The following is a 922,746-nucleotide window of genomic DNA, read 5'->3' as shown; positions in this document are numbered from 1 at the left end:
CACTGCCTTTTCAGAGTGCTCAGGGCAAGCAGGGTAACCCGGTGCAGGGCGAATACCGACATATTTCTCTTTAATCAGTTCTTCATTACTGAGCTGTTCGTCAGCTTTATAACCCCAGAACTCTTTACGAATGCGTTCATGCAATTGTTCTGCAAAGGCTTCAGCAAAACGGTCGGCTAGTGACTGAACTAAAATTGCAGAGTAGTCATCACCTTTGGCTTTGTACTCATTTGCCAATTCTTCTGCACCAAAAATCGATACAGTGAATCCCCCTAAGTAATCCTGTTGCTCACGGTCACTACGAATGTAATCTGCCAAAGACAAGTTCGGTTTACCTGTCACTTTGTCCGATTGTTGACGTAAGTGCTCAAAAGTATGCGTAACCTTTTGACCAGCTTCATCAAATACGCTCACTGTGTCGGCGTTAGTGCGCTGAGCAGGGAACATACCAAATACAGCACGTGCATCAAAACGATTATTGTCGATAATATCTTTCAACATCGCTTGAGCTTGATTGTACAAATCTGTTGCAGCTTCACCAACCACTTCATCTTCTAAAATTTTCGGGAATTTACCTGCCAAGCTCCAAGAAATGAAGAATGGTGTCCAGTCAAAATACTCTACAAGGGTTGCAAGAGGGTAGTTAGTGAGAACTTGTGTTCCCAAAAGATTTGGTTTTGGTGGTACATAGCTTTCGTCAATTTTAAAACCGTTTTCAACTGACTCTGCATAAGTCAATTTTGCAGCTTTTGGCTGTTTGTTGGCTAAACGCTCGCGAATCTTGGCATATTCCGCACGGTGCTCTGCAATAAAGTTTCCACGCATTTCTTTCGAAAGTAAGGTTGTTGCAACACCTACAGCACGTGAAGCATCAGCCACATAAATCACCGCATCGTTTTGATACTGAGGATCAATTTTTACGGCTGTATGTGCTTTAGAAGTAGTCGCACCACCAATCAATAAAGGAATGTTAAACCCTTTGCGCTGCATTTCTTTCGCAACAAACACCATCTCATCTAAAGATGGGGTAATCAGGCCAGATAAACCAATGATGTCACATTTCTCATCAATAGCAGTTTGCAAGATTTTCTCGCAAGGTACCATTACACCAAGATCAACAATGTCATAACCATTACAGCCGAGTACTACGCCTACGATATTTTTACCAATATCGTGTACGTCACCTTTAACAGTTGCCATGAGGACTTTACCTTTAGATTGGCTACCTGTTTTTTCAGCTTCAATGTACGGGTTGAGCCAAGCCACAGCTTGTTTCATGACACGTGCAGATTTCACAACCTGTGGTAAGAACATTTTGCCTGAACCAAACAAGTCACCAACCACGTTCATACCATCCATCAAAGCGCCTTCAATTACATCTAAAGGACGTTTAGCTTTGAGGCGAGCTTCTTCGGTATCTTCATCAATATAAGTCGTGATACCTTTAACTAATGCATATTCAAGACGCTTTTCTACAGATTCATTACGCCATTCAAGGTTTTCAGCTTCTTTTGCAGCACCGCCTTGTCCACGGTATTTTTCAGCCACTTCAAGCAATTTTTCAGTCGCCGCCTGACCAGACTCACCTTGGTTTTGATTTAAGATGACATCTTCAACTGCTTCTTTTAGCTCGGCTGGAATATCATCATAAATTGCCATTTGGCCAGCATTTACAATACCCATGGTCATTCCTTGCTTGATGGCATGGTACAAGAACACAGAGTGAATCGCTTCACGAACAGGTTCATTACCGCGGAATGAGAACGAAACGTTCGATACACCACCAGAAATCATGGCGTGAGGTAAGTTTTGTTTAATCCAACCTGTGGCCTCAATAAAGTCGACGCCATAGTTATTGTGTTCTTCAATACCTGTTGCTACTGCAAACACGTTCGGGTCAAAAATAATATCTTCAGCAGGGAAGCCTACATCGTTAACCAATACATCATAAGAACGTTTACAGATTTCGCGTTTGCGCTCAGCAGTGTCGGCCTGACCTTTTTCGTCAAATGCCATGACAATAATCGCAGCACCATATTGACGGCACAGGCGAGCTTTTTCGACAAACTCGTTATAACCTTCTTTTAATGAAATCGAGTTAACAACGGGTTTACCTTGTACGCATTTTAAGCCAGCTTCAATGATTTCCCATTTTGATGAGTCAATCATGATTGGCACACGTGAAATATCTGGCTCGGAAGCTACAAGGTTTAAGAAATGCACCATCGCGTTTTGCGAATCGAGCATCCCTTCATCCATATTAATGTCGATAATCTGTGCGCCAGCTTCAACTTGCTGCTGTGCCACTTCTAAAGCTTCGGCAAAGTTTTCTTCACGAATTAAGCGTAAGAATTTTTTTGAACCTGTAACGTTGGTACGTTCACCCACGTTTACGAAAAGTGAGTCATCATAAATATTAAATGGTTCTAAACCACTTAAACGACAAGCCGGTACAGTTTCAGGAACTTGACGAGGTGCAATATCTTTTACCGCATTGGCAATTGCACGGATGTGGTCAGGCGTTGTACCACAGCAACCACCAGTAATATTAATCAAACCACTTTCTGCAAATTCTTTTAAGAATGCTGCAGTTTGCTCGGGTGTTTCATCATATTCACCAAATGCGTTTGGTAAGCCAGCATTTGGATGTGCTGAAACAAACGTATCTGCGACATCAGAAATGGTTTTTACGTGAGGGCGCATTGCATCTGCACCAAGTGCACAGTTAAAGCCAATCGATAACAAGTCGCCATGACGTACAGAGTTCCAGAAAGCTTCAGCAGTTTGACCTGTTAAGGTACGACCTGATGCATCGGTAATAGTCCCTGAAATCATAATTGGTAATTCGTGACCAATTTGTTTAAAGACTTCTTTAACCGCAAAAATTGCTGCTTTACAGTTTAAGGTATCGAAAACGGTTTCAATTAGAATAATGTCTGCACCGCCTTCAATCAGCGCATGAGTCGCTTCAATATAGTTTTCTTTTAGCTCATCAAAGGTGATATTACGAAAGGCAGGGTCATTTACATTAGGTGAAATTGAACAAGTACGTGATGTTGGCCCAAGTACACCTGCTACAAAGCGCGGTTTATCTGGAGTCGAATACTTTTCACAAGCCGCTTTAGCTAAACGTGCTGCTTCGCGGTTAATCTCTGGAACAAGATCTTCCATGTGGTAATCAGACATTGAGACACGCGTGCCGTTAAAGCTGTTGGTTTCAATAATGTCTGCACCAGCATCAAGATAAGCTTCATGAATACCTTGAATGATTTGAGGCTGTGTCAGAACTAAAAGATCATTGTTACCTTTTAAGTCATGTGCCCAATCGGCAAAACGCTCACCACGGTAGTCTGCTTCTTCCAATTTATGGCGCTGAATCATGGTACCCATTGCACCATCAATAATCAGAATACGTTTGGCAAGAAGCGCTTTTAGGGTGGCAAGCGTGGACATATAAAACCCCGATATTGTACGAATTTAAAAATGCGGCGCTATTGTAACAGAATAGTTGCGCAATAGATGACCTATAACGACCCATCATTCACTGTAAATCATCCCCTAAACAAGTACTTTATGACAAAGTGGCGAGTGATTTTTCATCAAATATTCATCAAATGATCATGATATTGAAATATTTCATCTCCAATATTCGGTTTTATGACAATTGTGGTGTTTAAAAATTAGCCATTTAGGTAATTTTTTAGATCTTTTTGCTTCAAAAATAGTCATAAATTAGATGGGTGGGGACTTATGTAAGTTATTGTATTTTTATAAAAAAATAAAAATCGTAGAGGAAAGGTGCATCAAATGAGGTCAAAATATGAAAAATTGACTTCATCGGGCGCTGCTTTGTCATATAATTGTCATAATTTAATTTAAGAATACAGAGGATTTTTTTATCCTCTTACCGTCTGCATGAATTCTAATCTACCCCCTGTTTCGGATTCAAAACTTGCGGCAAACCTGCAAGTCAAATCGACGAATGTACATGTCCCGACACCTAAATTTTTTATGCCGGTGTTTCTGACGATTATTGTTGCAACACTTATTTATATTGGATTTCAGGTGAGTGCTGATTTAGCGCATGTACCACCTTTGAGTCTTTATTCAGTTATTCTTTTATCAACTGCACTCTTGATTGCTTTAGGCTTTGAGTTTGTAAATGGCTTCCACGATACTGCAAATGCAGTAGCAACAGTGATTTACACCAATGCTTTACCAGCACCGGTTGCAGTCATGTGGGCTGGTTTTTGTAATTTCCTTGGGGTAATGGTTGCAAGCGGCGCAGTCGCTTACGGCATTATTGCATTGTTGCCTGTTGAACTGATTATGAATATGGGCAGTGGTGCAGGTTTCGCAATGGTTTTTGCATTGCTTATTGCTGCGATTCTATGGAACTTAGGTACATGGTTCTTAGGAATTCCTGCTTCAAGCTCTCATACCTTGATTGGTTCAATCTTGGGTGTGGGCATTATGAACCATCTATTGAGTGCATCGACTGGCGTAACAACCAGTGGTGTAGACATGGATCAGGTGATTAAAGTCGGTAAGGCATTATTATTTTCACCTTTAATTGGTTTTGCTTTTGCAGCGATTGTATTCTTGTTGGTTAAAACTATTTTTAAACGCCAGTTAGAATTATTCCAGCCACCTGAAGGTAACAAACCACCGCCAGCAATCATTCGTGCAATTTTAATTTTTACCTGTACAGGTGTAAGTTTTGCACATGGTTCTAATGACGGCCAAAAGGGTATGGGACTCATCATGCTGATTTTGGTTGGTCTGGTGCCATTGGCTTATTCATTAAATAAAAACCTTGATACACAACAAATTCAATCATTCCATCAGCTTTCTTCTCAAACTGCCGTATTTTTGAATCAAAATCAGCCAGAATTAACCGATGAAAAAGCACGTGTTATTCTGACTACCTATATTCAAACTAAACAGCAAACTCCGGAAGTTGTACCTGCATTGGCAAGTATGACTGATCATTTGGGTGAGCGCGTTTCTAGCTATAGCAACTTAAAAGATATTCCTGAAGCTGCAATTAGCGAAATTCGTAATGACATGTATTTAAGCACCACTACATTTAAACGTTTGGATAAAGCGGATGCTTTACCAAAAATGGATCAATCACAAAAGAAACTTGTGAAAGAATACCGTAGTAGCTTAGATTCATTCTTACAATACATTCCAACTTGGGTAAAAGTCGCGGTTGCTTTAGCACTTGGCCTAGGCACAATGGTGGGTTGGAAACGTATTGTTGTGACTGTAGGTGAGCGTATTGGTAAGCATCACATGACTTATGGTCAAGGGATGTCTGCTGAGCTTGTCGCAATGAGTACAATTGCAGCTGCCGATGGTTTAGGTATGCCGGTTTCAACAACACACGTTTTAAACAGTGCTGTTGCGGGTACGATGGTCGCGAATAAATCAGGTTTAAACTTTAATACCGTGAAGACAATTTTATCTGCATGGGTATTTACTCTTCCTGCAACAATCTGCTTGTCAGGTGGTTTGTACTGGTTATTCTTACAGTTTGTATAAAAGCATTTAAAAAATTAAAGCCACTGTTCACAGTGGCTTTTTTATTTGTTTAGTTTTTAAAATTGGGACTATTTTTCATATACATTCATCTATAAATTAATAAGTTGTTATAGGCCATCAAGCAGCTTATTGGCTGGGCTTAAACTTTTATATCAGGATATATTATGAATGCGGTTCAAATAGATCAGCTAAAACAACAATTTCCACTTATTGAAACACTTCAAGCCTATCAAGAAACATTTTGGTTTACACCTCATCGTTATCCTTTAAAAGAAGCTTTAGAAAAAGTTGGACTAACCGCTAAGGATGTAAGTGAAGCAGAAGCAAGACTAGCGCGTTTCGCACCTTATTTGGCAAAGGTATTTCCCAAAACTCAAGCACAACACGGAAAAATTGAATCAGATATTGTTGAAATTGCTCATATGCAACAAGCACTTTCTTCAACGAAACAAGTACAGATTAACGGAACATTCTGGCTGAAAAAAGATAGCCATTTACCTATTTCAGGTTCTATTAAAGCACGTGGTGGTATTTATGAAGTCTTAACTCACGCCGAAAAATTGGCAATTGAGGCTGGCTTACTCAAACCAGAAGATGATTATAGTAAATTAGATCAAGATTCATTTCGGGCTTTCTTTTCTAAGTATCAAATTGCAGTGGGTTCTACGGGCAATCTTGGGCTTTCTATAGGCATTATGAGTGCCAAACTCGGCTTTAGAGTCACTGTTCACATGTCGGCTGATGCGAGACAGTGGAAAAAAGACAAACTACGTTCTCTGGGCGTTAATGTTGTGGAATATGCGAGTGATTACGGCGTAGCTGTTGAAGAGGGACGTAAAGCCGCAGAGCAAGATCCTCACTGCTTTTTTATTGATGATGAAAACTCAACAACATTGTTTTTAGGCTATGCCGTTGCAGGAATACGTTTAAAACAGCAATTTGAGCAAAAACAAATTAAAGTCGATGCTGAACACCCATTATTTGTTTATTTGCCGTGTGGCGTCGGTGGAGGCCCTGGTGGGGTGAGTTTTGGATTAAAACTTGCTTTTGGTGAGCATGTACATTGTATCTTTGCAGAACCAACCCATTCGCCGTGTATGTTACTTGGTGTCCACACAGGTTTGCATGATCAGATTTCAGTAAATGACATCGGTATTGATAACGTTACAGCAGCAGACGGGCTTGCGGTAGGACGTGCTTCAGGTTTTGTCGGGCGTGCGATGCAACAGTTAATCGACGGTTACTACACCATTCATGATGAACGTTTATATGAGCTCATTGCGCTTTTAAATCAAACTGAGAATATTCAGCTTGAGCCTTCTGCGGTAGCAGGCATGATGGGGCCATATTATGTCCAGACTAACCCTGATTATTTGGCTTTACATCAATTAACAGCTGAGCAGTTGCAGCAAGCAAATCATGTGATATGGGCGACTGGAGGCGGTATGGTGCCACCTGATGAAATGCAAAAATATCTATCGCACTTTCAAGGTAAATAAAGACACTTTAGAAAAAAGCCCAATTCTAGGATTGGGCTTTAATCAAATTATTTTTTAGATGATTTTCTAAAAGGTAACTTTTCGGTAGCAAAGCCATAAATTGCAGCGAAAGGCAGGGCAGTTCTTGCTAAATAAGCCACACGCCATAACCCACCATGGTTAGCACCTTCCATCATCAGCTCAAGCGGATGATCCAATACAGTTTCAGGATTTGCTACAGAAGACTCATTTCTTAAGTCATGAATCCAGAGTGCCGCCATAATAGCGTTAGTGGTTTCAGGGCTAAATGCTTCTACATCAAAAAGCTCTGCGCCATTAAAAGCTGCTTTCAGCAATGGATTTTTAGTCACTGAGTGAGTTGTTGTCGATGGTGCAATATTAATGCTGACACGTTGCCCTTGATGGCGAGCCAAAATTGCACGCCATTGTTGAATACGTTTTGCCAAAGCATAGTTTGGTCCTTGTTCAACCACTAAACAGTCAGCAATACCATAAGTTTTTCCATTTTCACATGTAACCAAGTCTTGATATGGCGCTTGAAAAAAACGATTGAGAGAAAGTGTGGAAACACCTTTCACAGCTAATTTTTGTATTTTTTTGCGTGCTTTAAATTTCTCTTGAGCAGCCTCTGCAACTTCCTTTGGTACTGCATAAACATCGGTTGGTGTACACATAAACATAAGGCTCGTATCAGGCTTATGCTCACTCACAAATTGCATGATACTGTCCATGGCCATGGAAACGCGGACATGCTTTTCACCATCTAAATAGGCGATTGCTGCCAAATCTAACTTTTGTGGAAACTGAACCAACCACTGCGCAATTTCTGGTAATTGAGTCAGTAAATTTGCACCCAGCTTATCTTTTAACTCAGAAGCTTTTGCTGAAGAATCAACTGATTCAAAACATGGTGCAATGAGTGTGGCATTCCCTTGTTGAATCGTATTTAAGATCTTGCCCCAGACTCGTGAATTTGGTAAATCTACCGCAACAATATTCGCTTTCCATTTAGCTAACCAAGGGAGGGGACCGGCTTCTGAGGCAGCTCCAAACAGCACCATGGTACGGTCAGATAAATCGAACCATTCTGGGTGAGCAATAGCTTCACGCAAAGCCTTTGCATGGCTTGGTTCAATAATACCAGCCACTTCCCAGCGTTGAATCTGGTCTAATAAGCTTTGTCCACTTAATTTTTGTCCTTTATAAGGAACATACCATTCAGGTGCTGCGTCACTTTCACCTTTAAGTTTTACTGTATAAAGTGGTTTAGATGAAGCAATATGAACGGCATCTTTTAAAAGGTAGTGTTTATTATCACGATAATAATCAAAAATATGGTGAGCTTTATGCAAACCTTGCTTCGCAATAGTAATTGGGTTGTTACTGTTAGAAATTCCTTGTTTAACAAGTGCTTTAAAATATTCAGGATAGTTTTTTCGCCAGTTTTTTTCATTCAACACTTGTTGTGCGGTTTTATTATCTACAATAGATAAAGCCTCTGACAAGATCTCTTGGCCTGTAAGAGATGTGCTTTGCTTTTTTGTTGAGGCGTGTACCGGAAATTGTAGACCTTCGACTTGACTTGTGCTGGACATAAAATATCTCGTTTATACGACTGGGTTAATATACAGATGTATACATTATCTATGCCAATGAAAGGAAACGAGTGGCAATAACTGACAAAATAATATTGATTATTTATGTGATGAAACTTGAAAGAGAAAGTTATTATGATAAATTCATCTCATTTTTGTCTGAATTTTTTTCACATTTTTAGAACATTTTTATAGACTTACGTTACATAAATGATTATTTTGTATTAAGCAAATACATCAGTTTTAACCTGAAGGTAAAATGTTCAAAATGTATCAATAATAGCGATACAGAAATGATTAAAAACTAGACTTTTTTCTTAAGTTATAAGACAAGTCAAACGAAATAAGAAAGAATTGGGGTGAAACTAGATAGAAGACAACGTAAGATTGTCTTTTAAAAATCTTGGGGATATGGTGATTTTTTTACACCATAATTTTCTAGTTTCATCCCATCTATTTTTGGGCTGGAACCCTCCATTTAGTATTCAATTTATCAATTGATTGAAGCCTGTTTCTTTAGAGTAACTTCAAAATTACTTTAAAAGAGGGTATTTCTAACAACGACCTTTTTTAGCTTGTCCTGGTGGGCAAAAGTCTCCAGGGTGTCCGTAGTGTGGTGAATCTGGGTCAATCACAATACTACCGTCGGGAGTATGGACTGCACAGGCCGATAGAGACATCGTGAAAATTGCTGCGGCGCAAAGAAGTAAAGTTTTCATGTTGTTCTCACTTTTTTATCATTCTCATTTGTACTATAAAAATATTTTGATTGTTTTTCGATCTAATTTTGGTTAAAAAATATCTTTAAACAGCCTAATTAAGAAGAAATTAAGGAGATCGTAAAATTGTTCGAAATCCAACATGTGTCGCAGCTAAATCAAAATCCTGTGGATAACGGCTACTACTACGATAACGGGAACAATAATTTTGAGCACAAAGAAAAGATCCGCCTTTAATTACATATTGAGTACTAGTGATTTGTTGTTGTCTTAAATCAGAATAATTTCCCATATGTTGGTCATGAGCACCTTGATATGGAGAGGACGTCCATTCCCATACATTTCCAATCGTATCAAATAGTTTGAAATTGTTTGATGCAAAACATCCAACGGGTGCAACACCTTTAAAGTGATCTTGATTCAGGTTTTGAAAAGGGAATTCACCTTGCCAATAATTTGCTTGTGGATGTTGGTGTTCATCGGTAGGAGCTTGATGTAAAGGAGTATCCGTTTTTGAATTGGCTTTAGCTGCATATTCCCATTCTAGTTCTGTGGGTAAATCACGTCCTAGCCAGACTGCATAATGTTCAGCATCATTTTTACTTACATATCGCACAGGCTCATTAGGATTTGCTACAGCGCCTTTATCACCATTTGGGGTTTTCCACGTATATCCTGATTTTAATTGCCACCATTGCTGTGGCTGATCAGAATCTGGTGAAAAAACAGCAGCCTGCTTTTGTTTTTCGGCATCGGTAATATAGCCTGTTGCCTTTACGAAGCTTGCAAATTGGGCTACGGTGACTTCGGTCTGATCAATCCAAAATCCTTTAACTTCTCGTTGTTTTTTACCAAAATTAAGTTCATCTGGATAGGCTTTCTCAGAACCAAAATTAAAATGCCCATCGGCAATTAAAACCATCCCAGCTGTAGATAGTTTGAGCCACCCTTGAGGCAGTCCTGTGTAGTGTTGACACTTTTCAATAGAACCCAAGTCAGCTAAAGAAGTTGGTTTTTGAGCTGAAGATGTAGACTCAGAAATTTTTGAAGATTGGCTACAGCCTGTCATAAAAGACAGGCTGATTGTGATAACTAAAAATGGTTTTAATCTCATTTGGCATTATATTCCTGCACACCATTTTTCTCAGTATATTTTTGATAAACCGATAACAGCTCTTGAACTTTAGCTGGGTAAAGCTGTGCAACGTTTTGTCTTTCCCCCCGATCTGTTTTAAGATTATATAACTCCCAAGTTCCTGTACCTAATTCAGGGCGTCCTTGGATTGCAATTTTCCAATCACCTTGTTTTGCATATTTACTACCATGTAACTCGTCGGCAAAACTAAAATTGGCAGGGCGAATCGTAGTTGTTTTATTTTCAAGTACAGATTTCCATGAGTAGCCAGTTGGCGTATTGATAGTACGTCCATTATATTGGCCTTGAGGTACTGGAATATGAGCATAATCTAGTAAAGTTGGGAAAACATCGAGTACAGATGCAAAGCTATGATTGGTTGCTTTTGCTTTTTTCTGATTCGGTAATTTCACAATGGCAGGGGCTGTCGTTGCACCTTCACCCGCCGTGTCTTTCCACAAGTGAAAAGGTGCGGCACTCACTTCGGCCCAACGTGGTCCAATATAATGATACGAAGTAGGTGTACCTACGTTTGCTACAGAGTTATCAAAACCAGATTCACTGCCATATCCTCCACGTACAAAACCTTCTGCGCCATTGTCTGAAACAAAGAAAATTAAGGTATTGTCATAAAGATTATTTTGTTTGAGATATTGAATAATACGACCTACATTGGCATCGAGATTCTCGACCATGCCCGCATAAATTTCCATTTTACGGGCTTCGAGTGCTTTTTGTTCAGCTGTTAACTCATCCCACTTTCCATATTTCTGTGGGGCATTTTGAGTTGCAATTGGTTCTGCTGCCTCAAAGTTTGCAGGAATAATCCCAAGCTGTTTTTGCTTAGCAATACGGGCATTACGAATTGCATCGTAACCGACATCATAAACCCCGCGATATTTTTCGCGATATTCGGCTGGTGCCTGAATTGGCCAGTGAGGTGCTGTGTAGGCAGCATAAGCAAAGAATGGTTTACCACTATTTTTACCTGAATCTAAATAGCTTAGTAATTTATCGGTAAAATAGTTCGTCGAGAAAAAGTCGTCAGGCAATGCTGAAACAGGAACAATTTGTCCATCTTCGGTATAAGTTGAATTTCGTTTAAACGCACTTGGAGCCTGCTTAAAGTGATGGTCTAAACCTTGTAATAAGGTAAATGAGTGGTCAAAACCTTTAGCATGTGCATTAGTTTCAGATGTTAGCCCTAAATGCCATTTACCACTGATGTACGTGCGATAACCATTATCTTTAAGCACTTGAGCAATCGATAGTGAGCGTTCGTTTAAGTAGCCCTCATAGCCTGGTTGTCCCTTTAAATGGTCAGGTGTGAGCTCAGCCATTGCCCCAATACCAGCTAAATGGTGATCAGTACCAGAAATGAGTTGAGAGCGTGTTGGCGAACAGGTCGGGGCAGTATGATAATCCGTTAAAAGGCGACCTTCTTGAGCCAAACTATCAATATTCGGCGTATGAATTTCACCACCAAAAGCTCCTAAATCGGAATAGCCTAAGTCATCAGCCATGATAAATAAGATATTGGGTTGCTTAGGTGTACTTACGACATTTTCTTGATTATCGTTGTCATTACATCCAGCCAAAGATAAGCTAAATAATGCAATGGAAAGGCCAGATAAAATTGCTTTGTACTTCATTGTATCATCTGAATTATTAAAAGAATTGGCATGAGTTTAATCAGATGGTTTTTGCAAACAAAACAAAGAATTGATCAAAGAAAATCAGAAAAAAGACTGAGAATTTATGCAGATAAATAAATAAGAAAAAAAGAAAAGCCCACAACGGGCTTTTCGTTGTTTTATTCTATTTAGAAAGGAAGGCGAGTAAGTTGGTCTAGGAAATGTGGAATAACTTTAGGTTCAAGTAAAATGGTAACGATGATCCCGTAAGCTGCACCCCATAAATGAGCACTATGATTGATATGACTATTACCTCGCTTACCTGCCCAAATACTGTATGCCACATATAAAATGGCGAAAATAATAGCGGGTACGGGAATGAAGAATACAAAAATCAGCTTCCATGGCTGAAACAGAATATAAGCAAATAAAACTGCTGAAACAGCACCTGAAGCGCCTAGACTGGCCCAATTCGCATCGTTTTTATGTTGTAAATAGCTTGGTAAAATCGCGAAGATTAAGCCACCTAAATAGAACAACACGAAACCCATGTCATAAAAATATTGGCGATAAAAACTTTCAATAATACTGCCAAAGAAGAATAGGGTAATCATGTTGAAAAGTAGATGTGTTCCATCGGCATGAATAAAACCATGCGTGATGAAACGATCAAACTGCCCACGTTGCATTGCTGGTGGCCAAAAGATCAGGCGGTTCATTACATTTTGATTGCTAAATGCAAGTAAAGAGACAATGACCGTAATAATAATAAGGGTAATGGTATGGTTAAACGGCAAATGCAACATAAGAAATATTTAAAAAATGATCAATACTGAGGTCAATAATGCCATTAAAAACTTAACTTGAAACCCTGTTGTGTATAAATCCGACAAATTTAGTTGATTTTTTTTAAATCTACCTCATCTTCGGTTAATATAAAGGCATCAGCTTGAGGAATATTGTTATGTCGACTGAGAACACCAACACTGCTGTTGCAGAAGAAATTCCAAACCTTTTGATTACACCATCTGCACAAGAGTATTTGCACGATTTACTAACGAAGCAAAATACTCCGGGAATTGGCGTTCGAATTTTTGTTGAACATCCGGGTACGCCACGTGCCGAATGCTGTATGGCATATAGTGCGCCAGAAGAAGTGATTCCAACGGATTATAAACAGGATTATCCTAATTTTCCTGCGTATATTGATGCGCCATCTATTCCTTATCTTTTAGATGCCGTAATCGATTACAACAAAGACCGTTTTGGTGGTCAGCTCACTTTCCGTGCTCCAAATTCTAAAGTTCCACGTGTTGGTCCAGATGCTTCAATTGAAGAACGTATTACTTACATTCTTCAAGCAGAAATTAACCCAGGTCTTGCAGGGCATGGCGGAAATTGTAGCTTGGTAGAAGTACAAGATGATCCAGAACACGGTTTAACTGCTGTATTAAAATTTGGTGGCGGTTGCCAAGGCTGTTCAGCAATTGACGTTACCTTGAAACAAGGTGTCGAAACCACTCTAAGAGAGAACATTCCTGAACTTCAACGTGTGGTTGACCAAACTGACCATACGCAAGCAGAAGGTGCTTATTTCAAATAATTAATTTATTTGAAAAGTGAAATAAAAAAGCCTCAAAATGAGGTTTTTTTATGCCTATTAATTGAAAATAATTATCAATATTATTTATCTTTTTATTTAATTTTGTTACATTTGTTAAGGTGAAATTCACAATTTATCCATTATTTGATCTGCTGGAGCAGGATATGACTAAATATATTTTCCAATCTGTATTATCTCTATCGATATTTACAGTTATGTTTCCTATGGCTTACGCTTCTGAAAATGAAAATAATTTAGTTGATTCTTCAAGTGAAAATAAAAAAGAAGTTACCCAATTAGAAAAAATAGTCGTAACAGCGAGTGGTTTTGAACAAAATATAAAAAAGGCAGCCGCTTCTATTTCTGTTTTAACTCAAGATGAAATTAATAAAAAAGCATATCGTGATGTAACTGATGCGCTTAAAGATGTACCAGGCGTGGTTGTTACTGGTGGTGGGAGTTCATCTGATATCAGTATTCGCGGAATGGGTAGCGCATATACCGTTATTATGGTCGATGGTAAGAAAGTAAATACACGTTCTGTGCGACCAAATAGTGATAATTCAGGTATTGAGCAAGGTTGGTTACCGGGAATCGAAAGCATCGAACGTATTGAGGTTATTCGTGGTCCAATGTCTGGCCTATACGGTTCAGATGCGATGGGTGGTGTTATTAATATCATTACTAAAAAAGTTGCAGATGTTTGGAACAGTTCGGTTAAGTTAGATACAACGATTCAGGAAAATAATAAATCTGGAAATCTTTACCAAGCCAATACTTATGTGTCGGGACCATTAATTAAGAATTTACTTGGATTAAAAGCCAACGGCACATTTTCACAAAGAGATGAAGATGAAATTATTGGTGGTTACAACAAACAAAAAATTCGTGCAGGAGGGGCGACTTTAAGCTTGACCCCTAATGATCAACATACCATTGAGCTTGAATATCAACGTTCTATCCAAAATCGTAATGCCACAATTGGTAAAACAGTTTCACCTATTCAGACCGGCCGTAATCCACCAGCAGATTCATTAACAGACTATTATCGTACAGAGTATAGTTTAACGCACCGTGGTGACATAGGTCCTGTAAAGACTCATTCTTATATTCAGCGCGAAGAAAATAAGAATCCATCTAGAAATATGGAAGCTGTAAATACTACATTTAACACGCTTAATCAGATCACACTCGCAAATCATGCGCTTAGTGTGGGCGGAAGCTATTTAAAAGAAGAATTAGACGATTTAGGTAACCAGTTAAAAGTGGGTGGCTCACAACCTGTTTCTAATTTAGATCGTTATAGCTGGGCATTATTTGCAGAAGATGCATGGAATATTATTGATCCTTTCACTTTAACAATGTCATTACGAATGGATCAGGATGAAAAATTTGGAGATCACTTTAGTCCTAAAATATATGGTGTATGGACTTTAAATGATAACTGGATTATTAAAGGCGGCGTATCAACAGGTTATAAAACACCTGCACTACGAGCGACCGTAGCAGAATGGGGACAAGCTACAGGTGGTAGCAGTTCTGCTGGAGTGATTGTAGGTAATCCAAATTTAAAACCAGAGAAAAGTACCAACTATGAGCTGTCATTCGCGTGGGATAATTTAGATAACTTGAATGCTGGCGTAACGATTTTTAATAGTGAATTTAAAGACAAAATTACAGAAGTTAGAACGTGCTCAGGAGATGCAGGTGCTCGCGAGTGTAAGTGGTTAGGTCTAGATTTTGATTTTGTCAGTCAACGCACAAATGTGGATAAAGCCAATATGCGAGGGATTGAGGCAACTTTTGGTTGGTTAATTTCACCAGATTTAAAAATGAATGCCAATTATACATATACCGATACTGAGCAAAAAAGTGGTCAATTTAAAGGTCAACCTTTAAATGAAATGCCGGAACATATGTTTAATACCACTTTAGATTGGCAAGTTAATGACTTAGTCAACATGTGGAGTCGCTTGAATTTCCGTAGCAAAACTTCTGAGTATTTAAGCCGTACCTCAATGGCTGAAGGAAAGCCTGCTTATGGACTGGTTGATGTTGGTATGAACTATAAACCGACTGACAAAATCCAAGTTGCGGCAGGCATCTATAACTTATTTGATAAAGACATTGATGTAGCAACTTATAATTATGTCTTAGACGGACGCCGTTATAATTTAGGTATTATTTATAAATTTTAATTAGTTAAATAACAAAGGCGCTTTAAGCGCCTTTGTTATTTAAAATCTGTAATGCTTTTTCAGAATAATAAAACTTCTCTAAGTACACACGGGCACGACGTCTTAAATGTCCAGTTGTGACTAATTGTTGTAGTACGGGTACAAGCAATGCGGTCAGTTCATGCTTCACTAAACTTTCGTCAATATTGAGGTCACGAAGTAACAAGTCAAAATTACGTTCCTGATTACGTACATACCAAGTGTAAATGCCATCATGTACTTGTTGTTTTAAATAATCGGTTTGACGAATGTGGTCCCAGATTTCATGTCCTAAACCAACCGTTTTTGATAAGTCTTGAGTTTCTACATAATTTTTTAAAACAGACAGCGGCATCGTTTTAACTTTATGCCAAACATTTGCCTGAAAATGGTAGAGCTTATCATTGTCAAAATGTTGGTTTAAAACACGCTCGCTCATTTGGCTGAGTTTTAAAATATTCTTTTGCAAATAATGATTAATCGTGTCATCTAGATTTGAATCGGTTACGGTTTCTAAAACAGATTTCCCCATTTTCATGAAACGACCTACACCTGGTACACGCTTTGACATAGACTCATCTAAATAATCATGCATTGTTTGCTGAATCAATTGAGTCAAAAGTGCTGAAAAGGCAGGGTTATTCACAATCGTTTTAATCAGCTTTTTACGGTGCTCTTCCTTACTTGCAATGTACTGTGCAATTCGGTCAATCGTTAAAACAGGAATAACATCTTCAACAGTTGCCGTTTCATTTGCAGGATGAATCAGCGCAAAACGAATATGCTCAGCGATCTGTTCAATCAGAAAATCAGAAGCAGGCGTGTCTAAAATCTGCTTTTGAATCAGCTGTTGAATCTGTTCAAAAGTCCAAATGTGTTGTAATTGCCGACTTCCCAACCAATGATAAAACTGCTCAAACTCTTGTTGAATCACTTGAGTCTGAGCAAATTGCTCATCTAAAAAATCTAGATGAGCTTCAATAAGTTTTTCAATGATGGTTTGGGTAGACATAAGGTCTCACAAATTAAAAGTTTTATTTAAGGCGTAGTCGTTTTTAAAGATTGGTTTGCTTCTACTTTCAATAAAAACGGTACATATTGTTGAATGACCAACTGTTCAGCTTCCAAAATTGGCATATGGCCTACGTTTTCCAAAATAATGGGAGGCTCAGCATTCTTTAAAAGCCGTTTCAGTTCATTTGCGACTTCTACATTAATAATTTTATCTTGTTTACCCCATAAAATGAGCGTCGGTGCATCAATTGTTTTGGTAAGTACGGCAAATGAATCTGGCGTATAAACCTTATTAAGTGCAATTAGTTGATCAACCAGTTTTTGTGTTTGAGGTGCCTGATCAATCATCAATTTTTCTTGAGCTTGCAAAAACTCTTTAGGAATAAACGGAGGATTAAACATGGTTTGTTTTAATAAATAATTAAAGTCACCTTTTTTAGATACTAAGAGTTGTTTTAGATAAGCAGGATCTTTTAGATAAATTGTGTTGGCTGAACGAAAAATACCACCGCTATCTACTAAAAATAGACTTTTGGTTTCAAATGGATATTGTCCAGCATAGAGCAGGGCAATAGAGCCGCCGAGTGAGTGCCCAGCAATGTGGATCGGACCTTTTAAATTTGCAGCTTCAACAAATCGACGTAATTTTTCTGCAAGATTTGGTACCGAATAATCGAAGTCTTGGGAAACGATAGTTTCACCACTACCCGGTAAGTCAGGAATAATGACATGATAATTTGTTGTGAGATAACGGGCTACTCGGTTCCAGTTATCACGGCTGCCCGCTAGGCCATGAATGAGGAGTAAAGTTGGTTTTGTTGTAGAGCCGCCTTCACTATATGACCAAGTCACATCGCCTACTTTTAGACTTTTACTTTGTAAACCAGCCCAGCCACGTTCTTGTTGTAAAACATTCTGGAACGTCACATCAATGTTGTCGGCTGCATGTACTTGAGAAATGCTCATGACTGACAATAAGCTACAAGCTACAGTCAGTGCGGTAGCAGTTTTTTTCATAGAGGCTTTAATTGATGTGGACAGCCTTGTCATTGATTTCATCCTTGATGCTTAAGCGAGTTTGAAAAATTATTGAAAAACTTTGCCAATGAGTCATTTGCCAAATGTTTGGAATGAAGAAAATTATAGTCAATCGGAGAAGCAAAGTATGTCTATTTTTTCGCTAAACAGCAGAGAATTGGCCGTAAAACCTACATTAAATAGAATGAGGTGCTTTTCATTTTTTTCATGACAAAGGATTTATTTTTTGTCAGTGACATTCAAATTTTGACACATTAAAATGCTTTCTAACCTTGAAAAAACAATGGAAATATAAAATGCCTACTGCGCAAGAAGTTTTAGATCGTCTGAAAGCTGGTAATCAACGATTTGTAAATGGAAATACTTCCCTTGCAAAAACCTTATCGCATCATGAACGCGCTGAAATGGCAAAGGATCAAAATCCTTTTGCGATTGTATTAGGTTGTTCAGATTCACGTGTTCCAGCAGAAATGGTATTTGATCAAGGTCTTGGTGACTTATTCGTAATCCGTGTTGCTGGTAATGTGGTTGCACCCTCACAAGTCGGTAGTGTCGAGTTCGCAGCAGAGCGTTATGATTGTCCGGTTGTAGTGGTATTGGGACATAGTCATTGTGGCGCGATTCAAGCAACAATTGATACGTTAATGAATCCTGATCACCCGCCATCATCTAACTTAATGTCAATTGTGAACCGTGTTCGCCCATCAGTTGAAATTTTAATGCAGACTGATTTAAAAAATGATTTGAAAAAACTTTCATGTCATGCGGTGCGTTCAAACGTTTTTGCTTCGGTAAATCAATTACGTCATGGTTCGGCTGTGTTAGAGAGTCTGATTGCAAAAGGTGAGTTGATTGTTGTTGGCGCTGAATATTCACTAGAAACTGGTGAAGTTACTTTTTTTGATTTCTGATCATATTAAAAAGAATACTTAAAGATAAAAGGTGCCTATAGGGCACCTTTTATATATGGATAAGCCAAATTAAGTAATTTTGACTGGGCTTGAGCATTTGGATGAATCAAATCATTTTGCATAAGCTGTTTTTGACCCGCAACGCCATCTAGAAAGAAAGGTAGTAATTTCACCTGATATTTTTGGCTTACAACTTTATAATTATTTTCAAAAGCCTTGCTATATGCAGCCCCATAATTTGGCGGGATTTTCATGCCAAAAAGAATAACTTTGGCTTTTTGTTTTTGGCTTAGTTGAATAAGTTGATCTAGATTTTTTTGAATCATTTGAGGTGGTTGACCACGCAAGCCGTCATTTCCGCCTAATTCAATCACAACTACGTTGGGCTTATAGGTCTGCAGTAATTTAGGTAGTCGTGCTAAAGCGCCGCTGGTTGTTTCTCCACTAACACTTGCATTGACCACTTTATGTTGTTTGGGATACTGTTGGTCTAAGCGTTTTTGCAGTAATTGTACCCAACCTTGTTTGGGATCAATTCCGTAACCGGCACTGATACTATCTCCTAAAATCAAAATAGTTTTCGCCGATACAAGCATGGGCAGCATACTTAATGAGATGAGCATGATGCTTTTAGAACCAATCAAAAAAGATTTAGACATTTGTACTTCGACCCTGATTCTGAATACATAGGACTTTTTACATCATGCCACAACCGATCATTGCTGCCCATCAAGTTACACAAACTATTCAGATTAACCAAAATCAGTTTACGATTTTAAAAGATATCGATTTAGAGATTTTTGAAGGGGAGCAGGTAGCAATTACGGGACGTTCTGGCTCAGGTAAATCAACATTATTGGGAATTTTGGCGACTTTAGATCAGCCATCAGAGGGAGAGATCTGGTTGTGTGGACAAGCTGTTCATCAGTTAACAGAGGAACAACGTGCCCAGATCCGAATGCAGCATATTGGTTTTGTATTTCAGTCTTTTCAACTTTTACCTCAGTTGAGTGCGCTTGAAAATGTCATGTTACCTTTGCGATTGCGTAAAGATTTTGATTATAAAACCGCAGAGAAAAAAGCTTTAGATTGGTTGCATCGAGTAGGTCTTAGTCGTCAAGTTGAACAAACACCTAAAGTCTTATCTGGAGGAGAACAGCAGCGTGTGGCAATTGCACGAGCTCTCATTGCAGAACCACAAATTATTTTTGCGGATGAACCGACAGGAAACTTAGATGGTCAGACAGCACAAGAAGTTGAAAGCCTACTCTTTGATTTAAACCGAGAGTTAGGTACGACTCTGATTCTGGTGACTCATGACCGTAATTTAGCGACCCTTTGCCAGCGTCATATTGAATTAGATGATGGCCGATTAAAGACAGTACAGGGTGGTTAACTTATGCGTAATCTTCTAAAACCACTTTTACTACAAAGTTTTCGCACAGGTGGGTTGTACCTGCTTATTATTGCCTTATCACTTGCGATTAGTGCGACAACTGCTCTTAAATTTAGTAACGACCAAGTTAAAAATGCGGTCAGTCTGCAAGCCTCTCAAATGTTGGGCGCCGATTTAGTTCTTTCAAATAATGAGCCGATTGAAGTCGCATGGAATAAAAAGGCGCAGCAGCTTGGTTTAAAGCAAACTCATGTCACCATGTTTAGTTCAATGGCGCATACCCAAGATCAGTTTGTCATGGTCAATGTGAAAGCGATAGAGCCCATATTTCCACTAAGAGGACAGCTTGAGATTAATCCCCATGCTAAAGGCATTCAGTCTGGAGAAGTCTGGCTAAGCCAAAGAGCGGCAGATTTATTAAAAGTAAAACTGGGTGATGCTGTTTCTATTGCTGACGCTACCTTCCGTTTTAGCGGTGTGATTGTGCGTGATTCAAATCAGGAACTCGGTTTTTCAGGCTTTTCGCCAACTGTCATTATTCATCAAGCCGATATTGCTAAAACGCATGCGATTCAAACAGGCAGCAGAATTGACTATCGTTTATTAATGTCGGGTAGCCCTGAACAGGTTCAAAGTTTTTCAAAGCAATTTAAGCAACAGCATCAAACCTCTAAAGACCCAGATGAAACGGTTGGTTTGCGATTGCGTGATGCAAGTGAATCGAATAGTAGGTTATTACGTCCGCTTGAAAACCTAGATACCTTTTTGCAATTGGCCAATATTTTAACTATTTTATTGTGTGGGATTGCCATCGCTCTAACGAGTCAACGTTATGTGCAGCAAAACCAAGATCATATTGCGCTGATCAGATGTTTAGGTGCTAGTAAGTCCCAAATCTTGTGGGCATATATTGGATTGCTTTGTGTTGTCAGTGCGATTTCAATTGTGTTGGGTAGTCTTTTAGGTTTGATCATGGGATTTGGCCTGCTGCAACTTATGCTGGAATTGATTCCTCAATTAGAGCTAAGTTTTTCGGTCATACCACTTTTAATCGGGCCTTTACCCATCGCTATTTTTACGAGTGTGATTGTGCTGCTTGGTTTTATTTTGCCAAGCATCTGGGAGCTTTTAAATACACCTCCAATTCGAGTGATTCGAGAACAAGCCAAATCTCGTAAATCTTTATTTTTTATGTTTTTTGCAGGGATCACTAGCCTGATCGTTTTTAGTTTGGTGTTGAGCGAAAACTTAATGCTCAGCATTCTGGTTTTGGCTGCCATTATTGTTCTTTGTATTTTGCTTTACGCCGTTGTTTGGTTATTGCTTCGTAGCTTAAAAAAGCTGAAAAATCGTTTGTCTTTTTATATTCGGTCTCCATCGCAAAGTGCCTTACAAATTACTGCATTGGCTTTAGGGTTAAGTCTTATTACAGTGTTGAGCGTATTAAGAACAGATTTATTGGAGCGTTGGCAGCAACAACTGCCTGAAGGTACGCCGAATCAATTTGTTTATGGATTGCCTCCATTTGATTTAAAAGCCTTTGAGCAACAGTTAAAGCAACATGGTTGGCAAAGCACGCCGTTATATCCAAATATTCGTGGCCGACTGATAGCAAAGAATGATGTGCCTTTTTCAGAAGAAGCCATAAAACAAAATAACTCTTTACGCCGTGAATTGAATTTGACTCAATCAAATCTATTACCGGATGACAATGCAATTACAAAAGGACAAGCCCAGTTTAATGGCGTGGGGCAAGTTTCAGTCGAAAGTAAAACTGCCGAAAGTTTGGGAATCCAAATTGGGGATAAGCTTACTTTTAGTTTGCCCGAAGGCACATTGCAAGCCAAAGTTGTCAATTTTCGGAGTGTAGAGTGGGAGAGTTTTAGCCCTAACTTTTTCTTTATTTTTTCACCTAAAACCTTAGACGAAAATGCTGGAAGTTACTTGGGTAGCTTTTATGTACCTAAGCAAGACCAACCTAAAATGATCAATATTATTCAGCAGTTCTCAAATACCGTATTTATTGATGTTGATCGAATTTTAGATGAAGTAAAACGCTTAATGAATGTTTTGGTTAAAATAGTAACTGTACTGGCAGCATTAGTCGGTTTTTCGGGTGTATTAGTACTGATTGCTTGTTTAAATCTGTTAATGGATGAGCGACGCCGTGAAGTTGCTTTACTACGCTCATTTGGTTTATCTAAAAATAAAATGAAGCAAATGCTTAGTTTTGAGATTGGTTTCTTAGGTCTGTTAGCAGGCGTAGTTGCCTGCTGTTTTGCAGAAGTGATTAGTGCGATTGCAAGTTATAAAATGAATATGGCCCTACAGTGGCATATTGAAATATGGCTGATTTTACCTCTTGGTATGATGTTGGTTTGCGCCCTGATTGGTCGTTATCGACTAGGTTACCTCTGCAATTTACCGCCTTTACAAAGTTTAAGAGAGTTAAATCAATTATAGGTTAAGGAATAATGTCAGGGTTCTGGATGATGATTTCATGCCAGAGTGGAAGTAACGGTGAATTGATTTGTACACAGTACATATAAAAACCACATGTAATAATTACTGCTCCTAATAACCCTAAGATTTGGAGAACATTTTTTAACTTGCTGACATAGCTTAAGTACCACATTAGGGCAAGGAATGCTCCAATAATCATGCCGCCAATATGCGCGGCATTATTAATACCCGTTGCGACAAAACCAAAAACAAGGTTGATGGCCATAACCATTAATAAGGCTTTTTTATCGAGTATGTAAGCTTGATGCGGAAGCGGAGGGAATAAAGAAAGAACAGTTAACGCAGCACCTAATCCCATTACGGCACCCGAAGCACCTGCACTGACATGAGGAAGTAAACTCTGATCGAAATGTTGTAGTAATTCATGTCCATTTTGAATCGTCATATAACTACTGAGAAGGCTACCGAATAAGCCAGCAAGTAAATACATGCCTATAAAGTAGAAGCGACCAAATAGTGACTCAGCAACATTACCGAAAATATAGAGTGCCCACATGTTAAGCATGAGGTGAACAAGACCAAAATGAAAAAACATGCTGGTAAATAAGCGTTCAGGCTGCCCAGAAAAAGTAAGTGGTGTAAAATCAGCACCCCAATGAATAGCATCTTTCATGGCTGGGTCGCTAATATCGACACCAGTTGCAATTTGCCAGACAAACAAACCTACATTAATCAAGATCAATAGGGCGGTCAGCCACCAAGTTTGTACATTGAGTTTACGATTAATGTGCGGAGGCTGATATTGAGTCATGCTATGCTTTTGTTATATATAAACATGCTTAACAGCTTAACATGAAAAAAGTTGAATACAGGAGATTAGGACGAACATGAAAGCTTTTATTGTTCGCGTGTTGTTAATTTTTATTGGGGCAATTCTCCTCATTCAACTTTGGATTTTCTCAAGTTTAGTCTGGTGGCGTACACATGAAGTTGATACCACCATGTTTATGCGATTAGATTATTGGTCAGATACATCCGAGCCGATCATTCATGAGTGGCTTGACTATGATGATATTAGCGACAATTTCAAACATGCGATTTTAGCTGGAGAAGACGCAAAATTTATCCACCATCATGGTTTTGACTGGGAGGGGATTCGTTTTGCTTTAGAGCGTAATAATGAAGAGGGGGAAGTAGTTGCTGGTGGTTCTACTGTGTCTCAGCAACTTGCAAAGAACTTGTTTTTATACAATAAGCGTTCGTTTATTCGTAAAGGCCAAGAAACTATCGCAACTTGGATGATGGAACGCATGTGGTCAAAACGCCGAATTCTTGAGGTGTATATGAACTCTGTAGAGTTTGGAAAGAATTTATATGGTGTTGAAGCTGCCGCGCAATATTATTATGGTAAAAGTGCTAGAAGCTTAACGCGCGAACAGGCTGCTTTTTTAGTTGCATTATTACCAGATCCGAAATATTACCAAGATCACCGCAACGATCGTAAACTACAATATAGAAAACGCGTTATTTTACGTTATATGAATGGCACCCAAATTCCTGAATAATGATGTTTAAAGATGTGTTAATTTTTTAGTTTTTACCAAATTGTCATATTTTTGCAGCATACTGTTTTATAGAGATTTTGGCTGGATAGAGAATTGAGTTAGACATGAATACAGCGATTACACCAACGACCCCAATAGAATATAGTTATAATGACCGTTATATAAATCGTGAATTGTCTATTCTTGACTTCCATTTGCGCGTATTGGAGCAAGCGGTAGACCCTTTACATCCATTGCTCGAGCGAATGAATTTCTTGCTCATTTTTTCACGCAATCTAGACGAGTTTTTTGAAATTCGCGTTGCGGGGGTAATGGAGCAATTTTCTCTAGGCAATGAGAGTCGTAGTCCTGATGGTTTGACGCCAAGACAAGTCTTACAAAAAATCTCTGAAACTGCTCATGCCGCGATTGAACGTCAATATCGTATTTTAAATGAAGAAATATTACCTAAGCTACGTGAAGAAGATATTTGCTTCCTCCGTCGTGGTGAGTTAACGCCCGCACAGTCAGCATGGATTAAGAAATATTTCCAAGAGCAAGTTGCACCTGTACTAACACCAATTAGCTTAGATCCAGCGCATCCGTTCCCACGTCTCGTCAATAAAAGCTTGAACTTTATTGTGACTTTAGAAGGTAAAGATGCTTTTGGCCGTCAAATTGATTTAGCTGTGGTACCAGCACCACGTTCATTACCTCGCGTGGTTCGACTGCCAGATGAGTTAACAGGTGGTAAAGAACATCACGTGATGCTATCTGCCATTATCCATGAGCATGTGTCAGATTTATTCCCTGGAATGACTGCGACCGGATGTTATCAATTCCGTGTTACACGTAATGCGGACTTGGCATTAAATGAAGATGTTGAAGATTTAGCAAAAGCTTTAAAAGGTGAATTAAGTTCTCGACGTTTCGGTCGCGCGGTTCGTTTAGAAGTGACTCATAATTGTCCACAGCATATTTATGAGTACTTATTGGAAGAATTTGATTTAACCGATGAGCAATTATACAAAGTTGATGGTCCTGTAAACTTGGCTCGCCTGGTTTCAAATTTTAAACGCCCTCATTTGCGTTATGACTCGCATACGCCGATTGTGCCTAAAGTGTTTAAAAAGACTGAGAGCATTTTCTCGGCAATGCAGAAGCAAGACATTTTGCTTCATCATCCATTTGAATCTTTCGCTCCTGTGATTCAGCTACTTCGTGAATCTGCTCGCGATCCGCAAGTGTTGGCAATCAAGCAAACACTTTACCGTAGTGGTGCTGACTCTGAAATTGTACAGATTTTGGCAGAAGCTGCGCGTAATGGGAAAGAAGTCACTGCTGTGATTGAATTGCGCGCACGCTTTGATGAAGAGTCCAATATTGAAGTCGCTAACGTTTTACAAGAAGCGGGGGCTGTCGTTGTTTACGGTATTGTAGGTTATAAAACTCACGCCAAAATGATTATGGTGGTACGCCGTGAAAATAACAAACTGGTGCGTTATGTTCATTTAGGAACAGGTAACTACCATGCGATGAATGCTCGAATTTATACCGATTATGGTCTCATGACGACCGATAAAGATCTGTGTGAAGACGTGCACCGCATATTCCAAGAACTGACGGGTATGGGCAAAATGGCGAAATTGAAAAAGCTATTACATGCGCCATTTACCTTACATGCTCAACTCATCAACTTTATTGATGAAGAAATTGCCAATGCTAAGGCAGGACGTAAAGCTCAAATTATTGTGAAAGTGAACGCTCTAACAGAAGTTCAATTGATCAATAAATTATATGAAGCATCTCAAGCAGGTGTTCAGATTGACCTGATTATTCGTTCTATTTGCTGTTTACGTCCGGGTTTATCTAACTTATCGGAAAATATTCGTGTACGTTCAATTGTAGGACGTTTCCTTGAGCATACTCGTGTTTATTACTTCAGTAATAATGGTGATGCACGTATTTACTGCTCAAGCGCAGACTGGATGGATCGTAATTTATTTAACCGTGTTGAAGCATGTTTCCCTGTTGAAGATCCTGCACTGAAAAAACGTATCTATCAACAAGGCCTCGTGAACTATTTGCAAGATAATCAGCAAGCTTGGTTACTACAGTCAGATGGTACTTGGGTGCGTGCTGAGCCAGCAGAGGGTGAAAAATTGCATAATGCTCAAAGAGCACTATTGGAAATCATTAAATAATGTATTTTTAGGATTAAATAAAAGCCGACATTCTGTCGGCTTTTTAATGCATTGAAATTCAAAATAATTTAATTAGTTTTTCTAAATGGTTGTTGGGTAAACGATAATAATTTGAAACACAGCAAGATGTTTTAAAAATATGTGATTTTTGCCATAAAACATTGAATTTTAAAAATATACAAATCATGTGAAATCTACTTTAATACGCCGCATTAAATATACTTAAATTTGGTAAATGAATAAAATGCAGTGCTTTATTAGAAGTTTACTTATTAAAATACTTTTGGGGATAATACCAGTGACCGCTTACGCAGATCAGAAGTGTTATGGGGATATCATTGTATTTCAAAGGTTTGATGATCAAGCAATATATCCTTATTTTGCGCCAGCTTCTAATAATAAAGCTAAAAAAAGTGAAGTGAGGAATAAAGCAATAATTATCCAGAAAAGAAAACAAAAGCAAGATGAGTTTTTAGCTCACAAGAAAACTGAGGATGTTCATACAAAGAAATTAGAAGAAAAGAAAAGTTCTGAAAATAAAAAACAACTTGATGCTGCAATTGCTAAAGAAATTTTAGAAAATGGTGAAAAAAAGTGGATGGTACAGGTGGCACTAGCAGCTGATCAAAATAAAGCAAATCGGGTTCAATCTCAGCTTGAAGCAAAAGGCTATAAGGTCGTGACTAGTTCAACCACTAAAGGAATACGGGTTATGATAGATTCAGCCAATGATTATGCTATCGCACAAATTATTAGAGAAAAAATTATTGCTGATAATAGTTTGAATATGCAATCTGCTTGGGTATTTAAGTGGGCATCGCTTACAGCTCAGTAAAACAAAAAGGAGTCCGAAGACTCCTTTTTTTATTCATGTAAGTTTGTGGTGATTTTCTGCATAATTTGCAGTAAGACATCAAACTCACTTTGTAGCGGTGTGCTTTTACGAGTGACTAACGCTAAAGTCCGACTTGGGGCATCTTCAATTGGTTTAGCAGTAATTTGATCATTAAACTTGATCATACTGTTATCAATTGCAATTTCTGGTAAAAGTGTAAAGCCTAAATCAGAAGAAACCATTTCCACCAAAGTTGGTAAAGAGCTTGCTTTTAAACGGTTGTCGTTTTTACGCTCACCGATAGGGCAGGCACTTAAAACGTGATCACGTAAACAGTGGCCTTCTTCAAGCAAAATTAATCTCGATAAATCAAGATCATCTAGTGAGTTTGCTTGCAAAGCATTTGTATCTTGTTTACTACATACAAGGTACAAATTTTCTTTCGAGATTTCAGCGACTTTTAAGCCTCTAGTATCAAACGGTAGAGCAAGAACAATCATGTCTAGATTACCGTGTTCTAGACGCTCTACAATTTTTTCACTTTGAGCTTCATGCAGATGCAACTGAATTTTAGGTAACTGCTGATGCACTTCATCAAGTAAGCGTGTCAGGATAAAAGGTGCAATGGTTGGGATAACACCCAAATGCAAATCACCTGTTAACGGTTCACTCATTTCACGGCTCAAACGCATTAAATCTTGAGCATCTGCTAGTAGTACACGGGCACGAGCAACAACTTGTTCACCCAAGGGTGTTAAACGCACATTCTGACGGTCACGCTCTACCAGAACGCCACCTAACAATCGTTCAAGCTCCATGATGCCGCCTGATAACGTCGATTGTGTGACAAAAGAGCGGCGTGCTGCTTCAGTAAAATGCAAAGTTTCCGACAACGTAACTAAATATGATAGCTGTCTTAGTGAGGGTAATGCAGCCATAGTGTCCTAGTATGATGATTTAAAATGATGCGCAAATAAACCGCTAAGCTGTGGAATAAAATGTGCAGGGATATCATGCCCCATTCCATCAATTAATTCAAACTTAGCACCGGAAATTGCTTTTGCTACAGCCTTACCATGACTAGGTGGAAGTAAACGATCACGAGAGCCATGTAAGACTAACGCGGGTTGCTTAATTTCACGGTCCAGTTGAAGTAAGGAGCCTGTACATAATATTGCTAAAAACTGTTGAAGTACACCAGCAGGATAATAGCTACGTTGATAAAGTTTGCGTGCAGTTTGCATTGCTTCAATCTGGTTGACGTAACCAGGTGAACCAATCAATTGAAATAATTTTAAACTGTGATTAACAATACCATCTTCGTCACGTGACTCGGGTTTGCCAATTAAACTTAAAAGTTGTTTAGGAAAAGGAGGGGGTAAAAAAGGCTGATTATTACTGGTAAACATGAGCCCCAATTTTTCAACCTTTTCAGGATATTTTGCTGCAAGAATTTGAGCAATCATCCCGCCCATTGATGCACCAATGACATGCGTTTTAGTCACTCCTAGGCGATCAATAAGCATTGATACATCATCTGCCATATCATGCAGTGTATAAGGTGCACCTTGATTACTTAGCCCAAGTGCAAAGCGACCCATCAATTTAACCGTATTTAATCGTTTACCTTCATGACGCACTTTTGATGAAAGGCCAATATCACGATTATCAAAACGAATAACACGAAAACCTTGATCAATGAGTGATTTACAGAAGAAATCCGGCCAGAAAAGCATTTGAGCCCCAAGACCCATAATTAACAAAATGGTTGGATGATCCGGTTTTCCACCTACTTCTACATGTAGCTCAATACCATTGCCTAAGTTGACTTTGGTCTCTTGCATGAAAGATGTATACGGTGAAATGTTAAACTGTAAGGCGCTATTCATGTTATTCATTCCTCAAAGGAATACTCACAAAAGAGTACTCCTGATTCAAACCTTATGCTTGAGCTGGAATAAGATCTGGAACAAGCTTTGTTAAAGTTAAGCGTTGTTTACCTGCCGTTGCACCTAACAATACGAAACCGCGCAATGTTCCTTCATTGTCAATTGCTTTAGCAAGCATACCATCGTCGAACTCTTCTGTTTCCCAGTTTACTTCTACATCAACTGGTGCTGGTAAAACGGTAAGCGGAGCCGCTGGAGTTTTTACTGCTACTGGCATAGCAGGGTAATGCACGGCAGTTTGTTGTCCACTAAGAGTTTTTGCAAGAGCACGAGCCTGCTGCATAATCGGCATTACATATGGAAGTAGGGTGCCATTTACTTCTGCACAATCCCCAATCGCATAAATATCGGCTTGATTTGTTTCAAGCAAACTATTGGTAATAATGCCACGGCTTGTTTGAATATCTGCACTTTTAGCAAGTGAAATATTTGGCTGTAAACCAATGGCTGAAAGAACGATGTCAGCAACCAAAGTTTGGCCGTTTGCGAGTGTAATCGCATAGTCTTCACCATTATTAATTTTGCTGACTTTTTCAACGGTTGTGCCTAATGCAAATTTAACACCAGCCTCTTCGAGATTTTGCTGGAATGCAGAAGCAATATGACCTGGCAATAAGCGACCTAATGGTTGAGGTGCCAAATCAATGACAGTGATGTCATATTCACTGTGAAGTAAGTCATTGGCAAATTCACAACCAATTAAACCGGCACCCAAAATAACAACACGTTTGTCTTTACGTTGAGCTAGATTTTCACGGAAAGCACGGTAATCAATTAGCGAGTTCACTACATGAATGTCATCACTACCATCACCTGCAATTGCAAGACGAATTGGGTTAGCACCAACCGCTAAAATCAGTTTTGAATAGGATTGATTCGAAGTTACCCCGTCTTTTTCAAGAACAAGCTCATGACGTTCAGCTAAAATTTCTTTTACAAAAGTGAAAGGCTCAATACGCATATTGAGCTGGGTACCCATTTTAGCAGCATCACCTAAAGCAATTTGTTCTGGTGCTTTTTTACCTGCAAATGCATTTGATAATGTTGGCTTTGCATAATTCACTGCATCATCCGCACAAATCATCACAAGTTCTTGCTCTGGGCTAAGCTTACGAAACTCACGTGCTAAGGTATAACCCGCCATGCCTGATCCGATAATGACGATAGGATGCATTTTTCTCTCCAGAGTTAGAATTGTTTATTTAATACGGTGATTGGTAATATTCGTAAAAAAGACCATGTCAATCATGGCCTTTTACTTTAAATCATTAGATTTCGATCATTTCGAAGTCAGCTTTTGAAACGCCACAATCAGGGCAAGTCCAGTCATCAGGGATATCTTCCCATTTTGTTCCAGCTGCAATGCCGTCTTGTGGCCAACCTTCTGCTTCATCGTAAATCCATCCACAAACGATACATTGATATTTTTTCATGAGACTCTCCGCACTGATAAGTTTGCTCAAAGCTGCCTTTCAGTAAAACTATTCCATCTATTAATAATGTAACCACGATCCGGTCAATAATAACCAATGTGCCTTTGATCGGATATCAAATTTTTACGCAGTTCTACATTTAATGTAAAGCAAATAACGGAGTTTAATCATTCGTAAGCAAAGATGAATGGCAGGTTAGGACAAATAAGTGGTTATTTAGGCAAAACTTGAGCATAAACTAATAATAACTAATACATTCTTAATGTTAATTTAAAACTTAATGTTGTTTGTGAAATTATTGAGAAATAAAAAGTGTCTGCTCATTTAAAAGATTTATATAATAAGAAAGCTAAATAACAACAAATAAAGATTCAACAGATGTCATCATTAAACGCGAAAATTAAAATTCTACATCATAAAAATGGAACAAATCAGGGAAATGAACTATGGAAAATTTAGAATACGAAGTAGAAATTGAGGCGCCTATAGAAAAAGTATGGGAATTACTTTGGAATAACGAGACATATAATGCCTGGACAAAATTTTTTGCTCCAGATTCCTCAATGCGTACTGATTGGCAAGTCGGTGGTAAAACCTATTTCCTAGATGGTGAAGGTAATGGCATGGTTTCCACTATTGAAGAAATGAAAAAACCAGAAATCTTAATTTTTAAACATTTAGGAATGATTAAGGATGGTAAGGAAGATTTAGAAAGTGAAGAAGTTAAAGGTTGGAGCGGTTCATTAGAAAAGTATTTTTTGAGCCAGCAGGATAATGTAACTACTTTAAAAGTCGAATTAGCCACCTTACCTGAATATATGGGTATGTTGAAAAGTGGCTTCGTTCAAGGTTTTGACGTAATCAAGAAATTGGCAGAAGGAAAATAGGCAATCGTCATCAATTTAAGCCAAATATCTTTTATAAATTTTCATAATCAAATCATTGATACGAGAAGGATAGGCCAAACGATGGTGTCCGCCTTCAAACGTTTCAATATTCATGTAGGGTGCAAGTTTTTCTTGAACCTGGTACATATCAAGTTGCTCGTCTCCTAATTCTAAATAGGCCATTTTAGGATTAGAGAGGATGAGTTCATCTTCTGACAATTGAGGGTAGTCAGGTCGAAAACTAGGTGTAAGACTTGGATTCGCCACAATAACAGCTAATTTATGTTGAGCGGCAGTTTTTAAGGCCCAATATCCTCCAAGGCTGTGACCAACCAATAAATCAGGTTTGATCGTCTGAATAGCCTGATGATAAAAGTACTCAACAGATGCATAACTTAAGTTACGATAATCAACGTCAATACAAAATTTTTCAGGATGTAAAATGGCGTGGAACTTTGTTGATTCACGAGAAGAATCCAAGCCATGTAAAAATAGAATTTTCATTATTTACGACACAATCTCATTGATAAAATAAAAGGCAAATAGGGCCTTTGAATATCGAGGTTATTTGGATTTTTTTATATTTTACTAAATGCTTTAAAAAATGATCTTAGCGATTGGTCTAAGTCATTTTGCCTTTAAAAAGTACTGCTCGTTTCCATAAATTGTCTTTTTTCATTTTTGTTTGATTGAAATCATTCGAAAAACTCCTGCAATCTGTTAAGCTATGCCACTTCATTTTTACTTAATCGAGGCAGAGATGACGCAACAAAACGCTCAATCGACTTCTGAACCAACTATTTCCGAAAACGATTTAATTGCACAGCGTCATGCCAAATTAAAGCAAATCCAAGATGTTGCGAAGGAAACTGGAAAGAGCCCTTGGCCGAACACTTTTAAGCGTGAACATTACGCTGCTGATTTACAAGAACAATTTAAAGATCAGTCGAAAGAACAAATTGAAAGCGCTGAGCATGTCTATGTAAAAGTGGCTGGTCGTGTCATGTTAAACCGTGGTTCTTTCATGGTAATCCAAGATATGACAGGTCGTATTCAGTTATATGTTGACCGTAAAGGCTTACCAAAAGATATTCTTGAAACCATTAAAGGTTTAGATCTTGGTGACATCATTGCTGCCGAAGGTTATATCGGACGTTCAGGCAAAGGTGACTTATATGTTCATCTTGAAGGTTTTGAACTGCTTACAAAATCTCTTCGTCCGTTACCAGATAAATTTCATGGTTTAAATGACACAGAAGTTAAGTACCGTAAACGTTACCTTGACTTAATCGTGAATGAAGAGACACGTAAAACTTTTGAAATCCGTGCCAAAGTTGTTGCAGGTATTCGAGCATTTTTAAACAATGAACGTTTCATGGAAGTTGAAACGCCAATGATGCATGTGATTCCGGGCGGTGCTTCTGCGCGTCCATTCGAAACACATCACAATGCTTTGGATATGCCTTTATTCTTACGTATTGCACCTGAACTTTATTTGAAGCGTTTAGTTGTTGGTGGGTTTGAACGTGTGTTTGAAATCAACCGTAACTTCCGTAATGAAGGGGTATCAACACGTCATAACCCTGAATTCACGATGATTGAGTTCTATCAGGCATATGCTGATTATAAAGATTTAATGGCATTGACTGAAAATATGCTTGAAAAGTTGGCTTTGGATATTCTAGGTACAACTGATGTTCCTTACCAAGGTGAAGTATTTAGCTTCAAAGGACCATTCAAGAAAATCTCTATGTTCGATGCGATTTTAGAGAACAATCCGCAGTTCACACCTGAAAATGTAGGTGATCGCGAGTTTCTTGCAAAATTTATTCGTGAAGAGCTAAAAGAAGAAGTTAAGCCAGGTTTTGGTTTAGGCAAGCTTCAAACGATCGTATTTGAAGAAACTGTTGAGACTAAACTCCGTCAGCCAACATTTATTACTGATTACCCAGCGGAAACTTCTCCATTGGCGCGTCGTAATGATGACAATCCACATGTTACAGATCGTTTTGAATTCTTCATCGGTGGTCGTGAATTAGCAAATGGTTTTAGCGAGTTAAATGACCCGATTGATCAGGCTGAACGTTTCCAAGCTCAGGTAGCGGAAAAAGACGCAGGTGATGATGAAGCAATGCATTACGATGCAGAGTTTGTTGAAGCACTTGAATATGGTTTACCTCCAACAGCAGGTGAAGGTATCGGTATCGATCGTTTAGTTATGTTATTTGCTGATGCGCCAAGTATTCGCGATGTAATTTTATTCCCGCACATGCGTCGTAAAGAAGGTTAATCTTCTAATGTGCAAAAAGGCAGTATTTATACTGCCTTTTTTATTACTTTTTATATCTAGAAACTTACCTACTTATACTAATCTTAAGATAGCGTTAAAAAATGTAATTGCACAGTTTAACAATTGCAAAGTTGTGATAAAAAATTTAAGGTGTTGCTCATAAATAACTTTGAGAATTGGCTGGCATGTTTCTAAGAAAAACACTTTCGATTGCAATATTGGCAACTGCTTCATCCGCAATTTTTGCACAAGGTTTAGTGCTAAATAATGAAGACTTACGTACCGACTTAAATTGGTTAAATCAACAAGGTGTTATCAATATTAGCACTTCAACTTGGCCGTTAAGTGGTGATGAAATTCAGAGAGCACTTTCTCAAGCAAAAGTGAGCCACCCAGCTCAACAAAAAGTTATTAACTCAGTTCTTAATGCATTAAAAGCAGATAACAATACAGTTAAAGTGGGTGCTTTTGCTGAAACTGATATCAAAAATATTCCTCAAGCATTTGGTGATAACCAAAAAGCTCAATATCAAGGTTCGTTAGAGTTTAATGCGGGTGGTGAAAACTGGGATGCTAAAATCCGAGTAAATGCAGAAAAAGACCCTCAAATTGATAATGGGCAAGATGTCAATGTTGAGGGTTCATATGTCGCTGGTAAACTTTGGAATCAATGGGTAGTTGCAGGTCAAATTCCAACATGGTGGGGACCTGGACACGATGGTAGCTTAATTCGTGGCGATGCTAGCCGCCCAGTTTATGGTGTAACGGCACAACGTGCTGTACAAAATGCTTTTGAGACAAAATGGTTATCTTGGATTGGTCCTTGGCAATATCAAGCTTTTGCTGGTCAATTAGATGATTATAAAGCAATTCCAGATGCTAAATTAATTGGATTACGTCTAACTGCACAACCATTACCATATATCGAGTTAGGTGCATCGCGTGCTATTCAGTGGGGTGGAGATGGCCGTCCTGAAAGTCTTAGTTCGTTATGGGATGCATTTGTTGGCAATAAAGATAATGGTGGAACTGGTGAAGCAGATCCATCGAACCAAATTGCTGGCTTTGATGGTCGTTTATTACTGCAACCGTTATTCCAAGTTCCAGTTAGCATATATGGACAATATGTAGGTGAAGATGAAGCAGGTGGTTTGCCTTCTAAGAAGATGTACTTAGCTGGTGTGGATTATTCATCTAGCTACAATAATATGCCATATCAACTGTATGCAGAGTGGGCTGATACACGTACTAATGGTGATGTAAGAGGTATCTCTTATGCGCATTCAACTTATAAAGACGGCTATTACCAACATGGTTTCTCGTTAGGCCATGCGATGGGTGGTGATGGGCAAATGTATTCAGTAGGTGGTGATATCCGCTTTGATGTCATGAACCGTTTAAGTGGTCGTGCTATGGTAGTTAAAGTTAATCAATCTAACTTGGCAATCAATAAAGCCTTCCCTAAAGACGATGAAATTAAAGCACTTGATTTAACTTGGACGCATTTCATCAAACCTGATCTTCCATTAAAAATTAATGGTTGGGTAAGTGATTCGGATCTTGAGGGTAATGACGCAGGTGCATCTATTGGGATTGAAATTCCACTAGAACGTAAAATGTTTGGTTTCTAAGATTAGATTATGTTTAAAAAAGGGAAGCTAATGCTTCTCTTTTTTTATGGTTTTTAGAGAAATCTAAAGACTAGAACATGATTTGCTTAAGTTGAATACACAAGCTACGATTGTGAAGTTATGCAGGTGAATCAGCATATTACATGTATATGATTAAATCGAATATCAATATGAAAAAACAAGCAAAAGGAATCGGTTTTAAATCACTATAATGCATAACTAATGCTATAAGCCATATAAAGGCTTGTGGTTAGATTATCTATCACGAAAAATTGGAGTTGTTATGGCACTCGTTCCTCCACATGGTCTTCTAGGTGGTGGTTTAATACTACTTCTAGATTTTATGGGCAAAATGGATAGAGAAGGACGTGTTCATGACTGAATCAAGACTCACACATCTCAAGCAACTTGAAGCTGAAAGTATTCACATCATTCGTGAAGTTGCTGCAGAATTCGAAAACCCAGTCATGCTTTACTCAATTGGTAAAGACTCAGCTGTTATGCTTCATCTTGCGTTAAAAGCATTTTATCCAGCTAAACTTCCATTCCCATTATTACATGTAGATACGGGTTGGAAGTTTAAAGACATGATCACATTCCGCGATAACATGGCAAAAACTCATGGTTTTGACTTAATTGTTCACCAGAACAAAGAAGGCCGTGAAGCTGGAATCAACCCATTCGATCATGGTAGTTCAAAATATACAGATATTATGAAAACCCAAGCTTTAAAACAGGCTTTGGATAAATATCAATTTGATGCTGCTTTTGGTGGTGCACGTCGTGATGAAGAAAAATCACGTGCTAAAGAGCGTGTTTACTCATTCCGTGATAGTAAGCACCGTTGGGACCCGAAAAACCAACGCCCTGAACTTTGGAATCTTTACAATGGTAAAGTGAACAAAGGTGAAAGTATTCGTGTATTCCCTTTATCTAACTGGACTGAGTTGGATATCTGGCAATATATCTATTTAGAAAATATTCAAATCGTTCCTCTTTATTTCTCTGCTGTTCGTCCGGTAGTAGAGCGTAGCGGTACGTTAATCATGGTTGATGATGAACGTATGCGTCTAAAAGAGGGTGAAGTTCCACAGATGAAGTCTGTACGTTTCCGTACACTTGGCTGTTACCCGTTAACTGGTGCAGTTGAGTCTGAAGCAGATACGTTACCTGAAATTATCCAAGAGATGCTTTTAGCCACGAGTTCTGAGCGTCAAGGTCGTATGATTGACCATGATGAAGCGGGCTCAATGGAAAAGAAAAAGCAAGAAGGCTATTTCTAAGACAATTTCTAAATTTGTGGAGTTTGAGCAATGTCTCATCAATCAGAATTAATCAGTCAAGATATCTTGGCCTATTTAAAGCAACATGAACAAAAAGACCTTCTACGCTTTTTGACTTGTGGTAACGTAGACGATGGTAAAAGTACGCTTATTGGACGTTTACTCTACGATTCAAAATTGATTTATGAAGATCAATTGCAAGCAGTAACGCGTGACAGTAAAAAAGTAGGAACTACGGGTGATGCACCAGACTTGGCATTACTGGTAGACGGTCTACAAGCAGAGCGTGAGCAAGGTATTACCATTGACGTAGCTTACCGTTATTTCTCAACTGAAAAACGTAAGTTTATTATTGCGGATACCCCAGGGCATGAGCAATATACCCGTAACATGGCAACAGGTGCGTCAACTGCGGACTTGGCAATCATCTTGATTGATGCGCGTTATGGTGTACAAACTCAAACTCGTCGACATACGTTTATTGCAAGTTTGCTGGGTATTAAAAATATCGTTGTTGCAATCAATAAGATGGATTTGGTTGAGTACTCTCCTGAACGCTTTAATGAAATTCAGAGTGAATATGATGCTTTCGTAAGCCAGTTAGGTGATCGCCGTCCAGCCAATATTCAGTTTGTACCAATCTCTGCTTTAAATGGCGATAACGTTGTAAATCCGTCAGCTCATACGCCGTGGTACAAGGGACAAACCTTGATGAGCATTCTTGAGTCGGTGGAAATTAGTCGTGAGTCGAACAAACACGAATTTCGTTTCCCTGTTCAGTATGTAAACCGTCCAAACTTAGATTTCCGTGGTTTTGCAGGTACGATTGCTTTAGGTGAAATCAATGTGGGTGATGAGATTGTTGCCTTGCCGTCAGGTAAGCGTTCAACAATTAAAGAAATCGTCACATTTGATGGAAATCTTGAGCAGGCTGTAGCAGGCCAAGCGGTTACATTAACTCTAAATGATGAAATTGATATTAGCCGTGGTAACGTTTTGGTGCGTGCTGGCGAGCAACCATTAATCTCACGTAGTGTTCGTGCTTCAGTAGTATGGATGAATGAACATCCGCTCGTGAAAGGTAAGTTGTACAACGTTAAGATTGGTACACAGACCGTTCCTGCTAAAGTCACTAATATCCATTATCGTGTGAATGTGAATACACTTGAACACACACATGTGGAAGAGCTTGAGTTGAATGCGATTGCAGATGTTGTGGTTGAGTTCGATGCACCAGTTGTATTTGATCAATACCAAGATTCTCGCTATACAGGTTCGTTTATCTTTATTGACCGTTTAAGCAACGTAACTGTTGGTGCGGGTATGGTTGAAGCTGCTGTTGAATGGACTGCGCATAGTAATCCTGTAACAGCTGAAGATCGTGCTGCACGTTTAGGTCAAAAGCCAGCGGTGATTGGGATTTCTGCACAGTTAATCGAGAAAGCTCAAGTTTTAGAAAGTTTATTGATCCAACAAGGTGTAGTTGCGATTGCAAAAGCCAACTTAACTGCTGAGCAAATTACTTTATTGCGTGAGACAGGTGTTGTAGTTATTACTACGGCTGTGGATGGTACAGATACAGAAGTTACTGCTGAAACCGTTGAAGAAGCAGTTGAAAAAGTTGTGGAATTAGTCCGTCTTTAATAGGCTGAATTGATTTTGAAAAAACCCGCGTAAGCGGGTTTTCTTGTATTGTGTATACTCTATATTTTTATATAACTACATCTCTAATATATGAAACTTGAAACCCTTAATAAAAATGCTGAATTCTATATCGCTTCACTAGCTCTGGGAGTTTTAGAGGGAATGAAACAGGGAATTCTTTCTCCTGAAGCTGGAATATGGTCTTTAGCAAGGTCGAGCTTTTCTAATAAAATCTTAAAATCTACAATAATTTCTGACGATCTAAAATATGTAATCGCATGTTTTGATGAGATTGATGCTTTATCTAGCCTTGATGGTGGAGAGGTCAAGCAACAGCAAATGATTGATGAGTTGAAAGAGAGATGTCTAGGTTATTTGCAGGGGGTTGATTATAAAAATCTTGATATGAAAATGACATCTTCAATAAATGATGAAGATAATTTATAGATTATGTCTGATTGTTCCGCTTATCAAGAAGCTGGAATAATCAAAAAATTCAAAAATATTTTGGGTTTTTTGAATCAGATACTCTTTTATATCTTTAGGATAATTTTGAATCATCTTTAAAAATACATCTCGATCACCTTGATATAAGGCACGTGTTGCTTCTTCGTAATTTGGCATATTGCCCAACATGGCAGACATAAAACGGTCGATGGCTTGTTTAGCGAGCATAATATTACCTTCAGAATTTGGGTTATTTAACTCTTTATCAATTAACTTACGAATTACTGCTGATGCACTTGCACTTTGTTGATCTAACCAATCCCAATGTTTTTTCTGTAAAGTGATTTCACGAGAAATTACTCCGAGTTTGGGTCGCCCAACTTTTTTAATTTCTTCCGGTTCAGCATAACGTTGTTGAATTTCTTGTTCCGAACCAGAAAGATCAATTGGTTGATCTGTTTGATCATTAAAAATCAGAGTATCTTCTGTTGTTTTAGGAAGAGTTTTTAGTTTTTTTGCCAGTTCAACCAGGGAGTCACTGGCAATAAGTGTGCTTCCAGTGAAAGCAGTATAAGTGATTTTAGTATTCATTTTAGCCGCATATTTTTATCAGGGTAAAATTAATTTGGCAAATAGTAAAAATCATAAATAAAGAATTAACAGATTTTATGAGTATAGTCGCTGAAATTAGGACTATAAAAATAGTCAAGATAATAGGCTATTTAAAATTTTACTCTGCTTTAGTATCGCTTTTATGAGAGAATACGCCTTTAGTTGTATGTATAGAGACTCCTATGTTTGAGCAATCTCCTGAATCTTTAAGCGATATCGAAATTTTAGACATTTTACAGTCGATGAAAAAAGATAAGCTAGATACGGAAGCAAATGAGATTATCCGTAATGGGGGAAAAGCTGGGCGTCAAGAAGCACATAAACAGGCTTTAGTGGCACTAAATACAAATTTTGAAGAGAAGTTTGTAGAGGCAGTTACGCTTGCACTAGGTTTAAATGCAGCTCAAGCTAAAAAAATTCGCTATAAAAAAGATCGAATTCGTATTTTAAAAGTGCGTGGTATTGATTATTTAGCTATTGATGGTGCAGAAACAGCACAAGTTTTGGCACAAATTTCACAAGCAATTGTTCGAGAAGATGCAATAGTTACTCATGACTTACATGACATCTTTCCATTTTGGAAAGAAGGTTGGCCAATGGTGCAATTTGATAATGCCTATAAAATTTTAGAAGAAGATATTAGCTTGCACTTTCATGCGTTCTTAGACGCCATGATTGAGTATATAAATAAATAAAAATAAAAGCCCCATTTGGGGCTTTTATTTTTAGAAGAATAATTAAAGTGTGCTAAAAAGTGGGAAAACACCAATCACTAAAGCGGTCCCCATCAAAACCATACATGTTATAAATGCCCACTTGAGAGTGAATTTTTGATGGTCTCCAAAATCAACTTTTGCAAGGCCACATAACAAATAGGTGGATGGAACAAGAGGTGAGAGCAGGTGCACTGGCTGACCGATAATTGATGCACGCGCAATAGCTTCTGGGCTAATACCGTAATGCGAGGCAGCTTCAGCAAGAATTGGTAATACACCATAGAAGAATGCATCATTTGACATAAAGAATGTCAAAGGCATACTGACTAGAGCGGTAATCGGTGCGAGATATGGCCCCATGCTTGGAGGAATCATTGCGACGAATTCCTTAGACATCGCCTCAACCATACCTGTACCAGATAAAATACCTGTAAAAATACCAGCCGCAAAAATTAAACCAACAACTGCTAAGACACTATCTGCATGCATTGCAATACGTTTTTTCTGCATATCAACATTCGGATAGTTAATGAGCATTGCAATACAGAACGCTATCATGAATAGCACCGACATCGGTAAAATACCTTTGATTAATGCAATCATGAGAATAATCGTGAGTACCATATTCACTTTACGTAAATGTGGACGTGTCGCTTCAGGATCTTTTGATACCGTAATGTTGTCACCATGATGACTTTCAAGCTCAATCACGCCTAAACGTTTTTGTTCATAGCGACCATATAGGTATGCCAAGAAGAATAACCAACCAATACTAACGATCATTGGAAGAATCATTGGTACGAAAATATGGCTCGGATCAACTTGAAGAGCACTCGCAGCACGAGCGGTAGGACCACCCCATGGCGTTAAGTTCATTACACCACTACAGAGCAGCATCAGGGCTGTCATAATAAGAGTGTTCATGCCTAGACGTTGATAAAGTGGCAACATTGCAGCGACACAAATCATATAGGTGGTTGAACCATCACCATCTAAAGAAACGAGAGTAGTTAAAAAGACAGTTCCTAGGGTAATTTTTAAAGGATCGCCTTTAACTTTTTTCAAAATCCATTTGACTGGTGGATCGAAGAGACCTGCATCGATCATTAAGGCAAAATATAAAATTGCGAATAAAAGCATTACGCCAGTTGGCGCTAATTTTTTGATGCCATCCAGCATCATCTCACTGAGACCTTTGAGTTCAATATGACTTAAACTTTCAAAGTAATGACCTAGGCCCCAAGCAATGAGAGCGAAAAGAAATGGGATGAGAATTAAAGCAATAATAGGGCTTAAACGTTTGGACATGATTAAGTACATGAAGCACAAAATCATGCCAACACCAAGTAATGTCAGCATACAATCAATCCTTTGCCTATAGTTTTACTGAACAAGTTTATTCAAAACTCTGACCTTGGTTATTCTTATTAATTTTTATTAAAAAGACAAATAATATATTTAGTTTATTTGGTTAATATATATTCATTTGAAAGGGTATATATAGATGAAATACTGAACATATATATTAAGATTATAATGGTATTATAATAAATGAACGTCATTATAAAATAATATAAGAGTATTATAATTATAAAAATTATATGGCATTTTTTGAAATTATATATGTTTTGATGAGTGAAATGAGAAGAAGAAGCATTTAGGGGCTTACTTTGAGCTAAGTTACATAAGTTTGTTTGCAAAGTAAATGGGAGCTTAATCACTTTATAGGCAGTTAAGAGATATAGATTATTTTATTAATTTTCAGTATTTAAGCTTTAATACAGTTACTAAATAAAATAATAATACTTTTAAATTAAAAGAGCAAATTGAATAAATGAATCTAAAATAATTATTACATATATTTAAAAAAGTTATTTAGTTTTAAAAAAATACCCCAGCTAAATTGTGGGGTATTTAAATTAATGCAGACTAGTTTTCATCAATTGATGAGTGTGTTTCGGTTTGTTCTAAAATTCGAGTTACAAGAAGTTGGTCAATTTTAAAATGGTCGACATCGACAACTTCAAACTTATATCCACCAAATTCTACAAAATCTGCTGGACGAGGTATTTTACGTAGACGGTACATCATAAAACCTGCGAGCGTCTCATAATTTTCTTCATCGGGCATTTCATCAATTTCAAGTGCATGTCTTAGGTCATCAATTGGTGTGCTGCCATCAATCAACCAAGAGTTATTATCACGTTTAATGATTTGTTGCTCTTCTTCTATAGGGGTCACCCAGTCACCCATAACTGTAATCATAATATCACTCAAGGTGATAACACCTACAACCAGAGCATATTCATTTATGACCACCGCAAATTTCTCTTTTGTAGAGCGGAAACGATCAAGTAATTCCGAGAGAGTTAGGGTGTCAGGAATCATTAAGACAGTACGAATGGTTGATTCATTCAATTGTGTTGGGGATTGATTGTTTAAAATGCGCACCAGAAAGTCTTTGGCATCAACATAACCAATGACCTGATCAATATTTTCGTTACACACTAAAAATTTTGAGTAAGGATATTCTGCTAATTTTTGACGAATACTGTCTTCATGTTCATTCAAGGTGAAATAAACAACATTTTCGCGTGTTGTCATGCTTGAGGGTACGGTACGTTCTTCTAACTCAAAAACGTTCTCAATAAAGTGATGTTCTTGTTTTTGAAGTACACCAGCTTGCGCGCCTGCATCCATGACTGCTGAAATATCATCAAAAGTAATATTGTCTTCTCGTGTTGTATTAATTTTGAATAAACGAAATAGTAAGTTGGCGATTGCATTAATTCCCCAAGCTAAAGGTTTGCAAACCTTAATAAAAACTTGAATTGGGTTAATAACACTAATCGCAATTTTTTCAGGTGCAATCATGGCCAAACGTTTTGGCATGAGATCGGCAAATAAAATAAATAAAGAAGTTACTAAGGTGAAGGATAGGGCAAAACCAATAGTTTGTGTCCAAGGTCCTTCATAAAAACGGTCGACGAGTGTGACAAAAAAAGGACGAAAAGCAGCTTCACCCAAAATACCACCTAAAATCGCAACTGCATTTAGGCCAATTTGAGAAGCTGCAAAAAAATCGGCAGATTGTTCTTGTAGATCAAGTACTTGTTGGGCACGTTCTTCGCCAGCTTCGGCTAAAATTTTTAACTTTACTTTTCTGGCACCAGCCAAGGCAATTTCAGTTAAAGATAAAAAGCCTGCTGCGATGATGAGCAGTGCGATGATAATGATATTTTGAAAGAGACTCACAAATCACCCGAGGTTCATCATTATTATGACTATGTTTTAACACAAAAAAGCGCTGAGGTAATCAGATTGATTGCTCAGCGCTTGAAGATAATGTCTAAAATCGACAATTAAATTAAAATTTATTTAATAGTGAGAAAATTGTGAATTGTTGGTTAGAAATTCACGATTTTCTTCTTCAATCATTTGACGAGCAACAAATAAAATAAGTTGGCGCAACCAGCGATGAGCAGGATGATGATGTAATAACGGGCACCAAGCCATTTTAAGTTCAAATTCTGGAATATAAAAAGGAGGATCCTTTATAACCAGTTTTGGATTTTGAGTTTGTAAACGTGCCATGCGTGTTGGTAATGTAGCAATAAGATCTACATTTTGAGCAAGTAATGCTGGCATTTGGTAGTGACGGGTAAATACAGAAATTTTACGACGTTGACCAATACGCTCTAATGCTTGATCGATCCAGCCTAAACCGCCTTGTTTATCTGGATTTACACCAAAGCCTACGCCCATACCTGTTTTAGAAACCCAGATATGTTGTGCATCTAGATAGCTTTTAAGATTTAAATGGGTTACAGCAGGGTGTTTGTCGTTAAGAATACAGCTGAAACTATCACGCCAAACTAAAACTTGATGGAAACTTTGCGGTATTTCATTAAATCTATTAATCGCAAGATCAACTTTACCTTGTTCCATATCTCTATAAGACACATCACTTGGTGTAAGAAAGTCGAGGACAACATTTGGAGCTTCAGAGCGTAGAGCTTTGACAAGACGAGGGACTAAAGTTGCCTCGGCATAGTCAGATGTCATAATGCGGAAAACGCGATTACTTGTATAAGGGCGGAATTCGGTACGGGGTTCCAAAATCATAGAGAGGTCAGAAAGGGCATCACGAATACGAGGTTGTAATTCGAGTGCACGTTCTGTTGGGGTCATCCCTTCAGAAGAACGGATAAGAAGCGGATCATTAAATAAATTACGTAAGCGACGTAAAATATTACTCATTGCAGGCTGAGTTACCCCAAGCTGTTCGGCTGCGCGCGTAACATTTTTTTCACGAAGAAGTACATCAAGATATATTAATAGATTAAGATCTACTCGCTCCAGATTCATAAAAAAAATACCGAAAATAAAACCCTGAAATTGTTTCAAATTATGCCATATTTAATAATCATTGTGTGAAAAAATGATGAGAAAAGCGACATTTTTTGTAGGAATTAAGTAGGGTGGAAAGCCGTTTCAAAGGTACGATTTTATTGTCTTTGCTTAGTTTTGAATGAAAGAAATCTAAATAGAATATATTTATGAATAACTTCTCAATTTCTAGCATATCAATTGACTTTTTGCATTGGCAAAAATAGCCTAATTTACAATTGACTTTTAGATTTAAAAATGAGTGGAAAATCTTCAAAAATTGTATAAAAATAAGACTTAGTGAGGTTTAAGAATGAAACTCTATACTCCTTTAGGATAATTTTATTTTTATAAACAGAGTGTTAAGGTTTTTAGTATTATCTATAATATCGATTTATTGGTATATTTTTTAAATAAATACTGAAGATTAACAAAGGATATTGGATTAATTGATTGGCTAAGTCTAAGCTGTGGTCATGAGGAAGCAGCTGGTGTCATAAGAAATTTAAGTAACGTGACTCTAGGCTTCAATCGATGAAATCCTAAAATGAATACAGGACAATATCATGACTACATATCAAACAGCGATTGATGCAGTACGTCAATTAAAAGCAAAATTCGGCAACACTTGGGCAGACATTAGCCCAGAAGATGCTGCTCGTATGCAACTTCAAAACCGTTTCAAAACAGGTTTAGATATTGCTAAGTATACAGCTGCGATTATGCGTCGTGATATGGCTGAATACGATGCTGACTCAAGCAAATACACTCAATCATTAGGTTGCTGGCATGGTTTCATCGCACAACAAAAAATGATTGCGAACAAAAAATATTTCGGTACTACAAGCAAACGTTATATCTACCTTTCTGGTTGGATGGTTGCTGCTCTTCGTTCTGAATTTGGTCCACTTCCTGACCAATCTATGCACGAAAAAACTTCTGTTCCTGCATTGATCGAAGAAATCTATACTTTCTTACGTCAAGCTGACGCAAAAGAATTAAACGATTTATTCCGTGCACTTAAAAAAGCACAAGAAGCTGGTGATACAGCTAAAGCAGCTGAAATCACAGCTCAAATCGACAACTTTGAAACTCACGTTGTGCCAATTATTGCGGACATCGATGCTGGTTTCGGTAACGAAGAAGCAACTTACTTACTTGCTAAGAAAATGATTGAAGCTGGTGCTTGTGCGCTTCAAATCGAAAACCAAGTATCTGATGCTAAACAATGTGGTCACCAAGCTGGTAAAGTAACTGTTCCACACGAAGACTTCATCGCTAAGATCCATGCATTACGTTATGCATTCTTAGAAATGGGTCTTGAAGAAGGTATCATTGTTGCGCGTACTGACTCTGAAGGCGCTGACTTGACTCAAAAAATCCCAGTGGTTAAAGAGCCAGGTGACATCGCTTCTCAATACATCAGCTACTTAGATACTCAAGAAATTGATATTGCTGATGCTCAAGAAGATGAAATCTTAATCAAGCGTGATGGTAAATTACACCGTCCTAAGCGTTTACCATCAGGTTTATATCAGTTCCGTGCTGACACTCAAATTGACCGTGTTGTGCTTGACTGTGTATCTAGCCTTCAAAATGGTGCTGACCTTCTTTGGATCGAAACTGCGACTCCAAACGTAGAAGAAATCGCGCACATGGTTAACCGTGTTAAAGAAGTTGTTCCAAATGCTAAGCTTGTTTATAACAACAGCCCATCATTCAACTGGACTTTAAACTTCCGTCAACAAGCTTACGACCGTTGGGTTGCTGAAGGTAAAGATGTTTCTGCATATGACCGCGCTAAATTAATGAGTGCTGAATATGACAACACTGAATTAGCTGCTGATGCTGATGACAAGATCCGTACTTTCCAAGCAGATGCTTCTCGCGAAGCAGGTGTGTTCCATCACTTGATCACACTTCCGACTTACCACACTGCGGCTCTTTCTACTCATGAGCTTGCACAAGGTTACTTCGGTTCTGAAGGTATGTTGGCTTATGTTGCTGGCGTACAACGTAAAGAAATCCGCGGTGGAATCGCTTGTGTTAAACACCAAGCAATGGCGGGTTCTGACATCGGTGATGATCACAAAGAAATCTTCTCTGGTGACAACGCTCTTAAAGCGCATGACGATGCTAAAAACACAATGAACCAATTCGCTGCTCACTAAGAATTGATTCATAAAAAAACCCGCTCAAATGAGCGGGTTTTTTAATTATTAAAAATTATTTTTTCAAAACATAGTGTTCAGCTAAAGAGCCTTCAACTTTCTTACCTTCCATATCTAAAGCAGTTGCAGTGTTTTCACCGATAAAGAATTTACGGTTTTGACCTTTATCATCTAGGGTAATGACTGAAGTATTATCTTTGTCAAAAGTAAAGGTACCATGGGTTTCAAATGGGTTTGCATCACCTTTACCAAGATAAGTTTCAGTCAGCTCGTAGGTTTTATCATCTTTAAGTTCTAATTCGGTTTTAATACCTTCACAGTCTGCGCATGGGAGAGTGCCTTTATATGTGCCGTCCCAATCGAGTGAGTTTTCAGCTGTGTGTGCGGTATCTACAGCATTATTATTCGCTTCAGTTGTTTGTGCTGGAGCAGATGCTTGAGTTGTCGTGTCGGCTTTATTTTCATTTTTGCTACAAGCGGCAAGAAGGATACTTAAGAGTGCTACTGATAATAATGTTTTTTTCATGATGATCTAAACCTCGGAAAATAAATAAAAAACAAGTAAACAGGCTATGAAATCTAGGAGCTTAATAAAAGTTTAAGTATGTAATTTAATTTTAACAAAAGGTAAAGTGAGTAAAATTTGATCAAAAAGAAAGATATAAAAATTAAAAAAGGTATCCACTAAAAAATTAGTGAATACCTGTCTATATTAAGGTTGAGATGAAACTCCGCCTAAAGAATCACAAGCTGATTTATAAAGTTGATATTGTTGCTTTAAAACTTCATCTAACGGCATATCGAATAATTCTTCACCATTCTTATAACTCTCTACATATGAAGTCGCCTTTTCTTTGCTTACCGCTAAAGACTGTTGGTAGTAAGAATTAATTGAACTTGTTGCAATCTGACTTGTCTCAACATTTTTACATTCAAAATTATGGAGAATTTTTTCTGCACGTTTGACCTCACTAGATTGGCCAAAAATACACCCAGTTAAAAAGACAAGTGGCGTTAACACGAAAAAAAGTTTCATGGAGAGCAAGTATGGAAGCAACGGTGGGCGCTATTGTATAAATAATTCCATGAGTTACTGTGGTTTTATGTTAGACATTGATTGTTTTTTAACTCATTAAAATCGAAAAATTGTATCTAATTTTATCATTTGGCTTATTTTTATATTTGGTGCGTATTTTGCTTATAACTTTAAGCACTTATTTTGAACATACGAACCAGAATGAATCAGGTACAAACGTTTTCAAAAAACTCTTTAGCACCATTTTGGTATGCGAGATTAGAGCTCGGATTTTGTTTTGAAAATTCGCGCACCATAATGAATCATAGAAAGCATTATGGCCCTGTAAGGGTGCAAAAAATGCTCTGGCCTGAAAAAACAGGTGTATGTCACGCCATTATTGTACATCCTCCCGCAGGAATTGCAGGAGGAGATCATCTTACTTTTCAAATCGAAACCAAAGATCAAGCTCATGCGGTTGTAACGACTCCTGGCGCAGGGAAGTGGTACAAAACCAATGGGAAGCAAGCTTTTCAGCATATTCATCTTCATGTGCGAGATCAGTCTATTTTGGAGTGGGTTCCGCAGGAATCCATGTTATTTGACGGAGCTCTAGCACACTCAGAAACTCATATTCATCTTGATCTTGCTGCAAGTTTTATTGGCTGGGATATGTTGGTACTCGGGAGGCAGGCACGTGCTGAACGTTTTGTGCGGGGAAGCTACCATAACCAGTTTAAGTTGTGGCGAGAACAAAAATTACTGGTTGCAGATATGTTGTTTTTTGAAGGTGAAGACCGTTGGCTTCGTTCATGTTTAGGTATGAATAATCAAGCCGTGATGGGAAGCTTTTGGGCTGTGCCACCTGAGAAATATCGGTCTTTATTTTATTTAGAACAACAGCTCGAACTCATTCGTGAATTAATGATGCGTATGCAAGCACCTGTAACTTTAACATTATTAGATGATGTGGTTTGTGCGCGTTTCTTGGGAAAAGATATCCGACGTTGCCATGATGCTTTTGCGGCTATAAGAGCGAGATTAAGACGCTATTGGTTTGATTTGGATGAAGAATTTCCGAGAATTTGGAGAACCTAAGTTACGTTAAATTGCGTATTTAAAAAACGATTAAAACAAGTATGCTGCTTTTGAGCACGTATTTTGCTTAAAGAAAATTAGATGCTATTTAGGAAAGAGATATGGAACTCAATCCAACAGAAAAAGATAAATTACTTATTTTTACCGCAGGGCTAGTCGCTGAGCGCCGTAAAGCTCGCGGCTTAAAGCTAAATTATCCGGAAGCTATCGCTTTTATTTCTGCTGCTTTGCTTGAAGGGGCGCGGGACGGTATGACGGTGAGTGACTTGATGCATTACGGAACAACTTTATTAAAGCGCGAAGATGTGATGGATGGTGTGCCAGAAATGATTGCTGAGGTTCAGGTCGAAGCAACTTTTCCTGATGGTTCGAAGTTAGTCACTGTTCATCAGCCAATCGTATAAAAGGAGGACTTATGATCCCCGGTGAAATTATTACTCCAGATACAGACATTGAACTGAATGTTGGACGACAAACTTTAAAAGTTGTAGTTGCTAATATTGGCGATCGGCCTATTCAGGTGGGTTCACATTTTCATTTTTATGAAGCAAATGATGCACTACAGTTTGATCGTGAAATAGCTAAAGGCTTTCGATTAAATATCGCGGCAGGCACAGCAATACGTTTTGAACCCGGACAAAGTCGAGAAGTAGAGCTTGTTGCTTTGGTTGGTAAACGAGAAGTATATGGTTTTGCAGGCCGAGTCATGGGCAAGCTGGACTAGACATAACAACGATAATGAAAGAGATGAGTAATAAGTTATGAAAATGTCACGTCGTGCATATGCTGAAATGTTTGGTCCAACGGTTGGTGATCGTATTCGCTTGGCTGATACAGAGCTTTTTATTGAGATTGAGCAAGATTTAACGACCTATGGTGAAGAAGTTAAGTTTGGCGGTGGCAAAGTCATTCGTGATGGAATGGGGCAATCTCAACTTTTAGCCAATGAAGTTGCCGACACTGTGATTACCAATGCTTTGATTGTGGATTGGTGGGGAATTGTAAAGGCGGATGTTGGCTTAAAAAATGGTCGAATTTGGAAAATAGGGAAAGCAGGAAATCCTGATATTCAACCTGACATTACCATTCCTTTAGGTGCTGCAACAGAAGTGATTGCGGGTGAGGGGCAAATTTTAACGGCAGGTGGTATTGATACTCATATTCACTGGATTTGCCCGCAGCAAGTTGAAACTGCACTTATGTCGGGTACAACAACTATGGTGGGCGGCGGGACTGGACCTGCGGCAGGTACTTCGGCAACGACAGTGACTCCGGGGCCTTGGCATATTGCGACCATGTTGCAAGCCATTGATGATTTACCTATGAATATTGGCCTATTGGGCAAAGGTAATTTGAGTTTGCCAGACCCAATTCGTGAGCAAATTAAAGCTGGGGTAATCGGGTTAAAACTACATGAAGATTGGGGCTCAACACCGGCAGCCATTGATAACTGTTTGAGTGTGGCGGATGAGTTTGACGTGCAGGTCGCTATTCATACAGATACTTTAAATGAAGGTGGTTTTTTAGAAGAAACACTAGCTGCATTTAAAGATCGCACGATTCATACGTACCATACCGAAGGTGCGGGTGGTGGGCATGCACCTGACATTTTAAAGGCAATTGGACAAAGTAATGTCTTGCCGTCTTCAACTAATCCAACACGTCCTTATACCATCAATACCATTGATGAGCATTTAGATATGCTCATGGTTTGCCATCATTTAGATCCAGCAATTGCTGAGGATATTGCATTTGCTGAAAGTCGTATTCGCCGTGAAACTATTGCCGCTGAAGATATCCTGCAAGACTTAGGTGCTATTGCCATGATGTCCTCTGACTCTCAGGCGATGGGTCGCGTAGGTGAGGTGATTTTACGAACTTGGCAAACTGCTCATAAAATGAAAATTCAATGTGGCCCTCTTGAGGGTGATAATGAGTTTCATGATAACAATCGTGTTAAACGTTATATTGCCAAATATACGATTAACCCTGCGATTACCCATGGTTTAAGTCATGAAGTGGGTTCTGTTGAAGTCGGAAAACTTGCTGATTTAGTGCTCTGGAAGCCTGCCTTTTTTGGCGTAAAGCCTTCCATGATTATTAAAGGGGGCATGATTGCGGCAGCACCGATGGGTGACATTAATGCTTCAATTCCAACACCTCAACCCGTGCATTATCGTCCAATGTTTGGTGCTTATCCGCGTGGTGTACATAACACCTGTATTACCTTTTTACCTCAAGTGGCAATTGATGAAAAAGTTGCTGAGAAATTAAACCTTAAAAAGTTAATTAGCTCATGTAAAAACACACGTCAAATTAGCAAAAACGATATGAAGCACAACACATATTGTCCTGTCATGCATGTTCATCCTGAAACTTATGAGGTACGAGCAGATGGTGAATTATTAACGTGTGAACCTGCTGATGTATTACCAATGGCTCAACGTTATTTCTTGTTTTAATGAGTTTTATAGAGGTGATTTGCCTCATGACTTTAGATATGAAAGAAATAAGTAAGGAGAGAGAAATTAAATGAAAATCTATACCCAACGTCTTGAATATATTTCTCCTGATCAAACATTTGAAACGGTTGAACTGACTTTTGATACACGCCAAAAATCACGGTTTCGAGCGGCTTTAGCGAGTGGGGTAGATATTGGTGCTGATTTACCGCGTACTGGTATTTTGCGTAGTGGCTCATATATCGCAACTCAAGAGGGCGATGTATTGCGTGTTGATGCAAAGCCTGAGCGATTAATGCAAGTCACTGCTCAAACCGATTTTGATTTGCTTAAAGCTGCCTATCACTTAGGTAATAGGCATGTGCCATTAATGCTGACACCTACTGCTTTGTATTTTGAGCCTGATCATGTGCTCGCAGAAATGGTAGAAGGTCTGGGACTTACGGTTTCAGAAACCTATCATCCATTTGAACCTGAAAGTGGTGCCTATGCACAGCATAGCCATGATCATCGCCTAAGCCCAATTAAAGCTTTGCATCATGTCCATTCATAGTGCTGCTCAATTACTGCAATTACTGACACTGTCTTCTACAGCATTGCCAGTTGGAGCATATTGCTACTCACAAGGTGTAGAAACAGCCATTGATATTGGCCTAATACATGACGAAATCTCGGCAATTGCTTACTTTGAAGAAGTACTTGAGATGTTGTTGGTGAGGTTTGAGCTACCAGTATTAAAGCGTCTCATGCAGCATCACGATGATTCAGAACAGTTTCTGGTATGGGCAAATTTGTATAAGGCCAGCAGAGAAAGTAAAGAACTTTTGGCAGAGTCTCAACAGTTGGCATTTTCTTTAAATGCGTGGATTAAAGATGTTTTAAAAAAAACAGTTGAGGTTAAAAAGCAGTTTGGTTTCGTGCCAGTCTATGCACAGCTCTGTGGTCGACTCGAACTCAACGACATGGATGTGCTTACAGCTTATACCTTTACTGTTTTGGAAAATCAGGTTTTAGCAGCAGTAAAAACAGTTCCTTTAGGGCAAATGGCTGGGCAAAGAATTTTATGGCATTTGCATGGTTTAGTCCCTCAGGCGGTAGAGAAAGCTTTGAAACTCAAAGATGAACAATTGAGCAGTGCTTTACCTCGTTATGCCATGCTGAGCATGAAACACGAAACCCAATATTCACGGTTATTCAGATCTTAAGTTTAGGAAAAAAGGATAAAAATCATGACAGAGCGTAGTCCATTACGAGTTGGAATTGGCGGACCAGTGGGTTCGGGTAAAACAGCACTTACACTTAATTTATGTTTAGCCTTGCGTAATAAATACAATATGGCTGTGGTGACAAATGATATTTACACCAAAGAAGATTCAAACTTCTTAACCCGTAATGAGGCGATGTCACCAGATCGTATTGTGGGGGTAGAAACTGGTGGCTGTCCGCATACAGCAATTCGTGAAGATGCTTCAATCAACTTAGCCGCAATTGATGATTTGTGTGAAAAATTCGAAGGATTAGAGCTCATTATCATTGAAAGTGGTGGTGATAATTTGGCTGCAACATTTAGCCCTGAACTTTCTGATTTAACTCTATATGTGATTGATGTGGCTGGTGGTGAAAAAATTCCTCGTAAAGGTGGGCCGGGTATTACCAAGTCAGATTTACTCATTATTAATAAAACTGACCTTGCGCCAATGGTAGGTGCAAACCTTGATGTAATGGACCAAGATGCGAAACGCATGCGCGGAGAAAAGCCATTCTTATTTTCAAACATGAAAACACAAGATGGTCTTGAAGAAATTATCCAATTTATTGAGAAACAAGGGCTGTTTAAAGCTTAAGGAGAGATTATGGACTTCATGAAAAAATGGAGTGTAGCGCTCCTTTCATTATTGCCGGCTCTTGCAATGGCCCATCCGGGACATGATCACGTACATTCAGGATTCATGGCAGGCTTTATTCATCCGTTTACCGGATTAGACCATTTAGTCATGGCCTTGGCTTTTGGTGTCTTATTGTGGTCAGCAGCTAAGCTGTGGAAAATTGCTGGAGTTATTACTTTAAGCGTGACCTTAATTGTAGGGTTCTTAGTGGGTGCTCAAGGTTTAGTACCTGCAAATGTTGCTGAATACGGTATTGTGGCTTCTTTAGTGGTTACAGCAATTGCATTATGGACAAAATCGAATAAGGTTTTACCTGTAGCGGCGGCATTACTTGCAAGTTTTCATGGCATGGCTCATGGTGTTGAGTTAGCACACGCAGGGCATATTGTTGCATTAGTAACTGGTATGGTTGCTGGTATGGCGCTCATCTATTTGGGTGGATTGGTGTTGGGTGCTGTGCTTACCCGATATGTGCCATATGGCAAAAAAATTGTTGGCGCCTGTGCAGCAGTTGTTGCAGTGATTGGCTTAAGCTAACTAAAACTTTGCAAAGAAAAAGGTAGCTTTAAGCTACCTTTTTTATTCGTTTACTTTCTGGTAAAGCCCCGCGTGAACTGTACCCGCTTTAGTGGTTTTAACTTGTTGCCATGTTGCTGGAAGATGAAGCTGAGATAAATCTCGGTCAGCTTCAACATAAATATAGCCATTTTTTTTAATATGAGGCTCGGCCAAGTTCGAGAGTTCTTGCCATAAATCAAGACTATAAGGTGGATCTAAAAAAACCACATCGAACTGTTCTTTTAAGCGGGGTAGAGTTTGTTGAGCCGTTGCATTAATTAGATGACAGTTTTGGGCTTTTAATAGTTCAATATTATCTTTTAAAAATCGTGCCTGAGTTTTGTCGGGTTCAATCATATAAACAGATGCAGCACCACGTGACAGAGCTTCAAAACCTAATGCACCAGAGCCTGTACAGATGTCGAGAACTTTAGCGTTTTGAATATCCCACATGAGCCAGTTAAATAAAGTTTCGCGTACTCTATCTGGGGTTGGGCGTAAGCCATCAATGCTAGCGAAGGGAAGTACTCGTCTTTTCCATTCGCCTCCAATAATGCGTAATTGATTTTTCATTATTCATCGGCCTCATTGGTAGTAGGACGAGCAGGAGTCGCTTGTGGTGTTGATGCTGCCGGTTTGTTTGAAGTCGCTGGTGCTGGAGCAGAACTTTCACCACCGCTTGGTAGTTCACCGGGTTTAATTCCTGCTGTCATTAGTCCACCATTGACTTGGTGGTTTGCTGGACGAATCGGATTTTTCTTACGCGTTAATAGCCAGTAATCAAACACAGGTCGGGCAAGTTGAGCAGCAGAACCACCATGACGGCCATTTTCCCAAATCACGGCAATCGCGATTTCAGGTTTATCAGCAGGGGCAAATCCCACGAATAAACCATGGTCAAGTTGACGCTCACTCAAGGCTGCTTCGTTATAACGTTTACCTTGTGCGATACTCTTAACCTGTGCTGTACCTGTTTTTCCTGCAATTTGATATAGAGGGGTACGAATACCTCGACCAGTACCTGACTGAATTACATCAATCATGGCATCGCGCATTTGAATCCAGTCTTCATCGGTTCCGTTAAAGTTAATTTTGCCGTCAGGTGCATTACGTACGGTAAATTGTTTTGCACCATGAGTTGCGCGTAAAACATGAGGAGTAACGTGGGAACCATGGTTTGCCGTAATCGCAGTTGCCATGGCAAGTTGTATCGGAGTGGCTGTAAAAGCACCTTGCCCAATACTGACTGAAATAGTTTCACCCTTCATCCATTTCGCTTTACGCGTACGCATTTTCCATTCAGGATTTGGATAAAGACCTTCACTTTCACTTGGTAAATCGACACCTGTTTTTTGACCAAACCCGAATTGACGCATCCATTGGTTCATTTGATCAATGCCCATTTGATGGGCAAGAATATAAAAATAGGTATCACATGACATAATAATGGCTTTATGCATATTCACGATGCCATGACCAGATTTTTTCCAGTCACGGAATTTATGTGAATCACCTGGTAGGTGGAAATAACCGGGGTCAGAAATTGCTGTTGACCAGTCCACTATGCCGTAATGTAAACCACCCATAGCTTCCATTGGCTTAATGGTAGAACCGGGCGGATATACACCCTGTACTGCGCGGTTATAAAGCGGTTGGTCTAAATTGTCACGTAGTGAGCTGTAGTCAGTATGGCTAATTCCTGTCACAAATAAATTAGGGTTGAAGCTTGGGCTAGACACTAAAGCCAGAATTTCACCCGTACGAGGGTCAATGGCTACAATAGCACCACGACGACCTGCAAGCTGTTGAGACGCGATAACTTGTAATCCATAATCTAAAGATAAATACAGGTCATTACCGCGAGTAGGGTCTTTACGACCTAAATGGCGTAATACATTGCTATGTGCATCTGCTTCAACAGATTCATAACCTGGCGTACCATGCAGTAAATCTTCATAGCTTTTTTCAACACCAATCTTTCCGATGAGGTTGGTTCCAGCATATAGGTCTTTATCAATACTTTTTAATTCTTTATCGTTGATACGCCCGACATAGCCAATCACATGAGCAAATAATTCACCGTGTGGATAATAGCGAGTCATTTGTGTCTCGATTCTTACACCCGGGAACTTATATTTGGCTTCACTAAACTTAGCAATATTGGCTTCAGTTAGATTAAGTTTGATCGCGACGCGTTCAGTTTTACGGGCAGTTTTTATGCGGCTTTTAAAACGGTCAATATCTTCTTGTGTTAAATCTAAAATAGGCTGTAATTGCTCAACCACACTATCAACATCTTCTACATCTGTTTTACTTAGAGTTGCTGTAAAAACAGGGTAATTATCTGCTAGTAAGACACCATTTCTGTCATAGATATAACCACGAGCAGGTGGAAGTGGCTGTAAGCGAATTCGGTTTTTGTCAGATGCAGTTGAGAATTCGTCATAGTGAAAAATTTGTAGATAAGCGTATCGGCTAATTAACACTAATAAGCAGATGGTCACGATTCCTACGGCAAAAAAGATACGACCTCGATAAATGCGCTTTTCTTGCTGGATATCTTTTAAAGGAAAGTGCTGCTTCATAAGGATCGACTTAATGACATAGGGGAAGAAAAATAGCTGCTTATTCTAACGCAAGAGCACTTAAAATATTGCATAATTTTCAAAGTTTCATTGGATTTTAATAAGATACTTTTTGACTTTGCAGACAACAAAATTGTAGATCCTTGTATATAAGAAGCAAAATAATTCTGTTAAAGTCTCTCATTCAATAGAATAGGGTTGTTCTCACCATACGATTAGGGAAAATGGAGAAAATAATGAGAAAAATTTATCCCTTACTTGCAGTTTTGACAGTAAGTAGTTGGGCACATGCTCAAGACTACTCGTTTCTTCCGGAAGCAAAATTAGTAGGACATAATGCATCTACTTGGAATGTGGGTGCCGGAGTTACTCAAAAATTATTACATCTTAATGGTGAGTGGGTAAATCCGTATGGTATTGCCTATGCCAAAGCCGGCGCATTTTTGAATGGTGATAAAACAGCTGGCGGACAAGTTGGCTTCCGCTATCCTTATTATCTTACCGGCACAGACAAAAATGGTTACTATATCGGTTTCTATGCTGGGCATCTTGATAGTAAAGAGGTTGATGGTGATTTTAAATCCCGTTTAGGTGCGGGTGTTGATTTGGCCTATGTGTGGTTAAATTCAGAAAGAATTAGCACTTTTAGTGTGGGTATTGGTGCGGCTGAAAAATTAACTGACCAGAACGGAAATGTTGCTGCAGATACTAAACCACAAATTCAATTTTCTTATTCTCTAAGTTTTGGTTTATAAAACAAAGCAGTTTATCGTTAACTCGCCATAAGCAGAGCACAAATAAATACGAGAGTCTTACATGTTAGAGTACGTCAGTGGATTGTGGCAGACCTTTTTACACAGACCTGATTTTTGGGCCGTTTTGAGTATTATTCCCGTAACGGCTTTTGTCACATGGGCACATGTGTGGATGGCTTTAAAAATGGTATTTTACCCAATTAAATTTTGGGGGTTCCATTTAGGACCATTGCCAGTAGGTTGGCAAGGTATCGTGCCACGTAAAGCTGGGCGTATCTCTGGGATTATTACCGATAATACTTTATCTAAATTAGGTTCATTGCGTGAATTCTTAGAAGCAATGGATCCTGAAGATATGGCGCGTATTATTGGCGAACAAGTCGGTTTTGAACTTGAACATCTTATTGATGAAGTCATGATCGACCGTAATGCCGTACTTTGGGAAAATCTTCCTTACTCGATTAAACGCCGTATTTATGCTCAAGCGCATAAGCAATTGCCGGGTGTGCTAAAAGAATTAGTGACTGAGCTGACCATGAACGTTGAGTCACTGGTGAATATGCGTGAAATGGTCGTGAGCCAGATGGAAGGTGATCGCCGTTTAATGGTACGTATGTTCTTAAAGGTGGGTCAAAAAGAAATTAACTTTATTTGGCATATCAGTGCACTGATTGGAATGTTCTTTGGTATTTTCCAAATGGTGGTATGGTTTGTCGTACCATGGCACTGGACAGTACCGTTTTGGGCTGCAATTTGGGGGTTTTTAACCAACTGGATCGCAATCTGGATGGTATTTAACCCAATTGAACCGCATTATATTCGTTACCCACAGATTTTTAGATTAACAAAAGATCGTAAGTTTCCTTGGATTGTACCAGTTCTTCGAATTGGGACCTATAATGTTCAAGGCGCTTTTATGAAGCGTCAAGAGGAAGTCTCTGATGTGTTTTCGAGCGTAGTCACAGAGGATCTGATCACGTTAAAATCGATTATGACTGAAATGATGTACGGGCCGCGTAAAGATAAAACGCGCCGCATTGTTAAGCGTCATATTAACGAAATCATGGAAACTCCATTAGTTCGCACCTCTTTACAGCTTTCTTTAGGGCCAAGAGAGTACGCAAGATTAAAGACGGACTTGATTGATCGTTCAATTGAAATTACGATGGGACCCGTATGTGACCCAGCACTGAACGCAAGCCGGGCACAGAAGATTTTTCAAATGTTTAAAGAGCGTATTCGCGAACTGACACCAAAAGAATTTCAGAATTTATTACGTCCTGCATTTCAGGAGGATGAGTGGATTCTTATTGTACTAGGTGGGGTAACCGGATTTATTGCTGGTACAATACATTTGTTTGTGGCTTTCTTATAATTCGATGTCAGGCAGGATCTATTGAAGATTAACGAGACTTTTTCTGCCGGACTTCATATTCATTGTTTTAAATGAGGATGTTTTTTATGCGCATTATTTTACTCGGACCACCTGGAGCAGGCAAAGGGACTCAGGCTCAGTTGATCTGTAAGCGCTACAATGTCCCACAAATTTCAACCGGTGATATGCTCCGTGCTGCGATTCGTGAAGGTACTGAATTAGGTCTAAAAGCTAAAAGTGTAATGGAATCTGGTGGTTTGGTTTCAGATGAACTTATTATCGGTTTAGTAAAAGAACGTATTGCTCAACCTGACTGTGCAAATGGCTGCATTTTCGATGGTTTCCCGCGTACTATTCCACAAGCTGAAGCTCTGGAAAAAGAAGGGATTAGCATCGATCACGTGATTGAAATTGATGTTCCTGATGAAGAAATCGTAAAACGTCTTTCTGGTCGTCGTCAGCATCCAGCTTCTGGCCGTGTTTATCACACTGTATACAATCCACCTAAAGTGGAAGGTAAAGATGATGAAACTGGTGAAGACCTTGTTCAACGTCCAGATGACCAAGAAGAAACTATTCGTAAGCGTTTAGCGTCTTATCACACTGAAACAGAGCAATTAGTTGGTTTCTACCAAGGTCGTGCTGCTTCTGGTGAAAATGCTCCAACTTATGACAAGCTTGATGGCTTGCGTACAATTGAAGATGTACAAAAAGATTTGTTCAACATCTTAGACAAATAATTTAATATTGTTTGTGATAAAGAGCCCTCTTTGTGAGGGCTCTTTTCTTTCATTAGGTGCAGGAGAACAATATGAAAATCATATTGATTTTGGTGGTATTGCTGAGTCTAGCACTATTAATATTTTTGGCTTTTCAAAGCTACAAAATGCTAAGACAGGTACAAAAACAAGCAAAAGAAGAGCGTAATGAGAAAAAGCGCCTAAAGTAAGTTTGATTGGGTATGATCCCTATACCCAACCATATTTTTAAGCTTCAATATTTTTAATGGCAATTTGCTTTTGTGCGCCAAATTCAAAGCGATCAGGCCAGTTACAGACATCTGCAACTACACATTCAGCACATTTAGGTTTACGGGCGATACAACAATAACGACCGTGTAATATGAGCCAGTGATGTGAATCTAAAATAAATTCTTTAGGAATGACCTTTACTAAACGGTGCTCAACCTCAAGAACATTTTTACCTACTGCTAAACCAGTTCGATTTCCTACTCGGAAAATATGAGTATCGACAGCCATGGTGGGTTGTCCGAAAGCCGTATTTAAAACTACATTGGCTGTTTTACGCCCGACACCCGGTAAAGCTTCTAAATCTTTTCTGTTGCTTGGCACTTCGCTGTTAAATTGTTCCATTAAAATCTTACAGGTCTTAATGACATTTTCGGCTTTTGCGTTATAGAGACCAATGGTCTTGATATATTCCTTTAACCCATCTACGCCCAAGTTATAGATTTTTTCAGCTGTATTTGCTACAGGGTAGAGCTTATCTGTTGCTTTATTAACACTTACGTCGGTCGCTTGAGCTGACAACATAACTGCAATAAGTAACTCAAATGGAGAGGAATATTTTAACTCGGTTTGAGGTGAAGGTCGTTGTTCGCGAAGGCGTTCAAAGAAAATTTGAATCTGCTTTTTCGTCATATTCTTGACGGCCATTCAGACCTCCTGTAATTGCATGAGTTGCTGTTGCAGTTCTTCAAGCTGAAGACGCTTTTTAGCATCTTCACGAACACTGAGCTGTTTTTCCAGTTTCTTAATTTGTGTACGAATTTTCGCTAATTCAATTGTAGTTTTTGCATCAGTTGACATAACTTCTTTGGGTTTCTCGATGAGCTCAATTGAAGGTACTTCATCAAGTGCCTGAGAGAACTGTGCAAACAGTTGGGTATCAATTTCAGCGCGGACTACAGGCCCTTTACGGTGAGTACGACGCTTTTCTTCGCGCTGAATGTGAGCGTAATAACGTTGTCTTAAATCATTTTGTTCAGCAAGACGCTGTTGCTCATTTGGTAATGCTTGGTTGTCTTCGACCAAATCAATGCAATCTACCGGACAAGGTGGAATGCATAACTCACAACCCGTACATAAATCTGTCAAAATGGTATGCATGAGCTTACCACTTCCAATAATAGCATCTACGGGGCAAGCACTAATACATTTGGTGCAGCCAATACATTCATCCTCACGAATAATTGCTTTCATTCGCTGTGGGCGGCCATCGGCTTGTACAGGCCATACGCTAGTTTCAGCGGTTAACACAGGACGATTTAATAGATTTGCGAGTGCATCAGCTACAGGTTGGCCACCTGGAACACATTTATTTGCTTCTTCACCTTCAGCAATCGACTTTGCGTAGGGTAGACATCCATCACGATGTCCACATAGACCACATTGTGTTTGTGGTAATAACGCATCAATCTCGCGTATGAGAGAAATAGATGAATTCATAGTGGGCAAATAGCTTGGTTAAAACGATGCGATAATGAAGAAAAACCTAAGTAAGGTCAATGGATTTTAACGAATTTATCGGGTTTTTAATTGACCTAAAATGTCGCTAATTATGCACAATAATAGATCAATAAAAGTGAAAAGTTAAATGACTATTTCTGATCTTTAAGTAGTTTTCCTAAAAATAAGTTTTTGATAATTAAGGTTAATAAAATAATTTAAAATAACTATTGTTAAAATTGATGGAAAGGGATTTAATATTTTGCTGCTAAATGATGCATTTAATAATGTATTGCACCAATTTAATTCATTACTATGCTGAGGACCGTGCATTGAAATATAACAACCTGAATGAATTCCTGAATTACGTGCAAGCGCGTGATCCGCATCAACCTGAGTTCTTACAAGCTGTCGAAGAAGTAATGACGAGTTTGTGGCCATTTATTGAAAAAAATCCGGAATATGCAGAGCAGGGTTTGTTAGAACGCTTAGTTGAACCTGAGCGTGTGATTCAATTTCGTGTTTCATGGATGGATGATCAAGGTCAGACTCAAGTTAACAGAGCTTTCCGTGTTCAATACAATTCAGCAATTGGTCCATTCAAAGGTGGTATGCGTTTCCATCCATCGGTCAACCTATCTATTTTAAAATTTTTAGGTTTTGAGCAGACTTTTAAAAATTCACTTACTACCTTACCAATGGGCGGTGGTAAAGGTGGTTCAGATTTCGATCCTAAAGGCAAATCTGATGCTGAAATTATGCGATTCTGTCAGGCACTCATGATTGAGCTTTATCGTCATTTAGGACCAAATACGGATATTCCTGCGGGTGACATTGGCGTGGGTGCACGTGAAGTCGGTTATATGGCAGGCATGATGAAAAAGCTGAGTAACGACACCGCTTGTGTTTTTACCGGTAAGGGAATTTCATTTGGTGGTAGCTTAATGCGTCCTGAAGCAACTGGTTATGGTACGGTTTATTTTGCAGAAGAAATGCTAAAAGCCCGTGGACAATCTTTTGCTGGTAAAACTGTTTCTGTTTCAGGCTCTGGTAACGTCGCACAATATGCGGCAGAAAAAGCGATGTTCTTAGGAGCGAAAGTTGTTACTTTGTCGGACTCAAATGGCACAGTTTATTTAAAAAATGGTTTTACAGATGAGTTACTTGTCGAAGTAATGGAACTGAAAAACATTAAACGTGGTCGTATTTCCGAGTTTGCTTCTAAACATGGTTTTGAATATTTTGAGGGAAAAACGCCTTGGCATATTCCTGTTGATATTGCTTTGCCATGTGCTACACAAAATGAATTAACAGGTGAAGACGCGAAAATACTTATTTCTAACGGTGTCATTTGTGTAGCTGAAGGCGCTAATATGCCATCTACACTTGAAGCAGTTGAACACTTTATCGAAGCTAAAATTTTGTATGCGCCAGGAAAAGCCTCTAATGCGGGTGGTGTTGCAACATCTGGTTTAGAAATGTCTCAAAATGCAATTCGTTTAAGCTGGACCCATGCTGAAGTCGATGAACGCTTACATGCAATTATGAAAGACATTCATGCCAACTGTGTACGATATGGAACTAAGGAAGACGGTACTGTGAATTATGTAGACGGTGCCAATATTGCAGGCTTCGTAAAAGTTGCTGATGCGATGCTTGCTCAAGGTATTTTCTAAAAATAGAAATAAAAAAATCCGATGCAAAAGCATCGGATTTTTTTAGTTTAAAAACTTATTTTTTAGGTTTTTTAACTAACTCTTGCTCTACAACCATATCTAATACATCTGCTTGACTAGATTGGTCTGCAGCTGGGTTTTTCACTTCAAAACGTTTTACACGTAAAATTACGCGTTGGTCTGGCTTATGTTCAAAACCTTCGATTTGACCATAATATAATGACCAGTTTTTGTCAGCGTAAGTTTTAACGCCTTTGTCATCATATTTAATTTCACGAACTTGCATACAAGTTTGTGGGGCAACACCAGTACAAGATTTAGTTTCTGGAGCTACTTCAAGGAAAACAGTTTTTCCTTCAGATTGATATTTTGCTTCAGGTGTCATTTTACCTGTGAAAGTATATTTCTGGCCTTGAGCATCAGATACTGTCAATGTTGGTTGATCAACATTTGTAGTATTGAGTTCAAACGGAATTGCACGTTTTTGGAAGAGAGTGCTAGAGAACTGTTCCTGTTTCATTAAAGCAGGTTCACATGCCATCATCGTCGACATTACGTCTGCAGTTACGATGGTATTGTTTTCAACTTTCCAAGTTGTTCCTTGGCGGTTACAACCTGTTGCGATAGATAGACGATCATTTGTAAAGTTAAGAACGATTGGTTTTTTAGTATTTTCAGGCTGATATGACCAAGAGTAGTCTGTTAAAGCTTGAATATTCACTGCTTTTTGGCCTTGGAAAATGTGTTTTTGACCAGTTTTATCTGTCACGGTTAAAATCACCTGACCATTAGTGTTGCTAATTTCGATTGGTAATTTTGCTTCATTAAAGATGCTATTCGACAATTGTTCTTGTTTCATTAAATCATCTTGGCAAGCCATCATAGTTGAAACAAGATTCGAAGTAACAAGTTGGTTGCCTTCAACTTTCCAAGTACCGCCTTGGCCATTACAACCTGTATTAATGGCTAATTTACCGTCTGCATTAAAGTTAAGAATAAGTGGTTTAGAAGCTTTTACATTTTGATAAGTCCATGCATATTCACCTAAAGTGGTTGCAAGGTTTTGTTGTTGCTCAGATACAATTGGAGCAGGAGTATTAGTAACTGTTTGACACGCCATCAAAGAAAAAGGTAATAACGCAAGAATTAAATATTTAATTTTCATTTAAAAACTTCAAGTAAAAAAACAACAGTAATAAGCTTAAAACATTCTTAAAAAAAGAAAATGTAAACATTTGATTGTTTCGGTTTTTAAAATGTATAAGTTTGTAAATTATTCTAATTTTCAACAAAAATAATGGTATACCCCGCAAAACGGGGTATTTCCTAATAATCAATCAAAACGATAAATGTCCATTCCTAATGAACCCATTGTGAAGCTACTGTGAACAATCGTAAAGCGATTGCCTGTACCCATTGCAAAAAACAAAGGTGCAAAATGTTCAAGAGTAGGGTGGTTGCGTTTTACGTAAGGCAGTGATTGCCAGTCTAAAACTCCATCATAATCTTGATGGGAAAGCTTATTCACAACAGTATTTCTAAACGTTGAAGCCCATTCAGGAACTTTAGAGTTGTCTCCTTGCCAAGATAACTCTGCAAGATTATGGGTAATACTTCCCGAACCAATCAGTAAAATTTGTTTATCACGTAAAGGTGCGAGTGTTTGTCCTATCCGATAAATTTCTTGAGCGCTTAAATTTGATGGCAAAGAGATTTCAACCACGGGAATGTCTGCGTCTGGATACATATGCAATAAAGGCATCCATACACCATGGTCACGAGGACGTGTACTATTGGCATGTGCAACAAAGTGAGCATCGGCCAATAATTTTAAGATTTCTTCTGCGAGTTCTGGTTCGCCAGGCGCACTGTAGCGAATTTCATATAACTCTTTAGGAAATCCACGGAAGTCATGCCACGTTTCAGGACGAGTTGAAATGCTCACTTCAAGTGCTTTGCTTTCCCAGTGCGCAGACATCACAATGATTGCCTTTGGGATAGGCAGATTTGTACCTAAACGGTGTAGAGCAGGTCCCACTTGTTCCGGGTCAAGTGCAAGCATGGGTGAACCATGTGAAATAAACAGTCCGGGAAGGGTTTGTAGTTCCATTTCATTACACCTGAGTTGAAAAGCAGAATAATAAGTATTATGCCAAAATCAGAACATGATAAAAGTATTCAGATTTCAACGGATTGTTCTTAAAATGAAACGTTTGTTCCTTTTATGCACGGTGATACGGATGATTGTGATTAATACTCATAGCTCGATATAGTTGCTCGATTAATAAAACACGTACCAAAGGATGAGGCATTGTCAGTTTTGAGAGTGACCAATGCCATGCGGCAGCTTTACGTACCTGATCTGATAAACCATCTGGACCGCCAATAGCAAGTGCTACATCATTTCCTTCAAGCATCCATTGTTTCATGGTGTCCGCTAATTTTTCTGTACTTAGTTCTCGACCACCAACTTCTAGTGCAATTAAAGTTTCATTCGGTTTTAAAGCATTTAAAATACTTTCGCCTTCAATTTGACAATATTTTAAAATATCCGCTTCTGAATCATTCTTACCACGTTTGGCCATAGGCAGTTCAATAACTTGGGTTTGAACAAAAGGTTGGATGCGTTTGAAATAATCTTCAAAACCAGTAAGAACCCAAGCAGGCATTTTTTGACCAATGGTCAGAATACGAATTTTCATATTATCTATTCATTCAAAAACAGCAGGCGCATTATACCTGAGGAATGAAAGCATCTGATGATCTAAAAGACGGGCATAAAAAACGCAGTCCAAAAAACGGTGTTGGACTGCGATCAAATGATCATCTGTCTGGAGTTCAGATGATCATAGAGAATAAAAACAAGGCTATCTATGAATTAGATAGATAAGAGTACTCATTTATTTAAATACCCTTATTACCTATTATGAGGATGGTTGGATATTTTTCAATCAAATTGTGTAACAAAAAAAAGAGAGCCGAAGCTCTCTCTTTTTTACTTTTTAATTAGTGACGTGCTGCTTTTGAGCCTTCCACCGGTTTTACAATCGGTGTTTTAGGTAAAGGCTTTGGCATCGAAACTAATGCTAAAGGCAAGATGTCATCAATACTTTTCACAGCTTTGATTTCCAAACCTTCTTTAACATTTGCAGGAATTTCTGCTAAGTCTCGAACGTTGTCTTGAGGAATAAAGACAAGCTTGATTCCACCGCGGTGTGCTGCAAGAAGTTTTTCTTTTAAGCCACCAATACGCATTGCACGACCACCTAAGCTTGTTTCACCAGTCATTGCAATATCAGGACGAATTGCAATACCTGTAAATGCTGACACAAGCGCAGTTGTTAACGCTAAACCAGCAGACGGACCATCTTTTGGTGTTGCACCTTCAGGTAAGTGAACATGTACATCAGTTTCTTCAAAACGCGAAGCTTCTATACCCAACTCATCGGCACGTGTACGTACTAAAGTCATTGCTGTGGTAATAGACTCTTTCATAACGTCACCGAGTGAACCGGTCGTAATGAATTTACCTTTACCTTTAACAGCTGCAACTTCGATAGTAAGTAACTCACCACCAACAGATGTCCAAGCTAGACCATTTACACGTCCTACTTGTGCTTCATCTTCTGCAATACCAAAGTCAAACTTATGTGGACCTAAGTATTCTGGAAGATTGGCAGAAGTAATATCAAGCTGTAAGTTTTTAGACTTTTTACTTACTGCTTCTTTTACCACTTTACGTGCAATTTTAGACACTTCACGTTCTAAATTACGTACGCCAGCTTCACGTGTATAACGTTGAACAATGTCACGAATCGCTTCTTCATGAATTGTTAACTCTTTTGCACGTAGACCATTGTTCTTAATTGCTTTCGGAACAAGGTAGCGTTCAGCAATATTAACTTTTTCATCTTCGGTATAACCCGGTAGACGAATAACTTCCATACGGTCAAGCAATGCTTCTGGAATATTCATACTGTTTGCAGTACAGATGAACATCACTTCAGATAGGTCAAGATCAAGATCTAAATAGTGATCGTTGAACTTACTATTTTGTGATGGATCTAGTACTTCAAGCAATGCAGAAGCAGGGTCGCCACGGTAGTCTTGCGCCATCTTGTCAATTTCGTCGAGTAAGAACAATGGGTTCTTCACGCCAACTTTTGTTAAAGATTGCACGATTTTACCTGGCATCGCACCAATATAAGTACGACGGTGACCACGAATTTCAGCTTCGTCACGTACACCACCGAGTGCCATACGAACAAATTCACGACCTGTTGCTTTCGCGACAGACTCACCAAGTGAAGTTTTACCTACACCAGGAGGGCCTACTAAACATAGAATCGGACCTTTGAGCTTTTTAACACGTGACTGAACAGCTAAGTATTCAACAATACGGTCTTTAACGTCATCTAAGCCGTAGTGATCTGTATCGAGAATTTCCTGTGCTTTCGCAAGGTTAATACTCACTTTGCTCGCTTTATTCCACGGTGTATCTAAAATTACTTCTAGATAGTTACGTACAACAGCCGCTTCACTAGACGCTGGTTGCATTGCTTTAAGCTTACGGAACTCAGCTTCAGCTTTTTTACGTACGTGTTCAGGTAAATCAGCTTCAGCAAGACGTTTCTCTATTTCAGCAACGTCATCTTCAGCACCGCCATTCATGTCAGAAAGTTCACGTTGAATGACTTTCATTTTTTCATTTAGAAAGTATTCACGTTGGTTTTTTTCCATTTGGCGTTTTACGCTGTCATGCAAAGTTTGTTCAATTTGCTGTTCAGCAGATTGATTTACCAAGTAGCTCATAAGCTCTTGTAAATGTGCTTCAAACTCATCGTGCTCTAAAAACTTCTGTTTAATTTCAATATTTAGAGGCACACGTGTTGCTACGAAGAACATGAGTTGTAGCAAGTCTTCAATTTTATTAGCCGCAGCAACGAGTTCGCGTGCATTACGTAATTTTGCTTCAGCATATTGAGCAAATAAAGTACGTAACTCTTGCAAACGAGTTTCTTGAGTAGCTTTATCTACGTTAATTGTCATTGGACTTAAGCTGTGCTCAGCAGTCAAATGGCTATCTTCATCGATAATCTTTTCAAGTTTAGAGCGATGTAAGCCTTCAATAAGTACTTTAATGCAGTTTTCATCATTTTCATGATTTACGACTTGAACAATCTTAGCGACAGTTCCGTACTGATAAAGGTTATCGTGATCAATTTCTTCTGTAAGCGAATCTTTTTGCGCAACTACAAATACTAAATTGTCACTGTTACGAGCCACATCAACTGCATTGATCGATTTTTCACGACCCACGAATAACGCAATTTGCATGTGTGGATAAACCACGACGTCACGCAACGCTAAAAGTGGTAATACACTTGGAACCTGAGGCTCTAAGTCAGTTTTTTCATTCATAATAAGTTCAGACATGGGCACTCCTAATGAGTGACAACGAGGTTGCCATGTTTTTTATAGTGATGTGTATTTTAAAAATTACAAGGGCCTTACTAGAGAAAATGTGGAAAAAAGGACTAATTTAGTCAACTTTTTTTTAAAAATGTTATGAATCAAGAGATTAATTCTTAAGAAGAATAAAATTTTGTAGAAAGGATAGGTAATTTAGCTTAATAATTATGAAATATGCATATAGTAGAAAAGACGTTTGGGTGGAAAATAACCATTTTCTCATGCCATTTATCGGCATTGTATAATTAACAATAATGCAAAACTTATTTAATATTGAACATTAAATAGCCGTGTTACTATAAGTTGGTAAATCGGTCTGTCACGTAGAAGTAACCATCCTTAGGGTGGTTACTTTTATGATTTTAGGGGCATTAAAAACTTAAGACTAATTTTAATTTTCATATAAATATTATCTTTTAAAATAATAAATATGTTGAGGGGTGAGTAAAGCATCTAAGGGTTGATCCCAACTTTGGCGTTTTAAAGTATGTTCAATAAATTGAAATTGATGAGCTATACCTAAACGATAAGGCCTGTGTTTTGCAGTAGCTAAAGTACGATCATAATAACCACCTCCCATACCAATACGCGTACCATATTGATCACATGCGAGAAGTGGCATAAGCACTAAATCAAGTGAAGACACATGTTTTCCTCTTGTTGCCATGGGTTCTTTCATACCCAACGGATGATGTGAAAAACGTCGATTTAAATATTGGTTTCTAGATATTTTTACCCAAACTAAACTTTGATTCATAGAACAAATTATAGGTAAATAAACTTGTTTATTTTTTTGAAAACATAATTCTATGAGAAGATCTGTGTGAACTTCTCCAAAGGCATGCAAATATAAACCAATTTTTTTGGAAGATTGGAAAATAGGGAGAGTATTTAGATGATGGAGAACATTAAGCTGAGCTTGTTTTTGCTCAAATGAACTTAGAGAACGTCTTTTAGATCTTAAATTTTTTCTAATAAAGCTGAGTTCATTCATGTATAAATCTAACGAAAATTAGAGATCAGTCGTGCAAAATTATACCTATTTTTGATAGATTTATGGATATAGGAGAGTAATTTAGAAAAGCAGCCTAAATTTATTGACCAATAGTCATAAAGCGTTCCGATATATTCTATTTAAAGTTAAAAGTTTCTATTTCTTTACGTATTACCAGTATTTCTTTACATTTAATAAGGTTAAGTATATTTAAAAGATTGATACAGCATTCTTAAGCTTATGAAGTTAAAAATTCTAACCCTTACTATCAGTAGTTTAATGCTACTTGGTGGCTGCACAAAACAAGCAGAACCTGAAGCAGCGGAAGTTGATTATAAAGCCCAATTTGAAGAGTCAGATCGTAAAATCGGAGAGTTTTTAGATCAGTTGGATAACCCGAATACACCTCAAGAAGTTAAAGTCAAAATCTTATGTCATGATTATCCTGAAGTTTATAAAACTCAATACATGCCCGCATTAATAAAAATTTCGCCTAAACCGTATACCGAAGAAAAATTACTTTCCGATTTAAAAAGTGCAACTGATTACTATAAGGATGCTTTTGCCATTAGATGCAATCAATAAGTCGGTATTGTTTTTAGTCTCAAAAAATCCGATAAATGTGAATTGATTGGCATTATTGAGTTGTGGTAAATTTTCTTTTGTCTTTATAAACCGTAGTTTGGGGATTTGGATATGGAAATCTTAAAGTTCTTACAGAGTTTTAATACAGTTGGTACCTATTTAACGATTGCTTCAACTGTTTTAGTAGGGCTTGTTATTTACTTTTATGTGATTAATCCCGCATAAAATCCTTTAAAAGAAATAGTGACTTGATCACTATTTCTTTTTCGTTAATAAGATTCTCTAATTAATTTAAAGCTATAAAAATAAGGTAGGTATATGAAGTTTAAATTATTTTTTCTTAGTTTTTTAGCTCTGGGCTGTTATGCCGAAGAAAGTGTAAGTGATCCCGAAATTTGTAATGTAGTGAAGAAAGTTTCTTATACTGTCATGGAAGCGCGTCAACAAAAAGTCCCATCTGAAGACTTGCAGCATATAGCGAATAGCCTTGAAGATCCAAAAGCAAAACAACTTTATCAAGATTTAATTAATTCTGCTTACTCAACGAAAGTATTCAAGACCAGTTTCTTTAAAAGAAAAGCGATAGAAGATTTTCAAACAGCTTGGTATCAGGAATGCCTGAGTAGAAAAGAAAAGTAATTTTGAATGCAGAGACTATTCATCTATAAAATAATAATGTCATGCTTGAAAAAAGATCGTAAACGTAGATGTATATTGGAAGGCTAATTAAAATAAATATTTGGAATTTTATTATTAAAAATAAATGCTCCGAAGATGCCGCTGCATGTGTCGTTACCCTGAACCCGATGAGTTCAAGGTGGACGCGACGTATACTTGCTGGGTTTCCTACTCGAAGGTAGGCATACACTCTAAATATACAGAACGCAATCCATAAGTTTAAGTATCGGCAGGGGAATAGACCCGCTGGCGAACATCCCAGAGATAGCTTAAGTATAACCGATATGACCCTGTTGGCAATCACTTGAGCTTATCGAACTGTAAACTTAGTTTGCGTTTGATGAAGCTTTGTACATTAGAGAGCGGAAAATAATATTCAACTGGAGTGTTGCTTTCAATAAAAATGCCCTGCATCTATGTTTTAGAGTACAAGGCATGCTTTTATTAATTGAGGTTTTTTAAACAATTTGTTCCACATCTTCTAAAATCGTTTGCAGTAGGCGTTCACAGTGAGTGTATTCCTGCAAAGATTTATTAAGGCTCAGCACTTCTTGAGTCAACTGTAGAGCGACCATAATGACAAGTTTATTGTGCTCAACACGTGGTGCACTACGGCGCATATCATTAAACTTCTCATTAAGAAGCTGTGCTGCACGTTCAAGTTCATCTTTTTTATCTGCGGTAGTCGCGAGTCTAAAAGTCTGCTCAATCAGCCTAAGCTCTACCATGACTTGTTCACTCATGATTGGGTCTCCTCACCAGTTTCAGCATTAGGATGGGCAAGCTGCTGGATTTCTTGCGCATGTTGGTCTTGAGCTGTACCTAAAATTCCTAAACGTTGAATAATGGCTTCAACTTTTGATTTGGCAAGCTCATTTTTTTGTAACAAACGATCACGATCTTGTTGTAAATCATGCAGCTCTTGCTGGGTTTGGCGCTGGTGGGCTTGTAACTTTTCTTTTGCAACACGTAATTCATTTCGTTCTGCAAGAATTTCTTGAAAACGATTTTTTAAATCAGTCGTACTTTTTTCTAATCGGCTATAACGTTCGGCAAGTGTGTTAGCATCTTGATTCAATTGTTGAAATTGGCCTTTTAACTGAGAAAGTTGCTCAGTTACCGTCTCAATTTCCTCTTGTTTTTTAGTGATAATACTATTTTTTTGCACAACTTGTGCGTGATGCTCTGTTTCAGCCAGTTCTTTAGCTTCCGAGAGTGCCGCATGTTCACTCTCTAAATGATGTAAGCGTGTTTTTAAAACGCTAATATGCGCTTGTAGCCGCTGTAATTGTTCTAACATAACGAGGTCGCACAGAATTGCAATCAAAGGTAATATATACAAAGTATAGAGATTGGATAAACGAATGCAAGACGATATTTCAGGCTGGACAGATTGGAACGCTCATTTTGAAGGAATTGAAGAAATTTCAAGCCCTAGTGAGTTACATGGTCTGTTAACAGGTATTGTTTGTGTGACAGAAGCGCCTACGCGTGAAGAATGGTCACAAATTTTAACAACCCTTAATGTGCCAGAGTTAAGTGACGATGCTTTAACGCTTTTAACTGACGAAGCAGAAGATCTAGTTCATGCTTTATCGGAAGACGAATTAGATTATCTACCAATGCTTCCAGACGATGAACATCTACTTCAAGAACGTGTGCAAGCATTATCTGATTGGTGTGCGGGTGTTGTATTAGGTTTCGGTTTGGCATCTGGTCATGTGCGCGGTGATGAACGTGAACTCATTGAACATCTTCAAGATGTTGCAGCAGTCGAATTTGAAGATTCTGACAATGATGAGGAAGGTGAAAGCAGTTACGAAGAATTGTATGAATTTGTACGCTTAATCCCTGTAAGCTTGTCTATTGGCAGAAAAAAAATCACTGTAGCTGAAAGTTCTTTATTGAAAAACTTTCATGCAAAAAGTAAAACTGCTGCTCTAGGTACAGATCAGAATATTGTAGAAATGTTCACACCACATCGCCCAAGCTAATTGAGGCGATGTGTTATTGGTTGTATTTTATTTTTTGACTTTAAAATTCTAAATCAAGTAGATCATTATGAAATTGCCTCAAGCTGATTTTCAACATCGTAGAGACCGTCTGGCAGAAAAAATGGGTCCGAACAGTATTGCAATTATTGCAACGCGTGAGGAGATGTACCGTAATCGTGATGCGGATTATAAATTTCGTGCCGATAGTAGTTTTTTCTATTTGACGGGCTTTGCTGAGCCTGAAGCAGTTGCAGTTATTGAAACCTTTGAGGATGTAACTGACTATAGTTATAGTCTTTTCTGCCGTGAACGTAACCGCGAGATGGAAATCTGGAATGGTTACCGTGCCGGAATTGACGGTGCAATCGAAGACTATGATGCAGATGAAGCCTATGCAATTGATCTGCTTGATGAAGAAATTATTGAAAAGTTATTAAATAAAGAACGCCTTTATTATCGGATTGGGCAAAATGCTGCGTTTGATGCACGGGTAAGCCAGTGGATTAAAAAAGCAGATGCTGAGCACCGACATCAAGGTGCTCCCGCTCAACTGGTACAGCTCGACCGTATTGTTGATGAAATGCGTTTAATCAAGTCACCACAAGAACTTGAGCTTATGCAAACTGCTTCAAAAATTAGTGCTCAGGCACATACCCGTGCAATGCAAATGGTGCGTCCAGGTATGATGGAATATGCGCTTGAAGCCGAACTCAATTATATATTTGGGCAAAATGGTTGTGTACCGTCTTATAACAGTATTGTCGGTGGTGGGGCTAATGCCTGCATTTTGCACTATGTTGAAAATAACCAACCTCTTAAAGACGGTGATTTAGTCTTAATTGATGCTGCATGCGAATATGAGTTCTATGCATCAGATATTACCCGTACTTTTCCAATAAATGGGAAGTTTAGTGCTGAACAAAAAGCATTATATGAAGTTGTATTGGCTTCCCAATACGCTGCCATTGATGCAGTTCGTATCGGTAACTCTTACCGTGAGCCTCATGAAGTAGCTGTTAAAATTTTAACCGAAGGCTTAGTTGATTTAGGTTTGCTCAATGGGGATGTGAGCGAACTTATCGAAACCGAAGCATACCGTCAATTTTATATGCACGGTACAGGTCATTGGTTAGGTATGGATGTACATGATGTCGGGTCTTACAAAAAAGGTGAAGACTGGCGTCAATATGAAGAAGGTATGGTCGTTACCGTTGAACCAGGCCTATATATCGCATCAGACGATGAAACTGTAGATAAAAAATGGCGTGGTATTGGTATTCGTATTGAAGATGATGTAGTCGCAACATCGAAAGGGCCACGAGTTTTAACTGCTGATGTAGTTAAAAATATTGCAGATATTGAACATTTAATGGCACAAGCTAAATCATAATTAAACGTATTCGCCAAAGGAGCACAATTCGATGCAACAACAAGTGATTATTGTAGGTGGGGGAATGGTCGGACTTAGCCTTTCACTCATGCTGGCGAAGGCTAATATTGCAGTAAAGCTGTTAGAGGCTGTGAAATACCCAAACTATGATGATCAAAATGTTGCTCCTTATCATTCTAGTTTTGATGCGCGTAATACCGCTTTATCGCGTCGTAGTGTACAGATTTACCAAAAGCTGGGGTTGTGGGATGCATTACAGCAACATGCGACTCCAATTCTACAAGTTCACATTACTGAACAAGGTAGTTTTGGTAAGGCGCGCTTAATTGCAGAACAAGAAAAAGTCGAAAGCTTTGGGCAAGTGATTGAAAATGCTTGGCTTGGCCGTGTTTTATTGACTCAAGTACGTCAGCAGCCTTTGATTGAGCTGATTGATGGCGTACAGGTGACTGCTTTAACTCAAGATGCTGAACAAGTACATATTGTAGCCAAGCGTGGAGAAGAAGTCTTAAAACTTGAGTCAAAATTATTAATTGCGGCTGATGGACGTGATTCTTTTTGTCGTCAGGCAATTGGCGTCGGTGTTGATGTTCATGATTATGATCAGGTTGCAATTGTTACAACCGTTCAGACCTCAAAACCTCATGACCAAGTAGGCTTTGAGCGTTTTAGTGCATTAGGTCCTTTAGCTTTATTGCCTTTACCGGGTGAATATCGCCGTTCGGTTGTATGGCCTGTAAAAAAAGGCACTGAAGGTGAGTGGTTAGGCGATGAAAATGATCAGCATTTCTTAAGTGCGTTACAACAAACTTACGGTGACCGAGCGGGTAAATTTGAAAAAACTGGCAAACGTTTTAGTTATCCACTTTCGCAAGTGCTTGCACATAAACAAGCTGTGGGTCGCGTTATTTTAATGGGTAATGCGGCACATACAATTCATCCGGTTGCAGGACAGGGCTTTAATCTATGCCTACGTGATGCGGATGTTTTGGTGCGTTATTTAGTGAACCAGCTAACCGCTTCTGATGATATTGGTAACCCTGATAATTTACTTGCCTATGAACAAGCTCGTTTGTCAGACCAACAGCGAGTGATTAAGTTCTGTGACACCGTGGTTCGTGGTTTTAGTAACCAAAATCCATTATTAAAGTTAATTCGTAATACCGGATTAATTGCATTTGATGTTATTCCGGGTGTTAAGCCACTGGTAGCGAACTATGCAATGGGGCTAAAAGCATGAGTGAAATATTAGATGTTGTCATTGTTGGTGGTGGACTGGTTGGTGGTTTAACTGCTTTATTGCTTGCCCAAGGCGGTGTACAGCCTACTGTGCTTGATGCGGCTCCTGTACTGGATGTTGAAAAGACACTGGGTGTGATGAACCCGCGTGTTTTAGCACTGAGCCAAGCGACCATTCATTTACTTAAAACAGTCAATGTTTGGGATGATCTGGCACGTCAAATGCCTTATACAGGCATGCAGGTGTGGAACTTAAATGGCTATGGTGAAATTAATTTTGGCCATGAGTCCATACAAAGACCAATGCCAGAACAGTCCTTGGGTTCTATGGTTGAGCCAAGTGTATTGAATGTTGCTATTCAACAAAAAATGCTTGAGCAACTAACAGATTATCGCACTCAGGTTCGTGTGACTCGTATTGAGCAGGGTGTTGGTTGTTGGTATATTCAATTAGCAGACGGCACTACACTTAAAACTAAGTTGCTTATTGGTGCTGATGGCGCCAATTCATTTGTACGAGAACAGGCTTTTATTGACCTAGATGTCTTAGATTACAAGCAAGCAGCGATTAGTTGTGTCATTAAAACATCTAAACCCCACAATTATGTTGCTCGCCAAATTTTCTTACCTACAGGGCCTTTAGCCTATTTACCGATGGCTAGTCTTGAAGAAAGTGAAAATGGCTACTGGCAGTCAATTGTCTGGACACTACCTGATGATTATGCCGATGAATATTCTGCTTTAACCGATCATGAGTTTATGCAGCTTTTAACTCGTGAAAGCCAACATATGTTGGGTGAAGTATTAGATGTACGTTCAAGAGCCCAATTCCCGCTCAAAGCGCGCGCTGCAAAACAGTATGTGAAAGCTGGTTTAGCTTTAATTGGGGATGCAGCACATGTTATCCATCCACTTGCTGGACAAGGGGTAAATATTGGCTGTCTAGATGCAGCTGTACTCTGTGATGCACTACTACATGACTTAGCACGTGGTGTATGGGCAAATGAACAGACATTGTTGCGTTATGAACATCGCCGGAAAGGTCAGAATGATGCAATGATGCATAGCATGTCAGCAATTGGCTGGTTGGAAAGTAGTGAGCTATTTCCATTTATTTGGGTTCGAAATATGGGACTCAAGCAAGTTGAACAAATTTCGTTCCTAAAAGAGCGTTTTATGCAACAAGCAAATGGTTTAGGGGCTTTACAAAACACCCAGTATAGTCGTTAAAATAATTACGAAGTTTATGCTCTACTGGTCTAAAAAAATATCAGTAGATATTTTTTAAACAATCATTTATATATCATTACCAATTCGGTCAAAAAAACTACGGATTTGACCATTTTGGCTCTTTGCTAAATGCAAAGAGATTGCTAAATTTCTGAGGTCTTGGGACCATAGCGATGATGCAATAAAAGTCATTGTGGGGAGTGTGAAATGTCAGATATCAATGATTATGAAGATGCAGAAGATTCTGCTGTAGATGAAGATGAAGCGAAAGCGGCCGAAAGCGGTGCAGCTGATGAAGAAGCAAGCAGTATTAATGATACTGACATTGCGGAGGCAGAAACACTAACTGTGACTGCTAAACAAAAACAGCGCCAAGCGTTGGAAGATGAAGTTGCCGCATTTCTAGCTCGAGGGGGGAGAATTACCGAAGTTCCTCCAGATGAACATAGCGACCATTAATTCTAAAAAGCATCACAAGAGTGATGCTTTTTTATTTTTAAGGTAAGTTTTGAAGTTCTTTCAAAATCCCGCACTCATCTACTGTTCGATTGGTAGAACAGTGCTGTTTTAAATCAATTAAAGATTCTTTTAAAAGTAATAATCGTTCGATTTTTTCAGATACTTCAATCAAGTATTTATTCACCAAATTATCAACTTCCGTACACACCTGTTTGGGCTGGGCTTTCATTTCTTTTAACGTTTTAATATCACTCAGTGAAATATCTAATTCACGGCAATGCTTAATAAATAAAAGGTCTGCAAGAGTTTGCTCTGTATAAACACGATAATTATTTTCTGAGCGCTGAATACGGCCCAGCACACCTACTTTTTCGTAATAACGGATCGTATCAATTGGAATATCCGCTTTTTTTGATAATTGACCAATAGAAAGACTCATAAGGCTTGACTCTGGAGTTACTCGAGGGTTTTTAATTACTATAAAAGAGTTTTTGAGGAAATAAAATGGCTGGATGTGGTTGTGCTTCAACATGCTCTCCTACCAAGAAAGTAAGTCCGCGCTTTAGAAAAGCGTTATGGATTGCGCTTGTAATTAATGCCTTAATGTTCGTAGTAGAAATATTGGGAGGTTATAAAGCCCAATCTGTTTCACTTTGGGCCGATGCATTAGATTTTGCCGGAGATGCAGCAAACTATGCATTATCTTTAGTCGTTCTTTCGATGAGTTTATATTGGCGTGCAACAGCTGCATTACTTAAAGGAATAACGATGGCGGCTTTCGGTGTTTTTGTTATTGCGAAAGTGGTCTGGTCGTATTTCTATGGAGTTCCACCGGAACCAATGGTCATGGGGGCAATTGGCGTAATAGCCTTAATTGCTAACGTTTCAGTCGCGCTTATGCTTTATGCATTTCGTGATGGTGATGCCAATATGCGTTCTGTTTGGTTGTGTAGTCGAAATGACTCGATTGCCAATATTGCTGTAATTTTAGCGGCGGTTGGAGTATTTGGAACAGGCAGCGTATTTCCCGATTTATTGGTTGCCTTTGTTATTGCTTACTTAGGTGTATCTTCTGGCTACGCTGTTATAAAACAGTCACAGCAAGAAAGAAAACAGGCAAGAGTTGTGCTTGGAAGTGAGGCCTAATATTAATGAGTAATAAAAAAGGATCTTTTAGATGATCCTTTTTTAGTTTTTAAGCCGTTAAAACAAAAGGGTTATAGCGATACTCCACATAACGCAACCAATAATGAAATCTAAAATTTTCCAAGCTTTGGGATTGGTAAATAGTGGCTTTAATAATCTTGCACCATAGCCCAGACTAAAAAAGAAAACCCAAGAGGCAAGAATGCTCCCCAAAGCAAAACTAACTTTGTCTTCAAGCTGAGTTGCAACTGAACCAATCAGAACAATAGTGTCTAAATAAACATGAGGATTCAGCCAAGTAAAGGCAAGACAGGTCACTAATGCTTGGGTTAAAGTCTGTTTTTGACTGCTATCAAGTTCCATGCTTTGGGTGGTCTTAAATGCGGCATAAAATGCTTTGCCACCATAAACTAATAAAAACGTTGCCCCTAAATATTTAGCAACTGTAATTAAGATTGGTGATGCTGTCATGATTTCGGCAAAACCTAATACACCACATGCAATTAAAATTGAGTCGGATAAGGCACAAATTAAGCATAGCCAAAATACATATTGCTGTTTAAGTCCTTGTTTTAGAACAAAAGCATTTTGAGCTCCAATTGCTACGATAAGCCCGCTACCAATACCGAAACCTTTAAAAAATATACTAAGAGATAACATGACTATAAGCTTGAAAAATCAGATGTGGGAATTATCTGACTTTTTATTGATAAATAAGTAAAATTAAGAATATTTAGGTTTGGCTAAAAATAATTTAGGTTTGATATGTTAGATAGCAAGCAATGTGAAGCCTTTCTGGCGGTAGCAGAATTGGGAAGTTTTGATGCGGCAGGAGAGCATTTATATATTACGCCTTCTGCAGTTTCGTTACGCGTACAGGCTTTAGAAAAGTATTTAGGACAAATTCTAATTATACGGGGCCGCCCGTGTGTGCTCACTCAAGCGGGGCAAACTTTATTGCAACATTTACGTCATACGAGGTTAATGGAGCAAAATTTATTACAAGGTTTAATGGGGAAATCTTCCGAATCCGAATTTTATAAAATTGCTTTGGCTTCAAATGCAGACTCATTAGCCACTTGGCTTTTACCGAACATTCAGCAAACGCTTTTTAAAGAAAAAATAGTGTTAGAACTAAAAATTGATGATCAATCTCACACGCACACCTTATTGGAGACAGGACAAGTCAATGCCTGTATTTCGGCAGAAGAGCAGGTCATGTCAGGTTGTTTAGCTCAACCACTAGGAAAAATGCGCTATAAAATGCTGGCATCGGCCGAGTTTGTAAACCGGTGGTTTAGTGGTGGAATTAACCGAGAAGCTTTAAGAAATGCACCGGCTGTAATTTTTAACCATAAAGATCTCATGCATTCAGAGGTGTTGCTGAAATATTATGGTTTACCTTTACAAAGTTATCCCTATAGTTTTGTTCCTGCTACGGATGCTTTCGTCAAAGCAATTCAATTAGGTTTAGGTTATGGCATGGTGCCCGAGCTACAAGTTCAACAATTACTCGAAAATGGAACACTTGTTGATATTATGCCTGAAGCCCAACTTGATATTCCTTTATATTGGCATCATTGGAAAAGACAGTCGCAGCAACTTGATGCGCTGACTGAGACAATTGTTCAGTCAGCAAAACAGATATTGAGATAAATTTAAGTCCGTAAGTGGGCATAAAAATTTGAAACATGCTGAATATAAAACTCTATATCTTGTGCTGAGTAACCTAAAAGTTGTCCGATTCTACAGTCAAGCTCTAAGCGATCTTCGAGTTGAGACTCCTTTAGTGATTTTTCAATACATAACACAAGTTCATTTAAATCTGCTAAAGGTGCATTTTTATAGATCAGCATAATTGAAAATGGTGAAGGTAAAGAGGTTTCAATTTCTTTACTCAGCATAGATAAAGTACCTTGCTCGAGATGCTCTAAAAATTCGGTAGGTAATAGATCATAAAACAAAGCGATAGGTTTCTCGCCTGAAAGTAATAATTCTAGTTCTTGCTCTTCATGTGGTCCAAGTTTTCCAAGTGATTCAGTCATATCAATACTCTTATTTTTTTATCTTTAATATTGTTATGCAAAATTCATGCACGGTGATGACGCTGATCATTGTTCATCACTGTGCTTAATTAAAAGATTAAGATTGCGTTAACTCAAGTGCACGTTGATAAGCGACTTTTTTCTTAACTCCTGTTAAATCGGCAGCAAGTTGAGATGCTGCTTTAACAGATAAATCTTGAAGTAAGCGCTTTAAAAGTTCATCTAGTTTTTCTTGTTCCAGATCTGTTTTTTCTGGTGCACCGCCAACTACAAGAACAATTTCGCCTTTTTCTTGGTTATGGTCATTTTCAATAAAGCTGACCAAATCTTTTAAGGTCATTTTTTTTATGGTTTCAAAAGTTTTGGTAATTTCACGGGCGAAACCAACTGGGCGATTTTCACCAAATACCTCTGCCATATTTTTTACACATTCTAAAATACGGTGTGGTGCTTCATAGAAAATTAAGGTTTGAGTTTCATTTTTGAGTTTTTCTAATTGAGAAATACGTTGAGATGCTTTTGACGGTAAAAAGCCTTCAAAACTAAAACGGTCACTTGGTAAACCTACTGCACTTAAAGCAGCAATTGCCGCACATGCACCAGGCACAGGCACAACTCTAATGCCATGTTCTTGAGCAGCACGAACTAATTTGAAACCAGGGTCGCTAATGAGCGGCGTACCTGCATCACTAATTAAAGCAATGTTATCGCCCGCAAGTAATCTTTGAACTAACTGCTCAATTTTATTGCTTTCGTTATGATCATGACATGCAGTAAGTTGAGTCGATATATTATAGTGCTTAAATAGTTGGGCTGATTGACGCGTATCTTCTGCAGCTACAATAGAAACTGATTTTAAAATATCAATTGCACGGAAAGTCATATCATCTAAGTGCCCGATTGGGGTGGCTACAACGAATAACTGAGCACTCATTTGGTTTTACTCCGTACAGATAAACAATTTTAATCGGGTAGTTTACCCGAAATTATGTTTTGGGCGTGAACAATGTCTGCCAACCTTTGCTTTTATAAATGATCTGATTTTCATTTGTTCAATTTAAATTAGAAATACGGTTGGATTGAACGAAATAATTTAAGCATAAAAAATGTAGTGCTACTTTTAATTTGGGGAAGGTAATAATGATATTAGCGCAGCAATTGGGTAAATGGGCAGAGCAAACGGCTTTAAACCTGTTACAAAAGCAAAACTATGTATGGGTGACCAGTAATTACCATTCACGCCGTGGTGAAGTGGATTTGATTGTTAAAAGAGGGCAAGAGCTGGTTTTTGTTGAGGTAAAGGCGCGTACTATAGGAAATTATGGACAGGCTTGCGAAATGGTGACCAGAACAAAGCAGAAGAAAATTATTAAAACCGCGATGCGTTTTTTACAGCGCTACCCATCTTATCAGGATTTTTATTGTCGTTTTGATGTGATTTGTTTTGATTTTCCACAGAAAATTGCAAAAACAGTACAGCAAGACTTTTCAAATTTCCATTATGATCTGCAATGGATCGAAAATGCATTTACTTTGGATTAAGAGTTCATTACTCTTTTGAGCAAATTTAAGTCTGATGCTTTATGATCAAGCCAAGAAGAGATTGATAGGAGTCTGGTGGAGTGTTGAAACGTATTGCTGTAACAGCGCTTTGTGTCGCAAGTTTGTCAGGTTGCGCAAGTTTTATTTCTGGTGGAACAGGTACAGCTCCAGTCGGAACAGATAGTGGTGTACGTAGCTTAGGTCAGGTATTCATTGATTCCTCAATTAAACGTACAGCGAATATTAACCTCTATAAGCTTGATCAGCGTTTTAAACAATCACGTATTAATATCGAAAGCTTCCATAGTACTGTTTTATTAACAGGACAAGTGCCAGATCCATACTTGAAACAATTGGCAGAAGACAATCTTAAAGCCATGAGCGATGTTAAAGCTGTACATAACTACATTACTGTAGGTAACAAGGTCAGCTACAACACGATTATGCAAGATGCGGGTGTAACAGCCAATACACGTGCGCTTTTAATGAAGGCACCTGTAGTTTCTGATAGTAAGGTTCTAGTACATACTGAAGACGGCGTACTTTATGTCATGGGACGTTTAAATACTGCTGAAATTAATGATTTGAATAGCGTCTTACAAAATGTGGGTAACGTGACCAAAATTGTGACACTCATTGATAACGTTGATTTAGCACCTGCGCCAGCGGCGAGTACTGCTAGTGCAACGACTACACCAATTATTAATAACGTCATTGCTCAACCAACAGTTCAAACTCCTGTTGCAATTGATCCTGACCAAACAGATCCAGCTTCGAATGCACAGTAATATATGAATCTGATTGAACAACTACAAAGTAAAATTGAACAGGCGCGAACTCTTTATAAAGAGTTCCGCCTTTATGATTTGGGGAGTTTTGCTTTAAACCGTTTTACGCCAAAAGATGGTTTTGAACAGGTCGCAAATGTACGTTATGGTCTAAAGCCGCGTCACCGTTTGGATATTTACCGATCTGTTAAAAAACTAGCACATCAGCCTCTTATTGTTTTTGTACATGGTGGTGCTTGGCAACATGGTAATAAGCGAGATTATCTTTTTATTGGTGAGACATTTGCTAAAGAAGGCTATGACGTTGCAGTTATCAACTATCAATTAGCTCCTAAAAATATTTTTCCGAGTTTTGTTGATGACCTGACTCAGGCATTGAATTATTTACATCAAAACCAAGACAAACTAGAAATTTCTACAGAAAATGTTGTGCTTATGGGACATTCGGCAGGGGCATTTAATGTAATGTCTGCTGTTTATCACCCAACGCCAAATCCTATTCAATGTTTAGGAAATATTAAGGCGATTTTCGGTTTAGCTGGACCTTATCATTTTGATTATAAGGGTGACCCACTTGCAGAAGATGCTTTTGATCAAAGTATTTCTTATCAAGAGGTGATGCCATACTATTTCGTCAATCAAAATAGTATTAAACATTACTTGCTCATGGCTGAAAATGATCAGCTTGTCGGCAAAGAGAATACATTGGATTTGGATCGGGCTTTAAGACAGAGTGGAAATCACAGCCATATCGCTGTGATTCCTAAAACTGGACATATTACAATTTTGGCCAGTCTTTCTAGCTTTATTAGCCACTATTTCAGAACGAAAAGAACGATCTTACATTTTCTCGAAGAAGTGTTTTAAACGATACTCTCGTTTAAAACACGGCAGATTACCCAGCTTGGGTAATCTGCATAATCATTGAATGAGCAATACTTCCTTTAAATGGAATCTCAGGTAATTGATCAATTTTGAAGAATTGTGCATCTGCAATTTCTTCTTCTTGAAGCTTAATTTCACCCGACTCATATTCTGCCCGAAATGCCACCATAAGGTTACTCGGGAATGGCCAAGGCTGACTTGACATATACTGAATATTTTTAAGTTTTAAACCTACTTCTTCAAAGGCTTCACGTTGTACTGCCTCTTCAAGTGTTTCGCCTACCTCAACAAAACCTGCAATCAAACCATACATATTGGTTTTGTTATGAACTGACTTAGCCAGCAGAATTTCATCATCACCACGAGTAATGACGGTAATAATGCAAGGGTTTACACGAGGATATTGGTGGTAGCGACAAGAAGGGCATACCATTGCATATTCGGTTGGATGAACTTCTGTCGGATGTCCACAGTGGCTACAAAACTTATGGTTACGTCGCCATTCAAGTAATTGAACAGCACGGCTCGCTTGCAAAAACTGTTCTTTCGACCAGCTGGTAATAAGCTGGCGAATTGGGACAAGTTGTAAGCCTTCGGGGATAGGTTCCTCAGCAAGCAAGTCACGTGCAATGACCTGCTCATCATGAGTGAAAAGTAAATCACTTGCTAACTTTTCGACTTTGGGTAGTTGGAGATTCTGGTCAACCAGTAATTGTTGATGATGGAAAATATAAGCAAGTGATAATTCAGACATTAAGCTGCCTTTTTTTGAAGTTGTTGACTACTCGACAATGCTACATTAAACATGGATTGTAGAACAGGTTGTTTATTTTTTAAATTGTCAACTAACATGTCAATGCCTGCTAATACGTTAAAAATACAGTGAATTTGGTCTGTATTAAAAGGCTGGTTTTGTTCAAGTTGCTCTTGAACAAATTGGGCAGTTTGGAGTAAAGCATGTTGTTGAGTCGTGCTTCCTAAAAATTCGGCTGCACCTGCTAACTCTTTTAATGAACCTGCAATGGCTTCAATATTTTGTGTTTGGTCATTGGCATACAACGTAAGACTCTGACAGATAAAATCAATTAAATTTTTTGTCTCGGTAAGCAAAGCCTGATGAGCTTCATCAAGACGATCTAAAGAAATAGCCGTATTATTTACGCTAAGTTGTAGACGATTTGACGTGTAATTGCGTACCAAAATACCAATTGAGTTCATAGCAGATAAAATGCTGTTCATCAGCTGCTGAGCATAGTTTTCATCACTTAAAATGTTAAGTTGACTTAAACTGCTGGCTTGTTGAGAAAGAGCAGATGCGGCTTCATCAAGGTTTAGAAGTTTAAAGGTATGAGCCAGTTGTAAAAGGCTCGCTTGTAGTTGCTGTGCTTTTTCAGGCGACATATTTTGATAGTTGTATTCAATATCGTTCCGCACCTTATTCATTTCATCCAAGATTAATTGGCTGACAGTGTGCATCGTGTCAAAGTCAGGACCAAAAAGATGGCGACTTAAAACGAGTAATTGCGTATCAGTTGGTGTTTCATCACCAATATGAAACTGGTTACGAATATGTTGAGCAGTCTCATCTTCTTGAGCGATGACAATACTTAAAATATCTGCGAATGCCGCTAAATTAGGTTGAAAACTTTCGGGTGCTGCCAAAAATAGAGCAATATGACTTTCAATATTAATCAGTACACGTAGGCGTGAATCATTTAAAAGGAGGTCATCAATATTGTTAAAAGCGTAATTGACGAGCTGCCAATATTTTTGGCTTGGCTGAGTATTCGCCATGCTGACCAAATAGGTTGCAATAAGTTTAAAGGCTTGAAAATTCTGAGCTGAGGCTGTCTTTTTTAAAAATTGGTGTAGAGATAGTTTGTATAGTTGATGGATGAACTGAGTTTTTTCACTAATTAATATTTCGGGCAAGGGTAGTTCAAGGGAAGTATTTGCAAGTAAAGGAACAAGAGCCTGTCCTGATGTAGTCAGTGGTTTATTTAAAGCTAATTCTAAATTATTTAAGGTTGTAAGAAGAAACTGTGGAACTTGTATTTCACGCAAACAGATAAATTCAATATAACGCTTTACCATGGTCGTGCCTTCGCTTAGGGCAACCACATCATCCGTATTAATTTGGGCTGGATTCGCAATAATTTTTTGCATCAACTCAGTCGAATATTGAGTGATTTTTGCAAGATAAGGGACATCAATTAAGCGTAGAACTTGAGTGCATTGTTTAAATTGCTCTAATGCATCATCAATACCAAAAGGGAGAGTTTGTTCTTCAATTAAGGTACTTACCGCACCTTCAACCAGTTTTATTGAACGATCAATTTCATGTTTAATGATGAGTAAAGCTGTTGGATCGAAATGAATCGACGTATGCTCAGACATAAACGTTCCCCTTTGCAAAAAAATCAATTGTTATATTCGTAGTGCTCAATAATTTGAGCTAAAAATCTATGCGACTAATATAACTTAACTTACAAAGGGGAAAAGCTAAAAACACTAAAGAATCAAAAATTTATTTTGCAAAAAGGCAAGGTTCTCCGTGTTTTTCCTCATATTCTTTGACCCAAGTCTCATGTGTATTTAACTCTTCAACTGAAGGTTCAATTACAGGAAGGTCAATTTGAACTCTGCTTCGATTGGTTGTTTGCTGGCTATTTTCACTCTGAGATAAGGCATCTATATCAAAAGAAACCTGTCCACCAGTCATTGCCAAGTAGACATCAGCAAGAATTTCAGCATCGAGTAATGCGCCGTGGAAAGTACGGTCACGTGCCGGAATTTCATAACGTCTTACAAGCGCATCAAGGGAGTTTTTTTGTCCCGGATGTTTGTTTTTCGCTAAAGCTAAAGTATCCGTTACCTCACATACTTCTGAAAGTGCAGGAAGCCCTACGCGTTTAAACTCCATATCAAGGAAGTTCATATCGAAGGTTGCGTTGTGGGCAATAATCTCTGCACCTTTGAGATAGTCAAATAAGGTGTCAGCAATGTCTGCATAAAGCGGTTTATCTTTTAAGAAATCATCACTGATACCGTGGATGTTTTCTGAATCTCCCACTGGTTTTTGTGGGTTAATGTAAATATGAATCGAGCTACCCGTAAGCTTACGGTTAATCATCTCAATCGCACCCACCTCAATAATGCGGTCGCCATCTTGGAAATAAAAACCAGTGGTTTCCGTATCGAGAATCAGTTGTCGAGGACCTTGTAATCTTAATTTGGCTTCGGTCACAACGATTTGAGGGTGAATGTTATTGGTTGGCTGCTTACTTTCTTGTTCGGCAGTTTCAACTTCAATGATTTCTTCGTCCACAATAATCATCTCGACTTCTTCAGATGCTTCAAGATGAATATTTTCTTCTTCACTTGCATCGGCCAGATCAAACCCGAAAGGGTCATCTAGCAACCAGTCCTGTTCAGGCTTTTTTATATCTTGCGATACAGTGGCAGACTGTGGTTGCTTGAGTTCTTTAGCAGTTTTGTCTGCACCTAAATTCGCCAGCTGGTCTGCCATTTCATTGCCTGGGTGTCCTGCATGGCCTTTAATCCAGTTCCACTCAATATTTCTACCTGCACAGACAGCATCTAATTTCTGCCAAAGGTCAGGATTTTTTACATCTTTCCAGTTTTTCTTTTTCCAGCCATGAATCCATTCAGTAATACCTTGCTTCACATAATTTGAATCTGTCCAGATAATCAAATGTGCTTCGGCTGGGCAAAATGAAACACCTTCAATGGCAGCAGTGAGTTCCATACGGTTATTAGTCGTATCAGGTTCACCGCCAAATAATTTATGTTCACCCTGCTCAGTAATGACATATGCGCCCCAACCACCTAAACCCGGATTGCCACGACATGCACCATCAACATACAGTGTGATTGTTTGAGACATAAATCGAAACCTAAACTAAAAGAAAAAGAACTGAATATGGTGTATTGTATACGCAAAAAGTTCGGTTCCATCGTATCAAAGCAAGGTTTTTTTAATTTCTTGTAACATTTCCATGCAAATGACATTAAATTATTGCCTTGTCTATCTTGCATGCTTTACTACAATGGCATCGAAGACCTAGGGTTTGTGGGCAGACCCCAAAAAAATATTACGCGAGTTGTTTGGAAGTTTTTATGTATAAACCAACCACATTTGTGTGGCAGCCATCTGCAGCATCATTGTTTAAAATTACCGTACTTAGCTCTGCGTTAGCTGCGTTGGGTATTACAACAGGCTGTTCATCGACTCCGCAATCTGCAAAAACCTCAAAATCAAAACAGGTCAGTGGTGCAGGTTATTTAGATGCGAGTAGTCTTGATTCGTTAGAAGACTTACTTTCAGCAACTGATATGCGAGCTGTAGAAGGTGACCGTCTGCTTATTTTAAAGCACGGTGATGTCTGGAAGCGTATGTCCGTTGGTTTCAAAATGGATTTAAACCATTGGGATTCACGTATTGAAGCTCAGCGTAGTTGGTTTATTTCTCGTCAACCTTATCTTGATCGTTTAAGTGCCCGTGCAAGTCGTTATTTGTACCATACAGTTAAAGAAGCTGAACGCCGTGGTTTGCCGACAGAACTTGCGTTATTACCTGTAATTGAAAGTTCATATGACCCAGCTGCAACAAGTAGTGCAGCCGCAGCAGGTTTATGGCAGTTTATTCCGAGTACTGGCCGTATTTATGGCTTAAAACAAACAGGCATGTATGATGGCCGTCGAGATGTTGTTGAGTCGACTCGTGCTGCCTATGAGTTTTTAGGAAGCTTATATAACCAATTCGGTTCGTGGGAGCTTGCTTTAGCAGCCTATAACGCTGGACCAGGACGTATTCAACAAGCGATTAACCGAAATCAGGCAGCAGGTCTACCAACTGATTATTGGTCTTTAAAATTACCTCAAGAAACCATGAACTATGTTCCACGTTTTTTGGCCGTTGCCCAAATTATTAAAAATCCAAAAGCTTACGGTATCTCTTTACCTCCTATTGCAAATAGACCCCATTTCCGTGAAGTGACTTTATCTGCACCTTTATCTTTAAATGAAATTGCTTCTGTGGCGGGATTAAGCCGTTCGGAACTCTATGCATTGAATCCGGGATATCGTGGTGAAATGGTAGATCCTGCAAGTCCAATGCGTATCTTGATTCCGGCAGATTTAAGTCCTTCAATTGATAATAAATTGAAAGGTATGAAGTCTGGTGGTGGTTCAGGTTGGTGGGCAAGTGTAACTTCACCATCTAAACCAGATGCAAGTGCTTCAACATCGGTGACAATTAAAACAACACCTGCAAATCAGGTTCAACCAGTTAAACCGTCAACTCCTGCTAAAACAACCGGTAGCTCTAGCACGGTAAAAGGTTCAACACCTCGTGGATCTGACGCTTTAGCTGCGTTTGCTGCTTCGGCTGATGTACCAAGTGCTCCACGTATTCCTGTCGCTGTGACACCTGCGGCAAATATTAAGCAAGTGAAGACAGAGCCGCCAATCTCTGCTGCAGAGCGTGAAAAGATTTTAGCGGCAGTTCGAGCTGAAGGTCAGAAAGAAACAGTTCAACAAGCTTTAGAGCCACAACCAACACAGGCTGAAAAAGATCAGGTGGTTGCTGAGTTGAAAGCTCTTGCCCCACAAGGAACGGAAATTGTTGATCCTTATGACGGCAAAATTAAGTTAACTGCGATTCAAACGAGCCAATCGGTTGCAGAGCAACAAGGTAAAGAAGTAAGTAAAGGTTTTGCATATCCAAAAACTTTAGCTGAAGACGTGACTGTAGCTAACTCTGAAGATGGTCAGCGCAATAAAGATAAGCCTTACATTAAAACTGATACAGATGTAGTGGTTGTGCAGCCTAAAGGCAAACGTAGTACCTATACAGTTTTACCGGGTGATACTTTAGCCGTTATTGCGATGAAAAACGGCGTAAACTGGCGCGATGTTGCGAAGTGGAACCAGATTGACCCTGAAAAAACGTTATATGTTGGTTCAACGCTTTACCTTTATGATGCTAAGCCTCAAGAAACTCAAACGGCTTCAAAAAGCACAGCTAAACCAGATGTATATGTCGTTCAGGCTAACGATAGCTTAAGCGGTGTGGCAAACCAGTTTAATTTGTCAGTAAGACAATTGGCTGAATATAACGATTTATCAGTGACTGATGGCCTATTTGTTGGGCAAAAACTTCAGTTAAAAGAACCAAAGAATAGTCGCTCAAGTGCTAAAGCAGAACCGAAAGCAGTTCAGGCAAGTGCAAAGCGTATAGCAACTAAAAGCTATACTGTGAAGCGCGGTGAATACCTTAAATTGATTGCAGATCGTTACGCCCTGTCTAATCAGGAACTTGCTGAATTAACTCCGGGGTTAACTGCGGCTAGTAACTTGATGGTAGGCCAAAAAATTAATGTGCCTACACAAGATATTTCTGTAGATGAAGTTGCAGAAACTAAGGTTTCTACTAAATCTGAGAAGGCGTCAGCAAATGTTTCTTATAAAACAGAAGGCTATAAAGTACAACGTGGTGATACTTTATCGAGTATTGCAACCAAATCAAAAATTAGCCTAGCTGAGTTAGCCGAGTTAAATAACTTAAAAGCAAATAGCCATGTACAGCTTGGTCAAACTTTAAAAGTACCGGCAGGCTTAAGTGTTCCAGAACAATACATTGTACAGTCTGGCGATAGCTTAAATGCTATTGCGAGTAAATATAACCTGCAAACAAGTTATTTGGCTGACCTAAACGGTTTGTCTCGTACAGCTGGCTTACGTGCTGGTCAACGCTTAAAACTAACGGGAACAGTTGAAGAAGCGCCAACTAAATCTTCTAAAAATACGAAAGAAGAAACACCAGAAACTTATACGGTTAAGTCTGGTGATAGCTTAGGTAATATCGCTAACCGTTACCACTTACAATTGGACTATCTTGCTTCACTAAATGGCCTTTCACGCAGCAGTAGTGTTCGTGTAGGTCAGCGTTTAAAACTAACGGGTGATGTACCTACAATTGAAACAGCTAAAGTAGATACCAAGACTTCAACTAAAACAGTTGCGGCTGGTAAAAACACTGAAAGATATACTGTGAAATCTGGTGAGTCTTTAAATAGTATTGCGAGCCGTGCGGGTATTTCAGTGCGTGAACTGGCTGAAATGAATGCATTAAAAGCAAATGCTAATTTACAGCGTGGTCAGAATATTGTGATTCCAAAAACTGTCGTGGAATACAAAGTGAAGCGTGGTGATACCTTAATCGGTCTTGCGAGTAAATATGGTTTAGAAACCAATTTCTTGGCTGAGCTGAATAATTTGACACCTTCTACTCAGCTTCGCATTGGTGATGTGATTAAAGTGCCTAATTTGTAAAATAATTAGTCACTTATGCATAAATTAAATTTTCAACTGAGCCTGCTAGTCGGGCTCAGTGTCATTTCCCATAGTACTTTTTCTGCACAGCAAACTACTTCATATATAGGGATTCATTCTAAGCCTAAGTATTTAGAAATGATGGCTATGCCATATGCAAACCCTAATGCACCTAAAGGTGGCCTATTAAGTCAGGCAGCTCAAGGAACTTTTGATAACCTCAATAGTATGAATGGTAAGGGGAATGCTACAGAAGGCGTGAATTATCTTTTTGATACCTTAATGACTCAATCACTTGATGAGGTCGGGGTTTTATATCCGCTTTTGGCACAGAAAGTGAGTTTTGATCCAGAAAAAACACAATCAGTGACTTTCTATTTAAACCCTAAAGCACATTTTAGTAATGGACAGCCAGTCACTGCGTCGGATGTTAAATTTAGTTTTGATGCCTATCAGACTAAGTCTAATTTAGGTTTGCAAATGTACCTTGCCGATTTGGCAAAAACAGAAGTAATAAATGCTCATCAAGTAAAGTTTAGTTTTAAGTCTACCCATAATCCTAAAATGCCATTCATTTTGGCAACCTTACCCATTTATTCAAAAGCAGATTGGCAAAAAAGAGATTTTAGCCGAATTACCCTACAACCGATTATTGGTTCGGGACCGTATGTAGTCGAACGAATCGATCCGGGCAGAAGTGTTAGTTATAAAAGAAACCCAAATTATTGGGCAAAAGATTTGCCTATTAACAAGGGGCGTTATAATTTTGATCGCTTGAGATATGTCTATTATCGAAATTGGGATATTGCTTTTGAAGGATTTAAATCTGGGCAATACACTTTGCATGAAGAGACTAATCCAAAAAAATGGGTAACAGATTATCGATTTCCAGCCGTAAAAACAGGGCTAGTTACTCAATATAAGTTTCGTCACCATAATCCCATCGCCACTGAGAGCTATGTGTTTAACACACGAAGAAAACCTTTAAATGATATTCGTTTTAGACAAGCCTTAACTTATGCCTATGACTTTGAATGGCAGAATAAAGCTTTGTTTTATGGACAATATCAACGTCTACAAAGTTATTTTGAAAATAGTGAATTAGCTGCAACGGGTCGACCTTTAAAAACTGAATTAGAGTTATTAAAGCCGTTATTGCCTAAGTTATCACCACTCATGCAGCAAGGTGTTTTAGCAAACTGGAAATACCCTGTGTCGGATGCGAGTGGATTTAACCGTCAGAATTTATTAACTGCACGGCAATTATTGATACAGGCTGGCTATAAAGTTAAAGAAGGGCAGTTATTTACACCTGAAGGAAAGAAAGTTCGGCTTGAGTTTTTAATTCAGCAAGATGGTAAACAACGAACGCTTCTACCATTTATTCGTAACTTAAAAAAGTTAGGCATTGCGGTTAATTTGCGTCAGGTTGATGCTCCGCAATATTTAGAACGGACTCGTCGTTACGATTTTGATATGACTACGATGAACTTGCCGCAATCTCTCAATCCGGGCAATGAACAAACTCAGTTTTGGGGAAGTATCGCCGCAGCTCAGGATGGAAATTACAATTATGCGGGAATTCGCAATCCAGTAATTGATCAAGTGATTTCAAAACTCGTTGCAAGTAAAAGTCGTGAACAACAGATTATTTATACGCGCATTCTCGATAGATTGCTTAGGGCCGGTTATTATCAAATCCCGACTTATGGTAAAGGTGAAAACTGGTATGCTTATTGGAATATGTATCAACAACCTAAAATTAAACCAGCGCTTTCTTCTGGGATAGAATATTGGTGGAGTGATGCAAACAAAGCCAAAAAAGTTGCCAAATATTTACATCAACAATAAAAAGCACCTGCCAAAAAGGAAATCCTGTTATATGGGTTCATATATTCTCAAGCGACTTCTTTTAATGATTCCCACATTGTTTGTCATTTTATTGATTAATTTTGTGGTTGTGCAAATTGCACCAGGTGGGCCAGTTGAGCAAGCAATACATCAGGCACAAAGCGATTTGGGAATTGGCCGTGCATTAAGTGCAGAAACTTATTATCAAGGTGCTCAGGGGTTAAGCCCTGAAATGGTTGAACAAATTAAGGCGCAGTATGGCTTTGATCGTTCTGCTCCTGAACGGTTTTTCTTAATGTTAAAAGGCTATTTAACTTTAGATTTCGGACAAAGTTTCTTTAAAGATAAACCTGTCGTGCAATTGTTGTTGGAAAAAATGCCTGTTTCTATTTCACTTGGGCTGGTGAGTACTTTGCTCATTTACCTCATTTCTATTCCGCTGGGAATTAAAAAGGCAAAACAGCAGGGCTCTTGGTTTGATCGCTCCACTTCTTTAATCCTTGTAGTGGGATATGCTGTACCGAGTTTTGTATTTGCCATTTTGTTAGTTGTTTTTTTTGCAGGTGGCTCTTATTTTCAATGGTTTCCATTACAAAATTTAGTGTCAGATAACTTTCATCAACTGAGTCTTTGGGGCAAAGTTACCGATTACTTATGGCATATGACTTTACCACTGATTACCATGGTATTAGGCGGTTTTGCCAGTTTAACTTATTTAACTAAATACTCATTTTTAGAAGAACTCAATAAACCCTATGTTTTGGCAGCCTATGCAAAAGGTCTGAATAGCCAACAGGTCTTGTATAAGCATGTCTTTCGTAATGCCATTTTAGTTGTGCTCGCCGGGTTGCCAGAAGCATTAGCGGGTATTTTCTTTGTAGGTAACCTATTTGTAGAAATTATCTTTCATTTGGATGGGGTGGGTTTGTTGGGCTTTGAAGCGATTGTCCAGCGCGACTATCCTGTTATTTTTGGTGTCTTATTTTTCTTTACTTTATTTAGCCTAATTTTACGTCTCGTTTGTGATGTGTTGTACCAATGGATTGATCCTCGAATTCACTTTGACGCACAAGGGGACAAATAATGTCTTTAATTGTGCGGACTCGATTACAGCGTTTTAGACAGCATAAATTGGGCTGGGCCAGCTTTATTTTATTTAGTCTGATTTTGGTTTTGTCCTTAGCTGCAGAGTTGATCGCTAACGATAAACCACTGTTAGTTAAGTATGAAGATTCTTACTATTTACCTGTGTTTAAAACATATTCAGAAACAACGTTTAGTGGCGTATTTGAAACAGAAGCTGATTATAAAGACCCCGCCGTACAAGCGCTTATTGAGGCTAAAGGTTGGGCAGTTTGGCCACTCGTTAAGTTTTCATATCAAACGCCCAATTTAGACTTGGCTGTTCCTGTGCCATCACCACCTTCCAAGCAAAACTGGTTAGGAACAGATGATCAGGGCAGAGATGTTTTTGCCCGTATTCTTTATGGCTTAAGAGTGTCGTTGCTTTTTGGTTTAGCCTTAACCTTTTGTTCTGCTTTATTTGGAATTACTGTAGGCGCCATTCAAGGTTACTACGGTGGCTGGATCGATTTATTAGGACAACGTTTGGTTGAGGTATGGAATGGCTTACCCATGCTCTTTATGGTTATGATTTTAGTCAGTATGTTTGTGCCAAACGTCTATTGGCTATTTTTCATTATGTTGTTTTTTGGCTGGACTGTTTTGGTGGGCATCGTTAGAGCAGAGTTTTTGAAAGCTCGCCAGCTAGATTATGTTCGTGCAGCCCAAGTATTGGGAGTGACTGATCGCGCTATTATTTTTAGGCATATTTTGCCAAATGCGATGAGCTCGAGTTTGTCTCAATTGCCATTTATTTTAACAACTAATATTAGTGCTTTAACTGCTCTTGATTTTTTAGGGTATGGACTGCCACCCGATGCAGCCTCATTAGGTGAATTATTGCTGCAAGGTAAAAATAATTTAGATGCGCCATGGCTGGCAATTTCAGGTTTTTTTAGTCTGGCAATTGTTCTTTCACTTTTAATTTATATTGGGGAGGCGGCCCGCGATGCGTTTGACCCAAGAAAATAATTTAAACAACATTTCAACATTATTAAAGGTAGAGCATCTTTCAGTTCAAACCAAAGCCCAAAAGGTTTTATTGGATGACCTGAGTTTTCACTTAAATGAAGGGGAAACACTTGCTATTGTTGGCGAGAGCGGTTCAGGTAAATCGATGAGCTGCTTAGCGATAATGGGCTTGCTACAAGAAAAATTAGAAATAACAGGTCAGGTCTGGATTGGCTCACAAAACATGCTTGAGTTAAATGAGAGAGCTCAAGCAAATTTACGTGGTCACCAAATCGCTATGATTTTTCAGGAGCCTGCTACTGCATTAAATCCGCTCCATCGGGTTGAAAAAATTATAGGGGAAAACCTTCTATTATCAGGTTTCTCAAAACTTGAAGTTCGACAAAAAATAGTTGAACTGCTTAAGGAGGTAGGAATTGTTGAACCAGAGCAAATTTTAAAACGCTATCCGCATGAGCTTTCTGGTGGACAAAGACAACGCGTCATGATTGCGATGACATTGGCGCTTCGGCCTAAAATTTTGATTGCTGATGAACCTACTACTGCGTTGGATGTGGTTTTACAGATACAGATTTTAGAGCTATTAAAATCTTTGCAAAGCAAATATGGAATGGCACTTATTTTAATTAGCCATGACCTAAATTTAATACATCGCTATGCTGAGAAACTTATTGTATTGCAAAGTGGGCGTGTAGTAGAGCAAGGTGAACTGAGCCAAATCTTTGCAAATCCTAAAACAAGTTATACAGCACAGTTATTAGATCATGATTTTGGAAAAGTAGAATCTAGACCCACTCAACAGAATGTTTTATCAGTACAGCACCTCAGCGTACAGTTTCCGATAAGAAAAGGAATTTTAAATCGTATTCAAGGTTATTTCACCGCCATAGAAGATTTGAGTTTTGATCTTGCTCAAGGTGAATCGCTTGGGGTGGTTGGTGAAAGTGGTGCGGGTAAGTCATCTTTAGCCCTCGCTTTGGTTCAGCTTATTCAGAGTAAAGGGCAGATTGTTTTTTTAGGGCAAGATTTGAATCAGTTACAGCCAAAAGTGCTACGGTTAATGAGATCAGATTTTCAACTTGTATTCCAAGACCCATTTGGCAGTTTAAACCCTCGTATGACGGTGGGGCAGATTATTGCTGAAGGGTTAAAGTTAAAAGCTGTGAATGAAAAAGAGATAAAGCAGCAAGTTGAATCTGTATTGGTAAAAGTTGAATTGGCTGAAGATTTTCAACATCGTTATCCTCATGAACTTTCAGGTGGACAACGTCAACGCGTGGCTTTAGCTAGAGCTTTGGTGGTTCAGCCTAAACTTTTAATCTTGGATGAACCTACCTCTGCCTTAGATCGGACCACGCAAAAAGCCATAATCAAGTTGTTGAGACAATTACAGCAAACCGAGCAGTTAAGTTATATTTTTATTAGTCATGATCTCAATATAGTGAAAGCACTGTGCCATAAAGTAATGGTATTGCGCCATGCAAAAGTTGTGGAATATCAGGAAACTGAATTACTATTCTCTAAGCCTCAAACTGAATATACCAGACAATTAATTAAAGCATCTCTTTAAAAAAAGATCTTAATTATTTGTTTTTAAATAAAATAATTAAAATTCGTGTTTTATGCAAAAAGTTGCATATTTTTATATTCTTTAAAATTGACATGTGCTATTGTCAGTTATCGATTATGCCTTGACATGCCCAATAACTCATTTAAATTAGAGTAATTGCTCTAAAAATCAAAAAAAGAGGTTACCATGAACCAGATTGCTCAACCTATCACGATACGCAATACCACCTTTAAAAACCGAATTATTAAAGGCGCAATGAGTGAAGCGCTTGCAAATTATGAAGGCCAACCAAATGACTTACATTTGGGGCTATATGGTGCATGGGCAAAAGGTGAGCTTGGCTGTGCAATTACGGGTAATGTCATGGTAAATGCCGGAGCAAAAAATGAACCGGGTGTTGTAGTTATTGAAACTGAACGTGACCTAGAGCGCTTAAAAGAGTGGGCGGCATTAGGTAAGAAATATGGCATGGTTCAGTTGATTCAATTATCGCACCCAGGTCGTCAGTGTCCAAAAGGTTTAAATAAAGAAACCGTAGCGCCTTCAGCCGTACCTTTTAGCCCAGCTTTAGCAACCATGTTTGGAACGCCACGTGAATTAACTCATGATGAAATTCTAGATATTATTAAACGTTTTGCCACAGCAGCTCAAATCTGTGAAAAAGCAGGTTTTGAAGGAGTGCAATTACATGGTGCACATGGATATTTAATCAGTCAGTTTTTATCGCCATTAACCAATAAGCGCACAGATCAATGGGGTGGTTCAGTTGAGAATCGTACTCGTTTTTTACTCGAGGTTTATAAAGCGGTACGTGAAGCGACTTCAGATAATTTTATCATTTCAGTAAAGCTTAACTCGGCCGACTTCCAGCGCGGTGGTATTAGCGAAGAAGATGTAATTTCAGTATTTAAAGCAGTGGATGAAGCGGGTATCGATTTAATTGAAATTTCAGGTGGTACTTACGAGGCCCCAGCAATGGCTGGAGCTAAGGCGGATAAACGTAAAGCAAGCACGATTGCACGTGAAGCATACTTTTTAGATTTTGCAGAGAAAATCCGCCAGCATGTTAACTGTAAACTTATGGTGACAGGCGGTTTCCGTACTGTAGAAGGCATGAACGCTGCACTTGAAAGTGGTGCTTGTGACTTTATTGGTATTGCTCGTCCATTTGCAGTAGAAACTGATTTAACAGAACGTTTAATTGCAGGACAAGATGTTCGCTATGCTGTAAAACCAATTAAAACAGGCTTACCATTTGTCGATAAGATGGCAATTATGGAAATTATTTGGTATGCAGCTCAATTTAAAACGATTGGCAAAGGGAAAAAGCCAAATCCAAAACTTTCACCACTTGTGGTGTTTTTAAATTATGCCAAAGGCAATATTAAAGCGGTGATTCAAGGACAAGTGAATTCGCGTAAGTCTGCATAAACTAAATGCGCCATTTCACTAACTGAAATGGCGCATTTTTTTAGAACGTATAGCTCATACCAAACTGAACGGTACGTGGTTCGCCCGGATAAGCATATAAATTGAAAGCACTTTCATCATAAACTTTATCAAAAATGTTCTTCACATCTAAGTTAAGACGAAGTTTTGGTGTTGCCTGATAATAAGAAACCAAATCTGTAACTGCATAACCTTTCATGGTGTAAGTACTATTGGCTGTTTGACCTGCACGTTTATCAATATATTTCTGATTAATTCCTAGACCTAAGCCTTGTAAGGGGCCATCTTGAAATTCATAGATATTTAAAAGATTAAAACTATTCTTTGGAATATTGGCTAAAGCCGTTCCTTTTTGCAGAGTGTTGTCTTTAGTCACTTCTGCATCTGTATAGGCATATCCACCAATAATTTTCCAAGCTGGAGTGATTTGCCCTGCAATATTTAGCTCAATACCTTGGCTACGGACTTCACCGGCAGCAACTTTATAGGCTGAATCTACAGGATCGAGGGTTAAGACATTTTCTTTTTTGCATAGAAAATAGCGGAGTCAACCGATAGCATATTGTCGAGTGCTTGCCATTTAAAGCCTAACTCGTAAGCCATGCCTTCTTCTGGGTCAAATCCCTCTCCATTACGGCTAGCCCCTGTATTTGGTTTAAACGATTTTGCAGCATTGCTATAAATTGAAAGATCATCACGGGCTTTAAAAACTAAACCTAAACGTGGAATAAATGCATCATGACTGGTATTCCAGTTTGCAGTATTTGGTAATAGGTTTTTGTAATCATGTTCGTAGTGCTCAAAACGTAAACCCAGTAGCGCACTTAAACGCTCATTTAAATCGATTTGGTCTTGTGCAAAAACGGCAGTTGTTTTTAAATTTTCGCGGTCATGGGTCGTAATATTTTTAAGCTCAGGCAGAGGTTGGCCTAAAACTGGATCATAAATATTGATTGGATAGTTATTTGACTTAGGATCCGAACGAATAATATATGACTTGTAATCGTAGTTTTCATATTCAAGCCCAGTCACTAAAGTATGAGCTAGACCTAAAAGTTGGAAATTACCTGTTAGATTAATTTGGGCATCGGTATCTTGCCATTTTAATTCTCGATAGTTGTAATTTCGGTCTAAAGTTTCTCCATCGGCCTGTATGCCATTTGCCTCTACCGCATAGCCATACAATTTGCCATGTAGATATTGCACTCCCGCATTAAGTTTCCAGTCATTTCCCAAGTCATGCTCAACTCGTAATTGAGTCATGTCATTATCATTGTAGAGTCGATTATTGTATTTACCTGTTTCCCACAAATAGGTTTCGGGGGAACTGTTAAATGATTTCTGACCTGCATAGCGCGTATGCCCACGATCAAGTGGATGCTGATTTCGTAATATATCTGCTTCAAAAGTAACTTTGGTTGCATCAGAAGCTTGCCATTGGATGACTGGTGCAATTCCATATCGTTTGGACTCGACATGATCACGATAACTGTCACCGCCTTCTGCAATCACATTGAGGCGATAGCCGATGTTTTCTGCATTTGGAATAGTGCCAGTAGTGTCTATAGTAGTGCGATATAAACCTTCACTGCTAAGCTGGGCACCTAAAGTGGTTTGTTGCTCAGACTTCGGTGTTTTAGAAATTAGATTAAACGTACCACCTGGATCACCACGGCCATATAAGCTAGAAGAGGGACCACGTAAAACGTCTACACGTTCAATTGTATTGCTATCAGGAGCATTTGGATAACCACGGTTAATCGGGAATCCATTACGGTAAAACTCACCGCTAGTGAAACCACGCAGGTTAAACCCTGTTAAGCCTTGACCACCAAAGTTATTAGCGCGAGTAACGCCGCCAGCCAAATCAAGCGCTTCGATTAAACGTGTCGCACCAATATCCTCAATTACTTTTTGAGTCACTACACTGACAGATTGTGGCGTATCTTTTAATGCGACTTCGCTACGTGTTGCGCTACTTGAGCTATCGACTTTATAGGCTTGGTCAGCAGCTTGCTGGGCTTTAATCTTAATCGTAGCAAGAGTCGTTGAGGAACCATTGGTTTCTGCGAAAGCACTTGAAATACAGCATAGTTGAGCGATGCTCAGGGAGAGAAGGCGAAGCTTAAGATCCATTTAAAACCTTGTTGATAATAAATATCAGTATAAAAATAGGAATTATTATATTGTAAATCTATGTAAAGGAAATACTGGATTGGTGATATATGTGTACAAGTGTATTTTATTCCGAAATACAGAAAATTAGAAAAATAAACAGAATGTTTAAAAGCAAAAGAGAAAAGGATTTTATAAGGAGAAAGTATGGCGTCCCTACGGGGATTCGAACCCCGGTTACCGCCGTGAAAGGGCGATGTCCTAGGCCTCTAGACGATAGGGACGTTGAGGATGGCGGTATCTTAAGAAGCCGCCACCAAACTGTCAAGGAGGTAAGGCGACAGTTTGTTCAAAATATAGCAAAACAGTTCAGCAGTCTTCTGAGTATCGTACAAAGCAGAGTGCGCTTCTTTGCCGTCAAAATCAATTCCAGCTTGAATACAGGCTTTCGCAAGCACAGTTTGTCCAAACATGACAGCACTTAAAGTCACCGTATCCATCACTGAAAAACTATGGAATGGATTTTGGTTTTTTGTGCTTGTGCGTGCAATTGCTGCTTGTACAAAGCCAAGATCAAAATGCGCATTATGACCAACTAGCACTGCATGCGTACAATGCTGCTGTTTACGGACTTCATTCACCGATTTAAAAATACGGCGTAATGCGGTGCGCTCATCTTCAGCCATTGCCATACGCATCGGATTGAATGGGTCAATACCAATAAAATCTAGCGAACGGCGATCGAGATTAGCCCCTTCAAACGGGTTAATATGCGCATGAAATGCTGGACCAGGGACAAATTGTCCCTGAGCATCATACACAATTGGAATGCACGCAATTTCTAGCAATGCATCTGTCTGGGCATTAAAACCTGCCGTTTCAACGTCAACAACAACAGGTAAGAAGCCACGAAAACGTTGGCCAATGACCGGGACAGAGGTTTCTTGTGTCACACTTTTCTCCATTGCAGCGTTTTCCCGGCATGCAGCGGGATAATTTTTTGATCATCTAAATAATCAAAAGATTCTGGAACGAGGTTATCTTCTTTTACCAAAGTAATAGTAGAAGTATTACGTGGTAGACCGTAGAAGTCTGCACCAAAGTGGCTAGCAAAACCTTCTAGGCGCTCTAATTTACCCACTTGGTCAAATGCTTGAGCATAAAGTTCAATTGCATTAGGCGCACTATAACAGCCCGCACAGCCACACGCATTTTCTTTTGCATTTTGCGAGTGAGGTGCGCTATCTGTACCCAAGAAAAATTTAGGGTTACCGCTAGTTGCAACTTCAAGCAAAGTGGTCTGGTGAGTTTGACGCTTTAAAATTGGTAAACAATAAAAATGCGGTTTAACACCACCCACCAACATATCATTACGGTTAAATAATAAATGTTGAGGCGTGATTGTTGCAGCGACATTGCGGTCTTGTTCTAAAACAAAGTGTGCAGCATCGCTTGTTGTGATGTGCTCAAGTACCACTTTAAGTTTTGGAAATTGCTTTAATAACGGTGATAAAACTTCATCTAAGAAGCGTTTTTCACGGTCAAAAATATCAACGTGGTTATGAGTCACTTCACCATGAAGTAATAACGGAACTTGGTGTTCTTCTAATTGCTCAATGACTGCATAAACTTTACGAATGTCACTTACACCGTTATCAGAGTTGGTGGTCGCGCCTGCTGGGTAAAGTTTAATGGCATTTACATGTCCAGATTCTTTAATTTTACGAACTTCGTCTGGTGAGGTGAAATCAGTAAAATAAAGCACCATACGCGGGTCAAAATTAAGACCTTCTGGAACATGTGCAAGAATACGTTCACGGTAAGCCAATGCTTCTTCCACAGTTTTTACAGGCGGAACAAGGTTTGGCATACAGATCGCACGAGCAAATTGTTTGGCCAAATCAGGTACAGTACGTTTTAATGCTAAACCATCACGTAAATGTGCATGCCAATCATCTGGCTGGAGCAGGGTAATAGAGTCCAAGGCAGTTCAAACTTCGAAATAAAACAAATGATAATCGATAAAGTGTGAAAATGGTAACGAGAATTACGGACAAATGGCAAAATAAAGCGGAAGAGGCCTTAAAAAATAATGTTATATTTTGTTAATGTGTAAGAGGCAGGAATCAAGTAGTGGCGAATAGGGGAAATGTACATGAATTACTCAAAGCAAAAGAAGAAATAGAATATTTAGTAACTCTACATACCCATCGTTATGCCAATACACCTTTGCCATATCAATTAGAAAAAAAGTTCTGGTGTCTAAATCTTGAGCGAACTAAACAAAATATCTCTAAATTCTTAACAAGCGGCATTTTAACTTATCTCATTTTTATTTTACTGGCTTTACCCACTGACTATTTAGTGATCGGTGTTCCGTATATTACTTGGGACTTCGTGTACTGCTTACTGAGTGCAATTAATATTGCTTGTGCATTGCTACTATTTTGGATCTTTGCAAAGTTTAAAAGGCTTACTGAATATTTTTATATCGCAGCCTGTGGCATTGTATTTTTGACCATTATTATTAATGCAATATTGCTTCTTAGCGTGGGAAATGTCGCCCTTAAAAATCAGTCTATGTTGCTACTTTCTTTTTTATATATGCTTGGTTTTATTTTAAGCGGAATAAAGCCTCTGCATATGCTTTATGTAGGTTTGACAGCAGCTATTTGTGTTTTTTCTCTATTGATTTTATTGCAAACGAATTGTGATTATATTGCTTTGGGAAGAGCGCTGTTTGGTAGTTGTATTTTAGGTTTTTCAATTAGTACGATGCTCACGTCTAGAGAAAGAAGCCTTTTTTTAAATAATCAACTTGCTGAACTTAATGAACAGATTTTACGTATTGAGGCTTCTGAATTACTTCATTTAAGCCAGCAGGATGCACTGACGAATATCTCTAATCGACGTACTTTTGATGAGATGTTCGACTTTTTTTACTATCGTGCAAAGCAAGAAAAGCGTCCCTTAGCTGTTTTATTTATAGATATCGATTTTTTTAAAAATTATAACGATTTTTATGGGCACCAAATGGGGGATAAGGTGATTTCATCTATTGCCTCTGCAATTAAAAATTCGATTCGCCATGTTGACTTTGTTGCCCGTTATGGCGGAGAGGAATTTGTGGTGCTGTTGCCGAAAACACCTGCTCAAGGTGCCTATGCAGTAGCTGCAAATATTTATAAAGCAATTGAGCGCCAAGCAATTCCTCATGCCGCATCTTTAGTTTCTAAGCATGTCACGATTAGTTTAGGTTTTACTGTTTATACAGAAGGTTTTAAAGTAAATCAGGAAAAATTAATTCACGCTGCGGATCAAGCTTTGTATCGGGCTAAGCAGCTTGGTCGTAACCAAATTTATTATCAACCTTTGGAAGTAGTGGAACTTGTTTAAACTTTAAAGCTTGAAATAAAAAAGCCACCTTTGTCGGTGGCTTTTTTATTAAGTAAGAAAATTATTTTTTCTTGCTATCGAGTTGTGGTACAGCAGAACCTTGACCGATTGAAAGCAAACCAGCATCAGTATAGATACCAAGTTTCGCACGTGTATCGGTAATGTCGAGGTTACGCATAGTCAACTGACCAATACGGTCCATTGGCGAGAACATTGAATCGCCTTTTTCCATTGTTAAACGTTCAGCTTCGTACGTTAAGTTTGGAGATTCAGTGTTCATGATGGTGTAGTCATTACCACGACGAAGTTCAAGCGTCACTTCACCAGTAATTGCTTTAGCCACCCAACGCTGTGCAGTTTCACGCAACATAAGCGCTTGAGAGTCGAACCAGCGGCCTTGGTAAAGTAAACGACCTAAACGTAAACCGTTAATACGGTATTGTTCGATCGTATCTTCGTTATGAATACCAGTAACTAAACGCTCGTAAGCAATGTGAAGAAGGGCCATACCCGGTGCTTCATAAATACCGCGAGATTTCGCTTCGATAATACGGTTTTCGATTTGGTCAGACATACCTAAACCATGACGACCACCAATACGGTTTGCTTCAAGAATAAGCTCAACCGGATTGTCAAAAGTTTGACCGTTTAATGCAACAGGTACACCTTCTTCAAAACGTACAGTCACTTCTTCTGGCGTAATTTCAACTTCTTCTTTCCAGAAAGCAACGCCCATAATTGGGTCAACGATTTTGATACCAGCGTTTAGGTATTCAAGATCTTTTGCTTCGTGAGTTGCGCCTAACATGTTTGAGTCAGTTGAGTACGCTTTTTCTTTTGACATTTTATAGTCAAAGCCGTTGTCGATCAGGAACTGTGACATTTCAGCACGGCCACCGAGTTCGTCGATGAAGTTTTGATCTAACCAAGGCTTATAAATTTTAAGATTTGGGTTGGTCAACAAACCATAACGATAGAAACGTTCAATATCGTTACCTTTATAAGTTGAACCGTCACCCCAGATGTTTACGTCATCTTCTTTCATTGCAGTAACTAACATAGTACCTGTTACTGCACGACCGAGAGGAGTCGTATTGAAATATGGAACGCCACCTGTACTGATATGGAATGCACCACACTGAATTGCAGCAATACCTTCAAGCGCAAGTTGTAAGCGGCAGTCAATTAAGCGAGCTTTTACAGCGCCGTATTGTTCTGCTTTCTTTGGAATTGCATCGTAGTCATCTTCATCAGGCTGACCTAAGTTTGCAGTATATGCATAAGGTTCTGCGCCTTTTTGTTTCATCCACAATAAGGCAGCTGAAGTGTCTAGGCCTCCGGAGAAGGCAATCCCAACTTTTTTGCCTACTGGTACATGCTGCAAGATAGTTGCATTATCAGTCATTGCTAATCCTAACATTTATGAAAAAGACCCCATATAGGCGGTCTTGAGAATTCTGAATGGCGGCTATTGTAGCACTATTCATGGTGCTTTTTTTCGCAAAAAAAGCATTAATTCACGTGATCTGATTTGAAGTTTTAATTTGATAAAAAATATAAGGCTATTTATAGAATAAGAAGAGTTAAATGAAGTATCGTTCTTAAATTAATGGATTGACCATAAGCTCCGATAAATTTCTTTGCATGGTCATCCAAAATTATTAAAAAAGTATTAAAGTACTATGCAACAAGTTGCAAAAACTATTGGGACGCAGCATGACAAGTTACGCCAATTTATTAAAACCATTACATTTAGGCTTTACCACCATTAAAAACCGTGTGGTGATGGGATCCATGCATACGGGGCTTGAAGACCGTTTTTACAATTACCCAAAACTGGCAGCTTATTTTGAAGAGCGTGCAAAAGGTGGGGTTGGCCTGATTGTGACTGGAGGAATTTCTCCAAACCGACAAGGTTGGCTACTACCCATGGGTGGAACCATGAATGGTTTAACCGATATTCCACAGCACCGTTTAGTTACCCATGCTGTGCATAAGCATGGTTCAAAAATTTTAATGCAAATTTTGCATGCCGGCCGTTATGGTTATCAACCTTTTGCAGTGTCTTCTAGTCCGATCAAATCGCCAATTTCACCATTTAAACCGCGTGAACTATCTGACAAAAATATATTAAGTACGATTGATGACTATGCACATTGTGCTGACATTGCCAAAAAAGCGGGCTATGACGGCGTTGAAATTATGGGCTCGGAAGGTTATCTCATTAACCAGTTTTTAAGTAGCCATGTGAACCAGCGTACTGACCGTTGGGGCGGTAATATTGAAAACCGTATGTGCTTTCCAGTTGAAGTCGTAAAGGCGATTCGTGCCAAAGTCGGCGAAAAATTTATTATTTGTTTCCGCTTGTCGTTGCTCGATTTAGTTCATGACGGCAACACTATGCAAGAAGTGGTGACTGTTGCAAAAGCTTTAGAAAAAGCGGGTGTCACTTTATTAAATACCGGCATTGGTTGGCATGAAGCTCGTGTTCCCACCATTGTCACGTCTGTGCCTCGTGCAGCTTTTGTCGATTACACGGCGCATGTAAAACAGCATATTTCTATACCGATTATTGCGTCAAACCGAATTAACATGCCTGAAACTGCCGAAGAAATTTTGGCAACTGGCAAAGCAGATATGGTTCAAATGGCGCGTCCTTTATTGGCCGATGCATTTTGGGTAAATAAAACTGCGACTAACCGCGTTGATGAAATTAATACCTGTATTGCGTGTAACCAAGCTTGTTTAGACCATGCTTTTAAAAATAAGCGTGTGTCATGTTTAGTGAATCCGCGTGCAGGGCATGAAACGGAACTGGTCTATTTAAAAACCAAACAACCTAAGCGAATTGCAGTTGTAGGTGGCGGTGTAGCGGGAATGTCCGCAGCAACCGTTGCGGCAAGCCGCGGTCATGCGGTTACTTTATTTGAAGCAACGGCGGAAGTAGGTGGTCAATTTAACTTTGCTAAGGTTGTACCAGGTAAAGAAGAATTCCACGAAACAATTCGCTACTTTAAAGTCCAACTCGAAAAAACTGGGGTGGATGTACGTTTAAATACTCGCGTGAACCGTGAGCAGCTTGAACGTGAAGGTTTTGATGAAGTGATTGTTGCAACGGGTGTAATTCCACGTGCATTAAAAATTGAAGGAAGTAATGCACCGCAAGTCCTTTCCTATGCTCAAGTTCTAAAAGGAGCAGAAGTTGGACAAAAAGTTGCAGTGATTGGTGCGGGTGGCATTGGTTTTGATGTGTCTGAGTTTTTACTTAAACCGCCACATCAACCACAGCCTCAACCTTTAGCCGAGTGGCAACGTGAATGGGGTGTGGATCCAGACCCAAACTACATTTCTGAAGGTGGAATGCAGCCGCCAGTCATTGAACCAGCAATCCGTGAAATTTATTTATTGCAACGTAAAACAACACCACTCGGTATTGGCCTTGGCAAAACTTCGGGTTGGGTCCATCGTGCACAGCTTAAAAAACATGGTGTCCGTATGTTGCGTGGTGTGCAATATAAAGCAGTTACCGACGAAGGGCTTTGGATTGAGCATAATGGTCAAGATCAGCTTTTACGTGTAGACACGGTAGTGGTGTGTGCAGGCCAAGAGTCGGTAAAAGACTTGATGCCAAAAGAAGGTGAGTCGACGATCGCGAACTATCATATTATTGGTGGTGCAAAGCTCGCAGCAGAGCTAGATGCTAAGCGTGCGATCAAAGAAGGAGCAGAATTGGCTGCCCAACTGTAAAATTGATGAAACAATATGCACTTGAACACAAAGCGGTGATTTTTTTCTTGAATAAAATGAATAAGCTTTGTATTCTTACGCACATGGAAGCGTGGCAGAGCGGTTTAATGCACCGGTCTTGAAAACCGACGAGGGTGTGAGTCCTCCGTGAGTTCGAATCTCACCGCTTCCGCCAAATTCGAAAAGCCCCTGTGAAAACAGGGGTTTTTTTATGCCTAGAATAAAAATTACAACTCGATTTAGCTTAAATATTGCTAACAAATCCTGAAAATTTCATATAAATCAAATAAGTACATATTTTAATCAAAATTGCTATCTTTATATAATATATTTTATGTTTTCAATATCTTAGCAATAAGAGGTCTATATATCAGAATCGAACAAGTTATTTGTAGAATATTCATTTATTGATATATGATGAGGCCATATTTAGAAACTGATTCAAAACATAATTCTATCGTTCAGCGAGTAAGTTCAAGGAAGGAATAATGCTGAATTCAGTCTTCTAAACCCTATATCTGGATATTATTTCCACCCAAAAATTGCATTTGACCCAATGGTTGGTAATGTCTCACTCTTTCGTAGAGTAGGCATTTCCTAGTTTAGGATATATCTATGAAAAAATTATTTAGTGTCCTGTTCAGCGCATCTGTACTAACACTGTCTGCATGTAACAAACAACCTGCACAAACTGAAAATACTGCTCCAGCTAAAGACAAAACTGAGTTGGTACGTACAATTAAATTGGTTTCAACAGGTTCGGATACTGACGTATGGAAATACGTTGCAACGCTTCCTGAAACTGCTCAAGCGGGCATTAAACTCGAAGTGACTAACCTGACTGACTACGTTGTGCTTAATACATCTGTAGCAAGTGGTGAACAAGACGTAAATGCGTTCCAGTCATTCAACTATTTGGCAGCTTATAATGCTTCAAATACTGCTAAAGTTGCTGCTGTTGCGACAACTTACCTAGAGCCAATGGGTATTTATGCAAATAAAGTTAAATCTGTTGAAGAGTTCCCGCAGGGCGCGACCATCGCTATTCCAAACGATACTGCCAACGAAGCGCGTGCTTTAACATTATTACAGTCTGCTAAACTGATTAAACTTAAACCGAACTTTGACCCTGTAAAAGGAACTACAAACGACATTGCTGAAAATCCTAAGAATTTGAAATTAAAACCAATTCAAATGACTACGGCAGTTCGTGTTAAAAACGATGTAGATGCGATTGTACTCGGTAATACATTGGCGCTTGAAGGTGGCTTAAATGTAATGAAAGATGCGATCTTCCGTGAGCCTATTGATCAGTCTACTAAGCTTTATGTGAACTTATTGGGTGTTGCTGAAGCAAATAAAAATGACCCAATCTATACGAAACTTGGTGAGCTTTATCACTTACCTAAAGTTCAAAAGTTTGTGAGCGAAAAATTCGGTGGCACTAAAGTTGAAGTGAACAAACCTGTTTCTGAGTTTACTGACATCAAATAAGTAATTTTTTAATTAAAATTATTTTTAAAAGCTAAGTCACGGTAATCGAGACTTAGCTTTGTTTTATTTAGTACATTGTATTTTGATTAAAATTTATTAAGTGAATTATTTATGGCTTTCTTTAATAATATATAATCACAATATGATTGTTGAATACATAAGAACATCAAGTTAATGAAATACACAAGTGAACAAATTAAAAAAGCTTTATTGCTTACTCCATTGCCATTACTTTTATGGCATTTCTTTTTTAAATTTATGGATGTGGATAACGTTAGACTTAGCTTAGATATCTTTTCTGTATTTTTTCTTGGTATTGTAGGTTATAGTCTTGTTTATTTAGCTTATTGTATTTTGACCGTACCCTTTAGCTTTATTTTTTCCATTCTTTTAAATCATTATACTTATCTTAACATCTGGACTATCTGTATTAATTCGGTAATTATTACCTCGCTATTTTTCTTTTTCTTAAGATGGCTTTTTACAGGAGAAATTTCTCCAAAAATAAATTATATGGAATCTATGGAGGGAGAAGCATCTCCAAAATGGTGGATGATGTATACCGATATATCTTTTATTATATTCATATTATTTCCTGGTCTATGTTATTGGGGATTTTTAATTCTTCTTAAGAAGAAACAATCAAAGATTATTAGAGGTCACTTTTCAAACTATTTCTAAAATCAACATAATTTTCCCTTATAGAAAACACTTGCATACATTCAAAGCAGCATATCACTAAGCTGCTTTATAAACCCCCATTTAACAATAACTCTCTCATTATTTACCCTTACTTTTTAATCATCTAATTTAAAGCAAATGTCATTTTGTGTGCTTGACTGTAAAAGGGCGGAGCACTATCCTTTGCCTGCTGGCCTACATTGCCAGTCGGTTTTAGCAGACCGTTCCGAAAAGCATTAAAAGAGCAATCTTTTAGTGACGAACCCTCGTGCCCCCTCTGCGGCGGAACGGGAGGGGGACACCTTCGGGTGTGCTGGGTTTTTTCGGCCAGTCTGCTAACCCCCTTTCGTTCTGCCACCATAATTTTAATGACTTGGCAGAACTCCCAATAAAAAGGAGTTGGCTTTGCACATTCATTATTTCTTGGCAGCCTTTGCCAAAGTCTATATCGACACAACTTAAACGTTAAAGCGGTTTGATGGCCCTTGGGCTTTTCAGGCTTTAAATCGTCACGACTAAAACTTAGCAACAATAAAATTTGAGATGTGCCAAGCACAGTCTTCACGGCTTTGCTGTGCCTTTTTTCTCCCAAAAAAGTATCTCACCTACAACAAGAACTTATTTTAAAACGGTAAAAATATGCCTCATTCAGAAATATCTACCAAAAAATTACAAGTTATTTGTACTTCAATACAGCTATTTAATCTTTACGGATTTCACAATACTGGGGTAAACCTTCTGATCAAAAAATGCAAAATTCAGAAGGCAACTTTTTATAATTATTTTCAGTCCAAAGAGAGGCTCATTGAAAGATGCATAGCCTTTCAAAAAAGTCGGCTAAAAGAAGAAGTGCTGGCAATTATTTATTCGCATCGCTACCCAAATTCCCACGATAAACTCAAAGAAATTTTTCTTTTACATGTCGATTTAAATAGCTTTTACTTTTTGCTATTTAAGGCCATTTTTGAAATAAAACTGCTTTATCCGAGAGCCTATCAAATGGCGATTGACTATAGAAAATGGCTGCTACGAGAGCTTTTTGATCTGATATTTAGTTTAGAAAGTCGTGGCTTGAAACCCGATGCTAAGATGATTTTATTTATGATTGATGGTGCAATCATCCAACTTTTAGAACCGAATAAAGCTGGTGAAAGGGAGAAGTTGTTGGATTATTTTTTTACTCGATGGTTAAATTGTTAGATTAATTGATAGTCTTTTTGTATATAATATGTATTCTTTATATTTTTTAATCATTATAGAGTAAATATGAAAAAAATATTAATCATTACTACTTTGAGTTCTTTCAGTTTAATTGCTTGTTCAACTACTGAAACTTCAAGAACGATACAAAGCCCACAAGTAACTGTAGCTACATCACAAATTAAATATACGGGAGTAAAAGCTCCAGTTTCGATTGGTAAATTTGATAATCGCTCTAGTTATATGAGAGGTGTTTTCTCTGATAATGTAGACCGCCTAGGCGGACAGGCGAAAACTATTCTTGAGACACATTTACAGCAAACTGGTTATTTTACAGTTTTAAATCGTGACAACTTATCTGAGATTAAACAAGAAGTTGGTTATAGCAATACAAGTCAATCTATTAAAGGCGCTCGTTATGTTATTACTGGTGACGTATCTGAGTTTGGTCGCAAAGAAGTAGGTGATCAGCAATTATTTGGTATTTTAGGTCGCGGTAAACAGCAAGTTGCTTATGCAAAAGTTAATTTAAATATTGTTGATGTAAAAACATCAGAAGTTGTGCATTCAGTACAAGGTGCGGGTGAATATGCATTAGGTGCTCGTGAAGTATTAGGTTTTGGCTCTACAGCTTCTTATGATTCTACTTTAAATGGCAAGGTACTAGATTTAGCTGTTCGTGAAGCAGTTAATAATCTTGTGACAGATATTCAAAATAACCGTTGGTCAGTTCAATAATTTTGGATATGTGTTAAATGAAAAAAATTCTTTTAAGCAGTTTTCTTGCTATGGGATTGGTTGGTTGTGCCGCTGGTCCTCAACCTTTATATAATTGGGGAACTTATACTCATCAAACTTATTTGATGTATAGCGCACCTGAGAAAGCGACACCTAGTACGCAAATCACAAAATTAGAAGCTGAAATTGAAAAAACTAAAGGTAAGGGCTTAGCTGTTCCACCAGGTTTATATGCTCATTTAGGATTATTATATTTGCAAGAAAATAACTCTCAAAAAGCAATCGAGTATTTCCAACTTGAACGACAAGTATATCCAGAATCTACAGTTTTAATGGATCGTTTATTGCAAAAAATGAATGCTAATGGTGGGTATACAAAATCATGATGAAGAAATTTCTAATTGCTGGTTTGGTTATTTCTAGCCTTGCATTTACGGGATGTGCTGTTACTCCACCGCCTAATAAAGATATTACGGCTTATAAAGCTCATATGCCAAAATCGATTTTGGTATTACCGCCAGTCAATGATTCGCCTGATGTGAAAGCGACTTATAGTTATTGGCCTACTGTAGTGGCACCTGTTGCAGAAGCTGGTTATTACGTTTTCCCCATCTCTGTCGTAGACAATATGTTTAAAGAGAATGGTGTAACTAATGGCAGTGATGCTCAGTCTATTGCACCTCAGAAATTACAAGAGATTTTTGGTGCAGATGCAGCTTTATATATTCGAATTAAAGAATATGGTTCTAAATATCAAGTAATTCAGAGTGTCGCGACAGTAAGTGCTGATGCAAAGCTTGTTGATTTAAAAACTGGAGATGTGATTTGGACAGGTGAGAAAAAACTTGTTCAAGCAAGTAATGATGGTAATGCGGGTTTAATCGGAATGGTCGTTGGTGCTTTAGTGGAACAGATTGCTGGCAGCTTAACTGATCGCGCTTATCCATTAGCGAGTATGGTAAATACTCAACTTTTTACCCCGACTAATTATAATCCGGGTATGGGGTTGTTATATGGCCCACGTTCACCAAAGTATCAACAAGATGGAGTAGTAGCTAAGTAAATTAAAGTCTTAGCTAAAGTGTTACTTTATTAAAAATAGGCTGCTTCATATATTAATTATATGGAGCGCTATATAAAAAATTATTATTCCAGATGGTTTATTAAATTTTTTGGTTAGACAGGAGAGCTAGAGCAACTAGTTTTCCTGCTTAACTCGTTTTACTTCTTTTGCTTAAAACGATACTTACATTTCAAGCAGCGATAGTCTTGAAAAATATTTTTATCGATCATTACGCCTGCTTTTTTACCAAAAATATTACCAACGACACCGCCAGTAATTCCTGCACTAATGGCACCAACAAAAGTCCCTACAGTTCCACCAACAATCACACCTAAAGGGCCAGCAACAGTACCGATAGCTGCTCCAACAGTCGCGCCAGTTGCTGCACCGCCTACCGTACCTGCTGTTGTGCCAGCAGCTGTCAGTAAAACACCGCCAGTTGTTCTAAGTAATTTGTCATGGTCACGTGCTTCAATTTCTGTAGAACCACACTTAGGACATTGCAGAGCTTTTTCCATAAAATTTCCTGTCTTCATCATTGAGTGACACAGTTGAGGGCTAAATCAGTAAAGTGGGTAAAGAGCCTGTCTTGCGATGCAGTATCTTTTGCCTATTGAGTGATCGTAACGATAACTGGTCTGCTTTGATTTTAGCTGAACATTGACACAAATATTTATAGATCATGTAAACACTTGTACTTTAATAATTATCTCATTAAATACCAATGTTTAGAATGACTAAGGTTTACATATCCATGTGTCTAGCAGAGAGCAATTCAATAATGATGAATAGAATGTGAATGGTTTTTTGAATAGATTTTCTGAAGTTGCTCAGGGTGACGAACTGTTAAATGATAAAAGGCTTATCCTGTTTGAATAAGCCTTTTTTGAATACTAGAGTGCTTTTTTCCAACTCAGAAATTTATATAGTCCAAACATGAATGTAATCCAGATTGGAATTAAAATAACAGATTTTTCAAACCCTTTAATCCACATGATATATAAAATCATGCCGATAAAAATCAAAACAATATAGTTACTCAAAGGTGAAAACAGAGCAGGGAATTTGGCAACTTTATTTTCAAGTTTCATGGCGCGTTTAAACTTTAAATGAGTAAAGCTAATGATTGCCCAGTTTAAAACTAGTGCAGCTACAGCCATGTACATGAGATAGCTTAAAGCTTGTTCTGGGATAAAATAATTCAGTAATACACAACCAAAAATTAGTATAGAAGAAAAGATAACAGCAGGTGTTGGAACCCCTTGTTTACTTACTTTTGTAAAAATCTTGGATGCGTGGCCCTGTACTGCGAGTCCGTATAACATACGGCTGTTTGCATACATACCGCTGTTATAAACCGACAGTGCAGCCGTCAAAATAATAAAGTTAAGTAAATGCGCTGCCCAGCCAATACCAAGATGGCTAAAAATCATCACAAATGGACTTTTATCTAAACCACCGAGGTCAAGCTGATTCCAAGGAATGAGCGACATAATGATGGCAAGCGAAGCCACATAGAAAATTAAGATTCGAAAGATGACTTGGTTAATGGCTTGTGGAATGCTTTTTTCAGGATTTTCGGCTTCAGCGGCAGTCATCCCGATCAGTTCAATACCGCCAAAGGCAAACATTAGGAAGGCCAGCATATAAAATAGGCCCGAGAATCCATGTGGGAAAAATCCGCCATGCTGCCATAGGTTTGCAAAGCTAGCGATAGAATCATTACCTGCGGTAAGCAATAAATATAAGCCAAACACGATCATGGCAATAACCGCTACAACTTTAATAATGGCTAACCAAAACTCGGATTCACCATAAAACTTAACATTGCCTAAGTTCAAACACGTGACTAAAACAAAGAAAAATAAGGCTGATATCCACGCAGGAATGTGGGGCCACCAATAATGCACATATTTAGCAACTGCTGTCAGCTCGGTCATCGCGACCAGAATATAGACCACCCAATAGTTCCAGCCCGATAAAAAACCAGGAAATTTGCCCCAATATTTTTGTGCAAAGTAACTAAAGGAACCAACCACAGGTTCTTCTACGATCATTTCACCCATTTGGCGCATAATTAGAAATGCGACCAAACCGACAATGGCATAACCTAAAATAATAGAAGGACCAGCAGACTGGATGACTTGTGCAGAGCCTAAAAATAAACCTGTCCCGACAGCACCACCCATGGCAATTAACTGGATATGGCGATTTTTAAGTCCGCGTTTTAATTGGGAAGATGAATTGCTCAAAATATATGCGCTGAATAAAAAAGCTGGCGCTATTGTAATAGATTGGCTAGGGATAACCTAGTTTGAAAAGGATTTTACTCAGCTAAATAAAAAGGATCCATATAAAGCTATACGAATCCTTTTTTTGAAAATTGGTTATTTTATAAATTAGAAAGATACCATTTTGCCCGGATTAATCATTGCGCCGATGCCATACATACTTTTTGCGAGCGGAATAACAACGGGTGCAAGGGTACGACCAAACATAATATTTTGATGATCAATTTTAGATAACATTTCAAAATCTTTAGATTGCCCAACAAAGTCATTCGCAATAGCTTTACCAATACGTACCGTCTGTGCAACGCCATGACCACTCCAGCCGTGAACAGCATAAATTGGGAATTTATTGCCAAACTTACGGCTATCGACAGCGCCATTTACGGTTAAATCAGTGGTTCCACTCCAGACAAAATCCATTTCTAGATTTTTAATTTGCGGGAACACGGTATGAATGCGATGCTCTAGATAATTTAAAGTTTTCTCTGGACCCCAGCATGTTCCTGTGCCTTGGCCACCAAATAGTAAACGGTTGTTAAACACTGGGCGATAGTAATCAATCTGGAACTGAGTGTCATAAACTGGATGCCCAAATGGTAAAAGCTCTTTTGTATCAAGCTCTAGCGGGGCGGTCGTTGCAACATAGGTATAAAACGGAATAGTGGTATTGTTTTGCTCTGATAAAAGTTTAAACGAAGCATGGTGTACTGCCAATACCACAGATTTTTTAGCTTTCACGACAGCAGTTGCTGTTTGAACATAAATACCATCTGCTTTTTCTTCTATTGAAAGGACTTCTGTTTGTTCATAAACAGTACCGCCATTTTGGCAAAAGCCATAAATTAAACCGCGGTTTAAAGCTAAAGGATGGATTTGTCCACCCAACTCATCAATTAAACCACCTGTGTAATAATCAGACTTAATAAAGTCCATAAGTTCGTGTTTACCCACAATACGGGTATGGTCTTCACCTAAATATTTTCGTGCATCGGCGCCTTGTGTTAAACCAACCAAATGTCCTTCATGAACAGCGGCAGTAATGTGACCATGTTTTCGGTCAAAGTTGAGTTGGTATTTTTCTGAGATGTCATCAATCAGCTGCATGGCTTCCGTAGAGGTAAAATGCCAGAGTTTTTTTGCATCTTCATAACTCAAGCGATCGGCCATTTCTTGGGCTTCCCAACGAGCTAGACCAGGGGTGAGTTGTCCACCATTTCGACCAGAAGCTGCGCTACCTACACGGTTTTTTTCTAATAAAACGGTATCTACACCTTGTTCAGCTAAATGTAAGGCCGTAGATGAACCCAATAAACCACCGCCAATAACCACCACATCGCATTCAATATCAGCTTTTAAACTGTCAAAGGTATGCCAATCAGAAAGTGAGCTTTCATAGTAGTTTGCTGGATTATTTGCCGATGCACCTTCTACAGTTGTTGCGTCAAATTTTGCATGCTTTGGATTTAACCAACTCCACTCTTTGCCCACTTGTAGAGATTTACTTGGTTTATATTCCACGTCTTTTAAAAGTTGAGGTTTAGAAATAATTTTCATGACAAAAGTTCCTTAAAAATTAATAAGCATTACTAATAGCAATGCTTTGTTTTTTAATCGTTTTATAGATAAATAAAAGAATGCCCAAAGCTAACCAGAAACATCCAAAAATCAGTGAAGATGAGTCCAGATTTAGCCAGAGGCAAATAATGCTGATCACAGAGATAAGCGGTAAAAAGAGGTTTAGAAATTTATTTTTAAACCCTGAGCGCTGTTTATCTTTAATATAAAACTTCATAAAAACTGAGAAATTTACGGCTGTAAAAGCGACTAGCGCACCAAAGCTAATCAGGCTGACGACTTGGGCTAAGTCTAAAAAAACCGCGGACATTGAAATAAGACCAACAAATAAAACCGAAAAAAACGGTGTACCTAAGGAGATGTGAATTGTCCCAAAATACTTTTTAGGAAAAATATTATCGGTGCCCATTATATACAGTAAACGTGAAGCACTGGCATGTGAGGCAAGGCCAGAGGCGACAGTGTTCATAATTTGCCCGCATAAAAATACGGATTGGAAAAAAGCACCACCAACGTAAAGCACAATTTCAGGCAACGCTTCTGAAGGGTGTTGAAAACGAAGATTGTTTGGAAAATAAAGCTGAATAAACCAAGCGGCTGTGAAGAAAATAAGCCCACCAGCGAGAGTCGTTAACATGACTGCGCGAGGAATATTTTTGGTGGGTTGTTTGGTTTCATTAGAAAGCGTAGTAACCGCATCAAAGCCCAAAAATGAAAAGCACAAAACTGAGGCACCGGCAACGAGGGGGAGTAAAGATTGGTGCTCATGCCAGAGTGGCGCCAATGTAAGCACATGCTCATAACCTTGGGTCGAGCCAATACCCTTAATCACTAAATAAACAAAAATGACCATGAGGATAATCGGAGCAAACACAAACACGAGGCTTAGGTTGGCAAGTAGCCGAATGCGGAAACAATTCACTAAAGTGACTAGGCCCGCCGATACAAGCACCCAGAACCAGTAAGGCAGACTAGGAATGAGTGCGGTGAGATAAATTGCAGCAAGTAAAACATTAATGAGAGGTAATAACAAATAGTCGAGTAGGGAACACCAACCGACAAAAAAACCGCTTTTTGGCCCTAAACTTTCAGCTGTATAACTGTATGCCGAGCCTGATTTTTCTGAATTTTGACTAAATCTTGCATAGCTCCAAGCGGTGAGTAACATGGCGCCAAGTGCGAGTAAATAGGCCAGTGGTACGTGTCCATTGGTAATTCCAGAGACGATACCAAAAGTATCGAACACCGTCATGGGAGTCATGTAGGCAATACCAATAATGGTAACTTGCCAAAGAGACAGTTTTTTTAAGGAAGACGTTTTATTTTCCATGTCATTTCAACCTCAAATTCGTTGTTTTGCTTTTCATCCGGAAAAGCGATGCTATTTTTGAGCCAAAACTTCCCCTAGACCTGAATAAACACGTCTATTTGAAGAAAGTTTGTACAAAAGTGGGTGGCTGTTTTGCCTCGGTGATGCCCTAAAGCAAAGTCAAATATTTATATTTTTTGGCTTCACTCTAGATCACGACTAGTTGAAAAGATTGACACGGTCGTGACAAAACCTGCTCAGGGCTTTGGCCTTTAAATAATGTGCCTGTTCTGATGGTGATGTCATTTGAAGTAATCACTCGAGAAGAGTCGTTAATCACAATTGCTTTTTGTTTTATGTTTTTAAGCTTCGGCATAAGAATTTTTTCGAGTGCGGAAACTAAAATATCGGTAGCAATTACACCGATAAATTGATCACGAATCATGACTGGATGGGCAAGGGTGATGGTGTATGCGCCATTGCAAATATAGTCGACATATGGCCCATGGATGCACGGACTTTTATTTTGAGCAGGTTTATGGAACCATTCAAAAGAGCGGAAATCTAAAAATCGCTGAGCATTTTGATAGTTTTCAAGCTTGGCTTGCTGTAACTGATCTTCTTTTTTATACCACCATTCGAGTGTCCAATAATCTTGCTCTTCTTGCGTTGCAGGGCTATAACTTGCAAAACCAATGCCTTGACTATAATGGCTTTCCTGTAAGGCCTTTTTAATTTCCTTTTGCAAAGCTGTGCGTTCTGAACCTGAAAGCTTAACGTCTTTGGTTTTTTCAGGTTCATGTTTTGAAAGAATTTTACTCGCTTTAGCTGCCAGCTTTTCTGTAATGGTTGTCGTTTCTTCAACCACCGTCTTTAACAAATTTTGAAGCTCTTCTATATCTAAATGTTGGGTCATTCCTATAACTCCTAAAATTCCGTATTTCTCACTCGATATTTTATAAGTGCTCTACTTTATTGTTTTTATTCAATAGATAACTTATATCGAAGCATTTGGTCTGTTAGCATCGAAATGATTTTTCGCGCTTGAATAACAGCATCATCTTCATTGCCTTGAACAAAAGATGATAAAAGTTGGTGGTATTGAGCGACGACCAGTTGATGAAATTGATCATCTTGGTAAAGCACAGCAATGAGCGGTGCCCATTCGGCTTGTATGGTTAACTCTTGATTTGCCAGTCGAGCTGATTGAGCAAAAGAGGTAAGTGTTAACAAACAACGTAAATCAAGTTGGGCACGTGTGTCTGGTTCAACGGCCTGTTCAAATTGATCAATAAGCTCTTTGATTTTACCCAGTTCATATTCAGTAGTTCTTTGTGCTGCCAAATATGCACCATGACTTAAAATTGCACTATGAAACTCGCCTAAATCAGCTAGATATTCATTGGAAGCTTGACGTAGAGGATGCTTGTTTAAGAGTAAATCGGAAGGTAACTCACAAACAAAGCTTCCACCGTTTCGCCCGCGTCGTGTATCAATCAGACCCTTTACGCGTAAAGTATTTAAAGCTTCACGTACGGTAATGGGTGACACTCCCATTAAGCGAGCTAGATCCGCCTCGTTAGGAAGTTGTTCATTGCTTTTAAGCAATCCAGAGATAATTGCATTTTCCAAGCGTTCTACAACTTGTTCCGATCGAGTTGCCTGAGCGATAGGTGCAAAAATTATCGTATATGCTGACATGGCGAATTCTCTAAAAGCTAAGTCAGAGACTTAGCTTAATGAAACGGATAAATGATTAAAACACGCCATATTGATGGACTGCCTGTTCATCTTCAGGCACAGCTGGTATTGCATCCCAAAGTTCAACAATTTTGCCATTATCGACTCGCCATAATTCAAAATAGGCATGTCGATTTCCGGCAATACTTCCTTCGGAATGTGTCAACACAAATTGACCATCAGCAATGGAGCGATGCGTTTTGGAGTATACCAAACCTTGTCCTTCATTACGGATATTGTTCAAAAAATCAATGACTGCTTTAACACCATCGCCAATGTCCGGACTATGTTGAATGAACTGATCGTCGTGAGTGTATTCTTTAAATGCTTCGTAGTTGCCATCAATTAATGACTTCTTAAAGAACGAGGTCACAATCTCACGATTTTTCTCTGGGTCATGGTGAGTTACGATTTCGGTTGGGCCATCTAATTGTGTTCTACCACTCACATTTGGTGCGGCTTCTGCCACAAGACCGTCCCAATGTTCCACAATTTTGCCATCTTTCACTCGGTAAATATCAAACCCAACCAATGGGTTCTCATCTAAGCCTTGAAAGCGGCCATGAATTGCAACCAAGTCACCATCTGCCAATACACGCACAGCTTCATGTTGCATGTCAGGACAGTCTTCTACCAATTGGCGAAGGCCCGAAATGCCATTTGCAACGAGTGGTGAGTGCTCTATAAAGTCTTCAGAAAAATAACGGTCTAAAGCAGTGGTGTCGTGCAAATTAAATAGCTCGTGATGGGCTTTAGTCACCAAGTCTTTCATTTCTTGCTTATTCATTTTGATCTCCTTTCAAAACGCATTGTTATTATTCGTTTGAACTCATCACATGTTTAACGCGAGTATATTCTTCAAAACCGTAGCCAGATAAATCTTTACCATAACCTGATTTTTTGAAACCGCCGTGTGGCATTTCTGCGGTTAAAGGAATATGGGTATTAATCCAAACTGTACCGAAATCAAGTTCACGAGAAAGACGAGTGGCGCGGGCATGGTCTTTAGTCCAAACACTTGAAGCTAAGCCATATTCAACATCGTTGGCTTTTTCAATCGCATCATTTTCATCTGTAAATTTCTGAACGGTAATCACTGGTCCAAAAATTTCATTTTGGATGGCTTCGTCGTGTTGTTCTAAACCACTAATCACAGTTGGTTCAAAATAGAAGCCTGGGCGGTCTGCTTGCTTGCCGCCTGTTTCGACTTTGGCGTGAGCAGGTAAATTGTCGATGAAAGCTTTAACATTCTTTAATTGATTGGCATTGTTAAGCGGACCATAAAGTGCGTCTTGATCATCAGGTTCACCGAAACGGGTATTTTTTGCAGCTTCAACGAGCTTAGCTAAAAATTCATCATGAACAGATTCAGCCACAATTACACGTGTTGCCGCAGTACAGTCTTGTCCTGCATTGAAATAGCCCGTTAAAGCAATCATTTCAACTGCTTTATCAAGATCGGCATCTTCAAAAACCACTACAGGTGCTTTACCACCAAGCTCAAGATGCGCTTTTGCTAAATTTGCTGCGGCAGAAGCTGCAACTTGTAATCCGGCACGAACCGAACCTGTAATAGAAACGAGTGCAGGGGTTTTATGTGATACAACTTTTGAACCAACCTGAGCCTGACCTAACACTACGTTAAATGCACCTTTCGGGAAAAATGGTGCAGCAATTTCTGCCAGTAAAAGTGTACTTTCAGGCGTGGTATCACTTGGTTTAAGTACTACTGTGTTACCCGCAGCCAAAGCTGGAGCAATTTTCCAAACAGCCATCATGAGTGGATAGTTCCAAGGTGTGACTTGGCCAACTACACCGACTGGTTCGCGGCGAATAGAAGAGGTTAAACCTTCTAAATATTCACCTGAAGCTGTGCCATTGAGTAAGCGGGCAGCGCCTGCAAAGAAACGAACCTGATCTGCTGAGGCACCCACTTCTTCAGATGCAATTAAGTGTTTTAACTGACCGGTATTACGGCTTTGAGCTTCAATTAAACGCTCTGCATTTGCTTCAATCGCATCTGCCAAATTTAATAATGCTTTTTGACGAGTCGAAGGTGTACTACGTCCCCAAATTTTAAATGCTTCTTTTGCAGCAGCATAAGCTGCATCAACTTCTGCCTCGGTTGCATTCGGTGATTGTGCATAAACTTCACCAGTCACTGGGCTTACCAAATCGAAGTAATCAGATCCTTTGCTAGCAACATATTCGCCGTTAATAAAGTGTTGTAGTTGAGTTTTAGCCATTTTTTATACCTTGTCCTTAGGTTTTAACATATAACATATAACATATAATACTATATGTATTATGTTTTAAATTTTCTGTCAAATGCTTTGATAAGAGGAGTGGTGGAAAAAGTTGGAATTTAAATCAAATTAGATTTTAAGTTTTTGATTTGATTATTTAAAAAAAATTAAAAATTTATTGAAGTTTTTTAGAGCAGGTTTATTGTCGTAATAGCTTTGTAGATTTGACGAAAGACAATAGAAGAATTTTTATAATCGAGAGCAGTTTGATGAGCATAAACCCTATGCTTAGCTCATCAGTTTTTTGTTTTATGATTTGAAATTCAGACAGATGATTAGGTCTTATGACTCGCAAGCAGAATGCTGGTTTCACTATTATAAATACCTGAAATATTTCTAATTCTCTCTAAAACTTTATCGAAGTTTTCTAAAGTGTCAGAGCGTAGCTCAACCAAAATGTCCCATTTACCATTGGTTTTATGCAAACATTCCACGGCACTTTCTAGGCGTAGTTCTTTAATTACGGATTGTGCCTTGGTGCCTTCAACCATAATGCTCATCCATGCACGGATGACGTTGCGTTCAGCATTGGGTTTAAACCGTACCGTATATCCCGTAATGATGCCTGAAGACTCTAAATATTCGATTCTCTTTTTGACCGTTGCGCGTGAAACGTGAACTTTTTCGGCTAACTCAGTAACAGACATCCGTGCGTTATCTTTAAGTAAACCTAAAATAATTTGATCAATGTTATCCATATTGTAATTGTCAATTATCAAATTGGTAAAAAATAATTCATTTTTTACTGAATTACAAATTTTGTGAATCAATTTGATTTTGAATAATAGGGTCATCAGTTAAGCCTAATAATTCAATTTAATGGACTAGATAAGATGAATAATTTTGCAGTTTCTCGTAGTGACTTTAATGAGTGGATGGTTCCAGTTTTTGCACCGGCAAATTTCATTCCGGTACGTGGCGAAGGTTCACGTATTTGGGATCAAGAAAATAAAGAATATATCGATTTTGCAGGCGGGATTGCAGTAAACGCATTAGGTCATGCGCATCCAGTGGCAGTAAATGCTTTATCAGAACAAGCAACAAAACTTTGGCATGTAGGCAATGGTTATACAAATGAACCCGTTCTACGCCTTGCAAAACAACTCACCGAAAATACATTTGCCGATAAAGTATTCTTCTGTAACTCAGGTGCAGAAGCCAATGAAGCAGCACTCAAACTAGCTCGTAAAGTTGGTTTAGACAGTGGTGTTGCTGGCAAAAGTGGCATTGTGGCATTTAACAATGCATTCCATGGTCGTACCTTATTTACCGTTTCAGCAGGTGGTCAACCTAAATATTCACAAGACTTTGCACCACTTCCAAATGGTATCAACCATGTTACCTTCAATGATTTAGACGCTGCAAAAGCAGTCATTAATGAACAAACATGTGCTGTGATTGTTGAGCCGATCCAAGGTGAAGGCGGCGTTATTCCTGCTGACATCGAATTTTTAAAAGGTTTACGTGCACTGTGTGATGAATTCGGTGCTTTACTGATTTTTGATGAAGTACAAACGGGTGTTGGCCGTACCGGTGCACTTTATGCCTACATGAACTCTGGTGTCATTCCGGATGTATTAACTACTGCAAAAGCATTGGGTGGCGGTTTTCCAGTCGGTGCAATGTTAACAACCGATAAGTTTGCCCCGCATTTTTCAGTGGGTACACATGGTACGACTTATGGTGGTAACCCGTTAGCAAGTGCGGTTGCTGGTGCAGTGTTTGAGTTTATTAATACGCTTGAAGTACTGAATGGCGTTAAAGAGCGCCATGACTACTATAAAAATGCTTTAAATAAATTAAATGAAAAATATGAAATCTTTGAAACGATTCGTGGTGAAGGTTTACTGATTGGTTGTGCCTTAAAAGACAAATTTGCAGGTAAAGCAAAAGACATCAATAACCTTGCGGGTGAAGAAGGTTTGCTGAGTCTGATTGCTGGTCCAAACGTTGTACGTTTTACACCATCTTTAATTATTCCATTTGCTGACATTGATGAAGGTTTGCAACGCTTTGAACGTGCACTTGCTCGCTTTGTTGAAATTCAAAAGGATGAACAAGCAGCATGATGATTATTCGTTACATCGAACCTAAAGATGTTAATGATCTTTACCTGTTGGCAAAAAAAGCGGGTTTTGGTTTGACATCTTTGCAGCCTAATATGGAAAAACTTGCTGCTCGTATTGAGAGGGCGTGTAAGACAGTCACAGGCGAACTCCCAAAGGCAGATCAGGTTTACCTATTTGTTTTAGAAGATACTGAACTCAACAAAGTTGTCGGTGTTTGCGGTATTGAAGTCGCACTTGGTTTAAAAGAGCCTTGGTATAACTTCCATGTAGGAACACAAGTTCATGCTTCTGAACCGTTAAGTGTTTATAACGCTTTACCGACTTTGTATTTGAGTAATGACCATACCAACTGTAGTGAGCTTTGTACTTTATTTTTAGACCCTGACTATCGCTTAAATAAAAATGGCAAATTTTTATCTAAAGTACGCTTCTTGTTTCTGTCAGCTTTTCGCCAATATTTCGAAGAAACGATTGTTGCTGAAATGCGCGGCTATTCTGATGCAAATGGGCAATCACCATTTTGGAATGCGGTAGGGCATAAGTTTTTTAATATTGAATTTACCAAAGCCGATTACTTAAGTGGTGTCGGGCAAAAGGCTTTTATTGCTGAGCTGATGCCAAGACATCCACTCTATGTCGATATGTTGCCGGACGATGCTAAAGCTGTGATTGGCATTGTTCACCCAAATACTCGACCAGCCTACAATCTCTTGCTTGAAGAAGGACTGCGCTATAAAGGCTATGTCGATATTTTTGATGGCGGTGCGACGTTGCAAGCAGATATCGAAAATTTAAGGGCGATTAAAGAAAGTCAGTCCGTAACGGTACAAGTCGAACAAACTGAAAATATCGCTGTAGGGGATGAATCTTACATTGTGGCCAATGATGACTATGAAAATTATCGCGCCATTCTTGTGTATAGCCAGCCTCATCAGAACATATTGCAGTTAACAAAAGAACAGGCAAACCAATTGAATGTTGAAAATGGCTCTTTAGTTCGGGTGCTAAGTATTCATGTTAAACAAGTTTCGAGTCCAGAAGTGGTCAATAAACTCAAAGCCACTGAACATTTTCGAATGGCTGTTAATTAAGCGGAAATTACTACACATTTCACCAAATTTAAGAAGGAATACTATATTATCGCTAGCGCAAGATGGGTATATGGATAAATACAATCTTGCTCGCTGAGCTGAGATTAATTAGCCTGTTTTTCTATATAAAAGTTAAATCAATAAAATATTTAATTAGTTTATATATTTTAAATGTTTATCGAAATTATATTTTGGAAATCAGGCTAATATAATAATGAAGGAAAGGAATGATGAATAATTTTTATTGTTATAGGTGATGGCTTTTAAAAAGGAATTTATAAGGTCTTAAGTGATTTAATAATATTTTAGAATGGTTTAATGGACTAAATTAATAATCATATAATTTGTTTATTATTAAAGCATTTACGACGGTTGCTATAAATTGGAGTAAATATTACATGAGTAAGAATAACGGAAAGCAGTTCCTGGAAGGAGATCTTCTTGGTAGTCAACATATGACTGAGCAAGAAGAAGAGAAATTGCAGCGCTCATTGACAAATCGTCATATTCAAATGATCGCAATCGGTGGTGCAATTGGTACTGGATTATTTATGGGTTCCGGGAAAACATTAAGTGTTTCGGGTACTTCAATTGTTTTAACCTATTTAATTATTGGTTTCTTCTTTTTCTTCGTGATGCGGGCAATGGGTGAATTGTTGCTTGCGAACACTAATTTTAAAACATTCGCCGATTTTGCAACGGCTTATCTAGGTCCGTGGGCGGGGTTTTTCCTTGGTTGGTCCTACTGGTGTAACTGGATTATTACAGCTATTGCCGATGTAATCGTGATCGGAGGGTACATGCAGTTTTGGTATCCCGATTTACCCGTCTGGATTCCGGCATTTACTTCATTGGCCATCTTAACCATACTCAACTTTGTGGCCGTTCGGCTTTTTGGTGAACTTGAGTTTTGGTTCTCACTCATCAAAATTACTGCAATTATTCTATTTATTCTGGCTGGTATTTATTTAATTGGGACCGGGTTTACTTCTCCAAATGGGGTTAAGGCTTCAATGAGCCATTTGTTTGAAACAGAATCAATGTTTCCTTATAGTGTAACAGGTTTCTTGGCAGGTTTTCAAATTGCTATATTTGCATTTGTGGGTATTGAGCTGGTTGGTACGACTGCTGCTGAAACTAAAGATCCGCATAAATCACTTCCAAAAGCGATTAACTCTATTCCTTTACGTATTTTATTATTCTATGTAGGCGCGTTGGTTTGTATTATTGCAGTCACATCTTGGGCAAAAGTTTCACCAGAAAAGAGCCCATTTGTGGAAATGTTTACTTTGGTCGGGTTACCAATTGCGGCAGGTTTAATCAACTTTGTTGTTGCGACTTCAGCTTTATCTTCTGCAAACAGTGGAATCTTTGCGACCAGCCGTATGTTATACGGTTTGGCTTTAGACAACGATGCCCCTAAAAGCTTTAGTAAGCTGTCAAAAAGAAAAGTTCCAATTCGCGGACTTATATTTTCAATGGCGTGCGTAACGGTTGGAACATCTATTTTATTTATTGTGCCTAATGTTATGACTGCATTTACGATTATTTCAGCGCTCACTTCAATTTTATGTATTTTTACGTTTATGTTGATAGTGCTTTCATATATTTATTATCGTAAGAAAAGCCCTGAACTACACATTCAATCTCAATATAAAATGCCAGGTGGTTTATTTATGGCATGGATGACCATGTTATTTTTAGTGTTTACTATCGTAATTTTGGCTTTGGACCATGATACTTTAATTGCACTTGAGTGCTCACCAATCTGGTTTATTGGTTTATTTATTGCGTATAAATATAAAAAGAAAAAGATGTTGCAGCTTGATATTTTAAAATCACAAAAGGTTGATTATATTTAAGCTAGAAGATGAAATGTTTTTAAAGCTAGGCGTGTGTCTAGCTTTTTTATTTTAAAAAGTAGGAACTGATTGAAAGATAAAACTTAAAGAAGAAGGTTAACTTAAAGAGATAGGTGATATGTAAGTTAAATTTGAAAAGAGATATGATAAAAAATTATAAATGTGGTTATATATACTACTTATAGAGTTGCTAATTACTTAAAAAATAGTTGAGAAAGAATAATGTTTGAAATAATCCCATATGTGGGAACTAGTTTAATTAAGTTTGGTATGAAAAGAGAAGAAGTAAGAAAGTTTTTTTCTGAGTATGAGCTTAGGGTCTTTGGGAAAAATTTTTCTTCTGATGGTTATGAAGAAGTAGGTATTAATATAGATTATGATAGTACTGATAAAGTTATAGCATTAGAGTTTTATGAACCTGCTCAAATTCTTTTTAAAGGTGTAGAATTATTTAATCTTCCTGCATCAGAAGCTTATAAGCTAATGGCTTCATTCGATAAAGGTATTGCTATTGATGGGGATGGTCTAACTTCATTTAAATTTGGGATAGGTTTTTATGAGCCGATTATGAAGAAGAACCATTTTTACCAGTTGAAGCAATCATAATATTCATAGAAGGATATTATGATTAAAATTATAATGATAGAAATAGATGTTTGAAAATATATATAATTCAAAAAAAATCTTAAATAAAAAGGAAGTATAGTAGATAAGCAAAAAATTATAATAGACTATTTAGATCACAATAATGAACTATCAAAAAATTTAATATGGGGAGAGATGTACAGGACTGATCAATACTTTATTAGGAGTATTCCTTTCTTTGCACCTAACCTTGCATTTGATGATCTTATTCAGGTTGAAATAGATGATGAAACATTCTATTTTGATGATTTAATAAAGCCATCTAACAATTCAACATTAAGAATTGTATTTCTTAATAACGATATTAAAGGTATTGAAAAAATATTAACTACTTTGGAATCTTATTTGTGTGGTTGGGAAGGCTTTGAAAGTAGACACTATTATGCAATTAATATACCTAAAAAGGTTGATTATGCTCTAATTAAAAAATATTTAGATGATAGGGAGGATTTTCTTGATTATGAGGAATCATGCTTGTCGGATAAGTATTTAGGAGATTTATTTTAGTTTTTATATCTATTTAAAAAATAGTAAATGAAAGAAAGGAGAAAATAATCGTAAATAATATTAATAAGTTAAATAAATAATTTTTTGTTTAATCTTAGGTGCAGTAATTTTGGGTTGAATATTTTGGAAAAAATTATAGTGATAATGAAGAATTGTGGAATATCATTTGTGAGAGTTAGTTTTTTAATTTTTATGGTACGTAATAATGAAATTTAATATGAAAAAAATACTGATAATAATAGCTTTATTAGCACCACTTATGTTGATAACAAACTATATAGCAAATAGGCTTTCTAAAAATAATGAAATCTATATTGATCAAGTCTTTAAGCAAGATATAGAACTACGTAATAAATATGGTGATATAACACAATATAATTTACGTAAGGCTGGGAAATATTTTGGAGGTGATGGTGGTGAGCAAAGCTATTATTACTATACATATTCTGTTAAAGGAAATATTACTAGCGGATTGATTAAATTGAAACTTTTTGAAAATGACCAAAAAAAGATTGATGGGTATACAATAGAATTTATTAAATGAATTTTAAAAATTAATAGCTGTGGTCTATTTTTTTAATTATAAAACAGATAGTTGTGCAGTGATTTGCCATTGTTTGGGTGAAGTTGTATGGCTTGGATTTTTATTATTCTTTTAAAAAACCAGTGATCAATTAAAATCCAAAAAAAAGCCTCATTACGAGGCTTTTTCTATAATAGTTACTTAATATTCGGATCGCCTTTTTTCAAAAAAAAGCGAATCGCTAATTTTTGAAGAAACGTTCCATAAGGAGGATGGAAAAGCTGAGTCGGAAAAAACCGATGACGAATAAATACAGTTTTTGCATGTGAAAGTTCGCGGAAACCTTCTTCGCCATGATATGACCCCATACCTGAGTTGCCGATACCACCAAAAGGAGCATCATGGTTAACTACATGCCAGCCCCAGTCATTGATGGTCACGCCCCCCGAATGAGTTTCACGCAAAATTCGGTCGCGTTCTACTGAGCTATGCGTAAAGCAATAAAGTGCTAAAGGTCGTTCGTCCGATTTCACATAAGTAATTGCATCATCTAAAGAATCGTAAGCCACCACTGGTAAAATAGGGCCAAAGAGTTCTTCTTTCATTATGCGCATATCTGGCGTGCAATTCAGCACAATCTGTACAGGCATTCTGCGACCTTGTTGGTCAAAACTATAAGTATCGCAAGGAATAACACGAGCACCTTTTTCCTGTGCATCGGTCAAAATATCTTGAATACGTTTTAAATGACGGTCATTCACAATGGATGTGTAATTTTCATTGTTTGTGATGTTCTGACCAAACATTTTTATAAAGCTTGATTTTGCAGCATCCACAAACTCATCAATACTTTCTTTTGGAACCAACGCATAGTCAGGTGCTACACAGATTTGCCCACTATTTGTTGCTTTACCATGCGTAATACGTTTTGCAGCATCGGTAAGCGGGTAGTTGCGGCTTACAATTGCAGGTGATTTCCCACCTAATTCGAGTGTAACAGGTGTTAGATTTTCAGCCGCTGCTCGCATAACGACCTTGCCAATCGCAGGAGAACCAGTAAATACAATATGGTTAAATGGCAAAGTGGTGAATCTTGCGGGGTCTGTAATTTCTTCACCAAACACGGCTACTTCATCTTCATTAAAGACTTCAGCAAGCATGCGTCGAAGCATTGCATTGGTATTTGGGGTAATTTCAGGCAGCTTAATCATAACTCGGTTGCCTGCAGCTAATGCGGCAATGAGCGGACCAAGTGCTAAATAAACGGGGAAGTTCCAAGGAACAATGACACCAACCACGCCTTTAGGTTGATATTGCACACTTAAACGGTTCGATAAAAATAAAAGCTCGGTACGGCGTTTACTTGGGCGCATCCAGCGGCGTAAATGATGAATCGCATGATCAGCCTCTAACACAGAGCCAAGCAAATCGAGTAATTTAGATTCATCAAGCGATCTGGAACTAAAATCGGAATTAATCGCGGCAGCCAAAGCATCTTGATAACGAATAATTTGTTTTTTGAGTTGATGCAGTTTTGTGCGGCGTGCTTCAAGACTTGGGTATGGATCTGCCTCAAAATTGGCACGTTGTTTGGAAAAAATAAGTTCCATATGTTCAGTGGCAGAGCCGCTATATTCTTTTAAAGTGGAGTGTTCCATTATTGTTTCTTCCATACTTTTGCTTATCATACTTTATGCTTGAAGCGTCGTATGGTCGATGTTAAATTGAGACAACACGAGGTAGTTTAGTGCCATTATGCACGTCACTCTAGGGATGGTGTGAGTTAAATGCCTAATAATCTTTATAAAAATGCAAATAGAGTTATCGATGGAAATTATGATAATACATCCTTAGGCTCGAATACATATTTGCTGGGTTTGACCAGTTTATTTGATGAAATGGGTTCGCAAGGCCATTCAATATCAGAAGTTCTGTCTGGCACAAATATTTCACCAGATCCGATGAATCAATCCTCTTTATATATTTCTCAAGTCCAAAAAATTCAGTTATTTCAAAATATTCAAAAACTATCTCACGATCCCTTAATTGGTCTGCGTGCAGGGCAAAAGCAGCGGTTATCAGATTTTGGGGTGTATGGTTACGCACTTTACTCTTCGCGTAATTTTAGACAAGCAGTAGAGCTGGGTATTCGACACATTAAGCTTGCAGGGCCTATTTTAAAAAAGTCTTTTTATATTCGAGATGATGCTGCCATTTTTGAAGGACAGGACATTATTGCACTTGGTAAGCTTCTGCCTTTAGTGTGCGAGTTTTGGTTTAGCTCCATGCAAACCTTAATTGAACGTGTGCTTGAAGGACCATTTCAAGCCAAGAAGCTTTTGTTGCCCTATCCAGCGCCTGACTATGCAGAAGAATATGAAAAGGTTTTTCATTGTCCTGTTCAGTTTAATGCTGGAGTGATGCAATGGCACTTTGATTTAAAGTGGCTCGATGTACCTTGTCCAAATGCCAACCCGATTACCGCTGATATGTGTAAGTCATTTTGTGAACGGATGTTGGGTGCTGCTGAACTTGAAGAGCCTGAGTTGGTAAAAACAATCCGTTTAATATTATTGGATGGAACAGGGCTTTTTCCATCGGCCCAAGAAATGGCTGAACGTTTACATATGTCAAAGCGGACCTTACATCGGCGCTTGGCAGGTTTTGATTTAACCTATCAGGAACTGTTAGATGAAACTCGGCGCCGTCTTGCCGATGAATATTTGCGAGAAACAACTTTAACTGTAGATGAAATTGCTGAGAGAATTGGCTTTTCAGATACCTCTAATTTTAGAAAAGCCTATCGTCACTGGACAGGCATTTCACCAAATGAGTACCGAATACAGTACCTAAATTAGAATCAGGTATGTCGGCTATTTAAATCGAGAGAGTAACTTTTTCTGCAAAAATGGATTACAGAGCAAAATCGCAAATAAAATAATAAATATGCCGATAATGCTGAATAGATCCGGTAATTCATGCCAAAAAACAAATCCCCATATTCCTGCAAAAATAATAGCAATGTAATTCATTGGGCCAATTTGTCCTGCTGGCGCTAAGCTATAAGCATAAGACATAAATAGTTGGCTTATATTTGCTAAAAGTCCTGCGGCAATCAGCAATGCCAGTTCATGCCAAGTGAAAATACGCCAATGCCAGAACATTGGAATAGAGGAAATTAAACTACCAAAAATACAGAAATAAAAAACGATACGTTCAGGTGGCTCTGTACTGGTTAAAGCTCTTACGGTGACAAAAGCCATTGCGGATAAAAAGCATGCACCCAAGCCAATAAAAGATAATGCGTTAAATAAACCTTGGTCGGGTTTAGCGACAAATAAAACCCCAACAAGTCCAATAACCGCGGCAAAAATCATTGATTTAGTAATTTTTTCTTTTAAGAAAAGCCATGCAATCAGCGGAATAAAAATAGGAGATGAATAACTAAAAACCATGGCGTTTGATAATTTTAAGTTCGCAATGGCATAGAAAAAACCATACATTGCGGCAAGTCCCACGAAGCTTCGCCACGTATGCATCCAGAGTTTATCGGTTTTAATAAAATCTAGCCCCTGTTTAAAGAGCATCGGAATAAAAATAAACAAACCCACTGCATTTCTAAAAAACACGACAGTCGCATTGTCTACCGTTTCTGAAGCAAAACGAATGCACACCCCCATAATTGAAAATAGTAATGCCGACGTCATAAGACAAAGCAGTGCTTTTCCAAGTTGAGTTGAGGGGAGATTTGAAGCCGTCTGATTTTGCATAGAGAAATAGAGTTCTTAATTTTCGATGTTATTTTAGCAGCGATGTTAAGTTTTGGTGAAATGTGTCGTAATTAATATAGAAAATGTGAAAAAGATGAGGTGATATGCCTCATCTTTTAAACTTTGTTAGGTCACGGGTGCAGGGTTAAATACAGCGAGTGAGTTATGAATACCCCAACGGTCCGACCACGTTTGTTTTTCACCACTAGCCACTTGTAAAATCAGTTCAAAAAGTTCCCAGCCCACTTCTTCAATAGTTTTCTGTCCAATGGCAATATCGCCAGCACTGATATCAATCAGGTCATACCAACGGTTTGCAATATTGTTTCGGCTTGCCATTTTAATGACCGGCACTGCTGCCAACCCGTAGGGTGTACCGCGACCTGTAGTAAAGACTTGAACGGTAATACCAGATGCCATTTGCTGCGTACCACAGATAAAGTCACTTGATGGTGTTGCCGCAAAAATTAATCCTTTTTTTGTCGGTCTTTGACCTGGTGCGAGAACTTCTACAATCGGTGAGCGACCCGATTTTGCGATCGATCCCATCGCTTTTTCTACAATGTTATTCAGCCCACCTTTTTTATTACCCGGTGTAGTATTGGCACTTCGGTCGACTTGGCCTGCTGCTAAATAGTCGTCGTACCATTTCATTTCCCGAATTAGATCTTTGGCAACTTGTTCATTTGCTGCACGTGGAGTAAGTAGGTGAATACCATCGCGGACTTCCGTAACCTCAGAGAACATGACTGTACCGCCACATTGCACAATCAAGTCAGCTGCGAAACCAACGGCAGGGTTAGAGGTAACTCCCGAAAATGCATCACTCCCACCACATTGCATGCCTATAACCAAATGAGAAGCTGGAACTTCTTCTCGAGTACGTTGATTAAGCTTTTCGAGGTGTTGTTCTGCCACGGTTAAAATATGATTGACCATACTTTCAAAACCGTTAAGACGTTCATCTTGCAACTGAATAATATCTTCGTTTGCTAGGGGAATATATTTGTTTTCTTTAGGAATATTTAAAAGTCGTTCGGGTTGCATTTTTTCGCAGCCCAGACTCACCACCATAATTTCTCCACCAAAATTAGGGTTGAGTGCAAGATTATGAATTGTACGAATAGGAACAATTGCAGCGGGTGCATCGATTGCCACACCGCAGCCATATAAATGGTTTAATCCGACTACACCATCTACATTTGGATATTTAGGAAGTAAATCACGTTCAATAATTTTAACGACATAATCGACAATACCTTCTACACAGTTAACACTGGTCGTAATACCTAAAATATTCTTTGTGCCGACGCTACCATCTTTATTTTTATAACCTTTAAATGTATATCCGCTCAAGGCTGGAAGCTTTGGATCAGGACGAGTTGCTAGCTCAAGATCATCTAGCTCAGGTGCCTCGGGCATTTGGGTAACGGCTTCATTTACCCATGAACCTGCGGGTAAATCTTTATTGGCATAGCCAATAACTTCGCCATAACGAACAATGGCTTCACCTTGCTTTAATGACTCTAATAAAACTTTATGTCCCTGTGGCACATGATCAACCAAGATGAGTTGGTATTCCTTAATAGGTGTAGAAGGTGGTAAACCGCCGTCATTCACCACAATGGCTACATTATCAAGAGGACTAATTTTTATGAGGAGAGGCTTCAGCATGATCGTTCCTTGTATACATTTGAAGAGAGGTCATAACGCTTAATTTGTTTAAGCGTTATGACTTAATTTTTTAAGAGGTAGGTTTTAACTCGAAGCGCTGGATTTTGCCCACAATAGCGGTATAGCAAATCACTGCTGCAATCGCATGCACACCGACATAAGTCAATGCAAGGTTGAAAGAACCAGTACTTGCCAAGATATAGCCGATCACAATTGGGGTTACGATTCCTGCCGTATTACCAAACGCATTCATCATTCCGCCTGATAAACCCACCATTTCTTTTGGTGCAACATCAGACATGACTGCCCAACCTAAAGAGCCGATGCCTTTCCCAAAGAAAGATAAAGACATAAAGAATACGATTGCTGCTTGAGAATCGACGTAATTACACATAATGATTGAGGTTGAAACCAAGAATCCGACCACGATTGGGAGCTTTCTTGAAAAGCTTAAGCTGTAATTCATTCGAATTAACTTATCTGAAATCAAGCCACCTAAAATTCCGCCTACAAAGCCACAGAGTGCTGGTGCAACTGCTGCAAAACCCGCTTCTAAAATGCTGAGATGTCTTTCTTTCACAAGGTAAACAGGGAACCAAGTCAAGAAAAAATAGGTCAGTGTATTTACACAATATTGCCCAATAAAAATACCGAGCATCATACGTGAAGCAAGCAGTTGCTTAACTTTACTCCAAGTAATTTTCTCTTTTTTATTATTTTGGCTATTTTCACCCATGTCGAGTAAAGCACCTTCTGAAGCAATATATTTTACTTCTTCGGGATTCACTGTTGGATGATTGGTCGGGCTATAAATGACCTTGAGCCAGATAAAGGAAAGAATGATTCCAAGACCACCCATGACCCAGAAAATAGACTGCCAATGGACGGTTGCAACCAGCCAACCCATCAGGGGAGCAAAAAGTACAGTTGAGAAATAAGATGAGGAGTTAAAAATGGCAGCGGCGGTTCCACGTTCTTTGGTTGGAAACCATGCAGCAGCAATTTTACTATTACCCGGAAAAGCAGGTGACTCAGACAAACCCACTAAAAATCTGAGTACAAAGAGTGAAGTAATAATGGTCGCAGTATCACCTAAAATGTCGGTAAAACCGATTAAAACAGTGAATAACGACCATAAAAACAGACTCCAGAAATATACACGGCGAGCACCGAACTTATCGAGTAGCCAACCACCTGGTATTTGACCAATTACATAAGCCCATGCAAAGGCCGAGAAAATATAACCCATGGTGACTGAGTCGATTCCCAGCTCATGAGACATTGGCGTTGCAGCCATTGAAAGGGTTGCACGATCACCGTAATTAAAAGCCGTGACCAAAAAAATCATCGCAAGAATGTAGTAGCGAGTTTTTGTATGTTTGGCTCTTTGCTGAGTCACTACAGCAATATTTGTTTGCAGATTATCCATATACAAACTCTTTTAATAATCGACCTATTTGCATATCCGTGAAATAGGTGACGTCATGTCAAATTCATCGATAGAATAGATGAGAAAACGGAATTTTGTCTCTACTCTATAGTCCTAATTCTAAAACCGCGCCTTTAGATGTATGACATCATATGATTAAAAATATTATTTTGGCAAGTAGGGTCGAAAAATAATTTTTATACGGCTTTATATTGACAAGTTGTCTGATGTCTTATAAGTTTTAGTGATGAAAAAATAGTATCAATATGCCAAGGAGTATTTTAATGGCGACCTCTACACCTATCATTAAGTCAATTCGAGCAATTCCTGTTGCTGGACATGACAGCATGCTGCTCAATTTGAGTGGTGCTCATGGACCTTATTTCACTCGTAACATACTTATTATCGAAGATAATTCTGGAAATATTGGTGTAGGTGAAATTCCGGGTGGAGAAAAAATTTTAGCGACATTAAATGATGCTAAAGCCTTAGTAGAAGGGCAGCCGATTGGCGAATATAAAAATCTACTCAAGAAAATTCAGCAAACTTTTGCTGATCGTGATAGTGGTGGCCGAGGCAATCAAACCTTTGATTTACGTACCACAATTCATGTTGTAACGGCTTATGAGTCAGCATTACTTGATTTGCTTGGTAAGCATTTGAATGTGAATGTCGCAAGTTTGCTTGGTGAAGGTCAGCAACGTAGTGAAGTTGAAGTTTTAGGATATTTGTTCTTTATCGGTGACCGAAAACAGACTTCATTAGACTATGCGACAACACCTCAACATCACCATGATTGGTATAAAGTCCGTCATGAAAAAGCGTTAACACCTGAGGCTGTACAGCGTTTAGCAGAAGCATCTTATGACCGTTATGGTTTTAAAGACTTTAAATTAAAAGGTGGCGTGTTACAGGGCGAACAAGAAGCTGAAGCTGTTACAGCAATCGCGCGCCGTTTTCCAGAAGCGCGTGTGACGCTTGATCCAAACGGTGCATGGTTTTTAGATGAAGCAATTGCTTTAGGCAAACATCTTAAAGGGGTGTTGGCCTATGCAGAAGACCCATGCGGTGCAGAACAAGGTTATTCAAGCCGTGAAATTATGGCCGAGTTTAAACGTGCAACAGGCTTACCCACTGCGACCAATATGATTGCTACGGACTGGCGAGAAATGTCGCATAGTATTCAATTGCAAGCTGTTGATATTCCTTTGGCTGATCCACATTTCTGGACATTGGAAGGTTCGGTTCGAGTATCGCAGCTCTGCAATATGTACAATTTAACGTGGGGTTCGCATTCTAATAATCACTTTGATATTTCACTGGCCATGTTTACCCATGTTGCAGCTGCTGCCGTAGGTAAGGTTACGGCAATTGATACACATTGGATTTGGCAAGAAGGTACAGATCAGCTAACAAAAGCCCCGCTTGAAATTAAAGACGGTAAAATTCAGGTGCCAACCGCACCAGGACTTGGGGTTGAGCTGGACTGGGATCGAATTAATCAAGCCCATGAATTGTATAAATTAAAAGGTTTAGGGGCTCGTAATGATGCCGATGCGATGCAATTTTTAATACCAAATTGGTCGTTTAATAATAAAAAGCCGTGTTTGGTTCGTTGATATTTTACCGATATTTTTGAAAAATTCGCTTTTTGAGTTTTCTTAATACTTTGCTGTCCATATGGGCAGCTTTTTTTATGTCTAACGATTAGCCTTAAAATTAAGAATTTTAAAATATATTTTATAAAACAATAGGTTAAATAATTTTGGGTAATGAACTTTGATCTTTTTAAAAAATTTAATTTTTCAGAGGAAAAATATATTGATTAAAATAAAATTTATGATGTAAGATGTCTGACAACATAAACATGTATGGATATTTTCTAATGGATGCTCTTGAGTTAAAAAACATTGTTTCTGATGGCCTTCTTTCTTTTCCGGTTACTGACTTTGACCAAAATGGGGACTTTAACAAATCTTCTTATGCAAAACGTCTTGAATGGTTAGCGCCTTATGGTGCAAGCGCATTATTTGCTGCGGGTGGTACAGGCGAGTTTTTCTCGTTAACTGGAAGTGAATACTCTGACGTGATTAAAACTGCGGTCGATACTTGTAAAGGTAGTGTACCGATTATTGCTGGGGCAGGTGGTCCGACACGTCAGGCGATTGAACAAGCAAAAGAAGCAGAGCGCTTAGGTGCACACGGTATTTTGTTAATGCCGCATTACTTAACTGAAGCAAGCCAAGAAGGTTTGATCGAACACGTTAAGCAAGTATGTAACTCAGTAGACTTTGGCGTAATTTTTTATAACCGTAGCGTTTCAAGATTAAATCTCGATTCAATCCAAAAGTTAGCCGAGATGTGCCCGAACTTAATCGGTTTTAAAGACAGCTCTGGTCAAATCGATATGATGACGGCAGTGACTCAGACGATGGGTGATCGTTTGTCGTATTTAGGTGGTTTACCAACAGCAGAAGTTTTTGCAGCGCCATATAAAGCCTTAGGTTGCCCAGTTTATTCATCAGCTGTATTTAACTTTATTCCAAAGACTGCAATGGAGTTTTATAACGCGCTTCGTAGTGATGACTTTGAAACAACCAATCGTTTGATTAAAGATTTCTTCTTGCCACTGATTAAAATTCGCGACCGTAAATCTGGTTATGCAGTAAGCATGATTAAAGCAGGTGCCAAAATTGTTGGGCACGACGCAGGTCCAGTACGTCCACCATTAAGTGATTTAACTCAAGCAGACTATGAAGATTTGGCTGCCCTCATTGCGACACTTGGTCCGCAATAATTTTAACTGTTTAGGTATTGGAGCTTTAAAATGAGTAAAAATAACGGTCGGCAGTTTATTAATGGTCAACGCGTTGCTGCAAATGCGCCAGCCCTAGAAAGTGTAGCTGCAAAAGACTATCAGCCAACAGGTTATGTATTTAGTCAGGCGACTCTTGAAGAAGTAGATCAAGCTGCTCAAGCTGCGCATAACGCTTTTTTAGTTTATAGCCAAACTTCTCAAGAGCAACGAGCTTCTTTTCTTGAAGAGATTGCTCGCCAAATTGAAGCATTAGGTGCGAACCTGCAAGAAGTCGCTTCACTTGAAACAGGCTTGCCACTTGCTCGTCTTCAAGGAGAGACAGGCCGTGTTACTGGTCAGCTACGACTGTTTGCTGAACTTTTACGTCGTGGCGATTTTTATGGTGCTCGTATTGATGTGGCATTGCCAGAACGTAAGCCTTTGCCACGTGTTGATTTGCGTCAATATAAAGTTGGGGTAGGACCGATTGCTGTGTTTGGCGCGAGTAATTTCCCACTTGCATTTTCAACTGCAGGCGGTGATACCGTAGCTGCTTTAGCAGCAGGCTGTCCGGTTGTTTTTAAAGCACACTCTGGCCATATGGCAACTGCCGAACTTGTTGCAGAAGCCATTGAAAAAGCAATTGAAGTTTGCGATATGCCTAAAGGCACATTCAATATGATTTTTGGCAGTCGTATTGGCGCAAACTTGGTAGAACATCCACTCATTCAAGCAGCCGGTTTTACAGGTTCTCTTGAAGGTGGAATGGCGCTTTATAACCTTGCGCAGAGCCGTCCTCAGCCAATTCCATTCTTTGCTGAAATGTCGAGTGTGAACCCTGTAGTGGTTTTATCTCAAGCTTTGAGTTCTCGTGGTGAACAAATCGCTCAGGATACGGTTGCCTCGTTTAATATGGGATGTGGTCAGTTCTGTACAAAACCCGGGTTAATTTTAGGCGTACAAGGTCCTGAATTTGACAGTTTCGTAGCAGCTTTAGCTGAAAGCACGCAAAAAGCTGTGCCTCAGGTCATGCTGAATGAAGGAACTTTAAAAAGCTACCGTCAAGGTATTGATGCTCTAAACAGCGAAGCTGGTTTTGAAGTTATTGCGACAGGTCAAGAGGCCGAGCTAGTTTCTCAAGCAAAAGCACATCTATTTAAAGCGGACCAATCTGTTTTACTATCAGGCAATCCAAAACTACAACATGAAGTTTTCGGACCAATGTCGATTGTGATTGGCGTAGAGGATGAAGCGACTTTATTAAAAGGGATTGAAGCTTTAGGTGGACAGCTCACGGCAACCATTATTGGTGATGAAAATGAGTTGTCCGAAGCAGGCGAGCTTCTCCATTTGCTAACCGGTAAAGCTGGTCGTGTATTGTTTAATGGCTTCCCAACAGGAGTTGAAGTGTCTGATGCCATGGTGCATGGTGGTCCTTTCCCTGCAACCAGTGATGCACGCGGAACTTCGGTAGGTACGGGAGCAATTGAGCGTTTCTTGCGTCCGGTATGTTTCCAAAATACACCACAAGTTTTATTACCCGATGCATTAAAAGATAGTAATCCATTACAGATTACTCGTCTGGTCAATGGGCAATTAACTCAGGCTCAAATTTAAAAATTGTGCAGCTCAATCAACGCTATTGAGCTGCATATTTTTTAACTTATTCAATGCATTATTAAATATCAACAGAAGCATAAGTTGCTTACTTTTTAAATATGTGTGAGGGTTTGGTAAGGGAGATAAAATATTTTGATTTTAATAACTTAGAGGTATAAAAACCGAATATGACTATCGTCTAAGTTTATAGTAAAATGAATTTTCTAATTTTTTCAACATTTCATGAGTTCTTCAGATTATGTCTAGCGCAATTAAACCTAGATCAACAAAAAAACTAAGCCAGATTATTGTAGAACAACTGATCGAAAAAATTCAGTCTGGAGACTTCCAAGTCGGAGAGAAAATTCCGACCGAACTTGAATTAATTGAAACTTTTGAGGTAAGCCGTTCCGTTATTCGTGAAGCAATCACTGAGTTGCGTTCTTTAGGGTTTGTCGAGACTCGTCACGGAATTGGTACTTTTGTAAAAGAGCAGACGATTGAACAGAATTTTTTGCTGTCTAATGCCAGTTTAGAAACCATTAACGATATTGTTTCTTTACTGGAGCTTCGGATTAGCCTTGAGTCTGAAGCTGTTTTTTTAGCCTCTGAGCGCCGTAAGCAAGTTCATATCGATAAAATGAAAGCTGCACTTGAAGATTTTGAACGTCATATTTCATCAGATGCAAATGATGGCACAGTAAAAGCTGATTATGATTTTCATATTGCCATTGCTGAAGCTTCTGAAAACCAATATTTCGTTGATTTTTTAAAGTATCTGGGTGAAAAAATTATTCCGCGTGCACGCTTAAAATCTATTGAGCAAAGCCCTGAAAACCGTGAAGAATATTTAAAAGCGGTTCATCATGATCATGTCAATATTTATAACGCAATTGTCGATCAGGACGGTTTGTTGGCTCGACAAATGATGCGAGCTCATTTGTCCAAAAGTATTAAAAAGTTTAAGCAGTAAAGCTTGAGCTAAGGTTAAGATAAAAAAAGAGAGCTTGTTTAGCTCTCTTTTAATTTTATAGGGTGTTATTTACAGCTAAAGTTTTCAGCTTTTTCACTATCACCTTGACCATTGTAACGAGCAATCAGTGGGTAAGGGCAAAGTGGGCGAGTACGATCAGGCGCCCAATCTTGAGGAAGCTCGGTATTTACCTGACCACTAGGGTTACCTGCGCCGCGTGCAGTCGCAATAATTTTGTCAGGTGCTTGGCCATATTCCACCCAGTTGACTAAAGCAGTTAATGCGTCAAATTGATCGGTCGCAATGCCATCACGGGTATGGTTCATGCCCGGAACTCTAAAGAAACGTGCAAATTCAGGCGCAGTACCTTTTGCATCATTTTTATAGTGTTGTAGCAGCTGATCGTACCAATTTTGGGTGTCATCCACAGAGAAAACACCGTCTGCTGTGCCTTGTACCACAATCATTTTCCCGCCGTGATTACGGAGTTTATCCAGATTCAATTCATCAGGGGGCATCATGAATGACATGGAGCTTTCAGTGTAAATATCATTGGTTGCCGATAGTTTTGGATAGTCAGTATCGAAGTTAAAATTAAAGGCAAATTGTCTAGAGTTTTGAGTCACAGTTGGGTCGGGCGGAACCTGAAAAAGAATGCCGACTGCAACTGGGTCACGCGCTGTTCCTACCGAAGATTCAAATTTCCAGCCTGCCCAGTTACTGCCGACCAAACCGGGGTCGAAAGGCTGGGTTGCATAGAGGGCTTGTCCAGCCGAATTTACAGGGCCGCGGTAAATGTTGGCTAATACATCAATTTGTTCGTTACTTAAACAAGTGCCATCTCTTGTGCTTGAGCAAACGGGTACATCTTTGTAAATATCAAAAGCTGTACGGCAAGCCTCGACGTCTTGAACCAGTCCATCTGCAATACCGTCTAGAGCATCGCATCGATCTAAAATCGCTTTTGCTAAAACTTTACGCTCTGAAAGAGTAAGGGCGGTACTTAGGTCATTTTCATCTGTTGCGACACGACGAAGCTGCTGTGCTGTATAGAGTTGAGCCGCAGCTGCACGAGGTAAATGAAAACCCGGTGTACTTGCTAAAATTCCATCATATTGGTCGCCCAAACGAGTTGCTGCAATCATGGCATGACGCCCACCGTTCGATGTACCGCCTGCATAGGAGCGGTCTGGCAATTTACCATATGCGGCTTTAATTAGATTTTTTGCCATAGGCGTGAGTTTGGTAATCGCACCGTAGCCGTAGTTAATTCTAGCTTGAGGGTCTAAACCGAACATTGGATTTTGTGAAGCATTATGTCCGGCATCGGAAGAAATGACAGCAAAACCATCATGTAGGGCATTGGTGAGTGGACCACCGCTGCCGACTTGACCCGTTGCAGGGACTAGATTACCATCGGTTCCACCATTGCCTTGATAGAGAAAACGGCCGTTCCAATCAACAGGTAAGCGCATTTCAAAACCAATTTGGTAGGTTTGTCCATCAACAGGGCTTACACGTTGGTCCATATAACCTTTGACCAAACAATGAGCGCCAATCGGTTTGTTGGCTACAGTCAATCTACCTGCTTCTTGAAGGGTAGCTGAGCTAATAACGGTATTGTTGTACTGAAATCCGAGTAAGTCTGAACAGCTTCCTGTCATTTTTACGCCAACAGCAGGCGACAACTGAGGTGGTTTGGTTGTTGAGGGAGTTGTTGTGTCATCACTATCACTTCCACAGCCTGCCAAAGAACCAAGCATGGCAAGCACCAAAGCGGAGCGGGTCAAAATTCGTTTATTGTTGGTGTAATTCATTTATTCATATCCTTATTGAATGAATGGTCGCAATTAATCTAAAATCAAGAAATTAGCTGTGCTTCGTGCAATCATTTTGTTGTTTTGCCAAGCTTCACTTTCGAGATTCAGTACGGTTTTGCCTTGTTTAATGAATCGGCATTTTGTAATGACTTCACCCACAGCACAGGGTCTTAAAAAGTCCATGGTTAAGTTGATGGTGGTGGCAGGTTTACGGCCATTCGCAAGAAATGCAAAAAGTCCCATCACATCGTCAAGCATGGCGCAGATCATGCCGCCTTCAACTGTGCCGCGTGGATTGGTAAAGCTTTCTAGCGCTGTGTAGTGGATGGTGAGCTCAGTATTTTCTTTATTCCAATGAATATTGTGTCCACCCAAATGGTGATGGATAGGTGGTAAGTGTTCTAAAGCTTTTTGATCCATAATGAAGGCTCCATCCTTTTTGTAAGTGTTATAAAAATTATTATTTCAGGGTATAGGCATCATAAATAACCGCTTTACCCAAGCGCATTGCACTACCTACTGCAACTGTTTGGTTAAGCCATGAATATTTAGGTGAGCTGGTTTCAAACTGCATGGTAATTTTGAAATAGTAATTTTTCGGATCAACATCTTTGCCTTGGGCAAGCTGTTTTAACGTTTCGGCCGAGCCATGTCTGTAACCTTTGGTTTGAAGATAAATAAGTGCACCATCATCGGTTTCTAACAAATATCGTGTATCAATAATGGCCAATCCTTTACTGTCGACAATTTGCCAATCTGCGCCATTATTTAAAATGCGGCCCTTAAGTGATTTGCCTTCAAAAGTCCCACCTGTAATGGGAATAATTCGGCGTTTACCTGCGTCACTGGTGTTACCTAACTCCCAAACAGGCGCATTCAAATCCACACTAAATTTTGCTAAAGGCTCAAGCTGAATAGGTGGCGGGCTATATTGCGTTTCGGCATGAGTCAGGCCAATGAAACAAATTCCGCAGAGTAGCGTTACAACTTTTTTCATGATGAATTTCCCGAAATAAAAAGAGGTTCTATGTGTGACAGAACCTCTCGTTTTGAATTATTTAAATTTCCATGTGTAGTCGATGTTGATACGGGTTTCGTTTACAGGTTTGATGTTGGCTGTAGAGAGCATGTTGTTGTCATAAATGGCGTAGCGTGCGCGTAACCCTAAATTTTTTAACCAGCCACTTTGAACGGTGTAACCTAAATCAAAGTCTGTTTCGCGTTCTTTTAAATTGGTTCCGCCTAAGTTGGGTGCATAAATATTGTGACCTGTGGTGTAACGAGTCATAAAACGTAAACCCGGTATATAATCTTTAAAGTCGTATTCATAGCGGAAGCTATAGGCCTTTTCTTTTGGGTTTAAAAACTCGCCCGGCCATGTATCAATGAGAAGCCCAGTTTCACCGCCAGTTAAATATGGAAAAGCGGTGTCACCGTGATGTTGGAAGGTTCCAAAAATAAATTTATGGTTTTGATGTTTAAGTTCGAAATGCGCATGATAGAGGTCATTATCGACTAAGCCTGCTTTTTCTTGTCCGTCATCTCGGCTGCGGTAGTAGCGTAATTGTGAGCTAAAGTTGGTGGTGTCATTAATTTTGTGTTGGTGTAATGCACCGACCATGGTTTGGTTATAAAGATCATCAACATCCATGTAAAAAGCGGTGAGCTTGAGTGCAGGATTAAACTGGTAGTTTCCACCTAAATAATAAAGCCCATCAGTTTCGGCACTTTTAAAACGTCCATTTACCCCTGAAATTTTAATTTTTTCATAGTTGGTCGAATCACGATGATTCACTTTATCGAGATAGGCTGCCTGTAAATCAAAATCTTTAATATCTTTACTGGTCAGTGAAATGCCTCTATAGGTTTGAGGAAGCAAACGAGCAGGTGACGCCACCAAAACAGGGTTCATTGGCATGAGCGTACCAATGCGTAGCTCGGTTTGGCTCATTTTCGCTTTTGCTGTGACCCCAATTTCGCCATAAGAGTCAGCGGGTTCATTGGTACGCGTGTCTCTAGGTAAGTTTCCTGTACCTCCATGTTCTGCGTCGGCATCGAGTTTAAAACCTGCCGTTGCAAGCACATCCAGCCCAAAACCGACAGTCCCTTCGGTATAACCTGAATTGGTTTTAAGAATAAAACCTTGTGTCCAGTCCTTGGCAGCAGGGTAAGCAGATTGCTCTTGGTAGTCGCGGTCAAAATAGAAATTTCGTGTGGTGAGTTCTACTGAACTGTTGTCAATAAAATTGCCAGCCCACACTGAACCAGAGAGCATAAGGGTAGAGTACATCCATAATTTCGACATAGCATTTCTTCCTGAAATAACATTTTTTGTTTTCAACAAGGCATGGTTGTTGTGTGCCTTATTCGGTTTTTAAATCGAATTATTTTCCGAGCAGTTCTCGGGCCACGATTTCTTTCATAATTTCATTGGTTCCCCCATAAATTTTTTGTACCCGTGCATCCACAAAAAAGCGTGAAATCGGGTATTCCTGCATGTAACCGTAGCCACCAAAAAGCTGAAGTAATTGATCAATCACTTCACATTGGACATCGGTAATAAAGCATTTCAGTGCGGCAACTTGAGTTACGCTTAACTGGTGTTGTTGATACAGAGCTGCACATTGGTCTACAAAGGCTTGTGCGGCTTTTGCTTTGATTTGGGCATTTGCGAGCACAAACCGCGTATTTTGCATTTGGCTTAAGGGCTGCCCAAAAGCTTTGCGCTCTAGTACATAGTTTTTAGTGATTTCAATAGCCCCCAAAATGGACCCCAAAGCCATCATGGAGATACTTAAACGTTCGCGAGGTAACTCTTGCATTAAATAGGCAAAGCCTTGTCCTTCTTCACCCAAACGCTGAGTTGCAGGCACACAAACATCATCAAAAAATAGTTCGGCTGTATCTTGAGCATGTAGCCCGATTTTTTGTAAGGAACGTCCTTTTTTAACGCCATCTAACGCAGCATCGACTAGAAAAATTGAAATACCTTTTGCTTTAGCTTGAGGGTCGGTTTTAGCCACCAAAACGATCAGGTCGGCATGCAAACCATTTGAGATAAACGTTTTTGAACCATTCACACGATAGTGGTCATTTTCTAAAATAGCTTGAGTGCGTATGGCTTGTAAGTCTGAACCAGCATTGGCTTCGGTCATGGCAATTGCAGTGACAACTTCACCTGTCACCATTTTGGGTAACCAATAACGTTTTTGCTCTTCGGTTCCAATATTTTGCAGGTAAGGAGAAACCAACTCATTTTGTCCCCCAATGGCAACAGCTAAAGACGCAAAGCCCGCTTGAGCAGTTTCTTGAACCAGCATGAGCGAGTAATGAACAGGAGCGCCATAGCCGCCATATTCCTCGGGCACATCAACACACAAAAAGCCATTTTCCCCAAGACGAAGCCATAGATCACGTGGGATTAGGCCATCGTGTTCCCACTGCTCGTAATACGGAGCGACCTGTTCTTTTAAGAACCTGCGGTAACTGTCTCGAAATAGTTCAAATTCTGTATCGTGTGGCATGTTGAACCTTTTTTAGGCAAAAGTGAGGCTAAGGCCCAAACCGAAGTTTGAGCTTCCTTTTTTATTTCAATTGTTTATTGCTTTAAGGTGGGCACTCGGATAATGAGCGGATTATCAGTCTGCTTTTGATAAAGCTCATCAATTAAAGCGGCACGACGCTTGGTAATATTGCTTTGATTGAGGTTACCTTTATCAGTCACTTCGCCTGCATCGAGTTGAGGTGGTTCTGTCATTAAATAAAGCATAGAGACTGTATTGGAGCTACCAGTCGTATCTTTATTAAAATTCGTTAAAAATTGGCGAAACCACTGCTGAACTTTAGGATGCTGTAATATCTCTGCTGGAGAATGTTCGCCCAGCTTAAGGCCTGCATATTGAGCACAAGCGTCTAGTTTTGGAAAAATCAGAAAACCGACAGCATTCAGGTTTGAACCGGTAATACAAACATCTTGAACCAGTAAATTACCTTGAATCAGTACTTTATTGCGAAGCGTGCCCACATTGACGAAAGTGCCTGTATTGAGTTTAAAGTCTTCGGCAATTCGTCCGTCGTACATGAGGCCTTTAGTCGGATCATTGACATCGACCAAACGAACAGCATCGCCAGTATGGAAAAAGCCTTCATCATCAAAAACTGTACTTTGCTGGTCCGCCTTTAAGCGCCAATAGCCTTTCATGACATGTTTACCACGAACACAAAACTCAAGTTTGTCGCCACATGGAACTAACTTAATTTCACATCCCGGAGCAGGGTAACCAATAAAACCAGCCATCACGCGTGGGCCAGTGGTAAAAGCACAAGAGGGTGCAGTTTCAGTCATGCCCAACCCGCTCATGATGCGAATTTTTTCTCCACAATGTTGCTGAGCAATTTTATCGAGTCGGTTCCAGCCCGCTTCTGAAAGTGCTGCACCTGCAAAGAATAAAATTTTAACTTTGGCAAAAAAGCGGTCTCTTAATTCTTCATCTTTTTCTAAAGCTTCAGTGAGTTCTTCCCAACCTTTTGGCACATTTAAATAAACGGTTGGAGAAATTTCTTTGAGATTACGAATGGTTTCGTCAAATTTTCCTGCAACGGGTTTGCCATCATCAATGTAAATCGTACCGCCGTTATAGAGTGCGATACCGACATTGTGACTGCCGCCAAATGTGTGGTGCCAAGACAGCCAGTCGAGTAGGACAGGCGGCGTTTCTTCAAACTCAGGGAAAGTCTGCAAAAGCATTTGCTGATTAACACACAACATTAAGTGTGTGGTCGGTACAGCTTTAGGTAATTTGGTTGAACCCGAGGTAAATAAGAATTTGGCAATTTGGTTTTCATCAAGGGTTTGGTAAAACTCTTGAACATTTGAAACTGGCGTATCTAACAGTGATTGAAAAGACGTGCAGATCTGATCACCCACAATCCCTTTATTCGTTACCACTTCAATGTCAGGTGTAATACATGCTTGAATGGCTTTGGCGAAAGCCTGACCGTCGCTGGCATAGACCATACCAGGTGTAAGTACTTCAAACACATGTTTGAGTTTGCCAAAGTCTTGAGAAATCAGAGAATAGGCGGGGGAAATAGCCGAGAAAGGCACACCTGCCAACATAGCACCCATAGACAGTGTTAAATGTTCGAGATCATTACCACTTAAAATGACGAGTGGTCTTTCTTGGCTTAAATTACGATCATGCAAAGCTTGAGCAATGTGCCATGCACGTTGTAGAACTTCTGCATAACTCAGTTTGACCCATTCGCCTTGAGCAATGCGTTTTGCTGCAAAAATATGGTCTGGTTTGGTTTGTGCAAAATGAATTAACCGATCTGTCAGTTTTTGTGGATACGGTTTTAATTGCTCTTTTGGGCTGATATAGAGCGTGTCATCTTTATGGTGATAATGAATATCATGTTGCCCTAATTTTACGAACCGTTCGCGGTCTTGTGATTGAGTGGCATTCATTTGCATTTCTTTCACTCCATGGAAAGCGCATCACTGCGCTTTATTTTTTGCATCATGCAATTTTTATTTAATATGTTGTTGTCCGCATTAGCCTGACTAAATCGGGTAATGACGTGATTGGGTTTGAATGGTAATCCAGCGTAGTTCGGTAAATTCGGCAACAGAGACTTTACTACCAAAACGTCCGTAACCACTCGATTTTGTTCCGCCAAATGGCATTTGAGCTTCGTCATGTACGGTTGCACCGTTAATATGACAAATACCCGAATCAATTTGTTTAGCGACTTCTAATGCCTGCGAAATATTTTGGCTAAACACTGCTGAAGAAAGGCCGAACTCGCTGTCATTTGCCAGTGCTACGCCTTCTTCAATGCTTGAAAAACGTTGAACTGTGCATACAGGTCCAAATGATTCTTCGCGGTAAAGCAGCATGTCAGGTTTAATATTAAGCACCAGTGTTGGTTGTATGGTGGTGTCTTCAATATGAATGCCTAAAGGTAAGTCAGCACCTTTGTTTTGAGCATCTTCCAGCAAATGCTGAATACGGTTTGCAGCGCGGCGACTTTCTAAAACACCGAGTACACTGTCTTTTGAAGTTGGATTACCTGCCTGAATAGAGCGGGTTTTCTCAATCAGTTTTTCAATGAACTGGTCGGCAATATTGTCTTGAACCAAAACTCGTTCGGTCGACATACAAATTTGTCCCTGATTAAAGAATGCTCCAAAAGCGACTGCATTTACGGCTTCATTAATATCAGCTTCATTTAAAACCACAACAGGAGCTTTGCCACCAAGTTCGAGTAAAACAGGTTTTAAATATTTAGCAGCAGTCTCGGCAATAATTTTTCCGACTTTGGTTGAACCCGTAAAATTAATGCGTTTCACGGCTGGATGCGACACTAAACGTTCAACAATTTGTGGCGCATCTTCAGCGGCATGCGTAATCACATTGACCACACCTTCACCTAGACCTGCTTCATGTAACACTTCACCAATGAGACGATGTGTTGCTGGACAAGCTTCAGATGCTTTTAACACAACCGTGTTACCACAAGCCAAAGGCATGGCAAGCGCACGTGTTGCCAAAATGACAGGAGCATTCCAAGGTGCAATCCCTACAATGACACCACAAGGAACTCGCACACCCATTGCAAGATTGCCTGGCACATCTGACGGAATGAGGCTTCCATCAATTTGTGTGGTCATCGATGCGGCTTCACGTAACATGTTAGCAGCAAGGTGAACGTTAAACCCATACCATGTCGCAGTTGAACCTGTTTCTTGCATTCCAGTTTCAATGAATTGCTCGGTCTTTTGGTCCATTAAATCGGCTGCTTTTAACAAACGTAAGCGACGTTCGGTAGGCGAGAGTTTCGACCATACTTTAAAAGCTTGTTGTGCCGAATCGATTGCACGATCAACATCTTCCAATGTGGCAGCAGCAGCCTTTGTTGCCACTGATCCATCAATAGGGCTAATACGCTCAAAAGTTGCCTGATTTGATGCATCAACAGATTGACCGTGAATAAGTAACTGTACATTTTGCATGGGTTGCGTCCTTACATTGCCATTAAAGAATCAAAAGTTAACCAGTACGTTTATAGCTCTGTAAACCCGGTTTAATTGATTTTTCATCTAAAAATTGTTTCAAACCTTCTTGGCGGCCATTTTCAGTATCGCGGTGGATGCATTGGTCAAGTTTGGCATATAAGTAGTCTTCGTTTTGGTCCCAAGTCAATTCACGGCAACGCTTAAAGCCATTTTTAGCCGTACGAAGCACTACAGGGTTTTTCTCAAGTAGGCAATTTGCAAGTTCAGTCACTTCTGCTTTTAGCTGTTCAAGCGGTACGCTTTTATTCACAAGACCCATGGTTTCGGCTTCTTTACCACCAAAGGTTTTACCCGTCATGATGTAATACAAAGATGCACGATGACCTACAGTGTCTGCCATTGCTTTGCTTACGAGGTTGCCCGGTGGGATACCCCAGTTAATTTCAGATAAACCAAAAGTTGCTTCATCTGCTGCAATTGCTAGGTCACACGCCACTAAAGGTGAGAAACCACCTCCAAAGCACCAGCCATTGACCATGGCAATGGTTGGTTTTGAATACATGCGAAGAAGTTGCCACTGCCAGCGACATGAGTCACGGCGAATACGTTCTTGGAAAATCTCTGGTTGAGTGTCGACTTCACGGAAATATTCCTTCAAATCCATACCCGCTGTCCAAGAATCGCCAGCACCTGTCAATACTAAAACACGCGCCTCTTGATCAAGCTCAAGCGTTTCGAGCACATCAATCATTTCACGATTGAGGGTTGGGCTCATGGCATTTTTCTTTTCTGGGCGGTTTAGGGTAACCCATGCAATTCCTTCTTCAACTTTAACATCTACTGTTTCCCAGCGGTTTTCATAACTCATCTTCATACTCCTTGAATGATTTTTTGCTGTTCTGGGATTTAATCTAATATCAGTTAAACTTACATTCAAGTCTTTTTTATAAAATTTCATAAATATTTTATAATTCATTGTATTTTAAATATTAATTAATTTTATTGATTATTTAATATAAAAATATGTTGATTTTTTAGTAAGTTTAACTGATATTTTTGATGTGTTTAAACAACAATACACAAAGGGCTAAATGGAACGACTAGTCAATAAAGGACAACACAATGGAAAAAATATCAGGACAGCCTTCAAGGGCAAAAATCACATTGCTACTGTGCTTTGCCATAGCAATTTTTGAAGGGTTTGATCTTCAATCAATGGGGGTAGCCGCTCCACGAATGCGGGCTGAGTTTATGTTAGACAATGCCCAAATGGCGTGGGCATTTAGTGCTGCTATTTTAGGAACACTACCAGGTGCCATATTAGGTGGTAGATTTGCAGATATTGTAGGGCGTAAGAAAATTCTGATTTTTAGTATCTTACTTTTTGGAATTATGTCTTTACTGACCGCCTATGCGGCCAATTTCAGCCTGTTACTTCTCATCCGTTTTTGTACCGGTTTAGGAATGGGCGGGGCACTTCCAATGATGATTACACTTGCCTCTGAAGCTGTGCCTGACCAGCACAAAGGGACAGCAGTAAGTATTATGTATAGCGGGATTCCTTTTGGTGGATTGCTTACTTCTGTGGTTGCTATGTCATTGGCAGGTGATGCAGAGTGGCGTCATATTTTCTATATTGGTGGGATTGCCCCTATTTTACTCATTCCACTGATTATGCGCTTTTTACCCGAGTCAAATGATTATCTGCAACGTAAAGTTCAAGCACAGAAAACGACACCATTTTTGGAAGTTTTGTTTGCTAAAGAACGCCGTATGTCGACCATTCAGCTTTGGATAAGCTTTTTCTGTACGTTGGTGGTACTGTATTTCTTATTGAATTGGTTGCCGTTACTGATGGGCGCGCAAGGCCTATCGAAACTACAGGCAAACTATGTACAGATGGGCTACAACGTTGGCGGAATTTTAGGTTCGATTCTCATGGGTGTATTGCTTGATAAATTACGCATGAGTTTTGTGATTAAGCTGATTTATCTTGGTATTTTATTTTCGCTGTGCTGTTTGGCAGTTTCTCCGACAGTGGCTTTACTTGCACTTTCAGCAGTAGGTTGTGGTCTGTTTATTGTGGGTGGACAATCTGCGTTATATGGTCTGGCTGCCATGTATTATCCGACCGAAATGCGTGGAACAGGAGTAGGTTCAGCGGTTGCAATCGGCCGTATTGGTTCTTTTGCAGGGCCTTTAATGGCTGGTTTTTTACTGTCGCTTGGACAAAGCTCGACCATTGTAATTGGTTCAAGTATTCCAGTGATTTTAATTGCAGCGATCTCTGCATTACTTCTTGTCAAAAAACCTAAACAGCCTGTACATTTAGTACAAAGCTCAGGTGCTCGCTAAGTTTTAACGAAAGTATGGGGTAGATCCTCATACTTTCACTACAGATTTTCTTATGATGAATGAAAGGTTATGGTACGTTCGAATTTAGTTCCAAAAAAAGTAGAAGATGAGCCTAAGTTAAGCTATATGATTGCTCGTGTTGATCGAATTATTAGTAAACATTTATCAGAACATTTAAAAGAGCTTGAAATTACCTTACCACAATTTACTGCACTTTCTGTTTTAGCTTCAAAAAGTAATTTATCTAATGCCAAACTTGCTGAGCGTTCTTTTATAAAGCCGCAATCTGCTAATAAAATTCTGCAAGATTTACTGATGAATGGTTGGATTGAGAAAAAACCTGACCCAACCCATGGTCGCCGTATTTTAATTACGCTAACTGAAAGCGGGATTGAAAAGTTAAGCAAATGCAATGAAGTGGTTTTAAAAGTCGAAGAAAAAATGCTTGAAGGCATTGATATTAACTTGGCTTATTTAATTCGTAATAATCTCGATATTATGGTGAATAATCTTAAAAACCTTTAATCGAGTGTAGTGTGTAGTTTAATTTCTTAAACTCAATAGAAATACTTAAGCACTGATTCAAACAGAAAATTTATTTCATTTTACAAATGAACTTGCTAGCATCGAAGTGACGTTTTTGGTGATGTGTGGCAGCGAATGTCTTCAGGACAACAAGTTTTACTTAAACTAAGAAAAATGATTATTTCAGGGGAACTTGAAGGCGGTGCCAGAATTGCCGAAATTCCGACTGCCGAGTTACTTGGGGTTTCAAGGCAGCCTGTTCGTATTGCCTTTCGCTTGCTCGAGCAAGAAGGCCTCCTCATTAAAAACCCAACTCGTGGTTACACGGTTCGTGAAATTTCAGAACAACTTGTTCATGATGCGCTCGAAGTACGCGGGGTGCTGGAAGGGTTGGCTGCGAAAACTTTGGCAGAACAAGGCTTAAGCGAAGAACAGAAAAAGACGCTACAACATTGCATTCAGGAAACTGAAAAACTTTTTAATGAAAAAGACGAGTTTGGCGATGCTGAACTAGAACGTTATCACCATTTTAACGTCATTTTTCATGACACCATTATTGAAGGCGCGCAAAACGTCGCACTTATACAAGCCTTAGCGAAAAACAACCAATTGCCTATGGCTTCTGCCCAAGCCATTACCTATGACCAGAATCAAGCTTTGTCGGAATATCGCCGTTTGCACTATGCACATTTACAGCATTGTTCGATTTTCGATGCATTGGTACATCGTCAGGCAGGGCGTGCTGAAACTTTAATGCGTGAACATAGCAGTGTAGTGATTTTGGGTGAAACGCTAAAAAATGTTCTCAATGTTTAAAATGAAATAAGTTCCTTTATTTTCGAATAAAGGAACTTTCGAGTTAAAGCTCAATCACAAGATTTTTAGTTTTTGCACGAGAACAGCAGGGTGTAAATTGGTCGTTCAAAGCATGTTCTTCATCGGTCATGAACATATCGCGATGATCTGGCGTACCTTCTACAACACGGGTAATACACGTACCACAAATACCTTGTTCACACGAAACAGGAATATCAAAACCATTTGCAATTAATGCTTCAGTAGCAGTCTGCTCTGGTAATACTTCAATTCGACGGCCTGTACCTTTAACTTCGATGGTAAAAGCTTCATCGTTGGACGTATCTACTTTTTGAGCGACGAAATGCTCTTGATGTAACTGTTCGCTATGCCAACCCGCTTGTTCAGCCGAGCTCATGACAAACTGCATAAACCCTGTAGGGCCACACACATATAAGTGTTTATCAGGTGAAGCTTGGCCCAAAACCTCTGCCATATTACATTCGGTGTCTGGTTGGTCTTGAATGTGAAAATGGACTTGTTCACCAAAATGCTCGGTTAAGTTGCCATAAAAGGCAATCATTTCATGACTACGAACAAAGTAATGTAATTCAAAAGGAATATTGGCGGCTTTAAGTCGATATGCCATCGATAAAATAGGGGTAATACCAATACCACCCGCAAATAAAACTGCCTGTTTGGTTTGAGGGTGAATTTCAAATAAATTACGCGGTTCACCAATTTTTAAGTGGTCGTCTTCGCGGTATTCAGTGTGGATGCAGCGTGAGCCACCGCGTGAATTGGCATCATGTAAAACGCCAATCACATAACGGTGCTTTTCAGTGCAGCAGTTTGAAAGTGAATATTGGCGGGTGAGACCGTTTTTCAGATGCACATCAATATGCGCACCTGCCTCAAAACTCGGCAGCTCCGTACCATTTGCTGCAACCAATTCAAAAGCACGAATGGTCGGGGTGAGCTGGTGAATTTTTTGAATAATAACGTCCATGTTCATGCTCCTTTAAATAACCCGAATGTTTGGAAACTTCTGTGCGGACATTTCAGGAGGTGTTTTATTTTCTTCGGCAAGTAGTCGCTCAATCACTTTACGAGACTGTACACCGCCTGCGTCGATATTGAGCATCAGTAACTTGCGATGTGGATTGTTTAAAATATTTTGCTGCTGTTGCTCAAGCATTTCTAAATCTTCAGTAAAGATTTTGCCTTGGCCTTCACGAATTTGATCGGTGAGTTCTGCATTGTCAGGCTGGAAGTTACGTGCCATTCCCCAGAAATACCAATGTGAAGTTTCAGTCTCTGGCGTAATAAAATCGACCACAATTGAGGAAACTTTTTTGTCATTTGGTGCGTGATAACCACCATGTCCAGCATGTGCTACACCTACTTCAATATGGACATTACTTGGCGCAAAGAAGTGACAACGTTGCCAACGATCCACAGGTACGTCATCTGCCAAATGATTGCCGCGAAGGGCCATTTGCCAAAATGGAGGTGCGATCACATTTTCCATATAGCGTTCGGTAATCACATGGTCACCGTCAACTTTAGTGACAGGTAATGATTCATCAATCTCTTTTTGCCCAATACTGCTTGAGTGAACATAGGTTTCGTGGGTTAAATCCATGAGGTTGTCGACCATCAAACGATAGTCACACTGGATGTGAAACAGGCCTCCGCCATAGCTCCATTCAGGATGATCTGCCCATTCTAAAGTTGGAAGTTTTGCTTCATCTGCTAAAGCTTTCTGACCTGGCCATATCCAAATAAAACCGAACTTTTCAATAACTGCATATGCTTTGTTGCAAGGGAAACCGTTTACACGTTGGGCTGGCATGGAAACTGTTTTTCCATCACAACCCATGACTAAGCCATGATAACCACATACGAGGTTGCCATCTTCGACATAACCAAGTGAGAGTGGGGCGCCACGATGCGGACAAAAATCTTCAACGGCTGCAACTTGGTTTTCTTTACCACGATAAAAAACAATTTTTTCACCACAGATCGTACGACCTAATGGTTTATCTTGGATTTCTTCTGGGCGGCAGGCTACATACCAAGCATTTTTAATAAACATTGTGACGACTCCTTATCACTTATTGGATCCAATTTATAATAAATAAAAATAATGGTCAATTGATAAGCAGTATATTTTTTAAAAAATATTGTTCTTTGAAATTGATGGAATTGTATTTTTTTGTTTGCTAATAAAGGATTTTGTATTTGTTTGAGTTTTAGAGGTTAAATTTTTATTAATCTTAATTTGGATCCATAATGGCTGTGGTTGAAGCCATTATGGAGAGTGATAATTTAGAAATTAACCGTGTAGTGAAGCATTATGCGCTGTTCATCCAGACTTTTGCCATGTTTGGTATCGTAGTTAATATTTAAGAACAGGAATTTAAGATTTTTAATCCAAGCATTAAGATCATACTGAATCAACACATCACTTTCTTGCTCAAAATCATTTTGTTTCATGGTTTGAAAAGAGTCGCCATAAATATATTTATAGGTCACTTTTAGACCCTTGATATAGTCTTTAAAGTCATATGAGGCAACGAAATGATAAGACTTTTCATCTGCTTTGGTAAACGCGCCTAAGGTCCAGTTCACCATATGGGGAATGGGCATATTATCGAGTTTTGGAATACCATCTTTGCCAAAGTTTTCTTGATAGCCGATGCCAGTTGTAAAGTTGCCATGTTTGATGGAATGCATGGCCCCTATAGACGTGTTGTCATATTCACCAAGCTTTGATTTCCCGACATCGTCGTGGCGAAACACACGTAATTTTGTAGTGTGTTGCTTTGTCCATTGATAATCAAAAGCAAAGTAACTTTGATTAATTAGATCTGTTAAGTAACCATTATAAAATTTCCAATGGTATCGAGGTGTTTTGCCATCCCATTGAAAAAAATAGAGTCCGTCAGACTCATATTTTGAAATAGCCAGTTTGTGGTAGTCCTCCTCATTTTTTGGGGAATAACGGTTAATCAAACCTAGCTCGAAATTTTGTTGCGTTGTCTTATATTTTAATTCCAAGCCTTTATAGTTCACGCGTAATTGATGTGTGTCGACTTGTGGTGTAAGTGGTGAATCAGGTGTGATTTCACCTATATTCATCCGAAAGTTTTGATATTCAACTCCAGCACCTAAGCCATATTTAACTTGATCTTGTGCTTGTTTCTTAGTGTTAGGGTCAAAGGGTATGACCATATCATTGGTGTGTTGGTCGCTACTTAGGCGATAAGCATATTGAATGCTTGGATTGAGATGTAGCTGAACCTCATTAAGTTTGGTTGACCAGTCACCACGATAGATCAAGCCTTGACTTAAGCTATGAGTATCGGGGCTAGTGCCATTTTCATATTGTCTGTCGAAGTTGAATGTTTTGAGTGTGAGTGTATTTTGAAAATTAACATCTATTTCGCTATGAGCTAAACAGCAGGCAAGGGTTGTCCCTGAGAATAAAATCCCATAAATAAAAATATGCTTCATTTTTAAATCCGTTTAAAAGCGTTTTACTGTTCTAAATCCGACATGGCTGGTGGCAAGGTCGAGTTCCTGTGGATGCCTCGCGGCAGCACGATAACGCGCGCAATAATTGGTTGCGCACAAATAAGATCCACCTTTAATGGTGTATTGCAAAATCTGTTCGTGACTTTGCCGATATTTCGATGGATCTCCCATATGATGATCTCGTGGGCCGGTATAGGATGTTTGCGTCCATTCCCATACATTGCCAATCAAGTCATATAAACCAAATGGGTTTTTACTAAAACAGCCAACAGGGGCAATATCCTTAAAACCATCTTCCTGAATATTTTTATAAGGAAATTCGCCTTGCCAGAAGTTGGCTACAATATGTCCTTCATGAGTAGGGCCAATATCGGAGTTTTGCTGAAAACCTTTGGCTGCATATTCCCACTCAAGCTCGGTCGGTAAGTCGTGACCTAGCCAGTTTGCATAAGCGTAGGCATCATTCCATGTCACCATGCGAACGGGCTCGTGAGGCGCGGGTTGTTTTGGATTATTTAAACCCCATGGGTGTTTCCAATTGGCGCCTTTTTCAAATTTCCACCATTGTAGCTCTTCAACTTGATGATCTGGCTGTACAAACATAGCTGCACCACCTTGCTTTTCTGCATCGGTGACATAACCTGTTTGTTTAACAAACTCTTGAAATTGAGCATTGGTGACTTCAGTTGCATCAATTAAAAAAGCGGGTACTGAAGTTGCTTGTAAGTTTAATGGGCGTTCATCTTCATAACCTTGTGTGGTGCCTAAAACAATTTTTCCTTGAGGAAGTTTGACCATCCCTGCTTCTTTATTTTTAGACCAACCCGAAGGAAGGCCCGAATAAGAATTACATTTAGCTTTGCTGCCTAAGTCGGGCAAGGTGGTCTGTTCTAGTTGAGGTGTGGTTTTTTGGCATGCACAAAGTAAGAGGAGCGATGAAAGCATCATGATCTGTTTCATCTAGTTTTCCCTACTTTTTGTTGTATTGCTCAAAATCAACAACACCATTTTCATGTGCATATCTTAAATATTTATCGTTTAAGACTTTGGCGATCTCGCGATGTTCTGCGTAAACATTACGCTGCTCGTTAAAATCTGTTTTTAAATTGTAGAGTTCCCAGCCATGGCTTTTAAATTTAGAAGGTGAGTTTTCAACGAGTTTCCATTCATCAGTTTTGGCGTAGCGGCTGCCATGTAATTCTTTGAAGTCATAATAATTAACAGGACGAATACGAGCCTTATTGTTTTTAAAAGCAGGAATCAAGCTAAAGCCCGACGGTTTAATTTTAGTGCTTGAAGTTGGATAAATTTGATTATTTTGAATACCTGCTAGTTCCATAACAGTTGGGAAAATATCTCTAACTGTCGCAAAGTTATTGTTGATTCCATGTTCTTTAGAAATTTGCACAGGCGATTTAACAATAAATGGAACTCGTACACCACCTTCTGAAGCAGCTGACTTCCAGTGGGTAAATGGTGTGCTACTTACTTCTGCCCAGCGTGGGCCCATGTAAAGATATGAGCTCGCCTTACCTATATTTTCATAGCGATTGTCGGCATCGCCCATTGGGAAATTGTGATCACCACCTTCAGCACCGTTATCTGACATAAACACAATCAAAGTGTTGTCATATAAATGATGCTTTTTAAGATATTGAATAACATCACCCACGCGGTCGTCTAACTGAGTGACCATGCCAGCATAAACTTCCATTTTGCGCGCTTCATATTTGCGTTCTGGTGGGGTGAGTTCATTCCAGCTTTTGGTGCCTAAAGCTTGGTTGCCACGCTCGACTGGGTATTCTGCATTTGCAGGAATTAATCCTAATTGCTTTTGCTTCTCAAAGCGTTGTTTGCGAATTGCATCGTAGCCTTGATCGTATTTGCCTTTATATAAGTCTCTATAATGAGCAGGTGCTTGTAGTGGCCAGTGTGGAGCGGTATAGGCTAGGTAGGCAAAAAATGGTTTCTGCGCTTTATTTTTATCTAAGTACTCAAAGGCTTTTCGTGTAAAAAAGTCGGTTGAGTAGTAGTTGTCAGGCAAAGTAACCCTTTGACCATTTTCAGTGTACTGGGTATTGCGCGGATAGTTTTTAGGTTGGTCTTTAAAGTGTAAATCGAAGCCATCGAGCAGGGCAAAAGATTGATCGAAACCGCGGGCTTTAGGGTTTTGGTCGGGAGCATAGCCTAAGTGCCATTTACCGACCATGAAGGTGTAATAATCTTTAGTCTTTAAAATTTCTGCGAGTGTGTAAGCATTTTGCGTTAAGTGACCTGAATATCCATCAATTTTGAGTAGTGCGCGTGGGCTATCGGCTCCAACCAATTTTTCTTGTCGTTTTGAAGTTTCATACATGGCACCTAAACCGACCAAGTGATTATCTGCACCCGTCATAAGCTGCGCACGAGTAGGTGAACACATTGATGAAGCATGAAAATTAAAAAGCATTTTTCCTTGCTTTAACAGGCTATCAATATGAGGGGTTTTAATTTCGCCACCATAAGCACCAATATCTGAAAATCCAAGATCATCAGCCAAAATAATCATGATGTTAGGTGGTTGTTGATTTTTTGGAGGTGCTGCTTGCGCTGTGTAAAACAATTGGCTGGCAAAAAAAAGTCCCAATGTAAGCTGGCTTACTCTTTTGAGTTTCATAACAACAATCCTTTGAAGTTTTAAAAATGCATCTTGCATTCCATGAAAATGAACTGAGCTTTTTTGGCTAAAAAATGCTCTGGAATCGATCATAATAGATTTTTTAATATGGATCCATAAAAATATTCAAGCATCCTAATTTTATGTTTTTAATAATTTTATACTTATATAATTTATGTGTTTATATACTTTTTAATAATCCATTTATAATTTTAGTTGATTTTTTGGATCCAAATATTCAGTATAGAAAAAGAGCAGGATGCTCAAAGAACAAATATTCCTCTAGGTCATTATGGATACGGATATGCATAACCACCCAATCGCTCATATCAGCAATGTCGTGTGTATGTCTTATCCAAGGGAGATACACAAATGGAAAGAGACGTTCTAAGTGAGATCAATCAAAACAACATGAGCCGCTACCAATGGTTCGTCATTTTGATCTGTATTTGTCTCAATATTATTGATGGCTTTGACGTGATGGTAATGGCATTTACCGCTCCATCCGTGTCTGCGGAATGGTCACTTTCAGGCGCACAAATTGGTTTATTACTCAGTTCAGGCCTTTTTGGAATGGCTGCCGGTTCAATTTTTCTCGCACCTTTAGCCGATAAAATTGGCCGTCGTTTACTCATCTTAGTCTGTCTTGTGATTGCAGGTCTTAGCATGTTGGGCTGTGCTTTTGTACAAAGCCACGGCATGTTAGCAGCACTTCGGTTTATTACCGGAATTGGGGTAGGTGGGATTCTTGCCAGCAGTAATGTGTTGGCGAGTGAATATGCCAATGCTCGTTGGCGTAGTCTCGCAGTGAGCTTAATGTCTACAGGTTATGGAATTGGCGCGACACTTGGTGGAGTGCTATCACTGGCTTTGATTGAACATTTAGGTTGGCGCTCAATCTTTTTAGCAGGTGGCGTTACTACCATTGCAATGCTGCTGATCAGCGCATGGTTATTACCAGAATCTTTAGATTATTTACTCGCGAAACGACCAAAACAGGCACTCGAACGGATTAACACAACGGTAAGTCGTATGGGGCTTAACCAACTGCCAGTTATGCCACGTTATGAAAAAATCAACACACAAAATGGTAGTGAACTGGGCAAGTTATTTGCAGGACAACAGGGATTTCAAACACTTTGTCTTTGGTTTGCATTCTTTTTAGTGATGTTTGGTTTTTACTTTGTCATGAGCTGGACACCAAAAATTCTTATTTCAATGGGGATGTCACCAGAGCAAGGTGTAAGTACCGGTATTTTAATTAGTATTGGCGGGATTTTCGGGGCAGCCATTATTGGTTTATTGGCATCACGTATGAAAATCTTCTATGCCTTAAGCCTGTTTTTAGGTCTAACGTCTGCATGTGTTTTCCTATTTGTCGCAGTCTCATCTCAAGTCAGCATTGCACTCATGGTGGGGTTATTACTTGGCACACTTATTAATGGCTGTGTAGCAGGTTTATATTCTATTTCTCCAACAATTTATGTTGCCGAAATTCGTAGTCGCGGTGTGGGCTATGCCATTGGTTTTGGACGAATTGGAGCAATTTTATCGCCAACGGTCGCAGGCATTTTTCTGGATAAAGGGATAGCACCCGCAACGCTGTATGCCTATTACGGTGTGGTCTTTATTTTGGCTATTTTCCTGATTTTAAGTTTGGGTAATGCTTTTTATCGAAGTAAGAAAGAGCAGAACTATTCGCTTAAAACAGCGCCTTAATCCATTAAAAATTAAATAGTTGAGATAAAAAATGAAAAAGACACCATTGTGGGTGGGGATATGCTTGTGCCCATTATTTAGTCAAATTCTGCATGCCGAATTTATTGCAGACAGTAAAGCTGAGCTGACACTCCGTAATTTTTACTTTGACCGAGACTATAAAAAAGATCCATATCCCTATACAGCAGGTAGAGATTGGGCGCAGGGTTTAATTTTTAAAGGGCAGTCTGGTTATACAGAAGGCACTGTTGGGTTCGGTGTAGATGTGCTGGCAATGGCGGGTTTTAACCTGATGGGAAGCCGTGCTGATGACTATGCACGGAGTGGCTTATTGCCAGTTAATCCTGATAACTCGCGTGATGATTATTATGGAAAAATAGGTATTACAGGGAAGGCTAAATTTAGAAAAAATGAGCTTTTTGTGGGGGATTTAGTTCCACAATTACCGACCATATTTTCATCGCCAGCGCGTTTGTTCCCTCAGACTTACCGTGGTATCCGCTTTGTTTCAAATGAAATTCCAAATCTTCAACTCGAAGGTTTTTATGTCGATGAAGTACGTCAACGTGATTCGATTCGTTATACCGATGTTGGAACAGACAATATCAATCATCGTTTTGACAAAGCGGCAACGACTGATTCTTTTTATACATTAGGTGGAAGCTATCAGTTAAAGGATTATCGTTTACGGGCTTACCATGCAGAACTCAAGGACATTTACCAGCAACAGTTTTTGGGTTTTAACGGGAAGCAGCCTTTAAATGATCAGCTTAATTTTTTAAGTGATGTACGTTTTTTTAATAGTGAGGAAACAGGTAGTAAAAAAATAGGAGAAGTCGATAACCGACATGTGAGCGGCTTATTTGGTTTGAACTATCAAAACCATACGGTTTCTTTGGGCTATATGCAGTCATTTGGCTCGACTGGTCTGCCTTTTTTGTCTGGAACAGAAAGTCCTGTTGTGCTTGATTTTATGAGTTCGGACTATTCAAATAAAGACGAAAAAGTCTATTCGATTCGTTATGAATATGACTTTAAAAATGCACGAGTAGGTGATGTTTCATTAAACGGACTGCGCTTTATGACTCGCTATGCAAAAGGCGAAGATATTGATTTGTTGCAATACGGCGATCAGCGTTTTAAAGAAGAGTCGATGGAATTTGATTTAGGTTATAAAATTCCTGAAGGTAAGTTAAAAGGTTTGGGAATGCGAGCCCGTTTTTCTCACTATCGCAACGATATGCCAAGTAATATGACATTTCATTCGGCAAATGAAACGCGGTTAAATGTCGATTACACTTTTAAGTTTTAATGTTCAATATTTAACTAAATTCAAGACAAGTTAAAACATTGTGAGCAGCAATGTTTTAACTTTAGTTATCAACTGCACAAAATCCCTCTATAATACCGCCAATCTTATTAAAGCCAATTGAGTCGTTCATTAAACACATGGCTTTAATCTCTCATTTTTTTAAGTCAATTTCTTCGCTGTGATTCGGCTTATTTTTCAATATTTAGAATTTTATGTGTCTGTGCTGACACATAAAAATATTTAGGTGCCAGCATGGAAATCAAGGTTAATTATCTCGACAATCTTCGACAGGAAGCTAAGTTCGATGACTTTACGGTAATTGCCGATCAACCAATTCGCTACAAGGGTGACGGTTCGGCACCGGGCCCATTTGACTATTTTTTAGCATCATCAGCATTGTGCGCAGCGTACTTTGTAAAAGTGTATTGTGCCGCTCGAGATATCCCAACCGATAATATTCGTTTATCGCAAAATAATATTGTTGATCCTGAAAACCGCTATAAGCAAACCTTTAAAATTCAAATTGAATTACCAGCTGATATTTCAGAGAAAGATCGCCAAGGGATTTTACGTTCGATTGACCGTTGTACTGTTAAAAAAGTGATTCAAACGGGTCCTGAATTTATTATTGAAGAAGTGGAAAGCATCGATGCAGATGCACAAGCATTGTTATTACCAAGCTTAACTTCAGAAAGCCATACTTATATTCAAGGTAAAGACCTACCGCTAGAAGAAACCATTGCCAATATGTCAGCTATTTTGGCAAATTTGGGTATGAAGATTGAAATCGCGTCTTGGCGTAATATTGTCCAAAATGTATGGTCATTACACATTCGTGATGCACAATCCCCGATGTGCTTTACCAATGGTAAAGGTGCAACTAAAGAAAGTGCTTTAGCTTCTGCATTAGGCGAGTTTATTGAGCGTTTAAACTGTAACTTCTTCTATAATGACCAGTTCTGGGGTGAAGAAATTGCCAATGCTGAATTTGTGCATTATCCAGATGAAAAATGGTTTAAACCGGGTCCAAATGGTGAATTACCTAAAGAAATCTTAGATGAATACTGTCTTGAGATTTACAACCCAGATGATGAGTTATTGGGCACACATTTATATGATACCAACTCAGGCAACGTAGAGCGTGGCATTTGCTCACTACCTTTTGTGCGCCAGTCTGACGGTGAAGTTGTCTATTTCCCATCAAATTTAATTGAAAATTTGTACTTAAGTAATGGTATGAGTGCGGGTAACACTTTGGCAGAAGCCCAAGTTCAATGCTTGTCAGAAATTTTTGAACGTGCTGTTAAACGTGAAATTTTAGAAGGTGAAATTGCACTTCCAGATGTTCCTGAAGACGTATTAGCAAAATACCCAAGTATTGTTGCCGGTATTAAAGGTTTAGAAGAGCAAGGTTTCCCTGTATTAGTTAAAGATGCATCGTTAGGTGGTCAGTTCCCAGTAATGTGTGTGACTTTAATGAACCCACGTACAGGTGGGGTGTTTGCATCTTTCGGTGCGCATCCAAGTTTTGAAGTTGCGTTAGAACGCAGTCTGACTGAGTTACTTCAAGGCCGTAGTTTTGAAGGCTTAAATGATTTACCTCAACCGACTTTCCAAAGTAATGCGGTCACTGAGCCGAACAACTTTGTTGAGCACTTTATTGACTCAAGTGGTTTGGTCTCTTGGCGCTTCTTTAGTTCTAAATCTGACTATGACTTTGTTGAGTGGGATTTTTCTGGAGAAGGCGAAGAGTCGAACGCAGAAGAAGCTGCAACATTGTTCGGTATTCTCGAAGAGATGGGCAAAGAAGTGTATATGGCAGTCTATGAGCACTTAGGTGCGACCGCTTGCCGTATTTTGGTACCGGATTATTCAGAAATTTATCTCGTTGAAGATTTGATTTGGGACAATACCAATAAAGCACTTTCATTCCGTGAAGATATTTTAAATCTGCATCGTTTGGATGATGAACAACTCGAAGCGTTGGTTGAGCGCTTAGAAGAATGTGAGCTAGATGATTACACTGAAATCACCACACTTATTGGCATCGAGTTTGATGACAATACAGTTTGGGGGCAGCTAACAATCTTAGAGCTGAAATTGCTGATTTATGTTGCTTTACAACAATTTGAAGAAGCAAAAGAGTTAGTCGAAACTTACTTGCAATATAACACCAACACCGTTGAGCGTGGCTTGTTCTATCAGTGCATGAATGTGGTGCTTGAAGTGATGTTAGATGAAGAATTAGAGCTTGAAGACTACCTTACGAATTTCCGCCGTATGTTTGGTGATACACGAATGGATGCGGTATTAGGTTCTGTTGATGGTAGCGTTCGTTTCTATGGCTTAACACCAACAAGCATGAAACTAGAAGGACTTGATCGTCATTTACGTCTGATCGAGAGCTATAAAAAATTGCATGCAGCTCGTGCTAAAGCCGTGGCGATGTAATTTAAAAAGCGAAAGAAAAAAGCCTATTCTAAAATAGGCTTTTTTTATAAAACAAAATTCTAAATTAAGCAGAAGCTTTAATGATCTCTACGGCCTCTGCATCTGCTGTATGACCTTGTTGATCATTCAAAGTATGTTTAGCTGGAATATAAGACATTGCACGTTCTGCAAGAGCTGTAATGGTGAGACTTGGGTTAACCCCCAAATTTGCACCTAACATTGAGCCATCTACCACGTATAAATTTTTATAGCTAAAGACACGGTTTTGTCCATCTACCACGCCACGCTCTGGACTGGAAGCAATTGCACAACCACCCATACAGTGGGCTGTAAAAGGCACGTTAAACAAAATTTCGGTAATAGTTGTCATTGGGTGACCATTAAACATTTTGGCAACTTTTTCGGTAAATGCATTGGCCTGCGGAATATAAACTGGCAGCTTTTTACCTTCGCTCGATAACACCTTACCAAAAGGCCAGAACCAATTACGTTTCAAGCGCATGTTAATTGAGGCATCAGCTGTTTGCATCACCAAGAAAATTAAGGTCTGACGCGCAAAACTGACAGGATTACTCATGCGAAGGAAAATAAATGGATGACAGATAAGTGCCCATAACCAAAAGAAGATACGTGTCCAACCCGGTTTGCCTTTAGCCATATAAGTGCACATAAGACCCATGGCATCTGAACCAGTTTGGTAGCGGGTCGCTTCAATGTGAGTGTCATGGTCAATGTAAATACTTGAACCAATGGCAACACCTTTACTCATGTCGACATCTTTACCAAAAAAGCGAACACCTAAAATCGACTCGGCATTAGTACGAACCCGATTACCCAAATCATCAGAAATATTTGGCAGAGAACCGGACTGCTTTAAGCGGAACAACATCTCTTGCGTGCCCAAAGACGATGCCGAAAAAATTACGTTACGAACATGCCATGTACGACGCTGTTTGTTAAACCATGAGCTTGAGCATTCGGTAGTGACTTCATAGCCATCGCTGCCATCTGCTTTACCATTGAGGGGCTTAACATCAACAACTTTGGTTTCTTCGTAAACCTTGGCACCATTTTTTTCAGCAAAGTACAAATAGTTTTTATCTAAGGTATTTTTTGCGTTGTGTTTACAACCCGTCATACAGCCGCCACATGCGGTACAGGTTCCGCGGTCTGGACCTTCGCCGTTAAAATACGGGTCAGGGTAGGTCTTGCCGCCTTCTTCACCTTCGGGTGGAAAGAACGTTGCAACACGAGTGGGTTTAAATGTGTGCCCAACACCCACTGCATCGCCCATTTTTTTGAGCATATGGTCGGCTGGACCGAAAATTTTATTATCCGTCACCCCAAGCATACGTTCTGCTTCAGCATAGTGCTGTGGCATTTCATTTTTCCAGTCCGCCGCATCTGCCCATGTACCTTCATCCCAAATATGTTCAGGTGGAACCAGTAGGGTGTTTGCATAGGTAATTGAGCCACCACCTACAGCGTTCCCGCAAATAATGGTGACATGGCGAAAAAAACGCATGTTGAAATAACCGAAAAGTTTCATGCCCGGGCGCCAAATCCAGCGACGGGTATTCCAGTTGTTTTTAGCAAAATCTTTAGCTTCCCAGCGTCGCCCCATTTCCATTACAGCAACTGAATAGCCTTTTTCGGTTAGACGGCAAGCAGAAACACTACCACCAAAGCCTGAACCAATAATGAGGTAATCATAGTCATAATTGTTTGTTGTCATGCCGAGGACTCCTCTCTGGCGATATTTTTATATTGACTGTGTATGTTTATCAATGAATTGCCCAATGCGCTCAATCGAGTCATTAGATTCATTTAGTATACCCGCGTGGAACTGAAAAACATGTCCGACTCGGTCATAAACCTTCAAGTTCGTCGGAATACCGTATTTTTCGGTTTGTTCAGCGAGACGTTTTGCATCGTCTAATAAAACTTCTTCGGTACCGACATGAATCAAAATAGGCGGTAATCCACTTAAATCTGCATAGAGTGGAGAACAAGTTGGATCGGTTGCCGATTTTTGGCCGCAGTAGTTTTTTGCACACCAAGCTAACCAATCTTCTGAAAGCATTGCATCTTGAGCAGTATGAGTTTTCATTGTGCTTCCAGAAAGGCTTAAGTCAACCCACGGTGAAAGTAAAACTAAAGCCGCTGGCAACGATAACCCTGCATTCTTTATCGCAATTGCAGTACTTAAACTCAGTCCGCCGCCAGCAGAGTCGCCAGCGATCACGAGTTTTTCTGGGGCTTGTCCTTGAGCAAGTAAAGCTTTATAGACTGCAATGACATCTTCAATAGCAGCAGGACTTGCGTATTCTGGGGCTAGGCGATATTCAGGTAACCAAACTTGTGCCTGAGCTGCGTGTCCAATTTGAGCAGCAAGTTTAGTGTGACTTTTTGAGCTGCCAACTACATAGCCACCACCATGTAAATATAAGATACCGAGCCCTGATTTAGTCGTTTTAGGCTGAATATGGACTGTCGGTACTTGAGCAATGGTTTGCTTTTTTGTTTTATAGCCACGTGGACCAAGCACAATAGCACTGGCTGTATCGCTACAAAAACGCTGTAGCTTTAGTGGTGTTTTAGGGGATAAAGCTGGACGTAGCGTGGTACGAATAGTCCATGCAAGAAGCTGCTTCATAATAAGGACTCATACTAAGCATTTAATGTCAGTCAGCATCTCGTAAAATGAAGAGTATGCTGACCACTGTTTTTATTTTGCTGATTTGTTGAGTAGGCGAGTTTGCAAGGCAGTTGCAGTGGCAAAAATCTTTTGGTAACCCTGTGGAAGAATACGTTGAATCACATCAACGGCTTTCGCATCGGCTCCAATGAGTAAGCGGCGGCGGTCCTTACGAACAGCTTCTAAAATTTGTTGAGCTGCATCGTCAGCGGGGGTGCGAAGTAATTTATCGAAAGCATCCTGACTTTTTAAAGGATCCATTCCTAAAGACTGGACGCTATTATTCATGCGGGCAGCTTTGGCAATATTGGTACGAATACCACCCGGATGCACACAGGTCGCACTCACTCCAGCATTTTGTAGATCGAGTTCTTGGCGCAATGATTCAGTAAAGCCACGAACGGCAAATTTACTAGCGTTATAAGCACTTTGAGTTGGTTGAGCTGTTAAGCCGAACATACTGGAAATATTAATAATATGCCCATCACCACTTTGCTTTAAGTAAGGTAAAAACTCTTTGGTGCCATAAACTACGCCCCAAAAATTAATACCAATGAGCCATTCAAGGTCTTCGTAGCTCACACCTTCAGCCGTACTACCAATTGCGACACCAGCATTATTAAAAATCAGGTTAATTTGGCCATGTTCATCTACTACTGCCTTTGCCCAAGCGGCCACTTCATCACGCTTAGCTACATCAACTTTTTGAGTGGTGACTTTGACAGAATAAGGTGCCAAAAGCTCGACTGTTTTAGCTAATCCAGCTTCACTAATATCGGAAAGTGCCAGATGGCAACCTTGTTTTGCCAATGCAATAGCAATTGCTTGTCCAATACCAGAACCCGCACCTGTCACAGCTGCGACTTTATTTTTAAAAGACTTCATAAAATTCTCCGTTTATTTTTCTCATTTCCTATGGTGAAGCTTGTTTAAGAAATAGCCGAAATCTGAGTGTAGTTTTCAATATCGAAGCGGCGAGTACGTTGTCGATATTCAAGGGTAAAACCTGGCCAGTTATTGGTATTTTTGCCGTCAGCAGTCTGATACCAACTGGTACAACCTTGTGCCCATACGGTTTTTTTCATTTTTTCTTGAATGCTTTGATTAAACTCATGTTGAACTTCTGCACGAACATTGGTGAACAGAAGTTTGTTTTGTAGGGTTGTTTGAATGGCATCTAAAATATAATTTACTTGGCTTTCAATCATATACACAATTGAGTTGTGCCCAAGATTGGTATTTGGACCATAGAGCATAAAGAAATTTGGAAAGCCGCTAACAGTTAAACCGAGATAAGCTTCTGCACCATCTTTCCATGTGTCTTTTAAGGTGCGACCATCAAGACCTGTAATCTGCATAGGCGCCATAAATTCTGTTGCGGCAAAGCCCGTACCATAAATAATGGTATCGACTTCACGCAGATTTCCTTCCGTATCTAAAATGCCATTTTCAGTAATTTCTTGAATGCCCGTATTAATCACATCGACATGAGGCTGGGTCAGTGTTTCATACCAATGGTTAGAGATTAAAATACGCTTACAGCCAATTGGATAATCTGGCATTAAATGATGACGCAACTTCCCATCTTTAACGACTTTACGAATGTGACGCTGGAATAAATATTCCACCAAAGGCATTTCATTTAATGAAGTGGTAAAGGCCAGCAAACGAATTTCATGATGACCATACTGCAAAGCTCGATCCAGACTTTGCAAAATAGGTAATTTACGGAAAGCCTTTTTCTCTAAAGGTTGGTAAACCCGATCTGGTTTTGGAATCACGTAAGGTGCTGAACGTTGATAAACGTCTAGATGTGCTACTTGTTTTGCAATTTCAGGTACAAACTGAATTGCGCTTGCACCGGTACCAATCACTGCAACACGTTTGCCAGTTAAGTCATAATCATGATCCCAACGCGCTGAGTGAAATGCTTTACCTTTAAAGTTTTCAATGCCTTTAAGTTTTGGATAGGCAGGGCGATTGAGTTGGCCTACAGCGCCCACTAAGAATTCAGCTTCGAACTGTTCACCAGAAGTACTTTGAATGTGCCATACACCTTGCAGAGCATCAAATTCTGCACTGGCTATTTCAGTATTAAATTGAACATGTGGACGAATATCATATTTATCCGCGCAGTGGCGTAAGTATTGATAAATCTCTTGAGATGTACCGTAGCGATTTTTCCAACCTAGCTCTTGTTCAAAAGAAAAAGAATAAAGATGAGAAGGAACGTCGCATGCAGCACCTGGATACGTGTTGTCACGCCAGACACCGCCGACATCGGCAGCTTTTTCAAATAGAGTAAATTGTTCAAAACCTGCTTGTTTGAGACGAATGGCAAGTCCTAGACCACCAAAGCCAGTGCCAATAATGGCGATGCGTACATTTTTATTTGAATTAGTCGACGAATTAAACATAGGCTGCTCTAAATCCTTAAAAACAGTGGGCGAAAGAATCGCAATTTCCTGTATGCAGAATAGACGTTTATTAACTTGATTTAGAGGATGGATGAGGACAAAATATTGTGATTCGAGGACATTTTGGAAAGTACAGTGACGTACGCTTGGGCATTTGAACGCAGCATACATAGTGTCCGACTCATGGCTGATTTTGCAGTAGAAGCAGGTGCTTCTTATCAGACCATTTTAGACGGAACAGGACTGAGTCAACAGCAGTTGCTTGACCCGAATATGGTGGTGTCAGGACAACAGGAATTACAGCTCATTCATAATCTAGTTGCACAGTTTCCAGAACGACCAGTGTTGGGCTTAGAAGTGGGCATACGCTATCATTTCACCACATTTGGGCCATTAGGTATGGCTCTGATGAGTAGTGCGAGCATTCGTGAAGCACTGGATTTGGCTTTAACCTATTTTACTTTAACCTTTGCTTTTACCCGCTTTGATGTATCTGATACATCACAGGGAGTTCGCATCGAAATTGATGAGCAAGATATTCCCTTATCAGTGCGTCAATTCATTATTGAACGCGATGCCGCTGCACTCATTACGGTACAGCGAGATTTGGTGCAGGACAATTTTTGCCAGTATTTGGCTTTTTCTTTCCAACTCAAAGGTGATGCAGAGCCTTATCAGAACTTATTTGGTGTGATGCCAGAATTTGATGCAGCTAAAAGCTTTGTAATTCTTGATCCGCAAAAAGTAGATCAAAAGCTACTTATGGCAAATGATCTGGTTTTACATACAGCTGAAGAGCAATGTCGGCAAATTCTTGATAAACGTCAGTCACAAAAGAAGTTCACGGCATTGGTGCAACAACAATTGATGAATATTCGCGGTGAAATGCCATCCATGGAAGTGGTTGCTAATCGACTGCATTTAAATACTCGCACTTTACGTCGCCATTTAGCGCAAGAAGAGATGACGTTTATCCAGATTCGTGAAGAAGTTAGACAGGTTTTAGCAGAGCAATATTTGACCGTACCTAAGGCTTCAGTTGAACAGATTGCAGAGTGGTTAGGTTATGCAGAACCTGCCAGTTTTATTCATGCCTATAAAAGATGGCATGGGAAAACACCTCATGCCATGCGTTTAGTACAAAAATAAAAAAAGATGAAGGGGCTTTTGCTTTCCCTTCATCTAAAGAGTGGTTTATTTAATAAAGCTCAGTTGTTTGCTGATTTTTTCTAAAATCGGGGCTTTCTTGGCCTGAAATTCAACTTTGTTTTGTTGAATCAGGTTATTGCCTTTAGTGTCGATAGAAATAATGAGCGGACCAAATTCTCTCACTCGATTTATCCAAAGGGTTTCTGGCATACCTAGGTCTTGCCATTCAGCGCCTTCAATTTCTTCAACTAAGGTTGCTGCGAGTACTGCGCACCCACCTGGGAAAATCGCATGAACCGCAATATTTTCCTGACATCCAGCAGCTGTTTCTGGTCCCATGCCGCCTTTACCCACAATAAGCTTAACACCAGTTTGTTTGATAAATTCCCGTTCGAATTTTTCCATCCGCATACTGGTTGTTGGACCAATCGAAACCATTTCGAAGTCGTTTTCACCTTTCTTGCGCACAATAGGGCCAGCATGAAAAATCGCTCCGCCTTCAAGATTAACTGGTAGTTCTCGACCTTGTTCGATCAGTCTGCGATGGGCAACGTCACGACAAGTTACCAAACGGCCAGTCAAATAAACGACATCACCGACTTTAAGGTCTAAAAGATCTTCATCTTTGATTGGTGTTGTCAGAATTTTTTTCATAGTACAACTCCTTCATGAGACAAGATTTCATAAGACATATCTGGGTTAATCTTAATTTTGCCTCGGCGATGTGCCCAGCAACCTGTATTTACGGCAACCCCAATGGTTGATGGGTGGCGTGCAGAAGATTCAATATTGACTCCCATTACACTGTTATTACCTGTGAGTCCTTGAGGGCCAATACCAATTTCATTAAGACCTTGTTCTAACAGTTGTTCCATTAAGGCAGCGCGTGGATTATCACTTGTTGAGTCAACCGGACGCATAATCGCGAGTTTAGAAAGACGAGCAGCGGTTTCAACCGAAGTTGATACGCCCACACCAACCAGTAACGGCGGACAGGCATTTACACCACGTTCGGTAATAACATCCATCACAAATTCAGCAACACCTTCATAGCCTTGACCTGGCATTAAAACTTTTGCCGCACCCGGTAGGGTACAACCGCCGCCAGCCATATAGACATCAATGGTACAAGTGTCGAGTTCAGGCACAATACGCCAGTCTAACCATGGAATTTGAGTACCCGTATTGGTGCCCGTATTTTTTTCATCGAAGGTTTCAACAGCATTGTGACGTAAAGGACCTATGCGTGTTGCTTCAGCAGTTGCTTCGCTCAAAATATCTTGAAGTTCACCAAGCAAAGGGAAGTTAGCACCGGCTTCAACGAAATATTGAATGACACCTGTGTCTTGACAGCTTGGGCGGTTGAGTTTATCCGCAGCTTGCTGATTTTCTTCCATCGAATCATAAACTGATTTAGCCAATGGATTGGTTTCTAAAGTACGCAGTTCAATTAACTTGCTTTTCACATCTTTAGGTAGGCGTTTTCCAATATAAGCCGTAAATTTGGCCATGGTGTCCGTAAGGGACTGGACGGCAATATCTTTGTCCATGTTGTGCTCCTTGAAGAAACTTGTTCAGATCTAATTGATGTAAATAAGGTTAGTGGGTGGCTTTGGCAGTGTTTACTTTCACTTTTTGGGAGAAGCTCAGCACTAGTGTCAGTAAGGTCGAGATAATGAGTAGTCCTGCCACAAAATAGAGTCCACCTGTGAAATCTCCAGTTTGATCTTTAATCCAGCCGATCATGGCAGGGCCTGCAAACCCACCTAAATTTCCGATTGAGTTAATCGTGGCAATGCCTGCTGCTGCGGCTGATCCTGACAAGAACATGGTTGGCATGCTCCATAGTGGTGGCTTGGCACAGCTAATACCGACATTCACAATGGTAAGTGCTGCAATTAATCCAATGACATTGTGTGTGCCAGCTGCAATTGCGAGACCAACTGCTGCGGTTAAACATGCGAGAGCAACATGCCATGTACGTTCATTGGTGCGGTCAGAGTGTCGAGACCATAAAACCATGGCAATGACAGAAACGATTGGTGGAATGGCATTTAAAAGCCCGACGGTCATAGACGTTACGCCAAGCTGTTTAATAATTTGTGGTGCCCAGATGCCGAGGGTATAAAGCCCAGCCGATGTTCCGAAATAAATCAATGCAAGGGCAAGTACTCGTGGGTTGGCAAGACCGCGAAGAATGCTGTGATGCTGAGGTGCATTTTTCCCGACATCTTCTTCTTTCATCGTTTTTACAAGCCATTCGCGTTCATCCTGTTTTAACCAAGTGGCTTGTTCTGGGCGGTCAGTCATATATTTAAAAACCACAACGCCTAAGATGAGTGCTGGTATTGCTTCAATAATGAACATCCATTGCCAGCCAGCGAGTCCCCAAATTCCATGCATTTCAAGTAACGCGGCAGAGATTGGTGAACCAACTGCTGTGGCAATTGGGGCGGCTGCCATAAATAAAGCAATCACACCAGCGCGATGGCGTGCAGGAAACCAGTAAGTTAAGTACAAAATAATGCCCGGAAAGAAACCAGCTTCGGCAACACCGAGTAAAAATCGCATAACGTAAAAGCTGGTTGAGCTTTCTACAAATGCCATACCGGCTGCAATCAGACCCCATGTCACCATGACTCGAGCAATCCAGATACGGGCACCGACTTTATGCAAAATAATGTTGGATGGGACTTCAAATAAGAAATAGCCCAAAAAGAAAATTCCGGCACCAAACCCGAGAACCGAGGCGGTAAAGCCTAAGTCTTCTTTCATGGTGAGTGCGGCAAAGCCAATATTGACGCGGTCGATATAGGCAATAAGGTATAACAACATAATAAACGGTACGATTCTCCAAGTAATTCGACGTAACGTTCGCTTCTCAATATCCATTTCCATGTCATGACTCCATATTCATGACTACCAATCCTGATTGGTAGTTTTCGCTTTCTTTACCGCTATTCATTCGGCTAGATGGCTTTTCCCGTTCATCCACAGCATTCCTTCTGCGGACATTGTTATGCTCTTAAATAAGAGACGGCTTATGTCGGGAAACATTGAAATGGATGTTAAATCCTTTAAAAAACTGATGAATCGATATAAAGTTAAATCACTATTGCAAAAAACTTAATAATCATGAATGCAGATACGGAATTAGCTTTCTTTTGTTTATTGGTCAAACAAGGAAGTCTTGTCGCGACGGCACGAGAGTTAAACTTGACTCCACCTGCGGTTTCTAGACGTTTAACTCAACTTGAAGAGCGTTTAGGTGTAAGGCTTTTAAATAGAACAACACGCCGAATTAGCTTAACCAGTGAGGGTGAGGTTTACTTTGAAAATGCGGTTCGTATTTTAAAAGAGATTGATGAAATGGAGCGTTTGGTTTCAAGTAGTCGGGCAGCGCCCAAAGGGGTATTGCGTGTGAATGCTCCTTTAGGCTTTGGTCGTTCTTATATTGCTCCAGCGATTTCTACATTTGCCAAAATCTATCCTGATGTCGATGTCCAACTGCATTTAACTGACCGCGCGATTAATCTGCCAGATGAAGCAATTGATGTATCAATTCGATTTGGCGAAATACCCGATTCGCGTCTCATTGCCAAAAAATTGGCAGCCAACCGCCGTTTATTATGTGCATCACCTAGCTATTTAAAAATGGCAGGGCAACCACTCACTCCTCATGATTTAACGCAGCATCAGTGTATCGTGATTCGGCAAAATGATTCTGCTTATGGTAATTGGCGGTTAAGTCATGGCAAACAGGTTGAAACCGTGAAAGTTCATGGGCAACTGAGTACGAATGATGGTGCAGTCGCATTAAATTGGGCCTTAGAAGGTTATGGTATTTTGATGCGAGCAGAGTGGGACGTAGCAAAATATTTAAGAAGTGGTAGATTGGTTCAAGTGCTAGAAGATTATGAAACACCACCCGCAGATGTCTATGCGGTGTATTTAGAGAGACTGAATCTATCGCCTAAAGTCTCGCACTTTTTAGATCATTTGCGCCAATTTTTAAATCAGCATGTCGATGGGCCAGAGCCGCGTTCAAGCTGGTAACGATGGTATTAACCTCGATTAAAAAAAGCCAACTTAAAGTCTAAGTTGGCTTTCAACATTAGTTTCTATTTAAACGCAAATGCAGCAAACGCGTTGCCGATGTATGGCGAATTTCATCAATTCGTGCATTAAAATATCGTTCAGTAATGGCTTCACCTGATAAGTCTTCGACTACTTCGAAACCCATCTGCTCCACTGCATGATGTAAATCTATTGGTTTAAATTGACCTAGTAAAGGCTCTTTCAGCAAATGGGTAAATTGTGCAACGCCCATACTTCCAAATCGCTCAATACCGTTTAATTCCTGAAAATCGGTCGAATAGTCGAGTACCACTTCACTACCGTTTACAGCAAATTCAGCAATACTTTTTAAAGTTTGCAGCGTGGTTTCGGGGTTTAAATAGTGCGTTGTGCCTAACCATGAAAAAAATGCAGGAGCAGATTGATCATAGAGACTTCTGATCAGAGCTTCCGAAATAGACTCTTTTTCAAAGTTAATCGCAACAAATTCAACGGTAGTAGGAATATTTCCTAACTTTTTTAGCTTGGCTTGTTTGGCCGTTTGAGTATCAGGGTGATCAACTTCAAAAATTTTCAAAGTAGGATAATGGTGTGATTCACGTAGTGCAAAAGAGTCTAGGCCAGCACCCACCAATACATATTGTTGAGTATTTTGTTGAACTGCCTGAGCAAGTAAATCTTCGGCATAGCGAGAGCGACCGACCACTTGTCCAGTAAGTAGACCTAAAGTACGGTTTAAAACTGCAGAGTTCATCACTTTAACAATCAGTGAATTAGAGAGAAGTTTTTTCCAGCCTTTACTGGTTAGTTCAAAAGCATAAGGATCTGAAAATACAGGGTTCTGTGTATTTTGAAAATGATTGGCCCGTAATGCAGCAGCGGCTTCAGCAGTACGGCTTGATTGACCTTCTTTCATCTTTATCCTGTTTTTTTATTTCTTGAAGATATTCAACGAAGAAGGCAGTGTATTTCATGAAAACCTAAAATACACTGCCTCTTTCTTACAACTGATTTGATCGAAAATACAAATTAGTGAGTTTTTGTCGTTTGATACGTCACTTCATAATCTTTCAAATCTACTTTTTTCAAACGTTGTTTAAGTTTTTTCAATGACCATGGCCATGCAGCAAAGTTACGCCCGTTGGCATCAAGATAGTAACTCTTACATCCGCCGCTATTAAATACGGTCGTTTGTAAGTGCTTTTGTACTAAATCGTTATGCTTTTTAATCACATCAGATTTAACATTTAACTTGCTAATTCCTTTGTTTTTAATTTTCAATAAGCCATCTACGATATAGTCGAGCTGTGCTTCTGCCAGACCAATGAAAGAGTCATAAACCAGTATGTTAGGTCCTAAAATTAAAAATGCATTTGGTACATTTTCAATGTTGGTTCCTAAATAAGCCTCTGGTGAACTATCTTTCCAAATATCTTGTAAACATTGACCTTTTTCATTGTGGACACGTTTACCAATTGGTGGATGAGATACTTCAAAACCTGTACCCCAAATAATCACATCAACTTCGTGGCGTTCACCATTAGCAGCAACCACTGTATTGCCTTCAACCTTCACTAAACCATGAGGGATCAGGGTCGTGTTCGATGCTTGTAGTGCAGGGTAGTAATTATTAGCGAATAAAATACGTTTACAACCAATGTCAAAGTTTGGCGTTACATTTTTACGTAGCACTGGGTCGTTAATTTGCAATTTAAGTAATTGCTTACCTAATACATTGACTGGTTTTAGGGCAAGTGGATTACGTAAACCAAAGTTAATTGCATTTAGCGTTAGTGCCACACTTTTACGCCAGCTCGCCTGAATAGCCGGATATTTAGCAATGACTGATTTACTAAATTCGCCCAAATCTGTATCTGGTTTTGGTAGTACCCAAGGTGCTGTACGTTGGAACACAAACAGTTCTTTCGCTTTTGGTTGAATTTGTGGCACAAACTGAATAGCAGATGCACCAGTACCAATCACGGCAATGCGTTTACCAGTTAAATCATAATCATGGTTCCATTTTGCTGAATGGAACATTTCGCCTTTAAATGTTTCTAAGCCCTCAAGACGTGGAATTTGAGCTTCAGTAATTGGACCTGTGGCAAAAATAACGGTTTTAGATAAATATTGCCCAGTAGTGGTATCAAGTACCCACACATGACGTGAGTCATCCCATGCTGCGTTAAGCAACTCGTTGTTAAACTCGATTTTAGATGCAATATTAAACTCGTTACTCACATCTTCCAGATAACTTAAGATTTCTGGTTGGCGCGCAAATAAATGGCTCCATTTTGCACTTGGTGCAAATGAGTAAGAATAAAGAGCAGAAGGTACATCGCAACCACAACCTGGATAGGTGTTCTCACGCCATGTTCCACCCACGCGGCCAGCTTTTTCAATAATTTTATAATTGGTATAACCAACTTGATCTAGGCGAATGGCAGCAGCGATCCCTGAAATGCCCGCACCCACAATAAAAGTATCGAAAATATGGCTTGGTGATTTGACAGCTTTTTTTGCTGATGCATTTGTTTTCATTTGCGCAGTCATATGTGTACTACCTATAAATTTCTTATTTAAATAATTTGTACGATGTACCAAGGAGCTTGGTATACAAGCTTGGGGATGCACGCTTCATGAGCCAGAATAACTTCGCATCAATTTGAGGAATGGTATACATCTCATCCTGATCAAGGCGATTAAGGGTTAATCTTGCAACATCATCACTTGTGGTCAGCGCATAGTTCATCAGTGCATGGTCTGCAAGCTTTGAATAGCGTCCGGGAATTCGACCATTTTTAATGATATTGGTAGGTACCAGCGTCGGGCAGAGCACGTTCACCTTAATGTTAAACTTACGCAGTTCGGCAGAAAGCGTTTCTGAAAGCGCACGCACACCCGCTTTAGTCACGTTATAAGCAGTCATTTCTGGGGCAGCCGTGTAAGATGCCGCAGATGCCACATTAATAATCGCGCCGTAACCTAACTTTTTAAACTTGGGAACAAATGCATGACAGCCATGAATAACTCCCCAAAGGTTAATATTCATGACCCAGTTCCAGTCTTCTAGGCTGAGTTCGTCAAATTTACCGCCTAAACCTACTCCAGCATTATTAATGACAAGAGTCACAGGATGCCCAAGTAAGATTTCAGCAGTTTCAGCGAGATGGTTAACCTGTTCAGCGTTACCCACATCACAGCGCATAGCAAAAGCTTTTGCACCTTCTTGTTCAAGAAGTTTTACTGTTTCTTCAGCAGCTTCGAGATTAATATCTGCACACACTACGCTGCCACCACGTTTCGCAAGTTCAATTGCAAAACTTCGACCAATTCCACTGCCTGCACCCGTCACTACGGCATAAGCTTTTTGGCTTGGTTTAACTTTCTTTTTGCCAAATAAAATCATGATTCATCCATAAATAGCTTGAAGAGATACCAGCTATCTATTTGATAGCTGGAAATGCAGGACGATTAAGACATGCGTACTGGTGGGGTAAATTCTTTAACAAAGTAAGGAGCAATTGCGCCGCCTTCGGTCAGTAATTTCTTTTTGTAATACTCAAGATATTCAGTTGTATCATGATCATTTGGATGAAAGTCTGGGCGTAAGTAGTCAAGAATTTGACCAATCGTACTGCCGAAAACTCCATCTTTTGGACCAAAGATTAAGCCTACACCGCGACGAGCATCTTTCCAGAATTTCAAAGTCAGCATCTCTTGTGGCTTTCTTAACACAGGCACAAATAATGTAGTCGCAGGGATTAAACCTAAAATGGTAAATAGCGCGAGGAAGAAACCAGACGCACGTAGTGCATAACTACCATTTAAAAGTTGATAGACATCGTAGGCAATATCTTTATGCTCAGACTCTTCAAGCATATGCCACATCCACAATGCACGGCTTTTTTCATCATCTGAATAATAGAAATTCTTTTCATGCTTCATCATGTATTCAGCAAGTACCGCAGTAAAGTGCTCAATACCCGCCATCATTGATAATTTGAGTGGCTGGGGAAACTTTAAGAAAACATACTTAAAGAAGTTTGAGCCAAGAAAACGATAGAGCGCAACAGGATATTCAGCATCTTGAAGGGCATCGTTATATTCATTGTGCAATTTAGAATGAATTGCCTCTTGGCCAATCAGCGAAGTAACGCGCTGTTTTAAAATTGGATCTTTAATAAATTCGCGGTGATGACGAGCGGTTTCAATCACTAGATCTTCACCATAGGTTAAAAACACCGAAAGTGTGGCAAAAAACAAAGTAGCAAATTGGTTGTCCATATAGAATCTAACATCAATTTCCTTACCATCAAAACCAATATTTAAATGACGAATTGGAATTGAACTTTTGCTAGCAAAATCGGGTAACTCAATTTCACGCTGAAATGTAAGTTTCTTGAATGATTTTTTAACTGCGGTCGAGATCATGGCGACACCCTGAGGCAAAGTAGTGGTGCATTTTGATGAAAATCAATAAACTCAATGATCAACAAAGCACTATAAAATTCCATTTTCAAAAACAGATGATTCTCTGCATTGACTACGGTGTTGTTGCTCCGTTATTTGTTTGATTATTTGGCTGAATAACGGAAAGAAGAGCCGATGTAGACAAGAGCTACTTAATGAGTCTTCTTTAATTTTTTCATATTAATCTGACATTATGTTCGGATTCAATTCGGGTAACTTCTTAAATATATAAAAGTATTTTAGAAACATATATTGCAATAAATTTTTTAACTAATTTGGTTTTATATAGTTGAAAAATAATAATTTAAATTTATATTTTTCTCCGAAAGTAATAAATTAAACCATGTATTAATTGAGAGATTAAGTTCTACTTTTCTGAACTTTTCCACTTAAGTTTGACAACTATTCGGATTTTGTTTTTTTATTTCTAACGAGTCAAATTACATGCTAATCTGACTTTATGTTCGGATTATTAATTAGATCGTATGACTACGCGTAAACCTCGTCAAACTCGAGCCAAAGTCACTGTCGACACGATTATTGAAGCAGGTTTTATTGCAGTGGCACTTCATGGGCCGAGTGGTACTACAACACGTCATATTGCAGAGATTGCAGGGGTGAGTGTCGGGTCTTTATACGAATATTTTAAAAATAAAGAAGAAATTTATGATGCGATGAATCACTTTTTTGTTCGGGAAATTCTGGACATGATTACAGAGCTTACACCGACGATTTTACAGTTGGAGTTAGAACCTGTCATTGAAATGATTTTTTATACTTTTAGTGATTTATTAAAGAAAAATAACGACCGCTATTTGACTGTTTTGCGCTATGCAGGAGAATTGCAGTACGACAAATATATTCCCAAAATTGAACAGGCTTTAATGGAAGTCATCATGAAATATATGATGCATAATCCAAAATACCTAAAAATTAATAATTTGCCTGTAATTACCTATATCTGTATTAATAGTGGAATTTTTAATGTCGCACGGCATCTTATTTTGCCAAACCCTTATATTAGTTTTGATGAAATGGTGCAGGGACTAACCACGATGATTATGAGCTATATCAATACAGAGATGGCACGTTCAGAAGAGCATTGAGCAGAGATAGCATTTTTATAAGTCCAAGTAACGATAAAAAGCCCCCACATAAAAGTTTATGTGAAGGCTTGATTGATCTTATGGCATGGTTGGAACTTCTTCTGGGCGCATATCGAAAATCAAAATTTCGGCGTTATCACCATTGGTAAACGATAAGCTTCCACCTTCACGAATACGTGCAGCATCCCCAGTGTTAAAGGTTTTACCATTTACATCGACACGACCTTTAGCAACGTGTAGGTACACATAACGACCATCAGGAATCACAAAGTCAGCAGTTTCTTCACCATCAAAAAGACCTGAGTAAATATTAATGTCTTGTTTGATCGACAAAGTTTTTTCACCACCTTTCGGTGAAATGATCAAATGCAATTTACCGCGTTTGTCTGCTTCATCAATATGAACTTGTTGATAGCCCGGCTCTGTATTCACTTCATTTGGAACAACCCAAATTTGCAAGAAATGAACGCCTTCTTGAGCTGAATGGTTAAATTCACTATGAGCAACACCACGACCTGCACTCATGAGCTGAATGTCACCAGGCACAATCACAGAGCCTGTACCCATCGAGTCTTTATGCTCTAATGCACCTTCAAGCACATAGGAAATAATTTCCATATTACGATGAGGATGGGTACCAAAGCCTTTAGATGGAGCAACGTTATCATCATTAATTACAAGTAGGTCTGAAAAACCGACTTGTTTAGGATCCCAATAGTTAGCAAATGAAAAGCTATGTTTTGATTGTAACCAACCATGATGTGCTGCCCCACGCTCGTGAGATAAACGCATATCAAACATGATGTATTCTCCTGATTTAATTTTTTATCTAAGTGCATTTTATCGTAGCGTTTATGGGAATAAATCTCTGAAAATGGAAAGCTTGGTGCGATTTATAGAACGATAAAGCTTGGACATAATTTTGCTAATCAACCAATAGCATTAATGAAGAAAAATATTTTTAAATAAGATGAAGATTTCATTGAGATGAATTTTTATTTTGAAAGCTAAACATGAAACATAGAAAATTAGTCGCTAAAGAAACAATTTTAAAGAAAAGTACATTAACGAAAATAGCTCCTTTTTATTTAATTTAAAGCTCAGCGAATAAAAAGAAATTTTAAGCCGTATACACATTTGTCTATGCTCTATCTTTAAAATAACTTAATAGTTAAAAATGATAAAAAGATAATATTAAAAAAAGCTAAAAATAAGTACTTATGAAATAAAGTTACTTTTCAATGGAAAAGTTTAGTATTTATTGGCTATATTAATGTTTATTTTAAAATAACATTTATTTTCAATAACTTGAACAATGGTGTGTTATTGTAAATAAATGTGAAAATATTCACAAAGCTATAATTTTTTGTTAAGATCATTAACATTAAAAACATAGAGATAATAATAATGATCAATAAAGTATTAATAGTGTTGTGTGTAAGTATTGTCTTTGTATTAGGGTATTGGGCCTATTTAGATACTCAAAATAAAAGACATCAAGAGCTCATGCGGATCATACAAGAAGCTGAAAGAAACCTGCAAAGTATAGAACGTAACCCAAACCATGCTCATCACAGCAATTTAGCTTCTTATAATATGCAAGAATATATCGGTGAGAAAAAAATTATTTTCTAGCAATTGCGAACTATAAATTTCTAACTTTTACAGTGTCATTGGTCATATCTTTTCATAATTTTTGATCATGTTTCTGTTGAATCTGTTAAACTTATTGAACGTATAGTAAAAAAGCTGCATAGGGGTTATGCAGCTTTTTTGTGTTTCAAGAGGGGCTGTGGTTATTTGCTATGTATGAAAACAGACATCAAATGAGTGGCATATTTGTTGCTTCTAAAATTTGAGATTCTTGTGTATAGGGCTGAACAGAAAAACAATATTGTTCAGCGACCTACATAGACGTAAATATTCCACAGTTCAGATTTTGCATAGAGGCTACTTATGGCGGCGCCCAATTCTTCGGCAGGCTGGTTAGAGCGTTTATTTAAGTTAAGCGACAATAAAACCACTTTCCGAACTGAAGTTCTTGCTGGTGTAACTACATTCCTAACGATGTGTTACATCATTATTGTCAATCCACTCATTTTATCTGAAACCGGCATGGATCATGGTGCCGTATTCGTTGCGACCTGTTTGGCAGCAGCAATCGGATGTTTAGTAATGGGGATCATTGCTAATTATCCAATCGCACTGGCTCCTGGTATGGGTTTAAACGCTTACTTTACCTACTCGGTTTGTATGGGAATGGGCGTGCCATGGCAAACAGCTTTAGCGGCTGTTTTTGTTTCAGGCCTTGTCTTTCTTGCAATTAGCTTTTTTAAAATTCGTGAAGCGATTGTTAATGCGATTCCAATGTCACTTAAGTTTGCAATCGGTGGTGGTATTGGTTTGTTCCTAGCACTGATTGCACTAAAAAATGCTGGAATCATTGTTGATAACCAAGCGACTTTGGTTGGTTTGGGTGATATCAAACAACCAACAGTACTATTAGCGTTGTTCGGATTCTTAATGATTGTGGTTTTACACCAATTAAAAGTTCGCGGCGCAATCATTATTAGTATTTTAGTTGTTACGGCCATTGCTACTGCTTTAGGTTTAAACGAATTTAAGGGTGTAGTGGGTCAAATTCCTTCAATTGCACCAACATTCATGCAAATGGACTTTGAAGGTCTATTTACAGCAAGTATGGTCGGCGTCATTTTCGTATTCTTTATTGTCGACTTGTTTGATAGTACGGGTACTTTGGTTGGTGTATCACACCGTGCAGGCCTTTTACAAGACGGTAAATTACCTCGTTTGAAAAAAGCATTATTCGCAGACTCTACTGCAATCGTTGCTGGTGCCGCATTAGGTACATCTTCAACTACACCATATATTGAATCAGCTTCAGGTGTAGCAGCAGGTGGACGTACTGGTTTAACTGCTGTTGTGGTTGCAGTCTTATTTATCTGCTGTTTATTTTTAGCACCTCTTGCTCAATCTGTACCAGGTTTTGCAACGGCGCCAGCTTTATTGTTCATTGGTGTGTTGATGATTCAAGGCATCACTCACATTGATTGGGATGATATTACTGAAGCTGTTCCAGCATTTTTAACCATTGTATTTATGCCATTCACCTATTCAATTGCTGATGGTATTGCAATGGGCTTTATTAGCTATGCATTAGTTAAATTATTCACAGGTAAGGCAAAAACTGTACCGTACATGGTATGGATTATTGCTGCGCTTTGGGTATTTAAATTTATCGCGTTTGGCGGTTAATATGATTTTTTATAATTTTCTTCTTGAGCTATCTTAGACATAGTTTTCAATAAGAAGAAAATTATAAAAGGGTGTGATTTTGACCACACCCTTTTTTCTTTAGACGTGGAGTTAATATGAATCAAGTCGAGCTGATTCGCGCCTTACCAAAAGCCGAATTGCATGTGCATATTGAAGGGACTTTTGAACCTGAATTAATGTTTGCAATTGCCCAGCGCAATCAGATTCAGATTCCTTACAAATCTGTTGAAGAAGTAAAGCAAGCTTATAACTTTCATAATCTTCAATCATTCTTAGATATTTACTATGCTGGTGCAAATGTTCTTGTACATGAACAAGACTTCTATGATTTAGCATGGGCTTATTTTGAGAAATGTGCTGAAGATCATGTCGTTCACACAGAAATGTTCTTTGACCCGCAAACCCACACTGACCGTGGTATTGCATTCTCAACAGTGATTAATGGTTTAAAACGCGCTTGTGCAGATGCCAAAGCTAAGTTTGGTATCAGTTCTCAACTGATTATGTGTTTCTTACGTCATTTGAGTGAAGAAGCTGCATTTGAAACACTTGAACAGGCTTTGCCATTTAAACAAGATATTATTGCTGTAGGGCTTGATTCAAGTGAAGTAGGGCATCCGCCAGCTAAATTTGAACGTGTTTTTGCTAAGGCGCGTGAAGAAGGCTTCTTAATCGTGGCTCATGCTGGTGAAGAAGGTCCTCCTGAATATGTATGGGAAGCTTTAGATCTACTTAAAGTGAATCGTATTGATCATGGTGTGCGTTCTGAAGAAGACGAACAATTAATGGCGCGTTTAATTAATGAAAAAATGCCATTAACGGTTTGTCCTTTAAGTAACTTAAAGCTATGTGTTGTTAAGGATATGAAAGATCATAATATCCGTCGTCTATTGCAAAAAGGCGTACACGTGACGGTTAACTCAGATGATCCTTCATATTTCGGTGGATATATGAATGACAATTTCTTTGCCATTCAGCAAGCTTTAGACTTAAACAATGATGAGTTGAAACAACTCGCAATTAATTCTTTTGAAGCTTCTTTCATTTCATATGAAGAGAAACAAAAGTGGATTGCAGAAATCCAAAAGATCTAAATAAAAAAACCGCCTATCTCGGGCGGTTTTTTTATACATCAGGTTTATTTAGGCTGTTTGGTCATACTATTTAAAATATTGTCTTTATCAATAAAGTGATGTTTCAAAGCTGCAAGTACATGCCCAACAATAAGAAAACCTGCAAACCAAGAAATATAAATATGTAATGGTTTAACAATAGCTAAAAGCTCTGGGTTATCTTGCACCAAACGCGGAATTTCAAATAAATATAAAACAGGGGCAGGGTGACCAGCGCTCCAGCTAAATAAACAACCAGTGACAGGTAAAGCCACTAAAATTACATAAAGGAATAGATGACCCACGTGTGCCAGAGTTTTCATCATCGGTGACATGGTGTCAGGTAGTTTTGGAGCTGGATGTGTATAGCGCCAAAAAATCCGAATAATCACTAAAAAGATAATGGTGGTTGCAATATTTTTGTGCAAGGTAATCACATCACCTTTAAAGCTGCCATCAATGTCGTAACTTAAAAAATTTCCACTATAGAAACCAATCACCCATGCGACGATGAAAATAATTGCCATCACCCAATGCAGGATTTGTGCGGTACGGGTGTAATACTGAGAGGAAACAGCAGGCATAAAAGACCCTTTTTTTGTCGTTTTGATTTGTGATTTTAGGGGAAAGCGCAGATTTTGAGAAATGTTTTAAATGTGACAGAGCGTGCTAAAAACAGAACGTTTTACTCCAAAAAAGGATTTGATGAGCTGAATTTCACTCGGCAAAATAGATTGCATAAATGCATCAAATTATTTGTTTCTTCTAAAGTTGAGTTTAGGCACAATACGCGCTGCCAAGGTTCAATCAAAGGAAAAAATGATGAAAAAATTGATGCTTGCTCTAGCACCAGTTGTTTTAGCTTTAACAGCATGTGCAACAACTACAGGCACTGACACAGGCGCTTCTGCACAAACGACAACTCAGCAATTAGGCGTTGCTGCGTTAAAGGTTGCTGTAAATGCGAAATGTATTACAGAGATTAATAATGTTGCGGCTTGGAAAACAGCAACAAAATATATGACTGCTGAGCAACGTGATAGCATACAAACGAATGTGTGTGGTTGTGTGAGCGAAAAGGCTCCAAACAGTGTGACAGCAGTAGAATTGGCAGCAGCTGCACTTGATGTAAATACACGTGCTACAATCGTCAACCAAGTGGTTTCTAAAACTGTAAACGCTTGTGTGGCAGAAGCTTTACAAAAGTAATTAATAATTTTGTGTTAAAGAAGGCTGATTACTATTGATCAGCCTCTTTTGTTTTTAAAGGTAGTGAGTCGATGTTTATTGCTGGTGTAGATGAGGCGGGACGGGGGCCTTTAGTAGGTTCGGTTGTGGCAGCGGCCGTGATTTTAGATCCGAATAATCCAATTTTAGGATTAAATGATTCTAAAAAATTAACTGAAAAGAAACGTGAAAAGTTGTTTATTGAAATCCAAGAAAAAGCCTTAGCTTGGTCCATTGCTGAAGCAACACATGCTGAAATTGACGAGTTAAATATTTTACAGGCGACTTTTTTGGCTATGCAGCGCGCTGTTGATGGTTTGAAAACTCAACCACAAAAAGTAATTGTAGATGGTAATCAAATTCCTAAAGGAATCATTATTCCTTGTGAAGCCATTGTTGGCGGAGACGCAAGCCATGCTGAAATTAGTGCAGCAAGTATCTTGGCAAAAGTGACACGAGATCGACAAATGGCGGAATTAGATCAGCAATATCCACTATTTGGTTTTGCCAAACATAAAGGATATCCAACCAAAGCACACTTTGAAGCAATTGCTGTGCATGGGGTGATTGATCAGCATCGTCGTAGTTATGCACCTGTTAAACGTGCTTTAGGTCTATAAATACAAGCATTTAAAAAATTTAAAGCGACTATAAAGTCGCTTTAATTAGGGAGAGAACAACTTCATACTAACGATTGAAGTTTTTCTGTGCATAATTATCATCTTCATAAGAAACTTGATAATCTTGATCAAGGTGTTGAAGGTGTTCATGCATTGCACGTTCATGTTGAATACGTTGATAAATTTCTTCGCGATGAACAGAAACCTCTTTTGGTGCATTTACACCAATACGAACCTGGTTTCCTTTGACGCCAAGCACAGTAACACTGACTTGATCCCCAATCATTAATGTTTCCCCGACACGGCGGGTCAGAATCAGCATGTTTATCTCCTTGCTAAACGCTTAAAACTGCAATATTGGTACCCAAATAAAAGCTCAACCTCAGTTTTCAGTCAGATTCTAACAGAAATATGAGAACAAAGTCATATTTTGATAATCTCTGCCAAAAAACTTTCCGTTTAATATAACAGAGCCGCTATAAAAAAAACTATAGCGGCTCTGTGTTTTCTTTAATTATTGTCGGACAAGTAAACATTTTTTAATGAATTCTTGACCGATTGGTAAAATTAAGCGCGGGCGCTGCTTTCACCATGTTCACGATCTAAACCAAAAGCGGTATGTAAGCAGCGAACAGCAAGTTCAAGGTATTTTTCATCAATAATGACAGAAACTTTAATTTCAGAAGTTGAAATCATAAGGATGTTGATACCTTCGTCTGCAAGGGCAGTGAACATTTTGCTCGCTACACCTGCGTGTGAACGCATACCTACACCAACGATAGACACTTTAACGATGTCATCACGTGTTGAAACTTCACGTGCGCCAATATTTTTAGCAGTTTCGTTTAAGATTTTTTCAGCTTTCGCTAAATCAACACGGTTTACTGTGAACGTGAAATCTGTTGTGCCATCTTCTTCAACATTTTGCACTATCATATCGACTTCGATATTGGCATCACTTACTGGTGATAAGATTTTAGAAGCAATGCCTGGTTCATCAGGTACACCTAAAATCGTTAATTTTGCTTCGTCACGGTTAAAAGCAATACCTGCAATAATTGGCTGTTCCATAGTATCTTCTGCCTCAGTAGTAATGAGTGTACCAACATTTTCTTTAAACTCGTCATCAAAAACGCCGTCGTCGTCATTATCAAAGCTTGATAACACACGTAAAGGAACTTGATATTTCCCGGCAAACTCTACTGAGCGAATTTGTAAAACTTTAGAACCTAATGATGCCATTTCTAGCATTTCTTCAAAAGAAATACGGTCGATTTTTTTGGCTTTAGGAGCAACGCGAGGGTCAGTGGTGTAAACACCATCTACATCAGTATAAATCTGGCATTCGTCAGCTTTTAAAGCAGCAGCAAGAGCAACACCAGAAGTATCTGAACCACCTCGACCTAGTGTTGTGGTATTTCCATTAGCATCAAAGCCTTGGAAACCAGCAACCACAATAACACGGCCTGCATCTAGGTCATTGGTCATGACATCTGTATCAATAGACTCGATACGCGCCTTGGTAAATGCACTGTCAGTTTTAATACCGACTTGACGTCCGGTATAGGATTTAGCTTCCACACCAATCGAATTAAGTGCCATAGCTAACATGGAAATCGTCACCTGTTCACCGGTTGAAACCATTTGGTCTAACTCACGTGGGTCAGGTGTTTCGGTAATGGCTTTAGCGAGAGCAAGTAAGCGGTTTGTTTCACCACTCATTGCAGATACGACCACAACAACCTTGTGACCGTGATCATGCCAACGCTTCACACGACGAGCAACATTTAAAATGCGCTCGGGGGTACCCATAGAAGTACCGCCATATTTTTGAACGATTAATGCCATAGTTGTTCCATATAAGCCATGACCCTGAGAGGCTTTTCAGGGTCAGTTACACAAAAAGTGAAGTCTTATTTTTGTTCAAGCCATGCAGGCAATGCTGCGATCACTTGTCCAAACTTCTCGTTAAGTGGCGCGCCACCTTGTGCTAAGTCAGGTTTACCACCACCTTTACCACCTAACTCGGTTGCTAGATGTTTGATGATGTCACCTGCTTTTAGAGTTGCAGTGTATTGTGATGCAACTGAAGCAAGTAGGCTAACTTTGTCACCCTCTACACCAGCTAACACAATAACTGCATTCTCTAATTTCGATTTAACACTGTCGTGTAAGTTGCGAAGTGATTTTGCATCTACACCTTGAACAGTGGTAATAAGTGTTTGACGATCAGCAATAGTCTGTACCTGATCAATCAATTCTGACGCTTGGAAGTTTGCCAATTTCTGATTGAGCTGTTCAATCTGCTTTTGTAATGCAGAAACCAATTCAACATTGGCTTGTACACGCTCAACAGTTTGGTCTTTCTGTGCTTTTAATAAGCTATTAATGTGCTGGATATCAGCATCAGTTTTTTGTACTACATCTAGCGCTTTAGTACCTGTAACAGCTTCAATACGACGTACACCAGCGGCTACACCACCTTCAGAAGTGATTTTGAATAAACCAATATCACCTGTACGTTTAACGTGGATACCACCACAAAGTTCAATTGAGAAGTTTTTCTCATCAATAATTGAACCCATAGAAAGTACACGTACTTCATCACCGTATTTTTCACCGAACAACATCATGGCACCTTTAGCTTTTGCAGCTTCAATGTCAAGAAGTTCGGTTGTTACAGCACTATTTGCAATAATTTCTGCATTCACTAATCGCTCAACTTGTTGTAACTGTTCAAAAGTTACAGGTTGGTCATTAGCAAAGTCGAAACGTAAAATATCACTTGCAACTAAAGAGCCTTTTTGCTGTACATGTGAACCTAAGATTTGACGAAGGGCAGCATGTAATAGGTGAGTTGCAGAGTGGTTACGTGCAGTTGCCTCACGAATGTCTGCTTTAACAATCGCTTCAACGTTTTGATCTGCTTTAAGACTACCAACGGTCACAATACCTTGATGAACAAAGGCACCGCCTGACTTTTTAGTATCTTGAACTTCAAAAATACCTGTTTCATTTTTGAAGATACCAGTGTCGCCAATCTGACCACCACTTTCAGCATAGAAAGGAGTTTGGTTTAAAACGATAAGCGCTTCATCACCTTCAGAAACTTCATCAACTTGTACACCATCTTTATAGATCGCTACAATTTGACCCTGGCTAGTGGTGTTGATATAACCGTCAAACTGAGTTTCGCCTTCAACTTTTACAATGTTGTTGTAGTCAACTGCGAATTTACCAGCATCACGAGCACGTTGACGCTGTGCAGCCATTTCTACTTCAAAGCCAGCTTCATCAATAATAAAGTCACGTTCACGTGCAATATCAGCAGTTAAGTCTGTCGGGAAGCCGTAAGTGTCGTAAAGTTTAAATACAGTCGCACCAGGAATGGTCTTATCTTTTAATTGAGCAAGCTCGCCTTCAAGTAGTTTTAAGCCTTGCTCAAGTGTTTTAGCAAACTGTTCTTCTTCACGAATTAAAGTTGCTTCAATTACATCTTTACGAGCTGCAAGTTCCGGATATGCATCACCCATAACTTCAATTAAAGGTTGCAACATTTTGTAGAAGAACGTACCAGTTGCACCAAGTTTATTACCATGACGCACAGCGCGGCGGATAATACGGCGAAGTACGTAACCGCGACCTTCATTGCTTGGGTTTACACCATCAGCAATAAGGAAACAGCATGAACGCGCATGGTCGGCAACAACACGTAAAGAAGGCTGACCTTCGTCTTCAATACCAATAATGTTTGCAGCAGCTTTTAATAGGTGTTGGAACAGGTCAATATCGTAGTTCGAGTTAACATGTTGCAATACAGCAGAGATACGCTCCAAGCCCATACCAGTATCAACAGATGGAGCAGGGAGAGGGTGAAGCACGCCATCCGCAGTACGGTTAAACTGCATGAAAACGTTGTTCCAGATTTCAATGAAACGATCACCGTCTTCTTCAGGTGAGCCTGGTAAACCACCCCAAATGTGGTCACCATGGTCAAAGAAGATTTCAGAGCATGGACCACATGGGCCTGTATCACCCATTGCCCAGAAGTTATCAGATGCGTATTTTTCGCCTTTATTATCACCAATACGGATAATACGTTCTGGTGCTAAACCGATTTCTTTGTTCCAGATGTCGTAAGCTTCGTCATCGGTATGGTAAACAGTGGCATAAAGTTTATCTTTTGGTAAACCAAGCCATTGTTCGCTGGTTAAAAATTCCCATGCGAATTTAAGTGCATCACGTTTGAAATAATCACCGAATGAGAAATTACCTAACATTTCAAAGAATGTATGGTGACGTGCAGTATAACCAACATTGTCTAAGTCATTATGTTTACCGCCAGCGCGTACACATTTCTGTGATGTGGTCGCACGTACATAGTCACGTTTCTCAAGACCTAAAAAGCAGTCTTTAAACTGGTTCATCCCAGCATTTGTAAATAATAAAGTTGGGTCGTTGGCAGGAACAAGAGAACTCGACGCGACACGTGTATGCCCTTGCGTTTCAAAGTAGCGCAAAAATGCTTCACGAATTTCAGCAGATGTCATTAAACGAGTACTCACAACCAAGTCACTCCATATTTTCGAATTTGGCTAAAAGTATCAATGCCTGTTTGTTTTATGCCAAACCTTAGCATGTGATACGGGGCTTATTTTTTAAAAACGCTAAATTGTAGCGGAAAAACCCCACCGAACCAACGATTTTAAAAGGAATATCTTACAAAACTGTGATTTGGCTAAAAATCTATATTCAATTGGTCGTGACGTGCTTTACTATATGCCTTCTTTAGCTTGTAGTTTTGTTGATAAGGATAGGTCATGCAACGTATTGCCATTAATGGGTTTGGTCGGATTGGACGCAATGTTTTACGCGCCTGGTTCGAAAGCCCAAAACAATTTCACTTTGAAATCGTGGCGATTAACGATATAGCAGATGTCCAGACATTAGTGCACTTATTTAAATATGATTCTACACATGGCCGCTTCAATGGAAATGTGGAAATATTGATTGAAAATGAAAAAGTTTTTTTGAATATTCAGTCAAATCACCAAACGTTAAAAGTTGAGGTTTTAAAGCAGAAACAACCGGAACTTTTACCATGGTCTAGTTTAGATATTGATGTGGTACTTGAGTGTACCGGACTGTTTCGCTCTCATGCGGATGCAACACGTCACCTAGAAGCAGGGGCAAAGCGGGTCATTATTGGGGCAGCACCTTTTGACCATGTTGATGCAGCCATTGTTTATGGTGTGAACCACAATGAAGTCAAAGTGACTGATCAAATTATTTCGAGTGTGTCATGTACTACTCAAGCTTTAGTTCCACTGGTCAAGATCATTGATGATGCGTTTGGAATTGAAACTGCACTTATGACCGAGATTCATGCAGTAACGGCCGACCAATCTGTACTTGATCATGCACATCGCGATTTACGTCGTGCTAGAGCTTCAGGGCAAAATATTATTCCCACTACGTCTAGTGCACTCGGAGCATTAAAACGTGTTATGCCTAAAATGGAAGACCGTATCGATGGTTATTCAATTCGAGTACCTACTATTAATGTGGCTGCAATTGACTTAACTTTTATCGCGCAATCTCCAATTACTGTGCATCACATTAATGAGTTACTCATTAAAGCTTCTAAAACAGACTATGCAGAAATTATGGCTGTAACAGATGAACCGTTAGTTTCGAGTGATTTCAATCATTCACCTTATTCACTCATTGTTGATTTAACCCAAACTATGGTGGTCGGGCATCAAGCTAAAGTATTTGCTTGGTATGATAATGAATGGGGTTATGCAAATCGATTATTGGATCTGTGTGACTCTTTCTAAATGAAAGGCAAATTTAAATAAAAAGGGTGTTTAATTAACATCCTTTTTTATAGTTATTATTTTTTGGTATGGATTATTAAAATAATTAAAATTCTAAATATTAGTGTTGTCTGAAATTAAATCTATTTGTATGATTCGCAAACATTAAAATTTTAATTATAGAGTTCATATGAAATTTAATTCAAAAAGAATAAGTGGGTTTTTAACTATTACATCTACTCTTGTTTTAACAGCTTGTGGTGGAAGCTCAGATCAAAATACGTCTGAACAAGCTGAAAATAATTTAGAAAAGGAAGACAAAATTTACCAAGTTTATTATCAACCTTCGGATATTTCTTCAGGTATCTATAGTGATTCTTTTGAAATTGCTCAATATCCAATTAAGAATAATGAAATCTTTTTTGCAAAGTCACATAACCAGCCGTTAGAAACTGAAGTTTTAACTGAAAAGAAAATTTTAAATAAAGGGACGTTACAAACTAATATTGTGAAAAGGTTATCAACTGATAGTTGGACTTATGAATTAACACCTGATTTGAAAAAGAATTTAAAGTTTGAAATTGTGAAGTTGGATGGTGAAAATATCTTTGACCGTGTATTGCCGGGCTATAAAGAAAATAAAAATCTAGAAACAGGCCTACATAATCAACTTGATAAAAATTTAATTGATTTTTATCAAAACTATAAGAATGTTAGGTTTCCAAAAAATAGTTATTGTTATCGCTTAAAAGAGACTCAATGGAATCAATCTTATATTTCAGATATATCTGGTTTTGAGTCAAATCCGTCGTTTAGTGAGAGAAAGCAGTCAATTATCGAAAGATATAATAACCTAGGTTCAGATAAAAAGTATTTTAGGCTTCTAAATTCGCAGTTGTACGGCTATAACTTAACTGTTTTAGAAAACTTGGAAACTGGTGATATTCAAAGTGCCTTGGGAAATAATAATAACCGGTCTGCTTTTTTTATTAATTTTATATCAAGTAGTCGGTGGGATGCTGATAGAAATTTAGCTTATGAGAAGTCTCATCTGTATTCTATAGAAGATAACCCGCTTAATGAGGTGCACTCATTAATTGCTTTCAGACAAAAGCTAAAAATCGCAAATCTTGAAAAAGGTTGTTTTGCTTTTAATACTCAAGCAGCTCAAGCTATTCAAAGATTAAATTTAGTTAACTGGCAACCAGGTGATAGTTCAGATATTGGCCCATTCTTTGGTCGAAGAACTTTTGCCTATAATATGAGTAAAGCACAGTAAATTATTGAATATTCTTATTAATTCAAAAAATCTTCTTTTTGACTTTAGAGTTTATTAAGAAAGATTTATGCAAATTGTCAGGTGCATGGCAGAAAGTATCATGCTACACTAAGAGAAATCGGGTGTGTTCCCGATTTTTTTATGTGGGGTCGTTCCACGTTGATCAGATTTTAGGCTTGAAATATGACCATTTCAGAGACATGGTTGCTGCCTGACGGGGTAGCAGATGTATTGCCGGAACAGGCACAAGTCATTGAAAAACTTCGCCGTGAAGCTTTAGATTTCCTCGCGGTACGAGGTTATCAATTGGTATATACACCATTTATTGAATATATCGAATCGTTGTCTTCATTATCAGAATCAAATCAAGACTTGGATTTAGTAACTTTTAAGGTCATTGATCAGCTCTCAGGCCGTTTACTCGGTGTTCGTGCTGATATGACGCCACAAGTTGCACGTATCGATGCACATGTAAGACCGGTTGAAGGCGTTGCACGTTACTGTTATTCAGGGACTGTATTACATACTAAACCACAAAATTTTAATGCCACACGTGCACCTCTACAATTAGGTGCAGAGTTATACGGGCATGACAGTATCGAAGCTGATGTCGAAATGGTCGATGTTATGCTGGGGCTGATCGAGAATATCTATACTTTACAAGGCGCGCATCTAGATTTAGGCCATGTAGGGTTGTTCCGCAGTTTAGTAAAGCATGCTGGACTGTCAAAAAATGAAGAGCATGAGCTTTCAGATCTTTATCAAAGAAAAGCGTTACCAGAGTTAGCTGAATTTACTCAAAACCTCAATATGGGGTCTGATTTCTATGCACTTGGCCGTTATTCTAGTGATCTAGAAGCATTACAAGCGAATTTGAGTACAAACATCTTACAAGATGCTGAATTTAAATCAGCATTAGATGCACTGAAAACAACGTTTGCACAAATTAAAGGCCGTTGGCCAAATCTCAATATCGGTATCGATGTTGTAGAGCTACGTAGTTATCACTATCACACTGGCTTAATGTATGCAGTCTATGCACCGAACCGTGCTGCACCTTTAGCACAGGGTGGTCGTTACGATGGTATTGGTGAGCACTTTGGCCGCGCACGTCCTGCTACTGGCTTCAGTTGTGATTTATATGCCTTAGGCGCAAATCAGTTCGCCGAAATCGAAACTGTTGTTGCTCCAAAAGGCTCAGAACAAGATTTACTCTCAGCAATTTCGAATGCACGTGCTCAAGGTCTACGTGTCGTTCAATTGTTAGGTAATGATGATTTAAGTTCTATTCCATATGCGACTCATCAACTCGTGTCGCAAAATGGACAATGGAATATTGAAAAGATTTAATTGCCAACAGTAAATTTTACTGGTGGTTTCCAATTTTAACAGCATGATGTAATGAGGCTATTATGGGCAAAAATGTTGTGGTACTTGGTACCCAATGGGGCGACGAAGGTAAAGGTAAAATCGTCGACCTGCTCACAGATCAGGCGGCTGCGGTAGTACGTTATCAAGGCGGACATAACGCAGGTCATACTCTTGTCGTAGGTGGTAAAAAGACTGTATTGCACCTCATTCCATCAGGCATTTTACGTGAAAACGTATTGTGCTTAATTGGTAATGGTGTAGTACTTTCACCAGCCGCGTTAATTGAAGAAATGGGAATTTTGGAAGCAGAAGGTGTTCCTGTTAAAGAACGTCTACGTATTTCTCCAAACTGTCCACTCATTTTGCCTAACCATATTGCACTTGATCAGGCACGTGAAAAGAAACGTGGTAACGCTAAAATCGGTACCACAGGTCGTGGTATTGGTCCTGCTTACGAAGATAAAGTAGCTCGCCGTGCAGTGCGTGTTGCTGACCTTGTTCGTGGTGGTGCAGCATTAGAAGAAAAACTTCAAGAAATGCTTGAGTTACATAACTTCCAATTAACTCAGTTCTACGGTGTAGAAGCAGTTAAATTTGAAGATGTATTGGCTCTTTGCAACCAATGGCGTGAAGTGCTTGCTCCATTAGTGATTGATGTGACTAAAGTATTGCATGACTATCGCAAAGAAGGTAAGGCTGTCATGTTTGAAGGTGCTCAAGGCTCACTTCTAGACATCGACCACGGTACTTATCCGTATGTTACAAGTTCAAATACAACTGCTGGTGGCGTAAGCTCTGGTTCAGGTATGGGACCTTTACATCTTGATTATGTATTAGGTATTACTAAAGCTTATACAACACGTGTTGGTGCTGGTCCATTCCCAACGGAATTGGTTTACGATGCAGCGGCTGATTCTGGTGACCCAATTGGTAAACACTTAGGTACAGTTGGTCATGAATTCGGTGCTTCTACTGGTCGTCAACGTCGTTGTGGTTGGTTTGATGCTGAGATTCTTCGTCGTTCTGTAGATGTAAACTCACTTTCAGGTATTTGCTTAACTAAACTTGACGTTTTAGATGGTTTAGAAGAAGTGAAAATCTGTGTGGGTTATGAAAATACAGATTCAGGTTGTGTAGGTTCTTCAGATGCGGTTTCTTTTGAATGCTTGAAGCCAATCTATGAAACTATGCCGGGTTGGAGCGAGTCGACTGTTGGTTTAACTAGCATCGATCAATTGCCAGCAAATGCTTTGGCTTATGTTAAGCGTATTGAACAATTAATCGAATGTCCGATTGATATCGTTTCAACTGGTCCAGACCGTGCAGAAACAATTGTTTTACGTCATCCATTCTCTGCTTAATTAGCAAAAATTAAAAAGGCCTCCTGAAAGGGGGCTTTTTTATACCCGACTAAAGTGCAGTTTTCGTTTTATCAGATTCAGATTAAAACGTTGTATATAGATAAGGAATGATGGGCTCAGGATGAAGCTGCAACCAACTATTTCAAAAACAATTTTTTATTCTTTTTTATTTGCTATTGGTGGTTCACCCACGCTGGCGATGTTGGTTATTTATGGACAGGAATATCATGAAGATTTCTTTATGACTGCTTTTATGAGCTTATCGGTTTTGTTCGCATGTGTGTTAATTCCTGTGGTATTCATACAAAATAGTTATTTACTTTGGAAAAGGGAAAGTTCTAATCTTGAAGAAAAAGTTAAAACCTTAAGTCATGTTTATCTGGGTTTAAATGTAATCTGTTTAATTTTCTGGATTTATTTGATGACATTATCGGCTTGATCGTTACATAAATACTATGATCATGAAGAAATGAGAGATTCAAAGCATGAGTGGTATTTCTTATAATAAGTGCAAAAGAATAAACAGCTTTTTAATGATTTAGGTGATCAATGTTATGAATAAAAAACTCTTTTTAAGCTTGTGTGCTGCAAGTGTGATGACCATTTCTGGCTGTGCAACAGTAGCGGACATGGCTGGTGCAGATACTGCAACCTTAAATGCTCAATCTGCTCAAGGTTTTAATAAGATGGTGCAGGAAGCACGTGGTAAGGGTGCTCTCGATACAAGTTCTAGTACATATAACCGTATTAATGCTGTATTCAACCGTTTAAAACCATATGCCAACCAGATGAATCAGACTGGCCAGCCATTTACTTGGCAGTTAGCGGTGTTGAAGTCAGATACAATTAACGCTTACGTTGCACCTGGTGGCAAGGTGGTGTTTTATACAGGTATTGTGAATAAACTGAACCTGACAGATGCTGAAATTGCAGCTGTTATGGGGCATGAAATGACACATGCTTTAGAAGAGCATGCAAAAAGTAAAATCGGTGCACAGGCTTTAACTGATTTAGCTCTAGGCATTGGTTTAAGCTATGCGGGTAATAACGTAGGCCAGCTTGGTACTGCTGCTGCTCAGCTAGGTACACAAGTGGGTGTGGGCTTGCCATATTCTCGTAGCTTGGAAAGTCGTGCGGACCAAGGCGGTTTAATGCTGATGGCGCGTGCAGGCTATAATCCAAATGCGGCGATTACACTTTGGGAAAAAATGAATAAGCTTGAAGGTGGCGGTGGTTCATCATTCTTGTCTACTCACCCATCTAACTCTCAGCGTATTGGTGATATGCGTAAAAACTTACCTGCGGCAATGGCAGTTTATAATAGCCGTAAATAAGATATAAAATCCTTTATAGATAAAGAAAACGGATGCTTAAGCATCCGTTTTTTGTTTAAGGAGCAGGGTTGGGTTGTTGAGTATGGATGGCCTCAATACCTTTTAGAACTTCACTTGGTAACTTAATCTCAAATGCCTGAATATTTTCTTTGAGTTGGTCTAAATTCGTAGCACCAATAATTGTGCTGGTCACGAAGAACTGTTGTTTAATAAAAGCTAAAGCCATCTGGGTTAAGCTTAGCCCATGTTTTTCTGCTAGCTGTGCATATTGTTCAGTTGCCCATTCGCTTTGAGGGTTACTGTAGCGACTAAAGCGAGGAAATAGTGTTACACGGGCATTAGCAGGGCGAGCGCCATTTCTAAACTTACCCGTTAAGTAACCAAAAGCTAGAGGAGAGTAGGCGAGCAAGCCGACATCTTCATATTTAGCAATCTCTGACATCCCTATCTCATAAGTACGGTTAAGCAGGCTATATGGGTTTTGAACACTGACAAATTTACTGACACCCAGCTTTTCAGCCAAATGTAAAAATTTCATAGTGCCCCACGGGGTTTCATTTGATAAACCAATATAGCGAATACGCCCGCGATTAATTTCTTCTTGTAGAGCAAGTAATGTTTCTTCTAGAGGTGTTGTGTTGTAATCATTTTCAGCTTGCTGATTGCCATAAGCGAGCGTGCCAAAAAAATTGGTATGACGTTCAGGCCAATGCAGTTGATAAAGATCGATATAGTCCGTTTGGAGACGTTTAAGTGATCCATCTAGAGCTTTGGCAATATAATCGCTGTTAAAGCGAGTATGGCCTTCTCGGATGTGTGTCCCTCCAAAGCCCGGACCTGCAATTTTAGATGCAAGAAAGACTTTGTCACGTTGCCCATGCTGGGCAAACCAATTACCAATAATCGTTTCAGTTGCGCCATAAGTTTCAGGTTTTGGTGGAACAGAATACATCTCTGCTGTATCCCAAAAATATAAACCATGTGCCAAGGCATAATTAAGTTGTTCAAAAGCTTCTTGTTGGGAGTTTTGCTCGCCAAATGTCATGGTGCCTAAACAAATTTCTGGAAGTTTAAGGCCTGTGCGACTAAGTGGGTTAAATTGCATACAGCGAAATCCTTGGAAATTTTGAGTTAGCCTAACGGAGAATATGTATTCAACTTAAATCATAAAATTAGAATAGTTTGTAAGTTTTGTGTATTAACTCATTGTTGCATATAAAAAAAGCAAACCGAAGTTTGCTTTTTATTAAAAATTTAATGAATATTATTCTTCATCGTCGTAGTCATCATCAGAAACAGTGTTTTCTTCTAATGAAGCATCAAAAATAAGAATGGCTTTACCATCAGTTTGGATCATACCTTGATCTTCTAAGGTTTTAAGTACACGGCCAACCATCTCACGCGAGCACCCAACAATACGGCCAATTTCTTGACGAGTAATACGAATTTGGCGGCCATTCGGCAAAATCATTGCTTCAGGTTGAGAAGATAGATCGATTAAGCAACGAGCAATACGACCAGACACATCAATGAACGCAAGATCTGTCATCTTACGAGTCGTATTTTTTAAACGGCGAACTAATTGTGCAAAAACAGCATAGCTTAGGTCTGGATATTGTTTGCTAAGTTCGTGGAAGTTGTCATAAGAGATCTCTGCAATTTCACAGACATCACGAGTACGAACTTCGGCTGTACGTTGAGGGTTCGGTTCGAAAAGCCCCATTTCCCCAAAGAAATCGCCCGGATTTAAATACGCAACAACAATTTCACGTTCATCATCTTCACGTAAAATAATTGAAACTGAGCCTTTTAAAATTAAATATAAAGATTTTGACTCTGTTCCGGCATCAACAATTGTGGTTCGTTTTGGATATCTGTTGATGTGAGCACGTTTTAACAATGCTTTAACGGATTCAGGTAGTTGCCCCGGGGATAAAGCATCTGTGCTGAGTTGTGAAAAATTTGAAGTCATGCTTAATATGTTCCGAATAGGGTAAACAATTCACACAAGCTCGAGATGAGCTATTACACAGAAGAGATGAAATTCCTTATCAACTCATTTTATGTTAGTGTACAAAACAAGGGCCTGTTGACATTTCACAGATGGTTGCAACATAAGACAATTTTTTTAGACGTACCAAATAAGAACTATGAAATTTAGCCATTCTAAATAAATAGATCTTAACAACGGAACGTACAAAATAACTTGGTCTTGCGCTATGCCTGCGCTGCTTTAATTGCAACTCAGATTATGGCTGAAATTTCACAAATTTTATTACAAAACTGGACAAAGGATTGCCATTGTCTGGGTTTTGCGTCTTATTTGGATTAATTTTTAGCTATAACGCAATCCATAGATGAAATGTCAACAGACCCTGCTTAAATTTATAATTTTTTTTGGGTAGTTGCAATGCAAACAAGTGTACATTGGCTAGAGAATGTTGCTTTTGAAGCGAAATCAGATAGTGGGCATAGTGTCATCATGGACGGCTCACCTGAGTATGGTGGTGAAAACCGTGGTCCACGTCCTATGGAGTTGCTATTAATGGGACTTGGTGGGTGTGCTTCGTTTGATATTGTGACAATTTTAAAGAAATCTCGCCAAGATGTGACGAATGTTGTATGTAACTTAAAAGCTGAGCGCGCTGACGCAATTCCAGCGGTGTTTACTAAAATCCACTTACATTTTGTGGTAACTGGTAAATCTGTGAAAGAAAAGCAGGTTGCAAAAGCAGTTGAATTGTCTGCCGAGAAATATTGTTCAGCAAGCAAAATGCTTTCCGATGGTGGTGTAGAAATTACTCATGACTTCGAAATTATTGAAGCGGAATAAGGCATTTTTTTGATAGCTAGAAATTAAAAAAAGCTGACATTAGAGTTGGCTTTTTTATTGTCAAAAATAACTAAAAAATAAGGGGAGGAATGAAAGTGAATATTCGTTCTGCTAAATGGGACAATACTCAAACGATATGTATTCTACTTAAACAGATGGGATACCTACAGCCTCTTGCTCTTATTCAAGAAAAATTTGAATTATTAAAACGCTTCTAACTCACAGACCTTTGGCAAATCAATTTTACCTAAGAGAAGGGTATATCGAAGCACCAAAGTATTTTCGTAAAGCTTTAAATTAACGAGCTGTATTTAGAAAAAGCTGAGGATCTACCCGAGCATTATTAAGGCTCATGCCCCAATGCAGATGAGGGCCTGTCACACGTCCAGTTTTGCCTACTAAACCTAAAGTTTCTCCTTGACGGATATGCTGGCCTTTCTCTACTTTAATTGCGCTTAAATGGCAGAACATGCTGACTAGGCCTTGGCCATGATCAATCAACACGGTTTGTCCATTAAAAAAATAAGATCCAGTTTGGATAACCACACCATCTGCGGGTGCAACAACTTTTTGTCCTACTGGCGCTGGAATATCTAAACCAGAGTGAGGCGCGCGTTCTTCACCATTAAAAAAGCGTTTTCTTCCAAAAGAGTTGGTAAATTTCCCTGAAGTCGGGCGTATAAATGTTGGTAAGGTTTGCCATGAACTTTGTGTAAATGAGTTATACACATCATTTTGTTCTTTCGCTTCTTTAGCGTAACGGTCTAATTGACTTTGATTGGGGTTCACATAATCTTGGTTAGTGACTTTAATTCGTTGCTCAGCGTAAGGATAAGACTTAACTTCTACTTGAATCGGAGCTTTATTCGTGTCGAGCTGAATACTGCCGATTGGAGTAGACAATGGAATACCAAGCACGGCATAACGCTGCTGACCTTCTTGGCTAATTAAAACAGGCTTTTGTTGAAAAGTGACCTGAGTAATATCAGAAGTTAGAGGAACAACTGCAATTCCACCAGGTCTTCTGGAGTCTTGTGGAAGCTGAGCGATTGCCAGTGCTGAAGTAAAAAGACAAGTTGTTGTTAATATAATATGTTTAAAGTGCATTTTCATTTCAAAACGAGTAGGAAACTAGCAAGATAAACTAAAGCTTAATTATTAAATTCTCAATGAAGACTTTGTGAAAAGTGTAGTATTGATAAGCATGAATTTAAATAATCAAGCATTTTAATAAAATGTAGCTGAACTCTACTTGAAATATATACAAAACAATCCCATATTATAATGGAGTTTTATTCGTTGTTATTTAAATAACATTATGAAAAATATATAAAAATTTATTTGAAATCCGAAGAAGTGTTCCCATCTATTAGACAAGTACAAATTTGTTGTGAGGAATAACAAGAATGCGTTTTGAAAAATTTACAAACCGCTTGCAGCAAGCCCTCTCAGATGCTCAATCTTTAGCGATGGGTAAAGACCATACTGCTATCGCAGGTATTCATATTTTGTCTACCTTGTTAGAAGAGCCATCAAATATTAGTTTGTTGCAACAAGCAGGTGCACGGTTACCTGAACTTAAACAAAAACTTGAGCAAGCTATAAAAGACGCGCCGACTATTGCCAATCCAACAGGTGATGTCAACTTAAACCCAGAGGCCGTTAAAGCACTTAATTTGGCAGACAGATATGCGCAGAAAGCAGGTGATGAATTTTTATCAACTGACTGGGTTTTATTAGGTTTGGCAGAAACAGGCGAAACTAAAAATATTTTAAGTGCGGTGGGTGTAACTCCCGACAGCTTACGCAAAGTAATTGAACATATTCGAGGTAATGACAAAGTCATGAGTAATAATCACGAAGACCAACGTGACTCACTTAATAAATATACGATTGATTTAACTGAGCGTGCTTTATCTGGAAAACTTGATCCTGTCATTGGGCGTGATGATGAGATTCGCCGTACCATTCAGGTTTTATCGCGTCGTACCAAAAACAACCCTGTTCTTATTGGTGAGCCGGGTGTAGGTAAAACTGCGATTGTTGAAGGTTTGGCACAGCGTATTGTGAATGGTGAAGTGCCAGAGGGATTAAAAAATAAACGTGTTTTATCCCTCGATTTAGGTTCATTACTGGCTGGTGCTAAATATCGTGGTGAGTTTGAAGAACGTTTAAAAGCTGTTTTAAAAGACTTGGCTAAACACGAAGGCGAAATCATCCTGTTTATTGATGAGTTACATACACTCGTAGGTGCAGGTAAAGGTGATGGCGCAATGGATGCAGGTAATATGTTAAAACCTGCGTTGGCTCGTGGTGAATTGCGCTGTGTGGGTGCAACAACCTTAGACGAATATCGCCAATACATTGAAAAAGATGCAGCTCTAGAGCGTCGTTTCCAAAAAGTACTGGTTGATGAACCAAGTGTTGAAGATACGATTGCGATTTTACGTGGTCTAAAAGAGAAATATGCCACTCACCATGGTGTGCAAATTTTAGACTCAGCGATTATTGCGGCGGCAAAAATGTCTCATCGTTACATCACCGATCGCCAATTACCAGACAAGGCAATTGATTTGATTGATGAGGCAGCTTCTCGTATTAAAATGGAGATTGACTCTAAACCTGAAGCACTTGATAAGCTTGATCGCCGTTTAATCCAGTTAAAAATGCAATTGGAAGCTGTGAAAAAAGATGAAGATGTCGGCAGTAAAGCTGAAGTCACTCATCTTGAAAAACAGATTGCTGAAGTCGAGAAAGAATACAACGACCTTGAAGAAATCTGGAAATCTGAAAAGACTCTTGTCGAGGGCACTAAACAGGCTCAGGTGGAACTTGATAAAGCGCGTATTGCTTTTGAGAAAGCTCAGCGTGAAGGTGATTTGGCTGAGGCAGCACGTTTACAGTATGGCGTAATTCCAGAGTTGCAAAAACAACTGGAGCAAGATGAAGTTGCAGAAGAGAACGAAGAGCCAAAACTCATTCGTACTAAAGTGACTGAAAATGAAATTGCCGAAGTTGTAAGTGCTGCAACAGGTATTCCGGTTGCTAAAATGATGCAAGGCGAGCGTGAAAAACTTCTGAATATGGAAGAATTTTTACATGACCGTGTTGTTGGGCAAGATGAAGCTGTCGTAGCTGTATCGAATGCAGTTCGTCGTTCACGTGCCGGTTTATCTGACCCGAATCGACCTAGCGGATCATTCTTGTTCTTAGGTCCAACGGGTGTTGGTAAAACAGAATTAACCAAAGCACTGGCTAATTTCTTGTTTGACAGTGATGATGCCATGATTCGTATCGACATGAGTGAATTCATGGAGAAACATTCTGTTAGCCGATTGGTTGGTGCGCCTCCAGGTTATGTGGGTTATGAAGAAGGTGGTGTTTTAACTGAAGCTGTTCGCCGTAAACCATATAGTGTGGTGTTGTTTGATGAGGTGGAAAAAGCGCATCCAGATGTCTTCAATATCTTGCTCCAAGTATTGGACGATGGTCGCTTAACCGACTCACAAGGTCGAGTAGTCGATTTTAAAAATACGGTCATTGTGATGACCTCGAACTTAGGCTCACAAGATGTACGTGAACTAGGTGAGGGTGCAACAGACGATGAAGTGCGTACTATTGTAATGAATGCGGTAAGTCAGCATTTCCGTCCGGAATTTATTAACCGGATTGATGAGCTTGTGATTTTCCATTCACTCAAAAAAGCACAAATTCGTGGCATTGCCGATATTCAGTTGGATCGATTACGTTCACGTCTTGTTGATCGTGACATGAGTTTAACTGTAGATGATACTGCTTTTGATTTATTGATTGATGCTGGTTTCGATCCTGTCTATGGTGCGCGTCCATTAAAACGTGCGATTCAACAACAGATTGAAAACACATTAGCTCAAAAAATATTGTCGGGTGATTTTGTCGCAGGTGATACTATTCTAGTTAAAGGCGAAAATGGGCATTTAGTCTTCGATAAAATGAAACTCAGCTAAGCTTTGTCTGCTAAAACCGAAAAGAGAATATGGAAACATATTCTCTTTTTTTATGGTGAATCAGTTTTTATGGTTGATGTGAGTAAAGCAATTATGGCATCTGAAACTTTCTGAGTTAATGTCTTTAACTTTTGTTCTGAGTGACCAGATAAAAAATAACGATAATGATAAATATGACGTTGGTAAGAAATGCAAATAAAAAAGGTGCCCACAGGTTTTTCTGGGGTTTCACTTCCACCAGATTTTAATAGCCCAGTACAACTGACAATAATATCAGCTTGTTGAAATAAGCTTTGACCCAGCCTACACATTTCCTCTGTGACTTGCGGTGACTCTGCTGTGTAAGTCTCTATTATCTTTTGATCGATATTTAAAATGCTAATTTTAATGCTCGGGTCGTAGCTAACTAAGCCACCCAGTAAAATATCTGCACCACTATTTTTATGAATAGAAAACTGACTTGTTAAATAACCGGAACTCGCACTTTCAATAAAAGCGATTTTGAGCTGGCGATCTTCTAATAGTTGGCAGCACTGCTGAAGCATTATTTCACCTCGAATGGTGTTTATTTATAAATAAAATCGATTTACAGATAAATTATAAAATTACAGTAAGTGATTTAGCTGGGTCGTACAAGTCTGAGATAAAAATCTATAAAACAACTTGAATATTCTCAAAATGCTTGTGAAATATTTCCGGTTTTAAAATGATCAATGTTAATTGTCGGGAAGTCTACTTATAACATTGCGGCATGTTTAAAAAATTGTTAATTTTGTTCGATATAACGAACAATAACAACTTAGGATAAATGCAATGAACAATAAACAAGGATCTGCGCTGTGTGTTTTAGGCTTTATGTTACTACCCATCAATGTATGGGCTGCGCAGCCTCTAAGTGAAGGGGCGTTAGCGACACAAACAGGAGCAGTGAATGCAGCTTTACCTGTGATTATTGCGAAAGCTCAAGACGATGCTAAGAAACCAATGATAGAACAACAACAAGCACGTCAGGTGTTAGGGGATAATTATTTACAACAAGTTCGATGGGATGCACTTAGAACAAGTGTACTTTCGCCGTATCAAGAACAAAAACAAAATCATGTGCTAGATAGTAAAGAAAAGAAGAAATTGGAAATGATTGCGTTACCCGAAAGAGCAGATCGATTTACCAAATATGATTTTGAATCAAAAAATGTTCATGGTGAGGTTATTATTACCGTGAAGTAATAATAACCTCTAGTCTTATTAATATTGATCTAGGCCAGGATGCTGGATTTTCCATGCACGGTGGATTTTTTGATTACGTTTAAAATCAGGGCCAATGGTTTCAGAAGTGATTTCTTCAACCTGAAAAATAGCTTCAATCTCTTCGTCCATTTCAAAACCACGATAGTTGTTTGAGAAATAGAGCGTTCCTTCACTGTTTAAACGGTTCATTGCACGCTTAATGAGTGAAACATGGTCACGTTGGACGTCGAAAGTACCGTAGAACTTTTTAGAGTTTGAGAATGTCGGTGGATCGATAAAAATAAGGTCGTATTGTTCGTGACCTTCTTTTAACCACTCAAAACAGTCGCTCGCAAAGAACATGTGCTGTTCATCTGCGTGATCTACCGTTAAACCATTTAAAACGAAGTTTTCTTTTGACCAGCTTAGGTAGGTGTTAGATAAGTCTACACTTGTCGTGCTTGCCGCACCGCCTAAAGCGGCATGTAAGCTTGCTGTAGACGTGTAACTATATAAATTCAAGAAGTGCTTACCACGAGCTTCTTGAGCAATACGTAAACGTATTTGACGGTGGTCAAGGAATAAACCTGTATCTAGATAATCTGTCAGATTAACTAAAATTTTAGCTTTACCTTCCTGAACGATAAAACGTTTTGAAGCTGTGCTTTGTTTCGTATATTGATTTGTACCTGTTTGGCGTGCACGTGTCTTAATAAAGATGGCATCGCGGTTTAAACCGGTAACAGCACGAATTGCAGCGAGTGCTAAATTAAAACGTTTTTTTGCTTTTTCAGGATCGATTGTTTTTGGTGGTGCATATTCCTGAACGTGTAAGCGATCACCATATAAATCTACAGCGACATTAAAGTCAGGTAAGTCTGCATCATATAAACGTAAACAATAAACATTTTCTTTGGTTGCCCATTTTTTCAAGGCAGTCATATTTTTTTGCAAACGGTTAGCAAAATCTTGAGCTTCTTCCATTTCAATAGGTTGAGCTTGCCAAGTTGCTAAAAATGGCTGAGTTACTTTTTCAGGCTTAATTGAACCAAAACGAATGTAAATTGGTAACTTACCATTCATTAAACGTAAGGTTTCAGGCGCTTCAAATGCTAAAACATCGGCTTGTTCAATTTGAGCTGCAATAATAGCTGCATATTGATTTGGGAAATGTTTTTGTAGAAGTGCAGATAAACCTAAGTAAAGAGAACGGTTAGAGGCTTTATCACCTAAACGTTCACCATATGGAGGGTTTGTCACAATAAATGCAGTTTTGCCTTCTGCTGAAAAATCAGGCCAGTCAGCTAAAGTACGTTCTTCAATTTGAATTTGACCTAATACTTTTTCAAAGCCCGCCGCAATAATATTTTCACGAGTTGCTTTGACAGCTTCCCAGTCTGCATCGTAGGCATAAAATTTAGGTAAAGGTAATTCTAGCGCTTTTTCATGACGTTCTGCTGCTTCAGCTTTAAGTGAAAGCCAAAGTTCGCGGTCATGACCATGCCAACCATTAAAACCAAAACGGCGAACAAGGCCAGGTGCACGGTCAGTTAAAATCATTAATGCTTCAATAATAAATGTACCTGAACCACACATCGGGTCGAGTACAATCTCTGGCTTACGCTGTTGAAGCTGAGCTTTTTGTAAAATTGCCGCAGCAAGGTTTTCTTTAATTGGCGCATCCGTCATATAACGACGGTAACCACGCTTATGTAATGAATCACCAGATAAATCTAAGCAGTAGGTATGCTCAGTTTTACCTGCTAAAACATAGAGCGTAATTTCTGGTTGTTTGGTGTCAATGCTTGGACGACGACCTACAGCTTCCATAAAGGAATCGACAACACCATCTTTTGCTCGAAGTGTTGCAAATTGAGTGTTAACCTTAATTTCACGCTCTGCATGTAAACGAATTGCAAAAGTACTTTGTGGTGCAAAAATAAGTGACCAGTCAAAGCTAATTGCACCTTCATAAAGCTCTTCAGCTACATCACGTGCATCGTGTGTATGTTCAAGTTCATAAGTATGAATTGGAAGTAAAACACGAGAAGCAAGACGCGACCACATACAGATGCGGTAAGCATGTTCAAGCGTTCCTTCAATGATTAAACGTCCTGCTTTACGTTCTGTCACTTTGGTGCCAAGCTGTTCTATTTCTTCTTGTAAGAGGGCTTCTAAACCATCAGCACAAGTAATCCAATAGTGGTTTAAACGTAAAGAGGTATTCATAAACTCGATTGACCAAAACATATAAATATTAACGATGCAAAGTTTAACTTATTTTGATGTGTAAAGGTTTTTAAATTATTGCAACCTATCATAATCCAACCAATAAACTGATTTTTATAGATTAATACAGTAAAAGTGGTATGTATTTTGCTAACTCAATCCTATCAATGGTTATTTAATTAACAAACGAAGCTATTTTTTAACCATTTTATTATTTTAAAGTGATGGGGGAATAATAAATGAAAGACATGATGGGGAATGGTTTTATTGCTAATGCAGATGCTTTCTCAGTGGCTACTCAGATCTATGTTCGCATGCGTAGGGTGACGGGGCGGGTAATAGATGCAATGTACGTGGTTCAAAATAAAGATTATGCAAAATATGTCATTACGCTTGCCCTAGAAACAGAGGATGACGAACTAAAACGATGTGTTGGGCGGTTGAAATCGTTGGTTGACACAATACCTGAGCCTTCTCAAAAAGAAAAAATTGCTGTTGTTAAAGTCGATGAAGAGTCGGAAATTACTGCCGAGGATATTTATCGGGCACAAGTTCCGCACCATTACATTGGTGCATTAAGGTAATTGCCAATAAGGTTCTAAATTTTCTGGTCAATTTAGGGCCTTATTCTGTAAAGTTCTTCTGCGAAAAGAGCGGAATTCAGCTACACTATGCACGTTTTCGCGATTCGACCCATAGGAATCCATTATGCATATTGCAGCGTTGCATCAACCGAGCCAGGTTCAGCTCAATCAAGACGGAAATTTAAAACATTTTTTAACGATTGAGGGACTTTCAAAAGAAAACCTCACCAAGATTTTAGATACCGCACAAAGCTTTTTAGATGATAATAATAATTTAATTAACCGTCCGCTCTTAGAGGGGTTGACGGTTATGAATCTCTTCTTTGAAAACTCCACACGTACCCGTACTACTTTTGAAGCAGCAGCAAAACGTTTGTCTGCCAATGTATTGAACATCGATATTGCACGTTCAAGTACTTCAAAAGGTGAAACTCTGCGCGATACGCTTTGGAACCTTGAAGCAATGGCAGCGGATATTTTTGTTGTTCGCCATTCATCTTCGGGTGCTGCACATTTCATTGCTAAAGATGTATGTCCAAAGGTCGCGATTATTAATGCAGGGGATGGGCGTCACGCTCATCCAACGCAAGCGATGCTTGATATGCTGACTATTCGCCGTGAAACTAAAAAACCATTTGAAGATTTAAGCGTTGCTATTATAGGGGATATTAAACACTCTCGCGTAGCACGTTCGGATGTAGCTGCACTGCAAACATTGGGCTGTAAAGACATTCGTGTGATTGCACCGAATACATTATTGCCAGTGGGCTTTTCGGAATATGGCGAGCACGTTCGCTTGTTTAACAAGATGGATGAAGGCATTACTGACTGTGATGTGATTATTGCCTTACGTATTCAAAACGAACGTATTGACTCTCCAGCATTGTCTTCACAGTCTGAATTTTACAGAATGTATGGTTTAAACAAAGAACGTCTTGGTTTAGCTAAACCGGACTGTATTGTGATGCATCCGGGACCAATGAACCGTGGTGTAGAAATTGATTCAAGTGTTGCTGATGGAGATCAGTCGGTTATTTTGAAACAAGTAACCAATGGTATTGCAGTTCGTATGGCAGTATTGGCGTTATCAATGCAAGGCCAACTCCAAGAGCAAGGTTTAATTGAAGCGATTACGTTGTAAGGAATGGATCACATGAGTATTGTAAAAATTGAAAATGTACGTGTGTTAGACCCAATCCAGAAAACAGACAGCGTACAAACTGTATATATTGAAAATGGCAAGTTGGTTGCGCAAGTTGAGCACGTTGAGCAAACCATTGATGGCCAAGGCAAATGGTTAATGCCAACCATGGTTGATTTGTGCGCGCGTTTGCGTGAACCGGGTCAACAGCAACATGGGACATTGAAATCGGAAGGCAAGGCAGCACGTGGTAATGGTATTTTGCATGTCATTACTCCGCCTGACTCAAAGCCGATTGTACAAGACAATGGTGCTCTCATTCATGGCCTGATTGAAAAAGCATGGCATGATGGTGGCATTCATATGCATATCATTGGTGCTCAAACCCAAGGCTTAAATGGTAAACAACCAGCGAATATGGCGGGCCTGAAAAAGGGTGGTTGTACTGCTGTTTCTAATGCAAATGCTGCTTTTGAAAATGACGATGTCGTTATTCGTACCTTGGAATATGCAGCGGGTCTCGGTTTAACAGTTGTGTTTTATGCTGAAGAGCCACAGATTGCTAAAGACGGATGTGCTCACGAAGGCTTTATTGCTTCTCGCCAAGGTTTGCCGATGATTCCGGCAATTGCTGAAACTGTGGCAATTGCAAAATATTTGCTTATGATTGAAGCAACTGGCGTAAAAGCTCACTTTGGTTTGTTGTCTTGTGGTGCATCAGTTGAATTAATTCGTGCAGCAAAAGCAAAAGGTTTACCTGTAACTGCCGATGTCGCAATGCATCAGTTGCATTTAACTGAACATTTAACGGATGGTTTCAATTCGCTTGCGCATGTTCGTCCACCATTGCGTTCTGAGCAAGATAAAGAACTTTTACGTCAAGGCTTAAAAGAAGGCGTTATTGATGCAATTTGTACGCATCATGAGCCTTTAAGCAGTTCGGCAAAAATGGCACCATTTGCTGAAACTCAACCGGGCATTACTGCTTTTGATACTTATGTATCTTTAGGCATTCAACTCATTAATGAAGGTTTATTTGAACCTTTAGAGTGGGTTGAAAAAGTAACTAGCGTACCTGCGCAGGTTGCAAATATGACTACGCGTTGGGAAGATGAAGCGGGATGGGTATTAGTCGATCCTGAATTAAGCTGGACAGTAAGCAAAGACACGATTTTATCACAAGGGAAAAATACTCCATTATTGGGTCAAAACCTTACGGGTAAAGTACTTCAAACTTTTGCTAACTGATAAAATGCTTATTTAAAGTAAATTTAAAATATAAACAGGTAGATCAATAAGATCTGCCTGTTTTGTAAATACTAGATGGAAATTTGTATATAAATTATTTAAAAGACAACAAAAGATTGAACGCACATTAGAATAAAAAACTATCAGCAAAGAGAAGTATTTGAATAATCAAAAGTTGCTGGTTACGACGTATAAAATTCGGGAGAATAACCAATGTCGATAAACCCTATAGAACTGCTTAAAGAAAAAGTATCTTCAACATTATTAGATAATCAGGATGGATACCTAGGCGAAAAATCGAATGCTTTATCTAAGTTTTATCCAATTTTACTTTCACTATTAGCTGCTAAACCTGATCTTATTGGACAATTAAAAAATAGTCTGGCTCCCTCGTTATCAGACCTTTTTTCTCATAACGACCAAATCAAGAATACTGTACTGACTCATTTAAGTGGTACAGCACCAAATAATGAAATCGAAAGCACACTCAACAGTTCAATTAAACCTAGCCTTAATGCAATTGCAGACGTTGCCGGAAATGATCAACAGAGTATTGTGAATTATTTACGTCAGCACGCAGAAACAATTCGTTCGCATTTACCGGGATGGGCAGTAGGTCTATTAGCGCCTTTAGGACTTGGTGCAGGTTTATCTTCAGTTACACATGCAACTTCAACAGCTCCGCCATTAGCTGCGGCCAGCGAAAAAACAGGCAAATCTCGTGGGTTCCTCCCTATTATTGCCTTAATTATTTTGGGTCTTATCATTGCTTGGTTATGGCGTTCTTGCCAGCATAAAGAAGCTGTACCAGCACCAGAACCGACAGCTGCAAGTGGTGTTGAAGCTACTACAGCGGCTGCACCTGCGAGTTTAACTTTAAGCACAGATGATAAAGGTGCTGTAAGCCAGTGTCAGGCAGGTATTGGTGATCAAGGATTCTTAGCAACACTACAAACTCAAGTTAAGCAGGTTTTCTCATCAACTCAAGATTGTAATGTGGATACTAGTCAAACCTATGCGGCTGGATTTACAGACAAAGATGCACTTGCAGGAGTACTTGGTGCATTAAAAGGTGTGCCAAATGCATCTTTAGAATGGATAGGTGACAAAATTACTTTGAAAGCAGGTGATGCAGCAGCTTTAGCAGCATTAACCGCAAAAGTAAAAGCTCTTGTTCCTCACACTGAGGTTGTTTCTACTGCACCAGAAACAGCTGAGCAATCTGTAAGCAATAGCTTAACTGCTTCGCAAACTGCTCTAGGCTCAATTGATCCGAATAATGTCGATGTAAATGCATTAGTAAAAGCGCTTAACTTGCAAATCATTAACTTTGCGAGTGGCTCAAGCGATATTCCAGCAGATAACAAAGCCATTCTTGATCAAGCTGCAACACTTTTGAGTAAAGTGACTAATGTAAAATTAAATGTGGGTGGTCATACTGACTCGACTGGTAATGCTGCGGCAAATAAAGCTTTATCACAACGTCGTGCTCAAGCTGTGGTTGACTATTTAACATCTAAAGGTGTAGATGGGTCTAAATTAGTTGCACAAGGCCATGGTTCTGATCAGCCTGTTGCAGAGAACACGACAGAAGAAGGCCGTTTTAAAAACCGTCGTATTGAGTTTTCAGTAGCTCAATAATGCTCTGATGAATTAAAAATTAGTTATTTTAATTTGAAAAAAGCTTCTCATTTTGAGAAGCTTTTTTGTTGAAACAAATAGTGTTGGATTGATATGAAAATCAGTTTGGTGGGAAGTGGGCGAGTTGCCTTTCATTTGGCAAAAGTACTTTTGGCTCAAGGTCATCACATCGTACAAGTCTATGCGCGTGATTTTGAGAAGACCCAGAAATTTGCAGAGAAAATCCAAGCAAAAGCCTGTCAGTCTCTTCGAGAATTTCAACCGACCGATCTTATCTTTTTAGCGGTTTCAGATAGTGCTATTGCAGAGCTTGCAAAACAGGTTCATGAATTATTTCCTGAAACACTTATGGTTCATACCTCTGGTAGCACAGATATTGAAGTTATCAGTCATGTGCATGAAAAAGCAGGGGTATTTTATCCATTACAGACATTTAGCTTTGAAAGAGAAGTCAACTGGTCTGCAACGCCTTTATTTGTTGAAGCGGTAACAGTTACTGATCAAAAACTACTTTTAGACTTAGCAAATAGCCTAAGTAAACAAGTATATCAATACACCTCAAAACAGCGTTTAACTTTACATTTAGCAGCTGTGTTTGCTTGTAACTTTAGTAACTATTGTTTTGATATTGCAAAGCAAGTTGTAGGTAAAGAGCAGGTCGACTTTAGTTTGCTTTATCCTTTAATTATGGAAACAGCAAAAAAAGCCACTGAGAATGATCCAAAGCAGATGCAAACTGGGCCTGCAATGCGAGGTGATCAAAATATCTTAGCAATGCATCAAGATTTATTAGCTCAAGCAGAGCGGGACGACTTAAAGCAGGTGTATCAACTTTTAAGTGATGGCATCGTGAAGCGCCATCACTCGGACTAAGGCTTATTCAAAATTAAGGTTCGCCGTTATTTCCCCATTTTAGGAAACCCGCACGCTGATTTAACAGTTCAAAATATTGATCGACATGCTTAAGCGTTGGATGGTCAAAAGGAGTGGCCTTCCAGCGTTGTACAGACAGACCAATTGGAATATCCGCTAGAGTAAACTCAGTACCTGCAACATAGGCTTGAGTTTTTGCAAGTTGTTGATCGAGAATCTGCATATGATGATTCCAGTCATCAATACCTTGTTGTAATAAGTTTGGATCTTGATGATCTGGAGAATGTCTCAATAGAGACATAATTGTATAAGTCCAGCTGTTATTCAGCTCGATGGCTTGCCAATCAATCCACTGGTCAACAAAGAATCTTTCTTTCGCTTGAGTAGGGTAAAGCTGATGTTCTTTATCATATGCATTTGCCAAATAACGGATAATACTGTTGGACTGCCAAAGGACTAAATCTCCATCTATAACAACTGGAATTTGACCATTTGGATTTAATTGTAAATATTCAGATGATTGAGCAGAGCGAAAGCCTCGACCCCAATCTTCTCTTTCATATTCAAGATTTAATTCTTCACACAGCCATAAGACTTTGCGAACATTAATGGAGTTATCGCGCCCTAAAATTTTTAACATGTGTTGTCCTTAGCAATTTTTAGTATGGCAAGTACTAGTTTCTATAAATAGCTAGATTTGGCTCGATTGGCAATCATTAATTGAGCGGTAGTGTTTGTTTTTTTGAGTGAATGAGAGTTCTTTCTTTTAATGAATAAGCTAGCATATAAAATTTTAGATAACTTAATATTTGGATTAATAAGGGACTAGGAATAAATTCTATAACATAGCCTTTTTATTTAATTTAATACTTAATTATTTGATATTGTTGGTCGTGGATTAAAATTTTTCTCAATATATTAATAAATCTCTATCGAATATGAATTTGTGATAAAACCTAATAACAAGTATAAATTGTTAGATAATGATGAAGTAATAATATTGATTATTAAGGATAAATGTTCATGGCATTTTTAATTGAAGGATCTAATTTGGATGATGAGATATCTTTGGATATGTTTTATCCAGAATCTTTCCGGTCTTTAGATGAACTAATTGTAATTCATGAGGAGAATTTGATTGTTATAAAAGAGAATTGGAGTGGGAAAATGTGTGATACATTTTTTAATTTGCATACTTTAGAAAGGATTGATCCCTTTAAGAGATATAACCAAGAGAATGGAAAAGCAGTTATAGAGACAATTGATGATTTAACAGTGGTAACTACTGTAAGTATTGAGACAGGAACAATGGCCGAATATTTATTCGGTGCTGTTTTTAGAAATGACCAACAAATATTCAAATCTTTTGATGTGAGATATTTTTCTCTACCAACACAATCTACCTATCAAAAATATTTAAATGTTCAATCCAATTTAAGAATGATGCAGAAAAGTAGAGAAGATTTTTTTAAAGACTTTGCTTATTCATCTTTTGAAGAAAAAATCTCAAAACTAAGACAAATCTTTAGAACGAACTTTAGAGCGAATTGCGAGATAGGTTACTATCCAGCTGAGTATTTTTTACCTCAGGAATTATTTGAATCGCTTGATAATGACAGTGAGTTTAGAACAGCACTTTGGGAAGTTTTAAGGCTTGAAGAAAGCGCAACAAATGAGCCAGCATCCGTGATTTTTGATAATTTAATAAAACACTATGTTTATTGTAAAGAGGCTTAATTCTGATGTTGACTGAAATTGCTATTGCGGATGCTTATGGTGCAGGTTTTGAGTTTTGTAGCGAAGAAAAAATTATTTCACTTAATAATTTAGAGTTATATAGCAAGCATGAGCTATACGATATTTTAGGCAAATATACAGATGATACTCAAATGTCGATTGCGATAGTGGAGTTTATATTATCAGATCAAGAATGGACTAAAGAAAATATAGCTTCAAAATTTATAGAATGCTTTAAAAGAGATATGAGATTAGGGTATTCAGAAGGTTTCTTTAATTTATTAAGTAACGTGGAGTCTAGTAAAGAGTTACTTGAATTAATAATACCAACAAGTGAAAGAAATGGGGCTGCGATGCGTTCAGTTCCTATTGGCTTTCTAAAAAATAAAGAAGATGTAATTGCTTTCGCAAAGTTACAAGCACAAATTACACATGATTCACCGATAGGAATCCAATCAAGTTGTGCTGTCGCTTTAACTGCCTATTTTGGAATTCACCAAAAAGGTTCTATTAAGGGTTTAGAGAGTTTTCTAAAATCAGAGCAATATGGAAACTGGGATTATAATTGGAAAGATAAAGTATCTTTAAATGCATATGATACGGTCAGTGCCGCATTAACATGTTTATTGCAACATAGTTGTTTAAGTGAGCTTCTAAAGTCATGTATTAATTTAGGTGGAGATACTGATAGCGTTGCAGCGATAGCTGTTGGTTTAGCTACATGTTTTATAGAATACAAAAAAGATTTACCTATTCAACTTTATAATAATTTAAATGAAGATAAATATGGAATACCTTTTTTATTAGATTTAGAGAGTAAGTTTCTGAAAAAATGCAATTTAGATAATTAATTATGGCACTAAGTCATCAAAACTTAATGCCATATTTTTAAGTAAAAATAATATGCTCTTTACTTAATCTTTTTAAAGATAAAGTCATTAATTTTATGACCTGATTCAATACCACGGCGTTCGAACTTAGTCACTGGACGCCAGTCTGGACGTGGATAGCTGTTGCCTTTACCTGCCAAGTTTTCAAGATCAGGACGATTGTCTAGTACATCAAGCATCCATTCTGCATATGGTTCCCAATCTGTTGCTGCGTGGAATGTACCACCAAGCTCAAGTTTTTGTTCAACCAATTGCATACGCTCATGAATAACAAAACGGCGTTTGAAATGACGTTTCTTTTGCCAAGGATCGGGGAAGTAAAGTTGTACGCAGTTAATGCTGTTGTCTGGCATTTCACGTAAAACCTGAATTGCGTCTGCATCAAGTACACGCAAGTTTTTAAGTTCAGCCATACCTGCTTCATAAAGACACTGAGCAATACCAGGTACGTGAACTTCAATACCCACATAGTTGCGTTCAGGGTTGGCTTTTGCCATAAGCACTAATGAACGACCCATACCAAAACCGATTTCAACAGTTAAAGGGCGTTCTGGATGTTCGAAGTGCTGACGTAAGTCACCAACAGGATATTCCAAAATTAAATCGCGATGTTGTTCTAATGCCGTGCGTTGAGACGTATTAAGTGGTGCTGAACGACGCATAAACGTCACAATTTCACGGTGTTCAGGCAAATTGTCTAAGTCTGCAATTTGCGTTTCTAACTGATCGATCGACATAACCTTGGCAATATTGAAATTCAAATGCGGTATTTTAAGTCTTCATGTGGTCAAGTCAAATGTTTCGGTGTTTTTCTTCATGTAGATGTCATGTTCAATATTTAATCTAAGAATCTATATAAATTTCAAATGAACATATTTACTCATGAAAACTTTTCAATTACGCACACTTTCTGTGCTATTAGGGGCACTTGGTGCTTTTACATTTAGTCCTTGGGCACAAGCACAGCTCATGTTTAGTCAATATGTTGACGGCAGTAGTAACCGCAAAGGTTTGGAAATTTACAATCCGGATGGAACTACAGTTAATTTAGCCGACTATGAAATTCAACAATTTAATAATGGTGGTACAGCAAAAACAGCAACTTTCCGTTTACAAGGTTCATTAACCAGTAAGCAGAAGTTTTTGGTAGGCCGCTCTGAGTTGCAGGCTGAACTTGGTAGTAAAGTAAATCAGGTCTCTGCGTTATCTTTTAATGGGGATGATGCCATTGTGCTTGTGTACAAAGGCACACCTGTAGACCGTTTTGGGCGTATTGGTGAACGCCCAGCAGCGGGATGGGGAACAGCCGTTTCAAGCTTGGGGAATAGTTTTAAGCGTATTGAAACAGAGAATCCAGCTTTAAGTATTGATGCAACTGCAGCATTTGATTTGGACCGTTCATGGTCGGCTTGGACAAACCGAAATGACTTTTCAAATTTATCTGGCTCAACAACACAGCCTCCTGTTGAAACAGTAAGTTGTTCAAGCTCCGATACACCAATTGCTGATTTATCAACTGCAGCACAAAATCAAACTTATACCGTGCGTGGGGTGATTACTGCTGACTATCGTTATGCCAATGGTTTCTCAGGTTTTTATGTTCAGACACCTGACACCAAAGCACGTGCAAATGTCAGTAATGCTATTTTTGTATATATTCCAAATAGTAGTGCGGTAAAAGGTGGGCAAGTTGGCGATGAAGTTATTTTACGTGGTCGTTTAACATCTTATCAAAACCAGTTGCAATTAGATCAATTACAACAAGATATTCAAACCTGTAATAGCAATATGGCAAATCAGGTTCAGCCGATTAGCCTCGAACTTCCATTTGCTAGCTTAACAGGTGGTTCAACCCATTCTCCACAGCGTTATCAAGGTATGTTGGTCAAATTACCTCAGACTTTAACGGTGAGTGAGAATTACAATTACGGTCGTTATGGTGAACTATCTTTAAGCTTAGGCCGTTTATATATTCCAACCAATTTATATCCAGCGTTATCTCCTGAAGCTAAAGCTTTAGCTCAGAAAAATTTATTATCGAAAATTATTTTTGACGACGGCTATAACAACCAAAACCGTACACCTTGGTTACCAAGTAATTTTAGTGCTGCCAATACGCTACGTTCGGGTTATCAACTTAAGAATGCTGAAGGTATTTTGGAATACCGTTTTAATGGTTGGCGTGTGCAACCAGTGCTTGGACGTAATCAACCTGAAATAATTACTCAAACAAACCCGCGTCAAAGTGTCATTACCAAAAATGCTAATCACATTCGTGTAGCTTCATTTAACGTTTTGAACTATGACAATGGTGCAACTGGTTTTCCAACAGAACGTGGTGCAACGACACAAGCTGAGTTTGATAAACAGCACCGTAAAATTGTGAGTGCACTCAAAGCAATTGATGCTGATGTCTACGGTTTAATGGAAATTGCGAACAATGGTTATGGCCCGAATAGTGCAATTGCTCATTTGACCAAAGCTTTAGGTAGTGATTGGAAATACGTTGTTCCTGAAAATCTAGACCGTTTAGGTGGCGATGCAATCGCAGTTGCTATTATTTATAACAGCAAGCGTGTTAGACCTTTGAATAAACCTGTTGTGCTTGATTTGGGCGACAAGAACCGAACAACATTGGCGCAAAGTTTCCAAGCAGTTCGTGGGAATAAAACGTTTACCGTCATTCCAAACCATTTGAAATCGAAAAGCTGTAGTGGGGTGGATGCTAGCTCAAGTGATGCAGACCAAAACGATGGTCAAGGCTGCTGGAACCCGACTCGTGTGAAAGCAGTTGATCAAATTGTGCAGTGGTTAGCGAAAAATCCGACTCAAGTGCCTAAACAAAATGCTTTACTTGTCGGGGATATGAACAGCTACGCAAAAGAAGAACCAATTTTGTCATTTGAAAAAGCGAACTACAAAGTTTTGCTGAATGACGCTAAGGTAGGACAGGGTACTCAGGCATATAGCTATGTGTTTGGTGTTGCGAGTGATTCCAATGGAAATGGTGGAGCAGGTAACCTAGACCATGCAATTGCGGATGCGTCTTTATATCCAAAAGTAGTAAGAACCTTTGCATGGCATATCAATGCTGATGAGCCAACGGCGTTAGACTACAATGAAGAATATAAAACTGATGAGCAAAAGGCTTTGTTCTATGGTGAAGATGCTTATCGTTCTTCAGATCATGACCCTGTAATTGTCGATCTAGATTTAAATGGAAAAGACTCAAGTCATCCTGATGATGATAAGAAAAACGGTATTTTTGATTTCTTAACTGAATTAATGAATTGGCTTAGCCAGCTTTTTAAGCGTAATTAACGGAAAAGTTGCGTGACGCAAATGTGTTTTATCATATTTTAAACAATCGTCACGCAAGACAACTTGCAAGGAATAACTTTTTCAAGAATATTAGATGGTGTAAGTATTTTATAAGTTTACGCTTTTTTACAATTAAGAAATTGGGCAAACCTTGCAGGTTTTCTAGAAGCAATTTAAAACGTTAATATGAGATAACAAGGATCAGATATGAAATTATATTATTCGCCAGGCGCATGTTCTTTAGCTGCACATATTATTTTAAATGAAATTAATGTTGATTTTGACTTAGAACGAGTAGATTTAAAAACACATAAAACAGAAAAAGGCGCCGATTATTACGAAATCAATCCAAAGGGATATGTACCAGCTTTAGAAATTAACCCTGGTTTAATGTTAACTGAGAACGTTGCGATTTTACCTTTCCTTGCTCAGCACGATCCTAAGCAGGACTTAATTCCACCATCGGGTATGGGCCGTGCGAAAGTGTTGGAGTGGTTGGGGTATTTGAACTCTGAATTACATGATGCTTATGCAGTATTCTTTGGGGCGCCGTTAACAACTGATGAAAAAACCAAAGCTTATGCTGAAATTGATCGTCTTTTAAAATATATCGATAACTATTTGTCTGAATCTGACTACGATTATTTGGTAAATGATAATTTTGGTCCAGCAGATGCTTATCTATTTGTTTTAACAAATTGGTCAAACTCAATTGAGCACGATTTAACACCTTATAAGCACATTATTGCATTACGTAATAAAGTTGCCGAGCGTCAATCTGTACAAATTGCGATGCGTGATGAAGGCTTAATTTCATAATAGATTTTAATAGCCAAAAAAAGCCCCTAATCAATAGGGGCTTTTTTTATACTAAAGACGATTAGTGTTGAGCGTCTTTTTTCACTTCAGCAGCGGTATTTTCAACTGCTTGAGCTGTATCAGCAGTTGCTTTACGAGCTGTCGCTTCAGTTTGCGCAGCAGCATCAGCGGTTGCATCAGCAGCGTTGTCAGCAGCAGCATCAATCTTCTCGGCAGCATTATCAGTTGCAGTAGCGATATCGTCAGCAGCTTTATCACCAGCAGATTTGATATCAGCACTTGCTTGTTGTGCTGCGTTTTCTAAATGTTCACCTGTAGTCGCCCCAGTTTCTGGAGCTTTATCTTTATTACAACCAACAAGGGCAACAGTCGCAGCAAGACCTAAAGCAACAAGTAATTTATTCATTGTGTTTTTCCTTCTAATTCATGGCATCCAAAATTATGGATGTCTAAAATATAAACATAAAGTAAATGATTAATAAAGATCGAAAATTGTTAAAAAGTTGTAACTCTATTATTAAAAAAGCCTAGCATTTTGTAATGCTAGGCCTGAATTAAATCCTAAGAATTTTGGCTGATTTTACTGCCCAGAACGGATGATGTAATCAAACGCAGAGAGCGATGCTTTAGCGCCTTCACCTGTAGCAATAATAATTTGCTTGTAAGGTACAGTGGTACAGTCACCTGCCGCAAATACACCTTGTACATTGGTTTCGTTGCGGTCATTGACAATGATCTCACCACGGTTGGTTAACTCAACTTCACTGTCTTTCAAGAAGTCAGTGTTTGGCAATAAACCAATCTGTACAAAGATCCCTGCAAGCTCGACCACATGCTCTTCATCAGTCGCACGGTCTTTATATTTAAGTCCAGTCACTTGTGAACCATCACCTAGCACTTCTGTACTTAAGGCATTCATAATCACAGTGGTGTTTGGCAAGCTATGCAGTTTGTTTTGCAACACTTGGTCAGCACGAAGTTTGGTATCGAACTCAACTAAAGTTACATGCTCAACAATCCCTGCAAGATCAATCGCAGCTTCTACACCTGAGTTACCACCACCAATCACTGCAACACGTTTACCTTTGAACAATGGGCCATCACAGTGTGGGCAGTACGCAACACCACGGGTACGGTATTCTTGCTCACCCGGTACATTCATTTCTCTCCAACGTGCACCTGTTGAAAGGATCACAGTTTTCGATTCAAGTTTTGCACCGTTTTCAAGTTCAACTTCAACCAGACCGTTTTCAGTTTGGTTGGCACCTGTGATTTTGCTGACACGTTGCAAGTTCATGATATCAACATCGTATTCACGAACATGGGCTTCCATTTCGGCAGCAAACTTAGGACCTTGAGTTTTCTGCACAGAGGTGAAGTTTTCAATATCCATGGTGTCCATCACCTGACCACCAAAGCGTTCAGCCACGATACCGGTGTTAATACCTTTACGAGCAGCATAGATCGCAGCTGTTGCACCTGCAGGCCCACCACCAATGACCAATACATCAAAGGCATCTTTGGCATTCAGTGCTGCTGCATCTTTCTCAGCAGAGTTAGTGTCAAGTTTTGCCACAATCTCTTCAAGGGTCATACGACCTTGACCAATGTGCTCATTGTCTTGGAATACCATCGGTACTGCCATGATTTTGCGTTGTTCTACTTCGTCTTGGAAGAATGAACCATCAATCATGGTTGCTGTGGTGTTCGGGTTGTAAATCGCAATCAGGTTAAGTGCCTGTACTACATCCGGACAGTTATGACAGCTGAGTGATACAAACACATCAAAGTTTGCTTTGAGGTTTAAACCTTTAATCTGGTTGAGTACTTCATCTGAAACTTTAGGTGCATAACCAGACACCTGTAACAGTGCCAAGATCAAAGACGTAAACTCATGACCCATCGGTAAGCCTGCAAAGAACACACGAGGCTGTTCACCTGCTTTAGCCACACCAAAGCTTGGACGACGTGTATTGTTGCCATCAAAACGGGCAGTGACTTGGTCAGAAAGCTCAGCGATTTCAGAAACTAATTCTTTAATTTGAGCAGCTTTATCTGATTCGTCTAAAGCAGCAACTAATTCGATTGGACTTTCTAAACGTTCTAAGTAAGCTTTTAATTGAGTTTTAATGTTTTGATCTAACATCTGTTTTTTACTCCAATGCATCCAAATTCTTTCAATAGAGGCATAGTACGTTAAAACATAAAATAGGTGAAACAGTATGTTTTTATATATTTGATCGGTTTTTTGAATTAAAAATAAATTCACACCTAAGATCAAAAACTTATCTCTATAATGCGCTTTTTTATCTTTTCTAGAGTTTTAAAGTGAAAGTATTTAAAAATTTATATATGTTATATGGCTGTAAAGATTTTATGTCATAACATTAAAAGGTACTTACATGTCATTGCAACGCGGCATTTATCAGCATTATAAAGGTAATCTCTATCAAGTTTTTTCTGTGGCAAAACACAGCGAGACTGAAGAAGAGTTAGTCGTTTATCAGTGTCTTTATGGTGACTATTCAACTTGGGCGCGTCCACTAGATATGTTTACTGAAACGGTTCAAATGGCTGATGGAAGTATCGTGCCGCGCTTTAAGTTAATTCAAAGTACTTAACTCAAACGGCCGTCATATAAAATAACGATTTTAAAAGGTGAATATATGCCAAATACTTTTTTCTTACAAAGAGTTGCCGATTTATATGACACCTTTAAACGACATGATGCTCAGCAAGTAGATCGTTTGCTAAGGTATCGCAATATTGAGGCTGAGTCTGCGAAACTGCTATCGCAATTTATTCGAATGCAGCAAGCCAAATCAATTTTAGAAATCGGGACTTCAACAGGTTATTCTACTTTATGGCTTGCTGAGGCGGCACAAGCAACTCACGGTAAAGTAACCACGCTTGAAATCGATGCCAATCGGAGTAATGAAGCTAAACGCCATGCGACTGAACTGGCATTAGACGAATTGGTTGATTTTTGGGTAGGAGATGCAGCCGACTATTTAAAAGAAGCTCAGGAAACTTTCGATTTTATTTTGTTAGATGCTGAGCGTCCTGCTTATGAAAATTATTGGCCAGATTTAAAACGTTTAATGAAGCCAAAAGGTGGCGTACTTATTATTGATAATGTCATTTCACATGCGGCTGAGGTAAGTTCATTCTTGTCTTTAATTAAAAAAGATGAAAATTTTATGAGCAGTATTTTACCCGTAGGCGCTGGCTTATGTATTGTGGTGGCAAGATAGGCCATTTAAAAAATATGCTTTAGTCGCTCATAAAGGCCTGTTCAACGCAGGCCTTATTTTTATTATGTTATGAAGCATTGACTAAAGACAGGCGAGTAAAATGTAAGTCGAATTCTAAATATTTATGTACAAAAGCAGCTTTGTCTGTTGAGCGTAATAAGTTGTCATAAATAAATTCTGGTACAGGATGATAAAGTTCGCCTGAACCATCGCTATAAAATATTTTTAGATGACGTGAAGTCGCATTGTATTTCCATGAAGTGACTGCCACAGTATTCGCCATAAATTTTTCCCCTTTTATTTCATATGATTTAAGCTCAAAAAACATCGGTTATTTATTCGACATTACTCAAACTTCATGTAATGGGGAAGGGCATAATTGTAAAAGTATCAGTAGAAAATGTGATGTGCTTATTCAAAACAAAAGAACCACCCGATGAGGGGTGGTTCTTTGAGTTTTTAAAATCTAATAAGAGATTAGATTTTACCAACTAGGTCGATAGATGGAGCAAGAGTAGCTTCGCCTTCTTTCCATTTAGCTGGGCAAACTTCACCTGGGTGAGCGTGTACGTATTGAGCAGCTTTTACTTTACGAAGAAGTTCAGATGCGTCACGGCCGATACCACCAGCGTTGAGTTCAACGATTTGGATTTTACCTTCTGGATCGATAACGAAAGTACCACGGTCAGCTAAACCTTCAGATTCAATAAGAACGTCGAAGTTTTTAGAAAGAGTCCAAGTTGGGTCACCAACTAATGGGTATTGGATTTTTTTGATTTCTTCAGAAGTGTCGTGCCAAGCTTTGTGAGTGAAGTGTGTATCAGTAGATACAGCATAAATTTCAACACCAAGTTTTTGGAATTCAGCGTAGTTGTCAGCTAAGTCACCAAGTTCAGTTGGACAAACGAAAGTGAAGTCAGCTGGATAGAAGAATACAACAGACCATTTACCTTTAAGGTTAGTTTCGTTAACTTCAACAAATTGGCCGTTGTGGTAAGCAGTTGCTTGGAATGGTTTAACTTCAGTATTAATCAAGCTCATCATTGTCTCCATGATTGAGGTTTATATTTAAACTTGTTTACGAGATCTAGAATAAATAAAAATTCTTTATTGGGGAAATAGTATTTTTACATGACTAAAATCGGAAAATCGAATAAGTGATAAATTTACGATTTTTAAGTCCCCAAACACTGTATTCGATTTGACTGCAAAAACATGTAAATCAAATGACAGTTATCGTAAAAGAAACTTGCCTAACAACATGAAGTCTAGTGAGTCAAAATTCAAGGGTAAAATTTTAAAAAATTAAAAATATATAAAAAACCAACTGTTTTACCTTATGGTCATTAGAGCGTAAAATAGAGGATTGTTGTATTTTCAGGAAAATTTGTCTGTGCAGAATGATTTAAATATTGATCAGTGGGTGATGGCAAGAGATCGTTACCGTTTAAATCGTTTGCGTAAAGATAAAAAAGCCAATACAGCAGAGATTGAAAAATTATTTGAACAATCTAATGCCAAAGTAAGGCAGCGATTTGAACGTCTCCCTAAAATTAAACTGAATCAGGATTTACCAGTTTCTCAATATGCTGACCGTTTAATTGATGCGATTCAAAAGCATCAGGTCATTATTGTGGCAGGTGAGACGGGTTCAGGTAAAACCACTCAGCTTCCTCAAATTGCAATGCTAGCAGGTCGCGGCTTAACAGGTATGATCGGTCATACCCAGCCACGTCGTTTAGCTGCACGTAGTGTTTCTCAGCGTATTGCAGAAGAAGTCGGCGAAAAGCTCGGCGAATCTATCGGTTTTAAAATCCGTTTTAATGAACAAGGTTCGCAGGACTCTATCGTACGGTTAATGACCGACGGTATTTTGCTTGCCGAGTTAGGCAATGACCGCTTCTTGTCTAAATATGACACGATCATTATTGATGAAGCGCATGAACGCTCACTCAATATCGATTTTATTATGGGCTATCTAAAGCAGTTGCTGCCAAAACGTTCAGATCTAAAAGTTATCGTGACTTCGGCAACTTTAGATGTAAATCGTTTTAGTAATTACTTTAATGATGCTCCTATTTTTGAAGTAGAAGGGCGTAGTTATCCTGTCGAAGTGCTTTATCGCCCAATTTCAGAAATGAATATTGGTGGTAGTGATGACGACGAGTTTGATGATTTTGAAGAAAACCTTCCTCGTGCAGTTGTACAAGCGGTAGAAGAATGCTTTGCAGATGCAGAAGCAAAAGGTCATCCAGAACATGCCGATATTCTGATTTTCTCAAGCACAGAGCAAGAAATTCGTGAGTTGCAGGAAACGTTGCAAAAGTATGGGCCTAGACATACCGAAATTTTACCTTTGTATGCACGTTTAGCAGTTTCTGAACAACAAAAGATTTTTAGTCCGGGTGGAAAAGGCCGTCGTATTATTATTGCGACCAACGTAGCCGAAACTGCACTTACGGTCCCAAATATTCGTTATGTGATTGATAGTGGTTTTGCACGTATTTCGCGTTATAACTATCGTTCACGTGTACAACGCTTACCAATTGAAGCAATTTCTCAAGCCGCAGCCAATCAGCGTAAAGGGCGTTGTGGTCGTATTGCTCCGGGTGTGTGTATTCGTTTATATAGCGAAGAAGACTTTTTAAGTCGCCCCGAGTTTACCGAACCTGAAATTAAACGAACCAACTTAGCATCTGTTATTTTGCAAATGCAGAGCTTAGGGTTAGGTGAGTTAGAAAACTTCGATTTTATTGAGCCGCCAGATTTTCGCCTAGTCAATGATGGCCGTAAGCTTTTGATTGAGTTAGGAGCACTTAACGAGAAGAAAAATGAGCTGACCAAAGTCGGGCAAATGATGGCACGTATGCCAATTGACCCACGACTCGCTCGTATGATTATTGGTGGTGCTCATTTTGGCGTGCTCAAAGAAATCTTAATTGTAGTAAGTGCTTTAGCAGTTCAGGACCCGCGTGAGCGTCCGGCAGATAAACAGATGCAAGCTGACCAAAAGCATGCGTTGTTCAAAGAGGCAGATTCAGATTTTCTGTTTTATTTAAAACTTTGGGAGACTTTAAATCCTAAAGGCGAAGCAGGGATGTCTGAAAATAAACGTCGTCAATTTGCCAAGCAGCATTTCTTAAGCTGGTTGCGTTTACGTGAATGGAAACAGACACATCAACAATTGGTTGAGTTAGCCGAAGGCTTAAAACTTAGCTTTAATGAAAAAGCTGCAAATTATGAAAACTTGCATCGCGCATTGCTGACAGGTTTATTATCCTTCATTGCCAATAAAACAGATGAACGAAATACCTTTATGGCCGTGCGTCAGCAAAAGGCTAAAGTTTTCCCTGCGAGTACTTTGCACAAAACCAATACCTCTTGGGTGATGGCTTTTGAGATGGTCGAAACCTCACAAGTGTATTTACGTACTTTAGCCAAAATTGACCCTGAATGGATTTTGCTTGCTGCACGTGACTTGTTGAAATATCACTATTTTGAGCCGCACTGGTCTAAGAAAGCGGGGATCGTCAATGCATATGCACAAATTTCCCTATTTGGTTTAATTATTGAGCCGAAACGGTTAATTAATTTTGAGAAAGTTGACCAACCTGCTGCTCATGAGATTTTCTTACGCGATGCATTAACCACGGGTAACTTGGGTACGATTCCGCCATTTTTAAAACACAACTTACTTAAGCTTGAAGAAGTAGAGCGAGTTGAAGATAAATTGCGTCGTCGTGATTTAGTGGTCGATGAAGAAACAATTTATCAGTTTTATGCATCTAAAATTCCGGAAGAAATTGCGAGCCGTCGTAGCTTTGAAGACTGGCGTGCCACAGTAGAAGCAAATAATCCACGTTATTTATTTATTGACGATGATGCGCTTTGGCTCAATGACCGACCAACAACGCAGCAATTTCCAGATCATTTGCACAATGGTCAGCTACGTTTAGCAACCACATATCATTTTGACCCGAGCCACGACGAAGATGGTGCAACTGTTCAAATTCCTGTACAGGCATTGCCTCAAGTTGATGAAAATATCTGGTCATGGGGAATTCCGGGTTGGCGCCAAGATTTAATTGAGGCTTTACTTAAAGCTTTACCTAAAGATAAACGTCGTAATGTAGTGCCTATTCCTGATACTGCTCGTAAGCTCATGCAAGGTATTGATGCAGTACATTTACGTGAACATATCTTTAGTTATTTAGCTTTTGCCTTACGTGGTGAGCAAATTACTGACAAAGATTTCTCGTTTGAACGTATTGATCCATATTTGGTACCTTTCATTAAGGTGATTGATGAAAAAGGTAAGCTCATTGCTAAAGGTCGTGATTTACCTGAGTTAAAAGCACGTTGTCGCGTGGAAACACATCGTCCAGTTAAACAGCAAAAAGGTGAGTTTAAAGAATTTCCAGAAAACTTTACTTTCGAGGCTTCTCATAAAGTTACGGGCGTTGTAGTCAAACAATATCAGGCTTTAGTACCGACCAAGGCTTTTGCTGAGCTCGAAGCTAAAGATGAGTCAGGCATTGTTATTCAAACGTTTAACGATCAAGCTGAGGCGATTAAACAGCATCGCGAAGGGATTATTCGTTTGGTCCATATGCAGCTTGGTGACTTGGTTCGCCAGTTGAAAAAGCAGATTTCAAAACCGCTCGCCTTGGCTTATTCACCTTTGGGAGATAAAGCTAAGCTTGAGCAGATGTTAGTCTATGCAACGTTGCAAATGGCAATTACAACTTTACCCATTAACGCTGATGAATTTAATAAACTGCTTGAGCAAGTTAAAAAGCAATTTTTGAGTCATGGTCAGCAAGCACTTGAGCAATTAAGTGATATTTATATTCAGTGGCAGCAAATCCGTCGTCAGCTTTTAGTGCTTGATCCAGACGTGTTTGGACGTAGTATTGATGATATTGAAGATCAACTCGATTTAATGTCACTTGGCAATTTTGTTTACCGCCAACCGGTTGATCTTTGGCAGGAATACCCGCGTTATTTAAAAGCACTGCTATTGCGTTTAGATCGATTGCCAAATAATCTACAGCGAGATCATGCCGCTATTGATGATGTCGATCCATGGATGGACAAGGTATTTAAATTCAAAAACGATCCAAAAATCAAAGAATTGTATTTGATGTTGGAAGAATTTCGCATTTCTTTATTTTCTCAGCCGATGAAAACCAAGATGCCTATTTCGCCAACTCGACTGCAAAAGTTATGGGATCGTTTGGGAATCAGTTAAGATAGATCGGGGTCTGTTTATGTTGTTGTTTAGCCTACAACGCAATTTATAAATGAAAGATTAACAGATCCTATTCATTTTTTTAGGAGTTTTACATGGGCATTCGTATCACAGGTACTGGGTTATTTCACCCAACAGAAATCATTTCTAATGAAGAACTGGCCGACAGTTTAAATGCTTATGTGGAACAATATAACCAAGAGAATGCAGAGAAAATTGCAGCAGGTGAGCTAGAAGAGTTACGTGGTTCAAGTGCTGAATTTATTGAAAAAGCGTCTGGTATTAAGCGCCGTTACGTCATTGAGAAATCAGGTATCCTCGATCCGACACGTTTGCGTCCTCGTTTGTCTGAGCGTTCAAATGACGAACTTTCACTTCAAGCAGAGTGGGGCGTTATTGCTGCAAAACAGGCAATGGAAAATGCAGGCGTAACTGCTGAAGATATCGATGTTGTAATTTTGGCATGTTCAAACATGCAGCGTGCTTATCCGGCAGTAGCGATTGAAATTCAGTCGGCTCTTGGCATTCAAGGTTATGCTTATGACATGAACGTAGCATGTTCAGCAGCTACTTTTGGTTTGAAACAAGCAGCTGATGCAATTCGTTCAGGTGCTCGCCGTGTTTTATTGGTAAATGTCGAGATTACTTCTGGTCACTTAGACTATCGTAACCGTGATTGCCACTTCATTTTTGGTGATGTTGCGACTGCTTCTATTATTGAAGAAACCACGACTAAAACTGGTTTTGAAATTTTAGATATTCATTTATTTACTCAATTTTCAAACAATATTCGCAATAACTTCGGTTTCTTAAACCGTAGTGAAGATGCAGTGGTTGATGACAAGCTGTTCCGTCAAGATGGCCGTAAAGTATTTAAAGATGTTTGTCCGTTAGTGGCAAAAATCATTAATGCGCAGTTGGAAAAAATGCAGTTAACCGCAAACGATATTAAGCGCTTCTGGTTACACCAAGCCAATGCCAACATGAATGAATTAATCTTGAAATATGTGGCTGGTAAAGAGGCAGATCTAAGCCGAGCGCCTATTATTTTAGATGAGTTTGCTAATACCTCTTCAGCAGGTGTGATTATTGCTTTACACCGTACAGGGCACGAAGTAGATGATGGCGAATATGGTGTGATTTCATCTTTCGGTGCTGGTTATTCAGTCGGTTCGATTGTTGTACAAAAGCACGTTGCTTAAGTTAAAAGATTAATTAAAAACGCTCGTAAGAGCGTTTTTTTATGAGTGAAATCATATAAAAAAGCGGACCAAAATTGGCCCGCTTAGATTGAATCAAAAGTTATTAAAACTTTTTGGTGTAGTTTACAAACAAGCGGTCTTCACCAAAGTCATTGCCGTGTTTAACGTTGTAATCAATGCGAATATATTGCAGAGCAACGCCTTTTAAGAATGGCTGCTGAAACGCATAGTTTAAAATCACATTTGACTCAGTTTCATGGTTTTTCTCACCATTGGCTGCTTTAAAATCATGGCCGTAAACATATTTCACCATCGCATTTAGGCCCGGCACATAATCTTTAAAATCGTAGCCATACATCACATGGTAAGACTTTTCATCTTCTTTAAAGAAACCTGTAGCATTCCAGTTAATGAAATAGGTTTCTGGCAAGAAACCGTCTGGTAAGGGATAAGCCGACTCACCCATAATTTGTTGGTAACCTAAACCAAAGGTATGATTTTTTACTTTGAGTGTTTCTAGTACCCCAATGTTTTGTGCCTCAATATCAAAGGTATTGCCATCATCTTTTGCATTGAAGTATTTAAACTTAGAAGTAAGCGCAAAAGTTGGCTGTTTCCAATTATGCTCAAGTCCGACATAGTGTTTATTGTAGAGGTCTTCTAAATTACCAAAGTAATATTCACCCTTGAGTGACGGCGTGAATTGATAACGCAGGTCAATATAATTTAAGCCATCAGATTCTTTGGTAATTCCATTTGCCGTAAACGAAAACTTTTTAAAGTCTTCTTCATTTCGTGGCGACACTTTTTCAACTCGACCAATTTCAGCATAAAGCTGATCTGAAAGTTGCGATTTAAGATTGGTTCCCCAATAAGAGGCAAGTAATTGTCGGCTTGCATCCACAGCCGTTACAGGCAGGTCTAACCAAAGTTCACCGACACTTAAAAGGGTTTTGTCATAGCCCAGCTTTAATGTTGCACCATATTTTAAAAAGTCAGATGCTTGAGATTGTGTTTCCTTATTAAAAGGCAAAACTGTGTCCGCAACATGTTTATCTGAACTCAAGCGAACTGCGTATTGAACAGAAGCATCGGCACCAATGGTAATGGGCTTATCTGCAATTTGCAGTGGAGTGTCATGCATTTTCGATTTATAAAATAACGATGCTGCTTGAGACCAACTGCCTGTGTCTTTGAGTGCATCATTATCAAAATTACGATTGATATAGGCATTTTTTAAAGTGAATTTCCATTCATCTTCGGGCTGCTGATTTGGATTTGCAGCGAATGAATTGCCACACATCAACACTAAGGTCGCAAAAGTTAAAGCACATGGCTTAAAGCGGTGTAATAATTCCATAATCCATTTCCAAAAAGATGCGCCAGTCCTAGGCGCATTTATATTTACTGCTGGGTAAGCGTTTTTTGAGGGGTAAAAGTTGAGGGAGTCTGCCCGGCAACAGAGGCTTTTAGATTGACCATAAATATTGCGAGTGCAGCAATCACACCCGGAATTGCAATCGCTAAGAAATTCATTTGGTGAGGAAGTTCAAAGGTGAGCAGAGCTCCAGTTAAAACTGGACCGATAATTGCACCAATACGACCAATTCCAGATGCCCAGCCCATGCCAGTTGAACGAAGTGCTGTCGGATAGAACTGTGCAACGAAAGTGTAGAGTAAGATTTGTGAGCCAATTGTGGCAGCACCAGCAATCGCAATTAGGCTATATAAAATAAATTGTGGACTATTAATACCCAGTAAAATTAAAGCTGCTGATCCCACAATAAACATGATCGTAATAACAGGTTTCAAATGGAATCGGTCTGCTAAAGCACCACCACCAATTGCACCGACCATGCCGCCAATATTGAGCGCGAAGAGGAATAACATGCTCGCACCTAATGAATAGCCTGCTTGCAGCATGAGTTTAGGTAACCAGCTTCCTAAGGCATACACCATGAGTAAGCACATAAAGAAAGCAATCCAGAACATAAATGTGCTGAAAGTACGGCCTTGTTGGAAAAGTGCACGGACAGGTGCATCTGTTGTGGTGCTCTCGTTTAATACCAGTTGAGTATTGGCGTTTACCTGAGTTTGTGGTGCAATTTTACTCACAATAGTTTTTGCCTGTTCGCTATGGTTAGATTTCACTAAAAAGGCGAGAGACTCTGGCAAAAATTTCCAGATGAGTGGAAGTAATAATAGGGGAATACCCGCGATTAAAAACATGATTTGCCAGCCCATATCCTTAACGAGCCATGCGCCGAGTAGCGCAGATGTCATGCCGCCAATTGCATAGCCACTAAACATGATTGCCACTAAGGTACTGCGGATTTTTTTAGGTGCGTATTCGGTCATAAGTGCCACAACGTTTGGCATGACACCACCAATCCCAAGACCTGCAATAAAGCGCAAAATCGCAAACTCTGTTGGTCCTTTAGCAAAGGCACCGAGAAAGGTAAATCCGCTAAATAAGGTGACACAAATCAGGATGGTTTTTTTACGCCCTAATTTGTCTGAAAGCGTGCCGAAAATCATGGCACCAAACATCATACCGAATAGAGCAGCACTGGCGAGTAAACCAGCTTCAACAGCAGTTAATGACCATTGCTGCATTAACAGAGGAAGAGCAACCCCATAAATAACTAAATCATATCCATCAAAAATAATAATAAGTAAGCACCAGATTAAAACTTTCCAATGAAAAGATGTAAAACTGGCTTTATCAATTAACTCATTAATATTAACCTTGCTCGTATCCATTTTCTTCACCTCCAATTTGTGAAGCACCGCGTTATTTTTTAATAAACTATTTTGTTATTGGATTAGAGTCAAAAACCTAATTGATATATCTTTATGTCTTTTAGGTATTGTGTTTTTATTGGTTTAATTTATTGAAAAATATAATTTATTTTTAATGGGTGAGCTGTTGTTTTTGTCGTTTTGAAAATAGGGTTGAATATTGTAATGTGAGAATTTTAAGGGTTTTATGGATGTTTTTTTATAGATTTTATTGGTGAGAATCATGGCTAAAAATATAGCTAAATTTATATGCTGAATTGAAATGAAAATATAAACACAAAATACTAAAGTCTATTATTTAATTATTTTAGAGATTCATCTTAAAAATTAAATTTAATCTATATTCAATAAAAAATTACCAAGTCAGAATTAGCAAATTATTTGCATCCTGATTTGGCGATTGAGGCTTTATTTTAGTGGTGGGCGCTTAGATAAAAAACTTAATTTGTGGCTGGAGTTGAGCGTGGTGTAAGAATGAAATGAGCGATTACACCAATACAAATACCCCAAAAAACTGAGCTTAATCCAAGAAAATGCATGCCTGATGCAGTAGCTAAAAAAGTAATAAGTGCGGCATCACGTTGACTATCATTTTTCATGGCAACAGAAATATTGGTGGCAATTGCTCCAAGCAAAGCTAAACCTGCTAGTGCTGCAACCAACTCTTTAGGAAGTAAGCTAAATAGCATGACAATACTGCCAGCAAATAAGCCTCCTAAAATATAAAAAATTCCGTTGGCAATTCCTGCGATATAGCGTTTTTCTTTAAGTTCATGTGCATCTTTGCCCATACATAAAGCAGCGGTAATTGAGGCAAGCACAATCGTAATACCACCGACGCAAGCAACAGCTAAAGAGGCAATACTGGTGACAGTAATAATGGGTTTGGCTGGGGTGTCGTAACCGCTGAGTTTCATAATCGCCATACCCGGTAAAAATTGGCCGGTTAGGCTGACTAAAATGAGAGGGACAGCGAGGTTGAGCGTTGAATTCCATGTCCATTCTGGGCTAATCCACTGCGGAATAGCTAAACTAAAACTCACATCAACCGGATTCATTTTGCCTAAAATGAGGCTTAATAAAACTCCGGCAGCTAACACCCAAATCATGGTGTAACGCGGCATTAAACGTTTGGCAATTAAAAAGACAATAAGCATGCTAAAGACAATAAAAGGCATGCTATCAGACGCGGTAAAGAGGCCAATACCAAATTGAAAAAGAATACCCGCCATCATGCCCGCAGCGACATCTTGCGGAATCCACTTCAGTAACTTGTCGAAGTAACCTGTAACGCCAATTAAAAAAATAACGATGGCAGAAGTAATATAGGCGGCTACGGCTTCATTCAACGAGACATTGGGAAATAGGGTAACTAATAGGGCAGTGCCTGGTGCAGACCATGCGGTTATGACAGGAGTTTTATATTTAATTGAAAGATAAATACCTGAAACGGCGGCACCAATTGAAATTCCCCAAATCCATGACACCATCATATCGGTAGAGACATGGGCACGCTGAGCAGCTTGGAAAAAAATAATCAGTGGGCCTGAGTAAGAAATTAAAACTGCAAGAAAGCCAGCAACTGTTGCTGATATGGACCAGTCATTTTTTAATGTCTTGAACAGGGTTGCCATGTGTGATTGCCTCCATGCAAATCATATTATTTACCCAATCATGCAAAAAGATCAGGGTTAACCCTGATCTCCACCTCCGACCGAAATAACCGATCCAGTCATATACGATGCTTCATCTGATGCAAGAAATAAAATTGCATTCACTTGTTCTTGAATTGTGCCATAACGGCCCATAAATGTTCGATCTATTGTTTGATCAACCACTTGCTGCATCCAGTCTTTTTCATTTTGACTTAACGGATTGGCGTTACGTGGCACTTTACGAGGTGGTGCTTCGGTTCCACCAGTCGCAACGGCATTGACTCGAATTCCGTCTTTAGCATGTTCAAAAGCAAGCGATGCTGTTAGAGCATTTACACCGCCCTTAGATGCAGAATAGGGAATGCGATTAATACCGCGGGTTGCAATTGAAGATACATTTACAATAACACCCGATTGTTGCTTGATCATGGCGGGCAACACAGCGCGGCAGCACCATAAAGTTGGAAACAATGAGCGATTTACTTCCTTAATGATCTCTTCTTCGGAAAACTCTTCAAAAGGTTTCATCCAGATCGCGCCACCCACATTATTAATGAGGATATCTACCCGACCATAGTGTTCAATGGCTTTTGCAACTACCGCTTGTGCACCTGCATAGGTTTCAAGGTCAACATTAATCGTGACAGCATCGCCACCTGTACTCTGAATCTCTTTGAGAACGTCTTCAACATATTCAGAGCGGTCAGCCATGATGACTTGGCCGCCTTCAGCTGCGACTTGTAGTGCCACGCCACGACCAATACCTTGGGCACTACCAGTGACAATCACAACTTTATCGGTAAATCTTTGACGGTTTGACATAGATAAGTTCTCCACCTGTTAATTCGCAGAGAATTTTTCAAACAAGAAATTAGCAGGTTTGATATTTTCAGTTTCTAACCAGCCACGTACAGCTTCTACCATTGGTACTGGACCACATAGATAAACATCGACATCGCCACCGTTTAACCATTCATTTTCAATATGACCAGTGACATAGCCTTTGCGTTCATGGTTACTCTCAGGGCTTGCAACTACAGTTCGATATTCAAACCATGGAAACTTAGCTTGCAACTCATCAAGCTTTTCTAAAGCAACCAAATCAAAGTCATTAGTGACGCCAAAAACTAAACGAACAGGCTGTTCTGAACCTTTTTCTTCGAGTACTTGTAGCATCGACATAAATGGGGCAATGCCAGTACCACCTGCCAGCATAAGCACTGGACGCGCTACATTACGTAAATAGAAGCTACCGAATGGACCGGTAAACGTCATTTTGTCGCCAGCTTTAGCATTCTTGCTTAAAAATTCACTCATCTTGCCATTTGGTACGTTACGTACTACAAAGCCAGTTAAGCGGTTGCCTGGTTTTGAGCTAAATGAATATGAACGTGTTTCGCCAGTTTCTGGAATTGCAACGTTGACGTATTGGCCTGCAAGGAAATGAATATCCGGTTGGCCTTCATCAAGTTGAATATCAAATGTGATGGTTGAATCTGATAAGTTTTCGACGCGGGCTAAAGTACCTTGGAAGCTATGAATCTCTGTTTTGCAAACATCTGATGAGGCTTGAATCTGGAATACGGCATCTGAAGTTGGGCGACATTGGCACGCAAGAATATAGCCTTGCTCAGCTTCTTCTGGTGTTAAAGCATCTTCAATATAGGTTTCTTCTGGCATGTCATAATGACCTGACTCGCAAAAAGCGCGGCAAGTTCCACATGCACCATCACGGCAATCCAAAGGAATATTAATTTTTTGGCGATAGGCTGCGTCAGATAGGGTTTCGCCCTGAGCTACGTTAATGAAACGTGTAACACCATCTTCAAATTGAAGTGCAACATTGTGGTTTGACATGGCATGTATCCTACAAAATATTTGAAACTTTTACCCTCAGCCAACAGTCCGTTTAGATGAGGGGGTATGTCTTAAAGGTGGTAGATATCAATCACTTGGTTGATGTAGTCATTTTTCAAAACGACATACTTACTCAAGATTTTTGGTTGATCACCTGAAAAATCGATCACATAACGTGACATACCGAAATAGCTGTAATTTGTCTTGTAACGGAAACTCAAAGTATTCCAGTTAAAGCGAACAGTGACTTTGTCTCCGTCGCGCTCTACGACTTCAACGTTGGCAATATTGTGGCTTGTGCGTGTGTCTGGCATGGTTGCAGATGAGCGCTCGGTTTTAATACGAAACACACGATCTTCTAAACCTTGACGGTCTGGATAATAAATAAGTGAAATTTCAGATTGCGGATCTTCAGTTAATTTGTCGTCATCATCCCAAGCTGGCATCCAGAAAGATGCTTCCGGTGCATAGCATTCAATCCAGTCATCCCATTGTTCATCATCTAAAAAGCGAGCTTCACGATAGAGAAACTGAGTAATATTTTCTAAAGTTGCTTTGTCTTGAGCACTCATGCTGTTTCTCCCTGATCAGCAATTTCTTTCTCTGATGCAATCGCGTGTTTCATGGTTTGCAACCAATATTGATGTTGGGCAAGATAAAGACCCTCATCTTCAGTTTTAATCCCACTTAACATTGGTTTTAAACCAATTTCGTTTGCTGCATCGTCTGGACCATAAATCCAGTGTTTTGAGCCACGGCACATGTCATTCCATTCAAGTGCAATACCTGCGTAGCCTGCCTGACAAGCACGGAATTCTTCTAAATCGTCTGGTGTTGCCATGCCTGATGCATTGAAGAAATCTTCATATTGACGGATACGACGTGCACGAGCTTCAGGTGCTTCACCTTTAGGCGCGATACAGTAAATAGTGACTTCAGTTCTATTGACTGAAAGAGGGCGAAGTACACGAATTTGTGAACCGAACTGATCCATCAAATAAACGTTTGGATAGAGACACAAGTTACGTGAACGCTCAATCATCCATTTCGACATCGCTTCACCGTATTTTTCGGTGTACTCGTCTGCTTTCGGGAAGTTTGGACGGTCTTCTGGGTTTGCCCATTGTGTCCAAAGCAACATGTGACCATTTTCAAAGCCATAAGAGCCACCGCCTTGTTTACCCCAAGAACCTGCACTCATCGCGCGGATATTATCGGCAGCTTGAGTTTCTTTACGGTGTTGAGTGGTTGCTGCATAGTTCCAGTGAACAGCAGAAACGTGATAACCATCGGCACCATTTTCAGCGGTGAGTTTCCAGTTGCCTTCGTAGGTATAGGTAGATGAACCACGTAACACTTCTAAACCATGTTCAGATTGGTCAACAATCATGTCGATGATTTTGGTGGTTTCTCCCAAGAATTCTTCAAGAGAAGGAACATCGGGATTTAAGCTACCAAATAAGAAGCCTTTGTAACTCTCAAAACGAGCCACTTTTTTAAGGTCATGTGAGCCTTCTTGGTTAAAGCAGTCCGAGTAACCAGCTTCGCTTGGGTCTTTAACTTTTAGAAGTTTACCTGAGTTGTTAAACGTCCAGCCGTGGAAAGGGCAGGTATATGTTGCTTTGTTACCACGCTTGTGACGGCAAAGTTGTGCTCCGCGGTGTGAACACGCATTGATCATGGCATTGAGTTCGCCGTTACGGTTGCGGGCAATAATGACTGGCTGACGACCAATGTGAGTGGTGTAGTAGTCATTATTATTTGGAATTTGGCTTTCGTGTGCTAAATAAACCCAATTACCTTCGAAGATATATTTCATTTCGAGGTCAAATAGGGCTTCGTCAGTAAACACTGAGCGATGAAGTTTAAATTCACCTGTATCGATATTATCTACAAGTAATTCATCAATACGGTCAAGATGGCTAGTATTGATTACAGGAATACGTGGCATGTCCGTTCTCCGACTTTCCAAAAGTGTGGAAGTCACCAAGGCCTTAGCTACGATCTACAAGGTCTTGATATCCTAAATTGTCAATGAAGCGCATAAGCGCGTTGGATGCTTAACCGTGAATTGATGAAGATGAATAGCTTGAAGATTGGCAAGAGGGCTTTTTTCACAAAGCCATTCATCACTTCATCGGTTTGTTGCTTGTATATACCTTAAAAGAATGGTTAAACTGTGTCTAAGACTGAATTTGCATTTTTTTATATCTTAAAGGTATGGAAGCCTTATGGAACTAAGACATTTACGGTATTTTGTGGCTGTTGTTGAAGAGCAGAGCTTTACAAAAGCCGCGGAAAAACTATTTATTGCTCAACCACCTTTGAGTCGACAGATTCAAAATTTGGAAAGTGAGCTTGGAATTCAACTGTTTGAGCGCGGAAGCCGTCCTTTACAGACAACACCAGCTGGACATTTCTTTTATCAGCACGCCCTTAAACTTTTGTCGAATGCTGAAGAAATAAAAAGTATGACCAAACGTATTGGCCTGATTGAACGTAGTGTGACGATTGGTTTTGTCGGGTCTTTACTCTATGGTTTACTGCCTCGAATCATTTATTTATTTCGGCAACAACAACCCCATTTGAATATTCAATTGATGGAGTTAAGTACGACTGAGCAACTACAGGCATTAAAAGAAGGACGTATTGATGTTGGGTTTGGGCGCCTCAGAATTAGTGATCCTGCGGTGAGACGTATTTTGCTACGTAAAGAACGCTTGGTGGTTGCTGCACATACGAGTCATCCTATTGCACAGCGTACAGAAGGGGTATATCTGGCCGATCTCATTGATGAAAAGATGTTTATGTATCCCACTTCGCCGAAACCCAATTTTTCGACCCAGCTTTTAAATATTTTTGCCGAGCATAGTTTGGTTCCAAAAAATATGCATGAAATACGGGAAATTCAACTGGCTTTGGGCTTGGTGGCTGCGGGTGAAGGTTTGTGTATTATTCCTGCCAGTGCCGATACCATTCGCTTTCCTCATTTAAACTACATTCCGATTTTAGATAACGGCGCAGTCAGTCCGATTTTTATTACTGCTCGCGCAATGGACCGAAGTGAAGACTTACAGCTTTTATTTGATTGTATTTATCAGGTTTACGATTTAGAAGGTATTCCATATAAACGTACCGTTTTCACGCTCGATCAGAATCCGATAGATGATTCAGACGGTATCGACTTTTAAGTAAAGCAGAGCATAGCCTCAAAGGTTGAAGCTATGCGTTGTTGTGTTTTAAAAAGCCCAAATTAGTTTTAGCCAGCTGGTATGGCCTTCGGGACGATATTCGACTTCGGTTTCTTTTAGAAATTTGGCTTCAATAGACCAGTTTTTATCGGCATATTGAATACCTGGACCGACTGCAAAAGCCTGTCCTTTAAAACCAATGTCATTTCCGTTTACTTTGTCATCTGTAGTTTGTTTAAAAGTATAGCCTTCAACTGCAACTTTGAGTTTGGGGTTAATGCGGTAACCTAAGCTATAGTCACCCGCAATGTATTGTCCAGACTGATAGTCGGTCGCATCGTTACGCGTATTCCAGCTATAAGACAGTTTTGTAGAAAGATCTAAGCCTGCCGCGTTGGCATAACTATAGGCAAGAATAGGTCGAATGGTGTGATAGTTTTTCCCGAGATTGGCTTCAACTGGATGTGTCGTACTTGGAGTGTCGTAATCACCTGTTCCAAGTACGGTTTCTAGGGCTGCAATCCAGTGATGATTTCCTTGATGCCAGCCGAGCATTCCACCCAAAATCAAGTCTCCGAGACCTTGGTTTGAGTCCGCCATTCCATTTACTTTGAGTCTTAGATCAACCAATGGCTGGGCTGCATAAAACCCGAGTTGTCCATCCATAATTTTTTGATCGGTCATCCATACCAACCGCGGAACCACGGCGTTGACATCAACATGGAACTGATCGGGACCATTTTGAAACTCTGAGGCGTGATAATTTTGATAATAACTGAGTAGATAAACCCCAGCAGGTGGTAGGGCACCCGCCATCATACCTTCGGCACCTAATGCAAAAGAGTCCGAGCCATTTTCTGTCGCAAATGCAGAGGGAAGATAAAGGGCGCTGATTACACCACATATGATTGCAGAGATTTTGTTATTCATAGAATGTCCTATTCTGTGTTGTTTGGCTTGTCACTAAAAAAACGTTATTCCTTAACGATCTTTAAAAATTTGAGTCTGTTTAACCTGTAAATTTGGAATGCAGAACTCCTGTAAGCTTTGTATTTGCTTTCTAAATTACAAATACAAAGCTCATTTGAAAAAGCGGAGTGCTTAAAGGTTTATCTTTAAATATGTTTGAATAAAGCCGAACGTGACTGTCCAGCAGCGCCATCGGCTGCACTTAAGAACCGTTCAGTATGAATATCCCGTTCGAATAAGCGACTTTGCATGAGTGTTGAAATTGCCGAGTCGATCATGATGGGTGGGCCGCACAAATATGCTTTGTGTCCACCACATCGATTTTCAAAGTAATCGGCAACAGCCTCGTGCACAAATCCGGTAAATCCAGTCCATTGGTCCTCTGGTTTTGGTGCATTCAGGGCAGGGATATAGCGGAAGTTCGGATAGTCTTTTACGAGCTGTTCAAACAATTCTCGGTTGTATAGCTCTGCCAAGTCTCGTGCTCCTTGGAAGAGGTAAATGGTGCGACTATCTCCAGACTCAAGCAAATCTAAAATCATCGATTGTGGACTTGAAAGACCTGAGCCACCTGCAATGAAAATGGCATTTTGATCATCTGACTTACGTACAAAAAATTGTCCATAAGGGCCTGAAATATCAAGCTGATCACCTGTGGCAAGTTGTTCATGTACATAAGTCGTCGCTGCACCACCTTCAACTTTACGAATATGCAGCTCAACGATGCCGACTTCACTTGGTGAATTGGCAATTGAAAATGCACGTGTTCCTTCAATATCTGGGAACTGGACATTGATATATTGACCAGCTTGGAATTCGATTGGGCGATTTAGTTGTAGACGAATACCCTTAATGGTCGGCGACAGGTCTTTTATGTCAATGACTGTCGCTTGATAGTCTTGAACCAAATGACCTAAGAAATCTGGGTCTTCATCGACATCGGCCTCAATGACCATGTCGGACTGTGGTTTGCAGCAGCAGGCAAGCACCTTATTTTCATCACGTTCGATATCCATGAGTGCAAATGGCGAGGCTTCACCGACATCATAAAAACCGTCGGTGACTTGAACCTTACATGTCCCGCAAGTGCCATGACCACAGGCAAAGGGTAACCAAACGCCTTGGCGTAAAGCAGCATCTAAAATGGTTTGGTCTTCTTCTACTTCAATCGTTGTTCCGATCGGTTCAATGGTGACTTGATAACTCATGACACACCTCCGAATTAAACATAGCTGTCGTTATAGCCATTTAACTCTGGCGTAACGAAACGAAGTAATGACTTGTGACTAAAACCAAGCTCTGCCAAAGTTTTTGTACTCTCAGGACTGATTATTTGACCATCTAACCTGTATTGCACTTTTGACCAATCAATTTTGGCAAAATCTGGATGTTGGGCAAAGCCACCTGTAATTTGTTGCTCAATCAACTGTCCAAAAGTTTGTTGAGGTGAGGCAAGCATGGCATGTGCCGAGCAAAAAAGTGTGTGATGATCCCAACCCACGTAAAGTAAGAATTGATCGCCATAATTTTTTTGCAGATCAAGTGGTTCAAATTGATAGTTGTTGTGTATCGCGCGAACAGTCATGTTCAATCTCCTTATTTCCGATCAGGCAGCTTGATGACTGCCTGAACAATTCCTTGTGCTTAAGCTGCGTTGCCTTTCCATTTTTTCCAGCGCTGTTGATCTGGTGAACCTTCAATATCCAGATTGTCGGCACCGACATTCATGCGGTAATAATCGCGGAGCATGGTTTCGAGGTCACCGCCACCACAGTTACCTTGTAAAATTTGATTTACAGGTAGCCATGCTTGTATATATTTCTCAGGCTCACGCTCGAAAATGTCATGACAGCCATCTGAACAGGTGTGGTAGCGTTCGCCTTGGTAGATGCTATGGCGATAACTAAACTGAGTCGGGTCATCGCCCATTTCGGTAAAGGTCATTGGAATCTGACAAACCTGACAAAGCTGTGGTAAACCTGCGCTATAGAAGCGTTTACCTTCAGCTTCCATTTTGCGAGCTAACTCCCATTTTGGACGGTAGTATTTGTCGAAAGTGTCTGGATATTTAGCAGATAACCAATCCATTTCTTCGTCGGTTGGAATCCATGTATGGAAACCAGCAGCATGACCAAAGTTGTAAAAAATCCACCATGCCTGATGTGAGACATGCTCTTTTTCTTTCACAATGACATCGCTATATTTCGGCATACGGATGCCATAGCGGCTTAAATCTTTAAATAGCGCACCGCCTGCTTGTTCAAAATAAACTTCCCACGCTTCTTTCCACGACATCACTTTGTTTGGAAGCATGTAATCCATCATCATGCCTACAATTGAAAGCAAACGCGTCCCACGCCAGAACCATTTATCAATCCATTCCTGCACAATCGGCACGTTGTCTTCATGTTGTTCGAGCAAGAATTTTACGATTTCAAGACCAAGCGTCATGTGGCGTGCTTCATCTGACTGTGCACTAAAACCAAAGGTTACGGTTGCCATATCGCCGTTATAAGCTGCACCCGACATAAACGGCACAAATAGCAAGTTGGTAAGTACATACTCAAAAGCAAAACTAATCGCTAATAAAAACTCGAAAGGGCCAGCAGAACGGGCATCTTCAAAAAATGATTTAGGCACAGACAAATACCAAACGCGGTCATGCATGTGCGCCCAATCCTGAAAACCATCAAAGAACTTGTTGTAATGGCTCATGGCATGAATTTGAGTCTGTACATGACGCAGCTCATCAATCGACTGCATCTGAGAAGCAATACGTGCTCCAATACCACTAAACTGGCGACCTACATGGGCATAGCCTTGATAGGCCTGATATTCAAGTGGGGTCACCGCTGTTAAAAAGAGTTTGATCGCATTTAAGTAACGCTCATTGCTGACATTCATCTGACCATTGTTTTGAGCAAAGGCATCAAAAATGGCATAAAGTTTTTTCTCTTTTTCTGCCTGATATTTCCAGTAAGAATCCATGGTTAAACGGAATGGATCTTCCCATTTAGACCAGTCCGTAATTTTGATGCCTTCAAATTCTTCATAAGGGAAAGCATCTTTACGGTCAGCATAGGAAAAGTCCCAGTCCAGATCACGGGTTAATGCACGGTAACGATCTTTCGCATTTAATTTTTTGCTGGTTTCTTTCGTTTGAGTTGTCATGATTGATCATCCTTAAATCTTTGTTAAACAACATCTATGTTGTGATTAATTCCAGTGAAGGCGGAAAGTATCGTCATCTTCTTCGACGTTGCCGCCTAGCGTAATCATGTTGAGTTGTAATGATTGGATGTCCCAATCTTGGCCTAGTTTTTCAGATACAGTTTCGGCTTTAATCACCAAATCAGTTTCACTTTCAATTCGAATCATGGCGGGTAAATACTGAATTGAAGCTTCAGGGTTATCTTCTTCAATCGCCTCAATGATGTAGCGTGAAGTATCGTTGTCTTGTAATGCGAGATAGACTTTAGACATGTTGCTTCTCCTTAAGCATTTGTAAGTGGTTGTAGGCCGAGTTTTTTTGCACGTTCAATCACAACTTGTTCTGCTTGGTTGACTGCATCTGCTGTTAAGGCTGCTGTTGCCCAAGGTGTAAAAGCTGCTTTTACTTGAGTTAAAGACTGAGTGAACCATTCATTTAATAGCTGTTTGTTATGATCGGATTCTGCTGCGGCAGTTTTAATGACGGTGTCTGACCACTTACGTAAATCACCTAAAGTGTCTTTCATGAACTCAGTCAGCATGGCTAAGTCGCGAGCATTTTGACTCACTAACCATTGATCAAACTGTTGATAGACAAGCTCTGTCACAAAGCCGTCAATCACAAGGTTCTGTAATAAGAAAAGTTTGAAATAGTCTTGCTCGGTGAGGCTTTCTTCACACAAACGTCGTAAGCCTTGCCATGCAGGGTGTTGCATCCAAGCCTGTTTTGCCTGTTGTAATGAATCGCCACTGTTACCATCTAAAGCTAAGCCAATCCTTGAGATGTACTGCGCAATTCCTAAATGATCCATCGCGGCATAAATACAAGCTTGGGTAAGCACGGTGCCATAACCATAGGCACTGCCAGACATCATGTGCAAGTTTGCCGTTTGTTCAACGTGGCGAAATGGCAATAGGCATTCAATGACCTTTGCTTTGACTTCGTCAGACAAATGTTCTGCAAGCTGACGTTTTTCAAAAAAAGCAAAATTACTTTCGGCAGTGTCTTGTAAACGTGCACGCTGTTGAACGTAAGTTCCATAATAGAATTGACGTGGATCTTTAAATGCATACCAATCTTGCATTTGCAGGGCAGTATGGGTTTTGTCATTTAAAGTCTTTTCAGGTTTCCACAAAGGACGATAGTGGAAGTTAGTTTCTGCCTGTACATCGAAACTTACTTCTTGATATCGAGTTGCTGGCTTACTACCAAATCGTCTTTCGATATAGGCATAGTTCTGGCGGATAGGTTCGACATTTGACGTTTTGATTTCTAAAGTCATGGCTTTATCTCCTTATATTTTTTACATCTGATCATCGTGATCTTTGCTATTACGTTGCGTGCCGACTAAGGTTGCTTCAATGCCATAGCGCCATTTTTCTTCCTGAGCATCATTAAAAGCTTGCTGCTCTTGGGTCATTTCAACCACTTGATTGGTCTTACAAAAATCATTAAATGCATGTTTAGGCAAAACCAGTTCCACAAATAGACTTGGGTCATGAATGGCAAAATCGAATTCGATAAACTCTGCGTTTAAGTCGCCAGTGACCCGAATATATTTGGTTAATGCTTCGACTTGAGGTTGCGTCATGCTGTACTCCATCAAGACATGGTCTTGAAATTGATGAATGCTCCTTGCTCTCGCTATTAGCTTTACAAAAGCTATGCCAACTTTATTTTTATTATTAAAAACAATTGATTAAGTTTTTTATGGAAGCAAGGTATTTTTAAAATTCACCATTTCATGAATTTTTTTGAATGGTGAAATAGAGATATTCATGATTTGATGAAGTGGGTCGTAAAAATTTCTTTTTAGATTGTTTGAAGCTTTAAAAGGAGAGATTTAGAAATACTTTTTTAGTATGAAGTTATGTCTTTAAGGTACTAGGATATTTATCTGGTTCTTCGATAAGATGAGATAAAACCCAAATGTGTTTAATGGATTAAAACAGATCACTCATGGCTCGAGTAAAATACGATACAACGGGACGATACGCAGATCATCCGCAAGAAATTCATGATTTGCTGTCTAAACTGCATTTTGATACTGCCCACGGCCAAATCTGGTTTGATGAATATCGGATGCTGCTTTTACACACCAGCATTATGGGGTATTTGCGTAAAGACTTAGCACACATGATAGGCCTTGAGCGGACTAAGCGTTTCTTTATTCGATTAGGGTATCAAGCTGGGTTAAAAGATGCAGAAGTTACAACAAAAATGCGTCCCGATTTAAATGAACACGATGCTTTTATGGCAGGCCCACAAATGCACGCCATTCGTGGAATGGTGCAAGTACAGGCCAACCAGCTCAATTTAAGCCACGATAAAAAACAGTTTTATGCCGATTTAAATTGGCTCAATTCTTTTGAAGCCGATGTGCACTTAGAGCATTTTGGCCCAAGCGATGAACCTGCGTGCTGGATGCTTCTGGGTTATGCATGCGGATACAGCAGTTTTGCGACGGGCATGACCATTATTTATCAAGAAATAGAGTGTAAGGCCTGCGGCGATGAGCATTGCCGTATTATCGGTAAGCCTTTAGAAGAATGGGAAAATGCAGAGGAGCTGATTCAGTTCATGTCTCCCGAACCCATGGAAAAAGAATTGATTGCGTTGCAAGCTGAACTTTTTGAACTAAAAAAATCAATTTATAGCGACAGTGAAGCCGATTACCAATTATTTAGTTCTGTGGGTAAGTCAGCATCTTATAAACAGGTCTGTGCATTACTAACAAAAGCAGCAGGCTCGAAAGTTTCTATTTTGCTACAGGGCGAAACCGGCGTTGGTAAAGAAGCTTTTGCACGAGGGGTTCATGAAAATAGTCAAAGAAAAGAGCAACCTTTTATTGCGGTAAACTGTGCAGCGATTCCACCAGAGTTAATTGAGTCCGAATTATTCGGGGTAGAAAAGGGCGCTTATACAGGAGCGCATCAATCTCGCTTGGGTAAGTTTGAACGAGCCAATGGCGGTACTATTTTTTTAGACGAAGTGATTGAGCTTTCACCTCGTGCACAAGCAGCACTATTACGCATTTTGCAAGAAGGTGAATTTGAGCGAGTCGGAGATTCACAGACACGTATTTTAGATGTTCGTGTAATTACAGCAACCAATGAAGACCTTGAACAAGCTGTGAAAACAGGACGATTTCGGGCAGATTTGTATTATCGCTTAAATATTTTTCCAGTTCAGATTCCGCCTTTGCGGGAGCGCCGTGAAGACATTCCTTTACTGGTTGAGCACTTTCTTCATCGCTTTGAAAAAATGTACGGTAAAACCATTCAGGGTGTAAGTGAAAAGACCAAAGTTTTTATGCAGCAATATGAATGGCCGGGCAATATTCGTGAGTTGGAAAACTTATTAGAAAGGGCGGTTTTATTAACGGACGATCAGCAACTGATTAAGTTAAATGCCATTTTTCCACAGATCAAGCATGACCCAGAGCAGGCTGTAGCTGTTGAAACCAACTTTGAGCAATTATTGCAGGCAGATTTTAATTTAGAAGAACACGAGAAGCAGTTAATTTTAACAGCCCTAAGAAAAGCCAATCATAATGTGTCTGAAGCGGCACGTTTATTGGGGCTAACTCGGGCAGCACTAGACTATCGAATTAAAAAATTTCAGCTTTGAGTCAATATTAACAAGCTCAAAAATAAAGGCCTAACTTTAAACGTTAGGCCTTATTCATTATTGCACTTTCGCTGGGAAACCATCTTCTTCAAGTGCTTCGGTAATTTTATCGACGCTTTCACTGCTTTCAACAGTCACGATTTTGGTCGCTAAGTCTACATCTACTTTTGCATTTGGATCGACGTCCTGAATCGTCGCAGTCACGCCACGAGCGCAGCCACCACAAGTCATATTTTCAATAAGTAGTTTCATGTTCATACTCCATCAAGAATGAGATGTTTGTTTGGATAACACTGAGTCTAAACCTTGTCATGATTGTAAGGTCAAGACCAAATTTTTAAAAAAATATGCTTGACCTTCCCATGATGGGAATCTGTATGCTCAATACAGAATATTAAATTTTGCAGATTTGCAGAGGTGTTTGATGGACTCAAAAAACACAAAATTGCCAGCATATAGTGAAACACTTCCAATCGAAGGCATGACCTGTGCCTCGTGTGTAGGTCGTGTCGAAAAAGCACTTAAGAAAGTTGAAAATGTAGAGATTGCTAACGTTAATTTGGCAACAGAAAAAGCCGTTGTTTATTCAAATCAACCGATTCAGCGCGAAGCACTGGTTAAAGCAGTTGAACGAGCAGGTTATGATGTTCCAAAAGCTGCACCAGTGGAGTTGTCTATTGAGGGCATGACCTGTGCATCTTGTGTTGCACGTGTTGAAAAGGCCCTTAAAAAAGTAGACGGCGTTCAAGATGCCACAGTCAACTTAGCAACAGAGCAGGCTTGGGTACAGGCAGATAATTCAGTCAATGTCGAAGACTTAATTCGCGCTGTAAAAAAAGCAGGTTACGACGCGAAAGCATCTGAAAAAAATCAAGATGAGCAGCTCGACAAAAAAGCGTCAGAATTAGATCAGCTTAAAAAAGATTTGATCATTTCGGTTGTATTGGCTTTACCTGTGTTTATTTTGGAAATGGGTTCACATCTCATTCCAGCTTTTCACATGTGGGTCATGCACACCATTGGTCAATACAATAGCTGGCTTTTACAGTTTGTTTTGACCACCTTAGTTCTCGTTTTTCCAGGTCGCCGTTTTTACCAAAAAGGGATTCCAGCTTTATGGCGTTTAGCGCCAGATATGAACTCGCTGGTTGCTGTTGGAACCTTGGCTGCCTACTGTTTTTCAGTTGTGGCAACCTTTATGCCACACGTATTACCCCAAGGCACGGTCAATGTTTACTTTGAAGCGGCTGCTGTAATTGTCAGTTTAATTTTGCTTGGACGATATTTTGAAGCCAAAGCTAAAGGGCGAACCTCGCAAGCGATTCAACATTTAGTGGGAATGCAGCCCAAAACAGCTCGTATTCAGCGTGATGGTCAAGTGGTGGAAGTTGCTGTTGCTGAAGTAGTCAGTGGAACTATTGTAGAAATTCGTCCAGGTGAACATGTGCCAGTTGATGGTGAAGTAATCGAAGGACACAGCTACATTGATGAATCTATGATTACGGGTGAGCCTGTTCCTGTTGAAAAAATAGTAGGTCATCAGGTGGTCGGTGGTACAGTCAACCAAAATGGTACTCTAAACATTCGGGCAACCGCCGTTGGTTCTTCGTCTGTACTCTCACAAATTATACGCATGGTTGAGCAGGCCCAAGGTTCTAAACTTCCGATTCAGTGTTTGGTCGATAAAGTCACCATGTGGTTTGTACCGGCTGTCATGCTAATTGCTGTAATTACTTTCTTGGTCTGGTTTATTTTTGGGCCAGAGCCTGCGCTCACTTTTGGTTTGGTGAATGCTGTTGCAGTACTGATTATTGCCTGTCCTTGTGCGATGGGACTTGCAACGCCAACTTCTATTATGGTCGGTACTGGACGTGGTGCTGAGTTAGGGGTTCTGTTCCGCAAAGGTGAAGCTTTGCAGCTTTTACAAGAAGCGAAGATAGTTGCTGTTGATAAGACGGGTACACTTACCGAGGGTAAACCGACACTGACTGACTTTAATGTGCAATCTGGCTTTGAACGTAAACAAGTGCTAACTTTAGTTGCCTCGGTTGAAGCCAAGTCTGAACACCCGATTGCACTTGCGATTGTTCAAGCAGCAGAAAGCGAAGACCTAAACTTATTACCCGTAACAGCATTTAACTCGATTACAGGTTCAGGTATTGAAGCGGAAGTTTCAGGCCAAAAAGTACAAATTGGCGCAGACCGTTATATGCACCAACTTGGTTTAGACACCAGCTCATTCCAAGCGATTGCTGTTCAATTAGGTGAAGAAGGCAAAACACCGCTATACGTTGCTATTGATCAGAAACTTGCTGCAATTATTGCTGTTGCAGACCCTATTAAAGAAACCACCTATGCTGCGATTGAGGCCTTGCATCAGCTTGGGTTAAAGGTTGCAATGATTACAGGAGACAACCGTCATACGGCGCAAGCAATTGCCAAAAAGCTGAACATTGATGAAGTTGTGGCAGAGGTTTTACCCGAAGGCAAAGTGGACACAGTTCGCCAACTGCAAAAACAATATGGGCGTTTGGCCTTTGTAGGTGATGGCATTAACGATGCACCAGCCTTGGCGCAAGCAGATGTCGGTTTAGCCATTGGTACAGGCACAGATGTTGCGATTGAAGCTGCCGATGTTGTGTTGATGTCAGGCAGCTTAAAAGGCGTACCGAACGCAATGGCGCTAAGTAAAGCAACTATGCGAAACATTCGCCAAAATTTGTTCTGGGCATTTGTATATAACGTTGCTCTGATTCCAATTGCAGCAGGAGCACTATATCCAGCATTTGGTGTATTACTTTCACCTATGTTTGCAGCAGGTGCGATGGCACTTTCTTCGGTTTTTGTGTTAGGCAATGCATTACGCTTAAAACGTTTTCATGCGCCAGTACAGTAAGGGTGCTGAAAATCAACTTTTGGTTTAAGATCATGACAGCAGCTCTTAAACCAAATTTAATATTTGAGGTGTGAGATGAATATCGGTCAGGCATCCAAACATTCGGGCATTTCGGCGAAAATGATTCGCTACTATGAAGAAATCGGTTTACTTGAGGCAGCTCAACGTTCTGCTTCTGGTTATCGCATTTATTCAGAAACAGACCTTAAGACTTTGAACTTTCTCAAACATGCCAGAGAGTTAGGTTTTTCATCAGAACAGATGAAAGAACTTATTTCACTTTGGAAAAATACCGATCGGCATAGTGCAGAGGTGAAAGCCTTAACTGTTAAACACATTGCCGAATTAAAGCAAAAAATTGCTCATCTCCAAGAGATGGTTAATATCTTACAGGCCTCTGCCGATGATTGCTGTGGTGACCAGCATGCTTCTTGTGCCATTTTAGATCATATTGAAAAAGGGGTGGGCGTAAACTAAATCCCATAAAAATAAAAAGGTAAAATCATGACTTATACAGCTACTTGTCTTTGTAATGGCATTCAACTCAACATTAATGCTGAATTAACTCCCATCATGGTTTGTCATTGTAAGCAATGCCAAAAAGCACAAGGGGCTGCTTTTGCTGCCATTACCCAAGTACAAAAAAGTGATTTAAACATTGTGCAGGGTGAAAATCTTTTACAAGCTTACTTTGCTTCTCCAAACAAAAAGAGAGTGTTCTGTAAAACTTGTGGTTCACCAGTCTGGAGTGAACGTCTAGATAAACCTGAGGTAGTGCGTTTAAGGGTAGGGCTGATTAATGAAGAAATATCGACATCAGTGATTTCTCATGCTTTTGTGTCTTCAAAAGTGAAGTGGTATCCAATTTGCGATAATGCTCGCCAATATCCAAATGGAGTAGAAAACCTTTAAATATTAAGGTCTGATCATATTTTATTCATTTGTAAAAAAACGTGAACAGCACTAGCCATGAATAAAGAATGTGCTATAAATATACCTAAGGTAATCGTAATATCTCCTCGATCCACAGGGAAACTTGGGACAGGGCAAAAGATACGATAAGACCTTACATATAGCTAGCAAAGAGCAAACAAGAGTTGGATAGACACAACGCTTATATTGCTCACCGTTGCAGAAAAGCCTGTGAAACGGGCTTTTTTAATGCCTGTAGAAAAGCTATTTCTTATGGGGAAATATCTTATATTTTTAAACTATTTATGAAAAAGTAATGTAAAAATAATAAAATATTTCAAATATACAGACTTTTCTGTATTGCAATTTTTTTTTATTAAGGGTACATTTGGTTAACGGTTTAAAGTTCAAGTTTAATAATGAACTCATGGTCGTTGTGGGAGATCTAAGAGCCTGCATTCTTCCCCAAGATGCGGGTTTTTTTTATATCTATAAAAAAGTAATTCTTAAATAATAAAGATATAAGTTATTGTTATTTAAAATGTTTTAATAAGCCTACGATCTAAAGATTGCGTAGGCTTTAAATATGTAAAAATTATTTATGCACGATAGGCTAGACAAGCCTGAGCACAAGCTAAACATGCTTTTGCACAAACCTGGCAGTGTTCATGATCATGTTTGCCGCATTCTGCTGCACAGAGTTGGCATGCATTTGCACAAAGTTGCATTGCTGGTTCTGCTAACTCAGAGTTTCTTAGTTCTAAAGAAGTACAAAGCTGGCAGGTTTCTACACATGTCATGCAATGCTTAATACATTCACGCATCATACTTACATGTTCTTCTTGCAAACATGCCGCTGCACAAGTTTTGCAGGCAATCATGCATTCAATGCAGGCTTGAATTGAGGTGGAGGTATCACAAAATAACGAGGAGTTTGTTTCTTGTTGAATTTCCATAAGAGTTCTCCTGTCGAAGACTATTATTAAAAAACAGAATATTTTTATCTTTTTTTATTTTATAAAATCATTTCCTTAATGGGGGCATTTGAAATGAAAGGTCTACAAACACTCAATAGGGGTTAACCTCGTATAAGAATGTTACATCTACTTGTTTAGATTGGATCGAGATGAGGAATATATAAAATTAGGTTCAAAATTTGATGCGATATAATACTTTTGGCTAATTTTTTATTGTTTGAAAATTGTGCAAATTAACAGTGTGAACTTTAAGGGCACACGAAATGGAAAACGTTAATCAATACGCTCACGGAGCTGAGCATGAAGTCCACATACATTGCAAACGATCATTAAGCACTTTAATACTGAGTATGCTCGTATTAATTACAACTGGTCGTTAAAAGAAAAAGCACCTTCGGGTGCTTTTTCTATATGCGTTTCAAGCTAAGAAGTAGATTTAGGAGTTTATAAAGCCACGGCGTTTTTTGTAGGCTTTACGGTCATAAGAAGGGATGTTTGATTGCTGGAGTTCAATCGCAAGTTGCTTCTTGCGTTGAAACTGAACTTCGCTTAGAAGAGCCACATAAATTTTGGGACGATCAGTTTTAAACTTTTCTACATCCAACGGAATCGTATCTTCATTTTTGACAATGTACAGCACAGAGCCATTGCCATTCATTTCATAAACCGTCCAACCCACTCGTACCATGTAGAGTCCGGTTTTTTGATTCTTGCCTAAATAAGATTTAAAACCATCTGGATGAGGGCGAACATAAGCATTCATCATGCTTCCTCCATCATCTGATTTATGTGATGAAAGCGGCGATCAATGAATTGATGGGAGCAGGACATCATATTCAGTAAAAATCACGATTTCTAGTTGTTTATATATTGATCAATTTAAAAATTTCAAGTAAGAAAATCGATTAATAAGTAAACTAAATAAGTGCGAAATATTAAAAATAACAGCTTATTTTTTTGAGAAAAAAAGCTTGATTTAATTGTTTCTGGAGTAGAAAAATAGCGATTATTCTATATTTCTGTGATGGATTTTGCATATTTAAAATTATTGAAATAGTAAGTGAATTTGTAGTCAGGTAGAGTTAATTATTTGTTTTAGAATTAAAAAAATAAAATTCAATATTTCTTGTTACAACCATTATGTCGACAATAGATATTCCTTTTTGACATATTTCGCCTAGCATAACTAAAGAGTTCGTTGCCTATGGTGTCATTTATGTTTATTGGACTTGTTGTCACCATTTTGTTGACTCCAGGCCCAACAAATACATTGTTAGCCTCGGCTGGAATACAAGCAGGGGTGAAGCAGTCTCTTAAACTTATTCCTGCTGAAGTGATGGGCTATCTCATTGCAATTACTTCATGGGGTATTTTGCTTGAGTCAGTTTCACATTTTATCCCTTGGCTTCCTGCCTTATTAAAGTTAATAAGTGCAACTTTTATTCTCTACCTTGCATTTAAACTTTGGATAACATCAACACATGACATTAAATTAGACAACCCCCTAATTACGCCTAGGGCTTTATTTGTTGCAACACTTTTAAATCCTAAAGCTTTACTCTTTGCTTCTGCTATTTTTCCACATGCAGCATGGGAAGTGCTTCACGTATATTTTGTTCATATTGCTATTTTTTTATCATTAATTACACCCATTGCATTTTTATGGATTGCTTTTGGAACCGTATTAATTTCAAATAAAGTAACTTGGTTAAACCAACGTAATTTACAACGTACGGCTGCATTTATTTTAACTTTTTTTGCTATGCCAATCGCCTATTCTGCGATTAGCTCATTTTAAACTTAACCCATTATTTATATTAAAAAATTTATTTTTTAGGAGATTTTTATGACAAGATTAAAAGTAATTATCAAGGATCAGTTTGATAAAGAATCAATTGCTTTGGCAAAAGTTAGACCCATGAATGATCACGCACTTGAACTTCATAAGAGCGTTGAACATATTGAAATTAATGATGATATTATTTTACCGAATATGGATTTGCTCTATGAAAACCCTAAAGATGGCAAAATCTATCAGTTAATTGGTCCATTCAGTGAGGAATAACTCTTAAATTAAATTTAACAATAACCATGAGCAGAGTTTGTATTTGGTATGATCTCATTAGAAGTTGTTCTAACTAAGATGTGGTGAAAATTAAGCCAAACTAACGTATAGACACAATTAAAATATTGAACATCTAAAATGGTTATGGGACTATGCCTTTGTGAAAATGTGACCTAATCCACATTTTTGCATTTCAGGATTAAGTGGATTTCACTAAGCCCATTCCTTCAATGAGAAGTAGGAGTGGGCTTTTTTTATTCTTTAAATGTCTCATCTAAAGCTTGTTGAACCGCTTCAATGCGTGACTTACACGCTTTATAAGCTGTAATCGACTCTTCAACAATTTTCATTAAATTATCGATATCTGGGCTTTCTTGAGATTCAAGTAATTCGGCATTTTTCTTCAAAATCTCATGACCATCTTTAAACGTTAACTCTTCATTCTTCATTTGGAATCACCTGTGTAATGTTGGCTTCAACTACACCATCTTGCATCTCAATGGCAATGGCGGGGCTTGAAATTTGATGTATAGAGCGAATCGCTTTTCCTTCTGATCTAACAATTGCGTAGCCCTTGGCTTGAACCTGTTTCGGGTTTTGCAAAAGGATTTCTTTCATTAAAGATTCAATTTGGGCTAATGAAAATTTAACTTGTTGTTGTGAGCTAAACTGAATACGTTCCTTCATCTGGTCAAGCAGACGATGTGCCGAGTTAAGTTGGCCTTGTGCCGATGCTTTAATGTGATGAAGCAGTTGATCATTCTTGCTTTGATAAGTCGTAATTTGATGCTGAGAAAGCAGTTTAATCGTTTGTAGGCTATCTACAGCTTCTTGTACGCGTTCAACAATATGGTTGCGAATACCAGCAATCACTTTACTAGGCGTGTCAAATGAGCGATGGGCAATTTCATCAAGAATTGTACGGTCTTTTTCATGCCCAATGCCCACCCAAACGGGGACACTGCGTTTGCAAAGTAGGGCCGCAAGTTCATAATCATTTAAATAAGCTAGGTCATTTACAGCACCACCACCGCGAATAATCACAATCAAATCAGGCGGAAAGTTAAACGTGCTGGCCCATTGTCTTAAACCTGAACCTAAAGACTCAATCAAGCTGGTTGCAGCCGTATTTCCTTGAAATGTCGCGGTGTGATATACAAAATGGCAAACCCCATTTCGTTCAAGAGCATCTGCATCTTTTTTAAAGTCACCTAAACCCGCAGCATTTTGAGGGGCAATGACTAAAACATTTTGAATATCAAAAGGAGTGGGAAGAAGTTTATTTTTATGGATTAAACCTTCCTGAGTCAGTCGTTCAATAATTTGCTGATAACGTTTAGCAATTTCGCCCAATGTAAAGCTTGAGTCGATCTCTTCAATATTGACTGAAAATCCATATTGAGGATCAAAACGTGCTCTAATTTTGATAAGCACATTTAAGTCACTTGAGATTTCGATACCAGTTTCACGTTCAAACTTTAAAACAATTTTACTTGCTGAAAATTTCCATATCGTGGCTTTACAGCTGGCAATGACTTTATCCGTCTCTGCATCTTTTTCTGCAAGTTCGAGATAATAATGGCCACCTTTAACATTTAAATTTCGGATTTCTGCTTTTACCCAAACCGGCTCATCAAAAGCCACACGTATGACTTCCTGAACTGTGCCGAGATATTCACTAAGGGAAAACTGAGGTTCAGACATACGAGCTAAAAATTAAAGGGCCAAATTAGATAGTATAAAAGCCACCCAACCAAGGCAATTGTTGTTTATGAATATCAGGTTCTGTTTAAAATAAATACAACAATTTAAACAATTAAAAGCTGGAAATTGAGATAACTGTATAGACCGAATGGTTAAAAAGAAAAATTAATAAAAAGAGAATTCTTAATAATTACAACCGATTAAAAAATAAAGTTTGCTTTATAAAATATATGAGCGTATAAAGCTTACTTCCAATTGCGGGGTGGAGCAGTCTGGTAGCTCGTCGGGCTCATAACCCGAAGGTCGTTGGTTCAAATCCGACTCCCGCATCCAAAAATATTATGCTCTGTGATGTACCACTTTTCATAATACGAAAATTATGAAAAGCAATTAGCTTATAAATAACCCTATATAAAGCTAAATATTAAATTCTAGACGAAATGTCCATACCCTAAATCTAGCGTTCTAATTACATACCGTAAAATCACATGAGCTCAGTGATGAGTGAATGATTGTGAATATAGTAAATGAGTGGCAGATTGCCACAGCCGTAAATGGCAATGAAATTAATGTGAGGATTGTTCCTCATGTGCGTAAGCAAAACTCTCTCGATGGATATCGTTGGGTCGAAGTTGGTAAAAAAATTCAACTTCAGTCTGGTGAAGAAATTGAGTTAAACCAAGATGGTAAAAGCTTCTATGCCGGATTTAATCAACTTTATCGTTTAAATACATATTGTTGATAAGACCATGGTCATAAAGCAAGAAAACCTATCTCTTTTAAAGGAGATAGGTTTTTTTATGTCTATCGGGTATGAAAATAATTAAAGTTATAAAAAAGTGAAAGTAAATAAAAATATTACATTATTATTTTAGCTATATTTAATAACTAAATTAACCTGCTCGCCAGAACTGGCGTCCCATAACCTTAAAGTTTTTTCCGTTCTCTTCAGTTACCCGTCGATCTCTAAATTTTTCATTTAAGCTATGCAAAATTAAAGAACCATCTGCTTCTTTAAAAATTTGCTTAATCATTCCTTCGCCAGCAAAGTAAACCGCATAAATCTCACCATCAATGACTTCAGTCTGAGAGATATCAATACCCACCAAATCTCCATCTTTAATGTAGTCGGTCATGCTATCGCCCTTAGCTTTAATAATACGCATGCATTCTTGTGCAACACGTTTTTCTTTAAAGAATGAGGCGGGAAAAGGAATTTTTCCATTAATAGCATCAAAGTGAAATTCAATAGATTCGCCAGTCCCGCAAGAAAAGTTAGCTTCTACCACTTCAATCCAGACATATTGCTCAGTAGATTCTGCACTCACCACAGTAGGGCTAAATACATCGCTTTCACTAAAAGAATCTTCAGTATTCCCAGTTGTTAACCAATAACCATCCACACCTAAAAACTGGGCAATGAGAGGGAGAAACGCAGATTTCAAATTTTTCCCAGACTCTAAAGCCTGATAAGCAGGCTGAGACATCTTTACGGCCTCTGCTACTTCAGCCTGAGTTTTTTTGGCTTTAAGTCTAGAGTCTTTTAAACGGTCTTTCAGAGCCATAATGATTACACCAGTAAACTTATAACAAATATATAACTAAAGTTATATCGAGTAAAACAACTATAGTTATTGACTAATAATAACTATAGTTATAATATCAGTTATATCTTCAAATGAATAGATAAAGTTTAAATCGTATTTAAATCAAGATTTATCGCTTTATCAATGAGTTGAGATAAAAGCTAAATTTATTTTGTTTCTATAGGTAGCAAAATAAAAGGGAGATAGCTCAAATAATATTTGCAAACTGGCTATCAAAACAAAAATTGGAATAAAAAAAAGCCCGATTCCGTGGATCAGGCTTAATGTTCGTCGATAAAGGGTATCAAGAACATGAAGAATCTAACAAAGATTGCGAGCTCTAACAAAAGTTTCCGATATACGGCAAAGCCTTATATGAACTTTTTGGTCAAAAAATTAAAGTATAAAGAATGCTCAATTCTAAAAACTTTAATACTTTTTTACATTTTTAGAAAAGGAAAGATTTGTTTGTAAATTAGTAGCTTAATTGCATGCGGTTTGGATCTTTATCATTGTTGTACCAGATGAAACGTTTCGAACACACATTTGTAGCAATAGCTTAGCTATATTGCTCAAAGAATGTATCAAAACTTCAAGAATAACAAACGATAAAGATGCCTTACTAATCGAGTGAGTCGAGTTGGAGATAGTGAATGACTACAGCAATGCAGAACAGAGCTAAACAACTTAAAAATGCAAAACGTGGAGGGTATGTCCCAACAATTGCAAAAGACGTAAACAAATATAAGGTACAAAAAATAAAAAGAGCACTCGAGGAGGCAAAGCAGATTGTAAATGAGCTTGAAGATGAAGCATTCGAATTCGATGATCAAGTCTCTATGCAAAAAGCGATTGGTGCAATCACAGTGATTGAGTTGATTGAACAAGCCTTAAGCGGTGCACACTAACAGGCTTTAGCATACAAACATCCTTTCTTGGACCCCTGAAATATGGGGTCAAGGATAAGTTCGTCTTGCGATTTGGCGCGGTTTAAGAGCGTTAGTGTTTTTTATTGACTGTAATAAAGAAAACTAAGGGTGTTTCATAACCTGAAAATAACAAGCTGATTATGGCGCTGAGTTTTCAAGTTTCACCCTTTAAAGCAGGACAAAGTCATGGAAACAATTTCAACCAGTGGGTTAGCCACATTTTTAAATTTTTATAGTATTGCAATTATGGTGGCTTTGGCAGTCAGCTTAGTTGTCGCAGTTGTATTAATGATGCGTTTTCCTCGTTCCCCACAAGAATGGATTGTTGCCCTCATCTGTACCGTAGTTTCAAGCCTGACAGGAGGTTCCTTTATTATTATGAAATGGAACCTACATGAATGGGTATCCGATATTTGGGGAATGATTACCCTATCTGGATTCTTCTTCATTTGTGGTTTGCCGGGCTGGGCTATTGTGAGATGGGTATTTAATTTCATTAATAAACAAGAAGGTAAAACGATTGTAGAGGTCATTAAAGACTTAAAAAAAGCAAAAGATGATCTTCAAAATAGCTAAAGACGGCTTTAAACATATAGGTAAAATAAAATGAATATCGACCAATACTTAGAATCAATGATCCGCCGAGAAGGCGGGTATGTTAATCATCCATCAGATCATGGTCATGCGACTAAATTTGGTATTACAGAAGCAGTTGCTCGATCAAACGGATATCAAGGTGATATGCAAGATTTATCATTAGCCGTGGCTAAATCTATTTATAAGCAACAATATTGGCTTGAGCCTCAGTTTGACCAGATTAATAAGATTAGCCCTGCTATTGCAGAAGAGTTATTCGATACCGCTGTAAATTGTGGGGTGAGTTTTGCGAAGCCTTTATTACAACGTGCTTTAAACCTGTTAAATAAGCAGGGTAAGGAAGGCTGGCCAAATCTTGCTGTAGATGGCCAGTATGGGCCTATTACTTTGCAAGCACTTAGCTCCTATTTAAACCGACGTCATAAAGAGGGAGAAAAAGTGTTAGTGCGTATCTTAAATATTATGCAAGGGCAGCGTTATATCGAAATTACAGAGAACAATCCTACCTACGAAGAGTTCTTTTACGGTTGGATATTAAATAGAGTAACACTCTAAAAATGTATTAGATGAAAACATGTTTAAAGATCAAAAGAATTAAAAAGCCTAACCACGAGTTAAGGCTTTTTAATGAATCATATGTCGAGTAATGATTTATTGAGTAATGAGTAAAACTGCGAGAAGAAAGAAAATAGCACCACTAATTTTATTGAGGATGGAAAAATTATTCCCAGCTAACATCTTCTCTTTAAAAATCGAAGAGAAATTTGCATAAACCAAATGAATTAAAAATCCAATAAAACAGAAGGTTAAAGAAAGAATTAAAAATTGATTTAAAATTTCTTTCTTTATGTCAATAAATTGAGGGAAGAGTGCAATAAAAAATACAATTGTTTTAGGATTCAGTAATGATGCAAATAGGCCTTGATAAAACAGTTTAGATTTACTTACAGCTTGATTGTTTTGTTGATCGGTCATTAACTCTTGTGTTGGAAGTTTTTTGGTAAAGTTTTTATATCCTAAATACATTAAATAAAACGCACCAACAAACTTTAAACCGGTAAAAATAGTAGGATTACTGGTAATAATAAGTCCCACACCACTAGCGGAAATTACCGCAATCACAAACATACCAATAATTAAACCACTTATTCCAAATAAAGCAATTTTAACCCCATAGTTAATTGAATTTGTGACAGTAAATAAAACTCCTGGTCCTGGGCTTAGTAGGGTAAGAAATGCAATTGTTATAAATACTAAAAGACCGCTCACGCTGATATATCCTATTTATCAATTGAAGCAAGATTGTGTGGTTACTTTAAATGAGAAAATAATCGATGTATACAGAAGGTTATGTATATTTAAGTCTTAAATAGATTAAATATTTAAAATATCGATTTATATAAAATAAATAGGGCAGTAAAACTATAAATGTGAAAGCAACATAAACACACAACGTTAAAAAATGAGCATGTTAGTATGCTAAGTCTATATTTCAAGAAATCTACAATATGACGAAAAATGAACGGCAGTTTAAATCTGGCGAGTTTCAATTTTCCTTTTTATCGTTTAAATATTGGGGTATATGGTTTCTAGCTTTTATTCTGATGTTATTTGCGATGTTACCTTGGGCCATTCAATGGCGCCTCGCTGATGTCCTTTCAAAAATAGCTTGGAAATTTTTAGGTTCAAGACGCAAAACGACGCTACGAAATCTGGAAGCATGTTTTCCTGAAAAAACACCTTTGCAAATTGAGGCAAAAGCTAAACAGGTTTTTGTTGATACTTTAACGGGGGTATTTGAAGCTCTAAATGCTTGGTACTCTCCAAACTGGTTTAAAAGCCGTGTTCACATAGATGGTTTAGAAAATTTAACCAATAATCAGGAAAATGGCGTACTTTTATTAGGTACCCACAGTACGCTTTTAGATGCAGGTGGAGCAGCGTGTACTTTATTCTTTAATATGGATGTGGTTTATCGACCTCAAAATAATCCGTTTTTAGATTTTCTGATTCATCGTAGTCGTGCGAGAGTGTATAAAAATCAGATTGCTCGAGACAACATGCGTGGACTCATACAAAACCTCAAACACGGCCATGCAATATGGTATAGCCCAGATCAGGACTTTGGCTTAAAACAGGGTGTCATGGCATCATTTTTCGGTATTCAAGCCGCGACTGTTACAGCCCACCGCAGACTAATGGATATCTCTAAAGCAGCAGCAGTCCCTTTATATTTTTACCGTAGTGGTGACATCCGTAATCCTCAATACCACGTTTTGGTAGAACCTAAACTCGAAAATTTTCCGAGTGGTTGTGAAGTCAGTGATGCTGAAAGGGTAAACAAGATTATTGAGAATCAAATTCGTATTGCTCCTACACAATACATGTGGTTTCACCGACGCTTTAAGACACGTCCTGCTGGTGAACAGAAGTTTTATTAAGGATAAAGAAGGATAGATTTTTGTTGCTTTAATTATGTTGAATATCGATTGCAAATGATTTTGAAGCGTGTATTATCGAGCATAACTAACAAAATATTCTTGTCATCATAAATTTCTCTTTTCGTAGTTTTATTTATAATCCTTCGGTTTTCAGTCATTTAAGTTTTCACGTCTATTTTTTAGTTAAATTGGTTTCCCCAATAATAAGTTATAATATTTTAAAGATTCAGGATTAAAACATGTCTAATTCTACTGGTACAGTAAAGTGGTTCAATGAAACTAAAGGTTTTGGTTTTATTGCAGCTGATGAAGGTAAAGATATTTTTGCTCATTTTACCGATATTCAAACTCAAGGTTTTAAAGTTCTTATCGAAGGCCAACGTGTTGAGTTCACTGTAGTACAAGGTAAAAAAGGCCCGCAGGCTTCAAATATTGTAATTCTTCAAAATTCATAAAATAGAGCGTCTAATTGATTTAGATATATTATTTAAATAAAATATGTTTAAGTCTAAAGCGTTTTAGTAGAGTTTAAAAAAGCCCACTTCACTTTTTGTGGGCTTTTTATAAGTTTTAATTAAACTTAGATTTAAAATAAAAAAATTATAAAAATACTCTCTTAAAAGTGCTTCTAAATTTTATGTTAAAATATAATTTACTAGGTGTATGGTATTAAAATGGATATTTGTATTGGCGGTATTTTTGACGGTCAAAAAATAGAAAATCATAATGATTTTTTTAAGATTGAAGAGCATTACTCAGACAATAGCTCTCAGTATGTTAAGCAGCACTTTCACTTGTTTGGACAGATTTTTACTTTTTGGGTTTGCGAAGATATTGATCTACAACAAGCTATAAGAAAAGCAGAGAGAATTTTAGAAAATAAAAAAGAAAGTATTTGAATACCTTAACGATTAGGTTCAGCCTTGTTTATAAGCTTAATTGAACTATTATTATGTTCTCTTAATCTTATATAAGAAGTTTTTACAATACTGTATCAATACTTACATACATTAAACAATTTTTATGTGGTATTTACTATCGAAGCTACTACATTAGGCTTAAGCTAAAGTTGTTTTATTTATTGCGCAAATAAAACAAAACCCATTTTAATAATATATTTATTAAAATGGGTTCTTTATTCGGGCCATCATTATTAATTTAATATCCATAATTAAACTATAGATAATATTTATTGTTATAAGCCTCTCTTAAGAAAGGAAAACATTTTAAATGTTAAGTGCAGTACAACCTAATATTTGTTTTATTGGCAGTAGTAATTTAGCTTTAGCTTTGATAGGAGGACTGGTTTTAAAAGGATTTAAAAAAGAAAAAATACACCTGATTGAAGAGAAGAAAATTAATGATACAAATGCCTTAAAGCAAAGGGAAAATGGATTAAAAAAAGCTGAAATTGTGGTTTTGCTACTAGAAACTAAACAGTTAAAAGAAACACTTGTACCGCTAAAAAAATGGTTAGCAAGTAAAATTATAGTTTCCATGATGGCTGGGGTTGATATTGCAAACTTATCCAGTTTGACGGGGTCGAAAAAAATTGTTCGTGTGATTTCAAATCCACCTGTACTTACGCATACGGGTACGCATGTACTTATTGCTTCCGAGCAAATGGACCAACTCGATAAAGACGTAATAGAAACGCTGTACTCTGCAACGGGACAGACTTTTTGGGCACCATCGGAAACTCAAACCGATGCAATTATTGCACTTTCTGGTTCGGGACCAGCTTACTTTTTCTATATTTTAGATAGCATGATAAAAACAGGGGTTTCTTTAGGGCTCGATAAACAATTTGCTCTAGATTTAGCACTACAAGCGGCTAGTGGTGCAGTTGAAATGATTCGTAAAAGTAATGTTCCACCAGCGGATTTGTGTGGAAAGGTGACATTGGCTAACGGAATTACCGAATCAGCACTCAGAATGTTTGAACTAGGAAATGTATCTGATGATATACGTTTAGCAATGAAGGCCGCATATCATCGTAGTAAAGAAATTACTTCAGAAATTATTTCTGAGGTGAGCTGACTCTTGTTTAGCAAACTAAGCCTTTAAAAAGTATTCCCAAATAATGAAACCTAAGCCAAACCCAATAAAAGAGTAGAGGGTAATAATAAAGAATACAAAACTGGCTTTATTTTTTTTCTTCAAAATGTTCATGGCGATGCCTCCAATTCAGATTAATTACATTTTGAAGAAGAGGAGGCTGTAATCATAGATACAGAATTTTTTAAAAAAAATATAACAGAACTTTGATCTGTTATATTTTCTTGGTTTTATCTTAATAAAGATTTTAAAATCAATAAATTAAATACTTATATGTAAGTATTTAACTCTTCTATTCAATTAGCATTAAATCGGCTGTATTGGCAGATTTGAGAGGTCGTAGAGCAAAGGTCGAACGGGTGTGTCGAATTCCTTTAATCGAGTAAAGTTTCTTCCTTAAAAATCTTTCGTAATGGTCAGCATCTTTGACTGCTACTTTAACCAGATAATCGTAGTCACCTGTAACAAGATGCGCCTCAACAACTTCAGGTATATCTGCTAATGCTTCACTGAAATTTTCTAGCATTTCGTCATCGTGGCGCTCTAAAGTAATTTCAATGAAAAAGACTTCGTGAATACCAATCGCTTTTTGGTTTACGTTTACTGTATAGCCTTCAATAATTTTTAAAGTTTCCAGACGTTTCAGTCGTGTCCAGCACGGAGAAGATGAAAGACCTACTTCTTCGGCCAATTGGGCAACGGTTAAACGGCCATTTCCACGTAATGCAGATAAAATTTTCCGATCTATACGATCTAGTGTGTATTCTGTTCTGTTCAAAATATAAACCAAAGAAGAATCTTCTGATAAATCTAAATATACTTTATTTTTATGCTGCGAACATTTAAAAATATTAAAAAATACAGGAAACATTTTGAGTCAAAGGTACATACACTATTTCTATGCATCAAACCTTTCTGGATAGAGGTTGAGATGGAGCAAAGAGCACTGTTTCAGTAAGGGTGACTAAACAGTGCTCTTTGCGGATTTCTTATAAATTGTTAAATGTATTTTCATGAATTGGCATAACGCATGAAAACAAATTAAATAATAACTTTTATTTATTAATTGAAGAAAAACTAATCATTATTTTTTATCTAACTTTTCCTTTATGTTAATTTCATCGCATATAGGAGCAAGGTTATGATCACCCAGCATGATATAAATCAAAAACAATACCAAAATAAATCTATCGATTATTTAAACAGCCAAGCTCACTCTCAAGGAATTGAATTTAATAAATTTATTCATGAAGTTCAGAAAATTGAAAAGGCTGTGGTTCTTGATTTAGGCTGTGGTGGTGGTCATGTTTCCTATAATGTTGCTCCACATGCTGACCTTGTTTTTGCATACGATTTATCTCATGAAATGTTAGATACCGTGTCTAAGGCTGCCAGTCAACGTAAATTAAAAAACATCTTTGTGCAGCAGGGCATTGCTGAAGATATGCCTTTTAGCGATCAGCAGTTTGATGTGGTTATTAGCCGATATTCAGCGCATCACTGGCAGCATGTTCCGACTGCCATGAAGGAAGTAAACCGCGTACTTAAGCCAGATGGCATTGTTATTTTTGTAGATATTATCAGTTCTAGCTCGCCCATATTAGATACGTTTTTACAGACTATCGAAACTATTCGAGATCCAAGTCATGTACGAAACTATAGTGTGAAAGAGTGGGTCTATTTCATTGAAGATGCGGGCTTTGACTTGGTCGGTTTAGATAAACAAACGCTTGCGTTAGACTTTGATAGTTGGGTAAAGCGAATGAAGACTCCTGAAGATCAAATCAAAACTTTACGCTATTTACAGGAAGGTTCATCTGACCTTGTGAAGAAATATTTCAAAATTCAAAATGACGGTAGCTTTGAAAGCCATGTGGGTTATTTTGTCTTTAAGAAATTAGGGTTTTAAGTGGTGTATGAGTAAGGGTTTTAGTAGATTAGAAATGAATTAAATATCACTAGAACTCTTTTCTTGAATTATATTAAAGATCGCTATAAAACAAATTTAATATCATTTATTTGATAAAAATTAATCACCCAATTTTATTAAGGTGATTAAGTATTCAAAAGAGATGAGGGTTATCCCATTTTCTTTATTATTAATAGACACTTATAAATAATTATTATTTAATACGCCCGCAATATTATCACTAATACTTTTAATAACTTTGTCGGGGAAATAATGCGTAATCTTTTAGTAACAATTTTCACTTTATTCGTAGCAACATCAATTTATGCTGCTCAAGAGTCTAGAAATCTTCTAGAGCAAACACAGTGTGAGAAAGCAGTAGAGCTACATGGTTTTTTAAGCCGTGCTCAACTTGATTGTAATTATCACTATTATTCGGAAGAGTTAAAGGAGGCTGCTGCCAAATGCACTAAACATGAGCTCGGCGAAAAATACGGCAGAGAAGTCATGAAATTTGGTATGAAAGAATTTGAAGTGCGTAAGAAGGAAGATACAAAAGGCCACTTTTGTCATAAGGTTTTAAAAGAGTTTCCAAAATATATTAAACAATAAAAAAATAAGGTCTTAAAAACCGATTCTAGCAAGCCGATAAAATGGATTTAATTATTCATTTTATCGGTATAACACTATATATAATCTGCCTGTTAAATTAGAAAAAGAAACTTTAAGAAGCTACTAAATACGAAATCGATAGTTAAAAATTCCTCTTAAATGAATAGAACTGAAAAATTAATAGAGATATATTTATTTTTTAACACTAAAAAGAGCGATTAAAGGACGCAAAATTATGACTATAAAGGAAGTTGCAAGTCCAATTGACCTAAGAAAAGTGGAAGATGCTTTAGAGTGGGCTGAAGAAGTAAATGTGAAACGCCCTTGGAGATATGAGTTTTTTAGCATGTATGTGGCTGAGATTAAGTCACTCAATATCAAAAAACCTAAGATTCTTGAGATAGGTGCTGGTCCTGGTTATTTGGCAAAAATTCTCTTAGAAAATTTAGATTCTCTGGAATATACAGCTTTAGATTTCTCTGAGGCGATGCATGAGTTGTCCAGAAAAAATTTAGGATTACTTACGAGTAAGGCCAAATACTTAACTGCGAATTTTAAAGAGTCTGGTTGGTATGATGTATGCCAACAAGAAACTTTCGATGTTGTCATCATTCACCAAGCTTTACATGAGTTAAGACATAAAGATTTTGCTAAAGAGTTTCATATGCAAGTTAGAAATCATCTATTAAATACAAGCTCTTTATATATTGTGACCGATCATATCGTCAAAGATGAGGAGGGTATGAAAAATAAAGATCTATATATGACAGTTGATGAGCATATAAATACATTTTCTTTAGCTGGTTTTAAGAGTATTGAATTATTAAAAGAAAAGAATGCACTATGTTCTTTTAAAGTTTCTTAAGTTTTATTTCTAGCCAACATCATCTTAATACTTAAAATCTCTTTTTATTATACTCTGCGTTTGAACGGAGGCGGGACGCTTTATGCATGCTGATTTTTGTGTGTCAGTCTGTCAATCAGCCTTCGTTTTGTCTTCATGATTCAATGAGTCACATAAATTATTTAAGTTAGTTTGGACCATATGAATAGCTGATGAAAAGTCATGAATAGAAATAACCTTTCTAGAGAGTTGAGAATAACTACTCAAGAAGTTCTCTAAACGTTGCTCAAAACTATATGAAAATTGAATCAGCTCGATTGTATTTTTTAAAGTTTCTTTGGGTCTTTTACCTGTAACTACAGACTTTAGATAACGTTGTAGTAGCCTTCTTGTTCTTAAATAAAAAGGGACTTCCAGCTTTAAAATTAATGAGCTTTCAAGCAGTAATGGAAGTAAACGTTTGTCGTAAGCTCCCTCTACAATCCAGCTATCTTGTAAGATAATTTCTTTAATACCCTGTGAGATCGTTTCTTCTGAATTCTTTACAAATTGAGTTCCATTTATATTCCAATAGATCTCATCAAATGGGTGAGTTGATAACTTTAATTGTTCAGCTAATTTATTAGCGATAGTCGTTTTACCAGCACCAGAAGGGCCTACAATACAAATTTTCATGGCTTATCTTTTTAAAGGGATATCTCAACAAAATAGTTATAAATAGGAACTAGACTAAAGTTTATAAGTCACTCATCTGTTTTATCAAAGCCTAATAATTTTATTTTGTACAATAAAAACTCAATTATAATTCCAACTTGAAGGAAATAAACTCATGAAAAAACTTTTATTCATTTGTCTAATCGGTTTAGCAGTTACACATGTTAATGCTCATTCTGGGGGTACAAACTCTAAAGGATGCCATACGAATAGTAAAACTGGTGACCATCACTGTCATTAAATAAGGGCTAAAAGAGTAAGCTGATTTCTGGTTTACTCTTTTTAATATCTTTAATTTTACATTTTTTAGAAATAATAAAAGGGAAATTTATGGAAATAATATGGGGAGCGCTTGGCTTATTATTTTTATTTTTAATATTAAGTAAAAAGCATAAGAAGAAAAATCTTACGGGTGAAAGATCAATAGTCTATTTGGTTGATATTGTTGGGGAGCAATCTTATCAAGCAAATTTAAGAAAGATTGCTGGGCCTAAACAAGAAAAGTCAAAATATGTAGAAGTAATGGCTAGAGTTGTTTCTGAACCTTTTAATGCTTATGACAATAACGCAGTTAAAATTGAAATTAATGGTTTAACAGTTGGCTATTTGAGTAGGGATGATGCCAAACTATTAGCTGGTAAAGTGATAAATAAGACTGTGCCAGCTTTAATTAATGGTGGTTGGCTTGATGATGATAGTGAAGGAAGCTATGGTGTAAAACTCGGTATTCAAAATCTTAGTGAATTAATATAGCGGAGTACATTTTTAAGTTTTACTTATATTTTAAAATTTCAAAAAAACAAAATCTTCTGTAAGGCCTTAATAAATCTTTTTACTCATGTTTTTAAAGCTTTATTTGTAGCCAATATCACATTGACACTCTAAACCCCTCCGATTATCCTTTGTCTGCTGGCCACATTGCCAGTCGGTTTTAGCAGGCCGTATTTACCCAACGCACACGAAAAAGTCTCTCTTTTTTGTGGGCATCCCTACGTGTCTCCCTCTGCGGCGGAACGGGAGGGGGACATCTTCGGATGTGCTGGTTTTTGGGTAAATCAGTCTGCTAACCCCTTTTCGTTTCGCCACCATAATCATTTAGCAGTGATGTGGCGAAACTTCTTTATTACCCAAAGGAGTCCGCTCATGCGTACTATTTCTTCTTTATTGGCCTTTGCCAAAGTCTCTCTATTCATACCGCTTGAACAGTCTTTAAAACGGTTTAATCGACTCTAGGTTTTCTACGCCTTAAGAATCGTTACAACTAAATCATAGCAACTATAAAACTTGAGATAGGTCAGCACGCCATTTTGTGCGGCTTTTGCATGCCTGTTTTTAGCACTCATTTTAAGAGTGACGGCATTTCTATCTCATTTACATACAACAAAAAATTATTTTAAGCGGTATATCTATGCCAAATTTACAATCTTCTTTTAAAGCACTAAGAGTGCTCTACACAGCAAAAGACTTATTTAATCAGTATGGCTTTCATAAGGTCGGTGTCGATCGAATTATTAGTGAAGCAAAAGTTTCCAAAGCCACTTTTTATAATGTCTTTCACTCCAAAGAACGGCTCATTGAGAGGTGTATCACTTTCCAAAAAGATACGCTAAAAGACAAAGTGCTTTCAATTCTCTATTCCTATAATGAACTGATGGTGCTCGATAAGCTTAAGCAAATTTACTTTTTACATGCGAGTTTAGAAGGGCCATATCATTTACCATTTAAGGCAATGTTTGAAATTAAAAGGGTCTATCCCAAGGCCTATGGCGTTACGATCGAGTACCGAACTTGGCTCATCAATGAAATTTATAAACTGCTTTTAACCGTCAAAACTACCGCCTCAGTCGAAGACGCTTACATGTTTTTATGTATGATTGACGGGGCGATGTTTCGGCTTTTTGAAAAAAATAACATCGATGAAAGTGCGCTTGTTCGGTTATTTCTTTTTAATCTGTGTCGGTCTAAGTAGACCATAAACGAAAAAAGCCTCTAAAAAGAGGCTTTTCTTAGCATTAAAATAAGCGTTTAGCTTCATTACACAGGTTTTGCAGTTTGTGCCATTCCTTCAAAATATTGAACCGCAGGTGAGCGAGCCATATAAGCTAAAGCTTGCTCGGTGTCTCCCTCATGAAGAGGGTTAAATTTTGGAGAAGCCCATCTTAACGTCGCTTTCCATAAATATTTAATGGTCGGTAAGTTGTCTGAGCGAGTCGCAGTTTTCTCAAATTCACGAATAATTTTGAAGTAGCCACGGCGCATCAATTTTTGAATATCTTCGTGCTCTAAATCTTGCTTGCCTAAACTACGGGCAAAGTCAGCAAGGAAGTAAATAAACAGTGGAAAAACCGCCGCCATAATCACTTGGCGCGATACATAAAAACCAAACTTGTTTGTTAATAGGTGTTCAAATAAATCGTAAGCAACACAGCGATGTTCGACTTCTTCGGCCAAATGCCAGCGGAATAAATCTGCCATAGCAGGGTCGGCTTTGTCCCAAGACTTACTATCGAGTGTCCACTGACCAATGGTTCCGGTAAAGTGCTCGATTGCCGCAATTACTCCTACCCGAAAAAGTAACCAATATTCATCAAGCTTTTCACCTTTTAAAAAAGGCATGCCTAAAGGTTTGTCACCCAACAAAATATTAAAAACAAAATGGGCACGGTTGAGTGTCTCTTGAATGTCGTAGCCATTTTCTCGTAAGAAATCTTGAGCTTTTTCATGGGCACGTGCATGCGCAGCTTCTTGACGGACAAATCCGATGACTTCTTGTTTTAGTGTTTCATCGGTAATCAGGGGCAGGGTTTTATTAAAGACTCGGCAAAACCAAAATTCACCAGCCGGCAGGAGCATGTTGATGCCATTAGCGACATGTGAGCATAGCGGATCATTAGGCATCCAGCAGACGGATGACTCTGCAAAATCAAAATGTACTTTTCTGGCTTTAAGCTGATGATTCCCTGTGAGCATATTCGTCACCCTATTCATAATTGTTCATTTAATGCGAATGGGTCATTTTTAGCATTCAGTCAACTTAATCACCATGTGCTTAAGGGACAAAAATATTCTTTGAATGGTTTGTTCAGATAAAAAGCAACCTAACTTGGTGGTTTTGAGGCTTATGCAATAAAAAAGGCTCCTTAGTTAAAAGGAGCCTTCATTTTTATAATTTAGGCCTGAAATAATTTAAGCCTACTCATTTATATTTATATAGTGAAATATTTTAATTATAAATGTCCACGGTGAATAACTCGCCGTGCTTGAAGCTTAGATCGCTTGCCACTGATCTTTAACTTCTTCTGAATTTTTATTCAGAATGACTTGGTTTTCTTTCACTTCCCCAATCCATGCCGTTGGGATAAGGTGATGTTGATCGTTTTCATCTCGAGTTAGCTTCAATTGATTTTCACCTTCAAGATGATCGACAGTCCCTACTTTTGTGCCACATGAAGCAATAACGTCGGCATGTTTTTTAATATCATTAATATTTAAAGTATTCATTTTAGACCTCTTCTTTGGAAATAGAAAAACGGTAGAAACTAAATTACTTTAAATAATGGGCAAAATGTTGAGTTTTTAATAAACCTTACATGATCGGATTATAAGTTCACTTAATAGGTGCATTTGAATAACAATGAAATAATTAGATATAAATCTAATAATATTTATCTTTTTATTACAATTTACGTGTTTAATTAAACAGATGTGTTCAGATAGTGTTAATTCAATACTTTTAAATAATTAATCGTAATGAATATCAAAATACCTATAAACATGACGATATTGAGTATCTTAAGTGAATTTGAAGCTGCCCCAGCTGAAGTTAAAAACAAGCTGCGAGTTAGTTTGCTCTATCAATTGATCAATGTAGCGAAAAATTTACCCCATCCAGCTTCGGGTCATACCTATCAACGCTGGCAACTTTTTGGGCAGATTGCTGGGGTTGATTTAAGTCTAGCTAAGCTTTTTGAATCTCATTGCGATGCCTTAAGTATTTTAAATGAATTGGGTTATCAACAAGAAATAGATAACAAGACTTGGGCGGTTTGGGCAGCCGATGGCGGACCAGCACCTTTGCAAGTCACTAACGACCTTTGTAATGGCATAAAACCTTGGTGCTCTGGCGCTGAGTTTATCCAAAAAGCTTTAATGAGTTATAAAGATCAGCAAGGGCAGGCGCAGCTTTGTATTGCCGATTTAAGCCATCCATCTATTACGACCGATTTAAATCACTGGCATGCGGTAGGCATGCATGCAACACAGACCGCGCAAGTAACTTTTAAAAATACGCCTGTTCAATCGGTTGGTGAGCCAAACAGTTATTTAAAACGTCCAGGTTTTTGGCATGGTGCAGCAGGTGTTGCGGCTTGTTGGTATGGTGCCGCCATGCGTCTAGCGAGTTTTTTGCAAGAAAGCTGCCAGGCAAATCCTAATCCATATAAAAAATTATATTTAGGCGAGGTCGCTCAGCAATTAGAAATCACTAAACAATATTTTCAATATGTTGCCGAGTTGATTGACCATAAACCAACGCTAAGCCATGAGCGGGAAGTTCGGATATTACGTGCCCAAACAGAACAATGCTGTCTGAGCATTATTGAACGAGTAGCGAAAGCCTTAGGCGCTCGTCCTTTTTGTGAAGATGCGACATTTGCTCAGCTCATGGCAGATTTGCCTGTGTTTATACGACAAAGTCATGCTGCTTTTGACTATGAACAAATTGCAGAACTCTGTGTGTCGGAGCAAAGCCTATGGGAACTTTAAAACATCCTTTGGTTGAAGACCGCGTTATTTTTGGTGAGGGCACGACCAAAGAGCAATGGTTAAATGCATTTAAAGATCATCCGTTAGCACCTTTAGATCTTGAGTTATTTCGTTCTAAAAGGGTGGTGATTGTCGCTCCACATCCTGATGATGAAGTGCTTGGCTGTGGCGGGTTAATGCAGCAACTGATCACGCTGAATTGTAAAATAGTGGTTTTAGCTGTGAGTAACGGCACACAAAGCCATCCTAACTCTACAAAATATCCTCCAGATCAGCTCAATATTCTTCGTCCGCAAGAAAGCGTGGCGGCCTTAAGGTGTTTAGGCGTAGCAGACTCAACCGAGCATGTAGAGCTTAATTTGTTAGATGGTCAGATTCATTTACAAACCAAGCAACTCTGGCAGAGTTTAGATCAGATAGTTCAAGCCGACGATCTTCTAATTTGTAGTTATGAATTTGATGGACATCCAGACCATGAAGCAGTAGGGAAAACCGTACAAGCTTATGCGACTGCGAGACAATTACTATGTTTACACGTATTAATATGGGCTTGGCATTGGGCAAAGCCTTTAGACCCACGAATTGATTGGCACCGAGCAAAAGCATTTTCATTAACACAAGAACAGCTAACTAAAAAACATCAAGCAATTTTGCAGTTTAAAACCCAACTTGAAGCAGATGAAACCACGGGGAATGCCGCAGTGCTATCTCCAAGTGCGATTAATCGTCTTTTAATGCCTTATGAGGTTTATTTGAGTGATTCATTCTCGCGTGTACTTTGAAGATTTATATCGTCATAACAGTGATCCATGGGGCTATGACGCTCATTGGTATGAAGCACGTAAAAGACAAATTTGTCTCGCACTGCTGACAAAACCTCGCTATCCAAAGGTGCTAGAAGTCGGCTGCTCAAACGGACATTTAAGTTTTCATTTGGCAAAAAGAGCTGAGCAATTGATCTGTATAGATGTTTCTGAGAGTGCTGTTCGCTTGGCATCTGAACGTCTAAAAGAATTTGAGCATGTTGTTGAAAATAGAAAAATACCCGAAGACTACACAATTCAAAAATTTGACCTAATTTTAATTAGTGAGATGGCCTATTACCTGTCAGCAGATGAATTGCACCAGTTTATTGAAAAGTTAAAACATAGTTTAAATGTGGACGGTGAAATTCTGTGTTGTCACTGGCGACATGAAATCCAAGATTTTGAATTAAACGCTGAGCGAGTCCATCAAAGTTTTCAGCAACATTTTCCATTTCATCATTATCTCAGCTTAAACGATCCAGATTTTATGATCGATTTGTGGACGGCCAATGCTTCCTCTTTAGCACAGCAGGAAAAACTAAGATGAAAATAGGTATCGTCATTCCAGCGCATAACGAAGAATACTATCTATCTGCCTGTCTGCAATCTGTTCAGGTTGCGATAGATAACATCAGTGGTTATGACGTAGAAGTGCTTGTTGTACTCGATAGCTGTACAGATCAGTCGCGGTTAATCGTACAAAGCCATCAAATCAATTGGATTGAATGCGACTATGCATGTGTTGGGCAAGCGAGAGACTTAGGTATTCGCCATTTAATTGAGAGAGGGGTTACATGGATTGCATGTACAGATGCAGACACGGTCGTCAGCCCTGATTGGCTACGCTACCAAATCCAGCATCAACCTACAGATGCAATTTGTGGCACTGTAACGCTAGACGATTTTAGTCATCTCTCTATCACTAAGCGGGAAAAATATTTAGCACATTATCAAGATGAGATGGACCACGCGCATATTCATGGGGCAAATTTAAGTTTTAGTGCAGAGGTCTACCTTTTGGTCGGTGGCTTTGAACCTATTTCATGTCATGAAGATGTGTCTTTAATCAAAAAATTGATCAAGCATTGTTGCAATATTACTTGGAGTAATTTGGTTCGAGTGACAACGAGCAGTCGCTTAAATGGACGTGCGCCGCAGGGATTATCTTACTTTTTAAATAATCTCTAATGATTTAAAGCATGACCTCGCCCAATATGGAAATGTTCTTTAAATTTTTAGGGTCATATTTAATATTGATGAGGCTACCGACTTTATATTTATGATGATTTTTTTCGCCGATAAGCACCTTTAGATTTTCAGTAATGATTTGGCTTTGCTCAGTTTGAAATTTCAATTTGATATAACATAAAGGGCGATATTGCACCTTAGCTAATGAGTCTTGAAAATATACGACCTCGGCAGAAGTCATTATTCCTCGCTTATAAATTAAAAATCTTTGAACTAGACTTCTAAGAAAAAATGTCCAAGCAATATAGATAAAGAATAAGCTAAACCAGGCCACACCAATAAAAGTCAAAAAATCAGAAAACTTCACTCACGAGAACCAAAATAACTTGTTTATCGTATTATTCTAGATGAACCGATAGGCTCGATCTAGTTTATATAATTAGTCTAAACCATAAGTAGGTAAGGTTCTAAAATTAACAGATCATAATTAAGTTTGGGCAGGGTATATAACTTAGTTGTTGTATTTATGACTACATATGTAAACAAACCTTATGATCAAATGCCTTAGCCCTTAAAATTACTGAAAATAAAGTTTTAAGGTGTATAGGTTTGGATTTTTTAAATTTTTTTCACGATATTCGGGGTGAGTTAAGCCAATATCCTTGGCTAGAGATGTTTGTTTCACTCACTATTTTAATTTTATTTGCAGCAATCGCAAATTTTATTGCCAAACGCATTATTGTTCGGGGCGTTCGTCATTTAGTTACAAAGCTTAAATCACCAAATCAGTCTATTTTTGCTCAGCATAGCGTCATAAGAAGATTTGCAAATATTGTTCCTGCTGTTGTGATTATGAATGGTATTGCAACTGTGCCTCATCTATCTCCAAAGTTCATTGCTTTTGTAGAGATGGCGGCCCAAGCATTCATTTTTCTCACACTCGCGCTTACGGTCAGTGAAATATTAAATATATTTAATCTGATCTATCAGCGTAATCCAAAATCTAGAAACAAACCGATTAAAGGTTATTTACAGCTCGTTAAACTCATTTTATTTGTGGTGTGTGGCCTGATGATTTTGGGAACATTCCTTAAAAAGGATGTGTTCACTTTACTTGCAGGTTTTGGTGCGATGGCAGCGGTATTAATGCTGGTTTTCCAAAACACCATTTTGTCTTTAGTGGCGAGTGTACAAATCGCTTCTTATGACATGGTGCGCATTGGTGACTGGATTGAAATGCCATCTTTAAATGCTGACGGTGATGTCATTGATATTTCACTGCATACAGTGACTGTTCAAAATTTTGATAAAACCTATACCACCATTCCGACCAATAAGCTGGTTACTGATACATTTAAAAACTGGCGTGGTATGAGCAATTCGGGTTGCCGTCGAATGAAGCGCTCACTTTTTATCGATCAAAGTAGCGTGCATTTCATGAGCGATGAAGAGCAACAAAAGCTCAAAGACTTTTTATTGTTAGATCAATACCTAAATGCAAAGAATTCTGAAATTGAAGAATTCAATAAGCATTTAAGCAATCAATCTCGTTACAACAAGCGCCGTTTAACCAATATTGGGACATTTAGAGCCTATGTTGAATTTTACTTGCGCCAACACAAGGGCATTGCGCAAAATCAAACCATTATTGTTCGCCAGTTACAGCCGACAAGCCAAGGTTTGCCGTTAGAGATTTATGCATTTACCAATACGATTGCATGGGTTTCTTATGAAGCAATTCAGTCAGATATTTTTGACCATTTAATTGCGATTCTTCCCGAGTTTGGTTTACGTGTTTACCAAGCACCTTCGGGCCATGACTTGCAAAGATTAACGGCAGAAATTCATCCAAGTTAAGTTTTAAGCTATAAAAGAACAGCGCCTAAACTATTTTGAAAAAGCTCCCAGATGGGGGCTTTTTTACTCATACTGTTCGCGAAAGATTATCCGGCAAACCAAATATTTTGATGATCACACATTGGGCTCAAATGCTTAATGCGGAGGTTGTCTTGCTGAAAATTACCGAAACCTCCAGCAATATCTAATTCACTGCCTAAGCTGATATGTTTACCTTTATAGCTTAAAGTTTGTTTTTTAGAGTCCCACTGAGCAGTGTGTTCAGGGAAGATAATCAGGATATCGTTCACATAAAGACATTCTTGTTTTAACTGTAAAGCCCCTTTTAGGCGTGCTGAAGCAGAAATACCATTAGATTGATAAACAGGGAGTTTTACGGCACTCATATCTTCACCTGCTTCTTGTTGCTGACATCCTGTAAGAAGCGCAAAGATAACTATGCAAATTAATTTATTATTAGTACCCAATTTTATTCCTTTAGGGGCTTCCATATATTTTTGATAGTAATGGACTAATGTTGCATATCAATCATTAGATTGTTAGAGAAGATTTCATTCCATTCCCGCTTGAGCTTAACAATTTAAGACTTAAGAACTTTATTCACGAACGAGAGTCATCCTAAATTATAGTTTATTTATTTGTATATTGTTATCTTTTTCATTTGTGTCTTGAGGAGTGATGTGCCGTGTCATCCACCAGAATAATAATGCCAGAAGGCTAACACCTGCACCTAAGGCACATACGCCAAACCAACCAGCATAGGCATAAGTCGCTGTGGTACTGATTGCACCTAATCCGCTACCCACTGCATAAAAGAGCATGTATAGACCAACAAGTCGGCTATGCGCTTCTGGACGAGTACGAAAAATCATACTCTGGTTAGTCACATGCAGAGCTTGTCCACCCAAGTCGAGCAATACGATGCCAATTACTAGCGCCCAAAGGGAATAGGCCATGAGTGAAAGTGGGACCCAAGCGAGCAGTAATATTACGAGTGCTACTAAGCTTGTACGCTGAGCATATCCTCGGTCAGCCCAGTAACCCGCACCTGCGGCAGCCAAAGCACCAATCACCCCAACAATACCAAAAGACCCAATTAAAGTATGCGAGAAGCTATAAGGCGGCTCACTTAATGGTAGTACCAATGCGCTCCAAAAAATATTAAATGCCGCAAACATGAGTAAAGCTAGCACACCGCGCACTTGGAGTACTTTTTCTTGGTGCAGCAGTTTCAACATAGAAGCCAGAAGTTGCGGATAGCGCATGCTAACGGGCTGAACCTCTAAATGAGGCAGACGTTTCCAAAGGGGGAATGCAATCATGAGCATGATGATGGCGGCGCAAAAATACACGCCGCGCCAACCTGCTATATCGCTAATTCCTCCTGAAAATACACGAGCAAGCAATAACCCAATGAACACACCACTTTGTGCAGTACCAACTACATGGCCCTGTTCATGTGGGGCCGCAGCACTTGCAGCATAAGCAATAAGCCCTTGAGTCATGGCTGTGCCGAGTAAACCCACCGCAAGCATTCCTGCTAAAAGAATTATCGTAGAGTGAGCAAAGCCAACCACGAGCAATGCAGATATTAAGGCTAGTAACTGTAGAGCCATTAATCGACGTCGATTTACCAAATCACCCAACGGCACTAAAAAGATTAAAGCTAGGGCACAACCTATTTGAGTGGCCGTAACCACGCCACCAATGGCGGCATGACTAACATTAAAGTCACTCGCCAATATGTCGAGCAAAGGCTGCGCATAATAGACATTTGCTACGCTTGCACCACTAGCAATCGCAAACAGCAAAATGACGCTACGAGGCATGCTCGAAAGCGGTTTATCGCTTTCGGTGGATGAAGTTGAAGATGCAAGAGAAGCTTTCATGGGCCTAAATCCATTTAATCTGGTTTTAAAATGCAACTAGTTGAATGTTAAGCCTGCTAGTTTTAAAATGCAACTAGATAACTTGTTACTGATGATTGGTTAGGAAACCCAATGGCGAACTCTACATTGATAAAAGATGAACCTTGTCCTGTTGCGCGCTGTGTCAATCTGATAGGAGACCGCTGGTCACTGCTTATTGTGCGCGATGCTTTTGATGGAATGCGCCGTTTTGGAGATTTTCAGCGAAGTTTGGGCGTTGCGCGAAATATTCTTTCTGATCGACTAAAAAAATTAGTCGATGCAGGTGTTCTTGAAATGCAAGATGCTTCAGATGGCACGGCTTATCAAGAATATGTATTGACCGCTAAAGGGGAGAGTTTGTTCCCAGTGATTGTAGCTTTACGTCAATGGGGAGAACAGAACCTATTTGAAAGTGGAGAGCACTATTCTCTATTAATTGATAAAAATACAGGTCAGCAAATTCCATTTATGGCACCAGTCGCGGCAGATGGAGAAGTGCTGAAAGCTTCTGACACTCAAGTGCAAAAGGTGAAATAAAATAAGAGAAAACAAAAATAACCTTTTTTAACTTAAATTTGGGCAGATTAGTTGATAACCTTGCGCGTCAAATTAAGGTGAGATTATGAGATTTATATTCCTCTTTATCAGCGCAATTTCAATTCAATGTTATGCCGCATCAGAAGCTATGGAACTTCATTACTGTGAAACTGTGAAGAAAGCAGCGAGTGGCGTGATGGATGCTAGACAACATGAAGTGCCAGCTCAAGAGTTACATGACATCGCCAATCATCTTGAAGAGCAACAAGCCAAACAACTTTATCAAGAGCTTATCAAATCTGCATATTCTTCAAAGCTATTTGAAGACCCTCTCATTAAGTCAAAAGCTGTCGAGAATTTCCAAACCACTTGGCATGAACAATGTTTGTCAAAAGAATTGGCTAAAAGTATGTGAGGAGGTTGAGAATAAGAATAAATAGTGGGGATATAAAATTATTATGGATTGATTAATAGTTGGGTTTTGTTCTTTAGTCATTTGGATCTTATGGAAAGCACTTAGAAGTATGCAGATAGGATACTTTTTGCTGTTTATAAGAGAAAAATTAATTAAAGAGAGGAATAGATTAAAAAATATATAATTGCTTAATCTAATAATGTATGTTCTAGAAAAATTAAGTATGATAAGAACGCCCAAAATCATTAGTTGGTTAAAATAGGATGAAATTTGAATAATTTAGCGATAAATACCGCTCTTCAATCTAATTTAGATGAGGTCAGTTACTCTGAATTTATGAGTGGTTTAGTACAGCCAAAATTTAAATTTAACTATGTAAGTCTATTTTCTAGTGCTGGTATATCTGATTTTGGTCTATCCTTATTAGGTGGAAAATGTTTAGCTGCTTGTGAAATAGATGAGAGCCGTCGTTTAGTACATGAAAAGAATAATTCTGCGAAAGTATTTGGGGATATACGTAAAGAAAAAAAAGATTTAATCAAATATGTTAAATCTATCGAAAAAAATATTGATTTAGTTTTTGCTACTCCACCATGTCAAAGCTTTAGTTCAGCAAACTCTAGACGTGGGAAAAATACAGATCCATTAAGCGCCTTAAAAGATGCAAGAAACTTCCTATTTTTTGATGCTTTAGATGTATGTTGTAAATTAAAACCTAAATATATAATTATTGAAAATGTTCCAAATTTTGGAAGACGTTTATTAAGAAATGAGCATGGCACGGTTGGTCATGTTGAAGAGTTTATAAAAGTAATTTTAGCAGAGTATATGGGGCATACCTTTGTTAAATGTGTATCTGAGTTTGGGGTTCCACAATCTAGGAAAAGAAGCTTTAGTGTCTATATTCGTAAAGATATAGCTCGTAAAAAGAATATTATTTTTGAAGATATAAGAAATTTTGTAATTGACCAGGATATTAATGCTCCAAAAAATATTATGGAAGCAATTGGACATTTATCACCCTTAGATAGTAAATCAGAATTAACTAATAGCGATCATAGTGATATATTCCATCATGTACCTGTTCTTAGTGAAAAACATTATTCTTGGATTTCTAATATTCCACCAGATAGTGGTAAATCGGCTTGGGGGAATGCATGTGAAAACTGTGGAGATTTGAATACTCCTATGTTTGAGACTAAATGTATTTCTTGCAATAAATATATTAAAGTCCGACCTCACATTGAAGAGAAAAATGGAACTATTCGAAGTATAAAGGGGTTCAAAACCAGTTATAAGCGGATCAATCCACAGGGATTTTCTTCAGCAATCACAACAAATACTAATGCTTTTAGTAGCGATAATAAATTACATCCTAATCAAAATAGAGTACTAAGTGTTAGAGAGTGCATGTTAATACAAAGTATTCCAAATAATTTTATATGGCCTGAAGAGGTTTTCCATAAATCTATGCACTTAGTTAGAGTAATGGTGGGAGAGGCTCTTCCACCATTGGTTTCTTATAGATTAATGGAAAAGTTATTAAACATTTGAGGTATCTAGCCGCTTCATAATAGCACTTAGATCTGGATTTTTATCTGACATACTTGTTAAGAAGTCTGTCACAGAATCACCCCCTAGTTCGCAAATTTGTCTTACTCTTGCATCATTAGCATTTGCATCGGATCCAGCTAATAACGCTGCTAATAACTCCATATGGGTATGTCTAGAATTCAATAAAATATCATTCCATGTCATTGATGTTATGCTTGGGGGGCAATCAACCAATGCCTCTTGAACAAAGCTTCCAGCAACCAGAACCCCTTGAATTTTACAACCTGAAAAACGTTGTCTAATATACATAATATATGATGTTAATTGTTGAATCTCGTTTGCGCCTATTGAAAGCTCTGGCCCTTTTAATTCAATTATTAAGTACTCATTTTCAGAAGCGGTGTTTAAGAAAACGAAGTCGGGGCGTGTTTTATCTTCAGGATTTGGTGATAAAAAATGCTTATTGGGAGTAAGCCCTTTTTGCTCTGCCTCAGCGCAAATTTTTTTGAGAGTGGAATTTGCAAAATAATGCTCATATTTATTTCCAATAATCCAAGGAAATTCTTCTAACAATTTCTGTAATTGGGTTTCTTTACCTAGAGTTATTCTGCGGAAAAGTTGAGTAAGAGCATAGACTCGTTGAGAAAATACGACCGCTAAAGATAAACTTTCTGGAACAAGTTCATTTACCAATTGATCAATTAGTTCTGGAAAATTATTACTTTCAAAATTTGAGGTTTGATCCCAAAGGGTCTTAATCAATTTTCTTGCAGGCTCATGTGTCCAAGCTTTGGCAGTGGCTTCAATTAATTTACCTTGTTGTTCTTCATCTAAATCATTTTCTGGTAAAACTTCAAGTAATAAATTGCGTAGATGTTTTTTTTCACCTTCAGTAATTGTAGTTTTGTCAGGTAATTTTTTCTCAATTTTTTCATCTAAATCTTTTTCAATATTTTCTTTTTTAAATTCATCATATTCTTTAATTCTTTGACGGACAAAAGTTTTACCCCAATCGAAAAAGCTTGGTAGTCCTAAATATCCCCAATCTATAGAAGTACGATCTGTAGATATAATGTCATCTTCAAACTCATCAATCCAATCGGCTTCAATAACACCGTACATATATCGAGTTTTAATCTCTAAACCTTTACTATCAAATGTAAACGGTCTGTCTTGAGCTAACTTGCCATGTGCAAATACGCCAATACCCGATTGGTCTTGAGTCTGTTCTGAACTTGTTACAAAGCCAACCCAGTATTTAATTAATTTTTTCTCTTTAATTTGCTCCTGAGTATCATCTAATAAAGGAACTCCATTTCTATCAAATTGAGGGATTTCAATATATTCTTCAGACATTCCAGTCGGTGGAGTTCGTAGAATGAAAGGGGGAAGGCAATCCTTTTCAGTGAGAGGGGTATCATTAACATACACTGTAAATAATGGGGTATTTAAAGTAACAGTAAATCTTCTGCCTAAAGATTTTTTCAAATTTTCTGTTTCAATAACACGTTTCAAATTCAAATCATGGCATATGATAATTGTGCCTTGTTTAGCTTTTTTTACATTACTAATTCTTTTTGATAGTTTTTCTTGTAATGATGAGTCTAGAGAATTTAAATAGTCTTTAATACTTTGGTCTTCAAATGAAGCTATATTTTCAGCTATTACTTTTGGAGGATAAACTGATATTAATTCATCATCATTCTGGGAGAGCATATCTTTATAATTCAAAGATAGCCAGTTAATCTTATTTTCTTTATAAGTTACAAGATCAACTTTTCTACCAATTCCGAAAGGGGCTAATTTACCTATGCCTTTCCTACCCATTGGTTTACGTTTAGCTTTTTCATCATCTCTTTTTACATTCTTTTTTTTTGCAATAATTAACCAATTATCTATAATTTCTTGGTCACTCATGCTAGTTCCATCATCTGTGGCTATAATAGCAATAGGTGATCCATCTTTTGCAACTATATCAATCCATGAGCTTTTTGCTTCAGCATCCCAAGAATTTGAAACCAATTCGGCTATTACATTTGTAGGTTTATTTTGATAAAGTTTTAAACCTAAATGTTCAATAATATTATGTGAGTATTTTAATACATAAGCGGTCATTCAAATAAACCCCATTTGAATATTTTACTAAACATCCCTATATAATCCATAGACTTTCTAACCTATTTACACTCTTCTTCAAGCTTTATGGTTTCCGCGCCATTTAAGATTTAAGGGTTCTAAATATGCTGTTACTCTGCTATTACCTTTTTAAAGTAGCTCTTACATCATCTTACCAACAATGATAATCAAATTACCTGTTTTTAAGTCACTTATTTGAAAGTCAGGTTTTACATACTTTAACATTTGATTTGAGTTCTGAAAATATCCATTATTAAATAATATTTAAACTATAATTATTTTGTCATCTTTAAGTTAGGACAGTTGGGGTGAATTCTGCTGTAGTTTCATATTTTTATCTACGAATAAATTATATAAGACTCATCTTATAATGAAATTGATATAGGAAATTTAGCGAACAAAGAGGGGGATAGCAGAATATAAAACCTTTCTTTAATATCAATTTTGTCTAGTCAAAGCTAATTAATAGCCAATAAAAAAACCACCTAATTCTTTCGAATTAAGTGGTTTTTAAATTTTGGAGCGGGAAACGAGACTCGAACTCGCGACCCCAACCTTGGCAAGGTTATGCTCTACCAACTGAGCTATTCCCGCAATGTGAGCACATTATAGAGTGTTTCATTAAAGTGTCAACACTCTTGTGATCTAATTGAACGTTTAATCAGCACGACGCCAAACTGTACCTTGGCGAGTGTCTTCAAGTACCACACCTTGGTCGAGTAAAGACTGGCGAATACCATCCGCTTTAGCAAAGTCTTTTGCTTTTTTCGCATCAACACGTTGTTGAATGAAATCTTCAATTTCAGCATCAGACAAAGCAAGTGCTTCTTGTCCAATATCTGATTTTAAGAAATCATCTACATTGTGTTGTACCAAACCTAAGATATTGGTGAGGTGACGTAATGTCGAATAAAGAATATTGGCCTGGTCAGCTTGCTCTTCTTTTACAGCACGGTTTAACTCTTTGTTCAGTTCAAACAATACTGCCATTGCTTCGGCTGTGTTGAAGTCATCACACATTGCATTGTTAAAGCGTTCAATAAAGCTTTGATCAAGCGTTTCAGTTGTGGTTTGACCATACACTTGTTGGTAAGCTTTAAATGAGTGATAGAAGCGAGTTAACGAAGTTTTTGCTTCTTTGAGTGCCACATCAGAGAAGTTCACAGGACTACGATAGTGTGAAGACACAATAAAGTAGCGGATCACTTCAGGGTGGAATTTTTCCATCACGTCACGAATCGTAAAGAAGTTGCCTAAAGACTTAGACATCTTTTCACCATCAACGTTAATGAAGCCAACATGCATCCAGTAGTTTACATATTGTTCGCCAGTCGAAGCTTCACTTTGCGCAATTTCATTTTCATGATGCGGGAACATTAAATCTGAACCACCACCATGAATATCAAAGTGATTACCTAGGCAGCAAGTTGACATTGCAGAACATTCAATGTGCCATCCCGGACGGCCATTACCCCAAGGTGATGCCCAAGACGGTTCATTTTCTTTGGCATGTTTCCAAAGTACAAAGTCAAAAGGATGTTTCTTTTCAACTTCTACATCAACACGCTCACTTGCGCCAGCTTGCATATCATCAAGCTTACGGCCAGAGAGGCGACCATATTTTTCAAATTTGGTCACTTCAAAATAAACATCGCCGTTTGAAGCAGGGTAAGCAGCGCCTTTATTCACCAAATTGCCAATCATATTTTGCATCTGATCGATATATTCAGTGGCTTTAGGTGCTTCATCTGGTGCTAAACAGCCTAAGTTCGCTGCATCTTCATTCATTGCATCGATGAAACGAGTGGTGAGTTGTTGGATTGTTTCACCATTCTCATTCGCACGTTTGATGATTTTGTCGTCAATGTCGGTAATGTTGCGAATATAGCGAACATTCCAGCCTTGACTACGTAAGAAACGAATAATGTAGTCAAATGCAACCATAACTCGAGCATGCCCGATATGACAGTAGTCGTAAACGGTCATACCGCAGACGTACATATCGATGTGACCTTCTTTGCGAGGTACAAATTCAACTTTTTTTCGTTGCTCAGAGTTATATAAAACAAACGGTTGCATAAGGGTTTTCAAACACTCAACAAAAACAGTGTTACATCATAACTGATGCATCATTTTTCACAAAGGTTTATGCAAGAATTTTATAAGCTTGTGAAATCTTATACATTTAAAAACGTGTAGGTGATTGAGTTATGTTAGAATGCCCCCAAATCTTTTGATTAAAATCACCGATCTTCACAAGAGATCAGATCAATTATTTTGAGTCAAACTCGTATGCCCAATCCTACAGATTTCCAAAGCAGCGCATTAGCAACATTGCGTATTGAGCAACAAGCCTTAGACGTGTTAGCAACACAAATTGGTGACAGTTTTAACCGAGCTTGTGAAATATTGTTACAGTGTAAAGGTCGTGTTGTGATTACTGGCATGGGTAAGTCAGGGCATATTGGCCGTAAAATGGCTGCTACTTTTGCCTCAACTGGCACACCATCTTTCTTTATGCATCCGGGCGAAGCTGGACATGGTGATTTGGGGATGCTGGTTCGTGGTGATGTTTTAATTGCGATTTCCAATTCTGGAAAAAGTGATGAAATCATGATGTTGATGCCGTTAATCAAACATCTTGGCGTACCGCTCATTACCATTAGCCGTGATGATAAAGGTCCAATGCCACAAAACGCTGACATCGCTTTAACTTTAGGTGAGTCAGACGAAGCATGTCCATTAGGTTTGGCGCCTACCTCGAGTACGACAGCAACTTTAGTTTTGGGTGATGCACTGGCTGTTGCTTTACTTGAAGCACGTGGTTTTACCGCAGATGATTTTGCTCGCTCGCATCCAGCAGGAGCGTTGGGTAAACGCTTACTTTTACATGTGAAACATCTGATGCATACAGGCGATGAACTGCCAAAAGTTTCACCAGATACACCAATGAATCAAGTACTTTACGAAATTTCTAATAAGCGTTTAGGCTTGACCACAATTGTAGATGAACAAGAACATTTGCTTGGTATTTTCACCGATGGTGACTTGCGCCGTTTAATTGATAAACAGCAAGGTTTCGATGTGAATTTGCCTGTTTCAGAAGTGATGACAAAAAAACCATCAACGATTTCTCAAGAAGCACGTGCGGTAGAAGCTCTACAACAGCTTAACCTGAAAAAAATTAGTCAGTTTGTGGTGGTCGATGACCATAATAAAGTGATTGGTGTAATTAGTATGCATGACCTTATTCAGGCAGGGGTAAATTAATCAATGGCATCTTATGCATTGTTAGAACAAGCACGTCATTTACAGGCATTGGTTCTGGATGTTGATGGTATTTTGAGTGATGGCTTTGTAACATTAACCAATAGTGGCGATGAAATTAAATCATTCGATATTCGTGATGGTTTAGGCATGAAGCTTGTGCAGCAAGCGAACATGAAAGTCATCATTATTACAGGCCGAAAAAGTAATATTGTTGAAAAACGTATGTCTGACTTAGGTGTAGATCTGGTCTTTCAAGGTCGTGAAGATAAAGGTTCTGCGCTGCGTGAAGCATGTGCACAGTTTAATATTTTGCCTTCAGATTGCTTATATATGGGCGATGATTGGCCTGATTTATCGGCTTTTGCAATCGCAGGTATGAGTGTTACTGTGCCAAATGGTCACGAAGAAGTACGTCGCCGTGCGCATTTGGTTACGCAATCAATGGGTGGGCGTGGTGCTGTGCGTGAAGTCTGTGATATGTTGCTGATCGCAAAAGGCATTTACCAAGAACTTCTTGAAAAATATCTTGCAGTACCGCATTAATAATAAGATTACTTAAAAAGGTAGGCTGTTCCTGCTCATGGATACCAGAGTTTTATCAATTGTTGCTGTAGTGGTTGCTGCTATAAGTGGTGGTTACTACTACTATAGTGGCAAGGCAAAAAAACTAGACATTGGTTCTGCGAAGAATATGACATATTCAGCGCAGGGCGTCCATTTGACTCAAACTGATGATCAAGGCAATTTGTATATTCGTGCTGAAGTTCGTCAGCTTGAACAGGATATGCAACAAAAAACATCAAAGTTGGATCAGCTTAATGCCTCGATGTATAAAGATGGCAAAGTTGATGCAACATTCTTTGCAAAACAGGCAAATGGCTACGATGATAACCGCAAAGTTATTTTGTCGGGTGATGTGGTCGCAACTAAACTGGCGCCACAAGGGAAGATTGAATTCCGTACCGATGAGTTAACGGGTTATCCAAAAACCAGAGAAATTGAAACAGACCACCAAGTGGTTGTTCAATCTCCGCAAGGCGATTTTGTCAGCAAAGGGTTAAAAGCTAATTTGAATAATGGTCAGTACGAATTTTTTAATATTCGAGGAAAGTATGTACCAAAGTCTTAATTTAAAACGTTCTTCAGCTTTCCTAAAACAAGCTGCGGTAATTACATTCGTTGCTTTATCATCTGCTTCGACTTTTGCTTTACCGTCTGACCGTAACCAACAAATTTCGTTAGTGGCAGACCGTGCAACTTATAATGAGAAAACAGGTTTAACGACTTATACGGGTAATGTCGTAATTGAGCAAGGTACGATGAAGCTTCAAGCTGACTCAATTGTTGCTACGCTAAATTCTAAACGCGAAATTCAAACCATTACTGCCAAAGGTAGACCATCTAAATTCCAACAGCAAATCAGTGCTGATAAAGGTGTTGCACGAGGCGAGGGTCAAACTATTGTTTATAATGCAGATACAGGCATTATTACTTTGACTGGTGGTGCATATCTATATCAAGATGGTTCAAGCATTCGTGGTAACTCATTGAAATATAGTATGAATAAAGGCGATGTTGAAGCTCAAGGTTCATCATCAAACCGTGTTCAAATTATTATTCCGCCATCAACTTCAAAAAGTTTCCCAGGAGCGCGTGACTAATGCAACAAGCTCTTCAACCCCAAACTTTGTGTATTAAGCACTTAGCAAAAAACTATAGTAAACGTTGGGTCGTCAAAGACGTATCTTTTAGTATGCAAAGTGGACAGATTGTTGGTTTGCTTGGCCCGAACGGTGCAGGAAAAACAACAAGCTTCTATATGGTTGTTGGGCTCGTGCGTATGGACAAGGGTGAAATTCACCTTGATGATCTTGATATGTCTGATTTAGCAATGCATGAACGGGCACGTAAAGGAATCGGATATCTTCCGCAAGAAGCTTCTATTTTTAGAAAGCTGACCATTGCTGAAAATATTATGTCTATTTTAGAAACACGCAAGGACTTAAATAAGCAACAGCGCCAGCAACGTCTTACTGAATTGTTGAATGACTTTAAAATCAGTCATATTAAAGATTCATTGGGCATGAGTGTGTCTGGTGGTGAACGCCGCCGTGCTGAAATTGCACGTGCATTGGCTGCTGATCCTAAATTTATGTTACTTGATGAACCATTTGCTGGTGTCGATCCAATTTCGGTTGGAGATATTAAAGACATTATCCAGACCCTAAAAGATCGTGGTATTGGTGTACTCATCACTGACCATAACGTACGTGAAACTTTGGCAATCTGTGAACGTGCATATATTGTGAGCGAAGGCTCGGTAATTGCAGAAGGTACGCCGCAAGAAATTCTGGATAATGAGCAGGTACGTAAAGTCTACTTAGGTGACGATTTTACAGTTTAAACAAAAAAGTTAATCTGTTTGGCTAAAAAGAGGTCAGTGCCTCTTTTTAGCTTTTTTATATTTATTCTTTAAAAAACAATAATTTGGTAGCTTCATTTGATCGAAAAATAATGTGTGAATTATTCCTGCATTTATGCTTCTTTATGCAAAAAAATATGTAGAATGTAAAAGCTTTTAAACGATAACAAACAAGATCAACAAGACAAGCATGATTGGATATAACCAGAGAAGAGTAAAAAGGACATGTAAAAAGCCGGCTTTCCTGAAAGGGTTGATGCTTTTAACTACATTGCATGTACCTATGGTGATATATGCTGCTAAACCAAGTGAGCAATATCACACATTGAAAGACAACTTGTCACAACTTTTTACCCCTAAAAGTAGTGATGAATTTAAAGTCGCTAAGATGCAAGAGTTGAGTAATTTTAAGCTAGATCGTTCTAGAGTGCAGGAGTTTCCGACTGTTCAACTCAATGATAGAGCAGCTTCATCTTATTCAAGTTTGCCATCTAGAAAAATGACTCTGCAGGAAGCGGTGAAAATCGCGATCCAACGTAACCCTGATATTTCCCAAGCCATTTCAACGTTAGCTGGCCAAAATGCTGGTATTGATGTTGCGAAGGCGGGTTATTATCCACAAATTTCAGGTGGTATTACCACAGGTGATTTGGGTAGTGGCGAGCGTGGTCGGCAGTTATTGACTTTAAACGCAACTCAAATGCTCTATGATTTTGGTAAAGTGAAATCTGGCGTATCGGTGGAGAAAGCCAAGCTGCAAGTCGAGCAGGCCAATGTACTGGTCAGTATCGATGATATTGCACTTGATGTCGCACAGTCGATTATCAATATTCAGCGCTATCTTCAATTAAATAAAATTGCCGAACAGCAAATTGCAGGTATTCAGCGAATTCAGGAAATCGCTAATTTACGTGCAAACGCAGGTATTAGTAGCCAAGCCGATCCAATTCAAGCCCAATCTTATTTGCAAGCTGCTCAGTCTGGTTTGATTGCTCAACAATCATTGTTACGACAATATCAGCAACACTTAAGAACATTATTGGGTGGCGATGTTTCTCGAACAGGTTGGATTATTTCAGATGATTTAGTGAAAGTTTCTGATTTATATGGCGAACCTGAGTTCAATACCATTCCAAAAATGATCGCTGCACAAGCGGGCATTGAGGTTGCTAAAGCCCAAAAAGAGCAGACACGTTTAACACGTTATCCAACGTTGGCAGTTAAAGGCTCTTTAAGTCAGGCGATTAATGGCAAAAATCCAAATAATGATGAAGATGACGGCCTATATAGTTCGGTCATGCTTGAAGCCACCAGTCAGTTTTATCAAGGTGGAGCAGTTTCTTCTCAGGTAAAAATGGCAAGTTATGCAGAAGAAGCCGCTAAGTCTAAAGTGAATTCTGTCTATCTAGATGTGCTTGATCAGATTAGAACCAGCCGTGAGCAAATTGAAAATAAACAACGCCAAATGCAGGTTTTAGCCAACCGCCAAGCAACTACGGTTCGTACACGAGAGCTTTATCAAGAGCAGTACAAACTCGGGACCCGTTCATTGGTCGATTTATTGAATGCCGAACAGGCCATTCATAGTGCTAACTCAGAACTCGAAACTGCACGTTATGATATCTACAGCAGTATTGTTCAGTACATTGCAGCAACAGGACGTTCTCGCCAAGCTTATGACTTAAATAATATTTCAATTCAGGGGTTCGAAGTACAACCATGATGACAAAAATAAACTACCAGCCCTGGTTACAGGCGGTCTTAACGATTGCTAAACATTATAGAATTGAGCCTTCAGAAGAAAGAATTCGTTTACAACTTGACTGGAACCAAAATCAAAACCTAGACGATATTTTACAGCTCATTACACGTCAGGTCGGACTCAATTTACGTAAAGTACCTTTTTCTTTAGAGTTGCTTAACCCATGGCGTTTACCTGTCATGGTTGAGTTCAATGATGGACAGATCGGTGTCATTGATAAGGCCGATACACAAGGAAATGTCAGTATCCAGTTTAGTGGAGATCATGGCCTTTCCCAAAATTTAAGCTTAGATGTCTTAAAAACAACAATTAAGAATGTCTATATCCTGCGTCCTGAAACCTCTATTCCCGATGCACGTATTGACGAATATATCAAGCCATATGAAGCAAGCTGGTTCTGGTCAATTGTTCTAAGAGACTGGAAGCGCTACGTTGATATTATGTTTGCTTCGCTTATTGCCAATGTACTGGCGCTAGCGACCATTATTTTCTCAATGCAAGTCTATGACCGTGTTGTACCTTCACAGTCTATCCCGACTTTATGGGTGTTGGCTGGTGGTGTACTGATTGCTGCCATTTTCGAGTTCACCTTACGTATATCACGAGTGTATTTGTCCGATATTATTGGTAAACGTGCCGACTTGCGTGTTTCTGACCGTGTATTTGGTCATGCATTACGCATCAAAAATAAAGACCGTTCAAAATCTACAGGTAGTTTTATTTCCCAGATTCGTGAACTCGAAGGTGTTCGCGAGTTGGTGACATCAACCACCATTAGTGCGATTGCCGATTTCCCATTCTTTTTCCTGTTCCTGATCATTTTTGCGATTATTGGCGGAAATTTATTTTGGGTGATGTTGCTGGTTGTGCCGCTCATGATTTTGCCGGGTATTTTAGTACAGAAGAAGCTGGCACAACTTGCACAAGAGGGTATGAGAGAATCTTCAATCCGTAATGCAATTCTTGTTGAAGCGGTGCAGGGTATTGAAGACATCAAGTTATTACGTGCTGAGTCACGCTTCCAGAACCAGTGGAACCACATGAATGAAGTTTCAGCCGATATCGGGATGAGACAGCGTAAAATTGTCGGTACCTTAATGGCTTGGACTCAAATGCTGCAAGGTTTAACTTATGCAATTGTGGTTTTGGTTGGATGTTTTGCTGTGATGGAAGGTGAAATGACTACGGGTGCTTTAGTGGCCTGTTCTATTTTATCTTCACGCATGTTAGCGCCGATTGCTCAGATTACAGGTGTTTTAGGTCGTTTACAGCAAGCGAAAGTTGCAAAACAAAGCCTAGATGAGCTCATGCAGCGTCCGATCGATCAGGCGGACCGTTCGCATTTGGTACACAAGGCAGTTTTAAATGGCGACTATGAACTAAAAAATGTCTTGTTCCAATATGGAGAAGAAGACCCGAAACCAAGTCTGGCCATTCGTCATTTAAAAATTCGTGCTGGTGAAAAAATTGCAATATTGGGGCGTAACGGTGCGGGTAAATCGACGCTGCTTCAGCTTCTATCTGGTATGCAAGTTCCAACTCAGGGTGCAGTACATTTAGATGGTCTCGATCTTTCATTAATTGATCCGTCTGATGTACGTCGTGATATGGGCTTACTCAACCAGAATGCGCATCTTTTCTACGGTACGATTCGTGAAAACCTCACTTTGGGCGCACCGCTTGCAACGGATGAAGAGATTCTTCGTGCATTAGTGGTAACGGGTGCATTACCTTTTGTTCAAGAGAAAAAAGAAGGGCTTGATCACCTGATTTTAGAAGGTGGTGTTGGTTTCTCTGGTGGTCAGAAACAAGCATTGTTACTGGCTCGTTTGTTGATTCGTCAACCTAACATTTTATTGTTAGACGAACCGACAGCAGCCATTGATGACGTGGCAGAGAAACAACTGATTGATCATTTAAAAGGTTGGCTGGCACATCGTACTTTGGTCGTTGCGACCCACCGCCGCGCTGTATTAGAACTGGTGGACCGAATTATTGTCGTGAATGAAGGCAAAATCGTGATGGACGGTCCAAGAGATCAGGTCCTCAATCAATCAACAGCCCAACAAAAACAAGTGAGCCAAGGGGGTAATTCATGAGCGAACCACAACAAGAACAACAACTCACCCGTTCAATGAATGTATCTTATAGTGAGCCACCCTTACCACGTGCCAGTTTAGTGATCTGGATTGTGGGCATTGGCTTAGTTATTTTCTTTATCTGGGCGTGGGTATTTAAACTTGAAGAAGTTTCGACCGGTACAGGTAAAGTCATTCCATCATCTAAAGAGCAGGTCATTCAGTCTTTAGAAGGCGGTATCTTAACCAAGCTGAATGTACAAGAAGGTGACATTGTTCAAAAAGGCGAAATTCTTGCTCAGCTTGATCCAACCCGTTTTGCATCCAATGTTGGTGAATCAAGATCTTTACTGATCTCGGCTCAAGCAACAGCAGCGCGTTTACGTGCGGAAGTAAATGGTACACCTTTGGTTTTTCCTGAAATTGTGATGAAAGAACCAAAGCTGGTACATGAAGAAACAGCGCTATATCGGTCTCGTCGTGCAGATTTAGAACAGACCATTGCTGGCTTAAAACAAGCGTTACAACTGGTACAACAAGAATTGGCGATGACTGAACCTTTAGTTGCTAAAGGTGCAGCAAGTGAGGTCGAGGTTTTACGTTTACGTCGTGAAGCCAATGACCTTAGAAACAAAATGAATGATGCGCAGAACCAGTATTATGTTAAGGCTCGTGAAGAGTTATCAAAAGCCAATACTGATATTGAAACGCAACAACAAGTTGTACTGGGTCGTACCGACAGTTTAGATCGTGCAGTGTTCAGAGCACCGGTACGTGGTGTTGTAAAAGAAATTGCAGTCACTACCCATGGTGGTGTGATTCCGCAAAATGGTAAATTGATGACGATTGTACCGATTGACGAACAGCTGCTTATTGAAGCGCGTATTTTGCCGCGTGACATTGCTTTTATTCGTCCGGGCCAAGAAGCATTGGTTAAGATCACAGCCTATGACTATTCAATTTATGGTGGTTTAAAAGGTAAGGTTACGGTTATTTCACCAGACACGATTCGTGATGAAGTGAAACAAGACCAATTCTATTATCGTGTTTATATCCGCACTGATTCCGACAAACTTTACAATAAAGAAGGTAAAGCATTTGGTATTACACCGGGTATGGTGGCAACAGTAGATATTCGTACTGGTCAAAAAACGGTACTCGATTACTTGCTTAAACCATTTAATAAAGCCAAAGAAGCGTTACGAGAAAGATAATAAAAAAGCCCCGAGAGATTCGGGGCTTTTTTATAGGTTTGATTCTATTAAATTCACGTTATAATTTGATTTTTATTATGCTTTATTTAATTCATGGCTTTTACGATTGCATCACAGATTACATTTGAAGAAGAAATTAAAAAAAGTAGATTTCAGGCGATTGCTGCGCCAGTAGAAAATGAACAGCAAGTTAAAGAATTTTTAGAACATAATAAGGATATCTCGACCACTCACCAATGTTGGGCGTGGAAAATTGGGCATAACGTACGTTTTAACGATGATGGTGAACCGTCAGGAACAGCAGGCCGTCCAATCTTGGCGACTATTGAAGGGAATGACCTGACCAATATTATTGTAATGGTTAACCGCTGGTATGGTGGTATAAAACTGGGAACAGGTGGTCTTGTTAGAGCATACGGTGGCTGTGCTGGACAATGTTTATTGTTGGCTGAACGTATTGAACTGATTGCCAAGAAAACGATTTACTTTTCTTGTCATTTTAATGAGTGGGCGATATTCCAATATGAGCTTACTCAACAACAAATTGAATATCAGGAAAGCTACACTGCTACGGGTGTAGATATCGAAGCAAGGCTACAAATACATCAAATTGAACCGCTCGCCTTAAAACTTAGAGACGTAACACGTGGTCGTGAAGAATTAAAAATTGAAGAGGAATTAACAGATGACTGATTCCTTATTGAAATATCGTGAGCAACATAAGCACCGCTTAAACTATATGCCATGGTTATATTGGAGTTTAAAACCTAAAAACCGTGCTTGGGCTGAAGAGTGGCAAAAAGAATATCAAGCTTATTTAATGGATATGGAAACTGTTGAGATTGGTGAAAATTGTTTTATTTCACCACTAGCACATATTTTTGCTGAACCAGGTCGCAAAATTATTATTGGGGATAATAGTTTTATTGCGGCTGATTGCACCTTGCATGGACCGCTGGAAATCGGTAACGAAGTCGCGATTAACCATCATTGTATTTTAGATGGTGGACGAGCTGGCATAAAATTGCATGACCAAGTCCGTATTGCAGCATATTGCCACTTATATGCATTTGATCATGGGATGCAGTTAGACCGTCCACTTTACCAACAGCCTGTTAACTCCAAAGGAATTGAAATTGAGCAGGATGTTTGGTTGGGCGCTCATGTGGGCATCAAAGACGGTATAAAAATCGGTAAACATGCTGTGGTCGGGATGAATAGTATGGTGACCAAAGATGTTGAGCCGTACCATATTGTTGGCGGAAATCCCGCAAAATTTATTCGTTTAAGGGAATAATGCAGTCTTAAGAATGTAATAAAATGTTTGATCTTTAAACAAAAAAGTTGGTTTTTATACATAAACCTTAACATACCAATTTTTATCTATGTTAAGTTAAAGCTAAGTTTTAATAATAATCTCCAAGGCAATAGACCTGAAGAAGAGAGGCTAACATGAACCGTGTTATTGCGTGTATTGACTCATCACCGTGTATTAATGCTATTGCTGATGCAGCAGCATGGGTTGCTAAAGCAACCGGACGGGAACTTGTATTACTACAAATTCTGGACTATTACCCAGCCAGTTATCATCTTGGTGAAATTAGTGGGGTAATCGGTTTTGAAAGCAATGCAATGTTACTAAAAGAGTTAGCTGAGCTAGAGCAAAAACAAAGTGAACTTGCGTTAGACTATAGTAATAATTTACTCCGTCATATTTCTGATCTTATTCAAGAAAAACATGGAATTACCAGTTCAAAAATCCAAGAAAAAGGCGATTTTCTAGAACAAAGTTTTAATCTCTTACACGAAAATGACATTGTGATTTTAGGTCGAGTCGGGGAGCGAGCCGCCGAAAAACATAAACCAATTGGTAGTAATGTCGAAAACTTTATTCGTGGGGCTAACTGTACAGTTTTGACAATTGGTGAAAACTTTAAAGTCCCAACCCGTTTTATCTTTGCTTATGAATACTCGCCAACTTGTCAAAAAATGATGCGCCGTATTGCTCAAAGTGACTTATTGCGAACACTGCAATGTCATTTGGTTTATGTAGGTGATCATCCAGAAATATTAAATGAACCTGAGCATTACCTTAAACAAGCGGGCCTCGATGTTGTCACCGTTTACCGTTATGGTGATGTCGCGCAGAATATTCTAGAGTACCAACAAGAGCACGGCATTCAAATTATTGTGTTAGGGGCATTTAGCCATAGCAAAATTCACCAGTTCTTCTTGGGAAGTATTGCGACAACCATATTCCGAAACGCGACTGTACCTTTACTTGTGGCTAAATAATAAGATTTGCATATAGTTATCCGCAAATCTTGTGGATAACTATATGGAAAAGCAATAGTAATAAAAGTAATTAATTGATTATAAATAATAAAATAAAAAAGATGATTTTTTAACCATTATTTCACAATTGCAATTGCGAAGCCATCATGACCTTTTGAGCCAACCGTTTGTAGGGCTGTACAAGACAGAATTTGTGGATGGTTTTCTAAGGCTTTAAACATTTCACGGATGCCTTCAATACTCGGTTTTTTATTGTCAGGATTTAAAATATCACCTGCACGAATAACATTGTCGAGCACGATAATCGTACCTGATCTTGAAAATTTCAGGCTCAATTCTAAATATTCCGGATAACCCTGTTTATCGGCATCAATGAAAATAAAATCAAAAGGCTCGATAGATTCAGGATCAATTGCAGATAGGATATCTGCGGCACGACCAGCTCGAAGATCAACTTTTACAGGAAGATTGGCATGGTCGATATTTTTTTGAGCCATTTCTGCATGAGTAGCACGGCCTTCTATTGTGAGTAAATAACCATCTTCAGGTAAAGCACGGCCTAACCAGATGGTACTGTATGCAGCAAAGGTTCCAATTTCTAAGACTCGTTTGCATTTATTCATTTGAATAAGCATCTGCAAGAACATACCTTGATTAGGCGCCACTGCAAGATGATTTGAAAAGCCGTGTTCGTCGGTATTCTTTAATGCATATTCGAGTCGCGGGTCTTCGGGAATTAAATGTGAATCGATATATTGGTCAATGTCTGTCCACATCTGCTGCATAATCAAATTTACCTATATGTTGATCGGGCTATTTTAAACGTTTATGCATAGAGTGCAAAAATCTTCGGTTGAAGAAATTTTGGTTGATTGGGAAATGAACAATAAAAAAACTCCTTTCAGTTGAAAGGAGTTTTTTAAATTAGAAATTACACATCGAACTGTTTCGGGTGAGGTCAGGTCCCCAAGTGCGATAGCCTTGAGTATCGATATGAATCTGCCCTGAACTATATAAGCCAATACCCATATTTAAGCTTTGACCATGCTGAGCCCAGAACTGACAAAGTTTAAACTTGGTATTTTCGATAAATGCATAATCTTGAGCTTGTGGGAACTCAGGACCAATACGGAAATCGATTGCCGAGTTAAATAAATGTTTAGATGAGCTTGCGCCGCCTGCACATTCATTTAAAGGTAAGTCGCGGTAAACTGAGGTCACTTCAAAGTCGGTGAGAACTTTTGCTGCAACTAAATATTTAAATACGCGTAGGGTAGATAAAGAATTTCCCCATAGTTCGCGATTAGGCACGGCATATTCAGAGCGTCCACATTTTTGCCAATCACGTGCTGAGCGTAATAACTCAAAACTTGGCACAATGCCTGCGACGTTGTTTCGGGTTAAGAATTTTTCGTATTCACGAACACGTTGGTAATTTTCACCAGAACTTAACCAGCTTCGATATGAGGCAGGCTCAACTTTAGGAGGAATTGGGCGCTCAATAATAACGCGCTCTTGTGGAATAAAGATTCGTTTACCACTTGGAGAGGTTTTGCCTGTTGTTGTGTGTTGGGGAGAGCTGACACAACCTACCATAACCGCTGGGATTATGCATAAGGGCACCAGACTCTGCAAAAACTTCCGCATAAGAAAAATTAAGCACTTATAAATATTGCGGCTATTTTAATGCAAAACAGTGCACAAATTACGAGGAATTTGCAATGAAATGTTTGAATAGGGTATAAAAAAGATCAGCGGTTGCTGATCTTTTTTGAAATTACTTTTCAAGATATTGTAATTTATCAGGTTTGCCGTTCCATTCTTCACGGTCAGCTGGCTGGTCACCAATTTGAGTAATGTTAGGCCATTTTTGAGAAAGGTCAGCATTTAATTCAATAAATACTTCTTGACCTTCTGGTAACTCATCTTCAGAGAAAATTGCATTTGCCGGGCACTCTGGTTCACATAATGCACAGTCAATACATTCATCCGGATTAATCACTAGGAAATTCGGACCTTCGTAAAAACAGTCTACAGGACAAACTTCTACGCAATCTTGGTATTTACATTTAATACAATTTTCAGTGACAACAAAGGTCATGGCGACAGCTACCTAAAAAATATGGTTTCATTTCGAATAGCTTATTTTAGGCAAAAAAGGGGTAAACAAACAATTGCTTTTATTGATATTCTTTATTCATGCATATGAAGATAAGTTAATACGTTGATAATCAAACAGTTCTTCCAACCTTGTGAAGTGCTAATCTGTAAAATTAAAATAATAATATATTTTATAAAACAATAGCTTAAAAAATATTTGATTTAATTGTTTAGATGTCATTTAAGTCAAGGCACCTATTTTAATAAATGCCTTAACTTTTCATTTTTTCTTTTACAAGTTTTGATTTTCTGTTTTTTACTAAAAAAACTTAAATTTTTAAAGCTAAACGTTACACAGTAAATGGATATCTTCGGGTTCGAGCTGCCAAAGTTGTTGATCTGGAGCACTTAATGGTTGCGCGCCATGTTTCATATAGAAGTCTACAGTGCGGCGACTTGGAGTTGCTGAAATATACAGTTGTTTTGCGCCGAGTTGTTTGGCGGATGCTTTTGCGGCTTGCATAAGTTTGGCGCCAATGCCTTGACCTTGCTGATCGGCATCAACATAAAAATAGTGGAGTAATTTAGCTTGAGGATAGTCAGCTATCCCTTGGTTTGATACCACACTCACGCCAACGAGTTTTTCTGTAGCATCAAATGCGCCGACAAATATTGAACCTTGTGCAAAGAGTTGTTTGAGCTTAGGTGGGTCATTTTCTAGATGATATGAATCCCAATGTTGCACATCAAAAAAACAATCCACTAATTCAAGCTGTTGCTGGTTTTGAATATACATTTGAGTGATTAATTCACGGCGGCTAATCTGCTGCCAAATAAGATCGATTTCTGAATTTTGTAAAGATCTTAAGATCATATAAATATTATTCTCCGATATGAATAAGCAGACCTAAGCCTGCTTATTCGGAAGTGCTTTATTAAGATTTGAGGGCAGCTTTCAGCTCATAGAGTTGTTCAAGTGCCTGACGAGGCGATAAGTTATCGACTTCAATTTGCTTAAGTAAATCTAGAGCAGGGGATGAAACTTCGATCTCAACTACTTTCTCTATGATTTGTGAACCAGCGTTTGCATCTGGTGGAGCAAACAAATCATTTTGAAAGCTGGTTTGTAGATGTTGCTGCTGCTGTTTTTCTAAAATGCGCAAACGCTTCTGCGCTTCTTTAATGACATTCGCAGGAATGCCTGCTAATTTTGCAACTTGTAAACCATGACTTTGACTCGCAGGGCCTTGCTGAACCTTATGCAATAAAATCAAGTTGCCGTTAAGCTCTTGCGCCGTAACATGGTAGTTATCAATTCCTGCTTCACTACCCAGTTCAGTCAACTCAAAATAATGAGTGGCAAATAAACATAAACATTTGACGCGTTTTGTTAAATCAACCACGCATGCCCATGCTAAAGATAAACCGTCGTAGGTACTGGTTCCGCGGCCCACCTCATCCATTAAAACCAGCGATTGATTGGTCGCATGGTGCAGAATTTGCGAAGTTTCAGTCATCTCAACCATAAAGGTAGATTTACCTGTAGATAAATCATCGGCTGAACCAATACGGGTAAAAATTCGGTCAATTGGACCAAGTTTGACGGCCTTAGCTGGAACATAACTACCGCAATAAGCAAGTAAACTGATTAATGCCGTTTGACGCATGAAGGTTGATTTACCGCCCATGTTTGGACCGGTAATAATGGCCATACGGTGCTGAGCATCAAGGAAAGTATCATTTGGGGTAAATGGGGCTTTATTTAATGCTTCAACGACAGGATGACGACCTGCCTGAATTTTAATGCCCGTTTCCGGGGTAAATTCAGGACGCGCCCAATTGTTTAGACGCGCTTGATGAGCAAAGTTTGCAATCACATCAATTTGAGCAATTGCTGAACTCATCATTTGTAGATGAGCAATATTTTCACGAAGATTTTCAAGTAAAGCTTCGAATAATGCTTTTTCACGCGAGAGTGCACGTGACTCGCTCGACAGGACTTTATCTTCAAAACTCTTTAGCTCAGGAGTAATGTAGCGTTCAGCATTTTTTAAAGTTTGACGACGAATATAGTCGGCTGGTGCTTGTTCTGCTTGAGCACGAGTGAGTTCGATGTAGTAACCACTTACACGGTTATAACCGATTTTAAGGGTATTAATGCCTGTACGTTCACGCTCTTTAATTTCTAAATCAATTAAGAATTGACCTGCATGATCACGAATTTGACGTAATTCGTCGAGTTCAGCATCATAACCTTCTGCAATTACATTGCCATCACGAAGTAATACAGGAGGATTTTCAACAATCGCTACCATTAAGTGTTGATGAAGTGCTTTAAAATCTCCAAGTTCTTGATCAAGTTGAACTAATAGCTTAGATTTCTTTGCCTGAATGACTGGAGTTAACGCCGTTCTTAGAGCTGGAATTTGTGCACATGCATGACGAAGCTGCACCAAATCACGTGGTCGCGCACTGCCTAATGCAACACGGCTAAGCACACGTTCAATATCACCAATTTCTTTAAGTACTAAACGAACTGGGTTTTCGTGATATCCCTGAATGAGTTGCTCAATCGCATCTAAACGCGCATCAAGCAATGCAGTATCACGCACAGGTTGCATCAGCGTGCGGCTGAGTAAACGGCCACCCATTGCAGTTTGGCAGTCATTTACCAGTTGGAATAATGACGTTCCATGTTCAAATAATGGTTCAATAATTTCTAAGTTGCGACGTGTAATTGGGTCGAGCGCAATAAAGTCAGTGCTTTGTTCAAGCTGAATTGAACGAATATGCGGTAATGCAGTTTTTTGTGTTTCTTTTGCATAGTGAATAAGTGCAGCGGCAGCAGCTTTGGCTAAAGGCAGTGGGTCTAAACCAAAACCTGAAAGTGTTGATACCGTAAACTGATCACATAAAGTCTTTTGTGCATTATTTAGGTTGAAATCTACATTCGGACGTTTAGTGATAGGGCAATCTAAGTGCTTTTTAATTTGTTCAATAATATTGGTGTCGACCAAGTCTTCATCAATCAAAATTTCACTTGGCATTAAACGCGCAAGTTCAATAGGTAATTGTTCTGGTTTGTAATCTTGTTGTTGAACTTTAAAAATGCCCGCGCTCAAGTCGAGTAAAGCAAAACCAATCTGGTTTTGATGAATGCATAAAGAAACGAGATTAGATGATTGATAACTGCTGAGTAATGCATCATCAGTTAATGTACCAGGAGTCAGAATACGAACAACTTTACGTTCAACAGGGCCTTTACCTGTTACTTCTCCAACTTGCTCGCAAATGGCGACAGTGCGCCCAGCTTTAACAAGACGCGCCAAATAACCTTCGGCTGAATGATAGGGAACACCCGCCATTGGAATAGGTCGGCCACTGGCTTTGCCACGATGGGTTAAGGTAATGCCTAAAAGTTTGGCTGCTAAATGAGCATCTTCAAAGAAGAGTTCATAAAAGTCACCCATACGGTAGAACAGCAACGCATGTTGATAGTCCGTTTTAACTTTGAGATATTGCTGCATCATAGGTGTATGAGAAGATAAGTCAGCCATGATTTCAGCGCTATTCATGCGTATTAAACCCTTAAAAAATCAATAATATTTTACGTTTGGTCATCTAACCAATTTCAAGTCTTTTAAAAATGGATGTTATTCAAGAAAAGAACACAACTGGATGAACTTTGAAAATTGGCATCCCTAGTATAAAGCGAATCGGAGTCACTCCAGAGGGGTAATGGTAACAAATTTGAGTGATTGAAAAAAAGAGCAATGAAGTATCGGAATATAAGACTAATAATTAGTCATTAGAAACGGGGGCTTCTGTACAAAATAATATAAAAACAGCAAGTATTACTTACTCAAGTATTATTTTAATTCGATTGATATTTATACAATATAGTTGCAAGGTCACAAGGATATGAACTGATGAAGTTTCTAAAGTTTCTCACTTTTAGCACGATTCTTACGTTATCCGCACATAGCTATGCGACAGTTGGTGGTGGACAAAAGATTGAAGTATTGGGTTATCAGGCAAAAGAGAAAAAACTTTATGTATTAAGACATTATGAAGATGGTCGAGGACGTCTACCACAACTATATTATTATCTGTTAAATAGTAGAGCGCCTGATAAACTTATTGAAGTTAAATCTCTATATATCAATCCTAAAACTCATAAAATTGATTATGATCAAGATAGTACGGGGTTTAATAAGGCTCTAAATAAAATTAAAAAGAATTTAACCCCTTTGATCGTAAGTAAGAGTAAGACTGTAAAAATTCAAACCTTAAAAACTCATCAGAAACAAATATCGGCTTGGTTTGATCCTTCGGGAAAGATCACCCAATATAAAACAGAGTATGTTGTAAAATCACCGTCTTTACAGAGTAAGACCCATAGCGCGGTTCATTACACCAAAGCAATAAAAATTTCCCAAAATTATAGTGTGCCTAAACAAAATAAAAGGTTGGTTGTCGTTAAATATCTGGGGGTTCCAGAAGAAACTGGTTACGATATTGAAGATCCGGTTTTACTGCTACCTATGAAAAAATAAGTTTAACAGTAAATAATTTTGTTGATTCAAATCGGCAATATACACAACACCTGTGTATATTCCGATCAAAAAACTATTTCCATTAGGCTGTTTTATTTTCTCGTTTATAAACTGCAATTTAACAATAACTTATTCATTATTTAGCCTTACTTTTTTAATGATCTATTTTAAAACAAATGTCATTTTGTGTGCTTGACTGCAATAAATGTGAAGCTTATCCTTTGCCTGCTGGCCACATTGCCAGTCGGTTTTAGCAGACCGAGATGAAAGATCGCATCAGAGTTATTCCGTCTGAGGGATAGTCTTATGCGTAAACTCCTCGTTCCCTCCCGTAGCGGTAGGACGGGAGAGGGACACCCTCGGGTGTGCTGGTTATATCTTTCACCAGTCTGCTAACCCTTTCTCGTTCTGCCACCATAATTTTAATTTCTGGCAGAACTCCCAATAAAAAGGAGTTGGCTTTGCACATCCGTTATTTCTTGGCAGCCCTTGCCATAAGCTATCACGACACAGCTTAAACGTTTAAAGCAGTTTGATTGCCCTAGGGTTTTCAAGCTTTAAATCGTCACGACCAAAAAACTTACTCAACAATAAAACTTGAGATGTGCCAAGCACAGTCTTTATGGCTTTGCTGTGCCTTTTTTTCTCCCAGAAAGGGCACAGGTTTTTTATCTCATTTATATACAACAAAAATTTTTATAACGGTAAAACTATGCCAAAGTTAGTTCTCTCAACACGTGCTATTCAAGTTATTAATACGTCAATTGATTTATTTCAGCATCACGGCTTTCATACGGTTGGGGTCGACAGAATTGTGAAAGAGTCAAAAATTACCAAAGCGACTTTTTATAACTTCTTTCATTCAAAAGAGCGGTTTATTGAAATCTGTTTGATCGTACAAAAAGAACGTTTAAAAGAAAAAGTGGTTTCAATTGTTGAGTACGACCAAGGCCCAAGCGTGAAGGAAAAACTTAAGAAACTTTATCTTTTACATACCGATTTAGAGGGACTGTACTATTTATTGTTTAAAGCTATGTTTGAAACAAAACTGACCTATCCAAGAGCCTATCAAACCGCGGTGAGATATAGAACGTGGCTCATTAATGAAATCTATAGTCAGCTTAGAGCAATCAAAAGGGACGCGACTTTTCAGGACGCCAAACTATTTTTATATATGATTGAAGGCGCAATTATTCAGCTTTTAAGCACAGGCCAGACAGATGAGAGGGAGAAAGTGATAGATCTTTATACAATTTATGTCTAACAGAGACTAATAAATCTTTATTCTTTGTGGTCTATTAGCCATTAATTTTTATCCCTGCGGACGGTTTGGGTAACAGATTGTAAAAGGTTCCTATTAATTACTTAATAACTCAAATCCCTTACATTCTGTAATGATTAATTCATCATACTTCCTTAAAAGGCAAAAGATATAAGAATGCCTATAATAAAAGGGAAATAGGGATGACAAAATTTATAGCTATCGCCGAAAAGGTTTACGAAGAATGCGAGAAAAAGAATTTATTTTCTGAAAGCACTATTGAGCAACTCAATAACTTAGTAAGGGCGATAAGAAAAGAGCTAAAGGGTTCTTCATGTAAACTAAAAAGTAATTACTTTGATTTCGAAGCGTGTTTAAACAAACCGCCCGATCAGTGCTTAGTTAAGCTAGATATCAGTTTAATGCCCAAATATAAAAATAAGCTTGAATACATCATGTGGTTAGCGGGCTTTATTGAAAGAATTACAGTTGGAGGCAGACCAAAGCTTCCACCACTCGCTAGCTTGATCCCTGCTGAATATCAAGCCAAACAAGAAGTTAAAGTAGATCTAGAAGAAGAAAGAAGAAGGTCAGAAGAAAGCGCCAATATGATTAGAAGTTATTTTGATTCTGACGATTATAAAAAAAATGAAAAAAGTTTGGCTACTTCATGATGAGAAACGCTAACTTTTATTTATAAATGAAAAATCTCAAGCAACTGTTTATGAGAACAGTTGCTTGATGATGTTTAAAAAATCTAAAAACTATTATCAGCCTTAAACGATGATGAGGACCCGTAAGTGTAAGAGGTTTTGTAAGTTAGAAACTTTGCTATCAATCATCACTTGTTAAAGAAGTTGCTTTAATATCGTTAAGATTAACCTCCAGCCAATCCGCAAGTGCTGCAACATGTTTAGCGACTTCTTCACCTAATAACGTTAAATCATATTCGACATGGGGTGGGGCAACTGGATAAGAAGTTCTGCGTATAAAACCATCTTTTTCTAAATGCTGGAGAGTCTGAGTAAGCATTTTTTCGCTGACTCCATTTGCTTTACGGCGTAACTCGCTATAACGATGTGTGCCATCACGCAAAGCGATCAGACATATCACTCCCCAGAGACTTGTTACATGAGCAAATACTTCACGGGACTGACAATTATTTTCGCCAGTAAAAAGATCACCTCTTCGGACTCTTTCGGTCAATGTGGGGACTTTTAGGTTTTTCGTTCCCATACTTTCTTTATCTCCACTTACAATGAAACTAAGCTTGATACTAACCCCGAGGTGCGTACCTTATATGGCCCAGAAATAAATATTATATTAAGGCTTATCGCTATATTGGATCCAGAACTTTCGGGATTTTATTTACTCAGCTAATTTTGAACGTGGTTCCATCAATGTAAGTAATACTCTTTTTACATGATCAAACTCTTCTTTATAGATGCAGCCATACAATTTACACAGGATGAAAAATGAATAATTTGAATTTTAAAAGTCTAAAGAAGTATTGGCTGCGATTTGTGGGTATTGCAGTAATCGCAGGCTCTTTAGTATTGGCATTTGCTTGGATTGCAGGTCTATTTGGGCATCGCACCACAAGTAAAACCTTTTTGGGTGACTCATTAAATAACTTTGATCCCGGATATCGACGTGCACACGGTAAGGGTATTTGTTTTGATGGCACTTACCACAGTAATGGTTCTGCAGCGGCACTCTCTAAAGCCACGGTATTTGCCAAGTCTGATATACCAGCAATTGGTCGATTTTCTATTGGAAGTGGTAACCCGCATGCGGCAGATAATTCGACAGCAACAGTAAGTATGGCTTTATTACTTTCCGCAGCTGATCATTCACAATGGCGCATGAAATTAAATAACTTTCCCTATTTCCCTACACGAAATGCTGAAGGTTTTTTAGCGCAGCAAAAAGCATTTAAACCAGTTCCAGCTACTGGCAAACCTGATCCAGCCCTTGTTGAGGCTTTCTTAAAAGAATATCCAGAAGCGCGTAAGTCTATTGAGCAAAAGGCGAAGATGCCATTAACCGGTAGTTTCAGCGGCGCAGAATTTTATGTCGTAAATGCTTTTATATTGCGGGCCGCCAATGGACAAGAACAACCAGTCCGTTGGTCTATGCGTCCTCATTCAAAATTTATTAGTCTGACGAAAGAACAACGTGATCAAGCTGGCCATGATTTCTTATTTAAAGACATCAAAAAACGTTTAGCTGAAGGGCCGCTATATTGGGATTTGGTTTTGCAACTTGCCGAGCCGGGAGACCCAGTGAATGACCCGTCTCAACCTTGGCCAAAAGAACGTAAAGAAGTGATAGCAGGAACATTGGAAGTCAAAAATGTAACTGAACAGGTAAATGGCGTTTGCCGTGACATTAACTTTGACCCAACACTAGTTCCACCAGGAATTGAGTTATCAGATGATCCGGTACTCGCCGCACGAGCAAGCATCTATTCACAATCTTACAATGCTCGCTTACGTGAAATTGGATTTGGTAAAGCAACGGATGCCGTGGGCAAATAGGAGAGATCAGCCATGCAAAACAAATCTAACGATAATGCTCCACGCCATTTTAATTTGACTGCTCGAATTCTACATTGGCTTATGGCAGTAGCGATTTTGGCCATGCTATTTATTGGCGTGGGAATGACAACCTCAATCACTTGGCGTCCATGGTTAATCGATATACATCGTCCTTTAGGAATCGCAATCTTATTATTGGTCATCATAAGATTAATAAACCGACTCTATTTCCCAATTCCACCTTTGCCGCCGACTGTACCACGCTGGCAGGCATTTATTGCCCACGCATCACATTGGCTGCTCTATCTTTTGATGTTTAGTTTGCCATTGCTCGGATGGGCTACGCTATCGGCAGGTAATTGGCCTGTAACTTTATTTCCGGGTTGGGATCTTCCACCTATAGCCCCCACCAACTCTACACTTTACGCTTGGTTCCGTACTCTACACGGAATTTTGGCTTGGTTATTATTTGCTGTTGTTATTGGTCATTTGTCTGCTGCGTTATTACATGCATGGATTTATCGCGATGGCGTATTCTCAAGTATGGTTTTGGGCTCTTCTAAACCATCAAGTAAAGGGTTTTCTGCTGAAAAGGAGAGTGTTGATTAGTTTGGTTGAAGCTTCTTGATTAAGCTCAGGTGGACGAGAGGGAAAAGCTTTTCGATTGTTTTTTAAATCATCTGTTTGAATCTAAAAATAATTTAAATAATAGGATATATGGTTTGCTTGTTTTTTTGTTAGATGAGCAGACCATAGCCCCTGTGCAATAAGTTGAGATCATTACTCAGCTAGAAGCAAATCATCCGTTCTAACTTTTTGTTTATATTATAAAAAAATAATATTTTGACTTTATTGGCATATTATTGCTATTTTATTTTACGTTAATCGTAAATTGATTACGTATTGCATAATTAAAATGAATTAATTTAAAGCATGTCATGGAGAAGGGAATACCATGAAAGAAGTTGCATTAAGTGATTTGATCAATCAGCAGAAAGTTGGACGCTATCAAAAATTTATTCTGATCACCTGTTTATTATTGATGATTATGGATGGCTACGACATCCAGTCTATGGCTTACGCGGCCCCAATGATTATAGAAGAATGGGGCGTTCAAAAATCCATGCTAGGCATTGTGTTTAGCGCCAGCTTATTTGGTTTGTTTGTCGGATCATTTTTATTAAGTTCACTCTCTGATCGTTTTGGCCGCCGTCCCATCTTACTGATCTCAACCTTTATGTTCTCGGTTTTGATGCTGGTGACACCACATGTAGGCAATATTGAGCAATTGACTGCAATCCGCTTTGTTACAGGAATTTTTTTAGGAGGGATCATGCCAAATGTTATGGCTTATAGCTCCGAAATTGTTCCATTCAAATCTCGTATTTTCACCATGATGGTTATTTCTTGTGGCTATACGGTAGGGGCAATGTTGGGTGGCGGAATATCCGCCTTATTAGTTCCTTGGGGAGGTTGGCAGGCGATTTTCTATTTTGGCGGTATTGTTCCTTTAATTATTTTCTTTATCACATACTTTAAGCTGCCAGAATCTTTATATTTTTTGAGTGAAGATAATAAAAATAATCCTAAAATTTTGTTTTGGTTAAAGAAGTTTTATCCCGCATTAACATTTAATTCGGAAATAAAAATCATCAATAATACTGAAGTTGAGGTTAAAAAGTCACCGCTTGAGTTGTTTAAAAATCAGCGTGCGTTTTTTACCTATTCTATCTGGATCATCAGTATTTTAAATATGATCAGTCTATATTTTCTGGCGAACTGGCTACCTACTTTAGCCAAAGAGTCAGGGCTTTCATTAAATCAGGCATTGATGATCGGTTCCACTCTACAATTAGGCGGTACGATTGGTAGTGTGGTGATGGGCCTTAAAATCGATAAGACAGGATTTTATAAAGTATTAATACCTGTTTTTTTGGTTGCAGTGATTAGTGTTGCTTTAATTGGCTATGCTGTTAGCCATATTGTTTTATTATTTATTATCATTTTTATTGCTGGCTTTGCCATTGTTGGTGGACAACCTGCCATTAATGCACTGTCTGCCAGTTATTACCCAGTTTCACTTCGTACTACAGGGGTGGGCTGGAGTATTGGAATTGCCCGTTTGGGTTCGGTCATTGGGCCGCTATTTGGTGGCTACCTTTCCCAATTTCTGGTCATTACCCATTTATTCGTGATTGCTGCAATACCTTCGCTATTTGTTATTATTATGCTAATGGTTCAGGCCAAGTACCGATCATAAAAACTATTGCATACATCATGCACATATTGATTGTAATTATGATCGGTGAGTAGCTACAGAGTTGGTCATAAGCTATTTCATAAATTATTTAACTCGATACCACGTTTGATTTCGACCAATTGCAGAGATACCAATGTATCCACGAGCAGTAAGTTTTTCGCCACTTGGTGAGACAATTACGCTAAAGCGATAGGTCTTGTCTGACTGTGGGTCGAGGATTGATCCTTTGTCATATTTATTTTGACCCACACTTTTTAAATTTTTGACGATGGTTAAACCAATTAAAGACTTGTTTTTATAAGTACCTTCACACATCGTACATTTGTTGGCTTCACTTGGAACGAGTATTTTTTCGATGTTTGCAGAGAGGTTGCCATTTTTATCTTGGCTAAATCTTACCAGCGCCCTAGGTTGATTGGTTGCGTCATCAATGGTTTTCCAAACACTGCCATGGAGTTTGTCCGAAGCAAATGACTGAATCGAATAAAAGCTGAGTAAAAGTATGAATAAATATTTTTTCATATGAATGGTTTCTCGAATTAAAAATAAATGGTTTTAAAGGCTAGAATTATTCATTTTAAATTTAACTTCACAATTTTCTTAGTATTGAATCGATAAGCTAAACAATATGTAAAGTTATAATCTATTTGCCGCAATATTATTTTGATCAGTTTTTTTATGCAATTGCGAGAATGGACAGAATGATTAACCAAGGTTCAAAAGCAGATTATAAATTATTAATAATTTTTAGAAGTGTTGGGATGATTAAAACGCATAGAGTTTGATAAAAAATGACAAAATTTATGCTTAAGAGAAATAAAAAACATCCACTACTTTTTAAATTGGTTAGATTGCGTGTAATTCATCACAAATTACAAAAATAATATGCAAATCATGTGATTAGTATAGATTGACACTGTGCAATATTAAGTCTTATAACTAAACAATCCTGAAACTGTTTCTTTAATAGGAACAGAAAAAACACAATATAAAGATGAATAGTCATTAGAACAAAAAAGATAAGGAGAAGACATGAAAGCCATTCAATACGCCTTATTTTCTCTTATGGGAATCCTGACAATAGATAGCGCAGTTGCTGGAAATGCATCTACATCATTAAGGGTCAGTTTAACCATTGTAGAAACCTGTGAAGTTTCAACGGAGGGAAATTTAGATTTTGGTTCAGTTGTACGTTCTCAACCCGTTGCTGCGGCAAGAACAGATGTATCTGTCCAATGCAGCAAAAATACGCCGTATCAATTGGCTGTAACTTCAGACAATAACTTTGAGCTTAAATCTACTGCCAGCCCAGCATCTGTTGCATATGTACTGTACCAAGATGCGGGCCACACTCAAATTTGGGGAGGGACGGCGGATAAAATACATTCAAGAGTCGCAACAGGGATGAAAGAAAATATTCCTATTCATGGGGTAATTACATCGAGTACCAATGTTCAGGCAACCAAGTATGAAGATTGGGTTCGTGTGAATGTTATATATTAATCGTGAAAAATAAAATAAATATCAAAAACTTAATTTAGAAAAAGAAAACCCGTTTTTAGCGCAGAATAGAGTATTTAAAAAAGCTACACCACATTATGGTGTAGCTAGCTGCTTTGATAGAACTAAGCACCACGCATTAGTGCTGCTACTGCTTTTTCCAAAAATTGTAGAGTCACTGGTTTGAGCCAAGTTCCGTCAGCAAGGCTTTGTTCATTTTGCATTGCTGTACGGATTTTTTCTTGAGTACTTGGGTTTTTGCCAGCATAGCCTTGTAGCATAGAGAGCCATTGTTGTGCCAAACGCTTTGCTCCTTCACTATCTGGTGTGACCTCGGCATCAATCAATTTTTCAATATCGACTAATAATTGAGGCCATTTTTTCATCTCACGAATGTAATTTTCTTTTAGAAAAGCAAACTCATCGTCAGATAAATAACTGGCAAAAATACTCAGCTTACTCTCAGAAAAAGCTTTAAGTAAAAACTCAACCACTTCTGGCGTTACGCCTAATTTTTCCTGAAATTCAGGTTCGGCCGAATTTATGGCATTTAGTTTAACTAACCATTTAGGGTTAGCTCGCGTGTTGTGCTCAAGAGTTTTCATCCACTTTAGAGCTAAGTCTTGAGCTGCTTCACTGTTAGATGGTTCGCCAGCATTAAACAGTGCATTTGCTGACTGAGTTAACTCTTGCCATTCTTGGTGACTTTTACTGCCTGCTTGTAAGAAAGTCAGTTTTTCAAGCTCTTCTTTTGTAAAGTATTTTTCAAACATCACTATAAGCTCCAGTGTTTTTAGCCAATCCTCCAAACCAAGCTCTTCACCACTTATGATCTGAGATTTAAGTTTGCTGAGCTGATTTCGCAAATTCTTTTGCTCTATCAGCCGTTGATCAATTGCTTGAATCTGCTGATCAATAATCGGTAAAAGTGCAAGATTGGGGTCTTCAAGAACCGTATGGATTTCGGCTAACGACATTCCCAGTCCTCGTAATGCTTGAATCTGATGCAAACGAGTAATATCTTTACGGGTGTATAGTCGATAACCAGCATCGGAACGGACCGAAGGCTGAAGTAAACCGATATCGTCATAGTGATGAAGGGCACGGACCGTAAGTCCTGTTTGCTTAGCCAATTCACCAACTTTTAACAGCATCTTTTTAGCTCCTTCTTCCTTAGGCGTGTTTTATGCTAGGGGCTTACGTTACGTGAGGGTCAACTACTTTAAATCATATTTTTTCATTATTTTTGCTTTAGTAAATATTCGAATTTATCTCTTTATTTCAATAATTACCTGAGTTTCATTGCGAGATCTTAAAAAAAGGTCTTTTAAAGTGAGTTGGTTTAATAATTCCTAATGAGCTCGTCTATCCAGTCAGAAAACACCCGTACTGCTGGTGAAAGAAAACGCTGATGTGGATAAAGTAAAGTCACGGCAACAGGTGGTGGACACCAGTCTTGTAATACTGCGATTAGTCGTTTTTCTTTTAAGTGATCTATCACAAGTCTTTCTGCAAGTTGAGCGAGGCCATATCCTTCAAGGCACATTTTGATATAAAGCTCAGTTTCATTAACGGCAACAGTACCATTCATTTGTACGGTTTTTTTTTCTTCATTTCGTACAAAGCGCATTTCACCAGCGTGTCTGTTGCTCCCTGAAAAATAATGAATAGCTCGGTGATGTTCCAAATCATTGGGAGTTTGTGGAAATCCATTTTCTTTTAAATATGCAGCTGAAGCGCATGTGACCCAGTGAAACTCACCAAGAGGGCGGGCTACCAGCGTGGAGTTCTCTAAATTTCCCATGCGGATTACACAGTCCACGCCTTCCTTAATCAGGTCTACTTGTCTATCGCTGACACCTATCATGAGATAAATATCAGGGTAACGCTGTTGAAACTCTTGCAGATTGGGCATGATGACCGAATGAGCAATGCCCGCAGGCATATCAACTCGTAATCGGCCCTGTGGCTGTTTGATGGCGTTAGTCAGGTTGGATTCGGTGTGTTCAATGAGGTCGATTATTTCTCGGCACTGGATGAGATATTCTGCTCCCTCTGGAGTCAGGCTAACCCGTCTCGTTGTCCTATTTAACAGGCGTACCTGTAAATACTTTTCAAGATTTTTAACTGTGCTGGTGACTGTTGAAGCGGGTAATGAAAGTGCTTCTGCCGCGTGGATAAAGCTCCCAGCTTCTGCCACCCGAACAAAAATCTGCATTGCCTGAATACGATCCAATCTCATACCTTTGTCCCAATACTATACTCACACTCTTAGATTATTCGTTTTTACTGAATAATAAAAACAATTTAACCAGCTTTTTCAGCATTATCACTTCAGATAGATTTTCGGCATACATTTGAGAAGTTGGAATAATGATGACTGATTACAACAGAAACATAGTGCAGCTGACTGAGTCTTCATCAAATAGAACACTGATTCGCGGGGCGACGATCCTAAGCATGGATAGCGTAATTGGGAACATGGTTTGCGGAGATATTCTTATCGAGAACGGTACGATTATCGCCGTTGGTGAAAATTTAGAAGCCGAAGGTGCAGCTATTATTGATGCATCCAATATGATCGCGATGCCGGGTATGGTTGATACCCATCGACATTCATGGGAAGGACAATTACGACGGATTAATCCGAATGCCGAAAGCTTAGAAGACTATTGCAACGCGACGCATTATTCTTTTGCCAAGTATTATCGCCCAGCAGATATGTACATCGGTAATTTGCTTACAGCTCTAGGTTGTATAGATGCGGGTATCACAACATTGATTGATAACTCACACAATAGTCGCAGTGCGGCCCACTCTGATGCGGCTGTTGAAGCTTTACTAGATGCTGGTATTCGCGCTGTACACGCTTCTGGTGCACCAGTAACAGGAGATTGGGATAGAGCGAACTGGCCTAGTAATCTCGAACGTCTTCAAGAAAAATATTTTAAAAATAGTAAAAACGGTTTGGTGTCATTAGCTGCCATGGCTCAGTTAGAACCCGAATTATGGGCTGAGGCACGCAGATTAGGGCTACCAATCATTACTGAATTTTTTGGTGGGGAAATGGCTGCTGCACTAGAGGGTCTGCATCGACAAGGTCTGTTAGGGCCAGATAATATCTTTAACCACTGTACCTCGCTGCCAGATGCTGGATGGAAAATTTTGCGTGAAGCTGGAGTGCGAGTAAACGTATGCCCACGATCAGATGCTCACTATGGTATCGAAGACGGTATGTTTGCCATGCAATCGGCTCTACGTCATGGCATTAGACCTGGTTTGAGTGTAGATAATGAAACGTCTTATAGTGGCGATATGTTTATGGAAATGCGCGTAGCATTTTACTTACAGCGTGTAATGGGCATGCACCAAAACAAATGTTGTGGTTCAGCACATTCGCCAGTGACCTTTCAGGCGCAAAACCTTCTCAAAGCTGCAACGGCTGATGGTGCTACTTGTGCCGGTCTGCAAGAAAAAATCGGCAGCCTGACACCCGGTAAACAAGCTGACCTGATATTAATTCGAACGGATGACATTAACCTTTATCCGTCTGGTAATGCATTTGGCACGGTTGTTCATGCAACTGAACGCAGCAATATCGATACGGTGATGATTGGCGGAAGAATCGTTAAACGTGATGGTAAAGTGTTGGGTGTGGACAGTGAGCGACTTCGTGCAGCGATTGATGAATCTCGCCAGCATCTTTTCGTTGCGGCTGGTTATGCTCCAGATATTTTTGCCGAGACGTTTCTACCTCTTGAATAAGTTGTCTAAGAGGGAGCAAACACTATGTCTATAAATGTTATCTATTACCTTATGGCCTTTGCTGCAGGGCTGGGGATTACTCTACAGACCACGTTGAATGGCCAACTGGCAAAAGGTATAGGCGGAGATTCTGTTGTAGCGGCATTATTCTCGTTTACTGCTGGTGCCATATGCCTTGGGATTTATTCTCTTATGCGGGGAGGAATAGCTCCTTCGCTGATCGCTATTCCAACCCAGCCGTGGTGGACCCTTTTAGGAGGGGTTCTAGGTTCATGTGCACTGCTGAGCTATGTCGTCCTTGCACCTAGAATCGGATTATCGGCTTTGCTAGGGCTGGCAATTGCTGGGCAAATTATCTCGTCATTGTTGATTGATCATTTTGGATTACTAGGGGCGGCCGAACGACCAGTTTCCATGTTTAAACTATGTGGAACACTGGTCATGCTGATAGGTCTAGGGATTGCTCTTTTCGGTGACAGATAAGAGGCTTTAAAACCAATATTGTTGATATAAAGTGACTTCAAGCCATTCCAGTCATGGGGTGGCAATATATTTCAGTCATTAAAGACCAGTGAGCCACCTAAACATTTAACAAATCAACAGCAATCGATACTCGCCATCTTTTTCAATTGGAGCTCGATGAACACAAGGCAAAACCTTTTGAGTTGGATGATCTACTGCTAAACGCCAAATATGTCCCGTACCTAAATTTAAAGGTTGAGCATCGGGTTTAGGCTGATAATGCAAATCAAAAAAATACTCTGCCAAGAAGGCTTTAAACTCAGCATCAGAGCCGTCATGTAATTCTTTGAGCTTTTCTCTAATTTCTGGAATTAAAACTTTTTGTTCAACTTGATCATTGGGCACAATATCGCTAGCAGCGCCGTGATAGGTACATAAAAAGGTATCGGTTTCAATGGGGGAGCGGTCAACATGAAATGAATATACATCTGTTGAAATGAAATCTAGCTCTTCATCACGTTCATAGTTTTTAAGCAAATTAAGTACAGGTGATGCGCCAAAATCAGTTAACTGCTCTATATCTTCTAAAATAATTGCTCTCGCCAAATTACCTTTTTCTGAAAGTTGCAGGGCTAACAAGTCTTCAACAGAAACTTCTATAATATTTTCTTTTAACTGAAGCTTATTCACAATTTCTTTAAAGTCGCCCACCAAATTTCTGTGCCAGCAGATCGCATTTGTCTCTCCTTGAAAATGTGTATTTACAAGTTCAGAGAAACTAGACACTTGTCTAATTTGGTTGCTGTTAGAAAATACGTTCTTCATAGGAGAGTTAAATAAAATAATAGAGCATGTCTAATATTATAGCCTGAGCTTAGCCAAAAAATATTCCATTCCATTTTATTCAGCCAGTTTAGCCTTACTCCAGAACCAAATTATTTGCCTCTGAAGTCAGGTCTTTAAAAGAAGAGTAATTTATTTACCACTCATATTTCACACCCACTCGAAAATTAGTCGGAGCACCGTAATAGCTATTTGTGGTGCCTAAATGGTATTTCTCATTAAATAAATTATTAACATTAAAGTTGAGCATAAGATTATTGTTGAACTTATAACGTGCCATTAAGTCGACCAAAGCGTAACTTTCTTGAGTAAATCTACCCGTTGCAGAGACCGCATTTTTTTCATAGATTTCGCTTTGCCAACGAACACCACCACCAATAGTGAGGGCTTCATTAAGATAAGGCAGGGTGTAGGTGGTAAACAGTTTGGCTGTATTATTTGGCACGCCAGTATTTAATCGGTTGTCTTGGCTATCTTTTGATAGGTTACGGCTAAAGCTTGTGGAAACTTGCCATAAATCAGTCAACTTACCTGTCGCTTCGATTTCAAAGCCGCGGCTTTTGGTGCCAGATTCTGTTCGATAGGCTTGTGAACCATCTGGGGCAAATACATCTGCTAAAGCAATGGCTGTATTGTCCTCTTTAGTTTGATAAATAGCAGCGCCAACATTTAACTGATTATCAAAAAACTCACCCTTAATACCTAGCTCGGTACTATTACCTATTAATGGGTCTATGTATTCGCCTGTAACAGCTTTCTTATCTTGGGGTGAAAAAATATTGGTGTAGCTTGCATACGCAGTCCAGTTGTCAGTGAAATCATAAGTGATACCTACATATGGAATCACCTTGCCACTTTCTTCTTGGGTTGTGTAAGTAGTCGTATTATCGGCATCTGAATGGTTACCCGTTACGCGCTCCCAGTCTTCAACTCGAGTGCCTAAAATGACTACAAGATTGTCGGTTGCTTTAAGACGAACAGCACCAAAAATAGATTGGCTACGATCATCTCCACTGTACCAGCCATCTATTTTTGTTTCGGGGCGGTTAGGTGTGCTGCCATCCCAAGCAAAAATATTTTTTAGAGTCCCATCCCATGTCATTCCATTATTCCAGCCAGAATAGGTAGGGCGTTTATTTTTACTTTTTGTGTAAGTCGTACCGAGTACTACATCATGAGTTTGATTAAACAAATCAAATGAACCGTTTAAAGTTAAATTAAACAAGTCTTGAGTAGGGCGATAATCCCAACGGGTTGCGTATAACATCGCTCCACTACCAGTAGCTTTATCAATCCCTTTACTTGAGAAGGTATAGCCTACAATTTCATCTGAATCTGTAATGGTTCTAGACACCACACCTTTTAATTTCCAGCGGTCATTAAACTGGTGTTCAATATCGGCAAAGTAAGATGTCGTTGAGCGATCTGAACCCGTCCAACTTGCTGCCGCTGAATCTGAGCGAGACCAGTTAATCGGTGTGCCATCTGTATAAAAGCTTGGTAAACCACCTCTAGCGACACCAGTCAAATCGAGTTGTTGGTAACTTGCACCCAAACTTGCTTTGGTTTGTTCAGTTAAATCAGCTTCTAATACGGCATAAGCCACTTTACGTTCTTCGTTGTAGCGGTCGATATAAGAGTCTGACTTTTGGTAGGCAAAAAGAGTACGGCCACGAATACTTCCTGATTCATTAAGAGGTGTAGAAACATCAATATCGGTACGATAAGAGTCCCATGAACCAATGTCAGCACTCACCGAAGCCTTAAAGTCCTGTAATGGTTTTTTTCGGACCAGATTAATACTTGCGCTTGCACTGCCAGCACCTGTCATTAAGCCATTTGCACCTCGCACGACTTCGACTCGGTCAAATAAAGCCATGTCCTGACTTTGGAAAATACTTGCATATGAACTCATGAGCTTCACGCCATCGAGTAAATAGCTATCTACTTCTTTGCCACGAGCGTAAATAGGTGAGTTATCACTACCAATATTCCCGCCTTGTTTAATAGAAAGGCCTGCTGCTTGACTGACAACATCGGTTAATTGCGTTAGGTTCTGATCTTTCATTTGTTGATTGGTGATGACACTGACCAGCTGAGGGGTTTCTTTCAAACTTAATGCTAAGCCAGTAGAGGCGGTGGTCGCTTTCGCTGTATATAAGCCCGAACCTTCGGTTGTTAAATTTTCGCCATGATCAGCATTAATATGAATCGTTGCTAAATGTGCCGTACCTGTTTCACTGCCTGCCGTATCAAATTCATTATTGTTATTTGCTTTAGTTTGAATGGCTTCTAACTGAAAAACTTTGGGTTCAATTGGAGCGGGTGGAGCCTTCACTCGAATGCTATAGCCGCCATTATTTACTTTAATGGCTTCAAATGTATGACTTTGTAATAACAGACTTAATGCATCTTCAACAGTGTAATTGCCTTGTAGCCCTTTGCTTTTTGTTTTTGAAAGACTGGCATTATCGTAGCTAATGGTTGTGCCTGTTTGAATCGCCAGTTGTTTAATGGCATGATCAAGCGTGCTCTGGCGAATTGAAATGCTATAAGTTTGTGCAGCGTAAATAGACGTTGAGGTAAGCGCCGTGACCACCAATGGCGTACTCCATAGCACTGCACGTATAGCCAAAGCCAATTTACTTTTTGCTTGATAATCCTTCATGTGGTCTTCTCGACAGGGAGTGTATTTCTCTATAAGTCGAACCAGATCAAAAAAAGGGTCACATTTTTTTATCTTTTTTTAATATTTAACAAATATTGGCTGTAATAGGTGAGTTCAAGTTGATGACTATAGGCCAAAGTTTCTAAGCTTTGCTCGGGGTTCTTTAGAGAAAATACCCCAGAAATTTTTAGATTTTTTAATTCTGGGTCGAGATGATAAGTTCCTTTTTTATAACGAAATAGCTCATCCAGCACCTTTTGAAGTGGCCATTGATCTACGACTAAAAGTTGTTGTGTCCAATAGGGCTGATCGTTATCGAGAGGAAGTGATTTTGAAATATATTTTTCGTCAAAAAAAGCACGCTGACCTTGTTTTAATATTTGGCGTTTAGAAGCGTTCTCTGGCTCAATGGCTACCGCATGTTTATAAACTTTAACTTTGGTTTGTTCGCTATTTTCTTGGCGAACGGTAAATTGAGTACCTAAGGCTTCTACGGAACCATTCTTGGTTTCGACAATAAATGGCCGATGTTGAGCATCCTTTGCCGTTTCAATATAAATTTCTCCATCAATCAGCTTTATCTGACGTTTCTCTTGCGTGAAATTTACATCGACATAGCAATCACTTGCCATAATCAGTTGAGAACCATCCTTTAACGATACTTTTTTAATTTCACCCACTTTGGTGTGATAGTCCGACTGCCATTTTTCCCAAGGTATGAAATAGGCAGACAAGCCAACGATGACTAAACCTGAAAGGCTTAACAGCATATTGCGTTTTGCAGCAAGATTAAATTTTTGATTAGACTGAACTAAAGCTTCGGAAGGGAAGTTACCCGCAAGATTTGATAAACCGTGGCTAAATTTTTCCATTTGCTGGAGTGCTAGTTGGTGTTCTTTTTTTTCGGCTTTCCATTGCTCAAATTGTTGCTGCTGTAATGCTGTCATTTCACCCGAATGTAACAGTACCAACCAATCTGCGGCTGCATCTAAAACATGATGAGGAATTTTATTAATAGCTGACATACAGTAGAAATTTGAGCGCGTTAAAGGGGTTAATTATAGAGGTCTATACAAGCCAAAAAAGCGTGTTTCATATCTCTTTTCACAGTGGCTTCAGAAATATTCATTTTTTCACTAATTTCTCGATAAGTCATGCCGTCTAGTTGAGACATCAAAAAGACCTGAGCCGTGCGGGTAGGCAGTTTTTCTAATATTAAATGAACCTGATATAGGGTTTCTTGAATATAAACTTCATGTTCAGCAGAGGGGTAATATTCTTCTGGAAGGTTCTGTAGGGCGTCTAGGTATAGGTTTTCAATATGTTGACGGCGCCAATAGTCAATCATGACATGCTTGGCGATCCCCATAAGCCATGCCTGTGGTTCCTTAATTTTTTGAAAACAATATTCGCTTTTTAAAGCACGATAAAACACTTCCTGACTCAGGTCTTCAGATTGATGATGGTGCTGAAGTTTGTGTTTAAACCATGATAAAAGCGTAGTTTGCTGAGAACGGTAAATTTGGCTAAACCATACCTGTTTCTCTACATTGAGGTTCATAGCAGCGGAGTCCACAAATTGGCAATGATTAGCACAATTAAACACACAGTTAAATTATTCTTAAATAGTAATGATAATTATTATTAATATCAACAATGGAAATTATATATCTAAAATATTTTAATGCGCTAATTTTTCACGATTTAACGCTTGTACCTGAGTTACGCAGAGATGTATCGTTAGAGAATGACACTTTAAAATTACAGGAACCGCGAAAAGCGATATCTTTTCATTAAACTTCTAAAATAAATGGACTTTATTGAGAAGAGTAAGCGGTTCTTTAAACTCAAAAATATTAGATAAATAATAACGTTATAGAAAATTAAGTTTCATGGGTGGGTTTTGAAATAGAGCATGAATGGCAAAGAGAGTGCTTTGTTATATTTTACGGTTGATTTATTTATGTTAGCTTCGTCTTACTTTAAAAAACACAAGAAAAATTACCGTGCTGTAAAGGACCAGCAGCTTACAATCGCAGCAAAAGCCAATATTTTTATTTGCATCATTTTTTGTTTGTTTTGGACACTATATTTCGCATTTGCACAAATGTGGTTGATTGTGTCTATGGACATCTTTTTTACACTAATTTCCATTTTTAGCTTTTTTCTTATCTATATAAACCGTATTTCAGCGGGTATTCTTCTTTCACAAGCCGTTCTGCTGGTGTTTCCAGTCGTGTTTTGCCTATTTTTTGATATAGCTACAGTTGATCGGCCGCAAGTCGCTCATTTATTTTTACCCGCTGGTGCGATATTGGGGTATTTGAATTACCGTAGAAATCCAAGCTTTTTACAATTCATTTTAATTTTATTGTCGATTGGGTGTTTTATCTTTTTTAGCGGAAGCTCTTTTAATCTTGAGAGTGCGATACCGCTACCTGAGGATATTCGTGATCATGGCGGATGGATTGCAACCTGTGCTGCTACACTCATGATTTGTATTTCAATTTACACTATGCAATTAGAAATACAAACAGAAAACGCCATGGTGCAAGACCTGCGCTTAGCTCTTGCGAAGGAACAATTTGAGCTTTTCTATCAACCACAAATTAATGCTTCTGAAAAGCTGATTGGCGCGGAAGCTCTGCTTAGATGGCATTGTCCTACTTTAGGGTATATCCCAACACAAGATTTTATTCCAGCAGCTGAAACTTATGGATTAATGCCAGAGATTGGGGAGTGGGTATTGGCTCAATCTTGCAAAGTTTTACAAGATTGGAGTAAAAAAGCCGAGACCAAAGACCTTACACTTTCAGTCAATATTAGTGCTGATCATTTTATGCAACCCACTTTTGAGCAAACTTTGATTGATTTGGTTCTGCAATACGGCATAAATCCATCTCGGCTTATTTTAGAAATTACTGAAAATATTGCTTTAAATAATTGTGTAAGCATGATCGAAAAAATGCATTTCCTATCAAAAAATGGAATTCAACTTTCTCTTGATGATTTTGGTACAGGTTATTCATCTTTAAGCTATCTACAAAAAATGCCGATTAAGCAAATCAAAATTGATCGTAGCTTTGTACAGGCTGCTTTGGAGGATAAGCGTAGTAATAAACTCGTCACTGGCATTATTAAAATTGGACTGGATTTGAACCTGCGAGTGTTAGTAGAAGGCATTGAAACGACTGAACAATTTAATGCTTTTAAAGACAATGGATGCACTGAGTTTCAAGGTTATTTATGGGGAATGCCTATGCCTTTAAATGACTTTTTAAAACAGTTATCTCAATTCAAAAAATAAGCAAAAGAGTTATTTAAGCGTTGAGTTATAGAAAGTAAAAAGAGTTCCATATTGTTTAGAAAAATTTAAATTAATTTAGGATATGTAATAACAGCTAAACATTAATGGTGAAAGATACGGATATTTATTAAACGGGTCACATCATGTCTAGCTTTAAAATAAATACACTTTTACTTTCTCTTATTTCTTGTTCGGTCTTTTTTACAGGTTGTAATGACAGCAATAACTCAGATGATAATTCGACAGCAAATCAAGAAATACCTGCAGCACCTAAGGGTGTGGGCTTTGAAGATACTGCTCCAGTCCCATCAAATATCACGACTATTGTAGACTCATGGACGACCAATCAACGTGGTGATGCTAGATATGCCACAGTTGAAACAAATGCTGGTGTACGAGTGCTGAGCGGTTTTTTAGATGTATGGACGCCATCGAGTTTATTTGTAGATGCGGGCCAATCTGCCGAGGCAAGAGATGGTTTTCCAGCGGTAGTTGAATCAAACTGGACAGGCTTACCGGGTGACAGTACGGACGGTACAAAAAAGAATGTAGATGTATTGAACTACAACATTAATTATTCAATTCAGACTACACAGAAACGTACAGAAGAAGAAGCTATACGTGCCTATTTAGATGATAGACGTGGAAAAAGCTATAGCGTAACGACAGGGATGGGAGCATTAACCGATCCGTGGAGAAAACTCACTGGGCAAACCACCACAATCAATTCGGTGCCTGCCGATGCAACACAAGTAAAATACGATGACAAAGGCAATAATAGTGGGCTAACCACAGCCGATGGAAATGCCAATTTCGGAAAAGTCGTTGAATTTGTGCAAGCGATGGGGAATAACTCATCAACAGAGTCGGCAAAGCGTTTTTATAAATATGCTCGTCCGTGGCGTTGGAGTTCAGAGGTTATTGTAGTACCTAGTTTAGAGTCTGCAAAAAGTAGTACACCTACAACTGATGGTGGCTTCCCAAGTGGGCACACTGCCGAAGCTGGCCGAAATGCAATCGTGATGGCATATTTAGTGCCTCAGCGTTATCAGGAACTGATTGCACGTGGTTTAGATTTGGGTGATTCACGTATTATTGCGGGCATGCACTCAGCGATGGACGTGATTGGTGGGCGACTTCAGTCGATTGCCGCAGATGTTGCCAACTTAAATGCCATGACGGTAGAGCAACGAAAAGAAGCTTATCTACAAGCTCAAACGCAGCTCATGAAAGAGACCAATAGCGCAACGTTTGAATCATTTTATCGTTTGGCCAAAACACCTTATGACGCGAATGACCGCTTTGCCGATCTTGAAAAATTAAAACAGCAGGTTAATCACTGGATGACCTATGGTTTTAACCAAATTGGCGATAAAACAAAAATAGCAACAGTGCCTAAAGGCGCAGAGGTTTTATTGGAAACCCGACTTCCTTATTTATCAGCCGACCAGCGCCGTGTGGTTTTGAAATCGACTGCACTTGCTTCGGGTTATCCAGTCATGGATGACGTTGAAGGCTATGGTCGCTTAAACCTGTTTAGAGCGGGCGCAGGTTATGGCAGTTTTGATGGCGATGTTAATCTGACCATGGATGCAAGCTTAGGTGGCTTTAACCAATATGATCAGTGGAGTAATGATATTACGGGTGCGGGTAAACTGACTAAATTAGGTACGGGAACTTTAGCACTGACAGGAAATAACTCGTTTACTGGCGGTATTGATTTAAAGCAGGGCGGTTTAGAAATATTGTCTGAGCATGGAGCTGGTCAAGGCGATATTTATATGCATGAAAACAGTCTATTAAAAACCAACTCAGCTAAAACAGTGAACATTGCGGGTAATCTAACTCAGCTTGCAGGAACCACATTCAACATCACTTTTAAATCGAATGTACTTCCAGCAGTTCAGGTGGCAAATACGCTTACCTTAAATGGAACATTGCAGCTCGTTTCAAAAGACAATTTAGCGGCGGGAACATATACGGTGTTATCGGCTAAAAAAGTCCAAGGCACTTATAAAAAAGTGACCCTGAATGGCAAGGATATTACGCCAATTTATCAAAATAACAGCGTTAAGTTTACGGTGTCTTAATAGAAAATTGGGCCACTCCATTAAACAATTTTGAAAAGTGGCCCGACTAAAATCCGTTTGGATAACGCAAACAAAACTATTTACATACGAATTTTACGATAGATCGATTTTACCTTTTCGGGACTAATTGCCAGCATGTGAATCGCGCCGTGAATCATTCCTTTTAATAAATGGAAGTTTACTTGAATACCCGCATCCCACAGTTTTTGAGCATATCTTTCGCCATCATCCCGAACTGGGTCATATTCACAAACAAAAATGGTTGCGTCAGGCAGTCCTTCTAAAGACTGAGCGAGTAATGGGCTTACAAATTCATTGTGTTTTTCACTTTCATGCTGCACATATTGATCCCAGCAATAAACCATTGTGGATGAGTCCAAACCATAACCTTCGGCATATTGGCTATAGGAATTACTGCTCATCGTGGCATCTAAAGCGGGGTAAAAAAGAAGTTGATGGCTCACCTTAATTTCTGGGTGTTGTTTTGCCATTAAACATGTGGCGGCAGCTATATTGGCGCCCGCACTATCTCCGCCTACAGCCACGCGGTTTTGATCAACTCCAAACTGTGATGCGTTCTCGTAGATATAACAAAATGCCGTAAAAAAATCATTTAAAGGTGTAGGGAACTTAAATTCTGGCGCCAAACGATAGTCCACAGAAAATACAACCAGTTGAGTAGTTTCTGCTAGTAACCGACAAGTGCGGTCCCATGCGTCTAAACTTCCCAGACACCAACCTCCACCATGAGCAAAAACTAAAGCGGGCCGTTGCTCAGTGTTTTCTAGAGAATAGGGAATATAAACGCGGACTTCAATTTCCGCGCCATCTGAAACAGCAACATGAAAACTTTGTTGATAGCTTGCATCTTGCTCAATGCCTTGCTGATCAATAATGTCTTTATTAACTTGTTCCCTTAACGCTTGTAACGAGTTTGCGCCTTGTGTGGTTGGTCTAGATTTAAGCCAGCTTTCAATTTCAGCAAGTAGAGGCATAGCGTTCTTCCTGCTGTAAAAAGTTTAAAATGAGTGAGCTAAATATTTCTGACTGTTCTTCCATAATGAAATGGCCACAGTCTTTGACAATCGCACTGGTTAAATGCGGTGAAACCTTTTTCATGCTTTCATAAGGTGCATTATCTGTGGCATGTTCAGCACCGATTGCTAAAACTGGCATATCTAAATTCTTAGTTTCTCTGCTTTTATTTTGACGTATGGTCTCTGGAATAGAGCGGTAATAATTAAAACCCGCCGTTAAACGACCCGGAATTTTATAGGCTTCAATATAAGTTTCAGTCGCAACTCTATCTTTATGCCACGACCATTTATCAAACATATAATTTAAATAAGTATCTTCACGTCCCGCGATTAAAGCTTCGGGTAAATCTAGGGTTTGGTTAAACATGAAATGCCAAAGAAAAATGTTTTCACTCGGCTCAACAAAAATAGGAGGTGCGGGCGCTAACCCGGGAATCACAGCTTCTGTGACCGCAAGACGAGTCACTGACTCGGGAAAGTCAGATGCAAGCGCATAGGCAACCCACATACCAATGTCATGACCAACAACCGAATATGTTGGATATTCAAGTTGAGTCATGAGCATCGATAAAATTTTAGCAATACGCCCCGTATCGTAACTTCCATCCAGTGGAGTTGAATTTCCGGTTCCGGGTAAATCAATTGCGATTGCTCGATAACCCTTTTTCGCTAGTTCAATCATGACTTTGTGCCATGCGTACCATGTTTGCGGCCACCCCGGAATCAGTAATACCGCTGGGCCTTCACCTAGGGTGACATAGTGAAATTTTTTGCTCTCGATGTGAATGTAATGATGATCGAATTCGTTATATGGGTTTTCACTGAATAATTGAGTTTTCATGTTGATCTCTTAAGATTCCTTAAATCCCTAATAACTGATTAATTTGAGTCTGATTTACAGGCGCAGCAGCAAAGTCATCAAACACTTTATCGGTGACATGAATAATATTTTGCTTAATAAATTCGGCACCTTCACGTGCGCCATCATCCTTATTTTTAAGACAGCATTCCCACTCTAATGTGGCCCAGCCTTCGTAGTCGTAATGTGCTAACTTTGAAAAAATCGCTTTAAAGTCAACTTGACCATCACCTGTAGAACGGAATCGGCCCGCTCGATTTCCCCAACTTTGATAGCCGCTATACATTCCTTGGCGGCCTGTTGGGTTAAATTCGGCATCTTTAACATGAAACATGCGAATGAAATCTTTATAGATATCGAGATATTCCAGATAGTTCAGTTGCTGCAAAACAAAATGGCTTGGGTCAAAAAGAATATGGCAACGTGGATGGTTGTGAGTCCGCTCTAAAAACATTTCAAATGTAATGCCATCGTGCAAATCTTCACCAGGGTGGATCTCATAGCAAAGGTTGACGTCTTGTTCATCACAAGCATTTAAAATAGGAAGCCAGCGACGCGCCAATTCATCAAACGCCGTTTCTATGAGTCCTGATGGTCTTTGTGGAAATGGAAATACATAAGGCCATGCCAAAGAGCCTGAAAATGTCCCCATGTCTTTAAGACCTAAGCGGGCAGATGCCTGAATTGAAGCGAGCATTTGTTGTTTTGCCCACTCGGTTCTGGCTGCTGAATTACCATGTAAATGAGATGGGGCAAAGTTATCGCACATTGAGTCATAAGCAGGATGCACAGCCATTAACTGCCCAAAGATATGCGTCGTTAACTCACTAATTTTTAAGCCATGATTTTTTAAAGTACCTAATATTTCATCGCAATAATCTTGGCTTTCTGCTGCCAAATTGACATCAAATAAACGCTTATCCCAAGCAGGAAGCTGTACCGCTTCAAAGCCTTGGCCTGATACCCAAGCCGCAATATCTTCTAGACGGTTAAAAGGGGAAATGTCATCGCTAAATTGAGCAAGGTGAATACTTGGGCCTTTGATCGTTTTCATAACAAAACCTAATTAGTTGTCGATCGACAAACAATAGGCTTAATTTTTGAAAAAAACAACTTTTTATTTGAAAATCAAAACAAAACGAGATTATTTTGAATAAATCTCATTGATTTATTTGTGAAAATATTTTTTTCGAATAATAATAAAAAGAGGTACTAAATTTGATAAAGGGTCATTATGGCTGGCAGACCAAGAGAGTTTGATCGAGAAGAAGCCCTCGTAAAAGCGAGAGATTTCTTCTGGCTTCACGGCTATGAAGGCACATCCATGTCAGATTTAGTTGAAGTTTTGGGGATTGCATCTGCTCGAATTTATAAGGCATTTGGCTCTAAAGAAGCTTTGTTTAGAGAGGCCGTAAATCACTATGAGAAAAATGAAGGTAATTTCGCGATAAAAGCCTTAAAGCAAAAAAGTATTAAGGATGCAATCAGTCAATTATTTGAAGATGCGCTAGCCCTTTACACGCAAGCCAACCATTCGTATGGATGTATGGTCGTGTCGGCAGCGAGCGTGTTAGGTGAAGAAAACCAAGCTGTTTTAGATTGGATGAAAACGCAGCGTATTGCACGGGCCCAAAGTCTAGTCGATCGATTTGTTCAAGCAAAATCAGACGGTCAATTGGTCGCAGAGGCTGACCCTAAAACCTTAGGGCAATATTACGCACTTGTTCTGCATGGATTATCGGTTCAAGCAAGAGATGGATATTCTAAAGAAGAGCTTTCTCAGGTGATTGATTTTGCATTAAAGAATCTTGATCAATATGTTGTAAATGCCTAATTAATTTATATTTATTAAATTTAAGATATGTTGGCAGAACTCTAAATATCAGAGCTCTGCCTTACATTGATTTTTTTATTAAACAAACTTAGTAACTAAGGAAGGCAATCATTTGTCGTATTGGATACAAATTTGGAATATCCGGATATAAAAAATATTAAATCCATACTATAAGTTGATTATCGAAGATAGTGATCGATATTTCAACTACTTACATGATGGATTTTCGTATGAAAAATGGAAGTTTTCGTTTAGCAATCGGCTTAAGTACTACTATGCTATTTGGTATGGGACTGGTTCATGCAGCACCTGAGGGTGAAATGAAAGTCACTTTACTCGGAACAGGAACCCCGATTGTTAATATCAATAGATTTGGTATGAGTACTTTAGTTGAGGCTGGCAATCAAAAGTTATTATTTGATGTGGGTCGTGGTGCAGTTATTCGTCTTCACCAAATTCAAGTGCCTTTAAGAGATATTAACTCTATTTTCTTTACACATATGCACTCAGACCATTTAACTGGCTTCCCTGATTTGTACGCGTCAGCTCCGTTACCGACTGACGATGGTCGTAGTAAAGCTCCAATTTCAATTTATGGACCTGTTGGAATCGATAATTTTGCACGCGGCATTGAAAAAGCTTTCACAGCTAATAATGAAATCCGCTTAAAAGGTGGGGAAACAAACGAGCCAGCTACTAAAATCAGTGATCACTTTTTACCGGAAAAGGGAGGAGTCGTTTATAACAAGGATGGTGTAAAAGTCACTTCATTTCTCGTAGATCATGGGCATGTAGAACCAGCTTACGGATTCCGTGTAGATTACGCAGGGCATTCAGTCGTGTTATCTGGAGATACCACTTATTCTTCAAATTTGGTTCAACAAGCCAAAGGTGCTGATTTACTCGTGCATAGTTTATCGATTGGTAGTCGTGAACTTGAAAAAGCTCATCCAGAATATGTTCAGCACTTCTATTCATATCTTGCAAATACTGAAAAACTAGGTCAAGTACTCAATGAAACTAAACCTAAAGATGCGGTAATTTCACACATTTCTCTATATAGCAAAGGCAATATTGGCAGAGCGAGTGAGAAAGAAATTCTTTCGAGAGTAAGTGAAAACTATAAAGGTAAATTCTTATTAGGACAGGATCTAATGAGCTTTGTTATCAGTAACAAAGGTGTTACCCGAGTACCGTATGATCCAAATATTCGACAATTTGAACCCGTCAAACAGAATTAAAAATTAAAAAATCCTCCTTTGTGGGGATTTTTTTAATTCCAATTTAGGATGTTTCAATACTTAGTGTAAATACTTTATAAATATTAATATTTCTACTCTTTAAATAAATTCAACTTAATCATAAGTGGTAAACCAAGATTACTTAATAAACTCGTTCGAGAATTTGGTACATTCTTACTTTCTAAATTAATAAGCTCGATAAATTCTTTATTAAATTGTTTTCTAGGGTATTTTTCTAAAATTTCATTTCTAAAAGAGACGGGGAGTTTATATAGACTGTCACTAATCACATCGCATGACGCACCTTGCTGTAATAGTGTAGTTTCTGCTGGGTCAGAATGATCTATATAGCCGTTCATATGTAAGCAGATAGCATCTTTAATTAATTCACTTTTCCTCTCATTAAAGCTATGTTCTTTAGCCTTTTGCTCAAATTGTTTAGCACTCTCATAGGTAAAACAGTTACAACCTTTACTATGAATATGTTGCTCAGTTAATCCAATATCATGAAAAAGTGAGGCTACTAAAAGTGATTCATAATCAAATTGCTGATTTTGTATATTGCCTAACGCAGCGCCCCAGAAATAGGTGCGCCATGAATGATTGTAGATAGATATATTTGCTTTAGCTTCTAATTCATCAAGCGCGACTTTAACCATTTGAGTATCGGGTATTACGATCTGATTAATATCAAAATCGCTAGAAGTTTTGAACCGAAAGTAATTTATTTTTATAGAGGCCATAACACTAGGCAGCATAATTTTTTGAATTAACTTAATTTTATCTTTAAAGCTGAGCTGACCATTTGTAGTTCGCATCCAGTGATACGAACCAATTCTTGTAATTTTCATTATTAAATCTCATTTTAGAGTAATTACTCTAAAATATTATCATAGATAATTTTTTGCAAGTTGTATCTCTTAAGACCTCGATAGAGCTTTAATTGATAGAAGTTTTATAAACCCCAATTTAATAATAAATTTTAATTATTTATCCTTACTTTTTAATGATCTATTTTAAAGCAAATGTCATTTTGCGTGCTTGACTGTAAAAGGGTTGGGCACTATCCTTTGCCTGCTGGCCTACATCGCCAGTCGGTTTTAGCAGACCGCATCAAACGTACATTAGAAGTTTCATACTTTTAGTGTTGAGCCCTCGTGCCCCCTCTATGGTGGAACGGAGGGGGACACCTTCGGGTGTGCTGGCCACGTTTGACCAGTCTGCTAACCCCTTTCGTTCTGCCACCATAATTTTAATGTCTGGCAGAACTCCCAATAAAAAGGAGTTGGCTTTGCACATCCATTATTTCTTGGCTCTCAATGCCAAAAGCTATAACGACACAGCTTAAACTTTTAAAGCAGTTTGATCGCCGTAAGGTGTTCAGGCTTTAAATTACTTCGTCTTAAAACTTAATCAACAATAAAACTTGAGATGTGCCACGCACAGTCTTACGGGCTTTGCTGTGCCTTTTTTTCTCCCAAAAAAGTATCTCATTTAGAAACAACAAGAATTTATAACGGTAAAACTATGCCAAATTTAGTGCTTTCTTCCCGCGCCATACACGTCATCAATAAGTCGATTCATTTATTTCACCATCACGGCTTTCATACCGTGGGAATCGACAGAATTGTGAAAGAGTGTGAAGTTACCAAAGCGACTTTTTATAACTATTTTCATTCAAAAGAACGATTTATTGAAATCTGCCTAATTGTGCAAAAAGAACGTTTAAAAGAAAAAGTGATTTCAATTGTTGGGTACGACCAAGACACAAGCGTGACCAATAAACTTAAAAAGCTTTATTTCTTACACACCGATGTAGAGGGACTTTACTATTTATTATTTAAAGCTATTTTTGAAACGAAACTGACCTATCCAAAAGCCTATCAAAACGCAGTGAGATATAGAACGTGGCTCATTAATGAAATTTACAGCCAGCTTAGAGCACTCAAAACTGATGCGACATTTCAGGATGCAAAGCTATTTTTATATCTGATTGAAGGCGTAATTATTCAGCTTTTAGGCTCGGATACGGCAATCGAGCAGGAGAGTGTGGTGGATTGTTTTCTGCTGGTGATGCGGTAATGAGGACGATAGCAAAATTAATATCACAAGCATTCATGTACAATTATATAAATAGAAATTTCTTCATAATTATATTTGCATTATTAGTTAAGTCATTATTAGTATTTACCTTGGCTAATCAAGATTTATAAATTATGGAATACTCTACACAAGATGCATTAGATTGGTTAAATCAAGGTATTGAGGATATTAGAAATTCATCTAAAGATGATAGAGTGAGTGATTACGCTTTAGGATATGATATAGGCTTTCTTTATGGCACATTACGCACGTTATTGGCGACAGGCCATATAACACGTCAAGAATATAATAAATTCCATGCAGAATTAACGGAAACTCGTCAGGCTAGACAAAATGGAACTGAATGATAACTAAAAAAGGAGAAATGATGAAATCTATAATGATTAAAGTCATTGATATAAAAAGTAATGATACCTGCGATCTGCTTGCAGAGTTAGACCAAGATAATAATGTAGTAAAAATATATAACTCTTATGGAAACAAATTAGAGATTGGGCCACAAAATAGAGTGCGTTATAACAAAAAATGGTGGACCTTTGAGAGAAGACAAGAAGGATAAATTTCTTGTTTTCCCTATATGTATTTATTTATTATTAATCGCACACCCGTTTTATAAACTAAATTTCAACGATAAAATTGTTTTACGATTTGGATTCAAAAGCCAATCTAAAACTCTGATTGTCACTAAATTTTAACTTGATATTTATTTACGACAGTTTTAGAATCCGGCCAACGAATTTTTCAGGAGCTTCATTGTGAGTACTTGCTCGAGTGACACTAGTCGATCGGTAATAGTCTAAGTATCCCCTGAAGTCCTTACAGGCCTCTTCTTGTGGATACAAGAAGAGGTTTTTTTATATTTCCTCTCTTTTAATTTCTATTATCAACCCATGATTTCATCATGATTGGTTGCAAGTTCTTGCATGCGCTCTTTTTTTATGGGAGTGATGCCAGTGTTATATACCTTAAAGAAACGCTCACTTATCTCTAGTTTTTGCTTATTGGCTTTTTCTACTTCTAGCCATAGTGGGCGGCCTATGGCTGTTGATGATGCAGCTCTTGTTTCTCCACAAACCTGCCAACTAGAAACATGGGTGCAACATAATCCTGACAGTAAAGAATATTGGGCAGTACCTGCTTGTAATTTTGGTGGCAATTTTGAGTTTGCCGTAGGTTTGGGCAGAGTAAACGATGACACTGAACATGCCAGCTATGCAACTTTACAGGGTAAAACCTTATTAAAACCGCTACAAACCAATGATTGGGGAATTGGATTTTCATTTGGAACTCAAATGAATACCAAAGATTCTTCACAGAAAGATTGGTCCGTAAACGTACCTTTGAGTATTTCAACGCTAGAAGACAAATTTTTAGTCCACCTTAATCTCGGCTGGTTACGAGAAAATACCACTCATAAAAACCAAACCACGTGGGGAATTGGAACAGAAACACAACTGGCCCAACCATTAACGCTCACTGCCGAAGTCTATGGTAATGACCGAAATGACTCTTTTTACCAAGCTGGATTTAAATACATGATCTATAAAGACTTTGTTCAATTAGATGCAAGCTATGGCAATCAAATTTCGAGTCATGACGATGCATTTTTTTCTGTTGGATTTGTATTCCTTACAAATACCTTTTTACCTTAAATTTCTTGGAGTGCTAAATGAAAAAACAGCGTAAAAAACCTGCATTTCTCAATAGTATGGAAAATGAGATTATTTTAGCAGTATCAATGCTTTATGCGATTATTGTTACGATTATGATCATTGTTCACTATATCCAACCAAGTGAACAAGAAACTCGCTCATCTTCCACTTCTGTTTCACATACCAGCAAATAGATTTATTTAGCTCATTCATTACTCAGGAGCAAACATGATCACTAGTTACGTAAAATCAGGTAATACATTAGCTATGCTACAAGGATTACCACTAGATATTGATCAAAACCTAGTCTGGGTTCAAGTGCATCTACCCACGGCAGATGAGCTGAAACTATTAACAGAAACCTTTTCCATAGATATTGCTAATAGTAATACGGGAGAAGTTGAAATTGATGATTATCACTATATTAGATCCGAATTGTTAACCCTAAGTGCAGAATGCCATCCTACTTTTGGGAAAGTATTATTTATTTTGGGGGATAAAGTATTAATAACGATTAACTCTACTGAAAATTTCAGACCCTTTGAAAGTGCTTTACGTCGTTTAAACAGAAAAGCTTCTTATCATGAGACACCTCGATCAACATTGCGTGTATTACTCCAAATCGCAAACGATAATACGGATAATGTAATAGATTGTATTGCCGAAGGATTAAAAGAAACATCAGACGAGATTTTTCAGATCTCGGAAGGTCGTGGAGAAGATGGTAAAGAGTTAGGTGTACAGGATCTATTAGAAACAATTTTTAATTTAAATCAGAGAGAAGAGCTGATATCCAGATGTTTGGAGTCACAACTTTCTTTAATGCGAGTAGTACGATATCTAAATGGCGAAGTAGATAACATCAGTGAAGTAGAACTTCAGATTTTAGTCTCTGAACTCGCTGGTGATGTTGCCGAAGTTAAGGAATATGCCTCATTTGAGTATGAAAAAGTTCGATATCTGCAAAATGCGGTCACCAACATTATGAATATTAAACAAAACCAGATTGTTAAGGTCTTTACCATTATTACTGCTGTGTTTTTACCACCAACATTGGTAGGTACATTTTATGGAATGAACTTTGCTGTAATGCCTGAGTTATCTTGGGAACATGGTTTTTTATATTCTATGATTCTGACTCTAGCTGCGGCAATCCTTCCTTTAGCTTATATAAAACATAAGGGTTGGTTACGGTAATTCATATTTCAAATGTGCTCTTTTTGATGATGGAAGGGCACAATAAAAAACGAATTGTTAAAGGTTATAAAGATAAGCTACAAGATCATCCGAAGATGTTATCTACAAACTGTTATGATCATGATCACCACAAAATCTAACTTAAGCTTGCTCCAAGAGCAGGCTTTTTGTATGCGTAAATAAACCTGCTAGGAAATATGAAACGTCATCTAAAACAAACTCAAACCACCACTTCTAACTGGACTACAGAGCAAGATTGTTTCTTGATAGAAAATAATTCTCTCTCAATATATGAACTTATAGAACATTTACCTTTTTCCGAAGAGGAAATACGAGTACGTAGAGCTGTGTTAGGGCTAGTTCGACGAGATAAGCAAATGAAAACATATTAGTTTTACCAAATGGTAAAAATTAATATGAAAGTAAATATTTCAAAGTATCTCTATTCAAGCATTTATTTTGTGGATGAATTATCAAAACCATAATTTTTTTCGGTGTTTTTTTGGTGCAAATTACACAAAGCTTTAATTACTTACAAAGCGAGCCAATAAGATTACCTTTACTTACATATCTTTCAGCATAATCAAAGTCATAAAACATTCACAGATCAGCACTTTATAACAATAGGATGGAGAGAGGTTAATGCCAAAGTATCTAGCTGTAGCCGAAAAGGTTTATAAAAATATTAAAAAAGATAGCTTATTCACTGATGACATTACTCAGAACCTAAACTGTTTAATTAGTCAGATTCGAAAAGCGATCAAAGGAACGGAGTTTAAGCTCAAGTTCAATTATATAGACTTTGAAGAAAACTTAACTAAGCCGTTAAGTGAGTGCAAAGTCCAAATTGATCTGAGTGTTATGCCAAAGTTCGCAAATGAAGGTGAATATCTTCTTTGGTTAGCTGGTTTTATTGAGCGAATCACAGAAGGTGGGAAACCTAAATTACCACCAATTTCGCACTTTTTACCACCAGGTTTTAAGATGTCGAAAGATTCATTCCCAGTAACTGTTGCTCCTCCAAAAGAAGAGCATGCAGATATGATCATCAATTATTTTAAATCTGAGGATTTTATTAAAACCAATAAAATTCCTTCATAAAAGAATATAGAAGTGAACGTCCACCTTACTTCTATATACCTGCTGGTTTAAATTCAGCGACCGCCTTCTGGGGCGGTTTTTTTTGTCTAAAATTTAAAGATGCTGCAATTCTTTCTTTCCCTTAATCTCATATTTAGGGAAATATTAAATGTATGAAAGTGTGCTAATAGTTAATGTTTTATAATAAATATCAGTGTATTAGTTATATCTTTTGATAAAGATAAGCATACACTTTTCACATAAGCAATGTATCAAGTAACGCAATTAAACATTTAGCTGATCATAATCATTAAAAAAAGAGAATTGAGAATGATATGAATGAAAATGCCGAGCTTATAAAATATATAGACGTTGCTGAAAATGTCTATGAACGTGTCTATAAAAACAATCAAGTTTCAAATAATTTGATTGTTAATCTCAACCGAATTATGGCGGAAATTAAAAAGCAAGCCCAAGAAAAAGATCTGAAGTTAAAATATAATTCTATCGACTTTGAATATTGTTTGAGTTTGCCTTTAGCTGATAGAGATATAAAAATCGACCTCAGTTTAATTCCTCACTTTGAATACCGTGACGAATGCATTTTATGGCTAACAAACTTTATTGGAAAAATTAGTGTGCCTAAAAAGATGACGAGGCAGAAATTAAGTTTTCACTAGAAAATTAGAGTTTATAGAGATATATGAGTCATCACTAAAAGACTAACAACATTTAGTCTTAAACAGTTATGCTTTATTGCAGAACGACATTTCATAATTAGAAAATGACATAGAGCACTTTAGAATGAAAAAGTTTGCAATAACCTTTGCTGTTTTGGTTCAACTATCAACCTATGGTTTAGCCAATGATTCTACGGGTTACGTAGGGACAGGTGGGATTCAATATCTCAAAAATTCGCAGATTGCCATGCACAGCGAAGATCTATTTATCAGTAAAAAACTGGTTAAGGTCGATTACGCCTATAAAAATTTAAGCAATAAGGATGTAACGAAAACGATCTTATTTCCATTACCACGCATTGATAATTTTTTTGAGTCTGATTTTGCTCATACAGAACAGCTTTTAAAAAGTTTTAAGATTGTGGTGGATGGTAAAAATATTAAACCAGAGATGCATGTCAGAACGTTTATTCAAAAAGATGAAAAATCACCTCTAATTGATGCGACAGAAGAATTTAAGGAGTGTGGTTTTAGTGAAAAAGATATGTTAAACCCATGGACTCGTACTAACTATGATTATGAATATTATGTAGATAAGCTAAAACGATGTAATAAGCCACAGATACAGAAAATTTTAGCCAATTTTAAAAAAGATGATGTTATTCCATGGTCATCTCAAGTGATCTATAGCTGGAAACAAACCTTTAAAGCCAATAGCTTGACTAAAATTCACCATGAATACAAACCTCTTGTCGGTGGTTCTGTTGCTCTCTATCCAGATGAATATAACCAGCAATTTTGTATGAATAAACAATTTAAGCAGGGCTTAAAAAAAGCCAGTGCAGAAAATTCACCATTTAGTGCTTTGGGCTATATTTTGACGACGGGTGCAAATTGGGCAAAGCCGATTGAAAACTTTAAGCTCACCATTGAGCGAGATAAAGATGAACTGGTTTCATTTTGTTGGGATGGGCAAGTCAAAAAGATTAGCCCAACTCAATTTCAAATGACCAAGACCAAGTTTGTACCTAAAAAAGACCTAGATATTATTTTTGTGAGAGTTCGATAATTTCATACAAGCTTCTTTTTAATCCAATAATCTAAACTGAAATAACGACCGCCTCCAAGAACAAGCAGTGCGAGAAGCATGACTAAATACGTAGCGGCAAACTCAATCCCATTATTTAAAATTACAAACGAGCCACTGGACGTGAGCCAGTCATAATTGCCGTAGGTTTGTAAGATTTCACGAGCTTTTTCTAGCTTTTCAGCGGAGGCCAAGACCTGCATATTTGCAAAGGGAGCATTCGGATCAGCAATCGCTTGCCATCCATTCGGTAGGTGTACCGTAAATATAGCAACCAACATGGTAATAATGAGCGGAATGCTAATTAAGCGAGTAAACAGGCCAAATGTTAAGAGTATTGCACCCGCTAGTTCAGTGGTTGTTGCAAGCAGTGCCATTAAATACGGGAAAGGAAGTCCTAGCCCCCAATCTGAGTTGCCAAACCATTCTACAATGTCATTGAAGTGCATTAATTTATTTGTGCCTGCCATCCAAAATATAGGAACTAAATACAAGCGAAGAGCCAGAGCGGCGATGCCGTCTACATGTTGTAGAGTTTTGCCCAGTTTTTGATAATATTGAGATAAGCCATAAATAAAATTCTTCATGATAATTTCACATCCGATGCGATTGAATATTAATTAGTCGGATAAAAGCTGTATTTCTTACATAAAAAAATTTTATTTACGGTGTAATAAAAAAGGATTTGGTCCGTCTAACTATACGTACAAATGTACAAACCGAGAATTTATCTTTAAAGGAATACTAACATGAACAAGCTCAATTCAATGACTTCGGTAGCGGCATTATTAGCACTTTCAGTTGCTGGCGCTACACAAGTGGCGGTAGCAGGAACCCATACAACAACCGAAGCACATGCAACCAAAGCAGCAGATGGAAAATGCGGTGAAGCAAAATGCGGTGCTAACAAAATGAAAAACCACGAAAAGTCTGCTGAAGCAAAATGTGGGGCAGATAAAAAAGCAGCTGATGGTAAATGTGGAGCAACCAAAAAAGCAGCGGACGGCAAGTGCGGTGCAGATAAAAAAGTCGCTGACGGTAAGTGCGGCGCTAAGTAAACGATCTGATCATGGATGATGTCGGCCTTCTAGTAAGTGCCGGCATCGTTTCCAAAAGGAGAAATCACCATGATGGATTTGTCAGGCGTAGGGCTGGGTTTAAGGCGTGATTTTATAGATTCGTTTTTAGATGCAAAAACATATCCTGACTTTATCGAAGTTGCTCCTGAAAACTGGCTAGGTTTTGGTGGTCGACATGCGAAATTACTCGCACAGTGTGTTGAAAAAGCCCCATTAATTTGTCACGGCCTGTCATTGTCTATTGGCGGTCCTCATCCACTCAATCTCGAATTTATTGGAAAAATAAAAAGCTTTTTAGAACAATATGATGTCTCGATTTATTCTGAACATTTAAGTTATACAAATGATGGGGGCTATCTATATGATTTGTTGCCAATCCCCATGACCGAAGCGGCTGTTAAATATGTCGCTGAACGTATTTTACGTGTTCAAGATATTTTAGGAAGACGATTAGTAATAGAGAATGTTTCTACTTATTTAATGCCTAATGCTGAAATGAGTGAGGCGGAATTTATTCGTGAAGTTCTCCAATACGCAGACTGTGATTTGCTTCTGGATGTAAATAATGTCTATGTCAACAGTATTAATCATGGCAGTGATGCGTTTGGGTTTATTCAGAAAATGCCAAAAGAGCGAATCCGTTATTTACATATTGCTGGACATGAACAAGTTCAGAAAAATTTATTAATTGATACGCATGGCGCAGAAGTTTGTGATCGCGTATGGGAACTATTGAGATATACCTATCAAGTGTGTGGTGTGAAAGCAACTTTACTTGAACGCGACTTTAATATTCCCTCATGGCGAGAGCTAGAAGAGGAGCTAGCCAAAATTAAAATAATTCAACAACAGGAGAGTGGCTATGAAGGAAAATCAAATATCCTTCCAAACCATGCAACAACAGTTTTGTGACTGGATTAGAGATCCTGATTTGGAATTACCACAAGCTCTTCCTGCCGAACGAATGCAAATTTATCGAGACTTGCTTTTTAATAATGTCTGCTCATTTATTAATTTAGTTTATCCCGTGGCTCGCGCGATGTTGCCAGAGTTAAAGTGGCAACAATTACTCTCGGAGTTTTTTCAAAAAGCCCAGTGTCGATCACCTTTGTATAATGATATTTCTCTGGAATTTAGAGAGTATTTGACAGATCAGCAACACCCGATATTGCAAGAATATCCTTGGTTGGCTGAGTTGTTGCAGTTTGAATGGCTTGAGTTGTATTTAGACACTGTTGAAATTGAAAAAGTAGTCTTACAGGAAAACTGGGATTGGCAGTTAACCACGCAGGTATGGGTATTGGTTTATCAATATCCCGTTTATACGTGGACAACTTTAATGACTCCAGAACAGGCCGAGCCTATACCTGGCGCGATTATGGTCTGGCGAGATAAACAAGACAAAGTATGTATTGAACAGCTTTCGCCCTTGTTTGCTATGGTGATTGAACAGTTGACTCAAAATGTAAAGCTAACTGATCAAGATATTCATACAGTCATTCAATCTGTACTCACTGATTTGTCTGGACATGATATTTATCTGCAAATTCAAGAACTAAAAGCATTGTTAACTCGAATGCGATTAATTCAAGGTTCCCATGATTTTAAAGAGGTATCAGGATGACTTCAGCCGTGGCATCAGATCATGAAGAAATAGGGGATCAGCTGCATAATCCAGCCTTTTTACAAGACTTAAGACAGCAAATGATTAAATTTGCTTTTTTACAGTTGTCTTCGCTTCCTCAAGCTGAGGATGTAGTGCAAGAAGCATTAACGAGTGCTTTTCAAAATTTAGATTCATTTAAAGGGCGGGCTGCGTTCAAAACGTGGGTATTCGCGATTTTAAAAAATAAAATTATTGATGTGGTTCGGCAAAAATCGCGTTTGGTCGCGATGAGTGAATTATTTAAAGATGAGGAAAATGAACTGAGTATTGATGCACTGTTTGATGCTTCTGGACATTGGCATAAATATGAAGCGCCTCAAGCATGGCAAAGCCCTGAAGAAATGATGGAGCAGGCAGATTTCTGGATAATTTTTGAAGCTTGCTTAGATCATTTACCCGCCAAATATGCTCAAGTTTTTATGATGAGAGAAGTGATAGAGCTGAGTTCTAACGAAATCTGTAGCAAGTTGGAATTGTCTATCTCAAACTTTAATGTGTTGATGTATCGGAGTCGTACCAGACTACGTGAATGTTTAGAAAATAAATGGTTATTGAAGGAGGATTGTTCATGCTGACATGTCGACAAGCCACTCAACTGTTGTCTGAAAAACAAGATAGACCTTTGTTTTTACGTGAGCAAAGTAATTTACAACTGCATTTATTGGCATGCCGATCATGCCGCCGTTATGCAAAACAGATCAAAACAATTAGTCAGCTTTCTAAAGCATTTAAAAGCTTTGATGGCTAACTTTATTTAAAAATTTATTTATTACTAGCCTAATCATGCTAACAACTCCCATACTATAAAAGTAAAGGAGTTTTTTAAGACAGGATGAAACGTGAATTTAAAGAATCTTGAAGCATTTTATTGGGTTGTGACTTTAAATAGCTTCAATAAGGCTGCGACTAAATTACAAACCACCCAGCCTGCGGTCTCTCAAAAAATCACATCTCTTGAAAATGAATTAGGCTTTAAAGTTTTAGATAGAAACTATCGGCAGTTTAAACCGACTCATAAAGGCTTAACTTTATTTAAGTATGCCGAAAAATTTATGCGTTTAGAAACAGACCTGGTCGCTGAACTGACTGAAAATCAGCATTTGACGGGCACCATTCGTTTGGGAGTTTCCGAAACTATTGTTTATACATGGTTGGTTGAATATATCGAAAAGGTTCAACAAGAGTTTCCAAAAATTTCAGTAGAAATTGTGGTAGACCTTACACCGAACTTACAAGAAGGCGTTCGGACAGGTGACTTGGATATGGCCTTTTTACTTGGGCCAACTCTAGCTTTTGAATGTATTGAACAGACTTTGTGTGACTTCGAGCTAAGTTTCTTGGCTTCACCTTCATTTAAAGGAGGGGTTGCTCAAATGTCTTTTAAAACATTAATGTCACATACCATTTTAACGTATCCAAAAATTACCTATCCCTATAAAGAATTGAAAGCAAGAATGAAAGAACAAGGGATTGATGAACCACTTTCAATTACCAGTTATTCCTTGGCAACTTTATTGCGTTTAGCCGAGCAGGGCTTAGGTATTGCTGTCGTGCCGACCTTAACGGCGCTAAAAGAAATTACTGATGGGCGACTAGAAATATTAAATACGCCTATTCAGTTAAAGACGTTTCATTTCACCTCGATCTACATTCAAGGAAACGATGTTGCCCTAAAAGAGAAATTGACTGAAGTTGCAGTTAAGGTCTCGGAACGTGCCATGAAAAGCCTCAATGAGCAAATTAAAAAATAAGCGCTATTCTTATTTCTCATAAAATATTCTTTCTTATTTTAAATGGGCTGCTTACATGCAAAGTCATAAAAGCAGCTTATTAACTTTAATAAGTAAAGCTTATCCTGATTTTCTAAAAATTAATAAATTATTTAAAATCAAATACTTGAATTTTTAATTTTATGTAAAAAGTCTTATTGTTCGTAGGGGTTAGCTATGTTTTTATTTTAGACACAAGATTTGATCACCGATTGTGTTGATTGGGGAACAGGGAATCTTTGTCATTTTAAAGGATTAAAGAATATCGTTTGGGACGAAAAATGGTGTTCTTGGTTCAACTTGAAAATAGCGTTGTTAAGCTCAAATGGATGAGGAACGCATTAATATGTCTTTACTGAAATCTTCTTTTTTATCAGATCGCCAATGGGCCATTGTGGCCTCGATCTTTATGATGGCGACCTCGGCAATGGGGCCCGGATTTTTAACCCAAACTGCTGTATTTACAGTCAAGTTAGGCGCGGCATTTGGCTTTGCCATTTTAGTTTCCATTTTGATTGATTATGTGGTTCAACAGAATATTTGGCGAGTGGTCACACTCACTCAAATGCGTGCATCAGATATTGCCAATAAAGCATTACCGGGTAGTGGATATTTACTGGCGTTTTTGGTGATTTTAGGTGGTTTTTTCTTTAGTGTCGGTAACATTGCGGGTGCAGCTTTAGGTTTAAATGCACTTTTTGGCCTCGACACAAAGTGGGGCGGTATTTTAAGTGGCGCTTTAGCCATTTTGATCTTTGCCTCTAGAAAAGCAACACTTGCCATGGATAAAAGTATGATCGTGTTGGGATTGCTTAAAATCCTGCTGATTATTATTGTGGCCGTTATTGTAATGCCTCCTGTTGGGCAAGCTGTACATCAAACCTTCGCTCCAGATCAAATCGACTTTGCCATTATTACTACCATTGTCGGCGGTACGGTGGGTGGCTATATCTGTTACGCGGGTGCACACCGTTTACTCGACAAAGGCGCGGTTGGCCCTGAAAATATTGATGAAGTTGCTAAAGCTGCGACCAAGGGTATTGTTGTAGTTGGCATCATGCGCTATGTGCTGTTCTTGGCTTTTTTAGGTGTGGTGGTGAGCGGTGCAACGATTGATTTAGCCAGCCATGACGCCAATCCTGCAGCTCAAGCATTCCAATATGCAGCGGGTACATTTGGTTTTAAATTATTCGGCTTAATTTTCTGGGCAGCGGGTATTAGTAGCACGATCGGCGCAGCATATACTTCAGTGTCATTCTTTACTGCATTTAAAAAGAACTTAACACCAAAACAAACCAACTATACGACCATTACCTTTATCGCATTAGCTTTATTACTCTATGTGTTATTGGGTGCAACTCCGGCAGGTCTACTCATTTTTGTGGGTGGTTTTAACGGTTTAGTGTTGCCAATTGGTCTTACAATTTTTGTGTATGTTGCCGCATGCCGTAAAGATTTAATGAGTAATTACAACTATCCAAAATGGTTGCTTATTTTGGGTGGATTAACATGTCTGTTGACGTGGTGGATGGGCTACATGTCGTTTACGACAGTGTTTAACTATTTGACCAAGCTTTAAGCCAGACTGCGTGAAGTGATAAAGGAATAATGCCATGTTTGTAGATTTAAATAGTGATTTGGGTGAAAGCTTTGGCTCATGGAAAATGGGTAATGATGATCAGATTTTACCTGTCGTGACCAGTGCCAATATTGCTTGTGGCTTCCATGCGGGCGACCCGCTCGGCATTCTAAAAACGATTCGTAAAGCAGTTGAGCTGGGTGTGACCATTGGTGCTCATGTGTCTTATCCAGACCTTGTAGGCTTTGGCCGCCGTAATATGGATGTGTCACGTGACGAACTGATTGCTGATGTGCTTTATCAAATTTCCGCACTTGATGGTTTGGCAAAAGTCGCAGGCTCAAAAGTGCAATATGTTAAACCACATGGCGCGCTTTATAACACCATTGCACATGACCAAGCTCAGGCAGCAGCAGTAATTGATGCCATTAAAATGTATAACCCTGAACTGGTTTTAGTAGCTTTGGCTGGGTCTAACTTGGTCGAGCAGGCACGTGCGGCTAGTTTAAAAGTTGTGTCAGAAGCTTTTGCAGACCGTGCTTATAACAGCGATGGCTCATTGGTATCTCGTCGTCTCGAAGGTGCGGTTTTACACGACTCGGCATTTGTTGCAAGCCGTGTGGTGTCTATGCTTAAAGATGGTGGGGTTGAGTCAATTGACGGCGTATTTACCCCAATTCAGGCCGACACGATTTGCTTACATGGCGACACCGACGGTGCGCTAGAGATGTCGGCAGCCATTAAAGCTGAGCTTGTAAAAAATAATATTGAAATCCGCCCGTTTGTAAATAAAGCATAAGGATGAGCACAATGTATAAGGATATTAAAGTCGACCCAGCTCAGCTTGAAGCCGCTTTAGATGCGCGTTTAAAAATCCGTGCAGGTTTTGATAAACCGACAGCAGGCATGGCGGCTGGCATGACGCAGGTCAACATGATTTCGGTGCCAAAAGAGTGGGCATATGACTTTTTACTTTATGCACACCGTAACCCGCAAAGTTGCCCAGTGCTTGATGTGCTCGAAGAAGGCATCTACGCAACTAAGCTTGCCGCAGATTCTGACATCCGAACCGATTTCCCGCGCTATCGCATGTGGAAAGATGGCGAAATGGTCGATGAAGTGACTGATGCGAGAGAAATTTATAATGCCCATCCTGATTTAGTGACTTTCTTAATTGGTTGCAGTTTTTCGTTTGAAACCGCTTTGCAAGAAGCGGGGATTGAAGTTCGCCATATTCATGATGACACCAATGTGCCGATGTATCTGAGTAATATCAAGTGTGAACCAGCAGGGCGTATTTCAGGAAACATGGTGGTTTCCATGCGACCTATTCCATCGCATCAAATTAGTGAAGCGGTAAAAATTACATCACGTATGCCAAGCGTGCATGGCGCACCTGTACATATTGGTCACCCTGAAAGCTTAGGAATTTCGGATGTAAATAAGCCTGACTTTGGTGATGCTTCTCGCATTGAAGCAGGCGAAATTCCTGTGTTTTGGGCATGTGGAGTAACCCCGCAAGCCGCCGTTATGAACTCGAAAATTCCTTTTGCGATTAGTCATGCACCGGGTCACATGTTTATTACTGACATTCCTGATCGTGCTTGGATGGGCTAATTGGGCTAAAGAAGAATTATAAGGATAAGCAAATGCGTTTTTTATCGGTAAACGCCGATTGTTTTCTGATTGAGCTTGCGAGCCTAGAAGAAACTTTGGCGTTGTACAATAAATTGCAAAATACGCAATTGAATGGAATTAAAGATTTAGTCCCCGCTGCAAAAACAATTTTGGTTTTTTTCAACGAGATTGAAACCAACTTTAAAACGCTGGTTGCTTCAATTCAGAGCCTTAAAGTTGATTCTGGATTTGAGCGTAGCGGCCAAGAAGTGATTGTGCCGATTCGTTACGATGGCGAAGACCTTGCTCAGGTTGCCGAGTTACAAGGGCTGTCTGTGGCTGATGTGATTAGAAAACATCACCAAAGCGTGTGGAATGTGGCTTTTATTGGTTTTGCGCCGGGCTTTGCGTATATGAGCAGCCCCGATAAACCTTTTACCGATATTCCACGCTTAAAGGTTCCGCGTAAAAAAATACCGTCAGGCTCTTTGGGCTTGGCTGGAAAATACTCTGGAATTTACCCAAAAGACAGTCCAGGCGGCTGGCAGCTGATTGGGACTACATCGGAAAAAATGTGGGATTTAGAGCGTAAAAACCCAGCACTACTTTTACCGGGCATGACTGTACATTTTGAGGATGTCACGCATCAGCCTACAACCGTAAATGTACCGCAGCAAATCACGCGTACAGTTGAGCCGAAACAATCTGTGCCACTGTTTAAGATCACGGCGCCAAGTCTACAGATGCTCATTCAAGATGAAGGGCGCCTAAACCAGACCAATATTGGGGTTGGCGTGGCGGGTGCAATGGATTTATCTGCCATGCACAGCGCCAACCGTATTGTAGGTAATCCAACCGATACACCCGTTATTGAAGTTTTAAATGGCGGCCTAAAAGCCAAAATGCAGCATGCAGGTGTTATTGCTGTGGCTGGGGCTATCTCAAACATTCGTGTGAAATTTGCTGACGGTCAAACCGCAGACTTTGCAAGCTATCAGCCGATTGATTTGGATGAAGGCGATGAATTTCAAATTCAGCCTCCAATAGCAGGCTTAAGAAACTATCTGGCAGTTCGTGGCGGTATAGACGTTGAACCGGTACTCAATAGTGCCTCGTTTGACAGCTTGGCGGTGTTAGGGCCAGAACCTTTAAAGCTTGGAGATACCATTTATCAAGGACAGGTGAAGGCTGCCAACATTAGCGTAAATGAAGTGGGCAAAAGTGATTTGCCAAAAGCTAGCGAAGTCGTTGAGCTAGATATTGTGATGGGACCGCGCACAGACTGGTTTGAACAAGACAGTATTGAACTGCTCTGTCAGCAAGAGTGGCTGGTAACAAATGAAAGCAACCGAGTCGGGCTAAGGCTTTCAGGTGCAGAGCCTTTGACCCGTAAAATAACCCATGAACTAGAAAGTGAAGGCACATGCATTGGTGCTTTACAGATTCCACCGAGTGGGCAGCCCGTTTTGTTTATGAATGATCACCCTTTAACGGGCGGATATCCAGTCATTGCTTCTGTCGCTAAACACCATTGGGACTTGGTGGCACAGATTCCGGCAGGTTGCCGTATCAAATTTAAAAAAATTGCCGAATTTACAGATTTTGAGAATGAATGATGAATACAGAAAAATTATTGATTGCTAACCGTGGTGAAATTGCCGTTCGTATTATCCATGCTTGCCGTGATATGGGTATTTCATCGGTCGCGTTATATGCAGATGATGACATCGGCAGCATGCACGTCGAACTTGCAGACGAAGCATGGGGCTTGGCGGGTGCAACTGCCAGTGAAACCTATTTAAATATTCCAGCCATTATCGAAGTTGCAAAAAAATCGAAAGCGACTATGGTGCATCCGGGTTATGGCTTTTTATCTGAACGTGCTGAGTTTGCTCAAGCTGTGATTGATGCAGGTTTAAAATGGGTAGGGCCATCACCAAGTGCCATTGAAAAACTAGGCGATAAAATCGAAGCGCGTAAAATTGCTGCTTCAGTTGGTGCGCCGTTAGTTCAAGGTACACAAGACCCACTCAATAATGCAGATGAAGCTTTAGCGTTTGCTAAACAGTTTGGTTTGCCGATCGCCATTAAAGCTGCATTTGGTGGTGGTGGCCGTGGCTTAAAAGTAGCTTGGAAACTCGAAGAAGTTAAAGAGCTTTATGAGTCGGCAGTACGAGAGGCAAAAGCTGCCTTTGGTCGTGGTGAATGTTTTGTCGAGCAATATCTTGATAAACCGCGTCATGTAGAAGCACAGGTGATTGCCGATCAGCACGGAAACATTGTGGTACTGGGTACACGTGATTGCTCGTTGCAACGCCGAAACCAAAAGTTAGTCGAAGAAGCACCAGCGCCATTTATTAGCGATGAGATTTATCAGCAAATTTTAACCTCGGCAAAAAATATTTGTCAGGCCGCAAACTATGTCGGTGCAGGAACAGTTGAATATTTACTGAGTCGTGATGGCAAGCTTTCATTCTTAGAAGTAAACACACGTTTGCAAGTTGAACACCCAGTGACCGAAGAAACTTCAAAAGTCGATTTGGTGGTTGAGCAAATTCGCGTAGCCCAAGGCCATGAGCTTTCTATTAAAGAAACACCAAAGGCACAAGGCCATACCATTGAGTTTCGTATTAATGCCGAAGACCCAGCACGTGGTTTTATTCCAGCCTTTGGTGTGTTGAGTTTATTTGAAGCGCCGTTTGGTCATGGAGTACGAGTTGACACAGGTGTACGAACTGGCTCTTTAGTGTCGAGTCATTTTGATTCACTGATGGCAAAACTGATTGTGACTGGTCCAACCCGTGAAGTTGCAATTGCTCGAGCTAAACGTGCTTTAAAGCAATTTAAAATTGAAGGCGTGGCATCTGTTCTAGATTTTCACCGCGCGGTACTCAACGAACCTGACTTTACCGATGAATTTAATGTCCATACACGCTGGATCGAAAATGACTTTAAACAAGAGTTAAAGCCGACTAAACGTGGTATTCCAAACCATCAACAGCCGATGCTACTCAGCTACATTGAAATTGATGGAAAGCTACACCGTTTAGGCTTACCAGCGGGTATGTTTGCACAAGGCCCAGCAACCGCAGTTCAAGCCCAAACCGCTGAACCAGAAGTGAGTGCCGAGCATTTACTTGCCCCAATTAATGGTGTGATTAGCGCTTGGAAAGTTGAAAATGGAGAGCACGTGACAGAAGGCCAAGTGGTTGCCATTATGGAAGCCATGAAAATGGAAGTGCAAGTACTGGCGCATCGCAGTGGTGTTATTCAGCTTAGTGCGGAAAAAGGCGCGACCTGTCATGCAGAAACTGTGATTGCTAGCATTAATTGAGATTTAAATAAGAGATTTGGCCTAATTGAGCGTGACTTTAATGTGGTCAAATCCAATGCTTATTTATTCACTTAGTGAGTTGTTTTTCACAGTACTCGTTAACTATTTTCAACTTGAAAAATAGCGCCAATTATGAGATATTTGTCACAGTTTAGTGATACCAAAAATTAATCACTGTATTGAAAGCTCGCATATGCGGGCTTTAATTTTTAGCCCAGTTTAAGCATTTCTCACTTAATGAACTGGCAGCATAAAAATAATTTGAGAATTTGGCATCCACTCAAAGGCGAATTGAAGAAAGCGAATGAAAATTCTACCTTCATCTGAATATGATCAAATTCTAAAATACAGTGTCTATTGGCTCGTCATCTCAATTGTGATTGGGGTCGTAGCAGGGCTAGCCTCGACCTTAATTTTTGTTGCCTTTGATATTTCAAACAAAGTCAGAAGTCTGCATCACTGGCTCATCTACTTTTTGCCTTTTGTGGGATTTGGTATTGGTTACCTCATTAAAAAATATGGATCGCCGATTGAACGGGGAACTCATTTACTGATTGATGAAATTCACCAGCCGAAGTCGTTTATTCCAAAACGAATGAGCCCTATCATTTTTATTACCTCAATTTTAACGCAGTTGTTTGGTGGTTCGGCAGGGCGTGAGGCGCCAGCAGTTCAGCTTTCGGGTGCTTTAATTGACCACCTTAGCCATATATTAAAAATCTCGGAAGATAACCGAAAAATTTGTTTAATCGCCAGTATTGGCGCTGGTTTTGCAGGGGTGTTTGGCTTGCCTTTGGCGGGCGCGATCTATGGTTTAGAAATTACAGCTTTAGGTAATTTAAGATACTCAGCTATTTTCCCATGTTTTGTGTCGGCGCTTATTGCTTCGACCATTCCTGAACTATTCGATATTGTTCACCCGCATATTTTTTATGTGATTAATGAGTTTCCAGCGATTCATTTTGGCACACTCATGAGTTTAATTGTGGCGGGACTAATTTTTGGTTTAGCTGCACGTTTCTTTATTGCCGCCATTCATTTTGCAAGTGACGTCTTTTATAAATATGTTCGTTATTTACCATTAAGAACGATGGCGGGTGGTATTGTCATTATGCTACTTACGTTGTTCACCGCGCATCAGCAATACAACGGTTTGGGTACAGATAAAATCATTTCATCTTTTTATGTGCCGATTGAGTTTTACGACTTTTTTAATAAGACCGTTTTTACTGCCATTACTCTAGGTTCGGGTTTTAAAGGTGGTGAAATTACGCCGTTGTTTTATGTAGGTGCGACTTTAGGGAATGCTTTAGGAGCAGTTTTAAATCTGCCAATTTCATTGCTTGCAGGCTTAGGTTTGGTAAGTCTGTTTTCTGGAGCGAGTAAGGCACCGTTAACATCTATTATTTTAGCTGTTGAGCTATTTGGAATGAATGTTGCGACTTATGCCATCATTACGTGTTTATTGGCAGCGTTGTTTTCTGGGAATTGTGGATTGTATCGCCGTAAAAAGTTGATGGATTGATTAAGCCTTTCTAAGGAGTTGAGTGGTTTTAGGTTGCTTAACTCCTATTAAATCTTCTTTTTTAATAAAAATGATAAAAATTGGCATATTAAATGCTTAATAACAAGTGATAAGCAAATGAAAAGAAATGAAGTTCTATCTCTTGTTGGGAACTATAATGAGGAATAGAAAATTATTTTAATATTAAAAAAAGGAATAACTTAAGCAGTGTCAATAGTTATTATGATACTTACTTTTTTTGTAGGGTTACTTGTTGGCCGATATACTATATTTTTAATTCAAAAGTCTTTATCTATTTTTATATCTGCTGTTGATAAATTTTTAAATAAATACTTTGTCTTTTTTCTTTTAGCTGTTTTGTTCTTTATTTTATTCTCTCTAATTTTAACGGGAGGGTTTATATTATGGGGCATACTTTTTGCTGGAATAACAGAACTAGGTAAGCTTATATATCTATCAGGATGGGTAGTTGGAGCAAGATTTTTTGGATTTCATCCGAAGAGTAATAGTTTTAAATGAGGGATAAGTAGTTAATATAAAAAATAATCTTAAAGAGGATGCTATGTCTATATTGGGTTTCGCTATTTTTTTTATAATTTCACATGTCATTGGATACTTTATAGCTAAAACTAAATGGAAGATTCAGCATTTGGCTGCCCTATCTTTTATTTCAACATTTATAATTGTTTGGTTGGGTTTTTTATTACTACTTTATTTTAAAGGAAGATATGTCCAATTTTTTGTGGATGGAAGGATATCTTTGAATTGGCGAGCAGTAGATTTATTTTTTGTGGCAGGTATGTCTTCAACCTTATTAACATTACTACTTGTTATTGTAGTGTGGAGTATTCGTAATAAAGTTTTCTAAATTAACGTTGTGACAAGTAAGTTATTATTTAAAAGAAGGTACTATGTCTATATTGGGTTTCGCTATTTTTTTTATATTCTTATATGGCATTGGCTATTTTGTAGTTAAAGCAGGGTGGAAGCTTCGCTATTTAGCGCCAATATGGTTTTTATCATTTTTTATTATCACTCTATTTATTTTAGCAATTTTATTTCCTAAAGATTGGGCCAATGCACAATTTTTTACTATAGGTGGTCCTAATCACTTAGCACTTCTGTATTTATTAATATCTTCATCTTTAAGTTTACTTATTACTTTTATTTTAGTTTTGGTTGCATGGGCTATTCGACATGATGTCATTTAAATTGTTTAGATTAAAAAAACTTAGACAATCTAATATTTGTATTAAAGAGCTAAGTCTTCTTACATTTGGAACAGTAAAATGATTGAGTCCATTCCTATGATCGTTTTGTTAGGTGCTTTTTCAAGTGCTATTTTTGGGCGCTACTATAGACCAGTCTTTGTCTTTTTATATGATAAAGTTTATATACTTCTTAAAGGCCTTCTAACTAATCCTTTCCTTTCAATAGTTTCGATGCTTTTTGCAATAGTTTCTGTTTTCCTATTCGCGCTATGGGGCAATGTCTTTTCTTTGGTTATCTCTGACGAAAATTGGGTGTATTTCTATAGGCCATATTTTGTTGGAATATTGGTAGGTGTTTTTTTGCTTAGGTTAAGTAGTGAAAATAAGTTTTAAGTAATTGAATTTGAATTATTGTATCTGTATCTGGTGATTGAAATGAAAATAATAAAAACAATATTAAAAATACTTAAATTGCTTATTGTCCTATTTCTAATGTTTGTTATCTTGTTCGGTATGATCGAATTTATTGCAAATAAATTCTTTGACAATGCAGCTACGAAAGATGCATGTGCTGACTCTGGAGGGGCGTGGGATCATCAAAAAGATACCTGCCAATTTAGTCCTAATGACCCTAGAAGTAAAAAATAATTGGGAATATAAATGGAAAAACAATTTGCCGATGAGAAAATGAAAAAATACTTGCGATTAATGCGTTTACGTAGAAACTTTGTACTCTCAGTATTTTTAGTTCCATCAGTTGTTATTGTTGTATTGAAGCTAGCAAGAGTAGATGAAAAGTACTTATCTATTTATTTTCCGATAGTAATGATTCCTATCATATTATTTTTGATGTTTAAGCTGCTAGCAAACGATATATGCCCTTGGTGTAAATGTGGCTTTTTCATGAATGATCTAGGTTCTTTTGTTAATGGGCTAAGTTTTATTTTCAGAAAACAATGCTCTCATTGCGGGCAACCGCACAAATTATCAGAGAGTAAAGATGTACATGACTCTTAAAACTATAAAATTATCGTGGGTGGTATCATCGTAAAAAAAGCTAATTGTACTTATCTTGATGATTTGAATTTATATAATATTCATTGGCATCTAGCCGAAAAATTGTAGATTAAGAGTTAATTCAAATATGAGAAAATTAACAGAACAAGAAATTTATATTATTAACAAATTAATAAGTCAATCTAATTTGCCTGTTAGTCTGCCAAAGCCCTTAACTGATCTTTATTGTGAAGCGATAGATGATGGGGGCATGGGCTCAATAAAAATATTATATGAGGATTCAAATAGGGAAGTATTACTGAAAGTAGGTGATATACAGATCAACTATCAAGATATTGATAATATCCCTGTTAATATTACTTTTCTGATTGATGGAAATTTTAATTTTAGAGAGTTAGATGTTTTTAAAGCTGACTTTTCACCACTTTGTCAGCCATGGTATATAAATAATATTGTATCTATATTGATTGTTAAATAACTTTTAGGATAAATATTTTCCGTGGGAGAGGATCTTATAACATCCACTCCCACTTTAGTTTTTAATTATGTCCCATTTTATTGATTACTCGAATCGGTACAGTCACATTTGATTGGGCACTTGGACGAGCTTCTAAAAATTGTGTAATTGGGCGCATTTTGTCGGGATTGGCATATTCACCAACTTCAATTGTAGGTATTAATTCCCCAATAGCTTTTTTGGCATCTAAGTCATAGATCCACATATAACAATTATATTGGTTATTTACATTCATAGCGAAACCCACTTGATAATGCTTACCAGCTTCAAGTTTTACTCGTGCTAAGTTTGTATATTTAAAGCCGCCTTGTTGACACCATAGCTGTAGATCATGCTCACCAGCTTCTACTGCTAGCTGGGAACTCATTTGTCCTCGACCATTTTCGATTTTCTTAAAATCAACTGCAAATACATATGCAATTTTATCAGCCTTAATCGAATGACTAATTTCAGTGCTCCCGATAATTGTTGCTGTATTTGTGGAAATAGCAGGGGAAGAATAATAAGTGATTGGTTCTATAGGCCCTGTATTTCTAGTTGTTATGCACCCAGATAGTAATGATCCCAAAAGAGTTACGCTAGACAATAAAATAATTTTTTTCACAATAATATCTCTTCTTTATTTTGAAATGATCACAGGGACAAAACTTACTGATGAAGGGACCGTAATACCTAATAATTCTTGCTTAGGTGTTACAACCTCACCTGTATCAAGATCTTCTACCCAAAATAGTAAAGGTTCTTTATTAAACTTTATATCTGCTTGATTATTCTTAACTTGATAATGATGACTGGCTTTTGCAGTAAATTTTAAACGTCCACTTGTAAAATAGTTAGGTGTATCTGATACAAGGCGGATGTCTATCAGTCCTGGAGAAATCTCATAAACTTTATTCCAGTCATGCGAGCGATTTAAAGTAGCTTTATCATTGATATAGGTAAGATATATACGGGCTTTAATAAGCTGGAGAGCATTTAATTTTTGAAAACCTACTAGAGTAGCTAGTTGAGTCGATTGTACATTTTTGGGAGGCTGATAAAGAAGTTCATCAGGTATTTTTGCGTAAAGTGTATTTATCCCAGAGAAATAGAGTATCAAAGAAGCAGTAAAGCCGATAAATGATTTAGAAGTATTCGCCATTTTTCGTTAATAATTAATTTAAGTAAATATATTATAATCAAATCTCTAGAAAATTTTTATGACAATATCCAAAATTATTTTCATAACTCGAATTAAGTTAAAAAGACTTATGTTTAAAATAAGCCAAATACATAATTCATCTCTAGAGCTAATCTATAGTTTGCTATGTAGTTACTAAATTAATAAAGCAAGAAAAGTATATCCTTATTTTTCTATGAATATATAAGCTCATTTCCGATGGCTAATTTCTTTCTTTTTAACGATCTATTTTAATACAATTGTCATTTCCCACGCTTGACGCCAACCAGAGCGAATACTATCCTTTGCGTGCTGGCCACATTGCCAGTTGGTTTTAGCAGACCATCAGCCAAAGTACACGAAAAAGTAGTAACTTTTTTGTGGAAATCCCTGCGTGCCCCCTCTGCGGCGGAACGGGAGGGGGACACCTTCGGGTGTGCTGGATTCTTTGGCTCCAGTCTGCTAACCCTCTTTCGTTTCGCCACCATTATTTAGCAGTAATGCGGTGAAACTTCTTTACAGCCAAAGGAGTCCGCTATGCGTACTAATTCTTCTCATTTATTGGCCTATGCCAAAATCTCTCTATTTATACCGTTTAAACAGTCTATAAATTGGTTTAATCGACTCTAAGTTTTCTACAACCTTAGATCATTACGACTCAAAAATCATAGCAACAATAAACCCGAGATAGGTAAGCACAACTTTATTGTGTCGTTTTTGCATGCCTGTTTTTAGCACTCATTTTAAGAGTGACGGCATTTCTATCTCTTTTACATACAACAAAAAATTATTTTAAGCGGTATATATGAACAATTTAGAACCTTCGTTTAGAGCACTACGAGTGCTGCACACGGCAAAAGATTTATTTACTCAAGATGGGTTTAACACGGTGGGGGTCGACCGAATTATTGCTGAGGCCAATATTCCCAAAGCGACTTTTTATAACATCTTTCATTCAAAAGCACGACTCATCGAGATGTGTTTAACCTTTCAAACAGATGCGCTCAAAGTAAAAGTCTTTTCAATTATCAATTCATACAGTGAACTTATGGTGTTCGATAAACTAAAACAAATTTACTTTTTACATGCCAATTTAGAAGGGTTTTACCGTTTACCATTTAAAGCAATTTTTGAAATTGAAAAGTGCTATGCAACGGCTTATCGGGTGGTTGTTGATTATAGAAACTGGTTTATAAATGAGCTTTATAAGCTACTTCTTACTGTCAAAACTACCGCTTCAATAAAAGATGCGCACATGTTTCTATTTGCAATTGATGGGGCAATGGTTCAGCTGTTAAGTGCCAATAGCGTAGATGAACGGGATAAATTACTAGATTACTTTTTATTTATGCTATCTGAGCATTCAACTTAAATCTTAAATACAAAAAGCCCGTAACTGGGCTTTTTCTTTTAGATGCGGTGATTAAAACTTAAGTTTCTTAAGCCCACGGCTCACGCCATTTTCTAAAGCTTTTTTAATAATAAGTCCAATGAAGGGTACGCGGCCTTTAAAGCTAATCGAGTAATCTAAACGACTTCGGTTATTTCCCAAGTCAGTAAATTTCATGACACCACGGTGAGCTTTAATTGGGCTAATGCCGCTGGTAATTGCATACTCGATCAGTTCATTTTCTTTATAAACTAAATTTGTTTCTACAAATGAAGGGGTCAATGGAATAGACATTTTGCGCGCAGAGCCAACACCATTACGAGCGTCTTTTCCGTTGCTAATGCGAGTCACTTTAGCAGGAGCAAAAAGTTTACTTAGGTTTTCATGCTCACTTAAAGTCGCGAAGACCTTGTCTACGGGTGCATCAAATTCTTGTACGATGTTGATTTTTTGAGTTTTTAACATCTTATTCCCTCTAGAAATTATTTTGACATTGGTAATTGTCAGAATTTGGATGTTAGCACGCTTTGGGCAATGGGGGAATTCTTCTTCGTCGGAGTTATCTTAAGTCCGAAAAAAGCATTGCGATAAATCTACAATGCTTTTTGGCCTTTTCTTAATTTTTTAAAGTAAGGTTGAATCACAGACCAGTTGGTTGAAACCCAGCAAATAAATGAACCCGCCGTCACCATTGCTGTTCCTTGCCAAAAGCTCATTGAAAGTTGAGTTTGTAAAACAAACATGGCCAAAATAGACGAAATAATCGGGGTGAAATAAGAGGCCACCACAAGCATGGTAATGTTTCCATGAATAATGCCAATGTTCCAAGCAGCATAACCAAAACCCATGGCAGCAGATGCCACTAAAAGGGTGAGGAGAGCTGGAATATCCATTGAAGGAATGGCAAATTGCCCAGAGACGAGCAGCTTGAGCCATAGGGTGAGTGCGACACCAACAAAGAAAATGGAAATGGGATTTTGCCCATTGCTCATTTTTTTGGTGATTACACAGTAAAAAGCCCAGATGATGGCACCTGTAAATGCCAAAATATAGCTCAGTGGGTTGCTATGAAAATTATCGACAATACTATTTAGACTAAAATCGCCATTTCCGGTCTGAATAAAAACAATGCCGAAAATTGAAAGCATTAGACCTAAAATAATAAGGAAATTAAACTTTAATTCCTTAAAAATAACAAAAGCTAAAACCGTTAAACTCGGCCACAGATAGTTAACAATGCTGATTTCAATTGCTTGTCGCGCTGTCTGAGAATAAGCAATCGCAAATGAAAAGCATACCTCATAAGCCACGAACAGAATTGTGCCAAATATTAAGTATTTTTTAGAGATCTGCTTAAAATCTGGAACTTTGAAAATGGCAAGCAACAGTAGCGCACTTAAAGAATAAATAAAGGTAACACCTAGCTCAGGCCCAATGGCGGCACTGACTTGCTTCATCAGACCGACCAGAGATGCCCACATGAGAATGGCACTTAAACCAATTAATGTTGCTAGATTTTTTGACATAAAATTCAGTAAATAACGGTTAAAAAATGGTAAAAGATTAAGTTGTACTAATGAAAGGAATCAATTTTCAAGCTAAGGAATATAGGACAAATTATATAAAATATAAACAATTAAATTTATTGATTGGTTGAATCTGCTATGTTTATTTAAGCATTCATTTGAGTAAAGAAATTTCGGATAAAACAACATTTGTACGAGGAAAATATGGAAGTCATTAAAACGGTTGGTGTTGTTGGAGCAGGTGTAATAGGTGCAAGTTGGACGGCCTTATTTTTATATAAAGGATTTAAAGTTAAGGTTTACGACCCGTATCCGATCGATGAAGCGGTCTTTAAAAATAGAATATCTGCAAATTTAAATGATTTATTGGTTTTAGACCAAAACGCTGAACCCAGTTATTCTCAGCAAGATGTACTGCTTCATCTGGAAATTTTTAATAATTTAAAAGATGCAGTTTCAGATGTAGATTTTATTCAAGAAAATGCCCCGGAACGTCTGGATATAAAACAACAGCTATATCAAGAAATCACAGCATATTGTCCTGAACATACCATTATTGCTTCAAGTTCATCGGGCTTAAAAGTGTCTGATTTTCAAAAAGAGGCACAACATCCTGAACGTATTTTATTAGGTCATCCTTTTAATCCGCCTCATCTTTTACCTTTGGTCGAGATCGTTGGCGGTAATTTGACAGATCCCCAAATTTTGAAACAGGCTTCTGAGTTCTATAAACAACTGGGCAAAAAACCAATTGTTTTAAATAAAGAAGTAAAAGGGCATGTTGCAAACCGTTTGCAGGCTGCGCTATGGCGAGAAGCTTTTTCATTGGTTGAACAAGGCGTGTGCTCTGCCGAAGATGTCGATGTCGCGATTACCAGTGGGCCGGGTTTAAGATGGGCACTATTTGGCCCCTACATTAATATGCAGCTTGCCAACCAAAAGGGCTTTAAAGAAGCAATTCATCATTTAGGCCCACCAATGACAGAATGGTGGAATGATATGCACACATTTCAACATTCAGACGAGACAACAGAATTATTGGAAGCAGAAACTAACCAGCTTTTAAACCAATATAAAGATGTCGATTTATACCAAACCAGAGACAAAGGTCTAGTTGATATTTTAAAGCTCAGACAGCAACTCAAGTTAGATTAATTCAAATTTTTAAGACAAAGCCAATCATTTTAGTGCATGGATGATTGGCTTTTTGCTGGGTCAAATATCAAAAACAGCCCTCGCAAAAACTAATTTACATTCATTAAATGTTACTGAAATCTCTGTCGCGTTGCATTTGCACTATATGCCTTACGTGAAAGGTAAGAAACGTTGCAAACCGTAAAGAAAGCCTGCTCATAATCAAATGACATGATAGAAAATAGAGGAATAACAATATGCGCGCTCTTACTTACCACGGTGCAGAAGATGTTCGAGTAGAAACTGTAACAGACCCTATTATTCAAGAACCAGATGACATTATTTTGCGAGTGACTGCCACAGCCATTTGTGGTTCAGACTTACATTTATATCGAGGCAAAATCCCTAGAACTGAGCAGGGCGATATCTTTGGGCACGAGTTTATGGGCGTGGTTGAAGAGGTCGGTCCCGCCGTCACCGCAGTGAAAAAGGGTGATCGCGTGATTGTTCCTTTTGTTATTGCGTGTGGTGAATGTTTCTTTTGCCAGCTTGACCTGACTGCTGCCTGTGAAACCACTAATACAGGGCGCGGCGCAATTATTAATAAAAAACAAATTCCACCAGGTGCAGCTTTATTTGGCTATAGTCATCTTTACGGCGGTATACCGGGTGGGCAAGCAGAGTATGTGCGTGTGCCAAAAGCCAATAAAGGCCCTTTTAAAGTACCAACCTCATTGTCAGATGAAAAAGTACTTTTCTTGACTGATATTTTACCGACTGCTTGGCAAGCCGTGACTAATGCCCAAGTGAAACGTGGCTCAACCGTTGCAATTTATGGTGCTGGTCCAGTCGGACTATTAAGTGCCGCTTGTGCCAAGATGCTTGGTGCAGAAAAAATATTTATGGTCGATCACAATGACTATCGATTGAACTATGCAGCGGCAACATACGGCGCCATTCCAGTGAATTTCGATGAAGTCGATGCGGCCGAGTTTATTATTCAGCATACCGACAATTATCGGGGTGTCGATGCTGTGATCGATGCGATTGGCTTTGAGGCAAAAGGCAGTGTGATTGAGACAGTTCTCACCAATTTAAAACTAGAAGGTTCAAGTGGCGCAGCACTGCGTCAATGCATTGCTGCAGTTCGCCGCGGTGGTGTAGTGAGCGTACCGGGAGTATATGCAGGCCCGATTCATGGTTTCTTGTTTGGCGATGCTTTTGATAAAGGCCTGACTTTTAAAATGGGCCAAACCCATGTACATCAATATTTACCGCAACTCTTAGAACTGATTGAGCGTGGCGATTTGTCGCCAGAAACCATTATTACCCACCGAATGAAATTAGAAGATGCCGCAGAAGGTTATCGTATTTTTAATGAAAGAGAAGAGGACTGCCGTAAGGTGATTCTGCTTCCTTAAAATCTCAATCTCATAATCAATTTTTAAGCCTCTTAGTGAAAGGGGCTTTTTTCTTTTCAAGATGCACAATTTTTAGTGCAGCTTTTTATTTTTGAACTTAAACCGCACCTAAACAGCTCAAGTTTAGTATTACTTTTAACCAAAACCGTAATACTAAGCTGGCATGTCCTTTGCATAGTCATAAACAATCAAAAGTGATCTAGGGTTCCGATACTTAAAGTATGACTGGACCGAGAGTTCACGGTTCCTAGCGAACTACACGGAGGGATAAAAGCCCGGGAGGAAGTCTAAAACTATCCGACAGGAGTAGCTATGAACACTACAAGTTATCATAACAATCAGGCGATTTGGACCGAACTTTTACCCGGAGGACATCACTGGTCGGGTCGTATTCAAAAAGGAACCATTCTTAAATTTACATCGCTTGGCGCTCAGGCAAATGTTTCTTTGTTTTGTGTAAATGCTGCCGATGTGCTTGAACGTTTTAACATGCCCGACAGTTTAAAAGGGCAACACACCGCCTATTTAAAAGCTTCCAATGTGCTCTATTCAGACCTTGGCCGTGTGATGGCTTCTATTGTTCATGACGATCATGGATGGAACGATGCACTTTGTGGCCCAAGCCGACCTGAGCAAATTGAAAAGCAATTTGGCAATCGCACATTTCAAGATGCCCGCAATGATATGTACCAAAATGGTTTAGACAGTTTACTCATTGAAATGTGTAAATACGGGCTTGCCAGCCAAGACCTGAGTGCCGCAGTTAACCTATTTTCTAAAGTTGTGCCAGATGAAAACGGCGCTTTGTCTTATGTCAGTTCTGACAATACCGATCAAAGCATTGAACTGCGTTTTGAAATGGACTGCTTACTATTTTTATCTGCCGCGCCGCATGGTTTAGACACCAGCCCAAGCTATCAACCTGCCGATATTCAACTCAGTTTATTTAAAGCCAATTCTCTAACAGACAGCGATATTTGTCGTGATGCATGTTCGCAAAATCAGCGTGCGTTTCAAAACACAGCCCGCTACTACGCGCTTAGCAATATTTAAATCAGGAGAAGCATCATGACAGTTTTACAATCATTTGAAAAAGCAGTTTTAAATGAAGTTTGTCCTGCGGGTGAAGCGTGGATGTGCGAGGTTAAAAAGGGCCAGTATTTTCGAATTATTGATCTGGAGGGAAACCAAGCAGTCGATACTTTGTTTATGAGCGCCGAAAACCCAACTGAGCGTTATAGCGCAATGGATACTTTGGCCATCAACCAACAAATCTATTTAGAAAAGGGTACCAAGCTCTACAGTAACTTTGGTCGTCCAATTGCCGTTATTCATGATGATAACTGCGGGCGCCATGACACCATTGGCGGGGCTTGTTCATGTGAAAGTAATACGGTCCGCTATGCACATGAAACGTATCCTATGCATAGTTGCCGTAACAACTTTATGTATGCCTTGGCAAAACACCCGATTGCAAAAAAGCATGGCTTAAATGTCCGTCATATCGGGCCCAACATTAACTTTTTTATGAATGTGCCTGTGACACCAGACGGTCAGCTTAAATTTGATGATGGAATTTCAGGGCCGGGTAAATATGTCGAAGTTCGGGCAGAAATGGATTTGATTGTTTTAATTTCAAATTGTCCACAGCTCAATAACCCATGTAACGCCTATAACCCAACCAAAATTCAACTGGTTGTCCGTGAAGCGGAAGGGGTGTAAGCATGTTTAAAAAAGTTCTGATTGCTAACCGTGGTGCAATTGCCTGTCGCGTCATTCGCACCCTTAAAAAACTCGGGATTGCTTCGGTTGCAGTTTATTCGGAAGCCGACCGTGATTCTTTACATGTGACTTTGGCCGATGAAGCTTTTCTAATTGGCCCTGCGCCTACTCATCAAAGTTATTTAAATATTGAAAAAATCCTTGAGGTTGCAAAACAGTCGGGAGCAGAAGCCATTCACCCCGGTTATGGTTTTTTATCTGAAAATGCCGAGTTTTGTGATTTGTGCGAAAGCCAAGGCATTGCCTTTATTGGACCAACTTCAAGTCAAATGCTCGATTTTGGTTTAAAACATACTGCGCGTGAGCTGGCTATTAAAAGTAATGTACCTCTACTTCCGGGCAGTTCATTACTTGGCGATGAAGCCGAGGCCTTGTTTGAGGCAGCCCGTATTGGCTATCCGGTCATGCTGAAAAGTACCGCGGGTGGCGGTGGTATTGGTATGCGTCTGGTCTGGAATGAAACTGAATTAAAAGATGCCTACCAAACCGTATCTTATTTGGCGCAGGTCAATTTTAAAGATGCAGGTTTGTATTTAGAGAAATTTGTACAACACGCACGCCATATCGAAGTGCAAATTTTTGGTGATGGGAAAGGGCAAGTTCTAGCCTTGGGTGAACGTGATTGTTCGGTGCAACGCCGTAATCAAAAGGTGATTGAAGAAACACCTGCGCCACACCTAAATGAACAGCAACGTGACTATCTGCAAAAAGTTGCCATTCAATTGATGCAGTCGGTGAACTACCGCTCGGCAGGCACAGTTGAGTTTGTCATGGACACCGAAACCCAAAAATTTTATTTCTTAGAGGTCAACACGCGTTTGCAAGTTGAGCACGGTGTGACCGAGCAAGTGTTTGGTGTCGATTTAGTCGAGTGGATGGTGACATTGGCAAGTGGTGACTGGTCAGCACCGACTGAAAAGTTAGAGCCAACAGGACACTCTATTCAAGTTCGCCTTTATGCCGAAGACCCAATTAAACAGTTCCAGCCGAGTGCGGGTTTACTCACTCATGTTAAATTTGACCCGCAAGCCCGAGTCGAAACATGGGTGGAGACAGGTTCAACGGTGTCATCTTTTTATGACCCGATGATTGCCAAAATCATTGTGACTGCTGTAACACGAGATCAAGCCATACAGGCAATGAGTGCTAGTCTTGCCAACACGCAAGTGGCAGGCATCGAAACTAATTTAGAATATTTACAAAACATTATTGCTTGTGATGTGTTTGCTTTAGGCACTCAAACCACTCGTTTTTTAAATACATTTGAATGGAAAACTCAAAAAATTGAGGTGCTGCAGGCAGGCATTCAAACCGCTATTCAGGACGTAACTGGTCGATTAGGTTATTGGGATGTCGGTGTACCGCCATCAGGTGCAATTGACCCACTCAGTTTAACTGTGGCAAACCAGCTTCTAGCCAATGAACCAAATACCGCAGGGCTTGAATGTACCTTGCAAGGGCCAACTTTAAAGTTTCACTGCGACAGCCAAATTGTGATTACTGGTGGTGATATGCCGTCAAAACTTGATGGCGAACTTATACCGATGTGGCAAACCGTCAATGTAAAAAAAGGCCAAGTTTTAAAATGTGGGCTTATCCGTTCAGGTTGCCGTAGTTATATAGGTGTGAAAGGTGGTTTCGATGTTCCTGAGTATTTAGGCTCACAGGCGACTTTCACTTTAGGGCAGTTTGGTGGGCATGCAGGCCGTAATTTATTAATTGGCGATATGCTGCCGATTACTGAATATTCCGCTCAATCGACCACAGCTCTAGCTCAAGCACAAATTCCTAGCTTTACCCAAAACTGGGAAATTGCAGTGATGTATGGTCCACATGGCGCACCAGATTTTTTCACCAAACAAGATATTGATACGTTCTTTGCCAATGAGTTCGAAATTCACTATAACTCAAGCCGGACAGGCATTCGTTTAATTGGCCCAAAACCTGAGTGGGCACGTGAAGATGGCGGTGAGGCGGGGTTACATCCCTCCAATATTCACGACAACGCTTATGCGATTGGGGCAATTGATTTTACGGGCGATATGCCAATTATTTTGGGTCCAGATGGTCCTAGCTTAGGTGGCTTTGTTTGCCCTGCGGTGGTGATTCATTCCGAGCTTTGGAAAATCGGGCAGCTAAAAGCAGGCGATAAAGTCAAATTTGTACCCGTGAGTTATGCGCAAGCAAAAGTACTTGATCAAAAATATCATCAAAGCTTAACTGCGACCGATACAACTCAGATCAATTTTAATCCAGCTATTCAAGCAGAACCCGACACCTTAAAAAATGCGGTTTTGGCTACTTTAGACGGTGAAGCTGAGTTACCAAGCGTGACCTATCGACCAGCAGGAAATAGCTATTTGTTGGTGGAATATGGTGAATTAGTACTCGACCTAAATTTACGTTTCCGTATTCATGCACTCATGCAATGGGTCAAAGATCAAAACATTCAGGGTATTATCGACTTAACACCGGGCATTCGTTCACTGCAAATTCACTTTGATTCAATTCAACTCGATCAACTGGAGCTTTTACAGAAACTTCAACAAGCAGAAGCCGAATTACCCGATATTCAAAATATGCAGGTGCCTTCACGGACTGTCTATTTGCCTTTGGCTTGGGAAGATTCACAAACTCAACTTGCCACTGAACGCTACACACAAATTGTTCGTCCAGATGCACCGTGGTGCCCAGATAACGTTGAGTTTATCCGCCGTATTAATGGCTTATCTTCCAAGCAAGCGGTTAAAGATGTGGTCTATAGTGCGAACTATTTAGTAATGGGGTTAGGCGATGTGTATTTAGGTGCACCCGTTGCGACGCCGCTCGATCCACGCCAACGTTTAGTGACCACAAAATATAATCCGGCACGAACTTGGACACCTGAAAATGCGGTCGGCATTGGCGGTGCTTATATGTGTGTGTACGGTATGGAAGGGCCGGGTGGCTACCAATTTGTTGGCCGTACCACTCAAATGTGGAGCCGTTACCGTAAAAATGCCGACTTCGAAGAAGGTAAACCGTGGTTATTGCGCTTTTTTGACCAAGTTAAGTTTTATGAAGTTTCTGAGAATGAACTTCTGCAAATGCGTGAAGACTTTAAGGCGGGTCGTCTACAACTTCGTATTGAAGAGGGCGTGCTCAATTTAAAAGAATACAACGAGTTTTTAAAAACACATCAAGACAGCATTCAAGCCTTTAAAGACATGCAACAAGCCAATTTTGAGGCTGAGCGCCGCCGTTGGCACGAAGCGGGCTTGCAAGAATATATTTCTGAAAGTCTAGATGCGGTTGATGAAGGCGAAACCGTAGTTATTCCTGAAGGGGGCTGTGCAGTCGAATCACACATGCCGGGCTCAATCTGGAAAATTGAATGTGCATCGGGCGATATTGTTGAAGAAGGTGCGACCCTTGCAGTCATTGAAGCAATGAAAATTGAAATTCCGATTATTGCACCCGAACGCATGAAAGTTGAAACTATTACCATTGAAAAAGGGCAAACCGTAAAAACAGGACAAGTGCTATTTACCTTGGCACCTGTCGCTTAAACCCAAAAGAGAGCATCGATATTGATGCTCTCTTTAAACCTTATGCTTCGGTCAAATGCTTTAATACTTTATGACCATGTTCAACTGCCTCTAATTTAATTTTCGACTCTGGGTTACCTGATAAAGGCGAAACGTCATAAAGCAAGTAAGTGGCGCTTAACTGCATTTGTGTATATTGAATTGAATGTTGAACCGCTTTTAAAAAGCTATCGATTAAGTTTTCTTGGTCGTTCACCATGTTGGCTTCTGTTTGGCCGACCGTCATACTAATAATGACTTTTTTGTCTTTTAATTTATCGCCCTGAGAGCCATAAGCAAACTGATAAGTAAAAACTTCATCAAACCATAATTTCAAAATTGCCGGCATATTAAACCAGAACATTGGATATTGCAGAATGATGGTGTCATGGCGTAACAACGCTTTTTGTTCAGCGCTGACGTCAATTTGATAGTCTGGATAAAGCTGGAAAATATCTCGGACTTCAAGGTCTGGATAGGTTTTAACGAGTTCATTCACAATCGTTTTATTTGCAATTGATTGAGCGTAGTAGGGATGGGCCAAAATAAGTAAAGCCATGAGATTGCCTTTTAACTATAAAAATAATAGCCACTATAATTTTTATAGTATTGGCGTACAATAACTATCAAAGTTGATAGGTAGCGTTTAAAAATGGCAAATACTGAAAATACATGTGAAGTCACGGTAAATGGAAAAACTTATCCATGTCATATCAGTATGGCTATGGATTTAGTGGGTGGAAAATGGAAATGTGTGATTTTGTATTATTTAAAAGATGGGCCAAAACGCTTTAATGAAATCAAGCAACTCATTCCCACAATTACTGAAATGACCTTAAGTCTTCAACTCAAGCAGTTAGAGCAAACTGGCTTAATCTCTAGAACGGTTTATGGTGAAAAAGCACCGATCAAAGTTGTTTATGAAATGACAGAGTTTGGAAAGACTTTTAGGCCAGTTTTAGATTCTTTATATGTATGGGCTCATAGTTTGATTAATCTATCTGAAGAGTCAAAATTAAAACTCAATTTATTGTGATTTAATTAATATAAAAGATTGGTTTTATTGCTCACATAAATTAGCCCCATCCCTGTGCATGGGGCTTTCTTTTGCCCAAAAATCACTCATAAATACCCACCCAATCCATCAAAACCACCCTTAAAAACTGGCACATTTTCTGCATCTCTTATCAGTAATACAAAAACTGAATTTGGTAATACCAAGTTAGGGGTGTGATATGAACGATGTAAAACCTGTGGTTCAACCAAAGCCAACTTTAAAAGCCTTTTTAGTCCAATTGCTTAGCGTACGTGCAGGCGTATATATCAAGCAAAACAATCAGCCGCCTAAAACAAAAGGATAAGACTGTGGCAAAACAAAAGTTGGCTCGAATCAGTATTACCGTACCTGAAACGACACTCAGTGCACTCGACCAAAAAATTGTCGAGCAGAACTATGAAAGTCGCTCGCAAGCCATTGTCGACATGATTAATAAACACTTAATTGCAGAACAGGCGCAGGCCAATGAGGTCATGGTGGGCACCTTGACGCTGCTTTATGACGCTAGCCAAATGACCTTGCGCAATCAATTGGTTGATTTACAACAACAGTTTTTAACACAAGTAATTAGTTCACTTCATATCCAGCTTGACCAACAAAAGATATTGCAAGTCATGTTAATGCAGGGTGCGAGCTCTGAACTCAGACAAATTAGCCAGCAATTTATTGTGCTGAAAGGGGTGATTAAAGGGCATTTAGAACTGATGGATGCCGTGATGCCGCCTATACAGCAAAATGACTAAATGAGGAGTAGCGTGTTGAAAAATTTATGGACCATCCAAGACTGGAAAACAGCATATCAAAACGGGCAAATCCATCTTAAAGATCTGATTGGCTATGTTGCAGAAATTAAAAATGATGATCATGCATGGATTGAAATTGCATCGAACGAGCAAATTCAGGCACAAATTGATATTTTAAAAGATCAGAATATTGCTGACTTACCTCTATACGGTGTGCCGTTTGCAGTCAAAGACAACATTGATGTTGCTGGCTTTCACACGACTGCTGCCTGTAAAGAGGTTCAATATTTAGCGACGCAAGATGCTGCCGTAGTTGCTAAGCTGAAAAAAGTTGGGGCGATTGTAGTTGGTAAAACTAATCTCGATCAGTTTGCAACTGGACTGGTTGGCGTTCGTTCTCCATATGGCGCAGTAAAAAATAGTTTTAATCCTGAATATATTAGTGGTGGTTCAAGCTCTGGTTCGTCGGTGGTGGTTGCCAACGGCATTGTGCCTTTTAGTTTGGGGACTGATACGGCGGGGTCAGGGCGTGTTCCCGCGGGCCATAACAATATTGTGGGCCTTAAACCGACAAAAGGCTGGTTTTCTACCACAGGTCTAATTCCTGCCTGTCGGACTATTGATGTCATTTCTATTTTTGCACTGCATATTGATGATGCGTGGACCGTTGCCAATTTAACGCAGGGCTACGATGAAACAGATGAATATTCACGAATACATCCAGCCAATGTACCGACTCAATTTTCTAAACAAAAAATTGCTATTCCAGCTCAGCTTGAGTTTTATGGAGACATTGAGTCTGAAAAAGCCTTTTTAGTGGCAATTGAGCGTATTAAAAAACTTGGCTATGAAGTTGAGAGTATTGATTTCAGCGCGTTTAATGAACTTGCTGCCGCACTGTATAACGATGCTTGGGTAGCGGAAAGAACAGTCGCCGTTGAACGCATGACAACACGTGAAAATGCTCATCCAGTTATTGCTCAAATTATTGCACAGGCAGATAAATTCAAAGCAACAGATGCACTTCAAGCTGAATATAACCGCGCATTATTAGCTCGAAAAATTAATATGGCATTACAACCTTTTGATGCATTGATGGTTCCGACAGCGCCAACCATTTATACCATTGCTGAAGTTGAAGCCGATCCTTTAATTAAAAATGCACACATGGGGGCATATACCAACTTTGTCAATTTTGCTGATCTTTCGGCTTTAGCTTTACCTAACGTACTCCGTGAAGACGGCCTACCAAGCGGCGTAACCTTTATTGCACTAGCTTGGCACGATCAGGCACTCGCCAATTTTACGCAGCTTTGGCAAGCCGAAACATCGCTGGGTTTAGGTAAATCAACTCAACATTATCAAAAAAGTCTAGAGATCCAATCAAATCATTCAGTACAGCTAGCTGTAGTCGGAGCACACTTAACAGGCATGCCGCTTAATTTTCAGCTCACTAGCCGTAATGCTACTTTGCTCAAGAAAACCCAGACAGCAGACACTTATAAACTCTTTGCCTTAAAAAATACCACACCACCAAAACCGGGGCTGCAATGTGATGCAGCAGGGACATCAATTGAAGTTGAAGTATGGGATGTTCCTTTAGCAAATTTTGGAGCCATTGTGGCTGAAGTACCTGCACCTCTTGGCATTGGGAACCTCAAACTAAAAGATGGTACATGGGTCAAAGGCTTTATTTGCGAAGCTTATGCCATTCAAGATGCAACCGATATTAGCCATTTTGGAGGCTGGCGAGCTTATATACATTCACTCAATCAAACCGCTCAAAGTGTTGTTAGTAAAAATGTTGGGGAAGTTTCTATATGATTAAAAAAGCGTTTTTAACCGTATCTATTTTATCGGCAGTTGTATTGGGTGGGTGTGACAATACCGCTAAAGTTCCAGAGGCTAAACAAGACGCTCAGGCATCTACAAATACAAAACCAATTACCATTGGATATAGTGATTGGCCGGGCTGGGTGGCTTGGCAAGTGGCTATTGAAAAAGGCTGGTTAAAAGAAGCAGGCTTAAATGTAGAGTTTAAGTGGTTTGATTATTCGGCTTCTCTTTCGGCCTTTTCGGCAAATCAGCTCGACGCTGTGTTGGTCACCAATGGCGATAACTTGGTAACAGCTTCGGGTGGTACGCAAGGCATGATGGTTCTGGCAACAGATTATTCTGCGGGCAATGATGTCATTATTGCAAAAGAGGGCATTAGTACCATTCAAGACCTAAAAGGAAAATCAATCGGTGTCGAAAAAGGCTTGGTTGATCATCTTTTGTTAGCAACAGCTTTAACCGACCATAACATTAAAGCGAATGAGGTAAAGCTGGTAAATTCAGCGACTAACCAATTACCTCAAGTTTTTAATAGCCCCGATATTTCTGCAATCGCTGTTTGGCAACCTGTTGCAGGTCAGGCATTAAAAGCAGTGGCAGGCTCTAAAATTATCTATACCTCTAAAGACAAGCCAGGTTTAATTTATGACACTTTGACCGTCAACATGAGCCATTTAACAGCTCATCAAGAAGAATGGAAAAAAGTCATTCAGGTGTGGGATAAAACAGTTAAATATATTAATGACCCTGCAACCCATGCTGATGCAGTTAAAATCATGGCAAACCGTTCAGGTGTCGACCCAAAACAATACGAGTTGATGGTGAGCGGCACGCATCTATTAGATATCAATGCCAATAAAAAAGTATTTGTTAAATCTGAAGGCTTTGACTCGATTTATGGCTCGACGTATCACGTCAATAAATTTAACGTCGAAAATGGGATTTATAAAACCGAACAAAATGTAGATGGGCTGATTTATCCGACACTCATAGAACAACTCAAATAAGCCTAGTAAATAAAAAAGCCCAAGTTGAACTTGGGCTTTTTAATGTGTTTCTTATTTTTCTGTACTGACCTGAGTCATACGTGGAATTTTTGGTAAATCTTGTAAAGCTGGGTCAAGCTCATCCTCGTCAGCATGAACTAAATAATCTACCCGTGAACGGAGCTGTTTAAACTCAGGTGTGCTCATCAAATCGAGTGAGCGTGGACGAGGCAAATTAACTTCAATTATTTCTTTAATTTCACCCGGGTTGGCTTTGAGTGCCACAATTCGGTCTGCCAGTAAAATGGCTTCATCCATGTCATGGGTTACAAAAATAATGGTGATATCAATGTTTTGCCATAAATCCATCAAGTGCTTTTGCATTTTTTGGCGAGTATGTGGATCGAGCGCACCAAAAGGTTCATCCATAAGTAAGATTTTAGGTTGATTAACCAAAGCTCTAGCAATCGCAACGCGCTGTTTCATACCGCCAGAAAGTTGGTGTGGATACTGATTTTCATATTTTTCTAAACCAATAATATTAATCCATTCACGTGCTTGAGCTTCGGCTGTCATTTGACTTGCGCCACGCATTTGCGGACCAAACATTACGTTTTCTTTTACAGTTTTCCACGGAAAAAGGGTATAGCCCTGAAACACCATGCCGCGTTCAGGACATGGGCCTGTAATGCATTCGCCGTCTACTAAAACTTCTCCACTATGGTATGGGTCTAAACCTGCGATAACACGGCTTAGTGTCGATTTGCCGCAGCCAGAGGGACCAATTACACAAATAAATTCTCTTTTATGAATTTTTAAATCGAGCTTATTTAAAACAGTGCGTTCGCTGTGACCATGCTTAAAGACTTGGCTGAGCTGTTTAGCTTCTAAAATCACAGGACGTTCATAAATTTTTTGAAAGTATTCATGCGCGTTAAATGTTGAATCGTTCATTATTTTGCTCCTACTTTCCAAGTGAACATCCGCTCACCTAACTTCATTAATACCCAGTCACAGACCAGACCAATCACCCCAATAATCAAAATAGCCGCATAGACATTGTCAAAGTTTTGATAGCGTGCCTGTTGGGTGATAAACCATGTAATACCCGAGGTCGTACCAATCAACTCTGAAACAATTAAGTAGGTCCAAGCCCAGCCCAATAGCACACGTAAGTCGCGATAAATATCAGGTAAGGCAGCAGGAATCACCACGTGAAATAAACTTTTGAGCTTATTGGTGCCAAGCGTATAGCCAGCTTCAATTAAGCTTCGATCTACCATTCGTGTGGTATTGGCAATAATGAGAATTTGCTGAAAAAGTGTACCAATCACAATAATCGCAATTTTAGGCGCGTCATTAATACCTAAAATTGCTACTGCAAGTGCACCAAATGCAGGTGCGGGCAAGTAACGAAAAAACTCAACAAACGGTTCTGTTAACAGAGATATCCGCTTAGAAAAACCACACAAAATACCGAGTGGAATCCCAATCAATGAAGAGATAAAAAAAGCTGAAAATACCAGTTTAATACTGTGCCATAAACTTTGATGAAACCACGGCGAATCAGGTTGTTCAGGTGGTGTGGTAAAGGCGGTGACCAAAGCCCTAGCGACTTCATGAGGAGCGGGTAAATAAATCGGATTGACCAAAATACCTTGTGGTGGTGCAGAATTTCGATTGACTGCATTTTGTGCTTCGAGATAGAACACATTTTTATCAATGCGACTGCCTATTTGTAAGTAAGAAACACTTCCCGAACTCGTGATTTGCACTTGAGGATGCCAAACAAAAGGTAAGTAACTGATTGCGCACCAAAGACATATTGGAATAACGAAAGAACAAATACTGAGAATCAGCTTGTTCTTTCGCGTAAATTCCTTTGCAACATAACCCATATCGAGAGCTCCCCATTTTGATCAGTATTACGTTTTTCATAAAACGTAATATTGTTAAGCAAAATAGGTGCCATCTTTAAGGTGCTCCAGATGAGTTAAGAAGATGAGGGAACTAAAGTTTCATGTAAATAAACCCAATAACATTTGTCACTTTCTACTTTAATGCAGGCCGTCGAAGTGCGTAATGTTTCGATTTCATCAGTTTGCTGATGTTCCTGATATTGCATCCAACAATAATTTTCAAATTCGTATAAAGCTGTACTCTTAAGAATGTCGATTTTTAAAGAAGGCTTCTTCCCGATATTTTGGCTAAATAAACTATGCACTTCGGCGAAACCAATGTTGTGACCTTGAACCGTTATCATCTTAAAATTTTGATCAAAGCTATCTAAAAGCGGGCTCAGACTTTGCTCTGCATTTTTTCCTGTAAATACATTTTCGATCAAAACATGTAGGTCAATAACACTTTGAATGGCTTGATCCATTTGTTTAGACATGGGTTTTCTCCTTTAAAAACCTTATCTTTCTTTTAGATAAACTAAAAAGTATGTAAGTTAGGGGAAGATAAGCTATTTTATATAAATAGACAATTCTGTCTGTTTTTTATAAAATATCGATGATTATGACTCAGTTTTATAATAATGATGTCCCATAAAATATTTCAAATTTTAGATAGCTTAGGGTTGGTCGCACAGAACCGCGTTCTTCATGTGCAATTTTCCAACGCATCATTAAACAATCAAGTCTTCTTACAACGCATTGAAGGCGAACATACGCTCAACCAAGGTAGCGTTGCTGAGTTGCTGTGTCTATCGACCAACGCACATATTGCATTAAAACAATTTATTGGCTGTCAGGTTGCCGTCGATCAGGTCACCGATACAGGACAGTTTTTTAGAACGACAGGTATTATTACCGAAGCGAGCCAAGGGCAAAGCGACGGTTCACTCACTATTTATAACCTCACCTTAAAAGATCCAACTGCACTCTGGCATAAACGCCGTAACAGTCGCGTGTTTATGAATAAAAGCGTGCGCGATATTTGCGAAATTCTGTTTAAGGAATGGCAAGGGAAAAGCCCGTTATTTGCCTCAAGCTTAACACTCGACACAGCAGGCTTAACCAAAGACTACGATGTGCGTCCATTTGTGATGCAGTCAAACGAAAGCGATTATGACTTTTTAACCCGTCTATGGCGTAGCGAAGGCATTAATTGGTTAGTGGATGAATCGCAGCTTTTCGTTACTGACCCGAATGCTTCTATCCAGCCGCAAGTTCTACGCTTAATTGACGATAACCAAAATTATCAGGCACTTGAACGCCGTAGCATCCGCTATCAACGTAGCAGTGCGACAGAGCAGTTTGATAGCATTACCCAAGTCAAGGCAGAGCGCCGCTTACAGCCGACTTCGGTTCATGTGCAACGGTGGCAAGCTGATGCTTTGCAACAAGAAGAAGGCAGCGGCAGCGTACAAGGCACGCAAAAGCACAGCGAACACTATGATAATGCCAGCCTAAACCTTGAAGATGCATGGCATGTCAGTCCCGCTTGGATGCAAGACTTAAACGGTGAAGACCAAGCCACAGCTTCTGGTAATAGCCAGATTGAACAGTTAAACCAGCACATTAACGCTTACCATCACCTGCGTTCGAAACAGTTTACGGTTGCAGGTAACGTCCGTGATGCGCAGGTGGGTTACTGGTTTGAACTCAATGACCACCCTGAACTCGACCAGCATGACAGTGCTGATAAAGAATTTTTAATCTTAAGCAAGCACTACTACAATCAGAATAATTTACCGAAAGAATTACAACAGCAACTTGAACGTCTGTTGCCAAAAGACAAGTTCAAGGCTGCGCAACTCGACAACCAAAACCCTGAGCAGCGCCACTTTGCTGAGTTGAATGTCATTCGACGTAACATTAAAGCTGTGCCTGAATATAACCCGCTAGAACACCGACCAGCCGCTTACCCGCAGCGCGCTAGAGTGGTAGGGTTGGAGGGCGAAAGCATTCATGTCGACCAGTGGGGACGCATTAAAGTCCGCTTCCTATTTACCCGAGCTGATGACCATAGTCATGACGGTGGAGCAGGAAGTAACGACAATGATACCGACTCGGCTTGGGTAGATGTACTCACCCCGTGGGCAGGCGCAGGTTATGGAGCACGCTTCTTACCACGCGTGGGCGAGATCGTGGTCATCGATTTCTTTGACGGCAACATTGACCGTCCATTTGTAGTGGGACGTATTCATGAAGCCGAACGTCACCCAACGCAATTCGACCAAAAAGGTCAATTACCTGACACCAAAAAACTCAGTGGTATCCGCTCAGAAGAAGTCGATGGTAAAGGCTTTAACCAACTCCGTTTTGATGATACTACAGGCCAAATCAGTGCCCAGCTACAGAGTAGCCATGCAGCCAGTCAGCTCAACTTGGGTAACTTAAGCCATCCAAAAGACAAGGCGGAAAGTGATGGCCGAGGTGAAGGTTTCGAACTCAGAACAGACCAGTGGGGTGCAGTTCGAGCGGGTAGTGGCTTACTCGTTAGTACCCATAAACAGGACCAAGCTCAAGGCGTACACCTTGATGCAAATGAGGCCAAACAACAAATCGAAGGTGGGCTTAGCAATGCCAAGGCACTCAGTGAAGTTGCTAAAAATCAGCAAACTGATCCATTGGAAGTGCTTGAGAACTTAAAAACGTTCATAGAACAAATTGAAGAAAAAGATCAAGACAAAGCTGCCGCTTTTAAGCAAGCCTTGATGATTTTAACTGCCCCTAACAGCATTGCCATAGCCAGTAATGAAGACATTCACCTCAGCGCAGATGCTCAGTTAAGTCAAACTGCTGGTGATAGCATTAACCTGACTACCCAAAAGAACTTGATTGCACATGCCCAAAATAAAATCAGCCTTTTTGCAGCGCAAGAAGGGGCGAGACTCTATGCAGGCAAAGGTAAAGTCGAGATACAAGCACAAGGTGATGGAGCAGATTTAATTGCCCGTAAAGCTGTTCAGATTATTTCAACAGAAGACAAAATTGAAATTAGTGCTTCTAAAGAAATCGTTATCACGGCAGGTGGGTCTCAAATCAAGATTAATGGCTCGGGAATTTTCCCAGTCACTGGCGGTAAGTTTGAGGTGAAGGCGGGGCAGCATATGTTTATGGGGGGAGGAAGTGCGAATTTTAGTTCTTCACTACCACCTCCACCCAAACGTAGCCCTGGAAATTTAGAGCTCATCCATGATTATGCGCATGGTGAGTTTGTTAAAGGTGGAAGCTATACGGTTGTTGACAACTTAGGAAAAGAAGTCACTGGCAAGCTAGATGATAAGGGATTTGCAAGAGTTTCTGGCTTAGCAACGGGTGCAGTAAAAGTCTTCTTTGAACCAGATCACCGTGATCCTTGGGATGCAGCAAGTGACTTTAAACGTCCAGTTGAGTGGCCGAATCAGAATGATGCGGATACTGAACAATCAGATTCCTTAATTGCACAAATGAGTAAAACAGCCCAATCTAAGCTTGGTGAATTATCTAAACAATTAACCAATCCTGCGAATATTATGAAAAATATTCAAACTGCACAAAGCATAAAATCTGAAGGAGCAAAGGCTTTAATGCCAATGTTAAAAACAGAGGCGCATGGATTGGTAACTGATCAAGTGAAAAGCTTTTTACCAATTTCAGAAGCAGGTCAAAAAATAGGGAACAATATTGATCTTGCATCAATTCAGAAAATAAATGACTTCAGCAAATTAAGTTCTATTGATAGCGGTAGTTTGGTGACTAACACGCTCCCTCAATATTTGCAAAGCCCTTTTAAAAAGAATTCATAGAGAAAGAAAATGTCTGGAAAAACAGAAGTTGTTAAGCCATTAACAGAAGTTGCTATTAAAGATGTTAGCCATTCAAAACAAAAAATAGATAATTGGTTAAAGAGCCATACACATCAAATTGTGACATTAGACTTATTGGCAAGTGTAATGGGAACAATTCCAATTATTGGCAATGTGATGGCTGCCATCGATGTGGTTTCCGACATTTGCTATATCTACGATAAAGGTTTTCAAAATGCCGATATTATGGATTGGACTACAATGGGCATTGACCTTATTGGGGTTGCACCTATTCCAGGGACAACAGCAATTCGTACCTCTGCTCGTCCAGCCTTATTTTTGGTCCGTCAAGAAGTTAAACGTGTAGGTAAAGCTGCTTTAGGTGAAGCAGTTATTGTAGTGATCTCTAATCATTTAAATGATCAGGTTGCAGGAAATATAGAAAAATTCTGCAAAACTGGGTTAAACAAACTAAACTCAATTTTAGCCACTTGTGGTGGAACCGTCCAAAACGCTACTACACAAATTAATGGCGGAATTGTTCGAGTTGTCACAAAAGGCCAAGTATTTACAAATGCAGGCTCAAATACAAACCGCGCTCAACAGCAAGCTGCCGGTGTTATTAAGGGAATAAAAAGTGGTGACTTAACGCGAGCTGGAAAAAATTTAGTTTACATGACCGAAAACTGGGGGAAGGCTCTTATTAAAACAGGAGCAAACTCCAATGCTAAGGTTGTTACTTCTTTAGTTCCTGCACATCTAAAGCAGCCCATATTAAATGTAGGTGCAACGATTAATAAAATTGGTATTACTGCCAATACTAAAATTAAAGGCTTGGGAAATGCAGCGCAGCCGCAAACAATTGGGTGGCTATTTGATGTATTGAGAATGAGTGCTTCTAAATTTAGGAAAAAGAAGCCAGCTCAAGTTAAGCCAACTCAAACCACACAGGTCAAACATGACAAGAAAAATAATAAATTAGAAAAGGCGAATACTGAGCATGCAGCGACTCATAATGCGAATGCATGTAAAAACTGTAAAGGGGGCGCGACTAAACGATCGATTACTTTTGCCTTGGGTACTGAGTTTTTAAATCATGCAGATGCGCAAATTCACCCATTATTAATAGAGCAATTTTCGAGAACGTACGTTTCGAACTTATATCAGTATGATCAATCGATTTTCGGAGCGCGGTGGATTACACCTTTTACAACCAAGATTGCTCGTTGTTCTAGTTACAACATTAATGAACCTAAAGAACCGATTGAGCAAGAGGGTTGGGAGTATATTGGCAGCGATGGACGTCCTGTTCGCTTACCAGAGCTAAAAGTTGGGCAGAGTTACTATGATGAAGTAGAAACTTTTACTTATACAGTTGTCTCACCTGAAATTAGAGCAATTTCATATGGGGTTTCAGAAACTCACTTCTATCAAAAATATAAAAATGAGTTTCGTTTAGTCTCCATTGAACGTCAAAATGGATTTAGTATTGGGCTGCGTTATGACCATGAATTAGAAAATGGTGATAGCTATTTATCCGACATTATATTTAAACAGCAACAACAAACTTTGGCGCATGTAGCATTACAAATTAATGATGTGCAGAAAGTTGTTGCAGCTTGGTTGGTTGAAGATGGTCAACTCATTAGACAACTATCAGCATATCAATATAACGAGCAAGGCGATTTAATTAAGGCGACCAATGAGTTTGCTGCTTCTTATGAATATCAATATCAAACTCACTTATTGACTCGATATACCGATCTTACTCAAAGAGGAATGAACTTAAAATGGGATGGCATTTTACCTAGCTCAAAAGCGATTGAAGAGTGGGCCGATGACTATAGTTCCGCTACTAAATTAGATTGGGATGAAAACGTTCGCGTAACTTCTGTTATGGATATCGATGGTAACGTGACTGAATACTATTATGGTATTACGGGTTATACTTATCGAATTATTTATCCAGACAATTTGCAAGAATGGTTCTTTAGAGACCAAGCAAAAAATATAACATCGCATATTGCTACAGATGGAACAGAAACATCGTATACCTACGACGAACGCGGTAATGTCTTAAGTATGGTTCAGGCCGATGGCTCAACCTTCTATTATGAATATGACGAAAAAGATAATCTGACGGGTTTTGTTGACGCTGAACAGGGGCGTTGGTTTAAAGAATATGATGCTTCAGGAAATATAATTAAAGAAATTGATCCGCTGAAGCGTGAAACAACTTATGCCTACAATGCAATGGGATTGGTAACTTCCATTAAAGATGCTAAAGGCGGTAAGAAGACACTCAAATATGATGATCAAGGCAACTTGGTTACTTATAAGGATTGTTCTGGTAAAGAAACGCACTGGCACTATGATGAACGCGGGCGAGTCAAATTTATTGAAAATGCTTTAAAGCAAAAAGTTGAATATTTCTATACGGAATTAACTGCTGAACCAAGACAACCTCTAGCAAAAGGCTTACCGCTAAATGCTTTTGGACAGCTCGAAAAAATTAAACATGCTGATGGGGCTGAAGAGCATTTTATTCATGATGAAGAAGGTCGTTTATTAGTTCATATTGACCCTAAAGGCCAGCAGACCCGTTATGAATATGATGCGGCTGGTTTAATTACTAAGCGTATTGACCCATTAAATCAAACTTTAAAATATCAATGGGACCGCTTGAGTCGCTTAAAACGTTTAATTAATGAAAATGGCGCAAGTTATGAATTTATTTATGATGCTGCAGGTCGATTAGTAAAAGAAATTGATTTTGATGGCAAAGAAACTGCTTATACGTATGATGAATATAATGGTCGTTTAACTAGTAGCATTGAAGTTGCTTCTGCTTATGGTCAAGATTTCAAAGATCGCGCTGCTCCTAAAGACCGTATTCAGCAATTTATTTTTGACAGCATGGGACGTTTAGAACAACGTACAGCAGGATATGGCTATCAAGGACAAGAGCTTGAAGAAAAACAAACAGAAGAATTTTCTTATGATGGCTTAGGTAATCTAGTTCAGGCTAAAAATGCCGAAACTAACTTGCAATGGTTTTATGATGCAGCAGGCAATTTAATTAAAGAACATCATCAAGATGTTGTGACTCAGAAAACTGCTGTGTGGAAACATGTCTATGATGAATTAAATAATCGAACCACAACCATTCGACCAGATGGACAGAAAATAGATTGGCTGACTTATGGAAGTGGACATGTCTATGGCGTGGCTTTAAATGGTGAAGATGTTGTTAGCTTTGAACGTGATGATTTGCATAGAGAGACATTACGCCACTATGCAAATGGTCTTAGCCAACAACAACGTTATGATGAAGTCGGGCGCTTAACTCAGCAATTAATGTTGAGTGGGCATGACAAAGGCTACCAGGCCCAAACTCAAAATAATGCCATCCAGCATACCAATCAATTGATTGAACGCTTATATCACTACGATAAAACAGGTGAGTTAACGCTCATTAAGGATACTCGTCGTGGAACCATTCACTATAAATATGATCCTGTTGGACGGTTATTAGAAGCGACCAGTAAGCTTGGTAAAGAGACTTTTAATTTTGACCCAGCAAGTAATATTCTAGATCGATATAACAGTACTAAAGAGCAATCCGCACAGCACACTGCCGCTGAAAAAGGTCTTGGTTATAACCGCTTAGTTAATAACGTCGTGCAGGAATATCTTGACCAACAATATCAATATGATGCTTTTGGGCAACTGATTCGACAAAAGTCATCACAAGGTGATTTAAACCTTGAGTGGGATGTGTTGGGACGTCTTGTTCGTAGTCGAAACAATCAATATACGGCGGATTATCGTTACGATGCTTTAGGTCGACGTATTCAAAAAAGAAGTAAACACCACCATAATGGGCAAGAACAGAACATTATTTATGGTTGGGATGGTGATACTTTAGCTTATGAATCTAGTGCTGATATAACTAAACACTATTTCTACGAAAAAGATAGTTTTGTGCCTCTGTTGCAAGCAGCTTATCATCACTCAATTGAGCTACATCAAACTCAAGACTGGACAGATAAACCATATAGTATTTATAAAGACCCGCTTTGGAATACAGCAAAACAAAGCCAAGGTTTTGATGATGTATGGTTCTATCACTGCGACCATTTAGGCACACCACAAGAAATGAGTAACCAGACAGGCGCCATTGTCTGGAAAGCTCAATATAAAGCTTGGGGTGAGTGTAAGGTAGAACAGGCTAAGTCAGATTTCTTTGAAAATTCAGAGATTATAAGCAATAACATTCGTTTCCAAGGTCAGTATTTTGATGGGGAAACTGGGCTTCATTACAACCATTATCGTTATTATTCGCCGTATGTAGGGCGGTTTATTAGTAAGGACCCGATTGGATTGTTGGGTGGATTTAATGTGTATTCTTATGCACCGAATCCAGTGGTTTGGATTGATCCTTTCGGCTTAACATGTAAGTCATGGTTAGCTAAGGCTTTAGACGCAGGACATACTATTCCTAGTGATATGACTAGACCACATGGTCATCATATCGTTTTTAAAGGTAAATTTGAAAAAACAGCGTATGCGCCTTACGTGAATAAGTCTAAATCTATTCTTAAAAAGTACGGTATTGATCCAGTTAATGATCCAGCAAATTTGATGATTGCCAATAATGGACAAGGTGTACATACTGTAGAGAATGCAAAAAAAGTATCTGTTGAGTTAACTAAAGCTGATAAAGAAATTAGTTCGGCTGTAAAATGTGGACAAATTACTGTAGCTCAGTCAAAAGTATTGATGCGTGCGGAATTGCAAATTATTGGGCAAAAAGTTTTTGGAGGTTATAGATAATGGATTCATGGCATAAGTTATATTCAGAAAAGTTAGTAAATTTAATTGTGGATGAGTTTCTAGTTCTTTACGAAAATTATAATAAAGATGAAGATAAAATATATGCTTTAGCATTAATTACTGATGATGATGCTTTGACAAATTATATAATGATATCGACAGAACGTACTAGAAATAGTATACATGCAGGAGTTGAGTGGGAACCACATTCATGGATGCAGGGCTTAAGTGATGATGATGATACTTTTGGAGTGAGAGCTTTTACTCCAATTATAATGGAACATTATGAGAATGATATTGCTCCAAAGTTTCAGAAAGGGTTTGATTATGATGTAGAATTTAAAGAAAATTTAGAGCTCTATGTATATGCTTTAAAAGAGGCAAAAAATAAATTAATAAAAAAAATGGGTAAAAGTATTGAAGAAATTATTTTCTTTGTATCTATCTTAGGAAATCCTGATATAGAGGTATCCACTGCAAAAGAAATTAATACTTTAACCAAAAATCTAAAAGACTTTTTAGAGATAAAAAAATAATTTTAATATGTAGAAAGACACCCTTAATTTGGAATAAATAATTTTATTATGATCTTTCAATAATAGAGTGTCTTATATAAGTTAGTTATATGAGTAAATAAATGAAAAGTTGGGATCAAGTGACTAAAGATGCTAGTGATTTTATTTCATTATTAGAACAAGGAAATTTCTTTAATAAACCATTCCAGATGAGGGGAGACTATAAAATTATTACTGATGCTAAGGTTGGTATCAATTATGCTACGAATGATGACTTTGATAGTTTTAATGAGTGGGAAACTGTAACGGATACGCCCAACGTATTTCCAGATGATTTTGAATGGAGTGATAAAATTAAATATAAGTTAAAACAGAATAATTATTTTGATTTTGAACAAAACGAATTTAATGGTGCTAAAGAAAAATGGGTTTATGGTGAAGCTTGTATACTTACTGAATTAATGTATAGAGATATAGGGATTATTTTTCAGTGTTATGCGAATGATTGTTTCCCAGAAATCTGGAAAAAAATTCTTGAAGTCTATTTAAATGGTGGGTTTCCATGTGGTTGGGATGATCATCTACCTAATAGTAAATTAGTAGTTTACTTAAATAACTGACTTATTTTTTGTTTTATGAAAAGTATAAGGTTTATAATGCTTATACTTTTCATAGGTGTTAATTAAATTTGGAATGAATAAAATTAAAAAATCTATAAGCTTGTGGCATCTTAATGATAGTTATCTATCTTTTTTAGGTAAATTTAAAGAAATAGAAATTACACCCGATATTATAATTTTTGGATATGAAACAGCATTAAAAGAAAATCAATATTTTCATGAAAATTATCCTGAAATTAGTGAGAAAGTTTGGATAATTGGTCGTACTGGTCAATGTGATGGGTGGTTTGTAAATAAGACAAAAAATAATATCTTGTTTTATGATCATAACCAAGGAGAGTATTTGAATATTAATCAGTTTTTAGATATGAAAATTAATTTTGAAAACTTTCTTAAAATGGCATTTGTTTATCAGAAACTTGAAGAAGAATTGGATATGCATGAAGAGCTTAATGAAGTTGAACAAGATCAATTTAAAAAATTAGTCAATTCTATTAATGATGGTTTATATGAAAGATATCCATTTAAATATTTTTAAGTTTTTTATTTTATAAGGTTAGATAATTTTTAGATAAAATGTTTGATAATATTTAATTGTCTTAAGTAGATATAATACATGGTCATCCAATATCAAAAGATCGATAAAATAAATATCTAAAGAGGTCATAATGAATATTTGGTGGGATATTGATATTAAAGATGGAGTTGTTAGTCATGACTCCATTTCTTGGATTGATGATAATTTTGAAATAAATGAAGATACAGTTTTTGACTTGTCTGAAGATTTATTACAAATTTCTTTTAATAACAATAAAATATTGGAGGTCGGGTGGTATCCAGATCTAGAGGTAGATGGTTTTTTTAAAATTGTATTGATAAAAGATATGAATTGGGACTCACCTATAATTGAAAAAGAGTGTGGGGATATAAAAAGTTTAAAGGAAAATATATCAAATATTATATCTAATAATATTTAGGTGGTGAACACGTTACTAATTTGGGGGTTGTGAACCCCTCTTTCATATACAAAGCATTAACAGGAAAGAAGTAAATGCAAGAATCTAATTTTGATTTAAATACCAATATTGAAGAATATTTAATCATTTGCGGTTGGTATACAGGAAGAAAAATAGATAGTGAACACATCGTAGAAGCATGGAAAGCGGATAAATATAAAATTTTTAATTCTGCTATAGTTTTTGTCCAAAGTTTTAATGGATTAAATATAGCTCATGAGGCATATAGAGGAAAAGAAAAAGGTTTTTCGTATTTCAATTCTATTAAAGCAACAGAAGGTATAGATCCTGCCTGGATGTTTGAGGAGTATTCATTAAAGGCAGGAAGTGACCTTTTACCAATTGGATTGGGCTATAGTGAACATTTAACATATTTTATAGATCCATCATTTAAGTTTTATGGTGGTTATGATGACTATTTTTGCAAAATTGGGGATTCAGTTAATAGCTTTTTTAATAATATTTTTTATGAAAAAAACTTTATTCAATTGTAAGTAATTAAAAAATTAACAGTCAAATACTCTAAAAGTTTTGACTGTTAATTAAAGTATAGAGGCAGATATTTATGCTATGTATATTAAGTGAAAAGGCAATTTATTAGATGAAGATAACTTTATAAAAATGATCTTGTAATAGATGACTTTTTTATTGCTAGAGATACGGATAAACCTTATATCTATGTAGTAAGTCAAAAATTTGTAGATACTATTAATAAATTTAAATTAAAAATGAATTTCTTAGAATACTAAAATATTAACAACTTTTAAAAGTGAATTAATAGCGTAAGTTGTTAATTCACTTTTTTATATTTATCACGGATAGTATTCTCATTCATCCGTGTATTCATATGGTTAAGTTTTTCTTTATAAAATAGACAGATGTGTCTGTATTTTATAGAATAATGCCAATCCTGACAAAGTTTTCATAAAAAAGATGTTATTTCATATACATAGAATTCTAGAAGATTTGGGTATCAGCTCGCAAAAACGCGTGCTTCATGTTCAGTTTTCTAATCCATCGTTGAATACTCAAGTCTTTTTACAAAGTATTGAAGGGCAGCATCAGTTAAATGAAGGACTGACTGCCGATTTATTTTGTCTTTCTACCAATGCCCATATTTCATTAAAACAATTTATTGGTTGTCAGGTTGCAGTCGATCAAGTAACTGATCAGGGACAATTATTTAGAACTACAGGAATTATTACAGAAGCCAGTCAGGGGCAGAGTGATGGTTCATTAACATTGTATAAACTGAGATTGCAAGATCCAACCGCGCTATGGCATAAACGCCGCAATAGTCGTGTGTTTATGAATAAAAGTGTACGGGACATTACTGAAGTTCTATTTACTGAGTGGCAGAACAAAAGCCCGTTGTTTGCTTCTGCCTTAACTTTGGATTTAAAAAACCTAACTCAAGACTACGATGTTCGACCTTTTGTCATGCAAAGTAATGAAACAGATTATGAGTTTTTAACTCGACTTTGGCGTAGTGAAGGCATTAACTGGTTAATTGATGAAGCTCAGTTGTTTGCCACTGATAGCTCGGATGAGATTCAATCACAAAAGTTACGTTTAATTGATAATAATGAATCATATTTAGCATTAAATCGAAGAAATATCCGTTATCACCGCAGTAGCGCAGTTGAACAACAAGACAGTATGACGAGTCTCGTGCCAACCCGAAGCTTGCAATCTACAGCCGTGCATGTGCAACGCTGGCAGGCTGATGCTTTAAGTCAAGAAGAAGGCATGGGAAGTGTTCAGTCAAAGCATATTCATAGCATTAATCAGGATAATGCGAGTTTAAGTCTAGAACATGCATGGCATGTCAGTCCTGCTTGGATGCAAGACTTAAATGGGGAAGACCAAGCCACCGCATCGGGTCATCAGCAGTTAGAAAAACTCAATCAAAATTTATCTGATTATTATGCATTTCAATCAAAATATTTCCATGCACAAACCACGGTACGTGATGCGCAAGTCGGTTATTGGTTTGAATTGAATGAACATCCAGAAATAGATACACATAGCGGATCAGACAAAGAATTTCTGATTATTGGTAAAAGCTTCTATTTACAAAATAATTTGCCTAAAGATTTGCAACAGCAAATCAATCAACTTTTTAGTCAAAGCCAATGGCAGAACAATCAATCCGAGTTAAATGGTCAGGCCGAGCGTCAAGGTAATGAACTTATATTGTCGCGTAGAAATATTAAAGCTGTGCCTGAATATAACCCGCTAGAACACCGACCACCCGCTTATCCACAGCGTGCTAGAGTGGTGGGATTAGAGGGTGAAAGTATTCATGTTGACCAGTGGGGACGTATTAAAGTCCGCTTTTTGTTTACCCGAACAGATGACCATAGCCATGATGGTGGTGCAGGAAGTAACGATAATGACACTGACTCGGCTTGGGTTGATGTACTGACTCCGTGGGCAGGTGAAGGTTATGGGGCACGTTTCTTACCACGTGTCGGTGAGATTGTGGTAATCGACTTCTTTGACGGTAACATTGACCGCCCGTTTGTGGTGGGCCGCATTCACGAAGCTGAACGTCACCCAACCCAGTTCGACCAGAAAGGCCAATTACCCGAGACTAAAAAACTCAGCGGCATGCGCTCAGAAGAAGTCGATGGTAAAGGCTTTAACCAACTCCGTTTTGATGATACTACAGGCCAGATCAGTGCCCAGCTGCAAAGTAGCCATGCGGCAAGCCAGCTAAACTTGGGTAACTTAAGCCATCCAAAAGATAAAGCGGAAAGTGAAGGTCGTGGTGAAGGCTTTGAACTTAGAACAGACCAGTGGGGTGCGCTAAGAGCAGGTAGTGGCTTACTCATTACCACTCATAAACAGGACCAAGCTCAAGGAGTACACTTAGACGCAGCTGAGGCCAAACAACAAATAGAAGGTGGCCTCAACAATGCCAAGGCACTCAGTGAAGTTGCTAAAAATCAGCAAACTGACCCGTTAGATATGCTTGAGAATATTCAGACTTTCTTAGAAGTTCTCAAACAAGAAGATCCTAAAAAAGCTGCTGAGTTTCAATCAGCAGTGATGCTGTTGGCATCTCCAAAAAGTATTGCTGTAAGTAGTAATGAAGATATACACCTCAGTGCAAATGGTCAGCTTACTCAAAGTGCTGGAGATAGCATTAATATTAGTACGCAAAAAAATATATTAAGTCATGTGAGCCAAAAGATTAGTCTATTTGCCGCTCAGGAGGGTGCTCGACTTTTTGCTGGCCAAGGCAAAGTAGAAATTCAGGCTCAAGGTGATGGCTTAGATGTCATTGCTCGAAAAGGTATACAAATTACCTCAACTGAAGACACAGTTTTTATTACTAGCCCAACTGAAATTAATCTGACAGCCAATGGGTCTCAAGTTAAGCTGAATGGTTCAGGCATTTTCCCTGTTACGGGCGGTAAGCTTGAGGTGAAAGCTAGCCAGCATTTATTTATGGGAGGTGGAAAAGTAGATGTTAAAGTGCCTAAACTAAAAGAATTAAATATAACAAAAAAATATAGCAATAAATTAGATGTTTATGAAGTTTTTCCAACAAATAAATTTACAGATTTAACTATGTCTGTAAAGGGAAGTGATGGGGTTGTTGAAGAACATAAAATTGATAAATATGGAAGAAGTCCTAGGATTTCAGATGCTGAGCCAAAAGAAGTCGAAGTATTAGTTGGTGGTGATGTTTGGAATTATTTTATTAAGAATATTGGTGGTACGAAAGATGATCCATTCTATTTTAAATTTTTAGATTATGTAGGTAAGCCTATAGTTGGAATGGAATGTTATCTTTTAGATAATTCTTTAAATATAGTTAAGCAAGAGGTTACAGATGGGAATGGTGAGGTAGAGTTTGTATATACAGATGAATACTTACCAATTATGGGTGTAATGAAGTTCGATAATAATACAGTCAAGCCTATATGCTATGTAAATCATCATAACTGTAGGGAATATATATTTATTAGTCCTAAGGTTAAAGCTAATTTAGCTTTATTAGAAGAAGGGCAAAAAGGAGAGTATTTAAGAGCTGGCTATAAAGTCAAAGAAGGCGAAAGCCTACAAAACATTGCTGATAAGTATTCGATTACTACAGATGAAATAATTTCCTTAAATACAGGAATGGAAAATATTGATGTAAATACTAAATTGGTCGAAGGAGCTTATATTAAATTACCAAATTATATTAATAGAGAGGAATGGAAAAATGGCTAATGGTAAACAAGAAAATAGTAAGAAAGGTGTGCCAATTTATCTTTTAAAGCCTGAAAATACGTTTGAAAGATCGAAAAATAATATTCTAAAAGATACACTTCATAATCCTAAAAAGAATCCTCTTTATGTCCTTGGTCCTGTAAAGATGAGTCAGGAGGAGCAAAAAGGTATCAAAGAAAGTATCCTTAATAAGTATAAAAATGCAGTTAATAAAACTCAAATAAGTGTTAAGGAATATAAAAAAGAACAAGATAAACAGAAGCAAGAAGACGATGAAAAGAAAGGGGATTTATTAACAGAAGTACAAAGTGGTCAGAAAGCCGCTGACTTATTAATGAACTCTTTAGCAGTAATTGAAGATTCTAATGTAAGAGTATTTGATTATGAGATCTTTAAAAAAGATTTTGCTAAAGGGCAAGCAGAGTTTGATAAAAAATTTAATCGGAGTAAACCAGCGATTGATCCTCAAAATTTAGTGAGTATGCAAATTCAAAAAGCAAAACAAAGCGTCCTGAGTCGGGGGAGTGGCATAAAGACTGCTGTTGAGAACCAATCTAGGATGTATCATCCATCAGCACCTGACAGTGGTGGAGGACAGTTCCAAGGAGGTACATCCGCAAAGATTGAAATTGTGCGAGCAGGAAAGGTATTGGAACCAATTGCTAAGGGAGTTGGTGCAGGCGGTACTTTTTTGGATTCCTATGAGGCGGTAACTCATTTTGCAAAAGGGAAGCCAGCTGAAGGAGTGGCTAAAGTTGCTAGTATAGGGGGGTCAATGTATGGTAGCGGAGTCGCAGTTGGAATAGCCGGTAAAGTTTGCCCTAAAATGGTAAAAGGGTCTAAAAGGCCAATAGGGTTAGCAGTTGCAGGATTGAGTTGTTTTGGAATCTTATGGTATGCAGGTGACAAAACAGGTGGTGATGTTGCGGAAGGCTTAATTATGGATATGACAAGTATGACACCAGAAGAGAAGCAGCAATATCATAAAGAGTTACAGGAGCAATATGGTGTCGGAATGTATGAAGAACATATACTTTCAAGTGATTAATCTTAAATATAATATAGGCTTTGTTATTATGAAATTCAGATCAGTTTTTATTATTCCTATTGTTCTTGCTTCTGCTTGTAGCGAAGGTGGAAATAATCATACTGTGTCCGATACACACCTAAAAAAAACAGTTTATAGTTCTCAAGATGAACTCAATAAAGCTGCACAAAAAAAAGATCCTAAAGCTTTATATACTTTGGCTTCTACTTATGCAACAAACAGTACAGATGTTGAAGATCAAAAAAAGGCTTTTGAATTATTTGAACAATCGGCAAAGCTCGGGAATGATGAAGCTATGTTGCAACTTGGCTTAATTTATCAAGAGGGATCGAGTTATGTAAATATTGATGATCAAAAAGCATTAAGTTGGTATAAGCAAGCAGCTAAAAAGAATAATGCTATGGCCTTACACAATGTTGGAGTAGCTTATTATGAGGGTATAGGAACTAAATTAGATAAAAAACAGGCTTACGAATATTTTGTTAAGGCAGCGAAACTCGGCTTTTTACAATCACAAAAAATTATTGCCTATCAACTATATACAGGCACAGGGGTAAAGAAAGATTTTAAAGAGTCTTTTTATTGGTCTCTTAAAGCAGCTCAACAAGGTGATATTAAGTCGCAGAATAATGTTGCACTTAATTATGAAAAAGGCGAGGGTGTTGAAAAAGATCCAATCCAAGCAATGAATTGGTTTCTAAAATCAGCGAATAATGGTAACCCTGAGGCCCAATATAATGTTGCGTTAAAATATTTTGCAGGAAATGGTACTGATCAAGATTTTGATAAATCAATTGAATATGCTGAAAAAGCAGCAAAAGTACAGAATCAAGCAGCGATTCAACTATTAATTAACATTTATTCCGATATAAAAAATCCAAAATATAATACAGAGAAAGCAAATTATTGGCGAGCTAAGCTCTAATTTTTACAATTCATAAAGTTTATAAGACTTATTTGTACTTTAAGCTAATAAGTCTTATTTTTAATAATATAAGTTATGAAAAATATTATTTTATTTTCAATATAGATTATCTTGACATCTGCATGTAGTGAAGGTAGTCAAAATAGTACACAAGGGACTCTAACCAAAGACTACAGAAAAGTTTCCGATTATAAGTCGAAGGAAGATTTAGAGAAAGCGGCGAAGGCGTATGATCCTGAAGCATTGTTTGTATTAGGTTTTATGTATGCCACAGGCGAAGGTGAAAAATTTGATCAAAAGAAAGCATTGGAACTATTTGAGAAATCTGCACAGCTAGGCTCCTCAAATGCCATGCTTCAATTAGGGCTGATTTATCGAAATGGCAATGAAGTCGTAAAAAAAGATGCTGCTCAATTATATGGTGGTGATGGCATTAAGAAGGATATCAAAGCATCTTTTAAATCGATATTAAAAGCTGCTGAACAGGGAGATCTTGAGTCACAACACAATGTAGGTTTGGCTTATGAAAATGGAGATGGGGTTGCAAAAGACCGGGTACTTGCTAAAAAAATGGTTTGAAAAAGCGGCTAATAATGGTTTTGTATTAGGGCAATATAACCTTGCGCTTAAGTATTATAATGGTAATGGTGCAGAGCAAAAATTTTCGAAATCAATTGAGTATGCGGAAAAAGCAGCGAATGTGCAGAATAAAGCTGCTATACAGTTGTTGGTTGATATCTATTCAAATGATAGAAACCCTAAATATAATCCTGAGAAAGCTAATTATTGAAAGTCTAAAATATAAAGCCAAATAGTTTAATTTTCTTGATATCGAATATGCTTTTAAGTTATCCACGAGCTTGACCCTAAAGGAAAGATGGTTATTCACAAATCTATGGGCTTTATTGTTTCTACTTGCTCTCACAAAGTGAAATGAAAAATATACCAAATAGACAGATTAGTCTTGACAATTTTATTTTTATTAATTTTGAGTTTCTACTTTCATAAATTCGAAATGTATCTTTTACAATCATTTAATTCGTTTATCTTTTAAATTAAATAAAATCTTTTTAAGAAAATGTTTCATAAATCTTAACTAAGTGATGTTTATGATAATTTTTGGTTTGGTTTTATTTTTTACTTAACTTATAAAATTCAATAACTTATTTTTTATTACAAAAAATAACAATATTATATTTTTATAAGAATAACTTTATTAAGCTATATTTTATAAGCATCTTAACTATTTACTTTTAGTTTAAGTTGATATGATTTTTATATAAAATATGTTTGTTTATATGATAAACTGCATCTAAATTTTTTGAATATAAGGTTTTTAGACTGATTTTTTAATGTTTTAAGAATATTAACTTTTCGGTAAAGCCTTGAATAAATAAGAAAACAGAGGAATGAAAGTTGTGTTGAAACGAAGTATTTTGATACTTTTTTTGACTGGAAACATTATCGGTCTATCATATGCTCAAGCAGCAGAACTAGAGCCTGTAAAACTTAAAAAAAGTTGTATTAAGAAGAACCCTTTAGCTGAAGGTCAAAATGATCCTGAGTTATTGAATATTTTTAAACAAGTTTGTGATAGCGATAATACAACTCAAAAAAATGATTTATTAGCTAAAGCTGCTATGCGGTTTTATCAGACCAATCAACCAGTTAAAGCATTGAATTTAGCAAGTCAATTGCAAAGTCAAAATATACGCGGTTCATTAATAACAGATGTCTTGTTTTTATCCGGTGTGAGCATTGCAAATAACTCTTTACAGCAAATGCGTACTCAGGAACTGAGATATTTAAGCAATGATGTGACTTATCCTCCTGCAAAGCAGTTAATTGAAAATATTCATACTGCCATGCCTGCTCCTGATCCATCGAGCTTTAAAGCGAGTTCAGAAAGTAGCTCAGATGATAACGAAAAAAGAAGTTATAAAAAACAGTATGTAACGCGTAATAAGACGAGTACTTCTAGAACGTCAAATAAACGAGTATCAAGCCCAGCAAAGACGACTACAGTAAAACCTAAAACTGCACCTGCAGCTACTGTTAATAAATCAAAAAGTTCGCCTTTTGACCCTTTAATTAAATAATCCGGAATAGAATCTTATGGCTAAGAGAGAGAGCGTACAAAAGAAGCTTCAGCGAATTCGACCTCCACGTGTTCAGCTTACATATGATGTCGAAATTGGCGATGCAAAAGAAGCGAAAGAACTACCATTCGTTGTGGGTGTGATGGGTGATTTTTCGGCTGCATCTGAGCTTGAACGTACAAAATTAAAAGATAAAAAATTCATTAATGTTGATTTAGATAATATTGATGAAGTTATGGAGTCATTATCTCCAAGAGCTGCTTTCCAAGTAGACAATACCTTGACAGAAGAGGGCGGTAAGATCGCTGTTGATTTGACATTTAAGTCAATGGAAGATTTTCGTCCAGAAAACGTGGTTCAACAGGTTGATCCATTAAAGAAACTTGTGGAAGCTCGTGAGCGTTTAACTGACTTAAGAAACAAAATTTCTAACAGTGAACGTTTAGAAGACTTACTTGATGAAGTTCTTAAAAATACAGATCAGATTCGTAAATTAAGTGCGGAGGCTGATCATGAATAATACTCAATCTGCAGCAATGCCTCTTGTTGAAAATGAACAGGTTAATCTCTTAGACTCGATTGTTGAAGAAAGCCGTATTGCCCGAAATGAAGAAGAACATTCACGTGCAAAAAGCTTAATCGGTGAGCTTGCTAAAGAAGTAATGGCAGGAACAATTACTGTTTCTGAAAATATGACTTTATCAATTGATAAGCGTATTGCAGAAATTGATGCGCTGATTTCAAGTCAATTAAGTCAGATCATGCACAATGAACAATTCCAAAAAATTGAGTCAACTTGGCGTGGTCTCTATTATTTCTGTCAAGAGACACCATCTAACCCTCTTATTAAAATTCGTATGTTAAATACGACTAAGAAAGAGTTGGTAAAAGATTTCCAAGGCGCTACAGACTTCGATCAAAGCACCTTATTCAAAAAAATCTATGAGGAAGAATACGGATCTTTTGGTGGTGCACCATATTCAGCGCTCATTGGTGATTTTGAATTTGACCGTACGCCTTCTGATATGTATTTGCTTGAGCAAATCTCTCATGTTGCTGCAGCTGCTCATGCGCCATTTATTTCGGCCGCTAGCCCAAGCATTCTTGGTCTAGAGTCATTTACTGATATTGACCGTCCTAGAGATGTTTCAAAAATCTTTGAAACAGCTGAATATGTTCAATGGCGTTCATTCCGTGATAGTGAAGATGCTCGTTATGTTGCTTTAACATTGCCACATGTGCTTGGTCGTCTTCCTTATCATCCAAAGGAAGGAACAGCTACTGAAGGCTTCAACTTTGCTGAAGATGTTTCGGGCGCAAATCACAATGAATATTTGTGGATGAACGCTGCTTATGCTTTTGGTACTCGTTTAACAAATGCATTTGATATGCATGGTTGGTGTGCTGCAATTCGTGGTGTTGAGGGTGGTGGTTTAGTTGAAGGCTTGCCTGTACACACTTTTAAAACACAAGATGGTGAAGTGGTATTCAAATGCCCAACAGAAATTGCAATCACTGATCGTCGTGAAAAAGAATTAAGCGATTTAGGCTTTATTCCTTTGGTTCATTGTAAAAATACTGATTACGCTGCTTTCTTTGGCGCGCAATCAACTCAAAAACCTAAAAAATATGACAATGATACAGCAAATGCTAACTCTGCTTTATCGAGTCAAATTCAGTACATCATGGCCGTTTCACGCATTGCTCATTATTTAAAAGCAATGATGAGAGATAAAGTGGGTAGCTTTGCTTCTGCTGGAAATGTTGAAGCATTCTTAAATGAGTGGTTGTCACAGTATGTATTACTTGACGATGGGGCTTCTCAAGAAGCAAAAGCTCAATATCCTCTACGTGAAGCGTCTGTAAAAGTTGTAGAAGATCCTGCTCAACCAGGTCACTACAAATCTGTGGTTTTCTTGCGACCACACTTCCAGCTGGATGAGTTGTCAGTTTCTTTACGACTTGTCACTGAGTTACCTCAGTCCTCAAATTAATAAAGGTCAGCGAAAGAATAACTTTAAATTACAAATAGGAAAGTTCTAAATGAAAGATATATACGTTGAGTTTCGCGGTAAATACAAAGTTGACGGAGAGTCTCGTGACGCTGAGCACAAAGGCTGGTTAGAGGTTAACTCTTGGTCTCACAACATTCGTCAACCTAAATCTGCTACTTCAAGTAGTGTTGGTGGTCATACTGCTGAACGTGTTGAACATTCAGATATGGTTTTTGTTAAAGACCTAGATGCAACTAGCCCGAAATTATGGGAAGCATGTTCAGCTGGTTATACATTTGATGAAGTACAAATCGACTTCTACCGTGCAAATGGTGATAAGCGCATCAAGTACTTACAAATTAAATTGAAACATGTTCTAGTTTCTAGTGTAACTCCAACAGTTAATGAAGAAGGTGTTCCAACAGAAGCGTTTGGCTTGAAATACGCAGCTGTTGAGTGGACTTACAATCAACAAGATATTAACGGTACTGCTAAAGGTGCTGTTACTAAGAAATGGTCACTTTCTAACAATACTGCTTCTTACGCGGCGTAATTGTTTAAGTGAATATTTGGTGGAGGCTGACATAAAGTTAGCCTCTGCTGTCTTTAAGCATGCTTGTTGTGAACTCGAATGAATTTAGATCGGCTTTATCCCTATGGATTTCGTTCAACTTTGTTTGACCGCTTAATTCCTGAAAGTGAAGATTATGCAAAAGGTCTTTCTATTCAGCAATTAAGAGAATCGGTAGCAAAAGATTTAGAAGACTTGCTTAACAGTCGAGTCGCTAAGTTGGATCATGTAGTCGATGATTATCCACTAGTTAAAAAATCTATACTTCAGTTCGGTATTATTGATTTTGTGGGGCTTTCTACAGCTAATCCGCTAGATCGAGACAAGATTTGCCAATCAATTGAACAATCAATTGCAGCTCATGAACCCAGATTAAGACAAATACGGGTAGAGATGTTGTTGGATGGGCACAATATGGGGGCATTGTGTTTAAGCATTCAAGCATATCTAAATATTCATCCACTGTATGAACCTGTCGTTTTTGATGCATTGTTAAAACCAACAACGCAGCAATATGTAATTTCAGCGAGAACCTAAGCATAGTGGGTGTGTTGTGATAGAAGAGCTTTTACCTTTTTACGAAAAACAACTACAGGAATTTGGTCAGCAATCTCGTGAATTTGCCCAAAAATATCCGAAAATTGCTCAGCGTCTATCTTTAAATCAAGAGCAGATCGATGATCCGCATATTGAACGTCTTATACAGGCTTTTTCATTAATTTCGGCTCGTATTGATAAAAAGCTTGCTGATAGTTATGACGTATTTACACGTTCCTTATTTGAGGTGATGTTCCCTCAATACTTACGTCATTTTCCGGCTTGTTCTGTAATAAGTTTTGAAGATATAAATAAAATAAAGCAGCTCACAGAAGCACATATTGTTCCTGCACACACAGTTTTGAAGTCTCGCAGTTTTAAAGGCGTTCAGTGTGAGTTTAATACCACGCAAGAAGTCAAATTGCTCCCGATAAGCTTGCAAGCGCTAGAGTTCAAAAGTACACCTAGTGCCCATATGCATTTAAGTCAAAATGCGACTTTAACTTTTAAATTTGAAATTTTTAATCGTGCTCATGCGTATTTAATAAACGAAAAATTACCTATTTATTTAGATGCAATTTCTAATTTTCCACTTCAAGTACTAGATAGTATTTTTAAAAAGAGCACAACTTTTGCTGTTAAAATAGGACAGAAAATTGTTGAATTGGACAAAAATCCATTTGAGTTAACAGGTTTTTCAGAGCAAGAAAGTCTATTGCCACTCGATCAACATACTCATCATGCTTATCGTTTACTGATGGAATATTTTTGTTTTCCTGAAAAATTTAATTATCTGAAACTCGATTTAGGTTTTTTAAAGCGCTTATCTTTAGAAGAAAGTAATTTTGAGCTGTTGATACATTTTAAATTAAATTTAAATGATCAAGCCGTAGTTCGAAATTATTCTGAATTAAATGTCGCTAATTTTAAGTTGTTCACTACACCAGTCATTAATTTATTTGAAAAATATGCTGAACCGCAAAAAATTGTACATAAACAATTAGAATACCCACTGATTACAGATGCTCATCATCCTGAGTTTTATCAAGTGTATTCAATTACTGAAATGAATATGGTTCGCGAAAAAACGAGTCAAGAAGAAAGTTATGTTCCAGTACTGCCTTTTTTTGCGATGAGCCACTATCATTCTGACACGGCACGTTTTTTCTATTCGGTGAATTATCAAAAGCTACAACCCAATTTCGTCGAAATGGGTTATTCAATTATTTCAAAAAACTTAAATCCTTCTTCAACACGTTCGGATTTTATTAGTACTAAACTATTATGCTCAAATCGTGACTTACCACATGAAGCATTAGGACAGTCCAATAATATATTAAATCTAAATGATAGTAGTTTGGCTCGCCGTGCCATTGTTTTAAAAAGACCTACAAAACCTTATCAATTTGGTCAAAGCCAGAGTGAGCAATGGCGTGTTATTTCGCATCTTTCATTAAATAGTTTAGCTTTAATGAAAGGTGATGCGGTATCTCATATTAAAGAGTTACTTGCGTTGTACAACTTACCTTTATCAAAAGAAAATTATCTAATTATTGAGTCAATCAAACATCTCGAATTTTCACTCACTCACAAGCTTGTAGATGGAAAACCATTCCCAATGTTTGTAAGAGGGGTAAAAGCAGAATTACAGATTGATTCATCGGTATTTAGAGGACATAGCCTATACATTTTTAGCCAATTGTTAAGTCGTGTTTTTAATTTAAAGGTTCAAATTAATAGTTTTGTTGATTTGGTTGTTAAGGATTATTCATCTCAGCAGGAGTTATACCAATGCAGTCAGAACGTTGGTGGCAAGACTCTTCTGTAACAGCTGAGCTCTTTACTAAGCCCAAGTCTTTTGAATTTATTCAAGCCACACGACTATTAAGACACGATTCAAGTCGTGCATTGTGTTCATCTTGGAGTGATCATTTTAAGTTTGAGACATCCTTTAATTTAAATTTTCCTGCTACAGAGATTGAAAATTTAGAATTAACGGACGAGCGAATTTATATTACGAATTTAATCGTTGGTCTTACGGGTATACAAGGTGCTTTGCCTTATACATATACGAATAAAATTAAACAGGCTCCACGTCAGCAACGGGCTGAAACTAAAGAGTTTTTAAGCTTGTTTAATCATAAGCTTACTGCTCAATATGTAGAGTCTAGTATTACCTATAATCTGCCGATTAGATATGAGATAGAGCATAAAAACGATTATTTAGATATTCTGCATGCTTTGAATGGCTATGTGCGATCACAGCATCAACAAGCTGATCTGGATGAATATTTTGCAGAATTTTCAGGATTAATGCAGGGACAAAATAATACAGTCCATGCATTAAAAACGATGCTGTCATGTATTTTTAAACATGACATTACGATTAAAGAATTCGTACAAGAATCTTTTAAATTGGCAAGTGACCAATTAACAACGTTAGGTGGAAATCAGCCGAGTTTACTTGGTGTTAACACCTTTTGTGGGGAAACCATTCAGCAGATTGACGGAAAAATTGAAATTCAAATTGGGCCATTAAAACGTCAGCAATATCTAAATTTCTTACCAAATCAAGAGTTAAGTTTAAAGCTTAAAAAACTCGTGGAAACTTGGTGTAGTCCAACTTTATCGATAGATTTGCGGCTTATCTTGGATGAGTCAGAAATACAACCCATTTGTTTAACTCTCAATAACCAGAGTGGTTTAGGGCAGGGTTCTTTTCTCATATCACGACAACCAAAAGTACATAACCATGAAACGTGCTATAGCCTTATTGGAGAGAAAATATGATTAAAAAAATATTACTCTCATTCATTGCTATTTTTTCATTGGTTAGTGGAATTATTATTTTCTACTGGCGTGATGTTCAATATAATCCCGATAAAGGAGATTTTTTCCTTTATTTCTTGATGCTACCCGCGGTTATTACTTTGGTGATCTTATCGCCATGGTTAATTTATAGCGCTTATAAGACTTATAAAGACAAGAAAGAACAAGCTATAAATCAAGATAAAGATGATGCTAGTCAAAAACAAAACGCAGTAGTTGATCAACCATTAGAACAGCTAGATTTTAATATTTACTCTGCTTTTGCTTTACATGCGTTAGGTGAGAATGAAAGTATTATTGAGCAGCTACAAAACTTTAAAAGTCCAGAGTTGGATGATCAACTGTTAAATTCTTATGGATTGCCTCTTTTATCTTACAGAATTAAAGATTTGGATGAAGAGGAATGTGAGGAGAGTGAATATGCTTCTCCACGACAAGTTCGTATGATGTCATTGATAAGACAGCAACTAGAACAAAATATAGAAAATTTATATCTTCTAGCCGAGCATTTAAAACGTTCAACGTTATTTTATGAGTCGCAACAAGCCCGTGAATATCACATGCATCCGGCATGGGTAGATCCTGAGTCTGAATATGATGATGTTCAAATGCCGATTGTAGAGGTTTATCGTTTAAATCGCTTAAATCTACACATCCTTCTTTCGGAGGATTTATTACATATCTGGAATGATGATCAAAGTAATGAATTAATTTTAGAATTCTTTGCTGAGATTGGTATTCCTGCTCAAAAGCTCCATATTGAATATCATTTTTTTGGAGAGCAACTCGCTTACCAAGAGTTGATCCACCTATTAAAGGGTATTCATAAAAGAGAACATGAAATGTTCTTTTTGGTCGTAGCTGATTCTGAAATTGATCAGGATCTGGTCGATGAAAAATCTTGGATGATTAAAGATTATATTCCTGCTGAATTTGCGGGAAGCTGTTTACTGGCCGATCCTCTAGTGAAAATTCAGGAATTAGAACCTTCTAAGGCACTGAAAGTTGTTGTGGGCCAACAAGATACAGCGAAGCTTTTTAATAATTTTAAATTTAATGATTTGCCTCAGCATGAAGGTGATGAGCCTTATGTACTGATATTGTCAGATCAGACCGATATAAAGTTTTCGAAAAAATTGCAGCAGCACTTTCTTCAAACGCCTGTAGAACCGCATCATTATATTTATGTGAAATCTTCATTAGGGCATACCCAACATTTAGCTGATATTTATGGCTTTATGCTGAGTATGCATTTTCCTGAACATATCATTCCTTTTGTCTTTGGAGAAAATACAGTGTCAGCACACACATTTGTGCAATCTGCCACTGAAAATTCAGAAGATGATGCGATGGTGTTGAATAACTAATTTAAACTTTGGACTTAGAACGAGAATAGAATGCATACAATTTTAGGCTACTTGTGGCAGTACATCACGAATCCTAAAGCAATTATCGCCGTGTCATTGTTCGTGGCATTGATGTCTTCATATACTTCAATTCCTCGTCATATATTCTGGGCTTTAGCAACTGCCTATGCTTTGGGTCTTATTGTCTATGGTATCTATTGGCTTATTCAACGAAGAAAGCATGCTGCTCAAGGTGAAGAGCTAGCTGAAGCAATTGAAAAAGATAACCAAGCTGAATATGGCAAAAATAAAGATAAAGAAGAACTTCAGCTTATTAATCAACAAATGAAAGAATCAATTCAATTGATTCGTAAATCTAAGTTGGGTGATAAAAAAGGGAATGCTGCACTATATGAGCTTCCTTGGTATATGGTTATTGGTAACCCGGCAGCAGGTAAAAGTTCAGCCATTTATAACTCTGGTTTAAAGTTTCCGTTTGAAGAAACGCATCAGAAAATGGTATCTGCTGGCTTAAGTGGTACTCGAAATTGTGACTGGTTCTTCTCAACAGAAGGTATTTTGCTCGATACAGCAGGTCGTTATTCTGTTTATAGTGAAGATTATTCTGAGTGGTTAGGTTTCTTAAATATTTTAAAGAAGAACCGCTCTAAAGCGCCGGTCAATGGTTTGATTCTAATTGTTAGTATTGCTGAGCTCATTAGTCAAAGTCCTGAAAACTCATTAAAGCTTGCTAAAAACTTACGTGCACGTATTCAAGATCTCACTGAACGTTTAGAAGTTGTTGTGCCTGTTTATTTAGTCTTTTCAAAGATGGACTTAATTGCAGGTTTTACTGAATTCTTTGAGTTTTACGAAGCTCAAGAATACAACCAAGCTTGGGGAGCAACGCTTCCATATGAACAGAGTTCTTCACATAATGCTGTAGAGTTATTCGAAAAACATTACAACATCCTTTACGATGGTCTAAAAGGGGTAAGTTCGACTCATTTAAGCCGCCGTCATTCGCAAAATATTTCACCAAGTGTAATGACTTTCCCGTTAGAATTTAAAACACTAAAACCAGCCTTAAAAAGCTTTATCGGTACACTTTTTGAAGATAATCCATATCAATTTCAACCTGTTTTCCGTGGTTTTTATTTCACGAGTGCTTTGCAAGAAGGTGTAATTGAAAGTCCAATGACTGAACAAATTGCACAAGAATTTAAGCTGACTCAAATTGCTCAAAGTGATTTAAAAGATTATTCAAAAAATACTCCTAATCATGGCTATTTCTTAAATGGTCTATTTTCGGATGTTATTCTAAAAGATAAAGATTTAGTTAAGCAGCATGTAAATACGGGTAGAAAACGTCAGCGCTATATTGCATTTATTGGTGCTTTAGCGGGTGTTTCAATTATTTTAGGTGTATGGGTTTGGTCTTATCGTAACAACCAACAATTAATTGGTGAAGTGCAAGCTGACTTAAATAAGGTAGTTCAATTAGAAAGAGCTTCTGGTCAGCAACTATCTACTCAATTAGAAGCTTTGCTAATTCTTCAAAGACGTCTACAGCAGTTAGACGAGTTTGATGAAAATAGACCACTTAAATTTAGTTTTGGTTTATATCAGGGCAATGAGCTTCGCGAAAAGTTAAAAGCCGAATATTTAAAAGGTGTTAAGCAAATTGTATTAACACCGACACAGCAAAACATTGCTCAATATTTGCAACGTGTAAAAAATAATGAAGCAACCTTAAAAGCGAATCATACGAATGTTGAGATCAAGCAAACTGCTCAGTCTCAACAATATTTGGAACCTTCAGATACCAATCCGCAGGATGCTTATAACGCATTAAAAGCTTATTTAATGATGAGCAATCCGCAATATATGGATGCAAGTCATCTAAGCGATCAGGTTACGCGTTTCTGGCGCTCTTGGTTAGATGCAAATAAAGGTCAAATGCCGCGTGCAGATATGATTCAAGAAGCTGAACAGATCTTGTCGTATGCAATGACCTTAGCAAATGATAAACAATTCCCAGTTTTAGAAGCAGATTCGCAAATTGTTGATCAAACACGTCAAGTATTGCTCTCGGTTGTTCGAGGAATGCCTGCGCGAGATCGTGTTTATAACGAAATAAAAATGCGTGCAGCAGTACGCTTCCCTGCGTTGACTGTAAGTCAGATTGTAGGTGAAGCCAATAAAAATGTTGTATTAGGAAGTTATGCATTGCCTGGTGTATTTACTCAAAAGGCATGGAATGACTATGTAGAAAAAGCAATTGAAGAGGCCGCGGATAAGCCAACAGATAGTAAAGATTGGGTGCTAAATAGTCGTCAATCTGATGATTTAACTTTCTCAGGTAGTCCAGAGCAAATTAGAAAGCAGCTAACAGCGCTTTATAAACAAGAATATATTGCGGAATGGAGAAAATTCTTAAGCGGTATTCACTATGCTAAAGCTGGTCAATTTGCTCAGCAAGTTAAAAATATTGATGTCTTAGGTGAACCGCAAAATTCTCCAATTAGAACATTAATTGAAAGAGTAGCAGTCGAAACAAACTGGGATAATCCGGTTGTTCAAGCTGAGCTCGCAGCTCCACAAAAAGGATTTATTGCATGGTTTAAGCGTAAAGTTTTAAATCATGATGATAAGCAAGTAGCTAATCAAGTGGCAAATAATGCTCAAGGCGCTATTTCTCAAGAATACCAAATGTTCTATCAGTTGGTTCGCAAACGTGATGACCAACAAGGTAAGTCATTACTTGATGAATATATGACAAATTTAGCTCTAGTTCGTAGTAAGTTTAACGAGCTTAAGAATGCGGGTGAAATTGGACCTAATGCGATGACATTAGTCAAGCAAACCCTTAATGAGCAAACGTCTGTATTTAACCAAACTCAAAAAATTGTCGATGAAAAAATGGCGGTTGGTTTCAATGAAATTGATCAGCGATTACTACAAAAATTGGTAGTTAGTCCACTTACGCAAGCTTTTGAAAGTTTAATTACACCGACCCAAGACGAAATTAACAAATTATGGGTAATGCAAGCTTATCAGCCATTTACAGCAAATCTTGCTAAGAAATATCCATTTAACTCATCAGCTTCTTTGCAGGCGACAAGTAGTGAAATTGGTCAAATCTTGGGTGAGAACGGTAGTATTTCTCGCTTTGTCAAAGAAAGCCTAGATCCATTTGTGATTCGTCGTGGTTATACATTAACGTCTAAAACTTGGAAAGATTTAGGAATTAGTTTAAACCCTCAATTCGTCATGAATTTCCAAAGATATGTTTCACCAGCCAATGGTATGGCAACAGGTGAGTTGAATGCTCAAGCTCCTGCGGCACCAGCAACCAACCAATCGAACTTCCAGTTCTACCCAATTCCAAACCCACAGTTACTTTCATATACCGTTGATATCGATGGTCAGCGTATGACTTATGAAAATGGTGTTCAGCAGTGGGTTAACTTCATTTGGCCAAACCAAGGAAGTATTCCGGGCGCTCGTATTACAGCAGTAGATTTACAAGGTCAAACGCATACGATTTTTGATGAACCAGGTGAGTATGGTATTAACCGTTTAATTGATAGTGCTCAGCGTAAAGAACAAAATGGCGGATTTGAAATGCTTTGGCGTAGTAAAACTGATCCATCTTTATTTGTAAAAATGAATTTCCGTCTCATCAGCAGCAATTCAGGCAGTATCGGTTCAAGCCGTGGTTATGCAGGCATGCAACTGGTGGATAAAGTCACTGCTGACAAAGCAGCTCGTGTGGTATCTGCTCAGCAAGCACCAGCTCAAGCTGCTCCAGCAAGAACTGAAAATCCTGTTTCAGCACTCGCTCAGCCTTCTGCGGGAGTTAAACCATGACATGGAAAATAATCTCTATGCGAAAGGAGGAGCAATAATGCAAACATTAAAAACCACTCCTTTGTATTACGGCAAAAGTCCTGCACGAGGTGACTTTTTAAAAACAAAAGGTCAGAATGCGCTAATACAATTACTTGATCAGTGGATTACTGAAGCATTGGAATATGCAATGCAATCGGGCAGCTTTAAAGAAGCTTATAACACATTGCCTTCACTGGATTTCTTTATTGCAAATCCAAAAGAAAATATGTTTTTAGCAGCGAACCTACTGGCAAGTGAAGATAGTTCAGGTCGGTCTTTTCCAATGGTACTGAGCCATTTATTAGAAATTGATTTGCCATATGATAATTTGCTGTATGCACCTTATAGCTATAAACATGTACTCGTTGATTTATTCCAAAACAATCGTGCTTTAAAAGGAATTAAAGATTCAGATCTATTACTCGGAAAATTAGGTCACTTACAAAATCAGATTCAGGTTTTAACTGAACGCGAGTGTGTAGGTTTCTATGAAAATCATACGATGCATTCATTTGCTCAACTCATGAAGTTAAGTATTTATGAATTGGCGCAAAGTATGATTGGGCTAGGATTATTACTTCAGCCAATTTTACAAAATGGAACCAGTCGCTTAAATAAAGTTTTAATTTTGCCTATTAATAATCCTGCTTACAGTTATGAAATAGCAGCCTTTTGGGTCAGTATTATTTGTCGTTTTTTAAAAGAACATAATACTGAGGTGCTGATAGGTTTGTTACATCGAGAGCAACCGGTATTATTCTTCGGTTTTCAAGGAGCTGATATTTTAGCTCTTAGCGATATTTTTACTCAGAATATGGATAGTAAACACTGGGTTTCTTTAATAGAAGCACAATGGATTGATACTTACTTGGAACAGAATGCTGGTTTAGCTACGCTAGAACAATCATTATGCCAACGCCAATTAAGCTTAAATCAAGGTTTAAAACTATTTAGACAGACTTTTTTGGGTGAATGAAAATGAATCAACGATATCAAACTAAACTTTCACAGCTCATAAAAGGCTGTTTTATCTATGCAATAACTAACTATGCTTTAGCTCAGCCGATTGTCGTAGAAGGTGTAGTTCCTAACGAAGCGAGTAAACAGGCCATCTTATTAAAAATGCAGTCTGTTTATGGTGCCGATCAGGTTGTAGATAAAATACAAGTAAGACCGGTAGCTGCTCCAAATGGGTGGAGTGACTCGGTGACGCGAGTGATTACCCCCGATCTTAAAAAGGTTTCGCAAGGGAAATTAAGCGTAAATGGTACTCGGTTTGAGTTGAGTGGAAAAATGCTGAATCCAGCAGATATCCAACCTACAATTCAATCTTTTCAAGGGTTAGTGCAGCCACCATATCAATTATATTCGCAATTATCAGTCAATCAGGCTGAGCAAAAAATCATTGATGACGCACTTAAAAATCGAATTATTGAGTTTGAATCTGGTAGTGCAGTTTTAACTGATGCAGGTCAAAAAATTCTTGACGAGATGGCTGTTGCTTTAAATAAAGTAGGCGGTAAAAAAGTCAAAATTATTGGTCATACTGATAGTTCCGGTGATGCGACTAAAAACTTAAAACTTAGCCAAGATCGAGCATTAGCAGTAAAAAATTATTTGATTAGTAAGAGTATTCCTGCTGATCATTTATCTACAGAAGGCTTAGGTTCATCTAAGCCAGTTGCAGATAACACTTCTGCGGAAGGAAGAAAGAAAAACCGTCGGATTGAGTTTACTGTTCTATAAATATAAGGAGAAGAACATGGCTAGCCCTTACATTACGATTGGATGCCCAACCACTGGTGGAGGGCAAGTCATTTCAGGAAACAGTACATTTTTAATTGATGGAATTGCAATTGCTTGTGTAGGAGATAAGGCAACTTGTCCGTTACACAAAACGGTTTCTACGATTGTATCGGGAGATCCAAATATGCTTGTCATGGGAAAATCCGCAGCCCGTGTAAATGATTCATTATCATGTGGCTGTAAATTATTACCAAAACAGAGTTTAGTTAATCAAGGATAAGGGTAGAGATATTTTTATATAGATATAAATATCTACTAAAACATATTAACGCTTGAAATGATGAGTAGTTTGTCTGATAAAGCTGAATTTTGTTAATATACAGGCATTATGATTTTAAGCATTAAATTATTTAAAAATATTGAGAGTAATGATGAGTAATTTAAAAATTTTAATTACAAAACTTTCTACAGTTGCACGAACTGCTTTAGAAAAATCAGCTAATGCTTGTGTTATTCAACAAAATTACGAAATTGAAATTGAGCATTTATTTTTAGAATTACTTAATCAATCTTTAGAGAATGATTTAAAAATTTTATTAAAAAAATATAAAATTTCATCTGAAGCTTTAGCTGATGATTTAAAAGAAACAATTTCTCAATTACCAAAAGGTAATACCCGAACTCCTATTTTTGCTAAATCTATTGTACGTTTGTTTGAACAAGCTTGGTTATTAGCTTCGGCTGAACAAAATCCCGTTATTCGTAGTGGTCATTTATTAGTTGCATTATTAACTGCGCCTGATTTATATCAAATTGCAACAAGAGCTTCGAGTTTATTTGACCTTTTACCGATTGATTCAATGAAACACAAGTTTCTTGAAATTTGTGAGAAGAGTGTTGAACAACAAGATGAAACAAAAACACCACTTGATGAGCCGGAGTCAACAGAGGCGACTGTGGCAAATACCAAAGTAGCTAAAACACCTGCACTTGATCAATATACGATTAATCTTACTGAAAAAGCGAAAAAAGGCGGTATAGATCCAGTTATTGGACGTGAATATGAAATTCGATTAATGCTCGATATTTTAATGCGTAGACGCCAAAACAATCCGATCTTAACCGGAGAGCCAGGCGTTGGTAAAACAGCCGTGGTTGAAGGTCTAGCTTTAAAAATTGCTCAAGGTTTAGTACCAAATGCCCTTAAAAATGTTCATTTACATGTGCTGGATATGGGACTTTTACAGGCGGGTGCAAGTGTTAAAGGTGAGTTTGAAAACCGTTTAAAACAAGTTATTCAAGAAGTTCAAGCTTCTACTCATCCTATTATTTTATTTATTGATGAAGCGCATACTTTAATTGGTGCAGGTGGACAAGCTGGGCAAAATGATGCTGCAAATCTTTTAAAACCAGCACTTGCACGTGGTGAGTTGCGCACGATTGCTGCGACTACTTGGGCAGAATACAAACAGTATTTTGAAAAAGATGCTGCATTGAGCCGACGTTTTCAGGTAGTAAAAGTAGAAGAGCCAACTGAAGAAGTTGCAGTAGATATGTTGCGGGCGATGATTCCAGTCATGCAGCAGCATTTTAAATTGCAAATTGATGATGAGGCGATCGTTACTGCAGTTCATTCTTCACATCGATATATTAGTGGTCGCCAACTTCCGGATAAAGCAATTAGTGTGCTTGATACGGCTGCAGCACGTGTTGCTTTGACTCAAAATGCTCAACCTGTAAAGCTTGATCAGTTAAAGGCCCAAGAACATAACTTAAAGCTTGAACAGCAAATTTTAGAAAATGAACATCGTCAGATTCCAATACATCATGAACGATTGGAAGCTTTAAAAGCTAATTTAGAATCTTTGCAAAAAGAGATCCATGAAACCGACGAGCAGTGGCAAAAAGAATTAGAACTTGTTCATAAAATTCAAGAGTTAGAAGCACAGAATCATGCTAATGAGTCTGAAGCTTTCGATCAGATTAATCTACTGCGTAAAGATCTTGCTGAAATTCAAGGACAGCAACCGTTAGTATTTGAAAGAGTAAACTCTCAAATCATTAATGAAATTATTTCTGATTGGACAGGTATTCCTGTTGGAAAAATGGTTAATGATGAAATTAAACAGATATTAACGCTTGAAGATAAATTGGGCGAGCGTGTAATGGGGCAAGATTATGCACTCACACAATTAGTTCAAGGCATTAAAACTTCAAAAGCAAAACTTGAAGATCCGAATAAGCCACAAGGTGTATTTCTTTTAGTGGGACCGAGTGGTGTAGGTAAAACTGAAACTGCATTAACTTTGGCAAATGAGTTATATGGTGGTGAGCAGCATTTAATCACAATTAATATGTCTGAATATCAAGAAGCCCATACTGTATCTTCGCTAAAAGGGGCACCTCCAGGATATGTCGGATATGGCCAAGGCGGAGTTTTAACAGAAGCTGTTCGTCGTAACCCTTACAGTGTTGTGTTGCTTGATGAGATTGAAAAAGCTCATAGTGATGTTCAGGAACTGTTCTATCAAGTATTTGATAAAGGTACTTTAGAAGATGGAGAAGGACGAGTAATTGACTTTAAAAACACGACTATATTGCTGACTTCAAATGCTGGTTCAAGTGCCATTATGCAGGCCTGCTTAAATAGACCTGTAGAAGAGTGGCCTACAGCTGAAGAGTTGATTGAGCATCTAAAACCAAGTTTATATAAACAATTTAAGCCCGCATTTTTAGGCCGAATGAGAGTTGTGCCATATTTCCCACTGCATGATGATCTCCTTGTACGAATCATTAAGCATAAGTTAGGCAAAATCACAGCAAGAATTGAGAAACAATATGGAACACAAGTCCAGTATTCTGATGATTTGGTAGAGTTACTCTTAAGCCGTTGCACAGAAGTCGATAGCGGTGCACGTAACGTTGATAATATTTTAAATTCTACAGTGTTACCTGCATTGGCTACAGAAATTTTGGTGGCTTTAGCAGAGCAAAAACTACCAAAAATTATCATGATTGATGCTAAAGATGACGAAATTCAATATGTACTAGACCCGGTTGCAAAAGCTGCTAAAAAAAGGACTAGTAAAAAATTGAAGTCAGAAGTTTAAAATTGAATAGAGCTAAAATTAGATGAATATTGATATTTCTGAACTACTTGAACCCATTAGTGATAGTTTGCCTTGTGGTGACGACTTTTCATTTTCTAATGAATTTCATGAAATAAAAAAAGCGAAGACACAAGATGATCTATTGCTAGATCAAGGTGATTGGGTTGCTGAGCGCAAACAAGCCGATTGGGACTTTGTAGCAAAGAACACAAGTGTTTTGCTAAAAGATAAAACGAAAGATATTCGTCTATTAACTTGGCTCTTAGAAGCTTGGACTCATCTTTATGGTTTTGAAGGTATGGCGAAAGGTTTAACTTTAAGCCATTCCATGCTGAATCAATACTGGCAGGAAATTCATCCTGTTATTGAAGATGATGATTTAGATCAACGCATTGGTTTATTACAGGGTTTAATTAATCAACTTCCGATGTTGTTAAAGAAAGTTCCTTTAACCAATACGGCTCCTTATTATAATTTGCTTGATTACGATAATTTTCTTTATCACGAAAATGTTCGCCGTAAACAAACTGAAGAGTATGACAGCCAGTCGGGACCATCGGAATTAGAGCAATTCGACCAAGCTATTTTTAATACGTCTAAAACTTTTCAATATTCTAACTATCAAGATTTTAGTTCAGTGTTAACTGAGTGGGATGTTTTAAAGCAAACTCTCGATCATTTAATGGGACTAGATTCGCCAAGTTTTGCTGCGATTGATTCAGCATTTGAGACTATTCACAGCACATTACGCAAGATTTATAAAGCAGAAGCTTTTGGTGCAGGACTTGCACCAATCCAAGAACAGGCTACTGTCATCACGAGTTCATCTATGGAAAATCAAGTGCCTGTACAAGTTGTTTCAACTCAGCCTGCTTTTCAGCCTCAAGCACAAACGCACTTGGCTAACCGCGAGCAAGCAATGAAAGTGCTGCAAGAGATTGCAGATTACTTCCAAGCAAATGAACCTCATAGCCCTGTGAGTTATATGCTTCAAAAAACGATTAAATGGAGTCAAATGCCATTACATGAATGGTTAGCACAAGTCATCAAAGATGAGCATCCATTACAAATGGTTCAGGAAATGTTAGGTGTGCAGCCTAAAAATGAATATGAATAAAGATTGGTAAAGACATATGTTTAAAGCTGAAAAAGTCCTGTGGGGCGAAGGTTTATTTTTAAGACCTCAACATTTCCAAATTCAAGATACCTATCATGAACAACGCCTAAATCATACGGTTCGTGCAGTTGTGCCTTTTTCGTATGGTATTCAGAAGTTAAGTTTCGATGAGGCTCAATTGAGCACACATATTCTTGCTCTTGAGTCTGTAGAGATGATCTGGCAAGACGGTGAAATTTATCAGGCACCTGCATACGATCTATTGCCTGAACCAATTTTACTAGATGATCTTAATTTACGTGGTGAGATGCTAATCTATTTGGCATTGCCGCTTTTACAAGCAAATAAGCAAAATCTCATTGATCAAAACCAAGCACAAAAGGGCAGATATCAATCTCACCTTGTTGAAACGCATGACCTATTTACGAATGCTACCGAAGCGGATATTAGTTTGCTACGCCGCCGTGCTGTTTTTAAATTATTAGATGTGCATAGTAATCCAGACCATAATTTAGATGGTTTCTTATATCTGCCGATTGGAAAAATTAAGCGTCAAAGCTCTGGTGCTTTTGAAATTGACCGAAAGTTTATTCCACCAATTTTGCACGTGGATGCCTCTGAATCACTCATTTCAAACTTAAAAAGAACACTGAATGTCATTAAGGCAAAAATTAAGACGATTCAAACCAATAACCGAGAAAATGAACAGAAATTAATTGAATTCCGTTCAGGTGATATCGTTTCTTTCTGGTTAGTGAATGCCTTAAATACAGCTCATGCTGGTTTAAATCACTTTGTACAATATCCACAAATCCATCCAGAACGGTTGTTTTTCGAATTATTGCGTTTAGCAGGTTCATTATTAACTTTCTCGACAGCCTATGATGTTGATCAACTGCCTGCTTATAAACACCATAATTTACAAGAAAGTTTTACTCAGTTAGACACGATTCTACGTGATTTACTCGATACGATTATTTCAAGTCGTTATATCAGTATTGCGCTTAAAGAGATCCGACCTTCATATTGGGTGGGAAGTCTTGAAACCGATAAAATCACTCGAGACACTCGACTTTATATTGCGGTATCAAGTAGTGCTATGCAGACCCATGAGTTAATCCAGATCGTACCTTTACGATTTAAGATTGGTAGCACTTTAGATGTAGAGCAACGTGTAGTTGCTGCATTACCTGCAATTCCATTACATCACTTAATTCAGGTTCCAACTGCGATACCGGTACGTTCTGGTGTGAGTTATTTTGAAATTGAACCGCATCACGAGCTATATCAGCGCATGTTAGATTCAGAGACGATCTGCATTTATGTTCCAGCTGGTTTCCAAGATATCAGTATTGAATTGATTGCGGTTATGAACGCTTAACGGTAAAGGAGAGAAAAATGTCACAATCTACAGGCGCTCCTTCTTTATTTGACGATGGGCAAATCGGGACGGGTGGAAATAACAATAGCCAGTCGCAAGCAAAACTACAGGCAATTAACCTTATTGATTTATTGCATGATGGCTTTTATTTGATTTTTTTAATTCGAAATCAATATGTACCGGCAGATCCACAGCAATTCCGTGAAAAAACCTTAAATTTGCTTAATCAATTTGAGCAACAAGCCAAAAAATTGCAATTTTCAGCTGATGATATTCATGATGCTAAATATGCATTTTGTGCATTAATTGATGAAACCATCGTAACGCAACAAGACCCAAGCTATTTTAATTTACAGAATGCTTGGTTGATTAGTCCGTTGCAATTGAGCTTGTTTGGTTCTCAGTTAGCGGGCTATCGCTTTTTTGAAATTTTGGAGCAATTGCGAAGCCGTGGAAAAGAACGACTAGCTGCTCTTGAAGTATTTCATTACTGCCTTTTACTTGGTTTTCAAGGTAAGTATCGCATTGAGTCTATTGAAAGTCTGAACCACTTAGTATCACGAGTGGGTGATGAAATTGACTATTTAAAAGGGAAAAAAGTTGCATTTTCGCCGTTCTCGGCAATTCCCGATCAAATACGAAATATTATTCATCGCGAAGTTCCTTTCTTTTGGATTTTGATCTTTTTATTGATTTTTGCATTACTTACCTTTGCAGGCTTAAGATTTATGCTGAACAATCAAAATGATAAAGCATTATCTAATTATCAAAATGTGATTTCTGCTCCTCAAGAGCAAGCGCATATTACAATTTATTTACCTTGATGATGGTACGAAATGGCTCAGGAAAAACCAACTTCTATTCGAGTTTTACAATCGAATAAAAAAAAGCCGAAATCACCACTACTTTATATTGTGATTGGTGTAATTGCAGGGGTGTTTGTCAGCATCTCGCTATTCCTGTTCTTGTCTCAACCGAATTCGCCAGAATCAGCAGCAATTGAGAGTAAATCAACAGAAGAGCAAATTTTAAATCAAGATGCTGCTCATTCTTCTGATGAACAAAATCAGGTTGCTGTAAGTCAAGACAACGAAACAGACTCAATGAGCCGTGATGGATTTGAACAGCCAAAAGATAATGAATTAAGTAATATCTTTAAACCTGTTCCCCATAAAGCTGTTGCTGCGAATGAACAACGAGTTTCCCCATTTGATGAACAGCTAACGGGTGAGAAGAAAGTTCAAGTTGTGCCTCAACCACAGACAAGCCTAGCTAAAACGACTCAACCTAAAGTACAGCCAGCTCAGCAAAAAACAGTGGGTAAACCGCAGCAGCAAGTAGCACAGGCTAAACCCGTAGTTGAGAGTAAAGCTCAAGCCGAACCAGAACCTGAGGTTGAGCCACCTAAGGCATCGGTAGATATTAAAATTACACGAAGTCCTTTTGCCGTGAATTAATGAACTGATGATGGTCTTTCTCATTTTCTTTTGCTTTACATGTTTGGCAATTGGTTTAGCGTTTTTAATGTCTTATGAACTTAGGAGTAGAAGCAAAGATTTCGTTTTGTCATTACTGCCTCAAGGGCGTAAACAGCTGAATCAGGTGAAGCAATTTGCTCAAACGATGAATCAGGCAGCTGCTCCTGAAAAATTACAATCTCATTGGCATTTACAGCAATGGTGGATTGTAATTGCAGGCTTTTTTTTGTTTGCCAGTATATTAATTTTTGCTTTTACTCGTCCGATTAGTTCAACTCGAATTGAAGCTGAATATCTGAAAAAAACTGATCCTCAAATCTATGCACTTTTAAATGGTGAAATATTATCACCACCACCAGAAGTGGATGAAAGCTTAATTGAAGCCGCAATCGTTGAGGCTACGCAGTTAGAGCAGCAATATTCGTCTCAAAATAGTGGAGCTATTAATTCTTCACCGATTGATAATGCAAGTTTCGATGGCCGAGCTATTCTAGACACGACTTTGGTTGATCGTAAATGGGACAAAATGAACCCACGTTATAAACAGCGTTTACTCATGGTGTTTAAAATCATGAAAGAACAGTATGGTTATGAGTTGGTTTTATTAGAAGGTTATCGTAGCCCAGCACGTCAGAATATGCTTGCGGGCAATCCTAACACGACTAGAGCGAGGGGGTATCAAAGCTATCATCAATTTGGTTTAGCTGCTGATGTAGCATTTAAACGAAATGGGAAAGTGGTTATTTCTGAACGGGATCCGTGGGCGATGCAAGGCTATCGGTTATATGGACAAGTTGCCGAATCGGTGGGGCTTACTTGGGGTGGACGTTGGAAATCTATTCAAGATTATGGGCATACCGAATTCCGTATGCCGGGCTTAAGAAAAACTCAAGAAATGGCGGAAAAACTTATTGCTGAAAGTTCGAATGATATAAGTTAAACATTGATTGAGGATTGAAAACGTTTTTGTAAAACAGACGTCATTTTATCTACAAGCTGGGAAATGATCCCAGCTTTTTCCCAAGTGTAAATTGAAACGACCATAGGTGGCACAGCACCTAATGAATCATATCGACGTACTCTACGCCCATTGGTCGTAGCTACAGGCAATAAAGATAACCCTAATCCTGTTTCAACACTAACTAACACGCTTTCTAGGCTACTACCAGTAAAAGCAATATACCAACGTCGCCGCTCACGTTCTAAGGTTGCGAACATTTCGTCCCGATAAAGTCCTCCTTGAGGAAAAGTGACTAAACTCACGGGGTCGGCCCATGGAGTCTTTGAGTTTTCACTTGCAAACCATGCCATTTCTTCTGGGAATGTAGCGTGGTGATCAGCACTGGCTGCGGGTTCTTTGACAATAATAATATCGAATTCACCATTCCGATAAAGCTCTGTTAGGTTCCGGCTTAAGCCAGAGGTTACGTCTAAACGAATGGAACGATGCTCTTTGGCAAATATACCGAAAACTTCAGCCATTGCAGAACTCATCATATCTTCTGGTAAACCAATACGAATAGGAATACTTCCTGCCGGATCTTTAAGTATGGCCTCAGCTTCTTGTTGAAGAGTCAAAATCCTTTGTGCATAACCAATCAGATATTCTCCCGAAACGGTCAATTTGAAAGGTCTTGCTGTTCGATCTATAAGCGCATGACCGACTGATTCTTCAAGCCGTGCTAACTGCTGACTAATCGTTGATTGCGTCAGGTGTAATCGATCGGCGGCCGCGGTAAAACTGCCCGTTTCAAAAATAGTCACAAAAGCACGTAAAAGGCGAGGATCAAACATATTAAGCACCGCTACGTTTAAAAGCAGATCAGATAAGTATTTATAATCTTAATACTATAGATTAAATAATTTAATTTCCAAATACTTTTGGTGGTGTTTATTCTATTTGCAAAATGTTTTGCCATAAATTTCTATTGGGAGATCAGCATGCGTAAGTCACTAATATGGATGAATCTGATCGTCGCGTTAGGGGCTTTAGGTTTTACAAATATGACGAATGCAATGAGTGAGTACCCTTTACATCAGGCAGCAATAAATAACGACACTCAATCTATAAAAAAGATTTTATCTCAAAAGGCTTTAATTGATGAGCGGGATGAAACTGGTTCGACTGCTTTGATGGTCGCAACAAGAGCAAATAATGTACATGCTGCTCATATGCTGATAGAAGCCGGTGCGGATGTAAATGCAAAAGATAATATTCAAGACAGTCCGTATTTGTACGCTGGCGCACAGGGATATTTAAAAATTCTAAGAATGACACTTATGCATGGTGCGAACTTAAAAAGTACTAATCGTTACGGTGGGACTGCGCTCATTCCCGCAGCGGAGCGAGGCCATGTTGAAACAGTTCGTACATTAATAGCGGCTGGTGTAGATGTTAATCATGTTAATAATTTGGGGTGGACCGCATTGCTTGAGGCCATCATTTTGGGCAATGGAGAACCAAAATATCGACACATTGTAGAGCTTTTATTAAAAGCAGGTGCCGATCCGAACTTGGCAGATAAAGACGGCATTAAGCCATTACAACATGCACGTTCACGAGGCTACCGCGAAATTGAAAAAAGACTTCTTGCAGCTGGTGCAAAATAAAAAGTGAGAGTACATGATGGAAAAAGGTGAACAGTTTTTACGTAATGCGATTGAGCTTGCCTATAACAATATTGAAAAAGGTGGCAGACCATTTGGAGCAGTGGTTGTAAAGAATGGAGAAATTATTGCTTCAGGTGTGAATCAGATTCTGACAACCAATGATCCCACCGCACATGCCGAATTACTGGCGATTCGTGCAGCCAGCCAATTTTTAGGATCTGCCAATTTAGAAGGCTGTTCTGTGTATGCAAGTGGCCATCCATGCCCAATGTGTATGGCTGCAATGCGTTTAGCAGGTATCAAGTCGGTGAGCTATGCATATTCTAATGAAGATGGAACACCATTTGGTTTATCTACAGCCGAAATATATATTGAGCTTGCCAAGCCGTTTTCTGAGCAATCAATGAAAATTCAATATATACCCATCAGAGTTGAAAACCGCACTGATCTTTATGTGCATTGGAAGAGTTATCAAGCCAAGAATTTAGGCTCAGAAGAATGAAGCAATCTGGAGTTTTTTTTACTCGTCCCATGCTTGTTGTAACGGTAACTTTGGTAGGCCTTAATTTAAGACCATTTATCACAAGTATTGGACCATTGATTGCCAATATTCGAACAGCCACTGGCTTAAGCCTACAAGGAATGGCATTACTTACTTTGCTACCGATAATGCTTATGGGGTTTGTTGCATTTGTTGGGCCAATATTGCAGAACTATGTGGGCGAACGAAAAGCTATTCTTGGTGCATTACTTGCCATTTGTGCGGGATGTACTGTCCGTTTTTTATTACCTACAGCCGAAGGATTAATTATTAGCGCAATAGTAATTGGATTTGGTGTTGCGATGATACAAGCGGCTTTTCCGGGCATGATTAAACGAGAATTTAGCCAATACATAGGTCCGATGATGGGGCTTTATTCAGCTATGCTCATGGGCGGTGGGGCGTTAGGAGCATGGTTAGCTCCCATAATTTCAAATATAACGGGCCTTTGGTCGATTGGACTGGCTTTTTTTGCTATTCCAGCTTTATTTGCATTTATATTGGCACTGGCTTTTTTACCATCAAAAGTTAGCTCATCCATTCATCGTGCGCCCGTAAGAAAGTTATTAAATCAACCTCGAACTTGGTTATTAATGGTTTGCTTCGGGCTTGTAAATGGTGGTTACTCATCAGTCGTAGCTTGGTTAGCGCCTTCCTTTCAAGATCAGGGTTGGAGTGCAGCGCAAAGTGGACAACTACTTGCTTTACTGGCCTTGAGCCAAGCAGCTTCAGCACTTATTTTGCCCGTTTTAGCAAGAAAATATAAAGACCGACGTCCATGGCTATGGTTTACGTTAGCTATGCAAATGGTTGGGTTTGCAGGAATGGCTTTTATACCTGAGTTTGCTTCTATACTTTGGGCAATTTGTTTAGGTGCGGGTTTGGGAGGATGTTTTGCCTTAACGCTTATAGTTGCATTAGATCATTTTGATGAGCCGATTCATGCAGGTGCTTTATCTGCACTGATGCAAGGCGGTGGTTTCTTATTGGCAGCAATTCCGCCATGGATTATTGCAATTTTGCATGATCTTACGGGGGCTTACAAAGCGGGATGGCTTTTCCATTTAGCCAGTGTGATATTAGTAGTTATTTTAGTGATTAGATTGGCTCCTAAAAGTTATTTTAAGCTGAGTCTATAAGATTTTGAATGAGCTGAATTTCTTTTTATAGAGAATTACCGATTCTAAAACACAAGTAAATTAGGAAATAGTGATACGATAGAACTGAAAATTTTCCGCTTTTAAATGAATACAACAATATTTGATTTTTATGACTTCTTCTTTGAAACAGCTTACTTTATTCAATCAAGGCCTAGGAAAAACTAGTCGATTTGCCAAAGGCTTGGAAGGCACTTTACAGGCGATTGAGCATTTAGGATATGTGCAGATTGATACCATATCGGTTGTAGAGCGAGCTCATCACCATATATTGTGGAGCCGAGTGCCAGACTATGATTTAAACCATTTAAATAGTTTGGTACGCGAACGCCAGATTTTTGAATATTGGTATCATGCCGCATCTTATCTTCCTATGAAAGATTATCGCTATGCGCTGCCTGCCATGATGTCTGTGAGGAAAGGGGAAAGTCGTTATTTCAATAGAGGTGATCAGCACCTCATGAATGAAATTTTAGCCCGTGTTCGTGCTGAAGGTAGAATTCGACTACGAGACATTGATAAGAATAATAAGAAAAGTTTGGGAAATTGGTGGAATACAGGACCAGGTCGCCGTGCTTTTGAGCAGTTATATATGCAGGGTGACTTGATGATCTGTGAGCGTAATGGCATGGAAAAAGTCTATGATTTGACCGAGCGCTGCTTGCCTGAAAATATTGATTTAAGTATGCCTACGCTTTATGAATATGCGCAGTATTTATTTAATAATACGCTTCGAGCACATGGTGCATTTACATGGAAACAATTGGTTCATTTAAAGAAAAATGATTTAAAAGAAACTATGCGTGCCGTGCTGGAGGAATATATTGACGCAGGTGTAGTATCTGCAATTAAGCTTGAGAATGGTCAAACGCTATATGTTGATGCTGCAGCACTAGAACAAAAGCTTAATACTCAGTTCGGTTTAAAAATACTTTCACCTTTTGATAACTCGCTTATTCATCGTGACCGTTTAACTTCTTTATTTGAGTTTGATTATCGGATTGAATGTTATGTACCAGCGGCTAAACGGGTATATGGTTATTTTTGTTTACCGATTCTATATCAAGATGAGTTAGTCGGCCGATTAGATTGTAAAGCGCATCGTTCTATAAAAGAGTTAGAAGTAATTAGTCTGCATCTAGAAAAAACAGTAAAAAATAAGGAGCTTTTCTTTTTCGAATTGGAGCAAGAGCTCAAGCATTTTGCAGCGTTTAATCAATGCTCAACTATTAATGACAAAGTGATAAAGCTTATTCTTGCTAAAATTTAAACACCAAAAGCACTGCAGCTTTTGGTGTTTTCATTTTTTTAGTTCAAAGGCATACGATATTCAATAATTCCTGGTTTTTGTGCAATCCAGTCATAGAGCTTTTGGGCTCTTAGATTGGTTTCTTGAGTATGCCAATATAAACGGTCACAGTCTTGTTCGATTGCTTGCTTCTGCACATATTCAATGAGTTGCTTACCAATATGTTGCCCACGAACTTCAGGTGAAACATAAAGGTCTTCTAAATAGCAGTAATTATTTTCTGCCCATGTTGAACGATGAATAACATAGTGCACAATTCCTAAAACCTGCTCACCTTGTTTAGCAACGGCACAGTACATAGGTTCATTCTCATCGAAAAATCGTTCCCACGTTACTTTTGTGACATGAAGGGGTAAATTTACTTGATAAAAATTTTGGTAAGCAAGCCAATATTTTTCCCATTGCGTATAGTCTTGCTGTTGAACTGGCAAGATTTGAAGATCTTGATTTTGCATAATAATTGCACTCTGTTTTAAAGTAATAAAAAATCGACAATTAGAGTGTAGTTTTGAGAGTGGTATTTTATAAGATACACTTTTGATATTTTTAACAGTACCAGTTTTGATATGGCCGCTTCGATTTCTGCATCTTTTCCACATTTAATTTTGCCAAAAGGCCAGATTAAAGATGGGCTATATACGGCTTTGCGTGATGCAATTTTAGATGGAAGGCTAACTGCCGGAACAAAATTACCCTCAAGTCGTGCCTTGGCAGAGATGATGTCAATTTCAAGGAATTCTGTATTAGCGGCTCTTGAACGATTACTTGATGAGGGATATTTATTTACCAAACCAAGTTCGGGAACCTATGTTGCTGAGGTCGTACCAGATCAGTTAATACATGTTCAGGAAAATTCAAAGAAAACATCTAAAAATAATCATCAATCCTTGAATATTAATCCGAATATTGAAGCTTTATTGGATTCATGGCGAAAGCAATCGTGGTTAAGTAAAAAGAAAAAAATGTTCCATGTGGGGGTGGGTTGTATTGATTTATTTCCTCATCAACTTTGGGGAAAGTTATTAACACAAGCATGGCGGCAGTCATATTATCAGCTTGGACAATTTTACGACCCCCGTGGCTATCTACCTTTGCGTCAGGTAATTTGTGAATATGTCCGCTCCACTCGAGGGCTGAACTGCAACGAAGAGCAAATTATTATCGTAAATGGCACGCAGCAAGCTATTCATTTAACGGCCTATGCTTTACTTCAAGCAAATGATGAAGTGTGTTTGGATGAGCCGGGATATGATGCAGCTTTTAAGATTTTTCGAAGTTTTGGTGCTCAGGTAAATTTGATCGAAAGTGATGAGGAGGGAATGCAAATTTCTGACATTACAGATCATTACTTCAAAAGCAAACTGGTCTATACAGCACCTTCACATCAGTTTCCTTTAGGGGGAACTTTAAGTCTAGCTCGCCGTTTTGCTTTATTAGATTGGGCAAACAAAGAAGAAAAATGGATTTTTGAAGACGATTATAATAGTGAGTTTCGCTATGGCACGCACCCAATTCAAGCACTACAAGGTTTAGACCAGCAGCAGAGAGTCATTTATTCTGGCACTTTTACCAAGATGATGTTTCCGGAGTTTCGCTTAGGGTTCATGGTTGTACCCGAAGCATTAATTGAAACCTTTAGTGCAGCTAAATACTATACTGACGTGAGAAGTTCATATTTAGAGCAGGTCGCTTTAGCTTTATTCATTCAACAAGGCCACTATGCTCGACATGTACGTAAAGTTCGAAAAGCATGCTATGAGCGTCAACAAGTATTGATTAACGTTATTAATGAATACCTTTCAGATGTACTGGATGTTCAGCCGACAGATTCAGGTATTCATCTTATATGTTGGTTAAAAGCACCATGGACTGAGCAGGAATTTATTTCTCATTGCTCGGTCTTGAACTTGGAGATTCAACCTCTATCAAGATATTGTCAACTTGAGTCGAAAAAAGCAGCAGTTCTGTTGGGCTATGCTGCACATCAACCTGAGGAAATAGTAGAAAATATTAGGAGACTAGCTATCAGCATTAAAAAGTAAAATAGCTAAACTTTTCAAATTAATATCTAGATTTTAGAGCGATTTTATTTTTAATGAGAAGGGCAAAATGTTTATACGATTTTAATATTTTGATGAAATTTTTAAAAATAGAAAAAATTTATTAATCTTATTTTAAGCTAACTTCATTATTCTAATAATATCAAAGCTCAGTACAGTACACCTTTTGGCCACATTCTCCAGATGTGGCCTTTTTTTATTAGCAATAAATATAGCTTAGAATGAATTAATTTTTTAAGAGAAATAAGATTTAATCTTCTTCCATGGCATTACTATAAAATTTAACACCTAGTTTAATTCGGTCTCGACCATTACTCATACGCCAACGATTGGTGTCACGTAAAGAATATACACAGCCACAATATTCCTGCTGGTAGAATTCTTCTCGCTTACTAATTTCAATCATTCGACTAGAGCCACCATTTTTGCGCCAGTTATAATCCCAATATTGAATATCTGGATAATTGGATGCTGCTCGAATTCCGCAGTCATTAATTTGAGCCATATTTTTCCAACGGGAAATTCCTAACGAACTACTGATGAGACTAAAGCCATGTTCATGTGCATACAGGGCAGTTCGCTCGAAACGCATATCGAAACACATGGTACAACGAATACCGCGTTCTGGTTCATCTTCCATACCTTTAGCTCGAGCAAACCAATTATCCGTGTCATAATCTGCATCGATAAATGGAATATTATGCTTTTCTGCAAAACGAATATTTTCTTCCTTGCGGATGAGATATTCTTTTACTGGATGAATATTAGGATTATAAAAAAATATAGAAAATTTAATTCCGGAATCAATTAATGCTTCCATGACTTCTCCTGAACAAGGAGCACAACAAGAATGAAGTAATAATTGATCATGTCCAGATGGGAGTTTTAATTTTAAACGTTGAGTTGACATAATAAAAAATTAAATTGCAATTCTAATAATTATATATTTTTATTTTGTATAATGAGAAATGAATTATTTTCAATTAAACATGAAATTCATTTAATATTTAAAATACTTTATTACTGTATTGAATATTAAATTAAGTATAATGAAATATGTGAATTATTAAAATTAATTATGAAATCATATTTAAATTTACTAACTAAAACACTATATAATTGGTTGAAATATATATAGATTTAATATTTTTAAAAATAATAATATTAAAAATTATATAGGTAAGTAATTGATGTTTATAAATATAATTTGAAATTTTTATATTTTTATTGTGATATGTGTCACAATAAAACCTTATTTTTTCAATTGAAATATTTCTTTAGATTTGTAGCCTTAATAAATCTATACTATAAAATCAATGTGTTTTTAAACTTAAGCGTGTGATAATTTGAGATATGAAAGATTGGCAATGTAAGTATTGTAATGGTTACATTATGGTTAATCATTCAAAGATCAGCGTAGGAGAAAAAGTTTACTTTTTGGTATATAAATTTGATGCAAAGAATGAACGGAAAAAATTATATAAAAAGGGAATTGTAGTTGCTCGCTACGATAATATACTTCACATTGAGTCACGTAAAAAAACTTATAAAATCGAACAAGCGAAGGTCTATCCTCTAGGAGCACCAATGCCTTTTGTTTACAACATGTTTTGGATTTGTGGGTGTCCATGTACTCTACAAAATTAATTTCTTAACTTTAAATATCAGCAATCCATTTTATAGATTTAAATGAGTTAATAATCTCATCCAATTTAACTGCTTAGGTTTTATATAAGACCGATAAGTTCAGTAAATGTTTTTTGCAGTTAAAGCGGTTGGATGATTTATTTGACAAAACGAATAGGCTCTCTTATAAACCTCGAGTAAAGTTGAGGTCAATCATGATAAGTGAAAATAAAAAAGCTGACCCTAGTCGAGTTTTGACTGTGGGTGAAGTTGCAAAAAGGAGTGGGGTTCCTGTCTCGACCCTACATTTTTATGAGGCGAAAGGGCTGATCAAAAGTATAAGAACCAATGGTAATCAGCGCCGCTTTCCATTAATCGTTTTAAGATATATTGCGATTATTAAAGTTGCTCAAAGAGTTGGAATTTCTTTAGATGAAATTAAAGCAGCACTTAGCGCCTATCCTATGGGAAGCAAATTAACAGCCAAGCAATGGAAAGAATTATCAAGCCATTGGCGAAAAGATCTAGATGAGCGTATTCAAAAATTAACTAGACTACGTGATGAAATGGACTGGTGTATTGGCTGTGGTTGCTTGTCACTCGAGCAATGTCCTTTAAGAAATCCTGATGACGTATTAGCGAAAGAAGGAGCTGGACCACGAATTTTAGAGAGGCCTTAATTACAATATTTAATAATTTTTTTAGGACAGAATATTTTAAATTCCAATCAATTAAAGAGCAGTTAATATAATTCTAAGAGAGTTTTTTATTGTAAAGAAGTCACATGAAACATGAATTTTTTTGATATCTTTAGTTTTTTTATTAAGAAGCAAAAATTTATGAAAAAAATTATCTTTCTTGGTTTAGCGCTCGTTTCGTTAACGGCTTGTTCATCTGTACAACATAAAGATTCAACTCCACCAAAAATTGGTTCACCAAACCCCGCTAGTCAATATTGTGTTGAACAAGGCGGGAAATTAGAAATTAGAAATGAAGCAAATGGGCAGGTTGGGTATTGTCACTTACCAAATGGCCAAGTCGTCGAAGAATGGAAATTATTCCGTGATAACCAAGCGAACTGTGTAGCAGAAGAAGCTCAAAAATTGGTAGGTCAATCTGGCCTGACTGATGATCAAATTAAGCAAAAGACTAAATCAGAAATTGTGCGTAAAGTAGCTCCAGGTCAACCTATGACTATGGATTATCGTACAAACCGAGTTACAGTTACTATTGATCCTGCAACTAAGAAAATTACTCAGGCAACCTGTGGTTAATTCGTATAATTAAGTTTGCTAAATCAAATCTTAAAGTAAAAAAGCCTGCTGAAATGTGGGCTTTTTTATTAATTAATAAAAAAAGCCTCTAGCGGACTAGAGGCATAAAAACATCAGATGCAAGAACAGGTGAATTATGCATCTGAGTTAAGTAGGTTGTATCAAACCATGTAAAGCACTTTACCAGTAAAAATGAATAAAAATAGGGAGGTGCGACTAATGGCTAATGTTCTGTGGTTGTTTTTTAGTCGGCTTAAATGAGTAAATCGGACTGTAATTTATAACAGTCCATATATATGATGGATTTTTTAACCTCTAGATTAATTTTTGATTTGTGTAGAAAATTTTCATTTTTTGGTCTTTAGCTGTTACTCAAAGTTTATTTTTTAGTGAGAACGATAACGCATAAAAAAATTAAGATTAAACCTAAATAACTACTCAATGTTAGGCTTTCACCTACTAATAGCACTGCTAATAAAGTGGCTACTGGAATTTCAACGAGTGCTAAAGTCATGGCCTGACTCGCAGGAATACGTTTTAATCCAAAGCTAAAAAATAGATAACCTAAAAACATAGGTACGATCGGAATATAAAGTGCTACCCAAAGATTTGTTGGATAATCAAATAGGTGAGTTGCTGTAATAAATAATGTAGGTAATAAAAGAACGGCCGAGATACCAAAAATCACGCCCATCGCAGCTCTTGAGTCGACACCTTCATGAATTAAATTTTTCATAATCCATGAATATGTTGCATAACTCAGGCTAGAGAGTAAGCCAAAAAATACGCCTAAAAGACGTTCTGACTGAATCCCTTGATGATGATGACTATGTTCACCTGAATATGAGAGTAGAACCACTCCTAAAAAACCTAAAATAAAACTAATAAGCCATTTTAAAGAGAGTTTACGTTTATCTAATAACCATTCGAGCATGACCGAAAACAAGGGGGCACAGCCAATTGAAATGACGGTACCGATAGAAACACCAGCTAGCGAGACAGATGAATAAAATGCGAAAGGGCACAGAATAGAGACAATTACAGCAATAAAAACTTTCGTTTTATAGTCAAAAAGCTTTCGGTAATCTTTCTTAATTGCTTTTAAACTTAAAAATGTATGAATTAACCCTCCGAAACCTACAGATATAGTGGCAATCACTACTGGACTAATACCTTTTGCAAAAGACGCAGCAGTACCTGCAGTACCCCATAAAAATGCCGCAAATAGTACAGATAAGAAACCCGTATAATAAGTTAGGGAAAATTTTGTTTCTGTTGGCACGTTCATATGGAGTGACTCAAACTTTAAAAGTTTTATGCAGCACAATTTCTACAAGATAAGAATGATTAATCTTGTAAAGAATAAGTTAGCTGAATGGGTAGGAACTTTTTGACGACCGTCCGTCTCAAGGCAACAGTATATGCAAATCACAGAATTTTGCTGAAGAATTTATCATTTAATTTAATGGAAAAATCTACTATTTGAAAAATAGTAAATTCAGTATTGATTGTGTTGTTTTTAGGCAGTGAGCCATTTATTTTCAGTGCTTTATAGACGGCTTAATGATAATTTTAGAACTATCCGAAAGGACACAATAATGACGAACATACGAATAATAATGAATCGAAGGTAGGACCACGTGTTTATTAGTGTATTTGATCTTTTTAAAATAGGCATCGGCCCATCTAGCTCCCATACAGTTGGACCAATGCGAGCGGCATACAGTTTTGTGGATGATTTATTGAAGCAAAACAATTTACAAGCAACGGTAAGAGTTCAGGTGAAGTTATACGGTTCGCTGTCGGCAACCGGTGTCGGTCATGCGACAGACAAGGCAGTACTGTTAGGCTTAATGGGCTTTGACCCTGAACATATTGATACTCAAGTAAGCACAAGCTTGATTGAAGATGTACTTGAAAATAAAGCTATCCAGCTTAATCAGCAAAAGACTATTTCTTTTGATTATAAGCATGATGTGCTTTTTTTAGATGAATCTTTGCCTTATCACCCCAACGCAATGGAACTGATTGCGTATAACGGGGCTCAAGAAATTTTATATGCAGAAACTTACTATTCGGTTGGTGGTGGCTTTATTGTCAGTGAAAGACAATTAACACACACCCAAACTGAAACCAACGACGTTAAAGTTCCATATCCATTTCATAGCGCGGCTGAACTTTTAAGCTTATGTAGAACTCATCATTTATCAGTGAGTGAGTTAATGCTTGAAAACGAAAAAAGCTGGCGTAGTGAAAGTGAGATTCGCAGTAAAATTATGGAAATCTGGAAAGTGATGCAGCAATGTATTCACAACGGATTAATTAATGAAGGCATATTACCGGGCGGATTAAACGTAAAACGTCGGGCTAAAAAAATTCACGATAAGTTATTAAATAAGAAAAACTCTAACCTGATTGTGACAACTTTTCATGCTATGGAATGGGTTAATTTATTTGCCTTGGCGGTCAATGAAGAAAATGCTGCCGGCGGTCGAGTCGTAACAGCCCCTACAAATGGTGCTGCTGGAATTATTCCGGCAGTTTTATATTACTACGTGACTTTCTCTAAAGACTTTTCCGAAGACAAAGTGGTTCGTTTCTTTTTAAGTGCGGCAGCCGTCGGCATTTTATGTAAACTCAATGCTTCTATTTCTGGTGCAGAAGTGGGATGTCAGGGCGAAGTCGGCTCAGCATGTGCGATGGCTTCGGCAGGTTTAGCTGAAATTTTAGGAGCTTCACCTGAGCAAGTGGAGCATGCGGCTGAAATTGGGCTTGAACATAACTTGGGTTTAACGTGTGATCCGATTGGTGGTTTGGTTCAGGTGCCTTGCATTGAACGAAATGCGATTGCGGCTGTAAAAGCGATTAATGCAGCACAAATGGCACTTCATGATGAAGGAGAGCATTTTGTGACATTAGATAAAGTGATTCAGACCATGAAGGAAACAGGCAAAGATATGTCTGAAAAATATAAAGAGACGTCAAAAGGTGGCCTCGCTGTTAACGCAATTGAGTGCTAAAAAAAATGAGATGGGGACGAGGTGACCCCATCTCATTTTAAACATTAAGCCTCGCGAGCAACTAAGGTTAAAATGTCGTAAGTTGCGACAAGTTCACCACGTTGGTTTTTGACTTTAATATCCCACACGACAACGCCATGCGCAGGCTGAGACGGATCTTTTTGTGGTTTAGGCGTTTTTTGTTTACAGGTGAGTTCAACCTGAATTGAGTCACCAATTTTAACGGGTTCAACAAAACGTAAGTTGTCCATACCGTAGTTGGCAATCACAGGACCTTGTGCTGCATCTACAAATAGACCTGCTGCCGCAGACACAATGAAATAGCCGTGTGCAACGCGCTCACCAAAGAAAGACTCGGCCGCTGCGATTTTGTCGGTATGTGCGTAGAAGTAGTCACCGCTTAAACAAGCGAAATTGACAATATCAGCTTCAGTCACTGTACGACGCGCCGTTAATAAACGTTCACCAATCACTAACTCATCAAATGACTTTTTAAATGGATGTACGCGGTCTTCGTTAACTTTCGAACCAGCAGTCCATGAGTGGGTAATTTGAGTCAGGCTGTTTGGAGAACCTTGAATTGCAGTGCGCTGCATGTAGTGTTTAACGGCACGAATACCACCTAACTCTTCACCGCCACCTGCACGGCCAGGTCCGCCGTGTACTAAATGCGGAAGTGGAGAACCATGACCTGTACTTTCTTTTGCAGACTCTGCATCGAGTACATGCACACGGCCATGCCAAGGCGCAATTTTTTGAATAATTTGTTCAATATTCTCATCGTTATTTTTAACGACTGAAGCCACTAAGCTACCTTCACCACGTGAAACAAGATCGCTAAGCTCTTCAATGCTTTGATATGGCATGAGTGTACATACCGGACCGAAAGCTTCTGTAGTATGGACATTCATCGCTTGTAAAGGCTGTTCGCAGAGCAATAAAGTTGGAGCGAAAAAAGCACCTTTTTCAGGATGGTCTGCATTAAATGTAAAACTATCATTGCCACCAAAAACAATTTTTGCATCTTTGCTAAGCTCGGCAACTTTTTCTGCAACGTCACGTTTTTGTTTAATACTGGCTAAAGCGCCCATGGTGGTTTCTTCTTTTTGAGGGTCACCCACCACAACTTTAGCAAGTTTGGCAGTGAGTTTCTCTTGCACAGTTGCTAATAAATTTTCAGGAACGAAAGCACGACGAATTGCAGTACATTTTTGACCTGCTTTTGTGGTCATTTCACGGAAGACTTCACGCACAAATAAATCTACAGTTTCTTCATTTGCTTCAGGGCTTAAAATTGCGCTGTTTACCGAGTCGGCTTCCATGCTAAATGGAATCGAATATTTATTGAGGTGAGGGTGGTTACGTAGTTTTTGACCTGTGTAGGCAGAACCTGTAAACGTAACGCAGTCTTGTGGGCCTAACTGTTCTAACAGGTCATAAGTCTGACCGCAAATGAGTTGTAGCGAACCTTTTGGTAATACATGTGCTTCTTCAATGGCTTTTACAACAGCTTGAGTTAATTGAGAGCCATCAGTTGCAGGTTTAACAATACATGGCACACCTGCAAGTAGCGTCGGTGCAATCTTTTCAAGCATTCCCCAAATTGGGAAGTTAAAAGCGTTAATGTGAACGGCAACACCTGCTTTAGGGCTTAAAATGTGTTTAGCGCCGAAAGTCCCATTTTTAGATAACTGAATCCAGCTATCTTCAGTAATAATTTTTTCATCATTGAGTTCACGGCGAACCAGACTTGAATAAGCAAATAATGTTTGGATGCCACCTTCAATATCAATCCATGCGTCTTTACGAGTTGCACCTGTTGCATAAGCAAGTTTGTAAAACTCTTCCTTACGTTCCAATAAATATTGGGCAATTTGTTTTAAGGCATTAGCGCGTTGATGAAACGTCCAGTTAGCCAGTTCTGAACCATTTTGTTTGGCATATTGAACAACACGTTTCATATCAATGCCATGACTACTTACGGCATAAATCGGTTCACCCGTAATGGCATGGTAAACAGGACGTAGTTCTTCGCCCGTCGAATGCCATGTTCCATAGACATAAGAAGCAAGGTGAGGCAGTTGATGCTCAGACTGCTGAAAATCTGTGTCAGTTGAGGTTCCTTCTAGGTGTGCTTGTTCAAGCATGACCAAACTCCTTTTTTATGTGATACATCAATTATAAAAATTGCAAAAATATGATTCATAATTTCAGATTAATTTGTCAAAAAGTCAACTTTATTTTCATTTGTAAAAGTAAAAAGGTTTTTTACAATTGATTTATATTTAATAATTTCAAATATTTAATTTCGAATTATTGGTTGTATTTAATTTGATACTAAAAAAGTGATTGACTTTGTTTTTAGTGTATCGAAAAATAGATTCAAGGGTGATACCTACAGGGAATGAAAGAATGGAAAACAACTACCAGAAATTTGAACAAAATATTGCCAATGAAATTACGATCGAGGCTAAGGATCAAATGCCCGATGCCTATCGCAAAACATTGATTCGTCAAATCGGGCAACATGGACATTCTGAAATTGTAGGTATGTTGCCTGAAGGGAACTGGATTACTCGTGCGCCAACTTTAAAACGTAAAGCAGTTTTATTGGCGAAGGTACAAGATGAAGCGGGTCATGGTTTGTATTTGTATAGCGCAGCAGAAACCTTAGGTGCTGACCGTGATGACATGATGGAAAAATTGATTGATGGGAAAATGAAATACTCATCAATCTTTAACTACCCAACTTTGACTTGGGCAGATGTTGCTGCAATTGGTTGGCTTGTCGATGGGGCAGCCATTGTGAACCAAGTTGCACTTTGCCGTACCTCTTACGGACCATATGCACGTGCAATGGTACGTATCTGTAAAGAAGAGAGTTTCCACCAACGCCAAGGTTTTGAAGCCATGATGGCTTTGGCAAACGGTACACCAGAACAAAAGCAGATGGCACAAGATGCAGTAAATCGCTACTGGTGGCCAGCACTCATGATGTTTGGCCCAAGTGATGAGCATTCTCCAAACAGCGCACAAAGCATGGCATGGAAAATCAAACGTTTTAGTAACGATGAATTACGTCAAAAGTTTGTTGATAACACTGTGCCACAAGTTTTGCAGCTTGGCTTAGAAGTGCCGGACCCAGATTTAAAATTGAATGAAGAAACAGGCCACTATGAGTTTGGCGAGATCGACTGGCACGAATTTAATGAAGTAATTGCCGGACGTGGACCATGTAATCACGAGCGTATCGAAGCACGCCGTAAAGCATGGGAAAACGGCAAATGGGTTCGTGATGCAGCAGTGGTCTACGCGAAAAAGCAGCAGCTTGAAGCAAACAAAGTGGCTTAACAAGATTTATGGAAAAATTTGAGGAAATCAAAATGGAAGATAAAAACTACTGGTCGCTCTACGAAGTATTTGTACGTAGTAAACAAGGCTTAAGCCACCGTCATGTAGGCAGCTTAAGAGCACCTGATGATGAAATCGCACTGCAACATGCGCGTGATGTTTACACGCGCCGTAACGAAGGAATTAGCATTTGGGTGGTTCGTTCTGAACTGATTAAATCTTCACAGCCAGATGAAAAAGCTGAATTTTTCGATCCTTCTCTAGACAAGGTTTATCGTCATCCGACTTTTTACCATATCCCAGATGGCATTGAGCACATGTAAGGGGAATGGCATATGAATCAGTCAGTTTTATCTAAATTCTTATTACATATTGGCGACAGTCAACTGGTTTTATCGCAGCGTTTGGCTGAGTGGTGCGGGCATGCACCTGAGCTTGAAATTGATATTGCTTTAGCCAATATCGGTTTGGACTTATTGGGTCAAGCAAGAAACTTTCTGACTTTGGCTGGTCAATATGATGAAGCTCAACGTGATGAAGATCAGCTTGCGTATTTCCGTACTGAGCGTGAGTTTTTAAACCTATTGTTGTGTGAACAACCGAATGGTGATTTTGCGCAAACGATTGTACGCCAGTGGTTGATGGATCATTACCATCTTCATTTATTTACGGCTTTAACGCAAAGCTCACTTCCTGAAGTAAGTGCACTTGCTGTGAAATCTTTAAAAGAAGTGAAATATCACATCCGTTTTTCGACAAGCTGGATGGAGCGTTTAAGTTTAAGCACAGATGAAGCACATCAACGTGTACAAGATGGATTAAATAATTTATGGCGCTTTACTGCTGAGTTATTTGAACTGAGTGCAGACGAAAAAGCACTAGTTGCAGAAGGCGTGATTCCAGATTTTTCAAATGAAAAAGAACAATGGAACCAAACCATTGCGAATGAGCTTAAGCGCTTTGAATTAAATGTTGCTGTGAACGGTGCTTATCGCCGTGGTGCGAAACAAGGATTGCATACCGAGCATTTAGGTTATTTGTTGGCTGAAATGCAAAGTATTCAAAGAACTTATCCGGGCATGACCTGGTAAGACAAGGAGGTGAGCCATGCAAATGATTCGTCATTGCATCGACCAATGTTGGGATGTTCTACAAACGGTAAGTGACCCTGAAATTCCAGTTTTATCGGTTGTCGATTTAGGCATGATTCGTGGTGTAGAGATTAACGATCAACAAGAAATTATTGTTCGTCTAACTCCGACATATAGCGGTTGCCCAGCAACAGATATGCTCAAAGCACAAATTGTTGAGGCATTTACCGCAGAAGCTTTGACACCGGTCAAAGTTATGGTCGATTTGTCAGAAGCATGGACCACGGACTGGATGTCTGAAGCTGGTAAAAAGAAACTGCAAGTTTATGGTATCGCACCACCTGAAGGGTTGGCGCATCAGTGTGGAACTCATGTTCATTTAAATGATGGTGTCGAGTGTCCACGTTGTAAAAGCCGACATACCCGACTGTTAACAGAGTTTAGTTCTACCGCCTGTAAAGCACTTTATAAATGTCAGGACTGTCTTGAGCCTTTTGATTACTTCAAATGTATTTAAGTCTTTAGATAAGGAAATCAGCCATGAGCCAATTTGTACCATTAAAAGTAAAAAGTATTACGCCTCAAACCGATCAGGCAATTTGTATTGCATTTGACGTTGTACCTGAACAACAAGAACAATTTCAATTTCAACCGGGTCAACACTTAACCATTCGCCATTTAACCGAAGCTGGTGAAATCCGCCGTTGTTATTCAATTTGTAGCTATGCAGGCAAAGAAGACATCAGTATTGCGGTTAAAAAAATTGATCAGGGTCAATTTTCAAACTGGGCAAATGACCATTTGAAAGTGGGTGATGTGCTTGAAGTCATGCCACCACAAGGCGTGTTTTTTCAAAAAGCAGCCAAGATCGGTGGACAAAACTATTTAGGCGTTGCTGCGGGCAGTGGTATCACTCCAATTTTATCAATTGTTAAGCAAGTCTTGTTTGAACAACCTGAAGCTAAATTTACGTTGCTCTATGGCAATCGCTCATGGAAACAAACCATGTTTGCCGAGCAAATTATGGATTTGAAAGATCAGTTTAAAGAACGCTTTCAACTCATCAATATCTTTTCTCGTGAGTTCAACGACAGTGAACTAATGAATGGTCGTATTGATGAAGAAAAGCTAAAACAACTTTTTAATTTTGATGTGCTTGAAACGAGTTTTGATCATGTGTTCGCCTGTGGTCCAGACGAAATGATGAATGCTGTAGAAAGTACCTTGCCGAACTTTGGTATTGCAAAAGAGCGAATTCATACCGAACGTTTCCATACGGGACAAGCGCGTAAACGTAGTGTTGAGGCTGATGCAAATCGTAAAGAAGAAAAGGTCAACATCATTTTAGATGGCCGTGAGCTGATTGTTTCTGTGGCTCAAGATGATGAAAGTATTCTTGATGCAGCTTTACGCGCAGGTGCTGACTTACCGTATGCCTGTAAAGGTGGGGTGTGTGCGACCTGTCGTTGTAAGGTGCTTTCTGGCGAAGTCGACATGTTCCTTAACTACAGTCTTGAAGAAGATGAAGTTGAAAAGGGCTATGTGCTGAGCTGTCAGACCTTACCAAAAGGCTCAAATGTTCGTTTGAGTTTTGATGAATAGAGGCCGCCATGCAAGAGTTAATCAAAGCCAGCACAGCAACTGACGGTGTTTTGTTATTAACCCTAAACCGTCCAGAAAAAAGAAATGCCTTAAACAATGCAACATTGCAGTGTTTATGCGAGTTGCTCGAAGAAGCTGAACATAATGCTCAAGTCAAAGCGGTGGTTTTAACAGGTAACGCTCAGTGCTTTGCAGCTGGAGCAGATCTTAGTGAGTTGGCTGCAATGGACGCCGTGTCTTTGCAACTCGATATTCGCCCGAAGCTTTGGCAAAAAATTGATGCGTTTAGTAAGCCACTGATTACCGCAGTGAATGGCTATGCCTTAGGCGCTGGGTTTGAGTTAGTTTTGCATTCAGATATGGTCGTTTGTGGTGAGAATGCCCGTTTTGCATTACCTGAAATTACCTTGGGTATGTTGCCGGGTGCAGGCGGAACACAGCGTTTAGCGCGCTTGGTAGGGCAACAGCTCACCATGCGCTGGGCCATGACAGGTGAGATGATTTCGGCAAAACAGGCAGAGCAACACGGTATTTGTAGTCAAGTGGTGCCGACTGAATTAACCGTTGAATATGCGGTTCAACTTGCAGCCAAAATTGCCAAACAAGCGCCTTTAGCGATTCGCGTAATTAAACAATCAATTAAAAGTATTCATGAAACGACTTTAAGTCAGGGACTCAAGTTTGAACGTCAAAACTTTGTCTGGCTGGCGGCTACAAAAGATCGAAACGAAGGGATTAATGCTTTCTTTGAGAAAAGAAAGCCAGTGTTTAGAGGTGAGTGATGGACTATCAAAATATTATTGCTGAAGAAAAAAATGGTGTTGGCTACCTGACATTTAACCGCCCAAAAGCACTGAATAGCTTTAACGTTGATATGCACCGTGAAGTGGCTGAGGTTTTAAACCTGTGGACTAAAAATCCGGATGTTCGTTGTGTTGTAATTAGTGGCGAAGGTCGAGGCTTTTGTGCAGGGCAAGATTTAGGCGATCGTGTAGTTGACCCAAATGCAGAAGCTCCAGATTTAGGATATTCCATTGAAACTTACTATAACCCGCTCATTAAAACGATTGTAAATATGCCAAAGCCTGTGATTTGCGCCGTAAATGGTGTGGCAGCAGGTGCAGGGGCAAATATTGCACTGGCATGTGATTTGGTGATTGCAGCTAAATCGGCAAACTTCGTACAAGCATTTTGCCGCTTAGGTTTGGTCCCAGACTCGGCTGGTACATGGTTTTTACCACGTGCTGTAGGCCATGCGCGTGCGATGGGCTTAACTTTGTTAGGTGACAAATTGCCAGCAGAAACCGCAAAAGAATGGGGCATGATTTGGGATGTGGTTGAAGACGCTGAGCTTAAAACAAAGGTGACTGAACTTGCGGAACGTTTAGCGAAACAGCCTACTTTTGGTCTATCTCTCATTAAAAAAGCCATTCATCAATCAAGCAATAACACCTTTGATGAGCAAGTGCTGTTAGAGCGAGATTTTCAACGTATTGCGGGTCGTTCAGAAGACTATCGTGAAGGTGTACAAGCCTTTATGAATAAACGTGAACCAAATTTTAAAGGGCGCTAAGCATGACAGATTTAGACTTATCTCGTGCCCGAATTGCCGTCATTGGTTCTGGAACCATGGGCATCGGCATTGCTCAGTTAGCCATCGTCAATGGGCATTCGACCGTTTTGTATGATCTGGACGCTCAAAAAGCGCAACAAGCCGTTCACGGCTTAGGGCAGACGTTTAAAAAGCTGGTTGAAAAGAGCAAGCTTACACAACAGCAAGCTGATGAAGCCTTAGCGCGTTTAACGGTGGTCAATCAAGTTGAAACCTTACGTGATGCTGACTTGGTCATTGAAGCCGTTGTTGAGAAAAAAGAAGTTAAACAGTCTTTATTTAAACAACTCGCTGAAATCTGCAGTGCGCAAACCATTTTTGCAAGCAATACATCTTCAATTTCAGTGACCGCAATTTCGGCTGGCATTGCTCACCCTGAGCGCGTGGTAGGTTTACACTTTTTTAACCCCGCGCCAGTCATGAAACTGGTTGAAATTGTACAAGGATTAAAAACACCAAACAGCTTATGTTTGGCTTTAAAAAACTTGATGCTCAGCTGGAAAAAAATTCCGGTACTCACCAAGTCGACTCCCGGGTTTATTGTTAACCGAATTGCACGTCCGTTTTATGCAGAAGGCTTTAGAGCACTGCAAGAACAAGTCACCAGCTACGACCAGTTAGACTATGCCTTAAAGCAGTGTGGCGGTTTTGCGATGGGGCCGTGTGAACTTACTGACCTCATTGGGCAAGATGTTAACTTTTCGGTGACGCAAAGCGTGTATCAAGAGTTCTTTTATGAGCCACGCTACCGTCCAAGCCTGATTCAAAAAGAATTGGTCGATGCGGGTGCTTGGGGCCGTAAGTCAAAACAGGGCTTTTATCGCTATAACGAAAAAAATCAGTACGAGACTTTTCAACCTCAAGCTGTGACTGTCAAACCAGTTGATGCCTATATTCAGCTCAAAGGGACTTGGTCTCAGCTACCTGCTTTTTTAACGCGTTTAGGTTTAAAAAGCGGATCTGAGAGTGACGACAATATTCTTCAAATAGATGATATCGACTTACGCTTAAGCCAAGGTGAGTCTGCCAATATTCATTACTTAAGCCGTAAAGTGGTTTTGATGGATTGGCACCATGATTTTGAGCAGGCGCAAGCTTTAGTACTCAGTCATAACGAACTTTGTGAAGCAAGTGACCTCGCTAAAGTTGAAGCTTACTTTGCACAATTTGGCATCAGCGTGATGTGGATTAAAGACCATCCGGCACTGTTAACCTTACGCACCATCGCTTTACTGATTAATGAAGCCTGCGAAGCAAGTTTACACGGTGTTGCGAGTCTGGAAGATATTGATAATGCCATGAAATATGGAGTGAATTATCCTAAAGGTCCTTACCAGTGGTTGACACAAATGGGCGGTGCTTATGTGCTCCAAACCTTAAATAACTTATATGCACTGTATGGAGAGGAAAAATATCGCGCGAGTATCTACCTCAAGCAATATGTAGCGAAAACCCAAAACATTGCTACTCAATATTCACGTGATATGACCGAATTTGCATAATCAGGAGTCAACATGGAAGACGTTTTAATTTGCGATTTTATTCGTACCCCAATTGGACGATATGCAGGTGCCCTAAGTGCTGTACGTGCAGATGATTTAGCTGCATTGCCCATCAAATATTTAAAAGATAAACACCCGAACTTACCGTGGAATACAGTAGACGAAGTGTTTTTAGGATGTGCTAACCAAGCAGGTGAAGACAACCGTAACGTTGCACGTATGGCAACCCTCTTGGCAGGCTTGCCTGATACAGTTCCGGCGATGACAGTTAATCGTTTATGTGCCTCTGGTTTAGATGCGGTAGGCCTTGCTGCACGTTCAATTAAAGCAGGTGAAGCGCAGTTTGTGTTGGCAGGTGGTGTTGAGTCGATGAGCCGTGCGCCATTTGTACAAGCTAAACTAACTGAAGCCTTTAGCCGTACTCCTGAAATTTATGACACCACTATTGGCTGGCGCTTTGTAAATAAGCAACTTAAAGCGCAATACGGCACTGACAGCATGCCGGAAACTGCCGAAAATGTAGCTGAAAAATATCAAATTAGTCGTGAAGACCAAGATGCTTTTGCATTACGTAGCCAACAAAAAACGGCTGCTGCCCAACAAAACGGTTTCTTTAACGATGAGATTTTGCCTGTCGAGATTGTAGATCGTAAGAAAAACGTGGTTGTGGTGAACCGCGATGAACATCCGCGTGAAACGACACTTGAAGCACTCGCAAAACTAAAAGCGCCATTTAGAAAAGAAGGTGGTTCAGTGACTGCCGGAAATGCCTCTGGTGTAAATGATGGTGCCGCGTGTGTGCTCATTACCAACCGTGAATTTGCAGATACCCATGGTTTAAAACCTTTAGCACGTGTAATTGGCATTGCAAGTGCAGGGGTTGAACCCAAATATATGGGTATAGGTCCTGTTCCTGCGGTGCAGAAAATTTTAAAGCAAACAGGTTTAAGGCTAGATCAGATGGATGTGATTGAGCTGAATGAAGCATTCGCAGCCCAATCTTTAGCTTGTATGCGTGAACTTGGTCTAAAAGATGACGATGAACGCGTGAACCCAAATGGTGGGGCGATTGCGTTAGGACATCCGTTAGGCATGAGTGGTACACGTTTAGTGATTACCGCAACACGTGAGCTAAAAAAACGAGGTGGACGCTATGCACTGTGCACGATGTGTGTGGGTGTTGGACAAGGTGTCGCACTGATTTTGGAAAATTTAAATTAATTCAGACGGTTTTTAAAATTACATAATGAGGAGAGAGGCGATGGACAGCCTTACAACGGATAATGTTGAACAATTAACACTTGCAGAGCTTAGAGAGCTGCAAACTAAACGGTTAAAACAAACCCTGACTTTTGTATATGAAAATAGTCCGGTCTATAAGAAAAAGTTCGATGAAGCAGGTGTACATCCTGATGACTTCGTGACTTTAGACGATCTGGCGAAGTTTCCATTTACGACTAAACAGGATTTAAGAGACAACTATCCTTTTGGGATGTTTGCTGTACCGCAAGAGCAGATTGTGCGTTTACATGCGTCATCAGGCACAACAGGTAAACCGACCGTGGTGGGTTATACCCAAAAAGATATTAACACTTGGTCGGACATAGTTGCGCGTTGCTTACGCATGGCAGGTTTAACCGCGAAAGATATGGTTCAGGTGGCTTATGGCTATGGACTGTTTACTGGTGGTCTAGGTGCACATTATGGTGCCGAGCGCCTAGGTGCGACGGTTATTCCAATGTCTGGCGGCCAAACTGAAAAGCAAGTTCAGCTCATTCAAGACTTTAAACCGACTGCAATTATGGTTACGCCATCATATTGCGTGAGCATTATTGAAAAGCTAGAACAGCAATTTGGCACTGCGCGTAATACGTCTTTAAAAGTCGGTATTTTTGGTGCCGAGCCATGGACCAACGAGCTGCGCCGTGAAATTGAAGAACGTCTTAATATTAAAGCACTCGATATTTATGGTTTGTCTGAGGTGATGGGGCCGGGCGTTGCGATGCAGTGTTTAGGTGAGGGCGAGGGATTAACGATTTGGGAAGATCATTTCTACCCAGAAATTATTAACCCTGAAACAGGTGAAGTCTGTAAAGATGGCGAACTTGGCGAATTAGTCTTTACCACTATTACCAAAGAAGGTTTACCGATTATTCGTTACCGTACCCGTGATTTGACCCGTTTGCTCGCTGGTGAAAATCTGGCGATGCGCAAAATGGATAAAATTGTGGGTCGTAGTGACGACATGCTGATTATTCGCGGCGTGAACGTTTTCCCAACTCAAATTGAAGAGCAAATTTTGCAAGTTCCACATTTAGTTCCAAATTATGAAATTTTGGTGACTAAAAAAGGACATATGGATACTTTGCATATTCGTACAGAGATGTGTCATAACTGTACTATACAGGCCAATCAACTTGCTCAGGAGTTGATGAAACGCATTAAAACCATGATTGGGATTAGCGTTACTGTAGAAGTTGTGACAGAAGCGACCTTACCTCGTTCGGAAGGTAAGGCAAAGCGGGTAATCGATATGCGTCAGATTGCTTAACATCAAGATCATTCAGGGTATAGAATCTATACCCTGAAACTAAACGCCAAGACATGAGTATGAGTGCAAAAATACAGCAAATAATTGATTCTGTTGTAAAGAATGAAACCTTAAGTGGAACTTCGCTTATTTCGACAATTTTTGGAGATTCAGTACTTCATCGGGGTGGAAACATTAGTCTTGCGAGCCTGATTCAGTTATTAGAGCTATTTGGTTTTAATGACCGTGCTGTAAGAACCTCTGTTTTTCGTTTAGTTAAAAATGATTGGTTATGTTCGGACAAAATTGGCAGAACCAGTTTTTATCGAATTACCGATTCAAGCCGTTCGACGTATTTGCAGGCCGAGCAACGTATTTATAACGACCAGATGAAAGAGTGGGATCATTATTGGGATCTTATTCTGATGTCTAGTCTCGACACTGAAAATAAAGCGTTGCTAAAGAAAGAACTCGAATGGTTAGGATTTGCCAATATTTCGACAAACTTAATGGCTTATCCGGGTTGTAACCGTATTGAACTGCAACGCTTGTTGGTGGACTTAAATATGAGTGAGCAAGTGGTGGTGTTTAAAGCCGAAACTTTGCAGCTCTTTAATAATTCGGTCGATACCATTGGTCGTATGCTTAGAACCAACTGGCCAATTGATGAATTACGCCAAAGATATTTACAGTTTCTCGATATTTTTAGAGAAATTGGCGTGTTGTTGATGCAGGAAAACGAACAACTCGAACCTGTTCAGGCTTTTCAAATTCGAACTTTGCTGATTCATTATTATCGACGGATTTTATTGAAAGACCCTGCATTACCACTTGAGTTGTTGCCAACTGACTGGCCTGCAATTAGTGCACGAACTTTATCAATGAATATTTATAAAAAAGTATTTGAACCTGCGGATGAATACTTCTTGTCTGTTGCCGCAACAGCAGAAGGACCAATGCCAAATGCCACAGCACATTATTGGCGCCGTTTCGGAGGTTTGGTGGCGACAAATGAGAGGTTAAATCATGCCTTGTTATAGTATTGACGGTGTTATTCCAGTCGTCAGCCCAGACGCTTTTGTACACCCAACTGCTGTTTTAATTGGTGATGTGATTATTGAAGCGGGCGTATATGTGGGGCCATTTGCTTCATTGCGTGCCGATTTTGGTCGTATCCATATTAAGCAAAATGCCAATATACAAGATAGCTGCACCGTACATGGCTTTCCGCAAAGCGTGACGTTAGTTGAGGAAATGGGGCACATTGGGCATGGGGCAATTTTGCATGGCTGCCGCATTGGTAAAAATGTTTTGGTCGGCATGAACAGCGTAATTTTGGACTATGCCGAAATTGGTGAAAACACCATTATTGGTGCAAATAGTCTGGTCAAAACTAAAGACATTATCCCGGCAAATGTATTGGCAATGGGAAGTCCTGCCAAGATTGCACGTGATTTATCAGAACAAGAAAAAAAATGGAAAACCAGAGGCACGCAAGAATACATTGAGCTTGCACAGCGCTGCTTAAACTCAATGCAAGAAGTTCAGCCTTTAAGCTCAGAGTTGAATGACCGCCTGACCTATAAAGACTTTAGTTCTTCAAACTATCAAATTAAACAAGATAGTGTTTAACGGCTTTTAATAAGTCGAATTCAATACACATAGGTTTATAACACTTAAGGAATACTCGCACGAGTAGGGAGACGTTTGTGCAAAAAATGGAAACTACCGCGGTTGATCAATTCGCAGAGCTATTGGGTGTTGAAGTGCTGCATCGCAGTTTTGATGAAGCGCGTTGTCAGCTTAATGTAAAAGACGAACACATGAATGCCTTAGGCGGCGTACATGGTGGAGTCATATTTTCTTTAGCCGATATCGCTTTTGCGATGGCATGTAATGCAGGGGATGCGCCATATACAGGCCTACAGGCGGATATTCGCTATATGAGTGGTGCGAAAGATAGGGTTTTATTTGCAACGGCAACCAAGGTCGGCAGTAGTAAAAAATTTGCGCATTATGAAGTGGTGATAACAGACGGTTTGAATAATAGAGTCGCGTTATTTACATCTACGTGTTACAGACTTGCGCCGTGATATGCGATTTTTTGCTGGTTAGAGACTTAAATATAACTAGCCAGTACAGAACCAACTCTCGAAGTTTCCATCTTTATCATAAATTTTGTGAGCTAATGCATAAGGGCACTCTATTAAGAAGTACCATCCTATGTAATTATTTTCCTCATCCATCTTATTGATAGCATCACTGCCGATCCAGACTTGCTTTAACTGCTTAATTTGTTCTTCTGCTGATCCAGTTAGCAGTTCTCCATCTCTAGATGGGTCTTCAAAGTTCAAATTATAAAATAGAGAAATATCACCAGTGTCTAACAAACTTTTTAAAGCCATGAAGAATGCTGTATCTTGGTCATATTCGAGCATAATCGTTGGGTAAATTTCTTTGAGAAAGTTACCTGATAAATAGAATAAATCATCTAAACCTTCCTTAAATTCATATTCATGGAAGGTTTTTAGAATTAATTCTAGTTGATTCATTAAAATTTATGCTCCGTATCTAAACGGCCTATCGTTAGTAGGCTGCTTTTATCTTATGTAATACCCATTGTCTTAATAGGTATATTCATTACCGAATCATGTCTTCTATCCAAGTTTTAAAATTAGGATAAGAACTTTGAGCATCGTTTAAAATTTCAGTAACTGATCTAGAATTAGATTTAGAATTCTGTTTTGCAAAAGTCAGAAAAACATTATTAATTTGAGTGTTAGCTTCAGGATATTCGATAGATTCAAATGGGCCATGATTCTGTGACAACAACCAAAGATAATCATTAAAATCTTTCGCTACAACTCCCATTTCTCCTTCTGATCCTAAGAATACAATTGGTTGATCTAATATATTTTTGTCTTTATTAACTATCCAAAAAGCAGCACACCCACCTGTACCATCTTGGCCAAAAACTAATAACGTACTAGCATCAGCTTGAGGATTTCCAGTCCAAGCTGTTAACCATTCAGTTGTTTCTTCGGGTGATAAGAAATCTTGGTATGGCTCAAAATCAATGCCATCTCCATCAGCATAATCAAAATCTAGTTGGTGTAACTTCTTAAGTAGATCTGGAAATTGAGTCATAAGTTCTCTATTCATTATTTTAAAGAGTTTCTAAAATTATATACCTTATATGAAATTTATCAGTTCAATAAGTAAAAACCTGAGTGTTTCTAATTGGCTGATAGACCAGATTGTATCTAAATTGCCGCATTAAATCTTTTGAAAGTGGTTGAGGTTGTTGTATTTGCATCATCAAAAGCTGTAAAAACTGTCCATGACTAAACACAGCCAAATTCTTTTGGACATAATTATCACTCAATGCCTTTAACTTTTCATGAAAAGCTTGAACTCGCATATATAGATCTTCAAAAGACTCCGCGTCATCTGCATCTTTATGCTGATAATCCATTTTCTCCCAATATGCTTTTACCCAAGCTTTACGGTCATCCATATTGGTATTGGCACACTTATGTTCAGACAAATAGCTAAACTCATGCAAATGTTCATTTACTTCAAAATTGAGATTATATTTTTCTAAGAGTGGGGCGGCGGTTTGATGTGTACGCAAATATTGAGACACAATCACATGATCAATTTTAGGCAGTTTTGAACACAGTGCTTGAGCTTGTTTATGCCCATTTTCACTTAAAGCAATTGAAGCATGTGAAAGGGTTTTTCCATTGATATTGGCTTCACTTTCAGCATGTCTGATCAGAAAAATACTCATATTAAATCCGTTTTGATAAAACTAAATCCTGACTTTCATTGTAAAAAGTTAAGGTATAGCTTTTTAAAATTTTCCTATTCGAACTTATGCAAAATTTTCCTGAAACTGGAACTTTCCATTCAGAGTCGACATTGCTTACCAAGCCAATCCACGCATGTCCATTAAAAGTAAATACTCGTTCATTTTCTATATGAAAGTTTTCGAAATAAATGGCATCACACCAAAACTTGTCGATCTTATCAAAATCTTTTTTTGAAAACTTCCAACAACTTAAAATTGAAAAGTTACTTTCAAACCATTCATCTTTGTAGTTGTGCTGAATATAGTTATGAATGGCCTCTGCCGTAAGTTTCTCTAATTGTAGAACTCTTTGTTGAATGCGCCTTTTACTCGAATAAATGAACTTTATGTTTTTTTCTTCTTGGTATTCATTTCTTTCCATAGTTTTAGATATGATCTATTGGCTTGACTAAAGTTAGTATATTAAACCTACTATAAAACATCTAAGTATATTTATATTGAAAAGTTTTTCTCAGACAGACTTTTTTATTTTTTATACTTCAGATAACGCCCATTGTGTTAAATAGAAGAATTTATGATTCTAAATGAATGTGTAAAAAATAAAATTTCCCCTTATTTTCCCAAAAAAATTGATAATTTGGGCCGCCTTCATCAGGACTATTAGGGACAATTTTAGAACAACCTAAGATTTCATAACTATTTGTAGTAATTTCAAAATTTAAAGTACATAAGTGTTCTTTCAGGAATTTGGCACTTAAGCTCGCTGGAGATTCATTTAAAATCATATCTAATTGATTTATTAGACCATTAGTTTGTATTACTAATTCATGGATAGATATTTCTTTAAACTCTGTATTAACAATCCATTCTCTAAATGAATAGTCTGCCCTTGTTTCTTTATTAAGAATACATGCAAGTAACTCATTAATATTGTCTACATAGTAAAACAAATCCAAGCAAAAAAATTGAATATAGCTTGCTTGTTCAGTATGAATATACAAATGTAAAAAATCATCTCCATAGTAAATAGGATTTTTTACTTCTGTTATCTTACTTATTTGGAAGTCTAATTTTTTCATATTGAATAAGTTAGATTATTTAAAATCAACATAATACACCTTATACGCAATCTTTCTACTTCAAATAAAAAATCTCATCAGCAGGCTGTTTTTATTTCCCCACTTAACAATAACTCCCTCATTATTTAGCCTTGCTTTTCTAATGATTTAATTTAAAACAAATGGCATTTTGCGTGCTTGACTGCAATAAGGTTGGGCACTATTCTTTGCCTGCTGGCCACATTGCCAGACGGTCGTCGCGGACCGTGATGAAAGATCGCATCAGAGTTATTCCTTCTGAGGGATAGTCTTATGCGTGAACTCCTCGTCTCCTCCCGTTGCGGTAGGACGGGAGAGGGACACCTTCGGGTGTGCTGGTTATATCTTTCACCAGTCCGCGAACCCTTTCTCGTTCTGCCACCATAATTTTAATGTCGGCAGAACTCCCAATAAAAAGGAGTTGGCTTTGCACATCCATTATTTCTTGGCTCTCAATGCCAAAAGCTATAACGACACAGCTTAAAAATTAAAGCAGCTTGATTGCCCTAAGGTTTTCAGGCTTAAAGTCATTTTTACTTAAAACTCAGCAATAACAAACTTGAGATGTGCCATGCATAGTCTTTACGGCTTTGCTATGCCTTTTTTTCTCCCCAAAAAGTGTCTCGCCTAGAAACAACAAGAATTTATAACGGTAAAACTATGCCAAATTTAGTGCTTTCTTCCCGTGCCATACAAGTCATTAATCAGTCGATTGATTTATTTCACCATCGTGGCTTTCATACGGTTGGGGTGGATCGAATCGTCAAAGAATGTGAAATTACCAAAGCGACTTTTTATAACTTCTTTCATTCAAAAGAGCGGTTTATTGAAATCTGTTTGATCGTACAAAAGGAACGTTTAAAAGAAAAAGTGATTTCAATTGCTGAGTACGACCAAGGCACAAATGCGATCGATAAACTCAAAAAGCTTTATTTTTTACACACCGATGTAGAAGGGCTGTACTTTCTATTATTTAAAGCCATTTTTGAAACGAAACTGATCTATCCAAACACCTATCAAATCGCGGTGAGATATCGAACATGGCTAATGAATGAAATCTATAGCCAGCTTATAAAACTAAACACCGATGCGACTTTTCAAGACGCCAAACTGTTTATATATATGATTGAAGGCGCAATCATTCAGCTTTTAGAGTCAAATCAAGTGGATGAGAGAGAAAAGGTGTTGGATTGTTTTTTTGTAGGATTCGTTTAAGACATATACATAAATAAGGGCTTACAGGCTGATATTCGCTATATGAGTGGTGCTAAAAATAATGTGTTATTTGCAACGGCAAGGCGTATTAACCCGTCTTGTCGTTACCACTATGAGCCGCGATGAACATTTTAACCGCCGCTCGACAATAGGATTCGATTTCATGATCGTCCGTTGCCCGTGCCTCATCAAAACGCGCAATCATTAACAGATCACATCCTTTAAAAAGCGCGGCAAACATTCGAGCCGATTGAAAACGATCAGGCACATTCAAAGTTCCTTTTTTATGCAATTGAAGTAGTAAGGTTTCAATTTGGGCTATAACGTGGGTAGGGCCTGCATCGTAATGGAGCTTGCTTAATGTCTTTTGGTTTGTCTTATCGGCTACGATCATCGCTTCGACACTACGAACGTCAGAACTTAATAACGTATGCAGTAGAGATGATCCCACCGTCATGAGCTGTTTTTCGGCTGAACCTTTGAGTCCTTTAAAAAGAGTCTGCATAGTGAATCTTTCACAACGGGCTGCAATGACTGCATCGAAAAGTGCTTCTTTATTCTTAAAGTTTCGATAAATGGTAATTTTAGAAATCTTTGCACGCTGAGCGACCTTTTCCATTGTTGCCGCGTGAAAACCCAATTTGTCAAAGAGCTCATATGCTGCATCAATTATCGTTTGGCTAAGTGCCTGATTGGCAGGCCGACCGCGCTGAACCTGTTTGTTTTTTGCCATAATAATGATAGTCCTTGGTAGTTTCCTAATTTAATTAATTGAGATAATTCTAAGTCTTGAGAACAGGGTGAAGCAGTTCAGAAGATTTATGTAAACTTTTAAAAGCTTTATTAAATAGAGGCCTACTTATTTTTTATAAAGTTTGCTAAACAAGACACTAGACCAAATGTCAAAGCACTTAGTCCCAAAATCTGAAAGAAAGTTGATAGGCTAACGTTAAAATGTAATACAGCAATACTTCCAATAAAGGCGGCAATAATCATTCTAATGGTGCCAGCGATAAGAGGGCCTAAAAGTCGCTTCGAGCCTTGACCTGCAAAGTACAGTGCCATCCCAATCCCTATTGCTCCATAAAAAGGTGCCACATACTGTAAATAGGTTATTCCAGTTTGTATAACTGCTTGATCACTACTAAAAATTCCGAGCCATAGAGAGGGAAAAATGCTAAAGAAAAGACCTATTGAGCCCGTGATTAGAAAACTAATAAAAACTCCAACCCATGTTATATGTTGTGCTCTTTGAAATTGTCCAGCGCCATAATTAATCCCTACCATGGTCATAATGGCTGAGCCAATACCAAACATAAGTGGAATCTGTATATAGTCCAAGCGAGAAGCAATACCGTACCCAGCAATTGCATCAGATCCAAATTGACCAACTAAAGTGGTAATGATGATTACAGTTAAATTAACTTGAATGACACCAATTGCAGATAGTGAGCCAATACCAAGAATCTCTTTGAAAAAATGTAGGTTAAGGGGGCTAATAGATAATCTGATGATGCTATGCGTTGCACGCATATGCCTAATGAGATATACGATAGCGAAAACATAATAACTTAAGACCGCTAGTCCAGCGCCAGCGACGCCAAATGAGGGAATGAATCCCCAACCAAAAATTAAAAGAGGAGAGATAGGTAAAAGCAGAACACCACCTAGAAGTGTTATGCGAGCTGGGGTTTTTGTATCACCCGCACCACGTAATGAGGCGGAGAGGAGTGCTACAGCCCATATGAGAGGTGAACCTAGAAAAATAATATTGGAATATTTTAGAGCAGCATCTAAAGCTAAGCCCGTAACACCCATTAAGTGGTAGATCGTGGGGGCAGCGATAAGCATAACAATACTAAAAATTCCTCCCAAAAGACCCGCAAGAATGACGCCATGCCAGACGAGGGATTGCACATCTTCTAATCGACCTGCTCCAGAAGCTCGTGCAACTGCTGAAGAGAGTCCTCCGCCAAATCCGCCATTTGCTAACATTTGCATAAGCATAAGAATTGGAAAAACAACGGCGACACCTGCCATTACTTGGGTTCCTAATGAGCTTACAAAATAAGTTTCTAGCAATCCAATCAATGTCTGTACGAAAAGAACAGTTATCGTGGGTAACGCCAGTTTCAACATTGTTTGAGTAATTGGCCCATTTAAAATCGCTTGATTTAAATCTTGTGCTTTTAATGTCTGGCGTATTGATTGTTCCTGCATAGTCTAAGTTCGCTCTAGAAGTGTCTGGTCAAGGATATTTCTATCTCTGTAACAGGATCGATTTTAAAAATCTTGAGGTTGCCAACCACCACCTAGTGATTTGTAAACTGCTACAGCTGCAAGGGCTGAATCAGTTTGTGCTTGAAGTTTTCTATCTGAAAATTGCAAAGCCTTAGCTAAGACTGGTAAGACAACGAGAGTTTGAGACAACATATTTACCAAGTGGTTTGAACAATTGTTGTTTGTGACTATTTTGTCATATGGTCACAAATTGTCAATAATAAATAGGTAGATTTAAGCTGTCATTTTCAAAAAAAGGGCTAAATAAAAAAATATGAATCTGGATTTTTAATTAGAAATTTATTGAGAAATAAGAAAGCAAAAAAGTATTACATAAAGTAATGCGATAATTATTCAATTTTTTGATTTTAATATACAAAATATAATTTATGAAGCACTCAGTGAAATTTGTATAGTGGTCAAACTTTATTTATATCCATTACTTTTGCAGTACAGACTTAAGCATCCACACTGATGTAATAATGTTACTCTCTAATCTTGTGTTAAGAAGTTTATCGCCTTAATAGGATTGTGACTATTATTTAATTTGGTTACATTTTTATTCGTTTCTTGAAAATTTACAAGGTGGGGATTTAATTATGCTTATGTCACCTTATTTCATTTACTGTAATATATTTAATAGACTGAGACCTGTGGGTTACAGAACTCAGTCTTTACAAGCCATTAAATCAAGCCAACTAACTTTGGGGTTTAGGCCATTTAAATATTTTTTTCAATATTAATAATTAGAACTTGTAGCCCATTTTTAAACCATATGCGATAGCGTAGTTATCTTTAAACTCTGCAACATAGTTTGTTGTATCGAATTGGGCGCTAGTCTGTAATTTAGCATCACCTAACCAGAAATATTTGACCCCGCCAGAAATGAATGTTTGGGGTGTTGGGCTGAATTGAGCGCCTAAACCAAGATTCCAATAACCTTCTGTTGGTCCGAGTGCTGTCACAGGATTACCTGCACCAGAATCCCAACCTACTGAAATGTTTCCCATCCATTGATCATTTAATTTACGCCCCAAACCTACATTTGCGGACCATTGGTCATCACTATAGGCAGTTAGATCAAAGCCATTTGGTTTGCCAACGGACGGTCCTGCGATTTCTGAAGCTAAACCGAACGCATAAGGACGGATTGTAAAATCTTTCCAATTTACCCAGCGCATATTTGCAAATGCAATTGTATTTGCCATGATACCTGTTTGAAAATCTAGATTAACAGATTGGGGCGTAGTAATTTTTGTTTGCTCTAAGCCATTATTCATATTAATAAAAGTGCCAATATTTTGCCCTAGTGTTGCAATGGAGCTTTCATTAATTGTCATTTTGTGATCAATTTCAGAGCGATAAGTAACAGATGCTTTTAATGCTATTTCTGGAATTTGATATGCAACACCAGCCAACCAACCGACGCCGCCAGTTTCTTTAATGTTGAGATTATATCCGCCAAAGCTGTTATTCCCACCGAAGGCTAAGCCACGAAATTTAGCATCGCCTTCAATTGTTTGGTAAACGGGACCTGCATAAAAATTAAAATTTTCAGTAGGTTGGTAGCCAAGCAACATTGAAATACTTTGTGTCTTTACTTCAACCTCAAGTGACTCTGTACCATTATGAAATAGTCCTAAGCCACCAGCCGCGATTGATGCAGTATCAGAAAGTGCGTAAGTAACATCGGCACCAAATGGTCTATCGTAAATTAAGCCAAAAGAGAAGTAGTCTGTTACTTGTAATTTTAGCGCAGCGCTAGGGAAGTAATAATCATCACCCATGTCGCTAATATTTGTATTTTGTAAACCAATAGCGCTTGGTGGTGTAGCATTTGGTGAATATCCATTACGTACTTTACCAGTAACGTTTGGATCTAATATCGAAATACCTGCTTCAAAGTAATTACCTGGTTGCAAGAATGCAGAGATAGACTGACCTGATCGATCTAGAGATGCAGCAAATGCCCCCGTCAGTGGTAAAGTTACTAAAATAATTGCTGTAGTTAATGTTTTTAATTTCATTTTACGTCTTTCCTTGAGGTGAAAATGTTTATGAGACATTTTGTGTTTATGAGACATTTTGTGTTTATGTTTCCTAGAGAATTCGATTAACCGAAAATATTACTGTTGTAGGTATGAAGCTCACCCATTATTTAAGTTTCAACTCTCGTCATCATTTAGTATGAGCACTAGCAATCAATAAGATGTGCAAACTCTAGCTAACTCTTGTTTAGGGCTATGAGTTAGCTAGCGAGTATTAGGTTGCAAAAAATGGAATAAATAGTTAGCCTGTTGTGACTAAACCCCCATCACGGCAGCCATGATAGATTGATGTAACCAACGTGGAGTTGCCCAAGTCAGGATGGTAATTGCTTTATTACCAAACCCTGGTACCACACTCATACGGCCTGCTTGAAGTGCTCGGATTCCCGCTTGAACCACAGGCTTGGGCTGCATCATGACCATTTTTAAAGCTGGCGTTAGCTTTTGTTTAGCTCCTGCCACAAATCCCGTATCTGATAGGCCTGGGCATAGTGCTGTAACGACGACGCCATCCTTTTTTAATTCTCGATGGAGTGCATCAGAAAACCTTAGTACATAGGCTTTAGCAGCGGAGTACACGGCAAAATTCTTAACGCCTTGATAAGAAAGCATACTGGCGACCATCAATATGCTTCCTTTTTTTCTGGCGCGCATGTCTTCGCCGAACAGGCGTGTCATTGCGGTCAAGCTACGGATGTCCAGATCGATCATTGCTAATGAATGATCAAGAGCCTCATCCAAGAATGGACCTTGCAATCCATGGCCTGCGTTGTTAATCAAAACGTCAACCACAATATCTCTTTCGCGTAGACGCTGATGTAACGCAGTAACTGCAGGAATAGAGGAAAGATCCACTTGTTCCACAATGACCTCAATATTGAAGTTCTGGCGTAACTCAGTAGCAAGGTTTTCAAGCTTATTTAGGGTGCGCGCTACTAGGATTAGTGATCTGCCTTGCTCAGCGTACTGCTTAGCGAACTCGACACCAAAACCGCTTGATGCACCAGTCACAAGAACCCAAGAATTATTTTTTTCTGTCATCTCACTTACTCCGGTTTGCTATAACAATTTGAATTAATTTGCATTACTATTCCTCATTTTGTGCTTTCAATCTGGGTGACTAAATTTTAAAAATCTTGAGGTTGCCAACCGCCACCTAGGGATTTGTAAACTGCTACAGCTGCAAGGGCTGAATCAGTTTGTGCTTGAAGTTTTCTATCTGAAAATTGCAAAGCATTTGAATCTGCTTGTAATACTTCTATTCGACTGTTAATTCCTTTTTGATAGGCAATTAGAGCGATCTTTTGTGCATGCTTTAATGCATTTTCTCCATCTTGGAGAGCCATTAACTGTTCTTGTCGTTTAGACAAAGTTGATAATGAGTTTTCTACATCTTCCGCTGCATGTAAGACGGCTAATTGGTAGGCTGCGAGCTTTTCGGCTTCTTGGCCCTTGGCTAAGCGAATTTCTGCATTAATTCGACCAAAATCAAATAAGCGCCAACGTAAACCTAATAAGCCAGCTGCCTGATTGGCACCACTTGAAAATAAGTTTCCACTTGCTGTGGTTGCACTACCTATCAAACCGCCTAAAGAGACCTTTGGGTAATATTCTGCAATCGCACTGCCAATGCGTGCATTTGATGCTGCCAGTTGTCTTTCAGCCATGATGAGATCTGGTCGTCTACGTAAAAGATCGCGAGGTGTTCCAGTTTCAGTAATCTGTGGAATAACGGGAATTGGTTTTACTTCTGCTAGTTCTGCTCGGTGAGTTCCCGGTACGGTTCCAAGCATAACGTCGAGGGCATTCATGGCAATGTCTAGATTCATCCCAAGAACAGGAATAACAGCTTGAACTTGAGCAACATTCGCTTTGGCTTGTTTGACCTGAAATTCGGAAGCTAATCCTTTGCTGTATAAAAGATTAATCGTTGAAAGAAGTTGCTGTTGGGTTTTTAATTGTTGATGGGCAATGTCTAATCGAGATTGTAAGCCGCGAATATTAATATAGATATTTGCAGTTTGAGCTGCGACCATTAAACGAACTGCTGAGGCTCCTGCATTTGAAGACTGATAATTTGCAAGAGCAGCTTCACGATCTCTGTGAAGGCCTCCAAAAATATCTAACTCCCAAGTTGCACTTAAATTTGCGTCATAAGAACGACCATGTCGGTCAAAATCTGGCATTGAATTTAAAACTTGCCCCAAAGGTGTTTCAACAGATTGGTAAACTTTAGCTGCTTGTGCATCAACAGTACCTATTGGTTGTAAAGAGGCATTAGCTGCCGATAATCCAGCCTGAGCTTGAGTCACTCGAGTATATGCTTGGGTCAGATCAAGATTTTGTTTTAATGCCAATGTGACATATCGAGTCAGTTGTGGATCATTAAAACTTTGCCACCATACGGCAATATCAGCTTTGCTATTTTCATTTGATGAGTTTAAGGGGGTGCCAAGGTATTGCTCGGGTAGAGATATATGAGGGCGTTTATAATTAGGACCTACGGTACACGCAGTAAGAGTACTTACGATGATGGGTAGGAGAACGATAGATCTAGATAACATATTTCCCCCGAGGCGAGATTTTGAACAATAGTTTAATTGTGACTATAATACAATTTGGTCACTAGTTGTCAATATCATTTCGCAAGAGTTAAACTGCCACTTCCAGATAAAGGTTTAAATTGAAAATATGAGTAAAGAAAAGAGTAGTTATCCTGTTTCAAAGCGAGGACCAGAAGATCATGATGTAAGAGATCAAATTCTGAGTGCCGCTACAGAGCATTTCAGCCGATATGGGTATGAGAAAACTACAGTTTCTGATCTTGCAAAATCTATAGGTTTCTCTAAAGCTTATATTTATAAATTTTTTGAATCTAAACAGGCAATTGGCGAAATGATATGTGCCAATTGTTTACGTGAAATTGAAGATGAAGTTAATACGGCTATTAATGAAGCTGAATATCCAGCTGAAAAATTAAGAGTGTTATTTAAAGTAATTGTTGAAGCAAGCCTGCGCTTATTTTCTCAAGAACGTAAGCTTTATGAAATTGCCGTTTCTGCTGCTTCTGAGAAATGGGATGCTACAATCGCTTATGAAAATCGAATTCTTAAAGTAGTACAGAACATTATTCAAGAAGGTCGCCAATCAGGTGATTTTGAAAGAAAAACGCCAATTGATGAAGCAGTTAAGGCTATTTATTTAGTGATGAGGCCTTATCTACATCCACTACTTTTACAACATAGTATTTCATATAACACCGATGCTCCAGTCTTGCTTTCTAGTCTTGTACTAAGAAGTTTATCGCCATAATAGATTTGTGACTATTGACTAAATTGGTCACTTGATTAAAAATGAGTCTCCTGATTAATTTGTTAAGGGGGGCTCAAATATGCTTTATCGTCGCCTTATTCCGTTTACAGCAGTATGTATATTTCCTTTTTTCTTGCTCGGTTGTGCTGAAAATACGCAATCTGACCCCCGTACTTCGGCGCCGTTAGTACGAATCGCAACTGTACAAGATGAAATCACTTCCGATTCAAGAGCATTCACAGGCACGATAGGGGCGCGGGTAGAAAGTGATCTAGGTTTTCGTGTCTCTGGCAAAGTCATCAAACGATTTGTTGAAGCAGGCCAGACGGTAAAGCGCGGTCAGTTACTGATGCGTATTGATCCGGTCGATTTAGAACTTGCTGCCAAAGCCCAGCAGGAAGCTGTCGATGCAGCTAGAGCGCGTGCAGAACAAGCAGAGAAAGATGAAGTTCGATATCGTGATTTGAGTGGAAGTGGAGCTATATCTGCTTCAGCTTATGATCAAATTAAAGCCGCGGCAGATACAGCAAGAGCACAGCTAAATTCTGCCCAAGCCCAAGCAAAGGTTGCAATAAACGCAAGTCATTATGCCGATTTAATTGCGGATGGTGATGGTACGATTATGGAAACACTGGTCGAACCAGGTCAGGTTGTCAGTGCGGGTCAAACAGTCATTCGCTTAGCTCATTCTGGTCAAAGAGAAGCCATCATTCAGCTTCCAGAGACATTACGTCCTGCAATAGGGGCTATGGGTCAAGCTACACTATTCGGTAAAGAAAATATTAGTGTCCCAGCTAAACTTAGACAGTTATCAAATACAGCAGATCAACTCACTCGTACTTTTGAAGCACGTTTCGTATTAGACGGCGATTTAGCAAATGCTCCTTTAGGTTCAACGGTTACTGTTCGTATTGCCAATCAAAATCAGAGTTCACAACATTTTTTTAAAGTGCCAGTCGGTTCCTTGCTTGATAAGGGCAAGGGAGCTGGAGTCTGGGTAATTAATGGAAAAACTCAGAAAGTAACATGGCGTCCCGTTGTGGTTAAACAGCTTGATGATGAATATGCCTATGTCACTGGCAATATTCAAAATGGAGATCGAATTGTTGCTTTAGGTGCGCATTTGCTTCGCGAAGGTGAATTGGTACGTATTGCATCACAAGCGAGTCAGCCTTCAGTTGGAAATGAAGGGGACCACTCATGAGTGAGAAAGGATTTAACTTATCGGCCCTTGCTGTGCGTGAACGTGGTATTACGCTATTTCTGATTTTTTTGATTTCAATTGCAGGCATCGTTGCTTTTTTTAAATTAGGTCGAGCCGAAGATCCAGCTTTTACAGTGAAGGTGATGACCATTGTGACTGCATGGCCAGGGGCAACTGCTCAAGAGATGCAAGATCAAGTTGCTGAAAAAATCGAAAAACGGATGCAGGAGTTGCGTTGGTACGATCGAACAGAAACCTATACCAGACCCGGCTTAGCTTTTACGACACTGACTTTGCTTGATAGTACGCCACCATCACAGGTTCAGGAGGAATTTTATCAAGCAAGGAAGAAAGTAAATGATGAGATGGGTAACTTGCCTGCTGGTGTTATTGGACCACTCGTTAATGATGAATATGCAGATGTAACTTTTGCTTTATATTCATTAAAGGCAAAAAATGAAGCGCAAAGATTATTAGTACGTGATGCAGAAACAATTCGACAGCAGTTACTTCATGTGCCGGGCGTAAAAAAAGTCAACATTATTGGTGAACAATCTGAGCGTATCTATATTGAATTTTCGCATGAGCGCTTGGCAACATTAGGTGTAAATCCACAAGATGTATTTGCTGCACTGAATAATCAGAATGTGCTTACACCTGCTGGTTCTATTGAAACCAAAGGCCCTCAAGTTTTTGTCAGATTAGATGGTGCTTTTGACAAGCTACAAAAAATTCGTGACACCCCGATAACGGCTCAAGGTCGCACCTTGAAATTGTCAGATATTGCGACGGTTAAACGCGGCACTGAAGATCCTGCAACATTCATGATTCGTAATGGTGGTGAACCGACCTTACTGTTAGGAGTGGTGATGCGCGAAGGATGGAATGGATTGGATCTTGGTAAATCATTAGAGAAAGAAGTCAGTTCCATCAACGAAGATTTACCTCTAGGCATCAGTTTAAACAAAGTGACTGACCAAGCGGTCAATATTAGCTCATCGGTTGATGAGTTCATGATTAAATTCTTTGCAGCATTGCTTGTGGTTATGTTTGTAAGCTTTATTAGCATGGGATGGCGCGTTGGTGTCGTGGTTGCTATGGCTGTACCGCTTACATTAGCGATTGTTTTTGTGGTGATGCTGGCAACAGGTAAAAACTTTGACCGAATTACACTGGGCTCTCTTATTCTTGCTTTAGGGCTTTTGGTTGATGATGCCATTATTGCGATTGAAATGATGGTCGTGAAAATGGAAGAGGGCTTTAGTCGTGTTGCAGCCTCGGCCTATGCATGGAGCCATACGGCAGCGCCGATGCTTTCTGGAACATTAGTCACCGCTGTTGGGTTTATGCCGAATGGCTTCGCTCGATCTTCAGCGGGGGAATATACCAGCAATATGTTCTGGATTGTGGGTATTGCACTGATTGCTTCATGGATTGTGGCTGTGGTTTTCACGCCTTACTTGGGTGTGAAAATGTTACCTAATTTTAAAAAAGTTGAAGGTGGCCATGCAGCAATTTATGACACCCCGCGATATAACCGCTTTCGTCAAATTCTTGAACGTGTGATTGCACGTAAATGGCTTGTTGCTGGTAGTGTAATCGGACTATTTGTTTTGGCCGTAGGCGGAATGGCATTGGTGAAAAAACAATTTTTCCCAATCTCTGACCGACCTGAAGTGCTTGTTGAAGTACAGATGCCTTATGGAACATCGATTACGCAAACAAGTGCTGCGACAGCCAAAGTTGAGGCTTGGTTATCTAAGCAACATGAAGCAAAGATTGTGACATCGTATATTGGTCAAGGTGCACCTCGTTTCTATTTTTCGATGGGGCCTGAGTTACCAGATCCATCCTTTGCCAAGATTGTGATACGAACCGACAATCAGGAAGAACGTGAAGCCTTAAAACACCGCTTAAGACAAGCCATTTCAAATGGACTCGCAACTGAGGCGCAGCTACGTGTAACCCAACTTGTGTTTGGACCCTATTCACCCTATCCAGTGGCTTACCGAGTTTCAGGCCCAGATCCAGAAAAATTGCGTGTGATTGCGGCTCAAGTTCAGCAAGTTATGAATGCTAGCCCAATGATGCGAACTGTAAATACGGATTGGGGAACTCGTGTACCGGCTCTGCATTTCACATTACAGCAAGACCGCTTACAAGCAGTTGGTCTTACATCAAGCTCAGTCGCACAGCAATTACAGTTCTTACTCACTGGTATTCCGATTACATCTGTGCGTGAAGATATTCGTACCGTACAAGTTGTTGCTCGTTCAGCAGGTGATATCAGACTAGACCCTGCAAAAATTGGTGATTTCACACTGACAGGAGCAAATGGACAGCGTATTCCTTTAGCACAAATTGGCAAAATTGAAGTACGTATGGAAGAACCTGTCATACGCCGTCGAGATCGAGTTCCTACAATAACTGTTCGTGGAGATATTGCCGAAAGTTTGCAACCACCAGACGTATCTACTGCAATTACCAAACAGCTTCAGCCCGTTATTAAAAATCTACCAAAAGGTTATCGCATTATTGAAGCAGGTTCGATTGAAGAGTCGGGTAAAGCCACTAAAGCCATGCTTCCTATTTTCCCAATCATGTTGGCAATGACGCTGCTCATTATCATTCTTCAAGTGAGATCTATCGCCGCAATGATTATGGTGTTTCTCACTAGTCCGTTGGGGTTAATTGGTGTAGTACCCACACTTCTTTTATTTCAGCAGCCCTTTGGTATCAATGCATTAGTCGGGTTGATTGCATTATCTGGAATTTTGATGCGTAACACGCTCATCTTAATTGGACAGATTCAGCAAAACAAAGAAGCTGGGCTTGATCCGTTGAATGCAGTGGTTGAGGCCACAGTACAACGTGCCAGACCTGTAATTTTGACAGCTTTAGCCGCTATTTTAGCTTTCATTCCTTTGACTCACTCTGTGTTTTGGGGAACGCTTGCTTACACACTCATTGGCGGAACGCTTGCAGGAACCATTTTAACTTTAGTTTTCCTGCCAGCCATGTATTCGATCTGGTTCAAGATTGGGGCTAAACCAGCGGTTTAATGATCAGATTTTTAAATTTAAAAAGTTATTCGGAGTTCATATGTCAAACTCAAAAGTGATTGTAATTACAGGCGTCTCGTCTGGTATTGGGCAAGTTACGGCAGAAAAATTTGCTAAACTCGGCCATAAAGTTTTCGGTACAGTCAGAAATAATGTCAAAGCTCAACCCATAGAAGGTGTAGAGCTTGTTGAGATGGATGTGTCAGATGAAGACTCTGTCCAACGAGCTATTCACTTTATTATTGAGCAAGCTGGGCATATTGATATTTTAGTTAATAATGCTGGAGCAAGTTTAATTGGTGCAGTAGAAGAGACCTCTGTAAAAGAAGCAGAAGCCTTATTCAACACAAATGTATTTAGTATTCTTCGTACTACACAAGCAGTATTACCTTATATGCGAATCCAGCATTACGGAAGAATCATAAATATTAGTTCAGTATTGGGTTTTCTTCCTTCACCATATATGGGGCTATATTCGGCATCCAAACATGCGGTTGAGGGATTATCTGAATCTTTAGATCATGAGCTTCGCCAATTTGGTATTCGTGTATCCATTGTTCAGCCTTCTTTTACGAAAACCAATTTAGATAAAAATGCACCTATAGCAAGTTCTAAAATTCCTGAATATGATCAAGAACGTGACTTAGCTACACAGGCCGTTTTAAATCAGATCGATCATGCACCTCAGCCCGATGGCGTTGCTGATACCATTGTTAAAGCAGCACTCAATGATTGGCAAATGCGCCGTACACCATCTGGGCAAGCATCTTTGTTGAGTAAGTTACGTCGATTTATGCCGAGTGGCCCGGTTGATAAAAGTATTAGAAAGACTTTTGGTTTGAAGTAAATCACGAGTGATTTTTGTATAAACCCTAAGTGCAAATTTAGCACTTGGGGTTTGCTTTTTATATGCTCTTATTCAATTCTAATGAATAGCTTTTATTGATTAAAAATATTAAATGAATCTATCTTTATAATTTTAAAAAATACAAATAATTGTTTTGTTTTTAGTTTTTTGTGAAAGACACATTGTAAGTTATCTAAGAATTAAAAACTTATTTGTAGTGAAATTTTGAATAAATAAAGATTTTTTAAGAGGGCAGATCAGCGCTTTTCGGTTCATTATCCCATAAATTAAATATACATATTCTTGCGATGAACCAACTAATGCAAAAAACTGATCTTGGTGATCAATGCCAATCAGTATTTCATTACTTAACTTGAGCAGATCAAATGGTGATGCATTTTTTTTTGCCTCAACTGATATATTGAAATTCTCGAAAGTTTTTTTGATATCAAGTAATGAATAATAAAAATCTTTTGAACTTTTAATTGTTTGTAAATAAATGGCAATATGGTCTACATCTATTTGTTGATTGTGTTTTGCAGTAATTGCGGAAGCAATAATAAAGGCGAGATTTGAACTATTTGACTCTATTGAGCCTACTTTAAGTTTAGAGATAGAACTCTGGATATTATCAGGTATATGTTGGACTGAAGCTGAGCACATATTTATTGACCTATAGACTGTGGTAGCTTGGGTTGTATTCAGCCCTGCTAATAATGATATAAAAACGATAAGTTTTTTTAATTTAATCGTCATATAAATGCTTGTATGCAATTTTTACTTAGCAAAACTTTAAGCTCCCATAGCAGTTTTTAATGCCTATTTGTCCAGAGTCAAGAGGATTAATAATTAACTCACGACCAACTAATCCTCCGAGTGCCTCCCCAAGTCCAACATCAATCCGCTGTTGTGTTTCGATATCAGTGAGAATAACTTTCGGTAAGGAAAGCCACCATCCAGGTTGAGCAGCTACAGTATTTTCGAAGCTACCCGAACTGATTTTTTGCCATTGGATAGCTTGCTTTTGTAAGGATAGTGAAGTGTCACTAGTAGGAATTGTTCCAGCTGCATCTTGGGCGAGTAAAATTTCATGGAAACCAGATAGAGGATAATCTTTTAATGTGGCATTACTTAGAGTTAAACCTAAAGGTAGATCTAAGATACCTAACACACTTAGTGGACCAGTTTTGGCGACTACATTATCCAACGTTGCAGTTGTAGAGCGGTTAAGAATAAGCGGTTTGTTATAATCATTAATGTGTGCTTCTGTATAGATCAATCCATTTTCAATCACTACATTCTTCAGAACAGTATTCGTAAGCGTTAAATTCAAATCACCAGATAAAGAGTTAATTCCTCCTGTGTCATCATCTAATGTTGTTAAATCTGTATTTGATCCCAATCCAAGTTTACCTAATATGCCTAATGCCCCAAGGCGAAAGCCAACAATTTCTCGAGTAGAAGCATTGTTGGGCGATTTTATAGCAAACTCGATAAAAGGATTAGTAATGACGGCATCTGATCCTGCATAGCTATCATTTACGGGAAGGACACCTGCTAAGCTAATATCTTCAATATCAATGTCACAACCCACTCCTTTAACTCCACCACAACCTAACTGTAAACGTTTAATATTTGCATTTAGCTCTATTTGTGCTTCCATTCCGAGACGATAAAAACCTACATCTGTATTTGGGTTGCCATTTTGATTAGCTGCAATATTGGTGAGACTAAATAATGCTTGACCAGTTACACTAGCTAAACTTTTATCATTTAAGGCATGGAGTTCGGCATTTACCAGAGAACTGACTAACATCAATGGTATTGTAAATAAGATAGCCTGTTTTATACTTCTAAGATTGTTCATACCAGTTCCTTGGCTTAAAGATTATTTTTCATAGGCTTAGTGTTTTTCTTTAAATTCTTCACTAAGCAATATGTGTATTAAGCAGCTCTACTGAACGAGAATTATGATTTGGTCTTTTATGAGACTTAAACAACAATAGAGACATAATGTGTTCAGTGCACACATTATGCTGGTGTTATGTGCGCGGTGTCAACATGCCTTTGAAGCAATCTGAAAATTTAAATCAAAAATCAAATTATCATCATGGAAATGTACGTGAAGAATTATTAAATGCTGGATTAGTTCATTTAGAAAATAATGATGCTGAAAGCCTTAGTTTTAGAGAAATGGCAAGGCAAATTGGCGTAAGTGCTAACGCGGTATATCGACATTTCGAAAGTAAAGACAGTTTTCTGGCTGCATTAGCAGCAAAAGGATTTCAACTTTTACAAGAAGAACAAAATCAGGCTATAAAAAATGCTGATTCTCAAATTCAGGCATTGAAAATATTTGGTTTAACCTATATAGATTTTGCAAAAAAACATCGGAACCTCTTTGCTTTAATGTTTAATCCGGACTTACAAAAAAATGAAATATCCGAGTTAAAAGAAGCTGCAGACAGTACGTATGCTCGGTTGCAAAGCTTAACAGCTTCAATTTTGGGTGTGAGTGAAGATGATACTCAAGTGGAAGTATTAGCGATGTTATGTTGTAGTCTTGTACATGGTCTATCTCATCTTTTACTGGAAGGGCGCCTAGCTGAATCAGAAGAGAAAGCTAACAATTTAGTTTTATTAATTATGAATTATGCTACAGGTTTACTTGCTTCTTCGGCAGAGAAAAACTCTTAATTTATTCTATGCGTGAAGATGAAAAACCAGCCTAGATATTACGAGACTAGTTTCTATTAATATTTAAAACAATTAATTTGAGCTTTCAACTAACTATTAACAATTTCAGGCTAAGCTGTCTAGTTAATAACTAAACTTATCTAGCAGCGTGGTCATTGCCACCATGAGCCGCGATGAACATTTTGACAGCCGCTCGACAATAGGATTCGATTTCATGATCATCCGTTGCTCTCGCTTCATCGAAGCGTGCAATCATTAACAGATCAGATCCTTTAAAAAGTGCGGCAAACATTCGAGCCGATTGAAAAGGGTTAGGCACGTTCAGAAGCGCTTTTGTATGCAATTGAAGTAGCAGGGTCTCAATTTGTGTGATGACATGGGTAGGGCCAGCTTCGTAATGGAGCTTGCTTAACGATTTTTGGTTTGTCTTATCGGCTACGATCATCGCCTCGACACTACGAACGTCGGAACTTAATAACGTACGTAGTAAGGACAATCCCACCGCCATGAGTTGTTCTTCGGCCGAACCTTGGAGCCCTTCAAAAAGAGTTTGTGGTGCAAACTGTTGGCATCGATCTAATATTGCTGCGCTGAAAAGGGCCTCTTTATTTTCGAAATGTCGATAGATACTAAGCTTAGATATCTTTGCTTTCTGGGCAACTTTGTCCAGTGTTGCTGCTTGAAAACCCAATTCGACAAAAAGCTCATATGCAGCATCGACTATCGTTTGGGCTAATGCTTGGTTTACTGGCCGACCGCGCTGACTTCTCTTTTTTTCGCTCACAATAATTATAGTCCTTGACAGTATCTTAATTTCTGAATTACGATACCATGAAGTATCCAAAATGTGCAAGCCAGTGATTAGATGTGATTAGATCTCAGCAATATCCTTTAGACTTAGATCTCCTCCTGCATATCTAACACCATGTTGTTCGATGGGGCAGCACAGAGATGGGTGACTTTCTTAACAATGTCGAAGTGGATTAATTGCTTCAGGCATCAGCTAACTTCTTGATTTAAATTAGGAGCCTATCACTATGGATGATGTCATCATTATAGGAGGCAGCTTTGCTGGTCTTGCCGCTGCATTGCAACTCGGCCGTGCCCGTCGTAAGGTCACTGTTCTTGACACGGGACTGCCGCGCAATCGCTTCGCTGGTCATTCTCATGGTTTGCTTGGACATGACCATAAACCACCGCTAGAAATCTTAGCTGAAGCACGTCGACAGTTAGAACGCTATCCAACGATTAAGCTAGTCAATGCTCGGGCTGAAAGCATCTCTGGTTCTATCGATAACTTCTCTGTTCTGACTCACGATGGCAAAACTATGGGCGCACGCCGCCTTATCTTAAGCTATGGTGTTGTCGATCAGATGCCTGATATTTCTGGCTTTGCTGAAAATTGGGGTGCATCTATCGTGCCTTGCCCTTATTGCGATGGTTTTGAAGTTGCTGATCAACATTGGGGGCTCATCTGGTCTGGTCCAAAGTCCCACAATTATGTACGTCTATATCATGATTGGACGAGTACATTAACGGTCTTCACCAATGGTCACGAGATTTCTGCTGATGTTCTGGCAGATCTCGAACGCCGTAATGTAAATGTGGTAGAAGGCCAGATTACCGAAATTGTCCATAACGAAGGGCGCACAGTAACTGTAGGTCTTGATAACCATCAAAATGTCATGGTTGATATTCTATTTGCACATCCAGACACTAAGCCGTCCGCAGGCTTACACGAATCATTGGGTCTTGCCACGGTCAATACACCTTTCGGTATAGCTCTTAAAGTTGATGAACGTCGTGAAACCAGTATGCCTGGTATCTATGCCGCTGGTGATGTCGCTAATCCACTCATGTCTTCAGTTACCGCAGCATCATCTCAAGGCGCACTCGCGGGTATCTCTGCTCAGCAGTCGATGCTAGTTTGAGTGCAAATATTCTTTTCTTTGACTATGTGATCGTTAGCTTTTGATTAAAGGCACTTCTAAGCAAGCGTTCGCCAATTGATGACTGAATTTTATTGTAATAAGAATAAGGAGGTTTCGGCCTCTTTGTTTTTCTAAGCATTTTGAAAATTGAAAAGTTTATATTTTTGAATTGGGCTTTCTAGCCACATGACACCAATTGTCTAAAAGCACGAATGGATGAGCCGCTTTGATTGATTCATTCAAGTTCGAGTTGGTCATCATCTTTGGTGACTTTGATTTTTAACTTTTTATATTTTCGTTTGTTTGGGTCAATTGCAGAATTCATAACTTCATCTGAGAAAGATGAACATAGCATCAATTTTGCATATGCTCGGTAACCTATCAAAATTCAGCGTAGTGGGTAGTCTGTTCTGTTAGAGTAATAATCGATTCTGGAGTTCAGTTCTTGTAGCAGGGTCTGCTGTGACATGAGGATAATTTCTGTAAGTTGTTCATGCAGCATATAGTGATTTGTCTCTTCCCAGAAGAATTATTTTGAAAATGTTATAAATTTTAGATAAATAAATATTCATATTGCAGGTCGAAGTATTTTTAACATACATCATATTTATTTATTCTGTTTAAATTTAAGTAGCTACACCACAATAAGAAAACTTTATATGATTCTGTAAAAATAATGGTAACAACTCTTTTTTAAGCAACAGCGCTCTATGTGTTATAGTCAATTTCGATTAATTATTGGCTTTAAAATGGATATCTGTATTGGCGGTATACTTAACGGGAAAAAAAGAAAAGACGATCAAAATCATTTCAGAGTAGATAGTCATTATTCTGACCATGGTTCACAATATAATAAAGAGCATTTTCATTTACATGGACAACTTCATACGTTTTGGATAAGTGAAGAGATTGATTTTTGTGATGCACAAAGAAGAGTTGAATTAATATTAAATAAAAGATTTGAACTTGCTTAAATTAAAATAAATATATCTGTGAAATTAGGCGGGTAGTTGATTTTTAATGAAGAAATTTTAGGTAAAATATTTTTTAATTAATATAATGCTAAAAAGAAGCTCTATTTAGTATAGAGCTTCTGAGTTAATTAATTATTTATTCCTTTTTATCTTTATTATTATTTTCGGCAGGATTATTTTCTGCTTCAGGGGGGTGTACAGTCTTTTCAGTTTTATCCTCAGTAGGTTTAGCACTCGAATCATTTTGATTTTGTGTGGTTTTTTTAGAAAATTCTTTGAAATCAGACATTTTAAACTTCTTAATCATCGTAAGGAAGCTTTATCGTAGGCTTTTAATTTAGTTACATTGCGGTGATTGTGGGAACTCTATGTAGAAATATGTGCCTGAAACTGTTTAATTATCGACATCATATTTCTTTAAATCAAATAGTCTGTTGATATATAAGTAGAAGGGCATTTTAATCAAATACAAGAGTTAACATAGCTTTGAATCGCTATTGTTTTTAATAGTTTTTTAATAATTACAATTCAACTAAATATATTATTTAAACTCCTTAAGTGAAAGTTGGGTATTTCTATTGAAGTGCTATAGTTGATCTTCAAATATATTTATACAACATAAAGATACAGTTTTACATGCATACTCAATCAAATTGCTTAGAAAATGAGAAAAATATGGATACTGAAATGAATAAATATTTTGATGTGGCTGAAAGTGTTTATCATAATATTCATCTTAAAAATCAGACTTCTAAGAATTTAGTGGATTGTCTCAATAGATTGTTGGTTGAAATTAAAAAGGAAGCTGCTACAAATAATTTGCAGTTAAAATATAGTGTTATTGATTTTGAAAATTGCTTAAATCAGCCCATGAAAGAGCGTGTGGTGAAAATAGATTTAAGCCTTCTTCCTAATTTTGAGAATGAACATGAATTTATTCTTTGGTTAGCAGGTTTTATAAAAAGTATTTCTGTATCTAAGTATTATTATTTTTAAATTACGAGGTGATAATAAATAAATATTTTTAAATTTGTTGTATAAATATTTATTTAGCGTATACTCGAATTAACTAGAAAAAAAGACTTATTAGTAAATCCTCTTTTAGTATCGTAGTTTTATTCATAATCCTCCGTTTTTTAAGATCTTAAGCTCAATTTGTTATTATTTTTTCAAAGTTTAATGAGTCATGAAATATGGCTTTATATTATTAAAAATCAAAGGATATATTATGTCTAATACAGCAATTGGTACAGTGAAGTGGTTTAATGAAACTAAAGGTTTTGGTTTTATTCAACAAGATACAGGCCCAGATGTTTTTGCACATTTCAAAGAAATCAGTAGTTCTGGTTTTAAAACCTTATATGAAGGTCAACGTGTTACTTTTAATATAGCTCAAGGCCAAAAAGGACCTACAGCTACTAATATTATTGCTCAATAATATTTAAAAATAAAAAAAGCACCTTAGGTGCTTTTTTTATTTTTAGTATATTAATCACCAAGATAATTTTAAATAAATTAAAAAATACGCATTATTATGATAATAAATAACACTATCACATTCAGATACACTTGCGTTGTATCTATATACAGTTAAAAGGACTATGTTAACTAAGTGTTAGATAATCATCTGCACACCATTAAATAGGAGAGACTCTAATGTCTCAAGACCAAGTTCAAAGCGATCAAGACAAATCAAAAGAGCAACAACAGCAACAGCAAGATGGTAAAGAGTTTGAGCCAAAAACTCCTGATCAGAATGATGTAGAAAAAGTAAATCAAAATGAGAAAGAAGAGAAAAAATAATAATATAATAAATTTATTTTTTTTTAAATGATGGATTGGTAGAAAGAATAACTATTCTTTTTGCCAGTTTATAAAATTAAGAGGAATATTTTGAATATGTCTTTATTATAATAATTTTTATTTTCTTTGTTTTGGCTTATATTTTATTTAAAGTTTTTTCTAAAGTTAGTCTGGAACTTCCCGAAAGTACCCTAAAATAGCTGGTAAAATATTTACAGAGAATAAAAACTTTTTTGAACATGAAATTATTGTAACTTTATACCAAGAAGAACTGATAACTTTAGTCGGTAATCAAAATGGTGGTAGAACTAAGGTTTTTAAAAATGCTGTAATATGTCTCGAAAAAGAAACAGATAAAATCGCTGTCTATATAGATACTTTAAGAGTTGGATATCTTAATAAAATAAATGCCTCAAGTTTTGTTAATTTTTTAAAATAAAAGGTTTTAGTGATAAGGATGCTTTTGAGGTTGATGCAATTATAATAAATGAAAAAACAAGCAAATGGAGCGTGAAGCTAGATATCCCTTATGATATGGAAAAGTTTAGGTTTGATAAATATTAAATTCCTAATAACTATTTAATTGATATTGCTATAAGATATATTTTGGTACATTTTTTTAATATTTAAAATAAAAAAAGGATCATAATAATTAGAGTGATAATAAAAAAGAGAAAGGATATGGAACTTAAACCAGTAAAAATGCACAAAATGTTTAGAGATTTTCACGAAGAAAAGGAACTTGGCTATATAGGAGAATATGATGAAAAACATGTTCTTGTAGCCATATATAATATTTTTAAAGAAAAAATGCAGAAAATAGAAGGAACTTATCAATGGGTCTTACCCTCATCGGGGGAAGTGTTTTTTGTTGAGGAAGATCCAATATATAGTCGTTTGCTGTACTGATAACAAAAAATATTAGACCGGTCGTCTACTAATCTATATAGTGAGGTCTTACTTTGTTGTCCTCCTAGTTTAAAAGAGAAAATTAATGTCTATTATTCTTCATCATTTAAATGCTTCACGCTCATTTCGCATTCTGTGGTTACTTGAAGAAATTAATCAACCCTATGAATTAAAAAGTTATTTCCGAGATAAAACTACAAATCTTGCACCTCAAGAATTAAAAAACATTCATCCTTTAGGCAAATCACCTGTGATTGAGCTCAATGGAAAAGTAATTGCAGAATCAGGTGCAATTGTAGAAATTTTGATTGAAAAGTTTGCTCCACAACTTATGCCCGCGAAAGATTCAGACAGTTATCTTGATTATTTACAATGGATTCATTTTTCAGAAAGTTCGGCTATGGTTCCATATTTATTAAATATTTTTAATTCGATTGAGTTAAAAAATGGCACTCAATTAAAGTTCTTGGGCCGATATGCGCATGCTGAGTTGGATAAAGTATTTTCGTATTTAGATCAACAATTAGTAGGCAAAAAATTCTTAGTAGGCAATAGCTTAACGGGTGCAGATTTTATGATTGGTTTCGTAGTCTATGGTCTAATTAATTCATTAAATATTCGCTCAAAATATCTCAATATTGAACAATATGTAAAAAGTCTAGAAAGCTTAGAAAGCTGGCAAAAAGCTATGTCTATAGAACAAAATCTTCATCACCAAACCAATGCCTAAAAACGAAATGTCTTTAAGCAATTAAAAAAGAATTGATTTCTCAAGTAGAGAAATCAATTCAGCAATTTAGATCCCTTCAACAAAACTCACCATAACATCACAGCAGCCTTGACGTTTACTTTTGGCAAGCTGATATTCAGGTGAAAAATAACATTCACGTGCGGTTTCCATATCTGGAAACTCAATGACCACGTGACGTTCAAACTCTTGCCCCTCTAAAACTTGTGAGGCACCGCCACGGGCAAGAAACTTGGCACCGTACTTTTGAAAAGCTTGCGGAGCAGTGGCCATATATTGTTTATATTGTTCCATATCATGAATAGTGACATGAGCAATCCAGTAAGCAGACATATCGTATTTCCCTATAATTTATTAAATAAAGGTCTATTTACCTTTTCCTAAAATTTGCGATTTCACGCATCTAAAATATTTTTTGCGACAGCCGCAGCTTCAGCAATATGTTCAGCAACCGCTTGTTTTGCCTTTTCAGGGTCTTTGTGAAGATAGATGGCTTCACACATATTTTTAATACGTTGATAACCTGAAATTTCACGTTTTGTCGATTTCATGGTCATGGCACGAAGACGGCTAATTCGACCGTTTAAACGTTGCACCACTTCCCAAGCAATATGGTGCTTTGCGGTAGCAAAGATGGTTTGATAAAGCTGGGTTGAGGTCGCAATAATCAGATTGATGTCATCGGCAGCAAAAGCAGCTTTAAGATCTTCTAATAGAAGCTTTAATTTTTCAGCAGTTTTTTCATCGAGGTTTTTAGTGCAGTCAACCACAGCACTTTGCTCTAACAAAAGACGAATTTCATAGATCTGTGAAGCGATGTCCCAGTTAAGTAGCGAAACAATAGGGCCTTTATTTGGCAAAATCTCAACTAAACCTTCTGCTTCTAAATAACGAATCACTTCGCGAACCACAGAACGGCTCACGCCGAGTTCTTCACATAACGTTCTTTCAACCAGTCTTTTTCCTGAAGGGAAATAGCCCGTAATAATGGCATTGCGCACTTTATCTAAACACAGCTCTCGTAATGTTACGGGCGGGTTTTCAATTTTAAGATTCATAAATAATTAAATTTTCCTGTTTTTTAACATGTTGAGTTTCATCACATGTTTTTCAATAAAAATTAGCATAGCAAACTCTTGCTTTTTTTTCAGTATGTATTATGGTATACCATAATACGAATGACAAGATAATTTACTTGCAAGGAATAGCAATGGAACTCATACGTAAAACAGTGCTTCATGTAGAAACCACTTATGTAGATGGCGGCAAAGAAGCAGCAAAGCCTTTAAAAATGGTGGCAGCCGCAGCGGTGATTAAAAATCCGTGGGCAGGGCAAGGTTATGTAGAAAACCTAACACCGGAAATCCGCCGCATTGCGCCGATCTTAAGCGAACATTTAACCAAGCTTATTCTTGATGAAGTCGGTTCGGGCGAAGCTGTTGAAGCTTTTGGTAAAAGTGCAGTGGTGGGCTTAAACGGTGAACTTGAGCATGCTTCAGCTTTAATTCATACCTTACATTTTGGTAATACTTACCGTAGTGCTGTTGGTGCGAAATCTTATTTAGCATTTAACAATACCCGTGGCCCAGCAAACGCGCCGATTTTAATTCCAATGATGGATAAAAATGACGAAGGCCGTCGTTCTCATTACTTAACATTGCAATTTGCAATTCCAGATGCGCCTGCTGCCGATGAGCTGGTTGTTGTGATTGGTGCAGCAACAGGTGGTCGACCACATCATCGTATTGGTGATCGTTATAAAGATTTGGAAGAGTTAGGTCATGATGTCAAAAACCCTGCAGCTGTCAAATAACCGTATTGCTCACTATTTTGAGCAAGGCGAAGGAGAGCCTCTGGTTCTGATCCATGGAGTGGGAATGCAAGCTGCGGCATGGTATCCACAAATTGAATATTTTTCTAAACATTATCATGTAATTTCAGTAGATATGCCGGGCCATGGTCAAAGCACCAAATTACCGTCAGACGCAAAATTACAAGATTTTGTTGAATGGACCATCGAATTTATTACAGCCTTAAATTTAGGGCCTGTAAATTTAGCGGGACATTCAATGGGCTCGCTAATTACTACAGGAGTTAGTGTTACCCGTCCTGATTTAGTTAAACGGATGGCGGTGCTCAATGGTGTATATAAACGTACAACACAAGCACGTAATGCCGTGATCCAAAGAGCTGAAGAGTTAAAAACAGGCCGTATTGATGTTGAGACTCCGCTACAGCGCTGGTTTGGCGAAAGTGAAGTCGAGCGTATAGCGGCAGCCAAAGTGAAATCATGGCTCGAAAATGTCGACTTGTCTGGTTATACCACTGCATATTCTGCTTTTGCGCAAGGCGATGAAACCTATGCAGATGACTGGTCAAAGATTACTTGTCCTGCTTTGGTGTTGACCGGAACGGATGATCCGAACTCAACTGCAGAAATGGCTGTGCAAATGGCGAATCAGGCAAAGCATGGTACTGCAATTGTCATTGAAAATGAACGTCACATGGTGAACTTAACTGCACCTGACAAAGTGAATAATGCAATGCAAGCGTGGTTGGAAACCAGCGTTTAAATTGCCACACATTGCTGAAGGAATATAACAATGAGTGAAATGGATACAATTAATAAAATACGTGAACTACGCGATGCTTTCGGGTCATTTATGACGGGCGTTACCGTGGTCACAACCTGTAAAGAAGATGGAACGCCACTTGGCTTTACAGCGAACTCTTTTGCTTCGGTGTCTTTGGACCCAGCTTTACTTCTAGTGAGTATTGCCAAGACATCAAGCAATTATCATAACTTTGCAAATACCACTCATTTTGCAATTAATATTTTGGCAGAAGAGCAAAAGGATGTTTCGAATACCTTTGCTCGTCCAAGCGAAGACCGTTTTGCAAATCTTTCATGGTCAAAAAGTGCTTGCCAAAACCCACTGATCGATCATGTCAGTGCATGGTTTGACTGTACAACTTATCAGGTTGTCGATGCAGGTGACCATGCCATTTTAATTGGTAAAGTTGAAGATTTTGCTTCGACAGGTTTTGCAGGTCTTGGTTATTATCGTGGTGGATATTTCACTCCGGCCAAACTTTCTGCTGAGGTCATCTCTGGTCCTAAAGTGGTGATGAGTGCGATTATTGGTCATGAAAATACCATTTTGCTTGAAGAAACTGCCGATCATAAATGGACTATTCCACATGTGATGGTAGATAAAGACGGTGCCGATAAAGCGCTTGAGAAAATCTTTGCAGAATATCAGCCAGATGCTTCTGCCAACTTCATTTACTCTGTATATGAAAACGTTGAAAACCAGCAGCAATATATTTCATTTTTATGCAACACACCCGTAGCTCAAGCGACCAAAGGTCAGTTTGTCGATTTAAATGATCTTGAAAAGCTAGAGTTTGTAGACGGCGCTTTAGAAAGTATGTTGATGCGCTATCGCAAAGAAAACCATCTGAAAACGTATGGTGTTTATTACGGAAATCAGACAACAGGTACAGTTCGTCAAATCGTTAAAGAGGAAGTTTAATCATGCGTTTTTCATTATTTGTGCATATGGAACGTGTTTCTGATCAGCAAACTCAGAAACAGCTTTATGATGAAATGGTTGAGCTTTGTCAGATTGCAGATCGTGGTGGTATGCATGCGGTTTGGACAGGTGAACACCATGCTATGAACTTTACTATTGCGCCAAACCCTTTTTTAAATCTGGTCGATTTAGCGAATAAAACTAAAAATGTTCGTCTAGGTACTGGCACGGTGGTAGCCCCATTCTGGCACCCGATTAAACTTGCAGGCGAAGCTGCAATGACCGACATTATTACCAATGGCCGTTTAGATATTGGTATTGCTCGCGGTGCCTATTCGTTTGAATATGAACGTATGGTTCCGGGTATGGATGCATGGAGTGCAGGTCAGCGTTTACGTGAAATGATTCCCGCAATTAAAAACCTTTGGAAAGGCGATTATGAGCATAACGGTGAATTTTGGCAGTTTCCAAAAACCACCTCAGCACCTCAACCGCTTCAACAACCGCACCCACCAATTTGGGTTGCAGCCCGTGATCCAAATAGCCATGAATTTGCTGTGCAAAATGGCTGTAATGTACAGGTAACGCCTTTGCATTTAGGTGACGAAGAAGTTGAAAAACTCATGGAGCATTTCAATGCAGCTTGTGAAAAGTTCAATGAAATTCAGCGCCCTGAAATTATGTTGCTCCGCCATACCTATGTGGCAGATAGTGAAGAAGATGCGCAACTGGCAGCGGATGAGATCAATACCTTCTATAACTATTTCGGCGCTTGGTTTAAAAATGAGCGTGAAATTAATCAAGGTTTAATCGCGCCTTTAAGTCCTGAAGAAATTGCTGCACATCCTTTTTATACACCAGAAGCGATGCGTAAAAATAATGTGATTGGACAGGCCCAAGAAGTCATTGACCGCTTAAAAGCTTATGAAGCGATGGGCTATAACGAATATTCTTTCTGGATTGATACGGGCATGAGCTTTGAACGTAAAAAAGCCTCATTAGAACGTATGATCAATGAAGTTATGCCGGCATTTGCATAGAGGCGAATATCATGACAGCAGATTTTCAGCTTTATATTAATGGTCAGTTTGAATCTGGTGCAGCGACTTTTGAAAGTATTAATCCTGCAACGGGTGAAGTCTGGGCACATATGCCGGAAGCTCGAACCGATGAAGTCAACCGAGCAGTTCAGGCGGCATCAAGTGCGTTAAAAGCACCGGCTTGGGCAGGTTTAACTGCTTCACAGCGCGGTAAATTGCTCTATAAACTGGCTGATTTAATTGAAAAAGCTGCACCGCAATTGGCTCAAATTGAAACCAGTGACACGGGCAAAATTATTCGTGAAACATCGAGCCAGATTGCCTATGTCGCTGAATATTATCGCTACTATGCAGGTATTGCCGACAAATTAGAGGGTAGTTTTTTACCGATTGATAAGGCAGACATGCAAGCGTGGATTGTTCGTGAACCAGTAGGTGTGGTTGCTGCAATCGTTCCTTGGAACAGTCAGTTATTTTTATCGGCAGTGAAGGTGGGGCCAGCTTTAGCGGCAGGTTGTACAGTTGTGCTCAAAGCCTCTGAAGATGGTCCTGGGCCATTGTTGGCTTTTGCTAAATTGGTCCATGAAGCGGGTTTTCCGGCTGGAGTGGTCAATGTAATTACCGGTTTCGGACCTGAATGTGGCGCCGTGCTGAGTAGTCATCCTGATGTTGCTCATGTCGCGTTTACAGGTGGTCCAGAAACAGCAAGGCACATTGTGCGTAATTCGGCTGAAAATCTTGCAAAAGTTTCACTCGAATTAGGTGGCAAATCACCATTTATTGTATTTGCTGATGCAGATATTCAAAGTGCGGTAAATGCTCAGGTCGCTGCTATTTTTGCTGCTACTGGGCAAAGTTGTGTGGCAGGTTCACGCTTACTGGTTGAAGAAAGCATTAAAGATGAATTTGTTCAGCGTTTGGTTGAGCGTGTACAAATCATAAAAATTGGTTTACCCCATGAAATGGCAACCGAGTTTGGACCACTTTGTACCTTACGCCAACGCCAAAAAATCGAGCAAGTCGTTGCAAGTTCAATCCAGCAAGGTGCAAAACTTCTTACTGGCGGTAAAAGCCTTGAGCGAGCAGGGTATTACTATCCACCGACCATTTTAGATTGCACCGATGCACCTCAAGCAGATTGCATTACCACAGAACTATTTGGTCCTGTTTTATCGGTAGATAGTTTCAAAGATGAAGCGGAAGCTGTGCAAAAAGCCAATAGCACGCCTTATGGGCTGGCGGCAGGCGTTTTCACCACCAATTTAAGCCGTGCGCACCGTATGACCAAAGTCATTGGGTCGGGAATTGTTTGGTTGAACACTTACCGCGCTGTTTCTCCACTTGCGCCTTTTGGTGGACATGGACTTTCGGGACATGGGCGAGAAGGTGGCGCAAATGCGGTTTTAGATTACACCGCCACCAAAACAGTTTGGTTACGTACCTCAGATGAGCCAATTGATGACCCATTTGTCATGAGATAAGTCATGACTTGAGGTATGAAAATATAACGGGATTTTAATTTCAAGGATGAAAAAATGAATCAGTCAAACCCAGTAATCGCCTAAAGCTTTAAATAGTTGAAAACGTAAAACTAGATGTATCGATGCTTAATCAAGTATTGATCGGACTGGCTTTACCTTTTTCTTGGCTAAAACAACACAAACAGAGAAATGAGCTGTTTGTAAAAGGAAATAAAAAGATGAAGCCGAGTCATATTGAAATGACTTTGGCTGGGCAGATTTTTTGATGTTGAGGAAATGAATTCCTCAAAGAGAGATTAAGGATATGAGCCAAAACGAAAATAGCAATAATGCTTTCGCTATCGAAAGTCATTCTATTGATTATGTAGCTCCCTCTGAACGTAATGGGAAAGTTCGCGATCTATTCACATTATGGTTTTGTACCAATATTGCACCGCTTGCCGTGATTACGGGTGCAATGTCAATTTTAACCTTTAACCTCAATATCGTAAGTGCATTGCTTGCGATCTGCTGTGGACATTTTTTTGGTGCGGCGATTTTAGCTTTAACCTCTGCACAAGGTCCGCAGGTCGGCATTCCTCAAATGATTCAGAGCCGCGCACAGTTTGGGCGTTATGGGGCATTGCTGGTTGTGCTGTTTACCACCCTCATTTATTTAGGTTTTTTCATCTCTAACATTATTTTGTCAGGCAAAACTCTTCATACCGTTGTTCCTGCCATTCCAGTGCCAACCGCGACCGTGATTGGCGCAATTGCAGCAACCACAATTGGCGTGATTGGTTACCACTTTATCCATAAGTTCAATAAAATTGGAACTTGGTTTATGGGTGGTTCGTTGCTCATCGGCCTCATGATTATGGTGCCGCATATTAATGCAGATGTACTCGCTAAAGGCTCTTTCAATATGAAAGGCTGGTTTGCCATGTTTGGGTTGTGCGCTGTATGGCAAATTAGTTTCTCGCCTTATACCTCAGACTACTCACGATATTTACCGAAATCGATTGGTATTTATAAGCCATTTATCTTTACCTATTTAGGCGCATCGTTAGGAACTATTTTTGCGATGGCATTTGGTACGATTGCGGTCAGTATTGGCTCAACCACAGATGCCATGGAAGCGGTAAAGTCGGGTACTGGGCTGTTCGGTTATGTTCTTATGATTTTGTTCCTATGCAATATCATTGGTCATAATGCCATGAATCTATACGGTGCGGTTCTGTCTTGTATTACCTCTATTCAGACTTTTGCAGGGCAGTGGATGCCAAGCCGAAATATCCGAGTCGTGTTATCAATCATTGTGTTAGTTCTAGCGACTTTAACGGCACTTTGGGCATCAAGTAACTTTATTAGTTTCTTCTTGAATGTGATTTTTGCCTTGTTATTTATTTTGGTGCCATGGGTGTCTATTAATTTACTAGATTTCTATGTCGTGAATAAAAAGTCTTATGACATTCAGTCTATCTTTGCACGTGATGGTGGTATTTACGGCAAATTTAATGCAAAAGCGCTTACAGCTTATTTCATTGGGATCGCGGTACAAATTCCATTCTTAAAAAATGCGTTTTTCACAGGTGCATTGGCCGATGTAATTCCAGATGCGGATATTTCTTGGGTCATTGGATTGGTGGTGAGTCTGGTGGTGTATTACGTCTTTAATCTAGGAAAGATTAAATGTTCAGCACCCGCATTAAACGCAAAATTACCTCAATAAGCATTGTAGTGAAAGGAATCCCACAATGAAAAAAAGCTATTTACAAGCGGCTCTGAGCACAGCATTGATGGCCGTAATTTATCCAAGTTATGCAGGTGTAAGTTTTGGAGATACTGATGGTGAATACGGTAAGCTTACCGTATCAGGCTATGTTCGCGCTAACTATCAAGATAAACACTATGGAGAGTCTGCTTCTGATCAAAAAATTCGTTTTGATGCTGCGCAGTTAAAACTGGACTACGAGCGTGGACCGCTATTTGGCCATGCAGAATATCGTTGTTATCAATATGACCGTCTATGTGATTTTTCTACATTGGTTGATGGTTATGTAGGATACAAATTAAATAAAACAGATCAGGTGGTGGCAGGTGTTCAGCCGATTCCATTTGGGCCGGGACGTTTCTGGGGCAATAGCCTATATGGAAGTATGAGCACAACCGCAGGTTTAGAAGATGTTCATAATCTTGGTTTGAACTATCACTTTGAATTACCAACAGCAACCAAATTTGATGTGGGGTATTTTGCGGTAGATGGTGGAAACTACACAGGTTCTACCCAAGATTCAGGTCGCTATACAGCAAACTACGTGAGTTCAGACGATCCGAATAAAACCGATTTGCAAGAAAAGAACATGTGGGTGGGCCGAGTGACTCAAGATGTAAATCTTGGAATTAATGGTTTAACCACACAGCTCGGTGGTTCATATTGGACATCGGATATTGAAAATAAAGCCGCTTCGAGTGATGGCCGCCGTCATGCATGGGCACTTTTTGGTAAAGCCAATTATGGCAATTTTAATGTGACCCTTACAGGCGGTAAAAATGATGTAACTAATCAGGATCAGCTTAATCCTAATCAGTCACTCATGGGTTCTTACGACACTGAATATTATGTCGCGAACAAAGGAACCTTCTATACCGCAGACGTGGGCTACTCTTTCAAAAATGTTAAGCAGATCGGAAACATTACGCCGTACTTTATGTACAGTCAGTACGACAAAGATCAGGACAATATGAAAGATTCGGTCCGTAATATTATTGGTGTGTCTATTGACCATAAACAGCTATCTTTGGTGGCTGAATACATCATGAGTAAAAATGACCCATTCATTGGGGGAACTCAAGATTCATTGGCAAAAGGGGATGATAACCAGTGGAATAAGTTGCTTAACTTAACGCTGTTTTATTATTTCTAAAGACACTTAAGCATTCGGGCATACCGAAAATTTTTTTAAATTAATTTTTGGTATGCCATAATACAAAGTTGATGGTGAGCAATTTAATTTATATATCGCTCAACTATCAATGCAGAAGATCTCAACAGGATAATGATCATGCAGCTTAATGAACTCGCTTTATTTCGTCAGCAAGCTTTTGTTGCTGGAAAGTGGTGCGATGCAGACCATCAACAAACATCCGAAATTTTAAATCCGGCGACATTAGAAGTGATTGGTACTGTCCCAAATATGGGCAAGGCTGAAGCCGAGCGTGCCATTGAAGCTGCCAAAGAAGCTTGGCCGTTATGGAAAAATAAAACAGCAAAAGATCGATCAATTATTTTAAAAAAATGGTTCGATTTAATTATTTCAAATGCAGATGACTTGGCTTTTATTTTAACAAGTGAGCAAGGAAAGCCTTTAGCCGAAGCCAAAGGTGAAATTTTATATGCTGCAAGTTTTATTGAATGGTTTGCCGAAGAAGCAAAACGAGTTTATGGCGATATTATTCCAAGCCCATATCCCGATGCTCGTATTGTTGTAAATAAACAGCCTATTGGTGTCGTTGCAGCCATTACGCCATGGAATTTCCCCGCTGCCATGATTACGCGCAAAGTGGCTCCAGCCTTGGCGGCAGGTTGTCCTTGTATTGTAAAACCAGCACCTGAAACGCCTTTTACTGCTTTGGCTTTAGTTGACTTAGCTGTACAAGCTGGCGTGCCTGCTGAAATTTTTAGTGTGATTACAGGCGATGCAGTTCATATTGGCGATGCAATTTTTGAAAGTGATGTCGTACGCAAATTTACTTTTACCGGTTCAACACCCGTCGGCAAAATGCTGCTTGAGCGTTCAGCAAAAACTTTAAAAAAAGTTTCCTTAGAGTTGGGTGGCAATGCGCCGTTTATTGTATTTGATGATGCCGATTTAGATGCAGCAATTGAGGGAGCACTTATTGCCAAATTTAGAAATGCGGGGCAAACCTGTGTGTGCGTCAATCGATTTTTGGTGCAGGCAGGCATTTATGAAAAATTTATTGATGCCCTGAGCCAAAAAATTCAAAACTTTAATATTGGTAATGGATTAGAAGCAGGGCATGACATTGGACCATTAATTAATGCCAATGCGCTGAAAAAAGTTGAAGCACATATTCAAGATGCCTTAGATAAAAATGGTCGTCTTGTGATTGGTGGTAAAAAGCATATAGCGGGTGAATTATTTTTTGAACCGACACTGATTGCAGATGTTACCGCTGATATGGACGTTGCAACTCAAGAAACATTTGGCCCACTGGCAGCCGTATTTAAATTTGAAACCGAGCAACAAGCGGTAGAAATGGCAAACGCAACTGAATTCAGTTTAGCTGCATATTGTTATACCAAAGATTTAGGTCGTGCTTGGCGAATGAGTGAACAGCTCGAATATGGCATGGTTGGAATTAATAAAGGTCTTATTTCAAATGAAGTTGCGCCTTTTGGTGGAATTAAACAGTCTGGTTTGGGGCGTGAAGGTTCTAAATACGGTATTGAAGATTATCTAGAAATTAAATACACCTTGTTTGGAGGCTTGAATATATGAGTAATGAAAAATTTGAAAAGGGTTTAGCAATCCGTAAACAAGTTCTTGGTGAAGAATATGTAAATAATTCAATCAACAATGCCGATGAGTTTAATCTTCCTCTTCAAGAGTTAGTCACTGAATATTGCTGGGGAGCTGTTTGGGGGCGTGAAGAATTAAGTAAGCCTGAGCGTAGTTTAATTAATTTGGCAATGATTTCAGCTTTAAATCGTCCGCATGAGTTAAAACTACATGTTAAAGGTGCACTTCGAAATGGCGTACCTAAAGAGAAAATTCGTGAAGTGCTGTTACAAGTAGCCATTTACTGTGGCGTACCTGCAGCTGTAGATAGCTTTCGTATTGCTAAAGAAGCAATTAAAGAGTTTGAATCTGAGCAATAAACTTTCGGTTTGAATATTAAAAGAGGCCTTGTTCAAGTGGACGAGGCCTTATTTATATAATTTAAATCACATTTCTAAGTTCATTTGCCGTATTACGCAGCAAGGGCAAAATTTGTTGAACTAAATAATCTTCTTGTACGCGGTTGGTTTGAGACATGCAGTTAAGCGCCGCAATGGCTTGACCTTGGGCGTTAAAAACAGGAACTGCAATCGCAATCACGCCAAGCTCATGTTCTTCTTTGGAAAGACAATAATCCGATAACGAAATCCCCTTAAGCACTTCAAAAAACTTTGACTCATCCACAATAGTAAAAGGGGTTAAGCGTTTTAAACCGTAATTTTTTACCCACGTATGTTGGGCTTCTTCGGATAGTGCTGCCAGCAATACTTTACCTGTGGAAGTGGCATGGGCAGGCAGTCGGTTGCCTAAATGCATACCATAAGGGCTTACACGCAAATTATCTTGCTGTGGTAAATAACTACGGGCAATCGGCACCACTTCGTTATCGTCTAACACCACAATCGAAAAAGTCAGAGATGTCTGGGCACACAAAAGATTTAAAAATGATTGAGCAACTTTAGGCAGGTGAGCAGAGCTCAAATAAGAACTCGAAAAGCGTAGCACGCGATGAGTGAGCCAAAAGTAATGTTCATCTGTTTCTAAATAGCCTAAGTATTTTAAAGTTTTTAGATAACGCCTTGCCGCTGTTCGGCTAATACCGGTTCGCTCGGCCACTTGAGTGACATTGAGCCGTTGCCGATCTGTTCCAAAAGCTTCCAGTAAAGCTAAGCCTTTTGCTAATCCTGCAATGTAGTCTTCTTGACGAATTTTCTCATGCGAGTTTGGGTGCTCTAAAAAAGCATCGAGAGAAGGCATCCTTTCATTCCTGTTATTTTGGTTGTTTCTGTCCGCTATTCGGACAAACTAAATGATAAACGGTTATTTTCGTCTTGGATACATAGTGCATAAAACTTAAAGCCAGTAATTTAAAAGTCAGGATGAAACAAGGATGAAGTTATGGATATTTTAAAGACACAGGTTGCAATTATTGGTTCTGGACCAGCAGGGTTATTGCTTGGGCAACTTCTATATAAAGCTGGCATCGATCATATTATTGTTGAGCAACGTAGTGCTGAATATGTGGCTTCACGGATTCGTGCAGGAATTTTAGAGCAAGTTTCGGTCGACTTACTGAAACAAGCTGGCGTTGACCAAAATTTAAAAGAAAAAGGATTACCGCATTCGGGCATTGAAATCTTAACCAATGGTGAATTGCATCGGGTTGATTTGGCCGCTCTCACGGGTGGAAAACAAGTGACCGTATATGGTCAGACCGAAGTCACCAAAGATTTAATGACTGCCCGTGAAGCAGAGCAGCTTACTTCATTTTATGAAGCTCAAAATGTACAAGTGAAAGATTTCTACAATGCACCCAAAGTTGAGTTTGAGTACCAAGGTAAAGCCTTTCAAATTCAGTGTGACTTTATTGCTGGTTGTGATGGCTACCATGGTGTCTGCCGTGCCAGCGTGCCAGAAGATAAAATTAAAACTTTTGAAAAAGTTTATCCGTTTGGCTGGTTAGGGGTGTTGGCAGACGTTCCACCTGTAGCCGATGAACTCATTTATGTACAGTCAGAACGTGGATTTGCTTTATGTAGTATGCGTTCAGAAACACGTAGCCGTTATTATTTACAAGTTCCTTTAACAGATCATGTCGAAGATTGGTCGGATGAAAAGTTTTGGGATGAGTTAAAAAATCGCCTAGATCCTGAAAGCCGTGAAAAGCTAGTGACGGGGCCTTCTATTGAAAAAAGTATCGCGCCATTACGCAGCTTTGTGACAGAACCCATGCGTTTTGGAAAACTATTTTTAGCAGGTGATGCTGCGCATATTGTTCCACCAACAGGAGCAAAAGGCCTAAACCTCGCGGCTTCTGATATTGCTTATTTATCAAGTGCGCTTGTTGAATATTATGTTGAGGGTTCAGAGCAAGGTATAAATGAATACTCTGAAAAATGCCTACAACGAGTATGGAAAGCTGAGCGTTTTTCTTGGTGGATGACTCATTTATTGCATCGCTTTGAAACTGAAAGCGAGTTTGATCATAAGATTAAACAAGCAGAGTTAAGTTATGTGCTTGGTTCAATTGCGGGTAAAACCACATTGGCTGAAAACTATGTTGGTTTGCCTTATGAGATTAAGCAAATTGATAGTTTTAAGCATGCGAGCTAAAGGCTTAATAAAAATAAAAAGGGCATGAAAGTGCTCTTTTTTATATAAAAACTGGATGGCAATTGCTAGGTCAAAGATGCCATTCAGTTAAAAGTAGCCCTAATACTTTTTAAAATATAGGGCTACTTATCAATCAACCTAAAGTTTAGTTGGCGGTTGCCGTAACTTTTTTATTGGTTAATATCACTTGTTGCTGAGGTTGAAGGGGTTTAATCACTTGTGGATTAGAGTTACTCCACGGAATATAGGCTTCTGTCAAAATATGGCCTGTAAGACTGGTCAAATCACTCGTTTTAACTTCAGCATTGCCTTGATGACCAAATAAAACGACTTCATCGCCTGCTTTCGCCTCTGGAATATCTGTTACATCAACCATAACAGTATTCATTGATACTCGACCAACTATTGGTGCTTTTTGTCCATTTATTAATACAAAAGCTTTATTACTAAAACTACGACGGTAGCCATCCGAATAACCTACAGGGAGGTTTGCGAGTTTAGAGTCACGTTTCAATGTATAGGTCTGGTCATAACCTACAGTTGAATCTTTAAGGTAATTATTAACTGCGGCAATTTGTGTTTTAAATGCCATCATACCTTTAAATTCAGGGTGATTAGGAAAATCCCCATATATAATTGCACCTGCACGGACCATATCTAAATGTGATTCAGGAACGTTTACGGTAGCAAATGAATTCGCTGTATGTAATGTTAATTCTTTACGATTGAGTTTGGCTTTTTTAATCAACCATGCAGTTTGTTCATTAAATTGCGCCAGACGCTCACGAACAAATTTTTCATCCTCTACGGCATAGTGGGTCATAATGCCATCAATTTTAAGATGGGGCAGTTTGGTGATCGCGACAGCTTGTTCTTTACCTTGTTCTGACAACATTTCAAGACCATTACGATCCATGCCGCCTGAATTTAAAGCCAAGCTGTAATGAACAGTTGTATTATTCGCTTCTGCCCATTTAGAGATACGGGCAGCTTGGTCATAATTACCCAAAAGCTCTTCAATATTTAACGCCTGTGCGTTGATAATTTCACTATCTGTGGCTGTACGTAAACGTGTAATTTTGCCTTTATAGCCATGCTTACGTACCATAGCCGCTTCAGCATTACTGGTAATGCCAATACAAGATACGTTTAACTTCATAACACTTGGCATAAGTAGATCAATACTATGGCCGTATGCGTTAGCTTTCATGACTATACAAAGTTGTGTTTTGCCATTAAGTAACTGATTTGTCTTTTTAATATTATCTTCAAAAGCTTGAGTATCAATTTCTATCCATGCATTTGCTGTAGGTGCAGGACTTACTTCATTTGTAACATGGGGAGTGAGTAAGGGAGCTGCATGAGCAAATTGCACCGAACCGAATAATATTAATGCACAGCTATAAGCGAGATGAGAAAATTTTGTTTTAAGTTTCATGAGTTTTTTAATCTTTCCTGGCTGAATATAATTTAACGCTGGGTGGATTTTTATGGTTAAGTACAGAAATATAATTGATTTAAAATGTCGCACGATTTAGTCGCAATAATACTTTCTCCTTAAAATATTATAGTCGCTATTAAGTAAAATTTAATTTTGCTTAGACTAAATTGAAAAATGCAAATGTGATTTCAATTAATCTTAATTAAATCTAAATACACCTTCATTAAAAAAACAAGCAGAAAATTTATTATATTTTTTGAGTGTTATTTTTTTAATCTATTTATTTGCGATGTTTTTAATTAAATTTTTTAAAATATAACATTTGGTAAATAATTAACTTTATTATTGCGAAAGATTTTTTTATTTTATAAATATAATGAATTATATTTTTTATCATTTGGTAAAATAGAAAAATATATAGGAATAAATATCCATAATTTTATTCAACAGAAGGGGTTATTTTTGAAATTGTTATATTTTTCATTATCTTATTGTGTGTTTGTTGGAGGTGCTTGGAAATTTTGGATTATGTTGAGTCAATTTTTAAGCATCTAATATCACATTTAATAGTTTTTTAATAAATTAATTTAAATTTTATAAATAAAATATTAATTAGATTGAGTGAATAATTGGGTGATATTTAACCTTGAGGGGTGGTTGTAGGTTTTGAGTAATAAATAGACTAGTTTGTCTTATATTGTTTTTTTAATTGGATTTGTTGTTTGAGATTTTGGTTAGATTAAAATTTTTTGTTTGTTTTGAAGATAAATAATTTTATTAATATTTTAGTTTTTATTAAGTGAATGATTCTGCATTAAGACTTTATAAAGATAAGATGATGGGTGTTTTTTTTAATTGCTCAGCAAGGTTTGGTTTTTTCTTAACCATGTTATTCTAGTTTTACAAGGTAGTAATATAGCAAGACGTATATTGAGTATTAGTATCGACCCTTAACTCCTGTTTAAGAGTACGTACAGAAATATAAATTTTTATCTTAAAAAATTGTCTAACTAAATATGATTTAAGGGCTATGTCATGCCGATTTTTCTTGACGAGCAATTGAGCCAAGGAAAGTTTTCCGAAGCGATTATGAGCATACAAACACGATTTTTTATGAAAAAATTAATTGGAAAAAAAGCGGGGAATAGGACGCATTTTGCTTAAAAGATCAGCATTAATAAAAGCTTTTGTCACATTTTTTCAGTATATTGCTATTAATTTCTTTATTTATAAATTCTAAGTTTGTATGGAACAGGACCAAGCACGCATACCTAAATATATTCCTATTCGCGATGCGATTGCCCATGATATTGAATCTGGCGTATTAGAAGCCCACGCAAAACTCCCATCGGAAAGAGTACTTTCTGAACAATTCCAAACTACGCGAGTGGCTGCACGTGAAGCTTTGTTGGCTTTGGAAACTGATGGTTTGATTTATCGATTAGACCGCCGTGGTTGGTATGTTCGTTCTCCTCGTATTATTTATCACCCGCAATCGACAAAAAACTTTAATCAGTTTGTGATTGAACAAGGCTATGAACCTTCTACAGAAGTGATTTCCAGTGAACTTACACAAGCCACTTCTTGGGATGCCAAGCATTTAAAAGTTGAAAAAGGGCATTCGATTTATTCAGTGTGGCGACGTCGTTGTATTAATGGGCGACCTGTGTTGGTTGAACATTTACGTGTGAATGCCGAACTTTTTCCTGAGTTTTTAGCTCATGATCTCAAGCAATCCATTACTTTACTGATGGCAAATCAATATAACTGCCATATCACTAGAGCTGACATTAACCTCTATCCAACAGCTCTATCGGAACAACAGGCCAAAGCGCTTCATGTCAATGTTGGCGCGCTCGGTTTATATATTTGCCGTAGTAACAGAAATGAAAAGGGCGTAATTACCGATGTTGACCAAGAATATTGGCTACACGATGTCTTAGATTTACATTTCGAAGCACGAGCATAAAAATAAAATCTGGTTTAAACCAGATTAATCAAACTGTCATATAAACCTGTTGAAATACGATCATCAAATAATTGCATTCGATGGTTTGCAGATGAAACAGTATGTTCAACAGTCAATTAAACTTGGCACTGCATCAGTTTTAGGTGTAGTGGTCGCTTTTCAAATAGGATGTTCATCGGCAACATCAAAAAAATCAGAAGAAATTACCGTCTATACGGCAGTAGAAGCCGACCAGCTTAAACAATACCAAGAAGAATTACACAAAGCCTATCCTGAACTCAAAGTAAAATGGGTACGTGATTCAACAGGTGTGATTACCGCGAAACTTTTGGCAGAGCAAAAAAATCCACAAGCGGATGTGGTTTTTGGTGTGGCTTTAACCAGTTTGCTGGTCATGGAAAAGAAAGACATGCTTGAGCCTTTTAAACCAGAAGGCGTTGAAAATCTAAAACCCGAATTTGTAAGTAAAAAACCTGTACCAACTTGGACGGGTATGGACGCATGGGAATCTGCAATCTGTGTAAATAAAGTCGAATTAGAAAAGCGTAAGTTACCAATTCCAAAAACCTGGAAAGATTTAACCAACCCAATTTATAAAAACCTGATTGTGATGCCAAATCCGGCTTCGAGTGGCACTGGGTATTTAGATGTGACTGCTTGGATGCAGATCTGGGGTGAAAAGCAGGCGTGGGATTATATGCAGGCTTTAGATAAAAACATTTCGCAATATCCTCACTCTGGTTCAAAACCTTGCAAAATGGCCGCACAAGGCGAAATTCCAATTGGTGTTTCTTTCGGTTATCCAGCATTTAAATTAAAAGCAGAAGGTGCACCTTTAGAAGTGGTTTATCCAAATGAAGGGTTAGGTTGGGAAATGGAAGCCTCAGCAATTGTGAAAGGAACCAAGAAATTAAGTAGCGCACAAAAATTTATAAATTGGTCGGTAAGCAAAGCGGCAAATGAAGCTTATGCACATAACTTTTCAATGGTCGCTTATAAAGGCATTGAGAATACCACTATGAGTTTCCCGAAAAACCTTCCTAAACTGCTTGTAAAAAATGATTTTTATTGGGCGGCCGAACAGCGTGAACGTATTTTGGCTGAATGGTCAAAGCGTTTTGAAAAGTGATCTTTTGAATAAGGGCCTCATTATGCAAATACCTTCGTCATTGCAATCATCGCTGCTAGGTCAAAACCCAAAGGGCGAGTTGGCAGGGCATTTATTGTCGACATTAACGACCTATAAATATCCTGAACATGGCCCCTCGGTTTTAGAGGTGGTGGATATTCAAAAAAAGTTTCAACACTTTCAGGCCCTCACGCATATTAATTTAGACCTGAAAGCTGGTGAGTTCGTCAGCTTTTTGGGGCCTTCAGGGTGCGGTAAAACCACTTTGCTACGCATAATTGCGGGTCTAGAAAAACCTGATTATGGAAAGGTTATAAAAAAGGGAACAGATATAACTTTGCTGAGTGCTGAAAAACGACACTGCGGTATTGTTTTTCAGAACTATGCGTTATTTCCAAATTTAAATGTCGAAGAGAATATCGCTTTCGGTTTAGACAAAAAAAAGTGGGATAAAGCTCAGCGTAGTCAAAGAGTTCAGCAGTTATTAGAGCTGATTGAGTTACCCGATATTGCTAAAAAATATCCAAATCAATTGTCGGGTGGGCAGCAGCAACGTGTTGCGCTCGCTCGGGCAATTGCACTGAATCCGGATATTTTGTTGCTAGATGAACCCTTATCTGCACTTGATGCACAAGTGCGTTTGAACCTAAGACAAAAGATTCGCTCAATTCAATCGCAGCTTAATTTGCCAACCATTATGGTGACACACGATCAAGAAGAAGCCTTAAGCATTTCTGACCGTGTTGTGGTGATGAATCATGGCGTGATTGAGCAAATCGATACGCCGCACAATATCTACTACAAGCCACAAACCCAATTCGTTGCCAAGTTTATTGGCACCATGAATTTTTTAAAAGCTAATTGTGCAGTACCGAATCAGCTCGATGTTTTAGGTTTTATCCCTCTAAATCTAGAACAGCAAAAGCTAAAAACTGGGCAAAACTACAGTATGGGTTTTAGACCCGAAGTAGTCGAGTTGGTAGATGATTTCGGTAGTGATAAAGAATCGCTGTATCTGCCAATTAAAGTATTAAGCACTGAATTTTTAGGTGCAAAACGCCGTTTGTTTTGCGCCATTCATATTGATGGAATTGAGCAGGCAAAACACCTTTTGCAAATTGAAATTGAAAATACCAATTTCAAATCTTTGCAAGAACTTATGTTTATAAAAGTGCCTAATCAGCTCATTCATGTCTTTGACGAACAAGGGTACGCACTATGTTAAATGAAACTGCTTCAGCGGTTTTAAAAACACAGCCGCGTCGAAAAACTGAATATTCATTAAGATCGAACATTGCTTTGTTTGTTGTTGCAATTGCTTTAACTTTAGCGATTATTGCACCTTTAATGATGCTGTTTGAAACCGCATTTTTTGATGAAAACCAAAACTTTGTCGGTCTTGAGAACTTTTATAATTATTTTGGCAGTCCAGCTTTACTCAGTTCTGTATTTAACTCTGTTTGGATAGCTTGTACTGCTACTGTCATTACAGTGTTTCTTGCCAGCATCTATGCGTTTGCACTGACCAATGTCAATATTAAAGGCAAAGGCTTCTTTAAATTGGTGGCTTTTTTACCGATTTTGGCACCGTCACTTTTGCCTTCGTTGGCATTGGTTTATTTGTTTGGCAAGCAAGGTGTATTCAAGCCTTTATTAGGTGATGTACAGATTTATGGCCCAATCGGTATTTTAATCAGTTATTGCTTTTGGCTATTTCCAGCCATTTTAATGCTGATGATGGTCTCTTTTAGAAGTGTCGATCAGCGTTTAATTGAAGCATCTTTGTCGCTCGGTAAAAATATCTGGAAGACGCATTATCATGTAACTTTACCTGCAATTCGTTATGGTTTAATCAGTGCAAGTCTGGTGGCTTTTATTTATGTACTAACAGATTTTGGGATTCCAAAAGTCATTGGCGGTTCATTTAACATGATGGCGCTTGATGTCTATAAGCAGATTATTGGTCAGCAAAATATGAGCATGGGGGCAGTCATTTCCATCTTATTATTGCTACCAGCAGTTTTTGTATTCATTTTCGATCGTATACAAAGCAAGCGGCATGCGCGTTTTCAAGCTTTTCAAGCTAAACCTTATATTTCAGCGTCGAATAAAAAACTTGAAGTCGTTCTGAGCTTATTTTGTGGCGTGGTTTCAGGTGCGATTTTACTGATTATCTTTACGGCGGTGCTGGCGTCATTTATCCAGTCTTGGCCATACGATTTGTCTTTGACCCTAGAACATTACAGTTTTGAATATGTCGATGGTGGTGGCTGGTCCGCGTACTTTAACTCGGTTCGCATGGCACTCTTTAGTACGGTTTTTGGTACAGCACTTATTTTTATGGTGGCGCTATTAACTGAACGTTTTAAAGCGCATCCACTTATTAAAAATTATGTACAAGCTGTGGTTCTATTACCTCTTGCGGTGCCTGGGCTGGTTCTAGGTATTGCTTATATTTTGTTTTTTAACCAACAAAGTAATCCTTTAAATGTGCTGTATGGAACTATGACCATTTTGGTGATTTCTACCATCATGCATTACTACACTGTGCCACATCTCACGTTAACCAATGCCATTAAACAGATTCCGCTACAGCTCGATCAGGCAGCAGAAACGCTAGGTACATCGAAGTGGAAAACCCTTTGGAAAGTGTATTTGCCTATGTGTTTCCCAGCACTATGCGATGTATCGGTCTATGTTTTTGTGAATGCCATGACCACCGTATCCGCTGCGATTTTCCTTTATTCACCAGATACCAGTTTAGCTGCGGTTGCTGTGTTAAATATGGATGATGCAGGGGACACGGTAGCTGCTGTTGCGATGAGTATTTTAATTTTGACGACCTCATGTGTTGTAAAACTCATTCATTGGTTGTTTACCCGAAAAATCATGGCAAGAAGTCAACAATGGCGTGAAAGCTCTCATTAAGTTTTAGCTAAACACAATTTTTATTTAACCGACTGAAACGAAATGCTTTGTTCAACAAGGCAAGGGTTTGTTCATCCTAAATTTCGCAAATTGGAAGTCTTATGAATCATGTACAGTTTGATTTAATTGTTGTCGGAGCCGGTATTTTAGGTTTGTCCGCTGCCATACAAGCGCAGGAACAAGGCTTAAAAGTTTGTATCTTCGAGAAAAATGCTCAACCAGTGGGGGCAACTCGCCGTAATTTTGGCATGGTCGGAACATCGACATTAACGCACCCTGAGCAATTGTGGCGAAAGTATGCCCTTGAAACGCGTTCTTTTTATCAGCGTATTCAAGCTGAAACTGATATTTCATTTGCTCAAAGACAAGGTATTTATCTCGCCAATACGGCACTTGAATGGCAGGTTTTAAATGAGTTTGCCGAGCGTGCAGGCAAGTACCAGATTCCGGTTCATTTGCTTAGCCATGAGGAACTTGTCACCCAATTTTCCTATTTAAACCCCGAGCAGCAGTTTCAAGGCGGTTTGGTTTTTGAAGAAGATTATTCGGTCGAACCGCATGTGATTGGACAGCGACTGTTGGCATATGCACAAAGTAAAGGTGTAGAGATTTATACCAATGCTTGTGTAGTACAAACCAAATACCAGCAGGAAAAGTGTCAAGTTCATCTGGCAAATGGCGAGACTTATCGGGCAAATAAAGTTTTGATCTGTCACGGTGAAGTGATTGATGTTTTATATCCAGAGTTGCTGCAAAGTTTGAACTTGAAACGTTGTGGCTTACAAATGGCGCTGACTCAACCATTTCAACAAAAATTAAATGCTTCTCTTTATTCAGGTTTGTCGATTTCGCGCTATCCAGCCTTTGAAATTTGTCCTAGTCATGCAGAGCTGGTTAAAGCGTCACAACAAGGATTTGTTAAAGAATTTGGGATTCATATTCTAATTAAACAAAACGAATTTGGTGAACTCATCGTAGGCGATAGTCACGAATACCATCCGCTTGATGAAGCGCCTCAATTTGAGCAACGTGAAGACATTAATCAATTTATTCAAGCCTACTGCCATGAAAAATTAGGGCTGACCTTACCTCCGATTCAAAAGCGTTGGAATGGTTATTACCTCACCCATGAACATGAGCTGGCCTGTGTCACTGAAGCTGAAAAGAACATTTTTCTGGTGAGTGCGATTGCTGGCAAAGGCATGACCACAGGGGCTGGATTTATGAAAGAAATATTAGAACAAAATATTTACTAGCTTGCAATCTGGTTTAAACCAGATTGGTGTATATTGAAATTAACGTGAACGAAACGAGTAATCTTATGAACATGCAACCACAACTCGATATGGATTTAGAAAACAAATATCTGCTTTTGACACCAGGTCCATTATCAACTTCTGCAACGGTCCGCCGTGCCATGCAAAAAGACTGGTGTACTTGGGACCAAGAATATAATTCGCTTGTACAAGATATCCGCTCTCGACTGGTCAACTTAGCAACCAGTCAACCGGAAAAATATACGGCTGTGTTAATGCAAGGCAGTGGAAGTTTTGCGGTGGAGTCTGTGCTGGGTTCGGCTATTCCACGTGATGGCAAAATCTTGATTATCAATAATGGCGCTTATGGTGCACGTATGGTGCAAATGGCCCGTTGCTTAAAGATTGAAGTGATAGAGCTAAACTATTTAGAAACTCAAACACTAGATTTACAAGAGATTGAGCGCGTTTTACAAGATCAAACCATTAGCCACGTTGCTTGTGTGCACTGTGAAACCACCACAGGAATTTTAAATCCGATTCAAGACATTGGTCGGTTAGTTAAATCGGCAGGGAAAATCTGGATTGTAGATGCGATGAGTTCATTTGGCGGTGTGCCAATGGATATCGCGGAGCTTGAAATTGATTTTCTAATTTCAAGCGCGAATAAATGTATTCAAGGTGTGCCGGGCTTTGGTTTTATTTTGGCGAAACGTGATTGCCTAGAAGCGTGTAAAGGTTTGGCACGTTCGGTCAGCCTCGATTTATATGACCAGTGGAACACAATGGAGCAGCATAACGGTAAATGGCGCTTTACCTCGCCAACCCATGTAGTACGTGCATTTTATCAAGCCTTGCTTGAGCTTGAGGCAGAGGGTGGAGTAGCTGCACGTTATCAACGTTATTTACAAAACCAACAAACCTTATCTCAAGGTATGCAACAGCTTGGTTTTGAATTGGTATTAGGCAATCAAGCACCTCAATCACCAATTATCACGACATTCCTTTACCCGACAGATGAAACATTTAGCTTTCAGACCTTTTACGAAACCTTGAAAAAATCAGGCTACGTGATTTATCCGGGCAAAGTCACCGATCTTAACTGTTTCCGTATTGGCAATATTGGCGAAGTTTATGTTCATGACATTGAAGGGCTTCTTGCTGCAATTGCGAGTTACTGCGAAAGCCACTTAAACCAAGTTGTACCAGCATAATTTTTATTAAATCATTAGCATTGAAGGTAATACATCATGAAGACGAACAATACACAAATTCAGGCTGTTGTTTTTGACTGGGCTGGAACAACTGTAGACTTTGGCTCACGCGCACCCATCTTGGCTTTTATGGCTTTATTTAAAGACAATAAAGTTGAAATTACGGTTGAAGAAGCTCGTGCGCCAATGGGTTTGGAAAAACGTGACCATATTGCTGCCGTTTTAAAAATGCCGCGCGTAGCAGCAGAATGGCAGGAGGTATATGGGCAGCCTGCAACAGAGGCAGATATTGACCGTTTATATAAAGACTTTATTCCTTACCAATTAAAATCGATTCCAACATGTTCTGCTTTAATTCCGGGTGCATTGGCGACTTTTGAAAATATTAAAGGTCGCGGTGCAAAAATTGGCAGTAACACAGGCTATGCATCAATGATGATTGGGCGATTGGTTAAAGATGCTGCCGATCAGGGCTATCGACCGGACTGTATTGTTACTGCCAGTGACGTGAAATTTGGTCGTCCGTATCCTGAAATGTTATGGAAAAACTTAATTCAACTTGATGTATCAGACATCAAAACTGTTGTAAAAGTGGATGATACCGTGGTGGGTATTGATGAAGGTTTAAATGCGGGATGCTGGACCGTAGGACTTGCGATTAGCGGCAATGAGGTCGGTTTAAGTTATGAAGAGTGGAGTGCATTATCGGCTGATGAACAGATTGTGTTAAAAGATAAGGCCTATCGAAAAATGAATGCGTCAGGTGCTCACTATGTGATTGATAGTGTCGCAGACTTGCCAAATGTTTTAGATGATATTGAACGCCGTTTAGGACAGGGTGAACGACCTTAAATATAGTTTAGATCAATATATTTTTAAGCTTAGCTCCCTTGGGAGCTAAGCTTACCTAAAAAATTAAAATGAAGAGTAATAAACTCCACATATTTGAAAATAAGGAGCAACCTTGCGGATTAAACTCCTATTTTTCTCTAACTATCTAAACATATGCTCCAATAGTTAGTTCCATCACCACATATAGATATATGCAATGAATCTCTTTACGACTTTTGTGGGTCGTATATTTTTTCTTTAATGAATAGAGCAGGGATTACACCACAAATCAGGTAGGCTGCACCCATCACGACAAAACCTAAACCAATAGATCCGCCGGATGCTAAGAAGCCGATAGTTGCAGGAGCTAATGCAGCGCCTAAACGTCCAACATTATACGCGCCGCCAATGGCTGTACCGCGAATAGCTGTTGCAAAGCTTTCGGTCATATAGGTTGCATTTACGCCATAAGGAATGCCATAGAGGAAGCCGAAGGTGATGAGTAAATAGAGAATGTTGCTTGGCGAGTTATAAAAAACAATTAGCGGTAAGAAAATAGCAGTACCGATTGCACCGAATGCATAGGTAAAGCGACGTCCTAATTTATCAGCCATCATGCCTGCAAGGACTTTACCTAAAATCATGGCGGTATATGTACCTACCATATAAGCTGTCATTTCCTTGAACTTCATACCCAGTTCACTTTCTAGATATGACGGCATCCAGTTATTTACGCCATAGTAGCCAAACTGTAAGAAGCCCGCGGTTAATGCCCACAAGATAAACATATTACGGTTTCGTTTATCTTGGAAAATAAGCTTAAATGCTGAAGTTTTCGGAGCGTTTTGAGCTACAACAGGTTGTTGTAGTCGAGACTTTTGCCATGCTTCTGGTTCTGGTACCAGAATATGCATGAGAGCAGCAATAACAACAGGAATAATGGCAACATAAAACAGCATACGCCAGCCATGATCAGGAATAATCCAGCCAGCAAGTAAGGTCGCAACAATATATCCAACAGTCCAGCCAGCTTGTAAGGTTCCAAGGACTGTTGTGCGGTAACGTGTTGGTACATATTCGGCCATGAGGGTATTACAGGCGATATAGAGTGAACCCAAACCCAGTGACGCAAAAAATCTTAAAATACCAAACTGAAGAAAGCTTTGAGTAAAACCTAAGCCACAGGTGAGAAGTGAGAAAATTAGAATAGAAATAACCACAATGCGTACACGACCAAATTTATCGCATGCCCATCCCCCAAAAATGCCACCAACAGCCATACCTGCTAATGTAAAACTGCCAAGCATACCTGCTTGTACCGAACTTAATCCAAAATCTGCCTTAATACTATTTAAGCTATAAGACAGCAGCATCAAATCTGCACCATCCACCAATAACGCCAGAAATGCGAAAATAAATGCTATTTTCCACGTATGAGGTTGTATACGAGAAAGACCTTCTTTGTAATTTGTAGCCATAATCCATTACCTACATTTGATTGAAAGCACTTCAAGTCGTTTTAAAGTGCTTAAAATTTGATTAAGAAGCAGCGCGAATCATGTTTCGGGCAATAATCACTTGTTGAATTTGAGTGGTCCCTTCATAGAGACGGAACAAACGAACATCTCGATAAAAACGTTCAATGGCATATTCACTGATATAACCCGCACCGCCGTGAATTTGTACGCAGCGATCAGCAACGCGACCACACATTTCGGTCGCAAACATTTTTGCGCATGAGGCTTCAGTGCTAACGTTATGTCCGGCATCGCGTAGGCGTGCAGCGTCTAAGACCATACATTTAGCCGCATAAATTTCAGCTTTTGAGTCGGCAAGCATGGCTTGAATGAGTTGAAATTCGGCAATAGGTTGTCCAAATTGCTTACGTTCGATGGCGTAATTTAAAGAATCGTCTAGCATTCTGGTTGCTGCGCCGACACTTAAAGCAGCAATATGCAAACGCCCTTTATCGAGCACTTTCATGGCCGTTTTAAAACCAACACCTTCCACGCCACCAATGAGTGCAGAAGCAGGTACACGGCAATTTTCAAAAATCACATCACAAGTATGGGCGCCTTTTTGCCCCATTTTTTTATCGCGTTTACCAAGAGAAATGCCTGAGGTTTGACTGTCGACAATAAACGCAGAAATACCACCAGCACCTTTAATATCAGAATTTGTACGTGCCATGACTGTAAATACGCCAGCATGAGGAGCATTAGTAATAAAGCGTTTGGTGCCATTTAAAATATAAAATTCGCCATCTTTTACTGCACTGGTTTTTAAAGAAGCTGCATCCGAGCCTGCATCTGGTTCGGTTAAGCAAAAAGAACTGATCACTTCACCGCGAGCTAAGCGTGGCAAAAAAAATGATTTTTGTGCTTCGGTCCCGTCAATAATCAGGCCACTTGAGCCAATGCCATTATTGGTTCCAATGAGAGAGCGAAAAGCAGGAGAGGTACGACCTAATTCAAAAGCGACATAGACCTCTTCTTCCATTGTTAGGCCAAGACCTTCGTACTCTTCAGGAATGGTTAAACCAAATAATCCAAGAGCTTTCATTTGTTTAACGATGTCTTGAGGAATTTCATCCGTTTCAGCGACTTCATTCTCATGAGGAATTAATACACCTTCAACAAATTGCCGAATCATATCAACAAGTTGATCTAAGGTTTCCTGATCTCGAATCATAGTCTCGTCCTTTTACTACATGCAAAAAACATCAATGTGATGTTCGTAAAATCACCAATATTTGAAGCGATAGTAATCAAAGGATGAACGTAAAACAATATATTTTGAAAATTAATTTCGCAATGCGATACTGTGTTGTTGTTTTATGTTTGGCTAATTTATTGATTTATTTAAGCTATATTTTCTTATAAAAAATCATTATTTTTAGTGGAAAATTAAAGTTTGATTTTTAAAATGAGCTGTGTATATTAAAAATATATATCGCTATGCGAAATTTTAGATGGATAAATTTTCCAATAGGAAATGAGTCACAAAATATAGTGGGATGAAGATGGGTGCTTTAAATGGAATTCGGGTGCTTGACTTAAGTCGGGTATTGGCTGGACCTTGGTGTGGGCAGATTCTTGCAGACTTGGGTGCAGAAGTAATCAAGATTGAAAGACCGAAAGTAGGTGATGATACTCGTTCTTGGGGGCCACCTTGGATGAAAAATGACTCAGGCCAAGACACTCAAGAAGCCGCTTATTACCAGTCCACTAACCGCAATAAGTTATCGGTTGCTATCGATATTGCCAGTTCTGATGGACAAGAGCTAATTAAAGCCCTCATTCAAGACACCGATGTCGTGATTGAAAACTACAAAGCGGGTTCTTTGAAAAAGTACGGTTTGGACTATGAGTCTTTATCTGCCATTAACCCTAAACTGGTGTATTGCTCGATTACAGGCTTTGGTCAAACTGGCCCAAGAGCAGAAGAACCCGGTTATGACTTTATTATTCAAGGCATGGGCGGCCTCATGTCAGTCACGGGTGAACGTGACGATTTGCCGGGTGGTGGTCCACAAAAATTAGGGGTCGCATTTTCCGATTTAGCCACAGGTCTTTATTCTACGATTGCCATACAGGCTGCTTTACTTAATCGCCATGTAACGGGTTTAGGCCAATACATTGATATGGCTTTACTTGATGTTCAAATTGCCACAATGGCAAATCAGGGAATGAATTATCTTTCATCGGGTAATATCCCGAAGCGTTATGGCAATGCACATGCCAATATTGTGCCTTATCAGGTATTTAAAGCTGCTGATCGTGATTTTATTATCGCATGTGGAAATGACACTCAGTTTATTCAGCTTTGTAGAAGTATTGGGTTACCCGATTTACCAAATGATGCACGTTTTGCCCGAAATGCAGATCGAATCAAACACCGTGAGGAAATCATCGGGATTTTATCAAAACACTTTTTAACTAAAACGGCAGATGAGTGGGTAGATGCAATCTACGCTGCTAAAGTTCCGGTAGGTGTGATTAATAACTTGGAACAAGCTTTCCAAGAGCCGCAAGTGATAGCCCGAGAAATGTTGGTCGAAATGAATCATCCTCAACGTGAAAAATTGAAGGTCATTGGGTCACCAATCAAACTCTCTAGAACACCTGTTGAGTACAAAACAGCACCGCCGCTGTTAGGAGAACATACTCAGGCGGTTTTAGGTCGAGTAGTTTCTGCAGAAAAACTAGCTGAGCTTAAAGAAAAGGGCGTAATTGGATAAGTGGCTTAAAGCGGAAGGTTAAAATTATATTTAAAAACAGAAAATAAAATATTTAACTTTTTGCTTTAACGAGTTAAATGAAATTATGTTTTAGAGGCAGACTAGGATGTTTGCTCTTTTGCTATTTATAGAAAAAATAGATTATAATTTTCGCAGTGCGAAACAAAATATGGATTGGTATGACAATGAATGATGCAGTAGATGCAGAGCAAACAGAAAAATTATTAGCGCCGTTAAGGCATGAATTATTACATCCGATTGAAGACATGCAGGATGAAAATGATCGCCAATTTATTACTGCATTAGCACGTGGTTTAGAACTATTACGTTGTTTTACACCTAAGCATCAGCATTTGGGCAACCAAGAGCTTGCTCAGATGACAGGTTTGCCAAAACCAACCATTACTCGCCTTACACATACCTTGTCGCGTTTGGGTTATATCAAACAAGTACCAAACTCAAGCAAATTCCAGCTTTCAGTGGGTGTTCTTGCATTTGGTTATTCCATGCTATCTAACGTGTCGATTCGCTCTATTGCTCATCCATATATGAAAAATTTGGCAGACTATGCTGGCGCTGCTGTTGCCATGGCAACACGCGATCGACTGAATATGATTTATCTTGATGTGGTACAAGGTAAAGGCAATATGACCATGCGCCGCCAAGTTGGAACCTATTTACCGATTCATTTAAGTTCGATGGGGCGTGCATGTTTAGCAGCTATGCCTGAAGATGAAAGAGAGTTTCTGCTAGATGCCATTCGTAGCAAACATAAAGAAGACTGGATCAAAATTAACCGTGATCTAGACAAAGCTTTTAAAGACTATCAAGATTTTGGATATTGTTTTTCGATCGGTGAATGGCATAAAGATGTCAATTCAGTTGCTGTTCCACTCATTCATGAACAACATGGTTTACTGGTATTTAACTGTGGCGGTCCAAGTTTTATTATGAACCGTGAAAAGCTTGAAGAAGATATTGCACCACGTCTTTTACACATGGTGAATAATATTCGCACCGAAATTAGCTAAACCAATCTGATTTACTTATAAAAGCCAGCTTTGAAAATCAAAGCTGGCTTTTTAGTAGGCGAACTTTAAGCTGTTTGTTTGTGAAAGTTAGGTTTTCTTTTTTCTTTGAAAGCATTTAATGCTTCTTTAAACTCGGAACCTTGCAAACAATGCGAGAAAATAGTCGACTCATGATCAATACGATTGAGTAGATCACCGATTGGCACATCTCTTAGTAATTTTTTACTCAGTTGTAAGGCTTGGCTTGGTTTGTGAGCGAGTTTAATTGCTACATCTTCAACTACTTGATCCAGCTCAGTTGCCTCAAATATTTCATTTATTAGACCATAATTTTTTGCTTGGTCTGCCGAAAACTTTTCACCGAGTAAAATAATTTCTGAAGCGCGGGCAAAGCCCAATAATCTTGGCAGGATATAACTTGAGCCCGCTTCAGGTACAAGTCCCAAGTTTACAAATGGGAATTGGAAAATAGAGTTTTGGCTTGCATACACAAGGTCGCAATGTAGAAGCATAGTACTACCAATACCAATTGCCACACCGTCTACTTTGGCAATAATTGGTTTTGGAAAGGTTGCCAAGCTTTTTAAGAAAACAATCGAAGCAGGTGGTTCAGAACTGGTTGTATCGCGTGTTTCGAATGCGTTGATATCATTGCCACTGGTAAATACAGCTCCCTCACCAGTCAGTATAACCACGTGAACGTCTTGATTAGTTGCAGCCTCATCTAATGCCTGACTTAGAGTCGCATACATTTCATAGTTAATTGCATTCTTTTTAGTTGGATTACTCATGGTGAGCGTTAGTATATTTCTATCAAAAAATTCATGAATTGTGCCTGTTTTAAGCTCGTTTTGAGTTCTATTGTCCTGCTGCATTATTCATTCCTTTAAATAACTTTTCGTCTAAAATTTAAACTGATTAAAATGATGCTATCGGAAAATAATTCCGTTATCAATTATTTTGTTTTATATTGTGGTATAAAATTTTGTATTGTGAAATTTTTACCTTAAATTACTTTAAATGAAGACAGGATTTATGCGTAAATAAGCATCTAGCTCTGCTAAGGAAGTGAGAAGCTAGCTATAAAACAGTGAGTGGAAATAATATGAAGACCAAAATTACAGAATTATTTGAAATCGAGCACCCAATTATTCAAGGCGGTATGCATTATGTGGGTTTTGCAGAGCTAGCGGCTGCGGTTTCAAACGCGGGCGGTTTAGGCATTATCACTGGCCTGACTCAGCGTACGCCTGAAAATTTGGCAAAAGAAATTGCACGTTGCCGAGAAATGACCGATAAGCCTTTCGGGGTAAATTTAACTTTTTTGCCTACCGTGAATACTCCTGATTATCCGGGTTTTGTAGAAGCAATTATTAAAGGTGGTGTAAAGATTGTGGAAACAGCGGGGCGTAATCCCGAACAGGTCATGCCTTATTTAAAGGCTGCTGGTATTAAAGTAATTCACAAATGTACTTCGGTTCGACATAGCTTAAAAGCTCAGCAAATTGGGTGCGATGCAGTTTCTGTAGATGGTTTCGAGTGTGGTGGGCATCCTGGTGAAGATGACGTGCCCAATATGATTTTATTGCCTTTAGCTGCCGATGCATTAGAAATCCCGTTTGTTGCTTCAGGTGGAATGGCAGATGGACGCTCACTCGCCGCTGCTTTAGCGATGGGAGCAGATGGAATTAATATGGGAACGCGCTTTATTGCGACTCAGGAAGCTCCTGTACATGCAAATGTGAAACAGGCGATTTTAAATGCAACCGAGCGAGATACACGTTTAATTATGCGTGCGTTACGTAATACTGAACGTGTCATGAATAATGCTGCTGTAGAAAAAATCGTGGCAAAAGAAAAAGCACTCGGCGATAACATTAAATTTGAAGATATTATCGAAGAAGTTGCAGGCGTCTATCCAAAAGTCATGATTGATGGTGATGTTAATGCAGGTGCATGGTCATGCGGTTTAGTCGCGAGCTTGATTCATGATATTCCGACATGTGATGAACTGGTCAGCCGAATTGTCAAAGAGGCAGAAGATATTATTCGTGGTCGGTTATTAGGGCTTTTATAGATTTATCCTAGCTTCTATAACTCATTATTAGTCTAATTTATATAAGATCAGCACAAGTTTTAATTGTGCTGATTTTTTGCATCACTCACACAATAATAAAGGCATAGCACGGCAAAAATTAAGCCTAAAATACAGACACCTGTCCATCCGTAGTGTTTCCAAGCATAGCTTCCCGCTGTTGTGCCTAATGCACCGCCAGCAAAGTAACCTGTCATATAAATCGCATTAAACCGTGAGCGTAATTCTTGATTAAGTTTAAATACGATACTTTGGTTGGTGACATGAACAGCAGAAAGTGAAGCGTAGAGAATGAGTAAGGCAATAATATAAAAGGCGAAATGGTAGGGTAAAAGTGAAAAAAGAATCCAACTTACAATAAGCCCGACGCCACAATAAATTGAAATTTTGTGGATATAGCCTTGGTCAATAAATTTGCCTGAGAAATTGGCAACGAACGTTCCTAACACGCCAACAAAACTGAAAAGCCCAATGGTAAAATCGCTAAAAAAATAGGGCGCTGGAGCCAAAAGCAACGACATGGTGGTAAAGGTTAAACTCACACAAGCAAATGTAAAACCACCAATATAAGTTCTAGTCCTTAAACGTCGATTTTGAATAAAAATCTGCGGAAGCGAGCGGATGGTTTTTGCATAGTTTTCAGATTTAGTCGGTGGAAATAACCCGATATTACGATGCAAAATAAAGGCAATAACAAGTAATAGAAAACCACTGACCAGATAAATAATATTCCATGCAAAAAGCGTAGACATCAGCCCTGAAAGGGAACGGGCGAGTAAAACACCCATCATGAGGCCGCTCAGTAAAAAGCCTACGACACGACCGCTTTGTTGAATCGGAACCAGACTTGCAGCAAGAGGTAATAACAGTTGGGCTGAACTTGAAAATAGGCCAGTAATGACAGTACCAAGCAGTAAAAGATAGATGTTGTGCGAAAAACCGCTAATAATTAATCCACTTGAAGCCAATAACATAAAGATAAATAGCAGTTTGCGCTTTTCTATTATGTCGCCCAACGGCATTAAAAAGAGTAAGCCACATGCGTAGGTGATTTGGGCTAGAGTTGGCACCCACGCTGTAGTTGTTTCGGTTAAATTTAGGCTTACACTAATTGAGTGAATAAGTGGCTGACTAAAATAATTTCCACCTGTACAAATGCCTGCGGCAATCGCCATTAAAATAATGGTTGGGGTATAGAGTGCGTTTTTCATCATGCCTTAGTCATAATGAAAGTGGAACTTTAACCATCACAACCATGACTGTTTTAAGCAAGATTGTTAGTGCGTTTCATTCAAGGCATCTTGAATATTGTGCACCATATGGATTAAACGTGGTCCAATTTCACCTTCAAGTTTTTCGGGATTTAAATGAAAACTTGGCGCACCACAGTTAAAAACATAAAGACCATGTTTGGAGCTGACCAAAGGTACAGCCACCGAGTTCACTTCTTTATGCCACTCGCCTAAAGACAAACAATATCCATAATCTTGGTAATCACGGAAAGCTCGTTCTAAAGAACGTTTTATAGCTGGCCAGTTTTCGGGATTCTTTTGTTTCAACGCATCGAGTAAAAAGTTGCGTTCACGTTCAGGGGTGGCAGCTAAGCATGCTCGGCCCATTGAACTACTATGAATTGGCAAAGTAGAACCAATTGGACGACGCATATTTAATGCAGTTTCAATTTGCACAACATCGATATACACCATATTCAAACGGTCACGCGTTGCCATCGCTACAGGTGCTTGAACATACTGACTCATCTCTTCCATATATTGATGAGCAATATTGCGAATCGAGATGTTAGATAATGCTGCGTATCCTAAAGATAAGACACCAATATCTAGTGTGTATTTGGTCGAGTTAGGCAATTGTTTTAAATAACCTAATGACACAAGGGTATTGGTAATACGTGCAATGGTCGGTTTCGGTAAACCTGTCATTTTTGCTAATTCTTGGTTGCCAAGCACCTGATTATTTGCAGAAAAGCATCTTAAAAGTTCTAAACCGCGTGCTAAAGAAGCAATAAATTGCGGGTTGTTTTCCCGATGTATATGCGAAATAGGATCTAAACGTATCTCATCAAAATTTATTGGTTTTTCAGTTTCCGTGTTTTGAGACATTCGATCCTCAAATATAATTAAAGCAATAGTTTTGCCATTATATTTCGCTCTGCAAAATAAATCCATTCATCACTGCGCTGTTGTGATGAATGGATATCTGGTGCAGTTTATGAAACGTTTTCAATTACCATTGCAAGACCTTGACCTACACCAATACAGAGGCTCACCACGGCATATTTCTTTTTACGGCGAATTAACTCGCGAGCTACTGTTAAGCTAAGACGAGCGCCAGATGCACCAAGTGGATGACCAACCGCAATCGCACCACCATTCGGGTTCACACGTGGGTCATTAAAATCAACATTTAAACCTTTTAAACAAGATAAAACCTGTGAAGCAAAGGCTTCATTAATTTCGATAATATCCATGTCATCTAAAGTAAGACCAGCACGCGCAACGGCTTTCTTGATGGCTTCAATAGGGCCAGCACCCATAATGCGCGGTTCAATACCAGCCGCCGCCGCTGATAAAATTTTTGCCATTGGTTTTAGGCCATATTTTTGACCCGCTGCTTCTGAACCAATCAATAGGGCTGCTGCACCGTCATTAATTCCTGAGGCATTCCCCGCAGTGACCACACCACCTTCAAATAGAGGTTTTAACTTTGTGAGTGCTTCAACAGTTGAACTTGGGCGAGGGTGTTCATCTTCTGAAACGAGTTTAGGCGGTAATTTTTTGCCTTGGAAAACCTCAATTGGCGTAATTTCATCGGCAAAGAAACCTTCTTCTTTGGCTTTTTGATATTTGGCTTGTGATTGAGCTGCAAATAAATCAGCTTGCTCGCGGCTAATAACAAAGTCGGCTGCGACGTTATCACCCGTTTCAGGCATTGAATGTCCGCCGTACTGAGCAATAATTTTTTTATTTGGAAAACGAGATCCAATGGTGGTGTCATAAATTTTTGCATCACGGCTATAAGCACTTTCGGCTTTACCCATTACAAAAGGGGCGCGAGACATACTTTCTACACCACCTGCGATATAGAGCTCACCTTCACCACAAGTAATAGCGCGTGCTGAATCAATTACCGCACCTAAACCACTCGCACATAGGCGGTTTACCGTCTGGCCCGGTACAGTGACAGGTAAACCTGCAAGTAACAGGGCATTTCTCGCTACATTACGACTATCTTCACCCGCTTGGTTGGTGTCGCCTAAAATCACATCTTCAATATCCGCGCCCGGCACACCAGTTTTTTCAAGCAACTTTTGAATGACGGTTGCAGCTAAATCATCAGGACGAATAGAGGCAAGCTCACCTGCATGACGGCCGAATGGACTACGTAAACCATCATAAATATATGCATTTAACATTGAGAAATTCCTTTTCAAGACTCATGAGTAAAAGTAAGAGGTAAATGAAGTGCGACACGACGCTGTAACCACGGACTAGGGCGATAGCGCGGGTCATGCGTAAGTGCTGTTATACGGTTCAGAATGAGTAAGATTTTTTCGCTGCCGACTTGATCGCCCCATTCAATTGGGCCAAATGGATAACCTAAGCCAAGACGTACTGCAGCATTAATGTCATCTACCGTGGCAACATTTTGCTGGGCAATATCACAGCCTAGATTAATCACCATCGCTAAAACACGCTGAGCAACAAAGCCAATACTTTCATTAATCATGCTGACCAGATTTCCATCTAAATTGAAAATAGAGTGAGTGGCTTGTCGGTATTCAGATTTAGTAATGAGTGAAGGCATCAAGGTGCGATGCTTTGTAATGCCATAAAGCATGTCTATAGCAACAGCATGTTCAGGGTTAATCCCTAGGCGGATCGCCGCTTGGGTTGTGTCTTCACCGTAGCAAGCGAGTAAACATAAACTATCTGTTTGAGGTTCGGGATTAATGTCTAGAGCAATATTTTGCTGAGTTAAATAATCTTCGAGCTGTTTTTTATCGTCTAAGAAATCTGCCGCAATCCAAACTTTTGGATATTGCGCTAAACGCTCTATAAACTTGGCAGGTTGTTCACCTGTTTTTGAACCAGTTTCATAGTTATAAAAACCTTGATTAACCTTACGTCCGAGTTGCTTGGCATCTAGCATTTGCTTGGTCAGCGGGTTTGGTTTGTAGCGGGCTTCTTCATAGTACTGATGATAAATCGACTCCATCACAGGATGAGAAACATCAAGACCTGTTAAATCGAGTAATTCAAAAGGACCCATTCTAAAACCAACGCCGTCACGTAAAATTCGGTCAATTTCGCTGATATCACAGACGTTTTCATTTAAAATTTTGAGCGCTTCTGTTCCATAAGCTCGGCCAGCGTGATTAATAATAAATCCAGGGGTGTCCTTCGCAACAACAGGGCGATGACCAAATGCACGAGACAGATCGTTTAAAGCATCAATAATAAGTGGGTCGGTTTTTAAACCACGAATGACTTCGACCACTTTCATAAGTGGAACTGGATTAAAAAAGTGATAACCCACAACACGTTCAGGTTTTTTGCAGTTTGCCGCAATGGCTGTAATAGAAAGAGAAGAGGTGTTTGAGGCTAAAATGGTGTTTTCTGAAACAATGTCTTCAAGCTGTTGCATCAAACTTTGTTTGATATCGAGGCGTTCAAGAATTGCTTCTACAATCAGGTCGCAATTTTTTAAATCGTCAATTTGCTGAGCAACAATTAAATGGTTATTTGCCGCTGCTGCTTGCTCAGATGTAATTTTATTTTTATCGACTAACTTTTGAAATGTGGCAGCTAGTTTTTCTTTAGCCTGTTCTGCTGCACCTGCTTTGGCATCATATAAATAAGTGGTATGACCTGACTGTGCAGCAATTTGAGCAATGCCACTGCCCATAATACCGACACCAATCACAGCCATGCTTTTAATATCATAAGTCATGTCGATCATCCTGATAATTAATCTAAATTTGAAATTAAACGGAAAAATAGGGGTGAGTGATTTAGATTAAGCATTGTTTATCACCATCAATCGGCAAGATTTGACCTGAAATAGAGCGTCCGCTATCTGAGGCTATAAATAGGCATAAATCTGCAATATGCTTTGGATTTACAAAATATTTGAGCGACTGATTTTTCAGTGCGTTTTGGGTCACTTCTTCAAGTGAGGTATGGGTTACATCGGCACGGGCCTGTAATACACGTTGAACTCGATCACCATCTACCGCACCCGGAAGAATAGCGTTAACTCGAATATTATCTGCACCGAGTTCCATAGAAAGCGTTTTGGTAAAACCAATCAGCCCCCATTTTGAAGTGGAATAGGCCAATCGGCACGGATAGCCTAAGCGGCCGGCAATAGATGACATATTAATAATCACGCCTGCTTGTGCTTTCTTTAAATGGGGAATGGCTAACTGGGTAATTAAAAAAGTGCTATTCAGGTTTAAATTAATCACTGTGTTCCAATCATCAAAACTTAGTTCATCTGCTGCAACAGTCGGGCCGGAGATGCCTGTGTTATTGACTAAAATATCAATACCGCCAAGTTTCTGAACTGCTTCATTAAACATGAGTTTAATTTGCTCATGATCAGCCAAATCACACGTATGTATATGCAGCTTAGGATAATCTTGCTGAAATTGTTCTAGGCTTTTAGCACTAATATCACAAACGAAAACTTCATCATGATTGTTTAAAAATGCCTCGGCAATGCATCGTCCAATCCCTGAACCACCTGCACTAATCAATACTTTTCTGGTCATATTCATTCCTTTGTTATTATGGTTTTGAGTTATTTACCTTGATAAGACGGTTTACGTTTTTCAATAAAAGCTTGAACGCCTTCATTTTTATCTTCGGTAGAAAACAGTAACTGGAATGATTTTCGTTCTAGAGTTAAGCCTGCATTTAATGGCACGTCTTCGCTCATGAGTGCAACTTCTTTAATTTGTTGCAGGGCAATAGGAGGCATTTTTGCGAGGCTCTGCGCCATTTGAATCGCAGTTGGAATGGTTTGGTCGTCTTCAGTGACTTGTGAAACAAGACCAATGATATAAGCTTCTTCGGCTTTCACCATGGCACCTGTCATAATCATGCGCATGGCATGAAATTTACCAACTGCACGGAACAAGCGTTGTGTACCACCAGCACCTGGCATTAAACCGACTTTAATTTCTGGTTGACCAAAGGTTGCGCCTTTACCAGCAATAATAATATCGGCATGCATTGCAAGTTCACAGCCACCTCCTAATGCATAACCATTTACAGCAGCAATCACAGGTTTAGGGCACTGGGCAATCGCGTTCCAATAACGTTCTGTATGACGCAATAACATTTCTGTGGAGGTTGCGGTTGCCATTTCTTTTAAATCTGCACCTGCGGCAAAGACTTCTTCACCACCTGTGAGTACAACAGCATTGATCTCATCGTTAAAACTTAATTCGGTAAAAGCTTGTGCTAATTGTTTGCGAACCTCTGTATTCAGTGCATTTTTTGCTTCAGGTCGGTTAATTTTTACAATCGCTATTTTTTGAATAGAAAAGTCGACTTCTACGAAATTATTCCCTGTTAATACACTCATTTTTGAATTCCTTGTTTCGCATATCAAAACTACATTCCTTTTATGATGCTTATTTTGGAATTTATTTCAAGTCTTATTTAGTCCATTAGAGCAATTAGGATTTATTAAATAAGCTAAGTATTTGATATTTCGTAATGGTGTGTTTTTAAATTTCGTTTAACGAAATTAATTTTCAAAAAAGCTTGAAATTTGTATTTTCGTTCTCGTACTATGAAACACATCCGCAGTAAACAAGATTTAAAACATGGTATCCAGACAAGCTGGAGATGGCTGATGGGTACGATGGAAATACATAAAAAGGGAGATCACCGATGATCCGTGATGAAGGGATGTTGGAGCAGTTACTTTCAACAATTCGAGATTTTGTAAAAAATGAATTGATCCCTCGTGAAAACGAAGTGGTAGAGAAAGATAAAATTCCGGATGACATCGTGCAGCAAATGCGTGAGCTAGGTTTGTTCGGCCTTACAATTCCCGAAGAATATGGTGGCCTAGGCATCACCATGGAAGAAGAAGTCAGAGTTGCTTTTGAACTTGGGCAAACTTCACCAGCTTTCCGTTCTTTAATTGGTACCAATAACGGTATTGGCTCAAGTGCAATTTTGATTGATGGTACAGAAGAGCAAAAGCAAAAATATTTACCTCGTTACGCAAGTGGCGAAATTATTGGTTCATTTTGTTTAACCGAGCCTGAATCTGGTTCTGATGCGGCTTCTTTAAAAACCAGTGCCGTAAAAGATGGCGATTTTTATGTATTAAACGGTACTAAACGTTTTATTACCAATGCACCTCACGCAGCAACTTTCACCGTAATGGCGCGAACCAATCCTGAAATTAAAGGGTCGGGTGGCATTTCAGCTTTTTTAGTTGAGGCCAATACACCCGGTATTACGTTGGGAAAAATTGACCAAAAAATGGGGCAAAAAGGCTCACACACCTGTGATGTAATTTTTGATAATTGCCGTGTACCTGCTTCTGCATTGATTGGTGGGGTAGAAGGTGTTGGGTTTAAAACGGCCATGAAAGTGCTGGATAAAGGGCGTTTGCACATTGGTGCCTATAGCGTGGGTGTTGCTGAGCGCATGTTAAACGATGCATTGCACTATGCGATTGAACGTAAGCAGTTTGGTCAACCTATTGCAAACTTCCAGCTGATTCAAGCCATGCTTGCTGACTCAAAAGCCGAAATTTATGCCGCTAAATGTATGGTTTTAGATGCAGCCCGTCGCCGTGATAATGGTGAAAACATTAGTACAGAGGCATCTTGCGCAAAAATGTTTGCAACCGAAATGTGCGGACGTGTTGCCGACCGCTGTGTACAGATTCACGGTGGAGCAGGCTATATCAGTGAATATGCCATTGAACGTTTTTATCGCGATGTTCGTTTGTTCCGTCTCTATGAAGGAACCACGCAAGTCCAACAAATTATTATTGCTAAAAATATGATTAGGGAAGCTACAGCCTAATAAAAAATCAAATGCCATGAGGCATTGGATGCCTCATGTTCCTTCTGAGGATATGGATATGACAACAGAGACAGTTACGCAAAATACGGCTAGCAGTGAAGCTATCCAGACACCAAAAAAAATTTGGATTACCGCATTTATATTCGCTTTTTTAACATTATTGTGTGATGGGGCAGACTTAGGGTTTTTGGCATTAAGCCTGACCAGTCTTAAAACAGAATTTCATTTGACTGGGGTACAAGCTGGAACACTAGGTAGCTTAACGCTTTTTGGATCGGCTATAGGTGGTCTGATTGGTGGCTGGGCGTGTGACCGTTTTGGGCGAGTTCGCATTATTGTATTCTTTATTGCTTATTCTTCAGTCTTAACCAGTGCGCTGGGTTTTACTGATTCTTATATGCAATTTGCAGTCTTAAGAACGTTTGGTGCGATGGGCTTAGGTGCACTCTATATTGCTTGTAATATTTTAATGTCTGAAATGGTGCCAACCAAACATCGCTCGACTGTTTTGGCCACCCTAATGACAGGTTATACCTTGGGTTCTTTGCTAGCGACTTTATTAGCAGGACATATTATTCCTGAACATGGCTGGCGTTTCCTGTACTGGATTGCAATTGTGCCTGTGGTGTTGTCAGTTTTAATGCACTTTTGTGTACCTGAACCAGAGTCTTGGAAAAAATCTCGTCAATTAAAAGCATTAGAAGTCGCTCAAAGTAACCAGCCTAAAAAACGTCAAAATCCATATCTTGAAATTTTAAGAGATAAGAAACATGGCACCATGTTTGTTCTCTGGATTATTAGTACTGGCGCATTGCAGTTCGGTTATTACGGCGTAAGTAACTGGTTGCCGGCTTATTTAGAGTCTGATCTTGGCATCAAGTTTAAAGAAATGGCCATGTATATGGTTGGTACTTTCCTGATTATGATGTTCGCCAAAGTGATTGCAGGAATTATTGCCGATAAATTAGGACGCCGTGCTGTATTCGCCTTCGGAACCATTGGTACAGCCTTATTTATTCCGGTCATTGTCTATTTAAATACACCAACCAATATTTTATGGATGATGCTGTTCTTCGGTTTCCTTTACGGTATTCCATACGCCATTAATGCTACCTATATGACAGAAAGTTTCCCGACTTCTATTCGAGGTTCGGCAGTGGGTGGTGCTTATAACATTGGCAAAGTACTTTCAATCTTCTCTCCATTAACAATTGGTTATCTATCACAACATGGTTCTATTGGCTTAGGGCTTTTAGTAATGGCTGCAGCTTATTTTATCTGCGGGGTAATTCCATTGTTATTTATTAAAGACCGACTATTTAACCCGCAAAAGGCAGAGTGACAGATCAATCTGTCACCTTAAATTAAGGATGAAAAGGGACAAGTGAGATGATAAATAAAATCACCAGTGACATTGAACCGATTTTAAAAGCGATTCCTGATGGAGCAACCATCATGACAGGCGGGTTTGGTGTGACGGGGCAACCTGCTGAATTAATTGAAGCCTTAATTGATTTAGGAAAAAAAGAACTCACCATTGTAAATAACAATGCGGCTTCTGGTGATCGTGGTTTAACTAAGCTCATTATTGCTGGTTGTGTTAAAAAAATGATTTGTTCATTTCCGAAATCTGCTGGATCAACCGTTTTTCAAGACTTATATCGTGCGGGTAAAATTGAGTTAGAACTGGTTCCACAAGGTAATTTGGCATGTCGGATTCAGGCAGCGGGGGCCGGTTTAGGTGCTATTTTTACGCCGACTGGTTATGGCACCAAAGTCGCCGAGGGCAAAGAAACCCGTACCATCAACGGTAAAAATTACGTACTTGAATATCCACTCGAAGCTGATTTTGCACTGATTTATGCAGATAAAGCCGACCGCTGGGGTAATTTAACTTACCGTAAAGCAGCCCGTAATTTTGGGCCAATTATGGCAAAAGCCTCTAAGACCACAATTGTTCAAGTGAATGATACCGTAGAGCTAGGAACGCTTGACCCAGAGTGCATTATTACACCGGGAATTTTTGTTCAGCACGTTGTAAAAGTAGGAGATATCTAATGTCAGTTCAAAAGCGTTCTCGTGAAGATATTGCCAAACTCATTGCTAATGACATTCCGGAAGGTTCCTATGTCAATTTAGGCATTGGCTTACCGACCAACGTTGCTAAATTTTTGCCAAAAGACAAAGAAATCTTTTTACATTCGGAAAATGGTGTCTTGGCTTTTGGTCCACCACCACAACCGGGTGAGGAAGATCAAGATTTGGTTAATGCCGGAAAAGAGCTTGTCACTTTGTTAGATGGTGGATGCTTTATGCATCATGGTGACTCATTTGACATTATGCGTGGCGGCCATCTGGACATTTGCGTAATTGGTGCATTCCAAGTTGCGGTAAATGGAGACTTAGCAAACTGGCATACCGGTAAAGCAGATGATGTACCCGCAGTTGGCGGTGCTATGGATTTGGCAGTCGGTGCTAAAACAATTTATGTCTATATGGAACATGTCACCAAAAAAGGTGAGTCCAAAATTGTAAAAGAACTGAGCTATCCAATGACAGGTGAGCAGTGTGTAAATCGTATTTATACCGATTTATGCATTATTGAACTCAAAGACCAAAAAGCTTATGTCACGGAAATGGTGGACGGCTTAACTTTTGATGAGCTACAGGCAGTCACTGACTGTGAACTAATCGATGCACGTGTAGCCTAAATACACACGGAAAAACGCTTCTTTAAGGATTAAAAGATGAAAAAATTAATTTTAGCTGCAGCTTGCGCTGCGGCTTCAGGGACTATTTTTGCAAATTCTTCAGATACCACAGAACAAAGAATTAATTTGCTAGAAACCGAGCTGCAAAAATTAAAAGCAGAACTTGCTGCTCAGAAACAAACTCAAAATAATTTACAGGTTAAACAGGTAAAGATTGAAGAGAATATCGAAAAAACTAAAGCGACTGTAACAGAGAAGCCAGTTGCTCCTTCGTGGGTGACTTGGACGGATAATGTGAAGGTTTACGGTATTGCCCGTATTGATGCAGCGGTCGATTTTAAATCATCACCTGACTCGGGCGGTAGAACAACCAGCAGTCTGTACCGAACACCTTTTGAAAGTGAAAAACGTTCAAACCATGCACGTTCCGATGCCATGATTAATGCAAGCCGATTAGGTGTTTATTTTAATAGTCCCAATAAAGCAGTGACGGGAAATATTGAAGCCGATTTCTTTGATAGCTCTAACATGGGAACGGGGGATGGTAAATTCCGTATCCGCCATGCATTTTTTACCTATAAAGACTGGACCTTTGGACAAACATGGTCACTCATGTCTAACATGGAAACCCGTACCGAAGCTGTCGATTACACGCAATTTGTGGGAACCTCTTATACGCGTACTCCTCAAATTCGCTATGACTGGAAAATTGATGCCAATAATGATTTAAAAGTAGCCTTGGAATATACAGGTTCGAGAGTCTCGGCATTTCCAACTTTAACGGGGCGTTATACCTTTAAACAAGGTCCTTTAACGGCGCTTGCTCAAGGCTTTATTAATGAAAAATCTACAGATGTCGCAACTGCCACGGTTAAGAAAGTAAGCTGGGGTGCTGGAGGCGGCTTAAAATATCAACTCACGCCACAGCAATCAGTACAGGCAAACTATCAATATATTGTTGGCGATCAAAAATTTATGCCTTACACCACCCAAAGTGGCTTGGCAAATTCGACAAGTTTAAATGCAGCGGGTGATTTCTCTTTAAATGAAGACAAAACAGATCTGGTGATGAATAAGTTGAATAGCATCAATATTGGTTATTCATATAAATTCAATGAGCAATGGCGTGCAAACTTATCGGCTTCAATGTTTGATTATGATGATGATACGGCTTATGCCAAACTCAACCCAGATGCCAATAAACGCTTAACTGACTATGCCGCGAACGTCTTTTATTCACCAATTGAGCAAATGGATATTGGTATGGAATATCATCAAGGTAAACGAGAAGTGTTTGATGGCAGAACCGCTGATGTATCACGCGTAAACTTTGTATCGATGTATAAATTCTAAAATGGGACGCAGTTAAAAATGGAAAAAATAGTTGAGCCCAATGCAGAAAATATACTGTCAAAAAGCTTTATTTTTATCATGGCAATGACATGTGGAATTTGTGCGGGTTCAAACTATTATAACCAGCCCTTAATCTATTCGATTGCTGAAGCATTAAAAGTTAATGCCGATCAAGTTGCTTTAACTATTGTTATTAGCCAACTGTCATATGCAGTTGGCCTTTTTATATTAGTTCCTTTAGGCGACTTCTTTGAAAAGCGCAGTTATATTTGTTTGCTCATGTGTTGTACGGGGCTTGCACAAGTAGGGTTATCCTTAAGTCAAACCTTGCCAGCTTTATATGGCTTTACCTTTTTAGCCACATTCTTTTCGATTGCAACTCAAGTTTTAGTTCCTTTCGCCGCAGGTCTAGCTGGCCCGAAAAAAAGTCCTCAAGTTGTAGGCACTCTCATGAGTGGTTTGTTCTTGGGAATATTATTGGCGCGTTCTATTGCAGGCTTACTTTCTACAGTTTGGTCTTGGCATGCGGTTTATTTAATTAGTGGAATTGTCATTTTGGTATTTGCTTGGGTGATGTGGGTGAAGTTACCGGTTGCGCGTAAGTCCCACCAGCTCAATATTCTACAGATCTATGGTTCATTATTTTCATTAGCAGCTCACCAGCCTCATTTACTGCGCCGTGGTTTGGCAGGGGGAATTGGGTTTGGAATTTTGGCCCTCATTTTTACGACCATGACTTTTATTTTGGCGAATGAGCCTTATCACTTTAACGATTTCCAGATTGGTTTATTTGGAATTGTTGGGTTGGCTGGTGTATTTGCGACCCCATGGGCAGGTAAGAAAATTGCAGCAGGACTTGAAAATAAAATTGCGGTAATTTGCATGGGCCTATTAATAAGTGCATGGATACCACTATTTTTTGCGCAGCAGTCTTTGGTAGCCTATGCTGTTGGTGTGATCATGGCGTACTTTGGTTTGTCGGCATTTCATGTACTCAACCAAAATCTGGTCTACCGAATCTCGGCCGAGGCCCGTTCTCGTATTAATTCAATTTATATGACCTTATATTTTGGTGGAGCTGCCTTAGGTTCTTTTATTGCGGTGTATGCATGGAAGCATTGGGGATGGGAAGCATGTGCCGCTTTAGGTTTAGCGATGGCAATATTAAGTTTTATGATTGATCGCTTAGATTTTTATGAAATGGGTAAGATTGCAAACCAAGAAAAAGCTCCATAAACAGGAGCTTCAATATATTATTTGCGAATAATCATTAAGGTTGCCGAGGCAAAAGCATACACTTTGCCGTTCTCATCTACGATTTTTCCTTCGGTACTAATAATATTACGGCCCGCATTAATCAATTCGGCTGTCGCATAGTAAGACGTATCAACCTGCATGGGACGGATCATTTTTACATTTAAATCAATGGTTCCATAGCCGACACCATGTTCAAGTAAAGTGTGAGCTGCACTGCCAGTTGCTGTATCTAAAGCTGTGGCGCAAAAGCCGCCGTGTACACCGCCTTGTATATTTCTATGTTCTTTGCGAGGAGTAACTTTATAAGTTGCTTTACCTTCGGATACTTCAACGAGTTCCATCGGTATGGTGTGAGCCATAGGTGATGGGGAAACTTCACCATTTTTTAAAGCGGTTAAAAAATCAAGACCTGTGTATTTCGGGCTTTCCATGAATCGTCCTTGGATAATTAAGCAATCTAATGACAATACTATAAATTGATTTTTTACGGAATAAAATTTTGCAATACAAAATATAAATTTATTCTAGTTAAACAAGACTAATTAATTTTTATCTTATATTTGTATTTAAAAACATATGTTTATATTTTATCTCTATAGCTAAGCTAGGATAATTTTATTAAATTAGTGAAAATATATTTTGCTATAAGAAATTTTTTGATATTTTGGTGAGATTGAAACAATAAAAGTCCATTTAAGGAAAAAACGATATCTGCCCCCTAACAAAGGCAGTAACGTGAAAGGGAAAAACTATGCCTTTATATAAAGCTCCATTACGTGATATGCAATTTGTGCTGCATGAAATGCTTCAAACAGAACAGAACTACCAAGGTTTAAGCAAATATCAGGAAAACGTAAATCGAGAATTAATTGATCAATATTTAGAAGCAGCAGCAGATTTTTGTGAAAATGAGTTGGCACCGATTAACCAAAATGGTGATCAAGAAGGGTGTCATTTAAATCAAGGCGTAGTCACAACGCCGAAAGGTTTTAAAGAAGCCTACCAAAAATATGCCGAGCTAGGTTTTACCTCGTTAACGGCCGATCCGGAATATGGTGGGCAAGGCTTACCGACATTGTTGCGGATCGCGATTTCTGAAATGTTATGTGGTTCTAATTGGGCGTGGGCAATGTATCCGGGTTTGTCTCATGGCGCGATGAGAACCATTGAGCACCATGGTACTGAGCAACAAAAACAGCAGTATTTGACTAAACTCATTAGCGGTGTCTGGACTGGAACCATGTGTTTAACCGAATCACATGCGGGTTCGGACCTTGGGTTAATTAGAACGAAAGCAGAACCAAATCCGGATGGGAGCTACTCCATTACGGGGGAAAAGATTTTTATTTCGGCGGGTGAACATGATCTTTCCGAAAATATTATTCATATTGTTTTAGCTCGTTTGCCTCAGGCACCCGCAGGGACTAAAGGTATTTCTTTATTTATTGTGCCTAAATTTAATGTAGATGATGAAGGTAATTTAGAAGACCGTAATAAAGTCGTCTGTAGCGCGATTGAACATAAAATGGGTATACATGGAAATGCCACCTGCGTACTTAATTTTGATGGTGCAAAAGGTTACTTGATTGGTCCGGAAAATCGCGGTCTCAATTGCATGTTTACCTTTATGAATACCGCACGTATTGGAACGGCAGTACAAGGGCTTGCAGCTTCTGAAATTTCATTTCAAGGCGCATTAAGTTATGCAAAAGAGCGACTCGCAATGCGTTCGCTATCTGGTCCTCAATATCCTGAGAAAAATGCTGATCCAATTATTGTGCATCCCGCTGTACGTTCAATGTTAATGACACAAAAAGCATTTTCTGAAGGTGGCCGTGCACTGGCTTACTTTCTGGCTCAACATGTCGATATTGTAGAAAGTTCAAACAATCAGGAACAGCAAAAACACTCCGATGAATTACTAGCTTTTTTAACACCCATTGCTAAGGCCTTTTTAACAGAGTCGGGTAATGAATCTGCAAAGCATGGCGTTCAAGTATTTGGCGGTCATGGCTTTATTGTTGAGCATGGAATGGAGCAAATTGTACGTGATGCACGTATCTCAACATTGTATGAGGGAACAACCGAGATTCAGTCTTTAGATCTATTGGCACGTAAAGTCCTCAAGTCGGAAGGCAAACTTCTAAAAAATATGACTGATTTAATTGATCAATTTATTGGTCAACAGCAATCAAATGAAGTCTTGAAATCTTATTTAGAAAAATTAGCTGAGCTTAAGCAACAATGGTTGTCACTGACCAAAACGATTGCAGAGAAAGCCAACCACAACCCAGAAGAAATAGGGGCAGCTTCGGTGGATTATCTTTATTTTTCCAGTTACGTCGTGTTCGCGTATTTATGGGCGCGAATGGCACAAGTTGCCCATGAAAAATTAGAATCGGGTACACAAGAGCAAGCTTTTTATAAAGCGAAGTTAACGACAGCTAAGTTTTTCTATCAAAAACTTCTACATCGTACGCAGAGCCATGCTGCTTCTATTGAGTCTGGCGCTGAATCTGTGATGGAGCTCGATCAAGAAGCGTTTGTATTTTAGTGAATTTTAAGTTCTAGAATCACTAGGGGAAATTTCAACTAGTGATTAAATTTGTAATTTTAGACTCATCAGTTTTTGGTAGGAAAAACCAGTTGAGTCAAAGAAATAGAGGGTTAACATAAGCATTAAAACGTGAATTTTCATCAAATATTGATGTTGGATAAGGACTACGGAAAGAAAATCATGAATGCTTATTATCAATTACTGAATAGAACAATTGGTCCTCAAGGTGAAGTCATTGCTCATTATTGCTCAACTGTTCATGCACAAGGGGCATGGAATCCTCATGAACAGCATATGGCACCTGCAAGTGGCGTAATTGCAGCAGAGTTAGAGCAATTTTCACCACGACAAGATATGCGAATTGGCCGAATTAGTTTTGATATTTTTGGATTAATTGCATTTGGTGAATTTACGATTAAGACCCATGTGATTCGTGCCGGTAAAACCATTGAATTGATTGAAGCAGAAATGCAGGCGCAAGGTAAAACCTGTATTGTGGCTAGAGCATGGCGCATGTGTACTCAAGACAGTTCCGAGATTGCGGGGCTTGAAGATCAGACAGTTCATCATCCCGATACCTTTACAGAATGGACAGGTATGAAAAGATGGCCGGGTGGTTTTATTCAAACATTAGTGACAAAAATTGATGATCAGCATCGCGCAGGTAAAGGTATTGTTTGGCTAAATAATGATAAAGAAATTGTTGAAGGGCAGCCGACCACAGATTTTGCGCATTTAATTGGTATGGTAGATACCGCAAACGGCATTGTACCGAGACAAGAAGGTGAATTTACTTGGGGTTTTCCAAATCTTGATTTGCAAATCCACATGCATCGTTATCCGCAAGGTAAATGGTTAGGTTTGGAAACCGTTCAGCAATATGGTTCGGATGGTATTGGTTTAACCAGTGCAGTTTTACATGATGTGTATGGTCCATTTGGACGAAGCGAGCAGATTTTGACTTTACGTAAAATGACTAAATAAATATTTGAGCCAATAAAAAAGTCATCCCTCAGGATGACTTTTTTATTTTAAGATTTAGATTACAAGCAATTTCTTAGCTACGAACTTTAATGAGTGTTGGTGTAAGCTCATCCCAACGCTGTTTTGCAGCGTCCATTGCTTTCATTTTAATATGACCATAACCACGAACTTCTGCCGGTAATTTTGCAATTTGTTCAGCAACTGCCAAGTTGTGATTTTCTGGAGCTTCAACGAGTGCTTCAACAAATGCGATGTAACGATCACGCCATGCTTGTTCATGTTGACGTTCTTCTTGGCGTGCAAATGGGTCAAGGAAAGTTTCACGAAGCCATTGTAAGCGTGCAAGCATCATCATTGGGAAGCGCATCCAGTAACCAAATGCACGTTTACGGACATTTTTCAGACCACCAAGTAACGCTGGTGGAGCAAGATGATACGTTAAACGTAAGCCTTTACCGAATTGGGTTTCAATCGATTCTTTGAAGCTTTTACCTGTTAACAGACGGGCAACTTCATATTCATCTTTATACGCCATAACTCTATAAAGCTGAGTTGCAATCGTACCTGTTAATTCTTCAGGTAACTTTTTAGCTGCCAGTTCTACAAGTGTACGGTATTTAGTTGCGTAAGCTTCATTCCAATAGTCTGTTAGACGAGCAGAACGGTCTTCAATAAGTTCAGTTAAAGTTTGCGGAGTTTTGGTTTTTGGCATTGCCGCAACTAAGCGTGCAGCTAAAGTTGGGTCACTTGCAAGATGACAACCCACCCGGAAAGCTTCGAGGTTCTTTTCAACAGCAGTACCATTTAACTTAATTGCTTTTTCAATGCTTTCACGCAGTAATGGAATACGTCCAGATTGCCATGCCATACCGAGTAATAACTGGTTGGTATAAATTGAATCACCTAAGAGTTGTGTTGCAATGCGAGCTGCTGGCAGAGAAACCAGTTGACCTTGACGAACGCGACCACGAAGACGATCAATTAAATCGCTAATAGGCGCATACCAGTCACGAGATTTAATAAACTCAGAAGTAGGGGTACTGTCTTCATTCACAATAACCAATGCATCATCTTTTAAGCGAGATAGAGCAGCGCTACCACCAGCGACTACGGCATCGGCACCAATCAATAATTCACATTGGCCCGCTGGAATTTTAGTAGAAGAAATTTGCTCATCAGTTGCTGCAAGTTGTACGTATGAATAAACCGTACCACCTTTTTGCGCAAGTCCAGCCATGTCCATCACACGTGTTGCTTTACCTTCTAAGTGAGCTGCCATACCAAGCAGTGCGCCAATCGTTACAACACCCGTACCACCAATACCGCCGACCATAATACGACTTGGAACGTCATATAACTGAGGAATAATTGGTGATGTTGGCCAACCTGCGCCAATGCCTTCAAATTTAGCTGGACGTTTCATATCACGTGTATGAACTGTCACAAAACTTGGGCAGAAACCTTCAGCACAAGTGAAATCTTTATTACAGCTACTTTGGTTAATTTGACGTTTAGTACCTAAAGCTGTCTCTACAGGCTCAATAGATAAACAGTTTGATTTTTTCGAACAGTCGCCACAACCTTCACAAATATCACTGTTAATGTATAAACGCTCAGCTGGGTCAGGGTAGGCATCACGTTTACGACGACGGCGTTTTTCACTGGCACAAGTTTGTACATAAATTAAAGCGGTGACACCTGAAACTTCACGTAATTCGCGTTGAACCGTATCGAGTTCGTTACGGTGGCGAATTTCTACACCTGGTGCAATGCCGTCTTCTTCATTTAATAGTTTAACTTCATCAGTCACGATGACTTGTTTTTTAATACCTTCCGCAGCTAGCTGACGAGTTAACTGCGCAACGCTCAAATGCCCATCTACATGCTGGCCACCTGTCATAGCGACCGCATCGTTGTAGAGGATTTTGTAGGTAATATTGGTTTTTGCAGCGATAGACTGACGAATTGCTAAGTAACCTGAGTGGAAGTAAGTTCCGTCACCAAGGTTGGCAAAAATATGTTTTTCATTGGTAAATGGTGATGCACCCACCCAACTTACACCTTCACCGCCCATTTGCGAGAACGTTTCGGTACCACGGTCAAGTGAAACGGCAATATAGTGACAACCAATACCGCCTAATGCACGGCTACCTTCAGGAACGACTGTTGAAGAGTTATGTGGGCAACCGCTACAGAAATATGGTTTACGTTCAGCAAGATCAATAACACGTTTTGATTCTTGCTCTGCTTTTAGCAGTAAGTCGATTCTGCTTTGGATTTGTGCTTTTAAGCTTTCTGGAATATCGAGTTTTAAGAAGCGAGCAGCCAGCATTTTTGCAATCGGTTCAGGCTGATACTCATAGTGACCAATGAGTGGTGCTTCTTCAATAGAGGTACTCCATTCACCTTTACCATCAGTTGCTTTACCAATGACACGAGGACGTTTGCCATCAGGCAGTGAGTACAGCTCGTCTTTAATTTGTGTCTCAATAATTGGACGTTTTTCTTCAATAACAATCAGCTCTTCTAAACCTTCGGCAAACTCACGAACGCCTTGTGGTTCTAAAGGCCAAATCAGTCCAACTTGATAAACACGTAGCCCAAGCTGTTGGGCAGTTTCATCTTCAATACCTAAAATGCGTAAGGCTTCAATGGTATCTAAATAACCTTTACCACTTGCAGCAATACCAATACGGGCATTTTCACACGGCCATGTAACGGTGTTGATTTTGTTGGCGCGGGCATAAGCCAAAACAGCAGGTAAGCGATACTTATAAAGGCGTTCTTCTTGCTGAATACCATGATCTGGCCAGCGAATGTTGACGCCGCCCTCTGGGAAATTGACATCTTCCGGTATAACCGGAGTAACACGGTCTAGATCGACATGAACAGAAGCAGAAGTTTCTACAATCTCACTAACCAGCTTCATTGAAGACCAAAGGCCAGAAAAACGTGAAACAGCAATGGCGTGAACACCAAAGTCTAAAATTTGTTGAACGGATGTTGGGTAGAAAATTGGAATACCACAACCAATCATGACATGTTCAGACTGGTGAGGAATTGTAGAAGATTTACATGAGTGGTCATCACCAAATAAAGCAACGACACCACCACGTTCAGAGGTACCAGCTAAGTTAGCATGGCGGAGTACATCGCCTGAACGGTCAACACCCGGGCCTTTACCATACCACCATGAAGACACTCCATCATATTTGCCTTGGCCTGAAAGATTAACTTGTTGGGTACCCCAGATTGCGGTAGCAGCCAAGTCTTCGTTTACACCAGGTTGAAATACAACATTATGGGATTTAAGTAATCCTTGAACTTGCCAAAGGAAACTATCATAGTTACCAACAGGAGAACCGCGATAACCAGAAATAAAACCAGCAGTATGATAACCATTCATCGCGTCACGGCGAGTTTGGGCAAGAGGCAACCGAACAAGTGCCTGAATGCCGGTCATATATGCTGTACCGTTATCACTTACATATTTATCTTCAAGTGACACATCCTTTGTTGCAATAATATTTGGAGTGACTTTTGTAGCTATATTCATTTATATCTCCTTAGAATTTTTAGTAGCTCGGACTACTTTCTTTTTTCAACATCCAGTTGAATATTTGGAGCAAGTGACATACGAAATAAAAAAAGATCGGTTCCTCTTCTTAAAAAAGAATTAGTGCCAATGTATGTACATTTAGTCATTGTGGTTGAACTAAACTGGTGCAACAATCCGTAATTTAGGAAAACATATTTACGTTATGCGCAAAAATCTCGATGGTGGACTATTGCATGCAATGCATGCATTCCTGAAAGTGATTGATAGCGGGAGTTTCACAGCAGCAGCTGAGCAGATGGATCTGACCACAGCACAGGTTTCACGTCTTATCAGCGAGCTAGAAACACGCTTAGGTACAAAATTAATACAACGCTCAACGCGCCAGCAGGCACTGACCGATATTGGTGCGACTTATGCAGAGCGTTGTCGCCAAGTCATTTCAATGGTGGATGAAGCTGAGGCGGAAGTCACAGGAACCGCATCTAAACCCAAAGGGCGTTTACGTGTATTAAGCATGGGAAGCTTTGGGCATCATTATGTTTTTCCAGTGATGGCCGAGTTTTGTAAGCATTACCCTGAACTAACTGTGGAATATACGACTTCACAGTACGTTCCAGACCTGTTGGCAAAAGGGGTCGATGTCAGTCTTTATCTCACTGAATCATTAACAGACTCTCGTTTTGTTGCACGCAGAATTGGCACTATTTTTTCTGTTTTATGTGCTTCCCCTGCGTACCTAGAAAAACATGGCGTTCCTCAGTCTCCAGAAGACTTAAAAGATCATGCCTGTTTACGCTTGGTAAACCCGTCTATTACGCCAGATTGGCACTTATTAAATACAAGTGGGGAGTCTTACCAAATCGACATTGGCGGACAACTCATTGCAGATAACCCTGAGTTATTATTAGATGTGGTGCAGCAGGATATGGGCGTCGCATTATTGCCGATGTTTTCAGCTTTAGATGCAGTTCAGAATGGAAGATTATGTCATATCTTGCCAGAGTGGCGTTCGCCCGATATCGGAGTTTATACCTTGTTGCCTTCACGTCATTTTATTGATGCCAAAACACGTGCATGGTTGGATTGGGTGGAAGAATATATTTCTCCAAGAATCGAAATGGATGCTTCTTATTTTTATAAATAATGAGATAAATTTTTAAGGATTAAGCTAGAAAAGGATGAAGAATAAGACGGATTAGAATAAAAATAGGGTAGAAAATGCTTCTTTTGAAAGAGGCATTTAATACAGAGATGAATAATAAATTTTAAATAAAATGTGCAAAGATGTTTAATCCCAATTCCTGAATGAAATGAGATAAAGATTAGATGGAATGATCTGGTATTTCGCCTAATATTAAGCTTTATACCAGATGCTGAGTTATTTTAATTTATGACTATGCACACTTGGTTTGCCAATAAGCATTTGCATAATTCGACAAGCTTTTTCGGTTTAATACATGGCTAATATTTTGGCTGGCTTGCATCAGTTTCTCTAAGTCAATGCCAGTTTCAAACCCCATGTGTGACAGCAAATAGAACAGATCTTCAGTCGATACATTACCCGAAGCACCTTTGGCATAAGGGCAACCACCAAGTCCTGCAAGAGACGAGTCAAAAACACGAACTCCTTGCTTTAAAGACTGATAAATATTGGCAATTGCCATGCCATAGGTGTTATGGAAATGCCCAGCTAGAACCTTGCTGTCGAGTTCAGCAAGGCAAGCTTGCCAAACCTTTTGAACGCGATCTGGTGTAGCTGTGCCAATAGTTTCACCTAAAGATACTTCATAGCAGCCCATGTCGTAGAGCCGTTTAACAACTTTCACCACTTGCTCAGGGGCAATAGCACCTTCATAAGGACAATCGACAATACATGAGACATAACCACGCACACGGATGTTATGTGCTTTGGCTGTGGCCATGACATCGCTAAACTTTTCAAAGCTTTCGTCAATTGAGCAATTAATATTTTTACGGGTAAAGCTTTCAGAAGCTGCGGTAAACACCGCAACTTCTTTGCATCCTACCGCTTGAGCAGTTTCAAAACCTTTAATGTTTGGAGTGAGCAAGCTAAATTGCACATCTGTGGTCTGGGGTAACAGCTTAAATAACTCATCACTTTGAGCCATTTGTGGTACCCATTTTGCCGAGACGCATGAACCCACTTCAATCGATTTTAGGCCAGCATTTATTAAGTCATTAATGAAGTTTAAGCGTTGTTCAACAGTTAAAGCCTGCTTTTCGTTTTGGAGGCCGTCTCTGGGACCGACCTCCACGATTTTGACAAACTCACTCATGCAACTTCCTCCTGAGCAGGCTGAAATTCCACAAGCTCATCGCCAGCTTTAACCTGATCGCCGACTTGGAAGTAGGAATCTACAATCACGCCGTCTTTAGGGGCACGAATGGTATATTCCATCTTCATCGCTTCAAGCGTCATTAAAATATCGTCTTTTTTCACGCTATGATTTGCACTGACTAACACTTGGGTGACTACACCTGGCATTGGAGCTTTCAGGTGGCCTTCATCGGCTTGGCTATCTGCTTGATTAAAGTCTTGGCGAATATAAGCAAACTTATAGCTTTGCCCATTTTGGAACAAGGTAATGCCTTGCTGACTTTGGTTAAAAGATAGCTTTTGCTGAGTTCCATTAATTTGAACAGACGCCGTATGTGTATCAAGCAACTGGCCCGAAATCGGGTAACTTTTCCCGTTATATTCTGCGGTGAAGCCATCGTTATTTGAAGCAAATTTGATTTGGATATTTTGGTTTAAATAATTTAGTTTGATACTGTGCTGATAGGCAATATTTAAACGCCAAAGTGGTTGAGCCTGCCAAAGCTGTTTTTGGCTTGAACTGTTGTTATTAAGTTTGCTTAAAAACTCAATAAATGCCGCTACTACCACAAGTTCAGGTTTGATCTCTTCAGGACTAAACAAGAAGTTTTGTTCACGCTGAATCAGGTTGGTATCAAGCTTGGCTTGTTTAAACGATTCGCTACGAACAATCTTTTCAAGAAAGGCAATGTTGTTGCCTAAGCCATCGACATGGAACTGGCTTAAAGCATGTTGCATTTGAATAAGCGCAGCTTCACGGTTTTTACCCCATACAATCAGTTTGGCAATCATAGGGTCGTAATAGGTCGTGATTTCATCGCCTTCAACAATACCGCTGTCTACACGTACATATTGGTTTTGAGTTGGGTAATGCAGATAGTCAATTTTACCAATTGCAGGTAAAAAGCCTTTTTCTGGTTCTTCAGCGTAGATACGTGCTTCAAGCGCATGGCCGTGAATCTGCAATTCGTTTTGTAGTTTAGGTAAAGGTTCACCATAAGCCACACGAAGTTGCCATTCAACCAAGTCTTCACCTGTAATCATTTCAGTGACAGGGTGTTCGACTTGTAGACGGGTATTCATTTCCATGAAATACGCCGTACCGTCTTGTTCTACAATAAACTCAACCGTACCTGCACCAACATAATTTACCGCACGTGCAGCATCAATTGCCGCTTGACGCATTGCATCGAGCTTCTCGCTTGGCATTTGTGGAGCAGGGGCTTCTTCTAGCACTTTTTGATGGCGGCGTTGTACTGAACAATCGCGTTCAAACAAATGCACATAATTGCCATGGGTGTCACCAAACACTTGAACTTCAATATGGCGAGGTTGAATCACATAACGCTCAATTAAGACGTCGTCATTACCAAAACTCGATTTGGCTTCACGTTTACAAGAGGCTAAGGCATGCAGAAAGTCTTCACCACGTTCAACCAGACTCATGCCTTTACCACCACCGCCAGCACTGGCTTTAATTAAAACCGGATAACCAATTCGGTCTGCCTGTTGCTTTAAAAAATCGGCATCTTGGTTGGTTCCGTGATAACCCGGTGTTAAAGGAACACCTGCTTTTTCCATTAAAGCTTTCGAGGTCGCTTTCAAGCCCATTGCCAAAATGGCATCCACTGGTGGGCCAATAAAGCAGATGTTGTGTTGTTGGCAAGCGAGTGCGAACTGGTCATTTTCTGAAAGGAAGCCGTAGCCTGGATGAACCGCTTGGCTGCCTGTATCAATTGCTGCTTGAATAATACGGTCAACCTGTAAATAACTTTGTGTTGCAGGGGACTGACCAATATAAACCGCTTCATCTGCAAGTTTTACATGTTGTGCATTTGCATCTGCATCTGAGTAAACGGCAACCGTTCTAATACCTAATTTTTTAGCTGTACGAATTACGCGGCAGGCAATCTCGCCACGGTTCGCAATTAAAATCTTTTCAAACATGATGATCGTCCTTAATTGTTGTTATTGGAGTTAGAAACCCAAGCAGGCTGTTGTTTATTTAAAAAGGCACTTAGACCTTCTTTTGCCTCACTGCCTTGACGAACTTGAGCAATATGATGTGCTGTCTGTTGTAGCAAGTCATTGCTCATGGTTTGGTTGCTCACCATTTGAATGAGTTGTTTTGAGGCCGCTTGAGCGTGCGGGCCACCGAGTAATAGAGCATCAATAATTTCTTGAACTTTTCTGTCTAAGTCTTCGGCATCTGCAACTTCATGTGCTAAGCCAATTTGTTTGGCTTCACGTGCCGAAATTCGTTCGGCAGTTAAGAAGTAACGTGAAGCTTGCCTTGCACCAATCGCACGAATCACATAAGGACTAATGGTAGATGGAGCAAGTCCTAAACGAACCTCAGAGGTTGCAAACTTAGCATCCGTGCTAGCAATACAAATATCACATGCCGATGCCAAACCCATACCACCACCAAAAGCAATACCATGCACACGAGCAATGGTTGGTTGTTTAAGCGTTGCAAGTGCATCCAACATTTGCGCAAGTTTTAATGCATCTGCTTCATTTTCTGCTGAAGATGCCTGACCTGCCTGTTTCATCCAGTTGAGGTCGGCACCTGCTGAAAAGCTTTTGCCACGACCAGCCAGAACTACAACACGTATATCATCACGTGTATTGATTTGCTTAAAGCAGGCATGCAGCTCTTCAATGACTGCCGTATTGAATGCATTGTGCAATTCAGGGCGGTTCAGCCAAACATAGGCAACCTGATCTTGTTGTTCGAGTTGTAAAAATTGATAGCTCATATACACCTCTTACATGCGGAACACGCCAAATTTGGTTGGCTGGATAGGGGCATTCATTGCAGCAGCAAGACTTAAACCAAGTACCTGACGAGTTTGAGCTGGGTCGATTACACCGTCATCCCAAAGACGGGCAGAAGCATAGTACGGATGGCCTTGACGCTCGTATTGTTCACGGATTGGTTGTTTAAATTCGTCTTCTTCTTGCGCTGACCACTCGGCACCTTTTTGCTCAATCTGGTCACGTTTTAAAGTTGAAAGTACGCTTGCTGCTTGTTCGCCGCCCATCACTGAAATACGAGAGTTCGGCCAAGTCCACAAAAAGCGTGGTGAATAAGCACGGCCACACATACCGTAGTTACCTGCACCAAACGAACCACCAATAATCAAGGTCAGTTTTGGTACATTTGCGGTGGCAACTGCCATCACTAATTTGGCACCGTTTTTTGCAATTCCTTCGTTTTCATACTGGCGACCAACCATAAAGCCCGTAATGTTTTGTAGGAATAACAATGGAATATTGCGCTGCGTGCATAGCTCAATAAAGTGCGCACCTTTTTGTGCAGACTCAGAAAATAAAATTCCGTTATTGGCAATAATCCCGACTGGCATACCGTAAAGTGAAGCAAAACCCGTAATGAGTGTTGAACCAAAACGTGCTTTGAACTCATCAAAACGAGAGCCGTCTACGATACGGGCAATCACTTCCCGCACATCGAAAGGTTTACGCGCATCGCTTGGCACTACGCCATAGAGTTCAGATGCATCAAATAACGGTTCATCAACTTGTTTATTTAAGTCATTTGGCTTTTTATTTAAGTTAGCAACAATGTTACGTGCAATCGCAATGGCATGCTCATCATTTTCAGCCAAATGGTCAGCTACACCCGAAAGACGTGTATGCACGTCGCCACCACCTAAGTCTTCACTGCTCACCACTTCACCTGTTGCAGCTTTTACTAGAGGAGGGCCACCTAAGAAAATCGTACCTTGATTACGTACAATAATCGTTTCATCAGACATGGCAGGAACATAAGCACCACCTGCGGTACAGCTACCCATCACCACAGCAATTTGGGCAATACCCAGACTCGACATGCGTGCTTGGTTATAGAAAATACGCCCAAAGTGATCGCGGTCTGGGAAAACCTCATCTTGCATTGGTAAATAGGCACCGCCTGAATCTACCAAATAAATACAAGGCAAGTGATTTTGTTCAGCAATTTCTTGGGCACGTAAATGCTTTTTAACTGTAAGTGGGTAATACGTTCCGCCTTTAACCGTTGCATCGTTGGCAACGATCATGCAAGTAATACCGTTCACCTGACCAATACCTGCAATTACGCCCGCGGCAGGAACATCATCATCATAAACGTTGTACGCTGCCAATTGACCAATTTCTAAAAATGCCGTGCCGACATCAATCAATTGATCAATACGTTCACGGGGTAAAAGTTTGCCTCGAGCCAAATGTTTTTGACGGGCATTTTCACCACCGCCTAAGGCAATACGTTGGGCAACTTGTTTGAGATCTGTGACCAATGTTTGCATGGCTTGCTGGTTTGTTTTGAAGTCTTCACTTCGAACATTAATCTTGCTTTGTAATTGGTTCATAAGATGCGTCCTTATTTATAATTATTATTTGGTTTCATTGAAGAGTTCGCGGCCAATCAGCATACGGCGAATTTCAGAAGTTCCTGCACCAATTTCATAAAGTTTTGCATCACGCCATAAACGGCCAGCAGGGAATTCATTGATATAACCGTTGCCGCCTAAAGTTTGAATTGCTTCACCGGCCATCCATGTCGCTTTTTCAGCAGCATATAAAATGGCGCTTGCAGCATCTTTACGTAGACTGCGGTCATGGTCAGCTTTATCACAGGCAGCACCAACAGCATAGACGAGGGCTTTACATGCCAACCAAGTTGAATACATATCGGCAAGTTTGCCTTGCATAAGTTGGAATTCACCTAAAGCTTGGCCAAATTGTTCGCGTTGATGTAAATATGGAATTACCACATCTAAACAGGCATCCATAATGCCTAAAGGCCCGGCACTTAAAACTGCTCGTTCATAGTCCAAACCGCTCATCAGTACTTTTGTACCATTACCAACACCACCGAGTACGTTTTCAGCAGGCACTTCTACATTGTCAAAAAACAGCGGGTAAGTGTTAGAGCCACGCATGCCGAGTTTGTCTAAATGATTACCATGGCTAAAACCTTTCATGCCTTTTTCAACTAAAAAAGCAGTCATGCCTTTCGCTCCAGCTTGCGGATCAGTTTTGGCATATACCACTAATACGTCTGCATCCCCGCCGTTTGTAATCCACATTTTTGAACCGTTTAAAACGAAGTGCTCTCCTTTTTGTTCGGCACGTAATTTCATGCTGACGACATCAGAACCAGCATTCGGTTCAGACATGGCGAGGGCACCCACATATTCACCGGAAATCAGTTTTGGTAAATACTTTTGTTTTTGCTGTTCGCTACCGTTACGGTTAATTTGGTTTACACATAAATTAGAATGAGCACCGTAAGACAAACCAATGGCTGCCGAAGCACGAGAAATTTCTTGCATGGCAATAATATGAGCTAGATAACCCATATTGGCACCGCCATATTCTTCAGAAACCGTCATACCTAAAAGGCCCATATCTCCGAATTTTTTCCAGAGATGTGCAGGGAATTTGTTGTCTTGATCAACTTGTTGGGCAATTGGTGCAATTTCCTTTGCACAAAATGCGGCCACTGAATCTTGAAGCGCAATTAAAGTTTCATCTAGACCGAAATTCAAGCTGCGTAGGTTCATGATATTTTCATCCTATTGGTTATATTTGTTGTCCATAAAATATTTTGTGGGTATTTGAGATGTACCATACAATGAATTTTCAAAAAAGTGAATACAGATTCATAAAATGATTTACAATTCATTTTATTTGTTAGAGAATAAATTATGAGCTATAAACGATCATCTTTAATGCAAGAGCGGATGGAGCAAAATCGTAAGTCGATTTTGAGTTCAGCCAGAAAGTTAATTTCAGAGGGAGGGTTTAAAGACGCGCAAATACAAACAATTGCAGAGCAAGCGGGCGTATCAAGTGGTCTTGTTTATCGCTACTTTGATAATAAGAGCCAAGTGTTAATTGAGGTTTTGTCTGAGGCCATTAATACAGAGCTATTGGTGATTGATTCGATTACCGAAAGTAATTTATCAGCAAAGCAGAAATTACATAAGGCTGTGGCAACCTTTGTAAAACGGGCACTGAATAGTCCTCAGCTTGCATATTCACTCATGTTTGAACCTGTCGATTCAACGGTTGAACATGAGCGTTTTCGTGTGAAGCAATTGATTAAACAAAGTATTAAAAAAATACTTGCGGATGGAAATGCAAGTGGTGAGTTTGTCTTGGATGATTTAAATACAGCAGCACTGTGTGTTGTCGGTGCCATGACTTATGTGGTGGTTGAACCCCTAGACCCAGCTCAAAATACAAAGTTTGATCATGCGCACAAAGACTATTTTTCAAAACAGATTGCTGACTTTTGTGTAGATGCTGTGCAGAGGAAATAGGGCATATAAAGGATAAAACAACACAAAGTAGGCAGTTTAGAAAAATAGTTGCAGTAACAACAATTAGATCAGGTAAGAAGAGAATTAGAAGAATCAAGGAGAATGATTCAATGCAACAAGAACGGTTAAGCTACGCCTCGGGACCAAGCACGCAGCCTTTATTGGGTATGACCATTGGTGAACAATTTGATCAGGCCTGTCGGCAATATGCTGAAAAGGAGGCAATCGTTAGTTTTCATCAAAACAGACGATTAACCTACAAAGCTTTGCAGGATGAAGTAAACGCTTTTGCTTGTAGCCTTTTAAAATTGGGATTAAAAAAAGGAGATCGGTTAGCCATCTGGTCACCTAACTGTGTGGAATGGACAGTTACCCAATTTGCAGCCTTTAAAGCAGGGATTATTTTAGTCAATCTCAATACAGCTTATAAGAGCCATGAACTTGAATATGTGTTGAATAAAGTCTCATGCAAAGGATTGATTATAGCTTCTCAATTCAAAACGACTGATTACCAAGAACTACTCACGAAAATTGCCCCTGAGTTAACGACCAGTCTAGATAAAGTGCTTAGTTCAGCACGACTACCACATTTAAAATTTGTTATTAAAATTGATGATCAGCAACATACGGGTATTCATCGCTTTAGTGATTTAGTCACTACGCCGACATCAGAACAGTTAGAAAAGTTAAAGCAGTTAACCAAGCAACTTCAGTTTGATGAAACCATTAATATTCAATTTACCTCAGGTACAACCGGTAACCCTAAAGGGACCATGTTGACCCACCATAATATTTTAAATAATGGCTATTTTGTCGGTGAAGGTATTCGTTTAACCCCTCAAGATAAAGTGTGTATATCTGTGCCGTTGTTTCATTGTTTTGGCATGGTCATGGGGAATCTGGCATGTGTAACGCATGGGTCAACCATGGTCTATCCATCGGCGGTATTTAATCCTTTAGAAACTTTAAAAGCTATTCATCAAGAGCGTTGCACGGCAGCTTATGGTGTGCCAACTATGTTTATTGCCACCTTAGAACATGAACAGTTTAATGAGTTTGATCTATCGAGCTTAAGAACGGGCATTATGGCAGGCAGTCCTTGCCCACGTGAAATTATGCAGCGAGTTATAGACCGTATGCATATGTCTGAAATCACGATTTGTTATGGAATGACTGAAACCTCGCCAGTCAGTGTACAAAGCTCGGTAAATGACTCGATTGATAAACGAGTAAGTACAGTTGGACATGTTCATCCGCATGTTGAAATTAAAATTGTCGATTTAGAAGGGCAAATTGTTCCGCAAGGCACTTTGGGTGAGTTATGTGTTCGTGGTTATTCAGTGATGGCTGGCTATTGGGGTGAAGAAGAAAAAACCCGAGAAGTGATTGATGCTGCTGGCTGGATGCATACGGGTGATATTGCAGAAATGGACCAAGACGGTTTTATTAAAATTAAAGGTCGTATTAAAGATGTGGTGATTCGTGGTGGGGAGAATCTCTTTCCAAAAGAAATTGAAGACTTCTTATACACTCATCCCGATGTAAGCGATGTCCAAGTCATTGGCTTACCAGATGCGAGATATGGCGAAGAACTCTGTGCTTGTATTATTTTGCATGAACATCATCAAATTGATGAAGACAGTATTCGCCAATTCTGCAAAGAACATATTTCTCATAATAAAGTGCCGCGTTATGTCCGATTCTTTAATGAGTTTCCAATGACTGCTTCAGGCAAAGCGCAGAAGTTTAAATTGCAGGAAATTATGCGAGCTGAACTTAATTTAACGGGCAATGTCTTTGACTAAAGAAGTCTAAAGCCATATCAAAGTGCAGCAGATTATACGTTCAAAGACAGTGTAAATAGAGGATAAGCAAAATGGCAAAAGACTTTAATAGCCCAAAAGTAGTCGAAGGATATGACGAACATATTCGTAAGTTAATTCCGGGTTATGAAGTGATTCATCAACAGGTGGATGCCATTTTGCAATCGGTGTCGCCATCAAGTGCGCATATTTTAATTGTGGGCTGTGGTACCGGGTATGAACTCGAATATTTACTTAAAAGACATCCTCACTGGAAATTTACAGCAGTTGATCCATCTTTGACCATGCTGCAAAAAGCCCAAGAACAGGTTGAACTTTTAGATAAATCTGCTCAAGTCACCTTTGTTCACGGTGAAACGTCAGCTTTACCTCTTGAGAATTGCTTTGATGCTGCACTTTCTATTCTTGTGGCGCATTTTATTGCAGATGATATAAAACCTGTTTTTTTTAAAGATATTTATGATCGCTTAAAAGAAAAAGCAGTTTTACTTACCTACGATTTAATGACGTGTGTAAACCCACAGCAGCTTCAAGCACTACGTTATTTATGCTTGGCTCAAGGTTTAACGGAAGAACAATGTCAGAAAATGTTAGAGCGTATGGCACAAGACTTTTTTAGCTTAACTACTGAAGGATATATCAAACTTTTGCAAAAGACTGGTTTCGAGAGCGTACAGCCGTATACGCAAATTTTGACGTATCAGGGTTTTATTGCAAAAAAATAATGTCAGTAGAGACAAAGGAATGTTGTCTTAACACCTAAATATTCTCAATGAGGATGAGAATATAAAAACGAAAAAATTAGAAGAACTAGCTTTACCTATAACACATTAAAAAGTGGCCTCAATGCTGCTTAAGGGAGGTTTTGTCTAAAAAATATGATGTAAGACTTTCTAAAGGAAGAAAGTCAGATGTTTAAGAGCCTGTTTTAGACAGGTACATAACAAAAAGGATGTCGAGATCTTTAAGTCTAATTAAAGATCAAAAAAGGAAAGTTTTATGATAAATGCTTTAAATACAATGGTTCAAAAAAGCTTATTAGCTATTTCTGTGACCCTGTTTGTGTCTTCTGCTTTTGCAGGTCAAACAGATCCTGAAATAGCACAACTTCGCCAAGAAGTAAAAGAACTACGGGCTATGCTACAAGCCAACATGCAAGCTCAGAAATCTTTATCACAAGAACGGGTGGAACTCGCAACTTCTGTAACGCCCCAAGCTACTCAGCCTACAAAACAAGTGTTAACTAAGTCTGGCGCAGAATTTAACTTATATGGATATATACGGGCAGATGCTTCTTATCAAATGAAGGGCGCATCGGCTATGTATAACAATATTAGCGGGGTTCCACTCGAAAATACGCCAGAAGAATCTGCTCAAAAAGACCAATTACACAGTACCGTTAATGTGACACGTTTCGGGTTGAATTTTAAAACCCCAACTGCTGCGGGTGATGTGGGCGGGAAACTAGAAATGGACTTCTTTGGGGCAGCTACTCGTGATCAGTTTCGGATACGCCATGCTTATTTAACCTTTGATAAATGGCTCATTGGTCAAACGTGGTCAACCTTTATTGCACCTGAATATTATCCGGAAACGATCGATGCAGGCACATTTGTAGGAAGTGCATTATTAAGATCGCCACTGGTTCGTTATAGCGATAACTTAACTGCCAATACAAGTTTTGCCGTATCGGTTGAAGACCCGAAATATACCGCTGCATCAGACCCCGATAACAAAATGCGTTTACCAGCTTTGGTTGGGCGTTTAAATCATAAATTTGCCAATGGTTCGATGCTATCGGGGCGTAGTTTTGTTGCCGAAAAGAGAACCAATAATGATGAGGAAATGTCTTGGGGTGTTGGCTTTGGCGGTAAATACCAAATTACTCCTGATACATTACTTAAAGCCGATTATTACCATGTCAAAGGAGATGGGCGTTTCCTACTATGGAGTAATAGCGGCTATGCAATAGATGATCAAAACAATATACACAGCAATGAATTTGATACCGTTTCTTTGGGTATCACTCATCAATTTACGCCACAAATTCGTTCAACCTTGGGTTATGGCTATATGAAAGCCAAAGATGATAATCGTTTTGCCGAATTACAACGTAATAGCACCACGCAAAACAAAGAGCTTTGGCAGGGCTGGGTGAATGCACTTTATAACCCATACAAACCAATTACCTTGGGCATCGAATATGTGTATGGCGAACGAGAAACGTTTGATGGACGTAACGGGATTGATAACCGCTTCAATATGATGGCGAGTTATGACTTTTAATTTATTCAACAAAACCTTGAATAATCTGTTTTTTCTTTAGGGTGCAGTATGTCGTTTTAAAAATTAAATATGAATTTATCTCACAGAGGAGGTGAGTAAATGACAACATCTAAATTAAATGTAAATGAAGTTATTGATCAGGCCAGATTTACCCCTTTTCACTGGAGTATTTTACTTTGGTGCTTATTAATTATTATTTTTGATGGTTATGATCTGGTGATTTATGGCGTTGTACTGCCTTTGCTGATGCAAGAGTGGTCTTTAACAGCTGTACAGGCGGGGATGTTAGCAAGTACGGCACTATGCGGAATGATGTTTGGGGCAATGTTCTTTGGAACTTTGGCAGACAAAATAGGCCGTAAAAATGTGATTTTAATTTGTGTCACTCTTTTTAGTGGATTTACCTTTTTAGGTGCTTTTGCATCAAGTCCACTTGAGTTTGGGGTGCTTCGATTCTTGGCAGGACTAGGCATTGGTGGGGTTATGCCAAATTTAGTTGCTTTGACCTCGGAATATGCACCTAAACGTATACGAAGTACGTTGGTGGGGAGTATGTTTAGTGGTTATGCGATTGGGGGAATTCTTTCAGCATTAATTGGTAGTTATTTGGTTGAAAGTCAGGGATGGCAAATTATGTTCCTGATCGCAGGTATTCCATTACTTTTATTACCTGTCATTTGGAAGTTTTTACCTGAGTCATTAACCTTTTTAGTGAAGACGGGTAAAACTGAACAGGCACATAAAATTATTCAAAAAATTTCCCCTGAACAAACTCTGACTTTAAATACACAATTAGAGCTTAATGAAGATAATGTTCCAACAGGTAGCTCTGTAAAGGGATTGTTTCAGCAAGGCCGTGCGTTCAATACACTCATGTTCTGGCTCGTATTCTTTATGTGCTTACTCATGGTGTATGCCTTAAGTAGCTGGTTACCAAAACTCATGCTGGCAGCAGGCTATTCACTCGGAAAGAGTATTTTATTCTTGCTTGCCTTAAATGTTGGCGCAATGATCGGTTCAATCGGTGGGGGTATTTTATCTGATAAATTCCATTTAAAACCAGTAATTATGGGAATGCTACTGGCGGGTGTTATCGCTTTAGTCGGTTTAGGTTTTAACTCACCAGCCTATGTTTTATATGGTTTGGTGACCGTTGCAGGGGCAGCAACGATTGGTACTTCAATTCTTCTTTATAGTTACGTTGCACAATATTATCCATTAAGTGTGCGTTCTACTGGGATTGGCTGTGCTTCTGGTGTAGGTCGAATTGGGGCTATTGTCGGACCTATCTTAACGGGTTTGTTATTAGGTTTAGAATTGCCACATAAGATGAATTTCGTGATGATCGCAATCCCAGCAATTCTGGCGCTTTTCGCTGTTATGGTGCTTCGACGACATGCAGCAGAAAAACAGTCTATTACACCAAAACTTAACGTCGAGTTAGAGGGGAATTAATCCATATGGATACGGGTAGGAAACAAATTCCTACCTGTATCTAGATGTTTTATTGTTTAACTAATTGGTTTAAATCAACCAGATTTGCCATTTGTTGATTCCCACGATCATTCGGATGTAAATGATCTCCCGAATCATAAATTGGATTTAATCGATCAGGATGTTTAGGGTCTTTTAAACCTTGCTCAAGATCAAGTACACCGTCAAATGTATGACTGGTTCTGATCCAGTGATTAATGCGCTGACGTAATTGGTCTTTATTCGGTTGGTAATAGTTATCAAGAGGAGTATTTGGTAAAGCTCCCGAAAATGGTAATAAGGTTGCTCCAATCACCTGAATACCTTGGCGGTGTGCTTCATCTACAACACGTTTATAACCTTGAGTGAGTGTTTCAAAAGTCGGTATTTGTTGTTTAGGTGCAAATGCGGTACCAGGCCATGAAATATCATTAATACCCACCAGCACAATTAATGTTTTCACACCTGAATATTGAAATACTTCTTTTTGTAAGCGTTCTAAAGCACTGTCACCCATACCGTTTGTAAGTAATCGATTCCCTGAAATTCCACTGTTAATGACCGCGACTTGATGTGGCGATAAGCGCTTAGCTAAAAAGTCGGTCCATCTTGTATTTGCGTCTAGAGTTGCAGTTGCACCATCGGTAATTGAGTCTCCAATGACTGCAACAACATGGGCTTTACGCTTCGGTTTTACTTCTACAGCCGACAATAATAATCGCGCAGTTGTGGTTTTGGCACTGCTAGGCGTATTTAAGTTCGCAGTCTGGTTACCCGTAATGAGCCAACTGGTTTGTTTCGCATCCCAATGAAAAGTTTTAAATGTAGTGGGCTTTTGAATAAAGCTATTTAGCATTAACTGTGCATGATCCGGAACAGGGAGCTGGATTGGATCACTGATCAATTGTTTACCAGGTAAAATTTGTGCTTTAAGCTTTCCAGAGAAATAAACTGGATAAGCATTCTTTGATTTAAGACTTTGTCCTTTGACTAGCCCCACGGTAGTTTTATCAATATAAAGCGGTTGATCGCCATATTGATTTGTAAAAACGAGTCTAATAGCTTCACCACCTAAACTAATTTGACTAATTTGTTTAATGGTCTGATTCGATATTTGATCTGGAATATTTGTCGGGAAAACGAAATCTTTATTCCAGACTTTTTGTGGGCTAGCTGCCCAAGTGGTAACCCACTGGCTTTTTTGTACTTCTGCTTGTGCAAAGCTCGTAAATAAAACAAGAGAGAATAGGGCGGGTTGATAAAGTTTCATCTCGTGAACTCTTTAAAACGAATTAAAGTTATCTTGAAACAAATTACTGGCTTGTTATAGCGACCTAAGCGGAATAAGATTTGTGAATGAAATTCATAAATAGATTTTGTTATGTCATATTTTGATATTAATCGGTCTGGGGAGTTGGCAATTTTTATTCGAGTGGTCGAGTTAGGAAGCTTTTCAGCAGTCGCAAGAGCTTGTGACATGACGCCGTCTGCTGTGAGTAAGTTAATTTCACGCTTAGAAAAAAGACTTGGCGTCAGACTACTGAACCGTTCAACACGCCAGTTTCAGCTTACCAGTGAAGGATGCCAATTTTATGAGCAAGGCATTCAAATCCTGAACGATCTAGACGAGCTTGAACAATCTGTTACTGCAAACCATATACCGCAAGGGCGAATTAGAATTCATACCAGTCTTTCATATTGGACACACTTTTTATTACCTTATATTTCTCTATTTAACGAGTGCTATCCACAAATTGAATTAGAAGCTCATTTGAGTGATGAAGTCATTAATTTAGTTGAGCAAAGAATTGATATCGCAATTCGCACAGGACCTTTGAAAAGCTCAAATTTGGTTGCTCGCTCACTCGGAAGCACTCAGAAACATTATGTATGTTCACCTACCTATATTGAAAAGAATGGTTATCCGCAGCATCCAGAAGAGTTATACGAACATCAGCTTTTAGACGTAAGTTACCAACGTCAAAATAAAACGTGGCTTTTTAAAAAAGACGATCAAGAAATCACACTTGCTCCCACTAAGGTTTTAAGAATAAATCATGGAGAAGCCATCTTGCAGTTAGCGCTCGCAGGTGCTGGTATTGCACAGCTTAACCAATTCCAAGTCAAAAAAGCTTTAGAACAAAAACAGTTGGTCAAAATCCTTGAAGACTGGAATATCAAGGCTTCAGAAGAATTTCATGCTGTTTGGATAGGACATGATAAATATGTCCCTAAGCGCGTAAGGGCTTTTTTAGATTTCTTGGTAGAGCATACAAAAGTTAGTTAATGGAGCCTTTTCTTGCGCTTAACTGACATTGGTGCATAGTTTCATTCATAGTTTCCACAAAGTGCATATTCGCATTAATATTTTGTAAGCTTACTTTGGGTAAGTTCTCTACAAACTGCGGCGAATAATGTTTTTCTAAAGAGTTATAAATACAGTTGCATTGTGAAAGTGCACGACCTGCCCAAACACAATGTGTATTAAATTCATTTTTACTGATAGACCTGCAACCTAATAAACTTATAGAACTTATTAATAGAGTGCAGATTAAAACAATACGATATAAAAAAAACATCATTATTGCTCTTCATTGGTTGTTGTTATCGTTAAGTCATGTTTATAGAAATTTTCTAGTCTTTATCGAGCGTTAAATATGGAAATATTTACTCTGAAAAGATAGGAAGGCAGAAACATATAACTGTAGGATATTTTCTTAAAAATAGTTTCAGTGAAGTCGATAACGTGATGAAGAGTAGAAGAAAAAACACGATATAAAATAATAGTCATTAGAGACTCCTTGATGAAAGAAGTTGCGCCCAATCACTGCTATTAATTATGGTGGTGAAACGAAAGAGGGTTAGCAGACTGATACCTAAGAAACCAGCACACCCGAAGGTGTCCCACTCCCGTTCCTCCGTCAAAGGCACGAGGGGCTACACACCAAAAAACTTGTTTTTAGTGCGCTTAGGTAGACGGTCTGCTAAAACCGACTGACAAAATAGGTCAGCCGGAGCATCATAAGCTGAGCCTTAAAGCGGGTCAATTGCAAAAATAAAAGATTGGTTTATATAAACAAATATTAATATTTTTAAATTTTCATTAATAAAATAATGAGTTATTTAGAATTGAAAATATTGAATAATGGTTCAATAGAGGTTAAAAAATAATTTTTAATGTTTATATATCAAATATTTATTAATTGTTTATTTATATAGTGTTTGCAAGTAATGACTTATTTCAACATAAGTTAAAAAAGAGCGGGAAATTTTGATTTTATGAATATCATGTAATTAAATAAATAGCCGTTGCCAAATTTTAATTAAAATATCAATTGCAAGAAAAGTAATTTTTTAACATTTATATTATTTAGATTTTTACAAAAGCTTGCACAACCTACAAAACTTAAGAGAACCACAGCGGTAGGCCAACATAAGATAATGTTATTCATAAGCCTACATCTTAAGATTTATAAGGGTGACCTCAATGTTAAGAATTTTTTGTGCAGTGAGTATGGTAGTTGCAATCGCAATGGGTATGAGTGCATGCCAAGATCGAAACTCAACAGATGATGATGGAACACATGGCTCTAATGATCCAGCAACTACTCAACAAATGGATAAAAATTCATAATTCTTTTGTTTAAGAAAACTCACTTTTAAGTGAGTTTTCTTATCGTTATTTTCTATAAAATATGTAACATAATAAAAAAAGCAATTATATAAAAATATAAAATTAATCAATAAATTAGTCTGTTATAGTCTTTACATCAATTTGTTGTTATTGAATTGTTGCGCCAGTAAATTATAGTTTCAAAAAATTAATAAAATAAACACAAGAAATTACTTATATTCATCCAAAATTCATTTTAGTGAATACAATTTTTTAAAGGTAAGGATATGCCCCAGTATTTAAAAGTAGCTGAGAAAATCTATCAAAATGTTAAGGAAAAAAAGGGGTTTACAGATGACCCTATGGAAGATCTTAACAATTTAATGATTGAGCTCAGACATGAGATTAAGGGGACAAAGCTTAAACTTTTATACAATTATATTGATTTCGCTGAATTGCTGATTAAGCCTCTTCAGGAATCTAAAATTAAATTGGATTTAAGTATTATTCCGAAGAGTAAAAATACGCAAGAATTTGTGTTATGGCTTGCAGGTTTTATTGAGCGTATTACTACAGGTGGCCAAGAAAAGTTACCTCCAATTCGCGATAAAGTTGCATTGCCTGCATATGCTTATGAAGAAACATATCCTGCTCAAGAGACTCCCGTGAATAACGGAGAAGAAATTATTGAATATTTTAAGAAAAACCATAACTGATATTTTGTTTACGTACGGCTCAAGTCTATTGTTTGGCTTTTGCGTTAAATAAATGGGAAAAACCAGTAACTTCAGTCAAGAAATAAGGTGGCGGTATGTTTGTATATTTTACTGATGGAACTTGCATTAATGATTCTGAAATTTATGGTGTAAAAGCTAAGCAAGAACAAAACAGATATGTCGTAGAAGTTACGATCAAGCCAACACATACACTATCTACAACGCCAGATGTACAATTTAAAAAAGAAATTTTTGATGATCCGCACCAAGCCAATCAATATCTTAGTAATAATTTTAATATGCCGCCGTTTTTCTAATTTATAAATATTTCAAATAATAAAAAAGCTTATTTCCTAGGGCCAATAGGAAATAAGCTATATGCTTTGGACCAATTAAGGATGTTACATGTCATCCCATGCATCTTTAATGGCTTGTTTTGCATGTTCCCATTTTAATCGGGATTCAGCTTTGAGTTCTTCCCACTTTTGTTGCAAGCTACCTTCCATATCTTCAAACTGAGTTCCTTCTTTAGATTCTGAACGGGCACGGTGACCTAGTTCATAAGCAGCAGAAAAATCACGATCATAATCCAGATCTGGCGTAGTTAATTGAGCTTCTTGATAATAAGGTCGAGTAAGATAACTTTCTCGCCAGCGAGAGTCAGAATAATTATGGTCGCCAGCTACTAGTTGAGCATGGTCTGTATTTTGATCTGTCATCAGTTTTTCCTCTTCTCTTATTTAATTTTATGCTTATGTTAAATTTAGGAAGGTGAGGACACCTTCCTAAATAAAATGAATGACCGCATCAAATGACATTTAATTCAACAACGGATTAGCGTTGCTGATTATTGTTATTTGAGTTTTGTTGGCCTGAATCTTTTTGATTAGAGCCTTGTTGTTGGCGGCGGTTGTCATTTTGCTGTTGTTGCTGATTGTTTTGTTGCTGTTGATCGTTTTGCTGTTGGTTGCCTTGTTGCTGCTGGTTGTTACGGTTGTCATTTTGCTGTTGTTGTTGCTGCTGATTATTGCGTTGATTGCTTTGATTATTAGTAGTGCTCATCTTTAATTACCTCATATCATTTATGATGTGTGTTTTATCTGAGAGCTTCAGATAGGTTCATTAAAACATGAAAATTTTTAATGTATAGCGTTGGGGTGTTACCCTATATTTAAATGTAAATTTAAAAATTAAATAAAACCTTGATTTCTATAAAATGTAATTTTAATGATTAAACATAATTAATATGAATATAGTTAAAATTACATTTGGGTACATAGAGGTTAAATAAAAACTATGATCATTTCTAAATGTGTATTTGTTATCTTTTATAAAAGAATTCTATTTTTTATTATCTGATATTATGCATTTAATATCTTGTGTAATGTAATAGAGTAATTGTATAAGCTTAAGGCTAGGAGGTCCTTTAAATATACGTCTAAAATTATAAAAATTATCTTTATAATAAATAGAATAAAAAAAGGTACCTACAGGTTTTTCTTGAGTTTCAGAGCCTCCTTTTTTTAATAACCCAGTACAAGCGATATAAAGGTCGGCATGTAAAAGTTCTTTACCTTTTTTGATCATTTCTACAGTGACTTGCATCGACTCAGGTGTATATTTTTCAATGAGTTCATGTGAAATGTGAAGTGTATTTTCTTTTACATGTAAGTCGTAGCTAACTAAGCTTCCAATAAGAATTTCACCAGAATAGGGGCTTAAAGAAAAACGGTAAGCGAGATAACCCGCCGAAGCACTTTCAAAAAAAGCGATTTTAATTTTTTCCTGTGCTAGTAATTTGCAACATGAGTTAAACATTTGTTTTCTCCCTAAAACTGTTTTAATTTATTTATAAAATTATTTTTAATTTCTTTTTGTTAAGTTTTTAGCCTTTATAATTTTAAAAGTAACTCAAATGTAAATTTAGTTTGTTATTTATATATTTTTTATAAAAACAGATAGTTAAATTATTCTAAAGTTGAGAATGTAAGTTTGTGTTATTTTATAAATTATTGAATTAAAATGATTTTTAAATTTTAGATTATTTCTTAATAACGTAATACAACAAAGATAAGCTGGGCTTATAGTTTAGTTGAAGTATGGTAGTTTATATCTCACTAAAGGAGAATAGAAATGCCTGTTGTAGTGAAAAAAAGATTATTAGACTTATTACAAGATAATCAACAGAACTATTACGAATTATTTGTTTTTTTCCTTGATCCTGATATTTCTAGTTTTGAAAAAGAGAAGAAAGCAAAAGATTTTCTCAATATAGAAATAGATAAAATAGATCAAAAAGAAATTGTTTTTCCTGCAACTATAAAAACGATTAAAGAATGGTGTGAAAAAGACAATAAAGAAAATTGTGAGTTATTTCAGACTTACCTAAACCGTAGACAAAACGGTGGTGAAAGAGAGTACTTCAAAAATGTCGGTCAAGCCTTCGAATTTTTAATTAAAGTATCTCCAACTAAAAAAGTAGACGGTGCATGGTTATATAGTTTAGCTCACTACTGGAATGATCCGGTTTTTCATGACCTTATCATTACCTATCTAGAAGAGCTTGGGCTAGGTGAGCCGAAAGCAAATCATGTGTGTATCTATGATGATTTGCTACGCAGTCTCGGGCTTGATAGTTTTGATCTACTATTAGAAGATGAATATTATCATAATGCCGTGATTCAGCTGGCACTTGGTTATGCTCCGCCTGAGTTTATTCCAGAAATTGTCGGCTTTAATTTAGGCTATGAGCAACTGCCACTTCATCTGCTCATCAGTAATTATGAGCTTGCGGAACTTGGTATTGATTCTAAATATTTTAATTTGCATATCACTATCGATAACATTGATAACGGACATGCTGATAAAGCAATTAAAGTTATAGAAAACATTTATGATAAATATAGAGACAAAGAGCTCTTCTTTAATAAATTGAAGCGCGGTTTTGCGCTTAATAGCCATGGCGTCTCGTCTTCTAAAATTATTCAAAACTTAAGTCTTGAAGATTTAGTTCTTAAAATTTTAAAAAGAAAAGCGCTCGTGGGGCAGCTCATTCATAACGAAACAAGACAGTTTGGATGTAAAACCATTAATCAATGGTTATCAAATCCAGAAGACGTTAAGGGGCTGGTTACACATCTCATTGATCATAAATGGATTAAATTTAATACTGACCCCGAACAAAGCGTGTTCTGGCGAATGATTAATGAAGAAAATGGAAAAATGTTTGGGGTATTTAACCCTGTGGAACGACAAATTATTCATGACTGGATTGCCGGTAATGACCATTCTTCTAACTTTTTAGCTTATAGCAGAGAGCTAAAAAATAGCCAGCGTATTCAAGATTATCTCTTTAGTTATATTTCTGATGGCGAACTAGACGCACTGCAAGAGCGTATACGTCAGACACCTGATCTCGCCATAAAAATATGCAAGCTGACCCCGTTTTTAGCCCCAGATTCACACCATAAAAGCATTGGTCTATGGAGCACACGTAAATATGTTGAACTCCTTTTTCCATATTTAAGTTCCTTTAACAAAAACTAACTCTTGGAGTTTTTTAATTCACCCCACGTTTAACTTTAAAACATAGGTAATGAACATGACTGATAATGTTAAATCAACAAATAAAACAAGTGAAATGGCTGGTGCGGACGCTGCAAATAAGGCCAATACTACCCAAAAAACTGAACAATTAGACTCAGTCAGAGATGATGCCACCAAGGAAGCTTTAACCACAAACCAAGGGGTTAAAATAGCGGATAACGAGAATAGCTTAAGAGCAGGTATTCGTGGTTCGACACTATTAGAAGATTTTATTTTACGCGAGAAAATTACTCATTTTGACCATGAACGTATTCCTGAACGTATTGTGCATGCGCGTGGTGTCGGTGCACATGGATACTTTCAGGCTTATGAAGGAAATGAGCGCTTAACAAAAGCGGGATTTTTGACTGATCCAAGCATTCAAACGCCAATTTTTGTACGTTTCTCAACTGTGCAAGGACCACGTGGCTCTGCTGATACGGTTCGTGATATCCGTGGTTTTGCGATTAAGTTTTATACCCAAGAAGGTAATTTCGATTTAGTGGGTAACAATGCCCCCGTATTTTTTGTGCAAGATGGTATTAAATTTCCAGACTTCGTGCATGCCGTAAAACCTGAACCAGATACTGAAATACCTACTGGGGCCAGTGCACATGATACTTTTTGGGATTTTGTGTCACTCGTACCTGAGTCAGCACATGCAGTAATTTGGGCAATGTCAGATCGTGCAATTCCACGTAATCTACGCTCAATTCAAGGATTTGGGGTTCATACATTCCGTCTCATTAATGCCGAAGGAAAATCACATTTTGTGAAATTCCATTGGACGCCTAAACAAGGCTTAAGTGCTTTGGTATGGGATGAAGCTCAAAAACTTGCAGGTAAAGATCCGGATTTCCATCGTCGTGATCTTTATGAAGCCATTGAGAATGGGGTTTATCCAGAATGGGAATTGGGTGTGCAAATTGTCGAAGAAGAAGATGAAATGAACTTTGACTTCGATTTGTTAGATCCAACAAAAATTATTCCTGAAGAGTTGGTTCCAGTGACACCAATTGGCCGATTTGTTTTGAACCGCAATGTAGACAATTTCTTTGCAGAAACAGAGCAGGTAGCTTTCTGTCCGGGACACATTGTGCCAGGGATCGATTTTACAAATGACCCACTTTTACAAGCACGTCTATTTTCGTACACCGATACGCAATTAAGTCGTTTAGGTGGGCCAAACTTCCATCAAATCCCGATCAATAAACCTGTATGTCCATTCCACAATAATCAACGTGATGGTATTCACCAACATACCATTCACAAAGGTCAGGCTTCATATCAACCAAACTCAATTGATAATGATTGGCCGGCAGAAACACCACCCGCAGCTTCAAATGGTGGCTTTGAAAGCTATCCTGAAAAGATAAGCGGACATAAACTTCGTCAAAGAAGTGAAACTTTTTCCGATCACTTTTCACAACCACGCCTTTACTACAAGAGTCTTGCCCCGCATGAACAAAAGCACGTGGTTGACGCCTATACTTTTGAGCTAAGTAAAGTGCAACGAAAACACATCCGTGAGCGCCAAGTTCAACAAATTTTGGCGAATATTGATCTTGATTTAGCTCGACAAGTAGGCGCTAATTTAGGAATTGAAGTGCCTGATTTAACGCTTGATTATAAGAAAACTACAGTTGAAAAATCGGCCAAATTGTCTTTCTTAGCTTTCCCACCAGAAGATATTCAAGGCCGAAAAGTTGCAGTGCTCATCCATAATTTGGTGAAATCTGATGAACTGGAAGCTATGAAAAATTGGGCGATTAAAGAAGGTGTAACTCTTCATTTGTTAGCACCAAGTTTAGCTCCTGTAAAAGATCATCAAGATAAAATTATTACGGCTGATGGTATGCAAATGGCTGAACCTTCAATTGCTTACGATGCGGTGATCATTCCTGACGGCGATAACTTAAATGTTGTGTTGCAAGATGGTGTAGCGCGCCACTATGTACTCGAAGCTTACAAGCATTTAAAACCAATTGCATTTTTAGGAAATAAATCAGATTTACTTGAACCGCTAGGTTTAGTTGCTGATGAAGGTACTTTAGTTGAAGATGAATTCCAGCAAATTGCTGAAAAATTCAAAAACCTGATTATGGCTCATCGTGTTTGGTCACGAGAACAAATAGCTGCTCACGTACCAGCTTAACAATAAAAAAAGCCCTGAAAGCTTTAACTTTCAGGGCTTTTTTATATCTTAATAATTAGCCATTTACGATTTGACCACCGTTTACATGAATAACCTGGCCTGTAATATAACTTGCATCATCTGAGGCAAGAAAAAGATAAGCAGGTGCAACTTCGCTTGGTTGTCCCATTCTTCCCATTGGCGTATCTTTACCAAACTCTGCAACGGTTTCTGCATCGAAACTACTAGGAATTAAAGGCGTCCAGATGGGTCCGGGTGCCACACCATTCACTCGTATACCTTTTTTCTGCTTCATTAAATTGTTCGATAAGCTACGCGTAAAAGTCGTAATCGCACCTTTGGTACTTGCATAATCAATGAGCTCATCATGGCCTTGATAGCTGGTAATGCTGGTGGTGTTAATAATACTGTCGCCTTCTTCCATATAAGGAATGGCTTCTTTAGTAAGATAAAACATTGGAAAAATATTGGTTTTAAATGTTTTTTCTAATTGCTCATTACTAATGCTTTCAATTTCCTTTTGTTGATATTGCACACCGGCATTATTCACTAAAATATTAATTTTGCCGTACTGTTGTAGAACTTTATCAATATCTAGTTTTGCAACATCTGGGTCAGAAATATCACCTTTTAATAAAAGGCAATGTTGTCCTTCTCTTTCCACGAGTTGTTTAGTGATTTCGGCATCTTGATCTTCTTCAAGATATAGAATTGCAATATCGGCTCCTTCACGAGCAAACAATACTGCGACAGAACGGCCTATACCACTATCACCACCACTAATAACGGCAACTTTACCTTTTAATTTCTCGCTTCCTTTATGAGAGCTTTTTATAATTTCTGGTTCAGGATGCATTTTTTCCTGATCACCAGGTTGATGAGATTGAACTTGTGCAGGAGCAGATGTTGGATACTGATTTGTTGAGTTTTCCATGTTTTAACTACCTCTGTATGAATATCTAATTTTCATAGGATGAACTGTTATTTCGTAAATGTGAGTAAAATGAATTTTTTAATAAGTTGTCTTTGTTATTTTATATATAAGGATGTAAAGAAATATTTTTATATTTAAGAATTAAATAATATCGATTAACTTTATTTTATTTTTATCAATCATACTCTCAATAATAGAACGGTTTCCTGTATCTTCTAACCAATTCTCTATCGGTATATTATTAGATAAGTCTAATATTTCTTTAATAATTTTTTTTGCTTCTTCTATGTTTTGTGGAGCTTTATTATCTTGATGCACTATATTATCTAGTAATAATTTTATATCTTCTTGTTTTATATCTTTTGATTTAATAATGTATAAGTCCCTTTGGAATGGATGGCTTGCATGTGGCGGATCTAATCTATAACTCCATTCTTGATCATAATTTTGCCATGAATTCTTAGACTTAATATGGCCTAGCAAAATTTCTGGAATATAAATATGAATATATTGTGGAAGTGATGATTGTTGATCTACTTTCATGGCTAACTCACTCAAAATATCTTAAATTAATTTTTAAATAGTATTTTTTATTACTCAAGTAAAGATTTTAAAGAAATGTAATGATATATGTTTCTGTTTTTTAATAAAATTATTTGTTTTTTATTTGTGCTTTTTTAGATTTGAATGTTTCGTAGTTTTACTTTTTGTTTTTAATTAGTCTGTTTTGTTATTTACATGATAGTTTTAAAACTGATTGTAAATATATATTTTAATGTGCGCTTGAGTAATAATGAGTTAATAATTATATAAAAGGTAAAAATGAATAGAATTTAAAATATATAAATTCTTATTTAAATAATAGAGTTATAAAAATTTAAAATTTTAATTTTATATACATTTAAATCGATTGATACAGAGCCTAGGTAGGAAAATATTATAAATCTTCTATCTTAATTAAATCCGTTAACCAAAAGCGGTAGTGACTATAATTAAATATAGGAAGATATAACTATGGCTAATACTAGATATGAAGATGATGATAACAATAGAACAGGTACTTCAAATCGTGGATTTGCAAGTATGGATCCTGAAAGAGTACGAGAAATAGCCAGCAAAGGTGGGCGAGCAGCTCACGCGAGCGGTAATGCACATGAGTTTACCTCTGAAGAAGCTCGTGAAGCTGGCCGAGCAGCCCATGCAAGTGGTAACGCTCATGAATTTACGTCTGAAGAAGCACGTGAAGCGGGTGCCTTAAGTCATAAAAATGATGGCCGTAATGGTCGTGGCCGCAGCCGTGATGACGACGATGATGACGATCGCGGTAGCCGCTCAAGCGGCCGTGGTCGCAGCCGTTATGATGATGACGATGATGACGATCGCGGTGGCCGTTCAGGTGGCCGAGGCCGAGGTCGCGGCCGTGATGACGACGATGACGATGATGATCGCGGTGGCCGCTCAGGCGGACGAGGTCGTGGTCGCAGCCATGATGACGATGATGATGACGATCGCGGTGGCCGTTCAGGCGGTCGAGGCCGTGGCCGTAGCCGTGATGATGACGACGATGATGATGATCGCGGTGGCCGCTCAGGTGGTCGAGGCCGAGGCCGCAGTCGTGATGACGACGATGATGATGATCGCGGTGGCCGTTCAGGTGGTCGAGGCCGAGGCCGCAGTCGTGATGACGACGATGATGACGATCGCGGTGGCCGTTCAGGCGGACGAGGTCGTGGCCGCAGTCGTGATGACGATGATGATGACGATCGCGCTGGCCGTTCAGGTGGTCGAGGCCGAGGCCGCAGCCGTGATGACGATGATGATGACGATCGCGGTGGCCGTTCAGGCGGTCGAGGCCGAGGTCGCAGCCGTGATGATGACGACGATGACGATCGCGGTGGCCGTTCAGGTGGACGAGGCCGCAGCCGTGATGACGATGATGATGACGATCGCGGTGGCCGTTCAGGCGGTCGAGGCCGAGGTCGCAGCCGTGATGATGACGACGATGACGATCGCGGTGGCCGTTCAGGTGGACGAGGTCGTGGCCGCAGCCGTGATGACGACGATGATGACCGCGGTGGCCGTTCAGGCGGTCGAGGCCGAGGTCGCAGCCGTGATGACGACGATGATGATGATCGCGATGGCCTTTCAGGCGGACGAGGTCGTGGCCGCAGCCGTGATGACGACGACGATGATGATCGCGGTGGTCGCTCAAGTGGTCGAGGCCGTGGTCGCAGCCGTGATGACGACGATGATTATGATGGCCGTGGTGGCCGCTCAAGTGGACGTGGTCGCAGCCGTGATGACGACGATGATTATGATGGCCGTGGTCAAAACTCTCGTAATCAAAAACGTGATGCCTACGGACGTTTTACGTCTTAAGCAGAATGTTTTAAAAACAAAGGAGGCTTTTGCCTCCTTTGTTTTTAGCTTACTTACTTTATTTACTGGGGAAGAGGTTGTAGGCCTTTTACAATATCAAGATACTCAGACCCGTTTAACCAAAAAGATTTCTTTAAAAATAGCGTCGTCATAATACTTTCGGCTGCTTCGCTATCTGGATTTTCACAGAATAACCCATAGCTTTCACCTAAAACCGCATCATTTTCAATGAGACGGATATAGTAAGCATGTTGCTCATTTGCATAACCTAAAACCGCATCACGTTGATTTTTCATTTCGCATGTCTCCATACCAAAAACTGAATTTAACCAGAATGTTAAATGTTCAGAATCTCATTTGATAAAAATCAAAAACAGTCAGCGATAAAGACTATTTCAAAATAGGTTTTGATTTTATTCAAATTACCATTTCGCTTAAAACATCCCTGTTAAAAACAAAATGGATTAAAATCTGATCATGAGATTTATTGTTATGCAAAAAAAATATTTCGTCAACTTGAAAATGTAACTTTTTCAAGTTACATTGTGTGTGTAGGATTTGAACGGTGATAAGGGAGGCGATATGCCAAAGAAAAAAGAGTTCGAGCATGGTGGTGCACGAGAAAATGCCGGACGTAAAGCACAGTTCAATGAACCCACAAAAGTTATTCGTGTTCCCGAGTCCCAAGTTAACTTTATCAAAAATTGGTTACTGAATAATGTCAAAACCAATAACTTGACCGACTTTAACTCAAAACTTAATGTTCAACAGGTCCACCCGAATAACGATAAAATTTACCATATTCCTTTGGCAACTGAACGTGTTGCTGCAGGTTTTCCTTCGCCTGCGCAAGATGATATTGAGCAAGCACTCGATTTAAATGAATATTTAATTAGAAATGAAAATGCCACGTTTATTGTCAAAGCCAACTCTTTGTCAATGTTAGATGCTGGTATTGATATTAATGATCCGCTTATTGTGGATCGTAGTATTCCCGCTAAATCGGGTGATATTGTGATTGCACTCATCGACAATGATTTTACCGTCAAGCGCTTAATGATTGATACTCAATTTCATCCACCTAAAGTTTGGCTAAAAGCAGAAAATCCTGATTATCAAAATATTTATATTGAAGAAGGGCAGGAATTGGTGATTTGGGGAGTTGTGACGTATAACCTCAAACGAATGAGATAAATTTTTCTTATATTTTATTATTTAAGTTACTGACCCGAAAAGTGAGTCAGTAACTTTTTGCTGAATATCTTTTAAATTTGCCCAATCAATAAGCAGGTTGCAATAACGACCATCAAAGCACCTGAAAAACGGCCAACTAACTGTGCTGCTTGTGGTCTGGTTTTCAAAATAGCCTCTGAACCATAACCCACCATTAAGTAAATAATTGCGCAGCTAATCATATGAACAACACCAAAGGCAAGAATCTGTGTCGTTACGGGCCATGAAGCAGTAGTGTCAATAAATTGAGGAAGCAGGGCTAAAAAGAGTAAAAAAACTTTCGGGTTTAAGCCACTCACATAAACACCTTTGGTTGCCCAGCTCAACCATGACTGAGCTTTTTCAGAATCGGACTCGTTGGGAGTAGGAGGGGTAAGTAATAAGTTTATTCCCATCCATAACAAATAAGCAGAACCCGCGACCGTGAGGATCATTAGAGCAGTTGGATTATTTGCTACAAGCAGACCAACACCCGCAGCTACCAATAAAATCGTAATAAAGTGCCCAAATAGCATACCTGCAACGGCGGGTACAACGACTTTGCCTTTAATCCCTGCCGAAATGGCATAGGCCCAGTCTGCCCCTGGTGTAATAATAAAAAGAATGGAGACACTCCAAAATGCAATAAAAATGTTAAAAGCCATATGCTTATCTCGGCAAACTATTTTCCAAAGGTTTCGCTCGTGATTTAGAAAAAATCCCTATTTATTCGAGCTTGTTGAAAATAATATGCTCATGTATTTAGAATGTGCTTTTAAATGTTTGCTCATATCACACTCATTTGGGGTAAATTTTTCTAAATGGATCGCATAGATAAAAAGATTCTTGCTGAATTGCAATTAAATGGCCGATTATCTATCACTGAGTTGGCAGAAAAAGTCGGTTTGAGCATTTCACCTTGTCACAGACGAGTGAAGGCTTTAGAGGAGTCGGGAGCGATAAAAGGCTATCGGGCAGAGCTCAACCCAAACTTAGTTGGATTTGAATTTTCAGCGATTGTTTTTATTACGCTTAAAGAAGGTGATAAGCAGGCAGTTGAGAAATTTGAAAATGCGGTAATAGACATCCCGCAAATTATTCAGGCCCAACGTTTATTTGGTGAGCCAGACTATTTGCTGCATGTGGTGGCTAAAGATTTGCCGGCTTTTCAGCGTTTGTACGATGAAAAATTATCCGCTATTCCAAGTGTGCAACGGCTCATCTCAACCATTGTGATGAAAGATGTAGTGCCTGAACGTTTATTTCCGATTGGCTAAGAATCATCAGATGTAAAAAAAGAAGCTTTAAAGCTTCTTTTTTAGTTTTAACAATATTTAAGCATCGAGTGTTTTACACAAAGAGCAGATCGTGCCGTTATGTTTGTGAGAGAACATAATATCTGGACGCTCGTAACCTTGCTCACATACGCGGCAGTGGTAAACCGTTGCAACTGGTGTACCTTCAACATCGTAACGTGGTTCTTTAATACCGTCATCGTGTGACTTGATGTAGTATTTTCCTTTGGTTAATAAACCCATGATTGGTGTTAATACAAAGGCAAGTACAAGCGCGATAAGCGGTGAGTAAGGCGCCAAGAAACTACCGAGTAAACCGAAGAATGCTGCAATCGATAAGCCTGCTGATACAAGGAATGCAACCATACCAACAGGGTTTACGTTGTAGAGCATATCACGGCGGTATTCCGGCTCTTTCGGTGAAAGTTTTAACACATATTTGTTGATTGAAATGTCTGTTGCAACAACCACAACCCAAGCAATCGCAAAGTTTGAATAGAACCCTAAGATTTTACCCAGTACCGCAAACATGTTGCCTTCCATTAAAGCAAGCGCAATTGCCAAGTTCACCATCACAAAGACAATACGGCCTGGATAATGTTTGCTAATACGAGTGTAAGCACTTGTCCATGCAAGGGAACCAGAGTAAGCATTGGTCACATTAATTTTAATTTGAGAAATGACCACCAAAATCACCGCGAGTGTTAAAGCCGCCCAGCCCGGAAGCATGTCATGAAACGCTGCATTAAACTGTTGAACAGGTTCAGTGCTATTTACGCCCGGTATTTTAGTAAGTAAATAGAAACCTAAAAATGCCCCGATAATTTGTTTGATTGCCCCTAAAATCACCCAACCCGGACCCGCTGAAATAACCGCAGCCCACCATGCTTTGCTATTTGCTTTAGTTTTAGCAGGCATGAAGCGTAGGTAGTCAATTTGCTCACCAATTTGCATGATTAGGGATAAACAGATACCAGCACCTAACATGATGGCCGCCATGTCTACAGTTGCGAAACCTTCGTTACCTGTGAAAGTTGCAAACTGGCTGACTAAGGTAGGTTCTTGATAAATCAGATAGGCTACTGGACCAATCATTAGAACGAGCCAAAGCGGGGTAGTCCAGACTTGTAATTTACTTAAAGCTTTCATGCCGTAAATGACGAGTGGAATGACCATAACGGTTGAGATGAGATAACCAGCCCAAAGCGGAATGCCTAAACCGAGCAATAAACCTTGCGCCATGATTGAGCCTTCAAGGGCAAAGAAAATAAAGGTGAAACTGGCGAAAATGATACTGGTCAGGACCGAACCGATATAACCGAAGCCTGCGCCGCGGGTAATCAAGTCAAGGTCGATGTTATAGCGCGCTGCGTAGTAGGCTAAAGGAATGCCGGTTAAGAAGATAATAATCGCTGCAAATAAAATGGAGAAAACAGCATTGGTTGTTCCGTAAGACATACCAATACTGGCACCAATAGAAAAGTCAGCAAGATAGGCAATACCACCAAGTGCAGTAATAGCGACAACTTTGGGACTCCAGCGCCGAAAGCTGTGTGGAGCATAACGTAAAGTATAATCTTCTAAGGTTTCATTCACTGCTTTTTGTGAATCTGTACCTTGCACAGTGTCCAGATTTGGATGTTCAGATACACTCATAACATCAATCTCCCAATCATTTTTGGTCAATCAACACAAATATTGATCATTGTTTTTTGATGGTTTTGAGTTTGTGATTTTTGGGAAAAATTGAAAATACGTTATTTTGCGTATATGTGCGTATTCGAGAAAATCGCCATGATAAATGACTTTTGGCATAAGGATTGCTGGGTTTAATACAGCCCTATCCAAAACATGAGTGTTATGCCAGATTCTTCACGCCCCCAACAAGCGCCACAACGTGTGATCAAAACACGCCGTGAATATAATATTTGGGTGGCCGATGAAAGTATCGAAGATTATGCGCTCCGCTATGCACCTACCTCAGTAAGAAAATGGTCACCTTGGACCGTTACCAACACCGCAATTTCGACCGTTAGCTTTTTGGCGATGGAAGCCATTGGGGCGACCATGCTTTGGCAGTATGGTTTTAGCAATGCAGTATGGGCAGCAATAGTCGTATGCACCATCATATTTTTAACCAGTTGGCCGATTAGTTACTACGCTGCAAAATATAATGTAGATGTTGATTTGCTTACTCGTGGTGCAGGTTTTGGCTACATTGGCTCAACCATTACATCTCTAATTTATGCCAGCTTTACCTTTATTTTACTTGCGTTTGAAGCCGCAATTATGGCGATGGCACTTGAACTTGCCTTAGGTATTCCACAAGTTATTGGTTACTTAATTTCTGCCTTAGTAATTTTACCTTTAGTGGTCAAAGGCATTGGTTTTATTAATAAAGTTCAGGCGATCACACAACCAATCTGGCTCTTATTGCTCTTATTACCGTGGTTTTTTGTACTTTGGAAACAACCACAAATTTTAAGTAGTAGCTTGCATTTTGTTGGGGCAGTTTCAAACTCGACCGATTTTAATCTGTATTACTTTGGTGCGGCGTGCACTCTTATTTTTTCATTTGTGATCCAAATTGGTGAGCAGGCTGACTATTTACGTTTTTTACCGCAACAAGAAAAGAATAGAACTGCATGGCGGTTTGCCGTTTTTTTAGGTGGCCCATCTTGGATTATTTTTGGATTTTTAAAAGTTTTGATGGGCATGCTGCTGATGGTGTTGGCTTTTCAGCTGTTTATTCCTGTCTCTGAACTAGACAATCCGACTTATCTGTATTGGGTTGCCTATCAACAATTTATTCCAAACCCTCAGCTTGCTTTAATATTGACTCTAGCACTGGTTTGCTTGGCGCAAATTAAAATTAATATGACCAACGCCTACGCTGGTTCATTGGCATGGTCTAACTTTTTTGCACGTCTGACGCATAGCCATCCTGGGCGAATTGTCTGGCTTCTTTTTAACGTTTTTATTGCCATCGTTTTGATGGAAATGGGCATTAGCCATGCAGTTGAACGCATATTGGGGCTATATAGCAATATTGCTTTGGCATGGATTGGCGCCGTTGTTGCCGATTTAATTATCTGTAAGCCTTTAGGTTTAAGCCCAAAGGGAATTGAATTTCGCCGTGCTTATTTATATGACATTAATCCCGTAGGTGTGGGTGCCTTACTCATCGCTTCAGTGTTATCAATGCTGAGTTATTTGGGCTTTTTCGGACTCATGGCGAAAGGCTTGGCGAGTTTTATTGCTCTAGGGAGTGCGGTTTTATGCGTGCCTGTTATTGCTTACCTAACTAAAGGCAAATATTACATTGCACGTCAGCCTGAAAAAATTCAGGCGACTTCGGTTGCAAACTGTGTGGTATGTGAACGGGACTATGAACTTGCTGATATGGCGGGCTGTCCAGCTTATCACGGTGCGATTTGCTCTCTATGCTGTTCACTTGAAGCCCGCTGTCACGATTTATGTAAACCCGATGCACGGTGGTCAGTACAGCTCAAAAAAGCCATTTGGCACTATTTACCAGAACGTTGGGCTAGCCGTTTAAATAGCAGGGTCAGTTTGTATTTATTACTGACTCTGGGGTTGTCTATTGTTCTGGCAGTGAGTTTAAGTCTGGTTTATATCCAAGAAAAAACCTATTTAGAAACCATTAATGCGGCAGCCGTTCCGCAGTTATTCACGCTATTTGTAAAAATTTACACCATTTTATTTTTATTGATGAGCGTTGCCGCATGGTGGTTAGTACTAAACGATGAAAGCCGTCGTAATGCCGAAATTGAGACACACCAGCAAACAGCATTATTGATTGATGAAATTGCTGCCCATGAAGTCACTTCAAAAGACTTACAAGACGCCAGAATTTCAGCAGAACGGGCAAATGATGCAAAAAGCCGTTATGTCATTGGTATTAGCCACGAATTAAGAACACCCCTAAATAGTATTTTGGGCTATAGCCAATTGCTTCAAAAACAAGAGCAGCTCTCAGAACAAGGCAAAATGGCGCTCGGCGTGATTAGCCGTAGTGGGCAGCATTTAACTTCACTGATTGATGGTTTACTAGATTTAGCGCGAATTGAAACAGGCAAGATTTCTTTAAATGTAGTGGACGTTCATTTCCCAAATTTTATTGAACAAATTATTCAAATGTTTCAGCCACAGTTTGAACAGAAGAATTTACAGTTTGTTTATGAAATTGGAGAAAACCTACCGCACTATGTTCGTACCGATAAAAAACGCTTAGAGCAAGTGCTGATCAATTTGCTGGGCAATGCTTTAAAGTTTACAACGAGCGGCACAATTACTTTAAAAGTTGAGTACCGTTTTCAAACGGCTTATTTTGAAATTAGAGATACGGGCTGTGGTATTGCCGAGGCAGATTTAGAGCGAATCTTTAACCCGTTTGAACGGGGTAGCAATGTGGTTCAAGGCGGATTTACCGGAACAGGACTCGGACTACCCATTGTAAAATTATTAGTCGATTTACTTGGTGGCCAGCTATCTGTGAGTAGCCAGCTCAATCAGGGTTCACAATTTAAGATTAAGTTTTATTTACCTTCAAAAGAAGTGGTTCATCCGATTTCTAATGTTTACTCCAACCAAATTACAGGCTATCAAGGCGAGCGAAAACGAATTTTAGTTGTCGATAATGAAGCGGTGGATCGAGGTTTAGTCGCTAATTTTCTAAAACCTTTAGGATTTATGATTGAAGAAGCCGAGTCTGGCATTGATTGTTTGAGACGTGTACCTATTTTTCAGCCTAATCTGATCTTGATGGATTTAAATATGCCTTTGATGGGCGGATGGGAAACAGCACGATTATTGCGTCAGAACAATATTACCAATGTGCCTATTTTAATTATTTCAGCGAATGCAGGCGAACGTGAAGTTAACCCACAAGATGCAGTCTTGAGTGAAGACTTTATGTTAAAACCAATCGACCTGAATTTGTTGTTGAGTAAAATTGGAGACAAGTTAGGGCTAGTGTGGATTGATTCCAAATCAGAAACACTCCTTGAAAATAATAAAGTTCAAGCACTTGATATAAACTTGTTTAAGCAGGAGCAAGCCGTTGTTCATACGCCAATTCAACAACCAGAAAATAATGATCTGCTTGAGTTATCGCAAAGCTTGCAGCAATTAAATGATTTGATTGGGCAGGGTTACATTCGAGGAATTCAACAGACTTTAACGCAATGCCGTCAAAATTTTCCGGAGCATGATGAGTTATGGGAACAGCTTGAACAGGCTATTCAAAAATTTGATTTAAAACACGCCCAACGATTAATTCAGGATAAGCAATGAGTACGCAACATGTTTCTTTTCAGCAAGCCTCGCCAAACGAGCAAGCTGTTATTCTGATTGTGGATGATGTGCCGGAAAATCTGGGCTTGCTACATGAAAGTCTAGATCAGGCAGGTTATCGCGTGCTTGTCACAACCGATGGATTAAGTGCTATTGAAATAGCACACCGATGCTTACCAGATATGATTTTACTCGATGGCAATATGCCACATATGGACGGTTTTGAAAGTTGTATACAGCTTAAAGCGAGCCCAATTACACAGTTTATTCCCGTCATTTTTATGACAGGCTTGTCAGAAACAGAGCATATTGTGCGTGGTTTTCAAGTCGGTGGGGTGGATTATGTAACCAAACCTTTGAATATTGAAGAAGTATTAGCAAGGGTAAAAACACATTTGGCACATGCCAAACTATTACAGCAACAAAAACAGGTGATTGATGCAACGGAAACAGCCATTCTTGCGCTAGATGTTCACGGTAAAATTGTGTGGAAAACTCAAAAAGCTAGTGAGCTACTAAATCAATATTTACCTGAATTAGAGGGTTTTGAGGCAGGTTTAAAAGCTTGGTTTTCAGACTTAGAGCATGAAAAAGACCCTAAAAAACTAACAAGTTGTTCTTATTCGACACCATCTCAGCAATTACAGCTTTTATTACTCACGCCGTGGCAATCTGAAACGAGCATAGCAAAAAATTATCTGATCCAGATAAAGACTTCTACGCCTGCGTTGGAAATGGCTGATATTTTGAAATACTGTCCGCAGTTGACTCAACGTGAGGCAGAAGTCATGCATTGGTTGTTGTTAGGAAAAACTAATAAAGATATTGCAGAAATATTGGAGCTTAGCCCGCGGACTGTGAACAAACATTTAGAGCATGTTTTTGAAAAGCTCTGTGTTGAAAATCGAACTGCTGCTGTGGCGTACATTAATAGTTTGGTGCAAGAGTTTCACTAATTTAATTGACGATTGTATTTAAAAAGCATACAGACTCACTGCTAAAAATAGTCTATTTTTTTACACTTAAATTTGTTCTTATAGATAAAGATTATACAAAGTCATTTCTAAATAAATATGAGTCGTAATACGAGGAATTCATTGTGAATATTCAACAAAAAGATGATACAAAACACGGCAGCTTTAGCTTACTTGATGGTGAAACGGTTGCAGGTGAAATGACTTATACATGGGCTGGCGAAGGCATGCTGATTATTGATGCCACAGATGTAAATGAAAATTATCGGGGACAAGGTGTAGGTCGCCAATTACTTGATGCTTTGGTTGCCTTTGTTCGTGAAAAAGACGTGAAAGTAATTCCGCTTTGTCCATATGCAAAATCGGTTTTTGATAAAGACCCAAGCATTGGCGATATACTTAGAAAATAAGCAATAGATTGAAAATCATTTAATAAAAATCGGGCCTGAGTGTCCGATTTTTTATTGGTTTTATTATTCATCTTTGTTTTAGTGAATATGTTTTGAGCGGTTGTATTTAGCTGATTTGAAGGTTTTCAATTGCCAGATCGAATTTATCAAACTTATAGAAAAGCTTATCTAATAAAAATAGTTTTAGACCAATTGGGAAAAAAATAAACTCGTTGCACAAATATTTAATGGCTGACGAAAGCTAAATATTTATAACGTTTTAATATTATTTTTTGGAATTTTCCTTGAACTGGCAGTATATCCATAGTGTGTTGCCGCAATTTTTCTCTGCAACGTTGACCACGCTGAAAATCTCAATCATCAGCATTATTTTGGCGATTATTGTAGGGCTGATTTGCAGCATTTTAATTACATATCGCGTGCGGGTACTAAATAGAATTGCCCAGTTCTATATTGAGTTATCTCGAAATACCCCTTTATTAATTCAACTGTTCTTTTTGTATTACGGTTTGCCAAAACTCGGTATCAAAATCGATGGTTTCGCTTGTGGTGTGATCGGATTGACCTTTTTAGGCGGAAGCTATATGGCTGAAGCTTTCCGAGCAGGTTTGCAGTCTGTGGCAAAAGGGCAGATTGACTCGGCAAAAAGTATTGGTTTGCAACCGACTCAAATTTTTAGATATGTCATTTTTCCTCAAGCACTGGCTATTTCAATTCCGGCAATAGGGGCAAATTGTCTGTTTCTGATTAAAGAAAGTTCTGTGGTTAGTGCAATTGCTGTTGTTGAACTGCTTTTTGTCACTAAAGACTTAATTGGCATGGACTATAAAACCACCGAAGCTTTGTTCTTACTCATCATGGCTTATCTGATTATTTTATTGCCCGTGTCTATTTTAACCAGTTATCTGGAGCACAGAAGTCGGAAGGTGAGCCATGGAACTTGATTATCTATTTCAAGCGAGTCACCTCGAACGTTTAATGTGGGGACTTTGGGCAACTGCAAAAATTGCTTTCATTTCTGTATTTTTCTCTGCGATTTTCGGCACAGTTTTCGGCGTCATTATGACCTCTAAAAACATAGCCGTTAAAGCGCTGTGTCGTCTGTATTTAGAAGCCATTCGAATCATTCCAATTTTAGTTTTGCTATTTGTGTTTTATTTCGGCTTTGCGACATGGTTTAACTGGCAGTTTTCCGCAATGTGGGTGTGCGTTGTCGTGTTTGTTTTATGGGGTACTGCTGAAATGGGCGATTTGGTTCGTGCAGCCATTACTTCAATTGATCAGCACCAACGCGATTCGGCTTATGCGCTCGGACTTACCCATGTTCAAGCATTGGTCAACGTTATTTTTCCGCAAAGTCTAAAACGAGTAACGCCTGGCGCGATTAATTTATTTACCCGAATGGTGAAAACCAGTTCTTTGGCTGTGCTTATTGGTGTGGTTGAGGTCATTAAAGTGGGCCAGCAAATTATTGAAAATTCGCTGTTGACCGTGCCGAGCGCTTCTCTTTGGATTTATGGCTTTATTTTTATTTTGTATTTTCTGATTTGCTATCCCTTATCTCGTTTGGCAGCACATTTAGAAAAGGTCTGGGAGTAATTATGCCTTTGTTATCGATACAACAATTACAGAAATCATTTGCACAAAGTCATATTTTACAGGGCATTGATCTGGATGTAGAACAAGGAGAAGTAGTTGTTATTTTAGGTCCATCGGGCTGCGGTAAAAGTACCTTATTACGCTGTATTAACGGCTTAGAACCGATTCAGGGTGGTGAAATCCGTTTAACTGGCTCAGGTGTGCTTGGTAAAGATGTGGACTGGACTAATGCTCGTCAAAAAATCGGCATGGTTTTTCAGAACTATGAGTTGTTTGGGCATATGAATGTTATTGACAATATTTTGCTTGGGCCACTTAAAGTACAAAAACGTCACCGTGATGAAGCTGAACAAGTTGCAGATGAGTTGTTAAAGCGAGTGGGGCTATTTGAGCGAAAACTCGATTATCCACGACAGCTTTCAGGCGGACAAAAACAACGTATCGCTATTGTGCGTTCACTGGTCATGCAACCTAAAGTCATTTTACTTGATGAAATTACCGCTGCGCTTGATCCGGAAATGGTTAGGGAAGTGCTTGATGTAGTACTCAAGTTAGCGAATGAAGGAATGACCATGTTGATTGTGACACATGAGATGTCCTTTGCCCGCAAGGTTGCTGACCGCATTATTTTTATGGATAAGGGCAAGATTATTGAACAGGCTTCACCAGAAGAATTTTTTGAACAGCCAAAAACAGAACGAGCGAAAGCCTTCTTAAATATTTTGTCGTACTAAATTTTTATTATTTGAATCATGAGGAAGTGAATGTTTAAACATAATTCAATAAAAATATTAAGCAGTCTTGCCGTTGCTGGGGTGTTACTCACTGCTTGCAGTAAAACGCCATCCACTGAACAGGCAAGTAATGCTCAAACAGACCATTCTTTAGAACAAGTCAAAAAAAATGGGGTTCTACGCGTTGCCGTTTTTGCCGATGATCCACCATTTGGTTACGTAGATAGCGCAGGTAATAATCAGGGCTTTGATGTGGCCTTAGCAAAACGAGTCACTAAAGATCTGCTTGGCGATGAAAAGAAAGTTGAGTTTATTGTGACTGAGGCCTCAAATCGAGTGGAGTTTTTAAAATCGAATCGTGCCGATGTGGTGTTCGCGACATTTACAGTAACCCCTGAACGTAAGGAAGTTGTCGATTTTGCCGAGCCTTATTTAAAAGGAGCTTTTGGGATTGTCTCACCTAAAGCCAAGCCAATTACTGGCATTGCTCAATTAGAAGGTAAAACCTTGATCGTAAATAAAGGCACAAGTTCAGATACCTACTTTACCAAGCATTATCCAAAAGTAAATTTACTTAAGTTTGAAAGAAACTCGGATGCCTTTAAAGCCTTAACCGACGGTCGTGGTGACGCAATTTCACAAGATAGTACGTATGCTTTGGCATGGGCCGCGAAGAATCCAGATTATGTTGCAGGCATTCAGTCTATTGGTGATCAAGAGTTTATTGCACCAGCAGTGAAAAAGGGCAATACCCAATTATTGAATTGGCTTAATACTGAAATTAAGCAGCTCAGAACAAGTGGTGAAATTAATAAAATTTATGATGAAACCTTGAAACCAATTTACGGTGACTCGGTTAATCCGAATGTGTTTTTAGATGTAGGCCAATAATTTTCGATATCGCTAGAGCAGTGTCTAAAAGTAGGCGCTGCGATTCTAAATAAGACTTTTACAAGAACGAGAGGGTGAAATAATGACAACATTAACATTTCAAAACGTGAAGCATATTTTAGCTGCGTCTTTACTGAGTTTAGGTTTAGTTGCATGTGACAAAGGAACTCAGTCTACTGAAAAAACGGCAGATACCACACAAACTGTGTCGAGTATTGAACAGATCAAAAAGAATGGCGTGGTACGCATTGGCGTATTTAGTGATAAACCGCCGTTTGGATATTTAGATGCTCAAGGTAAAAATCAGGGCTTTGATGTAGAGATTGCCAAGCATGTCGCTAAAGATCTGCTCGGTGATGAAAACAAAGTAGAGTTTGTTTTAACTGAAGCTGCGAACCGTGTTGAATATTTAAAAGCCAATAAAGTGGATATTATTTTTGCAAACTTTACGGTTACGCCAGAACGTAAAGAAGTTGTCGATTTTGCTAAGCCTTATTTAAAAGTTGCTTTGGGCGTGGTTTCTCCTAAAAGTCATCCAATTACAGATGTTGCTCAACTTAAAGATAAAACTTTGTTGGTAAATAAAGGTACAACGGCTGATTCATTCTTCACCAAGACTCACCCTGAAATTAAGCTACAAAAATATGAGCAAAACACTGAAACTTTTGATGCTTTAAAAGATGGGCGTGGTGCCGCGCTTGCCCATGATAACTTGCTGGTTTTAGCTTGGGCTAAAGAAAATCCAAATTACACTGTTGGCATTACCAATTTAGGTGAGCAGGACTTAATTGCACCAGCAGTGAAAAAGGGTGATAAAGAGTTACTGGACTGGTTGAACCAAGATTTAGAGAAACTGGCGAAAGAAGGCGTGATTCATCAGGCCTATGAAAAAACTTTAAAACCCGTCTATGGCGATACGATTAATCCAAAAGATTTATTGGTTGAGTAGTTTTACTCATAGCTCCTAATGACTAGGATTCTAGATAGGATTTGCTCGAGCTAAGATTCATCTACAGCCTGCCCATAATCTATAAAGATAATGTTTTTGCAATATTTTTTTATAGATGGAAACAGTGGTCAGGTTCTGTAGATGAGAAAGTTTTTTGGTTACTTTTTCCAAAAAAAGTAACAGTATTAGCTGATTGCTTTAGAGATTCAAAGATAGAATTCCATCGTGCTAATTCATTGAATTTATATTACTTTAACTTAAATAAAGTCGGCTCTGCTGCCAATTTATCTGCCAAATATTGAATTAATACACTCAATTTAGGTGGAACATGCCGTGTCGGTGGGTAAAGTAACCACAGCCCACCACTGTAATAAGTCTTAAAATACCAATCTGGTAAAACCTGAACTAAGGACCCTTGCTGTAGAGCATGGCGTGCAACGAAGTACGGCAAGCTTGCAATACCTAAGTGCTGTAATGCGGCACTCAAACGTACACCCGTATGGTTTGCAGCATAACGCCCACGCACAGCAATACTTATCGATTTATTTCCTTGTTGAAATTTCCATTTTGAGTCACTGGCTTGTTCACCCAAGTAAATACATTCATGCTGCTTTAAATCATGAGGATGACTCGGTGTGCCATGCTTTGCCAAATATTCAGGTGTTGCACAAACCAAGTGATCAATATCAATAAGTTTTCGACCCATCAGCCCACCTGGTGGTTGCTCGGTAATTCGAAGGGCTAAATCGACGCCATCATCAATGAGATCTACATAGCGATCTTCTAAAAGCATTTGTATATCAATTTTAGGGTAGCGTTCTAAAAACTCGGGTAAATGTGGGTGAATCATAAAATGCCCGACGGCTTTGGGAACACTCATGCGAATAACACCTTCTGGTTCGACATGAAATTGGCCTGAACTTTCCATGACTGCTTGTGCCGCATTCACCATATCTAAACAACGTTGATAGACCTGCTGTCCACTTTCACTTAAACGAAGTTTCCGTGTAGTCCGATAGAGTAAGCGGGTGCCTAAAGCACGTTCTAAACGGGCAATCGCACGACTAACAGCAGAAGGTGTTGTACCAAGTTGCCTTGCAGTTTCAGAAAAGCTTTCCGACTCGACAACCTTAACGAAAGTCGCCATTTCGTTTAACAGAACCAGACTTTGATTTGTGCTCATGAGGCAAAAGTTATTTGGATTTTGATTGGATTATCGCGTCTAAAGAATCGCAATACAATCGTTTAGGTGATTTTCAGGAAACTAAATTGTTATGTGGCAGTTGTATGGACATGAGTTTTTAACGCTAGCTCTCATTCACTTTATGGCAGTGATTTTGCCGGGACCAGATTTTGTAGTTACGGTAAGACAAAGTGTTCGTTATGGCTATTTAATTGGATGTCTGACCGCAATTGGTATTGGTGTCGGGATTTCAGTGCATGTGTTTTATACACTTGTTGGGATTGGCTTTTTGATTCAGCAAAGCGAATGGCTCATGTCACTGATCAGAACAGCGGGGGCAGCTTACTTGCTATATTTAGGATGGCAGTGTTTACGTAGCCAGCCGAATACCAATGTTGAGATTAATGGTCAAACAGACAGTGATACTCCAAGTTTATTTAAAGCTTTTACGATGGGTTTTCTTACCAATGCGTTAAACCCGAAAGCTACCATCTTTTTTCTGGCAATTTTTACGACGATTGTAAGTACCACCACACCGATGAAAGTTCAGGTTTTTTATGGAGTGTGGATGTGTATGGTTAATGCTATTTGGTTTATAGTGGTGAGTGTACTATTTGCACAGCCTATTGTACGTAAAAGGTTTTTGGAGTTCGGAGTTTATTTTGAGCGGGTAATGGGGGTGTTGTTAATTGGAATTGCATTGAGATTGATTTGGGGATTGTTTGTTTAAGCGGGTTTTATTTGTAAGTGGATGGGTTGGCATAACGGAGTCCATACTTGCATTTGCTAGTGCTAAATTTCATCCACAGCCTGCCCCATAATTTATAAAGATAATGTATTTGCAATATTTTTTGAAAAATGAAAGCAGAGAACAGGTTCTGTGGATGAGAATCTTTTTGATGCTACGCAGGTTGCAGACGACTTTTGCTCGAGTAAATGTAGTGCTAGGACTATTTGAGTTTTAATAGTTTCCTCATAGAAAAATTGAATTTTAATAATGGCAAATTACTTATAAAAAAAGACCGCTCGAAAGCAGTCTTTTTTGCAAAAATAGGTTCAACTACTACGCCTATTACGCGTCAGTTGATGTAACACCGACACCAATAAATCAATTTCTTCAGTGGTATTATAAAAAGCCAAAGACGGACGCACGGTTTGTTCTACACCAAAACGACGTAAAATTGGCTGTGCACAGTGGTGGCCAGAACGTACGGCAATACCATGTTGATTTAAAGCTTTACCGACTTGTTCAGTTGAATAGCCTTGTAAGGTAAAGGACATAACACTGGCTTTGTGATGCGCCGTTCCGATCAAGCGTAAACCAGACACACTGCTCAGTGCATTTTGACCATATTCGAGTAGATCATGTTCATAGCGCGCAATGTTATGAATGCCTAGACTTTCGACATATTCAAGTGCAGCGCCTAGACCAACGGCATCGGCAATGTTTCCAGTTCCAGCTTCAAACTTGTTTGGTGCAGGTTGGTAAACTATTTGTTCGAAGGTAACATCTTGAATCATGTTACCCCCGCCTTCCCAAACAGGCATACTTTCTAGTAGTTCTGGTTTTGCATAGACCGCACCAATACCCGTCGGCCCAAACACTTTATGTCCAGAGAACACAAAAAAGTCAGCATCAAGAGCTTGTACATCGGTAGGGATGTGCGAAACAGATTGAGCACCGTCAACTAAAACGCGAACACCTTTGGCATGAGCAATTTTAATCACTTCAGCAACAGGTGTGACTGTTCCCAAAGCATTCGATACTTGAGTAATCGACAGCAGTTTAGTGCGTTCATTAATCAGTTTTGGCAACTCTTCTAAAATAATTTGCCCAGTGTCATCGACAGGAATGACTCGTAATTTCGCTCCAGTTTTTTTAGTGAGTTGATACCAAGGCACAATATTGGCATGGTGTTCTAAGTGAGAAACGATAATTTCATCACCTTCACCAATATTTTGTTCGCCCCATGTTTTTGCAATCAGGTTAATGCCTTCAGTTGTTCCTCGAACAAAGATAATTTCTTTAGAAGAGGGTGCACCAATAAATCGGGCAACTACATTTCTTGCATGCTCATAGGCATCGGTTGCACGAGCCGCTAACTCATGTGCAGCACGGTGAATGTTTGAGTTTTCATGCTGATAAAAATAAGCAATCCGATCAATCACGCGCTGCGGTTTTTGTGTGGTCGCAGCATTATCCAACCAGACTAAAGGTCGACCATTGACGCGTTCCTGTAAAATTGGGAAATCACGACGTATGGCATGTACATCGAGTGGTTGAGCACCACTTGCTAAAAAAGTGGGTTGTGATGGTTGATAGTGACTATAACTTTGTCCAGTTTGAGGCAAGTCTAAAAAATAAAATGCAGAGCTTGCCGAACTTTGGGTTGGCGTGTTCGTTGCAAAACGATCTTCCGTCAACAATGATTTTAAGTGGTGGCCATGCGGCAACTGAAAAGACTGCGCAACCGAATAATTATCTTCAACACCTTTAACAGAAGGTTCTGCTGCATTTGGAGCAGAAAAATCATTTAAAAAATAATAAGGTGATTCACCTGCACCAGTGGGTAAGTTTGGTTCAATGCGTGGCACATTTGGTTCACTATGTGCACCTTGTGGCAAATGTGGCTCAAATGGTGGGCGTGGCAAATTAGCTCCACCAACCACAGGCGCAGACGCTACAATTCGGCGTTCAGGGTAGTCTGGCAAATTTGGAATATGCTCAGGAAATTCCGGATTGAGACTTTTCTGAAAGGCGATATTGGGCGCACGACCACTGAGTGCAGAAAATGGTTCACCCGGTTGAGGTGGGTGCGGTGGTGCTCCGACTGGTAAGTCCAAGTTAAGGCCCGATGGAGAAGCTGAACTGCTTGAGCTTGGTAATGCTGAAAAAAACTCATTAGCAAGTCGAGCAATGGTGGACTCATCAGGGAAGTTGGCTGGTGGGTTAACACCAGTCACTTCAGGCCCCGTTGGACTACCTTGCAGATTACTTGTAGTTAACTGGGTAGTCATGATATTTGTCCACCTCCACATCATCTAATACTGCCAACGCATCATCAGTGAGTACTGCAAGTGAGCAATATAACGAGATTAGATACGACGCAATCGCGTTACGGTTGATTCCCATAAAGCGTACTGAAAGCCCCGGTGATTGTTCACCAGCAAGACCCGGTTGGAATAAACCAACAATCCCTTGACGCTTTTCACCAACACGAAGCAGCAAGATTTTAGTTTTGCCATCTTCTACAGGAATTTTATTTGATGGAATAAGTGGAATACCGCGCCATGTAATGAATTGCGAACCGAATAGACTAACCGTTGGTGGCGGTACACCACGGCGTGTACATTCACGGCCAAATGCTGCAATTGCATCAGGATGCGCTAGGAAAAATCCTGGTTCTTTCCAGACTTTACGTAGCAAATCATCAAGATCATCTGGAGTAGGTGGACCATTTAAAGTCGAAATACGTTGGTCATCTGTCACACTCGCCAATAAGCCATATTCAGGGTTATTGATGAGCTCACTTTCTTGACGTTCTTTAATGGTTTCAATCGTTAAACGTAGCTGTTCCTTAATTTGATCGTGGGGGCTGCTGTAAAGGTCAGCAACACGTGTATGTACATCCAGAACAGTCGATACACCATTTAAAAAGTATTCGCGTGGTTCTGGGTCATAATCAACAAAAGTTTGAGGTAAAGTTGCTTCATCACGTTGTGTGCAAGCCACCTGAATATCATCGGTATTATTTACACGGTTTAAGCGATAAATACCTGCTTCAACAGGCAGCCATTGCAGTAAGTGAGTCAGCCATCGGGGAGTAATCGTAGAAAGTTGGGGAGCTGTCTTGGTGGCATTGGCCAGTTGACGTGCAGCATGATCCCCAAGGGCAAGTTGGGCTTTGTCAGTATTTTTCGCCATGAATCGTTTTTCCTTATTACATTGGCTTTTTGAAAATAAAAATTCTAGGATGTATATAAACTAGAATTAGTTCTGGTTTTAAAATTAAAATAGCGTTGTATGTTTTTAAAATAGAGGGCTTATTAATGAGTTATCTATTTTTTAAATAAAAATATATTTAAACTAGAAATAAGCATTTAATTAATACGTAAGTTTTTTGTTTATTCATCTCCTTATCTATTCATTTCATATCTATAGTTTTTAACTGGCGATATGATTTTTTTGATAAGACTCATTTGGTGACTGTAAAATCTGGCTACCCGCGGCCACACTATGTGTAAGCCAGACATTCCCCCCAATAATTGACCCTCGACCAATGGTAATACGGCCTAAAATAGTGGCGCCTGCATAAATCACGACATCATCTTCAACAATCGGATGGCGTATATAATCTTTTTTCAAACCACCATCATCATTGGTTTCAAAGCGTTTTGCTCCAAGGGTCACGGCCTGATAAATACGAACGCGTTCCCCAATCACACAAGTCTCACCAATCACCACACCCGTACCATGATCAATGAAAAATCCTTTGCCGATTTGCGCACCCGGATGAATATCAATGCCTGTTGTAGAGTGGGCTAACTCGGAAATAATGCGCGACAATAAAGGCACCTGGGCATAGAGTTGATGCGCAATTCGGTGATAAATAATCGCAAATATGCCCGGATAGCAGAGCAGTACTTCATCCACACTATGCGCCGCTGGATCACCTTCATAAGCCGCTCGCACATCGCCGTCTAAAAGGCGCCGTATAGAGGGCAAAGTGTTGGCAAAATCCTGCACAATAGTTTGAGCAAGTTCTTGTGGCTGCTGTACTGGGCTTGAATGGCCCAAATGACGTTTTGCTTCATAATTCAAAGCCAGTTGTACTTGAGCATGTAAGGCTGTCAGCACCCGATTTAAAGTATAGGCAATATAAGAATCTTCAGTTTCTTGTCGTAAGTCGGCAGGGCCTAAACGCATTGGAAATAAAATTCCGCACAGGTCATCTAAAATAGTTTTTAAAGCTTCTTTAGATGGAAGTTCACGCCCCCCAAATTCTTTTGTCCTGTGCTGTTGCTGACGCCAGTCATGCCTTGCTTGTTGTAAACCTTGTACAACCGCATTAATGTTCCATTGAGTCACAAGCTTTCCTTGATTCACTGATAATTGATTGAAGTATTAGTCTTGTTGCCAAGGAAGTTGGTGGATGCGCCAGCCATTTTTCTGATTACGCTGTTGCTGATCATTTAGATCGCCTTCGAAGCCTTCAAGAACGTTATAAATATGCTCAAAACCTGCATTAAATGCGGCTTCGGCAGCTTGTGCTGAACGGTTGCCACTACGGCATAGCAAAAGAATGGTTTTGTCTTTGCCAACTTTTGATTCGAGTTCTTTTAAAAAGCGTGGATTACGGTTAAACGATGTGCCTGTTGCCCATGCAACATGGATACTTTCAGGGACATAACCTACAAATTTACGTTCTTCATTGGTACGTACATCAACTAAAACGGCTTCTCCTTGTTGTACGAGTTGCCATGCATCAACAGGTGATAAACTGCCACTAAAATTTAGTTCGTGTTCTTGTGCATATTGCTGTGCTTTATAAAGAATTTCTTCGGCTGAAAAGGATGTATTTGAATCATTTGAGATAAAGCTTTGCGGAGCTTCTGTATTTAATTTAGCATTCATTGAATATATCCTTATCTTTGATTCAGATTGTTAAGTTTCAATTTACGCGGTTTTAAATATAAGCAAAAATAAGGAATATCTATTTATATATATTATTTTTATAAATAAGAGCGGCGAATATTTTATATAAAACAGTATTAGTTAATCTTATAAAGTTATTAAAATAAAATAGATTTAAGAAAATTTACTATTTAGTAAAAATCGTGCAGATTAAAATAATCCGCACGGTTTTAAAAATTAAGCAAATCCACCATTTACCCGAATGACTTGAGAATTTACCCAGCCCCCATCTGGGCCAGCCAGCATGGCCACTACGCCAGCAATTTCTTCAGGTGTTCCGATTCGTTCCAATGGAGCAAGTTTTGCAATAGCTTCCACTTGCTCGTCAGTTTTTCCATTATAAAAAAGGTCAGTGCCTGTCGGGCCGGGTGCAACGGCGTTTACGGTAATGTTGCGCCCGCGTAACTCATTTGCTAACACATGTACCAAGCCTTCTACACCTGCTTTTGAAGCAATATAAGGACCATATGCCGGAAAAGATTTAGCAATTACACTGGTTGAAAGCGTAATAATTCGGCCACCATCCGGCACTGTTTCGGCCGCATGCGCTAATATTAAAAATGCGCCCCGTAAATTGGTATGGATTACTTTATCGAAATCAGACAGACTTTCAGGTGTAATTTTTGCCATAGGCATAATGCCTGCACTATGAACCACCACATCTACTTGACCATTAATGGTTTTTGCTTCTTGAAATAAACGGCTCACCTCATATTCATTTGCAACATCAGCTTGAATGGCAGAAGCGTGACCACCTTGCTCAATAATGTGATCTACAGTCGCTTGGGCATGAGTTGCATTGCCAGCATAGTTAATAATCACATAAAAACCATCTTGAGCTAAACGTTCTGCAATAGCACGACCAATTCCACGTGATGCACCAGTAACAAGAGCTGTCTTTTTTGAAATATTCATTTTTTGATTGCCTGTTTGAGTAAGTATGGCTTATTTTAATAATGTATAAATATGGGATAAATCATCAGAATTGGATAAGATAATTCCATATTTATTAATAATAGATAGGGCTAAAAGCGAGCACCATGGATAAATTTGATACTTTGCAACTTTTTACCCGCATCGTAGAGTTGGGTAGTTTTAGTCAGGCAGCCGATCAGCTGAATATCCCACGTGCTACAGCAAGTAACGCCATTAAAGAGTTAGAAAATAATCTACAGTGCCGTTTACTAGAGCGGACCACACGACATGTAAGACCATCACTAGATGGACAGGCATTTTATGAACGCTGTACACAAATATTATCGGAACTTGACGATGCAGAATCATCTTTACGCAATGTAATTGCACAGCCCCGTGGTTTATTGCGTGTCGATTTATCAGGCGCACATGCAACTAAAATTGTTTTACCCAATATCGATCAATTTCATCAGTTGTATCCTGATATTGAACTGGTAATTAGTGCGGGGGATCGTTTGGTTGATCTGATTAGGGAAGGGATAGACTGCGTGGTGAGAGCGGGGCGTTTGGATGATTCCACTTTAATTGCTAGGCATTTGGTGGATATGCCACAAGTGATTTGTGCAAGCCCTGACTATTTAAATAAACGTGGAATGCCAGAGCAGCCAGAAGAGTTGTTATCACATTATTGTGTCAATTTCTTCTCGACATCAGGTGGACGAAATTACCCATTTGAATTGATGGTGAACGGCAAAAAACAAGATTATTTTTTGAAAAGCTGGATCGCGGTAAATGATGCTGAAAACTATGTGTTATCTGCTTTACGTGGGGCAGGTTTAATTCAGGTGCCACGCTACCATGTGGCGAATGAGTTGGAAGACGGGCAACTGGTTGAGGTTTTGTCTGAGTGGGAAATTCCCAAGATGTCAGTTTCTGCTTTATATCCGCAGCATCGGCAGCTCTCTCCACGTGTACGCGTTTTTGTCGCTTGGTTGAGTGAGTTATATACAAGTTATTTTACTAACTTTGAATACCCGCAAAAATAAAGTATCTTGCGGGTAAGTCAAAAACTGAATGATATTTTTAAGACTGATTCTGCAATTTATCTTGAGTCTTGGTCTCAAAATCGTTGGCATCATGGCGCTCATGTAACTGCGTTTCTAAATCACCAAAAGTACGGTTGACCATACGACCACGTTGAACCGCAGGGCGCGCTAAAATCGCATCTGCCCAGCGCTGAACATTTTTATATTGGTCAACCCCTAAAAACTCTGCGCCGTTATATACCCAGTTTTTAACAAGACCACCATACCAAGGGAATGCTGCAATATCTGCAATGCTATATTCAGAACCAGCCAAATATTCGTTTTTTGCCAGATGTTGATCTAATACATCAAGTAAGCGTTTTGTTTCCATGGCGAAGCGGTTAATCGCATATTCAATTTTAACAGGGGCATAGGCATAAAAATGTCCAAAACCACCACCTAAGTAAGGCGCGCTGCCCATTTGCCAGAATAACCAGTTAAGACATTCAGTACGTGCAGCAATATCAGTTGGAATGAAAGCTTTAAACTTTTCAGCCAAGTAAAGCAAAATTGAGCCAGATTCAAACACTCTTAATGGCGGGTTTTGGCTATGGTCAACTAACGCTGGAATTTTAGAGTTTGGATTAATTTCTACAAAGCCACTGCCAAATTGCTGTCCTTCACCAATTTTAATGAGCCAAGCATCATATTCAGCATCTTGGTGTCCTAGAGCTAAAAGCTCTTCTAATAAAATAGTGACTTTTTGACCATTAGGCGTTGCTAAAGAGTAGAGCTGGAGCGGATGTTTCCCTACTGGAAGTGTATGCTCGTAACGCGCACCTGAGGTAGGTTGGTTTAAATCGGTTTTCTCTCCAGTCCATTGCCAAACTTGTGGAGGAATATAGTTTGAATCACTCATTTTTTATCTCATGTTTGGTGTAAATAAAGGGCTTAGTTATGTCGCAAGGCAAGCCATTTTTGTACGGTCGGTCGTTGCCATTGCTGTAATGCATAGTTTTTTAAACGTTCGGGTACAGCATCACCATTTTGAATAAGGCGTTGCAACATCAGGGCAAGTTCAGCATCCACAATGCTCCATGAACCAAAAAGAAATTCAGCATCAGACGCAAGAAGTTTTTCTGCAACAAAGAACAATTTTTCTGCTGCTTTTAAACCTTGTTCAGACTGTGGTGTAGATGTGGGCTGAATAAAAATAACATCGGTTGGACGTTCAGTTCTTAGTGCCACTAAGTCTGATCGGAGCCATGCTTGAATTTGTCTTGCTCTTGCACGGGCTTGAGTATCTTTTGGATAAATAGATGTGATTGGATAAAGCTCTTCAAGATATTCCAAAATGGCAGAAGATTCTGATAAGGCAAAATCATTATGCTCAAGTACAGGCACTTTGGCAGTTAATGACTTTTCTACATAAGATTTTTCAAACTGGCCTTGCTGGTCTAAGTTGATGGTTGCTATTTCAAATGGAATTTGTTTTTCATGTAGCCCTACAAAAACTGTAAACGCGTAGGGGCTTAGAAATTGTGAATCTGTGTACAGCTTAAAACGTTCATTATTCATTGTTATTGTCCATGTCATAAAACAGATGCGATCTAGTCTAAGTGAGCTAAGCCAAGATTGGGTAGCTTTTTTGTGGAAAAGCTTTATCTGTTTTTGAATTAAGCCATTTCAACATTAGGGCCTAATGTGCTGAAAATGCTGACGAACAATACTAAGCCACGCCTGTACCGCTGGTGAAACAGGAAGATTCTTTTTCCAAGCCATCACTAAATGCCACTGAATATTTGGTTTTTCAAGCGGTACCGCTGCAAATAAACTAGGGTCAAGCATGTCGGTATAATATTGAGGAAGAAGGGCGATTCCCATGCGTTGTAAGACCATATCTGCCAACAGGTGCCATTGGCTGGTTCGGCAAGCAATGGTCGGGTAGAAACCATGCTGCTTACATGCATCGAGAATAATACTGTTTAAAGAGAAATTTTCTGGGAACATTAAAAATGATTGGTGCTGTAGCTCTTCTAGATTTATTTTTTTGCGGGTTGCCCAAGTCACATCACGGCGTAAAAGAACCATTAAAGGGTAGTTACATAGCTCAATGCTATTAAAGATTTGCTCATCAAAAGGCTGTAATAAAACGCCAACGTCCAACTCATTGTTAAGCAAAGCTTGCTCAATACCGCGTGAACCAACCTCCATAAAAGCCAATTCAATATCTGGTAATTGCTGATGATAATCAAACAGGGCAGTCGTCAGAAGCTGCGAACCTAAAGGCGGAACGCCAAGTTTTAAAGTTCCTGTTTTTAATTGTTGGTAGTTTTCAATTTCAAGAAAGATGTTCTGTTCTGCCTGAAGAAGCTCGATTGCATGTTGATAAATGCGCTCTCCAATTTCAGTTAACTCGATTTGTCTTTTACGGCCATGATCGGGTTTAACCAAAAGCTGTACCTGAAGTTGCTCTTCAAGCTGCTGTAATATTTTACTAATAGTGGGTTGAGTCAGATACAACTCTTCAGCAGTACGGGTAAAACTTTTAGTTTTAACCAGAGTAACAAAGCACTGTAATGATTTTAGAGAAAGCATAATAAAGAATAAATTATTCAATTTTAGAATAATATTAACATAAATAATTCATATTTAGCAGGTCTAACCAAGCTAGCATAATAGTGTAGTTAACCATCTAATTTCGCAAAATGAGTACTGAATCTGCTTCTGGAACACCCAAACAACCTTCACCTTTAGTTTTAGTTAAACAAATTTTGATTTTGGCTGGATTTTGGTGGATCGGGTATCTTTTACATCAAAAGCTCGGTGTACCTGTCTCGGCAGGTATTTTAGGTATGTTTTTATTACTTTTATGCCTGTTCTTTAAAATTATCAAAATGAATCAGGTGGCAATGGGAGCAACTGTGGTTTTAGGTGAGCTATTACTGTTTTTTGTGCCTGTAGTCGTTGCCGTAGTTCAGTATAAAACCTTGTTTATGACCGAAGGGTGGCAAATTGTCTTGAGCATTGCGGTTGGGACCATTTCAGTCATGCTCAGTACCTGCCTGACGATTCACTATTACAATCGTTTGAAAGCTTATTTACAGGCTAGAAAACGTCTTCAACATAAGCATATCTAAAGAGCAAACGACATGAATATTTGGTCAATTCTTTGTCTGATCTGGACTTTGGTCGCCTATGTTGTGGCAAAGCGAATCTATCAGAAACATCCAAAACTTTGGTTGTCTCCCGCCATTAGTGTGCCTGTACTCACCATTATTTTGATGACGATTTTTGGAATTTCATATCAAACTTATGCAGAAGATACGCAGTGGATTGTTAATTTATTAGGACCAGCAACGGTTGCTTTCGCTGTACCGATTTATCGTTATCGGGAAACGATTCGTAAAAACCTTGGGGTCCTTTCGATTGCGATTATTGTGGGGATGAGTGTAGGTGTGATGTCTGCCTATGAAATGGCACAGTGGTTCCACTTTAGCCCTGAAGTCACCAATAGTTTGATGGCCCGTTCTATTTCAACACCATTTGCCATGATTTTAGCGGAAGATATTCACGGTTCGGCAGCATTGGTTTCACTATTTACGGTCATTACTGGTTTGGTCGGTATGATTTGCGGCGATGCGATTTTAGCGATTACTAAAATTCGTTCAAATGTGGCCAATGGGGCAGCCTTTGGTAATGCAGCCCATGGTTTTGGTACAGTTAGAGCACAGCAGCGCAATAGTGAAGAAGGTGTAATTGCCAGTTTGACCATGGTCATTGCCGGTATTTTAATGGTATTGATTGGGCCATTTGCGATTCATCTATGGTTGCTGTTGTAGGCCTTGTCTAAGTTGGCTTGTCATGTTGTTGAATAATGTTTGATAGTTTTTTAATGGCTTGTTTCATCAGCTCAGGTTCAAAATCCCCTAAACCGACAATTAAACCCGAACGTTGTTGCTCTTTTGAAAATGTCGGTGAGATGGCTTTAATGGCAATGCCTGCATCGACTGCCGAGCTTGCAACGTCAATGTCATTAATATGATAAGCAAGCCATAACACCATATGCATGCCTTGATCGCCTGGCTGTAACCAAGCCAGTTCTTGAGGTATATATTTTTCAATCAAACCAATAATATATTCTCGGACTTCTGCATAGACATTTCGAGTACGTCGGATATGTCGCTCTAAATAGCCTTCTTGAATAAAAGCAGCCAAAACATGTTGGTCGGCAGCAGGTGGGTGTCGATCAATTAAAACTCTGAGTCCACAAAAAGGTGCCACCAGTTCCTTAGGTAACACAGCATAGCCAAGTCTAAGTGATGGAAATAGGACTTTGCTGAAAGTCCCAAGATAAATGACTTGGTCGGGCGCCATGCCTTGTAAAGATGGGAAAGGCTGTCCGTTATAACGGAGTTCACTGTCATAGTCATCTTCAATGATCCATGCATTTTGCTGTTTTGCCCAAGCCAATAATGCCGTGCGTCTTGCTAGGCTCATTGGCATACCAAGTGGGTATTGATGAGATGGCGTCACAAAAGCTGCACGGGCATGTTTAGAAAGTTTAATTCCAGTTTCAACCTGAATGCCTTCTTCATCGACAGGAACGCGCACCATACGAATGTTTTGTACTGCATGCTCAAAAATCGCTGTCGTACCCCGATAAGCTGGATCTTCAACCCAAACTTCATCTTTTGTTTCAAATAAAATCTGGCTGCAAATATAAAGTGATTGCTGAATGCCGGGAGTAATCACAATTTGGTCAGGTTCACAGTGGACAGAGCGTGATCGGCGTACATAGTCTGCTATAGCAATTCTTAGTGATAACACGCCTTGAGGTTCACCATATCCTGAAGGAACTCCTGCACCTCGTGATCTAAACTTATTGCCAAATTTGCGCCAGATATCACTTGGTTGTGTCCGACCGACGGGGACAGACACCGCAAATGGAACATGGGGAAGTGGTTTAAACTCTTTAAGTACTTGGGCATAAGAACGTGCCGACTTCGTCAAAGGGATTGAGCTAGGTGTGGTTTCTTTTTGAGAATGTTGTGGTGAATTTTTTTTAGTTAAAGCATGAGACACATAAGTACCAGTTCGTGCTTGAGAGTCAAAAACACCTTCAGCTAAAAGCTGATCGTAAGCTTCGATAATCGTTCCGCGAGCGACCCCAAGTGTTTGAGCCAGTTCACGTGAAGAAGGCAACGGATCGCCGGGCTGTAAATCACCACTTTGTACAGCTTCGCGTAAAGCTTGGGTCAGCTGAGCACTAATCTTTCCTTGGCTTTTATCAATCTTTGCAATAGACGGAAGTTCCACAACTTTTGCCATTCTTGCCATAATTCTGGTCTACTTAAAAAAATACAAAGTGGTTCTTTTTAATAAACCACAGAAACCAGAAAATTTACAACACAAAATATAAATAACCCTGATCTTTAGAGTGAGTTTTGAGGCATGTATATCCCTGATGATTTTGCAGAAAACCGTTTGGATGTATTGCATTCTCTTATTACCGAATATCCGTTTGGTGTGCTTTTTACGCATGGAAGTAATGGCTTAGATGCAAACCATCTTCCATTTGAATTGCTGGCAAAGGAAGGGAACGTGGGTGTGTTACATGCGCATGTGTCTCGAAATAATTCTGTTTGGCAGGACATTAAAAATGGAGATGAGGTGTTGGTCGTTTTTCAAGCAGGCGATGCGTATATTTCACCAAATTGGTACCCATCCAAACATGAACAGCACAGACAAGTACCGACATGGAACTATAGGGTTGTGCATGCTTATGGGAAAGTAACGATTCGAGATGATGAACGCTATGTTCGTGGTGTAGTGGCTCGTTTAACCCGTACTCATGAAGCATCTCAATCTGAACCATGGAAAATGTCCGATGCACCGAAGGACTATCTTGAACCGATGTTAAAGGCGATTGTGGGAATAGAAATTGTAATTACTAAGCTGCAAGGAAAATCAAAACTTGGGCAAAACAAAGAACACCGAGACATTTTGGGTGCGGCAGATGGCCTATCGAAATCTGGTCATCAAACTATAGCGAATGCCATGTACAGTGTGGCTGAGTTAAATAAATAATTTTGAAAATATAAAACTTTAATATTAATTGAGGAGATAAAGATGTCTTTGACTACACCTGTTGAATTAGTGGGTGAGCACGTTATTTTAAAGCCGCTAGATGTAACTCAAGCAGAAGCGCTCAAAGAGGCCGTTTGCGATGGGGAACTTTATAATCTTTGGTATACCCGTGTGCCAAGACCTGAAAAAATGACTGCTGAAATTGAAAGACGTCTTGGTTTGCAGCAATCAGGAAGCATGTTGCCATTTTATATTGAAGATCGAAAAACGGGGCTGGCTTTGGGCATGACAACACTAATGCATATTGAAGAAGCTCATCGCCGCGTAGAAATTGGTTCGACGTGGTATCGCAAGTCTGCACAGCGTACGCCTGTAAATACTGAATGTAAAAAGCTGCTATTGGCTCATGCATTTGAGACTTTAAACTGTATTGCAGTCGAGTTACGCACATCTTCTTTAAATGTTCAAAGTCAAGCCGCGATCGTACGTTTGGGTGCAAAGTTAGACGGTGTACTGAGAAGCCATCAAATTGTGAAAGATGACATTTTGCGGGACACTCATGTTTACAGCATTTTAAAACATGAGTGGCCTGCGGTTCGCCAAAATCTGGAATGGCTATTGAGCAAACCGCGTTAAAAAGAATTTAAACAAACTGCTTTTCTCTTTTTTGGCTTAGCCAGAAGAGAGAAGCTGCGGCAATTATCAACCATGGCATTAATGCCATATTCATTGCTTTCCAGCCAAATAAATCCAGTAAAGCCCCAGCGCTAAAAGAGCAGATTAATCCAACAACAAAAACCGTCATATCATTAATCGCCTGGGCCTTGGCTTTTTCAGCCGCAGAATAAGTTCCTGTGAGTAAAGAAGTACTGCCAATAAATAAAAAGTTCCATCCCACGCCTAATAAAATTAAAGAAATAGCAAAAGAGGCGAACTGAATACCCGATAGAGCAAATCCAATAGAGCAGGCAAATAATAAAAGCCCTGTAAACATGATTTTAAGCACCCCAAAGCGAGCAATTAAATTTCCAGTAAAGAATGAAGGTAGGAACATACCAAGTACATGTAACTGAATGACAGTGGTAATCGATCCAAGTTCATGATGTGAATGACGCATTGCAATCGGTGTGGCAGTCATACCTAAAATCATGATGCCATAGCCTGTTACTGCGCCAAATAACGCAACCAAATAGGTCGGTTGAAAGACAATCTGTTGCCATGGGCGACCAGCAGTAAAGTCAGACTTTTGCTCAACTGTGTCGGCAATATGTAGGCTCGATAAAATCCCTATTGCCACAAGTGAGATAATACTAATAATTAAAAATGAGCCGATATATTCTAAATGCTGGAATAAGGGTCCACCAAAACGGGCTAAAGTCGGACCAATCAGTGCTGCAACAATTCCACCTGCCATCACCCAAGAAATAGCACGTGAGCGAAACGCATCAGTTGCCACTTCACTGGCAGCAAAACGGTAAAACTGAGCAAAGGATTGATATGCTCCAACACATAGCGTACCCAAAGCCAGAAGCATGAGTGAACTATAAAAAATACCAATTGATGCAATAATGCCGCCGAGCGCACCTAAGAAAGCGCCGAATAGAAAACCGTTACGCCGTCCTACACGTGCCATGAGCATTGAGGCTGGAAACATCATTAAAGCTGTACCCAAAAACATAGATGCAATGGGCAGCGTTGCAAGTGTTGGGGTGTTTGCAATATTAGCGCCAGCCAAGCCACCAATGGTCATGACCATGACAGAAACGGTTTGGAAAAGTGATTGGGAACTCGCCAGAAGTAATACTTGGCGGTGCATGGTATTTTGAAGCATAACGAGCCTTTAATTATATTCAGCAATGGCTGAAGCTAGGTGTCCGGTTTTTACATAAATAGAAGTGCCAGACAAACCTGCTTGAAAATGTGCATGTGTTTTCGGAGGTAGGCGTATCCATGTTCCAGCGTCAAAAACCATTTCTTTATCGGCCAACTGACCTTGGGTAATCAGAATTTCGATTCCACCCTCAGCTTCTTCAGTAAAAAGTTGCTGCGGCTTGAGTTTTTCTAAATAGGTATGTTCATAACTTGCATCAACCAATGTACAAATTAAACGCGAACCTATTTCTTGCCATTGTGCTGGGTCGTTGGTATTGATTCGTAAGGTTTGATTTTCTGACATAGGAATTTGCATAAGTTTGACAAAAATCAATGCACCTTCTTCGCTCGACGGTTGATGCACCGACTGATGGGGACTCCGTAAATACCATCCAGCGGGGTAGTGCTGATTTTGATTTTCAGTAAATACGCCTGAAAGTACGAGGATTTCTTCACCATGATGATGTCGATGTTCAGGAAAGATTGTGTGGGGCGCATATTTCACGAAACTGGTCGCACGAGCTATTTCATCGCCAACACGATCAAGCATGACGCGATCAACTTCCCCACGGGGAGATTTCACCCAATGATAGTCTTCAGGTTTGACAATCACAGCCTGTGAAAAATCGGCATGGATCAACATGAATACTTTCCTCGTAAACTAAATTCTCTTTATTCAATAACAAAATAAATAGAATGAATTAGCAAGTAAAATTAATGCTCTAAGGTCTTTTAATCAACTCGAACTTATATTGAACAGGTCAAGGTGGTTGGTAATTTAATGACCAGCCATCACACCGCCATCTACAGGAAGAATAGTTCCTGTAATCCAAGAGGCATTGGATGATGCAAGGAATAAAATCGCTTGGGCAATGTCAGCAGGTTGACCGTTGCGGCCTAATGGATGGAATGAGTTAAAAGTCGGTAAAGCTTCTTTAACCTGATCTTCACTCATAAACGTGTTGTAAACAGGTGTTTCCACTACGCCCGGTGCAACGGTATTAATGCGGATATTTGATTCGGCCAATTCAATGGCTAAGTTATGAGTGAGTGCATGGACTCCTGCATTTGCTGCTGAGTAAGCAGAAGACGGGGTTGCTTTTACAGCTTGCAATGCCCAAAGCGAACCTGTTTGTACAATTGCGCCGCCTCCACGTTGTTGCATGGCTTTAGCAGCAGCTTGCGCCATAAAAAACTTGCCTTTCAAAATGGTATCTAAAAACCAGTCGTATTCTGTTTCAGTAATATCAAGGAAAGATTTTGGGTTAAATACACCTGCATTATTGATAAGAATATCAACACCGCCAAATGCTTCAGATGCTACTTTGACTAAGTTTTTTGCAGTTTTAGGTTCGGCTATATCCCCAGCAAAATAGCGAACTTTTGCACCTGTTGGATCTATTTCATGGGCAGCTTTTTGCAATTTGTTTTCATCGCGGCCACCAATGACAACATTGGCGCCTTCTTGAACCAAGCGAATTGCAACTTCTTTACCAATACCAGAACTGCCGCCCGTAACGATAGCAACTTTTAAAGAAAATCTACTCATGTATATATCCTTAAGGTTAAATAAAATAAATTGATTGATTCGTGAAGCTGATGTATTTCAATCAATATAGGTTTATTTTAGAAATAGTATTTTTTAATCACAAATGAGATAATCTGCTTCTTCAGTAAAGAAAATCTTTAGTGTTATGAATTCACCAGTTTATTTGAATGCACTTCGTGCTTTTGAAACCAGCGCACGCCACAAAAGTTTTTCTGCGGCGGCAAAAGAGTTAAATGTTACTCCCGCCGCAGTGGGGCAATTGGTACGTACACTCGAAGATTGGTTAGGCTTTCCTTTGTTTCATCGGCAAACTAATGGTAAAAATCGACTGGTCGCTACTGAACTGGCTGAATTAGTTTTACCGGATATTCGAGCGGGTTTTGATAAGCTCACTTTGGCTTTGGAAAAATTAAAACAAGATTTTCTATCAGGTGTGCTTAATATTGCGGTAAGTCCAGCATTTGCTGAAAAATGGCTATTACCAAGAATTGATCATTTTCAAAAACAATATCCAGATATTGATATTCGTTTAGACATTAACTTGAAAACCGTAGATTTTTTAGAACAAAAAGTTGATGTGGGAGTGAGATATGGGCAAGGCCAATGGCAAGGGCTAGAAGCAGTTAAACTCATGGATGAAGAGGTTTATCCCGTATGTTCACCCGCATTTTTAAATGAACATTCATCTCTCTTAACCCCAAATGATCTGAAAAATATCACTTTAATTCATGATCTTTCTATGGAAAAACATCAACAATTTCCGGGGTGGCAATCTTGGCTAAAAAGTGTAGGTTTGAATGACATCAATATTAATCGTGGTATGCAAATCAACAGTTCATCTGCAGTTTTACAGGCAGCAATGGAAGGACATGGTGTTGCATTAGCGCGTAGTGTTATGGTGCAAAAAGATATACAAACCGGGCGTTTGGTACGATTATTTCCTCAAATTCATTTCTCATCACCCTTTTCTTATTATTTGGTGTACAGACCACAATACGCAAATTTGCCTAAAGTCAAAATCTGTGTAGATTGGTTTTTTGAAGAAATTCATCGAATATAAAATTAATCGTTAACCTGAAGTTAATAACGACTCATCTAGGTTGATTGATCGAAATCCCATAAAGCGTTTTTATAGATTCAGAACAAAACTGCGATCTATAGGTAAACACATGGAAGGCTCAGTTCAGAATAAAGAACGGTTATGGACAAAGCGGCGTCATGCCAAACAACTAAAACTAGAGATGGCAAACCAATATACCGATGGTGTGGTGATTCCAACTCAAGACATTATTAAAGTTTTAGAAACCCTGATTACACCGGGTGACAGAGTTGTACTCGAAGGGAATAACCAAAAGCAAGCAGATTTTTTATCGCGCTCTTTGGCTCAAACCAATCCAGATGTTTTGCACGATTTACATATGATCATGCCGAGCGTTGGGCGTTCGGAACATCTTGATCTATTTGAAAAAGGTATTGCGCGTAAACTCGATTTTTCTTTTGCTGGCCCACAAAGTTTACGTATTAGCCAGTTAATTGAAGATGGATTATTAGAGATTGGTGCGATTCATACCTATATTGAGTTGTATTCACGTTTGGTGGTTGACCTTATTCCAAATGTAGTGCTCTCGGCGGGCTTTATGGCAGACCGTCAAGGCAATATCTATACAGGTCCAAGTACCGAAGATTCTCCTGCACTTATTGAACCTGCGGCTTTTAGCGACGGTATCGTGATTGTTCAGGTCAATGAACTGGTCGATGACGTCTCTGATTTACCACGAGTCGATATTCCTGCTTCTTGGGTGGATTATGTGGTGGTTGCAGACCAGCCTTTTTATATTGAACCGTTATTTACTCGCGACCCAAAACATATCAAACCTGTTCATGTGCTTATGGCCATGATGGCAATTCGCGGAATTTATGAAAAGCATAATGTGCAATCGTTAAATCATGGGATTGGTTTTAACACTGCGGCAATTGAACTGATTTTACCGACCTATGGTGAGTCTTTAGGTTTAAAAGGAAAAATTTGCCGAAACTGGACTCTAAATCCGCATCCAACCTTAATTCCAGCGATTGAAACAGGTTGGGTTGAAAGCGTGCATTGTTTTGGTACTGAACTCGGTATGGAAAAATATGTTGCAGCTCGACCAGACGTTTTCTTTACAGGTCGTGATGGCGCGTTACGCTCCAACCGCATGATGTGTCAGCTCGCAGGTCAATATGCCGTTGATTTATTTATTGGCGCAACGTTGCAAGTTGATGGTATGGGACATTCTTCGACTGTTACCAAAGGTCGTTTAGCTGGTTTCGGTGGTGCACCAAACATGGGGCATGATCCACGAGGCCGTCGTCACGATACACCTGCATGGCTTGATATGCGTTTGCAAGGTGCTAATGAAACAGATACCTATTTGGCACGTGGTAAAAAACTCGTTGTGCAAATGGTTGAAACCTTCCAAGAGGGTGGCAAGCCCACTTTTGTGGATCGTCTCGATGCAATTGATGTTGCTAAAACGGCTGGTTTACCTTTAGCACCGATCATGATTTATGGTGATGATGTGACCCATTTACTGACCGAAGAAGGCATTGCTTATCTATATAAAGCAAGCAGCCAAGAAGAGCGCCAAGCCATGATTGCTGCGGTAGCGGGTGTGACCAGTATTGGTTTAACTCAAGACCCGAAAACAACAGCACGTTTAAGAAGCGAAGGCTTGGTGGTATTCCCTGAAGATTTAGGTATTCGCCGTACCGATGCAACACGTGAGCTTTTAGCTGCAAAAAATATTGCCGACTTGGTGACATGGTCCGATGGTTTATATCAACCACCTGCAAAATTCAGGAGTTGGTAATGATGGCACAAGTTCAATATCAAACACTTAGCGATAGTCAGATTTTGGCAAGTTTAGCAGTCGAGGCTTTAATTGATGAAGTTAATCTGACCCCTAAACCAGCCTTGGTCGATCGCCGTGGCAGTGGTGCACATGATGACCTGAGTTTGGAATTAATGGAGTACTCTGCGAAAAGTTTAGGACCCATGTTTGAGACAATGGCCCAAGCTGCAAAGCATCATGGAAAAGTCTGTTTGGCCTTGCGTGAAGACATTGGTGAAATTGGTCGCCAAGGTGAAAAGACCATGATGTTGGCAACAGATGGTGTTAACACACACCGCGGTGCAATTTGGGCATTAGGGTTACTGGTTACGGCGGCGGCATTGGCACGTACCAATCAACAATATTTATCGGCTGTTGAGCTATGCCAGTTAGCAGGCCAGATTGCTCAGCTTGAAGATCGTTTTATTCCAAAGCAGGCCTTGAGTCATGGTCAGCAGGTACAGAAAAAATTGGGCATCTTAGGTGCAAAAGAACAAGCTCAGCAAGGTTTTCCAACCGTTGTGAACTTTGGTTTAAAGCAACTTTATCAAAGTCGTAGTAAACCAATGAAAGAAGAGTTCGCACGTTTAGATGCCTTGCTTGCCATGATGACTGATTTGACCGATACCTGTGTGCTTTATCGCTCTGGAACATCAGGTTTAAAGCGTATGCAACAAGGTGCTCAACAGGTACTGGATTTGGGCGGTAGTTCAAGCTTGGAAGGTCGTCGCGCTTTGCATCTTTTAGAGATTGATCTACTTAGGATGAAAGCCTCCGCTGGTGGTGCCGCAGATTTGTTGGCAGCAACATTGTTTATAGATCGTGCTCAGCAGTCATCTTTAAAAAATAAAGAAGGATTTTGATGATGGAAACACTTCATTTTGAATTTGTGGCGACAGAGCCACCGGTAAAAAAAGCATTGGTAGGATGCGTTGGCTCGGGCGATTTAGAAATTTTGATGGAACCTGGTGAAAAGGGAAAAGCCTCTATTCAGGTTGTGACTTCGGTGGATGGTAGTGTTGCACGTTGGAAAAATCTTTTTGAACGGATTTTTACAGCGCAAATACCACCAGCCGTCAATATTGATATTCATGACTTTGGTGCAACCCCTGGTGTCGTTCGCTTACGTCTGGAACAAGCCTTGGAGGAGATTGCTCATGACTGATATCCAAAGTTTATTAAATAAACAAGATTTTATTGAACTCAGTGCAAGAGGACGTGCCAAGGCATTATTGGATGAAGGAACATTTAGAGAGCTACTCGATCCATTTGCACGTGTTATGTCGCCTTGGCTCGTTAAGCAGAATATTGTGCCGCAAGCCGATGATGGTGTAGTGATTGCAAAAGGATCTATTCAAGAACGACCAGTAGTTTTGATTTCAATTGAAGGCTTATTTCAGGGTGGAAGCTTAGGCGAGGTGGGCGGTGCCAAAATTGCGGGTGCCTTAGAACTTGCGGTTGAAGACAATCTGAAAGGCATTCCAACAGCTGCAATTTTACTATTAGAAACGGGTGGTGTTCGCTTACAAGAAGCAAATCTGGGCTTGGCTGCAATTGCTGAGATTCAAGCTGCAATTGTGAACTTACGTCAGTATCAACCCGTGATTGCAGTGGTTGCAGGCAGTGTAGGGTGCTTTGGTGGCATGTCGATTGCTGCTGGACTATGTAGCTATATTGTAATGACACAAGAAGGACGTTTAGGCTTAAATGGTCCGCAAGTGATTGAACAAGAAGCTGGCGTACAAGAATATAACGCCAAAGATCGCCCATTTATTTGGAGTATTACTGGTGGTAATCAGCGCTTTACTAGTGGTTTGGCAGATGCTTATGTAGAGGATGATCGCCAGAAAGTTCGCCAACAAGTGGTTGACTATTTAGCCCAAGGCGTGCCTGAACAGCATCGTAGTTCAAATTACTCATTTTATTTAGCGCAGCTACAACACGTTGATACTATCGAGCAGATTACTCCAGCACAGGTTCAGGCTTTGTATCAAGGAGAACAAGCATGAATATCGCAGTTGATACATTAAAAGCATCTACGCGAGGTGCGCACTGGTTTAAAGCACTTACGCAGGGTTTTAAGACAGTGGATGGTTTTCCAGCTTCAGTTTGGGTAGCTGATGGTCAGATTGATCAGCAAGCGGTACGTGTGATTGCAGTTGTCCAAGACAGCAATAATCTGTTCCCTCGGGCAAAACAAGGTGAAGTTGGACTCTTGGAAGGCTGGAGCTTGGCAAAAGCGGTTGATGAGGTGATTCAAGCCGATATTCATTCGGAAACTAAACGCGCTATTTTATGTTTGGTTGATGTTCCAAGTCAGGCCTATGGACGCCGTGAAGAATTATTAGGTATTCATCAAGCTTTAGCGGGTGCAGTAGATAGCTATGCTAGAGCCAGATTGGCAGGTCATCCTATAGTGAGTTTATTGGTTGGTAAGTCGATGTCGGGGGCTTTCTTAGCGCATGGATACCAAGCCAATCGTATTATTGCCTTAAAAGATTCAGGTGTTATGGTGCATGCAATGGGTAAGGAATCTGCTGCACGTGTAACCCAACGCTCGGTTGATGAACTAGAGCAATTGGCCTCAAGTATTCCTCCAATGGCTTATGACATTGAAAGTTATGCCACGCTTGGTTTGTTATCTGAACTGTTATCTGTTGAAAATCCTGAACAACCTACAACCGCTGATCTTTTGTTAGCGAAGCAGACAATTGCTCAAGTATTTAAAGAAATTAATGCTGATCAATCTAGAGGACTGGAACAGAGACTTCACGGCGCAAACCGTCAAATGTCAAAAAAAGTCCGTGAGTTATTGCGTGAGCAATGGTCATGAAACTTGAGCTTGAAGCCCATGATTTATTGTGGGGCATGACAGTCAATTACTTGGCCAATGATGCTCCGCATTGGGTGAAAGAGGTGTTACTACGAGGCGATCCTGTTGTGGTTCGACGGGCAACTACTCCTGTAGATCAAGTAGCTGTGGGTATAAGAGGACAATTTCGTCATCAACGATATGCGGCACAAATGCCACGATCTGCTATTAGCAGACAGCTTAAACCCGAAGCACTGACTTATTTAGATACGCAGCAGTTTGCACACTTGGCAGAACGTTTACAGACCATTTCCAACATTATGAAAAACTTTTCAGGATGTTGGGGATATACAGGAAGTTTCGGGTTTGAACTGGCAACAGGCATTGAAACAGTAACCGAGCAAAGTGACATTGATTTGTTGATTCGAGCTGAACAACCTTTTGCCAAAAAGCAGGCGATTGAGTTACTCGAAAATTTTCAGCAAGCAGGACTCAATGTGGATATACAGCTTCAACTTCCACAAGGTGGTTTGGCGTTAAAAGAATGGGCTGGAAACAGTGGAAAAGTTCTATTAAAACGTTCCGATGGTGCTGTCTTAGTAGAAAACCCATGGAATTAGGGAATAGATATCATGGCTTCAATTTGGGTATATCCGGGACAAGGTGCGCAACGAAGCAATATGTTGCACGACTTACCTCAAACCGCACTGGTTAAAGAATACCTTGAGCGTGCATCGGATGCACTCAAAGAAGATGTCTTGATGTTAGATAGTCCGGCTGCCTTGCAATCGACACGTGCAGTACAGCTTTGTTTACTGATTTCAGGTGTGGTGAGTTCAGCTTTATTAACAGCGGAAAACTTAACACCTGATTATGTAGCGGGTTTATCAATTGGCGCATGGTCGGCTGCGGTTGTAGCAGGAGTTTTGGCCTTTGAAGATGCTGTTCGTTTAGTTGCCTATCGAGGTGAACTCATGCAAAACGCTTACCCAACTGGATATGGTATGACAGCTCTGATTGGTACAGATCGTTCAGCTGTCGAAGCATGGGTCAAACAGATTTATGAAATAACGCCACAGGTTTTTGTTGCAAATATTAATGCACATAACCAGATCGTTATTTCAGGAAGTTTTGAAGCCATGAACCAAGTTGCTGTTTTGGCAAAGCAACAAGGCGTGGTGGCAAAAAGATTAGATGTATCGGTGCCATCGCACTGTGAATTATTAAGTCAGCAAGCAAAGCAACTTGCGGCATCTATGGAGGGAGTCACTTTAAAGCCGCCTAAAATACGTTATTTAAGTGGTACAACGGCTCGTACGCTTGGCAGACCAGAACAGATTGGTGATGACTTGGCTTTTAATATGAGTCGAACTGTAGATTGGGAAAGTACCATCCAAGCTGCATGGGAGCGAGGTGTAAGGTTGCAGATAGAAGCTTTACCGGGAACGGTACTTACTACACTTGCACGTCGAACGTTTAAAGAAGGAACTGTATTGTCATTTCAGGGAACACGTTTAGACAGCATTCAATTAGCAATGCAAAACGAAAATAATGCTTCTTTGTAATTACAATATAAATTGAAAATTGAGTAATAACCCAAGGATATGAGGGATTTGCAATGATTATTTATGGAACAGCAATATTAGCGATCTGTCATTTATTAGGTGACTATCTTGGCAATACCCTAGGAATGCTATTAGGCGTTAAAGCGAATGTCGGTGGAGTTGCTATTTCGATGATTCTGTTGATTTTATCTAAAGAATTATTGGCAAAAAAAGGTTACTTACCTCAAGTCACACAATTTGGCGTTTTGTATTGGTCAGGTATGTATATTCCGATCGTAGTTGCGATGTCAGCAGGGCAAAATGTCGTTGCAGCTTTATCGGGTGGCATGTTAGGACTAATTGTCTCTATTGCATCGTTAATTGGTACGGTTTTAGTCATCCGTTATTTAAATAGAATTAGTGGCGACTATGAAACTTATGAATGGACAATAGAAACTAAAGAGAAAATAGCCTAAGCAAACATAAACTACAAAAAGTTCAATCAAAAAGGAATTAAATGATGGACGCTATAATTGCTGTGTTATCAAAAAATGCATTAGTTACTGCTCTTGCAGTAACGGGTTTAATGATGTTCGTTTCCCATTTACTTTCAAAATATTTGACGAAAGGAAAACTACAAAGTTCTGCAATCGCGATTACTTTAGGTTTGGTTGTTGCTTACTTTGCCGGAGTTTATACGCAGGGAACCAAAGGTGTTTCGGACATCGCTATTTTTTCTGGCTTTGCATTATTAGGTGGAGCCATGATTCGTGATTTAGCGATTGCTTCAACTGCATTTGAAGTTGATGTGAAAGAAGTGAAGAAAGCAGGCAAAATTGGTCTAATCGCATTAATGCTTGGTTGCGTTGTGCCTTTTGCAATTGGGGTTTTGGTCGCATGGGGTATGGGCTATAGAGATCCAATTTCGATGACAACGATTGGTGCCGGCGCAATGACTTATATTGTCGGTCCAATTACAGGAACCGCAATTGGCGCGAGCTCTGATGTGATCGCACTTTCTATTGCAATTGGGTTAATCAAGTCAGTTTTCTTTATGGTAGGGACTCCACTGCTTGCGAAATTTATGTATCTAAAAAGTCCACGCTCTGCCATGGTATTTGGTGGTTTAGCAGGAACAACCAGTGGCACTGCTGCAGGCCTAGCTGGCACTGATGTACGACTTGTACCTTATGGAGCTTTGGTTGCAACCTTCTATACAGGACTTGGCTGTTTACTTGGACCTTCTGTATTTTTCTTAACGGTTAATGCAATTTTTGGATAAATTTTTGAAAATCGCACAACGGCAACTCATTATTCTTTAATAAGTTGCCGATATTTATCTTTTAAAATTAGAGGCAAACATTCGACATTCAGCAATCAGAGCAAGTAAGTTAGGGTCGCGCTCTTTACTTTTTAAAAAGACTAGACCGATTTCTTGTTGCATATGATATTGCTGTTTTAAAGGAATAAGTTTGACCGAACTTTCATAAACAGCAGAAATACGACCAGGTAGTAGAGCAAAACCAACACCTGAGCTGACCATACTAATGAGGGTAAAAATATCATTGACCTGTAAAGCAACTTTAGGTGAAAAACCAGCCTTTTTAAAAATGATATCGCTGTCGTTATGAGTGGCAAAACCCTTAGTTAAAGTTAAAAAAGTTTCTTCTTTTAAAAGGCTTAAATCAATATCTTTAAAATCGGCATATTTAGAATCTTTATTGACTGCCAAAAAAATGTCGTCTGAAAACATTGGCAAAATTTCAAAGTCATCATCTTGAGTGGTTTCATTTAAAGCCACGATAATGGCATCAAGCTCAGTTGCTTTAAGCTTTTTCACCAAATCCTGATTTGAACTCAGCAACAGTTGAATATCAAGCTCACTACGTCTGAGTTTAAGTCCGCTAATCACATTTGGAATTGTGTTTACCGTCAAAGAATAAAGAGACCCTAAATGTAAAACTTTGGCTGCAAAGCCAGCAGCTTCTCTGGTTTTATTTACAGTGATAAAAATGTCTTGTACGATTTTCTGTGCGCGTTCTTCAAAGACATAAGCACTTTTTAAAGGAATCAGATTACGACCTTCATTTTTAAAAAGAGGACAACGTAAAGAGCTTTCTAAAGAGTGTAGTGCTTTATGAACGCTGACATTGCTCAGCTGCATTTCTGTGGCTGTTTTAGACAAATTTCCACAGCGCATAAAAGCTAAAAAAATCTGTATTTTTTTCAGGGTGAGTTCTTCATCAATTTCCATATTAATTCCTTGAACCTGTTTCCCTTAAAACTATAGATTTGAGTTATAAAGTTACCACAAAATAAAGTCTATAAAATTGTGCTTAGGTCGAAGCATTTCTTTAGAGATTTGCTTCAACTCTTTGTTGAATGGTTTTGATAACCTGATCTAATGCATTTTGAATTTTAGTGTTCCATTCAAAAGAGCAATTGATTCTCAAATAATGCTGTTGTGCAGGTAAAACACTAAACAGAGGGCTTGGCGCAACGCCAATATCTTGCTGAATCAACGCTTCATAAACTTGCATACTGTCTAGGGTACTGGGAAGCTTGACCCATAGAAAATAACCACTTGGGTAATAATACACTTCGCAAGAGCTAGGTAAATGTTGTTTCAAATAATGGTAAAACTGCTTTTTATAACGCTCAAGTGAAAGCCTAAGCGTGCGTAAGTGTTTTTCATAATGATGGTGAGACAAGAATTCAACCAGCGCATTTTGAATGAGTGCATTGACTGAAATGGTACTCATAAGCTGCAAGTGTTGAATATGGTCCGAAAATTTACCCGCATAGACCCAACCGACCCGAAAACCAGCACCTAATGTTTTAGAAAAAGAAGAGCAGTGAAGCACGAGATTTTGTTGATCAAAATACTTCATTGAAAGTGGTTTTTGGCCGCCATAAAAAAGCTCTTCATAGACATCATCTTCAATCAAATAAATTTGGTGTTCGTGAAGCAACTTGGCAATTTTATATTTAATGTCATCACTAACTGTAAAACCAATCGGGTTATGGGCATTCAGCATGAGCCAACACACCTTGATTGGATATGTTTGAATGACCTGTTCAAAAGCCTCTAGGTCAAAACCATGTTGCGGATGTTCGGGAATGGTAATCACTTTAAGCCCTAAACGTTCGGCAGCTTGCCAAGCGCCATAAAACACGGTTTGCTGTAATAAAATATAATCACCGGGTTGAGCGACAGCTTGTAGTGAAAGGTTTAGTGCATCCAAACCACCTGATGTAATGACAATGTCATCTGGATCGGTCTGTATGCCTTGCATACAGTAGCGCTGAGCAATTAATTTTCTTAAGGCTAAATTACCGGGAGGCAAACTGGTTGTCTGGTCATAACTTTGTCTTTGACGGGCAAGCTGTCCCATAATTTGAATAAGTTTGGGGGCTGTTAGAAGTTGACTGTCTGGAAAAGCTGAACCGAAAGGTACGACAGACTCATGTTGAATCGATTTAAGATATTTAAAAACTAATGAGTTAATTTCAATTTTAGAATTCAGGGAAACGACTGAATATTGCTCTAAAGGTTTAAGTGCAATTTGCTCGGCAACAAAGTATCCAGATTTTTCTTTTGAATAGATCAGACCTTGTGATTCAAGCTCCTGATAAGCATTCATTACGGTCATTAAACTAAAGCCAGAGCGTTGTACCTGATCTCTCAATGACGGTAATTTTTCATGTGCATTTAAAGTGCCGCTCTCAATGAGTTGGCGAATGCTATGAGCGAGTTGTTCTGATTTATACATGTATGAGCTGCACGAAATAACAAAATGAAAGAAGCACTTAATCAATAATAAATGCCGTTTGCAGAATCTACAAACGGCATTTGTTTAGAACAATAGATTTACTTTAAGTAAGGGGCTGCATAAATCAAGATAACTTTAAACAATCCCGCAATCACAGCTAAGGCTAAAAAACCACCGATCCATAGCAGAATAAACCATTGGGTTTGATTGAGTTTAACGGATGACTTTTTCATAAAACCCTCCATACTTAATGATAGCCTTCGTCACCTACACGAACTTTGTCTCTAAATACCCAATAAGAGACAATGGTGTAAGCAATAATAATTGGAATCAGAATAAGTGCGCCGACCAAAGCAAACATCTGGCTAGAATGAGGCGCTGCAGCCTGCCAAATGGTGACTGATGGCGGAATAATATAGGGCCATAAACTAATCACAAAACCAGTAAATGCAAGGAAAACGAGCGCTAATGTATATGCAAATGGTTTAAGGTCATGATCCTGCTTTTTACATGCTGATAAAATCAGACCAACAAACAATAAGACCAAAATAGGTACAGGGCTAAAATAGAACAGATTTGGTAAAGAGAACCAGCGATCTGCAATTTCAGGATGCGTCAACGGCGTATATAAACTCACGCCACCAAAAATAATGAGCAGTGCGATAATCAGCTTTGGCATAAGCTCATACATACGTTGCTGCAAACCTTTTTCGGTTTTTAAAATCAGCCATCCACAGCCTAAAGTGGCATACATGGCAACTACGCCAATACCTGTAAAGATGGTAAACGGGGAAAGCCAATCAAAAGACCCACCAGCAAAAATACCATTTTCGGTTTTAATCCCTTGGATATAGGCACCTAAAATAATCCCTTGAAGGAAGCTGGTTAAAACTGAACCCCAAATAAAAGCCAAGTCCCAAAGGTGCTTGGTTCGATGAGCTTTAAAACGGAATTCAAAAGCAACTCCACGGAAAATCAGGGCAATGACCATGAAAATGATAGGCAGGTAGAGTGCTGATAAAACTGTTGAATAAACCAGCGGGAAGGCTGCATACAGACCAGCACCACCGAGAACCATCCAAGTTTCGTTACCATCCCAAACAGGAGCGACGGTATTCATCATGACGTCACGTTCTTGGCTGTTCTTAATGAAAGGGAACATAATCCCGATTCCTAAGTCAAAACCATCCATGACCACGTAAATTAAAACACCTAAACCAATAATACCGACCCATATTAAAGAAAGATCAATCATGATGTTTCTCCCCAGATTTTTGATTATCGTCAATGTTTTCATCGACAGCACTGAGTGGACGCATTGGTGTTTTAAAGTGTCCAACACCACCAGATTCAATAGTTGGTGTATCGATAAATACAGGGCCTTTATTAATGAGTTTTAAGGTGTAGTAAATACCACTACCAAAAACAATGGTGTATACCACCACAAAAATAAAGAGACTCAGACCTACCTGATCTGCAGAAACTGTATGTGAAAGCCCGTCTTTAGTGCGCATAATGCCGTACACCACCCACGGCTGACGGCCAACCTCAGTGGTTACCCAGCCTGCAAGCATGGCGACATAACCAGAAGGTCCCATCACTAAAGCAAACTTATGGAACCAAGACGTTTCATACAGTTTTCCACGCTTACGTAACCAAAGCGCAATGAATGACAGGGTGACCATGAGTACACCAAGGCCTACCATCACACGGAAGCTCCAGAAAACAATCGTTGAATTGGGACGGTCTTCAGGTGCGAAATCTTTTAAGCCTGTCACTTGGCCATCTAAGCTATGCGTTAAAATTAAGCTACCCAAATAAGGAACACCCACTTCGAAGTGGTTACGTTCTTCTTTCATATCGGGAATGGCAAATAACAATAAAGGCATAGGCTCATTGTGATTGGTTTCCCAGTGACCTTCCATTGCTGCAAGTTTGGCAGGTTGATGTTCACGAGTATTTAAACCATGGTTATCCCCAATCACTACTTGTAAACATGAAGTCACAAGTACCATCCAAAGACCCATCGAGAACGATTTTTTTACCAATTCATCACGACGGCCTTTTATTAAATGCCATGCAGATGTTCCGACCACCAATAAAGATGAAACTAAGAAGGCGGCAGCACCCATGTGGGCAAAGCGGTAAGGGAAGGACGGGTTAAAGACAATAGCAAACCAGTCTTTTGGCACAATAATGCCATTTTCGATGGCAAAGCCTTGAGGGGTTTGCATCCAGCTATTAGAAGATAAAATCCAGAACATGGAAATACATGTTCCGATGGCAACCATAAGCGTTGCAAAGAAATGGGCTCGAGGACCAACACGCCCCCAGCCAAATAACATAATGCCTAAGAAGCCTGCTTCTAAGAAGAAGGCACTCAAGACCTCATAGGTCAGTAAAGGACCAGTAATACTTCCGGCGACACGTGAAAATTCACTCCAGTTGGTACCGAACTGGTAACTCATGACCACGCCCGAGACCACACCCATACCAAAGGCAACGGCAAAGATCTTAATCCAGTATTTAAATAGATCTTTATAAATCGGGTTTTGGGTTCTTAACCATTTCCATTCTAAGACTGCTAAAAAACAGGCAAGACCGATGGACGTGGCCGGAAAAATAATATGGAAGGATACTGTAAAAGCAAATTGTATTCGCGCTAATTCTAGAGCGGTTAGACCGAGGCTCATAAACTTTCCCCCTGTGAACTAGCTGATGATGGTTGAATGAGTTAAATACTTATTTTCAGGCAACAAAGTATTTTGACGATTAAACTTGCTTCTGTGATAAATGTTCTTAGCAAGTAAAATGCCAACAGAGTAAAGCAATATAATTGCTTGATATTTCAAGAGAATAGACTTATTGATTGTTCTCAATCTGTTAACAAAGTTTATGCTTGATGTTGCATTTGTAAAAATGCATGTTGCATTGAAACATTGATGAAATATCTGGCGATATGCAATAGATCGTCTCATGAAAACTACCTACCTTAAGAAGTTTCATTAATCATGCACTTACTCTTTTTGTATATGTAGATACAGAAATTTTTTATAAAACTATAACAGTCTGGAGCTGTCTTGAGGTGTGCTATAGTTTTTTTTCAATTATCTGTAGCTATATATCCATTCTTCAAAAGTCCAAAATAAATGAACGAGATTTACGAATGGCCAAAATCACTTTCCAAAACAAAGTGAATGCGACTTTGGGTAATAAGCGCAGAATAATTTCTTCTTTTTTATTCCTTTGTTGTTTTGCGTGAGGTCTGGTTATTACGTGGGTTATTAAAGACCTGATTTAAGTGTAGCTCTTCTAAAATAGCTTGGATGTTAAAAAATGTTTATTACTTCTCAACTCAATGTCCTGCATAAAATTATTAAAAATCAGCCTATTCCTGCATCTATATTGGCTCAGTTAGAGCAAACCTACGTTAATTTTGAAGCTACTTTATTAAGAGCAAAAGTACTCAGAGACTTTTCCAAAGCTGAAACTGTATATTTAATTCAATCTCATATTGAGCCACAGCAAAGTAATGTGGCTTATCTATTCTCTCCATTTATTTTTGCCAACTTAAACAAGGCTGCTATTTATACAACACCTGCGACTACGCCTGTGCTTTCTATTCTGAATAAATATTATCAAGCAGATAAAAAGGTGCTATTTAAGGTAGATGAAGTTTTAGAAAGTCTAAAAATTTATATAGATTTGGAACTTGCAGAGCTTAATGAAGTTGAGTTTATTTATTTAAGCTTAATCAAAGCACTGTGTCGAAGTGACCTTTCTACAGTTTTTTTAATTACAAGTTTAGACATAGATGTCGAGCATTTAGAAGCTCTTGAGCAATTTCTAAAGGTCAAAATTTATTGGATTAAAACCACAAAAGATGAGGACTTAAAAAACTTTAATAGCTTAGAAATGCGGAAATTATTATTCAAAAATAAAGATGAAACCTATGTACAGCTATGTGCACAATTTGCTCAGATGAATGCGGAGCTTGTGGGACTGTGTGACACCTTCACGACGCATCAAATGACCCATTTAATTGATGATATGTTTTATTCAGAGCATATTTTCGAAAAAATATCTGTCTATTCAGAATATATGCAAACCTTATTGCAAAGTCAGCATAGTCTTATCAAGAAAGAGATCGCTTAGCATTGGCAGGCTTTTGTTGTGCGTTATATAAAGTTTGAATACTGTTATAAAAAAATAATCGTTTTCATGTGAAATAAATATTTTATGGTAAAAGCAAAGCAATATTGGTTTTACTTACATGACAAATTTAAATTTTGAGCATCATCTCGGTTCACTAACGCATGCAGCACTTAGTCAGGCCTCAATTGTTTCTCGCGTGTGGGGTGAAGGGCCATCATCACGTTATGATGAATTGGCACAACATTTCAGACCGACTTTTGCCCGTATTAAAGAAGGGGCTTTAATCCGTGAGCAACAGCATATTTTGCCGTATGAACAACTTCAGTGGCTCAAAGATATTGGTTTTACACGGTTAAGACTTCCTAAAGCACATGGTGGCTTTGAAGCCACTATTCCTGAATTATTTGCATTACTCATTGAACTTGCAGAAGTTGATTCAAACTTACCGCAAGCTTTGCGTGTGCATTTTGGTTTTACTGAAGATGTCTTGGTAAGTAAAGATAAAGCGTTTCAGCAGCGTTGGCTTAGCCGAATTGCCAATGGTGAAACAGTCGGCAGTGCTTGGTCAGAAGGTGGGAAAGAGTCAATCGATCAGTTTGAAACTCATCTATATCGGGATAGTGACGGAAAAATTCGTGTTAAAGGTCAAAAGTACTACACCACAGGAAGTCTATATGCAGACTGGGTTGAAATTGGCGTAACAGATTTAAAGGGTGAGTCTGGCTCGGTGGTTGTTCGCCGTGAAGATGAGGGTGTTGAAATTGTTGATGACTGGAATGGCTTTGGTCAGCAACTCACCGCAAGTGGTACGGCATATTTCCATGACGTATTGGTTGATGAAACTGAAATCTTACCTGATGATGATCGTTTTAAATATTCAGCGGCTTATTATCAACTAGTCCAACTGGCAATCATTACAGGCCTAGGGCGTGCTGCAACCTATGATGTTTCTCAAGCCGTGGCGAACCGTACCCGAAACTACACGCATGCAAATGCCCAATTTGTAAAACAGGATCCGCAAATTTTACAAGTAGTAGGACAAATTCGTGGCGCGGCTTACAGTGCAGGGGCTATTGTTGAAAAGGTCGCACAAAGCTTACAGCGTGCTTACTTAGCTGCATTTCAAAATAATGAGCAGCTTGAAGAAGAGCAAAATGCACTTGCCGAGCTTGAAAGTGCGCAGTCCCAAACGGTCATTACCGATCTAATTTTAAACGCTTCTACAATTTTATTTGACGCTTTAGGTGCTTCTGCAACAGACAAAGATTTAGGCCTAGATCGATACTGGCGTAATGTGCGAACTTTATCTTCACATAACCCGAGAGTATTTAAAAATCGAATTGTCGGTGATTTTAGTGTAAACGGCACATTACCACCGTATCAATGGCGAATAGGGAATGTTGCTAAACAATAAATTTTAGTTTTTGATATTAAGCTGCTATTTTTAGCGGCTTAATATTATTTTGATTATTTAAATTAAATTATAAAAATCTATTAGAATAAAATCATATTTTGTTTGGGGTTTATATTATAAAGAAAACCTAAAAATTGCTTTAGTATAAAAATTAAATAAAATGCTGGCTGATATTTTATGACTAAGAAAATTAGTTTTAATGCTTTTGAAATGAATTGTATTGCCCATCAATCTCCTGGATTATGGCGACATCCTCAAGACCGATCTGTTGAATATAAAGATTTAGAATATTGGACAGATTTAGCACAAATTCTTGAGCGTGGTTTTTTTGACGGTATTTTTATTGCAGATGTGCTTGGTATTTATGACGTTTATCATCAAAGTGCTGAACATGCCTTAACAGGTGCGGTACAAGTTCCGGTCAATGATCCACTACAGATTGTGCCAGCAATGGCAGCAGTCACAAAGCACTTGGGCTTTGGTGTCACAACTTCTATTTCCTTTGAACATCCTTATCCTTTTGCTAGACGTATTAGCACACTAGACCATTTAACCAAAGGGCGAGTTGGTTGGAATATCGTGACGTCTTATTTGGAAAGTGGTTCGAAAAACTTGGGCCTAAAAACTCAGGTTAATCATGACAATCGTTATGATATTGCTGATGAATACTTAGAGGTCCTTTACAAACTTTGGGAAGGTTCTTGGGAAGAAGGTTCGGTACTTCGTGACCGTGAAAGCGGTATCTATGCTGACCATAAAAAAGTGCATCCAATTCAGCACGAGGGTAAATACTTTACTGTACCGGGTATCCATATTTGTGAGCCATCACCGCAGCGAACACCAGTACTTTACCAAGCAGGCGCATCTTCACGTGGACAGAAGTTTGCTAGTCAAAATGCCGAGTGTGTATTCATAGCAGCGCCATCTAAAATCGCCACTAAAAAAGTGGTACAGGGTATTCGCCAGAAATTGGCTCAAGAAGGCCGCGACCCGTACTCTGTTAAAATTTATGCACTTTTGTCGATTGTCACTGATGAAACCGATGCAAAAGCTCAGGCTAAGTTTAAAGAATATCAAAGCTATGGAAGCTACGATGGCGCTTTAACATTACTGTCTGGCTGGTCAGGTGTGGACTTCTCACAATACCAGCCAACGGACAAAGTTGAATATATTCAAACCAACGCGATTCAATCTTTATTAGATTCTTATGTAAATGCAGACCCAGAGCGTGTTTGGACAATTGAAGAAATTGCAAATTGGAACAGCTTAGGGGGTAATGGACCGGTGTTAGTGGGTTCAGCAGAAACCGTTTCGGATGCTCTACAGCAATGGGTTGAAGATACCGATATTGATGGCTTTAACCTTGCCTATATTTTGGCGCATCAAACCTTTGCCGATGTGGTCGAATTTATTGTGCCAGAGTTGCAAAAACGAGGGGTATATCAAACCTCATATGCACAAGGAACATTAAGAGAAAAATTATTTGGTGCTGGGCCATATTTGCCTGAAAATCACCGCGGTGCAAAATATCGTAATCTAAAAGAGTTAAAACTTGCTGAGGCGAGTTAATATTTTGGAAAACCTTTAAATAAATAGCTGGTTAAATGCCAGCTTTTATTTTGTCTTTTTATATCGGTTTTACTGCTGAGTTAATAATGAAAAGATAATTCTATAATTTAGATTAAAACATCAGATTAATTTGTTTTTGTATTATGTGAATAATCATTATTTTGTTCCTGTTATTAAAATTCAGGAATTATTAAGTGAGCACACAAGAACTCGATCATAACCATCGTTATGAAATTAAATCTCCCGATGATGTTTCACAATTAATTTCCAAATTTGCAGGGAAGGGTAAATCGAATAAAGTTATTTGGTTGGCACTGATTGGGGTATTTATTGATGCCTATGATTTAACAACGCTCTCTTTTGGTATTGAGCAAGTCATCTCTGAGTTCTCTTTAAGCCCTGTCATGACTGGTGTGGTAGCTTCAGCAATTGTCTGCGGAACCATTGTGGGTAACCTGATTGGTGGTTGGCTGACAGATAAAATTGGCCGTTATCGGGTCTTCATGGCGGACATGGTGCTTTTTGTCATTGCGGCAATTGTGGCTGGCTTTGCACCAAATGTTTGGGTTTTGATTTTAGCCCGATTTATTATGGGAATTAGTGTTGGTATTGATTTGCCTGTGGCAATGTCATACTTATCTGAGTTTTCCAAATTTAACGGTAGTAGCAACAAAGCAGCACGTTTAGCCGCATGGTGCCCAATGTGGTATGCCGCTTCTTCGGTATGTTTTGGTCTAGTTCTGGCGCTTTATTTTCTTTTACCCCCTGAGCATAGCAACTGGTTATGGCGAGCATCTTTAATTTTCGGAGCAGTACCAGCGTTACTCATTATTTTTATTCGCGGTAAATATTTAACTGAATCACCAATCTGGCTTGCAAACCAAGGCGATTTAAAGGGGGCAGCTAAAGTTCTACAAGAATCCTATGCAATTAATGCAGTCGCTACAGTTGAAAAAGTAGAAAGAACTAGCGATAAGAAAAAGCGCGAGGGTTTTGCAGTTTTATTTAATAAAACCTATTTGCCAAGAACGATTGTGGCAATTGTGATTCACATTTCGGTGGCATTTCAGTACACCACCATTGCCTTCTTTTTACCTTCTATTTTAACGCGTTTCTTCCATACCGATGTCTTAACGACCATTACTACAACACTCGGGCTTAATTTATTGTTTGCATTTACGGGCGGGTTGTTAGGCGTATTTGTTGCTAGCAGATTTAAATCTCGTCACGTGTTGCTTACAGGCTTTTTACTCCAATTTATAGCCCTCATTGCACTGGCATTCATTGGTGAACCCGGTAATAGCTTTTTACTCTACACCGCAATTGGCATGCTCGGTTTGTGGCTTTTTGCCGAAGGTTTTGGGCCAGGCGCACAAATGATGGTTTATCCAACCATGGCTTATCCAGCTTCGATTCGTGGTGTTGGTGTCGGCTTTAACCGTGCGGTAACTGGTGTTGCTCAAGCAATTGCTTTGTTTGTTTTACCGATCTGGATGGCGGGATATAAAACCGATGTTTACCTAATTATTTCTATCTTTGCGTTTATTCCTTTAATTGTAATTGGACTGCTGATTAAGTTTGAGCCTACCGCCCAAGATGTCGATATTATCGATGAAGATAAAACAGAACTTCCTCTCAACAATTCACCTGTAATCGACTAGAGTCAAAATAAATATCTAGATAAAAATGAAGGCCAACATCTGTTGGCCTTTATTTTAAGAGTTAGAAGTAATAAGCAAAAATCACAAATGCTTTTTTATTCCATTTATCATTGCTTCCACCAGCCGCAAGACCTTCACTATCTCCTAGATATGGATCGTGTTTACCCATCAGCAACTCGGCTTGTACTGTCAATTTTTGATAATTAAAGGCAATGCCGGGAATAAAACGGGTTGAATCTTTAAAGCCATCTTGCTCTTTTCGATAAGAACTATAGTTTAGGTAAGGACGAACAGAGGTAATTGGGCCAAATTGCTGAGGAAATAAATAGCTGAGTTCGGCTGAATAAATCTGACCTTTGGTTGCAGAGTTAAATGAATAATCGAAACCTCCCAAAGTCAGGTGGTCTTTATATTGAGTGTCGGCATTATCGATGTCTTGATAACCGGCCAAAAGCTGTAAATTCCATTGGTTATAATTTGTATTGCTAAAAACTGAGTAGACTTGGCGATCACCATCTTGCCCTGAACGCTTATTTTCAATGGTGGAATACCATGCAGAAGCACCCAGTTGGCTAGAGAAATTTTCTTGGCCTAAGACATTCTTAAAGGTATGAGCACCACGAACTACAATCGAGTTCTTTTCTTTGGTATTGGTGCCTTGCGGTACAGAGTCATCTGCATTGACAGGGTTGATACTAAATCGACTCGAGTCTTTGCTTTTACCTCTATAGGTGCCACCATCGGTAGGATAAAAGGCGAGTTGTGCTTCATTGGTTCCATCATTGAAATCATATTTTACGCCGAGGTTGTGTACATCTTCCCAACCCGCACTATTGGCAATGCCTAAATAATAAGTATTTCCCCAAAAGCGGCCCAAGCCAAAAGGAACAGGGTTTAAGCCAGCAATAATTTTACTGTTGTCATTAATTTTATAACCTAACCATGCATCGGTGAGCCAGTTGGCATCGCCTAAACGTCCATAATATTCATAAACCCGATAATCTAGACGGCCAATCCATTTTGGGGAATTGTAGTCCAGCCATAATACTGCGTCATTAAAGGAAAATTTACTGGTAGAGGGTTCAGAGTCAAAATCATAAACATATTTAGCCCGAACAGTACCACTTACTTTAAGTTGACCTTCTTCAGCATTGCCAAAGGTAAGGGCTGCATGACTTGAGAGGCTCAATGTAATCAAAGTCGTCGCGATGAATATTTTTTTGAAAGTTGTAGGACGTTTAAACAAGGGATGATTTCTCCTCTTAAAAATAAAAATTAAATTTGCCTCATGTATAAACCAGAAAAAGATTTGTTCAAATCTTAATATTTGCAGAAGATTCAAGATAAAAAGATAATAAAATCTGTACTTTATATAAAAGAATGAAAATTAATTAGATGCAAAAATCTGGATGTGATAAGCAAAAATAAAAATGACGAAATGAGTAGGATAAAATACTTAGAGGATGTGTGTCAGCCTTTTCTCATCTTATCTTTTGTGAATATCGTTTTTAATTATTGATATATAAGTATTTTAATTTTACCGCTAATCTATAGGATTGCTTAAAATTTTCTTTTTACCAAAAGATAAAAACTTATAAGGAAAAGTTATTTATAAAAATTAGATAAGCAACTCATATTTTTTTATTTTTCATTATAAAGCCAGCTGCATACCATGAGCTTATATTATTGAAAGATCATGAAATTATGAGCACTAAAACCAAACCGTTGATTATCACGGCAATTGTAGTAGTCGCAATTGTTGCATTTATCGTATGGCAGAATAAGAAAGATAATAATACGGGTGCTTCAGTTCGTGACAACAAACCTGTCGTTATTGCTTATCAAACTGGGGTTGACCCAAGCAAAGTGGCGCAGGCGAATGGGGAATATGAAAAACATAGTCAACGTACTATTCAATGGAAAAAATTTGATGCGGGTTCAGATGTTGTAAATGCACTTGCTTCAGGCGATGTCGTACTTGGCAATATTGGTTCAAGCCCACTTGCTGCTGCGGCAAGCCGTGATTTACCCATTGAGGTATTCTTAATTACTTCAAAACTTGGTGCATCTGAAGCACTCGTGGTGAGTAATAAATCAGGCATTAAAACGCCTCAAGATTTAATTGGCAAAACCATTGCTGTACCTTTTGTTTCAACAACCCATTACAGCCTTTTGTCTGCACTTAAACATTGGAATATTCCAGAAGACAAAGTAAAAATTATTAACTTGCGTCCACCTGAAATTTCAGCTGCATGGGAACGTGGTGATATTGATGCTGCCTATGTTTGGGAACCTGCTTTAAGTAAAGCCAAAGCATCTGGTACGGTTTTAACCGACTCAAAACAAGTGGGTGAATGGGGCGCTCCAACTTATGACTTATGGGTTGTACGTAAAGATTTTGCAGAGAAAAATCCTGATTTCTTAAAAGTTTTTGTTAAAACTACGCTTGAGCAACTCGAAAAATATAATCAAGACCCAGCTGCTTACGTTAAAGATGCCGATAATGTACAAAAAATTGCGCAGCTTACAGGTTCTGATCCAAAAGATATCCCGCTTTTATTAAGTGGCAATATTTACCTTGACCACGCTCAACAAAAACAAACATTAGACGGTGAATTTGCACAAAATATTTTTGATACAGCGAAATTCTTGAAAGGTCAGGGCAAAGTCGATCAACTTAAAGCCGATTATAAAGGCAATGTGAATTCTTCATTTTTGCAGCCTTAAGGAGTTGTCATGAGTGTATTAGAAGCCAAACATATTCATCTGACTTTTCCTAAACAGCAAAAGCCAGTTTTACAAGACATTAACCTCACCATTGAAGAAGGTTCTTTAACCGTGATTTTAGGTGAGTCGGGTTGTGGCAAAACAACTTTGCTTAATATCTTGGCAGGGTTTCAAAAGCCAAGTTCTGGTGATGTGCTTGTAAATCATGAAGTCGTAACTGGACCAGATGTAACTCGTGCTGTTGTATTTCAAGATCACGCCTTACTTCCTTGGCTAAATGTTGCAGATAATGTTGGCTTCGCTTTGCAGTTAAAAGGTTTAAAGCGTGCAGAGATTGAGAAACAAGTGAGTGCAATTTTAAAAATTGTGGGTTTAAGTCATGTTGAAAAAGCCAATATCTGGGAACTTTCCGGTGGTATGAAACAACGTGTTGGTATTGCCCGAGCTTTGATCAGTCACGCGCCGTTTATTTTATTAGATGAACCTTTTGCCGCATTAGATGCTTTTACGCGTGAAAACATGCAGCAGCTAGTTCTCGATTTATGGATTCAACAAAATAAAAGCTTCTTTTTAATTACACATGACATTGAAGAAGCATTATTGCTTAGCAATCAGTTAGTTCTAATGACAGCACATCCGGGCAAAATTGTAGAAACTCTACATCTCGATTTTGCTCAACGATATCGTCAGGGCGAGTCTATTCGCTCAATTAAATCGGACTCTCAATTTATTCAGCTTAGAGAACAGCTATTTGAAAGTTTAAGGGCACAAAAACAAAGCGGTAAGGAGGCGTTACCTACATGAACACTAAAGATAACGTCTATGAATATGACAAAGCAGAGCTTAAACCTGAGTTAAATGTGCAAAGAGAAAATGCTTCATTTCTATCGTCATTTTTTGAGAAGCATCGTACTTTAGCGGTCAGCATAATTAGTGTGGGGAGTGTAGTTGCACTCTGGTTCCTCATTACTGCTTTGCATGTCGTACCTGAACTGTTTTTACCGAGTCCACAGGCAGTATGGCAAAAATTTATATCGGTCAGTCAAGAAGGCTTTATGAAGGCTACTTTGTGGCAACACTTGGCAGCCAGCATCTCTCGTGTATTTTTAGCATTGATTGTTGCCGTGGTGATTGGTGTTCCGCTCGGTTTATGGATGGGCCTGAACAAATGGGTTCGCGCTGTTCTAGATCCTTTGGTTGAATTATTACGTCCAATTCCACCGTTAGCTTATTTGCCCTTACTCGTAATTTGGTTCGGTATTGGCGAAACCACAAAAGTACTTTTGATTTTCTTCTCGATTTTGGCGCCTGTCATTATTAGTAGTGCGCATGGTGTGTTAAGCCATCAGCTTAATCGTGAGCGTGCGGCATTGTCGCTAGGAGCAAGTCAGTCACAAGTATTTTGGCATGTCATTTTACCAACCGCTTTACCTCATATTATTACCGGTATTCGTATTGGTTTAGGGGTGGGCTGGTCAACATTAGTTGCAGCAGAATTGGTTGCAGCGGACCGCGGTATTGGTTTTATGGTGCAATCGGCAGCGCAGTTCTTAATTACCGATACGGTGATTCTGGGCATTATTGTGATTGCGATTGTCGCAGTTAGTTTTGAGCTGTTTTTACGTTGGTTACAAAAACAGTTTTCTCCTTGGTATGGTCAGCAGTTGTAGTAAAGAAGATGAATACAGTAGTAGCAAACTTAAATATTGAAGTGATCAAGCCTACCATTGGCGCAATTATTCACGATATTGATTTGAATGCGTTAAATGAACGGACAACGCAACAAATCCAGCAGGCTTTGCTTGATCATCAGGTCATTTTTTTTCGAAAGCAACAATTAGCGCCGCAAGCACAAGCAGACTTGGCACGTAGTTTTGGCAGCCTACATGTGCACCCGATTTATCCTTCAATTGAAGATGTACCTGAAGTGATGGTACTCGACAGTTGGAAACAAGATTTGCGTGACAATGAACTTTGGCACACAGATGTGACTTTTAGTAAAACTCCACCTTTAGGTTGTGTGTTGCAAGCTATTAAAATTCCACCTGTAGGCGGTGACACGTTGTGGTCGAGCAATACAGCAGCTTTTAAAGGGTTACCGCTCGAACTACAGCAAAAACTACGTGGCTTAACTGCAACACACGATATTCGTAAGTCTTTTCCACTTGAGCGTTTTGCTCATAATGAAGAAGAACGTGAAAAACTCTTGCAAACATTTAAGCGTAACCCACCAGTGGTTCATCCAGTAGTGCGTACTCATCCGGTTACGGGCGAGCCTTTGTTGTTTGTAAGTGAGGGTTTTACTACACACATTAATGAGTTACCTGAACAAGAAAGTGAGCAATTACTTAATTTCTTGTTTGAACATGCGACCCAAGAGCAATTTCATTTACGCTGGAAATGGCAAGATGGTGATGTCGCGATTTGGGATAACCGTTGCACACAACATAAAGCATTATTTGATTATGGCGATGCCCATCGCATCATGCACCGTGCCACTATTAATGGCGATGTACCATTTTATAAAGAAGAACAACAGCCAGAGTTAGCAGAGGCTTAATTCTTTTAATTATTCTTTGTTTCAATTCCAACTCTAATTTTGAGCTGGAATTGAAACAGTAACTCTTTATCGCATTCCAAATCCTGACAATATGCCTGTGTAGTTCTTTACAGGAGGTGAAGCCCAATCGCCAATTTTGCTGGTTTTTAAATTTAACTGAACTAACATTTCAGCTTGTTTAACTGCTGCTGCAACGCCGTCAATAACAATCACTCCCAACTCGTTTTGTAGTTTTACACACAAATCACTCATGCCTGCACAGCCTAAAACAATCGCATCGCTTTTATCTTCTGCGAGCGCTTTTTTGCACTCATCTCGTATGGTCCTATAAGCGTCTGAGTCAGGAAGCTCCAACTCTTCAACTGCGATATCACAAGCTCGAACATTTTTACAAAATGGTGTAGCCCCATAGCGATGGGCCAAATGCCAGCTCATGTTCACTGTGCGTTGTAAGGTTGTGACTACACTAAAACCAGTACTAACGTAACTTGCAGTTCGCATAGCTGCTTCGGCAATCCCAATCACAGGTGCTGAAGTCATTTCACGTGCAGCATAAAGCGCAGGATCACCAAAACAGGCAATAATATAGGCCTCTACATTTAGCTGTTTACCTTGGCGAATTTCTTCTAAGACACCTACGGCACTTAGGGCTTCATCATAATAACTTTCAATTGTTGCAGGACCCATTTGAGGACTCACCGCAATAATTTGAGTATCAGAATTTGCGACTATCTTTGCTGATGCAGCAATTTTGTCAGTCATACTTTGGGTGGTATTAGGATTAATAATTTTAATTTTCATTGTACTTTTGCCTTAGTCAGTACCGATTTAGCATGAGCAAGCGGTTGGTTAAGAAATCGGTAAATGACAAAACCAAATCCCATACCGATAAACCATGTGAAATTAGCCAGTCCAGACAGTTGTGGTAAAAGCACACATAGAATAGGAATTAATGAAGCTGGAATTAAGGCATAAAAGGCAGAGTGGTTATAACCATTTTTGTACCAATACGAGCCTTGAGTATCTAAAGTATATAAATCGTCCACCACGATTTTCTGCTTTTTAACGAGGTAAAAATCGGCGAGCAAGACACCAAAAAGTGGACCAATAAATGCACCTAAAATATCAATGGTGTAATGGATCACTTGAGGGTTATTAAACAAATTCCATGGGGTAATGAAAATTGAACCAACTGCTGCAATCATTCCACCCATGCGCCAGCTAATTTTGTTCGGTGAAACATTAGAAAAATCAAAGGCAGGTGATACAAAGTTAGCGACAATATTAATCCCGATGGTGGCAATCATTAAGGTCAAACTACCTAAAATGACTACAAAGGTATTATCCAGTTTTCCAACCATCTCGACAGGGTCGGTAATGAGCTTGCCGTAGACTGGAAGTGTTGCCGCAATACACACCACAGTAAGTAAAGAAAAGCCTAAGAAGTTAATCGGTAGTCCAAGAAAGTTCCCCATTTTAATCGCGTTAAAGCTTTTACCATAACGAGAGAAGTCGCCAAAATTCAGCATCGGCCCTGAAAAATATGAGACAACAAGCGCAATAGCACCAATCATGACAGGTACAACTGCAAAACCGTCATATTGAACACCGCTTAGGTTTAAATCAATATTCTGCCAGCCAGCTTTCCAGATCAGCCAGACTGCCATCGCAAACATTACGATGTAGACAGCCGGACCCGCCCAGTCAATGAACTTACGAATACTGTCCATGCCAGACCAAAAAACAATCGCTTGTAGTAGCCAAAGCAGCATGAAGCCAACCCATCCTAAATAGGAAAGCCCAAGAAAGCCATAAGTTGAAACATCAGCATAGGCTGACCATTCTGGAAAGAACTTTAAAATGACCAATAAGAATGCACTTGATGCTAAATAGGTTTGAATGCCATACCATGCGACAGCAATAAGCCCACGAATAACAGCAGGAATATTTGCACCAAGCACACCGAAGGTTGCGCGGCAAATAACAGGATAGGGTGTGCCAGTTTGCTGGCTAGACTTGGCAATGAGGTTTGTAAAAAACTGAACTATGGCGATGCCGATGAGTAAAGATAAAAGTACCTGCCAGCTATTTAGCCCAAGTGCAAAAAGGCTCCCAGCCATGACATAACCGCCGACACTATGAACATCAGACATCCAGAAAGCAAAAATATTATAAGCGCCCCATGTTTGCTTTTTTAAAGGAGCTAAGTCTTGATTTGTCAGTTTTGCATCATAAGAAGGTTTAATTATTGCTTCGGTATTATTCATCTTGAACTCTCACTTCCTTAAGATGGAGGTACTTTCAGCAGCATTGTTGTTCTGTCTAAAAGAATGAAGTTAAAATTGTGCGCAATGTAATATTTAGATTGTGCACAATTTTAATTGAGCAAAAGTTATGCCAAATTTAGGAAATAGCGCCCATTAGTTATTTAAACTGGTATGAATTTTGGATATGAAGAGACAGATTTATAAAAGGAGAAGTGCTTAATTTTTTATAAAAAGTAAATAAATTTAGGTGTATAAGTAGATATTTAGGGATCTAATATTAAATTGTTCTGTTCAATATGAGTGTTGTGGAAATGAGAGAAATATTTCCAAATGCTTAAGTTAAACTTACACTATTGTCATTAGATAAAGTTTTAAAAAGAGGAGGCATCAATAAAAATGGAGAAATCAATGCCATCAAATGCACCAAAAAAAGCCGTAGAAATGAGCAATGATGAAATTGATGACCATATATATAACGCTATTGTAGATGCTATTTTAAATCGACAACTCGCACCTGGCGCACGTTTAGTTGAAGCACCTTTGTGTGAAGCATTCGGTGTAACGCGGGGAGTGTTAAGACGTGTTTTCGTAAAACTTGCACATGATAAGGTCATCGAAATTCAGCCCAATCGTGGAGCACTCATCGCAAAACATAGTGCTCATGAAACAAAAGAGGTCTTTGAAGCACGCAGCATGCTTGAAATCGCCACTGTAAAAAAGCTAGCTCAAAAGTCACATAGCCTAGATTTTAGTGAGCTTCGAGGCTTAGTAGATCAAGAGTCGCATGAGCGTTTAGCTGGTAATTGGGCTGAGTGGATTAAGCTATCAGGGCAATTTCATTTAAAGCTGATTGAAGCAAATCAGAATTCGATCATGACCAGTTATTTGCAGACACTAATTGCGCGAACTTCGTTATTAATTGGGTTATATGAAATTCCAAAACATAATAATTGTTCAGCAGATGAACACCGTGCGATTTTAGATGCCATTGAGCAAGGAAATGAAAAATTAGCTACTCAATTGATGGAAGAGCATTTAGAACACTACGCGACGACATTTATTGAAGAAAATAGTACAGCGTCAGCAGAACAAAACTTATTAAATTTATTTAAAAATAAGAAGATTGAAACCATTCAAACTAACTAAAAAATAATGGGCCAATTCTTCTGGAAAAGGCCCAGTCCCTTTATTTTATAGGAACGATTTGTTGCGTCAGAAAATCAATAAATAGTTTTACTTTCTTCGATAGAATTTTACGGTTTGGCCATGTCACATATAAGTGAATGGGTTGACTGGTGTAGTCCTCCAAACACTTCTGTAATTTGCCTTCTTTGTAGTAAGGTTCTGCAATAAACTCTGGAAGAAAAACAATACCGTGGTCTTTTAGGCACATATCTAATAATAATTCACCATTGTTACAGGTCATTACTGGGAAGCAATTAAACGACACTTCTTTTTGATCTTTCTGGAAAATCAACTTTTTATGCCGACTATCTTGATAGTAAATCAGAAACTTATGTTCTTTAAGTTCTTCTAACGAATCCGGTAATCCATGCTGATGAAAATACTCAGGTGTTGCATATAAATAGCGTTGATAGGTATTTAATATTTTACTATTTGCCAAATTTGGAGGAGAACCATCGACACGAATAGTTAAATCAAATTTATTGTTATTCATGTCTAATAGTTGATCTGTCATGAACAAATCAATTTTTATGCTGGGATATTTTTCAATAAAGTCTGAAATGATATTTTGAAGAAAAATATTGCTAAAAGACATTGGCGTATTGAGCTTGAGTTCACCTTCAGGATATTGCTGGTTATAGCTAATTTCATAGGCAGCCCATTCGAACTCACTTAAAATGACTTTACTATGCTGATAAAACTTTTCCCCACAAGAGGTGAGGTTCATCTGTCTGGTAGTGCGGGTTAATAGTGTGGTTTTTAGGTCATTTTCGAGGTAGCAAACACGTTTGGCCACTAAGTCACGAGAGATATCGAGTGCTCTGGCTGCGCTACTAAAATTCCCATGTTCTACGACACTTACAAAAGTGGAAATACAGTCTAATCGATCCATGGATAACTAAAAGTTAAAAAATATATATCCATGATTAAACTATAAAAATTAAAAAGCAATCATTGTTTTTATTGTATCCATACAGGATACAGATTCGTGCTGATTTGCTGTCTATGCCTTTACATTTTTATCTGTTTTGATAGTGACCAGTAAGCAATTTAAATGCATTACTCATAAGGAATAACGGAGTTTACCCATGAATAAGTCACTTTTAGAACAGCTTTCACCAACGAATTGTCAGATTATTTTTATTGATCATCAGCCACAAATGGCTTTTGGGGTACAGTCAATAGATCGCCAAGTATTAAAGAATAATACGGTAGGATTAGCCAAAGCAGCTAAAACATTTAATATTCCTGTCACCATTACGACGGTTGAAACAGAAAGCTTCTCTGGACATACCTATCCAGAACTTTTAGATGTATTTCCGGATGCTCCTTTACTAGAACGTACTTCAATGAATTCATGGGATGATCAAAAGGTACGTGATTCGCTTGCAAAAAATAATCGTAAAAAAGTGATTGTTTCAGGTCTATGGACTGAAGTGTGCAATAACACCTTTGCTTTTGGTGCCATGCTTGAAGGGGAGTATGAAATCTATATGGTTGCAGATGCTTCTGGTGGTACATCGAAAGAAGCACATGACTATGCCATGCAACGTATGATCCAAGCGGGTGTGGTTCCTGTAACTTGGCAACAAGTACTACTTGAATGGCAGCGCGATTGGGCACATCGTGATACGTATGATGCAGTTATGGCAATTGTACGTGAGCATTCTGGTGCTTACGGCATGGGCGTTGATTATGCCTATACGATGGTACATAAGGCACCTGAGCGTACGACATCAAAACATGAAGTACTTGCACCAGTTTCTGCAAAATAAAACAGAACTGATTTAGGTAAAGGCATGTCTAGTATTCAATATTTAAGTGATATTAATACAGATATGCCTTTATTTTTTAGAACGATAATTCACAAGAATGGAGTTCAGAATGACCGAAATAAACCTCATACTTAAAAACGGTAAAATCACCACACTAGATCCTAAAAATCCAGAAGTACAAGCAATTGCGATTGCAGATGGCAAAATTGTACGCACAGGCACAAATGATGAAATCATGAAGCTGGCAGCAGCAACCAGCAAAGTTGTAGACTTAAATGGCCGTCGCGTTATACCGGGACTAAATGACAGTCATCTGCACATTATTCGTGGCGGTCTAAATTATAATATGGAGCTGCGCTGGGAAGGTGTACCATCCGTTGCAGATGCACTACGCTTACTTAAAGAGCAAGCAGATAATACGCCAGCTCCACAATGGGTCCGTGTAGTAGGCGGTTGGACTGAGTTTCAATTTGCCGAAAAGCGTTTACCGACTTTAGAAGAAATTAATAAAGCTGCGCCAGATACTCCTGTCTTTGTTTTGCATTTATACGCCAGCGCGTTGTTGAATCGAGCTGCCCTTGATGTATTAGGCTTTAACAAAGATACACCTGACCCACCTGGCGGCAAAATTGTACGAAATGAAAAAGGTGAGCCAACAGGACTGTTGCTCGCAACGCCATCTGCTATGATTTTGTATTCGACCTTAGGTAAAGCGCCGAAATTGCCGGTTGAAGATCAAGTTAATTCAACTCGTCACTTCATGCGTGAATTAAACCGATTAGGCATTACTTCCGCAATTGATGCGGGCGGTGGTGGTCAAAACTATCCTGAAGATTATGATGTGATTAAGCAATTACACGATCAAAATCAAATGACGGTGCGAATTGCTTATAACCTATTTGCTCAGAAGGCAGGCCAAGAGCTTGATGATTATCGCCGTTGGACAGAAATGACATTTCCGGGCGATGGTGATGAGCTATTTAGAATGAATGGAGCAGGTGAGAATCTGACTTGGTCAGCGGGGGATTTCGAAGATTTCTATGAGCCACGTCCAGATTTACCCGAAAAGATGGAAGGTGAACTCGAAGCCATTGTAGAACATTTGGCTGAAAAGAAATGGCCATTTCGTATTCATGCAACCTATGATGAAAGTATTAATCGTTTACTCAATGTATTTGAGCGCGTCAATTCAAAACAGCCATTTGCCACTCGATTTATTATTGACCATGCCGAAACTGTATCTGAGCGTAATATCGAACGTATTGGTGCGTTGGGTGGTGGTATTGCCATTCAACACCGTATGGCATATCAAGGTGAGATTTTCGTAAAACGCTATGGTGCCGAGGCTGCTCAAGCAACACCACCAGTCAAGAAAATGTTAGAGCTCGGTGTTCCTGTCGGTGCGGGAACAGATGCGACTCGAGTTGCATCCTATAACCCTTGGGTGTGTTTGTACTGGCTAAGTACTGGTAAAACAGTCGGTGGTTTACCGCTCTATGATGAAAAAAATCTATTAGACCGTCAGACAGCACTTAAACTCTGGACTAAAGGTTCGGCTTGGTTCTCAGGTGAAAAAGATGTCAAAGGTTCACTCACAGCAGGGGAACTTGCCGACTTAGTTGTATTGTCAGATGACTACTTTAAAGTTGAAGCAGAAGATATCCAATGGATTGAGTCTGTACTGACCATTTTGGGTGGAAAAGTAGTATATGCAGGGGCAGAGTTTAAGCAAGACGATCCGCCGTTACCGCCAGCATCACCAACATGGTCGCCAGTAAAACGCTTCGGTGGTCAGTGGCGCTTATCTGAAAATCGTAATGCTCCTTCCAATCAGTCATTACAGTCACAAAGTGCATTGTGTGCATGTGCTAGCAGCTGTGGCATGCATGGACATAGCCACGCGTGGATGCTTGATGTTCCAGTAAATGATAAGGACAAAACATCTTTCTGGGGTGCACTCGGGTGCTCGTGTTTTGCATTTTAAATAAAACAGTATGGGAGTCTGTCTCGTTAAATGGCTTGATTTTTTAAGGTATGTACGATGAAAATGTACTTGTTATCTTTGGCTGTAGGGCTACTTGTTGGTGTCTTATATTATGTTTTAAATGTTAAGTCACCAGCTCCACCTCTTGTTGCATTAGTCGGTTTATTGGGCATGGTGATAGGAGAGCAACTTCTTCCTTTTATTAAGTCTTATTTTTAACCCGGTTCACTCAAAAAAGCTAAATGGTGTTACGCCATTTAGCTTTTTATATTAATAAGTATCTTTAATTACTTTATACGACGACCTTGCTCATCAATGATTACTTCACCATCTTCTTTTGCGAAATAGCCTAAGTTTTGTGAATCTAAAATGTCTAATACAACCTCAGAAGGGCGGCAAAGGCGTGTGCCTTTGGATGTAACCACAAATGGGCGATTAATTAAAATTGGGTACTGAACCATAAAATCAATTAACTGTTCGTCGGTCCAATGGTCTTGTTCAAGTTCTAAATCTTTATAGGGATCAACATTTTTACGGATTGCTTCACGTACAGTTAGGTTTGAATCCTTAATGAGTTGGATCAGTTCATCTTTACTAGGGGGTGTTTTTAAATATTCAATCACTATAGGCTCAAAGCCCGCATGACGAATGAGTGCCAATGTATTGCGTGATGTGCCACATGTAGGGTTATGATAAATCTTCACTAGTTCCGCCATGATAATTATTCATTGAATTAAGATATTGCATTTATATATGGATATCCGTATATTTGCAATAACGAATATGATTGGCTGCACATATGATCACTCAAGTCGATTTCTTTAAATGTCTTTCGGATCAAACTCGGTTAAACATTCTTAAGTTAGTTCTGAGCAAACAAAATATCTGTGTCTGCGAGCTAACTGAACAGCTTGAGTTGAGCCAACCAAAAATTTCCCGACATTTAGCCCTATTACGGACCCATGGCATCCTTCTTGATTCGAGACAGGGGCAATGGGTGTATTACAGCGTTAATCCTGAACTGCCGATCTGGGCAATCAATATTTTGAATATTTTGGCGCAGCAAGATGACGATGCAATGAAATCATTGTCTTGTCAGCTAGGATCTATTTCTACCTTTTGTGAGTAAAGATCATGAAATTTCTATTTCTATGTACGGGTAATAGTTGCCGTAGTATTTTGTCAGAAGTTTTATTTAATAGCCGCGCACCAGAAGGGTGGAAAGCTTATAGTGCTGGTAGCAAACCTTCTGGTCAGGTACATCCGCTAACGATTGAAACACTTGAAAATTTAGGTTTATCTACAGATGGTTTATGGAGTAAAACGATTGATGATTGCGAGCAGTATCAACCAGATGTAGTGATTACTGTTTGTGACTCAGCAGCGCAAGAAGCATGCCCATTGTATTTAGGGGGCGCAATTAAAGCACATTGGGGCTTAAGTGACCCGTCACATCTCGACTTACCAAAAGAAGAAAAACTCAAAGCGTTCCAAGAGACTGTCAATCATATTAACCGCCGTTTAGACGCTTTATTTGCATTAGATGTTGCACATTTGAGCCGTTCGCAACTTATTAATGAAATTAACCAAATCTCGCATATTGATTAAAGAGAATGACATGGCCAAATCTAAGCTATCATTTTTAGATAGAAACCTAACGCTATGGATTTTTATTGCTATGGCTTTAGGTGTAGCCATTGGTGTTTTCTTTCCTCAAGCATCAGTGTCTTTAAATCAGCTCAGTGTAGATAACGTTAATATTCCAATTGCGATTGGTTTAATTTTAATGATGTATCCGCCTTTGGCAAAAGTAGACTATGCAGCTTTGCCAGAAGTGTTTAAAGATAAGAAAACCCTAACTTTATCGTTGGTACAGAACTGGATTATTGCTCCAGTCTTAATGTTTATTCTTGCGATTATTTTTTTACATAGCTATCCAGAATATATGACGGGTCTCATTCTAATTGGGTTAGCACGTTGTATTGCTATGGTTTTAGTCTGGAATGGTTTAGCATGTGGCGATAACCAATACGTAGCTGCTCTAGTGGCCTTTAATAGTATTTTCCAGATTTTATTCTTTAGTACTTATGCATGGCTATTTCTAACCTTTTTGCCACCATACTTTGGTGTGGCTGGACAAGTAATTAATGTCGATTTTTGGACCATTACCCATGCGGTATTGGTGTATTTGGGTATCCCATTTTTAATGGGTTTCTTAACACGTTTGGTTTTAGTTAAATCAAAAGGTTTGGACTGGTATCAAACTAAGTTTTTACCAAAAATTAGCCCGTTAAGTCTAATCGCCTTACTCTTTACTATTGTCGCGATGTTTAGTTTAAAAGGTGGCGATGTGGTGAGTTTACCTCTAGATGTATTGCTGATTGCTGTCCCACTGACGATTTACTTTGTGGTGATGTTCTTTATCAGCTTCTTTATGAGTAAACAGATGGGGAATAACTACCCACGTACTACTGCCATTTCATTTACCGCAGCGGGTAATAATTTTGAGCTCGCTTTAGCGGTTGCCATTGCCACATTTGGTTTAGCTTCTCCGGTTGCTTTTACTACAGTGATTGGACCATTGGTTGAAGTACCTGTACTTATTTCACTCGTTTCAGTTTCACTTTGGTTAAAGAAAAAGTATTTCTCACATGAACAGTTCTAATAATGATTTAGCAAATGTAGAGCTCAACCTTTTGGCTAAGCCTACATTTGAACAAATCCAAGCACAGCAGCTTGAACATCCACCCCGTATTTTATTGTTATATGGTTCTAACCGTGAACGCTCTTATAGCCGTTTTGCTGTGCTAACTGCTGGGCGTATCCTTGAATACCTAGGTGCCGAAGTCAAAATTTTTCACCCTAAAGGTTTGCCTTTACCCGAAGATGCAGCAACTGATCATCCAAAAGTACAAGAGTTACATGAACTTTTGGCTTGGTCAGAAGGTATGGTGTGGTGTTCGCCTGAACGTCATGGGGCGATGAGTTCAATTTTAAAAGCTCAAATTGATTGGATTCCTTTAGCTGGTGGAGCAATACGTGCAACACAAGGTAAAACCTTAGCGGTTATGCAAGTCAGCGGTGGTTCACAGTCTTTTAATGCTGTGAATCAAATGCGTATTTTAGGACGTTGGATGCGCATGATTACTATCCCGAATCAGTCTTCAGTTGCTAAAGCTTTTTTAGAGTTTGAAGAAGATGGCAGTATGAAACCATCCTCTTACTATGATCGAATCGTTGATGTTATGGAGGAGTTGTATAAGTTCACGTTATTAACACGTGGGCAAAAACAGTATCTGACTGATCGCTATTCGGAGCGGAAAGAATCGGCAGAAGAACTATCAAAACGAGTAAATCAAAAATAAACAGTTTCATCCCAAAAAGTGTTCTAGTTAGGGCACTTTTTATTGAGTATTTTTTGAGATTAAATCATTGTCGGTAATAGTTTCTGTAATAATTCAATAAAGTTTGCCACTTTGGCTGAATTTTCATTTTCTCTTGTAATTAAGTAAAGAGGCGCATTCAGTTTTATTGAATCATCAAACTCGCGGTATACAATTTCATGTTCCCAAAAATTATGCATTGAGGCTGGCACAATCGTTATACCAATTCCAGCAGCGACTAAATTTAATGTAGCGGTAGGTCGAGGCGCTTCTTGAATAATGCGTGGACTAAAACCTGCCTGATAGCAGCTATATAAAATATTGTCGTATAAACCTTGTCCTGAAGAACGACGGTATAAAACAAAATTTTCATCTGACAAGTCATTTGAGCTAATTTTTTCTTTTTGTGTAAGTGGATGGCCTATAGGCAATGCTGCCATCATTGGTTCATCTAATATATGAAGATGTTTTAACCCAATATCACGGCTGATCGGTGCTCTTAAAAAAGCAATATCAAGTTTCTCTGAAATTAATCGATCTAATTGTTTTTGGCTGCCTGCTTCTTCAAGTTTGGTTTGTACCTTTGGATATATTTCTCGATATGAGCGTAATACGAGTGAAATAAGCGGATGCAAACCTGCGGAACTTGTAAAACCAATATTAAGTTGTCCCGTTTTACCTTGGCTAACATCTTGGACTAATTTGGGAATATGTCTGGCATGCTCTAGTAAAATTTGTGCTTCTTTAAATAATGCTAAGCCTGCTTCTGTAGGCTCAATACCACGCGGTTGACGAATAAGTAATTGAGTACTGAGTTCTTCTTCGAGTTTTTTAAGTAAACGCGTTAGAGGCGGCTGTTGAATAAACAATCGGTTTGCGGCATGCGTAATATTCCTTTCTTCAACTACTACAACAAAGGCATGGAGCTTATGTAAATCGAGCATAGGAATACCTTTATGGTATGATTAATGAAAATAAAAGCATTTGTAGATATACCACAAAAGTATCATTCTATCTTGGTCAGATAAAGTGAAAAGTAACGAAAATGAACCATGTTGAGATTGCCGTGCAGAAGGAGAGTGTACCGACCTGCACAGAGTTATTTTTAGGTTTTTTAACATTAGGTTTAATTGGATTCGGTGGCGTGCTGCCTTTAGCCCGTAAAGTTATTGTAGAGCAGAGACAGTGGTTAAGCCCTGAAAAATTCACTGAGTTACTGGGTCTGTGTCAATTTTTACCGGGCGGCAATATTATTAATTTATCGGTTGCGATTGGCATGGAGTTTCGTGGTGTTCGTGGGGCAGTGAGTTCACTCATTGGTTTGATTCTTGCACCTACGATAATTGTTGTACTTTTACACTATGTCTATGAACAGTTCCAAGATAATTTAATGGTGAAGCATCTTTTTGAAGGGCTAGCTGCGGCGGCAGCGGGGCTGCTAGTTGCAACAGGTTTGAAAATGCTTAAGCCATTATTACGTAATCCATTAGCGATGTGTGTTGTCGTGGCGGCAATTGTCAGCATTGCTTTTCTAAAAATCTCTTTACTAGTGACGATGCTGATTTTGTTGGCATTTTATTCAGCTATCATTTGGAGACGTGTGTAATGGGTGCAGTTCTACTTACTTTAGCGATCATTTTTACTCAATTGTCTCTTATTGCATTTGGTGGCGGGAATACAATTTTGCCCGAAATGCAACGCCAAGTAGTTGATATTCATCATTGGATGACGGCACAAGAATTTAGTGCTCTGTTTGCTATGGCTCAAGCAGCACCCGGTCCAAACATGATGATTGTACCGTTGGTAGGGTGGCATGTAGCAGGGTTGTCAGGTCTACTTGTGACTTCTACCGCTAAATTTTTACCTTCATCTCTTATTACTGTATTTGTGATGAGAGGTTGGTCAAAATTTAAAGATAAGAAATGGCGCCGTGTTTTACAGCTTGCTTTACAACCTGTCACTGTGGGAACTGTACTTGCCAGTGCATGGATTATTTCCGAAGCAGCTGCCATAAATACTTTACTCATTATTATGGTGGTCATTGCAACTTTATTATCTTTAATTAAAAAAGTTCATCCCTTGCATGTACTGATTGCTGGGGCTGTATTTGGTGTGGTCTTACTCTAGTTTAACCAGTTTGCTGACCTGCGCTGGGATGAGTTCAGGTTGGCTTTTTTTAATAGACGTGAATAACAAAATCTAAAAAACCGATCAAATCTATAAAAACATACTGTTTCACCTATTTTATGTTTTAACGTACTATGCATCTATTGAAAGAATTTGGATGCATTGGAGTAAAAAACAGATGTTAGATCAAAACATTAAAACTCAATTAAAAGCTTACTTAGAACGTTTAGAAAGTCCAATCGAATTAGTTGCTGCTTTAGACGAATCAGATAAAGCTGCTCAAATTAAAGAGTTGGTGAGTGAAATCGCTGAGCTTTCTGACAAGGTGACTGCCCGTTTTGATGGCAACAATACACGTCGTCCAAGCTTTGGTGTGGCTAAAGCAGGTGAACAACCTCGTGTGTTCTTTGCAGGCTTACCGATGGGTCATGAGTTTACGTCTTTGATCTTGGCACTGTTACAGGTGTCTGGTTATGCACCTAAAGTTTCAGATGAAGTACTCAACCAGATTAAAGGTTTAAACCTCAAAGCAAACTTTGATGTGTTTGTATCACTCAGCTGTCATAACTGTCCGGATGTAGTACAGGCACTCAACTTGATTGCGATTTACAACCCGAACACCACAGCAACCATGATTGATGGTTCATTCTTCCAAGACGAAGTAGAACAACGCAAAATCATGGCTGTACCGATGGTATTCCAAGACAACGAGCACATTGGTCAAGGTCGTATGACCCTTGAAGAGATTGTGGCAAAACTTGACACTAACTCTGCTGAGAAAGATGCAGCAGCACTGAATGCCAAAGATGCCTTTGATGTATTGGTCATTGGTGGTGGGCCTGCAGGTGCAACAGCTGCGATCTATGCTGCTCGTAAAGGTATTAACACCGGTATCGTGGCTGAACGCTTTGGTGGTCAGGTGATGGACACCATGGATATTGAAAACTTCACCTCTGTGCAGAAAACTCAAGGTCCTAAGTTTGCTGCCGAAATGGAAGCCCATGTTCGTGAATACGATGTTGATATCATGAACTTGCAACGTGTCAGCAAAATCACAGGTGCCAACCAAACTGAAAACGGTCTGGTTGAAGTTGAACTTGAAAACGGTGCAAAACTTGAATCGAAAACTGTGATCCTTTCAACAGGTGCACGTTGGAGAGAAATGAATGTACCGGGTGAGCAAGAATACCGTACCCGTGGTGTTGCGTACTGCCCACACTGTGATGGCCCATTGTTCAAAGGTAAATGTGTTGCAGTGATTGGTGGTGGTAACTCAGGTGTAGAAGCTGCGATTGATCTTGCAGGGATTGTTGAGCATGTAACTTTAGTTGAGTTCGATACCAAACTTCGTGCTGACCAAGTGTTGCAAAACAAACTGCATAGCTTGCCAAACACCACTGTGATTATGAATGCGTTAAGTACAGAAGTGCTAGGTGATGGTTCACAAGTGACTGGACTTAAATATAAAGACCGTGCGACTGATGAAGAGCATGTGGTCGAGCTTGCAGGGATCTTTGTACAGATTGGTTTATTGCCAAACACTGACTTCTTGAAAGACAGTGAAGTTGAGTTAACCAACCGTGGTGAGATCATTGTCAATGACCGCAACGAAACCAATGTACAAGGTGTATTTGCGGCAGGTGACTGTACCACTGTACCTTACAAGCAAATCATTATTGCTACAGGTGAAGGCGCTAAAGCATCGCTCTCTGCGTTTGATTACATCATCCGTTCTGGGCAGTAAAATTTAATCCCAAAACGAAAGAGCCAAAGGATAACCTTTGGCTCTTTTTCTTTTTATGGTTTATATAAACCGTGTTCGACTAAATGCTCTCGTAAAATACGACGCAGTTCTAATACAGCTTGTGGTGTAAGCTGGATTGAATGACCACCAGGAAGAACTTTTTCTGACTTTGCTCCGTCTAAGTGAGCACTTTTGTACGGAACAATACCATCGGTAATCACATTTGGATCATCACTCTTGGTAATATTTCCCATTATTGAATGGAAAACTAATCCTTGATGTGGATTAATATTTTTAGTCAGCTCCATAAATTTAGATTGATGACTTAGATCACTTGGTCCATTTTGAATCAAACCATTATCAATATTACTCAAGAAATCTTTAACATCTAAATTTTCGGTTGTCAGTGAAGTTGCTACAGCTGACAAGAATGCGCCAGGTAAACGAATGATTTTACGTGCCGCCAAGGTAAACCAACGATCTGCATAATCTGTACCACGATGAGGTGAAGCCAAGAAAATTGCGCGATCAAAATTATTGATTGAATGCATTTGCAATCGTTCGGTAACCATTGGATGTTTTTTAAAGCGATTTTGCTGACGGATCGTCATTAGTTCTAAAGCAGGTTTCGTAATATCTCCATCACTGACCAGTAAACGGCTGATAATACCTCCCATACTATGTCCAACAAGAACAGCATCATGCGCGGCAGGGTCACTTGGGTTTAATGAACTAAAAGCTTGTTTGAGTAGTGCATAAATCTGGAAACGGCTTTCCAAAATTGGCATGTTAGTTGAATAGAAGACTTGCCAAACTTGATAATTGTCTCTTAATACCGTATCGCCCATAACATCATTGGTGAGCGCAATCCAAGCTTCTGGGCTACTTGCCAGACCATGGACTAACACAATAATTTTCTTATTTGGATTGTACGGTTCAAGCATGTAGAGATGCGGCATTGTTAAATGCTGATCACGATCAATCAGACTTAAATAGGCTGCAACCCCTAAATTGTTTTCGGCTAACCATAGACCATAAGGTGCTGAAAAGTTAGCTGCTAGAGGATATTGTTTGCCTGCTACATTAATATTATCTGTTCGATAGGGATCATAAACTCGAATCACGAATTCAGGATTATTTATGATTTCTTCGACAGTGGTCGCGTGTTTAGGTTCAGCTACAATCGTCGCAGCTAAATAGCGTGCATTATGAATATTTGGATTTACACCATTTTTATAATTATATTTAAGTGGATCTAGAATATATTCATTAATATCTTCATTTCCTGAACTCGGAAAAACAGCCACAAATTCAGATCCAAAACCATCACGGCGGTTAATAGTTCTTAAGCCTGAAAAATTTAAGTTATAACTTGAAATTAATTTTTCTAATTTTTGACCTGTGAGTTGTTTATGAAATTCAAAATCGATTGAATAAATACTTTTACCAATATGAATTTGTGGTTCAACAACATTTTTTTTAGGATGTCTTAAATCATAAACACTGACCATTTTGGCAATTGCTTGATTATAGAAATCGCGAATCTGAACTTGTCTATTATCAAAAATACGGTCATTAGGCTGACGTTTTGTTGAAAATAAATACGCGTAGCTATAACGAATACTTTTATCTAATAGGCTCAATTGCTGGTCTAAGCAATCATCATATCTATTTTGGATATTTTTTTGTTCTTCTTCAGACTTATGCTTGGTAAATTTACTTGTTTTACAATCTGATGTATCTGATAAAGCCATTGCTTTTGCGAGATACATCTCGCTTGCTGCTGATAAGAACTGTTCATCTAAAATTTGAGGAAGGTTTTTGAGTTGATTTACACAGGTTTCAGGTGTATCTGTACAAACTTTAGCTTCCTGCCCAGACATTGATAAAACATTCAGACTTGCTTCGCTGAGTTTATCTTGGGTAAGAATACTATTACGTTCATTTGCAATCGTTACATTCAAAGCTTGCTGTTTAACATTTACGACCTGACATCCACTCAGAATTGAACCGAGTAGCATGACCGTCAGCAGTGTTTTGTTTCTTTTTATTGAAAACATTAGGGTCAAAATATAGTGGCTCAATGGTAGGTAGATCATACAAATTTTAAAGTAATTTTCAAATGATCAAATATAAAAAAGGGCTGTCAAAACAGCCCTTTTTAAATCATTAAACTTACTTTTTAGGTGTTTGAGTAGGAGTAGCAGGAGACATTGCTGGGTTAGTTAAAACTTGCCATACGTTCCAACGACCTTGTTTTTCAATTTCTTGAATTAAACGATCAGCAATTTCCGCTTCATCTGGATATTTAACTTTATAGTTCTTCAGCGTCTGGATCGCGTTTTTCTTTTGTTCCATTGCAATATAGTTATTTGCAGCAGCTAGATATGCTTCTTGAACATTACCTTTAATGGCTTTGTCTAAGTATGGAATAGCTTCACGTTGGCCGCCACCTTCAGATAAACCAAAACCGAACCAGAAATTTGTTTCTGCATCATCTGGATTAATTTTTAAAAGTCTTTGAGCATATTCTAAAGATTTAGTGGTATGAACAGTACCTAAATCAAGGTTACGTGCAAGAACACTTGCTTTAAAAGCACGAATTAAAATATCAAATGATGCATTTTCATTTGCAGCAAGTGTATCGAGTTGCTGTGTGACTTCTTTAAGTTTACTTTCAAAGCCTTTACGTTCTTGGCGGTCAGTAAAGCGAGGTGGGTAGTGACGTGCTTTACCTTCTACTAATTGTAAAAAGTCATCAATAGTAGTCACGTCAATTTCATTTTCACCAGCTAAAACTGCGTATTTCATTGAACGTTGTGAATTATTGACAGTCGGAATAATCAGTTTGTTGACGTCGAGAGTAAGTTGTTTGGTCGGATCATCTTGACGATTAACCACCATTTTCGTTACAGGCTGTGCAGCAGCATCTTTTAATGCAACTTCAAATGCCGGTGGCTGATCATAGTTAAAAGGATTTAGTGCATAAAAAGGAGGAGTAAGCTCTGGTTCCTTGAAAACAAAAGGCTCAATTTTTTGTTCTTTTACGGGTGCCATTGTACAAGCGGTTAAACTTGAGGTCGCAAGGATTATATATGCCAAAGGCTTAAAATTCATAGGATCTTCCGTTCATTTTAGTAAAGTCAGATTTGGTACAGGTAAGTCTAGGAAAAGCTAAACAGACATGCAAGGGTAAGCGTGTTACATTATGAATCAAGAATATTACGTTTTTGATGTCTTATCTTGCGCACCGCACTCACGACGAACTTCTTCAATAATTTTCAGCTCTTCATCACTAAAAGGCTGTTGATCCTGACTTTCTTTTTTGAAACTAGGGTCTAGCTCTGATAAACGCTGGCATAAATTATTCATACGCGTTTCATTATGTTGAATACGATCAAGTAAAACACGCATACCTTCTAAAATAGGGTCTGACTGATCAGCAGTTGTCGCATATGGAGCGAAACCAATACTTTGCGCATAATCACGACGACGTTCTTCATCTTTATTCTTGTCTGTGGCATCTTTATAAATATAGCGAGCCGGGTTTCCTACAGCAGTTACACCGGCAGGAACGGCTTTAGTCACAACAGCATTTGAACCGACTTTTGCACCTTTACCTACCGTAAATGGGCCTAAAATTTTCGCACCCGCACCAACCACCACGCCATCTTCTAAAGTTGGGTGACGTTTGCCGGTTTTCCATGTTGTACCACCGAGGGTAACACCATGATAAAGCGTAACATCGTCGCCAATTTCAGCAGTTTCACCAATCACAACACCCATACCGTGATCAATAAAAAAACGTTTACCGATTTTAGCGCCAGGATGAATTTCAATTCCTGTTGCAAAACGGCTAAATGAAGAAAGAAGGCGAGCAGCTCCTTTACAATCTTTTTGCCATAATTCATGCGCGACACGATGCATCATAATCGCATGAATGCCAGGATAGGTGGTAAGAACCTCAAGTGTATTGCGTGCAGCAGGATCTCGCGCAAATACAGCCTTTATATCTTCTTTAAGCTGTTTAAGCATTGGGTTGATCCTCCTTGTCAGATAATGCTTTTTTCCATTTACCACTTGTTAGGGCTTGTACACGACTAAAAATACCGCGAAGTAAATGATATTCCATACGATCTAATTGTATACGACCAAATAAACGACGCAAGCGTAAAGGTAATAAACGTGGATTGTCTGGATCTAAAAATTCAATTTCAGTCAACATTTTTTCTAGATGAGGATAAAACTCTTCCATTTGTTGCTGAGTCACCAATGGTTCATCCCATTGCATGCTTTGACCTTGAACTAATGGCATTTCTTCTGCATCTTGGTCCACGTTTTGTTGTTCTAGAGCAGACATGCGAAGTTCGTAACATACGACTTGGATTGCTTGCGCAACATTTAATACGCCATAGTCCGGATTTACAGGAATTGTTAAATGATAATTGGCCAGGGCTAATTCTTCGTTTGTTAAACCACGATCTTCACGGCCAAAAACAATCGCAATTTGTTGTCCTTGAGTGGTGGCTTTAATGGCTTCTTTAGCTGCAGGTCGTACATCAAGTAGAGGCCAAGGAATGGTACGGCTACGTGCACTTGTTCCAAACACTAAATGGCAATCTTTAATGGCATCTTCTAAAGTATCTACAATCTCAAGATGTTCAAATAAATCTTGAGCACCAGCAGCGAGCGCTTGTATATCTGGATGCGGATATGTTTTTGGAGCAACCAGAACTAATTTAATTAGTCCCATTGTTTTCATGGCACGTAAAGCGCTGCCAATATTAGCAGGCAAAGTGGTATTTACCATGACAATACGCACTTGTGCTAACTGTTTTGACACAGTGGTGTGATCAAACGAACTCATAAGATTTCCAGAAATTACGAATATTGAGAAACTTCGCTTTGGTATAAATCCAATGCATCGTCCATAGTCATGTCCGCGGGAGGGGAAGCAACGGTTTGCGGACGGACAGGTTCTGCTGCTTTAGCTGCTTTCGACTTTACTTGATATTCAATGTAAATATTATCTTTACCGAAATAATCTCTGAGTTTAGCAAGTAATTCATCTAAAGGAGCGACTTTCCATTGTGGACCAAGTTGAAGCTCGGCTTGAGCATAAGGTTGATCAATCAAGAGTTGTAAGGTGATATGTTGATGCATATCTACATTGCAAAATGGCAAGATGATATTTTGTAAATCTTTTGCCAAAGTGGCTTGCATAAACTCTTCAGTTAATTTGATCTGAATACTGTTAGCACGTTTTTGTCGTATTTCATTTAAAGTAAAAGCCTTGGTTAAACGGCCCATTGGACGTTCAAAGCCTTCTCTTTCATAAATTTCGCCTTCAAAGACGACAACGCGCTCAACTTGGATAATATCTTTAAAACGCTGGAAACGTTCATGATTGCAACTTACTTCAATACGAGCGGTACCATCATCTAGTACAATAACTACGCGGTTTGGAAAGTTTGCAACGTCAATCACTAGTCCTGCATAAACTGTTGTAACACCACGACGTGTAGCCGTAATTTCATTAAGTTTTACAGGAATAAAAGCTTTAAGTTCTTGTCGGTAAACATCAATTGGATGGCCCGTTAAATATAACCCAAGCGTATCTTTTTCGCCTTTTAGACGAACTTCATCACTCCACGGTTTTACCGGTTTAGCTGGCTTACGCTGAACTTCTTCAACTTCACCAAACAAATCCATAATACCGGTTTCACGGTTACTACGTGCTTGTTCGGCAGCTTGCACGGCTTCAGGCAATTGAGCCATTAAGCTTGCACGTTCGATTCCTAAGCAATCAAGTGCACCCGCACGGATTAAAGCTTCAAGAGTACGCTTATTAATTTTCTTCAGATCAATACGATGGCAAAAATCAAATAGATCTGTATAAGGGCCAAACTGTCGACGAGAGTCAATTACGGACTGCATCGCTTGCTCGCCAACACCTTTAATCGCACCTAAACCATAAACAATCGTTTTATCATCGCTCGCATGGAAATGATAGGTCGACATATTGACGGATGGTGGTAAAACTTCTAGGCCATTATTTCGGCAGTCATCAATTAAAAATACAACACTGTCAGTGTTTTGCATTTCCGATGACATTACAGCTGCCATAAACTCGGCAGGATAATGAGCTTTTAACCATGCAGTATGGTAGGCAACGAGAGCATAAGCAGCGGCGTGAGATTTGTTAAAACCATAGCCTGCGAACTTTTCCATATAGTCAAAGATATGGTTGGCTGTACTTTCATCAATCCCTTTTTCAGCAGCACCTGCCAAGAAAATTTGGCGCTGCTTAACCATCTCCTCAGGTTTCTTTTTACCCATTGCACGGCGTAGTAAGTCCGCGCCACCGAGCGTATAACCCGCACAGATCTGTGCAGTCTGCATCACCTGTTCTTGATAAACCATAATCCCGTAAGTTGGCTCTAATACACCTTCAAGAAGTGGGTGAAGATATTCAAAATCTCCACCATGCATACGGTGAATAAAGTCAGGAATAAGATCCATTGGACCAGGACGGTACAATGATACGAACGCAATAATCTCTTCAAATTTACTTGGACGTGCTTCTTTAAGCATTCGTTTCATGCCGACGGATTCAAACTGGAATACCGCGGTTGTATTTGCATCGGCAAAGACAGAATATGCTTTAGCATCATCAAGTGGAACATGCGAAATAATGAGTGGATCATTACTATCGCGGTTTTTATTGATATTTTGAATTGCGTCTTCAATAACGGTTAAGTTACGTAAACCCAAGAAGTCGAACTTAACGAGACCGGCTGCTTCTACATCGTCTTTATCGTATTGAGCAACACGGCTGGTTCCGTCTTCATCACAAAGTACAGCAGAGAAATCGGTAATCTTACCCGGTGCAATGACAACACCACCCGCATGTTTACCAGTATTTCGGGTAATACCTTCTAGTTTTAATGCCATTTCCCAGATTTCACTGGCATCGTCATTATCTGGATTAGATGGATTGGTAACAATATCTTTAAGCTGAGGTTCCATCTCAATAGCAGTGGCTAAGTCTACACCGAGTGGTTTGGTAGGTACCATTTTTGAGATACGGTCAGCTAAACCGTAAGATTTACCTAATACGCGGGCAACGTCACGAATTGCACCTTTTGCTGCCATCGTACCGAAAGTTGCAATTTGCGACACGGCTTCACGTCCATAAGTGCGCGAAACATAATCGATAACGCGGTCACGTCCAGCGATACAGAAGTCGACATCAAAGTCGGGCATCGAAACACGTTCTGGGTTTAAGAAACGTTCGAAAAGTAGATCGTAACGAAGAGGATCAAGATCGGTAATTTTTAAACTATATGCAACAAGAGAACCCGCACCTGAACCACGGCCTGGACCGACGGGAACACCATTATTTTTGGCCCATTGAATGAAGTCCATGACGATAAGGAAGTAACCCGGGAAACCCATTTTCAGGATAATGCCGACTTCATAATCAATTCGTTCATCGTAAGGCTTACGAATTTCTGGCCAGTCTTCACCACGTTTTTCGACAGGATAAAGATAATCTAAGCGTTCTTCTAAACCTACTTTTGACAAATGTTCAAAGTAAGTGTCGATGGTAAAACCATCTGGAATTGGGTAATCAGGTAAAAAATAGGTGCCAAGTTGTAGGCTAACATTGCAGCGTTTTGCAATGTTATAGGTGTTTTCGATAGCACTTGGGATATCGGAAAACAATTCGATCATTTCATCGGAGGTTTTAAAGTGCTGTTCAGGGCTATATAAACGTGGACGACGTTCATCTGCTAATACATAGCCATCAGCAATACAAACACGAGCTTCGTGTGCCTCAAAATCTTCTTTTTCTACAAAGTGCACATCATTATGTGCAACTACACCCACATTATATTGGGCAGCAAGTTTAGCGGCTTCTTGAATAAAATCTTCTTCACCGGGACGGTCAGTACGTGTTAAAGCAAGATAAACACGATTACCAAATTTTTCGATCCATGCTTCTAAAAGGGGAGCTGCTTTTTGAGGGTTAGATGAACAAAGCATCTGACCCACATCACTATGCTGGCCAAGTAAAACAATAATATCTTGATGCTGTTCAAGTACCCATTCTTTTTTTACACATGGAATACTGAGTTGTTGACCTTCAATAAAACCGCGTGAAACGATTTCAGTCAGACTTTTCCAGCCTACATTACTCATTGCAAGTAAAGTTGCACGATGTTGAGCATCATCAAGGCGAATTGTACTACCTAAAAGCGGTTTAATTCCTTTTTTTAAACAAGAATTATAAAACTTTACTGCTGCATGTAGGTTTGAGAGATCGGTTAATGCCAATGCAGGCATTTGGTCTTTAACCGCAGCATTGACCAAGTCGGGTATGCGAACTATCGACTCTGTAATCGAAAATTCTGTATAGATACCGAGATGAACAAACTGCATAAACCAATCCTTAATACGACTGCAGCATAGTTTAGCACGCAAAGTTAAAACGAAATGCTTAATATTTTGGCAAACTGTTAAGGATTTTATTATTTAAGAAGAATGATTTGAATATCTATTGTACAGATTTAATATAAAAGAGCTTCTTAATTAAGAAATAAGACCAACCCAAACTTTGAGTTTGGGTTGGGTGAAAAACTTAGTACTGCCAGAAGATGCGCTGAATTTCTTTCGTGTCATTCGTCTTAGTAAGAGCTAATGCTGCAAGAAGACGCGCTTTTTGAGGGTTTAAATCATGTGCTGCTACCCAACCATATTTAGAGTCAGGTTGTTCCGCATCACGTAATACGAAGCCTTGTGCAACACGTGATGAACGGATAATTTGAATACCGTTTTTATCGTGAAGATTTTGTAATGTTGGTACGATATATTTTGGTACAGAGCCGTTACCAGTACCTGCATTAATAATCGCTTTAGCACCAGCTTTAGCATATGCTTCATATGCATCCGGAAGCATAGAGTCTGAACCATAAACGATCTGTACAGTTGGAAGTGCATCGCCTTTAATATTTTCAATGTTAAATTCTGAAGCATTCGTATGACGTTTTACAGATTGTCTGAACCAGTATGGTTTGCCTTCAACTAATGTACCTAAAGCACCCCATTGGCTAACAAAAGCATTTGTATGAATGTTAATGCCTTTAGTTACATCACGTGCAGCAAAAATAGAGTCGTTCATGAGAACCATAACGCCTTTATTTTTTGCATCATCAGAAGCTGCTAAAGCAACTGCACTATAAAGGTTAAGTGGACCATCAGCTGAAAGAGCAGTTGAAGGACGCATTGAACCAACAAGTACAATCGGTTTATCAGTATGAACAACCAAATTTAAGAAAAATGCTGTTTCTTCTAAAGTATCTGTACCGTGTGTAATTACGACACCATTAACAGATGGCTTTTTAACAAGCTCATTCACTTGACGAGCAATTTCTAATAATTCCTTGTCAGTAATACTTTCAGAAGCGATTTGTAATGCTTGAATACCAGTTACATTTGCCAAATCTTTGATTTGTGGAACTGCGTTAATTAGCGTATCAACAGGAACTTTTGCAGCAGTATAAGTTGCACTATTTGCCGAGCTTGCACCAGCACCAGCGATAGTACCGCCAGTCGCAACTACAACAACATTATTTTTTGCATAAAGTGGGAGAGAGCAGGCTAATAAGCCCATCGCTAAACCTAAAGATTTAACAGTTTTAGTCAACATCGAAAATATCCTTATGAAGTGACGAAGTAAAAGTTTGTTGAATATGACTGCTTTTCCTAAGCAAAATACATACCATGTAAAACATATTCATAACTTGTTTGAATAAGAAGCATCCTTGAATAGCATTTTGTTTCATCAACAATTGCTTAGTCATTGCTTTTATTTAGCGCTAATAAATAACATGAATAAAATAAAAAATCTATTAAGTTTTTCTAATTTATCTTACTTTGTTTACTTTTTAATATAAACAAAACTAATGATTTTTTTATCGTTATAAAATTAAAAAATATTAGACGTGTTTAAGTGCTGTTTTTCCATTTGATATTTTTATACTATTGATTTTTATTATTATAATTTAATATTAAGATAATTTTAAATTTTGCACCGTAAGTTAAAAAATAATTCTATTAATTTAATATAATTTAATTGTGGTAAATTGAATTAAAATTTAATCAGTTAGTATTTATTTTTAAAAATATAAAATTTGTTTGAATAATTTTTATTCTATTTTTAAGGTTTGATTTAAGAAAATTTAATAGCAGTTTAAAGTCATTATTTAATATAAAAATATAGGTGAACATCTACCAGCAATTTTAAAATAAAAAAAGAGCAATTTTATAAGGTCATATAAAATTGCTCTTAAGTTGGGAGAGTGGGAGAAAAGAGAAACTTAAGCGATTGTTTGTTCTTGGTTTGATTTAATTAATACAGGTTCTGGTAGTTCTTCGGTGTCGATTACTTTGTCGCCTTCAAGCTTGGCAACAACTGCGGTCGCAATACTGTTACCTACTACGTTCGTTGCAGTACGCCCCATATCAAGGAATTGATCGATACCGAGTAATAAAAGGATGCCAGCTTCAGGTAAATGGAACATAGTGAGCGTCGCGGAAATAACGACAATTGAAGCTCGAGAAACACCTGCAATACCTTTACTTGTTACCATGAGAGTTAACAAAATTAAGATTTGTTGAGTGAAACTAAGATCAATATTGTAAGCCTGAGCAATAAAGAGTACAGCAAACGTTGTGTACATCATTGAACCATCTAGGTTGAATGAATAACCCAAAGGTAATACGAAGCTCGTTACTTTTTTAGGCACTCCAAACTTATTTAGTGCATCCATTACTTTAGGGTAGGCTGATTCACTTGAAGCTGTAGCAAAAGCAAGGGTTACAGGTTCACGAATTAATTTACCTAAGCGGAAAATATCTTTTTTAAGTACGATTGCGCCAACAGAGAATAAGATGATCCAAAGCAATAAAAGTCCGAAGTAGAATTCTGCGATTAAAATGCCATAGTCAACAATCAAGCCTAAACCTTGTACTGTAATTGCTGAAGCGATGGCTGCAAATACTGCAACAGGTGCAAACATCATGACGTAATCAGTAATGCGGAACATGATTTTGCTGAGTTCATCAGTCAAACGAATAATCACTGAATCTTTTTCTTTGCCCTGATTTACAAAAGCAAGAGCTGAACCAAAGAAAATAGAGAAAACAAGGACTTGTAAAATATCATTGTTTGCCATTGCTTCAGCAATACTGCGTGGGAAAACATGGCTTAAAAATGATTGTAGAGTGAAGCCTGTAGTCGCTGGAGCAGAAGAGCTACTCAATTGTTGTGCAGTTGGTAATACTAAATCTAAAGCTGCACCTGGTTGGAAAAAGTTTGCCAAACCCATACCGATAGCAAGCGATACGAACGAAGCAGTAATAAACCAAGTCATTGATTTAAGGGTAATACTGCCAATTGATGTAGATTTGCCCATTGATACAATGCCTGAAACAATTGTGGCAAATACCAATGGAGCAATAATCATTTTGATAAGGCGTAAAAAGATATCTGTAGGAATGTTGAGATAAGAAGCGATTTGCTTCAATTGTTCACCTTCATTAAAGAAGTGGTGACAAACCCAACCTGTTAGTACGCCAAGTAAAATAGCAATAACAATATACTTGAGCAATTTCTTTTGCTTCATGTGAACCTCTATCCATTTGATTCAATCATCCTTTGATGGGATTTGGATAATTGAAAGCTTTCCTTGTTAGTTCAGTCCGGTTGTTTTAACGATGTTATCTTCCTAGATCAGAATCTGTTTTAACCGAAACGAATATGGCGATGTTGTTATGGAGATGGATTGTTGCTCGATTTTGAAGCAGTGTGAAATGCAAAAATATATTGAACCATGCATTTTTTGCATAATAAAAAGTTGCTAAGTTGAGAGAATGTAAATAATTTTTAACGTATGGTAAAAAAATATAAATACAAAGTTGAACTCATTTTTAAATTTATAAGAATTGGAAATTTAATAAAATTACCTTAATTTCAATGTTTTATTTTTAGATAGTAAAGGCGTGGTGAAGGGGAGTAATTCTTCTTTTATAAAATTGAATAAAATAAATTTATAAAAAAGGCATCAACTATAGGATGCCTTTTTATTAGGCTTTTTTTTAACGACGATTGGCTAAGAAACGACCTAGACGAGTAATTGCTTCACGTAATTCATTTTCGGCAGGCAGGAAAACCACACGGAAATGATCTGGAGTCGGCCAATTAAAGCCAGTACCTTGAACCAGTAAAACTTTTTCTGCGCGTAGCAAATCAAGCATTAACTTTTCATCATCCTCAATTGGGTAAATGTTTGGATCGAGGCGTGGGAAACAGTACATTGCGCCGTCTGGTTTTACACAGCTTACCCCAGGAATCTCGTTTAGCATTTCCCATGCAATATTACGCTGTTCGTATAAACGGCCACCTGGACGAATCAAGTCATTAATAGATTGATAACCGCCTAGAGCAGTTTGAATTGCATATTGAGCTTGAACGTTTGCACATAGGCGCATTGATGCCAACATGTCTAGTCCTTCGATATAGTCGGCAGCACGGCTTTTATCACCCGTAATTGCCATCCAACCTGAACGGAAACCTGCAATACGATAAGCTTTTGATAAACCATTGAAAGATACGCAAAGTTGGTCGCCCGCTAATGATGCTACTGAAACATGTTCAATACCGTCATAAATAATTTTGTCGTAAATTTCATCAGCAAATAAAATTAGATCATATTTTTTTGCAATCGCTACAATCTGTTCAAGAATGTGGCGTGGATACACTGAGCCAGTCGGGTTGTTCGGGTTAATGATGACAATACCGCGAGTATTCGGAGTAATCTTACTTTCAATATCAGCAATATCTGGATACCAGCTATTTTCTTCATCACATTTATAGTGAATGGCTGTACCGCCTGAAAGATTAACTGCTGCTGTCCAAAGCGGATAATCCGGCATTGGAATAAGCATTTCGTCTCCGTCATCTAATAGACCTTGCATAGCCATTACAATGAGCTCAGATACACCGTTACCAACATACACGTCATTAACGTGCATATTTAAGATGCCTTTTTGCTGGTAGTACTGGCAGATCGCTTTACGAGCAGGGAAAATGCCTTTTGAATCTACATAACCAATTGCATTTGGCAGATTTAAAGCAACATCATTAATAATTTCTTGAGGTGCTTCAAAACCAAATGGAGCAGGGTTGCCGATATTCAGCTTAATGATTTTATGTCCTTGCTCTTCCATTTCATTGGCGGCTCGCAATACCGGTCCGCGAATGTCATAACAAACATGCTCAAGCTTCGATGATTTTTTAATTTCTCGAGAAGTTGGCATAGATTGGAGAGTAGCAGTATTTTTAGACATAGCTGGATTCACTTTTGCATATCGGTATAAATAACTTTTAAATGTTTTAACTGTTACCAAATTAAGATCATGTTGATCTTTTAGTAATTCAACAATTTTTTCATGGGTAAAGCCCGATTGCTGATACTGTTTGATAATTGGTAGTAGCTGTTGGAAAACCACACTTTTTTTCTGAGACATGTTCTGTCCTATACAACCGTGCGCAATAAGAATAACACTAAGTTTGCTTGCTTTAAAGACGATTGACAATAAATTTGCTTACTTTTGATTTTGTATTTTGCTTACTTTTTGCTTTTTGTTCTTTATATGTTTAAATTCCAACAAATTTTACGTTCAGAGACTAGTGTTTTTGTGATGAATGGCGTAAATATAAAACTCGATCATCAGAAATGTTTACTTCAGAATAAAAGGTGTATGTCATGGGAAAAGTCAATAAAACAGACCGGGAATGGCAAAGAGAGTTATCACCAGAAGAGTATCGGATTACACGACAAAAGGGCACTGAACCTGCATTTACGGGGCAATACTGGAATACTAAGCAACATGGTACCTATGTCTGCCGTTGTTGCGGCGCAGAGTTGTTCTCATCAGATACAAAATACGATAGCGGTTGTGGTTGGCCAAGTTTCTTCCGCCCGATCAATGGTGGTGTCATCGATGAACATGAAGATTTAACGCATGGTATGGTCAGAACTGAAATAGTTTGTCATGATTGCGAAGCTCATTTAGGGCACGTATTTGAAGATGGACCACAGCCGACTGGTTTGCGCTATTGTGTAAACTCGGCATCATTACAACTGAAAACACAAGAAAAAAATGATGAGGAAACCTATCCATGAGTAACATTTATCAGTTTGAAGCTGAGTTGTTAGAGGGAGATATCAAACAATTCGCTGATTACAAGGGTAAAGTTTTATTAATTGTAAATACTGCAAGTAAATGTGGTTTTACCCCACAATTTGCGGGCCTCGAAAAACTTTATGAAAAATATAAAGATCAAGGATTAGAAGTTTTAGGTTTTCCCTGCAACCAGTTTGGTGGGCAAGATCCAGGAAGTAATAAAGAAATCGGTAGCTTTTGTCAGCGTAACTATGGGGTGAAATTTCCCATGTTTGCTAAAGTTGATGTAAAAGGTCCGGAAGCCCATGTGATTTTTAGATATCTAACACGTGAAGCTAAAGGTATTTTAGGTAGTAGTAGCATTAAGTGGAACTTCACCAAATTTTTGGTAGGTAAAGATGGTGCTGTTTTAAATCGCTATGCGCCTACGACTAAACCAGAAGCTTTAGAAGCTGATATTGAAAAAGCATTAGCGAGTTAATCATTTAAATGAACGCTATTCCTCAAGCTTTTGAGTTTTGGCAAGATGGGCGAATGCCTTATGTGGAAACCAGAAGATCTTGTTTTAGCCGAACATGTTATAAGTCTCATAGTCATCCAACGTTTTCTATTGGAGCTATAGACGAGGGGAATAGCGTTTTTCAAAGTTCTTTTGGTACACCCCAAAAGATTAGTAGTGGTACTTTAGTGATTGTACCTGCGCATATTGAGCATTCATGTAACCCTTTGCCAGATCAGGCTTGGAGTTATCAGATGCTACATTTGGATATAGCATGGTTGAATCAGCTTTATTCTGAATTTCAACAGCAAGGTCTAGATTTACATCTGCCTCAGCATAAGCCGCTTATAATAAAAGAAGAAATTTTATATCAGGCTTTTTCTGATATGAATGAAACTTTATTTGATCCTGAAAAATTAATTATTGAAAAAGAACAGTCGCTGATCTATTGCCTTACAAAGTTATTACTCCCTCATTTCATGTTAGAAGAAATACAGAAAACGGAATATTTGTATGAAGATTTTTTGGAGTTAATTGATATTATTAAATCGTCGGAACGATTTATTTCTCTAGAAGAACTCGCAGAGCAGGTGGGTCTTAGTCGATATGCAATTATTCGTTTATTCAAGGCAAATGTTGGTTTAACCCCACATGCATTTCAAATTAATTTAAAAATTAATCAAGCCAGAGCTCAATTAAAACAAGGGATTTCACTCGCAGAGCTAGCTATCAATTTAGGCTTTAGTGATCAGAGTCATTTTCATAAAGCTTTCAAAGCGCATACAGGAATCACACCTCGTCAGTTTCAACTTGCAGCCGCGCAATAATTTACAAGAAATTAATTTTCTCTATTTTTAAGCTACTCCATACAGTTTTAAAGATGAAATCGTTATGGAAGTTTTTTTAGTTATCGCCTTTACTCACTTTTTAGCACTACTATCTCCGGGTCCAGATTTTTTTCTTATACTCACAAGCCTTTTACAAAAAGGGTTGCGTTATACCTATGGCGTTATTCTGGGAATTACTTTGGGTAATGCTCTTATCTTAATGGTGTGTATATTTGGATTTATGGTGCTTGGCAATTTAAGTACAACGATTCTTTTAGTACTTAAATGGCTGGGGGCTGGATATTTAGCTTATTTAAGCTTTCTTTGTTTTAGGGCCGCTCAAGGAGCTACCTTAAATATAGCGGTTGAAGAAAATAATTTGGTTGAGCAAAAGTATAGTTATAAGAGTAAGTTTAAAAGCTTAGCTCTGGGGTTGCAATCTAGTTTACTTAACCCTAAAAATATTATGTTCTACAGTAGCTTAATGCTTCTAATCCAACAAGAATTTAGCTTGTTCCAAAAATTACTGATGAGTGGATGGATGATTGCTGTGGTTTTGGGTTGGAATTTATTATTGGTTCGTCTATTACGTCAAGAGCGGGTATTAGCCCAGATTAAACGTTCTGCTAAAGGATTGTATTATTGTTCTGGTATCGCTTTTATTATTTTCGCAGTGCTATTGGTTGTCTATAGCTAGTACAGATTGCATAGTCTTCTAAATAACACTGAAGACTATGCAATTTTGCTGGGTTTAAAGAATCGCTTTTAAACGTTTAACCACTTCTTCACATTGTGCTAAATCAGCTACGAGCGCCATGCGTACATGATTTTCACCCGGATTACCTTGCTCGGTATCACGAGATAGATAACGGCCCGGTAAAACCTTAATATGTGCTTTTTCCATTAACATCTTGGCAAAAGTTTCATCATTATCAACTTTTAACCAGTAATAAAAACCAGCATCAGGTTTTTGTAGTGGGAGTAGATGGCCGAGTTCAGATTGGAATAAATCAAACTTTGCACGATATTGTTTACGATTGTCTTCAACATGGTTTTCATCATTCCACGCTGCAATTGAAGCAAGCTGGTGTTGTACTGGCATTGCTGCACCGTGATAGGTACGGTATTGCAAATATGGCTTTAACAGATCGGCATCACCCGCTACAAAACCTGACCGTAGACCCGGCAAGTTTGAGCGTTTTGAAAGTGAATGAAATACGATACAGTTTTTGTAGTCATCGCGGCCAAGTTCAGCACAAACTTCTAATAGACCAGTAGGTGCTTGATCGAACCAAAGTTCTGAATAGCATTCGTCAGAAGCAATAACAAAATTATATTGATCAGATAAGGCAATTAGCTTTTTAAATTGTTCTTTAGAAAGCACTGTACCGGTTGGGTTACCTGGTGTACATATAAAAAGAAGGGCTGTCTTTTCCCAAACTTCTGCTGGTACAGCATCAAAATCACCTAAATAGCCATTTTCTTCTGTGCAATTGATGAAGTATGGCTTTGCACCTGCAAGTAAAGCCGCACCTTCATAAATTTGATAAAACGGGTTTGGCATCACCACATAAGGTGCATCTTCACGATTAATTAATGCCTGTACAAAAGAGAAAATGCCTTCACGTGTACCAGACACAGGCAAGATGTGGTTTTCAGCACTAATGCTGTTAAGTTTAAAGCGCTTGGTTAACCAATTTGCAATGCTTTGGCGAAGTTCTGGTAAGCCTTTGCTGTTTGGATAAGTTGATAGATGGTTAAAGTTATCAATAATAGCCTGTTTAACAAACTCTGGTGCTGGATGCTTCGGTTCGCCAATTGATAGAGGAATCAAGGGAAGGTTAGCAGGAGTAGTATCCTTAAAAAGTTGGTTTAACTTTTCAAATGGATACGGATGTAATAACGACAAGCTAGAGTTCATTAAACAGTTACCAAGTAGTTGAGTTTCAGTGCTGACAAATTTGATTAGATGCTTCATCTAATGCAGCTTTCAGTTTTTCCGAGAAGAGTTTGACCTCTTCGTTATTCAGCGGTTTTCCATCCTTTTTGGTGACAAAGAAAATATCTTCGGCGCGTTCACCTAAAGTTGCGATTCGGGCTGAATGGATGTCTAAACCTTGCATCATAAATAAACCACCCACGCGTGCAAGTAGGCCAGGGTGATCGAGTGTTGAAATTTCGACCATATTTTGCTGTAAGGCTTCATTTAATGTTACATCGACTGTATTTTCAATGTCGAAGTGACGTAATTGACGTGGAATACGGCGTTGCATGAGTCCCGGATATTGGTCTGGTTGGCTAAGTGCCTTCACTAATGCATTTTTAACGGTTTCTTCACGTTCTGGGTCAGTAAGTAATGTACCGAAACGGTCAAGTACAACATAAGTGTCTAAACTAAATGCTGTACTTGCTGTGATAATTTTTGCATCTTGAACGTCTAAGTTCATTCGGTCTAAAACGGCAACAGTGGTGGCAAACAGGTTAGGTTGATCGCGAGTATAAATAAAGATTTGTACTGCATCTTGAGCTGCTTTACGATGAGCACGCAAGAGCACTAATGGCTCTGGATTATCACCATGCTTTAAAATTGCTTGTGTGTGCCATGCAATTTCATCTGCCGATTCTTTAATGAAGTATTCATCACCTAGTTCTTGCCATACTTTTTCGACATCTGCCAATGAGAAGTTATTTACGAGTAATTCACTTGCTGCAAATTTGGTGTCTTCAATCAGCATTTGATAATCAACAGGACGACCTAAACCGGTACGGATTACATCACGAGCATGCGTATAAAGTTGACGCATGAGAGATGCACGCCATGTATTCCAGAGTTTTGGATTTGTCGCATTAATATCTGCAACCGTTAAGGTATAGAGATAATCAAGATGCTCCATATCGCCCAGTTTTTCGGCGAAATCTTTAACAACATCTGGATCAGAAATATCTTTTTTCTGAGCTGTCAAAGACATGAGTAAATGGTTTTGAATAAGCCATGCAATTAATTTACATTCACGTTCTGTAAAGCCATGTGCACGACCAAACTCAATCGCATCTTCAGCTCCGAGTTCACTGTGGTCACCACCGCGACCTTTTGCAATGTCATGGAATAAAGCAGCAATAAAGACAATATCTTGACGAGCAAGACGTTGGAAAACTGAACTTACTACAGGGAATTCTTTAGCGAATTCAGGTTCTCTAAAACGATTTAAATTACGTAGTAATAATAATGTGTGGGCATCGACCGTATAGATATGGAACAGGTCATATTGCATAAGGCCCATAATTTGGCCAAAAGCAGGAATATAGTTTCCTAAAACACCATATCGTTTCATCGCAACCAAGGTATCGTATAAACGATACGGTGAACGAATAATCGACATAAATAGTGCTTGATGCTCTGGATTATCACGATAACTTTGGTTGATTCGTTTTGCAGCAAGAATGAGTAAGCGTAAGGTACGAGCGCGAATGCCTTCAATATCTGGTCGATTAGCCAAAATATAGAACAACTCTAAAATCGCGCTTGGATGCTCTGCAAATATTTTGTGATGTTGTACTGCAAGTTTATTATCAACGATCTTAAAGTGATCATTTACAACTTCAATTTTGCGTTCGTAGTTTGGTAATCGAGGGGTGATGACTGATTCGCTAAAATACGCCAGTAGCATTTCATTGAGTGTTGAGACCTGTTGCGCCGTACGGTAGTAGCGTTTCATGAATTGCTCAACACCGTAATTTACAGGTTGGCCTTCTTGGCGCACATATCCAAATTTAGCGGCGATCTCTCTTTGGTGGTCAAAAAGTAAACGGTTTTCATCACGTTTGGCTAAACGGTGTAAATGGTGACGGATTTCCCAAAGAAAACTTTCAGCTTCTTCTAAAACTGCAAGTTCAAACTCTGAAATGAAACCTAAATGCACTAAGTCGTAAATACGGTTTACGCGGAAGTGGCGTTTGGCTATCCAGCCAATTTGGTTAATGTCACGGATACCGCCCGGTGCATTTTTAATGTCGGGTTCTAAATTACTTTCAGTATTGTTGTGTTGGTGATAACGCTTGGCTTGCTCTGCCATTTTTGCGTCATAAAATGTTTTATCTGTCCATGTTTGCGAAACAATACGGCGAGGCCATTTTGCAAGCTGACTATTACCTGTAATTAAACGGGCTTCAATTAAAGTGGTTGCAACGGTTAAATCGGTCGCAGCTTGTTCAACACAGCTTTGAATGGTGCGAACACTAATGCCGGGTTTGAAATTACCCACGTCCCATAAAGAGGAAATAAAAGTAGAGATACGTTTTTCGTTTTCTTCGTTAATTTCATGCTCCGATAAAATCATGATATCGACATCAGAATAGGGCAACATTTCACGTCGCCCATAACCACCTACAGCAAATAGGCCGAGTCCAGTCTGGTCGAGTTCGGCATGTTTCCATAAAAAGATCAGTGCTTCATCAACTAGGTCTGAGCGCGCTTTAATTACATCCCGAATAGATTGCCCATTTTCATATGAATCTTGCAATTGCTTTTCTACATCCGTTCGCCATTGATTAATGGCTTTAATATCATGATGGCTTGTAACGTAGTTCAACAATGGCGATGTATTGATCATGAAAATGGGTCTACCAATAAGTAAATATTAAGAGTTGGTTTTTACGCTTACTTGATCAGCGGTTTCTTTTGCTAAAGTACGAGCAAGATCGGTATTTTCTGCACGTGCAGTTGCGACACCCATACGACGGCGTTTGAAACCTTCTGGCTTACCAAACAATCGCAGGTCAGTGTCTGGATTGGCTAACGCCGTATTTAAACCGCTAAAGCTTAAGTTGTTGGCATCTACACCCGCATAAATCACTGCACTTGCGGCAACACTATGGCGTGCTGTGTTTACAGGCAAACCTAAAATGGCACGTGCATGCAGTTCAAATTCACTTTGAAATTGTGACGCTAAAGTTACGAGTCCTGTATCGTGCGGGCGAGGTGACACTTCACTAAACCAAACCTTATCGCCTTTAATAAACAGCTCTACACCAAAAATACCACAACCACCCAGTGCCGTTGTCACTTTATTTGCAATACGTTTTGCTTCTTCAAGTGCTGCTACGGTCATGGGTTGAGGTTGCCAGCTTTCTACATAATCACCCGCATCTTGACGGTGACCAATTGGATCACAGTAGTGAGTTTCAATTTCACCAGTTTCAGGGTTTTTAGCACGAACAGTAAGTAAGGTAATTTCAAAATCAAAGTCAATTTGAGATTCAATAATGACTGTACCTTGATTAACCCGGCCACCTTGCATTGCATATTCCCATGCAGCGTCGACTTCATCGAAACTTTTTACACGAGACTGACCTTTGCCAGAAGAAGACATTACAGGTTTTACAAAGTTTGGATAACCAATGTCGTCACATGCAGCGCGGAAGCTTTCTAGAGAATCTGCAAAACGGTAGGCAGAAGTAGGTAGGCCGAGTTCTTCAGCCGCAAGACGGCGAATGCCTTCACGGTTCATGGTGAGATTTACAGCTTTAGCAGAAGGGATGACAGTTGCGGTTTGACTTGCTTCAATTTCTAGTAAAACTTCTGTCGCAATTGCTTCAATTTCAGGGACAATTAAATTTGGTTTAATTTTTTCGATGAGTTGTTTTAATTGAGCAGGATCTGCCATGTTTAACACATAAGGAAAATGTGCAACTTGCATGGCTGGTGCATGATCATAACGGTCGGCTGCATGTACTTCTACACCAAGGCGTTGTAAGGAAATTACAACTTCTTTGCCAAGCTCTCCTGAACCTAACAATAAAACTTTAAATGCAGAAGATTGAAGTGGGGTACCGAGTGTCACGCTCATGCGAATCATCCTGACAAAATTATTTTTTTAAGCATAGCAGAACTTATGGTGGAGTTAAGCCTTATAACGCATAAAAAAAGTAATTTTGTCGGACAATTAAAAATGTAGTTTTTAGATATTAACCTGATAGTTTAAAAGCAATTCATCTCCATGTTTACCACGGATGCCCCAATTTTCTTTAGGTGTTTCAAAAATAGTGATTTCGATATCTTGAGGTGCAATTTTGCATTGTTCTTGAATGTTGCGAAATAGGGTTTGAATGAGTTGTTTTTTAGTGGCTGGACTGCGGCCTGCAAACATTGAAAGTTCGATAATAATGTAATGCTGGCTTCTGTCAGAAGGGTAAATGAAGTTCCCGGGTTTAAGACTAATAAAACGCTGAAATCTTTTCTCGACAGGATATTTCAATTCTTCAATAAGTGCTTGATGGATTGCATGAGAAAGTAGCTCTCGATATTGCATAATCGTTTGTTCATTTGCATAAATTTTAACTTGTGACATTTTTATCTCTATTAAGTAGCTAAGGTTATCTTTTTAATCAATTCAAAATTAGATTTTTCAGGCCAGAAGTTTCAATCTTAAACGCTTCTGGCTAGGTTTTATTTTATATAAGGAAGATCGGTTTATCTATTCATAAAGGTAAATATGTATAGATGAGGCCATAAACAATTGCGGCAGTTAAAGTTGCCGGTACGATTTTCTTAAATTTAAAATAAAGACCTGCTAAAACTAAAAAACCGATCAGCATCGCTAAGCTTTTATCTGGGGTTTCAAGGAGTGGTGGAAGAGTTGCAACCACAAGCATAGCGCTAATTGCAGAGATACCAATACTTCCTAAAGCAATTTTGATCCAGACTGAGCCGCGTCTTTGCTGCGAGCCCTGTAATTTTTGTATTACAAAAAATGGCCCGAAACGTGAAGCAAAATTGGCAATACCCACAATAATGCCTACCAGAATAATTTCTAGGTTCATATTAAGCCTCAACTTCATCATGCTGTTTCAGCACATAATGTTTAAACAGACCAGCTAAAATGCCTGAAAGAATGCCAATAAAAATAGCAGCAGATAAGTTAATCCAATAACATGCCAAAGCTGAAACCAATAATGATACAGCAACAACAAGGCTATGCTTTCGTTCAAATGCTGCTAATAAAAAACTCAAAAATAAAGCAGGTAATAAGAAATCTAAAGCTGCTTGTAAAAACTTTGGAAGATGAGCGACTTGATCGGCAAATAATCCGCCTAACAAAGAACCGGTTGCCCAAGCCATCCAACTAAATAGACTTAAGCCCAGCATCCATGACTCAGACCATTGCTGTCTGCGCTGTGAAAGTTGGATCATGCCGCTGGCAAAAACTTCATCCGTTAAGCCCCAAGCCCACACTGCCGTTTTCTTAAGATTTAATTTGTTTGGAATCAGGTTGTATAGAGCAGGTCCATAAAGGACATGGCGAATATCTAGGGCAATAACTGTTAATGCTGTTAGCCAGATGGATGAACCGCTAGCCAAAAGCGCGACAACCAAAAATTGGCTAGCGCCAGCATACATTGAACAAGATAGAAAAAAAGCTTCCCAGGGAGTAAAACCAAACTGAGATGCAGAAACGCCAAAGGCAAAAGAAACGGGTAAATAAGTGAGTACGATAGCTTGGCTATCTTTGACGCCTTGCCAAAAAGTTGCTGTTTGGGCAGGCATCAATTGTAGTTCGGACACAATACACCTTGGCAATAAACCAAATGATAAAAATACTTGAAAGATTGAGTATTGTAGCCGAATTTAATAGCATAGTGCCGAAATGTTTAATCGGCAGTTTGATATGTTCAAGGCAAAGATTCGTTTAGTTTATATCGCCATGATGAGTGCAGGTATTTTTACATTGCAGGGCTGTGATAATGGTAATCAAAGTGCAGAAAAAAAAGTAGAAATTAAGCCAGCACCGAAACTAACCAATGATGCAACTGTTTATGCTCAAAAAGCATGGGTATTAATTAACACGGTTGAGCATTTAGTTTATGAAAAACAACTCAGCCAAATTGATGACAAAGTTCGTAAACCTTTACGCCAATTGAGTACAGACTGGCGCATTAATGTGAAAATGACAGATTCAGTGACAGAAGGGAAATATGCACTCTGTCGTAAAGCCCTGACAAGTTTGGATATATGGGCGCGCGAAACGCTAGAAAACAATAGTTCAGTTGCCCAAAAGCAAGCGGACTATGAGCGAGATAAGGCTCAATGTAAGGATGCGATTGATACGCCAAATCTTGGAAATACTTCGCCAAAATAAAACTAATAAATGTAAAAAAGCGAGATGATCAATCTCGCTTTTTTGCTTTGATAAAATCAATAATGAGTTTTAGCAACTACTTTCAATTTTTCAATATCTAAAATCTCAATTTTTCTAAAGGCAATTTTAATGATGTTTTGTTTTTCGAGCAGACTCAGTTCATGATTGATTGTCTGTCTAGATGTGGTCAGCATATTTGCCAACTGTTCTTGAGAAATATGGATGTGATGATCTTGAATAAGAACATGGTTGCCATATCCTTCTAAAATAAATAGAAGACGCTGAGCCAGCCTTTGAGAAATACTACGTGTTTGTATCGCAATTTGTTCTAAGAAAACATACCTGAGTTTTTGGCTGGTTAATCGTGCAAAGTAGTACCAATAATAGGGATTTTCTGTGAGTAGGTCATTTAAAGGCTTCGCTGGAACGTGCAGTACTGTACTTTTTTTCAAAGCAATTGCGTCATGCGATCGTGGCTCATGGTCAATCAATGATATTTCACCAAACCACATAATCGGCTCAGCAATAGCAGAAAGAGCTTCATTACCGTTTACATCGACATAACCCAAGCTAATTGAGCCTTCAAGTACGGTATAAATGCCATCAAATACATCTTGAGCATGGAAAACATAGCTATTTTTTTCAAAGGTGATCTGCTTGCCATGTTCTAAAATAAAATTTTGAAATGTTTCTGGAAGCACACTAAACCAAGTGTTTTCTTTTAGTCGGTTAATATAAATAAGGTCCAATATTCTGTCATCCATGAAAAAATTCATTAATTTGTCAAATAGCTGACAATTTTAAGTTTTCCTTATATGTACAGTATGACTATATGTAAGTGAATAGGGAATAACTCATGTCAAATCTGGAGCAAGAGCTTAGCAAATATGCGGCTTATCATTTAAATCATAAAAATATTTTGACGCATTTTATTGGTATTCCACTCATCGTGTTTTCAATTTTGTGTTTAACCGCAAGAGCAGGTATCGATATTGGTAGTTTTAAAATCACTTTAGCCATGGTGCTGATTGCAGCTAGTACGATCTATTATTTATTGCTAGATAAAATTTTTGGCTTACTCATGCTCATTATCTTAGTTGCTGTGTATCCACTCGCGAGCCAAATTGCCCAGTTATCTTTTGGAGAATGGTTAGCAGCAAGTATTGGTTTCTTTGTAGTGGGTTGGGTTTTTCAGTTTGTGGGTCATTATTTTGAAAAGAAAAAACCTGCTTTTGTTGATGATGTGATCGGACTTGCGATAGGACCATTATTTGTATTGGCAGAATTTATATTTATGCTAGGTTTTAGAAAGCCTTTGCATGCGCGTATTTTACAAGAGGCGCGCAGTAAACGAGAGGCAATGGATCTTAGTCATTAACAATAAAAAAGGCCCCAACATATTGGGGCCTTTTCTTAAGCTTTAACTTAAACGTTAAAACGGAAGTGCATTACATCGCCGTCTTGGACAACGTAAGTTTTACCTTCTAAACGCCATTTACCAGCTTCTTTCGCGCCGTTTTCACCGTTGTATTGTACGAAGTCATCGTATGCAACAACTTCAGCACGGATGAAGCCTTTTTCGAAGTCGGTATGAATCACACCAGCTGCTTGAGGAGCTGTTGCGCCAACTTTTACTGTCCATGCACGAACTTCTTGTACACCAGCAGTGAAATAAGTCTGTAAACCTAAAAGCGCATAACCTGCACGAATAACCACATTTAAACCTGGTTCTTCCATACCCATTGCTTCAAGGAACTCAGCACGATCTTCATCTTCTAATAATGAAATCTCAGCTTCGATTTGGTTGCAAAGAGGAACAACAATTGCGTTTTCTTCCGCAGCAAGTTTTTTAACTGCATCTAAATGTGGATTATTTTCAAAACCATCTTCTGCAACGTTTGCAATATACATGGTCGGTTTTAAAGTCATTAAACCAAAACCACGAACTAATTTACGTTCGTCATCAGACAAATCAGCTGCACGCGCTGGTTTACCTTCGTCAAGTAAAGGTTGGATTTTTTCTAAAACTGCTTTAGTTGCTACAGCTTCTTTGTCACCGCCTTTAGCAACTTTAGTTAAACGTAAAATCGCTTTAGCCACAGTTTCAAGATCGGCAAGTGCAAGTTCAGTATTGATAGTTGCGATGTCGTCTAATGGATCAATTTTACCATTTACGTGAATCACGTTTTCATCTTCGAAACAACGCACAACATGAGCGATTGCATCAGTTTCACGGATGTTAGCAAGGAATTGGTTACCTAAGCCTTCACCTTTTGATGCACCAGCAACAAGACCTGCAATATCCACAAATTCCATTGTAGTTGGTAAAATACGCTGTGGTTTAACAATCGCAGCAAGTTTGTCTAAACGTGGATCTGGTACAGGAACAATACCTGTGTTTGGTTCAATGGTACAGAAAGGGAAGTTTTCCGCTGCAATCGCTGCTTTCGTTAATGCATTGAAAAGGGTTGATTTCCCTACGTTTGGCAGACCAACAATACCGCAATTAAAACCCATGAAAACCACTCACAAATGTGTAAATTAAAAATTGTCGCTGATTTTACATGAAAGCCATGACAAAGTCATGGCTAGAGCAGGGTTGTATTGCTTTTAAACTTTACGTTTATCAAGTTGCTGGGCTAATGCATCGCCAGTCGCTTGTACTAACATGACTAAAACAATGAGTACCAAAATGACAGCCAACATAATTTGCATATCAAAACGTTGATAGCCATAACGATAAGCAATGTCTCCTAGGCCACCTGCACCAATAGCACCAGCAATCGCAGAGGAGTTAATCATCGTCACGATAGTCACGGTAAAGCCCGCAACAATTCCTGGTAAAGCCTCTGGTAAAAGCACATGCCAAATAATTTGTTTACGGTTACAACCCATGGCTTGAGCAGCTTCAATTAAGCCTTGGTCGACTTCGCGTAAGCTGACTTCTGCAATACGTGCAAAGAAGGGAATAGCAGCAATCGTCAATGGAACAACGGCTGCCCAAACGCCATAACTTGTACCTACAATCCAGCGAGTAAGCGGAATCAGTGCAACCATTAAAATAAGAAAGGGTACAGAACGAGTAATGTTGATTACCCAACCTAAAGCCTGATTAATCTTTTGTGACGGATGAATGCCGTGCTCAGAAGTACTCACTAAAATAACAGCAATGGGTAAGCCAATTAAAAAAGCAATAAATGCAGATGCGCCTACCATCAGTAAGGTATCTACAGTTCCAGTAATTAATAAATCAATGAGCTGGTCTTGCATAGCCAAGTACCTCAAATTGTGCAATTGCAGTTGACGCGTCTTGTCGTATAGATGGAAAATCAATTTCTACGTTAGGAATACCGACTAAAAGTGAGCCAATAATATGTCCTTGAATGGTATCGACCTGACTTTGATATAAATTGACGGGTGCTTTAAATCTGGCAAGTAGTTCTTGAATATCTGGAACTTGGTGTGCCTCAGCCTCATATTTCAGTTTTACAATAATATGAGTTGAATCTTCATCTGGTAGAGGACTGATTTTAAAAGGCAGAGTGATTTGTTCAAGATTCAGCAATTCTTGAGTAATCTGTTGTTCTGGTCGTGAAAATACAGACCAAACTTGTCCGGCCTCTACTATCTCACCTTGGTCAATCACCACCACTTGATCACAAATTTCTCGAATGACCTGCATTTCATGAGTGATGAGTACAATCGTTAGGCCAAGTTCCTGATTAATCTTTTTAAGTAAAGCCAAAATAGTAGCGGTACTTTCAGGGTCGAGTGCCGAGGTTGCTTCATCACAAAGTAAAATTTCAGGGTGGTGAACAAGTGCACGTGCAATACCGACACGTTGCTTTTGCCCGCCTGAAAGTTGTGACGGATAATAACCAGACTTATCTGCAAGACCTACGAGTGCTAGAACTTCATTTACACGTTGATCGATATCTGCTTTGTTATAATTGGAAACTTTTAAGGGTAAGGCTACATTTTCCCAAACTGTTTTTGCAGACATTAAATTGAAATGTTGGAAAATCATTCCAATCCGTTGACGGGTTTGAATGAGTTCAGCATGGCTCAATTCAGCAATGTTTTGTTGATGAATATGAATACTGCCCGTATTTACTTGTTCTAAGCCATTTAAAGTGCGGAGTAGGGATGATTTTCCGGCACCACTTTTACCAATAATGCCTAAAATCTTACCTTGAGGAATATCAAGGTTAATCTCTTTTAAAGCATGCAGTTTTTGACCCTGCGATTGGTAAAATTTATTTAAACCACGAATTTTGATATGGGGTAGAGAAAAATCAACTTGTGATCCAAAACTCACCATCGTCATTCTCCTTATTTCCAGCCTTGAAACCACATACCTTGGCCAAAGTCTTTATCCAGAATGTCTTGTGCTTGTTTTGAGTTCTGGAATGCTTTAACAAAGGTTGCAAGTTTTTGGTTTTTATCTTGGTAATCGCGACGAGTCACAAACAAAATTGCATATTTTTTATCGATTGGATCTAAAAATAATGCGCTATGTGGATCGGTTACCTTTGCCATTTTTAAGTAGTGGGGGAAGCCGAAAATTAAATCGACATCGTTATATGCATGCGCGGTTTGAGGACCTTCAACTTCAACGAAGCTCAGCTGTTTCGGATTAGCAATAATGTCTTGAGTGGTTGAAAGCTCATTATTAATATCTTTAAGCTGAATTAAGCCTGCACGGTGCAGTAAAATTAAAGCGCGAGCTAAATTGACGGGATCGTTTGGAATAGCCACACGTGCTTTTGAAGGTAAGTTTTTAAGTGATTTATATTTTTTTGAATATAAACCTACATGACTTCCTGAGCCCACGGCAAATGCATGTAAGTCATAGCCCGTTTCTTTAACAGCATTACGTAGAAATACGCTTTGCTGGAAAAAGTTCGCATCAATATCGCCATTTTGTACGGCAACATTGGGTGCTCGCCAGTCAGAAAATTCAACAAGCTTGACGTGAACACCTTGCTTTTCAACTTCATTGGCGACGCTTTGTAATAGCTCCGCATAAGGCGGGCTAATGCCAATCGTTAAAACCTCATCGGCTTCTTTATTTTTAATATAACGGTAACCGACGAGGCCTAGAACTACGATTAAAATCGTAATTCCGAGTAACCAAGGCTTATGCTGTTTGAACTGAATAGTCATAATCTTTCCGTTATTACTTCCAGCCAGGGAACCAAAGTGTTGGCCCAATCTCAGCATCTAACACAGCTTTAACTTTTGGCGAGTTTTGATAGATCTCAACAAATTTCTTCAATTTGTCGCCCTTGTCCTGATAGTCGTCACGCACTACAAACAAAATGGCATAACGTTTATTGGTATTGTCATCAAGTAAAAGCGCACTTTCAGGGTCAGCAGTTTTTGCTAAGCGTAGGTAATGTGGATAGCCAAAAGCTAAGTCAACGTCATCAATTGCACGAGCAGTTTGTGGCCCTTCAACCTCAATGAATTGCAAATTTTTAGGGTTTGAGACTACATCTTTAAGTGCAGATAAATGATTATTTGAATCTTTAAGCGTAATTAATTTGGCTTGCTGTAAAAGTAGCAGGGCACGACCTTGATTGACTGGATCATTTGGAATGACTACACGTGCGTTTTGTGACAATTCATCAAGGCTTTTATATTTCTTCGAATAAAGTCCCACATGTGATGCTGCACCCACTGCAAATGCCTTTAATTTAAAGCCAGTTTCTTTAATTGCATTGTCTAAGAACGGTTGATGCTGGAAAAAGTTGGCATCAATATCCCCATGATTTAAGGTAATATTTGGTGTGTTCCAGTCAGAAAACTCGACCAGTTTTACGTTTAAACCCTGTTTCTTTGCTTCATCGGCAGCAGCTTGTAAAGTTTTTGCAAATGGGGGACTAATACCAATCACAAGTTCATTTGAGCCACTTTGACGGTGTTTATTCCAAAAGAATAAAGCAACAAAAAGGACTATAACGACTAAGCCTACGCCTAGCCATTTTTTAGAGGCTGTTTGAGCCATGTCTATCTCCAAATTTAAGCGGTTATTTCTTCAATTGTTGTTAAGTTTTTGCTGTTGTTATAGGGACTACATCGGAACGCTTGAACAGGATGTTGTTTTGGTAATTGATCACCCCGATTAAAAATTTTGTTCCGCAGTGAACCCGTTTTATATGCAGTTTTATAGCGACCACGTTGTTGTAGCTCAGGAATGACTAAGCGAATAAAGTCGTGGTGAGACTCAGGTGCAACAGTACGTGTTAAATTAAAGCCATCAATATCGGTTTCATCTAAAAGATGAATTAAGTATTCAGCAACTTCTTCGCCACTACCCACGATGAGGGGATAACGACCACCTAAAACATGTTGAGCTTTTAAGTCATTTTTCGTGATTTGTTGCTCTTTGAATTTTTCGGTAATCGAAACAATACTGTTACTTTTTTGGTAAGGAATCGCTTCATCGTCGGCAAATTTACTTAAATCGATGCCAGTTGAACTCGCATAATGCGCTAAGCCAGCTTCAGGACTTGCATACTGACGATATTCATTAAGTTTCTGTACAGCCAGATCATGTGTTTCGGCAACAACAACGGTTATACCAACAAAGACTTTAATGTCATTCTCTGAACGGCCTTGCTGTTCTGCAAGCGCACGAATCTTTTTCACTTGTTCGCGTATCTTTTCGGGTCTATCCCCGCCAATAAATACACATTCAGCATGACGTGTTGCAAACTGCATACCTTTAGGTGAAGCACCTGCTTGGAACAGTGTTGGAGTGCGTTGCACAGAAGGAGATACCTGAAACACACCTTCGCTTTGGTAATATTTTCCTTGGTGGTGAATGGTGTGCACTTTGGATGGATCTGTAAAAACACGCCGTGCTTTATCTTTTTTAACTGCGTCGTTTTCCCATGAACCTTCCCAATATTTATAGCAAAGCTCTAAAAACTCTTCGGCTTGTTCATAGCGAGCATCGTGGTCTTTTAAACCTTTTTGGCCAATTAAGCGTTCTGCACTATCTAGATAGCCCGTAACTATATTCCAGCCAATACGGCCTTGAGTTAAATGGTCAAGACTCGCAAAGCGGCGGGCAAATTGATACGGATGCTCATAGCTTAAGTTCACAGTGACCCCAAAACTTAAATTTTGAGTGACTGCCGCCATAGCTGAAATGAGTGTAGATGGGTCATGGCTTGGAAGTTGAATAGACTCTTTTAAAGTGAGATCTATACCGTTTTGATAGACGTCATACACACCAGTAATATCGGCAATAAACAAGCCGTCAAATAAACCATTTTCTAAGGTTTTGGCTTGTTCTGTCCAATAGCTCAGTTCATTAAAGCGGTGTGACTCATCACGTGGATGTGTCCATAAGCCATGATTGATATGTCCAACACAGTTCATGTCAAAGGCGTTTAATAAAATCTCTTTTGCTTTGAAATCTGTCATTACAATGTCCCCCGACGAGGTGGTAGAACACCGTTAAGAACATAGTTCCCAATAAAGTAATATTTCCATCGTGCGGCATCATGCAACGTGTGCACACGTGCATTGCGCCAAAAACGATCTAGACCATCTTGTGACTGACTTCCACGACTACCAGCAAGTTCAATCAGCTTAGACGATGCTTTTAGTGCTGTATCGCTACTATGAGCACGTACTTTGGCCACATCAATTGAAGCTTTTGCAATGGTTTCAGGAGTGGTTTCAATTTTTGCGGCATCAATTGATTGAGCAGCTTGTTTTAATAACACTTCACTAGCTCGTACATCTACGGCAATCCGTCCTAGCTCATAAATCGTTAATGGATCTTGGTTTGCAGTTTCTACATTTGAATCAATCCATGGGCGGGCTTGATGCACTCTTTGCAAGCTTTCTTCAAAGGCTGCTCGTGCAATGCCTACCTCAATTGAGGCATGCATAATTTGGGCAAAAGGGCCCACTAAGGTTGGTTGTAAAAATGCGGTATCAAAAGGAATAACATCATCTGCATCGACAAAAACCTGATCAAACTTAACGGTGCCGCTGCCTGTGGTTTTCTGTCCAAAGCCAGACCAGTCATCAACAAGTTTTAGTCCTTGTGAACCACTTTTTACAAATGCTAAATACTCTCGACCTGCATCGTCTAAAACTAAGGTTGGAATACGGTGAGCAAACAAACTTCCTGTGCAATAAAACTTTTCTCCCTGAATCAAATATCCATTCTCATAAGGACGGATATTGGTTTGTTTATGAGTTGAAGTTTTGGTTTTAAACTCAGCAAGTGCATTACCAAAGCGAGTGCCATTTAAAACTTCGCCATATAAACGTTGTTTTTGAGCTTCTGTTCCCGTATTGCGTAAGACTTCTAAAGCATAAAAATGGTTTTGCGGAATTTGTCCAATTGAACCATCTGCACCGCTTAAAAGCGCAATTACTTTAGCAACTGTATGACTTGAAACTTCGGCACCGCCATATTGCTTTGGCACTGTAATTGCCCATAGGCCAGACTGGCTCAAAGCATCGATTTCTGTATACGGTAAAATCCGCTTAGCGTCTCGCTCAACAGCGTTTTTTTTAAATTGTTCGGCAAATTGTTTGGCAATTTCTAAAGCTTCAGCATCATTTTGAATAATGTGTGCTTGGTTTGATGCCGACGTTTGTTTCGTTTGAACTGATTGATATGAAGTCATGACAATTTCTCCTTAAATCCAAGCATGGCGGGCAGGGAAATGACCATTAAGGTAATAATTGCCAATGGCGTGTAATTTCCAGCGGACAGGGTCGTGTAAAGTATGTACACGGGCATTTCGCCAATGTTGATCTAAATTGTGTTGGCTTAAACTTGAACGGCTACCGCCCAGTTCTAGCAACTTTTCAGAAATTTGTAGGGCAGCATCATTAGCATAGACTTTTGCTTCTGCGACTAAAATTGAAGCTTTTGCTACTTGTTCGTCAGTCACCGTTTGAAGTTGATCAAGTTCATCTAAATACTCAGCAGCTTCATCAAGCAGTAAAATTGCAGCATCGAGCAAAATATTTAACTTGCCTACTTCTTGCAGGGTGTAATGTTCAAAGCTGGCTTTTTCAACATTTGCATCAATAATTGGGCGTGCTTTATGAATAGTCGATAAAGTATCTTCAAAAGCAGCTTCAGCGATGCCTACATCAATTGCCACTTGTAATAACTGAGAATAGGCACCCCGATAGGTTGAGGTTTGCGTCAATAATCGCTCATCAAAAATAAGTTCAGGATTAACTTCAACTTGATTTAATTTAACTGTACCGCTCGCTGTAGTACGTTGACCAAATCCATTCCAGTCATTAATAACTTCAATGCCTTGAGCATCTCGATTAACAATCACTAAAACGACATGACCTTCGGGATGAATCGCTTTAATTGCGAGCCAATGTGCGAAACTGGTACCTGTCGAATAAAACTTTTCGCCATTTAAAATATATTTGCCGTTTTCAACAGTAAGAGTAGTTTTTAAGGTTTTTGAGTCATGAGTATTTCGTTCGGGGCCACCGTTGGCAAGACGTTTACCGGCTAATATTTCTGAAAAGATAAATTGTTTTTGTTGTTCTGTGCCCATGATTTCGATCAGGTTTAACAGGCTAATCTGATTTTGTGGAATCTGACCAACATTCGCATCACCTTTACTCAAAATACGGAAAACTTGAGCCAAAGTTTTATTGGAAACAAAAGCTCCGCCGTATTTCTTTGCAATGCGAATTCCGCCTAAACCTTTTTGGCTAAAGCTTTCAATTTGCTCATGCGGTAATAAGCGTTGTTGATCACGTGTATTACGACCCTCTAAAGCAAAATCAGCTACTTGATAAGCAGCATTAATTGCTTGTTGATCATTTTGAATGATTTGGACGTATGCCGTCGTTTTAGATAGAGAATTAGACATAATGACACCTTGTATTGCTATCATTACCTTACAAAAGAAATATTTTTCCACTAAACGAGGACTTATGCTCAGCTTATGAATAAAAATGCAAAGCACTTTTTTTGATTTTTAATAGATAAATAGAGATATAGAAATATATTAAAAATCAATAAATTATGATTTTTATTTGTAAAATGAATAACTAAAAGAGTTTTAATATGAAAAAGAGCTATAAGTACGGTAAAAAAAGATATAAAAAATATAGACCTAACTGTCAGTGAAAAATGAGCACAATATCCATTGTTTTAACTAAAAATAGCTTCTAAAGTATCTACTTACCATCGACCATTTTTGTACAAATAGTCAAATAAAAATAAACGTGGAGATTTTATGCGGGTTTTGTATCAGTTTCCTTTGTCACATTATTGTGAAAAAGCTCGCTGGTTGTTAGACCATAAAGAACTTGATTATGTGGCTCATAACTTAATTCCAGGGTTCCATCGTGCTTTTGCACAACTCAAAACAGGCCAGAATTTACTGCCTATTTTGAAAGATGATCATCAATGGATTGCTGAATCGACTAAAATTGCACTTTATCTGGATGATACCTATCCGGAGCATTCACTGTTACGTCGTGATGAACAATTAAGACAGCAAACATTAAAAATTGATAGTTTGGCTGATGAGTTAGGTATTCATGTCCGTCGTTGGGCTTTAGCACACACCTTGGCACATGGAGATCATGCTTTAGAAATTATGATGGGTGAACAAGGTTATTTACGCCAGTTTGAAAAAATATCGAAGCCATTCCTCAAAACACTGGTAAAGAAAAACTATAAACTTGAAGAGGAGTTAGTCAACCAGTCAAAAGAGCGTATGGATGAACTTATCAATGAACTCAATAACTGCTTAATCGAAAATCAGGCACGTTATATGGTGGGCGATCGTTTAAGTCTTGCTGATATTTCTGTATGTTCTATGCTTGCTCCTTTATTGGAAATAAAGGGTACGCCGTGGGAACGTGAAGAGGCTGAAGATGTTTCGGAAGAATGGAATAATTATCAGCAAAATTTACTCGATTTACCCCTAGGTCAGTATGTTTTAAGAATATATCAAACTGAACGTAATGCGCGTGTAGATTGGCGTGGAATTTAAAGTTATAAAATGCCCTGAGAAAATCGGGGCTTTTTTAATCATTGATAATTGATTTAATTATATAGACATTACTATCAAGTTTCTAAATGATTTTTATTAGATCATTTGTTTATATTATTTTGCTACCTAAAATACTTTTTACGATATAAATTTAAATTTACCTAAATAACTAATAATTTTAATTTTTATGATTTTTTGGAAAATACAATTTTTTTAAACATTGTTTTTAGCCAAAGTTAAGCCACTTTATTGTGCGTGTGTTTACATTGTAATCAATAATTGCCACATTTAAGTGTAAATAGATGAGCTTAATAATAGACAGAAGATTAAAACATAGATTAAAGTAGAAACATGTGAGCAGTTTTAAAGGTATTAATTCTGCAAAACAGATTGAATAAAATAAGTGAAGCAAATGGATGTGCCTGACTTGGAAAAGTTGGCTCGATAATTGCAATTTAATAATAAATCACTCTATTGCTCTATATGAATGATTCTATAGATAAATAGAGAGAATGATCATCAAGGAGTTCTTATGAAACGTTCTGCAACCTCTCTCATTATTTCAACAGTTATGCTTTGTACGGTTGGCGCTACTTCTCAAATTCAAGCAGCAGATACATTAGCTAAAATTAAAAGTACCGGAAAAATCGTCATTGGTCATCGAGAATCCTCAGATCCAATTTCATATGTTGTTGCAGGTAAACCAGTAGGTTATGCAGTCGATATCTGTAACCAGTTTGCAAATGAAATTAAAAAAGAATTGAAAATGCCTGGCTTAAAAGTTGAATATAAGGCAGTAACTTCATCAACACGTATTCCTGAGCTTTTGGCAGGCAATATTGATATGGAATGTGGTACGACTACAAACTCTAAACAACGTCAGCAACAAGTCGGTTTCTCAACAAACTACTATGCGACAGAAGTGCGTATGGCGGTTAAAGCCACCTCTGGTATTAAGAGTTTGGCAGACTTAAATGGTAAAGCAGTTGTTACCACTCAAGGCACTACATCTGACAAATACATCAAGATGAATGAAAAAGGTCAGGCTGTTAATGTTCAAAATATTTATGGTAAAGATCATGCTGACTCTTTTGCCATGATGGCATCTGGTCGTGCTGCTGCATTTGTAATGGATGATAATATTTTAGCAGGCTTGATTGCGAAGTCTTCTACACCTAAAGCTTTTGCAATTGTGGGTCCGGTACTTTCATCTGAACCTTATGGCATTATGCTTGCTAAAGATGATCCAAAATTTAAAGCAGTTGCAGATCGTACTGTAAATAATCTCTGGAAAACTGGTCAAATGGACGCTTTATATAAGAAGTGGTTCTTATCACCAATTCCACCAAAAAACACTAATTTGAACATGCAACAAAGTTCATCTTATAAGAAATTAAAAGCTCGCCCAACAGATGCAGGAATCTAACTGGATCTTTTTGTCCTAAATTTACTTGTGTAAGTGTAAAGATGCATTTGCACAAGTGGTCTATTTTCTAAAGATATTAATTTAAGGGGCAAACATGTCAGTCGGCTCACTAAACTGGACTATATTCTGTGCGGAGTCTAATGAATATGGTGTCGATAAAGCCGCATGGGCAGAATCAGTTTGTAAAGCTATTGGTAGCTCAAGCTACAATGCTTATGCTGAGGCACCCACATGGTTACAAATGTTAGGTTCAGGCGTGTTCACTATGATTTGGACAGCTGTTATAGCCTTTCTTATCGCATTTTTATTAGGTTCTCTCCTAGGGGTAATTCGTACATTACCCAACAAACCTCTCGCATTTATCGGCAATTGTTACGTTGAAATTTTCCGTAATATTCCACTTATTGTGCAACTATTCTTCTGGGCCTTTGTTTTTCCGGAGTTTTTACCGGACAGCTTAAGTGCAGGTAGTGGGGATGTAGTTGCTGGTGGTTGGTGGAAAAATATTTTAAATCAGCAACCTGCGGTTATTGGTGTTTTTGCATTAGGTCTTTACACGGCTGCTCGGGTATCTGAGCACATACGTGCCGGAATTAATACCGTTTCTCGTGGACAGAAGTTTGCGGCTTCCGCTATGGGTTTTACGACAGCACAAAGTTATCGTTATGTCATTTTACCAGTTGCATATCGCACTGTATGGCCAACGATTACCTCTGAAGCAATGAACGTTTTCAAAAACTCAGCTGTTTTATATGCGTTGAGTGTTTTGAATTTCTTTGCTTACACGAAAACTATGCGTGAAGAAACTTCTCAGGACATCATCATTCTTATTCTCTCAACACCTGTTTATTTGATTATCACTTATAGCATTAAGTTTTTGATGGCATGGATTGAGAAACGAATGGCTGTACCTGGCTTAGGTTCAGGAGGGAAGTAATTATGGATTTTTCTTTATTACAAAATCCTGATGTGATTGCAGCACTTAAAGAAGGTTTCATTTTTACGCTTACCGTAACGGTATTAGCAATGATGGGCGGTATCCTTATCGGAACCCCATTGGCAATGATGCGTTTATCTAGCAATGCTATCGCAAGTAATTTTGCAAAATTTTATGTTGATCTGTTTCGTGGTATTCCACTGATTCAGGTGATCTTTATCTTCTACTTTTTGTTGCCGAAAATATTTGAGTTTCAATCTGATACATATTGGGGGCCGTTGTTTTCCAGTGTTGTTACTTTTGCTATTTTTGAAGCAGCCTTTTTCTCGGAAATTGTACGTTCTGGAATTCAGTCTATTTCAAAAGGTCAGGTACATGCAGGCTATGCGCTAGGTTTTACCTATGGGCAATCAATGCGATATGTCGTTTTACCTCAAGCTTTCCGTAACATGCTCCCAGTATTGTTAACTCAAACAATCATTCTATTTCAGGACATCTCTTTAGTTTATGTCATTAGTGCACCAGACTTTTTAGGTCGTGCAGATACATTGGCTAATACCTATGGACCTGAAACGAAAGCAACATTCTATTTAATCGTCGCTGTAGTGTATTTCTGTAGCTCGTTTGTGCTGTCTCATTTAGTCAAACGCTTACAGCAAAAAATTGCCATCATTCGCTAATTGGAGATTTTAAATGCCAATGATAGACATCCAACATATCTCTAAATGGTATGGTGATTTTCAGGTTTTAACAGATTGCACGACGAGTATTGAAAAAGGTGATGTCGTTGTTGTTTGCGGACCATCTGGTTCAGGAAAATCAACACTCATCAAAACAGTAAATGCTTTAGAGCCATTTCAACAAGGTGACATTATTGTTGATGGGATTTCGCTTAAAGATCCAAAAACAGATCTTGCTAAATTCCGTTCGCGAGTAGGAATGGTCTTTCAGCACTTTGAACTTTTTCCACACATGACTGTTTTGGAAAATTTGACGATTGCTCAAGTTAAAGTGTTAAAGCGTTCAGTTGCAGATGCTCGTGCAAAAGGTTTGAAATATTTAGAGCGTGTAGGTTTACTTGCTCATAAAGATAAATTTCCGGGTCAGTTGTCGGGTGGTCAGCAGCAACGTGTAGCGATTGCGCGTGGCTTGTCTATGGACCCAATCTGTATGTTGTTTGATGAACCCACTTCTGCACTTGATCCTGAGATGGTGGGTGAGGTTCTTGAAGTTATGGTGCAACTTGCACATGAAGGCATGACCATGATGTGTGTTACCCATGAAATGGGCTTTGCTAAAAGAGTATCTAATCGATTAATTTTTATGGATGAAGGTAAAATTTTAGAAGACTGCCCAACGCATGAATTCTTTGATAATTTAGAAGCTCGTCATGAACGCGCTAAATTGTTCTTAGAAAAAATTCAGGCGATGCATTAATACCTCTAATAAAAAAAGAGCCTTTAAAGGCTCTTTTTTTATCTAATTCTTAGAAGTTATATTTTGCTAAGAGATTGATACGAGAATAGTCTCCCTTATCACCTGCAAAAGTTTCACGCTGGCCATATGTGTATTCTGCACCTAAATCAATATTTTTAACTGGATTCCAGATTAAATTGACCAAAGCATTATAAATTTCTTTGTTATAGCTGGTGCTGGTTAAATTGCTATTTGCATAGACACTATCATCTTTATATTGAATACCGCCTATAGCAAAAGTAGAGCGGAGAATAGGGCTCCATTTTCGTTGATACCCAATCACTGCACTATCAAATTCACCTAAATTAATGTCTTGTGTTGTTGTGTCATAAGCATAAGCAGAATTGCTATAAGATAAATATCGACCATCTCCTTTAACATGATAATAGTTAGCTACTAAACTATCTTGAGGCGTTAAATCATATTTGCCCCCAACACCTACACCCCAACCAAATTTTTCTTCAGATGAGCTATCTTTTGGAGCCACTCGATTTTCATGCGCAAGCCCATGTAACTGTAATAAGCCTCTATTATTTGTAGTTTTAAAGTCATAGCGTGTAGTTAGAGCAGGGAAGCGACTGCCTCCTGCGGCATTACTTACTTTTTCAACATCGCCACCTTCTAGAGCAATTAATATTTTTTGCTGTGCATTGATTGGTTGAGTATATCGGACTTGTACAGTACGAGTGGTTCCTGTTCCGACTGCACCAGTAAAGTCTAGTGTTTCTGGTGATGTATCGGTATTTACAAAAGGTGAAGTTGTTTGGCCTGCTAACCATTTACCTAATGACATATAGGCATGGCGAACACGGAAGGTACCATTACCATTATCGCCGTTTCCACCCATGAAATCGGCTTCAATTTTACCTGTTAAATCTCCATACTGAGTTGGGCGAGTAATATCTAGACCAATCCGTGAAGTGGCAGCTGATACATTTAGTGAATCTTGTCTTGGGTCATCTTTATTTAAAGGATAGTTGGCTGCATTTGAAATACTACCATTTGAGCCTTTAAAGTCGTAGGTTGCATCTACTCGAACATTCCCATAAAGCTTAACTTGGGTTTGTCCATCTGCCATTGCCATCCAACCTGGCTTTGATGCTGGAGGCGTAGAAGACGTTGGTGCTGCGGGAATTGTTGCTGGAGCACTGACAGTTAAAGCTGTTTTTTGTTGATCAGATAGTTTCTGGATGAGTTGCTTTAACTCTTTTACTTCATCTCGTAAGGCATTAACTTCAGCATCTGTAGCGGCATGCACAGGCATTGTTACGCTCATTGCACCTAAAGAACTCATTGCTAACACTAATGTTTTGATCTTATTCACAGGAACTCCCCCGACATGGATAAAAATTTTCCTGCAAATACATAACAAAAATGATGCCAACTTTAAGAAACTTGGAAAACAAACAAATTTTGCTGATTACTTCCTTTCTAGCTTCAAATAGTAGTAAGAATAAGGATTTTACATAGATAATTCGGATTAAAGCATAAAGTTAACTCTCTAAAATGAACCGTACATGAAACTATTTGCACGTTTAAAAGGCATAAAAGAAATAAGTTTTATAAAAAAAAATTTAGCAGCCTTTAAACCTTTGTATTTTCAATGCAGAAGTGAAGGTATAGGGTATACTGTCTTTACTTTGAAATTCTGGCTGGAGATAAGGGTGGAGTTAGATCGTTTTGATAAACAAATTCTAGAAATTTTATCTCATGAAGACTTAAATTTGAATGAACTTTCAGAACGGATCAATCTGTCAGTCAGTTCTGTGCATCGCCGTATTAAGCACCTGATTGAAGCCAACATCATGGGACAGCTCAAAAGGGAAATTAATTTTAGTAAGCTTGGTTTTACTTTACATATTTTATTGCAAGTTTCACTGAGTAAACATGATAGTGAAACATTTGATAAGTTTCTGTCTGAAATAGAAGCAATTCCAGAAGTAACTAATGCATTCTTGGTAACAGGGCAAAGTGCCGATTTTATTTTGGAGCTTGTGGCACGCAACATGGATGACTACAGTGAAATTTTATTAAGACGTATTGGAAAAATCGACAACGTAGTTGCTTTGCATTCGAGCTTTGTCATTAAAGAATATAATGTATTTAATTGTTATAACTTGCTCAACAAACTATAAAAAAACGCACCAATTGGTGCGTTTTCTTTAATTCAAATGTTTGATTTTAAGCATCAAGTTGAGCTAAAACTTCATCCGAGAATTCAACGTTGGTATAAACGTTTTGTACATCGTCAAGGTCTTCAAACATATCAATCATTTTAAGAATTTGTTTTGCTTGGTCAACATCTGTAATTTCAGCTTTTGTAGATGGACTCATCACAACTTCAGCGTTGTCAGATTTTAAACCAGCAGCAGCAAGAGCATCCTGAACTTCACCGAAAGTTTCTGGTGAAGTGATGACCAAGATAGCATCTTCAGAAACTTCAATATCTTCAGCGCCAGCTTCTAAAGCAACTTCCATGATTTTATCTTCTAAAGAAACATCTTCAAAAGTAATCTCACCACGTTTAGTAAATAGATAAGATACAGAACCCGCAGTTCCTAAGTTACCATTTGTTTTACTAAAACAGTGACGTACGTCTGGCACTGTACGGTTTAAGTTATCAGTCATTGTTTCAACAAGAACAGCAACCCCGCCAACCCCATAACCTTCGTAAGTTACTTCTTTTAAATCATCATTATCTTCACCACCAGCACCACGTTGGATTGCACGGTTAATGGTGTCACGTGTCATATTAACTGAGAGAGCTTTTTCTACTACTGCACGCAGACGAGGGTTGCTAGCAGGATCTCCACCACCAAGTTTGGCAGCAGTCACAATTTCACGAATATACTTAGTAAAAACTTTACCGCGACTTGCATCTTGTTTCGCTTTACGATGCTTAATATTGGCCCATTTAGAATGACCCGCCATGGACGTGAACTCCAAAAAAAGAAAATGCAAAAGTGCTGGAATATTAGCATAGGCTTGGTTTTGTTGAAAACTGTTGCCCTGCGTTTTGTTAGCCAATTGAATAAGAACAATAAGCTTAAGACCTAATGATTGAGATTAGGTCAAATTAATTCCCATTTGATTTAGTTAATTTTTACATCTATATCAAATTGAGCATATAGCTCTTTAATGGTTTCCAAGTCTTTTTGTAAATCAGTCGGATAAATTTTACCTAAAATCCCACCTTGTTTACTTCGAGCGTTTGCATACATTAAAACAATAGGAACATTGGCTGCTTTTGCAATATGCCAAAAACCTGTACGGATAGGCTTACGTTCAGAGCCATCTTTAGCACGAGTAGCTTCAGGAGCAATTACCAAGTTAAAGGTTTCATGTGATTGAAATTGTTCGACCATTTGTGAAACGATATCTTTACTTGCTTTACGGTCAACTGGAATACCACCGAGCTTTTCTAAAATTGGTTTAAGCGGACCCTTAAAAAGTTCTTTTTTTATTAAGGTATGAATTTTGATATCTAACATTTGGAAGAGGGCAATTGATAACACTGCATCTAGATTCGAAGTATGTTCAAAGCCAATAATAACTTGTTTTTTTTCAAGAATTTGAGGGTCTACATTGTAGGTCCAACCAACGGCTTTAAAAATAGAGTTACCTAGAAATTTTTTCATAGATCAGTGCAAGGTGATAAATTTTCAGGATTCTAATATGAGTTCGTAAAAAAGCCTAGAGAAATTATGAAAGCTAAAGTAAAGCACTAAAATTTAGAATTATCTCAGTTATAAAGTATTTGAAAATTTATTTTTTATTTTTTCTCAAATTTTTTATTAAAATAACAAGCTTTGATAATTTTAAATTAAAATACGTACTCGGGAATCTCTTCTGTAATTAAAAACTCAATATATTTCCAGATTTTTTCCGGGTTAATTAGATTTTTATCCGTAGTCCCATCAATAATCATACCATCTATAATAGAAATAATGATATGAATGAGAGGGGTAGGATTTTCTATACCTAATTGAGTAAGCTTTTCATCCAATAAATTAGTTAACCATTTTGTATATTCATAAAATGGTTCACGAATCGAAGTATATTGTTTAGATACTTCAATAAATGCTTTTTTAAATAAACATCCATTAAATGTTTCGCTATTGATCCAGTCCACATACCACTTGAAAATAATATGAATTTTTTCGAGTGGGTTGGCATCTTGATGTAAATTTAATTGTTCATTGATTGAATTCTGAATATTTATATTCCGATGTTGCAAACATTCCATAATTAAATTTTCCTTTGAAGGAAAATATTTATAAAAAGTCATTTTTGCAACATTTGATTCAGCAATAATACGGTCAACACCCGTAGCATTGTACCCAATCTGATTAAATAAATTTAAAGCAGTATTTATAATATCTTCTTTTTTTGACATTACTTTTCCATATAGTTAAAACTAATTATAACTTAATTTAAAATATTAAAATTTTATACAAATTATGATAATAAAAAACTGAATTTGATTCAAGTTGATATTGTGATAATGATTATCATTTATTTGTTTTTTTTGAAATTTTCTATTTGATTTCGCATGATTTTAATTCTAATATTAATTCATAATGGAATATGTTTAAATATTAATTTAAGTCATTGTTTTTATAAAAAATATGTAAACATCGATCAGGCTTCAATAAGTTTAATGAGAGCAGATATGCCTAAGAAATTTGAGAATTTTAATAATCCTAGAAAGAAAGCACTCGCAGGGATGAAACAAAGCATTTCAGCTGAATTATGGGAAAAAAATTCAAACTTTTTGACCCGTTTAAGAGCGAAAATTGCTGAGCATCCTGTATCCCATCATTCTGCAATTGATACTTTAAATAATGGAGAAATTAATAAAGAAGATTTAAAGAAAATTCATTTAGAGTATCGTCATGCAATTGTTCAAACATTCACCGATGCATTGCTCATGGCTCAATTCCAAACAAAACAATTAGAGCCAAGATTACATGCAGGTGCAAAAATGTATCCACGCTTTCTTTTGAGTTTAAATATTCTTGATGAGTTCGGATTCCGTCCGGGTTTAGATAAAGATGGTTACTATCAGGGAAATCCTGAATATGCTCATTATCCTCTATTTGAAGATATATTGAACGATTTCGGTATTACCGAACACGATCGTTTGACATATCAACCAACTGAAATTGCAGAGCAGGTTAGAGTATTTTTAGAAAATGCTTATGATGATTATAAAGCGGTTTCAGCATTATTAGCGGTTGCGGAGGAAGAGGTTATTCTTTACAGCCCACCGTTACGGAGAGCGACCAAAGCAGTAGGTTTGGATGTAGAAGGTGGTGGCTATTATCATGTACATGGTATCTCTGAGGATGAAAGCGCCGAAGCCGCAGATGATGATCATGAAGAAGATTTATGGTATGTCTTGATGCAAGCTTGTACAGAAGAAGATTATCACTATATCGAAAAGTTATGCTTAGAGTATTGTGATTTATGGGAAAAGTTTTGGGATACCCAATTAGAGCATACAGAACTTATGCGGAAGAAGATCTTAGCTTAAAACTACAAATCGGAATATTGAGTTTAAAAAACATCTTTTAAAGTAGTTAAAATTTTAAGATAAAATAAACTTTACAATTTGATAATTAAGTTTTGAATATTGTTTATAACGGTGAAATGAATATTATTTAAATAACCATTAAAAAACCCCATAAACTTTTAGTTTATGGGGTTCGTATTTGGTGGGCCCACACAGACTTGAACTGTGGACCAACGGATTATGAGTCCGCTGCTCTAACCAACTGAGCTATAGGCCCTATAAGTCAGAAAAGCTTTTAATCTCAAGGCCTTTCAGTGCGTGCAATACTAATCAATTTTTTAATTAAACACAAGTCATTTTCTAAAGTAGACGCATAGTAAACCTAAAAAATATTGTGTCATATTGGTTAATATTACAAGTGAAAGCGATTCTAGCTTATGTTTACTCCATGAGTAAAGCAAACTTAGTTATTTATCGATCAATTAGAACTTATTCCAGCAGTTTACCTTGGAACTGATTTGATTATTCTTAAAGTTTGCATCATTAACGTATATAAAATATCTTTTGTTTAAAGTGTGATCGTTTTATAAGCTATTAGATTGCAATGAATAGTATTGCGCTAGAATATTTAGCAAAAATACCTGACGATAAATATAAAGAAATATGGAGAAATAAAGTATAAAATTGATCTATAAGTGTTTAAATTTTGATTAATTTAAGATATAGAGTAGGGCGTTGTTATAAAATCATATTTATTGAAAAATATTATCTGTAATGATTAATTTATTAATATCTTAATTTGATTATTATAAATTTATAGAAAATTAATACTCTACTTAATTAGAAGGATTTAAGTAATATTCTTGTACTTCTTTAAACTAAATGTAATATTTAGGCTGTATAATAAAGTAATATGAAATTTTATTGGATTGAATAAGAAAGTTTAGAGTGGGATTGTAAAAATGATGAAATAAGAAAGTAATGAATGAAATAATCTCTAATATTGGGAGATAAATTTAATTAATGTTGAAATATACTATTTATATTTAATTTATTTGTCGTATTTTACTCAAAAGAGAAAGCGTAAGGATGAGAAGGAAGTATGTATTTTTTATGCGAAACCTAAAGTGTGATTGTGTTCACAACAATACAAATATTTGTATCTTATGAATTTTATTCTTGACTAAAACACTTGGTTTTAATAAAGTATAAGTGTATTTTTTACCTAATAAATATTATTGCTTAATCCTGAAATACAGTAAGAAGCCTACTTTTGAGTAGGCTTTTTGCTTTTAGTAATATTGATAGATATAGCACAGAGTAATAAACTCAAGCTTCAAAAAATTAAATTTAACTATAATTGAAATTATAAAAGGTATTTATAGATTTTCAAAAATAGTATATAAAAAATTATAAATTTTCTTGAATAATTTGAATTAGCTCTCGAGCTGCTTTAGGTAAAGGGCGGTCTTGGAGCCAAATTAAATAAATAGATAGGGGTAAATGATTTTTTGTATTTTTAAAATCTAAAAGCACTAAGTGACCTTGATCAATTTTTTCTTGTACTAAAGATAAAGGAAAATTCCCCCAACCAAGACCTGCTTCAACCATATTAATTGCTGTTTGTAGACTATTCGTTTTCCAGTACATTGCACCAATAATTGAACGGGGATCTGTCATTTCATGTTCACTACTCGCCACAACAATTTGTCTAATATTAATTAATTCTTCAATAGAAAATTGTTTTGTTTTTTCTTGTAGAAAGGTATGGTTAGAAGAGATAGTAGCAACAACTGTTTCAGTCATTACCAATTGTAAATTTTCTCGCATTTTTATATTAAGGTCTGAACCCGCTAAGCAAAGACTAATTTGCTCCGTATAAAGTAAATTAACGATGTCATCTTGAGGAGCGGTAATAACTTCTATATTCAGTAAGGGAAATTTATCGGCTAATTTTTTTATTGAATAAAATAATAATTTTGTATTTACGTCTGAGACCACACCAATACGTAATTTACTTTCAAGTCCTAAAGACAGTTCGTGAGCATGAGTACTAAATAGCTTAAGTTGTTCAGAAATAATTCTTGCTTGAGGTTCCAACGCTAATGCTGTAGCGGTTGGAATGACCTTGCGAGGAGTCCTTTCAAATAAGGTGTAACCCAATTCTGCTTCTAAATTAGCAACCGCCATACTTACTGCTGAGGGGACGCGATTTAATTTACGAGCGGCCGCAGAGAAAGAGCCTGTATCGAGTACAGTTATGAAAAGTTCAATATTTTCACTATTAAAATTCATTTTGATATCAGTTCAACTGAAAGCTATTAACTTTATATATGATTTTGACTGAAATTAAAATATAAAGAATTAAGCAGAGTTTGTTGATTATGCAAGGTATAAAGCGTCGAATTGTATATGTATCTTCTTACGAAGTAATCGGAATGATTATTTCATCAGTCGGGTTAGCGATTTTGGCAGGTGATAGTGTCGAACATACAGGACCACTCTCTGTCATGATTACGACCATCGCTGTGACTTGGAATTTTATCTACAATATTTTATATGAGAAGTGGGAAGCTAGACAAAGCAGTCATATCCGTACCGTTAAACGTAGAGTAGGGCATGCTATTGGTTTTCAGTTTACTTTAGTTCTATTTTTGATACCTCTTATTTCATGGTGGATGGATATTTCTCTGATTGAAGCTTTCTGGTTAGATGTAGCCTTTATTATCATTATTCCTATTTATACTTTTATATTTAATTGGAGCTTTGATAAGTTATTTGGTTTGCCTATTTCGGCACAGGCCAAAGCACTACAAGAATAGTCATTAAATCATAACGATAAGCTATCAAAGGATTTGACATTGATAGCTTATCTTGGGGCATTATTTGATTTGATCAATCACTAACTGTTTTGAAAACTTGAGTTGAGCTTTCTTAGCTAAAATGTAGTAAATCAATGCAGTAGAGATAAGACCTACAAGCCACGACAAATCGATTCCACCTAACATTGCTGCAATTTGTCCCGTATAAAATTTACTATCAATAAAGGGTAGTTGAATCAAAATACCTAGAAAGTAACAGGTAATCCCAATCCGATTCCAGCGGCCATACTTCCCATTTGGATCATAGAGTGCTTCTACGTCACATTCTTCTTTAGAGATAAAGTAGTAATCAACAAGATTAATCGCACTCCACGGGATAAAAAAGGTGAGTAAAAACAAAATAAAAGCTTTAAAGGCGCTTAAAAAAGTATGTTCACCTATAATTGCAATAAAGGTCGAGACTACAACCATAGCAAGAACAATGAGTAATCTTGTTATTTTTGAGATTTGATGAGTCGATTTGAAACTATTCCAAATCGTAGCAATGCACATAAAACTACCATAGGCGTTTAAAGTCGTCAGAGTGACTTTCCCAAAAGCAATACTAAAATATAAAAACGTCACGACGAGGGCAATTGGATTCATACCAACAACGTATTGAATTTCATTTCCGACAAAATTGCCGTTTGCAACCTGAGCAATTAAAACACCTAAGCTCATAGAAATTTGTGAGCCAATTAAAGAACCTAATCCGACAGCCCAAAAAACACGAGATGAAGATGTCTTAGTTGGAAGATATCGAGAATAGTCTGCAACATAGGGACCAAAAGAGATTTGCCAAGAAGCAGAAAGTGAAACAGCTAACAAGAATGAAGACCAGCTGAAATGACGTACTGCTAAGAGTTCAGAAAAATCAGACAGTGCGAAGATATGAGTCAAAATAATCACAAAAGCAATCAGACCAATAATACTGGCTACTTTTCCTACTAAGTGAATTAAACGGTATCCAATTGTTGCGAATAAAATGATTAAACTTGCATAAATTAAGATACCAGTTGTATTACTGACATGTGCTAAATGTGCAATTGCTTTACCGGCTAATACTTCTCCAGTTGCGGTAAAGCCAATATACATGAGGCAAACGAGTATGATTGGAATACACGCGCCATAAACCCCAAATTGCACACGGCTTGAAATCATTTGAGGGAGGCCAAGTTTAGGACCTTGGGCAGCATGCAATGCCATGACAGCTGCACCAAAACATTGTCCTACGAATAAACCAATAATAGACCAAAAAACATCACCACCTAACACAACGGCTAGTGCACCAGTCACAATGGCTGTGATTTGTAAATTGGCACCAAACCATAAGGTGAATTGAGCAAACACACCTCCGTGTCTTTCATTTTCAGGAATAAAATCAATGCTTCGGTTTTCTATAAAACTACTATTAGGTTTCCCAGACGATGAGTCCATTTCACTCTCCTTATCCTTTAAGAGCCATCCTATTCTTATTTATCCATATTTGTATAATCAAATATAAACATGTATATACAAGTAATTTTAAGAAGAATCAAATATTTTTTGAAGTATAGGATGTTAAAGTTTAGGTAAATAATTCATAGATAAAAAGAAAAAGTATTTGACTGATTTTTTTAAATTAAGTGATGAAAGAATAATATATGAAAAAAGCCCTCTGCTGAGGGCTCTGTTTTATGCATTTGCGTCTAAAACAAGTTGGAAATAAGACGGAAGTTCAGAAAATTGTACCAGTTGGGTCTTATCTTCTTGCTTAAAATAATACTGATAATTTGGTGTGTCTAAATGGTTATCTAGATATTGTGTTGCATCTGTGAACTGTGCTTTTGCAATTGGCTTATCTTTCTTGCATTTAATAATAACAGGATTTACGGAGTTTAATTTTACAGGAACACCATTTTCAAATTTAGCAGTTTCAATGAGTAAAGAAATTTTGAAATCTCCGAAGGTTACACAAAAGTGTCCTCCATTTTCTGTCTTAATTTCTTGGTCTGAGAAAAGATCTTTAAATAAATTCTTTAGAGATTCTCTGTGCTTATCTAGAGCAATTTGAAACTCATGATCACGCTGCTCGATCTTTTCTTGCTCTTCTTGGAGCAATTTTGCTTGCTTTTCAATTGTTGTAAAATCCAGCTTCATTTTAATATCTCCTTTGGTTGTTTTAAAACTATATATGGCAATCTTTTATTAAGTTTTAAAGAAACATACAGTATTTGTTACAACGGAATAATTAAGATGAGCTTTTGTATAAGCCATAACAAATGTAAGAATATATTTTGAAAATATAAGAAATTAAAGAGATTATAGTTAGATAATGTTTATTTTATATTTGAAAATGCCGCTACATATGAATGATGAATTTTTAATGTAGCAGCATATTTCTTATTTTGTACAATGTTTTGCCATAAGTGGAGTACTTTTAATTTTTAAAAGACCACCACTACTCATCACACCAAGCATCACTAGAGCTGTTCCTATCAATTGCCAGATATTGAGCGTATGTCCAGTAAGTAGAGCAATTATCATACTAAACACAGGGACAAAGTTAAAAAAGACAGAAGCACGGCCAGCACCTAACTTTTGTATGCCATTAAACCAGAATAAATAAGCAATCATGGTAGAGCAGATCACGACATATCCCATCGCTAAATGTGCATTTACTGGTGCAGATGCGATGGCTGAGTGAGGATCTTCAAATATTACACTCAATAAACCCAGTGTTATTGCCCCAAATATCATAGAAAAAGTTGTTGTTTCTAATGGGGTAGCATTTTTTACATAACGACGAGACAGCACATTTGCTAGGCAGAATCCAAATGCACCCAATAATATAAATAGATCTCCAATGTCTATTTTTAGGTGAAGTAAAGTCGTTATATGTCCCTGACTAATCACCAGTAACACGCCACTTAAGCCGAATAAAACACCTAAGAATTTATTAGTGGTAAGTTTTTCACCATCTAAAATAATTGTCATTAACAGGGTCATTAATGGGGTGGTTGCCATAATCAAAGCACCATTAACAGCTGATGTTGTTTGTAGCCCGTAAAAACAGCCTATGTTGAAGCCTGCAATTCCGATAATACCAATAATAAGATAGATAATTAGATTCTGTTTTAAGGCTGTCCATCTAAGCTGCCCCGTTATTGAGAAAATTATAAGCAAACTTAGACTTGCAATCGAAAACCGTTCAGATGCTGCAGATAACGGGGGCATATGTTGAATAATATAAGACATTGCATTAAATGCTGATCCCCAAAAAAACATGGTTAAGACAACACCAGCATAGGCATAAGCCACCGTTCTGTTCATGGACAGACTCCAATTAAGAAAGGTTTATTCTCGGTAAATATATAAAGGTGTACAATTCCATATTAATACACTTCTAATGTGAAAATTTGCACAATGATTGATTGGGAAAATTTGCATTACTTTTCAGTTTTTACCGAAGAAAAGTCACTTTCCGGTGCTGCCAGAAAATTGGGCGTAGACCATGCAACTGTATCCAGAAGAATTGCTCAACTAGAACAAAATTTAAAACTTAAATTAGTTGACCGTAGACCACGCACCTACATTCTAACTCCTGATGGCGAACGACTTGCACAGGTGGTTGCACGGATGATGGAAGAAACTTTTTCGATCGAACGTTTAATTCAGGCAGGTCAGCAAGAAGTCATGGGAAGTGTTTCTATTAGCATGCCTCCTTTAACTGCGGCACATCTCATTATGCCTTACCTAGGTAAGTTTTATCGTGATTATCCGCAATTAAAATTGCGGGTGCTTGGCGATGTTCATTATGTTTCTTTGCAACATAGCGAGGCTGATATTGCGGTAAGGTTTGGACGTCCTAAAGATGAAAATTTAGTAGCTCGCAAAGTTGGTGAAATTCCTTTTGGAATATATGCGGGTCCAAATTATTTGGCTTCAACAGAACCCGAAAATTATGAATGGGTTAGTGTAGATGTAGGAGGAGTACATGGACAAAAACAGCAGAAGCTAAAAGAAAGATTAAACCATAAAGAACCAATAATGATTACTAACCATCCTGAGTTGCAATGGAGAGCTGCATGTGGAGAAGTTGGGTTAGCGGTTTTACCTGATTTTTTAGGAGCTTTTAGCAACTTGGTTAGATTACAAGATGATTATCCAATGAGTGCTGAAATCTGGTTAGTTACACACGAAGATTTAAGACATAGTCCAGCTATCCGAGTCGTAATGGATTTTCTTGTGTCTTGCTTTGAGCCTTATAAAGTTTAATCTGTTAACAACGATCCATTGATATAAAAGCTGCTGGAATCCACAGCTTTTATATTTCGATAGATATTTAAGCCAAACTCACTTCTATTCCTTTACGTAAATTAGATTGGTCCTGTTTAGATTTTAAATCAATCTTGGCATACGATTTGGCAAGTATGCGTCGAGCAGCAAAATTAATCGGTTTTTCTAACAACTTTGGTAATTTGATACCTAAAGGATTGGTTTCAGTTTGAGACACTTCTGTCGTGACTCTAGTTCCCATAATATAGTCAAACCAAGGTTTGGTAACGCACCAGTTAGCATTTTGATTGCTCGTCATATGATGATCATAGTGCCAAGGGATACGTTTCTTTGCATATTCTGGGTCTAAATGAGCCTTTGAATGTACACGCCAATAATTCCATAGGCCATAATAAAGCCCGGCAGTAAAAAAGGGTGCTACAGGTAAAAAAATAGTAGCGGCCCCAGCTAACCCAAGCAGAGCTGTTTTTTCGTTATACATTTCAGCATTTTTAAACATTGATTCGGCATAACCTTCATCTTGAAAGCTATTTAAACGAGCTCGTTTATGATGCGCGATATGGGTGAAAAAAGGACTATTACGGTACTGACTTGGATATTCATGTAACCAAACTTTATGAAAGTACCATTCAAGACCATTTGCAACAAAAATACCTACAGGGAGTCCGAGCATATTAATTACTTCTCATCAATTACAATTTAAAGCCATTCTAAAAGAAGGAAGTTTTATCTCTTTGACCTAATAGGCAGCAGAATAATTGCCTTTAGAATCAATTTGACTATTTTTGTTTACGCTGGCGATATGCGCTTGGAGTTTCACCAGTCCAACGTTTAAAAGCCCGTGTAAATGCTGAGGGTTCAGAAAAACCGGTCAAATAAACAATCTGATCCATAGTTTCTTGGGTGTGTGCTAGCAAGCGTCTAGCAAGTTTTTCCCGATGTTGGTTTAAAATTTTCTCATAATTGGTATTTATTGCTTGTAAATCAGCACGCAAGGTACGTGGGTTACGATTTAATTTTTCAGCAATAAATGTTTGATCGAATTCTCTCGATTCGAGTAACCCATTGCTGAGTAAGCGCTCAATTTCATAAACAAGTTGATGCTTTTCTAAAGTTGATAGTTGTTGTTCAGCAATTGTTTCATGAATTTTTAATAATTCAGGTTCAGCTGCTGGTGATGTTTTATTTAATAAAGCACTAGGAAAAATTATAGCGCCTTGGTTTTTATTTAAAATTACGGGACAATTCCAAGCTTCTTGATAAGCGCTAGCTGAAGCACCTTGTTGATAAGATAAGGTAATTTGACTAGGTCTAAACTCGTTATTTGTAATATATTTAAAAAAATTAAGAAAAATACCAATTCCACACTCAAGGTAATGTCTTACGGGATGTTCAAAACCAGATAATATTGCTTCATCTTCTTTAACTGTTAATTTTAGGTCAAATACATCGGTTAGAAGGGCCTGATACCTTAAAGCACGTTGTAAACCTTCTCCAAAAGTAGAACTACTTAAAAATAAATATTCAATGACTAAGCCTCTAAAAGCAGGCATTTGACTGCCTACATGTAAGCCAATATCTGGATCTTTACTTATTTGTTCAGCAGCTTTCCAGAATCTCTCTTGAGTAGAATTATTTCTACGAACATTTTTATCTGGTGGCTGATTGGGTAAATTAACACTTGCAAATATAGATGCGGCATCTAAACCCATCTGTTGCATAGTCTGATAGGTCATCCACAAAAAAATTCCAGCATCAGAAGAACTTTTAGACATATTTTTGTTGTAACTACCCAGCAAATTATAGGAGGCATTCAACCATGATTTCATGGTTAATACGATATCCTTGGAGTTTATATTTAAGGATCAGGGAAGATACCTGCATCTTCACGTGCTTGTTTTAAGGCTAATGTGAAAGATAGCAATAAAAGTAAGCCTATGAAAAACAGAAAAAAATCAAGTTTACTAATTGCATACCCTATGCTCAAGGCTCCTAGACTTAATAATATAATACATAAAATTTTCCAAAAAATGAGCATGTTACGTTCTAGTGAAAAGCCTAAGATCTTGTTTGTAATTGAAGGGGATTTCTAAATTTATTTATGTTTTTTTTATTATAAATTATGTAATTCTTTATAATTTTATAAAATTCATTTTTATTGAAGTTATGAAATTAAAATAAATTATTTTTAGGTAATGTGAATTCGGTTCTTTCAAATTTTCTTAAAATTAAGTTTTTATTAATTAATAGAATGATAATTCTTTAGAAACACTATAGAATAGGGGATTAAAAAATAAATTTATTTTTTAATCAATATAAAACAATATGTTAGTATACTTTATTGAATTTTTATTAAAAAAAAGACTTGATTTTTAAGCTGAATTTTGGAATTATAGTTATGCAAATTGTGATCTATTTCCCACAATTTGTATTTCAGGTTAAGTGGTTATCACTAATGCTCATTTGCTATTTTTGCTTATGAGCATTTTTTTATGTGATTTTTAAATATAACTACAAAGTTTTAAAAAAGATAAAATTTTAAGTTTTTTAATAAATCTTACAAAGATAAATTAATCATATTGAATAGTTACGGTTGCTGTTGTCTTAACCTCGCCTGCGGTTACATTGGTTGCTGTTTGATAGTAACGAGCAGTTAAGGGAATATCATATTCTACAGTCTGGTTTGAACTGACAGTGCCAATGTTTTGTTTGGTTGTTTTTTGAATGGGACTGTTAGTGCCATTCATATTCCAGAGCAGTTCCACACCCACACCATTGGCTTTGTTTGAGTTTGCTGCACTATTATTAATAACCTGATTATTTGCGGGGTCAGAGTTATAATCAAAACTTAAGCTGATCGTGTTGCTTGTCGCTATACCAGAGTTATTTTCACCGCCATTACATAAAATGGATAGGTTAAAGCTCTGTTCTCCTTGTGTTGAACCAATCGCTTTAAAACCTGACTTTGTAACAGTCGGGAGTTGAATTGGTATATCTACACCATTTTGAATTTCACATGATGAGGACGCGATCAGGACAGGAGCACTACTTAACATGGTTGTAGTTAGAAATGGGCGATTTTGTTGTCCCGATACATAATAAGTGCTGTAACGGCCTGCTACCAATGCACCTGACCCTGTTACCATCGCAGTTTTAATCACTTCCATAACAAAATATCCAGGTGAAAGGGTATATGCTGTATTAGGTGTTAACGTGCGTCTATAAGGATAATATCCAGAAAAGTCTGATGCATCTACTGCTTCACGATAAAGGCGAATACCAATGCCGGGAATATTAGTCGCATACACATTATTACCTATTGGGCTAACTGGATAATTTAAGGGGAGAGCTGCAATAATTTGATCACTAGCACGATTGCATGTTGCAGTAGAATTATTGGGAGAGATCGTAAAAGTATTCTTTTGTAATATAGTTCCTATTGGATCGGTCGGCTTTACGACGATTTTACCAATGTTCATCGGAATATCGACGGTGGTAAATCCCTTACTTAAATTACAATTTGCATTTGTATGGCTATAGGCAAATAGACTCACTGCCAAAAATCCAATTTTTTTTAAAATCTTATTCATTTACAGACTGCCTTTGTCATAATAATTGGTTGATTGTTATGCTTTATTTGATCCGTGATATCGTATTCAAGTTCGCATTTTTCAGTATTCTTCTCTCCCCATTTCACATATAAACGGTCATGGCTTAAGAGAGTTCGTAAATAAATACGGCTGCCTTGCGCAACAATACCTATTACTTCGTTATTCTGGTTATATACCTGTGCGGCAAAAGGTAAATGTGAGCCATCTAAACTGGTTGTACTAATAAAAAGTGCATAACCTTTTTTTGTTGTGAATTGAACTTTAGTGACCGAGCCTGCATAAGGGGCGATACGTAAGCTACTTTCAACTAGCTCAACTTGTGTAGACATATTTTGCGGGTCAAGGCTAATGTTATTCATACGGTAGGGTGTAATATAAGGAATAACTGCATATCCTTTTTTGTTAATGCTTAGCCCTGGTGTATTGCCGACTTGTGCTCCTGTCGCATCTGGCGCGTAAACCAATACCATTGTTTGAGCTTGGTCTGGTCCAAATAGTAGTCCTTGGGAGTGTGCAACGACATTGCCACTTAAGTTAAGCATTTCTTGTTGATAGGAATCGGCATAACTTATTGAAGTGCCTATGGTTGTGTAGTTTGTTCTATAGTTACCATTAATGTTGAGATTTGTTTGCCCCTGATCTTGACTAGAAATTGATGCGCCGTAGTTCAAACGACTTCCTGTAAACCCGCTTAAACTTAAAATTTGGCTATCTTCACTTAGAACACTATTCAAATTTAAAGAGGTTTTCTTAAAATCTAATGGAAAGGATAGGGACGCTAGGTATTGAGTATCTTGGTTTGCTCGCCCGCCAGCTTGAATAGTTTCACTATTAATTGCAGATAAACTATAAGTTAAATCTTTAAATTGGTTGCTATAACCTAATTGGAATTGCTTATTAGTAGTAGACTGGTTCCAATAGTTCGTCCACGAACCTACTAAATAGAAATTTCCCCATTGGTTTGGAAGAGCTTGATTTAAATTAATCTGAAATTCACTTTTTTGTTTACCTATCGAAAAACTATCAATATTTTGCTCTTGTAAGTCTTGAATTAAAATTGCGTCGCGCAGTTTGAGATAGTTTTGTGTTGAATAACGATAAGTTGCTAATGTTAAGTTGGTATGCGTTGGAGAAAACAATTTATTGTAACTCAGTCGATAACTTTGCCCTGTCATTTTAGATTGATCAGAAAAATTGGCATTTGACTGAGTTGCGTCAAAAGAAATAGCACCAATCGGTGTTGAGAAAGCTGTACCTAACAATACAGAGAAATACTGCTGTGTTCCTTGCATTGCACTATAAGTTGTAAGGTAATTATTGATTCCACGTTGATATTTACCCTGTATTAGCCATGGATTTAACTTAATGTTTGAGTCTCGAAATTGTCCTAAGGTGAGTGAATATCGACTCATTTGAGGACGTAGCATTTCAATGACAGAAGCATATGGAATAGAAAATTTTTGAATTACTCCATTGGATTCAAATACCGAAACTTGTAACTCACCTCCAAATCCTGTGGGATAGAGATCATTAATTTCAAAGTTTCCGGGTGGGACTGTGGTCTGGTAAATTAAATTACCTTGTTGTCTAACTTCGACTTTTGCATTGGTTTTGGCATAACCTCGAACTCTTGGAGCATAACCGAGCATACTATTTGGAAGCATTCGGTCATCACTTGAAATATTCATTCCACGATAGGGCAAAGAGTCAATAAAATCGCTATTGGTAAAATAATCTCCTAAGGTCAAAACCCCATGGATATTGGGAAAAGCCTTTTGTACATATGTATTTGTCGGGGTATAAGAAGAATTATTAGATTGAGAGTTAGACTGACTTTGCCATTTCCATTGTCCATTATGGCGAAACTGCCAACTTGCTAAATTTGCTCCAAGATTGGTTCCCATAAAAGCATATGTATTTTCACGCTGTTCATTCACTATTCGATATGCTGTTGCGTTATAGTTTAAAAAAGCTGCATTAATACCGCGATCCCACAAATGTGGATCAATATAACCTTGTACATTTTTTTCTAAGACGGCTTGTGGTATCGAAATAACAATTCTTAAATGGGAACTATCAAATACGTAAAAGGCATTGTCTATCCATGAAGCAAGAGCTTTACATGAAAGAGATGAAGTGGAGTCATGTTGACTTAGAACATCAGCTTTTACCCCATATTCAAGCAACATGGCCTCTGTAAAACATGTTTCAGCATTTGTGTTAGGAATTGAGGCAGTAAATCGCATACGCCGTTTACCGAACCATTGTCCATTAATATAAACATCTAAGCTATATTCACCAGGCAAGATCGGGTTCCCGTATTTGAAGCGAGCTATATCAATTTTTTGTGCATTACCTACTAAGAAGTTGTTATCAAATTCAGCCTTTGTAAAATGTGGAACGTCAGTATTATTTTCAGCGTATATAGCCATAGGCATGAATAGCGTAATACTTGATACGACGTAACAAGTAAAAGGGCTTTTTAAACATATATAAGGTATAAACCATTTAGACATAGTTTTAGAGCCTATTCATGATAGGTATTTAAGTTTTCCTAAGTAATACAAGGAGGTTAGAACTTTATTGGGTGCTCTACTCGTCCGCCGTAATCATTGATATATACGAAGCTCATATCTGCTAAGTTTTTATTTTTTAGTTTTATTTTATCCTCTGAAAAAGGGGAAATCATTAGACCTTGCTGTAATAAGTCTGTTTTATGGCCTTCACCTCCTTGAAAAATAGAAGTGATAGTAAGAAAAAAAGGTGTCGGATTTTTTATTACTAGATATTGATTATTTACTTTCCACTGAGCTTTCTCACTTATTTGGTCAATATTGTCTTTTAGATCTATAGGACGATAAAAGAATTTAATTCGCGAACGAACAGCGAGCTGTAAAAAATTATTAGAAATTGGGGTACTTTGGTCTTGTTGAGTTTTACCTTCGGGTTTAGGAGGTATATCTAAAACATTAAGCCAGAAAATTGATTCTTGTTGCTGACTTAATTGGGACGAATTAGGTAGAGCTGTAATTCTTAAAGTTTGTCCCTTAGCTGCTTCTACGCGTGAAATCGGTGGTGTAATAATGAAAGGCACATTTGCTTCATCGGGTGTCAATTTTGCATTTCCATCATCGATCCATGCTTGAACAAGAGATGGGGCAGTACCGTTATTACTCAGTTGTAATGTGATCTCACGTGCATTTGAAGGATAAATGACACGAGTACCATGTAAAACAATTTCAGCATGACCTGTAGTAGTGAGTGCTACCTGTAGGCAAGCTAATCCCCAGAAAAATTTACGACCACGAAAAAGCATCAGTCATATTCTCAATAATAAATAATAGGAAGTAGATTGCTTCTATTCATGAATAGAAGCTTCTAATTTAGTTTTATTGATAAATAATCGTGTATTTTACTTGTGATGTTACCGTACCAGCAGTAGAAGCACCTGTAGCATAATATTCAGCATAGTAGTTAAGATCAGCACTACCGCCAGCTGAAACATTTACCCATTGTGAATTCGTTTGAGTTTCATTTGCGCCTGTAGCAAGTACAGGAATTACGGCGTTATTACTGCCAAGTAACTGAATATTGACATTTGTTGCTGCACCAGAAGTTGCTTGGTTTAATAAACGACCCGTATTAAAGTCAACGGTTGCGCCTGGTTCAAAATAAGTTGCAACTTTACCTGCAGCGGCACAGTTCGTTAAATTAATTTGAAAAGGTGTGCGACCAGCTACATCACCAGCATTTTTTAAGGTTTGAGATGAAACAGTAGGCAAATTGATTGTTAAATTTTTATCTCCAGTATCAATAGTACAAGTATTATCCGTAACAAGACCATTAACAGTAATCGTGCCATCTGCTGCTTGTGCATTTGCTATATTTAAAAGAGAAACCGCCGCCACAAAAACAAATTTTTTCATAAAATCCCCAGAATAGCTTTTAAAATAAAATCCATTACTTTTCAGTAAGTTTATTCTGATTAAGTAAGGCGAAGGAAATATATCACTTTTCAATCAAAAAACAAGAAAAACATTATATTTATATATATTTTGATCAATTATTTTTATTAAGGAAAATTAAAAAATTATTTTTTATCATTTGGTAAAATAATTAATTGGTTTTTATTTAAAATAAAATTTAGAAATTGGTAATATCTAAGTAATTGTATTCTATTGAATTAATTTAATTTTAAAATATTTAAGATAATTAATATCTAATATGTTTGATTAAATAATTGTTTTTTAATGTTAAAATTGTTTTGTGTATATCTTATAAATATATTTAATTTTTTAAGAATTTTTTAAGATTCAATTCCTACTGTTTTAGTTGTAATTCAATAAAAGATAATCTGGAGTTCAGTTCCATGAATACTATGAAGTATAGCTATAAACCTAACTACTTTTTCTTTGCTCATAAATTAGTTTTGTTTTTAAAGGATTATCTCATCAAGCATCCGACGGAGCAGCAAACAACGTTTAACCTGCAAACGATTTATGACATCTTTAGCCATGATCTTGCTTCGAGTACGACAAACCTTGAAGGGATCTTAAATATTGCAGATGAATATGTCTTTGAAACAGAAGATGGTTTACTTCCATTAATTAGTAAGCATTCGGTCAATCTCAAAAATCATGTGCTTTCTTTAGAGTTTTCACCGCAGGCTTTGGCAAGTCTATTGTCAGGTCGTACGTTGGTAAATCCTAAAGCAGCCTAGATTTTCTTTTAAGGTAGAGTGAACTCATATAAAATTCATAAAATTTATTTTTAAGAGTTATTTATGAGTAAAGACTTTAAAGCTTTAACTTATATTGCGGATGATAATATAGCAGATACAGTAACTTGGCTCTTACATCATCAAGATGTTTTTGATTCTTTTAATTTTGATGTGTTGAGCCAAGAATTCACAGTAATGCATGCAGCAGGAAAGGATATTATTCGAGTCGGAACTTTTCTGAATGCTACTTACGGAATATTAGTAACTTCTATATAAATGAAAAAAGCCCTGAATGATCAGGGCTTTTAAATTTTCTACTTTGAGTTAAGCACTCATTGCATCTACTGATAAATCAGCAACTGTTGGCTTTGGTTTTTCAGCCGTTAAACCTAATTTATTAAATAAAGCTTGGTCTTTACCTTCACCGGCATTTGGTGTGGTCAGTAATTTATCCCCAGAGAATAATGAGTTTGCGCCTGCCATAAATGCTAATGCTTGATCTGAATCACTTAATGATTCGCGGCCCGCAGAGAGACGGATATAACTATGCGGCATGATAATACGCGCAACAGCAATAGTACGAATCCACTCAATAACATCAAGCTTTTCAACATCGGCTAAAGGTGTTCCTTCAATAGGAACAAGCATATTGATTGGCACAGATTCAGGATGAATTGGTAGGGTAGCGAGTTCATGTAATAAACCAATTCGGTCTTCACGACTTTCGCCTAAACCCACAATACCGCCACTACAAACTTTCATACCAGCTTGACGAACATAATCAAGTGTATTTAAACGATCATCAAAAGTACGGGTACTAATGATGTGAGAATAATACTCGCGAGATGTATCTAGATTGTGGTTGTAATAATCTAAACCAGCAACTTTTAGGCGTTCTGCTTGAGATTGGTTAAGCATACCTAAAGTCATACAGGTTTCCATACCTAATGCTTTAACTTCGCGTACCATTTCTAAAACATAAGGCATATCGCGCTCATGTGGGTTACGCCAAGCAGCACCCATACAAAAACGTGAAGAACCTGAATCTTTTGCAGTTTTTGCTTCGCTAATCACTTTTTCAACAGCAATACGTTTTTCTGCTTCTAGTTTTGATTCGTAATGTGCCGATTGTGAGCAATATTTGCAATCTTCAGGACATTTACCCGTTTTAATAGATAAAAGGGTACTGACCTGAATTGAATTGGCAGTGAAGTGCTCACGATGTACTTGCTGAGCCTTGAAAACTAAATCCAAAAAAGGTTGTTCATATAAAGCTTGGATTTCTTCACGATTCCAATCATTACGTAGAGTCATTGTCATATCCATGATGATGGCATTAATTCACTACACATAATCATACAGAATTCGTATTAAAGCTATAGGGCAAAAAACATCATTTTTTTAATTTGATGACTGAACTTGGCTGAGTTGTTGTTCAATTGCCCAATCAATATGCACATTGACAATTTCGTCATGTAAGTTCTTGCCATTTTGTAGCTGGTCTACAATTTCTTTTGAATAAGGTGCGTTGCCTAAACCGATGGCAATATTACGTTTAAATGATTGATAACCTGTCCGGCGTATTGGGCTACCTTCCGTATTGGCTAAAAAAGTGGCTTCATCCCACTGCCAGATATCAAGCAGCCTAATATTATCTAATCCATGTCTAGGATTAAAATCAGTAATAGATGCTGTTTTGGCAAAGCTATTCCAAGGACAAATTAACTGGCAGTCATCACAACCAAATATTCGATTACCAATTCCTGCACGTAATTCTTCAGCAATAATTCCTTTATATTCGATAGTTAAATAAGCAATACAACGTCTTGCATCTAGCATGTAAGGCTCGACAATTGCTTGCGTCGGGCAAATATCAATACAAGCGCTACAAGAACCGCAATGTGCTGTTGCAGGTTCGTCAAAAGGTAAGTCAAGGGATGTAAATAGCTCACCTAATACGAAAAAAGAACCTGACTTTTTATGAATGAGCAAAGTATGTTTACCTGTCCAACCCATTCCAGCACTTTCAGCTAATGATTTTTCAAAAATAGGCGCCGAGTCTGCAAAAGGACGAGATTCAAAATCGCCGACTTTTTCACGAATTCGTGTTGCTAGCGTTTTCAATCTACCACGCATGACTTTATGGTAATCACGGCCACGTGCATAGCGGGCGATAATGGCAGAATTAGGCTCTAAAGGTACATATCGAGGCTTTGGAGATTCCACAAGATAATTCATGCGGACACAAATAATACTTTTTGTACCAGGCACTAATAGTGTTGGATCAGCTCGCTTTTCTAGATTTTCTTCTAAATAGGTCATGTCTGCATGATAACCACGTTCAAGATACTCTAAAAAACGTGGCATTTGCTCTTGAGCATCTGGTTTTGCGATGACACAATCAGCAAAACCCAAGTCTAATGCTTGAGCTTTGATCCATGCTTTTAATTCATGTGGATCAATTTGTTGCACTGCAATGCGTGATGTGTCGGAAGATGTCATAAACCAAAATGCAAGAGGATAATAATATGCAGGCGGTAGTTTACCATAGCGATGATATTCGAGCATGGGAGCAGCGCTGGTTTGCTGCGCAAAACTCCTCATTAGGTTTAATGCAACAAGCGGCTTGGTCAATTGCCCAGCAACTTATTGAGCTTTTTAAAGATCGGTCTATCAAGAATATTGCTGTTTGGTGCGGGCAAGGCAATAACGCAGGTGATGGTTACTTTATAGTAAGTTATCTGAAGCAAGCTGGATTTAATGTTGAAATCTTTGCAGCTCAATTGGGTGAGTCAACCGATTTACATTGTGCAGCGCAATTTGCTAGAGAAATGAAAGCCCAAATTCATCCAAATTTTGATATTAAAAGAACATTTGATTGTCATATCGATGCCTTATTTGGCATAGGTCTAAACCGAGAATTAAATAGTGATTGGCAACAAGTGATTCAAATATTTAATGAACAAGTGGGCCTAAAAATTTCGATTGATATACCGAGTGGTTTACAAGCAAATACAGGACAAGTCTTACCTTTCGCAGTGAGAGCTGATCATACCTTTACCGTTTTAGGGCTTAAAGCAGGATTATTCACAGGACAAGGCAAAGAATATGTAGGAAAAATTCATTTAATTAATCTAATTCCTATAGATCACGAGTTGAAACCTTTAGCTTATTTGTCACCCACAAATATTAAACTTCCTCAGCGTATGGCATTTGGGCATAAGGGAAGTTACGGGCATGTTTTAGTGGTGGGTGGACATGAGCAAATGGGCGGCGCTGTAATTATGGCTGCTGAGGCTGCTTTTCATGCGGGTGCAGGCAAAGTGACGGTAGTTTGCCATCGCAATCACCATCAGGCCATTTTGTCGCGGGCACCTAATATTATGCTTCGTGATATTAATGCTTTAGATGAAGAAAATATTAGAGAGATTTCATCTCAGGTTGATGCAGTATGTTTTGGAATGGGATTAGGCCGTGATGAGTGGGCTAAGCAAATCTATGAGCAATGGTTTAATTTGTTAAATCAGAGTACACACCTAGAAACTGTTTTAGATGCAGATGCTTTGTGGTTTCTTGCCAAGCAGCCTGAAAAATTGGGTGCACATGTTTATGCGACGCCTCATCCGGGAGAAGCTACTACCTTACTTGGTTCTTCTACAGCGCAAATTGAAAATGACCGAATTGCTGCAATTCATGCTTTGCAACATAAATATGCGGGTCAGTGGGTACTTAAAGGAGCAGGTAGCTTAATTTTAGAGGATAACTTGTATATCTGTACGCAAGGTAATGCTGGTATGGGAACTGGTGGAATGGGTGATGTATTAGCTGGAATGATTGCAAGTCTAAAAGCCCAATTCCACAAAGATATTGCGTTACATGAGATTGTAACCCTTCATGCACAAGCAGGGGACCTTTTAGCTAAAAATGGTATGCGTGGCTTGCAGGCTTTTGAGATGAATCAGGCAATTACTCAAGTCGTAAATCAATAAATTTTTAACGTCTGCGACTGCTAGAGCGACTTCGCCCACGTGCCATACCACCTAAAGCATTTAAAACAGACAGTTTGCTCATACTTCCCGATGCATGAGCATGGCAGATGGCAGCAGCAAGGGCATCGGCCGCGTCGGATTGAGGTTTAATGGTCAGATTAAGTAATCGCATGACCATCATTTGGACTTGTTCTTTATCGGCAGCGCCATAACCAACCACAGACTGTTTAATTTGACGGGCAGTATATTCTGCAACTTGTAAATCTAAATTCACTAATGCGGCTATGGCAGCACCACGGGCTTGTCCTAGTTTTAAGGCAGAGTCTGGGTTTTGAGCCATAAAGACTTGCTCAACTGCAGCTTCAGTAGGGCCATGAAATTTCACAATGCGCTCAACGCCGGCAAAAATACGTTTTAAGCGTTCTGGCATTTCTTGAGTTTCTGTTCGGATTGTACCGGCATCAACAAAACGCAGTTTACTACCATCTTTTTCAATGATTCCATAACCTGTTAAGCGTGAACCCGGGTCAATTCCAATAATCAATGCCATGTGAAGACTTATGTATAAGTAATTTAGATAGTATTGTTACATAGCCAAAACGGTTATGCATGAGTAATTTAAAGAAAGCCGTGATGAATGGTTATTTTTCGGTTTTTATCTTACCCATCTATATTGTTTAAAATCATTTGATGTAATTCTATTTTAATGGAATACTTATCTATAATTTTGGAATTTACGTCTGTGGTAGATGGAAGATATTAATATACGCATTGCACAACAAGTACGTGAACTACGTCTAGCGCGTGGATATACTCTAGATGTTCTTGCTACTCGATGTCAGGTAAGCCGTTCTGCAATTTCACTCATTGAAAGAGGTGAGGCAAGTCCAACTGCAGTTGTCCTTGAAAAGCTGGCAAATGGTTTAGGTGTTCCTTTAACTCAGCTATTCGCCACTTCACAAAATAATCAGTCACCACAACCTATAGTTCGACGTATTCAACAATCAGAATGGAAAGACCCTGAAACAGGATATATTCGCCGTCAAGTCTCTCCTCCAAATTGGAAGTCTCCATTTCAAATTGTTGAAATTGAATTTCCAGCTCATGCCCGAATTACTTATGAAATTAATGAAACCTCTAATGTTGTACAGCAACAACTTTGGGTAGTTGAAGGGCAAATTGATATTCAATTAGGTGAAGCTTGTTATGCTTTAAGCAAAGGAGATTGCTTGGCAATGCAACTCAACCAACCTGTTATATACACTAATAATTCAGCTCAAATCGCTCGCTATATCTTAGTCGTCTCTAGTCAACTCGTATCTGCCGTTAAGGAATCGTTATGATCTATTCCCTCAATTCTAATTTTCGTTTAATTGATTGTAATGAAGCAGAACATGCAGCGGCTATATTAGAGATTCTGAATGAGGCAATTATTAATTCTATAGCACTGTATGATTATGTGCCGCGCTCAATTGATTCAATGAAAACATGGTTTTCAGTCAAAAGAGAACATGGTTTTCCAGTGATTGGTATTGTGGATGAGACAAACAAATTATTGGGTTTTGCGAGTTGGGGAACCTTTAGAGCTTTCCCTGCCTACAAATATACGGTCGAACATAGTATTTATATTCATCATGAACATCGTGGCAGCGGATTAAGCAAAATTCTAATGCAAGAATTGATTAAGCGCGCTCAAGAGGCTGATCTACATGTATTGATAGGTTGTATCGATGCAACTAACCAAGCGAGTATCGGTTTACATGAAAAAATGGGTTTTATCCATGCCGGTACTTTTAAGCAAGTCGGTTTTAAATTTGGCCAATGGTTAGATGCTGCTTTCTATCAGTTAAATTTAAATACACCGCATGCGCCAGTTGACGGATAAATAATAAGGTTTTCAAATTTCAAGTTTAATAAAACAACCCAGTTTATAAGGATGAATATAAGCTGGGCTATAAAGTTCAAATTATAAAATACCTAGCTGCTCTAATCCTTTATAAGCAATTTCTTTTCGAATAGAACTAGGTGTTCCTTTTTTCATTTCTAAATTGAGTGAGAACGCTACAATTTCTCCTTGTGGTTGAACGACCCAGCCTGTGAACCATCCCACTTGAGGCTCCACATCCCATCCCCAACCGCTTTTAGCGTAAATTTTACGTCCATTTTTTTCTTCTATGAACACCATAGATTGAACTTGTTCTTGTACATTTTTGCTAAAGGGAAGAGTTTTGTGGGCTAATTCATAAGCAAACTGTGCTTCCTGTTGAGGCGTAATTTTGAGGGGGCCAACAAGCCAAAAATTATCTACTTTTGAACCAATATCAGAATTACCGAAACCAATACGCTTAACCTCTTTGGACATAAGATCAAGGCCAATTCGTCGAGCTAGTTCTTGATACACAGGAATAGCAGAAGCTTTCATGGCATCACCTAAGGTCATATCTTTTTCCCAATCAGGAAATAAACGCTTTTGTCCATCCCATTTAAACACTTCTGTTGTTGTTGCTTTATGATGTTCAAGACCAATTAAAGCATTTAGCATTTTAAAGGTAGATGCAGGGACATATTCGGTTGATGCTCTTTTTAGATCATTGCCATAAATTTCCTCTGTATTTCCGCGCTTAATAACCAAAACACCAGTGGTCTGTGCTTGATCAAACAGTGATTTAATTTCTTCTGAATTTTTATGGGTAGAAAGAGCGTGTATTTGATGCTGTTGTACTGTATTGAAAGAACATGCTGACAAAAATATGGTACTAATAGCAAGGAAAAGAGCTTTTTTAGTCATAAGTCTATTTAGGCTTAAAAGTATTATTCTTTAATTTAACTTGAAAGGAGATGCTTTTAGATAGAGAAAATGTAAGCTATTGGGATAAGCTGACATTTAAATATCGATTTTTTAAATTCTTTAAAAACAATACATATTCAAAAAAGCTAAGACTTTTTATTTGACTAAAAACTGCTTGTGAGAGAGCAATACTGTTTAAATAGAGTAAAAAAATTAAAATCTGATAAAAGACACACTTGATAAACCTGATATAGCACTCATTAATAATAAAGCATGTTTGTTTTTATCGAGTTAAAATCAAATGTACTCTAGTATTGCAGACTCTGGCTGATTCGATAGGGTTGGGGTAAATAAAACTGCAATGAATTTTCTTTTTGAGATAGATAAAGTTTTACATGAATTTACTTCTTATTGTAGTTCTGGGCGCGATTGTTGAAATTGCCGTATGGATTGGTGTAGCACAGTTCATCAGTGGATGGTATGTGTTCTTTTGGTTCATTCTTGCTTTCTTTATTGGTTTGGGGCTTATTCGCAGAAGTACTGCTGGTATTATGCCTCAATTACAACAAATGCAGATGACCGGCCAACTCGGTAATGACCCGGCAGTAACTAAAAAACTTGCTTTTGCTTTTGCAGGTTTCTTATTGATGTTACCAGGTCTTGTTTCTGATGTATTAGCGGTTTTGATTTTGATCCCTGGTGTTCAAACTGCTTTCCGTAATATGGCGATGAGAACTCTCGCAAAACGCCAACAGGCTATGATGGATAAAATGATGGGTGGCATGAGCGGTAATATGGGCGGACAAAACCCATTTGCTGATTTAATGCGCCAAATGCAGGATATGCAGAATCAACAAGGTGGGGGAAGTCAAGGTCAATACCGTGATTCAAGCATTATTGATGGAGAAGCACGTGAAGTCACTCCAGAACATAAGAAAATTGAACATAAAAATAAGGATTAATGAATACCTTATCTAAAGGCCTAAACCTTTAAAGTTTAGGCCTTTTTTATTTTAAGAAGATATAACTTATTTAGTAAGAGATTCAGTCACAACAGAATCTGTTTGAGCCAATTCAGTTGGGTTTTCTTGTGGTTTTGTTTGGGGTTGGTATTTGTTTGAAGCTAAGGCTGTTTGCTTATTTTCAGATTGTTGATAACCTCGGCTTCGGTTGGCTCGTTCGCGAAAGCCACCTTTATTAATGAGCTTTGTGTGTGACATGCATTTGCCTAAAATGTGAGATTATTCGCTTATTTTAGCAAATTTGGCAAAATATCAAAATAAGAAAAATAGTTCTAGAAAAATAATATTTAAATTAAGTATTTGTTTTTAATTTATATTTTTTTATTGACTCAATTGTTCATCTAGATTGAATTATCTATTCATTTCACATAGGATAAATATAAAGGATGTATAAATTAAAAAATGTAGCAAACCTATTAAAACAACAACGGTTGAAATGAGGGAAGGAGGGTTACCTATGCTATATCAATACCATTGTGCGTGTTGCGACAAAGTTGTGGCATCGACTGATAAATCATGTCCATATTGTGGTTCACAACATATTCGAAGCCCGTATGGCTTATGGATGTTTTGTGTGATGGCTTGTCTAGCTGTTGTTGTCGTATTTAAAGTTGTGCATATCTATATCCAGAACCATCAAGATACTCCAACGCAGTCAACTTTACTGGATGTATTAAATCAGGATGATAAAACGACAAGACAATAGACTTTGATTACAGCTATAAATAATGATATGGCGTCAAGGATGATTGCTAGAAGACCAAACCCTACATACCATAGAGTTTTAAGTATAAAAAAGCCCGCTCAATCGCGGGCTTTTTTATGACGGCATATTAGAGGCCAGCAGCATCTTTAAGGGCATCAACTTTATCAGTTTTTTCCCATGTAAATGCAGAGTCTGAACCTTCGCGACCAAAGTGACCATAAGCCGCAGTTTGTTTGTACATTGGTTGAAGAAGATCCAACATACGAGTAATACCAAACGGTCTTAAATCGAAATGATCACGTACAAGTTGAATAATTAACTCATCAGAAACTTTTGCTGTGCCAAAGGTATTAATTGAAATCGAAGTAGGTTCTGCTACACCAATTGCGTAACTCACTTGAATTTCACATTTGTCAGCAAGACCCGCAGCTACAATATTTTTTGCAACATAACGACCAGCATACGCAGCAGAACGGTCAACTTTAGATGGATCTTTACCAGAGAAAGCACCACCGCCGTGACGAGCCATACCGCCGTATGTATCAACAATAATTTTACGGCCTGTTAAGCCACAGTCACCTACAGGGCCACCAATAACGAACATACCTGTTGGGTTAATGTGAAACTTAGTAGCTGCATGGAACATTTCAGCAGGGATGATCGGTTTGATAATTTCTTCAATAACTGCTTCTTTGAGCTGGCTTTGAGAAATTTCAGGATCGTGTTGAGTAGATAAAACAACTGCATCTAGACGTACAGGCTTGCCATTTTCATATGCAAAAGTAACTTGGCTTTTTGCATCTGGGCGTAACCATGGAAGGGCACCAGAACGACGTAGTTCAGCTTGACGCTCCATTAAGCGGTGAGCATAAGAAATCGGCGCAGGCATAAGCACGTCTGTTTCACGGCTTGCATAACCGAACATTAGTCCTTGGTCACCAGCACCTTGATCTTCTGGTTTTTGACGGTCTACACCTTGAGCAATTTCAGGTGATTGTTTACCAATCATATTGATTACAGCACATGTTGATCCATCAAAGCCAAGATCAGAGTGGTGATAACCAATACCGTTAACAGTATTACGAACAACAGCTTCAACATCAATATTAGCAGTCGTTGTGACTTCACCTGCAAGTACAACAGCGCCTGTTTTTACCAGTGTTTCACAAGCAACACGTGCGTATGGGTCTTCTTTTAAGATTGCATCCAAAATAGCGTCGCTAATTTGGTCGGCCATTTTATCGGGATGACCTTCGCTTACAGATTCCGAGGTAAAAACAGCGTACTCGCGCATGAAAGTCCTATCTTGGTTATTTCAAAAGACATAATATGTTACATCGACTTGAGCTTGAGGACCAGTTCATACTGACTAAAAAGCATGAATTTATTTCATTTATAGTGTGTTTTAATTGATAAGTGTATTAGTAAAATTGATATAGAGAGTTATAATTTAAAGTATTTATATTTTAACAACTTGTTGCTAGTGTGTTTTTTAGACATGTAAATCAATAAAAGATTCTATCTGAAAATTTGGACTTTAAAGAAAACTAATACGATCAGCTTATGCAAGATGAGGGGAATATTTTTACTATATATCAAAAACTAACAGGGGAAATACTTTGAAATTTGAGCAGTCTGCAGAAAAATGAACACTGTTTTGTATAACTTAAAGATTCAAATGTTTTTTGTGTAACCAAGAAACGGTTAAAAATAAAGAAATATACCTTGTTGGGGTTTACCCTAAGCCTTTTTTTTAAGACAATATAGTGGCATTGAATGGTTATTCATCTTCTTCTTTTCATCAATCTATTAAAATTGGATTCTGATCTATGACGACCCCTTTAAACGAACGTCGTATTGCAAATGCAATTCGTGTATTGGCAATGGATGCTGTGCAACAAGCAAACTCAGGACATCCAGGTGCTCCAATGGGGATGGCAGATATTGCTGATGTCGTCTGGCGTGAGTTTTTAAATCACAACCCAACAAATCCACAATGGGCTAACCGTGACCGTTTCGTTTTATCAAATGGCCATGGCTCAATGTTGCAATACGCTTTGCTTCATTTAACAGGTTATGATCTTTCAATTGAAGATTTAAAACAGTTCCGTCAATTACATTCTAGAACCCCTGGTCACCCTGAATATGGCTATGCACCGGGTGTAGAGACGACAACTGGTCCTTTAGGTCAAGGTATTGCTAATGCTGTTGGTTTTGCTTTAGCAGAAAAAACATTGGCTGCTCAATTTAATAAAGATGATTTAAAAGTTGTTGACCATTTCACTTACTGTTTCTTAGGTGATGGCTGTTTAATGGAAGGTATTTCTCACGAAGTATGTTCTTTAGCTGGCACATTACAACTTGGTAAATTGATTGCTTATTATGATGATAATGGCATTTCAATTGATGGTGAAGTAGAAGGCTGGTTCAGCGACGATACAGAAGAGCGTTTCAAAGCTTATGGTTGGCAAGTTCTTCGTGTAGATGGTCATGATGCTTATGCGATTCGTCAAGCGACAATCGAAGCAAAAGCTGAAACTCAAAAACCAACAATCATTATGTGTAAAACGATTATTGGTTTAGGTTCACCAAATAAACAAGGTAAAGAAGACTGTCATGGTGCGCCATTAGGTAAAGATGAAATTACTTTAACTCGTGAAGCATTAGGTTGGAACGAAGAAGCATTTGTTATTCCTGCTGATGTATATGCTGCATGGGATGCAAAAGCAAAAGGTAGTGAATCTGAAGCAGCTTGGAATGCGGTATTTGCACAATATCAAGCAAAATATCCAACTGAAGCAGCTGAGTTACTTCGTCGTATCAGTGGTGACCTACCAGCAGAATTTGCAGCGCAAGCAGATGCTTTCATTCATGAAACAAATGCGAAAGGCGAGACAATCGCAACACGTAAAGCAAGCCAAAATACATTACAAGCGTTTGGTCCTTTATTACCTGAACTGTTAGGTGGTTCTGCTGACTTAGCGGGTTCTAACTTAACACTTTGGAAAGGTTGCCAAGGTATTCAAGAAAACCCAGCGGGTAACTATGTATACTATGGCGTACGTGAATTTGGTATGACTGCAATCGCTAATGGCGTTGCATTACATGGTGGTTTCGTTCCTTACGTTGCAACATTCTTAATGTTTATGGAATATGCACGTAATGCAGTACGTATGTCTGCATTAATGAAACAACGTGTAATTCATGTTTATACACATGACTCAATTGGTCTAGGTGAAGATGGTCCAACTCACCAACCGATTGAACAAATTGCTTCATTACGTGGTACACCTAACTTAAAGACATGGCGTCCTGCAGATACTGTAGAAACTGCAATTGCTTGGAAATCTGCTTTAGAACGCAAAGACGGTCCTACAGCACTTATTTTCTCTCGTCAAAACTTACCATTCCAAACACGTTCTGAAGAGCAAATTCAAAACGCTGCGAAAGGTGGTTATGTACTTGCTCAAGAAAAAGGTGAATTAAAAGCAATTATTATTGCAACTGGTTCTGAAATTTCTTTAGCAATGGAAGCTTATGCACAACTTGAAGGTGTGCGTGTAGTTTCTATGCCATGTGCAGAAGAGTTTATGAAGCAAGATGCTGCATACCGTGAAGCAGTATTACCAGCTCATATCCGTGCGCGTGTTGCTGTTGAAGCGGCTCATGTTGACTATTGGTGGAAGTTCGTTGGTCTTGATGGCAAAGTAATTGGTATGACAACTTATGGTGAGTCAGCACCAGCAAAAGATTTGTTCCAATTCTTCGGTATTACAACTGAAGCTGTAATTGCTGCGGTAAAAGAGTTAACTGCTTAAATATTAAAGTAGTGTAAAAAAGCGCTCTATCTAGAGCGCTTTTTTATTTGAGAAGTTAAATAGTGAGTTCTGTTTGGATATTAATCTGAGAGGTTAATAACTTATGAATAGGGCAATTTTCTGCAACTTTTAGTAATCGCTTATGCTGGTCTTCAGTAAATTCACCTTTGAGTGTGATTTTTCGTTCAATATTATTTTGGCCTTTCTCAGGTTCACCATTTGGGTTTAATGCTAAATCCACCTGAACATGATCAATTTTGATACCTTTAAGATTCGCATACATCTCTAAAGTAATGGTGGTACAAGCACCTAAAGCAGATAATAAAATCTGAACCGGGTTCGGAGCTGTATCTTGTCCACCTTTATCATTTGGTTCATCTGCAAACCATTGATGACCTGCAGGATCGGTAAGAGTTACTCGATATGGGGTAGAAGTACTTTGTGCTTGAGCAGTATTAACCATGTTTTACCTTATTATTAATCAATAAATTTGAAGTAAAAACGAAAGTCTAGAATTCGAACACGGTATGACAGTACCGCTACTTTATAATATTAGTTTTAAATAATAACTGTAACGCTTTTATTGTTGCATGGATGAAACATATCGTTTTATAAAGAATGGTGAATTAAATTACTTGATGTATACACTAACGACTATATCAATAAAGGATACGAAAAATGCATCTTAAAACATTAAGCTTCGGTTTGGCAGTAGCATTGGCTAGTTCAGTTACTTTAGCTGCGCCAGTAGACTACAAAATTGACCCAACACATACAGCTACTGTTTTTTCATGGAATCACTTTGGTTTCTCTACTCCAAGCGCTAACTTCTCGGATATTCAAGGTGTAATTAAAGTTGATAATGCTAAACCAGCAAATTCATCTGTAAATGTAACTATTCCTTTAAGCAGCGTAAACACAAACGTACCTGCTTTAGATAAAGAGTTCCAAGAAGAAGCTTGGTTTAATGCGGCTAAATATCCAAATATTACATTTAAAAGTACTAAAGTTGAAACCAAAGACAAAAAGCACTTTAAAATTACTGGTGACTTAACTGTTAAAGGCGTAACTAAGCCAGTTGTACTTGACGCTGTTTTAAACAAGCAAGGCGAGCACCCAATGGCTAAAGTTCCAGCAATTGGTTTTAATGCTACAACTTCATTCAAGCGTTCTGACTTTGGTTTAGGAAGTTATGTGCCGAACGTGGGTGATAAGATCACTGTAAACATTACGACAGAAGCAACTGCCGCTAATGCAGCTAAAAAATAAGTTATAAGTTTCTAAAAAAGCTCTCAGATATGAGGGCTTTTTTTATTTAGACGGGCTCTTTTTTATCTGGGTCTATAAATACTAAGGGTGCTGAAGGATCGATATTTCTTTTCAGAGATTTTTCTCTCAAGAACTGGTAAGTAGGCATTTTTCTTTTTGCCTGATCGCGCAGCTTCTTTTTAATATAAAGCACCAGAGCAAAACACGTGGTTGCAACAGTCAGCATCATGCCATTCATATAGCTCATGATTGAGCTTACATAGCCAATAGTCGTTAAACGATGCATCATACGTTCAACTTGAGTGCTACTTTCAATGCCAGTAATTGCCCAGCTACATAGATGTTCACAGTTATTAATAATTAGATGATAGTGATTTTCATGCATACGTGAACGCATTCGGCGAACGACAATCTTTCCTTTATAACGCGGTTTGTCATAAAAGCGGACGTGTATTTTTTTGCCATGCGAGAATGCGTCTATTGAGGTGATTTCAATTGGGTGTTTTTTGATGAAATGAGCTAAGCCAGAATAATGGATAACTCGACCTCTCCCTGCATATATACCATGATGGCTATAGCCGAGATGCTTTACGATGAGGTGAGCCCCTAAAGGGTAGCGCTTATTCGGTTGTTGCATGCTTACGCTGATCCAATAAAGTGTAAATGGCTTTTATTGAAAAGCTATTAAACATTATAACCAATATCAGCAATTTGGAGTGTATTGATTCGGTCGAATGAATGAGTTTGATGCATATCCAATCTATTTATATTGTTTGTATATAATTTAGTTACTTAATATGAAGGAAAAATGTCATGTCAGGTATTGTTAAATGAAATGGGTCATCGGGTGTTTAGCTTTATATGGGCTTTTGTTTCAATCCGCATATGCTACAGAACACCAGCAAGTTAAAACGGTAGAAGGTGATCAATTTGATGTGGTTGCAATCAGCGATTTTAAAGGATTACGCCTGTTTTTAAACAATCCTCATAATCAGCAATATTACAAAAGTTTTAACAATATTCAGCAACAATTAAAACAGTGCGAACAGCTTAGTTTTGCAATGAATGCAGGAATGTTTCATCCAGGATTTTCTCCAGTAGGTTTGTATGTTGAGCAAGCCAAAGTGATTCAGCCTTTAAATGAAAATAAAGAAGGAGGAAATTTCTTTTTACAACCGAATGGTATATTGGCTTGGAGCAAAAAACAGGCCTTTGTGTTAACCACACAACAATATAGCCGAAAAAATTTGAAAGTTGATTATGCAACTCAATCTGGTCCCATGTTAGTTATTGATGGGAAGATAAATTCTATTTTTATACCCGACTCTCAATCAAAGAAAATTCGTAATGGTGTTGGTATTCGAAATAATAGACTCTATTTTGTAATATCGAAAAATAGGGTGAATTTCTATAATTTTGCCCAGTTTTTTCAAAGAAATCTTAAAGTAGAGCAGGCTTTATATCTGGATGGTTCTATATCTAGTTTATATATGCAAAATAACAACCGGAATGACCAGCAATTTCAAATGGGACCAATGGTAGGCTGGATAGATCAGTCGGGTTGTGTGAATTAAAGTAAAATATAAAAAAAGCCAGTACAAGACTGGCTTTTTAATTAATGAATAGATGGTTTTTGAGTGACGACTTCATTTAACTCTTTTCGGCTATAACCACGGGAAATAAGAACTCTTTTAATTCCCTTAATGACATCTTCATCTGTTGCTTGTGCTAGCGCACTTAGAAGTTGTTCATTAGTTTTACATGAGCAGTCATTTTCAACACAAGCAGTCTGGTTTTTATGCTCGTTATGCTGTTGATCTGCTAAGAACAGCTTTTGCCAAAAACTCATAGAGCCTTCATATACAACCTAACATAGCTCGAAATATAGCCAATTTAAAATAAAATACAAGACTCTATAAGTGATAAAACCACCAGTTGAACTCGAGAATTTTCGATGGGAATGCTTGAGTTAAACGAAATTATGACGAACAGATGACTTGATATTTTTTGAAAATTTAAATAGTTAAATAAGAAAACCTTAAAAAATAAGGAGGTATATATCCTCCTTATTTAAAAATTTACAATGAAAGATTTTGTTTAAATCTTCTCAAGTAAAACACCAGACTCTACATGATGCGTATAAGGGAACTGATCAAATAAGGCAAATTTAGTCACTCGATGAGTTTGACTGAGTGTTTTTAAATTTTCATATAAAGTATCGGGGTTACATGAAATGTAGATAATACGTTCAAAACCTTGTAATAATTTCAAAGTTTCATCATCAATTCCTGCACGCGGTGGATCTACAAATACCGTGTCAAAGTCATAACTCTGAATATCAATATTTGCTTCTTGTAGTCGGCGGAACTCGCGCTCACCTTGATAAGCTTGAGTAAACTCTTCAGCCGAGAGACGGGCTACTTGAATATTATCAATCTGGTTTTGTTCAATGTTCCATTGAGCTGCATAAACAGATGATTTTGCAAGCTCAGTAGCAAGCACTCGTTCGAACTTTAAAGAGAGTGGAAGTGTAAAATTACCATTACCACAATAAAGTTCTAATAAGTGTTTTTTTGATCCTTCAGCTGCGTCACATGCCCATTGCAGCATTTTTTTGCAAACTTGTGCATTAGGCTGAGTAAAGCTGCTTTCGATTTGTTTATATTTAAATGAGCGATTTAAAAGTTCGAATTCTTCAACGACGAAATCATCGCCAATAACAATTTTCTGGCCACGACTACGGCCCATAATTTTAATATCTAATTTATCGGCAAGCGCTTTAGCGGCTTGTTCCCATTCTTGATCCAGTTTACGGTGATAAATTAGGGTAACCAACATTTCTCCGCTAAGTGTTGCGAGGAAATCAGCTTCAAATAAACGATTAGAAAGCTTAGGCTCAGCCTTAAGTTCTTCCAAAAGTTTTGGCATTAAATCATTGATGCTTTGATCTGCAATTGGAAACTCATCAATGCGTACAACAGTTTTTTGCTTGTCGTCGTCATTACGCTCAAACATGGCATAGAACATATCATTTTCTGTATGCCAGATACGAAATTCAGCACGCATACGGAAATGTTGTTCAGGTGATTCAAACACTTCTAATGTAGGTGGTGTAAATTCAGAAAATTGAGTAGTAATGCGTTCAATTTTAGCTTGAAGTTGTTGACGATAAGAAGAGGTCATAGACAAAGAAAATTTAGACAGAATCAAATAGTGAATGGTATCAAAAAAATTGAACTTGCAGGAGCCAATTTTAACCAGATATTTATAAGAGAAAAGAGGTACCTAAACTAGAGTTGATTTAAAACGCGATTAATAAAATCTGCTTTTATTGTTCTATATTGATCAGGGTCTAAATGATTACACTGTAATTTTAATTGATTATATTCATTGACCAATGTGGGTGATTCTATAAGCTTATTTTTAAATGTTAAGAAAAATGTGAATATTGAATCTGATACTACAATTTGAAAAGCGACATCATCATCGTTGAGTGACTCGAGCATACAAAGCTCATGTGTTCTTAGTGTATTTGGCTTTTCGATAAAGTTGAGTGTTTTTAGGCGTTCAATTGCGCATTCAAATTGCTCAGGCATAACTTCAATGTAAATATCTAGATCACCTTTAGAAATAGCATTCGGTATAGCGGATGAACCAATATGCTCAATTTTGGCAAATGGTAGAAGGGTGCAAATAGCTTTGTGATATGAATTAAAAAGTTGAGCGCATCTTTGTTGATATTGTTCTGGTTCTAAAAAGACCATTATTAGAATCTCGAATTGATAAAGTTTATATATTTAATAATAGATTACTTGATTAAATAAAAAAGCCCAAATACTGAGATTTGGGCTTTTTAGAAAGTTAGGTATTAATCAGTCATTGTCATTAAGCTTGCGTTACCACCAGCCGCAGCTGTATTCACACTAATTGCACGTTCAATCACTAAACGCTCAAGTGGAATAGTTTCATTCGGCTCAATATGGGTAATACCAACAATTGCACCAGAACGAGTAGCAATCTCTTGTTGTAATGAGAAGATCTCTTCGCGATTACCATGATGTAAAACTGCATCAAAATCATCTGATGAGATGTTTTTAACTGTAGTAATTGCAGCAAGCACATCTTTTGGCAATGTTTGTTTGTATTTTGCCAACAATGGACTATTTGGCATTACGGCCGCTTGGCTACCCACTGCAAAAATTGCGAGCAACTGATGCAATTGATTTTGTTCTGTATCAGCGATTGAAAGAACACGATGACGCGGCAAAATAATATATTGGTTACTTTCCCCAGTAGGGCCTTGTAACTCATAGAATTTACCAACACCAAATGGTTCGATATCACGATTAGCTTGCGGTAAATACTGTTTCGCCCAATTTTGTAAGCTCTGATAAACCTCACGGTTAAAGCCTTCAAAAGCAGTTTGCTCAGTCTTCATGGCAAATGGTGTTGCCAATACTTTGTTTGAACAATGTTGCATTAAGCGATACATGTAAAGCGGACCGCCAGCTTTTGGACCTGTACCAGATAGACCTTCACCACCGAATGGTTGAACACCAACAACAGCCCCAACAATATTACGGTTGATATAAAGGTTACCCACTTCAGCATGCTGAATGACTGTTTGGATGGTTTCATCAATACGGGTATGTAGACCCATTGTTAAACCATAGCCTTTGGCATTAATGCGAGAAATGAGTTGTTCAAGCTCACCATACTTATAGGTAATGATGTGTAAAACTGGACCAAAAACTTCGCGTTGTAAGTCATCAAGATTAGGAAGTTCAATTGCTGTTGGTACAACAAAAGTCCCTTTATCTAATTCATTCTGGCTTGTTGCACCGAACATCAACTGATGTACCGGATAGCCTTTAGACTTCATTTTTTGAATGTGCTGGTCAATCGTTTGTTTTGCTTCGTCATCAATAACAGGACCAATGTCAGTTTTTAAAATTGCAGGATTACCTACGATCAACTGTTGCATTGCACCTTTAAGCATTTTAATCACGGTTGCAGCACTGTCTTCTTGTACACATAAAATACGTAAAGCAGAGCAACGTTGACCCGCGCTATCAAAAGCAGAACTTACAACATCGAGTACGACTTGTTCAGTTAATGCTGATGAGTCCACAATCATTGCATTTTGACCTCCAGTCTCTGCAATGAGAGGAATAGACTGCCCATTAGCAGATAAGCGTTTCGCAACGGTCTTCTGCAAAATTTTTGCAACTTCAGTCGAACCTGTAAACATGATGCCATCGATACGGCTATCTTGGCTAAGCTGAGCACCGACTGTCTCACCGCGGCCAGGGAGTAACTGTACAGCACCATGTGGAATACCGGCTTCCCATAAAATCTGAACTGCTTGAGCTGCGATTAATGGTGTTTGTTCAGCAGGTTTAGCAATAACACAGTTACCACTCACTAATGCTGCAGCAATTTGGCCAGAAAAAATCGCAAGAGGGAAGTTCCATGGGCTAATACAAAGTACCGTACCTAGTGGCTGAATAGCTGTATTTTCTGGTAGGTTTTCAACTTGAGTTGCGTAGTAACGTAAGAAGTCTACAGCTTCGCGAACTTCTGCAATCGCATTGGCATAAGTTTTACCGCTTTCACGGCAGAGTAAAACCATCAATTCTTGAATGCGGCTTTCCATGAGGTCAGCTGCACGTTTTAGGTATTGAGCACGTTGTTCTTTAGGAGTCTTTGACCATTCTGATTGAGCTTGTTCAGCTGAGTTAAGCGCAATTTCGACATGCTTAAGATCAGCTTCTTGTACATAACCAACAATTTCATCATTTTGTGCTGGGTTTGTAATTGCAACAGAATGACCTTGCTCTAATGAATCGTTATTTGCCAATAATGGATGGCTTTGCCAAATACGATTACGCAATTCTTGAGCTGTGCTGTCTAGAGCTGCAAGTGGAGCATCATTTGCTAAATCATAGCCTTTAGAGTTTTTACGAAGTGTTCCGTACATATCTAAAGGTAGAGGAATTGATGGATGTTTTAAACCAATCGAACCTTCAAGCTTAGCTGCATTACGAATATCGTAAATTGGAGACTGAATAAGATCGTCAACTTTAAGCGTTTTATCGGCAATACGGTTAACGAATGAAGTATTCGCGCCATTTTCAAGTAAACGACGAACTAAATAAGCCAACAAAGTTTCATGATTACCAACAGGAGCATAAATACGGCATGGCACGCCTAATTTATTTTGTTCACGTGGGCCCACAACTTGTTCATAAAGCGGTTCGCCCATACCATGTAAGCATTGGAACTCATATTGACCAGCATAATATTTGCTTGGATCAGCTAAATGATAGATTGTTGCCAATGTTTGAGCATTGTGAGTTGCAAATTGCGGATAGATAAATTCTGGCGCAGCAAGTAATTTTTTAGCACAAGCGATATAAGATAAATCTGTATGTACTTTACGAGTGAAGACAGGGTAGTCATCCATACCTTCGATTTGCGCTTTCTTAATTTCGCTATCCCAATACGCACCTTTTACAAGACGGATCATGAGACGCTTTTGGCTGCGTTTAGCAAGGTCAATAATGTAATCAACCACGAAGAAACAACGTTTTTGATAAGCTTGAATTACAAAACCAATGCCTTTCCAGTTTGCAAGTTCCGGCTCGAAGCAAAGACGTTCAAGTAACTCAAGAGAAATTTCTAAACGCTCTGATTCTTCTGCATCAATATTTAAACCAATATTGTATTTTTTAGCCAAAAGAGCGAGTTCAAATACTTTGCCGTAGAGTTCTTTATGAACACGTTCAATTTGCGCACGTTGATAGCGAGGATGTAAAGCAGAAAGCTTAATTGAAATACCTGGGCCATCATATACACCTTTGCCATTAGACGCTTTACCAATTGCATGAATGGCTTGTGTGTAATCGTTAAAGTAACGTTCAGCATCATGTTCGGTTAAAGCTGCTTCACCCAACATATCATAAGAATAGCGGAACCCTTTATCTTCAAGTACTTTGGCATGGTCTACAGCTTCTTCAATGGTTTCACCAGTCACAAACTGTTCACCCATCATACGCATTGCAACGTCAACGGCTTTACGAATAATACCACGACCACTACGTGCTAAAAGGCCAGTAAGTACACTTGAAAGACTAGTTTGCTTTGGAGTTTCCATCAGCTTACCAGTTAACATGAGACCCCATGCTGCAGCATTTACAAACATTAAGCTGCTTTGGCCAACGTGTTCTTTCCAGTTACCTTGATTGATTTTATCTCGAATAAGCAAATCACGTGTTGCTGAGTCTGGAATACGAAGCAAAGCTTCGGCAAGACACATGAGCGCCACGCCTTCTTGTGAAGAAAGAGAGAATTCTTGTAATAACCCTTGAACAATACCTGCTTTACCCGAAGAGGTCTTACGTTCACGTAAATTATTGGCAAGATTAAAAGCAAGGTCATAAATTTTATGATCTAAATCATCAGATACCGCGGCAGCTTGTAATAGCTCTTCTACAGCTTCTGGTTCAGCACGTCGCCAAGCTGTATTGATGCGTTGTTCAAACTCACTTTTATCGTTAAATTCGGTGATATAGCCTTGGTGAGATTTATCCATTTGATGAAAAGTATCCATTGTGTTCATATCTGTTTCCGCCAACCAGCTCTCGTAAACTCATCTTGAGTAGAGAGGTTTAGATAATTTATCATTACAGAAGAAACACCGAATAACTCACTATATTTAGCCCATTTTTTAGAGGAAAATTCAGATGAATGGCCCAATATTAAGCCTTGATCGCACTGATTTAAAAATTTTGGATATTCTTCAAACAGATGGACGAATTTCTAATAGTAAATTGGCCGAACTTGTTAACTTGTCGCCAACTGCTGTTATGGCTCGAGTGCAGAAGTTGACAAAGGATGATTTCATTTTGGGATATGAAGCGAAATTGAATCCGGTTAAGTTAAATGCAAATTTTTTGGTGTTTGTAGAGGTGCTATTAGACAAGACAACACCCAATGTTTTAGATGAATTTATTGATGCTGTTGTTCACTATCCGGAAATCGTTGAATGCCATATGGTGAGTGGTGGGTTTGATTTTTTAATTAAATTGCGAAGTGGCAGTATGGAAGAGTTTAGAAGAATCGCGGGGCAGGTGTTGTGGCAATTACCAGGAGTAAAAGAAACTCGTAGCTATCCAGTCATGCAAGTTGTAAAAGATACTTCAAAAATTAAAATCAAAACCAAAAATAAATAAAGGGGCCGAAGCCCCTTTTATTTATTTCAATGATTTATGCGCTTTCTTTGTAGAGTTCATCTGCTTTTTCAAAGCGACCAGTTACTGTCGTATTTGGCGCTTTAGTTAAAAGACTCACTACAATGATACTGATAAATGCAAGGATAAAGCCTGGAATAATTTCGTAAACACCAGTGTCTGCGAAAAGGTTTTTCCAGCCAATAACTACGACTGCACCAACGATCATACCTGCTAAAGCACCTTGTAAATTCATACGTTTCCAGAACAATGACAAGATGATAAGCGGACCAAATGCAGCACCAAAACCAGCCCATGCATAAGCAACAAGACCAAGAACTTTACTGTCTGGGTTACCAGCAAGAGCAATTGCAAGAACAGCAATCGCAAGAACCATAACACGGCCAACCCATACAAGTTCTTTCTGAGAAGCATTTTTGCGAATAAAACCTTTGTATAAATCTTCTGTCAATGCACTTGAACATACCAAAAGCTGACAGCTCAAAGTACTCATGACAGCAGCTAAAATCGCAGCCAGAATGATACCTACAATCCATGGATTGAATAAGATTTTAGTCAATTCCATAAATACTGTTTCAGGGTTTTTGCTTACAACTGCTGCTAATTCAGGATGTTGCTCAAAGTAAGCAATACCGAAGAAACCAGCGCCGACAGCACCAACTAAACACAAGATCATCCAAGTCATGCCAATACGACGAGCAGCAGGAATTGATTTTACAGAGTCAGCAGCCATGAAACGTACAAGAATATGTGGCTGGCCAAAGTAGCCTAAGCCCCATGCCATGGAGGAGAGAACCGCCACAACACTCAAATCTGAGATGATGTTAAACGCATGTGGGCGAGCAGTTTCAATGAGCGTAACGAAATGAGTCGTATCGCCAATCGCAAGGTAAGTCACAATTGGTGTTAACAACAGAGCAAAAATCATTAAGCCAGCTTGGAACGTATCGGTCCAGCTAATTGCTAAGAATCCACCAATACAAACATAACTGATGGTCGCGATAGCACTGAGCCAAATAGCTGTGTTGTAAGACATCCCGAATAAATTTTCAAATAGACGGGCGCCTGCTACCATGCCTGAAGCACAATAAATTGCGAAGAAAACCAAGATGATAACGGCAGAGAAAATACGAAGTACTTTTTTCTGATCGTCAAAACGGCTTGTAAAATAATCTGGCAAAGTCAGTGCATTATTTTGAACTTCAGTATGAACGCGTAATCGACCAGCAACCAGTAGCCAGTTAAGCCAAGCACCGATAATAAGACCAATTGCAATCCACGCTTCAGATAAACCAGAAAGATAAATCGCGCCTGGTAAACCCATGAGCAGCCAACCACTCATGTCTGATGCGCCTGCGGATAATGCAGTTACGAAACTGCCTAAACTACGACCACCGAGAATATAATCTGAGAAGTCGCTTGTAGCACGGTAGGCAAATAAGCCAATAAGAACCATTGCTACGATGTACACCATAAACATGATGAGGGTGGGATCAAAATAACTCATAATGGATGTGTGTCCTTATATCCATAATCCGTGATTGTAACCTAATCCAGGTCGCTGTTTTCTTGTACGGCATCCAAGAGGTTGAGATTCAACCACAAAAGATTTTTTTCTCTCTGTTATTTTTATATTGCACTTTTGTATCTTTATGTAATTTAAAAATAAGGTACTTTTATAGATGTAAAATTATAATATTAATCATTAACTTATAATTTTTTAATATTTATTTTTTTAAATTTTTTCAGTGAAAAAATGTCATTTTGAAAAAAACTAAATCAATATTGAGTAATAAATAGGCTATTGTTCAAAAAAAAGTTATAGAAATTCAGAATAAAGTTATAAAAATCGACAATTTTTTATTCAATTAATAATTTTTTTTATTCAAGTCAGTCTTATTTAGTGTCTAAAAATAGCAATTAGCCGGTTAAATTTTCAAAAAGTTTATGCATTCCTTGAGTCGCTGACATCTTTAATAATTCATATTGCTGGGGAACATGCAGATGATCTGCATTTGGATCTATATAGTAGGCTTTACATTGATTTGGAATTTCATGAACTAAAGCCGCAACAGGATATACGCTTAATGTCGAGCCAATTACAATAAAAATATCTGCGCTTTTTACTAATTGGATCCCTTCCTCATAAGCCGGTACAGCTTCACCAAACCAGACTACATGTGGGCGCAGAGGATATCCATCTGGGCAAAAGTCGTTTTCTAAATCTAGTTTCCAACCATTAATATCGTAAAACTCATTTGTAAATTGTGCATGCGGGCCAGAGCTTTTCGCTAAACGAATATTTCCGTGCAAATGTAAAACGTTGGAACTCCCAGCCCGTTCATGTAAATCATCAATATTTTGAGTAATCACTTGTACGTCAAAATAGTCTTGTAGTTTGGCAATATATTGATGCGCTTCATTAGGTTTAGCCTCTAAAATATTTTTACGTCGTTCATTATAAAAGCGTTGAACTAGAGCAGGGTTCTTTTGCCATGCTTCAGGTGTGGCAACTTGTTGGATGTCGTAATTTTCCCATAGACCATTACTATCACGAAAAGTACTAATTCCACTTTCGGCACTCATGCCTGCACCTGAAAATACAACGAGTTTTGTCATAGAATTCACCTATTCATACCACTAATTTTAAATAGATAAAGAAAAACCAGTTTAAGACTAAACTGGTTTTTATCAAATATTGAAAGCAATGCCTATCTTTTATAAGCCAGCTTCATATTCTGAATTTGTTAAAAGTTTCTCAACATCTGCAATATTGTCTGGTTTAATTTTATAAATCCAGCCTTTACCATATGGGTCTTCATTTACAAAGTCAGGATCATCTTCAAGATCAGTATTCACTTCTACTACTGTACCTGACACAGGTGCGTGAATATCAGATGCAGTTTTTACTGACTCAACTACACCAGCTTGTTCGCCAGCGGTAACTTGGCTTCCAACTTCTGGAGTCTCAACATAGACCAAATCGCCAAGTTCATCTTGTGCATGATCGGTAATCCCTGTAATAACAAGATCACTCTCAATCTTTACCCACTCGTGTGTACGTGCATACTTCAGTTCCGAAGGATGATTCATGGTAACTCCTTAAGCTTGTGTCCAATAGTTTTAAACATTATAAGTATGGGTCTTTACGCCAGTTGCTCGGGCTGCGGCCACTCCAGCGTTTAAAAGCACGGCTAAAATTTGCAACGTCTGAATAGCCAAGTTCATCTGCAATTTGTTCAAGACTATAGTCTGTACGTGAAAGCAAAGAAGTTGCATGTCGATAGCGCACTTCATCAACCAATGTAGAAAATGAGGTTCCTTCAGCCGCTAATTGACGTTTGAGTGTCCGATCTGACATATGTAGACATTCAGCTACATTTTCGATGCTTAAATAATGTTGTTCAGAATTACTTAAAATATCACGAACACGCATTGCTAAACGACGGCGTTCACCTAAAGCAGAAAGTTCAGCTTCACATTGATTAATGGCAACTTGACTGGCGATTGGATCTGAATTAATTAATTTAAGTCCTAAGTATTTTTTATCAAAACTTGAAATTAAATGGGGTTGATTAAAGCGAATTGTGCTGCTTAATTTATTTCTATACTTTTCAAAACCTTCCGGTTCAGGAAAATCTAAATCTACATCGCCGGCTAAGTCTTCAATACCCGTAATCGCTTTGGCCATGCTCATAATACCAATGGTCAAACCTAAAACGATTTCTGTACGTAAAGGCTCAAGTTCAATATCACATTGTAATTGTAAGGTCGCTTTGGGGCCAAACGTTGAAAAATAGAGTTGTAAAAAGGGTAAGCGTAGTTGAATAAAGCGTGCCGCAAGAGCAATTGCTTCTGTAATATCTTTGGCTGTCATAATTGCATAGCCAATGAAGCCATGAATCGAAATACGCATTTGAGTACCGAGATGGTAACCCAACGTAGTTTCACCAGTTAAATTAAGCGCGTGTTTAACCAGTTCATTTGCTACAGGTGTAGAAATACGATAATCAGGGTCGGCCAGTTGCTCGCTGGTAAGTTGAAATGGAGCAAATAATGTTTCATCGTTGTATCCCCAACGTGAAACAACATCTAATAGCAATAAGCCATAGACTCCTGGAATACCCTGATCTTGACGAGCTGAGGTAATTTTCATATGCGTTCCATTGCTCTCATCAATTTGTCACATGCATTTCTTACACATCTTGTCATGAAATATAATCTGAGTTTATAAAAACTGTTAGACAATCATATCAACCATGTTTTAAACATTCTTTTTAAAGACAACAATTTTTGTTGTTGAAATAAGTAATACGTCGCCATTTTGATTTAAGGCTTGCGTAACGTAACTTACAATACCACGATCTAATTTTGTTTTGGATGGTGTGATCGCTGAAATTTCAGCTTCAACATGTATTTTATCACCTGGTCGAGTAGGGCGTGGCCACCGTAAACTTGATTCTGAACCGATTAGACCGCCATGGATCGGCATGCATTCTGTCCATAAACGCATCGTAATTGCAGAAGTATGCCAGCCGCTAGCAGCGATCCCCTGAAAAATTGGATCGTGCTTAGCTTGCTCTTCATCTATATGAAAGGGTTGAGGGTCGTAAGAGCTTGCGAATTTTTTGATTTCATCTAAGGTAATTTCATATTCACGGCTAATGAAACGATCACCAATTTTCAAATCTTCTAAATAAAGCATTAATCTTGACCCTGTAATACTTTTTGTTCAATTAAAAAACCGCCTGTTTGACGCTTCCATAATTGTGCGTATATACCATTTTGTGCAATTAACTCTTCATGAGTTCCTTGCTCAGCAATTCGACCTTCATCAAGAACGATTAAACGGTCCATTTGTGCAATAGTAGATAAACGGTGTGCAATTGCAATAACGGTTTTATCAACCATCAGGTCATTTAAACTTGACTGGATTGCTGCTTCGACTTCCGAGTCTAATGCACTGGTTGCTTCATCTAAAATAAGAATGGGAGCATCTTTTAAGAATACTCGTGCAATAGCAATACGCTGTCTTTGACCACCAGAAAGTTTGACACCACGTTCACCTACCTGAGCGTTATAACCATTACGTCCTTTTAAATCAACTAATTGCGGAATAAATTCAGCAGCTTTAGCTTTATTTACAGCATTTTCCATGTCTGCATCAGACGCATCTGGGCGACCATATTTAATGTTTTCTGCAACCGAGCGATGTAGCAAAGACGTATCTTGAGTCACTAAAGCAATATTGGCTCTTAAACTATCTTCAGTTACATCTTCAATATTTTGACCATCAATTAAAATTGCACCTTGTTTAAGATGGTAAAAATGTAAAAGTAACTGAATTAGCGTGGACTTACCTGCGCCAGAGCGTCCAACAATTCCTATTTTTTCGCCTGCTTTAATATGTAAGTTGAAGTGATCAATTACATTTTTATTGTTATAAGCAAAGCTTACATCTTTAAATACAATCTCGCCTTTGGTGACGTTCAGTGATTTTGCGTCCGGCTTATCTTGAATATTGATTTTTTTACCTAATGTTTGCATACCATCTTGAATGGTGCCGACATTTTCAAATAAGGCTGACATATGCCACATCATGAATTCAGCCATACTATTAAGTTTTAAAATCATTGCAGTCGTTGCTGCGATAACACCTAATGCCGCTAAACCTTGAGTCCATAGCCAAACTGAGGTACCAATTACGCCTATAAACAAGACAGCAGACAACATATTAATGCTGACTTCAAAGAGGGTTCCTAAGCGCATTTGAGCATAGACTGTGGTCATAAACTCTTTCATTGATGCTTTTGCATATTGGCTTTCACGACCAGCATGAGCAAATAGTTTTACAGTTTGAATATTGGTGTAGGCATCTGTTACACGCCCCGTCATGATCGCTCTCGCATCGGCTTGTTGCTGAGAAACTTTACTTAAGCGAGGGATAAAGAACCATGCGCTTAATAAAAAGAGACTTAACCAAACTAAAAGAGGAATAAGTAAGATTGGCGAAATTGCGCCAAGAACAATACTGACCGTAATAAAGTAAATGCTGACATAAGCCAACATGTCACCCAAGATGATCCAGAATTCACGGACTGCTAATGCTGTTTGCATCACCTTAGCAGAAAGTCGTCCTGCAAAGTCATTATGGAAAAAGTCTAAGCTTTGTTTCAATAAAAGATTATGGAAACGCCAACGCAAACGCATTGGAAAAGTGCTATATAAAATCTGATGTTTAATAATAGATTGTATATTTACAAAAAAGATATTGGTAAATAAAACACCAATCAAAATGAGTAAATCAGTAGCATGTTGACTTAAAAAGCTTTCAGGTTGACTTTTACTTAACCAATCTACCAGTTGTCCAATCTTTGAAAAAAGTAAGGCTTCAAAGCTTGCAGCACCTGCTGTAAAAAGAATAAGTAAGAATAAGTAAGGGCGTACGCCTTCCGTAGCTTGCCAGACAAATGGAAAAAAAACGAGTCGGTAAAGGTTCATCCAAACCTTTAGTTGGGTAGGGATCTACAAGTTTTTCAAACCACTTCAGCATGAATTACTACCTTTGAGACAAAAGCCATTTCATTTAAGTCTTTGCAATTTAATTTGCAGAAAGTCAGTTAGATCAATTTCATTTTGGGTTTTGATCTTTTGAATATGTGCAAATACACATGAACTGATTATGTTGTACGTCTTTAATTAATAGATGACGCAAAATTGGAGACTTGAAGAAACCTTCAAGAACGTCGCGAGGACTAAAATATTCTTCATTATATCGAGATTAATAGATAAAGGGTAAACGAATTTATTCTTTAGGTATTTTTTCTTAATATTTTGAATATTTGTTAAATTATTATTGTCGCACATTGAGTTGAAAAGGGCCTTTAGATATGTCTCCTAAAGACCAAATAATGGTATTACCACATTAAGTCATCTGGAATAACATATGCTGCATATGGATCTTCTTCATCGGTGGCTTGTTCATTTTTCTCAGCATTATTAATTAAAATGAAACCTTGCATTTTTTGATCAATTTTTTCAGCTAATGCTTTGGGTAGATAGGCGTATTGATCTTGATCTTTAGCTATAACTAAACTGCCCGCAACAAGTGCATTATAAACTTGCTGAGACAGATAAACTTTTTTGATTTTATTTTCATCAATAAATTGATAAGCCACATCACCAGCAAAATCAGTAATCTTATGTTGTTTAATCATCTGAATGATTGATGCTTTAAGTGCTTTTTCTTCAAGCTGCTTCTGTTTCTCTAAATTTAAAGCCTGGTCTTTAGCTAATTTATCTTGTTTAGCCTTTTCAATATTCGCTTTAATTTCAGCTTCATCACTTAGTCCAAGACGTTGTTCGTGATGAGCTTGCTTAGTTAATTTTTTTGCTTTTTTATTATCAACTAAACCCGCTTTTAATAGCTGGGCTTGTAAGGCATTTTTAACCATGTCTTAATCCTTATGTGAAGTTGAAGTGCTATAAAGATAAACTACCCAGTAACAGATACTTAAGGCTAAGCTTAAAATTGCTGGCAATAAAAATGATTGTAGCTTCAAATATGGATGTACTACAGCGGCAAGAATTCCACCTAGTAGGAAGCCAGCAAAAATAAGTAAATGTAAAATAATACGTCGATTTTCTACAATTAAGCCTCTGGCTTTGTATCCAAGCGCTAGACCAATATCTGTTAGCACTCCGGATAGATGGGTAGTGCGGATGATTGTTCCTTTATAGTGACTTACCATCGCATTTTGTAAACCCATTGCTGTACAAGCCCATAATAATCCATAGCGCGGAAAATAAGGAAGCAATAGCCAGCAAAGGAAAATGAATAAGGCAACGAGGCTCAAAGGTAAGCCATAACGACGACCCAGTCGAAAATGACTGCTACCTAAAATAAAACCACTATAAAATGAACCGCAAACATAACAAATAATCACCAGAAGCAAAAAAATAATATGTTCTGGTTGCCATCCTACCAAACTCATCGCTAGCATACTAACGTTGCCAGTCATATGTGAAATAGATTGATGTAAAAGGGTAATTAACCCTAATACATTAATCATTCCGGCATTAAATGCCAGCAAAAAAGCTCCAAATTGGAACCAGTTTGGTAGGCGTTGAAAGGGCATTTTGCTTAAGTCGCTTGTTTAGAGCGAATATCTACAGCTGCGGTGAATAAAACATCTGTAGAAGAGTTAAGGGCTGTTTCTGTCGAGTCTTGCAATACACTGATAATCATACCAATAGCCACAACTTGCATAGCAATTTCTGTTGAAATACCAAATAGGCTACAAGCTACCGGAATTAGAAGTAACGAACCTCCAGCAACACCAGAAGCGCCACAAGCTGAAACTGTAGCAACAACTGATAAAATAACCATTGTTGCAAAATCAACATGAATACCAAGCGTATTTACAGTTGCGAGTGTAAGTACGGTAATCGTAACCGCTGCACCTGCCATATTTACTGTTGCGCCTAGAGGAATAGATACACTAGCTGTAGATGGGTTAACACCTAAGCGCTCTGCTAAATCTAAGTTAACCGGAATGTTGGCTGCTGAGCTTCGTGTAAAGAAGGCAGTAATCCCACTTTCTTTTAGACACTTAAATACAAGAGGATATGGATTCCCACGTATAGTAAGGGCAACAAGAATAGGGTTAATAACTAAAGCAACAAAGAACATTGTGCCTAACAGTACCACTAATAATTGTGCATAGCTTTCAAGTGTTGCAAGACCAGCATCGGCAAAAGTCACTGCAACTAATCCGAAAATACCAACAGGAGCAAAGGCAATTACTTTATGGATAATAGCACTTACAGCATGAGATACATCCTGCATCACTTGTTTTGTGGTGTCTGAACTGTGGCGCATAGCTAAACCTAGGCCAACTGCCCAAGCTAAGATACCAATAAAGTTAGCTTCACTAATTGCTTGAACAGGGTTTGCAATAAAGCTTAAAAGCAAATTTTTTAATATATCTGCGAGACTACCAGGCGCTTGTAAATCATTATGTGAAATTGTATTGAGGAATAATGTGCTTGGGAATGAAAGACTGACGACCACAGCTGTGAAAGCAGCAAGCAACATACCTACCACATATAAAATCATGATAGGGCGTAAATTCGCGCTATGACCTACTTGAAAGTTGGCAATAGAAGAAAGCACCAATACAAAAACTAAAATAGGGGCAACCGATTTTAAGGCTTTAATGAAAAGCTCACCAAATAAACTTAAGTAAGGCGTAACGTTCGGAAATAGTAATGCAACGCCTATCCCTAGAATAATGGCGATAATAATCTTAGTGACTAAGCTTAATCGAGAAAAGAATGCAAGCATATAAAGGCCTTATTAACCTAATCATGGCTAAAGGTTGAACAAGCGGAGTATTTTATACTTAAGTGATGTGAATCTTAAGCTTTTTTATAGCACCTATAAGTTTTTATAATTAATGGTAATATTAAATAATTGTTTTTACTATAATTAATTTTATATTTTAAATTTTATAGTTAGTGGTTTTGCTTGTTAATTGCTCATTAAAAAACTAGGTATATCAAACAGCTGTAAAAGTTTGGAATAAACTAAAGAAAATAGAGTGGCAAAAAGTTAAATATGGTTGAGTTTTTGGAAAAGCTACGCGAATTTTCAAAACTTTGTGCTTGGATTGGATTCTAAGCTTTCAAGCTGAAAAATCGCATATTTCAGGAAGTTACTACTATTATTATAAATTTATAATTTAAAAATATTATTTACTTGCACAGTACAGCTGATGAAGCGTATTTAAAATTGAATGCATATTGTCATCCTTAATAGAGTAAAAAATTTGCTTGCCATCACGACGAGTTGATACAACATCACTTTTGCGTAGCATCATAAGTTGTTGTGAAAGAGTAGGCTGGGTAATTTGGGTCTTCTCTTCAATTTGAGAAACATTTAACTCCTCATAAGCTAAGTGACATAAAATTAATAAACGATCTGTATTAGCCAAAGATTTAAGAATTCCAACGACTGAATCAGCCGCATTTTTCATTTCTTCAATTTGGAGTCCATCTTTCATACTTTATACCTATATCAATATAGCGGGCATAGTATAGATTGATCTTATGAAAATGAATGTAGCAAAACTAATCAATCCAATTGTTTTTGTTGAAAAGCAATATAAGGAGAATTGATAAATAAGCAGTCTTTCTAATTAAAAACAACTATTTGTATTTCTTTTGTGTCTAAAATGTTGCATTGTGTTATAAGTGTAATTGTTAAGTATAAGTGAATCGAAGTCAACCTAAAATTATTCAAATTTACTTCCGATAAATAGTTAAATCTAATTTATCTTCAAGCAAATCATAAAAAATGATTGAGTTTTTATTTTTTAAATATATAATCTGTTTTGTACAGACAGGTCTGTATATTTTGGTTTAGTAAAGTCGAAAAAAACGTCTAAATTTGAACCAAAATGACTTTCAGACGCAGCGTGATACATAAGAAGAATCATTAAATATAAGAAGAAGAATATCACGCTTTATTTTTATGCAGCTCTTTCGAAATCGATTAATTTTTCCACTCGAGTCCAGTAATCATTAATCTTTATTGAACCATGTTCGACTTGGGCTTGAATGGTCATACCTTCTAAGATATTAACTAATAACAAAGATAATGGAACTGGTTCTTTTACATCATACTGATTAAGAAGGTTTTGAATGAGTTGAGTCAACCAAGCTTTATATAAAGTGGCAGGTTGATGGGTTGAAGGGTATTGTTTTAACACTTCTTCCAATGCTTTTTGAAACATACAGCCATTAAAATCTTCACTATTAAACCAGTCGGAATACCATAAAAATACTGCTTTAATTCTCGCAAGCGGGTCTGACTCATCGTGTTTTGATAAGGCTGAAGTAAGAGAGTTTTGTAAAAGCGTATTGCGTAAAAGTAGACACTCTTCAATTAATTTTTCTTTTGATGGGAAATGCTTGTAAAAAGTCATTTTTGCAACGCCAGATTCATTAATGATGCGATCTACACCTATAGAATTATAGCTATACGAGTTAAAAAGTCTTAATGCGGTGTTAATAATGTCATCTTTTTTCGACATATTTTAGCCTCTCACAAATGAATTGCTATTAGCTTGAATGGTGATCTTTATCAATGAGAATCTAGATTATTTAATTTTACAAGGTATTGTTTGTTATTGATAGAAAAAAGATATTATTTTTTTAAACCCTTAAGTCTTACTTATAAGGAACAGGGGCATAAATTCTCGACTATATTTTAAAATAATTAAGACTTTCTTTTACGCAGTCGTTTTTCAAAATCTTTTAATTTAAAATTTTTATCATAAGCCACTGTAAAATTTCAGACAAAAAATTAGTGAGTAATAAACAAGTTTATTTTCTGAGTTTGTTTGCTCATTAAAAAGTAGACTTCCCATTGGTTTGAAAGTCCACTTTTATTAAAGTTTCTTACTCTGAAGGTGGCAAGAGCATCAAAATAGATTCATTAAGTAAGTAAGCAACATTTTCTAATATTTCAATATCACTGAATTGGCTATCAAAAGCTAAGCTTTCTCCATCAGCAATGGCTTTTAATTTTGGTGCGAAAGTTTCAGCTATACATAGTGCTTCGCCATTGCCCCAGAAGCTTAGAATTTCGTCACTTTCTGTATAAAGTAGGCGAGAGGCTGGTTCTAATAGAACTTCATAGCCTTCAGTTAAAATCTCTTGAAGATCATCGGCTTCGATCTCATCAGGTTCTGGAATATTATCTGGATATTTAGGTTCACTCATGTAAGACATGATTGCTGCATCAAGTGCTGCAGAGTCTTGCAACTGAGCTAAAACTAAGTCTTTTAGATAACTTAGTTCAGTTGAGTTAATTTCACCAATTTGACTTATTTGTTTGCGTGCGATGTCTACAACAGGATTTTGGAGTAAAGTATTCGCTGAAAATTGATCGCTAATACGTTCCATCATTCCTGCGATGTTTGGCATGCGAAAGCCAAATGAGAAAGTTAAACAATTATCTTCGGCAACCCCGTAATGTGCCATTCCAGGTGGCACATATAACAAATCGCCTGGTGCTAAAACCTCATCAAACTGCACATCTATTTCTGGTAGAAGTTTTAAAGGTTGATTGGGTACAAATGCAGTATTCACATCACACATTTGTCCTAACTGCCAGCGACGATGACCATGACCTTGAACTAGAAATACATCATAAAAATCAAAATGTTTTCCAACCGAGCCACCTTTAGGTGCATATGACACCATAATATCATCGCGGCGCCATTGAGGAATAAAAGGAAATTTTTTCCAGAGTTCAGAAAGATCAAAAGAGTAGTGGTCTACTGCTTGTACTAAAAGAGTCCATAATTTTGGTAGCTTTTGAAAGTCACCTTTGGTTAGAGGTGAAGACTTTACGTGCCATTCATTTGGGTTTCTATCTTTCTGGCGAATCAGTCGAGCACTTGCATGTTCTTCTAAAGCAAGTTCTTGCACATCTTGGGGTTCTAAAAGACCTACAATCTCTGGCAATCCGTTACGTACCAACAAAGGTTTTTTTTGCCAATACTCTGCTAAAAATTGCTCGGCAGTAATACCGCCTAAAACTGCTAAAGGTTCTGTCATGGAAATAACCTATTTATAAAATATCTAGAATTAAGGAATTTGTAGATCAAGCTGCCTTAAAATATGGCAAAGTTGAATCATAGGAAGACCCATAAGTGTTGTCTGGTCTAGGCCTATCATTTTTTCAAACAAGCTAATTCCTAAACTTTCACACTTAAAGCTACCAGCGCAATGGAGTGGTTGATCTAATAGGACATATCGTTCAATTTCAGCTTGATTCAGTGTTCGAAATTTTACTTGATAATGTTCAACGAGCGTTTGTTCAAAATTTCTATCGAGCCATTGCACGCTGAGGGCAGTGCTAAAAAAGACAGTTCGACCAGAATTCTCGGCTAATTGTGCTTTAGCATTTTCAATAGTCATCGGTTTGCCAATAAAGTCATGCGGAGCATGTTCTCGCCAAGCAACTTGATCTGAACCGATAACAATCGCATTAGGATTTTGTGCAGCAATCACTTGGGCTTTTGTGAAAGCGAGTCTTTTCGCAAGTTCATCGGCATGGGTTTCACCACGAGGACTTTCATCAATATCCGGACTTACACAGATATAATTAATTCCAAGACGATTCATTAAGTCTTTGCGAGTTTGACTACTGGATGCCAAAATAATTTGTGGCTGAACCATTACACTGCAAATTCCATTAATACATCTAAAGGTACATAGCTTAATACAGCTTGATGACATGCATGTATTTTAACAGGAGGTGCTTCACCAGCTTGATAAGCCTCTACCCAACGAGTTACACAGATACACCAGAAATCTCCCGGTTTTAAGCCAGGGAAGCCTACTTCTGGTAAAGGGGTAATAAGATCATTACCAATTTTCTGAGAAAAATTTAAGAAATCGGAGGTCATTTGTGCACATACGGTGTGCTGACCAAGGTCTGTTACTGCCGTATGGCAGAAACCATTTCTAAAATAGCCTGTAATAGGGTCAAAACAACAACTTGCTAAAGGTTCCCCTAAAACATTTAAGCGATTGATTTGTGGATCTGGATGAATAGACATAATGGGTGAAATATCAAATAACTACCTCTATCATAATCAAAACTGGGGCTTTCTACAGCTTTTATGCAAAAAAACTAACCTTTTTTGATGTAATCATTTAAAATTGGCGCGTTTTTAAAATCATAAAGAGAGCTTTACATGAATTTTCAGCGTATGACTGACCTTAACTTAACAGGCAAACGTGTCCTTATTCGTGAAGATTTAAACGTTCCTGTCAAAAATGGTGTGATTACTAGCGATGCTCGCTTACGTGCAGCATTACCAACGATTAAAGCTGCTTTAGATAAAGGCGCAGCAGTGATGGTATTTTCACATCTAGGTCGTCCTGTTGAAGGTGAACCAAAGCCAGAACAATCACTTGCACCAGTAGCTTCTTATTTAACAGAAGTATTGGGCCAAGAAGTTAAATTGTTAACAGATTATCTTGATGGTGTTGAAGTTGAAGCTGGTCAAGTGGTATTGCTTGAGAATGTGCGCTTTAACCATGGCGAAAAGAAAAATAATCCAGAGCTTGCACAAAAATATGCGGCTTTATGTGACGTATTTGTTATGGATGCATTTGGTACTGCTCATCGTGCAGAAGCATCTACTGAAGGTGTAGCTCGTTTCGCTCCAGTTGCGGCAGCTGGTCCTTTATTGGCTGCTGAGTTAGACGCACTAGGCCGCGCAATGCAAACTCCTGAAAAACCAATGGTTGCAATTGTTGCGGGTTCTAAAGTTTCAACTAAACTCGATGTTTTAAACTCACTTTCTACTATTTGTGATCAACTGATTGTTGGTGGCGGTATTGCGAATACATTCTTGGCAGCTGCTGGTTTTAATGTTGGTAAATCATTATATGAAGCTGACTTGATTGAAACTGCTAAGCAAATTGCTGCAAAAGTAAGTGTTCCACTTCCTACAGATGTTGTGGTTGCTGATGCATCACAAATTAATTTTGAAGATTTCTTAGGTTCTTTAGCAGCAGCTCAAGCTGTTGTGAAGAAAGTAGAAGATGTGACTGCGAATGACATGATTTTAGACGTGGGTCCAGAAACTGCTAAAGCATTTGCTAATATTTTAAAAACATCAAAAACAATTCTTTGGAATGGTCCAGTAGGCGTATTTGAAGTAGATCAATTTGGTGAAGGTACAAAAGCGCTTTCCCTTGCGGTTGCTCAATCTGAAGGATTCTCGATTGCTGGTGGTGGTGATACATTAGCTGCGATTGATAAATATAACGTAGCTGATCAAATTGGTTATATTTCTACAGGTGGTGGCGCATTCCTTGAGTTTGTTGAAGGAAAAACTTTGCCAGCAGTGGCTGTTTTACTTGAACGTGCTTAATACTGTTATATAGAAATAAGAAGGGATTGGGTGACCAATCCCTTTTTCATTGATAAGTCATGAAATTGTCATATATCTGCAATATAATAATGAGCATTAAATCACCAACTGTGGACAATAGTGATGAATTTAAAGCTTACATTTGCTGCTATATTAATTGTACCGATGATGTTGACTGCTTGTGCTAAGAAAGATGAAGCATCTCAAGCTGGACAAGAATCAGCCGCTTCTACTGCTGTTTCTGAAAAAGTAACACCTGAGCAACAAGCAGCAATTGATGCGATTGATAAGCCAGTTCTAGATGAAAAGAATACAGATGTGGTTGAAGGTAGTGCGCCAAGTGAGGCTGCTGCTTCAGAAACACATTAATTTGTTGTTTTTTGTTAAAAAATCCCTGCAAATGCGGGGATTTTTTTTGAAATACTGTGATTTGTTGCTGAATTGAAATAAATGACAGGGTAGAATAAGCCGCACTACCTGGGAGGATATTATGGCACTCATTTCAATGCGCCAGCTCTTGGATCACGCTGCTGAACATAACTACGGCGTACCAGCATTTAACGTAAATAACTTAGAACAAATGCGTGCAATTATGCTTGCCGCGGATGCAACCAATTCACCTGTAATTGTTCAAGCATCAGCTGGAGCTCGCAAATATGCAGGCGCTCCATTCTTACGCCATCTTATTTTGGCTGCAATTGAAGAATGGCCACATATTCCAGTGGTAATGCATCAAGACCATGGAACCAGCCCTGATATCTGTCAGCGTTCAATTCAGCTTGGCTTTAGCTCAGTGATGATGGACGGTTCATTAGGTACAGATGGTAAAACACCTACTTCTTACGAATACAATGTTGATGTAACTCGTAATGTTGTTGCTTTAGCACATGCATGTGGTGTTTCTGTCGAAGGTGAGATTGGTTGTTTAGGTAGCCTTGAAACTGGTATGGCTGGTGAAGAAGACGGTGTCGGTGCAGAAGGTGTACTTGATCATTCACAACTTCTTACTTCTGTTGAAGAAGCGACTCAGTTTGTTGCCGATACTAATGTGGATGCATTGGCGATTGCTGTAGGTACTTCACATGGTGCTTACAAGTTCACTCGTCCACCTACAGGCGATATCTTGGCAATTGACCGCATTAAAGAAATTCATGCAGCGTTACCAAATACTCATCTTGTAATGCATGGTTCAAGTTCTGTGCCGCAAGAGTGGTTGAAAGTAATCAATGAGTTTGGCGGTGATATTAAAGAGACTTATGGTGTACCTGTTGAACAGCTTGTAGAAGCAATTAAACATGGTGTTCGTAAGATCAATATCGATACAGACTTACGTTTAGCTTCTACTGGTGCAATTCGTCAGTTTATGGCCGAAAACCCATCTGAGTTCGATCCACGTAAATACTTTGCTAAAACTGTAGATTCAATGAAGCAAATTTGTATTGATCGTTATGAGGCGTTTGGTACAGCTGGAAATGCTGACAAGATCCGCCCAATTTCTTTAGAGAAAATGGTTGATCGTTATAAATAATTCCCATTAGGGTCTAATTTATAGAAACCGGTTATTTATATAACCGGTTTTTTATTGGGTAAATTTCATTCATAAAAAAACCTGTGATAAACACAGGTTTTGATGACAATAGAAGAACTTACTTTTGTAAATTCTTTTTATCTAGGCTTGGATCTTTGATTTCTACATATGCATTTGCACGTACTTCACGTAACCAGCTATCAATTTCGGTGTTAAATTGACGTTCACCTAGAATCTGACGTGCCATACGCTCTTGATATTCATGAGTCATATCTTTTTCGCGTTTGTCTGTCACTTGTAAGATATGCCAACCAAATTGAGTTTGGAATGGTTCACTAATTTCACCTACAGGAATGTCCTGCATTTTTTTGTCAAATTCAGGCACCATCATTCCAGATGTTACCCAACCTAGGCTTCCGCCATCACGTGCTGAACCCGTATCATTTGAATAGGTTGCTGCAAGTGTTGCAAAATCTTCACCAGCTTTTAAGCGTTTATAAATGTTATCAATAATTTGCTTGGCATTCTCAAGCGTCACCACTTCAGATGGTTGAATGAGAATATGGCGGGTTTGAAATTGAGGTACCAAAGCTTTTTGCTCATTTTGTTTACGTTCAAGAAGCTTTAAAACATGTACACCATCACGTACCGATACTAAGTCAGTCGTTTGACCGTCTTGTAGGGGAGTAATACGAGCCGCAAGTTCAGCAGGAATATCAGATAGTGGGCGGAAACCCATGTCAGCACCTTCAACTTTTACATTTGCAGTTGAAAGTTTTTTCAAGGCATTTATATCGTTACTTTGCGTAAGTTTTGAGCGCACTTCCTGAGCTACAGATTGAACTTCCTGTGGATTATCACCAGAAATGCGCATATGAATTACATGTGCTTGGTTACCTAATGCAGCTTGTCCCTGAGGTGATTTTAAGAAGTTTTCTACATCTTGATCACTAATTTTAATACGAGACATCACTTGTTGTTGGCGCAAACGGCTAATCGCTAAATCTTCAGCGATTCGATTGCGCAGACTTTCATAAGTTCCCGGAGCCATAGCATCTAATTTTTGCTGGAAAGCCTCTAAACTTTTAGAGCCAGATTGACTTGCTACTTTAAGTACAGCTTCATTTAAGCTCTTTTCATCAGGTTTAATGCCATATTTTTTAACTTGTTCAAGTTGAGCTTGACGCAAGATTAATTGATCTAATACCTGAAACTGTAAGTATTGCTGAGGTGGCACTTCTTTCTTTTGAGCTTGCAGTTCATGAGCTGCTTCAGCCATACCTTGTTGAAGATCGCTTTTTAAAATTACGCTATTGTCCACAATTGCCACAACTTCATCAGCGGGTTGGGCAAAACTATGCATTGATGAAGAGATTAGGGCAGCAAGTGTAGTTGCTTTAAAAAACTGTTTAAGATGCTTTGTCTTCATTAACGTTGTGTCCAAGATTGATTAATTTTGTTAAAACCTAAAACGCGATTTTCAAGTAAAGACGCGAGTTTATTGTTTAAACCACCTAAACCTTTTAGTGTAATTTCGGCCATGATCGCGCGCTTTTCACTAACATCTGAAGTTTTCGGATCGTCTAGATCGTTATAGTATGAACGGCCGTAGACAGAAATACCCCAGCAACATGACTCATAGTTAACTCCTAATAAGAGTTCGCGGGCAACATCATTGTCCATGTCGTATTGTACGTGGCCCATAATACGCCAATTGTCTTTAATTGGTTGTATAAACGATGCAACAACTTGGTCATAAGTATCTTGACGACCAGGAATATCTTTACGATAGAAATAGCCTAAGTTGTATAGATTTCCTTTATCACCTGTATAGTAAACTTGGAAGTCACGTTGAGCATTGTCGCCATTCGACATCCATGCTGAGTTAGCAGCAATGGTAAAGTTTTGATTAAGTTGGCTTGATAGACTTATAACGGGGCCAGTGTTACGCTCGGTGTCAAATTCATCTTGACCTTGTTTTAAAGTGACACGACGGTCTTCGAAATAGTAACTTTGACCTACGCTTGCACGTAAACGCTCTAAACCTACTGTATCGAAGAGGCTATAACTTACCCCTAATGATAAGAAGTTATTATCTTCAAGGCGGTCATGACCATAGAATCGGTAAGGGTTAAATAATTGATCATAACTTACTGATGCAGTGGTTGAGTCAAAGTTAGGGTAACCATCTTGATTTTTGTATGGTGCATATGCGTAGAAAGCACGTGGTGTAAGTGTTTGTAAGTACTTACCATCACGTTCAAAGTTTAGTCCAGTGTCTAAAGTAAACTGAGGTACAACGACTGATTTATTTTCAGAACCGCCAGGGTTATTTAACTGAGTGTCTTTATCATAAAATGTTTGAATAGAACGTACGGAAACTTCAGGGATCACAAAAGCTGCTGGCGTGCGGTAGTTATAACGTGTTGCGAACTGGTTATAGAAACGTGTACCACTACTTTCCTGAGCAGAGTCATCATTAATTGATTTCTTAAAGTATGCAGTATCGTTATTAAATTCGTATTGTAGTCCTAGTGGATTACCAGTGACGTAATTTAATAAGAATTGCGGTAAACGTGCATATGGTTTGTCTGCATCCTTAACTTGAGGATCAAGTGTCTGGAAATCTTCGACCTTAAGCTGTGCTTTTAAACCTGGAATACCATGTTGATAGTTAAGTTCCCAAGCTCTACGTAAGTTAAGATCTGTTTTAGAGTTCGGACTACTATCTAAATCAGAAAAATAATCTTTATCTGATGCATAGTTATATTCTAGGTTAGTAGACCACTGATCATTGATATCCCAATTATGTAAAAAATGGAAATCTTTACGGTCTTTATCATCATAACTTTTATCGGATGGCAAGATACCACCCCACATTTCACCAGCACCAAAGCCATCGGTTAAATATCTAAACTCACCTTTTAGCATTGCACCGCGGTCTGCTAAATATCGCGGAGTAAGTGTCAGATCATAGTTAGGCGCAAGGTTTAAATAAACCGGAACAGAAAGCTCAACACCACCATCGTTAGAGAAACCAAATTGTGGGTTGAGAATACCTGTAGTACGGCGGTCATCAATCGGGAAGTTAAAATAGGGAACAGCTAGAACAGGAACGTCCTTAACATATAATTTTGTTCCACGAGTTACGCCGCGTCCAGTTTCCTGATTTAACTCAATTTTATTGGCTTGAATTTTCCAACCCGGTTTTTGGCCTGGTGGGCAAGTCGTATAGGTTGCATCATTAAGAACCATAACATTTGGTGAGGTTCTTTCGATTTTTCCTGCATGACCATGGGCATGTTGTTGTTCAGAAATATAAAAACTATTGTCTAAATTCCCAGTTTGGGTTTTTAGGTTGTAATTAATTTCATCACTCTGTGAAAGTAACCCGCCTTGAGCTAACTGTACTCGACCTTGTGCATGCGCAAAGGTTTGGGTCTTATCAATCGTTACTTTATCAGCGCGAACTGTGCGTCCTTCCTGATCAATAACGACATCACCTTCTAAAACAGAATCACCCGCTGGATTGTAGTGTCCGTAGTTAGCCGTAACGACAGAAGTCGCTTTATCTGCATCTAAAGCTTTGGTCTCAGGGTTAATTGGTGTAACCCATGTGCCTTGGCAAAATGCTGAGCTTAAATATTTATTGTCACGAAGCTGAGCTTCAGGCGCAGATTTATCAACATAGTATTGCTGAAAGAATTCTTGACCTGGGTAAGCTTCCTTGATGCTCGCTTTAAGTTGATTATTGTCTATATTGGAGACAACATCAGTTGACTCAGCATAACTTGATTGTATGGAGCCACATAAGAGCGTAAAAATAGCTGTCGCTAAAGGATTAAATTTAAACTGATGCTTCATTGTCTCATTAACCAAGTATGCTAATTCACAATTAATTATTGTCGCATCATAGAGAAAAAGTTTATAAGTGGCTACACTTAACCCTTCAAAAATCTCAGCTTGTTTTAGATTTTATTGCAAATGAATACACAACGTGAACAATTGATATATACATGGCTTACATCTGTTCTTGAAAATGATCAATTTAAGATCGCTTTTTTAGCAGGTGATGCAAGCTTCCGCCGTTATGCGCGTATCGAGTTACAAAATAAAACGTATATGCTCATGGATGCCCCTCCAGAAAAAGAAGACTGTGTTCCGTTTGTGACCATTGACGAGTTTTTTGCGAGCCATGGCGTACGTGTGCCTCAGATCGTCGCGAAAGATCTGGCTCAAGGTTTTCTATTATTAGAAGACTTTGGTGATGTGCTTTTATCGACATTATTAACTAATGAATCTGTTGATAAATACTACGAACAAAGTTTTAAACAACTTATTCAATTGCAGTCTATTGACGGGACTAAACAGTTCCCAGTTTATTCTTACGAAAAATTAATGTCGGAGATGCAGCTACTTACAGACTGGATGTTGCCGTCACTTTCTATCCAGCCGACTGCTGAACAGAAAAAAACGATTGATAATGCATTTGACTTCTTGGCTCGTGCTGCATTAGCTCAACCGCAAGTTATTGTACATCGAGATTTTCATAGTCGAAATTTGATGAAAATTACCAATGAGCAAGAGTTGGGGGTAATCGACTTTCAAGATGCTGTTATTGGTGCGGATACATATGACTTAATTTCGATTACGCGTGATGCCTATGTTCAATGGAATGCTGAGCGTGTTTATCAATGGTTCAAAGTTTTTTATGACCTATTGCCAGAGTCAAGCAAGGAAAACCGTACTTTTGATCAATTTAAGCGTGATGCGGATTTAATGGCTATTCAACGTCATATTAAAATTCTAGGCATTTTTGTTCGTTTGTTTGAGCGTGATGGTAAGTCAGGTTATTTGAAGGATTTACCACGTGTCATGTGGTATTTACTCGAAGAAAGCCGTGGTTATGCTGAACTTGAAGAGTTTATGGTATTTATGAATAACATCGTGATACCTAAATTTATCGAGAAATATGGTAGCTATGAGGTAGCAGCATAATGAAAGCAATGATTCTTGCTGCTGGCTTGGGCAATCGCATGCGTCCACTTACGCTATATACACCAAAGCCTTTGCTTGAGGTGGGCGGCAAGCCCCTTATTGTGTGGCATATTGAAAAACTTAAGAAAATTGGTGTGACTGAAATAGTCATCAATTCTGCATGGTTGGCAGATAAACTCATCAGTAGCTTAGGCGATGGCTCTCAATTTGGTGTGGATATCCGTTGGACGCGAGAGGAAGAAGGTCTGGAAACAGCGGGGGGAATTATTAATGCTTTGCCACTGCTTGGAACAGATCCTTTTATTCTGGTGAATGGAGATGTATGGACCACAATGGATTTTGAAGCTCTACGCCATATTAAGCTAAATGATGATTTGGCACATCTTGTGTTGGTTGATAATCCTAAACAGCATCCTGAAGGCGACTTTACATTATTGGATGGGCGCGCTTTTACATTCGATCAAGATGTGACGGGCGAAAACCTCACTTTTAGCGGTCTATCAGTTATTCATCCTAAACTTTTTGACGGATTGGAAGCGGGTAAGCGTCCTTTAGCTCCACTATTGAAGCAAGCGATGCACAGTCAAAAAATATCTGGTGAAAAGCTTAAAGGTGCATGGGTAGATGTGGGAACGCCTGAGCGTTTAATGGAGCTAGATTTGCAAATTCGTGAAGGCTTCTACGATTAAGTGTGTAATCCCTAATCGTTAACTAGTGTTCCACAATGCATAAATGGGTATACTTTGTTTTAAATTTTACTTAGATGTTATCTGTTTATGCATCCGTTTTTTCAAGAGTTACAACAGGGTAGTCAAAAATTAGGTTTATCGCTTAGCGATGAAGCTTTGACATTATTGTTGAAGTATCAAGATGCTTTGGTACTTTGGAACAAAGCTTATAATCTAACAGCGATTCGTGATCCGAAAGAAATGTTAGTGAAGCATTTGTTAGATAGCCTAAGTATTTTGAAAGATTTGCCAACAGGCCGTTTGCTCGATGTAGGTACAGGTGGCGGTATGCCGGGCATGATCATTGCTTTGTGTCAGCCGGAACGCTCTTGTGTATTGCTTGATTCAAATGGTAAGAAAATTCGTTTTTTGAAACAGTTTATTGCTGACCTTAAGCTTAAAAACGTAGTAGCAGTGCAAACACGCGTTGAAAATCAAGATACAATTGATGAGCTTGGTCAGTTTGATGTCATAACAAGTCGTGCTTTTGCTTCTTTAACGGATTTTGTAGATGCAGCTCAGCCATACTTGCATCAGAGCAGTATCATTGCAGCAATGAAAGGAGTTGTGCCAGTTGAGGAAATTGAGCAACTTAAACAGGACTTTTCATGTAAAGTGATTGAGCTGAATGTACCAAGACTTGATGAACAACGTCATTTACTTTTACTTCAACGTATTTAAATAAAAAGTATTAGGGTTACCATGGCTCAAATTATTGCGATTGCAAACCAAAAGGGTGGTGTTGGTAAAACAACGACTGCAGTAAATCTTGCAGCGTCTCTAGCTGTATTAAAGAAACGTGTATTACTTGTAGATATGGATTCACAAGGTAATGCTACGATGGGGTCCGGAATTCAAAAGAATGATCTTTTGTATTCCATTACGGATGTTCTACTTGGCGAAGTACCAATTGAAACAGCTATTCAAAAAGCAGAAGTCGGATATAAAGTTTTAGGTTCTAATCGTGAACTTTCCGGTGTTGAGCTTGCTATTGCAGAGCAAGAAGGGCGTGAGTTTATTCTAAAAAATGCTCTGAATGAAATCCGAAACTCATTTGATTTTATCATTGTGGATTGTGCGCCAAGCTTGAGCTTGATTACAGTTAATGCTTTGGCCGCCGTAGATAGTGTAATCATTCCAATGCAATGCGAATATTATGCGCTAGAAGGTTTAGCTGATTTAACCCAGACTATTGACCGTATTCAAAAGGCATTAAATCCTGATTTAGAAATTATTGGTGTATTACGTACAATGTACGATGCACGAAATGCTTTAACACGTGATGTATCTGCTGAGTTAGAACAGTATTTCGGAAAAAAACTTTATGATACTGTCGTTCCACGTAATGTTCGCTTAGCGGAAGCGCCGGCGCATGGTTTGCCTGTTATCTATTTTGAGAAAAGTTCTAAAGGTGCAGTTGCATACTTAAATCTTGCAGCTGAGATGTTAAAGAAAAGTAAAGTGAAGAAAGGAAGTAAAGTATGAGCATCAAAAAACGCGGATTGGCTAAAGGACGTGGTTTAGATGCATTACTTGGTTCAATTCAAAAAGAAAAATTACAACTTGAAGCTCAGGCACTTGATCACGGACAGTTGAAACAAATTGATGTAAATTTATTAAAACGTGGTGAATATCAACCACGTCGCTTTATTCATGAACATGATTTGCAAGAGTTAGCATCTTCTATTGAAAAACATGGAGTGATGCAACCTATTGTCATTCGTCCAGTAGATGATGAAGCACGTCCGTATGAAATCATTGCTGGTGAGCGTCGTTGGCGTGCTGCACAACTTGCAGGCTTAACTGAAATTCCTGCAATTGTTCGCGATTTAAATGACCAAGTCGCGATTGCTTTAGCGCTCATTGAAAACATTCAACGCCAAGATTTAAACCCGATTGATCAAGCAATAGCCTTACAGCGTTTTCATGATGAATTCGGCCTAAGTCATCAAGAAATTGCTGAAACGGTAGGAAAAGCCCGTACTACAGTCAGTAATTTACTGCGTTTATTGAGTCTGGCTGATGAAATTAAAGATTTTATGCAGCAAGGTCTACTTGATATGGGGCATGCTCGAGCTATCTTGACGTTAAAAGGTAAAGATCAATTAGATATTGCTAAAATTGTAATTGAAAAAGGATTATCTGTTCGTCAAACAGAGCAATTGGTGCGTGATAGAAGTGAACCCAAACAGGAGAGGGAGAAAGCGCCTGTTGCACCAGATATTGAACAATTGACACAAAAACTATCAGAACGTTTTGGCGCTAATGTAAAAATTGATCATAATCAAAAAGGTAAGGGTAAGCTGGTTATTCATTACCATACCTTAGACGAGTTAGATGGCATTTTAAATATTTGTTTGCCTGATTAATTTGCATTTGGGTCATATATTTCTAATTTTATATTCTTGGGGAAGAAGATATGTGGGAACTTGTGAAAGCGGGTGGTTGGTTGATGCTGCCTTTAATTCTATGCTCGATTTTAACTGTTGCGATCAGTATTGAGCGTTTTGTTCGGTTAAGACGTTCACAAGTTCTACCCAAAGCATTAATTGATGATAGTTCTTTAAGAACTGACGATATTATGGAAAATTTGGAACAAAATGTAGAAGTGCAAAACAGCGCATTAGCTCACATTTTAAAAGCCGGTTTTGATCATCGAGAGCATGGTGAGCAATTTGCTCGTGCGCAAATGGAAGTAGCAGCTTCTCAAGAAATTTCTTATTTAGAAAAAAACATTAACTTCTTAGGAACTCTGAGTGCAGTGGCACCTTTACTCGGGTTGCTGGGTACGGTGGTTGGGATTATTGAATCATTCCTTGTGATTGATTTTGGATCGGCTGGTAGTCCAAGTTTAATGATTCCGGGTATTTCTAAAGCGCTTATTACCACAGCCGTGGGAATGTTAATTGCGATTCCAGCTTTAATCGCGTATCGCTATTTCCAAAGAGTAGTGCAGGATTATATTGCTGAGTTAGAACAGCAATCGACTTTATTTCATGCCTCATTGTTCTATAAACGTTCATCGTCTATAGCAGAACACCGTCGTGTTGGGTAATGGGTAAAGAACCACATGAAATTTAAACGTTCTCAGGTCGAAGACATTCATATCAATTTAACGCCCATGATTGATTGTTTGCTGTTCATTTTAGTTTTTTTATTATTGTCGACTACTTTTAATCAGCCAAGTCGTATCAATTTAACGTTACCAGATGCACAAGGTGTTCCACCAAAACAGTACGATCACAAAATTGAAGTCGTGGTAGACTCTGGTGGTCATTATGCTGTAAATGGTCAGGCACTTTCGTCTAAAGAGGTTGCTGATCTGAGTACTGCAATTAAGCAAGTTGCTCAAGAGCGCCGTGATTTTATGTTCATCATTGCTGCGGATGCCAAAGCGTCTCATCAGGATGTAATCCGCGTTATGGATGTTGCAGGACAACTCGGTTTTGTTAACATCAATATTAGTACCAAAGTTCCTTCTAGAGGTTTTTCTGAGTGAATCAAGATTTTAAGGTTTATTTGCGTCTCATAGCCTATTTAAAACCTTATTGGGGCGTGGCCTTATTAGTTCTTATCGGGTTCGGTATTAACTCAGCAACAGAAGTTTCCGTTGCTAAATTGATTAAGTTTATTATTGATGCAATCCAAAATAGCAGTAGAGCAGATTTGGATTGGTTCCCCATATTAATCATTTTATTGGTTTTTTTTCGTGGATTAGGCCTGTTTATGGGCGGATACTATACTGCGGTGATTTCACGTAGTCTGGTTTTTAGTATTCGACAAGAAGTTTATGCCAAGCTTTTAAGATTACCTGCACAATATTACTTAGATAATTCATCTGGTCATATTACTGCCAAGATTATGTATAACGTTGAGCAGCTAACAGCAGCTTCTTCGGAGTCATTAAGAACCATTGTTAGGGATGGGATGATTACTCTAGGGCTGTTGGGTTATCTCTTTTATACCAATTGGCGCCTTACTCTATGTATTTTTGTATTCTTACCAGTAATTGGTATATTGGTACGTAAAGCTTCAAAACGTATGCGAAAGCTTTCGTTACAGGTTCAAGATACGATGGGTGATGTGAATCACGTTGTCCAAGAAAGTATTAATGGTAATGCGGTAGTAAAAAGTTTTGCCGGTGAAGAGTCTGAACAAGCACGATTCTATAAGTCATCGGAAGAAAACTTAAAACGCGGTCTAAAAATGGTGATTGTACAAAACCTGAATAGCCCAGTGGTTCAGGTGGTGATGGCTTGTGCTATGGCCCTTATTGTATGGTTAGCTTTACGACCACAGATTTTAGGTAATACAAGTGCTGGTGAATTTGTGGCTTATATTACAGCTGCTGGTTTATTAGCAAAACCTGTTAAAAACCTGACTGATGTTAATGAAAAGTTACAGCGTGGTTTAGCGGCAGCTTACTCTGTTTTTGAGTTGTTGGATTTGCCTGAAGAGCAAAATAACGGACAATTAAAACCTAAACTAAATGGTGCAATTCGTTTTGATCATGTGGCATTAAATTATGCCGATGGCGTACAAGCGATTAAAGACTTCTCTTTAGATATTCTTCCGGGTCAAACTGTAGCATTGGTTGGACGTTCAGGCGCTGGTAAAAGCTCATTGGTTAACATGTTGGTACGTTTTCAAGAGGTATCAAGTGGGCAAATTTATTTAGATGATTTACCAATCAATGACATTGATCTTTCTTCTCTGCGTACACAAATCGCAATGGTAAATCAGCAAGTTGTATTATTTAACCGGACTGTTCGTGAAAATATTGCTTATGGTCAGTTGCAGGGTGCCTCAGATGAGGAAATCCATGCTGCTGCAAAAGCTGCATATGCACATGACTTCATTATGAATTTACCAAATGGTTATGATACTGTTTTAGGGGCTCAAGGCCTAAATTTATCAGGTGGTCAACGTCAGCGCATTGCTATTGCTCGAGCAATTTTAAAGAATGCTCCGATTCTAATTTTAGATGAAGCTACAAGTGCTCTTGATAATGAATCTGAACATTTTATTCAGCAAGCATTTGATGAAGCGATGCAAGACCGTACAACGATCGTTATTGCTCACCGTTTATCAACAATTGAAAATGCTGATCGTATTGTAGTGATGGATCAAGGGCAAATTGTTGAACAAGGTACTCACCAAGAACTCCTCGCAAAACATGGTGCTTATTATCAATTACACCAACGTAATTTCGAGGATAACTAAGCATGTCATTAGCCCAGCTGATCCAGAATGCATGGAATAAGCAATCGAGTTGGTTAGTTGCTTTACGTCCATTGTCTTGTTTGTATCGTGCTGGGTTTCTACTCAATCGTAATCTTTATTATTCAGGTTTTAAGCAAGTTTATAAAGCACCTGTGCCTGTGATGGTTATTGGTAATATTACGGTTGGTGGAAGTGGGAAAACTCCATTATTAATAGAACTGGTGAATTATCTACAGCAGCATAATGTAAAAGTAGGGGTAATTAGTCGGGGATATGGGGGTAATGGTCCTTTTCCAATGCTAGTTACCTCGGGTGCCCAAGTAGCTCAAGCTGGGGATGAGCCAGCATTAATTGTTCAGGCTACAAGTGTACCAATGGCAGTAGGTCCTAATAGGCAGGCCGCAATAGAGTTATTGCTTGAGTCATCAGAGATAGATTTGATTATTAGTGATGATGGGTTGCAGCATTGGGCATTAGGTCGACAGATCGAGTGGATTGTACTGGATCAAAATCGTGGTTTAGGGAATAAAAAACTATTACCTGAAGGCTATCTGCGCGAGCCTGTGGAGCGTTTAGAAACAGGAACAGTGATTGAGCATGCTCATAAACCTGCTACAGAATTAAACATGCATCTCGAGACAGGACAGCCATATTTACTTAACCCTTTATCTAATTCTAAACCAAGCTTTAATCTTGAGAATAATTATCATGCTGTAGTTGGTATTGGCTTTCCTCAACGATTTTATCAAACCCTTAAAGATCTAGGGTTGAAGCAATTTCAAGAACACGCATTTCGCGATCATCATGATTACACAATTAATGATTTAATTTTTAATGACGAGCTGCCACTTATTACAACTGAGAAAGATGCAGTTAAACTATTACCATTACTTGAAAAACATCCTGAATTTAAACAGTCTATTTGGGTAGTTCCTGTTAAAGCCGTCCTGTCTACACAGTGTTATGAGGTTTTAAAACAGCAATTGCAAGAACTTGATATTCAATTATCTTAGGTAGAAAAAATGAAACACATCGTCATTCCAGCGCGCTTCTCAAGCTCGCGTTTGCCAGGTAAACCATTGTTGCTTATTCATAACCGTCCTATGATTTTGCGTGTAGTGGATCAGGCAAAAAAAGTCGAAGGTTTTGATGATCTGTGTGTGGCAACAGATGATGAACGTATTGCTGAGATTTGTCGTGCAGATGGAATAGATGTGGTTCTTACTAGCGCTGATCATCCTTCAGGTACAGACCGTTTAAGTGAGGTGGCTCGTATTAAGGGCTGGGATGCAGATGATATTATTGTAAATGTTCAAGGAGATGAGCCTTTATTACCAGCTCAACTTGTTCAGCAAGTTGCAAAACTTTTGGTTGATAAACCGAATTGTTCAATGTCTACGTTGTGTGAGCCGATTCATACCTTAGATGAGTTCCAGCGTGACAGTATTGTAAAAGTAGTCATGTCAAAACAAAATGAAGCTTTATATTTTAGTCGGGCTACCATTCCTTATGATCGAGATGGGGCTAAGCATGATGAACAGAATTTACATTCACAAGCATTTCGCCATTTAGGTTTATATGCTTATCGAGTCAACTTATTACAAGAATATGTAACATGGGATATGGGTAAGCTTGAAAGGCTTGAGAGTCTTGAACAATTACGTGTTTTAGAAAATGGTCATCGAATTGCAATTGCTGTAGCCGAAGCAAATTTACCACCCGGTGTGGACACACAAGCTGATCTTGATCGGTTAAATAATATGCCTGTTGAATCTTTTGAATAAGCGTTAATTTTTAATGAATCCGAATGTAACTTCAAAGGTTTATCCTTGGCAGCAAACAACATGGGAAACCTTGACAACAAGGTTTCCCAATATTGGTCATGGTCTTTTATTTTACGGCAAGCAAGGTTGCGGAAAACATGCTTTTGCTAAACATTTTTTAGCATGGGTACTTTGTTTAAATAAGCAGTTGCAAGGCCCTTGCGGAGAATGTAGCAGTTGCCAATGGTTAAAATCAGACACTCATCCCAATTATGTTCATATCACAACGGATGAAGAAAATAAAAAGCAGAATGCAAAAATTAAAATAGAAAAGATACGTGACTTACTACCTTTCGTACAACAAACGGGAGAAGGTTGGCGCGTTATTGTGATTGAACCTGCTGAGGCGCTTAATTTGGCATCTTCAAATGCTTTACTAAAGACTTTAGAAGAGCCGGGTGAACGAGTTGTTTTAATTTTGCTGGCTGATCACTACCTTAAATTACCAGCTACTATTCGCAGCCGACTACAACATTTTGCTTTGGATCGTATCTCCTACGAGCAAGCTACTTCATATTTGAATGAACATTTATCTGAAATTGCCGAAGTGCAACCTGATTTACTGCTTGGCTTATCCAATGATATGCCTTTACAAGCCATAGAAATTGCAAAAAGTGATTGGTTTGCTAAACGACAAACTTTCTTAAATGATTGGCTTAAAATTGTAGCGCAAAAAAATATGCCTTTATTTTTCTCAGGCAAATGGCAAAAAGAGTTAAGTTTTAATGATTTTATGATGCTTTTTGAATACTTGTTGGGAGATTTAATTTGTGTCAAGCTAAATCAACCACAGAAAAATACGGATTTAGATTTTGATCAGTTAAGTCCATATTATGATTTAGAAAGCTTATTTAATATTTATAGTGAACTACAACAAGCAAAAAAGCTTGTTGAGCAAAATGTACAAAGTCAACTTATTATAGATCAATTGTTTATAACGTTAATGAATATTTAAGGGGAAGATTATGCAGCCGCAAATGGGGGGGATTATTCAGGTAAATATTCCTGATAAAGCTACTTTGCAAGCAAGCTATATGGGTTATGTGCAAGGTGGAGGTCTGTTCGTACCATCAAAACAAAAGGTAAAGATGGGGCAAGAAATTTTCATTTTAGCGACTTTGCCTGAGCAGTCTCAAAAAATTCCTTTAACAGGCAGAGTAATCTGGATATCCCATAAGCAAAGTGGATTTAAACCTCAAGGTTTTGCTATTCAGTTAAGTGGAGATAAGGGAATTTACTATAAAAACGAGGCAGAACGAGTTTTGGCTGGTAGTATGTCTTTAGACCGTCCAAGTTATACGATGTAATTAAATAGGAAAGAAAAGTGTTTGTTGATACGCATTGCCATTTAACGATGTTAGATTTAACGCCTTATAACGGTGATCTGGACCTTGCGCTTGCAGCAGCGCGAGCAGAAGGCGTGTCTAAGTTTATGGCAATTTCCGTTGATCTCGATGACCATATTGCACTATCTGAGATTGCAAAGAAATATGCAGATGTTGGTTATACGGTAGGTGTACACCCTTGTGAGGATGTGGGCACAATGGCACGTGCAACAACTGAGTATTTGGTTGAATTGGCTCAATCAGAAAAAGTATGGGCTTTAGGTGAAACTGGACTGGACTATTATCACAGTACTGATTTTATTGAAGAGCAAAAAGCATGTTTTGCAAGACATATCCAAGCTTCAAAAATTGTAAAAAAACCAGTTGTCGTTCATACCCGATCAGCAAAGCATGATACGGTAGATATTATTCGTGCTGAACACTCAACACATGGGATTCTGCATTGTTTTACTGAAGATTGGGAAACTGCTAAAGCTGTGCTTGATTGTGGCTATTACATTTCTTTTTCAGGTATTGTGTCATTTAAAAATGCACAAGATTTGCGGGATGTAGCTAAGCAAGTGCCACTAGATCGTCTTTTAATTGAAACAGATAGTCCATATTTAGCACCGGTTCCATATCGCGGTAAAACAAATGAACCAAAATATGTGCCTTATGTAGCCAAAGCGCTCAGTGATGTATATGATAAATCGGTTGAGGAAATTGCAATGATCACCTCACAAAATTTTGAGAACTTGCTAAAAGCGATTTAGGTTATAGAAACTATATAAGAGAGTAATTGCGTGAAGATGGATCGTCAGGCTCAGTTCCGAGCAAGAGAAGTATTAATATTTCAGGTTGCGGAACAATTATTGCTAGAAAATGGCGAAGCCGGCATGACACTTGATGTCTTGGCTGCTGAGCTTGATTTAGCAAAAGGAACTTTGTACAAACACTTTCAAAGTAAAGATGAGTTGTACATGCTGTTGATTATTCGTAATGAGCGTATGTTACTTGAAATGGTTCAAGATACTGAAAAGGCCTTTCCAGAACATTTGGCCTTTTTTATGTTGCATCATTTACATCATCCTGAACGAACAGTTTTATTTCATCAAATTGAAGAAAAATTGTCGATTACTGCTCAAGGTGTACATCATCTTTTCCACGAACTTTATCAGGTGCGTAAACAGAGATTGCGAATTATCATTCGCATGACAGACCACTATTTAGAATCTATTCAAAGCAATATGCCTACACGAGATTATCTTGCTTCTATTTGGTCATTAACTCATGGCGCGGCAGCTATTCTCAATTCAAGTTTTTATCAACGATATTTAGGTTCAAGAGACACTTTAAGAGTGGCTTATATTGATCAGGCATTAGCCTTACCTAAACAAGCTGTTGAGCAATATGCTTAGGTCGATATGAAGTCTCAATCACCACTTAAATCCCAAAAAGGTTTTACTCTCATAGAAGTAATGGTGGTGATTGTTATTATGACGATTATGACCTCTCTAGTTGTACTCAATATAGGTGGAGTTGACCAAAAGAAAGCAATGCAAGCAAGAGAATTATTTTTGCTTGATATGCATAAAATTGGTAAAGAATCGCTTGATCAGTCTCGTGTTCTAGCTCTATCTACTCTTAGTGAAACCGATGTTTCACCTTTTTCTTATGAATTGTATGAGTATCACGACCAGAGTAAATTACAGGTCCAAGATTTAAAAAATCGCTGGCAGAAATATTCAGAATTTACTACGCGGCAATTACCTAAACATGTATCGTTTACGGTACAACCTTTAGATGAGCAGAACTATTCAAAAGCTACAAATATGGATTTAATTGGAGGACAAACTCCTCAGCTAATCTGGTTTGGCAATGGTGAAGCTAAAACGGTGAAAATACAGTTTTACTTTGAACAAAAACCAATTGGTTCAGAAATACAAATTGATCATTTGGGTAAAATAAATGAAATCTAAAGGTTTTACTCTATTAGAAGTAATGGTTGCTTTAGCAATTTTTGCAGTGGCGGCTGTCGCGCTAACTAAAGTAGCCATGCAGTACACTCAATCTACCTCAAATGCAATTCTTAGAACAAAAGCTCAATTTGTAGCAATGAATGAAGTTGCTTTAATGGAGATAAATCAGGAGTGGCTTGAAGGTACGCAAAGCAAGCAGGTTACTTCCCAAGGTGAAACTTGGCAGATTGATAAATCTGCACAATCCACAATTAGCCCGAATGTTCAGAAAGTAGATTTGCAAATTAGTTTATATGATTCTGATAAAGGGAAAATTCAAAATGGTATTACTCACTTAGTATTTTTTAATTATCCAATGAAAGCAAAATAATGATAAACAATAAATACAGCTTCCGAAGAGAAACTTCAAGTCTTGCAGCACGATCGAGCAGTGCTCGATTAATTCGTGCCTCAGGATTTACTTTAGTTGAGCTTTTAGTTGCAATTGCAATTTTTGCCATTTTATCTTTGTTGGGGTGGAAGGTTTTTGATTATTTATTAAAGGTCCGAGATCGTAATGCTCAACATGAAGTAAAGTTATTTGAATTACAAGATGCTTATCAGCAAGTTTTACGGGATTCATTGCAAATTATACCGTTATCGGCTAATCAAGGCGGACAGTTACATCCAGCTCTAGAGCTTGATAACCAAGTTCTTCGCTTTAGTAAAGCTGGTGTTACTGATCCCTTAAAGCAAGGATTATCACCTTTTGAGCGTATTGAATATCGATATGATCCTGATCAAAAAAAGCTTTATCGTCTTAAATATAGTAATTTAAATACTTCAAACAGAGAGCAGCCTTTATCAAGTACGCTGTTGAGCCAAGTAGAACAATTTGAAGTTATAGTGTTGACACCGCAGGAAGTGACAAGATGGCCAGAGATTAATCTTGATCCCACAAAACCTGAAGAGTTTAGAAAGTTACCGAAAGGAATAAAAATACAACTCACCGTTGCAGGAGTAAGTTATGAGTGGATTTATAGCTTAAATCAAGGGAATTTATCTCTCTCCAAAGAAGGAGGGGTATAATGGTACGCTATAAAAAGAGTCAGCGAGGCGTAGCGTTACTCACAATTTTGATTATGGTTGCATTGGCTACAATTTTGGCTGCCTCTATCGCAAAGCATCAAACAAATACGATGGAAAATACGGGTTATTTGATACGTCAAAATCAGTCATTACTCTATGCAAAAAGTGCAGAAGCTTTTTTTTCTGAATTATTAATTCAAGATACTAATAATGCTGGGGGTATCGATCATTTAAAGGAAAGCTGGGCCCAGCCGATGCCACCTTTTCCAATAGAAAATGGAGTTGTATCGGGGCGCTTACTAGATGAGTCAGGAAAATTTAATCTAAACAATTTAACGACCAATGAAGGCAAGGTAAACGAAGCTGCTAAAAATTGGTTTGAGCGATTGCTTGTGCGTGTAGGATTGCCAGCAGAGTTAAGTCAAGCAGTTATTGATTGGCAAGATCCAGATGAAGAACCAAGCGGTCCTATGGGGGCAGAAAGTAATTATTATGAAGGCCTTGATCCTGGCTATTTAGCTTCAAATGCAAAATTCCATCGTATTGAAGAGCTGAAACTGGTCAGGGGTTTTGAAGGCAAGAAATATGATTTAATCGCACCGTACATTTCTGCATTGCCTGAAAATACAAAAGTGAATATTAATACCGCATCACCATTGGTATTAGCGAGTATAGATCAAAAATTAGATTTAGGAGCTATAGAAAAAGAACTTCAATTACGCCAACAAAATTTAAAATTCTTTCAAAATATTGATGAATTATGGCAATTGGCTGCTTTTTCGGCAGTTGATGTGCAGAATAAAACTGAAGTTAATAGCCTTTTAGATGTGAAGTCGAACTTTTTTCAGGCACAAATCGAGGTTGTGTTGAATAATAGAAAAAGACAGTTTACAAGTGCCTTAATGCGCAGTGATAAGCAGGTTTATGTATATTCTAGAAATATAGCACCGTTTAACTAATTGAAAATTTATGATTTATTTGCTTTGGATGTTTTTTGAAGTTTGTAATTATAAATTTTTCTCAAGTTAAGCGTTAAAGTAAGTACAAACTTTCTATATGTTTATATTCAATGTTTCTTCACAAGTCTTATCATACTTTTTGCTAATTGTTTCTAATTGAAAAGTGGTGCGAAATTTTCGTCTTTTGCTTTATAATAATGTTCTTAGAAGGAATGATCGATTTGGCACATGTTAATTCGTAAGTTATTTAAGTTTGAAAATGCACATGTTGTACGTAACTGTACATCGGATCGTTGTAAGCGATCAATTCATGGACATAGCTATAAAGTTGAGTTATTGCTTAAAGCTTCGAAATTAGATCATGGGCAAATGGTTTATGATTTTGGACTCCTAAAGGGAGTAATAAAAGATCTTTTCGACAGTTTTGATCATGCAATCTGCTTTTGGGAAAAAGATGATTCTCAATATATTGATGCTTGTCAGACTTTTAGTGCCCGTTGGATTTCTTTGCCCGTTTCACCGTCAGCTGAACAGTTTTCACGTATCTTCTTTTATCTAGCTCAGCAAGTTTTGCAATCAACAGTCACTCAAAATGGGGAAGGTGATGTTGAGGTTTATTCGGTCATTGTTCATGAGACTGATACTGGATATGCTCAAAGCTTTATTGAAGATATTCAAAACGAACAAATGGGCATTTTAAGTCTTGATGGAATTGTTTTTTCAGAACAAATTCAGATAGAGTGGGCAAATCCACAAATGTATGAAGACTTGAAAAAAGGGGTTAAATTTAATAATCCTCAAGTTGATTTACAAGTCGAAGTATAAATCGAATTACTTACAGTATTTGTAGAATTGAAAATTGATCTAGGATGACATTAATGCAATTAACTGAGCAACAGCAAGATAAACTCAGTAAAGTTCAATTAGAAGAAAGTTGGAAAAGATCTTTAGTACCTTTTCTATTAAGTTCTCAAATGGATAGCTTGCGCGATTTCTTATTTCAGCAGAAACAAGCTCAAAAAATAATATATCCGCCGAGTAAGCAGATTTTTAATGCTTTAAATACTACACCATTGGCTGATGTGAAAGTTGTGATTTTAGGACAAGATCCGTATCACGGACCAAACCAGGCCAATGGTTTAAGTTTCTCTGTTCAAAAAGGTATTGCATTACCACCATCTTTGCGCAATATTTTTCATGAATTACATACAGATTTGGGTATTCCTGCTCCTCGCCATGGTGATTTAACAAAATGGGCGAAACAAGGTGTGCTTTTACTTAACAGTGTGCTTACAGTTGAAGCTGGTCAGCCGACTTCACATCAAAAGCAGGGTTGGGAAGCCTTTACTGATGAAGTCATTGATGTTCTAAATGAACAAAGACAGCATATAGTATTTATTTTGTGGGGTGCTTATGCACAGCGCAAAGGACAACGTATAAATAGAGATAAACACTTGGTTTTAACGGCCGCACATCCATCACCTCTTGCTGCAAATAGAGGAGGATTTTTTGGATGCAAAGTGTTTTCAAAAACAAATCAATATTTGAAACAACATGGCATTGAGCCCATAGACTGGCAATTGGACGCATGATGAACTCTCCCAATGTAAATAACTATCACCCGGACTTGGTGGTTGAAGAAGCAAAAAACGGCTGGCGTATAGTACGTTTGAATCGTCCTAAATCGTTACATGCTTTAGACGAATCAATCGTAACGGCATTATTGCGTGTATTTGAAGATTTCCGTGACGATGAACAGGTTAAAGCAATTTGGTTAGACTCAACGACACCAAAAGCTTTTTGTGCAGGTGGTGACGTTAGGAAATTACGTCAACTTGTTATTAATCAAGAAGTAGATACCGCAAATAAGTTCTTCCAACAGGAATATGCTTTAGATCTACTCTTACATAATTATGCTAAACCAGTTGTTGTTTGGGGTGAAGGCTATGTTATGGGGGGGGGGTTGGGCTTGTTTATGGCTGCACCATTCCGTTTAGTCACACCATATTCTCGTTTAGCAATGCCTGAAATTAATATTGGTTTATATCCAGATGTTGGGGCAAGCCGTTTCTTGGCGGATCGTGGTCCGATAGGTTTGTTTACTGGTTTAACTGGTTCAATCATGACTGCTGCCGGAGCATATAGTATTGGTTGGGCAACACATATTTGTGAAGCGCAACGTGATAATGTTTTGCAAAAAGTTTTAAATATTAATTGGGCTCATTATCCAGCAGGTGATTTTCGAGCAATTGATGATACTTTAAATAGCTTGCACCGTCCTGTTGCAGCAGGCCCATTGCAAAACTCACTTGATGTGATTCGTAGTGTTTGCCGCGGTTTCAATTTTGAGCAGGATTATCAAGCGATTGTTAGTTTGCGTGATGCGAGCAGTGATTGGTTGCGTCAAGCGAGTGAAAACTTGCAAAAAGGATCTCCTAGTACTGCGGCAATTACTTGGTTACTGTGGCAGTGGGGAAAACAAGTACACTCATGGGATGAAGTCTTTGATCTAGAGGCTCAGATTTCTGAGTGGAAAATACGTCATCCTGACTTTGTGGAAGGTGTTCGTGCACGCTTGGTGGATAAAGACTTATCACCAGAATGGAAGCAATGTGATGATCTAAGCTTAAGAGGTATATTGGCTGATTGTCCACCAGTCACTTCAATAGATAGTTGGAATGCCTTACTTAGACAACACGGTGTGATTACCTAAAAATAAATGACTGAATATAGCGATGAATACTGGATGCAGCTTGCTTACGAGCAAGCTGAATTAGCTGCCCAGCAGGGTGAGATCCCGGTTGGAGCGGTTCTGGTGAGTCAAAATCGAGTAATTGGGTCTGGTTATAATGCTCCAATTACTTTATTAGATCCAACTGCACATGCAGAAATTCAAGCTATCCGTGCAGCGTGTTCCTCTTTAGAAAATTATCGATTACCCGAAGATACAACTTTATATGTCACTCTTGAGCCATGTACTATGTGTGTAGGTGCGCTCGTACATGCAAGAATCAAACATGTAGTTTTTGGCACACCCGAACCTAAAGCAGGTTCCTTGGTGAGTACACGCCAGTTATTGCAGCAAGGTTATTATAATCATAGGTTTACATTTCAGAATGGTTGTCTGCAAGAAAAATGTGCTCAGCAACTTAGTCATTTTTTTAAACAAAGACGTGAGCAAAAGAGACAAGAGAAACAACAAAAAACGTCCTTAAATGATTAAAAATTAACATACGCTTATGGCAAACTAACGCGGTTTTAATGCCATGATTCTATTTAATAAGGACGATTCAATGCGTAATGTAATTACCGTAAAAAAAGAATTTAATGCCCCTCTTAGTGATGTATTTAACTTGCTCTCTAAGCATTCAACTTATAATACTGCTTTTGCACCTTTACAAGTTGTACGTGTTAAAGACTCTGAAGACGCTAAAAGACCTGATGGTTTAGGCTCGGTTCGACGTATGGGATTTGGTCCAATTAAGCCACTTAAAGAAGAAATTACATTGCTTGAAGAAAATAAAAGTATTGAATATAAATTAATAGATAATCCTTTGATTAAACACCATTTAGGTAGAATCGAGTTTTCTGAAATTACCCCATATATTACTTTAGTTACATACCGCATCGAGTTAACGGCAAAAGCGCCAGTGGTAAGTAAATTAATACTTGCACAGCTAAAACTAGCCATTACACTAGGCTTTTCGAGATTAGCTAAAGCAATTGCTTCTTAGTGAGAGTTAAATGACAGTTCAAATTATTACTATTGATGGTCCGAGTGGTTCGGGTAAAGGAACATTGGCCGCAAAACTTGCAGCACATTATCAATATCATTTACTCGATTCGGGTGCCTTATATCGGTTGTTAGGGTTGTCATTACATAAACACGATTTATTGGAGAAATTAGATAGTCAGCTTGATGAAAGTATTCAATATGCACGTCAACTGGACATTAAATTTGAAACTTCTGCCTCAGGAATTTTAGTTTTCTTGGATGGTGAAGATGTATCCCAAACAATTCGTACAGAACGAGTTGGTGAATACGCTTCAAAAGTTGCAGTGATTCCAGAACTTAGACAGGCATTATTCGAGAGACAAAGAGCTTTCGCGCAAGATCCTGGTTTAGTTGCCGATGGCCGTGATATGGCAACATCTATCTTTCCTGAAGCAAATGCTAAAATTTATCTGACAGCTTCGGCTGAGTCGCGTGCTGAGCGAAGAGTAAAACAGTTGCAGGGTATGGGGCTAGATGCTAAAATAAACGACATTTTAGCTAATATACAGGCGCGTGACAAAAGAGATATGGAGCGAGAAGTTGCTCCGCTCAAGCCAGCCAAAGATGCTTATATTATTGATAGTTCGGAATTAACGATCGATCAGGTATTTAAGTTAATGGTTGATTATGTCGATAGCCGTACTATTTAGTAAATAGAATTATCAGTTGAAGCATAGCTTGATCAGTCTATAAAGACTATGTTGATACTTAACTAAACCGGCCTTGTCTGATCCAAGACCGCTGAATTTATCAGGTATATCATGACCGAATCTTTTGCAGCCCTCTTTGAAGAAAGTGAATTAAACCTCAATGTTGAAAAGGGTGCAGTCATCCAAGGTGTTGTTGTAAACATCGATAGCGACTGGGTAACTGTTGACACTGGCCTAAAGTCTGAAGGCATTGTTGACCGTGCTGAATTTTTAAATGAACAACGTGAACTTGAAGTTCAGGTTGGCGATACTGTTGACGTAGTTGTTGAAGCTCTTGACAACGGTATGGGTCAAACAGTTTTATCACGTGAAAAAGCTAAGCGTGCTGAAACTTGGACTAAACTTGAAAAAATCTTTGAAGATGGCGAAATCGTTACTGGTGTTATCTCTGGTAAAGTTAAAGGCGGTTTCACTGTTGACATCGGTCCTGTTCGTGCATTCTTACCAGGTTCATTAGTTGACACTCGTCCTATCCGTGACACTACTCACCTTGAAGGTAAAGAGTTAGAGTTCAAAGTAATCAAACTTGATGCTAAACGTAATAACGTTGTTGTATCTCGTCGTGCTGTTATGGAAGCTGAATCTTCTGCTGACCGTGAAGCATTACTTGCTCAACTTGAAGAAGGTCAAACAGTTACAGGTACTATCAAAAACCTTACTGATTACGGTGCATTCGTTGATCTTGGCGGTATTGATGGTCTTCTACATATCACAGATATGGCTTGGAAGCGTATCAAGCACCCTTCAGAAGTTGTTGAAGTTGGTCAAGAAGTTACTGTTAAAGTACTTAAATTTGACCGTGAACGTAACCGCGTATCTTTAGGCCTTAAACAATTAGGCGAAGATCCATGGTTAGCGATCATGAGCCGTTACCCTAAAGGTTCTATCGTTAAAGCTCGCGTAACTAACTTAACTGACTACGGCTGTTTCGCTGAAATCGCTGAAGGCGTTGAAGGTTTAGTTCACGTTTCTGAAATGGACCACACTAACAAAAACATCCACCCATCTAAAGTTGTTCAGATTGGTGATGAAGTTGACGTTATGGTTCTTGAAGTTGATGAAGAACGTCGTCGTATCAGCCTTGGTATCAAACAAACTCGTGCTAACCCATGGGAAGAGTTTGCTAAAGCTCATGAGAAAGGCGAAAAAGTATCTGGTACTATCAAGTCTATCACTGACTTTGGTATCTTCATTGGCTTGAACGGCGGTATCGACGGTTTAGTACACTTGTCTGATATTTCTTGGAACGAGCAAGGTGAAGAAGCTATTCGTCGTTACAAGAAAGGTGACACTGTTGAAGCTGTTATCTTGTCTGTAGACGCTGAAGGTAACCGTATCAGCCTTGGTATCAAACAATTGAACAGCGATCCGTTCAATGACTTCTTAGCTGCTAACGAACGTGGTGCTTTAGTTAAAGGTACTGTAACTGCAGTTGATGCTCGTGGCGCAACTGTTAAGTTAGCTGACGAAGTTGAAGCAACTCTTAAAGCTTCTGAAATCAACCGTGACCGCGTAGAAGATGCGACTAAATTCTTAGAAGTTGGTCAAGAAGTTGAAGCGAAGATCATCAACGTTGATCGTAAATCTCGTTCTATCAACTTGTCTATCAAAGCGAAAGACGAAGCAGAAGAGAAAGAAGCAGTTGCTAGCTTGCGTACAGCAACAACAAGTCAAGACAATGGTCCTAAGACTATTGGTGACTTGATCAAAGCACAAATGAAGTAATAAGTTAACAAAGTACGGTTTCATGTAACGGAATTGTACTTTTTATACAAATTACTGTAAACGGTAGCCTAGTATTCAACATACTGCGCTACCGTTTTGTATTTAAACAGGTTATTATCGAACGACATAGAGTAGCAATAAATAACGAGGTCGTAGATGACTACTGAAGCTCTTAATAAGTCTGATTTGATTGAACGCATTGCGCTAAAAAACCCACACTTAGCTGAACCTTTGGTGGAAGAGGCGGTTAAAATTATGATTGATCAAATGATAGAAGCACTATCAACTGATAATCGAATTGAAATCCGTGGTTTTGGTAGCTTTGCTTTACACCACCGTGATCCAAGAGTTGGTCGTAATCCTAAAACAGGAAAATCAGTTGAAGTTGCAGCTAAAGCTGTTCCACATTTCAAACCCGGGAAAGCCCTTCGTGATGCTGTAAACGAATCTGGGAAATAAATAAAATTTATAAGTCGGGGTGCCTATGCGTTATATTTTAATTGCATTGCTTATTGTTGTATTTGGCTATTCTTTAGCACTTGTTTTGCAAAATCCAACAGAGCTTTCTGTTGATTTGTTATTTACTCAAGTTCCTGCTATGCGTTTAGGCTTATTATTGCTACTCACATTAGTACTAGGAACAGTGGTCGGTCTTTTACTAGGTGTACAGGTTTTCAGAGTATTCCAAAAAGGTTGGGAAATTAAACGCCTGCGTAAAGATATTGAACATTTAAGAAAAGAACAAATCCAAAGTGCTCAATTAGCAGCAGCAGAAGCAGCTGCAAATGTAAGACATGAAAAAACCGTTGTAGATATTTATCCGCAAGATAAAAATTCTACTCCGCTATAATCCCCGTACTACTCTTTATTGATTAGTAAAGAGTAGTATCTCTCTAAATTTTATCTCTTCTTTTATTCTTCCAAATATAAACTCTTTTAGTCGTATCGCTTTTAAATTTGGAAAGCAGCTCTCTACATTCCTTTATTCCTTCATGATTTGTCTATTATAATAATGCTGATTTTATATGATGGAAGAAAGTCTCTTGAGTATCATTGTTGCGTTAGATGCAAAAAGCCAATATGACGCTTTAAAAATTGTTGAACAGCTTGACCCTGCTTTATGTCGTGTAAAAGTGGGTAAAGAGCTTTTTACTCATGAAGGCCCATCTGTTGTAAAAAAACTGCAAGAACAAAATTTTGAAGTTTTTCTTGATCTTAAATTTCATGATATTCCAAACACTACCGCTCAAGCAGTATGTGCAGCAGCTGATTTAGGAGTATGGATGGTAAATGTTCATGCTTCAGGTGGTCGTAAAATGATGGAAACCTGTGTTGAACGTTTAAAAGCAGGTAACTATCAAACTCAACTTATTGCTGTGACAGTACTCACATCAATGGGCCGTGAAGATTTAAAAGATATTGGTTTAGATATTGAACCTGTAGAGCATGTGAAGCGTTTAGCTAAATTAACCAAAGAAAGTGGTTTGGATGGTGTAGTTTGTTCTGCTCAAGAAGCTAAGATTCTTCGTGAATTGATCGGGCAAGACTTCTCTTTGGTAACACCAGGAATTCGCCCAGAGGGTTCTAATGCAGACGACCAAAAACGTATTGTGACTCCAAAGCAAGCTATGCTTGATGGTTCTACACATCTGGTTATTGGTCGACCGATTGCCAAAGCAGAAAACCCAACAGAAATGTTGAAATCTATTCTGGCTTCAATTGCCTAAAAATTTAGGAATAAGCTAATTAATAACGGGGCGAGTAGGCTTAATAATAAGCCACTCATCATGGCATGTGGTACATAATGTGTACCGCATGACTGTTTTACCATTGCTAAGGTAACATCCATTGACGTTGCGCCAGCGCTTGAGATAGCAGGGCGTGGAAAACGCCAACCCATGGTATACATTAGAAAAATAGCAACAATTTCTCTAAATAAGTCAGTTAATAAGGCGATTCCACCCAACTCTGCCGAATGTAATTGCGTAAATAAGATCCCTGACATTGAATACCAGCCATAGCCTTGTGCTAAAGCTAAAGTCTCACTCAGTGTAAAATGCTTGTGAAGTAAATAGTAATTCAAAAAGCCTGCTATGCATGACCCTATAAAAGCAGCTAAGGGTACAATTAAAATTTTCCAGCTTAACCAGGTACGGTTAAAGTGGGTAAAGGCAAGTTCGATACCAATTAAGAAAATAAAAAGTAATAATAAATACCAACTATTAAATGCCATATGTGAGTTGAATTGAGTGGCAATAGCTCCTAATAAAACCCCTACACCTAATGCAAAAAAAGCTTTTGCAATATTTTTTAAAGCATTTACAAAAAGTTGAAGTGAGATTTTCCCTTTGACACTTTGTTTATCAAAAATTGTATAAGCCAATAAACAGGTAAAGAAAGAACCGAAAGATGTTGTAAGAGCAATAATAATCGCTGGTGGGACTATGGCAGAAGGATTCTCGATTTGGTCAAGTGCCAATGTTAATTCTAAAGCTACACTCGCTAAGAGAATATAAGAAAAGTAGGGTAGTATTTTAAATATAAAGTGTCGGATATTTAGAGATAGTTTTGGAGCTAAAAAATAACCGAATGCAAGCGCTAAAAAGATTTGAATGATGAGATAAAAAGATTGCATATAATAGATAGATTGTTATCAACCTACCTATTATGTCTTGAACATTTTAAGCTGCATAGCTCTGTGAACTTTTATTTAAAAGTAAGTAGTCTTTGGGCTTAACTTTACGTGTTTCTAACCAATACTTCCATGTATAAGTTGGCCATAGCGAAAAGTTTTTACCATCGGCAGATTGATACCAGCTACTACAGCCACCAGCTTGCCATACAGTTCCTCGAAGCTGCTTTTGAACACGTTCATTAAAGGCGTCTTGAACTTCCGGTTTAATCTCAATTGCTTTTTGACCAGATTTTTCTATGAGTTGAATAAGCTGTAAAATGTAGTTTACTTGAGATTCAATCATAAAAATAATCGAATTATGACCTAGAACTGTATTGGGACCCACTAATTGGAATAGGTTAGGAAAATTCTTGGTCATTATTCCATAATAACTTTCAGCACCATCTTTCCATGCCTGTTTTAACTCGATTTGATTGCGTCCAATACAAGTGAAATGTTTTAAATAAATACGTGGATCAGTAATAAAACCTGTACCATAAATTAAACAATCAATAGGTCGTTCTTTACCATCTTTAGTGATAATACTGTTTTCTTTAATCTCTTGAATGCTATCAGTGACTAACTCAACATTTTTTCGGTTAAAGGTAGGAAAGTATTTATTTGAGATAAGGATACGTTTACAACCCATCACAAAGTCAGGTGTGAGTTTTTTTGCTAATTCTTTATCTTTAACTTGAAAACGTATGAAGGCTTCTGCCAATTTTTGGCCATATTTCATGATTTGAGGTTGAACAATGGGTACAACGCGAGATTCATTACTCCAGTAAAGACGACTACGATGAATTTGGCGATAAATATTTGAAGATTTGAATAATGCTTTACTTAAGTTCGAATATTTACGCTCATCTCGCGGTATGACCCATGCAGCCGTTCTTTGAAATACATAAAGTTGTTTAACATCTTTAGCTATTTCAGGAATATATTGAATGGCACTACCACCTGTACCAATAGATGCGACTGACTTACCATTTAACTTATAGTCATGTTCCCATTGTGAGGAATGAAATACTTTTCCTTTGAATTTTTCGATCCCTTTGATAGGAGGGATTTGCGGAATGTGTAAGGGTCCTGAGGCAAAAACTACAAATTGCGCTTCTATAGAAGGTTGATTATTAAAATCTAGAGTCCACACATGACGTGTTTCATCATATTGGACATGAGTTACGTCATGGTTAAACTTGCAGTAATCTTTAATTTGATATTTCTTTGTAATATCTTGAATATATTCAAAGATCTCTGGTCCTTCTGCATAGCGTTTGGTCCAATCGGTCTTTGGTGCAAAAGACAAGGAATACATATGAGATTGAACATCACATGCTGCACTTGGATAGCGATTTTCTCGCCAAGTTCCGCCGACATCGTTTGATTTTTCTAAAATAACAAAGTCGTGCTGTTGATTTTGCAGTAAACGGATTGCCATTGCTAGGCCACCAAATCCAGCCCCAATAATAGCGATTTTAGTTTTTTGAATAGCATCTTGCTGTGCGTTTAGCATTGGAAACCCTGCATAAGCTGAAAAGAGGATTGCACGCAAGACTAACGTTTTTTAACCAGTTTAAACATGATTGTATCGACGTGAAAATTGATAGATTCGGCAATTAATTTTATTGCTTCTTTATAGTAAAACATTTCAGTCTAGGGAAATTGTTAGAAGAATGAAACGGTCGATACTTGGTTTAATCTATTTAATTCAAGGAATGCGCAATGCCGGCATTGATGTCGACTCACGTTTGGCCCATATAGGTATTAAAGTCGATGCTTTAGACCCGAGTTCTACAATTCATGATCGTCTAGAATGGGACATTCAACAAATTATTAGTAAAAATGTAGAGCCTGAAAAGGGTTTATTTATTGGACAACATTATGCTCTAGCTGGTTACGGCCCGTTGCTTATGCTGCTTGTCACAAGTCATGATATTCAAACTGCTCTAAACAAAGGTATAAAATATCAAAAGCTTACCCATTTATTTGGTAGCTTAGCTTTATACGAAAATGATGAGCGGGCCATTTTAAATTATTTACCTGTTGATTTAAAAACGGAAATTGGCCAATTACGGGCACAATGTGAAATTTCAGGTACTTATAAGTTTATACAAGATATTTATACGATGATGGGATTACAAATGTCCACGATGCGTATAGAACTTCCATTTGAAAAGCCTACTGATTTAGATATTTTGTCACGCTATTTTGCATATTATGGCGAAGATGTGCATTTTAATGGTAAATATGCGGCATTTAGCCTAAGTAAGGATGTACTTGAAATCAAGATTCCCTCTGCTGATATCATTACACATCGTATTTATGAATCAAAATGTATTGCAGAAATAACAAGATTGAATCAACAAGATCATCAAATTCCACATATCATACAATGTGTACAAGATTATCTTGAGTTGCAGCAAGGAATTATCCCGAGCATGGCGGAAACAGCTTTTGCATTGAAAATGCCTGAAAGGACATTAAGGCATCAATTGCAACAGCTAAATACGAGTTATAAGCAAATTCGTGAACAAATTATCAAGAATAAGGCATTGAAGCTTATGGAATATAGGGAATACTCAATAGAGGTTGTTGCTGAATTACTCGGCTATTCTGAACCAGCGGCATTTAATCATGCATTTAAACGATGGTTTGGGCAGAGTCCTCGACAATATGCAAAAGAGTCATCGTCTTAACTCTTGATGCTAAAAGCTAATGTGGTTGAACAAAATGTTCGCTATACTCTCATCAGTTAAAATTGAAATAAAACGATATGTTAAATTTAAAATCTTCTCATAGTACTGCATTCACACCTTCTTCCCCAGCAGAACGCTATGCTGAGGCTTTAGCTTCAGGTCAATTTATGGCAGATGAAGCGCAAGCACAGGCAGTGCAAGAATTAGATCGCGTATGGAAGGAACTTTTAAACCGTTATAAAGCCTCTAAAAAAGCTTTCCGTCGTTTTCGCCGCCAAACCTCGCCTAAAGGTGTATATATGTGGGGCGGAGTAGGCCGTGGAAAAACTTGGCTGATGGATCAATTTTACGAGTCTGTGCCATTTCGCCGTAAAACGCGTATGCATTTTCATCATTTCATGCAACATGTTCATAAAGAGCTAAATAAGCTTTCAGGCCAACGTAATCCACTTGAAATCGTAGCTGACCAAATCTATAAAGATGCTGTCGTTATTTGTTTTGATGAGTTCTTTGTGTCAAACGTGACAGATGCAATGATTTTGAGCGATTTATTCCAAAAATTATTTGTTCGCGGTGTGACATTAATTGCAACATCAAACATTGCACCAGATGGCTTATATAAAAACGGTATTCATCGTGATCGTTTCTTGCCAACCATTGAAATGGTTAAAAAGAACTGTGCCGTTCTAAATGTAGATGCCGGTGTCGACTATCGTTTACGTGTACTAAAACAAGCTCAATTATTCAAATCACCATTAACGAATGAAGCACAAAGTTGGATGGCTGAACGTTTTAGTGCATTAACTCATACACAAACTCATTCTCAAGAGCCGATTGTGATTAATAATCGTGTTGTCGAGACACTAGGACATACAGAAGACGTGTTGTGGTGTGAATTCTCTGAACTCTGCTTTAAACCACGTAGCCCAGCCGATTTTATTGAAATTGCAAATATTTATAATACGGTTCTAGTCAGTAATGTTCCTCATTTGACAGATTTCTTGTCAGAGGGCACTCGTCGTTTTATTTACCTAGTCGATGAATTCTATGATCGAGGAGTGAAATTACTTTTAACTTCTCAAGATAGTATTATTGATATTTATCAGGGTGAAAAGTTAGCATTTGAAATTGAGCGTACTCGTTCGCGTTTACTTGAAATGCAATCTGATGAATATTTACATTCTGAACATCGTCATATAGATGCGACTAAAACTTCTTAAAGAAAAGTAGATATGAAAAGCGCTCTAAATGGGGCGCTTTTTTTACAACAAAAATTGATAAATTTAGTTAAATAGTGCTTTTTCACGCTTTAAAGTTTGATATAACTAAATACGCTTTAGAAAAACAAGATAGTGAAATTTTTTGTCTGTTAACAAAAAGTCTAGTTTCAGTATCTTTAAATATTGAATAAATTATTGGGAATCCTAGTTAGAATTTTAATATTTCCTATATAGAAAAATTTATCTTTGTCAATAGTTTTGCAAGGGAAAATGCTTACTATTTAGGAATGTGATATTAGTATTCAGCTTAATTTAAATCGGTATACTAGGATTCTCTTGGTATAAAAAGTAGCAACTTCAGGAAAGACAATGACTGCACGTATTCAAAAAGGCAAGTTAGCGATTGCTAAAGAACTTTACGATTTTATCGAAAATGAAGCTTTACCAGGTTCTGGTTTAGATAGTGAAACTTACTGGAAGAACTTTGAGCAAGTTGTTGTCGATCTTAGCCCAAAAAATAAAGCATTATTGGCTAAGCGTGATGAATTACAAGCAAAAATTGATGAATGGCACCGTAACAACAAATTTGAATTAGGTGCTTATAAAGCGTTCTTAACTGAAATTGGTTATTTATTACCAGAAGTTGAAGACTTCCAAATCACAACTGAAAATGTTGATGAAGAAATTGCGTTGTTGGCAGGACCACAGTTAGTTGTACCTGTACGTAATGCACGTTATTGCTTGAATGCAGCAAATGCTCGCTGGGGTTCTTTATATGATGCGCTTTACGGCTTCGATGTAATTTCTGAAGAAGGTGGAGCTGAAAAAGGCAAAGGATATAACCCTGTACGCGGTGCGAAAGTAATTGAGTTTGCTAAAAATTTCTTAAATGAAGTTTTCCCACTTGCTCAAGGTTCACATGCAGATGCAACAAAATATGCGATTGAGCAAAATAAACTTGTTGCAACTTTGAAAGATGGTTCAAAAACAGGTTTAGCTCATGAAGCTCAGTTTGTTGGTTTCAACGGTGAAGAAGCAAATCCTTCAGAAGTTGTACTGTTAAGTAATGGTCTTCATGTCATTATCGAAATTGATGCTTCTAGCCCAATTGGTCAAACTGATTTAGCGGGCGTTAAAGATTTAACATTTGAAGCGGCAGTAACCACAATTCAAGATTTGGAAGACTCTGTTGCGGCTGTGGATGCAGAAGAAAAAGTTGAAGGTTACCGTAACTGGTTAGGTTTAATGAAGGGTACGCTTCAAGAATCTATCGAAAAGAATGGTAAAACGATTGTTCGTGATTTAAATAAAGATCGCGAAATTAAAAACTTAATTGGTGGAACTACAAAACTTCATGGTCGTTCACTTATGTTACTTCGTAACGTAGGTCACTTAATGACTAACCCAGCTATTGTAGTAGATGGGGAAGAGATTTTTGAAGGTATTATGGATGCATTGGTAACACCATTGTTATCAATTGCTGATATCCGTAGTACAAACGAAAATAAGAACTCACGCAAAGGTTCTATGTATATTGTTAAGCCAAAAATGCATGGACCAGAAGAAGTTGCGTTTGCTGTAGAGCTATTTGAACGTGCTGAACAGGCAATTGGGTTGCCACCTAAATCGTTAAAAATTGGTATTATGGATGAAGAGCGCCGTACATCTGTAAACTTGAAAAACTGTATTGCTGCTGCTAAAGACCGTACGATCTTTATTAATACTGGTTTCATGGACCGTACAGGTGATGAAATCCATACTTCTATGGAAGCTGCGCCAGTTGTTCGTAAAGAAGCTGTTAAAGCACAAAAATGGATTGCTGCTTACGAAAACCGTAACGTTGCAATTGGTTTGAAATGTGGTTTACAAGGTAAAGCACAGATTGGTAAAGGCATGTGGCCAAAACCAGATAGCATGAAAGATATGTTAGCAACCAAAGCTGCACATCCAAATGCGGGTGCTTCATGTGCTTGGGTTCCATCTCCAACTGGTGCTGTACTTCATGCGATGCATTACCATCAAGTGAATGTAAAAGCACGTCAAGATCAGTTAAAAGCTGAAGAAATGTTGTCATTAGATGACTTGTTAACTCCTCCATTTGCACCAGAAACTAACTGGTCAGCAGAAGAGATTAATAATGAGCTTGAAAATAACTGCCAAGGTATTTTAGGTTACGTTGTTCGTTGGGTTGACTTAGGCGTGGGTTGTTCGAAAGTTCCTGATATTAACAACGTGGGCTTAATGGAAGATCGTGCAACATTACGTATTTCTTCTCAACACGTTGCAAACTGGTTACGTCACGGTATCGTGACTCGTGAACAAGTTGAAGAAGTGCTTAAACGCATGGCAAAAATTGTTGATGAGCAAAATGCGAATGACCCATTGTATAAACCAATGGCAGCTAACTTTGAAACAAATATTGCTTTCCAAGCAGCTTCTGATCTTATCTTCAAAGGTTGTGAACAGCCTTCTGGTTATACTGAGCCTTTACTTCATGCTGCTCGTTTGAAGTTAAAAGGTTATACAGGTGATTAATTTTATCCTGTTTTGAAAAAAGCCTCTTCGGAGGCTTTTTTATTTTCGGTATATTTTGTGCATATAAAATATAGATTTATAGCTAAAAGGTTTTGAATTTGATTAGATTAAAAGATCTTGATCGTGAAAGTTAAATATTTCGCTCCAAAAAAACGCTAACTGAAGATTCAAGTTAGCGCAGGATTTAATAGAGTTAAATAAACTGAAAAGCAATATTAGTTACTGCTCACAATTCCAATTTTAGTGACACCTAAACGCTGTGCTGTAGCCATGACCATCGCTACATTTTTATATTCAGCCATCTGGTCTGGTTTGAGTTTGATCTGGTCTTGATCTTTTTTAGCAATCACACCTTGAAATAAAGTCTCTAGTGCCTTTCGGTCAGAAACCTCTTGGTTATTCCAAAATACTTTGCCTGCTGCATCAATTCTTACATCAATCACTTCCGGTGGCTTTTCATTCGTTGGTGGCGGTGTGCCATTTGGCAAATTAATATTAATCGTGTTGTTTGGTGCAGGTATGGTAATAATAAACATAATAATGAGTACCAGCATGACATCAATAAGAGGTGTCATGTTGACTTCCAACATCACATCGTCATCATTATTTGAACCGACATTCATACCCATAAAATTCTCCTTAAAATCATTACGGGGAGGCTGGAGGGGTAGTAACAAAGGCAATTTTGCCAATACCAGCTTGTTTGGTGGTACTAATGACCTGATCTATTGCTTCAAAATGGGTAAGCTGATCTCCTCGAATATGCACCTCAGGCTGCGGTCTTTTTTGTGCCACGGCTTGTAATTTTGTTAACAATATTTCTTTATTCGGTACATAACTTTCGTTCCAGAAAATATCTCCTGTTTTATTGACTGAGAGTTGAATATTTTCAGGGGTGGTTGCGTACGGAGTATTTTTTTCTTCCGGTAGTTTCACTGGAACTGTATGTGTAACTACTGGAATAGTAATAAGAAAAATAATAAGTAAAACCAACATGACATCCACCAGAGGTGTCGTGTTAATTGTGCCAATCATTTCGTCATCATCTTCAGAACCAACACTCATACCCATAATGTTTGCTCCTGATTATTTAATACGGCGGTTAACTGAATTATTGGTATTAATTTCTCCACTTAATAAAACCGCGTGTAAATCTGAACCAAATGAACGGACATTCTCCATAACGGCTTTATTGCGGCGAGTCAGCCAGTTGTAACCAAGTACGGCAGGTACTGCAACTGCAAGACCAATAGCCGTCATAATGAGAGCTTCACCAACGGGGCCTGCAACTTTATCGATAGATGCTTGACCAGAGATGCCGATGGCTGTCAAAGCGTGGTAAATTCCCCATACTGTTCCAAATAGGCCTACAAATGGTGCAGTAGAACCTACCGTTGCTAAAAAGGCTAAACCACCACCTAAATGATTTTGTATTTTTTCAATAGCACGTTGAATCGAAATGCTCACCCAAGTATTAAAATCAATGCGCTCAAGTAAAGAACCGCCGTGTGATTTAGTTGAATTAATGCCTTTTTCTGCAATAAAGCGATAAGCGCTACTTTGTTCTAAACCTTCTGCAGCATTATCAAGGGAGGTAGCTTCCCAGAAGTGTCTTTCAGCTTCCTTACCTTGGCGTTTGACTTTACCTTGCTGCAATAGTTTAGAGATGATGATGTACCAAGTTCCAATCGACATGAGTACTAAAATAAATAAGGTAGATTTAGCGACTAAGTCACCTTCACGCCAAAGGGCTTCTAGACCATATGGATTTTTAACAGTTTCACTTGTTGCAGGCTTTGGTGGTGGAGTTGGAGTACTTGTATTTGAAGTAGCTTCAGTAGTGGCTGTGGCCACAGGAACATTGCTCGTTTCTTCTGCGAAAACTGAGCTTAATGGAAGTAACGAGCAAGCTGCGATTAAACTTGCAGAAGCGAAATGTACTAGTGGTTGAGTTGATTTTTTCATCATATATCTCCAATATTTTTTAATTTCTTGCTAATTCAATTGTTTATTCAATTACGAATGGATATTCAATTTCATACCAGTCTTGCTGAGGCACGCCATCTTTCATTGCTGGTTTGAACGTACATAAGCTGTAGGCTTTAGTTGCTGCTTTATCTAAAATTTTGCTGCCACTCGATTTTTTTACTTTGGCATCAATGACTTTGCCGGATGTATCAACCAAAACACGTATATGCACCGTTCCTTGTTCTTCATTCATCAGTGCTTCACGTGGATACTCAGGTTTTTCACAGCCAGCAGAACCCTCTGAAACACCACGACTTACACCAGCTGGTTTTGGTGCCGGCGCAGCAGCCACTGGAGCAGGTGCGGCAACAGGGCTTGGTGATGGGGTACTAGGTGCAGCAGGAGCTGGGGCAGCCACTTTAGTCGGTTGAGCCACTGGTGTCGTTTTTTGTACCGGTGTTGCTACTTTCTCTACTTCTTTTGGTGGCTCAGGAACCTTGGCAACTTTTTCTACCATTTTTGGTGGTTCAGGTGGTTTTTCCTTTGGTTTGGGCTCTTCCGGCTTTGGTGGAGGAGGCGGCTTAATATCCTGAATAATTTGTAATTCCACAGGTTTTTCTGCTGGTTTTTGAATATTGTTTGCTAAACCTGACATCAGAATATAGGCAACAAGAAGATGCAGAAAAATAACTGCAGCAATACCAATTAGGCGTTTGGCAGATTTATTTTCTATGTCTGTAAAAGTCATGCCCATAGTTACTCCTGAAACTGTAGACAAACAATTTTTAAAATGACTGTTTGGCTAAGAATGAGTATTTGTTCTGCAAACTAACCATTGAGAGTTATATTTGCAGAACAACCATTTAGAACTTATATGTACCTCGTACAAAGTAAGTACGTCCTAAAGGATCTGCGTACCGTGGGTCATATCCCATTTGGAAGTTGTCACCAACATTTGAAGCAGGAGGATCTTCATCAAAGATATTCTTAATGCCCGCTGTAACTTCTAGATTTTTAAAGCCTTTGTATGTGCCTGAAATATTATAGGTTGTATAGTCGCTCACTTTGTGATTTCGATAGCCTGCCTTAACAGAAGAACTTGAATTTTGATCCTCATAACCGCGTGAAAAATTTTGTTGTAGGTTTAAAGCCCAATTCTCATAATTCCAATTTAGGTTTGCAGTATGTTTCCAGCGAAGAATAATAGCTTGGTAGTCTAGACCGCTATAAGTGCCTGCAACACTTTTCCATTCACCATTTTGCTCGGCTTGATATTTGTAATCTGTTATATATGTACCATCAATGTTGAAACCGAAACGACCTGTAGCAGTCATTGGAGAAAACCAACTTAAGCCCACATCGAAACCAGATGTTTTAATTCCACCTAAATTTTGTTGTGTCGTAATAATATAATCTAATGAGCCATCTGGATTACGTACAAATTTGTCTGCATATTTCACTGGGTCATCAAAAATAGCAGTTTCTGAAAGCGTAGCAATTTGCTTGTCTACTTCAATATTGAAGTAGTCGAGAGTCAAGGCTAAATTTTTAATTGGTTCAAATACTAAGCCAGCAGTAAAAGACTTTGACTCTTCCGGATCAAGACTTTTATTTCCTCCATTTTGTCTATCAAATTGCATATTACAATCACGTTCTCTTACACCACCTGGTTTTAAGACATTCCCTGGGCAGAGTACGGGATCATAATAGTATCCACCAGTATTGGTTACTGAGTTTGGTCCATTCACTTCCCAAAGTGTTGGAGCTCTGAAGCCTGTACTATAAGTCGTACGGAACATTAACTGTTTAATAGGTTCCCAACGAAGTGCAAATTTTGGATTAAAGGTATCGCCAAAATCGTTGTAGTCATCATAACGAGCAGCGATTTGAGCTTCTAAAGTTTTATGAAGGGGGATATGAAATTCGGTAAATACCGATTTAATATTACGATCGCCAGTATTTACTGGTTCATCAGGATCGACACCTGTACTAGGTGCAACTCGGGCAACATCAGTAACGACTTTTGAAGTCCAATCTTCATAACGATAACTTGCTCCAACTGCAAAAGCCACGTCTCCTGCTGGTAATTTAAATATAGGTCGGCTTGCCGTGAAATCGACAGTAGTTGTATCTAGATTGGCTTTTAAATATTTACCTTCAACACCTAACTGGTTCCATACATTGGCATCTTCAGGGTTTTGCGGTCCGAATGGATTTAAAATACCATTGTTTAAAGCTTCTTGTGTTTTGTCAAAGTTTAAATAGCCACTTATTACTGCATCCGATGCACTACTATGAGCATAGGTAACGCCGGAGTTAATGTCCCAACCATGAGTTTCACCCTCAATACCAGCAAATATTCTATGTGATTGATTAATACTATTACTTACACGATTACCTGATTGTGAACGCAGATATAGAGGGATAGTTCCAGTAGCGCCAGCAAGAGCAGGAGTTATGCCATTTCCTGGATAATATTTACTGCTAGGGTCGAGCGTCAAATCAAAAAATACATCTGGTGCGACTGACGTTGTAATTTCATTTCTTGCATATAAATATTCTGCAATCGCATTAAAGTTATCGTTCAGTTTAAATGTAGCTCGGCCCATAGCTGAGATGTCTTCTGTCTTTGGAACAATACCAATTACAGCTTGGCTGTTATATTTACAAATTTGACCATCAGTCTCTACTAGAGGGTTATTACCACAACCTGTAGTTGCATAGGGATTCCCTAATCCAGGTACATTGGCAGGGAATGAACCACTACTAGTTTTATGGATTCCTAATTCAGGTAATATGCCTCCACGTCGACTAACTTTACGGTCTTTGGCCATGACATCATCGCCTTTGCGATAGTCCACAACACCAAAAACATTGTAGCCATTTTCGTCTAAATCACCGAAGCCGCCAAAGATACTATAATCTTGTTGCTCACCGCCTTTTTGTTCTGGTTTTTGATAGCCTGCGGTCAGATTAAGTCCTGTAAACTGCTTTTTGGTAATGAAGTTAATTACTCCGCCAATTGCATCGGTGCCATAAATGGAAGAGGCACCATCTCGTAAAACCTCAATACGGTCTAACATTGCGAGTGGAATAATATTTAAGTTGGTAACGCCACTGTCATAGGCGTTTGCAGCCAATCGACGGCCATTAAGTAAAACAAGTGTCTTATTGGCACCTAAGGCTCTAAGGTTCGCTGCTGAACCCACCGTCTTACTTGCGCCTACATTACTTGCAGTCACAAAGTTCGATTGGTTTGCACTGATCTTTGCTAAGGCTTCTTCAGTTGTAGTCACCCCTTGTTTTAAGATTTCATCAACTTTTACGACGGTAATGGGTGAAGCACTTTGTGCCGCAACTCCTTTGATTGAAGAACCTGTAACGGCAACTTTTACGACTTTTGTTGGTTTTTCATCAGTACTTGATTGTTCAGTTTCTGCTGCCTGTGCCAGGGTAAGACACATCATACTTAAACTAAGGGTGCTTAATTTAAGAATTGTTTTGCTGATCTTGGGGGTTGCCTGAGATCGAACATTGTATTTTTTTTTCATCGTGGATTTGATCCCTTTTTGTTGTCGTTAGCGATATTGCTGGAAAGTTTTTAAGCAAAGCAAGTGCCAACTATATATTTTTCTTTTTTTAGTTTATGCAAAATATTGATATATATTGATTTTATTATGGTTCGGCACGAAGGTTCATCTTTTATTAAATAAAAATAAATTTTCCGTTTGGAAAATTTTTTAACGCTGGCCAAAAGTTTCAAATTTTTTTGTATAAAAAATATACATTGCTGGACTCTTCACATGCTTAATAAATAAAAATGTATCGTTTTAGAACCTTTTTATATGTAATGTTATACTATTTGTAATGTCGAGTTTTGTTGTATTTTTTATTTTAAATCAATTGCTTATTTTATAATTATTTGTTAGTTTGGCTTGTCTCAATATGAATCATAATAAATCATTAATGTATTTTATTTGTGCATTTAAGGTATTAGATGATTAACATATACAAATATAGTATTTGGCAAAAAGTTACTTTTATTTATATAGTTCAAATCATTTTAAGTACCTAATAAAAATATGAATTTCTAATATTCTTAAATATTTTGTGATGAATATTAATAAATGGCATGAAATTCGCTTTATTTTAAGTAGTTACAAAAGATTGGGTTTTAACTTTGTTTTTCCATCTGTTCAAATAAAAACATTCATAGAAAAGTAAAGAATTAAACCCAAATAGGCTTATCTGTTGAAAAAGAACTTTTCTTATGCAGATTTAGATGTTACTCAAAAGGATAATATCTTTTAAAAAACTAATTACGTGGGTATGAACTTGAAATTAAAATTTTTTAAGCTCGCCATTTTAAGTCTGGCTATTACATCAGTTCCTTGTGCTTACGCAATTACGCCAGCGCAACCAAATAAAATTTTGCATGTTGCCTATGAAGCTCCAGATGATGGCTTCGATATGGTCAAAACTACCAATTTCTACAGTGCTAATATTGCTGAGGCAATTTTTGAGCCTTTACTGAAATATGACTATCTAGCACGTCCATTACAGTTAGCTCCCTATACAGTAGAGAGCCTGCCCAAAGTGGAACAAGACGGTAAAGTTTATACTTTTAAAATTAGGCCAGGTATCTATTTTACCAATGATCCTGCCTTTAAAGGTAAACGCCGTGAGCTAGTAGCCGAAGACTATGTTTATACAATTAAACGTATTCTAGATCCTAAAAATAGAGCACCTTCTGTTTCATTCATTGATGGTAAGTTACTAGGTGCCGATGCGGTTATAGCTCAAGCAAAGAAAACTGGAAAATTTGATTATACTGCCCCAATTGCAGGAGTTAAAGCGCTTGATCGATATACGCTACAATTTACCTTAACTCGCCAAGACTATAATTTTCCTTATATTCTTGCTTATATTGCCTTTGGTGGAGTTGCTAAAGAGGTTATCGATTATTACGGTGTTCGTATTGGCATGCATCCCGTAGGTACTGGCCCTTACATGTTAAGTAAATATGTTCCAAGAAGTAAGGTCGAGTTGGTTGCCAATCCTGATTATCGCGGTTTTGTCTGGAATTTTAAGTCGACAGGAACACCTTGGGATAACCAACTTGTTAAGGAAATGTCTGGTAAGAAAATGCCACGAATTGGAAAGGTTGTGGTTAGTATTATTGAAGAAGAGCAGTCACGATGGTTAGCTTTCCAGTCGGGTCAACTAGACTTTGACAAACTTACAGCAAATGCTGTTCCTCAAGCTTTAGATGGAAATCAGCTTAAAGCTTCTTTTAAGAAGAGAGGAATTAAACACTTCCCATATAAGGAACCTGAAATTACGTATACGATGATGAACATGCGTGATCCGGTGATTGGTGGTTTTAGTCCAGAAAAGATAGCTCTTCGTAGGGCAATTACTTTGTCATACAACCAAAAAGAAAGTATAAAACAGGCTTATAAAGGGCAAGCTGTTCGGGCTGAAATGTTTATACCTGAAGGTGTAAATGGCTATAACCCGAAATATAAAAGTAGCGTAGCGTACAACCCGCTGCTAGCAAATAAATTACTTGATTATTATGGTTATAAAAAGGGGGCTGATGGCTATCGAAATTTGCCAAATGGAAAACCTTTAATTTTAAAAATCAATACAGAAAATAGCTCGGCCTCAGTTATCCACTCCGAACTCTGGAAAAAGAATTTAGATGCGATTGGCATTCGAGCTGACTTTAAGGTAAGTAATTTTGCAGATAACTTAAAAGCCGCAACTCAATGTAAATATATGATTTGGAGTGGGGCATGGATTGCTGACTATCCTGAAGGAGATAATTTTGCACAGTTGCTTTATGGACCAAATGCTGGACAAGGAAACCATGCTTGTTATCAGTCTAAAACATATGACGCTCTTTATACTCAGGCCATTCATTTACCACCGCAACAACGTCTACCATATTATGAAAAGCTCAATCGCCAGATTGAAGCTGATAACCCATGGATTGTTCATGTAACCCGTATTCGTAACTGGTTAGTACGGCCACAAGTTCAGGGTTTTAAACCCCATCCTATGATGAATACAAACTGGCAATATCTTGATATTACTCCTATTAAAAAATAATTTTAGATAAAGATCATGATGACTGAAAATTTAAAACAAAAGCTCAAGCATTGTAGTATCAGCTTGCTATTCGCTAGTATGGCCTTAACGGGATCTACAAGTATTTTTGCGAAAAGCCCAGCCGATCCGAATAAAGTTTTACGTTATGTATTTCCAACAGCTGAGACAGGTTTTGACCCGGCTTATATCCATGATTTATATTCTGCGCATGTAACCACATCGATATTTGAAACTCTATATACCTATGATTATTTAGCAAGGCCGGCAAAGCTTATTCCGCAAATAGCAACTGCTATGCCAGAAGTCAGTGCTGATGGTTTGACCTATACCATTCGCATTAAAAAGGGAATTTATTTTACGCCAGACCCTGTTTTTAAAGGCAAATCTAGAGAATTAACAGCCAATGATTATGCGTATTCTTTTAAGCGTTTATTGGACCCGAATCTGCGCTCTCCAAATAGCTGGCTATTAGAAAACAAAATTGAAGGTATGGATGCGTTAGTCAAAGCAGCCAATAAGTCCGGAAAATTTAACTATGATCAAAAGGTAAGTGGTTTACAAACACTTGATAAATACACTTTGGTGATTCGTTTAGTTAAGCCAGACTATAACTTTCCGTTATTACTGGCCCATGACCCGACAGGTGCTGTGGCACGCGAAGTTATCGAAAAGTATAAAGACAAAGCCGGTTATGTTATGGGCCATCCTGTAGGTACAGGTCCTTATGTGCTGAGCAAGTGGGTACCAGCATCGCGCATTGTTTTAAAAGCGAATCCTGATTATCGGGGTTTTACTTGGAACTTTAATGCCAGCAGCCCTGAAGATCAGGCAATTGTGAAGCGACTTAAAGGTAAAAAAATGCCTCAAATCGGCACAATTGATATTCAGGTAATGGAAGAAAACCAATCGCGGTGGTTAGCATTTCAGCGTGGTGAGGTTGATATATTTCAGCTTGAAGGCCAACTGGTCGCAAAAGCGGTTAAAGACGGCAAACTAAGACCTGAACTTGCTAAAGAAGGTGTGCAGTTATCTCGCATTGTTGACCCCGAAATTAGCTATATTTATTGGAATCTTAAAAATCCAGTTGTTGGGGGAATGAGTAAAGAGAAAATTGCTTTACGCCGTGCGATAGCGATGTCTCGTTCGATAGATCAAGAAATTAAACTGGTAAGAAATGATGATGCAGAGCGTCTATATTTTCCAATTCCACCAGGTGTAGTAGGTAATGACCCTCAATACAGAACCAGTACCCCATATTCGGTGAAAGCAGCAAATTTACTATTAGATAGATATCATTATAAAAAAGATGCCTCAGGTTGGCGTACTCAACCAGACGGAAAACCACTTGTCATTGAATATATGGCGCGTAGTGACAGTATTGGGCAGCAAAGCGCTGAACTCTGGAAGAAAAATTTTGATAGTTTGAATATCCGTATGGTCTTTAAACCCATGCTCTTTGCAGATCTTATTCGTGCGCAAAAACAATGCGACGGTATGTTCGGGTCTTCTGCATGGATAGCCGATTATCCAGATGGGGATAATTTTATGCAGAATTTTTATGGACCTAATACTCATATGACCAACTGGTCTTGCGGTTCAATACCAGAGTTTGATCAATTATACCGACAGTCTCAACAGGTTAAGCCAGGCCCAGAACGAGACGTGATTTATCGAAAAATGACACGTTTGTTAGAAGTGTATATGCCAGTGCAAGTGTTGTATGCACGTTATAGAAATATGCTGGCTCAACCAAGAATCATTGGATATAAGAAGCATCCGATTTTACATGCTGAATGGATGTACTTCGATATTGATACAAATACTAAATCTAATCATTAAATGAAAAAATTGGAGATACGATGAAAAATAATGCACTGAAAATGTCAACTTTATGTATGTTGGCCATGAGTATAAGTCAATTTGCAACGGCAGAGACAACACGTCCTACTTTGCCATTACTTAAAGCACAACAACTTCCAGCATGGTGTGATGCGAATTTAAAAAAGATTCAGAAAGAGATTTCAAATTTTGAAAAAACGCCTGTTAAAGATAATGCAGCAGCGGCACCTATATTGGCAAAATGGGATAAAATTTTTGCGCATTTTGAAGATTTCTCAGGTCCTATAAGTCTATATAGTAACGTCGATCCAGATGCAAAGTTACGTAAGGCATCAGAAGAGTGTGAAATCAAAATTAATCAATTTCACACAGACATGTTTCAGAATCCTAAACTATATAGTTTAATTAAAAATACACAAGCAACAGACCCAATTGACCAAAAATACCGCCAAGATATTCTAGATCAGTTTGAAGATACAGGCGTTCAACTTGAACCAGTAAAGCGTGCACGAATGAAGGCTATTCTGGATGAGTTGACCAAACTTGAACAAGAATATGCGCGTAATGTCCGTGATAATCCGGAGAAACTTGAGTTTACTCCTGAAGAGATGAAAGGCTTACCTCAAAGTTATATTTCAGCATTAAAGAAAAATGCTAAAGGCAATTATTTATTAGGTTTTGAATATCCAGAATATCGTCCTTTTATGGAGCTAGCGGATAATGATGATGCTCGAAAAAGATATCAAATTGCCTTTACTCGACGGGGTACTGAACAAAATTTAAAACTACTTAAACAGGCAATTGATTTACGTTATGAGCTTGCCCAGTTATTTGGAAAAGCAAGTTATGCAGATTGGGTTTTAAAAGACCGCATGGCAAAAACGCCTGAGGCTGTAAATCAATTTTTAGCAGAAGTCCAAAAAACAGTAGCACCACTTGAACGTAAAGAAGTAGAAGAACTCCGTGCATTTAAAGCACAAACTTTAAAAACGCCATTAGAAAAAACCGAGATCACACGTTGGAGTGAAGCTTACTGGAGTGAAAAGCTTCGTAAGAATAAATATCAGATTGATCAGGAAAAGCTTCGTGATTATTTTCCAACTTTAGCTGCTCAAAAATGGTTGTTTGCCATTTCATCTGACCTTTACGGTATTGATTTTAAACCTGTCAAAGTTAAAGCATGGCAGGATGAAGTTGAATATTACGATGTGGTTGACAAAAAAACAGGAAAGCTTCTTGGTGGCTTATATATGGATAAGTTCCCTCGTGAGGGGAAATATGGTCATGCCGCGGTTTGGGGCGTATATGGTGGCAGCACTTTAACTAACCGCTTACCAGTTTCAGCATTAGTCACCAATTTTAACCGAAAAGGTTTAAACAGTGACGAGCTTGAAACTTTTGTTCATGAGTTTGGTCATGCTTTACATGGCATTTTATCAAATACACGTTATGCCAGTCAGTCAGGAACATCCGTAGAACGTGATTTTGTAGAAGCACCATCTCAAATGTATGAAGAGTGGGCACGCCGTAAAGAGACTTTATCTAAAGTGGCTGATTATTGTGATCCAGCATGTCCACGTGTTGATGACGAACTAATTGCCCGTTTAAAAGCTGTACATAACTATGGTCGTGGCTTGCGCTATGCGCGTCAGACTCTTTATGCACAGTACGATATGTCACTGCACACTGCTGATGTTTTAAAAGTGAAACCTTTAGAAAATTGGCAAAAAATGGAAGCAGCTACAGCCTTAGGATATGTGCCAACAACTGAATTCCCGGGGCAGTTTGGACATTTGATGGGCGGTTATCAAGCCGGTTATTACGGCTATATGTGGTCTGAGGTTTTAGCTTTAGACATGCTTTCTGCCTATGGGGACAACCTTAATAACCCACAAGTAGGGCAACGTTACCGTCAAACGATCTTATCGCAAGGTAGCCAAAAATCAGCAGCTGAATTAGTTAAAGATTTCCTTGGCCGTGATCCTGACAATAAAGCATTCTTTAACGAAATTACCGGACAACGGGTTAAATAAGGAATTATCACTATGCTGGCATATGTTATTCGGCGTTTATGGCAGATGATTCCAACCATGTTGGGGGTAGTCTTACTTATTTTTATTCTTTTTAACTGGGTAGGTGGAGACCCTGCTTATATTTTAGCGGGCAAGATGTCTAATCCTGAGCAGATCGAAAACATTCGTAAACAGCTAGGTGTCGATCAGCCGTATTACGTTCAGCTCTGGATTTTCATTAAACAAATACTGACTTTTGATTATGGTGCGAGCTGGAGTACTGGTGAACCTGTTTCTCAAATTATTTTAACTCGATTAGGACCGTCGCTCACTCTTCTAATTCCACTGACTATTTTACAGACCGTTATTTCAATTATCTTGGCATTAGCTGTTGCCGCGGTACGAGGCTCTCTAACCGACCGTATGGTTATGATGCTATGTACTATCGGCATGTCGATTAGTATTTTAGTTTACATTATTGTTTTTCAATATGTTCTGGCTTATCAACTAAGTTGGTTTCCTGTACAAGGCTGGAGTGATACTTTTACTGATAATTTATTTAAGTTTGCCTTACTACCAATTCTAATCATGCTGGTGGTAAGTATTGCACCAACGTTACGTTTATATCGTAGCTTTGTGCTTGATGAAATTAATCAGGATTATGTTCGAACAGCACGTGCTAAAGGTATAGGTGAAAGCCGAATTTTAGGTGTACATGTACTGCGTAATGCTTCAATTCCCATTATTACCGATGTGATGTCAACTTTACCTGCATTGCTCATAGGCGCATTTTTAATTGAACGTTTTTTTGGCATTCCCGGGATTGGTCGAGAGGTCATTATTGCAGTTGAGCGGAGTGATTTTCCTGTTATTAAAGCAATTACAGTTTACATCGCAGCTGCAACCATGATTTTTAACCTGATTGCCGATTTGGTCTACAAAGTGGTTGATCCACGTGTACAGTTGAAGTAGGTGGGCTATGCTGAGCGTTTTATCAAAAAGAAAACAACAAACAAAAGCCGAAGCTCATTCATCTGGTCTGTGGAAACTTGCCATGCGACGTCTTCGGGCCGACAAGATCGCGATGTCATCGCTAGTGATTGTATTGCTTTATTTTATTATCTTGCTTCTATCAATGACTGGTGTGATTGCATCTGACTGGAATAAAGAAGTTGCTGTAAGTTACGCTCCACCGACATTTATAGGGGCAGACAAGACAACTGAAGCTTTGAAAAATACGGCCGCTGTAGATGAGGAATTACCGGAAAATCCTGTCGATCCTTTAAAAGATGTAATTCACCAACTTAAGGCTGAAATTAAACAAGAAAAGAGTTCTGGAAGCGCGATTGATTATTATGGTGTAGTGGACCCATTAGCTGATGATATGAAGGCCATTGATCAACAACTGGGAGGACATTTACTTGATCAGCAGAGTGAACTTAAAAGCACACTTATATTGGGAGCTGACAAATGGGGACAAGACGTCCTTAAAAAAACCATTAAAGGTGCTGAAACCTCAATCATTGTTGGGGTGATATCTGCTTTACTTGCGGTAGGTATCGGCACACTTTTAGGTGCAATTTCTGGATATTTCGGTGGTTGGGTCGATGATATTCTCAACTGGTTTTATAACATTTTTACCTCAATTCCATATTTATTATTAGTCCTTGCTATTGCTGCCGTACTTCAACAAAAAGGCATTTTATCTATTGTTCTGATTTTAGGTTTAACGGGTTGGACAGGTGTTTACCGTTTAGTTCGTGCCGAATATATGAAACATACTGCACGCGAGTACGTTCTTGCTGCTAAAGCAATTGGTGTTGGACACTTCCGTCGTATGTTCATTCATATTTTTCCTAATGTTAGCCATATTGCTTTAGTCCAGATGTCAATTCTGGTGGTGTCTTTCATTAAATCTGAGGTCATCTTGAGTTTCTTAGGTTTTGGTGTGCCAGTAGGCGTAGTGTCTTGGGGAAGCATGTTAAATGAAGCACAAAGTGAACTTCTTTTAGGTAAGTGGTGGCAGCTTGTGGCAGCCTCTATCGCGATGGCTGTTTTGGTAACGGCATTTTCAATGTTTACTGATGCACTTCGTGATGCCTTAGATCCAAAACTAAAATAAGAGGAAGACCAAAATGATCGAACAAGAAAATCAGAATGCGCCATTGCTGCATGTTAAAAATTTACGAGTAAGTTTTAAAGGTGAAGATAAACAATATATTGAAACCGTAAAGGGAATTAGCTTTGATATTCCTGCAAACACCACGGTTGCTTTAGTAGGTGAGTCGGGTAGCGGCAAATCGGTTACTTCTTTGGCAACTATGGGATTACTGCCTATAGGTCAGAGTAAAATTGATGAGCAAAGTAAAATTATATTTGAAGGAAAAGACTTGCTCAGCTTATCTCGTACAGAGATGCGGAAAATTTGTGGCAAAGATATTGCCATGATTTTTCAGGAGCCTATGTCATCATTAAATCCTGTTTTTACGGTTGGCAATCAAATTGCGGAAGTGTTGTGTTTGCATATGGGATTGAGCCGTAAACAAGCCCGACAACGCGTTTTAGAGTTGCTTAAAGAAGTAGGTATACCTTCACCTGAAACTAAAATTGATGCTTATCCAAATCAACTTTCAGGTGGTCAGCAGCAACGTGTCATGATTGCTATGGCGATTGCATGTGAACCTAAACTGCTTATTGCTGATGAACCAACCACTGCACTTGATGTCACGATTCAAAAACAGATTATTGATTTACTCGAGTCATTGCGTAAACGTCGTCAAATGTCGATGCTTTTTATTACCCACGATTTAGCATTGGTCGGTGAAATTGCAGATAAAGTCATTGTAATGCGTCATGGTGAGATTAGAGAGCAAGGTGCTGCTGAACAGGTTTTAGAACAGCCTAAAGATGTATATACGAGAGCGTTACTTTACTGTCGCCCGCAAATGTCACAACGACCTTATCGTTTGCCTGTGACGAGCGATTTTATGCGTCAAGAAGACGATGTATTGGTCGAACAAAGTTTTGATGTCTCAGAAATTCCCGAGCGCAAACGTGGTTTAATTGGTGATGAGAAAATCATCTTAGAAGTAAAAGACCTGAAAAAAAGCTTTTATAGCCGTAAAGGTCTATTCGGCAAAGAAGAGTTTCAGGCCATAAAAGGAGTTTCTTTTAAGCTGGCTAAGGGAAAAACTTTGGGTTTAGTCGGTGAGTCAGGTTCAGGTAAAACGACTGTTGGACTATTACTCATGCGCTTACATCAAGCATCTGGTGGGCAGGCTTTCATCGAAGGTAAAGATATTCTTTCATTAACTGAAAAAGAGTTTGCTAAATATCAACGGAAAATCCAGATCATCTTTCAAAACCCATATGCTTCACTTAATCCACGTTTTACCATTGGACAGATTTTATTAGAACCTATGCAAATTCATAACATTGGTAAAGATGATGCAGAGCGTAAACAAATTGCGCTTGGACTGCTTGAGCGAGTCAATTTGCATGAGCAGGCTTACTACCGATATCCCCATGAGTTCTCGGGTGGTCAACGTCAACGTATTGCCATTGCACGCTGTTTAACGCTAAAGCCTGAAATTTTAATTTGTGATGAATCTGTTTCTGCACTTGATGTATCTGTACAGGCACAAGTACTTAATTTATTGCAGGACTTACAAGATGAGTTTGGACTGAGTTATATCTTTATTTCACATGACTTATCGGTGGTGAAGTACATCTCTGACCAAGTTATGGTCATGAATCATGGCGAGGTTGTTGAAATTGCTAACTCAGATGAGCTCTATGCACATCCTCAACATGATTATACTAAACGTCTATTACAGGCAATTCCTCAAGGAATTCAGCATATTTCTTGAGCGTAAAGTTATGTCGTTAAAGGCACTTTCGAGTGCCTTTTTATTTGGTTTATTGTCTAAATGCTTATAAAATAACAGAAGTAAAGATAGAGTATTTTATTCTTGCTATGTGTGCCAACTTTAAACCTTTAACGCTTGCTCAATTACAGCAACTTCAGTTGCCTGTGGTTGGCTTTAGCTATGCCGAAGAGGTTTATCCTGCGGGAACAATGCCACTATTATTCAAATCACCACAAGGGCTTGAATGGCGTGAGGTGATGTTTGGATTGGTTCCAAAATGGACCGAAGATACAAATATAGCAAAACATACCTACAATGCCCGTCATGAGACTATTTTCCAAAAACCGAGTTTTCAAGAAGCTGCTCTTAAATGTAAATTTGGTGTGATTCCAGTGACCGAATTTTATGAAAGTAAGTATATAAATGATAAACCCGAGCGGTGGGGTGTTCGCCGTAAAGATGGGCAGGCTTTTTTCATCGCAGCAATCTATGAAATTTGTAAAATAAATGAAACCGTTATTCGTTCTGCAAGCATGTTGACCATGGATGCCATCGACCATCCTATGATGAAAGATTTTCACGAGCCAGGCGATGTTAAACGATCAGTTATTGTGATTCCACATGATCGTTTAGATGAATGGTTAAGCTTAGAAACGCCTGATATTTCCAGTTTTATTGAAGGTTTTCCAGTTGAAGAGTTTGAGTGCTCTCATGTCCCCAAAGAGAAAATTATAAAACCTACGCCACAGTTAAGTATGTTTGACTAACTTACTTACCATTAAGATGAGGTTATTGATCTCAAGTTTGAATCAATAACCTATATCACTTATTCAATATTTTTACTTAATGTTTGTACCTCAGAATCTTCGGCTAAATAGTTCAATTCAATCGGTGAAATCACAAAAGTTGTATTATCTGAGGTCTGTTTAAATACAAAGCCATATTCAAAAGATTGGCTATTTTTACTTGGTAACCAGAATAGATAAGGACAACCTGTATAACTGCCATCCCAACCCATTTCTCTTGCTAGAGCCAAAGCAGTATCAGATTTTGCTATGATTTCTTTAAGAGATTCTTTATCGCTTGTCGAAACATCACCATCATCATCTGCAAAGGTTTGTAGAAACTCAGTTAAGGGCTTAAGGTCTTCCCAGTTATGTTCTATTGTCGAGAAATGATATCCATATAGCATCATGTGCACTTTCTTCCATCTTGTTATTGTGTCTTTGAACATACCAAGAAATATATGAAAAGGAAATGGATAAATCTGATTTAAGTTGTTTATTTTTCATAACTTATAGATTGCTTTTTGTACGGAATAAAAGCTTTTATAAACATTATAATTATTCATATTAACTTTACAGCCTATGCGGAAAGCAACGATCCTTATGATTAAGATAAATTACTATTTTAGTAAATCAAACTGTTGGCGAATATTGAATTGTTCATAATTCACCTATAATAGAAGTGAAACTATGTAGAGCACATTTATGTTTATAACAACTACACACCCACAAGATAATTTAATTAATCAACTTCTGCCTATTTTGGAAAAGGCGAGCCAGATTTTACTAGAAGAATATCAAAACTATTCTGCGGGTTATGAGTTTACTATTCATGAAAAGCAAGATGATTCTCCTGTAACCCAAGCAGATCTAAAGGTAAATAAATTCTTATTAAAACATCTTGCGGAAATTACTCCAGAGTTGCCAGTATTGTCTGAAGAAAGTGATTATAGTGCTCGACATGAATGGTCTGCTTGTTGGATGTTAGATCCACTTGATGGAACCAAAGAATTTATACATGAGCGTGATGAATTTACGATCAACTTAAGTTTAATCAAGGGCAAAGAAACGGTTTTCTCAGTTATTGCTGTGCCATGTGAACAAGTTGTGTACTTAGGATATCTGCAAGATTTACCTTTTAAATATAGCTTTAGCCAACAACAGTGGTATCAATATCAGGTTAGTTCAACTTCGCTAGATGCACCTATACAAATAGGACTTAGTCACGGCAGTAAAAATCCAAAATACCAAAAATTTATACAACCTATTGAAAAAGAACATCGCATTATTCGACGAGAAGCTGGGAGCGCCTACAAGTTTTGTATGATGCTAGAAGGTGAAATAGATATTTACCCACGCTTTCATCCTACTTCTGAATGGGACACAAGTTCAGGTCAAGGGCTATTAGAAAGTATAGGCGGCGGCTTACTTACTCTGGATGGGAAGCCTTTTGAATATAACCAAAGAAATACGGTTTTAAATAAGGGCTTTATCGCTTTTCGTGATGAGGAAAGTAAAAAAATAGCATTTGAAGCTTTAGACCAATCAGGTGTTATAGATTGAGAGTTATGCCAGACATGTTATAGTGGCAAAGTATTGAAAAAAGATGACAAGATAAAAATGGCACTCGATTTATTGCCTAAAAGTATGTTTGAAGCAATTGATTTATTGCCCGATGCTTCAACTCCTTTAACCTTATTTACACGCCATTCTTTAAGAGAACTTGTAGATGGGCAGGGCTTGGCTGGATATGATCTCCAACTTACTCCTCAGGGGCGTGAGCTTGCGCAGGCATGGGGTAATTATTTAATCAAAAATACAGATCGTGTTATTCAGCATTGTATTTCAAGTCCCATACAACGCTGTGTTGATACGGCTGCGCTCATGATTGAAGGGGCTGATGATGTAAGCCCTCAACCTAATACGCATACAATTGAAATTATTGAGCAAGGGCTACTTGTTGAACCGGGTAGCTTTGTCTTGGATATACAACAAGCTGCTCCTTATTTTAAAAAGCAGGGTGCTTTAGGTTTTATTAATAGTTTTGTAAATAATGCATTACCAGGCATGAAACATCCTATTACTGGTGTTTTAGATGTATTAGAGCTTATTTACCGGACGCATCCTAAAACTAAAGGTGGCCTTAGTTTAGCCGTCAGTCATGACACGATTATTGCAGCCATTGTTGCTGTAATTTCTGGTGAGAATAAAATTAACAAAGAAGACTGGCCGGAAATGATGGAAGGATTATTTGTATGGTTTGAAGGTGAAGAGTTTCCAAATTGTAAATTAAAATGGATTTGGAGAGGAAAGGCCTATGAGCTGAATGTGGCTAAATTTCATAAAGTGCTATAAGCTCAAAAAACGATAGATAATAAAAAAAGCCCTATTGGGCTTTTTTTATATGTTCAAATTAGTTAGCTAACGCTTTAACTTGAGCATTTAAACGGCTCTTATGACGAGCAGCTTTATTTTTGTGGATGATGCCTTTATCAGCCATGCGGTCGATTACAGGAACAGCTTTTTTGTAAGCTTCTGTAGCAACAGCATAATCACCACCAGCGATTGCACTTAAAGTACGTTTGATGTAGGTACGAACCATAGAACGCAAGCTTGCGTTGTGTTTACGCGCTGTAACGTTTTGACGCGCACGTTTTTTAGCTTGAGCAGAGTTTGCCACTCTTGCACTCCTTGAAAATAAGTTGGTCTGGGCGGGCTGTGGTCAATTCAGTAAACTGATGTAACCATCACCAGCCCGTAAACAAGTGCCATATTGTGATGAATCAACACCGTGAAGTCAAGCCTTGCGAGCATTTTAAGCGGTTTTAGGGGCTGCTAAAAAGGTAAGAAAAGGTTAAATTTGATACAAACTTACAGAGGGTTGGATAAAAAATGACTATAAGTACTAAAAAAGCAATTGTGATAGGTGCTACAGGACTGGTGGGTTTGGCTCTTGTCGAACAGCTTGAGCAAACACCAGAATTTGAAGCGATTACTGTTGTGGTAAGAAAAGAATCACAACTACTTAATACATATAAAAAAGTTACTCAACTCGTTATAGAAGATTTTTTACTGCTCAATGACGAAGATGTGAGTGGCCATACCCATGCATTTAGCTGTCTGGGAACAACATTAAAAGTGGCTGGTTCAAAACAGGCTTTTTATGCGGTGGATTATGAAATCAATGCTCATTTAGCAGATTTAGTACAAGATAAACATATTCATCTATTGCTAGTGAGTGCCCTTGGCGCAAATGCAAATTCTCCAATTTTCTATAATAAAGTGAAAGGACAGTTAGAAGATTATATTGAGAGTTTAGAACTCGAAAAACTATCTATTTTTAGACCGTCTTTACTGATTGGTAAACGCAGCGATGTACGGTTTCTTGAAGACTTAGGACAAAGTATTTTTAAATTTATTGAGAATAAATTGCAAAAACCATTCAAATATAAGCCCGTAACTGCGGAGCAATTGGCTCATACGATGGTCATAGCGGCGCTAACGCAAATTGAAGCCTTTAAACGATATGATAATCTGAACATACAACAAACTCGATAAGGGAGTATTAAAGTGTCGACAGTACCATTTGTAACATGTGATTTATTAGATGATAACCCTGATAAAGACTTACAGGTTGTAATTCCATCAATGGATGGCAAGTTCTTTCAAAGTTATGGAGCACGTAAAACTTTTGGGGGGCAGGTTGTAACAGTAAAGTGCTTTGAAGATAACTCACGTGTAAAAGAGTTATTGGCAACAGATGGTACAGATAAAGTCTTAGTTGTGGATGGTGGTGCATCTATGCGCTGTGCACTCATGGGTGATTTAATTGCTGAGTCAGCAGTTAAAAACAATTGGAATGGTGTCGTGATTTACGGTTGTGTACGAGATGTAGATGCGCTTGCAACCTTAGATTTAGGCGTACATGCATTGGCTGCAATTCCGCAAAAAAGTAATCGTAAGGGCATTGGTGAGGTAGATATTAATTTGTATTTTGGTGGAGTCACAATTCAATCTGGTAATTTTATCTATGCGGATAATAATGGGATTGTGATAGCAAAAGAAAAATTAGTCTAATTCTCTAATATAAAGGAAGGCATGATGGTGATTCATCAAATTAAAGTACTTCAAGCAGTTGTATCTGCAATTGCTGAAGGTGGTAGAGGTGTTTCAGGAACAGCATTTCCACAACAACCTTTAAAAGCTTTGAAACTATATGAATTTGAAGGTTCACCATTTTGCCGTCGTGTTCGTGAAGTGATTACACTTTTGAATCTGGACGTAGAAATTTATCCATGTCCTAAAGGTGGAACAAAGTATCGTTCAGTTGTAAAAGAGAAAGGTGGCAAATTACAGTTTCCATTTTTAATTGATGAAAATACTGGCGATCAGCTATATGAATCACAGGATATTATTCATCATTTATTTAAGCATTATGGTAAGACAGGGAAAACACCGCAGAAATTTTCGAGTTACCCAAACATGCCTTATGTTGCAGTTGCTGGAACTATATTAAATGGAGCCCGCGGTGTTTGGATAAATAAAAAAATTATTGATAGAGCTGTACCAGAGCAAAAACTTGAGTTATGGAGTTTTGAAGCAAGTCCTTATTCTCGAATTGTAAGAAGTCTACTCTGTGAACTTGAGCTTCCATATATTTTGCATAATGTGGCAAAAGAGAGATGGCAAGATATGGGACCTGCTATTCTTCGCTTAAAACCAGGTAAATACATACCTTTAAAAGGTGGGAAAAGAGAAAAGCTGTTGCCTATTATGCAAGGCAAAATGCAAGTGCCATATTTGGTAGATCCAAATACGGGAGTGAAGATGTTTGAATCTGCTCAAATCGTAAAATATTTAAAAAAGCAGTACGGACATTAATTAAGTTTAATCTGAGTAACAGTTTAAGGAGTTTTACTTAAACTCTTATGAACATAAGATTTTATGAAGGTATGTATGAAAAGAAAGTGAATATGCTAAATTAACGAGGTTAAATACCTAAAAAGGCATATTTCATGGAATGTATGAGAATTCAACCTGTAACGAGTGCTCCTGGTGAAAATGCATTATTTATTGTATTGGGACTAGCTCAAGGTGATTCTGTAATAGAAAAAGTAAAAGATTTTGCTGCTAATTTTTCAGCACTAACCAGAAGTTTAACTAATCGTTATCCAGATAGTAAATTTAATGCTACTTTAGGTTTTAGCTCCAATGCATGGGATATATTATTTCCAGAGCAATCCAAGCCTCAAGAGTTACAACCATTTCAAGAAATTAGAGGTCCGAAATACACGGCTGTATCAACTCCAGGTGATTTATTTTTTCATATTCGTGCTGATCGTCAGACTTTATGTTACGAGCTGGGCAATATAATTAATCAACAGCTTGGTAAGGTAACTTATCCAATTGATGAAGTTCATGGTTTCCGTTATTTTGACGGGCGTGCAATTATTGGCTTTGTGGATGGAACGGAGAACCCTGAACCCGTTATTGCAGCGCAGTGGGCGTTAGTAGGTGATGAAGACCCTGATTTTATCGGGGGAAGTTATGCTTTTATCCAAAAATATACACATGATATGGATAAATGGCGTTCATTAACTGATGAAGAACAAGAAAAAGTGATTGGCCGTAAAAAGTTCAATGATGTTGAGCTCGGCGATGATGAAAAACCTTTAACTGCTCATAATGTCGTTAGTAAAGCTCATGATGCAGAAGGTAATGAACTTAAAATTATGAGAGCTAATATGCCTTTTTCAAATCCTTCTAGAAATGAATATGGCACATTCTTTATTGGCTACTCTCGTAAATTTAGTACAACCCGACAAATGCTTGAGAACATGTTTTTAGGCAATGAGCATGGTAACCTAGATCGGTTACTTGACTTTAGTACTGCTCAAACAGGTACTTTATTTTTTGTACCGACTGTAGATTTTCTTGATGATTTAGGCGATGAATAATCGTTAATTTAGAAGACTTAAATAATGGGAGTGACTAGATTACCTCCATTATTTAAATTGAAATAAATATGATGTGGTGAAATGTTTAAAAAGATAACGCAGCTTTTTCAAGACTCGAAAGAGACACCTGAAAAAATTTACTTGGAAGAGAATCAATTAAAATTTGATTCTGAACGTGGACCTATCATTAATGATGTAGTGATTAATCAGAAGTGGTCAGAGCATCTTGAGTATTTCTCAAACCGTAAATTACAGAATTTTGATAATCTTCAAAAGTTATTTTTAATTACGCCACAAATTAATGAAAAGATTGATCTAGAAATCGCAACACAGCGCTATGTTGCAAGATTGGAAAATACTCAAGAAAAGCTACTTCAACTCAAAGCGATTATACAAATTTTAAATCAATATTACGTTTTATTTTTGCGTGATAAATAATCATAGTTGATTGATTAAAAAATATAAAAAGTAGGGCTAACTAGTAGTTTGATTTTCAAAAAAATAACTCATTTCACTAAAAACATCATGCTACTATTGAGCTCATATCTTCTTAGCTGATAAAAGCCATATACATGTTTCAACAAGAAATCTCTCAATTGAATTTACAACAGCTCAAAGCCGGTGAAAAGCGTTGGGTAGGGTCGTTATTAGGTTCATCTGCTGCATTATTGTTCAAAGAAATTGCGATTCAGCATTCATCTTTGCTCGTTGTCGTAGCTCGAAATAACCAACATGTTGCTCAGTTAGAAAGTGAACTTGAATTTTATGGCATCAAACCGACAATTTTCCCAGATTGGGAGATTTTACCGTATGACCGCTTGTCACCTCATCAAGATATTGTTTCAGAACGACTCGCGATTTTATCCAATATGCCGCAAAAAGGTGTATTGCTTATTTCAGCAAACACTTTAGCTCAAAGAGTTGCACCATATTCTTGGGTTTTAGGTGAGCATTTTGATATTCGTGTAGGGCAAAAATTTGATTTAGAACAACAGAAGCTACGTTTGGTACAAGCTGGCTATCATTTAGTAGATACGGTTTATGACCATGGTGAGTTTGCCGTACGTGGTAGCATTATGGACATTTTTGCATCAGGACAGGAAGCACCTATCCGTATTGACCTGTTTGATGATGAAATTGATACTTTAAAATTCTTTGATCCAGAAACGCAAAGAACAACAACTGCTTTAAAAAGTTTTACAGTCTTACCAGCAAAAGAGTTTCCACTAAAAGAAGCTCGTTCAATTTTTAGAGACCGTTACTCTGAACTTTTTCCGACCGCAAATCCTAAGAAAAATCCAATTTACCAAGATGTTCTTGATGGAATTGCATCTCCGGGCATTGAGTTTTATTTACCGTTATTTTTTGATAAAACCCAAATGCAAGCTCAAAGTACACTAACAACGTATTTACCAAAGAATTGCATTGTAATTACAACTGATGATGTAGATACTGATTTAACCAGTTTTTGGAAAGAAGTTTTCCGCAGATATGAAGATAGACGTCATAACGCAGACCAGCCAATTCTCCCACCTGATGAGTTATTTATTGCACCAAACCACTTGCTTAGTGCCTTAAATCAGTTCCCACGTATGCTTGTGAGCGCTGAAGCAGTTGAAGAAAAAGCTGGGGCTCTAAATCTTAAGGTTGAGCAACCACCTAAGTTGCCGGTTGATCCGAAAAAAGACAAACCATTTGCGGTAGTTAAAAAATATATTGATGAAGCAAATCATCCTGTTTTATTGGTTGCAGAAAGTGCTGGTCGTCGTGAAAGTTTAAGAGATGGTTTGCGTGCCAGTCTGGGCGATATTCCTAACGTAGATAGTTTTGAGCAGTTCCAGAAAAGTCAGTTCGCGATTGCGATTACTAATGCGCCATTAGACCGTGGGTTACTTTTAACCGATCAATTGTCTGTTATTTCAGAAAATCAGTTATATGAACATCGGGTAGTCCAACGTCGTCGTAAACGTCAGCAAGAAGTTTCAGAAGAGTTCTTAATTCGTAGTTTGACCGAATTAAGTATAGGTGCTCCTGTTGTTCATATTGACCATGGCGTAGGGCGTTATGCTGGGTTAATTACTTTAGCAATTGAAGGGCAAGATTATGAATTCTTGCAACTAGACTATGCTGAAGAGGCAAAAGTTTATGTTCCTGTAACGAATTTACATCTTATTAGTCGTTACAGTGGTGGAGATCCGGACTTAGCACCATTACATAAAATTGGAACTGATGCGTGGAGTAAGGCGAAACGTAAAGCTTTAGAACAAATTCATGATGTTGCAGCAGAGTTGTTACATATACAAGCACGTCGTCAGTCAAAACCAGGCTTTGGTTTTGAAATAGATCAGTCGCTTTATATGCAATTTGCGAGTGGATTTGCGTATGAAGAAACACTTGATCAGGCCAATGCTATTGAAGCGACGCTTTATGATATGCAACAAGCTAAACCGATGGACCGACTTGTTTGTGGTGATGTTGGTTTTGGTAAAACTGAAGTTGCGATGCGTGCAGCATTTGTTGCGGTACAAAATGGTAAACAGGTTGCTGTTTTAGTGCCGACAACATTACTTGCTCAACAGCATTATGAGTCTTTTAAAGACCGCTTTGCTGACTGGCCTGTTCGTATTGAAGTACTCTCACGCTTTGGTTCAAATAAAACGCATACGAAAAATATTGAAGACCTTGCTGAAGGTAAAGTCGATATTGTGGTGGGTACCCATAAACTTTTACAAGAAAATGTACAGTTTAAAGATCTAGGATTAATGGTGGTCGACGAAGAACACCGTTTTGGAGTGCGTGATAAAGAGCGTATTAAAGCATTACGTGCAGATGTTGATATGTTGACACTTACAGCAACACCAATTCCTCGTACGCTTAATATGGCTTTTTCGGGAATGCGTGATTTATCTATCATTGCTACACCGCCAGCCCGTCGTTTAGCTGTTAAGACCTTTGTACAAGAACATACCGAAGCGTCTATTAAAGAAGCCATTTTGCGTGAATTATTACGTGGTGGACAAGTATATTTCTTGCACAATGAAGTTGATACGATTGAAAGAGCTGCTGAAAATATTCGTGTGCTTGTACCTGAAGCTCGTGTAGCAGTGGCTCACGGACAAATGAGGGAAAGAGAACTTGAGCAAGTCATGCAACAGTTCTATCACAAAGAATACAATGTATTGGTATGCTCAACCATTATCGAAACCGGAATTGATGTTCCAAATGCCAACACCATTTTGATCGAAAGAGCTGACAAACTTGGTCTAGCTCAATTACACCAACTGCGTGGCCGTGTAGGGCGCTCACATCACCAAGCCTATGCTTATTTACTAGTTCCTTCGATAAAGCATTTAAAAGGTGATGCAGAAAAACGTCTAGATGCAATCCAACGTGCTTCAACTCTCGGTGCTGGTTTTATGCTGGCTACAGAAGATTTAGAAATTCGAGGTGCAGGCGAGCTGTTAGGTGAGCAGCAAAGTGGTTCAATGCAGGCAATTGGATATAGCTTGTATATGGAAATGCTTGAAAAAGCCACCAAGGCAATTCAGCAAGGGAAAACACCGAATTTTGATGCACCGTTATCATTAACTGCAGAAATTAATTTACACATTCCTGCACTGATTCCAGATGAGTATCTAGGTGACGTGCATCAGCGTTTATTATTTTATAAGCGTATTAGTAATACAGATACCCAAGAAAAGCTCGACAATATCCGTATGGAACTGATTGATCGTTTTGGAGTTCCACCGCAATCAGTTAAACATTTATTTAGTGTTCACCAAATTAGACTGAAAGCTGAACAGCTAGGCATTACTAAGATTGATATTAATACTCAAGGGGGCAATATTGAATTTTCGCCTGATACGCCTGTTCAAGCCATTAGTATTATTCAACTTATGCAAAAACATCCAACCTATTATCGTATGGAAGGTGGTCAGCGCTTAAAAGTGATGGTTCAGCTTGAAGAACAGGAAAAACGAATTCAATTTATTAATGATTTGTTAGCGAAATTATTGAATGAATTACATACTTAAATCGTGTTTTAAAGTGATTTCAACTCAACAAGAATCTTTTGTAGATTGATAACAGAATTTTATGCACGATTTCTCGGTCTATTCGGGGAATAAGTGCATAAAATCATTGTTATTTGTAATCAAACCAGACACTAGCAATACTCACATTAAAACTGATGTGATAGTATTAGCCATTATTGTTTATTGTCATTTATAAAAGATATGTTTAGTTTGCATCCACAACTTGCTCAAGATACTTTTTTTGTAGGCGATTTTCCGCTTTCAACATGTCGTTTAATGAATGATATGCAATTCCCTTGGCTGATTTTAATCCCTCGTGTGCCGGGAATCACAGAATTATATGAGTTGAGCCAAGCTGACCAAGAACAGTTTTTGCGCGAATCAAGTTGGTTATCTAGCCAGCTATCTCGTGTATTCCGTGCTGATAAAATGAATGTTGCAGCCTTAGGGAATATGGTGCCTCAATTGCATTTTCATCATGTTGTGCGTTACCAGAATGATGTTGCATGGCCTAAACCAGTCTGGGGTACACCTGCTGTTCCTTATACAAATGATGTGCTGGCTCATATGCGTCAAACTCTTATGCTTGCTTTACGTGGTCAAGGCGATATGCCTTTTGATTGGCGCATGGACTAAATCAATGCAATGCCACATTTATAGAAATGTGGCTACATTGAGGTATGGAGGATAGGGTGCAATTAGAGAGGTTTATCGATAGAGAGCCTAAACAGTTTGCATATTTTCATCGTTTGATGGGATATTCAATTCTGTCATTAATTTTAGTGATCTATGCTTTTACCTCACCTAATACAAATTATCAGATCTATATTCCACCTTTTTTCCTATTTCTGCTTTTTATTAGCTCGAAGTTAGAACACTGGCTTCAGTACCAATTCGATAAAAAAACTCAAAAAAGTGTCTTCTTTGCAATCGATGCAATTGTGGTAGCAGTTACTTTGGCAGGTCTGCATCTTAATTTAGTACCTACATTTATTGCACTTTTTGCGTTGTTTTATTCAGCAATTAATAGTCGTATTTCTTTCGCAGTCATTTGTTTAACGAGTCTGTTAGGCGCGATTATTTTTTATTTAAGTACTTTTTTCCTATTTGGTTTTTATACATATTTTGAGCCTACTAGCCAAGAGTTGACAGTAATAACTCTTCTTGGGTTGGTTATGTTTATTACCATTGGAAATTATTACCAGCATCGCTGGGTTAAAAAAATTAGTCAGCAGCGTCAGCATTATTATGACCAAATGACCCGTTATATTGCTTTTGCTAATCAGCTAAGCCGTTATGCGCCACTACAATTGTGGCAGTCTATTATGCGCGGCGAGGCTGAAGCAAAAATTGAATATAAGCGTAAAAAAATGACGGTGTTTTTTTCTGATATTCAGGGTTTTACAGAGTTATCAGAAACTTTAATCCCAGATGATTTAGCATTTTTGCTTAATGATTATTTAAGTCATATGACTGAAATTGCAAAGCAATATGAAGCGACGGTCGATAAATTTATGGGGGATGCCATCCTCATATTTTTCGGTGATCCAAATTCACAAGGTGTAGAGCAAGATGCCAAAGCCTGTGTAGAAATGGCAATCGCTATGCGTCAGCAAATGAAATTACTGCGCGAGCGTTGGAAAAAAATGGGTTATTCAGCATTGCATATCCGTATGGGGATTAGTACTGGTTATTGCCACGTAGGAAATTATGGAGCAACGCATCGTATGGCTTATACGATTGTTGGCCGTGATGTGAATTTAGCGGCTCGTTTGCAATATGCTGCGGAAATAGATGAGATTTTAATTTCAGATGATACTTATCAATTAATTAAGAGTGATTTCCTGTGCGCTCCTAAAACACCGATTTATCTAAAAGGTATTCAAGGTGCAGTCAAAACATGGCAAGTAATGGAGAAATATACGGGAAATAAGTCAGATCATCAGCAATGGTTTGACTATGAGTATAAAGGGTTTCATTTAGTACTTAATTTAGAAGAAGTACAAAATTATGAATATCCTGAATTAGTAGAAGTGCTTGAAAAGATGATTCAACGAATTAAAGTCCAACAGACTTTAGTAAATACGCAAGGCATTGCGCAGTTAAGACTCGAAGATGAAGTTAAACCTTTAGAAATAGACCAGCAAGATCAAGTTTAGAGTTTATAAAACATAAAAAAAAGCTGCTTTTAAAGCAGCTTTTTTATTATGGCAATTAATGATTTTCTGAAGCGTGGTTGATTGTATATTTAGGAATCTCAATTTCTAAATCTTCATCAACAATTTTTACCTGACATGAAAGGCGAGAATCTGGTTCAAGACCCCAAGCGCGATCTAAAAGATCTGCTTCAACATCATCCATTTCTTCTAGGCTATCAAAACCTTTACGAACTACTACGTGACACGTTGTACAAGCGCATGACATGTCACATGCATGTTCGATTTTAATTCCTCGATCAAGCAAACTTTGGCAAAGATTTGCATTTTGTTCAACTTCAAATTCTGCACCTTCAGGACAAAATTGAGCGTGAGGAAGTACTTTAATACGGGGCATATTGATCACCTATACCTTTAGTTTGAATTTGACCAATCTTCAAGTTTTGTACCTTTTAAGGCGTGGTCAATATGTCGATTCATACGTAGTGCAGCAAAAGCATCACTATGTACTTTAAGTTGTTCTACTGCTTTTTCAATTGCTTGAATATCATTGCCTTCAAGTTGTACTTTAAGCGAATTTTCAGCGGCTTTAAGTGCTTCGAGTTGCTCATTATTGAGTAAATCAGCATCTACTTTCAAAGCTTGTTCTAATGCTTCAAGCTCACGTTGGGCCTCAACTTTGGTTTCTTTTAAATGACGCAGATTTTTATCTTCTTCCGCGTGCTGGAAACCTTCAATTAATAAGCGTTCAGTGTCAGACTCTGATAAACCATAAGATGGTTTAATATCAATTTGGGCTTGTACACCGGAAGTTGTTTCACGAGCCGAAACAGTGAGTAAACCATCTGCATCTACCTGAAAGGTAACTTCAATACGTGCTTGACCAGCAGTCATTGGAGGGATGCCATGAAGAACGAATCTGCCTAGTGAGCGACAATGTTCTACTAAATCTCGTTCACCTTGAACCACATGAATCAGCATAGCAGTTTGGCCATCTTGATAAGTGGTGAATTCTTGGCGGCGGGCAACTGGAATAGCTGTATTACGTGAAATAAGGCGCTCTACTAATCCACCCATGGTTTCTAGGCCAAGAGAAAGAGGAGTAACGTCTAAAAGTAACGAGCCGTCCTGGCTATTTCCAATTAATTGATTAGCTGTAATAGAAGCACCAATTGCAACTACTTCATCAGGATTAATCGTGCAAAGTGGTTCTTGATTAAAAACATTACGAACCGCTTGCTGAACAGCATATGAACGGGTAGAGCCACCTACTAAAACAACATTTTGAATATCTGATAATTCAAGTTTTGCATCACGTAAAACGCGTTTGCACACACTAATTGTCTTATCTAAAGCTACTTGAATAATGCTTTCAAAAGTTGAGCGATCAAGTGTTAATTCGTTTTCAAGTAGTTTTAACTGAACAGATTCTTGTGTAGAGAGTTGTTCCTTTGCTTGACGAGCAGCAACAATAAATACTGCATAGCTTTCATCGCTTAGCGTATCAATGTTTAGCTGTTTTTTAGCCCATTTAACAATAAGACGGTCTAAGTCATCACCACCTAAAGCAGTATGGCCACCAGTAGCTAATACTTCAAAGACACCTTGTGAGAAACGTAGGATTGATACGTCGAAAGTACCACCCCCTAAGTCATAAATCACATAGTTATGATCGGTAGCTAAATTAGTTTCTTGATCTAAACCATAAGCGACAGCAGCTGCAGTAGGCTCATTTAATAAACGTAATACATTCAAACCAGCAAGCTGTGCCGCATCGCGTGTTGCTTGGCGCTGAGCTTCATCAAAGTAAGCTGGAACAGTAATTACGGCCCCATTTACTGGATTTTGTAAGCTAGATTCAGCACGTTCTTTTAGTTGTTTTAAAATTTCAGCTGAAATTTCAACAGGGGTTTTGCGCCCAGAACGTGTCTCGAAAGCTGGCATCTCATTTTCAGAACCCACTAACTCATAAGGATGTTGAAACTTGATATCTGCTTTTGAGCGTCCCATAAAACGCTTTACAGAAACAATTGTATTTTTTGGATCAGTAATAATGAAAGGTTTTGCTTCTTCACCATAGTGAGTGATATCACTTCCATAGTGCACAATAGAGGGAAGAAGTCTTCTTTCTTTTTCGTCGTTGAGGACTTTTGGTTTGCCTGATAACACTGTCGCAACTAGAGAATGTGTTGTTCCTAGGTCGATACCAATCGCAATGCGGTGTTGATGTGGGGCACTGGATTGACCCGGTTCAGCAATTTGCAAAAGTGCCATGAGTTAAATCCTTTGAATATAAATTGAAAAAAGCAAATTAAAAATCGTCATCTAAATCAAAGTTGTCTTCATCATCCAACAATTGATCTTCTGCTTTTTCAATATCGTTAAGAACGCGCTGAAAGAAACGTAACTTACGTACAGTATCTCGAGCTTCACCCCAGTCTTCATCTGAGTAATCAATTTTAAACTCGCGAACTAAACCATCAATCCACTGAAACACTTCTTGTTTAAGAGTGCTTAAATGCTCTTGTGAAGTGGCTTCATCAAGTTGTTCACGAAGTTCTAGAGCTGATTGTAGGAACTCAAAATCACTAATAGATTGATCGAGATGATGATCTTGCTTTTTTAATGCTAGAAGATAAGCAGCGCGGCTATCTACTTGCGACAGAACTTTAAAAGCTTGATTGATTTCACTTGATTTGATCAACGCCTGATCTTTATCTTCTGCTTTATCTGGATGATATTGCTGCTGCAAGCTTAAGAAACTAGATTTTAAGCTCGCCAAATCGATATCGAGTTCTACGGGTAAATTGAACAACTCAAAATGATTCATTAGAAAGGAGGTCCACGTTAATTAAATACATTAAAACAGTGCTATAAAAAGACACTGTTTTAATGAAAAGGATGGAAGGAGAAGTGGGTTATACAGTGAAAGACTCACCGCAACCACATTCACCTTTCTTATTAGGATTGTTAAATTCGAACCCTTCATTAAGGCCATTCTTAACGTAGTCCATTTCTAAGCCTTCTAAATAGACTAAGCTCTTTGGATCTACAACAACCTTAACGCCAAATTGTTCGAAAACTTGGTCATGCTCATCGATAGAATCAACAAATTCGAGAACATAAGCCAACCCAGAACAACCAGAAGTTTTCACACCCACGCGAATGCCTTCACCCTTACCTCGGTTTTTAAGGTAATTGCTAATATGAGTCGCAGCATTTTCAGTTAAATGAATCATGAAAACTCCAACGTTTATAATGGTAACAAATTAAGCTTTAGATTTTTTACTGCGGTAATCATCAATCGCAGCTTTAATTGCATCTTCAGCTAGTACAGAGCAGTGAACTTTTACTGGTGGAAGTGCAAGCTCAGTTGCGATATCAATATTTTTGATCGCTTGAGCTTCATCAAGAGTTTTGCCTTTTAACCACTCAGTTACAAGGGAACTTGATGCAATTGCAGAACCACAGCCATAAGTTTTAAAGCGTGCTTCTTCAATCACGCCGCTATCGTTTACTTGAATTTGTAAACGCATCACGTCGCCACATGCAGGTGCACCCACCATGCCTGTACCAACATTCTCAGAGTTTTTGTCTAAAACACCAACATTACGAGGGTTTTCGTAATGATCAATTACCTTTTCGCTATAAGCCATTTCGCTTCTCCAAACCTCGGGGTCAGCCTAATATTAATATGAGGGTAAAAACACTAATTTCAATAAATTAGTGTTCAGCCCATTCAACTGTAGAAAGATCGATACCTTCTTTATACATATCCCAAAGCGGAGAAAGTTCACGTAATTTCTCAACAGCGGCTTTGGTAATTGTAAGCACGTGATCAATATCTTCTTCAGTTGTGTATTTACCAAAACTAAAGCGGATTGAACTGTGTGCTAGCTCATCAGATAAACCTAATGCGCGAAGAACATATGAAGGCTCTAAGGTTGCAGAAGTACAAGCAGAACCACTTGATACCGCAGCATCTTTAAGAGACATCATTAAAGATTCACCTTCAACAAAGTTAAAGCTGACATTTAAATAGTTAGCAACGTTTTTAGTTGGATGGCCATTTAAGAAAACTTGTTCAAGATCTTGTAAACCATTCCAAAGCTTGTCGCGAAGCTTACGGATACGCTCTTGTTCTGCTTGCATTGTTTTGCCAGCAATTTCGAAAGCTTCACCCATACCTACAATTTGGTGAGTCGCTAAAGTACCAGAACGCATACCACGCTCATGACCACCGCCATGAATTTGTGCTTTTAAGCGTACACGTGGACTACGACGTACATATAATGCGCCGATACCTTTTGGACCATAAATTTTATGAGCAGAGAAACTCATAAGGTCAATTTTCATAGTAGATAAATCGATTTCGACTTTACCAGCCGCTTGTGCTGCATCTACATGGAAAAATGTTTTGTTGGCGCGTGTTAATTCACCAATCGCTGCTACGTCTGTAACTGTACCAATTTCATTGTTTACCATCATAAGTGAAACAAGAATAGTATCTGGACGAAGGGCAGCTTTAACCATTTCAGGAGTAATTAAACCTGTTTGTGGCTCTGGCTCTAAATAAGTAATTTCAAAACCTTGTTCTTCTAATTCACGACAAGGATCTAGAACAGCTTTGTGTTCAATTTTACTTGTAATGATATGTTTGCCTTTAGACGCATAGAACTGAGCTACACCTTTAAGAGCAAGGTTATCTGACTCAGTTGCACCAGAAGTCCAAACGATTTCACGTGGATCAGCTTTAATTAAATTCGCTACTTGCTCACGTGCATATTCAACTTTTTCTTCTGCTTGCCAGCCATAAGCGTGGGAACGAGATGCAGCATTACCAAAGGTACCGTCGAAAGTTAAACACTCCATCATACGTTCTGCAACTTGCGGATCTACTGGAGTGGTTGCTGCGTAATCAAGATAAATTGGACGTTTCATATCAAATACCTGTACCCGATAAAAGAGCTGAATCTGTGCCAGTCACATTTTGGCGTAATGCAACAGTTTGAACGTTGTCTCGGCTAATGAGGTCGGCAAGAGAGATTTTTGCTAAATAGTCGGCAATATGATGAGAGAGTTCTTGCCATAAATCGTGGGTGAGACACATTGCACCATTTTGACAATTAGCTTTATGGTCACAACGTGTTGCATCAACGGTTTCATTTACGGCTTCAATAATTTCTAACACAGTAATTTCATCAGCATTTCGAGCCAAATGATAACCACCATTTGCACCACGAACACTAGAAACTAACCCATGACGCTTAAGTTTTGCGAATAACTGTTCTAAATAAGCAACTGAAATGGATTGGCGTGCGGCAATTTCGGCGAGCGTGATCGTTTGTTCAGTTGGCTGCAAAGCTAAATCAAGTAGAGCAGTCACTGCGTAGCGACCGCGAGTTGTAAGGCGCATGATTCGATACACATGTTAAGACTAGATAATAGGATTTTATGAATCCCGACTAAAATAGTCAAGTTTTTTTATTTTTAATTCAAGTGCAGGAACAAAATAGGAAAATAAATTAAGCTACCCATAAATTATATATGAAATAAGCAATAAATATTAGGCTAATTATACCAAAGGAGAAGTTTATATTTCGCTGACGTTTCTGCAAGCGGGAAATTCGATTTTGATATTGTTTAATTTGTACTTGAAGTGAATTGATTTCTGATCGTTGTTGATCAATTTTTTCAAGTAATGGCGCAACTTTTTTACGTGAAGCAAGCGTTTCAGCTTCATCATCAGATGAATTAAACCATTCTTTCCAGTCCGCTAGTAATTTAGGTAGCGTTAAGTGAGAAATTAAATCTAGAAGTTCGTTTTTGGTTTCCTCATCTCCATCAATACGCATATTGTTAAGGCTACGTTGATTGGAAAAACCGAAAATTTTAATGAGGTCAACGAGAGTACTATTGATCTCAAGATCAATACGTCTATCAAAAGAATGAATATCGAACAACAAACCTTTTTCTGTAAATTGAACATAGAAGTCAAAAAAAGGGAGATAGCTGTTAATGCGAATTGTTGTTTTGTTTAAGATAAACTTTTTCGCTTGCAAGCGAAGAGCACCATCGTGGGTGAGAATAAATGAAAAAAAAGTTTCTAAAATAATTAGAACAATATTCAGCAACAGACGCGGATGTTTTTGTCTTTGTTGCGTTTCACTCATAAAAGTTTATCCTTAGAAATAGCAATTAACCGAAGAATGGGACATCCTATCCCAAACTTAACACAATGTCGTGTTAAATATATTTACATGACTTAATTGCTTTGTAGAACAGTTTTGTAAATGGATCAAGTCTTTACTTTGATATTATAGAAATATTTTGTGGTCAAATCAGTCATCATTTCTCTCATCTGATTAGGAGTTTAGATAAATGGATAATGCAAATATAGATAACCAGACAGAAGAGTTGGAAGAGAAAAATAAATTAAAATCAAAGGTTTCAAGAAAATCAGCTTTGGATTTTAGAAAGTATACGAAACAAATTTGGTTAGCAGGACTAGGGGCATTTTCACGTGCGGAAGAAGAGGGTAACAAACTCTTTGATTCTTTAGTCAAGGTCGGTGAAGAGCTGGAATCAAAAACTGGGGACTTAGCAGATAACACTGTAGGCAAAGTCACAGAAAAAGCTAAAGAATCTGTATCTGAAACAAAAGATAAAGTAGAGAAGATTCTTGATACGAGTGTGAATCATTCTTTAAACCGAATAGGACTAGTCACTCCGAAGGATTTACAACACATCGAACAGTTGCTTGTACAACTGCATATTAAGGTGGATGCTTTAATAGAAGAAAACCAGCAGTTGAAAGCAAAATTGAATAAAAAGTAAAAAAATGTTGGGATTTAGCAAATATATAACAGTTTTTTAGCATTTATTTTTGCTAAAAGCCCTGCTCTAGTATTGCGTTTTCCCCTAAAGCATTGCTATAAAGGCGTCATGGCCTTTTAAACTATAGCCTTGGACCTTAAACAAACGATATTAAGAGGATGTTTTATTCATGAATAAATCAGAATTAATCGATGCAATTGCTGAAAAAGGGGGAGTATCTAAGACTGATGCAGGCAAGGCACTCGATGCGACAATTGCGTCAATTACTGAAGCACTTAAAAAAGGTGACACAGTAACTTTAGTTGGTTTTGGTACTTTCAGTGTTAAAGAGCGTGCTGCACGTACTGGTCGTAATCCTAAAACTGGTGAAGAGCTTCAAATTAAAGCAACAAAAGTACCTAGCTTCAAAGCTGGTAAAGGTCTTAAAGATTCAGTAGCTTAATCTTTTAAGATGAATAAACGCGCCAATATAGGCGCGTTTTTTATTAAAAATCTGAATTGACCAATATTGCTCATTCATTGATTGTGGTTTTTCAGTTAAAATTCTCCTCGAAATAAAATATTGGAATACTTATGGAATCGTTTCGTACAGTCATTAAGGGTTGGCTCGGCAAAGTCCTTCTAATTTTGTTTTTGACCCCTTTAGCACTTGTAGGTATTGAAGGATATTTTAATAGGGGAAACAAGGCTGATGTTGCAAAGACAGTAAACGGCCAAGAAATATCTAAAAAAGACCTTGAAACTTTAACTCAGTCTTACAAAGAACAATATTTAGCTGTTGTTAAAGGGGATGAAAGTTTACTTAATTTGCCTGTCATTCAAGCTAAGGCACTTGATATTTTAGTGTCACGTAATTTATTAATTCAGCAAGCGGAAAAATTAGGTATTTCTTTGAGTGATACTCAAATTGAGCAAATGTTAGCTCAACAGCCTAGTTTGCAAGAGAATGGTCAATTCTCACAAAAACTCTATGAAAATTATTTACGTTCTATTGGCATGACAAGCCAAGGTTTAATTTCAAGCCTACGTCAAGATCATGCTTTGAAAATGTTGACCTCGACGTTTACCGATTATTCTTTAGTAAGCAAAGTTGACCTCATGCAGATTGCGAATTTGCAAACTGAACAACGTACCTTACATTTAGCCAGTATTAAATTAGATAGTTACAGAATAGGTTTAACTGCCTCTAATCAAGAAGCTACAGATTATTACAACAAGCATCAAAATGAATTTAAGCAACAAGCTTCGGTTGATGTGGATTATGTTGTGTTATCGCCTTCGATGGTGGCTAAACCAGCTCCTGCAACTGAAGCTGAACTTCAGCAGGCTTATGCAAAGTTTGTTGAAACTCAGAAAAAAGATGCTAAGCGAACGGTGAAGCATATTTTAATTACTACTGATGCTCGCGATGATGCAGCAGCTCAAAAGCTCGCAAAAGAAGTATATGCAAAAATTCAGGGCGGACTTTCATTTGCTCAGGCTGCATCTCAGTTTTCTGAAGATCCTAGTTCTAAAGCAAAAGGTGGTTTAGTAGAAGCATATGCACCAGGAGTTTTCTCAGACGCATTTGATAAAACTGTCTTAAGTTTGAAAAATGGGCAAGTTTCACAACCAGTAAAAACACAATATGGTTACCATATTATTGAAGCAGAGACGCAAGCGAACCAAATCCCTTCATTTGAAGCTGAGAAGGCACGTTTAACTGCTGAGGTTGAAAAGAATAAAGTTGCGACTGTTTATTCAGATACCGTAAATAGTTTGAATGAAACGATTGTTGGCAATGATTCTTTAGAAGCTGTTGTACAAGAAGTAAAAGGTACAAAAGTTGAATCATTAAATGGTGTAACTTTAGCTACTCAAAATCCATATTTAAGTGATCCAAGCGTCAAAATTAAATTATTTAATGATGATGTGAAAAATGGTGACCGTAATACATCATCTAATATTCAGTTAGCGAATGGTGATACGGTATGGGTTAAAGTGCGTGATTATCATGCAGCTGGTGTAAAACCATTAGCGCAAGCGATGAACCAAGCGAAAGCAAAAGTTATCGATGAAAAAGCACGTAAAACTGCTCAAGCAAAAATTGCTACTATGTTGACTGAGTTTAAAACTCAACCTGCAGACCAAGTGGTTGCTAAAAATAAAGTAGTATTTGAGTCAGCCGGTGTATTTACTCGATCACAAGGTTTAAAACGCGAAATTGAACGTGCTGCATTTAGCTTAGCTACACCTAAACCAGGTATGTGGTCTGTTACAACAGCGAACTTACCAAATGAGCTTGTAGTCGTTGCAGTTTCAAATGTAAATTCATCAGCTGTAAATGCTATTCCTGCTGATCAATTACAACAGCTAAAACAACTTTATCGTCAATCTCGTGGTCAACAGATATTGGAAGATTACAGTCAATATTTAAAATCACATGCAAAAATAAAATGATGATTTGATCAAATAAAAAAAAGCGCTTCGGCGCTTTTTTTTATTTTCTATTAATCTAAATGATGCTCGATATATTGTTGGCGATATTGTTTAGGTGATAAATCAAAAATACGTTTAAAGGCCTGACTAAAAGCAGTCTCGGATGAATAGCCGACTTTATTTGATATTTGTTGAATTGAAAAATTACTTGTGCGTAAGTACTGACTTGCTAAACGAAAACGGTAATGTTGCAAATATGTTAGAGGTGGTTCCCCAATAATACTATTAAACAGATTTGCGAATTTTGAACGTGACATACAACATTGTTCTGCTAAAGATTCAACGGTCCAAGCGGCTTCTGGCTGGCTGTGGATAGCAGAGAGGGCATTACTCAATTCAGGATGGGTTAACGCACTTAGCCAGTTTTGTTGATCTGTCATTTGTTGAACATGATCACGAATGCACTCAATGAGAAGAATACTGACTAAATGATCAATAATTTTGTCATGACCCGGCCTGATTTTTTGAGTTTCAATTGCTAAAAAATAAAGCCCAATTTGTAGCCATTCGGGTGGGTTGGTTTGATTTTCGTGCCGAATATGCATGATTGAAGGTAATGCATTAATCAAAGGGCCTGCCATATGAGTATCAATCTGACAGCGCAGACATAGCAATAAGGTTTTATCCGGAGAGGAGGTACCAAATTCAATTGCGTCTTGTCTATGACCGTTAAAAAATGAAGTAATATCTAGAGAATCTACTAATTTACTCGCTGTTGATTTTGAGTCAGTGGCACTATGTGCTTTTCCTGAAGGAATTAAAATAATATCACCAGCGGTTGCAGTTATTTTTTCTGAAGAATTAAGTTGAATATATACTGAACCAGTTAACACAATATAGGCAAGCAAGGCAGATTGATCTTGTGTTTTAAAAGCCCATTCTCCTTGCGCTTTTAAATAGATGTATTCAGACTTATTAAGGTGAATATCATCAAAAAATTTACTTAGTGCATCCATCTTTAAATGATCAATCATTATTTTAATAAAATTATAGTGAGCTATAAGAATAGATCAACATGTGTTTTTAGGACAAAAAAGTGGAAGAAAATGCCAAAGACTTTAACATAGGTTTTTTGGACGGTTACTACTGTTAAGTAAGCACTATTTCTTTAACTATATAGATATATAGAAAAAGGAAATATGACTATGAATGCACCAGTTAATGTTCAGCAAGAACTTATGCCAGTGCCTGCGTCTATGCGTGAAATAGATCGCAAACGCTATTTATGGATGATTAGCCCAGCTCTACCTGTAATTGGTTTAGGTATTTTAGCTGGTTACCATTTTGGTCCACGTCCATTAAAAAAAGTTTTCGCATTAGGTGGCCCACTTTTATTACATGTTGTAATTCCTGCAATTGATACGATTATCGGTAAGGATGCACGAAATCCAACAGATGAAGAGATTAAACTACTTGAAAAAGATCCATATTACTCACGTCTTGTGAAAAGTTTTATTCCGCTGCAATATGCTGCAAATGTTTATGCATGTTATTTGACAAGCCGTAAAACAACTTCATTTATTGATAAAATTTTGCTTGGTATTTCGATGGGTGCGATTAATGGTATTGCCATTAATACCGCACATGAGTTAAGTCATAAACATGATCGTATTGATCATATTTTATCGCACTTGGCATTGGTTCCTACAGGTTATAACCATTTCCGTATTGAACATCCTTATGGCCACCATAAACGTGCAGCAACACCTGAAGATCCAGCTTCTTCACGTATGGGTGAAACATTTTATGAATTCTGGCCACGTACAGTTGTAGGTTCTTTTAAATCTGCAATTGAAATTGAGAAAAATCGCTTAAAACGTAAAGGAAAAGAATTCTGGTCAGCTGATAATGAATTATTACAAGGCTGGGGTATGACTGCTGCTTTCCATGCTTCTATGGTTGGAATTTTTGGTAAAAGCACAATTCCATATTTAGCGACACAAGCATTTTATGGCATTAGTCTTTTTGAAATTATTAACTATATTGAGCATTATGGCTTACTGCGTCAGAAAAAAGAAAATGGTCAGTATGAGCGTACAATGCCAGAGCATAGCTGGAACAACAATAACGTCGTAACAAACTTATTCTTGTACCAGTTACAGCGTCATTCAGATCACCATGCTTATCCGACTCGTCCATTCCAAGCATTACGTCATTTTGATGAGGCGCCAGAATTACCAAGCGGTTATGCAAGTATGTTATTACCAGCTTTAATTCCTTCATTGTGGTTTAAAATAATGGATAAACGAGTTTTTAATCACTATAAAGGTGATTTAAATAAAGCCAATATTTCGCCAAAAAGACGTGCAAAAATCTTCAAAAAATTTGGAATAGTAGACCCATCATTAGAATCAACAACTGCTAAATAATTAAAAACTTAAGACCTGAAATACGAAAACCCTCTTATTATTTTTAATAAGAGGGTTTTTAGCTATTTTAGTTCGCTAGAAGATTTACCCAGTTCTCGGCGAGCAATGATTAATTGCTGGATTTGCTGAGTACCTTCAAAGATATCGAGAATTTTTGAGTCACGCGCCCATTTTTCAAGTAATTCATCTTCGTTATAGCCAACGCTTGCAGCCAGTTCGACACATTTTAAAGTGATTTCATTACCAACACGACCCGCTTTTGCTTTTGCAATAGAAGCTTCTTTCGAGTTTGGTTTTTTGTTGTCTGCCATCCATGTTGCTTTTAGCATGAGTAGGCGGGCAGCTTCCCATTCAGCTTCCATGCGGTAGATCTGTGCTGCAAGGTTAGAAGCATGTAGGTAAGGGGTAGAATAGTCAGGATCGAGTTGATCTTTAAAAATCTCTTTAATACGTTCTAAAGATGCTTTTGCGCACCCAATTGCCATTGCTGCAACTAACGGGCGAGTATTGTCAAAAGTTTCCATTACTCCAGCAAAACCTTTAGCAACGTCAACTTCGGCATTGCCCAAAAGATTTTCGGCTGGTACGCGGCAATCAATAAAACTAATCACGGCTGTATCTGAAGCTTTAATTCCCAATTTATGTTCGAGACGCTCAACCTTCATTCCGGGCGTACCTTTAGGTACTACAAATGATTTAATCGCTGCACGGCCAAGTTTATGATCGAGTGTAGCCCAAACAACCACGGAATCTGCACGTTCGCCTGAGGTCACAAAAATCTTTTCACCATTTAGAATGTAGTCATCGCCATCTTTAGTTGCCGTGGTACGGATAGCCGCAGAGTCTGACCCGCAACCTGGTTCGGTTATGGCCATTGCTGCCCATGTTCCTTTGAATCGTTCTAATTGTTCATCATTGGCGACAGCGGCAATTGCTGAGTTTCCAAGACCTTGGCGTGGCATGCTGAGCAATAAACCCGTATCGCCATAACACATCTCAATAATGCCAAGAGCGGTAGACATGTTGGTACCATTACGAATACCTTCATTATCTGTATCACCGCGCTTTCCTGCACCGGCAGCTCCAGCATTAATCCCTTCGCCACCTTCATTCATACCATCAATGAGAGAAGCGAGCATATCAAGTTCTTTTGGATATGCATGCTCAGCTTTGTCATATTTACGAGATATGGGACGTAAAACATTGATCGCAACATCATGTGCTTGATCAATCATCATTTTGAATTTTTTAGGATTTTGTAAATTCATTAAAGTATCCTCTGATTGATCATTTAAGCATGTAAGCCAGATTGTAAAATTGCAGTAGCTCGTAAATCACGATACCAACGTTCAACTGGATGTTCTTTTGTGAAACCATGTCCACCAAGAATTTGCACTCCATCTGTACCTATTTTCATGGATTTCTCAGCACAAAGTAGATGAGCTAAGTAAGCTTCGCGGTGAAATGGTTTGCCAGACTCTGCAAGGCTTGCAGCATTTAGAATCAACATACGCATTGCATCAATTTCAATCGCCATATCTGCAATCATGAAAGCGACACTTTGTCGATGAGAAATTGGCTCGCCGAATGCTGTTCGTTCATTGGCATATTTAATACAGTAAGCTTTAACAGCTTCACATGTACCTACAGCCATTGCACACCACATTAAGTTGCCCAAATCTAAAAAGGCTGTGTAATCAAAGTCTGTTGCTCCTAGTCTAAGAGCTGGTGTGTGATTAAAGCGAAGAGTTGCTGTTTCTGTCGCTTTAAGACCCATAGCCAGAGTGTTTTTAATAGAAATAGTTTCGTTGCTCTGTACGACAAACATATCGGGTTTACCGTTAAAGTCTGCACTTACTAAAAACACATCAGCTAAATCACCTAAAATCACTAATGTTTTTTCACCATCTATAAAATATTGATCATTTTCAAGAGAAGCTTTTGTTTTTAAAGCATAAGGATTAAATGCTGGAGTAGCCTCTTGTACTGCAAAGGTTGCGGTTATATCTGCATCTTCTGCGAAACATGGCAAATACATCGATTGAACTTCGGCAGAACCCCAACGTGTGATTGCATTAATAACGCTAAAGGTACTGAGTAATCCTGCTGTAAGGCTAAAATCACCCTCAGCTAGTTTTTCAGCAATTAATAAGTTACTAACAATATTTTGTTCGGCCGCTACTCCTCCTAATGCTTCTGGAAGTGCATAGTAATTGAGTCCTAAATCTTCAACATATTGCCAAAGACTCTCAGGAAACTGAGCTGCCTGATCAGCATCATGAGCCAAGCCCAATAAAACCTCTTGAGCAAATTGAGACATTGCCTCTGAAGTCATTTGCTGTTCTTCGGTTAGACTTAAATCAAATAGATTTTTGTTCTGTTGAGGTAGACGTTGTTGAGATATTTGCTTGGGTTTAAATGCTTTTTGTGTCTGGCTTAATGTTCTAAAGCCAGCTTTTGAACCTTGATAAAGAGATTTTTCAACAAATTTACGCAACTTGAGTTGATCAAGTACATCGCTTCCAGCCAATCTAGTGATCAGCGATAAACCCAAACCTTGAGCTTTATTGATCATACTTGTCATGATTATGGTGTCCTAACACATTGTTATTGTTTTATGCTGACACGCCTTATATTAAAAAACTATGTCGTTAGTGACATTCGAAAAATGAGTAGATAAAAGGTAAATAAAAATTAATTAAGCTGTAATGTATTGATTTTATTTGTTTAAATTAACTTTAATGTCGGGTGAGGTGAGATGTATTGACTAGAATGACATAGAATCATTCTAGTCTTTCACTAAATCAAGCAAAGTTACGAATCATACGTCGCACATTGGTTTTTGCATCAATAACCGTCATAAATGTATAGGCTCCAATGAATTTACGGCTAATGAACATAAACTCTTTTGGCGGCACTGAAAAATAACGTGAAGCCATTGATTTACTAGCTTGTTGCATAACACGGCTATGGAGCTGGCTTTTCTTCCAGTCATAACGTTCGTGTTCATCCATAAGACCAACAGGCATATCTGGATTATTTACAGGAGTACTAAATGCCTCTGTGGCGAGTAAGAATACATCAGCCATACCTGGTTTAATACTTTCAGGCATTGCATCAAAAAACTCGTAACCAGTCATGGCTTTCACCATTGCATCTTTATTATGCTGATAACCTGCTTGAATGAGTTGACGTGCAACTGTTAGCAAGTGTTCATCAAACTGACGAATAGCACCAAAATCTAATAATACAATTTTGTCCTGAACATCTTGTCCATTACCTAAACGTACTAGGTAATTACCAAAGTTAGGGTCAGTTTGCATTTCACCCCATTCAAAAATTTCACGAACCGCAATTTCTAGCGAAGCTTCACCAAGTTGATTGCGACGTTCTTGAGGTAAAGACAGCATAACCGGGCTGTTAATTGGCACACCACGTTCAAAAGTCATGCAGAGTACTTGATTAGTACAGTATTCATCTACAATTGTTGGAACAATATATCGCTCATCATCTTTTAAACGTTCACCAAAGCGACGAGTAGTGGCAGCTTCAACACCATAGTCAACTTCACGATGCATCATTTCACGTACTTCATCAAACCACTGATCAAATTCACGGGTTTGTGGCACCATACGTGTCAATTTAAGCATGTTTTTAAATAGACTCATATCTGAATCAATTGCATTTGCAACGCCAGGATATTGAATTTTTAAAACTAACTCTAAGCCATCTGATTTACGGGTTGCACGATGTACTTGCGCGAGAGAGGCGGTACCGATTGGTTCATGATCAATCGTTAAATCATTTAATTTAGCCCCTAGTTGCTCTTGAAGGTGTGGCTTAATTGCAGGCCAATCTAAAGCAACTGTCTGGTTATTTAAGGTATTTAATGCTTGTGTAATTTCTTCAGGTAAGAAATGCTCACCATAGAGGGCCATCATTTGGCCAATTTTAACAATAGAACCCTTAAGTTTACCTATTTCAGAAACCAGATAATTAGCTTGTTCGCTCATCGCTTTTTTACGTTTCTTTTCTTTTTCTTCCTCATTAGAAAATATAGAAGAGGCACTTGCAGTTGCCCAACGTGTTCCTGCAAGTAAAGAAGCTTTCGCGATTGATAAGCGTCGATCCATGGAAGAAGTTTTTAAACTCTTGAGCTTATCTTTCTGATTTGACATGAAAATAGAATCCTATGCGCATCATGCAGCCAAACGCTGGTGATCTAAAATTGTAACGAATATTACATGTTTTGAGCGTATTAAAATAGTTCTCTCAGACTGAATGATCAGTCGAAATGGCTATCTTTATTTCAATAATTTTAAAATAGCCTAAGCAAATTTAAAATTGAAGAAACTTACAGCGTTCAGATGAGTAAAAATAGGGTAAACGGATCTTTTATAACAACTTAGATTACATTTTAAATTGAATCTTAAATTCAGACTTTTGCATCAAATGAAGACGATTAGTCTTAATATGCTGTAATAACATTTGTTTGACTGAATCATGCATAAAACCAAGTGCATGAGCTTTTACAATAATGATACTAGGTAGGGTATAGAAAAAATACTTAACATCGTCGAGTGTGGCATCGTTAAAGATGCCTTGTTCAACTAACGTCTGCTGCAAAAACTGCTTTTCATTTCGTACATAATCTGAAGATTCATCCCAAAAACGGTGACGCATAGCCATCAGATTGTTGTGTTTATAACTCATAAAATTGTCAGCTCAGACTTCAACTTTAAATAAAATATATGGAGTCGAGCCTTGAATATCAAGTCGAGATTATTTTTTATTCGGTTGCTGTTTGATTTTTTATGTAATTCTTGTAAATAGCCTAAGCAAATTTAAAAATTTTTTTAAAAAATCTATAATCGAAACAATTTCATCTATAACATCACTTACTATGACTCCTGCATGTAGATTGTTAAAAAGTAATAAAATTGAATTTTCAGTCCATGAATATGAACATGATTCAAATGCTAAAAGTTTTGGATTAGAAGCTGCAGAAAAACTCAATTTAGATGTAAGGGAAGTATTCAAAACCTTGATGGTAAGCGATGATAAAAATTATTTTGTCGCTGTATTGCCAGTTAATCATCAATTAAATTTGAAAAAAGTGGCTACGGCGTTTGGCTGTAAAAAATTACAAATGGCTAATCCTAAAGATGCTGAACGTTTAACTGGATATTTAGTTGGAGGGATTAGCCCTTTAGGCCAAAAGAAACGTTTAAAAACGGTTATTGATGCATCTGCACAAGAGTTCAGCAAAATTTATGTAAGTGGAGGGAAACGGGGACTAGATATTGGCTTAAACCCTAAAGATTTAGCACAACTCTTAAATGCTCAATTTGTTGATGTAATTGATGAATAAATAAAGGTCTAGAGATGTACATTAAGAAAAAATTTTATTGGGAAAGGTATTGCTTGCTGCAAATTTTCTTCAATAAATAGGTGTAAAAAAGCTTGAATTATTATTTGATAATGATTATCATTATCCATATTGAAAGTTAAGGAGTGTTCTAAAAATTAGTTATAGTGCGTGCTACTGTAATGTTAAGTTTTTAGGCAATTTTAAAGTTATACCAGAGACTCCAATAATGATAACGGTGAAAGATGAGTTCATTTCTGGTATTTGGGCACCTGCAAGACATTATAAAAATAGGCAGGTTCAACTAGCGGTAAATGGAACAAAGAAAAATAAACATTATCAGCGCAATAAAAAGAACTAAACAAAAGCAGTAGGCGAGGAAGGCCTGCTGCTTTTGTATTTAAAGTTAATTTCATAGTTATTCATATATTTCAACTTTTTTAGACGTTTAACTCTCTTCAGTAACACATCAATTATATTTTTGATTAAAAAATAACCACTAATGTTTCATTTATTAACATCCTATCTTTTTAGCCATTTTTTTGTATACCCTGAATAAAACATGATCAAAAAAAGAGGTAAAAACGTGCTTATTTTTCATGGAAAACCTGTTCACGGAGCTATCTTCGATATGGATGGGACAATGTTTGACACTGAGCGATTACGGTTTCAAACATTGCAACAGGCATCTCAAGAACTCATTGGGCAGGAGTTTTCTCACGAATATTTAATGCAATGTTTAGGTTTAAGTGCAACTACCGCCGAGCAATTGGCTCAACGTCTATATGGCGTTAATGTTCCATATAAAGAAATTCGAAAAAAAGCTGATGAGATGGAACTCGAACATATTCGAAAACACGGCGTGCCTATCAAAAAGGGTTTAGTTCAAGTTCTAGAACGTTTAAGAAAATCTGGTTTAAGAATGGCTGTTGCCACGTCAAGCCGTAGAGCAATTGCCGAAGAATATTTAATTAACGCCAATGTTTATAAATTTTTTGATGTGATTACTTGTGGTGACGAAGTAGAGCAAGGAAAGCCGCATCCAGAAATCTTTTTAAAAGCTGCTAGTCAACTTCACTTGGAAGCTAACCAGTGTCTTATGTTTGAAGATTCTGAAAATGGTTTAACTTCAGCTCACACTTCAAAAGGTTTAACGATTTTATTAAAAGATATTAAAGAACCAAATGATGAAATGCTAGAAAAAGCACATTTTTATTATGACCAGATGTATGACTTCTTAACTGATCTCGACCAATTTATCCCCGTTATGGACATGCCGGAAATACAGGAACCTTTTCCGCAAAGCCTAAATCAGCTTACTGTTGGGATACATGGTTTCGGTGCTATTGGCGGTGGTTATATAGCGCAAGTCTTGTCACATTGGGATGGATATACAAAACCGAAGAGAATTATTGCTTCTACACGAAATAGTCTTTTTCGCGAAGCTGTAAATGCATTTAGAAACTATAGTATTCGCTATGGGCAATTTTCTTATGATGAACGTATTGAGAATATGACCATTGTTGATTCTCACAATGAACAACAAATGTTAGAGATGTATACTCATTCCAGTTTGATTGCACTTTGTTTACCTGAGCAAGCTATTGAAGCTGAATCAAAAATAATTGCAAGAGGACTATATGCACGTTTTAACTCATCACTTGAAACATGTATTGAACCGCTAACTTTTCTAATTATTTTAAATAAAGTCGGTGCGAAATATTTGGTTATGAAGCATCTTAAAGAAGCTCTGCTAGAGTTAACCAATGATGAAGATGTAACTGAGCATATTTTAAAAGAACATTATTTTTGCGACACCGTTGTAAACCGTATGGTTTCAAAACTATCTAATCAGAATTTATATCGTCAACTTCGTATTAAGCACCATTTTCTTGAACAGCATTTATCTGATGTAGAGCATGAAGAACAAGTTGAAATTGAAGAGTGTAATAAACTGACCCAAGATCAACAAAATCAGGCGTCTTTATATGTTGATAACATGCGCCGTAATTTCCAGCCGGGGCATATCTTACAAAGTATGGACTTAATTCTATTTCATAGCGAACCAGATATGCCAATTTATGTAGAGAAAGGCAGTCCTTTACTCGAAAAGTTACGTCAAGTTGTTTTAGTTGGTCAGATTACAGACATTCAATTAATCAAAAACCGACTATGGAATGGCGTGCACGCGATGCTTGCTTGGTACGCATCTTTACTAGGTTATGAGTCTATTGGTGTTGCTATGGGGAATCATTCAGTTAAAGCGTTTGCAGAAAACTTAATTAGAGAAGTAAAGCAAGGGCTTGCAATTGTATTACCTAATTATGCAAAAGATCTGGACCGCATGGCACAAAGCTTTCTAGACTCATGTGAATATGCTTTTAAAGATTCTTGTCAACGAGTGGCAAGAGATCCACTTCGCAAATTAACTCATAATGAAAGAGTAATCGCATCAATTGAGATGAATATCGCACATGATTTACCTTATAAAAACCTATTAAAAGGCGCTGCTTTAGGTTATGCCTATGCGATTCAATTTTTAGAAATTGAAGAGACTGATGCAATTAAACATTTACATGACCAAGTTCAAAAACTGGATATGAGTGCTGCTCAAAAAGCACAACTTGAAGTTGAGTTAACGCAATCAGTTCAATATTTATTTTCTGAACAAGGTAAGCAACCTTTGAACATGAATATTACCAATGGCCAAAATACACGTACTCAATATGCCTAAATTCTTTTAAATAATTAATGCTCTACAACTGAAAGGCAAACATGCTTTAATACAAAAATTGAATGATTTTGAATTAAAGCTGTGCTGCTAAAACCTTCGACGTTCATGGTGCCAACACCTATACGGGATTATTCCGAATGGCATCTTGGACGGCAAAATTATGCTTTATGGTATTTAGAAATTAATGATCAAAAAATAGTTGATTATTTAGATGCCTTGCGTGCACATTTTTCAGAATTTTTATTAGAACCAAATCACCGTCAATATCATATCACATTGTTTATATGTGGATTTTTAACTCAAGAAACTAAAATTCATAGTGATGACTTTAGTTTTAGTGAGTTTGAGCAACATAGGCAAATTTTTAGAAAAGAGAATTTTCCCTCATTCCAACTAAGAGTTAGATCAATTGATAGCTTTACGAGTGCTTTGTTTGTAGAAGTCCAAGACACTGAAAATATTTTATCTCTAATACGTCAAAAATTATGCATAGTTTCTAATGAAATTGCCGCTTTAGATTATTGCCCGCACATCACTTTGGGATTGTATAAAACAGACTATAGTAGTGATTTGATTTTACAAAAAATTTCTGAATTACCTGTACAATATAAACAGGCTGAATTTGGGCTTAAAGTTGAGCATTTAACGTTTGGTTATTATCAAGCTCAAACTTTACAAGGTAAGTTATATTCGTATCAGCATTTGTTTTTAGGTGATTCATGTTGCAATTGATTTTGGGTGGTGCCCGTTCTGGTAAAAGCCGACTGGCTGAACAAACGGCAATATCAATGCAATTGCCTGTAACCTATGTTGCAACGGCGAAAGCGCTAGATTCTGAAATGCAAAGTCGAATAGCACATCATCAAAATCAGCGTCCTGCTCACTGGTCTTTAGTTGAAGAACCATTATTTTTAGCAAAAGTTCTGCAAAAAATTGATGGACCTAATCAAATTATTCTGGTGGATTGTTTAACACTTTGGCTAACCAATTTGTTACTTTTAGATGATCCAAATGTTCAACAATTTGAGTGTGAGCAGCTGTTAAAAGTTTTACCTACGCTTGAGTCAGAAATTATTTTAGTAAGTAATGAAACTGGTCTTGGTGTTGTGCCAATCGGTGAGATTAGCCGTCGCTTTGTCGATGAAGCAGGCAGACTACATCAGCGTTTAGGGCAAATTGCAGATAAGGTTATGTTTTGTGTGGCTGGTTTTCCAATGATTTTAAAAGGTGAGAAATAGAATGAACTGGTGGTTAGAATCTGTACAGCAACCTGATTTGGACGCAAAACAACAAGCTGAGCAACACCAGCTCCAACTCACTAAACCTACAGGAGCTTTAGGTAATCTAGAGCTGATAGCAGTTAAACTTGCTAGTTTGCAGTCAACTGCCTATCCACAAGTTAGCCATCCATGGATTACAGTTTTTGCTGGTGATCATGGCGTGGTTGAAGAAAATATCTCTGCATATCCTCAAGCCGTTACCCGTCAAATGCTACAAAACTTCACGACTGGCGGTGCAGCAATTAGTGTAATTGCCAAATATCATCAAGCTCATTTGCAAGTGATTGATTGCGGTACAATAGGCGAAGCATACGAATATGCAGGGGTTGAGCGTCATTTTATCCGTGCTGGCACAGCAAATTTTGCTAAACAAGCTGCGATGAGTGCTGACGAATGCCGTGCTGCTCTAGAGTTAGGTAAAAAGAGTGTAAATACAGCCAAAGCTGAAGGCGTAGATATTTATATTGCGGGTGAAATGGGAATTGGAAATACCTGTTCCGCTTCTGCCTTAGCATGTCTTTTATTAAATGATACTGCCGAGCAACTCACTGGTGTTGGCACTGGTATTGGTGCCGATCAGTTAAGACATAAAATTGAAGTAATTGAAAAGGCAATCGAACTTCACCATAAACATGTTGTTGGTGATGTCTTCAAAACATTATGCGCCGTAGGCGGTTTAGAAATTGCAGCAATTGTGGGAGCTTATATTCGCTGTGCTCAGGTCGGTCTACCTATCATTGTCGATGGTTTTATTAGTTCGGTCGCTGCTTTATGCGCAGTACGAATGAATTCTAAAGTGCGTGACTGGATGCTTTTTGGTCATCAATCGGCAGAATATGGCCACCAACGTATTTTACAAGAACTTAATGCTGAACCGATTTTAAAAATGAATTTACGGTTAGGTGAGGGTAGTGGTGCTGGCACTGCCTTGTCATTAGTTAAAATGGCTTGTGTATTACACAACCAAATGGCTACCTTTGAGCAAGCTGCTGTAAGCGGGAATAAAATTGAGTAAATTTAGCATTGATTTGCTGAGACATGGCGAAAGCCAATATAGCCATACTTTACGTGGTCATTTAGATGATGAGTTAACAGCGAAAGGTTGGCAGCAAATGCAGTCAACCATTGAGCAAGTGGAAAATCATCCATGGGAGGTCATTGTAAGTTCATCATTAAAACGTTGTGCTTGTTTTGCTGAGCAACTTGCGAAGACGAATGAACTCCCTTTACTTCTAAATCATGACTTAAAGGAAATGTATTTTGGTGATTGGGAAGGCGTCTCAACTCAGCAAATTTATGAAACCTCACCCGAATTGCTAGCAAATTTTTGGCAAAAACCGAGTCAATATTGTCCACCTCGTGCTGAAACTTTAATGCAATTTCAAACAAGAGTTCTTAAAGGCTTTAAGGATCTACTTGTACATATGCAAAGCCAAAACATGCAACATGCATTGGTTGTTACTCATGGTGGTGTGATTAAGCTATTGGCATGTTTAGCTAGACAACAACCTTTAGATGATTTACTAAAAATGTCGGCAGACCTAGGAAAGTTATATTCACTCGAATTTTCTGAAAGAGGTGATCAATTAACTTTTAAGTTAAGATAATAGTTTTATATTTTTATACACATGTAAGTTATTATTTTTATATAGATATTTTGGTCTGTGTAATAGAACTGTCATTGCTCAAAACTAAGCTATTGGCATTTATTATTAAACACTCATCTGACTTATGAATATTTTATTTAAGACAACTGTACTTGCAGCATCATTATTGCTCACAGCATGTAACGATAATGATGATCAAGAAGCTCAAACTGAACCACTTACGAACCAATCAAAATACTATCAAACGAAAACGCCTTACCAACCTCAACAAGACTTAAAAAGCTATGAACAAGCACCGACTGGGTTCCAGCCAGTTTTTACAGAGTTAGTGGCACGTCACGGTTCGAGAGGTTTATCAAGTCTGAAATATGATTTAGCACTTTATAATTTATGGAAACAGGCGAAAGCTGAAAATGCCTTAACGCCACTAGGTGAGCAATTAGGTGCTGATTTAGAAGCAATGATGAAAGCGAATATTTTGTTAGGTTATGGTGTTGAAGGGATCCGTCAGTACGGTTATGGAAATGAAACCATGACTGGTATTTTAGAACACCGCGGTATTGCCGATCGATTATTACAGCGCTTGCCAACTCTTTTAAATTCACAAGCCTCTATATTGGTACAAAGTTCTGGAGTAGACCGTGCGGTAGATAGTGCTAAATTTTTTACAGCTGAGCTGATTAAACAACAACCGCAACTTAAAGATAAAATTGTTCCAGCTTCTTATACCAATTTATCAAGTGAAAGCGTGCCAAGTGTTGAAGATGGTGGCATTGATCGTTTTAAACTTTATTTTCATAGTTTGAATGCAGACGAAGACTTAGCTCAACCACTGACTGTTAGCCAACAAAAAATTTATGATGCTAGTCAGGCTTATCAAGATTTTGAAGAAAATAATAAAGATTTAGCCCAAAAGTTAGATGAGTTATCAAAAAATATTGAGGCTGAAAAAATAGCTCAAACAGTGCTCAAGCCTCTATTTAAAGCAGAATTTATTAAAAAACTTGGTACTACAGGTTATAGCTTTAGCAACACCGGATCTTTTACAGTCACTTCACCTAAAGGTGAGCAAATTACAGAAAAAGGTAAGGGTAAAAATACAATTGCTAATGCAGTTGATGCAGCAGCTTATATTTATGAACTCTATTCAATTTCTGGTGGTATGAAAGATGAGTTGAAAGGTATTGATTTTGATAAATATATGCCGTTAGATGCTGCAAAATTTTATGCTGAATTTAATGATGCCAATGATTTTTATGAAAAGGGACCAAGTTTTACAGAGTCAAATCAGGTGACAAGTGAAATTGCTCAAGGACTTAAACAGGACCTGTTCCAACAAGTTGATGCGCTTGTAAATAAAGCCCAACCTTATAAAGCAGTTTTACGTTTTGCCCATGCTGAAATTATTATTCCTTTGGCGACCAGCTTAGATTTGCATAATATGATGCAACCTTTACCTCTTCGCCAGACTTATAATTATTCAACAAGCACATGGCGCGGTGAAGTAGTTTCGCCTATGGCGGCAAATGTACAGTGGGATATTTATCAAAATAGCCAAGGCAATACTTTGGTCAAAATGCTTTATAACGAAAAAGAGACTTTATTTAAATCTGCTTGTAACTATGCACGTTACACACCAACCAGTTTTTACTATGACTACATCAAATTGAAACAGTGCTATCAGATGCAATAGATTTTCAGTTTTTGAAGTCTTTAATGGGAATAGGGATTGCTATTCCCATTTTTATTTCTTCATAATTAAATTTGTTTTTAAATATAGATCAGTTAGAGAGTTGGATATGACACCTTTTTGGATTGCATTGCAATTTTTAACTGTTCTGCCTATTGAGCTAAAGACAATACCGACGGCGCAACAAAATGGTCGGGCTATTTTATTCTATCCGCTGGTTGGGCTGATTATTGGTGGCATACTTTTTATTGCGGCCTGTCTTTTTGCCAAATTACCTATTCTTTTAGTTGCTGCAATCATTCTCACTTTATGGATTTGGCTGACAGGTGGATTGCATTTAGATGGGCTAGCGGATACTGCAGATGCGTGGGTAGGTGGTTTTGGTGACAAACTGCGTACTTTACAAATCATGAAGGATCCAAGTTGTGGCCCAATTGGAGTACTCAGTTTAGTCATTATTTGTTTACTCAAATTTGCACTGATTTATGTGTTGATTGAACAGCATCAAACGTTATTTTTAGTCTTTGTTCCCATCCTTGGTCGTGTGGTGCCATCTATTTTGTTTTTAACTACGCCATATGTCCGTGAAAAAGGTTTAGGGCGTTCTTTGACTGATCACTTACCTAAAATGACTTCTTGGATAATTGCAGGCTTAGTTATGCTGCTACCTTTATATTGGAAATGGCAAGGACTTATTGCCATAATTAGTTTTTTAATTGGCCTTGTTTATTTAAGACATCTGTTTATTAAAAGAATTGGCGGTATTACAGGTGATACGGTGGGGGCAGCGATTGAGCTAAGTGAAACGGTACTGCTTTTTGCTTTTGTTGTGAGTTATTTTTATTTAGTTTGATTTTGAATTTCACCCAAAAATAAAAAAGCCCTCAAGAATGAGGGCTTAATTTTCAATCTTAAAAAGATGAATTAGCGATTTGGTAAAACTTCTTTTAAAGCTTCATGCATTTCAAGCAATGTCTTCTCGGTAGTTTCCCAGTCAATACAGCCATCAGTTACTGATTTACCATATTCTAAATCACAAAGATTTTCAGGAATATCTTGGCGACCACCTTTTAAGTGACTTTCAACCATGATACCGACGATTGACTTATTACCATCTAAAATTTGTTCAGTAATATTTTTAAGAACAAGCGGTTGTAAGTACGGGTCTTTATTTGAGTTGGCGTGACTCGCATCAATCATGATTTTGTTGCTAACTTTAGCTTTTGCTAAAGCATTTTCTGCTTCTGCAACAGAGCCAGCATCGTAGTTTGGCTTACCATTACCACCACGTAATACAACGTGTGCATAAGGGTTACCACTAGTATTGATAATTGAAACTTGGCCATCTTCGTTCAAGCCTAAGAAACTATGGCCATATTTAACAGACTGCATCGCATTGGTCGCAACAGTTAAACCACCATCTGTACCATTTTTAAAACCTACTGGTGAAGATAGACCAGAAGACATTTCACGGTGTGTTTGACTTTCGGTTGTACGCGCACCAATCGCAGACCATGAAATTAAGTCTTGATAGTATTGCGGAGAGTTCGGGTCAAGTGCTTCAGTTGCACATGGTAAACCTTTTTCATTTAATTCAAGCAAGAGCTTACGACCAATACGTAAACCTTTTTCGATGTTAAATGAGTCATTCATATCTGGGTCATTGATTAGACCTTTCCAACCAATTGTTGTACGTGGTTTTTCAAAATAAACACGCATAACTAGATATAGAGTATCTTTAACCTTTTCGCTAAGCGCTTTTAAGCGATCAGCATATTCGTGAGCAGCTTTTGGATCATGAATAGAGCAAGGACCAATAACGACAAACAGACGCTTATCTGAACCATCTAAAATATTACGAATAGTTTCGCGGCCTTTTAGAACAGTTTGTGAAGCAACATCAGATAAAGGAAGTTCTGACTTAAGCTCATTTGGTGTTACAAGAGTTTGAATGCTTTTAATATTAACGTCGTCGATATCTGGCTTTGAAACGGAATTTGAATGTGTAGTCATTGCTGTCACTGGTTCGATCATACTAAAGGTTGTTTTGTGTACTGAATATACCATGAAATAATTATGAAAATCTTACATCTCATGGTATTTCAGTTTGGAAAAATCCTATTGATTTTACTATCTTTCAGTCGAGTTGCTTGTTTTTTCAGCAACTACTGCTTGTTGTACCACAGGTGCTTTCGGTTTTGCTTTGACTGGATGAACCATAAAATTCACACCAAGAGCAAATAGGGTAATCCCTAAAATTTTTCGGATTAAACGTTCCGGCATACGAGAGCTGATTAAAGTCCCAATAATAATTGCAGGAATTGAACCCACCAATAACCACATCAGAAGGGTAAAGTCGACGTTACCAGCACTCATATGTCCAAGGCCAGCCACTAAGGTAAGCAATACTGCATGTACAACATCTGACCCAATAATTCGAATCATTGGCAAGTTCGGGAACATAATCACCAGTGCCATGATTCCAAATGCGCCAGCGCCAACTGATGAAAGTGTGACGAATACACCTAAAATGATGCCCATAATGACGATAAAGCTACGTTTTTTATGGATTGCTAATTGCTCATTTTCAGTTTGAACGGTTTCTTTATTACGGAATTTATTAAAAAACTTCTCAATACGAGAACGGAAAATGATAGACACACCAGTTAAAGTCAGCATAAAGCCTAATACTATTGTTAACACAGCTTTATAGTGTGTTGACTGACTTAAATAATGCTCAAGTACCCATGAAGTAATGAAAGATGCAGGAATACTGCCTACTGCTAACCATAAAACAATTGGCCAGACAATGTTGAGCTTTCTAGCGTGAACCATTGAGCCACAAAATTTTGAGATTGCAGCATAAAGTAAATCGGTGCCAATCGCGATATGAGGTTCAATTCTAAAAAGACTAATTAAGATTGGTGTCATTAATGACCCACCCCCAACTCCTGTAATCCCGACACAGAAACCAACTAACATACCCGCTAAGATAAATTCAAAAGGACCAAACATCTTTATCGCCACTTATCACGAAACGCAGATATCTTATTCCTTTTAGAGATAAACAGTTGTCATGAATAATGATTTACTTATGCAAAAAAAAGCTAAGCAACGAAAATTTTGCTTAGCTTGTACTATTTTTCATCATTTTTTGAAGAAAACGATTATTTTGATGATCTTAGGGGATTAACTAGTAGTATAAGAATAAAAGTTACAGGCGTTGCAAAGATCCACCAACTGACAAAACCAATTGAAAATTTATAGTGTTGAATAAGAATAAATGCAAATAAACCAAATAGCATGAATGCAGCTATTTTAAAGTATCGATAATACTTTTGAGCTATCGATTTGAAATGACCTGTTGATTTCGGCGATCGATATTTTTCGCTCGCCATAAATAACAAATACATCCCTAATAAGATTAAGAGGAAAGCTATAAAAATCATGAGCTCACCTCAGTATTTAATTTATTCAGCTTTTTTTGAATCTTTTCTACAGCTTTATGCTGAATAGGTTGAATTTTGAAGAATATAAAAATTGCTAAAGCTGCAAAGATCCACAAAAATACATCTACACGTGCAAAGGTCCAATAATCCCTGAAGTTTTGTACATAATCATGTTTGAGCAAATAACTTAGATTTAAGATGGGAAGTGCAATACTGAGCATAATAAAAACGCAAAGTTGAGTTCGCCACAAATGCTGTTTTTGAGTAATTAACGCAATGAGGAAGCTAATTAGCCAGACCAAGAAAAAGCTATAAACTTCATAATTGATTGTGGTTGAAGTAACTGTAAACAATCGATTTGCACTTAAATAGGCAACAGTGGCACAAGGCAATCCAACAAACGCTGCAACATTTAAACGGTCAACTAAATAGTGTCCGAAATGAAACTTACTATTTTTACTTTGAATTTGGCGTTTAAGACTCCAAAGTAACAAACCAGAGGCAATCATTACACAACCTAGAATGCCTGAGAAAAAGAATCCTAAGCGAAGTAAAGGTTGAGCAAATGTCGCCATATGCAGCCCATAGACACCCGCGTTTAACGTTGCAATAGCACTATTATTACGTGTATCTGCCAAGACTTTGCCTGTTGAAGCGTTTAAGGTAATTTGGGCCTGATTACGGGTGATAGAGTGATCTTCTTTTTGAACAAAAGTAATTTGAGCTTGATTGGTATTCGGGTTTTTTACACTAATCGTTGATAAAGGTTGATTGCCCCAATTTTGTTGAACTTGGCTTAATAACTTATCAATAGCTAAGTTTTGAGCAGGTTGAATCGAATGATTCTCGATGACAGTTTTTGTGCGAATTTCATTAAAATATTGATAAGGATTTTCGGGATAAATCTTTTGCATCCCCCAAGGCAGATATAAATAAAAGAAAATAGCTAAGCCTGTGAATGTAATGGTTAAAAAGAAGGGTAGAGCTACGACTGATGAAATATTATGAAAGTCTAGCCATGAACGCTGAGACTTAAATGTACGTAAAGTAAAAAAGTCGGTGAATATTTTTTTATGAGTAATAATGCCTGAAACCAAAGCAATCAACATAATAAATGCGGCAAGACATACGACTAATCGCCCAACTATTATTGGAATTCCAAAAAGTTGGTAATGGAAGCGGTAAAAAAAATCGCCGCCTAAGGTCGCCGAAAGTTGAAGTTCTTTTCCTGTGTTAGCATCAAGTGTGGCATTGCCATAACCGCCGTCAGCTTTTTCCCAATACATAGTGTTGACGGGACTTTCTGGTGTTGCAACAGTTAAATACCAAGATTTGGCGTCTGGCGCGTTTTCTTGTAAATATTGATATGCTGTTTTAATAGCAATATCTTGTTTTACTTCATATTGTGCAAGTGCAGGTTGCATCCATAAATTAATTTCATGGCGATAATAAGACAAACTCCCCATTAAGAAAATGGCAAATACAAGCCACCCAAAAATTAAGCCAGTCCATGAGTGTAGCCATGCCATAGATTGACGTATACCTTTATGCATAACCCACCATACGCGTTGCAAAAAAGAAAAGGGCGCACAAAACAATTGATAGCCCAGTGAGTTTCAAAAGTGATTGGATGCAGAAACCAACAATTACAAAGACTACATAAAATAGAATTGCTATAATTGCTGCAAGAAATATAGCCTCTGCTTTGTCAAGGTTCAAAAGAAAAATTCCAGTGAGTCCAAGACTTAAATATGTCATACAGGCAAAGCCCATACCGAAAACTAGCAAGAATCGATATAAAACTTTTATACGATATGACACGGGAAGATTTACAGTTTTGGGCATCGTTACTGACACATAAACAAAGAGTAATAAGTAAAGCCAATCCCTAAATAGGGACTGGCTACGGTATTAATATTTAAACTTTACAGCAACTGTATAGTTGGCTGAAGGACCATAAAAAGCTTGCCCATCGGGGAAACTATTTAAATATTTCTTGTCAAAAATATTATTACCATTTGCTTGAAGCGTAATATGATCATTGACTTCATAGCTCGCCATTAAATTGACTAAAGCATATGCATCTTGTTTGATCGTACTGTTTACATTTGAATCATATAACTTTATCCCATCTTGCCATTGTAAACCTGCACCAACTTTCAGCTTAGGTAAAACTGGCGGCGTGTAGGTGGTTAGCAAATTAAGTGTCTGGTTTGGATTGTAGGTTCTTGCCTCGCCACCATTTTTAGTATCTTTAATACTAAATTGAGCATAGCCGAAAGAAAGATTTACGTTATCAGTAATTTGACCAGATAGACCGACTTCTACACCTTGTGACTCTAAATCACTCGTTGGTACTTTTCGATTAAGTGGATTTCCATCAGAACTGCGTAGAGGGTAATTATTTTGTTCCGTTTTAAATACTGAAAGTGTTCCTGTTAAACGGTCATCTAGCCATGAGCTTTTTACGCCCATTTCATAGCTTTTACCCTCAATAGGTTTTAAAGCTTGATTGGTATCTTTATCAATACCAGTTTGAGGACGGAAAATTGAGGTGTAACTCATATAACCTGTATATTCAGGTGTAAAATTATAGGTTAGTCCAACATATGGCGAGACTTTACTTTCACGATATGACATTGGAGAGCTATAACTTTCGCCTTTACTTTCAGCTTGAACATAGTTTGCGCCAAGTAAAAGTTTTAAATCTTCATTGAGATGTAAACGTGTCGCCGCATAGATTGAATTAATATTCTGTTTATAGTTTGCGGCTTCCGTAAAATCTGACCACGTTATAGATTGTGGTGTCCAGCTTGCCCAATCCGTAGTGGTTGCTTTTATAACATTACTATCGTTAATTGTTCCTGTAGATTGTTTATCCTGCTGGTGATTACGTACATAGCTATAGCCGAGGGTGGCCTCATGTTCTCTGTTAAAAAGTTTATAGGACCCTTCGAGATTAAAATCGACAGCATGTTTTTCTTGGTGTTCTTGACCACCCCAAGGAGTTAGAGAAACACCCGAACCATCAGCTTTGGGATATCCATAGTAATAAAGAAGACGGCTATTATGCTTGGTATCAAGATAGTTATAAGTCAGTTTAGCAGTCCATAGGTCATTAATTTTTTGTTTTAATTCAACAAAAGCATTTTGTGTCTCATTATCCCAGTGCGCCCAGTCAGGGTTAGGGTTATATGAGCGGTCATATGAAATTTGTTTACCATTGGCATCTAACAAAGGCAGAGCACCCCAGTTGTTTGCATTGGGTTTATTTTGTTCTTGGCTATAACCTGCGGTAAGTAAAGTACTATCTGTCAAATCAGCTTCAATAATACCTGCGAAACCATTTCTCTCTGACGAATATCGATCAAGGTAAGAATCACCAGTTTGCTCATAGCCCATAATACGGCCACGTACTTTTCCACTCGGTAGAATTGAGCCAGATACATCAGCTTCATAACGCTGCGTATCCCAAGAACCATAACTTACGCCGCCACTTGCTTGGAATTCTTGAGTCGGGCGTTTTCTAATATTGTTAATTGTTGCGCTTGGATCACCAAAGGCATTGGTTAAAGAATCAGCACCTTTAACTACCTCTACACGATCATAAAAGTAAGTATCAGGATTCGTATTGCTATAGTTATAACCAGATAGGGGGAAACCTACGCCATCAGTTAAAATATTTGAAATTTCAAAGCCACGAGCCATATAAGTGGTTCGTTCTGTCTCTTGATTAGATACGGTTACCCCAGGCGTGTTTCTTAAAACATCTCGGGTACTAGTAAGCCCGAAATCTTCAATTTGCTGTCGAGTAACGACATTAATGGTTTGAGGAGTTTCTTTAGCTTCGATATTCAGCTTGGTTGCGCTACTCGAATTTTTAACATTATATGCTTTGGTTTGTTCAGAAGACTGCTCAGTATTTGATGCTTTAACTTGGATCGTTTGTAAAGCTTGTACCTCTGAGTCTTGAGCATAAGAGAGGTTCGCATAACAAATCGCGCAAGCAATTACGGTAAGCTTAAATGGTCGGGGTGGGATATTCATAAGATTAGAGATAATGTAAATAATTCTCATTTATTTTATTGTTTGTAAATGTAAGCTACAATTCAAATGACATTGTTAATTTAGATTAAAATATCTTGGGTGAATGTAATTTTAGATAGTGATAGACCATGCTTAGTTTTAGCAAGTACGTTTCTATCAAGTTCAAGATTGATAAACCTCTATGTTAGAATGCATTATTTCAAATTCTTGGGTAAATCGCCTTGGCAAATCGAAAATTTAAAATAGGCATTGTAGTTGGAGAAGTTTCAGGAGATACGCTTGGTGTTAAGCTTATGCGTAGTTTCCGTGAGCAGGGAATCGATGCTGAATTTGAGGGAATCGGCGGTCCTCAAATGATTGCTGAAGGTTTTAATAGTTATTACCCGATGGAAACTCTGTCTGTAATGGGGATTGTTGAGGTACTAAAAGACTTAAAAAAATTATTTGCCGTGAGAGATGGGTTAATCAATCAATGGACTCAAAATCCAGTTGATATTTTTATTGGTATTGATGCACCAGATTTTAACCTCAGACTTTCTAAAAGTATTAAAGAAAAAAATCTTCCCATAAAAACAGTTCAATATGTGAGCCCATCAGTTTGGGCATGGCGCCAAGGACGTGTTCATGGCATTAAACAGAGTATTGATTTAGTACTTTGCTTATTTCCATTTGAAAAAGTTTTTTATGAGCAATATGAAGTTCCAGCAGCATTTGTAGGACATCCGCTAGCAAAACAATTACCACTTGAGAACCCAATTCAAATTGCTGAACAACAATTGGGTATTGATGAAAATCAAAAACATATTGCCTTGTTACCAGGAAGTCGAAAAGGTGAGGTAGAACGATTACTACCTATGCTATTAGGTGCTGCCAATATTTTGCATACCAAACATCCTGACATTCAATTTTTAATTCCAGCAATTAATGATGCTCGTAAACAACAGATTGAGCAGGGTGTTGAACAATTAGCACCTCAATTAAAAGCAAAAATTCATATTTTAGAAAATACGGATAGCGAATCAAAAATTGGTCGTATGGTCATGAATGCAAGTGACATTATTGCTTTAGCATCTGGAACGGCAACATTAGAAGCCATGTTAATGCATAGACCAATGGTTACTTTCTATAAATTACATTGGTTGACTTATCTAATTGCTAAATTCTTGGTGAAAATACCTTATTACTCGTTGCCTAATATCATTGCGGGTAAAAAAGTCATTGAAGAGCTGATTCAAGCCGATGCAACACCTGAAAATTTAGCAGCTGAAATAGAAAAACTAATGAATGTTGAAACCGCTCAAATTCAGGTGATGCAGCACTTAACCATGCATAAACAGCTTATTTCTGGAAATACAGAAGATCCGGTTCAAGCCATCCTAAATTTACTAGAGAAGTAAAAAAAGGCATTCTTATGAATGCCTTTTCTATTTATGCACGTACAATCAGCTCGTACCCTGTATATTTACGAATGTTGATAACACCGATATCAAAAATTAAATATTGGCCTTTAATCCCTTGTAAGACACCACGAATTTTTGGTGTTTTATCTAAGTTTAAAGACTTAATTTTTTCAGGATATTGTTCCACTGGGTAAACAAACTCACGAGGCAATTCATTTTCTAGTAGTTCAACCGTTTCGTTAAATTCAAGGTTTTGACTGAATTCATCACGAATAGTTTGAATTTTAGGGGCGAACTCTTCAATTAATTGATCACGTTGTTCAACCATATTTAAAGGTTCAGCTTCGCCCTTGAGGAGTTTACGCCAATCTGTCTTATCAGCAATTAAAGAACCAAACATGGTTTCAAGCTGACCAGATAAACGGCGTGATCCAACTTTTAAAATAGGTAAGGCTTGAGTTGCACCTTGATCTAACCAACGACCTGGCATGTGGCTAACACGGGTAATACCCACTTTTAAAGCACTTGAGTTTGCCAAATATACAATATGAGGCTGGAAACAAACATTATGGGCAAAATCATCTTCACGACATGTGCCTAAATGATAGTGACATGTTTCAGGTTTCATAATACAAAGGTCACATTCTGCTTTGGTTTTAAAACATTTAAAGCAGTGACCTTGAGAATAAGATTTTGGTGTTTTAGTGCCACATGACGTGCAATAAATATTACCTGTCCATTCGATTTCTAGTTCTTGTCCTAAATTAAAAGGAAGATCAATTTCTGAACGGTCTAATACAAATTTGTATTCAACATTTGCCTTGGTTGTCTGTTGATCAGTTACACTAGCATCTTTTAGGCCTGCATGCATTTTATGGCAAATGCCTTGTAGTTCCATAAAGTTTAAACTCACATCTTTCAATTAAGGGTTGCAGTTATGGCTGAACAAAATGTCATCACTTCTATGCTAGACGATTTATCAAACGAACAGCCCATTCATACTGCACTTTGTATTGGCCAGAAAATTGACCAGAATAACGCAATTCAATGGCACTATTTTACCGTAACTGAGCTTTTAAGTCTGCCTTTTACTCAGCGTTATGACTTGGGTTTTGTATTGTTCGATACTGAGGAAATGCAGAACATCAGCGATGTGCAAAAATCACAATTATTAGTAAAGCTAAGAGATTTACTAGCAAAGCGCATTGTTGTAGTGAGCAAGCGCAGTGATGAGCAGTTATTACGTTCTTTAGGGTTTACTCAACTTATTGATAAAACTTCACATGATAGTGATTTTGCTTTATGGCAATTTAATATATTGACCTATAAACATGTTCCAGACTGGTTTAACTCAAAGTTTTGGGCGAACCCGGAAAACTGGAATAAATTCCGTTGGTAAAAAGGATTTAAACCTCTTTCAAAATTTAACAATTTGGCTTTTGCTGTCTTAACAAGAATCCGCGTATGCTCATATATAAACCATACATAAGAGTTACACATGACAAATTTAAGCAATATTGTAGAAGCTTTGGCTAAGCAGGCTTTAGGTGGCAACCAGCAAGCATCAGGCCAAGGCGGTTTAGGTGGAATTTTAGGTTCTGTATTAGGACAAATGGGTGGTAATACTTCATCTGGTGCCCAAGGTGGTCTGGGAGGCGTACTAGGTTCTGTATTAGGACAAGTCACTGGCAATAACAACACACCTCAAGCAGGTGGTGGTGTACAAAGTTTGTTAATTGCAGTTGTGCCTTTAATCTTGGGTTGGGTGCAGCAACAAGGTGGTTTACAGGCTGCGTTAGAAAAGTTGAAAGGTGCAGGTTTAGGAAGTCAGGTTCAAAGTTGGGTTGATCCAAATCAAAGTAATAGCGAAGTTCCGACCCAACAATTACAGAGTCTATTTAATCCTGCTGACATTGAACAAGTTGCCGAGCAAGCCCAAGCGCCAAAAGAGCAAGTTTACGGTGCAATTGCTTCAGTTTTACCTCAGGTCATTGATTCTTTAACACCTCAAGGTGAAAGTACCAATCCTCAAGAAGCAAACCAAGACATTCAAAACGTGATGAATCTTGTAGGTGGTTTCTTAAAATAAGATATAAATCCTAAAAAAGCCGATAACTTTTATATCGGCTTTTTTTAATCAGCGCAAAAAAATAAAAGGGCATAAGCCCTTTTACTTTAGATCTGAATCAAACATAACTGATTAGAAGTTATATTCGATACCAGTACCTACAACAGTTTGTTTATCGTCTTCTTTAATCCAGTCACGTTTTTGTTGAGCAACGATACCGTAGAAGCGAGCTTGTTTGTTGATTTGGTAATCAAGACCTAAACCGTACAAGTCGATTTTACGATCTGATTGACCACTTACTTGCGTTTCAGCAGAAGCGTATTCTGCTTTCACTTTAAGTTTAGTGTTAGGAATTTTATAAGCAGCTGTTACTGCATATGCTTCTTCTTCTAAACCACGGTAAGCTTTACCAGCTTTATCGATTGAACCATCTGATTTATATGTTTGACCATATGCAGTTAGATCATCAGTAGGTTCAGCATGTTGCCATAAAGCACCTACAACAAAACCAGATTTAGCAATGTCATAAGAACCAGTTACACGGTAAGCATCTGTATATACGTCTTTTAGGCCGTAAGCTGCGTATTTACCTTTAATACCAAAGTCACCAGCAGCAGCAATTGCTAAACCAATATCTTTGTTTTCATAGCCAAGCGCAGTTGACACAGAATCAAAGCTATCATTTTTGCTGTCTTTACCAGTTTCACCTTGTTTGCTATCAGAGGTGCTTTCACCAGTTTGAGCCATGATATTGAAGGTTAAACCAGCTAATAGTTTAGGGTCTAATTCAAAACCAATCACGTTATCTAAACGGTTTTCGCCGTACATGATATTTGTAATATCTAAACGTGTATCGTCATTAAAGATGTCTTGGTTACCACCAGCAGCAGTTTTGAAGTAAGAATCATACTTACCAACTTTTAATGTACCAACACCATCAGTTTTTAAACCGATAAAACGGTTACGAGCGCTAAGGTCAGTATCAGAACCTGAACCATCAGTTGCAATTGCCCATTCAGCTAAATAAACAGCAGATAACTTGTCAGTTAATTTCTCTTCGCCTTTTACCCCAATACGTGAAGAGTTTGAGTTAACTTCGGTAACGTCACTTTTACCATCGAAATTTTTATTATCAACTTGGTTAATAGAAACATTTAGTTTGCCATACAAAGTTGGCGCTGCTTGCACCGCGTTTATGCTCAAAGTTGCAACTGCGGCAGCGAGTAGCAATTTCTTCATTGAGATTTCTCCAAAAGGTATTTAAAAATGGCGTATGCCTAGCTAACTATTTATTTTGTAGTTGACTTGTGTACAAAAAGTTACAAAAGCTCACCAACTTGCTAAGCAGTATCGGCAAATTTTGTGACAGAGAAGTGAAGAATAAATGACAGTTTTATGACGTTTAAAATTTAGAAATAAATTAGTTGCTTTCATTTTTTGATAGTTTTTAGACGAAAAAAAGCGGAGTCTAAACTCCGCTTTAACCATTTAAAAATCAAAGAACTGCTTTAATTTTTTCAGCTAATTCTTTAATTTTTTCTTGATCTCCTAACTCAACAGCATGGCGTCCAAGATGATGCACATTTGTTGGAATTAGGTGAAAATGAACATGTGGAACAGTTTGTCCTGCTGCTGCTCCAGAAAGCTGCATCAACACAATACCTTCCAAATTGAGCGCTTTTTCCATTGCCTTAGCAATCTTTTGAACAATTTGTATGGTATATGCTGCTGCTTCAGGTGGTAGATCTAGCAGTGTTACAGCAGGTGTTTTTGGAATAACTAATGTATGACCATCGGCTTGAGGCATAATATCCATAAAAGCTAGAACTTGATCATCTTCATAGACTTTTATCGCTGGAAGTTCACCACGTAAAATTTTTGCGAAGATATTTTGATCATCATATGCCATGTATTATTCCTTTAAAATTATTTACATTTCAATTCTTTCTGACGTTCTTTAATAGCGTCAAGACGTTGCTGTTCTTTGTCAGAAAACTTTGGTTTTGTCGTATGACAGTTTTCATTACCATATTTTTCTTTTGCATCAGGATCTTTAAAACAAAAGCCTTTTGATGCATAAATCAAATTGTAGTCATCTTGCAATTTTTGACATTCTTGCTCAGGTGTTGCAGCTTGTATGCCTACGCTAGCAATGCTTACCACGCCAGTAAAGGCTGCAACTATAAATTTATTCATGAGCTTTTCCTCAGTTAAAGGTATGAACCTGTACTCAATATAAGGTTTATTACCAATATTTCAATGACTATTAATTACTCAAGTGTCATTTTGGTTTATAAATTGTTCAAAGAATAGATAAAGTTATTAGATATCAAAGTCTTAAAAATATCAAGTAAAAACATAAACTTAACTTGAAATTTATATATTTTTCCATAATTTAATTTTTATTAGAACCTCATATAGCGGTTAGTAATGAGTTAGAAAGAATGCTTGTGCTAAGTTTGTAATGAACTAAAAAATTAAGCTAATGACTTTTTATTTGCTAAATAGACAGTCTTGATCTGGAATTTGGTCAATGAAAAAGCAAAATATCGATGACATTATCAAAAAAGCGAAACGTGATAATTATCACATTTTGTATTTTAGGATTAAGTGGAATTCACTAGGCTCATTTTTATTTTAGACGGAAATGGGCTTTCTTTTATTGAATAAAATATGAAAAGTTAAAATTAATTCCAGCCTCTATTTTAATTTATCATTCAACTGAAAGATGTATTGATTTTACATATTATAGCTTTTATCATATGACCATTAATTGCTGCGTTTGATAGTTTTTGTTTTGATGGCCTATTTCTAAAATGAAATAGGCTTTTTTTTATTAAAGTTATTTTTAATTAGGAAAATTTAGTACTTTATAATTGTGTTGAGCGTTCGGTTAGCCATGTTGCTAACTGTGGCCAAAACTCAAGAGAACTTGCTTGACTCGACATTAGGCCTAAATGACCACCGGGAATTAGTGTAAATGTGACATCTTGGCTGTTTGTCAGTTCACTTAATGGATAAGCCGCATCGGCAGTCACTAACTGATCGCTACGACCCGCGCCTACTAAGAGAGAGCAGTCGATATTTTTTAATTCAATTTTTTTATCTTTTAATTGAATAAAGCCGCGCTTCAATGGATTTTGCAACCAAACATTGAACAACATGTCCTGATTAATTCCACCTGGGTAATCAATCATATTATTTAAAAAGCTACTTAGAGTGGCATGCTCTTGTACAAATTGTAGGTCATCAAGATTTTTTAGGAGTTGAACATGTCCATCAAACCAGCCTTTAGGGTCAAGAATTTTGAAACCTAAAGAATTTAAAATTCCTGGGCTATGAATCAGACGTTTTGGCAATCCAGAATAAATACGGTCCTGAATTTTTTTATTACGAGCAATCACGTTGTTTATGGTTCGGTAGAGTTTTCCAATATAGCCAGAGGCATAACTGTCTATTGGACTCCCAAGCACGATAAGGTTTTTGACATAGTTGGGTTGATTTAAAGCTGTATATAAAGTGACAAATATACCAGCCATACTCCAGCCATGAAGCGAGATTTGTTCACTTCCTGAATGTGTACGCACAAGTTGTATTGCTTTAGGAATAAAATCTTCAATAAATGTTAAAAAATTAAGATGTCTATCTTTAAAATTTAAACGGCCCCAATCGACAAGATATACGTCAAAACCTGCATTTTGAAAATATTTAATAAGAGAGCGATATGGATACAAATCATATATCGCCATATTAATAGCTAGTGGGGCAACAAATACTAAAGGTTCTTTGAATCGTTTTTGAGTAGCTGCGTAATAGCGGATACGGGTTTGATTGAATTCACCAATCACTTCAAACGGAGTGCTTTGTGACAATACTAATGTTTGAGGGCGAAATAGTCGGGTAGAAAGGTGCTTGATTTGACTTTGTTCAGAGACAAGGGACTTTAAGCGTTTCATCTTGCGTTACCAACTATTTACTAAAGATTGAATAAAGTCTAAGCGATAATTTTAATGTTTACCTTGACCTTAAATACCCTAGACACTCAAAATGATGATAGTTTTTTAGTACATGACCAGTAAAGGCGAACATTTAATGAACCAGTCTGATGATTTAGAATACCAACTTGATACCTTAGCCATTCGTACCGGACATACTCGTAGTTTTGAAGGTGAGCATGGTGAACCGATTTTTTTGACTTCATCATTTGTATATGAAAATGCAGCAGAAGCTGCAGCAAAATTTTCCGGTCAGGTTCAAGGAAATATCTATTCTCGTTTTACCAATCCGACTGTATCAATGTTCGAAAAACGTTTAGCAGCTTTAGACGGCGCTGAACGAGCTGTTGCAACAAGCTCGGGAATGGGCGCGATTTTGTCAGTTGCTATGGCATATTTAAAAGCTGGTGATCATGTTATTTGCTCAAGAGCAGTTTTTGGCTCAGTTGTTGCCTTATTTGAAAAATATATTGCCAAGTTTGGTGTAGATATTACATTTGTTGATTTATGTGATTTGGACGCATGGAAAAATGCTGTACGTCCCGAAACCAAACTTTTTTTTGTTGAGTCGCCGTCTAACCCTCTAGCGGAGATCGCAGATATTCAAGCGCTTGCAGATATTGCCCATGCGAATGGTGCACTACTTGCGGTTGATAACAGTTTCTGTACGCCCGTTTTGCAACAACCATTAAAATTTGGGGCAGACCTTGTAATTTACTCGGCAACTAAATATTTAGATGGGCAAGGGCGCGCTTTAGGGGGTGCTGTTGTCGGTAATCATCAGTTATTAGAAGAAGTTTTTGGTGTTGTTCGTACGCTTGGACCATCAATGAGTCCGTTTAATGCATGGGTGTTCTTAAAAGGTCTTGAAACTTTACGCTTGCGTATGAAAGCACACTGTGAGGGTGCTCAAATTCTTGCAGAATGGTTATCTAATCATGAAAAAGTAGAGAAGGTCTACTACGCTGGTTTACCAACTCATGAAGGACGTGAACTTGCTGCTAAGCAGCAAAGTGGCTTTGGCGGTATTGTATCCTTTGTCGTTAAAGGCGAGCGTGAAGGTGCTTGGAAGGTTATTGATAATACCAAGTTTATTTCGATTACCGGTAATTTAGGTGATGTGAAATCGACAATTACACATCCAGCAACTACGACACATGGCAAACTTTCTGTTGAAGCAAAAGAAGCCGCAGGTATTCAAGAAGGTTTAATTCGTGTTTCTGTAGGCCTAGAAGATATTAATGACATTATTGGTGATATTTCACGTGGGTTAGACCTCATCTAATTAAATTATGGTAGTTCTGGAAAAAGCCACATTAAAATGAATGTGGCTTTTTTGTGTTACTTATAAGCAACAATAGAAATAAAAAGTCTACGTTTTGTTATAAATCAGTTTAAAATTTCAACGTATAAAAGTTCTAAATTTAATAAAAATAACAAAGAGAGTTTTAATCATGCTTAAACCTATAATTATTTTAGTTGCGATAGGGGCAATTGGACTGGTGGGCTACAAAGTATTTGCCCAAAAAGATGAACCAACACAGATAAGTGAAACTGTATTATTAATTAATGATGCAAATAAATCTGTTCAAGATGCTGATCTTTCAATAGAAAAAGCCAATACTTCTTTCAAAAAAGTTCCTTTAAGCGAATATAAAAAAGTCAATACAAGTTTACAGGCCTCACAATAATAATCTAAAGCAATTAGATCCTAAAGAAATGACAGCTAATTTTAATTTAGGCATGCGTGTTGTACCTAAAATAGAGCTAGAGATACTGATAGAAAACATTACTTTATTGTGTCAGAATTACGGATTAATTTGAGTTCAATGTACTAGCTTGCATGGATTTTAATCAATACAGCTAGCTCAACGAGATTAAGTTTTTATAAAGTATTGGCAGATAATGAATAATACTTTAAAGATTTGATAGAGATACGGAGTAAGGTTATGAATATCAATATGCTCATGCAGCAAGCGCAGCGCATGCAAAAAGATATGGAAACAAATATAAAAAAGGCTAAAGAAGAGCTTGCTCAAACTGAAGTTCAAGCAGAAGCTGGCGGTGGTTTGGTGAAAGTCACAATGACTGGCCGTTACATCGTAAAACGTATCGAAATTAATCCAGAACTACTTCAAGATGAGCCAGACATGATTGAAGATTTAATCGCTGCTGCGGTTAATGATGCTGTGCGTCAAGCAGAAGTGATTTCTGAAGAAAAAATGCAAAAAGCAAATTCTGGTATGGGCTTGCCACCTGGCTTAGCGGGCATGTTCTAAGGAAATTCAGTGTTTAGTGATAGATTTGAACAACTCGTTCAAGCTTTACGTATATTGCCTAGCGTTGGTCCGAAATCGGCTCAACGTATGGCTTTACATCTTTTGATGAAAAATCGAGAAGGTGCATTTGCATTAGCTCATGCTCTACATGAAGCTTCAAGTTATATACATGAATGTAGTGTTTGTCATTCTCTGACTGAACATGAAATTTGTGATATTTGTGCCTCAACAGACAGAGATGATCAATTATTGTGTGTAGTTGAATCACCAGCAGATGTGATGGCGATTGAGCAAAGCGGTAGCTTTCGTGGCAAATACCATGTTTTAGGTGGACATCTTTCCCCATTAGATGGTATTGGACCTGAAGAAATTGGTATTCCTTATCTGATTCAGCGTTTAAGCCAAGGCAAGATTGAAGAAGTGATTTTAGCAACGAATGCGACTGTTGAAGGACAGGCAACAGCTCATTATTTGGTAGAGGCGACTAAGCATTTACCAATACACATGACACGTATCGCTCAAGGTGTACCTCAGGGGGGGGAACTCGAGTATGTCGATAGCCATACCTTAAGCCAGGCAGTGCATAACCGCATGAGAATGAAATAAGCATTCCGATGCTTATTTCATTAATACAATATCAATTTAATTGAAAAACTTGTGAATTGAATTCAACTATTAAACATACATATTATTTTGGTTTTATAATAGTAGAAAGTTTAAATAGAATATGAATATAAGCATGAAAAAGATCTTATAAATTTTATAAGGGTTATTTGGAGATAAATTTAAAAATATAAATAAAAGATCAAAAAATTATCTATTTTCGAAAAATTGTTCAAAAATACAATATTCATAAAGGTTTAAGTGGCATTTTTCTGCTTCTATGTTATATATACCAGAGTTTAAAGCACTCTTTGCATTACTTGAGAAAGCATGTTTCAGTTTATCCAACAGCAAACCGAATTGGTTGATGTTCTTCAAAAAATGGATCAATGTTCAATATATGGACTTGATACAGAATTTATTAAGGTTGACACACTTTGGCCTAAACTTGGAGTTTGCCAAGTCAATGTAAATGGCAATGTCTATCTGTTGGATGGTGTTTCATTAGATCTAAGTCTGTTTTGGAAAAAGATCTTTCTCGCGCAGCAAAATATTTTCCATGCCTGTGGAGAAGACATCGATTTAATCTACCATTATGCAGAACAAGAAGACTTGCTTAAGGTCTTTGATACTCAGGTGGGCCTTTCTTTCTTAGGTCACGGTTTACAAGTCAGCTACCAAGGTGCTTTAAAACTTTGTCTCGATATTGATATCGAAAAAGATCAAACCAGATCTGATTGGTTAGCTAGGCCTCTATCGCCTCAACAACTTTGTTATGCTGCCAACGATGTTTTATATCTAATGAAGTTAGCGAGTCATATTCAAGAACAGCTTAAGCAGAAAGGGCTTTATGACTATGTTCTTGAAGACTGTAGCAGCCTAACCAAAGAAATTATTAGTAAAACCCCGACAGAATTACTATATACCGATGTTGGTAATTATCGTCATTCACGTCGTCAATTAATGCAACTACAAAACTTAAGTGAATGGCGTGAATACATTGTAAAAGCAACAAATCAGCCACGCAGTTTCATTCTTAGAAACTCAACAATGATTGATATGGTTGAAAAGAATCCACGTAATAGCTTTCAACTTTCGCAAGTGAAAGATATTCGTCCAAATGTAGTTCGTGAATATGGCAAAACTATTTTAGAATTACTTAAAGATTTACCAGCCGAAAGCAAATGGCCATCAAAGATTGCAAAACCATTTAAGGTCACTTCTAAAGAGACTTTACATAAAATGGATATGGTGCTTGCTCATGCAATAAATGAGACTTCTATTCCTAAAGAAGTGTTGCTAAGAAAAAAATGGTTAAATGCCATTCATCAACATGTTCTTTCTCGAGGGGATGAGCAAGATCTACCTGATTATCTATTAGGCTGGCGTTATGAGTTGTTAACACAACCATTAATCGAGTTATTTCAAGAAGAAAAACAAAGTTTATCGATTTAAAATTCATCCATATTTATTGTTTAAAAGGCTCATCATTGATGGGCCTTTTTTAATTAAGATTGGTGAATAATTTAAATTGGGTAGTTTTTATTTATAAATAATAGATATTCAATATTAATAGTTAATAAAGTAAATTTTTATGTTAGCTATATTAAATAATTAACTTTTTAAAAAGCTAGTAAAGTGATGGGTTGAAGTAATTTTAATTTGTAAAATTGATAATGAATTAAATTAACTTATACAGTGAGAAAAATTCAATTGATTAAACATACAGGTCTGTATATTCTTGGTTTTAAGAAAAACAATTTCAATATATATAATATATAACTATAAGTTTGTTTCGGTGCAGAAATAAAAAAGCCAACCCAATTGGGTTGGCTTTTTATTTTTAATCATAAAACTCAGTTAAAATGTCAGTAGATTATTAAACTTGAAAAATTAAGGATTCATATTGTACTAACTTTTTGTGTATAAACTGGAAAGTTGCGCTACGAGTTTCTCAGCTTTTTGAAAAGCATTTTCTAGTGATTTTATATGTCGTTCATCTCCAAACTCCTGATATTCAGAGCTAATTTCATAAATTTTTTCTACGCCTAAATATTTGCTCAGTGTACAAATGTGGGGTACAAGATGACTCATATTTTGTCGAATTCCATCTTTCTCAAACCCAAACTCTCCGCTGGAAGTAATAATAATTAAAATTTTGCCCGACAAAAGAGGTTGTAAAGGAAAGTCTCCTCGAGCAAGGTCAAAATCAAAAGTTTTATTAATTCGAATAATTTGATCAAACCATGCTTTCAGTTGAGCAGGCATACCGTAATTGTACATAGGTGAAGAAATTACAAGAATATCTGAGCTAGAAACTTCTGCTATTAATTGATCTGATATAGATAAAACATCGTGTTGAGCCTGAGTTCTTTTATTCTCAGGCGTAAATACAGCCTCAATCCAATCTTGAGTAATAAAGGGTGGAGGATTCATTCCTACATCCCGATAAATATATTCATCTATAGGCACTTGCTTTTTCCATGAGTTGATCAACCGATTGGCAATATTTTTTGAAATCGAACTATGTTTTGGATTGGGGTTAATGGCAGCTCTTACACTGGCATCTATATGTAATATTTTACTCATCATTAATTCCACAAAGGTTAAGATTCAATTTATTTTGAGTTTTAAAAGATAAGTAGACAAACGAGAAAATTACATTTATAGATGATTTTAATTCACCTATGAATATCACTTGGGAGAAAGCATGCAAGTCTCTTTGCAAGCACTTAAGGCATTTGAATCAGCCGCTCGATTGGGTAGTTTTAAGTTGGCTGCTGAAGAACTTTCACTTACACCGACTGCAATTTCACATCATGTCGCCAATCTAGAAAGCAGATTAAATGTTGATTTATTTCATCGACAAGTCAGAAAAATAACGCTTACAACGACAGGGAAAAGACTTGCGGGAGCAATTTCTGAAGGATTTCGTAAAATAGAAGATGCATTAGATGAAATAACAGTAAATGGAAATATAATGAGAGTTGCAAGTACCTCTTCACTAGCTGCAATGCTGTTAATTCCTTCTATAAATGAATTTTATCAATTGAATCCAGATATCTCAGTTGAATTTTCTACGGGTGAAACTTTAGACAATCATTTATATACATTACCTATTCGATATGGTGATGTATCTTCAGTACCTTCTAAAGATGTCCTTAAATATGAGTCTTTTAATGTATTTGGCGTATCTAAACTCGCTCTGTCCAAAGATACGAGTCAGTCAATAACGTTATTCACCACAGAATGGAAAAATAAAGCATTACCAAGTCCACCATTAGAGAGCTGGCTTGAGGTGAATGGATGGGACCAAAAGAGGGTAACTATTAAGAAGTTTGATCAGGAGATTTTTGGGATACACGAGGCTTTATCTGCCAATGGGTTAGTATTTTGTTCTGCTACACTGACCCATAGGTTTGTTAAAGCCAATCTTTTGCAGGAGTTCGAAACTAAACCCATTCAATCAGAGCTGTGTTACTACATTCCAAATAGAGAAGATTTTAAAAATAGAAATGCTAGAAAATTTATCGATTGGGTAGAACATTTATTTAATCAATAAACTTATATCTTTGATTGGTTTTAACTACACAACACTAAAACTTATATAGCCTTTTTATGTTATAAAATTAGATAAATTAATAATTAGAGAGATAAATATGCTTAACAACTTTAATGCTGAACAAGCTCGTCAAAATGCTAAAAACTTTAAAATAAATAAAGACGTCATATTGGAAAAAATTTTAACTGGTACTGAGTCTGAATCTAAGGAGGGGAAGCGAAAAGCAACTTTCTGGTTTCCTGTTGATGCTATAAGTCCTGATCATCTTACATTGGTGGAAGAGGAGCTTAAAAGTAGAGGGTTTAATGTCTCAACTGATATTGAGCACTCGGGTACCACCATCACAATTGAAATAAGCTTCTAATTATTGATTGTTTTAACTAAACCACCCTTAAAAAAGAGTGGTTTTTTATTACATGATTTATCGTAAGCTAAAAGAAGTTAAATATAAATTTATTTACAATTAAAATTATATTAATCAAGATATTATTTGACAGGTTCTATCTTCTTCTGTAGCTTTACTTTTTGAGTGGAATATGGATATGAACTTCCAAACAATACTTTTATCTTTCAAAAATCAATCTACTGGTACAGATGCATTTAAGGATTTAAAAAATGCTTGTGAGCAGTCTCTTAAAGAATCTAAAGATACAAAAGAAAAAGCAGTAGTTTACCTAATCTACGGTTTCGCACGTAGTTACGTAATATTATATGAAGATGAAGCTGTAATAACCGAATTTGCTCATACTTCTAAAACTAAGCTTATTGCCTATATGGAAAGCCTTAACCAAGCTTTATTGAGCCAAGATGATAGCGCTATTTTGAATGCTTTAAATCTGGTAAGCAATGACTATATAAAAAGCTCTCGAGTTTTCTAAACATTATTGATTTATTTTTGATGAAAATACTTCTTTAGCCCAAGCTAAAGAAGTATTTAATGTTTGTTTTAGTGAGACTTTTTCTTACCGCCACCATCTTGTTTATTGACGGTAGACCATGCAATTCGTTCGGCTTCTTCTTGAGAATGACCTCTATCTACTTCACTCTCAACAATATGTTTGGCCTGACGTTTTTGTTTTGCTGTATAAGCACTTTTATCACCACGAGGCATAATTTTGTCCTCCATATCTATGAACAAGATACTTATTATTGAAACATATTCAGATAATAACTAAGTTAAGTAACGTCTGGTGATGTGTAGTGAAGTGGTTAAAAGTTTTAATTAAATGTATGTGTCTCTATAAGGGGCGAATAAGTTTAATAATATATTTTTCAAACATATAAATAGTAATTTAAAAAAATTACCAATAAAGAAGTATTTGATGATGAATACTTTTTATAAGTCCTAAAACTGGTTTTATTTTAGTAAAATAGATTTTATATTTTGATATTTAAAATCAATAGGTTAAATTGTATTTTTGAAATCTAATCCCTATTTAGAACAAAGTTATTATCGACCTTAATCAATGTTGTAGGTTAATATTTCTCAAGAATTAAAAAAACGACTGATGCGTAAACAAACCTGCGTGTGTGTGTCGTTTTTTTTCATGTATGCTGTCCTTAGTTCAAGAGTTGATTTGAAATGCACTGTGATATTTATAGATCGAGCAAAAAAGATGAAATGTACATGTATATTGCTCGTCCAAACTATCCTGACGATGCGGAGCAAACTGATCCGTTTGAAAATGTTCCTGAAGCTGTTTTACAAGCGTTTGGTCTTGCAACGTTTGTCATGCATTTAGAGTTGGCTCCAACACGTAAATTGGCGCGTGTTAATGTTTTACATGTTTTAGACTCATTACAAACAAAAGGTTTCTTTATTCAGATGCCGCCAGAAGGGTTAATTAACCCGAATGCAGTTGAACCAGAGGGCTTACGTGGTGCGTGAAGATCAAACTGGAATAATGAATCAATTATTTTCTTTTTTGGATGTTATTCCTGAAGGTGTTATTGCTTTAACAGCTTATGGAATAGGCGCTATTATTGCTTTGTGGTGTTGGTGGCGATTAATGCGCCGTCTTCCTACAACTCTTGGTGCAATTAGCTGGCTTGTCGTATTTGCTATTTTAGTCACACCAACAGTGTCTGAAGGGCCGAATGCATCTGTGGCACCTGCTATTTTTGGACTTCTTTTTGGTGTTTTAACTAAAGATAGTCCGTTAATTTGGTCGAATTTATCTTTAATTCTGTTTGTCGTTGGTCTAGGTTTGGTGATTGGATATTGTTGGTCAAAATATTCAACAAACAAAAACATGCGTTCCATCTAACCATTGAAATAGAAAAATAAGGTCTTTACATGTCTGCTGATACCCAACATTTTACTGGTACAGATCAATATATCGCGACTGATAGTCTTAAGCTCGCTGTAAAAGCAGCTCGTGCTTTGCAAAAGCCTTTACTAATTAAGGGTGAACCGGGCACGGGGAAAACTTTACTTGCCGAACAAGTAGCACAAAGCTTGGGTTTAAAACTGATCACTTGGCATATCAAATCAACAACCAAAGCGCAGCAAGGGTTGTACGAATATGATGCGGTTTCTCGTTTAAGAGACAGCCAGTTAGGTGATGATCGAGTTTACGATATTAAGAACTATATTAAACCCGGTAAATTGTGGGAAGCTTTCACGAGTGAAGAGCGTTGTGTTTTGTTAATTGATGAAATTGATAAAGCAGATATCGAGTTTCCAAATGACTTGCTGCATGAACTCGATAAAATGTCTTTTTATGTTTATGAAACAAGTGAAACAATTACAGCAACACAACGCCCAATAGTCATTATTACTTCTAATAATGAAAAAGAATTACCTGATGCTTTCTTGCGTCGTTGCTTCTTCCACTATATTGAGTTCCCAGATGAAGCCACAATGAGAGAAATCATTGCAGTTCATTTCCCGAATATTTCTGCAACATTGGTGAACGAAGCTTTACAGGTTTTTTTTAAACTACGTGAAATTCCTAATTTAAAGAAACCACCGTCAACTTCTGAGTTAATTGATTGGTTAAGTTTACTCATGGCAGATGATATGCCAGAAGATGTATTACGCAATCGAGATACCTCAAAAGCGATTCCACCTTTATATGGTGCGCTGATCAAAAACGAGCAGGATGTACAACTTCTCGAACGCTTGGCTTTCATGTCTCGACGTTAAGGGAGGGAGTAACCCATGTTTGTGCGGTTATTTTACACCTTACGTAAATATGGTGTTCCAGTTACGACTCGTGAACTCATTGATTTAAACCGTGCAGTGAGTGAAGGCTTAGTTTTTGCCGATCAAGAAGAGTTTTATCAGCTTGCTAAAACTATTTTAGTTAAAGATGAACGCTTTTTTGACAAGTTTGATCGTGCCATGAAAGATTACTTTGATGGCATTGAAACTTTTGATATCGATGAGTTACTTAAGCAAGTTCATAAATTGCCAAAAGACTGGTTCGATTTAGAACTTCTCGAAAAGCACTTAACACCAGAGCAAAGAGCTGAACTCCAAAAAGCAGGTTCTTTAGAAGAACTGATGAAAATGCTGGAAGAGCGATTACGCGAACAGCATAAGAAACACCAAGGTGGTAACCGTATGGTTGGCACAGGTGGAACTTCACCTTTTGGAGCTTTTGGTGACCATCCAGAAGGCGTACGAATTGGTGGGCCGGGCCGTAAATGTTCGGCGGTTAAAGTCTGGGAACAGCGTAAATACCAAAATCTAGATGATGACCAAGTTCTTGGTACTCGTCAGATGCAAATTGCTTTACGCCGTTTACGCAAATTTGCTCGCCAAGGGGCAGCCGAAGAGTTAGACGTCGACGGAACTATTCGAGAAACAGCCAAACAAGGTATTTTGGATGTTCAGATGGTGCCAGAGCGTCGTAATCGAATCAAAGTATTGATGTTGTTTGATGTGGGCGGTTCGATGGATGCGCACATTGCTCAATGTGAGAAACTTTTTAGCGCAGCTAAAACTGAATTTAAAACACTCGAATACTTTTATTTCCATAACTGTCTTTATGACTATGTCTGGAAAGATAATTACCGAAGAACTGCGACCCGCATGAATACGTGGGATTTGTTTCATACCTATGGACGCGACTACCGTGTAATTGTGGTAGGTGATGCCAGTATGGCACCGTATGAGCTGAAATCGGTGGGTGGTTCGGTTGAATATATGAATGATGAAACAGGCGAGGTTTGGTTACGTCGCCTACGTCAACATTTTGATAAAACAGCGTGGTTAAACCCTGAAACTGAAGGGTATTGGCATTACACTCAAACCATTGGTTGGATTAAAGAGATTTTTGAAAATCATATGTATCCAATGACGCTAAAAGGCATTGAGGATTTAACGCGCTACCTTTCTCGATAAACTTGATAACTTTAATAATTTAAAAAAGAGGATGATATGCAACATCAAATTAATGGTATTGCTTTACCGAATGAACAGGGATTCTTTGGTGAATATGGCGGTCAATTCATTCCGCCACATTTAAAAGAAGCAATGGATGAAATTAATGTTGCTTATGAAGAAATCCGCCATACAGCGGAATTTCAAAATGAACTATCAGATCTTTTTTCAAATTATGTAGGCCGTCCAAGTCCTTTATTTCATGCTAAGCGTCTGTCAGAACAGTTAGGCGGTGCGCAAATTTATTTAAAGCGTGAAGATTTAAATCACACAGGTGCTCATAAGATCAATCACTGTTTAGGTGAAGCTCTTCTTGCTAAGTATATGGGCAAAAAGAAAGTCATTGCTGAGACTGGTGCAGGACAGCATGGGGTTGCTTTAGCAACGGCTTGTGCTTTAGTGGGTATTCCCTGTGAAATTCACATGGGACAAGTCGATATTGAAAAAGAGCATCCTAATGTGGTCAAAATGAAAATTTTGGGTGCTCATTTAGTAGCAGTTACACGTGGTACAGCAACTTTAAAAGATGCCGTAGATAGTGCATTTGAAGAATATTTAAAAGATCCTAAAAACTTTATATATGCAATTGGTTCTGTAGTAGGACCACATCCATTTCCAAAAATGGTTCGAGATTTTCAATCGATTATTGGTAATGAAATTAAAGAGCAGACACATCATCGTTTTGGAAAAAATCCGGATTATGTGGTGGCATGTGTAGGGGGCGGTTCAAATGCGATTGGCGCTTTTACCGCATTTTTAAATGATTCGGATGTGAAATTAGTCGGGGTTGAACCAGCTGGACATGGTTTAGAGACCAATATGCATTCAGCAACGCTAACTTTAGGTAAGCCAAGCCAAATTCATGGTATGGCGTGTTACGTGCTTGAAAATGAAGCTGGTGAACCGTTACCTGTGCATTCTATTGCTTCAGGATTGGACTATCCGGGTGTTGGGCCACAACATAGTTTCTTAAAAGATTTAGGCCGTGTGGAATATAGCACTGCAACTGACCAAGAATGTTTGGATGCTTTTATGACCTTATCTCGTGTTGAAGGCATTGTTCCTGCACTTGAAAGTTCACATGCGGTCGCTTGGGCAATTCGTGAGGCGCCAAAGCTATCGAAAGAAACCATGATTGTGGTTAATCTTTCTGGTCGTGGAGACAAAGATTCAGATTATGTGGCAGAAAAACTTAAGCTTTAAACCAACTAAACATAAAAAGCGGTCAAACTTCAAAGACCGCTTTTTTATTTCATAGACGAAATCTATCCCTTGTTAAAAGTTCATTATTTCTTAATTAAAACAAAGTATTCTAATTTTAAGCTGTGATTGTTAGAGATAGGTGTGTAAAACACTGGTTCACAAGGCAAAGCGTTGCGTTGCTTGGTCTCACTCAGTAGAATAGTCACTTTGCAAAATTTGCCTTTGGAGACGCCTAAGTGGAGCGACCGACGATTAGCCCTGAACATTTACAGGAAGCTGCTGAAAATTTATCAACAATTCGAGATTTTATTCGTTTTGGGGTATCAGCATTACGTCAACATGATGCACATTTAGGACAAGGTACTGAAGATTATTTTGCAGAAAGTTCTGCACTAGTTTTACAAACCTTATCTCTTGAATGGTCAGCAGACGCAGAAATTCTAGATGCCAAGTTATTACCAAGTGAAAAAGCAGAATTTTTAAGTTTGTTAGAACGTCGTATTAATGATCGTATTCCAACTTCTTATTTATTAAATTTAGCTTACTTCTTTAATAAGCCATTTTATGTAGATGAGCGTGTACTTATTCCACGTTCGCCAATCGCAGAGTTAATTGAGCAACGTTTTGCACCATATTGTTTAGATGAAAATGGGCAAATGCGTGAAGCACTAAATAATCTACCAGAAAATGCAAATCCTAAAACGCCACAACGTATTTTAGATATGTGTACAGGTTCTGGTTGTATTGCTGTAGCTTTGGCTTATGCATACCCAGATGCGGAAGTGGATGCAACGGACATCTCTAAAGAAGCCTTAGAAGTAGCCTCGATTAACGTTGAACACCACAATAAGCAATATCAAGTTGCTTTACTTGAATCTGATTTATTTGCCAAGATTCCAGCTGAAAACCAGTATGATTTAATTGTAAGTAATCCTCCGTACGTTGATGCCGAAGATATGGCTGACTTACCGGAAGAGTTTTTACACGAACCTGAGCTTGCATTGGCAGCAGGCCAAGATGGTTTAGACCTCGTGCGTAAAATGCTTGCTCAAGCAGCAGATTATTTAACTGAAGATGGTTTAATTGTCATTGAAGTGGGTAACTCTGAATGGGCTATGCGTCAAAACTTCAATACTATTGATTTTAACTGGCTTACTTTCCAAAAAGGTGGTTCTGGCATTTTTGCTTTAACCGCAGAACAATGTCGTCGTTATAGAAAACTATTTGAACAGCAACAAGCATAAGGAGTTGTACATATGGCAGGGAACAGTATTGGACAACTCTTTCGTGTAACGACATGTGGTGAGTCTCATGGCGTTGGCTTAATGGCAATTGTTGATGGCGTGCCACCTGGTCTTGAGTTAACCGAAGAAGATCTACAAAAAGATCTGGACCGCCGTAAGCCGGGTACATCAAAATTTGCCACTCAGCGCAAAGAACCTGATCAGGTTGAAATTATTTCTGGTGTGTTTGAGGGTAAAACGACTGGTACGCCAATTGGTTTACTCATTCGTAATACTGATCAAAAATCGAAAGATTACGGCAATATTGCTCAGACTTTTAGACCGGGTCATGCGGACTACACCTATACACAAAAGTATGGTTTCCGTGATTACCGGGGTGGCGGTCGTTCGAGTGCTCGTGAAACTGCTATGCGTGTTGCAGCAGGTGCTATTGCTAAAAAATATTTAGCAGAAAAGTTCGGCGTTTTGATTCGTGGTCATGTCACACAAATTGGTAATGAAGTTGCTGAAAAACTGGATTGGAATGAAGTTCCAAATAATCCATTTTTCTGTGGTGATATCGATGCTGTTTCTCGTTTTGAAGCCTTGGTGACATCTTTACGTGAACAAGGTACAAGCTGTGGTGCCAAGCTAGAAATTTTAGCTGAAAAAGTTCCTGTAGGATGGGGTGAACCTGTTTTTGATCGTCTTGATGCTGATATTGCTCATGCCATGATGAGCATTAATGCTGTTAAAGGTGTTGAAATCGGGGATGGTTTCGCAGTTGCTGGGCAGTTCGGTCATGAAACACGTGATGAATTGACTAGTAATGGCTTCTTGGCGAACCATGCAGGCGGTATTTTAGGCGGTATTTCGAGTGGTCAAACCATTCGAGTCGCTATTGCATTAAAACCTACTGCAAGTATTACAACACCAGGTAAAACGATTAATTTAAGTCGTGAAGATACTGATGTTTTAACTAAAGGCCGTCATGACCCATGTGTAGGTGTACGAGCAACTCCAATTGCAGAAGCAATGCTAGCCATTGTTTTAATGGACCACTTCCTACGCCATCGTGCACAAAATGCAGATGTTGTTCCACCGTTTGCCCCAATTGAACCATAGTCATAATTTTGACTATAGTAAATTAAGCCCCCATATTTAACTTAAACTTGGGGGCTTTAATTTTTTATCATATTCGGCTCTATTAAATTTTAAATTATTTCCTTGTCTTATAATCTCTATATAAATATAATACCCGCGATTTATTTCTGAAGATATTTATCCGCTTAAGTAAAAAATTAAAGTCTTATTAGTTTTTATACTTCCGCAAGATATTCATATCTTAAAACTAATTTTATTCAAATTGGTTTTATATAAGTTTATTACATATTTAAATTTTATTACTTTAAACAAATAATTTTCAAAGTCATCATTGAAATTGGGGAAATATCAATGAATCAATGTACATATAGAATTGGCTGTATGTCAAAGGATAAACTATTGCCTAAAAACTTAGAGGCAATGATAAAAGTTATTCATGACTTATCTTTATCCTCTCAGCTATCTGAAAACTGGATATATAGTGATGATAATCCAGATATATATATTATTGATTTAGATAGCGGCTATACAAATATTCTTATTCCTAAAAAAATTAAAATTGTATTAAGTAATAACCCTGAGCTTTTAAAAGGTTATCAATATGGTCTAAAGAGACCCTTAAGGTATCAGGAACTATTAAAAATTTTATTAGAAATTGAAAATAATGAATATTTTAAAAAATCTTATCAAGAACGTATAGAAAATATAACTGCTACAGATCCGTTTGAGACAAAAATTCTATACAAACTTGTTTGTTATCCAAACTTTAAAAATATTCATGCAGAGCAGATTGTTAATGTCACTAGAGTATGTGCTTTATTATCTATTGAATCAAAGACAGTCCAAGAAATTAAAAAATTCTTGAACTTATCTGTAGATGAAATACAAAAAATTATAGACATTATTAAAAAAGAGGCTTATCCGAACTATGAAACGATACATGAGAATATTGTCTCGATATTGCCATTTTCAAATGAAGTTGTTCAGACAGCCCCTCCTAGAATGGAGCAAAACTTATTGCTCTATTTTATAAATAAACTTTGGAAGAAGTTAAAAGGAGAATTCTGATGAACTGGAATTTTTTAGCTTAGAGTAGGTATGTATTAATCTTAACTAAATCATTCTTAATTTAATATTAAGAACTAAACAACAATATTTAGTACATATTAAATCTAGATGACATTTTAGCTTTACCACGGATGGAAAAGCTAAATAGAGAATTCTTTCATTATTTTAATTCAAAAGATTAATATCAAAAACAAATAATGTAATCACTAGCCAAAAGTTATCCTCAATTGTTATTTGCCATTATTAAGTTAAATCTACAATTTGTTCTTCATTTACAGCAATCTTATATTGATTACGTCCATTGGTTTTCGCTTTATATAATGCATGATCAGCTCGTGCCACAAAAGCAGAAATAGAATCGTTTAGACGTGGAATTGTGGTTGCTACTCCAACGCTAATAGTGACTTGTGGTGAAACATCACTACATGGGTGTTTAATCGCAATTTTATTAATCGCATTCATTAAACGTTCGACCTGTATCAAAGCTTGCTGAGAATTTGTCATTGGGAATAGTAGTAAAAACTCTTCACCACCATAACGAGCAACTAAATCACCACTACGAGCAGCAATAGAAGAAATAGCAATTGCGATTTCTTTTAAACATTCATCACCTTTGAGATGTCCTAGCGTATCATTGTAGGCTTTAAAATAATCGATATCGACCATCATAATAGTGAGTGGGGTTTCATGTCGTAATGCACGGCGCCATTCATTATCCAAGGTTTCATCTAGATAACGTCGATTGGCTAAACCAGTAAGTGCATCTTGCTGAGAAAGTAAGGATAACTGCTGCGCTTGTTGCATGAGCTCAATGCGGTTCAGCTCAATCATACAGTTTTGTAAATAGTTTTCTCGATGTTGACGATCCGTTGCATAGGCGAGGGTCATTCCCAAAAAACTACTAAAAGTGTAAGTTCGGTTTAAGAACGTCCAGTCGATCACACCATTTAAGTAGTTACTTACTAAAATTCCAACTAGTCCTCCCATCCATCCAGCAAATATGGCGGTATAAAAGCGCATACCAACAGCACCATAAATAATAACGATTGCATACATCATGGCAGCATGAAAAAGAACATTATCTTGTCCATTCTCAATAACGTTAATTAAAATAAAAGTAATTGCTACCGCTAAAGCCGAGCCAACTCCTACATAATAATCAAAATACTGATTTAATTTTTTAATAAATGATAAAATCCAAGCGATAAGAACAATTACACCAACCCAAGAATAATAGCTAAACCAGGATAAAACTTGTTCACTTGGTAAAACTTGATATATACCAAAGCTTAAAAATATATATAATATTAAAATAATAGGCGCTCTGTAGCGGAACTCATAGGCAGCACCGTTTTGGTATTGAAAACGATAAATCGTTTCAAGCTGCTTTGGAAACCATACGAAATTTAATCCTCGTGTGGTTAATAAATCTATTTGTTCCTGTCCCAATATATTGGAACCCTGCAACTTCATAATTAATGCTCTCTATATTGGAAGTTGTCATAAAATGAGACTTATTTTAAGTAAAGTTCCATCTAAAAATATTGATTATATAATGTGTGGTTTATTCAAAATAATAATACAGATTTTTTAAAAAAGTAATGATTTTTATCTATGTTAAATGTGATAAAAATCACGACATTTCAATGATTAGCCTAATAATTATCTAAAGTTTCCCAATCCATCGAAAAAAGTTACAAATGGTCGATTAACGATTGTATCTTTATCATTTTCGGATAGACTTATAACGTGAAATACAGATGATTGCTGTCATATAAATAGGAAAATTAGCAATGACTGCTCTAAATCAATATGGAATGAATTTAGAAATTACGCCGCATAATGGATGGTCACAACGGTTCTGGGACGACCTGTTACCAGCTAAAGAACGGGTGAGTAAACATCCGTTTTTTACGGAAATGGCCAATGGGGGATTGAGCCTAGATAGTTTCCGTTATGCTTTACTTAATTTCTATCCATTAGTCGCCCATTTCCCGTCATATATGGCTGGAGCATTGGGGAAAGCGACTGGGTTTTCTGAACCGGGAGTTACTGAAGCGCGAGATTGGTTAATTCAAAATATTAAGGTAGAAGAGCGACACTTAAAATGGTATCGCGATTGGGCTGGAGGTTTTGGCTTAACAGTTGAAAAACTTGATCATGTACGTCCGCCAGCTGCTATGAACGCGGTAAACCATTTTCTATGGAATATGAGTCATCGAGGGAATTTGGCAGAATGTCTGGCTGCAACAAATTTAGCAATTGAATGGGCAACCGGAGATTGGTCTATTCAGGTATATAAAGGTATTCATACCTATACCAATCATCCTGAAGTCACGATTGATAAACGTTCTTTAGCTTGGTTACGTGCTCATGCACATTATGATGATCTTCATCCATATGAAGCTATGGAGCTGATTAAGCGTTTATGTAATGATCGTCCTGACTGGCAGCAAAAAGCATTTCATGCTGCCGAAGAAGGGCTACGGTATTATGAATTAGCTTTGGACGATTGCTATAGGGTACAGCTTCAAGCCTCTGCTTGATCTGGCCTTAAAAAGGGAGAATATTTATACGATATTCTCCCTTTTATTTTATTCAAGTAATTTTAAAAGCTTAGTTCGATAAGGCGTTTCTTCGGGTAATAATTCAAGTAAGCGTTCCACAGCATCTACACGGTCGGGGACACGACTGACTACTCGCAATAATTGGTCAATATCTTCAATTTGATAAATCACATGACTTAAACGAGCGTCAAAACAATCTCTCCATGCACATAAAAAAGGGCTTTCTGATTTAGCTAAAAAGCTTCCTTTATAAAGTGTAAGCGTAGTTGATGTGAAGCCTAGGTTTAATGCTTGTTCGGCCATTAAAAAATCACATTGAATTTCGCAGTTAAGTCTATATGGTCGTGACTCGATAACGTCGGGTATTAGGTTTCTAAGTTGAGAAAGTTCTGCTTTTAACGTGGTGGTACTTACAGGCCGGTCACCATATAACGCATAGTGAAGTTCTTCAAGATTAATTCCTTCGGGACAGAGGGTTAGAATGCATAGAATTTCAATCTGGCGTTGAGTCAATGTAAGGCTGTGTTGGTTATATTGAACTTTGGGAGTTCCAAAGGCCTTAATATACAAAATATTTTTTTGATGTAGCTGAATTGCTTGTTTAACAATGTCAGCACAACGCTCTACTGCTAAAACTCCAAGTGAATTATGTTTTTGATATTTGGTCGATAAATTCATAATTCCATAAAACTGACCTGTATTTGCATCCGTTATTGGGGCTGCGTAACACACCCAGTCTCTAACACTATTCATCTGGTTTTCGTGTGAGTAAACACAGCTTGCAGAATGTGTATTTAATGCTAAACCAATTGCATTTTGACCTACTGCCTGAGTAGACCACTGACCACCTTCAACAAAGTGTACTTGCTCGGCCGATGAGCGCATTGGATGACTACTCCATGTCCAAAGTAGAGTGCCATGAGGATCAGTCACACCAATGGCCATATCGGCATCTTCGGCAATATGCATTAAATTGCGATGACACTCATGAATCGAACGACCAAATAATGAATGTTCCCATTCCTCACCCAGATCAAACAAAGGTGCTGCCTCAAGGTCAAGTGATGGTTTTTTTCTTAATAGTTTAGAATGAGATGAGGATTCCGGCCGAAATAAGGACGGAGTAGTGTCTATTAAAGGCGATGACAATTGTTCTGACATATCCATATCGAAATTCCTTTATCATTGAAATGGCGTATCCGTAGCCGCTCAACTGTTATAACTTTTTTATTGTGACTATTTCCTAGTTATCTCCTTACCTTAAATAATTTTATAGGTCTTGACCATTATCCTATTGGATAAGTTTTGTTAATTGCCTATTCCTTACGATAAGACATCTTGTCGGCTGAAAGGTTTTGGTGCTGCTTCTCCAAAATATTGTCGATCGGCAAAATAGCTAGAACGGACCATCGGTGCACTCCAGATATTTTTAAAACCTAATCGTTTACCATGTCGAGTATATCGTTCAAATTCTTGTAAATTTACAAACCGATGAATAGGTGCATGTGATTTTGAAGGCTGAAGATATTGACCAATCGTGACAAGATCTACTTGATAATCTTTTAAGTCATTAAGTAGAGCAAGTACTTCTGCCTCAATTTCTCCTAACCCAACCATTAGACCAGACTTGGTTTTGATATCGGGACAATATGCTTTAAAGCGTTTTAGCAGCTCTAGTGAATGTTGATAGTCTGACCCAGGACGCATCGCTTTATATAAACGAGGAACAGTCTCAATATTATGATTAAACACATCTGGTGGAGATAAACTCAAAGTTGAAAGTGCTGTTTCTAAACGTCCACGAAAATCTGGTACTAAAATCTCAATCAATGTTTCTGGACAACGTTTCCTAATTTCTTCAATACACTTTACAAAATGTGCAGCGCCGCCATCATGTAGATCGTCGCGGTCTACTGAGGTAATCACGACATATTTTAAGTTTAGATTTGCGACTGTTTCTGCCAAATGCTTAGGTTCATCTTCATCTAGCGGTTTTGGACGACCATGGGCGACATCACAAAATGGGCAGCGACGAGTACAGATATCACCCATAATCATAAATGTTGCTGTACCTCCACCAAAACATTCCGGTAAATTGGGACACGCCGCTTCTTCGCAAACACTGTGTAACTTCTGTTGGCGCAGCAAATTTTTTATGCGTTTAATTTCTTCAAAATCGGTTATTTTTGCTCTAATCCAATCCGGTTTAGTAGGTAACTCTTCTGTAGGTAAAATTTTAATAGGAATGCAAGCGACTTTATCTGCTCCTCTTAATTTAATACCAGTTTCTGCTTGTCTTTTAAAATCCATATTAATAATTCCATTTTATATTAAATAATTTTTAACTAGACTCTATATAATAAAAATCCTTATAATTTAAATAAAGGACATTGGTTTTATTAATGAGCGTAGTACACAGCTAATATTATAAATTAATAAAGGTTGGTTAAAGGTTTGTTTTGCAAGACAATGAAATGTATTAAAATTTTTTAATTTTATTTTTGCTGTGCAAGTTTTTGAAAAATAAAAAATAATAGCCATAAAAACCATTTAAAAATTTTTAGTCTAATAGCATATTAAATTAAATTGAGCTTTATTATTTGTAGCGAAATATATAACTCTCGCTGAAACTTGGTTGATTTTTAATAATCAAGATAATAAAGGAAAAGGATATGCAATTAACGGAAGAGCAATTACTCGCAGCATATAAACGCATGCGTGATATTCGTGAATTTGAGGATCGACTTCACGAAGAAAATACTAATGGTGATATTCCTGGCTTTATTCACTTATACAGTGGTGAAGAAGCTGTAGCAGTCGGGATTTGCGAAAATTTAACCGACAAAGACTATATCACTTCAACACACCGTGGACATGGACACTGTATTGCAAAAGGCTGTGACATTCACGCCATGATGCTGGAAATTTTCGGTAAAGATGACGGGCTATGCCGTGGAAAAGGCGGTTCTATGCATATTGCCGATTTGGATAAAGGTATGCTCGGTGCAAACGGAATTGTGGGCGGCGGGCCTCCCTTAGCAATTGGTGCAGCGTTGACAGCAAAAACCTTAAAAACTGGTGGCGTTGGACTGTCTTTTACAGGTGATGGCGGTTCAAACCAAGGCCTGACCTTTGAAGCAATGAACATGGCTGTAGTTCTTAAACTTCCAGTAATTTTTGTTTTCGAAAATAACGGTTTTGGTGAAGGAACGGGCCATGATTACGCGGTAGGAAGTAAGGATATTGCTGGTCGTGCAGCTGGTTTTGGTTTACCAGCAGTTAAAGTTGATGGTACTGATTTCTTTGCAGTTTATGAAGCGGCCCAAACTGCTATTGATCGTGCACGCCGTGGTGAAGGTCCAAGTGTGATTGAAACCATTACAAACCGCTTTTATGGCCACTTTGAAGGTGACCCTGGTTTGATTCGCTCTAAAGAAGAAGTCGAATTCATCAAAGAAAATAAAGATCCTTTGAAAATTTTCCGAGAAAAAGTCAAAGACAAAATTGATGAAGCCAAACTAGACGAGATTGATGCAGCATCTAAAGCAAATGTTGATGATGCCGTTGCTAAAGCTCGTGCTGCGGCATACCCACAACCAGAACAACTCCTTACTGACGTCTATGTCTCTTACTAAAGGAATAGTAAAGATGCCAAATAAAAGTTTTCGTAATGCGATTAAAGAAGCCATTGAATCAGAAATGCGCCGTGACCCAACTGTTTTTGTGGTTGGTGAAGATGTGCGCGGTGGCCATGGCGGCAAAAATACCGAAGAGAACGAGCTTGAAGGCTTCGGTGGGGTACTCGGTGTAACCAAAGGTTTATGGACGGAATTTGGTTCAGAACGTGTTATTGATACCCCAATTACCGAATCGGCGATTATTGGTATGGCCGCTGGTGCTGCGGCTACAGGTTTACGTCCTGTTGCTGACTTAATGTTTATGGATTTCTATGGCGTGTGTCATGACATGCTCTATAACCAAGCCGCTAAGTTCCGTTATATGTTCGGCGGAAAAGCAAAAGCGCCAATGGTTGTACGTGGCATGATTGGCGCAGGTTTTTCTGCGGCAGCTCAGCATTCTCAGTCACCATATAACGTATTTGCTGCGGTTCCGGGCTTAAAAGTTGTGGTTCCATCTAGCCCATATGATGTGAAAGGGCTATTAATTCAGGCTATTCGAGATGACGACCCTGTGGTGTTCTGCGAGCATAAAATGCTTTATGACATTAAAGGTGAAGTTCCAGATGATGCCTATACTATTCCCTTTGGTGTAGCAAATTACACCCGTGAAGGAACAGATGTGACCATTATTGCTTTAGGCCTGATGGTACACCGTGCCAATGAAGTAGCGGACAAACTGGCAAAAGATGGTATTTCAGTTGAGGTGGTTGACCCTCGCACAATTTCACCTCTAGATGAAGAAGGAATTTTAGAGTCTGTTGCATCGACTGGACGTGTGGTTATTGTGGATGAATCGGCGGCACGCTGTGGCTTCGGGCATGATGTTGCTGCACTAGTTGCACAAAAAGGTTTCCACTATTTAAAAGCACCTGTTGAACTCGTAACGCCACCACATACGCCTGTTCCATTCTCTCCGGTTTTAGAAAAAGAATGGATTCCAAGTGTAGAGCGTATTGAGCAAGCTGTGCGAAAAACATTGGAGGCTTAGGATGAGCGAAATTAAAACGCTGGAGATCCCGAAATGGGGATTATCCATGGAAGAAGGCACGATTGCCCAATGGTTGATTAAAGAAGGTGATAGCTTTAATAAAGGCGATGAAATTTGTGAAATTGAAACCACAAAAATCGTCAATGTATTAGAAGCGCCTTTTGCAGGAACGCTCCGTAAAATTTTAGCAAAAGATGGTGAGACTTTACCTGTCGGTAGTCTCATTGCGGTATGTGCTGAAAGTGAAGTTTCTGATGCAGAAATTGAAACATTTATTGCATCACTCGGTGGTTCAGCAGCTAAAGCTCCTGAAGCATCTTCGGAACAGAGTAAAGCGGAAACATCTGCACCTATTGCTGAAAAAGCGGAACAACCACAGTCTGTAGCTGCAAGTGCTCCAGTTCCAGTAAAGGTTGCTAAAGGTGACTACGCTGTACCCGAGTCATTACAAGGTTATCAAACATCTGATGAGTTGTTTACAACACCGCATGCGTTAAAACTTGCTGAAAAACATAATGTGAACTTAGCGAAAGTCACAGGCTCTGGCCGTGAAGGACGTATTAGTGTTCAAGACATCCAGAAAGCTGTGCAGGCTGCTGGAGGTCAGTGGCCTGACGTTAAACAGCAAACTCAAGCTAAAGTGGTTAAATCTACTGCCGACGATAGCCGAGTTTCAGCGACGCCTGTAGCACGTCGTTTAGCAAAACAATGGGGCATTAACTTAAATGACTGCCGTGTTTCAGGTACTCGTGGCCGGGTTTGTAAAGAAGATGTTGAAGCAGTTTATTATCGCAATAATCCAACGTCGGTAAGTGAACAACCTGCTCAATGTGCAGCTCAACCACAATCGACAATTACGACTGTGGCGATGAATGGGATGCGTAAAGCGATTGCTTCACGGCTACAGGCTGCAAAACGTAATGCACCGCATTTCCGCCTAGTAGTCGATCTAAACGTAGAAGCTATGCAAACACTACGTAAGCAAATTAATGAAACTGTGCCACAAGTGAAGCTTTCTATTAATGACATGTTAATTAAGGCAGCTGCAGCGGCACTCATTAAAGTACCTGAGGTGAATGTTCAATTTGATGAGGCGACTCAATCAATCTTACAGTTCTCTCAAGCAGATATTTCGGTAGCTGTGGCAATTCCAAACGGTTTAATTACACCCATTGTGAAAGCGGCGAATCAGAAGTCTTTAGCACAGATTTCCGATGACATGCGTGATTTAGCAACACGCGCCAAGACTGGCAAGTTACAACCTGATGAGTTTCAAGGCGGCAGTTTTAGCATTTCAAATTTAGGAATGTTAGGCATTAAACAGTTCGACGCCATTATTAATCCACCGCAAGGTGCAATTATGGCATTAGGTGCTTCGGAATCTCGCGCTGTTGTTGAAAATGGCAATGTAGTGGTTCGTGAGATTGTCACTGCGACATTGTCATGCGATCACCGAGTCATTGATGGTGCGGTTGGAGCGAAATTCTTGGCCAGCTTTAAGCAGTTTGTTGAAAACCCTGCTTTAATTTTGGTGTAGGAGAACCCGCATGTCAGAAGCTCAATTTGATTTAATTGTGATTGGCGCGGGACCGGGTGGGTATGTGGCTGCAATTCGTGCAGCCCAGCTCGGGTTAAAAACCGCAATTGTAGAAGAACAACATCTAGGCGGAATTTGCCTAAACTGGGGCTGTATTCCAACTAAAGCTTTGCTTGCAGGGGCAGAGCTTGCAACTCAGTTTAAACATGCCGGACAGTTTGGTTTTCAGGTATCTCAACTCGATTTTGATATTCAAAAGCTTGTGCAACATAGCCGACAAGTGTCAGCTCAGTTAGTACAAGGTATTGATTACTTACTTAAAAAAAAACAGGTGACTGTATTTAATGGTCGTGCTCAGCTTACGGCTAAAGAAAAAATTGAAGTGACCGATCCTCAAGGTAAAAGTCAGGTTTTGAGTGCACCACACATCATTTTAGCAACTGGAGCTAAAGCTCGACATGTTCCTCAGCTTCCTGTCGATGGAACGTACGTGTGGAGCTATAAAGAAGCGCTTGTACCAGAGCAATTACCAAAAAGCTTATTGGTTGTAGGCTCGGGAGCGATTGGCAGTGAGTTTGCTAGTCTTTATCAAGATTTAGGATGTCAGGTCACCCTTATTGATTTAGCCAAGCAGATTTTACCCACTGAAGATGCGGAAGTTGCTCAATTTGTTAGAAAACAATTTGAACAAAAAGGTATGAAAGTCTTAACCGATGCTGTCGTTCAAAGTATTCAGATTGAAAATGAGCAAGTCCACTGTGTAATTGAAACGGCAAATGACGTTCAAACGATTGTTTTCGACCGTGTGCTGTCGGCAATTGGTGTACAGCCTAATACCACGGGACTAGGACTAGAACGTTTAGGTGTGGATCTTAATCCACAAGGTTTTGTGGCAATTGATGACTATTGTAAAACCAACGTAGCAGGACTTTATGCCATTGGTGATGTGGCTGGAGCGCCGTGTCTCGCTCATAAAGCAAGCCATGAAGCCATGATATGTGTCGAGAAAATTGCTGGTGTAGCAAACGTACATTCACTCGATCGTAGCCAGATCCCGGGTTGTATTTTTACGCATCCACAAGTGGCGAGTATTGGGTTAACAGAAAATGCGGCCAAAGTTAAGAATCTACCTATACGTATTGGTAAGTTTTCTTTAACTGCAAATGGCAAAGCTTTGGCAATTGGTGATGCGTCAGGTTTCGTTAAAACGGTGATACATGCAGAAACGGGTGAATTACTTGGCGCACATATGGTAGGTCATGAAGTGACTGAGCACATTCAAGGCTTTGCGATTGCTAAATATCTAGAAGCAACTGATGAAAGTTTAGCTCAAGTGGTTTTCCCACATCCAACCTTATCAGAAGCCATGCATGAATCCATTCTGGCTTCAATGCAACGAGCGATTCATATGTAGAAATTCTACATTTACAGGAGTTGAACATGGTTAAGGGATTAAAAAATAAAGTCGTTTTAGTGACTGGGGCAGCTCAAGGCATTGGCCGTGGGATTGCCCTGCGCTTGGCGCAAGAAGGTGTACATATTGCCCTAGTCGATATGAAACAAGATCGACTGAACGAGGTGCAGCAGGAAATTCAGGGTTTAGGTGTAAATGCGAGCATATTTATTGCTGATGTAAGTGACCGTGAGCAAGTGTATGCTGCTATAAATCATGCTGAAGAGACTCTTGGTGGATTTGATGTCATGATTAATAACGCTGGAATTGCACAAGTTCAAGCCATTGCTGATATCACACCTGATGAATTTCAAAAAATTGTTGATATCAATATTGGTGGAGTACTGTGGGGCATTCAGGCTGCTGCTGCAAAATTTAAGCAACGGCAACATAAAGGAAAAATCATTAATGCTTGCTCAATTGCAGGCCATGACGGGTTTGCTTTACTCGGTATTTACTCGGCAACCAAATTTGCGGTACGAGCACTTACCCAAGCTGCGGCAAAAGAATATGCCAGTCACGGTATTACGGTAAATGGATATTGTCCCGGAATTGTCGGAACTGACATGTGGGTTGAAATCGATAAACGTTTTGCTGAAATTACCGGTGCCGCTATAGGTGAAACTTATAAAAAATATGTGGAAGGTATTGCTTTAGGTAGAGCCCAAATACCAGAGGATGTAGCTGCATTAGTTGCTTTTCTGGCAAGTGAAGATTCAGATTACATTACAGGCCAATCCATTTTAACGGACGGTGGCATTGTCTATCGCTAAAACAACATCCTGATTTGAGGGAGATAATAATGAAAGCAGCGCGTTTTTATGACAGAGGCGATATTCGTATTGAAGATATCCCTGAACCAGAAGTCACTCCCGGCACTGTAGGCATTAAGGTAGCTTGGTGTGGAATCTGTGGTACAGATTTGCATGAGTTTATGGAAGGACCGATTTTTATTCCACCGTGTGGACATGCGCATCCTATTTCAGGCGAATCTGCGCCGATTACCATGGGACATGAGTTTTCAGGTGTGGTTTATGCCGTAGGTGAAGGTGTTGATGATATTGAAATTGGTCAGCATGTAGTCGTAGAGCCTTATATTGTGGCCGATGATGTGCCGACTGGACCGGGTGATAATTACCATCTTTCTAAAAATATGAACTTCATTGGTTTAGGCGGTCGTGGCGGTGGTTTATCGGAGAAAATTGCGGTTAAACGCCGTTGGGTGCATCCAATTTCCAATAAAATTCCACTAGATCAGGCGGCCTTGATTGAACCGTTATCTGTGGGTCACCATGCTTTCGTACGTAGTGGTGCAAAGGCTGGTGATATTGCACTGGTAGGTGGTGCGGGCCCAATAGGTTTGTTGCTTTCAGCAATTTTAAAAGCAAAAGGTCTTAAGGTCATCATTACCGAACTAAGTGCCAAACGCAAAGAAAAAGCCAAAGAGTCGGGAGTCGCAGATTATATTTTAGACCCTTCAGAAGTTGATGTTGTTTCTGAGGTCATGAAAATTACTAATGGCGATGGCGTCGATGTCGCGTTTGAATGTAGTAGCGTTAACAAAGTTTTAGATACTTTGGTTGCAGCAGTCAAACCAACAGGCGTTATCGTTATTGTTTCGATTTGGAGCCACCCAGCATCAATTAATGTGCATAGTGTGGTGATGAAAGAGCTTGATGTACGCGGTACGATTGCCTATGTGAATGACCATCAAGAAACGATTAAACTGGTCGAAGAAGGTAAAATAAATCTTGAACCTTTTATTACCCAGCGTATTCAACTTGATGATTTGATTTCACAAGGTTTTGAAACCTTAATTCATAACAATGAGTCAGCCGTTAAGATTATCGTACAGCCCTAAATAGATACTCAAACCTATAAAAAAGAGCGATGATTCGCTCTTTTTTTATTAAAGTAAATTGTTGTCTTGGGCTTCAATAATAGGCGGTAATGGTTGTCCTAAAGAGCTTAGAGACTCTCGCTCAATCAAACGTACAATTGAATCGAGCGGTAAATCATTTTCTTGCAAACCAAAAGGTTCTTCAATTTGAGCACTTAAGGCATCTAAACCTAAAAACATATAAGCGATTAAGCCGACAATAAGCGGTGTCCAGATGCCCAAAGCTGCTTCAAGGCTAAATGGTAATATGAAACAGAAGCAGTAAACGGCACGGTGCAAAAGTACTGAATATGAATAGGGTAAAGGTGTCCCAGCAATACGATCACAACCTGCTTGGATATTGCCTAACTCAACAATATGTCGATTTAAGGTGCTATAGATAATGTCACTAATTTCACCATCTTTTAGTATTTTAACTAAATCTTTTTGAATGTTTTCGAGTACAAATTGTGGTGCATTAATATGCTCATTTAAATAATTAAGTGAAGAGTTCGTTAAATAGGCATGTTCAAGAAATTTGGTGGGTTCAACTGTTTGTTGACGCAGTCGATCACGCAATAAATTACTAAAAATTAGGACTTGATGAATTAAATGTTCACGCTGTTCATTCGATAGAACATGGCTATCTCTAACGATATGTCTGGCATTGGCAATTAGCGCACCCCAAAGTTTGCGACCTTCCCACCATCGGTCATAACACGCGCTATTTCTAAAACCCGTACAAATTGACAGAATCACACCGAAGATTGTAAAACCAATTGCAGGTACGGTAGGGATTTGAATCCAATGATAATAAGAAAGAAAAACAACAAATGCTGAGATCAGAATAACAATGCTCAGTGCAGGCAAGACCTTCGGCAAAATTGTTCCTTTCCAAGCAAATAATAATTTAAATACATTGCTTTTATCACGGACAATCATATAAAGCCTTTGAACTAATGAACCTAACCAAGTGCAATATGATACGCCTTAGACGAGCTAAATACCTAGCTAAAGCTTATGCTTTTGTCTATATCGCCAAAGAGTAGTGCGGCTAATACCAAAAATATTCGCGACCATATTTAAGTTATGGTTATATTTTTCTAAAGCGGCTTGTACATTTTCAGGTGTAAGTTCTGCATTATTTTCAGGTAATTTAACGTATTCGTCTGCATCTAATAGTTCATTTGGTAAGTCTTCAACTTCAATTTCGTCTTTACCATTTGCCATGGTTAAAGCATAAAGCAATGTATTTTTAAGCTCACGAACATTTCCCGGCCAGTCATAGTTCAATAAAACTTGCATGGCTTTTTGATTGACATGACGCGGCATTGTGTCGAGTTGAGTGGAGCTCTCTTTTAAAATCTGATCGCCAATAAGAGGAATATCGACTTTACGCTCTCTGAGTGGTGGTATAAAAATTGGAATTACGCGTAAACGGTAGAGCAAATCGTGGCGGAAACGTCCAGCCTTAGCCTCTTCGCGTAAAGCTTTATGTGTTGCTGTAATAATTCGGACATTGGCCTGAATCGGTTTTTCACCACCCACAGGGGTAAATTCACTTGTTTCTAACACCCGTAATAATTTAGCCTGAAGCTCTAAAGGAATCTCAGCAATTTCATCCAGAAAAAGCGTCCCACCAGCGGCACGTTCAAACACGCCTTTATGGTCACGAATTGCTCCTGTAAAAGCGCCTTTCACGTGTCCAAAAAGTTCACTTTCTAAAATATTGGCATTGAGGGCCGCACAATTAATTGCCACAAAAATCTTATTTTTACGCTGGCTATAATCATGAATTGCTTTTGCCACCAGTTCCTTACCACTACCAGACTCACCGCGGACGAGCACTGGAAACTCAGTAATTGCTACTCTTTGAATGATGGAAAACATACGAGCCATTTCTGGTGAGCAACTGTTAAAAACCTTGGCTAAGTCCTGTAATTGTTCTGTTAGCGTTGATTGACCAGCAATATCATTTTCTGTGCCAACTGGCTGTAGAATATGCAATTTCCCGATAATGCGATGCTCGGTAATATAAATATCATGTTCTTGATAGATAAATCGCTTTCTTATTTTAGGAGTATTGATCTCAAGATATTGATTGTGATGATCTTGAGTAAGCGCTGCCATGCTCTCAACAGAAATATCGTCTGTATTAAATTTATAGTGAATGGCGTGAGTCGTTGTGTCTGCTAAAAACAGACTTGCATTTGGAAATAAAGCCTTAAGTTGCTCAAATAATATATAAAAATCTTGTTCTGACTCAAAATTTAACTTTGCCATTTCATGTGTTTCACAATCGTTTCATTGAAACATACTTGAGTTTCAAGGGAACATCAAGCTCAGTTCATCTTCATATTTTAATTTTATTAATTAATTTAATTTATTGATTTTTATATTTATTATTAAATTTTAAATAATTGGCACCTTATTTGCAAAATATAGGAAAGAAATAAATTATTAAGGTATAAATCATGTTCTTTAAACAGTTTTTTGAGCAGGAAAGTTCGACTTATACATATATGCTTGGGTGTGAAGAAACACGAGAGGCGGTTTTAATTGATCCAGTCGCATCAGATATAGAAATTTATGCAAAAGAATTAGAGCAACATCAATTTACGCTCATCTATACATTAGATACACATGTTCATGCAGACCATATTACTGCTGCGAATTTGCTTCGTGAACGTTTCCATTGCAAATCGGTTTTACACCGAAACTCAGATGTAAGTTGTGGAGATATTTTAATCACTGATGGTTGCATGCTTAAAGTCGGTAATCTCAGTATTGAAGCGCGCTATACACCAGGTCATACCAATGCTTGTACAAGTTATCTGGTAGGAAATATAGTTTTCACTGGCGATGCATTATTAATTGACGGTTGCGGTCGAACTGACTTTCAACAAGGTAATGCAGGCACACTTTATGACAGTATTCATAAGCAACTTTTCAGCCTACCTGACAGCACTATTGTATATCCTGGACACGACTATAAGGGTCGTTTGTCTTCAACGATTGGTTATGAACGTTTAAAAAATTCACGTCTAGGTCAGAATCGCTCGCGCGAAGATTTTATTAAATTAATGAATAACCTAAATCTGCCATATCCTAAACAAATCGATAAAGCACTACCTGCCAATCAGGCCTGTGGTTCAACTTCACAATCATAAGGTGGCAATATGGAACTTAAACGAGTTAATCAAGAATTTTATGTTGCGGGCCAGATTACTGCCGATGATGTCGCAAAAATTGCAGACCAAGGAATAAAAACTCTAATATGTAACCGTCCAGACGGAGAAGGTGCAGATCAACCTAATGTGATTGAAATTGAAGAAGCAGCTCAGCGACATGGCCTAAACGTAATCTATCAGCCTGTTACCAGTGGCAAAATTACCGATCAGCAAGTTACCGAGTTTAAGCAGCTTTATCAGAATGCCCAGAAACCTGTTTTAGCATATTGCCGTTCTGGTATGCGCGCGATTAGTTTATGGGCTTTGGCTGAAGTTGCTCCATCAGATGCAGCACTGTTAGTTGAAGCGGGTAACAAACTTGGTTTTAACTTGAAAGGCTTAGTGCCACGTATTTTAAAACGTGATCATGAACCGGCAACGATTCCTTGCTATAGCGTTGTGATTGTGGGGGCTGGTGCAGCTGGAATTTCTGTAGCGTCTAGTCTCTTATGCCGTGAACCGAACTTAGATATTGTCATTATTGATCCAGCAGATACGCATTATTATCAACCCGGCTGGACCATGGTAGGGGCTGGTATTTTTAAGCCGCAAGTAACAGCACGCTCAATGGCAAGTGTGATTCCATCAAAAGTTAAATGGATGAAAGCTGCGGTTGCTGGATTCGACCCTGAGCACAATCAGGTGATTCTGGAAGGATGCCAACCCATTCAATATAAAGCGTTGGTCGTATGTCCCGGTTTAAAACTGAATTGGCATGGGATTGAAGGTTTAGTCGAAACCCTTGGTAAAAATGGGGTGACGTCTAACTATCGCTATGACTTGGCACCTTATACATGGCAACTGGTACAACAACTAAACGGTGGAAAGGCGATCTTTACCCAACCACCTATGCCGATTAAATGTGCGGGTGCTCCTCAAAAAGCAATGTATCTTTCAGCCGACCACTGGTTAAAGCAAGGCAAACTTAAAGATATCTCTATCCATTTTTATAACACTGGTGCTGTTTTATTTGGTGTGAAGGAATATGTACCTGCACTAATGCAATATGTCGAAAAATATGGTTCTGAACTGCACTTTAATCATCAACTTGTCAAAGTAGATGGGCCTGCAAAAAAAGCATGGTTTAAGGTATTGAACGATGAAAATGCAGCATTGGTCGAAACAGATTTTGACATGATGCATGTTGTTCCACCGCAACAAGCCCCAGACTTTATTCGTGCCAGTACTCTTACTGATGAAGCAGGCTGGGTCAGTGTGAATCCTCAAACTTTACAACACACAGAACATGCCAATATTTTTGCTTTAGGCGACGTGATGAATGCGCCTAATGCCAAAACTGCTGCAGCAGCACGCGCTCAAGCTCCAATTGTCGCTGTGAATGTTCTTGCGAAACTAAAAGGTGAGCAGAACTTTTGTGAATATAACGGCTATGGCTCGTGTCCACTGACTGTAGAGCGTGGAAAAATCGTTCTAGCTGAGTTTGGTTACGGCGGCAAACTACTTCCTAGTTTCCCGAAATGGGTAATCGATGGGCAAAAACCATCACGTTTAGCATGGTTGCTTAAAGAACAGATTTTACCGCCAATTTACTGGCAAGGCATGCTCAAAGGCCGCGAATGGATGGTCAAACCTGAGCGAGGATAAGTAAAGATTAATAATCTTTACCCTGAGAAGCGGTTGAAGCTTCGCAAGAAGACGAGAACTATGTTCGAGTTAAGAGGGTAAACAAAGCAACGCTTTGTCCTGAGAAGCGACTAAAGCTTCGCAAGAAGGCGAGATCTACTCACTCATTAACCAGCAGTCTACTGCAAACGATGTATATGCAATTTTAGGCTTTTGATATGTTATTACTTGTCGTTGAAGGCATTGTGATTGGCTTTTTACTTGGTCTTACCGGTGCAGGTGGCGGTATTCTTGCCGTACCTGCGCTCATGACCAGTCAAGGTTGGAGTGTGGCACAAGCTGCGCCGATTGGATTATTGGCAGTTGCTCTATCTACACTCATTGGCACCATTGAAGGTTTATTTAAAAAAATAGTTCGTTATCGTGCTGCAATCTGGATTGCTTTAATTGGTGCCCCTATGGCACATATCGGCATTTTAATAGCCAACACGATTTCACCTGTCTGGCTCATGTTAATGTTTAGCTTGGTCATGTTTACTGTGGGTTATCGACTTATTAATAATAGAGTTTCAGATTTTCATAACCCGCCGTGTCAGGTCAACCCAAGTACGGGACGCTTTATCTGGAATTTTAAAACAGGTAGCGTTCTTGCAAGTATAGGAATTATTGCTGGGCTTTTAACTGGTATGCTCGGTGTTGGTGGCGGTTTTGTAATTGTGCCAGCGCTTAGAAAAGTCACAAATTTGGATATGCATAGCATTGTTGCAACATCACTTATGATTATTTTTCTCATTAGTGGAATGAGTATTGTAATGCATATTGCAGAGGGTTTCCATTATCCTGTAGCCATTACCAGTGCGTTTTCGCTCGCATGTGCATTCGGTATGTTATTAGGACGCAGAGCTATTCGTTTTATTCCGTCTGCAATCGTGCAAAAAGTCTTTGCTTTAATGGTTTTTGCTGTCGCAATTTATATGGTCATTAAAATTGTTAATCTAACAAATATCTAAACGATATAGTATTTTAACCTTCTCTATAAATAGCAATTTTCCAAAGATGAGATGTTAAAATTATCTTGGGAAAATTGATTTAAACCATTTAAATTTTTGAGAAAGCGAAATGAAGCGAGTTAACGTGGCAATTTGTGGTTTTGGACGTATTGGGCAACAAATTGCAGAGCTTCTTTCAAATCGATCGGCATATTATCAACAAAAATATCAAATCGATGCCCGTTTAGTGGGTGTCTGTAACTCATCATCAGGTTTAATTAATCAAGAAGGTTTACAAGCTGATAAATGGTTAGATAAAACACAATATCAACTAAGCCTAACAGAGCAAAAATTTTTAGAACAGGTTCAAGCAGATGTCATTATTGAGGCAGGGCCAAGTGACTATGTGACAGGTGGAAAAGGCCTATTTTATTTAAATTATGCTTTAACACATAACATGCATGCTATTGCGGTATCTAAAGGTGCTTTAGTCGTAGATGGTAAAAAATTAGTTAACTTGGCACATCAGCACAATAAAAAACTATTTTTTAGCGGTGCGACAGCTGCTGCGTTACCAACTGTTGATTTGTTTGAATATAACTTAGCAGGCTGTCAAATTTTAGAAATAGAAGGTGTTTTTACAGGCACCACAAATTTTATTTTAAATGATATGTTGCAACACGGGTGCACATTTACAGAATCTCTTGAAAAAGCTCAAGCAAAAGGTATTGCGGAACCTGACAGCTCTTTTGATGTAGATGGATGGGATACTGCTGCCAAAATTACCATATTAGCTAATACTGTTTTAAGCACTAATATAAAAATTCAGGATATTCCAAGACAAGGAATCAGTCATGTTACGGCCGAACATATTCGTGGTTGGAAAAAAGAAAATTTAATTCCTCGTCTGGTCGGTTTTATTCATATTCAAAATCAGCAAATTCAAACAGGTATTGAATTAAGATTAGTTCCAGCACATCATCCTTTTGCTCATCTACAAGGTTCTAATAAGTGCATTCGGGTGTTAACGCAAGAAATGGGGGAATTTGTGGTCAGTGGAGGGGCTTCTGCGCCTTTAGCTACGGCAGCTGCAGCTTTAAAAGATTTCGAGTTGATGCTTAAAACGGGCTACTAGAGATGAATTATTACTTATAAAAAAGCAGGCTTTTATGCCTGCTTCTCATAATTTTTTTGACTGTTAAATAACTTTTTTCCAATTTCAAACTTACTAAACATTAAGTAGTTACCCAGTAAAATTAATAAAATTCCAAATACAGCATTTAAAGTCCATACATATCCTTCAAAGAAAGTAGAAACTGTTAGAGCAACTAACGGGAAGAGCAATGTGCTATAGGCTGCTTTGGCTGCGCCAATTCGTCCAACAAGAGAAAAGTAAGCAGAGAACCCAATAACCGTACCAAATACAGCCAAGTAAAGTACCGAACTTAAAAATGGGAAATTCATTGGAGGCATTAGATCTTGGCCTGTAAATAAAGCTAGACTTAACATCACCAATGCACCATAAGTCATGGCATAACAATTGGTTGAAAAGATATTTAGACCACGTTTTTGGTGTCTAACACTAATCATATTTCCTAAAGAAAAACCGTAAGTGCCTATTGCACATAGACCGATACCCATTAGTAACTGTGCATTAAACTGACTATTAACAAGGTCATGCCAGAACAGTAAAACAATACCTATGAGTCCTAGAATTGCAGCTGGGGCAAAATTTGGTGAAGGTTTTTGCTTAAAAAAGATAAGGGCATTAATGGCATTAAAGAAAACAGCCATCGAAAAGATCACAGACTCTAAACCGCTGTTTACATATTTAACTGCGGTATAAAAACAAATAAAGTTTAGGCCGAAAACACAGAGTCCTTGCAACATACAAAACAAATGGTCTTTTAATGCAATTCGTTGTAATTTTCCTGAAAATAGTAAAACAACCCAAAGTAATAAGGCTGAAATGGCAAAACGCCATAAAATTGCGACGACAGGTGTTGCATAATGGCTCTGAACGGCAATTCCAATCCATGTTGTTCCCCAAATCAACACCACCGCAACATAGAGTAAAATATTCATAAGTTCATCCTCGATTACCAAGCTTAAGTATTTAGGAATGCTTCATTTTTCACGTATATATTCTTGTGTTCTACATGCAAGATCTTGCGTTTTTTATAGAACTAAACTAGCTCAATTTTGCTGAATATGGTTAACTTAAGCTCAATGAGATTCGTTTTAATTTTGCATGGCCTATCAAACTTTAGAACAGCTACAGCAATCTAAAGCCAAGCTTCACGAAACGGTGGTGCTTGATGAAAATATGCAACTTGCATTTTGGTCTAATCAGCAAGATCGTGTAAGTGTCTGTAGCGATCACCACACTTTAAGTCTGTATATTCAAGATGGCTATGAAAGCTATCAAAAAACACCTGCGGGCTGGAAAAATGGCGGTGGGCCGGGTCGTTTTTGCTTATTGCCTGAACATCAGGAGTCGACTTGGGATATACGAGGTGGGCTTAAATTTGTCCACTTGTATTATACCGATCAACATTTGCGTGATGTTGCTGAAAAAATATGGGACAAAGAACCCAATCAAATTGAATTGAATGAAGTCGTTTTTAATGATGATGAAAGGATCCGAGCGCTTTATCAGTTCTTCTTACTAGATTGTGAATGGAAAGATTCAGCAAACCATTTACAAATGAGTACCACTGCCAGCTTATTGCTGAATCATTTAATTCGAAGATATAGCAACGTGAAGTGGCAACAACCTGTCATTAAAGGTGGGCTGGCGCCTCATAAACTCAAATATATTCAAGACTGGATTGAAGGGCATTTAGATCAAGCACTCACTTTGTCTGATTTAGCAAATGTTGTGAATTTAAGCGAATATCATTTTGCTCATATGTTTAAACAATCCATGAATATGGCGCCTCACCAATATGTCATGCAAAGACGCTTAACCAAGGCAAAAGGTTTAATTCAATCATCTCAGCTTTCTTTGCAAGATATTGCCCTAGTATGTGGGTTTAGTTCAGCAAGCCATTTAAGTCATCGCTTTAAACAGTTTTATGGCATGAGTCCTTCGCAGTTACGTTAAGTATCTAATGTAATTGGTTTCTCCTGAGCTGCATCAAATGCTGCTCTTGCCGCATCAATATCTGCAATATGCTGCTGCGCCCATTGGCCTAAAGCAATTACAGGTTCTGTAAGTGAATGGCCCAGTGGTGTTAATTCATATTCAACATGCGGTGGAACTACAGGATAAACAGTACGTTTAACTAATCCATCTCTTTCTAAACCGCGCAAACATAAGGTAAGCATACGCTGCGATATTCCATTGATACTTCTTTTAATTTCAGAAAAGCGATGAGAACGTGATGCAAGTGTCATTACAATGAGTATACTCCATTTCTCGCCAACTCTAGCCAATACTTGACTGACTCTTTGACAATCTGAACTTTGGATATCGTGAGGTATGGTTACAGTCATATTACTTGGTTCCCTAAATGTGCCTTCTTGTACATAAGAATAATAGTAGTAACATAATTAGTTCAAGTAACAATTTTATACTGTAGGTATAAACGATGAAACTACTTTAAATTGACACAAGTATTTTAGGTGAACAGTCTGTTAGCCGCCAACTCACCTCATCTGTTATTCGTCAGCTCAGCGCAGCTTATCCAGATGCAGAAATTATTCATCACGATTTTGCTTTAGAACCAATTCCTCATTTATCCGATGCCGAGTTTTTGGCATGGCAAGGTGTTGAACCTAATAATGAAACAGCACAACTACGTGTTGCACGAAACAGCCAATATTTGGACGAGTTCTTATCGTCAGATATCGTTGTGATTGGCGCACCTATGTATAACTTTAGCTTTCCATCACAGTTAAAAGCGTGGCTTGACCGACTATCTATTGCTGGAAAAACATTCCGTTATACCGAAAACGGTCCTGAAGGTTTAGTAAAAGGAAAACGCATCATTATTGCTTCTTCGCGTGGCGGAGTGTACTCGGCAGGTTCACCAGCCGAAGTTTTAGACTATCAAGAAACTTATATCAAAGCGTTTTTCAATTTTATTGGTGTGACTGATATTACTTTTGTGCGTGCAGAAGGTATTGGTTTGGGGCAGGAAGCACGTCAGGCGGCATTAGATAATGCAGCAGCTCAAATTGCACAGTTAGCGGGTTAAAAGTATAAACAGCCGAACAGTAATATTATTGTTCGGCTATGTTTATGGGTAATTAAAAAGTTAAATCAATAAAGAACTAAAAGAAAGTGATGGCTAGTCCAACCAATGCTGATCCAAAAATCACATACAGCACGTTAATATTAAAGCGGAATAAAGCAATGAATGCAGCCACAGTAATAATGGCTGCGACAGCATCAAAGTGTCCTGAAAAGCCCTGTGGCCATAACACGTGATAACTAAAAAATAATGCTAGATTTAAAATGACACCAACCACAGCAGCGGTAATCGCAGTCAGTAGTGCGGTAAACTTAATTTCATTATGAGTAGATTCAATAATCGGTGCACCAGCAAAAATAAAGACAAATGAAAAAAGGAAGGTAAACCAAGTGACAATGACAGCTCCTAGTGCTCCGGCAAAAAATAGATACTCAGAGCCAAGTAATGAATGATTGACACCTCCTAAAAAACCAACAAAGGCCACAACCATAATTAAAGGTCCTGGTGTAGTTTCACCTAAAGCCAAACCATCAATCATTTGGGTAGGTGAAAGCCATCCAAAATGATTTACAGCCCCTTGATAGACATAAGGTAAAACTGCATAAGCACCTCCAAAAGTGAGCAGTGCAGCTTTAGTAAAAAACCATGCCATTTGAGTATAAGAATGATGCCATCCAAAATATGCACCCAAAGCTAAAATTGGCAATAACCATAAAACGATTGCCACAAAAATAAGTTTAGCTAATCGCAACCAATGAAATTTAGCGTGTTCTGGTGTTGGAGTCTCATCATCAATAAATGCCGGGCCATAATCTTTTTGACTGGTTTTATGCCCAACTGGTGAGGAAAATAGTTCTGGGTACTTTTTACTCGCTAAATAGCCAGCAATACCAGCTGATAAAACAATAAGCGGGAAAGGAAGCTTTAAGACAAAAATGGCAAAAAACGCAGCAATTGCGACTAACCATAAAAATTTATTTTTAAGTGAACGGCTACCAATACGGTAAGTTGCATGAAAGACAATTGCAGTAACAGCAGGTTTAATCCCGTAGAAAATACCTGCGATAGCAGGCACATCTCCAAATTTTATATAAACCCAAGACAGCGCAATTAAAATAAATAAGGATGGCAATACAAATAGAATACCTGCAACTAATCCTCCAGCAGTTCTATGCATAAGCCAACCAATGTAAGTTGCTAGCTGCTGTGCTTCAGGACCGGGTAACAACATGCAATAGTTAAGTGCGTGCAAAAATCTTTTTTCGGATATCCAGCGTTTTTGCTCAACCAGTTCCTGATGCATCACAGCGATTTGTCCAGCTGGCCCCCCAAAACTAATAAAGCCAAGCTTGAGCCAAAATAAAAAGGCTTGCCAGAAGGTGACTTGTTCCACTGAATCATCAGGGGTATTTTGTTGTTTTTGTTGCATATTATCCCCTAAAAAATAATATTAATTTCTGCATTTATGGTATGACGGAGTATGTTTTATAGCATAACAAACACAAATGTATTTTTTATGATAATCATTAATTTTTTATAGATAACTACCTATTAAGCTGATGATATTAATTGAAATTATTTTTTTAACTAAAGTTATCGCTTTAAATTATTTCCAAAGCTGAAACATTTTAAACATTATTTGCTCAAGTTGTTATAACAGGTTGTGAGCCGTGAGCCAGCTACCCCAAGATACCAAAAATCATAAACCTCTTTACGATCAGTTAAGGGAACTCATCCTGAACAAAATTGTAAATGGTGAATATGCCGTGCTGAGTCAAATTCCCTCTGAAAACGAGTTTGCTGAACAGTTCGGTGTAAGTCGAATCACAGTTCGTCAAGCACTCAACCAATTACAGTTGGAAGGTTATATTTTTAAGGTACCTGGTAAAGGAACCTTTGTAAGTAAGCCAAAAACATTCCAGAACATTTCAAGTTTGCAAGGTTTTGCAGAAGCAATGTCATCTGCAGGTCACGAAATTTTAAACCGTGTCATCTCGGCCGAGCTTAAGCAAATCCCAATGCACGTCGTACCCAAATTAAAGTTACCTGTTAAAGCGAATGTGTATGAAATTCAACGTGTTCGTTTGCTAAACCGTCAGCCTGTTTCTTATGAGTTGACTTATTTGCCAGAACATATTGGTTTAAAACTCAAAGAGAAAGCAATTGATTTACGTACAACCGATATTTTCAAGGCGTTAGAACAAGAGTGCGACATTCCTTTGGGACATGCGGATTTAAGTATTGATGCCACGGTGGCGGATGAAGAATTAGCGGATTTGCTGCAAGTCGAAATCGGAACTCCTGTATTACGAGTTGAACGTTTGACTCATGACGCAAATGGCCAACCGATTGACTATGAATATCTCTATTTTTCGGGCGATACCTTCCAGTACCGTTTACGTATTCATCGTTAATAACTCAGATAAAAATAAGGAATATTCAATGGAAACTAAATATCTTGAGTTCGATATTGTGGTGATTGGTGGTGGAACTGCTGGACCAATGGCTGCGATTAAAGCAAAACAAGAAAACCCGAATTTAAAAGTCTTGCTCATTGAAAAAGCGAATGTAAAACGCAGTGGGGCGATTTCAATGGGAATGGATGGGCTGAATAATGCGGTTATTCCGGGCTACGCAACACCCGAGCAATACACCAAAGAAATTACCATTGCCAATGATGGAGTGGTTAATCAAACCACTGTATATGCATATGCAAAGCATAGTTTCAAAACCATTCAACAACTCGATCAATGGGGCATTAAGTTTGAAAAAGATGAGACAGGTGAATTTGCAGTAAAAAAAGTACACCATATGGGGGCATATGTTTTACCAATGCCTGAAGGCCATGATGTTAAAAAAGTTTTATATCGCCAGTTAAAGCGTGCTCAAGTCAAAATTAATAATCGGATTGTCACCACAAAGCTTTTAAAAAATGAGCAAGGTGCAATCAATGGAGTACTTGGTTTTGACTGTCGTAGTGGTGATTTCTATGTCATTAAAACTAAAGCTGCCATTTTATGTTGTGGTGCCGCAGGGCGTTTAGGTCTGCCAGCTTCTGGCTACTTAATGGGTACTTATGAAAACCCAACCAATGCAGGTGACGGCTATGCAATGGCATACCATGCAGGTGCAGAGCTTGCCAATTTAGAGTGCTTCCAGATTAATCCACTGATTAAAGACTATAACGGACCGGCGTGTGCCTATGTGACCGGTCCTTTAGGAGGTTACACCGCCAACAGTAAAGGTGAACGTTTCATTGAATGTGACTACTGGAGTGGTCAAATGATGTGGGAGTTTTATCAAGAACTGGAAAGTGGTAATGGTCCTGTTTATTTAAAAGTAGATCATTTGGCTGAAGAAACGATTCAGACTATTGAAGAAATATTGCATACCAATGAGCGCCCAAGCCGTGGACGTTTTCATGAAGGCCGAGGAACTAATTATCGTCAAGATATGGTGGAAATGCATATTTCAGAAATTGGTTTCTGTAGCGGACACAGTGCTTCTGGCGTATGGGTCAATGAAAAAGCCGAAACTTCAGTTAAAGGCTTATACAGCGCTGGCGATATGGCGGCTGTACCTCATAACTATATGCTTGGTGCATTTACCTATGGTTGGTTTGCAGGTGTAAATGCCGCGCAATATGTGAATGTAGTTGAAGATAGCGAATTAAACCAAAGCGAAATAGAAGCAGAAAAAGCTCGAGTATTTGCGCCACTAGATTGCTCAGAAGGTTTACCTCCAGAACAAGTGGAATATAAGCTGCGCCGTTTTGTAAATGACTATTTGCAGCCGCCTAAAACACGTCAAAAAATGGAAATTGGGCTCAAGCGTTTTGAAGAAATCAAACAGGATATTAAGCGAATCTCTGCAAGAAACCCGCATGAGCTGATGCGTGCTGCTGAAGTTTCTTTTATTCGAGACTGTGCGGAAATGGCAGCCAGAGCCTCACTGTTTAGAGAAGAAAGCCGCTGGGGACTGTACCACTATAGAGCAGATTTCCCTCAAAAAAATAACTCAGATTGGTTCTGTCACGCGCATTTGAAAAAAGATGAACAGGGCAACATGATCAGTTTCAAAAAAACAATCGAGCCTTATGTAGTTTCGATTAATCAAGATGAAGCTGTGTCTTATGACCGTTTACGTATTCAAAAAGACGTTGCTCTAGCAGACTAAATAAATCAGGAATTCAAATCATGGCTTTTATTTTTAAAGAAGTACAGCACCGTACTGTCGCACCCGTCATTATCGACGAAGATAAATGTATTGCTGATAAAGGATGCACAGTCTGTGTAGATGTTTGTCCAATGGATTTATTGGCTATCGATCCAACAACTCAGAAAGCTTTCATGCAGTTTGATGAATGTTGGTACTGCATGCCGTGTGAAAAAGACTGCCCAACAGATGCAGTTAAAGTAAATATCCCATACCTACTCAAATAATTAATTTGGAATACTCAACATGAAACAAAATAAATTGATCAATAAAAAACTATTACTCAGTAGCTTAATTGGTGCCATTGTACTTGGCACTTTGGGGTGCGGCAGTAAAACAGAAACTGTGCGTGTAGCCATTGGTACGCAAGACACGACCATTAACTGTGCAACAGGTGGGTTGCTCATTCGTGAATTGAATTTATTACCAAAATATTTACCCAAAGATGGTAAATACAAGAATGTTAAATATGACATTCAATGGAAAAACTTTACCTCTGGTGCACCACTTACCAGTGAGATGGTAGCTGGGCGTCTAGATTTGGGAGCAATGGCTGACTTTCCTGCTGTTAATAATTTAGCGGCATTTAAAAAAGCTGGAAAAGAAAGCATATTTTTAGCGCCATTGTCAGGCAGTATTAATGGTAGCGGTAATGCGATCGTTGTTCCAATTGACTCAAAAGTCACTTCACTCAAAGAACTAAAAGGACAAACCATTTCTGTACCTTTTGCTTCAACTGCTCATGGACTTTTGCTGCGTGCGATTCAAGCTGAAGGTTGGCAACTTGATAAAGATATTAAAGTGATTGCTCAGGCGCCAGAAGTGGCAGGGCCTGCATTAAAAAGTCATAAGATTTCTGCACATGCTGACTTCGTACCATTTGGAGAGTTATTTGCTTATCAAGGTTTTGCTAAAAAAATCTATGATGGTTCACAAGCAAAATCACCGACATTTCATGGTTCACTTGCCAGCAAGGATTATGCACAGCAGCATCCAGAAGTCATAAAAGCTTATTTACAGGCAACTATTGAAGCGAATCGCCTGATTCGAGAGCAACCTGAAAAATATAGTGAATTTATTGCTGAAAAAACAGGTATTCCTGCCGAAGTGGTCTATCTGTTTCATGGTCCATTAGGTCTGCAAACTCGTGACTTAACGTGGAAACCTGAATATCGAAAAGCAACTCAAATTGCGATAGACACCTTAAAAGTTCTAGGCAAAAACGACGGTACGCTGGATGTAAATAAATTTATTGATGACCAATATATTAAGGATGCATTTCAGGCATCTGGATTTAATTACAGCCAGCAACTGGCTGACTATGCAAAATCACCTTTGGTTGCCAATGACGCTTTAACAGGCCAACCCATCAAGACATTTGATCGGGTGACTCAAATTTGGATAAAGGGTGAAGAAAAAGTGCGTAGCTATGAAACGCCTGAGCATGCTTTTTCTGATTTAAAGAAAATACAAGCCGATGGAAAAACGGTGCGTGTGGTTTATAGCCAAGATCATCAGTCCGACATTAAGTTACTTGCCAATCTGGCATGGTATGCCACAGACAAAGCAGGACAAATTCAGGCCTTTTTATTAAAAGATGATGCTGAAAAATGGGCTAAACAACAAGGCGGAAAAGTATATGACTTTAAAGCTATCCAGCTTGTAACACAGAGCTGATGTGTTGTTTTACCTAATGAGCAGGAGGTGACGAATGAGTAGTTTAGTCCAAACAAAACCTAAAAACCAAAGTACATTTTTGATTAAATTTTTCCAACAATTGAGGTCATATGGGGCGCACTTAAAAAGCTATGTTATTGCTTTTACATCAATAGCTTTTTGGATCGTAATTTGGCAAGGACTTGCTCAGTTTAAAATAAATTTAGGCCTTGTGAACTTTAGTAATGTCCCGACACCTTTGGATGTCATTCATGCGCTATGGGATTTCTTTCAACTTAGCACTGCATTTGAACATGTTGAATCCAGTGTATTTCGAGTGGTGATTGGTTTTGTACTCGCGGCTTTAATTGGTGTAGGTATTGGTTTGTTGGTAGGACGTTATCACAAACTGGCTGCCTTTCTAATGCCACCATTAGAAGTATTACGTCCAATACCAGCAGTTGCATGGATTCCTTTAGCAATTCTGATTTTTCCATCATCAGAAGCTTCTATGATTTTTATTACCTTTATTGGGGCTTTATTTCCAATTTTATTAAACACGGTACATGGCGTTGGTGCAGTTGACCCAAGGCTCCTTGCATCAGCGAAAAGCTTAGGTGCTTCTGATCTAGCTATCATTTATGAAGTCATTATTCCGGGTGCATTACCGAACATTATTACTGGTTTATCTATTGGAATGGGCACTTGTTGGTTCTGTTTAGTGACTGCCGAAATGATTTCGGGCCAACACGGAATTGGATACTTCACATGGGAATCTTTCACCTTGCAAAACTATAGCAATATTGTGGTTGGCATGGTGCTAATAGGAGCCTTGGGTATGTTTAGCAGTACTTTAGTGCGTGTAATTGGAAACCGATTTACCCCATGGTATCAACTGAGGAAATCATAAAATGTCAATTACACAAGGCCATGTGCGTATTCAAAATCTATCGCTACATTTAGGGCAAGTTAAAAATCGTTTTCAGGCATTAGATCGGGTTAATTTTGAAATACAACCGGGCGAGTTCATATGTCTACTTGGCCCATCTGGTTGCGGTAAATCAACATTATTAGGTGCTTTAGCAGGGCACTTACCGATTAGTTCTGGAACGTTAACGGTCGATAATGAATCGATATTTGAACCGCATCCAGACAGAGGTTTGGTGTTCCAGCAACATACCTTATTTCCATGGAAAAGCGTGCTTGAAAATATTGCCTTTGGTTTAAAAATGAAAGGCATCGCCAAACAAAAGCGTATTGAACAAGCTCAGAAAATGATTGATCTGGTCGGACTAAAAGGCTTTGAAAATAAATTTCCAGCCGAACTTTCTGGCGGTATGCAGCAACGGGTTGAAATTGCGAGAGTACTGATTAATCAACCGCGTATTTTATTAATGGATGAGCCTTTTGGTGCGTTAGATGCTCAAACTCGTTTAAAAATGCAAATGCTATTACTCGAAATTTGGCAAGAAATCCAAACATCGGTTTTATTTATTACCCACGATATTGATGAGGCACTTTTTTTGGCCGATCGAGTGTTGATTATGAGCCATCGGCCAGGGCGAATTATTGAAGAAATTCCGCTTAAGTTTGAACGTCCAAGAGATGTTGAGCTTGTAACGAGTAGTGAATTTACTGCCATTAAAAAACATTGCATCCAGACTTTAAAAGAAGCCACTCAGCAAAAAGAATTAAGCCGTTTAAATCCATTAGGGCTTGGAAAGAAATCACAAATTAAGGAATACGAATGAGTTTTTATTATCAAGCTTTAGACGACCTCGATGAATATAATCAGGAATTTCTTGTACAGCTCAATGACCCAGATGAAAAGATTCGCTTTGTCGCTTTAATGAATATTGGTGATGAAGAAAATCCGGATTTACTTCCTTGGTTGCATGTAGCACTACAACACGACTCTTCAGCTTTAGTTCGTGAAGAGGCTGCAAAAAAACTAGAAAGTTGGGAAGATCCAACTAGCTTGCAAGTATTGGCCCAAGCCTTATTTGATACTGATCTGATTGTAAAACAAGCTGCCAGCCAAAGCTTAAGTGAAGTGAAAAATGCAGCATCCGCCCAGATCCTTGCACCTTATTTAAAGCATACGGATACTTTCGCTCTTAGTGCAATTTTACGTGCTTTAAAACCTTTACGACCACAGCAATTATTCACAGAGATATCTGCTTTGGTACACCATGAAGATGTTAATGTGCGCCGTGAGGCAGTCAGTGCATTAAGTTGGTTACAACAAGATCAAGCGATTACCATATTGGCAAAAACTGCCGAAACAGATACAGATGATGAGGTCCGCCGCATTGCAACAGGTGGTTTAGCTTTTAGTCAGAGCATATCCGCTGAGGTTATCCAAGCACTTCAACATTCTTTAACCTCGGAAAGCTGGCAACTAAGAGTCGAAGCCGGGCTTACGATTGGTAAATTACGTATTGTTCAGCTCGAAGCTCCTTTAATTCATGCTTTAGCAGACTTATATTGGCAAGTACGTATTGCGGCGGTACGAAGCTTAGGACTACTCAAATCACATCTGGCAGTCGCTCATTTATCTGATAACTTTAAGCATGAAATTAGCAATTTACGTAAAGAAGTCGCTTTAGCACTAGGTGAAATTGGTACAGCAGAAGCTCAGAACCTATTAGAACAACACCAACATGATTCTGACCCAGAAGTACGAAAAGCGATTCGTATTGGATTAAATCAAATTGGTGAGGTGAAGTATGCAAATCAGACCTGATATCCGTGTCGACACTATAAATAAGCAGATTCACTTTATATGGAGCGATGGTTCAAGTGTATGTCTAAGTCATCAAAGTTTAAGGGAAATTTGCCCATGTGGCTTTTGCCGAGCGAAGCGGATTAAACAAATTAAAATAGAGCATCAAAATGTTGAAGTGACAGCTATGTTCGATCAAGGTTATGGTGCCCAAATTTGCTTTAATGGTGGGCATGATAAAGGGATTTTCCCGTGGGCTTTTTTAAAAGAATTTGCTAAGTGCTAATAAAAGCCTTCTGCTTGGGACAGAAGGCATTTTATTTAATTAATGATCATGTTCTAAATAATCTGGTTTTCTCGGAAGCGCAAGGCTACACAAGAAACAGATAATCAGCATGATAATTACATATATAAAGAAGGTGTTCTCAATTCCGGCAGCTTTAAACTGTAAGGCAACCGAAGGTGCAGAACCGCCAAACAGCGCATTACCCACAGCATAAGAAAACCCTACACCTAAAGCTCGTACATGAGGTGGGAACATTTCAGCTTTTACCAAGCCACTAATAGATGTATAGAAACTCAGAATCATCATCATAAAAATAAGCAACAAGGTAATGATGATCGGCGAATCTATATAATTAGGCATCCCAATGGCCATGACTGGATAGATAAAAATGGCGGACAATAAGCTAAATGCCAACATTGAAGAACGTCGCCCAATACGATCCGAAATTGCACCAAATACAGGTTGAGCACACATATAGACAAATAGGGCGAAGGTCATGATATAACCAACGGTTTTTCCATCCATCCCTAAATTGGTTAAATAGGTTTTTGAATAAACAGTCTCTACATAAAATGTTAATGAACCAGCAGAAGTATATCCAACCACCAATAAAAAGGTTTTCCAGTGTTTCTTAAAGAGTTCTCTTAAGCTACCAGATTCTTTTCGTTCACTGTCTTGATGAGAAAGTGTTTCTTCTAAGCGACTACGTGCCAGTAAAGATAAAATTGCGGCAATACCACCAATAACAAACGGAATACGCCATCCACCATCATGTAATTGTTGTTCACTTAAGAACGTTAATAAAATTACTCCTAGTAAGCTGGCAAGTAATTGACCACCAGAGAGAGTGACGTATTGGAAAGACGAGTAAAAACCACGTTGGCCTTTTAAGCCTAATTCACTCATATATGTTGCTACTGCACCATATTCACCACCAACTGATAAGCCTTGAAGTAAACGCACTACCAGTAAAAGAAATGGGGCAAATAAGCCAACTTGGTCATAAGTGGGTAGGGCTGCAAATAAAAAAGAACTCAAAGCCATAAGACAAATTGAGATGACCATCGATTTTTTTCGACCATGCCGGTCTGCAATACGTCCAAATACCCAACTACCAATAGGACGCATAAAAAAGCTTGCAGCGAATACCCCCCACACATAGATAGATTTAGTCGTACTATCCATATCTGGTGCTGTTAGCGCTTGAGTAAAGTAGGCAGCAAATACCGCATAGATATAAAAGTCGAACCATTCAACTAAATTACCAGAGGCTGCGCCTACAATCCCACGTATTCTGCTACGTTTTTCTTCCTGAGTGTATGTCATATTTCTTCCATCATTTGCAGACAAAACGAGGAATTTTTAGATATGCTGGATAGAAAATAGAATGAAACTTTAAATATCACTCAATCCTGAGCATGCCCTTAAATTCCTAACTCTTCATTTTTTCTAATTTTAAAATTCGATTCTAGTGAAATTACGTCCTTTTGTTCGATTTAAAGAGATTTTTACTAATGATCGAACAGTTCCTTTCACTTAACTCGATAATTCTTAGTATCTAAAATCAGTGAGCTCATTTCACAACATTATTTTTCTATTCTATTTCTCCTTTTGAGTACCATTTTGAGCTTAAGTATATTTTGAATATTTGGTAATACTTAAAATGTTATAGCGCCAATTCCTAAGAAAATAGATGAAACTCATATAATGATAAGTCCATAAAAATTTATCACCTTCACTTAATCGAAAAAATACAGAATGTGTTGTTTCTCAATATATGTAGCGGTATTCTTGCGTGGCTAAAAATAGGCTCAGCAGTTACTTCTAGCGCTTCAAATTATGCACGGTATGGCAGGTAGTTATTCAATGGAAAGACGTACGTTAAATCTTCACTTCATGACATGCTCTAAAACAGTATTGGCTTCATCTATTGCACTCATAACATCTGTCGTTTATGCAAATGAAGCGGAGGTTTCACAGCTCCCAACCATTACTGTGAATGCCACCCAAAATAATGATGCGCTATACACATCAAAAAAAGTTAATTTATCTGGTTTTCAAACGGGCGATGTAAAGAAAGTCCCAGCATCTATTACAACTATTACTTCTGAACGTATAGCAGATCAACACGCAAAAACCTTAACCGATGTTATTAAAAATGACTCATCATTGGGAGATGGCTACGCTGCTATTGGTTATTATCCAAACTTTGTAGCACGTGGTTTTTCGCTTGATTTGGGCTCAAGTTATCTCATTAATGGCCATACTACACGTGGCGAACAAAATGTGGCTTTAGAAAATAAAGAACAAGTTGAAATCTTAAAAGGCATTTCTGCAATTCAAAGTGGAATGTCGACACCAGGTGGTGTGGTTAACTATGTCACCAAAAGACCTGCCGATATTAAAACTATTACGGTCGATGCAAATTCAGAAGGTGGCTATACACTAGCAACAGATGTTGGTGGCTTTTTAAATGATAATTTTGGCTATCGAATCAATTTAGCGCATGAAAGTATTCATCCAAATGTTGACCATGCAAATGGTAAACGTGAGTTTGGTTCAGTTGCTTTAGACTGGAAAATTAATGAGCGTTCTAAATTATTGTTTGATATTGAAGCTCAGCATCAAAGTCAACGCTCAGTACCGGGCTATCAACTGCTTGACGGACAAGTACCAACAAATGTAGATCAAGAACGTTTATTAGGTTATCAGTCTTGGAGTAAACCTGTTGTAAACAACAGTGTAAATGCGAGTTTAAAATATCAATACGCATTTAATGATCAGTGGAATGGTAGCTTAAGTGCATCTCAAAGCCGTGTTGTGATTGATGATAATAGTGCTTTCCCGTGGGGATGTTATAGCGATATTTGTGAAGTTACTGGCTTAGGTAATACTTTTGATAAACACGGTAACTATGACATTTATGACTTCCGCAGCCCAGATGACACACGTATTACTAACCAGTTTACTGCTGGGTTAAATGGTCAATTCAATACTGACAATATTCAGCATCAAATCGCTTTCGAATTACAACGTACATATAAAAATTTAAAGCACCATACACCACTTAATGTAGCGGTAGGAACAGGCAATATCTATCAAGATACGATCGACTACAGTCCATCATCAGACAGCTTAGGCGATCGTTACAAAGCTTTAGAAAGCGAGCAGACTGCTTTTACCATATCTGATCGGGTTCAATTTAATGATCAATGGTCAACGTTACTAGGTGGAAAACTTATTCACCTTGATGAACAAGCTTATGGTCCAGATGGGCAGCAAAGCCGAGACACGGATTTAAATAAGTTCTTGCCTCAATTAGCACTCATGTATAGCCCAACTGCTAAAACTAATCTTTATGCTTCATATGCCAAAGGATTATCGGATGGTGGAGAAGCACCTTGGTTTGCTAATAATGCTCTAGAAGTCCTATCACCTAGAAATTCTGAACAATATGAACTTGGTGTTAAGCAACAAATTCAAAACTTCTTGGTAACTGCAGCTATTTTTGATTTAAAACAAGACAATCAATATACGACTACAAATTCTGAAGGAAAATTAGAATTTGTTGATCAAGGTGAACAGCACAACCAAGGTATTGAGTTAGGTTTAACTGGTGCTTTAACCGATACACTCGATGTAAGTTCAGGTGTTACCTATACCAAATCTCGTCTTGTTGATATTGATAGTGACAGCTACAAAGGTCATCAAACTCAAAATGTACCGAAAGTACGCGCAACTGCACAGTTATCTTATAAAGTACCTTCAATCGAAGGGTTAAGATTACTGAGTGGTATGCAATACAGTAGTAGTAAATATGCAAACAAAGAGGGAACGGCAAAAGTAGGCGGGTACAGTGTCTTTAATGTTGGTGCTGCTTATAAAACAAATTTTGCTGGGCATGGCACAACTTTTAGATTCAACATTGATAACTTATTTAATAAGAAATATTGGCGTGATGTAGGCGCATTTATGGGTGATGACTATCTATTCTTAGGTAATCCTCGTACAGCTCAGTTCTCTACAACTTTTAGTTTTTAAAATATAAAACAAATAAAAAAGGAGCTTATAAAAGCTCCTTTTTTATTTCAGGAATTAAGCCGACATTTTTGGTTTAACCATATTATTAATCGACAAGATATCATCAAGCACTTGTGCTGATAATAAACCTTCATTCTGAACTAAAGCCAATACGCTTTGTCCAGTTTCGTTTGCAGTTTTAGCAATACGAGTTGTAGTTTCATAACCTAGGTAAGGGTTAAGTGCGGTCACAATACCAATTGAGTTTTCAACTAAAGCTTTACAGTGTTCAGGGTTCGCTGTAATCGTATCAATACATTTACTTTGGAACATCGCCATTGCCTTACCAAGCAAATCCATAGATTCAAACAGTTTGAATGCAATAAGTGGTTCCATTGCGTTTAACTGTAATTGGCCCGCTTCAGCAGCTAAAGTTACCGCTAAGTCATTTGCAATAATTTGGAAGCAAGCAAGGTTCATTGCTTCAGGAATGACTGGGTTTACTTTACCTGGCATGATCGAACTACCCGGTTGACGTGCTTCTAAGTTAATTTCATTAATGCCCGTACGTGGACCACTTGAAAGTAAACGTAAGTCATTGGCAATTTTTGAAAGTTTAGTTGCGGTACGTTTTAATAAACCAGATAAAAGAACAAAGTCACCCATATCTGAAGTTGCTTCGATTAGATCAGGAGCAGACTTAATTTTCTTACCAGAAATTTTTGCAAGTGCTTGAATGGCAAGTTCACGGTAACTATATTCAGTTGTAATTCCCGTACCAATCGCCGTACCACCAAGGTTCATATACGCTAAAACATTTGGAATAAGCGTATTAATTTGCTCAAGGTCTTTCTGTAACGTTACTGCAAAAGCACCAAACTCTTGACCTAATGTCATAGGCACAGCGTCTTGTAACTGTGTACGGCCCATTTTTAAGATGTGAGCAAATTCTTGTGATTTATTGCGGAAACTTAAGATTAAGTTATTAAAAGGAAGATTAAGTTCATCTAAGCTTAATAATAAACCTAAGCGAATCGCAGTAGGGTATACGTCATTTGTTGACTGCGACATGTTAATGTCGTTATTTGGATGTAGATATTGATATTGGCCTTTAGAATGTCCCATATATTCTAAAGCAACATTCGCCAATACTTCATTTGCATTCATATTAGTTGAAGTACCAGCCCCGCCTTGCATCATATCAATCGGGAACTGGTCGTGAAAATTACCGCGAATAAGTTGATTACAGCTGTATTCAATTGCTTCAAATTTAGTTTGATCTAAGCTTTTAAGATTATAGTTCGCTTCAGCACAAGCAAGCTTTACCATTGCTAAAGCTTTAACAAGGTGAGGGAAGTTTCCGACCTTGCTTTGAGTTAAATTAAAGTTTTCTAGAGCACGTAACGTTTGAACTCCGTAGTAGTCGTTGTTATTGATCTCTCTATAACCAATAAGATCCTTCTCAATACGGGTGGTAATTTCAGCGTTCATCATTAAACTTCGAATTAGTAAAGAAGATAATTCATATTAGATTTCGAAATGCTTCACTTCTAATGCATTTATCAGCTTAATTATGCATTTTTTGCATATCGATTTTTTAAGTTTACTGTTAACTAACTATGAGGATTCATTTCCAAATCTGAATTTGAATTAAATTTTACTTTTTAAATTAATTACTTAATGTTAAGAAAAAGTTAATTTCAAAATTTGTTTAATGAAATGGATGATCTGCTAATTTCAGATAGCAACTCATTTCAAAATTCAAGACTACTTAATTTAAGTGAAATATCAACTTAATTATCTTTATTATTGGCTTTTAAAGTGTAGATTATCTAATAAATTTATATAAAAATGTGATGCATTTCACATAAAAAACACTATAATACGAAAAAATCTTAGTTTTAAGTTTATGTTAAAAGTCACAGCCGCATTAATTATCTTGGGAAGTTTTACATACTATGTACTTTTCCACGGTGAAGAGAAAACTGAGTCTAAAACTTCTCGTCTGCTTAAAGAAGCAGAGCAATCAATCGCTTCTGCTGAAACCTCTGTAAACAAGGCTAATAGTATTGTACCAATATCTTATAAGTAGCCGCAGTTCTTAGGTTAACTATTTTATATTATCCCTCAAAATATTGTTTTATCTAATTTTTTTAAATTTTAGATAAAAGATTGTATGTATAGAGACAAAATTCATGAGAATGAAGTTTATCGCCTATGATCCCAATTCTGGGGAAAAATTAAGCTTAAAAGAACATATCCATCATATGGATAAATACACCACTTATATCTTTTTTAGTGATGAAAAAGATAATATGGTATTCAACCCCCAAAAAAAACAAGTTTTTGAAATTACTCAATATACTTCAAACATGATGGTTGAGATCTCAAAAAAGTTATATTACCTGATTGGTGAATATTAGAAATTCGTTTTTATTCAATCTTAAGTTAAATACTTTAGTAGAATAGTCAGGTTTTTGGAGCTGAGCTATACTCTAAACATATCTTCTGATTTAAATGAATTTATTAAGTCAGAGGGCTTAATTCCTGAAATAAGCAAGATCGTAATTTTCAGTTTTATAGTCCGTATTCTTCCCCAAGGTACGGACTTTTTTTTATAAAATAAAACATGACTAATACATAGGATTATTTCTATTCTTTATTAAGTTGAAACTTGTTATTTACTTGCGTTATATATACCTTACTTTTTGATTTAAAAAAATTTTTTGAATAATAATTTTATCTTTGTATGAGTTGGTAAGTTAAATCAAAGTCTTTTATTCTCTTACGCTCGTTTCTATGTCAGAATTATTGAATACTTACTTTTATTGTTTGGCTTTGCCAACCCTCCATCGCATTTTTGCAGGTACTCCCATGTTTTATAGTTTTTATTCATCTATTCAGCTATTTATTCAGCTTCCCAACCAGACAGATTAAGGACATAAATATAAAAAGGGAATGCATAAAATGAACTTAGAAGTACGTTGGGTAGAAGACCTTTTGACACTAGAGCGTGAGCGTTCAATTTCAAAAGCAGCGGAAAAACGATTTATTAGTCAATCCGCGTTTACACGTAGAATTCAGCAAATAGAAGAGATGATTGGAGCTGAAGTTATTATTCGAAATAATAAAAATAATATTGAATTTACCGACATCGGGCGAATTATGCTGGTAATGTCTAAAAATATTGAGAAGCAGGTAGAAGAAACTGCCAAGCTGATTAAAAATATCAAAAATGAAACCGAATCGACGATTCGCTTCTGTGTCGTTCACTCATTAGCATCAGGTTTTTTAACAACTTTTTTAAAAAAATTCCCAACATTTATGCGTGATTTAAAAATCGAAATTGTCGCAACGAATAGTGGTGAAGGCTTATCTCTTTTAAAAGAAGGCGCCTGTGACTTTATGATTTGTTACGCAGATCGATCTAATATTAATCGAGTTGGCGATGACATTTTAAGTGGTATCAAGATTGCTGAAACGGAGATTGTGCCAGTGTCAGCTACCGAGGCCGACCATACGCCTAAACATACAATCCAGAGTAACTTTTCATTACTTGCTTATAGTAAACATGCTTATTTGCGAAAATTGGTCGATCAACTGATCGAAGGTAAACTGAACTATAAAACCTTATATGAAACTGACAATGCCACCAACTTGAAAGAGCTTGTATTACAAGGTTTAGGTGTAGCATGGATTCCAAAAATTAATGTAGAGGAAGATCTCGCTACCGGAAAATTGGTTATGTTAGATCATAACGAATATTGTCTTCCGCAAGATATTTATATTTTTAAAAATAATCTGAGTGATAACAAATCAGTTCAGCAAATCTGGAAGGGCTTCCAAACTCAGCATGATTAAAATTTATAATGATATGTGATGTATTCAACACATTTACATACAAAGTAATCAATTAAGAGCTCATACCTTTGTCTTTGTGATGAAAGGCTTTATAAAGCATTGCTCATGGTCTAGATTCTTTGTTAATTTAGACCATATATCAATAATTCAGAAATTTAGTGGGCATTTTTATATATGCTGTACCTGATTTCATTCCTTTTGAATGGATTATTTGATCCAGACGGAGACAATTTTGTTTGATCTAGATAGTAGATTACTAAATATTTTTTATCATATTTATCGGTTTAAAAGTGTTTCAATGGCTGCCGATGCTATTGGCCTTACACAACCGAGCGTTAGTAATGGACTTAACAAAATCCGTCAGCATTTTAATGATCCACTTTTTATTCGTGTTGGGAATGAAATGATTCCAACTGAATTAGCAAAGGAGATTTTTCCACTCATTAGTGAAGTCATTGATAAAGTTGAAAGCATTAATAACTTTAGTGTGAACTTTGATCCCCTAACTTCAGATCAGCTTTTTACAATTGCGATGACAGATGTCTCTCATCTGGTTTTATTACCGCAATTAACAAATTATTTAAAAGAGAAAGCCCCTTTAATTCGCTTGAATATTAGGCCCATTACCCCAGAAACCAGCTATCAAATGGCAAATGGTGAGATTGATCTTGCAATTGGTTTTTTACCCCAATTAGAAGAAGGCTTTTATCAACAAAAGTTTTTTAAACAACATTATGTGGTGATTAGCTCTAAGAGCCATCCTCGTTTAGACCCAAATAATTTCACTTTAGATGATTATATGCGCGAATATCATATTGATATTGATGCAGGAATCGGGCACTACCATATTAAAAATGAATTACAGAACAAAGGATTGGATCGAAATATTTTAATTCGATTACCGAGCTATCTTGGAGTGGGATTAGTTGTACAAGAAACAGATGCGATTGCAACAGTGCCGTATTACTTAAGCCAAGTTTTACTGGTGAGAGAAAATTTACAGATTTTACCGGCGCCTCTAGACTTCCCAACTTATGATGTTAAACAACATTGGCATATGTCTTGCCATCATAAAAGTAGTCATAAATGGTTCCGCCAAACCTGTTATGAACTTTTTAAAGTCTAAAAAAGAAGGTGTAAGAAAAATTCTTACACCTTCTGCGTGGTTTGATTTTTAGATTTCAATTGCGACAGCTGTAGCTTCACCACCACCAATACATAATGCAGCCACACCTTTCTTTTTACCTAGTCGTTTTAAAGCATAGATAAGAGAAAGAATAATTCTTGAGCCTGTTGCGCCAATAGGATGGCCTAAAGCACAAGCACCACCATGTACATTAACTTTTGCTTCATCAATACCGAGTTCATGAATTGGTGCCATTGCCACCATTGCAAAAGCTTCATTAATTTCCCATGCATCTACTTCATCAACAGACCAACCAGCACGCTCAAGCACTTTTTGAATTGCACTAATTGGAGCAATAGTAAATTCGCTTGGATGCTGTGAGTGAGTAGAGGTTGCAACAATTTTCGCCAAAGTATTTAAGCCATGGCTTTGAGCATATTCTTCAGTCGTAAGTACTAATGCAGCAGCACCATCAGAAATGGAGCTTGAGTTAGCAGCTGTAATTGTTCCGTCTTTACTAAAAGCAGGGCGCAATGTTGGGATCTTCTCAAGATTGGCTTTTAATGGCTGCTCATCTTGATCGATAACTTCGACACCTTTACGTGTTTTTACTTCAACAGGAACAATTTCTTCTTTGAAATAACCTTCGGTAATCGCAGTTTGCGCTTTTTTAAGTGAAGAAATCGCAAAGTTATCCATTTGCTCACGTGTAAAGCCTTTAGTGTTTGCCATGTCTTGCGCAAACGAACCCATTAAGCGGCTTGTTTCAGCATCTTCAAGACCATCTAAAAACATATGATCCTTAATTTCGCCGTGACCCATACGGTAACCACCGCGAGCTTTCGGTAAAATATAAGGCGCATTGGTCATAGATTCCATGCCACCTGCAACAATAATATTGGCACTGCCTGCTTTTAAAGTATCTGAAGCCATTAACACCGCTTTCATGGCAGAGCCACACAGTTTATTAATAGTGACTGCACCGACATGATCAGGTACACCAGCTTTACGCATTGCCTGACGAGCAGGACCTTGGCCAATACCTGCACTTAATACGCAACCAAAAATAACTTCATCTACTTGTTCAGGAGCAATGCCTGCACGTTGAATCGATTCACGGATGACAGCAGCGCCAAGTTCTGGTGCAGTTAAAGCCGATAGGCTACCTTGAAAACCGCCCATTGCAGTACGGCTACCTGAAACTATAACAATTGAACTCATCTTAATATCTCTTATTGATGTATTTGCTAAATTTGCCTTTAGTCGAAACTAAAGGCGCCAGTAAATTAAAAAGTGGGTGGGGTGTAGCTAAGAGTTCTTCCAAAGAACCATAATAAAAATAAAACTAATGGAAAATGTACAACGAGCTGAGTGACTGTAAAACCAATCACATCTTTTGCTTTTAGTTTTAGAATGCCTAACATTGGAAGCATAAAGAATGGATTGATTAAGTTCGGTAAAGCTTCGGCTGCATTATAAATTTGTACAGACCAGCCTAAATGAACCTTTAAATCATTTGCTGCTTGCATGACATATGGGGCTTCAATAATCCATTTTCCACCGCCAGATGGCACGAAGAACCCCAGGATGGCAGAGTAAATTCCCATCACAATTGCAAAAGTTTCTTTGGAGGCGATTGAAACGAAAAACTCGGCTATATAATGAGACAGCGATAAATCCTGACTATTTAAAGCTTGTGTCATAATAAAAGCGATGCTTCCATAAAGTGGAAACTGAATTAAGATTCCCGATACCGCTGGAACTGCCTTCGAAACAGCATTTAAGAAATTTCGTGGTGTTCCATGCAACGCTAGCCCTAGCATTAAGAACACAAAGTTGTATGTGTTTAAGCTTGAAATAGCGATGATTGGATTACTTTTTGAAAATTCAAAAAACATCCAGATTAAGCCTAATGCCACCACAATAATCGTTAAAATAGGTGAGTTTTCTAACCAGTCGCCTGGGCGCGTCGATTTTTCCTCGTGTGGTTTGTCTTCTTCAAACCGCACATCAAAACTATCAATTGTTTTAACATTATTACCTTTGGGAGCTGACCAGTAAGCAATTGCGATTGAAACAATCACCAAAATAATAGTCATCGCAATAGATTGCCAAAGGAAAATCGTTTCAGTAAATGGAATAACACCAGTTAGGTTGTAAATTGACTCAGGTAAACTGGTTTTATTTGCCTGAAGCTGTGCTGCCGAAGAACTAATTCCAAGAGCCCACGTTGCTCCCATACCAATAATTGCCGCCGCTGCCGCTGCACGGTAATCCATATTCAGCTCTTTACGTTTTGCTAACGCAATCACTAGAAGGGCAGTAAGAATTGTACTTACTGCCCAATTGACCAGTGAAATTAATAAGCTGACAGTTGCAACTAAAACAATAGCACCACGTCCAGAATTTGGAATACGTGCCATTTTTTGAATTAGGAACTTTACGGGCTTAGATACAGAAACCACATAACCCACAATAATGAGCATGGTCATTTGCAGGGTAAAGGGAATAAGGCTCCAGAAGCCATTACCAAAAGAAGTCGCTACATCATGTATCGGCGCACCAATACCCAATGCGGCAACAGAGACAATAATGACGCCAAGTAGAGCAAAAATATATGAATCAGGAAACCATTTTTCAGACCAGTCACTAATCCGAAGAGCAAATCTTTCAAAAATTCCTTGCTGTTTTTCCATAGCTGAAAAAATCCTTCTCGTTCTTATTCGTAGACAGCACATCCGGTGCTTAAAAGGGTTAAGACTTAAGCTCACCTCCTAACTTAAGTCTTATCTCGCTAACTAAAAATTAAAATTTACGCGACTAATGTTTTGTGAAACTCAACACCTGTAGCAGCTTGAATCTGTTCAAGCGTAACATCTTTAGCTAGTTCAATGAGTTCTACGCCTTGGGGGGTAATGTCCATTACGCCTAAGTCAGTAATTACGCGATGAACCACGCCTTTACCTGTTAAAGGTAAACTGCAGTTTTTCACGATTTTTGGCGTACCATCTTTTGCACAGTGTTCCATAAGCACAACAACTTTTTGAACACCTACAACCAAGTCCATTGCACCGCCCATACCTTTGACTTTCTTGCCCGGAATCATCCAGTTAGCTAAGTCACCATTTTCAGAAACTTCCATTGCACCTAAAATCGCAATGTTGACATGGCCACCACGGATCATGGCAAAAGATTCTGAGCTTGAGAAAAAGGCAGCGCCAGGGCGTGCAGTAACCGTTTGTTTACCAGCGTTAATTAAGTCGGCATCGACAGTTTCTTCGGTTGGAAACTCCCCAATACCTAATAAACCATTTTCAGATTGAAGCCAAACATTAATATTTTCAGGAATATAATTAGCAACCAGGGTAGGTAAGCCAATACCTAAATTGACATAAAAACCGTCTTCAAGTTCTTTTGCAGCACGTTGTGCCATTTCATTGCGTGACCAAGCCATTTTATACTGCCTCCGTGCTTAAAGTTTTATGCTCAATGCGTTTTTCAGGTGACGCATTAAGTACAATGCGGTTTACATAGATACCCGCTAAATGGATTTCATCCGGATCTAAGTCGCCAATTTCAACAACCTGTTCAACTTCGGCGATTGTAATTTTTCCAGCCATTGCACATTCAGGGTTAAAATTCTGAGCAGTTTTACGGAATACTAAATTACCAGCCTTGTCTGCCTTATAGGCTTTAACTAGAGCAACATCTGCTGTTAAAGATTCTTCTAAAATGTAATTTTTGCCATTAAAGGTCCGTTCTTCTTTACCTTCAGCAATCAGTGTGCCGACGCCAGTTTGCGTATAAAATGCAGGAATTCCAGCACCGCCAGCACGTAACTTTTCAGCTAAAGTACCTTGTGGGGTAAGTTCTACATCAAGTTCACCATTTAAATACTGACGCTCAAATTCTTTGTTTTCACCAACATAAGAAGAGATCATTTTTTTAATCTGTTTGGTTTGAAGCAAAATACCTAAGCCAAAGTCATCTATACCTGCGTTATTAGAAATACAAGTGAGACCAGTTACACCACTTTGTTTAACTGCAACAATCAGTTTTTCAGGAATTCCACATAAACCAAAACCGCCAACTGCAAGTGTTTGATTGTCTGCAATTACATCTTTCAGTGCTGCCTCTGCATTGGCATAAACTTTATTCATTCTATTGTTATCCTATATCCCTTAGTAATCTTAGTTTTAGCATCTGAATTCGAGTTATAGAAGTTAATTTTTTTAAAGGATTAATAAGTATAATCAATGAATGGTCTCAAATTATCTATAAAAGATCAGACGTATATAACGTTTAAATCTTCATAAAATCATTATAATATATTGAAAATTATAATTATTAAGAATTTAACTTAGCCTTATGCTTAGCTCATCCTAAAAATACAGTCTTTAATTTTTTAAAATTTATATTGAACCAAAGCCTCAATAAATTGAGTCGAAATATTTGAAATTTCAAAGTTCTTTTTATAAACAATTCCTACAGTCTTATGAATAGATTCATCCTTTAACTCAATCAAAACGTTATGTTCTTTATCAATGTGTTTAGCAAAATGCCTTGGAATCGCACTTACTCCAATTCCATAAGCCACAAAACTTGAAAGTGATGAAATTTGATGACATTCAACTTTCAAATCGAGCGTTATATTATTTCGCAAACAATTTTGTTCAACTAAATATCGAACAATTGAAGGTTTTTGTAATGTCACGAATGGGTTTGAACAAAGCTCTTGCCACGTAATAGAAGGCGACTGAGCAAGTGGATGAGTCTTAGGTAATAAAGCTAAGAAATCTTCTTCAAATAATGGTTTGAACTCTAAGCCTTCGGTGAGATCCGGTTCGAAGCAGATGCCAAGCTCGAAAATACCATCTTGTACTTTTTCTATAATGGTCTCATTCGGGATATCGTGGATTGAAAAGTTCAGGTTGGGATGAAGTTCTAAAAATTGATGAATCACCTCAGGCAAAATTGCATGAGTCACAAAGGGCATTGAGGCAATACTTAATGTTCCCCGATTGAGCTTAAAGCGTTGTTTGACATCATTTTCCATTTCATCCCAATTGGCGAGTAATTTTTTAGCATAGGGAATGAGGGATTTACCTTCTTGGGTAAGCTCGACACGGCGTGTATTACGATTAAACAATTTTCCGCCTAACTCTTCTTCTAAGCTTTTGATGGTGAGGCTTAAAGCAGATTGGCTTAAATGTAGCTCTAGTGATGCATTGGCATAGTTGAGAGTACGTGCTAGGGCTAAAAAAGCTTTTAATTGTTTAAGCGTCATTTCTTTCCTTTAGATTACCCAACTCATCTAGAAGGGTAATTTATACGAAAATTTGTCTAATATGATGTTTTTTGAAAAAATAAGAAAAATAAAGCAGGGGACAATGTGCTGAGCTACTTCAGTAAATTTTCCCAACATAATTCATTAGTGTTAGTAAAGTATGGAGCCATTTTTTCATTAGTGGTTTTTATTGGAGCTTGAAAAGATACTACCAACAGCTTTTGTAATGAATTGTGGTAGATTCTTAACAATTAAGCTTTTGATAATATTTTCGTATACCATTACCAGATTAAAAAATAATTAAAATCTTCTAAGGTACATTGAATGAATAAGATAGCTGGAATTTTGATAGTTGCTCTTCTTTTTTGTATTTTTGCTAATTTTGAAAGTTTCAAATTGTTAAAATTTGATCAAACCACAACTGCTAAAATTAACAAAACTCTTCCTAAAAACTAATCCACCTCAAGGTGGATTTTTTATATTTTGAACTTTAAATTTTACTTATTAATAATAAAGGATGGTTTCATGAGAAAAACATTAATTGGCGCTTTATTCTTAACGTTTGGAGCCTCGGCAAGCGCCGCATCTAAAATTGAAAAAGAGGAAACAAAAAACTTTTCAACAATGAGGCAATGCATTGAATGGTTAGATTCTAAATATCCAAACAGCAAATGGCATAAAGACAGAGGTACCACTTGGAATTTAGAAAATGATAATTCAAATTTGCTATCTGGGATTACTCATATTCCTAGTGAAGAAAATCAAAAGCTCATACATTCGGTTGCCATTTATTGCAAATTAAAAGAAACAAGCACCGAAGGCCTATTCTATGAAGGAAAGTATATCGTTATAGAAGCTATTTAAACTCAAATTTTGATTGAGTGAACCCACTCATGAAGTGGGTTTCTTATTACCTACAATAAGGGGTGAGGCAGAGGGAAACTTGCGTATACATATAGCGGCTCAAAGCTTTTTACTTAATGGAATTATATTTTAAATTAATATCTTATATCTATTGTCCCAGCCATCCAATAACCATGATTTGCGCAAGCATCAGGAATAAAAGGTGTGACTTGAGTAGATTTTACTTCATATAGGCCGCCACCAATTGATATTTCTTCGCCAATTAAAACAGATTGATTTGAAAAACCATTAGTAATTTTAAATTTACCATAGCCTAAATTTACTAATTTGCTACCATAAGGCCAAATAATCAACGGACCTGTTTCATCACCAAGTCTGATACATCCATTTTTATCTGCTATAAGCTTTCCATGTGCTGCAGCCATCATTGAAATATTACTTTTCGTATTGCTTGTAATAAGTATCGGTTGAATAGAAACCTCTTCATGGTTTGTTATATTAGGCTTTACCATGCAAGATGTTAGGCTAAAAGCCATTAAAGATGCTAAAAGTTGTATTTTCATATTAAGCACTCTTTATTTACTTTTTAGTAAGAGGTTCTATAAATTGATTGATAATAACGCCTTTACTTAGATCACATGTAGTATCAGGTTTAATTATCCATTTGTAGTCGTTCAAATTAATGGGATAAGCTTCTCCGCTGCCGTAAGCAATGGTGTCACCATCTTTATATTCTTTTGAGTCAACAATTAAAAAATGCTTATTGCTATCCCAATGAGCATCTTTAGTTGCAAAAATAGGAAGAACTCGATCATTTGCATTCATTAAATAAACACAATAACCTTCAACCTTGATTTGTGCCTCACTATAGCTTGCATTATCAGCACTACCAGAGTAACCAATTTTTGGCACAGTAACCTTATTTTGAAGGTGGGGAGGATTGGTACATCCATTAAGTAGGATGATCAATCCAGTTTGAATAGTAAGCAAGAGATTTCTTTTATTCATGACTAAGATACTGGTGAGAAGTCTAAATTATAAAGTTCATCAGTAGAAATGTAATAGTATTCATTAAATTTTCCAGCTCTAATGACGGAAATAGAAGTTACTTTTAATAAACTAAATACCGTTTTCGAGTAAAGATGAGAATAGTAAAAAACATGATTTTATATTCCTGCTTTAATTCTTTGATGGCCTTGTTCAAATAAAGATAAAAAATTATCTGTGTGATATTTATAAAGAATAAGACAAAAAATTTTTATTTAATTATTTTAAAAAATATATTATTTAATTGTCTTTATTAAATAATATAGAGATATTAATTTAATTTACTCAATAATTAATAAGTTTTATCAAATAATAATAGTTTTTGAATAATTAAATTTTACCAATAAAACAACTTAACTAGTTGTATTGTTTGTATATTTCAAAATATAAATAAATTACATTGTTTTTAAATATTTTAGTGATATTTTATTTTTAAGCTCATTTACCTATTACCACATATGGATATTGTGATTTTTATCATTATAGGTTTGGGATAACCTAAATATCTTTTGGTAATTTAATTGAACCTAATATCTATTCTTTAGGGAGAAGGAATATATGTGGGAATTATTTGTAATTCTACTTTCGCTTGGGCTGTTAATGTATACAGCTTACAAGGGCTTTTCAGTCATTCTCATGGCACCAATTTGTGCCTTACTTGCAGTTTTACTCATTAACCCAGCCAATGTTTTACCATTTTATTCGGGTGTTTTTATGCCCAAAATGGTGAACTTTATTAAAGATTACTTTCTTGTGTTTTTGCTCGGGGCAATTTTCGGTAAAGTCGTTGAAATGTCAGGAATTGCTGAGTCTATTGCACGAACCATTGTGAGATGGATTGGGGCAAAAAAAGCAATTTTAACGGTTGTATTACTAGGTGCAATTTTAACCTATAGCGGTGTAAGTTTATTTGTTGCTGTATTTGCAATTTATCCCTTTGCAAACCAGCTTTTTAGACAAGCTAATATTCCAAAACGTTTAATTCCGGGAACCATCGCGCTGGGTGCATTTACATTTACCATGGATGCATTACCAGGTACACCACAAATCCAGAACGTAATTCCCACTACATTCTTTGGCACCAATATTTATGCCGCACCATTTCTAGGAATTATTGGTGCAATTTTTGTTCTATGCATGGGTTTGGCTTACTTAGAATGGCGCCGCCGTGCAGCTGCAAAAGCTGGTGAGGGGTACTCTGATTTTGGTGTAGACAATACGCAGCCTCAAGAAATTGAAGCCAATATGAACTTGCAAAATAATGGAAGTACGGCTCGTCAGTTTTTAGCGTTTGTACCTCTCATTCTCGTTGCAGTAATGAACAAATATTTATCTAAAGCAATCAAAGAGTGGTATCCAAATGGCTTTGATTTTGCTGCTGTTGGTTTAGCTGACTACACCGTAGATGTTGCAAAAACTGGTGCGATCTGGGCAGTGGGTCTTGCACTTATTGTCGGGATTATTTCTGCAATTTTGTTTGATTATCAGCGTGTAGTGACGAACTTTAAAGAGGGGATTAATGCCAGTATTGGTGGGTCGCTTTTAGCAGTGATGAATACAGCTTCTGAGTATGGTTTCGGTGCAATTATTGCGTCATTACCGGGCTTTGCTTTGATTAGCCATGCAATGAGCAGTACCTTCACAAATCCTTTAGTAAATGGCGCTGTGACGACAACTGTTTTAGCAGGTATTACTGGTTCAGCTTCTGGTGGTATGAGTATCGCTTTAAGTGCGATGGCTGAACAATATAATGCCGCAATTTTAGCCGCTGGTATTCCACCTGAAGTCATGCACCGTGTGGTTGCAATGGCATCAGGTGGTATGGATACACTACCGCATAATGGCGCTGTTATCACTTTGCTTGCGGTTACCGGTTTAACCCACAAACAGTCGTATAAAGACATTTTTGCAGTCACAGTAATTAAAACAGTAGCGGTATTTGTCGTGATTACGGTCTTTACCGTAACGGGTATTGTTTAAATCAGCATGTTATAAGTATTAAGGAGTAAATAGATGACGAAACTTTTAGACGGTAAAGTCGCTTTTATTACAGGTTCTGCAAGCGGTATCGGTTTAGAAATTGCTAAGAAATTTGCTCAAGAAGGTGCCAAAGTTGTTATTTCTGATATGAATGCCGAAAAGTGCCAAGAAACAGCAAGTCTACTCAAAGAGCAAGGTTTTGAAGCATTATCTGCACCATGTGATGTAACTGATGAAGATGCTTATAAACAAGCAATTGAGCTGACTCAAAAGACCTTTGGTACGGTTGATATCTTAATTAATAATGCTGGTTTCCAACATGTTGCGCCTATTGAAGAGTTTCCAACGGCTGTTTTTCAAAAGCTAGTTCAGGTCATGTTAACGGGTGCATTTATTGGCATTAAACATGTTTTTCCAATCATGAAAGCTCAAAAATATGGTCGTATTATTAATATGGCTTCAATTAATGGCTTGATTGGTTTCGCTGGAAAAGCAGGTTATAACAGTGCTAAACACGGCGTAATTGGCCTAACAAAAGTTGCAGCTTTAGAATGTGCACGTGACGGTATTACGGTAAATGCTTTATGTCCAGGTTATGTTGATACACCATTAGTTCGCGGTCAAATTGCTGATTTGGCTAAAACCCGTAATGTAAGCTTAGACAGTGCACTTGAAGATGTAATTTTGGCAATGGTTCCTCAAAAGCGTTTTCTATCTGTTGAAGAGATTGCTGACTATGCAATTTTCCTTGCGAGTGGTAAAGCTGGTGGGGTAACAGGCCAAGCTGTCGTTATGGATGGTGGCTACACAGCACAATAATTTATGTGTTTTATAAAAGCCGCTTATTTTGAATAGGCGGTTTTTTTTGATGAAAAATTTACGATAGTCCACTGTTCAAAATAATGATTTAGCTCTACGATATTGGCTTATAAAAAATCTAATAAAATAAGATTGTTAAGGTATAAAATTATACTTTAAAGGTATTTAACTTATTTCTATTTTTAAAATTTAATAGAGTGTGAGAAAGTAATCTTTACTCTCTTTCTTGATTCGATATTTTTCAAGAAAAGTCGTCAATTAAAGGATATTAATTGGCATACAAGTTGCTTTTTAAGCAATAAGTTATTTAGCTAGGTGAAAAGGATATGATATCACTCAGCCAACAGATGGAACTCAATCATTATTCCCGCAAAGCTGAATTTGCGCAGAATTTGATGTCCACAATTTGTGGTGAACACCGTCTAGACACAATTTACAAAGACACTCTCGATTTTCACTATGACGGAATGCGTTTGCCTAATAAAAAAATGGCAATCGGTACAATCAGTTATGGTGCAAATGTTGCTATTAACATCTCAAATTTAAAGGCTTATAGTATTAGTTTGCCGATACAAGGTCGACAAGCTCTCAACATTCGTGGCGCTCATTATCAGTCTGATGAAAACAGAGGTCTTATTGTTTCAAATAACGATCAGCAAGATCTGATTATCGATAAAGATTGCAGAAAATTTCAGGTGGTTATTCCTGAGCGAAGTATGCAGATCGTCCTTGCAGATCTACTCAATAAGCCCATAGAAACTCCCATTATTTTTAATCCTGAAATGCATCTGGACTCGGAGCAGCTGATAGGAGCTTGGTGGAAAAATATTCAGAATTTTTTACAGCTAAAATCGCAATATAGCAATTTTTATGGTTTACAGATGTTATCTGAAGACTATGAAAATTTTGTGATTAAGGCCTTACTATTATCTCAAGAAAATAACTATTCTGATGCTTTAAAGTCACTCTCATATCAGGATGAGCCAGCTTATATTCGTAAGGTTCGTAATTTTATTATTGAACATGCCCATGAAGAAATCTGTGCAGAAGACTTGCAGCGTCTGGCTGGTGTTTCAAAATCAAAATTGTATGACGAATTTCAACAGTACTACGGCACAAGCCCAATGTCATATTTGAAAAAATATCGTCTTCAACAAATTTATAAAATCTTGAGCACCACAGGAGCTGATAGAAAGGTTTCTATTTCAAAGCTTGCGTATGACTGGGGCTTTAACCATTTAAGTCGTTTTTCTCAAGAATATCGTGAAGAGTTTGGCGAAAATCCAAGTGAGACCAAAGGTAAAATTTTCTAATATTTAATTTTTCCCAATAAAAAACTGATTTAGGCAACTAAATCAGTTTTTTATTTATCGCATAATATTTATAGACTTTCTTCTAGCTTTAACACTTGTTTGTTTTTAGATTTCTCATAGATCACTTTGAGACTAAGTGCAATAAATGAGATGAAGGTTGGTAAAGCGAGAATAAAGAAAATACCGCTTAAGCTTAGGTTAAAAGTGAAAATGAGCGATCCAAAGAAAGCACCTAAAATTGCACCGATACGGCCAATACCATGCATCCATGAAACACCAACCGCGCGGCACACTGCTGGATAGAACATAGCTGCAAGTGGCAGTAATGAAGACTGTGCACCAGCGAGTAAGGCACCAATTAAGAAAATAGTAAGACCCAATAAGAAAATATTTGAGCTTACTAGACCTGCCACAATAAATAGGGCGAAAGCAATCAGATATGAATATTTAATCACTGTAGTTGGGTTTAGTTTATCCATGTACCATCCCATAATGGTTGCACCAATCACACCACCAAAAGGGAAAATCGCGGCAATTAAACTAAATTGTTGGGTACTGAAACCTGCTGTTTTTAAAATTGTTGGCATCCAGCTGGTTAAAAGATAGAACACCAATAGACTAGTAAAGCAGCAGAGCCAAAGCATGCTTGAACCCCACAAATATTTTCCTAGAACCACTTTAACTGGATTTTCATCTGAGACATTTTCTGCTTGAGTTAAAACAAGTTTTACAGGTTCTTGAAAAGAATGGCCTTGAATATTTTCTAAAATACGTTGAGCTTTGTCTTGTTGATGACGTGTAATCAAGTATTGAGTTGATTCAGGCAATTTAAGCAATAGAGCAACCACTAAAATGAGCGGAATACTCCCGCCAATAATAATCACCTTAGCCCAGCCATAGCTTTCTAATAGATAAGCTGACAGCACACCACCACAGGAAATACCCAGCATAAACCCACAGCCAGCAAGACCTGTAAGGAATGCTTTGCGTTTTACGGGCATATATTCAGAGACAATGGTACTGATGTTTGGCATGGCTGCGCCTAAACCAATACCTGTAATAAAACGATAAATCATTAAGTCTTGGGTTGAATTGGCAAAGCCACACAAAATCGTAAATATTGAGAACAAAAGGCTTGTAAAAACAATAACGCCTTTACGGCCAAACTTATCTGCTAAGGGTCCTGAGATAATTGCACCAATCGACATGCCGACTAAAGCAGCACTTAAAACTGGGGCAAGTTGAGGCTTGGTAATTCCCCAATCATCGAGTAATGCGGGGGCGATAAAACCAATAATTCCTGTGTCTAGGCCGTCACAAAAGAAGACAAAGAAGCCTAGGATAAAAACTATCCACTGCAATGGAGACAGTTTTTCGCGATTGATAATCGTGTTTGCATCTATCGTTTTCATACGTATTCCTTAATCATTAAAATTTTTTGCTGTAATTGACGAAGAAACGGTTTTCTGAAAAATCGTTTCCATGCTTAACGTCGTAATTGATGAAGATGTACTGAAGAGCTAATCCTTTGAGAAAAGGCTGTTGAAGGGCATAATTGACAATAACGTTTGCTTCACTTTCTTTGTTTTTTAAGCCATCTGCTGTTTTAAAGTGATCGCCATATACATATTTCAAAGTGGTATTTAAACCAGGCACATGATCTTTAAAGTCATAGCCATAAATGAAGTGATAAGACTTTTCATCTTGTTTGAAGAAACCTGTGGTGTTCCAGTTAATGAAGTAAGTTTCAGGCAAAAAACCATCTGGTAGCGGGTAAGCAGACTCACCAATAATTTGTTGATAACCCACACCAAAGCTATGATTTTTTACTTTAAGTGATTCTAGTAAACCTACATTTTGTGCATCGATGTCAAAAAGATTTCCATTATCTTTGGCATTGAAATATTTAAATTTTGAATGAACTGAAAAATCAGAATTTTTCCATATATGGTCAAAGCCGACGTAATGCTTGTTATATAAATCCTCCATATTTCCAAAGTAATATTCGCCCTTCAGAGTAGGCGTAAATTGATAGCGAAGATCTATATAGTTCAGTCCATCGGAGTAGCCCGTCACACCTTTTGATGTAAAAGAAAATCGATGAAAATCTTCTTCATTTCGTGGTGATACTTTTTCAATACGGCCAATTTCAGCAAAAAGCTTGTCGTTCAGTTGGCTTTTAAGATTAGCTCCCCAATAGGACGTCAGGAGTTGTCGGCTTGCATCTACAGTCGTTACTGGTAAATCCAGCCATAATTCACCAATGCTTAGTAGCGTTTTGTTATAGCCTAGCTTTAAAGTCGCACCATATTTTAGATAATCAGGTGCTTGAGACTGCGTCTCTTTATCAAAAGGCAATACCGTATCGGCTACATGTTTATCTTGGCTTAAGCGAACAGCGTACTGTGCTGAAGCATTTGCCCCAATTTTAATCGGAGTTCCGTTAATTTCTAACGGCGTATCATGCATATTTGAGTTATAAAATAACGAAACTGACTGTGACCAGCTACCCGTGTCTTTTACATCTGGATTGTCATAATTTCTGTCTATATATGCATTTTTTAATGTAAATTTCCATTCTTCATCCGCTGAATAAGCCTGAGTAGAAAATGCACTACAACATAGAATATTGATGAGCACTAACGTTTTCCGTTGTCCATAAAGTGGCCATGGTCGATGCATAAATAAAACGCCTTAATTTAGAAAATGACTGGGCTTTTTTATGTAATCAAACTAATTACATGACTTGATTGAACTATTTTTAGCCAATCGCCACTATCCAATAAGTCCTAATCTTCATCCATTTTTTCCAAATTAGATAAAAAGCATTAATTTCATTTTTTAGTTTAAAGTTTTGAAATATAGATATTTATTGTTTTTAAATTTTTATCCAGTGTGATTGGTTTTGATAATTGCGCAGAGATTGGATAGTGCTTGCAGCTTTTGGACAGTCTAAAAAAATATTCGGATAGAAGATAAAGCCATAACAATGTCAGGAGTTGACACTATGGCTAGTCAAACCATTCAAATTAAAACTGCATCTGGAAAGCAGTTCAATGCGTATCTCGCAATCCCTGAAACAGGAAAAGGACCTGGAGTGGTGCTTTGTCAGGAAATATTTGGAGTGAATGCAGCAATGCGAGAAAAAGCCAATTTTCTTGCAGAAGAAGGCTATACCGTTCTAGTTCCTGATTTATTTTGGCGTGTAGCACCTAATATTGAACTGGGTTATACACCAGAAGATTTTCAAAAAGCTTTTGAACTGTATCAGCAATATGATGAAAATCTCGGCGTTGAAGATATTCAAGACAGCTTAAATTTTTTAAAGACTCGACCAGAATGTGACATCTCTACAGGCCTTGGGGTGGTGGGGTACTGTTTAGGTGGAAAGCTAGCTTATTTGGCAGGCTGCAGACTTTCGGAAGTGGCATGTGCCGTAGGTTATTACGGTGTAGGCATTGAAAAAGCGTTAGATGAGTTAGCTAACGTAAAGGGTCATTTGGTTTTGCATATTGCAGAACTGGACCAATTTACACCGCCAGATGCGAGGCAAGCAATTGTCGATGCAGCCAACCAATATTCAAATGTACAAGCTTATGTTTATGAAGGTGTTGATCATGCTTTTGCACGCCCAAAAAGCAATCATTATCACAAACCTTCAGCACGCTTTGCCCACGAGCGTACAGTAACAGCGCTGCATGACACGATTGGACCGAAATATGACTTAGTCGCGTTATGGGAAGAGCATATTCGTCATGAGTTTGATACGCGTGATGTGCCTGCAACCATGGCAACAATGGTCGCAGAGCCTTATGTCAACCATATTCCAACCTTAACTGGTGGTGTAGGCCAAAGCCAGCTTGCTCGTTTTTATCAGTACCACTTTGTTCATCAAAATCCTAAAGATATGAAGATCACTTCGATCTCACGCACTGTTGGTTCAACGCAAGTGGTGGATGAGTTCATTATGAGCTTTACCCACGACGCTGAAATTGACTGGTTATTACCTGGTGTAAAACCAACTGGCAAATATGTCGAAATTCCGATGTTAGGTGTAATCCAGTTTAGAGGTTCAAAGCTGTGCCATGAGCATATTTACTGGGACCAAGCATCAGTGCTCGTCCAAATTGGTTTACTAGATCCAACAGGCTTACCAGTTGCAGGTGTCGAGACAGCACGAAAACTTCTTGATGAAGATCTTCCTTCAAATACGTTGATGCCATCTTGGTCAAGTAGTGAAGGCAAGCCAGTCAATTAAGGAGGATTTGCAATGAATATAAATTTAAAAGGAAAAGTCGCTGTAGTGAGCGGTGGCGCAACACTGATTGGTAAAGCCGTTGTACAAGCCCTAGTCAGTGCAGGTGCTCATGTCGCTATTTTAGATATTGATGCCAAAGGCAAGGCAATTGCAGAAAGCTTTAACCATGATGTGATGTTTATTCAAACCGATTTAACCAGTGATGCGGCTATTCAACAAGCTGTGGCAAATATTCACCAACATTTAGGTGAAGTGAGTTACTTAGTGAATTTGGCATGTACCTACTTAGATGATGGTTTTAAATCTTCACGTCAGGACTGGTTACAAGCACTCGATATTAATTTGGTCTCTACAGTTGAGCTGAGCCGTGCTTTATACAATGACCTAAAAAAGCAGCAAGGTTCAATCGTTAATTTTACTTCAATCTCGGCCAATGTGGCACAAACAGGGCGCTGGTTATATCCAGTGTCTAAAGCCGCGATACGTCAACTCACACAAAGCATGGCAATGGATTTTGCTGCTGATGGTATTCGCGTCAACTCAGTTTCTCCGGGTTGGACATGGTCTCGTGTCATTGCAGAAGTCAGCGGTAATAACCGTGGAAAAGCCGATAGCGTGGCAGCCGATTATCACTTGCTAGGCCGATTGGGTCATCCCGAAGAAGTCGCCAACGTGGTTTTGTTTTTATTGTCACCCGCTGCGAGTTTTGTCACTGGAGCAGATTACGCAGTCGACGGTGGATATTCAGTAATGGGCCCTGAAGGATCACAGCCCGCTATTCCACGTTTAGCCGAATAGCACAGCGTTTTAAAAGCACATTTAGAAAATTATGGAGAAGATTATGCGCCGTATTGCAATTGTTGGAGCAGGACAGTCTGGTTTACAGCTTGGTTTGGGGTTACTCGAAACAGGTTACGACGTGACCATGATCACCAACCGAACTGCTGATGAAATTCGTCAAGGTAAAGTCATGTCAAGCCAGTGTATGTTTCATACCGCCTTACAAACTGAACGTGACTTGGGACTAAATTTTTGGGAAGAACAATGTCCAGCGGTAGAAGGCATTGGGCTGGCTTTAGTCAATCCTGAAAATGGTGATAAAGCATTTGAATGGAGTGCTCGTCTTGAGCGCTACGCTCAATCGGTCGATCAACGCGTCAAAATGCCATATTGGATGGAAGAATTTGAACGCCGTGGCGGTCGATTAGTAATTCAGGATGTGGGTATAGAAGAATTAGAACAACTCGCAAACGACTACGAGCTTGTATTACTTGCGGCTGGTAAAGGTGAAGTCGTTAAACAATTTGAGCGTGATGATGCACGTAGTGTTTTTGATAAACCGCAGCGTGCTTTGGCATTGACCTATGTCAAGAACATGAAGCCAATTTCCCCTTATTCACGTGTGACTTTTAACATTATTCCAGAAGTTGGCGAATACTTTTCATTTCCAGCACTTACTGTGAATGGTCCTTGCGACATTATGGTGTTTGAAGGAATTCCAAATGGACCAATGGACTGCTGGCAAGATGTCAAAACACCTGAACAGCATTTGCATTGCAGCTTGGACTTACTTAAGAAATTTGTGCCTTGGGAATATGAGCGTTGTACAAATGTTGAGTTAACTGATGCTGGCGGATATTTGGCAGGACGTTTTCCGCCGACCGTACGCAAACCTATTTTAACCTTACCATCTGGCAAGAAAATTTTTGGTATGGCCGATGCCTTAGTGGTCAATGATCCAATTACTGGCCAAGGCTCAAATAATGCGGCTAAGTGTAGCAAGATCTATTTCGATGCCATTTTAGCCAATGATAATCAAAGCTTTAGTGAACAATGGATGGTTCAAACTTTTGAACGCTATTGGGCTTATGCAGAAAAAGTGGTGGCTTGGACCAATAGCCTGTTATTACCACCAGAGCCGCATGTGGTTGAGCTATTAGCAGCTGCAAGCCAAAACCAAAGCATTGCTTCAATTATGGCCAATAACTTTGATGACCCACGTGCTTTTGCTCCTTGGTGGTTTGATGCAGATCAGGCTCAAGCATTTTTGGCTTCAAAAACCACAGCAAAAGTGGCCTAAAGGCAAAACAGCAAAGGGAGATTTAAAATGGACACAATTGAAACTTTAGCTTTACAAGCGATTAATGCTGAAAATCCAAGAGAAATACGTAATTTACTTGGACAGTTTGCAACTGGCGTTACTGTAATTACAACTCGTGGTAAAGATGGGCGGAAAATAGGAATGACAGCCAATTCGTTTTCCTCATTGTCTTTAGATCCGCCATTAATATTGTGGAGTCTTTCAAAAACAGCGCCAAGTTTGTCTGATTTTGTTGAAGCTGAATATTTTGCCATTCACATGTTGGCACAGGAGCATCATCAACTTTCTGGACATTTCGCTCGAGGTGCTGAAGATAAATTTGCAGGCATTGCCCATCAACAATGCAATGCAGGCGTTCCGATTTTGATCGATGCACTCGCAACCTTAGTCTGCCGCAATGTAAATCAATATGAAGGCGGAGATCATCTGATTTTTATTGGTCAAATTGAACAATACCAACAGCGCCAAGGTGAACCATTGGTATTCCACGCAGGAAAGTATCGGATTGCCGCTGAGCATCCAGAATTAGCACATTAATTCACCATAATCACGATCAATCCGGTCGTGATTTTTTGTATAGGAAATAAGAAGATGAAAAGCACTTTAATTAAACATGGATTTTTAGCAGGAACATTGTTGAGTTTGCCTTTGGTCACACATGCCTATGATTTACCGACCGTAAATCTAGGTATGACCAGCTTTCTGGATGGCGGCTTACCCGCAGGACCGGGTTGGTATGCTCAAACCTATTTTCAAAATTACGATAGCAATAAACTGGTCGATGCCAATGGTCAAAAATTAGGTTTGCCTAAAACAGATTTAAATTATCAAGTACTGGTTGAACAGATTAGTTATTTATTAGATGTGCGGGTAAAAGATAAAGCCAGTCTAGGCATGAATTTTTTAATTCCCTTTGTCAGCAAAATGGACATGGATGATGGCTTGAATAACGTTGCCATTAAGGCCCAAAGTGGCTTTGGGGATATTATGATCGGGCCTTTTATTCAGTTCGACCCAGTCATGGGTGCACAAGGGCCGAAATTTGTACATCGTTTTGAGTTTCAGGTGAATTTACCTACTGGCGAATATGACCCACAAAAAGATATTAACCCAAGTAATAACGCTGTTTCATTTGATCCTTATTGGGCTGCAACGTATTGGTTTAATCCCAAGTGGACCGCTTCTACACGCATCCATTATCTCTATAACTTTAAAAATGATGACCCAAGCTATGCGTTTGCTGGAGCAAATGATATACAGGCAGGTCAAGCAATTCATGCAAACTTTGCAACAGACTATGCCATTACCGAACAGTTCCGTTTAGGGGTAAATGGATATTGGCTCAAACAAGTCACTGACACTGAAGTCGATGGTGAAAAAGTCAAAGGTCGACGTGAACAAGTGTGGGCAATTGGCCCTGGTGCGATGTATAGTTTTTCTAAAAATGATCATTTGGTCGCAAATGCTTATTTTGAGCAAGATGTTGAAAACCGTCCCGAAGGAACGCGACTACAAGTTCGCTATGTCCATCATTTCTAAATCATAAAAAAGCCTTTTATATCAATCAATATAAAAGGCTTTTCTCTATTTTTAATTTAAGAAAAAATTGAAGTAATTAAGCCTGTACCTTCACTCTGTCCAGAGCGGCGAGTAGACGAAGGTAACTCACCATAACGGCGTTTGTACTCTTGAGAAAAACGGCCTAAATGGGTAAATCCCCACTTAAATGCAACGTCTGTGACTGATAAATTTTCATTGTGCATGAGCTCTAAATGAGCTTGCTCAAAGCGTAATTCTTTAAGATAAGACATGGGGGGTGTCCCCAAATAATTTTTAAAACCAGTAAATAGCGTTCTCACACTCACACCAGCATGTTCAGCTAAAATTTCGACATTAAGCGGCTCATGTAAATGTTCTTTGATATAGGCTTTTGTACGCTTCACGAAATAGGGAGATATGGTTTTTTCTTTATACTGATCTATTTTATGTAATGCATTATTGGGTTGACCATAAATCAGTGCATTAAACAGATTTGACTCAAATTGTTTAAAGGCTAAAGGATGATGGAGTGGGTGTTGATCACATGCTAAAGCATCCATCAATGTTCTAACGAGCTGTAAAAAATAGGCTCCACTTTGTGTAGCAAAGTCTAATTTTGGGTCGAAAACGAGTAAGTTATTTTCTGAATCGGTAATATGCTGACGGCAGTGATAAGTAAAATCATCCTTTGATACTTTTAGAATGAGCTGTGGAGAGTTCGCGTGCCAGCGCATACGCAAAGATTGCTGAGGAGAAATAAGCGAAGCAATTTGAGAATAAGAAATAAACTTTTGCGAACCAAACTCGATTTCTGCATAGCCTTGAGTTGGAATTTGAATTAAGTAAAAGTTATCGAGATGATCTGGTTCAATAATGACATCTGCGCCATATTCCAAACGGCTAATCGACAGGGCACCTGTTTTAACATGGTGCATGGTTGCACTAAAATCTCGCTTCTGCTGAGAGATTTTAAGATCATGCGGTTTAAAAATTTGACCTACATTTCGGCAGGTTTCACTTAAATCGTGATGATTAAACACCAAATTATGATTGGTAAAGATAGACTCATTTTGAAAATGACGCCCACTGAGTTCTGGGGAGTTGGCTTGGTTCATATATATCCCTTTTGGCTCACTCCTGTATTTACTTGTGTTGTAAAAAGCTTTAAAACTTCGCTGCACAGCAAGTAAATACGGCACTTAAAAAATTAAGTTACTCGCAAATTACAATGAGATATAAGCAAAATACAGACCAATTTAACCGCTATTTAATGTGATTTTCTCAAATTTTTAGTTCGGATTTTGTCCATTAATTTAATAAATTCGAGAAATAAAATAGGGGGATATAAAAGGTGCTATAACTTAATCTCATCATGATCTTATTCCTTAAGATCTATCAAAATTTATAGCAAATCCGAGTGAATTGGTCAATTTATTTTGTCAGAATTCATTATTTTATATTATTGATATATAAAAACTTTTAATTTAAATGTGAAAATTCAATATACCCTTTGCAAAGTATATTGAATCATTTCAGGTTTAGTGGTTTTTAAATTATTTGCACTTAAGCTATTTATATTTTCAACGTGATGTATTGCTTTGTAAAAACTTCTCGCTGTAAATACGATAGTTTTGCAAAGATTGTTCATCTAACCAATTTTTTACGGCTTCAATCATCGGTGGTGGGCCACACAAATACATATCAAAAGCTTGCTCAGCAAGTTGATCTTTATTTAAGTGCTCATGAATATAGCCCGCTTTACCTTGCCAAGTTTCCGTTGCCTTAGTCACAATCGGGTGATAACTAAAGTTTGGTAGTTGCTCTGCGTAGGCATGTAAACGCTGCTGTTCACATAAATCGGTTTCATTATTTACGCCATAATACAACTGAACTGCAGGTGAGTTAGGCTGATCCACCAAATTATCAAGCATTCCCAAGAAAGCTGATAAACCTGTTCCGCCTGCCACAAAAACCAGTGGTCGCTCTACTTCACGCAAATAAAAACTACCAAGTGGTGCTTCAATGAGCAGGGTTTGTCCCACCTGACAACGATCACGCAAGTAATTGCTCATCACACCGTCTGGCAAAAGACGAATTAGAAATTGCAATTGATTGGTTGCATTTGGTCTATTGGCAAAAGAATAAGAACGCCAGTCTTCAGTATCTGGAATTTGCAAACGAGCATATTGACCCGGCAAAAACTGAAGTTGTTCAGCATGACTGCTTGCATCAAGATGCAAGATTGCTGTCGTTTCAGAAACCAGCTCAACCGCAGTCACTTTGGTTTCAATTTTTAAGGTATCACCAGCGTTACAGATCGCAGAATCATGATCGAAATAAAAAGCTGCATCTGATTTCACACGGGTCTGGCAAGCTAACATTTTTCGCTCGGCCAAATCACGTTCACTTAAAGCATCTTCATCGACATATTCTTGTTCATAGATACCAGTTTCACATTGCCCCTGACAGGTACCACAAACACCTTCACGGCAGTCTAGCGGGAGGTTAATTCCTTGGCGAACTGCTGCATCAAGCAGCAATTCGTCGTTATTTACCGAAATGAAAAAGGTTTTGCCATCGGCAAAGTTAAGTGCAACTGAATGTCCCATTTTCATTCCCCCTTAAACGTGATAGAAGTCTAAAACGGAATCAATTTTGTCATTGAGCAAAATGCTGTGCTGACGACGAATACGAAAACTATCTGCAGTTTGGCGTAAAAGATAAGTAGCGTGTCCGTAAAAACAACCTTCTAAGCCTTGACGGTTATAAAGCGTTTGCCATGCAACTTTTGCTTCAATTAATCCATCATCCAATGTTTTAACTCGAATGTTGTTTATACTGTGCAAAGTACGTGGTAACGGTGTTGCAGATGCCGCTTTTCCGGTACGAATACGGAATACACGGTCTTCAAGCCCTGTACGGTCTGCATAATAAATATAAGACAAACCCTGATTTGGATCTTGAACATAGTTATGGTCATCAATCCACTGTGGAATATGATATTCACTATCTTCATCGTAAAGGTCTAAATAGGCATCCCAGTCATAAGCATCGCAAAGCTCTGCTTTTTTGTACAAAAACTGAGATACAGCAAAATGTAGTTCTTGTGACATGGTTACACCTCATCCATTACGGCATTGTTTTCAAAAGTAATATCTTGCATTTTCAATGCTTTTTTATTTAAGCCGTCGAGCATTAGACGTTGCCAGTGCCCATGCTGGTTTACATAGAGTCCTTCATGGGTAAACTCACGGCCAGTAATGACAGGTTGAATGCCTAAGTCTTGTGAGTTTTTGGTCGCGCCATATTCCCAAGACTGACAGCCACGAGAAATATCGCTCCAACGTTCAAGACGTGCTTGGAAACCTTTTTGCTGTTCACGAAATTCAACTAAATCGTCTGGTGTACCAAGACCCGACACATTAAAGAAATCTTCGAACTGGCGAATACGGTTACGACGTGCTTCAGCAGATTCACCTTTAACCCCAATACATTGACTGATGACTTCGGTTTTATTCCATGCCACAGGACGAACAATACGAAGCTGTGAACTAATTTGATCCATAAAGAATAGGCTAGGGTACAAGTTCAAGTTTCTTAAACGATGCATTGCCCATTCAGCATATTTGTCGCCATATTTTTCGACCATATATGGCATAACTGTGTTGTAACCCGGACGAACTGTTGGGTTAGGCATGTCACTAAATAAAACACTGTGACCATTTTTAAAACTAAACCAACCATCGTCAGTTTCTGAGTCACCGGCACCTAACTTGCTATAGTCAAGCGTATCAAGTTCTTCACCTTTTGATGCATTGACTTGTTGGCGATGTTGGACTGTAGAGACATAGTTATAGTGAACGGTACTAACATGATAGCCATCTAAGCCATTTTCATTTTGTAGCTTCCAGTTGCCTGCAAAGGTATAAGATGACTTGCCTTGAAGTACTTCGAGTTCACCTGTTGGGGACTGGTTGACCATTAAATCAAGGAACAGTTTTGCATCGCCCAAAAAGTCTTCTAAAGAATCTGTTGCTTGAGTATCAAGGCTTACAAATACAAATCCACGATAGCTAGCAATACGGCCTTGTTTTAAGCCACGGCTTGATTTATCGAAATCTTCACAATATTCGCCAGGCGCTTTGACTTTAACTAAGCGACCATCTGACTTATAGCACCATGCGTGGAACGGACATGTAAAGGTTGACTGGTTGCCTTTTGCAACACGTGTTAAAGTCGCACCGCGGTGTTCACAAGCATTGACCATGGCGTGTAGTTCGCCTTTACCATCACGGCTCACAATAATCGGCTGACGACCAATTTGAACTGTTAGGAAATCATGATTGTTTGGAATCTCACTTTCGTGACATGCATAAATCCAAACCTTTTCAAAAATAAGTTCCATTTCCAAGTCAAATAGTTCAGGCTCGGTAAACATATTACGTGCAATACGAAACACGCCATCGTTAGGACGGAAGTCGATACATCCATCTACAAAATCATTCCATTGTTTTAAATTAGATGAGGTCATTGCTCAATCCTCCATTCATTCAGCTTTTAACTGATTGAACCGCGATTAAGCCTTAGCCTCTATCCGTTTTTTCCAGATCTTTATCCACTTTGTGCAGTTTTGATTTTTTATCGAACTCTTTTGAAGAAAGAGTAGAGATTTAAATTTGTATGTGTTTTAACCTATTAAAGTTCCCTATAATGTTAAGCAGCATAAAAATGAAACTTTGCGAACTAAGTCTATGAAAGAACAAAACTTAAAATTACAGATTAGAATTCTTTTAGAGCAAAACATTGCATTTGGTCCGGGTAAGGCAGACTTACTTGAAGCAATTGAAAAAACTGGTTCAATCTCACAAGCTGCAAAATCTATGAATATGAGCTATCGCCGTGCATGGCAATTGGTAGACACCATGAATCAATGCTTCGAAACAGCTTTAGTTGAAACTCAAACGGGCGGAACACACGGTGGTGGGGCAGCCGTTACAGCTTTGGGCCAGAAAGTCTTACAACACTATCGTCAAATGGAAGTTAATGCTCGACAAGCCTTAGAACGTGATTATCAGATCATGAGTACCTATTTAAAAAACTAAATTAAAAGCTTTTATAGCAACAGAATCTTTTAATTTGGTATAGCTTTTGCTTAATCCAAAGTGCACGCTGAAAAAGGACTGCTGCTTTCCAGTCATCTATATTTAACGAATTATGCTGTTCATAATCTTTGTATGGCGCTATATTCTTGGGTATATATCGCTGCAAAAACGACAAAAAGGTAAAACATAATGGTAAGTGATACGAAGATAAAAAAATTGATTTTGGCTTGTTCTATCCTTAGTACAGGACTGGTCTTTAATGTTTCCGCTAAGGCTGAATCAGTTACTGTTTATGCAGCAGCCAGCTTAACCAATGCCATTAATGATTTAGAAAAAATTTATGAAAAACAAAATAATATAGAAGTAAAAACTTCATATGCAGGTTCATCAACCTTAGCTAAACAAATTGAAGCTGGGGCACCAGCCGATGTATTTATCTCTGCTGATACACAGTGGATGGATTATCTACAAAACAAAAAATTAGTTGCAACAAATAACCGTATAAATTTATTAGGCAACCGTTTGGTTCTAATTACCCCTAAAGGACAGTCCTTAAGCGTAAAACTAGATAAAACCACCGATCCAAATAAAGTATTTACCGGAAAGATTTGTACAGGGGATACTAAAAGTGTGCCTGTAGGCAAATATGCTAAACAAGCTTTTACCAATTTAGGTTGGTGGAGCCGTATTGAACCAAAGTTAGTTGAAACAGAAGATGTTCGAGCTGCATTAAACTTTGTTGCGCGTGGTGAATGTCAGGTTGGGATTGTCTATGCAACTGATGCAGCGATTAGTAAAGACGTAACGGTAGTTGGTGAATTTCCGATAAATACACATTCGCCAATTACTTATCCTATAGGGATAATTAAAAAGAATCCGAGCTCAATAAAGTTCTATCAATTTTTACAAAGCAATCAAGCTAAAACTGTATTTAGAAAATATGGTTTTAGCGTGTTGGCTCCAGTTAAACCATGATGTTTTCTTTAACCCCAGAAGAGCTCAGCGTGCTGCAACTTTCTTGTAAGGTTGCGGCAAGTTGCCTTGTGGTCAGTATTATTCCTGCGATTTGTGTGGGATGGTTTTTGGCGCGTAAAGAGTTCTGGGGTAAGTCATTCATTGAAACATTGGTATTTTTACCTTTGGTGTTACCGCCAGTTGTACCGGGTTATTTGCTATTACAAGTTTTTGGGAGTCGCGGCTTTATTGGACAATATTTGGCACCGCTTGGAATTGATTTTGCATTTAACTGGAAAGGCGCCGTTCTTGCTTCGGCAGTGATGGGTTTCCCGCTATTGGTTCAATCTATTCGTCTAGCGATTGAACTGGTCGATCAGCGTTTAGAAATAGCAGCAAAGACATTAGGTGCCTCATCTTTAGGGGCATTTTTTCATGTCACTTTGCCTCTTGCCAGCAGTGGTATTTTAATTGGTGCTATTTTATGTTTTTGCCGCAGTTTAGGTGAGTTTGGGGCCACCATTACCTTTGTGGGTAATATTTCAAATGAAACACGTACTTTGCCTTTGGCCATGTATAGCCTAATGCAACAACCCGATACCGAGGCCGCTATTCAAAGGCTTATTATTTTATCGCTAAGCGTGGCTTTTTTAGCGCTATGGTTTGCACAGTGGTTTCATCGTTATCAAAAGAAGCGTTTAGGACGGTGAGATTATGTTGATTGAATGCTGTTTCCAGCTACAAATGGGCCAATTTCATATTGAACCTAGTTTCCAGTCGGATGCTTCTGTTATTGGGTTATTTGGTGCATCGGGTTCAGGTAAAACGTCCATTTTACATGCCATTGCAGGGCTGAATACTCCACGCAGTGGGCTCATTAAAATACAGGATCAAACGTGGTTTGATTCAGATCAAAAAATTAATTTGAGCACGCAAAAGCGTCATGTTGGATTGGTTTTTCAAGATGCTCAGCTTTTTCCGCATAAAACGGTAAAGCAAAATTTATTATTTGGTCTTAAGCATCTGTCCCAACAAGAACGTCACTTTGAAGCAGATTACATTATTGAATTATTAAAGTTAGGGCATTTATTACAACGCATGCCTATTAAACTCTCAGGGGGGGAAAAACAGCGTGTAGCACTGGGTCGAGCATTGTTATATTCACCTAAGCTATTACTACTTGATGAGCCTTTATCAGCACTTGATACGAATCATAAAGCTGAGATTATTCCTTTTTTTCAGAAGGTAAAAAAGGAAATAAAAATTCCGATGATTTATGTGAGTCATGATATTCAGGAAATTAAACAACTGACCGAAACAATGTGGGTTTTATAGTTTCCATATTTCACACATTATTTCAGTCTGCTTAATTCATGGTTGTTAGCTCGCCCATAAACTGCCTGTTGGAGCAGATTTTCGACGATCTTGGGCTTGTTGATAAAAACGCCAGAAAGCGAAAGCAAAAATGATAGCTAAGAAATCAACCACTAAGATTTCTCCGCCATGTACCCATAAGCCACTTTGAGGAACGAAATAGGCCACAAAAGAGGTTAGGGGAATCGCAAATAACACCAAAACCAATGTTAACAACAGTTGCGGTAAAGCTTTTGCATAACCAATCACAAAGGTGTAAATCAAAGTCAGTAGGAAAATCGCATAATAACCATACATAAATAGGTGATTCATACTTTCAATATTGAAAGCAGCGAAAAGCCAACGACTGGCCAACATTGTGCCCACGACTGCTAAAACACACCCTAAACATGCACCTATAGTTAAATTCGCAAGGAACACTACATCTTTACGTTGAACAGGAACTGGATCTTCAGCACGCTTTTGTTTACGTGCACGGGTTTCAACCCAAAGAATGTTGCCTGTATAAAATAAAAAAGCACCGCCGACACCTAACACAAAATAAATCCAACGTACGCCCATACCCCCAAAACTTCCAAAATGTAGGCTAAACATGGCATTGATTAACTTATTACCGGCATCAGTCTGTGTGTTAATGCCTTTGTGATTAAAGTGCTCAACTGCATATGGGTTCATACGCATAAAGTCATGATTAGCACCGCGCAACATTTGATCTGAGCTATAGAGGGCAATACGTGCATTGGCTTTTTCAGGTTTATCTAAACCACTGAACTGGATATAGTCCACAGAATATTCAGGTGCTACTTTTTTGGCTTGAGCCAATATTTGCTGCACATCAATTTGTGTTTGTTTAGGCTGAATAAGGGCAGGGGGAGAGCGCTGAAAAACAGGTTGTCCTTTGAGTGCAAGTTGTCCAATCGCATCATAAAAAAGGTCATGAAAAGCAAAGACAATAACGCTAATACTAATAATGATGTGAAACGGTAAGCTCGTAATTCCAATCACATTATGCGCATCTAACCAAAAACGCTTTTTATTTTTACCAGGCCGAATGGCAAAGTAATCCTTTACCAGGGTTGGTAAAAGTATAATTACCCCTGAAAGCAGGGCAAGAAAATATAGAATCGAAACAACGCCCATCACATAAAGGCCTAGTCCGTGATGGCCTGCCATGCCCGGTATGCCTGCTGTTTCATGCAACTGTTCAATTAGCCAACCTGCCTTAGATAAGTTTTCTTGGGCAACTATTAACTGACCTTTATCGTCTAAGCTTGCCATCCACGTAGTCTGAGCAGTATTAAAGCCATCTCCACGTTCATGTTCGCTCCACGTAATGGGCGCATAGTGAAATTCATTGGACGATAAATTTAGTGTGAAGTTCTTTTGCGCTGCAGGATAAGCCGTCTGTACTTTTTGAATGAGTTCATTATATTGTTCGGGTGAGACTTTCGGTAAAACTTGCTGTGTTGGGGTAGCCCACTTACTAATATGGTGCTGAAACATGCTGAGCCCACCAGCAAAAAAACAGATAAAAAGCAAAATCCCCGCACATACACCCACCCAAGTATGCATGCTTTTTGCTAATTTCATGATGTCTGAACGTACTTTCATGTTTAACCCCGTAATACAAAAATACAGCTATACGCTAGGGCATTGGCAATGGCTAAATAGATAAGCGCTTTTCGTCCAGTCGTAAAAAAATAACTGCCAAACATAATAGGCATCCAACACCACGGAATGCTCCACATACCCACTTGTGCTAATAAGTCCATGGCAACATAAGGCTGGCCTAATAAAACAATCAAATTACCAATCGCGATAGAAAGACTTAGACCTAATACACCACCTGCAAAAGTTTTACCCCACCAGTCTGGCTGGATAGGCGACTGAATTTTAGCTTTCATGAAACCAGTTTCCGTTTAAAAAGCGCCATAAAAGGAAGGAACGACCATGCAAAAATGATGAGCATGAACCAGCAAAAAGTGGCAACAACTTTCGGTAAACTTACAAAGAGGGTAATGAATCCAATACCTAACAGAACTAAGCCTAAATACTTAAAAAGATTAGGAAGATGTTGAGACAACAGATTTTGGTTGCTATGACTACAATAGATACTGACCGCTCCCAATAGCGTCAATAAAAGTCCTATAAGTTTCATAATGATGTTTTTAAATAAGTTAAAGCCAAAATTTGCTCAATAGTATAAGTAAATAATAATTATTATCAAATGATAAAAGCACTTATTCTTATTAAATTCTCTAAAGCCCACAAGTTAAATCTAAAGATTTATAAGTAAATAAAATTTTAGTGTTTTTCAATCTTATAAAATAATCGAACTATTTTTTTTCATAAAAAATTATTTTTCATAATTAAATTTTATTTATATAAAACAATATCTTGATTTAAATTTATGAGTTATATTCAACTTAATTTTGTTCACAATTTAAGCTTATACACTTTTTATCCTTGATAAGAATGATAATTATTTGCAATTATATTTATAGATTTCTTTATAATATAAATTGGAGTATCCACATGCGTTCTACCATCGTGGTCACAGGTGCTGCAAGAGGGATAGGAGCGGCTATCGCCAAGCAACTGCTAGATAAGGGCTATCATGTTATTGGTATTGACCTACAAGAAAATCCTAAACAATGGGATATCAGCAAAAAAATCACGCCAGATCAATCTCCACAATGGCAAGGCATCTCACAAGACATTACTCATCAACAAGAAACACAAGACTTAATTTCAGAGCTTTTAAAAAAATACGAAATCACTGGGTTAGTAAATGCAGCAGGAGTATTAATTATGAGCTCCATGCTTGAAGCAAAAACAGAAGATTGGGAAACACTTTTTGCTGTAAATGTTATGGCGCCTATCGCGATCAGCCAACAAGTTGCTAAACATTTTTGTACAAAAAGGCGGGGTAGTATTGTCACTATTAGTTCAAATAGTGCACGCATGCCGCGTATACAACTTGGTATGTATGCCACCACTAAGGCTGCACTGAGTCATTTTTGCCGCAATCTAGCGCTTGAAATTGCACCTTATCAAGTTAGGCTAAATATTGTTTCACCAGGATCTACTCTCACTCAAATGCAGCAACAACTCTGGACTGATAATACACCTCCACCTGCAGTAATTGATGGTGATTTGAGTCAGTACCGAACAGGTATTCCTTTAAGAAAACTCGCGCAACCAGATGATATTGCCAATACCGTGAGTTTTTTACTTTCGGAGCAAGCCGCCCAAATTACGATGCAAGAAATAGTGGTAGATGGGGGAGCTACACTTGGGGTTTAAAGATTACTTCAGAACTACAAAACCCTGAAATTAAATAAAAATATTTTTAGAGATAGAAAAGGAAAATACTAATGAGTATTCCAAAGATTGCAAGTTACAGTATGCCCCAAGCCCATGAATTTACTACCAACAAAACAAATTGGCCATTGCACACCAATCGAGCTGTTTTATTGGTTCATGATATGCAGCAATATTTTTTAGATTTCTATGACTTAACTCAGGAACCTATTCCAGAACTAATTAAAAACACCAAAGCATTAATTGATGCCGCTCATCAGTCTAATATTCCCGTTGTTTATACAGCACAACCGGGCAATCAATCACCTGAACATCGACAGTTATTAACTGATTTTTGGGGACCGGGTTTAAAGAACGAGCCGAGCTTTACGCAGATTTTTCCAAAAATTTCACCTCAAAAAAATGATACGGTTCTTACCAAGTGGAGATATAGTGTTTTTAAATTTTCACCTCTCGAACAACTCATGCGGGAATCTGGTCGCGATCAACTGATTATCTGTGGGGTATATGCACATATTGGTTGTCTTATGAGTGCTGCTGAAGCTTTTATGCTAAACATCCAACCATTCTTATGTGGTGATGCACTAGCTGACTTTAGCCGAGAAGAGCACGATATGGCATTAAAATATGCTAGTACACGATGCGCTCAAGTCATGACAACACAACAAGTGATTCATGCCTGGATGCAAGAACAAGATGCACTATCCTTAGCATAATAGTGATTTAACTTATTCTACTTAAAATATAAAAAGCAGATCATCGATCTGCTTTTTATATGTGTGGAAATGGATACTTATAATAGAGAATGAAGGTAACTCATCATGATTTAATCAATAATATATAATGGTTATCATTATGTTTTTGATAATTACTTAATATTGAATATTAAAACTTATATGTATATGATACATCGCTAAACACAAATGATAATATTTATCATATGTTAATTATTATATATAATGAGGTCGAAAAATGACTTAATGAAGAGGGTCGCAATATGGTTCAGCTCAAGAATGCTTTTATTCGCCAAGCGCATACATTCAAATCATTTTCATAATTTTCAAGTAAGTATAGACAAAATAATTTTAAAAAATTTCTATACTTTTCAACATTAAGGCTAATTAATCATGACGGCAACTTCAAAATCATTATTAAATGGACTACCAATAAAAAAATCGAGAATTCAGGTTTTTGAAATTTTAAATCAAAATCCCCAAGGCTTAAGCGCGGTGAGTATTTATGCCCAAATTAAAAATGAACATAAAATAACCCTCGGAACGATTTATCGAATCTTATCGGAATTTGAAAACCGTAAACTCATCAAAAGAGTGTTCCTTGGGAAGAGTAAAAGTATTTATAAGCTTAGAAAAGACAAGATGAGTTGTAACCTAATTTCGCTCAAAACCTCTGAAGCATTTAACTTTGAAAACGAGAAAGTTAAAGAATTACTTCATGAGGTTACGGATATTATCTTTGCAAATACCGGAGTCGATATCAGTAGTGTTGAGCTCAATCTATATACCGAATAAAAATTTTTTAAACTGCCATAAAAAATAAAGGACAGCCTCATACTGTCCTTTATTTTTATTAAATGAGTTATTTGATCACTTTAATTCGGGTCGTAGCTGGAATAGTTAAAGGTGAATTGTTAGCAACATAAGTTTCAAGGGCATCAATATCTTGACCACCACCGACACGGTTTTTGCCTTCTTTTAATACGGTGAAGTTGTCACCACCATCTGCCAAGAAGCTATTTACCGTCACGCGGTATACTTTAGTGTCAACCAAGGGTGAACCAGCAACCATGATGTTACTTGCTCGCGGTGAAACAGAAGTATTTGCCGCATATTGATAACTTAATTCTTTAGACGGCTGTAAAATTCTAGGTGAATTTGCATTTGCACCAGACCATTGCTGTTCAATTACATCTCTAATTTGTTTGCCAGTTAAGCTCAAAGTCACAATTGAATTACCGAAAGGTTGAACTGCAAAAACATCTCCAAATGTAATCTGGTTACTACTATTAATGAGTAGATCCGCACGTACACCACCTGGGTTCATTAAGGTAAAGTCAGAGCCTTGGTTACTTGCTTCTAAGGCAGCTGCTTGCTGAGCATCGGCAATCATAATACCGAGCGGGCTTTCACCACTTTCAACTTGAGTACGACTGATCACTGCTGTTGCAGTTCCAACCACACGGCTTGAAATGGTAGTCACAGCTTGGCGGTACTTATCTAAAATTGCTTCAATGCTTGGGGTTTTACTAAATTTTTGATAGAGATCTGTAAGACTTACAGTGGTTGTACCAGATGTATAGGCTTCGCTTTGTACAGGAACTTGTTTAGCATCTTTTTTAATTACATCACCAGTTTTACCATCAAGTTCAACCTTGATGTCAGTAATGAGCGTTCCATATTGTCCAGCTGAAGTAAGTAAGAAAGGTTTAGCTGGATTTTTTGTTGCATAGTCACAAATATAAGACTGGTGTGTGTGGCCTGAAACAACAATATCAACTGCTGGATTAAGCTTATCTAAAATACCCAAAATCGGACCACTTAAACCATCACATGTTTTTTGATTGAGCTTCGTACTTGGCGCAGCACCTTCATGCACAACGACTACAATGGCTTCAATTCCTTGTTTTTTTAATTCAGGAATCAACGCATTTACCGTATCTGCTTCATCACGAAATTCAACGTCTTTAATACCCGCCGCAGAAACAATACTTGGCGTCGCTTTAAGGGTTAAACCAATAAAAGCGACTGGAATTCCACCATAAGTTTTGACTTTATAAGCAGGAAAGATCGTTTTACTCGCATCATTTTTCATGGCTACGTTAGCAGCAAGGAAATCAAATTGTGCACCGCTAAAGTTTTTATTAATTTGGCAAGGAGCAGTACTTGTGTATTGCTGACATCCACCATTTTTTAAACGGCGTAATTCATCTGTACCACGGTCAAATTCATGATTACCTACAGCATTAAAGTCAATTTGAATATCATTCATGACTTCAATGGTCGGTTCATCTAAAAATAAAGAAGAGGTGAGAGGAGATGCGCTAATTAAATCGCCTGCCGAAACTACAGCATTATTTGGATTTTCTGCTTTAAGCTTTTTAATCGCATCGGCAAAGTAACTCACTCCACCCACAGGAATACGAACAGATTGAGAAGCATCATTTGGATTAGGTGCCTCGACATAACGCTTAGGTGGCTCAAGATTTCCGTGAAAGTCATTAAAAGCTAAAATATTGACGGTCTGATTGCTTCTTTGGGCCGGTGGTGCTGTGTCGTTATCATCATCGTCATTACATCCAGCCAATAAAGTTACTGCCAGAGAAAGGGTTGTTACTTTAAAAAGTGTTGTTAAATTTTTCATTTTTTTATCATTTGATCAATTAAGACGGATAAAAAATACGCGTTTAGTATGAATATTTGATGAAAAATGAATATAACTATAAATAGAGCGATCTTAAAAAATTGGTGATAAAATTATATATAGGCTTCTATAAAGGGAGTAAACAACAGAGTGCTTAAAATAAATACTGACTTTTAAATTTTTCATAAATAATTCATTAATTTGCAATAAAACATCTACAAAATATTGGGTGAGTAAAATTGATTTTTAATTCATCTTTTTTAGTCACGTTAACTTTTTACCAAGTATAAGAGTCAAGAATGACATCATTGCCCACTTCATCTAGCTCAGAACAGCATAATTTAGAAACTTATATTAATAGAGAACTGTCCTTATTAGAGTTCCATAAACGCGTGCTTGCTCAAGCAAAAGATATTGAACATCCCTTACTCGAACGCTTAAATTTTTTAATTATTTTTTCACGTAATCTGGATGAGTTTTTTGAAATTCGTGTGGCAAGTCTAATCCGAAAAATTAGCTTAATGAGCCAAGTAACTGGCCCAGAAGGATTGCCTTTAGCAGAAGTATTAAAGCAAATTTCCAAAAATGCGCATGAGGCAGTTGAAGAACAATATAAAATCTTAAATTATACATTGTTACCCCAACTACAAGGCTACGGCATTCATTTTATTCAACATGCTGACATATTAGAAAAACATAAAGAATGGATTAAAGAATACTTTTTTAAAGAAGTACAACCTGTCGTTACTCCAATTAGTCTTGATCCAGCCCACCCATTTCCGAGATTGGTCAATAAAAGCCTCAATTTTATTGTTACTTTAGAAGGCAAAGATGCTTTTGGCCGTCAGATTGATTTAGCTATTGTGCCAGCACCACGTTCTTTACCAAGGCTTGTTAAAATTCCGGAGCATATTTCCGGCGGTGGCGAACATTACATTCTTTTGTCCGCTATTATTCATCAACATATTTCAGACCTATTTCCTGGTATGAAAGCAACGGGCTGCTATCAATTTCGCGTAACGCGAAATGCTGATTTAACCGTATCTGAAGATGTAGAAGATTTAGCCGAAGCCTTAAAAGGTGAGTTATCTTCTCGTCGCTTTGGGCAAGCTGTTCGTCTCGAAGTAGGTAAAAAATGTCCTACCACAATTGCAAACTATTTATTAGAACAATTTGATTTAGATCCTGAACATCTATATTACGTAGATGGTCCCGTAAATTTAACCCGTTTTATTTCGAATTTTGACTTACCAGAACTGCGATATAAACCCTATCAACAGGTCTTACCGCCGCTTCTTTATGACAAGAAACCGATTTTTAGTGTATTAAAAGCAGGGGATGTTTTACTTCATCATCCTTTTGATTCTTTTAAACCTGTCATTAAGCTTCTTAGAGAAGCGGCACAAGATCCTAATGTATTAGCCATTAAACAAACCCTGTATCGTAGTGGGGCAAATTCTGAAATCGTTCAACTTCTTGCAGAAGCTGCCAGAAACGGTAAAGAAGTTACCGCTGTTATTGAGTTACGTGCACGCTTTGACGAAGAATCAAATATTGAAGTTGCTAACGTATTACAAGAAGCTGGTGCAGTCGTGGTTTACGGAATAGTAGGTTATAAAACGCATGCTAAGATGATTTTAGTCGTTCGTCGTGAACAAGATAAGATCAAAAGATATGTACATTTAGGGACAGGCAATTATCATGCAGTGAATGCCAAAATTTATACAGATTTTGGTTTACTTACAAGCGACGCTGAAATCTGTGAAGATGTACATAAAATTTTCCAAGAACTCACTGGTATGGGCAAAATGGCAAAGCTTAAAAAACTTTTTCATGCACCCTTTACCTTGCACTCACAACTACTTGAGTTAATTGATCAAGAGACTAAAAACAGTCTCGCAGGCAAAAAAGCCCACATTATAATTAAAGTGAATGCGCTTACTGAACCTCAGCTGATTAGTGCGCTTTATAAAGCATCACAAGCAGGCGTCCAAATTGATTTAATTATTCGCTCGATTTGTTGTCTCAGACCACAAGTTGCAGGTTTATCGGAAAATATTCGTGTACGTTCAATTGTTGGCCGTTATTTAGAACATACTCGCGTTTACTATTTTTATAATAATGGCGACACAAAGGTTTATTGCGCTAGTGCAGACTGGATGGAGCGTAACTTATTCTCTCGTATTGAAACATGTTTTCCTATCGAAGATAAAAAATTAAAGAAACAAATCATTGAAGATGGTTTAAATAATTATTTACGAGACAATCGCCAAGCTTGGGAATTACAAGCAGATGGCACATGGGTACAATGTCACCCTAAACGTGGGCAACATCTTCATATTGCACAGCAATATTTAATGAATTTGCCTCTTTAAAACTGCATTCATAATGGTGTTTTAAACTGTTGTGACTTTTTAGAAGTTTATTTGAATGTTATCGGGTTATTAAAATTTGGACAAAAACACAATTATCGAACAATATCTTGGCTAGGGGTGGTCTACAAACCCAAATTTTTTATTTAGAATAAATTTTTAATTGCCTTATAAATCTTAATCAAGTGATTCATTTCATAAGATTAATATGAACCGGAGATAATTTATGCAATGGACCAAACCAGCTTTTACTGATTTACGCATTGGTTTTGAAGTTACAATGTACTTTGAAGCACGTTAATCAGTTTCATCCAAATATGTTATAAGCCCTAGTCTTGTTCTAGGGCTTATCTCTTTCTAGTAAGATATTAATTTTATGTATATTTATGTTTTAGGTTCAGCTGCCGGAGGCGGGTTCCCGCAGTGGAATTGTAATTGCCCGAATTGTCATGGCGTGCGCACAGGTACAATCCAAGCCAAAGCCCGTACTCAATCATCAATTGCTGTTTCTGAAAATGGGATAGACTGGGTTTTATTAAACGCATCACCGGATATTCGTCAGCAACTTTTCGAATTTAAAGCAGCTCAACCAGCGCGTAAATTGCGTGATACAGGAATAACGAGCGTTATTTTAATGGACAGTCAGTTAGACCATACCACTGGGCTTTTGACCTTACGTGAAGGTTGCCCAATGAATGTATGGTGTACAGAAATGGTCCACCAAGATTTAACAAGCGGTTTTCCAGTTTTTAATATGCTCAAACACTGGAATGGTGGTCTTCAATATCATGAGATTAATCCTACGCAAGCCTTTAAAGTTGATGGTTTTGAAAATTTAGAATTTTTACCTTTAATTATTAAAAGTGCTGCGCCGCCATATTCACCACATCGACATGACCCACATGACGGCGACAACATTGCTTTAATTATTAAAGATCATAAAACACAAAAGCAGTTGTTCTATGCACCGGGTCTTGGAAAAATTGATGATCAAATCATGCAGATTATGCAAAGTTCAGACTGCGTCATGATTGATGGTACGCTTTGGACAGACGATGAAATGCAACAAACAGGGGTTGGAACTAAAACTGGCCGTGAAATGGGGCATTTATATATTAGTGGCGAAGGTGGTTCACTGTCTTATTTAAATCAGCTGAGTACACCTAAAAAAGTGCTGATTCATATTAACAATACCAATCCAATTTTAAATGAAAACTCTAGCCAGTTTGCTGAGCTTAAAGCAAATGGTGTAGAGGTTGCCTATGACGGCATGCAGATTGAACTCTAAGGTGAAACATGACTCAAACACCTGAAGCTTTAACGACTGAACAATTCAAACAAGCCATTATCGATAAAGGCCAGTATTATCATATCTATCATCCATTTCATGTGATGATGTATGAAGGTAAAGCCACCCAGCAACAAATTCAGGCTTGGGTTGCAAACCGATATTACTATCAAATTAATATTCCGCTTAAAGATGCGGCAATTATGGCAAATTGCCCCGATCAACGAGTCCGTCAAGAATGGATTCAACGCATGATCGATCAAGATGGTGAATATCCCGATGGCGGTGGTCGAGAAGCATGGTTACGCTTAGCCGAAGCTGTTGGTTTGAGTCGTGAACAAGTGATTTCTGAAGAACTGGTATTACCTGGTGTTCGTTTTGCAGTAGATGCCTATGTGAATTTTGCACGCCGTGCCTCATGGCGGGAAGCAGCCAGTAGTTCTTTAACTGAACTTTTTGCGCCACAAATTCATCAGTCACGCCTTGATTCATGGCCACAACACTACCCATGGATTGATGATAAAGGCTATGAGTATTTCCGTTCTCGTTTAAGTCAGGCCCGCCGTGACGTTGAACATGGCTTAACGATTACGCTTGATTCATTTACAACTCATGAGCAACAAGAACGGATGCTTGAAATATTGCAGTTTAAGCTGGATATTTTATGGAGCATTTTAGATGCTTTAACTTTGGCATATGTTCACAATGAAGCGCCATATCACAGTGTGACGAGTAAACGGGTTTGGCACAAAGGACTATTTAAATGAATAAAGAGCAGTTTGATTTAAACCTTGTGCCAACATGGCGACAAGGTTACCGTTTTCAGTTCGAACCAGCTCAAAATGGTTTTGTGATTTTATATCCTGAAGGCATGATCAAGTTAAACGAAAGTGCAGGGGCAATCGGACAATATATTGATGGGCAGCAAAATGTTTCTACAATTATTGCTCAATTAAAGCAAAAATTTGGTGATATTGCTGAGATTGATCAAGATGTTGTGGATTACATGCTGGTCGCAAAACAGCAGCACTGGATTGATTTAGTATGACAGAAGGTGTTGGCCTACCTTTATGGTTATTAGCGGAACTCACGTATCGTTGCCCGCTACAATGCCCATATTGCTCAAACCCATTAGATTATGCTCAGCATAAAAATGAACTAACCACCCAAGAGTGGTTTGATGTTTTTGATCAAGCACGTCAGATGGGTGCGGTTCAACTTGGTTTTTCTGGCGGTGAACCGCTGGTACGTCAGGACTTAGAACAACTGGTTACACATGCTCATCAACAAGGCTTTTATACCAACTTAATTACCTCGGGTATGGGCCTTACCGAACAACGCATTGCTGATTTAAAGCAAGCGGGTTTAGATCACATTCAAGTGAGCTTCCAAGCGAGTGATTCTGTGGTAAATGATGCTTTGGCAGGTTCAAAGCATGCTTTTGAACAAAAGTATGAAATGTGCCGACTAGTTAAGAAGTATGATTACCCAATGGTGCTTAACTTTGTTATTCATCGTCATAACATTGACCAGATCGAACAAATCATTGAACTTTGCCTAGAGCTTAATGCAGATACAGTTGAGTTAGCAATTTGTCAGTTTTACGGCTGGGCTTTTTTAAACCGCCAAGGTCTCTTACCAACCCAAGAACAACTGACCCGTGCAGAGCGGATTACCAATGAATATCGAGAAAAATTAAAAAAGCAAAATCATCCTTGCAAACTAATCTTTGTAGTACCTGATTATTACGAAGAACGACCAAAAGCCTGTATGAATGGCTGGGGTAAAATCTTCTTTACAGTTGCTCCAGATGGTATGGCGTTGCCTTGCCATGCAGCACGACAATTACCAATTTCATTTCCAAACGTCCGCGAACATAAATTGTCAGATATCTGGTACAAATCAACGGGGTTTAATCATTTCCGGGGCGATGCATGGATGCCGGAAGGGTGCCGTAGTTGCCCAGATAAAGATCGTGATTTTGGTGGATGTCGTTGTCAGGCCTATATGTTGACTGGAGACGCGGCTAATGCTGATCCTGTATGCGGAAAATCGCCGTATCATCAAATGATTGAACAAGCACGCGCAGAAAGCCATTTGGCTGCACCTCTACAACAGTTAGTTTTCCGTAATAGTCGAAACTCTAAATCTTTAAGTGCCACACAAAATATTCCAGTCCACACGATTACAGACATATAGCAAGTATAGGAATACTTATGAAGCCTAATATTCCAGTTTTCGATGGGCACAATGATGCTTTAACACGTTTATGGCTAAGTGATCACCCAGATCCTGTACATGCTTTTATTCATGAACGCTTAGCGGGGCATCTTGATCTAAAACGCTGCCAGCAAGCAGGTTTTGTTGGTGGAATGTTTGCAATTTTTTTACCGCCATACAGCTATGTGCAGCAGCATCATCCTAATAAGCTATTTGATCAAAATGCTTCTGATTTTACACAACAGCAAATTGAACAAATTTGCATGGAACAACTCGATTTAGCTCAGCAACTTGGTCACCGCTCTAAAAATATTAAAATTTGTACATCGGTTCAAAATATTCAGGATTGCTTAGCAGAGCAAAAGCTAGCAATTGTATTACATATGGAAGGTGCTGAAGCTTTACAAGAAAATCCTGATTTACTCGATATATTTTATGAAAGAGGCTTACGTAGTATTGGTCCACTCTGGAATAGACCGAGCCGCTTTGGGCATGGTTTAAATGCTAAGTTTCCTCACTCACCCGACACAGGAGCAGGTCTTACTGTCGATGGCAAAGATTTTGTAAAGCGTTGTGCTGATAAAAAAATGGTGATTGATGTTTCACATATGAATGAGAAAGCTTTTTGGAATACTGTAGATATATTGCAGCAGCCAATTGTAGCAACGCACTCCAATGCGCATGCTTTATGCCCTCAAGCCCGTAATTTAACAGACCGACAACTCAAAGCAATTCGAGAAAGTAAAGGTATGGTAGGGGTAAACTTCGATGTTGCTTTTTTACGGTCGGATGGGCAACGAAATGCGGATACTTCCATAGATGTAATTTTGGAACAACTAGAATATTTAATGGATCATTTGGGCGAAGAGCAGGTGGGCTTTGGTTCGGACTTTGACGGCGCACTTATTGGTACTGAACTTGAAGATGTGAGAGGCCTACATCGCTTAATTGAGCGTATGCAACAGCGTGGTTATTCAAAAACACTGATTGAAAATATCTGCATGAATAATTGGATAAGAGTAATTCATAGAATTTTTGGTCAATAATGAATGGCTAAACAGAGTTAATCTACAGAATCATAACTATTTTTTTATTGGCCGAAATGACTAAAAAAAACACAATTAGTTTAATTGTCAACCATTCGGTATATTCACTACACTCAACCTTACTGAATGTAAGAGCATTTGGTATTTCAGGTCTTTTGTGGTTTTCACATCACCCATTTCTTCATGAGAAGTAGAAATGGGTTTTTTCTTATCTTAACCAAATAAACGTGACAGTCATCACAATAATCACCAATTATTGGTAAAACCCCTCAATCCCATCTTGACTAAAAGTTCAGCATTAAATACATTTGTAGTGTATTTAAAGATAATAAGATTGCCTAAAGCAATTCATAATACTGCTTAATCCTGAAATACAGTAAAAAGCCTATTCTTTTTTAGAATAGGCTTTTTGCTTTGTATCAAAATTTATTTTTTCGGACTATTTTACTATTCAATTAACATAAAAAATAAATACCTTACAAAAGCGGAGCAAATGAAAGCCGTTAAATAACAAATTTTGTGCTATTAGTTTAAATTAATTGCTTAAAAAGTTACTCCGTTAATCGAAGAGGTGCAAAATGTTAAAATCAATTATAGTGTTGGGAACAGGTATTGCGATTGGCATGTGTATGTACAAGAAGAAGCAGAAAGACAGTAAGAGCTTTAACACACATAGCGATTCTGACTCATTGATTAGTAAAGACACTGCTAAAAACAAAGACGATAGTTCGCTTGATAACGCAGTACAAGTTTAGAGTTAATTAGTGTTAAATAAAAAAGGGTTCAATTAATGAACCCTTTAATTTTTATTAACTGTAAAAATTGAAAATTAATATTTACTTTAATTAGTCTAACTTAAAGAAAATATTTAAATGAAATAATTACTCAACTATTCATTTAATTATTATAAAAATATGATTAAAACAAAGAAAACACTTTCATTATTAAAATTTACATATTGTATCAGTGGAGTCTTTATTATGAGCGATGCGGATAATAAAAAATGGAGACTAGTATGTCAAAGCGCCATATTTTAAAAGAAGTGAATGCTAAAAGTATGTGTGGTATGGAAATCGTTGTTGAACAAATTTATGAAAATATTTATGAAAAAAACTTTGCCAAAGATGAACAAAAGCAAAGCTGGTTACCACTTTCTAAAATTGTGATTTCGGATAAAGTCATCAATTTAGATCCAGACAATAGCTTTGCTCATCCAAGAACAGGTAAAGTCTTTAAAGTCCTTAATTCTTAATCGTTTTCCTGTCAGTACACTTTTATATTCCTAATTCATTGAGGCGAAACATAGATACGTTTCGCTTCAATGATTGCTTTTGCACCACCCTTTGAAGCTTTAATTAAGAGAAATTGCATTTCATGACTCGTGATTAACTGAAAAATAGGTTAATTTGTTTATAAAATTTTTAAGTAACTAATGATTTTTTATGATAATTGAGATAGAAACACATCCACTTGAACCATTTTTACCTGAAAATGCTCGTTTATTAATGTTAGGCAGTTTTCCACCGCCACGTAATAAGTGGAAGATGGATTTTTACTATCCCAATTTCCAAAATGATATGTGGCGTATTTTCGGTTTAATTTTTTTTCAAGACAAAACTTACTTTTTAAGTGAAAGCCAAAAAAATTTTAATGAAGCACGTATTCGAAACTTCTTGATTGAAACTGGTATTGCAATCTTTGATACCGCTTATCAAATTAAGCGGTTGAAAGGGAATGCCGCAGATAAATTTCTTGAAATAGTAACCCCAACAGATCTTGCGGTTTTGCTTCAGCAGATTCCTCTATGTCAAACCATTATGACCACAGGCGATAAAGCGACTGATACTTTAATATCAGTTTTACCAGAACACACCGAAAAACCGCTTATAGGAATGTCTACCTCGACTTACTTTGCTGGACGAAATATTAATTTATATCGTCTACCATCTTCTTCTAGAGCATATCCATTAGCGCTAGAGAAGAAAGCAGAGGCTTATCAAAAATTCTTTAAAGAGATAGGCATTTTATAAGTAAACTTGAAATGCTGTTACATCATCCATTCAACTGGTAAATATGAAACAGCTTTAATCATAGTACGTTGGAAAAGGCTCGTATCTGGGTCTTTTTCATATTCAACAATCTTTCCATCCGACTGATAATCTAACCAAACAATTTTGCCTTCACTATTTAACTTAAGCTGGTAAGCAACTTGAGGTAAGTGCTGATCGAGCATGACCGAAATTTGCGCTTGTAATTGACTTGACTCAATAACCAGACCAACCTCAGTATTTAAGTAAGTTGATCGCGGATCAAAGTTAAATGAACCAATAAATACTTTACCGTCTACATCAAAAAATTTAGCATGCAAGCTTGATTTATTTTTACCTTTTGCGGGAATTACACTTCCAGTTACTACTTCATACCATGTTCTGCGTCTGCGTTCTAAAAATGGCTTGAACTCAAATAGCTCTACACCGCTTTTAAGCATCTCAATTCGATATTGACTATAAAAAGCATGCACAATCGCTACGTCATTTGCAGCAAAAGAGTTGGTTAAAACCCTAACTTTAACTCCTTGTACTTTTAGCTGTTTTAAATAATAAGTTCCTTGCTGAGTCGGCACAAAATAAGCAGAAGCTAATTCGATATGTTGTTTTGGTTCTCCCATAATCTCTATGACTTGCCCATAGAGCATCTCTTCCTTAGAGGCTAACCCTAAGATTTTTTTAGGTGAATCTGCAACAAAATATGCTTTTGACCATTGAATTGGATAATTTTGTAGAAGCTCTTTTAAATAAGTTTGTGCATCGGAAAGCTTATCTTCAGTTTGAGTATGGTTTTCACTTTCATGAAGTAGATCATGATAGTGCTGTCTGAGTGATTGCAAGTGGTGGACAGCACATGTTCCTATGAGCTCGGTAGCATTTTGACTTAAATCACTTTGCCAAAAATCATTAAATACGTCTTGAGCATGCTGTACAGTATGTCCATAAAATAAAATATCTAGATCTGTAAATTGAAACTTACTACTTGCATCAAAATACTCACTACTAATATTTCGACCACCTGTTACTGCAATCACGCCATCTGCAATAATTAATTTATTATGCATGCGATGATTTACTTTTTTGAACCGAAAAATATAGTCTAAAATTCTTAAATATCTAAATTTATAGGGATTAAATAATCGAATTTCAAAATTGGGGTGGTGGAGAAGGCTTCTGATAACGCCATCAAGCTTTATTCCATTTTGATCATCAATGAGTAAGCGGATTTTTACGCCACGATCTGCCGCCGTTAACAACTCATGGAGCATTAGGTTTCCGACAAAATCATTGGTCCAAATATAGTATTGTAAATCGATTTTTTCTTTTGCATTTCTAATTAGATACATTCGAGAAGCGATACTGATAAAAGCATCATCTAATGCAACAAAAGCAGTTAATCCTTGTTTAGTCTTTTCCGTAGCTTGCTCATCATTCAACCAATTAAAGCTATTCGTCACTGTATCATTCTCATCAGGGTCGTATGTACCGTTATACGAAGGTGTATGTGTAAAGCCCCAAGCATTTAATGCCATATTACTGTACTGCTGATAGAACTGATTAATCATGTAAGCTTTTAAGTCGCATCCAAGATAAACACATCTCAGCATTTTTATATTCAATTTATATGTCAAAATTCATATTAAACGTTATAAATACAATCTGCCAAGCCTCAACGCTAGCAATTTCTTATATTTATAGGTAATTCTAAGAAAACATATCCATTTAAGAATAGAGGTTAGATTTAACCCTCTTAAGCCTAATGCTATATTCAATATTATTTTTCATAGGATGCTTGAGATGAGTCATATCGGGTCTTGTTTGTGCAATGAAGTTAAATTTTCAATTACCAATAAAATAAACACGGTTTATCATTGCCACTGTAGTCTATGCCGTAAACAAACAGGAACAGGAGCAAACGCAGCAACCCTAGTGAGTAAGCATAAATTTGAGTGGTTATCAGGTTTAGAACTTGTCCGTACCTATAAAAAAGAAACTGGCTTCACATCTTCATTTTGTAGCAAATGCGGATCACCAGTACCTAACTTAGTAGGCAGTACTGACTTTATGTGGATTCCATTAGGACTATTAGATCAAGATATTGTTGTGCTAAAAAAACTTAATTTTTGTATTGTTTCAAAGTCAAATTGGGTAAACACAGTAGCGGCTGATCAATCTTACAATCAGCTACCAACTTTAAATGAATTAAAAATATTTTTTGATTAGAGAATTTTAAAAAATGAGACTTAGTTTACATTAAGTTTATTTTTTTCGGATGGTTATGCTTGCAGGTTTCACAAAAAAACACTAATTACAATTGGCAGCACAACAATTACATTAGAAAACATGATATCTATCATACTTCCTTAAAGAGCTGAGTGACTAGCTTAATAATAAAAGGGAGAAAATAGAGATGCCGCAATATTTAATCATCGCTGAGAATGTGTATAAAAAGATTGAGGACAAAAATTTATTTTCAGAAAGCTCAGCAGAAAACTTAAATCAATTAGTTAGCGCAATTCGTAATGAAATTAAAGGAACCAAGTTTAAACTTAAATACAATTTCATAGATTTCGAGGAATGCCTAACTAAGCCCTTAGAGGAATGTGCCATAAAGTTAGACATGAGCCTGATGCCAAAATATAAAAATAAAGATGAATATATACTTTGGCTGGCAGGCTTTATTGAAAGGATTACAACAGGAGGAGAGGCGAAGCTTCCACCTATCTCAAAATTTATACCTCCAGACTTTAAATTTAATTATGACGAACTATCCAAAGTATCAAATTCTACTTCGACTCGAGATGATGGAGAGATGATTGTTAGTTATTTCAAATCAGATGCTTTTACTAAAATTATAAAAGAAGAAAAATAAGTACATAAAAAATATAGAAGTGATCGTCCACTACACTTTTATATGTCGCTGTAAATTCAGCAACCGCCTACTGGGGCGGTTTTTTAATTTAGCTACTCTTTATTCTTAAAAAATATATTGTTATATCTTTTCACAAAAGTTTGCATAACGCACAGAAACAGACTCATTGGCCTAAAAATAGATACATCTATCAGTGTTAGTTTTAAATTTACATAACGTTCTTTTGGAGATAAGTATGTTTAAAGCTATGTTTTTCTTCGGTGCTGGTGCTGTTTTTGGTTACTGCTGTAAACACAAGGAGGATAAAGCGAAAGAGGAAAATTCATCAAAAAGCTAAAAGTACATTGATAAAGAACTTGCTGTTGAGTCGGTTTTTTATAAGGAGGTGTCTATGCTCCACAATCTTAGACAAATTTTCTGTATTCATATCTGGGAATATGACTTTGATATTGCTCATGCTGAAATCAAAGAATGCAGGAAATGTGGAAAAATTCATAAAATGAAAGGTTTCCAAAAAATTACTTAAGATTGAAAAAGAGTATCTTTTAGCCTTAAGTAAATATTAAAAATTAAATAGGCTTAATAAATTAAATATATTGAGCCTATTTAATATAAATAAAAATCCGAGCAATTTAGTCAGTATTAAATATCTACCAATTCAATCGGAATTAAAAATCAAACTAAATCACATTTTAAAACAATAAATAGTTATACTAGTCAAAACTTATCATTTAAAATTAAAAATCCAGAAACAATTTAATAAAAATTAAAAACTTATTTTTATGATTTTGAACTTATACTTATATTTTATAAAATAATTAATAAGGAGATAAAAATGCCAAAATATTTATTATTAGCTGAAAAAATTAACAAAAATATTAGAAATAAAAATTCAAATAATCAGTTTAAAAATTTAAATAATCTTATTGTAGAAATCAAAAAAGCCATAGCGGGTACAGAATTAAAATTTTTATATAACTTTGTGAACTTTGAAGGTACTGTGATCAGCGTAAAAAATGAGTTGCCCCTTAGATTAGATATGAGCTTGATTCCAAGACATAAAAGTGAAGATGACTTTATTTTATGGTTGGCAGACTTTATTGATCGCATCACTATAGATACAAGCAAAAATCTCCCTTAAAAAAGAAGCAATTAAAAACTCTTAACTATGATGGATAAAGTATTTAAGGTTCTTGTCTAGGAGCTGAATTCATATCATGCCGAACTCTGCTTATATTTTCATAAACGACTTTACGCATTCGGTTTACCGCACCTAATGGTTTATGTTCCGGTAGAGCATGCCACGGTGTAAAAGATAGATTCTCACAAAACTTATTTTGCTCAGGTGTATCAAAATTCTGCTTTGGAATATGAATAGTCGCTACTTGATAGAAAGGAGCTGCTTTCTCATCCCATTCTGTCATTGAATCTTCTACTAACATTTCACTTGAAGTTCGTGGCTGAATAAGAAATTCCATACACGCATCTGTACTTTGTAAAGTGTTCTTTAAAGCTTCTCTTAAATAATTATGGCTAGGATTTTTAGGTAGACTGTTTGGTGACATTGAACAGGAACGAACTGAATATTTAACTGCTTGTCGATCATTACCAATCCCTAACTGATAGGGAACCATAGACCAGTACCGTGCATATAATGGATTTGCGATTTGCGAATTACGTGCTCCAAGAGCATTCATTGTTCCCTTAAAACCTAACGCAAATGGAATGTGAAGTTTTCTAATCATATTATGGCTATTCACATCATTCATAAAAGAAAGATATCTTTTAGCATCATTCGCAAAAAAGACTGGATGATTAATCATAATAAAATCTTGAGTGGTTGCTTGCTTTTCACTTTCTAAAATTTTCTGTCCAGGTACACCTAAAAGTTTTATGGCGATGCCTCGCGCATCTTTTTTAATGTCGGCATTAGAAGCGTCATTTGAAGCATTAGAAAATCGAATCCATGCCTGATAACTTCGATCTGGAATAAACATTCCTTTAGCAAACTGGGCAGGTATATTTTTGAGACATGAAAATCGGCACGAACACAACCATGCGCCTTAGGATGTGCATCACGTAAAGCATTTCCAGCCGTATATTGTTTCCGAATCGACTTTTCAATCACTTGGGCTATATTGTGGGCGGTGAGTTCTTCATTAGGCTGTAACTTCTCTCCTAATGCAGTGTCTATCTTTGGATAAGCGATGCTTTCCGAAGAGATCTTTGCGGCTGATGTTGTTTTGGAATATAAAGTTTCTGTACAACCTGATAATGCAAATACAAGAGGAGTAAATAAAAACAAACCTTTAAAATTTATAGGCTGAATAAAAGTTTCCATTTATTAACTCCTCAGTGTAAAAATATTTTAGGATAATATTAAGATTTCATGTTTAATTTTATTTTGAACTTTATGAAAAATATAAACTGTAAATAATTTAAACGTCATTGTTACTTATCTGAACAATAAAATAGGAATTATTATTTAATATAAAACCTCTTAATACATTAAGAGAATGTAGACATGATAACCAACTCACAAAATGTACAAAATAATACTAATACATCACCTCGCCCAATCACTCAGAATACACTTATTGATCGGTTTAGCCCTATTTATTGGAGAATAGACGGCCCGCAAACGATGTCTTTCGCTATTACAAACTATGGAAATGGTTTTGAAGCATCTTTTAGATCACGTATGACAAATGATTTGGTAGGTATTACTTGGGATTCTTATGACACGAAAGATCATAAATTTTTAGCGTATCAAACCAAATATAGCTATGCAGGGGTGGTTTGGGATTTTGATATTGAATTATCGGCTTCTATGCCAGTGCTGAACAATCCAAGTTTAACGCCCACTTTAACGGTGTACTATAATGAAAATGGCGTAAATAAAATTGCATATATTGTTCTATTTAATTACGCAAATAATCCTTCCTCGCGAACGGCGCACATCCGTATTAACTGGGATATAGTAAAAGCCGGCTTTTCTGCTACAGATAGCTTTCCAGTGACTAACATTCAACGTATTTCTTTTTCAGGCTTTACCAGTGACTATAATGGCCAATCTGCCACACCTTTAAGCCAACCAAAAGATGGATACATTCGTCTGACTAACTCAGTTGTAACTGGAACAAATGCAAAGTTAAATTTGAGCCGTGTAGTTGTGCCACAGCACAATTATGGTATCTGTACCAGCTATGACGATCACTATGATTTAAACCCTCAGCGCTTAGTCAACAATATGGTGGCTTTAGGATATAAGGGCTTGGTGAATCATTATTGTGGAATGTCGCATTATCCTGAAATGACATGGAAAAGCGATATTAATAAATGGCAGATACCAGATACCTTGGTGACAGGCGAGGCGGTGGTTAACTCATGCACTCGTAAATGGCATGAAAAATATGCTCAGGCTTTACATAGCGCCAGTATGCAACCCATCTTTGGGGTTAGCTTTGAAATGTATTCTTTGGGAGCAAATGAATATTGGGCACAACGTGACTGGAATAGTAATCTAGGTCGTACAGGTTATGAGCCACCTAGTTATTTCTTTAGTTTAAGTCATCAAAATGCTTTGGCATATCTACATAAAGTCTTTATTGAGTTTGCAGATGCAATGGTTGCTGGTGGATGTGATGTAAATATGCAGATTGGTGAACCTTGGTGGTGGTATAACACGGGTACAAATCTACCTTGTGTATATGACTATCCAACTAAACTGGCATTTAATGCAGATACAGGCTTATATGCGCCAGATCTAGGCACAATTTATGAAGCAATGAATAAAACAGGAACGCCGTATGATGAGTTTAAAACATGGCTCCGAAATAAATTAGGACAAACCTGTCAAAATATCCGCACGGCTATCAAAGCAAAATATTCCAGTGCCAAAGTTAGCCCCCTTATTTTCTTTCCTTCTATTCAGTCCCCAATCCAGACATTAGCCACTTATATTAACTATCCAAGCACGCACTATTCATATCCTAATTTTGATTACATGATGACAGAAGCTTATGACTGGTTGCTAGAAGCTCGCTTAGACTTGGCACATCAGGCAGTTTCTCAAATACCTATACAAGGTTTGGGCTATCCTGCCAATAAAGTCATTTATTTATCTGGTTTTGTTCCCGATGCCTCAATTGCTTATATTTATGGTTTTGATAAGACCAAGCCATATCGAACACCCATTTGGCAACGAATTTTTGGTGATATGAAGAATAATGTTCCTTTAGGATTAATGAAGCAATTTATCTGGGCCTATCCACAAGTTATGTTTGATTCAATTACGATTGATACTACTCAAGCCCCAAATGGCTTCTTCGTTGAAAATACACTTTACTCACCAATTAGTGATAACACGCCATATCCACCGGATATTTACCTCTAAGTAAACATAAACCATTTATAAGATAAGTGATTTAATAGGAAACCTCTTTAAGTAAGGGGTTTTCTTCTTTTTTAAATGTAGACTTGCTTAGAGGTACATGACTGGCTATGCTGTGATGGATTGTCATGAAAGCCAATTTTAATTTAAGCAAAATTAAGCTCTTGTATTACTGTTACATAATCTATTTTGCTCGACTATAAATACCGAATGATTTAAAGGAAACCCAAAGATGAAATCTCGTGCAGCTGTCGCCTTTGCCCCAGGAAAACCTTTAGAAATTGTTGAAGTTGATGTTGCACCACCTCAAGCGGGTGAAGTTTTAATAAAAATTACCCATACGGGCGTTTGTCATACTGATGCTTTTACATTATCTGGAGATGACCCAGAAGGTGTTTTTCCTGCCATCTTAGGTCATGAAGGAGCAGGTGTTGTAGTTGAAGTAGGTGAGGGCGTAACAAGTGTTCAACCGGGTGATCACGTGATTCCGCTTTATACGGCTGAATGTAAAGAATGCTTATTCTGTAAATCTGGAAAAACTAACTTGTGCGTTGCAGTACGTGCGACTCAAGGTAAAGGTGTAATGCCGGATGGAACCACACGTTTTTCATATAACGGTGAACCGATTTACCATTACATGGGTTGTTCAACCTTTAGTGAATATACAGTAGTTGCAGAAGTCTCTTTAGCTAAAATCAATCCTGAAGCGAATCACGAACAAGTTTGTTTACTTGGATGTGGTGTGACAACTGGTATTGGCGCCGTGCATAACACAGCAAAAGTACAAGAAGGCGATTCTGTTGCTGTATTTGGTCTAGGCGGTATTGGTTTAGCTGTTGTACAAGGTGCACGTCAAGCGAAAGCAGGACGCATCATTGTTGTAGATACAAACCCAGATAAGTTTGAACTTGCTAAGCAGTTTGGCGCTACAGATTTCTTAAATCCAAAAGATTATGACCAACCTATTCAGCAAGTCATTGTAGAAATGACAGGTTGGGGCGTAGATCATTCATTTGAATGTATTGGTAACGTCAATGTTATGCGCTCGGCTTTAGAGTGTGCACATCGTGGGTGGGGACAATCAGTCATTATTGGTGTTGCTGGTGCTGGTCAAGAAATTTCGACACGCCCATTCCAGTTAGTTACAGGCCGTAAATGGTTAGGTACTGCGTTTGGTGGAGTAAAAGGCCGCTCACAACTTCCTAAAATGGTCGAAGATGCTATGAAAGGTGAGATTCAACTTGAGCCTTTTGTAACGCACACTATGCCTTTACAAGACATTAATACCGCTTTTGATTTAATGCACGAAGGTAAATCAATCCGTACAGTCATTCATTTTTAAATGAAAGAAAAAAGGGCTGTGATTCAGCCCTTTTTTACAACTTATGTTTTTATATCTTAAATGGCATTACCGCACATGTCTGTTGTGCCCTGAGGATAGCTAAACTGCAATGCATTACGGTCAGTAATGAGTTCGTTCGACAACTCTTGTCCAAATAATTGTTCAGCATCTATTGATATAGCACTTGAGACAGAAAAGCTTATATTCTCAAGTGGAGCGGGTAAAGTAGATTTATATCCCTCATCAACACCATTTACAATAAAGCCAACCTGCTTAGTGTTCTGATTAATATATATGCCTAGTCTCTGGTATCCATTTGAACTATTTGACATGTTTTGACCCTTATAATATGGATTGTCAGGCCCGCTATTATCACTAAGTCGATAAGCTACAGAATAGTATAATCTAGCAGGATTCTCACCAAAATCTGGATCATAAGTGCCCATATCAAACCAATAGTTGGACCGAACCGTATAGCCATTATTTGTTACGCCATTAAAACCAATGGCAGAGGAGTAATAAGCAGAATTACCAAGTGATGAGTTCCCAAGAGCTGAGGTTGGAATCTTAAGCTCCATTTCAAATGCAATAATCCCTGTGTGAGGTAATGTGAGATCTCCAACTTCATTAGGTGAATTAAGAGTAGCTTTACTTCTAGCAACATACTCTACAGTGCCATACTCACTTTCTGGCCTAGGCTCTACTTTAAGACTAAATTTTTGGCCCGTTACCAATGGGAATATTTTCATAGACCAATAGTCAGAGTGTTCATTATTCCAAAGATTGTAATCTTCTTGAGTCGCGTCAAAATTATATTTGCAGACTGGGGCAGAAGAATTAAGGGAGGTAGTTTGAGACGCTAATTTTTCATTCTTTGCTGTTGATGAAAAGTTTTTAGATGTGACTTTTTGGCTGGATTCGTTATACGGTGTTGTATTGGTATTATTATAAGATACCTCATATATTGCCCAACATAATGTCACTGCACTAACAGCAACTATACCTATTTTTTTCATAAATGTTCCTATCGAGTTAAGTATTAAATTTTTAGAAAGTAGTGATAAAGTAAAATTTATTATTAATATTTAAATATTTGAAATTATTAGGTTTAAAAACTATTGAATATGATTAATCATATTCAATAGTTACAGTAGCCATTGCACGGACCTTACCAGCAGTCACATTTGTTGCTGTTTGATAGTAGCGAGCAGTCATTGGTACGTTATATTGAAGTGTCTGGTTAGAAGACAATGTACCTAAGGCTAATTTGTCACCTTTTTTGATGACCTGATTCTTATTTTGATAGTTCCAGAGTAACTGCACACCTACGCCGTTTGCTTTTTCAGATGTTGGAGCAGTATTCGCTAAAACCTGATTGTTGGTACCATCTTGGGTAAAGTCGTAAGTTAAGCTAATGAGGTTTTTCTCTTCATAACCTGTTGGATTAATACCACCATTACAAAGAATGTTCATATCAAAGGTCTGTTCGCCTTGAGTAGAACCAACACCTTTAAAACCTGCTTTTGTAACAGTAGGAAGCTGTACAACTTTATTGATATTACCTTGAATTTCACATGAAGAAGAAGCAATGGTAATTGCATTAGCATCAACAGTACTTGTTAAAAACGGTTGATTTGGAAAACCACGGATGTAATAACTACTATATCTGCCCGGTACTAATGTGCCAGAACCAGTTTGTGGAGCAATTTTAATAATTTCTACAACAAAATAGCCAGATGCTAAATAACGAGTACCAGAAATGCCACCACGTTCATAAGGATAATAACCAGAAAAATTGGTACTATTCTCAGCTTCACGATATAGACGAATACCAATACCAGGAATATTGGTTGTATAAATACTATTCCCTAAAGAACTTAAAGGATAAGCTTGAGTTAATTGAGCAACTACAGTGTCTCTACTATCACAATACATCGCTTGTGTACCGCTACTAGAGATAGGAAAAGTTGCTTTCCTTAAAACTGCACCTACTGGATCACTAGGGCGCACAACAACACGGCCTACTGCCATACGAACGTCATTTGGTTGATAATTATATATACGGCATGCAGCATTAGCTTCGCCATACACACCAAGGCCAGCCGTAAATAAGAAACCTGTTAATAATATTCTTTTCATTTGCAGACAGCCTCAGTCATTACCATGCTTTGTTGCTTATTTTGCAACTGATTACTGATGTTGTACTCAACCGAACAACGCTCATTGCTTTCGTCGCCCCATTTTACATAGAGACTGTCTTGAGCAAGTGGAGTACGTAAGTAAATCATACTACCTTGTGCAACAATACCTACAGCTTCATCTTTTTGATTAAAGACTTGAGCGCCAAACGGTAAACTGTTGCCATCAGCAGTTTTACTATTAATGTAGACTGCATAACCTGTCTTAGTCGTAAAATCTACTTTCGCAATTGCACCAGCAAAAGGTGCGATACGTTGACTTGTTTCTTCAAGCTCTACTTGGCTCGACATTTCTTGTGGATCAAGCGTAATATCATTTAGGCGATAAGGCGTTACATATGGAATAACCGCATAACCAGCCTTATTCACACTTAAACCAACGGTATTATTAACTTTTGCTCCAGCTGCATCAGGTGCATGCACAAGTACCATTGTTTGGCCTTGCTCAGGTCCAAATAAAATACCATCTGAATGTGCAACTACACTACCACTTAAGCTAACCATTGCTTGTTGGTAAGAGTCAGCCACACTATAAGAACCACCAACAGTTGCATAGTTAGTACGGTAACGGCCATTTGCGTTAAATGTAGGGTTCGCATAGTCTTGATGTGACACAGAAGCGCCGTAACTAAAGCGATCACCAACCATCCCACTTGCACCAACAGTACGGCTGTCTTCAGAAGCAGTAACGTTGACGTTGACTGAATTCTTCTTAAAATTAATCGGGAATGATAGCGTCATTAAATATTCAGTATCATTCGTTGCATCATTTGAACCGTACTCAACCTTACGGTTAATTGCAGATAAACCATAGGTTAAACCATGGTAGTTATTGCTATAACCAATTTGGTACTGTTTAGTACTTTCACTACGGTTCCAATAATCAACCCATGAGCCAACCACATAGAAATTACCCCAACCTTCAGGAAGCCCTTGGTTTAAAGTAATTTGGAATTCACTACGCTGATGGCCAGCAGCAGCATAGGTATTTACACCTTTTTCTTCTAAATCACGAATAAGCAGTGCATCGCGTAATTTATAGAAGTTCTCGGTTGAGTAACGATATGCAGCAAGAGTTAAGTTTGTGTTAGTTGGAGTAATTAACTTACTATAACTTAAACGGAAACTTTGCCCAGATTGTGATGACTGTTTTTCAAAGTCAGCTTCAGAGTGGGTAACATCTAATGCAACTGCACCAATTGGTGTAGCAAAAGCAGCACCCAATAAGACAGCAGCATAATTTTCTGTAGCTTGTATGCCAGTATAGCCTGTTAGGTAGTTATTAATCCCTTGTTGGTATTTACCTTGAACAACCCAAGGATTAATATCGATATCCTGATCGCGGAACTGACCTACAGTTAAAGAATAACGGTTGACGCCTGGACGGAGCATTTGTACAACTGAAGCATATGGAACCGAAAATTTTTGTACTTGGCCATTTGCTTCAATAATAGAAACTTCAATTTCCCCACCAAAACCAGTAGGGTAAAGGTCATTAATCTCAAAGTTACCTGGTGCAACAGTTGTTTGATAGATAAGTTGGCCTTGTTGACGAACTTCAACTTTTGCATTGGTTTTTGCATTACCACGGATACGTGGCGCATAACCAAGCATACTATTTGGTAGCATGCGGTCATCGCTTGAGAAATCAATACCGCGGTAACCAATAGAATCAAATACTTCACCGTTAGTAAAACTATCACCTAGCGTTAAAACACCACGGTACTTAGGGAAAGCTCTTTGTAAGTATGTACTTGTTTCTTGATAATCTGATTTAGATTGATTTTCAGCAGGTGTATCTTGCCATTGCCACTGACCATTATGACGTAATTGCCAACCAGCAATATTTAAACCTGCTGTAACGCCCATAAATGCGTTTGTTGTTTCGCTTCGGTCACCAGACTGATTAAATGTTTTATAGGCACTACCGCTATAAGATAGAAAACCAGCATTAATACCACGATCCCATACACTTGGGTCGACATAGCCTTGCGCATTTTTTTGCAAAGCAACTTGCGGAATAGAAATATCTACACGTAAACGAGAGGTATCAAATTCATAAAATGCATTTTCAACCCACTCTTCAATTTTATAACAACTATTATTTTCTTTTTGAAGGGTAGTGCGTTTAGATAAAACATCTTGTTTAACGCCGTACTCAATCAGGTTCATACCTGTAAAACACGTTTCTGCATTTTTATTAGGGTCTAATGCTTTAAAGACCATACGACGTTTACCAAACCATTGA

Annotated in this window: 870 protein-coding genes, 5 tRNA genes, 1 other RNA gene, 13 pseudogenes and 1 riboswitch (2 of these 890 running past the window's edge); of the genes and pseudogenes, 521 read left to right on the top strand and 368 right to left on the bottom strand. The window is 38.4% G+C overall.

Annotation, left to right across the window (positions count from 1 at the left end; all coding sequences use genetic code 11):
- A protein-coding gene (gene metH, locus HLV59_RS13780; protein ID WP_171430196.1) for a methionine synthase crosses the window boundary here: on the bottom strand, positions 1-3,453 show its 5' portion. It extends 234 nt beyond the left edge of the window; 3,453 of the gene's 3,687 nt are visible here — the first part of the coding sequence; its start codon is at positions 3,451-3,453; the stop codon falls past the left edge of the window.
- A gap of 462 nt (positions 3,454-3,915) precedes the next feature.
- Between metH and HLV59_RS13775 the strand changes: the two genes are divergently transcribed.
- Complete coding sequence (locus HLV59_RS13775) at positions 3,916-5,547, top strand: inorganic phosphate transporter (RefSeq protein WP_016144614.1); 1,632 nt, start codon at positions 3,916-3,918, stop codon at positions 5,545-5,547.
- A 164-nt stretch (positions 5,548-5,711) separates the two neighbouring features.
- Positions 5,712-7,046, top strand: coding sequence for a D-serine ammonia-lyase (locus tag HLV59_RS13770; protein WP_016144615.1), 1,335 nt, complete (start codon positions 5,712-5,714; stop codon positions 7,044-7,046).
- Between the two features lie 47 nt (positions 7,047-7,093).
- Here HLV59_RS13770 and HLV59_RS13765 read toward each other — a convergent pair whose 3' ends face one another.
- From HLV59_RS13765 to HLV59_RS13745, 5 genes are all read right to left on the bottom strand, one after another.
- On the bottom strand, positions 7,094-8,641 hold the full coding sequence (locus HLV59_RS13765; protein ID WP_016144616.1) for a hypothetical protein: 1,548 nt from the start codon (positions 8,639-8,641) through the stop codon (positions 7,094-7,096).
- Between the two features lie 554 nt (positions 8,642-9,195).
- Complete coding sequence (locus tag HLV59_RS13760; RefSeq protein ID WP_016144617.1) at positions 9,196-9,360, bottom strand: hypothetical protein; 165 nt, start codon at positions 9,358-9,360, stop codon at positions 9,196-9,198.
- A 109-nt stretch (positions 9,361-9,469) separates the two neighbouring features.
- The gene (locus HLV59_RS13755) at positions 9,470-10,474 is read right to left on the bottom strand and encodes an SUMF1/EgtB/PvdO family nonheme iron enzyme (protein WP_216606725.1); all 1,005 of its coding nucleotides are present in this window, start codon (positions 10,472-10,474) and stop codon (positions 9,470-9,472) included.
- Positions 10,471-12,147, bottom strand: coding sequence for an arylsulfatase (locus tag HLV59_RS13750; RefSeq protein ID WP_171430195.1), 1,677 nt, complete (start codon positions 12,145-12,147; stop codon positions 10,471-10,473). Before HLV59_RS13750 ends, HLV59_RS13755 begins: the two co-directional genes overlap by 4 nt.
- Positions 12,148-12,317: 170 nt before the next feature.
- Positions 12,318-12,935 carry a rhomboid family intramembrane serine protease gene (locus HLV59_RS13745; protein ID WP_031947651.1) on the bottom strand — a complete coding sequence of 206 codons (618 nt, stop codon included), beginning with the start codon at positions 12,933-12,935 and terminating at the stop codon, positions 12,318-12,320.
- A 158-nt stretch (positions 12,936-13,093) separates the two neighbouring features.
- Between HLV59_RS13745 and nfuA the strand changes: the two genes are divergently transcribed.
- Both nfuA and HLV59_RS13735 read left to right on the top strand, forming a co-directional pair.
- Complete coding sequence (nfuA, locus tag HLV59_RS13740) at positions 13,094-13,732, top strand: Fe-S biogenesis protein NfuA (RefSeq protein ID WP_087088482.1); 639 nt, start codon at positions 13,094-13,096, stop codon at positions 13,730-13,732.
- Positions 13,733-13,896: 164 nt separating this feature from the next.
- Positions 13,897-15,930 carry a ligand-gated channel protein gene (locus tag HLV59_RS13735; protein ID WP_171430194.1) on the top strand — a complete coding sequence of 678 codons (2,034 nt, stop codon included), beginning with the start codon at positions 13,897-13,899 and terminating at the stop codon, positions 15,928-15,930.
- Positions 15,931-15,952: 22 nt separating this feature from the next.
- On the opposite strand, the gene HLV59_RS13730 is transcribed toward HLV59_RS13735, so the two are convergent.
- A complete protein-coding gene (locus tag HLV59_RS13730) occupies positions 15,953-16,960 on the bottom strand; it encodes a hypothetical protein (protein ID WP_171430193.1) in 1,008 nt (335 codons plus the stop codon).
- Between the two features lie 26 nt (positions 16,961-16,986).
- Positions 16,987-18,012, bottom strand: a complete 1,026-nt coding sequence (locus HLV59_RS13725) for an alpha/beta fold hydrolase (protein WP_171430192.1) — start codon at positions 18,010-18,012, stop codon at positions 16,987-16,989.
- Between the two features lie 284 nt (positions 18,013-18,296).
- On the opposite strand from HLV59_RS13725, the gene HLV59_RS13720 reads away from it, so the two are divergent.
- Positions 18,297-18,911 (top strand): carbonic anhydrase, encoded by a 615-nt coding sequence (locus HLV59_RS13720; RefSeq protein ID WP_004703121.1) that lies wholly within the window; start codon positions 18,297-18,299, stop codon positions 18,909-18,911.
- 35 nt (positions 18,912-18,946) lie between these two features.
- Here the strand turns inward: HLV59_RS13720 and HLV59_RS13715 are convergent, their stop codons facing one another.
- On the bottom strand, positions 18,947-19,570 hold the full coding sequence (locus HLV59_RS13715) for an arylesterase (RefSeq protein WP_005129345.1): 624 nt from the start codon (positions 19,568-19,570) through the stop codon (positions 18,947-18,949).
- A gap of 44 nt (positions 19,571-19,614) precedes the next feature.
- Here HLV59_RS13715 and HLV59_RS13710 point away from each other — a divergent pair, with 44 nt between their 5' ends.
- Positions 19,615-20,307 (top strand): ABC transporter ATP-binding protein, encoded by a 693-nt coding sequence (locus tag HLV59_RS13710; protein ID WP_031947655.1) that lies wholly within the window; start codon positions 19,615-19,617, stop codon positions 20,305-20,307.
- Positions 20,308-20,310: 3 nt separating this feature from the next.
- Positions 20,311-22,770 (top strand): ABC transporter permease, encoded by a 2,460-nt coding sequence (locus HLV59_RS13705; protein ID WP_171430191.1) that lies wholly within the window; start codon positions 20,311-20,313, stop codon positions 22,768-22,770.
- Between the two features lies 1 nt (position 22,771).
- On the opposite strand, the gene HLV59_RS13700 is transcribed toward HLV59_RS13705, so the two are convergent.
- Positions 22,772-23,581, bottom strand: a complete 810-nt coding sequence (locus tag HLV59_RS13700; protein ID WP_171430190.1) for a rhomboid family intramembrane serine protease — start codon at positions 23,579-23,581, stop codon at positions 22,772-22,774.
- A 76-nt stretch (positions 23,582-23,657) separates the two neighbouring features.
- Here HLV59_RS13700 and mtgA point away from each other — a divergent pair, with 76 nt between their 5' ends.
- The gene (gene mtgA / locus HLV59_RS13695; RefSeq protein ID WP_171430189.1) at positions 23,658-24,335 is read left to right on the top strand and encodes a monofunctional biosynthetic peptidoglycan transglycosylase; all 678 of its coding nucleotides are present in this window, start codon (positions 23,658-23,660) and stop codon (positions 24,333-24,335) included.
- Positions 24,336-24,439: 104 nt separating this feature from the next.
- Positions 24,440-26,518, top strand: coding sequence for a polyphosphate kinase 1 (gene ppk1 / locus HLV59_RS13690; RefSeq protein WP_171430188.1), 2,079 nt, complete (start codon positions 24,440-24,442; stop codon positions 26,516-26,518).
- Positions 26,519-26,576: 58 nt separating this feature from the next.
- Here ppk1 (HLV59_RS13690) and HLV59_RS13685 read toward each other — a convergent pair whose 3' ends face one another.
- On the bottom strand, positions 26,577-26,705 hold the full coding sequence (locus tag HLV59_RS13685) for a hypothetical protein (protein WP_081409531.1): 129 nt from the start codon (positions 26,703-26,705) through the stop codon (positions 26,577-26,579).
- 57 nt (positions 26,706-26,762) lie between these two features.
- Here HLV59_RS13685 and HLV59_RS13680 point away from each other — a divergent pair, with 57 nt between their 5' ends.
- Positions 26,763-27,353, top strand: coding sequence for an SPOR domain-containing protein (locus HLV59_RS13680; protein ID WP_216606773.1), 591 nt, complete (start codon positions 26,763-26,765; stop codon positions 27,351-27,353).
- A 29-nt stretch (positions 27,354-27,382) separates the two neighbouring features.
- Here HLV59_RS13680 and oxyR read toward each other — a convergent pair whose 3' ends face one another.
- The 4 genes from oxyR to rubA all read right to left on the bottom strand — a co-directional run bounded on the left by oxyR (position 27,383) and on the right by rubA (position 30,735).
- Positions 27,383-28,291, bottom strand: a complete 909-nt coding sequence (gene oxyR, locus HLV59_RS13675) for a LysR family transcriptional regulator OxyR (protein WP_005070616.1) — start codon at positions 28,289-28,291, stop codon at positions 27,383-27,385.
- Positions 28,292-28,297: 6 nt separating this feature from the next.
- Entirely contained in the window at positions 28,298-29,242 is a 945-nt protein-coding gene (gene estB, locus HLV59_RS13670; protein WP_031947660.1) for an esterase EstB, read from the bottom strand.
- Between the two features lie 52 nt (positions 29,243-29,294).
- A complete protein-coding gene (rubB, locus tag HLV59_RS13665) occupies positions 29,295-30,476 on the bottom strand; it encodes a rubredoxin reductase RubB (RefSeq protein WP_171430187.1) in 1,182 nt (393 codons plus the stop codon).
- 94 nt (positions 30,477-30,570) lie between these two features.
- Positions 30,571-30,735, bottom strand: a complete 165-nt coding sequence (gene rubA, locus HLV59_RS13660) for a rubredoxin RubA (RefSeq protein WP_000760495.1) — start codon at positions 30,733-30,735, stop codon at positions 30,571-30,573.
- A gap of 446 nt (positions 30,736-31,181) precedes the next feature.
- Between rubA and HLV59_RS13655 the strand changes: the two genes are divergently transcribed.
- On the top strand, positions 31,182-31,622 hold the full coding sequence (locus HLV59_RS13655; protein WP_031947661.1) for an SRPBCC family protein: 441 nt from the start codon (positions 31,182-31,184) through the stop codon (positions 31,620-31,622).
- A 15-nt stretch (positions 31,623-31,637) separates the two neighbouring features.
- Here HLV59_RS13655 and HLV59_RS13650 read toward each other — a convergent pair whose 3' ends face one another.
- Positions 31,638-32,126 carry a YqiA/YcfP family alpha/beta fold hydrolase gene (locus HLV59_RS13650; protein ID WP_081174931.1) on the bottom strand — a complete coding sequence of 163 codons (489 nt, stop codon included), beginning with the start codon at positions 32,124-32,126 and terminating at the stop codon, positions 31,638-31,640.
- A 256-nt stretch (positions 32,127-32,382) separates the two neighbouring features.
- Between HLV59_RS13650 and lysS the strand changes: the two genes are divergently transcribed.
- The 6 genes from lysS (at position 32,383) to HLV59_RS13620 (ending at position 38,917) form a co-directional block, all read left to right on the top strand.
- Entirely contained in the window at positions 32,383-33,912 is a 1,530-nt protein-coding gene (lysS, locus tag HLV59_RS13645) for a lysine--tRNA ligase (protein ID WP_002117806.1), read from the top strand.
- 185 nt (positions 33,913-34,097) lie between these two features.
- Positions 34,098-35,543 (top strand): capsule assembly Wzi family protein, encoded by a 1,446-nt coding sequence (locus HLV59_RS13640; protein ID WP_171430186.1) that lies wholly within the window; start codon positions 34,098-34,100, stop codon positions 35,541-35,543.
- Positions 35,544-35,826: 283 nt separating this feature from the next.
- Positions 35,827-35,925, top strand: a complete 99-nt coding sequence (locus tag HLV59_RS13635; RefSeq protein ID WP_004793966.1) for a hypothetical protein — start codon at positions 35,827-35,829, stop codon at positions 35,923-35,925.
- Complete coding sequence (cysD, locus tag HLV59_RS13630; protein WP_081174927.1) at positions 35,918-36,826, top strand: sulfate adenylyltransferase subunit CysD; 909 nt, start codon at positions 35,918-35,920, stop codon at positions 36,824-36,826. Before HLV59_RS13635 ends, cysD begins: the two co-directional genes overlap by 8 nt.
- Before the next feature lie 30 nt (positions 36,827-36,856).
- Positions 36,857-38,470: a sulfate adenylyltransferase subunit CysN gene (gene cysN / locus HLV59_RS13625; RefSeq protein ID WP_031947664.1), complete on the top strand. Its 1,614-nt coding sequence runs from the start codon at positions 36,857-36,859 to the stop codon at positions 38,468-38,470.
- Positions 38,471-38,560: 90 nt separating this feature from the next.
- Entirely contained in the window at positions 38,561-38,917 is a 357-nt protein-coding gene (locus HLV59_RS13620; RefSeq protein WP_171430185.1) for a hypothetical protein, read from the top strand.
- Here HLV59_RS13620 and HLV59_RS13615 read toward each other — a convergent pair.
- On the bottom strand, positions 38,912-39,508 hold the full coding sequence (locus HLV59_RS13615; RefSeq protein ID WP_050589397.1) for a DUF2239 family protein: 597 nt from the start codon (positions 39,506-39,508) through the stop codon (positions 38,912-38,914). The genes HLV59_RS13620 and HLV59_RS13615 overlap by 6 nt on opposite strands.
- A gap of 203 nt (positions 39,509-39,711) precedes the next feature.
- On the opposite strand from HLV59_RS13615, the gene HLV59_RS13610 reads away from it, so the two are divergent.
- Complete coding sequence (locus HLV59_RS13610) at positions 39,712-40,224, top strand: hypothetical protein (protein WP_031947667.1); 513 nt, start codon at positions 39,712-39,714, stop codon at positions 40,222-40,224.
- A gap of 42 nt (positions 40,225-40,266) precedes the next feature.
- On the opposite strand, the gene HLV59_RS13605 is transcribed toward HLV59_RS13610, so the two are convergent.
- The 3 genes from HLV59_RS13605 to HLV59_RS13595 all read right to left on the bottom strand — a co-directional run bounded on the left by HLV59_RS13605 (position 40,267) and on the right by HLV59_RS13595 (position 44,613).
- Complete coding sequence (locus tag HLV59_RS13605) at positions 40,267-41,604, bottom strand: CitMHS family transporter (RefSeq protein WP_016144639.1); 1,338 nt, start codon at positions 41,602-41,604, stop codon at positions 40,267-40,269.
- Positions 41,605-42,174: 570 nt separating this feature from the next.
- Positions 42,175-43,500 carry a hemolysin family protein gene (locus tag HLV59_RS13600; protein WP_171430184.1) on the bottom strand — a complete coding sequence of 442 codons (1,326 nt, stop codon included), beginning with the start codon at positions 43,498-43,500 and terminating at the stop codon, positions 42,175-42,177.
- A 123-nt stretch (positions 43,501-43,623) separates the two neighbouring features.
- Positions 43,624-44,613 (bottom strand): LysR family transcriptional regulator, encoded by a 990-nt coding sequence (locus tag HLV59_RS13595; protein WP_004703082.1) that lies wholly within the window; start codon positions 44,611-44,613, stop codon positions 43,624-43,626.
- A 587-nt stretch (positions 44,614-45,200) separates the two neighbouring features.
- Between HLV59_RS13595 and HLV59_RS13590 the strand changes: the two genes are divergently transcribed.
- On the top strand, positions 45,201-46,805 hold the full coding sequence (locus tag HLV59_RS13590; RefSeq protein ID WP_002117581.1) for an isocitrate lyase: 1,605 nt from the start codon (positions 45,201-45,203) through the stop codon (positions 46,803-46,805).
- A 55-nt stretch (positions 46,806-46,860) separates the two neighbouring features.
- Here HLV59_RS13590 and HLV59_RS13585 read toward each other — a convergent pair whose 3' ends face one another.
- Together HLV59_RS13585 and HLV59_RS13580 are read right to left on the bottom strand one after the other, a co-directional pair.
- Positions 46,861-47,331, bottom strand: a complete 471-nt coding sequence (locus HLV59_RS13585; protein WP_031947668.1) for a copper resistance protein NlpE — start codon at positions 47,329-47,331, stop codon at positions 46,861-46,863.
- 186 nt (positions 47,332-47,517) lie between these two features.
- A complete protein-coding gene (locus HLV59_RS13580; RefSeq protein WP_005070594.1) occupies positions 47,518-47,841 on the bottom strand; it encodes a hypothetical protein in 324 nt (107 codons plus the stop codon).
- Between the two features lie 201 nt (positions 47,842-48,042).
- Here HLV59_RS13580 and HLV59_RS13575 point away from each other — a divergent pair, with 201 nt between their 5' ends.
- The 8 genes from HLV59_RS13575 to HLV59_RS13540 all read left to right on the top strand — a co-directional run bounded on the left by HLV59_RS13575 (position 48,043) and on the right by HLV59_RS13540 (position 53,803).
- On the top strand, positions 48,043-48,918 hold the full coding sequence (locus HLV59_RS13575; RefSeq protein WP_216606724.1) for an urease accessory protein UreD: 876 nt from the start codon (positions 48,043-48,045) through the stop codon (positions 48,916-48,918).
- A 101-nt stretch (positions 48,919-49,019) separates the two neighbouring features.
- Positions 49,020-49,322, top strand: a complete 303-nt coding sequence (ureA, locus tag HLV59_RS13570; RefSeq protein ID WP_002117495.1) for an urease subunit gamma — start codon at positions 49,020-49,022, stop codon at positions 49,320-49,322.
- An 11-nt stretch (positions 49,323-49,333) separates the two neighbouring features.
- Positions 49,334-49,642, top strand: a complete 309-nt coding sequence (locus HLV59_RS13565; protein ID WP_031947670.1) for an urease subunit beta — start codon at positions 49,334-49,336, stop codon at positions 49,640-49,642.
- Between the two features lie 37 nt (positions 49,643-49,679).
- On the top strand, positions 49,680-51,380 hold the full coding sequence (ureC, locus tag HLV59_RS13560) for an urease subunit alpha (RefSeq protein WP_171430183.1): 1,701 nt from the start codon (positions 49,680-49,682) through the stop codon (positions 51,378-51,380).
- Between the two features lie 70 nt (positions 51,381-51,450).
- Positions 51,451-51,933, top strand: coding sequence for an urease accessory protein UreE (gene ureE, locus HLV59_RS13555; RefSeq protein WP_171430182.1), 483 nt, complete (start codon positions 51,451-51,453; stop codon positions 51,931-51,933).
- A complete protein-coding gene (locus tag HLV59_RS13550) occupies positions 51,920-52,585 on the top strand; it encodes an urease accessory protein UreF (RefSeq protein WP_016144646.1) in 666 nt (221 codons plus the stop codon). Before ureE ends, HLV59_RS13550 begins: the two co-directional genes overlap by 14 nt.
- Positions 52,586-52,609: 24 nt before the next feature.
- Positions 52,610-53,224: an urease accessory protein UreG gene (gene ureG / locus HLV59_RS13545; protein WP_002117800.1), complete on the top strand. Its 615-nt coding sequence runs from the start codon at positions 52,610-52,612 to the stop codon at positions 53,222-53,224.
- 9 nt (positions 53,225-53,233) lie between these two features.
- Positions 53,234-53,803, top strand: coding sequence for a HupE/UreJ family protein (locus HLV59_RS13540; RefSeq protein WP_171430181.1), 570 nt, complete (start codon positions 53,234-53,236; stop codon positions 53,801-53,803).
- A 42-nt stretch (positions 53,804-53,845) separates the two neighbouring features.
- On the opposite strand, the gene rsmD is transcribed toward HLV59_RS13540, so the two are convergent.
- Positions 53,846-54,397 (bottom strand): 16S rRNA (guanine(966)-N(2))-methyltransferase RsmD, encoded by a 552-nt coding sequence (gene rsmD / locus HLV59_RS13535; protein WP_171430180.1) that lies wholly within the window; start codon positions 54,395-54,397, stop codon positions 53,846-53,848.
- Positions 54,397-56,409 (bottom strand): penicillin-binding protein 2, encoded by a 2,013-nt coding sequence (mrdA, locus tag HLV59_RS13530; RefSeq protein WP_171430179.1) that lies wholly within the window; start codon positions 56,407-56,409, stop codon positions 54,397-54,399. The genes rsmD and mrdA overlap by 1 nt, the downstream gene beginning before the upstream one ends.
- Positions 56,410-56,645: 236 nt before the next feature.
- On the opposite strand from mrdA, the gene HLV59_RS13525 reads away from it, so the two are divergent.
- From HLV59_RS13525 to HLV59_RS13510, 4 genes are all read left to right on the top strand, one after another.
- Positions 56,646-57,164, top strand: coding sequence for a hypothetical protein (locus HLV59_RS13525; protein WP_171430178.1), 519 nt, complete (start codon positions 56,646-56,648; stop codon positions 57,162-57,164).
- Between the two features lie 61 nt (positions 57,165-57,225).
- On the top strand, positions 57,226-58,539 hold the full coding sequence (locus tag HLV59_RS13520) for a membrane protein (RefSeq protein WP_005070566.1): 1,314 nt from the start codon (positions 57,226-57,228) through the stop codon (positions 58,537-58,539).
- An 86-nt stretch (positions 58,540-58,625) separates the two neighbouring features.
- Complete coding sequence (gene adk / locus HLV59_RS13515; RefSeq protein ID WP_002117671.1) at positions 58,626-59,279, top strand: adenylate kinase; 654 nt, start codon at positions 58,626-58,628, stop codon at positions 59,277-59,279.
- Between the two features lie 71 nt (positions 59,280-59,350).
- Positions 59,351-59,488 carry a hypothetical protein gene (locus HLV59_RS13510; protein ID WP_335340275.1) on the top strand — a complete coding sequence of 46 codons (138 nt, stop codon included), beginning with the start codon at positions 59,351-59,353 and terminating at the stop codon, positions 59,486-59,488.
- A 37-nt stretch (positions 59,489-59,525) separates the two neighbouring features.
- On the opposite strand, the gene nth is transcribed toward HLV59_RS13510, so the two are convergent.
- Both nth and HLV59_RS13500 read right to left on the bottom strand, forming a co-directional pair.
- Complete coding sequence (gene nth, locus HLV59_RS13505) at positions 59,526-60,215, bottom strand: endonuclease III (protein WP_171430177.1); 690 nt, start codon at positions 60,213-60,215, stop codon at positions 59,526-59,528.
- The gene (locus tag HLV59_RS13500) at positions 60,216-61,007 is read right to left on the bottom strand and encodes an RnfABCDGE type electron transport complex subunit B (protein ID WP_171430176.1); all 792 of its coding nucleotides are present in this window, start codon (positions 61,005-61,007) and stop codon (positions 60,216-60,218) included. It abuts the gene before it with no gap.
- 272 nt (positions 61,008-61,279) lie between these two features.
- Between HLV59_RS13500 and gdhA the strand changes: the two genes are divergently transcribed.
- Positions 61,280-62,683 carry an NADP-specific glutamate dehydrogenase gene (gene gdhA, locus HLV59_RS13495; protein ID WP_079748290.1) on the top strand — a complete coding sequence of 468 codons (1,404 nt, stop codon included), beginning with the start codon at positions 61,280-61,282 and terminating at the stop codon, positions 62,681-62,683.
- Between the two features lie 55 nt (positions 62,684-62,738).
- On the opposite strand, the gene HLV59_RS13490 is transcribed toward gdhA, so the two are convergent.
- From HLV59_RS13490 to HLV59_RS13470, 5 genes are all read right to left on the bottom strand, one after another.
- Entirely contained in the window at positions 62,739-63,848 is a 1,110-nt protein-coding gene (locus HLV59_RS13490; protein ID WP_171430175.1) for an META and DUF4377 domain-containing protein, read from the bottom strand.
- A 168-nt stretch (positions 63,849-64,016) separates the two neighbouring features.
- Positions 64,017-64,793 carry a DODA-type extradiol aromatic ring-opening family dioxygenase gene (locus tag HLV59_RS13485; RefSeq protein WP_031947681.1) on the bottom strand — a complete coding sequence of 259 codons (777 nt, stop codon included), beginning with the start codon at positions 64,791-64,793 and terminating at the stop codon, positions 64,017-64,019.
- 112 nt (positions 64,794-64,905) lie between these two features.
- Complete coding sequence (rlmH, locus tag HLV59_RS13480; RefSeq protein WP_002054393.1) at positions 64,906-65,385, bottom strand: 23S rRNA (pseudouridine(1915)-N(3))-methyltransferase RlmH; 480 nt, start codon at positions 65,383-65,385, stop codon at positions 64,906-64,908.
- Between the two features lie 304 nt (positions 65,386-65,689).
- Positions 65,690-68,119, bottom strand: coding sequence for an endopeptidase La (gene lon / locus HLV59_RS13475; protein ID WP_016144657.1), 2,430 nt, complete (start codon positions 68,117-68,119; stop codon positions 65,690-65,692).
- A 445-nt stretch (positions 68,120-68,564) separates the two neighbouring features.
- On the bottom strand, positions 68,565-69,149 hold the full coding sequence (locus HLV59_RS13470) for a 5-formyltetrahydrofolate cyclo-ligase (protein WP_171430174.1): 585 nt from the start codon (positions 69,147-69,149) through the stop codon (positions 68,565-68,567).
- 240 nt (positions 69,150-69,389) lie between these two features.
- Between HLV59_RS13470 and HLV59_RS13465 the strand changes: the two genes are divergently transcribed.
- From HLV59_RS13465 to HLV59_RS13455, 3 genes are all read left to right on the top strand, one after another.
- Complete coding sequence (locus tag HLV59_RS13465; protein WP_081174898.1) at positions 69,390-69,734, top strand: hypothetical protein; 345 nt, start codon at positions 69,390-69,392, stop codon at positions 69,732-69,734.
- A gap of 111 nt (positions 69,735-69,845) precedes the next feature.
- Positions 69,846-69,959, top strand: coding sequence for a hypothetical protein (locus tag HLV59_RS13460; RefSeq protein WP_079284308.1), 114 nt, complete (start codon positions 69,846-69,848; stop codon positions 69,957-69,959).
- A 93-nt stretch (positions 69,960-70,052) separates the two neighbouring features.
- On the top strand, positions 70,053-70,373 hold the full coding sequence (locus HLV59_RS13455; RefSeq protein ID WP_125698495.1) for a hypothetical protein: 321 nt from the start codon (positions 70,053-70,055) through the stop codon (positions 70,371-70,373).
- A gap of 122 nt (positions 70,374-70,495) precedes the next feature.
- Here HLV59_RS13455 and ssrS read toward each other — a convergent pair.
- From ssrS to HLV59_RS13440, 3 genes are all read right to left on the bottom strand, one after another.
- Positions 70,496-70,680: non-coding RNA, 6S RNA (gene ssrS, locus HLV59_RS13450), on the bottom strand.
- Between the two features lie 190 nt (positions 70,681-70,870).
- Positions 70,871-71,155 (bottom strand): cell division protein ZapA, encoded by a 285-nt coding sequence (locus HLV59_RS13445; protein ID WP_016144662.1) that lies wholly within the window; start codon positions 71,153-71,155, stop codon positions 70,871-70,873.
- Complete coding sequence (locus HLV59_RS13440; RefSeq protein ID WP_016144663.1) at positions 71,152-71,712, bottom strand: hypothetical protein; 561 nt, start codon at positions 71,710-71,712, stop codon at positions 71,152-71,154. The genes HLV59_RS13445 and HLV59_RS13440 overlap by 4 nt, the downstream gene beginning before the upstream one ends.
- 64 nt (positions 71,713-71,776) lie before the next feature.
- Between HLV59_RS13440 and HLV59_RS13435 the strand changes: the two genes are divergently transcribed.
- The 5 genes from HLV59_RS13435 to HLV59_RS13415 all read left to right on the top strand — a co-directional run bounded on the left by HLV59_RS13435 (position 71,777) and on the right by HLV59_RS13415 (position 76,724).
- Positions 71,777-72,406 (top strand): UPF0149 family protein, encoded by a 630-nt coding sequence (locus tag HLV59_RS13435; protein WP_171430173.1) that lies wholly within the window; start codon positions 71,777-71,779, stop codon positions 72,404-72,406.
- Between the two features lie 67 nt (positions 72,407-72,473).
- The gene (gene pepP, locus HLV59_RS13430; protein ID WP_171430172.1) at positions 72,474-73,796 is read left to right on the top strand and encodes a Xaa-Pro aminopeptidase; all 1,323 of its coding nucleotides are present in this window, start codon (positions 72,474-72,476) and stop codon (positions 73,794-73,796) included.
- 31 nt (positions 73,797-73,827) lie between these two features.
- A complete protein-coding gene (gene ubiH, locus HLV59_RS13425; protein ID WP_171430171.1) occupies positions 73,828-75,036 on the top strand; it encodes a 2-octaprenyl-6-methoxyphenyl hydroxylase in 1,209 nt (402 codons plus the stop codon).
- On the top strand, positions 75,033-76,265 hold the full coding sequence (locus tag HLV59_RS13420; protein WP_171430170.1) for an FAD-dependent monooxygenase: 1,233 nt from the start codon (positions 75,033-75,035) through the stop codon (positions 76,263-76,265). Before ubiH ends, HLV59_RS13420 begins: the two co-directional genes overlap by 4 nt.
- 207 nt (positions 76,266-76,472) lie before the next feature.
- Entirely contained in the window at positions 76,473-76,724 is a 252-nt protein-coding gene (locus tag HLV59_RS13415; protein WP_002117665.1) for a hypothetical protein, read from the top strand.
- Between the two features lie 37 nt (positions 76,725-76,761).
- Here HLV59_RS13415 and HLV59_RS13410 read toward each other — a convergent pair whose 3' ends face one another.
- A complete protein-coding gene (locus HLV59_RS13410) occupies positions 76,762-77,163 on the bottom strand; it encodes a MerR family transcriptional regulator (RefSeq protein WP_171430169.1) in 402 nt (133 codons plus the stop codon).
- A 65-nt stretch (positions 77,164-77,228) separates the two neighbouring features.
- On the opposite strand from HLV59_RS13410, the gene HLV59_RS13405 reads away from it, so the two are divergent.
- Entirely contained in the window at positions 77,229-77,870 is a 642-nt protein-coding gene (locus HLV59_RS13405; RefSeq protein ID WP_016144669.1) for a cation transporter, read from the top strand.
- 57 nt (positions 77,871-77,927) lie between these two features.
- Here HLV59_RS13405 and HLV59_RS13400 read toward each other — a convergent pair whose 3' ends face one another.
- Positions 77,928-78,530, bottom strand: a complete 603-nt coding sequence (locus HLV59_RS13400) for a LysE/ArgO family amino acid transporter (protein WP_031947690.1) — start codon at positions 78,528-78,530, stop codon at positions 77,928-77,930.
- Positions 78,531-78,635: 105 nt separating this feature from the next.
- Between HLV59_RS13400 and HLV59_RS13395 the strand changes: the two genes are divergently transcribed.
- Entirely contained in the window at positions 78,636-79,526 is an 891-nt protein-coding gene (locus tag HLV59_RS13395; protein ID WP_171430168.1) for a LysR family transcriptional regulator ArgP, read from the top strand.
- 2 nt (positions 79,527-79,528) lie between these two features.
- On the opposite strand, the gene HLV59_RS13390 is transcribed toward HLV59_RS13395, so the two are convergent.
- Positions 79,529-79,915 (bottom strand): hemin receptor, encoded by a 387-nt coding sequence (locus HLV59_RS13390; RefSeq protein ID WP_171430167.1) that lies wholly within the window; start codon positions 79,913-79,915, stop codon positions 79,529-79,531.
- Between the two features lie 97 nt (positions 79,916-80,012).
- Positions 80,013-80,849 (bottom strand): 16S rRNA (cytidine(1402)-2'-O)-methyltransferase, encoded by an 837-nt coding sequence (gene rsmI / locus HLV59_RS13385; protein WP_171430166.1) that lies wholly within the window; start codon positions 80,847-80,849, stop codon positions 80,013-80,015.
- A 206-nt stretch (positions 80,850-81,055) separates the two neighbouring features.
- Here rsmI and HLV59_RS13380 point away from each other — a divergent pair, with 206 nt between their 5' ends.
- From HLV59_RS13380 to HLV59_RS13370, 3 genes are all read left to right on the top strand, one after another.
- Positions 81,056-81,457, top strand: a complete 402-nt coding sequence (locus tag HLV59_RS13380; RefSeq protein WP_016144673.1) for a YraN family protein — start codon at positions 81,056-81,058, stop codon at positions 81,455-81,457.
- A gap of 80 nt (positions 81,458-81,537) precedes the next feature.
- Complete coding sequence (locus HLV59_RS13375) at positions 81,538-82,245, top strand: BON domain-containing protein (RefSeq protein WP_017398647.1); 708 nt, start codon at positions 81,538-81,540, stop codon at positions 82,243-82,245.
- Positions 82,246-82,248: 3 nt separating this feature from the next.
- On the top strand, positions 82,249-83,112 hold the full coding sequence (locus HLV59_RS13370) for an alpha/beta hydrolase (RefSeq protein WP_014206106.1): 864 nt from the start codon (positions 82,249-82,251) through the stop codon (positions 83,110-83,112).
- A 28-nt stretch (positions 83,113-83,140) separates the two neighbouring features.
- Here the strand turns inward: HLV59_RS13370 and nudC are convergent, their stop codons facing one another.
- The 3 genes from nudC to dnaQ form a co-directional block, all read right to left on the bottom strand.
- Positions 83,141-83,884: an NAD(+) diphosphatase gene (gene nudC, locus HLV59_RS13365; protein ID WP_005070517.1), complete on the bottom strand. Its 744-nt coding sequence runs from the start codon at positions 83,882-83,884 to the stop codon at positions 83,141-83,143.
- A complete protein-coding gene (locus tag HLV59_RS13360) occupies positions 83,884-85,527 on the bottom strand; it encodes a chemotaxis protein (protein WP_171430165.1) in 1,644 nt (547 codons plus the stop codon). The genes nudC and HLV59_RS13360 overlap by 1 nt, the downstream gene beginning before the upstream one ends.
- 130 nt (positions 85,528-85,657) lie before the next feature.
- Positions 85,658-87,037: a DNA polymerase III subunit epsilon gene (gene dnaQ / locus HLV59_RS13355; protein WP_016144677.1), complete on the bottom strand. Its 1,380-nt coding sequence runs from the start codon at positions 87,035-87,037 to the stop codon at positions 85,658-85,660.
- Positions 87,038-87,270: 233 nt separating this feature from the next.
- Between dnaQ and HLV59_RS13350 the strand changes: the two genes are divergently transcribed.
- The 6 genes from HLV59_RS13350 (at position 87,271) to HLV59_RS13325 (ending at position 97,432) form a co-directional block, all read left to right on the top strand.
- Positions 87,271-90,486, top strand: a complete 3,216-nt coding sequence (locus HLV59_RS13350; protein ID WP_171430164.1) for a LysM peptidoglycan-binding domain-containing protein — start codon at positions 87,271-87,273, stop codon at positions 90,484-90,486.
- A gap of 15 nt (positions 90,487-90,501) precedes the next feature.
- Positions 90,502-92,337 carry an extracellular solute-binding protein gene (locus HLV59_RS13345; protein ID WP_171430163.1) on the top strand — a complete coding sequence of 612 codons (1,836 nt, stop codon included), beginning with the start codon at positions 90,502-90,504 and terminating at the stop codon, positions 92,335-92,337.
- 31 nt (positions 92,338-92,368) lie between these two features.
- Positions 92,369-93,421: a microcin C ABC transporter permease YejB gene (locus HLV59_RS13340; protein ID WP_171430162.1), complete on the top strand. Its 1,053-nt coding sequence runs from the start codon at positions 92,369-92,371 to the stop codon at positions 93,419-93,421.
- Positions 93,421-94,431, top strand: a complete 1,011-nt coding sequence (locus HLV59_RS13335) for an ABC transporter permease (RefSeq protein ID WP_171430161.1) — start codon at positions 93,421-93,423, stop codon at positions 94,429-94,431. Before HLV59_RS13340 ends, HLV59_RS13335 begins: the two co-directional genes overlap by 1 nt.
- A complete protein-coding gene (locus tag HLV59_RS13330; protein WP_171430160.1) occupies positions 94,409-96,001 on the top strand; it encodes an ABC transporter ATP-binding protein in 1,593 nt (530 codons plus the stop codon). Before HLV59_RS13335 ends, HLV59_RS13330 begins: the two co-directional genes overlap by 23 nt.
- A 186-nt stretch (positions 96,002-96,187) precedes the next feature.
- Complete coding sequence (locus HLV59_RS13325; protein ID WP_125739118.1) at positions 96,188-97,432, top strand: NADH:flavin oxidoreductase/NADH oxidase family protein; 1,245 nt, start codon at positions 96,188-96,190, stop codon at positions 97,430-97,432.
- A 40-nt stretch (positions 97,433-97,472) separates the two neighbouring features.
- On the opposite strand, the pseudogene HLV59_RS13320 reads toward HLV59_RS13325, so the two are convergent.
- The 4 genes and pseudogenes from HLV59_RS13320 to pyrC all read right to left on the bottom strand — a co-directional run bounded on the left by HLV59_RS13320 (position 97,473) and on the right by pyrC (position 101,549).
- Positions 97,473-99,586 (bottom strand): annotated as a pseudogene (locus HLV59_RS13320) (TonB-dependent siderophore receptor).
- 187 nt (positions 99,587-99,773) lie between these two features.
- Positions 99,774-99,849: transfer RNA gene (locus HLV59_RS13315), tRNA-Glu, on the bottom strand.
- 18 nt (positions 99,850-99,867) lie between these two features.
- A complete protein-coding gene (gene rnt / locus HLV59_RS13310) occupies positions 99,868-100,530 on the bottom strand; it encodes a ribonuclease T (RefSeq protein ID WP_016144685.1) in 663 nt (220 codons plus the stop codon).
- Complete coding sequence (pyrC, locus tag HLV59_RS13305) at positions 100,515-101,549, bottom strand: dihydroorotase (RefSeq protein ID WP_016144686.1); 1,035 nt, start codon at positions 101,547-101,549, stop codon at positions 100,515-100,517. Before pyrC ends, rnt begins: the two co-directional genes overlap by 16 nt.
- A gap of 149 nt (positions 101,550-101,698) precedes the next feature.
- Between pyrC and HLV59_RS13300 the strand changes: the two genes are divergently transcribed.
- On the top strand, positions 101,699-102,961 hold the full coding sequence (locus tag HLV59_RS13300) for a GGDEF domain-containing protein (RefSeq protein ID WP_016144687.1): 1,263 nt from the start codon (positions 101,699-101,701) through the stop codon (positions 102,959-102,961).
- A gap of 61 nt (positions 102,962-103,022) precedes the next feature.
- On the opposite strand, the gene argG is transcribed toward HLV59_RS13300, so the two are convergent.
- Complete coding sequence (gene argG, locus HLV59_RS13295; protein ID WP_080648655.1) at positions 103,023-104,381, bottom strand: argininosuccinate synthase; 1,359 nt, start codon at positions 104,379-104,381, stop codon at positions 103,023-103,025.
- A gap of 296 nt (positions 104,382-104,677) precedes the next feature.
- Here argG and HLV59_RS13290 point away from each other — a divergent pair, with 296 nt between their 5' ends.
- The 8 genes from HLV59_RS13290 to HLV59_RS13255 all read left to right on the top strand — a co-directional run bounded on the left by HLV59_RS13290 (position 104,678) and on the right by HLV59_RS13255 (position 111,884).
- Positions 104,678-106,708, top strand: a complete 2,031-nt coding sequence (locus HLV59_RS13290; RefSeq protein ID WP_171430159.1) for an NADPH-dependent 2,4-dienoyl-CoA reductase — start codon at positions 104,678-104,680, stop codon at positions 106,706-106,708.
- An 85-nt stretch (positions 106,709-106,793) separates the two neighbouring features.
- A tRNA-Ser gene (locus HLV59_RS13285) sits at positions 106,794-106,883 on the top strand.
- A 440-nt stretch (positions 106,884-107,323) separates the two neighbouring features.
- Complete coding sequence (locus HLV59_RS13280; protein ID WP_016144690.1) at positions 107,324-108,202, top strand: MetQ/NlpA family ABC transporter substrate-binding protein; 879 nt, start codon at positions 107,324-107,326, stop codon at positions 108,200-108,202.
- Positions 108,203-108,376: 174 nt separating this feature from the next.
- Complete coding sequence (locus HLV59_RS13275) at positions 108,377-108,883, top strand: hypothetical protein (protein ID WP_171430158.1); 507 nt, start codon at positions 108,377-108,379, stop codon at positions 108,881-108,883.
- 639 nt (positions 108,884-109,522) lie between these two features.
- Entirely contained in the window at positions 109,523-110,083 is a 561-nt protein-coding gene (locus HLV59_RS13270) for a TetR/AcrR family transcriptional regulator (RefSeq protein WP_171430157.1), read from the top strand.
- A 66-nt stretch (positions 110,084-110,149) separates the two neighbouring features.
- Positions 110,150-110,821, top strand: a complete 672-nt coding sequence (locus tag HLV59_RS13265; RefSeq protein WP_031947714.1) for a CsgG/HfaB family protein — start codon at positions 110,150-110,152, stop codon at positions 110,819-110,821.
- 17 nt (positions 110,822-110,838) lie between these two features.
- The gene (locus HLV59_RS13260; RefSeq protein ID WP_031947715.1) at positions 110,839-111,207 is read left to right on the top strand and encodes a DUF4810 domain-containing protein; all 369 of its coding nucleotides are present in this window, start codon (positions 110,839-110,841) and stop codon (positions 111,205-111,207) included.
- A complete protein-coding gene (locus HLV59_RS13255) occupies positions 111,204-111,884 on the top strand; it encodes a DUF799 domain-containing protein (protein WP_163120194.1) in 681 nt (226 codons plus the stop codon). Before HLV59_RS13260 ends, HLV59_RS13255 begins: the two co-directional genes overlap by 4 nt.
- Positions 111,885-112,042: 158 nt before the next feature.
- Here the strand turns inward: HLV59_RS13255 and HLV59_RS13250 are convergent, their stop codons facing one another.
- The 9 genes from HLV59_RS13250 to HLV59_RS13210 form a co-directional block, all read right to left on the bottom strand.
- Positions 112,043-112,402: a hypothetical protein gene (locus HLV59_RS13250; RefSeq protein ID WP_016141827.1), complete on the bottom strand. Its 360-nt coding sequence runs from the start codon at positions 112,400-112,402 to the stop codon at positions 112,043-112,045.
- A gap of 375 nt (positions 112,403-112,777) precedes the next feature.
- Positions 112,778-114,136 carry an amino acid permease gene (locus HLV59_RS13245; RefSeq protein ID WP_171430156.1) on the bottom strand — a complete coding sequence of 453 codons (1,359 nt, stop codon included), beginning with the start codon at positions 114,134-114,136 and terminating at the stop codon, positions 112,778-112,780.
- A gap of 147 nt (positions 114,137-114,283) precedes the next feature.
- Positions 114,284-115,729: an NAD(P)/FAD-dependent oxidoreductase gene (locus HLV59_RS13240; RefSeq protein ID WP_171430155.1), complete on the bottom strand. Its 1,446-nt coding sequence runs from the start codon at positions 115,727-115,729 to the stop codon at positions 114,284-114,286.
- A 19-nt stretch (positions 115,730-115,748) separates the two neighbouring features.
- Positions 115,749-117,080, bottom strand: coding sequence for an APC family permease (locus HLV59_RS13235; protein WP_171430154.1), 1,332 nt, complete (start codon positions 117,078-117,080; stop codon positions 115,749-115,751).
- A gap of 187 nt (positions 117,081-117,267) precedes the next feature.
- Positions 117,268-117,975 (bottom strand): cache domain-containing protein, encoded by a 708-nt coding sequence (locus tag HLV59_RS13230; protein WP_171430153.1) that lies wholly within the window; start codon positions 117,973-117,975, stop codon positions 117,268-117,270.
- A gap of 65 nt (positions 117,976-118,040) precedes the next feature.
- Positions 118,041-118,760 carry a FadR/GntR family transcriptional regulator gene (locus HLV59_RS13225; RefSeq protein WP_001277426.1) on the bottom strand — a complete coding sequence of 240 codons (720 nt, stop codon included), beginning with the start codon at positions 118,758-118,760 and terminating at the stop codon, positions 118,041-118,043.
- A 55-nt stretch (positions 118,761-118,815) separates the two neighbouring features.
- Entirely contained in the window at positions 118,816-119,586 is a 771-nt protein-coding gene (locus HLV59_RS13220) for a nuclear transport factor 2 family protein (protein ID WP_016802970.1), read from the bottom strand.
- Between the two features lie 28 nt (positions 119,587-119,614).
- Entirely contained in the window at positions 119,615-121,045 is a 1,431-nt protein-coding gene (locus tag HLV59_RS13215) for a gamma-aminobutyraldehyde dehydrogenase (RefSeq protein WP_171430152.1), read from the bottom strand.
- A 335-nt stretch (positions 121,046-121,380) separates the two neighbouring features.
- On the bottom strand, positions 121,381-121,803 hold the full coding sequence (locus tag HLV59_RS13210; RefSeq protein WP_002120489.1) for an Lrp/AsnC family transcriptional regulator: 423 nt from the start codon (positions 121,801-121,803) through the stop codon (positions 121,381-121,383).
- A gap of 135 nt (positions 121,804-121,938) precedes the next feature.
- Here HLV59_RS13210 and HLV59_RS13205 point away from each other — a divergent pair, with 135 nt between their 5' ends.
- From HLV59_RS13205 to HLV59_RS13180, 6 genes and pseudogenes are all read left to right on the top strand, one after another.
- Entirely contained in the window at positions 121,939-123,174 is a 1,236-nt protein-coding gene (locus tag HLV59_RS13205; protein ID WP_171430151.1) for an aspartate aminotransferase family protein, read from the top strand.
- Entirely contained in the window at positions 123,171-124,265 is a 1,095-nt protein-coding gene (gene astA, locus HLV59_RS13200; RefSeq protein ID WP_171430150.1) for an arginine N-succinyltransferase, read from the top strand. The genes HLV59_RS13205 and astA overlap by 4 nt, the downstream gene beginning before the upstream one ends.
- 398 nt (positions 124,266-124,663) lie before the next feature.
- Positions 124,664-126,127 (top strand): amino acid permease, encoded by a 1,464-nt coding sequence (locus HLV59_RS13195; RefSeq protein WP_216606723.1) that lies wholly within the window; start codon positions 124,664-124,666, stop codon positions 126,125-126,127.
- A 222-nt stretch (positions 126,128-126,349) separates the two neighbouring features.
- Positions 126,350-126,759: pseudogene (locus HLV59_RS13190) on the top strand (hypothetical protein).
- A 70-nt stretch (positions 126,760-126,829) separates the two neighbouring features.
- Positions 126,830-127,279: a DUF4265 domain-containing protein gene (locus HLV59_RS13185; RefSeq protein ID WP_171430629.1), complete on the top strand. Its 450-nt coding sequence runs from the start codon at positions 126,830-126,832 to the stop codon at positions 127,277-127,279.
- Positions 127,280-127,484: 205 nt separating this feature from the next.
- Complete coding sequence (locus HLV59_RS13180; protein ID WP_062849032.1) at positions 127,485-127,823, top strand: hypothetical protein; 339 nt, start codon at positions 127,485-127,487, stop codon at positions 127,821-127,823.
- A gap of 176 nt (positions 127,824-127,999) precedes the next feature.
- Here the strand turns inward: HLV59_RS13180 and HLV59_RS13175 are convergent, their stop codons facing one another.
- Entirely contained in the window at positions 128,000-129,460 is a 1,461-nt protein-coding gene (locus tag HLV59_RS13175) for a coniferyl aldehyde dehydrogenase (protein ID WP_171430149.1), read from the bottom strand.
- A gap of 129 nt (positions 129,461-129,589) precedes the next feature.
- On the opposite strand from HLV59_RS13175, the gene HLV59_RS13170 reads away from it, so the two are divergent.
- Complete coding sequence (locus HLV59_RS13170) at positions 129,590-130,660, top strand: AraC family transcriptional regulator (RefSeq protein WP_171430148.1); 1,071 nt, start codon at positions 129,590-129,592, stop codon at positions 130,658-130,660.
- Between the two features lie 15 nt (positions 130,661-130,675).
- On the opposite strand, the gene HLV59_RS13165 is transcribed toward HLV59_RS13170, so the two are convergent.
- The 3 genes from HLV59_RS13165 to HLV59_RS13155 all read right to left on the bottom strand — a co-directional run bounded on the left by HLV59_RS13165 (position 130,676) and on the right by HLV59_RS13155 (position 134,675).
- A complete protein-coding gene (locus HLV59_RS13165; protein WP_171430147.1) occupies positions 130,676-131,572 on the bottom strand; it encodes a DMT family transporter in 897 nt (298 codons plus the stop codon).
- Positions 131,573-131,698: 126 nt separating this feature from the next.
- The gene (gene garD / locus HLV59_RS13160; RefSeq protein WP_171430146.1) at positions 131,699-133,246 is read right to left on the bottom strand and encodes a galactarate dehydratase; all 1,548 of its coding nucleotides are present in this window, start codon (positions 133,244-133,246) and stop codon (positions 131,699-131,701) included.
- Between the two features lie 70 nt (positions 133,247-133,316).
- Positions 133,317-134,675 carry an MFS transporter gene (locus HLV59_RS13155; RefSeq protein WP_016143255.1) on the bottom strand — a complete coding sequence of 453 codons (1,359 nt, stop codon included), beginning with the start codon at positions 134,673-134,675 and terminating at the stop codon, positions 133,317-133,319.
- 284 nt (positions 134,676-134,959) lie between these two features.
- Here HLV59_RS13155 and gudD point away from each other — a divergent pair, with 284 nt between their 5' ends.
- The 4 genes from gudD to HLV59_RS13135 all read left to right on the top strand — a co-directional run bounded on the left by gudD (position 134,960) and on the right by HLV59_RS13135 (position 140,044).
- Positions 134,960-136,294: a glucarate dehydratase gene (gene gudD, locus HLV59_RS13150; RefSeq protein ID WP_171430145.1), complete on the top strand. Its 1,335-nt coding sequence runs from the start codon at positions 134,960-134,962 to the stop codon at positions 136,292-136,294.
- 266 nt (positions 136,295-136,560) lie between these two features.
- A complete protein-coding gene (gene kdgD / locus HLV59_RS13145; protein WP_009387806.1) occupies positions 136,561-137,472 on the top strand; it encodes a 5-dehydro-4-deoxyglucarate dehydratase in 912 nt (303 codons plus the stop codon).
- A 30-nt stretch (positions 137,473-137,502) separates the two neighbouring features.
- Complete coding sequence (locus tag HLV59_RS13140; RefSeq protein WP_171430144.1) at positions 137,503-139,089, top strand: aldehyde dehydrogenase (NADP(+)); 1,587 nt, start codon at positions 137,503-137,505, stop codon at positions 139,087-139,089.
- Between the two features lie 241 nt (positions 139,090-139,330).
- Positions 139,331-140,044, top strand: coding sequence for a FadR/GntR family transcriptional regulator (locus HLV59_RS13135; protein WP_171430143.1), 714 nt, complete (start codon positions 139,331-139,333; stop codon positions 140,042-140,044).
- A gap of 65 nt (positions 140,045-140,109) precedes the next feature.
- Here HLV59_RS13135 and HLV59_RS13130 read toward each other — a convergent pair whose 3' ends face one another.
- The 8 genes from HLV59_RS13130 to HLV59_RS13095 all read right to left on the bottom strand — a co-directional run bounded on the left by HLV59_RS13130 (position 140,110) and on the right by HLV59_RS13095 (position 149,759).
- Complete coding sequence (locus tag HLV59_RS13130) at positions 140,110-141,861, bottom strand: tannase/feruloyl esterase family alpha/beta hydrolase (protein WP_171430142.1); 1,752 nt, start codon at positions 141,859-141,861, stop codon at positions 140,110-140,112.
- Positions 141,862-141,894: 33 nt separating this feature from the next.
- Positions 141,895-142,284 carry a PaaI family thioesterase gene (locus HLV59_RS13125; RefSeq protein WP_062849024.1) on the bottom strand — a complete coding sequence of 130 codons (390 nt, stop codon included), beginning with the start codon at positions 142,282-142,284 and terminating at the stop codon, positions 141,895-141,897.
- 40 nt (positions 142,285-142,324) lie between these two features.
- Entirely contained in the window at positions 142,325-142,861 is a 537-nt protein-coding gene (locus HLV59_RS13120) for a DUF3237 domain-containing protein (RefSeq protein WP_061874776.1), read from the bottom strand.
- 57 nt (positions 142,862-142,918) lie between these two features.
- The gene (locus tag HLV59_RS13115) at positions 142,919-144,169 is read right to left on the bottom strand and encodes an OprD family porin (RefSeq protein ID WP_216606722.1); all 1,251 of its coding nucleotides are present in this window, start codon (positions 144,167-144,169) and stop codon (positions 142,919-142,921) included.
- Between the two features lie 79 nt (positions 144,170-144,248).
- Complete coding sequence (locus HLV59_RS13110) at positions 144,249-145,388, bottom strand: acyl-CoA dehydrogenase family protein (protein WP_171430141.1); 1,140 nt, start codon at positions 145,386-145,388, stop codon at positions 144,249-144,251.
- 74 nt (positions 145,389-145,462) lie between these two features.
- Positions 145,463-147,349: a feruloyl-CoA synthase gene (locus tag HLV59_RS13105; protein WP_171430140.1), complete on the bottom strand. Its 1,887-nt coding sequence runs from the start codon at positions 147,347-147,349 to the stop codon at positions 145,463-145,465.
- Positions 147,350-147,430: 81 nt separating this feature from the next.
- Positions 147,431-148,882 (bottom strand): aldehyde dehydrogenase, encoded by a 1,452-nt coding sequence (locus tag HLV59_RS13100; RefSeq protein ID WP_171430139.1) that lies wholly within the window; start codon positions 148,880-148,882, stop codon positions 147,431-147,433.
- 37 nt (positions 148,883-148,919) lie between these two features.
- Complete coding sequence (locus tag HLV59_RS13095; RefSeq protein ID WP_171067916.1) at positions 148,920-149,759, bottom strand: p-hydroxycinnamoyl CoA hydratase/lyase; 840 nt, start codon at positions 149,757-149,759, stop codon at positions 148,920-148,922.
- A gap of 248 nt (positions 149,760-150,007) precedes the next feature.
- Between HLV59_RS13095 and mhpT the strand changes: the two genes are divergently transcribed.
- From mhpT to HLV59_RS13080, 3 genes are all read left to right on the top strand, one after another.
- Positions 150,008-151,240: a 3-(3-hydroxy-phenyl)propionate transporter MhpT gene (gene mhpT / locus HLV59_RS13090; RefSeq protein WP_016141799.1), complete on the top strand. Its 1,233-nt coding sequence runs from the start codon at positions 150,008-150,010 to the stop codon at positions 151,238-151,240.
- Between the two features lie 69 nt (positions 151,241-151,309).
- Positions 151,310-151,765 carry a MarR family winged helix-turn-helix transcriptional regulator gene (locus HLV59_RS13085; RefSeq protein ID WP_171430138.1) on the top strand — a complete coding sequence of 152 codons (456 nt, stop codon included), beginning with the start codon at positions 151,310-151,312 and terminating at the stop codon, positions 151,763-151,765.
- A 123-nt stretch (positions 151,766-151,888) separates the two neighbouring features.
- The gene (locus HLV59_RS13080; RefSeq protein WP_079748314.1) at positions 151,889-152,581 is read left to right on the top strand and encodes a GntR family transcriptional regulator; all 693 of its coding nucleotides are present in this window, start codon (positions 151,889-151,891) and stop codon (positions 152,579-152,581) included.
- Between the two features lie 43 nt (positions 152,582-152,624).
- Here HLV59_RS13080 and HLV59_RS13075 read toward each other — a convergent pair whose 3' ends face one another.
- From HLV59_RS13075 to HLV59_RS13055, 5 genes are all read right to left on the bottom strand, one after another.
- Complete coding sequence (locus tag HLV59_RS13075) at positions 152,625-153,569, bottom strand: PDR/VanB family oxidoreductase (RefSeq protein ID WP_171430137.1); 945 nt, start codon at positions 153,567-153,569, stop codon at positions 152,625-152,627.
- Positions 153,570-153,581: 12 nt separating this feature from the next.
- Positions 153,582-154,658 (bottom strand): aromatic ring-hydroxylating dioxygenase subunit alpha, encoded by a 1,077-nt coding sequence (locus tag HLV59_RS13070; protein WP_171430136.1) that lies wholly within the window; start codon positions 154,656-154,658, stop codon positions 153,582-153,584.
- Positions 154,659-154,891: 233 nt separating this feature from the next.
- Positions 154,892-156,079 (bottom strand): OprD family outer membrane porin, encoded by a 1,188-nt coding sequence (locus HLV59_RS13065; RefSeq protein ID WP_171430135.1) that lies wholly within the window; start codon positions 156,077-156,079, stop codon positions 154,892-154,894.
- A gap of 12 nt (positions 156,080-156,091) precedes the next feature.
- Positions 156,092-157,045, bottom strand: coding sequence for a formylglycine-generating enzyme family protein (locus tag HLV59_RS13060; protein ID WP_171430627.1), 954 nt, complete (start codon positions 157,043-157,045; stop codon positions 156,092-156,094).
- Positions 157,046-157,070: 25 nt separating this feature from the next.
- Positions 157,071-158,756 (bottom strand): arylsulfatase, encoded by a 1,686-nt coding sequence (locus HLV59_RS13055; protein WP_171430134.1) that lies wholly within the window; start codon positions 158,754-158,756, stop codon positions 157,071-157,073.
- 372 nt (positions 158,757-159,128) lie between these two features.
- Here HLV59_RS13055 and HLV59_RS13050 point away from each other — a divergent pair, with 372 nt between their 5' ends.
- From HLV59_RS13050 to HLV59_RS13040, 3 genes are all read left to right on the top strand, one after another.
- Positions 159,129-160,475, top strand: coding sequence for an MFS transporter (locus HLV59_RS13050; RefSeq protein ID WP_171430133.1), 1,347 nt, complete (start codon positions 159,129-159,131; stop codon positions 160,473-160,475).
- Positions 160,476-160,506: 31 nt separating this feature from the next.
- A complete protein-coding gene (locus tag HLV59_RS13045) occupies positions 160,507-161,787 on the top strand; it encodes an OprD family outer membrane porin (RefSeq protein WP_216606721.1) in 1,281 nt (426 codons plus the stop codon).
- Positions 161,788-162,039: 252 nt separating this feature from the next.
- A complete protein-coding gene (locus HLV59_RS13040; RefSeq protein WP_171430132.1) occupies positions 162,040-164,238 on the top strand; it encodes an OsmC domain/YcaO domain-containing protein in 2,199 nt (732 codons plus the stop codon).
- Between the two features lie 64 nt (positions 164,239-164,302).
- Here HLV59_RS13040 and HLV59_RS13035 read toward each other — a convergent pair whose 3' ends face one another.
- The 4 genes from HLV59_RS13035 to HLV59_RS13020 form a co-directional block, all read right to left on the bottom strand.
- Complete coding sequence (locus tag HLV59_RS13035; protein ID WP_171430131.1) at positions 164,303-165,973, bottom strand: GMC family oxidoreductase; 1,671 nt, start codon at positions 165,971-165,973, stop codon at positions 164,303-164,305.
- Positions 165,974-166,000: 27 nt separating this feature from the next.
- Positions 166,001-166,894: an alpha/beta hydrolase gene (locus HLV59_RS13030; RefSeq protein WP_081174809.1), complete on the bottom strand. Its 894-nt coding sequence runs from the start codon at positions 166,892-166,894 to the stop codon at positions 166,001-166,003.
- A gap of 72 nt (positions 166,895-166,966) precedes the next feature.
- Positions 166,967-167,821 carry an SDR family NAD(P)-dependent oxidoreductase gene (locus HLV59_RS13025; protein WP_081174808.1) on the bottom strand — a complete coding sequence of 285 codons (855 nt, stop codon included), beginning with the start codon at positions 167,819-167,821 and terminating at the stop codon, positions 166,967-166,969.
- Positions 167,822-167,865: 44 nt separating this feature from the next.
- Entirely contained in the window at positions 167,866-169,353 is a 1,488-nt protein-coding gene (locus HLV59_RS13020; RefSeq protein WP_171430130.1) for a flavin-containing monooxygenase, read from the bottom strand.
- Positions 169,354-169,488: 135 nt separating this feature from the next.
- Here HLV59_RS13020 and HLV59_RS13015 point away from each other — a divergent pair, with 135 nt between their 5' ends.
- Positions 169,489-170,502 carry an AraC family transcriptional regulator gene (locus HLV59_RS13015; protein ID WP_171430129.1) on the top strand — a complete coding sequence of 338 codons (1,014 nt, stop codon included), beginning with the start codon at positions 169,489-169,491 and terminating at the stop codon, positions 170,500-170,502.
- Positions 170,503-170,547: 45 nt separating this feature from the next.
- Here HLV59_RS13015 and ttdB read toward each other — a convergent pair whose 3' ends face one another.
- Genes ttdB through HLV59_RS13000 form a run of 3 tightly spaced genes read right to left on the bottom strand, consistent with a single transcriptional unit; the run spans position 170,548 to position 173,400 of the window.
- Positions 170,548-171,156 (bottom strand): L(+)-tartrate dehydratase subunit beta, encoded by a 609-nt coding sequence (ttdB, locus tag HLV59_RS13010; RefSeq protein ID WP_000722967.1) that lies wholly within the window; start codon positions 171,154-171,156, stop codon positions 170,548-170,550.
- Positions 171,153-172,052, bottom strand: a complete 900-nt coding sequence (gene ttdA / locus HLV59_RS13005; RefSeq protein WP_002163154.1) for a L(+)-tartrate dehydratase subunit alpha — start codon at positions 172,050-172,052, stop codon at positions 171,153-171,155. Before ttdA ends, ttdB begins: the two co-directional genes overlap by 4 nt.
- A gap of 49 nt (positions 172,053-172,101) precedes the next feature.
- Positions 172,102-173,400 carry an MFS transporter gene (locus tag HLV59_RS13000; RefSeq protein ID WP_171430128.1) on the bottom strand — a complete coding sequence of 433 codons (1,299 nt, stop codon included), beginning with the start codon at positions 173,398-173,400 and terminating at the stop codon, positions 172,102-172,104.
- Positions 173,401-173,637: 237 nt separating this feature from the next.
- On the opposite strand from HLV59_RS13000, the gene HLV59_RS12995 reads away from it, so the two are divergent.
- Positions 173,638-174,558, top strand: coding sequence for a LysR family transcriptional regulator (locus tag HLV59_RS12995; protein WP_171430127.1), 921 nt, complete (start codon positions 173,638-173,640; stop codon positions 174,556-174,558).
- Positions 174,559-174,616: 58 nt separating this feature from the next.
- Here the strand turns inward: HLV59_RS12995 and HLV59_RS12990 are convergent, their stop codons facing one another.
- The 4 genes from HLV59_RS12990 to HLV59_RS12975 all read right to left on the bottom strand — a co-directional run bounded on the left by HLV59_RS12990 (position 174,617) and on the right by HLV59_RS12975 (position 179,013).
- The gene (locus tag HLV59_RS12990; RefSeq protein ID WP_171430126.1) at positions 174,617-175,495 is read right to left on the bottom strand and encodes a class I SAM-dependent methyltransferase; all 879 of its coding nucleotides are present in this window, start codon (positions 175,493-175,495) and stop codon (positions 174,617-174,619) included.
- Positions 175,496-175,608: 113 nt separating this feature from the next.
- Positions 175,609-177,132, bottom strand: coding sequence for a flavin-containing monooxygenase (locus HLV59_RS12985; protein WP_171430125.1), 1,524 nt, complete (start codon positions 177,130-177,132; stop codon positions 175,609-175,611).
- A gap of 22 nt (positions 177,133-177,154) precedes the next feature.
- On the bottom strand, positions 177,155-177,988 hold the full coding sequence (locus HLV59_RS12980; RefSeq protein ID WP_171430124.1) for an SDR family NAD(P)-dependent oxidoreductase: 834 nt from the start codon (positions 177,986-177,988) through the stop codon (positions 177,155-177,157).
- Between the two features lie 65 nt (positions 177,989-178,053).
- Positions 178,054-179,013 (bottom strand): metal-dependent hydrolase, encoded by a 960-nt coding sequence (locus HLV59_RS12975; protein WP_171430123.1) that lies wholly within the window; start codon positions 179,011-179,013, stop codon positions 178,054-178,056.
- 524 nt (positions 179,014-179,537) lie between these two features.
- Here HLV59_RS12975 and HLV59_RS12970 point away from each other — a divergent pair.
- Complete coding sequence (locus HLV59_RS12970; protein WP_002163161.1) at positions 179,538-180,158, top strand: TetR/AcrR family transcriptional regulator; 621 nt, start codon at positions 179,538-179,540, stop codon at positions 180,156-180,158.
- Between the two features lie 78 nt (positions 180,159-180,236).
- On the opposite strand, the gene HLV59_RS12965 is transcribed toward HLV59_RS12970, so the two are convergent.
- Entirely contained in the window at positions 180,237-180,959 is a 723-nt protein-coding gene (locus HLV59_RS12965) for a pirin family protein (protein ID WP_014206180.1), read from the bottom strand.
- Positions 180,960-181,565: 606 nt separating this feature from the next.
- Here HLV59_RS12965 and HLV59_RS12960 point away from each other — a divergent pair.
- The 3 genes from HLV59_RS12960 (at position 181,566) to HLV59_RS12950 (ending at position 184,549) form a co-directional block, all read left to right on the top strand.
- Complete coding sequence (locus tag HLV59_RS12960; protein WP_031947789.1) at positions 181,566-181,793, top strand: hypothetical protein; 228 nt, start codon at positions 181,566-181,568, stop codon at positions 181,791-181,793.
- 321 nt (positions 181,794-182,114) lie between these two features.
- Positions 182,115-183,434 (top strand): NCS2 family permease, encoded by a 1,320-nt coding sequence (locus HLV59_RS12955; protein WP_005070381.1) that lies wholly within the window; start codon positions 182,115-182,117, stop codon positions 183,432-183,434.
- 116 nt (positions 183,435-183,550) lie between these two features.
- On the top strand, positions 183,551-184,549 hold the full coding sequence (locus HLV59_RS12950; protein WP_171430122.1) for an adenosine deaminase: 999 nt from the start codon (positions 183,551-183,553) through the stop codon (positions 184,547-184,549).
- A 44-nt stretch (positions 184,550-184,593) separates the two neighbouring features.
- Here the strand turns inward: HLV59_RS12950 and HLV59_RS12945 are convergent, their stop codons facing one another.
- Positions 184,594-185,151, bottom strand: coding sequence for a cytochrome b (locus HLV59_RS12945; RefSeq protein ID WP_171430121.1), 558 nt, complete (start codon positions 185,149-185,151; stop codon positions 184,594-184,596).
- Positions 185,152-185,389: 238 nt separating this feature from the next.
- On the opposite strand from HLV59_RS12945, the gene HLV59_RS12940 reads away from it, so the two are divergent.
- A complete protein-coding gene (locus HLV59_RS12940; protein WP_016143289.1) occupies positions 185,390-185,776 on the top strand; it encodes a hypothetical protein in 387 nt (128 codons plus the stop codon).
- 71 nt (positions 185,777-185,847) lie between these two features.
- Positions 185,848-186,414: a ribonuclease HII gene (gene rnhB / locus HLV59_RS12935; RefSeq protein WP_002163155.1), complete on the top strand. Its 567-nt coding sequence runs from the start codon at positions 185,848-185,850 to the stop codon at positions 186,412-186,414.
- Between the two features lie 67 nt (positions 186,415-186,481).
- On the opposite strand, the gene csrA is transcribed toward rnhB, so the two are convergent.
- The 3 genes from csrA to alaS all read right to left on the bottom strand — a co-directional run bounded on the left by csrA (position 186,482) and on the right by alaS (position 190,964).
- Positions 186,482-186,736 (bottom strand): carbon storage regulator CsrA, encoded by a 255-nt coding sequence (gene csrA / locus HLV59_RS12930; protein WP_000906487.1) that lies wholly within the window; start codon positions 186,734-186,736, stop codon positions 186,482-186,484.
- 245 nt (positions 186,737-186,981) lie between these two features.
- Positions 186,982-188,262: an aspartate kinase gene (locus tag HLV59_RS12925; protein WP_002115333.1), complete on the bottom strand. Its 1,281-nt coding sequence runs from the start codon at positions 188,260-188,262 to the stop codon at positions 186,982-186,984.
- A gap of 65 nt (positions 188,263-188,327) precedes the next feature.
- Complete coding sequence (gene alaS / locus HLV59_RS12920; RefSeq protein ID WP_016143291.1) at positions 188,328-190,964, bottom strand: alanine--tRNA ligase; 2,637 nt, start codon at positions 190,962-190,964, stop codon at positions 188,328-188,330.
- A gap of 270 nt (positions 190,965-191,234) precedes the next feature.
- Here alaS and gap point away from each other — a divergent pair, with 270 nt between their 5' ends.
- From gap to HLV59_RS12890, 6 genes are all read left to right on the top strand, one after another.
- Entirely contained in the window at positions 191,235-192,254 is a 1,020-nt protein-coding gene (gene gap / locus HLV59_RS12915; RefSeq protein ID WP_031947793.1) for a type I glyceraldehyde-3-phosphate dehydrogenase, read from the top strand.
- Between the two features lie 169 nt (positions 192,255-192,423).
- On the top strand, positions 192,424-193,512 hold the full coding sequence (locus tag HLV59_RS12910) for a hypothetical protein (protein WP_171430120.1): 1,089 nt from the start codon (positions 192,424-192,426) through the stop codon (positions 193,510-193,512).
- Between the two features lie 183 nt (positions 193,513-193,695).
- Positions 193,696-194,862 carry an ATP phosphoribosyltransferase regulatory subunit gene (locus tag HLV59_RS12905; RefSeq protein ID WP_171430119.1) on the top strand — a complete coding sequence of 389 codons (1,167 nt, stop codon included), beginning with the start codon at positions 193,696-193,698 and terminating at the stop codon, positions 194,860-194,862.
- 62 nt (positions 194,863-194,924) lie between these two features.
- Positions 194,925-196,244: an adenylosuccinate synthase gene (locus tag HLV59_RS12900; RefSeq protein ID WP_002121613.1), complete on the top strand. Its 1,320-nt coding sequence runs from the start codon at positions 194,925-194,927 to the stop codon at positions 196,242-196,244.
- 121 nt (positions 196,245-196,365) lie between these two features.
- Positions 196,366-196,683 (top strand): hypothetical protein, encoded by a 318-nt coding sequence (locus HLV59_RS12895; protein WP_016143295.1) that lies wholly within the window; start codon positions 196,366-196,368, stop codon positions 196,681-196,683.
- A gap of 115 nt (positions 196,684-196,798) precedes the next feature.
- The gene (locus HLV59_RS12890; protein ID WP_016143296.1) at positions 196,799-197,578 is read left to right on the top strand and encodes a M48 family metallopeptidase; all 780 of its coding nucleotides are present in this window, start codon (positions 196,799-196,801) and stop codon (positions 197,576-197,578) included.
- Between the two features lie 55 nt (positions 197,579-197,633).
- Here the strand turns inward: HLV59_RS12890 and HLV59_RS12885 are convergent, their stop codons facing one another.
- Both HLV59_RS12885 and crp read right to left on the bottom strand, forming a co-directional pair.
- Complete coding sequence (locus HLV59_RS12885) at positions 197,634-198,683, bottom strand: NADP(H)-dependent aldo-keto reductase (RefSeq protein WP_171430118.1); 1,050 nt, start codon at positions 198,681-198,683, stop codon at positions 197,634-197,636.
- Positions 198,684-198,842: 159 nt separating this feature from the next.
- Positions 198,843-199,550, bottom strand: a complete 708-nt coding sequence (gene crp, locus HLV59_RS12880; protein ID WP_005070320.1) for a cAMP-activated global transcriptional regulator CRP — start codon at positions 199,548-199,550, stop codon at positions 198,843-198,845.
- Between the two features lie 240 nt (positions 199,551-199,790).
- On the opposite strand from crp, the gene HLV59_RS12875 reads away from it, so the two are divergent.
- The 3 genes and pseudogenes from HLV59_RS12875 to HLV59_RS12865 all read left to right on the top strand — a co-directional run bounded on the left by HLV59_RS12875 (position 199,791) and on the right by HLV59_RS12865 (position 200,712).
- A complete protein-coding gene (locus HLV59_RS12875; RefSeq protein ID WP_078224862.1) occupies positions 199,791-199,910 on the top strand; it encodes a hypothetical protein in 120 nt (39 codons plus the stop codon).
- Positions 199,911-199,988: 78 nt separating this feature from the next.
- Entirely contained in the window at positions 199,989-200,411 is a 423-nt protein-coding gene (locus HLV59_RS12870) for an OsmC family protein (protein WP_016143298.1), read from the top strand.
- 95 nt (positions 200,412-200,506) lie between these two features.
- Positions 200,507-200,712 (top strand): annotated as a pseudogene (locus HLV59_RS12865) (hypothetical protein).
- On the opposite strand, the gene HLV59_RS12860 reads toward HLV59_RS12865, so the two are convergent.
- On the bottom strand, positions 200,709-201,518 hold the full coding sequence (locus HLV59_RS12860) for a M23 family metallopeptidase (protein WP_171430117.1): 810 nt from the start codon (positions 201,516-201,518) through the stop codon (positions 200,709-200,711). The pseudogene HLV59_RS12865 and the gene HLV59_RS12860 overlap by 4 nt on opposite strands.
- Positions 201,519-201,817: 299 nt before the next feature.
- On the opposite strand from HLV59_RS12860, the gene clpB reads away from it, so the two are divergent.
- Entirely contained in the window at positions 201,818-204,397 is a 2,580-nt protein-coding gene (gene clpB, locus HLV59_RS12855) for an ATP-dependent chaperone ClpB (RefSeq protein WP_005070314.1), read from the top strand.
- A 50-nt stretch (positions 204,398-204,447) separates the two neighbouring features.
- Here clpB and HLV59_RS12850 read toward each other — a convergent pair whose 3' ends face one another.
- Positions 204,448-204,942 (bottom strand): CinA family protein, encoded by a 495-nt coding sequence (locus HLV59_RS12850; RefSeq protein ID WP_016143302.1) that lies wholly within the window; start codon positions 204,940-204,942, stop codon positions 204,448-204,450.
- A gap of 268 nt (positions 204,943-205,210) precedes the next feature.
- Here HLV59_RS12850 and HLV59_RS12845 point away from each other — a divergent pair, with 268 nt between their 5' ends.
- Positions 205,211-205,624 (top strand): hypothetical protein, encoded by a 414-nt coding sequence (locus HLV59_RS12845; protein WP_016143303.1) that lies wholly within the window; start codon positions 205,211-205,213, stop codon positions 205,622-205,624.
- Between the two features lie 18 nt (positions 205,625-205,642).
- Here the strand turns inward: HLV59_RS12845 and rlmKL are convergent, their stop codons facing one another.
- On the bottom strand, positions 205,643-207,853 hold the full coding sequence (gene rlmKL / locus HLV59_RS12840; protein ID WP_016143304.1) for a bifunctional 23S rRNA (guanine(2069)-N(7))-methyltransferase RlmK/23S rRNA (guanine(2445)-N(2))-methyltransferase RlmL: 2,211 nt from the start codon (positions 207,851-207,853) through the stop codon (positions 205,643-205,645).
- Positions 207,854-208,092: 239 nt separating this feature from the next.
- Between rlmKL and HLV59_RS12835 the strand changes: the two genes are divergently transcribed.
- The 5 genes from HLV59_RS12835 (at position 208,093) to HLV59_RS12815 (ending at position 213,340) form a co-directional block, all read left to right on the top strand.
- Positions 208,093-208,437 carry a hypothetical protein gene (locus tag HLV59_RS12835; protein WP_171430116.1) on the top strand — a complete coding sequence of 115 codons (345 nt, stop codon included), beginning with the start codon at positions 208,093-208,095 and terminating at the stop codon, positions 208,435-208,437.
- Between the two features lie 124 nt (positions 208,438-208,561).
- Complete coding sequence (locus HLV59_RS12830) at positions 208,562-209,578, top strand: aspartate carbamoyltransferase catalytic subunit (protein WP_002121555.1); 1,017 nt, start codon at positions 208,562-208,564, stop codon at positions 209,576-209,578.
- A 12-nt stretch (positions 209,579-209,590) separates the two neighbouring features.
- Positions 209,591-210,826 carry a dihydroorotase gene (locus HLV59_RS12825; protein WP_171430115.1) on the top strand — a complete coding sequence of 412 codons (1,236 nt, stop codon included), beginning with the start codon at positions 209,591-209,593 and terminating at the stop codon, positions 210,824-210,826.
- Positions 210,827-211,039: 213 nt separating this feature from the next.
- Complete coding sequence (locus tag HLV59_RS12820; RefSeq protein WP_171430114.1) at positions 211,040-212,467, top strand: OmpA family protein; 1,428 nt, start codon at positions 211,040-211,042, stop codon at positions 212,465-212,467.
- A 93-nt stretch (positions 212,468-212,560) separates the two neighbouring features.
- Complete coding sequence (locus HLV59_RS12815) at positions 212,561-213,340, top strand: Rossmann-like and DUF2520 domain-containing protein (protein WP_171430113.1); 780 nt, start codon at positions 212,561-212,563, stop codon at positions 213,338-213,340.
- Positions 213,341-213,353: 13 nt separating this feature from the next.
- On the opposite strand, the gene HLV59_RS12810 is transcribed toward HLV59_RS12815, so the two are convergent.
- Positions 213,354-213,980: a glutathione S-transferase family protein gene (locus HLV59_RS12810; protein WP_171430112.1), complete on the bottom strand. Its 627-nt coding sequence runs from the start codon at positions 213,978-213,980 to the stop codon at positions 213,354-213,356.
- A 383-nt stretch (positions 213,981-214,363) separates the two neighbouring features.
- Between HLV59_RS12810 and HLV59_RS12805 the strand changes: the two genes are divergently transcribed.
- Positions 214,364-215,077: a hypothetical protein gene (locus HLV59_RS12805; RefSeq protein ID WP_087089374.1), complete on the top strand. Its 714-nt coding sequence runs from the start codon at positions 214,364-214,366 to the stop codon at positions 215,075-215,077.
- 5 nt (positions 215,078-215,082) lie between these two features.
- The gene (locus HLV59_RS12800; protein WP_171430111.1) at positions 215,083-215,928 is read left to right on the top strand and encodes an ADP-ribosylglycohydrolase family protein; all 846 of its coding nucleotides are present in this window, start codon (positions 215,083-215,085) and stop codon (positions 215,926-215,928) included.
- Between the two features lie 59 nt (positions 215,929-215,987).
- Here the strand turns inward: HLV59_RS12800 and trmB are convergent, their stop codons facing one another.
- A complete protein-coding gene (gene trmB / locus HLV59_RS12795; protein ID WP_216606720.1) occupies positions 215,988-216,704 on the bottom strand; it encodes a tRNA (guanosine(46)-N7)-methyltransferase TrmB in 717 nt (238 codons plus the stop codon).
- A gap of 145 nt (positions 216,705-216,849) precedes the next feature.
- Here trmB and HLV59_RS12790 point away from each other — a divergent pair, with 145 nt between their 5' ends.
- Together HLV59_RS12790 and HLV59_RS12785 are read left to right on the top strand one after the other, a co-directional pair.
- A complete protein-coding gene (locus HLV59_RS12790; protein ID WP_171430109.1) occupies positions 216,850-219,288 on the top strand; it encodes an ExeM/NucH family extracellular endonuclease in 2,439 nt (812 codons plus the stop codon).
- Positions 219,289-219,495: 207 nt separating this feature from the next.
- Complete coding sequence (locus HLV59_RS12785) at positions 219,496-220,107, top strand: glutathione binding-like protein (protein WP_016141668.1); 612 nt, start codon at positions 219,496-219,498, stop codon at positions 220,105-220,107.
- A gap of 61 nt (positions 220,108-220,168) precedes the next feature.
- Here HLV59_RS12785 and HLV59_RS12780 read toward each other — a convergent pair whose 3' ends face one another.
- Together HLV59_RS12780 and ahpF (HLV59_RS12775) are read right to left on the bottom strand one after the other, a co-directional pair.
- A complete protein-coding gene (locus tag HLV59_RS12780) occupies positions 220,169-220,513 on the bottom strand; it encodes a hypothetical protein (protein ID WP_016144711.1) in 345 nt (114 codons plus the stop codon).
- 174 nt (positions 220,514-220,687) lie between these two features.
- Complete coding sequence (ahpF, locus tag HLV59_RS12775) at positions 220,688-222,253, bottom strand: alkyl hydroperoxide reductase subunit F (protein WP_163119992.1); 1,566 nt, start codon at positions 222,251-222,253, stop codon at positions 220,688-220,690.
- Between the two features lie 256 nt (positions 222,254-222,509).
- Between ahpF (HLV59_RS12775) and HLV59_RS12770 the strand changes: the two genes are divergently transcribed.
- Together HLV59_RS12770 and HLV59_RS12765 are read left to right on the top strand one after the other, a co-directional pair.
- Positions 222,510-222,728, top strand: coding sequence for a DUF1653 domain-containing protein (locus HLV59_RS12770; RefSeq protein WP_171430108.1), 219 nt, complete (start codon positions 222,510-222,512; stop codon positions 222,726-222,728).
- 45 nt (positions 222,729-222,773) lie between these two features.
- Complete coding sequence (locus HLV59_RS12765; RefSeq protein ID WP_016144714.1) at positions 222,774-223,361, top strand: O-methyltransferase; 588 nt, start codon at positions 222,774-222,776, stop codon at positions 223,359-223,361.
- A 67-nt stretch (positions 223,362-223,428) separates the two neighbouring features.
- On the opposite strand, the gene HLV59_RS12760 is transcribed toward HLV59_RS12765, so the two are convergent.
- Together HLV59_RS12760 and ahpC are read right to left on the bottom strand one after the other, a co-directional pair.
- Positions 223,429-223,644 (bottom strand): KTSC domain-containing protein, encoded by a 216-nt coding sequence (locus tag HLV59_RS12760; RefSeq protein WP_005070287.1) that lies wholly within the window; start codon positions 223,642-223,644, stop codon positions 223,429-223,431.
- A gap of 194 nt (positions 223,645-223,838) precedes the next feature.
- The gene (gene ahpC, locus HLV59_RS12755; RefSeq protein ID WP_003652649.1) at positions 223,839-224,402 is read right to left on the bottom strand and encodes an alkyl hydroperoxide reductase subunit C; all 564 of its coding nucleotides are present in this window, start codon (positions 224,400-224,402) and stop codon (positions 223,839-223,841) included.
- Positions 224,403-224,754: 352 nt separating this feature from the next.
- Between ahpC and hrpA the strand changes: the two genes are divergently transcribed.
- Positions 224,755-228,612 (top strand): ATP-dependent RNA helicase HrpA, encoded by a 3,858-nt coding sequence (gene hrpA / locus HLV59_RS12750; RefSeq protein WP_171430107.1) that lies wholly within the window; start codon positions 224,755-224,757, stop codon positions 228,610-228,612.
- Positions 228,613-228,707: 95 nt separating this feature from the next.
- The gene (locus HLV59_RS12745) at positions 228,708-229,814 is read left to right on the top strand and encodes a beta-ketoacyl-ACP synthase III (RefSeq protein WP_031947810.1); all 1,107 of its coding nucleotides are present in this window, start codon (positions 228,708-228,710) and stop codon (positions 229,812-229,814) included.
- A 103-nt stretch (positions 229,815-229,917) separates the two neighbouring features.
- Here the strand turns inward: HLV59_RS12745 and HLV59_RS12740 are convergent, their stop codons facing one another.
- The 7 genes and pseudogenes from HLV59_RS12740 to benA form a co-directional block, all read right to left on the bottom strand.
- Entirely contained in the window at positions 229,918-231,174 is a 1,257-nt protein-coding gene (locus tag HLV59_RS12740; RefSeq protein WP_171430106.1) for an OprD family outer membrane porin, read from the bottom strand.
- A gap of 44 nt (positions 231,175-231,218) precedes the next feature.
- Entirely contained in the window at positions 231,219-232,577 is a 1,359-nt protein-coding gene (locus tag HLV59_RS12735) for an aromatic acid/H+ symport family MFS transporter (RefSeq protein WP_016144717.1), read from the bottom strand.
- 479 nt (positions 232,578-233,056) lie between these two features.
- On the bottom strand, positions 233,057-234,250 hold the full coding sequence (gene benE, locus HLV59_RS12730) for a benzoate/H(+) symporter BenE (protein ID WP_151987375.1): 1,194 nt from the start codon (positions 234,248-234,250) through the stop codon (positions 233,057-233,059).
- A gap of 57 nt (positions 234,251-234,307) precedes the next feature.
- Positions 234,308-235,093, bottom strand: a complete 786-nt coding sequence (locus HLV59_RS12725) for a 1,6-dihydroxycyclohexa-2,4-diene-1-carboxylate dehydrogenase (protein WP_171430105.1) — start codon at positions 235,091-235,093, stop codon at positions 234,308-234,310.
- 18 nt (positions 235,094-235,111) lie between these two features.
- On the bottom strand, positions 235,112-236,128 hold the full coding sequence (gene benC, locus HLV59_RS12720; RefSeq protein WP_171430104.1) for a benzoate 1,2-dioxygenase electron transfer component BenC: 1,017 nt from the start codon (positions 236,126-236,128) through the stop codon (positions 235,112-235,114).
- Positions 236,129-236,180: 52 nt separating this feature from the next.
- Positions 236,181-236,700: pseudogene (benB, locus tag HLV59_RS12715) on the bottom strand (benzoate 1,2-dioxygenase small subunit).
- Positions 236,697-238,079 carry a benzoate 1,2-dioxygenase large subunit gene (gene benA, locus HLV59_RS12710; RefSeq protein ID WP_171430102.1) on the bottom strand — a complete coding sequence of 461 codons (1,383 nt, stop codon included), beginning with the start codon at positions 238,077-238,079 and terminating at the stop codon, positions 236,697-236,699. The pseudogene benB and the gene benA overlap by 4 nt, the downstream one beginning before the upstream one ends.
- A gap of 105 nt (positions 238,080-238,184) precedes the next feature.
- Here benA and HLV59_RS12705 point away from each other — a divergent pair.
- Together HLV59_RS12705 and HLV59_RS12700 are read left to right on the top strand one after the other, a co-directional pair.
- Positions 238,185-238,315 (top strand): annotated as a pseudogene (locus HLV59_RS12705) (hypothetical protein).
- A 44-nt stretch (positions 238,316-238,359) separates the two neighbouring features.
- Positions 238,360-239,319, top strand: a complete 960-nt coding sequence (locus tag HLV59_RS12700) for a LysR family transcriptional regulator (protein ID WP_004702719.1) — start codon at positions 238,360-238,362, stop codon at positions 239,317-239,319.
- A 48-nt stretch (positions 239,320-239,367) separates the two neighbouring features.
- Here the strand turns inward: HLV59_RS12700 and HLV59_RS12695 are convergent, their stop codons facing one another.
- From HLV59_RS12695 to HLV59_RS12665, 7 genes are all read right to left on the bottom strand, one after another.
- Entirely contained in the window at positions 239,368-240,249 is an 882-nt protein-coding gene (locus HLV59_RS12695) for a SphA family protein (RefSeq protein WP_171430101.1), read from the bottom strand.
- A gap of 185 nt (positions 240,250-240,434) precedes the next feature.
- Positions 240,435-241,496 (bottom strand): NADH:ubiquinone reductase (Na(+)-transporting) subunit F, encoded by a 1,062-nt coding sequence (locus tag HLV59_RS12690; RefSeq protein ID WP_039757494.1) that lies wholly within the window; start codon positions 241,494-241,496, stop codon positions 240,435-240,437.
- Between the two features lie 14 nt (positions 241,497-241,510).
- Complete coding sequence (locus HLV59_RS12685; RefSeq protein ID WP_171430100.1) at positions 241,511-241,873, bottom strand: phenol hydroxylase subunit P4; 363 nt, start codon at positions 241,871-241,873, stop codon at positions 241,511-241,513.
- Between the two features lie 59 nt (positions 241,874-241,932).
- Positions 241,933-243,459: an aromatic/alkene/methane monooxygenase hydroxylase/oxygenase subunit alpha gene (locus HLV59_RS12680; RefSeq protein WP_171430099.1), complete on the bottom strand. Its 1,527-nt coding sequence runs from the start codon at positions 243,457-243,459 to the stop codon at positions 241,933-241,935.
- A gap of 45 nt (positions 243,460-243,504) precedes the next feature.
- On the bottom strand, positions 243,505-243,771 hold the full coding sequence (locus HLV59_RS12675; RefSeq protein ID WP_000049448.1) for an MmoB/DmpM family protein: 267 nt from the start codon (positions 243,769-243,771) through the stop codon (positions 243,505-243,507).
- An 11-nt stretch (positions 243,772-243,782) separates the two neighbouring features.
- Positions 243,783-244,781 (bottom strand): aromatic/alkene monooxygenase hydroxylase subunit beta, encoded by a 999-nt coding sequence (locus HLV59_RS12670; protein ID WP_171430098.1) that lies wholly within the window; start codon positions 244,779-244,781, stop codon positions 243,783-243,785.
- Between the two features lie 21 nt (positions 244,782-244,802).
- The gene (locus HLV59_RS12665) at positions 244,803-245,090 is read right to left on the bottom strand and encodes a phenol hydroxylase subunit (RefSeq protein WP_171430097.1); all 288 of its coding nucleotides are present in this window, start codon (positions 245,088-245,090) and stop codon (positions 244,803-244,805) included.
- A 368-nt stretch (positions 245,091-245,458) separates the two neighbouring features.
- Here HLV59_RS12665 and mobR point away from each other — a divergent pair, with 368 nt between their 5' ends.
- On the top strand, positions 245,459-247,129 hold the full coding sequence (gene mobR, locus HLV59_RS12660) for a phenol degradation transcriptional regulator MobR (protein WP_171430096.1): 1,671 nt from the start codon (positions 245,459-245,461) through the stop codon (positions 247,127-247,129).
- Positions 247,130-247,186: 57 nt separating this feature from the next.
- Here mobR and HLV59_RS12655 read toward each other — a convergent pair whose 3' ends face one another.
- A complete protein-coding gene (locus HLV59_RS12655) occupies positions 247,187-247,387 on the bottom strand; it encodes a heavy-metal-associated domain-containing protein (RefSeq protein WP_001985155.1) in 201 nt (66 codons plus the stop codon).
- A gap of 166 nt (positions 247,388-247,553) precedes the next feature.
- On the opposite strand from HLV59_RS12655, the gene HLV59_RS12650 reads away from it, so the two are divergent.
- The 3 genes from HLV59_RS12650 to HLV59_RS12640 all read left to right on the top strand — a co-directional run bounded on the left by HLV59_RS12650 (position 247,554) and on the right by HLV59_RS12640 (position 250,937).
- Positions 247,554-250,025 (top strand): heavy metal translocating P-type ATPase, encoded by a 2,472-nt coding sequence (locus HLV59_RS12650; protein ID WP_171430095.1) that lies wholly within the window; start codon positions 247,554-247,556, stop codon positions 250,023-250,025.
- A 75-nt stretch (positions 250,026-250,100) separates the two neighbouring features.
- The gene (gene cueR, locus HLV59_RS12645) at positions 250,101-250,502 is read left to right on the top strand and encodes a Cu(I)-responsive transcriptional regulator (protein WP_031947821.1); all 402 of its coding nucleotides are present in this window, start codon (positions 250,101-250,103) and stop codon (positions 250,500-250,502) included.
- Positions 250,503-250,529: 27 nt separating this feature from the next.
- Positions 250,530-250,937 carry a GFA family protein gene (locus HLV59_RS12640; protein ID WP_171430094.1) on the top strand — a complete coding sequence of 136 codons (408 nt, stop codon included), beginning with the start codon at positions 250,530-250,532 and terminating at the stop codon, positions 250,935-250,937.
- Between the two features lie 599 nt (positions 250,938-251,536).
- Here the strand turns inward: HLV59_RS12640 and HLV59_RS12635 are convergent.
- Both HLV59_RS12635 and HLV59_RS12630 read right to left on the bottom strand, forming a co-directional pair.
- Positions 251,537-251,893, bottom strand: coding sequence for a four-helix bundle copper-binding protein (locus HLV59_RS12635; protein WP_016144726.1), 357 nt, complete (start codon positions 251,891-251,893; stop codon positions 251,537-251,539).
- Positions 251,894-252,350: 457 nt separating this feature from the next.
- Complete coding sequence (locus HLV59_RS12630; protein WP_171430093.1) at positions 252,351-252,680, bottom strand: hypothetical protein; 330 nt, start codon at positions 252,678-252,680, stop codon at positions 252,351-252,353.
- A gap of 438 nt (positions 252,681-253,118) precedes the next feature.
- Between HLV59_RS12630 and HLV59_RS12625 the strand changes: the two genes are divergently transcribed.
- Together HLV59_RS12625 and HLV59_RS12620 are read left to right on the top strand one after the other, a co-directional pair.
- Positions 253,119-253,712 (top strand): LysE family translocator, encoded by a 594-nt coding sequence (locus HLV59_RS12625; protein WP_031947824.1) that lies wholly within the window; start codon positions 253,119-253,121, stop codon positions 253,710-253,712.
- Positions 253,713-253,760: 48 nt separating this feature from the next.
- Complete coding sequence (locus HLV59_RS12620; RefSeq protein WP_016141649.1) at positions 253,761-253,979, top strand: hypothetical protein; 219 nt, start codon at positions 253,761-253,763, stop codon at positions 253,977-253,979.
- A gap of 254 nt (positions 253,980-254,233) precedes the next feature.
- Here the strand turns inward: HLV59_RS12620 and xseB are convergent, their stop codons facing one another.
- A complete protein-coding gene (gene xseB, locus HLV59_RS12615; protein ID WP_171430092.1) occupies positions 254,234-254,428 on the bottom strand; it encodes an exodeoxyribonuclease VII small subunit in 195 nt (64 codons plus the stop codon).
- Positions 254,418-255,683, bottom strand: coding sequence for an exodeoxyribonuclease VII large subunit (xseA, locus tag HLV59_RS12610; RefSeq protein WP_031947825.1), 1,266 nt, complete (start codon positions 255,681-255,683; stop codon positions 254,418-254,420). The genes xseB and xseA overlap by 11 nt, the downstream gene beginning before the upstream one ends.
- 256 nt (positions 255,684-255,939) lie before the next feature.
- On the opposite strand from xseA, the gene HLV59_RS12605 reads away from it, so the two are divergent.
- Together HLV59_RS12605 and HLV59_RS12600 are read left to right on the top strand one after the other, a co-directional pair.
- Positions 255,940-256,016: transfer RNA gene (locus HLV59_RS12605), tRNA-Met, on the top strand.
- 175 nt (positions 256,017-256,191) lie between these two features.
- Positions 256,192-256,425, top strand: coding sequence for a transposase (locus HLV59_RS12600; RefSeq protein WP_031947826.1), 234 nt, complete (start codon positions 256,192-256,194; stop codon positions 256,423-256,425).
- 151 nt (positions 256,426-256,576) lie between these two features.
- On the opposite strand, the gene HLV59_RS12595 is transcribed toward HLV59_RS12600, so the two are convergent.
- Positions 256,577-257,248 carry an XRE family transcriptional regulator gene (locus HLV59_RS12595; protein ID WP_057106560.1) on the bottom strand — a complete coding sequence of 224 codons (672 nt, stop codon included), beginning with the start codon at positions 257,246-257,248 and terminating at the stop codon, positions 256,577-256,579.
- Positions 257,249-257,922: 674 nt separating this feature from the next.
- On the opposite strand from HLV59_RS12595, the gene HLV59_RS12590 reads away from it, so the two are divergent.
- The 3 genes from HLV59_RS12590 (at position 257,923) to HLV59_RS12580 (ending at position 259,350) form a co-directional block, all read left to right on the top strand.
- On the top strand, positions 257,923-258,177 hold the full coding sequence (locus HLV59_RS12590; protein WP_081174712.1) for a hypothetical protein: 255 nt from the start codon (positions 257,923-257,925) through the stop codon (positions 258,175-258,177).
- Positions 258,178-258,384: 207 nt separating this feature from the next.
- On the top strand, positions 258,385-258,774 hold the full coding sequence (locus HLV59_RS12585; RefSeq protein WP_081174710.1) for a hypothetical protein: 390 nt from the start codon (positions 258,385-258,387) through the stop codon (positions 258,772-258,774).
- A gap of 30 nt (positions 258,775-258,804) precedes the next feature.
- Entirely contained in the window at positions 258,805-259,350 is a 546-nt protein-coding gene (locus HLV59_RS12580) for a glycoside hydrolase family 108 protein (RefSeq protein ID WP_081174707.1), read from the top strand.
- A 96-nt stretch (positions 259,351-259,446) separates the two neighbouring features.
- On the opposite strand, the gene HLV59_RS12575 is transcribed toward HLV59_RS12580, so the two are convergent.
- Positions 259,447-260,064, bottom strand: coding sequence for a LysE family translocator (locus HLV59_RS12575; RefSeq protein ID WP_081174705.1), 618 nt, complete (start codon positions 260,062-260,064; stop codon positions 259,447-259,449).
- Positions 260,065-260,303: 239 nt separating this feature from the next.
- On the opposite strand from HLV59_RS12575, the gene HLV59_RS12570 reads away from it, so the two are divergent.
- From HLV59_RS12570 to HLV59_RS12555, 4 genes are all read left to right on the top strand, one after another.
- Complete coding sequence (locus HLV59_RS12570; RefSeq protein WP_081174703.1) at positions 260,304-261,236, top strand: LpxL/LpxP family acyltransferase; 933 nt, start codon at positions 260,304-260,306, stop codon at positions 261,234-261,236.
- 239 nt (positions 261,237-261,475) lie between these two features.
- Complete coding sequence (locus HLV59_RS12565) at positions 261,476-261,691, top strand: cold-shock protein (RefSeq protein WP_081174701.1); 216 nt, start codon at positions 261,476-261,478, stop codon at positions 261,689-261,691.
- A gap of 219 nt (positions 261,692-261,910) precedes the next feature.
- On the top strand, positions 261,911-262,135 hold the full coding sequence (locus HLV59_RS12560) for a hypothetical protein (RefSeq protein ID WP_171430091.1): 225 nt from the start codon (positions 261,911-261,913) through the stop codon (positions 262,133-262,135).
- Positions 262,136-262,466: 331 nt separating this feature from the next.
- Positions 262,467-263,276, top strand: coding sequence for a pyrroline-5-carboxylate reductase family protein (locus HLV59_RS12555; protein ID WP_081174697.1), 810 nt, complete (start codon positions 262,467-262,469; stop codon positions 263,274-263,276).
- A gap of 15 nt (positions 263,277-263,291) precedes the next feature.
- On the opposite strand, the gene HLV59_RS12550 is transcribed toward HLV59_RS12555, so the two are convergent.
- A complete protein-coding gene (locus tag HLV59_RS12550; RefSeq protein WP_004793556.1) occupies positions 263,292-263,408 on the bottom strand; it encodes a hypothetical protein in 117 nt (38 codons plus the stop codon).
- A 178-nt stretch (positions 263,409-263,586) separates the two neighbouring features.
- Entirely contained in the window at positions 263,587-264,072 is a 486-nt protein-coding gene (locus HLV59_RS12545) for an Lrp/AsnC family transcriptional regulator (RefSeq protein ID WP_031944142.1), read from the bottom strand.
- A 363-nt stretch (positions 264,073-264,435) separates the two neighbouring features.
- Between HLV59_RS12545 and HLV59_RS12540 the strand changes: the two genes are divergently transcribed.
- The 3 genes from HLV59_RS12540 (at position 264,436) to HLV59_RS12530 (ending at position 266,680) form a co-directional block, all read left to right on the top strand.
- Positions 264,436-265,203: a class I SAM-dependent methyltransferase gene (locus tag HLV59_RS12540; protein WP_031947834.1), complete on the top strand. Its 768-nt coding sequence runs from the start codon at positions 264,436-264,438 to the stop codon at positions 265,201-265,203.
- A gap of 273 nt (positions 265,204-265,476) precedes the next feature.
- On the top strand, positions 265,477-265,815 hold the full coding sequence (locus HLV59_RS12535; RefSeq protein ID WP_081174693.1) for a hypothetical protein: 339 nt from the start codon (positions 265,477-265,479) through the stop codon (positions 265,813-265,815).
- 235 nt (positions 265,816-266,050) lie between these two features.
- Positions 266,051-266,680 carry a class I SAM-dependent methyltransferase gene (locus tag HLV59_RS12530; RefSeq protein ID WP_171430090.1) on the top strand — a complete coding sequence of 210 codons (630 nt, stop codon included), beginning with the start codon at positions 266,051-266,053 and terminating at the stop codon, positions 266,678-266,680.
- A 111-nt stretch (positions 266,681-266,791) separates the two neighbouring features.
- Here the strand turns inward: HLV59_RS12530 and HLV59_RS12525 are convergent, their stop codons facing one another.
- Positions 266,792-267,334 (bottom strand): AAA family ATPase, encoded by a 543-nt coding sequence (locus tag HLV59_RS12525; protein WP_171430089.1) that lies wholly within the window; start codon positions 267,332-267,334, stop codon positions 266,792-266,794.
- 154 nt (positions 267,335-267,488) lie between these two features.
- Between HLV59_RS12525 and HLV59_RS18835 the strand changes: the two genes are divergently transcribed.
- The 3 genes from HLV59_RS18835 to HLV59_RS12510 all read left to right on the top strand — a co-directional run bounded on the left by HLV59_RS18835 (position 267,489) and on the right by HLV59_RS12510 (position 269,342).
- Positions 267,489-267,614, top strand: a complete 126-nt coding sequence (locus tag HLV59_RS18835; protein ID WP_171430088.1) for a YHYH domain-containing protein — start codon at positions 267,489-267,491, stop codon at positions 267,612-267,614.
- A gap of 89 nt (positions 267,615-267,703) precedes the next feature.
- Entirely contained in the window at positions 267,704-268,126 is a 423-nt protein-coding gene (locus HLV59_RS12515; RefSeq protein ID WP_171430087.1) for a hypothetical protein, read from the top strand.
- A 655-nt stretch (positions 268,127-268,781) separates the two neighbouring features.
- Positions 268,782-269,342 (top strand): TetR/AcrR family transcriptional regulator, encoded by a 561-nt coding sequence (locus tag HLV59_RS12510; protein ID WP_171430086.1) that lies wholly within the window; start codon positions 268,782-268,784, stop codon positions 269,340-269,342.
- A 65-nt stretch (positions 269,343-269,407) separates the two neighbouring features.
- Here the strand turns inward: HLV59_RS12510 and HLV59_RS12505 are convergent, their stop codons facing one another.
- Together HLV59_RS12505 and HLV59_RS12495 are read right to left on the bottom strand one after the other, a co-directional pair.
- Positions 269,408-270,343 (bottom strand): metal-dependent hydrolase, encoded by a 936-nt coding sequence (locus HLV59_RS12505; protein WP_171430085.1) that lies wholly within the window; start codon positions 270,341-270,343, stop codon positions 269,408-269,410.
- 297 nt (positions 270,344-270,640) lie between these two features.
- A complete protein-coding gene (locus HLV59_RS12495) occupies positions 270,641-270,874 on the bottom strand; it encodes a DUF2171 domain-containing protein (RefSeq protein WP_016144745.1) in 234 nt (77 codons plus the stop codon).
- A 249-nt stretch (positions 270,875-271,123) separates the two neighbouring features.
- On the opposite strand from HLV59_RS12495, the gene HLV59_RS12490 reads away from it, so the two are divergent.
- Genes HLV59_RS12490 through HLV59_RS12475 form a run of 4 tightly spaced genes read left to right on the top strand, consistent with a single transcriptional unit; the run spans position 271,124 to position 274,131 of the window.
- Complete coding sequence (locus HLV59_RS12490; protein WP_171430084.1) at positions 271,124-272,137, top strand: acyl-CoA dehydrogenase family protein; 1,014 nt, start codon at positions 271,124-271,126, stop codon at positions 272,135-272,137.
- Entirely contained in the window at positions 272,125-272,919 is a 795-nt protein-coding gene (locus HLV59_RS12485; protein WP_171430083.1) for a PIG-L deacetylase family protein, read from the top strand. The genes HLV59_RS12490 and HLV59_RS12485 overlap by 13 nt, the downstream gene beginning before the upstream one ends.
- The gene (locus HLV59_RS12480) at positions 272,894-273,490 is read left to right on the top strand and encodes a class I SAM-dependent methyltransferase (RefSeq protein ID WP_171430082.1); all 597 of its coding nucleotides are present in this window, start codon (positions 272,894-272,896) and stop codon (positions 273,488-273,490) included. Before HLV59_RS12485 ends, HLV59_RS12480 begins: the two co-directional genes overlap by 26 nt.
- Entirely contained in the window at positions 273,487-274,131 is a 645-nt protein-coding gene (locus HLV59_RS12475) for a glycosyltransferase (RefSeq protein ID WP_057105775.1), read from the top strand. Before HLV59_RS12480 ends, HLV59_RS12475 begins: the two co-directional genes overlap by 4 nt.
- A gap of 4 nt (positions 274,132-274,135) precedes the next feature.
- Here HLV59_RS12475 and HLV59_RS12470 read toward each other — a convergent pair whose 3' ends face one another.
- Positions 274,136-274,498: a DUF3592 domain-containing protein gene (locus HLV59_RS12470; RefSeq protein WP_171430081.1), complete on the bottom strand. Its 363-nt coding sequence runs from the start codon at positions 274,496-274,498 to the stop codon at positions 274,136-274,138.
- 242 nt (positions 274,499-274,740) lie between these two features.
- Here HLV59_RS12470 and HLV59_RS12465 point away from each other — a divergent pair, with 242 nt between their 5' ends.
- A complete protein-coding gene (locus HLV59_RS12465; protein ID WP_171430080.1) occupies positions 274,741-275,988 on the top strand; it encodes a mechanosensitive ion channel family protein in 1,248 nt (415 codons plus the stop codon).
- A gap of 86 nt (positions 275,989-276,074) precedes the next feature.
- On the opposite strand, the gene HLV59_RS12460 is transcribed toward HLV59_RS12465, so the two are convergent.
- Together HLV59_RS12460 and HLV59_RS12455 are read right to left on the bottom strand one after the other, a co-directional pair.
- Positions 276,075-276,479: a hypothetical protein gene (locus tag HLV59_RS12460; RefSeq protein ID WP_171430079.1), complete on the bottom strand. Its 405-nt coding sequence runs from the start codon at positions 276,477-276,479 to the stop codon at positions 276,075-276,077.
- Between the two features lie 132 nt (positions 276,480-276,611).
- Positions 276,612-277,877, bottom strand: a complete 1,266-nt coding sequence (locus tag HLV59_RS12455; RefSeq protein WP_171430078.1) for an MFS transporter — start codon at positions 277,875-277,877, stop codon at positions 276,612-276,614.
- Positions 277,878-277,988: 111 nt separating this feature from the next.
- Here HLV59_RS12455 and HLV59_RS12450 point away from each other — a divergent pair, with 111 nt between their 5' ends.
- From HLV59_RS12450 to HLV59_RS12440, 3 genes are all read left to right on the top strand, one after another.
- The gene (locus HLV59_RS12450; protein ID WP_171430077.1) at positions 277,989-278,435 is read left to right on the top strand and encodes a winged helix-turn-helix transcriptional regulator; all 447 of its coding nucleotides are present in this window, start codon (positions 277,989-277,991) and stop codon (positions 278,433-278,435) included.
- A gap of 85 nt (positions 278,436-278,520) precedes the next feature.
- The gene (locus HLV59_RS12445; RefSeq protein WP_171430076.1) at positions 278,521-278,850 is read left to right on the top strand and encodes a hypothetical protein; all 330 of its coding nucleotides are present in this window, start codon (positions 278,521-278,523) and stop codon (positions 278,848-278,850) included.
- Positions 278,851-279,120: 270 nt separating this feature from the next.
- The gene (locus HLV59_RS12440; protein WP_228721984.1) at positions 279,121-280,404 is read left to right on the top strand and encodes a DNA cytosine methyltransferase; all 1,284 of its coding nucleotides are present in this window, start codon (positions 279,121-279,123) and stop codon (positions 280,402-280,404) included.
- Here the strand turns inward: HLV59_RS12440 and HLV59_RS12435 are convergent.
- From HLV59_RS12435 to cysS, 3 genes are all read right to left on the bottom strand, one after another.
- Positions 280,393-282,519 carry an ATP-binding protein gene (locus HLV59_RS12435; protein ID WP_171430075.1) on the bottom strand — a complete coding sequence of 709 codons (2,127 nt, stop codon included), beginning with the start codon at positions 282,517-282,519 and terminating at the stop codon, positions 280,393-280,395. The genes HLV59_RS12440 and HLV59_RS12435 overlap by 12 nt on opposite strands.
- A 539-nt stretch (positions 282,520-283,058) precedes the next feature.
- Positions 283,059-283,134, bottom strand: a tRNA-Gly gene (locus HLV59_RS12430).
- A gap of 63 nt (positions 283,135-283,197) precedes the next feature.
- Complete coding sequence (gene cysS / locus HLV59_RS12425; protein WP_171430074.1) at positions 283,198-284,619, bottom strand: cysteine--tRNA ligase; 1,422 nt, start codon at positions 284,617-284,619, stop codon at positions 283,198-283,200.
- Positions 284,620-284,832: 213 nt separating this feature from the next.
- On the opposite strand from cysS, the gene HLV59_RS12420 reads away from it, so the two are divergent.
- The 11 genes from HLV59_RS12420 (at position 284,833) to HLV59_RS12370 (ending at position 295,581) form a co-directional block, all read left to right on the top strand.
- Positions 284,833-285,810, top strand: a complete 978-nt coding sequence (locus tag HLV59_RS12420; protein ID WP_031947858.1) for a KpsF/GutQ family sugar-phosphate isomerase — start codon at positions 284,833-284,835, stop codon at positions 285,808-285,810.
- 3 nt (positions 285,811-285,813) lie between these two features.
- Positions 285,814-286,353, top strand: a complete 540-nt coding sequence (locus tag HLV59_RS12415; protein WP_016141540.1) for a KdsC family phosphatase — start codon at positions 285,814-285,816, stop codon at positions 286,351-286,353.
- 37 nt (positions 286,354-286,390) lie between these two features.
- Entirely contained in the window at positions 286,391-286,939 is a 549-nt protein-coding gene (gene lptC / locus HLV59_RS12410) for an LPS export ABC transporter periplasmic protein LptC (RefSeq protein WP_016144761.1), read from the top strand.
- Entirely contained in the window at positions 286,923-287,471 is a 549-nt protein-coding gene (gene lptA / locus HLV59_RS12405) for a lipopolysaccharide transport periplasmic protein LptA (RefSeq protein ID WP_016144762.1), read from the top strand. The genes lptC and lptA overlap by 17 nt, the downstream gene beginning before the upstream one ends.
- Entirely contained in the window at positions 287,471-288,214 is a 744-nt protein-coding gene (gene lptB, locus HLV59_RS12400) for an LPS export ABC transporter ATP-binding protein (protein ID WP_031947859.1), read from the top strand. The genes lptA and lptB overlap by 1 nt, the downstream gene beginning before the upstream one ends.
- A gap of 274 nt (positions 288,215-288,488) precedes the next feature.
- On the top strand, positions 288,489-289,955 hold the full coding sequence (locus tag HLV59_RS18830) for a TolC family protein (RefSeq protein ID WP_062849202.1): 1,467 nt from the start codon (positions 288,489-288,491) through the stop codon (positions 289,953-289,955).
- Positions 289,952-292,093: a type I secretion system permease/ATPase gene (locus HLV59_RS12390; protein ID WP_057105266.1), complete on the top strand. Its 2,142-nt coding sequence runs from the start codon at positions 289,952-289,954 to the stop codon at positions 292,091-292,093. The genes HLV59_RS18830 and HLV59_RS12390 overlap by 4 nt, the downstream gene beginning before the upstream one ends.
- Positions 292,090-293,286 carry an HlyD family type I secretion periplasmic adaptor subunit gene (locus tag HLV59_RS12385; protein WP_057105265.1) on the top strand — a complete coding sequence of 399 codons (1,197 nt, stop codon included), beginning with the start codon at positions 292,090-292,092 and terminating at the stop codon, positions 293,284-293,286. The genes HLV59_RS12390 and HLV59_RS12385 overlap by 4 nt, the downstream gene beginning before the upstream one ends.
- Positions 293,287-293,379: 93 nt before the next feature.
- The gene (locus HLV59_RS12380; RefSeq protein ID WP_031947863.1) at positions 293,380-293,979 is read left to right on the top strand and encodes an IMPACT family protein; all 600 of its coding nucleotides are present in this window, start codon (positions 293,380-293,382) and stop codon (positions 293,977-293,979) included.
- Complete coding sequence (locus tag HLV59_RS12375; protein ID WP_216606719.1) at positions 293,972-294,583, top strand: DapH/DapD/GlmU-related protein; 612 nt, start codon at positions 293,972-293,974, stop codon at positions 294,581-294,583. Before HLV59_RS12380 ends, HLV59_RS12375 begins: the two co-directional genes overlap by 8 nt.
- Positions 294,584-294,738: 155 nt before the next feature.
- The gene (locus HLV59_RS12370; RefSeq protein WP_002115820.1) at positions 294,739-295,581 is read left to right on the top strand and encodes a universal stress protein; all 843 of its coding nucleotides are present in this window, start codon (positions 294,739-294,741) and stop codon (positions 295,579-295,581) included.
- A gap of 116 nt (positions 295,582-295,697) precedes the next feature.
- On the opposite strand, the gene HLV59_RS12365 is transcribed toward HLV59_RS12370, so the two are convergent.
- The 5 genes from HLV59_RS12365 to mutS form a co-directional block, all read right to left on the bottom strand.
- Positions 295,698-296,366, bottom strand: a complete 669-nt coding sequence (locus HLV59_RS12365) for an O-methyltransferase (protein WP_016144769.1) — start codon at positions 296,364-296,366, stop codon at positions 295,698-295,700.
- A 139-nt stretch (positions 296,367-296,505) separates the two neighbouring features.
- Positions 296,506-297,228, bottom strand: coding sequence for a D-Ala-D-Ala carboxypeptidase family metallohydrolase (locus tag HLV59_RS12360; protein WP_005802595.1), 723 nt, complete (start codon positions 297,226-297,228; stop codon positions 296,506-296,508).
- A 130-nt stretch (positions 297,229-297,358) separates the two neighbouring features.
- Positions 297,359-297,682, bottom strand: a complete 324-nt coding sequence (gene fdxA / locus HLV59_RS12355; protein ID WP_003650851.1) for a ferredoxin FdxA — start codon at positions 297,680-297,682, stop codon at positions 297,359-297,361.
- A 342-nt stretch (positions 297,683-298,024) separates the two neighbouring features.
- Positions 298,025-298,555, bottom strand: a complete 531-nt coding sequence (locus tag HLV59_RS12350) for a GNAT family N-acetyltransferase (RefSeq protein ID WP_087089300.1) — start codon at positions 298,553-298,555, stop codon at positions 298,025-298,027.
- Positions 298,556-298,616: 61 nt separating this feature from the next.
- Positions 298,617-301,256 (bottom strand): DNA mismatch repair protein MutS, encoded by a 2,640-nt coding sequence (mutS, locus tag HLV59_RS12345; protein ID WP_171430073.1) that lies wholly within the window; start codon positions 301,254-301,256, stop codon positions 298,617-298,619.
- Between the two features lie 354 nt (positions 301,257-301,610).
- Here mutS and HLV59_RS12340 point away from each other — a divergent pair, with 354 nt between their 5' ends.
- The 3 genes from HLV59_RS12340 (at position 301,611) to HLV59_RS12330 (ending at position 304,172) form a co-directional block, all read left to right on the top strand.
- Positions 301,611-302,237, top strand: a complete 627-nt coding sequence (locus tag HLV59_RS12340) for a hypothetical protein (protein WP_171430072.1) — start codon at positions 301,611-301,613, stop codon at positions 302,235-302,237.
- Positions 302,238-302,949: 712 nt separating this feature from the next.
- Positions 302,950-303,501, top strand: coding sequence for a TetR/AcrR family transcriptional regulator (locus HLV59_RS12335; RefSeq protein WP_005303810.1), 552 nt, complete (start codon positions 302,950-302,952; stop codon positions 303,499-303,501).
- A gap of 200 nt (positions 303,502-303,701) precedes the next feature.
- A complete protein-coding gene (locus HLV59_RS12330) occupies positions 303,702-304,172 on the top strand; it encodes a hypothetical protein (protein ID WP_171430071.1) in 471 nt (156 codons plus the stop codon).
- Positions 304,173-304,332: 160 nt separating this feature from the next.
- Here the strand turns inward: HLV59_RS12330 and HLV59_RS12325 are convergent, their stop codons facing one another.
- Complete coding sequence (locus HLV59_RS12325) at positions 304,333-304,734, bottom strand: winged helix-turn-helix transcriptional regulator (RefSeq protein WP_005303814.1); 402 nt, start codon at positions 304,732-304,734, stop codon at positions 304,333-304,335.
- Positions 304,735-304,973: 239 nt separating this feature from the next.
- Between HLV59_RS12325 and HLV59_RS12320 the strand changes: the two genes are divergently transcribed.
- From HLV59_RS12320 to HLV59_RS12310, 3 genes are all read left to right on the top strand, one after another.
- On the top strand, positions 304,974-306,038 hold the full coding sequence (locus HLV59_RS12320; protein ID WP_005303815.1) for a catalase family peroxidase: 1,065 nt from the start codon (positions 304,974-304,976) through the stop codon (positions 306,036-306,038).
- Between the two features lie 12 nt (positions 306,039-306,050).
- Positions 306,051-306,647: a cytochrome b gene (locus tag HLV59_RS12315; protein ID WP_081174557.1), complete on the top strand. Its 597-nt coding sequence runs from the start codon at positions 306,051-306,053 to the stop codon at positions 306,645-306,647.
- Between the two features lie 346 nt (positions 306,648-306,993).
- On the top strand, positions 306,994-308,298 hold the full coding sequence (locus tag HLV59_RS12310) for an MFS transporter (protein WP_171430070.1): 1,305 nt from the start codon (positions 306,994-306,996) through the stop codon (positions 308,296-308,298).
- An 84-nt stretch (positions 308,299-308,382) separates the two neighbouring features.
- Here the strand turns inward: HLV59_RS12310 and HLV59_RS12305 are convergent, their stop codons facing one another.
- The gene (locus HLV59_RS12305) at positions 308,383-308,820 is read right to left on the bottom strand and encodes a DUF2147 domain-containing protein (RefSeq protein ID WP_171430069.1); all 438 of its coding nucleotides are present in this window, start codon (positions 308,818-308,820) and stop codon (positions 308,383-308,385) included.
- Between the two features lie 510 nt (positions 308,821-309,330).
- Between HLV59_RS12305 and HLV59_RS12300 the strand changes: the two genes are divergently transcribed.
- Positions 309,331-309,801: a Csu type fimbrial protein gene (locus tag HLV59_RS12300; protein ID WP_171430068.1), complete on the top strand. Its 471-nt coding sequence runs from the start codon at positions 309,331-309,333 to the stop codon at positions 309,799-309,801.
- Positions 309,802-309,923: 122 nt separating this feature from the next.
- Here HLV59_RS12300 and HLV59_RS12295 read toward each other — a convergent pair whose 3' ends face one another.
- On the bottom strand, positions 309,924-310,952 hold the full coding sequence (locus HLV59_RS12295) for a MerR family transcriptional regulator (RefSeq protein ID WP_171430067.1): 1,029 nt from the start codon (positions 310,950-310,952) through the stop codon (positions 309,924-309,926).
- Positions 310,953-311,140: 188 nt separating this feature from the next.
- Entirely contained in the window at positions 311,141-312,040 is a 900-nt protein-coding gene (locus HLV59_RS12290; RefSeq protein ID WP_125739024.1) for a LysR family transcriptional regulator, read from the bottom strand.
- A gap of 134 nt (positions 312,041-312,174) precedes the next feature.
- On the opposite strand from HLV59_RS12290, the gene HLV59_RS12285 reads away from it, so the two are divergent.
- Both HLV59_RS12285 and HLV59_RS12280 read left to right on the top strand, forming a co-directional pair.
- Positions 312,175-313,563, top strand: coding sequence for an amidohydrolase family protein (locus HLV59_RS12285; RefSeq protein WP_171430066.1), 1,389 nt, complete (start codon positions 312,175-312,177; stop codon positions 313,561-313,563).
- Between the two features lie 24 nt (positions 313,564-313,587).
- On the top strand, positions 313,588-314,046 hold the full coding sequence (locus tag HLV59_RS12280; protein WP_214285154.1) for a DMT family transporter: 459 nt from the start codon (positions 313,588-313,590) through the stop codon (positions 314,044-314,046).
- Positions 314,047-314,151: 105 nt separating this feature from the next.
- On the opposite strand, the gene HLV59_RS12275 is transcribed toward HLV59_RS12280, so the two are convergent.
- From HLV59_RS12275 to HLV59_RS12255, 4 genes and pseudogenes are all read right to left on the bottom strand, one after another.
- On the bottom strand, positions 314,152-314,850 hold the full coding sequence (locus tag HLV59_RS12275) for a DUF1826 domain-containing protein (RefSeq protein WP_171430065.1): 699 nt from the start codon (positions 314,848-314,850) through the stop codon (positions 314,152-314,154).
- A gap of 154 nt (positions 314,851-315,004) precedes the next feature.
- Positions 315,005-317,536 carry a TonB-dependent siderophore receptor gene (locus HLV59_RS18690; RefSeq protein ID WP_228721982.1) on the bottom strand — a complete coding sequence of 844 codons (2,532 nt, stop codon included), beginning with the start codon at positions 317,534-317,536 and terminating at the stop codon, positions 315,005-315,007.
- A 58-nt stretch (positions 317,537-317,594) separates the two neighbouring features.
- A pseudogene (locus HLV59_RS12260) lies at positions 317,595-318,561 on the bottom strand (FecR domain-containing protein).
- Between the two features lie 29 nt (positions 318,562-318,590).
- Complete coding sequence (locus HLV59_RS12255) at positions 318,591-319,097, bottom strand: sigma-70 family RNA polymerase sigma factor (RefSeq protein WP_144731074.1); 507 nt, start codon at positions 319,095-319,097, stop codon at positions 318,591-318,593.
- Between the two features lie 354 nt (positions 319,098-319,451).
- On the opposite strand from HLV59_RS12255, the gene HLV59_RS12250 reads away from it, so the two are divergent.
- Positions 319,452-320,843 (top strand): EAL domain-containing protein, encoded by a 1,392-nt coding sequence (locus HLV59_RS12250; RefSeq protein WP_171430062.1) that lies wholly within the window; start codon positions 319,452-319,454, stop codon positions 320,841-320,843.
- A 143-nt stretch (positions 320,844-320,986) separates the two neighbouring features.
- Positions 320,987-322,933 (top strand): acid phosphatase, encoded by a 1,947-nt coding sequence (locus tag HLV59_RS12245; RefSeq protein ID WP_171430061.1) that lies wholly within the window; start codon positions 320,987-320,989, stop codon positions 322,931-322,933.
- 80 nt (positions 322,934-323,013) lie between these two features.
- Here the strand turns inward: HLV59_RS12245 and HLV59_RS12240 are convergent, their stop codons facing one another.
- Genes HLV59_RS12240 through HLV59_RS12230 form a run of 3 tightly spaced genes read right to left on the bottom strand, consistent with a single transcriptional unit; the run spans position 323,014 to position 325,883 of the window.
- Positions 323,014-323,928 carry an alpha/beta hydrolase gene (locus HLV59_RS12240; protein WP_171430060.1) on the bottom strand — a complete coding sequence of 305 codons (915 nt, stop codon included), beginning with the start codon at positions 323,926-323,928 and terminating at the stop codon, positions 323,014-323,016.
- Positions 323,912-324,811 carry an alpha/beta fold hydrolase gene (locus tag HLV59_RS12235; protein ID WP_171430059.1) on the bottom strand — a complete coding sequence of 300 codons (900 nt, stop codon included), beginning with the start codon at positions 324,809-324,811 and terminating at the stop codon, positions 323,912-323,914. Before HLV59_RS12235 ends, HLV59_RS12240 begins: the two co-directional genes overlap by 17 nt.
- A gap of 19 nt (positions 324,812-324,830) precedes the next feature.
- On the bottom strand, positions 324,831-325,883 hold the full coding sequence (locus tag HLV59_RS12230) for a sugar phosphate isomerase/epimerase family protein (RefSeq protein ID WP_171430058.1): 1,053 nt from the start codon (positions 325,881-325,883) through the stop codon (positions 324,831-324,833).
- 180 nt (positions 325,884-326,063) lie between these two features.
- On the opposite strand from HLV59_RS12230, the gene HLV59_RS12225 reads away from it, so the two are divergent.
- The gene (locus tag HLV59_RS12225) at positions 326,064-326,663 is read left to right on the top strand and encodes a TetR/AcrR family transcriptional regulator (protein WP_081174532.1); all 600 of its coding nucleotides are present in this window, start codon (positions 326,064-326,066) and stop codon (positions 326,661-326,663) included.
- Between the two features lie 230 nt (positions 326,664-326,893).
- Complete coding sequence (locus HLV59_RS12220) at positions 326,894-327,904, top strand: MBL fold metallo-hydrolase (RefSeq protein ID WP_062849186.1); 1,011 nt, start codon at positions 326,894-326,896, stop codon at positions 327,902-327,904.
- A 92-nt stretch (positions 327,905-327,996) separates the two neighbouring features.
- On the opposite strand, the gene HLV59_RS12215 is transcribed toward HLV59_RS12220, so the two are convergent.
- Positions 327,997-328,755 carry an HD domain-containing protein gene (locus HLV59_RS12215; protein WP_081174530.1) on the bottom strand — a complete coding sequence of 253 codons (759 nt, stop codon included), beginning with the start codon at positions 328,753-328,755 and terminating at the stop codon, positions 327,997-327,999.
- A 676-nt stretch (positions 328,756-329,431) separates the two neighbouring features.
- On the opposite strand from HLV59_RS12215, the gene HLV59_RS12210 reads away from it, so the two are divergent.
- The 10 genes from HLV59_RS12210 (at position 329,432) to HLV59_RS12165 (ending at position 335,685) form a co-directional block, all read left to right on the top strand.
- Positions 329,432-329,986, top strand: a complete 555-nt coding sequence (locus HLV59_RS12210) for a TetR/AcrR family transcriptional regulator (RefSeq protein WP_171430057.1) — start codon at positions 329,432-329,434, stop codon at positions 329,984-329,986.
- Between the two features lie 134 nt (positions 329,987-330,120).
- Positions 330,121-330,354: a hypothetical protein gene (locus HLV59_RS12205; protein WP_081174527.1), complete on the top strand. Its 234-nt coding sequence runs from the start codon at positions 330,121-330,123 to the stop codon at positions 330,352-330,354.
- Complete coding sequence (locus tag HLV59_RS12200; protein WP_050589404.1) at positions 330,351-330,566, top strand: hypothetical protein; 216 nt, start codon at positions 330,351-330,353, stop codon at positions 330,564-330,566. Before HLV59_RS12205 ends, HLV59_RS12200 begins: the two co-directional genes overlap by 4 nt.
- Positions 330,567-330,954: 388 nt before the next feature.
- Positions 330,955-331,659 (top strand): hypothetical protein, encoded by a 705-nt coding sequence (locus HLV59_RS12195; RefSeq protein WP_057106069.1) that lies wholly within the window; start codon positions 330,955-330,957, stop codon positions 331,657-331,659.
- 17 nt (positions 331,660-331,676) lie between these two features.
- Positions 331,677-331,853 carry a hypothetical protein gene (locus tag HLV59_RS12190; protein ID WP_016144804.1) on the top strand — a complete coding sequence of 59 codons (177 nt, stop codon included), beginning with the start codon at positions 331,677-331,679 and terminating at the stop codon, positions 331,851-331,853.
- 34 nt (positions 331,854-331,887) lie between these two features.
- Positions 331,888-332,856: a CorA family divalent cation transporter gene (locus HLV59_RS12185; protein WP_016144805.1), complete on the top strand. Its 969-nt coding sequence runs from the start codon at positions 331,888-331,890 to the stop codon at positions 332,854-332,856.
- 197 nt (positions 332,857-333,053) lie between these two features.
- Positions 333,054-333,248: a hypothetical protein gene (locus HLV59_RS12180; protein ID WP_081174525.1), complete on the top strand. Its 195-nt coding sequence runs from the start codon at positions 333,054-333,056 to the stop codon at positions 333,246-333,248.
- A gap of 250 nt (positions 333,249-333,498) precedes the next feature.
- Positions 333,499-333,957 carry a hypothetical protein gene (locus tag HLV59_RS12175; RefSeq protein WP_057106061.1) on the top strand — a complete coding sequence of 153 codons (459 nt, stop codon included), beginning with the start codon at positions 333,499-333,501 and terminating at the stop codon, positions 333,955-333,957.
- A gap of 314 nt (positions 333,958-334,271) precedes the next feature.
- Complete coding sequence (locus tag HLV59_RS12170) at positions 334,272-334,616, top strand: hypothetical protein (RefSeq protein WP_061875856.1); 345 nt, start codon at positions 334,272-334,274, stop codon at positions 334,614-334,616.
- A 124-nt stretch (positions 334,617-334,740) separates the two neighbouring features.
- Entirely contained in the window at positions 334,741-335,685 is a 945-nt protein-coding gene (locus tag HLV59_RS12165; RefSeq protein ID WP_171430056.1) for a DUF4424 family protein, read from the top strand.
- A 2-nt stretch (positions 335,686-335,687) separates the two neighbouring features.
- Here HLV59_RS12165 and HLV59_RS12160 read toward each other — a convergent pair whose 3' ends face one another.
- Positions 335,688-336,290 carry an HvfX family Cu-binding RiPP maturation protein gene (locus HLV59_RS12160; RefSeq protein WP_171430055.1) on the bottom strand — a complete coding sequence of 201 codons (603 nt, stop codon included), beginning with the start codon at positions 336,288-336,290 and terminating at the stop codon, positions 335,688-335,690.
- A gap of 162 nt (positions 336,291-336,452) precedes the next feature.
- Here HLV59_RS12160 and HLV59_RS12155 point away from each other — a divergent pair, with 162 nt between their 5' ends.
- The 18 genes from HLV59_RS12155 to HLV59_RS12070 all read left to right on the top strand — a co-directional run bounded on the left by HLV59_RS12155 (position 336,453) and on the right by HLV59_RS12070 (position 350,978).
- Positions 336,453-336,761, top strand: a complete 309-nt coding sequence (locus HLV59_RS12155) for an HvfA family oxazolone/thioamide-modified RiPP metallophore (protein WP_171430054.1) — start codon at positions 336,453-336,455, stop codon at positions 336,759-336,761.
- Between the two features lie 69 nt (positions 336,762-336,830).
- Positions 336,831-337,694 (top strand): HvfB family MNIO-type RiPP peptide maturase, encoded by an 864-nt coding sequence (locus tag HLV59_RS12150; RefSeq protein WP_171430053.1) that lies wholly within the window; start codon positions 336,831-336,833, stop codon positions 337,692-337,694.
- Positions 337,645-338,406 carry an HvfC family RiPP maturation protein gene (locus tag HLV59_RS12145; RefSeq protein ID WP_171430052.1) on the top strand — a complete coding sequence of 254 codons (762 nt, stop codon included), beginning with the start codon at positions 337,645-337,647 and terminating at the stop codon, positions 338,404-338,406. Before HLV59_RS12150 ends, HLV59_RS12145 begins: the two co-directional genes overlap by 50 nt.
- On the top strand, positions 338,403-339,023 hold the full coding sequence (locus HLV59_RS12140; RefSeq protein ID WP_171430051.1) for an RNA polymerase factor sigma-70: 621 nt from the start codon (positions 338,403-338,405) through the stop codon (positions 339,021-339,023). The genes HLV59_RS12145 and HLV59_RS12140 overlap by 4 nt, the downstream gene beginning before the upstream one ends.
- Complete coding sequence (locus HLV59_RS12135) at positions 339,017-339,196, top strand: zf-HC2 domain-containing protein (protein WP_061875863.1); 180 nt, start codon at positions 339,017-339,019, stop codon at positions 339,194-339,196. Before HLV59_RS12140 ends, HLV59_RS12135 begins: the two co-directional genes overlap by 7 nt.
- Positions 339,197-339,287: 91 nt before the next feature.
- Positions 339,288-340,199, top strand: coding sequence for a LysR family transcriptional regulator MumR (mumR, locus tag HLV59_RS12130; RefSeq protein WP_016144815.1), 912 nt, complete (start codon positions 339,288-339,290; stop codon positions 340,197-340,199).
- 343 nt (positions 340,200-340,542) lie between these two features.
- A complete protein-coding gene (locus tag HLV59_RS12125) occupies positions 340,543-341,796 on the top strand; it encodes an NRAMP family divalent metal transporter (RefSeq protein ID WP_080648664.1) in 1,254 nt (417 codons plus the stop codon).
- Positions 341,797-341,830: 34 nt separating this feature from the next.
- Positions 341,831-342,595 carry a LamB/YcsF family protein gene (locus HLV59_RS12120; RefSeq protein ID WP_163120297.1) on the top strand — a complete coding sequence of 255 codons (765 nt, stop codon included), beginning with the start codon at positions 341,831-341,833 and terminating at the stop codon, positions 342,593-342,595.
- Between the two features lie 2 nt (positions 342,596-342,597).
- Positions 342,598-343,413: a putative hydro-lyase gene (locus HLV59_RS12115; RefSeq protein WP_163120296.1), complete on the top strand. Its 816-nt coding sequence runs from the start codon at positions 342,598-342,600 to the stop codon at positions 343,411-343,413.
- A gap of 32 nt (positions 343,414-343,445) precedes the next feature.
- Positions 343,446-345,029: a 5-oxoprolinase subunit B/C family protein gene (locus HLV59_RS12110; protein WP_163120295.1), complete on the top strand. Its 1,584-nt coding sequence runs from the start codon at positions 343,446-343,448 to the stop codon at positions 345,027-345,029.
- Positions 345,029-346,747 (top strand): acetyl/propionyl/methylcrotonyl-CoA carboxylase subunit alpha, encoded by a 1,719-nt coding sequence (locus HLV59_RS12105; RefSeq protein WP_171430622.1) that lies wholly within the window; start codon positions 345,029-345,031, stop codon positions 346,745-346,747. The genes HLV59_RS12110 and HLV59_RS12105 overlap by 1 nt, the downstream gene beginning before the upstream one ends.
- Before the next feature lie 304 nt (positions 346,748-347,051).
- Complete coding sequence (locus HLV59_RS12100) at positions 347,052-348,272, top strand: chloride channel protein (RefSeq protein ID WP_155859219.1); 1,221 nt, start codon at positions 347,052-347,054, stop codon at positions 348,270-348,272.
- Positions 348,273-348,479: 207 nt separating this feature from the next.
- Entirely contained in the window at positions 348,480-348,791 is a 312-nt protein-coding gene (locus HLV59_RS12095) for a hypothetical protein (RefSeq protein ID WP_025466922.1), read from the top strand.
- A 43-nt stretch (positions 348,792-348,834) separates the two neighbouring features.
- Positions 348,835-349,140 (top strand): hypothetical protein, encoded by a 306-nt coding sequence (locus HLV59_RS12090; RefSeq protein ID WP_081174509.1) that lies wholly within the window; start codon positions 348,835-348,837, stop codon positions 349,138-349,140.
- Between the two features lie 43 nt (positions 349,141-349,183).
- Positions 349,184-349,483, top strand: coding sequence for a hypothetical protein (locus tag HLV59_RS12085; RefSeq protein WP_171430050.1), 300 nt, complete (start codon positions 349,184-349,186; stop codon positions 349,481-349,483).
- Between the two features lie 435 nt (positions 349,484-349,918).
- On the top strand, positions 349,919-350,131 hold the full coding sequence (locus tag HLV59_RS12080) for a hypothetical protein (protein WP_031960278.1): 213 nt from the start codon (positions 349,919-349,921) through the stop codon (positions 350,129-350,131).
- 12 nt (positions 350,132-350,143) lie between these two features.
- Positions 350,144-350,500: a hypothetical protein gene (locus HLV59_RS12075; RefSeq protein ID WP_081174506.1), complete on the top strand. Its 357-nt coding sequence runs from the start codon at positions 350,144-350,146 to the stop codon at positions 350,498-350,500.
- A 127-nt stretch (positions 350,501-350,627) separates the two neighbouring features.
- Complete coding sequence (locus HLV59_RS12070) at positions 350,628-350,978, top strand: DUF6984 family protein (protein WP_057075302.1); 351 nt, start codon at positions 350,628-350,630, stop codon at positions 350,976-350,978.
- 61 nt (positions 350,979-351,039) lie between these two features.
- On the opposite strand, the gene HLV59_RS12065 is transcribed toward HLV59_RS12070, so the two are convergent.
- Together HLV59_RS12065 and HLV59_RS12060 are read right to left on the bottom strand one after the other, a co-directional pair.
- On the bottom strand, positions 351,040-351,621 hold the full coding sequence (locus tag HLV59_RS12065; RefSeq protein WP_000720614.1) for a hypothetical protein: 582 nt from the start codon (positions 351,619-351,621) through the stop codon (positions 351,040-351,042).
- Between the two features lie 15 nt (positions 351,622-351,636).
- Positions 351,637-352,158 (bottom strand): hypothetical protein, encoded by a 522-nt coding sequence (locus HLV59_RS12060; RefSeq protein WP_081174505.1) that lies wholly within the window; start codon positions 352,156-352,158, stop codon positions 351,637-351,639.
- Between the two features lie 823 nt (positions 352,159-352,981).
- Here HLV59_RS12060 and HLV59_RS12055 point away from each other — a divergent pair.
- Complete coding sequence (locus HLV59_RS12055) at positions 352,982-353,548, top strand: TetR/AcrR family transcriptional regulator (protein WP_171430049.1); 567 nt, start codon at positions 352,982-352,984, stop codon at positions 353,546-353,548.
- Positions 353,549-353,599: 51 nt separating this feature from the next.
- Here the strand turns inward: HLV59_RS12055 and HLV59_RS12050 are convergent, their stop codons facing one another.
- Together HLV59_RS12050 and yddG are read right to left on the bottom strand one after the other, a co-directional pair.
- The gene (locus HLV59_RS12050; RefSeq protein WP_062849165.1) at positions 353,600-354,031 is read right to left on the bottom strand and encodes an SRPBCC family protein; all 432 of its coding nucleotides are present in this window, start codon (positions 354,029-354,031) and stop codon (positions 353,600-353,602) included.
- 128 nt (positions 354,032-354,159) lie between these two features.
- Positions 354,160-355,092: an aromatic amino acid DMT transporter YddG gene (yddG, locus tag HLV59_RS12045; protein WP_062849164.1), complete on the bottom strand. Its 933-nt coding sequence runs from the start codon at positions 355,090-355,092 to the stop codon at positions 354,160-354,162.
- Positions 355,093-355,296: 204 nt separating this feature from the next.
- Between yddG and HLV59_RS12040 the strand changes: the two genes are divergently transcribed.
- The 5 genes from HLV59_RS12040 (at position 355,297) to uca (ending at position 362,977) form a co-directional block, all read left to right on the top strand.
- On the top strand, positions 355,297-356,247 hold the full coding sequence (locus HLV59_RS12040) for a 3-hydroxyacyl-CoA dehydrogenase NAD-binding domain-containing protein (RefSeq protein WP_171430048.1): 951 nt from the start codon (positions 355,297-355,299) through the stop codon (positions 356,245-356,247).
- Between the two features lie 236 nt (positions 356,248-356,483).
- Complete coding sequence (locus HLV59_RS12035; RefSeq protein ID WP_171430047.1) at positions 356,484-357,647, top strand: zinc-dependent alcohol dehydrogenase; 1,164 nt, start codon at positions 356,484-356,486, stop codon at positions 357,645-357,647.
- 188 nt (positions 357,648-357,835) lie between these two features.
- Positions 357,836-357,931: riboswitch (guanidine-I (ykkC/yxkD leader) on the top strand.
- A 28-nt stretch (positions 357,932-357,959) separates the two neighbouring features.
- Entirely contained in the window at positions 357,960-358,700 is a 741-nt protein-coding gene (locus HLV59_RS12030) for an urea amidolyase associated protein UAAP1 (protein ID WP_081174496.1), read from the top strand.
- A gap of 15 nt (positions 358,701-358,715) precedes the next feature.
- Entirely contained in the window at positions 358,716-359,369 is a 654-nt protein-coding gene (locus HLV59_RS12025) for an urea amidolyase associated protein UAAP2 (protein ID WP_000217380.1), read from the top strand.
- 2 nt (positions 359,370-359,371) lie between these two features.
- Complete coding sequence (gene uca / locus HLV59_RS12020; protein WP_171430046.1) at positions 359,372-362,977, top strand: urea carboxylase; 3,606 nt, start codon at positions 359,372-359,374, stop codon at positions 362,975-362,977.
- 40 nt (positions 362,978-363,017) lie between these two features.
- Here the strand turns inward: uca and HLV59_RS12015 are convergent, their stop codons facing one another.
- Complete coding sequence (locus HLV59_RS12015) at positions 363,018-363,554, bottom strand: NAD(P)H-dependent oxidoreductase (protein WP_062849159.1); 537 nt, start codon at positions 363,552-363,554, stop codon at positions 363,018-363,020.
- A gap of 93 nt (positions 363,555-363,647) precedes the next feature.
- Here HLV59_RS12015 and HLV59_RS12010 point away from each other — a divergent pair, with 93 nt between their 5' ends.
- The 5 genes from HLV59_RS12010 to HLV59_RS11990 all read left to right on the top strand — a co-directional run bounded on the left by HLV59_RS12010 (position 363,648) and on the right by HLV59_RS11990 (position 367,638).
- Positions 363,648-364,031: a winged helix-turn-helix transcriptional regulator gene (locus tag HLV59_RS12010; protein ID WP_031947914.1), complete on the top strand. Its 384-nt coding sequence runs from the start codon at positions 363,648-363,650 to the stop codon at positions 364,029-364,031.
- 199 nt (positions 364,032-364,230) lie between these two features.
- Positions 364,231-364,356 (top strand): hypothetical protein, encoded by a 126-nt coding sequence (locus HLV59_RS12005; RefSeq protein ID WP_001000626.1) that lies wholly within the window; start codon positions 364,231-364,233, stop codon positions 364,354-364,356.
- Between the two features lie 4 nt (positions 364,357-364,360).
- Positions 364,361-364,795, top strand: coding sequence for a CopG family ribbon-helix-helix protein (locus HLV59_RS12000; protein ID WP_163120393.1), 435 nt, complete (start codon positions 364,361-364,363; stop codon positions 364,793-364,795).
- 12 nt (positions 364,796-364,807) lie between these two features.
- Positions 364,808-366,619 carry an allophanate hydrolase gene (gene atzF, locus HLV59_RS11995; RefSeq protein WP_171430045.1) on the top strand — a complete coding sequence of 604 codons (1,812 nt, stop codon included), beginning with the start codon at positions 364,808-364,810 and terminating at the stop codon, positions 366,617-366,619.
- On the top strand, positions 366,616-367,638 hold the full coding sequence (locus HLV59_RS11990) for an ABC transporter substrate-binding protein (RefSeq protein ID WP_171430044.1): 1,023 nt from the start codon (positions 366,616-366,618) through the stop codon (positions 367,636-367,638). The genes atzF and HLV59_RS11990 overlap by 4 nt, the downstream gene beginning before the upstream one ends.
- 51 nt (positions 367,639-367,689) lie before the next feature.
- On the opposite strand, the gene HLV59_RS11985 is transcribed toward HLV59_RS11990, so the two are convergent.
- From HLV59_RS11985 to HLV59_RS11975, 3 genes are all read right to left on the bottom strand, one after another.
- Positions 367,690-368,571, bottom strand: a complete 882-nt coding sequence (locus HLV59_RS11985) for an ABC transporter ATP-binding protein (RefSeq protein WP_057105091.1) — start codon at positions 368,569-368,571, stop codon at positions 367,690-367,692.
- Positions 368,571-369,515: an ABC transporter permease gene (locus tag HLV59_RS11980; protein WP_171430043.1), complete on the bottom strand. Its 945-nt coding sequence runs from the start codon at positions 369,513-369,515 to the stop codon at positions 368,571-368,573. Before HLV59_RS11980 ends, HLV59_RS11985 begins: the two co-directional genes overlap by 1 nt.
- A gap of 95 nt (positions 369,516-369,610) precedes the next feature.
- Positions 369,611-370,012, bottom strand: coding sequence for a hypothetical protein (locus tag HLV59_RS11975; RefSeq protein ID WP_171430042.1), 402 nt, complete (start codon positions 370,010-370,012; stop codon positions 369,611-369,613).
- 144 nt (positions 370,013-370,156) lie between these two features.
- On the opposite strand from HLV59_RS11975, the gene HLV59_RS11970 reads away from it, so the two are divergent.
- The 29 genes and pseudogenes from HLV59_RS11970 (at position 370,157) to HLV59_RS11830 (ending at position 409,583) form a co-directional block, all read left to right on the top strand.
- Entirely contained in the window at positions 370,157-373,354 is a 3,198-nt protein-coding gene (locus tag HLV59_RS11970; protein ID WP_171430041.1) for a type VI secretion system Vgr family protein, read from the top strand.
- A 9-nt stretch (positions 373,355-373,363) separates the two neighbouring features.
- Positions 373,364-378,190, top strand: a complete 4,827-nt coding sequence (locus HLV59_RS11965) for an RHS repeat-associated core domain-containing protein (protein ID WP_171430040.1) — start codon at positions 373,364-373,366, stop codon at positions 378,188-378,190.
- Positions 378,190-378,726 carry a DUF4303 domain-containing protein gene (locus tag HLV59_RS11960; protein WP_171430039.1) on the top strand — a complete coding sequence of 179 codons (537 nt, stop codon included), beginning with the start codon at positions 378,190-378,192 and terminating at the stop codon, positions 378,724-378,726. The genes HLV59_RS11965 and HLV59_RS11960 overlap by 1 nt, the downstream gene beginning before the upstream one ends.
- A gap of 101 nt (positions 378,727-378,827) precedes the next feature.
- On the top strand, positions 378,828-379,325 hold the full coding sequence (locus HLV59_RS11955) for a hypothetical protein (protein ID WP_171430038.1): 498 nt from the start codon (positions 378,828-378,830) through the stop codon (positions 379,323-379,325).
- 73 nt (positions 379,326-379,398) lie between these two features.
- On the top strand, positions 379,399-379,863 hold the full coding sequence (locus HLV59_RS11950) for an SMI1/KNR4 family protein (protein WP_171430037.1): 465 nt from the start codon (positions 379,399-379,401) through the stop codon (positions 379,861-379,863).
- A 130-nt stretch (positions 379,864-379,993) separates the two neighbouring features.
- Positions 379,994-380,302 carry a hypothetical protein gene (locus HLV59_RS11945; RefSeq protein ID WP_171430036.1) on the top strand — a complete coding sequence of 103 codons (309 nt, stop codon included), beginning with the start codon at positions 379,994-379,996 and terminating at the stop codon, positions 380,300-380,302.
- Positions 380,303-380,376: 74 nt separating this feature from the next.
- The gene (locus tag HLV59_RS11940; RefSeq protein ID WP_171430035.1) at positions 380,377-380,835 is read left to right on the top strand and encodes an SUKH-3 domain-containing protein; all 459 of its coding nucleotides are present in this window, start codon (positions 380,377-380,379) and stop codon (positions 380,833-380,835) included.
- Positions 380,836-381,274: 439 nt separating this feature from the next.
- Positions 381,275-384,568, top strand: coding sequence for a type VI secretion system tip protein TssI/VgrG (tssI, locus tag HLV59_RS11935; RefSeq protein WP_171430034.1), 3,294 nt, complete (start codon positions 381,275-381,277; stop codon positions 384,566-384,568).
- The gene (locus tag HLV59_RS11930; protein ID WP_171430033.1) at positions 384,561-385,616 is read left to right on the top strand and encodes a hypothetical protein; all 1,056 of its coding nucleotides are present in this window, start codon (positions 384,561-384,563) and stop codon (positions 385,614-385,616) included. The genes tssI and HLV59_RS11930 overlap by 8 nt, the downstream gene beginning before the upstream one ends.
- A gap of 28 nt (positions 385,617-385,644) precedes the next feature.
- Entirely contained in the window at positions 385,645-386,541 is an 897-nt protein-coding gene (locus HLV59_RS11925; protein ID WP_171430621.1) for a tetratricopeptide repeat protein, read from the top strand.
- 105 nt (positions 386,542-386,646) lie between these two features.
- Positions 386,647-387,331 (top strand): annotated as a pseudogene (locus HLV59_RS11920) (tetratricopeptide repeat protein).
- A 619-nt stretch (positions 387,332-387,950) separates the two neighbouring features.
- Positions 387,951-388,640, top strand: a complete 690-nt coding sequence (locus HLV59_RS11915) for a hypothetical protein (protein ID WP_032003314.1) — start codon at positions 387,951-387,953, stop codon at positions 388,638-388,640.
- 16 nt (positions 388,641-388,656) lie between these two features.
- Positions 388,657-389,160 (top strand): type VI secretion system contractile sheath small subunit, encoded by a 504-nt coding sequence (tssB, locus tag HLV59_RS11910; protein WP_005041656.1) that lies wholly within the window; start codon positions 388,657-388,659, stop codon positions 389,158-389,160.
- Positions 389,153-390,634 (top strand): type VI secretion system contractile sheath large subunit, encoded by a 1,482-nt coding sequence (gene tssC, locus HLV59_RS11905; RefSeq protein WP_032003316.1) that lies wholly within the window; start codon positions 389,153-389,155, stop codon positions 390,632-390,634. The genes tssB and tssC overlap by 8 nt, the downstream gene beginning before the upstream one ends.
- Positions 390,635-390,683: 49 nt before the next feature.
- Positions 390,684-391,187, top strand: a complete 504-nt coding sequence (locus tag HLV59_RS11900; RefSeq protein WP_016141469.1) for an Hcp family type VI secretion system effector — start codon at positions 390,684-390,686, stop codon at positions 391,185-391,187.
- 78 nt (positions 391,188-391,265) lie between these two features.
- Positions 391,266-391,742 carry a type VI secretion system baseplate subunit TssE gene (gene tssE / locus HLV59_RS11895; protein WP_002048404.1) on the top strand — a complete coding sequence of 159 codons (477 nt, stop codon included), beginning with the start codon at positions 391,266-391,268 and terminating at the stop codon, positions 391,740-391,742.
- A gap of 16 nt (positions 391,743-391,758) precedes the next feature.
- The gene (gene tssF, locus HLV59_RS11890; protein WP_171430032.1) at positions 391,759-393,570 is read left to right on the top strand and encodes a type VI secretion system baseplate subunit TssF; all 1,812 of its coding nucleotides are present in this window, start codon (positions 391,759-391,761) and stop codon (positions 393,568-393,570) included.
- The gene (tssG, locus tag HLV59_RS11885; RefSeq protein WP_171430031.1) at positions 393,534-394,532 is read left to right on the top strand and encodes a type VI secretion system baseplate subunit TssG; all 999 of its coding nucleotides are present in this window, start codon (positions 393,534-393,536) and stop codon (positions 394,530-394,532) included. The genes tssF and tssG overlap by 37 nt, the downstream gene beginning before the upstream one ends.
- Complete coding sequence (locus HLV59_RS11880) at positions 394,529-395,938, top strand: hypothetical protein (protein ID WP_171430030.1); 1,410 nt, start codon at positions 394,529-394,531, stop codon at positions 395,936-395,938. Before tssG ends, HLV59_RS11880 begins: the two co-directional genes overlap by 4 nt.
- Before the next feature lie 30 nt (positions 395,939-395,968).
- Positions 395,969-399,790 (top strand): type VI secretion system membrane subunit TssM, encoded by a 3,822-nt coding sequence (tssM, locus tag HLV59_RS11875; protein ID WP_163120258.1) that lies wholly within the window; start codon positions 395,969-395,971, stop codon positions 399,788-399,790.
- A gap of 37 nt (positions 399,791-399,827) precedes the next feature.
- Entirely contained in the window at positions 399,828-400,787 is a 960-nt protein-coding gene (gene tagF, locus HLV59_RS11870) for a type VI secretion system-associated protein TagF (protein ID WP_014206363.1), read from the top strand.
- Between the two features lie 2 nt (positions 400,788-400,789).
- The gene (locus HLV59_RS11865) at positions 400,790-401,557 is read left to right on the top strand and encodes an OmpA family protein (RefSeq protein WP_057105249.1); all 768 of its coding nucleotides are present in this window, start codon (positions 400,790-400,792) and stop codon (positions 401,555-401,557) included.
- Between the two features lie 16 nt (positions 401,558-401,573).
- Entirely contained in the window at positions 401,574-401,837 is a 264-nt protein-coding gene (locus tag HLV59_RS11860; RefSeq protein ID WP_004793184.1) for a PAAR domain-containing protein, read from the top strand.
- A 148-nt stretch (positions 401,838-401,985) separates the two neighbouring features.
- Entirely contained in the window at positions 401,986-404,667 is a 2,682-nt protein-coding gene (tssH, locus tag HLV59_RS11855; protein WP_163120259.1) for a type VI secretion system ATPase TssH, read from the top strand.
- Between the two features lie 22 nt (positions 404,668-404,689).
- A complete protein-coding gene (gene tssA / locus HLV59_RS11850; RefSeq protein WP_171430029.1) occupies positions 404,690-405,784 on the top strand; it encodes a type VI secretion system protein TssA in 1,095 nt (364 codons plus the stop codon).
- A 16-nt stretch (positions 405,785-405,800) separates the two neighbouring features.
- Complete coding sequence (tssK, locus tag HLV59_RS11845) at positions 405,801-407,165, top strand: type VI secretion system baseplate subunit TssK (RefSeq protein ID WP_086394619.1); 1,365 nt, start codon at positions 405,801-405,803, stop codon at positions 407,163-407,165.
- A 17-nt stretch (positions 407,166-407,182) separates the two neighbouring features.
- Complete coding sequence (gene icmH, locus HLV59_RS11840; protein WP_031947939.1) at positions 407,183-407,989, top strand: type IVB secretion system protein IcmH/DotU; 807 nt, start codon at positions 407,183-407,185, stop codon at positions 407,987-407,989.
- Positions 407,990-408,001: 12 nt separating this feature from the next.
- Positions 408,002-408,622 carry a hypothetical protein gene (locus HLV59_RS11835; protein ID WP_171430028.1) on the top strand — a complete coding sequence of 207 codons (621 nt, stop codon included), beginning with the start codon at positions 408,002-408,004 and terminating at the stop codon, positions 408,620-408,622.
- Between the two features lie 7 nt (positions 408,623-408,629).
- On the top strand, positions 408,630-409,583 hold the full coding sequence (locus HLV59_RS11830; protein ID WP_200042829.1) for a M15 family metallopeptidase: 954 nt from the start codon (positions 408,630-408,632) through the stop codon (positions 409,581-409,583).
- Here HLV59_RS11830 and HLV59_RS11825 read toward each other — a convergent pair.
- Complete coding sequence (locus tag HLV59_RS11825; RefSeq protein ID WP_171430027.1) at positions 409,580-410,437, bottom strand: LysR family transcriptional regulator; 858 nt, start codon at positions 410,435-410,437, stop codon at positions 409,580-409,582. The two genes, HLV59_RS11830 and HLV59_RS11825, sit on opposite strands and share 4 nt — an antisense overlap.
- Positions 410,438-410,584: 147 nt before the next feature.
- Here HLV59_RS11825 and HLV59_RS11820 point away from each other — a divergent pair, with 147 nt between their 5' ends.
- From HLV59_RS11820 to HLV59_RS11805, 4 genes are all read left to right on the top strand, one after another.
- Complete coding sequence (locus tag HLV59_RS11820) at positions 410,585-411,253, top strand: ankyrin repeat domain-containing protein (RefSeq protein WP_200042828.1); 669 nt, start codon at positions 410,585-410,587, stop codon at positions 411,251-411,253.
- A gap of 16 nt (positions 411,254-411,269) precedes the next feature.
- Positions 411,270-411,755 carry a nucleoside deaminase gene (locus HLV59_RS11815; RefSeq protein ID WP_081175965.1) on the top strand — a complete coding sequence of 162 codons (486 nt, stop codon included), beginning with the start codon at positions 411,270-411,272 and terminating at the stop codon, positions 411,753-411,755.
- On the top strand, positions 411,752-412,933 hold the full coding sequence (locus HLV59_RS11810) for a cyanate transporter (RefSeq protein WP_171430026.1): 1,182 nt from the start codon (positions 411,752-411,754) through the stop codon (positions 412,931-412,933). Before HLV59_RS11815 ends, HLV59_RS11810 begins: the two co-directional genes overlap by 4 nt.
- Positions 412,934-413,063: 130 nt before the next feature.
- Positions 413,064-414,221 carry a winged helix-turn-helix domain-containing protein gene (locus HLV59_RS11805; protein WP_171430025.1) on the top strand — a complete coding sequence of 386 codons (1,158 nt, stop codon included), beginning with the start codon at positions 413,064-413,066 and terminating at the stop codon, positions 414,219-414,221.
- A 38-nt stretch (positions 414,222-414,259) separates the two neighbouring features.
- On the opposite strand, the gene HLV59_RS11800 is transcribed toward HLV59_RS11805, so the two are convergent.
- Entirely contained in the window at positions 414,260-414,715 is a 456-nt protein-coding gene (locus tag HLV59_RS11800) for a GNAT family N-acetyltransferase (protein ID WP_081174460.1), read from the bottom strand.
- A gap of 111 nt (positions 414,716-414,826) precedes the next feature.
- Between HLV59_RS11800 and pdxR (HLV59_RS11795) the strand changes: the two genes are divergently transcribed.
- Positions 414,827-416,302, top strand: a complete 1,476-nt coding sequence (gene pdxR, locus HLV59_RS11795; RefSeq protein ID WP_171430024.1) for a MocR-like pyridoxine biosynthesis transcription factor PdxR — start codon at positions 414,827-414,829, stop codon at positions 416,300-416,302.
- A 268-nt stretch (positions 416,303-416,570) separates the two neighbouring features.
- On the opposite strand, the gene HLV59_RS11790 is transcribed toward pdxR (HLV59_RS11795), so the two are convergent.
- Positions 416,571-417,230 carry an epoxyqueuosine reductase QueH gene (locus HLV59_RS11790; protein WP_079748333.1) on the bottom strand — a complete coding sequence of 220 codons (660 nt, stop codon included), beginning with the start codon at positions 417,228-417,230 and terminating at the stop codon, positions 416,571-416,573.
- A 443-nt stretch (positions 417,231-417,673) separates the two neighbouring features.
- Here HLV59_RS11790 and HLV59_RS11785 point away from each other — a divergent pair, with 443 nt between their 5' ends.
- The 3 genes from HLV59_RS11785 (at position 417,674) to HLV59_RS11775 (ending at position 419,220) form a co-directional block, all read left to right on the top strand.
- A complete protein-coding gene (locus HLV59_RS11785) occupies positions 417,674-417,967 on the top strand; it encodes a hypothetical protein (RefSeq protein ID WP_016141447.1) in 294 nt (97 codons plus the stop codon).
- Between the two features lie 194 nt (positions 417,968-418,161).
- Entirely contained in the window at positions 418,162-418,626 is a 465-nt protein-coding gene (soxR, locus tag HLV59_RS11780) for a redox-sensitive transcriptional activator SoxR (RefSeq protein ID WP_061875064.1), read from the top strand.
- Positions 418,627-418,785: 159 nt separating this feature from the next.
- Positions 418,786-419,220: an I78 family peptidase inhibitor gene (locus tag HLV59_RS11775; RefSeq protein WP_016144864.1), complete on the top strand. Its 435-nt coding sequence runs from the start codon at positions 418,786-418,788 to the stop codon at positions 419,218-419,220.
- 379 nt (positions 419,221-419,599) lie between these two features.
- Here the strand turns inward: HLV59_RS11775 and HLV59_RS11770 are convergent, their stop codons facing one another.
- The gene (locus HLV59_RS11770) at positions 419,600-420,508 is read right to left on the bottom strand and encodes a DMT family transporter (protein ID WP_171430023.1); all 909 of its coding nucleotides are present in this window, start codon (positions 420,506-420,508) and stop codon (positions 419,600-419,602) included.
- A 352-nt stretch (positions 420,509-420,860) separates the two neighbouring features.
- On the opposite strand from HLV59_RS11770, the gene HLV59_RS11765 reads away from it, so the two are divergent.
- Positions 420,861-422,240, top strand: coding sequence for an L-serine ammonia-lyase (locus HLV59_RS11765; RefSeq protein WP_016144866.1), 1,380 nt, complete (start codon positions 420,861-420,863; stop codon positions 422,238-422,240).
- 44 nt (positions 422,241-422,284) lie between these two features.
- Here HLV59_RS11765 and paaZ read toward each other — a convergent pair whose 3' ends face one another.
- On the bottom strand, positions 422,285-424,387 hold the full coding sequence (paaZ, locus tag HLV59_RS11760; RefSeq protein ID WP_171430022.1) for a phenylacetic acid degradation bifunctional protein PaaZ: 2,103 nt from the start codon (positions 424,385-424,387) through the stop codon (positions 422,285-422,287).
- A gap of 265 nt (positions 424,388-424,652) precedes the next feature.
- Here paaZ and paaA point away from each other — a divergent pair, with 265 nt between their 5' ends.
- From paaA to HLV59_RS11695, 13 genes are all read left to right on the top strand, one after another.
- Positions 424,653-425,591 carry a 1,2-phenylacetyl-CoA epoxidase subunit PaaA gene (gene paaA / locus HLV59_RS11755; RefSeq protein ID WP_016141440.1) on the top strand — a complete coding sequence of 313 codons (939 nt, stop codon included), beginning with the start codon at positions 424,653-424,655 and terminating at the stop codon, positions 425,589-425,591.
- Between the two features lie 32 nt (positions 425,592-425,623).
- Positions 425,624-425,914 (top strand): 1,2-phenylacetyl-CoA epoxidase subunit PaaB, encoded by a 291-nt coding sequence (paaB, locus tag HLV59_RS11750; protein WP_216606718.1) that lies wholly within the window; start codon positions 425,624-425,626, stop codon positions 425,912-425,914.
- A 12-nt stretch (positions 425,915-425,926) separates the two neighbouring features.
- A complete protein-coding gene (paaC, locus tag HLV59_RS11745; protein ID WP_171430020.1) occupies positions 425,927-426,682 on the top strand; it encodes a 1,2-phenylacetyl-CoA epoxidase subunit PaaC in 756 nt (251 codons plus the stop codon).
- Positions 426,683-426,698: 16 nt separating this feature from the next.
- Positions 426,699-427,199: a 1,2-phenylacetyl-CoA epoxidase subunit PaaD gene (gene paaD / locus HLV59_RS11740; RefSeq protein ID WP_001177938.1), complete on the top strand. Its 501-nt coding sequence runs from the start codon at positions 426,699-426,701 to the stop codon at positions 427,197-427,199.
- 23 nt (positions 427,200-427,222) lie between these two features.
- Positions 427,223-428,284, top strand: a complete 1,062-nt coding sequence (gene paaE, locus HLV59_RS11735; protein WP_016144869.1) for a 1,2-phenylacetyl-CoA epoxidase subunit PaaE — start codon at positions 427,223-427,225, stop codon at positions 428,282-428,284.
- A gap of 8 nt (positions 428,285-428,292) precedes the next feature.
- Complete coding sequence (locus HLV59_RS11730) at positions 428,293-429,066, top strand: enoyl-CoA hydratase-related protein (protein WP_171430019.1); 774 nt, start codon at positions 428,293-428,295, stop codon at positions 429,064-429,066.
- Positions 429,066-429,857 carry a 2-(1,2-epoxy-1,2-dihydrophenyl)acetyl-CoA isomerase PaaG gene (gene paaG / locus HLV59_RS11725; protein ID WP_062849655.1) on the top strand — a complete coding sequence of 264 codons (792 nt, stop codon included), beginning with the start codon at positions 429,066-429,068 and terminating at the stop codon, positions 429,855-429,857. The genes HLV59_RS11730 and paaG overlap by 1 nt, the downstream gene beginning before the upstream one ends.
- Before the next feature lie 2 nt (positions 429,858-429,859).
- Positions 429,860-431,398: a 3-hydroxyacyl-CoA dehydrogenase gene (locus tag HLV59_RS11720; RefSeq protein ID WP_125739701.1), complete on the top strand. Its 1,539-nt coding sequence runs from the start codon at positions 429,860-429,862 to the stop codon at positions 431,396-431,398.
- 12 nt (positions 431,399-431,410) lie between these two features.
- A complete protein-coding gene (gene pcaF, locus HLV59_RS11715) occupies positions 431,411-432,619 on the top strand; it encodes a 3-oxoadipyl-CoA thiolase (RefSeq protein WP_171430018.1) in 1,209 nt (402 codons plus the stop codon).
- A 40-nt stretch (positions 432,620-432,659) separates the two neighbouring features.
- Positions 432,660-433,949, top strand: coding sequence for a phenylacetate--CoA ligase PaaK (paaK, locus tag HLV59_RS11710; RefSeq protein ID WP_017481515.1), 1,290 nt, complete (start codon positions 432,660-432,662; stop codon positions 433,947-433,949).
- 53 nt (positions 433,950-434,002) lie between these two features.
- A complete protein-coding gene (gene paaX / locus HLV59_RS11705; protein ID WP_000062822.1) occupies positions 434,003-434,968 on the top strand; it encodes a phenylacetic acid degradation operon negative regulatory protein PaaX in 966 nt (321 codons plus the stop codon).
- Positions 434,955-435,560 carry a DapH/DapD/GlmU-related protein gene (locus tag HLV59_RS11700; RefSeq protein ID WP_171430017.1) on the top strand — a complete coding sequence of 202 codons (606 nt, stop codon included), beginning with the start codon at positions 434,955-434,957 and terminating at the stop codon, positions 435,558-435,560. The genes paaX and HLV59_RS11700 overlap by 14 nt, the downstream gene beginning before the upstream one ends.
- Before the next feature lie 77 nt (positions 435,561-435,637).
- Positions 435,638-436,021: a PaaI family thioesterase gene (locus HLV59_RS11695; RefSeq protein WP_171430016.1), complete on the top strand. Its 384-nt coding sequence runs from the start codon at positions 435,638-435,640 to the stop codon at positions 436,019-436,021.
- A 36-nt stretch (positions 436,022-436,057) separates the two neighbouring features.
- On the opposite strand, the gene HLV59_RS11690 is transcribed toward HLV59_RS11695, so the two are convergent.
- From HLV59_RS11690 to HLV59_RS11670, 5 genes are all read right to left on the bottom strand, one after another.
- Positions 436,058-436,480, bottom strand: a complete 423-nt coding sequence (locus HLV59_RS11690) for a hypothetical protein (RefSeq protein WP_171430015.1) — start codon at positions 436,478-436,480, stop codon at positions 436,058-436,060.
- A gap of 88 nt (positions 436,481-436,568) precedes the next feature.
- Positions 436,569-437,075 carry an SMI1/KNR4 family protein gene (locus HLV59_RS11685; RefSeq protein WP_171430014.1) on the bottom strand — a complete coding sequence of 169 codons (507 nt, stop codon included), beginning with the start codon at positions 437,073-437,075 and terminating at the stop codon, positions 436,569-436,571.
- 64 nt (positions 437,076-437,139) lie between these two features.
- The gene (locus tag HLV59_RS11680) at positions 437,140-437,721 is read right to left on the bottom strand and encodes a histidine phosphatase family protein (RefSeq protein ID WP_171430013.1); all 582 of its coding nucleotides are present in this window, start codon (positions 437,719-437,721) and stop codon (positions 437,140-437,142) included.
- Between the two features lies 1 nt (position 437,722).
- Positions 437,723-438,163 (bottom strand): hypothetical protein, encoded by a 441-nt coding sequence (locus tag HLV59_RS11675; RefSeq protein WP_171430012.1) that lies wholly within the window; start codon positions 438,161-438,163, stop codon positions 437,723-437,725.
- Positions 438,164-438,314: 151 nt separating this feature from the next.
- Complete coding sequence (locus HLV59_RS11670; RefSeq protein WP_171251286.1) at positions 438,315-438,821, bottom strand: hypothetical protein; 507 nt, start codon at positions 438,819-438,821, stop codon at positions 438,315-438,317.
- A gap of 678 nt (positions 438,822-439,499) precedes the next feature.
- Between HLV59_RS11670 and HLV59_RS11665 the strand changes: the two genes are divergently transcribed.
- Together HLV59_RS11665 and HLV59_RS18680 are read left to right on the top strand one after the other, a co-directional pair.
- Entirely contained in the window at positions 439,500-440,054 is a 555-nt protein-coding gene (locus HLV59_RS11665; protein ID WP_171430011.1) for a TetR/AcrR family transcriptional regulator, read from the top strand.
- Positions 440,055-440,072: 18 nt separating this feature from the next.
- A pseudogene (locus tag HLV59_RS18680) lies at positions 440,073-440,171 on the top strand (PaaI family thioesterase); the annotation flags it as partial.
- Here the strand turns inward: HLV59_RS18680 and HLV59_RS11660 are convergent.
- From HLV59_RS11660 to HLV59_RS11635, 6 genes are all read right to left on the bottom strand, one after another.
- Positions 440,143-440,787, bottom strand: coding sequence for a TetR/AcrR family transcriptional regulator (locus HLV59_RS11660; protein WP_171430010.1), 645 nt, complete (start codon positions 440,785-440,787; stop codon positions 440,143-440,145). The pseudogene HLV59_RS18680 and the gene HLV59_RS11660 overlap by 29 nt on opposite strands.
- 122 nt (positions 440,788-440,909) lie before the next feature.
- On the bottom strand, positions 440,910-442,274 hold the full coding sequence (locus tag HLV59_RS11655) for an MATE family efflux transporter (protein WP_171430009.1): 1,365 nt from the start codon (positions 442,272-442,274) through the stop codon (positions 440,910-440,912).
- Positions 442,275-442,337: 63 nt separating this feature from the next.
- Complete coding sequence (locus HLV59_RS11650; protein WP_155859216.1) at positions 442,338-442,487, bottom strand: hypothetical protein; 150 nt, start codon at positions 442,485-442,487, stop codon at positions 442,338-442,340.
- Between the two features lie 593 nt (positions 442,488-443,080).
- Complete coding sequence (locus HLV59_RS11645; RefSeq protein WP_125739708.1) at positions 443,081-444,361, bottom strand: OmpP1/FadL family transporter; 1,281 nt, start codon at positions 444,359-444,361, stop codon at positions 443,081-443,083.
- A 276-nt stretch (positions 444,362-444,637) separates the two neighbouring features.
- Entirely contained in the window at positions 444,638-445,423 is a 786-nt protein-coding gene (locus HLV59_RS11640; RefSeq protein ID WP_171430008.1) for an SDR family NAD(P)-dependent oxidoreductase, read from the bottom strand.
- Between the two features lie 86 nt (positions 445,424-445,509).
- On the bottom strand, positions 445,510-446,946 hold the full coding sequence (locus HLV59_RS11635) for an efflux transporter outer membrane subunit (RefSeq protein ID WP_171430007.1): 1,437 nt from the start codon (positions 446,944-446,946) through the stop codon (positions 445,510-445,512).
- 127 nt (positions 446,947-447,073) lie between these two features.
- Here HLV59_RS11635 and HLV59_RS11630 point away from each other — a divergent pair, with 127 nt between their 5' ends.
- From HLV59_RS11630 to HLV59_RS11615, 4 genes are all read left to right on the top strand, one after another.
- A complete protein-coding gene (locus HLV59_RS11630; protein ID WP_131325088.1) occupies positions 447,074-447,694 on the top strand; it encodes a TetR/AcrR family transcriptional regulator in 621 nt (206 codons plus the stop codon).
- A gap of 79 nt (positions 447,695-447,773) precedes the next feature.
- Positions 447,774-448,898, top strand: a complete 1,125-nt coding sequence (locus HLV59_RS11625; RefSeq protein ID WP_171430006.1) for an efflux RND transporter periplasmic adaptor subunit — start codon at positions 447,774-447,776, stop codon at positions 448,896-448,898.
- Positions 448,895-451,960 carry an efflux RND transporter permease subunit gene (locus HLV59_RS11620; protein ID WP_171430005.1) on the top strand — a complete coding sequence of 1,022 codons (3,066 nt, stop codon included), beginning with the start codon at positions 448,895-448,897 and terminating at the stop codon, positions 451,958-451,960. Before HLV59_RS11625 ends, HLV59_RS11620 begins: the two co-directional genes overlap by 4 nt.
- A 40-nt stretch (positions 451,961-452,000) precedes the next feature.
- Positions 452,001-452,807, top strand: coding sequence for an oxidoreductase (locus HLV59_RS11615; protein ID WP_171430004.1), 807 nt, complete (start codon positions 452,001-452,003; stop codon positions 452,805-452,807).
- Between the two features lie 189 nt (positions 452,808-452,996).
- Here the strand turns inward: HLV59_RS11615 and HLV59_RS11610 are convergent, their stop codons facing one another.
- Together HLV59_RS11610 and HLV59_RS11605 are read right to left on the bottom strand one after the other, a co-directional pair.
- Positions 452,997-453,470, bottom strand: a complete 474-nt coding sequence (locus tag HLV59_RS11610; RefSeq protein WP_163118417.1) for a hypothetical protein — start codon at positions 453,468-453,470, stop codon at positions 452,997-452,999.
- 118 nt (positions 453,471-453,588) lie between these two features.
- Entirely contained in the window at positions 453,589-454,674 is a 1,086-nt protein-coding gene (locus HLV59_RS11605) for a hypothetical protein (protein ID WP_171430003.1), read from the bottom strand.
- Positions 454,675-454,868: 194 nt separating this feature from the next.
- Here HLV59_RS11605 and HLV59_RS11600 point away from each other — a divergent pair, with 194 nt between their 5' ends.
- Entirely contained in the window at positions 454,869-455,504 is a 636-nt protein-coding gene (locus tag HLV59_RS11600; protein ID WP_171430002.1) for a TetR/AcrR family transcriptional regulator, read from the top strand.
- A 136-nt stretch (positions 455,505-455,640) separates the two neighbouring features.
- On the opposite strand, the gene HLV59_RS11595 is transcribed toward HLV59_RS11600, so the two are convergent.
- A complete protein-coding gene (locus tag HLV59_RS11595) occupies positions 455,641-456,288 on the bottom strand; it encodes a TetR/AcrR family transcriptional regulator (protein ID WP_171430001.1) in 648 nt (215 codons plus the stop codon).
- A 253-nt stretch (positions 456,289-456,541) separates the two neighbouring features.
- On the opposite strand from HLV59_RS11595, the gene HLV59_RS11590 reads away from it, so the two are divergent.
- Positions 456,542-457,435 carry an NAD(P)/FAD-dependent oxidoreductase gene (locus tag HLV59_RS11590; protein WP_171430000.1) on the top strand — a complete coding sequence of 298 codons (894 nt, stop codon included), beginning with the start codon at positions 456,542-456,544 and terminating at the stop codon, positions 457,433-457,435.
- Between the two features lie 235 nt (positions 457,436-457,670).
- Here HLV59_RS11590 and HLV59_RS11585 read toward each other — a convergent pair.
- The 3 genes and pseudogenes from HLV59_RS11585 to HLV59_RS11575 form a co-directional block, all read right to left on the bottom strand.
- Positions 457,671-457,904: pseudogene (locus HLV59_RS11585) on the bottom strand (hypothetical protein).
- A 341-nt stretch (positions 457,905-458,245) separates the two neighbouring features.
- Positions 458,246-458,362: a hypothetical protein gene (locus HLV59_RS11580; protein WP_125699389.1), complete on the bottom strand. Its 117-nt coding sequence runs from the start codon at positions 458,360-458,362 to the stop codon at positions 458,246-458,248.
- 183 nt (positions 458,363-458,545) lie between these two features.
- Positions 458,546-458,698, bottom strand: a complete 153-nt coding sequence (locus tag HLV59_RS11575) for a hypothetical protein (protein ID WP_171429999.1) — start codon at positions 458,696-458,698, stop codon at positions 458,546-458,548.
- Between the two features lie 386 nt (positions 458,699-459,084).
- On the opposite strand from HLV59_RS11575, the gene HLV59_RS11570 reads away from it, so the two are divergent.
- The 6 genes and pseudogenes from HLV59_RS11570 to HLV59_RS11545 all read left to right on the top strand — a co-directional run bounded on the left by HLV59_RS11570 (position 459,085) and on the right by HLV59_RS11545 (position 461,851).
- Positions 459,085-459,405: a hypothetical protein gene (locus HLV59_RS11570; RefSeq protein WP_171429998.1), complete on the top strand. Its 321-nt coding sequence runs from the start codon at positions 459,085-459,087 to the stop codon at positions 459,403-459,405.
- Positions 459,406-459,637: 232 nt separating this feature from the next.
- Positions 459,638-459,847 carry a cold-shock protein gene (locus HLV59_RS11565; RefSeq protein ID WP_000072127.1) on the top strand — a complete coding sequence of 70 codons (210 nt, stop codon included), beginning with the start codon at positions 459,638-459,640 and terminating at the stop codon, positions 459,845-459,847.
- Between the two features lie 218 nt (positions 459,848-460,065).
- Complete coding sequence (locus tag HLV59_RS11560; protein WP_000076368.1) at positions 460,066-460,212, top strand: hypothetical protein; 147 nt, start codon at positions 460,066-460,068, stop codon at positions 460,210-460,212.
- Positions 460,213-460,316: 104 nt separating this feature from the next.
- A pseudogene (locus tag HLV59_RS11555) lies at positions 460,317-460,776 on the top strand (hypothetical protein).
- Positions 460,777-460,923: 147 nt separating this feature from the next.
- Positions 460,924-461,121 (top strand): hypothetical protein, encoded by a 198-nt coding sequence (locus tag HLV59_RS11550; protein ID WP_171430619.1) that lies wholly within the window; start codon positions 460,924-460,926, stop codon positions 461,119-461,121.
- An 85-nt stretch (positions 461,122-461,206) separates the two neighbouring features.
- On the top strand, positions 461,207-461,851 hold the full coding sequence (locus tag HLV59_RS11545) for a glutathione S-transferase family protein (protein WP_171429997.1): 645 nt from the start codon (positions 461,207-461,209) through the stop codon (positions 461,849-461,851).
- Between the two features lie 66 nt (positions 461,852-461,917).
- Here the strand turns inward: HLV59_RS11545 and HLV59_RS11540 are convergent, their stop codons facing one another.
- Both HLV59_RS11540 and HLV59_RS11535 read right to left on the bottom strand, forming a co-directional pair.
- Positions 461,918-462,202, bottom strand: coding sequence for a DUF1330 domain-containing protein (locus tag HLV59_RS11540; protein WP_057106099.1), 285 nt, complete (start codon positions 462,200-462,202; stop codon positions 461,918-461,920).
- 62 nt (positions 462,203-462,264) lie between these two features.
- Complete coding sequence (locus HLV59_RS11535; protein ID WP_061874539.1) at positions 462,265-462,927, bottom strand: GntR family transcriptional regulator; 663 nt, start codon at positions 462,925-462,927, stop codon at positions 462,265-462,267.
- Between the two features lie 152 nt (positions 462,928-463,079).
- Between HLV59_RS11535 and HLV59_RS11530 the strand changes: the two genes are divergently transcribed.
- The 10 genes from HLV59_RS11530 (at position 463,080) to HLV59_RS11485 (ending at position 472,808) form a co-directional block, all read left to right on the top strand.
- Complete coding sequence (locus HLV59_RS11530) at positions 463,080-463,682, top strand: amino acid synthesis family protein (protein WP_000420415.1); 603 nt, start codon at positions 463,080-463,082, stop codon at positions 463,680-463,682.
- Positions 463,651-464,442, top strand: a complete 792-nt coding sequence (locus HLV59_RS11525; RefSeq protein ID WP_016141415.1) for an alpha/beta fold hydrolase — start codon at positions 463,651-463,653, stop codon at positions 464,440-464,442. Before HLV59_RS11530 ends, HLV59_RS11525 begins: the two co-directional genes overlap by 32 nt.
- A gap of 30 nt (positions 464,443-464,472) precedes the next feature.
- A complete protein-coding gene (gene tgnA, locus HLV59_RS11520; protein WP_031947971.1) occupies positions 464,473-465,405 on the top strand; it encodes a flavin-dependent trigonelline monooxygenase reductase component in 933 nt (310 codons plus the stop codon).
- Positions 465,406-465,407: 2 nt separating this feature from the next.
- Entirely contained in the window at positions 465,408-466,445 is a 1,038-nt protein-coding gene (gene tgnB / locus HLV59_RS11515) for a flavin-dependent trigonelline monooxygenase oxygenase component (protein ID WP_171429996.1), read from the top strand.
- Between the two features lie 11 nt (positions 466,446-466,456).
- Positions 466,457-467,926, top strand: a complete 1,470-nt coding sequence (gene tgnC / locus HLV59_RS11510) for a (Z)-2-((N-methylformamido)methylene)-5-hydroxybutyrolactone dehydrogenase (RefSeq protein WP_171429995.1) — start codon at positions 466,457-466,459, stop codon at positions 467,924-467,926.
- Between the two features lie 122 nt (positions 467,927-468,048).
- Complete coding sequence (locus tag HLV59_RS11505; protein WP_075382724.1) at positions 468,049-468,192, top strand: hypothetical protein; 144 nt, start codon at positions 468,049-468,051, stop codon at positions 468,190-468,192.
- Positions 468,193-468,230: 38 nt separating this feature from the next.
- Positions 468,231-469,637: a purine-cytosine permease family protein gene (locus HLV59_RS11500; protein WP_000081163.1), complete on the top strand. Its 1,407-nt coding sequence runs from the start codon at positions 468,231-468,233 to the stop codon at positions 469,635-469,637.
- A gap of 25 nt (positions 469,638-469,662) precedes the next feature.
- Positions 469,663-470,832 (top strand): hypothetical protein, encoded by a 1,170-nt coding sequence (locus tag HLV59_RS11495; RefSeq protein ID WP_171429994.1) that lies wholly within the window; start codon positions 469,663-469,665, stop codon positions 470,830-470,832.
- Positions 470,833-470,970: 138 nt separating this feature from the next.
- Complete coding sequence (locus HLV59_RS11490) at positions 470,971-472,428, top strand: NAD-dependent succinate-semialdehyde dehydrogenase (RefSeq protein ID WP_171429993.1); 1,458 nt, start codon at positions 470,971-470,973, stop codon at positions 472,426-472,428.
- Positions 472,425-472,808: a carboxymuconolactone decarboxylase family protein gene (locus HLV59_RS11485; protein WP_000064100.1), complete on the top strand. Its 384-nt coding sequence runs from the start codon at positions 472,425-472,427 to the stop codon at positions 472,806-472,808. Before HLV59_RS11490 ends, HLV59_RS11485 begins: the two co-directional genes overlap by 4 nt.
- Positions 472,809-472,869: 61 nt before the next feature.
- On the opposite strand, the gene pobR is transcribed toward HLV59_RS11485, so the two are convergent.
- Positions 472,870-473,685: an IclR family transcriptional regulator PobR gene (gene pobR / locus HLV59_RS11480; RefSeq protein ID WP_032052984.1), complete on the bottom strand. Its 816-nt coding sequence runs from the start codon at positions 473,683-473,685 to the stop codon at positions 472,870-472,872.
- A gap of 141 nt (positions 473,686-473,826) precedes the next feature.
- On the opposite strand from pobR, the gene pobA reads away from it, so the two are divergent.
- Entirely contained in the window at positions 473,827-475,041 is a 1,215-nt protein-coding gene (gene pobA, locus HLV59_RS11475; RefSeq protein ID WP_171429992.1) for a 4-hydroxybenzoate 3-monooxygenase, read from the top strand.
- Positions 475,042-475,186: 145 nt separating this feature from the next.
- Here pobA and alr read toward each other — a convergent pair whose 3' ends face one another.
- Positions 475,187-476,479 carry an alanine racemase gene (gene alr, locus HLV59_RS11470; RefSeq protein WP_171429991.1) on the bottom strand — a complete coding sequence of 431 codons (1,293 nt, stop codon included), beginning with the start codon at positions 476,477-476,479 and terminating at the stop codon, positions 475,187-475,189.
- A 1,249-nt stretch (positions 476,480-477,728) separates the two neighbouring features.
- On the opposite strand from alr, the gene HLV59_RS11465 reads away from it, so the two are divergent.
- The 7 genes from HLV59_RS11465 (at position 477,729) to phnX (ending at position 485,830) form a co-directional block, all read left to right on the top strand.
- Positions 477,729-478,451: a UTRA domain-containing protein gene (locus tag HLV59_RS11465; protein ID WP_171429990.1), complete on the top strand. Its 723-nt coding sequence runs from the start codon at positions 477,729-477,731 to the stop codon at positions 478,449-478,451.
- A 91-nt stretch (positions 478,452-478,542) separates the two neighbouring features.
- A complete protein-coding gene (locus HLV59_RS11460) occupies positions 478,543-479,580 on the top strand; it encodes a putative 2-aminoethylphosphonate ABC transporter substrate-binding protein (protein ID WP_171429989.1) in 1,038 nt (345 codons plus the stop codon).
- Between the two features lie 22 nt (positions 479,581-479,602).
- Positions 479,603-480,805 (top strand): ABC transporter ATP-binding protein, encoded by a 1,203-nt coding sequence (locus HLV59_RS11455; protein ID WP_171429988.1) that lies wholly within the window; start codon positions 479,603-479,605, stop codon positions 480,803-480,805.
- The gene (locus HLV59_RS11450) at positions 480,799-482,508 is read left to right on the top strand and encodes a putative 2-aminoethylphosphonate ABC transporter permease subunit (RefSeq protein ID WP_171429987.1); all 1,710 of its coding nucleotides are present in this window, start codon (positions 480,799-480,801) and stop codon (positions 482,506-482,508) included. The genes HLV59_RS11455 and HLV59_RS11450 overlap by 7 nt, the downstream gene beginning before the upstream one ends.
- Before the next feature lie 101 nt (positions 482,509-482,609).
- Positions 482,610-483,764: a TIGR03364 family FAD-dependent oxidoreductase gene (locus HLV59_RS11445; RefSeq protein ID WP_171429986.1), complete on the top strand. Its 1,155-nt coding sequence runs from the start codon at positions 482,610-482,612 to the stop codon at positions 483,762-483,764.
- Between the two features lie 26 nt (positions 483,765-483,790).
- Complete coding sequence (gene phnW, locus HLV59_RS11440) at positions 483,791-484,978, top strand: 2-aminoethylphosphonate--pyruvate transaminase (protein ID WP_082183822.1); 1,188 nt, start codon at positions 483,791-483,793, stop codon at positions 484,976-484,978.
- Between the two features lie 36 nt (positions 484,979-485,014).
- Entirely contained in the window at positions 485,015-485,830 is an 816-nt protein-coding gene (phnX, locus tag HLV59_RS11435) for a phosphonoacetaldehyde hydrolase (protein WP_061875951.1), read from the top strand.
- A gap of 206 nt (positions 485,831-486,036) precedes the next feature.
- On the opposite strand, the gene HLV59_RS11430 is transcribed toward phnX, so the two are convergent.
- Together HLV59_RS11430 and HLV59_RS11425 are read right to left on the bottom strand one after the other, a co-directional pair.
- On the bottom strand, positions 486,037-487,287 hold the full coding sequence (locus tag HLV59_RS11430; RefSeq protein WP_016144909.1) for an MFS transporter: 1,251 nt from the start codon (positions 487,285-487,287) through the stop codon (positions 486,037-486,039).
- Positions 487,288-487,348: 61 nt separating this feature from the next.
- A complete protein-coding gene (locus HLV59_RS11425; protein ID WP_171429985.1) occupies positions 487,349-488,500 on the bottom strand; it encodes an acyl-CoA dehydrogenase family protein in 1,152 nt (383 codons plus the stop codon).
- Between the two features lie 331 nt (positions 488,501-488,831).
- On the opposite strand from HLV59_RS11425, the gene HLV59_RS11420 reads away from it, so the two are divergent.
- Positions 488,832-490,049, top strand: coding sequence for a CaiB/BaiF CoA transferase family protein (locus tag HLV59_RS11420; protein WP_171429984.1), 1,218 nt, complete (start codon positions 488,832-488,834; stop codon positions 490,047-490,049).
- Positions 490,050-490,234: 185 nt separating this feature from the next.
- Positions 490,235-491,080 (top strand): IclR family transcriptional regulator, encoded by an 846-nt coding sequence (locus HLV59_RS11415; protein ID WP_000996082.1) that lies wholly within the window; start codon positions 490,235-490,237, stop codon positions 491,078-491,080.
- 65 nt (positions 491,081-491,145) lie between these two features.
- Here HLV59_RS11415 and HLV59_RS11410 read toward each other — a convergent pair whose 3' ends face one another.
- On the bottom strand, positions 491,146-491,955 hold the full coding sequence (locus HLV59_RS11410; protein ID WP_171429983.1) for an enoyl-CoA hydratase: 810 nt from the start codon (positions 491,953-491,955) through the stop codon (positions 491,146-491,148).
- Positions 491,956-492,185: 230 nt separating this feature from the next.
- Between HLV59_RS11410 and HLV59_RS11405 the strand changes: the two genes are divergently transcribed.
- Entirely contained in the window at positions 492,186-493,157 is a 972-nt protein-coding gene (locus HLV59_RS11405) for an NAD(P)H-dependent flavin oxidoreductase (RefSeq protein WP_000850362.1), read from the top strand.
- A 59-nt stretch (positions 493,158-493,216) separates the two neighbouring features.
- Here HLV59_RS11405 and HLV59_RS11400 read toward each other — a convergent pair whose 3' ends face one another.
- From HLV59_RS11400 to HLV59_RS11375, 6 genes are all read right to left on the bottom strand, one after another.
- Positions 493,217-494,389, bottom strand: coding sequence for an MFS transporter (locus HLV59_RS11400; protein WP_171429982.1), 1,173 nt, complete (start codon positions 494,387-494,389; stop codon positions 493,217-493,219).
- Positions 494,390-494,452: 63 nt separating this feature from the next.
- On the bottom strand, positions 494,453-495,295 hold the full coding sequence (locus HLV59_RS11395) for an IclR family transcriptional regulator (RefSeq protein WP_000081480.1): 843 nt from the start codon (positions 495,293-495,295) through the stop codon (positions 494,453-494,455).
- A gap of 107 nt (positions 495,296-495,402) precedes the next feature.
- On the bottom strand, positions 495,403-496,608 hold the full coding sequence (locus HLV59_RS11390) for a 3-oxoadipyl-CoA thiolase (RefSeq protein ID WP_171429981.1): 1,206 nt from the start codon (positions 496,606-496,608) through the stop codon (positions 495,403-495,405).
- 14 nt (positions 496,609-496,622) lie between these two features.
- The gene (locus HLV59_RS11385; protein ID WP_171429980.1) at positions 496,623-498,146 is read right to left on the bottom strand and encodes a 3-hydroxyacyl-CoA dehydrogenase; all 1,524 of its coding nucleotides are present in this window, start codon (positions 498,144-498,146) and stop codon (positions 496,623-496,625) included.
- Between the two features lie 61 nt (positions 498,147-498,207).
- Positions 498,208-498,969 (bottom strand): SDR family oxidoreductase, encoded by a 762-nt coding sequence (locus HLV59_RS11380; protein ID WP_171429979.1) that lies wholly within the window; start codon positions 498,967-498,969, stop codon positions 498,208-498,210.
- Positions 498,970-498,998: 29 nt separating this feature from the next.
- Positions 498,999-499,787, bottom strand: coding sequence for an enoyl-CoA hydratase (locus HLV59_RS11375; protein ID WP_016141391.1), 789 nt, complete (start codon positions 499,785-499,787; stop codon positions 498,999-499,001).
- A gap of 311 nt (positions 499,788-500,098) precedes the next feature.
- Here HLV59_RS11375 and HLV59_RS11370 point away from each other — a divergent pair, with 311 nt between their 5' ends.
- The 6 genes from HLV59_RS11370 to HLV59_RS11345 are packed head-to-tail and all read left to right on the top strand — an operon-like array spanning position 500,099 to position 506,553.
- Positions 500,099-501,253: an acyl-CoA dehydrogenase family protein gene (locus tag HLV59_RS11370; RefSeq protein ID WP_004793088.1), complete on the top strand. Its 1,155-nt coding sequence runs from the start codon at positions 500,099-500,101 to the stop codon at positions 501,251-501,253.
- A gap of 58 nt (positions 501,254-501,311) precedes the next feature.
- Complete coding sequence (locus HLV59_RS11365; protein WP_200042756.1) at positions 501,312-502,595, top strand: MFS transporter; 1,284 nt, start codon at positions 501,312-501,314, stop codon at positions 502,593-502,595.
- 47 nt (positions 502,596-502,642) lie between these two features.
- The gene (locus HLV59_RS11360) at positions 502,643-503,311 is read left to right on the top strand and encodes a 3-oxoacid CoA-transferase subunit A (protein ID WP_016141389.1); all 669 of its coding nucleotides are present in this window, start codon (positions 502,643-502,645) and stop codon (positions 503,309-503,311) included.
- A complete protein-coding gene (locus HLV59_RS11355; RefSeq protein ID WP_171429978.1) occupies positions 503,311-503,964 on the top strand; it encodes a 3-oxoacid CoA-transferase subunit B in 654 nt (217 codons plus the stop codon). The genes HLV59_RS11360 and HLV59_RS11355 overlap by 1 nt, the downstream gene beginning before the upstream one ends.
- Positions 503,965-504,000: 36 nt before the next feature.
- Positions 504,001-505,317 (top strand): outer membrane trimeric porin-like protein DcaP, encoded by a 1,317-nt coding sequence (gene dcaP, locus HLV59_RS11350; RefSeq protein WP_000733488.1) that lies wholly within the window; start codon positions 504,001-504,003, stop codon positions 505,315-505,317.
- A gap of 18 nt (positions 505,318-505,335) precedes the next feature.
- Positions 505,336-506,553 (top strand): MFS transporter, encoded by a 1,218-nt coding sequence (locus HLV59_RS11345; protein ID WP_171429977.1) that lies wholly within the window; start codon positions 505,336-505,338, stop codon positions 506,551-506,553.
- 17 nt (positions 506,554-506,570) lie between these two features.
- On the opposite strand, the gene HLV59_RS11340 is transcribed toward HLV59_RS11345, so the two are convergent.
- A complete protein-coding gene (locus HLV59_RS11340; RefSeq protein WP_171430618.1) occupies positions 506,571-507,020 on the bottom strand; it encodes a PaaI family thioesterase in 450 nt (149 codons plus the stop codon).
- Between the two features lie 305 nt (positions 507,021-507,325).
- Here HLV59_RS11340 and HLV59_RS11335 point away from each other — a divergent pair, with 305 nt between their 5' ends.
- The gene (locus HLV59_RS11335; protein WP_171429976.1) at positions 507,326-509,128 is read left to right on the top strand and encodes an acyl-CoA dehydrogenase C-terminal domain-containing protein; all 1,803 of its coding nucleotides are present in this window, start codon (positions 507,326-507,328) and stop codon (positions 509,126-509,128) included.
- Between the two features lie 183 nt (positions 509,129-509,311).
- The gene (locus tag HLV59_RS11330) at positions 509,312-510,115 is read left to right on the top strand and encodes a thioesterase family protein (protein ID WP_171429975.1); all 804 of its coding nucleotides are present in this window, start codon (positions 509,312-509,314) and stop codon (positions 510,113-510,115) included.
- 73 nt (positions 510,116-510,188) lie between these two features.
- On the opposite strand, the gene HLV59_RS11325 is transcribed toward HLV59_RS11330, so the two are convergent.
- Complete coding sequence (locus HLV59_RS11325; RefSeq protein WP_171429974.1) at positions 510,189-513,671, bottom strand: indolepyruvate ferredoxin oxidoreductase family protein; 3,483 nt, start codon at positions 513,669-513,671, stop codon at positions 510,189-510,191.
- 205 nt (positions 513,672-513,876) lie between these two features.
- On the opposite strand from HLV59_RS11325, the gene HLV59_RS11320 reads away from it, so the two are divergent.
- Positions 513,877-514,818: a LysR family transcriptional regulator gene (locus HLV59_RS11320; protein WP_061875935.1), complete on the top strand. Its 942-nt coding sequence runs from the start codon at positions 513,877-513,879 to the stop codon at positions 514,816-514,818.
- 250 nt (positions 514,819-515,068) lie between these two features.
- Here the strand turns inward: HLV59_RS11320 and HLV59_RS11315 are convergent, their stop codons facing one another.
- Genes HLV59_RS11315 through HLV59_RS11295 form a run of 5 tightly spaced genes read right to left on the bottom strand, consistent with a single transcriptional unit; the run spans position 515,069 to position 521,582 of the window.
- Positions 515,069-515,971, bottom strand: a complete 903-nt coding sequence (locus HLV59_RS11315) for a hydroxymethylglutaryl-CoA lyase (RefSeq protein WP_141316045.1) — start codon at positions 515,969-515,971, stop codon at positions 515,069-515,071.
- Complete coding sequence (locus tag HLV59_RS11310; protein WP_171429973.1) at positions 515,968-517,959, bottom strand: acetyl/propionyl/methylcrotonyl-CoA carboxylase subunit alpha; 1,992 nt, start codon at positions 517,957-517,959, stop codon at positions 515,968-515,970. The genes HLV59_RS11315 and HLV59_RS11310 overlap by 4 nt, the downstream gene beginning before the upstream one ends.
- A gap of 11 nt (positions 517,960-517,970) precedes the next feature.
- Entirely contained in the window at positions 517,971-518,774 is an 804-nt protein-coding gene (locus HLV59_RS11305; RefSeq protein ID WP_087089091.1) for an enoyl-CoA hydratase/isomerase family protein, read from the bottom strand.
- 9 nt (positions 518,775-518,783) lie between these two features.
- The gene (locus tag HLV59_RS11300) at positions 518,784-520,385 is read right to left on the bottom strand and encodes a carboxyl transferase domain-containing protein (RefSeq protein WP_087089089.1); all 1,602 of its coding nucleotides are present in this window, start codon (positions 520,383-520,385) and stop codon (positions 518,784-518,786) included.
- Positions 520,386-520,409: 24 nt separating this feature from the next.
- Complete coding sequence (locus HLV59_RS11295) at positions 520,410-521,582, bottom strand: isovaleryl-CoA dehydrogenase (protein ID WP_087089088.1); 1,173 nt, start codon at positions 521,580-521,582, stop codon at positions 520,410-520,412.
- Positions 521,583-521,726: 144 nt separating this feature from the next.
- Between HLV59_RS11295 and HLV59_RS11290 the strand changes: the two genes are divergently transcribed.
- The 5 genes from HLV59_RS11290 to HLV59_RS11270 all read left to right on the top strand — a co-directional run bounded on the left by HLV59_RS11290 (position 521,727) and on the right by HLV59_RS11270 (position 527,908).
- Positions 521,727-522,344, top strand: a complete 618-nt coding sequence (locus HLV59_RS11290) for a TetR/AcrR family transcriptional regulator (RefSeq protein ID WP_016144932.1) — start codon at positions 521,727-521,729, stop codon at positions 522,342-522,344.
- Positions 522,345-522,454: 110 nt separating this feature from the next.
- Complete coding sequence (locus HLV59_RS11285; RefSeq protein WP_171429972.1) at positions 522,455-524,149, top strand: AMP-binding protein; 1,695 nt, start codon at positions 522,455-522,457, stop codon at positions 524,147-524,149.
- A 71-nt stretch (positions 524,150-524,220) separates the two neighbouring features.
- Positions 524,221-524,892: a class I SAM-dependent methyltransferase gene (locus HLV59_RS11280; RefSeq protein ID WP_171429971.1), complete on the top strand. Its 672-nt coding sequence runs from the start codon at positions 524,221-524,223 to the stop codon at positions 524,890-524,892.
- A 277-nt stretch (positions 524,893-525,169) separates the two neighbouring features.
- Positions 525,170-526,453: a DcaP family trimeric outer membrane transporter gene (locus tag HLV59_RS11275; protein WP_171430617.1), complete on the top strand. Its 1,284-nt coding sequence runs from the start codon at positions 525,170-525,172 to the stop codon at positions 526,451-526,453.
- Positions 526,454-526,552: 99 nt separating this feature from the next.
- Positions 526,553-527,908, top strand: a complete 1,356-nt coding sequence (locus HLV59_RS11270; protein WP_057106622.1) for an MFS transporter — start codon at positions 526,553-526,555, stop codon at positions 527,906-527,908.
- 49 nt (positions 527,909-527,957) lie between these two features.
- Here the strand turns inward: HLV59_RS11270 and HLV59_RS11265 are convergent, their stop codons facing one another.
- Complete coding sequence (locus HLV59_RS11265) at positions 527,958-529,196, bottom strand: SGNH/GDSL hydrolase family protein (protein WP_069140300.1); 1,239 nt, start codon at positions 529,194-529,196, stop codon at positions 527,958-527,960.
- 111 nt (positions 529,197-529,307) lie between these two features.
- Between HLV59_RS11265 and HLV59_RS11260 the strand changes: the two genes are divergently transcribed.
- Positions 529,308-530,213 carry a LysR family transcriptional regulator gene (locus HLV59_RS11260; protein ID WP_171429970.1) on the top strand — a complete coding sequence of 302 codons (906 nt, stop codon included), beginning with the start codon at positions 529,308-529,310 and terminating at the stop codon, positions 530,211-530,213.
- Here the strand turns inward: HLV59_RS11260 and HLV59_RS18675 are convergent.
- Entirely contained in the window at positions 530,206-530,508 is a 303-nt protein-coding gene (locus HLV59_RS18675; protein ID WP_068528646.1) for a hypothetical protein, read from the bottom strand. The genes HLV59_RS11260 and HLV59_RS18675 overlap by 8 nt on opposite strands.
- Positions 530,509-531,413: 905 nt before the next feature.
- Between HLV59_RS18675 and HLV59_RS11255 the strand changes: the two genes are divergently transcribed.
- The 3 genes from HLV59_RS11255 to HLV59_RS11245 all read left to right on the top strand — a co-directional run bounded on the left by HLV59_RS11255 (position 531,414) and on the right by HLV59_RS11245 (position 532,572).
- Entirely contained in the window at positions 531,414-531,560 is a 147-nt protein-coding gene (locus tag HLV59_RS11255) for a hypothetical protein (protein ID WP_002114459.1), read from the top strand.
- Between the two features lie 266 nt (positions 531,561-531,826).
- Complete coding sequence (locus HLV59_RS11250) at positions 531,827-532,255, top strand: hypothetical protein (RefSeq protein ID WP_069140301.1); 429 nt, start codon at positions 531,827-531,829, stop codon at positions 532,253-532,255.
- A gap of 95 nt (positions 532,256-532,350) precedes the next feature.
- Positions 532,351-532,572 (top strand): hypothetical protein, encoded by a 222-nt coding sequence (locus HLV59_RS11245; RefSeq protein WP_002114549.1) that lies wholly within the window; start codon positions 532,351-532,353, stop codon positions 532,570-532,572.
- A gap of 84 nt (positions 532,573-532,656) precedes the next feature.
- Here the strand turns inward: HLV59_RS11245 and surA1 are convergent, their stop codons facing one another.
- The 3 genes from surA1 to HLV59_RS11230 all read right to left on the bottom strand — a co-directional run bounded on the left by surA1 (position 532,657) and on the right by HLV59_RS11230 (position 534,073).
- Positions 532,657-532,974, bottom strand: coding sequence for a surface antigen protein 1 (gene surA1, locus HLV59_RS11240; protein WP_000132045.1), 318 nt, complete (start codon positions 532,972-532,974; stop codon positions 532,657-532,659).
- A 115-nt stretch (positions 532,975-533,089) separates the two neighbouring features.
- Positions 533,090-533,317, bottom strand: a complete 228-nt coding sequence (locus HLV59_RS11235) for a hypothetical protein (RefSeq protein ID WP_002114279.1) — start codon at positions 533,315-533,317, stop codon at positions 533,090-533,092.
- A 279-nt stretch (positions 533,318-533,596) separates the two neighbouring features.
- Positions 533,597-534,073: a CinA family protein gene (locus HLV59_RS11230; protein ID WP_171429969.1), complete on the bottom strand. Its 477-nt coding sequence runs from the start codon at positions 534,071-534,073 to the stop codon at positions 533,597-533,599.
- Positions 534,074-534,388: 315 nt separating this feature from the next.
- Here HLV59_RS11230 and HLV59_RS11225 point away from each other — a divergent pair, with 315 nt between their 5' ends.
- Positions 534,389-535,801 (top strand): iron-containing redox enzyme family protein, encoded by a 1,413-nt coding sequence (locus tag HLV59_RS11225; RefSeq protein WP_151748254.1) that lies wholly within the window; start codon positions 534,389-534,391, stop codon positions 535,799-535,801.
- A 49-nt stretch (positions 535,802-535,850) separates the two neighbouring features.
- Positions 535,851-537,995, top strand: a complete 2,145-nt coding sequence (gene katE, locus HLV59_RS11220) for a catalase HPII (RefSeq protein ID WP_151748255.1) — start codon at positions 535,851-535,853, stop codon at positions 537,993-537,995.
- 55 nt (positions 537,996-538,050) lie between these two features.
- On the opposite strand, the gene HLV59_RS11215 is transcribed toward katE, so the two are convergent.
- Positions 538,051-538,929 (bottom strand): SDR family oxidoreductase, encoded by an 879-nt coding sequence (locus HLV59_RS11215; protein ID WP_016141360.1) that lies wholly within the window; start codon positions 538,927-538,929, stop codon positions 538,051-538,053.
- 141 nt (positions 538,930-539,070) lie between these two features.
- A complete protein-coding gene (locus tag HLV59_RS11210) occupies positions 539,071-539,472 on the bottom strand; it encodes a DUF6367 family protein (RefSeq protein WP_171429968.1) in 402 nt (133 codons plus the stop codon).
- A gap of 471 nt (positions 539,473-539,943) precedes the next feature.
- Here HLV59_RS11210 and HLV59_RS18775 point away from each other — a divergent pair, with 471 nt between their 5' ends.
- Entirely contained in the window at positions 539,944-541,308 is a 1,365-nt protein-coding gene (locus tag HLV59_RS18775) for a KGG domain-containing protein (protein ID WP_171429967.1), read from the top strand.
- A gap of 62 nt (positions 541,309-541,370) precedes the next feature.
- Here the strand turns inward: HLV59_RS18775 and HLV59_RS11200 are convergent, their stop codons facing one another.
- On the bottom strand, positions 541,371-541,604 hold the full coding sequence (locus HLV59_RS11200; protein ID WP_002114518.1) for a hypothetical protein: 234 nt from the start codon (positions 541,602-541,604) through the stop codon (positions 541,371-541,373).
- Between the two features lie 286 nt (positions 541,605-541,890).
- Between HLV59_RS11200 and HLV59_RS11195 the strand changes: the two genes are divergently transcribed.
- Entirely contained in the window at positions 541,891-542,502 is a 612-nt protein-coding gene (locus HLV59_RS11195) for a LexA family protein (protein ID WP_031948022.1), read from the top strand.
- 71 nt (positions 542,503-542,573) lie between these two features.
- On the opposite strand, the gene HLV59_RS11190 is transcribed toward HLV59_RS11195, so the two are convergent.
- The gene (locus HLV59_RS11190) at positions 542,574-543,185 is read right to left on the bottom strand and encodes a LysE family translocator (RefSeq protein WP_031948023.1); all 612 of its coding nucleotides are present in this window, start codon (positions 543,183-543,185) and stop codon (positions 542,574-542,576) included.
- 156 nt (positions 543,186-543,341) lie between these two features.
- On the opposite strand from HLV59_RS11190, the gene HLV59_RS11185 reads away from it, so the two are divergent.
- Positions 543,342-543,797 carry an Lrp/AsnC family transcriptional regulator gene (locus HLV59_RS11185; RefSeq protein WP_031948024.1) on the top strand — a complete coding sequence of 152 codons (456 nt, stop codon included), beginning with the start codon at positions 543,342-543,344 and terminating at the stop codon, positions 543,795-543,797.
- A 57-nt stretch (positions 543,798-543,854) separates the two neighbouring features.
- Here HLV59_RS11185 and HLV59_RS11180 read toward each other — a convergent pair whose 3' ends face one another.
- On the bottom strand, positions 543,855-545,471 hold the full coding sequence (locus HLV59_RS11180; RefSeq protein ID WP_171429966.1) for a purine-cytosine permease family protein: 1,617 nt from the start codon (positions 545,469-545,471) through the stop codon (positions 543,855-543,857).
- Positions 545,472-545,666: 195 nt separating this feature from the next.
- Between HLV59_RS11180 and HLV59_RS11175 the strand changes: the two genes are divergently transcribed.
- From HLV59_RS11175 to HLV59_RS11165, 3 genes are all read left to right on the top strand, one after another.
- Positions 545,667-549,131 carry a hybrid sensor histidine kinase/response regulator gene (locus HLV59_RS11175; protein WP_171429965.1) on the top strand — a complete coding sequence of 1,155 codons (3,465 nt, stop codon included), beginning with the start codon at positions 545,667-545,669 and terminating at the stop codon, positions 549,129-549,131.
- Positions 549,128-550,087 carry a response regulator transcription factor gene (locus tag HLV59_RS11170; RefSeq protein WP_171429964.1) on the top strand — a complete coding sequence of 320 codons (960 nt, stop codon included), beginning with the start codon at positions 549,128-549,130 and terminating at the stop codon, positions 550,085-550,087. Before HLV59_RS11175 ends, HLV59_RS11170 begins: the two co-directional genes overlap by 4 nt.
- A gap of 143 nt (positions 550,088-550,230) precedes the next feature.
- Positions 550,231-550,515, top strand: coding sequence for a GNAT family N-acetyltransferase (locus tag HLV59_RS11165; RefSeq protein ID WP_171429963.1), 285 nt, complete (start codon positions 550,231-550,233; stop codon positions 550,513-550,515).
- A 106-nt stretch (positions 550,516-550,621) separates the two neighbouring features.
- Here HLV59_RS11165 and HLV59_RS11160 read toward each other — a convergent pair whose 3' ends face one another.
- Positions 550,622-550,735 (bottom strand): hypothetical protein, encoded by a 114-nt coding sequence (locus tag HLV59_RS11160; protein WP_014206469.1) that lies wholly within the window; start codon positions 550,733-550,735, stop codon positions 550,622-550,624.
- A gap of 64 nt (positions 550,736-550,799) precedes the next feature.
- Here HLV59_RS11160 and HLV59_RS11155 point away from each other — a divergent pair, with 64 nt between their 5' ends.
- The 5 genes from HLV59_RS11155 (at position 550,800) to HLV59_RS11135 (ending at position 554,688) form a co-directional block, all read left to right on the top strand.
- Positions 550,800-551,459 (top strand): amino acid ABC transporter permease, encoded by a 660-nt coding sequence (locus HLV59_RS11155; RefSeq protein WP_001104465.1) that lies wholly within the window; start codon positions 550,800-550,802, stop codon positions 551,457-551,459.
- On the top strand, positions 551,449-552,114 hold the full coding sequence (locus HLV59_RS11150) for an amino acid ABC transporter permease (protein ID WP_171429962.1): 666 nt from the start codon (positions 551,449-551,451) through the stop codon (positions 552,112-552,114). Before HLV59_RS11155 ends, HLV59_RS11150 begins: the two co-directional genes overlap by 11 nt.
- A 2-nt stretch (positions 552,115-552,116) precedes the next feature.
- Positions 552,117-552,848, top strand: coding sequence for an amino acid ABC transporter ATP-binding protein (locus tag HLV59_RS11145; protein ID WP_001130360.1), 732 nt, complete (start codon positions 552,117-552,119; stop codon positions 552,846-552,848).
- 30 nt (positions 552,849-552,878) lie between these two features.
- The gene (locus HLV59_RS11140; protein WP_171429961.1) at positions 552,879-553,739 is read left to right on the top strand and encodes a transporter substrate-binding domain-containing protein; all 861 of its coding nucleotides are present in this window, start codon (positions 552,879-552,881) and stop codon (positions 553,737-553,739) included.
- A gap of 82 nt (positions 553,740-553,821) precedes the next feature.
- A complete protein-coding gene (locus HLV59_RS11135) occupies positions 553,822-554,688 on the top strand; it encodes a cysteine ABC transporter substrate-binding protein (RefSeq protein WP_000209985.1) in 867 nt (288 codons plus the stop codon).
- Between the two features lie 247 nt (positions 554,689-554,935).
- On the opposite strand, the gene HLV59_RS11130 is transcribed toward HLV59_RS11135, so the two are convergent.
- Positions 554,936-555,871 (bottom strand): LysR family transcriptional regulator, encoded by a 936-nt coding sequence (locus tag HLV59_RS11130; RefSeq protein WP_171429960.1) that lies wholly within the window; start codon positions 555,869-555,871, stop codon positions 554,936-554,938.
- A gap of 91 nt (positions 555,872-555,962) precedes the next feature.
- Between HLV59_RS11130 and HLV59_RS11125 the strand changes: the two genes are divergently transcribed.
- Positions 555,963-556,601: a LysE family translocator gene (locus HLV59_RS11125; protein WP_171429959.1), complete on the top strand. Its 639-nt coding sequence runs from the start codon at positions 555,963-555,965 to the stop codon at positions 556,599-556,601.
- Between the two features lie 326 nt (positions 556,602-556,927).
- Here the strand turns inward: HLV59_RS11125 and HLV59_RS11120 are convergent, their stop codons facing one another.
- The 5 genes from HLV59_RS11120 to HLV59_RS11100 form a co-directional block, all read right to left on the bottom strand.
- On the bottom strand, positions 556,928-558,889 hold the full coding sequence (locus HLV59_RS11120) for a family 2A encapsulin nanocompartment cargo protein cysteine desulfurase (RefSeq protein ID WP_171429958.1): 1,962 nt from the start codon (positions 558,887-558,889) through the stop codon (positions 556,928-556,930).
- Positions 558,864-559,796 carry a family 2A encapsulin nanocompartment shell protein gene (locus tag HLV59_RS11115; RefSeq protein WP_001107602.1) on the bottom strand — a complete coding sequence of 311 codons (933 nt, stop codon included), beginning with the start codon at positions 559,794-559,796 and terminating at the stop codon, positions 558,864-558,866. The genes HLV59_RS11120 and HLV59_RS11115 overlap by 26 nt, the downstream gene beginning before the upstream one ends.
- Positions 559,797-560,036: 240 nt before the next feature.
- Positions 560,037-560,978 carry a serine O-acetyltransferase EpsC gene (epsC, locus tag HLV59_RS11110; protein ID WP_171429957.1) on the bottom strand — a complete coding sequence of 314 codons (942 nt, stop codon included), beginning with the start codon at positions 560,976-560,978 and terminating at the stop codon, positions 560,037-560,039.
- Positions 560,979-560,996: 18 nt separating this feature from the next.
- Positions 560,997-561,506, bottom strand: a complete 510-nt coding sequence (locus HLV59_RS11105) for a rhodanese-like domain-containing protein (protein WP_087089041.1) — start codon at positions 561,504-561,506, stop codon at positions 560,997-560,999.
- 237 nt (positions 561,507-561,743) lie between these two features.
- Positions 561,744-562,481 (bottom strand): SDR family oxidoreductase, encoded by a 738-nt coding sequence (locus HLV59_RS11100; protein WP_171429956.1) that lies wholly within the window; start codon positions 562,479-562,481, stop codon positions 561,744-561,746.
- A gap of 125 nt (positions 562,482-562,606) precedes the next feature.
- Here HLV59_RS11100 and HLV59_RS11095 point away from each other — a divergent pair, with 125 nt between their 5' ends.
- The gene (locus HLV59_RS11095) at positions 562,607-563,527 is read left to right on the top strand and encodes a LysR family transcriptional regulator (protein ID WP_171429955.1); all 921 of its coding nucleotides are present in this window, start codon (positions 562,607-562,609) and stop codon (positions 563,525-563,527) included.
- 37 nt (positions 563,528-563,564) lie between these two features.
- Here HLV59_RS11095 and yghU read toward each other — a convergent pair whose 3' ends face one another.
- From yghU to HLV59_RS11080, 3 genes are all read right to left on the bottom strand, one after another.
- Positions 563,565-564,425 (bottom strand): glutathione-dependent disulfide-bond oxidoreductase, encoded by an 861-nt coding sequence (gene yghU / locus HLV59_RS11090; protein WP_087089035.1) that lies wholly within the window; start codon positions 564,423-564,425, stop codon positions 563,565-563,567.
- A gap of 32 nt (positions 564,426-564,457) precedes the next feature.
- Positions 564,458-565,084, bottom strand: a complete 627-nt coding sequence (gene yfcF / locus HLV59_RS11085; protein ID WP_171429954.1) for a glutathione transferase — start codon at positions 565,082-565,084, stop codon at positions 564,458-564,460.
- A 114-nt stretch (positions 565,085-565,198) separates the two neighbouring features.
- A complete protein-coding gene (locus HLV59_RS11080; protein ID WP_171429953.1) occupies positions 565,199-566,104 on the bottom strand; it encodes a LysR family transcriptional regulator in 906 nt (301 codons plus the stop codon).
- Positions 566,105-566,214: 110 nt separating this feature from the next.
- Between HLV59_RS11080 and HLV59_RS11075 the strand changes: the two genes are divergently transcribed.
- The gene (locus HLV59_RS11075) at positions 566,215-566,646 is read left to right on the top strand and encodes a CidA/LrgA family protein (RefSeq protein WP_171429952.1); all 432 of its coding nucleotides are present in this window, start codon (positions 566,215-566,217) and stop codon (positions 566,644-566,646) included.
- 12 nt (positions 566,647-566,658) lie between these two features.
- On the top strand, positions 566,659-567,348 hold the full coding sequence (locus tag HLV59_RS11070) for an LrgB family protein (RefSeq protein WP_171429951.1): 690 nt from the start codon (positions 566,659-566,661) through the stop codon (positions 567,346-567,348).
- 7 nt (positions 567,349-567,355) lie between these two features.
- Here HLV59_RS11070 and pdxR (HLV59_RS11065) read toward each other — a convergent pair whose 3' ends face one another.
- On the bottom strand, positions 567,356-568,846 hold the full coding sequence (gene pdxR / locus HLV59_RS11065; protein WP_171429950.1) for a MocR-like pyridoxine biosynthesis transcription factor PdxR: 1,491 nt from the start codon (positions 568,844-568,846) through the stop codon (positions 567,356-567,358).
- A 114-nt stretch (positions 568,847-568,960) separates the two neighbouring features.
- Here pdxR (HLV59_RS11065) and HLV59_RS11060 point away from each other — a divergent pair, with 114 nt between their 5' ends.
- The gene (locus HLV59_RS11060; protein ID WP_171429949.1) at positions 568,961-569,596 is read left to right on the top strand and encodes an FMN-binding negative transcriptional regulator; all 636 of its coding nucleotides are present in this window, start codon (positions 568,961-568,963) and stop codon (positions 569,594-569,596) included.
- Between the two features lie 42 nt (positions 569,597-569,638).
- Entirely contained in the window at positions 569,639-570,232 is a 594-nt protein-coding gene (locus tag HLV59_RS11055) for a GNAT family N-acetyltransferase (RefSeq protein WP_171429948.1), read from the top strand.
- Between the two features lie 7 nt (positions 570,233-570,239).
- Here HLV59_RS11055 and HLV59_RS11050 read toward each other — a convergent pair whose 3' ends face one another.
- The 3 genes from HLV59_RS11050 to HLV59_RS11040 all read right to left on the bottom strand — a co-directional run bounded on the left by HLV59_RS11050 (position 570,240) and on the right by HLV59_RS11040 (position 573,017).
- Positions 570,240-571,427 (bottom strand): MFS transporter, encoded by a 1,188-nt coding sequence (locus tag HLV59_RS11050; protein WP_171429947.1) that lies wholly within the window; start codon positions 571,425-571,427, stop codon positions 570,240-570,242.
- Positions 571,428-571,436: 9 nt separating this feature from the next.
- The gene (locus tag HLV59_RS11045; protein ID WP_171429946.1) at positions 571,437-572,111 is read right to left on the bottom strand and encodes a cupin domain-containing protein; all 675 of its coding nucleotides are present in this window, start codon (positions 572,109-572,111) and stop codon (positions 571,437-571,439) included.
- Between the two features lie 135 nt (positions 572,112-572,246).
- The gene (locus HLV59_RS11040) at positions 572,247-573,017 is read right to left on the bottom strand and encodes an SDR family NAD(P)-dependent oxidoreductase (RefSeq protein ID WP_171429945.1); all 771 of its coding nucleotides are present in this window, start codon (positions 573,015-573,017) and stop codon (positions 572,247-572,249) included.
- A gap of 145 nt (positions 573,018-573,162) precedes the next feature.
- Between HLV59_RS11040 and gcvA the strand changes: the two genes are divergently transcribed.
- The 10 genes from gcvA to madM all read left to right on the top strand — a co-directional run bounded on the left by gcvA (position 573,163) and on the right by madM (position 581,525).
- A complete protein-coding gene (gene gcvA, locus HLV59_RS11035; RefSeq protein ID WP_171429944.1) occupies positions 573,163-574,077 on the top strand; it encodes a transcriptional regulator GcvA in 915 nt (304 codons plus the stop codon).
- A 109-nt stretch (positions 574,078-574,186) separates the two neighbouring features.
- Positions 574,187-575,866 carry a malonate decarboxylase subunit alpha gene (mdcA, locus tag HLV59_RS11030; RefSeq protein ID WP_171429943.1) on the top strand — a complete coding sequence of 560 codons (1,680 nt, stop codon included), beginning with the start codon at positions 574,187-574,189 and terminating at the stop codon, positions 575,864-575,866.
- On the top strand, positions 575,866-576,750 hold the full coding sequence (locus HLV59_RS11025; RefSeq protein WP_171429942.1) for a triphosphoribosyl-dephospho-CoA synthase: 885 nt from the start codon (positions 575,866-575,868) through the stop codon (positions 576,748-576,750). The genes mdcA and HLV59_RS11025 overlap by 1 nt, the downstream gene beginning before the upstream one ends.
- Before the next feature lie 2 nt (positions 576,751-576,752).
- Positions 576,753-577,052 (top strand): malonate decarboxylase subunit delta, encoded by a 300-nt coding sequence (locus HLV59_RS11020; protein ID WP_087089020.1) that lies wholly within the window; start codon positions 576,753-576,755, stop codon positions 577,050-577,052.
- On the top strand, positions 577,045-577,896 hold the full coding sequence (locus tag HLV59_RS11015; protein ID WP_171429941.1) for a biotin-independent malonate decarboxylase subunit beta: 852 nt from the start codon (positions 577,045-577,047) through the stop codon (positions 577,894-577,896). Before HLV59_RS11020 ends, HLV59_RS11015 begins: the two co-directional genes overlap by 8 nt.
- Entirely contained in the window at positions 577,893-578,720 is an 828-nt protein-coding gene (gene mdcE, locus HLV59_RS11010) for a biotin-independent malonate decarboxylase subunit gamma (protein WP_171429940.1), read from the top strand. Before HLV59_RS11015 ends, mdcE begins: the two co-directional genes overlap by 4 nt.
- Positions 578,711-579,319: a malonate decarboxylase holo-ACP synthase gene (locus HLV59_RS11005; protein ID WP_171429939.1), complete on the top strand. Its 609-nt coding sequence runs from the start codon at positions 578,711-578,713 to the stop codon at positions 579,317-579,319. Before mdcE ends, HLV59_RS11005 begins: the two co-directional genes overlap by 10 nt.
- Before the next feature lie 12 nt (positions 579,320-579,331).
- On the top strand, positions 579,332-580,264 hold the full coding sequence (mdcH, locus tag HLV59_RS11000) for a malonate decarboxylase subunit epsilon (protein ID WP_171429938.1): 933 nt from the start codon (positions 579,332-579,334) through the stop codon (positions 580,262-580,264).
- A 53-nt stretch (positions 580,265-580,317) separates the two neighbouring features.
- Entirely contained in the window at positions 580,318-580,719 is a 402-nt protein-coding gene (madL, locus tag HLV59_RS10995) for a malonate transporter subunit MadL (protein ID WP_005069782.1), read from the top strand.
- A gap of 44 nt (positions 580,720-580,763) precedes the next feature.
- Positions 580,764-581,525 (top strand): malonate transporter subunit MadM, encoded by a 762-nt coding sequence (gene madM / locus HLV59_RS10990; protein ID WP_002133212.1) that lies wholly within the window; start codon positions 580,764-580,766, stop codon positions 581,523-581,525.
- Positions 581,526-581,579: 54 nt separating this feature from the next.
- Here madM and HLV59_RS10985 read toward each other — a convergent pair whose 3' ends face one another.
- From HLV59_RS10985 to HLV59_RS10965, 5 genes are all read right to left on the bottom strand, one after another.
- Positions 581,580-582,497 carry a LysR family transcriptional regulator gene (locus HLV59_RS10985; RefSeq protein ID WP_016144980.1) on the bottom strand — a complete coding sequence of 306 codons (918 nt, stop codon included), beginning with the start codon at positions 582,495-582,497 and terminating at the stop codon, positions 581,580-581,582.
- A 100-nt stretch (positions 582,498-582,597) separates the two neighbouring features.
- On the bottom strand, positions 582,598-584,016 hold the full coding sequence (locus HLV59_RS10980) for an aminotransferase-like domain-containing protein (RefSeq protein ID WP_016144981.1): 1,419 nt from the start codon (positions 584,014-584,016) through the stop codon (positions 582,598-582,600).
- Positions 584,017-584,114: 98 nt separating this feature from the next.
- A complete protein-coding gene (locus HLV59_RS10975) occupies positions 584,115-584,249 on the bottom strand; it encodes a hypothetical protein (protein ID WP_005076466.1) in 135 nt (44 codons plus the stop codon).
- A 14-nt stretch (positions 584,250-584,263) separates the two neighbouring features.
- Positions 584,264-585,271, bottom strand: coding sequence for a cytochrome d ubiquinol oxidase subunit II (cydB, locus tag HLV59_RS10970; protein ID WP_005076463.1), 1,008 nt, complete (start codon positions 585,269-585,271; stop codon positions 584,264-584,266).
- Positions 585,264-586,709 carry a cytochrome ubiquinol oxidase subunit I gene (locus HLV59_RS10965; protein WP_016144982.1) on the bottom strand — a complete coding sequence of 482 codons (1,446 nt, stop codon included), beginning with the start codon at positions 586,707-586,709 and terminating at the stop codon, positions 585,264-585,266. Before HLV59_RS10965 ends, cydB begins: the two co-directional genes overlap by 8 nt.
- A 643-nt stretch (positions 586,710-587,352) precedes the next feature.
- Here HLV59_RS10965 and HLV59_RS10960 point away from each other — a divergent pair.
- The 4 genes from HLV59_RS10960 to HLV59_RS10945 all read left to right on the top strand — a co-directional run bounded on the left by HLV59_RS10960 (position 587,353) and on the right by HLV59_RS10945 (position 592,815).
- Positions 587,353-588,171, top strand: a complete 819-nt coding sequence (locus HLV59_RS10960) for a hypothetical protein (RefSeq protein ID WP_016144983.1) — start codon at positions 587,353-587,355, stop codon at positions 588,169-588,171.
- 118 nt (positions 588,172-588,289) lie between these two features.
- Positions 588,290-589,585 carry an acyl-CoA dehydrogenase family protein gene (locus HLV59_RS10955; protein ID WP_171429937.1) on the top strand — a complete coding sequence of 432 codons (1,296 nt, stop codon included), beginning with the start codon at positions 588,290-588,292 and terminating at the stop codon, positions 589,583-589,585.
- Between the two features lie 177 nt (positions 589,586-589,762).
- Positions 589,763-591,154: an LLM class flavin-dependent oxidoreductase gene (locus HLV59_RS10950; protein WP_016144985.1), complete on the top strand. Its 1,392-nt coding sequence runs from the start codon at positions 589,763-589,765 to the stop codon at positions 591,152-591,154.
- Positions 591,155-591,348: 194 nt separating this feature from the next.
- Positions 591,349-592,815, top strand: a complete 1,467-nt coding sequence (locus tag HLV59_RS10945) for an MFS transporter (RefSeq protein ID WP_016144986.1) — start codon at positions 591,349-591,351, stop codon at positions 592,813-592,815.
- A 61-nt stretch (positions 592,816-592,876) separates the two neighbouring features.
- Here the strand turns inward: HLV59_RS10945 and HLV59_RS10940 are convergent, their stop codons facing one another.
- Positions 592,877-594,061 (bottom strand): hypothetical protein, encoded by a 1,185-nt coding sequence (locus HLV59_RS10940; protein ID WP_016144987.1) that lies wholly within the window; start codon positions 594,059-594,061, stop codon positions 592,877-592,879.
- A 440-nt stretch (positions 594,062-594,501) separates the two neighbouring features.
- Between HLV59_RS10940 and tauA the strand changes: the two genes are divergently transcribed.
- Genes tauA through tauD form a run of 4 tightly spaced genes read left to right on the top strand, consistent with a single transcriptional unit; the run spans position 594,502 to position 598,102 of the window.
- Complete coding sequence (tauA, locus tag HLV59_RS10935) at positions 594,502-595,542, top strand: taurine ABC transporter substrate-binding protein (RefSeq protein WP_025470591.1); 1,041 nt, start codon at positions 594,502-594,504, stop codon at positions 595,540-595,542.
- Between the two features lie 9 nt (positions 595,543-595,551).
- Positions 595,552-596,346, top strand: coding sequence for a taurine ABC transporter ATP-binding protein (locus HLV59_RS10930; protein ID WP_000114471.1), 795 nt, complete (start codon positions 595,552-595,554; stop codon positions 596,344-596,346).
- A complete protein-coding gene (tauC, locus tag HLV59_RS10925; RefSeq protein ID WP_016144989.1) occupies positions 596,343-597,212 on the top strand; it encodes a taurine ABC transporter permease TauC in 870 nt (289 codons plus the stop codon). Before HLV59_RS10930 ends, tauC begins: the two co-directional genes overlap by 4 nt.
- Before the next feature lie 8 nt (positions 597,213-597,220).
- On the top strand, positions 597,221-598,102 hold the full coding sequence (gene tauD, locus HLV59_RS10920; RefSeq protein WP_171429936.1) for a taurine dioxygenase: 882 nt from the start codon (positions 597,221-597,223) through the stop codon (positions 598,100-598,102).
- A gap of 66 nt (positions 598,103-598,168) precedes the next feature.
- Here tauD and HLV59_RS10915 read toward each other — a convergent pair whose 3' ends face one another.
- Positions 598,169-598,903 (bottom strand): aspartate/glutamate racemase family protein, encoded by a 735-nt coding sequence (locus HLV59_RS10915; protein WP_171429935.1) that lies wholly within the window; start codon positions 598,901-598,903, stop codon positions 598,169-598,171.
- Positions 598,900-600,369 (bottom strand): NCS1 family nucleobase:cation symporter-1, encoded by a 1,470-nt coding sequence (locus HLV59_RS10910; protein WP_171429934.1) that lies wholly within the window; start codon positions 600,367-600,369, stop codon positions 598,900-598,902. Before HLV59_RS10910 ends, HLV59_RS10915 begins: the two co-directional genes overlap by 4 nt.
- Positions 600,370-600,765: 396 nt before the next feature.
- Here HLV59_RS10910 and HLV59_RS10905 point away from each other — a divergent pair, with 396 nt between their 5' ends.
- Positions 600,766-601,515, top strand: a complete 750-nt coding sequence (locus HLV59_RS10905) for a GntR family transcriptional regulator (protein ID WP_163119255.1) — start codon at positions 600,766-600,768, stop codon at positions 601,513-601,515.
- A 40-nt stretch (positions 601,516-601,555) separates the two neighbouring features.
- Here HLV59_RS10905 and HLV59_RS10900 read toward each other — a convergent pair whose 3' ends face one another.
- The gene (locus HLV59_RS10900; RefSeq protein ID WP_171429933.1) at positions 601,556-602,446 is read right to left on the bottom strand and encodes a LysR family transcriptional regulator; all 891 of its coding nucleotides are present in this window, start codon (positions 602,444-602,446) and stop codon (positions 601,556-601,558) included.
- Between the two features lie 196 nt (positions 602,447-602,642).
- Between HLV59_RS10900 and HLV59_RS10895 the strand changes: the two genes are divergently transcribed.
- The 3 genes from HLV59_RS10895 to HLV59_RS10885 all read left to right on the top strand — a co-directional run bounded on the left by HLV59_RS10895 (position 602,643) and on the right by HLV59_RS10885 (position 605,532).
- Positions 602,643-603,329, top strand: coding sequence for a hydrolase (locus HLV59_RS10895; RefSeq protein WP_171429932.1), 687 nt, complete (start codon positions 602,643-602,645; stop codon positions 603,327-603,329).
- Between the two features lie 109 nt (positions 603,330-603,438).
- On the top strand, positions 603,439-605,313 hold the full coding sequence (locus HLV59_RS10890) for an amidohydrolase (RefSeq protein WP_087088987.1): 1,875 nt from the start codon (positions 603,439-603,441) through the stop codon (positions 605,311-605,313).
- 57 nt (positions 605,314-605,370) lie between these two features.
- Positions 605,371-605,532 (top strand): DUF1427 family protein, encoded by a 162-nt coding sequence (locus tag HLV59_RS10885; protein WP_000784879.1) that lies wholly within the window; start codon positions 605,371-605,373, stop codon positions 605,530-605,532.
- Positions 605,533-605,600: 68 nt separating this feature from the next.
- Here the strand turns inward: HLV59_RS10885 and arsC are convergent, their stop codons facing one another.
- Positions 605,601-606,029, bottom strand: coding sequence for an arsenate reductase (glutaredoxin) (gene arsC / locus HLV59_RS10880; protein WP_171429931.1), 429 nt, complete (start codon positions 606,027-606,029; stop codon positions 605,601-605,603).
- Positions 606,030-606,112: 83 nt separating this feature from the next.
- Here arsC and HLV59_RS10875 point away from each other — a divergent pair, with 83 nt between their 5' ends.
- The 4 genes from HLV59_RS10875 to arsH are packed head-to-tail and all read left to right on the top strand — an operon-like array spanning position 606,113 to position 608,678.
- Entirely contained in the window at positions 606,113-606,442 is a 330-nt protein-coding gene (locus HLV59_RS10875) for a metalloregulator ArsR/SmtB family transcription factor (RefSeq protein WP_171429930.1), read from the top strand.
- Between the two features lie 5 nt (positions 606,443-606,447).
- Positions 606,448-606,921 carry an arsenate reductase ArsC gene (locus tag HLV59_RS10870; protein ID WP_016144999.1) on the top strand — a complete coding sequence of 158 codons (474 nt, stop codon included), beginning with the start codon at positions 606,448-606,450 and terminating at the stop codon, positions 606,919-606,921.
- Between the two features lie 10 nt (positions 606,922-606,931).
- Positions 606,932-607,978 (top strand): ACR3 family arsenite efflux transporter, encoded by a 1,047-nt coding sequence (gene arsB / locus HLV59_RS10865; RefSeq protein WP_171429929.1) that lies wholly within the window; start codon positions 606,932-606,934, stop codon positions 607,976-607,978.
- Positions 607,965-608,678: an arsenical resistance protein ArsH gene (gene arsH / locus HLV59_RS10860; RefSeq protein WP_031948075.1), complete on the top strand. Its 714-nt coding sequence runs from the start codon at positions 607,965-607,967 to the stop codon at positions 608,676-608,678. Before arsB ends, arsH begins: the two co-directional genes overlap by 14 nt.
- Before the next feature lie 59 nt (positions 608,679-608,737).
- Here the strand turns inward: arsH and HLV59_RS10855 are convergent, their stop codons facing one another.
- Positions 608,738-609,640 carry a LysR family transcriptional regulator gene (locus tag HLV59_RS10855; protein ID WP_171429928.1) on the bottom strand — a complete coding sequence of 301 codons (903 nt, stop codon included), beginning with the start codon at positions 609,638-609,640 and terminating at the stop codon, positions 608,738-608,740.
- Between the two features lie 101 nt (positions 609,641-609,741).
- On the opposite strand from HLV59_RS10855, the gene HLV59_RS10850 reads away from it, so the two are divergent.
- From HLV59_RS10850 to ahpF (HLV59_RS10840), 3 genes are all read left to right on the top strand, one after another.
- The gene (locus HLV59_RS10850) at positions 609,742-610,302 is read left to right on the top strand and encodes a chromate transporter (protein ID WP_081174242.1); all 561 of its coding nucleotides are present in this window, start codon (positions 609,742-609,744) and stop codon (positions 610,300-610,302) included.
- Entirely contained in the window at positions 610,302-610,823 is a 522-nt protein-coding gene (locus HLV59_RS10845; RefSeq protein ID WP_000501457.1) for a chromate transporter, read from the top strand. Before HLV59_RS10850 ends, HLV59_RS10845 begins: the two co-directional genes overlap by 1 nt.
- Before the next feature lie 178 nt (positions 610,824-611,001).
- Positions 611,002-612,567, top strand: coding sequence for an alkyl hydroperoxide reductase subunit F (gene ahpF / locus HLV59_RS10840; RefSeq protein ID WP_171429927.1), 1,566 nt, complete (start codon positions 611,002-611,004; stop codon positions 612,565-612,567).
- A 53-nt stretch (positions 612,568-612,620) separates the two neighbouring features.
- On the opposite strand, the gene HLV59_RS10835 is transcribed toward ahpF (HLV59_RS10840), so the two are convergent.
- The 8 genes from HLV59_RS10835 to HLV59_RS10800 form a co-directional block, all read right to left on the bottom strand.
- A complete protein-coding gene (locus HLV59_RS10835; protein ID WP_081174240.1) occupies positions 612,621-614,627 on the bottom strand; it encodes an esterase/lipase family protein in 2,007 nt (668 codons plus the stop codon).
- Between the two features lie 115 nt (positions 614,628-614,742).
- On the bottom strand, positions 614,743-615,684 hold the full coding sequence (locus tag HLV59_RS10830; RefSeq protein WP_016145005.1) for an ABUW_2363 family tetratricopeptide repeat lipoprotein: 942 nt from the start codon (positions 615,682-615,684) through the stop codon (positions 614,743-614,745).
- Positions 615,685-615,789: 105 nt separating this feature from the next.
- Positions 615,790-616,602, bottom strand: a complete 813-nt coding sequence (gene cysE, locus HLV59_RS10825) for a serine O-acetyltransferase (protein WP_016145006.1) — start codon at positions 616,600-616,602, stop codon at positions 615,790-615,792.
- On the bottom strand, positions 616,595-617,434 hold the full coding sequence (locus HLV59_RS10820; RefSeq protein ID WP_016145007.1) for an RNA methyltransferase: 840 nt from the start codon (positions 617,432-617,434) through the stop codon (positions 616,595-616,597). Before HLV59_RS10820 ends, cysE begins: the two co-directional genes overlap by 8 nt.
- 14 nt (positions 617,435-617,448) lie before the next feature.
- A complete protein-coding gene (gene dnaE / locus HLV59_RS10815; protein WP_171429926.1) occupies positions 617,449-621,012 on the bottom strand; it encodes a DNA polymerase III subunit alpha in 3,564 nt (1,187 codons plus the stop codon).
- A 199-nt stretch (positions 621,013-621,211) separates the two neighbouring features.
- A complete protein-coding gene (locus tag HLV59_RS10810) occupies positions 621,212-622,279 on the bottom strand; it encodes a type II asparaginase (RefSeq protein WP_016145009.1) in 1,068 nt (355 codons plus the stop codon).
- Between the two features lie 670 nt (positions 622,280-622,949).
- Complete coding sequence (locus HLV59_RS10805; protein ID WP_062849750.1) at positions 622,950-624,257, bottom strand: dicarboxylate/amino acid:cation symporter; 1,308 nt, start codon at positions 624,255-624,257, stop codon at positions 622,950-622,952.
- 472 nt (positions 624,258-624,729) lie between these two features.
- Entirely contained in the window at positions 624,730-626,160 is a 1,431-nt protein-coding gene (locus tag HLV59_RS10800) for a pyridoxal phosphate-dependent aminotransferase (RefSeq protein WP_016145011.1), read from the bottom strand.
- A 239-nt stretch (positions 626,161-626,399) separates the two neighbouring features.
- Here HLV59_RS10800 and msrB point away from each other — a divergent pair, with 239 nt between their 5' ends.
- The 4 genes from msrB to HLV59_RS10780 all read left to right on the top strand — a co-directional run bounded on the left by msrB (position 626,400) and on the right by HLV59_RS10780 (position 628,843).
- Complete coding sequence (gene msrB, locus HLV59_RS10795) at positions 626,400-626,819, top strand: peptide-methionine (R)-S-oxide reductase MsrB (RefSeq protein ID WP_016145012.1); 420 nt, start codon at positions 626,400-626,402, stop codon at positions 626,817-626,819.
- Positions 626,816-627,301 (top strand): glutathione peroxidase, encoded by a 486-nt coding sequence (locus HLV59_RS10790; RefSeq protein ID WP_016145013.1) that lies wholly within the window; start codon positions 626,816-626,818, stop codon positions 627,299-627,301. The genes msrB and HLV59_RS10790 overlap by 4 nt, the downstream gene beginning before the upstream one ends.
- Before the next feature lie 8 nt (positions 627,302-627,309).
- Positions 627,310-628,146, top strand: coding sequence for an AraC family transcriptional regulator (locus HLV59_RS10785; protein ID WP_171429925.1), 837 nt, complete (start codon positions 627,310-627,312; stop codon positions 628,144-628,146).
- A 64-nt stretch (positions 628,147-628,210) separates the two neighbouring features.
- Entirely contained in the window at positions 628,211-628,843 is a 633-nt protein-coding gene (locus tag HLV59_RS10780) for a LysE family translocator (protein ID WP_125739969.1), read from the top strand.
- 54 nt (positions 628,844-628,897) lie between these two features.
- Here HLV59_RS10780 and dapC read toward each other — a convergent pair whose 3' ends face one another.
- The 6 genes from dapC to HLV59_RS10750 form a co-directional block, all read right to left on the bottom strand.
- Positions 628,898-630,067: a succinyldiaminopimelate transaminase gene (dapC, locus tag HLV59_RS10775; protein ID WP_171430616.1), complete on the bottom strand. Its 1,170-nt coding sequence runs from the start codon at positions 630,065-630,067 to the stop codon at positions 628,898-628,900.
- Between the two features lie 25 nt (positions 630,068-630,092).
- Positions 630,093-632,756, bottom strand: coding sequence for a [protein-PII] uridylyltransferase (gene glnD, locus HLV59_RS10770; RefSeq protein WP_057105803.1), 2,664 nt, complete (start codon positions 632,754-632,756; stop codon positions 630,093-630,095).
- A gap of 27 nt (positions 632,757-632,783) precedes the next feature.
- Positions 632,784-634,001, bottom strand: a complete 1,218-nt coding sequence (purT, locus tag HLV59_RS10765) for a formate-dependent phosphoribosylglycinamide formyltransferase (protein WP_171429924.1) — start codon at positions 633,999-634,001, stop codon at positions 632,784-632,786.
- Positions 634,002-634,103: 102 nt separating this feature from the next.
- Positions 634,104-634,493 carry a tautomerase family protein gene (locus HLV59_RS10760; protein WP_171429923.1) on the bottom strand — a complete coding sequence of 130 codons (390 nt, stop codon included), beginning with the start codon at positions 634,491-634,493 and terminating at the stop codon, positions 634,104-634,106.
- Between the two features lie 130 nt (positions 634,494-634,623).
- Entirely contained in the window at positions 634,624-634,965 is a 342-nt protein-coding gene (gene ygaH / locus HLV59_RS10755; protein WP_057105800.1) for an L-valine transporter subunit YgaH, read from the bottom strand.
- Between the two features lies 1 nt (position 634,966).
- Positions 634,967-635,689: an AzlC family ABC transporter permease gene (locus tag HLV59_RS10750; protein WP_171430615.1), complete on the bottom strand. Its 723-nt coding sequence runs from the start codon at positions 635,687-635,689 to the stop codon at positions 634,967-634,969.
- Positions 635,690-635,810: 121 nt separating this feature from the next.
- Between HLV59_RS10750 and HLV59_RS10745 the strand changes: the two genes are divergently transcribed.
- Complete coding sequence (locus HLV59_RS10745; RefSeq protein WP_193786447.1) at positions 635,811-636,281, top strand: hypothetical protein; 471 nt, start codon at positions 635,811-635,813, stop codon at positions 636,279-636,281.
- Between the two features lie 56 nt (positions 636,282-636,337).
- On the opposite strand, the gene HLV59_RS10740 is transcribed toward HLV59_RS10745, so the two are convergent.
- Entirely contained in the window at positions 636,338-637,045 is a 708-nt protein-coding gene (locus HLV59_RS10740; RefSeq protein WP_171429922.1) for a Crp/Fnr family transcriptional regulator, read from the bottom strand.
- 92 nt (positions 637,046-637,137) lie between these two features.
- On the opposite strand from HLV59_RS10740, the gene HLV59_RS10735 reads away from it, so the two are divergent.
- Positions 637,138-637,659: an Mpo1 family 2-hydroxy fatty acid dioxygenase gene (locus tag HLV59_RS10735; protein WP_171429921.1), complete on the top strand. Its 522-nt coding sequence runs from the start codon at positions 637,138-637,140 to the stop codon at positions 637,657-637,659.
- A gap of 47 nt (positions 637,660-637,706) precedes the next feature.
- Here HLV59_RS10735 and ychF read toward each other — a convergent pair whose 3' ends face one another.
- The 8 genes from ychF to HLV59_RS10695 form a co-directional block, all read right to left on the bottom strand.
- Positions 637,707-638,798, bottom strand: a complete 1,092-nt coding sequence (ychF, locus tag HLV59_RS10730; protein WP_004642544.1) for a redox-regulated ATPase YchF — start codon at positions 638,796-638,798, stop codon at positions 637,707-637,709.
- Between the two features lie 93 nt (positions 638,799-638,891).
- Positions 638,892-639,551: a methionine ABC transporter permease gene (locus HLV59_RS10725; RefSeq protein WP_001153960.1), complete on the bottom strand. Its 660-nt coding sequence runs from the start codon at positions 639,549-639,551 to the stop codon at positions 638,892-638,894.
- Positions 639,532-640,608, bottom strand: coding sequence for a methionine ABC transporter ATP-binding protein (locus HLV59_RS10720; protein ID WP_171429920.1), 1,077 nt, complete (start codon positions 640,606-640,608; stop codon positions 639,532-639,534). Before HLV59_RS10720 ends, HLV59_RS10725 begins: the two co-directional genes overlap by 20 nt.
- 5 nt (positions 640,609-640,613) lie before the next feature.
- Complete coding sequence (locus HLV59_RS10715; protein WP_171429919.1) at positions 640,614-641,447, bottom strand: MetQ/NlpA family ABC transporter substrate-binding protein; 834 nt, start codon at positions 641,445-641,447, stop codon at positions 640,614-640,616.
- A gap of 13 nt (positions 641,448-641,460) precedes the next feature.
- A complete protein-coding gene (locus tag HLV59_RS10710) occupies positions 641,461-642,291 on the bottom strand; it encodes a MetQ/NlpA family ABC transporter substrate-binding protein (protein WP_171429918.1) in 831 nt (276 codons plus the stop codon).
- Between the two features lie 14 nt (positions 642,292-642,305).
- Complete coding sequence (locus tag HLV59_RS10705; RefSeq protein ID WP_061875968.1) at positions 642,306-643,718, bottom strand: LLM class flavin-dependent oxidoreductase; 1,413 nt, start codon at positions 643,716-643,718, stop codon at positions 642,306-642,308.
- Positions 643,718-644,941 carry an SfnB family sulfur acquisition oxidoreductase gene (locus tag HLV59_RS10700; protein ID WP_061875969.1) on the bottom strand — a complete coding sequence of 408 codons (1,224 nt, stop codon included), beginning with the start codon at positions 644,939-644,941 and terminating at the stop codon, positions 643,718-643,720. Before HLV59_RS10700 ends, HLV59_RS10705 begins: the two co-directional genes overlap by 1 nt.
- A gap of 12 nt (positions 644,942-644,953) precedes the next feature.
- Positions 644,954-646,189, bottom strand: a complete 1,236-nt coding sequence (locus HLV59_RS10695; protein ID WP_171429917.1) for an SfnB family sulfur acquisition oxidoreductase — start codon at positions 646,187-646,189, stop codon at positions 644,954-644,956.
- 345 nt (positions 646,190-646,534) lie between these two features.
- On the opposite strand from HLV59_RS10695, the gene HLV59_RS10690 reads away from it, so the two are divergent.
- The 5 genes from HLV59_RS10690 (at position 646,535) to HLV59_RS10670 (ending at position 651,099) form a co-directional block, all read left to right on the top strand.
- Positions 646,535-647,299 carry a glutathione S-transferase family protein gene (locus tag HLV59_RS10690; protein ID WP_016145030.1) on the top strand — a complete coding sequence of 255 codons (765 nt, stop codon included), beginning with the start codon at positions 646,535-646,537 and terminating at the stop codon, positions 647,297-647,299.
- A 532-nt stretch (positions 647,300-647,831) separates the two neighbouring features.
- A complete protein-coding gene (locus HLV59_RS10685) occupies positions 647,832-648,725 on the top strand; it encodes an amino acid ABC transporter substrate-binding protein (protein WP_016145031.1) in 894 nt (297 codons plus the stop codon).
- A gap of 94 nt (positions 648,726-648,819) precedes the next feature.
- Positions 648,820-649,662 carry an amino acid ABC transporter permease gene (locus HLV59_RS10680; protein ID WP_016145032.1) on the top strand — a complete coding sequence of 281 codons (843 nt, stop codon included), beginning with the start codon at positions 648,820-648,822 and terminating at the stop codon, positions 649,660-649,662.
- Positions 649,663-649,664: 2 nt separating this feature from the next.
- The gene (locus tag HLV59_RS10675) at positions 649,665-650,342 is read left to right on the top strand and encodes an amino acid ABC transporter permease (protein ID WP_016145033.1); all 678 of its coding nucleotides are present in this window, start codon (positions 649,665-649,667) and stop codon (positions 650,340-650,342) included.
- A gap of 13 nt (positions 650,343-650,355) precedes the next feature.
- Positions 650,356-651,099 carry an amino acid ABC transporter ATP-binding protein gene (locus tag HLV59_RS10670; protein WP_002114298.1) on the top strand — a complete coding sequence of 248 codons (744 nt, stop codon included), beginning with the start codon at positions 650,356-650,358 and terminating at the stop codon, positions 651,097-651,099.
- 49 nt (positions 651,100-651,148) lie between these two features.
- On the opposite strand, the gene HLV59_RS10665 is transcribed toward HLV59_RS10670, so the two are convergent.
- Positions 651,149-652,462: a DcaP family trimeric outer membrane transporter gene (locus HLV59_RS10665; protein WP_216606717.1), complete on the bottom strand. Its 1,314-nt coding sequence runs from the start codon at positions 652,460-652,462 to the stop codon at positions 651,149-651,151.
- Between the two features lie 340 nt (positions 652,463-652,802).
- On the opposite strand from HLV59_RS10665, the gene HLV59_RS10660 reads away from it, so the two are divergent.
- Positions 652,803-653,273, top strand: a complete 471-nt coding sequence (locus HLV59_RS10660) for an Lrp/AsnC family transcriptional regulator (RefSeq protein WP_002050132.1) — start codon at positions 652,803-652,805, stop codon at positions 653,271-653,273.
- 46 nt (positions 653,274-653,319) lie between these two features.
- On the opposite strand, the gene HLV59_RS10655 is transcribed toward HLV59_RS10660, so the two are convergent.
- The 3 genes from HLV59_RS10655 to HLV59_RS10645 all read right to left on the bottom strand — a co-directional run bounded on the left by HLV59_RS10655 (position 653,320) and on the right by HLV59_RS10645 (position 655,534).
- Entirely contained in the window at positions 653,320-654,069 is a 750-nt protein-coding gene (locus HLV59_RS10655) for a YebC/PmpR family DNA-binding transcriptional regulator (RefSeq protein WP_016145035.1), read from the bottom strand.
- Positions 654,070-654,230: 161 nt separating this feature from the next.
- Positions 654,231-654,776 (bottom strand): 1-acyl-sn-glycerol-3-phosphate acyltransferase, encoded by a 546-nt coding sequence (locus HLV59_RS10650; RefSeq protein WP_016145036.1) that lies wholly within the window; start codon positions 654,774-654,776, stop codon positions 654,231-654,233.
- 185 nt (positions 654,777-654,961) lie between these two features.
- Positions 654,962-655,534 (bottom strand): TetR/AcrR family transcriptional regulator, encoded by a 573-nt coding sequence (locus HLV59_RS10645; protein WP_016145037.1) that lies wholly within the window; start codon positions 655,532-655,534, stop codon positions 654,962-654,964.
- Between the two features lie 276 nt (positions 655,535-655,810).
- On the opposite strand from HLV59_RS10645, the gene HLV59_RS10640 reads away from it, so the two are divergent.
- Positions 655,811-656,674 carry an iron-containing redox enzyme family protein gene (locus HLV59_RS10640; RefSeq protein ID WP_215901730.1) on the top strand — a complete coding sequence of 288 codons (864 nt, stop codon included), beginning with the start codon at positions 655,811-655,813 and terminating at the stop codon, positions 656,672-656,674.
- A 179-nt stretch (positions 656,675-656,853) separates the two neighbouring features.
- Here HLV59_RS10640 and HLV59_RS10635 read toward each other — a convergent pair.
- Both HLV59_RS10635 and HLV59_RS10630 read right to left on the bottom strand, forming a co-directional pair.
- Positions 656,854-656,930: transfer RNA gene (locus tag HLV59_RS10635), tRNA-Ile, on the bottom strand.
- A 1,133-nt stretch (positions 656,931-658,063) separates the two neighbouring features.
- Positions 658,064-658,948, bottom strand: a complete 885-nt coding sequence (locus tag HLV59_RS10630; protein ID WP_016145039.1) for a LysR family transcriptional regulator — start codon at positions 658,946-658,948, stop codon at positions 658,064-658,066.
- Between the two features lie 89 nt (positions 658,949-659,037).
- Here HLV59_RS10630 and HLV59_RS10625 point away from each other — a divergent pair, with 89 nt between their 5' ends.
- A complete protein-coding gene (locus tag HLV59_RS10625) occupies positions 659,038-659,475 on the top strand; it encodes a PACE efflux transporter (RefSeq protein ID WP_057105963.1) in 438 nt (145 codons plus the stop codon).
- Between the two features lie 60 nt (positions 659,476-659,535).
- On the opposite strand, the gene HLV59_RS10620 is transcribed toward HLV59_RS10625, so the two are convergent.
- From HLV59_RS10620 to HLV59_RS10610, 3 genes are all read right to left on the bottom strand, one after another.
- Positions 659,536-660,951 carry a purine-cytosine permease family protein gene (locus tag HLV59_RS10620; RefSeq protein ID WP_151748672.1) on the bottom strand — a complete coding sequence of 472 codons (1,416 nt, stop codon included), beginning with the start codon at positions 660,949-660,951 and terminating at the stop codon, positions 659,536-659,538.
- A gap of 237 nt (positions 660,952-661,188) precedes the next feature.
- Positions 661,189-661,653, bottom strand: a complete 465-nt coding sequence (locus HLV59_RS10615) for a hypothetical protein (protein WP_016145042.1) — start codon at positions 661,651-661,653, stop codon at positions 661,189-661,191.
- Positions 661,654-661,896: 243 nt separating this feature from the next.
- A complete protein-coding gene (locus HLV59_RS10610) occupies positions 661,897-662,826 on the bottom strand; it encodes a DMT family transporter (RefSeq protein WP_031948112.1) in 930 nt (309 codons plus the stop codon).
- A 93-nt stretch (positions 662,827-662,919) separates the two neighbouring features.
- Between HLV59_RS10610 and HLV59_RS10605 the strand changes: the two genes are divergently transcribed.
- On the top strand, positions 662,920-663,771 hold the full coding sequence (locus tag HLV59_RS10605; RefSeq protein WP_171429916.1) for a LysR family transcriptional regulator: 852 nt from the start codon (positions 662,920-662,922) through the stop codon (positions 663,769-663,771).
- Positions 663,772-663,838: 67 nt separating this feature from the next.
- Here HLV59_RS10605 and HLV59_RS10600 read toward each other — a convergent pair whose 3' ends face one another.
- From HLV59_RS10600 to HLV59_RS10570, 7 genes are all read right to left on the bottom strand, one after another.
- Positions 663,839-664,465 (bottom strand): sterol desaturase family protein, encoded by a 627-nt coding sequence (locus tag HLV59_RS10600; RefSeq protein WP_016145045.1) that lies wholly within the window; start codon positions 664,463-664,465, stop codon positions 663,839-663,841.
- Positions 664,466-664,571: 106 nt separating this feature from the next.
- The gene (locus tag HLV59_RS10595) at positions 664,572-665,567 is read right to left on the bottom strand and encodes an AraC family transcriptional regulator (RefSeq protein ID WP_025470595.1); all 996 of its coding nucleotides are present in this window, start codon (positions 665,565-665,567) and stop codon (positions 664,572-664,574) included.
- 83 nt (positions 665,568-665,650) lie between these two features.
- A complete protein-coding gene (locus tag HLV59_RS10590; protein ID WP_016145047.1) occupies positions 665,651-665,830 on the bottom strand; it encodes a hypothetical protein in 180 nt (59 codons plus the stop codon).
- Between the two features lie 532 nt (positions 665,831-666,362).
- Positions 666,363-667,382: a fimbrial protein gene (locus HLV59_RS10585; protein WP_016145048.1), complete on the bottom strand. Its 1,020-nt coding sequence runs from the start codon at positions 667,380-667,382 to the stop codon at positions 666,363-666,365.
- Positions 667,379-669,919 carry a fimbria/pilus outer membrane usher protein gene (locus tag HLV59_RS10580; protein ID WP_456318742.1) on the bottom strand — a complete coding sequence of 847 codons (2,541 nt, stop codon included), beginning with the start codon at positions 669,917-669,919 and terminating at the stop codon, positions 667,379-667,381. Before HLV59_RS10580 ends, HLV59_RS10585 begins: the two co-directional genes overlap by 4 nt.
- Before the next feature lie 56 nt (positions 669,920-669,975).
- Positions 669,976-670,719, bottom strand: a complete 744-nt coding sequence (locus tag HLV59_RS10575) for a fimbrial biogenesis chaperone (protein ID WP_016145050.1) — start codon at positions 670,717-670,719, stop codon at positions 669,976-669,978.
- Positions 670,720-670,792: 73 nt separating this feature from the next.
- Positions 670,793-671,329: a fimbrial protein gene (locus HLV59_RS10570; protein WP_016145051.1), complete on the bottom strand. Its 537-nt coding sequence runs from the start codon at positions 671,327-671,329 to the stop codon at positions 670,793-670,795.
- A gap of 443 nt (positions 671,330-671,772) precedes the next feature.
- Between HLV59_RS10570 and HLV59_RS10565 the strand changes: the two genes are divergently transcribed.
- Positions 671,773-672,123, top strand: a complete 351-nt coding sequence (locus HLV59_RS10565) for a hypothetical protein (protein ID WP_016145052.1) — start codon at positions 671,773-671,775, stop codon at positions 672,121-672,123.
- Between the two features lie 63 nt (positions 672,124-672,186).
- Positions 672,187-672,399 (top strand): hypothetical protein, encoded by a 213-nt coding sequence (locus HLV59_RS10560; protein ID WP_016145053.1) that lies wholly within the window; start codon positions 672,187-672,189, stop codon positions 672,397-672,399.
- A gap of 48 nt (positions 672,400-672,447) precedes the next feature.
- Here HLV59_RS10560 and bioB read toward each other — a convergent pair whose 3' ends face one another.
- Together bioB and queG are read right to left on the bottom strand one after the other, a co-directional pair.
- The gene (gene bioB / locus HLV59_RS10555) at positions 672,448-673,437 is read right to left on the bottom strand and encodes a biotin synthase BioB (RefSeq protein ID WP_216606716.1); all 990 of its coding nucleotides are present in this window, start codon (positions 673,435-673,437) and stop codon (positions 672,448-672,450) included.
- Between the two features lie 87 nt (positions 673,438-673,524).
- Positions 673,525-674,625: a tRNA epoxyqueuosine(34) reductase QueG gene (gene queG / locus HLV59_RS10550; protein ID WP_016145054.1), complete on the bottom strand. Its 1,101-nt coding sequence runs from the start codon at positions 674,623-674,625 to the stop codon at positions 673,525-673,527.
- A 26-nt stretch (positions 674,626-674,651) separates the two neighbouring features.
- Between queG and HLV59_RS10545 the strand changes: the two genes are divergently transcribed.
- The gene (locus HLV59_RS10545) at positions 674,652-676,112 is read left to right on the top strand and encodes an NAD(P)H-hydrate dehydratase (RefSeq protein WP_171429914.1); all 1,461 of its coding nucleotides are present in this window, start codon (positions 674,652-674,654) and stop codon (positions 676,110-676,112) included.
- A gap of 4 nt (positions 676,113-676,116) precedes the next feature.
- Here HLV59_RS10545 and ruvC read toward each other — a convergent pair whose 3' ends face one another.
- Entirely contained in the window at positions 676,117-676,662 is a 546-nt protein-coding gene (gene ruvC / locus HLV59_RS10540; RefSeq protein ID WP_002121356.1) for a crossover junction endodeoxyribonuclease RuvC, read from the bottom strand.
- A 199-nt stretch (positions 676,663-676,861) separates the two neighbouring features.
- On the opposite strand from ruvC, the gene HLV59_RS10535 reads away from it, so the two are divergent.
- Together HLV59_RS10535 and HLV59_RS10530 are read left to right on the top strand one after the other, a co-directional pair.
- Positions 676,862-677,455, top strand: a complete 594-nt coding sequence (locus HLV59_RS10535) for a helix-turn-helix domain-containing protein (RefSeq protein ID WP_057106442.1) — start codon at positions 676,862-676,864, stop codon at positions 677,453-677,455.
- Complete coding sequence (locus tag HLV59_RS10530) at positions 677,452-677,997, top strand: GNAT family N-acetyltransferase (RefSeq protein ID WP_171429913.1); 546 nt, start codon at positions 677,452-677,454, stop codon at positions 677,995-677,997. The genes HLV59_RS10535 and HLV59_RS10530 overlap by 4 nt, the downstream gene beginning before the upstream one ends.
- Before the next feature lie 81 nt (positions 677,998-678,078).
- On the opposite strand, the gene blaOXA is transcribed toward HLV59_RS10530, so the two are convergent.
- Positions 678,079-678,900 carry an OXA-213 family carbapenem-hydrolyzing class D beta-lactamase gene (gene blaOXA, locus HLV59_RS10525; RefSeq protein ID WP_171429912.1) on the bottom strand — a complete coding sequence of 274 codons (822 nt, stop codon included), beginning with the start codon at positions 678,898-678,900 and terminating at the stop codon, positions 678,079-678,081.
- A 395-nt stretch (positions 678,901-679,295) separates the two neighbouring features.
- Here blaOXA and HLV59_RS10520 point away from each other — a divergent pair, with 395 nt between their 5' ends.
- Positions 679,296-679,862: an FxsA family protein gene (locus tag HLV59_RS10520; protein WP_057106445.1), complete on the top strand. Its 567-nt coding sequence runs from the start codon at positions 679,296-679,298 to the stop codon at positions 679,860-679,862.
- Between the two features lie 66 nt (positions 679,863-679,928).
- On the opposite strand, the gene HLV59_RS10515 is transcribed toward HLV59_RS10520, so the two are convergent.
- Positions 679,929-680,120, bottom strand: coding sequence for a hypothetical protein (locus tag HLV59_RS10515; protein ID WP_016145060.1), 192 nt, complete (start codon positions 680,118-680,120; stop codon positions 679,929-679,931).
- A gap of 259 nt (positions 680,121-680,379) precedes the next feature.
- On the opposite strand from HLV59_RS10515, the gene HLV59_RS10510 reads away from it, so the two are divergent.
- A complete protein-coding gene (locus HLV59_RS10510) occupies positions 680,380-680,628 on the top strand; it encodes a hypothetical protein (protein WP_002121448.1) in 249 nt (82 codons plus the stop codon).
- A 127-nt stretch (positions 680,629-680,755) separates the two neighbouring features.
- Here HLV59_RS10510 and metK read toward each other — a convergent pair whose 3' ends face one another.
- Positions 680,756-681,922 carry a methionine adenosyltransferase gene (gene metK / locus HLV59_RS10505; protein WP_005069601.1) on the bottom strand — a complete coding sequence of 389 codons (1,167 nt, stop codon included), beginning with the start codon at positions 681,920-681,922 and terminating at the stop codon, positions 680,756-680,758.
- A gap of 535 nt (positions 681,923-682,457) precedes the next feature.
- Between metK and tkt the strand changes: the two genes are divergently transcribed.
- Positions 682,458-684,446, top strand: coding sequence for a transketolase (gene tkt / locus HLV59_RS10500; protein WP_171429911.1), 1,989 nt, complete (start codon positions 682,458-682,460; stop codon positions 684,444-684,446).
- Between the two features lie 55 nt (positions 684,447-684,501).
- On the opposite strand, the gene HLV59_RS10495 is transcribed toward tkt, so the two are convergent.
- Positions 684,502-684,909, bottom strand: coding sequence for an OsmC family protein (locus HLV59_RS10495; RefSeq protein ID WP_057105966.1), 408 nt, complete (start codon positions 684,907-684,909; stop codon positions 684,502-684,504).
- 215 nt (positions 684,910-685,124) lie between these two features.
- Between HLV59_RS10495 and HLV59_RS10490 the strand changes: the two genes are divergently transcribed.
- Entirely contained in the window at positions 685,125-685,715 is a 591-nt protein-coding gene (locus HLV59_RS10490) for a YceI family protein (protein ID WP_002121395.1), read from the top strand.
- Between the two features lie 46 nt (positions 685,716-685,761).
- Here the strand turns inward: HLV59_RS10490 and HLV59_RS10485 are convergent, their stop codons facing one another.
- The gene (locus HLV59_RS10485) at positions 685,762-686,352 is read right to left on the bottom strand and encodes a lecithin retinol acyltransferase family protein (protein WP_171429910.1); all 591 of its coding nucleotides are present in this window, start codon (positions 686,350-686,352) and stop codon (positions 685,762-685,764) included.
- Between the two features lie 193 nt (positions 686,353-686,545).
- On the opposite strand from HLV59_RS10485, the gene HLV59_RS10480 reads away from it, so the two are divergent.
- On the top strand, positions 686,546-687,289 hold the full coding sequence (locus HLV59_RS10480) for a phosphodiester glycosidase family protein (RefSeq protein WP_061875499.1): 744 nt from the start codon (positions 686,546-686,548) through the stop codon (positions 687,287-687,289).
- 41 nt (positions 687,290-687,330) lie between these two features.
- Here the strand turns inward: HLV59_RS10480 and HLV59_RS10475 are convergent, their stop codons facing one another.
- From HLV59_RS10475 to putA, 4 genes are all read right to left on the bottom strand, one after another.
- The gene (locus tag HLV59_RS10475; protein ID WP_016145066.1) at positions 687,331-687,564 is read right to left on the bottom strand and encodes a hypothetical protein; all 234 of its coding nucleotides are present in this window, start codon (positions 687,562-687,564) and stop codon (positions 687,331-687,333) included.
- Between the two features lie 248 nt (positions 687,565-687,812).
- On the bottom strand, positions 687,813-688,898 hold the full coding sequence (gene trmA, locus HLV59_RS10470; protein WP_017399478.1) for a tRNA (uridine(54)-C5)-methyltransferase TrmA: 1,086 nt from the start codon (positions 688,896-688,898) through the stop codon (positions 687,813-687,815).
- A 107-nt stretch (positions 688,899-689,005) separates the two neighbouring features.
- Positions 689,006-689,479 carry a GrpB family protein gene (locus HLV59_RS10465; RefSeq protein WP_057105970.1) on the bottom strand — a complete coding sequence of 158 codons (474 nt, stop codon included), beginning with the start codon at positions 689,477-689,479 and terminating at the stop codon, positions 689,006-689,008.
- A 104-nt stretch (positions 689,480-689,583) separates the two neighbouring features.
- On the bottom strand, positions 689,584-693,336 hold the full coding sequence (gene putA, locus HLV59_RS10460; protein WP_216606715.1) for a trifunctional transcriptional regulator/proline dehydrogenase/L-glutamate gamma-semialdehyde dehydrogenase: 3,753 nt from the start codon (positions 693,334-693,336) through the stop codon (positions 689,584-689,586).
- Positions 693,337-693,460: 124 nt separating this feature from the next.
- Here putA and HLV59_RS10455 point away from each other — a divergent pair, with 124 nt between their 5' ends.
- Positions 693,461-693,949: an Lrp/AsnC ligand binding domain-containing protein gene (locus tag HLV59_RS10455; RefSeq protein WP_005304655.1), complete on the top strand. Its 489-nt coding sequence runs from the start codon at positions 693,461-693,463 to the stop codon at positions 693,947-693,949.
- Between the two features lie 34 nt (positions 693,950-693,983).
- Here HLV59_RS10455 and putP read toward each other — a convergent pair whose 3' ends face one another.
- From putP to HLV59_RS10385, 14 genes and pseudogenes are all read right to left on the bottom strand, one after another.
- A complete protein-coding gene (gene putP, locus HLV59_RS10450) occupies positions 693,984-695,474 on the bottom strand; it encodes a sodium/proline symporter PutP (protein WP_031948151.1) in 1,491 nt (496 codons plus the stop codon).
- A gap of 413 nt (positions 695,475-695,887) precedes the next feature.
- Entirely contained in the window at positions 695,888-696,595 is a 708-nt protein-coding gene (locus tag HLV59_RS10445; protein WP_171429908.1) for an SIR2 family NAD-dependent protein deacylase, read from the bottom strand.
- Positions 696,596-696,685: 90 nt separating this feature from the next.
- Positions 696,686-697,060, bottom strand: a complete 375-nt coding sequence (gene gcvH / locus HLV59_RS10440; protein WP_081174186.1) for a glycine cleavage system protein GcvH — start codon at positions 697,058-697,060, stop codon at positions 696,686-696,688.
- A gap of 37 nt (positions 697,061-697,097) precedes the next feature.
- Positions 697,098-698,123: an AraC family transcriptional regulator gene (locus tag HLV59_RS10435; RefSeq protein WP_061875503.1), complete on the bottom strand. Its 1,026-nt coding sequence runs from the start codon at positions 698,121-698,123 to the stop codon at positions 697,098-697,100.
- A 108-nt stretch (positions 698,124-698,231) separates the two neighbouring features.
- A complete protein-coding gene (locus HLV59_RS10430) occupies positions 698,232-698,672 on the bottom strand; it encodes a MaoC family dehydratase (protein ID WP_002121358.1) in 441 nt (146 codons plus the stop codon).
- Positions 698,672-700,520 (bottom strand): annotated as a pseudogene (locus HLV59_RS10425) (ABC transporter ATP-binding protein). Before HLV59_RS10425 ends, HLV59_RS10430 begins: the two are co-directional and overlap by 1 nt.
- Positions 700,521-700,884: 364 nt before the next feature.
- Positions 700,885-701,421, bottom strand: a complete 537-nt coding sequence (locus tag HLV59_RS10420) for a DUF2058 domain-containing protein (protein WP_031948154.1) — start codon at positions 701,419-701,421, stop codon at positions 700,885-700,887.
- Between the two features lie 3 nt (positions 701,422-701,424).
- Positions 701,425-702,105 (bottom strand): YoaK family protein, encoded by a 681-nt coding sequence (locus HLV59_RS10415; RefSeq protein ID WP_016145077.1) that lies wholly within the window; start codon positions 702,103-702,105, stop codon positions 701,425-701,427.
- A 5-nt stretch (positions 702,106-702,110) separates the two neighbouring features.
- Entirely contained in the window at positions 702,111-703,313 is a 1,203-nt protein-coding gene (gene sstT, locus HLV59_RS10410) for a serine/threonine transporter SstT (protein ID WP_081174182.1), read from the bottom strand.
- Positions 703,314-703,719: 406 nt separating this feature from the next.
- Positions 703,720-704,031, bottom strand: a complete 312-nt coding sequence (locus HLV59_RS10405) for an ArsR/SmtB family transcription factor (protein WP_002121379.1) — start codon at positions 704,029-704,031, stop codon at positions 703,720-703,722.
- A gap of 468 nt (positions 704,032-704,499) precedes the next feature.
- Positions 704,500-705,063: a TetR/AcrR family transcriptional regulator gene (locus tag HLV59_RS10400; RefSeq protein ID WP_016145079.1), complete on the bottom strand. Its 564-nt coding sequence runs from the start codon at positions 705,061-705,063 to the stop codon at positions 704,500-704,502.
- A gap of 367 nt (positions 705,064-705,430) precedes the next feature.
- The gene (locus HLV59_RS10395; RefSeq protein ID WP_171429907.1) at positions 705,431-706,594 is read right to left on the bottom strand and encodes a ribosomal protein uL16 3-hydroxylase; all 1,164 of its coding nucleotides are present in this window, start codon (positions 706,592-706,594) and stop codon (positions 705,431-705,433) included.
- 30 nt (positions 706,595-706,624) lie between these two features.
- Complete coding sequence (locus HLV59_RS10390) at positions 706,625-707,218, bottom strand: Maf family protein (protein WP_016145081.1); 594 nt, start codon at positions 707,216-707,218, stop codon at positions 706,625-706,627.
- Positions 707,218-707,601: a DUF2237 family protein gene (locus HLV59_RS10385; RefSeq protein ID WP_031948157.1), complete on the bottom strand. Its 384-nt coding sequence runs from the start codon at positions 707,599-707,601 to the stop codon at positions 707,218-707,220. Before HLV59_RS10385 ends, HLV59_RS10390 begins: the two co-directional genes overlap by 1 nt.
- 138 nt (positions 707,602-707,739) lie before the next feature.
- Between HLV59_RS10385 and HLV59_RS10380 the strand changes: the two genes are divergently transcribed.
- From HLV59_RS10380 to fba, 3 genes are all read left to right on the top strand, one after another.
- Entirely contained in the window at positions 707,740-708,927 is a 1,188-nt protein-coding gene (locus HLV59_RS10380; protein ID WP_081174178.1) for a phosphoglycerate kinase, read from the top strand.
- A gap of 123 nt (positions 708,928-709,050) precedes the next feature.
- The gene (locus HLV59_RS10375) at positions 709,051-709,296 is read left to right on the top strand and encodes a hypothetical protein (protein ID WP_005069561.1); all 246 of its coding nucleotides are present in this window, start codon (positions 709,051-709,053) and stop codon (positions 709,294-709,296) included.
- A gap of 121 nt (positions 709,297-709,417) precedes the next feature.
- Positions 709,418-710,455 carry a class II fructose-bisphosphate aldolase gene (fba, locus tag HLV59_RS10370; protein ID WP_016145083.1) on the top strand — a complete coding sequence of 346 codons (1,038 nt, stop codon included), beginning with the start codon at positions 709,418-709,420 and terminating at the stop codon, positions 710,453-710,455.
- 118 nt (positions 710,456-710,573) lie between these two features.
- Here the strand turns inward: fba and HLV59_RS10365 are convergent, their stop codons facing one another.
- On the bottom strand, positions 710,574-711,884 hold the full coding sequence (locus tag HLV59_RS10365; RefSeq protein WP_081174177.1) for a peptidylprolyl isomerase: 1,311 nt from the start codon (positions 711,882-711,884) through the stop codon (positions 710,574-710,576).
- Positions 711,884-714,319, bottom strand: a complete 2,436-nt coding sequence (locus tag HLV59_RS10360; protein ID WP_081174175.1) for an LPS-assembly protein LptD — start codon at positions 714,317-714,319, stop codon at positions 711,884-711,886. Before HLV59_RS10360 ends, HLV59_RS10365 begins: the two co-directional genes overlap by 1 nt.
- A 120-nt stretch (positions 714,320-714,439) precedes the next feature.
- Between HLV59_RS10360 and HLV59_RS10355 the strand changes: the two genes are divergently transcribed.
- From HLV59_RS10355 to pyrF, 28 genes are all read left to right on the top strand, one after another.
- Complete coding sequence (locus tag HLV59_RS10355; protein WP_081174173.1) at positions 714,440-715,453, top strand: aminoglycoside phosphotransferase family protein; 1,014 nt, start codon at positions 714,440-714,442, stop codon at positions 715,451-715,453.
- A complete protein-coding gene (murU, locus tag HLV59_RS10350; RefSeq protein ID WP_081174171.1) occupies positions 715,453-716,142 on the top strand; it encodes an N-acetylmuramate alpha-1-phosphate uridylyltransferase MurU in 690 nt (229 codons plus the stop codon). Before HLV59_RS10355 ends, murU begins: the two co-directional genes overlap by 1 nt.
- 87 nt (positions 716,143-716,229) lie before the next feature.
- Positions 716,230-716,862, top strand: coding sequence for a 16S rRNA (guanine(527)-N(7))-methyltransferase RsmG (gene rsmG, locus HLV59_RS10345; RefSeq protein WP_016145088.1), 633 nt, complete (start codon positions 716,230-716,232; stop codon positions 716,860-716,862).
- A gap of 21 nt (positions 716,863-716,883) precedes the next feature.
- On the top strand, positions 716,884-717,666 hold the full coding sequence (locus tag HLV59_RS10340) for a ParA family protein (protein WP_002121458.1): 783 nt from the start codon (positions 716,884-716,886) through the stop codon (positions 717,664-717,666).
- A complete protein-coding gene (locus tag HLV59_RS10335) occupies positions 717,663-718,550 on the top strand; it encodes a ParB/RepB/Spo0J family partition protein (protein ID WP_081174169.1) in 888 nt (295 codons plus the stop codon). The genes HLV59_RS10340 and HLV59_RS10335 overlap by 4 nt, the downstream gene beginning before the upstream one ends.
- 50 nt (positions 718,551-718,600) lie before the next feature.
- On the top strand, positions 718,601-719,236 hold the full coding sequence (locus HLV59_RS10330; RefSeq protein WP_016145090.1) for a MotA/TolQ/ExbB proton channel family protein: 636 nt from the start codon (positions 718,601-718,603) through the stop codon (positions 719,234-719,236).
- 15 nt (positions 719,237-719,251) lie between these two features.
- Complete coding sequence (locus HLV59_RS10325) at positions 719,252-719,680, top strand: ExbD/TolR family protein (protein WP_016145091.1); 429 nt, start codon at positions 719,252-719,254, stop codon at positions 719,678-719,680.
- A complete protein-coding gene (gene msbA / locus HLV59_RS10320) occupies positions 719,677-721,404 on the top strand; it encodes a lipid A export permease/ATP-binding protein MsbA (protein WP_081174167.1) in 1,728 nt (575 codons plus the stop codon). The genes HLV59_RS10325 and msbA overlap by 4 nt, the downstream gene beginning before the upstream one ends.
- 2 nt (positions 721,405-721,406) lie before the next feature.
- The gene (lpxK, locus tag HLV59_RS10315; protein WP_081174165.1) at positions 721,407-722,417 is read left to right on the top strand and encodes a tetraacyldisaccharide 4'-kinase; all 1,011 of its coding nucleotides are present in this window, start codon (positions 721,407-721,409) and stop codon (positions 722,415-722,417) included.
- Between the two features lie 9 nt (positions 722,418-722,426).
- The gene (kdsB, locus tag HLV59_RS10310; RefSeq protein WP_062848588.1) at positions 722,427-723,188 is read left to right on the top strand and encodes a 3-deoxy-manno-octulosonate cytidylyltransferase; all 762 of its coding nucleotides are present in this window, start codon (positions 722,427-722,429) and stop codon (positions 723,186-723,188) included.
- 13 nt (positions 723,189-723,201) lie between these two features.
- Positions 723,202-724,182: a DNA polymerase III subunit delta' gene (locus tag HLV59_RS10305; RefSeq protein WP_081174163.1), complete on the top strand. Its 981-nt coding sequence runs from the start codon at positions 723,202-723,204 to the stop codon at positions 724,180-724,182.
- Positions 724,183-724,192: 10 nt separating this feature from the next.
- Entirely contained in the window at positions 724,193-724,534 is a 342-nt protein-coding gene (locus HLV59_RS10300) for a PilZ domain-containing protein (protein ID WP_171429906.1), read from the top strand.
- Between the two features lie 17 nt (positions 724,535-724,551).
- Positions 724,552-725,325: a TatD family hydrolase gene (locus tag HLV59_RS10295; RefSeq protein WP_171429905.1), complete on the top strand. Its 774-nt coding sequence runs from the start codon at positions 724,552-724,554 to the stop codon at positions 725,323-725,325.
- A 36-nt stretch (positions 725,326-725,361) separates the two neighbouring features.
- The gene (locus tag HLV59_RS10290; protein WP_014206595.1) at positions 725,362-725,970 is read left to right on the top strand and encodes a TetR/AcrR family transcriptional regulator; all 609 of its coding nucleotides are present in this window, start codon (positions 725,362-725,364) and stop codon (positions 725,968-725,970) included.
- 6 nt (positions 725,971-725,976) lie between these two features.
- Positions 725,977-726,531, top strand: a complete 555-nt coding sequence (locus HLV59_RS10285; protein ID WP_125699504.1) for a type II secretion system protein — start codon at positions 725,977-725,979, stop codon at positions 726,529-726,531.
- Positions 726,521-726,901 (top strand): type II secretion system minor pseudopilin GspI, encoded by a 381-nt coding sequence (gene gspI / locus HLV59_RS10280; protein WP_031948175.1) that lies wholly within the window; start codon positions 726,521-726,523, stop codon positions 726,899-726,901. Before HLV59_RS10285 ends, gspI begins: the two co-directional genes overlap by 11 nt.
- Positions 726,901-727,599, top strand: a complete 699-nt coding sequence (gspJ, locus tag HLV59_RS10275) for a type II secretion system minor pseudopilin GspJ (RefSeq protein ID WP_057106322.1) — start codon at positions 726,901-726,903, stop codon at positions 727,597-727,599. Before gspI ends, gspJ begins: the two co-directional genes overlap by 1 nt.
- Positions 727,599-728,558, top strand: coding sequence for a type II secretion system minor pseudopilin GspK (gspK, locus tag HLV59_RS10270; RefSeq protein WP_171429904.1), 960 nt, complete (start codon positions 727,599-727,601; stop codon positions 728,556-728,558). Before gspJ ends, gspK begins: the two co-directional genes overlap by 1 nt.
- A gap of 228 nt (positions 728,559-728,786) precedes the next feature.
- Positions 728,787-729,383, top strand: coding sequence for a 6-pyruvoyl trahydropterin synthase family protein (locus HLV59_RS10265; protein WP_016145101.1), 597 nt, complete (start codon positions 728,787-728,789; stop codon positions 729,381-729,383).
- Between the two features lie 53 nt (positions 729,384-729,436).
- Positions 729,437-730,150 (top strand): uracil-DNA glycosylase, encoded by a 714-nt coding sequence (gene ung, locus HLV59_RS10260; protein WP_125699501.1) that lies wholly within the window; start codon positions 729,437-729,439, stop codon positions 730,148-730,150.
- The gene (locus tag HLV59_RS10255) at positions 730,147-731,271 is read left to right on the top strand and encodes an enoyl-CoA hydratase/isomerase family protein (protein WP_079748353.1); all 1,125 of its coding nucleotides are present in this window, start codon (positions 730,147-730,149) and stop codon (positions 731,269-731,271) included. The genes ung and HLV59_RS10255 overlap by 4 nt, the downstream gene beginning before the upstream one ends.
- 6 nt (positions 731,272-731,277) lie before the next feature.
- A complete protein-coding gene (gene tadA / locus HLV59_RS10250; RefSeq protein WP_171429903.1) occupies positions 731,278-731,781 on the top strand; it encodes a tRNA adenosine(34) deaminase TadA in 504 nt (167 codons plus the stop codon).
- Positions 731,782-731,851: 70 nt separating this feature from the next.
- Entirely contained in the window at positions 731,852-732,292 is a 441-nt protein-coding gene (locus HLV59_RS10245) for an SRPBCC family protein (protein ID WP_061875521.1), read from the top strand.
- 10 nt (positions 732,293-732,302) lie between these two features.
- Positions 732,303-732,983 carry a (d)CMP kinase gene (gene cmk, locus HLV59_RS10240; RefSeq protein WP_171429902.1) on the top strand — a complete coding sequence of 227 codons (681 nt, stop codon included), beginning with the start codon at positions 732,303-732,305 and terminating at the stop codon, positions 732,981-732,983.
- A gap of 111 nt (positions 732,984-733,094) precedes the next feature.
- Entirely contained in the window at positions 733,095-734,768 is a 1,674-nt protein-coding gene (gene rpsA / locus HLV59_RS10235; RefSeq protein WP_002121348.1) for a 30S ribosomal protein S1, read from the top strand.
- Between the two features lie 156 nt (positions 734,769-734,924).
- The gene (locus tag HLV59_RS10230; RefSeq protein WP_002121337.1) at positions 734,925-735,227 is read left to right on the top strand and encodes an integration host factor subunit beta; all 303 of its coding nucleotides are present in this window, start codon (positions 734,925-734,927) and stop codon (positions 735,225-735,227) included.
- 25 nt (positions 735,228-735,252) lie between these two features.
- Positions 735,253-735,618, top strand: a complete 366-nt coding sequence (locus tag HLV59_RS10225; protein WP_016141186.1) for a lipopolysaccharide assembly protein LapA domain-containing protein — start codon at positions 735,253-735,255, stop codon at positions 735,616-735,618.
- A 178-nt stretch (positions 735,619-735,796) separates the two neighbouring features.
- Entirely contained in the window at positions 735,797-736,495 is a 699-nt protein-coding gene (gene pyrF / locus HLV59_RS10220; protein ID WP_171430612.1) for an orotidine-5'-phosphate decarboxylase, read from the top strand.
- Here the strand turns inward: pyrF and HLV59_RS10215 are convergent.
- Positions 736,492-737,403, bottom strand: a complete 912-nt coding sequence (locus HLV59_RS10215; protein WP_171429901.1) for a lysine exporter LysO family protein — start codon at positions 737,401-737,403, stop codon at positions 736,492-736,494. The genes pyrF and HLV59_RS10215 overlap by 4 nt on opposite strands.
- Before the next feature lie 46 nt (positions 737,404-737,449).
- Positions 737,450-738,997: a flavin-containing monooxygenase gene (locus tag HLV59_RS10210; protein ID WP_171429900.1), complete on the bottom strand. Its 1,548-nt coding sequence runs from the start codon at positions 738,995-738,997 to the stop codon at positions 737,450-737,452.
- Positions 738,998-739,118: 121 nt separating this feature from the next.
- Here HLV59_RS10210 and HLV59_RS10205 point away from each other — a divergent pair, with 121 nt between their 5' ends.
- The 3 genes from HLV59_RS10205 (at position 739,119) to HLV59_RS10195 (ending at position 743,896) form a co-directional block, all read left to right on the top strand.
- Positions 739,119-740,141 carry an AraC family transcriptional regulator gene (locus HLV59_RS10205; RefSeq protein ID WP_216606714.1) on the top strand — a complete coding sequence of 341 codons (1,023 nt, stop codon included), beginning with the start codon at positions 739,119-739,121 and terminating at the stop codon, positions 740,139-740,141.
- A 77-nt stretch (positions 740,142-740,218) separates the two neighbouring features.
- Positions 740,219-741,361, top strand: coding sequence for a cell division protein ZapE (zapE, locus tag HLV59_RS10200; RefSeq protein ID WP_171429899.1), 1,143 nt, complete (start codon positions 740,219-740,221; stop codon positions 741,359-741,361).
- Between the two features lie 369 nt (positions 741,362-741,730).
- Positions 741,731-743,896 (top strand): malate synthase G, encoded by a 2,166-nt coding sequence (locus HLV59_RS10195; protein ID WP_171429898.1) that lies wholly within the window; start codon positions 741,731-741,733, stop codon positions 743,894-743,896.
- A gap of 215 nt (positions 743,897-744,111) precedes the next feature.
- Here the strand turns inward: HLV59_RS10195 and HLV59_RS10190 are convergent, their stop codons facing one another.
- The 6 genes and pseudogenes from HLV59_RS10190 to HLV59_RS10165 form a co-directional block, all read right to left on the bottom strand.
- A complete protein-coding gene (locus tag HLV59_RS10190; RefSeq protein ID WP_171429897.1) occupies positions 744,112-744,525 on the bottom strand; it encodes an ExbD/TolR family protein in 414 nt (137 codons plus the stop codon).
- 19 nt (positions 744,526-744,544) lie between these two features.
- The gene (locus HLV59_RS10185; RefSeq protein ID WP_031948194.1) at positions 744,545-744,967 is read right to left on the bottom strand and encodes an ExbD/TolR family protein; all 423 of its coding nucleotides are present in this window, start codon (positions 744,965-744,967) and stop codon (positions 744,545-744,547) included.
- Between the two features lie 15 nt (positions 744,968-744,982).
- The gene (locus tag HLV59_RS10180; RefSeq protein ID WP_082183626.1) at positions 744,983-745,864 is read right to left on the bottom strand and encodes a MotA/TolQ/ExbB proton channel family protein; all 882 of its coding nucleotides are present in this window, start codon (positions 745,862-745,864) and stop codon (positions 744,983-744,985) included.
- A 40-nt stretch (positions 745,865-745,904) separates the two neighbouring features.
- Entirely contained in the window at positions 745,905-746,618 is a 714-nt protein-coding gene (locus HLV59_RS10175) for an energy transducer TonB (protein ID WP_171429896.1), read from the bottom strand.
- Positions 746,619-746,727: 109 nt separating this feature from the next.
- Positions 746,728-749,415 carry a TonB-dependent receptor gene (locus HLV59_RS10170; RefSeq protein ID WP_216606713.1) on the bottom strand — a complete coding sequence of 896 codons (2,688 nt, stop codon included), beginning with the start codon at positions 749,413-749,415 and terminating at the stop codon, positions 746,728-746,730.
- Positions 749,416-749,935: 520 nt separating this feature from the next.
- A pseudogene (locus HLV59_RS10165) lies at positions 749,936-750,056 on the bottom strand (hypothetical protein).
- Positions 750,057-750,187: 131 nt separating this feature from the next.
- Here HLV59_RS10165 and HLV59_RS10160 point away from each other — a divergent pair.
- From HLV59_RS10160 to HLV59_RS10130, 7 genes are all read left to right on the top strand, one after another.
- Positions 750,188-751,978 (top strand): ABC transporter substrate-binding protein, encoded by a 1,791-nt coding sequence (locus tag HLV59_RS10160; protein ID WP_171429894.1) that lies wholly within the window; start codon positions 750,188-750,190, stop codon positions 751,976-751,978.
- A 15-nt stretch (positions 751,979-751,993) separates the two neighbouring features.
- Positions 751,994-753,817, top strand: coding sequence for an ABC transporter substrate-binding protein (locus HLV59_RS10155; RefSeq protein ID WP_171429893.1), 1,824 nt, complete (start codon positions 751,994-751,996; stop codon positions 753,815-753,817).
- Positions 753,818-753,837: 20 nt separating this feature from the next.
- Complete coding sequence (locus HLV59_RS10150; RefSeq protein WP_171429892.1) at positions 753,838-755,850, top strand: M3 family metallopeptidase; 2,013 nt, start codon at positions 753,838-753,840, stop codon at positions 755,848-755,850.
- 12 nt (positions 755,851-755,862) lie between these two features.
- On the top strand, positions 755,863-756,801 hold the full coding sequence (locus HLV59_RS10145) for an ABC transporter permease (RefSeq protein ID WP_171429891.1): 939 nt from the start codon (positions 755,863-755,865) through the stop codon (positions 756,799-756,801).
- A gap of 7 nt (positions 756,802-756,808) precedes the next feature.
- On the top strand, positions 756,809-757,951 hold the full coding sequence (locus HLV59_RS10140) for an ABC transporter permease (RefSeq protein WP_171429890.1): 1,143 nt from the start codon (positions 756,809-756,811) through the stop codon (positions 757,949-757,951).
- Between the two features lie 13 nt (positions 757,952-757,964).
- On the top strand, positions 757,965-759,698 hold the full coding sequence (locus HLV59_RS10135; protein ID WP_171429889.1) for an ABC transporter ATP-binding protein: 1,734 nt from the start codon (positions 757,965-757,967) through the stop codon (positions 759,696-759,698).
- A gap of 107 nt (positions 759,699-759,805) precedes the next feature.
- Positions 759,806-760,465, top strand: a complete 660-nt coding sequence (locus HLV59_RS10130; RefSeq protein ID WP_171430610.1) for an SOS response-associated peptidase family protein — start codon at positions 759,806-759,808, stop codon at positions 760,463-760,465.
- Positions 760,466-760,524: 59 nt separating this feature from the next.
- Here the strand turns inward: HLV59_RS10130 and HLV59_RS10125 are convergent, their stop codons facing one another.
- Positions 760,525-760,893, bottom strand: a complete 369-nt coding sequence (locus HLV59_RS10125; RefSeq protein ID WP_171429888.1) for a hypothetical protein — start codon at positions 760,891-760,893, stop codon at positions 760,525-760,527.
- A 295-nt stretch (positions 760,894-761,188) separates the two neighbouring features.
- Between HLV59_RS10125 and HLV59_RS10120 the strand changes: the two genes are divergently transcribed.
- Both HLV59_RS10120 and HLV59_RS10115 read left to right on the top strand, forming a co-directional pair.
- Entirely contained in the window at positions 761,189-762,046 is an 858-nt protein-coding gene (locus HLV59_RS10120; RefSeq protein WP_171429887.1) for a 3'(2'),5'-bisphosphate nucleotidase CysQ family protein, read from the top strand.
- Positions 762,047-762,103: 57 nt separating this feature from the next.
- On the top strand, positions 762,104-762,838 hold the full coding sequence (locus HLV59_RS10115; RefSeq protein WP_171429886.1) for a histidine phosphatase family protein: 735 nt from the start codon (positions 762,104-762,106) through the stop codon (positions 762,836-762,838).
- A gap of 58 nt (positions 762,839-762,896) precedes the next feature.
- On the opposite strand, the gene rpsT is transcribed toward HLV59_RS10115, so the two are convergent.
- The gene (gene rpsT, locus HLV59_RS10110; protein ID WP_002117906.1) at positions 762,897-763,163 is read right to left on the bottom strand and encodes a 30S ribosomal protein S20; all 267 of its coding nucleotides are present in this window, start codon (positions 763,161-763,163) and stop codon (positions 762,897-762,899) included.
- 212 nt (positions 763,164-763,375) lie between these two features.
- Here rpsT and HLV59_RS10105 point away from each other — a divergent pair, with 212 nt between their 5' ends.
- The 8 genes from HLV59_RS10105 to HLV59_RS10070 all read left to right on the top strand — a co-directional run bounded on the left by HLV59_RS10105 (position 763,376) and on the right by HLV59_RS10070 (position 772,633).
- Complete coding sequence (locus tag HLV59_RS10105) at positions 763,376-764,041, top strand: NAD(P)H-binding protein (RefSeq protein WP_171429885.1); 666 nt, start codon at positions 763,376-763,378, stop codon at positions 764,039-764,041.
- Between the two features lie 12 nt (positions 764,042-764,053).
- Positions 764,054-764,560, top strand: a complete 507-nt coding sequence (gene rraA / locus HLV59_RS10100; protein WP_171429884.1) for a ribonuclease E activity regulator RraA — start codon at positions 764,054-764,056, stop codon at positions 764,558-764,560.
- A 21-nt stretch (positions 764,561-764,581) separates the two neighbouring features.
- Complete coding sequence (locus HLV59_RS10095; protein ID WP_171429883.1) at positions 764,582-765,364, top strand: glutathione S-transferase N-terminal domain-containing protein; 783 nt, start codon at positions 764,582-764,584, stop codon at positions 765,362-765,364.
- A gap of 143 nt (positions 765,365-765,507) precedes the next feature.
- Positions 765,508-766,440 (top strand): Dyp-type peroxidase, encoded by a 933-nt coding sequence (locus tag HLV59_RS10090; protein ID WP_025470601.1) that lies wholly within the window; start codon positions 765,508-765,510, stop codon positions 766,438-766,440.
- A gap of 81 nt (positions 766,441-766,521) precedes the next feature.
- Positions 766,522-766,878, top strand: a complete 357-nt coding sequence (locus HLV59_RS10085) for a hypothetical protein (protein ID WP_016145133.1) — start codon at positions 766,522-766,524, stop codon at positions 766,876-766,878.
- 134 nt (positions 766,879-767,012) lie between these two features.
- Positions 767,013-770,474, top strand: a complete 3,462-nt coding sequence (gene mfd / locus HLV59_RS10080) for a transcription-repair coupling factor (RefSeq protein WP_016145134.1) — start codon at positions 767,013-767,015, stop codon at positions 770,472-770,474.
- 201 nt (positions 770,475-770,675) lie between these two features.
- Positions 770,676-771,110 (top strand): HIT domain-containing protein, encoded by a 435-nt coding sequence (locus tag HLV59_RS10075; protein ID WP_002117900.1) that lies wholly within the window; start codon positions 770,676-770,678, stop codon positions 771,108-771,110.
- A 56-nt stretch (positions 771,111-771,166) separates the two neighbouring features.
- Entirely contained in the window at positions 771,167-772,633 is a 1,467-nt protein-coding gene (locus HLV59_RS10070) for an adenylate/guanylate cyclase domain-containing protein (RefSeq protein WP_016145135.1), read from the top strand.
- 55 nt (positions 772,634-772,688) lie between these two features.
- On the opposite strand, the gene fdx is transcribed toward HLV59_RS10070, so the two are convergent.
- The 8 genes from fdx to HLV59_RS10030 all read right to left on the bottom strand — a co-directional run bounded on the left by fdx (position 772,689) and on the right by HLV59_RS10030 (position 778,803).
- Positions 772,689-773,027 (bottom strand): ISC system 2Fe-2S type ferredoxin, encoded by a 339-nt coding sequence (fdx, locus tag HLV59_RS10065; protein WP_009387062.1) that lies wholly within the window; start codon positions 773,025-773,027, stop codon positions 772,689-772,691.
- Between the two features lie 17 nt (positions 773,028-773,044).
- Positions 773,045-774,904: a Fe-S protein assembly chaperone HscA gene (hscA, locus tag HLV59_RS10060; protein ID WP_016145136.1), complete on the bottom strand. Its 1,860-nt coding sequence runs from the start codon at positions 774,902-774,904 to the stop codon at positions 773,045-773,047.
- A gap of 37 nt (positions 774,905-774,941) precedes the next feature.
- Positions 774,942-775,460 (bottom strand): Fe-S protein assembly co-chaperone HscB, encoded by a 519-nt coding sequence (gene hscB, locus HLV59_RS10055; protein WP_002117921.1) that lies wholly within the window; start codon positions 775,458-775,460, stop codon positions 774,942-774,944.
- 88 nt (positions 775,461-775,548) lie between these two features.
- Entirely contained in the window at positions 775,549-775,869 is a 321-nt protein-coding gene (gene iscA, locus HLV59_RS10050; RefSeq protein WP_016141156.1) for an iron-sulfur cluster assembly protein IscA, read from the bottom strand.
- Between the two features lie 30 nt (positions 775,870-775,899).
- Entirely contained in the window at positions 775,900-776,286 is a 387-nt protein-coding gene (gene iscU / locus HLV59_RS10045; RefSeq protein WP_002117907.1) for a Fe-S cluster assembly scaffold IscU, read from the bottom strand.
- 67 nt (positions 776,287-776,353) lie between these two features.
- A complete protein-coding gene (locus HLV59_RS10040; RefSeq protein WP_016145137.1) occupies positions 776,354-777,571 on the bottom strand; it encodes an IscS subfamily cysteine desulfurase in 1,218 nt (405 codons plus the stop codon).
- 1 nt (position 777,572) lies between these two features.
- Positions 777,573-778,046: an Rrf2 family transcriptional regulator gene (locus tag HLV59_RS10035; protein ID WP_003651563.1), complete on the bottom strand. Its 474-nt coding sequence runs from the start codon at positions 778,044-778,046 to the stop codon at positions 777,573-777,575.
- Between the two features lie 109 nt (positions 778,047-778,155).
- Positions 778,156-778,803 carry a hypothetical protein gene (locus HLV59_RS10030; RefSeq protein WP_016145138.1) on the bottom strand — a complete coding sequence of 216 codons (648 nt, stop codon included), beginning with the start codon at positions 778,801-778,803 and terminating at the stop codon, positions 778,156-778,158.
- A 208-nt stretch (positions 778,804-779,011) separates the two neighbouring features.
- Between HLV59_RS10030 and HLV59_RS10025 the strand changes: the two genes are divergently transcribed.
- The 3 genes from HLV59_RS10025 to HLV59_RS10015 all read left to right on the top strand — a co-directional run bounded on the left by HLV59_RS10025 (position 779,012) and on the right by HLV59_RS10015 (position 781,906).
- A complete protein-coding gene (locus tag HLV59_RS10025) occupies positions 779,012-779,467 on the top strand; it encodes a phasin family protein (RefSeq protein ID WP_016145139.1) in 456 nt (151 codons plus the stop codon).
- A 169-nt stretch (positions 779,468-779,636) separates the two neighbouring features.
- Positions 779,637-779,909, top strand: coding sequence for an HU family DNA-binding protein (locus HLV59_RS10020; RefSeq protein ID WP_001043034.1), 273 nt, complete (start codon positions 779,637-779,639; stop codon positions 779,907-779,909).
- 131 nt (positions 779,910-780,040) lie between these two features.
- Positions 780,041-781,906 (top strand): SurA N-terminal domain-containing protein, encoded by a 1,866-nt coding sequence (locus HLV59_RS10015; RefSeq protein ID WP_016145140.1) that lies wholly within the window; start codon positions 780,041-780,043, stop codon positions 781,904-781,906.
- 50 nt (positions 781,907-781,956) lie between these two features.
- Here the strand turns inward: HLV59_RS10015 and HLV59_RS10010 are convergent, their stop codons facing one another.
- Entirely contained in the window at positions 781,957-782,901 is a 945-nt protein-coding gene (locus HLV59_RS10010; RefSeq protein WP_025470602.1) for an AraC family transcriptional regulator, read from the bottom strand.
- Between the two features lie 189 nt (positions 782,902-783,090).
- Here HLV59_RS10010 and HLV59_RS10005 point away from each other — a divergent pair, with 189 nt between their 5' ends.
- A complete protein-coding gene (locus HLV59_RS10005) occupies positions 783,091-784,314 on the top strand; it encodes an alkane 1-monooxygenase (RefSeq protein WP_016145142.1) in 1,224 nt (407 codons plus the stop codon).
- Between the two features lie 62 nt (positions 784,315-784,376).
- Here the strand turns inward: HLV59_RS10005 and HLV59_RS10000 are convergent, their stop codons facing one another.
- From HLV59_RS10000 to HLV59_RS09985, 4 genes are all read right to left on the bottom strand, one after another.
- The gene (locus HLV59_RS10000) at positions 784,377-785,582 is read right to left on the bottom strand and encodes an acyl-CoA dehydrogenase family protein (protein ID WP_016145143.1); all 1,206 of its coding nucleotides are present in this window, start codon (positions 785,580-785,582) and stop codon (positions 784,377-784,379) included.
- Positions 785,583-785,605: 23 nt separating this feature from the next.
- Complete coding sequence (locus HLV59_RS09995; RefSeq protein ID WP_171430609.1) at positions 785,606-786,889, bottom strand: acyl-CoA dehydrogenase family protein; 1,284 nt, start codon at positions 786,887-786,889, stop codon at positions 785,606-785,608.
- A gap of 229 nt (positions 786,890-787,118) precedes the next feature.
- Positions 787,119-788,492, bottom strand: coding sequence for an ABC1 kinase family protein (locus HLV59_RS09990; RefSeq protein WP_081174116.1), 1,374 nt, complete (start codon positions 788,490-788,492; stop codon positions 787,119-787,121).
- 232 nt (positions 788,493-788,724) lie between these two features.
- Complete coding sequence (locus tag HLV59_RS09985) at positions 788,725-789,027, bottom strand: hypothetical protein (RefSeq protein ID WP_057106931.1); 303 nt, start codon at positions 789,025-789,027, stop codon at positions 788,725-788,727.
- A gap of 190 nt (positions 789,028-789,217) precedes the next feature.
- Between HLV59_RS09985 and ybaK the strand changes: the two genes are divergently transcribed.
- The 8 genes from ybaK to HLV59_RS09945 all read left to right on the top strand — a co-directional run bounded on the left by ybaK (position 789,218) and on the right by HLV59_RS09945 (position 797,846).
- On the top strand, positions 789,218-789,685 hold the full coding sequence (gene ybaK, locus HLV59_RS09980; protein ID WP_016145147.1) for a Cys-tRNA(Pro) deacylase: 468 nt from the start codon (positions 789,218-789,220) through the stop codon (positions 789,683-789,685).
- 583 nt (positions 789,686-790,268) lie between these two features.
- Complete coding sequence (mtlD, locus tag HLV59_RS09975) at positions 790,269-792,416, top strand: bifunctional mannitol-1-phosphate dehydrogenase/phosphatase (RefSeq protein ID WP_171429882.1); 2,148 nt, start codon at positions 790,269-790,271, stop codon at positions 792,414-792,416.
- Positions 792,417-792,521: 105 nt separating this feature from the next.
- The gene (locus tag HLV59_RS09970) at positions 792,522-793,148 is read left to right on the top strand and encodes a 2'-5' RNA ligase family protein (RefSeq protein ID WP_171429881.1); all 627 of its coding nucleotides are present in this window, start codon (positions 792,522-792,524) and stop codon (positions 793,146-793,148) included.
- Positions 793,136-793,654: a bifunctional adenosylcobinamide kinase/adenosylcobinamide-phosphate guanylyltransferase gene (cobU, locus tag HLV59_RS09965; RefSeq protein ID WP_171429880.1), complete on the top strand. Its 519-nt coding sequence runs from the start codon at positions 793,136-793,138 to the stop codon at positions 793,652-793,654. Before HLV59_RS09970 ends, cobU begins: the two co-directional genes overlap by 13 nt.
- Position 793,655: 1 nt before the next feature.
- Complete coding sequence (gene cobT / locus HLV59_RS09960; RefSeq protein ID WP_171429879.1) at positions 793,656-794,711, top strand: nicotinate-nucleotide--dimethylbenzimidazole phosphoribosyltransferase; 1,056 nt, start codon at positions 793,656-793,658, stop codon at positions 794,709-794,711.
- Entirely contained in the window at positions 794,704-795,303 is a 600-nt protein-coding gene (locus HLV59_RS09955; RefSeq protein WP_151748629.1) for a histidine phosphatase family protein, read from the top strand. The genes cobT and HLV59_RS09955 overlap by 8 nt, the downstream gene beginning before the upstream one ends.
- Before the next feature lie 124 nt (positions 795,304-795,427).
- Positions 795,428-796,996, top strand: a complete 1,569-nt coding sequence (locus tag HLV59_RS09950; RefSeq protein ID WP_171429878.1) for a histidine-type phosphatase — start codon at positions 795,428-795,430, stop codon at positions 796,994-796,996.
- A 106-nt stretch (positions 796,997-797,102) separates the two neighbouring features.
- On the top strand, positions 797,103-797,846 hold the full coding sequence (locus HLV59_RS09945; RefSeq protein ID WP_171429877.1) for an adenosylcobinamide-GDP ribazoletransferase: 744 nt from the start codon (positions 797,103-797,105) through the stop codon (positions 797,844-797,846).
- Between the two features lie 71 nt (positions 797,847-797,917).
- On the opposite strand, the gene HLV59_RS09940 is transcribed toward HLV59_RS09945, so the two are convergent.
- Together HLV59_RS09940 and HLV59_RS09935 are read right to left on the bottom strand one after the other, a co-directional pair.
- Positions 797,918-799,027: a 3-deoxy-7-phosphoheptulonate synthase gene (locus HLV59_RS09940; RefSeq protein ID WP_081175935.1), complete on the bottom strand. Its 1,110-nt coding sequence runs from the start codon at positions 799,025-799,027 to the stop codon at positions 797,918-797,920.
- A 96-nt stretch (positions 799,028-799,123) separates the two neighbouring features.
- Positions 799,124-800,008, bottom strand: coding sequence for a sulfite exporter TauE/SafE family protein (locus HLV59_RS09935; RefSeq protein ID WP_171429876.1), 885 nt, complete (start codon positions 800,006-800,008; stop codon positions 799,124-799,126).
- A 61-nt stretch (positions 800,009-800,069) separates the two neighbouring features.
- On the opposite strand from HLV59_RS09935, the gene HLV59_RS09930 reads away from it, so the two are divergent.
- Complete coding sequence (locus tag HLV59_RS09930) at positions 800,070-800,186, top strand: hypothetical protein (RefSeq protein WP_171429875.1); 117 nt, start codon at positions 800,070-800,072, stop codon at positions 800,184-800,186.
- Here the strand turns inward: HLV59_RS09930 and HLV59_RS09925 are convergent.
- The 4 genes from HLV59_RS09925 to HLV59_RS09915 form a co-directional block, all read right to left on the bottom strand.
- Entirely contained in the window at positions 800,161-800,442 is a 282-nt protein-coding gene (locus HLV59_RS09925) for a DUF1634 domain-containing protein (RefSeq protein ID WP_171429874.1), read from the bottom strand. The two genes, HLV59_RS09930 and HLV59_RS09925, sit on opposite strands and share 26 nt — an antisense overlap.
- Positions 800,439-801,995, bottom strand: coding sequence for a PepSY-associated TM helix domain-containing protein (locus HLV59_RS09920; protein ID WP_216606712.1), 1,557 nt, complete (start codon positions 801,993-801,995; stop codon positions 800,439-800,441). Before HLV59_RS09920 ends, HLV59_RS09925 begins: the two co-directional genes overlap by 4 nt.
- Positions 801,988-802,287: a hypothetical protein gene (locus HLV59_RS18655; RefSeq protein WP_228721981.1), complete on the bottom strand. Its 300-nt coding sequence runs from the start codon at positions 802,285-802,287 to the stop codon at positions 801,988-801,990. The genes HLV59_RS09920 and HLV59_RS18655 overlap by 8 nt, the downstream gene beginning before the upstream one ends.
- 66 nt (positions 802,288-802,353) lie before the next feature.
- Complete coding sequence (locus HLV59_RS09915; protein ID WP_171429873.1) at positions 802,354-804,489, bottom strand: TonB-dependent siderophore receptor; 2,136 nt, start codon at positions 804,487-804,489, stop codon at positions 802,354-802,356.
- Between the two features lie 221 nt (positions 804,490-804,710).
- Between HLV59_RS09915 and lpxB the strand changes: the two genes are divergently transcribed.
- Positions 804,711-805,886 carry a lipid-A-disaccharide synthase gene (gene lpxB, locus HLV59_RS09910; protein ID WP_171429872.1) on the top strand — a complete coding sequence of 392 codons (1,176 nt, stop codon included), beginning with the start codon at positions 804,711-804,713 and terminating at the stop codon, positions 805,884-805,886.
- 31 nt (positions 805,887-805,917) lie between these two features.
- Here the strand turns inward: lpxB and HLV59_RS09905 are convergent, their stop codons facing one another.
- Entirely contained in the window at positions 805,918-806,787 is an 870-nt protein-coding gene (locus tag HLV59_RS09905; RefSeq protein ID WP_016145162.1) for a DUF2797 domain-containing protein, read from the bottom strand.
- 39 nt (positions 806,788-806,826) lie between these two features.
- On the opposite strand from HLV59_RS09905, the gene HLV59_RS09900 reads away from it, so the two are divergent.
- Together HLV59_RS09900 and HLV59_RS09895 are read left to right on the top strand one after the other, a co-directional pair.
- On the top strand, positions 806,827-807,288 hold the full coding sequence (locus HLV59_RS09900; RefSeq protein ID WP_057104931.1) for a DUF6231 family protein: 462 nt from the start codon (positions 806,827-806,829) through the stop codon (positions 807,286-807,288).
- Positions 807,289-807,387: 99 nt separating this feature from the next.
- Positions 807,388-807,978, top strand: a complete 591-nt coding sequence (locus HLV59_RS09895; protein WP_171429871.1) for a YidB family protein — start codon at positions 807,388-807,390, stop codon at positions 807,976-807,978.
- 111 nt (positions 807,979-808,089) lie between these two features.
- Here the strand turns inward: HLV59_RS09895 and HLV59_RS09890 are convergent, their stop codons facing one another.
- The 4 genes from HLV59_RS09890 to HLV59_RS09875 form a co-directional block, all read right to left on the bottom strand.
- Positions 808,090-809,196, bottom strand: a complete 1,107-nt coding sequence (locus HLV59_RS09890) for a porin (protein ID WP_031948226.1) — start codon at positions 809,194-809,196, stop codon at positions 808,090-808,092.
- A 256-nt stretch (positions 809,197-809,452) separates the two neighbouring features.
- Positions 809,453-809,866: an HIT family protein gene (locus tag HLV59_RS09885; protein ID WP_081174093.1), complete on the bottom strand. Its 414-nt coding sequence runs from the start codon at positions 809,864-809,866 to the stop codon at positions 809,453-809,455.
- 17 nt (positions 809,867-809,883) lie between these two features.
- Entirely contained in the window at positions 809,884-810,153 is a 270-nt protein-coding gene (locus HLV59_RS09880; protein ID WP_061874019.1) for a YARHG domain-containing protein, read from the bottom strand.
- Between the two features lie 674 nt (positions 810,154-810,827).
- Complete coding sequence (locus tag HLV59_RS09875) at positions 810,828-811,913, bottom strand: alpha/beta fold hydrolase (RefSeq protein WP_171429870.1); 1,086 nt, start codon at positions 811,911-811,913, stop codon at positions 810,828-810,830.
- 136 nt (positions 811,914-812,049) lie between these two features.
- On the opposite strand from HLV59_RS09875, the gene HLV59_RS09870 reads away from it, so the two are divergent.
- The 5 genes from HLV59_RS09870 to HLV59_RS09850 all read left to right on the top strand — a co-directional run bounded on the left by HLV59_RS09870 (position 812,050) and on the right by HLV59_RS09850 (position 816,289).
- A complete protein-coding gene (locus HLV59_RS09870; protein WP_216606711.1) occupies positions 812,050-813,237 on the top strand; it encodes an O-succinylhomoserine sulfhydrylase in 1,188 nt (395 codons plus the stop codon).
- Positions 813,238-813,406: 169 nt separating this feature from the next.
- Positions 813,407-813,643 carry a hypothetical protein gene (locus HLV59_RS09865; RefSeq protein ID WP_171429868.1) on the top strand — a complete coding sequence of 79 codons (237 nt, stop codon included), beginning with the start codon at positions 813,407-813,409 and terminating at the stop codon, positions 813,641-813,643.
- 258 nt (positions 813,644-813,901) lie between these two features.
- Positions 813,902-814,231 (top strand): YbaB/EbfC family nucleoid-associated protein, encoded by a 330-nt coding sequence (locus HLV59_RS09860; RefSeq protein ID WP_016141121.1) that lies wholly within the window; start codon positions 813,902-813,904, stop codon positions 814,229-814,231.
- 9 nt (positions 814,232-814,240) lie between these two features.
- Positions 814,241-814,837: a recombination mediator RecR gene (gene recR, locus HLV59_RS09855; protein WP_171429867.1), complete on the top strand. Its 597-nt coding sequence runs from the start codon at positions 814,241-814,243 to the stop codon at positions 814,835-814,837.
- Between the two features lie 327 nt (positions 814,838-815,164).
- A complete protein-coding gene (locus tag HLV59_RS09850; RefSeq protein WP_171429866.1) occupies positions 815,165-816,289 on the top strand; it encodes a ribonuclease D in 1,125 nt (374 codons plus the stop codon).
- Between the two features lie 456 nt (positions 816,290-816,745).
- Here the strand turns inward: HLV59_RS09850 and HLV59_RS09845 are convergent, their stop codons facing one another.
- Positions 816,746-817,426: an FMN-dependent NADH-azoreductase gene (locus HLV59_RS09845; protein ID WP_079748362.1), complete on the bottom strand. Its 681-nt coding sequence runs from the start codon at positions 817,424-817,426 to the stop codon at positions 816,746-816,748.
- A 118-nt stretch (positions 817,427-817,544) separates the two neighbouring features.
- Between HLV59_RS09845 and HLV59_RS09840 the strand changes: the two genes are divergently transcribed.
- The 3 genes from HLV59_RS09840 to HLV59_RS09830 all read left to right on the top strand — a co-directional run bounded on the left by HLV59_RS09840 (position 817,545) and on the right by HLV59_RS09830 (position 819,274).
- Complete coding sequence (locus HLV59_RS09840; protein ID WP_031948236.1) at positions 817,545-818,396, top strand: LysR family transcriptional regulator; 852 nt, start codon at positions 817,545-817,547, stop codon at positions 818,394-818,396.
- Between the two features lie 97 nt (positions 818,397-818,493).
- Positions 818,494-818,760, top strand: coding sequence for a hypothetical protein (locus HLV59_RS09835; protein ID WP_171429865.1), 267 nt, complete (start codon positions 818,494-818,496; stop codon positions 818,758-818,760).
- Positions 818,761-818,938: 178 nt separating this feature from the next.
- The gene (locus HLV59_RS09830) at positions 818,939-819,274 is read left to right on the top strand and encodes a hypothetical protein (RefSeq protein WP_171429864.1); all 336 of its coding nucleotides are present in this window, start codon (positions 818,939-818,941) and stop codon (positions 819,272-819,274) included.
- 68 nt (positions 819,275-819,342) lie between these two features.
- Here HLV59_RS09830 and HLV59_RS09825 read toward each other — a convergent pair whose 3' ends face one another.
- The gene (locus HLV59_RS09825; RefSeq protein ID WP_016145178.1) at positions 819,343-819,507 is read right to left on the bottom strand and encodes a hypothetical protein; all 165 of its coding nucleotides are present in this window, start codon (positions 819,505-819,507) and stop codon (positions 819,343-819,345) included.
- A gap of 516 nt (positions 819,508-820,023) precedes the next feature.
- On the opposite strand from HLV59_RS09825, the gene HLV59_RS09820 reads away from it, so the two are divergent.
- The 8 genes from HLV59_RS09820 (at position 820,024) to HLV59_RS09785 (ending at position 827,384) form a co-directional block, all read left to right on the top strand.
- Positions 820,024-820,284: a YcgL domain-containing protein gene (locus HLV59_RS09820; RefSeq protein ID WP_266095358.1), complete on the top strand. Its 261-nt coding sequence runs from the start codon at positions 820,024-820,026 to the stop codon at positions 820,282-820,284.
- Positions 820,277-820,663, top strand: a complete 387-nt coding sequence (locus tag HLV59_RS09815; RefSeq protein WP_025470605.1) for a hypothetical protein — start codon at positions 820,277-820,279, stop codon at positions 820,661-820,663. Before HLV59_RS09820 ends, HLV59_RS09815 begins: the two co-directional genes overlap by 8 nt.
- Positions 820,664-820,692: 29 nt before the next feature.
- On the top strand, positions 820,693-821,544 hold the full coding sequence (locus HLV59_RS09810; protein ID WP_069123222.1) for an AAA family ATPase: 852 nt from the start codon (positions 820,693-820,695) through the stop codon (positions 821,542-821,544).
- A gap of 15 nt (positions 821,545-821,559) precedes the next feature.
- Positions 821,560-822,747, top strand: coding sequence for a vWA domain-containing protein (locus tag HLV59_RS09805; protein WP_171429863.1), 1,188 nt, complete (start codon positions 821,560-821,562; stop codon positions 822,745-822,747).
- Positions 822,748-822,783: 36 nt separating this feature from the next.
- Positions 822,784-823,989: a tryptophan synthase subunit beta gene (gene trpB / locus HLV59_RS09800; RefSeq protein ID WP_057105124.1), complete on the top strand. Its 1,206-nt coding sequence runs from the start codon at positions 822,784-822,786 to the stop codon at positions 823,987-823,989.
- A gap of 236 nt (positions 823,990-824,225) precedes the next feature.
- Positions 824,226-825,233: a 50S ribosomal protein L3 N(5)-glutamine methyltransferase gene (gene prmB / locus HLV59_RS09795; protein WP_016145181.1), complete on the top strand. Its 1,008-nt coding sequence runs from the start codon at positions 824,226-824,228 to the stop codon at positions 825,231-825,233.
- Between the two features lie 12 nt (positions 825,234-825,245).
- A complete protein-coding gene (gene aroC, locus HLV59_RS09790) occupies positions 825,246-826,337 on the top strand; it encodes a chorismate synthase (RefSeq protein ID WP_057105122.1) in 1,092 nt (363 codons plus the stop codon).
- A gap of 330 nt (positions 826,338-826,667) precedes the next feature.
- On the top strand, positions 826,668-827,384 hold the full coding sequence (locus HLV59_RS09785; protein WP_171429862.1) for a hypothetical protein: 717 nt from the start codon (positions 826,668-826,670) through the stop codon (positions 827,382-827,384).
- 243 nt (positions 827,385-827,627) lie between these two features.
- Here the strand turns inward: HLV59_RS09785 and HLV59_RS09780 are convergent, their stop codons facing one another.
- Positions 827,628-828,857, bottom strand: a complete 1,230-nt coding sequence (locus HLV59_RS09780) for a GGDEF domain-containing protein (protein WP_005069350.1) — start codon at positions 828,855-828,857, stop codon at positions 827,628-827,630.
- A 320-nt stretch (positions 828,858-829,177) separates the two neighbouring features.
- On the opposite strand from HLV59_RS09780, the gene HLV59_RS09775 reads away from it, so the two are divergent.
- Positions 829,178-829,930: a TenA family transcriptional regulator gene (locus HLV59_RS09775; RefSeq protein WP_171429861.1), complete on the top strand. Its 753-nt coding sequence runs from the start codon at positions 829,178-829,180 to the stop codon at positions 829,928-829,930.
- 48 nt (positions 829,931-829,978) lie between these two features.
- On the opposite strand, the gene HLV59_RS09770 is transcribed toward HLV59_RS09775, so the two are convergent.
- Together HLV59_RS09770 and lipA are read right to left on the bottom strand one after the other, a co-directional pair.
- Positions 829,979-831,118, bottom strand: a complete 1,140-nt coding sequence (locus HLV59_RS09770) for a transcriptional regulator (protein ID WP_171429860.1) — start codon at positions 831,116-831,118, stop codon at positions 829,979-829,981.
- A gap of 156 nt (positions 831,119-831,274) precedes the next feature.
- Positions 831,275-832,261, bottom strand: a complete 987-nt coding sequence (gene lipA / locus HLV59_RS09765; RefSeq protein WP_171429859.1) for a lipoyl synthase — start codon at positions 832,259-832,261, stop codon at positions 831,275-831,277.
- A 362-nt stretch (positions 832,262-832,623) separates the two neighbouring features.
- Between lipA and HLV59_RS09760 the strand changes: the two genes are divergently transcribed.
- Genes HLV59_RS09760 through HLV59_RS09735 form a run of 6 tightly spaced genes read left to right on the top strand, consistent with a single transcriptional unit; the run spans position 832,624 to position 839,470 of the window.
- The gene (locus tag HLV59_RS09760) at positions 832,624-833,586 is read left to right on the top strand and encodes a thiamine pyrophosphate-dependent dehydrogenase E1 component subunit alpha (protein ID WP_081174074.1); all 963 of its coding nucleotides are present in this window, start codon (positions 832,624-832,626) and stop codon (positions 833,584-833,586) included.
- A gap of 13 nt (positions 833,587-833,599) precedes the next feature.
- Entirely contained in the window at positions 833,600-834,619 is a 1,020-nt protein-coding gene (locus tag HLV59_RS09755) for an alpha-ketoacid dehydrogenase subunit beta (RefSeq protein WP_004792520.1), read from the top strand.
- Position 834,620: 1 nt separating this feature from the next.
- Positions 834,621-836,156 carry a 2-oxo acid dehydrogenase subunit E2 gene (locus tag HLV59_RS09750; RefSeq protein WP_171429858.1) on the top strand — a complete coding sequence of 512 codons (1,536 nt, stop codon included), beginning with the start codon at positions 834,621-834,623 and terminating at the stop codon, positions 836,154-836,156.
- Positions 836,157-836,166: 10 nt separating this feature from the next.
- Entirely contained in the window at positions 836,167-837,570 is a 1,404-nt protein-coding gene (lpdA, locus tag HLV59_RS09745) for a dihydrolipoyl dehydrogenase (protein ID WP_171429857.1), read from the top strand.
- Between the two features lie 26 nt (positions 837,571-837,596).
- Positions 837,597-838,382 (top strand): acetoin reductase, encoded by a 786-nt coding sequence (locus HLV59_RS09740; RefSeq protein WP_171429856.1) that lies wholly within the window; start codon positions 837,597-837,599, stop codon positions 838,380-838,382.
- A 29-nt stretch (positions 838,383-838,411) separates the two neighbouring features.
- Positions 838,412-839,470 carry a 2,3-butanediol dehydrogenase gene (locus HLV59_RS09735; RefSeq protein ID WP_171429855.1) on the top strand — a complete coding sequence of 353 codons (1,059 nt, stop codon included), beginning with the start codon at positions 838,412-838,414 and terminating at the stop codon, positions 839,468-839,470.
- 48 nt (positions 839,471-839,518) lie between these two features.
- Here HLV59_RS09735 and HLV59_RS09730 read toward each other — a convergent pair whose 3' ends face one another.
- Together HLV59_RS09730 and HLV59_RS09725 are read right to left on the bottom strand one after the other, a co-directional pair.
- A complete protein-coding gene (locus HLV59_RS09730) occupies positions 839,519-840,430 on the bottom strand; it encodes a bestrophin family protein (protein ID WP_057106728.1) in 912 nt (303 codons plus the stop codon).
- A 69-nt stretch (positions 840,431-840,499) separates the two neighbouring features.
- Positions 840,500-841,771 (bottom strand): sigma-54 interaction domain-containing protein, encoded by a 1,272-nt coding sequence (locus tag HLV59_RS09725; protein ID WP_163119513.1) that lies wholly within the window; start codon positions 841,769-841,771, stop codon positions 840,500-840,502.
- A gap of 191 nt (positions 841,772-841,962) precedes the next feature.
- Here HLV59_RS09725 and HLV59_RS09720 point away from each other — a divergent pair, with 191 nt between their 5' ends.
- From HLV59_RS09720 to HLV59_RS09705, 4 genes are all read left to right on the top strand, one after another.
- Complete coding sequence (locus HLV59_RS09720) at positions 841,963-842,658, top strand: MBL fold metallo-hydrolase (RefSeq protein ID WP_062848529.1); 696 nt, start codon at positions 841,963-841,965, stop codon at positions 842,656-842,658.
- A gap of 9 nt (positions 842,659-842,667) precedes the next feature.
- Positions 842,668-844,323 (top strand): TIGR01244 family sulfur transferase, encoded by a 1,656-nt coding sequence (locus HLV59_RS09715; protein ID WP_163119511.1) that lies wholly within the window; start codon positions 842,668-842,670, stop codon positions 844,321-844,323.
- A gap of 197 nt (positions 844,324-844,520) precedes the next feature.
- A complete protein-coding gene (locus tag HLV59_RS09710) occupies positions 844,521-845,312 on the top strand; it encodes a sulfite exporter TauE/SafE family protein (protein ID WP_061874659.1) in 792 nt (263 codons plus the stop codon).
- A 109-nt stretch (positions 845,313-845,421) separates the two neighbouring features.
- Positions 845,422-846,426, top strand: coding sequence for a homoserine dehydrogenase (locus tag HLV59_RS09705; RefSeq protein WP_171429854.1), 1,005 nt, complete (start codon positions 845,422-845,424; stop codon positions 846,424-846,426).
- A 32-nt stretch (positions 846,427-846,458) separates the two neighbouring features.
- Here the strand turns inward: HLV59_RS09705 and HLV59_RS09700 are convergent, their stop codons facing one another.
- On the bottom strand, positions 846,459-847,376 hold the full coding sequence (locus tag HLV59_RS09700) for a DMT family transporter (RefSeq protein ID WP_171429853.1): 918 nt from the start codon (positions 847,374-847,376) through the stop codon (positions 846,459-846,461).
- A gap of 166 nt (positions 847,377-847,542) precedes the next feature.
- On the opposite strand from HLV59_RS09700, the gene HLV59_RS09695 reads away from it, so the two are divergent.
- Complete coding sequence (locus HLV59_RS09695; RefSeq protein ID WP_171429852.1) at positions 847,543-848,397, top strand: helix-turn-helix domain-containing protein; 855 nt, start codon at positions 847,543-847,545, stop codon at positions 848,395-848,397.
- On the opposite strand, the gene HLV59_RS09690 is transcribed toward HLV59_RS09695, so the two are convergent.
- Positions 848,394-848,789: a winged helix-turn-helix transcriptional regulator gene (locus HLV59_RS09690; RefSeq protein ID WP_080612851.1), complete on the bottom strand. Its 396-nt coding sequence runs from the start codon at positions 848,787-848,789 to the stop codon at positions 848,394-848,396. The two genes, HLV59_RS09695 and HLV59_RS09690, sit on opposite strands and share 4 nt — an antisense overlap.
- Positions 848,790-848,899: 110 nt before the next feature.
- On the opposite strand from HLV59_RS09690, the gene HLV59_RS09685 reads away from it, so the two are divergent.
- Positions 848,900-849,493, top strand: a complete 594-nt coding sequence (locus tag HLV59_RS09685; protein WP_228722000.1) for an FMN-dependent NADH-azoreductase — start codon at positions 848,900-848,902, stop codon at positions 849,491-849,493.
- Between the two features lie 76 nt (positions 849,494-849,569).
- Here the strand turns inward: HLV59_RS09685 and chrA are convergent, their stop codons facing one another.
- The gene (chrA, locus tag HLV59_RS09680) at positions 849,570-850,919 is read right to left on the bottom strand and encodes a chromate efflux transporter (RefSeq protein ID WP_171429851.1); all 1,350 of its coding nucleotides are present in this window, start codon (positions 850,917-850,919) and stop codon (positions 849,570-849,572) included.
- A 241-nt stretch (positions 850,920-851,160) separates the two neighbouring features.
- On the opposite strand from chrA, the gene HLV59_RS09675 reads away from it, so the two are divergent.
- Genes HLV59_RS09675 through HLV59_RS09640 form a run of 8 tightly spaced genes read left to right on the top strand, consistent with a single transcriptional unit; the run spans position 851,161 to position 858,372 of the window.
- Entirely contained in the window at positions 851,161-851,904 is a 744-nt protein-coding gene (locus tag HLV59_RS09675; RefSeq protein WP_163119495.1) for a GntR family transcriptional regulator, read from the top strand.
- A 28-nt stretch (positions 851,905-851,932) separates the two neighbouring features.
- Positions 851,933-853,666, top strand: coding sequence for a fumarate reductase/succinate dehydrogenase flavoprotein subunit (locus HLV59_RS09670; RefSeq protein WP_163119493.1), 1,734 nt, complete (start codon positions 851,933-851,935; stop codon positions 853,664-853,666).
- Between the two features lie 20 nt (positions 853,667-853,686).
- Positions 853,687-853,932: a 4Fe-4S dicluster domain-containing protein gene (locus tag HLV59_RS09665; protein WP_000864073.1), complete on the top strand. Its 246-nt coding sequence runs from the start codon at positions 853,687-853,689 to the stop codon at positions 853,930-853,932.
- A gap of 19 nt (positions 853,933-853,951) precedes the next feature.
- Positions 853,952-855,382, top strand: coding sequence for an ABC transporter substrate-binding protein (locus HLV59_RS09660; RefSeq protein WP_171429850.1), 1,431 nt, complete (start codon positions 853,952-853,954; stop codon positions 855,380-855,382).
- Between the two features lie 34 nt (positions 855,383-855,416).
- Positions 855,417-856,271: an ABC transporter permease gene (locus HLV59_RS09655; protein WP_163119489.1), complete on the top strand. Its 855-nt coding sequence runs from the start codon at positions 855,417-855,419 to the stop codon at positions 856,269-856,271.
- A 1-nt stretch (position 856,272) separates the two neighbouring features.
- Entirely contained in the window at positions 856,273-857,112 is an 840-nt protein-coding gene (locus tag HLV59_RS09650; protein WP_163119487.1) for an ABC transporter ATP-binding protein, read from the top strand.
- Entirely contained in the window at positions 857,109-858,107 is a 999-nt protein-coding gene (locus HLV59_RS09645) for a HEAT repeat domain-containing protein (protein WP_031948270.1), read from the top strand. The genes HLV59_RS09650 and HLV59_RS09645 overlap by 4 nt, the downstream gene beginning before the upstream one ends.
- Positions 858,091-858,372, top strand: a complete 282-nt coding sequence (locus HLV59_RS09640) for a gamma-butyrobetaine hydroxylase-like domain-containing protein (RefSeq protein ID WP_171429849.1) — start codon at positions 858,091-858,093, stop codon at positions 858,370-858,372. The genes HLV59_RS09645 and HLV59_RS09640 overlap by 17 nt, the downstream gene beginning before the upstream one ends.
- Positions 858,373-858,411: 39 nt before the next feature.
- Here HLV59_RS09640 and HLV59_RS09635 read toward each other — a convergent pair whose 3' ends face one another.
- A complete protein-coding gene (locus HLV59_RS09635; RefSeq protein WP_171429848.1) occupies positions 858,412-859,698 on the bottom strand; it encodes an MFS transporter in 1,287 nt (428 codons plus the stop codon).
- A gap of 513 nt (positions 859,699-860,211) precedes the next feature.
- On the opposite strand from HLV59_RS09635, the gene HLV59_RS09630 reads away from it, so the two are divergent.
- Positions 860,212-862,413 (top strand): TonB-dependent siderophore receptor, encoded by a 2,202-nt coding sequence (locus tag HLV59_RS09630; RefSeq protein WP_171429847.1) that lies wholly within the window; start codon positions 860,212-860,214, stop codon positions 862,411-862,413.
- 54 nt (positions 862,414-862,467) lie between these two features.
- Here the strand turns inward: HLV59_RS09630 and HLV59_RS09625 are convergent, their stop codons facing one another.
- Entirely contained in the window at positions 862,468-863,886 is a 1,419-nt protein-coding gene (locus HLV59_RS09625; RefSeq protein ID WP_031948274.1) for an aspartate ammonia-lyase, read from the bottom strand.
- Positions 863,887-864,301: 415 nt separating this feature from the next.
- Here HLV59_RS09625 and HLV59_RS09620 point away from each other — a divergent pair, with 415 nt between their 5' ends.
- The 4 genes from HLV59_RS09620 to HLV59_RS09605 all read left to right on the top strand — a co-directional run bounded on the left by HLV59_RS09620 (position 864,302) and on the right by HLV59_RS09605 (position 867,379).
- Positions 864,302-864,484: a hypothetical protein gene (locus HLV59_RS09620; protein WP_031948275.1), complete on the top strand. Its 183-nt coding sequence runs from the start codon at positions 864,302-864,304 to the stop codon at positions 864,482-864,484.
- A 109-nt stretch (positions 864,485-864,593) separates the two neighbouring features.
- Entirely contained in the window at positions 864,594-864,815 is a 222-nt protein-coding gene (locus HLV59_RS09615) for a hypothetical protein (RefSeq protein WP_079748386.1), read from the top strand.
- 544 nt (positions 864,816-865,359) lie between these two features.
- Positions 865,360-866,253 carry a LysR substrate-binding domain-containing protein gene (locus HLV59_RS09610; protein WP_016145212.1) on the top strand — a complete coding sequence of 298 codons (894 nt, stop codon included), beginning with the start codon at positions 865,360-865,362 and terminating at the stop codon, positions 866,251-866,253.
- A gap of 232 nt (positions 866,254-866,485) precedes the next feature.
- Entirely contained in the window at positions 866,486-867,379 is an 894-nt protein-coding gene (locus tag HLV59_RS09605; RefSeq protein ID WP_003651675.1) for a LysR family transcriptional regulator, read from the top strand.
- 48 nt (positions 867,380-867,427) lie between these two features.
- Here HLV59_RS09605 and HLV59_RS09600 read toward each other — a convergent pair whose 3' ends face one another.
- From HLV59_RS09600 to HLV59_RS09580, 5 genes are all read right to left on the bottom strand, one after another.
- Positions 867,428-868,600: a thiolase family protein gene (locus HLV59_RS09600; RefSeq protein WP_081174026.1), complete on the bottom strand. Its 1,173-nt coding sequence runs from the start codon at positions 868,598-868,600 to the stop codon at positions 867,428-867,430.
- 65 nt (positions 868,601-868,665) lie between these two features.
- Positions 868,666-870,075 carry a short-chain fatty acid transporter gene (locus tag HLV59_RS09595; protein ID WP_057104965.1) on the bottom strand — a complete coding sequence of 470 codons (1,410 nt, stop codon included), beginning with the start codon at positions 870,073-870,075 and terminating at the stop codon, positions 868,666-868,668.
- Positions 870,076-870,191: 116 nt separating this feature from the next.
- Positions 870,192-870,833: a 3-oxoacid CoA-transferase subunit B gene (locus HLV59_RS09590; RefSeq protein WP_057104966.1), complete on the bottom strand. Its 642-nt coding sequence runs from the start codon at positions 870,831-870,833 to the stop codon at positions 870,192-870,194.
- 1 nt (position 870,834) lies between these two features.
- A complete protein-coding gene (locus HLV59_RS09585) occupies positions 870,835-871,539 on the bottom strand; it encodes a CoA transferase subunit A (protein ID WP_031948279.1) in 705 nt (234 codons plus the stop codon).
- A gap of 245 nt (positions 871,540-871,784) precedes the next feature.
- The gene (locus tag HLV59_RS09580) at positions 871,785-872,666 is read right to left on the bottom strand and encodes a LysR family transcriptional regulator (RefSeq protein WP_171429846.1); all 882 of its coding nucleotides are present in this window, start codon (positions 872,664-872,666) and stop codon (positions 871,785-871,787) included.
- 525 nt (positions 872,667-873,191) lie between these two features.
- Between HLV59_RS09580 and HLV59_RS09575 the strand changes: the two genes are divergently transcribed.
- Positions 873,192-873,530 (top strand): hypothetical protein, encoded by a 339-nt coding sequence (locus HLV59_RS09575; RefSeq protein ID WP_081174025.1) that lies wholly within the window; start codon positions 873,192-873,194, stop codon positions 873,528-873,530.
- Between the two features lie 134 nt (positions 873,531-873,664).
- Here HLV59_RS09575 and HLV59_RS09570 read toward each other — a convergent pair whose 3' ends face one another.
- Both HLV59_RS09570 and HLV59_RS09565 read right to left on the bottom strand, forming a co-directional pair.
- On the bottom strand, positions 873,665-874,093 hold the full coding sequence (locus HLV59_RS09570; protein ID WP_228146781.1) for a hypothetical protein: 429 nt from the start codon (positions 874,091-874,093) through the stop codon (positions 873,665-873,667).
- 16 nt (positions 874,094-874,109) lie between these two features.
- Positions 874,110-874,538 carry a hypothetical protein gene (locus tag HLV59_RS09565; RefSeq protein ID WP_081174023.1) on the bottom strand — a complete coding sequence of 143 codons (429 nt, stop codon included), beginning with the start codon at positions 874,536-874,538 and terminating at the stop codon, positions 874,110-874,112.
- 597 nt (positions 874,539-875,135) lie between these two features.
- On the opposite strand from HLV59_RS09565, the gene HLV59_RS09560 reads away from it, so the two are divergent.
- The 3 genes from HLV59_RS09560 (at position 875,136) to HLV59_RS09550 (ending at position 878,689) form a co-directional block, all read left to right on the top strand.
- Positions 875,136-876,557 (top strand): GntP family permease, encoded by a 1,422-nt coding sequence (locus tag HLV59_RS09560; RefSeq protein WP_171429845.1) that lies wholly within the window; start codon positions 875,136-875,138, stop codon positions 876,555-876,557.
- A 33-nt stretch (positions 876,558-876,590) separates the two neighbouring features.
- The gene (locus HLV59_RS09555; protein ID WP_171429844.1) at positions 876,591-877,376 is read left to right on the top strand and encodes a 3-hydroxybutyrate dehydrogenase; all 786 of its coding nucleotides are present in this window, start codon (positions 876,591-876,593) and stop codon (positions 877,374-877,376) included.
- Positions 877,377-877,702: 326 nt separating this feature from the next.
- The gene (locus HLV59_RS09550) at positions 877,703-878,689 is read left to right on the top strand and encodes an AraC family transcriptional regulator (RefSeq protein ID WP_061875368.1); all 987 of its coding nucleotides are present in this window, start codon (positions 877,703-877,705) and stop codon (positions 878,687-878,689) included.
- 68 nt (positions 878,690-878,757) lie between these two features.
- On the opposite strand, the gene HLV59_RS09545 is transcribed toward HLV59_RS09550, so the two are convergent.
- Positions 878,758-880,101, bottom strand: coding sequence for an MFS transporter (locus HLV59_RS09545; RefSeq protein WP_016145223.1), 1,344 nt, complete (start codon positions 880,099-880,101; stop codon positions 878,758-878,760).
- Positions 880,102-880,117: 16 nt separating this feature from the next.
- Positions 880,118-881,371, bottom strand: a complete 1,254-nt coding sequence (locus HLV59_RS09540) for an OprD family outer membrane porin (RefSeq protein WP_171429843.1) — start codon at positions 881,369-881,371, stop codon at positions 880,118-880,120.
- A gap of 325 nt (positions 881,372-881,696) precedes the next feature.
- On the opposite strand from HLV59_RS09540, the gene HLV59_RS09535 reads away from it, so the two are divergent.
- The 5 genes from HLV59_RS09535 to HLV59_RS09515 are packed head-to-tail and all read left to right on the top strand — an operon-like array spanning position 881,697 to position 886,587.
- Complete coding sequence (locus tag HLV59_RS09535; RefSeq protein WP_171429842.1) at positions 881,697-882,947, top strand: dienelactone hydrolase family protein; 1,251 nt, start codon at positions 881,697-881,699, stop codon at positions 882,945-882,947.
- A gap of 12 nt (positions 882,948-882,959) precedes the next feature.
- Entirely contained in the window at positions 882,960-883,745 is a 786-nt protein-coding gene (locus HLV59_RS09530) for an SDR family oxidoreductase (RefSeq protein ID WP_171429841.1), read from the top strand.
- 43 nt (positions 883,746-883,788) lie between these two features.
- Positions 883,789-885,027 (top strand): styrene monooxygenase/indole monooxygenase family protein, encoded by a 1,239-nt coding sequence (locus tag HLV59_RS09525; RefSeq protein ID WP_216606710.1) that lies wholly within the window; start codon positions 883,789-883,791, stop codon positions 885,025-885,027.
- Positions 885,028-885,054: 27 nt separating this feature from the next.
- Positions 885,055-885,585, top strand: coding sequence for a flavin reductase family protein (locus HLV59_RS09520; protein ID WP_081174011.1), 531 nt, complete (start codon positions 885,055-885,057; stop codon positions 885,583-885,585).
- Between the two features lie 54 nt (positions 885,586-885,639).
- Positions 885,640-886,587, top strand: coding sequence for a SphA family protein (locus tag HLV59_RS09515; protein WP_171429839.1), 948 nt, complete (start codon positions 885,640-885,642; stop codon positions 886,585-886,587).
- A 56-nt stretch (positions 886,588-886,643) separates the two neighbouring features.
- Here HLV59_RS09515 and HLV59_RS09510 read toward each other — a convergent pair whose 3' ends face one another.
- The 4 genes from HLV59_RS09510 to antA all read right to left on the bottom strand — a co-directional run bounded on the left by HLV59_RS09510 (position 886,644) and on the right by antA (position 891,118).
- Complete coding sequence (locus tag HLV59_RS09510) at positions 886,644-887,702, bottom strand: AraC family transcriptional regulator (protein WP_171429838.1); 1,059 nt, start codon at positions 887,700-887,702, stop codon at positions 886,644-886,646.
- A 465-nt stretch (positions 887,703-888,167) separates the two neighbouring features.
- Complete coding sequence (gene antC / locus HLV59_RS09505; RefSeq protein ID WP_081409478.1) at positions 888,168-889,202, bottom strand: anthranilate 1,2-dioxygenase electron transfer component AntC; 1,035 nt, start codon at positions 889,200-889,202, stop codon at positions 888,168-888,170.
- A gap of 6 nt (positions 889,203-889,208) precedes the next feature.
- Positions 889,209-889,700 (bottom strand): anthranilate 1,2-dioxygenase small subunit, encoded by a 492-nt coding sequence (antB, locus tag HLV59_RS09500; protein ID WP_163120440.1) that lies wholly within the window; start codon positions 889,698-889,700, stop codon positions 889,209-889,211.
- 2 nt (positions 889,701-889,702) lie between these two features.
- A complete protein-coding gene (antA, locus tag HLV59_RS09495) occupies positions 889,703-891,118 on the bottom strand; it encodes an anthranilate 1,2-dioxygenase large subunit (protein ID WP_057105437.1) in 1,416 nt (471 codons plus the stop codon).
- A gap of 220 nt (positions 891,119-891,338) precedes the next feature.
- On the opposite strand from antA, the gene HLV59_RS09490 reads away from it, so the two are divergent.
- The 4 genes from HLV59_RS09490 to HLV59_RS09475 all read left to right on the top strand — a co-directional run bounded on the left by HLV59_RS09490 (position 891,339) and on the right by HLV59_RS09475 (position 893,978).
- Positions 891,339-891,689 carry a winged helix-turn-helix domain-containing protein gene (locus tag HLV59_RS09490; RefSeq protein ID WP_171429837.1) on the top strand — a complete coding sequence of 117 codons (351 nt, stop codon included), beginning with the start codon at positions 891,339-891,341 and terminating at the stop codon, positions 891,687-891,689.
- Positions 891,690-891,878: 189 nt separating this feature from the next.
- Complete coding sequence (gene modA, locus HLV59_RS09485; protein ID WP_171429836.1) at positions 891,879-892,664, top strand: molybdate ABC transporter substrate-binding protein; 786 nt, start codon at positions 891,879-891,881, stop codon at positions 892,662-892,664.
- Positions 892,661-893,353, top strand: coding sequence for a molybdate ABC transporter permease subunit (gene modB, locus HLV59_RS09480; RefSeq protein ID WP_087088702.1), 693 nt, complete (start codon positions 892,661-892,663; stop codon positions 893,351-893,353). The genes modA and modB overlap by 4 nt, the downstream gene beginning before the upstream one ends.
- Before the next feature lie 4 nt (positions 893,354-893,357).
- Complete coding sequence (locus tag HLV59_RS09475; protein ID WP_171429835.1) at positions 893,358-893,978, top strand: ATP-binding cassette domain-containing protein; 621 nt, start codon at positions 893,358-893,360, stop codon at positions 893,976-893,978.
- Positions 893,979-894,023: 45 nt separating this feature from the next.
- Here the strand turns inward: HLV59_RS09475 and HLV59_RS09470 are convergent, their stop codons facing one another.
- Both HLV59_RS09470 and HLV59_RS09465 read right to left on the bottom strand, forming a co-directional pair.
- Positions 894,024-895,628: a PepSY-associated TM helix domain-containing protein gene (locus HLV59_RS09470; protein WP_062848774.1), complete on the bottom strand. Its 1,605-nt coding sequence runs from the start codon at positions 895,626-895,628 to the stop codon at positions 894,024-894,026.
- 2 nt (positions 895,629-895,630) lie between these two features.
- Positions 895,631-895,921: a hypothetical protein gene (locus HLV59_RS09465; protein ID WP_125739544.1), complete on the bottom strand. Its 291-nt coding sequence runs from the start codon at positions 895,919-895,921 to the stop codon at positions 895,631-895,633.
- Between the two features lie 631 nt (positions 895,922-896,552).
- Here HLV59_RS09465 and HLV59_RS09460 point away from each other — a divergent pair.
- The 3 genes from HLV59_RS09460 to HLV59_RS09450 all read left to right on the top strand — a co-directional run bounded on the left by HLV59_RS09460 (position 896,553) and on the right by HLV59_RS09450 (position 898,870).
- Positions 896,553-897,323 (top strand): SDR family oxidoreductase, encoded by a 771-nt coding sequence (locus tag HLV59_RS09460; protein WP_081173991.1) that lies wholly within the window; start codon positions 896,553-896,555, stop codon positions 897,321-897,323.
- A 71-nt stretch (positions 897,324-897,394) separates the two neighbouring features.
- Positions 897,395-898,057: an isochorismatase family protein gene (locus HLV59_RS09455; protein ID WP_062849466.1), complete on the top strand. Its 663-nt coding sequence runs from the start codon at positions 897,395-897,397 to the stop codon at positions 898,055-898,057.
- A 411-nt stretch (positions 898,058-898,468) separates the two neighbouring features.
- The gene (locus tag HLV59_RS09450) at positions 898,469-898,870 is read left to right on the top strand and encodes a transcriptional repressor (protein ID WP_031948305.1); all 402 of its coding nucleotides are present in this window, start codon (positions 898,469-898,471) and stop codon (positions 898,868-898,870) included.
- A 67-nt stretch (positions 898,871-898,937) separates the two neighbouring features.
- On the opposite strand, the gene HLV59_RS09445 is transcribed toward HLV59_RS09450, so the two are convergent.
- Positions 898,938-900,719 carry a bifunctional metallophosphatase/5'-nucleotidase gene (locus HLV59_RS09445; protein WP_171429834.1) on the bottom strand — a complete coding sequence of 594 codons (1,782 nt, stop codon included), beginning with the start codon at positions 900,717-900,719 and terminating at the stop codon, positions 898,938-898,940.
- Between the two features lie 299 nt (positions 900,720-901,018).
- On the opposite strand from HLV59_RS09445, the gene ppk1 (HLV59_RS09440) reads away from it, so the two are divergent.
- The 10 genes from ppk1 (HLV59_RS09440) to HLV59_RS09395 all read left to right on the top strand — a co-directional run bounded on the left by ppk1 (HLV59_RS09440) (position 901,019) and on the right by HLV59_RS09395 (position 909,675).
- Complete coding sequence (gene ppk1, locus HLV59_RS09440) at positions 901,019-903,094, top strand: polyphosphate kinase 1 (protein ID WP_171429833.1); 2,076 nt, start codon at positions 901,019-901,021, stop codon at positions 903,092-903,094.
- 223 nt (positions 903,095-903,317) lie between these two features.
- Positions 903,318-903,392, top strand: coding sequence for a pyrroloquinoline quinone precursor peptide PqqA (gene pqqA / locus HLV59_RS09435; protein ID WP_001982218.1), 75 nt, complete (start codon positions 903,318-903,320; stop codon positions 903,390-903,392).
- Between the two features lie 75 nt (positions 903,393-903,467).
- Positions 903,468-904,379 carry a pyrroloquinoline quinone biosynthesis protein PqqB gene (gene pqqB / locus HLV59_RS09430; protein ID WP_171429832.1) on the top strand — a complete coding sequence of 304 codons (912 nt, stop codon included), beginning with the start codon at positions 903,468-903,470 and terminating at the stop codon, positions 904,377-904,379.
- Positions 904,380-904,387: 8 nt separating this feature from the next.
- Positions 904,388-905,146, top strand: coding sequence for a pyrroloquinoline-quinone synthase PqqC (gene pqqC / locus HLV59_RS09425; protein WP_016145249.1), 759 nt, complete (start codon positions 904,388-904,390; stop codon positions 905,144-905,146).
- Complete coding sequence (gene pqqD, locus HLV59_RS09420; RefSeq protein WP_057076256.1) at positions 905,143-905,427, top strand: pyrroloquinoline quinone biosynthesis peptide chaperone PqqD; 285 nt, start codon at positions 905,143-905,145, stop codon at positions 905,425-905,427. The genes pqqC and pqqD overlap by 4 nt, the downstream gene beginning before the upstream one ends.
- Positions 905,424-906,578 carry a pyrroloquinoline quinone biosynthesis protein PqqE gene (pqqE, locus tag HLV59_RS09415; RefSeq protein ID WP_171429831.1) on the top strand — a complete coding sequence of 385 codons (1,155 nt, stop codon included), beginning with the start codon at positions 905,424-905,426 and terminating at the stop codon, positions 906,576-906,578. Before pqqD ends, pqqE begins: the two co-directional genes overlap by 4 nt.
- 17 nt (positions 906,579-906,595) lie before the next feature.
- Complete coding sequence (locus HLV59_RS09410; RefSeq protein ID WP_171429830.1) at positions 906,596-907,645, top strand: dipeptidase; 1,050 nt, start codon at positions 906,596-906,598, stop codon at positions 907,643-907,645.
- 578 nt (positions 907,646-908,223) lie between these two features.
- Positions 908,224-908,400, top strand: a complete 177-nt coding sequence (locus tag HLV59_RS09405; RefSeq protein ID WP_031948312.1) for a hypothetical protein — start codon at positions 908,224-908,226, stop codon at positions 908,398-908,400.
- 260 nt (positions 908,401-908,660) lie between these two features.
- A complete protein-coding gene (locus tag HLV59_RS09400) occupies positions 908,661-908,897 on the top strand; it encodes a hypothetical protein (RefSeq protein WP_125698763.1) in 237 nt (78 codons plus the stop codon).
- 190 nt (positions 908,898-909,087) lie between these two features.
- Complete coding sequence (locus HLV59_RS09395) at positions 909,088-909,675, top strand: DNA glycosylase (protein WP_032006192.1); 588 nt, start codon at positions 909,088-909,090, stop codon at positions 909,673-909,675.
- 17 nt (positions 909,676-909,692) lie between these two features.
- Here the strand turns inward: HLV59_RS09395 and HLV59_RS09390 are convergent, their stop codons facing one another.
- Entirely contained in the window at positions 909,693-911,300 is a 1,608-nt protein-coding gene (locus HLV59_RS09390) for a phospholipase D family protein (protein WP_171429829.1), read from the bottom strand.
- A gap of 181 nt (positions 911,301-911,481) precedes the next feature.
- Here HLV59_RS09390 and HLV59_RS09385 point away from each other — a divergent pair, with 181 nt between their 5' ends.
- The 3 genes from HLV59_RS09385 (at position 911,482) to HLV59_RS09375 (ending at position 913,706) form a co-directional block, all read left to right on the top strand.
- Complete coding sequence (locus HLV59_RS09385; protein WP_081409569.1) at positions 911,482-911,916, top strand: GFA family protein; 435 nt, start codon at positions 911,482-911,484, stop codon at positions 911,914-911,916.
- 187 nt (positions 911,917-912,103) lie between these two features.
- Complete coding sequence (locus HLV59_RS09380) at positions 912,104-912,565, top strand: hypothetical protein (protein ID WP_016145256.1); 462 nt, start codon at positions 912,104-912,106, stop codon at positions 912,563-912,565.
- A gap of 835 nt (positions 912,566-913,400) precedes the next feature.
- Positions 913,401-913,706, top strand: coding sequence for a hypothetical protein (locus HLV59_RS09375; RefSeq protein WP_016145258.1), 306 nt, complete (start codon positions 913,401-913,403; stop codon positions 913,704-913,706).
- A gap of 43 nt (positions 913,707-913,749) precedes the next feature.
- On the opposite strand, the pseudogene HLV59_RS09370 reads toward HLV59_RS09375, so the two are convergent.
- A pseudogene (locus HLV59_RS09370) lies at positions 913,750-914,906 on the bottom strand (catalase family protein).
- Between the two features lie 183 nt (positions 914,907-915,089).
- Between HLV59_RS09370 and HLV59_RS09365 the strand changes: the two are divergent.
- Both HLV59_RS09365 and HLV59_RS09360 read left to right on the top strand, forming a co-directional pair.
- Positions 915,090-916,961 carry a non-contractile tail sheath protein gene (locus tag HLV59_RS09365; protein ID WP_171429828.1) on the top strand — a complete coding sequence of 624 codons (1,872 nt, stop codon included), beginning with the start codon at positions 915,090-915,092 and terminating at the stop codon, positions 916,959-916,961.
- A gap of 229 nt (positions 916,962-917,190) precedes the next feature.
- The gene (locus HLV59_RS09360) at positions 917,191-918,300 is read left to right on the top strand and encodes an S-(hydroxymethyl)glutathione dehydrogenase/class III alcohol dehydrogenase (RefSeq protein ID WP_004792384.1); all 1,110 of its coding nucleotides are present in this window, start codon (positions 917,191-917,193) and stop codon (positions 918,298-918,300) included.
- A gap of 56 nt (positions 918,301-918,356) precedes the next feature.
- Here HLV59_RS09360 and HLV59_RS09355 read toward each other — a convergent pair whose 3' ends face one another.
- The 3 genes from HLV59_RS09355 to HLV59_RS09345 all read right to left on the bottom strand — a co-directional run.
- Positions 918,357-919,316 (bottom strand): DUF4882 family protein, encoded by a 960-nt coding sequence (locus HLV59_RS09355; protein WP_171429827.1) that lies wholly within the window; start codon positions 919,314-919,316, stop codon positions 918,357-918,359.
- A gap of 112 nt (positions 919,317-919,428) precedes the next feature.
- Positions 919,429-920,439 (bottom strand): fimbrial protein, encoded by a 1,011-nt coding sequence (locus HLV59_RS09350; protein ID WP_171429826.1) that lies wholly within the window; start codon positions 920,437-920,439, stop codon positions 919,429-919,431.
- Positions 920,436-922,746, bottom strand: partial view of a fimbria/pilus outer membrane usher protein gene (locus HLV59_RS09345; protein WP_031948323.1) — the 3' portion only. Its footprint extends 251 nt past the window's final position; the window shows 2,311 of its 2,562 coding nt (coding positions 252-2,562); the start codon falls outside the window, past its right edge — the gene reads right to left on this strand; it ends in the stop codon at positions 920,436-920,438. The genes HLV59_RS09350 and HLV59_RS09345 overlap by 4 nt, the downstream gene beginning before the upstream one ends.

It is taken from the genome of Acinetobacter lactucae (genome assembly GCF_013122135.1).
In the GTDB taxonomy this organism is placed as follows: Bacteria; Pseudomonadota; Gammaproteobacteria; order Pseudomonadales; family Moraxellaceae; genus Acinetobacter; species Acinetobacter lactucae.
The sequence above is the reverse complement of the archived record's forward strand: the minus strand, read 5'-3'. Positions and strand labels throughout refer to the sequence as shown.

What these genes read in the sequence shown, in the direction of transcription:
- HLV59_RS13775 (WP_016144614.1), top strand. Translation starts at nt 3,916, where the DNA reads ATGAATTCTAATCTACCCCCTGTTTCGGATTCAAAACTTGCGGCAAAC.
- HLV59_RS13770 (WP_016144615.1), top strand. Translation starts at nt 5,712, where the DNA reads ATGAATGCGGTTCAAATAGATCAGCTAAAACAACAATTTCCACTTATT.
- HLV59_RS13765 (WP_016144616.1), bottom strand. Translation starts at nt 8,641, where the DNA reads ATGTCCAGCACAAGTCAAGTCGAAGGTCTACAATTTCCGGTACACGCC.
- HLV59_RS13760 (WP_016144617.1), bottom strand. Translation starts at nt 9,360, where the DNA reads ATGAAAACTTTACTTCTTTGCGCCGCAGCAATTTTCACGATGTCTCTA.
- HLV59_RS13755 (WP_216606725.1), bottom strand. Translation starts at nt 10,474, where the DNA reads ATGAGATTAAAACCATTTTTAGTTATCACAATCAGCCTGTCTTTTATG.
- HLV59_RS13750 (WP_171430195.1), bottom strand. Translation starts at nt 12,147, where the DNA reads ATGAAGTACAAAGCAATTTTATCTGGCCTTTCCATTGCATTATTTAGC.
- HLV59_RS13745 (WP_031947651.1), bottom strand. Translation starts at nt 12,935, where the DNA reads ATGTTGCATTTGCCGTTTAACCATACCATTACCCTTATTATTATTACG.
- nfuA (WP_087088482.1), top strand. Translation starts at nt 13,094, where the DNA reads ATGTCGACTGAGAACACCAACACTGCTGTTGCAGAAGAAATTCCAAAC.
- HLV59_RS13735 (WP_171430194.1), top strand. Translation starts at nt 13,897, where the DNA reads ATGACTAAATATATTTTCCAATCTGTATTATCTCTATCGATATTTACA.
- HLV59_RS13730 (WP_171430193.1), bottom strand. Translation starts at nt 16,960, where the DNA reads ATGTCTACCCAAACCATCATTGAAAAACTTATTGAAGCTCATCTAGAT.
- HLV59_RS13725 (WP_171430192.1), bottom strand. Translation starts at nt 18,012, where the DNA reads ATGACAAGGCTGTCCACATCAATTAAAGCCTCTATGAAAAAAACTGCT.
- HLV59_RS13720 (WP_004703121.1), top strand. Translation starts at nt 18,297, where the DNA reads ATGCCTACTGCGCAAGAAGTTTTAGATCGTCTGAAAGCTGGTAATCAA.
- HLV59_RS13715 (WP_005129345.1), bottom strand. Translation starts at nt 19,570, where the DNA reads ATGTCTAAATCTTTTTTGATTGGTTCTAAAAGCATCATGCTCATCTCA.
- HLV59_RS13710 (WP_031947655.1), top strand. Translation starts at nt 19,615, where the DNA reads ATGCCACAACCGATCATTGCTGCCCATCAAGTTACACAAACTATTCAG.
- HLV59_RS13705 (WP_171430191.1), top strand. Translation starts at nt 20,311, where the DNA reads ATGCGTAATCTTCTAAAACCACTTTTACTACAAAGTTTTCGCACAGGT.
- HLV59_RS13700 (WP_171430190.1), bottom strand. Translation starts at nt 23,581, where the DNA reads ATGACTCAATATCAGCCTCCGCACATTAATCGTAAACTCAATGTACAA.
- mtgA (WP_171430189.1), top strand. Translation starts at nt 23,658, where the DNA reads ATGAAAGCTTTTATTGTTCGCGTGTTGTTAATTTTTATTGGGGCAATT.
- ppk1 (WP_171430188.1), top strand. Translation starts at nt 24,440, where the DNA reads ATGAATACAGCGATTACACCAACGACCCCAATAGAATATAGTTATAAT.
- HLV59_RS13685 (WP_081409531.1), bottom strand. Translation starts at nt 26,705, where the DNA reads ATGATTTGTATATTTTTAAAATTCAATGTTTTATGGCAAAAATCACAT.
- HLV59_RS13680 (WP_216606773.1), top strand. Translation starts at nt 26,763, where the DNA reads ATGCAGTGCTTTATTAGAAGTTTACTTATTAAAATACTTTTGGGGATA.
- oxyR (WP_005070616.1), bottom strand. Translation starts at nt 28,291, where the DNA reads ATGGCTGCATTACCCTCACTAAGACAGCTATCATATTTAGTTACGTTG.
- estB (WP_031947660.1), bottom strand. Translation starts at nt 29,242, where the DNA reads ATGAATAGCGCCTTACAGTTTAACATTTCACCGTATACATCTTTCATG.
- rubB (WP_171430187.1), bottom strand. Translation starts at nt 30,476, where the DNA reads ATGCATCCTATCGTCATTATCGGATCAGGCATGGCGGGTTATACCTTA.
- rubA (WP_000760495.1), bottom strand. Translation starts at nt 30,735, where the DNA reads ATGAAAAAATATCAATGTATCGTTTGTGGATGGATTTACGATGAAGCA.
- HLV59_RS13655 (WP_031947661.1), top strand. Translation starts at nt 31,182, where the DNA reads ATGGAAAATTTAGAATACGAAGTAGAAATTGAGGCGCCTATAGAAAAA.
- HLV59_RS13650 (WP_081174931.1), bottom strand. Translation starts at nt 32,126, where the DNA reads ATGAAAATTCTATTTTTACATGGCTTGGATTCTTCTCGTGAATCAACA.
- lysS (WP_002117806.1), top strand. Translation starts at nt 32,383, where the DNA reads ATGACGCAACAAAACGCTCAATCGACTTCTGAACCAACTATTTCCGAA.
- HLV59_RS13640 (WP_171430186.1), top strand. Translation starts at nt 34,098, where the DNA reads ATGTTTCTAAGAAAAACACTTTCGATTGCAATATTGGCAACTGCTTCA.
- HLV59_RS13635 (WP_004793966.1), top strand. Translation starts at nt 35,827, where the DNA reads ATGGCACTCGTTCCTCCACATGGTCTTCTAGGTGGTGGTTTAATACTA.
- cysD (WP_081174927.1), top strand. Translation starts at nt 35,918, where the DNA reads ATGACTGAATCAAGACTCACACATCTCAAGCAACTTGAAGCTGAAAGT.
- cysN (WP_031947664.1), top strand. Translation starts at nt 36,857, where the DNA reads ATGTCTCATCAATCAGAATTAATCAGTCAAGATATCTTGGCCTATTTA.
- HLV59_RS13620 (WP_171430185.1), top strand. Translation starts at nt 38,561, where the DNA reads ATGAAACTTGAAACCCTTAATAAAAATGCTGAATTCTATATCGCTTCA.
- HLV59_RS13615 (WP_050589397.1), bottom strand. Translation starts at nt 39,508, where the DNA reads ATGAATACTAAAATCACTTATACTGCTTTCACTGGAAGCACACTTATT.
- HLV59_RS13610 (WP_031947667.1), top strand. Translation starts at nt 39,712, where the DNA reads ATGTTTGAGCAATCTCCTGAATCTTTAAGCGATATCGAAATTTTAGAC.
- HLV59_RS13605 (WP_016144639.1), bottom strand. Translation starts at nt 41,604, where the DNA reads ATGCTGACATTACTTGGTGTTGGCATGATTTTGTGCTTCATGTACTTA.
- HLV59_RS13595 (WP_004703082.1), bottom strand. Translation starts at nt 44,613, where the DNA reads ATGAATCTGGAGCGAGTAGATCTTAATCTATTAATATATCTTGATGTA.
- HLV59_RS13590 (WP_002117581.1), top strand. Translation starts at nt 45,201, where the DNA reads ATGACTACATATCAAACAGCGATTGATGCAGTACGTCAATTAAAAGCA.
- HLV59_RS13585 (WP_031947668.1), bottom strand. Translation starts at nt 47,331, where the DNA reads ATGAAAAAAACATTATTATCAGTAGCACTCTTAAGTATCCTTCTTGCC.
- HLV59_RS13580 (WP_005070594.1), bottom strand. Translation starts at nt 47,841, where the DNA reads ATGAAACTTTTTTTCGTGTTAACGCCACTTGTCTTTTTAACTGGGTGT.
- HLV59_RS13575 (WP_216606724.1), top strand. Translation starts at nt 48,043, where the DNA reads ATGAATCAGGTACAAACGTTTTCAAAAAACTCTTTAGCACCATTTTGG.
- ureA (WP_002117495.1), top strand. Translation starts at nt 49,020, where the DNA reads ATGGAACTCAATCCAACAGAAAAAGATAAATTACTTATTTTTACCGCA.
- HLV59_RS13565 (WP_031947670.1), top strand. Translation starts at nt 49,334, where the DNA reads ATGATCCCCGGTGAAATTATTACTCCAGATACAGACATTGAACTGAAT.
- ureC (WP_171430183.1), top strand. Translation starts at nt 49,680, where the DNA reads ATGAAAATGTCACGTCGTGCATATGCTGAAATGTTTGGTCCAACGGTT.
- ureE (WP_171430182.1), top strand. Translation starts at nt 51,451, where the DNA reads ATGAAAATCTATACCCAACGTCTTGAATATATTTCTCCTGATCAAACA.
- HLV59_RS13550 (WP_016144646.1), top strand. Translation starts at nt 51,920, where the DNA reads ATGTCCATTCATAGTGCTGCTCAATTACTGCAATTACTGACACTGTCT.
- ureG (WP_002117800.1), top strand. Translation starts at nt 52,610, where the DNA reads ATGACAGAGCGTAGTCCATTACGAGTTGGAATTGGCGGACCAGTGGGT.
- HLV59_RS13540 (WP_171430181.1), top strand. Translation starts at nt 53,234, where the DNA reads ATGGACTTCATGAAAAAATGGAGTGTAGCGCTCCTTTCATTATTGCCG.
- rsmD (WP_171430180.1), bottom strand. Translation starts at nt 54,397, where the DNA reads ATGAAAAATCAATTACGCATTATTGGAGGCGAATGGAAAAGACGAGTA.
- mrdA (WP_171430179.1), bottom strand. Translation starts at nt 56,409, where the DNA reads ATGAAGCAGCACTTTCCTTTAAAAGATATCCAGCAAGAAAAGCGCATT.
- HLV59_RS13525 (WP_171430178.1), top strand. Translation starts at nt 56,646, where the DNA reads ATGAGAAAAATTTATCCCTTACTTGCAGTTTTGACAGTAAGTAGTTGG.
- HLV59_RS13520 (WP_005070566.1), top strand. Translation starts at nt 57,226, where the DNA reads ATGTTAGAGTACGTCAGTGGATTGTGGCAGACCTTTTTACACAGACCT.
- adk (WP_002117671.1), top strand. Translation starts at nt 58,626, where the DNA reads ATGCGCATTATTTTACTCGGACCACCTGGAGCAGGCAAAGGGACTCAG.
- HLV59_RS13510 (WP_335340275.1), top strand. Translation starts at nt 59,351, where the DNA reads ATGAAAATCATATTGATTTTGGTGGTATTGCTGAGTCTAGCACTATTA.
- nth (WP_171430177.1), bottom strand. Translation starts at nt 60,215, where the DNA reads ATGGCCGTCAAGAATATGACGAAAAAGCAGATTCAAATTTTCTTTGAA.
- HLV59_RS13500 (WP_171430176.1), bottom strand. Translation starts at nt 61,007, where the DNA reads ATGAATTCATCTATTTCTCTCATACGCGAGATTGATGCGTTATTACCA.
- gdhA (WP_079748290.1), top strand. Translation starts at nt 61,280, where the DNA reads ATGATGCATTTAATAATGTATTGCACCAATTTAATTCATTACTATGCT.
- HLV59_RS13490 (WP_171430175.1), bottom strand. Translation starts at nt 63,848, where the DNA reads ATGAAAATTAAATATTTAATTCTTGCGTTATTACCTTTTTCTTTGATG.
- HLV59_RS13485 (WP_031947681.1), bottom strand. Translation starts at nt 64,793, where the DNA reads ATGGAACTACAAACCCTTCCCGGACTGTTTATTTCACATGGTTCACCC.
- rlmH (WP_002054393.1), bottom strand. Translation starts at nt 65,385, where the DNA reads ATGAAAATTCGTATTCTGACCATTGGTCAAAAAATGCCTGCTTGGGTT.
- lon (WP_016144657.1), bottom strand. Translation starts at nt 68,119, where the DNA reads ATGTCTGAACTTATTATGAATGAAAAAACTGACTTAGAGCCTCAGGTT.
- HLV59_RS13470 (WP_171430174.1), bottom strand. Translation starts at nt 69,149, where the DNA reads ATGAATGAACTCAGCTTTATTAGAAAAAATTTAAGATCTAAAAGACGT.
- HLV59_RS13465 (WP_081174898.1), top strand. Translation starts at nt 69,390, where the DNA reads ATGAAGTTAAAAATTCTAACCCTTACTATCAGTAGTTTAATGCTACTT.
- HLV59_RS13460 (WP_079284308.1), top strand. Translation starts at nt 69,846, where the DNA reads ATGGAAATCTTAAAGTTCTTACAGAGTTTTAATACAGTTGGTACCTAT.
- HLV59_RS13455 (WP_125698495.1), top strand. Translation starts at nt 70,053, where the DNA reads ATGAAGTTTAAATTATTTTTTCTTAGTTTTTTAGCTCTGGGCTGTTAT.
- HLV59_RS13445 (WP_016144662.1), bottom strand. Translation starts at nt 71,155, where the DNA reads ATGAGTGAACAAGTCATGGTAGAGCTTAGGCTGATTGAGCAGACTTTT.
- HLV59_RS13440 (WP_016144663.1), bottom strand. Translation starts at nt 71,712, where the DNA reads ATGTTAGAACAATTACAGCGGCTACAAGCGCATATTAGCGTTTTAAAA.
- HLV59_RS13435 (WP_171430173.1), top strand. Translation starts at nt 71,777, where the DNA reads ATGCAAGACGATATTTCAGGCTGGACAGATTGGAACGCTCATTTTGAA.
- pepP (WP_171430172.1), top strand. Translation starts at nt 72,474, where the DNA reads ATGAAATTGCCTCAAGCTGATTTTCAACATCGTAGAGACCGTCTGGCA.
- ubiH (WP_171430171.1), top strand. Translation starts at nt 73,828, where the DNA reads ATGCAACAACAAGTGATTATTGTAGGTGGGGGAATGGTCGGACTTAGC.
- HLV59_RS13420 (WP_171430170.1), top strand. Translation starts at nt 75,033, where the DNA reads ATGAGTGAAATATTAGATGTTGTCATTGTTGGTGGTGGACTGGTTGGT.
- HLV59_RS13415 (WP_002117665.1), top strand. Translation starts at nt 76,473, where the DNA reads ATGTCAGATATCAATGATTATGAAGATGCAGAAGATTCTGCTGTAGAT.
- HLV59_RS13410 (WP_171430169.1), bottom strand. Translation starts at nt 77,163, where the DNA reads ATGAGTCTTTCTATTGGTCAATTATCAAAAAAAGCGGATATTCCAATT.
- HLV59_RS13405 (WP_016144669.1), top strand. Translation starts at nt 77,229, where the DNA reads ATGGCTGGATGTGGTTGTGCTTCAACATGCTCTCCTACCAAGAAAGTA.
- HLV59_RS13400 (WP_031947690.1), bottom strand. Translation starts at nt 78,530, where the DNA reads ATGTTATCTCTTAGTATATTTTTTAAAGGTTTCGGTATTGGTAGCGGG.
- HLV59_RS13395 (WP_171430168.1), top strand. Translation starts at nt 78,636, where the DNA reads ATGTTAGATAGCAAGCAATGTGAAGCCTTTCTGGCGGTAGCAGAATTG.
- HLV59_RS13390 (WP_171430167.1), bottom strand. Translation starts at nt 79,915, where the DNA reads ATGACTGAATCACTTGGAAAACTTGGACCACATGAAGAGCAAGAACTA.
- rsmI (WP_171430166.1), bottom strand. Translation starts at nt 80,849, where the DNA reads ATGAGTGCTCAGTTATTCGTTGTAGCCACCCCAATCGGGCACTTAGAT.
- HLV59_RS13380 (WP_016144673.1), top strand. Translation starts at nt 81,056, where the DNA reads ATGATATTAGCGCAGCAATTGGGTAAATGGGCAGAGCAAACGGCTTTA.
- HLV59_RS13370 (WP_014206106.1), top strand. Translation starts at nt 82,249, where the DNA reads ATGAATCTGATTGAACAACTACAAAGTAAAATTGAACAGGCGCGAACT.
- nudC (WP_005070517.1), bottom strand. Translation starts at nt 83,884, where the DNA reads ATGTCTGAATTATCACTTGCTTATATTTTCCATCATCAACAATTACTG.
- HLV59_RS13360 (WP_171430165.1), bottom strand. Translation starts at nt 85,527, where the DNA reads ATGTCTGAGCATACGTCGATTCATTTCGATCCAACAGCTTTACTCATC.
- dnaQ (WP_016144677.1), bottom strand. Translation starts at nt 87,037, where the DNA reads ATGTCTCAAACAATCACACTGTATGTTGATGGTGCATGTCGTGGCAAT.
- HLV59_RS13350 (WP_171430164.1), top strand. Translation starts at nt 87,271, where the DNA reads ATGTATAAACCAACCACATTTGTGTGGCAGCCATCTGCAGCATCATTG.
- HLV59_RS13345 (WP_171430163.1), top strand. Translation starts at nt 90,502, where the DNA reads ATGCATAAATTAAATTTTCAACTGAGCCTGCTAGTCGGGCTCAGTGTC.
- HLV59_RS13340 (WP_171430162.1), top strand. Translation starts at nt 92,369, where the DNA reads ATGGGTTCATATATTCTCAAGCGACTTCTTTTAATGATTCCCACATTG.
- HLV59_RS13335 (WP_171430161.1), top strand. Translation starts at nt 93,421, where the DNA reads ATGTCTTTAATTGTGCGGACTCGATTACAGCGTTTTAGACAGCATAAA.
- HLV59_RS13330 (WP_171430160.1), top strand. Translation starts at nt 94,409, where the DNA reads ATGCGTTTGACCCAAGAAAATAATTTAAACAACATTTCAACATTATTA.
- HLV59_RS13325 (WP_125739118.1), top strand. Translation starts at nt 96,188, where the DNA reads ATGAACCAGATTGCTCAACCTATCACGATACGCAATACCACCTTTAAA.
- rnt (WP_016144685.1), bottom strand. Translation starts at nt 100,530, where the DNA reads ATGGAGAAAAGTGTGACACAAGAAACCTCTGTCCCGGTCATTGGCCAA.
- argG (WP_080648655.1), bottom strand. Translation starts at nt 104,381, where the DNA reads ATGTTAGGATTAGCAATGACTGATAATGCAACTATCTTGCAGCATGTA.
- HLV59_RS13290 (WP_171430159.1), top strand. Translation starts at nt 104,678, where the DNA reads ATGACAAGTTACGCCAATTTATTAAAACCATTACATTTAGGCTTTACC.
- HLV59_RS13280 (WP_016144690.1), top strand. Translation starts at nt 107,324, where the DNA reads ATGAAAAAATTATTTAGTGTCCTGTTCAGCGCATCTGTACTAACACTG.
- HLV59_RS13275 (WP_171430158.1), top strand. Translation starts at nt 108,377, where the DNA reads ATGAAATACACAAGTGAACAAATTAAAAAAGCTTTATTGCTTACTCCA.
- HLV59_RS13270 (WP_171430157.1), top strand. Translation starts at nt 109,523, where the DNA reads ATGCCTCATTCAGAAATATCTACCAAAAAATTACAAGTTATTTGTACT.
- HLV59_RS13265 (WP_031947714.1), top strand. Translation starts at nt 110,150, where the DNA reads ATGAAAAAAATATTAATCATTACTACTTTGAGTTCTTTCAGTTTAATT.
- HLV59_RS13260 (WP_031947715.1), top strand. Translation starts at nt 110,839, where the DNA reads ATGAAAAAAATTCTTTTAAGCAGTTTTCTTGCTATGGGATTGGTTGGT.
- HLV59_RS13255 (WP_163120194.1), top strand. Translation starts at nt 111,204, where the DNA reads ATGATGAAGAAATTTCTAATTGCTGGTTTGGTTATTTCTAGCCTTGCA.
- HLV59_RS13250 (WP_016141827.1), bottom strand. Translation starts at nt 112,402, where the DNA reads ATGGAAAAAGCTCTGCAATGTCCTAAGTGTGGTTCTACAGAAATTGAA.
- HLV59_RS13240 (WP_171430155.1), bottom strand. Translation starts at nt 115,729, where the DNA reads ATGAAAATTATTTCTAAACCTCAACTTTTAAAAGACGTGGAATATAAA.
- HLV59_RS13235 (WP_171430154.1), bottom strand. Translation starts at nt 117,080, where the DNA reads ATGGAAAATAAAACGTCTTCCTTAAAAAAACTGTCTCTTTGGCAAGTT.
- HLV59_RS13230 (WP_171430153.1), bottom strand. Translation starts at nt 117,975, where the DNA reads ATGACCCAACATTTAGATATAGAAGAGCTTCAAAATTTGTTAAAGACG.
- HLV59_RS13225 (WP_001277426.1), bottom strand. Translation starts at nt 118,760, where the DNA reads ATGTCAGCATATACGATAATTTTTGCACCTATCGCTCAGGCAACTCGA.
- HLV59_RS13220 (WP_016802970.1), bottom strand. Translation starts at nt 119,586, where the DNA reads ATGAATAAGCAAGAAATGAAAGACTTGGTGACTAAAGCCCATCACGAG.
- HLV59_RS13215 (WP_171430152.1), bottom strand. Translation starts at nt 121,045, where the DNA reads ATGGCTAAAACTCAACTACAACACTTTATTAACGGCGAATATGTTGCT.
- HLV59_RS13210 (WP_002120489.1), bottom strand. Translation starts at nt 121,803, where the DNA reads ATGGATAACATTGATCAAATTATTTTAGGTTTACTTAAAGATAACGCA.
- HLV59_RS13205 (WP_171430151.1), top strand. Translation starts at nt 121,939, where the DNA reads ATGAATAATTTTGCAGTTTCTCGTAGTGACTTTAATGAGTGGATGGTT.
- astA (WP_171430150.1), top strand. Translation starts at nt 123,171, where the DNA reads ATGATGATTATTCGTTACATCGAACCTAAAGATGTTAATGATCTTTAC.
- HLV59_RS13195 (WP_216606723.1), top strand. Translation starts at nt 124,664, where the DNA reads ATGAGTAAGAATAACGGAAAGCAGTTCCTGGAAGGAGATCTTCTTGGT.
- HLV59_RS13180 (WP_062849032.1), top strand. Translation starts at nt 127,485, where the DNA reads ATGAAATTTAATATGAAAAAAATACTGATAATAATAGCTTTATTAGCA.
- HLV59_RS13175 (WP_171430149.1), bottom strand. Translation starts at nt 129,460, where the DNA reads ATGGAACACTCCACTTTAAAAGAATATAGCGGCTCTGCCACTGAACAT.
- HLV59_RS13170 (WP_171430148.1), top strand. Translation starts at nt 129,590, where the DNA reads ATGCCTAATAATCTTTATAAAAATGCAAATAGAGTTATCGATGGAAAT.
- HLV59_RS13165 (WP_171430147.1), bottom strand. Translation starts at nt 131,572, where the DNA reads ATGCAAAATCAGACGGCTTCAAATCTCCCCTCAACTCAACTTGGAAAA.
- garD (WP_171430146.1), bottom strand. Translation starts at nt 133,246, where the DNA reads ATGCTGAAGCCTCTCCTCATAAAAATTAGTCCTCTTGATAATGTAGCC.
- HLV59_RS13155 (WP_016143255.1), bottom strand. Translation starts at nt 134,675, where the DNA reads ATGGATAATCTGCAAACAAATATTGCTGTAGTGACTCAGCAAAGAGCC.
- gudD (WP_171430145.1), top strand. Translation starts at nt 134,960, where the DNA reads ATGGCGACCTCTACACCTATCATTAAGTCAATTCGAGCAATTCCTGTT.
- kdgD (WP_009387806.1), top strand. Translation starts at nt 136,561, where the DNA reads ATGGATGCTCTTGAGTTAAAAAACATTGTTTCTGATGGCCTTCTTTCT.
- HLV59_RS13140 (WP_171430144.1), top strand. Translation starts at nt 137,503, where the DNA reads ATGAGTAAAAATAACGGTCGGCAGTTTATTAATGGTCAACGCGTTGCT.
- HLV59_RS13135 (WP_171430143.1), top strand. Translation starts at nt 139,331, where the DNA reads ATGTCTAGCGCAATTAAACCTAGATCAACAAAAAAACTAAGCCAGATT.
- HLV59_RS13130 (WP_171430142.1), bottom strand. Translation starts at nt 141,861, where the DNA reads ATGAATTACACCAACAATAAACGAATTTTGACCCGCTCCGCTTTGGTG.
- HLV59_RS13125 (WP_062849024.1), bottom strand. Translation starts at nt 142,284, where the DNA reads ATGGATCAAAAAGCTTTAGAACACTTACCACCTATCCATCACCATTTG.
- HLV59_RS13120 (WP_061874776.1), bottom strand. Translation starts at nt 142,861, where the DNA reads ATGAAAAAAGTTGTAACGCTACTCTGCGGAATTTGTTTCATTGGCCTG.
- HLV59_RS13115 (WP_216606722.1), bottom strand. Translation starts at nt 144,169, where the DNA reads ATGTCGAAATTATGGATGTACTCTACCCTTATGCTCTCTGGTTCAGTG.
- HLV59_RS13110 (WP_171430141.1), bottom strand. Translation starts at nt 145,388, where the DNA reads ATGCCACACGATACAGAATTTGAACTATTTCGAGACAGTTACCGCAGG.
- HLV59_RS13100 (WP_171430139.1), bottom strand. Translation starts at nt 148,882, where the DNA reads ATGCAAAATGTACAGTTACTTATTCACGGTCAATCTGTTGATGCATCA.
- HLV59_RS13095 (WP_171067916.1), bottom strand. Translation starts at nt 149,759, where the DNA reads ATGAAGATGAGTTATGAAAACCGCTGGGAAACAGTAGATGTTAAAGTT.
- mhpT (WP_016141799.1), top strand. Translation starts at nt 150,008, where the DNA reads ATGGAAAAAATATCAGGACAGCCTTCAAGGGCAAAAATCACATTGCTA.
- HLV59_RS13085 (WP_171430138.1), top strand. Translation starts at nt 151,310, where the DNA reads ATGGTACGTTCGAATTTAGTTCCAAAAAAAGTAGAAGATGAGCCTAAG.
- HLV59_RS13075 (WP_171430137.1), bottom strand. Translation starts at nt 153,569, where the DNA reads ATGGACGTTATTATTCAAAAAATTCACCAGCTCACCCCGACCATTCGT.
- HLV59_RS13070 (WP_171430136.1), bottom strand. Translation starts at nt 154,658, where the DNA reads ATGTTTATTAAAAATGCTTGGTATGTAGCCTGCCGCCCAGAAGAAATC.
- HLV59_RS13065 (WP_171430135.1), bottom strand. Translation starts at nt 156,079, where the DNA reads ATGAAGCATATTTTTATTTATGGGATTTTATTCTCAGGGACAACCCTT.
- HLV59_RS13060 (WP_171430627.1), bottom strand. Translation starts at nt 157,045, where the DNA reads ATGCTTTCATCGCTCCTCTTACTTTGTGCATGCCAAAAAACCACACCT.
- HLV59_RS13055 (WP_171430134.1), bottom strand. Translation starts at nt 158,756, where the DNA reads ATGAAACTCAAAAGAGTAAGCCAGCTTACATTGGGACTTTTTTTTGCC.
- HLV59_RS13050 (WP_171430133.1), top strand. Translation starts at nt 159,129, where the DNA reads ATGGAAAGAGACGTTCTAAGTGAGATCAATCAAAACAACATGAGCCGC.
- HLV59_RS13045 (WP_216606721.1), top strand. Translation starts at nt 160,507, where the DNA reads ATGAAAAAGACACCATTGTGGGTGGGGATATGCTTGTGCCCATTATTT.
- HLV59_RS13040 (WP_171430132.1), top strand. Translation starts at nt 162,040, where the DNA reads ATGGAAATCAAGGTTAATTATCTCGACAATCTTCGACAGGAAGCTAAG.
- HLV59_RS13035 (WP_171430131.1), bottom strand. Translation starts at nt 165,973, where the DNA reads ATGACAACAAACAATTATGACTATGATTACCTCATTATTGGTTCAGGC.
- HLV59_RS13030 (WP_081174809.1), bottom strand. Translation starts at nt 166,894, where the DNA reads ATGAAGCAGCTTCTTGCATGGACTATTCGTACCACGCTACGTCCAGCT.
- HLV59_RS13025 (WP_081174808.1), bottom strand. Translation starts at nt 167,821, where the DNA reads ATGAAGTCTTTTAAAAATAAAGTCGCAGCTGTGACAGGTGCGGGTTCT.
- HLV59_RS13020 (WP_171430130.1), bottom strand. Translation starts at nt 169,353, where the DNA reads ATGTTTAATTCGTCGACTAATTCAAATAAAAATGTACGCATCGCCATT.
- ttdB (WP_000722967.1), bottom strand. Translation starts at nt 171,156, where the DNA reads ATGAAAAAAATTCTGACAACACCAATCAAAGATGAAGATCTTTTAGAC.
- ttdA (WP_002163154.1), bottom strand. Translation starts at nt 172,052, where the DNA reads ATGGACAAAGATATTGCCGTCCAGTCCCTTACGGACACCATGGCCAAA.
- HLV59_RS13000 (WP_171430128.1), bottom strand. Translation starts at nt 173,400, where the DNA reads ATGGAAATGGATATTGAGAAGCGAACGTTACGTCGAATTACTTGGAGA.
- HLV59_RS12995 (WP_171430127.1), top strand. Translation starts at nt 173,638, where the DNA reads ATGAATGCAGATACGGAATTAGCTTTCTTTTGTTTATTGGTCAAACAA.
- HLV59_RS12990 (WP_171430126.1), bottom strand. Translation starts at nt 175,495, where the DNA reads ATGAAAGAAGGTCAATCAAGCCGTACTGCTGAAGCCGCTGCTGCATTA.
- HLV59_RS12985 (WP_171430125.1), bottom strand. Translation starts at nt 177,132, where the DNA reads ATGACTGCGCAAATGAAAACAAATGCATCAGCAAAAAAAGCTGTCAAA.
- HLV59_RS12980 (WP_171430124.1), bottom strand. Translation starts at nt 177,988, where the DNA reads ATGATTTTATTTGGCAAAAAGAAAGTTAAACCAAGCCAAAAAGCTTAT.
- HLV59_RS12975 (WP_171430123.1), bottom strand. Translation starts at nt 179,013, where the DNA reads ATGATCTCGACCGCAGTTAAAAAATCATTCAAGAAACTTACATTTCAG.
- HLV59_RS12970 (WP_002163161.1), top strand. Translation starts at nt 179,538, where the DNA reads ATGACTACGCGTAAACCTCGTCAAACTCGAGCCAAAGTCACTGTCGAC.
- HLV59_RS12965 (WP_014206180.1), bottom strand. Translation starts at nt 180,959, where the DNA reads ATGTTTGATATGCGTTTATCTCACGAGCGTGGGGCAGCACATCATGGT.
- HLV59_RS12960 (WP_031947789.1), top strand. Translation starts at nt 181,566, where the DNA reads ATGATCAATAAAGTATTAATAGTGTTGTGTGTAAGTATTGTCTTTGTA.
- HLV59_RS12955 (WP_005070381.1), top strand. Translation starts at nt 182,115, where the DNA reads ATGGCGGCGCCCAATTCTTCGGCAGGCTGGTTAGAGCGTTTATTTAAG.
- HLV59_RS12950 (WP_171430122.1), top strand. Translation starts at nt 183,551, where the DNA reads ATGAATCAAGTCGAGCTGATTCGCGCCTTACCAAAAGCCGAATTGCAT.
- HLV59_RS12945 (WP_171430121.1), bottom strand. Translation starts at nt 185,151, where the DNA reads ATGCCTGCTGTTTCCTCTCAGTATTACACCCGTACCGCACAAATCCTG.
- HLV59_RS12940 (WP_016143289.1), top strand. Translation starts at nt 185,390, where the DNA reads ATGAAAAAATTGATGCTTGCTCTAGCACCAGTTGTTTTAGCTTTAACA.
- rnhB (WP_002163155.1), top strand. Translation starts at nt 185,848, where the DNA reads ATGTTTATTGCTGGTGTAGATGAGGCGGGACGGGGGCCTTTAGTAGGT.
- csrA (WP_000906487.1), bottom strand. Translation starts at nt 186,736, where the DNA reads ATGCTGATTCTGACCCGCCGTGTCGGGGAAACATTAATGATTGGGGAT.
- HLV59_RS12925 (WP_002115333.1), bottom strand. Translation starts at nt 188,262, where the DNA reads ATGGCATTAATCGTTCAAAAATATGGCGGTACTTCTATGGGTACCCCC.
- alaS (WP_016143291.1), bottom strand. Translation starts at nt 190,964, where the DNA reads ATGACATCTGCTGAAATTCGTGAAGCATTTTTGCGCTACTTTGAAACG.
- gap (WP_031947793.1), top strand. Translation starts at nt 191,235, where the DNA reads ATGCAACGTATTGCCATTAATGGGTTTGGTCGGATTGGACGCAATGTT.
- HLV59_RS12910 (WP_171430120.1), top strand. Translation starts at nt 192,424, where the DNA reads ATGAAATTTAATTCAAAAAGAATAAGTGGGTTTTTAACTATTACATCT.
- HLV59_RS12905 (WP_171430119.1), top strand. Translation starts at nt 193,696, where the DNA reads ATGACCATTTCAGAGACATGGTTGCTGCCTGACGGGGTAGCAGATGTA.
- HLV59_RS12900 (WP_002121613.1), top strand. Translation starts at nt 194,925, where the DNA reads ATGGGCAAAAATGTTGTGGTACTTGGTACCCAATGGGGCGACGAAGGT.
- HLV59_RS12895 (WP_016143295.1), top strand. Translation starts at nt 196,366, where the DNA reads ATGAAGCTGCAACCAACTATTTCAAAAACAATTTTTTATTCTTTTTTA.
- HLV59_RS12890 (WP_016143296.1), top strand. Translation starts at nt 196,799, where the DNA reads ATGAATAAAAAACTCTTTTTAAGCTTGTGTGCTGCAAGTGTGATGACC.
- HLV59_RS12885 (WP_171430118.1), bottom strand. Translation starts at nt 198,683, where the DNA reads ATGCAATTTAACCCACTTAGTCGCACAGGCCTTAAACTTCCAGAAATT.
- crp (WP_005070320.1), bottom strand. Translation starts at nt 199,550, where the DNA reads ATGACTTCAAATTTTTCACAACTCAGCACAGATGCTTTATCCCCGGGG.
- HLV59_RS12870 (WP_016143298.1), top strand. Translation starts at nt 199,989, where the DNA reads ATGCAAACAAGTGTACATTGGCTAGAGAATGTTGCTTTTGAAGCGAAA.
- HLV59_RS12860 (WP_171430117.1), bottom strand. Translation starts at nt 201,518, where the DNA reads ATGCACTTTAAACATATTATATTAACAACAACTTGTCTTTTTACTTCA.
- clpB (WP_005070314.1), top strand. Translation starts at nt 201,818, where the DNA reads ATGCGTTTTGAAAAATTTACAAACCGCTTGCAGCAAGCCCTCTCAGAT.
- HLV59_RS12850 (WP_016143302.1), bottom strand. Translation starts at nt 204,942, where the DNA reads ATGCTTCAGCAGTGCTGCCAACTATTAGAAGATCGCCAGCTCAAAATC.
- HLV59_RS12845 (WP_016143303.1), top strand. Translation starts at nt 205,211, where the DNA reads ATGAACAATAAACAAGGATCTGCGCTGTGTGTTTTAGGCTTTATGTTA.
- rlmKL (WP_016143304.1), bottom strand. Translation starts at nt 207,853, where the DNA reads ATGAATACCTCTTTACGTTTAAACCACTATTGGATTACTTGTGCTGAT.
- HLV59_RS12835 (WP_171430116.1), top strand. Translation starts at nt 208,093, where the DNA reads ATGAAAGACATGATGGGGAATGGTTTTATTGCTAATGCAGATGCTTTC.
- HLV59_RS12830 (WP_002121555.1), top strand. Translation starts at nt 208,562, where the DNA reads ATGCATATTGCAGCGTTGCATCAACCGAGCCAGGTTCAGCTCAATCAA.
- HLV59_RS12825 (WP_171430115.1), top strand. Translation starts at nt 209,591, where the DNA reads ATGAGTATTGTAAAAATTGAAAATGTACGTGTGTTAGACCCAATCCAG.
- HLV59_RS12820 (WP_171430114.1), top strand. Translation starts at nt 211,040, where the DNA reads ATGTCGATAAACCCTATAGAACTGCTTAAAGAAAAAGTATCTTCAACA.
- HLV59_RS12815 (WP_171430113.1), top strand. Translation starts at nt 212,561, where the DNA reads ATGAAAATCAGTTTGGTGGGAAGTGGGCGAGTTGCCTTTCATTTGGCA.
- HLV59_RS12810 (WP_171430112.1), bottom strand. Translation starts at nt 213,980, where the DNA reads ATGTTAAAAATTTTAGGGCGCGATAACTCCATTAATGTTCGCAAAGTC.
- HLV59_RS12805 (WP_087089374.1), top strand. Translation starts at nt 214,364, where the DNA reads ATGGCATTTTTAATTGAAGGATCTAATTTGGATGATGAGATATCTTTG.
- HLV59_RS12800 (WP_171430111.1), top strand. Translation starts at nt 215,083, where the DNA reads ATGTTGACTGAAATTGCTATTGCGGATGCTTATGGTGCAGGTTTTGAG.
- trmB (WP_216606720.1), bottom strand. Translation starts at nt 216,704, where the DNA reads ATGTCGATCGATCAGTTAGAAACGCAAATTGCAGACTTAGACAATTTG.
- HLV59_RS12790 (WP_171430109.1), top strand. Translation starts at nt 216,850, where the DNA reads ATGAAAACTTTTCAATTACGCACACTTTCTGTGCTATTAGGGGCACTT.
- HLV59_RS12785 (WP_016141668.1), top strand. Translation starts at nt 219,496, where the DNA reads ATGAAATTATATTATTCGCCAGGCGCATGTTCTTTAGCTGCACATATT.
- HLV59_RS12780 (WP_016144711.1), bottom strand. Translation starts at nt 220,513, where the DNA reads ATGAATAAATTACTTGTTGCTTTAGGTCTTGCTGCGACTGTTGCCCTT.
- ahpF (WP_163119992.1), bottom strand. Translation starts at nt 222,253, where the DNA reads ATGTTAGATCAAAACATTAAAACTCAATTAAAAGCTTACTTAGAACGT.
- HLV59_RS12770 (WP_171430108.1), top strand. Translation starts at nt 222,510, where the DNA reads ATGTCATTGCAACGCGGCATTTATCAGCATTATAAAGGTAATCTCTAT.
- HLV59_RS12765 (WP_016144714.1), top strand. Translation starts at nt 222,774, where the DNA reads ATGCCAAATACTTTTTTCTTACAAAGAGTTGCCGATTTATATGACACC.
- HLV59_RS12760 (WP_005070287.1), bottom strand. Translation starts at nt 223,644, where the DNA reads ATGGCGAATACTGTGGCAGTCACTTCATGGAAATACAATGCGACTTCA.
- ahpC (WP_003652649.1), bottom strand. Translation starts at nt 224,402, where the DNA reads ATGAGCTTGATTAATACTGAAGTTAAACCATTCCAAGCAACTGCTTAC.
- HLV59_RS12745 (WP_031947810.1), top strand. Translation starts at nt 228,708, where the DNA reads ATGGGCATTCGTATCACAGGTACTGGGTTATTTCACCCAACAGAAATC.
- HLV59_RS12740 (WP_171430106.1), bottom strand. Translation starts at nt 231,174, where the DNA reads ATGGAATTATTACACCGCTTTAAGCCATGTGCTTTAACTTTTGCGACC.
- HLV59_RS12735 (WP_016144717.1), bottom strand. Translation starts at nt 232,577, where the DNA reads ATGGATACGAGCAAGGTTAATATTAATGAGTTAATTGATAAAGCCAGT.
- benE (WP_151987375.1), bottom strand. Translation starts at nt 234,250, where the DNA reads ATGGCAACCCTGTTCAAGACATTAAAAAATGACTGGTCCATATCAGCA.
- HLV59_RS12725 (WP_171430105.1), bottom strand. Translation starts at nt 235,093, where the DNA reads ATGTCAAACCGTCAAAGATTTACCGATAAAGTTGTGATTGTCACTGGT.
- benC (WP_171430104.1), bottom strand. Translation starts at nt 236,128, where the DNA reads ATGTCAAACCACAATGTTGCACTTCAATTTGAAGATGGTGTTACACGT.
- benA (WP_171430102.1), bottom strand. Translation starts at nt 238,079, where the DNA reads ATGCCACGTATTCCTGTAATCAATACTAGCCATCTTGACCGTATTGAT.
- HLV59_RS12700 (WP_004702719.1), top strand. Translation starts at nt 238,360, where the DNA reads ATGGAACTAAGACATTTACGGTATTTTGTGGCTGTTGTTGAAGAGCAG.
- HLV59_RS12695 (WP_171430101.1), bottom strand. Translation starts at nt 240,249, where the DNA reads ATGAATAACAAAATCTCTGCAATCATATGTGGTGTAATCAGCGCCCTT.
- HLV59_RS12690 (WP_039757494.1), bottom strand. Translation starts at nt 241,496, where the DNA reads ATGAGTTATCAAGTCACCATTGAACCGATCGGAACAACGATTGAAGTA.
- HLV59_RS12685 (WP_171430100.1), bottom strand. Translation starts at nt 241,873, where the DNA reads ATGACTGTTCGCGCGATACACAACAACTATCAATTTGAACCACTTGAT.
- HLV59_RS12680 (WP_171430099.1), bottom strand. Translation starts at nt 243,459, where the DNA reads ATGACAACTCAAACGAAAGAAACCAGCAAAAAATTAAATGCGAAAGAT.
- HLV59_RS12675 (WP_000049448.1), bottom strand. Translation starts at nt 243,771, where the DNA reads ATGTCTAAAGTCTATCTCGCATTACAAGACAACGATACTTCACGCTAC.
- HLV59_RS12670 (WP_171430098.1), bottom strand. Translation starts at nt 244,781, where the DNA reads ATGACTTTAGAAATCAAAACGTCAAATGTCGAACCTATCCGCCAGAAC.
- HLV59_RS12665 (WP_171430097.1), bottom strand. Translation starts at nt 245,090, where the DNA reads ATGACGCAACCTCAAGTCGAAGCATTAACCAAATATATTCGGGTCACT.
- mobR (WP_171430096.1), top strand. Translation starts at nt 245,459, where the DNA reads ATGGCTCGAGTAAAATACGATACAACGGGACGATACGCAGATCATCCG.
- HLV59_RS12655 (WP_001985155.1), bottom strand. Translation starts at nt 247,387, where the DNA reads ATGAACATGAAACTACTTATTGAAAATATGACTTGTGGTGGCTGCGCT.
- HLV59_RS12650 (WP_171430095.1), top strand. Translation starts at nt 247,554, where the DNA reads ATGGACTCAAAAAACACAAAATTGCCAGCATATAGTGAAACACTTCCA.
- cueR (WP_031947821.1), top strand. Translation starts at nt 250,101, where the DNA reads ATGAATATCGGTCAGGCATCCAAACATTCGGGCATTTCGGCGAAAATG.
- HLV59_RS12640 (WP_171430094.1), top strand. Translation starts at nt 250,530, where the DNA reads ATGACTTATACAGCTACTTGTCTTTGTAATGGCATTCAACTCAACATT.
- HLV59_RS12635 (WP_016144726.1), bottom strand. Translation starts at nt 251,893, where the DNA reads ATGGAAATTCAACAAGAAACAAACTCCTCGTTATTTTGTGATACCTCC.
- HLV59_RS12630 (WP_171430093.1), bottom strand. Translation starts at nt 252,680, where the DNA reads ATGATGAATGCTTATGTTCGCCCTCATCCAGATGGTTTTAAATCTTAT.
- HLV59_RS12625 (WP_031947824.1), top strand. Translation starts at nt 253,119, where the DNA reads ATGGTGTCATTTATGTTTATTGGACTTGTTGTCACCATTTTGTTGACT.
- HLV59_RS12620 (WP_016141649.1), top strand. Translation starts at nt 253,761, where the DNA reads ATGACAAGATTAAAAGTAATTATCAAGGATCAGTTTGATAAAGAATCA.
- xseB (WP_171430092.1), bottom strand. Translation starts at nt 254,428, where the DNA reads ATGAAGAATGAAGAGTTAACGTTTAAAGATGGTCATGAGATTTTGAAG.
- xseA (WP_031947825.1), bottom strand. Translation starts at nt 255,683, where the DNA reads ATGTCTGAACCTCAGTTTTCCCTTAGTGAATATCTCGGCACAGTTCAG.
- HLV59_RS12600 (WP_031947826.1), top strand. Translation starts at nt 256,192, where the DNA reads ATGATTGTGAATATAGTAAATGAGTGGCAGATTGCCACAGCCGTAAAT.
- HLV59_RS12595 (WP_057106560.1), bottom strand. Translation starts at nt 257,248, where the DNA reads ATGGCTCTGAAAGACCGTTTAAAAGACTCTAGACTTAAAGCCAAAAAA.
- HLV59_RS12590 (WP_081174712.1), top strand. Translation starts at nt 257,923, where the DNA reads ATGACTACAGCAATGCAGAACAGAGCTAAACAACTTAAAAATGCAAAA.
- HLV59_RS12585 (WP_081174710.1), top strand. Translation starts at nt 258,385, where the DNA reads ATGGAAACAATTTCAACCAGTGGGTTAGCCACATTTTTAAATTTTTAT.
- HLV59_RS12580 (WP_081174707.1), top strand. Translation starts at nt 258,805, where the DNA reads ATGAATATCGACCAATACTTAGAATCAATGATCCGCCGAGAAGGCGGG.
- HLV59_RS12570 (WP_081174703.1), top strand. Translation starts at nt 260,304, where the DNA reads ATGACGAAAAATGAACGGCAGTTTAAATCTGGCGAGTTTCAATTTTCC.
- HLV59_RS12565 (WP_081174701.1), top strand. Translation starts at nt 261,476, where the DNA reads ATGTCTAATTCTACTGGTACAGTAAAGTGGTTCAATGAAACTAAAGGT.
- HLV59_RS12560 (WP_171430091.1), top strand. Translation starts at nt 261,911, where the DNA reads ATGGATATTTGTATTGGCGGTATTTTTGACGGTCAAAAAATAGAAAAT.
- HLV59_RS12555 (WP_081174697.1), top strand. Translation starts at nt 262,467, where the DNA reads ATGTTAAGTGCAGTACAACCTAATATTTGTTTTATTGGCAGTAGTAAT.
- HLV59_RS12550 (WP_004793556.1), bottom strand. Translation starts at nt 263,408, where the DNA reads ATGAACATTTTGAAGAAAAAAAATAAAGCCAGTTTTGTATTCTTTATT.
- HLV59_RS12540 (WP_031947834.1), top strand. Translation starts at nt 264,436, where the DNA reads ATGATCACCCAGCATGATATAAATCAAAAACAATACCAAAATAAATCT.
- HLV59_RS12535 (WP_081174693.1), top strand. Translation starts at nt 265,477, where the DNA reads ATGCGTAATCTTTTAGTAACAATTTTCACTTTATTCGTAGCAACATCA.
- HLV59_RS12530 (WP_171430090.1), top strand. Translation starts at nt 266,051, where the DNA reads ATGACTATAAAGGAAGTTGCAAGTCCAATTGACCTAAGAAAAGTGGAA.
- HLV59_RS12525 (WP_171430089.1), bottom strand. Translation starts at nt 267,334, where the DNA reads ATGAAAATTTGTATTGTAGGCCCTTCTGGTGCTGGTAAAACGACTATC.
- HLV59_RS18835 (WP_171430088.1), top strand. Translation starts at nt 267,489, where the DNA reads ATGAAAAAACTTTTATTCATTTGTCTAATCGGTTTAGCAGTTACACAT.
- HLV59_RS12515 (WP_171430087.1), top strand. Translation starts at nt 267,704, where the DNA reads ATGGAAATAATATGGGGAGCGCTTGGCTTATTATTTTTATTTTTAATA.
- HLV59_RS12510 (WP_171430086.1), top strand. Translation starts at nt 268,782, where the DNA reads ATGCCAAATTTACAATCTTCTTTTAAAGCACTAAGAGTGCTCTACACA.
- HLV59_RS12505 (WP_171430085.1), bottom strand. Translation starts at nt 270,343, where the DNA reads ATGCTCACAGGGAATCATCAGCTTAAAGCCAGAAAAGTACATTTTGAT.
- HLV59_RS12495 (WP_016144745.1), bottom strand. Translation starts at nt 270,874, where the DNA reads ATGAATACTTTAAATATTAATGATATTAAAAAACATGCCGACGTTATT.
- HLV59_RS12490 (WP_171430084.1), top strand. Translation starts at nt 271,124, where the DNA reads ATGAATATCAAAATACCTATAAACATGACGATATTGAGTATCTTAAGT.
- HLV59_RS12485 (WP_171430083.1), top strand. Translation starts at nt 272,125, where the DNA reads ATGGGAACTTTAAAACATCCTTTGGTTGAAGACCGCGTTATTTTTGGT.
- HLV59_RS12475 (WP_057105775.1), top strand. Translation starts at nt 273,487, where the DNA reads ATGAAAATAGGTATCGTCATTCCAGCGCATAACGAAGAATACTATCTA.
- HLV59_RS12460 (WP_171430079.1), bottom strand. Translation starts at nt 276,479, where the DNA reads ATGGAAGCCCCTAAAGGAATAAAATTGGGTACTAATAATAAATTAATT.
- HLV59_RS12455 (WP_171430078.1), bottom strand. Translation starts at nt 277,877, where the DNA reads ATGAAAGCTTCTCTTGCATCTTCAACTTCATCCACCGAAAGCGATAAA.
- HLV59_RS12450 (WP_171430077.1), top strand. Translation starts at nt 277,989, where the DNA reads ATGGCGAACTCTACATTGATAAAAGATGAACCTTGTCCTGTTGCGCGC.
- HLV59_RS12445 (WP_171430076.1), top strand. Translation starts at nt 278,521, where the DNA reads ATGAGATTTATATTCCTCTTTATCAGCGCAATTTCAATTCAATGTTAT.
- HLV59_RS12435 (WP_171430075.1), bottom strand. Translation starts at nt 282,519, where the DNA reads ATGACCGCTTATGTATTAAAATACTCACATAATATTATTGAACATTTA.
- cysS (WP_171430074.1), bottom strand. Translation starts at nt 284,619, where the DNA reads ATGCAACCGTTTGTTTTATATAACTCTGAGCAACGAAAAAAAGTTGAA.
- HLV59_RS12420 (WP_031947858.1), top strand. Translation starts at nt 284,833, where the DNA reads ATGCCCAATCCTACAGATTTCCAAAGCAGCGCATTAGCAACATTGCGT.
- HLV59_RS12415 (WP_016141540.1), top strand. Translation starts at nt 285,814, where the DNA reads ATGGCATCTTATGCATTGTTAGAACAAGCACGTCATTTACAGGCATTG.
- lptC (WP_016144761.1), top strand. Translation starts at nt 286,391, where the DNA reads ATGGATACCAGAGTTTTATCAATTGTTGCTGTAGTGGTTGCTGCTATA.
- lptA (WP_016144762.1), top strand. Translation starts at nt 286,923, where the DNA reads ATGTACCAAAGTCTTAATTTAAAACGTTCTTCAGCTTTCCTAAAACAA.
- lptB (WP_031947859.1), top strand. Translation starts at nt 287,471, where the DNA reads ATGCAACAAGCTCTTCAACCCCAAACTTTGTGTATTAAGCACTTAGCA.
- HLV59_RS18830 (WP_062849202.1), top strand. Translation starts at nt 288,489, where the DNA reads ATGCTTTTAACTACATTGCATGTACCTATGGTGATATATGCTGCTAAA.
- HLV59_RS12390 (WP_057105266.1), top strand. Translation starts at nt 289,952, where the DNA reads ATGATGACAAAAATAAACTACCAGCCCTGGTTACAGGCGGTCTTAACG.
- HLV59_RS12385 (WP_057105265.1), top strand. Translation starts at nt 292,090, where the DNA reads ATGAGCGAACCACAACAAGAACAACAACTCACCCGTTCAATGAATGTA.
- HLV59_RS12380 (WP_031947863.1), top strand. Translation starts at nt 293,380, where the DNA reads ATGGCTTTTACGATTGCATCACAGATTACATTTGAAGAAGAAATTAAA.
- HLV59_RS12375 (WP_216606719.1), top strand. Translation starts at nt 293,972, where the DNA reads ATGACTGATTCCTTATTGAAATATCGTGAGCAACATAAGCACCGCTTA.
- HLV59_RS12370 (WP_002115820.1), top strand. Translation starts at nt 294,739, where the DNA reads ATGAACCGTGTTATTGCGTGTATTGACTCATCACCGTGTATTAATGCT.
- HLV59_RS12365 (WP_016144769.1), bottom strand. Translation starts at nt 296,366, where the DNA reads ATGCAGCAGATGTGGACAGACATTGACCAATATATCGATTCACATTTA.
- HLV59_RS12360 (WP_005802595.1), bottom strand. Translation starts at nt 297,228, where the DNA reads ATGCGGAAGTTTTTGCAGAGTCTGGTGCCCTTATGCATAATCCCAGCG.
- fdxA (WP_003650851.1), bottom strand. Translation starts at nt 297,682, where the DNA reads ATGACCTTTGTTGTCACTGAAAATTGTATTAAATGTAAATACCAAGAT.
- HLV59_RS12350 (WP_087089300.1), bottom strand. Translation starts at nt 298,555, where the DNA reads ATGATCTTAAGATCTTTACAAAATTCAGAAATCGATCTTATTTGGCAG.
- mutS (WP_171430073.1), bottom strand. Translation starts at nt 301,256, where the DNA reads ATGAATAGCGCTGAAATCATGGCTGACTTATCTTCTCATACACCTATG.
- HLV59_RS12340 (WP_171430072.1), top strand. Translation starts at nt 301,611, where the DNA reads ATGAAGTTTCTAAAGTTTCTCACTTTTAGCACGATTCTTACGTTATCC.
- HLV59_RS12335 (WP_005303810.1), top strand. Translation starts at nt 302,950, where the DNA reads ATGCCAAAGTTAGTTCTCTCAACACGTGCTATTCAAGTTATTAATACG.
- HLV59_RS12330 (WP_171430071.1), top strand. Translation starts at nt 303,702, where the DNA reads ATGACAAAATTTATAGCTATCGCCGAAAAGGTTTACGAAGAATGCGAG.
- HLV59_RS12325 (WP_005303814.1), bottom strand. Translation starts at nt 304,734, where the DNA reads ATGGGAACGAAAAACCTAAAAGTCCCCACATTGACCGAAAGAGTCCGA.
- HLV59_RS12320 (WP_005303815.1), top strand. Translation starts at nt 304,974, where the DNA reads ATGAATAATTTGAATTTTAAAAGTCTAAAGAAGTATTGGCTGCGATTT.
- HLV59_RS12315 (WP_081174557.1), top strand. Translation starts at nt 306,051, where the DNA reads ATGCAAAACAAATCTAACGATAATGCTCCACGCCATTTTAATTTGACT.
- HLV59_RS12310 (WP_171430070.1), top strand. Translation starts at nt 306,994, where the DNA reads ATGAAAGAAGTTGCATTAAGTGATTTGATCAATCAGCAGAAAGTTGGA.
- HLV59_RS12305 (WP_171430069.1), bottom strand. Translation starts at nt 308,820, where the DNA reads ATGAAAAAATATTTATTCATACTTTTACTCAGCTTTTATTCGATTCAG.
- HLV59_RS12300 (WP_171430068.1), top strand. Translation starts at nt 309,331, where the DNA reads ATGAAAGCCATTCAATACGCCTTATTTTCTCTTATGGGAATCCTGACA.
- HLV59_RS12295 (WP_171430067.1), bottom strand. Translation starts at nt 310,952, where the DNA reads ATGCTGTTAAAAGTTGGTGAATTGGCTAAGCAAACAGGACTTACGGTC.
- HLV59_RS12290 (WP_125739024.1), bottom strand. Translation starts at nt 312,040, where the DNA reads ATGAGATTGGATCGTATTCAGGCAATGCAGATTTTTGTTCGGGTGGCA.
- HLV59_RS12285 (WP_171430066.1), top strand. Translation starts at nt 312,175, where the DNA reads ATGACTGATTACAACAGAAACATAGTGCAGCTGACTGAGTCTTCATCA.
- HLV59_RS12280 (WP_214285154.1), top strand. Translation starts at nt 313,588, where the DNA reads ATGTCTATAAATGTTATCTATTACCTTATGGCCTTTGCTGCAGGGCTG.
- HLV59_RS12275 (WP_171430065.1), bottom strand. Translation starts at nt 314,850, where the DNA reads ATGAAGAACGTATTTTCTAACAGCAACCAAATTAGACAAGTGTCTAGT.
- HLV59_RS18690 (WP_228721982.1), bottom strand. Translation starts at nt 317,536, where the DNA reads ATGAAGGATTATCAAGCAAAAAGTAAATTGGCTTTGGCTATACGTGCA.
- HLV59_RS12255 (WP_144731074.1), bottom strand. Translation starts at nt 319,097, where the DNA reads ATGAACCTCAATGTAGAGAAACAGGTATGGTTTAGCCAAATTTACCGT.
- HLV59_RS12250 (WP_171430062.1), top strand. Translation starts at nt 319,452, where the DNA reads ATGAATGGCAAAGAGAGTGCTTTGTTATATTTTACGGTTGATTTATTT.
- HLV59_RS12245 (WP_171430061.1), top strand. Translation starts at nt 320,987, where the DNA reads ATGTCTAGCTTTAAAATAAATACACTTTTACTTTCTCTTATTTCTTGT.
- HLV59_RS12240 (WP_171430060.1), bottom strand. Translation starts at nt 323,928, where the DNA reads ATGCCTCTACTTGCTGAAATTGAAAGCTGGCTTAAATCTAGACCAACC.
- HLV59_RS12235 (WP_171430059.1), bottom strand. Translation starts at nt 324,811, where the DNA reads ATGAAAACTCAATTATTCAGTGAAAACCCATATAACGAATTCGATCAT.
- HLV59_RS12230 (WP_171430058.1), bottom strand. Translation starts at nt 325,883, where the DNA reads ATGAAAACGATCAAAGGCCCAAGTATTCACCTTGCTCAATTTAGCGAT.
- HLV59_RS12225 (WP_081174532.1), top strand. Translation starts at nt 326,064, where the DNA reads ATGGCTGGCAGACCAAGAGAGTTTGATCGAGAAGAAGCCCTCGTAAAA.
- HLV59_RS12220 (WP_062849186.1), top strand. Translation starts at nt 326,894, where the DNA reads ATGAAAAATGGAAGTTTTCGTTTAGCAATCGGCTTAAGTACTACTATG.
- HLV59_RS12215 (WP_081174530.1), bottom strand. Translation starts at nt 328,755, where the DNA reads ATGAAAATTACAAGAATTGGTTCGTATCACTGGATGCGAACTACAAAT.
- HLV59_RS12210 (WP_171430057.1), top strand. Translation starts at nt 329,432, where the DNA reads ATGCCAAATTTAGTGCTTTCTTCCCGCGCCATACACGTCATCAATAAG.
- HLV59_RS12205 (WP_081174527.1), top strand. Translation starts at nt 330,121, where the DNA reads ATGGAATACTCTACACAAGATGCATTAGATTGGTTAAATCAAGGTATT.
- HLV59_RS12200 (WP_050589404.1), top strand. Translation starts at nt 330,351, where the DNA reads ATGATAACTAAAAAAGGAGAAATGATGAAATCTATAATGATTAAAGTC.
- HLV59_RS12195 (WP_057106069.1), top strand. Translation starts at nt 330,955, where the DNA reads ATGCCAGTGTTATATACCTTAAAGAAACGCTCACTTATCTCTAGTTTT.
- HLV59_RS12190 (WP_016144804.1), top strand. Translation starts at nt 331,677, where the DNA reads ATGAAAAAACAGCGTAAAAAACCTGCATTTCTCAATAGTATGGAAAAT.
- HLV59_RS12185 (WP_016144805.1), top strand. Translation starts at nt 331,888, where the DNA reads ATGATCACTAGTTACGTAAAATCAGGTAATACATTAGCTATGCTACAA.
- HLV59_RS12180 (WP_081174525.1), top strand. Translation starts at nt 333,054, where the DNA reads ATGAAACGTCATCTAAAACAAACTCAAACCACCACTTCTAACTGGACT.
- HLV59_RS12175 (WP_057106061.1), top strand. Translation starts at nt 333,499, where the DNA reads ATGCCAAAGTATCTAGCTGTAGCCGAAAAGGTTTATAAAAATATTAAA.
- HLV59_RS12170 (WP_061875856.1), top strand. Translation starts at nt 334,272, where the DNA reads ATGAATGAAAATGCCGAGCTTATAAAATATATAGACGTTGCTGAAAAT.
- HLV59_RS12165 (WP_171430056.1), top strand. Translation starts at nt 334,741, where the DNA reads ATGAAAAAGTTTGCAATAACCTTTGCTGTTTTGGTTCAACTATCAACC.
- HLV59_RS12160 (WP_171430055.1), bottom strand. Translation starts at nt 336,290, where the DNA reads ATGAAGAATTTTATTTATGGCTTATCTCAATATTATCAAAAACTGGGC.
- HLV59_RS12155 (WP_171430054.1), top strand. Translation starts at nt 336,453, where the DNA reads ATGAACAAGCTCAATTCAATGACTTCGGTAGCGGCATTATTAGCACTT.
- HLV59_RS12150 (WP_171430053.1), top strand. Translation starts at nt 336,831, where the DNA reads ATGATGGATTTGTCAGGCGTAGGGCTGGGTTTAAGGCGTGATTTTATA.
- HLV59_RS12145 (WP_171430052.1), top strand. Translation starts at nt 337,645, where the DNA reads ATGAAGGAAAATCAAATATCCTTCCAAACCATGCAACAACAGTTTTGT.
- HLV59_RS12140 (WP_171430051.1), top strand. Translation starts at nt 338,403, where the DNA reads ATGACTTCAGCCGTGGCATCAGATCATGAAGAAATAGGGGATCAGCTG.
- HLV59_RS12135 (WP_061875863.1), top strand. Translation starts at nt 339,017, where the DNA reads ATGCTGACATGTCGACAAGCCACTCAACTGTTGTCTGAAAAACAAGAT.
- HLV59_RS12125 (WP_080648664.1), top strand. Translation starts at nt 340,543, where the DNA reads ATGGATGAGGAACGCATTAATATGTCTTTACTGAAATCTTCTTTTTTA.
- HLV59_RS12120 (WP_163120297.1), top strand. Translation starts at nt 341,831, where the DNA reads ATGTTTGTAGATTTAAATAGTGATTTGGGTGAAAGCTTTGGCTCATGG.
- HLV59_RS12115 (WP_163120296.1), top strand. Translation starts at nt 342,598, where the DNA reads ATGAGCACAATGTATAAGGATATTAAAGTCGACCCAGCTCAGCTTGAA.
- HLV59_RS12110 (WP_163120295.1), top strand. Translation starts at nt 343,446, where the DNA reads ATGCGTTTTTTATCGGTAAACGCCGATTGTTTTCTGATTGAGCTTGCG.
- HLV59_RS12105 (WP_171430622.1), top strand. Translation starts at nt 345,029, where the DNA reads ATGAATACAGAAAAATTATTGATTGCTAACCGTGGTGAAATTGCCGTT.
- HLV59_RS12100 (WP_155859219.1), top strand. Translation starts at nt 347,052, where the DNA reads ATGAAAATTCTACCTTCATCTGAATATGATCAAATTCTAAAATACAGT.
- HLV59_RS12090 (WP_081174509.1), top strand. Translation starts at nt 348,835, where the DNA reads ATGTCTATATTGGGTTTCGCTATTTTTTTTATAATTTCACATGTCATT.
- HLV59_RS12085 (WP_171430050.1), top strand. Translation starts at nt 349,184, where the DNA reads ATGTCTATATTGGGTTTCGCTATTTTTTTTATATTCTTATATGGCATT.
- HLV59_RS12080 (WP_031960278.1), top strand. Translation starts at nt 349,919, where the DNA reads ATGAAAATAATAAAAACAATATTAAAAATACTTAAATTGCTTATTGTC.
- HLV59_RS12075 (WP_081174506.1), top strand. Translation starts at nt 350,144, where the DNA reads ATGGAAAAACAATTTGCCGATGAGAAAATGAAAAAATACTTGCGATTA.
- HLV59_RS12070 (WP_057075302.1), top strand. Translation starts at nt 350,628, where the DNA reads ATGAGAAAATTAACAGAACAAGAAATTTATATTATTAACAAATTAATA.
- HLV59_RS12060 (WP_081174505.1), bottom strand. Translation starts at nt 352,158, where the DNA reads ATGGCGAATACTTCTAAATCATTTATCGGCTTTACTGCTTCTTTGATA.
- HLV59_RS12055 (WP_171430049.1), top strand. Translation starts at nt 352,982, where the DNA reads ATGAACAATTTAGAACCTTCGTTTAGAGCACTACGAGTGCTGCACACG.
- HLV59_RS12050 (WP_062849165.1), bottom strand. Translation starts at nt 354,031, where the DNA reads ATGTTAAAAACTCAAAAAATCAACATCGTACAAGAATTTGATGCACCC.
- yddG (WP_062849164.1), bottom strand. Translation starts at nt 355,092, where the DNA reads ATGTCAAAAAATCTAGCAACATTAATTGGTTTAAGTGCCATTCTCATG.
- HLV59_RS12040 (WP_171430048.1), top strand. Translation starts at nt 355,297, where the DNA reads ATGGAAGTCATTAAAACGGTTGGTGTTGTTGGAGCAGGTGTAATAGGT.
- HLV59_RS12035 (WP_171430047.1), top strand. Translation starts at nt 356,484, where the DNA reads ATGCGCGCTCTTACTTACCACGGTGCAGAAGATGTTCGAGTAGAAACT.
- HLV59_RS12030 (WP_081174496.1), top strand. Translation starts at nt 357,960, where the DNA reads ATGAACACTACAAGTTATCATAACAATCAGGCGATTTGGACCGAACTT.
- HLV59_RS12025 (WP_000217380.1), top strand. Translation starts at nt 358,716, where the DNA reads ATGACAGTTTTACAATCATTTGAAAAAGCAGTTTTAAATGAAGTTTGT.
- uca (WP_171430046.1), top strand. Translation starts at nt 359,372, where the DNA reads ATGTTTAAAAAAGTTCTGATTGCTAACCGTGGTGCAATTGCCTGTCGC.
- HLV59_RS12015 (WP_062849159.1), bottom strand. Translation starts at nt 363,554, where the DNA reads ATGGCTTTACTTATTTTGGCCCATCCCTACTACGCTCAATCAATTGCA.
- HLV59_RS12010 (WP_031947914.1), top strand. Translation starts at nt 363,648, where the DNA reads ATGGCAAATACTGAAAATACATGTGAAGTCACGGTAAATGGAAAAACT.
- HLV59_RS12005 (WP_001000626.1), top strand. Translation starts at nt 364,231, where the DNA reads ATGAACGATGTAAAACCTGTGGTTCAACCAAAGCCAACTTTAAAAGCC.
- HLV59_RS11990 (WP_171430044.1), top strand. Translation starts at nt 366,616, where the DNA reads ATGATTAAAAAAGCGTTTTTAACCGTATCTATTTTATCGGCAGTTGTA.
- HLV59_RS11985 (WP_057105091.1), bottom strand. Translation starts at nt 368,571, where the DNA reads ATGAACGATTCAACATTTAACGCGCATGAATACTTTCAAAAAATTTAT.
- HLV59_RS11980 (WP_171430043.1), bottom strand. Translation starts at nt 369,515, where the DNA reads ATGGGTTATGTTGCAAAGGAATTTACGCGAAAGAACAAGCTGATTCTC.
- HLV59_RS11975 (WP_171430042.1), bottom strand. Translation starts at nt 370,012, where the DNA reads ATGTCTAAACAAATGGATCAAGCCATTCAAAGTGTTATTGACCTACAT.
- HLV59_RS11970 (WP_171430041.1), top strand. Translation starts at nt 370,157, where the DNA reads ATGATGTCCCATAAAATATTTCAAATTTTAGATAGCTTAGGGTTGGTC.
- HLV59_RS11965 (WP_171430040.1), top strand. Translation starts at nt 373,364, where the DNA reads ATGTCTGGAAAAACAGAAGTTGTTAAGCCATTAACAGAAGTTGCTATT.
- HLV59_RS11960 (WP_171430039.1), top strand. Translation starts at nt 378,190, where the DNA reads ATGGATTCATGGCATAAGTTATATTCAGAAAAGTTAGTAAATTTAATT.
- HLV59_RS11955 (WP_171430038.1), top strand. Translation starts at nt 378,828, where the DNA reads ATGAAAAGTTGGGATCAAGTGACTAAAGATGCTAGTGATTTTATTTCA.
- HLV59_RS11950 (WP_171430037.1), top strand. Translation starts at nt 379,399, where the DNA reads ATGAATAAAATTAAAAAATCTATAAGCTTGTGGCATCTTAATGATAGT.
- HLV59_RS11945 (WP_171430036.1), top strand. Translation starts at nt 379,994, where the DNA reads ATGAATATTTGGTGGGATATTGATATTAAAGATGGAGTTGTTAGTCAT.
- HLV59_RS11940 (WP_171430035.1), top strand. Translation starts at nt 380,377, where the DNA reads ATGCAAGAATCTAATTTTGATTTAAATACCAATATTGAAGAATATTTA.
- tssI (WP_171430034.1), top strand. Translation starts at nt 381,275, where the DNA reads ATGTTATTTCATATACATAGAATTCTAGAAGATTTGGGTATCAGCTCG.
- HLV59_RS11930 (WP_171430033.1), top strand. Translation starts at nt 384,561, where the DNA reads ATGGCTAATGGTAAACAAGAAAATAGTAAGAAAGGTGTGCCAATTTAT.
- HLV59_RS11925 (WP_171430621.1), top strand. Translation starts at nt 385,645, where the DNA reads ATGAAATTCAGATCAGTTTTTATTATTCCTATTGTTCTTGCTTCTGCT.
- HLV59_RS11915 (WP_032003314.1), top strand. Translation starts at nt 387,951, where the DNA reads ATGAAAGTTGTGTTGAAACGAAGTATTTTGATACTTTTTTTGACTGGA.
- tssB (WP_005041656.1), top strand. Translation starts at nt 388,657, where the DNA reads ATGGCTAAGAGAGAGAGCGTACAAAAGAAGCTTCAGCGAATTCGACCT.
- tssC (WP_032003316.1), top strand. Translation starts at nt 389,153, where the DNA reads ATGAATAATACTCAATCTGCAGCAATGCCTCTTGTTGAAAATGAACAG.
- HLV59_RS11900 (WP_016141469.1), top strand. Translation starts at nt 390,684, where the DNA reads ATGAAAGATATATACGTTGAGTTTCGCGGTAAATACAAAGTTGACGGA.
- tssE (WP_002048404.1), top strand. Translation starts at nt 391,266, where the DNA reads ATGAATTTAGATCGGCTTTATCCCTATGGATTTCGTTCAACTTTGTTT.
- tssG (WP_171430031.1), top strand. Translation starts at nt 393,534, where the DNA reads ATGCAGTCAGAACGTTGGTGGCAAGACTCTTCTGTAACAGCTGAGCTC.
- HLV59_RS11880 (WP_171430030.1), top strand. Translation starts at nt 394,529, where the DNA reads ATGATTAAAAAAATATTACTCTCATTCATTGCTATTTTTTCATTGGTT.
- tssM (WP_163120258.1), top strand. Translation starts at nt 395,969, where the DNA reads ATGCATACAATTTTAGGCTACTTGTGGCAGTACATCACGAATCCTAAA.
- tagF (WP_014206363.1), top strand. Translation starts at nt 399,828, where the DNA reads ATGCAAACATTAAAAACCACTCCTTTGTATTACGGCAAAAGTCCTGCA.
- HLV59_RS11865 (WP_057105249.1), top strand. Translation starts at nt 400,790, where the DNA reads ATGAATCAACGATATCAAACTAAACTTTCACAGCTCATAAAAGGCTGT.
- HLV59_RS11860 (WP_004793184.1), top strand. Translation starts at nt 401,574, where the DNA reads ATGGCTAGCCCTTACATTACGATTGGATGCCCAACCACTGGTGGAGGG.
- tssH (WP_163120259.1), top strand. Translation starts at nt 401,986, where the DNA reads ATGATGAGTAATTTAAAAATTTTAATTACAAAACTTTCTACAGTTGCA.
- tssA (WP_171430029.1), top strand. Translation starts at nt 404,690, where the DNA reads ATGAATATTGATATTTCTGAACTACTTGAACCCATTAGTGATAGTTTG.
- tssK (WP_086394619.1), top strand. Translation starts at nt 405,801, where the DNA reads ATGTTTAAAGCTGAAAAAGTCCTGTGGGGCGAAGGTTTATTTTTAAGA.
- icmH (WP_031947939.1), top strand. Translation starts at nt 407,183, where the DNA reads ATGTCACAATCTACAGGCGCTCCTTCTTTATTTGACGATGGGCAAATC.
- HLV59_RS11835 (WP_171430028.1), top strand. Translation starts at nt 408,002, where the DNA reads ATGGCTCAGGAAAAACCAACTTCTATTCGAGTTTTACAATCGAATAAA.
- HLV59_RS11830 (WP_200042829.1), top strand. Translation starts at nt 408,630, where the DNA reads ATGATGGTCTTTCTCATTTTCTTTTGCTTTACATGTTTGGCAATTGGT.
- HLV59_RS11825 (WP_171430027.1), bottom strand. Translation starts at nt 410,437, where the DNA reads ATGTTTGATCCTCGCCTTTTACGTGCTTTTGTGACTATTTTTGAAACG.
- HLV59_RS11820 (WP_200042828.1), top strand. Translation starts at nt 410,585, where the DNA reads ATGCGTAAGTCACTAATATGGATGAATCTGATCGTCGCGTTAGGGGCT.
- HLV59_RS11815 (WP_081175965.1), top strand. Translation starts at nt 411,270, where the DNA reads ATGGAAAAAGGTGAACAGTTTTTACGTAATGCGATTGAGCTTGCCTAT.
- HLV59_RS11810 (WP_171430026.1), top strand. Translation starts at nt 411,752, where the DNA reads ATGAAGCAATCTGGAGTTTTTTTTACTCGTCCCATGCTTGTTGTAACG.
- HLV59_RS11805 (WP_171430025.1), top strand. Translation starts at nt 413,064, where the DNA reads ATGACTTCTTCTTTGAAACAGCTTACTTTATTCAATCAAGGCCTAGGA.
- HLV59_RS11800 (WP_081174460.1), bottom strand. Translation starts at nt 414,715, where the DNA reads ATGCAAAATCAAGATCTTCAAATCTTGCCAGTTCAACAGCAAGACTAT.
- pdxR (WP_171430024.1), top strand. Translation starts at nt 414,827, where the DNA reads ATGGCCGCTTCGATTTCTGCATCTTTTCCACATTTAATTTTGCCAAAA.
- HLV59_RS11790 (WP_079748333.1), bottom strand. Translation starts at nt 417,230, where the DNA reads ATGTCAACTCAACGTTTAAAATTAAAACTCCCATCTGGACATGATCAA.
- HLV59_RS11785 (WP_016141447.1), top strand. Translation starts at nt 417,674, where the DNA reads ATGAAAGATTGGCAATGTAAGTATTGTAATGGTTACATTATGGTTAAT.
- soxR (WP_061875064.1), top strand. Translation starts at nt 418,162, where the DNA reads ATGATAAGTGAAAATAAAAAAGCTGACCCTAGTCGAGTTTTGACTGTG.
- HLV59_RS11775 (WP_016144864.1), top strand. Translation starts at nt 418,786, where the DNA reads ATGAAAAAAATTATCTTTCTTGGTTTAGCGCTCGTTTCGTTAACGGCT.
- HLV59_RS11770 (WP_171430023.1), bottom strand. Translation starts at nt 420,508, where the DNA reads ATGAACGTGCCAACAGAAACAAAATTTTCCCTAACTTATTATACGGGT.
- paaZ (WP_171430022.1), bottom strand. Translation starts at nt 424,387, where the DNA reads ATGCTTGAACAAGCACACCTAGAAGGAACCTCAACTGACACAGATTTT.
- paaA (WP_016141440.1), top strand. Translation starts at nt 424,653, where the DNA reads ATGGAAAACAACTACCAGAAATTTGAACAAAATATTGCCAATGAAATT.
- paaB (WP_216606718.1), top strand. Translation starts at nt 425,624, where the DNA reads ATGGAAGATAAAAACTACTGGTCGCTCTACGAAGTATTTGTACGTAGT.
- paaC (WP_171430020.1), top strand. Translation starts at nt 425,927, where the DNA reads ATGAATCAGTCAGTTTTATCTAAATTCTTATTACATATTGGCGACAGT.
- paaD (WP_001177938.1), top strand. Translation starts at nt 426,699, where the DNA reads ATGCAAATGATTCGTCATTGCATCGACCAATGTTGGGATGTTCTACAA.
- paaE (WP_016144869.1), top strand. Translation starts at nt 427,223, where the DNA reads ATGAGCCAATTTGTACCATTAAAAGTAAAAAGTATTACGCCTCAAACC.
- HLV59_RS11730 (WP_171430019.1), top strand. Translation starts at nt 428,293, where the DNA reads ATGCAAGAGTTAATCAAAGCCAGCACAGCAACTGACGGTGTTTTGTTA.
- paaG (WP_062849655.1), top strand. Translation starts at nt 429,066, where the DNA reads ATGGACTATCAAAATATTATTGCTGAAGAAAAAAATGGTGTTGGCTAC.
- HLV59_RS11720 (WP_125739701.1), top strand. Translation starts at nt 429,860, where the DNA reads ATGACAGATTTAGACTTATCTCGTGCCCGAATTGCCGTCATTGGTTCT.
- pcaF (WP_171430018.1), top strand. Translation starts at nt 431,411, where the DNA reads ATGGAAGACGTTTTAATTTGCGATTTTATTCGTACCCCAATTGGACGA.
- paaK (WP_017481515.1), top strand. Translation starts at nt 432,660, where the DNA reads ATGGACAGCCTTACAACGGATAATGTTGAACAATTAACACTTGCAGAG.
- paaX (WP_000062822.1), top strand. Translation starts at nt 434,003, where the DNA reads ATGAGTATGAGTGCAAAAATACAGCAAATAATTGATTCTGTTGTAAAG.
- HLV59_RS11700 (WP_171430017.1), top strand. Translation starts at nt 434,955, where the DNA reads ATGCCTTGTTATAGTATTGACGGTGTTATTCCAGTCGTCAGCCCAGAC.
- HLV59_RS11690 (WP_171430015.1), bottom strand. Translation starts at nt 436,480, where the DNA reads ATGAATCAACTAGAATTAATTCTAAAAACCTTCCATGAATATGAATTT.
- HLV59_RS11685 (WP_171430014.1), bottom strand. Translation starts at nt 437,075, where the DNA reads ATGACTCAATTTCCAGATCTACTTAAGAAGTTACACCAACTAGATTTT.
- HLV59_RS11680 (WP_171430013.1), bottom strand. Translation starts at nt 437,721, where the DNA reads ATGAGTATTTTTCTGATCAGACATGCTGAAAGTGAAGCCAATATCAAT.
- HLV59_RS11675 (WP_171430012.1), bottom strand. Translation starts at nt 438,163, where the DNA reads ATGGAAAGAAATGAATACCAAGAAGAAAAAAACATAAAGTTCATTTAT.
- HLV59_RS11670 (WP_171251286.1), bottom strand. Translation starts at nt 438,821, where the DNA reads ATGAAAAAATTAGACTTCCAAATAAGTAAGATAACAGAAGTAAAAAAT.
- HLV59_RS11665 (WP_171430011.1), top strand. Translation starts at nt 439,500, where the DNA reads ATGCCAAATTTAGTGCTTTCTTCCCGTGCCATACAAGTCATTAATCAG.
- HLV59_RS11660 (WP_171430010.1), bottom strand. Translation starts at nt 440,787, where the DNA reads ATGGCAAAAAACAAACAGGTTCAGCGCGGTCGGCCTGCCAATCAGGCA.
- HLV59_RS11655 (WP_171430009.1), bottom strand. Translation starts at nt 442,274, where the DNA reads ATGCAGGAACAATCAATACGCCAGACATTAAAAGCACAAGATTTAAAT.
- HLV59_RS11650 (WP_155859216.1), bottom strand. Translation starts at nt 442,487, where the DNA reads ATGTTGTCTCAAACTCTCGTTGTCTTACCAGTCTTAGCTAAGGCTTTG.
- HLV59_RS11645 (WP_125739708.1), bottom strand. Translation starts at nt 444,361, where the DNA reads ATGAAATTAAAAACATTAACTACAGCAATTATTTTAGTAACTTTACCA.
- HLV59_RS11640 (WP_171430008.1), bottom strand. Translation starts at nt 445,423, where the DNA reads ATGACAGAAAAAAATAATTCTTGGGTTCTTGTGACTGGTGCATCAAGC.
- HLV59_RS11635 (WP_171430007.1), bottom strand. Translation starts at nt 446,946, where the DNA reads ATGTTATCTAGATCTATCGTTCTCCTACCCATCATCGTAAGTACTCTT.
- HLV59_RS11630 (WP_131325088.1), top strand. Translation starts at nt 447,074, where the DNA reads ATGAGTAAAGAAAAGAGTAGTTATCCTGTTTCAAAGCGAGGACCAGAA.
- HLV59_RS11625 (WP_171430006.1), top strand. Translation starts at nt 447,774, where the DNA reads ATGCTTTATCGTCGCCTTATTCCGTTTACAGCAGTATGTATATTTCCT.
- HLV59_RS11620 (WP_171430005.1), top strand. Translation starts at nt 448,895, where the DNA reads ATGAGTGAGAAAGGATTTAACTTATCGGCCCTTGCTGTGCGTGAACGT.
- HLV59_RS11615 (WP_171430004.1), top strand. Translation starts at nt 452,001, where the DNA reads ATGTCAAACTCAAAAGTGATTGTAATTACAGGCGTCTCGTCTGGTATT.
- HLV59_RS11610 (WP_163118417.1), bottom strand. Translation starts at nt 453,470, where the DNA reads ATGTGCTCAGCTTCAGTCCAACATATACCTGATAATATCCAGAGTTCT.
- HLV59_RS11605 (WP_171430003.1), bottom strand. Translation starts at nt 454,674, where the DNA reads ATGAACAATCTTAGAAGTATAAAACAGGCTATCTTATTTACAATACCA.
- HLV59_RS11600 (WP_171430002.1), top strand. Translation starts at nt 454,869, where the DNA reads ATGCCTTTGAAGCAATCTGAAAATTTAAATCAAAAATCAAATTATCAT.
- HLV59_RS11590 (WP_171430000.1), top strand. Translation starts at nt 456,542, where the DNA reads ATGGATGATGTCATCATTATAGGAGGCAGCTTTGCTGGTCTTGCCGCT.
- HLV59_RS11575 (WP_171429999.1), bottom strand. Translation starts at nt 458,698, where the DNA reads ATGTCTGATTTCAAAGAATTTTCTAAAAAAACCACACAAAATCAAAAT.
- HLV59_RS11570 (WP_171429998.1), top strand. Translation starts at nt 459,085, where the DNA reads ATGGATACTGAAATGAATAAATATTTTGATGTGGCTGAAAGTGTTTAT.
- HLV59_RS11565 (WP_000072127.1), top strand. Translation starts at nt 459,638, where the DNA reads ATGTCTAATACAGCAATTGGTACAGTGAAGTGGTTTAATGAAACTAAA.
- HLV59_RS11560 (WP_000076368.1), top strand. Translation starts at nt 460,066, where the DNA reads ATGTCTCAAGACCAAGTTCAAAGCGATCAAGACAAATCAAAAGAGCAA.
- HLV59_RS11550 (WP_171430619.1), top strand. Translation starts at nt 460,924, where the DNA reads ATGTTTAGAGATTTTCACGAAGAAAAGGAACTTGGCTATATAGGAGAA.
- HLV59_RS11545 (WP_171429997.1), top strand. Translation starts at nt 461,207, where the DNA reads ATGTCTATTATTCTTCATCATTTAAATGCTTCACGCTCATTTCGCATT.
- HLV59_RS11540 (WP_057106099.1), bottom strand. Translation starts at nt 462,202, where the DNA reads ATGTCTGCTTACTGGATTGCTCATGTCACTATTCATGATATGGAACAA.
- HLV59_RS11535 (WP_061874539.1), bottom strand. Translation starts at nt 462,927, where the DNA reads ATGAATCTTAAAATTGAAAACCCGCCCGTAACATTACGAGAGCTGTGT.
- HLV59_RS11530 (WP_000420415.1), top strand. Translation starts at nt 463,080, where the DNA reads ATGGAACTCATACGTAAAACAGTGCTTCATGTAGAAACCACTTATGTA.
- HLV59_RS11525 (WP_016141415.1), top strand. Translation starts at nt 463,651, where the DNA reads ATGATGTCAAAAACCCTGCAGCTGTCAAATAACCGTATTGCTCACTAT.
- tgnA (WP_031947971.1), top strand. Translation starts at nt 464,473, where the DNA reads ATGAGTGAAATGGATACAATTAATAAAATACGTGAACTACGCGATGCT.
- tgnB (WP_171429996.1), top strand. Translation starts at nt 465,408, where the DNA reads ATGCGTTTTTCATTATTTGTGCATATGGAACGTGTTTCTGATCAGCAA.
- tgnC (WP_171429995.1), top strand. Translation starts at nt 466,457, where the DNA reads ATGACAGCAGATTTTCAGCTTTATATTAATGGTCAGTTTGAATCTGGT.
- HLV59_RS11505 (WP_075382724.1), top strand. Translation starts at nt 468,049, where the DNA reads ATGCTTAATCAAGTATTGATCGGACTGGCTTTACCTTTTTCTTGGCTA.
- HLV59_RS11500 (WP_000081163.1), top strand. Translation starts at nt 468,231, where the DNA reads ATGAGCCAAAACGAAAATAGCAATAATGCTTTCGCTATCGAAAGTCAT.
- HLV59_RS11495 (WP_171429994.1), top strand. Translation starts at nt 469,663, where the DNA reads ATGAAAAAAAGCTATTTACAAGCGGCTCTGAGCACAGCATTGATGGCC.
- HLV59_RS11490 (WP_171429993.1), top strand. Translation starts at nt 470,971, where the DNA reads ATGCAGCTTAATGAACTCGCTTTATTTCGTCAGCAAGCTTTTGTTGCT.
- HLV59_RS11485 (WP_000064100.1), top strand. Translation starts at nt 472,425, where the DNA reads ATGAGTAATGAAAAATTTGAAAAGGGTTTAGCAATCCGTAAACAAGTT.
- pobR (WP_032052984.1), bottom strand. Translation starts at nt 473,685, where the DNA reads ATGCCTTCTCTCGATGCTTTTTTAGAGCACCCAAACTCGCATGAGAAA.
- pobA (WP_171429992.1), top strand. Translation starts at nt 473,827, where the DNA reads ATGGATATTTTAAAGACACAGGTTGCAATTATTGGTTCTGGACCAGCA.
- alr (WP_171429991.1), bottom strand. Translation starts at nt 476,479, where the DNA reads ATGAAACTTAAAACAAAATTTTCTCATCTCGCTTATAGCTGTGCATTA.
- HLV59_RS11465 (WP_171429990.1), top strand. Translation starts at nt 477,729, where the DNA reads ATGGAACAGGACCAAGCACGCATACCTAAATATATTCCTATTCGCGAT.
- HLV59_RS11460 (WP_171429989.1), top strand. Translation starts at nt 478,543, where the DNA reads ATGAAACAGTATGTTCAACAGTCAATTAAACTTGGCACTGCATCAGTT.
- HLV59_RS11455 (WP_171429988.1), top strand. Translation starts at nt 479,603, where the DNA reads ATGCAAATACCTTCGTCATTGCAATCATCGCTGCTAGGTCAAAACCCA.
- HLV59_RS11450 (WP_171429987.1), top strand. Translation starts at nt 480,799, where the DNA reads ATGTTAAATGAAACTGCTTCAGCGGTTTTAAAAACACAGCCGCGTCGA.
- HLV59_RS11445 (WP_171429986.1), top strand. Translation starts at nt 482,610, where the DNA reads ATGAATCATGTACAGTTTGATTTAATTGTTGTCGGAGCCGGTATTTTA.
- phnX (WP_061875951.1), top strand. Translation starts at nt 485,015, where the DNA reads ATGAAGACGAACAATACACAAATTCAGGCTGTTGTTTTTGACTGGGCT.
- HLV59_RS11430 (WP_016144909.1), bottom strand. Translation starts at nt 487,287, where the DNA reads ATGGCTACAAATTACAAAGAAGGTCTTTCTCGTATACAACCTCATACG.
- HLV59_RS11425 (WP_171429985.1), bottom strand. Translation starts at nt 488,500, where the DNA reads ATGATTCGAGATCAGGAAACCTTAGATCAACTTGTTGATATGATTCGG.
- HLV59_RS11420 (WP_171429984.1), top strand. Translation starts at nt 488,832, where the DNA reads ATGGGTGCTTTAAATGGAATTCGGGTGCTTGACTTAAGTCGGGTATTG.
- HLV59_RS11415 (WP_000996082.1), top strand. Translation starts at nt 490,235, where the DNA reads ATGAATGATGCAGTAGATGCAGAGCAAACAGAAAAATTATTAGCGCCG.
- HLV59_RS11410 (WP_171429983.1), bottom strand. Translation starts at nt 491,955, where the DNA reads ATGCAGCAGGACAATAGAACTCAAAACGAGCTTAAAACAGGCACAATT.
- HLV59_RS11405 (WP_000850362.1), top strand. Translation starts at nt 492,186, where the DNA reads ATGAAGACCAAAATTACAGAATTATTTGAAATCGAGCACCCAATTATT.
- HLV59_RS11400 (WP_171429982.1), bottom strand. Translation starts at nt 494,389, where the DNA reads ATGATGAAAAACGCACTCTATACCCCAACCATTATTTTAATGGCGATT.
- HLV59_RS11395 (WP_000081480.1), bottom strand. Translation starts at nt 495,295, where the DNA reads ATGTCTCAAAACACGGAAACTGAAAAACCAATAAATTTTGATGAGATA.
- HLV59_RS11390 (WP_171429981.1), bottom strand. Translation starts at nt 496,608, where the DNA reads ATGTTAAATGCATATATTTATGATGGTTTACGTAGTCCATTCGGCCGT.
- HLV59_RS11385 (WP_171429980.1), bottom strand. Translation starts at nt 498,146, where the DNA reads ATGACTTATGATATTAAAAGCATGGCTGTGATTGGTGTCGGTATTATG.
- HLV59_RS11380 (WP_171429979.1), bottom strand. Translation starts at nt 498,969, where the DNA reads ATGACCAGAAAAGTATTGATTAGTGCAGGTGGTTCAGGGATTGGACGA.
- HLV59_RS11375 (WP_016141391.1), bottom strand. Translation starts at nt 499,787, where the DNA reads ATGAGTGTATTAACAGGGAATAATTTCGTAGAAGTCGACTTTTCTATT.
- HLV59_RS11370 (WP_004793088.1), top strand. Translation starts at nt 500,099, where the DNA reads ATGATCCGTGATGAAGGGATGTTGGAGCAGTTACTTTCAACAATTCGA.
- HLV59_RS11365 (WP_200042756.1), top strand. Translation starts at nt 501,312, where the DNA reads ATGACAACAGAGACAGTTACGCAAAATACGGCTAGCAGTGAAGCTATC.
- HLV59_RS11360 (WP_016141389.1), top strand. Translation starts at nt 502,643, where the DNA reads ATGATAAATAAAATCACCAGTGACATTGAACCGATTTTAAAAGCGATT.
- HLV59_RS11355 (WP_171429978.1), top strand. Translation starts at nt 503,311, where the DNA reads ATGTCAGTTCAAAAGCGTTCTCGTGAAGATATTGCCAAACTCATTGCT.
- dcaP (WP_000733488.1), top strand. Translation starts at nt 504,001, where the DNA reads ATGAAAAAATTAATTTTAGCTGCAGCTTGCGCTGCGGCTTCAGGGACT.
- HLV59_RS11345 (WP_171429977.1), top strand. Translation starts at nt 505,336, where the DNA reads ATGGAAAAAATAGTTGAGCCCAATGCAGAAAATATACTGTCAAAAAGC.
- HLV59_RS11335 (WP_171429976.1), top strand. Translation starts at nt 507,326, where the DNA reads ATGCCTTTATATAAAGCTCCATTACGTGATATGCAATTTGTGCTGCAT.
- HLV59_RS11330 (WP_171429975.1), top strand. Translation starts at nt 509,312, where the DNA reads ATGAATGCTTATTATCAATTACTGAATAGAACAATTGGTCCTCAAGGT.
- HLV59_RS11325 (WP_171429974.1), bottom strand. Translation starts at nt 513,671, where the DNA reads ATGAATATAGCTACAAAAGTCACTCCAAATATTATTGCAACAAAGGAT.
- HLV59_RS11320 (WP_061875935.1), top strand. Translation starts at nt 513,877, where the DNA reads ATGCGCAAAAATCTCGATGGTGGACTATTGCATGCAATGCATGCATTC.
- HLV59_RS11315 (WP_141316045.1), bottom strand. Translation starts at nt 515,971, where the DNA reads ATGAGTGAGTTTGTCAAAATCGTGGAGGTCGGTCCCAGAGACGGCCTC.
- HLV59_RS11310 (WP_171429973.1), bottom strand. Translation starts at nt 517,959, where the DNA reads ATGTTTGAAAAGATTTTAATTGCGAACCGTGGCGAGATTGCCTGCCGC.
- HLV59_RS11305 (WP_087089091.1), bottom strand. Translation starts at nt 518,774, where the DNA reads ATGAGCTATCAATTTTTACAACTCGAACAACAAGATCAGGTTGCCTAT.
- HLV59_RS11300 (WP_087089089.1), bottom strand. Translation starts at nt 520,385, where the DNA reads ATGAACCAATTACAAAGCAAGATTAATGTTCGAAGTGAAGACTTCAAA.
- HLV59_RS11295 (WP_087089088.1), bottom strand. Translation starts at nt 521,582, where the DNA reads ATGAACCTACGCAGCTTGAATTTCGGTCTAGATGAAACTTTAATTGCG.
- HLV59_RS11290 (WP_016144932.1), top strand. Translation starts at nt 521,727, where the DNA reads ATGAGCTATAAACGATCATCTTTAATGCAAGAGCGGATGGAGCAAAAT.
- HLV59_RS11285 (WP_171429972.1), top strand. Translation starts at nt 522,455, where the DNA reads ATGCAACAAGAACGGTTAAGCTACGCCTCGGGACCAAGCACGCAGCCT.
- HLV59_RS11280 (WP_171429971.1), top strand. Translation starts at nt 524,221, where the DNA reads ATGGCAAAAGACTTTAATAGCCCAAAAGTAGTCGAAGGATATGACGAA.
- HLV59_RS11270 (WP_057106622.1), top strand. Translation starts at nt 526,553, where the DNA reads ATGACAACATCTAAATTAAATGTAAATGAAGTTATTGATCAGGCCAGA.
- HLV59_RS11265 (WP_069140300.1), bottom strand. Translation starts at nt 529,196, where the DNA reads ATGAAACTTTATCAACCCGCCCTATTCTCTCTTGTTTTATTTACGAGC.
- HLV59_RS11260 (WP_171429970.1), top strand. Translation starts at nt 529,308, where the DNA reads ATGTCATATTTTGATATTAATCGGTCTGGGGAGTTGGCAATTTTTATT.
- HLV59_RS18675 (WP_068528646.1), bottom strand. Translation starts at nt 530,508, where the DNA reads ATGATGTTTTTTTTATATCGTATTGTTTTAATCTGCACTCTATTAATA.
- HLV59_RS11255 (WP_002114459.1), top strand. Translation starts at nt 531,414, where the DNA reads ATGTTAAGAATTTTTTGTGCAGTGAGTATGGTAGTTGCAATCGCAATG.
- HLV59_RS11250 (WP_069140301.1), top strand. Translation starts at nt 531,827, where the DNA reads ATGCCCCAGTATTTAAAAGTAGCTGAGAAAATCTATCAAAATGTTAAG.
- HLV59_RS11245 (WP_002114549.1), top strand. Translation starts at nt 532,351, where the DNA reads ATGTTTGTATATTTTACTGATGGAACTTGCATTAATGATTCTGAAATT.
- surA1 (WP_000132045.1), bottom strand. Translation starts at nt 532,974, where the DNA reads ATGACAGATCAAAATACAGACCATGCTCAACTAGTAGCTGGCGACCAT.
- HLV59_RS11235 (WP_002114279.1), bottom strand. Translation starts at nt 533,317, where the DNA reads ATGAGCACTACTAATAATCAAAGCAATCAACGCAATAATCAGCAGCAA.
- HLV59_RS11230 (WP_171429969.1), bottom strand. Translation starts at nt 534,073, where the DNA reads ATGTTTAACTCATGTTGCAAATTACTAGCACAGGAAAAAATTAAAATC.
- HLV59_RS11225 (WP_151748254.1), top strand. Translation starts at nt 534,389, where the DNA reads ATGCCTGTTGTAGTGAAAAAAAGATTATTAGACTTATTACAAGATAAT.
- katE (WP_151748255.1), top strand. Translation starts at nt 535,851, where the DNA reads ATGAACATGACTGATAATGTTAAATCAACAAATAAAACAAGTGAAATG.
- HLV59_RS11215 (WP_016141360.1), bottom strand. Translation starts at nt 538,929, where the DNA reads ATGGAAAACTCAACAAATCAGTATCCAACATCTGCTCCTGCACAAGTT.
- HLV59_RS11210 (WP_171429968.1), bottom strand. Translation starts at nt 539,472, where the DNA reads ATGAAAGTAGATCAACAATCATCACTTCCACAATATATTCATATTTAT.
- HLV59_RS18775 (WP_171429967.1), top strand. Translation starts at nt 539,944, where the DNA reads ATGGCTAATACTAGATATGAAGATGATGATAACAATAGAACAGGTACT.
- HLV59_RS11200 (WP_002114518.1), bottom strand. Translation starts at nt 541,604, where the DNA reads ATGAAAAATCAACGTGATGCGGTTTTAGGTTATGCAAATGAGCAACAT.
- HLV59_RS11195 (WP_031948022.1), top strand. Translation starts at nt 541,891, where the DNA reads ATGCCAAAGAAAAAAGAGTTCGAGCATGGTGGTGCACGAGAAAATGCC.
- HLV59_RS11190 (WP_031948023.1), bottom strand. Translation starts at nt 543,185, where the DNA reads ATGGCTTTTAACATTTTTATTGCATTTTGGAGTGTCTCCATTCTTTTT.
- HLV59_RS11185 (WP_031948024.1), top strand. Translation starts at nt 543,342, where the DNA reads ATGGATCGCATAGATAAAAAGATTCTTGCTGAATTGCAATTAAATGGC.
- HLV59_RS11180 (WP_171429966.1), bottom strand. Translation starts at nt 545,471, where the DNA reads ATGAGTGTATCTGAACATCCAAATCTGGACACTGTGCAAGGTACAGAT.
- HLV59_RS11175 (WP_171429965.1), top strand. Translation starts at nt 545,667, where the DNA reads ATGAGTGTTATGCCAGATTCTTCACGCCCCCAACAAGCGCCACAACGT.
- HLV59_RS11170 (WP_171429964.1), top strand. Translation starts at nt 549,128, where the DNA reads ATGAGTACGCAACATGTTTCTTTTCAGCAAGCCTCGCCAAACGAGCAA.
- HLV59_RS11150 (WP_171429962.1), top strand. Translation starts at nt 551,449, where the DNA reads ATGGAACTTGATTATCTATTTCAAGCGAGTCACCTCGAACGTTTAATG.
- HLV59_RS11145 (WP_001130360.1), top strand. Translation starts at nt 552,117, where the DNA reads ATGCCTTTGTTATCGATACAACAATTACAGAAATCATTTGCACAAAGT.
- HLV59_RS11140 (WP_171429961.1), top strand. Translation starts at nt 552,879, where the DNA reads ATGTTTAAACATAATTCAATAAAAATATTAAGCAGTCTTGCCGTTGCT.
- HLV59_RS11135 (WP_000209985.1), top strand. Translation starts at nt 553,822, where the DNA reads ATGACAACATTAACATTTCAAAACGTGAAGCATATTTTAGCTGCGTCT.
- HLV59_RS11130 (WP_171429960.1), bottom strand. Translation starts at nt 555,871, where the DNA reads ATGAGCACAAATCAAAGTCTGGTTCTGTTAAACGAAATGGCGACTTTC.
- HLV59_RS11125 (WP_171429959.1), top strand. Translation starts at nt 555,963, where the DNA reads ATGTGGCAGTTGTATGGACATGAGTTTTTAACGCTAGCTCTCATTCAC.
- HLV59_RS11120 (WP_171429958.1), bottom strand. Translation starts at nt 558,889, where the DNA reads ATGACTACCCAGTTAACTACAAGTAATCTGCAAGGTAGTCCAACGGGG.
- HLV59_RS11115 (WP_001107602.1), bottom strand. Translation starts at nt 559,796, where the DNA reads ATGGCGAAAAATACTGACAAAGCCCAACTTGCCCTTGGGGATCATGCT.
- HLV59_RS11105 (WP_087089041.1), bottom strand. Translation starts at nt 561,506, where the DNA reads ATGAATGCTAAATTAAATACAGAAGCTCCGCAAAGCTTTATCTCAAAT.
- HLV59_RS11100 (WP_171429956.1), bottom strand. Translation starts at nt 562,481, where the DNA reads ATGAATATTTCAAAAAAGACAGCTCTTGTTACTGGTGCATCACGTGGA.
- HLV59_RS11095 (WP_171429955.1), top strand. Translation starts at nt 562,607, where the DNA reads ATGGATAAATTTGATACTTTGCAACTTTTTACCCGCATCGTAGAGTTG.
- yghU (WP_087089035.1), bottom strand. Translation starts at nt 564,425, where the DNA reads ATGAGTGATTCAAACTATATTCCTCCACAAGTTTGGCAATGGACTGGA.
- yfcF (WP_171429954.1), bottom strand. Translation starts at nt 565,084, where the DNA reads ATGAATAATGAACGTTTTAAGCTGTACACAGATTCACAATTTCTAAGC.
- HLV59_RS11080 (WP_171429953.1), bottom strand. Translation starts at nt 566,104, where the DNA reads ATGCTTTCTCTAAAATCATTACAGTGCTTTGTTACTCTGGTTAAAACT.
- HLV59_RS11075 (WP_171429952.1), top strand. Translation starts at nt 566,215, where the DNA reads ATGAGTACTGAATCTGCTTCTGGAACACCCAAACAACCTTCACCTTTA.
- HLV59_RS11070 (WP_171429951.1), top strand. Translation starts at nt 566,659, where the DNA reads ATGAATATTTGGTCAATTCTTTGTCTGATCTGGACTTTGGTCGCCTAT.
- pdxR (WP_171429950.1), bottom strand. Translation starts at nt 568,846, where the DNA reads ATGGCAAGAATGGCAAAAGTTGTGGAACTTCCGTCTATTGCAAAGATT.
- HLV59_RS11060 (WP_171429949.1), top strand. Translation starts at nt 568,961, where the DNA reads ATGTATATCCCTGATGATTTTGCAGAAAACCGTTTGGATGTATTGCAT.
- HLV59_RS11055 (WP_171429948.1), top strand. Translation starts at nt 569,639, where the DNA reads ATGTCTTTGACTACACCTGTTGAATTAGTGGGTGAGCACGTTATTTTA.
- HLV59_RS11050 (WP_171429947.1), bottom strand. Translation starts at nt 571,427, where the DNA reads ATGCTTCAAAATACCATGCACCGCCAAGTATTACTTCTGGCGAGTTCC.
- HLV59_RS11045 (WP_171429946.1), bottom strand. Translation starts at nt 572,111, where the DNA reads ATGTTGATCCATGCCGATTTTTCACAGGCTGTGATTGTCAAACCTGAA.
- HLV59_RS11040 (WP_171429945.1), bottom strand. Translation starts at nt 573,017, where the DNA reads ATGAGTAGATTTTCTTTAAAAGTTGCTATCGTTACGGGCGGCAGTTCT.
- gcvA (WP_171429944.1), top strand. Translation starts at nt 573,163, where the DNA reads ATGAATTCACCAGTTTATTTGAATGCACTTCGTGCTTTTGAAACCAGC.
- mdcA (WP_171429943.1), top strand. Translation starts at nt 574,187, where the DNA reads ATGGAAGGCTCAGTTCAGAATAAAGAACGGTTATGGACAAAGCGGCGT.
- HLV59_RS11025 (WP_171429942.1), top strand. Translation starts at nt 575,866, where the DNA reads ATGATGGCACAAGTTCAATATCAAACACTTAGCGATAGTCAGATTTTG.
- HLV59_RS11020 (WP_087089020.1), top strand. Translation starts at nt 576,753, where the DNA reads ATGGAAACACTTCATTTTGAATTTGTGGCGACAGAGCCACCGGTAAAA.
- HLV59_RS11015 (WP_171429941.1), top strand. Translation starts at nt 577,045, where the DNA reads ATGACTGATATCCAAAGTTTATTAAATAAACAAGATTTTATTGAACTC.
- mdcE (WP_171429940.1), top strand. Translation starts at nt 577,893, where the DNA reads ATGAATATCGCAGTTGATACATTAAAAGCATCTACGCGAGGTGCGCAC.
- HLV59_RS11005 (WP_171429939.1), top strand. Translation starts at nt 578,711, where the DNA reads ATGGTCATGAAACTTGAGCTTGAAGCCCATGATTTATTGTGGGGCATG.
- mdcH (WP_171429938.1), top strand. Translation starts at nt 579,332, where the DNA reads ATGGCTTCAATTTGGGTATATCCGGGACAAGGTGCGCAACGAAGCAAT.
- madL (WP_005069782.1), top strand. Translation starts at nt 580,318, where the DNA reads ATGATTATTTATGGAACAGCAATATTAGCGATCTGTCATTTATTAGGT.
- madM (WP_002133212.1), top strand. Translation starts at nt 580,764, where the DNA reads ATGGACGCTATAATTGCTGTGTTATCAAAAAATGCATTAGTTACTGCT.
- HLV59_RS10985 (WP_016144980.1), bottom strand. Translation starts at nt 582,497, where the DNA reads ATGGAAATTGATGAAGAACTCACCCTGAAAAAAATACAGATTTTTTTA.
- HLV59_RS10980 (WP_016144981.1), bottom strand. Translation starts at nt 584,016, where the DNA reads ATGTATAAATCAGAACAACTCGCTCATAGCATTCGCCAACTCATTGAG.
- HLV59_RS10975 (WP_005076466.1), bottom strand. Translation starts at nt 584,249, where the DNA reads ATGAAAAAGTCATCCGTTAAACTCAATCAAACCCAATGGTTTATTCTG.
- cydB (WP_005076463.1), bottom strand. Translation starts at nt 585,271, where the DNA reads ATGATTGATCTTTCTTTAATATGGGTCGGTATTATTGGTTTAGGTGTT.
- HLV59_RS10965 (WP_016144982.1), bottom strand. Translation starts at nt 586,709, where the DNA reads ATGAGCCTCGGTCTAACCGCTCTAGAATTAGCGCGAATACAATTTGCT.
- HLV59_RS10960 (WP_016144983.1), top strand. Translation starts at nt 587,353, where the DNA reads ATGTTTATTACTTCTCAACTCAATGTCCTGCATAAAATTATTAAAAAT.
- HLV59_RS10955 (WP_171429937.1), top strand. Translation starts at nt 588,290, where the DNA reads ATGACAAATTTAAATTTTGAGCATCATCTCGGTTCACTAACGCATGCA.
- HLV59_RS10950 (WP_016144985.1), top strand. Translation starts at nt 589,763, where the DNA reads ATGACTAAGAAAATTAGTTTTAATGCTTTTGAAATGAATTGTATTGCC.
- HLV59_RS10930 (WP_000114471.1), top strand. Translation starts at nt 595,552, where the DNA reads ATGAGTGTATTAGAAGCCAAACATATTCATCTGACTTTTCCTAAACAG.
- tauC (WP_016144989.1), top strand. Translation starts at nt 596,343, where the DNA reads ATGAACACTAAAGATAACGTCTATGAATATGACAAAGCAGAGCTTAAA.
- tauD (WP_171429936.1), top strand. Translation starts at nt 597,221, where the DNA reads ATGAATACAGTAGTAGCAAACTTAAATATTGAAGTGATCAAGCCTACC.
- HLV59_RS10915 (WP_171429935.1), bottom strand. Translation starts at nt 598,903, where the DNA reads ATGAAAATTAAAATTATTAATCCTAATACCACCCAAAGTATGACTGAC.
- HLV59_RS10910 (WP_171429934.1), bottom strand. Translation starts at nt 600,369, where the DNA reads ATGAATAATACCGAAGCAATAATTAAACCTTCTTATGATGCAAAACTG.
- HLV59_RS10905 (WP_163119255.1), top strand. Translation starts at nt 600,766, where the DNA reads ATGGAGAAATCAATGCCATCAAATGCACCAAAAAAAGCCGTAGAAATG.
- HLV59_RS10900 (WP_171429933.1), bottom strand. Translation starts at nt 602,446, where the DNA reads ATGGATCGATTAGACTGTATTTCCACTTTTGTAAGTGTCGTAGAACAT.
- HLV59_RS10895 (WP_171429932.1), top strand. Translation starts at nt 602,643, where the DNA reads ATGAATAAGTCACTTTTAGAACAGCTTTCACCAACGAATTGTCAGATT.
- HLV59_RS10890 (WP_087088987.1), top strand. Translation starts at nt 603,439, where the DNA reads ATGACCGAAATAAACCTCATACTTAAAAACGGTAAAATCACCACACTA.
- HLV59_RS10885 (WP_000784879.1), top strand. Translation starts at nt 605,371, where the DNA reads ATGAAAATGTACTTGTTATCTTTGGCTGTAGGGCTACTTGTTGGTGTC.
- arsC (WP_171429931.1), bottom strand. Translation starts at nt 606,029, where the DNA reads ATGGCGGAACTAGTGAAGATTTATCATAACCCTACATGTGGCACATCA.
- HLV59_RS10875 (WP_171429930.1), top strand. Translation starts at nt 606,113, where the DNA reads ATGATCACTCAAGTCGATTTCTTTAAATGTCTTTCGGATCAAACTCGG.
- HLV59_RS10870 (WP_016144999.1), top strand. Translation starts at nt 606,448, where the DNA reads ATGAAATTTCTATTTCTATGTACGGGTAATAGTTGCCGTAGTATTTTG.
- arsB (WP_171429929.1), top strand. Translation starts at nt 606,932, where the DNA reads ATGGCCAAATCTAAGCTATCATTTTTAGATAGAAACCTAACGCTATGG.
- arsH (WP_031948075.1), top strand. Translation starts at nt 607,965, where the DNA reads ATGAACAGTTCTAATAATGATTTAGCAAATGTAGAGCTCAACCTTTTG.
- HLV59_RS10855 (WP_171429928.1), bottom strand. Translation starts at nt 609,640, where the DNA reads ATGCTCGATTTACATAAGCTCCATGCCTTTGTTGTAGTAGTTGAAGAA.
- HLV59_RS10850 (WP_081174242.1), top strand. Translation starts at nt 609,742, where the DNA reads ATGAACCATGTTGAGATTGCCGTGCAGAAGGAGAGTGTACCGACCTGC.
- HLV59_RS10845 (WP_000501457.1), top strand. Translation starts at nt 610,302, where the DNA reads ATGGGTGCAGTTCTACTTACTTTAGCGATCATTTTTACTCAATTGTCT.
- ahpF (WP_171429927.1), top strand. Translation starts at nt 611,002, where the DNA reads ATGTTAGATCAAAACATTAAAACTCAATTAAAAGCTTACTTAGAACGT.
- HLV59_RS10835 (WP_081174240.1), bottom strand. Translation starts at nt 614,627, where the DNA reads ATGTTTTCAATAAAAAGAAACAAAACACTGCTGACGGTCATGCTACTC.
- HLV59_RS10830 (WP_016145005.1), bottom strand. Translation starts at nt 615,684, where the DNA reads ATGAATTTTAAGCCTTTGGCATATATAATCCTTGCGACCTCAAGTTTA.
- cysE (WP_016145006.1), bottom strand. Translation starts at nt 616,602, where the DNA reads ATGCTTAAACAGCTTAAAGAAGATATAAAGGCTGTATTTGCGCGAGAT.
- HLV59_RS10820 (WP_016145007.1), bottom strand. Translation starts at nt 617,434, where the DNA reads ATGAGTTCGTTTGATCACACCACTGTGTCAAAACAGTTAGCACAAGTG.
- dnaE (WP_171429926.1), bottom strand. Translation starts at nt 621,012, where the DNA reads ATGCAGTTTGTTCATCTCGGTATCTATACAGAATTTTCGATTACAGAG.
- HLV59_RS10810 (WP_016145009.1), bottom strand. Translation starts at nt 622,279, where the DNA reads ATGTTGACTAAAACTGTTAAATCTTTAGGTTTAGCGATGGGCTTATTA.
- HLV59_RS10805 (WP_062849750.1), bottom strand. Translation starts at nt 624,257, where the DNA reads ATGAAGCAAAAGAAATTGCTCAAGTATATTGTTATTGCTATTTTACTT.
- HLV59_RS10800 (WP_016145011.1), bottom strand. Translation starts at nt 626,160, where the DNA reads ATGTCTCAGAAAAAAAGTGTGGTTTTCCAACAGCTACTACCAATTATC.
- msrB (WP_016145012.1), top strand. Translation starts at nt 626,400, where the DNA reads ATGGGAAAAGTCAATAAAACAGACCGGGAATGGCAAAGAGAGTTATCA.
- HLV59_RS10790 (WP_016145013.1), top strand. Translation starts at nt 626,816, where the DNA reads ATGAGTAACATTTATCAGTTTGAAGCTGAGTTGTTAGAGGGAGATATC.
- HLV59_RS10785 (WP_171429925.1), top strand. Translation starts at nt 627,310, where the DNA reads ATGAACGCTATTCCTCAAGCTTTTGAGTTTTGGCAAGATGGGCGAATG.
- HLV59_RS10780 (WP_125739969.1), top strand. Translation starts at nt 628,211, where the DNA reads ATGGAAGTTTTTTTAGTTATCGCCTTTACTCACTTTTTAGCACTACTA.
- dapC (WP_171430616.1), bottom strand. Translation starts at nt 630,067, where the DNA reads ATGAACTCTAGCTTGTCGTTATTACATCCGTATCCATTTGAAAAGTTA.
- glnD (WP_057105803.1), bottom strand. Translation starts at nt 632,756, where the DNA reads ATGATCAATACATCGCCATTGTTGAACTACGTTACAAGCCATCATGAT.
- purT (WP_171429924.1), bottom strand. Translation starts at nt 634,001, where the DNA reads ATGATTCGCATGAGCGTGACACTCGGTACCCCACTTCAATCTTCTGCA.
- HLV59_RS10760 (WP_171429923.1), bottom strand. Translation starts at nt 634,493, where the DNA reads ATGTCACAAGTTAAAATTTATGCAAATGAACAAACGATTATGCAATAT.
- ygaH (WP_057105800.1), bottom strand. Translation starts at nt 634,965, where the DNA reads ATGAACCTAGAAATTATTCTGGTAGGCATTATTGTGGGTATTGCCAAT.
- HLV59_RS10750 (WP_171430615.1), bottom strand. Translation starts at nt 635,689, where the DNA reads ATGCCTGCCCAAACAGCAACTTTTTGGCAAGGCGTCAAAGATAGCCAA.
- HLV59_RS10745 (WP_193786447.1), top strand. Translation starts at nt 635,811, where the DNA reads ATGTTCAAGGCAAAGATTCGTTTAGTTTATATCGCCATGATGAGTGCA.
- HLV59_RS10740 (WP_171429922.1), bottom strand. Translation starts at nt 637,045, where the DNA reads ATGGATGACAGAATATTGGACCTTATTTATATTAACCGACTAAAAGAA.
- HLV59_RS10735 (WP_171429921.1), top strand. Translation starts at nt 637,138, where the DNA reads ATGTCAAATCTGGAGCAAGAGCTTAGCAAATATGCGGCTTATCATTTA.
- ychF (WP_004642544.1), bottom strand. Translation starts at nt 638,798, where the DNA reads ATGGGTTTTAATTGCGGTATTGTTGGTCTGCCAAACGTAGGGAAATCA.
- HLV59_RS10725 (WP_001153960.1), bottom strand. Translation starts at nt 639,551, where the DNA reads ATGCAAGACCAGCTCATTGATTTATTAATTACTGGAACTGTAGATACC.
- HLV59_RS10720 (WP_171429920.1), bottom strand. Translation starts at nt 640,608, where the DNA reads ATGACGATGGTGAGTTTTGGATCACAAGTTGATTTTTCTCTACCCCAT.
- HLV59_RS10715 (WP_171429919.1), bottom strand. Translation starts at nt 641,447, where the DNA reads ATGACTATTCAGTTCAAACAGCATAAGCCTTGGTTACTCGGAATTACG.
- HLV59_RS10710 (WP_171429918.1), bottom strand. Translation starts at nt 642,291, where the DNA reads ATGGCTCAAACAGCCTCTAAAAAATGGCTAGGCGTAGGCTTAGTCGTT.
- HLV59_RS10705 (WP_061875968.1), bottom strand. Translation starts at nt 643,718, where the DNA reads ATGACAGATTTCAAAGCAAAAGAGATTTTATTAAACGCCTTTGACATG.
- HLV59_RS10700 (WP_061875969.1), bottom strand. Translation starts at nt 644,941, where the DNA reads ATGACTTCATATCAATCAGTTCAAACGAAACAAACGTCGGCATCAAAC.
- HLV59_RS10695 (WP_171429917.1), bottom strand. Translation starts at nt 646,189, where the DNA reads ATGATAGCAATACAAGGTGTCATTATGTCTAATTCTCTATCTAAAACG.
- HLV59_RS10690 (WP_016145030.1), top strand. Translation starts at nt 646,535, where the DNA reads ATGCGGGTTTTGTATCAGTTTCCTTTGTCACATTATTGTGAAAAAGCT.
- HLV59_RS10685 (WP_016145031.1), top strand. Translation starts at nt 647,832, where the DNA reads ATGAAACGTTCTGCAACCTCTCTCATTATTTCAACAGTTATGCTTTGT.
- HLV59_RS10680 (WP_016145032.1), top strand. Translation starts at nt 648,820, where the DNA reads ATGTCAGTCGGCTCACTAAACTGGACTATATTCTGTGCGGAGTCTAAT.
- HLV59_RS10675 (WP_016145033.1), top strand. Translation starts at nt 649,665, where the DNA reads ATGGATTTTTCTTTATTACAAAATCCTGATGTGATTGCAGCACTTAAA.
- HLV59_RS10670 (WP_002114298.1), top strand. Translation starts at nt 650,356, where the DNA reads ATGCCAATGATAGACATCCAACATATCTCTAAATGGTATGGTGATTTT.
- HLV59_RS10655 (WP_016145035.1), bottom strand. Translation starts at nt 654,069, where the DNA reads ATGGCGGGTCATTCTAAATGGGCCAATATTAAGCATCGTAAAGCGAAA.
- HLV59_RS10650 (WP_016145036.1), bottom strand. Translation starts at nt 654,776, where the DNA reads ATGAAAAAATTTCTAGGTAACTCTATTTTTAAAGCCGTTGGTTGGACC.
- HLV59_RS10645 (WP_016145037.1), bottom strand. Translation starts at nt 655,534, where the DNA reads ATGTCAAAAAAAGAAGATATTATAAATACTGCTTTAAATTTATTTAAT.
- HLV59_RS10640 (WP_215901730.1), top strand. Translation starts at nt 655,811, where the DNA reads ATGCCTAAGAAATTTGAGAATTTTAATAATCCTAGAAAGAAAGCACTC.
- HLV59_RS10630 (WP_016145039.1), bottom strand. Translation starts at nt 658,948, where the DNA reads ATGAATTTTAATAGTGAAAATATTGAACTTTTCATAACTGTACTCGAT.
- HLV59_RS10625 (WP_057105963.1), top strand. Translation starts at nt 659,038, where the DNA reads ATGCAAGGTATAAAGCGTCGAATTGTATATGTATCTTCTTACGAAGTA.
- HLV59_RS10620 (WP_151748672.1), bottom strand. Translation starts at nt 660,951, where the DNA reads ATGGACTCATCGTCTGGGAAACCTAATAGTAGTTTTATAGAAAACCGA.
- HLV59_RS10615 (WP_016145042.1), bottom strand. Translation starts at nt 661,653, where the DNA reads ATGAAGCTGGATTTTACAACAATTGAAAAGCAAGCAAAATTGCTCCAA.
- HLV59_RS10610 (WP_031948112.1), bottom strand. Translation starts at nt 662,826, where the DNA reads ATGAACAGAACGGTGGCTTATGCCTATGCTGGTGTTGTCTTAACCATG.
- HLV59_RS10605 (WP_171429916.1), top strand. Translation starts at nt 662,920, where the DNA reads ATGATTGATTGGGAAAATTTGCATTACTTTTCAGTTTTTACCGAAGAA.
- HLV59_RS10600 (WP_016145045.1), bottom strand. Translation starts at nt 664,465, where the DNA reads ATGCTCGGACTCCCTGTAGGTATTTTTGTTGCAAATGGTCTTGAATGG.
- HLV59_RS10595 (WP_025470595.1), bottom strand. Translation starts at nt 665,567, where the DNA reads ATGTCTAAAAGTTCTTCTGATGCTGGAATTTTTTTGTGGATGACCTAT.
- HLV59_RS10590 (WP_016145047.1), bottom strand. Translation starts at nt 665,830, where the DNA reads ATGCTCATTTTTTGGAAAATTTTATGTATTATATTATTAAGTCTAGGA.
- HLV59_RS10585 (WP_016145048.1), bottom strand. Translation starts at nt 667,382, where the DNA reads ATGAATAAGATTTTAAAAAAAATTGGATTTTTGGCAGTGAGTCTATTT.
- HLV59_RS10580 (WP_456318742.1), bottom strand. Translation starts at nt 669,919, where the DNA reads ATGTCTAAATGGTTTATACCTTATATATGTTTAAAAAGCCCTTTTACT.
- HLV59_RS10575 (WP_016145050.1), bottom strand. Translation starts at nt 670,719, where the DNA reads ATGCTTTTTCGTGGTCGTAAATTTTTCTGGGGATTAGCTTGCCTACAG.
- HLV59_RS10570 (WP_016145051.1), bottom strand. Translation starts at nt 671,329, where the DNA reads ATGAAAAAATTTGTTTTTGTGGCGGCGGTTTCTCTTTTAAATATAGCA.
- HLV59_RS10565 (WP_016145052.1), top strand. Translation starts at nt 671,773, where the DNA reads ATGAATACTATGAAGTATAGCTATAAACCTAACTACTTTTTCTTTGCT.
- HLV59_RS10560 (WP_016145053.1), top strand. Translation starts at nt 672,187, where the DNA reads ATGAGTAAAGACTTTAAAGCTTTAACTTATATTGCGGATGATAATATA.
- bioB (WP_216606716.1), bottom strand. Translation starts at nt 673,437, where the DNA reads ATGACTCTACGTAATGATTGGAATCGTGAAGAAATCCAAGCTTTATAT.
- queG (WP_016145054.1), bottom strand. Translation starts at nt 674,625, where the DNA reads ATGACATCTTCCGACACATCACGCATTGCAGTGCAACAAATTGATCCA.
- HLV59_RS10545 (WP_171429914.1), top strand. Translation starts at nt 674,652, where the DNA reads ATGCAGGCGGTAGTTTACCATAGCGATGATATTCGAGCATGGGAGCAG.
- ruvC (WP_002121356.1), bottom strand. Translation starts at nt 676,662, where the DNA reads ATGGCATTGATTATTGGAATTGACCCGGGTTCACGCTTAACAGGTTAT.
- HLV59_RS10535 (WP_057106442.1), top strand. Translation starts at nt 676,862, where the DNA reads ATGGAAGATATTAATATACGCATTGCACAACAAGTACGTGAACTACGT.
- HLV59_RS10530 (WP_171429913.1), top strand. Translation starts at nt 677,452, where the DNA reads ATGATCTATTCCCTCAATTCTAATTTTCGTTTAATTGATTGTAATGAA.
- blaOXA (WP_171429912.1), bottom strand. Translation starts at nt 678,900, where the DNA reads ATGACTAAAAAAGCTCTTTTCCTTGCTATTAGTACCATATTTTTGTCA.
- HLV59_RS10520 (WP_057106445.1), top strand. Translation starts at nt 679,296, where the DNA reads ATGAATTTACTTCTTATTGTAGTTCTGGGCGCGATTGTTGAAATTGCC.
- HLV59_RS10515 (WP_016145060.1), bottom strand. Translation starts at nt 680,120, where the DNA reads ATGTCACACACAAAGCTCATTAATAAAGGTGGCTTTCGCGAACGAGCC.
- HLV59_RS10510 (WP_002121448.1), top strand. Translation starts at nt 680,380, where the DNA reads ATGCTATATCAATACCATTGTGCGTGTTGCGACAAAGTTGTGGCATCG.
- metK (WP_005069601.1), bottom strand. Translation starts at nt 681,922, where the DNA reads ATGCGCGAGTACGCTGTTTTTACCTCGGAATCTGTAAGCGAAGGTCAT.
- tkt (WP_171429911.1), top strand. Translation starts at nt 682,458, where the DNA reads ATGACGACCCCTTTAAACGAACGTCGTATTGCAAATGCAATTCGTGTA.
- HLV59_RS10495 (WP_057105966.1), bottom strand. Translation starts at nt 684,909, where the DNA reads ATGGTTAATACTGCTCAAGCACAAAGTACTTCTACCCCATATCGAGTA.
- HLV59_RS10490 (WP_002121395.1), top strand. Translation starts at nt 685,125, where the DNA reads ATGCATCTTAAAACATTAAGCTTCGGTTTGGCAGTAGCATTGGCTAGT.
- HLV59_RS10485 (WP_171429910.1), bottom strand. Translation starts at nt 686,352, where the DNA reads ATGCAACAACCGAATAAGCGCTACCCTTTAGGGGCTCACCTCATCGTA.
- HLV59_RS10480 (WP_061875499.1), top strand. Translation starts at nt 686,546, where the DNA reads ATGAAATGGGTCATCGGGTGTTTAGCTTTATATGGGCTTTTGTTTCAA.
- HLV59_RS10475 (WP_016145066.1), bottom strand. Translation starts at nt 687,564, where the DNA reads ATGAGTTTTTGGCAAAAGCTGTTCTTAGCAGATCAACAGCATAACGAG.
- trmA (WP_017399478.1), bottom strand. Translation starts at nt 688,898, where the DNA reads ATGACCTCTTCTTATCGTCAACAACTTCAAGCTAAAATTGAACGCATT.
- HLV59_RS10465 (WP_057105970.1), bottom strand. Translation starts at nt 689,479, where the DNA reads ATGGTCTTTTTAGAACCAGAACAATATCAACAAAGATGCGCTCAACTT.
- putA (WP_216606715.1), bottom strand. Translation starts at nt 693,336, where the DNA reads ATGAACACAATGGATACTTTTCATCAAATGGATAAATCTCACCAAGGC.
- HLV59_RS10455 (WP_005304655.1), top strand. Translation starts at nt 693,461, where the DNA reads ATGAATGGCCCAATATTAAGCCTTGATCGCACTGATTTAAAAATTTTG.
- putP (WP_031948151.1), bottom strand. Translation starts at nt 695,474, where the DNA reads ATGAGTTATTTTGATCCCACCCTCATCATGTTTATGGTGTACATCGTA.
- gcvH (WP_081174186.1), bottom strand. Translation starts at nt 697,060, where the DNA reads ATGAATCATCCTTCGGAACTGAAGTATGCACGTACACACGAGTGGGTA.
- HLV59_RS10435 (WP_061875503.1), bottom strand. Translation starts at nt 698,123, where the DNA reads ATGAAAATTACCTCAGCTCGTCAAGATCAGGGTATTCCAGGAGTCTAT.
- HLV59_RS10430 (WP_002121358.1), bottom strand. Translation starts at nt 698,672, where the DNA reads ATGCTTTATTTAGAAGATTTGAAAATTGGTGATCGTTTCATTAGCCGT.
- HLV59_RS10420 (WP_031948154.1), bottom strand. Translation starts at nt 701,421, where the DNA reads ATGGTTAAAAATGCCTTACAAGCCCAGCTATTAAAAGCGGGTTTAGTT.
- HLV59_RS10415 (WP_016145077.1), bottom strand. Translation starts at nt 702,105, where the DNA reads ATGCCCTTTCAACGCCTACCAAACTGGTTCCAATTTGGAGCTTTTTTG.
- sstT (WP_081174182.1), bottom strand. Translation starts at nt 703,313, where the DNA reads ATGCTTGCATTCTTTTCTCGATTAAGCTTAGTCACTAAGATTATTATC.
- HLV59_RS10405 (WP_002121379.1), bottom strand. Translation starts at nt 704,031, where the DNA reads ATGAAAGATGGACTCCAAATTGAAGAAATGAAAAATGCGGCTGATTCA.
- HLV59_RS10400 (WP_016145079.1), bottom strand. Translation starts at nt 705,063, where the DNA reads ATGTCGAAAAAAGATGACATTATTAACACCGCATTAAGACTTTTTAAC.
- HLV59_RS10395 (WP_171429907.1), bottom strand. Translation starts at nt 706,594, where the DNA reads ATGACAGAACCTTTAGCAGTTTTAGGCGGTATTACTGCCGAGCAATTT.
- HLV59_RS10390 (WP_016145081.1), bottom strand. Translation starts at nt 707,218, where the DNA reads ATGGTTCAGCCACAAATTATTTTGGCATCCAGTAGTCAAACTCGCAAA.
- HLV59_RS10385 (WP_031948157.1), bottom strand. Translation starts at nt 707,601, where the DNA reads ATGTCTATTCATCCAGATCCACAAATCAATCGCTTAAATGTTTTAGGG.
- HLV59_RS10380 (WP_081174178.1), top strand. Translation starts at nt 707,740, where the DNA reads ATGAATTTTCAGCGTATGACTGACCTTAACTTAACAGGCAAACGTGTC.
- HLV59_RS10375 (WP_005069561.1), top strand. Translation starts at nt 709,051, where the DNA reads ATGAATTTAAAGCTTACATTTGCTGCTATATTAATTGTACCGATGATG.
- fba (WP_016145083.1), top strand. Translation starts at nt 709,418, where the DNA reads ATGGCACTCATTTCAATGCGCCAGCTCTTGGATCACGCTGCTGAACAT.
- HLV59_RS10365 (WP_081174177.1), bottom strand. Translation starts at nt 711,884, where the DNA reads ATGAAGACAAAGCATCTTAAACAGTTTTTTAAAGCAACTACACTTGCT.
- HLV59_RS10360 (WP_081174175.1), bottom strand. Translation starts at nt 714,319, where the DNA reads ATGAAGCATCAGTTTAAATTTAATCCTTTAGCGACAGCTATTTTTACG.
- HLV59_RS10355 (WP_081174173.1), top strand. Translation starts at nt 714,440, where the DNA reads ATGAATACACAACGTGAACAATTGATATATACATGGCTTACATCTGTT.
- murU (WP_081174171.1), top strand. Translation starts at nt 715,453, where the DNA reads ATGAAAGCAATGATTCTTGCTGCTGGCTTGGGCAATCGCATGCGTCCA.
- rsmG (WP_016145088.1), top strand. Translation starts at nt 716,230, where the DNA reads ATGCATCCGTTTTTTCAAGAGTTACAACAGGGTAGTCAAAAATTAGGT.
- HLV59_RS10340 (WP_002121458.1), top strand. Translation starts at nt 716,884, where the DNA reads ATGGCTCAAATTATTGCGATTGCAAACCAAAAGGGTGGTGTTGGTAAA.
- HLV59_RS10335 (WP_081174169.1), top strand. Translation starts at nt 717,663, where the DNA reads ATGAGCATCAAAAAACGCGGATTGGCTAAAGGACGTGGTTTAGATGCA.
- HLV59_RS10330 (WP_016145090.1), top strand. Translation starts at nt 718,601, where the DNA reads ATGTGGGAACTTGTGAAAGCGGGTGGTTGGTTGATGCTGCCTTTAATT.
- HLV59_RS10325 (WP_016145091.1), top strand. Translation starts at nt 719,252, where the DNA reads ATGAAATTTAAACGTTCTCAGGTCGAAGACATTCATATCAATTTAACG.
- lpxK (WP_081174165.1), top strand. Translation starts at nt 721,407, where the DNA reads ATGTCATTAGCCCAGCTGATCCAGAATGCATGGAATAAGCAATCGAGT.
- kdsB (WP_062848588.1), top strand. Translation starts at nt 722,427, where the DNA reads ATGAAACACATCGTCATTCCAGCGCGCTTCTCAAGCTCGCGTTTGCCA.
- HLV59_RS10305 (WP_081174163.1), top strand. Translation starts at nt 723,202, where the DNA reads ATGAATCCGAATGTAACTTCAAAGGTTTATCCTTGGCAGCAAACAACA.
- HLV59_RS10300 (WP_171429906.1), top strand. Translation starts at nt 724,193, where the DNA reads ATGCAGCCGCAAATGGGGGGGATTATTCAGGTAAATATTCCTGATAAA.
- HLV59_RS10290 (WP_014206595.1), top strand. Translation starts at nt 725,362, where the DNA reads ATGGATCGTCAGGCTCAGTTCCGAGCAAGAGAAGTATTAATATTTCAG.
- HLV59_RS10285 (WP_125699504.1), top strand. Translation starts at nt 725,977, where the DNA reads ATGAAGTCTCAATCACCACTTAAATCCCAAAAAGGTTTTACTCTCATA.
- gspI (WP_031948175.1), top strand. Translation starts at nt 726,521, where the DNA reads ATGAAATCTAAAGGTTTTACTCTATTAGAAGTAATGGTTGCTTTAGCA.
- gspJ (WP_057106322.1), top strand. Translation starts at nt 726,901, where the DNA reads ATGATAAACAATAAATACAGCTTCCGAAGAGAAACTTCAAGTCTTGCA.
- gspK (WP_171429904.1), top strand. Translation starts at nt 727,599, where the DNA reads ATGGTACGCTATAAAAAGAGTCAGCGAGGCGTAGCGTTACTCACAATT.
- HLV59_RS10265 (WP_016145101.1), top strand. Translation starts at nt 728,787, where the DNA reads ATGTTAATTCGTAAGTTATTTAAGTTTGAAAATGCACATGTTGTACGT.
- ung (WP_125699501.1), top strand. Translation starts at nt 729,437, where the DNA reads ATGCAATTAACTGAGCAACAGCAAGATAAACTCAGTAAAGTTCAATTA.
- HLV59_RS10255 (WP_079748353.1), top strand. Translation starts at nt 730,147, where the DNA reads ATGATGAACTCTCCCAATGTAAATAACTATCACCCGGACTTGGTGGTT.
- tadA (WP_171429903.1), top strand. Translation starts at nt 731,278, where the DNA reads ATGACTGAATATAGCGATGAATACTGGATGCAGCTTGCTTACGAGCAA.
- HLV59_RS10245 (WP_061875521.1), top strand. Translation starts at nt 731,852, where the DNA reads ATGCGTAATGTAATTACCGTAAAAAAAGAATTTAATGCCCCTCTTAGT.
- cmk (WP_171429902.1), top strand. Translation starts at nt 732,303, where the DNA reads ATGACAGTTCAAATTATTACTATTGATGGTCCGAGTGGTTCGGGTAAA.
- rpsA (WP_002121348.1), top strand. Translation starts at nt 733,095, where the DNA reads ATGACCGAATCTTTTGCAGCCCTCTTTGAAGAAAGTGAATTAAACCTC.
- HLV59_RS10230 (WP_002121337.1), top strand. Translation starts at nt 734,925, where the DNA reads ATGACTACTGAAGCTCTTAATAAGTCTGATTTGATTGAACGCATTGCG.
- HLV59_RS10225 (WP_016141186.1), top strand. Translation starts at nt 735,253, where the DNA reads ATGCGTTATATTTTAATTGCATTGCTTATTGTTGTATTTGGCTATTCT.
- pyrF (WP_171430612.1), top strand. Translation starts at nt 735,797, where the DNA reads ATGGAAGAAAGTCTCTTGAGTATCATTGTTGCGTTAGATGCAAAAAGC.
- HLV59_RS10215 (WP_171429901.1), bottom strand. Translation starts at nt 737,403, where the DNA reads ATGCAATCTTTTTATCTCATCATTCAAATCTTTTTAGCGCTTGCATTC.
- HLV59_RS10205 (WP_216606714.1), top strand. Translation starts at nt 739,119, where the DNA reads ATGAAACGGTCGATACTTGGTTTAATCTATTTAATTCAAGGAATGCGC.
- zapE (WP_171429899.1), top strand. Translation starts at nt 740,219, where the DNA reads ATGTTAAATTTAAAATCTTCTCATAGTACTGCATTCACACCTTCTTCC.
- HLV59_RS10195 (WP_171429898.1), top strand. Translation starts at nt 741,731, where the DNA reads ATGACTGCACGTATTCAAAAAGGCAAGTTAGCGATTGCTAAAGAACTT.
- HLV59_RS10190 (WP_171429897.1), bottom strand. Translation starts at nt 744,525, where the DNA reads ATGGGTATGAATGTCGGTTCAAATAATGATGACGATGTGATGTTGGAA.
- HLV59_RS10185 (WP_031948194.1), bottom strand. Translation starts at nt 744,967, where the DNA reads ATGGGTATGAGTGTTGGTTCTGAAGATGATGACGAAATGATTGGCACA.
- HLV59_RS10180 (WP_082183626.1), bottom strand. Translation starts at nt 745,864, where the DNA reads ATGATGAAAAAATCAACTCAACCACTAGTACATTTCGCTTCTGCAAGT.
- HLV59_RS10175 (WP_171429896.1), bottom strand. Translation starts at nt 746,618, where the DNA reads ATGGGCATGACTTTTACAGACATAGAAAATAAATCTGCCAAACGCCTA.
- HLV59_RS10170 (WP_216606713.1), bottom strand. Translation starts at nt 749,415, where the DNA reads ATGAAAAAAAAATACAATGTTCGATCTCAGGCAACCCCCAAGATCAGC.
- HLV59_RS10155 (WP_171429893.1), top strand. Translation starts at nt 751,994, where the DNA reads ATGATGACTGAAAATTTAAAACAAAAGCTCAAGCATTGTAGTATCAGC.
- HLV59_RS10150 (WP_171429892.1), top strand. Translation starts at nt 753,838, where the DNA reads ATGAAAAATAATGCACTGAAAATGTCAACTTTATGTATGTTGGCCATG.
- HLV59_RS10145 (WP_171429891.1), top strand. Translation starts at nt 755,863, where the DNA reads ATGCTGGCATATGTTATTCGGCGTTTATGGCAGATGATTCCAACCATG.
- HLV59_RS10140 (WP_171429890.1), top strand. Translation starts at nt 756,809, where the DNA reads ATGCTGAGCGTTTTATCAAAAAGAAAACAACAAACAAAAGCCGAAGCT.
- HLV59_RS10135 (WP_171429889.1), top strand. Translation starts at nt 757,965, where the DNA reads ATGATCGAACAAGAAAATCAGAATGCGCCATTGCTGCATGTTAAAAAT.
- HLV59_RS10130 (WP_171430610.1), top strand. Translation starts at nt 759,806, where the DNA reads ATGTGTGCCAACTTTAAACCTTTAACGCTTGCTCAATTACAGCAACTT.
- HLV59_RS10125 (WP_171429888.1), bottom strand. Translation starts at nt 760,893, where the DNA reads ATGATGCTATATGGATATCATTTCTCGACAATAGAACATAACTGGGAA.
- HLV59_RS10120 (WP_171429887.1), top strand. Translation starts at nt 761,189, where the DNA reads ATGTTTATAACAACTACACACCCACAAGATAATTTAATTAATCAACTT.
- HLV59_RS10115 (WP_171429886.1), top strand. Translation starts at nt 762,104, where the DNA reads ATGGCACTCGATTTATTGCCTAAAAGTATGTTTGAAGCAATTGATTTA.
- HLV59_RS10105 (WP_171429885.1), top strand. Translation starts at nt 763,376, where the DNA reads ATGACTATAAGTACTAAAAAAGCAATTGTGATAGGTGCTACAGGACTG.
- HLV59_RS10095 (WP_171429883.1), top strand. Translation starts at nt 764,582, where the DNA reads ATGATGGTGATTCATCAAATTAAAGTACTTCAAGCAGTTGTATCTGCA.
- HLV59_RS10090 (WP_025470601.1), top strand. Translation starts at nt 765,508, where the DNA reads ATGAGAATTCAACCTGTAACGAGTGCTCCTGGTGAAAATGCATTATTT.
- HLV59_RS10085 (WP_016145133.1), top strand. Translation starts at nt 766,522, where the DNA reads ATGTTTAAAAAGATAACGCAGCTTTTTCAAGACTCGAAAGAGACACCT.
- mfd (WP_016145134.1), top strand. Translation starts at nt 767,013, where the DNA reads ATGTTTCAACAAGAAATCTCTCAATTGAATTTACAACAGCTCAAAGCC.
- HLV59_RS10075 (WP_002117900.1), top strand. Translation starts at nt 770,676, where the DNA reads ATGTTTAGTTTGCATCCACAACTTGCTCAAGATACTTTTTTTGTAGGC.
- fdx (WP_009387062.1), bottom strand. Translation starts at nt 773,027, where the DNA reads ATGCCCCGTATTAAAGTACTTCCTCACGCTCAATTTTGTCCTGAAGGT.
- hscA (WP_016145136.1), bottom strand. Translation starts at nt 774,904, where the DNA reads ATGGCACTTTTGCAAATTGCTGAACCGGGTCAATCCAGTGCCCCACAT.
- hscB (WP_002117921.1), bottom strand. Translation starts at nt 775,460, where the DNA reads ATGAATCATTTTGAGTTGTTCAATTTACCCGTAGAACTCGATATCGAT.
- iscA (WP_016141156.1), bottom strand. Translation starts at nt 775,869, where the DNA reads ATGATTCATTTAACTGAAAATGCTGCGACTCATATTAGCAATTACCTT.
- iscU (WP_002117907.1), bottom strand. Translation starts at nt 776,286, where the DNA reads ATGGCTTATAGCGAAAAGGTAATTGATCATTACGAAAACCCTCGTAAT.
- HLV59_RS10040 (WP_016145137.1), bottom strand. Translation starts at nt 777,571, where the DNA reads ATGAAACGTCCAATTTATCTTGATTACGCAGCAACCACTCCAGTAGAT.
- HLV59_RS10035 (WP_003651563.1), bottom strand. Translation starts at nt 778,046, where the DNA reads ATGCGCCTTACAACTCGCGGTCGCTACGCAGTGACTGCTCTACTTGAT.
- HLV59_RS10030 (WP_016145138.1), bottom strand. Translation starts at nt 778,803, where the DNA reads ATGAGTGAAACGCAACAAAGACAAAAACATCCGCGTCTGTTGCTGAAT.
- HLV59_RS10025 (WP_016145139.1), top strand. Translation starts at nt 779,012, where the DNA reads ATGGATAATGCAAATATAGATAACCAGACAGAAGAGTTGGAAGAGAAA.
- HLV59_RS10020 (WP_001043034.1), top strand. Translation starts at nt 779,637, where the DNA reads ATGAATAAATCAGAATTAATCGATGCAATTGCTGAAAAAGGGGGAGTA.
- HLV59_RS10015 (WP_016145140.1), top strand. Translation starts at nt 780,041, where the DNA reads ATGGAATCGTTTCGTACAGTCATTAAGGGTTGGCTCGGCAAAGTCCTT.
- HLV59_RS10010 (WP_025470602.1), bottom strand. Translation starts at nt 782,901, where the DNA reads ATGGATGCACTAAGTAAATTTTTTGATGATATTCACCTTAATAAGTCT.
- HLV59_RS10005 (WP_016145142.1), top strand. Translation starts at nt 783,091, where the DNA reads ATGAATGCACCAGTTAATGTTCAGCAAGAACTTATGCCAGTGCCTGCG.
- HLV59_RS10000 (WP_016145143.1), bottom strand. Translation starts at nt 785,582, where the DNA reads ATGAATTTACAAAATCCTAAAAAATTCAAAATGATGATTGATCAAGCA.
- HLV59_RS09995 (WP_171430609.1), bottom strand. Translation starts at nt 786,889, where the DNA reads ATGATCAATAAAGCTCAAGGTTTGGGTTTATCGCTGATCACTAGATTG.
- HLV59_RS09990 (WP_081174116.1), bottom strand. Translation starts at nt 788,492, where the DNA reads ATGTCAAATCAGAAAGATAAGCTCAAGAGTTTAAAAACTTCTTCCATG.
- HLV59_RS09985 (WP_057106931.1), bottom strand. Translation starts at nt 789,027, where the DNA reads ATGAGTTATAAACACAACAATCTGATGGCTATGCGTCACCGTTTTTGG.
- ybaK (WP_016145147.1), top strand. Translation starts at nt 789,218, where the DNA reads ATGACTCCTGCATGTAGATTGTTAAAAAGTAATAAAATTGAATTTTCA.
- HLV59_RS09970 (WP_171429881.1), top strand. Translation starts at nt 792,522, where the DNA reads ATGGTGCCAACACCTATACGGGATTATTCCGAATGGCATCTTGGACGG.
- cobU (WP_171429880.1), top strand. Translation starts at nt 793,136, where the DNA reads ATGTTGCAATTGATTTTGGGTGGTGCCCGTTCTGGTAAAAGCCGACTG.
- cobT (WP_171429879.1), top strand. Translation starts at nt 793,656, where the DNA reads ATGAACTGGTGGTTAGAATCTGTACAGCAACCTGATTTGGACGCAAAA.
- HLV59_RS09950 (WP_171429878.1), top strand. Translation starts at nt 795,428, where the DNA reads ATGAATATTTTATTTAAGACAACTGTACTTGCAGCATCATTATTGCTC.
- HLV59_RS09945 (WP_171429877.1), top strand. Translation starts at nt 797,103, where the DNA reads ATGACACCTTTTTGGATTGCATTGCAATTTTTAACTGTTCTGCCTATT.
- HLV59_RS09940 (WP_081175935.1), bottom strand. Translation starts at nt 799,027, where the DNA reads ATGATCGAACCAGTGACAGCAATGACTACACATTCAAATTCCGTTTCA.
- HLV59_RS09935 (WP_171429876.1), bottom strand. Translation starts at nt 800,008, where the DNA reads ATGTTTGGTCCTTTTGAATTTATCTTAGCGGGTATGTTAGTTGGTTTC.
- HLV59_RS09930 (WP_171429875.1), top strand. Translation starts at nt 800,070, where the DNA reads ATGAATAATGATTTACTTATGCAAAAAAAAGCTAAGCAACGAAAATTT.
- HLV59_RS09925 (WP_171429874.1), bottom strand. Translation starts at nt 800,442, where the DNA reads ATGATTTTTATAGCTTTCCTCTTAATCTTATTAGGGATGTATTTGTTA.
- HLV59_RS09920 (WP_216606712.1), bottom strand. Translation starts at nt 801,995, where the DNA reads ATGCATAAAGGTATACGTCAATCTATGGCATGGCTACACTCATGGACT.
- HLV59_RS18655 (WP_228721981.1), bottom strand. Translation starts at nt 802,287, where the DNA reads ATGCCCAAAACTGTAAATCTTCCCGTGTCATATCGTATAAAAGTTTTA.
- HLV59_RS09915 (WP_171429873.1), bottom strand. Translation starts at nt 804,489, where the DNA reads ATGAATATCCCACCCCGACCATTTAAGCTTACCGTAATTGCTTGCGCG.
- HLV59_RS09905 (WP_016145162.1), bottom strand. Translation starts at nt 806,787, where the DNA reads ATGGAACTACAAGGCATTTGCCATAAAATGCATGCAGGCCTAAAAGAT.
- HLV59_RS09900 (WP_057104931.1), top strand. Translation starts at nt 806,827, where the DNA reads ATGGCTGAACAAAATGTCATCACTTCTATGCTAGACGATTTATCAAAC.
- HLV59_RS09895 (WP_171429871.1), top strand. Translation starts at nt 807,388, where the DNA reads ATGACAAATTTAAGCAATATTGTAGAAGCTTTGGCTAAGCAGGCTTTA.
- HLV59_RS09890 (WP_031948226.1), bottom strand. Translation starts at nt 809,196, where the DNA reads ATGAAGAAATTGCTACTCGCTGCCGCAGTTGCAACTTTGAGCATAAAC.
- HLV59_RS09885 (WP_081174093.1), bottom strand. Translation starts at nt 809,866, where the DNA reads ATGGCATATGATGATCAAAATATCTTCGCAAAAATTTTACGTGGTGAA.
- HLV59_RS09880 (WP_061874019.1), bottom strand. Translation starts at nt 810,153, where the DNA reads ATGAATAAATTTATAGTTGCAGCCTTTACTGGCGTGGTAAGCATTGCT.
- HLV59_RS09875 (WP_171429870.1), bottom strand. Translation starts at nt 811,913, where the DNA reads ATGAAACGCTTAAAGTCCCTTGTCTCTGAACAAAGTCAAATCAAGCAC.
- HLV59_RS09870 (WP_216606711.1), top strand. Translation starts at nt 812,050, where the DNA reads ATGAACCAGTCTGATGATTTAGAATACCAACTTGATACCTTAGCCATT.
- HLV59_RS09865 (WP_171429868.1), top strand. Translation starts at nt 813,407, where the DNA reads ATGCTTAAACCTATAATTATTTTAGTTGCGATAGGGGCAATTGGACTG.
- HLV59_RS09860 (WP_016141121.1), top strand. Translation starts at nt 813,902, where the DNA reads ATGAATATCAATATGCTCATGCAGCAAGCGCAGCGCATGCAAAAAGAT.
- HLV59_RS09850 (WP_171429866.1), top strand. Translation starts at nt 815,165, where the DNA reads ATGTTTCAGTTTATCCAACAGCAAACCGAATTGGTTGATGTTCTTCAA.
- HLV59_RS09845 (WP_079748362.1), bottom strand. Translation starts at nt 817,426, where the DNA reads ATGATGAGTAAAATATTACATATAGATGCCAGTGTAAGAGCTGCCATT.
- HLV59_RS09840 (WP_031948236.1), top strand. Translation starts at nt 817,545, where the DNA reads ATGCAAGTCTCTTTGCAAGCACTTAAGGCATTTGAATCAGCCGCTCGA.
- HLV59_RS09835 (WP_171429865.1), top strand. Translation starts at nt 818,494, where the DNA reads ATGCTTAACAACTTTAATGCTGAACAAGCTCGTCAAAATGCTAAAAAC.
- HLV59_RS09830 (WP_171429864.1), top strand. Translation starts at nt 818,939, where the DNA reads ATGAACTTCCAAACAATACTTTTATCTTTCAAAAATCAATCTACTGGT.
- HLV59_RS09825 (WP_016145178.1), bottom strand. Translation starts at nt 819,507, where the DNA reads ATGCCTCGTGGTGATAAAAGTGCTTATACAGCAAAACAAAAACGTCAG.
- HLV59_RS09820 (WP_266095358.1), top strand. Translation starts at nt 820,024, where the DNA reads ATGTATATTGCTCGTCCAAACTATCCTGACGATGCGGAGCAAACTGAT.
- HLV59_RS09810 (WP_069123222.1), top strand. Translation starts at nt 820,693, where the DNA reads ATGTCTGCTGATACCCAACATTTTACTGGTACAGATCAATATATCGCG.
- HLV59_RS09805 (WP_171429863.1), top strand. Translation starts at nt 821,560, where the DNA reads ATGTTTGTGCGGTTATTTTACACCTTACGTAAATATGGTGTTCCAGTT.
- trpB (WP_057105124.1), top strand. Translation starts at nt 822,784, where the DNA reads ATGCAACATCAAATTAATGGTATTGCTTTACCGAATGAACAGGGATTC.
- aroC (WP_057105122.1), top strand. Translation starts at nt 825,246, where the DNA reads ATGGCAGGGAACAGTATTGGACAACTCTTTCGTGTAACGACATGTGGT.
- HLV59_RS09785 (WP_171429862.1), top strand. Translation starts at nt 826,668, where the DNA reads ATGAATCAATGTACATATAGAATTGGCTGTATGTCAAAGGATAAACTA.
- HLV59_RS09780 (WP_005069350.1), bottom strand. Translation starts at nt 828,857, where the DNA reads ATGAAGTTGCAGGGTTCCAATATATTGGGACAGGAACAAATAGATTTA.
- HLV59_RS09775 (WP_171429861.1), top strand. Translation starts at nt 829,178, where the DNA reads ATGACTGCTCTAAATCAATATGGAATGAATTTAGAAATTACGCCGCAT.
- HLV59_RS09770 (WP_171429860.1), bottom strand. Translation starts at nt 831,118, where the DNA reads ATGGATATGTCAGAACAATTGTCATCGCCTTTAATAGACACTACTCCG.
- lipA (WP_171429859.1), bottom strand. Translation starts at nt 832,261, where the DNA reads ATGGATTTTAAAAGACAAGCAGAAACTGGTATTAAATTAAGAGGAGCA.
- HLV59_RS09760 (WP_081174074.1), top strand. Translation starts at nt 832,624, where the DNA reads ATGCAATTAACGGAAGAGCAATTACTCGCAGCATATAAACGCATGCGT.
- HLV59_RS09755 (WP_004792520.1), top strand. Translation starts at nt 833,600, where the DNA reads ATGCCAAATAAAAGTTTTCGTAATGCGATTAAAGAAGCCATTGAATCA.
- HLV59_RS09750 (WP_171429858.1), top strand. Translation starts at nt 834,621, where the DNA reads ATGAGCGAAATTAAAACGCTGGAGATCCCGAAATGGGGATTATCCATG.
- lpdA (WP_171429857.1), top strand. Translation starts at nt 836,167, where the DNA reads ATGTCAGAAGCTCAATTTGATTTAATTGTGATTGGCGCGGGACCGGGT.
- HLV59_RS09740 (WP_171429856.1), top strand. Translation starts at nt 837,597, where the DNA reads ATGGTTAAGGGATTAAAAAATAAAGTCGTTTTAGTGACTGGGGCAGCT.
- HLV59_RS09735 (WP_171429855.1), top strand. Translation starts at nt 838,412, where the DNA reads ATGAAAGCAGCGCGTTTTTATGACAGAGGCGATATTCGTATTGAAGAT.
- HLV59_RS09730 (WP_057106728.1), bottom strand. Translation starts at nt 840,430, where the DNA reads ATGATTGTCCGTGATAAAAGCAATGTATTTAAATTATTATTTGCTTGG.
- HLV59_RS09725 (WP_163119513.1), bottom strand. Translation starts at nt 841,771, where the DNA reads ATGGCAAAGTTAAATTTTGAGTCAGAACAAGATTTTTATATATTATTT.
- HLV59_RS09720 (WP_062848529.1), top strand. Translation starts at nt 841,963, where the DNA reads ATGTTCTTTAAACAGTTTTTTGAGCAGGAAAGTTCGACTTATACATAT.
- HLV59_RS09715 (WP_163119511.1), top strand. Translation starts at nt 842,668, where the DNA reads ATGGAACTTAAACGAGTTAATCAAGAATTTTATGTTGCGGGCCAGATT.
- HLV59_RS09710 (WP_061874659.1), top strand. Translation starts at nt 844,521, where the DNA reads ATGTTATTACTTGTCGTTGAAGGCATTGTGATTGGCTTTTTACTTGGT.
- HLV59_RS09705 (WP_171429854.1), top strand. Translation starts at nt 845,422, where the DNA reads ATGAAGCGAGTTAACGTGGCAATTTGTGGTTTTGGACGTATTGGGCAA.
- HLV59_RS09700 (WP_171429853.1), bottom strand. Translation starts at nt 847,376, where the DNA reads ATGAATATTTTACTCTATGTTGCGGTGGTGTTGATTTGGGGAACAACA.
- HLV59_RS09695 (WP_171429852.1), top strand. Translation starts at nt 847,543, where the DNA reads ATGGCCTATCAAACTTTAGAACAGCTACAGCAATCTAAAGCCAAGCTT.
- HLV59_RS09690 (WP_080612851.1), bottom strand. Translation starts at nt 848,789, where the DNA reads ATGACTGTAACCATACCTCACGATATCCAAAGTTCAGATTGTCAAAGA.
- chrA (WP_171429851.1), bottom strand. Translation starts at nt 850,919, where the DNA reads ATGCAACAAAAACAACAAAATACCCCTGATGATTCAGTGGAACAAGTC.
- HLV59_RS09670 (WP_163119493.1), top strand. Translation starts at nt 851,933, where the DNA reads ATGGAAACTAAATATCTTGAGTTCGATATTGTGGTGATTGGTGGTGGA.
- HLV59_RS09665 (WP_000864073.1), top strand. Translation starts at nt 853,687, where the DNA reads ATGGCTTTTATTTTTAAAGAAGTACAGCACCGTACTGTCGCACCCGTC.
- HLV59_RS09660 (WP_171429850.1), top strand. Translation starts at nt 853,952, where the DNA reads ATGAAACAAAATAAATTGATCAATAAAAAACTATTACTCAGTAGCTTA.
- HLV59_RS09655 (WP_163119489.1), top strand. Translation starts at nt 855,417, where the DNA reads ATGAGTAGTTTAGTCCAAACAAAACCTAAAAACCAAAGTACATTTTTG.
- HLV59_RS09650 (WP_163119487.1), top strand. Translation starts at nt 856,273, where the DNA reads ATGTCAATTACACAAGGCCATGTGCGTATTCAAAATCTATCGCTACAT.
- HLV59_RS09645 (WP_031948270.1), top strand. Translation starts at nt 857,109, where the DNA reads ATGAGTTTTTATTATCAAGCTTTAGACGACCTCGATGAATATAATCAG.
- HLV59_RS09640 (WP_171429849.1), top strand. Translation starts at nt 858,091, where the DNA reads ATGCAAATCAGACCTGATATCCGTGTCGACACTATAAATAAGCAGATT.
- HLV59_RS09635 (WP_171429848.1), bottom strand. Translation starts at nt 859,698, where the DNA reads ATGACATACACTCAGGAAGAAAAACGTAGCAGAATACGTGGGATTGTA.
- HLV59_RS09630 (WP_171429847.1), top strand. Translation starts at nt 860,212, where the DNA reads ATGCACGGTATGGCAGGTAGTTATTCAATGGAAAGACGTACGTTAAAT.
- HLV59_RS09625 (WP_031948274.1), bottom strand. Translation starts at nt 863,886, where the DNA reads ATGATGAACGCTGAAATTACCACCCGTATTGAGAAGGATCTTATTGGT.
- HLV59_RS09620 (WP_031948275.1), top strand. Translation starts at nt 864,302, where the DNA reads ATGTTAAAAGTCACAGCCGCATTAATTATCTTGGGAAGTTTTACATAC.
- HLV59_RS09615 (WP_079748386.1), top strand. Translation starts at nt 864,594, where the DNA reads ATGAAGTTTATCGCCTATGATCCCAATTCTGGGGAAAAATTAAGCTTA.
- HLV59_RS09610 (WP_016145212.1), top strand. Translation starts at nt 865,360, where the DNA reads ATGAACTTAGAAGTACGTTGGGTAGAAGACCTTTTGACACTAGAGCGT.
- HLV59_RS09600 (WP_081174026.1), bottom strand. Translation starts at nt 868,600, where the DNA reads ATGAGTTCAATTGTTATAGTTTCAGGTAGCCGTACTGCAATGGGCGGT.
- HLV59_RS09595 (WP_057104965.1), bottom strand. Translation starts at nt 870,075, where the DNA reads ATGGAAAAACAGCAAGGAATTTTTGAAAGATTTGCTCTTCGGATTAGT.
- HLV59_RS09590 (WP_057104966.1), bottom strand. Translation starts at nt 870,833, where the DNA reads ATGGCTTGGTCACGCAATGAAATGGCACAACGTGCTGCAAAAGAACTT.
- HLV59_RS09585 (WP_031948279.1), bottom strand. Translation starts at nt 871,539, where the DNA reads ATGAATAAAGTTTATGCCAATGCAGAGGCAGCACTGAAAGATGTAATT.
- HLV59_RS09580 (WP_171429846.1), bottom strand. Translation starts at nt 872,666, where the DNA reads ATGACGCTTAAACAATTAAAAGCTTTTTTAGCCCTAGCACGTACTCTC.
- HLV59_RS09575 (WP_081174025.1), top strand. Translation starts at nt 873,192, where the DNA reads ATGAGAAAAACATTAATTGGCGCTTTATTCTTAACGTTTGGAGCCTCG.
- HLV59_RS09570 (WP_228146781.1), bottom strand. Translation starts at nt 874,093, where the DNA reads ATGAAAATACAACTTTTAGCATCTTTAATGGCTTTTAGCCTAACATCT.
- HLV59_RS09565 (WP_081174023.1), bottom strand. Translation starts at nt 874,538, where the DNA reads ATGAATAAAAGAAATCTCTTGCTTACTATTCAAACTGGATTGATCATC.
- HLV59_RS09560 (WP_171429845.1), top strand. Translation starts at nt 875,136, where the DNA reads ATGTGGGAATTATTTGTAATTCTACTTTCGCTTGGGCTGTTAATGTAT.
- HLV59_RS09555 (WP_171429844.1), top strand. Translation starts at nt 876,591, where the DNA reads ATGACGAAACTTTTAGACGGTAAAGTCGCTTTTATTACAGGTTCTGCA.
- HLV59_RS09550 (WP_061875368.1), top strand. Translation starts at nt 877,703, where the DNA reads ATGATATCACTCAGCCAACAGATGGAACTCAATCATTATTCCCGCAAA.
- HLV59_RS09545 (WP_016145223.1), bottom strand. Translation starts at nt 880,101, where the DNA reads ATGAAAACGATAGATGCAAACACGATTATCAATCGCGAAAAACTGTCT.
- HLV59_RS09540 (WP_171429843.1), bottom strand. Translation starts at nt 881,371, where the DNA reads ATGCATCGACCATGGCCACTTTATGGACAACGGAAAACGTTAGTGCTC.
- HLV59_RS09535 (WP_171429842.1), top strand. Translation starts at nt 881,697, where the DNA reads ATGGCTAGTCAAACCATTCAAATTAAAACTGCATCTGGAAAGCAGTTC.
- HLV59_RS09530 (WP_171429841.1), top strand. Translation starts at nt 882,960, where the DNA reads ATGAATATAAATTTAAAAGGAAAAGTCGCTGTAGTGAGCGGTGGCGCA.
- HLV59_RS09525 (WP_216606710.1), top strand. Translation starts at nt 883,789, where the DNA reads ATGCGCCGTATTGCAATTGTTGGAGCAGGACAGTCTGGTTTACAGCTT.
- HLV59_RS09520 (WP_081174011.1), top strand. Translation starts at nt 885,055, where the DNA reads ATGGACACAATTGAAACTTTAGCTTTACAAGCGATTAATGCTGAAAAT.
- HLV59_RS09515 (WP_171429839.1), top strand. Translation starts at nt 885,640, where the DNA reads ATGAAAAGCACTTTAATTAAACATGGATTTTTAGCAGGAACATTGTTG.
- HLV59_RS09510 (WP_171429838.1), bottom strand. Translation starts at nt 887,702, where the DNA reads ATGAACCAAGCCAACTCCCCAGAACTCAGTGGGCGTCATTTTCAAAAT.
- antC (WP_081409478.1), bottom strand. Translation starts at nt 889,202, where the DNA reads ATGAAAATGGGACATTCAGTTGCACTTAACTTTGCCGATGGCAAAACC.
- antB (WP_163120440.1), bottom strand. Translation starts at nt 889,700, where the DNA reads ATGTCACAAGAACTACATTTTGCTGTATCTCAGTTTTTGTACAAAAAA.
- antA (WP_057105437.1), bottom strand. Translation starts at nt 891,118, where the DNA reads ATGACCTCATCTAATTTAAAACAATGGAATGATTTTGTAGATGGATGT.
- HLV59_RS09490 (WP_171429837.1), top strand. Translation starts at nt 891,339, where the DNA reads ATGAAAGAACAAAACTTAAAATTACAGATTAGAATTCTTTTAGAGCAA.
- modA (WP_171429836.1), top strand. Translation starts at nt 891,879, where the DNA reads ATGGTAAGTGATACGAAGATAAAAAAATTGATTTTGGCTTGTTCTATC.
- modB (WP_087088702.1), top strand. Translation starts at nt 892,661, where the DNA reads ATGATGTTTTCTTTAACCCCAGAAGAGCTCAGCGTGCTGCAACTTTCT.
- HLV59_RS09475 (WP_171429835.1), top strand. Translation starts at nt 893,358, where the DNA reads ATGTTGATTGAATGCTGTTTCCAGCTACAAATGGGCCAATTTCATATT.
- HLV59_RS09470 (WP_062848774.1), bottom strand. Translation starts at nt 895,628, where the DNA reads ATGAAAGTACGTTCAGACATCATGAAATTAGCAAAAAGCATGCATACT.
- HLV59_RS09465 (WP_125739544.1), bottom strand. Translation starts at nt 895,921, where the DNA reads ATGAAAGCTAAAATTCAGTCGCCTATCCAGCCAGACTGGTGGGGTAAA.
- HLV59_RS09460 (WP_081173991.1), top strand. Translation starts at nt 896,553, where the DNA reads ATGCGTTCTACCATCGTGGTCACAGGTGCTGCAAGAGGGATAGGAGCG.
- HLV59_RS09455 (WP_062849466.1), top strand. Translation starts at nt 897,395, where the DNA reads ATGAGTATTCCAAAGATTGCAAGTTACAGTATGCCCCAAGCCCATGAA.
- HLV59_RS09450 (WP_031948305.1), top strand. Translation starts at nt 898,469, where the DNA reads ATGACGGCAACTTCAAAATCATTATTAAATGGACTACCAATAAAAAAA.
- HLV59_RS09445 (WP_171429834.1), bottom strand. Translation starts at nt 900,719, where the DNA reads ATGAAAAATTTAACAACACTTTTTAAAGTAACAACCCTTTCTCTGGCA.
- ppk1 (WP_171429833.1), top strand. Translation starts at nt 901,019, where the DNA reads ATGACATCATTGCCCACTTCATCTAGCTCAGAACAGCATAATTTAGAA.
- pqqB (WP_171429832.1), top strand. Translation starts at nt 903,468, where the DNA reads ATGTATATTTATGTTTTAGGTTCAGCTGCCGGAGGCGGGTTCCCGCAG.
- pqqC (WP_016145249.1), top strand. Translation starts at nt 904,388, where the DNA reads ATGACTCAAACACCTGAAGCTTTAACGACTGAACAATTCAAACAAGCC.
- pqqD (WP_057076256.1), top strand. Translation starts at nt 905,143, where the DNA reads ATGAATAAAGAGCAGTTTGATTTAAACCTTGTGCCAACATGGCGACAA.
- pqqE (WP_171429831.1), top strand. Translation starts at nt 905,424, where the DNA reads ATGACAGAAGGTGTTGGCCTACCTTTATGGTTATTAGCGGAACTCACG.
- HLV59_RS09410 (WP_171429830.1), top strand. Translation starts at nt 906,596, where the DNA reads ATGAAGCCTAATATTCCAGTTTTCGATGGGCACAATGATGCTTTAACA.
- HLV59_RS09405 (WP_031948312.1), top strand. Translation starts at nt 908,224, where the DNA reads ATGTTAAAATCAATTATAGTGTTGGGAACAGGTATTGCGATTGGCATG.
- HLV59_RS09400 (WP_125698763.1), top strand. Translation starts at nt 908,661, where the DNA reads ATGTCAAAGCGCCATATTTTAAAAGAAGTGAATGCTAAAAGTATGTGT.
- HLV59_RS09395 (WP_032006192.1), top strand. Translation starts at nt 909,088, where the DNA reads ATGATAATTGAGATAGAAACACATCCACTTGAACCATTTTTACCTGAA.
- HLV59_RS09390 (WP_171429829.1), bottom strand. Translation starts at nt 911,300, where the DNA reads ATGCTGAGATGTGTTTATCTTGGATGCGACTTAAAAGCTTACATGATT.
- HLV59_RS09385 (WP_081409569.1), top strand. Translation starts at nt 911,482, where the DNA reads ATGCTTGAGATGAGTCATATCGGGTCTTGTTTGTGCAATGAAGTTAAA.
- HLV59_RS09380 (WP_016145256.1), top strand. Translation starts at nt 912,104, where the DNA reads ATGCCGCAATATTTAATCATCGCTGAGAATGTGTATAAAAAGATTGAG.
- HLV59_RS09375 (WP_016145258.1), top strand. Translation starts at nt 913,401, where the DNA reads ATGCCAAAATATTTATTATTAGCTGAAAAAATTAACAAAAATATTAGA.
- HLV59_RS09365 (WP_171429828.1), top strand. Translation starts at nt 915,090, where the DNA reads ATGATAACCAACTCACAAAATGTACAAAATAATACTAATACATCACCT.
- HLV59_RS09360 (WP_004792384.1), top strand. Translation starts at nt 917,191, where the DNA reads ATGAAATCTCGTGCAGCTGTCGCCTTTGCCCCAGGAAAACCTTTAGAA.
- HLV59_RS09355 (WP_171429827.1), bottom strand. Translation starts at nt 919,316, where the DNA reads ATGAAAAAAATAGGTATAGTTGCTGTTAGTGCAGTGACATTATGTTGG.
- HLV59_RS09350 (WP_171429826.1), bottom strand. Translation starts at nt 920,439, where the DNA reads ATGAAAAGAATATTATTAACAGGTTTCTTATTTACGGCTGGCCTTGGT.